The organism is Sandaracinus amylolyticus (genome assembly GCF_000737325.1).
GTDB lineage: Bacteria > Myxococcota_A > Polyangia > Polyangiales > Sandaracinaceae > Sandaracinus > Sandaracinus amylolyticus.
Genome location: NZ_CP011125.1, coordinates 345041 through 1267786, shown reverse-complemented (window position 1 = coordinate 1267786; position 922746 = coordinate 345041). Strand labels below are relative to the sequence as shown.

Here is a 922746-nt window from a genome sequence, read left to right as displayed (position 1 = left end):
CGCCACCACCACCACCGCCCTCGATGAGGCCCGAGAGCACCTCGGCCATCACCTCGGAGTCGGCGTACTGCAGGCGATAGATGTGCACGCCGCCCTCGCCCTCGACGGGCTGATCGAGCACGCGCAGGACCTCGAGGATGCGCAGATAGGCGCGCTCGGTCGCGACGATGATCAGCTGGTTGCTGCGCTCCTCCGGGATGATCGACGTGACGCGCGACTCGCCCGTCCGCGATCCCACCGTCGCTGCGCCCTCGCCGCCGCCCTCGGCCGCGCCTTCGCGCGTCACCGGTGCGCGGCCCGCGCGCGGCGTCGGTGCGGCAGCTCGTTTCGTCGCGCCTCCACCGCTGCCTTCGCCCTCGGTCGGGAAGATCTGCTGCAGCGTCTCCGCCATCTCCGCGGCGGGCGCGTAGTGCACGGGCTCGATCCAGATCTGCTCGCCCGTCCGCGGGATGTCGATCTCGGTGAGGATCCCGAGCATCCGCCGGATGTTCGCGCCGGTGTCCGTGATGATCAGCGTGTTCGTCGGCGCGTACGCGGTGATGTCGCCCGCTTCCGTCTTGAACCGCGAGAGCAGCGTCGCGACGTCCTCGGCGCTCACGTTCTCCACGCGCACCATGCGCGTGACGTAGCGATCGTCGGCCGGCGTGGTCTGCCCGTCCTGGTACACCTGCAGGACCTTCTGCGGGGTCGCGCTCGACTCGACGATCTTCAGGTACCGGCCCGCGGGCTCGAGCATCAGGCCGTTGAGCGTGAGGATCGAGAGGAACGCCTGGTACGCCTCGGCCGCGGTGACGTCGGTCGGCGAGTAGATCGTCGCCTTGATGCTGCGGCCCTTGCTCGGGAGGATGAAGCGCTTGCCGGTGATGCGCGCGATCAGGCGCACGAGGTCCGGCAGATCCGCGTCCTCGAGGTTGAACGACACGCGCGCGCCGGGCGGCGTCGGGCGCACCTCGCTCTCCTCGAGCCCCGTCTCGAAGGGCTGGATCTTCGAGGCGCCTCCCGTGCCTCCGCCCTCGGCGGGCGGTGCCTCGGGCGGCGTCACGCGCGGACGCGGGCTCGTCACCGGTGGGCGCTCCTGCGCGCCGGCGGTCTGACCGCCGATCGCGAGGCCCAGCCCGCTGATCATGATCGAGGCCGAGGTCAGGAGGATGGGCAGTGCGAGACGAATCCTCACTCGTGACTCCTTCGAACGGGCGCGGCTCCGCTGAGCTCAGCGGATCTGGTAGTCCATCGTGACCGGCTGACCTCGACGCTCGATGCTGAGCGTCAGCCGATCGGCGCTGCGCAGGCGCGTGTACGCCTCGAGCACGCTGTCGGGCTCCGTGAGATCGAAGCCGTTGATCGTGCGCAGCATGTCGCCGTTCTGGACGCCGAGGCGGCCCAGCAGCGAGCTGCGGCGGATGCCGTAGATCTTCACGCCGACGACGCGGCCGTCGACCTCGTGCGGGATGACGCGCGCGGTGCGCATCAGCTCGGCCTGGTTGGCGAGCAGGCGATCGACGAGCGTGCGGTTGATCGCGTAGCTCGTCTCGCTGATCTGCTGGATGTTCGAGTCGAGCTCGGAGGTCTCGATCCCGGGCGTGCCCGGCGTCGCGGCCTCGGGCGTCGCGACGACGACGGGCTCCGCGGGCTGCGCGCGCGGCGCGGCCGCGACCGGTTGCTCCGCGAACATCGAGAGCGAGCACAGCGGCTGTCCGCTCGGGCGCAGCACCACGCGCGAGCGTCCGATCGCCACGACCTCTCGCTCGTCCACGCGCATTCCCACGGCGTAGAGCAGCGACGTGCCGGTCGCGTTCGTGATCGCGGCGAACGACTGATCGGGCTCGTTCGGGCGGTAGTAGCTCGCGACGAGGCGGATCGATCCTTCGCACGGCGGCGCGGTGTTCGGGTCGCCGTCGACGACCGGCGCGATCTCTTCTTCCTCGGCGGTCTCGGGCGGCGGCGGAGGCGGCGGGTCCCAGCTGATCGAGCCGGTCTGCGAGTCGAAGATGTTGCGCTCGAGGATCGCGCGGCCCATCGCGGTCAGATCGCGCGCCGACGTGGTCACCGCGCGGCGCGGGCCGCGGGCGCGCGGCGAGTCGTCTTCGCTCGGCGGCGAGTCGAGCACCGCGGACGCGACGAGCTGCGTCGATCCCTGCGCGATCAGGAACGACGTCGTCGTCAGCGTCGAGAGGACGACGGCCAGGAGCAACCGCTTGTGCGTGGGTTCGAGTGCCACTGGTTCCTGAGGGTCGCCGCGGGGGAGGAAAGCCGCCCGGCGGGCATAGCAGCGGCCGTGCCTAGCTCAGCTGATCCAGCAGAGCCAGTGATCGGCGCGGATCACGCGCGCGGCGCGGACGCGGCGCGGACAAGATGACAGCGTGAGCAGGTGAGAGAACGCCGACGCTGACAGATTGGCAACCGGTCCGTCGGGCACGATCAGTACGTGCACGCGGGGTCGAGGAGGTCGACGCGGGCGAGCGCAGGCATGGCGCCTTCGGGGGCCGTGACGTAACCCCGCCCGTCGGGCAGCCACGCGACGGCCTCGCTCTGGAGCTCCGGCTGGGTGCGCATCCGGAGCGGCGCGCGCGCGAGCGCGTCGGACCACGGCTCGCTCCCTTCGCGCGTGAAGAGCCGCAGCGCGCCGTAGCTGCGCACCAGCAGGCTCCTGCCGCTCGGCGAGAGATCGGCGGCGGTCGCCGAGGCCGAGCCCGGCGCGAGCGTGACGGTCGCGATCTCCTCGAGCACGCGCGACGTCGCGTCGGGCGCAGGCGTGCGGAACAGCGTCGAAGGTCCTTCGTCCTCCTTCGAGAGCAGGAAGAGAGCGCCCTCCGGGTCGACGAAGATCGCCTCGCAGTCGTGCGGCGCGCCCGGGTACGTGAGCGTCGTCGTGGTCGCCGTCAGCTCGATCGCGCCGCTCGGCGGGACGGAGGGCTCGGGGAAGTGGTGCACGCGCACCTCGGCGCGCGGCGCGCCGCTGCCATCGCGCGCCGCGTTGTCTCCGACGTCACCGACGAACACCGAGGGCGCTCCGTCGGCGGCCGGGCCGACCGCGATGTCCTCCCAGTCGACGCTCGACGCGCCGGTGAGCGTGATCGTCGCGACCACGCGCGCGCTCGCGTCGATCACGTAGACGTGCGGCCCGTCGCCCGAGTCGTTGTGCGCGTAGAAGAGCCCGGGGTGGAGGCGGCTCGCCGCGAGCCCGGAGAGCTCGGCGAGGCGCGCGTCGTCGACGCGTCCGAGCACGGTCGGCGCCGACGTCGCCGCGCAATCGGGCGCGCGCGCGTCCTCGAGCGTGCTCGACGCGTCGGGCTCCGTCGCGCGGTCGGCCTCGCACGCCGCGAGCGCCGCGCAGAGCGCGACACGCATCCATGGCTTCGATGGCAGCACGTCGATCATCGCGCGCGAGGGTACCGGAGCTCACTCGGCCGCGTCGGGCTCGTTCAGGTCCGCGAGCTTGCGGTAGATCGTGCGCGCGCTGATGCCGAGGAGCTGCGCCGCGAGCTGCTTGTCGCCGCGCGTGTGATCGAGCGTCGCGCGGATCACGCGGCGCTCGATCTCCTCGAGCGGCGTGCCCATCGAGAACGAGAGATCGCTCCCGCGCCGCTCGGCCTGCGTGATCTGCGACGGCAGATCCGCGAGCGTGAGCGTCGCGCCGCGCGAGAGCACGACCGCGCGCTCGATCACGTTCTCGAGCTCGCGCACGTTGCCGGGCCACGAGTAGTCCTGGAGCTTCTCGAGCGCCTCGCGCGCGAGCTCCATGCGCGGCTTGCCGTTCTTGCGGCAGTAGACCTCGAGGAAGTGATCGACGAGCAGCGGCACGTCGCCCTGTCGGTCGCGGAGCGGCGGGCTCGTGATCGCGATGACGTTGAGCCGGTAGTAGAGGTCCTCGCGGAAGCGCTGCTCGGTGATCAGCTGGCGCAGGTCCTTGTTCGTCGCGGCGATCAGGCGGAAGTCCGCGCGCCGCGTGCGGCCGCCGAGCGGCTCGTACTCGCCTTCCTGCAGCAGGCGCAGCAGCTTCACCTGCACCTGCGGGCTGAGCTCGCCGATCTCGTCGAGGAAGAGCGTGCCGCCCTCGGCCTGCGCGACGCGCCCCTCGCGCTTCTGCACCGCGCCGGTGAACGCGCCCTTCTCGTAGCCGAAGAGCTCGCCCTCGACGATCGTCTCGGGCAGCGCCGCGAGGTTCACCGCGACGAACGCGCCGCCGCGCCCGCTGCGCTCGTGGATGGCGCGCGCGAGGAGCTCCTTGCCGGTGCCGCTCTCGCCGAGGACCAGCACGTTCGCGGTGCTCGGCGCGGCCTGGTACGCGATGTCGAGCGCGCGGCGCAGCGCGGGCGACGATCCGATGATCGGCCGCACGCCACCCGAGCCCGACTTCAGTGCGGAGAGCTCCTGCTTGAGCGTGCGGTTCTCGGCGACGAGCGCGTGGCGCTCCGCCGCCTTCTGCACGGTCTTCACCATCTGCATGCGCTTGAGCGGCTTCTCCACGAAGTCGTAGGCGCCCGCGCGCATCGCCTCGACGGCGGTCTCGATCGTGCCGTACGCGGTCATCAGCACGACCTCGGCGTCGGGCGCGACGGTCTCGAGCGCCTTCAGCAGATCGATGCCGCTCATGCCCGGCATCATCAGGTCGGTCACGACCACGTGGACGCGCTGCGCGCGGCACACGTCGAGCGCGCGGCGGCCCGACTCCGCGGTGAGCACGCGGAAGCCCTCGCGCGCGAAGATGCGCTCGAGCGCCTCGAGGTTCTCGCGCTCGTCGTCGACGACCAGGACCGTCGTGGAGGCGTTGGCGGCCGAGGGCGTGGGCGCGGCCGGGACCGGGGTCGTCGTCGAGCTGTCGTTCATGCGTGCCACCTCGTCAGGGAGCGGTGCCACCATGACAGACGCTGACGTTCTGTCTATTCCGAGCAGCCGGATTCGCGGAAATGCCTGCAATTCCGCGTGACAATCTGGGCGCCCAAACCGACCGAGGTTGAGGTCCGACCGCGTCGGGGTGCGTGTCGCCCAGGAAGGGGCGTATATGTGCAAGCGTATCGGAAGGGCACCCGATGAAAGTCCGCGACCGCATCCTGGTGATCACCGACCTGATGCTCGGCGCGCTCTACGCCGACGCGACCATGACCGGCGAAGAGGATCGCGCGGTCCGCGAGCTCCTCGCGAAGCTGCTCCTCTGTCCGCCCGACGCGCTCCCCGAGCACGTCGACGCGCGCATCCGCGGCTTCTCGCTGATGGAGTTCGACATCGAGCTCGCCGCGCGCGACTTCCTCAAGGACCCGCCCATGAAGAAGCGGCGGCTGCTCGAGCTCATCGCGTCGCTGACCGACAAGGACGGCACCGACCTGCGCGAGGACGAGTACCTGCGCGACCTCGGGCAGTGCCTCGGCATGCAGCCCGACGAGTACGCCGACATCGTGCTGAGCTACGAGATCGAGTCGCTGCGCGAGAGCTTCGACATGATCCGCCTCGGCGACGAGATCACCGGGCCGATCAAGCTCGGTCGCAACCCCGAGGACGATCTGCCGCGCTGGCGTCGCAAGGCGCTCCGCCAGCGACGCGAGAGCGAGCGGCACATGCAGGTCCAGAAGGCGGCGGCCGAGGAGCAGAGCCCGCCCAAGGAACAGATCGCGCCTGCCGTCACCGAGCGGCGCGATCCGACCGGGCCGCGCCACAAGACCGTGCCTCCGCCGATCCCCGAAGGCGCACGCAAGAAGGGCTGACGTCGTGGACACAGGACGCGCAGCTGCTAGCGCGTCGTGATGCTGCGCGACTCCGACATCGAGCACTTCGTCACCGAGGGCTTCGTGCGCGTCGACGACGCGTTCCCGCGCGCGATCGCCGACGAGGCGCGCGCGATCCTGTGGAACGAGACGGGCTGCGATCCGAACGACCGCACCACGTGGACGCGCCCGGTGATCCGACTCGGCGGCTACGCGCAGCCGCCGTTCGTGAAGGCCGCGAGCACGCCGACGATCTGCGCTGCGCTCGACCGCATCGTCGGCGAAGGCCGATGGGTGCCGCTGCGCGGGCTCGGCACGTTCCCGATCCGCTTCCCGTCCGAGGTGTCCGCGGGGGACGACGGATGGCACGTCGACGTGAGCTTCGCGCTGCCCGAGGACGACCCGAACGACTTCATGGGATGGCGCGCGAACGTCGCGTCACGCGGGCGCGCGCTGCTCGCGCTCTTCCTGTTCTCCGACGTCGGCGAGGACGACGCGCCGACGCGCATCCGCGCGCGCTCGCACGTCGATCTCGCGCGGCGGCTCGCGCCCGCGGGCGAGCGCGGGATGACGCTGCGCGAGCTCGCGGCGAACGACTTCGCGGAGAGCGCGACGCGCCCCGAGGTGCTCGCGACCGGGCCCGCGGGCACGGTGTACCTCTGTCATCCGTTCCTCGTGCACGCAGCGCAGCGACATCGCGGCACGACGCCGCGCTTCCTCGCGCAGCCTCCGGTGTTCCCGAAGCAGCCGCTGCGCATCGACGACGCGGCGAGCGCGCCGGTCGAGATCGCGATCCGCGAGGCGCTCAGAACAACGTGAGCTGCTTCTTCGGGCGCTCGAACGTCGTCGGCGGATCTTCGTCGGTGTCCATCGCGGTGCTGCGGCGATCGAGCCCGAGGCGCCGCAGGTGCGTCTCGAAGAGCTGCTCGATCATCCTCCAGCGCTCGCCGCGCCCGACCTGACGCAGCCCGAAGTCGCTCTCGTACATGCGCCCGCCGCGCATCTCGCGGATCGCGTTCATCACCTTCGCGTGGCGCATCGGGAGCGCCTGCGCGAGGCGCTCGTCGAACACCGGGAGCACCTCGCTCGGCAGGCGCAGCAGCACGATGAACGCGTGGCTCGCGCCGCAGTCCTTCGCGCGCTCGAGGATCTCCGGCATCTGCGAGTCGTTGAGCCCGGGAATGACCGGCGCGAGCGACACGCCGCAGGGCACGCCCGCGTCGGCGAGCATCTTCAGCGTCTCGAAGCGCTTGCTCGGCGGTGACGCCCAGGGCTCGATCGCGCGCGCGTCATCGTCGCTCGCGAACGCGATCGACATCGTGACGCGACAGCGCGTCGTGCGGGCGAGCGCGGCGAGCACGTCGAGGTCGCGCCGGATCACCGAGCCCTTCGTGATGAGCCCGACCGGGTTCTTGTACGCGAGGCAGAGCTCGAGCAGCGCGCGCGTGAGCCGGTACTTCGCCTCGAGCGGCTGATAACAGTCGGTGTTGCCGGAGATCGCGATGGTCTCCCCGCTCCACGAGGGACGATCGAACGCCTCGCGCAGCAGCTCGGGCGCGTTGATCTTCACGACGATCTTGCGATCGAAGTCGGTGCCCGCGCCGTAGCCGAGATATTGGTGCGAGGGGCGCGCGTAGCAGTACGCGCAGCCGTGGTAACAGCCGCGGTACGGGTTGATCGACCAGCGGAAGCCGACGTCGGGGCTGTCGTTCTCCGAGAGGATCGACTTCGCGCGCTCTTCGATCGGTGTGAGCTCCGCGAGCGGCGCCTCGCCCTCGTAGTCGATCTCCGTCGAGGAGAAGCGGTTCGGCGGGTTCTGCACCGAGCGCGGCATGGTCCACGAGCGTGGCGACAGACTGAACGAATGTCCAGATGCGAACGCGCGCCCACGTCGGAGCAACGAGATCGACGGTTCACGATCGTGTGATGCGATGTTCTCGAATTGATTTGTGCGACTGATTTCGCGATTTGTTTCTCCCGTCTGAGATGGCGCGCAGCGTGCTGAGCGAGCGCGCATGCTCCGCGCGCTGGTGATCGCCTCGGTCTTGCTCGCCGCTCCATCGCTCGTGCGCGCGCAGGACGCGCCGCCTGCGGACCCGACCGGACGCGCCGTGACGCTGCGTCTCGGGCTCGGCGCGAGCGGCATCGTCGGGCCCGATCGCGCGGGGATCACCGGCCACGTCGGGGTGCAGATCCCGCTCGTCGAGTGGGTCTCGATCGACGTGCTCGCGCACCTCGGAGTCGACCCCTGGGACGCGCGAGGGCGCATGTGGATCGCGCTCGCGGCGGGCGTGCGCGGCGAGCTCCCGATCGACGCGTGGAGGCCCTATCTCGCGGCGCGCATCGCGCACGTGCACGACGCGCCGCTGCACGCGTGGGGCGATCACTTCGGCGAGACGCTCGCGGGCGATCCCGCGCACGGCCTCGGGCACCTCACGGCGCTCGGCGGCGCGATCGGCGTGACGTGGGAGGTGCCGGGCACGCAACGGCGCTTGGTGCTCGGCCTCGAAGGAGAAGCGCTGGGTCTCATCCACGGCAGCGCGCACCACGGGCGCTCGCCCGACGCGTGGGTCGGTGGATCGGTGTCGGTCGGTTGGCAGCTCTTCTGATCGCGACGCACAAGCACACGCATGGATCGCGATGCGCGGATCGCGCGTGTGCTGCGTTATCACGAGCGCACGATGCATCGATATCCGGGCGGCTATGCGCGCTCGCTCGGACACCTCGACTGGGCCACTCAGCCGGATCCGTTCCGCGCCTACGAAGGCGCGCCGATCGTGCTGCTCGACGAGATCGCGGTGGGCGCCGGACACGAAGCGACGTGGAGCGCGGTGCGCGATGCGACGATCACGCCCGCGCCGGTCGATGCGCGGACGATCGCGCAGCTCTTCTACGACGCGCTCGCGATCTCCGCGTGGAAGCAGGCAGGTCGCTCGCGCTGGGCGCTGCGCTGCAATCCGTCGAGCGGGAACCTGCACCCGACCGAGGCGTACCTGCTGTGCGACGCGTTCGACGGGCCGGGGCTCTTCCATTACGCACCGCGCATGCACGGGCTCGAGCGCAGGCGCGACCTCGACGTGGAGGCGTGGCGCGCCCTCGCGCCGGACGGCGGGATGATCGTGGGGCTCGCGTCGATCGCGTGGCGCGAGGCGTGGAAGTACGGCGAGCGCGCGTTCCGGTACTGCATGCACGATGTCGGGCACGCGATCGGCGCGCTCGCGATCGCGGCGCGACCGCTGGGGTGGTCGGTGCGCGTGATCGAAGGCGTGGACGATGCACGGATCGCGCGCCTGCTCGGGCTCGAGGAGAGCCGTGGCGTCGAGTCGGAGCGGCCCGACGTGCTGCTCGCGATCGATCCGCAGGGCTCGCGCGGCGCGCTGGACGTCGCGTGGAGCGACGACGTCGTGGGCACCGCGTGCGCCGGCGTGCTGCGCGGCGTGGCGAATCGTTTGAGCTCCAACCATCAGCGCTGGGACGTGATCGACGACGTCGAGGACGCGAGCCGTGAGGACGGCGCAGGCGAGGCGCACCCGGCACCGCCGGCGCTGGTGCGCTCGAACCACGACGGCCCGTCTCCGTCCGCGCGCCTCCTCGCGCGCCGGCGTCGCAGCGCGGTCGAGATGGACGGCGTCACGTCGATCTCGCGCGATGCGTTCTTCCGCACGATGCGCTCGCTCGTGCCCGCGCTGACGCCCGCGCTGCATCCGCTGCCGTGGGCGCCCGAAGTGCATCCGGTGGTGTTCGTGCACCGTGTCGAGGGCCTCGAGCCCGGGCTCGCGATCCTCGTGCGCGACCCCGCGGCCGAGCCCTTCCTGCGCTCGCGGATCGCGCTCGCCGACGAGTGGGTCCGCCTGCCCGGCGCGCCCGACGATCTGCCGCTCTACGGCATCGCGCAGGGCGATGCGCGCACCATCGCGCGCGCGCTCACGTGCCATCAGGACATCGCCGCCGATGGCGCATTCGCGGTCGCGATGCTCGCGCGGTTCGCGCCGGTGCTGCGTGCGCGTGGTCCGTCGTGGTACCGGCGATTGCACTGGGAGGCGGGGCACGTCGGACAGCTGCTCTACCTCGAGGCCGAGGCGCACGACGTCGCCGCGACGGGCATCGGGTGCTTCTTCGACGACGGCATCCACGAGCTGCTCGGGATCGAGTCCGACGATCTCCGCGCGCTCTACTGCTTCACCGTCGGAGGCGCGGTGAACGATCCGCGCATCCAGACGCAGCCCGCCTATTCGGAGCGCGGCTGAGCACCCGGCGGTCGGCCGCCCGGTCCTAACGTCCGAGCGCTTCCGTCCGGGACCGCCCGGACGAGCACTCCCGCAGGGTGTCGCAACTGCCACGCTCGCACTGTCCTCGCGCATCGCACGCGCCGACTTCGTACGTGCGCGAGACCTGGCGCCGACCGTCGCACTGTCCGTCGCCGTCCTGATCGCGACACGGGCCGGGGCTCGAGACCCACGTCTGCTCGGTGACTCGGCACACCTGGCGCGCGACGCACGTCGCGGAGCCACCGCACTGCGCGTCGCGCGTGCACGGCCGCGGCACACAATGCATGCCGCCGTGGCGAGACTCACCGCGCAGCGCGGCGATCTCGTGCGCAGGGCACGTCGGAGGCGGAGGGATCGAGTCCGCAGCGACGCGCGCCGCGAATACGACACCGACTGTCATGATTCCGAACGCGAGGAACGCTGCGGAGACGCGCGACATGCGATCACGTTCGCCGGGCGCCGGCGGAAGAGCAAGACCGCCCCGTCAATCACGCACGTGATAAACGTGCACGCGCTCTTGGCCGCGGCGCTCGATGCGCACGACGAAGAGGTCGCGATCGCGCTGATCTCGATATGCCTCGAGCACCCGAGCGGGAGTCACGCTCGGCGCGCCGTTCACGTCGAGGATCATGTCGCCGTTCTGGATGCCCACCGATCCGAGCGGGCTCGCGCGACGGATCCCGTAGATCCGGAACCCGAACATGCGTCCGTCGCGCTCTTGCATGATGAAGCGCCCGTGCAGCTGCTCGATGGCGCGCTCGAAGTGCGCGCGACGGACCTCGTAGGTGCTCGGCCCGAGCAGACGGACGGCGTCGTCGGGACGCGCCGTGAGCGCTTGGCCCATGAACGTCGTGTCGGGCGCGCTCGTCAGCGCGTCGACGTGCACGACCGGCAACGTTCGTGCGGGCGGCGCGGCCACCACCGTCGGCTCTGCGCGCCGCGCGCGATCGTGGGTCCCCGCGGGCGTCATCATCGCGACGGCGACGCTCGCCGCGCCCCCCGCGAGCGCGCCTGCCACGCCCGCGGTCGCGAGCCGCGCGAGCAGGGTCGGCGCCTCGACGGGGCAGTCCGCGGTGATCACGCGTCCATCCGCGCGACGCCGCAGCCGCACGCACGGGCTCTCGTCGGCGCGCGCGAAGAGCGCCTCGGCCTCGGCGCGGGTCATGCGCGCGAGGTCGTACACCTCGCGGTCGCAGCGCTGACAACGACGCACCACGTCGTCGCCCTGCATGTCCTCCCAGCGCGCCTTGCACGGGCGGGCGATCTCGAGCGACTCGAGCATCGGGCGCGCCTCGTCACGAAGCACGTCGTCGATCACCGAGAGGCGACGTGCGACGCGATCGCGCCGCGCGACCGCGCGCTCCGCCTCGTCGAGCTCGCGCGCGAGGGCGCGCCGTCGCCAGACGAGCGCGTCGTGACGATCACGATAGGGCGCGTCGACAGAACGTCGCGGGTCGCGCGCCGCGGTAGACGACGTGTCACTCGGCGAATCGTCGAAGTCATCGTTCTCCTCGAATTCCGGGGGATGTTCGGGCATGACGCGCGGTGATTCGCACGACGCGTGCCGCACTGGTCGAACGACGTTCAATCGCGATCGCGGTGCGACTACACTCCGCGCTCGTGTCTCTGGACGCCGCTCCGGCCCCGACGCCGGATCCTTCGCACGCACCGCTCGCACGACCTCGCTCGGCGAGCGCCATCCCGGCCGAACGCCCCGGCCTCTCGGCGCGCGATCGCGACAACGCGCGCGCCCTCGCCGAAGCGCTCTGGACGCGCGACGGAACGAGCGCGCCGCCGAGCGAGCGACTGACCTGGTTCGTCGACGACCTCGGCGACTTCATCGGTCACCTCAACACGCGCGCGCGTCTTCTCTTTCTCGCGTGCCTCACCACGATCACGTGGGCCGGGCCGCTGCTGATCGGACGCCTCGGCCGGCTGCGCTCGCTCTCGATCGCCGATCGCGTGCGCGCGGTGCACGCGGTCGAGAAGAACCCCGTCGCGAGCCTCGCGCTCTTCGCGGCGAAGGCGATCGTCTCGATCGTCTGGTACGAGCACCCCGACAACGCGCGCGAGATCGGATGGGATCAGCGATGCAAGCGGTCGTGAGGGAGCACTTCTCGCCGCTCTCGGTCCACGAGGGGCGCGCGCACGCCGGCGACCTCGAGCGTGACTGCGACGTCGTCGTCGTCGGCTCGGGCGCGGGCGGCGCGACGGTCGCGACCGAGCTCGCGCTCGCGGGCCAGCGCGTGATCGTGATCGAAGAAGGACGTCACGTGCCCGCCGATCAATACGGCGCGATGCGGCAGAGCGAGTCGCTGCGGCACGTCTGGCGCGAGGGCGGCCTCACCGCGGCGTTCGGGATCGGCGGCGCGCCGACCGTGAACGTCACGATGGGCAAGGTCGTCGGCGGCTCGAGCGTGTGCACCGGCGGCGTGTGCTTCCGCGTGCCCGGCTTCGTGCTCGACGAGTGGTCGCGCGAGATGGGCATCCCGGGCATGACCGCGACGGGGCTCGATCCGTTCTACTCGCACGTCGAGAAGGCGATCCACGTCGAGGAGGTGCCGGTCTCGATGCGCTCGCGCTCGACCGAGCTCTTCGCGATCGGCGCCGAGAAGCTGGGGAGACCGGTGAAGCCGATGCGCCGCAACACGCGCGGCTGCGACGGCTGCGGTCGCTGCAATTTCGGCTGCCCTCACGTCGCGAAGCTCAGCGTCGACGTGTCGTATCTGCCGCGCGCGATCGCGGCGGGCGCCGAGGTCTGGTCGCAGTGCCTCGTCGAGCGCGTGCGCGTCGCGAATGGACGCGCGATCGGCGTCGAGGGTCGGCTGCTCAACGGACCGCGTGGCGCCAAGGGTGGTCGGCTGCGGGTGCGCGCGAAGCGCGTGGTGGTCGCGTGCGGAGGCATCCACACGCCGGTGCTCCTGCAGGCGAGCGGGCTCGGCGGCATCGGAAGCCACGTGGGCAAGCACCTCACGCTGCACCCGGGGTTCCGCGTCTACGCGCGCTTCGACGAGAAGGTGCGCGGATGGGCGGGCGCGATGCAGAGCGCCTACTCCGACGCGCTCGAGCACGAAGGCATCACGATGAACTCGCTGTTCGTGCCCGCGAGCGTGATCGCCGCGACGATGCCTGGCGCGGGGCCCGATCACGTGCGGCTCGCCGAGCAGGTCGGGCAAATCGCGATGTTCGGCGCGATGGTGCACGACGAGGGCGGCGGATACGTGGTGCGCAATCCGTTCGGGCGCGAGCCGCTCGTGCTCTATCGCTGCTCGAAGAAGGACGTCGGCGCGTTCTGGAAGGGCATCCGCGCGGTGGGCGAGACCTTCCTCGAAGCGGGGGCGAAGGAGCTCTTCCTCCCGATCCTCGGCAGCCACGGGCTCACGCCGGATCAGTTCCGCGCGCTCGAGCTCGAGCGAACGCCGGTGACGCGCCTCGAGTGCGCGTCGCAGCACCCGCTCGGCACCGCGCGCATGGGCACCAGCGCGGCGCACGGCGCGGTCGATCCCTGGGGCGAGAGCTGGGACGTGAAGGAGCTCTTCGTCGCCGATGCGAGCATCTTGCCCTCGAGCCTCGGCGTGAACCCGCAGCTCACGGTCATGGCGATGGCGACGCGCATCGCGTGGCACCTGCGGGAGCGAAAGCTGCCGAGCTGAGGGAACTGCTCAGCACTGAGAGTACTTGGCAGTCGCGAGACCACCGACTGCGCACAGGTGCGAGCGAAATTCGAGTGACGCTCATTATTCGGATCGTCACGGTTTCGTTTCGTGCATTCTGAGCCCGTCTCGTGAGCGCGACGCGCGTTCGGTGAGGGGATCCGAGCGCGGCGCGCACGGCGGGCGAGGTGTTTCCGATGAACCGACTCTCGACGAACCGATCGATCGGCTCGTTGCTGTGCATCGCTGCGCTCGCGGGGTGCGGAGCGCCCGACGAAGGCGGGCGCGACATCACGGAGTGGATGGGCGACGACTACCACTTCGAAGCCGTCGGGTTCCTCCACGGCGAAGAGCTCGACATCTCGCTGGGCGCCAGCGCCGCCGACTCGACGCTGCTCTTCTGCACGCGCGAGTACACGGTGCCGCAGGCGGCGGACGGCACGCCTCGATACGATCAGGGCCAGCTCACGGAGCTGAAGATCAACGCGTTCGTCGAGGTCGAGGGCGAGCGCCGGCAGATCGAGCTCGAGCTGAAGCGTCACGATTTCCAGGCGGACGCGGTCGGGACCGAGACTGCGATCGTCCCGCGCACCGCGACCGGCGAGCCCGGCGCGAGCGAAGCCTGGCTCGAGTGGGAGTGGCACGACGAGTCCGACGCGACGACGTTCGAGGCGGCGGGCCAGACCGGCACCGTCGTCCTCGAGCTCTACGACGGTCAGCCCGACGAGACCGGGCTCGTGATTCCCGACGGCATGGGCGCGGTCGGCGTGCACTGGACGGCCCGCTGGTCGGAGACCGAGGAGATCCGTGGCTCGTTCACCGTTCCTTGCACGACGAGTGTCGTCGTCGAAGTCGTTGCACCGTAGTCCGCTCCTCGCCGCCGCGAGCGTCCTGCTGGGTGCGTGCGTCGCGCCCTTCGAGACGCAGTCGGCATACGAGGAGCAGGCCTATCTGTGCGATGACCCGGACGCGTTCGACGCGCGCGTCGAGGAGTGCCGACTGGCACGCTCGCGCGGGGAGCCCTGCGGCGGCGTCGTCAGTGTGCGTGGCAGTCTGCAGTCGACGCAGATCGTCGTGGAATCGGAGATGACGAGCTCGATCGTCGGATTGCGACAGGTCGACGGATCGATCTGGCTCGACGAGATCGAGGCGACCGGGCCGACTCCGTACTTCTTCCTCACTCTACAGATGAAGAGCGTCGGTGGCGTGGTCGGTGCGGCGCCGGTCGCCGATGATCGTGTGCTGGCGTTCGATCCTGCGGCGGAGTCGCGCGCCGACCACCTCGCCGACGAGCGCGTCGACATCGCGCTGCGCATCAGCAACGGCGCCGAGAGCGTCGATCTCACGGGAGGCGCGGCGGACGGCACGGTGACGGTCACGCAGCGCGCCCGTGGGGAGCTCGCCGGTCGTTTCGAGGGGAGCTTCGGCGATCCCGAAGATCGCGCCGAGGGCTGCTTCCACGTCCTCGGCCTCGACGTGCGGATCGTGCGATGAAGAGAGCCCATCTCGCGCTCTGTCTCGTTCTGTCTCTCTGCGGGAGCGTCGGAGTCGCGCACGCTCAGCCGGGCGCGGGACGCGAGGAGATGGAGGTCGACGACTACGCGGAGCTCTCGCTCGAAGAGCTGCTGGGTGACGTCGTCTCCGCGTCACAGCGCCGAGAGAGCCTGTTCCGCGCGCCTGCGAACGTGACCGTGATCGAGCCCGACGACATCCGCGCATCGGGCGCGCGCAGCGTGCCCGAGCTGCTGCGCAGCGTGCCGGGCGTGCAGGTGATCGCGACGGCGCCGGGCAACTACGTCGTGTCGATGCGCGGAATGGGCGGTCTCACCGGCAACAACCTCGTCGTGCTCCTCGACGGAGTGCAGCTGAACAGCCCGGTCGACGGCGAGGTCGACTGGTCGACGCTTCCGGTCAGCATCGACGACATCGCGCGCATCGAGGTGGTGCGCGGCCCGGTCAGCCCGATCTACGGCGCGAACGCGTACACCGGCATGATCCGGATCGACACGACCGCGCTGCCCGAGGCCGAAGAGGCGCGCGCGGGCGCGCGGGTCGTGGGCGGAATCGACAGCACGCTGCAGCCCGCGGGAGAGGTGTCGGCGTGGTTCCGCGGCCGCCGCGGACCGGTGTCGGCGAGCGTGCAGGCGCACGGCACGCTCGACGATCACTTCCGCCCCGGCGAGACGCTCGATCAGCCGGGGCTGCGCGCGCTGGGGCTCGGCGCGCGGCTCGGCGTCGCCCTCGAGGAGCGAATCGATCTCACGCTCGACGCAGGCGCCGCGATGAGCGAGCGCAGCGCGCTCGACTACCTCGTGCTCGAGCCCGAGCCGCAGCTCTCGGCGCGCGGCTACGGCCGGCTCGCGCTGACGATGCGCGAGCTCGCGCCGGAGGTGCCGCGCCTGAGCGTCTGGACGCGCGGGCGCTGGTCGGTCCGTCGCGCCGACGACGAGCAGTACACCGGCTTCAGCTACGACGACACGAACGCGCTCGACGGACAGATCGGTGCCGATCTCGAGCTCGCCCTGCCCTACGAGATCGACGTGCTCGTCGGCGCCGACGCGGGCGGCACCTACGTGGACGCGCCGTTCGTGCATCCCGACGAGAACGGCGTGCTGCGCGGCAGCGTGGGTGTCTACGTCAATGCCGACATGGACATCGCGGAGATGTTCAACATCGGCGCGGCGGTGCGCACCGACGTCTCGCCCTTCGCCGACGGACCGCAGGTGTCGGTGCGCGCGTCGGCGATGTACTTCCAGCCGAACTTCTCGATTCGCGTCATCGGCGCGAGCGCCTATCGCAATCCCACCTACGTCGAGGTGGCCAGTCGATTCCGCGATCCGAGCACGGACATCATCCTGCTCGAGGGCACCGCGGGCCTCGCGCTGCCGCGCGTCGACTCGCTCGAGGCGATCGTCGCGGCGGGCTTCGATGGCCGGTTCTCTCTGCGCGCGAGCGCGTACGTGGCGCGCGCGCTCGATCTCGTGGTCGGCGACTTCACGCCGCTCACGCGCAAGACGTTCCGCACCGACGACGACGAGACGGTGTTCGCCGGCGGCGAGATCGAGCTCGACTGGACGATCGCCGACGACATCACGCTGCGCCTCGGCGGCGCCGCGGTGGGCTTCCTGACGACGCCCGACGATCCCGCGGTGACGGTCGGCGTCGCGGAGCACAACTCGCTGATCACCGCGACCGCGGAGCTGCGCGGCCGCGTGCCCGAGGCGCGGCTCGATCTCGCCGCGGGCGCGACGTTCTTCTCGGAGCGCCAGTACGACGTGCGCGTCGGGCTGCCTCCGCAGCTCGTGCGCATCGACGTGCCACACGGCGCGCGGCTGCACGGCACCGCGTCGTGGCGGCCGGTGCAGGAGATCCCGCTCGATCTGCGGCTGATCACGGTGGTGCACCTGCCGCACGAGCTCGTGGAGTCGCCGCTGCCGTCGGCGGGACGGCTCGGCAGCCGCGTGCTCCTCGGCGTCGACATCCAGACCGACTGAGGCCCCCGCGCGCGCTACTCTCGCGCGCATGCCGGAGCTTCCCGAGGTCGAGCACGCGCGACGTCAATTCCTCGCCGTGCTCGGTGAGCACGAGACGATCATCGAAGCGCGCGCGTCCGATCCCATCGTCGTGCCGATGTCGCACGACGCGTGGCGCGACGCGCTCGTGGGGCGACGCATCGAGAGCGCGTCGCGCGTCGGCAAGAACGTGCTCGTCGCGCTGAGCGGCGATCACGCGATGTGGTTCCACCTCGGCATGACCGGACGCCTCGTGCGCCAGGGTGCGAAGGACGAGAAGATCGACGAGCAGACGGGACTGCCGCGCTTCACCAAGTGGTGGATCAAGACGAAGCGCGCGACGCTCTGCCTCGCCGACGCGCGCCGGCTCGGGCGCTGCATCGCGGGATCGCGCGAGGACGTGGTGCGCGACGGCAAGCTCGACGAGCTCGGTCCGGACGCGCTCGCGATCGACTCCGTCGATGCGCTGCGCGCGCGCGTCGAGCGCGCGAAAGGGCCCATCAAGGCGGCGCTGATGGATCAGTCGCGCATCGCGGGCCTCGGAAACATCCAAGCGCTCGAGACGCTGTGGCGCGCGAAGCTCCATCCCGAGACGCCGGTGCCCGCGCTGAAGAGCGATGCATGGAAGTCGCTCTACGACGCGATGCACGAGTCGCTCGATGCCGCGCTCGAGACGATGCGTGACACCGACGAGGTCGTGTACGTCGAAGCGGGCGGGCCCAATCCGTTCCTCGTCTACGACCGCGAGGGCGAGCCGTGCCCGCGCTGCGGAACGAAGCTCGTGCGCGAGGTGACGCGCGGACGGTCGAGCTATCTGTGCCCGAAGTGCCAGAAGAAGCCGCGCGCGAAGTGACGTCCAGCTCACCGTAGGTGATCGAGATCGCACTCGCCGTGAGTGCGCGGCCCCGAAGCGAGCCGCTCGTTGCAGGCGTGCGGCGCGCGCGGCCCGCCGAAGCAGCCTTGCACGAACAATCGCCACCCGAGCTGCGCGCAATATCCGAGGAACGGCCATCCGACCGCACCTCGCACCCGCCCTTCGCTCGATTCGTAGTCGGCGAGGATTGGATACGGGCCTCGCGGCGAAACGCCGCCGACCTCGAGCCCCGGAATGTGCGCCATAGCGCGATCGCTCTCCGACACCCGGTCGTACCCTGCCGGAAGCTCGCCGAGCAGTCCCTCTGCGATGGCGATCGCCGTCGTCCTCGTGGAATCGACTGCAAGCCATCCGACGCTGTGATGCGTCGCTTGCATCGCGCGCGGCACATGGCGCCTGACCACTTGATGCAATGCAACCGTCGGGGTGTCGCCGATCACGACGAGCTCTGCCGAATCCCCCGGCCCGATGTCGAGCGGACCACCGAGGCGCATCAGCACCCCGTGTCGGAACTGCACTCTCCACCGGAAGAGCACGTCTCGCCCGAGCACGACGTCGATCACGTCGCTCGCGAGCGCTTGCTCCTCATCGAGAGCGCGCGCGAAGTACGGCACTCCCTCGACCGACACGTCTCCGATCTGCAGTCGATCGAGCACTCCGCTCGCCGACACGCGTCGACGTGACAGCTCCGTCACGTGCTTCGTCGTGTCCACCAGCGCCAACGCGGGTGCGCGGTCGATCATCACCGCGACAACCGGAACCGAGGCGTCGCTGCGCAGCGGCACCTCGGCACACGGGGCTCCGCTCACCTGCCAAAGCGGACGCCCCTGTGCGGCGCGCGCGACTTCCACGATCGAGCGCGCCTCTTCGTCGCTCGCGAGCGCGGGCATCGCGGCGATCGCGGCCGCCTCGTCCCACCGATCACGCGTGAGGTGCGCACGCACGGCGACGCGCAGCAGCTCGGGATCGCGCGAGTCTCCGACGAGGTCGATCGCTTGATCGGCGCAGTCGATCGCCAGCGCCGCTCGTGCCCCGAGCGCGCGCAGCTCGGGAACATCCGATGGGGTGTGACGCGCACGCCACGCTTCGGCCGCCGTCGACGAGACTTCGCCGCGAGCCCACGCGAGCCTCGCGCGCTCGAGCGGCGTCGTGGACCGCGAATCATCGCGCGGACGAGCTGTCGACTCGCCAGGCGCTGCAAGCTGCGACCGCGGTGGCGCGGTCGTCACACCGGCACACGCGATCGCGGACACGACGACGACGATTGCCACGCCGAGCGCGCGCAGGTCGGAGAAGATCCACGACGTCACACGAGCGATGTTATCGCGAACGGTCGACGTGGCGTCGAAGCGTCTCGCGCGCGGGTGACGCGACTTCGTCACTCGCGCACGTCCCAAAGCGCGACTCACACACGTACCACGCGACTATCGACATGATCTAGATCATGTCGGCTTTTTGCTCGTCGGAAAGACGCCGGAAACGCGCGCTCGCCATGATGGCCGCGAGCTCCACGAACGATTGCGCGTGGAGAGTCGCTCGACGCCGGCCTGGCGACGGGTGTGTTCGTTCTTCATTCGACGAGGGGGACTTCGCTCATGTCCGATTCGCGTTCCGGCGGCGCCGACGAGGCGCAGCGCCGAAGGTCTCGTCGTGCCTCGCGCAAGCTCGCAGATCGCGCGCTGCGACGCCGCGAGTTCCTGAAAGTCGCGGCGACTGCCGCGTCGACGCTGGCGATCGGTGGCAGTGCGCTCGGTTGTTCGGACGGCGATCCCGCGGCACAGCCGCCGCCGACGGCGCCCGCTGCAGCGCCCGCCGCCGGCGGCGCCAGCGCGCCCGAGGTGAGCGCGATTCGCTTCGGAATCATCGCGCTCACCGACTGCTCGCCGATCGTGATCGCGCACGAGCGCGGGATCTTCCGACGGTATGGCATCGAGTCGAGCGTGGTGAAGGGTGCCAGTTGGGCCGCCATCCGCGACTCGCTCACCAACGGCGACATCCAGGCGACTCACATGCTCCTCGGGATGCCTCTCGCGTCGACGATGGGCATCGGCGGATCGCCCCGGGTCCCGATGGTCGTGCCGTGGCTCCTCAATCGGAACGGACAGGCGATCACGCTCGCGAACACGTTCCGGGGCAGCGTTCGCGGCGACGCCGCCGCGCTCAAGCCGCTCGTCGACGAGGCGAGAGCAGCCGGCAATCCGATGACCTTCGCGATGACGTTCCCGCCCGGAACGCACGCCATGTGGATGCGCTATTTCCTGGCGTCGGGCGGCATCCATCCCGACCGCGACGTCGCGCTCGTCACCGTGCCCCCCGCGCAGATGGTCGCGAACATGCGCATCGGACGCATGCACGGATTCTGCGTCGGAGAGCCCTGGAATGCGCGCAGCATCGCGGACGGGATCGGCTACACCGCGATCACCACGCAAGAGATGTGGCGCGATCACCCGGAGAAGGTGCTCGCGTTCCGCGAGGACTTCGCCGAGCAGAACCCGCGGACGGTGAAGGCGATCCTCAAGGCGATCCACGAAGCGAGCGTGTGGCTGGACGACCTCGCGAACCGTCCCGAACAGGCACGCATCGTCTCGCAGACCACGTACATCAATTGCGCGCCCGAGCTCATCCTCGGGCGACTGCAGGGCCACTACGACTACGGCGATGGGCGCACGCTCGAAGATCCGAGCTACATGATCTTCAGTCAGCGTGGCTGCAACGCGCCGCAGGCCAAATACGCCTCGTGGTTCCTCAGCCAATTCCGGCGCTGGGGACTGGTGCAGGGGCGCCCCGACTACGACGGTGTCGCACGCCGCGTGATGCGGATGGACCTCTACGCCGAGGCGATGCGCGAGCTCGGCGTGGCGGTGCCCGAGCCCGACGTGCGTCCGGAGACGTTCTTCGACGGCAACGTCTTCGATCCGGCCGATCCCGAGGGCTACGCGACGTCGTTCCCGGTCCACGCGCTCGCAGGCTGATTCCAACGCTCGACAGAGGAGGCGCTGATGGAGCTCGTCCGCAAGGTGATGAGTCGCGATCGACTCGAGTCGTTGTTGCTCCCGGTGGTCGGAATCTTCGTGGTGCTCGGCGTCTGGGGTCTGATCAGCACGTTCGTCACGGACCTCCTGCCCAGTCCGATGGAGACGTGGGAGGCGAGCCGCCTGTACGTGCTCGAGCCGTTCGCCAAGCGTGGCGAGCTCGATCAGGGAATCCTGCGCTTCACGTGGTACTCGCTCATCCGAGTCGGGAAGGGCTATCTCCTCGGGCTCGTCTTCGCGGTGCCGCTCGGGCTGCTGCTCGGTCTCTCGCGCACCGCGCAGAAGGCGTTCGACCCGGTCGTGCAGGTGCTGCGCCCGGTGTCGCCGCTCGCGTGGCTGCCGCTCGGCCTCGTGCTCTTCCAACAGCCGGAGCCCGCGGGCACGTTCGCGATCGCGATGTGCTCGATGTGGCCGACGGTGATGAACACCGCGTTCGGCATCCGCGCGATCCCCCAGGACTACCTCAACGTCGCGCGCGTGCTGAAGCTCTCGCGCACCAAGACGCTCTTCAAGATCCTGTTGCCCGCGGCGCTGCCCGCGATGTTCACCGGATTCCGACTCTCGCTCGGCATCGCGTGGCTGGTGATCGTCGCGAGCGAGATGCTCACCGGACAGCCCGGCATCGGTGGGTTCCTCTGGCAGGAGTACAATTCGCTCGTCTACGAGCACCTGATTCTGTGCATCGTGACGATCGGTGTCGTCGGCTTCCTCCTCGATCGCCTGATGGCGGCGGTCGAGCTGCGCGTGAAGGCGGCCTGACGTGGAGCCGCTCGTCGCGCTGCGCGGTGTGTCGAAGGGATTCGCGAGCGGCGGCTCGCGCGTCGAGGTGCTGCACGGAATCGACCTCACGATCGAGCGCGGTGAGCTCGTCGCGATCGTCGGCTATTCGGGTGCCGGGAAGACCACGCTGGTCTCGCTGATCGCGGGATTGCTGGCGCCCGACACGGGCACGGTGCGATTCGCCGGCGCGCCGGTGACCGGCCCGGGCACCGATCGCGGCGTGGTGTTCCAGAGCTATTCACTGCTGCCCTGGCTCAGCGTGCACGAGAACGTGCTGCTCGCCGTCGAGGCCGCGTTCCCCGCGTGGGATCGCACGAAGCACGCGCAGCACGCGGATCGCTACGTCGCGATGGTCGGCCTCGCGCCGGCGCGCGACAAGACGCCGGGACAGCTCTCGGGCGGCATGCGCCAGCGCGTGGCAGTCGCGCGCGCGCTCGCGATGGAGCCCGAGCTCCTGATCCTGGACGAGCCGCTCTCGGCGCTCGACGCGCTCACGCGCGGGAAGCTGCAGGGCGAGCTCGAGCGCATCTGCGTGCGCAGCGGAAAGACGATCCTGCTGATCACGAACGACGTCGACGAGGCGCTGCTGCTCGCGGATCGCATCGTGCCGCTCGGCGCGGGACCGCGCGCGACGCTCGGCCCCTCGTTCCGCGTCGAGCTGCCGCGACCGCGCGACAAGCGCGCGCTGCAGCACGATCACACCTACAAGGAGACGCGCGCTGCGATCGGCGAGCACCTGCTCGCGAGCTCGCCGCGCGCGAAGCGTCGCGTCGCAGGCGCGACGGCGGAGGTCGCACGATGAGCGCGCGTCACCTGGTGCTCTCGGGCATCGCGAAGAGCTTCGATGGTCCCTCCGGGCGACAGCGCGTCGTCGACGGCTTCGATCTCGAGGTCGAGGCGCGCGAGCTCGTCGCGCTGATCGGTCACTCGGGATGCGGGAAGTCGACCGTGCTCTCGATGGTCGCGGGGCTCACGAAGCCGGACGTCGGCTCGATCGTGCTCGGCGGACGCGCGGTGAAGGACCCCGGGCCCGATCGCGGCATGGTGTTCCAGTCGGCGTGCCTGCTGCCCTGGATGACCGCGCTGCAGAACGTGCTGCTCGCGGTCGAGCAGGTGATGCCGAGCGCGACGCGCGCGCAGCAGCGCGCATCCGCGATGCACTACCTCGAGCTCGTCGGGCTCGACGACGCGGCGGCTCGCAAGCCGGCCGAGCTCTCGATGGGCATGCGCCAGCGCGTGGGCCTCGCGCGCGCGTTCGCGTGCAGGCCCGACGTGCTGCTCCTCGACGAGCCGTTCGGCATGCTCGACTCGATCACGAGGATGGAGCTGCAGGACGTGCTGCTCTCGCTCTGGAGCGAGCACCGCATCACCGCGCTGATGGTCACCCACGACGTCGACGAGGCGCTGCTGCTCTCGGATCGTGTGGTGATGATGACCTCGGGCCCCCACGCGCACGTGGGCGAGATCCTCGAGGTCGCGCTCGAGCGCCCGCGGAACCGGCGGATGCTCGTCGAGGACGCGCGCTTCGACGCGATGCGCGAGCGTGTGATCGGCTTCCTCGAGGAGCGCGCCGGTCATCACGCAGCACCGACCGACGAAGAGCGCGACGAGCTCGAGTCGCTCTCGCTCGCCGAGCCGTCCTCGAAAGCCGAAGCGACGATCAGCGGCAGCGCACCTTAGTCGCGATCACCGCCGACGCCGCGGTCACCACCGATCGAAACGCCGAGCCGACGACGCGCACGCGTCGCGCGGAGAGGCCCGCTCACGCCTTGGATTCCAACTGCGCGCACCGGCGATCTCGAGCCGGTCCACGGGGGTCGTCATGCGTCTTGTCCAACGTTCGAAACGCTCACACTCGCTCGCGGCGGCGCGCTCGGCGATCGCCGTGATCGGCATCGCGCTCGGGCACGCCGAGGTCGCGCTCGCGCAGAGCAGCGCGCCCGCGGAGCCGAGGCCGATCGAAGAGGCGATCACGCCCGTCTCGGATCCCGAGGTCGCGCCGGCGCCCGACGTGCCTCCTCCCGAGAGCGCGCCCGCGCCCGAGGCGCAGAGCGCACCGGTCGAGGCTGCGCCGATCATGCCGGCGGCCGCGCCCGCGGTCGTCGCGACGCCCGCCGCGTCCACGCCGCCGTCGGTGCCGTGGGGGTTCGAGCTCGCGGGCATCGAGTGGCGCCCTTCGCTCGAGGCGCGCGCGCGCGGCGAGCTGCGCACCGGCGCGTACGTGGGCGAGGCGGATCAAGGGATCGTCACGTTCCGCGCGCGCATCGGGATGGACGCGCGCTGGGAGCTGCTGCGTGCCTTCGTGCAGGTGCAGGACGCGCGCGACTTCGGTGTGACGCCGGGCGCGCAGAGCGGAGGCTCGACTGGCATCCATCAGGGCTTCTTCGAGATCGGAGACGGCAGCAGCTATGCGCGCGCCGGACGTCAGGAGATCGACTACGGCAGTGGACGACTGATCGGCTCGCTCAACTGGGCCTCTGCGGCGCGCAGCTTCGACGCGCTCCGCGTGCACACGCAGCAGGGTGAATTCTCGCTCGACGGATTCGGCGCCGTGGTGCGCACGCCGCGCACGCTGAATTGGCCCGATGGAACGCCGCGCTCGAGCGAGGGTGACTATGCGGGCGGCATCGCGGCGGAGTGGTCGCCCGGAGAGGCGCTCCGGCTCGGCGGATATGCGCTCTATCGCCACGACGGGCCGACCGAGGCCCCCGCGGGCACCGACATGATGGCGGCCGGGCAGTGGCTCGATCGACATCGCGACATCGGCGCGTTCTCGCTGCGCGCGAGTGGCAACGTCGAGCGTCGATTGCGCTACGAGGTGGAGCTCGTGCTCGAGGCGGGCCGCGTCGGGGACGACGACTTCCTCGCAGCGGGCATGATCGGCGAGGCGCACTACAAGCTCGATGCGCCCTGGAGCCCGGAGATCGGAGTCGGCGGGAGCTTCGGGACCGGTGAGAGCGCCGATGGGACGTGGAACGAATTCGACAACTTCTTCCCGACCAATCACCTCATCTATGGCCTCCTCGATCTCTTCGGGCTGCGAAATCAGACGCACGGATTCGCGCGCTTCGGGCTGACTCCCATCGATCGTCAGCTGAGCGTGTGGGCCGCGGGGCGCGTCTATCGCTTCGTCGAGCCCGGCGCGCGATGGACGAACGCGGGCGGCGCGGTGGTCGGGCGCAATCCGATGAACACCGACGAGTTCGCGGGCGTGGAGGTCGACGTCGAGGCGCGGTGGACGCCGATCGATCACCTCGCGATCTGGGGCGGCTACGGCGCGTTCATCCCGGGCGGCGGCGCCGCGAGCCTCGGTCACCCGGATCCGATGCACTGGGGCTACCTGATGGTGGGCGTTCTCGTTCCATGACCCACACACGTCGTCGGGCGCACGAGAGTACAATCGTGCGCCGTGACGACTCGCATCCTCGCGCTCCGCACGACCGACTCCGCGCCGGTCGACGCCACGATCGACGAGCTGCCTGCGCTGCTCGCCGATCCGACGACGCTCGTCTGGGTCGACATGCTCGACTGCGGCGAGAGCGACCGGCGCATCCTCGAGGGGATCTTCAAGTTCCACCCGATGGTCGTCGAGGACATGCTCGCCGACGCGCCGACGCCGAAGCTCGAGCGGTTCGACGGCTACCTCTACATCGTCTTCCACGCGCTCTTGACCGGCTGGGAGAAGTCGCACGAGCTGCCGATCGGCGATCTCGACGTGATGCTCGGGCGGAACTTCCTGCTGACGAGCCACAGCAAGCTGATCGCGTCCGTCGAGAACGCGTGGACGCAGGTCCGGAAGAAGCCCGAGCTCATGCGCAAGGGCACCGCGTACGTCGCGTACCTGATCGCCGACGTGCTCAGCGAGCGATACCTGCCGCTGATGGAGAAGCTCGATCACGAGATCGACGCGCTCGAGACCTCGATCATGAAAGATCCGGGGCCGCATCTCCTGCAGCAGATCATGGACCTCAAGCACAAGCTGCAGCGCCTGCGGCGGGTGGGCCTGCACCAGCGCGAGGTGCTCAATCGTCTGTCGCGCGGGGATCGCGAGATGGAGATCATCCCCGAGGACGTGCGGCCCTTCTTCCGCGACGCCTACGACAACTTCGTGCGCGTGGTGGACCTCAACGACAGCTTCCGCGACATCGTGAGCTCGTCGATGGAGGTCTATCTCAGCATGCAGGGGCACAAGCTGAACGAGATCATGAAGGTGCTGACCTTGATCTCGACGATCATGCTGCCCCTGACGTTCATCGCGGGCGTCTACGGCATGAACTTCGAGAACATGCCGGAGCTCCACATGCGCTGGGGGTACTACGGCGCGTGGACTGCGATGTTGGTGACGGCCGTCGGATTCTTCACGTACTTCAAGAGGAAGAAGTGGCTGTGAGCCGCGCGACGGACGATTCGTCCATCAGAGCGCGCGATGACAGCCGGTTCGGCTGTGTCAGCGCGTCCGCGTAGACGATTCGACTATCGGGGGTGAGCGTCGGGCGTCGCGCGCGCGTCGGCGCCGATCGCGTCGCTCACTCTCGTGAAGCCGTCGCGCTTCGCGAGCGTGAGCAGGTCGCGCGCGATGCGGCTCGGGAGCGTGGGGCCGCCGTAGATGAAGCCGGTGTAGAGCTGGACGAGCGTCGCGCCGGCGCGGATTCGCTGCCACGCCTGCTCGGCGGTCTCGATGCCGCCGACCGAGACGAGCACGAGGCGATCTCCGACGCGCGCGCGCAGGCGACGGAGCACCGCGAGCGAGCGATCGTGGAGCGGTGCGCCGCTGAGGCCTCCGGCGCCGATCTGCTTCACGACGTCGTCGGGGGTGCGCAGGCCGTCGCGGCGGATCGTCGTGTTCGTCGCGACGATGCCCGCGAGGCCGAGCTCGAGCGCGAGGTCCGCGACCGCGTCGACGTCGTCGTCGGAGAGGTCGGGCGCGATCTTCACGAGCAGCGCGGGGCGCCGGTCGGCGCACGTGCGCTCGATCGTGCGCTGCACCGCCGCGAGGAGCGGGCGCAGCTTCTCGACCGCCTGGAGATCGCGCAGCCCGGGCGTGTTCGGCGAGCTGACGTTGACGACGACGTAGTCGGCGAGCGGCGCGAGGCGCGCGGTGGACGCTTCGTAGTCGGCGATCGCGGCGTCCTCGGTGACGATCTTCGTCTTGCCGACGTTCACGCCGACGATGCCGCGCGCGCGGGCGCGCTTCGCGAGGCGTCGCTCCGCGTCCTCGGCCCCGCGGTTGTTGAAGCCGAGGCGGTTGATCAGCCCGCGATCCGCGGAGAGCCGGAACATGCGCGGCTTCGGGTTCCCGGGCTGCGCCTGCGCGGTCACGGTGCCGATCTCGACGAAGCCGAACCCGATCGCGAGCAGCGCGTCGTGGCCCTCGGCGTTCTTGTCGAAGCCCGCGGCGAGCCCGACCGGCGCGTCGAACGTCAGGCCGAGCGCGTCCACGCGCAGCGCGGGATCGCGCGGGCGGAAGAGCGCGCGCAGCACCGCGGTGACGCCCGGGATCGCAGTCGCGAAGCGCAGCGCGCCGAACGCGAGGTGATGCGCGGTCTCGGCGGGCAAGAGGAAGAGGAGCGGCCTCAAGAACCAGCGGTAGAGCATCGGCGGCGGCGAAGATGGATCGAGCGCGGCGTGCCGTCGAAGTACGCTCTCGGCCGCGATGGTCTTCGGTGTCCGGGCGCACGTGCGCGCAGCGCTCATCCTCTTCGCGCTCGTGGGGAGCTGCATCGAGGGTCTGCCGGTGCCGCGCGTCGACTCCACCCAGCTCTCGCGGCCGGTCGGCCGTCGCGAGCTCGAGCGGTGGACGCGCATCCTCCGCGGCGCGGGCATGGACGTCGACGAGACGACGCTGCGCACCCGCGTGGTCGAGATCAGCAGCGAGCTGACGGTGGTGCACGATCGCGCGCGCGATCCGCTGCGACGCTGGTTCGAGCTCACGCACACCACGCAGCGCTGGTCGCTCTTCCCCGTCGCGGATCCCGATCCGGACTGGATGCACGTCGATGCGCGCATCGACGGCGAGTGGACGCTGCTCTATCGACCGAACGATCCCGAGCACGCGTTCCTCGCGAGCACGCTCGAGTACCGGCGGGTGCGCGCGGTGTGGAACCCCGGCAGCGGCGGGACACGCGCCGATCACCCGCGCTTCGTCGACTGGCTCGCGCACGAGATCTTCGCGCGGCGCGACGACGTCGACGCGGTGCGCGTGCGCTACCTCCGCCATCACGTGAGCCTCCCCGGCGAGCCGCCCGATCCCGAGACGCGCTGGATGTTCGACGAGGTGCGCGAGCGATGATCCGGCTCCGCTCGCGATGGCGCGCGTGGGTCGCGCTCTGTGCCGAGGAAGAGCGCGCGACGGTGCTCGCAGTGGTGCGCATCGGCGTCGCGTCGGTGCTTCTCGCGGATCTGCTGATCGCCGCGCGACATGGGCTCGTCGACACGCTGTGGGGCCCTTCGAGCGCGGGCGGCTTCGGCGCGATGGACACGCTCGAGCCCTCGCCGGTGCTCGCGTGGCGATGGCTCGGCGCGAGCCTCGCGACGACGCGCCTCGTGTACGGCGTCGCGGTCGCGAGCGCGCTCGCGATGGTGCTCGGTGTCTTCAGTCGCACGAGCACGCTGGTGCTCGCCATGGCGCTCTCGCAGCTCGCCGCGATCCTGCCGCAAGCGGATCGCGGGATCGACGCGGTGCTGCGCAACGCGCTGTTCCTCCTCGCGTGCAGCGGGTGCGGGCGCGCGCTCTCCATCGACGCGTGGCGCGAGCACGGGCGGTGGCTGCCCGACGTGCGGATCCCCGCGTGGCCACGGCGGCTGATCGTCGTGCAGCTGCTGTGGATGTACTTCAGCGCGGGAGTTCACAAGTCGCAGCTCACGTGGTGGCCGCCCGGCGACTTCGCGGCGCTCTACGTGGTGCTCTCGGATCCACACTTCGCGTCGTACGACTTCTCCTCGTGGCTCGCGCACGTCTATCCGCTCACGCAGCTCGCGACCGCGGCGACGATGGCGTTCGAGATCGGCGCGCCGGTGATGGGGCTCGCGCTCTGGTATCGACGCACCGCGCATCGCGGCGGACGGATGCGCGCGGCGTTCGCGTTCCTGCGCGTGCGCGAGGTGTGGCTCGCGCTCGGCATCGGCTTCCACGTCGCGCTGATCTTCTCGCTGCGGCTCGGGATCTTCCCGTGGGGGATGCTCGCGCTCTATCCCGCGTTCCTCACGCCGAGCGAGCTCGATGCGCTCGTGGCACGCGTGCGAGCGACGATGCGGCGCGGAGCGCGGCCGATCGGCGCGTGCTAGTACGGGGCCGTGCACAGCGGGAGTCCAGGGGTGAGGGCGCTGACACAAGAGGAGCGACGGCTCCGCCTCGTGCTCGAGGCGCTCGAGGTGCTCGCGGACGACGGCGAAGCGCGCGAGATCGTCGCGGACGCGCTCTCGATGGCGGGCCGCACGGCGGTGCCATCGATCGCCGACGGAATGCGATCTTTCCTCTCGGTGCACATGCTCGACGCGGTCGAGGCACGGCTCGGCGCGGACGCGGCGGATCGCTTCGACGAGTCGATCGATCTCGTGCTGCGCGCGGCGGCGGTCGAGCACGAGAGCGCGCCCGCGCCGCGACGCGGTGGGCACGGTCGCCTGGTGCTCGTCGCGTCGTCGGAGCCGGAGCGCGTCGCGCAGATCGCGAGGGCGCTCTCGAAGCACGCCGACGTGGAAGCGATCCCCGAGCCGAGCGCGCTGCCGGCGATGGTGTGGGCCGATCTCGCGTCGGCGATCGTGATCGACTGGGCGCGCTGTCCGCTCGACACCGATGCGATCGACGAGCTCGCGGCCGGGATGAAGACGGGCGGCAGGCTCGTGCTGTGGGGCGCGCCGCGCGAGGTCGAGGCGCGGTTCCTGGAGATCGGGCGCGCGACGTGGCTGAGCGTGGCGAGGACCGCGGGGGCTGGGCACGTCGCGGGGATCGTGCTGGCGCTTCTGTCGGACGAGACTCGGTAGCGCGGATCGCCGCGCGGGGGCTTCGGCCACGCGGGAAGGCGACTCGGTGTGTGTGGCTGGAGGACGCGTGGCGCGCGAGGGAGCTTCGCGTCGTCGCTGTGCTGGTCCCGTGCACGAGATGAGTCCGGGGACGCGGACTCGGAAGTCCACGGCGTGGACTCGGAAGTCCACGGCGTGGACTCCGTCCCCTTCGCGCGTGGGTCGCCGTGAGCGTCAGCGCGCGCGGCGCGTGAGCCAGCGGTCGATCTCGGTCGCGATCGGGGCCGCGAATCGATCGGCGCGCTCGCTCACGACGCGCATCTCGTCGAACGGCTCGTAGCGCTCGACCAGGAGGTCGCGGCGGATCTCGAGGCACAGCACCTGGCCTCGATGACGCGTGGCGAAGCGGTGCGCCTGGGTGCTCGGGTGCAGGGTGTACGCGCCGCCCTCGACGGCTTCGTGGCCCAGCGCGCGGTATGCGGTGACGAGCGCTTCCGGCATGCCCTCGGGCGCGAGGAGCTCGCCCTGCGGGGTGCGCGTGATGAGATCGATCTCCGGGCGCACCGGCCAGCGCGCCCACGCGTCGGGCTCGTGTGCGGCGCGCAGCGCGTGCACGATGTCGTCGTCGATCTTCGCGATGCCCATCGTGCGCGGGCCATAGGTGTGCGGCGTGAGCGCGAAGCCGCCCGCGCCGCAGACGTGCTCGTACGCACGATCGATCACCGCGACGTACGCGCGGTGCAGCTCGAGCAAGAGCGCGATGTCGCTCGCGTCGCGCACGTAGGGCGCGACACCCGCCGTCATCCCGCCGGTCGCGAGCGACTCCGCCGCGTCCTCGAGGCGGTTCGTGTCGACGAACGTGCGCGGGATCAGGCACCGCACGAGCAGCGCCGATCGCTCGGGACGCGCCGCGATCACGCGCTCCGCGACACGACGTCCGTACTCCCACGCGCCGACGTCGGTGTTGACGTGGAAGAACACGTGGAGGTCCTCGGGCAGCGCGCCTCGCATGCGCGCGCGCAGCGCGTCGTAGTGCGCCCGGCGATCGGCGCCGTGCGGGACCTCGACGAGCAGCGCGGGAGGCGCGTCGTGATCGGCGCGTGGACCGTCGAGGCGCTCGACGTGCGCGACGCCGTCGAGCGACGCGAGGGGAACGGACTGCATCATCGCGCGAGATGCTGCCACATGTGGCGGCGCGCCCACCGCCACACGTGGCGAGCTCGATCACTCGCAGGTGTCCTCGACCTCGTTCTCGATCGGCGCGAGCGATCGCAGGTACTCCGCGATGTCGCACGCCTGTGCCTCGGTCATCCCGGTGGTGCGGTAGCGGATCATGATCGGGCAGAGCACCTCGCCCTCGGGCGTGACCCCGTCGAGCGTGGCCTTCGCGATCTCGCCGGTCGTCCACTCGGCGAGCCCGGTGTCGTCGGGCGTGAGGTTCGAGGACGCGAACCCCGACCCACCGCGCTGGCCCGCGAAGTCCGCGTTGTGGCAGGACGCGATCCCGCACGTGCTCATCGCCGGTGCTTGCCCCGTCTCCGCGTTCGCGCCGGTGCAGTCGATCGCGGCGACCGCCGCGTCGTCGCCGGCGCCGCCGTCCTGCTGCTGCCCGCCACCGCCCTCGTCGTCGCCCCCGCACGCGGTCGCGGCGACGCCGATGGCGACGCAAGAGAGCACGATGGCGATGCGCCTCGTCGATTCGTTCCGACTCATGGTCCTCCTCTCGTGAGCAGGCCACGTCGGTGCACGAACCATGACTCTCGGAAATCGGCTCGCCCGCCGGTCCCTATCGTCCGCGCGCTTCGCGCGCTCCCGTCCGGGACCTGCGGGACGAGCACTCCGGCAGGGACTTCAGCGTGCGTCGTGCTCTTCGGGGCGATCGACGTCGCGCAGCTGCGGGAAGAGGAACGCCCAGATCACCGTCACGAGCAGCGTCCCGACGCCTCCGAGCACCACCGCGGGCACGGTGCCGAGCCACGCCGCGGTGACGCCGCTCTCGAGCTCGCCGAGCTCGTTCGAGGCGCCGATGAACACCATGTTCACGGCCGCGACGCGACCGCGCATCTCCGGCGGCGTGGTGATCTGCACGACGGTCTGGCGGATCACCACGCTGACCATGTCGGCACCACCGAGCACCGCGAGCGCGGCGAGCGACAGCGGGAAGCTGCGCGACACTCCGAACACGATCGTCGCGACGCCGAAGAGCCCTACGCACGCGAACATCGTGAGGCCGGCGCGACGTCGCAGCGGACGGAACGCGAGCACCAGCGCGACCAAGCCGGCGCCGACCGCCGGTGCCGCGCGCAGGAAGCCGAAGCCCCGCTCGTCGACGTGCAGGATGTCGCGCGCGTAGATCGGCATCAGCGCGACCGCGCCGCCGAGCAGCACCGCGAACAGATCGAGCGAGATCGCGCCGAGGATCACCGGGTGCTCGCGCACGTAGCGCACGCCCGCGAGCAGGCGCGTGAGCCCGGAGCCGCGGCGCTCCTGGCGCTCGGGCGCGTAGCGCATCGCGAGCAGCGCGGAGACCGCGAGCACCTCGAGCACCGCGCTCGTCGCGAACGCGCTCGGCGCGCCACCGGCGGCGATCACGAAGCCCGCGAGCGCCGGGCCCGCGATGGTCGCGAGCTGGAACGTGATCGAGCCGAGCGCGATGCCCTGCGCGAGCTCCGCGGGCGGGACCAGCGCGGGCAGGAGCGCTTGCGCCGCGGGGCCCGCGAACGCGCGCGCGCACCCGAAGAGCGCGAGCACGACGTAGATCGGCGCGGTGCCGAGCTCCGGGTGCGCGGCGGTCCACGCGAGCAGCGTCGCGCAGAGCGCGATCACGCCGTGGCAGACCGCGATCACCGCGCGGCGATCGAAGCGATCCGCGACGTCGCCGGTGATCGGCGAGAGCAGGAAGAGCGGCGCGAACTGCGCGAGCCCGACCATGCCGAGCGCCATCGCGTCCTGGGTGCGCTCGTAGACCTGCCACGCGATCGCGACCGACATCATCTGGATCGCGACCACCGACACCAGGCGCACGCCCTGGTAGATCAGGAACGCGCGATGTCGCAGCGGGCCCTTCATCGATCGCGAGAGGACGCGACGGGCACGGGGTCGAGCGCGGCGACGATGCGCTCGCTGCGCGCGACGCGCGACTCGACGGCGAGCATCAGCACCGGCGTCGCGATCATGAGCGCCATCGCGGTCCACGCGACGCGATCCATGTGCACGAGCGCGCCGCCCGCGCCCTCGACGAGGAGCTGCGAGCCGAGGAACGCGCCGGCGGCGGAGCCGAGGTGCTGGACCATCGACTGCAGCGACATGAAGCGCGCGCGCTCCTCGGGCGAAGGCACCTTCGAGGTGAGCGTGCTGTAGCTGACGTTGCGCATGCCGCTCGCGAACATGAAGCCCACGAACACCGGGAGCACCGGCATCCACGGCGGCGACCACACGAACCCGATCCACGTCACGACGACGATCAGCACGGTGCCGATCGCCTGGACGCGGAACGAGCCGATGCGATCGACGAGCCGACCGATCGGACGCATCGTCGCGAAGTTGAGCAGCCCGCCGGCGCCGTAGAGCAGACCGAGGTGCTCGCGCGGATAGTGCAGGTTGAGCTGCACGTACGACGCGATGTTCGGGATGAGGACGAACCCGCCCATCATCGCGACCCACGTCATCGCGTACGAGAGCAGCGTGACGGGGCGCGTGAGCAGGTGACGGAACCCGTCGAGCGCGGGCTCGTGCTCGATGTCGAGGTGCGCGCGCATCGAGGGCAGCACGAGCCACGCGGCGATCGACGCGATCAGCGCGAGGGCGCCGGTCGCGACGAACGGCGTGTGCCAGCTGCCGCGCTGCGCGAGCTCGAGCGCGACGGGCACGCCGACGATCGACGCGATCGAGAACGCGATCATCACCGTGCCGAGCGCGCGACCGCGGCGCTCGCCGGGGATCACGTCGGCGAGGATCGACATCGCGACCGACGTCGCGGGGCCGCCGAACGCGCCTGCGACGACGCGCGCGAGGAGCAGCGACTCGAGCCCGGTCGCGAGCGCGCCGCCGACGGTGCCGATCGCGAGGCCGAGCAGCGAGAGCGCGAGCGCGGGGCGACGATCGAAGCGGTCGAGGAAGAACGCGCCGGCGAAGCCCGAGAGCGCCGCGGAGAGCGTGTACGCGCCGCCGATCGTGCCGAGGTGCGAGAGCGGGATGCCGAGGTCGCCCGCGAAGTCGGGGCCGAGCGGCATCACGATCATGAAGTCGAGGATGTTGACGAACTGGACCGCTGCGAGGAGCAGGATGATGCGTCGTTCGTCCTTCGGGCTCATGCAGCGCGGTCCGGGGAGCGGGATGGTGCTCCGCCGCGATCCCTGGTGCCAGGGGTCATCGAGCGCCAGCTCAGCCCAGGTGGAGTGCTCGCTGGCGGTGGGCCCGCACGGGAGCGTGCGCGGCACGCGGACGGGAGGGCCCTGCGGCGGCGAGCCGATCTGGACACTCTCTCACCACACGCCGGGCACGAGTCGATGCCGAGTCCGCGTCGCGTAGGCACTCCACGCGTCGTCGTGCGCGAGCAGCGCTTCCTCGGCGCGGATGCGCGGGACGAGCGTGAGCAGCACGAGCGCGCCGAGCACGAGCGCGATCCACCACGCGCTCGCGGCGCCCGCGGCGATCACCATGCCGAGCTCGCACGCGTACGCAGGATGTCGCACCACGCGATAGGGCCCGCGCCCGACGACCTCGCGGCGTGCGGGCAGGATCGAGAACGAGCGACCGAGCGTCAGCAGCGACGCGAGCGCGCCGATCGCCATCGCGACGAAGACGACGACGCTCGCGATGGGCCACTCGCTCGGCGCGATGCGCAGCGCGATGCCCCCGAGCGCGATCGAGGGAATCGCGGAGAGGAGCGCGCGCGTGTCGCCGTGGGTGCGCGCGGGCCCGCGCCAGAGGAAGAGCGCGCCGACGCCGCCGTTGAGCAGCGCGACCGAGAGGCGCACGGCGAGCGGCGGACCGCCGTCGTGGAGGAAGAGACCGGCGGCCCAGATCCAGACGGAAACGCCGAGGACCGCGTCGAGCGCGAGCTCGGCGCGGTCCCGATGAGCGACGTCGTCGGACGAGACGCGTCGCAATCAGTAGATGATCCAGCCCCACCCGAAGGTGAGGGAGAGGACGTCGAACACGACGATCGCCCCGATGAAGAGGACCGTTCCGAGGACCTTGCCGCCGCCGTTGTCGCCCATCGTTCCCTCCCTTGCGCTCCCCTGAGCCGCTCGAACGAGCGTCCCAGAAAGCTACGAGGGGTGGAAGAGGATCTTCCCGTGCGCGGCGCTCAGACGACGAAGCGGTCCCAGGTCCCGTATCGCTCGACGCGGCCGGTGCGCGGCAGCGCGAGGAGCGCGATCCCGACGCCGAGCGCGATCCCGAGGATGCGCGCGTCGGTCGCGTGCACGCCGAGCACGATCGGCAGGATCGCGATCGCCGCGCCGACGAGCACGTTCGCGTAGCGCGCGGCGCGGAACACCTCGCCGGTCGCGATCAGCGCGAACGCGACCGCGAGCGCACCGCCGACGTGCAGCGCGTCGGCCGCGCCGCCGTCGAGCCCGATCAGCGCGGGCAGCATCATCACCAGCGCGCCGAGCAGCACCGACGCGATCAGGTTCCACGTCGCGCTCGCGCCCCAGAGCGAGGCGCGCACGATCTCGCTCGGCCGCTCGCGCGCCTCGGCGAGATCGGGCGTGCGCGCGTCGTCGCGCCCTTCGCGCAGCGGCTCGTCGATCGTGCCGGCGCGGACGCGCGCGAGGTGCTGGAAGGCCGCGATCACCTCGTCGCCGACCAGCGCGATCAAGATCAGCGCGAGCGCCGACGAGACGAGGCGCGGCGTGCTCCACGCGTCGCTCGTGACCGAGTGCACGATCGTGATCGCGACGTGCGCGAGGCCGAGCGGGATCACGAGCGCGCCCTGCAGCACGACGACCCACGGCGCGGTGCGCCAGCGCGCCGGGCCGGCGACGAATCCGACGAGCATCACGAACGTGAACACGAACGCCGCGAGCGCCGCGTCGGAGATCATCCACGGGCTCGACGCGGCCAGGTCGGTCGCGCTCGCGGTCTGGCGCACGAAGAGCGGCTCCCACGCGCGCTCGTCGTAGCCGAGCTGGAACGCCGCGAGCGAGCGCGCGACGAGGAACGCCGCGAGCGCGAGCACGATCGTGACGACGCGCTGCGGCCAGCTCGAGGGATCGTAGGACCACCCGGGCGGCACGGCGGCCGCGTTGCTCTTCGCGAAGATGCCCTCGTCGATCGCGCCGGGCACCAGCGCGCCGAGCGCGATGACGAGCATGCCGACGAGCGTGTCGTTCGCGTAGATGCTGGCGCTCGGCGCGGCGAGCACCACGGGCGCGAGGCTGAGCCACACGCCGACCCCGAGCGCGATCCGCCGCGCGATCGCGCGATGGGGCTCGAGCATGCGCCACGCGGCGAGCGTGAGGACCGCGCCGCAGATCACCTGGTTCCAGCGCGCGACCGTCGCGCGCGCGCTGCTCGGGATCCACGAGGCGCGCGTCGCTTCCGCGAGCACCTCTTCGCCGAACGTGAGCGGCGCGAGCATCAGCCAGACCCCGACGAGGAGCAGCGCGTAGCTCGCCCAGAGCGTGCGCGCGTGCTGCTCTTCGCGGATGCGGCGACGACGCGCGCTCCGGAGCGTGCCGTCGTCCGACCGTGTGACGCTGCGCCTCGCGGCGCGGCGTGACTCCTCGTGCTCGTGCTCCGACATGCGCAGCTCCGGGTGCGTGCAGCACGTGGAGCACCCCTCGTGCCGCCTGTCCGGGATCTCCGGCTTGCGCCATGTTCCGAAAAGGCGCGATCCAATGTCGCGCGGAGGTCGGCTCTCGTGACCGAGATCTTCCACTACCCCGACGATCTCGAAGCGCTCGTCGCGTCGCAGTGGCCGGCGGATCTATCGCCCGATCCGCTCGCCGAGTTCCGTCGCGCGCTCCTCGAGGTCGCGTACCACGCGTCGATGTTGCGCGAGGAAGGGCGCCCCGTGAGGGTGCGCGTCGCGCTGGCGCGCCAGCCCGAGCGCGAGGCGGAGGCGCTCCCCGCCGTCGGCCCGCTGGTGCTGCGCCTCGATCGCACGCGCCCCTTCCACGTCGACGAGCTGCGACGCATCGCGGTCGCCGCGCCGTTCGAGACCGCGGTCGTCGCCGTCGAGCCCGACGCGCGCGGCGAGCTGCGCATCTGGGGGATCATGACGACCGGCGCGCAGTGGCTGGCTCCGACGTGGGGCGGTCGGACGCGCGCGGTCGTGATGCTGCCGAAGACGGTCGTGCACGTGCGAGGCCCGGCGCGCATCTCGGTGCACGCCGGGGATCACTTCGTCGCGGGCCTCGAGGGCGGACGCCTCGTCACGCTGCGCACCGACGTGTTCTCGTCGCGGTGGATGCCCGCGCTCTTCGAGAGCGTGCGCAACGAGCTGGTGCAGCAGCACGCCGCGGAGCGCGCGCCCGACTGGCCCGCGCTCGACGAGTCGCTCGTGCGATCGATCTCGCAGCAGATGGTGCGGCGCGCGCTGTGGCTGATGCGCGAGGCGCACCACGGCGGGACCATCCTCTTCACCGAGCCCGACGCGCACGGCGAGGCGCTCTTCTCGACGCTCTTCCGCGCGAAGTATCGCTTCGCGCGCGAGCCTGCGCGCGCTCGCTACCGCGCGCTCCTGCGCGTGATCACGTCGGAGCTCGCGCGGGCGCGCGGCAACGGCGGACGGGCGATCACCGCCGACGACTTCGTCGTGCACTCGCACGACCTCGCGGAGATCGAGTCCGCGGTGTTCGAGCTGTCGCGCACCCTCGCGTCGCTCTCCGCGGTCGACGGCGCGGTGGTGCTCTCGAAGCGGTTCGAGCTGCTCGCGTTCGGTGTCGAGGTCGCGCCGCCGCACGGTCGCGTCGTGCACGACGGGCTCCGCGTCCATCGCGCGCTCGACACCGAGGGCGAGGTGACGATCGAGGACGACGAGGAGAACGTCGGGACACGCCACCGCGCCGCGTATCGCTTCGTCCAAGCGCACCCGACGGGGCTCGCGATCGTCGCCTCGCAGGACGGGACGATCCGCTTCGTCGCCTGCCACGACGGGCGCGTGACGTACTACGAGCAGCACGTCGCGGGCTGATCGCCGACGCGCCACGCGAGCTCGCGCGGCGCGTCGGCGACGCTGGTTCGTCAGCGCTTCGGCGTTCTCGGCGCGCCGCCGCCGACGTGCGACGTCGAGCTCGTCGGCGCCGCGGTGTGGCGCGCGTCGGGGATCGTGGGCGAGCGCGGCGTCTCCTCGGGGTAGTGCCGCGCCTCCGCGCCCGCGCCGCCCGACGTGCCCGGGAGCTTGCCCTGCGCGCGCAGCGCGAGCTCCTGCGCGTTCGGGAGCTTCGCGTTCCATCCGTACCCGATCTGCGCGTCCATCAGCTTCTTCGTGCCGTCGCCGACCAGGCCGTCGACGGTGTAGCCGAAGAGCGTCTGCAGCCGATGCACCGCGCGCTCGGTCTCCTCGCCGAAGATGCCGTCGGCCTTCACGTCGAACCCGAGCCGATGCAGCTTCTCCTGCACGTCGCGGACATCGTCACCGCGCATCCCGCGCTTCAGGATCTTCGTGCCCATTCACGCTCCTATCGCGGCGTGCGCCGCGTCTTGCGGGTCTCGTCGGATTCGCGCGCGGTGCGTCGCCGCTCGCGCTCCCGACGGGCCGCGTCGTCCTCGGTCGCCTCGGGCTCGTTCGTGAACGCGCCGTGCGTCCCGTGATCCGCCTGTTCTCCCGGCCCGCCGCGCATCCCGCCGGCGCCGCGCTTCTCACGCTCGGGCATCGCGTCCTCCTCTGGCCTCCGCCTTGCTCGGCGCGCCCGTCGACGTGCCGGACGGAATCGGGTTCAATCGAATCGTGGTGCGGAACGCAGTGCGTTTCTCCGTGCTCGCGCTCGCGCTCGCCGCGTGCGCGACGGGCGCCGAGGTGAGCCCACGCGGCCAGGACGGCGGTCGCCGCGACGCCGCGCGCGCGGGCGACGCCGGGGTCTGCGATCCCCCGTGCGGCACCTCCGAGACCTGCGTCGCGGGGTCCTGTGTCCCCGTCGCCGACTTCGACGACGACGGGATCGACGCGAGCGTCGACTGCGACGACGACGATCCCACGGTCTCCAGCACCGCCCAGCGCGACTGCGAAGGCGCGTGCGGCCCCGGCCTCCAGCGATGCGAGGACGGCGTGTGGAGCGCGTGCGACGCGCCCGCGAGCTGCGACTGCACGCCCGGCTCCGCGCCGCGCACCGTCGCGTGCGCGAGGTGCGGGACGCAGCGCCAGGTCTGCGTCGACGGATCGTGGACGAACGACGGAGACTGCATGGACGCCGGTGAGTGCTCTCCCGGTGACGTCGACACCGGCGGAGGGTGCGGCAACTGTGGGACCCAGCGCCGCACGTGCAGCGATGCGTGCACGTGGAGCGCGTTCGCGTGCGAGGGCGAAGGCGTGTGCGCGCCGGGCACGACGACGAGCGAGTCGCAGAGCTGCGCGTGTGGATCGCAGACGCGCACGCGCACCTGCGCGTCGTCGTGCACGTGGGGCGAGTTCGGCGCGTGGGGCGCGTGCACCGGCGGCGCGGGCTCGTGCACGCCGGGCACGACCGAGTCGCGCACCGTGCCCTGCGGCAACTGCGGGACGCAGATGCAGGCGCGCACCTGCTCGAGCGGCTGCGCGTGGGGCACGTGGACGAACGTCGGCGGGTGCGCCGGCGAAGGCGTCTGCGCGCCGGGCTCGCGCAGCGCGTGCTCGCCCACCGACGCGTGCGGCGAGCGCGTGTGCAACGGCTCATGCGGCTGGGGCGCGTGTCAGCCGGTCGCGGGCGCGGAGTGCCTGCATCGCAACGGCACGAACTTCCGGTCGTGCTCGCTCAGCAGCGGCGGGACGGGGCGGCAGTACTGCCTGCCGCCGGTCTACGGCTGCGCCTGGAGCGACATGTGCGCGCCCTGATCGCCGCGTCGTGACTGCGTGCTAGCCTCCCGGCCCTTTTCGTGACGGAGGCGGTGTGGCGCGGTTCATCGACGAGCTGAAGCGGACTCATTCGTGCGGGGCGCTGCGCGAGGGGAACGTCGGCGACGAGGTCGTGCTGTTCGGGTGGGTGCACTCGCGGCGCGATCACGGCGAGCTGATCTTCGTCGATCTCCGCGATCGCGACGGCATCACGCAGGTCGTGTTCGATCCCTCGGTCAGCAAGGACGCGTTCGCGGTCGGCGATCGCGCGCGCAGCGAGTGGGTCCTCGGGGTGCGCGCGAAGGTGCGCTCCCGCGGCGGCAACGTGAACGACAGGATCGCGACCGGCCGCATCGAGGTCGTCGCGCTCGAGGCGACGGTCTTCAACAAGGCCGAGACCCCCGTCTTCCCGATCGAAGACGAGATCGACACGAACGAGGAGAAGCGCCTCGAGCACCGCTACCTCGACCTCCGCCGGCCGAAGCTGCAGCGCAACATCATGACGCGCTCGCGCATCTACCATCACACGCGGAGCCACTTCCACGAGAACGGCTTCGTCGAGGTGGAGACGCCGATCTTCGTGAAGTACACGCCCGGCGGCGCCCGCAATTTCCTGGTGCCGGCGCGCCTCAACCCCGGCCTCTTCTACGCGCTCGCGGAGAGCCCGCAGCTCTTCAAGCAGCTGCTGATGGTCAGCGGCTTCGATCGCTACATCCAGATCGTGAAGTGCTTCCGGGACGAGGATCTGCGCGGCGATCGCCAGCCCGAGTTCACGCAGATCGACGTCGAGATGTCGTTCGTCAACCAGGACGACATCTTCGGGCTGATCGAGAAGCTCGTGGTGCGGCTCTGGAAGGAGCTGCTCGGCATCGATCTCACGCAGCGCTATCCGGGCGGCGTGTTCCCGCGCATGAAGTTCGAGGAGTCGATGCGCCGCTTCGGCAACGACAAGCCGGACATGCGCTTCGGGCTCGAGCACGTCGAGCTCACCGAGCTCGTGATCGCGCACGGCGGCGGCGGTGTGCCGCTGCTCGAGCCGATCGCGAAGAAGTTCGCGGACGGCACCTACCGTCGTGATCTGCCGGAAGAGATCGTGAAGGCGATCCGCGTCCCGGCGCAGCACGCGACGGCGATGTCGCGCACCGAGATCGACAAGCTCGAAGCGTTCGTGAAGCAGATGGGCGCCAAGGGCCTCGCGCGCGCGAAGGTCGGCCCGGGCGGCGAGTGGCAGCAGTCGCCGATGGCGAAGACCGCGACGAAGGAATTCGTCGCGGCGATGAACGCGGCGTGCGGCGCGGAAGAGGGCGATCTGCTGCTCTTCCAGTTCGGCCCCGAGGCGATGGTGCACACGGTGATGGCGAACCTTCGCCTGCACCTCGGCAAGAAGCTCGGGATGATCCCGCAGGTCGGCGCGGGCGGGGACTGGAACCTGCTCTGGGTCGTGGAGCCGCCGCTCTTCGAGCGCGCGGAGGACGGCAAGGGCTGGGTCGCGGCGCACCATCCGTTCACGCGCCCGCACGACGCGTCGTTGCCGATCCTCGACAAGGATCCCGGCAAGGTCCTCTGCTACCGCTACGACCTCGTGCTCAACGGCGTCGAGCTCGGCGGCGGGTCGATCCGTCTCCACGATCCCGACGTGCAGAAGAAGGTCTTCGAGGTCCTCGGCATCGGCGAGCAGGAAGCGACCGAGAAGTTCGGCTTCCTCCTCTCCGCGCTTCGTCACGGCGCGCCGCCGCACGGCGGCATCGCGCTCGGGCTCGATCGCCTCGCGATGCTGCTCACGGAGAGCGAGTCGCTCCGCGACGTGATCGCGTTCCCGAAGACCGGGAAGGGCAGCGACCTGATGACCGGCGCGCCCGGCCCGGTGATCCCGGAGCAGCTCGCCGAGCTCAAGGTCCGCTCGACCGCGGGCACCTGACGCGCGAGGGCTCGCGCACGTCGCGTCACATCGATGCGACGTGCGCGAGGGCGCGCAGACCCGCGCCGACGTGCTCGGGGCGCCCGCGCTGCGCGCCGAACGCGACGTCGGCGACCGCGCGACACGTCGCGAGCCAGCGCGCGCGCTCGAGGGTCGCCGCGTCGATCGAGCCGTAGCGCTGCAGCGCCGACGCGAGCATCGGCGCGCCGCCCCAGTGCACGAGCCCTGCGAGATCGCGCGCGGGATCGCCGAGCACCGCGTCGCTCCAGTCGATCACGCCGCACGGCATCGCGTCCTCGTCGAGCAGCACGTGCTCGGCGGCGAAGTCGCCGTGGATCACGCACGGCGTGATCGCGATCACGCTCGGCGGAGATCCGAGCTCGCGCGCCCAGCGCGCGTCGAGGTGGTGCCCGTGCTGCTCCGCGGTGCGCAGATCGGAGAGCGCCTCGGCGGACCACGCCGCGAGCGTCGGATCGTCGTCGGGCTGGAGGCCCGAGATCGGGTCGAGCGGCAGACCGTGCAGCACGCGCAGGAGCTCGCCGAGGCGCGCGCCGATCGCGGCGAGGTCCTGCTGCTCGAGCGCGACGCGCAGCGCCGGCGTGCCGCGGAGCCGCGCGTACAGCGCGAACGGTCGCGGGGACAGCACGACGTGTCGGTAGGACGGAATCGGCAGCGGGAGACGCCGCGCGAGCCACGCGGTCCATCGCGCCTCGGCGAGCAGCGCGTCGCGCGCGCCGTCGTGTCGCGGGATGCGCAGCACGTCTCGACCATCGACGTCGTAGGCGCGGAAGTCGGTGCCCTCGCCGAGCAGCGTGATGCGCGCGCCCGCGGGCATGCGCTCGAGCGGATCGTCGTGCATCGCGTGGCTCGGACGTACCCCGACGCATCGCCGTTGACGAGGTGACGTGCTCCTGAGCGAGCATCGCGCTCCGGACGAGGAGGAGCGGGGGATGCGCAGAACGATGTCGGCGGTGCTGGTCGCCGTCGCGTGCGGATGCGGCGGTGCGTCGAGCACGAGCGGGGCCACGAGCGCGGCCCGCGTGGCCGAGGCGCCGCACGATCCGTGCGACGGCGCGGATCTCTCGCTCGGTGAGGCCGCCGCGCACTGTCGCGTCACGGGCGATGCGAGCCCGCCGCCCGCGCCCGAGCTGGTCGAGGTCGCCGTCGCGACGCGCACGCTGCAGAGCGGCGTGGACGGCGTGGTCGACGTCGCGCTGCGCAACCTGAGCGACGCGCCGGTGGTGCTCGACTTCCCCGGGACGCTGAACTTCGACGCGTCGCTGATGCAGGGCGAGCGGCGCGTCGACGAGCGCTGGGAGATCTCGGGGATCGCGGGCGGATCGGTGCAGTGCCGGCCGGGCGCGGACTGTCGCACGGTGCGGGTGCGGCTCGCGCCGGGCGGGCGCCTCGTCGCGTCGCTGCCGATGAGCGGACGGGTGAGCGTGCTGCGCGACGGACCGCGCGCGGGGACGATCGAGCGCAGCGACGGCGGGCCGATCCCGCCGGGCGCGTACGAGGTGCACGTCGTGCTGCCGTGGATGGACGAGGTCGCGGGCTCGACGACCGGAGCACGCCGAGCGCGCGTCGTGCGCGGCGCGATCGACGTGACGCGCTGAGCGCTTGATCGATGCGATGGGCAATTGGATGCTCAGAGCATGCATCTGCGTGAAGCACATGATTGGCGCGTGGACCACGTCGGGCTCACGGTGCGCGACCTCGCGCGCAGCGTGTCGTTCTACCGAGACGTGCTGGGGCTCGAGCTCGGCGCCGCGCCGGAGGGCCCGCCGGGCGCGACGCTGCGCGCGGGCGCGGTGGACGTCGTGCTCTCGACGTGGCGGCCCGGAGAGACCGAGCCGGGCGTGGTGCCGCGCGGAGATCACCTCGCGCTGCGCACGGGCGCGTCGCTCGACGGCTTCGTCGCGAGGCTGCGCGCGTCGGGCACCGAGCACGCCGTCGTCGGAGGACGGGTCTACCTGCGCGACCCCGACGGTCACACCGTCGAGGTGCTCTGCGCGCGTTAGTCCTCGTCGTCGGGTCCGAGGAGCGCGTCGAGATCGGTCGTGAAGCGCGTGAGCAGCGCGGCGAACGCCTCGCGGTCGCCCCGCGACCACGACGACGTCGCCTCCGCGAAGAAGCGCCGACGCGACGCGCGCACCTTCTCGATCAACGTACGGCCGCGCGCGGTGAGCTCGAGGCAGCTCCGCCGACCATCCTCCTGATCGGCGGAGCGCCGCACCAGCCCGGCCTCGACCGCCTGCGCCACGGCGCGGCTCGCGCGCGACGGATCGCTCTGCATCGCTCCTGCGACGTCGCCGACGGTCGGCGCGTCGACCCCGCGCGACGCGAGCTCGTCGAGCGCGTCGACGACCGCGATCACCGCCGGGGGCACGCCGCGTGGGACCTGCCCCGACGCGGCGCGCGCGAGCCGGCGCCGCTGTTGGCTCCGGCGGATCGCGACCATCGCGCGCTCGATCGACGCCACCGCGGGATCGCTCTCGGGCAGACGGGCCATAGGTAGCGCGGAGCTACCCCGGCCCGATCGACGGAGCAACCTCGCGTCAGATGAGCTCGCTGAGGCAGCACCCGAGCTGGCAGTAGTAGCCGGGCGCGCACGTGCCCTCGGGGCACGGCACCTGATCGCCGTCGCACTGCCAGATCGGCGGACCGCCGTCCGGGAAGCAGTCCGCCGGGAGATCCTCGATCGTGCGACCGAGGCAGAGCTCGCAGCGACCGCAGTCGTTCGCGCACTCGGTGTCGGGCATGCAGCGCGGGCACGCGGTCTCGTCGTCGATGTTCTCGAGCGAGCACGCGCCGCCGAGCAGGATGTTCACGGTGGTGTCCGCGTCGACGTGCACCTCGCAGCAGCCGAAGCAGTCGCAACCGTTCGGCGTCGCCTCGAGACAGCCGCCCTCGAGGCACTGCGTGCTCGCCTCGCACGTCGCGCACGAGCCCGAGCCGCTCGTCGGCGTGCCGTCGGTCAGGCACGTGGTCGCGTAGCGACAGCCGTCGTTGCCGGAGCCCGAGTTGCCGTCGAAGAAGCAGTCCTGACAGTCGGGGTCGCGGTTGTCGCCGGGGATGCCGGTGCCGAACGTGCCCTCGTCGTTGTCCGTCGGGCCCGTGCACTCGCGATCGAGCCCGTCGATCTCTCCGTCGCCGTCGTCGTCGACGCCGTTCGTGCACTGGGTGAACGACGTCGCGCCGTCGGGCAGCTGCGCGTCGGCGCCGGGCGTGTCGCCGGCGTCGTCCGCCGTGGTGGCGTCCATCCCGCCTCCGCCGGGGCCGGCGTCGGATCCCCCTCCGGGATCGCCGCCGTCGTCGTCACCGCACCCAGGGAGCGCGGCGAGCGCGAAGCACGCCGCGAGAACGAAGAGGCTACGGGTCATGAGGGCTGGATGACCGCGCCCGTCGCGGACCTTCACGAAACGGTGCTGCCGCTCTTTTCGAGGCACACAGGATCGCGCTCCCCGTCGCAGCGAACCGTGGCGCAGCGTCGCAAGCGCCAGGGCACGCGCGTTGCGACGTGCGAGGACATGGCCCAGCAGCGAACCATCGATCGTGATCTCGCGCGCTCCGACGGCGAGCTCGTCGCGTCACCGCCCGACGATGGCGGGCACACGGGCAACTTCACCGTCGACGCCGACATGATGCAGGTCGCGAAGGCCGAGCGGCGCAACTACCCGACGCCCGAGACCAACGAGGATCCCACGCTCACCGGCACGATGGATCGCATCGATCCGCGGCGGAGCGTGAGCGTGGTGACCGGCACGCTCGCGGTGCTCGCGGTCGTCGCGATCTCGATCGTGATCGTGCTGCTCGTGGCGGGAGCCTGACCCATGCCGATGCGCATCGACGACGCACGAGGCAACGGGCCGCACGGCGGCAACGGAGGCGCGGCACGGCGCAGCGATCGCACCGCGCCGCTGCCCGCGCGCGAGCTCGATCGACGTCACGTCGCACTCTCGCTGACGATCCGCGAGGCGTGCGCGGCAGACCTGCACGCGCTCTCGTGGCTCGGGCTCGCGCAGGATCAGACGGAGGTGATCGACGAGACGCTCGAGCGCTGCGCGCGCGGCGAGGAGATCGTGCTCGTCGCCGCGTCACGCGGCGCACCGCTCGCGATGATCCGCGCGCGCGTCGCGCGGCGCGGTGATCCCGACGTCGCGCTGATCGAGGCGGTGCGCGTGATGCCGGGGCTGCAGGGGCTCGGCATCGCGAGCGCGCTCATCGTCGCGATCGAGCGGGTGCTCCGCGAGCGGGCGCGCGCGGTGATCGAGGTGCGCGTCGCGCGGCACGACGAGCGCGACCTCGCACGCTACGCGCGGCTCGGGTACGTGCGCACCGGAACGGCGTGGGACGGACGCAGCGTGATGCGGAAGTCTCTCGATCTCCTCGCGGCACGACCGCTGCAGATCCTCGCGTCCGAGGCGCGAGGGAGGACGCGATGACGCAGCCGCAGGAGCAGCAGCGGGAGAAGGAGACGCCGGCGAAGGCCGACGAGCGCAAGCCGGAGCGGCACCCGCACATGCGCGACAAGAAGGCGCCCGCGACGACGCCGCACGAGGGCACGACGCGCGACGTGGAGGAGCTGAACCCCGACGACTTCGAGTGAGGCGAGGAGCTCGCATTCGCAAGGACGGTGAGGCGGTCATGGGAGAGCGCGATCTTGGACCGAAGGTTTCGGAGATGGCCGACCGCGACGAGCACGCGCCGCGTCGCGCCTCTCCGCTCGGCGAAGCGGGCGACATCGACGGCACGCTCGCCGAGGTCCTGCCCGAAGACGCGCTCGTCGACGCGGAGGACGAAGCGCTCGCCGAGTCGCTCCGGACCGATCGCCACGACGTGCCCGACGACGACTACGTGCAGGACGACGCGGTGCGCGCGTCGCTCGATCCCGTGGTGGATCCCGAGCCCGAGGTCGCGGCCGAGAAGATCGACGCCGACGAGCGCGCGGCGCATCCGCGCCCGAAGGTCCGTCGCCCCGAGCCGCCCGGCCCGCGCTGACCATTCGCGCTTCTAAGCGCGTCCTTCCTCGGGTACGCTCTCGGGCGTGCAGCGGGCCGCCTCGGATGCGGGAACGCCCGACGTCGGGCGCATCCTCGACGGACGCTATCGCCTCGATGCACCGCTCGGCGAGGGCGGGCTCGGTGTCGTATGGCGTGCGTTCCACGTGCGCCTCGGCAAGCACGTCGCGGTGAAGCTCATGCAGCGCGAGCACGTCGCGCGCGAAGGGCTCCGCGCGCGCTTCGAGCGCGAGGCGCGATCGCTCGCGGCGCTCACGCACCCGAACATCGTCGACGTGATGGACTTCGGCGTCGACGACGGCGCGCCGTTCCTCGTGATGGAGCTGCTCGAGGGGCGCTCGCTCGATCGCGCGATCCGCGAGGGCATCGCGCCCGAGCGCGCGCTCGCGATCGGCCGCGACGTGCTGCGCGCGCTGGCGCACGCGCACGCGCAGGGCATCGCGCACCGGGACCTGAAGCCCGCGAACGTGTTCCTGCAGCGCATCGACGACGGGCACGAGATCGTGCGCGTGCTCGACTTCGGGCTCGCGAAGTTCCTGCACGAAGACGCGAGCAACGGCGACGCACAGCTGACGCGCCAGGGCATGGTCCTCGGCACGCCCGCGTACATGGCGCCCGAGCAGGCGACGGGCGGCAACGCGGACGCGCGCGCCGACGTGTACTCCTTCGGGATCGTGCTCTTCGAGCTGCTCACCGGGCAGCGGCCGTTCGCGGGCGAAGGCGCGGAGCTGGTGCGCCAGCACCTGCTCGTCTCGGTTCCGACGATCGCGAGCGTGCGGCCGGATCTCGAGGTCGCGCCGGAGCTCGAGGCGACGCTGCAGCGCGCGACGGCGAAGTCGGCGTCGCAGCGGTACTCGAGCGCGCGCGAGCTGATGGAGGCGCTGTACGCGCTGCCCGCGAACGCGGTGCGGGTGCGCGACGGCGTGCCGCGTCCGGCGCCCGCGCCGATGCGCGAGGCGGTCTCGGGCGATGCGCCGACGCTCGCGAGCGGAGGCGGCGCGGCGACGGTGACGCCGCCGGTGGCCTCGCGGTCGTACGCGGTCCCGCCGATCGCGAGCGCGGTGCCCGCCGACGGGACGGTGCCGGCGCGGCCCGGGCTGCGTCGTGCGGCGGAGAGCGCTGCGACGCCCGCATCGAGCAGACCGGCGTCGAGCGCGCCTGCCTCCGCGATCGTCCCGCCGATCTCGTCGACGATGTCGACCACGAGCGCCGTCGTCGCGTCGACGATCAAGCCTTCGCGCGGCCCCTTGCTCGTCGCGGTCGTCGCGCTGCTCGGGCTCGGCGCGATCGCAGCGGCGATCACGATCGCGCTCGTGCTGTTCTCGTCGTCCGACGGCGCGACCGCGACGACGACGCACGATGCGCCGCCGGTGGCCACCACCGCGACGCCCCCCGAGGAGTCGGCGCTCGACCCCGCGCCGACCGCGTACTTCGCGCCGGATCCCGATCCCTGGGCCGAGCCGATCACCGCGCCCCTCGGCGCGATCCGCGAGCGGCTCGAGCGCAGCGGGCGCCTCTCGGCGCGCGACCAGAACGTGCTGCGCGACTACGCGCGCGCGCACCGCGACGATCCGCGCGCGTGGCTCCTGCTCGCGCACGCCGACTTCCTCGCCGGCCATCGACCCGACTCGTGCGAGCGCTACGCGCTCGCGCTGCGCATCGACGAAGCGCTCGCCCGCGGGGACGCGCACGCCGTGCACGACCTCGCGCGCATGGCCGCGCACCATCGCTCCGGCGACGAAGCGGCCGCGCTCCTCCGGCGCCACTGGGGCGCGCGCGCGATCGACGCGCTCGATCGCGCGATGACCGAGGTCGATCGGCGCAGCGATCGCGAGGACGTCGCGCGGCTCGTGCAGCTGCGCGACGAGCTCGTGCGCGGATCGAGCGCGCGCACCGAGCGCTGATCGCGCCGGCGCGCACGTCGATCGACGCTGGGGACGCGGCTCAGCGCGTCGCGTGGTGCGGCATGCGGCCGATGCCGTTCTTCTTCGACGGCTGGCCCTTCACGAGCTCCGCGCCGTAGCCCGACTCGACGATCTCCATGAACCGGGCCTCGAGCTCCTCGCCGATCGTCTCGAGCTCCTCGGGCTCGATCTCGCCGTCGATCTTCGGGAACATCTCGCTCTCTTCCTCCTCGACGTGATGCTTCACGAGCTCCTTGAGCGCCTTGCACTTCGCCTCGAAGCTCGGGTGCCCCGGGTCGATCTCGGCCAGCCGCTTCAGCGCGAACGCCGCGAGCGTGTGCTCCTCGAGGCTCTCGAAGACCATGTCCTCCATGACCTCGCGCGCCTTCGGATAGAAGATCTCCTCTTCGATTCGCATGTGCGCCGCGAGCTTCGACGCGAGCTCGCGAAGGTTCTCGATGCGATCGCCTTCGTCGTTCTCGAGGCGATCGAAGATCTTCTCCACCTCGCGGTGCTGCTGCTCCAACAGGTCCGTCGCCTTCATGGTCTCCTCCGGTGTGCTCGAGCGCAGCAATCACCGCGCCGGGGACGTCGTGCGCGCGCAGCGCGTGAGCTCGGCGCCGAGATCGTCGCGTAGCGCCTCGCGCGTGGCGTCGCGCATCGATCGCGCTCCCGGGGTTGTGGTCCCCTCCGAGGGGGCTACGACACACATTCGCGGCCGTCGGTCCGCGAACCCGCAAACACCGTTTGCCGCGGCGTCGTCGAGGCCTCCGGCGGGCCCTGCTCGCCCGGTGGAAGGACCTCATGGCGACGACGCAGCAGCGAGCCGCGACCACGGCGAAGGCGACGAGCTCGCCCTCGACCGACGTGCCGATGCCGGACGAAGGACGACACCGCGTCGTCGTGTTCGACGTGGAGCCGCGCGTCGATCGAGGATCGTTCGACGTCAAACGGATCGAGGGCGACGTGCTGCGCGTCGTCGCGGTGCTCGTCGCGGATGGTCACGATCGCGTGCGCGGTGTGCTGCGCTCCAAGCGCCCCGGCAGCTCGCGCTGGGTCGAGACGCCGATGCGCGCGCGCGGCAACGATCGCTTCGAGGCGGAGCTCGCGCTCGATGCGATCGGACGCTGGGAGCTCGCCGTGGAGGGCTGGATCGACGACCTCGAGACGTGGCGCCACGGGCTCGAGCGCAAGGCCGAGGTGGGCGAGGTCAGCGACGTCGATCTCGCGATCGGCGCGGCCCTGATCGAGCGCGCGGCGTCGCGCTGCGGCAACGGATCGGGCGAGGGGGATCGCGAGCTGCTCGAGCGCGCCGCGAAGGCGATCGCGGACCCGCGCGCGGCGCGCGACGAGCGCGTCCGCCTGGCGCTCTCCGCGTCGACGGCGGAGCTCTGTGCGCGCCATCCCGAGCGCGCGCTCGCGACGCGCAGCGAGAGCTGGGGCGTGCTCGTCGATCCTCCGCACGCGCGCTTCGCGTCCTGGTACGAGCTCTTTCCGCGATCGACGGGCGAGGACGGACGACACGGTACGTTCCGCACGGCCGAGGCGTGGCTCCCCTACGTCGCGGAGATGGGCTTCGACGTGCTCTATCTCCCGCCGATCCACCCGATCGGCATCGCGTTCCGCAAGGGCCCGAACAACACGCTCACCGCGGGCCCGACCGATCCCGGCAGCCCGTGGGCGATCGGCGGCGCGGAGGGCGGGCACACGGCCGTGCACCCCGACCTCGGCACGCTCGCGGACTTCGATCGTTTCGTGGCGAGCGCGCGCGATCACGGGCTGAAGATCGCGCTCGACGTCGCGTTCCAGGCGTCTCCCGATCATCCGTGGGTGACCGAGCACCCCGAGTGGTTCCGTCATCGCCCCGACGGGACGATCCAGTACGCCGAGAACCCGCCCAAGAAATATCAGGACGTCTATCCGTTCGACTTCGAGTGCGAGGACTGGCGCAATCTCTGGCGCGCGCTGCGCGACGTGTTCGAGTTCTGGATCGCGCGCGGAGTGACCATCTTCCGCGTCGACAACCCGCACACCAAGCCGATCCCGTTCTGGCGCTGGTGCATCGCGTCGCTGAAGAGCGCGCACCCCGAGGTCACGTTCCTGTCCGAGGCGTTCACGCGCCCCGCGCTGATGTACTCGCTGGCAAAAGCGGGATTCACGCAGGGATATACGTATTTCACCTGGCGCAACACGAAGCACGAGCTCGAGAGCTATCTCCGCGAGCTCACCAAGACGGATGTCGCGGAGTACTTCCGACCGAGCTTCTGGCCGAACACACCGGACATCCTCCCCGAGGATCTGCAGTACGGCGGGCGCGCCGCGTTCCTCGCGCGGCTCGTGATGGCGGCGACGATGTCGAGCCACTACGGCATCTACGGGCCCGCGTTCGAGCTCATGGATCACGTCGCGCGCCCGGGCTCGGGCGAGTACCTCGACAACGAGAAGTACCAGCTGAAGCGCTGGGACCGTGATCGCCCCGACTCGCTGCGCCGCGCGATCTCGCTGATCAACCGCATCCGCCGCGAGCACCCTGCCCTGCAGCGCAACGACGGAGTCGTGATCCACCGGACCGACAACGACATGCTGCTCTGCTTCAGCAAGAGCCACGGTGAGGACGCGGTGCTCGTGGTGGTCAATCTGGATTTCCACCATCGGCAGTCGGGTTGGGTCGATCTCGACCTGGACGTGCTCGGGCTCGATCCCCACACCACGTTCCAGGCGCACGACCTGCTCGGCGGCGGCCGCTATCTCTGGCACGGCGGCCGGAATTACGTGGAGGTCGATCCTCACGCGATGCCGGCGCACGTGTTCGCGCTGCGACGCCGTGTGCGCACCGAGCGCGACTTCGACTACTTCCTCTGAACCCCTCCTCGACACGAAGAGGCAAATCCCGCGATGTCACCGCGCAATCCCGAAGGTGAGCCCGAAGACGACCGTGCCGCGATCACCGACGATCCGCTCTGGTACAAGGACGCGATCATCTACGAGATCCCGATCCGCGCGTTCTACGACTCCGACGGCGACGGAATCGGCGACATCGAGGGGCTGATCCAGAAGCTCGACTACGTCGCGGATCTGGGCGTCACCGCGATCTGGATCCTGCCGTTCTATCCGTCACCGCAGCGCGACGGCGGCTACGACATCGCGGATTATCGGAGCGTCAATCCGCGCCTCGGCACACTGAATGACTTCAAGCGCCTGATGAAGGAGGCGCACGCCCGTGGCCTCCGCGTCATCAACGAGCTCGTCATCAATCACACCTCGGATCAGCACCCCTGGTTCCAGCGCGCGCGCCGCGCGCCCAAGGGCAGCCGATACCGCGACTTCTACGTGTGGACCGACGATCCGCAGAAGTACCGCGACGCGCGCATCATCTTCCAGGACTACGAGGCTTCGAACTGGACCTGGGATCCGGTCGCGCAGCAGTACTACTGGCACCGTTTCTATTCGCACCAGCCGGATCTCAACTTCGACAATCCGGAAGTGCGCAAGTCCGTGCTGGAGCTCGTCGACTTCTGGCTCGCGATGGGCGTCGACGGGATGCGCCTCGACGCGATCCCGTACCTCTACGAGCGCGAGGGCACCAACTGCGAGAACCTGCCCGAGACGCACGCGTTCCTGAAGGAGATGCGCGCGCACATCGACGCGCGATATCCCAATCGCATGCTGCTCGCCGAGGCCAATCAGTGGCCGGAGGACGCCGCCGCGTACTTCGGAAAAGGCGACGAGTGCCACATGAACTTCCACTTTCCGCTGATGCCGCGGATGTTCATGTCGCTGCAGCTCGAGAACAGCTTCCCCATCCTCGACATCCTCGCGCAGACGCCGAAGATCCCCGAGACCTCGCAGTGGGCGCTCTTCCTGCGGAACCACGACGAGCTCACGCTCGAGATGGTCACCGACGAAGATCGCGACTTCATGTATCGCGTCTACGCGCACGACCCGCAGATGCGCGTGAACCTCGGGATCCGCCGCCGCCTCGCGCCGCTGCTCAAGACGCGCGCTCGCATCGAGCTGATGAAGGCGCTCCTGCTCTCGATGCCGGGCACGCCGGTGCTCTATTACGGCGACGAGATCGGGATGGGCGACAACGTCTATCTCGGTGATCGCGACGCGGTGCGCACGCCGATGCAGTGGAGCGCGGATCGCAACGCCGGATTCTCGAAGGCGAACCCGCAGAAGCTGTTCCTGCCGGTGATCATCGATCCCGAGTACCACCACGAGACGGTCAACGTCGAAGCGCAGCAGCTCAACTCCGACTCGCTGCTGTGGTGGACGAAGCGACTGATCGCGCTGCGCAAGCGACACCAGGCGTTCTCGCGCGGCGAGCTCGAGCTGCTCCAGCCCGACAACGGCAAGGTCCTCGCGTTCTTCCGCACCGACGGTGAGGAGCGCATCCTCGTCGTCGCGAACCTCTCGCGCTCGCCGCAGTACGTGCAGCTCGATCTCTCGGCGCACGCCGGCGCGGTGCCGATGGAGCTCTTCGGGCGGACGCCCTTCCCGCCGATCGGTGAGCTGCCGTATCTGCTCACGCTCGGGCCGTACGCGTTCTACTGGTTCCAGATCGAGCGCCCGCGCGGCGAGCGACTCAGCGCGAGCGGGCCCTTCCACATCAACGTGCGCGGCGACGTGAGCTCGCTGCTCTCGAAGCGCGGACGCGAGCGCCTCGCGCCCGCGCTCACCGAGTGGCTGCGCAACCGGCGCTGGTTCCGCGGCAAGGCGCGCATCCTCGAGCGCATGGAGATCATCGACGTGATCCCCGCGGCCGAGGCGCACGTCGTGCTCGCCCACGTCACGTACGCGGAGGGGCAGCCCGAGACGTACGTGATGCCGATCGCGATCGTCTCGAGCGAGCGCGGCGATCAGGTCACGCGCGAGGCGCCGCACGCCGTGATCGCGCGCGTCCGCGCCACCGACGGCGAGCACGCGATCGTCGACGCGCTCACGACCGACGGCTTCGCGAACGAGCTGCTCTCGCTGTTGCTCGAGCGCGGCGGGACGCTGAAGTCCGACGACGGAGTGATCCGCGCGCGCTCGACGAAGGCGCTCTCCGCGCTGGTCGACAAGTCGCTGCACGCGCGCGCGGCGCGCGCGAAGCGACTCGAGGAGCTGCCGCCTCGCGTGAGCACGGCGGAGCAGAGCAACAGCAACGTCTTCTTCGGAGACAAGCTGATCCTCAAGCTCTTCCGTGCGATCGAGCCGGGGCACCACCCCGAGGAGGAGATCGGTCGCTTCCTCACCGAGCGCGTCCGCTTCGGCCACGTGCCGCGCATGCTCGGCACGCTCTCGTACGAGCCGGCGAGCGGCGAGCCGCGCGCGCTCGCGGTGATGCAGGAGCTCGTCGCGAGCCAGGGCGACGGGTGGGAGTTCACGCTCGACGCGCTGCAGCGTTATACCGAGCACGCGTGGGAGTACGTCGACAAGGAGCCGGTGCCGCGCGCGCCGGGGCGTTGGCTCGATCGCACGCTGCTCCACGCGCCCGAGCTCGCCATCGAGGCGATCGGTCCGTACCTCGGCGTCGCGCGCCTGCTCGGCGAGCGCACGGCGGAGCTCCATCGCGCGCTGGCGAGCGACGGAGACGATCCCGACTTCACGCCCGAGCCCTTCTCGCTGCTGCACCAGCGCTCGCTCTACCAGTCGGCGCGCACCCAGCTCGGGCAGACGCTGCACCTGCTGAAGACGATGCGCAGCGCGCTCGACGAGCGGACCGTCGCGCTCGCCGATCAGCTGATGTCGCGACGCGGTGAGATCGATGCGCGGCTCGCCGAGATCCATCGCGAGAAGATCGACGCGGTGCGCACGCGCACCCACGGCGATCTCCACCTCGGCCAGGTGCTCTACGCCGCGGGCGACTTCATCTTCATCGACTTCGAGGGCGAGCCCGCGCGCGCGCTCGTCGAGCGACGTCGCAAGCGCTCCCCGCTGCGCGACGTCGCGGGGATGCTGCGCTCGTTCCACTACGCCGGCGCTGCCGCCTTGCGCAGCGATCGCGTCCGTGCGCAGGACGAGTCGCGGCTGCACCCGTGGATCGACGCGTGGACCGACTGGGTCTGCGCCGCGTGGCTCGGTGGATGGCTCGAGCGCGCGGGCGACGCGGCGTTCCTGCCGCGCGACCGCGCGGTGCTCTCGCGCATGCTCGACTTCTATCTGCTCGAGAAGTGCATCTACGAGGTGCGCTACGAGCTGAACAACCGGCCGGAGTGGGTCGAGATCCCGCTGCGAGGGCTCCTCGATCTGATCGACGCTCCCGAGGCAGGATGAGCACGCGGCGGAACTAGAGAGGGGCGGAGGCCATGATCCAGGTGCGCAAGGAGCGACGCGATCCGCGTCTCGGCGAGATCGACGTCCATCTCTTCAACGAGGGCACGCACGCGCGGCTCTACGAACGACTGGGCGCGCACCTCACCGAAGAGGACGGCCAGCGCGGCGTGCGCTTCTCGGTGTGGGCGCCGAACGCGGATCACGTCGGCGTGATCGGCGACTTCAACGAATGGCACGGCGAGGCGACGCCGCTGCAGCCGTGGGGCAGCTCGGGAATCTGGACGCGATTCGTGCCCGGGCTCGAGCAGGGCACGATCTACAAGTATCGGATCCACTCGCGTCTCCACGGATATCGCGTGGACAAGGCGGATCCCTACGGGTTCCACCACGAGACGCCGCCCCGCACCGGGTCGATCGTCTGGAACCTGGAAGGCTACGGGTGGGGCGACGACGAATGGATGCAGTCGCGCGGAGCGCGCCAGTCGCTCTCGTCGCCGATCAGCATCTACGAAGTCCACCTCGGCTCGTGGGCGAGAGTTCCCGAGGACCACAATCGCTCGCTCTCCTATCGCGAGATCGCGCCGCGCCTCGCGGCGCACGTGAAGGAGACCGGGTTCACGCACGTCGAGCTCATGCCGATCATGGAGCACCCGTTCGCGGGCTCGTGGGGATATCAGGTCACCGGGTACTTCGCGCCGACGAGCCGCTTCGGCACGCCGCAGGACTTCATGTACCTCGTCGATCACCTGCACCAGAACGGGATCGGCGTGATCGTCGACTGGGTGCCCGCGCACTTCCCGACCGACGAGCACGGGCTCGCGTACTTCGACGGAACGCATCTCTACGAGCACGCGGATCCCAAGAAGGGCTTCCATCCCGACTGGAAGAGCGCGATCTTCAATTACGGCCGGCGAGAGGTGAAGTCGTTCCTGCTCTCGAGCGCGCGATTCTGGCTCGACCGCTATCACATCGACGGACTGCGCGTCGATGGAGTCGCGTCGATGCTCTATCTCGACTACTCGCGCAATGCCGGCGAGTGGATCCCGAACGAGCAGGGCGGGCGCGAGAACCTCGAGGCCATCCAGCTCCTGCGGGAGATGAACGAGATGGCCTATCGCGACTTCCCGGACATCCAGACGTACGCCGAGGAGTCCACCGCGTGGCCGGCCGTGAGCCGTCCGACGTACGTCGGAGGCCTGGGCTTCGGCTTCAAGTGGGACATGGGCTGGATGCACGACACGCTCACCTATTTCTCGAAGGAGCCGGTGCATCGCAAGTTCCACCACGATCAGCTCACGTTCCGCAGCATCTATGCTTTCCACGAGAGCTTCGTGATGCCGCTCAGCCACGACGAGGTGGTGCACGGAAAGGGCTCGCTGCTCTCGAAGATGCCGGGCGATGCGTGGCAGAAGCGGGCGAACCTGCGCCTGCTCTACGCGTACATGTTCGCGCAGAGCGGGAAGAAGCTGCTCTTCATGGGCGCCGAGCTCGGCCAATGGAGTGAGTGGAACCACGACGGCAGTCTCGACTGGCACCTTCTCCACGACGAAGGCCACGCCGGGATCATGCGCTGTCTGGCGCACCTCAATCGCACGTATCGATCGGTGCCGGCGCTGCACGCGCGCGACGCGAGCCCCGAGGGGTTCCACTGGGTCGACGCGCGTGACGTGGATCAGAGCGTGCTGTGCTTCGAGCGCGTGGGCGCCGATCCGAGTGATCGCGTGCTCTGCGCGTTCAACTTCACGCCGGTGCCGCGACACAATTATCGGATCGGCGTCGACTACGAAGGTCGTTGGCGAGAGATCGTCAACACGGACGCGACGGAGTACGGCGGAAGCGGCCAGGGCAACATGGGCGGCGTGGAGTCGACGCTGGTGCCGGGACACGGCCGCCGCGCATCGATCCTCGTGACGCTGCCGCCGCTGGGCGCGGTGTTCTTCCAGCCGGAGCGCTGAGCCGCTGAGGAGAGAGAGGGAGAGAGAGAGAATTTCCAAGGAAGGCAGGAAGGAAGGAGAGCAGGAGATTCGTTTCTGAAGTACTCGTTTCTTTCTCCTGCATTCCTTACTTCCTCTCTCCTCAAAAACTCTCCTACTGCCTCATCAGAGGGTCGAGTCTCCTCGCGCCATCGTGAGGGCCAGGACGTTCCACGAGATGAACGTGCCGCGGCGCGGCCAGAGGCCGCGGCCCGTGTCGGCGTAACACTCGTGCAGCGCGCCGGTGTCTCGGAGATCGGTCTCGAGCAACCGGACCGTGGCTCGTGCGAGCTCGCGCGCCTGCTCAGGACGCCCATATCGCTGGAGCGCGCGGTATGCGTAGTAGTTGCTCAGGATCCAGATCGGGCCCGACCAGTTCGACACGGGGCGACGCTCCTCGCGGCGCGGGTCGTAGACCATCACGCGCGGCGCCTGGTGGAAGTACACGTCGTCGGCGGGCACCGTGCGCAGTCCCCACGGGCTCCAGTGCTGCGCGGGATCGAGGAGCGACTCGAGCATCGCGGCGGCGCGCTCGGGCGCGGCGATGCCCGCGTAGAGTGGCAGCATCGAGATCCAGCTCCGCAGCGGTCGGTGCACGCCGCGCTCGTCGCGGTGCCCGACGATCTCCTCGCGACGGCTCGACGCACCGTGCTTCCAGCGCAGCGCGACGTACGTGCGCTCGACGTCGTCCCAGAGCAGCGTCTCGATGCGTTGCGCGAGCACCTCGGCCTTCTCGGCGTGCACCCGTGCGATCGCGTCCTGACCGAGGCGTTGCGCGAGCTCGGCGATCGCACGCAGCTCGAGCACCATGAACGTGCTGGTGTCGGGCCCCTGCACCGAAGAGTCGGGTAGCCCCGCGGTGAGCACGTCGGAGTCGAACCCGCTCGCGCGCGCCGAAGGCGTCAGCAGCAGTCCGTGCATGCCCGTCGTCTCGCGCTCGAGGTACGCGGCGAACGCGACGAGCCGCGGCAGCACCCGCGCGGCGTCGGCGCGTCGCAGCCCGTCTTCGATGCCGTCGATCGCGCGCACCGCGAGCTGCGCCATGCACGGCTTCGCGGGCTCCGGATCGCGCGTGCGGAACGGCATCTCGATGCGGCGCACGCAACCGTTCGGCGCGGCGTTGTCGAGGAAGCAGAGCAGCGATCCGAAGCACGCCTCGGCGAGCTCGGGATCGCGCGCCAGCTCGATCGCGGCCTCGCTCACGTCGTGGTGGAACAGCGCGTTCGCGTAGTCGCCCGACGCGAAGCGATCGTCGTCGCTCGCGTCCTCGCGCGCTTCGACGCGCGGCATCGGCGCGAGCCAGGGGTGACGGAACCGGCCCGCGGGCGCGCGCATCGAGCGGCGCGCGCCGTCGATCAAGTGCGCGCGCAGCGCGTCGCTCACGGAGATCTCGTCGTCCGACACGGCGCGAGGATAGCGGGCGCGCGCGCGCGGCCACCACGTCCGATCAGGCGGGGCCGCGCGCGCTCCGCTCCGTCACGTCGGCACGACGGGCTGTGCGCCGTTGCTCTTCGTCTCCACGCGCGCGCCGCCGTCGAGCCCGAGCTCCTCGAGCGGATCGCCGCTCCAGAGCCGACCGCGCGCCATGTGGCTCCACATCCGGAGGTCCGACACGAACGACCAGAGCGGGTACTGGAACGTCGCGGGCTTGTTCTTCTCGAGCCCGAAGTGCCCGCCCCACGCGCACGCGTACGCGAACACGACGCCCGCGGGGAAGAAGACCGGCGACGCGAGCGTGGGCAGCGCGACCATGCCCGCGATGTGGCCGAGCGCGGGCTTCTCGCCCTCGCCCTTCTTCGTGCCGTGCGCCGCGAGCGCGGCGAAGCCCGCCATCGCCGCGGGGAACGTGAGCGGTGCGGTGACCGCCGACGCCGCGCACGCCGCGAGCCACCCGGTGGTCCCGACGAAGTGCAGTCGGCGCGAGCTCGGATTGCGATGCTCGCGCAGGTAGTGGGGCCAGAACTCTTCGTATGACTGGATGCGCTCGCTCATACCGCGCATCGTACCTCGGCGCGCGCGGCGCGTGCTCCCCGTGGTCTCGGACGGGAAGCACGCGCCCGGATCGACGATCAGCGCGTGGCCGGCGCGCCTGCGCGCGCCTTCTTGCCGCCGGCGCTCGCAAGCGTCGACGCCTTCACCCACGCGCGCACGTCGCGCAGGTGCTCGTCTTCCTGCGCCAGCGCGACCGCGAACTTCTCCGCGAGCTCGTCCTGGCCGAGCGAGCGCGCGAGCTCGATCAGCATCGTCCATCCGTCGTTGTCGGCGAGCTCCGCGAGGAGGATCGCCTCGAGCGACTGGTGCACGTCGGTGCGCGCGTCGTGCAGCACCTGCGGCACGCCCATCGAGAGCGTGGCCTCGACGTCGGCCGCGGGCGTGACCGCGGTCGGGTCTCCGCCCATCGCCTCCATGGCCTCACGCAGCATCTCGAAGTGCTGCTGCTCCTCGCGCATGATCTGCGTGAGGCGCTCGAGCGACGGACCTCCGTCGAACGGCGTGCCGCTCTCGACCTTGCCGATGATCGCCTGGTAGAGGCGCGTGCCGGTGCGCTCGAACGCGAGGCGCGCGCCCATCTTGTCGAGTAGCACGCTCACGCGCTCGCCCGTGAGCGCCTTCGCGGCGGTCTTCGCGACGCCCTTGGCCGTCGCGGGCGGCGGGATCGATCCGATCGGCTCCGCGTCGCGCATGTACGCCGCGCGCACCGTCGCGATGCCCGTCTCGTCGCCCGACATCGAGGGCTGCGTCTGCGCCGCGCCCTCGATCAGCTCCTTCGCGTGGATCGGAGAGAGCGCGATGCCGGTGCGATTGACGTGCTTCTCGACGAGCTTGCTCTTGATCGTCTCCTTCGGGCTCTTCATCGGCGTGCCTCCTGCTGCGCGGCTCGCGCCTTCTTTCCGTCCGTCGCGGCCGGCTTCGTCGCGAGCTCGCCCGAGGGCGACCACTTCCATCCCGCCGCGACGATCTCCGACGGCGATCCCTGCGCGTTCAAGCGCTGTCGATGGGCGAGCGACGCCTCGCTCTCCTCGCTCGGCTCGACGATCTCCGTCCCGTTCGCGCGCAGATGCACCTCGTTCGCCAGCACCTGGCGCACGTAGTCGCGCTGGCTCTCGAACGTGATCGGCATCGGCAGCGACTTCGGGATGATCGACTGCACGTCGCGCTTCTCGGTCTGCTCGAACAGGTGCACGACGTGATGGAGGTGTCCGAGCTCGTAGGAGAGGAATCGCTCCCAGATGTCCTTGACCCGCGGGTTCCCCTCGGCGTTGTAACAACACCAGTAGTTCCAGACCTCCGTGAGCTCGTGGAGGAGCCACTTCTCCAGCCACGTCTCGTACGGGTCGGACAGACACTCGTACTGCGTGACGTGCTGCTCCTCGATCGCCGCGATCTCCGCGTAGAGCTGGCGCGCGAGCGGGTCGGCGAACGTCGGTCCGACCGTCATGTAATAGTCGTGCGTCTGGTGCTCCGCGGCCATGATCGTGGTCGCGTGGATCTTCGTGAGCACGTCCGCGCGCTCGCGATCGTACGGCATGCGCAGATCGTCCTCGGGCGCGCGGTGCTCCACCGACGTCGGGCGTCCGGGCAGCACGTCCGTGTAGCACTGGAGCAGCGAATTCGCGTCCTTGCCCTGGAGACGATCGTAGAGCGCCGAATATCGATAGAGATGATCGAAGTCCTCGAGCAGGCCGAAGTGATAGACCTGCTTCATGTACGGATCGGGCTCGTTGCGAGCGACGTTCGCGGTCACCTCGATCGCGACCTGCTCGAACCCGATCGTCGTCTCCAGCGCGTTCTGATCCGGCGGGTTCAGCCAGTTGACCATCGTCTGCTGGAAGTGCTCGACGCGCCGGATGCGCGCGAGCGAGAGCTGCAGCGGCTTGTTCATCCTCGCGGCGGCGTGACCGAAGCGCAGCGCTTCGGACTCGATGCCGTTCATCAGGATCACGCGCACGCGCGTGAACGCGTCGTCATCGAGCTTCGAGTAAGGGATCCGCACGAGATCCCGCCAGTCGAACTCCTGCTTGTCGAGCGAAGTGCCTCGCTCCTTGAGCACGTCGAGCGCCATCCATTCCTCCAGTCCGGGAGCGGGCGGGTCGCAACCGACGTGCCTCGCAGACGAGCCGCGCGTGCGGCCTCGCGCTCACCGTTCGAGCACTGCCGACGCGCTTCGATACGTCACACCCGGGGCGAGTGGTCGCAGCGGGCGACGTGACGGGTCGAGGCGGGCTCACCCAATCGGGGGATCCCACCTTTTCCGCGGTCCCACTAGCATCGACCCCGGACGTCAGGACGGAATGGATCGCTCGGCTGCGACGCCCTTCGGAGAGCGCTCGGACGGCGACGATCGGTCGGCGTCCGCGGGACCTCGCGCGCTCCGCTCGCCGGAGCAGCTCGCGCACGCGACGCTCACGTGGCGCCTGACGCCGCGGCAGGCGGAGATCCTCGAGCACGTCGTGCGCGGCGCGAGCAACGCGCACATCGCGCGTGTCGTCGGATGCAGCGCGGCCAGCATCGAGGCACACGTCGGGCAGCTGCTGCGCAAGGCCTCGGCCGAGGGTCGTGGCGCGCTCGTGGCGCGGTTCTGGACGCTTCCGTCGACGACCGAGACGTCCCCCGCGGCCGCGCGAGCGCTCGAGCGCGCGACGGAGATCTGGGCGCTCACGCCGATGCAGGCGCGTGTGCTCGAGCACGTGGTCCGAGGGGCGTCGAACAAGGACGTGATGGCCGTGCTCGGGTGCGCGAAGAGCACGATCGAGGCGCACGTGACGGCGCTCTTGCGCAAGAGCGGGTGCGTGAACCGCGCGGAGCTGATCGCGCGGTTCTGGTGGGGCGCGACGCGGGGCGCTTGATGGCGTGAGGACGGCGTCCATGTACGCAAGGTCGTGCAAGGACGCCGTCACGATCCCGGGCTCCCAGCGCGCGCCGACGCCGGCGATGCGCGAGCTGCGATCGTGCTGGTCGTCAGCGATCGGCCGCGCGAGCGGCACGCGCTGCTGACGAGCGTCGAGGCGACGGGCGCGCGCGCGGCGAGCGCAGACAACGTGCACGACGCGCTCGCGCTGCTGCGCTGCATGGTGTTCGACCTCGTGATCGCCGACGAGCCGCAGGGACCGGTGATCGACGCGATCCGGACCGACGATCGCACCGCGGCGGTGCGCTGCGTGCTCGCGACGTCGAGCCCGCGAGGAGACGACGCCGAGCGCCCGGTCGCGATCGACGTGCTCGCGCTCCCGTTCGCGCCCGACGACGTCGCGCGCATCGTGCGGCGCGTCGTCGCGGACGTGACGAACGAGCTCGATCAGCGCGAGCGCGACACGAACGCGGCGAAGCCGGCGACGTAGTCGGTGAGCAGCCTGCGGATCGTCGCGTCGACGAGCGCGCCCTCCGCGTCGAAGACCTTGCCCGCGCCCGCGACGTAGAGCGACTTGCCGAAGTACGGATCCATCCCGAGCACGCGGATGATCGGCAGCCACGCGTTCTGCGAGAGCCGCGTGCCGCCCATGCCCGGCGTCGCGCCGATCACCCCGACGGGACGACCGCCGAACACGCGCTCGATGTCGGACGCGGGACGCGAGCACCAGTCGATCGCGTTCTTGAGCACGCCCGGGATCGAGCCGTTGTACTCGGGCGTGACGAGCAGCACTCCGTCGGCGCGCGCGAGTCGATCCTTCAGCTCTCGGACCGCCGCGGGGATGCCCTGCGTGCTCTCGACGTCGCCGTCGTACAGCGGCACGCCGTGGATGTCGGCGTGCTCGATGACGCATCCCTCGGGCGCGACCTCGATCGCGGCGCGCAGCAGCGCGGCGTTGAACGAGCCGCGCCGCAGCGAGCCCGAGATGCCGACGACGTTCATGCGAGCACGTCGCGGATCGAGGGGTCCTTCTCGAATTGCGCGTGCGCGTAGGGACACGTCGCGCTCACCTTCGTCTTCGTCTCGCGCGCCCACGCGACGGCGGTGTCGAGCAGGCGTCGCGCGACGCCGAGCCCACGCAGCGCGTCGTGGACCTCGGTGTGATCGATGATCACGTGATCGGGACCGGTGCGCGAGTACGTCATCTCCGCGAGACGCACTCCCTGGCGCGCGACGAAGAACGCACCGCGTCCATCCGCCTCCTCGTGCTCGATCTCGACCTTCGGCTTCGCCTCTTCCATCGCGTGCATTTTCCACAGCTCCGCGGCGAACACCAGATCGAGCCGCGTCTGGAGGCTCAGTCGTCGACCTCGATGTAGACGACGTTCCCGCCGTCGTAGGCCTGCTGATAGCGAGTCGCGCCGCACGTGTAGTAGGCGCCCGCGGCCACGCACCCCGCGGGGAGCGTCGTCATCGCCGCGCTGGTGTACGCGACCGTGCGCCGCGCCGTCCGGCGCGCGGTGCGCCGCGCCATGCCCGCGTAGCTCACGGGCGTGAGCGGCCTGCCGACGACCGCGTGGGCCGTCGAGGGAGCGATCAGCGCTCCGGTCGCCGGAAGCGCGAGCGCGCCGAGCGCGATCCCGATCGCAGCGATGCCGATCCGCGCCCGACTGGAGAGATGCTCGATGATGTCCATATCCCTTCTCCTCGTCCTTCGTCGCGTCTCGTCAACGCGTGCGCGGCGCGCCCTGACCCTGCGCCCGCCGCTCCTCGAGCACGCGCCGGAACTCGATGCGCTGCGCGCCCGGCGGCGGCTCGAACGCGAACTCCGCGTCGGACATCGCCGCGTTCGTCTGCCAGTCGTGCAGATCGACGGCGAACTGCGGCTGCGAGCGAACGTCGGTGCTCACGACGACGTAGCGCATCGGGAGCGGCGTCGCGCCCTCCTGGATCCAGAGCTGCCAGTCGCTGCCGCTGCGGCCTCGGAACGCGAGGTGGTGGCAGTTGACGCCCCCGACCTCGGCCGTGCCGACGTACGTGCCCGACGCGGCCTCGGCGCCGAGCGTGCGATACACGTCGCTCATGAGCAGGTCGGCCGCGGGCGCCTCGATGTCGAGCTCGTCGCGCGCGAAGTCGATCGCCTGATCGAGCGTGCGCGGCGCATCCGCGGTGGCGAACAGGTTCGCGCGACGGCCGTGCAGCGTGATCGAGTCGCCGTCGTAGTAGAGGGTGAGGTCGGCGAGCGCGCCGTGGCGCTCCGAGCGCAGCCGATCGGGCCGGCGCACCGACACGCGCGAGCTCGCGAGGTACTGCAGCTTCTGCCCGCTCTCGAGCACGACCTCCAGCGAGCTGTCGGCATCGACGCGGAACGAGCGCAGGCCCGCGAGGTACTGGCTCATCGCGCGCAAGTGGCGATCGGCCTCGGGATCCACGGCCGGCCGCGCGCCGCGCGCCGCGGCTTCGCCGCGCGGCCGCTGCTGCGCGTCGCCGGTCCACGCCGCCGCGGAGATCGCAGCGACCGCCGCGATCGCCCCCGCGACGATCCGCAACTTCGTTCCATTCGCTCGATCCACGCTCACCTCCTCACGGCGACCGCCGTGCGAAGGCGCGGTGCATCGCGTGCGCCACGAAGGACGTGCGCGCTCGTCGGGCGTGGCCTCGAGCCACCACGCATCGTCGCGCGTCGCGCGGCGCCTCCCGCACGTCTGGCCCATCGCTCGCACCGCACGCGTGCGTGGACCTACAGCACGCGTTCGCGCTCTCGCTCAAGATCGCGATCGCCGCGATGACGGTCGCGACGGGGCTCGCGACCAGCACCGGCGACCTCGCCTATCTCGCCCGTCGCCGCGGGCTGCTCGCGCGCTCGCTGCTCGCGACGGTGGTGATCGCACCACTGATCGCGATCGCGCTCTGTCGCGCGCTGCCCGTCGGGACGGCGGGCTCGATCGCGATCATCGCGGGAGCGCTCGCGCCCGGCATGCCGTCCGTGCCGCGCACCGGCGGCAAGCTCGGCGGCAACGCGGCGTACGGGTGCAGCTTGCTCGTCGTCACCAGCGCGCTCGGCGTGCTCACGGTCCCGCTCTGGCTCTCCGTGGTCGGGCGCGTCGTCGGCACGACGCCCGACGTGCCTCCGCTCGCGATCGCACGGACGCTCGCGCTCGGGATCCTCGTGCCGCTCGGGGTCGGCCTCGCGATCCGGCGGCTCGCTCCTTCGCTCGCGGATCGGCTCGTGAAGCCCGTCGGCGCGCTCGCGACGGCGCTGCTGCCCGGGCTCGCGCTCGTGTTGCTCCTCGTCGAGGTCCACGTGCTGCGCCAGCTCGAGTGGCCCGTGCTCGTCGCGATGGCCGCGGCGCCTGTGATCGCGCTCGCCGTGGGTCACGCGCTCGGCGGTCCGGATCCGCGCGATCGCACCGTCCTCGCGATCGCGAACGCGACGCGGTTCCCTGCGCTGGCTGCGCTGATCGCGACGACGAGCTTCCCTCGCGTCCCCGCGATGCCGGTGGTGATCGCGTACTTGCTGATCGCGCTCGCGATCGCGCTGCCGTACGAGCTCTGGCGCAAGCGCGTGCATGGCCGCGCCGAGACCGAGCGCCCGGAGCGTCTGCCCACGGGCGTGCTCGCGGGCGAGCCCGCGGCGTGAGGTCGCGAGCATCGTCCGCCGACGGCGTCGACGTGATCGCGGCGCGCGCTCTCTCGCGTCGCGTGCTCGAACGAACGATCGATGCGCGGGCGGTGGCCGAAGATCCCGAGCCGGCGAGCACGGACGGTCGCGCGCCTCGGCCTTCGCGCAGGGAGCGACGCTCATCGGCGCCGGTCTGCGTGGCGCCACGCGTCGAGCACGCGTCGCGGATCGTGCGACGCGAGGCGTTTCGTCGTCGATGGCGCGCTCTCGCGAGAGCGGCACGCGCGCTGCTCGGCCCCACGCGCACGGCCGGCTCCGATCGTGGGACCGGCTGATCGTGGAGGTGGATCGATGCGAATGCGCACGTCGGGAGTCGTCGGTCTCGCGCTGCTCGCGGCGGCGTGCGGCGGAGGCGGAGAAGAGCCGCGGAGGGCGACGACGCCCGCTCCGACCGCGCGCGCGACGGTGGGCACCGAGCGGGTCGCGTCCGCGCAGCGCCCGCCGAGCACGCCGAACATCGTCGAGGTCGACGAGTCGCGCCTGCCCACGTCGACGCCGAGCGTCTCGGTCGCGACGGGCGGTGAGATCCAGGTGGAGACGCAGCCGGGCACGGGCACGCAGGCGGAGATCGCCGAGACGACGATCGCCGCGATGGAGGCCGAGAGCGGCACCCCCGAGATCTGTCCGACCGACGTCGACTCGCTGCGCGTGCGTGCGCGCAATCTCCCGCGCGGCGTCGCGATGGTGCTCACCGCGCGCGGTGAGGACGACGTCGATCGCCTGCGCGATCGCATGCGCGAGTTCGCGCTCGCGCACTCGCGGGCGCACGCCGAGCAGTGCCCCGATCCCGCGCACGGCGAGATGGCGACACAGGCGTCGGCCCACGGGATCGCCGATCCCGCATCGCCGATCATGGCGGTGCACGAGCTGCGTCTCGTCGAGATCCCGAACGGGGTCCGCGTCGAGCTCCGCCAGGAGCAGGGCGTCGATCGCGCCGACGTGCGCGAGCTGCGCACCCGCGTGCGCGAGGACGTCGCGTCGCTCGATCAGGGCGTCTGCCCGCTCGCGTTCCAGATGACCTGACGGGAGGAGCGGCCGTGAAGACGAATCATATCTGGGTGAGCGTCGCGACCACGATCGCGCTCGGCGTCGCAGCGCCGGCGTCGGCGCAGATCGAGCAGGGCGACGTGGTGTACATCGAGGGCGCGGACGGCGGGCTCGAGCTCTATCGCCGCCTCGATCGCCCGAACGAGCCCGACGGGCGCGCGCAGTTCGTGCGGCTGCCCGCGGGCGAAGCCGAGGCGTTCATCGGGGCGGGGGGATCCGCCGAGGTGGTGCCGGTGATCGACCGCGCGGCGGTCGTGTCTCCGACGGCTACGTCGACGATGGACGTCGCGGTGCAGGCGCCCCCGGCGCAGGCCGAGGTCGCGACCACGGGCGCAGCGCCGCCGCTCGAGGTGGAGCAGCCGAGCGCGCTCGAGCGCGCGCTGGTGCGACTGCGCGTCGGTGGCACGCTGCACGGTGGCTACACGCTCGGCGACGACGCGGAAGATCCCGAGGGCTGGATGGCGGGCCTCTCTCTTCGCGTCGGTGTGCAGATCAGCGACTGGTTCGCGGTCTACTACCAGCCGTCGGGCATTCTCGCGGGCCTCGAGACGACGCCGTCGGGCGGCGACTACGACGAGGCGTTCACGCTGTGGAACGCGCTGCTCGCGGAGGCGACGCTGTTCGACTTCCTCTCGATCGGCGCGGGCCCGTCGCTGGACTTCTACTGGGGCTGCGATGCGGGCATCCAGAGCCAGGCGGCGTGCGCCGACGAGAACCCGCTGTTCGGTCTGCACGGGCGAGTCGCGGTGAACATCGGCGGTCTGTTCCTGGATCAGCGCGGCGCGTTCAACGTGTCGTTCGACTTCCACCCCACGTGGTTCGAGGACGACGTCAAGACGTACTCGATGCTCGGGGGCATCGGCGTCGAGCTCTACTGACGCGGTGACTGCGACGCTCTCTCGCGCATCCACGCGCGAGAGAGCGTCCCTGCGTCGAAGGAGGATCGAAAAGACGCGCGGACGGTCCTGTCGCTGTGGCAGGGTGCGCGCATGGTCAAGGTCTATGGATTCTCGCGCGTGAACGAGTTCGCTCACGGCAACACGCGTGACCTGCGCGTGCTGTGGGCGCTCGAGGAGATCGGGTTGCCCTACGAAGTCGTGGGGATCGATCATCCGAGGCGCGACCTCGACAGCGACGAGTACCGCGCGAAGAACGTGTTCGGGCAGATTCCCGCGATCGACGACGACGGTGTCGTCGTGACGGAGTCCGGCGCGATTCTGCTCTACCTCGCGCGCAAGAGCGGCAAGCTCGTGCCGCGCGACCTCGCCGGCGAGGCGCAGGTGCTGCGGTGGAGCTTCGCGGCGCTGAGCACGATCGAGGTTCCGCTCCTGACGTCGTGGTTCGTCGACATCAACGATGGCAAGGGCACCAAGCCGAGCGATGCGCTCAAGAGCTGGGCGCGGATGCGCCTCGAGCAGCTCGACGGCTGGCTCGCGAACCGCACGTTCATCGCCACCGACGACTTCACGGTGGCGGACATCCTGATGACTCACGTCCTGAGCGCTCGCAGCACCGATCAGGACCTGTTGAAGCCGTACCAACACGTCCGCGCGTACCAGACGCGCTGCATGGATCGCCCCGCATGGAAGCGTACGGTCGACGCATACCGCGAGCGCGTGGAAGCCGTCTGACGCGCGGCGCTCACCCGAGCGAACGCGCGCGTCGACGGGCAGCGCCCGGCCACGGTGGGCTCCGAACCGGGCCTTGCGTGCAGTCCCTGCGGACCGCGAATCGGCCTGCTTCTCGAGGGAAACGGTACGGAGGAGGAGGGATTCGAACCCCCGGTGGGCGGTGCCCACGGCGATTTCCAGTCGGCCGCGCCGGCCGCTGTTACGCGCGTGATTCCACGGCGTTGGCGTGGCGAGCCAGGCGAATGGTGGGCAAGCGGACAACGTACACTCACGCCCCAATGACTGTCGTCGCATGCTGGTTACGCCACGACGGCCCCGGCCGTACATGGGTCGTCGCAAGACACGAGGATGGGCGCGAGGCACAACGACGCGCGGGGTCGTTCTCACTGACGAGGGTCCGAAGGTGTTCGCCATCCCGGTCGTGCGTCAGGAGGTCGACGCGTTCGGGCGCGTGGTTCGCGCAGCGGTCTTCGAGCATTCGATCGGCTTCGCGTACGCCGGAAGTGCGATGATCGGAATGTCGACGGCGATCGTCGCGACAACAGTTCTCGGGTCATCTCGCCGGCCCGGCGGACGTCTTACCGACCCTCGCCGACGTGGCCGACCTGTTCGCGCGCATCGCTTGGCATTACACGCGCCGCCTCGGTGGCGCAGCCGAGGGCGCGATGATCGCAGGGCTGGTCTTCGGCGCGTGCCCACACACACGCGAGCTCGCGGTTCATCGTTTCGACTTCTCCCGAAACAGCACACCGGAGGCTCCCGAGAACGCAAATGCGCGCGCAGTCGGTCTCACGGAACCTGACCGCGTCGTCTCGCCGACTGGTGGACTGCTCCATACCGCGCGGTCGACGACGTCGTCGCGGAGCGCGGCGAAGACGTCGGTGGCGCCTTGCAAACCGTCGTTGCCGGCGCAGATGGCGCGCGCTTCTTCGGCTCTTGGCCCGATTCCGCCGTAGCACCGCGTCTGATGCTTGGGCTCGATCTCGACCGCACCATCGGCCGCGTGGGCTCATGGGCGCCTGCGATTCCGGTGATCGCGAGCGACCTGCCGCCGATACACCTGCTCGATTCGCCGAAACTCGTTTCGAGTGATCAGCCGCCAGGGTTCGACCCACGACGTCTCGGGAGCTGCACGACCTTCGCGCTCTCGACGTCCGACCGGGTCTCGCGCGGCGGCACGAGCCCGCTGACCGCATCGCGGAGCCTCGGGTCGTCGACGTGCGCGTACCGCGTCGCCATCGCGAGCGTCGAATGCCCGAGCAGCTTCGCGATTGCGTCGATGCCCGCCCCCGCGCGCCGGAGCCGCGTCGCGAAGTCGTGGCGGAGGTCGTGGAAGCGGATGTTCGCGATCCGGCCGCGTCGGCCGCGGGAACACCCATCGATCGGGCGCGCGCGGGCCGGGGAGCGCCTCGAGCGTATCGTGAAGCGGGATGCGGCGAACGCGGTTGCTCTTCGTCCGCGTGAGGGTGATGTGGCGATGGGCGAAATCGACGCTTGCGCATCGACGCTCAACGCCGGACGGAGACGCCTGCTCCGCTCTAGGCCTCGTCGCGGTCGCGAACGAAGCGCGAGAGCGCGTCGTCGAGCGACGGCATGATGAGCCCGCGCTCGCTGCCGAGCGCGGCGTAGTTGGGACGCGCCGCCGGCCACGCCAGCTCGACGCTCGAACGCGCGTCCACGGCGTCGGCGGGCAGCCCCGACAGCACCGCCGCGCGACGCGCGAGCTCGGCCCACGTCAGCGCGCCGTCGTTCGCGAGGTGCCAGATCCCCCGTTCGCGATCGATCAGGAGATCGAGCGACGCGTGCGCGAGGTCGAGCACGTACGTGGGCGAGACGACGAGATCGCTGGCCGCGCTCCAGCGCTTCCCTGCGCCGAGCGCGTCGAGCGCGCGAGCGACGAAGCTCGCGTCGTCCCACGGGCCGAAGAACGCCGCAGTGCGGATCACGAGCGCGCCGGGGTGCTCCTTGAGGACGCGCCGCTCGGCGAGCGCCTTGCTCCGGCCGTACACGTTGAGCGGCGCGGTGCGATCCGATTCGACGTACGGCGCGTCCTTGTGCCCGTCGAAGACGAGATCGCTGGAGTACGTCATCAGTCGCAGGCCGTGCGCGGCGCAGACCTGCGCCAGCAGCTCGGCGCCGCGCGTGTTGGAGCGGAAGCAGCGCTCGCGCTCGTGCTCCGCGTCGTCGACGCGCACGTAGCCCGCAGCGTTGATCACCGCCCACGGCTGCCATCGCTCGAGCGCGCGCTCGAGCGACGCACGGTCCGTGATGTCGAGATCCGGGCGGCCGATCACGCGCGACGCGATCCCACGGCGCTCGGCGACGCGACCGATCGCGCGCGCCAGCGTGCCGCTCGCGCCGCACACGAGGATCGGCCGCATCTCCGGAGGCGGCGACTCGTCGCGCGCGCTCTCGATCGCCGGGAGCGTACGATCCGGGCGCCGCCACCAGCCCGGCGCGTGCACGACCGGCTCGTCGAACGGCGCACCCGTCGCGAGGTGGCTCACGAGGCGCGCGAGCGCGGTCGGCCGCGGCGAAGGCGCGCGCAGGTCGAATGCACCGTTCTCGTAGAAGCCGGCTTCGACCGTGACGAGCTGGTTCCAGTCGTACGCGCCCAGCAGCGACCACGCGGTCACCGCGCACACGTCGACGCCCTCATCGCGCAGGCGCGAGGCAGCGGTCCACACCTCGTGAAGCCAGCGCAGCTGCTCCTCGCGCGGTCCGGCGAGCTGGGCTTCGGTCACCGCGAGCGTGCGGCCGTAGCGCGCCCACGCGTCGCGGAGCGCGGCCTCGGTGTCCACCGGCACGTCCACGCGCGCGATCACCGCGTGCACGTCTGCGTAGCGATCGGTGCCGTTGCCCCCGTGCGACCACGTCGGGTACCTCGCGAGATCCTCGTCGAGGTATCGGTCGCTCGTCAGATAGTGGTTGATGCCGATTACGTCCGGCGGACAGGCACGCTCGAGGAACCAATCGAGCTCGTCCTCGCCGATTCCCCATCCGGTCAGCTTCGGCCAGAGCGGATGCGCGCGATCGACACGTCCCATCACGAGATCGAAGGAGAGCCACCGTCGCTCGTTCTCGAACTCGGCCTGATAGGCGAGCCGCGGTGTCGCGTGGACACGCCCGAGGTCGTCGGTGTGCACGAGGCGCGCGGCCGGCGTGACGCGGCGGATTGCGCGCATCGCGCGCACGATCCCAGCGCACTGGTGGATCAGGCAGCGCGCGAACACGTGCGTGGACTGCCCGTGCGGGAACCAGTGCCCGTAGAGCCCGCTGAAGCGCGCGGTCGTCAGCGGCTCGTTCACGGGCGTGAAGTCCGTCACCCACGGATAGCGCTCGGCGACGCGCTCGGCGTACGCGGCGAGCCGCTCGGGGAACGTCGGATCGATCAGGCTCGTCCATCGCGGTCCGCTCCCGTGGTGCACGAGCCCGACGATCGGCCGCACGCCGAGCTCGCGGAGTCGCGAGAGCCGCTCGTCGGAGCGAGCCCAGTCGAGCGTGTCGGGCGACTCCGGCGCGACGTGCTCCCAGAGCACGGGATAGCGCAGCGTGCGAATGCCGAGCGCAGCGATGCGGTCGAGATCTCCCGCTCGCGCGAGATGTCCGGCGCGCTCGAGCTGATCGAAGAAGCGATCTCCGACGCGGTTCACGGTGCACTCGACACCACCCCAGAGCTCCAGCGCTGCGGCGCACGCGGTCACGTGCTTCTCCAGGCGACGGTGTCGGCGGGGGCGCGCATCATGATCGTGGCTCAGGGCGCGCGCGGGCCATCGTGCTCGGAGGCGGCGCGCTTTCCGGCGATCTGATCGAACGTGGCGAGCGCCTGTCCGACGACCTGGTCCATGTTGTAGTAGCGATACGTCGCGAGCCGTCCGACGAATCGCACGTTCGGAGTGACGTCCGCGAGCGCCTTGTATTTTCGGTAGATCTCGGCGTTCTCGGGACGCGGCACCGGATAATACGGATCGTCGTCGTCGCACGGATATTCGTAGACGATGCTCGTCTTCGCGTGCGTCTGACCGGTGAGCCATTTGAACTCGGTCACGCGCGTATAGTCGTGCTCGTTCGGGAAATTCACCACCGGACCGGCCTGGAATTGCTCGACGTCGTGGGTCTCGTGGCGGAACCGCAGCGAGCGATACGGCAATTTCCCGAACCGCAGATCGAAGAACTCGTCGATCGGCCCGGTGTAGATCATCGACGCATACCGAACGTCGGACGCGATCTCTCGATAGTCCGCGTTGAGCAGGATCTTGATGTTGCGATGATCCAGCATATTCTCGAACATCCGCGTGAATCCGTGCCGCGGCATGAACTGGTAATCGTCGGTGAAATACCGATCGTCATAGTTCGTCCGTGCCGGCACACGTGACGCGACCGCGGCGTCGAGCTCGCTCGGATCGAGGCCCCACTGTTTGCGCGTGTAGTTCCGAAAGAACACCTCGTACAGCTCGCGCCCGACCTTGCTCACGACAGCGTCCTCCGACGTGCGCACCTGCGCGATGGGCTCCGCGCGCTGCGCGAAGAACTCCGCGCTGGTGTCGGGGTCGAGACTCAATCCGTAGAGTCGATTGACCGTCGTGATGTTGATCGGAAACGGCAGCAGCAGGCCGTTCACGCACGCGAGCACGCGATGCTGGTAGGCACGCCAGGGCGTGAATCCGGACAGATAGTCGAAGATGCGCTTCGACGCGGTGTGGAAGATGTGCGGCCCGTACTGGTGGATCAGCAGACCGTGATCGTCGTAGCGATCGTACGCATTGCCGCCGATGTGCGGGCGACGGTCGCAGATCACGACCTTCTTGTTCAGCTGCGACGCGAGGCGCTCGGCGAGGACGCTGCCGGCGAACCCGGCGCCCACGATCAGGTAGTCGAACATCGCGCAGCGTCCTCTCCGATCGAGACCTGCGGCGCGTTCCGTTCGCGCACGTCGTCCAGCGCCTCGATGAGCTCCCTCATGCGGTTCCAGGTCGAGTCCCACGACGTCCGCGCCACGAACGCGTCGGCCGCGGCCCGATGTCGCGCGCGGTCCGTGGCGCGTGCCTCGTCGACGGCGTGCGCGAACGTGCTCGCGTCCGCGACGTGCACGAGCCCGCGCTCGCCGTACGGCCTGACGACGTCGCGGATCGCGGTGGACACGACGGGCAGCCCGGCTGCGAGGTACTCGAGCGTCTTCGTCGGGCTGATGAAGCGCGTCGCCTCGTTGAGCGCGAAAGGCATCAGCGCGACGTCCCACCCGGCGAGGTATGAAGGGAGCTCCTCGTACTTCTTCATGCCGAGCCAATGGAGGTTCGGGCGTCGCGGCAGCGCGTTCGGATCGACCTTCACGATCGGACCGAGGAACACGAGCTGGAGGTCGGGCCGCGCGTCCGCGAGCTGCTCGATCAGCGAGAGATCGAGGCGCTCGTCGATGACTCCGAAGTATCCGGCGCGCGGGTGCGGGATGCTCGCTTGATCCGGCGGATCGTCCTGCGGCACGCGCGCGCGCAGGTAGTGCTCGGGCTCGACGCTGCTCGGAAGAGCGTGCACCCGCGGGTGATGGCGCCGCTTCGACTCGTAGAGGCTGTGACCTCCGGTGAAGACGATGTGCGCGCGCTCGAAGAGCGCCCGCTCGAGCTCGCGCAATCGCGGCGGCGCGCCTGCGAACGCGGAGAGCTCGTCCATGCAGTCATAGACGACGCGACGTGCGTGGAGTCCGTCGGCGAGCTCGAGCGCCATCGGCGTGTAGAACCAGAGCACCTCCGGGCGCAGCGCGTGCGCGTCGGCGAGCTCGTCCAGCAGCGCGCGCTGGGCGGCGAGCACGCCTGCGCCCGATGCGTGCGGCGGCAGGTGCGGCACGCAGACGTGCAGCCCGTCCTCGACCCGCTCGACGTGCAACCGCGGCTCGCCCGGTGCGTCGAAGACCGGCTCTTCGAAGAAGAACACCCGCCTGATGCGCGCGAAGCGCGCCATCAAATGGTTGGGGCGCTGGTACACGAACCCCCACCGCAGGTGCGAGAAGCACAGGAGATCTCCGGACGCGTGCGGCTCGTCGCGGCCTGCACGCACGTTGCGGGTTCGCTGCATGGCGACGCGTCGTTGCAACGGGTGGTCCGTGCGTGCGCGCTGGGGGCGAAAATGCCTCGGGCCTGGGTTGCGCTGCCCGCCGGCGAGGATCTCGCGTCGAGCGCGGTCCGAGACGTGACGCCGCGCGTTGCCGAGTCTGCGGGGCGCAGCGTCGTGCGCGCGGTCGTGCCGACACGCGCACGCACCGCAGCCGTGCCTTCCGCGGGCGCGAAAGCGACTCAGCGCGGCGGCGGAGGAACCAGCGCGCGGGCACCGGGCTCCGCGGCGATCGCGCTCGCAGCGTCTGCGCCGTGCCCGGCGCGTGCGAGCGCGACGATCGCGCCGCCGAACCCGCCGCCCGTGAGTCGCGCGCCGATCACTTCGGGGTGCGCCTTCGCGCGCTCGACGAGACGATCGACCCGAGGCACCGAGACCTCGAAGTCGTCGCGCATCGATTCGTGCGAGGCGTCGAAGAGCGCGCCGAGCGTGTGCACGTCGTCGCGCCGCATCGCGTCCACGGCGCGCAGCACCCGCGCGTTCTCGGTCACGACGTGCCGCGCGCGGCGATCGAGCGGCGGACGCAGCGACGCGATGCGCGCGAGATCGTCCTCGCCGACGTCACGCAGCGCGCGCACGCCGAGCCGACGCGCGGCCTCCTCGCACTGCGCGCGACGTTCACGATATCCGCCCTGCACGTGATCATGCGCGACCCCCGAGTCGACGACGACCAGCTCGACGGCTCGCGGGATCACGATGCGCTCGGACCCGAGCGAGCGCGTGTCGACGAAGAGCGCCGAGCCGATCTCGCCGAGCGAGCACGCCAATGGATCGAGGATGCCGACGGGCGCACCGACGATCTCGTTCTCGCCGCGCTGCGCGAGCCTCGCGAGCTCGACGTCGTCGAGCTCCAGCTCGAACGTCGCGCGCAGCGCCCGCATCATCGCGACCTCGAGCGCCGCGCTCGACGAGAGCCCGCTCCCGACCGGCACGTCCGACGCGACGACGACATCGAACCCGCGAAGGACGCGCCCGCTCTTCGCGAGTGAGTGCGTCACGCCCTGCAGGTAGTCGATCCAGCGCCCGACGCGCGCCTCGCGTCCGAGCTCGTAGCCGTCGTCGCCCCCGAGGGTCTCGCTGTGCGCGCGCACGTGTGACCCGTCGCGTCGCGAGACCGCGATGAACGTGCGCTGCGGGATCACCGTCGGCAGCACGAATCCGTCGTTGTAGTCGGTGTGCTCTCCGATGAGGTTCACGCGTCCGGGCGCGCTCACGACGACGTCGGGCGCTCGCCCGAGCACGCCCTCTGCGCGCGCCGCAAACGCGGCCTCCCCCCGCTCGGTGTCACGCAAGACGAACCTCGATCGCGCGCAGCTCCGCGGCCTTCTCCTCCGGGAACGTGTCCGCGGTGAACACGCCGGCGCCGATCTCGCTGCCGGCGAGGTACTTGAGACGTCCCGGGAGGCGTAGCGCCGGATAGATCTCCGCGTGCAAGTGGGCCTCCGGATGCAGCGCGCCATCGCTCGGCGCCTGATGGAACACGAGCATGTAAGGCATCGGCGCGCTCCACAGCCCGTCGAGCTTGAGCAGCACCGTCTTGAGCGCGCGCGCGAGGTCGCGACGCTCCGCGCGCTCGAGATCGTCGAAGCGCGGAGCCGGGCGGCGCGGGGCGACCCACACCTCGTACGCCCAACGCGCGCACGCCGGCACGAACGCGACTGCGCCCTCGCCGTCGTAGAGCACGCGCCGGCCATCGACGAGCTCCCGCTCGATCATGCGCTCGAGCAGCCCGCGCCCGCGCTCGTGGAGATACGCGCGCTGCTGCTCGAGCTCGCGCGCTGCGCTCGGCGGCACGAACGGGTACGCGTAGATCTGTCCGTGAGGGTGGTGCAGCGTGACGCCGACCTCGACCCCGCGGTTCTCGAACGGGAAGACGTACGCGACGTCGTCGCGCGCGCCGAGCTCTGCGGTGCGATCGGCCCAGACATCGATCAGCATCTCGATGCGCGGGAGCGGCAGCGCGCCCAACGAGCCCGTCGCCTCCTGCTGATACACGACGACCTCGCACGCGCCGCGGCCCGGTGCGGTCTCGACGATCAGCTCGGGGCGTTCGTGAGAGCCGCCGAACAGCGTGGGGAAGCGATTCTCGAACACCGCGATCTCCCAGGTGCCGCGCGGCACCTCGGTCGGCGCGTCGGGGTCGACCGTCGGCGCGAGCGGATCCCACTCGGGCGGCGGCAGGAACGTGCGGTGCTGTCGATGGCCGGCGTACGCGACCCACTCGCCGCGGAGCGGATGCCATCGCAGGTGGGGGCTCGGCGTCGGCGCAGCGCCGGGCGGAACGGGGACGTCGCCCTCGATCGTCACCGGCGCGTGCGCATAGAGGTGCATCGCACGGCCGTCGGGCTTCGAGACCGACCGCTTGTGCATCACGCGCGTCACCGCGGCGCCTCGTGGCGCTCGGTCATCGCGCCGCCCGGCGCAGGCGGCATGTCGCCGTCGCCGCGCATGATCTCCGCGAGTCGCTCGATCGGGATCTTCGGAGTGCGATCCATGAACAAGAGGCCGTTTGCCTCTTGATAGGTGTCGGTGAGCTGCGTGTAGCAGAACCCTGCGAGCACCGGGAGCGCGAGGACGACACGCATGAGCGCGGCATATCGACGCTCGAAGTCCTCGGGCCCGTCCGCGCACGAATAGCCCCACAGCTTCGGATCGCGATTCAGCGCGATCCCGCCGAATTCGCTGAGCACGATCGGATGCTCGGCGCGGGGCGTCGCGCCGAGCACGAGCGCGCGCCCACCCGGCCGCTCGCGCTTGAAGAGCACAGGAATGCGCTCGTGCTCGCGATAACGTTCGGCGATTCGCTCCGGGCGAGCATCGTAGTCGTGGATCCCGATCACGTCGGTCGCGACGGCCTCCCAGCCGTCGTTGCCGACCACCGGGCGCGTCGGATCGATCGTCTTCGTCAGATGATAGAGCGCTTCCACGGCGTGCCGCTCGGCCGGGCTGTCGGGGAGGTTCGGCACGCCCCATGACTCGTTGAACGGAACCCACGCGACGATGCACGGGTGCGCGACGTCGCGCGCGAGCACCTCAAGCCACTGCTTCGTGAGCCGCTCGACCGACCGACGCGTGAATCGATACGCGCTCGGCATTTCTTCCCACACCAGCAGACCGAGTCGGTCGCACCAGTAGAGATAGCGCGGGTCTTCGATCTTCTGGTGCTTGCGTGCGCCGTTGAACCCGAGCGCTTTCGTGAGCTCCACGTCGCGCCGCAGCGCGGCGTCGTCGGGCGCAGTGAGACCCGTCTCGGGCCAATAGCCCTGGTCGAGAACCATCCGGAGTCGGTACGGTCGCCCGTTCAACAGGAAACGATCTCCCTCGATCTGGAACGAGCGCAGAGCGGTGTAGCTCGTGACGCGATCGACCACCGCGCCGTCGTCGTCGTCGATCAGCGTCACGTGGACGTCGAGCAGCCGGGGCGCCTCGGGGCTCCACAAGAGCTCGTTGCGGAAGTCGTCGATGCCGGGGTCGGAGAGGCTGATGCGCCGATGTACCTCGCCCGCCGCGACGGAGTAGACGTCGTCGGCGAGCACGAGGTCGCCCGAGCGGATCAGGACCGCGAGCCGCAGCGGACGCGGGATCCTCGAGAGCACGTGCGCCTCGACCGCGACCTCCCAGCGCTCGAGGTTCGTCTTGAACCGAAGCGCGGTGACGCGCGTCTCCGGCACGCGCTCCATCCAGACCGTCTGCCAGATTCCGGTGGTTCGCGGATACCAGATCGAGTGCGGCTCGAGCTTCCAGTCCTGCTTTCCACGCGGCTTGCACAGCTCCGAGGCATCGTCCTCCGCGCGCAGGACGATCTCTGCCTCTTCGCCGCTGCTGACGTGCTCCGTGATGTCGGCGGAGAAGGGCGTGTATCCACCTTCGTGCCGGATCGTGAGCGAGCCGTTGACCCACAGGCTCGCGCGATAGTCGACTGCGCCGAAGTGCAGGATCAGGCGCTGTCCGTGCGCGAGCTCGGGGATGTGCACGAGGCGCCGGTACCAGAGCACGTCGTAGAGACCCGTGTCGCCGATTCCGCTCTTCGTCGTCTCCGGCGAGAACGGCACGACGATGCGCCGGTCGAACTGCACCTCCGACGAGGTGCGATGGCGCCCCTCCGCGTCGATCGCGAGCTCCCATTCTCCGTCGAGTGAGGTCCAGTCCGCGCGGCGCAGGAGAGGGCGCGGATAGCCACGCTCCGCGACCTCCGCCAGCGCGTCGGCCGGCGGCGCACTCCGTCGATGAACGATCCTGTCCAGGTGGCGCTCGGCCATGACGTCCCTCCGGCGCGCGGGGGCTCGGTGCGGTTGCAACCCCCGGTCCGCGAATCTCCGCCGCGCTTGTCGAGGTGCGCGCGGTGATGGCGCGATCCGCGCGCACGGACACGCGAGCGTCCGAGGCGCACGATCTCGCTACGCACGGGTGCGTTCTCACGAGCACGCGTGATTGGCTGCTCTGCGCAGCCCCGTCGTCCGGCGCCGCGCGTACAGCTCGAGAGCGGCCGGAATCTGCTGCTCGGGCCACGATGGCGCGTGACCGCGCTGTCCGATGGCACGCCGTGAGCGAGGCGGGGCTCCATGCAGCGTGTGCGGGGTGTGGTGCGCCGAGGTCGACTCCTCGTCGACGAGCCGACTGACCTCCCGGAGAAGTCGGACGTGACGCTCGAGCTCGTCGAATACCAGTCGTCCTCCTGGGCGGCCGGCGATGCCGCGAGCGACGAGCTGGAGGCATCGCGTTGTTGCGCGGGTGTGCTCCCGATGCGTCATCTCGCGCGCCTTCGTCGGAGGGGTCGGTGACGTCGCGCGTCGTCGCGCTCGTGAGATGGCGGCGCCTCGATGCCTGTCCCGAGCGCGATTGACGCCCGCTGCGCTCCCGTGTCGTCGTCGAGCATCGCACGTGCGTCGTCGAGCAGCGTCGCAGCTCGAGCGAGCGTGGCGCGCGTCGTCTCGCCGGGCCACGTGCACGAGGGTAGACCCTGAGCCGCGGGTCTCGTCGACGCCCCGGCAGGTCCCCGGTCTGACGAGCGTACCGGTCGGCGGGAGCGACACCGGTCCGTCTCGATCGCGCGCGTGTGCGCGATGGGATCGAGCAGCTCCGGCATACCGCTCGCCCGGCGCGCCACTTCGCCCCACCGATCGCGAGGCGATCGCGCGCATCGTGCGCGCCGAGCTCGCTTCATCGGAGCGCGCGAGCAGCGATTCAGGGCGCCGCCGGCAGCTCGCCCAGGATCTCTTCCGCCGTCTCGAGGTGCACCACGACGTCCGCTCGGAGCCCCATCAGCAGCGTCCGGAGCTCGCCCGTCGCTCCGGGGATGAGCCGCGTGTCGATGAGCATCAGAGCATCGGTGTGCATCGTGACCTGCGATTGCATGTACGCACGATCGAAGGCCGCTCCATCGAGCGGCATCAGCATGGTCCGGACGGTCGCCGCCTCCATCTCGACCATCATGCTCACCGGGTTGGGCGCCGGCGTGACGGACTCCGACTCGAGCCACGCGTCGAGCATCTCTTGAGCCGCGGTGTGCTCTTCGATCATCAGGTCGGCGTACTGCTGCACGTCCCTCGCATCGGCGCGCGTCTCCGCGAGCATCGCCGCAGCGATCTCTCCCGCGTTGATCGCGCTGACGACCGCGGCGCTCTGCGGCTCGCTCAGCGCTCCGCCGCCGTCGTTCGCGGCATCGCCCGCCCCGCCGTCGGCGCGCGAAGCGTCGGTCGCGCCGGCGTCGGTGCCGCCCGCATCGGCGATCGCCGCATCGAGCCGAGTGCTGGCGTCGCCCAGTTCGGAGTCGCCGTCGTCGTCTCCGCAGGCGGTCAGCACTGCCGCTGCCGCGATCATCGCGAGCCAACGTGTCGTCGAAGCTCTCGTCATCGCACGCTCCTTCTATGCGCCACGAACTAGGCGCGAGCGCACGACGCGAAGAGCCGCCGGTCGGCGGCGCGTGGTCACGGACTTCTCCGCACGGACGCGCCCGCGAGAGTGCATGGCGCGCGAATCCACAGGCCTGGGCGCTGCGGCGTCGCCGCTCCAGAGCGGTCCCCCATACAGCCCCACTGGGCCATCGCATGGTCCCTGACAGGGCGCGCGGCAGCGGATAGGGGCTGACCCGCGGCGCCAGTCGAGGTCGACGTCGACTCGAGCGCTGGATTGGCCGCTCTTTCCGGAGGTCGCATACGGCGCGCGTCCCACCCAGCTGTTGTCCCGACCGGTCGCTGCGCCGGCGCGGCCAGCGCGGGTACGCGTTGGCATCGGCGTCGTTCGCGCCGAATACGGCACGCACGTTGCGGCATCCGCACCAGAGGTTGCTATGCACGAGAGAGCTACGATGTTCTGGGCGCTTGCGATCCTGACGCTCGCATTGCACGTCGTGGCTTGGGTGGCGAGCCGACCTCGGTGCGCAATGAGAGATGCGTGCCTCGAATCGTGGGGACGCGACGATGACTGAGGCGCCTGCGGACGCGTCTGCCCCCGAGGATTCCCGGCATCAATCCGCCGCCACGTCCGACCGCAGGTGCTCGCGCTCGCGCCTCGACGAGGTCCTCTACCGTGCTCGTCGTCGTCTTCGTCGTCCTCCTGACTGTCCGTACGCGCCTCGTCGTCGCCCGCAGGCGCATTCGCGACGCGCGCAGCCCGACGCGTCGTGATCGCCTTGGAGCGTCGCGTCCCCGCCGCCGCGAGCTCGGCGCGTTCGCGGACCTTCTCGGTGAGCACCGCACGATTCCGTCGCTCTCTTCGACCTACTCCCAGGAATCCGAGCGGCCGCGCGTCGGCGATCATCTTCGCGCGTACTCCGTCGATTCCCTCGATCGACTCGAGCCTCGGGAGTTGCGCAGTCCAGGTGCCGCTTGTCGTTCGCCATGGCCGACTGCGTAAATACAAACCGTGCGTGGTCGCGGGCGAGCGGCAGGTGTCGTTCAGGCGAGCCCGTCGCGGTGGAGCGCCCATCGCGCATGCCTCGGTTCGGTCGCGAACGGCACCGCATCAGAGTCGCTGACGAGCTCATTGCGGCGCGTGCCGCCATCGCGCGAACAGGTCGCGGACGCGATCGACGATCGCGAGCGGAAGGCCTGCGAGGACGTTGCCAGGCGGGCGCCGCGGGATGCGCGGATGCGCGCGATTCGGAGCAGTCTTCTTCGCCGCCGCCCACAGTTTGCCGACGCGCTGCAGCTCGCGCGTGCTCAGCGCGCTCGCGAGGAACGGCAACAGCCGGTTCTCTTCATCGGCGACGTCCTTGCGCAAGAGGCCGAAGAGCTCGATGGCGCGACGCTCGAACTCAGGCTCACCCGGGTGCGCGCTCTCCATCTCGACAAAGAGCTCGTTGATGCGCTGGTGCTCGGACTCGATCTCGGCGGTGATGAGCTCGCCCGGGCCTCCGAGCCCGCGAGCCGTCGGGAAGAGCACCTCCTCTTCCGCGAAGGCGTGCGTCGTGACGAGCTTCACGATGTGGCGGAACGTGTCCGGGCGACGCGCGGCCGGCGCGCGTTCGTAGCGCTCGATCAGCAGCTCTAGCTCGTCGTGGTCGTGCTGCTGCCGGTGGATGATCGTCTGCTGCATGGTTCTCCTCGTGTCGCGTCGCCGCGAACGCGGTGCGCTGTGCGACGTGCGTGCCCGTACACGATCTCCTCGCGCATTCAGAGCGGAGGGTCGCAAACGAAGCGATGGCTCGAGATGTCTGGCGGTCGCGAGGCCCTGCGCCGCCGGGTCGCGAGCGCACGCGGCGTAACGTCCGCATCAAGGATGGTGGTCGTGGTCGCGGACCCCATCGTACCGGTCGCTTCGATCGCTCGTGACGAACGACGATGGGGCGCCCATCGAGCTGCCGCCCGGTGGGATGCGCGCGTCGACGCCATTCGTTCGCTCGCCGACTCGCTCGCATATGACGTTCACGACGCCACGGACGCACGACGGCGCGCGCTGCAGGTCGCCGTCGCGCAGGCGATCACCCTCGGTGTCGAAGCTCGCGAGCGTGCGCGCGGCAGCGGACGTGACGCGCCCGAGCTCGCGCATCCGCGCGTCGAGCTGCTGGATCGCCTTCTGTGACGCCCTCTGGAGTCAGGGGAACCCCGACGAGGTGCGGGAGCGGCTGACTGGCACGGGTGCCGCGCGCATGCTCACGTCTTCGCATGAAGCGTCGCACGCTCGCACGCCGCATCGCGGCGCGTCGTCGCCTCGTCGAGATGGCGTTCGACTACGCCCCGTTCTTCGATCGCGCGCGCCTCGAGCGCGTGCTGCGCGAGCGCGCGCCAGGGCTCGTGCTGCTCGTTGGTGAGCGCGAGATGCGCGCGGTGCTCGAGCTCGCGTCGCGACCGCTGCGAGGCGGCCTCCTGGGCCGGGCTGCGAACGGCTGATTGAACAGCCGGCGTCGGTTCAGCGCTCGAGCTCGATCGCTGCGACGAGGGCCTCGACGCGGTCCAACGCCTCCCCGAACGTCGCCGGGGCCGGCTCCAAACCCCACGCATCGGCGTGGACCGTCTCGAGCTGTCGCGATCGTGCGGTGTCGTCCATGCGGCCCCGCAACGTTGCGAGCTCGCGCTTCGCTCCCGTGACGTCGCGAGCTTCCACGAGCGCGGTGATCACGATGAGCCGCCGCAGGAAGTCCCAGCGCTCCACGGCTCGCGATGCTAGCTGGCGACGCGCGCGCGCGCAGCCTGTTCGCCGACGCGGACGCGGCGCGAGCGGACTACGGCTGGGGGCGCATCTCCTCGTGCTCGGTGACGAACGCGCCGGGCCAGCGGTCCGCGAACTGCTGCGCGGCCTGCCGCGTGCGCCAACGATCGCCCGCAGTTGCGTACGAGGTCCATTCCGAGAAGCACTCGCCCCATCGGCACAGCCACTGCCGCATGCCGTGCGTCACGCGCTCGACCATCCAGTAACTTCCCATCGCCGGCTCGTTCTAGGGTGTGCAGAACGAGCGTCATGCCGCTCAAACGGAGCGCGACAGCGCGGCGCGCGCTGCGGAGAACCTCCCCACCGTTCGGGCTGCGAGTCTGATCATCGTTCCAGGCCGTCAGCGCGCCGCCTCCGACGCCGGCGCGAGCGGCAGCTCGATCGTGAACGTCGTCCCGCGCGCGGCGTCGCTCTCGACGAGGGCGCGCCCGCCGTGCGCCTGCGCGCAGGCGCGCACCAGCGCGAGGCCCAGTCCCCACCCGCGACCTTCCCCCTGCTGCACGAACGGCTCGAAGATGCGCGCGCGCTGAGCCGGATCGAGCGGCTCTCCGGCGTTGTGGACCGAGAGCCGCGCGAGCCCCCCCTCGGTCGCGGTGCGAATCGTGACCGGCTCCGCGGGCTCGCCGTACTTCAGCGCGTTCACGACGAGGTTCCCGAGCGCGCGCTCGAGCTCGTGACGATCCCACAGCCCGCGCACGTGATCGACGTGGACCGTGATCCGCGCCGCGACCGACGCCGGGAGCTCGGCGACCACCGCCTGCACGACCTCGAGCAGATCGGCCGGTGCGCGTCGCACCGGCAGCGAACCGCCCGCCTGCATGCGGCTCACGTCGAGCAGGTCGCGCAGCATGCGATCCGCGCGGTCGACGTTGCGGACGATGCGGGTCGTGAGGTCCGCGCGCCGACCCTCGTCCCCCTCGAGCAGCTTCGCGAGCAGCTGGGCGCTCATCTTCGCGCTCGAGAGCGGGGTTCGCAGGTCGTGGACGAGCAAGGACACGAACCGCTCGCGCGTCGCGCGCTCTGCGCGGAGCGCGTCGACCGACGCGCGCAGCTCGTGCTGCAGGTGCGCGGTCTCGAGGTGGACGAGCAGTCGCTCTGCGAGCATCTCGAGCCGTCGGATCTCGCGACTGCCGAACACCTGCGGGCGCGCCATGCCGACGTAGAGCACGCCCAGCAGCTTCGCCCGCGCCGGCAGCCGAACACCGAGCATCGCGTGGATGCCGCTCGCTCGGAGCGCCGGGCTGGCGTCGAGCGCGCTCGACGCGATGTCCTCCACGCCCGTCGTGGGCGCGTCAGCACGCGCGACCTCGGCGGCGAACGTCTTGGACGTGATGTCGACGACCTCGCGCCCGAGCGCCTCGCGCGCGCGACCCGCCGCGGCGACCTCGACGAGCTGCGAGCTGGCTGCGTCGTAGAGCAGGATCGCGCTCGCGTCGCAGCCCATCTCGTCCATGACCACCGCGAGCAGGCGCTCGCCCAGCGCCTCGATCGACTCGGCACCCGCGGAGGCCGCACGCGCCTCTCGCTCGAGACGACGCGCCGCGCGTTTGTCACGCTGCTCGTCGTCTCGCATGTGCGCCTCGAACGTGGCGCCCACCCACGCGACGCTCTTCTCCAACCCGCCGAGCACACGATCGAGCTGTGCGGTCTTCGGGCGTCGAGCGGGAGGCAGCTCGGCCCACGCTTGCGTGACCCCGCGCGTCAGCGCGGCGAGCTCTTCGATGATCTCGGCGAGCGGATGCCCTCCGCGCACGCGGCTCCCGAGGTGCTCGCCGAGCAGGGCCAGCACCGCCGGCTCGTGCTCCACGTCTTTCGCCGCGAGGATCGCATCCAGGAGCGCAGGCACGACGTCCCGCGTATCCGGCGAGCTCAGGCCGCGTGCCGCGGAGAGCTCCCGCGCGCGGTCGAGCCAGCGCTGCAAGTCCACGTCATCGCGCGACGCGTCCACGGATCTCATCACGCGCTCGAAACTGCACCGGCCATTCCGGAGTCACGAACCGAAGCGCTCTCGGCATCGGGGTCGCCCCGCCACGTCGCGCGATCCGCAGCAGGTGGTGCTCGCGCGCGAGGCCTGACCGAGCGCGGAGCCGACGGTCGGGGCCTATGTGCGTGGGATGGGTCTGCCGACCGTGGGTTCCCCGCTCATCTGGGCCCTCTTCGTCGCGTTCATCGTCGCGATGCTCGTGCTCGACCTCGGCGTGTTCAGCAAGAAGGCGCACGCGATCACGATTCGGGAGGCGGCGATCTGGAGCGGCGTATGGGTCGCGCTCGCGCTCGGATTCTGCGCGTTCGTGTTCCTGCATTGGGGAAGCGAGCTCGGGCAGGCCTTCCTCACCGGATACGTGCTCGAGAAGGCGCTCTCGGTCGACAACCTCTTCGTCTTCTACGCCATCTTCACCGCATTCGCGGTCCCTCCCGTCCACCAGCACCGGCTGCTCACGTGGGGGATCCTCGGCGCGCTCGTGATGCGCGCGGCCATGATCTTCGGCGGCACCTGGCTCCTCGCGCACGTCGGGTGGGTCGTCTACGTGTTCGGTGTCGTGCTGGTGCTCAGCGGCGCGCGGATGCTCTCGCGCCCCAACAAGGAGCCGCATCCCGAGCGGAGCCGCGCGTATCGCCTCGTGCGCCGGATCATCCCGACGACGCGCGCCGACCACGGCCAGAAGCTCTTCGCGATCGAAGACGGCGTGCGGAAGGCGACACCGTTCTTCCTCGTGCTCCTGATGATCGAGGCAACCGACGTCGTCTTCGCGGTCGATTCGATCCTCGCGGTGTTCGCGGTGTCCGACGATCCGTTCATCGTCTTCACGTCGAACATCTTCGCGATCATGGGAATGCGCTCGCTCTATTTCGTCCTCGCGGGCATGGCGGAGCGATTCCACTACCTCCAGCCGGGGCTCGCGCTCGTGTTGGTGTTCGTCGGCGTGAAGATGGTCGTGACGGACCTGGTGCACATCCCGGTGCTCGCGTCGCTCGCGGTGATCACGGTGCTGCTCGCGGGCTCGATCATCGCGTCGATGGTGCGGACTCGCAGGGCACGCCACACGACGGAAGCGCGCCCGGGCGCCGGCACGCCGAGCGCGGCGTGAGCGCCACGCGGCGTGAACGCGCCCGCGTCGCTCGGGCGATCCGCGCGCTCACGACGTCCCGACGGGGTCGCGCGGCGGAGCGACGTCGACCTGGCGCGCTGCGGTGGACGCATGACGGGTCGTCGGTGTGCCGAGGAGCGCGAGCACGCGCGCCGTCATCTCGCGTGCGGCGTGCGCGTGATCGACGTCGATCACGCCCGCTCCCGCGGCGCGCGCGCCCGGCGCGTCGGCGAGATCCGATAGCCGAACGAGCACGGTCCCGTCGGGGGTGAGCAAGCGTGCCGACTCGAGCACCGCTTCGGCTTCCGCGCTCGCCACCGTGACGACCACGACCGATGCCGCGGGTACCCCGGCGCGTTCGAGGATCTCGCGCTTCGACGCGTCGCCGTGCACCGCGTGGATTCCCTCGCGCTGGAGCGCGCGGACGACGCGCTGGTCGAGGTCGATCACGGTCGGTTCGACGCCGCGCTCGCGCAGCATCCGAGTCACGGCGACGCCGACCGCGCCTTGTCCCGCGATCACGGCGCGGCGGTCCGCATGCTCACCACTGCCGCCCAGCCGCCCTCCTGCGAACACGCGGAACGCGATGGGGCACAGCGTGATCGAGATCAGCGATGTCGCCACGACGACCTGCGTCGCCTCGCGCGGCACGACACCGAGGTCGTTCGCGAGCGCGATGAGCACGAACGAGAACTCACCGATCTGCGCGAGAGCGAGCGCGATCACGAGCGCGGTGCGGTGCGGCGCACGGAGGACGCGCACGACGGCGTATGCCGTGAGCGGCTTCGCGACGAGCACGATCGCAGCCACCGCGAGGGTCAGCGGCAGGTTGGCGAGCACTGCGGAGGGCTCGAAGAGCATGCCGACCGACACGAAGAAGAGGACGGCGAAGGCGTCGCGCATCGGAAGCGCTTCCGAGGCCGCGCGCGCGCTCGCCTCGGACTGCCCGACCACCATTCCCGCGAGGAACGCACCGAGCGCGAACGACGCGCCGAACACGAGTGACGATCCCACGGCGATCCCCAGCGCGAGCACGAGCACGCTCAGCGTGAAGAGCTCGCGCGACCGCATCCGCGCGACGCGCTCGAGCAGCGCGGGGATCAGACGGCGCCCCGCGAGCGCGGTGAACGCGACGAGGAGCGTGACCTTGATCGCCGCCGCGCCGAGGGCGAGCACGAGGTCCGACGCGCCTCGCGCGTCGCGCTCCGTGACGACCGGGAGCACGACGAGCACGAGCACCGTGAGCAGGTCCTCGACGAGGAGCCAACCCACCGCGATGCGTCCTGCATCGGTGTGCAACGCATCGTGGTCGGCGAGCACGCGCGTGAGGAGCACCGTGCTCGCGACCGAGATCGCGATCCCGAGCACCACACCGGCTCCGAGGCTCCACCCGCTCGCCCACGCGACTGCCGCGCCGAGCAGCGTGGCGACTGCGACCTGGATCAGCGCTCCCGGCAGCGCGACGAAACGCGCCGCGAGGAGGTCCTTCACGCCGAAGTGCAAGCCGACGCCGAACATCAGCACGACGACGCCGAGCTCCGCGAGCTGCTCCGCGATCGCGCGATCGACGACGACACCCCCAGTGAACGGGCCGACGACGACGCCGGCCACGAGGTATCCGACGATCGGCGAGAGCCCGAGCCGGCGCGCGGCGAGACCGAACACCAGCGCGGCCGTGAGCGCGCCGGCGAGCGTGATGATGAGGTCGGAGTGCGGCGGCATCGGCCTCGGTCACGGCATGCAGGAGGCGTGACGGCGTGGGTTCCCGATCCGAGCGCGTTGCCTCTCGTGAATCCAGCTATCGGTCGCGAGGCCGAGCGCGAACAGGAGCGCGAGTCCAGGGCCGCGCGCGCTCGTCACTTCGCGCTTGCGGCCACGGAGGCGTGGATGACGTCGAGAATGTCATGCGGACGCTGCAGGATCGACGCGCGCACTTCGTGCGCGTAGCGAAGCATGCGTTCCGTCCATGCGGTCGCGATGAGCACGACCGGTGTGTCGCGCAGCGAGTCGATGAACTCGACCACGCCAGGAGCTTCGATCGACGCGATGAGCGCATCGATGCGCACCGCGCCGAGTAGCGCGCGCGCTTGCTCTCCGCTCGAGGCGTCCACCACGCACGCGTGTTCCCGCATGCAGATTGCGAGCAGCTCCCGCTGGTCGTCATCGTCATCGACGACGAGCACCGTCGGCATTCCGCGCGACTCCGCGTACGGCACATGCTCACAACGCGGCCGGATCGTCGTCCGCGAGAAGGACCGTTGGCGGAGACTTTGACCCGCCGTCGCAGGGGCCTACGCGCAGATGGCCCCTGGCGGGCCGCCGCTCGAGCGATCGCGGTCGGCTCGCCGAGGGGACCAGCTCATTCCCGGCGCGTCGGGTTCCCGTCCGGGCCCGTGACCCGCGTCTCGATGCCCGCGAGCCCGTCGCGATGCCGCTCGACCCGCACGCTCGCCGCATGCCCACGAGCATCTTCGCGAGCTCCCGGGCGCAGTGCCCTTCCGATATCGAGTGAAAGGACGGGCGGGACGTGGTTCACGAAGAGCGCCAGGGTGCACGGCCGGATCACGCCGAGTACCTCGGCTGCGCCGTCGCAGCGGGAAAATGCTTCGCGCGCTGCGTCGGCGCAGCACGTTGTGGAGGCACCAGGAGGGGACCAGGTCACGCGCGTGTGCGCGCCCGCTCTTCTCCGCCAGGTCGTCCGCTGATGAGCGACGAGGAAAAGGTGCGACACGCGCTCGAGCGCGCAGCGGCCGCCCTCGCGGACGCGGAGGCCGCGCTGGACGCATGCTCGGCTGCGACTCGCGCGCAGCTCGCACCGCTCGTTCAGCGGGCGATTCTCGCCCTGGGCGACGCGAAGTGGCGGAGCGAGCACGCGAGCGCCTCGACGGCGATGCTCTACGCACACGAGGCCGAGACGGCCGCAGTCGCCGCGAGGGCGCGCGTTCGACGCGCCCGTTGAACGCACGTCTCACAGTGGCAGGTCGGCGAGGTGAGCCGCGTTCGCGCCGAGCTCGCGGGAGAACGCGCGCGCGAATTCAGCGCGATCGACGATCGCAGCCACCCACGTGCCCGTGACATCGCCGGGCATCGACGCGGCGACGGCGCTCCCGAACTGATCCGCCGGGTCCACGAGGCACACCATCTTCGCGGGGTCTGGCTCACGGGCCCACAGCGCGATCAATGCGTCGCGATGTCGCGCGTGGAAGGCGATCCGTTCGTCTTTGCTCATGGTGTCGAACCTAGGCAGTCGCGCGGCGGCTCACCACCGCTCCGACCACTGCGCGAGCACCCCGCCCCGGGACCGCGCACGTGGTTGACCACTCCGCGAGCGCGCGCTGCTCGGCCTGATCGATCAGCGTTGAGCGATCAGGCGGGACCGGCCGGCCGCGGTCGCTCGCCTTGGTGTTCCACGTCCGCGCACGATTCCGCGCTCGAGCGCGAGTGCGCGCCGAGAGGCCCTCACCGGGATCGCTGCGTGGGGTGGCGCTCGCCTGCCGGGATCCGCGCAATAGCGGGTCACGATGCCCTCGCCGGCCGAGCCTCGCGACTCACGGTCAGTCGCCAGCGTCGAGGGCACTCGTGAGCGGCGCAGCACGCCGACACGAGTACGAGCACGAGATGCACGATGCGCCGCACGCGGATCCGGTGCGACAGCAGTCGCCGTCGGACGTGCGGCCTCCTGGACACTCGCTCGAGCGACCCGAGCCGCTGCATCCGACGAGGAGCCCGAGCGCGATCGACGCGGCGACGAGACACGTACGCCGAGGTTCACAGCGCTTCGATCCATCCGTCGATCGCCCGAGGGTGCCGCTAATTAGCTGGTGCGATCGACGCCCGCGGGTCGTTGCCCACCGGGTGGGAAGTCGGTGGGCAAAACACCCGTCAGCGACCGAATTCGACCGCCAGCGACTGGCGATGCGTTCAGTCCCGTGCGGCCGCTGAATCGGCCATTTTTTCCGAGGGAAACGGTACGGAGGAGGAGGGATTCGAACCCCCGGTGGGCGGTGCCCACGGCGGTTTTCAAAACCGCTGCCTTCGACCACTCGGCCACTCCTCCGAAGGCGCGGAACCATTGCACGAAGGAGTGGGGGCTTGCCAGGAGCCGCTCTGTCGAGCGCGACGGTGCGCCGGCCACGACGCACGCGATCGTGTCTGGAGCGGCGATGCCGTCCGGGTTCGGCGCCGGAGCGCGCGGTGCGACGATCGACACCACGATTGCGACTCTCCCGATCGCCGTGGATCAGAGTCGAAGCACGATGTCTGCGCGACAGTCGGAACGTGCCTGACGCGCCCCCTGCGCTCCGCGCGATGAGCCCCGCTCGTATCGCGATCACCGCTCGTCGAAAGCGGGAGTCGGCAACTCTGCACGTCCTCGACGCGCCGTGACGGATGCACGGGCTCACCGCCAATCGAAGTGGGCGACCGCGCGCGTGACGCACCCCCTTTCCACGCGCGCGGCGCCCCTCATCCGTCGCGGCTCGACCCGCTCCCCTGCATCGCGCGGCGGGGCGCCAACCCACCCGAGCGCGGGGGTCCGCCCGGGGATGGGCGTTGCGTCACTCAATCACGAGACACTAGTGTCTTCCTGCGTCGTTGTGGGCGCCCATCGCGGGTGCTATGTGGGCGACGCTCCAAGGGACCACAGGGAGGCACAGCGATGAGCGAGGTCGTCGAGCGGATTCTTTCGAACTACGCGGGCGAGAACCCGGGCGTGATCGGCAACCTCCGCCGCCTGATGCACACGGGCACGCTCGCCGGCACCGGCAAGATGGTGATCCTGCCGGTCGATCAGGGCTTCGAGCACGGGCCGGGTCGCTCGTTCGAGCCGAACCCGCAGGGCTACGACCCCGAGTACCACGCGTACCTCGCGGTCAAGTCGGGCTGCAACGCGTACGCGGCGCCGCTCGGCTTCATCGAGGCCGTCGCCCACAAGCACGGCGGTCGCCTGCCGCTGATCCTCAAGGTCAACAACAGCGACCTGCTCGCGAAGACCGCGTCGCCGCAGTCGGCGCTCACGAGCTCGGTCGAGGACGCGCTGCGCCTCGGCTGCTCGGCGATCGGCTTCACGATCTACCCGGGCTCGGCGGGCCGCAACGAGATGTACGAGCAGATCCGCGACATGTCGCGCGAAGCGCGCAAGGCGGGCCTGCCGACGATCATGTGGTCGTACGCGCGCGGCAACATGAGCAAGGAGGGCGAGACCGGCCTCGACGTGATCGCGTACGCCGCGCACATCGCCTGCCAGCTCGGCGCGCACGTCGTGAAGGTGAAGCCGCCGACGGCGCACATCGAGGGCGACGATCGCCGCAAGTTCTACGAGAAGATCCCGAAGGACACGCTCGCGGATCGCGTGCGCCACGTCGTGAAGTCGTGCTTCGACGGCAAGCGCATCGTCATCTTCTCGGGCGGTGAGCCGAAGACGACGGCGGACCTGCTCGAGGAGATCCGTCAGCTCAACGCGGGCGGCGCCTTCGGCTCGATCATGGGGCGCAACGCGTTCCAGCGTCCGGAGGCGGAAGCGGTGAAGCTCCTCCAGGACGTGATGGCGATCTTCAAGGGTTGATTCGCCGCTCGCTGTCTCTCGAGAGAACGCCTCGCGACACACGTCGCGGGGCGTTTTCGTTTTCAATCACGCGCGACCAGCGCGAGCCCGTCGAGGCGCACTCCGGCGCGGCGCTCGGCCTCGTCGAGCAAGCGGGCGGGATCGTCGGGCTCGACCTCGAGGCGCGCCTCGAGACGGATGACGTCGCGCCCGTCGTGGAAGACGAGGTGCGCGCCGCTCGGCTCGAGCTCCGCGCTGATCGGCGTCGCGCTGGTGCGCACGATGCGCAGGACACGTTCGTCGCGGCTCACGCGCACCGTGCGATCGTCGGCGGCGGTGACGAGATGCCGTCCGTCGCTCGCCCACGACACCCGGTTCACCCAGCGGTCGTGCGCGCGGAACGACGACTCGCGCTCACCGCTCGCCACGCGGAACACGCGCACCCAGCCCTGCCCGTCCGCCGTCGCGATGCGCGCTCCGTCGGGCGAGAAGTCGATCGACGCCGCGAGGTCCTCGTGCCCCTCGAGCACGCGACCTGCGCGCCCGCTCCGCACGTCCCAGAGGCGCACCGTGTCGTCGAGCGAGCCCGACGCGAGCGTCTCTCCGTCGGGCGAGAGCGCGAGCGCGACCACCGGCTCGTCGTGCCCTCCTTCGAGCGGCGTGCCCTCGGCATCGCGCGAGCGGATCCACCGGCGGATCGCGCCGCCCTCCGGCGTGCCTGCGAGCAGCTGATCGCCCGTCGCGTCGAACGCGATGCCGAGCACGACCTGGGTGCGCGACGCGTGCGGCGCGATCACCACGCGCGCCTCGCTCGCGTCGGGCTCGAAGAGCAACACCGCGCCGCGGCTCGTCACCAGCCCGACCGCTCCGTCGGGCGCGACCGCGATGCGCGACACCAGCCCGACGTCGCCGGGCACCGCGCCGATCATCGTCGTCGCGCCGAGCCGCGAGCGCGCGACATCGATCGCGTACACCGCGCGCAGCGTCGCGCTCACGATCCTGCGCCGCGGCGCGTCGACCACGAGATCGCGCGACGCGTTCGGCAGCCGCACGAGGTCGCGACCGACGCTGGGCACGCGGCGGAACACCGTCGCGCCCTCGGTGCTGCTCGTCGTGCTGGGCAAGTACACGAGGCGCGCGCCGCCCGCGTCGATGCGCCCGCCGCTCGACGCCGGCACGTGCAGCGTGTCCACCGCGGCGCCGCTCTCGGGATCGCGCAGCGCGATGCGGTCTCCGTCCTCGACCGTCGCGACGAGCCCCGCCGCGTCCCACGTGATCGACGTCGCCCAGCCGCGCATCGGGATCTGCGCGACCTGCAGCGCGGGCGACAGCGTCGCGACCACGAGCGCGGCGTCGGTGACCTGGATCGCGAGACGATCGCCGCGCGGCGAGAACGCCGCGTGGTACGGCGGCGCGGGCACCGGGATGCGCAGCGGCTCGCCCTGCCGCGGCCACGGCCAGAGCTCGACGTCCATCACGTCGGTGCTGGTGATCGCGAGGCGATCGCCGAGCGGCGACCAGATCGCGTGCGCGTGGGTGCGCCGCGCCGTCGAGAAGCGCTCGAGCATGCGCGCGCCCTCGACGTCGAAGAGCAGCACCTCGCCCTCCGAGCACGACACCGCGATGCGCCCGCCCACGATCGACGCGCCGTTCGGCGTCGGCGTCTCCACGAGGCGCGCGCCGCGCTCGAGATCGTAGATGCCCGGCGCGCTGCCCGCGATCACCGCGATGCCGTGCTCGTCGAGCGCACGCACCCGCTCCGCGCGGAGATCGAGCCGCTGCTCGCTCCCGCTCGCCACGTCGACGAGACGCAGCCCGCTCTCGGTCGGCACCGCGATCGTCCGCCCACCGGTCGAGAGCACGCCGCGCGCGTGCGCGCCCGGCACCCGCCGCTCGAACGCGTACTGCCGGCTCGCGTCGGCCTCGAGATAGAGCGTGAACGCGCGCACCACGCGCTCTCTCGCGCGCACGTCCTCGCGCTCGCGCCCGTGCGCCGTCGGATCGCGCGCCAGCGCGCCCGCTGCATAGATCGCCGCGCCCGCGGGATCGCCGTCCGCCAGCGCGCGCTCCGCGCGCTCGAGCAGCGCCTCGGCGAGCGCCACCTCCGCCGCGAGCGCGCTCTCGACCGCGTGCTCGCGCTCGGTGATCGCCTCGTCGCGCCGCGCCTCGGCCGCGCGCCGCGCGTGCTGCTCCGAGAGGTAGCTCTGGTACACCAGCATCGACGCGGCGACGATCGAGAGCGCGATCGTGATCGTCGCGATCGTCGCCGCCCGATGTCGCTTCACGAAGCGCCGCACGAGCTCGAGCGCCGAGTACTCGTACGCGCGCACCGTGCCGCCGTCCTGGTACGCCGCGATCTCCGCCGCGAGCTCCGCCGCGCCCGGATAACGCGACGAGGGATCCTTCATCAGCGCGCGATCCGCGATCGCCGCGAGCTCGGGCGGCGCGTCCGGCTCGAGCTCGCGCACCCGCGGCACCCGCTCCTCGAGCACGCGCGAGAGCACGTCGAGCGCGCTCGACCCCGTGTACGGCGGGCGCCCGGTGAGGATCTCGAAGAGGATCGCGCCGAGCCCCCACACGTCGGTGCGCTCGTCGATCGCCGCGACGTCCCCGCGCGCCTGCTCGGGCGCCATGTACGCCGGCGTCCCGATCGCGTGCCCGTCGATCGTGCGCGCCGCGTCCGCGTCGCCCTGCACGCGCATCAGCTGCACGCGCCGCTCGATCTCCGACGCGCGCGGATCCCCCTCCCCGCGCACCTTCGCGAGCCCCCAGTCGACGACCAGCGTCTCGCCGAACTCGCCGACCATCACGTTGTCGGGCTTGAGGTCGCGGTGCACCACGCCGCGCGAGTGCGCGTACGCGATCGCCTGGCACACGTCGCGGAAGCTGCTGATCAGCTTGAGCCGCTCGTCCCGCCCGCTCGCGTCCTTCAGCACGCTCGCGAGCGAGCGCCCGCGGATGCGCTTCATCGTGTAGTAGAGCGTCCCGTCCGCGCGCCGTCCGAGCTCGTGCACCGGGACGATGCCGGGGTGCTCGAGCTGCCCGGTGACGCGCGCCTCGCGGAGGAAGCGCGCGACCGCGCCCACCGAGTGGGCCGCGCCCTCTCCGTGCCCGTGCGCGAGCAGCTCCTTCATCGCGACCTCGCGCCCGAGGTGCGCGTCGCTCACCAGCACCACGCGGCCCATCCCGCCGCGCCCGATCTCGCTCTCCCGGCGATAGCGCCCCGGGTGCTCGACCAGGAGCGGCGCGCCGCTCGCAGCGCCCGCGAGCCCCGCCTCCGCCGGCGTGATCGTCGGCGCGAGCCCGACGTCGGGCGCGACCGTCTCAGCCAGCGCGGGATCGCGATCCGACATCGATCGCGATCGACGCTATCACGGCGTCACTACCCGCCGCTCGTCCAGGGCGTCGGCGGAGGAGGAGGCGGCGGCGGCTCGACGACCACCTGCTGCTGCGGGGGCGGCGGCGGCGCGAGCGGGAAGATCGGCGGCGGGCTCGCGACCGTCGGCGGCGGCGGCGTGATCACCTGCGGCTGCTGCGCCGCCGCGAGCTGCTGGGTGCGCGGCGGCGCCGGCGCGTCGATCACCTGCGGCGCGTGCAGCGGCACGTACGCGCCCTGTGTCGTGACCGGCGGCGGATCCGACTGCCGGCTCGTCGGCGCGCGCGGCGAGCGCACCACGTCGACCTCCGACGTCAGCTCGACGCGATCCTCGTCGTCGTCGTCGCCCGCGACGAACTTCACGCGATAGCGCCCCGTCGTCGCGAACGTGTACGGCGCGATCCAGGTGCCCGCGTCGCGCCCCGGCGTCGCGTCGATGCTCGCGCCGAGGCGCTGCGTCCCGCGCCGCACCACGAAGCGCGGCCGGTCCTCCTCGTCGATGCGCTGCCCGCGCGCGAGCTGCGCCGTGAGCAGCACCGGGTCTCCGGCGAACGGCGTCTCCGGCGTCACCACCAGCGCCGCCTCGCGCGCCGGCTGCGCGAGCACCGACTCGAGCCGCGCGATCACCTCGCTCGCCGGCGCGTCGGTCCCCACCAGCGCGAGCGCGCGCCGCGCGCGATCGAGCGCGTCCTCGAGGCGCTCCTCGCGCTCCGCCTGCGCGGCCTCCGACATCAGTCGATCCGCCGCGGCGCGACGCAGCCGCGTCGCGTCGGGATCGCCGGGACGCACCGCGAGCAGCCGATCGGTCAGCGCGCGCACGTGCTCCTCGCCCGCGTCCGCCGCCGACTGCGCGTCGAGCCGCCCCGCCGCGAGCGCGACGTCCGCGCGCCGCACGAGATCCTCGGCCTCCAGCACGATCGGATCGGGCGCGGTCAGCGCGCGCACCGCCCACGCCCCGCCGCCCACCGCGAGCGCGCCCACCAGGAACGCGAGCGCGACCGTCGTGATCGTCCCGCGCGCGCCCCCCGAGCGGCGTCCCGGGATCGCCATCGCCTTGGTGCCGCCGGTCGTGCCGAACGGATCGGGCGCGCCGTCGAGCGTCGTCTGCGAGGGCACCGCGATCGGCGCGCGCTCGCGGATCATCGGCCCGCTCGGATCGCGGCGCTCGCCCGCCATCGACGACACCGACGAGCTGCCGCTCCGCGTCCGCACCACGTCGAGCCCCGCGCGCTGCGCCGCCATGCGCAGCACCTCCGCGAGCTCCGTCGCGTCGTCGTAGCGGCCCTCGGGGTTCTTCGAGAGCGCGCGCATCACCACGTCGGCGATCGCGTCGGGCACGTGCTTGCCGCGCGCCCGCGACTTGAGGTGCGGCGGCGCGTCGTGGATGTGCTTCATCAGCAGCGTCACCGGCGAGCCCGCGTCGAACGGCGTCTCCCCGCAGAGCAGCTGATAGGTCATCACCCCGAGCGAGTAGACGTCGCTCCGCGCGTCGGTGCGCTCGCCCGCCGCGCCCTCGGGCGAGATGTAGCGCGCCGTCCCGAACACCAGCCCCGACTGCGTCGCCGCCGTCGCGTCGTCCCCGCGCAGCACGCGCGCGATGCCGAAGTCGAGCACCTTCACGAAGTCGGGATCGCGTCCCTTCGTCACGAGGAACACGTTCTCGGGCTTCACGTCGCGGTGCACGATGCCCTGCCCGTGCGCCTCGCCGACTCCGTCGCAGACCTGCGTCGCGACGTGCAGCGCGCGGTGCACCGGGAGCGGCGACTCCACGCGCACGAGCTCCGCGAGCGTGCGCCCGCGCAGCAGCTCCATCACGAGGTAGAGCGACCCGTCGGGGAGCTGTCCGAAGAGGAACACCCGCACCACGTTCGGGTGATCGAGCGCCGTCGAGATGCGCGCCTCGCGCTGGAAGCGGCGCACCGCGTCGGGGTTCCGCGCGAGGTCGGGGTGGAGGATCTTGATCGCGACGTCGCGTCCCAGCGACGACTGCCGGGCGCGATAGACGGTGCCCATCCCGCCGACGCCGATGCGCTCCTCGAGGCGGAACTGATCGAGCAGCACCTGCCCGATGAGCGGGTCGGTGTCCTCCTCGGCGAGCCGCAGCGCGGCGCCGTCCTTCTGGCAGAAGGAGGCCGCGGCATCGAAGCGCATCCCGCAGCGCGGACAGACCTTCGCGAACGACTCCATCGCCTCGGCCCGGGGGAGCGGAGCGGCGGCGCTCTCGGAGCCGACGCGATCGGCGCGGGTCCCCGGGATCCCGCCCCAAGGGTTGTCCTCTAGCACGGAACGCACCTGCGTTCCTACGTAGACGCCGCGCACAGGCGGATCGACGGGCGTCCGCCCCCGAAGTTTCACGGCCTGCTCACGATCGCGGCCCTGCGACGACGCGCCCCGACCGCGAGCAGGAGGGCGAGCACCACGACCGCGCCGACCGGCGTCGGACCTCCGCGGCCCGGGACGGCACAGCCGCACCCGCCGGCGGTCTCGGTCGGCGCGCCGGCGTCGGGCGCGCTCCCCGCGTCGTCGTCACCGGCGTCCGAGCCGGCATCGACGATCCCGCCGTCGACGCCCGCGTCGTGCGGCACGAGGTCCACACACGCACCGTCCTCGCAGGCGCGCCCCGCGCCGCACTCGGCGTCGCTCGCGCAGCGCACGCACGCGCTCTCGCAGCACGCCCCGTCGACGCAGTGCCCGCTCGCGCACTCCCGCGCCTCGCTGCAGGTCTCGCCCGCCGCGCGCTGGGCGATGCACGCACCCGCATCGCAGTAGAACCCCGCCGCGCAGCTCGCGTCGTCGGTGCACGCATCGAGGCACGCGGACGCGCCGCACACGTACGGCGCGCAGGCGCGCGAGCTCGCCGGAGGGCACGCCGCGCTCGCGCCGCTGCACGTCGCCCCCGACGTCTCCACCCCCGCCGCACAGCTCGCGACGCCGCACTCGATGCCCGCCGCGAGCACGTCGTCGGGGCACTCGGTGCTCGACGCGGAGCACGTCTCCGCGACGTCGCACGCGCCGGCCCCCGCGCGACACACGACCGTCGGCGCCACGCTCGCCGCGAGCGCCGCGCACGTCCCGTCGGCGACCCCGGTCAGCGCGCTCGCGCACGCGTCGCAGTCGCCGCCGCACGCGCTCTCGCAGCACACCCCGTCGACGCAGTGCCCGCTCACGCAGTCGCCGCTCGTCGTGCACGGGACGCCGTTCGCGTCGGGCAGCCGATCGAGCCGCCCGAAGTACACCGCGCCTTCATCCCAATCGCCGAACGGCGCAACTCCGTAATCGTCCGGCGCGCCGACGACGACCGTGTTGCCCTCGACCGCCACGCTCCTGCCGAGGTGCGTCCACTCGGTACGCAGCGCGATGGGCTCTTGCCGCCGCCACTCCGCGCCGACACGCGCGAACACGTACGCGACTCCACGCGACGTTCCGACGACGATCGTCCCGCCCGAGATCGACACCGAGTACCCGAACCACTGCCCGAGCGTCACCTCTGGCGGGGCGAGCTCCGCCTCCTCCGCCCACGCACCGCCGCGACGGCGGAACACGTGCACCGCGCCCACCGCGCGCTCGCCGTACCCGCCGACCACCGCGACTTCGCCCGACACCGACACGCTCGCCCCGAACTGCCCCCTCGGCACGCCGCGGCTCGGGGTCCACCGCGCCTGCTCCACCCACGTATCGCCGGAGCGCGCGAAGACGTAGGCGACGCCGGCGTTCACGGTCCCGCTCGGGCTACGTCCTGGCGCGCCGACGAGCGCGATCTCCCCGGAGAGCGCCACGCTCGCGCCGAACCGATCGCCGTACTCGCCGTCGCTCGCGCTCAGGCGCGCCTGCTCCGTCCACGTCGAGCCGGTCCGCACGAAGACGTGCGCGGCACCACCGCCGTCCGCGCCGGGCAGGGCGTCGGGCGCGCCGACGAGGGCGACATCGCCCGCGAGCGCCACGCTCTCGCCGCTCACCGCGAGCCTGGCCTGCCGGATCCACCCGTCGCCTGCGCGGACGAACACGTAGGTCGAGCCCGACGCGACGACGAGCGCCGTGTCGCCCGACACCGCCACGCTCTGGCCGAACCGCGCGGCGCCGGGGGACACCAGCTTCGCCTGGCGCGCCCACACGCCTCCGGTCCGCGCGAACACGTACGCCGCGCCCGTGCGGTCGCAGGCGCCGCAGCAGCAGAGGCCATCGTCGCCCGGCGCGCCGGCGATCGCCACGTCACCCGAGACCGCCACGCTGCGCCCGAGCTCGTGGCCCGTCGTGGAGGGCTCGGCGGGGAGCGCGGTCCCCAGCGTCCAGGTGTCGCCGGTCCGCGCGAACACGTCGCGCCCCACCAGCAGGGTGTCGCTCGAGAGCGCGAGCGCCGGCGGGCGGTCGTCCGCTCGTCGCATGCTCTGCCGCTCGGTCCACGTCTCGCCCGATCGCCGGAAGACGTAAAGCGTCGGCGTCCCGCCGGTGCGCGGCGCGGGCGCGTTGGTGACGATCAGCTCGTCGCCCCACAGCGCGAGCCCCGTTCCGAAGCGAGCTCCCTCCCGCGCGTCGCTCGCGACCAGCCGTGCTTGCGGCGCCCACGTCTCGCCCGAGCGCACGAACACGGTGAGCGCGCCTCGCTCGGAGTCCGCGCTGGGATCGGCGACGACCACGGTGTCCCCCCACCGCACCACCCCGCTGCGCCAACCGGACGCCGACGGCGGGCCACCCGGCAGGACGGAGCGTCGCGCCCACGTCGTCCCCGAGCGCACGTACACCTCGGCCCCGCCGCGCGCCGCCATGACCAACGTGTCGCCGGAGAGCGAGAGGTTCCATCCCAGCGCCTCCTCCCACGCCGACGTGATGATCGCCTCGCGCGCCCACGTCGCCCCGGTACGTCGGAACACGTGCACGCGAGACCCGACCTCGAGATCGTTCGCGAACGGAGCGCCGATCGCGATGGTGTCGCCCGCGATCGCGACGGCGAATCCGAAGTAGTCGATGCCTTCGTAGGCGCTGGTCAGCTTCGCCTGCTCGGTCCACACGCCGCCCGAGCGCACGAACACGTAGGCTGCGCTCAGGTACTCGCGGTCGAGTGCGACGACGATGGTGTCGCCCGAGATCGCGACGGTGCTGCCGAAGTGGTCGGAGTCGGCGCCGTCGCTCGCGATCAGCTTCGCCTGCAGCGCCCAGCCACCTCCCGAGCGCACGAACACGTAGGCCGAGCCCTGGTAGCTCCCGCCGACGACGTCGTGCGGCGCACCGACGACCGCGGTGTCCCCCTCGATCGCGACGCTGCGCCCGACGTCCCACGCGACGTCGCCCGGGGTTCCCTCCGGCCCGAAGATCTGCTCCTCCACGTGCACCAGCGGGTCCACCACGACCGGCCAGGACGCGCCCTGCGCGTCCACCACCAGCTCGATCGCGCCCTCGCTCACGTCCATCCGCGCCGGCAGCGCGCGCCCACGCGCATCGATCGCGAAGAGCTCCGCGTAGCGCAACGCGCCGCGCTCCCCGACGAGCCGCGCGCCCTCCCCGTCCGCTTCCGCCCGCGCGCCCTGCACCGCGAGCTCGATGACCAGCTCGTCGCAGCCCTCGCGGTGCACGTCGAAGCCCTGCTCGATGCCCAGCGGGCCGCTCTCGTACCACTCCACCACGCCCGGCGCGCGCTCGAGCTCGACCCGGTTCGGTCGCGCGCCGATCCGCGCGACCCCATCGCGCGCCGCGACCGACTCCGCGTCGCAGCGCACCGCCCGCGTCTCGAGCCGCGCGTGGACCTCCCCGCCCCGCAGCGCGACCCCGCGCGCCTCGACCCGCGCCGCGACGACGCCGCTGCGCAGCGCCAGCGCGCCGTCCTCGCGCACGGCGAAGAACCGCGGATCGTCGGCGCCCTCGGCTTGCCTCGCCCGGATCAACGCGACGCGCAGCCCTGGGGGCGCGTCGGCGCTGGCGTCGTCGGGTGTCTCGCCCGGCGCGGAGCAGGCGCACACGAGCCACATCGAGCCGAGGACCAGGCGAAGCGACATCGCGCCAGGATGCCCAAACCCTCGCCGGGTGGGAACGCCCGACGCCGCGGCGGTGCCGGCGCGACCGCTCGCGGAGCTTCCGACGCCGCGGCGGTGCCGGCGCGACCGCTCGCGGAGCTTCCGACGCCGCGGCGGTCCCGGCGCGACCGCCCGTCGGCTCGTCCGACGCCGCGGCGGTGCCGGCGCGACCGCTCGCGGAGCTTCCGACGCCGCGGCGGTGCCGGCGCGACCGCTTGCGGAGCTTCCGACGCGCGTCGAGTGCCCCCGCCGGGCGCGTGATACCGTCCCACCTCCACCGAGGGGAGGCATCCATGTCCGGCATCCGCACCATCCAAGGCGACGACTCGCTCGAGAGCGTCCGCGACGAGCTGATCTTCACCCGCGCCCGCTTGCTCGCGCGCCCCGAGACCGCCGCGCTCGCCGCGCAGCTCGACCCACTGCTCGCGCGCGTCACCGACGTCCGCGACGGCCAGGAGAGCGCTTGGCAGGCGGAGACCGAGGCCCAGGCGCGCGTCGACGTGGCCGACGAGGACCTCGAGGACTCGATCGACGACGTCGACGCCGAGCTGAAGCACCTCGACCGCGACCCCGAGTCGCCGCGCCGCCGCCGCTACTTCAAGAAGCCGCCGAGCGAGCTGCGCAAGCTCGGCCTCGAGTCGACGCTGCGCGAGATCGAGGGCTGGGCGGCGTCGCTCCAGAGCGAGCCCGAGGTGTCGCTGCAGGACCTCGGGCGCACCCTCGAGGCGCGTGTCGCCGCCGGGCGCGACGCGCTCCAGGCGCGCACCCGCGCCGCCTCGGTGCGCGGCGACCACCGGGCCCGCGAGATCCTCACCCTGCTCGACGACGTGAACGCGGGGCGCCTCGGGCTGCTCGGCGACCTCCAGCGGCTCGCGAGCGCGCAGCGCCGCGACGCGAGCTGGGCCGCGCGCTTCTTCCGGCGCGCGGAGCGCATGCCGCGCCCCAAGAAGAACGCCGAGCCGACCGGCGAGTGAGCCTACCCCCGTCGCCGCTCGCATCGGCTTGCCGATCCGCGAGCGGCGACGGTATCGTCGCCCCCATGCGGCATGCGCTCGGGCTTCGTTTCCTCTCGTCCCTCCTCTTCGCCGCCGCGCTCGTCACATCGGTCCCAGCCGCCGCGCAGGACGCGTCGGTGATCGTCCTCGGCCTCACGTCGATCGAGGGCGACGACGAGTACGCGCGGAACCTGACCGGCGCGATCCGCAACCAGGCGTCGCGGGTGCCCGGCTGGCAGGTGAGCGATCGCGAGGTGACGCTCGCGCAGATGTCGCTCGCGCACGGCTGCGGCGACGTGCCCGACGTCGAGTGCCTCCGGCAGATCGCCGCGACGCTCAACGCGCAGCGCCTGCTCTACGGCACGGTCCGCCGCCAGGCGGGCGACTTCCACCTGACGCTCTCGCTCTTCGACGCCGAGACCGGCCACATCGATCGCACGGTCGAGCAGACGCTCTCGAGCCGCCGCACCGACATCGACGATCTGCGCGAGCCCGCGCGCACCGTGGTGACGCAGCTCTCGGGCCCGGTCACGGGCGCGCTGCGCATCGCGTCGAACGCGCCGGGCGCGACCGTGAGCGTCGACGGCGAGGTCGCCGGCACCACCGACGGCGAGGGCGGCTTCTCGATGCCGGCGATCGCGGTCGGCGAGCACGCGATCGAGGTGAGCGCGCCGGGGCGCGACCCCTGGACCGGCACCGTGACGATCGCGCGCGACACCGAGATGACGCTCGACGCGGAGCTGGCGGAGAGCACCGGCGGCGGCCAGCACCAGGACGGCGGCGACGGGCCCTCGATCAACTGGGCCGGCATCGCGCTGATCGCGGCGGGCGCGCTCGCGTTCGGCGGGACCATCTACTCGTGGGCACGGCTCGAGGCGATCAACTCGGACCCGCAGTACCGCGCGTACACCGAGTCGTTCCGGATGACGTACGACCCGATGCGCGGCGGCAACCCGCCCTCGACGTACCTCACGAACTGCAGCGCGGCGGCCGGCGGCGACACGCTCGGCGGGCGCGCGGACGCGGGCGCGGCGAGCTCGGTCGCGGACCTCTGCAGCGAGGGCGACACGCTCGAGGTGCTCCAGTACGTGTTCCTCGGCGTCGCGGTCGCGGCGGCGGGCACCGGCGCGATCTTCCTGGCGACGGGCGTCGGCGAGAGCGGCGGCTCGGAGGACGAGGCGCCGAGCGTGACGGTGCTGCCGAGCTTCTCGCCCGAGGGCGGGCGCATCACGGCGCGCGTGCGATTCTAGGACCTCGGCTCGTCCCCGAGCGAGCGCCGGAGGACCGCGTGAGGATCGTCGGAGGGTCGCTCTCGGGGCGTCGCTTCTCGGGACCGCCCGGAGAGCTGACGCGCCCGACGTCGGAGCGCGTGCGCGAGGCGGTCGCGTCGGCGATCGCGTCGCGCGGTGGGTTCGAGGGCACGCGCGTGCTCGATCTGTACGCGGGCACCGGCGCGATGGCGTTCGAGGCGCTCTCGCGCGGCGCGGTGCGCGCGGTGCTGGTCGAGCGCGACGCGAAGGTGGCGCGCGCGATCACGAAGAGCGCGGGCGAGCTCGGCCTGAGCGAGCGCTGCGAGGTGATCACCGCGGACCTGCGTCAGGCGCAGACGCTGGTGCGCATCGAGCGCGCGGCGGCGGGCGAGGCGTTCGATCGCGTGTTCGTCGATCCGCCGTACGCCGACATCGACGCGGTGCCGCCGCTGCTCGCGACGCTGCGCGCGCGAGGGCTGGTGGCGGGGGGTGCTTTACTGGCCGTGGAGCACGCGACCAGGCATGCTCCCTCCGCGCTCGAGGGCTACGACGTGCTCTCGCATCCGCGCTACGGCGACAGCGCCGTGCTCTTGTTGGCTCCGTCCGAGGGACTCGAATGAGCGTCGCGATCTATCCCGGGTCGTTCGACCCGATGACGAACGGGCACGTCTCGATCATCAAGAGCGGCCTCGTGGTGTTCGACAAGCTGATCGTCGCCGTGCTGCGCAACCCGCGGAAGGAAGCGCTCTTCACGGTCGAGGAGCGCGTCGAGATGATCCGCGAGGAGCTCGGCGGCGCGGGCAAGAACGTCGAGGTCGACTCGTTCGACGGGCTGCTCGTCGAGTACTGCAAGAAGAAGAACGTGCGCGTGGTGCTGCGCGGCCTGCGCGCGGTCGCGGACTTCGAGTACGAGCTGCAGATGGCGAACATGAACCGCCACCTGAACACGCAGGTCGAGACCGTCTTCTTGATGGCGAACGACGCGTACTTCTACGTGAGCTCGAACATCGTGAAGGAAGCGTGGCGCCTCGGCGGCGACGTGAACCGCCTGGTCCCGAAGTCGGTCGCCCAGCGCCTCGACGCGAAGATGGCGGCGTCGAAGGGCTGAGCGGCGAGGGCTGGGCCCCGAAGACCCGTTCGCGTCGGCACGTGACGCAACACGTGCTGGTGGCGCCACCGTGCAACGCGTCAGGATCGAGGATGGAGATCCACATGGCCAATCAGATCTCGCGCGCAACCGCGTGCATGCGTCACCTGCCACGCATCGCCCGCTGCGCGGCGTTGATCGCGGGCGCCTGGTCGGTCGTCGGTTGCCGGAGCGCCGATGCGTACAATCGAGATCGTCGCGCAGAGCTCGTCGAGCGCGCGCAGTTCGAGATGCAGTGCCCGCAGAACCAGCTGCACTTCACCGTCCTTCGTCGCGGGACCGAGGGCGGTCGGAGGCGACGCGTGGGGCCGGACATCGTGACGAGCTACGGCGTGACGGGGTGCGGGCGCCGAACCGTGTACGTGCTGGAGCCGGACACGGCCACGTGGCTCGCGAACACGTCCGGGGGCGAGGAGGCGGCCGCGCCGGCTCCGTGATCACTCCGCGGCTTCGTCGATCGCCGCGGGCATCACGTCGGCGAGCGTCGGCGTGAACGTCGGCGGGTGCGCGAGGCCTTCGCGGCACGCGTCGTCGAACGCCGGGAGATCGTCGATGCCGATGCGCCCGACGCGCAGTCGATCGAGGCATGCGTCGCCGTTCTTCAGCGCGACGCGCACTCGCAGGTAGCCGTACAGATAGCCGGCGTCGCGCGCGACGCCGCCGCCGCGGTGCGCGCGCTCGGTGATCAGCACCGCGCTCTCCGCGCTGAAGCCGTGCTGCTTGAACAAGAAGCGCGCGGTCTCGCCGAACGACGCGCCCGAGTGCAGGCGATCGGTCGCGATGACGCGCGCGGCGAGCACGCGCATGCGATGGGGATCGAGCGCGCCCGCCTGCTCCTCGAGGCAGATCGCGAGCCCTTCCTGATCCGCGAACGAGCCCGCGGTGCCGACCTCGAAGATGCGCAGCGGCTGCTTCGTCGCGTTCGACGCCGCGACCGCGTGACCGAGGATCTCGTGCGCGACGAGCCGGCGCGACTCGGTGCGCCCGAAGCGACGCGCCGCGATGAACACCGCGCGATCACCGGTCGCCGCGCCGGCGACCAAGCGCGCGTCGATGCGCACCTCGAGATCGAGGCCCGCCGCGCGCGCCGCGTCGCGCAGCATCTGGGCGAGCGTCTCGGGCTCGACGACGCGCGCCTCTTCGCTCGGCGCGATGCGCTCGAGCAGACCGCGCGCGACCGTGCTGACGCGCACCGGCTGCGCGTCCTCGAGCACGACCTCGCGCATGCCGGTACCGAAGCGACGCGCCGCGAGCGGGCGCACGCGCACCGGATCACCGACGCACTCGATCATCGCGAGATCGACCTCGAGCTCGTCGAGCCGCGCGAAGTACGTCGCGCGCAGCGCGGGCGGCAGTCGATCCCGAGCGAGCGCGCGCGCCTCGTCGATCGCGCGCCAGAACGCGGGCTCGATGCGACGCCGCGCGAGCTCCCAGCGCGGCACCGGCGCCTCGCCCTTGCCCACCTGTTCGACCAGGCGCGCGCGCTCCGACGCAGCGTTCGCGGGCGTGAGCGCGGGCAGCACGCGCGCCTCGCGCGAGATGCGCAGGAGCAGCGCGTCGAGGGGCGCGATCCCCGCGAGAATCTCGGCGATCGACGGCGCCGACTCGGGCTTCGCGGCCGCCGGCTCGGTCGTCGCGATCACGCGGCGGGAAGGCGAGCGCATGAGCCCGGAAGGGTAGCACCCGAGACCGAGGGGTCTATGAGGAACGTACGGGGATCGCGCGCGGAGATCGCGCTCGGAACGCGTGGTACGCTGGCATCACCGAATCAACGCGGGTCACGAGAGGAACACACCTTCAATGGCACTGATGGAAGACAGCCTCGTCTCTCGTATCGCTTCGCTACAGGACTACGCGACGTATCGCGATCTCAACTGGGAGGGCTCGTTCGAGGAGTACCTCCGCGTCGTGCGCGAGCGTCCCCAGGTCACCCGGAACGCCTTCCAGCGCCTGTACGACATGATCGTCAGCTACGGCGAGGAAGAGTACATCGACAACAAGAAGCGCCTCGTGCGCTATCCGTTCTTCAGCGATCCGATCGACGGCGGGAAGGACGGAGTCTTCGGTCTCGACATCCCGCTCATGCGGCTCGTCAACGTGCTGCACGCAGCGGCGCTCGGGTACGGCCCCGAGAAGCGCATCATCTTGCTCCACGGCCCGGTCGGCTCGAGCAAGAGCACGATCGCGCGCCTGCTCAAGAAGGGCATCGAGCGTTATTCGCGCACGCAGGAAGGCGCGCTCTACACGTACAAGTGGGTCAATCTCAAGGACACGGGCCTCGCGGGTGAGTCCGACGAGCTGCCGTGCCCGATGAACGAAGAGCCCCTCAAGCTGATCCCCGAGGAGTGGCGCGAGCGCGCGATCAAGGATCTCCACCTCGGCACCGATCGCGTGCGCGTGGTGTCGCCGGGCACGCTCAATCCCGCGAGCCGCTACATCTTCCGCTGCCTGATGGAGAAGTACGGCGGTGACTGGGGCCAGGTCATCGCGAAGCACGTGCGCGTGCGCCGACTCGTGCTGAGCGAGAAGGACCGAATCGGCATCGGCACCTTCCAGCCGAAGGACGAGAAGAACCAGGACTCCACCGAGCTCACTGGCGACATCAACTATCGAAAGATCGCCGAGTACGGATCGGACTCCGATCCTCGCGCGTTCAACTTCGATGGTGAGTTCAACATCGCGAACCGCGGCATCATCGAGTTCGTCGAGATCCTGAAGCTCGACGTCGCGTTCCTCTACGACCTGCTGGGCGCGACGCAGGAGCGGAAGATCAAGCCGAAGAAGTTCGCGCAGACCGACATCGACGAAGTGATCATCGGTCACACGAACGAGGCCGAGTACAAGAAGCTGCTCTCCAACGAGTTCATGGAGGCGCTCCGGGATCGAACGATCAAGATCGACATCCCGTACATCACGAAGGTCTCGGAAGAGGTCAAGATCTACAAGAAGGAGTTCGGCCCCGAGCGCCTTCGCGGAAAGCACGTCGCGCCGCACACGCTCGAGGTCGCGGCGATGTGGGCGGTGCTCACGCGGCTCGAGGAGCCGAAGAAGCACCAGCTCTCGCTGCTCCAGAAGATGAAGCTCTACGACGGCAAGACGCTGCCGGGCTTCACGCAGGACAACGTGAAGGAGCTGCGCAAGGAGGCCAATCGCGAAGGCCTCGACGGCATCTCCCCGCGCTACGTGCAGGACAAGATCTCGAATGCGCTCGTGAGAGACGGTGTCGAGGGATACATCAATCCCTTCATGGTCCTGAACGAGCTCGAGAAGGGCCTCGCGCACCACTCGCTGCTCGCCGACGTCGAGATGAAGAAGAAGTACCAGGAGCTCATCGGCGTCGTGAAGGGCGAGTACGAAGAGATCGTGAAGAACGAGGTCCAGCGCGCGATCTCGGCGGACGAAGAGGCGATCTCGCGGCTCAGCGCGAACTACATCGACAACGTCCGCGCGTACACGCTGAAGGAGAAGGTCAAGAATCGCTACACCGGCCGTGACGAGGAGCCGGACGAGCGACTCATGCGCTCCATCGAGGAGAAGATCGACATCCCGGAGTCGCGCAAGGACGACTTCCGGCGCGAGATCATGAACTACATCGGTGCGCTCGCGATCGAGGGGAAGAAGTTCTCCTACGACACCAACGATCGCCTGCGCCGCGCCCTCGAGATGAAGCTCTTCGAGGATCAGAAGGACTCGATCAAGCTCTCGTCGTTCGTGTCGAACGTCATCGACAAGGACACGCAGGACAAGATCGACGTCATCAAGGATCGTCTGATCAAGTACTACGGCTACAACGAGGCGAGCGCGAAGGACGTGCTCTCGTACGTCGCGTCGATCTTCGCGCGCGGCGACGTGAAGAAGTAGTCGCTCGCAGGTCGTGCACGCAGGCGGGGCGCTCTCGGTGACGAGGGCGCCCCGTGTCGTTTTTGGAAGAGCGCGTCCGCCGCGGCGACGCATCGCGAGGGGGACGTGATGCGAACAGGTGCTCGGGTCTGGCTCGCGGCGACGCTCGCGGTCGGCTGTGTCGAAGGCGGAGGAGAGGCGCCGGTCTGGGTCTGCCCGGTCGCCGACTACGAGGTGCTCGAGGACGTGGGGTGCACCTGCGATCTGCCGCAGGGCGCCGAGGTTCCGGAGGCGGAGGTGATCGAGCGCGGCACGAGGGCCGGGATCGTCGCGCCGCCGGGCACGTATCGACCGAACGCGTGGGCGCGGGTCGTCCACGAGGGCCTCGTGACCGTGGGGTCGACGCGCGAGGACGGCTCGCTCTTCCTCCAGTTCCGGCACGCCGACGTCGACCTGCGCGGCGCCCGGGTGCGCGTCGAGGTCGGCGGCGCGCCGAGCGCGTGGGCGACGCTCGACGCGGTCGAGGAGGCGTGGCTGGCTCCGTCGCGCACGCCGCACGAGGAGTTCCCCGAGGGCGCGATCGTGATCGAGGAGCCGGCCGGCACGCTCTGGACGCGCGCGCACATCGAGCCCGACGACGCGATCGCGACGCCGATCGAGCACGCGCTCTGGATCGCGCGCTACTACGCCTTCACGTGGCTCGACCCGGCGCCTGCGCTCGACACCGAGCTCGAGCGGATGGATCCCGGGGCGGAGGGCGACGTGGTGCAGCTCGTGATGCTGCACGCGTCGGGCAACGCGAGCGGCTGTTACGCGGGAGAAAACGCGGTGTGCCGGTGCGCGGTGTCGAAGCGCGCCGCGGGGCTCTGCTCGGACCAGCCTCCGCCGCCTCCGCCGCCTCCGGGCGACGGCGGCGTGCCCTTCTGATCGCGCAGCCGCATGCTGCGGCGCGTGTGCCGCGGCAGCTCGAGGAGGCGTGGGATCGCGCCGGCTGATCCGCGCATCCCGCTGCCGCCATGTCCGATCGTGACGCCAACGTCTCCGGGGCCCTCTACGCGCTCGCGGCGGGGCTGCTCTGGGGGCTCGTGTTCGTGGTGCCGCTGCTCCTGCCCGAGTACCCGGCCGTGGCGCTCTCGTTCGGGCGCTACGTCGCGTTCGGCGTGATCGCGATCCCGCTCGCGTGGCTCGATCGCGCGCAGCTGCGCGGGCTCTCGCGCGCCGACTGGATCGAAGCGACGAAGCTCGCGCTCGTCGGCAACGTCCTCTACTACCTGTGCCTCGCCGCCGCGATCCAGCGCGCGGGCGCGCCGCTGCCGACGATGATCATCGGCACGCTGCCGGTCGTGATCGCGCTCGTGTCGAACGCGCGCGGAGAGCGCGTCGCGTGGTCGCGTCTCGCTCCGTCGCTCGCGCTGATCGCGACGGGCATCGCGCTCGTGAACCGCGCCGAGTGGCAAGCGCTGCGCGCCGATCCGAGCGCCGATCCGCGACGCTACGCGATCGGTGGCCTGCTCGCGATCGGCGCGCTCGTGTGCTGGACCTGGTACCCGATCCGCAACGCCGCGTGGCTGCGCGCGTCGCGCGCGCGATCCGCGTCGACCTGGGCGACCGCGCAGGGCGTCGTGACGCTGCCGATCGCCGCGATCGGCTACGCGGGGTTCGTCGCGTGGAGCGCGCTCTCCGGGACCGGCGAATTCCCGCTGCCGCTCGGGCCGACACCGTCGCGCTTCGTGTTCGCGATGCTCGCGGTGGGTCTGCTCGCGTCGTGGATGGGCGCGACGTGCTGGAACCGCGCGAGCCAGCGTCTTCCCACGCAGATCGCGGGACAGCTCATCGTGTTCGAGACGCTCGCCGCGCTGAGCTACGCGTTCGTGCTCCGGGGGCGGCTTCCCGACGCGATGGCGCTCGCCGGGATCGTGCTGCTCGTCGTCGGCGTCGCGTGGGCGCTGCGATCACCGCGCAGCACGCCCATCGCGCCGCTCGAGAGCACGTGATCAGCGGCGACGCGCGGCCACGAGCGCGAGCGCCGCGAGCATCAGCACGACCGCGCTCCCCGATCCGCCGCCGTGCCCGATCGCGCAGCCACCCGCCGCCTCGTCCTCCACGCAGCGGCCGCCCGCGTGGTGCATCGCGCCCTCGGGCACCGGGTTCGACTCGAATCGCTGTCCGTCCGGACACGTCTCGATCACGTCGGCGCGCGCCGCTGGAACGAGCACGAAGAGCACGAGCACGAGCGCGAGGATCGTCCGCATCGCGCCATGCTCGCCGGGCTCGCGGTCGCGGGCAACCGCGCGAGAGTTGCGCGACGTGACCATCGGTCGCACGCGCCGCCCCGCGAATTCCGGGGGTTTTCGCTGGCGCGTCCGTTGCGGACAGGCGGTCGCGAGGCGGTGTTGCACGACGTTTGGCAGGGGGCCCGTGGAGTGGAACGATGCGCGCCATGCTCCGCTCGCTCGTCGCGTCCGCGCTCGTCGCCGTCATCCTCGGTGGTTGCTACTTCGTGCAGTCGCCTTCGCGCCCGGTGCCCGCGCTCGCGGTGCTGCGCGAAGAAGGCGAGCGCCAGGGCTGCCTCATGATCTTCCTGCCGGGCATGCTCGACGGCCCCGACACGTATCTCGATCACGGGTTCCCGCAGGACCTGCTGCGATCGGGCGCGGCGTGCGACTCGGTCGCGGTGAACCTCCACTTCCGATACTACGGCGATGGCGGCGTGTCGGAGAAGGTCTGGGAGGACGTGCTCGCGCCGGCGCTCGCGCGCGGGTACGACGAGATCTGGATCGTCGGCGTCTCGATGGGCGGGCTCGGCGCGCTGCTCACCGCGAGCGACCACGCGCGCCACGTCGACGGCATCATCCTGCTCTCGCCGTACCTCGGCGAGGAGTCGTTCGTGCAGACGGTGATCGACGCGGGCGGGCTCGCGGAGTGGACCCCGCCGAGCGAGCTGCCGTCGCGCGTGGATCGCGACAACTACTCGCTCTTCCTGTGGTCGTGGCTGCGCGGCTACGTCGACGATCCGGAGTCGATGCCCGCGCTCTACCTGGGGTTCGCGAACGGCGAGCGGCTCGCGCCCGCGGCCGAGCTCCTCGCGCGCGCGCTGCCCGAGGGACACGTGCTGCAGCAGGACGGGCGACATGGCTGGGCGACGTGGAGACCGCTCTTCCGCGAGCTGCTCGCGCGGGCGCGGCCGGGTCGCGGTGACGTCGGCGCGCTCGCGTCGTCGCGCTGAGAACGAGTAGGCTGGAGCGAGGGAGGCACTGGATGATCGCTCGGGGGACTTGGATCGCGCTGGTCGCGGCGCTGTCGATCGCGCTCGTGCCAGCGCTCGGCATCGCGCAGGAGGACGCGCGCACGCTGTTCCAGCGCGGGCAGACCGCGTACTCGCAGGGTGACTACGACGCGGCGATCGAGCAGTGGACGCGCGCGTACGAGCTGGATCCGCGGCCGCTGCTCCAGTTCAACCTCTCGCAGGCGTACGAGCGCCTCGGTCGTCTCGAGGACGCGATCCACGCGCTCGAGCTCTACCTCGAGCGCGCCGATCCGAACGACGAGCACCAGTCGGACGCGCGCGCGCGCGTGTCGGCGCTGCGCGAGCGCGTGGGACGCACCAGCGTGCGCGTGACCGGTGGGCCCGAGGGCGCGACGATCCTCGTCGACGGCGAGGATCGCGGCCGCACGCCGCGTCCCGATCCGATCCAGGTGTCGCCCGGCTCGCATCGCATCGCGGTGCGCGCGCAGGGATACGCCGAGTTCACGTCGAGCGTGGTCGTGCCCGCGGGACAGTCGGTCGACGTCGCGGTCGACATGCAGCCGTCGAGCGGAGGCGCGCAGGTGGCGCAGGGCGGCGACGAGCTGCCGGTGGTGCCGATCATCCTGTTCTCGGCGGGCGGCGCGGCGCTGATCGCGGGCGCGGTGATGGGCGGCGTCGCGCTCTCGGACGCGGAGAACGCACCCGGCCGCGACTCGCCGGAGGCCGACGCGGCGCGCGGCCTGGCGCTCGGCGCGGACATCACGATGGGCGCGGGCGTCGCGCTCGCGGCGGCGGGATTGATCGTGCTGCTCGTGGCCGACTCGGGCGGCGGCGAAGACCGCGAGCCCGAGCGCATCTCGCTCGCGCCGTGGGGCGGCGCGAGCGGCGGCGGCGTCGCGGTCGCGGGGTCGTTCTGATGTCCTTCGCTTCGTGGGGGCGTGCGATGAAGATGACGACGATGCGTGTCGTGCTCGCGATGCTGGCGCTCGGCGTGAGCGCGAACGCGGGCTGCTCGGTGATCGTGGACGGCGCGATCCAGGATCGCGACGCGGGCGGCGGCATGGACGCGACCGTCGTGTCGTGCACCGGCGTCGCGGACGGCACGGCGTGCGGAACGGATCGCGTGTGCGTCAACGAAGTGTGCGCGCTGAGCGCGTGCGGCGACGGAGTCGTCGATCCCGGGCGCGACGAGGAGTGCGACGACGGCAACTCGACGCCGAGCGACGGCTGCGAGCCGACGTCGTGCACGTTCAGTTGCGACGCCGACGCTGACTGCGACGACGCCGAGGAGTGCAACGGCGAAGCGCGGTGCGAAGAGCATCGCTGCGTCGCGGGCACCGACCTCGAGAACGGCACCGACTGCATGCTCGTCGACGTGCCCGACGTCGACGCCGGGATGCCCGACGCGGGCGTCGAGGACGCAGGGGTCGACGTCGACGGGGGTGTGGACGATCCCACGCGCGGGCAGTGTCGCGCGGGCGTGTGCGTGACGCGCGGCTGCGGCAATGGCGTGCTCGGTTCGGGCGAGGAGTGCGACGACGGCAACGCCGAGGACGGCGACGGCTGTGACGTCGACTGCACGTACACGTGCGAGACGGATGACGAGTGCCAGAACGAGACGGTCTGCGATGGCCTCGAGGTCTGCGACGTCGCAACGCACACGTGCTCCGCGGGGACCGCGCCCGACTGCGCCGACACCGAGAACTTCACGAACGGGCGTGGCGAGTGGGGCCCCGACTGCACCGTCGACACGTGTGACGCAGTGATGGGTTGCGCGCACGCGCTTCGCGACGCGGACTCCGACGGATACCCGCCGGGCTCGTACATGGTCGAGGGCACGACGTACACGTGCCTCGGAACCGCGGCGAACGACTGCAACGACATCGACGACGACGTGTATCCAGGCGCCGAGGAGATCTGCGACGGGCGCGACAACAACTGCGCGGGCGGCACCGACGAGACGGCGCCGACGTGGTTCGCGGACTGCGACGGCGACACGTTCGCACCGCTCAGCGGCGGCGCGACGCACACCGGGTGCACGCCGCCCGCGAGCACCGGCTGCCCGAACCCGAGCATCGCGCGGTGGACCACCACGCGACCGATCTCGGGCAACCGCACGACGTACGACTGCAACGACGCGAACCCGAACGTGCGGCCCACGCAGACGGCGTACGGCACGGCGATCCCGGCGCCGGGCTCCGGCTACGACTGGAACTGCGATGGCACGGTGACGCAGGAGGCCACGAACTGCAGCGGCATCTGCGTCGCGTGCATCTCGTACCGCGGTGGCTGCATCGGTAGCGATCCGGGTTGGTCCGACGGCAGCGCGTCGTGCGGTGCGACGGAGTCCTACCGCTATTGCCGGGTCAACCCGAGCGGCGGGTGTGTCGTGACCGAGCCGCGCACCCAGCGCTGTCGCTGACGGTTGCGGCGCGGCGCGCTTTCGGGGGAAAGCGCGCCGCGCCGCTCTGCGCGATACGGCCGAGTCAGGGCCGCAGCACCTCCGCTCTCCACGTCCGGCCCTGAGGTCCGCTGACGACGTGAGCCGGTGCGCCTGCCGTCGAGTCCGAGTAGACGACGTGCACGACGTCCGTGACGTCCGTCGCGTCGAGGGCTCCGCTGGTCAGTGGGCTGCCCATCGACGGATGCCGGACCTGCACTCGGCCCTGCAGCGTGCCACGCGGCACCACCGCATACGCGGGGACGTTCAGGCTCGCACCGGCGAAGAAGGGGGTCGGTGGCGCAGCATCTGCGTCGGCGAGCGACAGTGACGCCGACGGATAGGTCGCTGCCGCGAAATGCGAGAACACGAGCAGCGCGTCGCCAGGCGCCGGATCGGTCGTGTGCGCGCGCTCGGGGACGACTCGCAGCGTCGGCGACGCAGACGGGCCCGTGACGACGACGAGAGTGCGCGCGCGACGAGGATGTCCGTCGAGGTCGGTGCTCGGAAGCTCGGAATCGGTGCAGGCCGTCGACTCGTCGGGACCGACTCGAAGCCCGACCGCGGCAGCGAGATGGGTCGGAACGACGATCTGACGGAGGCTTCCCGCGACGAGTGCCGACGCCTGCGTCCCAGCTCCCCCCTGCGTCTCGCAGACGTACACCGAGACGTCGTCCGACGTGGCGTTCAGCAAGTACAGCATCGTGTCGGGGGTCAGCAGACGTCCGCCATCAGCGTCGATCGCGAGCGCAGACATCGCGCGAGGAGCGCCAAGATGAGCGCCGGTGTCGCCGAAGAGCACGATCCACGCGCTGCGCGCGAGCTGCGTGCTGAACGCAGCGAGAATGTCGCCGTCGCCCTCGTCAGGAATGTCGACGATGGCGGTCTGGACGAGCCCATCGCTCGTCGTCAGCAGCTCGGACGACTCACCGAGCGCCATCTCCGAGAGGAACGGCGAGTCGGTGAGGAACAGGTTGCCCACGAGGACAGGCGCGTGCGCCGACATCGCGTTCAGGACGCGATAGACCGGCTCGCCACCCGCGGCGGGGAGGTCGTCGGCAAGCGGATAGATGGTCTCGCCCGATTCGTTCGTCTCCGGTGCGACGACGAGCGTCGTGGATTCCGTGAGCGCGAGCGTGCGAGAGACGAGCGCGTCCCCGGTTCCGGTCTCGACGACGACCTCCGTGTCGCCGCCGATCGATCGCGGGACGACGATGGGCGCGCTGACGCTCCCGTACACGATCGGACCAATCTCGCGTCCGGCGACTCGCACGAGAATCTGCGGGACTCGGAAGGACGCGTGGACGACGCGAACTCGCACGCTGTCCCCGCCGGCATCGCCCTCCGCCGCGTCGGGGCCGCCACCATCATGCAGTCCGCCATCGGGCTCCACACCGCCGTCCGGCACGAGACACATGCCGCGGCTCTCGATGCGCCCCTCTGGGCACACGCAGAGGCCGGTCGCGGGGTCGGGCACGAATTCCGTTCCGCACTCACGCTCGCCACAACCGAGCGCGAGCGACGAGAGCGCAACGAGGAACATCGACAGTCGGATCGAAGGCACGTGGTTCTCCCTCCAGAACGAGCACGCCTTGTTCGGCACGGCCGCGCGCGCGTCGCGCATCGTGCACCGCCTCCGAACGCGAGCAATCGCGCGCTGCGGGGGCTATGCTCTCGTTCGTGTCGCTCCGCATCGACCAGGACCACTCGCGGTTCAAGAACATCGTCCGCGGCAAGATCCGGCAGAACCTGCGGCGCTACGTGTCGCAGGGAGAGCTGATGGGGAAGCAGGGGAAGGACGTCGTGTCCATCCCCATCCCGCAGATCGACATCCCGCGCTTCCGCTACTCCGATCGCCAGCAGGGCGGCGTCGGTCAGGGTGATGGTGATCCCGGCGATCCCGTGGGCGGCAGCGAGGGCGAGGGCGACGGCCAGGGCAAGGCGGGCCAGGACGCGGGCCAGCACGTCCTCGAGGTCGACGTCACGCTCGACGAGCTCGCCGACATCCTCGGCGAAGAGCTCGCGCTGCCGAACATCGAGAACCGCGGCAAGAGCAAGCTCGTCGATCAGAAGGATCGCTACGTCGGCGTGCGCCGCGTCGGTCCGAACTCGCTGCGTCACTTCAAGCGCACGTACAAGCAGGCGCTGAAGCGACAGATCTCGATGGGCACGTACAACCCGTCGCGCCCGATCGTGATCCCCACGCGCGACGACCTGCGCTTCCGCTCGTGGAAGACCGAGGAAGAGCCCGTCGCGAACGCGGTGATCCTCTACATGATGGACGTCTCCGGCTCGATGGGCGACGAGCAGAAGGAGATCGTCCGCATCGAGTCCTTCTGGATCGATGCGTGGCTCAAGAAGCAGTACAAGGGCCTCGAGACCCGCTACATCATCCACGACGCCGTCGCGCGCGAGGTCGATCGCGACACGTTCTTCCGCACGCGCGAGTCGGGCGGCACGATGATCTCGAGCGCATACAAGCTCGCCGCGCAGATCATCGACGCCGACTATCCCGCGAGCGAGTGGAACATCTATCCGTTCCACTTCTCCGACGGCGACAACTGGTCCGTCGACGACACGCTGCTCTGCATCGAGCTGCTCAAGACGAAGCTGCTGCCGGTGAGCAACGTGTTCTGCTACGGGCAGGTCGAGTCGCCCTACGGCTCGGGGCAGTTCATCAAGGATCTGCGCGAGCACCTCGGCAAGAACGACAGCGTGATCACCAGCGAGATCCGCGACCGCGACGCGATCATCGAGTCGATCAAGGAATTCCTCGGCAAGGGGAAGTGATCGGCGATCCCATCCTTCCGTGGGGTGTCCGTCGACGGGCACGGCCCGAGTTCGGTACCATCGACCGGCTCGATGGCGGATCTGATCCCGTTCGCGTTCGGCATGGGGGCAGCCGATCTCGTGCTGTTCTCGGTGTTCGGCGTCCTCTACCTGCGTGAGCGACGCGAGCACCTGAGGTGCTGGGCATGGGCGCACGCGCTCGACGGTGCGCGACACCTGCTCCTCGCGGTCGACCTCTCGGTCGGCGGCGCGGTCGCGCTCGAGCTCACGAGCACGATCCTGCAGACCGCAGGCGCGTGGTGGATGATGGACGGCGCGATGCGGTTCGCGGGGCGCCGCTCGCATCGCGCGTGGATCGCCGCGGCGCTGCTCGTCGGCGTGTCGGGCACGATCGCGCGCACGCTCTCGCTGCCGTTCGCGATCGTGCATCTGCCGACGTCGGCGTTCCTCGGCCTCGCGCGCGTCACCGGCGCGCTCGTGCTGCTGCGCGCCGAGGGCACGCGCACCGCGCGCACCATCACGTGCGTCGCGCTGCTGCTCTGGGGCCTGCACTCGTGGAACTACCCGTTCCTCCGCGAGGTGCGGTGGTTCGCGCCGTGGGGGTTCACGCTCGCGACGCTGCTCGCGACGTGCGTCGGCATCGGCATGCTCATGCTCCACCTCGAGCAGGCGCGCCGCGAGGAGCGCGCGAGCTCGGCGCGCTACCAAGAGCTGTTCGACGGTGCGGTCGAGGGCTTCTTCCGCACGAGCCCGCAAGGAAAGTTCGTCGCGGCGAACCCGGCGCTCGTGCGCATGCTCGGCTACGAGCGCGAGTCCGAGCTGCTCGCGCTCGATCTGATGCGCGACGTGTACGCGAACGCCGCGGATCGCGCGCGCATCCTCGCCCATCAGGACGGCGACATCGACACCGTGCGGCTCAAGCGCCGCGACGGCAGCACCATCGAGGTCGCGGTGCACGGCCGGCGCGTGCGCGATGGGAACGGGCAGGTGCGCTGGTTCGAGGGCTCGATGCGCGACGTGACCGAGGAGCAGCGGCTCCGCGAGGAGCTCGCGCAGGCGCAGCGCATGGAAGCGCTCGGGCGCATGGCGGGCGGCATCGCGCACGACTTCAACAACGTGCTCGGCGCGATCGTCGCCGCGACCGATCTCGCGCGACTGCGCGTCGATCGCGGGCAGCGGCCGATCGCGGAGCTCGACGACGTGCGCGACTCGGCGATGCGCGCCGCGGACCTCACGCGGCAGCTGCTCGCGCTCGCACGACGCCAGCCGCTGCATCGACGACCGCTCGATCTGCGCGACGCGGTGAGCGCGAGCGCGCGCGTGCTCGGTCGCGTGATCGGCGAGCGCGTCGAGGTCGAGGTCTCGCTCGGCGAGGAGCCGCTCGTGGTGCTCGCGGATCGCGGGCAGATCGATCAGGTGCTGATGAACCTCGCGCTCAACGCGCGCGACGCGATGCCCTCGGGCGGACGGCTGCGCATCGCGACGGAGTCGATCCAGATCGACGGATCGTCGTGGGCGCGGCTGACCGTCGAGGACACCGGCGTCGGCATGGACGACGCGACGCGCCGGCACATGTTCGATCCGTTCTTCACGACGAAGCGGCACGGCCAGGGCAGCGGGCTCGGGCTCGCGATGGTGTACGGCGCGGTGTCGCAGAGCGGCGGTCGCATCGACGTCGTGAGCGCGCCCGGCGAGGGCACGCGCATCGAGGTCGCGCTGCCTCTCGCGTCGACGCAGCACGCGGCCGATCCGGTCGAGATCTCCAGCGAAGCGCCGCGACGCAGGGCGCGCATCCTGCTGGTCGAGGACGAGCCCGCGCTGAGGCGCTCGGTCGAGGTCGCGCTGCGCGAGTCGGGGCACGAGGTGCGCGCCGCGATCCATGCCGCGGACGCGTTCGATCGCTGGGGTGAGTGGCCCTTCGATCTGCTCGTCACCGACGTCGTGATGCCCGGGCTCTCGGGCCCGGATCTCGCGCGTGCGGTGCGGCGTCGCGACCCGCTCTGTCCGGTGATCTTCGTGACCGGCTACGCGGCCGAGCCGATCGACGACGCGCTCTCGGAGCACGCCGAGCTGCTCACGAAGCCGTTCACGATGGAGTCGCTGCTGATCGCGGTCGCGCGAAGGCTCGAGACGCGCGACGCGGCGAGCGCGGCCGAGACCACATCGCACGTCACCACCGCCTGAGGCTCGGCGCACCCGCACTAGCCGAGCTTGCGGGGCCGATCGCTGGTGCTGAGGTACACTCGGCATACATGGCCAAGTACGCCCTCAACACGTCGACGCCTGCGTACCTCCGCGACATCCAGAAGCAGGTCGAAGAGTACGCGCGCGGCTACGGGCTGGACTTCTTCCCGACGATGTTCGAGGTCGTCTCGTACGACCAGATGAACGAGCTCGCGGCGTACGGCGGGTTCCCGGTGCGCTACCCGCACTGGCGCTTCGGCATGGAGTACGAGCAGCTCAGCAAGAGCTACGAGTACGGGCTGTCGAAGATCTACGAGATGGTGATCAACAACAACCCGTCGATCGCCTACCTGCTCGAGGGCAACTCGCTCGTCGATCAGAAGCTCGTGATGGCGCACGTCTTCGCGCACGTCGACTTCTTCAAGAACAACTACTACTTCCGCGCGACGAACCAGGGGATCGATCGCCAGACCGATCAGCCGATCCGGAAGTGGATCGACACGATGGCGAACCACGGCGCGACGATCCGCCGCTGGGCCGATCGCGTCGGCATCGAGAAGGTCGAGGAGTTCATCGACACCTGCTTGTCGCTGGAGAACCTCATCGACCCCGCGAAGCCGTTCGAGCCGCCGAAGCCGAAGGAGAAGAAGAAGGACTTCGAGTTCCTCGAGGAGGAGCCCGAGGAGGTCGCGAAGCTGCGCGTCGACAAGGACTACATGGAGGACTTCATCAATCCTCGTGAGTTCGTCGAGTCGCAGCAGAAGAAGATGGACGCCGAGAAGGAGAAGGCGAAGCGCGTCCCCGAGCGGCCCGACCGCGACGTGCTCGGCTTCCTCCTCGATCACGCGCCGCTCGAGCGATGGGAGCGCGACGTGCTCTGGGGCATCCGCGCCGAGGCCTACTACTTCTGGCCGCAGATGCAGACGAAGATCATGAACGAGGGCTGGGCCAGCTACTGGCACTCTCGATTGATGACCGAGAAGATCTGCGACGACGGCGAGATCATCGAGTACGCAGAGCGCAATGCGAGCGTGATGGAGACGGGCAATGGCCGTCTCAATCCGTACAAGCTCGGCGTCGAGCTCTATCGCCACGTGGAAGAGCGCTGGAACAAGGGCCAGTTCGGCAAGGAGTGGGAGGACTGCGACGATCTCGAGGCGCGTCGCTCCTGGAACCGCCGCACCGGGCTCGGGCGCAAGAAGATCTTCGAGGTGCGCTCGCTCTACAACGACGTGACGTTCATCGACGAGTTCCTCACGCCGGAGTTCGTCGCGGAGCAGAAGCTCTATTCGTTCGGCTACAACGCGCGCAACGATCGCTGGGAGATCGAGAGCCGCAAGTTCAAGGAAGTGAAGGAGAAGCTCCTCTTCCAGCTCACGAACGCCGGACAGCCCTTCATCCGCGTCGTGGACTCGAACCTCGGCAATCGCGGTGAGCTCCTGATGGAGCACGATCACCAGGGCATCGATCTGCGCCTCGACTGGGCGCGCGAGGTGCTGAAGTCGCTCGTGCGCGTGTGGCGTCGTCCGGTGGAGATCCACACGAAGGTCGAGAACAAGCCGACCTTGCTGCGCTTCGACGGCAAGGAGCACGTGCAGCGGCCGCTGCGTTGAGCCGCGCGCGGTGGGCGATCGCCGGCGCGATCGCGCTCTCGGTGCCGGCGATCGCGTACGCGTGGAACGTCTCGCGCAACGTGAGCGCGCGAGACCGGGCGACGCGGGCGTGCGAGCGCATCGAGTCGGCGCGCGCGGCGCGGTGGACGGTGCTCGAGGAGCCGGCGCGCGCGCTCTTCGAGGGCGACGTCGGTCTCGTGCGAGAGCTCTTCCTGACGATGGGCGACACGCCGTGCGCAGGGCTGCGCGATGCGCTCGCGTCGCCGTGGGCGTGGAACGCGGGGCGGACGTGGGACGACCCGCCGATGCCGAGCGAGCGGCTCGCGCGCATCGCGGCGGCGGCGGAGGGCGCACGCGCGCGATGTCCGGCGCTGATGGCATCGGCGCTGAGCGCGATCCCGGGTCAGGACGCGGCGGCGATCGACGCAGCCGCAGCGAGCGCGTGCGAGACGATGATGGCGGACTTCGACGCGTACGCTGCGGCGCCGCGCGAGGCGAGCGAGCCCACCGAGCTCTGGCAGTGGCCGGAGCGCCTCGAGAGCCTCGCCGCTGCGCTCGAGCTGACTCCGTGAAACGAAGAGAGCCGCCCGACGAACGTCGAGCGGCTCCTCCGAGCGTGGGGGTCGCGACTGCGATCAGCCCGGGCCCTCGATCACCGGCGGACGCGGCGGGACGAGGAAGTACACGATGCGCGAGTCGAGCGGCGAGCCGTCGCCACGCACCGTGAGGCGCGCGCGGAAGACCTGCGGCGTGAGCGTCGGCATGACGGTGTCGTTCTGGCGCGGGACCACGTCCCAGCACACGCGCGTGCCCGGCGTGACCGACGGGAACGTGTCGTGGACGCCGTCGCCCGCCGGGTTCGCGTCCTCCGTCGGAACGGCGGTGCACGTCGCGCCGGTCGTGTTCGTCTCGAGACGCTCGATGAACTGCAGCGCGTCACCCGCGTCGTCGGGCTCGTCGGCCGCCTCGATCGTCACGCGCAGCGGGACGCCCTCGACGATCTCGTTGATCGCGTTGGTGACGACGGTGTCGATGCCGGTGCCGTCGGCGTTCGCGTTGAACACGAGAGGCATGCCGCTGCTGTTCAGCGAGCCCGACGCGTTCGCGAGCTCGATCATGTCGCCTCGTGCGGCCGATGCGCTCGCCACGCCGATGAAGGTCACGCCGCGGTCGCGCAGGGCGGTGCCCGCCTGTGTCGCGGTCACGTCCCCATCGCTGTCCTCGTCACTGAAGGCGACCAGGATGCGCACGGCATCGGCGCGGTAGCCCGCGCACCCGATGAGCCCGGCGATCGGCGAGCAGCCCATCTCGGGCATCGGCGATCCGACGGGATCGACGGCCGCCCACACCGCGCCGAAGAGCGGCTCGGTGCCGCCGTCCTCCGGGATCAGCGTGATGCCCGCGCTGGTCGTCGCAGGGTTCTCCTGCAGGCTCGTGCGGTTGATCAGCAGGTTGCCCGAGCCCTGGGCCTGGCCGTACTGACCCGCGCCGGTCCAGACGCTGAGGATGCACGAGCTCGTCGCGGGATCTTCGATGCAGGTGGTCGTGAACGGGCTGCAGATGTTGCCCGCGCCGCACTCCGCGTCGCGCGTGCACGGCGTGCCGGTGTCGGTGCACGTCAGGTTCGACATGATCGTGCCGACGCCCGCCGCGAGGTTGGCCTGCTCCTCGCCCATCGAGCCCGACGCGTCGAACAGGAAGTAGACGTCGGCGAACTGGATGCTCGTGCGGAACGAGAGCGTGTCGCGCGTCGGATCGGGCGGCATCATGTAGGGGACGACGAACACGAAGTCGCCTCGCGTGCGCGGGCTGTCCGTCATCAGCAGCGGGTTGGTGCCCGCGGCGATCTCGATCAGATCGCTGATGCCGTCGCCGTCGCTGTCGGCCGCGTTCGGACGCGTGCCGTGCATCGTCGCCTCGTCGCGATCGCTGATGCCGTCCGCGTCGGCGTCGGGATCGCGGAAGTCGTCGGTGCCGTCCTCGTCGGTGTCGACCGGCGGGGTGACGAGATCGGTGTCGCCCGCCTCGATGCTGTCGGGGATCGAGTCCTCGTCGGAGTCGCCGTCGAAGAAGTCCGGCGTGCCGTCGCCGTCGGTGTCGGCGTCGCCTTCCTGCCCGTCGAGGATCGTGTCGTTGTCCGCGTCGGGGTCGTGGTAGTCGGGCGTCCCGTCGCCGTCGTGGTCGCCCGGCGGCAGCGCGCCGCGCAGCTCGCGCGCGTCGGCGAGGTTGTCGCCGTCGTCGTCCATGTCGGCGTGGTTCGGACGGCCGTCGCCGTCGACGTCGCCGGGCGCCTCGTCGAGGTCGGGGATCCCGTTGTTGTCGGAGTCGTCGTCGATGAAGTCGGGGCGCGTGTCGCTGTCCGTGTCGCGCGGCGGCGTGCGCGGGTCGGTGTCGCCGGCCTCGTCGCGATCGAAGATGCCGTCGCCGTCGCTGTCGTCGTCGCGGAAGTCGGGCGTCCCGTCGGAGTCGCTGTCGCGGTTCGTGGCGCGATCTTCGTCGGCGTCGGAGATGCCGTCTCCGTCTTCGTCGGCGGCAGGAGCGCCGTCACCGACGCTGCCATCGCGCCGGCGATCCGGCGTTGGGTCGTCGCAGGCGCTGAGCGTGCAGAGCGAGAGCGCGATCGACAGGGTGAAGAGAAGACGGCGAACGGCGTACGGCATGCCCGCGAGACTACCATCGCCAACCGGCGTTCGATCAATCCCGGACGGACGCTCGCGAGGCCTTTTTCGCAAGATCGCACCGAGGGTCCAGGCCGGTCGCCCGGACCCTCGGAGCTCGCCGATCACATCGACAGGCCGCCGTCGACGTCGATGCAGTAGCCGTTGAAGTAGTCGCACTCGATCGAGAACTTCACGGCCCTCCAGAGATCCTCGGGCTCGCCGATGCGGCCGACCGGGATCGACGCGACGAGCGCCTCGCGCGCCTTCGGGTTCATGCCGCGCGTCATCGGCGTCTCGACCATGCCCGGCGCGATCGCGACCGCGCGGATGCCGAACGGCGCGAACTCGCGGCACCACGTCACCGCGTTGGCGGCGAGCGCGGCCTTCGCGCTCACGTAGTTGCTCTGCCCGCGGTTGCCGTGGCGCGCGACCGACGACATCGAGATCACGACGCCCGGGCGCTGATCGCGGCGCACCATCTCGGCGACCGTCTCGCGCACCATCACCGTCGCGCCGGTCAGGTTGACCGCGATGACCGCGTTCCACTGATCGTCGGAGAGCGTGACGACCTCGCCGGTCGCCTTGTCCTTCTTCACGAGAAGGCCGTCGCGCAGGATGCCCGCGTTGTTGACGAGCACGTTCACGCCGCCCATCGCGTCGGCCGCCCACTTCACGAACGCGGCGCAGTCCTTCGTGTCGCTCACGTCGAGGCGGCGGCGGTGGATGCCCGGCGGCAGCTCCGCGAGCGCCTGCTCGTTCACGTCGCCGGCCGCGACCTGCGCGCCCGCCTCCGCGAGACGCTTCGCGAAGTGCGCGCCCATGCCCTGCGCGCCACCGGTGACGATCGCCTTGACGTCCTTGAGCTCCATCTCGGTCTCCTCGTTTGGGGCGCGCATCGTATCGCCGCACGTCGATCGAGCGCGCGCGTCGCGTGAAGATCCACACGCCGTCGGCGCCGCGATCTACGATCTCGCGATCGCATGACGTACGGCGCGCCGCGCTTCGATCGCCCCATCGACGTCGACGAGCACGTCCGCGCCCTGCCGCACGGCGCGTCGTGCAAGGGGCTCTTCTTCAACGATCCGATCGCGCGACTGCGACGCGTCGATCCGCGCCACCCGATCCTCGCGTCGAGCGAGATCGCGGGGCGCCGCTACGTGCCGTTCTTCGACTATCCGTATGCCGACTTCATGCGCCTGATCGTCGCGACCGCGCGCGCGGTGTATCCGTCGGCGCCGCTCGGTGAAGGGCTGCGGCGGCTCGGCGGCGCGGGCTATCAGGCGCTGCTCGAGAGCCAGGTCGGCAAGGTGCTCTTCGGCGTGTTCGGCTCGAGCTTCTCGCAGGTCGCGCGCGTCGGCGCGCGCGGATGGGCGGTGTCGGTGAGCTTCGGTCGCGTGGAGCTCGAAGACGTCGGCGAGCGACACATCCGCTATCACTTCCGCGATCTGCCGGCGTTCCTCGAGACCTATCAGGTCGGCGCGGTCGAAGGAGCAATGCGCGCGTGTGGCGTCGAGGGCGAGGTGCGCGTGGACCTGCGCGACCTCGGCGACGCCAGCTTCGACGTGCAGTGGGCCGCGCGCTGACCGCACGCTGCGTCGTGCCGCGCGTGCCCCGGCGCGTGATGTCGCAAGTTTTCTCGACGTTTTCCTGGTGACGAACACCCGTGGGATGGCGCGCGCGCTGCACTGCGGGTGGGGCCATGAAGATCACGTTCGTCCTTCCGGTGTTCGATCTCTCGGGCGGCGTGCGCGTCGTCGCGCAGTACGCGCAACGGCTCCACGAGCGCGGGCACGAGGTGCTCGTGGTCGGGTGCCCGCCGGGCTCGCCCTCGTTGCGCACGCGGCTCCGCAGCTGGGCGCGCGGACGCGGCGCGGGACCGCATCCCACGCGGGGAGCGTCGCACCTCGACGAGCTCGACGTGCCGCGCCGACTGCTCGATCGCGCGAGGCCGGTGCGCGCATCCGATCTGCCCGATGCCGACGTCGTGGTCGCGACGTGGTGGGAGACGGCGGAGTGGGTCGCCGCGCTGCCGCCGCGCAAGGGCGTGAAGGTGCACTTCGTCCAGAACGACGAGGCGCACCCCGGCTGGCTCGCGCCTTCGCAGCGAGCGCGCGCGGCGAGCGCGATGCGGCTGCCGCTCGCGAAGATCACGATCTCGCGATCGCTCGATCGCATGCTGCGCGAGGCGCACGGCGCGACCGACGTGGAGGTCGTGCCCAACGCGGTCGAGCTCGACGTCTTCCACGCGCGGCCGCGCGGCAAGCAGGCGCGACCGACCGTCGGCCTGCTCTACTCCGACAACCCGCTGAAGGGCGTCGACGTGAGCCTGCGCGCGCTCGATCTCGTGAAGCGCGCGCTGCCCGATCTGCAGGTCGTCGCGTTCGGCGTGCACGCGCCCGTCGCCGAGCTGCCGCTGCCGCCGGGCACGCGCTTCGAGGAGCGGCCGCCGCAGCACGTGATCCGCGCGCTCTACGCGTCGTGCGACGTGTGGATGTGCGGCTCTCGCTGCGAGGGCTATCACCTGCCGCCGCTCGAGGCGATGGCGTGCCGGGTGCCCGTGGTGTCGACGCGCGTGGGCGGGCCCGACGACAACGTGATCGACGGCGAGAACGGGTACCTCGTGGCCATCGAGGACGCGGAGGCGCTCGCGGGCCGCACGATCGGAGTGCTCTGCGCGAGCCCCGAGCTGTGGCGCGAGATGTCGGACGCGGCGCACCGCACCGCGACGTCGTGGACCTACGCCGACGCGACGCGCGCGTTCGAGCTCGCGCTCGAGCGGTGCATCCTGCGCTCGCCCGTGCGCGCGCTGCACCGCCCTGCCCCGCCGCGCGTCACGCGCATCGCGAGCGAGCTCGCCATGCGCGTCCGCGCCGCGATGGGCGCGTGATCACGTCACGGCGCGAGCGAGTGGCGTGCTCGCACCTGCTGCAGCACGAGCACGAGCGGGCCTTCGAGGGCGAGCGGTCCGTGCACCGTCCCGCCCTCCTCGCGCGCGCCGCTCGTGTCGAGCGCGACGAACCACTCGTCGCTCGCGAGCGCGCGCGGGAGCCGCAGCTCGATCGGCCCGCGCTGCGCGCAGAAGAACACGTAGAACGAGTCGCCCACGAGCGGCGCGCCGCTCGCGTCGCGCGCGCCGATCGCGAGCCCGTCGAGGTGCATGCCGAGGCTGCGCACGTGCGACGTCGTCCAGTCGTGCTCGCCCATCGGCGCGCCGTCGTGGCGGTACCACGCGACGTCTCCGTCGCCACGGAAGAACGTGTGGCGACGGAACACCGGATGCGCGCGGCGCAGCGCGATGAGCGAGCGCGCGTGCTCGAGCAGCGCGCGGTCGCGCCCGCTCCAGTCGACCCAGCTCGTCTCGTCGTCGAGGCAGTACGCGTTGTTGTTGCCGAGCTGGGTGCGGCCCATCTCGTCGCCCGCGAGCAGCAGCGGCACGCCCTGCGAGAGGAAGATCGTCGCGAGGAAGTTGCGCTGCTGGCGCGCGCGCAGCGCGTTCACCTTCGGGTCGTCGGTCGGGCCCTCGACGCCGTGGTTGTCGCTGCGGTTGTCGTTGCTCCCGTCGCGGTTCTCCTCGCCGTTGCGCTCGTTGTGCTTGCGCTCGTAGCTCACGAGATCGCGCAGCGTGAAGCCGTCGTGCGCGGTCACGAAGTTCACGCTCGCGAACGGCCGACGGCCATTGTTCGCGTAGAGATCGGCGCTGCCCGCGAGCCGCGTCGCGAGCTCGCCCACGCTGCCCGGATCGCCGCGCCAGAAGCGTCGCGTCGCGTCGCGGTACTTGCCGTTCCACTCGCTCCAGTGCGGAGGGAAGCGCCCGACGTGATAGCCGTCCCAGCCGATGTCCCACGGCTCCGCGATCAGCTTCACGCGGCTGACGATCGGGTCCTGCTGCACGACGTCGAGGAACGACGAGAGCCCCGCGGCACCGTGCTCTCCGCGCGCGAGCGCGGCCGCGAGATCGAAGCGGAACCCGTCGACGTGGAACTCCTCCACCCAGTGGCGCAGCGAGTCCATGATCAGCTGGAGCACGTGCGGCTGCGTCGCGTCGAGCGTGTTGCCGCAGCCGGTGAAGTCCTGGTAGCGGCTCGGGTTCTGCGGATCCAAGCGGTAGTACGACGCGTTGTCGAAGCCGCGGAAGCACAGCGTCGGGCCGCGGTGATCGCCCTCGCCGGTGTGGTTGTAGACGACGTCGAGGAGCACCTCGATCCGCGCCTCGTGCAGCGCCTTGATCGCGCTCTTGAGCTCGCTGATCGGATCCGCACCGCGTCGTGCGTAGCCCGCGTGCGGCGCGAAGTAGCCGATCGTGTTGTAGCCCCAGTAGTTCACGAGCCCGCGGCGCACGAGGTGCGGCTCGCTCGCGAACGTGTGGATCGGCATGAGCTCGACGCTCGTCACGCCGAGGCGCACGAGGTGATCGATCGCCGCCGGATGCGCGAGGCCCGCGTAGGTGCCGCGGAGCGCGGGCGGGATCGCGGGGTGCCGCGCGGTGAACCCCTTCACGTGCAGCTCGTAGAGCACGGTGTCGTGCCACGGCACGCGCGGCGGGCGATCGTGGCCCCAGTCGAAGAACGGATGGGTCACGACCGAGCGCGGCACGAAGGGCGCGCTGTCGCGATCGTCGCGCGCGTTCTCGTCGTGCTCGCGATGTCCGAGCGTCTCGGTCGCGGCGGCGACCGCGCCGACGATCGACTTCGCGTACGGATCGAGCAGCAGCTTCTGCGGGTTGCAGCGATGGCCGCGTGCCGGATCCCAAGGGCCGTGGACGCGATAGCCGTAGCGCGTGCCCGGGCCCACGTCGGGCAGGAAGCAGTGCCAGCGATAGCCGGTCCGCTCGAGCATCTCGACGCGCCGCTCGCGCCCGGCGTCGTCGAACAAGCACAGCTCGACGCGCTCCGCCACGTCGGAGAACACGCAGAAGTTCGTGCCGGTGCCGTCCCACGTCGCACCGAGCGGCTCGGGCTCGCCGGGACGGCTCTCGGCAGGTGCGGAGTGGCGCCGCGCGTCGTTCATCGCGGCGCGATCGTACGGAGAGCAGGGCTCCGTGTCGCGTTCGTTCGCCGCGCCCCGCGCGATCGGGCGGGGGGCGGGGCCGCGAGCCGGTCACATCGAGCACACCGCGGGCGACGCGAGCGTCACGTCGGCGATCGTGGCGCTGCCCGCCGATGCGGCGAGGCGCGGCGTGGGGAAGGCGGGCCACGGCGTGTCGAGCGCGATCGTCGTGCCCGCCGACAGGTACGCGGGCTCGGCGCTGCACGGCCCTGCGTCGAGCGCGCGATCGTCGAGATGCACCACGAGGCCGCTCGCGTGCTCGCCGCCGCTCGGCGCGTAGGTGACGCCGACCGCGACGAGCTCACCGCTCGCCGACACCGCGCCCGCGGTGAGCCACTGCGAGCCCGCGTCGCTCGAGTAGGTCCGCTGCCACGTCACGTTGCCCGCCGCGTTCAGCCCGAGGATCCATCCGCGCCAGCGCGACGCGTCGCCGAACGCGCTGGTGCGACCGAAGACGACGTACCCGCCGTCGATCGCGACCACGTCGAAGCCCTCGCTCGCGCCCGCGCCGCCGAACGTGCGCTGCCATCGGATCGTCCCGTCCTCCGCGACCGACATCGCCCAGATGCGGCGGCGCTGGTTGCCGAACCGCAGGCTCGCGGTGCCGACCGCGACGACACCGCCGTCGTGCGCCGGGACGATCGCGCGGAGCAGGTTCGCCTCGTCCGTCGCGTTCTGGTTCTCGTGGATGCGCCACACGTCGCGCCCGTCCGCCGCGACGCGCGCGAGGTCGGCGTAGTACGCGCCGAAGGTGTCGGTGCGCGTCTGGCCTGCGACCACGACGCTCCCGTCGCCGAGCCGCAGCGCGTCGAAGGGCGCGCCGCCGCCCGCACCACGCTGCGCGACGATCGCGCCGCTTCCGTCGATCGTCGTCACGACGATCCGCTCGCCCTCGTCGGCGAGGGCGAGCCCGGAGATCAGGTACCGATCACCGCCGACCGCGCGGATCGACGCAGCGTCGTAGCTGTAGGCGGCCGATGCGATCGCGCGCTGCCATCGCACGGTGCCGTCGCGCGCGAGGCGCACCACGAACGCGGCCCACAGGCGCGGCCCGAAGCTGTGGGTCCGCCCGGCGGCGATCAGCTCTCCGTCGTCGGTGAGCGCGACCGACGTGAAGCGATCCGCGCTCGCGCCTCCGAGGGTGCGTGCCCAGAGCACGGTTCCATCGCTGTCGATGCGCGCGGCGATCGCCTCGTCACCGCCGGCGCCGTACACCGGGGACTCGCCCACGGCGACGAAGCTGCCGTCGTCGAGCAGCGCGACGTCGCGGAAGAAGTGCGCCCCGCCGAGGCCATAGCCGCGCGCCCACGACGTCGGCGTCGGCGGGCCCGCGTCGGGCGAGGACGCATCGTGCCCGGCATCGGTCGCCGGAAGCGCGGCATCGAGCTCCGTTCCTGCGTCGTCGGCGAGCGCCGCGTCGATCGGATCGCCCGCGTCGGGATCGGTCGCAGCGTCGTCCGCGACCACGCCGGCGTCGTGATCGGCTGCGGCGTCGGGATCGGTCGAGGCGTCGGGGTCGACGACGCCCGCATCGGGATCGACGATCCCGCCGCCGTCGGGGTCGGCGGATGTCGCGTCACACGCGGTGAGCACGAGGACCGTGAGGGCGAACGCTCGAGACGCGCGGGTCGGCACGGGCGCGATCGTGCGCGGGCGGGAGCGCGTACACCCGCCGATGGCGTGAGATGCGGATCCGATGTCGTGCTCGATGGTCGGCGGAGGTGCGCGTGCACGACGTCCGCGGACGTGGGATCTAGACACGCGATGCGCCAGACGCTCCGGGCTGGATCCTTCGAGGCGCGCGTCGAGAAGCGCGCGTCGTACCTGCTGATCGTCGAAGGCGACGACGACATCACGGCCGCGCAGATGCGCGAGTACCTCGACGCCGTCGATCGCGCCGCCGAGCGCGCCGGGACCAAGAACGTGATGTTCGACGCGCGGGGCAACCACGGTCCGTACGTCGCCGACGTGCACGCCGAGCGCTGGGAGTTCCTCACGGTGCGCACGAAGCTCGAGCGCGTCGCGGTGCTGCTGCCCCGCGAGCTCGACGTGTCGCGGGTCAACATGACGGCGATCGCGAAGCGCGGGAAGGCACGCGTGCGCGCCTTCGCCGACGAGGCCGCCGCCGAGAAGTGGCTCTCGAGCGGCTGACGCGTCCTCGGAGCGCGTTCCGCGCTACATCGCGCGGATGACGAGCCCTCCGAAGAAGCGCAGCCGCGCGCTGCCACTCTTGATCGTCCTCGGCCTCGCGGCCGCGTGCATCCCGTGCACCGGCGTGATCGCGGCGGTCGCGATCCCGTCGTTCATCTCGTACGTGCGTCGCTCGAAGACGAGCGAGGCCCACGCGAACGTCGCGCTGCTCGCGCGCGCGGTCGCGGCGGCGTACGAGGACGCGCAGCCGCGCGCGCTGCCGCCCGCGCTCTCGTCGATGCCGGGCGTGCCGGGGCCCGAGCGACGGGTGTGGCCCGCGGACGCCGAGCCCGGCTGGGCCGAGCTCGGTTTCGCGCCGCCGCCGGTCTACTACGCGTACGAGTACCAGCCGGATCTCGACGGCCGCGGGTTCGTGGTGCGAGCGCGCGGCGACCTCGACGGCGACGGCGTGCAGTCCACGTTCGAGATCCGCGGCACGGTGGACCCGACCTCGGGCTCGATCGTCCTCGCGCCGATCACGGTGATCGACGAGCTCGAGTGATCACGCCGCGATCGGGTGCTCGCGGTACCACGCGACGACGTCGCGCGCGGTCTCGTCGAAGCTCCGGAAGCGCACGCCGAGGTCGCGCTCGGCGCGCGCCGAGCTCACGAGGTGTCCGTCGCGCATCGTCTTCACGCCGACGCGCGTGATCGTCACCGAGCGCCCGCTGACGCGCGACCAGAGCTCGGCGAGGGTCGCGTAGATCATCAAGAACCAGAACGGGATGCGCACCCGCGGCGCGGCGACGCCGCTCGCGCGCTCGAGCGACACGACGATCTGCGCGAGCGTGAGCGGTCGACCGCCGACGATGTAGCGCGCGCCGTGCGCGCCGCGCTGCGCTGCCGCGACGGTCGCGCTCGCCACGTCACGCGCGTCGACGACCGAGGTGCCTCCGGGCGGCACGCCGGGAAGGCGCCGCGCGAGGAAGTCGAGCGCGAGCCGCCCTGCGTTGGTCGGGCCCGCATCGCCCGGGCCCCACATCCAGCCGGGCAGGATCTCGATCACGCGCATGCCGCTCACCGGCGTGAACGCGCGGATCTTCGCGTCGCCCTCGACCTTGCTGCGGAAGTAGAGGTTCTCGTGCGCGATCGCGGGCGGCGGAGTGTCCTCGTCTCCCGGTGAGCCGTCGGGCTTCTGGCCGATCGTGCCGCTCGAGCTCGTGTGCACGAAGCGCGCGACGCCGCGCGCGTCCGCTTCGCGCATGAGCGCGAGCGTCGCCTTCACGTTCACGTCCTCCAGCAGCGTCGCGTGATCGCCGGGCTGGTAGTACTCGCGGAAGTACGCCGCGGTGTGCACGACCGCGTCGCAGCCGTCGAGCTCGTGCGCGAACGCGGCGACGTCGCGCACGTCGCCGACGACCCAGCGCGCGCCGGTCGCGCCGATCATGCGCCGCGCCTTGGTGTCGGAGCGCACGAGGCCGATCACCTCGTGCCCCGCCTCGCGCAGCTGGTGCACCACGTGGTGCCCGAGGAGCCCGGTCGCGCCCGTGACGAAGACCTTCATCGCATCTGCCTCCTGGAATCCGAACGATCCTTCGGATATGAAGATGTGAAGGATCCTTCGGTTTCACCATTCGCATTCGGGCAGGAGCACGAGATGACCGCGATCACGCCGAGAAAACGGCCCGTGCAGGCCCGGTCGAAGGCGACCGTCGAGGCGATCCTCGAGGCGAGCGCTCGGGTTCTCGTCGCGGGCGGCTACGCGGAGCTCACGACGACGCGCGTGGCCGCGGCGGCAGGCGTGGGGATCGGCACGCTGTACCAGTACTTCCCGTCGAAGGAGGCGCTGGTCGTCGCGCTGCTCGAGCGGAGCATGGGTGATCTCGAGCGCGCGATCGCTGCCGCGATGAGCGCGCTCGAGGAGCCGGCGCTCGACGACACGATCGAAGCGATGATCGACGGCCTGCTCGCGGCGAAGCGCGCGCGGCCGGAGCTGAAGGCCGCGCTGCGACGGCAGCTCCCGAAGGTCGAGGGCGAAGCGCTGGTGCGCACGACGATGCGGAAGCTGCAGTCGCTGGTGCGCGGCGCGCTCGACGCGCACGCGGAGGAGCTGCCGGGCGTCGATCGCGAGCTCGCGGCGGCGGTGCTCACCACCGCGGTGGAGGGCGCGGTGTCGTCGGCGCTCGACTTCGCGCCGCGCCTGCTGAAGTCGCGCGAGTTCCGCGACGCGCTGGTCGATCTCGTGCGCGGCTATCTCAAAGAGGCGATGAAGAAGGCGAAGAAGCGCGCGCGCTGACGTCCGGTCGACACGCTCGGTGCGGAGGCGTTCGACGCCGAAGCGCGGCTATCCTCTGCGCGCATGCGCGCTCTCCTCTTCCTCGCGCTGCTCGCGCTCCTCACGAGCTGCGGCGCTCGCACCACCACGATGACGACACCTCCGCCCGAGCCGACTTCCACTCCACCGACCACCGAGACCGCGGGCCCGCCGCGTCCCGAGGACGTGCCGCGAGTCGGCTCGGTGCACGTCGGCCTCGCCGGCGCGAGCGAGCCCGACGTCGTTCGGTATCTGCTCGTGCGCACCGCGTACGCGGGCCGCCTCGCGCCCGACGGATCCTGGCTCTCGTTCCGCAGCTCGATCACGGGCGAGCCGCAGCTCTGGACCGTCGACGCCGACGGCGGATGGCCCGAGCAGCGCACGTTCGGACAGTCGGTCACGTTCCACGCCGTGTCGCCCGCGGGCGACTGGATCGCGTACGGCACCGATCGCGCGGGCAACGAGCGCGAGGGGTTCTATCTCGTGCGCCCCGACGGGACGCACGAGCGCGAGCTGCTCCCGCCCAGCGAGTCGTTCCGCGCGTTCGGCGGCTTCTCGCGCGACGGATCGAAGATCGCGTACGCCACGACCGACGGCTCGAGCGATCGCTTCGCGATCCGGGTGGTCGACCTCGCGAGCGGCGCCGATCGCGAGGTGCACGCGGGCGGCGTGGGCTACTACGTCGCGGCGTGGCGGCCCGACGGTGGCGCGCTGGTGATCGGCGAGATCCGCGGCGAGGACGCGAACGATCTGCACCAGCTCGATCTCGCGACGGGCGAGCTCACGACGCTCTTCGCGCCGCGCGAGGAGCCCTCGACGTACCAGTCGATCGAGTGGCTGCCCGACTCGAGCGGGTTCTATCTCGTGAGCGATCAGGGGCGCGACTTCGCAGCGCTCGCGTTCGTCGATGCGCGGACGCGCGCGCTCTCGTTCGTCGAGACGCCGTCGCACGACGTCGAGCAGGTCGCGCTCTCGCACGACGGGCGCGTGCTGGCGTGGACCGAGAACACCGGCGGGCGCTCGACGCTGCAGGTGCGCGATCGCCGCACGAGCCGCGCGATCCCGATTCCTCCGGATCTCCCGCCCGGTACCTACCGCATCGCCTTCGCGGAGCACGCGGACGTGATGTCGATCGACGTCTCGAGCCCGCGCGTGCCCGGCGACGTGTGGATCTGGGATCTGCGCGACCGCTCGCTCCGGCGCGCCACGCGCTCGACGCTCGCGGGGATCGACGCGACGACGCTCGTCGAGCCGGAGCACGTCGACCTGCCGGCGCGCGACGGCGAGACGATCCACGGATTGCTCTATCTGCCGCCCGGGGAGCGCAGCGCGCCGCCGCCGGTGCTGCTGAACGTGCACGGAGGACCGACCGCACAGGCGCGTCCGTCGTTCTCCGCGGTGCAGCAATATCTACTGGCGCGCGGAATCGCGATCTTCGACCTCAATTTCCGCGGCTCGACCGGGTACGGGAAGCGCTATGCGCGACTCGACAACCAGCGACTGCGCCCGAACGCGGTGAACGACATGGCCGACACGCTCGACTGGCTCGCTCGCAGCGGCCGTGTCGACGCGTCACGCGCCGCGGTCATGGGCGGGAGCTACGGCGGATTCATGACGTTCGCAGCGCTGGTGCACTTCCCCGATCGATTCCGCGCCGGCGTCTCGTTCGTCGGAGTCAGCGACTGGGTCACTGCGCTCGAGGGTGCCAGTCCGCAATTGCGCGCTTCGGATCGATTGGAGTACGGCGACATCGACGATCCGGGAGATCGCGAGTTCTTCGTGCAGCTCTCGCCGATCACGCACATCGCGCGGATGCGCGCGCCCCTGCTCGTCGAGCACGGCGCGAACGATCCACGCGATCCGGTGAGCGAGTCCGACCGCTTCGTGCGCGCGGCGCGCGCCCAGGACGTCGAGGTCGAGTACCTGCGCTTCCCCGACGAGGGCCACGGCGTGCGCCAGCTGCGCAATCGAGTGCACATGTATCGGCAGATCGCCGCGTTCCTCGAGCGGCACCTCCGCTGATTCAGAACGTCCCGAACACGCTCGCGCCGACGGTCTGGCCGCTGGTGCTCGACGTCGACGTCGAGAGCAGCGGCGCCACCGCCCACGTCACGTCGGGCGCCTCGCGGTGCCCGGCGTGCTGCTCGCCTCGCTCGGGCACGAGCGCGAGCGGCACCAGATATCCGACGAGGAACCCCGTGAGCGCGCCGACGAGCACGTCGGACAGATAGTGTCGATCGGAGAGCACGCGCAGCATGCCCGTCGTCGTGGCCATCGCGACCGAGACCGCGCACGACGCACCGTCCGCCACGTCGTCGTCGTAGAGCCCGCGCGATGCGTGCATCGCGCACGAGAAGCCCGCCGACGTGAACGCGACGCCGGTGTGCAGGCTGTAGAACGACTGGTACGTGTCCTGACCGTCGGTGCATCCCGGTCGCGACGGATCGTCCGCGCACTCGCGCGAGTACGGTCGCGCGCGCCCCGCGCCCAGCTTGATCACCTGTCCGACGCTCAGCGTGAGCCCGAGCGCGAGCGCGTACGCGGCGCTCGCCTGCCACGCGAGATCGGGATCGCCCTGGACGAGCGGCACCAGCGTGGCGTCGATCGCCGCAGCCTGGAAGACGGTCGCCATCAGCGAGACGTCGCTGATCACGCGCGCGATCTCTTGCGCGTCGACGGCGCTCAGCCGGAACGCACCGCGGAATGGCTCGTCGAGGAGCACGCCGCCGCGCCAGGACCCCGCGACCATGCGCTGCTCGATCGTCGGCGTGAAGAGGAAGAGCCGCACGCCCGAGCCGAGCGTCACGAGGCTCCCGGTGAGCGCCGAGCTCGAGTGCGGGACGACGGGCGTGCGTCGTGTGTCGACCGATTGTGCGGACGCGACGCGATGCGACAGCGCGACGCCCACGACCGCGAGCGAGACCAGGACCAGCCTTCCCCTCACGCGCCCTCCCACCGTTTCGACATACGCGCGCTCGCGCGTCTGGCGAGAGCGATCGTCGGCGATGACGAGCCAAGCTAAGGCGCGAGCGCGGACGCGCCAGCCCCGAGCGCATGCGGGATCACACGTGCGGAGCACACGAGCGCGCGCCGGTCCCGTGTGTACCTGCGCGCGCTCTTCCGGCGCTCAGAGGATGTCGTCCTCGGTGCCAGGCCGACCATCGGCGCCGATCGAGCGCACCCGGACGTCGTCGCCGTCGCACTCGATCAGGAGCTCGTGGTCCCAGGGATCGCGCGCGCGGCTCGGCGCGTTGATCACGCCGGCCTCGATCAGATCGCTCGTGGTCGGGCACCGGTCCGCGTGCCCGCTCGCGAGGTAGAGCAGGGCCGCGCTCTGCATCGTCGCTGCGTCGGCGCGCGCCTGCCTCTCGCGCGAGTCGCGGGCCGCGGGCAGCACCGCGAGGCCGACCGCGGTCGCGATCATCGCCATGATGATCACGACGATCATCACCTCGACCAGCGTCATGCCGGCGCGCTTCCGCCGCGCCGCTCTCTTCCTCGAGCGCATCGATTCCTCCTCGGCTCGCGTCGACGGGAACGCGAGCGCGACGAGGCGCAGAGCACGCGAGATGCCACGCGAATTCGCGCGTTTCTCGCGCGATCGCGTCACTGCGCATGACATCGTGACGAGGGCCGCGCGCGGTCGCGCGACCCGCTGTCACTCCGCGACGATCAGTCCGGGCAGACGCCCGCCGCCGGGCACGCGCCCGTCGCGCAGCGGTTCTGCACGCCCGCGGGATCGCACGTCGCGCCCGCGTCGAGCACCGGGCGCAGCGTGACCTGGAGCGCGTGCGGCGCGGTGCCGCTGCCGATGCCGCCGAACATCTCGACCATCAGGAAGTACGTTCCGCCCGCCAGGTCGCGCTCTTCGAGCGCGCTCTGGACGTTCGACATCGCGATGTCGTCGTTGCACGCGAGCTCGCTGCCCGAGTCCGGGCACACCGAGCGCAGCGCGAGGATCGTGTCGGTGCTCCCGGTGCCGGCGAGATCGGTCGTCGCGATCAGGTCGAACGTGCCCTCGGGCACCACGACCGAGTACGCGCGCTCCGCGCCCTGGCTGCCGGTGCCGACCGCGCAGCCCTGCTCGTAGTGGCCGTATCCGGCGCCGGTCGTGCCGGTGACGGTCGCCGTCGTCGCGGTCGTCGTCGGCGCCTCGATCGCGATCGCCGTCGCGTTCGTGCACACCGCCGCCGCGGCGCCGGTCACGGTGCACGTGCCGTCGCCGCCGCACGTCATCGGGAGGCGGCACACGCGCTCGTCGTCGCACGCCTCGCCTAGGCCCACGAGCACGGCCTCCTCGACCTCCACCTCGAGCGGCGCGCTCGTCGCGAAGGCCGCGTCGAACGCGCGCAGCACCACGCGGCTCACCATCGCCGAGCGCATGAACGCGGCGAGCGTCACCTCGTTGCCGAGCACGCGCGCCCGCCCGTCGTATGCGTCCGTCGTCGGACGCTCGTCGAAGAACACGGGGAACACGTCGCCGTCCATCGTGGCTGCGCCGTCGCCGTAGATGTCGAGGAGCTCGCCGGACGGCCCGAGGAAGTTCATCGCGACGCCGACCGCATCGCCGTCCACGTCCTCGCCCGTCGCGCCGATCAGCACGTCGGCGTTGGCCAGCCGCACGAAGCCCGCGGTCAGCGTGGGCGCGGTGTCGGCGCGCGCCGTGATCTCGAGCTGCACGACGCCGCGATCGACGGTGCCCTGCTCGGCCGGCGGCGAGCTGTAGCCGGTCACGATGACGTACACGACCTCGCCGCCCATCGCGGTGAACGCGCCGCGGCTGCGGAACTCGATGGGGTCGACATCGTCGAAGCACGTCGGAGGGAAGATGCCCTGCGGCACGTCCTCACACGTGCGCCGCACCTGCAGGACCGTGTTGAACGTGTCGGACGTGCCCGCGAGCGTGTCGAGCTGGATCGCGACGAGGCCCGAGCCCGGCACGCGCAGCTCGACGACCTCTTGCGGTGCCCAGCGCAGCTCGGCGGCGGTGTTGCCACAGCTCAGCCCGAGGTCGCGCGGTCGCTCCTCGGTCATCGCCGTGTCGAAAGTCACACTCATCGGCGTGTCGAGGACCGGTTCGACGAGCGTCGTCGTCGCGCACGAGAGCGGCGGACCAGCGTCGGCGATCCCACCCGCGTCTCCGTCGGATCCCCCGTCGGGCCTTGGGTTCTCTTCACATCCAGCGATGACGAGCGACAGGGCGAGCACGGATGAGCAAGCGAGGCCGCGATGCATGGCGCGTCTGGATAGCAGAGCAACGCATCGAGCGACACACCTTTGACTTGAGCGTTGCCGACGCGAATGCTCGGCGCCTCGATGAGCCGATCTCGATTCTTCGTCGCACTTCACTTCGTGCTCCTCTGCATCGCCTGCAGCGATGGTGACCCCGTCGTCGACGACGCCGGAACCGACGCGCTCGCCCCGAGCGAGCTGTTCGGACCATGCGTCGACGACTCGCAGTGCCCGGGCGAAGGCGCGGTCTGCCGGCGTGACGAGGACGGTTTCCCGGGCGGGCATTGCTCGGTCCCGTGCGACGACCGCACGCCCTGCGATGCGTTCGGGTCGTACCACCACTGCGTGCGCCGCGAGGGCGAGACGCAGTCGTTCTGCGAGCAGCGATGCCGCAACGGGCTCGACTGCGGGCGCGAGGCCTACACGTGCGAGGGCGAGCTCCCGCCGTCGGGCGGCGTGTGCGTCGGCGTGTGCGCGAGCGACACCGAGTGCAGCGAGGGCTACGTGTGCGACCGCCACAGCGCGCGCTGCGTGCCCGCCGGCACGAGCGAGCCGACCGGCGCCGTCGTCGGCGAGCCGTGCGCGAACAACGACGAGTGTCGCAGCCAGGCGTGCCTACGCGAGGCGAACGGCGGGACGCCGAGCGGCTTCGTCGGCGGCGCGTGCATCGGTCGCTGCATCCTGCCGGCCGGCTACAGCAGCAACTTCTTCTTCTCGGGCCCGGTCCTGCCGCGCGCGGGCTGCGCGGGCGAGACCGACGTGTGCTTCCCCGACGGGAGCCTGACCGAGGGTGATCTCGGCATCTGCCTCGACGGCTGCAGCTCGCCCGCCGACTGCCGCGAGGGCTACACGTGCCGGCAGCAGTTCCAGACCGCGAGCTCGACCGCGTCGTTCGACAACGGCGTGTGTCTGCCGATCGACTGCACGCGCACCGCGTGCCCGACCGGCTATCAGTGTCGCCAAGTGACCCGCAGCGACGGCAGCGTCAGCAACGTCTGCGGCCGCTGAGCTCAGGAGACCCTCGATGCGCACCGTTCGTTTCCTCATCTCGATCGCGCTCCTCGTCGCTCCGCTCGCGGGCTGCGGCTCGAACGACCCGGGCGGTCCCGACGCCGGCTCGACCACCGCGGACTCGGGCGACCCGGCCCAGTGCGCGCCGCCCGAGGGCCCGTACGGCACGAGCGAGGGGCGCACGCTGCGCCCGTTCACGCTCAACCGCTGCGACGGCACGCCCTTCGAGTTCTACGGCGCGGACGAGGGCTACTGTGATGCCTCGCTCACCGTTTTGACGATCGCGGCCGGTTGGTGCCAACCGTGTCACATGGAAGCCGCGCTCATCCAGGCGAACATCGCGGAGGCGTATGCCGACCGCGGCGTCCGCGTCGTCCAGGTCCTGATCCAGGATCCCGGGCCCGCGCCGCCGACGCCGGAGTACTGCCAGCAGTGGGTCGAGAACTACGGGATCACGTTCCCCGAGCTCACCGATCCGAACCAGCTGACGCAGATCTACTTCCCCGACAACGCGCTGCCCGCGACGCTGATCGTCGACTCGAACGGCGTCATCGTGCACCACGAGGTCGGCGTCTCGAACGAGCTCGAGACGATCACGGCCGCGCTCGATCGACTGCTCGGCGAGTGACGCGCCTCCGCGCCGCGCGTGCGATCCAGGGCGGCCTCGCCCTGGCATTCGCAGCTTTCGCGTTGGTCTCGCCGGCGCCAGCACACGCCGACGACCTCTCGTTCGAGCTGCCGTTCATCGGGACGACGACGTTCTCGATGACCAGCACGACGACGCTGCGTTATCGCGGCAACAACTACGACTTCAATCGCTACGACGACGACTTCGGCTCGCTCTACCAGCGCTTCGATCTCGCGCTCCAGAGCGACGAGCTGCGGCTCGAGGTCCGGCTCGACGCGTTCCTGCCGACGACGATCTTCGAGGACACGCGGTGCCCGCCCGGCGACGAAGTGCTCTGCTACGTCACGTGGGACGTGCGGCCCGAGCGCATCGCGCTGCGCTGGGAGCACGACGAGTGGCTCGTCGAGGCCGGTGACTCGCAGCTCGTGCTCGGACGCGGCATCGCGCTCGCGTTCCGGAAGGTCGATCTCCTGGCGGTCGACAACGCGCTGCGCGGCGGGCACGTGCGCTACGACGGGACGAACGTCGACGCGCGGCTGCACGTCGGCCTCGCGAACCCGCAGAACCAGGATCCGATCACGCTCGGGATCGTCGCGGAGCCCGAGGATCTGATCATCGCGGGCGAGGTCGAGCTCACGATCCCGGGCGACGTGCCGCTGACGATCGGCCTGCACGGCGATCGCGTGTGGTTCATGGACGACCCGCTCGTCGCGTTCGAACACCGCACGGTCGACGTCGCGGGCTGGAGCTTCGAAGCGCCCGCGCTGCTCGACGGACGTCTCGCGGTCTACGGCGAGGCGAACGGGCTGCGCCGCACGTACACGTTCGACGGGCGCGACGAGCAGGAGTTCGGTCGCGCCGTGTACGCGAGCGCGCAGGTGCAGGGCGACGAGCTCACCGTGCTCGTCGAGTGGGCGGACTACGAGAACTACCTCGTCGCGCCGAGCACCACCGAGGCCCAGGCCTCGCGCATCTACAGCGCGGCGCCGACGCTCGAGTACGAGGGCCCGCAGCTGCTGCGCGGCGTCGGCAACCGGCGCGGTGGCGCGGTGCGCATCGACTACGCGTTCCTGCCGGGGCCCTGGAGCTTCTCGGTCAACGAAGCGCTCTACGGGTTCGGCGAGCACGGCCGCGATCCGTGGGACGGCACGTTGGTCAGCCACACGTGGGGCTCGCTCGCGCGGCGCCAGGAGTTCGGCGACGAGTACGTGTGGTCGACGAACGTGGTGCTCGGGTATCGCCACGAGCAGTTCCTCCACGATGCCGACGCGAGCTCGGCGCAGATCGGCGTGGGCTCGCTCGATCGCCGCATGGTGCACGGGCAGGTCGAGGTGACCGTCGGCAGCGGCGAGCACTCGTTCGACGTGTCGGTCGATCATCGCGTCGAGACGTGGTTCCTCGGGTTCGACGACTACCGCGACTTCCAGGTCGGCGGCGCGTCGATCACGTACTCGTGGGGCGTCCCGCTCGCGCTCACCGTCGCGCTGCGCTGGAGCGACTTCCGGCTCGACGAGCTGATGCGTCGCGAGCAGCCGGAGTACTCGTACAACGTGCTCGGCGGCGCCTGGTACCCGTCGCTCGAGGCGCGGTGGAGCTTCGACCCCGGGACGTTCCTGAAGGCGTTCGTGGGTCAGACGCCGGGCGGTCAGATCTGCTCGGGTGGCGTGTGCCGCACGGTCCCGGCGTTCGAGGGATTCATGCTGCAGTTCGTCGGTCGTCTGTGACGGATCGCGTGAAGTGCGGGCCTCGCGCTCGCGTCGGAGGATGTCGATGAAGCTCTCACGACTGTCGCTCGTGCTCGCGCTCGGCGCGACGATCGCTGCCGCGTCGATCGCGGCGGTGCCGGCGAGCACGCCGGTCCTCGGTGCATCGAGCGCGCTCGCGCGCGTCGGCGGTCGGCCTCCGCCGTTCACGCTGCCCGCCGCGACCGGCGGTCCGTCGCGCGACGAGTTCCGCATGGCCGATCACCTCGGGCAGCACCCCGTCGTGATCCTGTTCTGGGCGACGTGGTGCGTGCCCTGCCAGCAGGAGCTGCCGTTCTACCAGTCGCTCTACGAGCGCTATCGTGATCGCGGGCTGCGCATCGTCGGCATCAGCATGGACGACGCGCGCACCGTGATGCGCGCCGGTCCGGCGGCGCGCCGATTGGGCGTGACGTTCGACGTCGTGACCGACCTCGACACGCGCATCACCACGCAGATCAACCCGCGCCGCAGCGCGCCGTTCAGCATCTGGGTGGATCGCGACGGCCGCATCGTGTGGGAGCGCGAGGGCTTCGCGCCCGCCGAGCAGCAGGCGATCAGCGAGGGCGTCGCGCGCCTCGTCGGGCAGTGAGCGCTCCGTCGGCTCACTCGGTGACGACGAACGCGTAGTCACAGAGCTCGGCGGCATCGCCGAGCTCTTCCTCGAGCAGCGGCATCACCACGCGATACGGCGCCGCGCCTCGACGCGCGGCGCGCCGCGGGATGCCGAGCCCGCCCTGCACGTGCACGCGGCCCGCGAGCACCACCATGCGCGCCGGCGCGCCTTCGCTCGCGAGCGTCGACGCGACGCGCTCCGCCATCGTCTCGTCCCACACGAGCTGCGCGAGGTAGAAGCGCTCGAGCATCGCGGGCTCCATCCCGGGGTGCTCGCCGAACGCCTCCATGATCATCGCGCGGTGCGCCGCGTCGTCGGTGACCATCTCCGCGGGAAGCTCGGCGCGCAGCTCGGGCGTGAGCGCGGCATCGCCCTCGCGCGCGATCGTGCGCGTCAGCTCGCGCCGCGCGTTGAGCGCGATCACCGGGGCCCCCGCATCGCGCGCGAGCTCGAGGATCGGCCGGTAGAGCGCGAAGTCCATGTTCCAGCGCTCCTGCCACTCGGTCGCACGCAGCATCTCCGCTTCGTCGATCGAGCGCGCGACGTACGCGTCGAGCGGCGCCTGGAACGGGCGCTGGAACATCTCCATGCCGATCGCGAGCGATCCGCCGCGCGCGAGCAGCGCCGCGATGATCGCGCGCTGTGCCTCGTGATCGGCCGGCGCGTCGTGTCGCTCGCCGACGTAGACGACGCGCGCGTCGTCGAGCGCGATGGCGAGCTCCTCGAGCGTCATCCGCGCGCCGGTGCGCACGTCGACGATCGGCGCGTCGATCGGCCGAGACGGCTGCGGCGTCGTGCGCTCGGTCGCTGCCGGCGCGCCACCGCACGCCAGGAGCACGAGCGCGGCCGACGCCGCGAAGAGAGCACGCGCGATCAATCGGGCTGGTAGCCGGGGCAGTCGTAGATGTTGAACGTGAGGGGCGTCGTGCGCGCGGTCGGGCCCGGCGCGGTGAGCTCGCGATCGATGTTCAGCGACGCCTCGGGCGAGATGCCGACACAGAAGATCTGACCCGAGATCAGCGCGCGCCCTTCGTCGTCGCGGCCGAACGAGACGCCGCTGACCTGACACTCCTGCGACGCGCTCGGCGGGTTGCCGCCACACGTGCCGGTGTACGCGTTGTCGTCGCGCACGGTCACCCGGCAGCCCGCCGGGCTCGGCGTCGCGCCGCCGCGCGGGAACGTCGCGTTCTGGAGCTGCAGACCGAAGTCGCTCCCGCTGACGGAGAAGTTGAGCGTGCGCGAGTCGTCGTTCTCGGTGACGTTGCACGAGATGCGCGCGCCCTCGCCGTCGAAGCCGTCGACGAAGCGATCCGGGTACGCCGTGCAGTTGTCCTCGGGGCCGTCGCCCATGTCGCAGCGCACACGCCACTCGATGTAGGCGTACACACCGGCCGGGCGGGAGTCGGTGCAGCTCGGGAGCGCGGTCGCGGCGATCGAGGCCGCGAGGAAGACGAAGCGTGCGTGGCGCATGGGTTCTCCTGCGGCAGAGGCTAGCAAAAGCGCCGTCGCCGCCGCCACTTGCGCTCACGGGAGGGGTCTTCGGAGGGCCCCTCCCGCCGACTTCGCGCGCTCAGCTCGCGCGGCGCGCCGCGTCGAGCGCGCGCTCGAGGTCGCCCCGCAGATCGTCGTGCGCCTCGACGCCGCACGAGATCCGGATGAGCCCGTCGTGGATCCCGAGCGCCGCGCGCTGCGCCGCGGGGATCGAGCCGTGGGTCATGATCGCGGGCAGCTCGATCAGCGACTCGACGCCGCCGAGGCTCTCCGCGCACACGAAGATCTCGACGGTCTCGAGCAGGGCGCGCGCCGCGGGCATGCCGCCCTTCACGACGAACGAGATCATCCCGCCCGGGCCCTTCATCTGACGGTTCGCGAGCGCGTGCTGCGGGTGCGACGCGAGCCCCGGGTAGTGCACCTTCTCGACCTGCGGGTGCGACTCGAGCCACGCCGCGATCGAGCGCGCGCTCTCGACGTGGCGCTGCATGCGCAGGTGCAGCGTCTTCACGCCGCGCAGCACCATGTAGCAGTCGAACGGACCGGGGACGCCGCCCATCGCGTTCTGCAGGAACGCGACGCGCTGCGCGAGCTCGTCGTCGCTCGTGATGATCACGCCGCCGACCACGTCGCTGTGGCCGTTGAGGTACTTCGTCGTCGAGTGCACGACCGCGTGCGCGCCGAGCTCGAGCGGGCGCTGCAGCACCGGGGTCGCGAACGTGTTGTCGACGATCACGAGGCACCCGCGCTTGCGCGCGATCTCCGACACCGCGGCGATGTCGACGAGCTTGAGCATCGGGTTCGTCGGCGTCTCGAGCCAGACGAGCTTCGTCTCGGGGCGCAGCGCGCTCTCGAACGCGCGCAGATCGCCCATGTCGACCTGCGTGGTGACGATGCCGAGCGGCTTCATCACCTTGTCGAGGATGCGGAACGATCCGCCGTAGAGATCGTCGCCCGCGACGACGTGATCGCCGGGCTTCAGCACGTGGAGCAGCGTCGTCATCGCGGCGCAGCCCGAGCCGAACGCCATGCCGTGCGTGCCGCCCTCGAGCGCGGCGAGACAACGCTCGAGCGCCTGACGCGTCGGGTTGCCGCTGCGCGAGTAGTCGAAGCCCTTGTGCTGGCCGGGGCTCGGCTGCGCGAACGTGCTCGCGAGCACGATGGGCTGCATCACCGCGCCCGAGACGGGATCGGGCTCCTGGCCTGCGTGGACGGCGAGGGTGTCGATGTGGTGGCGACGATCGCTCTGCATGGTCGCGGCGGCGTAGCGCGAGGCCGCGACGGGGCGCAAGAGCGCGGCCTCACGGGGCCTGCTCGCCCTCTCCTTCCGAGGCACGCGCCTCGCGCACCTGGGCGGCGACGCGGTCGACGCGAGCGCGCGCGTCGGGCTCCGCGGCGTCGAGGCCCTCGAGCTCTCGGCGCATCACCGCGAGGCCCGACTCGTCTCCCTCGCGCTCGCGCTCCTCGATGCGGCGTCGCAGGTCGGCGCGCCGGAGCACGATGTAGTCGTAGAGGCGCGACGCGTGCTCGAGGTCGTCCTCGAGCGTCATCGGGCGCGCGAAGCGCACCAGCTCGCGCGGCGGCGGCGCGGGCTCGCGCGGAGACGCCGGTGCGGCGGCAGGCGGCGCGGCCGGCTCGGCGATCGCGGCGACTTCGGTGCCCGCATCGGGCCGTCCCGCGTCGAGCACCGGCGCGTGCGACGTGACCACCGCGGCCGGTCGCGGCAGCGCCGCCGACGATGCCGACGAGCTCGAGCGCGCCTCGACCTCGGGCGTCGCGGTGGAGCGCGTCTCGCGCGGCGCGCCGTCGTCCGATCCGCTCGTCGCGACGGCGATCGCGATCGCGGCGATCGCGACCATCACGGCGCCCATCACGACCGATCTGCGAGTGCGCTCGTCCATCACGTCAGTTCGCCACCGCGACCGATGCGGTCCCGACGCACGCCGCGGCGCATCCGTGCTGACCGGGGTCGGGCTCCTCTCGGTACTCGTACGCGAGCACGCCCGTCCCGAGCATGCCGCGGATCGCTTGTTTCGTCGTCCAATGACATCGATCGCTGAAGTCGAAGCCGGTCTGGAGATCGAGCGTGACCTCGCCGCTCGCGCTCACCGTGCCCTGGAACACCGACGGACCGAACGTCGCGCTCGCCGCGCCGCCCTCGCACGGATAGGAGAGCGAGCCGGGCGCGCTCGTCACTCGCTCGTCGATCACGCAGCCCTCGCGCACCGTGACGTCGTAGACGCGCACGGTCGTGGTGCAGCTTCCCGAGCTCGTCGCGATCTCCGCCTGCGGCACGTCGCTCGCCTCGACGACGACCACGCCACCGCTCGAGCGGGTCGCGACCGGCTCCTCGGCGCGGCCTCCGCCCCCACACGACGCGAGCAGCGCGCACGCGATCCCGATCACCACCCTCCGCATCGCGGCCGAAGGTAGCGCGGCTCGGGGTACGATGGCTCGGGGTACGATGGCGCGGCGCATGACGACGACGACGCTCGAGCACGTGTACGAGGCGATGCGCCGACTCCGCCCCGACTTCGTCATCGCGGGCTCGCAGCATCCGCCCGACGACGCCGCGCTCGACGCGCTCGCCGCGCGCCTCGGCGTGACGCTGCCGACGATCTACCGCGAGCTCGCGCGCAACCTCGGCCCGTTCGTCGTCGAGCGCGGCGACGAGGGGCTCGAGCTCTACGCGATCGCAGAGGACGCACCGCCCGAGCTCGACGTGGAGCACGTCTCGGCGAAGCTCGCGGCGCGCACCGGCGCGATGCGGGTCGTCGTGATGCGACGCATCGGCGATCCGCGACGATGGATCCTCGAGCCCGACGGCAAGGTGCGCAGCTTCGATCCCCGCGACGCCGCGCTGGGCGAGCCCGAGGAGCTCGCCGACGTGATCGAGCGCGAGCTCGTGTCGCTGCGCTGACTCGCTCGCACGCGATGCGTGCGACGCATCGCTCGACGTCGCTCGATGCGCCGGACGCATCGAGCGCTCCCCCGCATCGCCGGACCGCGCGCGCGGCGACCGAGGCCGGAGCGCGCTTGTGGCGTCGGGCCTCGAGCCCACGTGCTGCCCGGATACCGGAGCGCCTCGCCGGGGTGTGGCGGCGAGACGGCGCGATCCGGAGGGCACGGTCGAGTGAGCACCGCGCGGCGATGCGCGCGGAGCGGTCGATCATCGTGAGCACGGGGGGTGGACGTGACGAAGGCGATCGGACGAGGCGTGGTGGTGGCGGCGCTGATCGGTGCGTGCGCGGGGTGCGAGACCGAGAGCGCCTCGCTCGTGCATCGCGAAGCGCTCGCGGACGTGCACGAGTACGGCGTGACCGAGTGCCCGCAGGATCTCGGCGTGGTCGAGGTCGAGCTCGGTGATGACGCGAGCGGGCCGGTCACGCTCTCGCTCGCCGAGGACATCATCGCGATCGACGTGCTCGATCCCGAGCTCGCGTGGCCGATCAACGACGACTGGTCGATCACGATCGAGCCCGGGCAGGTCCTGACGTTCGCGGTGCAGTTCAACTGCGGCTCGACCGACGACGTCGCGGGACGGATCGACCTCGAGCTCACGCCGCGTGGCGGCGGAGCGGCCCTCGACAGCGTGTCGATCCCGATCGCGCTCGACGTGCAGGGCGCGCCGTAGTCGCGCGTGGGCACGCGGTCGGACGTGTGCGCGTCGGCCCACGACGGCGTTCGCTCGGAGTGGAGGTTTTCGCTACCTCGCCAGCACCTACCTGCATGTCAGCGCAGGAGGCGCGACGACATGAAGCAGATGATCGGTGTGATGGCCGGAGTGCTCGCTCTCGTGGGCTGTACAAGCGACCCGGACACCGGACGAGTGGGGGCTGCGCATCTTCAAGTCGATGCCGGCAAGGACGAGCACGACGCCGGGAGAGCCGAGCACGATGCCGGCCCGCCGCCGGGGCTCTGCCGCATGACCGGCGGCGGACAGATCGACGTGGGCGAGGACCCCGATTCGTTCGGCGGCAACGCGGCGCCCCGGCGCGGCGACTTCACCGGCGAGTGGAACCACGTGACCCACGAGGGAGAGCACTTCCACGGGCACGAGATCACGTTCGTCGAGTGCTTCGTGAACGCGAACGACGAGGAGCCGCCGGAGGCCGGGTTCGCCGAGATCGTGTTCGGTGGCACCGGCACCTTCGAGGGCGAGGACTGCACGTTCGAGGTCGAGGCCGAAGACCACGGCGAGGGCCGCAACGCGCCGGCTCGTGACGAGTACACGATCCGGATCGACTGCCCCGGCACGGAGAACGACTACGTGACGCCCGACGAGGAGCCGATCCTCCACGGCAACATCCAGATCCATCCGCTCCCGCCCGGGTTCCTGTGATCTGAGCCCGCGCGAGGGCGGTGGGCTCGCCCCCGAGCCGTGAACGGCCGTGCTCCGCGGTGCCTCGTGCGCCGCGGAGCACGGCCGGACGCGTTTCGCCGTGATGCGCCGGACGCATCGCGCCGCGTCCGGCGATGCGTCGCGCGCATACCGGCGCGCGTCAGCCGATGGAGCCCGGGCGCTGCAGCCCGCTCGCGGGCGTCCCTTCCTGCTCGAGCCGCTGCATCAGGTCGCCGAGCTCGCGGCGCGCGCGCAGCGGCGTGAGGAATCGGGTCGCGAGCGCCATGAGCCGCTTGTCGAGCGCGTCGATCTCGCGCCCCGCGTGCTCCAGCGCCTGCTCGAGCGACTTGCGATCCTGCTCGAAGCTCGTCTCCAGGCGATCGAGCTGACCGCGGATCGCCTCGGTCTGGAACTCGAGGTCCTTCACCTCGCGCTGCTTGCTCTCGACCCACTCCCGCGCGCGCTGCGCGGTGCCGTGCGCGAGCAGCCAGCGATCGAGCGCGTCCGCGAGCTCGCGGTGCATCATCACCAGCGCCTGGGACGGCGCGCTCGCCTCGTTCAGGCCGAAGCTCGCCGCGAGCTTGCGGTGCGCGTCGCGGTACGCGCGCTCGGCGCCGCTCGCCGCGTCGAAGTACGGCGAGACCTCCTGGTGCGCGGTGCGCGCGGCCTCGCGCGCGGACGAGAGATCGGTGCCGAGCACGTTCATCGCGTGGCCGAGCCGCTGCCGCCCTTCGCGCGCCATCGCCTCCATCGACTCGAGCTTGCGTTGCTCCTTGAGGCCCGCCGATCGCAGCTCGTGCATGCGCCGGATCACCTCGCGGATCTCGCTCAGCGTCTGGCGCACGTCGGGCGGCGCATCGCCGCGTGGATACGCGCGCTCGAGCATCTGATCGAAGAGCGCGGTGCGCGCGGCCCAGCGCTCGAGCGTGGTCGGCGGGAGCGTCGGCGCCGCGGGACGCGGCAGCACGGATTGATGCTCGGTCGGGAGCTCCGCGGCCTCGGCGGGCGCCATCGCCGCGAGCTCCTTCTCGACCTGGTGCGCGTCGACCGGGCGATCCTCGGGACGCTTCGCGAGCATCCGGAGGATCAGCTCCTCGAGGCGACGCGGCACGTGGGGCACGAGCTCGCTCGGCTTCGGCGGCGTCGCCTGCAGGTGCAGGATCAGGAACGCGGGGATGTCGTCGGCCTGGAACGGCAGTCGCCCGGTGAGCATCTCGAAGAGGATCACGCCGAGCGCGTACAGATCGGCGGAGGGCCCCGAGTCGATCGAGGTCACGCGCTCGGGCGCCATGTACTGCGGCGTGCCGAAGATCTGACCCGCGCTGGTGAGCCGCTGGTCGTGCATCGAGCGCGCGATGCCGAAGTCGAGGATCTTCGCGACGGGCTTGCCGCCCGCGCCGCGCGAGACGAACACGTTCTCGGGCTTGAGGTCGCGGTGCAGCACGCCGAAGTCGTGCGCACGCGCGAGGCCGCGCGCGATCTGGAGGCCGAGCGTGCACACCTGCGGCGCCGGCATCGGCCCGTTCGCGATCAGCCGATCGAGCGGCGCGCCGTCGAGCAGCTCCATCACGAGGTACGACGTGCCGTCGTCGGTCTCGCCGTAGTCGTGGATCTCGATGATGTTCGGGTGCGCGATCGCCGCCGCGTTCTTCGCCTCGCGGCGGAAGCGCTCCTTGAGCGCCGCGTCGCGCGAGAGCTGCGGGTTCATGATCTTCACCGCGACCGGGCGATCGACGAGCGCGTTGCGCGCGCGATAGACGACCGCCATGCCGCCTTCGCCGAGCGCCTTCTCGATGTGATAACGACCGCCGAGCAGCGTGCCGATGCGCTCGTCGGCGAGCGTCTCGAGCACGGTGTTGTCGACGAGGCAGCGCGAGTCGGCGTCGGTGTACTTGAGCTGACAGGCCGGGCAGATCTTCATCGCGCTCCCCTCGACCGCGATTGTACCGGAGCAGAGCGTCTCGAGCGCGCAGGCCACCGAGCGGCGATCGCGGCGCGGCGCCACGCACGAACGCCAGCGATCCTGGGCGTTTCGCGTTGTGCGTGGCTGGCGGGCGCGTTGCTTGTTGGTGACCTCATGACCTCTCGCGCACCGCTCACGATCGCGCTCGCGCTCGTCGTCGTGCCGGGTGCGCTCGCGCTCTCCGGCTGCTCGGCTTGTGGGCCGCCGCAGTCGGCGTCGGCGCAGGACGAGGTCGTCGTGGAGGCTGATGGCGGCGTGGTGCAGCGCACGGTGATCGTGCCCGTCCCGGTGCCTGCGCCGGAGGAGCGCCCGGCGCCCGAGCCCGAAGCCCCCGCGACTTGTTACGAGGTCGCGGCGAACCGCACGAACCTCACCGAGCAGCAGATCGCGCTGCTCTGCAGCGGCGCATGGTCGTCGGCGCCGATCCAGTGCTACCTCGACGCGCGCGCGCGGCTGACGATCACGGACCCGCAGCGCATCGGCCTCTGCCGCTGCGCGGACTCGACCGCGCCGGTCGACTGCTACCGCCGACTGCAGCGCTCGCGCGCGCTCACCGACGTGCAGGTCGAGTCGCTCTGCGCGCCGGTGATCGCGCTCGGCCTCCTCGACAACTGCCGCCCGGCCGGCGGCTTCTGAAGAGTTCCTCCAAGGAGAGCAGCAGGAAGGCAGGACGGGAACCAAAGACAGAGTTTCTCCTGCCTTCCTAACTTCCTGCTCTCCTTAGAAATTCCCCCTCTTCGAGGGCTCATCGCTCAGAAAAGAAAGTGACCGCTCACTTTTTTCTGCTAGCCTGACGGCCGTGCTCCAAGCGCCGCAGCAGGCCCGTGCGATCGCCACCCGTGCTCGCCTCGTCGAGGCCGCGAGCGCGCTCCTCGTCGAAGAAGGCCTGCGCGGCACGACGACGGCGGCCGTCGCCGCGCGCGCCGAGGTCTCGCAGGGCGCGCTCTTCAAGCACTTCCCCACGAAGCTCGATCTCCTCGCCGCGTGCGTCGAAGCGGTGCTCGCCTCGCTCGTGGACGCCTTCCGCGCGGCGCTGCCCAAGCGCACCCCCGCGGATCTCGACGCGCGCCTCCGCGTCGGCGTCGCGGCGCTCTGGAAGGTGTTCCGCCTGCCCGCGATGCAGGGCCTCTTCGAGGTCTATCTCGCGGCGCGCACCGATCCCGAGCTCGGGCGCGCGCTCGAGCCGCTGCTCGCCGCGCACAACGCGAACATCCAGCGCGAGGCGCGCGCGCTGCTCCCCGAGCTCGCGTCGCATCCCGGGCTCGCGAGCGGCGTCGACGCGGTCGTCTACGCGATGCAGGGCGTCGCGCTCGGTGTGTTCTCGAACGACGAGCGGCGCGACCGCGAGCACCTCGCGTTCTTCGAGCGCCTCGCGGTGCACGAGCTCGCGGCCGCAGCACCGCAGGTCACGCAAGCAGCGCAGTCGAAGGCGGGCTCACGAGCCCGACGGAGGGGGTGATGTCGACGCTGATCTACTACGCGATCCCCGCGTTCATCATCACGGTCGCGCTCGAGGCGCTCTACGTGCGCCAGCGCGCGAACGTGCGGGGCTACGAGACGAAGGACACGTTCGCGAGCCTCACGATGGGCGTCGGCAACGTGCTCATCGCCGGGGTCGTGAAGATCGGCGTCATCGCGCTGTGGCTCTTCCTGTACGAGCACCGGATCTTCGATCTGCCGGTCTCTGCGTGGTGGGTCTGGCTGCTGCTCTTCGTGTGCGAGGACTTCTGTTACTACTGGTTCCATCGAGTGAGCCACGAGTCGCGCTTCTTCTGGGCGGCGCACGTCAACCATCACTCGAGCACGCACTACAACCTCTCGACCGCGCTCCGGCAGTCGTGGACCACGCCGTTCACCGGCATCGTGTTCTGGCTGCCGCTCCCGCTGCTCGGGTTCCATCCCGGGATGATCCTGGTGCAGCAGGCGATCTCGCTGCTCTACCAGTACTGGCTGCACGTCGAGTGGCTGCCGAAGCTCGGGCCCTTCGAGTGGATCTTCAACACGCCCTCGCACCACCGCGTGCACCACGGGCGCAACGTGAAGTACCTCGACCGCAACCACGGTGGGATCCTGATCGTCTGGGATCGCCTGTTCGGCACGTTCGAGCCCGAGGCCGAGACGCCGGACTACGGGCTCACGAAGAACATCGAGACGTTCCATCCCGTGAAGATCGCCTTCCACGAGTGGCTCGCGATCGCGCGCGACGTGATGCGCGCACGATCGCTGCGCGACGCGCTCGGGTACGTGTTCGGACCGCCGGGTTGGGCGCCCGGCGGACGCGGCGAGACCAGCGCGGTGCTGCGCGCGCGGTTGGCGCGCTCGTAGTCAGAAGATCATCACCGCGCCTTGCGCGGAGAGCGAGACGATCGCGGCGGCGCCGAGCGCCATGTGCGTCACGCTGAGCGCCTGCATCGCGTCGAAGTGCTGCTGGCGATCGATGCCGAACCAGTCGTCGGCGTTCGAGATGAAGAGCCCGAGCAGCGCCTGCGCGATGATCAGCGAGGTCGTCGCGATCCGGATCGTGCGGTGGATGCGGATGCGCTCGCCGCGCGCGTCGTCTTGATCGCCGAGGTGCAGCGGGTCCGGCATGAACATGCCGAGCATCGACGTGGTCACGTAGAGCGTCGTCGTGATCCCGCCGGCGATCGCATGCGGCCACACCGTGCCTTCGCAGTACTCGTTCCAGACCGCGGTGCCCTGCGCGCACGGCGTGTCCTCGTATCGCCCCGCGAACCCGTAGCGATCGTGGAAGCTGATCGCACCGAGGATCGCGGTCGTCGTGAGCGACACCCACGCGGCGATGCCGAGACCGGTCATCCAGTCGGCCATCGTCTCGCGCACACCGAGCAGGTGGCGGAGCCGCTGCGGGTCGAGCTCGGTCTGCGCTGCGTCCGACGGCGATGGATCCGGGCCCTCCTGCGCCGTCGCGGCGGGCGCGGCGAGCACGATCGAGAGCGCCAGGACGAGCGCGATAGGAGTGCTCACACAGCGGACGGCGGACGGGAGTGCCCGTCTCGGGCACGCACGGGAGCCGGCCGCGGAGAGAGCCGATGAATTCGTGGAGCGCACGATGAACAGAGTCATCGCCGCGTCGGATCCTCCCGCAACTGGGGCACGCGCGTGCGACCGGAGCCGCGGACGTGCGCGCGTCTCGCCTCGCGTACCGAGGCGATCGATCACGCCGTGCCGGGCTGCTCGATCGGCGGTCGCGCGATGTGCGGGAGCGGCTCGGGCCAGATGCGCCGCAGCTCTTCGGGGAGGAGGTGTCGCACCTTCCGGATCTCGCCTTCGTCGATGTGCTGGTTGAGGAGCTCGAACGCCGCGAGCATCACGTCGCGCGGCGCAGCGGCGAGCCCGCCGCTCAGCTCCTTGCTCACGCGGTCGTAGAGCTCGTCGGGCGTGCGCATCGCGTGCGGCGTGTGCCCCGGCACCCAGCCCTCGTAGTACGCGCCGCGGAGCAGCATCGGCAGCTGCGCCGCGAGCGCGACCGCTTCGGACACCGGGAGGCGATCACGGATCGCGTGCAGCGCAGTGCGCAGACAGCGATACGCGAGCGGCGGGTGCAGCTGGCCGAGGTTGTCGGCGTAGTCGCGGATCCACTGGTGCGTCGCCTGGAGCGTCGTCTCGAACGCGTCGATCGTGCGGTTCGTCTGCATGGCGCATCCCTCGCCCCCGACGGAGCAAGCGGCGTGCGCCCTCGTTGCGATGCAGACGCGCGCGGCGGAGCGAGCGGCGACGTCGCCGTTCGCCACTGCCGCGCGCCGACGTCACGGCGACGGCGTGACCACGCGGAAGATGCGGAACGGATCGGGCGGCGCGGCGCCGAGGTGGATCTGCGCGGTCGTGAAGTACATCTGACCCTGCGGGCCGATCGCGAACGAGTCCGGCCACGCGATGCGCGCGTCCTGCACGACGACCTCGGGCGCGCCCTGACCGGGCACGAAGGTGCGGATCGCGTCGTGCTCGAGCGAGCTGAGCCACACGCGCCCGTCGTGGAACTCGAGCCCGTCGGACGCGCCGGTCTCGCCGAGCACCTGGATGCGGCTCGCGATCGTCGCGTCGTCGGCGCTCGGATCGCGGAGCACCTCGGTGGGCACGCGGTAGAGCGTGCGCCCGCGCAGCGCCTGGAAGTAGAGCCAGCCTCCGTCCTCGTCGAGCGCGATGCCGTCCGAGTGCACCTCGCGCGCGAAGGGCTGGCCACCGATGCGCAGCGTGATGTCCTCGGCGTGCGTGCTCGGATGCCCGTCGAGCACGCGGCGCGCGAGGCCGGTCTCGAGATCGACGATCACGAGCGCGCCGTCGCCGGAGTCGGTGAGGTACGCGTGGTGGTGCGAGACGTCCACGCGCACGTCGTTGAGGTACGAGCTCGGCGTGATCACCGGCGGCTCGAACGAGTAGGTGCGAGGCGGCTCGTCGGCGTCCTCGGGATCGTCGAACACGACGAGCTTCGGCGCTCCCTCGACGACGCCCGCGAAGCGCGGGTTGCCGGGATCGACGACCCAGAGGCGACGCTCGCGATCGACGGTGACGCTCTGCACCGCGACCCAGTGGGTGCGCGGATCTTCGCCGGGCCGCCACGCGTTCCAGCGCTCGTCGGGGTACGGGATCGGCGTGCCGCTCGGATCGAGCACCGCGACCGAGATCGGCACGTCGTCGCTCCACCGCGGGTAGCTCACGTAGACGCGTCCCTCGGGGCGGATCGCGATGCCGGTCCAGCGACGCGGCGACTCCGCGACGAGCTCGAGCGTCGACTCCTGCGGTGGACGCGGCGGGGGCGGCGGGCTCGCGCCGCATGCCGTCAGCGAGAGCGCGATCGAGAGCGCGAGGGACCTTCTCATTCGGACTGCTCTCTCATTCGGACTGCTCCGTCACGTCGTGCGCCTTCTTCTTCTTGCGCTTCTTCTTGCGCCGGTAGGGCGACGGATTGCCGAGATAGCTCCGGCCCGGGTCGACGAGAAGGTGCCCGCGCATCGCCTCGCGTCCGAGCAGCATGCGGAAGCCCATCACGTCGCGGCGCGTCAGCGTGACCTCGATCTCCCAGAGCACGCCGCGGATCTCGATCGGCGTGCGGATCACCGGACGGAGCTGCTGATCGCCGTGGCTCGAGCGGACGAGGCGCTCGTCGATCATCTCGGCCTCGCAGCGCACCTCGAGCCCGCGATCGCGCTGCAGCGGGTGCACGAGGAACGTGAGCATCGGGCGACCGCGCGAGGTGAAGCGCTCGACGTCGTCGGCGTGCAGCGCGGACGTGCGCGCGCCGGTGTCGGTCTTGACCTTGATCGACTCGATGCCGAGCGAGGGCAGCGCGATCCACTCGCGCCAGCCGATCACCTGCACGCTCGTCCGGTCGCTCATCCGCGCTCCCGGAGCGAATACCACATCGCGCATCGAGTACGCTCGCGCGCATGAAGCGAGGCAGCACGATCCTGCTGGTCGCGGCGACGGTGCTCGCCGCGCCGATCGCGCTCGCGTTCGAGAGCGTCCTGCGCTGGCTGCTGTTCCCGCCCGATTTCGAGGCGGTGCGCGCGTTCCTCGAGCCGTTCCTGACGCCGCTCGCGTGGCTCCTCGTGGTGATCTCGGCGCTGGCGGGGATCGCGGGGACGTTCGCGCAGCGCACGATCGCGGCGCGACGGATCGCGAAGCTGGGCGCCGGCGCGACGGCGGTGCAGATCGAGACCGTGCGCAACCAGGTGTTCCTGATCACCGCGTCGATCCCGCAGCTGCCGACGATCGCGTCGACGTTCGCGTTCATGTTCGGCGCGTCGCTGGTGCCTACCCTGGTGGGTGTGGCGATCGGAACGCTCTCCGTGCTCGCGCAGGGCGTGGTGCTGATGAGAGGAGACGCGTCATGACGCTCGAGGTGCTCACGATCCCGCTGCTGCGCGACAACTACGGCTACTTGATCGTCGATCGCGAGACGCAGCGCGCGGTCGCGATCGATCCGTCCGCGCACGAGCCGGTGATCGACGTGCTCGAGCGCGAGCGCCTCTCGCTCGATGCGATCTGGTGCACGCACCACCACTGGGATCACGTCGGCGGGATCCCGGGGCTGCTCGCGCGCTTCCCCGACCTCGCGGTGCTCGGCAGCGCGCACGACGCGACGAGCGGGAACATCGAGCGGCAGACGCGCGGGGTCGCGGACGGCGAGGTCGTCGAGCACGGCGGCGTGCGCTTCGAGGTGCTCGCGATCCCGGGTCACACGCTCGGCGCGATCGCGTACGTGGGCGGCGGGATGGCGTTCACCGGGGACACGCTGTTCCTCGGCGGCTGCGGGCGCGTGTTCGAGGGCACGATGCCGATCATGCGCGCGTCGCTCGCGCGGCTGCGCGCGCTGCCGCCCGACACGCGCATCTACTGCGGGCACGAGTACACCAAGCGCAACCTCGAGTTCGCGCGCGTGGTCGAGCCGAACGACGCCGCGATCGCGGCGCGGCTCGAGGCGGTGATCGCGACGCGCGAGGAAGGGCGCGTCACGGTCCCCGCGACGATCGCCGAGGAGCTCGCGACGAACCCGTTCTTGCGCTGGGACTCGATCGCGGTGCGCGCCTACGCGAAGTCGCGCGGCGCAGCGGAGTCCGAGGACGACGTGTTCGCGCGCATCCGCGAGGCGAAAGACTCGTTCTGATCGCGCGACGTCACGGGCACGCGACGCCGTCGACGATGCCGTAGCCGCCGGGGATGAACGAGCGGAACCCGAAGCACGAGTAGATCGTCGCGGCCACGTCGCGCGACGTCGGCGGCCGCGTCTCGCGCTCGTCGTCCTCGCCGATCAGCTCGACGGGACGACCGAGCCCGTTCTCCTCGTATCCGCCCAGCATCCGGTTGCCCTGGATGCGTCCGTTCACGAGCACCGCGGAGTGCATCGGGTTGTGATCCGAGCCGCCGGTGATCGGGAACGTCCGACCGAAGTCGCTCGTGATGTACACGAGCGTGTCGTCGAGCAGCGTGCTCCCCGCGCGCATCGTCGAAGGCGTCAGCTTCATCTCCGCGATCAGTCGTCCGATGACCTCGAACGCGCCGCGCAGGTGCGTGCCGTGGCCGCCGAACGGGTTCGTGAAGTGCGAGTCGAAGTTGAACGTCATCGGCAGTCGGAAGCTCACCGCCGTCGTCAGATCGCTCTTCAGCATCCGCAGCGCGAGATCGAAGTTCGGCCCCCACGTCGCGTCGGTCGCGTGGTAGTCGGCATAGCCGATCGTCCACCCGAAGCGCGGCGCGCCCGGCGCCCACGGCATCGACGCGGGTAGATGCTCGACCCCCGGCGTGGCGGCCACGAGATCGACGATGTCGCGCGCGAGCGTGCGCGACAGGCCAGCGTAGCCCTCGTAGAGCTGCTCGAGCGCGGTGTCGGTGCCGCGCGTGCTGCGCCCGCGCAGCCCTCGGATCTGCGGGAGCAGCGCGCCCTCGACCGCGGTGAGCGGGATGCCGCTGCCCTGCGGCGTTCCATCGAACGCGAGCGCGGGCTCCTCGGTGCGGGTGCGCAGCCCGTTCCACGCGTAGCGACGATCGGAGAGCGTGTACTCGAGGTCACCGACGTTCGCGATCTCGGCGGGTCCCGCCGCGGGCGCGAGGTCGAGCGCGGGGCCGGAGAGCGAGCCGCCGATCGAGACGCTCGGCACCGCGCGATCGGGGAAGCGATCGAGGAAGTGATTCGCGATCACCGCGGGGATCGCGGGTGCACCGAACGTCGCGCCCGCGACGCCGCACAGTGACGCGATCTGCCCGGAGAGGTGCGCGGCCGTGCCCTGGTCGACGCCGGAGATGATCGCGGTGTTCTCCCAGAGCCGATATTCGGGCGCGGCCCACGCGTAGCCCTTGTTGCCCGGCTCGGCGAGGCGCATCGACGGATCGGCGCGATCCCACGTCACGTTCATGCGCACCCGCCGAATCGGCGCATCGACGTCGGCGTCGCCCGAGCCGTCGAGGTTCTCGACCGTCGACGCGTCGTAGAAGATCGGCGAGCCATCGGGACGCGGGATGAATCGCCCGATGCGATCGTCGTGGAACACCGACCACATGAGCTCGTGGTGGATCCCGCCCGGGATCATGATCATCAGCAGCTTCGTCGGGCGATCGGTCGTGCAGTCGGCGCGCGCGCGACCGTCGAGCAGACCGAAGCGCGAAAGGAGCCCGAGCTGGACCGCGCCGACACCGCCGGCCGCGAGCAGCGTGCGTCTCGACATCTTCATGCGGACCTCCGACTCAGTAGAGGACGAAAAGCGGGTGGCGGACGAAGTACGCGCAGGTGCCGATCCACGCGGTCTGCGCGTCGTTCTCGGCCTCGAGCGGGACGAAGACGTCGTTCACGATCGTGTCGACGTCCTCGTCGCGCGCGGGCTCCGCGAGGAAGAGCAGGTGCCAGTCGGCGATCTGCGCGCGAAGCGACGCGTCGTCGGCGCTGCCGGTCGCCGGCGTCGCGACGGTGAAGAGCGCGGTGTTGCCGACCTTCTGCACCGCGAGCGCGCACCACGCCTGCGAGAGCGGGACGAGCGTCTGCACGAACGTCGTCGAAGGTGTGCGATCCTCGCTGCGCTGCGCGATCGCGGAGCCACCGCCGAGCGCCTCGAACCGGTTGAGCCCTTCGAGGCCCGCCACGCGATCGGGCGAGCGCACCGGGTACGTGTCGGTGCTGCGCGCGATCACGCGGATCGATCCGTTCGCGCTCGGATGTACGGTCCAGAAGTCGTCCTCGGTGAGCCCGAGGAGATCACGGAGACCGAGCTCGACGTGCGTCGCCGAGATGCGCTGCACCGTCGCGGCGTGTACGTCGGGCTCCGTCGACACGCCCGGCACCGTGAGATCGCGGATCCAGCTGCGGATCGCCTCCATCGAGACGTCGGTCTCGCCGCGCTCCGCCATCACCGCGAACGGATCGCCAGAGAGCGGCATCTGCGAGAACGTCGATCCTTCGCGCCGTCCCTCGAGCAGCTGCACGAGCGCGCTTCCGTCGGGATCGCCGGGGACGACGAGCCGCGGGTTGCGCACGAGCAGCGACTCGAACGCGACGGCGGACGCGAAGTACCCGTGCTCGCCCACCGAGTGACAGCCCTCGCAGGTGCGCGCGAGGCCGCGACGGATCACGTCGTTGCGGGGATCCATGCCGCCGCTCTCGCACGTCGGATCGCTCGTCGGCGGCGCGCCGCCGCGTGGTCCTGCGGGCCCGGTGTCGAGCGCGGCGTCGCACCCGATCGTCGCGAGCAGCGCGACGAGCACCCACGATCGATCGTCGCGGAACATCAGAGCCCCCTCCCGAACGCGTCGGTGTCCACGAGACGGCGGACGAACGGACGAACGCGACGACCGTCCTCGACGAACCCGGCGACGAGCCGATCGAGGTATCCGGACTCCGCGGTGGGATCGACGTCGCGACCGACGAAGCGACGATGCAGGCGACGCACCGCGCAGCGATCGAACGCGCCCGAGTCGATCAGCAGGTGCGCGAGGCCGAGCGGGCCGACGGTGCCGTCGCTCGTGCGGCCGTAGAGCGTCTGGTCGGGCGGGAGGAAGTCGATGAAGCGCGTCTCCGGCTCGCGCATCGCTTCGTCCGCGCTCACCGGCGTCATGCGACTGCCGGGGAGCCAGAGGCGGTTCATGCGCTCCCACGGATCGCCGTTGAACGGATAGACGCCGCGGACCCAGGCATCGCCGTAGTGCGCGTCGCCGACGCCGAGGATCGCGTAGTCGTCGGCGACCCGCATGAAGCGCTTGAAGTGGATCGACGCGGGATCGATCCGCGTGTGGCAGTGCATGCACGGACCGCCGCTCGCGGGATCGTGCTCGTAGGGCGCGAAGTGCGCGGTCGGCGGCGGAGGAACGAAGTTCTCGCACGCGAACATCTCGAGCGTGCGCGCGCCCGCGACGCGCTCGCGGACCCACGACGCGAGGAGCCCCGGCGACGTGAGCACGCCCGCCGCGGGCACGCCGCGCATCGTTCCGCTCGGCTCGACGCGCGGATCGAATCGGTAGTGTCGATCCGCGAGGAGGAACGGGTTTCGCGTGGTGACGTCGAATTCGCTCCACGCGCGCGGGTCGTTCGCGTCGTGGTGCGGATCGTGGGGCGTGCTCCAGCGGCTCGCGCGCCACCACGCGTCGTCGTCGTCGCGACCGGGGCCCGACAGCCGGCGCCCGTAGCGCACGTACGTCGCCTGCAGCGAGACGGGCCCGACCGAGTACGTGCCCGCGATCAGATCGGTGAGCGGTCGATCGTGCCAGGCGACGTGCGCGAGCAGACGCGCGGGCTCGTCCCAGGTGTGCCGGCGGTTCGCGTCCGGATAGCCGAGCCCGTACGCGCTGTAGTTCTGGAGGCCCTCGGGGTTGGGGTTGCACCACACGAGGTGCGGACCGCACCCGCACTGCTCGTAGTTCTCCGACGAGAACCCCGCGCCGAGGCGATCGCCGCAGTCGATCGTCGTGCCGTCGCGCGCGGTGATCATCACGCGATCGTCGCCGTCGCGGCCGACGACCTCGATCGTCGTGCCCTCGGCCCACCACGGCTCGACCGTGCGCACGACGGTGGGGTTGCCGTCGGCGTCGAGCCCGTTGCACGGCTGGTTGTCGGCGTAGATGTTCGGCGAGCCCCATTTGCCGGCGTGGAGCGTTCCCGCCGGGCACTGCCGGATCGTGCGCTGCTGGAGGAGCCCGTACTCCGGCGCGTCGGCGATCGATCCCACCGGCGGCGCGCTCACCCACGCGTGCCCGAAGTCGACCATCGCGTCGTAGAACGCGGGCTCGGCGAGCAGCCGCTCGAGCTCGGCGTCGAGGAACGCGTCCTGCGCGTCGGGCTCGGTGATCGCGGCGAGCGCGCTCAGGCGCTCGCGGCTCGGCATGCGATCGGTCAGCGCGAGCGTCATGCGCCGCAGGCGGCGCGTCGCGGAGAGCGGATCGTCGGGTGGTGTGGTCGGCGTCGTCGTGCACTGCGCGTCCGTGCTCGCGATGCCTCCGTCGTCCTGCGCGCCGCCGGTGCCGCCGCAGGCCGCGAGCAGCACCGCGAGGAGCACACGCGTCCCTTGTCGCTTCGCTCGCCGTCGCATCCGCGTCCTCCTCCCGCCGAGCGCGGGCTCGCGACGCTCTGCACGGCACGCGCCAGCGCGCGTGCTCGAGGACGCTCAGCGCAGCCGGAGCGCGAAGACGTTCTGCGACGCCGCGTTCACGAGCACGAAGACGTCGTGCGTCGGGAAGTACGCGAACCGACCGAACGTGCCCTGCGTCACCTGCGGTCCCGGGCCGTCCTGGAACGTAAGCGTCGTGCACACGTGCGTCTCGGGATCGATCAGCACGACGTCGTCGCCGCCGCCCCACGTGACGTACTGATCGCCCGCGGAGTCGTAGACGAACCCCGGCGCCGGCTGCGCGAGCGCGGCCTCGCAGCCCGTGAGCGCCGGGCGCGAGATCGTGTTCGTCGCGAGGTCGAGCTCCCAGTACACGCCGTTGCCGAACGCCGCGAACCTCCGCCGCCGCGTGTCGATGGTCGCGGTCACGTTGAACGAGTCGATCGGCGCGTCCGCGATGCGCGTCAGCGCGCGCACCGCCGGGTCGAAGATCCAGAGGCTCCCGGGCGCCGAGACGATCACGCCGCGATCGCGGTCGTACGCGAGCGCGACGTGCGGATACATGCTCGCCGCGGGCACGGGAACGCGCTCCCACGTGGCGGTCGCGGGGTCGTAGAGCTGCGCGTCCATCCCGTTGCACCACTGCGCGCCGCCGTACGCGAGCATGCGCTGCAGCGCCGGGATCCACTCGAGCCCGTCGTAGGTCGCGCGCGGCGGCGGGCGCTCGCGGAAGTCGCTCTCCTCGCACGTCGCGCCGACGCCGATCGGCGCATCGATCGCGCGCATCGTGAGCGTGTCGAGCTCGAGCTCGAACACCTGATTGCCGCGGTACTCGCCGGTCCCGCCGCCGCCCCAGACGAACATGCGGGCGCCCTCGGCGTCGATCGTCGCGCCGCTCCACGACGACACCACGAACTCGCACTGGCCGTACGCGGGATCGCAGACGTCCGCGAGCCGCGTGTCGTCGAGCTCGTGCCATCCGAGCCCGGCGGGGATCACCGGCGGCATCGGGTCGACGTGCGCGTCGCGGCACTCGCCGCGATGACACGTCTGATCCTCGGGGCACGTGAGCCGATCGATGCACGCGTCCTCGAGCCGCAGGCGCACCTCGAACACGCGATCCGCGACGAACGTGCTGATCGCGCGGACCTCGTTGAACTTGCGGCTGTCGGCGTCGAACGCCTCGACGTGGGCGCGCCACGCGCGCGATGCGTCGTTGTCGCGCGGCGTGATCGGGACCGTGAGCGGCAGCATCGTCTCGGCGCCGTCGCCCTGCACGCGCACGACGCGATCGAGCCGCACCTCGTCCTCGTGGTTCCACACCCGGACGTGCACGCGCGTGGTGCGCATCAGCGTCCAGGGATCGGCGTCGACGCGCACCAGCACCTGCGTGCGGGTACGCGCGCACGAGAGCGTGCTCGCGAGCACGATCGCGGCGAGCGCGAGGCGTGTCGTGATCGCGCGCATCGTCAGGGGCCCGTGAGCGCGACGGTGACGCCGAACACCGGGTCCGCGATCGCATCGGTCAGCGGCGGATCGAGCGCGACGGCGGTCGCTGCGGCCGCGCCGCCGAGCGCGACGACACCGCCCACGAGCGCGACCCAGAACCACGGCTCCTCGGCGATCGACACGTCGCGCCCCGACACCCGCAGCCGCACGGTGCGGCCGGACGGCACCTCGATGCGGGTCTCGCTCGCGCCGCCCGCGCCGGTCGCGCGCACGACGTACGCCCCGGGCGGGATCTCCGCCGCGACGCGGCCGCGCCCGCGCGCGATGCCCACGATCTCGACCTGCAGCTCGGGCGCCGTGCCCTCGACGGCGAGCGTCCCGGGGCGCAGCTCGGGCGCCAGCTCGAGCTCGATCTCCGCGTGGCCCCCGCGCTCGAGCACCACGACGCGCTCCGCGGGGACACGCGCGGGCGCGCTCGCGGTGATCGCGTGACGTCCGGGATCGAGCGCGCGTTCGATCCACGCGCCGGGCGCGATGTCGTCGACCCGCAGTCCGTCGATGCGCAGCTCGATCTCGCCCTGCGGCGCGACGCGGATGCGCACGTGCGCGACGTCGGCGGCGGTCGCGGCGCGGAGCCGCACGACCTCGTCGCGTTGCGCGCTGCGGAGCGCGCCGTACGAGCCGGCGAGCAGTCCGTCGAGGATCTCGACCGCGTGCGTCGGGTGTCCCGCGCCGCGCAGCGCGATCGCGAGATCGAACGCGGTCGCGGGGCGCGCCGCGATCGCGAGCGAGGCCGAGAGATGCTCGATCGCGAGCTCGAAGCGGCCCTGATCCATCGCGCCGTGGCCGAGCTCGAAGAGCTCGCGCGCGCGGGCGATCGTCGCGTCGTCGGGCGCGGTGATCTCGTCGAACTGCGCGTGCGCGCGGCTCGACCCGACCCCGATCATTCCGAGCACGAGGAGGACGAGCGCGCGGCTCACTCCCAGTCCCATCGTCCCATCGGATCCGTTGCGCGCGATCGCGCACGTCGGCGCGATCTCGGCGGCGTCGTCTCGAGCGCGGGCGCGTCCGGCTCCGCCGGCGCGGTCACGGCGCTCGGCTCGACCGGTGGCGCGGGCGCAGGCTCGATCGCGCGCTCGGGCTCGGGGGCCGCGGTTTCTGCGCGCGGGCTCTCGGGCTCCGCGCCTCCGTCGTCCCGAGCCCACGCCGCACCGAGCGCCCACATCGCCAGAGGAGTCAGCACGAAGCACGCCGCGAGGGCCCACACGACCGCGCGCCGTGCGGGCGGCCGCGCCGCGATCGAGCCCGGCGTCGCGACGGCCGTCTCCGGCTGCGCGAGCTCGTGTCGAGTCGGCTCGAGATCCGCTGCGACATCGGGCTCGGACGAGCCCGCGACGAGCGCCGCGATCCTCTCGCGCAGCTGCGCGCGATCCTCGCCCGCGCGCGCGCTCACGAACGCCGCGACGTCCGACGACGAGTGCTCGATCGCCGCCGCGCGCAGGATCTCCTCGAGCGCGAGCGCGACCTCCTCGGCGGTCGCCGGCCGTGCCTCGGGGCGCGTCGCGAGCATCTTCGACGTGAGCGCGGCGAGCGCGGACGGGATCTCGGGGCGCGCGTCGCGCACGTCGGGGATCGCGCCGTTGAGGATCTTCTGCGCGACGATGCGCGGCTCGCCGCTGAACAGTCGCGCGCCCGTGAGCAGCTCGTGCAGCACCACGCCGAGCGCGAACACGTCGGAGCGTCGATCGGCCTCCTCGAAGCGCAATTGCTCGGGCGCCATGTACCCGAGCTTTCCCTTGAGGAGCCCGGTCGTGGTGCGCGTCTGTCGGCCCACGGCCTTCGAGATCCCGAAGTCGGTCAGGCGCACGTGCCCGTCGAGCCCGACGAGCACGTTGTGCGGCGATACGTCGCGATGCACGAGCGCGAGCCACGCGCCGTCGTGACCGCGCAGCTCGTGCGCCGCGTGCAGACCGCGCGCGCAGTCGGCGACGATGCGCGCCGCGATGCCGATCGGCATCGGCTCGTCGCCGAGGCGCGCCGAGATCGCGTGCAGCGACATCCCGTCGACGTAGTCCATCACGAGGTAGGGGCCGCCCTCGTCCTCGCCGACGTCGACGACGCTGACGACGTTCGGATGCCGCAGCAGCCCCGCGATGCGCGCTTCGTCGAGGAACATCGCGCGCACGGACTCGTCGACGCGCAGCAGCGGCAAGAGGCGCTTCACCGCGACGAGGCGCTGGAACTCGCCCTCGATCCGCACGCAGAGATCGACCGAGCCCATGCCTCCGCTCGCGATCGGTGCGAGCAGTCGGTAACGCGGAGCTTCGCGGCTGGACGACACGGCGCGCCGATCCACCGCGCGATGATTCCACAGCGCACCGAGCGAGAGAAGCGAAGCGCGCGGTCGTCGGCTCCACCCGACCACGTGGCAGGGTGGACCCCACCACGCACGTCGGTCGCGATGCGGCGCAGCGATCGCGCACGGCTCGGCGCTTGCCATCGCGCTGCGCATGCGCCGATGCCTCTCGATCCTGACGTCGCTCGCGGCGATCGCGTGCAGCGAGCCGAGCGATGTCATCGCACCCGATGCCGGTCCCGCGATCGACGCGCCTCTCGAGCCGCTCGACGCGCGCACGACCGATGACGCAGCGCGCGCCGACGGAGGTCCGATCCCGACCGACGTGCCCGCGTACATCGTCGACGCGACGCCCGGCGAGTGGACCGCGATCGGCGTGAACACCCTCGCCGACGTCGCGTTCGACTACGGCTCGGTCGCGACGCCCGACGGGTTCCGAACCGGCCTCCAGGGGCTCATGGACGCGTGGAGCGGCGGCACGTACGCGCGCGAGCGCCATCGCCTCTACGTCAACGGCGGTGGTCATCGCGACTACGACGGCAACGAGTGGTACGCGTTCGACGTCCACGCTGCGCGCTGGGAGCGCGTGAACGATCCGAGCGTGTACCTCGAGACCGAAGCGACCGCGGGTGTGTTCCCCGACGGCGCGCCGATCCCGATCCACACCTACGACTGCCTCGTCTACGCGCCGACCACGAACAGCGTGTACCGCATGGGCGCGGGCGGATCTCCGCTGCGTCAGGCGTGGGAATTCAGCCTCGACACGCTGCGTTGGCGCGCGGTGCCGGTCGAGGTGCTCGATCCGTTCGGCGGGACCGCGCGCTGGGATCCCGCGAGCGAGTCGATCCTCCTGCTCCAGAACGCGCAGCACGCCGCGGGGTTCGCGCACGTCGATCGCTTCGATCCGCGCGAGCCCGAGGCGACGCGGCTGCAGCAGTTCGGTCCGACGATGAGCGCGGTCACCGGCGCGCTCGACACGACGCACGGCGAGCTCGTCTACACCGGCAACCGCGTCGCGCCGATTCGCGTCGTCGTCGCCACCGGCGTCGCGACGCCGATCACGACCGCGGGCGACACCGCGCTCGAGGCGATGCAGGGGCCGGGCTTCACCTACGACGCGCGGCGCGATCGCTTCACCGGGTGGGGCGTCGGCGACACGCGCACGCTCTACCATCTCTCGCGCAGCGACTGGACGTGGACCACCGAGGTGCCGTCGAGCGGTGCGACACCGGGCGCGCCGAACACGAACGGTGTGTTCGGTCGCTTCCAGTACGTGCCCGAGTACGACGTGATGATCCTCGCGACCACCGTGAGCGGCCCGGTGATGATGTGGAAGCCGCGCGACTGGTCGCCGCCGGGCTGAAGGGTGCGCCCGACCGGTGGTCGGGTGGATCCTCCCGCCGGGGCGCGCCGCGAGACGATGGTAGAGTCGACCGGACTCGATGACTGTGCCCGACACCGTCCCGCTGCTCTCCTACGGGCTCCCGGTGCAGACGCTCTCGATCACCGTCACCGCGGGCCCGCTCGCGGGACGCAGCGTGGTCTCCGAGCGCGACGTGCTCACGATCGGATCGGCGAGCGGCAACGACCTGGTGCTCGAAGATCCCACCGTGTCGCGCTTCCATCTCGAGCTCCGCAGCAGCGGCGGGCGCATCGAGATCGTCGACCTCGGATCGACCAACGGCACGCGCGTCGGTCCGGTGCTGCTGCGCCAGAGCCGCGCCGAGATCGCCGCGGGCACGACGATCACGCTCGGCGGCACGCAGCTTCGCGTCGAGGACGGCGCGTGGATCGTCGACGACGACGCGCCGCCGATCGCCGGGCTCTACGGTCGATCCGAGCCGCTCCGCCGCCTCGCCGCGACCATCGCGTCGCTCGCGCCGACGAACGTGAGCGTGTACGTGCGCGGCGAGTCGGGCACCGGCAAGGAGCTCGTCGCGCGTGCGATCCACGACAGCGGCCCGCGTCGCGAGCAGCCGTTCGTCACCGTCGACTGCGGCGCGATCTCCCCGACGCTGTTCGCGTCGGAGCTCTTCGGGCACGAGCGCGGCGCGTTCACCGGCGCCGATCGCCGCCACGTGGGCGCGTTCGAGCGCGCGAACGGCGGGACGGTGTTCCTCGACGAGGTCGCGGAGCTCTCGCCCGAGCTGCAGGCGTCGCTGCTCGGCGCGCTCGAGCGACGTCGCATCCGCCGCGTCGGCGGCACCCAGGACATCCCGATCGACCTGCGCGTCGTGTGCGCGACGCACCGCGATCTGCGCGCCGAGGTGAACGCGAACCGGTTCCGTCTCGATCTCTTCTACCGGCTCGCGATCGTGCGCGTCCTGGTCCCGCCGCTGCGCGAGCGCGCGTCCGACGTCCCGACGCTCATCGCGCACTTCCTCGAGGAGGCCGGGTACGAGGGCCCGATCGACGCGCTCTTCCCGCCGGCGAGCATCGACGAGCTCAAGCGCCGTCCCTGGCCCGGCAACGTGCGCGAGCTCCGCAACACGGTGCTCGCGACGCTCGCGCTCGGCCGACCTCCGCCGGACGACGACGACGACGCACCTCCGAGCGCGCCGGGGGCGACCGCGATCCCCGACGCGCTCCTCCGACGGCCGTACAAGGAGGCGCGCCGCGAGGTCGTCGACGCGTTCGAGCGCCGCTACCTCGAGGCGCTGCTCGAGCGCACCGAGAGCGTGCGCGCGGCGGCGCGCGAGGCGAGCATGGACCGCTCGTACCTCATCGAGCTCCTGCGCCGCCACGGCCTCGGATGATCGTTGGAGCTCCAACGATCTCGCGCGCTCACTCCGGCACGCAGCACACCGTGCGCACGCCCGTCGGCGTCGCGGTCCCGGTCGGCGTCGTCGCGCTCGGAGGACAGCTGCCGGTCGGCGTGAAGCTCGCGAGCGCGCGCGTGCCGCCGATCGCGCTCGCGGGCGTGCACGACGCGACGCCGATGCGCGCGTAGGCGATCGTCGTCGGGCCCGCGGGGCACTCGCTGATGATGTCGACGTGCCCGCCGCACGAGCCCGTGATCGACCCGCACGTGCACTCGGAGCATCCACGCTCGTCGTCCGCCCCGTCGGCCGTGATCACCTGCTCCGAGAACGCCGCGGGGCACGCTGCTTCACCCTCCGCCCACACGCAGAGCCGCTCGCCTTCGGCGCGCTCCGGCGCGCACGCGCGCGCGTCCCCGCACGACACCGGCGAGCCGAAGCCGCACCCGCGGTGCGACGCCTCCCACGTGATCGGCGGCACGTCGACCGACGGCGCGGGCGTGCATCCCATGCTCGACGAGAACGCAGGCGACGTGACCGACCAGCGGCCGCCGCTCGGAAGCGCCGGAATGCTTCGACACTCGCCGTCCGAGATCGTCGCGTGGTTCGTCGGGATCGTGATGCACATCGCGTTGCCGGTCGTCGTGATCGTGCCGACGCCGCAGCTCATCGCGGCCGCCGAGGGCGGCGTGCACTCGCACCCGCACGTCGCGGGCGACGCGCTCGGCTCGCTCTTGCCGGTGAACGCGGTCGAAGGCGCCGATGCCGGGCACGCGGGGGGATCGACGTCGCCGGCGCCGCTGACGAGCACGATCGGACCGTTCCAGCCGAGCGGCGCCGCCGGCTCGCACACACCGCCGCCCGCGCACCCACCGCCGCCGTCTCCGTCGACCTGCGCGTCGTCGTGCCCGCCGCCGTCGCTCCCGCCGCCGTCGGACTGCGAGCCTCCGTCGTCGTCGTCGACCGCGCCTTGGTGTCGACCGGGGTCGAGCGCGATCGTGCAGCCCGCGACCAGACCCGATCCGACGAGCGCGCATGCGACGAGCGTGATCGATCCGAAGCGCGACATCAGAGCCTCCCCATCACGACGACGCCGCCGCTGCCGTCCGGCGTGAAGAACGGCGCGAGCGACACGCGCTCCGAGTCGCCGGAGGGAAGCCCCAGCGTCACGAGCAGCACCACGCCCGCGGTCGCCGCGACCGCCGCGGTGATCCAGCTGACGTCCGCCGCGACGACGAGCGCCGAGAGCGTCGACACCTCGTCGTCGGTGCATCGATCCGTCGCGCCGCATCCGCTCGAGAGCGAGTCGTCCTCGGCGAGCGCGAGCCCGCCGGTGATCGCGAAGGACACGAGCGCGGCACCGGCCACCCCGAACGCGACCAGCGCAGGGACGAGATCGCCCTCGCGCCGCGCGGGCGCGGGAGGCGGTGTCGCCGGGTCGGGCTCGGGCTCGGGCTCCATCCCGGCGCGCGCACGATCGCGTCGCGTCCTCAGGTTGTCGAGCCGCGGCTCGAGCTGCGCGCGCTGCTCGTCCGAGGGCGAGCCCTCCGCGAGGAAGCGCTCGAGGTGCGCGATCGCGGTGTCGAAGTCACCGAGACGCTCGGCCGTGAGATAGAGGTTGTAGAGCAGCGCGGGCCGCCCGCTCAGCTCGTACGCGGCCTCGAACTCCTGCTGCGCGGCTTCGTACGCGCCGCGATCGAAGTGCAGACGTCCCGCCTCGAAGTGCGCGCGCGCGGCATCGTCCTCCTGAGCCCGCGCGCGTGGCGCGGCGGCGACCAGCCCGATGCCGATGATCACGATCGCTGCGAATCCCAGTCGCATCCACGTCCCCCTCGCGCCGAGCGCCTCTCGCGCGCGGGACGAGGATAGTCGGTGTGGATGCGTCTCGGAACCGCGGTCAGCGCCGGCGCCAGGTGATCTCGACGTCCTGCGTCGCCGCGTAGCGCTGCTGCACGCGCAGCAGGTCGCCGTAGCGCTCGGGCATCTTCGCGGCGAGCGCGAGCAGCACGCGCCCCGCCGCTTCCGCGTCGTGGTTCGCGCGGTGCGCGGTCTCGAGCGACACGCCGAGGCGCGCGCACACGTCGCCGAGCTTGTGGCCCTTCTCGTCCTTCTGGATCTCGCGGGCCCAGACGAGCGGATCGATCCACACGCCGTCGTCGCAGGCCGCGGGCGGCAGCTCGGAGCCGCGCGGCGGAAGACCGAGGCGACGACACTCGGCCCACAGGAACTTGCTGTCGAACGCGTGGTTGTACGCGACCGGGATGCGCCCGGTCAGCACCACGCGGACCTCGTCCCAGACGCCCCCGAAGCTCGGCGCGTCCGCGACCATCTCGTCGGTGATGCCGGTGATCGCCTTGCTCTCCTCGCCGATCGGCATGCCCGGGTTCACCAGCCAGTTGCGCGTCTCGACGAGCTCGCCGCCCTCGAAGCACGCGACGCCGATCTCGATCACGCGATCGACCTCGGGATCGAGGCCCGTCGTCTCGAAGTCGAGCACCGCGAAGCGCGCCGCGGCCCACACGGTCGCGGGCTCGAAGCCCTCGGCCATGCCGCGCACGCGCGTCGTCAGGCGCGCCATGCGCTCGGCGATGCCTGGATAGTGTTTGCCGGTCGGGAAGCAGCCGCAGACGTCGATCGAGGCGCGCATCGGAGGGCCCGACCATGCCTGGGCGCGATCGCGGTCGCAAGCCTCGCCCCGAGCATCGACCGCTGCTACATGTCGGGGGCTCGCTCGCTGCGAAGCGAGCTCCTCCGCGCGGCGATCAACAGAGAAGCAGTGCCCTCGCCCGACGTTCCCGCCCACGATGCAGCTGGCCCGGAGGCGCCTCTCCAGCGCGACCTCGCCACCGGTGCCGCAGCGCGATCGACGGGTCGCGCGACGCGGGTCGCGATCGAGGCGGGGCGCGTGCTGCTCGTCGGCGCGCTGCTCGGCGCGGCGATCGGCGTCCTGCGCGGCGTGCCCGACGTCGAAGGGATGCGCGCCGAGGCGCCCGCGTCGTGCGCCGCGCCGGTCGAAGCGCGGCCCGAGGTGCGCTGGATCGAGCAGGCCGAGGCGCACGGCATGGTGGAGGACGTCGCGGTGACGTTCGTCGATGCACGCTCGCGCGACGCGTACGAGGCGGGCCACGTCGCGGGCGCGCTCAACGTGCCGATGGAGACGGGCGCGATCGACGAGCGCGCGACGTCGCTCGTCCGCGGATCGCGCGTGGTGATCACGTACTGCGACACCAGCGGCGACTGCGCGAGCAGCAAGCGCCTCGCGGGGTTGCTCGCGGAGGCCGGGCTCCCCGACGTGCGCGTGCTGCGCGGCGGCATGCCGGGCTGGCTCGAGAACGGATATGCCGCGGAGGCCGGACCGTGCCGGGTGTGCCCGTGATCGCGCGCCTCTCGCCTCGCACCCGCCGCGTCGCGGTCGTCGTGCTGCGGCTCGCGATCGCCGCCGTGTTCGTGAGCGCCGCGATCCCGAAGCTGATGGACCCCGCGTCGTTCGCGCGCGACGTCGACAACTACCACGTGCTCCCGGCCGCGCTGGTCGGACCGGTCGCGGTCGCGCTGCCGGTGATCGAGCTCGTCGTCGCGGCCGCGCTCGTCAGCGGCGTGCACGCCGCGGGCGCGGCGCTGATCGCGATGGGCATGCTCGTCGTGTTCGCGCTCGGCATGGTGCAGGCGCTCGCGCGCGGCATCGATCTCGACTGCGGCTGCTTCGGCAGCGCGATGGAAGCGCGCGTCAGCGGCGCGACGGTGACGCGCAACGTGATCCTCGCGCTCGCGTGCCTGCCGATCGTGCTCGCGAGCGACCGACGTGAGCCGCCGCGCGCTGCCGAAGCGTCGACCTGATGCGCTCGGAATCGGGCGCGAGGACCGGCGACGCATGCAGGCGCGCACGTCGCGCGCCGGTGAGAGCGTGTCCAACATCGGCTCGGCCGCTCCGGGCGCTGCCGTGCGGGCCCTGCGCCGGCGAGCCCTCCCGCTGGAGCAGTGCTGATTGCGGCGGGCCCTCGCGGTCCGCATGCTCGGGGAACATGGAAGCTCGTGTGCGCTCCTTTCTTCACCCGCGATCGCTCGCCGTGGTGATCGCCCTCGTCGCGTCGTCGCTCTCCGCGGCGGGCGTGGCGCACGCGACCTCGACCGAGGCGATGGACCTCCGCGCGCTCGTGCACGACGCGGATCACGTCGTGGTCGGCACCGTCGTCTCCCAGGACGCGCGCTACGACCACCTCGATCGCATCGTCACCGACGTGACGATCCGGGTCGACGAGCGCATGCACGGTGCCGCGCGCGAAGGGACCACGATCGTGGTGCGGCGGCTCGGCGGCGTGATCGGCGACGTGGGCCTGCGCATCGAGGGCGAGCCGAGCTTCGTCGAGGGCGAGCGCGTCGTGCTCTTCGCGCGGCTCGTCGCGGCCGATCACGTGCTGCGCCCGATCGGGATGTCGCAGGGCGTGCTGCCGATCTCGCGCGAGAGCGGGATCGAGATGGTGATGCCGGGCGGCGAGGGGCTCGCGCTCGTGCAGCGCGGCAGCGATGGTCGGCTGCGTGCGGCGCCGGGCGCGCTGATGGCGCCGGAGCCGGTCGACGCGCTGCTCGCGCGCGTGCGCGACCTCGTCGCGGAGATCCATGGTGCGGACTGAGAGCGTCCTCGCATCCGCGCTGCTCGCGACGCTCGCGCTCGTCCCCGCGGAGGCGAGCGCGTGGTGTCAGATGACGACCGGCGGACGTCGCCCCGGGCCCGGTGAGACGTGCGTCGTCGCGACCCCACCGGACTCGTTCCCGCTCGCGTGGCGGCAGCGCTGCACGTCGATGTCGCTGAGCACGTTCGGGAGCTCGACGCTCTCGCCCGACCAGGTCGCAGACGTGCTGCGCGGCGCGATCGCGACGTGGGAAGGCGTGCGCTGCGACGGCCAGCCGACCGGGCTCCACGTCGAGGTGCTCGCCGAGATGAACGCGTGCGAGCGCGCGTCGCACTTCACCGGCGATCGCAACGTGCACTCGGTGATCTTCGTGCAGGACGGCTGGGTCACCGAGCGCATGCACGACGCGCGTGCGTTCGCGGTCACGCTCGTGTGGCACGACCCGCAGAGCGGCGAGATCTGGGACGCCGACATGGAGATCAACGAGGAGCGCGGCCCCTTCGTCGTGTGCCCCGCGGAGGGCTGCGCCGACGGCGAGGTCGACCTCCCGAACGTCATCACGCACGAGATGGGGCACTACTTCGGCCTCGCGCACACGCCCGACGACGCGCTCGCGACGATGTGGGCGTCGGCCGAGCCCGCCGAGACGCTGAAGCGCGATCTGCAGCCCGACGACGTCACCGGGCTCTGCTCGATCTATCCGCCGGGCGCGCTGCCCGAGCAGTGCGACCCGGCGCCGCGCGGCGGGCTCGGGCTCGACTGCCAGCGTGAAGAGGGCTGCAACTGCAGCGTCCCCGGGCTGCCGGGCGGCAGCGCGGGCGGCGCGATGGCGCTGATCGTGGTGGTCGCGACGCTCGTCGCGGCGCGCCGACGGAAGTGAGCCCGACTCAGATCGGAAGCGCGCTCGGCTCGGTCCAGATCTCGCCGACGCCGTAGCGCCCCGCGTCATCGCGCGTCACGCGGCCCATCGCGGTCTCGGGATCGTGCGTGAAGAAGAGCCGCCCTCCCCGCGCGACGAGATCGCGCAGCAGCGACTCCTTCTCGTCGATCAGCTTCTCGGGCCAGCGGTCGTAGCCCATCGTGATCGGCAGGTGCACCCAGGGGCGACCCGGGATCAGATCGGCCGCGAACACGATCGGACCGGCGTCGCTCGGCACCTCGGCGAGCACGAGCCCCGGCGTGTGCCCCTCGGAGCGATGGAGCACGTAGTCCGGCCCGAGCGCGCGCGAGCGATCGCCGGACGCGATCTCGAGGCGCCCGCTCTGCTCGAGCAGCGCGATCAGCTCGGGCACGAACGACGCGCGATCGCGCGGATGCGGGTGCTTCGCGCGCTCCCAGGCCTCGTGACCGACGACGAACGTCGCGTTCGGGAAGAGCAGGCGCGGGGCCGCGCCCTCTTCGTACGCGGCGAGGAGACCGCCCGCGTGATCGAAGTGCAGGTGCGAGAGCACGACGACGTCGATCTGCTCGTGCGTGGTGCCCGCGCGCGCGAGGCTCGCGAGGAGCACGTGCTCGCTCTCGACCACGCCGTAGCGATCCCGCAGCTTGGGCGCGAAGAACGCGCCGATCCCGGTCTCGAACAGCACGCGCCGCACCGTTCCGTCGTCGTGCGTCTCCTCGATCAACATCGCGCGGCACGCGAGCGGGATGCGATGCCGTTCGTCCGGCGCGATCCAGCGCTCCCACACCGGGCGCGGTGCGTTGCCGAACATCGCGCCTCCGTCGAGGCGCTGCGAGTTCCCGAGGATCGACCAGAGGCGGCGGCGGGTCATGACGACGGACCACTACCCGAAAGCACGACGGCCGCGCCGTGAGCGTTCGCGCGCTCTCGCGAGAAGCGGGACGTGCCCCGACACGCGCCGGCGGACTGGCCACCACGATTGGCGCTCTTCGTGAGGGGGATTTCCCCGAGCCCATCTGCATATCTCCATCTCGCGAGCTTTACGGCCACGGCGAGACACCGGACGATGCTCGATGCGAATCGGAGGTGACATGCGCGCGAATGGATCCGATTTCGTGGTGCTTCCGGAGCGGGAGGCCCACCGGCTCGAGCGCGACGGCTCGCCGCGTTTCCGACTACGCGCTCCGGCGCATTGGCGATCGCCGATTGCCGTCAATCCGTATGCACGAGAGGCCGAGAGCGTCGTGCTCGGATGGCTCGAGCAGCTCGGATGCACGAGCGCCGAAATCGGGCGAGCGCGCCAGTTCGACGTCGCGGGCTACGTGGGAATCCCGTTTCCGAGCATCTCGCGCGAGACGACGATCCGAATCGCCAAGCACCTCACGCTCTGGCTGCTCTGGGACGACGTCCACGTCGAGTCGCTGGAGCACGGATGGCGCATCGAGCCCACTCACGTGCTCGAGGGACGACGTCCCGCGCGACTGACACGCTTCGACGAAGGCTGGTGGCAGCTCTTCTCGGCGCTCGCGGCGCGGCGGAGCGCGCGCTGGCTGCGCGATCTGTGCGACGCGATGATCACGTGGAGCGACGCAGCGCGCGCGGAGGCGATCGCCATCGACGACTGGAGTCGGACCGGAGCGCGCCCGACCTTCGAGGCGCAGCTCGCGACGCGCATCGTCACGATCGGCATGTACCCGACGTTCCATCTGCTCGAGGACGCGCTCGATCACGAGCTCCCTCGCGCGCTCCACGACGACCCCGTCCTGGCGCAGCTGAAGAAGACGTCTGGTGAGATCGTCGGGCTCGGCAACGACATCTTCAGCTTCGGGAAGGATCTCGCGCTCGGTCGGCTCAACCTCGTCTCCACGCTCCAGCACGAGGCCGATCTCTCGGGCGCCGATGCGCTCGAGCGGATCGTGCGGATGCACGATCGCGCGCTCGAGACGTTCGACCGGCTCGCAGCCTCCGTCGGCAGCTGGAGCGCCGACGAAGATCCGTGGGTCGCGCGCTGGCTCGAGGACGTCCGCTACGCGTCGCTGGGGTTCGGCCTCTGGGAGGCGCGCGCTCCGCGCTACGCGGCGCACAAGCTCGTCGTCGACGGACGCGTCGTCGAGCCGTCGTTCGTCACCGACGAGGACGCCGACTTCGATTCGCGCTCGATTCGTTTCCCCATCGGCAGGAGGTTCGGATGACCCTGAGCGTCTCGACCAGTGGGCCATTCATCGACGTCGTGATCACGAACGCGCTCGAGCCGTCGGATCTCGCCGCGCTGCTGGATGCGATCGACAGGGCCCGTCGGTCGGGGCCCTTCGTCGTGCTCACCGACACGCTCGCGATGAGCACGGTGTCGCCCCAGGTCGCGTCGGACTTCGCGGATGCGCTGAAGCGGATGCCGTCGCTGAAGGACGTGTGGATCGGCGATGCGGTCGTCGTGAGCTCGGCGATCGCGCGCTTCGTGCTCTCGCGGCTCATCATCGTCGCGCCGCTGCCGACCGAGGTGAAGGTGTTCGATGCCCGCGCGCCGGCGCGCGCGTGGCTCGCGTCGGTGCTCGACCGCAACAACGTGCGCGTGCCGAGCTCGCTGAAGCTGGCCGAGACCGCCGCCAAGACCGCGTGAGCACGGCGTCGACCCCGAACGCACGGAAGCCGCGATCGACCGGAGTCGACCGCGGCTCCTCGGTGCATCGAGCGCTCGCGATCAGCGGCACGCGCGGCGCGTCGCGCCGGTCTGCCCCATCCACGGCTCGCGCGCCCAGTCCTCGTAGGGCGCGTCGAGGCGCCAGACGATCTTGTCGTCCTCGTACATCTCGACGTCGCTGTTGTCGGCGCTCGCGTAGAGGCCCCAGTGCCACTGGCACATCGTCGTGAGACGACGGTGCAGGCCCTCGACGTGCAGGATGCTCCGCCCGTTCTGCCACACGTGCATGTCGCCGGTGTGCAGGTTCATGTAGACGGTCACGCGGACCCACTGGCGCAGCGGCATCGCGGGCGCGCCGGGCTCGATCGTCTGCGTCGCCTCGGGCCAGTAGTGCGCGGCGCGCATCACGCCGTCGCGCTGATCGAGGCCGAGCGTGACGACGCGATCGGTGTAGTCGCACGACGGGTTGATCGTGAAGAGCGACATCCAGCGCCCGTCTTCGAACGCATAGCCGGCGTCGAGCCAGGTCCAGAACGTGGTCACGATGCCGTGCGGCGCGTCGAGACCAGCGCCGGCGTTCGTGTGCTGCGGGAGCACCGTGCCGCGCCCGTCGATCTGCAGACCGCCGTAGCCGCGGTGCACGCCCTCGGGCGAGCTCGACTCGCACTCGATCTCGCTGCGCTGCGCGTAGCGCCCGGAGTGGCGGCGCGCGGTGGTGATCGCGGTGCTCTGGCACTCGTCGCCCCAGTCCTCCGCGTAGTCGCGGCCGGTCCAGCGGCGATGATCACCGGTCTCGAAATCGTCGCTCCAGAGCTGCGTCGCGGGGAGGCACTGCGACGTCGACTGCGCGCTCGCGAAAGTGGGCGCGATGATGGAAGAAAGGGCGATCACGATCGCCGACGAAAGGGCCAACTTCTTCATGTGCGGCCCCTGGTAGCGCGGTATCAATCGCGAGACAAAGGTTACATGTGGGTGAGCTGGAGCACGCTGCCGATCACGCGCTCGAGCGGGCTGGACCAGCATCGGCGCGATGTCGACGACCTTCACGCTGGCGACCTTCCGCCGTCCGCTCGCTCCGGCGCTCGGGAACCTCGTCGCGGCCACGTTCGGGCTGCTCGTCGCGGGCTTCGTCGCGGCGTATCCGCTGATCGTGCTCGTGGGTCTCGCGCCGTGGCTCGCGATCGCGATCTCCGAGAGCGTCGCGATCGCAGCGCTCGTCGCGATCGCGTGGAGCGATCACGCGCCGCAGCCCGCGGGATCCATTCGCATCGAGGAGGGCCGGCTGCGCTTCGATGCGTGGCGCCGCGCGCCCGTCGACGTGCCGATCACCGACGTGCAGAAGGCGATGATCCTCCAGCACGGAGACGCGCGCCACGACGTGCTCGTCGTGTCGCTCGCGTCGCAGCCCAAGCTGCTCGTGCACGCGCCGCGGCTCGAGCCCGGCGCGACCCTCGAGGACGTGCTCCTCGCGATCGACGACGCGCTGCAGAGCGCGGGTGCGGCGCCCGACGTGCGCGCCGCCTCGCAGCGCGCGGCGCAGGCCGAGACGAAGCGCCAGCGGTTCGTCGCGCTCGCCGGCGTGGTCCTCGTCGCGGCGATGATCCTCCGCGCCCTCGCGGTCATGCTCACCGAGTGAGCGGCGCTCCAGGACCGAGATCACGAGCCCGATCACGACGACGATGATCGACGCGCGCTGATCCTCATCCACGTCCGCGCCATCGCGCTGCTCTCCATCCAGCTCCAGTCGCGCGAAGCGCGCTGCTCTCCATCCGCCTCCAGTCGCGCAAAGCGCGCTGCTCTCCATCCGCCTCCAGTCGCGCGAAGCGCGCTTCTCCATCGGGTTCAGCCGCGCGAAGCGCGCTGCTCTTCACGGGCTCCAGTCGCGCGAAGCGCGCTGCTACGCGCGAACGTCGGAGACGCGCGAACAGCGCGGCACCGTCGTGAGCTCTCCTCACCCTCACCCAGGAAGACGGCAGAACCGCGGTACCGGGCGTGGGGTGGTGGGTCCGGCGGCTTCACGCAGCGGGTCCGCACGACGGCAACGCGAGATCGTCGGCGAGCGAGCGCTGTGCGCGACAGCGCACGAGCGAGCGAAGCTCCGATGCCCGACGCACTCACCGCCACTGAAGGGCAGCCGCGAGTACCAAGCCGCCGGACCCACCACCCCGCGCCGCACGCCGAAGCCTCTCCGTACGGCCGGCCCCACCACCCCGCGCCGCACGCCGAAGCCTTTCCGTGTTACCCCACCGCACATGTCGCTCGGCCCCCAGCCAGATCCGGTCTTCCGCCAGGCCCAAGCGCAGGGCTTGACCCACGTCTATCACGGCGAGACGAACGACCGCGTCGCGCGCTACGTCGCCAGCGCGCCGCTGCCCGCCGAGCTCTCGGGCCGCCTGCTCTTCACGGTCTTCCCCTACGAGGCCGTGTTCGACGAGCACACCGCGCGCTTCGCGCATCCGCACATGCTCACCGCGCCCGGGCGCGTGCTCGCGATCGATCTCGACGCCGATGGCGCGGGCGAGCATCGCCTCACGCTGCGCGCGCTCGACGTGCTGTCGCAGCACCTGCGCGCGATCGCGCCGCAGGCGACGGTGCGCACCGACTTCGCGGAGGTGAGCTGGCTCGGCCTCGCGAACCTCGCGAACACCACGCCCGTGCCCACGTTCGAGATCGGCTCCGGAGGTCGTCGCCTCGTCGTCTCGTACGACGCAGGTCGCCCGACCGAGATCGATCCGCGCGCGCTCTGTCACGTCAGCCCGATCGGCAGTGCCCGCGACTACGAGACCGCGGTGGGCAGCTCCTTCTCGCCGATGATCATGACGAGCGGGCACCCGGTCTACGACCCCGCGTTCGACTCGGGCCGTCCCGCGCTGCTCTTCACCAACGTCGTGCCGCGCGTGCTCGACTTCGTCACGCCGTTCTCGCAGCGAATCGTGCGCGGCGATCTCTACGTGACCGCGTGGGACGGCAGCTCGCGCGGCCCGGCGCGACCGATCCGCGTCCACGTCGACGGCGATCCCGTCACGATGGAGCAGGCGTCCGCGCACCAGATCTGCCTCACGAGGGATCATCTCCTCGTCTTCAACGCGAACCTCGTGCTCAACACGTCGGCGCTCGCCGAGCCGATCCTCGGGCTCCTCACCGAGGAAGTGCGGCGCAAGCTGCCCTCGTTCGCGCGGCCCGCGCTCGACGCGATGTGGCGCCCGCTCGAGCGATTCCTGCGCGCGCCCGTTCCCGGCACCGCGTGCGACCTCTACATCATCCCGAAGGAGGCGCTGCGCCGCGCGCTCGAGGACGGAAGCCGTCGCGTCGACGGACTGCGCGTGCGCCTGCCGGGTGAGCTCAGCCACGCGATCGCCGACTGGGACGACTCGAGCGGGCACCTCACGTTCTACGCGCAGCACAACATCGGCGCGGATCCCGCGGATCAGATCCACGAGGACGACGAGCTCGCGACGGGCGATCGCGTCGACGATCGTTATCGCGGGCTCTTCACGCACGCGACCGATCTCAACCAGGTGCGCAAGCACGTCGTGCACGTGACCTCGAGCACCGCGACGTTGGTGTCGACGAAGTCGTTCCCCGATCCCGCGAGCGCGAGCCAGTTCAAGTACGGCGTGAACCTGCTCCCGCCGTGTCAGCCGCTGCCGTACGAGCTCGCGGGCGGGACGAGCGCGGCGAGCAGCCTCGCGGCCCAGGTCCGCACGCAGACGCACACGTACTGGATCGCGGGCGGGTACCTGCCCGAGATCATGGCGGTGCGCACGTTCGACGACTTCCGCGCGGCGCGCACGCCGAGCGAGCGATTGCTCCCCGAGGCGCAGTTCCTGACGAAGCTCGTCGACCCGGCGAACACGACGCAGCTCTTCCGGCTCGATGCCGATCTGAGCCTCGAGAGCGCGTACGCGTTCCCGCCGGGGTGGCTGATGAGCGCGCCGATCTACGTACCGCGCGCGGGCGGCACGACGACGAAGGACGGATGGCTCGTCGGCTGCGTGTGGGGCCCGACGCACCCGCACGTCGAGCTCTGGATCTTCGACGGACAGCAGTCGCTCGCGGCGGGACCGATCGCGAAGCTCACGCCCGCGCCCGACGAGATCGGCGTGCGCCCCGGCTTCCCGCTGCACGGCTCGTGGATCGATCGCGAAGGCGTCGAGGGCTGGGAGCGCCCCGATCTTCGAGCCGCGATCGTCGACCTCCCGCGCTACGTGAAGGTCGTCGAGACCGCGGTGATGGCCGGCGGCTTCGCGCGCCGCGCGATCGCGCAGCTGTTCACGGGCTGACAGTGGCGGGGCTGCGAGCATCTGCGAAGAAGCGTGAACCCGTAGGCGGTCCTCGGCCGCGCTCGTTGCGCTCCTCCGCCGATTCGAGCGACACATGCGCGCATGGCTTCGCTCACTCCGTTCAGGCAGGGGCGCTTCGATGCGCTCCCCGACGTGCCGCGCGTCGCGCACGGGTTCTTCGAGCGCGAGACGCTCGACGTCGACGTCGCGTGGGGTCCCCGCCGCCGGGCGCGCGTGCACGTTCGCAAGCACGGCAGCGGACCGCCGCTGCTCCTGCTGCACGGCCTGATGACGTCGAGCTACTCGTGGCGCTACGTGCTCGGCCCACTCGGCGAGCGCTTCACGTGTTACGCGCCCGATCTGCCGGGCAACGGCAAGAGCGAGCCGTGCCTCGACGCGTCGTACTCGCCCGCGTCGTTCGTCACGTGGATCGCGGCGCTCCAGGACGCGCTCGGCATCGGCGCGGCGCCGTGCATCGCGAACTCGATGGCGGGTTATCTCGCGATGCACGCGGCGCTCGAGGGCGTCCGCTTCGAGCGGCTGATCCAGGTGCACGGCCCGGGGATCCCCGAGGCACGCTTCGCCGCGCTCGGCGTCGCGCTCTCGCTCCCGTTCGCGCACGACGTGCTCGGCGCCGTCATCGCGCGCGACCCCGAGCGCTGGTGCCACCGCAACGTGCACTACTACGACGAGACGCTGAAGTCGCTCGAGGAAGCGCGCGAGTACGCGGCGCCGCTGCGCACGCGCGAAGGACGACGCGCGCTGAGCAAGTACCTGCAGGAGACGATGGCGATCGGCCCGATGCGCGCGCTGCGCGATCGACTGCAGGCGCGACGTGATCGCGCCGAGGCGTTCCCGGTGCCGCTGATGTTGCTCTATGCGCGGCGCGACCCGATGGTCCCCGCGCGCATCGGCACCGAGTACGCGAAGCTCGTCCCCGGCGCGCGCTTCGAGTGGGTCGAGGACGCGTCGCACTTCGCGCACGTCGACGCGCCCGAGCGCTTCCTGCCGCCGGTGCTGTCGTTCTTGAACGATCGTTCAAGACGCGCGGCGTGAGGCGCGGAGCGCGCCTACCAGCGGATGCGGATCGAGCCGTCTCCGATCGACTCGAGCGCGATCTCGATGCGCGCGCCACCGCCGTAGTGCGCGCACACGCCCTCGACGATGCCGACCTGATAGCTCTCGAGGAACCCGGGGAACCCCATGAACACGATGTCCGCCGCGCGCGCGCTCGAGCGCACGTACTCGACGGTCCCCGCGTTCGAGATCACCGCGTACGCCTGCGGCGCGCGCGAGAGCGCGTCCTCGAGCCGCGGCGCCGCGAGCTCGAACATCAAGCGCCCCGCGCGCGACTGCATGAACGCCGGGAACGCCATCCGCCCGAGCCTGCGCAGCGCAGCGCCGCGCGAGATCCGCGGGTGCAGCACCTCCGCCGCCGCGACCTTCAAGCGCAGCCAATCGGCGCACGGATAGTCGAAGAACGGCAGATAACGCCGCGCCGGCAGGCCCGCGTGCGCCGCGACGTCGAGCCCGGGCACGCGGCCCGAGACCGTCGCGATCAGGTCCGCGAAGAAGAGCCCCTTGACCGTCGCGCGCGGATGCAGCCGCGAGAGGTGCGCCTCGAGGTCGACCGGCGCGTCCTCGCGGGGCGTGCGGAACAGCAGGTCCGTCGTGCGCGAGTGAGGGGCGGTCATGGAACGGCCGGCTGCTTTTGACAGCCCGCGGTGCCATCGTCGAGGGGCTCCGCGCACGGCCCGCGCCGAGGGCCCGTGATATAGACGCGCCACCCCGAGAGCCCCATGAAGCCCCCGATGCAGCAGCAGAAGAAGCCCGACTGGCTGCGCGTGCGCCTCCCCGGCGGCGAGCGTTATCTGGAGATCAAGGAGCGCCTCCGCAGGCTCGATCTCCACACGGTGTGCGAGGAGGCGCGCTGTCCGAACGTCGGTGAGTGCTGGGGCGAGGGCACCGCGACGATCATGATCCTCGGCGAGACGTGCACCCGCGGGTGTCGTTTCTGCGCGGTGAACACCGGCGATCCCGGCGGTGTCACCGATCCGCGCGAGCCCGAGAACGTCGGGCGCGCGCTCGGCGAGATGGGCCTCGCGTACGTCGTGCTCACGATGGTCGATCGCGACGATCTGCTCGACGGGGGCGCCGACCACGTCGCGCGCACCGTGCAGCGCATCAAGCACCACGCGCCCGACATGCTCGTCGAGACGCTGGTGGGCGACTTCCAGGGCGTGCGCAACGACGTCGCGACCGTCGTGAGCGAAGGGCGCCCCGACGTGTTCGCGCACAACGTCGAGGTCGTGCCCGCGCTGCAGCGCGCGATGCGCGACGCGCGGTGCTCGTGGCAGCGCTCGGTCGACGTGCTGCGCTGGGCGAAGGAAGAGGGCGCGAACGTCACGAAGACGTCGCTGATGGTCGGGTGCGGCGAGACCGAGGAGCAGGTGCTCGACGCGATGAGGTCGCTGCGCGACGCGCAGGTCGACGTGCTCACGATCGGGCAGTACCTGCGCCCTTCGCCGAAGCACGCGGAGCTGAAGCGCTACGTCGAGCCCGCGGAGTTCGATCGGTATCGCGACGCGGGGCTCGAGATGGGCTTCCGCTTCGTCGCGAGCGGTCCGCTCGTTCGCTCGAGCTATCGCGCGGCGGAGGCGTTCCTCAAGGGGATCCTCAAGGGCGTGCCGACGAGCGCGGCGTTCGAGGATCGTTACGGCAAGAAGACGCGCCTCCACGTCATCTCGTGAGCCGCGCTCGGGTCGCCGCAGCGCGGATCACGACCCGGCGGTCGCGCGGCTCTGCGTTCGCGACCATCGGAACGATGCCTCGCGTGCTCGCACGCGAGCCGTGATCGCGCGCAGCAACGCCGGCGACGCCGTGCCGCTCGTCGGCACGAGGACGAACTGCTCGGTGCGCGCCGCGCCGGAGCCGAGCTCGGGATGTCGGAGCTCGATCGCGACGCCGCCCGTCGCACAAACGAACCGCGCGATCACGCGATCGTGATCGATCGCGGCTCCGTCCCACGTGCACCCGTCGGGAAGCGGATCGCCCTCCCCGAGCATCGCCGCGACCGTCGCCTCCTGACCCGGCGCGATCACGTGAGGCGCTGCGGGGCTCCCGTCGTGCGCGCCGCTGCAGGCGCTCACCAACGCGAGCCACAGGAGCGCGATGCGCGAGCGTGTCAGCGAGCACACCTCGTCGTCCACGTGTCGTCGTCCTCGCTCTCGCGCGACGCGAGGGCGACGGCATTCTACGTCGTGTCGCGCGCGCGGGCGCGGCCCCGTCGTGACCGGCCCGCGCGGCGCGCGATCACGCCTCGCGCGGATGGATCGCCACCGGCGGCACGACCTCGCGGCGATAGCCGATGCTCGGCACCACGAGGCGCCGACGGTTGAAGCGCGCGCCCACGATCCCGCCGATCGTGCCGGACACCGCGGCGAGGAGCAGCGTCCCGAACGCGATCCACGCCGCGATCGTCGACGCCGTCGCGACCTGCTGCGCATCGCGTCGCGACAGATCGGGACCCATGTCCTCGAGGCCCTGAGGCATCTGCATGCCGCGCACGTCCGGCTCCGGCATGATCATCCCGCTCGCCTGCGCGATCAGCGACTGCACGCCGCCGGTCACGAACCACAGGAAGAGCAGCAGCGAGAGCGCCCACACCACCATGCCCTCGATCGCGCCGAGCGTGCGCGTCGTCTCTCGCGCGCTGATGCCCGCGACGAGACCGCCGCAGAACACCGAGATCAGGTTGCTCACGAGGTACCAGATGCCGACGCCGATCCCGGCGTCGCGCGCGGTGCTCGCGTCGGTGCTCGCACCGACCGTCGTCGCGCCGATCGCGAGCCCGAGCGTCGTCAGCAGGATCTGCACGGCGAGCGCGACCACGACTCCGCCGAAGATCGCGCGCCAGTTGATGGTGGTGAGCGGCAACGCGCCGCTCGGAACGTAGGTGCTCGTCTCGTCCACGCGTTCCATCGCTCGTCCTCCGGGCGCGCAGCCGTTACAAGGCGCGTGCCGGCGCGCAGCACGCGTCGCGACGCGAGCTGCCACGCGAGATCGCGCGCCCCGGCCCACACGGATCGGCCTCGCGGGGCCTATCCTGGCGAGGAGCACCGATGAACGACACGCGTCCGACTCGGCCCAAGCACTTCTCGATGCTGCGCACGTTCGTGCTCGCCGACCTCGTCACGATGGCGAACGCGGCGAGCGGCACCGGCGCGATCTTCCTCTGTCTCCGCTACGTCGCGGAGCGCGACCCCGCCTACGCGCTCGGCGCGTTCGCGCTCCTGCCGATCGCGCTCGTCGCGGACGTGCTCGACGGAGCGGTCGCGCGATGGCGTCGCAGGCAGTCACCGCTCGGCGCGGACCTCGACTCGCTCGCCGACGTCGTGAGCTTCGGCGTCGCGCCCGCGGTGCTCGCGTTCGCGCTCGGCATGGACGGCGGGTGGGACGCGCTCGTGCTCGTGTACTTCGTCGCGTGCGGGATCAGCCGCCTCGCTCGGTACAACGTGACGGCGAGCGCGCTCTCGGGCGACGACGGGAAGGTGAAGTACTACGAGGGCACGCCGATCCCGACGAGCCTCGGTCTGGTCGCGATCCTCGGCGGCGCGTTCTGGGCCGGCGCGGTGCACGACCAGCTCTGGCTCGGCGCGCTCCGGATTGGTCCGTGGGAGCTGCACCCGTTGGTCCTGATCTACGCGCTCAGCGGGTCCGCGATGATCAGCGCTTCTCTGCGGATTCCGAAGCCCTAGCCGCCGGTTCGACGTCAATCACCCTCGGGACCGAGGGTTTCCCCGATATGTTCGAGCGGAGGGCCGTGTCGCAGACTCGATGCTCATGGATCCGCACGGCGCCGATCGATCGCGCACCCGCACGCGGCCCTCGCTCCCGCGGGTGGATGCGGCGCGCGCGCACGTGCTGATCGTCGACGACGAGGCCGCGCTGCGCGACGTGCTCCGCACGGTCCTGCGCGCGCGCTTCGACGTGAGCGTGGCCGAGCACGGCGGCGAAGCGATGCGCGTGATCGAGGCGAACGACGCCGATATCGATCTCGTGCTGAGCGACGTGCGCATGCCGTGGGTCCACGGCGTCGAGCTCCACCGCGGGCTCGTCGCGCGCCAGCACCCGCTCGCGCAGCGCTTCGTGTGGATGACCGGCGGCGGGCTCTCCGAAGCGCTGCGTCGCTACGTGAGCGCGACCGGGCTGCCGGTGATCGACAAGCCGTTCCGCCTCGACGAGCTCGAGTCGATGCTCGCGCGGCTCACCGCGCCCGACGATGCCGCACCGCCCGACGCGAGCGCGGGCTGACGCAGCGCGTCGTCCCACGTACGCGGAGGTCGGTCACAGCGCGCGCGCAACGGGATTGCGCGTCGTGTTATAGGAGCCGCCGATCATGGCGGACCTGCTCGCGATCCACCGTCACGCGGTGCGCGCGCGGCTGCTCGACGAGCGTCTCACCCAGCTCGCGCGCGCCGGTCGCATCGGCTTCCATCCCGACGCGCGAGGCTTCGAGCCCGCGATCGCCGCGGCCGTGCTCGCGATGCGCGCGGAGGACGCGATCTTCCCGAGCGCGCGCGACCACGCAGCGTTTCTCGTGCGCGGCCTGCCGATCTCGCGCTACGTCGCGCACGCGTTCGGCAGCGTCGAAGATCCGATGCGCGGTCACGCGGCGCCGGGGCACCTCGCGTCGCGCGAGCTGCGCATCGCCGCGGCGTCGGGCCTCGTCTCGAACCACATGACGCACGCAGCGGGCTACGCGTGGGCCGCGAAGCTGCGCGGCGAGACGTGCGCGGTGCTCACGATGTTCGCGGACACGGCCGCGGACGCGGGCGACTTCCACAGCGCGGTGAACTTCGCGGGCGCGACGAAGGCGCCGGTGATCTTCTTCTGCCGCACCGATCGCACGCGCAGCGCGCACCCGCCGACGCCGATCGATCGCGTCGCGGACAAGGGCATCGCGTACGGCGTCGAGAGCCTCGTGTGCTCGGCGGACGATGCGGGCGCGGTCGCGAGCGCGATGGCGCAGGCGCACCAGCGCGCGCTCGCGGGCGAAGGCCCGACGCTCGTCGAGGCGATCCGCGAGAGCAAGAGCGATCCGATCGAGGCGCTCGAGGCGCGTCTGTCGTCGGAGGGTCACTGGGACGCGCACCGCGCGCTCGAGCTGCGACGCGAGCTGATGACGGAGATCGAGTCCGCCGTCGCGCACGCGCAGCAGGTCGGCGCGCCGCCGCGCGAGGCGGTGTTCGAGGACGTGTACGCGACGCTGCCGCGCCACCTCGAGGACCAGCGCACGACCCTGCTCGCGACCGCCAACCACGAAGATCGTTGATCGACGGAGCCGACGAGACGATGACGCAGAAGAACATGGTGCAGGCGATCAACGAGGCGCTCCGCCTCGAGATGCGCCGCGACGAGCGCGTGGTCGTGATGGGCGAGGACGTCGGCAAGGTCGGCGGCGTCTTCCGCGTGACGCAGGGCCTCTGGGACGAGTTCGGCGACGGCCGCGTGATCGACACGCCGCTCAACGAGGGCGGGATCATCGGCACCGCGATCGGCATGGCGGCGTACGGGATGCGCCCGGTGCCCGAGATCCAGTTCGCCGACTTCATCTATCCCGCGTTCGATCAGATCGTCAGCGAGGCCGCGAAGTCCCGCTATCGCTCGGGCGGCGAGTACCCGTGCCCGATGGTGATCCGCACGCCGTACGGCGGCGGCATCAAGGGCGGCGCGTACCACTCGCAGTCGCCCGAGGCGCTCTTCATCCACACCGCGGGCCTGAAGGTCGTGTGCCCGAGCAACCCGTACGACGCGAAGGGCCTGCTCGCGGCGGCGATCCAGGACGACGATCCGGTGCTCTTCTTCGAGCCGAAGCGCGTGTACCGCGCGGTGAAGATGGACGTGCCGGACGAGGCGTACACGCTGCCGCTCGGCGAGGCGAAGGTGGTGCGCGAGGGAGACTCGCTCACGCTGGTCGCGTGGGGCGCGATGCTCTACGAGGCGCTGAGCGCGGCGGAGCAGGTCGCGGAGCAGGGCATCTCGTGCGAGGTGATCGATCTGCGCACGCTGTGGCCGCTCGACCTCGACACGATCGTGCGCAGCGTCGAGAAGACCGGGCGTATCGTGGTCGTGCACGAGGCGCCGAAGGCGTGCGGGTTCGGCGCGGAGATCCTGCAGCTCGTCAGCGAGAAGTCGTTCCTGCACTTCCAGGCGCCGCCGGCGCGCGTGACGGGCTGGGACACGCCGTTCCCGTACACGCTCGAGAACGAGTACCTGCCGCTCGCGCACCGCGTCGTTCCCCAGCTCATCGCCACTGCGAATTACTGAGAGGCACCATGGCTCGCTTCGAGTTCAAGCTTCCCGACATCGGTGAAGGCGTCGCCGAGGGCGAGATCGTCGCCTGGCACGTCAACGTCGGCGATCAGGTCAAGGAAGACCAGGCGATGGTCGAGGTGATGACCGACAAGGCGACGGTCACCATCGGCGCGCCGAAGAAGGGCACGATCCTCGAGACGTGCGCGACCGTCGGGCAGGTGATGCCGGTCGGCGGGCTGCTCGTCGTGATCGAGACCGAGGGCGCAGCCGTGGTCGCGCCCGCGAAGCCCGCGCCCGCGCAGCCTCCCGTGGCCGCGAAGCCCGCGCCCGCGCCGGTCGCGCCGAAGGCCGCGCCTGCGCCCGCGGCGGCGACCGCGGCGGCGATGCAGGGCACGGTCGCGAGCGCGAAGAGCGAGCCCGCCGCGACGGCCGTCGGCGACATCAAGGACACGCTTCCTGGCGCTGGCTTCTTCGACAAGATCGCGACTCCGTCGAAGAGCGCGAACGGCGCGAACGGACACGCGCACGCGGTCGTCAGCGAGCGCCCGCTCGCGACGCCGGCGACGCGTCAGCTCGCGCGCGAGCTCGAGGTCGACCTGCGCTTCGTCACCGGCACCGGCCCCGGTGGGCGCATCACCAACGAAGACGTGCGCGGCTTCGCGGGCGGCGCGCCGACGCGTGCGATCGAGGCTCCTTCGACGCCGCCGCCCGCTGCGCCCGTCGCGAGCGCGAAGGGACGCGCGCCGATCGCGATCACGCCGCCCGCGGGCACCGAGAAGGCGCTCGAGGAGCGCAAGCCGTTCGTCGGGATGCGCCGGAAGATCGCGGAGCGCATGCAGACGTCGAAGAACACCGCGGCGCACTTCACGTTCGTCGAGGAGTGCGACGTCGCGAAGATCAAGGAGCTGCGCGCGCGCCTCAAGCCCGCGGCCGAGAAGGCGGGCGTGAAGCTCACGTTCCTGCCCTTCATCGTGAAGGCGGTCGTGGCCGCGCTGAAGAAGCACCCCGTGCTCAACAGCGCGCTCGACGAGAGCACGAACGAGCTCGTCTACCGCAAGTACTTCCACATCGGCATCGCGGCCTCGACCGATCAGGGCCTGATGGTGCCGGTCGTGAAGGACGCGGACCGCAAGTCGATCCTCGAGATCGCGGCGGAGATCGATCGGCTCGGCGCGGCGGCGAAGAGCGGCTCGATCCAGAGCGCGGACCTGCAGGGCTCGACGTTCACCATCACGTCGCTCGGCACGCAGGGCGGGCTCTTCGCGACGCCGGTGCTCAACTTCCCCGAGGTCGGCATCCTCGGCGTGCACCAGATCAAGCAGAAGCCGGTGGTGCGCGACGACCAGATCGTGATCGGCGAGATCATGCTGCTCTCGCTCTCGTTCGATCACCGCATCGTCGACGGCCACGTCGGCGCGGCGTTCGCGTACGACATCATCGGTTACCTCGAAGACCCCGACCGCCTCTTCCTCGAGATGGCCTGATCTGCGCTCGTGACGTGTCGTCGTGACCCGGTTCGCCGGGACGGCGACACGATCACGCGTGGTACGGTCATCGTCGATGACGTCGGCGCGGGCGACGAGCGAGCCGATCGGGGCGCTGCCCGAAGGCACGCGCTTCGGACGCTATCGCACGGTCGCGCGGATCGGCGGGGGCGGGATGGCGGAGGTCTATCTCGCCAGCCTCGTCGGTGAGCTCGGGTTCGCGCAATCGTTCGTGCTCAAACGAATTCTCCCCGAGCTCGCGGGGGACGAGCGCTTCGTCGCGATGCTCGCCGACGAGGCGCGGCTCGCGGCGCACGTGCGGCATCGAAGCGTCGCGCAGGTGATCGAGCTCGTCTCGACGCCCGAGCTCGCGATCGTGATGGAGCTCGTCGAGGGCGAGACGCTCGCCGGGCTCCTGCGCGCGACCGCCGCCTCCGGCGTGCGGCTGCCGGTTCACGTGATCGCGTACGTCGTCGCGGAGATCGCGGCGGGGCTGCACGCCGCGCACACCATCGTCGACGGGTCCGGCGCGCCGCTGAACCTCGTGCATCGCGACGTGTCGCCGTCGAACGTGATGATCACGCTCGACGGCAGCGTGAAGCTGCTCGACTTCGGCGTCGCGGCCGCGGAAGGACGGCTCGCGCGCACGCGCACCGGCGAGCTGAAGGGCAAGCTCGCGTACACCGCGCCCGAAGCGCTCGACGGCGGTCGGCCCGATGCGCGCTGGGACGTGTTCTCGCTCGGGTGCGTGCTGTGGGAAGCGCTCACGGGCGAACGGCTCTTCAAGCGCGAGTCGGAGGCCGCGACGATCCGCGCGGTGCTCGACGGAGAGATCGCGGCGCCCTCGGTGCTCGCGCCGGACGTCACGCCCGCGCTCGATCGGGCGTGCCTCGCCGCGCTGGCGCGCGATCCCGCGGCGCGCACGTCGAGCATGGCCGAGCTGCGCGCGCAGCTGCTGCCTTTCGTGACGTCGAGCAGCGCCGACGATGCGGCTGCGCTCCTCCGCGCGCACTGCCGCGCGCGCCTGGACGCGATGGCTGCGCTGCGCCGCGGAGCGGACACGTCGTTCGCGCCCATCGCGGCGGAAGGCGAGTCGCGGGTCCGCATCACGCAATCCGGGCGCGCGCGCTCGAACCGCGGGTGGTGGCTCGCGGCGCTCGCGGTGGTCGCGTTCGCGGCCGTCGGCGGCGTGCTCGCGGCGCGCGCGACGCCGGCCGCCGTCGTGCCGGTCGCGAGCACGACCATGGCAGTACCGCCTCCGATCGTGAGCGCCAGTCCGTCGCCCGAGCGTGCCAGTCCGTCCGACGAGCGAGAGAGTCCGCCTCCGGCGCCGGTGCGCGCGATTCGAGTCAGCAGCACGCCACGCGCCGAGGTGCGCGAAGGAGACGTCGTGCTCGGGCGAACGCCGCTCTCGCTCGACGTCGCGACGCCGCGCGAGATCACGCTGCACCAGCCGCGCTTCCGCCCGGCGCGCGTGCGGCTCTCTCCGTCGTCGCCGGAGTCCGTCGAGGTCACGCTCTCGCGTGCTCGTGGTGGTCAATCGCGCGACGACTACGATCTCTGGGACTGATCAGAACAGCACGCGCAGCGCGGTCGCCTCGGGGTCGCTCTCGCCCTCCGCGTTGTCTCGCACCTCGATCTCGCCGAGCACGTTCAGGCCGAGATCCCACGTGTCTTCGTTCGCGAATCGAATCGCGTACTCCGCGCGATCACGCACGCTCTCCGAGCGCGACGGGACCCAGAGCGCGACTCGATAGGTCCCCGGCGCGATCGACGCGGGCAGTCGGATGCGCGCATCGAGCGCGTGAGCCTGCCCGGGCACGAAACGCCGCACGTCGGTGCCGGGCAGCTCGACCTCGTGACGCACGCCCGGCCCTTCGATCACGAGCCAGACGTCGCGGCGGTTCATGGGCGCCGCGAACCCGCGGTTCTCGAGCTGCGCGCGCAGTCGGAACGAGCCGCCGGGCCTGATCGCGTCGGGAATCTCCGCGCTCCCGAGCACGAATCGATATCCGAGGCGCGACTGGATCTCGTCCATGCACCCTTCGGCCTCGAGCGCGTCGAGCACCTCGGTGTTGTAGTCGTCGCTCAAGAACGTGTAGTGGAACAGCGCGAGCTCGGAGAGCGCCGTGGCGCAGTTGGCGCGCCCCGAGGGCTGACACATCGATCCTCCGACCGGCACGAAGGGCGACTCCGATTCCATGTAGTCGCGCCAGCGATCCACGGCGCCCGCGAACGTCCCGCCGTCGTCCTCGCTGCCGAGGAAGCACTCGTTGTGGTGCCCGACGCGCGACGCGTACGCGTCGCTCCACGCCATCCCGACCGCGACGGGATTCCCGTACATGTCGCTCTTGAGCTCGGGGCGGCGCACCAGCGCGGTGCGCTCCTCGAGCGCGTCGAGCAGCGCCTCGACGACCGCGCGCTGCTGCGGCGGTCCCTCGTTGCCGTGGCTCGACTCGCGCCACTCGCCGTACACGCCGATGAAGCCGGCTTCGATCGTCGCGATCACGTCGGCGTTGCGCGAGAGCACGCCGCGCAGCTGCTCGATGTGCGCGAGGATCTGCGAGAGCGTCGCGTCGGCGCCGCCGTCGGCCTCGTTGTACGAAAAGCGCAGCACCGCGGACGCGCCGGACTCGCGCAGCTCGCCGAGCCCGCGCTCGAGCGCGTCGAGGAACGTCGTCGGCAGCGCGGTCTCGCGATAGGGCTCGAGCAGCACGAGATCGTACGTGAGCGTCACGCCGCGCTCGACCGCGAGGAAGTCGGCGTTGGTGAGCGTCGTGAGATCGGCGCCCGCGAAGAAGCCGCGCTCGGGGTTCAGAATCGGCGTGGTGATCTCGGTGTAGGTGCGCGCGCGGGTCGGTGCGTCGCCGCTGACGCCCGCATCGCCTTCGCCGGCCTGGCGCGCGCACACGTCGGCGACGCACACGTAGCCAGTCGGACAGGGGCAAGCACGACCTTCGATGCGAGGCGCATCGAAGGTGCACGACGTCGTCGTGGCGAGCGCGAGGAGGCACGCGACGCGCAGATCAGAAACGAAGCTCGACGCCCTGCTCCGAGATGCGCGCTCGATCGCCATCGCTCGATCCTCCGCTCGAGAGCTCCACGATCAGCCAGATGGTCCCGGTGACGAGCAGCCCAGCGCCCACGGCCCATGCGATCGTCGCGCCGAGCGCGAGATCGTTGGCGCGCGCGTGGGCGTCGGCGGCATCGCGGCCCGAGGTCGATGGGTGCTGCGACTGCGCGTCCGCGTCGAGCGCGAGCGCGGTGAGCGCGCCGCCGACCGCGAGCCCCGCGATGCCCACGCCGCCGAGGACGAAGGGCGTGGGCGTCAGGCTCGGGCCGGCCGGTGCGGGCGCGATCACCGCGGGCTCCGGCTCGGGCTCGAGCGGCACCGCAGCCGCCGCGGCGCGCGCTTCCTCTTCGCGCTGACGCGCGCGTGCGCTCTCCTCGCGCACCACGACGAGCCGTTCCTCGACGCGCTGTCGCTGGGCGCGATCGCGGATCGACGCGAGGTACACGAGATACGCGCGCTCCGCGTCGTCCCAGCGCTCGAGGCGCTCGTAACAGCGGCCGAGGTTGAACTGGAACGCGGCGGTCGGGCGCACCGAGATCGCCTCTTCGAGGAGCTGCGCGGCGGCCTCGTAGCGACCTTCGTCGTACGCGATCTCGGCAGCGTGGAAGAGCGTGTCGGCCCGTGAGCGCGCGCGTCGGTCCCGCTGTGCTTCGGCGGTCGGTACGACCAGGAGCAGCAGTGCGAGCGCGACCAAGAAAGGCATGCCTGCGGGCACGGTAGCACGAGCCACGGCGCCCACGTGGGCATCGAGCGCGCCTCCGCGATGCCCACTGCGCATCGGCGTCACGGGCCGCGATGCCCACCCCCCTGCGCGGCGCGATCGCGGCATTCGGAGGTGGCACGCGCGCTGCTCAAGGGAGCACGCAGGAGGTCACGATGACGACGCGCTCGACTCGCACGCTCGCTCGGTTGGTGGACGACGCGCGCGGTGGAGTGTTCGTCGAGTACCTCTTCGCCGTGGGCACCTTCGCGCTCGTCGCCGCGCTCGCCGCGGTGAGCCTCGGCGAGCCGATGCTGCGCGCCTATCGCTTCACCCGCGCGCTGCTGCTGTTGCCCTTTCCCTGACGCCAGCGTGGCAGTCGCCGACTGGCTCGCTCGCGCGCTCGTCCGAGCGACGCGTCTCCGTAGTCGTGTGCTCTCGAACCGATGGAGGACGATCCCATGAAGACCCGCAACGTCACCTCGCGCTCGCGCTCGTTCCGCTCGCTCCACAAGGACGTCGAAGGGGCCGGGTTCACCGAGTACATCCTGATCGTCGGCCTGGTCGTCATCGCCGGCATCGCGGCGTGGACCGCGTTCGGCGATCAGATCGTCGCGGTGCTCGAGTCGCAGACCGAGCAGATCGGCGCGGCGGGCGGCGGAGGCGCGTGATGATCGCGGCGGGCACGGTCGCCGCGATCGCGGCGACCGCCGTCGCGGCGCTCGGCGCGTGGACCGACGCGCGCACCGGGCGCATCCCCAACGCGATCACGCTGCCCGCGCTCGCCCTCGCGCTGATCGCGCACCTCGTGAGCGGGGGAGTCGACGCGCTGCTCACGGCCGCGCTCGGCACGCTCGCAGCGGGGCTCGTGCCGTACCTGCTCTTCCGCAAGGGCGCGATGGGCGGCGGCGACGTGAAGCTCTTCGCGGCGCTGGGCGCGATGCTCGGCCCGAGCATCGGCGTCGAGGCCCAGTGGTGGGCGTTCGTGGTCGGAATGCTCTACGTGCTCGGGCGCCAGGCGTACGAAGGAACGCTCGGACGCATGCTGACGCGCACGGCGCGCGTCGCGGTCCGCGCAGTGGTGCGCAGCGACGAAGCGCACGAGGACGACGCGCGCACGAGCGTGCGGCTCGGCCCGGCGATCCTGTGCGGGCTCGTGCTCGCGCTCATCACCTGACCGCGCGTCCTCCGAGGAGAGCAGGAAGGAGTCGGAGCACCACGCCGACTCCGCTCTCCTCGTTCCGCCGACTGCACCAGACGCGCGACTCAGTCGGTGATGAGGGGAGTAGGAGGCGATTTCGCCAGGAGAGCTCGACTCGGGAGCTTTTGAGGAGAGCAGGAGGAGAAGGAGTACCACGGCGAATTCGCTCGCCTCGTCCTCGCGTTGCGAGACGCGCCCGACTCTGGAGTCGGGGGCGGCCGCGCGGCCCGCAGAAACCTCGACTCGAGGGACGGCGCGCGCGTCGGGACCACGAGAACACACTCCACGTGGTCCCTCCTTCTCCTCCTGCTCTCCTCATCAATTTCTTCGATCGCACTTCTTCGTTCGCACTCCGGTTCATTCGCGTTCTCACCAGAGATTCCTGCTCTCCTCGAGGAGGCTTGGACATGCGGGCATATCGAGACGAGGGAGGCGCGGTCTACGCCGAGATCGCGATTGCGATTCTGCCGCTCTTCACGCTGGTGATGGGCGTCGCGCAGCTCGCATTGATCGCGCAGGCGTCGCTCGTGGTGCGGCACGCGGCGCAGAGCGCGGTGCGCAGCGCGGTGGTCGTGCTCGACGACGACGAGTCGTATTACGGCGGCGCTCCGCGGTTGATGATCGAAGACGAGGCGGCCCCGGGCGCGCTCACCGCGGTCGTCACCGCGATGTCGGGATCGCCGGGCGGACTGCCCGCCGCGAGCCGCATCGGGACCATTCGCACGGCCGCGTTCCGGCCGCTGCTCGGCATCGCGCCCGGGCCCTCGCAGGTCGCGTCGGGACGCGCGGCGCGCAGCATCCGCCACGCGATCGGCGGCGCCTCGAACGACCGTCTCGCGTTCGCCGTGATCTATCTCGACGCGGCCGCGGCGGTGACCTTCCCCGAGACACCGGGCTCGTCGTCGCTCCGCACCAGCTTCGCGCCGGACGAGCCGATCACCGCGCGCGTGACGATGGCGTATCCGTGCCTCGTGCCGCTGGTCGCGGAGCTGCTCTGCGACGAATACGACGCGCTCGACACCAGCGATCTCTCGTACGCCGCCCGCCCCGGCGCGCTCTCGGGCGTGCTCGACGGGAACGTTCGATATCGACTGATCCAGGCCGAGGCGACGCTCACGAACCAGGGCGCGCCGTACCCGTACCCCTGAGGAGCCGGCGATGAAATCGTGTTTCTCCGACACGCGCGGCGCGATCACCGTGCTCGGCCTGTTCGCGGCGCTCGTCGCGACCGGGCTCGTCTTCTACGTGGTCGGGGTCGGCGAGGCGATCCGTCATCGCGAGACGATGCAGGACGCGGCCGATGCGAGCGCGTTCGCCGCCGCGGTGTTGCACGCGCGCGGGATGAACCTGCTCGTGCTCGTGAACCTCGTGATGGCGGGCGCGCTCGCCGTGCTCGTGATGCTCAAGGTGCTGATCACGGTCGTCGCCGTGGCGATCGCGATCGTGCTCGCGCTCGCGATCCCGACGTTCGGCGCGTCGCTCGTCGCGCTCGCGCCGCTGACCACGGTGCAGACCGCGCTCTTCCAGGCCGAGGCCGCGCTGCGCGGGCCGGTGTTCGCGGTGCTGCGCATCGGCAATCGCACCGCGGCTGCGATCCGACGCGCCGTGCCCGCGGCTGCATGGGCGCGTGCGAACGCCGTGGTCCAGGACGACGCGTTCGACGACATCCCCGAGACCGGGGTGCCGCTGCCGCCGCGCATCGAGCTGCCCACCGAGGACGACGACTTCGAGCGCCTCTGCGGTCGCGCCGGTCGCGTGGTCGGCGAGATCGTGATGCTGCCCTTCGACAAGATCGGCGTGCTGCCCGACGCGGTGCAGGACGCGATCGGCGACGCGATCGAGGCGCTCGTGGCCGCGTTCTCGCCGTGGTTCTGCGGCGCGGGCGAGGGCGGCGTGCCGCCGAAACTCACGTACTCGGTGGAGCGATGGATCCCGTCGATCGAGAGCACGTCGGAGTGCCTGGGATCGCAGCTCACGTCGGGCTGTCTCGACGCCGGTGATGCCGAGCTGAACGCGCTCTTCGATCAGACCACCGGCGCGTGTCCCGCCGAGGGCGCCGCGGGCCACGACGACTGCCTCACGCGCGCCGAGGACGCGCGCCACGAGTGCCGCACCACGCCGGGGATCCAGTCCTACGTCTACCAGATCGAGCGACGTCGCCGCGCCTACTGGGCCGAGGACGGCCGAGTGCGACACACCGACGACGATCTCGCGCTCGACTCCGACGATCCGAGCGATCACGACGAGGTGCTCTCCTCCGAGCGCAGCGAGCGCGACGAGCGCCTGTGCGATGGTCGATGGAGCGAAGATCCGCGCGGACCTGCGTGCGTGATCACCGAGGTGCCGCGCTTCACCGCGAGCATGCTGCCGGAGTTGCGGGACGCGGCGCGCGTGATCGAGATCGAGGTCGTGCGGCACGTGCACGCGTGCCTGGTCGAAGAGGAGCAGACGCTGATCGAGCAGGACCCCGGGATGCTCGAGGATCGCACCGGGATGGCGTCGCAGCGCGTCGCGTTCGAGAGCGGTGGGTTCGACGTCGAGCTCGGCGGCGAGCCGTTCCAGATGCGCATCCTCGTGATGGGCGAGACTCCGTCGGATCGCGCGGCGCGCGGCGTCGCGGTGGCGGGCGGTGGGAGCCTCGAGGCAGGCGGTGATCTGCCGCTCGCCGATCTCGGTCGCATGTCGATTGCGCAGGCCGAGATGTACTACCCGTCGACCGATCTCGCGGATCGCCCCGACTGGATGTGGAACATGCGGTGGCGCGCGCGGATGCGGCGCGTGCACGTGCCCGCGATCGGCATGCTCGACTCGGCGTGCTCCGCGGTGCCCGGGCTCGACTGCACCGCGGTGCTCGGCCCGCTGCAGGCGTGGGGCACGATCATCGCTCATTGACGCGGAAAGGGCGCGCATCGTGGATCTCGAGGTTGCAGATGCGAGCGTGCGCCGCCTACTCTGTCCGCAGTGTGGGCTCCGCGATCGACGCGGCCGCACGCGACGGATGGCGTGGGACGAGGAAGTCACCGCCCAGGCGGGAGCCGAGGCGATCGCGACGACGAGCGCGGAGCTCTCGCTGGTGCACGTGCACGGGCCGGGGCTCTCGAGCGCGGTGACGATGCCACTGCTCGACGCGCTGGTGATCGGGCGCGCGCGTGAGCCGGGCGTCTACGCGATCCCCGACGCGCGCATCTCGCGCAAGCACGTGCGGCTCGTGCCCGAGGGCGATCGGGTGCGCGTCGAGGACACGAGCACCAACGGCACGTTCGTGATGGGCGCGCGCGTGCAGCGCGCGATCGCAACGGATGGTGACGTGATCCGCACCGGGGACTCGCTCTTCGTGGTGCGACTCCGCGCGCGCGGCGCGATCGACGCGAGCGTCGCCGCCCTCCTCGGCACCGCGCCGAGCATGCAGCGGTTGCGCGGCGCGATCGGCACCGTCGCGCCCCACGACGTCCCGATCCTCGTGCTCGGCGAGAGCGGCACCGGCAAGGAGCTCGTCGCGCGCGCGCTGCACGACACGAGCGGGCGCAGCGGCGCGTTCGTCGCGCTCAACTGCGGCGCGATCCCGGAGGCGCTCGCAGAGAGCCAGCTCTTCGGGCACGTCGCGGGCGCGTTCACCGGCGCGCGCAGCGACTTCCCCGGCGTGCTGCGACAGGCGCACGGAGGCACGCTCTTCCTCGACGAGATCGGCGAGATGCCGCTCGCGATCCAGGCGAAGCTGCTGCGCGCGCTCGAAGAGCGCGCGGTGACGCCGGTCGGATCGACCAAGACGTTCGCGGCGCAGGCGACGATCGTCGCCGCGACGCATCGCGATCTGCGCACCGCGGTCGACGAGGGTCGGTTCCGCGGCGATCTCTACTCGCGCCTCGCCGGTGTCGTGCTGCGCACGCCGCCGCTGCGCGAGCGGCGCGAGGACGTGCTCGCGCTCGTCGAGCGCACGCTCGGTCGATCGACGTCCGAGCTCGACGCGGATCTCGCGGAGGCGCTGCTGCTGCATCCGTGGCCGTTCAACGTGCGCGAGCTGATCCGCGTCGCGACCGAGCTGCGCATCCGCGCGGCGGAGGGGCCGCTGACGCTCGCGACGATCGTCGATCGCCTGGACGTGCCCGCGCTGTCGGCGCGCCGCGTCGCGGTGAGCACGGCGACGACGATGGAGAGCGAGGCCGTGGTGCTCGTCGCGCCGACGATCGCGCCGAGCCCGCCCGCGATCGTCGCGCCGCTGCGCAAGAAGAAGTCGCGTCCCCAGCGTCCGCCGCCCGATCGCGCGGAGCTCGCAGGTCTCGTCGAGGAGCACGGCACGAACGTCTCGCGCATCGCGCGCGCGCTCGGGTACTCGCGGCGGCAGACGCGGCGATTCCTGATCACGTTCGGGTGGATGAGCGAGGACGACGCGCACGAGTGACGCGCGTCGACGGCTCGGCGTCGTGACGGCTCAGCGGAGCGTCCAGTGCGCTCGGACCCACTCGTGCACGCGGCCGAGAGGCGTGGCCGGATCGTCCGGCGTGCCGTCGAGGTGCGCGTCGAAGACGATGATCTCCGCGACGTCGCCGCGGAAGCGCGTGTCGAGCAGCGAGCCGCCCTGACCACGCCCGATCCGGCCGGCGTTCGAGTCGGAGGCGAAGCCGTCGGTCGCCCCGGACGTGACGGGGCTCGTGCCCGACCACAACGAGCGATGCGGGACCGGCACGGGGCTGCTGCTGCGGCCGATGCGCGCGGTGACGATCTCGACGCGCGCGTCCTCGGCGGCCACGTCGACCTCGACGCGATCGCAGCCGAGGTCGAACGTCGTGCGCGTCGCGGTCCGCCAGCCGAGTTGCGGAGCGCTGCGGTACTCGGGCGACGACGGTCCGGCGAGGCAGGGCACGTCGACCTCGCCGGGCAGCGCGGTGCCGAGGACGAACGAGAGATCTTTGTGCGGCAGCGCGCGGCGCGCGACGACGATCGCGGTGAACGTTCCCTCGAGCGGCGTGAGGTCGACCGCGAGCAGCGCGTCGTCCTGCGACGCGCGCGACCACTCGCCGGCGGGCGCGAACGAGACGACGTCGTCTCCGTCGAGCTCGCCCGACTCGGCCCCGCAGCGCGGTCCCATCCCGGGTCGCGCCTGGATCGCGTCGCGCCCGGAGTCCGACTGATCCGTCCATCCGGTGACGACGCCGTCCGCGCACACGACGCCGCGGTCCGAGCGCAGCCAGAGCGCGAGCGACGCCAGGGCGCGCGGCGTCCCCACGCACGCACCATCGATGCGCTCCTCGTCGCCGGCGCACGGCGGGCCCGCGTCGTCGCCGACGTGCGCGTCGGGTGTGTCGCCGGCGTCGTGCCCGTCGCCGGCGTCGTGCGCACCACCCGCGTCGTGCGCATCACCCGCGTCGGCGAGCGCGGCGTCGACCTCCTCCGCTCGCGCGTCGGGTGACGTCATGCCGCCGCCGTCGGCCGGCGTGTCGGCGTCGTCGCCTCCGCAGCCGATCACGAAGGCGACGAGCCACACCGCGATCGCTCTCCTCGTCTTCACGCGCAGTCCTCCCGACCGGCGGCGACGATGCACGAGCGCGCGAGCGCGACGACACTGGGGGAAACCCGAGGTCCCTGTCGGCGCGCGCGCGCACGCCGCATCCTCACGACGCGATGAGCGTGGTGGCGGGCATCTTCGTGGACGACTTCCTCGGCGCGCTCCGCCGTTCGCCGCGACGCTTCGAGCGGCTGGCGCGCGGGCTCGACCTCGGGACGATCGGCGCGCCCGAGCGCCGCGTCTCGTGGGACGCGTTCGCCGCGATGTTGGAGCGCGTGGAGCACGACCTCGGTGGCCCCGACGCGATGTTCGAGCACGGGAGTCGCTTCGCGTCGCGAAGCGCCGACGGTGCGCGGCGCGTCGAACGAGGAAATCGCGGCGGCGTGGCACCGATCGATCTCGGTCGTCGAGCTCCACGTGTCGTCGGTGCTCCGGAAGGCGGGTGTGGGCTCGCGCACCGAGCTCGTCTCGCGCTGCCTCGGCGGCTGAGGGTGATCGAGGATCCGCGAGGAGCAGCGCGAGCGGAGCCGGTCCGCTCAGTCGAGCTCGTCGATCCGCGTCGCGGCGTCGTAGAGCGCGTCCTCGTGTGCGCGCCCATCGACCAGCGCGTCCACGATCGGCGCGAGCTGCGCCGCTTCGTCGCCTCGTAGCGCGCGCTCGAGCGTCTCCGCGATCTCTCTCGCGCTCGCAGGGCGTGATGCGGGATCGCGCTGCAGCATCGCGGCGACGAGCTCCGCGATCGGCGCGGGGACGTGCGCAGGGAGCGGCGGGATCTCCGCGCGCACCACGAGACGGCGCAGCTCCGCAGGGCTCGCGGCCGCGAAGAGCTTCCGCTCCGAGAGCAGCTCGTGGAGCACGATCCCGAGCGAGAAGAGATCGCTGCGCGCGTCGAGCCGCGCCCCCGCGGCCTGCTCGGGCGACATGTACGAGAGCTTCCCCTTGAGCACGCCGAGCCGAGTCTGCGTCGCGCGCTCGCGCGTCTTCGCGATGCCGAAGTCGATCACCCGGACCTCGCCGCTGCGCGCGAGCAGCAGGTTCGACGGGCTCACGTCGCGGTGGACGAGACCGAGCGGTGCGCCACGCGCGTCGCGCGCCTCGTGCGCCGCGTCGAGGCCGCGCGCCGCGCCCGCGACGACGTGGAGCCGCACCGCGATCGGCACCACGACGCGGGTCAGCGCGCCGAGCAGATCGCGCACCGAGACGCCGTCGACGTGCTCCATGACGAGGAACGCACGTCCCGCGTCGACACCCGCCGCGATGGTCGCGGCCACGTTCGGATGACGCACGCACGTCGCGGCGCGCGCCTCGTGCTCGAGCTCGCGCTGCACCACCTCGACGTCGGCCGCGATCACCTTGAGCGCGACGTGCGCACCGCTCGCGCGATCGCGCGCGAGATAGACGTCCGCCATGCCGCCACGCGCGAGATGACGCTCGACGACGTAGCCGCCGAGCGTCGCGCCGGGAACGAGCCGTTCGTGCACCCACCTACTCTACAGACAACCGTTCTCGAGGATGCTGGTGAGCCCGGTGTTGCGCTCGCTGTAGCACCACGCGAGCACGATCCGATCGTTCGGCCCGAGGTTGCGCACGAGCTGGCGGATGCGGTTCGCGACCGCGCGCTGCGAGAGCCTCGACGCGTCCTCGACGACCACCCCCGGCGTGCCGGACCAGCGCTGGCGATCCTCGTCGAGGAATTGACCCTCGTGGATGCCGTTCGCGCCGCTCGCGGGCATGCCGTTGCTGCGACACGCGCCGGGCCCTTCGCCGTCCTCCGAGCCGTGCGTCCCGCTGAGCACGTACGTGCGGCCCGGAGAGCCGTCGACGATGTCCTCGAAGTCCGACTGATCGATCGGGATCGTCGAGACCCACACGCTCGGTCCGCTGCCGTTGCGCGTCGGCACCGAGTAGAAGTTCGGCTGCCCGGGGTGGTGCCCGATCGCCGCGGGGTTGTAGTAGTCGCTCACCGTCGGCACCTGCTGGCCCTGGCTGCCGTTCGCGGGTCGACTGCGCGGGTTGCGACGGTCGCGCGCGCTGCAGACCATCTCCTCGGCGCCGGCGTCGGGCGCGCCGCGATCGACACCGGCGTCGCGCCCACGATCGCGCGGGCCGTCGCGATCACGATCTCGATCTCGATCACGATCGCGATCTCGGTCGCGACGACGATCGGGATCGGGAACGCCGGGTGGGACGAACGCGCCGTCGAGGTCGGGCGCGCCGAGCCCGTCGTCGAGCCCCGCGATCGCCGAGTCGTCGAGCTCGCCGGCCTCGCCGACGAACGCCTCGCTCGATGCGAAGCCGAGCGAGCCCATCGTCGTCACGCCTGCGACGGCGACGAACGTCGTGATGATGATCTGCTGCGTGCTCATCGCTCCGCGCGTGTCGCGTCGGAGCGAGCGTGGCTTCGTGTGGTCGGTGTCCATCGATGACGCGCGGAGCAGCGAGCGTGCCGCGCGATCCGCGAGCCCGGACGAGCGATGCGCATGCGCATCGCGGCGGGCATCGGCCATGCGCATGCGCATGACCCCCTGGGCACGCGTTCATCGACGCGGCATCCTCGCGCCGCATGAGCGTCGCGGAGGGCTCCGAGGTCGGAGCGATCGTCGGGCCGTACCGCGTGCTCCGTCCCATCGCGTCGGGCGGCATGGGTCGCGTCTACCTCGCGCGGCACGTCGAGCTCGGGCGCCTCGCCGCGCTGAAATTCCTCTCGCGCACGCTCGTGGGCTCGGCGCGCGCGCGGGCGCAGTTCACGTTCGAGGCGCGCGCGACCGCGTCGCTCTCGCACCCGAACGTCATCACGGTCTACGACGTCGGCGAGCACGGCGGTCGTCCCTACGTCGCGCTCGAGTACGTGCACGGCCGCACGCTGCACCAGCTGCTGCGCGCCGATCCCCCGACCATCGGCCGCGCGGCGCAGCTCGCCGAGGGCATCGCGCGCGCGATCGCGGCGGCGCACGACGTCGGGCTGCTCCATCGCGATCTGAAGCCGAGCAACGTCGTGGTGGGACACGACGATCGCGTGCGCGTGCTCGACTTCGGCATCGCACGGCTCGTCGAGGAGGACGGCCCGGTCGCGCCCGACGATCTCACGCGCTTCGATCTGCGCCCTTCCGCGATCTCGCGCTCGCCCGACGCGTCGATCGCGGGCACGCCGGCGTACATGGCGCCCGAGCAGTGGGAAGGGCGCGACGCGCGCGGCACCGACTCGTGGGCGATCGGGCTCGTGCTCTACGAGATGCTCGCGCGGAAGCAGCCGCTCGCGGGCCTCGATCCCGTCGCGCTGATGGCGCGCCTCGACGGCGAGCAGCCGTTCCCGCCGCTCCCGTCGCGCGTGCCCCCGGAGCTCTCGGCGCTCGTGCTCCGATGCCTGTCGCGCGATCCCGGAGCGCGACCGAGCGCAGCGGAGATCGCGACCGAGCTCGCGCGCCTCGCGCCGACGCTCGCGACGCGCGAGCCGTACCGCGGCCTGGCCGCCTACGAGCGGCGCGACGCCGACGTCTTCCGCGGGCGGGAGCGCGAGATCGACGAGCTCGTCGCGCGGGTCGAGCGCGAGCCGCTGACGCGCGTCGTCGGTCCCGCGGGCGTGGGCAAGACGTCGCTCGTGCGCGCAGGGCTCGTGCCGAGGCTGGAGGCGACGCAGCGCTGGCACGTGCTCGTGGTCGAGCCGGGGCCGAGCCCGTTCGCGAGCATCGCGCGCGCGATCGCCGACGCCTCGGAGGGGCGCGACGATCGTGACCTCGAGGCGCGGCTGCGCGCGTCTCCGGGCGCGCTCGGTCTCGCGCTCGGACGGCTCGCGACCGCGCTGCGCAAGCGCGTCCTGCTGGTGATCGATCCGCTCGACGATCCGTCGAGCGAGCGCGACGAGACGCGCCTGCTGGGCGCAGCGCTCGCGCGCGCGGTGGGCGATCCCGCGGAGCCGGTGCGCATCGTCGTGGTCGCGCGCGACGAGACGATCACCGGCGACCCGAGCACCGCGACGACGCGCGTCCGGCCGCTCGCGGGCGCCGCGCTGCACGAAGCGATCACGCGCTCGCTCGATCGCGCGGAGGCCGAGGACGCGACCATCGTCGACGTGCTCGTGGAGGAGACGAGCGCGGCCGCGAGCAGCGCGAGCCTGCCGATCGTCTCGTTGGTGCTCCAACGATTGTGGGAGCGCCGCGAAGGCACGTCGCTCACCCGCGCGGACTACGACGCGATCGGCGGCGCGGTCGGCGCGCTCGCGGCGCACGCCGAGGCGTGGGTCGCGCGGCTCTCCGACGCCGACCTCGGGCTTGCGCGCGCCGTGCTGCGACGCACCGCGGACGCGGGGACGATCGCGCGCGAGCGGCTCGTCGCGGGGCTCGGCGATGCGGCCAGTGCCCTCGTCGAGCGCCTCGTCGACGAGCGAATCCTCGCGCGCGACGGCGAGACCATCACGCTGGCGCACCCGGGCCTCGTGCGCGCCTGGCCTCGCCTCGCCGAGTGGATCGCGACCCAGCCCGACGTGCACCGCACCGTGCTCGCGGCCGCGGAGCGCTGGGCGCGCAGCGGTCGTGCGCGCGCGCTCTTGCTCACGCGCGCCGAGCTCGACGAGCTCGCGGCGGCGGGAGGCGCGCCGCCTGCGTGGCCGGAGGACGCGCGCGCGCTGGTGCGTGCCTCCGAGGACGCGCTCCGCGCGCGGCGTGTGATCACGATCGCGATCGGCGTGTCGATCGCGATCGTGATCCTCGCGGTCGCCCTCACACGCTGAGCGAACGTCAGCGCCCGAGCCGCGGGAAGCGCGAGGTCCGCGACGCCTCGGCCTCGAGCGTGCGCGCCCGCGCGACGTACTCCTGAGTCAGCGCGTCGTCGCGATGCGAGAGCAGGTCGAGCAGCGAGCGCAGCGCGGTGCGCTCCGCCTCCACGTCCTCGCGCTGTCGCGCTCGCCGCACCCGCGCGATCAACCTCGCCGCGCGCTCTTCGAGCTCCATGCGCAGCGCGTCGCCCTCGGCGCGCAGCGCGTCCGCGCCGAGCGCGTCGCCCACGTGCTCGGCGCACGCCGCCGCGCGCGCGAAGGTCTCGACGGCGCGCACTCCGTCCTGCACGTCGAACGCGCGTTGCTCGCGCAGCGCGCGCGCCGCCAGCGAGAGCTCGAGCGTGCGCCGCCCCGCGCGCTCCTCCTGATCGCACGACGCGACGTGGTCGTCGTCGAAGAGCGCAGGGCGCGACGCGCTCGGCGTGTCCTCCTCCGCCGCCGCGCGCGCACCGCGCCGCCCGATCACGAGCGTGCCGAGCGACGCGACGATCACCGTCGCGACCGCGACCGAGAGCCCGCGCATCCAGTACGCGCGCATGCCCGGCCCCTCGACGCGCTCGAACGTGATGCGCGCATCGCCGAGCGCGACCGCGCGTCCATACGGCGTGCGCACCGGCGTCTCGTCCGGCGTCGCGAGCGGCGTGAGGCACACCGCGTCGCGCGTGAGCTCGATGCGCGCGTGCTCCCACTCGACACGTCGCGCTCCGATCAGCGCGGCGTCGCACGTCGGCGCGCGCCCGATCGTCATCGGCGAGCGCGCGAGCTCGAACGTGTCGCGCGTGCCGTCCTCGTAGTCCACGTGAGCCCGAGCTCGGATGCGCATCAGAGTCCCTCCGCGATCGAGAGCGCCATCGGCCCGAGAACGAGCAGCATGATGGCGCCGAACACCAACGTGAGCGGTGCGAGGAGCGCGAGGCTCGCGCGTGCCGCCGCTTCTTCCACCGCGACGCCGCGGCGCTGCCGCAGCACCGACGCCTGCACCGCGAGCGCGTCGGCGAGCGGGCTCCCCTTCTCCTCCGCGCGCAGCGCCGCGTTCACGAGATCGCGCACCGGGCGCGTCGGCACGCGCTCTCCGAGGCGCGCCAGCGCAGCGCCGCGCGTCGACCCGAGCTGCAGCTCCTCGAGCATGCGCGTGAGCTCGTCGTGGAGCGGCGTGCCCGCCGCGACCGCGTCGGAGAGCGTCGTGCGCACCGCGCCGACGAAGTCCATGCCCGCGCTCATGCAGAGCGCCATGACCTCGACACATCCCGGGAGCGCGCGGGTGATCGTGCGCTCGCGATGCGCGCGCGCCTCGCGCAGGATCGAGAGCGGATGCGCCGCACCGACCATCGTCGCGAGGGGCACCAGCGCGATCGGCACGCGCGGCACCATCGCGCAGGCGAGCAGCGCGCCGAGCGTGGCGATCGCGGAGAGCACGATCGACGCGGCGACGAGCTCCGACGCGACCCATCCGTGTGGCGAGCCCGCGCGCGCCAGCGCTTCTTCGGCGCGCACCCCGAGCGATCCCAGGCGCGACGACGGCAGCCATGCCGCGACGTGGCGCACGATCGGATCGATCCACCGCACGAGCCCACCGGCCGCGATGCTGCGCGCGCGGAGGATCCCGCGATGTCCGGCGCGCGCGTCGGCGAGCGGCGGCTCCGAGGCGACGAGCATCGACGCGAGCACGAAGCCGATCGCGGCGAGCGCGAGCCCGTAGGTCAGCCATGCGAGCGAGGTCGTCATCACGTCACACCTCCAGCGCGAGCACCGAGCGCGCCGTGAAGATCGCCGCGAGCCAGAGCGCGATCGCGAGCGCGAGCACGATCCCGCCGATGAGCCCTTCGAAGAGGGGGTCGAAGTACCCCGGGCTCAGCGCGCGCAGCGCGAGCGCGATGGCGAGCGGCAGCGCGCCGAGCACCCAGATCTGGCCCTTGCCCTCCGCGGTCTTGCTGCGGATCACGCCCTCGAGGCGCGCGATCTCGCGCAGCTGTCGCGCGTTGCTCTCGAGCAGCGCGGGCAGCTCGCCACCGGTGCGGCGGCCCACCAGCAGCAGCGCGACGACGCCGGTGATCATCGGGCTGCGGATGCGCTCGGAGAGGCGCCGGAGCGCGTCGTCGAGCGTCGCGCCGAGCTCGCACTCGACGAGCAGCACCTCGAGCTCCTCCGACATCGCGCCGGTCGAGAGGCGCGACGCGTAGGCGAGCGCGCCGCCGATCGATCCGTCGGTGCGCAGCGAGCTCGCCATCGCGGTGAGCCACGCCTCGACGTCGCTCTCGACCGCGGTGACGCGCGCGGCGCGCGCCTTCTGGAGGTGCAGCGCTGGCCCGATCACGAGAAACGGCACCACCAGTACGAAGAGCGGCTGTCCGCTCACCATCGCGAGCGAGAGCGCGCCCACGACGCCGATCGCCTGCGCGATCAGCACGGTCCGCGCCGAGACCTTCGCGCGCACGAACGCGAGATCTCCGGCGAGCGCGGCCTCGCGCGCCCGCCACCAGCGCGCGGGGAGCGCGTCGGGATCGACGAGCGTCGAGTAGGTCGCGATCGCGACCCCGACCGCGAGCAGGGCGACACCGAGCACGAGGTTGCGGTCCATCGCCTTTGCTCCTTCAGCGGATGCTCGAGGGCACGTCGCTGCGCGCGCGGCGGCGGCGTCGCTCCGCCGCGACGAGCACGTCGGCGTCGGTCACGGGATCGCCCATCGAGAGCATGGGCTCGACGTCGTCGGGGTTGCGCAGGACGAGGTGCAGGTCGCCGGTCGACTGCGCGTGCACGAGGCGCTGCGCTTCGTCGACGGTCGCCGCGACCGTGACCTGCTGCGCCGAGGTCGCGCCGCAGCGCGAGGGCGAGCTCGGATCGAGCGTGCCCGCGACGGCGAGGACCAGCACGTTCTCGAGCAGCTGCGCGGTGACGCGCTCCTCGCTCCCGAGGCGCGGCGCGAAGTGCAGCACGTCGACGCGATCGCCGGGACGCAAGAGGCCGGTGAACGCCGAGGTCGCGTGCACGCGGACCGTCACCGCGCGCCGGCCTTCGCCGATCACCGCGGCGAGCCGCGCGGCCGCGATCGCCTCGTCGTCGACGTCGTTCCAGAGCAGCGCCTCGCCGGCGCGCAGCGCGCTCACCGCGCGCAGCCCCACGACGGTCTCGGTGTCCTCGAAGGGCACGTGGCGCTCTTCGACGTACGCGCGCGGGATCGTGCGCACCGCGAGCACGTCGCGCGTCAGCACCGCGCCCGGCGCGAGGTCGCGCGTGACCGCGACCACACGGACCGGCTCACCGCCTTGGGCCTCGCGGCGCACGCGCGCGAACGCGGCGAAGCAGAGCGCGGCGCCGATGCCCGCGACGAGGAGAGAGAGGAGCAGCGCTCGGAGCTTCACGGGGAGACCTCCTGTTCGTTCGTGGGCGTCGTGAGCACGGCGATCGCGATCTCGCCGGCCTCGTCACGCGATGCGATCACCGCGACCACCGCACCGTCGCGCTCGGCGACGATCGATCCTTCACCGCGCGCGTCGGACCACGCCGCGTGCGTGTGCTCGTTCCATCCGCGCCGCGCGAGATCGGCGCGGTACTCGTCGAGCACGTCGTCCGCGTCGCGCGTCACCGAGTACGCGGCGATGCCGTAGGGCCGCGCCTCGACGCTCGCCGAGAGCAACCTGCGCAGCCCCGCGGGGCGCGAGACGATCGTGGGATCCGCGCCCGGCGCGTCGCCCTCCGCGGGGAACATCTCGAGCGGCCGCACCGGCCCCGCGCTCTCGACCGTGACGACGTGCGTGCCGGTCTCGGACGCGCGCGCGTAGACGTAGTGGAGCGTGCCGATCGCCGTGAGATCGCCGGTGTCGAGGAAGCGCTGCGCGAGCAGCGCGACGCTCTCGGGCGTCATCTCCATGCGCATGCCGAAGCACGCGACGTAGCCGCGGGTCTCGCCCTGCGCGCGCACCACCGGAGAGAGCGCCTCGCCTTCGCGACCGAGCGTCTCCTGGAGCTGCTCCTCGAGCCGTCCGTCGCGCTCGCGGCATCGCGCGTCGGCGCCGTCGAGCACGTCCTCGAGCGACGCGTCGTGCATCGCGGTCGTGATGCGGAGACGCGCGCCGTTGAGCTGCAGCACCTCCGACGAGAGCAGCGCGCCGCGATCGAGCCGCGCGAGATCGGCGCCGAGCCCGAGCAGCGCCTCGTCGACGTCGGCGCGCACGCGCCCGAGGCACCACACGATGCCGATCGCCCACACCACGACGAGGTAGATCGCGAGGCGCGCGAGCCCGCGACGATCGACGCGCGCAGCGAGCGTCAGCATCCGAGCGGCCCTCCGAGGCCGATGCTCGACACCGCGCTGCAGAACACGTCGCGCGCGACCGTCTCGATGGTGCGCTCGCGCTCGTTGCACACGCCGAGCGCGCTCGCCTCCATCTCGCGGGGCGGCGCCGGGAAGAGCGGCGTGCTCTGCGCGGTCGCGGTCGCGGAGAGGCGCACGGTGCGCCCGAAGATCGCCTCGCCGGTGGAGCCGAGCCCGGGGATCGGGAAGGAGCTCTGCATCTCCTGCACCGACGCGACCGCGTCGGCGAGCGCGGGATCACCGCCGTCGTCCGCCGCGCCGCCGCCGGTCTCGCGGCACTCGGGCGGCAGCGTCTCGCAGCCGCCGTTCGCGTAGGCCCACGCGCACTCGCGCGCGCGAAGCGACGCGTCCATGCGCGCCGCGTGCACGCCGTGCAGGTACACGACGCCGCCCGCGAGCAGCACGAACACGGGGATCACCAGGACCGCCTCGGCATAGGCCGCGCCGCGCGTGTCGCGCAGCAGCGAGCGTTCGACGTCTCGTCGCATCACCGCACCTCGACGAGGCCCTTTCGCAGCCGGCGTGCCACGCGGATCGTGCGGATCGCGGGGTGGGCATCGTCGCGATCGAGGTGGGCATCGAGTGGGCAACGGCGATCGCGACGCGATGCCCATGCGCACGAAGCACGACGAGCGGAGCACGGGCCCCGCTCGTCGTGGATGCGTCACGGCTGGCGCCAGCGCGGCGGCCAGTCGTCGAAGTCGCCGAGGTCCTGGCCGTCGACGAAGAGCGTGTGCAGCGGCTCGTCGGGGAAGTCGTTGAGGCGCAGCCGCAGCGCGTGCCCGTCGTGCTCGGCGGCGAACGGAAAGTCGAGATCGCCGGTCGTGCGCCAGACGATCTCGTTGGAGGTCCAACGATCGAACGCCGACTTCCTCATCGTGCCTCTCCTTCGTCGCCTTCGCCCGGTCGCGGTCGTGGGCGACCGTCGAAGTGCTCGTTGAAGCGCTCGTTCGTGCGCTGCGAGCTGTCGATGATCCCCTGGTACACGTCGTCGTCGCTGCGGCCGCGCCCTCGACCGCGCCGCACGAGATCGTCGAACGAGGGTCCGCCCGTCCGGCCGTACGTGCAGATGTCGCGGAGCTGCAGGAACGCGACGGACATGCAGTTGCCCATCATGCGCCGCGCGCGCATCCGCGCATCGTGGCGCGCGTCGTACGCGGCGCGCGCGCGCTCCTCGAGCGATGCGCCGCGTCGCTCGAGCTCGCGATCGCGCTCCGCGATCTGCGCGATCCGATCGTTGTACCAGCGACGGACCTCGGAGTTCGTCCGCGGTCGATCTCGGTCGTCGTCGGGGCCCGCGCGTGGTGCGTCGTCGCGATCGTCGGGCCCGGACCGCGGCGAGTCGGTGCGATCCGGCGAGCGGTCTCGATCGCGGTCTCGATCTCGGTCTCGATCGCGATCGCGATCGCGGTCTCGGCGTCGATCGGGATCGCCGAGATCGGTCGAGAGATCCGGCGCGCCCGGCCGGCCGTCGAGCCCGTCGTCGACGCCGGGCACGCGGCTGTCGTCGAGCGGCGCGCTCGCGTCGCCGACGAACGACGTGCTCGTCGCGGCGCCCAGCCCAGCGACGCCGATCGCGCCCGCGACCGCGAGCGCGCCGACGAGCAGCAGTTGTTCGATGCCGAGCTGCCCTCGCGTGTCCGAGAGCGCTCGTGTCCATGGAGGAGAGGTCCGTCGCATGGCGCCACGCTCAGCAGCGCACGTGCCGTGGATGCCCACTCGATCGAGCGGCGGTGCCCACCCGCATGACGAGGGTGGCGAATACGAGCCGAGAGACGGAGGTTCACCCCCTCGTGACTCGAACCCGGAACGAAGAGCCCATGTCGCCGTCCATCCTCCACGACCACGCTCCCGTCGCCCGGTGCACGCGTTCCCGCCGGCGCCGCGCACGCCTCGCCGCGCTGGGCATCACGCTCGCGCTCGGCGGCAGCGCCGCCGCCGTCTCGGCGCCGAGCATCCTCTCCGCGCAGGAAGCACCGCGCGCGACGCAGCCGCAGAGCACCGCCGAGCCTCCGCCGATCACGCAGCCGCAGGCGCAGGCCGCGATCGCCGACGCCGAGCGCGTGGGCACTGCGTTCGCCGCGGTCGCCGAGCGCATCTCGCCGTCGGTCGTCTCGATCCGCGTCGAGGCGCGCGTCGATCCGCGCGACCAGATGCAGCAGCTCCCGTTCGGCATGATCCCCGGCATGCCGCAGGACGGCGGCGACGAGCGCATCGTGCAGGGCGGCGGCTCGGGGTTCGTGATCTCCGCGGACGGCGCGATCCTCACGAACCGCCACGTCATCGAGAACGCGACGCGCATCCGCGTGCGCTTCCAGGACGGGCGCGAGCTGCCCGCGACGGTCGCGGGCGTCGATCGCGCGACCGATCTCGCCGTGCTGCGCGTGCAGGCGCGCGACCTCGTTCCGCTGCGCTTCGCGAACATGGAGCGGCAGCGCGTCGGCCAGTGGGTCGTCGCGATCGGCTCGCCCTTCGGGCTCGACACCACGGTGACCGCGGGCGTGCTCAGCGCGACCGGCCGCGGCGGCATCGGGATGAACGAGATCGAGGACTACATCCAGACCGACGCGAGCATCAACCCGGGCAACTCGGGCGGTCCGCTGGTGAACCTCGACGGCGAGGTCGTCGGGATCAACACGATGATCATCGGCCGCGGTCAGGGCATCGGCTTCGCGATCCCCGCCGACATGGCGGAGCGCGTCGCGCAGCAGCTCATCGCCGAGGGCCGCGTGCGGCGCGCGTGGATCGGCGTCGGGTTCCAGGAGCTCACGCCCGAGCTCGCGGCGGACTTCGGCGTCGGATCGCGGCGCGGCGCGCTGGTGAACGAGATCGTGCCCAACGGCCCGGCGGCGCGCGCCGGCGTGCAGTCGGGCGACGTGATCGTCTCGGTCGAGGGCGTGCCGGTCCGCGAGTCGCGCGATCTGATGCGCCACGTGCTCCGCCGTCCGATCGGCGCGTCGGTGCGCATCGACGTGATGCGCGCGGGACGTCCGGTGCAGCTCTCGCTCACGACCGCGGAGCGCCCGGATCCGCGCGACTCGACGCCGCAGGAGCTCGGCGGTCGCGACGCGCGCCCGACGCGCGAGGACGGCACGTGGGGCCTCTCGCTGCTCCCGCTCACGCCGCAGCTCGCGCGCGAGGTCGGGCACTCGGGAACGCAGGGCGCGGTGGTCGCGCGAGTGCGCCAGGGCAGCCCCGCGGAGCGCGCCGGGCTGGAACGCGGCGACGTGATCGTCGAGGCCGATCGCGGCGCGGTGCGCGGGCCCGGCGAGGTGGAGAACGCGGCGCGCGACGGCCGCGCGCTCCTGCGCGTCGCGCGCGGCGAGCGCTCGTTCTTCACGGTGCTGCACCGAGAGTAGTCGCCGAGGTGGACGCCCTCGCCGGACGAGCGAGGGCGTCCCGCGATCCCTCGTGGTAAGAGCGCGCGCGTGAGCGACCGCGACGACGACGACCGCGTCGAGACGCCGCCCGAGGGCGCGACGTGCGCCGAGCACTCCGACCGTCCCGCGCTCGCCGTGTGCCCGCGCTGCGGCAGCTACGCGTGCCTCGCGTGCTGGCACCACCCGATCCGGCGCTGCCACGCGTGCTTGATGCGCGACCCCGCGGCGGCGGCGCCGCCGATCCCGTGGGAGGACTCGTCGCGCTCGCTGCCCGCGCGCTTCGTCGCGACGCTCGGCAGCGCGCTGCGCCCCGTGAGCAGCGCGCCCGCGTTCGCGCGCGACGGCGTCGGCGCGGCGTGGATCTTCTTCGCGCTCTCGTTCGTGCCGCTCGCGCTCGTGACCGAGATCGTCGAGATGACGAGCACGCTCCTCTTCGGCGCGATGCGCGTCGAGGTGCTCGGCGACGCGGACGCGGGCGCGATCGCGATCGACGTGGCGCGCGCGATGGGCCTCGGCCTCGGGCTCTCGACGCTGCAGCTCGCGGCGTTCGCGCTCCCCTACGTGAGCCTCGCGCGCTCGTACGCACCCTCGTCGTCGCCGCACGGGGGCCTTCCGGCCAGGGACGCGCCGCTGCGCGCGGTGCTCTACCGCGCGTTCCTCCTCCCGCTCGGCGCGGCCGCGGTGTCGGTCCTCTACTGGATCTCGCCCGAGCATCCGCACGTCGACACGTTCCTCACGATCCGAGGCCTGCTCGTCGTGGTGCCGCTCGCGCTGCTCTTCGTGTCGCTGCGATCGACCGCGCGCATGGCGAGCGGCGTCGGGCCCGTCGCGTCGTTCGTCGTGGTGCTCGTCGCGTTCGCCTCGATGGAGGTCGCGAGCTTCTACGTCGACTCGACGATCGCGTCGCTGCGTCCCACGCCGCCGCCCTCCGCCGAGGTCGCGGACGACGCGGCGGCGGGATCGCGATAGGGTGCGCACGATGACGCGGACGCTCTTTCTCTGGATCGCGATGCTCGCGTCGTGCAGCGGATCGCGCGGCACGAGCACGCCGGCGCAGGGCGCGCCGGAGCAGGTCGGCGAGACGCCGACGTCCACCACGAGCGCGACCACCACCGCGGCGGACCAGGGCTCGACCGAAGCGCCCGCCGAGACCGGCCCCGCGCCCGTCCTCGCGATCCGCGGCACGCCCGCGCGCGCCGGCCGCGAGATCGCGATCGTCGTCGAGAACCGCGGCACCGAGCTCGCGCGCGTCTCGCCGCGCCTCGTGCTCGAGCGCGCATCGGACGACGGCCGCTTCACGCGCGTCGATCCCGTCGAGCTCGCGCTGCGTCCCTCGTGCGAGCGCGAGGCTCCGGCGTGCGTGGAGCTCGCGCCCGGCGCGGCGCTGCACCCGCCCGCGTGGCTCGGCACGATGGGCGACGCGCAGTGCGCGTGCGATCGCTGCGCCCCCGCGGAGCCCGGTACCTATCGCTTCGTCGCGACGAGCTGCGGCGGCGCGCATCGGCTCGAGGGCGAGCCCTTCGAGATCGAGACGCGCTGAGCGCTCACATCAGCCCGTCGTCGCGCGCCGCCTCGGCGAACCGTGGGTCCAGCGCGATCGCGCGGCGCAGCCGATCCTCCACCGCCGCGCGCTGTCCGAGCTCCGCGTACGCGAGCGCGGCGTGATAACAGGGCTCGGCCCACCCCGGCGCGAGCGCGATCGCGTGCTCGAGCGCCATCGCGGCGCGATCGTGCGCGCCGAGCATCGAGCAGGTGCGCCCGAGCGCCTCCCAGCCCTGCGCGTGCGCGGGCAGCGCGGTCACGACCATCTCGAACGCGCGCGCTGCGTCGGGGTACCTCTGCAGCTCGAAGAGGAGCTCGCCGATCACGAAGCGGTACCCACCGAGCGCGCTCGGCGCACACGCGATCGCGCGCTCGTACCAGCCGATCGCCTCTTCGTAGCGACCCTCCGACGAGAGCTGATCGGCGAACGCGACGAGCCGCCTGCCCTCCCCCTCGTCCTCCATGTGCCTCGCGATGATAGCGCGCACGGCCGATGGCGCGCCGGTTGCGGTAGATTGCCCTCGTGGACTTCACACAGCTCAATCCGCAGGAGCGCCTCGCGCTCGCCGCGCTGGTCCGCACGATGCTGCGCCTCGACCGCAGCTACTCGAGCGAGGAGTCGGAGCGGCTCCACGCCATCGCCGAGGAGCTCGGAGATCCCGAGGCGTTCTGGGAGGCGATCGAGCGCGCCGCGCAGTCCGTGACCAACGAGCGCGAGCTCGAAGCGGTCACGCGTGGGGTGACGCGCCCCGAGTCGCGCGAGCTGATGCTCGACGTGCTCGAGTCGGTCGCGGCGGCCGAGGTGGAGAGCTCGGCGGAGCTGAAGATGCTCGCCGACCTCCGCGCGCTGTGGAACATGCCCGCCCCGGCGTGAGCGCGACGCGAGGCGCTGCGCCTCAGGGCAGCGCCGACTCGCACACGTGCCGGAACCCGTCGCCGCAGTCGACGTCGTTCCACCGCCCGTTCTCGCGCATCTGGACGCAGTCCTCGCCGAAGAAGTCGTCGGGCTGACCGCCCGCCCACGCCGTGAAGAGCTCCGACGTGCCGTTCCTCCACGCGGTGCGGCCGTCGACCCACACGAACGTGCGCTCGGCACCTCGGTCGTCGAGACCGATGTAGAAGTCGCTGCCGCGCGTGCGCTGCTCGGCGCGGACGAACGCGTTCTCGTCCTCGTCGTCGATCACCACGAGGTCGTAGCCGCGCGCGGCGCAGAACGCGCGCGCGTCGTCGTAGGTGCGCGTCGCGGTGCAGAAGAGGTACGAGCGACCCTGCGCGCCGAGCACGCGATCGCATCCGCAGTCGCCGCTGCCTTCGTCGACGAGATCGTCGCAGTCCTCGTCGCGCCCGTCGCAGCGCTCGGGCGCTCCGGGCGAACACGGGCCGCCCGCGTCGGGCGCGCCCGCGTCGGTGCCCGCCTCGGCGAGCGCGGCATCGATCGGCGGGTCGGTGCCTGCGTCGCCGGGCGCTGCCGCATCATCGCGCGCTGCCGCATCGGTGAGCGCGGCGTCGACCACGCGCTCACCGCCATCGAGCGCGACGGACGCGTCGCGATCGCCGCTCGCATCGACCGGGCCCGGCCCGCCGTTCGGTTGGCCCGCGATCGACGCGCGCTCGAGCGAGCACGCGGATGTCCCCGCCCCGAGGACGACGCAGAGGACGAGCACGCGGCTCGATCGCGCGATGCACCGCATCGGTGCGCAGCGTGGCGGCCTCGGGCCGCGCGATCAACCCCGCGCGAGCGCGCGACGCTCGGCGTCGGCGCGTCGGCCGGCCTCCAGCACGCGCTCCGGCGGCTGCTTCAGGTTCCACACGAGCCCGACCTTCTCCATCGCGACGAGCACGTAGTAGGTCAGGTCGATCTCCCACCAATAGAAGCCCTGGCGCGCCGAGCTCATGTAGTGGTGGTGGTTGTTGTGCCAGCCCTCGCCCATCGTCACGAGCGCGAGGAACGCGTTGTTGCGGCTGTCGTCCTTCGTCTCGAAGCGACGCGTGCCCCACACGTGCGCGAGGCTGTTGATGAAGAACGTGCCGTGCCACGTGAACACGGTGCTCAGGAAGAACCCGATGAAGAGCCCGCTCCAGCCGAAGAACAGCCACACGAGGAAGCCCGTGACGATCGGCGGCACCAGGTAGTACTTCTCGAGCCACACGAGCTCGGGGAACTTCGCGAGGTCCTTCACGCGGTTCCACTCGGTCTTGTCGCTGCCCGAGAAGAGCCAGCCGAGGTGCGCGTGCAGGAAGCCGTGCTGGCGCGGCGAGTGGAGGTCGCGCTCGCTGTCCGAGTAGAGGTGGTGCGCACGGTGGTGCGACGCCCACCAGATCGCGCCCTTCTGCGAGGTCGACTGCGCGATCCACGCGAGCACGAACTGCATCGGGCGGCTCGTCTCGAACGTCCGGTGCGAGAAGTAGCGGTGGTAGCCCGCCGTCACGCCGAAGATGCGGATCCAGTAGAGCGCGATGCAGACGACGATCGCCTGCCAGGTGACGCCCGACCAGAGCGCGCCGAGCACCGCGACGTGGCAGAGGATGAACGGCAGCGTCGCGAGCCACTCGTAGCGGTGACGCGGGCGCTCGGTGGTGGTCGCGGCCGGAGGCGTCGCGTCCGTCTCGGACGGCGCGAACACCGCGTCGGGGGTCAGGGTCGCAGTCGGCACCGCGCTCGGAGGCATGCCCGCATGATGCGGATCGCCTCATCGTCCCGCCGTCATGGTTCGGTCAGCCAATGTCACGGTTCGGTCAACGCGCGTGTCGGATCGGGTGACGGATCCCGCGGCGCACCGTCGACGTCGCGTGCACGCGGCCGTCGCGCTCCCCGCGCACGTCGGCGCGCAGCTCGAACGACCAGCTCGAGCCCCGCGCGGCCTCCTCCGAGAGGCCGTCGAAGAGCACCTCGATCGGGACGTCCTGCCCGGGCGCGACCGCGATCGTCCGGCCCGCGTCGCGCGAGTCGACCAGCACCGCGCGCACCGTGAGCGGCAGGCGCATGTTCGGCAGCAGACACACCAGCGCCTCGATGCGCACCTGCACCGGCACCGAGCCGCCGTTGTGCAGCGTGAAGAACGCGTGCGTGGGCGCGCCGGTGTTCGTCGTGACCATCGAGTCCTGACCGCGGATCGTGAGGAGCGGCGGCGGGCTCGGGACGAGATCGGCGTGCGCGATCGAAGCGGACAGCGAGAGCGCGAGGACCGTGAGGAGCGCGGCGCGGCGGTGCATGCCCTTCATACGTCGCCCTCCGGCGGATCCTTGGGCGCGCGCAACAGCGCGCGCAGCGACTCGATCGTGTCTGCCTCCGCGACCGGCTTGTCACGACGCCAGCGCGCGATGCGCGGGAAGCGCACCGCGACGCCCGAGCGATGTCGCGTCGACGGCGCGATCCCCTCGAAGGCGAGCTCGAAGACGTGCACCGGCTCGACCACGCGCACCGGGCCGTGACGATCGAGGGTGTTGCGTCGGATCCAGCGATCGAGCTCCGTGATCTCCTCGTCCTCGAGCCCCGAGTACGCCTTCGCGAAGGGCACGAGCTCGCGGTTCTCGTCGAACACCGCGAACGTGTAGTCGGTGAACAGGTTCGAGCGCTTGCCCGAGCCCGGCTGCGCGTAGACGAGCACCGCGTCCACCGAGTACGGCTCGATCTTCCACTTCCAGAATTCGCCGCGACGACGACCCGGGCGATACGGCGCGTCGCGATGTTTGAGCATCAGCCCTTCGGTGCCCTCTTCCCGCGAGCGAGCGCGCAGCTCGGCGAGCGCTTCCCAGCTCGGCGCGTCGATCAGCGGCGACAGGCGCAGCCGCGGATCGCCGCGCTCGCGGATCACATGCTCGAGGCGCGCGCGTCGCTCGTCGAACGGGCGCTCGCGCAGGTCCTCGCGATCCTCCTCGAGCAGGTCGTACGCGAGGAACACGACCGGCGCCTCCGCGAGCACCTTCGGGCCGAGCACCTTGCGCCCGATGCGTCGCTGCATGATCGCGAAGGGCAGCGGGCGATCGTCGCGCCACGCCATCGCCTCGCCGTCGAGCACGAGACCGTCGGGCAGACCCTGCGCGGCGTGCACGATCTCGGGAAACCGCTCGGTGACGAGATCCTCGCCGCGCGACCAGAGCCAGAGCTCTCCGGCGCGGCGCACCAGCTGGCAGCGGATGCCGTCCCACTTCCACTCGGCGCGCCACTCGTCGCGCGGACCGAGCGTCTCCGGGGACTGCTCGAGCGGCGACGCGAGCGCGAACGGATAGGGACGCGAGGGATCTTCCTCGATCGACGCAGGCGCGATCAGCCGCGCGAAGATCGCCGCGTCGGGCTCCCACGTGCCCATCATGCGATGCGCGATCACGGGCGCAGGCACGCCGCTCGCGACGGACACCGCGCGCTGCACGAGCAGCGCGGACGCGCCGACGCGCATCTCGCCGGTGATCATCTTCGTGACGAGCATCAGCTCGGTGCGATCGAGGTCGCGCCACAGCGCGAGCACCCGCGCGCGCTGCACCGGCTCGGGCAGATCGCGCAGCGCGAGGATCGCGTGGGCCCAGCTCGCGAGCGCCGTCGGTCGGATCGCAGCGGGGACCTCGGGCGCGGGCTCGTCGTCGAAGAGGCTGCGCGCCGCGCGGGCATCCTTCGGCGTGATCACCGCGCGCGGCTCGGGCGGCACGTCGTAGGGCATGCCGGCGACGAGCAGCGCGATGATCTCCGCGAGATCACCGACCGCGCCGTAACACTCCTCGAAGAGCCAGCCGGGCACGCCGGTGACCTCCATCGCCCAGCCCGCCATCGCGCGCACCGGGACGAGGCGCTTGAAGCGACGACCGGTGAGGAAGAAGAGCGCCCACGCGGCGTCCTCGGGCGGCGCATCCCGGAAGTAGTCGCGCATCGCGTCGACCTTCGCCTGCGTCGACGTCGTCCCATCGAGCCGCTCGTAGAGGCGCGCGAACGCGTGCATCAGGGCGCCTCTTCCTCGACGGGAACGTCGGGCTCGGCACCGGCTTCGCCCTCGTAGCGCGTCGCGAGCACGCCTGCGTCGATGCCGCGCGTCTCGCGCACGTAGCGCGCGAGCGCGTCCGCGAAGCCGTGGGTCGCGAGCACGCGCGACGCGCCGCTCTCGTCGATCGTCCGCAGCAGCGCGGGCCAGTCGGCATGATCGCTCAGCACGAAGCCGCGATCGATCGCGCGTCGACGTCGATCGCCGCGCACCTGCATCCAGCCCGATGCGAACCCGCTGCGCGCCTTCGAGAAGCGACGGATCCACGAGGTCCCGCGCGCCGAGAGCGGCGAGAGCACGAGCGCGCCTTCGAGCTCTTTTTTCTTCGCGTCGGTCGCGCTGCGGAGCTCGAGCATCGGCGGCATCCCCGGGCTCGCGCGGTAGACGTCGGTGATGCCCATCATCGCGCCGTGCGCGTGCACCGGACGATCGATCCCGCGCGCCGCGAGCTCGGCGAGGATGCGCTGCGCCTTGCCGAGCGCGTAGCAGAAGAGCAGCGCGGGCACGCCCGCATCGCGCGCCTCGTCCCAGAAGGCGACGATCTCGTCGATCACGCGCGCCGGGTCGGGCCATCGATAGATCGGCAGCGCGAACGTCGCCTCGGTCACGAGCACGTCGCAGCGCTGCGGCTCGAAGGGCGCGCAGGTCGGATCGCGATCGCGCTTGTAGTCGCCGGTGACGACCCAGGTCTCGCCCGCGTGCTCGATGCGCACCTGCGCCGAGCCGAGCACGTGACCGGCGGGGTGCAGCGAGACCGTCGTGTCGCCGATGCTCAGACGCTCGCCGTAGGCGAGCGTCTGGATGGTCGCGTCGTCGCCGAGCCGACGGCGGAGGATGGGCGCGCCCTCGATCACGCTGAGGTACGAGCCCGATCCGGGGCGCGCGTGATCGCCGTGCCCGTGCGTGAGCAGCGCGCGCGGCACGGGCGCCCACGGATCGACGTGGAAGCCGCCCGCGGCGCACCAGAGGCCACGATCATCGGGCTCGAGCAGCGCCATGGGGTGGCGATATCACGAGGAGGGGCGGGGGCGAAGCGACGCGCAGAGCAAGCACCGACGGGCGGCAGGCGCGTTCGGAATCGATCGCCCGAGGCGCTTCACTTCCTCGATGCCGATCTTCTCACCAAGCTCGCCCCCGGTGGTGCTGGGAGGTCTGCTCGGCGACTCGAGCGGCGTCTCAGGGGCTACAATCTCGACACGGGTGGAGCGAGCGGAGCTCACGACACCGGTGCCCATGAGAGCCACACGCGAGAGAGCGTTCTCGCTGCAAATCACCCTTCTAGTCTGCACGAGCTGCGCGTGTGACGTTGCACCGGCGGCTCCTGTCGCTCACGCGCCGAAGCTCGCGCCGATGGTTAGGTCACCCGTGGTTCCGCGCACCGATGACGACTACCCGGTGCTGTGGGATCGAAGGGTGATTGCGAGCGGCGAGGCCTCTACGCGCATGCCGCCACTGACGAGGGCCGAGTCGGCGACGAGCGAGGCGCTGGGCCGCGGATCCGCCCTCGCCTGGTCAGACGCGCGCGCCGGGTTGCAGGTCTCGTGGTTCGAGATCGCGGCAGATCAGGACGGCACATCGTTGGTGCGCGTGCTTCGCGACGAGGTTCGCGGCGACAACCACGCCCTCGACGAAGCGCCACTGGCCATCGATGACTGTCACGGTACCCAGTTCGGGGCGAACGACGGCACTGATCATCTTCGTCGCTTCCGAATCCTGGTCTGCGCTCAGCACGCTTATGTGTTGGAATCGCGAGGAGGCGATCGCGTCCTCCGCGACTTGTTCTTCAGCTCGTTCCGGCGCGAGCAACCGTAGCCGAAGACGGGCGCGCCCTCGCGCACGCTGAGATACGAGCCGCTCCCGGTCGCGCGCGATCGCCGTCCCGCGCGTGAGCACCGCGCGCAGCACCGGCGATTGTCAACCGTGCCTGAGCGCGGCGACGTCGATAGAGTCGCTCGGCGCCGCGCGCGCGATGGGCAGCGTAGTGCACGCACGACGGCACTTCGGGCAGACCTCCGTCGCGCTGTCGGGCGTTCCGGCCCGCCCTCGGCGAGCGTGCGGACGTGGTGCACCTCGAGGAACGGCAGGCGCTTCCTGGAGCACGGTCACCGCGTTGACCTATTGCACTCGTCCGAACGGCGTCTCGTGTGGCGCGGCATCGGCGTCGACGACGTCGGCGAGTGCGAGTGCCTTCGCATCAGGTGCGCGGCGCGAGTTCCTTCCCCCGACACGGCGCATCGTTCTTCTCTCGCCGAGTAGCGCCTACCGCCTAGCACCTGGACACGCGCGCGCCGCTTCCGAGATCGACCGCGGCGTCTCGGAGACCCACGGGCCGATTCTGGAATCGATCGCCGCGTGTCCGACACGCGCCCGCCGATCCCGAAATCGACCGCCGTGGTCGCTGACACCCAAACATCGATCTCAGAATCGACTTCTGGGGTCGCTGACACCCAAACACCGATTTCAAAATCGACCTCCGGGGTCACCAACACCCAAAGTTCGATTCCAAAATCGACCTCCGTCGTCCCCGACACCCCAACTCGCCGCCTCCCGATCTTTTTCGCGCCTCGCGCGCAACGCCGCTCCCCTCGCGCCGACACCCGGGCATTCGCGCACTCGAGCGCGAAGAAACGAAGGAGCGACACCGTGCCCGAGAGTCCTCGTGACGAGATCATCTTCAGCCCCGCGTCTCCGACGCCGAAGGAAGCGCTCGACCGCAAGCGCGAGCTGCTCGCGAGCGTGCTGCCCTCGGCGCTGCCGAGCGTCCTGGGCCTCGAGCCCTCTGCGGCCGCCGGGATCGTCATGGGCAGCCTTCCGCGCATCGCGAAGCATCGCGCCGCGATGGGCGCGCAGTTCGGCGAGGACGGTCTCGCGATCGTCGACGATCTGCTCGTCGTCGCGCACGCGGCCGTGCAGGCGGACGTCGAGCTCACCGCGTCGGACTCGGCGAGCGACATGGCGGAGCCGTTCGCCGAGCTCGCACAGGACCACAAGCTGCTGCTGACCGACTGCGACTCGCTCGCGAACCGCAAGCTGCTCGACCCCGCTCGCGTCGATCTCGGTCGTCCGGTGCAGGGCTACCGCACCGTCATCAACAGCACGCTCGTGCTCGTCGCGCTGCTGCGCGAGAGCTGGGCGACGTTGCGCAGCAAGACGCCGCTGACGGTCGAGGACATCGACCGCGCGGAGCGCAGGGCGACGGGGCTCCTGCACCGGCTCAACGCGCGCGAGCAGGGCTCGACGCGCCTGCCCGCGGCCGACATGCGCTCGCGCGCGCTGGGCCTGCTCGTGAAGACCTACGGCGAGGCCCGCCGGATGCTCACGTACGTGCGCTGGTGGGAGGGCGACGCGGATTCCATCGCGCCCTCGCTCTGGTCGGGGCGCCGTCGCAGCAGCAGCGGCCGGGGCACCGACACGCCGCCGGCGGGCGAGGACACGCAGCCGGCGACGCCGGTCGTGCCGGTCGTGCCGATCCCGACGCCCGGTCCCATCGGCGACGGTCCGTTCACCGAGTGACCTCGAGAGCGCGCGGGCCCCGATGGGTCCGCGCGCATTTCTTCGGAGATGACGACGATGACTGCTCGGCTTCGCCTCGGCGCGCGCCACTCGATCGATGGTCGGCACGGGCTCGGCGCGTTCGAGCTCCCGGCGCACCACCTGCTCACGCACGCGGTGGTCGTGGGCATGACCGGCAGCGGCAAGACCGGGCTCGTGACCGTGATGGTCGAAGAGGCGCTGCGCGCCGAGATCCCGGTGCTCGTGATCGACGTGAAGGGCGATCTGCCGAACCTCGCGCTCGCGTTCCCGTCGTTCGATCCCGCGCTGATGGCGCCGTGGGTCGAGCCCACCGCGGGCGACGAGGACGGCGTCGCGGACGAGCCGGTGGTGCTCGAGGCGGCGCGCCAGCGCGAGGAGGGGCTGCGCGCGTGGGAGATCGGCGAGGACCAGCTCGCCGAGCTCGAGGCGCGCTCGACGGTGCGCGTGCTGACGCCGGGCTCCGACGCGGGCGAGCCGCTTCATCTGCTCTCCGCGCTCGAGCGCCGTTCGTCGCGCTGGGATCACGACGTCGCGGGCGCGCGCGCTGCGCTGAGCGCCGCGATCTCGCTGGTGCTGCGCCTCACCGGGCGCGACGGCGATCCCGGCAAGAGCCGCGAGCACGCGCTGCTCTCGGTGCTCGCCGAGGCGCGGCTCCGTCGCGGCGAGAGCGCGCCCCTCGACGCGCTGGTCCCGGAGATCCTCGAGCCGCCGATCGGCTTCATCGGCGCGCTGCCGGTCGACGCGTTCGTGCCCGCGCGGCTGCGCGGCGAGCTCGCGGCGGATCTGAACACCCTGATCGCGTCGCCCTCGTTCGCGTCGTGGCGCACCGGGCGCGAGCTCGACGTGGGCGCGTGGATGGAGAAGGTCGACGGCAAGACGCCGGCGACGATCGTGAGCGTGGCGCACCTCGACGACGAGGAGCGCGCGCTGGTGCTCGGCGTCGTGCTCGAGGAAGTGCTGACGTGGGTGCGCAGCCTGCCGGGCAGCGCGCGGCTGCGCGCGCTGATCGTGTTCGACGAGGTGTTCGGGTTCATCCCGCCGCACCCCGCGAGCCCGCCGACCAAGCGTCCGCTCGTCGCGCTGATGAAGCAGGCGCGCGCGTACGGCGTCGGCTGCGTGCTCGCGACGCAGAACCCGATGGACCTCGACTATCGCGCGCTGTCGAACGCGGGCACCTGGGTGCTCGGGCGCCTGCAGACCGACGCGGACCGAGCGCGCGTGGTGGAGGCGCTCGGCGAGGACGAGAAGAAGAGCCAGCTCGGCGCGCTGGTGAAGAAGCTGTCGCACCGCTGGTTCGTGGTGCGCGACGCGAAGGCGCCCGAGCTGTGTCTGCTCCAGCCGCGCTGGGCGATGTCGTACCTGCGCGGCCCGATGACCCAGAGCGAGATCCGAAGAGCGCGAGCGCCTCGCTGAGCCGCGCTGTCCACGCCTGAACCGAGAACGGCGTCCGTCTATGGCCCGCGGCGTTCATCGCTCCGTGTTCGCACTCGACGACTCGAGTCGGTCGCGCGGCTCCGCGTCATCGAACCACTCCGGCACACCGATGCTCGATCCTCCCACGCACTCGAAGTCAGCTCGGTCTCGCGACGAAATGTCGTCCTCGGGGATGCGACGGTATCGCGTCACAGCCCCAGACGCCTCCTCGCGCACGAGTTCGTCCGACGACGATGCACGATACATCAGTGCTCCACGACAACCCCCGAACTCGATGGAATCCGGCGTGATGCGCGCGTGGAGCGCGAACGCGTCGCCGGGGTTTCCGTCCTCGAAGCACTCGCCACGCGGGTACTGGAAGGCATCGTAGGCATAGCGTGCGACCACCATGCATCCCCGAACCAGAAAGAGATCTCCGTACCGGGAACCTTGCACGACGGAACCCCAGTACCCATCGAAGCGGCTCGCGTGGTCGCACCGCGGCAGCGCGACGCAGCGCCGACGCGCTTGGCCCCCGACGGTCGGGTCGGCAGCAATGCCGCACCCGATCGACATCACCGCGAGCCCGATTGCGAGTGCACGCCAGTTCGTCACGCGCAGCCTCGTCGCGGGTGCCGACCGCGCGACGCCCGAGATCGTCCGGCTGAGCGCCTGAACCCATCTGCGTCCGCCGAGCACGACGATCACGCCGAGCGTACGAACCCCGTCCCCGTCACGCACGGTCGTGGACGTCGTAGACCGAGCGCCGGACCGCGGAGGCCTCCATCTCGGCAACGTCTCCATCACCTTGGTGAGCGTACGTCGCGGACGACCTCGAGCGACTGGGCTACGTTCGCGATCCGGCGTTTGAGCGAGGGGGGCTGGCGCCACCGTGTGTATGACGACCGCACGCGACAGCGCGTTCTCAGTGCAGTTCGCCGTCCTGTCGGCCATCTGCGCGAGCTGCACGTGTGACGGTGCACCGTCGGCTTCTGTCGCTCACGCGCCGAAGCTCGAGCCGATCGTCACGTCACCCGTGGTTCCGCGGACCGATGACGACTACCCGGTGCTGTGGGATCGGAGAGTGATCGCGAGCGGCGAGGCTTCTGCGCGCATGCCGCCGCTGACGAGGGCCGAGTCGGCGACGAGCGAGGCGCTGGGTCTTGGTTCCGCCCTCGCCTGGTCAGACTCGCGCGCCGGCTTGCAGCTCTCATGGTTCGAGATCGCGCCTGATCACGAGGCCACATCGGTGCTGGGCGTGCTTCGCGCCGAGCTTCGCGGGGACGCCCACGCCCTCGACGAAGCGCCACTGGCGATCGATGACTGTCGCGGCACCCAGTTCGGCGTGAACGACGGCACTGATCGTCTTCGTCGCTTCCGGATCCTCGTCTGCTCTCACCACGCCTATGTGTTGGAATCGCGAGGCGGCGATCGCGTCCTCCGCGACTTGTTCTTCAGCTCGTTCCGGCGCGAGCAACGGTAGGGCAAGATCCGCGCGATCACTCTCGAGAAGACTCGATCGCTCCCGAAGACTCGGTTCCGCCGAGAGTCTGTTCGGAGTGCGCGCGCAGACGCTGCCGCCAAGTATCGACCTCGCGGAAGCACGCGCTCACGGTCTCCGGCGCGCTCTGGGCGCGTCGCTCACCAGCATCCGACCGGGAGGCGCTCGATCTCTGCGCGGCGGTCCGCCCGGAAGGCGCGGATCGTAGCAAGCTCGCCGGAGAGTCGAGCTCGTCGCCTGCGCGGCGGAACGTCTCATCCGGCCACGATGCCCGAAGGGCGAGTCGGTCCGCGCGTGATCGCGCGAGGACGCGAAGCGGACTCGAGCGAGCACGCGCCTTTCCCGCCACCCACCGCGTCACGCTCACGCCTCGCGCGGCCGAAGCCTCGCCAGCAGGGCGCGGGGCATGGGGCCCGAGCGCTTCCGCAGCGACCCGCCCGACGGCAGCCACGCACCTGCCTGGTTCTCGTCCGAGCGCTTCGCGCGCGGACGAGAACGACTCGGTACCCGACGCCTCAGCCTCCCCTCGGGCCGGTCGCGAGGCCTAGCGAGGGGCCCCATGCCCCGCGCCCTCACCGAAGCCTCACCTCGCGCGGAGATCTACACGCTCCGCTCGGTGCTCGGGTCGAAGTAGATCTCCTGCTCGACGCGGCCGTCCTCGTCGAAGATCACCACCTGAGCGCGCGGGGCGCGTCGGGCGAGCTGCTTCGCGCGCGCGATCGCGCTCTCCTTCGTGTCGGCGTACTCGGTCTGGCTGTCGCCCGCGAGCTTCACTCGCCAGAGATCGTCCTCGGGCTCCACGTGGTACACGGTCCGGCCGTCCATGACGCACCTCCGCCGCGGAGATAGGCACGGCGCGTTCCGCTCGGTGTGACACGCTGCGCGCGCATGCCGACGATCCGCGCAGCGCGCGAGGACGACGATCTCGCCACGCTCGGGACGATCGAGCGCGAGGCAGCGCGCCTCTTCGCGCCGTGGGGCCTCGACGTGCTGTTCGGCAGCGCGACCACGCCGGTCGCGATCCTCGACGAAGCACGACGCGAGCAGCGGCTGCTCCTCGCGGTCGATCACCAGGATCGACCGATCGGGTTCGCGCTGCTCTCGCGCGTCGACTGGCACGGGCACCTCGACGAGCTCGACGTGCATCCGGATCACGGCCAGCGCGGCGTCGGGCGCGCCCTGGTCGAGGCGTCGATCGAGTGGGCTCGCGCCCGCGGGCTCACGCGCCTCACGCTCGCGACGATGCGCGACGTGCCGTTCAACGGTCCGTGGTACCTGCGCCTCGGCTTCCGCGAGCTCGACGAGCGCGAGATCGGCCCCGGCATGCGCACGATCTTCCAACGCGAGCTCGCGGGTGGATATCCGGTCGAGCGACGCGTGTTCCTCGCGCGCGATCTCGTGTGAGCGCGCTAATGTCGGCGCGCGATGTCGATCTCCGCGCCCGCCGAGCCCATCCATCCCGTCGCGAAGAAGCCGTGGTACCGGTCCGGCACGCTGTGGATCGTCGTCGGGCTCGTGCTGGGCGTCGTGCTCGGCGGGTTCTTCCCACAGGACCAGCATCCGGTCGCGTACGAGCTCTTCCGCTTCCTGTCGCGCGCGTTCATCGCGCTGATCAAGGGGCTGATCGTCCCGCTGCTCGTCTCGACGATCATCGTCGGCATCGCGCAGACGGGCGACCTCAAGGCCGTCGGGCGCATGGGCGCGAAGGCGCTCATCTACTTCGAGGTCGTCACCACGATCGCGCTCTTCGTCGGGCTCTTCGTCGCGAACTGGCTCCGTCCGGGCGACGGGCTGCCGATCGACCTCTCGGCGACGTCGGGCGTCGCGCCCGCGGCGCCGCAGAGCGGGTGGGATCTCGCGCTGCATCTCTTCCCGTCGAACCTCGCGAAGCACTGGGCCGAGGCGGACCTCCTGCCGATCGTCGTGTTCGCGGTGCTGTTCGGCATCTCGCTCACGCGCATCGGCGAGCGCGGCGCGCCGGTGATGGCGTTCGCGGAGAGCGTCGCGCAGGTGATGTTCAAGTACACCGACCTCGTGATGCGCCTGACGCCGCTCGGGGTGTTCGGCGCGATGGCCTACAACGTGAGCCACATGGCCGCGGGCCACGAGGTCGACGGGCACGTCGTGCACGGCTGGCCCGCGGTCTTCTATCTGCTCGGTCGCTACGCGCGGCTCGTCGGCAGCTTGTACCTCGCGCTGCTCATCTTCTTCACGTTCGTGCTGGTGCCGGTGATGCTGATCGTGCGCATCAAGGTGCTGCCCTTCCTGCGGCAGATCCGCGAGCCGGCGCTCACCGCGTTCACCACCGCGTCGAGCGAGGCGGCGCTCCCTCGATTGCTCGAGGACGTGATCGCGTTCGGCGTCCCGCGCCGCGTGGCGAGCTTCGTCATCCCCGCGGGCTACTCGTTCAACCTCGACGGCTCGACGCTCTATCTCGTGCTCGCGTCGCTGACCATCGCGCAGGCGGCGCACATCGAGCTGACGATCTCGCAGCAGCTCTTGATGGTGCTCGCGTTCATGCTGACGTCGAAGGGCGTCGCGGGCGTGCCGCGCGCGACGCTCGTGATCATCGCGGGCACCGCGGCGAGCTTCGGTCTGCCCGGCGAAGCGGGCGTCGCGATGCTGCTCGCGGTCGACGAGGTGATGGACATGGCGCGCACGACCATCAACGTGATCGGCAACGGCCTCGCGAGCGTCGTGATCGCGCGCTGGGAAGGCGTGCTCGGCACGAACCCCGAGGAGAGCGCGAAACTCGACGTCTAGTCGCTGCAGGAGTGCTCGTCCCGCCGGTCCCGGACCGGAGCGCGCGAAGCGCGCGGACCCGTAGGGAGCGGCGGGCGAGCCGATTCTTACCGGAGTGCTCCTCCCGCCGGTCCCGGACGGGAGCGCGCGAAGCGCGCGGACGGGTAGGGAGCGGCGGGCGAGCCGATTCTTCACCGGAGTGCTCGTCCCGCCGGTCCCGGACGGGAGCGCGCGAAGCGCGCGGACGGGTAGGGAGCGGCGGGCGAGCCGATTCTTCACCGGAGTGCTCGTCCCGCCGGTCCCGGACCGGAGCGCGCGAAGCGCGCGGACGGGTAGGGACCGGCGGGCGAGCCGATTCTTCACCGGAGTGCTCGTCCCGCCGGCCCCGGACCGGAGCGCGCGAAGCGCGCGGACGGGTAGGGACCGGCGGGCGAGCCGATCTTTCGAATGTTCGAGCTACGGGGCTTCGCACGCGCCCATGCGGCAGCGCTCGCCCGCCGCGCACGTGGTGCCGCAGCTCCCGCAATTCATCGGATCGCGCTGCACCGCCGCGCACACGCCGTCGCACGGCATCGTGCTCGCCGGGCACGCGCACGTCGACGCCTCGCACGCGCCCACGCGGCACTCGTTCTCGCAGGCGCCGCAGTGGTGCGGGTCGCTCGTCACGTCGGCGCAGCGACGCCCGCATCGCGTGAGCGACGCGGGGCACACGCACTCGCCTCCCGCGCAGACGGAGTCGCCGGTGCAGGTGATGCCGCATCCGCCGCAGTTCTCGGGCGACGTCTGCGCGTCGACGCACGCGCCCGCGCAGTTCGCGGTGCCGGCGGGGCACACCGCGGTGCAGCTCCCCGCGGCGCACGCCTCGTTCGCAGCGCACGCGTTGCCGCACGCGCCGCAGTGCTGCGGATCGACCATCGCATCGACGCACACGCCGTCGCACGCGACGGTGCCGCTCGGGCACACGCACGCGCCGGCGGCGCACTCGGTGCCGCCGCTGCACACGTTGCCGCACGCGCCGCAGTGGCGATCGCTCGTCGTGGTGTCGATGCAGCGCCGGCCACAGCGCGTCGTTCCCGTGGGGCACGGCGCGTCGCACACGCCCGCCGCGCACACCTCGCCCGCCGCGCACGCGATCCCGCACCCACCGCAATTCGCGGCGTCGCTCGCGGTGTCGACGCAGGTCCCGTCGCAGAGATCGAGCGTCGCGGGGCACTCGCACACACCGCCCGTGCAGATCGTCCCGCCCGCGCACGCGAAGCCGCACCCGCCGCAGTTCGCGTCGTCGCTGAGCGTGTCGACGCAGGCGCCAGCGCAGTCGGTCAGGCCCTCGGCGCATCCGGTGGTGCTGCACGCGCCTGCGCTGCAGACCTCGCCCGACGCGCACGCGTTGCCGCACGCGCCACAATTCGCGGGGTCGATGCCGACGTCGACGCACGCACCAGCGCATTCGCGCTCCCACGCGGCGCACGTGCATGCACCCTCCGCGCAGAGCTGATCGGCGCGGCACGCGTTGCCGCACGCTCCGCAATTCTCGACGTCGGCGCCGACGTCGACGCACGCACCGCTGCACTCCGTCAGACCGGGATCGCACGCGACGCTGCACACGCCGAGGCTGCACACCTCGCCGCTCGCGCACGCGTTGCCACACGCGCCGCAGCTCGTGGGATCGTCGTCGAGGCGCACGCAGGTCGCTCCGCAGCGCGTCTCGCCTGCGTCGCACGCGGGCGGACCACCGTCGCGCGGCCCGCCGTCGGTCGGCGCGCCGGCGTCCGAGCCGACCGCCGCATCCATCCCCGCGTGGAGCCCACCTCCCGCATCCGGTGTCCCGGCTGCGCCGTCGTCTCCACACGCGACCATCGACAGCGCCGTCATCAGCGCGATCCCGAGCGCGATTCTCGTCCGCATGCGTCTTCCCCCCGGTCGACGCACCGTGCATGGCCCCTCGGCGCGGCTCCTTCAAACGCGCGATCGCCTCCTTTTCCTGAGGATTCGCGCGAGCGGGCCCTGCGATCAGGGGACGAACTTGTAGCCGGCGCCGCGCACCGAGACGAAGTGCTCGGGGTTCTGCGCGTCCTTCTCGAAGTGGCGCCGCAGCCGCGAGATGAAGTTGTCGACGGTGCGCGCGGTCGAGTAGTTGCGCAGCTTCCAGACTTCCTCGAGCAGCGTGTCGCGCGAGAGCACCTTGCCCGGGTGATCGACGAAGTAGCGCAGCAGATCGAGCTCGAGCCGCGTGAGCTTCACCGGCGAGCCGCGCACGATCACCTCGTGCGAGTCGAAGTCGACGCGCGCCTCGCCGATCGCGACGGTGCGCGATCCCGCGCGCTCCTCCTTCTCCTTGCCGAGATCCCACTGGCGCCGCCGCAGCACCGAGCGCACGCGCGCCAGCAGCTCGTTGAGGTCGAAGGGCTTCACCAGGTAGTCGTCGGCGCCCGCCTCGAGCCCACGCACGCGATCCTCCGCGGCGGCGCGCGCCGTCAGCATGATCACCGGCGTGTAATTGCCCGACTGCCGCAGCTTCGCGCACAGCGAGAAGCCGTCGAAGTCCGGCAGCATCACGTCGAGCACGATCGCGTCGTAACGCGTGGCCTCGAGGAGCAGCTCGGCCGCCTCGCGCGCGGTCGACGCAACGTCGGCCTCGTAGCCCTCGAGCTCCAGGTTGAGCTTGAGCCCCGTCGCGAGGTGATCCTCGTCCTCGACGATCAGGATCCGCGGGACCTTGCGCTCTTCGGACAAGCCTCGTGCTCCCTTCACGCCGGCGACGCGACCGCGCGCGACGCCTGCTCGTGCTCGTGCATGGGCAGCCGGACCCGCAGGATCGCGCCCTTGCCCACTCCGTCGGACTCCGCCTCGACGTGACCGCCGAGGTTGCGCACCAGCGCCGAGACCACGAAGAGCCCGAGCCCCGTGCCCTTGCGCGCGCGCACGCCTTCCTCGGCGACGCGATAGAAGCGATGGAAGATGCGCTTCAGGTCCTTGCGCGGGATGCCGATCCCCGCGTCGCGCACCTCGATGAAGACGACGCGGCGCACCTCGTCCACGCGCGCGCCCACGCGCACGTCGACTCCGTCCTTCGAGTACTTCACCGCGTTGTCGATCAGGTTGCGCAGCACGATCTCGAGCGCGGCGTGATCGGTCCACACGACGAGCTCGGGATCGACCTCCACGCGGATCGCGCCCTCCGGCACCTTGTGCCGCATCGACACCACCGCGGCGCACGACGTCGCGAGCTCGCCGAGGCGCACCTCGTCGACGTCCATGCTCATGTCGTCGTGGGCGAGGCGCGAGGCCTGGAGCACGTCGTCGATGAACGTCGCGAGGCGATCGACGTCGTGGTGCATCATCTTCTGCAGCGCGGCGCGCTTGTCCTGTGGGATCCCGGAGCGCTCGAGCGTCTGCAGGCACAGCTTGATCGACGCGAGCGGCGTCTTGAGCTCGTGCGTGACCGAGTCGATGAACGAGTCCTGGCGACGCACCTCGAGGATCTCGCGCACCAGGAAGATCGAGAACATCACGAGCACGCTCATGATGACGATCAGCGAGAGCACGCCGAGGATCAGGAGCCAGACGTTCTGCGCGACCTCGCCGCTCTCCGCGATGTTGCGCGCGGTGAACGTGGTCCATCCCACGAGCAGGAACACCGAGAGCGGGACGGTGACCGCTCCGAAGGTGATCGGCACCGTGATGGACCGGATTCCGCGGCGCGCCATGCGTCGATTGCTCGACGTTGCTTATAGCTCAGGACGTGCTTGCGCGCGGCAGGTCGACTTGGTTGGATCCGCCGCATGCCCAGCTTCGACGTCGTCAGCAAGCTCGAACACCACGAGGTGGACAACGCGGTGGACCAGGCGAAGCGCGAGATCGCGACGCGCTTCGACTTCAAGGACACCGGCACCGAGATCGAGAAGAACCAGGACGGCATCGCGATCCGCTCGAGCAGCGAGGGGCGCGTCGAGGGCGCGCTCAAGGTGCTCGAGGACAAGATGGTGAAGCGGAAGGTGTCGCTGAAGTCGCTCGATCCGCAGAAGCCGCAGCAGTCCGGTCAGACGTGGCGCCAGCTGATCAAGCTGAAGGAAGGCGTCGACATGGACCGCGCGAAGCAGATCGTGAAGGCGATCAAGGACAGCAAGATGAAGGTCCAGGCGGCGATCCAGGGCGATCTCGTGCGCATCAGCGGCAAGAAGCGCGACGACCTCCAGGAAGCAATCGCGTTCCTGAAAGGCCAGGACTTCGGGCTGCCGCTGCAGTACGTGAATTTCCGGGAGTGATCTCCGGGCTCGCGCTTCTCGCGCGGACCGGCTCGGCGCTGCGCGCCATCGCGCCTGCAAATCACTCCTCTGCGGCCCTCTGTGATCTCTGCGGTGGATCCTCCCCTGCTCTCCCGCGTCCTCCTGGGCTCCTGAGAAATTCCCCTTCCCGCTCCCGCGACGCCGGCTAGACCTGCGCGCATGCGTCTACCTCGTCGCGCCGATGGGCGCCCGCTGATCAAGGTCTGTTGTGTTCGTGACGAGGAGGACGCCGACCGCGCGCTCGCGGGTGGCGCCGATCTCCTCGGGCTCGTCGGGCGCATGCCCAGCGGGCCCGGGCCGATCGACGACGTCACGATCGCGCGCGTCGCGCGGCACGTGGCCGATCGCGCGATCGCGATCCTGCTCACCTCCGAGCGCACGCCCGACGCGATCGCGGCGCACGTCGATCGCACCGGCGTGCGCGCGGTGCAGATCGTCGACACGCCCTCTCCCGATGCGCTCGTCGCGCTGCGCGCGATGCTCCCGTCGCTCGTGCTGGTGCCGGTGATCCACGTGCAAGACGCGCGTGACGTCGACGTCGCGCGCGCGCTCGACGAGACCGGCGCGGCCGACGCGATCCTGCTCGACTCGGGTCGACCGAGCGCCGCGATCCCCGAGCTCGGCGGCACCGGGCGCGTGCACGACTGGTCGCTCTCCGCGGCGATCGTGCGCGCCTGTCGCGCGCCCGTGCTGCTCGCGGGCGGGCTGCGCCCCGACAACGTGGGCGACGCGCTCGCGCAGGTGCGCCCCGCGGGCTTCGACGTGTGCTCGGGGCTCCGCACCACCGACGGCGCGCTGGTGCCCGAGCGCCTCGCGCGCTTCGCCGCCGCGATCGTGTGATCGCTCAGCGCGTGCCGCGCAGCACTTCGATCGTGTCGCCTTCGATCTCGAGCACCTCGATCGGGCCGCCGTAGTGGCGCGAGAGCCCGACGTCGATGCGCCACACGCGCCCCTCGCACGCCGAGCCGATGCCCTCGTCCTGCACGGTGTGCCCGATCACCATGCGCGCCACGCCGAGCCCCTCGAGCGTCCGCGCGAGCGTCGCGCACGTCTCCGCGTCGTCGCCCAGCGCGAATGCGCGGTGCCACACCGGGCTCTCCTCGCCCGCGAGCGCGCGCGGCAGCGGCGCCTCGCCGAGCAGGAACGCGCGCACGTCGCGGTTGATCGCGTCGACGCCGCGCTCGAGCTGCGAGGGCGCGAGCCCGCCGTGCACGAACACCGTGTCTCCGACGATCGCGATCGTGTTGCGCGCCGCGAGCGCGCGCGCGATCGGACCTCCCGGCGCGAACGCGACCGCGCGCCCCAGCATGCGCGCCGGGATCCGCGACCGCGCCGCGCCCGGCGGTGCCTCGCTCGCGTACCGCGCGAAGTCGTCGAGCCCGTCGGGCGTCACGTAGCGGAAGTCGCCCTGCACGTTCATCAGCTCGTGGTTGCCGTGCAGCGCGACGAAGCGTCCGCCCGCCGCGTCCGCCTCGCGCTCGAGGCGCGACACGAGCGCGAGCACCTCGTCCTCGGTGTCGCCGCGATCGAGCAGATCGCCGACCTGCACGATCCACAACGCGCCACCGCTCCAGCGATCCGCGTCATCGATCGCGCCGGCCGCGCGCAGCGCGCTGCGCAGCGCATCGACGTCGCCGTGCACGTCGCCGATCGCGACGAGCCGCGGCGGCGCGGGGTACGTCGAAGGCGGCAGCGGCGGCACCTCGACCCGCGGCGCCTCCACCGCGCGCTTCGAGGGCGCGCGCGATCGCGACGGAGCAGGCGCGCTCGTCTCGCCGCAGCCGACGAGCACGAGCGCGACGACCAGCAGCAGCGCGCGCATCAGGAGACCGGCGCCACGCGCTCGAAGCGCACGATCGCGTCGCGCACCGCATCCGGCCACGCGCAGCTCTTCCGCGTCGCGAGCTCGACGTGCACGTAGACCAGCGTGCCCGTCGTCAGCAGCTCCGCGCCGCGCCAGATCGCGAGCTCACACGTCTTCGACGAGCGCCCGATGCGCGTCACGCGGCACCCGATCTCGATCTCGTCGTCGTAGCGCGCGGGCGAGCGGAACGACGCGCGCGCGTCGATCGCGAACACGTCGGTCCCCGCCAGGTCCTGCGGATAGCGGAACCCGATCGCGCGCCAGTACTCGCCGACCGCGAGGTCGAAGTAGACGAAGTAGTTCGGGTTGAACACGACGTCCTGACGATCGACCTCGGCCCAGCGCACGCGGAGCGGATGGAAGAAGGTGAAGTCCTCCCGACGCGGCTCGTCCATCGCGCGGATGGTGTCGCGTCAGCGCGCGACGCGCCCGTCGATGCGCGTGCGGATCTCGCCGCGCACGAGATCGCGCACGCCGTTCGACGCGAGGAAGTCGTGGGGGAAGCCGAGCTCGATGCGGCTCACCTCGTCGAGCTTCGCGAGGTGCGCCGGGCTCAGCGTCACCTCGACGCTCTTCATCGTGTCCGCGATCTGCTCGACCTTCCGCGCGCCGAGGATCGGGATCATCTCGTAGCCCTGCGCGCGCACCCACGCGGTCGCGACCTGCGACGACGTCACGCCGAGCTCGTCGGCGATCGCATCGACCGCGCGCGCGATCGCGAGCGAGCGCTCGTTCGTGCGCCCGCGCTGCTCGTTGCCCTGGGTGCGCAGCGAGTCGTTCTGCACGCCGGCGCGCGTGTACTTGCCGGTGAGCACGCCCGCCGCGAGCGGACCCCACGCGCACACCGACATCCCGAAGTGCCGCGCCATCGGCAGGAGATCACGCTCCGGCGTGCGCTGCAGCAGGCTGTACTCGATCTGCAGCCCGACGAACGGCGTCCAGTCGCGCAGCTCCGCCGCGACGTTCGCCGCCGACACGATCCACGCGGGCGCGTCGCTCACGCCGACGTAGAGCACCTTGCCGCTGCGCACCACGTCGTCGAGCGCGCGCATCGTCTCCTGCCACGGCGTCCAGTCGTCCCACGCGTGCACCCAGAGCAGATCGACGTAGTCGGTGCGCATCCGCGCGAGGCTCGCCTCGACCGAGCGCACGAGGTTCTTGCGGTGATTGCCCGACGCGTTGGGATCCGAGTGATCCATCGAGAGCGTGTACTTCGTCGCGACGACGTTCCGATCGCGCTTGCCCTGCAGCCAGCTCCCGACGAATTCCTCGGTCTGACCGCCGTGGTACTTGTTCGCGGTGTCGAGGAAGTTGCCGCCCGCCTCGGCGTACGCGTCGAGCACGCGATGGCTCGTCTTCTCGTCGGCGCCGAAGCCCCATTGCTCGCCGAAGCTCATGGTGCCGAGGCACAGCTCCGAGACGCGCAGCCCCGAGCGCCCGAGCAGTCGATAACGCAGCGTCATGTCCGTCCTCCGGTGTGCGCGCGAGCCTCGGGCCGCGACGCACGGCCGTCAACGGTGCGATTTTCGTGAGGGCGATCCGCCGCGCACCTGACGTACGATCGCGCGCTCCGAACAAGGACACGAAGAACACACCATGCTGCGCCGCTGTACGCTCCTCTCCCTCGTCCTCGTCATCGCGTCGGGTTGCTGCTTCGGCGGCACCGGCCTGCCCGGCAGCGCGCCGCCCGCGCCGACGCCGCCGGTGGGCACCACGCCGACCACCGCCGTCGCGCCCGTCGCGCCCGGCGCGACCATCTCGCTCGCGCCGGGCTTCATGCCCGACCCGCAGGTCTCGACCGGCGCCGCCGGTGGCCCGGTCGCCGCGAACACGATGAGCCCCGACTGCCGCGGCCACATCCCCGCGCAGCCGAGCCTGATCATCAACGCGACCGCGGCGTTCGCGAACCTGCGCATCGTCGCGAGCTCGAGCGCGGACACCACGCTCGTCGTGCAGCGCGCCGACGGGACGTTCCTCTGCAACGACGACAGCGAGGGCCTGAACCCGATCGTGCAGGGCGCGTTCGGGCCCGGTCAGCACCGCGTGTGGGTCGGCACGTGGAGCCCGACCGGCGCGGGCGCCGCGTACACGCTCGGCGTGACCGAGCTCGCGAGCGTGACCGCGGCGTCGCTCGGCGCGGCGGGCGGCGCGGCAGCGGGCGGAGGCACGCCCGTCGCCGGCGAGACGCGCACCGGCAACCTCGGGCCCGGCGACGCGCAGCTGCAGAGCGGCGAGTACCGCGACACCTACGAGTTCGCGTGGACCGCGGGCCAGCGCGTGCAGATCGACTGCACCGGCGACTTCGACAACTACCTCATCCTGCGCCGTCCCTCGGGCACGCAGGTCGACAACGACGACACGAACGGCACGAACGCGCAGATCATCGAGACGCTGACCGAGACCGGCACGTACACCGTCGTCGTCACGACGTACGCGCCCGGCCAGACCGGCTCGTACACGCTGACGATCCGCTGATCGCGGCGCAGGCCGCGCGTCTCACCCCGAGAGGCGCGCGGCCACCCACTTCTGCAGCCCCCCGGCCGGCGCGACGGGGCGCACGCGCGGTCGCTCCTCGACGCGCTCGCGGGCGAGCACGAGCTCCTCGCCGTCGTCGGGGATGCGCACCTTCGCGCGGAGCCCCTCGCGCTCCATGCGCGCACGCAGCGCCTCGCGCGTCGTCGGGCAGTGATCGAGCGCCTCGAGGTGGTTCAGCACGACCACGCCGGGCGCGCGCCGCACGAGCGTCACGAGCTCGTCGAGCGAGAACAGGATGTCGCCGCCGACGCCGAAGTTCGCGGCGCCCGCGGGCGCGACGATCACCTCGGGGCGCAGGCGCTCGATCGCGTCGAGCAGCGCGTCGCACAGCACCGCGTCGGACGTGAGCAGCACGCTCGGCTCGCCCTCGTGCGCGAGGTACACGCCCGCGACCGGGCCCATCAGCCACCCGACGAGCCCGCGCCCGTGTCGCGCCGGGACGATCTCGACGTCGATGCCGAGCCCGTCGAGCGCGCGCGCGTCGAGCCCCTTCGCGCGCAGGCTCGCGACGTCGACCGGGCTCGCCCACACCGGGAGGCCGCGCTCTCGGAGGAAGCGCCGTCCCGCGCCGTCGAGGTGATCGGGGTGCTCGTGGGTGACGAGCGCGCCCGTGAGGTCGTCGAGCCACGCCGGCGCGCCGGCCGGGAGCTCGACGGTCGGGTTCCTGCGCCCGGTGCCGCCGATCATGCGGAAGCCCGGCATCGAGCCCGCTGCGCCGAGCATCGGATCGACGAGCAGGCGGTGGGGACCGATCGAGAGGACGAGCGTCGCGTTGCGGAGTTGGCGGATTCTCATGCCCGAGCACGTTGCGCCATGCATGATCGGATGGCAGCGGCCGGAATCGGAACCCAGCCATCCGATGATGGATGGTCGACAGGGCACGCACATGGACTGGGATCACCTGCGCACGTTCGAGGCGGTCGCGCGGCTCGGGAGCGTCACCGCGGCGGCCAAGGCGCTCGGCGTGAGCCAGTCGACCGCGAGCCGTCACCTCGCGCGCCTCGAGGAGAGCGCCGGCTCGCCGCTCTTCGTCCGCAGCGCGCCGCTCGGGCTCACCGAGCGCGGCGCGTCGGTGCTCGCGGCGATGCGGCCGATGCTCGACGCCGCGCTCGCGGCCGAGGCCGCGCTCGAGGACACGCCCGAGCTGCGCGGCGAGGTGACGATCACGTCGACGAGCGAGCTCGTCCGATGGGAGCTGGTGCCGCGCCTCGCGCGCTTCCACGTCGCGTATCCGAACCTCCGTCTTCGTCTGCTCGCGGACAACCGCGTCGCGAGCCTGGCCGCGGGCGACGCGGACGTCGCGATCCGCATGGTCCGTCCTTCACGCGGCGAGCTGATCGCGCGTCGCTGGAGGACGATCACGCACGGCTACTTCGCGGCGCGCGGCCTCGAGCTGCACGACGCCGTGCCCTGGCTCGGCCTCGCGGGATCGCTCGCCGAGATCCCCGAGCAACGACACGCGGCGCGGGCGTTCGCCGGGCGTCCGCCACGCCTGCTCGTCGAGGACGTGGAGGCGCTCGGGCTCGCGGTCGCGGCAGGGCTCGGCGTCGCGATCCTCGCGCGCGAGCTGGCGCCGAGGCTCGGCGACCTGGTGGAGGTCGCGCCGCGCGACATCGGGGTCGAGGACCCGGCGAGCATCCCGGCGCGCGACATCTGGATCGTCGTGCACCGATCACGGCAGCGCTTGCCGCGGGTGCGCGCGGTGACGCGCTGGCTCGCGGGCCAGACGCGCTGACGGTCCCGCCCGCGCGCCAGGTGCTCGGCTCAGCCGGGGCCGGGTCGCGCGTCGTGGGTGCGCCCCTCGAGCTCGCGCGCTCGTCTTCGCGCGCCGCCCCACTGCTTGAAGAAGAACGGGACGCCCGCGGCCTCGCACTGATCGCGGATCGCGACGACCCACTCGTCGCGCACCGGTCGCGCGTGCAGCCCCGTCTCGCCGCCCGCGAGCACCCAGTCGATCCCGCGCAGATCCAGCGCGCCGACATCCTCGAGCAGCGGCTCGATCGCGACGAACCGACGCGCCGCGGGCACCTCGCGCAGCACGGCGATCCGCGGCACGCCGTGGCTGCGATCCTCGACGCTCACCCCGAGCCACACGTTCGGCAGCGCGACGAGCTCGATCGGCAGCGCGCCCACCACGTCGCGCATGCGCTCGGCGCGTCGGGTCAGCACCAGGAACGTGTGCCGCTCTGCCGCGTGCATCGTGCGGAACACCTGCTCGACGAACGCCGCGGGCACGCCGCCGTGGAACAGATCGCTCGTCGAGCCCACCGCGACCCGTCGTGGTCGGCGCCAGACCAGCGGCTCGTCGAGCGCGTCGGGCACGAGACGCAGATCGAAGCCGCGCTCGTACGCGTGGCCCGGCACGCCGCGCCAGCGCTCGGCGAAGGTGCGCGCGGAACAATGTCGGCAACCGGGCCCGACGGGCGTGCACCCGCGCACTGGGTTCCACGTCGTGTCGGCCCACTCGATGTCGATGCGCTCGCTCATGCCGCACGAACGTCGCGAACGCGCTCGGACTGACGGCGCGCGTCCGATATGCTGCGCGCTCCGTGACACTCGCTCGAACGCTCGCGGTCGTGACGCTGGGCGTCCTGATCGCGTCCTCCGCCGCCGCGCAGGATCGCGCGCGCGATCTCTCCCCGCCGTACCGCGGTGCGCCCTCCGCGCCGAGCCCACCGCGGCCCCCGTTGCCGCGCGCCGAGACCGCGGGGACCGACGAGGTCCAGGAGCTCACTGCGCAGCCGGCGCCCGGCGTGCCCACGCGCCGCGTGTACGGCGACGGTCAGGGACACGCGCTCGGCTGGGACGACCCCGAGCTCGATCTGCAGCCGCGCGGCTACGTGCACCTCGTGATGGGGTTCATCGCCGGCTGGTACGGCGGGACCGCGTCGTTCGACGAGGCGTTCGGCGGCGGCTACTCGCTCGCGATCGACGTGCTGCTCGAGCCGCGCGCGTCGCTGCACCTGCGGCTCGGCGCGAACGTGTCGCTGCGCACCGAGACGCGGCGCACGATCGGCGAGGACGAGCTGCGCTCCTCGGTGCTCTCGGCGCGCGGCGTCGTGCTGCTCGGCGTGCACCTCGCGCAGCTCGTCGCGCTGCGCGCGGGCATCGAGGTCGGAGAGGGCCACTCGTTCGTGCTCGGCGTCGCGAGCGGCGCGACGATCGGCTTCGCGTTCGTCGGTCAGGCGGGGATCCGCTTCGGCGGGGGCATGCTCGAGCTCGGCATCGAGACCGCGGCCGAGCTGCGCGAGGGCAACCTGCTGCACGTGATGAACGCGGCGCGCTCGATCCAGGAGCTCGCGCCGCGCGTCTCCGGCTACCTGGGGCTGACGCTGTGATGCGCCTCGTGGTGATCGTGGTGCTCGCGCTGACGCTCGGGTGCGTCGCGTCGGAGACCTATCGCGGGCACGCGTTCGTGCCCGCGCCGCGCCACTATCGCGTCCGTTACGTCGCGGGCGAGGACGACGCGCGGCGCATCCTGCCCGAGGGCTGGCGGGTGCGCGATCACCGCGTCGACGGCGATGGTCGTCCGACGCGCCCGTTCGACGCGCGCGAGGATCGCATCCGCATCGCGCTCGACGTCGACGGAGATCGCGAGGTCGATCTGCGCGGCACCACGCCGCGCTACGACCTGCGCTACGAGCACGACGAGGACGGCGCGGAGATCGCGGCGATGACGCTCCCGGTCGACGCGCGCATCGGGCGTCGATCGCTCGCGACGCTCGCGCACGGCCTGCTCGACGGAGTGTTCGGCGAGGGCTTCGTCGCCTTTCGCGGCGATCGGGCGCGCGCGTACGAGCTGCGCGTGGTCGACGAGTCGGAGGCCGAGGTCGGCGGCGCGCCAGCGTACGTCGTGACGTTCGAGCTCGCGCAGTCGCTCCCGGGGCGCGGCACCGCGTGGGGCCGCGGCACGACGACGACGATGGTGCTGGTGCGCCCTCCGCTGCGCTGGAAGCCCGACGCGCGCGCCAGCGAGGACGGCGCGCCGATGCTGGTGGTGCTGTTCTACGAGTCGCGCTCGGAGAGCTACGCGCTGCACCGCGCGGACTTCGACGCGATGCTCGACCGTCTCGACGTCCGCGCCGAGTGAGCGTGCTCGTCCGCGCGACGACCGCTCGCTGACCCGGAGACCGCTTGCGTCGATCCTCGACGCTGCGGTCTCGGGTCTCGGGCGGGAGGGAGGCTCGGCGGGCTTTGCCCCACGAGGGAGGGCGCGCCGCACGCGGCCTCCGGAAAGGAACGCCGAGCCCGAGTCGAGGTTCACCTCGACCGCGCGCTGGGTTAGCGTTCGGCCATGCCCACGTCCGACGAGATCCTCTACGACCACCGAACCGCCGAGCGCGCGTTCGAGCAGACACGCACCGAGCGCGCGGCATACGCAGTTGCATCGCTGCCCCGCCTCGACGTCGCGCTCGCGTCCGCGTTCTTCGTCGAGCAGGCGCGACGCCTCCGTGCTCCGGAGGTCGCGCGCGAGCTCGCCAAGATCCACCCGGATCTCCTCCCGCCCGACGCCGCCGACCGCATCGAGACCTCCGCGTGGGCGCTCTGGTTCGCGCACACGACGTGGCTCGCCGAGAGCTCCGGCAAGACGAGCGCGAAGCTCCGCGTCACCACGCTCCAGGCCGCGACCGAGCTGAAGCGCCGGATGACGAAGGTCGCGACGTTCGTGCTCGACGACGACCCGACCGCCGCGGCCGAGCTCGCGGCCATCGCGAGCGGGGTCGGTCACGCCGACCTCGCGAGCGACCTCGCACGTCTCGCGCGCCTCTACGCGCGCCACGCCGACGACCTCGCGAGCGCCGGCCCTCGCTACCGCGCCGCCGACGCGCGCCGCGCGCGCGAGCTCTCCGCGGCCATCCTCGCCGAGCTCGGTGAAGGCGACCCCGACGGCGAGACCACGTGGCGCAACGAGACGTCGCGCGCGTTCCAGCTCGCCGAGGAGACGTGGGACCGCACGCGCGCGTTCCTGCACGCGATCGACTTCGAGCACGGTGAGGAGCGCTACCCGTCGGTGTGGAGCATCCGCCCGGGACGCCGCGCCGAGCGCCGCAGCGAGGACGCGGACGACGACGGCGAGACCCCGAGCGGGGCGTGATCGCTCGAGATTCGGTCTTTTCGACCGAGCGGAGGGTGTCGGCGCCCGGGATTCGGTGAAATCGACTGATTCGCGGGTGCTCGCACCCGGAATTCGGTCGAATCGACTGATTCTCGGGTGTCCACCGCCGTCCGCCGGTCGTTTTCGTCGAATACCGCGCGTCCACACCCGCCGCGCAGTCGAAACGACCGCTCTCACGCGCGCGAGCAGCGAGACCGACGCGGAGCGAAGCCGACTCGCTCTGACGGAGCCGCCGTGCCGGACGGGCGACCATCACATCGCGCTGCGATTCGACTACCGCGTACGCCGCGGAGGTCTGCAGTGGCTCGCGGTCGCGCGCGATGCCGCGACTCCGGACTGCGACGAGTACGAGCTCTGGGTCATCCCAGGCTGGCTCGGCTGCCACGAGGAAGCGTACGAGCTCGACCCGAGCGGCGCGCCGCGCTCCGAGTGACCCCGACGTCGTGCGAAGCTGCGCTCGATGGGTTGGGCCACAGGACACGTCGAGCGGTTGAAGCGCGGCGAGACGGTGTCGTTCCGGCCGCGCGGGCACAGCATGAAGGGGCGCATCGAGAGCGGTCAGCTGTGCACCGTGGAGCCGCTCGGCGAGCGCGTCCCCGCCGCGGGCGACATCGTGCTCTCATCGGCAACAACCGCGGCGGCACCAACGGCTGGATCGCGCGGAACGCGATCTACGGCGTGCTGCTGCGTGTCGATCCCTGAGCCGATCGCAGCCCACTGTGCAGCCGGCGACACGTCCGGGCGACGACGTGTGCACGACACGATGCACCCGCACCGCGGGCGCCCGAGCTCCGCGCGGAACGCGACGTGCTCACGGCCGCGACATGCGCACGATGCTCGCGACCGTCTGGGTGCTCACGATGCTGGCCGCCGGATGCGGGGGGATGCCGCCCGTCTACGAGCGCCTGCCACGAGCGGTGCGGAGCTCGGTGCGGCACGACTTTCCAGACTGCGCGGACGTGCGCGGCTTCATGATCGAGCCGGCGGAGGGCCGCCCTCGGCGCGGCGACACGGTGCGCTACGAGGTGCGCTCGTGCGGGCTGAACGCGATCTACGTCTGCAGCCACGGCGACCGCCGCACGCCGTGCGATCTCGAGCACGTCATCGCGTCGAACGCCGGCGGTGAGGTGACGATCGCGCAGAGCGAAGCCGTGCTCGAGGTGATGCCGCCGCCCGCCGCGACGGCGCTGCTCGGCGCGCCGGCGATGCGCGCAGCGCCCGAGATCGAAGCGCTCGCATTCGAGTGGGAGGCCGAGTCGCTCGAGGGCTCGACGGCGCTGCTGGTGTCGGGCCCGATCGGGATCGTCGGCGGGTTCGGGCTCGCGCTCTACGAGGGCCTGCGTGGCGCGCGGTTCTGCGTGCTCTCGCCGTGCGCGGAGCGGACGATCTTTCCGAACGACGGCGTCGTCGCGCTGGGCCTCGCGATCGGCGGGCTCGGCGTGATCTCGACGGTCACCGGAGGGATCTGGCGCGCGATCGTCTCGAACCGCCGCGGAGAGCTCCACCGCGCGATGAGGGACCGGTGCCGCGAGCTCTCGTTCGGCACCGGCCCGACCCTCCTCGGCGTCAGCGCATCGATCTGCTTCCCATGACGCGCTCACCGCGCACGCCCGCGACTACGTCGCGCGCGTCCGCTCCCCACGACACATCACCGCGCACGCCCGCTCCTCCGCAACATCACCGCGCACGCCCGCGACTACGTCGCGCACGTCCGCTCCTCCAATCCCCGCGCGCAGCGCGCACGCACGCGACGGCGTCGCGCGCGTCCGCTCCTCCAATCCCGCGCGCAGCGCGCACACGCGCGACTTCGTCGCGCGGTGCTACTCGCGAGCGTCCGGGCCGCGGCGAAGCGCGGACCGGTCGCGAGCCATCCGCGACCTCATCCAGCGAGGCGGCAGAACCGCGGTACCGGGCGCGGGGTGCAGGGTCTGGCGGGCCCACGCAGCGACGCTCGCAGACACCTCGTCGAGACTGACGTGGTCGCTTCGCGGGACAGCGCAACGCGCGCCCCGCGAACGACCCTCCGCCTCCCGACGCTCTCACCGCGATCGAACAGCAGTCGCGAGTACCGGCCCGACAGACCCTGCACCCCGCGCCTCACGCCGACGCCTCTTCGACTACGGCCCATCCGAGTCGCAACACCGAAAGCCGAGCGACCCGAGCAGCGTGTCCTCCGTCGCGCGCGAGAGCTCGGTCGTGCACGTCAGCCCGAGCTCGGGCGACTCGTGCGAGCCGCCGCGCACCACGAAGATGCGCCCGCCGCCGCTCGCGGTGCCGCGCTGATCGGCGGTCCACTCCTTCGCGTTGCCCGACATGTCGAGCACGCCCTCTTCGCTCAGGCACATCGCGAGCGCGCCCGTCGCCTCGAGCCGCGAGTCGATCGCGCCGCCCGCGACCGCGTCGCGATCCGCGCCGTTGCACGTCGCGGCCTCGTACGCGTCGCCGTACGGATAGTCGCGACCGCTCGCGCCTTCACACGCCGCGCGCCACTCCGCCGCGGTGCACAGGCGATGTCCCGCCGCCGCGCACGCCGCGGCCGCTTCGTCGTAGCCGATGCTCGTCCACGGCAGCACGCCGCCGCGACCACACGCACGCGCGGTCGACGCGCCCGCCGCGCTCGCGCTCGAGTCCGGGCGCGACGCTTCGTGGCGATAGATCCAGAACGTCGTCGCGCCGCGCGTGATCTGCACCATGTCGTCGCGCACGCGCCCCGGGTCGGTCGGATCGCTGTCGTCGATCGTCCCGTCGCAGTCGTCGTCGACGCCGTTGCACAGCTCGACCGCGAGCGGCGCGCCCGGCACCGGATCGGGCAGCACGCTCAGATCGCAGATCGTGCGCGAGTCGTCCGCGGGGTCGCACGCGATCTCGCCGGCGTCGCGGCACGCGCCGCGCGCGCCGTTGTCGCACGCGTCGCCGAGCGTCGCGAAGCTCTCGTCGCGCAGGCCGTCGCAGTCGCCGTCCTCGCCGTCGCAGCGCGTCTCCTCGAGCGCGATGCCGTTGGGCACGACGGGATCGAACTCGACGCTCGCGGGGTAGTCGCAGAACCACGTGGTGCGGCCCTCGCGCGTCGTGCACGTGGGGACGACGCCCGCGCACGGCGTGCCCGGCGTGGTGCGGCACAGACCGGGCGGCGGCGCGGGGAGCATCTCGTCGACGACTCCGTCGCAGTCGTCGTCGAAGCCGTTGCACTCCTCGCCCTGCGTCGGGAAGACCGGGCACGCGTACTCGCAGCCCGGCACGTCGTCGAGATCGACGAAGCCGTCGAAGCACGCGGTCACGGCGCACGCGCCGCTCGTGCACTGCCCCTCGGCGTTCGGAAAGCGGCACTGAGTGCCACATTCGCCGCAGTTCGTCGGATCGCTCTGGAGGTCGAAGCCCTCGTCGACGAGATCGTCGCAGTCGTCGTCGAGCTCGTTGCAGAGCTCGACCGCGCCGTCGGTGGGCACGCACTCGCCCGCGTCGACGGGGACCTCGGCGTCCTCGTCGGAGGCGCGCGCGTCGCGCGCGGCGTCGCTCACACCTCCGTCGATCGGGTCCGGGCACGCGATGCAGTAGGGATCCACCTCGCAGCCCGCGACGATCATCGCGAGCGCGATCACGCTCCACCCGCGGCTCATCGCGCGCCTCCACGACGACGGCGCACCACGACGAGCGCGAGCGCGATCATCGCGAGCACCACGGCGCCACCACGCGACGCGCCCGGCGCGACCACGCTGCACACGCCGCCGCCGCCCGCCGCGAGCACCCACTCGCCGGTGCCCGCGTCCACGCCACCACCGACGCGCGCGCACTCCGCGACGCCGCTCGTGCTCACCGCGCACGAGCGACCCGCGGGGCACGTCACGAGCGCGCACGGATCGGGGATGCACCCCGTCGCGCCCGCGCAGACCTCGCCCCGATCGCAGCGCACACCGCGGCACGGGTCCATGCGGCACTCGCCGGCGACGCACACGCGACCGCCGTCGCAGGTCACGCCCGCGCAGGGATCGCTCTCGCACGTGCCGTCCGCCGCGCAGCGCTGGCCCGCCGGGCAATCACCGGGCCCGCACGCGCTCCGGCAGTCGCCGTCGACGCACATCTGCGCGCTCGAGCACGTCGCGTCGTCGCAGCGATCCGGACGGCACGCGCCGTCCCAGCAGAGCTCGCCAGCCGCGCAGCCGAGCACCTCGCAGCCGACGCAGTCGCCGCCGCGGCACTCCTCGCCCTCGCCGCACGTCACACCCTCGCACGGGTCGACGCACACGTCGTCGACGCAGCGCTCGTGCGCCTCGCACTCCGCGCACGCGGTGGGCACGCAGTAGTTGCCGGTCGCGCCCTCGGGCATCGTGCACACGAAGTCGACCGGGCACGGGAACTCCATCGCGGGATCGCACGAGCGGCGGCACGAGCCCTCGAGGCAGAGCGAGCCGACCGGACACTCCGCGAGATCGTCGGCCATGCCGTCGCAGTCGTCGTCGAGGCCGTTGCACACCTCGTCGCGCGGGCCGCGACCGCCGATGCACGTGAGCTCGCCGCCGACGCAGCGCAGCGCGCCGGGCTCGCACTGTCCTTCGTCCTCGCCGCACGGCGTGCCGAGCGCGGGATCGACCTCGTCGACGAGCCCGTTGCAGTCGTCGTCGACGCCGTTGCAGACCTCGGCGCCGGTCGGCGTGCACTCGGTGTTGCAGGTGAGGCCCTCGTCGATCGCCTCGTCGCAGTCGTCGTCCATCGCGTTGCACGACTCGGTGCCGGGTGACGCACCGGGCATCGTGATCGCGCACTCGACCGCGAGCTCGCTCGCCGCGCACACCGTCGCGCCGGTGCCGCGGCACGCGCCGACGAGCCCGTCGTCGCACGCGTCGCCGAGCGCGAAGCCCTCGTCGGTGCGACCGTCGCAGTCGTCGTCCATCGCGTTGCAGCGCTCGGTGCGCAGCGAGCCCTCGAGGATCGAGGTGATCGCAGGCACGAGCTCCGCAGGGTTGCGCACGAACGTCGCGTTCATGCGCGTGTTGCCCGAGCCCGCGCGCGCGATCGCGTTGAGCGACGCCTCTTCGTCGGCGCGCACGCTCACGGCGACGACGTACGTCTCGATGCCGAACGTGTCGTGCAGACGGCGCGCCTGCGCGACGGGATCGCCGCCGCAGCTCTCGGCGCCGTCGGTCACGAGGATCACCGCGTAGCCGCGGCACCCGGTCGACGGATCGGTGGCGCGGATCGGGACGACGTAGTCCTCGATCGTCTGGAGCGATCCTGCGAGCGGCGTCTCACCGCTCGCGCGCACCTCGCAGTCGCGACCGGCGCGCGCGTGGCGGCACACGTCACCGGGCGTCGTGTCGGCGTCGAACGCGGTCTCGCGTCCGTCGAGCCAGCGCACGAGATCGCGCGTGGGCGTGCCGAAGCCGCTGAGCACGTCGGCGCCACGGCGCGGCGGGCCGCAGGTGCCCGCGTAGTTGATGCACTCGTCGCCCGCGGTGGAGATCGGGCGGATCGCGACGTTCGTGGAGGGCCCGATCGCGACGTTGCACGCGACCGTCCCGGTGTTGTCGCCGGGGTTGTCGTAAGTGCCGATCAGGCCCTCGCACTCGAACCAGCGCGCGGTCTGGCACGAGCGCTCGACGCCCTGGTCCTGGTGGTAGCGCGCGAGCGCGAAGTCGATCTCGGGGTACGCGCTGATCACCTGCGCGAGCGACTCGCGCGCGAGCGAGAGGCGCGAGTCGTCGGGACGACCGTTGCCGTCGGTGTCGATGCCCGGGCGATCGACGCTGCCGTCGCCGAACGTCGGATAGCCGCGCAGGTCGAGCAGCATCGAGCTCGAGGTGTCGAGCACCACCGCGATGCGCGGGCGCGCGCCGGCGTCGCTCGCGCGGCAGCTCGGATCGCTGGTGACCATCGGCGCGCACGTCACGGGCGCGCCGGACGCGCACGCCGCGATGTCGCGCGCGCAGGCGCCGAGGCCGCAGCTCGTCGTGCCGAGGCCCTCGTCGACGTTGCCGTCGAAGTCGTTGTCGAAGCCGTCGCAGTACTCGCCGACGTACGCGCCGTCGAGCAGCAGCTCGCCCGCGCCGCCGCCGGCTTCGCCGCGACAGATCTCGCAGACGCCGCCCGCCGCGCCGCCGACGTCGAAGGTCGCGCCGTAGTGCAGCGACGAGCTGCGCGAGAGCACGTTGATGATGCCGCCGCCGCCGCCGCCGCCGCAGTCGTCGCAGGTGCCGCCCGCCTGTCGTCCGGCGCAGTCCGCGAAGTCGGGCTGGTCGCCTCGGCCGGAGTTCGTGTCGCCCCCGAGCCCGCCCGCCGCGGTGACGACACCCGTCGCGCCGACCTGCACCTGATCGCCGACGATCAGGATCGATCCGCCCGCACCCCCGCCGCCCGAGTCGTTGCCGCTGCCGCAACCGCGACGGCCCGCAGCGTTGATGGTGCCGTCGATCTGCACGGTGCCGGTGCCCGCCGCGGTGAGCCCGACGAGGACGATCCGACCGCCGCCCGCGCCGCCCGTCGACGCGGCGTCGAACCCGTCGCGGCATCCCTTGTCGCCGCCCGACGCGCCGAACTCGATCTCGTAGATGCTGTGCCGGTACGCGTCGCCGGCGACGCTCGGCAGACCGTCGTTGTTGTAGCAAGTGCCGCCGGTCTCGGTGCACGCAGTGGCCGTGGCGTTGAGCGCGCCGCACGACTCCTCGAACTCCTGCGGGAACTGGCAAGAGGTCGTGGAGCCGAAGACGAAGCAGTCCTTGGTGCCGCGGCCTCCGCGTCCGAAGTGCGCGCCGCCTCCGCCCGAGTCCAGCACCGCGCAGCCGCCGCGACCGCCCGAGAGCGGCGCGGTCGTGGGCCCGCGACCGTTGCCGCAGACGACCGGCTGATAGCCCGCACCGCGCGCGACGATCGACGACGTCGCGTCGACGAGGATGCTCTCGGCGATCAGCACGAGGTTGCCGGTGTTCGTGCGATCGGTGCCGTCGAACCCGGGCACGATGATGCGCCCGTTGTTGATCACCCGCACCGTGCGATAGCGGCGAACGCCGCCGAGCGTGGCCGTCGTGCCGTTCACGACGAGGTCCTGCGCGCTCGCGAGCGCTGGGAAGACGGAGAGAAGGAAGAAGAAGAGAGCGACGGCGACCCGTGACATCGCCGGGGAGTGTCGCTCATCCGGGTACAGTCAGGGAAGCCGTTTGCGGAAATACAGTGAGGCGGAACGCGTGGCATGCTGAGGCGCATGGCCGAGCCCGCGCGCCGCCTCGCGACCTACGAGGACCTGCTCCGCACGCCGGAAGGCGTGCGCGCCGAGGTGATCCACGGCGCGCTACAGACCCTGCCGTCGCCGCTGCCGAAGCACTCGAAGGTGCAGGGCGCGATCCGTCGTTTCGTCGGCGGGCCCTTCGACGACGACGACGGGCACGGGGGGCCGGGCGGCTGGTGGATCCTCCTCGAGGTCGACGTGCGCTTCGGGGCCCACGACATCGTGCGCCCCGACCTCGTCGGCTGGCGCCGCGCGCGCTTGCCGCGTCCGTGGGACACGCGACCGATCGACGTGGTCCCCGACTGGATCTGCGAGGTGACGTCGCCCTCGAACGCGCGCCACGATCGCCTCGTGAAGGCGCGCCTCTACGCCGCGCAGGGCGTGCCCGCGCTGTGGCTCGTCGATCCCGAGCTGCGCATCGCCGAGGCGCTCGCGCTGAACGCGGACAAGCGCTGGGTCGACGTCGGCCGCTTCGGCGACGGCGACGTCGCGCGCATCCCTCCGTTCGAGGAGATCGAGCTCGACGTGACGCGCCTCTTCCCGCCGCTCGACGAGCCCGACGCGCCGCCCGAGACCTAACGCTCCGCGGCGACGACGCGCGTGGCAGTGACCGTCGCGCGCATCCAGAGCTCACTGCGGCAGCCCTCGAGCGTGCGCGTCACGATCGCGCCGGGGTCGACGCAGTGCGCGGAGCTCGCATCGCCGCGCGCGCCTGTGAGCTCCTGCGGGATGAATTCCGGAGGCGACGATGTCGCACGGGGATCGTCGAGCACGCTCACGAGGTGATCGAGGTGCGCGCCGAGCGCTCCTTCGCGCAAGGCAGCAACGCGCTCACGCGCCCCGGCGAGGGCCTCGATGGCGGCGACGCGGCGCGCCTCGTCGAGCCGGGAGGTCCACGCCGCGCCCGCGAGCTCGCGCGCGATCCACGCGATGTGCACGGCCTCGTCCTCGTGGCCGAGGCGTGCGAGCCACGCGTCGTGGACGGAAAGAATCGGCTCCAACGTCTCGCTCGCCGCGGCCAGCACGGGCATGCTCGTCGCGCCGGGGGACGCGATCGCGCGCGTCACCAGCGCGAGCGCGTCCTCGCGTCGGGCCGAGAGATTGGGAAAGAGCCACGCGCTCCGCAGTCGCAACAGCGCGGCGGAGCTCGCGAGACGGAGCGCCTCCTGCTCGTCGTCGAGCAGCGCGCGCACGGTGGGCACGTCGTCGACGTACGCGAGCGCCTGCACGATCGCGCCGAGCGTCTCCGGCCCACGGTCCGCGAGCGCGCGCACGATCGTGGCGCGCTCGGCCTCGGACGTCGCCTCGAGGACGCACTGGACGTAGCTCGGGTACCAGTGGCAGCCCTCGAGCGACGCGTCCAGCGCGCGCTCGTGCGCCTCCGCGATCTCGCTGGGCGAGAACGCGCCGAACTCGAAGTCTGCCTCGGCGCGCGCCTGCGCTCCGCCCACCCCGCGGATGTCCACCGAGAAGCGATAACGGCCCGCGCCGAGCGGCACGTACCCGATCGGCGGCGGCTGGCGAACCGTCGTCGACGCGCCGGGCGCGACGATCTCCACGACGTCCTCGTAGTTCCCACACACGCCCATCGGGCGCCGGCGCGCACGACCCTCGCCGTCGACGCACCGAGAGCTCGCCGGCCCACGTGTCCACGGCGACCGCCGTCGTGCCGCGGTTCACGAGCGTCCACTCCTGCGCGTGGAAACGCGTGACGTCGAGCGGCGAGAGCTCGACGCGAATGGGCTCGTCCTCGACCGCCGTCGGTGGATCGTCGAGCGCGACGCGCGCCGCGCAGCCGACCGCCAGCACCACGAAGACCGTCCACGCGCGCATGCGCATCGGCCGAGGATGCGCCGCGCGGCGCGCGCTCGTCGACGTGTCGCGCCGCACCGCAGAGAACACGCAATTTTCGCTGGACCCCCGCCCCCCCGCGCCCCATAAACGCGCTCCTGTTTCTGGCGGTAGCACCGCGGGCACACGCAGCTGGTTCTTCGGCGCAGTGGAGGTGGGCTCGATGGACGACGAGCACGAGGCGGAGACCTGGACCATCCAGCGCAGCGCGGACCTCTATCAGGTGCGCGGCTGGGGCCATCCCTACTTCACGATCAACCAGGCGGGCCGCGTCGAGGTCGTTCCCGACCCCGAGCGTCCGAGCCTGACGATCGATCTCTACGAGCTCGTCAACGACCTCGACGCGCGCGGTCTCGAGCTGCCGCTCCTCCTGCGCTTCTCCGACGTGCTCCGTGATCGCATCAAGCGCATCAACGAGTGCTTCGCGAAGGCGATCGACGAGTACCAGTACAAGGGCGCGTACCGCGGCGTCTTCCCGGTCAAGGTCAACCAGCAGAAGCACTTCATCGACGAAGTGGTCGAGTTCGGCGCGCCGTGGCGCCTCGGGCTCGAGGCGGGCAGCAAGCCCGAGCTGCTGATCGCGCTGAGCGCCGAGCAGGAGGCCGGCGGCCTCGTCATCTGCAACGGCTACAAGGACCAGGCGTACATCGAGACCGCGCTGCTCGCGCAGCGGTTCGACAAGACGGTCATCGTGGTCCTCGAGCGCATCGAGGAGCTCGACTTCACGTTCCGCGCGTTCGCGAAGACGGGCATCCGTCCGACGATCGGCGTGCGCGCGAAGCTCGGCAGCCGCGGCATGGGCCGCTGGGCGGACTCGACCGGTGAGCGCGCGAAGTTCGGCCTCACCGCGTCGGAGATCGTCGAGGTCGTCGACCGCCTGCAGGAGAAGGGCATGCTCGACTGCCTGCAGCTCCTGCACTTCCACGCGGGCAGCCAGATCTCGAGCATCATCCCGATCAAGCAGGCGGTGCGCGAGGCGGCGAACATCTTCGCGGAGCTCGCGAAGATGGGCGCGAGCATGCGCTACCTCGACGTCGGTGGTGGTCTCGCCGTCGACTACGACGGCAGCAAGACCGACTTCCACGCGTCGAAGAACTACAACATCCAGGAGTACGCGTACGACGTCGTCGCGGCCGTGAAGGAGTCGTGCGAGAAGTACGATCTCACGCCGCCGACGATCGTGACCGAGTCGGGCCGCGCGATCGCCGCGCACCAGTCGGTGCTCGTGTACGAGGTCGTCGGTCGCAACGAGGTGCGCTTCGGCAAGCCGCAGGATCCGGGGCCGAAGGCGCACAAGATCCTGCAGCAGCTCTTCGAGACGTATCAGGGCATCGCGCCGAAGAACCTCCAGGAAGCGTTCCACGACGCGAGCCAGGCGAAGGAAGAGGCGGAGTCGCTCTTCAAGTTCGGCTACCTCGGTCTGCGCGAGCGCGCGCAGGCGGAGCGCCTCTTCTGGTCGTGCTGCGAGAAGATCTCGGACTACGCGAAGACGATGAAGCGCGTGCCCGAGGAGGTGCAGCAGCTCGATCAGGTCATGGCTGCGATGTACTACGGGAATTTCTCGGTCTTCCAGAGCATTCCCGACAGCTGGGCCATCGATCAGCTCTTCCCGATCATGCCGATCCACCGGCTGAACGAGGAGCCGACGATCAAGGCGACGATCGCCGACCTGACGTGCGACAGCGACGGCAAGGTCGATCACTTCATCGACGTCGAGGACGTGAAGCGCGTGCTCCCCGTGCACCGATGGCGCGAGGGCGAGCGCTACTTCATGGGCATCTTCCTGAACGGCGCGTACCAGGAGATCCTCGGCGACCTGCACAACCTGTTCGGCGACACGAACGCGGTGCACGTGCAGCTCGACGGCGAAGGCGGCTACGAGGTCTCGCACTTCGTGAAGGGCGACACGATCACGCAGGTGCTCGAGTACGTGGAGTACGAGCCCGGCGCGATGGTGGAGCGTGTGCGCCGCCAGGCGGAGCGCGCGCGTCGTCAGGGGCTCATCACCTTCGATCAGGTGAAGATGCTCATGAAGCACTACGAGGAATCGCTCGGCAGCTACACGTACCTGACGCAGGACGAGTAGCGCGCTCGACGGAGCGAGGAGGAACGCGGCGGCGTCGAGAGACGTCCGCCGCGTTTTCGTTTTCGGCGGTGCGGCGATCGGCCGCAGTGCGGAATGGGCGCGCTGGCGCCATGACGAACGACGCATGCATTCGCTCGGCAGGCTCGCGGTCGGTTGGCTCGTCGCGATGGTGATCGTGATCGCGGCGAGCAGCGCGAGGGCGCAGGGCTCGCGCGCGATGTTCGAGCGCTTCGTCGCGCCGTGCTGCTGGGTCGAGGGCCTCGCGACGCACGACTCGCCTCTCGCGCGCGAGCTGCGCGACGAGATCGATCGGCGCGTCCGTGCGGGCGAGCCCGCCGACGCGATCGAGCGCGATCTCGTCGCGCGTCATGGCGAGCGGATCTTGGCGGTTCCGGCGCCGCTCGAGACGACGTCCGGGGCGCTCTTCGCGGTGCTGGTCGGCTCGCTCCTCGTGCTCGTCGCGATCGGTGCGCGCTGGTCGCGACGAGGCGCGCAGGCCGAGCCCGTCACGCGCGTCGACGTCGACGATCCTGCGCTGGAGCAGCGCCTCCGCGAGGAGCTGGATCGCCACGACGCATGAGGATCAGTACATCTCCCAGCCGATGCTCAGCGTGACGACGCTGAGCACGCCGCGGTCGACGATCGTGCCGTGCCACGCGAGCGAGATCGCCATGGCGTTGCGCACGCCGACGAGCAGATCGTCCTGGATGATCGGCATGAACGTGAGGCGCGCGTCGACGCCGGCGTAGAGGCCCTCGTCCTGGACCCAGCACAGCCGGCGTCCGCACACGTCGGCGGTCGCCCAGTCGATCCCGACGCCGGCGCCGACCTGGAGCACGTCGACGATCGTGAGGTCCGCGCCGACGAGGTTGGACGTGAGGTTCGTCCAGCCCGTGCGCCCTGCGCCGACGTCGGCGCCCGCGCCGATGAGTCGGCCCTGCCAGTAGAGCGCGACCCAGTCGTTCCACTGCACGCCGAGGCGCGCGCCCACGTGCAGCGCGCCGCCGACCAGCGCGTCGGGGTCGATCGCGACGCCCGCGCCGGCTTCGAGCGCGAAGCGCAGACGCAGGAGGTCCTCGCCCTGCCCCAGCGTCGCCTGGGTCGCCGGGCCCTGGGCGGACTCGTACGACGGCGGGAGGGGCTCGGGCTCGGCGCGCGCGACCGCGGCGAACGCCCACGTGGTCAGCGCGGCGAGAGCCAGTGCTGGAGCTCGGTGCGTGATCATGTCGGGCGTCGACGCGCGCGGGACGAGTCGGCTTCAATCGTACCCGCGCGCGTCGTTCGCACGATCAGCCCTCGGTGGACTCCGTCGTCGCGCCCTGCTGCTGGAGGAACTGCGCGGGGTTCGCCTGGAAGCGCTCGGCGCAGTGCGGGCAGCAGAAGTAATAGGTGCGGCCCTCGTGCGTGACCGTCGGCGAGCTCTCGGTGACGACGAACTCCTCGCCGCTCACCGGGCACGTGCTGCGGTCGCCGATCTGCGCCTCGCCGATCGGAACGAGCGCGGTCTGCTCGGCGCCCGCGGTCGTCGTCTCGTCGTGGTGCGACGGCTCGGCCGACGCGGTCTCGGTGGAGGAGCTCGACCCGCCGCACGCAGCGAGCGCGATGACGGCGAGGAGCGCGAGGATGGTTCGCTTCATGGGCCGCGATGTTGGCGCGTGGATCTGCGCGCGCCGCCGAGTTTCCTCACGCGCGCTCATCGCGGGCGCGGGATGGACACCACGTCGCGCTGGCCCGGGTGCTCGCCCGCGGTCCACAGCCGATCGCTCGCGTCGAGGTAGAGATCCTCGGCGCCGCGGATCCAGTTCACGCTCGTGCTCGTGCGCCCTTCGCGCGCGATGTAGAGGCGACCGTCGGAGCCGTCCTGGCTCGAGCTCGAGAGGTACCAGACGTCGCCGGTGCGAAGCGCGCCCTGCACCCGCGTGCGACCCGCGATCGCGGCGGCGAGCGAGTACGCGGTGCCGCTGCCTTCGTCGTCGAGCAGCGCACGCGCGCGATCGAGCGGCCACGCGATCACGCGACCGTTCACGGTGTCGGCGTCGTACTCGCCGGTGATCAGCGCGGGCGTGCCGCCGACGTCGCCGCGCGCGACGAACGAGAAGCGCGCGCTGCACGTGCTCCCCGCGCGGACGTAGCGCGCGACGCGCGGCACCGCGTACGCGTATCCGTGCGCGTCGCTGCGCGTGCCCGAGATGCCGATGCGCTCGTTGTCGTCGGTGTTCGTCGGCGCGAACATCCGCGAGAGATCGTAGACGCGCAGCCCGCGCGACGTGTCCGCGACGTAGATGCGGTCGCCGATCCACGTGATGCCGCCGGCGTGCAGCGCGCCTCCACCGTCGTACTCGGCGGGCTCGAAATTCGCGCCGCTCGCGGTCATCACGGGATCGACGAGCAAGAGGTGTCGATACCGCGGGCGCGAGAGATCGCTGATGTCGACGAGGCTGAGCCGCGCGCCTTTCGTCGGTCGCGCGTCGGTCTTGTGGTACCAGCTCACGAGCAGCAGCGTGCGCCCCGTGAGGCCCGCGTCGTGGCTGCCGGTGATGCCCTGCGGGTACCAGTAGTCGACGTTCTCGTCGCCGGTCTCCCAGCGGAATCCGCGCGCGCCGAGGCCGCTGAGGCGCGACGACGTCGCGCTGCTGAGCCCTGCGCGACCTTGGCGGTTGAGGTTCCCGAGCACGTGCGCGAGATCGCGACGGCGCGCCGCGCCGAGCCGCGTGAGGAGCGCGTCGGCGAGCGCTTCGCCTTCCGCGAGCGGACGCTCGAGGCGCAGGCCGAAGCCGCACTCGTCGAGCGCGACGAGGCGGCCCGCGGTCGTCGTACCGCTCACGCCCGCGCAGTCCACCGCGGGACAGATCGGCGGCGGCGGCCCCGCGTCGGGCTCGGGCATCGAGGCGTCTTCCTCCGTCGCGCCCGAGTCGCTCTCGACCGCGCCGGCGTCCTCGTCGATCGTCTGCGCGTCGACGTCGTCCGCGACCCACGCATCGCGCGTCGTGGTCGCGCCTGCATCGTCGGTGCTCGCGTCGGGATCGTCCGCGCATCCTGCGAGTGCGATCACGAGGCAGCACCACTGCGCGATCACGGCACGCCGAGCGTTCAGCGCACGAGCACCTCGAACCGCGAAAATCCCCGGAATTCCCAAGAGCATGCGGGCCAGAGCGCAACCCGCGTGCCGCGCTACATCGTGCCGAGCCAGCTCGCGAGCTCGGGACCGATCACGCGGGGCGCGTTCCGCAGCTCGTCGAGCGTGCCCGCGCCGCAGAGCAACATCGCGGTGCGCAGCTCGGCCTCGACACGATCGAGGAACGCCTCGGCGCCCGCGCGACCACCCGCCTGCAGCGCCTGCAGCACCGGCCGCGCGATGCCCGCGGCGCGCGCCCCGAGCGCGATCGCGCGTGCGACGTCGAGCCCGCTCTTGATCCCGCCGGTCGCGATCGGCGCGAGCCCCGAGCGCGCCACCCACGCGACGCTCACCGCCGTCGGGATCCCCCAGTCCCAGAAGCTCTCGCCGAGCGCCTTCGCCGCGCCCTGCGCGCGCAGCGTCTCGACCGCGACCCACGACGTCCCGCCCGCGCCGCTCACGTCGACCGTCTTCACGCCGACGTCGCGCAGCTTCGTCGCAACGCGCGCGCTCACGCCGCAGCCGGTCTCCTTCGCGACGACGGGGATCTTCAGCTCACCTGCGAGCCTCGCGAACGTCTCGAGCCCTCCGCGGAAATCGCGATCGCCACCTGGCTGCACGACCTCCTGCGCGGGGTTCATGTGCACGCAGAGCGCGTCCGCGCCGACGTCCTCGATCAACCGCACGATGTCGGCCGTCGCGAGGTCGCGCGCCTGCACCACGCCGAGGTTGCCCAGCAGCAGCGCGTTCGGCGCGACGTCGCGCACCCGGTACGTCGGCGCCATGCTCGGATCGCGCATCATCGCGCGCTGCGATCCGAGGCCGATCGCGTAGCCGCGCGACTCGGCGATCGCGGCGAGCTCGCGGTTGATCGATCCCGCGCGCTCGGTGCCGCCGGTCATCGACGCGATCACGATCGGCGCGCGCAGCGTCTTGCCGAGCAGCTCGGTCGCGAGATCGATCTCCTCGAGCGCGAGCTCGGGGAGCGACTCGTGGATCAGCGTGACCTGCTCGAGCAGCGTCGTGCGCTCTCGGAACGCGACCGCATCGCTCGATGCGAGCGCGATGTGCTCGTCCTTCCTGCGACTGATCTCGGAGCTCATGCGGCCCGCAGCGTAACCCGCGCGATCGGCCCGCGCGGATTGTTTGCAGAACCCATCATTTCTCGCGCGAGCAGGCACACGCTCGATCCTGCTCCCACGCTTGACGGACCTCGCGCACGAGCCCACGCTCGCGCGCCATGCCGCAAGAGGCCAACGGAGCATCGTCCAGCGCGTTCATGGACGAAGTCCGGCGAGAGGTGGACGCGCGCCTCGCGCGCTTCTTCGACGACGAGCGACGAGCGGCCAGCGGGCTGGCGTCGGAGGCGCTGGAGCTGGTCGAGGCGATCGCGGCGCTCACGATGCGCGGCGGAAAGCGCCTGCGCCCCGCGGTGCTGGTCGCGGCGTTCCGCGCGGTCGAGCCCGAGCGTGACTGGCGCCTCACCGTCGACGCGGGCGCGGCGCTCGAGGTGCTGCAGAGCTATCTGCTGATCCACGACGACTGGATGGACGGCGACGATCAGCGTCGCGGCGGCCCTTCGGTGCACGCGGCGCTCGGCGCGAAGCTCGGCGACGCGCACCTCGGCGCGAGCCTCGCGATCCTCGCGGGCGATCTCGGCTCGGCATACGCGCAGCGCCTCTTCCTCGGCTCGGTGCCGCACGCGGCGCGACCGGTCGAGCTGCACGACGCGTTCGTGCGCATGCAGGTCGAGGTCGTGATGGGCCAGAGCCTCGACCTGCTCGCGAGCACCGACGTCTCGCGCATGCAGCAGCTCAAGACGGGCAGCTACACGGTCGCCGGCCCGCTGCGCATGGGCGCGCTGATCGGCGGCGCGAGCGACGCGCAGCTCGAGGCGCTCGAGGCGTTCGGCACGCCGCTCGGCGAGGCGTTCCAGGTGCGCGACGATCTGCTCGGCACGTTCGGCGATCCGCGCCAGACCGGGAAGCCGTCGGGCAACGATCTGCGCGCGGGCAAGCGCACCGCGCTGGTGCTCGAGTGCGAGCGGCTGGTGCCCGCGAGCGAGCGTGGCGCGCTCACGCGCGTGCTCGGCAAGAAGGACGCGACCGACGCGGACGTCGCGGCGGCGACCGAGCTGTTCGTGAAGAGCGGCGCGCGCAAGAACGTGGAGCAGCGGCTCGCGCGTCTGCTCGATCAGGCGTGCTCGGCGCTCGAGGGCGGCACGCTGCTCGATCCCGGTCGCACGATGCTGCGCGACCTCGCGGGCATGCTCGCGATCCGCGATCGATGAGCGCGATGGGCGTCGGCGAGGCGCACGGCAAGGTCATCCTGCTGGGCGAGCACTCGGTCGTGTACGGGCGTCCCGCGCTCGCCGCGGGTCTTCCGCGCGGTGCGAGCGCTCGGGCGTGGGACGCGGAGGGCGAGAGCTCGCTCCACGTGACGCCGTGGGACGTGACCGTCACCCCGAGCGACGAGCGCTCGCTCGGGAAGGCGTTCGGCGTGATGCTCGAAGCGGCGCGCGTGGAGCGCCCGGTGCGCATCGAGGCGCGCGTCGATCTGCCCGGCGGATCGGGGCTGGGATCGAGCGCGGCGCTCGGGGTCGCGGTGCTGCGCGCGATCGATGCGCTGCGCGGCGTCGAGCGCGACGATGCATCGGCCCTCGAGGTCTCGCTGGCGTGGGAGCGCGTGTTCCACGGCAACCCGAGCGGCGTCGACAACGCGATGTCGATCGCGGGCGGGCTCGCGTGGTACGTGCGCGGAGAGCCGATCGAGCGCGTGCGCACGCGCCGCGCGATCCCGCTGGTGATCGGCGACTCGGGCGAGGCGTGCTCGACGAAGATCACCGTCGGCGAGGTCGCGCGCCAGCACGAGAAGAACCGCGAGCGCATGGAGAAGCAGTTCGACGCGATCGCGGCGATCGTGCGCAACGGGCGGCTCGCGGCGGAGCAGGGCGATCTGAAGGCGCTCGGTCAGCTCTTCGACATGAACCAGTCGCTGCTCGCGGGGATGTTGATCTCGACGGCGACGCTCGAGGAGATGATCGGCGTGGCGCGCGCATCGGGCGCGTACGGCGCGAAGCTCACCGGCGGCGGCGGCGGCGGCTGCATGATCGCGGTGACCGAGGATCGCGCGGGCGCGGAGAAGGTGCGCGCGGCGATCGAAGAGCAGTGCGGCAAGCGCGCGTTCGTCGCGCTCCTCGGCGGAGAAGCAGCGGGAGATCAGGAGCGATGAGCGCACCGGGCAAGGCGGACGCGATCGCGCGCGCGAACATCGCGCTCGCGAAGTACTGGGGCAAGAGCGACGACCGGCTGAACCTGCCCGCGGTGCCGAGCCTGTCGATCACGCTCGATCCGATGCGGACCGAGACGCGCGTCGAGCTCGACGAGCGGCTGGACGCGGACGTGTTCGAGCTCGACGGGAAGGTCGCGCTGCCGAAGGAGACGGCGCGCGTCACGGCGATGCTCGATCGGGTGCGCGCGGAGAGCGGCATCGCGGCGAAGGCGCGGGTGACGAGCCGCAATCATTTCCCGACGGCGTCGGGGCTCGCATCGAGCGCGTCGGGGTTCGCGGCGCTCGCGGCGGCGGCGCGCGCGGCGTATGGCCTGACGCGCGACGACGCGAAGGCGAGCGCGATGGCGCGTCGTGCGAGCGCGAGCGCGGCGCGATCGATCTACGGCGGGTTCGTCGAGCTGCCCGCGGGTGAGCCGGGGGACGACGCGCTCGCGGCGATCCCGCGCCACGACGCGTCGCACTGGGATCTGCGCGTGGTCGTCGGGGTGATCACCGAGGGTCGCAAGGACGTCGGGTCGCGCGAGGGCATGGGGCACTCGCGCGAGACGTCGCCGTACTGGCGCGCGTGGGTCGAGAGCGCGCCGGCGATGTGCGGCGTGATCCGCGAGGCGATCGCGGCGCGCGACTACGAGCGGCTCGGGCCGGTGGTCGAGCAGAGCTTCACGACGATGCACGCGCTCGCGTTCACGAGCTCGCCGTCGACGATGTACTTCCAGCCGGCGAGCATCGCGGCGCTGCAGACGGTGAAGCAGCTGCGCGATCGCGGGGTGCCGGTGTGGCCGACGATGGACGCGGGGCCGCACGTGAAGGCGGTGTGCCCGGGCGAGGCGGCGGCGCAGGTCGAGCAGGCGCTGGCGGCGACGCCGGGGGTGCTGCGCGTGCTGCACGCGCGGCCGGGGGCGGGAGTCGAGGTCGGCTGACCGGACTGGGGGTGCTGGGCCCCGGAGCGTCCTCGGATGGGAGCGCTCGGGCTCAACCTGGGTTGGTTTTTGACCTCGTTCTTGGACGAAAAACTCAACGTCGGTCGGTTTTTCGTCCTTGTTCGCGGGTATGAGAGCTCAACCACGGTCGGTTCACGTCCACCGACGGTGTCATCAGGTGCTCCGGATGAGCTCAACGTCGGTCGGTCTCGCCGACCTCGTCGTTCCGCTAGGTCACTCGATCTGCGCTGCTGACGGACACCTCTACCTCCGGGCGGTCGGGGGTCTTTACACGGGCGCTAGGATTGCGCGCGCCCGCCGACGGGCTGGGGGCAGAGGGGTTTTCCCCGACGCGGAGCGGGCACGCGCCGTGGCAATTTTTCCCCTTTAGGGAGGGTCTGCGTGGTGCGCGTCTCTGCGCCGGGAAAGGTCATGATCTCGGGCGAGTACGTCGTCCTCGAGGGCGCGCCTGCGCTCGTCGCGGCGGCGCCTGCCCGCGCCCGGGTGACGCTCGCGGCCCGCCCGACCCGCACGAGCGACGGCTCACCGCCGGATCCCGGCCGCTCGCCCGACGCACAGCCGCTCCCGCCGGAAGCTCTGCTAGCTCGCACGTGCGCCGAGTCCGTCTTCGGCCCGCTCACCCGCGACATGGACCTCGCCATCGACACGACCGCGCTCCGGGAGGGAAGCCGCAAGCTCGGCCTCGGCTCCTCCGCCGCGGCCGCCGCGGGCACCGTCGCAGCGGTCGCGGCAGCGAATGGTCTCGACGTCTCCGATCCCTCCGTCCGCGCACGCCTCCTCCCGATCGCGCTCGACGGCCACCGCGCGGTCGCGCCCGAGGGCAGCGGCGCCGACGTCGCCGCCTCCACGCTCGGCGGGTTCGTGCGCGTGCGCCGCGAAGGCGAGCATCTCGACGCCGCGCGCATCGACTGGCCCGCGTCGCTCCACCTCGCGCTCGTCTGGACCGGCACCCCCGCGCGCACCAGCGACCTCGTCGCGAAGGTGAAGTCCCTCGCGTCGCGCGATGCCACCGCGTACCAGCGCGCGATCACACCGCTCCGCGAAGCGGCAGCCACGTTGCTCGCCGCGATCGAGCGAGGCGACGCGCGCAGCGCGATCGACGCCGCCGCCGCGCATCACGACGCGATGCAGCTCCTCGGCGAGACCGCCGGTGCCCCGATCGTCACGCCCGAGCTCACCAAGGCCGCGACGATCGCGCGCTCGATCGGCGGCTCCGCGAAGCCTTCGGGCGCCGGCGGTGGCGACGTCGCCATCGCGTTCCTTCCTTCCGAGTCCGCGATCGCCGAGCTCGGCGACGCGTGTCGAATCGCCGGCTTGACCCTACTCCCCCTCCGGCTCGGCGACGACGGTGTGCACGTCGACGAGCCTTTGTCCTCTTGAGCGATCGGAGCACTCGATGGTCACCTCGCGCTTGCCCGGCTTCTACAAGCTCACGCTGATCGAGCGTCGCCGCCTCGCCGAGGCATCGCTCGGGCTGCCGCCCGGCGCGCTCGATCGCGCGCTCGAGCAGGGTGGCCTCGATCCCGAGACCGCCGACAAGACCATCGAGAACGTGATCGGCACCTACGCGATGCCGCTCGCGCTCACGCTCAACGTGCAGATCAACGGGCGCGACTACCTCGCGCCGATGGTCGTCGAGGAGCCCAGCGTCGTCGCCGCGGCGTCGAACGCGTCCAAGATGATCCGCGCCGGCGGCGGCTTCGAGGCCGAGGCCGACGCGCCGATCATGATCTCGCAGATCCAGCTCGACGAAGTGCCCGACGTCGCGAGCGCGCGCGAGGCGCTGCTCGAGGAGACGACGAAGCGCGAGCTGCTCGCGCTCGCCGACGCGGCCGTGCCGAACCTCGTGGCGCGCGGCGGTGGCGCGCGCGATCTCGAAGTGCGCGATCTCGGCGACGGCTGGATGGTCGTCCACGTGCTCGTCGACTGCCGCGACGCGATGGGCGCGAACCTCGTGAACACCGTCGCCGAGTCGCTCGCGCCGCGCGTCGCCGACATCGCCGGCGGGCGCATCGGGCTGCGCATCCTGTCGAACCTCACCGATCGCCGCATGGTGCGCGTGAAGTGCCGCGTACCCGCGAGCGCGCTCGAGGGCGAGGGCTTCACCGGCGAGGAAGTGCGCGACGGGATCGTGCGCGCGAGCGAGTTCGCGTCGCGCGATCCGTACCGCGCCGCGACGCACAACAAGGGCATCATGAACGGGATCGATCCCGTCGTGATCGCGACCGGCAACGACTGGCGCGCCGTGGAAGCGGGCGCGCACGCGTGGGCCGCGAAGGACGGCAAGTACGGCCCGCTCTGCACGTGGCGCGTGGGCGAGGACGGCGCGCTCGAGGGCCAGATGGAGCTGCCGCTCGCGCTCGGCATCGTCGGCGGGACGCTGCGCGTGCACCAGGCCGCGCGCTTCTCGCTCGGCGTCGCGGGCGTGGACTCGGCGCAGGAGCTCGCGATGGTCGCGGCGTGCGTCGGCGTGTCGTCGAACCTCTCGGCCCTCCGCGCGCTCGCGACGGTCGGCATCCAGCGCGGGCACATGGCGCTGCACGCGCGCAGCGTGGCGATCGCAGCGGGCGCGCGCGGTGATCTCGTCGAGATCGTCGCGGCGGAGATCCACGAGGCGGGCACGGTCACGGTCGAGGCGGCGCGCGCTGCGCTCAAGCGCCTCGCGCCGGACGCGGAGCTCCAGGCCGCCGAGTGACTGCGTGCGCGTGGACGACGCGCACGGTGAGATTCACCGCGAAGAACGTGGCGCGCGCGAAGCAGCGCGCATCGGGGCAGCGCTGATCGCCACGATCGCGCTGCCCGTGTCGTTGGCGGCGGCGGGACAGCCGATCAGCACACGCGGGCTCGCGTGGATCGTGTGCGCGGCAGCGGCGATCTGCGCGCTCGCGATCGGGACGCGCATCACACGGCGGGTCGCAGGCGCGATCGTGCTGGTGTGGCTCGGCGTGATCGTCGCGACGCTCGCGTGGCCGGCGCGCGAGGGCGCGTACCTCGGGGCGATCGTGCTGCCGTCGGGCGAGCGCGCGTCGTCGCTCGGACGTGTCTTCGCAGAGCGAGACGTGAGCCTCGTCGGCGTGCGGCTCATGCGGGTGACGCGCGGCGTGAGCGCGCGAGAGCTCGACGGGTTCGACGTCGCGTCGGTCTACGAGGAGCTCGAGGCGAGCGATGGTGCGGTGACGAGCACGCCATTCCTCTCGACGGTGCTCGGCGAGCAGCGTGCGTCGCGCTTCGACGCGTTCGTGCACGAGGTGCCCGCGAGCACGCGCTGGGTCGTGTTCCTCCACGGCTACGGCGGGAGCTTCGCGTCGTACTGTTGGATCGTCGCACGCGCGGCCGAACGTGCCGGATGGAGCACGGTGTGCCCGGCGACGTCGTTCTCGACGCACTGGGAGAGCGGGCACGGTCCCGCGATCGCGCGTCGCACGCTCGACTTCGCGAGAGCGCGCGGCGCCACCACCATCGTGCTCGCAGGCCTCTCGAACGGCGGCGTCGGCGCAACGCGTCTGGCGCGTGAGCTCGAGATCGACGGGCTCGTGGCGATCTCCGGGCTCGACGATCATGCGATGCCGATCGCGAAGCCGACGCTGGTGTGGCACGGCACCCGCGACGAGCGGTTCCCGATCGAGCTCGCGCGCGCGTGGGCCGGCCGTGCGGGCGCGCGGATGATCGAAGTGGACGGCGACCACTTCGCGCTCGTCGAGCAGCGGGAGGATTTCTCTCGAGCGCTCGAGACGTTCTTGCGCGAGCTCGCGCCCTGAGCCGGAATGCTCGCGATGCGCACCCTCGGGATCACGATGCTCCTGCTCACGTGGGCCGTGCGCGCCCGCGCGCAGGACGACGTGCGCGTCCCGATCGGCGCCGAAACGCGCGAGTGGCCATCGATCGCCGACGAGCCAGCAGACCTCGACGAGACCTGTCGTCGCGCCGCGACCACCTCGTGGGCGCGGCTCGGCGCCGCCGAGGTGCGCTGCGTCGTCGAGCCCACGAGCGATCGCGTGCTCGCGCTCCTCGTCGCGCGGAAGCGAGCGCGACGCTGCGCGCGGACGGCACCGCTGCGGCTGCGGCGGCGCAGCGGCACCTGGTCCGCGCTCTACGAGAGCGAGCGCCCCGAGTCGTTCCCGCCCGACGAGACCGAGCGCGACGTCGTGCTCTCGTTCGCGTCGGAGTGATCTCCGTCGAGATCGGCGCGGATCGGCTCGGTGAGCTCGGCGATGACGACCGCGAGCTCGCTCGGCTCGACCGGCTTCGCGACGTGACGATCGAAGCCTTCGCTCAGCGCCTTGGTGCGATCCTCGATCGCGGCGTACGCGGTCAGCGCGATCGCGGGCACGCGCATGCCGAGCTCCTGCTCGATCGCGCGCACCTTGCGGATGAGCGAGTAGCCGTCCTCGCCGGGCATGCCGATGTCCGACACCAGCACGTGCGGGCGCGCGTCGCGCACCACGCGCAGCGCCTCGTCCGCCGACGCGGCGATCGTCACCGACGCCTCGAGCTCGTGGAACGCGCTCACGAGGAGCTCGCGTGCGTCCATCTCGTCGTCGACGACGAGCACGCGGACGCCGCGCAGCCGCGGTCCCTCGCGCAGCGTCGGTGCGAGCGACGGGCGCGCGACCGCGACCACCTGCGGCCGCGTCCCTGCTCTGACGGATGCGGGCAGGCGCACCGTGAACGTCGCGCCGCGCCCTTCTCCATCGCTGTCGGCGACGATGCTCCCGCCGTGCAGCTCGACGATGTGACGCACGATCGTGAGCCCGAGCCCGAGCCCTCCGTGCGCGCGCGCCTTGCCCGCGTCGGCCTGACGGAACCGATCGAAGACGTGCGGGAGGAACTCGCGCGGAATGCCCGCGCCGGTGTCGCGCACGACGATCTCGACCTCGCCGGGGAGCGCGCGCAGCCGCACGTCGACGCGTCCTTGTGTCGGCGTGAACTTCACGGCGTTCGTCAGCAGGTTCCACACGACCTGCTGCAGTCGGTCCGCGTCGCCGAGGACCTCGCCGATCTCGCTCGGCACCTCGGCTGCGATGCGCACGCCGCGGGCCTCGGCCTGCGGGCGGATCGCCTCGACGGCCATCTCCACGACGCTCGCGGGGTCGATCGGCGCGGGGCTGAGGCGCAGCTTCCCGCTCACGATGCGGCTCACGTCGAGCAGATCCTCGATGAGCTGCGTCTGCACGCGCGCGTTGCGCTCGATGATCTCGATGGCGCGGCGCTGCTTCTCGGGGCCGATCGTGCCTTCGCGCAGCATCCGCGCCCAGCCGAGGATCGCGTTGAGCGGCGTGCGCAGCTCGTGCGAGACGGTCGCGAGGAACTCGTCCTTGCCGCGGTTCGCATCCTCCGCGCGCTTCCGATCCGACTGGGCCTGCGCGTAGAGCCGCGCGTTGTCGATCGCGACCGCGATGCGCAGCGCGAGCTCCATCGCGAGCGCCACGTCGCGCTCCACGAACCCGCGCCGCTCGTCCGCGGTCGCGAGCACCAGCGTGCCGAGGCGCGACGCGCGCAGCGAGATCGGCACCACGATCGCGAGGTGCAGCCCGAGCTGCTCGCGCAATCCCGCGGACGTGTCGGCGCCCGCGACCACGCGCGCCTCGCCGGTGCGCATCACCTCCGCGGCGCCGAGCGGGTCGTCCTGCCAGCCGTCGCGTGACGAGAGCAGCTGCTCGCGCGCCGGGTCCCGGTGCGCCCACGCGACGCGCTGCGTCTCGTGCTGTTCGTCGGCGACGTCCTCGCGGACGAGATCGATCACCGCCCAGTCGGCGAGCTGCGGGACGAGCAGGCGCAGCGCGCGCACGAGCGTCGGCGCGAGATCGAGCGACGACGCGAGCACCTCGCTCGCGTCGGCGAGCAGGCGGTTCTCCGCCGCGACGCGCTCCGCTTCGCGACGCGCGCGCCGTTCGGCCTCGTGCAGCGCGTCGCGCTCGCGCTCCACGGCGCGCCGGAGCAGCAGGTTCTCGCGCTCTCGCAGCGCGCGACGCACCGCTGGGCCGAGCCGCTCGAGCCGGTGCTTCAGCACGTAGTCGGTCGCGCCGCGCTTGAGCGACTCGATCGCGATCTCCTCGCCGATCGCCCCCGACACGAAGACGAACGGGACGTCGGGCGCGCTCTCTCGCGCGCGATCGAGCGCGGCGCGTCCGTCGTACGCGGGCAGCTCGTAGTCGGAGAGCACGAGATCGAACCCGCCGCCCGCGAGCTCGCGCTCGAACGCGTCGCGATCGCCGACGCGCACGATGCGCGCTTCGAGGCCGTCGCTCGCGAGGTGCTCGTGCACGAGCTCGGCGTCGCGAGGATCATCCTCGAGGTGGAGGATGCGCATCGAGCGTCCGCGATCTCTCGGCATGATCTCCTTGCGCCTCAGGCGCCCCGCGGCGGAGGCTGGTTGAGCACCGCCCAGAAGAGCCCGAGCTCGCGGATCGCGTCGCTGAACTCGTGGAAGTCGACGGGCTTCACGACGTACGCGTTCACCCCGAGGCCGTAGCTGCGCACGATGTCGCGCTCCTCGCGCGACGACGTGAGCATCACGACGGGGATCACGCGCAGCTGCGGATCGTTGCGCATGTGGGCGAGCACCTCGAGCCCGTCGAGCTTGGGTAGCTTGAGGTCGAGCAGGACCACGATGGGATCGCCCTCGCGCCGCGAGGCGTGCGGGCCGCGCCGGTGCAGATAGTCGAGCGCCTGCGCGCCGTCGCGCACGACGTCGACGCCGTTCGCGATGCGGCTCTGCTCGAGCGCCGTGAGCGTGAGCTCGACGTCGTTCTCGCTGTCCTCGACGAGCAGGATCTTCTTCGCGCCGAGCGTCATCGACGGCTCCCGGTGGTGGGCGCGTCGGGCGGGGACGCCGACGGCAGGGTCAGGTGGAACGTCGCGCCGCGTCCCGGCGCTCCTTCGGCCCAGGTGCGCCCGCCGTGGCGCTCGACGATGCGCCGCACCGTCGCGAGCCCGATGCCGGTGCCCTCGTACTCCTCCACGCCGTGCAGCCGCTGGAACACGCCGAAGAGCTTGTGCGCGTAGTCCATGTCGAACCCGACTCCGTCGTCGCGCACGAAGAGCTCGACCGCGCCGCCGCTCTCGCGCGCGCCGATCTCGATGTGCGCGGGATCGCGCGTGCGCGTGTACTTCACCGCGTTCGAGATCAGGTTCGTCAATACCACGCGCAGCATCGTCGCGTCGGCGCGCACCTCGGGCAGCGCGTCGATCGACCACTGGATGCGCCGCCCTTCGTAGTCCGGCGCGAGATCGTCGACGACGGCGCGCACCACCGGCCCGAGCGCGACGACCTCGCGCGCGAGCTCGGTGCGGCCCATGCGCGAGAACGAGAGCAGCCCGTCGATCAGCGTGCCCATCTGCTTGCTCGCGTCCCCGATCGTGCGCAGCCAGCGCTGCCCCTTGTCGTCGAGGCGATCGCCGGCGTGCGCGCGGAGCAGATCGGCGAAGCCGCTGATGTGGCGGATCGGCGCCCGCAGATCGTGCGAGACGGTGTACGAGAACGCCTCGAGCTCGCGGTTCGCCTCGGCGAGCGCGGCCGTACGCTGATCGACGCGCGCCTCGAGATCGGCGTTGAGGCCCTGCAGCGCCGCGAGCGCGGCGTCGCGCTGCTCGAGCGCGGCGCGCGCCGACTCGTAGAGCCGCGCGTTCTCCACCGCGACCGCGGCGCGGCGCCCGAGCTCCTCGACGAGCGCCACCGCGCGCGCGTCGTACACGCGACCGGACTCCGCGCTCACCATCGTGAGCGCACCGACGGCGCGCCCGTGCGCGCTCAGCGGCACGATGATCGCGGAGCGAAGGCCGAGCTCGCGCAGGATGCGGAGCAGCTCGGGATCCGGCACCAGCGCGGCGAGCAGATCGTCGGAGATCTCGGCGTGGACCTCGCTCGTGCTGCTCCGGATGACCTGCGGCACGCCGTGCACCGCGCTCGGATCGTGCGGGACGCGGCGATGCAGCTCGTGCGCGAGCTCGAGCTTCGCGGCGTCGACGTGCGCGACCGCGAGACGGCGGATCGTGCCGTCCTCCTCGAGCAGATCGACCGCGCACCAGTCGGCGAAGCGCGGGACCGCGAGGCGCACCACGTGCGAGAGCGTCGCGTCGACGTCGATCGACGACGCGAGCAGCGCGCTCGCCTCGGCGAGGAAGCGCCGATCGTCCTCCTCGCGCTTCTTCGCCGTCACGTCGCGCGCGACCGCCACGAGCTCCACCACGCGCCCGCTCTGGTCGACGATCGGGCTCTTCACGACGTGGAAGTAGCGCAGCGATCCGTCGCGCCCGACGTTCGCCTCCTGCAGTTCCTCGACGACCGCGCCCTCCTCGAAGACGCGCCGATCGTCGGGCACGGACCTGCCCGCGCCGGCGAGGTCGTGCTGGTAGTGCTCGCGCGTCGCCTGGTTCGCGTAGGTGAGCGCCGAGCCGGGGCCCTGCGCGAACACCATGTCGCGCACCGAGTCGAGGATCTGCCGGTAGCGATGCTCGCTCTGCGCGAGCGCTTCCTGCGCGCGCACGACGTCGGTCACGTCGCCGAACGATCCCGCCATGCGGATCGGCTCGCCGTTCGCGTCCCACTCCGCCTGGCCGCGCGTCGTGCACACGCGGTACTCGCCGTCCGCGTGACGCAGCCGGAAGCGGGGCACGTGGTACGCCGCGCGCCGCGCGAGGTGCTCCTCGAGCGCGCGCTTCACCATCGCGCGATCGTCGGGGTGCACGCGCTCGAACCACGACTGGAAGTCGCCGCGCCACTCGTCGCGGCGGATCCCCATGATGTCGAAGAGCCGATCGTTCCACTCGACGGCGTCGTCGCGCAGATCCCAGAACCACATGCCGTCGGTCGAGGCCTCGGCGACGAGCCGGTGCTTCGCCTCGTCGCGGCGCAGCCGCTCGAAGAGACGCGCGTTCTCGATCGCGAACGACGCGTGGCCGGCGATCGCGACGCACAGACGCTCGTCGCGCTCGGTGAAGCGCCCCGGCTCCGCGTGCCCGAAGAAGAGCCCGCCGAGCACGCTCGCGTCGCTGCGCGCGATCACCGGCACCGCGAGGTAGCTGACGACCGGCAGGTGTCCTTCGGGCATTCCGTGATGCGGTGGGTTCCGCCCGAAGCGCCCGCTCTTCCGCACGTCGTCGTAGCGGACCGGGCCCACACCATCGAACGTGGGTGCGAAGATCTCGGTCTTGCGAGGCATCGGGAATCGCGCGAACGCTTCGCGCGGCACGCCCGAGAGCGCGTAGAGCATGTAGCTCTCTCCGCGACGATCCTCGACGTTGTAGAAGAACGCGCCGAACTGCGCGCCGACGGCCGCCGTGGCTTCGTCGGTCACGCGCTGCACGACGCGCGTGACGTCCGGCTCGCGCGCCAGCTCCGCACCGATGCGCAGGAGCACGTCGGCGTCGCTCGCGCCGAGCGACGTGGGAGGGGGCACGTCTTCGGGGTGGGCTCGCGGGGCGACATCCATCGGAACCAGGTCGTCATGAGCACCGTCCGGGAACCTGACAACGCACACTGCGCGACCGCGCAGGTGCGAGCGACGCGCACGTGCTCGACGTCGACTTCGCGCGGGCGCTACGCTCGCCGCCAGTGAGCGTGAAGGGGGCGAGGCGCGCGGTGGGGCGCGTCGAGGACGCGTCGGATCTCGCCGAGACGTCGTCGTCCGACGGCGGTCGCGCGCTGCTGCAGTCGCGGCTCGCGCTCTTCGGGCGCGTCATGGTGCTGCTGACGCTGCTCGGCTACGCGATGACGAACCTCGTCACGCTCGCGAGCGGGCACGGCGGCGTCGAGGAGCTCGTGTCGGGGTCGAGCCTCGCAATGCTCGGCGCGATCGTCGCGCTGCTCGTGGTGTGGCTCGTCGCGCGCGGCGGTCCGCTCCCGCCGGGCGCGCTGCGCGCGCTCGACCTGCTCGGCATGGTGGTGCCCGCGACGCTGCTCGACGTGATGGCGCTGCAGCTCTCGCTCGACCTACGGCCCGACCTGCACAGCCGTCACCTCGTGATGCTGCTCGTCACGACGAACATGGCGATCGCGCGCGCGGTGCTGGTGCCGAGCCGGCCCGGATGGACCGCGACGGTCGGGTGCGCGGCCGCGCTCCCCGCGATCGTGCTCGCCGCCGCGGCGGACGGTCCGGGCGAGCCGCAGATGCGCGCGGCGTACGCGTTCACGTGGCTCTTGATCGCGGTGATGACGTCGACGTTCGCGTCGCGCGTGATCTACGGGCTGCGACGCCGCGTGCGCGAGGCGACGCGGCTCGGCCGCTACACGCTCGTCGAGACGCTCGGCGCGGGCGGGATGGGCGTGGTGTACCGCGCCGAGCACGCGATGCTGCGGCGGCCCACCGCGGTGAAGCTGCTCGATCTCGCCGAGGTCGGGGAGCGCGGCCTCGCGCGCTTCGAGCGCGAGGTGCAGCTGACCGCGCAGCTCACGCACCCGAACACGATCGCGATCTACGACTACGGCCGCACGCCCGACGGCGTCTTCTACTACGCGATGGAGCTCGTCGACGGGCTCGACCTCGAGGCGCTGGTGCGCGCGCACGGACCGCAGCCCGCGGCGCGCGTCGCGCACCTCTTGCGTCAGGCGTGTGGCTCGCTCGCGGAGGCGCACGAGGCCGGGCTCGTCCATCGCGACATCAAGCCGAGCAACATGGTCGTGTCGCGGCGCGCCGGTCAGGGCGACGTGCTCAAGGTGCTCGACTTCGGGCTGGTGAAGGACGTACGCGGCGAGTCGGGCGACGAGCGCGTGTCGACCCACGGGATGATCGTGGGCACGCCGCTCTACCTGTCGCCCGAGGCGATCAGCGCGCCCGAGAACGTCGGGCCCGCGAGCGATCTCTACGCGCTCGGCGCGGTCGCGTACTGGCTGCTCACGGGCTCGCCGGTGTTCGCGGGGACGAGCGTCGTGGAGCTCTGCGCGTCGCATCTCTCGGAGCGTCCGGTCGCACCGAGCGCGCGCGGCGTGATCGTTCCGCCGCGGCTCGAGGCGCTGGTGATGGCGTGCCTCGCGAAGTCGCCGAGCGACCGCCCGGCGAGCGCAGCCACGCTGGCGAGCGCGATCGCGGCGAGCGACTCGGGCGCGTGGACGCAGCACGACGCGGACGCGTGGTGGAGCGTCCGCGAGCGCGCCGAGCCGATCGTCGCGGACGACGCGCTCGCTGCGACGATCGCGAGCGACGGCGCGCCGAAGGCGAGCTCGTGACGGTCGGAGGTTGCGCGCTCACCCTCGCTGCGGTGAGCGATCGCACTCTGCGGTGCGCCGTGTCGTTGCCTCGACTGCCGCGGACGCCGTGGCCACGGAGCTCTGCCCGACGCTCGCGACGCCGAACGCGGAGAACGCCGACGTCTATCCGCTCGGCCAGGTGATGCAGGGCGTCGAAGAGGGCGTCCGGCTCGCGGTCGCGCCGTTCGGCCGGTAGTGGTCGTGCGACGACAACGCGGCGAACAGCACCTGCACCCCGCGCTGAGCTGAACGCGTTCCACGAGCGCGCTGCGTCTCCTCGCCGACTCTCCGGCGAGCGAGGCGCAGCGCGCTCTGCGTTTCAGCGCTCGAGCTCGCCCTGCGTGGTCAGCTCGGCGAGCAACCGGCGCTCGCCGCGATCGTTGGACCACGAACGATCGACGACGATCGTGCCCACGGTGCGGCGCGCGAGATCGCCCTCGCAGCACGCGTACACCGCGCGGTCGGCCGGATCGAATCGCACGTCGGGCATCGTGTTCACGAACGTGCCGTCGGCGCCGAGGATCTCGACGTCGAGCCGCACGACGTCACGCAGATCGAGCGCGAAGCGCGCTCGCGGCGACGACCGCGGCGCTCGGCCGCGCGCCGTGCGAGTACGAGCGCTACGTGCGCGACACGCTCGCGCGCTGGACCGCGACCGCCCGCGAGACGCGCGCCTGACCCGAAGACCGCGAGCCCCGAGCTCGACCGGGCGCTGGGTCCGCTCACCGCTTCGGCATGCGCTTCTTCGCGACGGTGGTCGCGTCGAGGCGCGGGCGGGGGCTCGGCGCGAGCCGCACGGTGCGCGCGCGCTGTGCTTCCGCAGGCACCGGCGGTGGCCCCGACTTCCCGGTCGGCACCGCCTTGCGCACCACCTCCGACTCGAGCGCCGGGAACGCAGCGCGCCGCTCCGGCTTCGGCGCGGGCGGCGTCGGCGTCGGCTTCGCGGGCGCGGCGTGCAGGAACCCGAAGTCCTGGCCGCCGGTCGGTGGTCGCGTCGCGGGGCGCGCGAGCGGAGGCAACGGCGCGCGCGACGTCGATCGCGGCGGCGGCGCAGCGCGCGGCGGCTCGCTCTTCGTCGGCGCGGGCGGCATCACGGCAGCGGGCGGCGGCACGCGCGGCACCGCGGGCGGAGTCGAGCCGTCGCGCGGCGGAGGAGCACGCCTGGAATCGGAGCCCACGGACGTCGCAAATCGCAATCGACGTGCCCGCGACGAACGCGTGGAAAACTGCACATGACGCAGCGCGTGAGATCGGAGCACGGCGCATCCCGCGCGCCGCGCCGGAGCGCGCCCTGCTCCCGACGTCGCGCCGCGGAGCGCGACGCGTGTACGATTCGCCGCGAGCATGGCGGAGGAAGACCCGCTCGCCGCGACGATGGACGCGCGTCTGCTCGAGGCGGCGCGCACGATCGAGCACCCGCCGGGCGCGACGGTCGTGCCCGACGAGCTCGACGCGTCGTGGGCCGAGGAGACGATCGCGCGCGCGCTGGGATCACTCGCGGGATCCGACGCGAGCGGCCTCGCGATCCACGGCACGATCGGCGAAGGCGGCATGGGCATCGTGCGCGCGGGCACGCAGCTCTCGCTCGGCCGCGAGGTCGCGATCAAGACGCTCAAGGACGAGGCGCGCAGCGAGCGCGCGACGCTGAAGCTCCTGCGCGAGGCGTGGGTCACCGGCGCGCTCGAGCACCCGAACGTCGTGCCGGTGTACGACCTCTCGCTCGATGCGTCGGGTGGGCCTCGCATCGTGCTCAAGCGCATCGCGGGCGAGCCGTGGGCCGACCTGATGCACGCGCGCGAGGCGCTGCGCGATCGCTTCGGCGCGCACGACGCGCTCGAGTGGAACCTCCGGATCTTGATGCAGGTGTGCAACGCGGTGCGATACGCGCACAGCCGCGGGATCCTCCATCGCGACCTCAAGCCCGAGAACGTCATGATCGGCGAGTTCGGCGAGGTCTACGTGCTCGACTGGGGCCTCGCGGTCGCGATGCACGACGACGGCAGCGGGCGCCTGCCGCTCGCGAAGGACGCGGTCGAGATGGCGGGCACGCCCGCGTACATGGCGCCCGAGATGCTCGGCGGCGCGCCGCCGCGCGTCGACGAGCGCACCGACGTCTACCTGCTCGGTGCGCTGCTCTACGAGATCGTCGCCGGACGTCCGCCGCACGCGCCCGAGGACGGCGCGCCGATGATGCAGATCCTCGCGAGCATCGTGCGCTCGGAGCCCGAGCTCCCCGAAGCGATCGAGGGCGAGCTCGCGCGCATCGTGCGCCGCGCGATGCACCGCGATCCGAAGCAGCGCTTCGAGAGCGCGGAGCAGCTGCGCCTCGCGCTCGCGCGCTTCCTCGAGCATCGCGGATCGCTCGCGCTCGCGGCCGACGCGCAGCAGCGACTGCGCGAGCTCGAGGAGGAGCGCAGCAAGCCGATCGGCGACGCGGACGAGGCGCGGCTGCGTCTCTATCACCTGTTCGGCGAGTGCCGCTTCGGCTTCCTCGAGGCGCTGCGCATCTGGAACGACAACGACGTCGCGCACGCGGGGCTGCGCCGCGCGCTGACGCTGATGATCGAGCTCGAGCTCGAGCAGGGCGATCCGAAGGCCGCGTCGGTGCTGCTCGCGGAGCTGACGAGCCCTCCGCAGGAGCTCGTCGTGCGCGTGAACGACGCGCGCCGCGCGAAGGAGCGCGAGGAGGCGAAGCGCGCCGCGCTGGTGCGCCAGTTCGATCCCTCGATCGGGCGCCGCACGCGCGTCGTCGTCAGCACGATCCTCGGCGTGATCTGGACGCTGCTGCCCTGGGTCGGGTTCGTGCTCGAGCAGAACGACCCGACGATCGATCAGCGCGCGCCGCTGCTCTCGTCGTGCGCGATGCTCGTGCTCGCGAGCGTGATCGGGTACTGGGCGCGCGAGGCGCTCTCGCGCACCGCGCTCAACCGCACGCTGGTGCGCGTCGTGGCCGCGGTGCTGATCGGACAGGTCGCGCTCTACGCGGTGACGTGGAAGCTCGGCGTCACCTACGAGCAGACGCGGCCGATCGTGCTGCTGCTCTACGCGCTGTGCGCATCGCTCACGGCGTCGGCGCTCGAGCGGCGCTTCTGGCCGGCCGCGCTCGCGATGTGCGCCGCGTTCGTGCTGGGCGCGGTGTGGCCCGTCTACGCGTGGCCCTTCGAGTCGTTCGCGAACCTGGTGCTCACCGTGAACGTGCTGGTGATCTGGGGACGCGTCGACGACGAGCCGAGCGCGACGACGCAGAGCGAAGCGCGGCGCCGGCGCTCGTTCCAGGAGTTCCTCGCGCGCAAGCAGAAGCGCGAGTCGATCGGCGAGAGCCACGCAGGACGACGATGACGAGCGCGCGGATGCCGCCTTCGGACGAGCTGAGCCAGACCCTCGAAGCGCGGATGGAGGAGCTCCTCCAGGACGCGCGCACGATCGATCGATCGCCGAGCTCGACGATCACGCCCGAGCGCTCGCGCCCCGACGCCGCGGGCGAGCACGCGATCGCGCTGCTGCGCCGCATGGGACCGACCGGCGCGGGCATCGAGGTGCGCGGCACGATCGGCGAGGGCGGGATGGGCGTCGTGCGGCTCGCGACGCAGCTCGCGCTCGGTCGCGAGGTCGCGGTCAAGACGCTCAAGGCCGATCAGAAGAGCGACGCGGCGACGCTCAAGCTGCTACGCGAGGCGTGGGTCACGGGCTCGCTCGAGCACCCGAACGTCGTGCCGGTCTACGACATCTCGCTCGACGCCCAGGGCGCGCCGCAGATCGTGCTCAAGAAGATCGCCGGCGCGTCGTGGGCCGAGCTCATGCGCGACGACAAGGCGATCAAGAAGCGCTTCCAGGCGCGCGACGCGTTCGAGTGGAACGTCCGGATCCTCGTCGCGGTGTGCAACGCGGTGCACTTCGCGCACAGCCGCGGGATCCTGCATCGCGATCTCAAGCCCGAGAACGTGATGATCGGCGAGTTCGGCGAGGTCTACGTGCTCGACTGGGGCATCGCGGTCGCGATGCACGACGACGGCACCGGGCGCCTTCCGCTCGCGAAGGACGCGATCGAGCTCGCAGGGACGCCGCTCTACATGGCGCCCGAGATGCTCGGCGGCGCGCCCGGACTGCTCTCCGCGCGCACCGACGTGTACCTGCTCGGCGCGATGCTCTTCGAGGTGATCGCGGGGCGCGCGCCGCACGAGGGCGCGCACCTCGGCGAGATCCTGCACGCGATCGCGCGCAGCAAGCCGAGCCTGCCCGAGGGCACGCCGGCAGAGCTCGCGCGCATCGTGCTCCGCGCGATGGACGCCGATCCCGACGCGCGCTTCGAGAGCGCGGAGCAGCTGCGGCTCGCGCTGATCGGGTTCCTCGAGCACCGCGGATCGCTGAAGCTCGCGGCCGAGGCCGAGACGCGCCTCGCCGAGCTGCTCGAAGAGAAGGCGCGCGCCGGTGGCGATCCCGACGAGCGTCGCCTGCGCCTCTATCACTTGTTCGGCGAGTGCCGCTTCGGCTTCCTCGAGGCGCTCGAGATCTGGCGCGACAACGAGGAGGCGCGCGCCGGGCTGCGACGCGCGCTGATCACGATGATCGAGCTCGAGCTCGAGCAGGGTGATCCGAAGGCCGCCGCGCTCTTGCTCGCCGAGGTCGAGGGCGCACCGGCCGAGCTCGTCGCGCGCGTGAGCGAGGAGCGCGCGAAGTGGCAAGCGGAGGAAGAACGGCGCGCGAAGCTCGCGCGCGATCACGATCCGTCGATCGGGCGCCGCACGCGCGTGTTCATCGGGATGGTGCTCGGCACGCTGTGGACGATCGCGCCGTTCTCGCTCTGGGTCTGGATGCGCACCGGTCACGCGGAGCGCTCGCACGCCCAGGCGATGATCGCGACGTCGGCGCTCTTCGTCGCGGCGGTCGGGCTCGGGTACTGGGCGCGCGACTCGCTCTCGCGCACCGCGATCAACCGCCGCCTCACCCGGCTCGTCGGCGTGATGCTGGGCGCGCAGATCGTCTTCTTCGGATCGGTGTGGAGGCTCGGTGTGACGCCCGAGCAGGCCGGACCGCTGCTGATGTTCCTCTACACCGTGCTCGCGGCGGTCGCGGCCGCCACGATCGAGGCGCGCCTCTGGCCGACGGTCGCCGTGTACGTCGTCGGGCTCGCGCTCGCGAACGTGTGGCCCGAGCACGTGTTCCTCTTCGAGTCGCTCGCGAACCTCTCGCTCACGATCAACGTGGTCGCGATCTGGGCGCGCATCGAAGAGGACGTGGTGGCCCCGTGGCGCGAGCGGAGCGAACAGCGACGCCGCGAGTGGCGCGCATTCCTCGAGCGACAGCGAGAGCGAGAGAGCAAGCCGCCGGGCACCTGAGCGACCTCGTGACGGACCGCGCTCGCGGCGCCCAAGTCGAGATGGGCGGGCGTGCCGCTCTCGCCCCCATCCAGAACGCGCACGCCCGCCCCCCCCTCGCTCGTCCGCCGTGCCGATCCGGCGCGAATGGGCCCGTGTGCGCGCGCGAGCGTGCCAGTCGAGCGTGGCAGTCGATCTCCCGAGCATCGATGTGTCCAACATCGAATCTCCGCGACGTGATTCGAGCGCTCCGGCCACTGCTCGACACGCAAGGAGATCGATCGTCGATGTCTCGATTCGATTCGCTCGCCCTCATTCTTCTCGTGGTCCCGCTCGCGCTCGCGCCGGGATGCGCGTGCGACGGGCCTCGCGCGACGGAGCTCTGCGACGTCGGTGCGTGCGGCGCGCACGGAAGCGGCATCTGCACCGGAGGTCGACTGACGTGCTCGTGCGACGTCGGATATTCCGGCGCGCGCTGCGACGCCTGTGCGACTGGCTACGTGCTCGAGGCGGGCGAGTGCGTGGAAGAGGAAGAGCCTCCTCCGCCCTGCGACGCCGGGCTGCCCTTTCCGTGCGACGAGAGCGAGGCGCGTCCCACCGTCGTCTACGCGCCGCCTCGGTTCCGCGCGGTGCGTGTGCCGCTCATCGCGGGCGCCGAGTCGCAGGCGAGCACGGCGTACGGAGTGAACGCTGTCGGACAGATCGCAGGGACCGCGCGCGCGGTGATGGCTGCCGGCGGGATCCGCTGGTTCGCGTTCCGCTTCGACGAGGCGAGCGGGATCGTCGACGTCGGCGGTGACGCCGCGATCACCACGAGCGGCCTCGCGATCAACGACGACGGGCTCGTGACCGGGAGCGCGACGTGGGCCAACGGGCCCGACCGCGCGTTCGTCTCGGACGGCGAGAGCTTCGAGGACGTCGGGCTCGAGCTCGGCGCGAACGTGTACTCGCTGGGGACCTCGATCAACGACGAGGGCCAGATCGCGGCGGAGTGCGAGATCGAGAGCGCGTATCGCATCTGCCGCTACACGCCGGGCACGGGCTGGGACCTCTTCGAGCCGGGCGGAGGATTCGCGCTCGCCGACGACGGCACGCTCGTCGGCCTCGCGAACGAGCTCGAGACCTCGGGCTTCGTGCGCGACGACGGAGGGCTCGTGGAGATCGGACCGCGCTCGATCTTCGAGACGATGCCGCGCGCGATCAGCGGCAACGGCCGCTACGTGGTCGCGCTGCAGACTCGACCGACCGCGACGGAGCCCTTCGGCACCGCGCTCTGGATCGATCGCGAGAGCGACGAGCCGCCGATCGTGATCGGCGACGTCGACGGGCGTCCGCTGCGCGATCTCTACTCGCAGCCATGGGGCGTGAACGACGACGGATTCGCCGTGGGCTCGGGACACGACGAGCACGGCCAGGACGCCGCCTGGCTCTTCGACCCGCGGCGCGGCGAGATCATGCGGCTCGACGCGCTCACCGAGCTCCCCGGAGACGACTGGCGGATCCAGGATGCACGCGCGATCGGCGACGCGGGTCACATCGCCGCGACGACCACGGATCCCGTGACGGCGGAGTCCGTCGCGCTGCTGCTCGTGCCGCTCGACTGGCCCGAGATCGATCGCCCGCCCGCGACGCCCGCCGCGGGGCCGCACGAGTACGACGTGATCGCGATGCAGGACGGTCAGGACGGCGCGCCGGGGAGCATCGCGCTCGGCATGACGGCGAGCGGTGACGTGCTGCTCTCGTCCGCGTTCCGCACCGAGGTCGGCGCGGACCGGATGCGCGGCGCGTGGTGGCGCGACGGTGAGCTCTCGTTCCTCGACGACCCGAGCGGCGAGTGGGTCGTGTCGCGCACCTCGCGCAGCGGGACGATCGCGGGCAGCGTGTGGGTGCGTGACGAGTTCAGCGATCTGCGCACGTGGATGCCGTTCACGCACGAGGGCAGCGCGCAGCTGGCGCCGCACCTGCTCGCAGAGGGCGTCGCACACGCGTTCGGCTACGACGTCGACGCAGCGGGCGAAGTGCTGATCGAGTGCCTCCTCGACGCGGGCCCGTCGGCGTGCGTGCGCACCGGCGACGGCGCGTGGCACGCGCTCTTCGTCGGCCAGCCCTTCGCGATGAGCGAGGACGGCGTCGTGGTCGGCGCGCGCGCCGACGATGCGGTGATCGTCGCGGCTGGGACGCTGACGCCGCTCGAGCTCGGCGCAGGCGCGACCGCGTCGGCGATCAGCGACGACGGGCGCTACGTCGCGGGCGTGTACGGGCACGCGTTCGTCTACGATCGCACGCGCGAGCTCTTCGACTGGCTGCCCGATGTCGCGGGCGATCCCGCGACGAGCGGGCGTGTCGTGCCGCTCGCGGTGAACGACGAAGGCGTGGTGGTCGGCACCGCGTCCGGGACCGACGGACACCCCTTCGCGTTTCGCTACGATCCGCAGGAGGGCGAGCTGGTGCGGCTCGACACGCGCGCCGGCGACACCGAGCTCGTGCTGCGCGAGGCGCGCGACATCGACGCGCGGGGCGCGATCGTCGCGAACGGCGTCGAGCCCGACGGCACCGAGCGCGGCGTGGTGCTGATGCCGCGCGACTAACGTTGGCTCTTGCGGCGCTTCTTCGTGCCCCCGCGGGGCTTCGCGGGCTTCCGCGGGGGCACGGCGGCGTCGCGCAACATCGGAGCCTCGGGCGTGCGGCGGAGCGCGTAATTCAGACTGCCGACTCGATACCATCGATATCCGAACGACTCGAGCGGGATGCGATGGAGTCCGTCCTCACCCGCCACGCTCTCTCGAGGCGTCCAGAGATCGACGAGCCGATGGCCGTCCTCGACGTCGACGCGAATCTCGACCTCCTGCGGGTGCACGTCGAAGTTGTGGAGCGTGACCACCGATCGATCGCGCCACTCGAGGCGCATCGCGAGCACGTGCGGAGAGCCACTCTCGAGGATCTCCCAGCGTCCCCAGCCGATCTCGGGGCACTCCTTCCGGATCGACACGAGGCGCATCATCCATCGCAGCATCGAGCCGGGATCGCGGCGCTGATCGGCGACGTTGCAGTGTCGATATCCGTACGCGCCCGACTCGATCACGGGGTGCACGAGCGACTCGGACGTCGAGAATCCCGCCTGCGGATCGTTCGACCACTGCATCGGAGTCCGCACCGCGTCGCGCTCTCGCAGCTCGAGGAGATCGCCCATCCCGATCTCGTCGCCGTAGCGGATGACCGGCGTGCCCGGGAGCGCGAACGCCATGCTGTACGCGAGCTCGCTCTGCGCGCGACTGCCGAGCATCGGCGCGAGGCGCCGGCGGATGCCGCGATCGTAGAGCTGCATCGAAGGATCGGGGCCGAACCGCGCGAGCACGCGCGCGCGCTGCGCGTCCTCGAGGCGCCCGAGATCGAGCTCGTCGTGGTTGCGGAGGAACTGCGCCCACTGCGCCGACCAGGGCAGCTCGCGCGTGGCGATCAGCGCCTCTCGCAGCGGCGCGACGTCGCCCGTCGCCAGCGCGTAGAAGAGGTGCTGGTTCACCCAGAAGTTGAACATCATGTGGATGCCGCGGCCGTCGCGGAAATACGCGCAGCTCTCGTCCGGCAGCACGTTCGCTTCACCGAGCAGCACGCAGTCGGAGCCGCGCCACTGCAGGAAGTCGCGCATCTCCTCGAGGTACTCGAAGCGCAGGCGCGGCGGCGCCTCGAGGTTCGCGGGATCGGGGTGCTCGATGATGAACGGCACTGCGTCCACGCGGAATCCGTCGACCCCGACCTGCAGCCAGAACCCGATGATGCGGCGGATCTCGGCGCGCACCTCGGAGCTCGCGATGTTGAGGTCGGGCTGGAACTCGTAGAAGCGATGGAAATAGAACTCCTTGCGCTGCGCGTCGCGCGTCCACGTCGCGCGCTGCACGCCGGGGAACACCATCCCTTCGTTCCAGGTCGACGGGCGCTTCTTCGACCACACGTACCAGTCGCGGAAGCGCGGATCGCCGGCGCGTGATCGCTGGAACCACGCGTGCTGATCCGACGTGTGGTTCACCACGAGGTCGATGATGATCTTGAGCCCGCGCTTCTTCGCTTGGTGCACCAGCTCGACGAAGTCGCCGAGCGAGCCGTGGCGCGGATCGACGCCGTAGTGATCGGAGACGTCGTAGCCGTTGTCGCGGTTCGGCGAAGGATGGAACGGCGCGAGCCACAGCACGTCGACGCCGAGCGCCTCGAGGTAGTCGAGGCGACGGATCAGCCCCTCGATGTCGCCACAGCCGTCGCCGTTGGAGTCGACGAAGGTCTCGAGGTCGAGGCTGTAGATGATCGCGTTCTTGTACCAGAGGTCTTCGATCATCCCGTGGTGCGACGTAGGCCCCGGCGCGCGGGTCGCACGCGCGTCGTGCTACACCGCTCGCCGCGATGGACACGCTCTTCCCTTCGCTCCACGCGCCCTCGTCGGACCGGCTCGCGCTGTGCGTCGGCGATCGCACGCTGACCTGGGCCGAGCTCGCGAGCGCGTGCGCGCACCACGTCGAGTCGCTCGAGCTGCGCGGCGTGATGCCCGGTGAGCGCGTCGGCGTGTGGACGCAGCCCGCGCTCGAGACGCTGGTCGCGCTGATCGCGCAGGCCGCCGCGGGATACGTGACGGTGCCGATCGATCCGAAGCTCGGCGAGCGCGAGCTCGGGCACGTGCTCGCCGATGCTGCGCCGAAGCTCGCAGTGGCGGCGGATCCCGCGAGCGTGCGCGCACGCGCGCCCGGGCTCGAGCTGCTCACCGCGACGATCAGCGACGATCGAGGCGCGACCCCGATCGCGCCCCGGCCGATCCTCGACGTCCCGGTGCTGGTCCTCTACACGTCGGGCACGACCGGCGCACCGAAGGGCGCGCTGATCACCGCGCGCAACGTCGCGAGCGATCTCGACATGCTCGCGCGCGCATGGTCGTGGAGCGCGGACGACGTGATCGTGCACGCGCTCCCGCTCTTCCACGTGCACGGCCTGGTGCTCGGATTGTTCGGTGCGATCCGTCGCGGAGGCGCGCTGCGATGGGTGCCGCGCTTCGCGCCCGAGGAGATCGCGAGCGCGCTGCGCGAGCACGAGACGAGCGTGCTCTTCGGCGTGCCCACGATGTACCACCGGCTCTGCGAGGCCGCGGAGGGCGAGCTCGCGATCGCCGAGGCGCTGCGCGGCGCGCGCCTGCTCGTGAGCGGATCGGCGCCGCTGCCGGTGCGCGAGCACCAGCGGCTCGAGCGGCTCACCGGGCATCGGGTGATCGAGCGCTACGGGCTCACCGAGACGCTCATCAACTGCTCGGCACGACACGACGGCGACCGACGCCCGGGCTCGGTGGGCCAGCCGCTCGACGAGGTCGAGCTGCGCTTGGTCGACGACGAGCGACGCACCATCGACGCGAGCGACGACGCGACGATCGGCGAGGTCGCGGTGCGCGGACCGAACGTGTTCGCGGGCTATCTCAATCGCGAGGACGCGACGCGCGCGGTGCTCGACGCGGAGGGCTGGTTCTACACCGGCGATCTCGCGACGCGCGCGCACGACGGGCAGATCCGGATCGTCGGCCGGCGCGCGACCGATCTGATCAAGTGCGGCGGGTTCAAGGTGGGCGCGGGCGAGGTCGAGGCCGCGCTGCTCGAGCACGCCGAGGTCGCGGAGGCCGCGGTGATCGGGGCGAGCGATCCCGATCTCGGCGAGCGCATCGTCGCGTTCGTGGTCACGCGATCGAGCGTCGACGTGAAGGCGCTCGAGGACCACGTCGCGCGCCTGCTCTCGCCGCACAAGCGACCGCGCGAGGTGCACGCGCTCGACGCGCTGCCGCGCAACGCGATGGGCAAGGTGCAGAAGACGGTGCTGCGCGCGATGCACGACGAGCTGCGCGCGCGATGAGCGAGCTGCGCGTCGACGTCTTCACCGGGATCCCGACGGTGCTCGCGCCCGGGCGGCGCGGGATCGGCACGGTGCGCGCGGGCGGGCTCCCCGACGTGACGCGCGAGGCGTGCCCGTTCTGCCCGGGACGCGAGGCGGAGACCGAAGAGACTGTGCTCGCGATCGGCGATCCGTGGCGAGTGCGCGTCGTCGCGAACCGGTATCCGCTGCTCGCGCGCGAGCTCGCCGCGCACGAGGTCGTGATCGAGTCGCCGGACCACGACGGTGATCTCGCGACGTACTCGGCGTCGCAGGCGCTCGACGTGCTCGCGGCCATCCGCGCGCGGCTGCGCGTGCTCGAGGCGCGCGAGGGCGTCGCGTCGATCTCGGTGTTCCGGAACCGCGGTCGACGCGCGGGGAGCTCGCAGCCGCATCCGCACGCGCAGATCGCGACGTTGCCGCACGTCGCGCCGGCGATCGCGATGCGCGATGCGATCGCGACGAGTGACCGAGCGCTGCTCGCGCGCGTGATCGACGAGGAGCGCGCGTCAGGCGCACGCGTGGTGTGCGACGAGGGCGAGGTGATCGCGTGGTGTCCGCACGCGTCGCATCGCGCGTTCGAGGTGAAGCTCGCGCTCGCCGGTGAGTGCGCGCGCTTCTCGGCGCTCGACGATGCGCGGCTCGCGATGCTCGCGCGTGTGCTCGTCGACGTGACGTCGCGGCTGCGCGCGGTGCTCGGCACGCACGACTACAACGTGCTGCTGCGCGATCCCGCCGTCGGCGTCTCGACGTTCTTCACGATCGACGTGCTGCCGCGCACCGGCGGCGATGCCGGGTTCGAGCTGCAGAGCGGGACGCCGGTGTGCGTCGTCGCGCCGGAGGACGCCGCGCGCGCGCTGCGCGATCACGCGGGATCGATCTGATCTTCGAGCCACGCGCGCGCGAGCAGGCGTGCGGCGAGATCGGTCTCGCGGACGTTCGAGGTGATGCGCTCGCGGCCGTCGTTGCGCAGCGCGAAGCCCTGGCGGACGCGGCGCGCATCGACGAGGCGCGCGTCGCGCGGGACGTGCTCGGGGATGCGCGCGAGGAGCGCGTGCAGCGCGCGATCGAAGCGCTCGAAGGAGGTGCGGCCGGGATCGGCGCCGGCGAGCGAGAGACCGCTCTGCACGAGGCGCACGCCGGGCTCTGAGCCGTCGAGCTCGAGGTACGCGGCGCGCGAGCGCGAGGTCTCGTTCTGATAACGGCTCACCGGCATGTACGGCTCGGCGCTGCGCGGATCGTTGGAGACGCGGACGAAGTCGACGTGCTCGCGGCTCGTCTCCTCGTCGATGGTGGCGAGGACGACGACGCGGATCGCGCGGTACGGGATGCGCGCGCCGCTGGGCTCGAACGAGAGCGCGTCGTCGTGGAGCGAGAGCGCGCCGTGGCGCGTGGTCCAGGGCGCGTCGTCGGGACGGGTGACCGCGCCGAGGCCGCGGCGGCGGAGCTCGGTCACGAGGGCGTGGGCGCGGGACTCGTCGGGCTCGAGCGCGACGATCCAGGGGAGCGGTTGGCCGAGGCGCAGGCGGACCGAGTAGAGGTCGCGCCCGGTGAGCTCGGCGATGACGCGCGCGAGGGCTTCGCGGGTCGGGGTGACGTCGGTCGGGCTCGCGTCGCGGTAGCCGGCGAGAGGCGCGACCGCGAGGCGCGCGCGCGTGACGGCGACGGCGTGCATCGAACGCGGCTACCACGCGCGCAGCGCGCGTGTCGAGGGCCTGAACCGACCGTGGCTGAGCTTTTCCTCAATGATTTCGCGGCAGGAAATCCGACCGTGGTTGAGCTCAGGCCCGCCGATCGACGTCCGACGCCCCACATCGCGGAGCTGGCGGACCGCCCGCCATCCGCCCGCCACCCGCCACCCAAAACCGACCGTGGTTGAGCTTTTCCTCAATCATTCCGCGCGACCATCGCCCCACCCGCCCCGGCACACCCCTCGCAGCCCGAGCCGCGCCCCACCCTCACCCGCCGAAGCGCTCCACGAACTCCCGATGCACCGGCGCCGCGCGCGCCCGCTCACGCGGTCGCACGCCGCTCGTGATCCGCTGCACCACGATCGTCCCCTCACCACGCGACCGAAAGAACGCGAACCACTCCTTCACCGCGATGCGCGACTCGTCGCCCACCACCGCGATGCGTCGATACGCGTGCGGCTGCGGCCCCAGCGAGAGCGCGTACACGAGCCGCTCCTCGAGATCGATCCCGCGCTCGCGCAGCCACGCGAGCTGCTCCCTCGCGCGCTCCTCGATCACGACGCTCCACGACGGCCGCGGATCCGCCGGACGCTGTCCGCCCGGCCGCGCGCCTTCCGGCGGCTCGAGCCAGCCGGTGCGCGCGTCCGGGATCGCATCCGCCCACGGCACGTACGGCTTCAGATCGATCACCGGCGTGCCGTCGATCGCGTCGCACTCCTCGACCTCGATCACGAGCCCCGCGATCGACACGATGCGCATCGCGCTCAGCCCGATCGCGTTGGGACGGTGCGGCGCGCGCGTCGCGAGCACCCCGCGCTTGCGCTCGCTGCGCGGCGGCTGGACCTTCGGCCGCCAGCCGCGCGCGCGGTGCATCCACGTCAGCACCCAGACGTAGTCCCACCCCTCGAGATCCGCGATCGCATCCTCGAGGCCGAGCCCCGGCACGAGCTCGATCCGCGCCCGCACGTTCGCGAGGCGCGGCTGGCGCGGCACCTCGGCGAGCTCGCGATACGGCGTGCGCAGCACGCCGATCGGTCGAACGGTGAGCACCTCCTCGTCCGACCGATCGTCCTCGCTCATGCGCGGCGTCGTCGCACGATCGCGAGCGCGAGCAACACGATCATCGCGATCGCGCCCTCGCCGCCGCGCCCCGCGCCCGCGGCGCGGCATCCACAGCCGTCGTCGTCGCTGCGACCTCGCGGACCGCGCCCCGCGTCCGCGCCGGCATCGACGACGCTGCCCGCGTCCATCTCGCTCGCGCCCGCGTCGACGCCCACCACGCCCGAGTCGGGCCGCTCGACGCCCGCGTCGACGCCGAAGTCGGGATCGACGACGCACGAGCCGCCCTCGCAGATCTGCCCGCGCGGGCACACCGCGCCGTCGCACGCGTCCACGCACGACCCGCCGCGACACACCGTGCCCGGCGTCCCGCTGCAGTCGACGCTCGCGCAGTCGCTCGTCGTGCAGAGCCCGCTCGACACGTGACACTCGAGCTCATCGCTGCACGGCGCGCATTCGCACGACTGCACGCACGCGCCCGCCTGACACACGCGCCCGGCGTCGCAGGTCACGGCCGCGCACGGATCGACGCAGCGTCCCGCGCGGCACGCCTGATCGCCGGGGCACACGACGCCGTCGCACGGCGCGATGCACGCGCCGGCGCGACAGATCTCGCCCGCGTCGCACACGACGTCGACGCACGCCGACTCGACGCAGTAGCCCGCCGCGTTGCAGTCGAGCCCGCGCGCGCAGCCGAACTCGTCGAGGCAGCGACCGACGCACACGCCGCGATCACACACCTCGTCCTCGTCGCAGAGATCGCCGTCGTCGGTCTCGCCGTCGCAGTCGTCGTCGAGACCGTTGCACGCCTCGTCGCGTCCCGTGACCGTCATGCGGCACGTGATGCCGTCGCCCGAGCACTCGGTGACGCCGGCCGCGCAGATGCCGGGCATGCCGGTGTCGCACGCCTCGCCGCCACCGCTGCACTGCAGGCCCTCGAAGAAGTAGACGTAGTCGTTGTAGTCGCCGTCGTTGTTGAAGGAGCTCGGCTGGCTCCCGACGCTGCCGTCCTCGAACGCCACGTAGAACGCGTTGGGCGTGACGGTCGAGCGATAGATCACCGCCATGACCCACGGGTTCGGCGTCGCGCACCCGGTGCACACCGGGTTGTACCGAGCCTCGGTGTAGTGGGTCTGGCCGCCGGTGAGCGCGAAGCCGATCAGCCCGCCGAGGTAGCGCGCGTCACCGCGGATGTCGGCGCCGGTGATCACGGTCCCGACCGGCGCGCCCGCAGGCACGATCGTGTAGATCTCGCTCGCGTCCGGCGGCGTCGCGCGCGCGGGATCGGCGTTGTACCAGCCGACGGCGTAGCTCGACGCCGACTCCCTCAGCAGGAACGTCGCGCGGAAGTCGCAGAGCGGCGAGAAGAGCGCTGGCTCGCTCTCGCCGTCGGCCTGGAAGTCGATGGTCTCGCCGCGGCTGGAGAACAGCGTGTAGAGCTGAACCTCACCGTTGAGCGAGTCCCGCGGCATCACCATGCCATTCGGCTGGGTGACCTGGGCGCGAGCGAGCGAGACGAGCGAGACGAGCAGCGGCAGACAGAGCACGAACGAAGCGAAGCGGGACGGCGAAGCGCGCATGCCGCGAGGCTCTCACGATCGCCCTCGGCGACGGAAGCCGCTACCCGCGGAATTGCACGCTCAGAATGTCGGCCGCGCGACAGTCAGCGTCGTCGTGCCGAAATCCGTGCCGTTGTCGTCGACGACGACGTTCACGAAGCGCGGCCGCGGGACCGTCGCGTCGGTGAGCACACCGAGCGCGTTGTCCACGATCCGCCCGCGCTCGAACGTCGCGGAGGCGCATCCTTGGACCAGCATCACGCCCGCCGACGCCGCGCGCTCCGCGACGAAGCCGCGCAACGTGAGCGACGCACCCTCGGCGCAGGTGACCGCATCGCCCAGCGCCTCTCGAGCACATCCCTCGCCTTCGCACGGCGGCGAAGGTCGCGTGTCGGTCACGCGCAGGCCGGTGACCTCGAGCGCCGTGGCCGCGCCGAAGGCGAGCACGGCGTGGCGGGTCGCGCCCACGACCTCGACGCGCGCCCCTTCGATGCGCGCGCTCACCTCGACGATGCCGAACCCGTCGAGCGGCCCGCGCGCGCTCACGCCGTCGACGCGCACGTCCTCGAGCGTCAGCTGCGCCTGGTCCGCGCCGATGCCGAACCCGTGCGCGCCCACGATGCGCGACCGACGCAGCGTGAGCATGGGCTCGGCACCGGTCTCGCACGTCTCCGTCGGCGCGATCGCGCACTGGACGACTACACCGGCCGCGTGGGCGTCGACGTCGAGATCGCTCGCGCCGACGTGTGTCCCGGGACCGGCGATCAAGAGCGCGCCCCTCGCGGTGCCTCGCACGGCGACGCGCTCGATCGTCGCGGCCGCGCCCAGCAGGATCCCGATCGCGTCGCCATCGATGCCGACGGTCGTGACGTCGGAGATCGTAGCGTCGCGCAGCGTGAGCGAGGTGCCCGGGTCGGCCGCCGCGATCGCGTCGCCGTGCACGCGCGCGACGTGGATGCGGTCGATCGTCGCGATCGTGCCGTCCTGCGCCCCGACGGCCTCGGCCGCGATCACGTCTTCGATCACCACGTCTGCCAGCTCGAGCGACGCGGGCTCGCCGAGCCTCACGATGCGCTCCGCGCTCGAGATCGCGATCGCGGGCCCCTCGACGTCGGCGATCCACAAGCGATCCGCCGTGACGTCGCCGCTGGAGAAGATCGCGGAGGGATCGTCGCCCGAGCTCGGCACCGAGTGGAGCTCGCGGATCACCACGTCCTCGAGCGTCGCGCTCGTCCACGGGCTCACGCCGAAGCCGAGCTCGACGCGCTCGATCACCACGCGGCGCGCCTCGAGGGTCCCGAACGCGCCGAGGACGGCGAAGCTCGCGTCCTGGAACGCGACCTCCTCGAGCACCACCGTGGACGAGCCCTCCTCTGCCTCGTCGCCCAACCAGATCGAGCCGCGCACCGACGCGCGTCGCAGCGTGATCGACGACCCCGTCGACAGCCGTGCCGCGAGCGTCGCCACGACGGTGCCTTCGGGCTCGCGCAGGATCACGTCCTCCATCTCGACGCTCGCGCGCGGGTCGACGCGCGCCGCGTAGATCGGGCTCTCGAGCACCACGCGCCGCACCTCGAAGTGCACGCCTTCGCCGAAGCGCACGGCGGGGATCGCGGCGCTCACGACCGTGACGTCGCGGATCTCGCCGTCCGACGCGCGCACCATGATCGTCGCGTCGCCCTCGGTGCGTGCGTCGCGGACGATCGTGCGCGACGCGCACGCGCCGACGATGCGCTCCGCGCGCGTGTCGATCGAGCCCTCGTGCTCACCGACCGCGAGCGCGATCACGCCCTCGACCCCCGCGGCCTCGGCGAGCGTTCCGTAAGGGTGCTCGCGCGTCCCGTCTCCGGCCGTCGCGCCCGCGCGCACGTAGGTCACGCCGCTCGCAGGGAGCTCCGCGGGCCACCCGTCCTCGGGGCACGCCTCGCCGATCGTCACGCATCCGCGGCCGGGGATCGCCGCTTCGTCCGGCGCGCACGTGGTCGGTCCGTCGCTCGGCCACGGCTCGCATACCGACGCGCCGCTCGCGACCGTGCGCGCGCGCCAGCCCTCGGGACAGGCGAGCGTCACCGTCGCCGGCGCGACCGGCACCGCGACGACGAAGTCGAGGACGCCGCCGTCCATGTCATCCACTGCGCGATCGCGCTCGCAGGCGCACGCCGCCGTCAGGATCGCCCCCGCGATCACGATCCCTCGCAGCACGTCGATCCGTCCGTCCACGTTCGCCCCCTGCGTCGTACGCAGCGCGCCGCCGACCACCCCCGGCGCCCACCGCGGGGCCCGGATAGCACGCGCGCGCGGGCCGTCCCATGAGACCGCACGCGGGCGCGCCCGCACGCGTCGCCGAGATCGCGCGGCCCGACGCCGGCCCGAGCGTTGCTCACGGGCATGGAGAGGCATGCAGCACGGCGCATCGCATATCTTCTCGGGCATGCAGCGATCCACGTCCCTCGCGCTCGTCGCGCTCGGCCTCGCGTCCGCGTGCGGCGGGCCCGAGACGTACTGCGACGCCGAGTCGCTCACCGGCGCGCTCGAGGCCGCGGGGCCAGGAGACGTCGTGCACGTCGGGAGCTGCCGCTTCCCGGCGAGCGTCGTGATCCCGCCGGGCGTGACGCTCGTCGGCGAGGGCGGAGACAGCGTGCTCGAGAGCGCCGGCGACGCGCCCGTCGTCGAGTTCGCGCAGGGCACCGGCGCGGTGCTGCGACGCCTGCGCGTCGAAGTGCACGACGGCGGCTACGGCGTGCGCGCGAGCGGCGACGGCGACGTGACCGTCGAGCGCGTGACGATCAGCGTGATGCGCGGGGTCGGCGTCGGCGTGCAGGACCGCCGCCGCGTGGCGCTGCGCGAGGTGACGTTCGAAGGCCCGATCGACGCGGGGAACGCGGCGTTCGCGCCGACGACGCGGAGCGACACGGCGACCTACGGCGTGATCGCGATCGACGTGGGCAGCGCCGACGACGCCGAGTCGGGGGTGCACGTCGAAGCGAGCCGGTTCGCGGGATTCGCGCTCGGCGCGGTCGCGGTCGACGGTGGCCGGCTGACGTGGACGGACCTCGATGCCGATCGCGACTCGGACGGCCTCGACGACGTCGACGTGCAGAACGTCCGGGGCGCGGCGATCGCGGTGTTCGATGCCGCCGCGGAGCTGCACGGGGTCGAGATCGCGTCGATGCTGTCCGGCCTCGAGCTTCCGGGCGTCGCGGTCGCCGCGGTGTCGTCGCCCGCGTTGCTCGACGGCGTATGGATCGCGGACGGCGATGGCTTCGGCGTGTTCGGCGCGGACAGCACGCTCACGTTCCGCGGCGTGACGATCGCGGACATGGGGCTCGCGGGCGTGCGCGCGCAGCGCGCGGTGATCGACGCGGACGCTCTGACGATCGAGCGCGCCGGAGGCGCGGGCATCCTCGCGGTCGACAGCGGGAGCGTCGTGCTGCGGCACACGACGCTTCGCGCGCAGCGGGAGGCGGTGCTCTTCGACGGCGCGGGGACCGCACACGACATGGGCGACGGGCTCACGCTCTGGCGCAGCAACGTGGTGGCGCCCGAGAGCGCGATCGACCTGACGCTCGAGGACGTCGTCTTGGAGGACAACGCGCGCGTCGGGCTGCTCGTCGACGCGGGAGGGACCGAAGCGACGATCGCCATCGACGGCGTGACCGCGCGCGCGCAAGGGGGCGCGTTCGGCGTGGTCGCGCAGGACACGATCCTGCCGTCCGGGTGGGACGATGCGATCATGCGGCAGGACGCGGCGATCGCGAACGATCGGTCGGTCGACAGACGCCTCGAGATCGCGGGGATCATCATGCCGCCGGCGATCCCGCCCGCCTCGCTCTGATCGCGGCTGGGACATCTCGTGCGCGAGGAGGAGACGGTCGTGCGACGAGCGAGGATCTCGACGTTCGCGCGGGCGGCGCGCTGGCCGTGACGACGCCGCCGATTCGGTTCCGCCTGCGCCCGCTCACCCGTACACTGGGTGAGGTCATGGGGAGCCGCAGCTGGGACACGACGCTCAAGGAACGCCCGCGCGGCACCGGTGCGCGCGTCGTCGCGTCGCTGCGGGTCCTCTCGATCGCGGGCACGCCCCAGCGCGAGGCCGCGTTCCCGCTGACGACCGCGAGCACGCCGATCGGGCGCGCGGTCGCGGGCGCGGGGCTCGCGCTGCGCGATGATCCTCGGGTGTCGCGGCTCCACGCGCTGGTCGAGCTCGAGCCGCACACCGGCGTCGCGCGGCTGGTCGATCGCAGCAGCACCGGCACCGAGGTCGACGGTGTGCGCGTGACCGACTGCGTGCTCGAGGACGGCGCGCTGATCTTCGTGGGCGACAGCGCGCTCCTCTTTCGTCGCGGCGCGCCCGACGACGAGAGCGACGACGAGGTGCCGACCTGGGGCCTGCTCGGCGACGCGCCCGCGATGCGCGTGCTGCGCCGCGCGATCCACCGCATCGGGCCGAGCCTCGCGTCGGTCCTGCTGCACGGCGAGAGCGGCACCGGCAAGGAGCTCGTCGCGGGTGCGCTGCACCAGGCCTCCGGGCGCAAGGGCGAGCTCGTCGCGGTGAACTGCAGCGCGATCCCGGCGTCGCTCGCGGAGGCGCAGCTCTTCGGGCACCTCGCCGGCTCGTACACCGGCGCGCGCACCGGTGGACAAGGGCTCTTCCGCGCGGCCGACGCGGGCACGATCTTCCTCGACGAGATCGCGGATCTCCCGCTCGACGTGCAGCCCAAGCTGCTGCGCGTGCTCGAGGAGCGCATCGTCACGCCGGTGGGCGCGACGCGCGGCGGACCGATCGACGTGCGCGTCGTCGCCGCGACGAACCGCGATCTCCTCGAGGAGGTCGAGGCGGGTCGCTTCCGCGGCGATCTCTACGCGCGCCTCAGCGACTTCACGCTCGAGCTGCCGCCGCTGCGCGCGCGCCGCGAGGACGTGCTGACGATCCTGATGCGTGATCTCGGCGACACCGCGCCGCCGCTCGCGCCCGATCTCGTGCGCGCGCTGCTGCTGCACGAGTGGCCGTTCAACGTGCGCGAGCTGCGCAAGATCGCGACGCAGCTCTCGGTCGTCGGCGAGGGCGCGGAGCGGCTCGAGCTCGGGATGCTCGGTGATCGACTGCAGCGCGTGTCGCGCGCCGCGCGCGCGAGCGGGCCCGCGCAGACGACCGAGGGCGCAGCGCCCGGCACGACGCCCCCGTCGCTCGGCATCCCGACCGCGACGCCCGGCACCCACGCCGCGACGCCGCTTCCTCCGAAGCCCGCGGGCCTCGAGGCGGTGCCCGATCGCGAGACGCTCGAAGCGCTGCTGCGCGAGCACCGCGGCGTGATCGCCGACGTCGCGCGGGTCGCGGGCCGCTCGCGAAAGCAGGTCTACCGCTGGCTCCAGCAGCACGGCCTCGACCCCGAGAGTTACCGCGACGGATGAACTTTCGCGCCGGGTTTCTCCGGCACGCGTCGAGACATGCCCTGATACCATCGGGGCGCGATGAGCTTCGGGCGCCTCGGCGCATACCGCTTGGTCGAAGAGCTCGGCCGTGGCGGGATGGGCACCGTCTTCCGCGCTCGCGATCCGTCGGGAAACGAGGTCGCGGTCAAGCGCATCGACGCGGCCGTGCCCGGGCCCGGCGCGGTCGATCGGTTCCTGCGCGAGGCCTCGGCGCGCATCGACCATCCGAACGTCGTGCGCACGCTCGGCGCCGGCATGGACGCGACGGGCCGGCCCTACCTCGTGCTCGAGCTGCTCGAGGGCGAGACGCTCGACGTCGCGTTCGCGCGCGGCATCGAGATGGACGTCCTGCTCGACGCGATCGTCCAAGCGTGCCGCGGGCTCGGCGCGATCCACGCCGCGGGCCTGGTGCACCGGGACGTGAAGCCCGCGAACCTCTTCCGCTGTCGCGACGGCGCGCTCAAGGTGCTCGATCTCGGCATCGCGACCGCGAGCGACGGCTCGAGCGGCATCACCGCGAGCGGCGCGATCGTCGGCACGCCCGCGTACCTCGCGCCCGAGCAGGCGCGCGGCGAGGTGCGCATCGACGAGCGCGCGGACGTGTGGGCGCTCGGCGTCGTGCTCTACGAAGGGCTCACCCGCGTCTCGCCGTTCCGCCGCGAGGGCACGCTCGCCACGCTGCTCGCGGTCGCCGTCGATCCCGCGCCGCCGCTCGCGCGCGTCGCGCCCGAGGTGCCGCGCGCGATCGCGCGCGTCGTCGAGCGCTGCCTCGAGAAGGATCCTGCAGGTCGCTGGGCCTCGGCGCGCGATCTCGCGGACGCGCTCGCACGAGCGATGGTCGACGCCGAGGAGGACGCGACCGCGCCCACGATGCGCGCGCGCGCGGTCGGAGGCGAGCGGCGCTCGATCGCGATCGTGCTCGCGGAGTCGGTCGTCGATCCCGAGCGGTTCGCGAGCGCGATGACGAGCGTCGGCGGCGAGCACGTGCCGCTGATCGCGGGGCGCGCGGCGGGCATCTTCGGCGCGCAGATCTCGCACGGCGACGAGATCGAGCGGGCGCTCGCGGCGGCGCGCACGGCGCGCGCGTACGCGGCGCGGCTCGCGATCGCGGTCGGCCCCGCCGTGCTGCGCGGCACGGTGATCGGCGGCGAGGCGCTGCGCGAAGCGGAAGAGGCGTGCTCGCGCGCCGAGCGCGGCGTGGTCGCCGGCCCGAAGGCGGCGCGCGCGATCGCGAGCCGCTGCGATCTGATCGAGGTCGCGCCCGAGCTCTTCCTCGTCGGCGAGACGCGCTCGACGCCGCAGGCCGCGTCACCGCTGCTCGCACGCGACGCCGAGCTCGCCGCGCTGCGACGCGCGCGCGACACCGTGATCGACGAGCACCGCGCCGCGCTCACGTGGATCCTCGGCCCGCCGGGCATCGGAAAGACGCGGCTCGCCGAGGCGGTGCGCGGCCTCGCCGCCGAGTCGTCGCCGCCGCTCGCGTGGCGCCGCAGCGAGGCCGAGCCGCACGAGCCCGCGCACGCGCTCGCGGTGTGGCAGCGCGCGCTCGGCGTGGAGCCGGCGCGCGGCGCGAGCGGCAAGCACGATCCGCAGGCGGTCGCGGATCGACTGCGCGCGGAGGTGCTCGGTCGTGCGCGCGCGCTGCTCCGCGAAGGGCCGCTGGTGATCGTGCTCGAGGATCTGCAGTGGGCGGATCCCACGTCGCTCGCGCTGCTCGAGGAGGCGCCGACGCTCTTCGCCGACTCGCCGCTCTGGATCGTCGGCACCGGACGCCCCGAGCTCGCGGAGGCGCATCCGGAGCTGCTCGCGTCGGCGAGCGCGAGCTCGCGCATCGAGCCCGGACCGCTGCGCGCGAGCGACGTCCTCGCGATGGCGCGCGCACGAGGTCTGCGCAGCGGCGAGCTCACCCCCGCGGCCGCGCAGGCGCTCGCGGATCACGCGGGCGGCAACCCGCTGTTCATCGAGCAGATGCTCGACGCCGGTGGCGCGCACGGGCTCTCCGCCGTCGAGCCCAGCGCGTGGCCGCTGCCCGCGACGATCGAGCACGCGGTGCAGGCGCGCCTCGATCGACTGCCGAGCGACGAGAAGGAGTGCGTGAAGCGCCTCGCGATCTTCGCGCGCCCCGCGGACGTATCGGAGCTCGAGGGCATCGGCACCGAGGACGCGGAGCGTCTGCTCGGGACGCTCGTGCGCCGCGAGCTCCTCGCGCGCGTGACGGTGCGCGGCGCGCGCGCGTATCGCTTCCGCAGCCCGCTCGTCGGTGCGGTCGCGTACTCGATGCTCGACGACGATCATCGACGCGAGCTCCATCGACGCGCGGCTGCGCTCGGCGAGGCCCAGGGACGCGAGCCCGAGGACGTCGGCCGCCACCTCGAGGCGGCGGGCGATCCGTCGCGCGCAGCGCCCTGGTACACGCGCGCCGCGCTCGCGGCCGCACAAGGCGGCGATGCGCGCGCCGTGCTGCGCTGCGCGTCGCACGCGATCCGCTGCGGCGTGCCCGACGAGGACGCGTTCGCGCTGCACTTCGCGCGCGCCGAGGCCGCGCGCTTCGTCGGCGATGCGCCCGAGCAGTCGCGCGCCCTCGACGACGCGGAGGCGAGCGCGACCGACGAGCGCGAGCGCGCGCTCGCGTCCAGCGAGCGCGGGGAGCTCCACCGTCGCATGCGCCGCTACGACGAGGCGCTGACCGAGCTCGAGCGCGCGGTGCTGCTCGCGGAGCGCTCGGGCGACGCGGACACGCTCGCGCGCGCCACGTGCCGTCGCGCCTCGACGTGGGTGACGCTGGGGCGCAACGCGGAGGCATCGGGCGCGCTCGCTGCGCTCGCCTCGATCGAGCCGAGGCTGATGGCGCCGACGCGCGCGATCGTCGAAGACCTGCGCGGCTACGTCGCGGGCACGTCGGGCGATCACGGCGCGCGCAAGCTCGCCTATGCACGCGCCGCCGCGCTCTATGCCGAGGCCGGCGATCTGCGGCGCGCGTCGGGCGCGGAGAGCAACGGCGCGGACGCGTCGAACCGGCTGGGCGCGCACGAAGAGGCCGAGGCCGCGCTGCGGCGCGCGCTCGATCTCGCGCGTCGCGTGGGCAATCGGCTCACCGAGGGTTACGCGCTCGCGAACCTCGGCTACGCGCTGGGCGCGCTCGGGCGCGGCGCCGATGCAGTGGTCGCGCTCGACGGCGCGATCACGATCGCGACGGCGATCGGCGATCTCCACCTCGAGCAGGCCGCGCGCCTCTACGCGCTGCGCGCGCGGCTGCACGCGGGCGAGACGCAGGTGGCGGATGCGCTCGAGGCGCTCGCCGGTCAGACGCACGGCGACGCGACGCTCGAGGCGAACGCACGCGCGCTCGCGTCGCGCGCGCGGCTCGAGCGCGGCGAGCTCGAGGCCTCGCTGCAGCTCGCGGGCGATGCGCTCTCGATCCGCGACGCGGTGGGCAGCGTCGAAGAGGGCGAAGGCGAGGTGTTCCTCGCCGCGGTCCGCGCGCTCGAGGCGAACGGCTACGTCGAGGAAGCGCGCGCCGTGCGAGCGCGCGGCCGCGCGCGCATCGAGGAGCTCGCAGCGCGCATCGTCGACGCAGGGTGGCGGCGCAGCTTCCTCGAGCGCATCGCGGAGCATCGCGCGCTGGTCGGGACCGGCTGAGCGGCAGTCCAGCTGGAGTGCTCGCTGGCGGAGCGCCGATTCGACACGCGCTCACCGCTTCTTCGCGCGTCGCGATCGCGGCGGTGCGTCGAGCTCGTCCCGCATACACTTCACCGTTTCGAGCAACGCGCGCAGCTTCGGTTGCTCCTGCGCGCGCGTCGGAAAGTAGAGGCAGAACGGCGGCCCGGGCGTCACGAAGGGCTCGAGCACGCGCTCGAGGCGTCCCCGTGCGACCGCGTCGGAGATCGTCTCGTCCGCCACGTACGCGAGCCCCACGCCCTCGAGCGCGAGCGCGACGATCAGCCCCGGATCGTCGACGACCACCGAGCCCGGCGCGTCGACCGTGATCGGCTTGCCCTGGCGCTCGAGCTCCCAGCGATAGATCACGCCGGTCGCGATCATCCGCTGTCGGATCGCGCGATGACGGCTCAGATCCTCCGGCTTCTTCGGTCGCCCCGCGCGCGCGAGATAGCTCGGCGCGGCGACGATCGACCATGCCGAGCGCTTCGTGATCGTGACGCGCACCATGTCCTTCTCGATCGCGTCGCCGAGCCGGATGCCCGCGTCGAAGCCTGCGCCGACGAGGTCGACGAACGCGTCGTCGAGCGACACTTCGAGCGCGAGCTCCGGATACCGCTCCTGCATCCGCGCCACGATCGGCGGCAGCAGCCGCGCGCCGCCGACGCGCGGCGCCGTGATCCGTAGTCGCCCCGAAGGACGTCCCCGGTGATCGCCGAGCGCGGCGATCGCGTCCTCGACCTCCGTGAGCGCCGGCTCGAGCCGCGCGAAGAGCTGCGCGCCCGCATCGGTCAGCGCGACGCGCCTCGTCGTGCGCTGGAAGAGCAGCACGCCGAGCCGCCGCTCGAGCAGCTTGATCTTCTGGCTCATCGCGGTCGGCGAGATGCCCATCGCTGCGGCCGCGGCGGTGAAGCTCTTGTGCTGAGCGACCGCGCGGAACGCGGAGAGCCCGTCGAAGCTGTCGGCCATGAGACGATTATGAACGAGGGATTCATGACGCATCCACGATTCCGCCGATGATCTTCATGGTCCGACGAGCCAGGCTCAGGACATCGAAACGGAGCGAGCCATGGAGAACATCGAGAACCATCGTGTCTGGCTGATCACGGGCGCGTCGCGCGGCATCGGCGCGGAGCTCACCAGCGCCGCCCTCGCGGCGGGAGACTTCGTCGTCGCGACCGCGCGTGATCCGCGCCGCGTCGCCGACCGCTTCGGCGGCTCGGAGAACGTGCTGCCCGTCGCGCTCGACGTCACCGACGAGCGCTCGGTCCAGGCCGCGGTCGACGCGGCGCTCGCGCGCTTCGGACGCATCGACGTGCTCGTCAACAACGCGGGCTTCGGCGTGATCGGCGCGGTCGAGGAGACGTCGGCCGACGACGTGCGACGGGTCTACGAGACGAACGTCTTCGGGCTGCTCGCGGTCACGCGCGCGGTGCTCCCGGTCATGCGCCGGCAGCGCTCGGGGCACGTCATCAACCTCTCGTCGGTCGGCGGCTACCGATCCGGTCCCGGCTTCGGCGTGTACTGCTCGACGAAGTTCGCGGTCGAGGGCCTCTCGGAGGCGCTGCACGCCGAGCTCGCGCCGCTCGGGATCGCGGTGACGATCGTGGAGCCCGGCTACTTCCGCACCGAGTTCCTCGAGGCGGGCTCGGTCGTCGAGACGCCGCCGAGGATCGCCGACTATGCCGAGACGGCCGGCAAGGTCCGCGCGGTCGCGAAGTCGGTGAGCCTCCAGCAGCCGGGCGATCCGCTCCGCCTCGCGGGCGTGGTCGTCGAGCTCACGCGCGCGGCGTCGCCCCCGCTGCGACTGCCGCTCGGGTCCGACACCGTCGCCGCGATCGAGGCGAAGAACGCGTTCGTCGCGCAGGAGCTCGACGCCTGGCGCGCGGTGTCGCTCTCGACCGACTTCCCGCGCTGAGAGCACGACTCCGCTCAGCCGGTCGGGATCGTCACCACGCAGTGCGTCGGCGGCATCCAGCGCGCGTCGGCGCGATCTCCCTCGGGCCCGAGCCGCGCGAGCACCTCGAGCTCCTCGGGCACGAAGAAGCGGCGGAACGAGACCCATCCATCGTGCGCGAACGCGACGTCGCGGAAGCGCAGGAGCCCGATCGAGCCGACCACCACCGCGTGCATCCGGCTGCGATATCCGTCGATCAGCACGACGCCGCGCCCCGCGACGCGGCTCGCCTCCGACGCGAGCACCGCGACGAGCCCCGGCGGGAAGTGGTGCAGCGACTGCGTGGACACGATCACGTCGTACGCGCCGGGCTCGATGCCCGAGAGATCGAGCGCGTCCTGCACCTCGAAGCGCACGTCGAGCGCCTCGCGTCGCGCGACGGCCGCGCCGATGTCGAGGTACTCGCGCTTGAGATCGGTCGCGCACAGCTCGATCGCGAGCCCCTCGTCGCGCGCCATGCGCGCCGCCGCGAGCGCGAACCCGCCATGCCCCGACGCGAGATCGAGCACGCGCGTCGGGCGCGACCGATCGCGCCCGAGGTACGGCCGCAGCGCGTCGAAGAACGCGGCGTATCCGCCGACCATCACGTTCAGCGCGTCGAGGTGCTCGAGCGCGCGCACCCGCGCGGCACGATCGAACTCCGGATCGTCGAGCCACTCCGGCTCGTCGGTGCGCGAGAAGCGCTCGTCGAGCCCGATCGCGAGCGAGGTCAGAAGCCCGCGGCGCGACGCTTCCTCGCGCACCTCGCGACGCATGTGATCGAGCGCGGACTCGGCGATGCGCGCGAGCGCCCGGCGCGCATCGGGCTCACCAGCTCGCAGCGGCGACGCGATCGCGCGCGCGTGGGGCCGCGCGCGATCGAGCGCGCGCGACGCAGCCTGCGCGCGGATCTCCGAGAGCGCGTGCACCGACGGCGTGCGCAGGCGGACCGCGCGGATCCCGCGCGCGATCGTGGAGACCGAGCGATCCAGCAGCGCCATCGACGAGCTCCTCACCGCGCCGGAGATATGCGCGCACCGCGCGCGGTGAGAAGAGCGGGCTCGATCGAGCGCCGGGAGGGCCTCCGCAGAGGCCCGTCCCGCCGACTCAGATGTCGAGCTCCTTCACGTCGAGCGCGTGGTGCTCGATGAACTCGCGGCGCGGCTCGACCTCGTCGCCCATCAAGAGCGAGAAGAGCTGATCCGTCTGCAGCGCGTCGTCGACCTTCACCTGCAGCAGCACGCGCGTGTCGGGGTTCATCGTCGTGTCCCAGAGCTGCTCCGGGTTCATCTCGCCGAGACCCTTGTAGCGCTGGATCGACAGCCCCTTGCGGCCGCGCGCCTCGACCCACGCGACGAGGTCGTCGACGCTGCCGATCTGCTCGGTGCGCCCGCCGTCGCCCTCTTCTTCGGTCGCGCCCGTCACCGCGACGAACGGCGCCGCGCCGAGCGCCGCGACTCCGTCCCAGATCGCGCGCAGCTGCCCGTAGTCCGCGCCGTTCACGAAGTCGACGTCGATCGTCGTCGTCTTCGTGCTCACGCCCGCGCGCGTGCTGAATCGGATGCGCGACGCGCTGTGCTCCGGGTCCTCCTCCACGCGCGCGATGATCGGCAGCAGGTCCGGCTGCTTCTCGCCGACGTACGACTCGACCGCCTTGATCGCGCTGTCGACCGTCGCGCGATCACGCAGCCCGTCCGCGTCGAGCCGCGCCACGCGCACCAGCGCCTCGACGATCGACGGCTCGAGCCGCCGCTCCATCGCGCGCAGCAGCTTCTTCCACTTGTTCATGTCGTCGAGCAGTCGCTTCAGCGAGTCGCCCGCGAGCGGTACCTGACCGCCGGTCGTGCGCACCACGACTCCGTCGATGCCCGAGTCGATGACGAAGCGCGCGAACGCGTCCTCGTCCTTGAGATACTGCTCCTTCTTGCCCTTCTTCACGCGATAGAGCGGAGGCTGCGCGATGTACACGTATCCGCGCCGGATCGCCTCGGGCATCTGTCGATAGAAGAACGTGAGCAGCAGAGTCCGGATGTGCGATCCGTCGACGTCTGCGTCGGTCATGATGATCACGTGGTGATAACGGAGCTTGTCGATGTCGAAGTTGCCACTCGCATCGACACCCGCGCCGAGCGCCGTGATCAGCGTCCCGACCTCTTGGTTGCTGAGCATCTTGTCGAAGCGCGCGCGCTCGACGTTCAGGATCTTCCCGCGCAGCGGGAGGATCGCCTGGGTGCGTCGATCACGTCCCTGCTTCGCCGAGCCACCTGCCGAGTCACCCTCGACGATGTAGAGCTCGCTCTCGCTCGGATCCTTCGCCTGACAGTCGGCGAGCTTGCCGGGCAGGTTGCTCGCGTCGAGCATGCCCTTGCGCTGCACCTGCTCGCGCGCCTTGCGCGCAGCCTCGCGCGCGCGCGCCGCGGTGACGCTCTTGTCGACGACCTTGCGCGCCTCCTGCGGGTGCTCCTCGAAGAACAGCGCGAGCTTCTCGTTCACGATGTTCTCGACGATGCCCTTCACCTCGCTCGAGACGAGCTTGTCCTTCGTCTGCGAGCTGAAGCTCGGGTCGGGGTGCTTCACCGAGACGATCGCAGTCAGGCCCTCACGCACGTCCTCGCCCGACAGCGACGCGCCCTTGAGCTCCTTCACGAGGTTGTGCTCGGCGCCGTAGCCGTTGACCGTCTTGGTCAGCGCGCCGCGCAATCCCGTGAGGTGCGTGCCGCCGTCCTTGTTGTGAACGTTGTTCGTGTAGCAGTAGACCTGCTCTTGGAACGACTCGTTCCACTGCAGCGCGAGCTCGACCTGCACCTTGTCGCGCTCGTCGATGATGTAGATGACCTCGTCGTGGATCGGAGTCTTGCTCTTGTTGAGCAGCTTCACGAACTCACGGATGCCACCTGCGAACTGATAGGTCGTCTTCCGCCCTTCGCCGCCTTCTTCCTCGAGCTCGATGATCAGACCGGCATTGAGGAACGAGATCTCGCGAAGGCGATTGTTGAGGACGTCCCAGCTCCACTCGGGATTGGTGAAGATCTGAGTGTCCGGCTTGAAGCTCACCTTCGTGCCGGTCTTGTCGGTCACGCCGACCGGCGCGATCGGGCCCTGCGGGACACCGCGCCGATACTCCTGCTGCCAGACCTTGCCCTCGCGGCGGATCTCGAGGCGCAGCCACTCGCTCACCGCGTTCACCGCGGAGACGCCGACGCCGTGCAGACCGGCGGAGACCTTGTACGAGTCGTTGTCGAACTTGCCGCCGGCGTGCAGGACGGTCATCACGACCTCGGCCGCGCTGACGCCCTTCTCGTGCATGCCGACGGGGATGCCGCGCCCGTTGTCGACGACGGTGATCGATCCGTCGCTGTGCAGCGTGACGACGATGCGATCGCAGTGACCGGCCAGGTGCTCGTCGACCGCGTTGTCGACGACCTCCCACACGAGGTGGTGCAGGCCCGTGCCGTCGTGCACGTCGCCGATGTACATGCCGGGCCGCTTGCGGACGGCCTCGAGGCCCTCGAGGACCTGGATGGATCGCTCGCCGTACGACGACGCGCTCGGAGGCTGGCTCCTGTCCTCGGTGACAGGGGTCTGAGGTTCGTTCGAGTCGGTGACGGACATGCGATGTCGGTGTTCTCCGGGGGAGATGTCTTCCGAAGGAGAAGAGAGGCCCCGAAAAGAGGCTGAGAATAGCCCGGAACGAGCGCCGCAGCAACCTCGCGCGACGCTCGTAACACATTGAAATGACTACAGTTTCAGACGCGCTTTTGGGCTCAGTAGTAGTAGGCCCAGAGGAAGCACATCTCGTCCTCGAAATCGAGACCGAAGCTGACCGTGTCCGCGCGGTCGTTGAAGTAGGTGCAGGTCAGTCGCAGGCCCTCGTCGGGATCGAGCACGAGCGGGGGCCCGAACGTGTTCAGCGGGGGCTCGGCCCACTCCGTCGACTCGTGCAGCGGCGGCGTGTCGAAGTCGGTCTCCGAGCGCGCGCGATGGATCGCGGCGTAGGTGCCGAGCGAGTGCGTGTGCGAGGTGAGCGCGAAGATGCGCGCGCCGTCGCGCACGCCGTGGAAGCTCGTGACCGTCGTCTCTCGTCGCGGCGGGAGCGTGAGCGACATGTTGCCGGTGAAGAGAAACTCGACCGGCGCGCGCGGCGGAGCGTCGGGCGGATGGAACTCGAACGTCACGCTCGAGCGCACGTCGATCGGCTCGCGCGTGTAGTTGATCTCGTGGATCTCGAGGCGGATGTGCTGGTGCGCCGAGAACTCGAGCGCGGCGTCCTCGGGATACACGAGCTCGGCCTCCACGGTCTCCGCGATGAACACCGCCTCGCCACCGTCGGCGAACGGAAAGCACGGATAGGGCGTCTCGCGGACCGGCATGTCGGTGCGATAGACGATCATGTGATGGCTGCCCTGCGGCAGGTGCGTGCGGATCGCGCGGACCTGGCGCGCGACAGGATTGCCCGCGTCGAGGATCACGCAGACGGTGCGCTCGTCGCCGACGCCGAGCGGATGCGGGCCGAACGACACCGTCGCCGAGGGCGCCCCCGGATCGACCGGCCCCGCATCGGTGCCGACGACCGTGCCGGAGTCGGCGGTCGCAGCGTCGGATTGGTTCCCACCGTCGACGCCGCTCGTGCGAGACGAGCCGCAGCCGAACAGGACGATCACGATCGCGAGCGGAGCGAGAGCGCGCATCGAAGACCTCCGTCGAAGCCCAAGCGACGCGATCGTACCGATCCGATCAAGAGCGCGATACGTGCACGTCACACGAGCTGCGCGGTGATGTGCGATGCGCACTGGCCACGGCACCTGCCAGGAACTGGTCACTCGGGCTCGCGCGCACGGGGCGAGATCGCACGCGGGAGAGCACGACGCTGTACGGATCGCTCCGCCGAGGAACGAAACGCTGCATCGAGGTCGCGTTCCGTACTAGGAATGCGCTGATGATCCAGGCACATACGTTGCTCGACGGCCGGCCCATGATGCGTGCGCATGCATATCGATTCCTCGTCGCCCTCGCGCTGACGTCGATCGCGGCGGGCTGTTCCAACGACACGAACGAGCCAGCACATCGCGGCTCGTGGGTGGAGATCCAGGAGGTCGAGCTCACCGCCGACGCGCTCGACGTGGAGAGCCTCGACGCGTTCGAGTCGGTCGTCGTGGAGGACGATCGGCTGGTGTTCCGCTTCGACGGGGACTCGCCGCTGCGCGTCGGGCACGTGGTCGCGGGCCCGAGCGGCATCGGGTATCTGCGCAAGCTGCTGACGGTCGAGGAGCAGGCGGACGGATCGATCGTCGCGACGACTCGCGACGCGACGCTCGCGGAGTACTTCGTGACGTTCCGCGCGATCGCGCACTACGACCCGGTCCGCGTCGACGAGCCGATCGAGGCGCGCGACGGGGTCGCGGTGGAGTCGCTCGGCGACTGCATGGACGCGCAGCCCTGCGTGCTCGGCGGCACCCCGTCGTTCTCGGGCAACCCGATGGATCTGGCGGGCTGCACCGGCGCGTCCGGGTTCGGCTTCCAGCCCTTCGTCGAGACCGATCTGCGCGCGATGGACTTCCCGATCGACATCGACGTGGACGTCGGGATCACCGGCGTCTCGGCGAGCCCGACGGCGTACATGGACTTCGACGGAACGCTGCGCGCGGGCGTGCACGTGACGGGCGACGGCCGCGGTCAGCTCTCGTGCATGGCGGACTTCATGGCGATCGCGGGCGGTGGACAGCCGCCGGAGATCCGCCTGTGGCGCGTGATCGTGTACGGCATCCCGATCGAGCTGCTGGCGTCGCCCGTGCTCAACGGCGAGCTGACGGCGATGGGTGACGCGGGGCCGTTCCGCTTCACCGCCGGCGTGCAGGTCGACGCGGCGATGGAGCTCGGCCTGAAGGACGGCGAGTACCACCAGGTCGGTCCCGACGTGAGCACCGATCCCTTCGCGTCGCTGACGACGGAGCGCGCGGGCCCGGTGACGACGACCGGCACGCTGACGGCGGGCGCGGCGCTGACGCTGTCGATCGGCTATCGCTGGAAGCGCAGCGGCTTCACGATCAACGTCGGCGCGGCGTTCACCGCGGAGCTCACCGGGAGCGTCGGTGTGGAGCTCTCGATGGACACCAACGGCTGCGACTGGACCGCGGAGTTCCCGTGGGCGATCGAGTTCACGCCGAGTGTCGAGCTGAGCCTGCAGATCGAGGACATCGGCCCGACGTGGTCGTACGAGCACGAGCCCTTCGTGCTCGCCGAGGGGAGCCTGGGCGAGGTCACCGGGAACAACGGTCGTTGCTCGACCGCGCCCGATGAGTGCACCGGGCCGGCGACCTGCATGGACGACGTGTTCGACAACGTGACGTGCGAAGGTCGTCACGGGTTCCGCAGCTGCGGCGAAGGACAGGGCGAGTACTGCCTGTGCTCGGCGAGCGGCTGGACCGACTGCAGCCCGTGCCGTGACGTGAACGCGCCCTGATCCTGCTGGAGTGCTCGCTGGCGGAGGGCCCCCACGAGAGCGTGGCGCGCACGCGGACGGGAGAGCGCTCTGCGGCGGCGAGCCGATTTGGACGCCGTATCAGAGGTCGACGAGACGAGGCGCGAGCGCGTTCCGTAAGGACGCGACTCGCGCCTCGAGCGTTTCGGGGTCGTAGGGCAGCGCGGGATGGACGCCCCACACGGGTCGGGGCCACGCGTCATCGGTGGGGAAGCGCGCGACGACGTGCACGTGGAGCTGCGCGACGACGTTGCCGATCGCGGCGACGTTCATCTTGTGCGCGGAGACGATGCGCGAGAGCGCGGACGCGACCAGCGCGGACTCGTCGATCAGCACGTGACGATCACGCTCGTCGAGCTCGTGGATCTCGCGCACGCCGGGGCGCTCGGGGACGAGCAGCGCCCACGGGTATCGCGCGTCGCGCATCCATCGCACGTGGCAGAGCGGAAGACGCCCGACCGGCGCGCTGTCTGCTTCGATGCGCGGATCGAGTACGGTCACTCGCCCGGGCCCTCGTAGCCCTCGGGCTCCTCGACGTCCTCCATGCCGCGCTGGAGCGGCGCGCGGAGCTCGCCGTGGATCGTGATCCCGCCGGTCGTCATCAGCTCCTGGTGGTACTCGACGATCACCGGGCCCTGCTCCGGGCAGTACACGGTGCGCGAGCGACCCTGCGTCTGCGTGTTCTCGACGACGACCTCGACGCACTCGGAGAACGTGCCCGCGGGCACGGTGACCTCCTGGCTCGTCTGCGTGATGCGCGCGGTGCGGCCGTTGCCCGCGTCCCACGTCTCGCCGACGACGAGCGGATCGCGCACGTGCCACGCGTTCGCGTCGACGTCCCAGATGCCCTCTTCGCGCAGCTCGTAGACGTGTCGCTCGCGCGCGCCGTCGGCCTGGATCACGAAGCGCGGGGGCGTGGCCTCGGTCACGCGCGTGATGCCCAGCGTCGAGATGCCGGTCTGGGTGTCGACGTCGTGCGTCCAGATGTAGCCCTCGCCCATCGGATAGAGCTCGCGCGCGCGGAGCGGGCCGGTGCGCGTGGTGGTGCGGGGCTGTGCACCACCGCAGCCGGCGAGCGCGAGCACGACGAACGTGGTGACGAGAGGTCGGTTCATCATCGCAGCACGTAGACGTAGGTGATGACGAGGAGCGCGACGGCGCAGAGGACGAGGAACGTCATCTGCAGCGGATCCACCGCGGTGCGCCGCGCGAGATCGCGCGCGGCGTCGACGATCGTGGGATCGCTCGCGCGCTCGAGCTCGCTGGTCAGGGTCCGCACGAGAGCGTAGTTGCCCGCTTCGAACGCAGCGTTCGCTTCGCGCAGCTTCTCGCCCTCGACCGTGCCCTCGCCGGGGAGGCGGGTCGGCACGGTCGTCTCGCTCGGCGCGCCGCGCCGCCGCTTCTTCTTGGAGAGCTTGGTCGCCTTGGCGCCGGTGGTGTCCTCGGGCTCCGGCTCGGGCGCCGCGCTGTTCGTCGGATCGTCGCTCACGCGAACCTCTGCCTCGTGCACGAGCACGGCGCCGTCGAGCCGGAGACGGACATCATTCCGGCAAGGGATACGGCGGGTACTGCGGGACCTCGTCGTCGGGGATCTGCCAGGGCGATCCCCAGAGGCTCGCGCCGCCGTCGATGTAGAAGGTCTGACCGGTGACGAAGTCGGCCTGCGTGCTCGCGAGATAGACGATCAGGTGCGACGTCTCCTCCGCGCTGCCGAGGCGCTTCAGCGGCGTCGACGCGCGCGACATCTCGAGCAGCTCCGGCGGGTACTGCGCGGTGCCGCTCGTCTTGATCACGCCGGGCGCGACCGCGTTGACGCGGATGCCGTGCACCGCCCACTCGACGGCGAGCGTCTTCGTGAGGTTCTCGACGCCAGCGCGCGCCGCGCCGGTGTGCGCCATGCCGGGGAAGCCGCGCGCGACGTTCGCGATGACGTTCACGATGCGGCCGCGCTTGCTCGGGATGAACGCGCGGCGCGCGACCGCGTGGGTCATGCTCCACGTGCCGAGCAGGTTGTTGCGGACCACCGCCTCGAAGCCCTTCGGCGCGAGGTGCTCGGCGGGCGTGGGGAACTGGCCGCCCGCGTTGTTGATCAGGATCGAAGCGCGGCCGAAGCGCGCGACGACACCGTCGACGAACGCCTCGACCTCCTCGGTCTTGCGGATGTCGCAAGCCGCGTGGTGCACGTCGATGCCGTCCGCGCGCAGGCGATCGGCGGCCTCGGCCAAGGGCTCGGGGCGACGACCGCAGATCGCGATCTTCGCTCCCAGGGTGCCGAGCTCTCGCGCGACCGCGAAGCCGATCCCGGTTCCACCACCGGTCACGATCGCGACTTCGCCGTCGAAGAGACCCGCTCGGAAGATGTGCTGCAAGACTGCGTGACCTCCGTCCGGAGCCAACCCCAATCCCGGCGGCCGGTATATCGCAGCGCTGCACGGGTGGCTACGCCGCTACGATGGACGGGTGACCACGAGCGCGACGAGCGAGCTGCGCACCGGTGTCTCGCTCGTGCAGACGCACCCCGGGATCTCCGTCGCGCTCGGCGCGGCGATCGTGCTCTCGCTGTGCGCGACGTGCACCGGGCTCGGCGCGATCGTCGGGCCGTGGTTCGTGTGCGAGCTCTACGGCGTGCAGATCGCCGCCGCGACCGGCATCGCGCGGCCGCGCACGAGCGCGTGGATCCGCGCGGCCGCGATCGTGCTCGCGACGGTCGTGATCGTCGCGCTCACGGGATGGCTCGCGGCGCTGGGGTTCGGGCCCGACGTCGCGACCGCCGACGCCGCGGAAGAACCGCTCCCGTGGCCCGAGGCGCTGCGACGCGTCGGGCTGATCACCGGCTCGGTCATCCTCGCGGTCGGCTTCATCGCGCCGTTCCTCTACGCGCCGCTCGTGCTGATCGATCGCGGCGGGCGCATCGGCGGCGCCGTGGTCGAGAGCGCGTGGCTCGCGTCGCGCGGCGGCGCGCTGCGCCACCTCGCGCTGACGTTCGTCGTGTTCTTCCTGCAGCTCTCGCCCGCGCTGATCGCCGCGATGATCGTCGCGCGCACGTTCGAGCGTGCGGCGACGCCCCTCGGGCTGCTCGGCGCGCTGCCGCTGATGACGATCACGATCCCGCTCGGTCAGGCGTGGACGACCGCGGCGTACCTCGAGCGTCGCGCGCTGCTCGCGGCACCGCGCGCGGTGCAGGTGCGCGGTCCGGTGCCGCGCTCGCTCGTCGCGTTGCTCGCGCTCGACGTGCTCGCGCCGGTGCTCGCGCTCGCGATGCTCGGGCTGACGGCGCTCCGTCCGTCGACGCCGGCCGAGTCGGACGCGCCGCCGGGCACCACGCTGATCGAGCGCGACGTGCAGGACGAGCGCGCGCGCATCGTGGTGCCCGACACGACGATCACCGTCGTCGTCGAGGGCCGCGAGCTGATCGTGCGCGCCGGAGACGGCGACGCGGACGGCGCGGGCCGGCTTCCTCGGGCGTGGCCGAGCGCGATCGAGCAGGTGCGCGTGGTGCGCGCGCGCGACGTGTACGCGATCGTGATCGAGGCGGGCGATCGCGTGTTCCACACGCGCGTCGACGGCGCGGGCATGCGCGTCGACGACTCGATCCGGAGGCGGCTCGAGCAGCACGTGCCGACGTGGGCGCTCCTGACGATCCTCGCGGCGTTCCTGGTGTTCGGGCTGCTCGGCGGACGCGCCCTCGCGTCGCTCGGCGCGCTGCGCGCGGAGGTGGACGCGCCGGAGCGCGCCGCGGCGTACGCGCGGTCGATGCGATGGGGGCTCACGATCGCGCCGTTCGTGATCGCCGCGCTCCTCGCGGGCCTGGTGTCGATCACGCGCTGAGCGCCGGCTCAGCGGAGCGGTCGACCGAACACGATCGGCGTGATCACGTAGCCGTCGCTGAGCGTTCCGACCCAGCCGTAGTGCGTCGCGTGGCCCTGGCCGTCGGTGAGGAACACGAGCGTGCCGAAGCCGAAGCCGCCGACGCCGTCGTCGCGACGCGTGTCCTCTTGATGGCCCCACGACGTCGAGTCCGCGATGCGCACCGCATAGGCGCCAGGGATCGAGGGAAGCGGCACCGGCGCTTCCATCACGAACCCGACGTGACCGGTGTTCCGGCTCGGGAACCCGCGCGGACGCCGCCACGCGAACACGTCTCCGGGACGCACCGCGTCGATGTGCTCGATGCGCTGCCACCCGCTGCGACCTCCGCGCGCCGGCGCACGCTCGATCGCCGACACGAAGTCGCGCGCGACGGGACGCTCCCGGGTGATCGCGCTCATCGCGCGCGGCGCCGCGCGGCGCAGCACCCAGGCCGCCATGCCCGAGCAGTCCCAGAGGAAGACGCCCTCGCGCTCGCGCACGACGGTCGCGTGCTGGTAGCGCGTCTGGCGCATCGAGGTCTGCACGCCGCGCAGCACCTCGATCACGCGCGCAGCCGCCGGCGTCGCGGGCTCCGCGGGCGTGGGACGCGGCGGCGCGGGGATCGGGAGCCCGAGCGGCGGGGCGATGATCGGCCACGGCACGCCCTCGTAGACGCCGACCTCGAGCTGCGCGCGCGCCGGCACCGAGACCGCGACGATCACCACGAGCGACGCGGCGATCGCGGCGAGCACGGCGCCACCGCTGCGCCGTCGACTCTCGACGTCCATCCAGGGGGAGTCTACGCTGGCCGATCGAATGGTCGATCCCCGCGATTCCGCGAGCACGGTGGCCCAGCGGCTGGGGCACGCGTTCGGTGATCTCGGGCTCCTGATGACGGCGCTCACGCATCGGTCGTACGTGCACGAGCATCCGGAGCTCGCCGCCGCCGACAACGAGCGCTTCGAATTCCTCGGTGACGCGATCGTCGGCGCCGCCGCCGCGATGGTGCTCGAGCGTCGGTTCCCGACCGCGCGCGAGGGCGAGCTGACGCGCCGTCGTGCCGATCTCGTCAACGAGGGCGCGCTCGCGACGATCGCGGCGGAGCTGGGGATCGGCGACGCGCTGCGGCTCGGTCGCGGCGAGGAGCGCTCGGGCGGGCGGCAGAAGCCGCGGCTGCTCGCGAGCGCGCTCGAGGCGTGCGTCGCGGCGATCTTCCTCGACGCAGGCATCGAGCCGGCGATCGCGATCGCGCGCGCGCTGCTCGCGCCGCGCATCGACGCGCTCGCGCCGGGCGCGAAGGACTTCAAGTCGCGGCTCCAGGAGCGCATGCAGGCGCGCGGCGAGACGCCGCGATACGAGCTCGAGCGCACCGAGGGCCCGGAGCACGAGCGCGTGTTCCACGTGATCGTGACGGCGCCCGATGCGCGCGTGCTCGCGCGCGGCTCGGGACGGACGAAGCTCGAAGCGGAGCAGGCCGCGGCACGCGCGGCGCTGAGCGAGCTCGAGCGCGCGCGGGAGACCGACGGATGAGGATGTGCTCGCGACGCGCGTTGTGGTCCGTGTGCGCGCTGGTCGTCGTCGGGTGCAGCCTCGATCGCACGGGGTTCGGAGGAGGCGCGGGCGGCCTCGATGCGAGCGTGCGGGACGCGATGATCGCGATCGACGCGCGCCAGAGCGAGATCGACGCGAGCGAGCTCGACGCGGGCGAGATGATCGACGCCGGCGAGAGGCTCGACGCGAGCGACCTCGATGCGGGCGAGCTCGACGCGGGCGAGCCAGACGCGGGCGATCTCGACGCAGGCGAGATGATCGACACCGGCGTGGACGCGTTCCGTCCGTGCCCGATCGGGCTCGTCGAGTGCCAGGGCGACGTGATCGCCGAGTGCAACGCGTCGGGTCGCTTCGACGTCGTCGAGACGTGCCCGATGGGCTGCCTCGGCGCGACGGTGCCGGTGCGCTGCGCGCAGCTCGTGCCCTCGCACGTGGCGGATCCGACGCGTCTCGTCGCGGGCACGGCCGATCTCGTGGTGCGCGCAGGCGAGGTGGTCGCGATCGACACCGACACCGGTCGCATCGTCGAGATCGTCTCGACCGCCGAGCTGCGGGCCGCCGGCGCCGCGGGCGACGCGAGCGGGATGTTGCTCACGACCGCGTCGCAGCGCGCGGGCACGCCCGACGCCGCGATCCTCTCGGTCGGCGGCGTCATCGTCGAAGCGGGTGGGCGGCTCGTCGCGAGCGGGCCGCGCGCGCTGATCCTGCTCGCCGCGCGCGAGGTGCAGATCGCGGGCGCGATCGACGTCGGAGGCAACGGCCGGAGCGGCGGGCCCGGCGGCGGCACCGGCGGCGACGCGCGCGGCGCGGGCATCGGACCGGGCGGCGGCGGCGGCGGCGCCGTGACCGGCACGTTCGGCGCGCTGATGAGCGGCGGCGGTGGCGGCGGTCACGCGGCGAACGGCGGCGAAGGCGGCGACGAGGGCGGCATCTCGGGCACCGCGCAGGGCGGCGCGAGCGGCCCGGCGCTCGACGACGCCGACGTGACCGTGCTGATCGGCGGCGGCGGCGGTGGTGCCGGCGCGAACGCCGACGATGGTGGTGACGGCGGCGGTGGCGGCGGCGCGCTGCAGATCTCGAGCGCGGTCCGCATCGTGATCGCCGCCGGCGGCGTGATCCGCGCGCCCGGCGCGGGCGGTCGCGAGGGCGACGACGGCGGTGGCGGTGGCGGCGCGGGAGGAACGATCTTCCTCGAAGCGCCGCGCGTCGTGATCGACGGCGCGGTCGTCGCGAACGGCGGCGGCGGCGGCGGCGGCGACAGCGATCCGTTCGGCAACGGCGACGACGGCGAGCGCGGGCGCGACGACGCCGCGCGCGCGGGCGGCGGCGACGGCGCGGGCGGCGGCGACGGTGGCCGCGGCGGCGCGGGCGGCGATCTCGCGGGCGAAAACGGCGGGAACGGCAACGGCGGCGGCGGCGGTGGCGGCGCGGCCGGGCGCATCCGCGTGCTCACGCGCACGGGTGCGTCGTCGGGCGCGGGCGTGCGCTCGCCGAGCGCGTCGGGCGGCTACGGCGAGGGCGTCGCGTCGTCGAGCTGATCGCGATGTCGAGGGTCTCTTCACGCGCGCTCGCGATCGCGTCGATGGTGATCGCGATCGTGCTCGCGCTCGGATCGGCCGCGGGGCTCGTGCCTCGCGCCGACGCCGACGACGGGGTGCGCGCGTGCCAGCACCGCGGTCGATCCGCGCGGCGATCGCGGGCACGCAGCAGTCGGCGGCGCGCGCGCCGGCCTCGTCTCACCGCCGCGCAGCGCCGGCAGATCCAGCGCTGGCACCAGCGCGCGAGCCGCAGCGAGGTGCGCGCGTGGGCGCGCATGGATCCGCCGCCGCTCGTGTTCCACCCGCTGCGCCAGCGCGAGCGCGTCGCGCTCGTCCCCGCGAGCGCCGAAGGCGGCTTCGACACCGACGATCTCGTGCTCGCGCAGCAGGCGCTCGCGTCGCGCGAGGGCGCGATGCACGACATCCATCCGCGGCTCCTCGAGCTCGTCTACCGCGCGGTGCGGCACTTCGAGGTGCCGTACGTGCACGTGATCAGCGGCTACCGCGATGGTCGCGCGACGAGCCGTCACGCGCAGGGCCGCGCGATCGACTTCGTGCTGCCCGGCGTGAGCGATCGGAGGCTCGCCGCGTACCTCCGCCCGCAGGGCTTCGTCGGCGTCGGCATCTATCCGGTGAGCGGCTTCGTGCACCTCGACGTGCGCGCGCGCAGCTATTTCTGGAGCGATGGATCGGGGCCGAGCGAGCCCACGCGCGAGCGCGCGATCCTCGCGGCGCAGACGTCGCGTTACGACGCCGCGGCGCGCCGGCGCGGCGAAGAGAGCATCCCGGACCTCGACGTCGGGCACGACGAAGAAGAGGTCGAAGAAGAAGAGAGCGCCACGCCCGAGATCGCCGACGAGGCCGCGCAGCCGCCGCCCGATGCCGGCGTGAGCGCGGGCTGACGGGGTCTGCCCTAGACTGTGCGGATGGCGGTCGACGACGCGGTGGTGCAGGCCCTCGTGCGCGAGGGGCGCCACGAAGAAGCCGCGCGCATCTGCGCGGAAGGTGGGCAGCCCGCGCGCGCCGCGGAGCTCCTCGCGGCGGTGTGGAAGCACGCCGAGGCGATCCGTGTCGCGACCGACGCCGGGCTCTACGACGAAGCGTACCGACACGCGGTGGGCGCGCAGGATCGCGAGCTCGCGGCGTCGCTGCTCTCGAGCCTCGCGGCGCGCCCCGAGCAAGCCTCGCGCGCGGCGAGCTACGCCGAGGCGCGCGGGCGGACCAGCGACGCAGCACGGCTGCGCGAGGCGGCGGGCGAGCTCGAGGCCGCGGCGACGCTCCACGAGCGCGCGGGCGAGCTCGGCGACGCAGCGCGCTGCTGGAAGGAGCTCGGCGACGTGCGCAAGGCGGGCATGCTCTACGAGCGTCGTCTGCGCGACACGCCCGACGACGCCGAGAGCGCGTTCGAGCTCGGACAGATCCTCGCGCGCTTCGGTCGATGGGATCACGCCGCGCGCGCGCTGCAGATCGCGGCGGACCGCGAAGAGCTCGCGATCCCCGCGGGCAAGCTGCTCGTCGCGTGCTTCGACGCGCTCGGGATGACCGACGCCGCGCAGAGCCGGCTCGACGTGCTGCGTGCGCTCGAGCCCTCGATGCCGGCGACGGTGCCCGAGCTGCTGCGCGCGTCGTTCGGCGACGAGCGCGGTCCACGCAGCGCGAGCCGCGATCAGCTGATCGCGGGGCGCTATCGCGTGGTGCGCGCGCTCGGCGCGGGCGGCACCGGTCGCGTGCTGCTCGCGGAGGACGCGTTCTACGGGCGCGAGGTCGCGATCAAGGTGCTGCACGCGGGCAGCTCGGGCGCCGCGGGGCGCGACGCGCTGAGCCGCTTCGCGCGTGAGGCGAAGGTCGCGGCGGGCATCGATCACCCGAACGTCGTGCAGGTCTACGAGTACCAGCCGGACGGGCCCTTCCTCGTGATGGAGCACATGTCCGGCGGCACGCTCGAGGATCGTCTGTCGAACGGCGACGTCGCGACCGCGCTCCCGGCGAGCGTCGTGCAGCACGTGGGGCGCTCGGTGCTGAGCGCGCTCGAGGCGGTGCATCGGCGCGGTGTCGTGCATCGCGATCTGAAGCCCGCGAACGTGTTCTTCGGGCGCACCGGCGAGGTGAAGCTCGGCGACTTCGGCGTCGCGCACCTCGCGGATCTCGGCGCGACGCTGACCGGCGCGATGATGGGCACGCTCGCGTACATGTCGCCCGAGCAGATCACGGGATCGTCGCGCCCCGACGCGTCGACCGACCTCTATTCGCTCGGCGTGATCGTCTACCGCGCGCTCACCGGCGTGCTGCCCTTCCCCGGCCCCGACTTCGTCGCGCAGCACCTCGAGCTCACGCCGGCGCGCGCGATCACCCACGCGCCGTGGATCGGCGAGGCGCTCGACACGCTGATCGCGTCGATGCTCGAGAAGGATCCCGCGGCGCGACCGCGCACCGCGAGCGAGGTGCTCGAGGCGTGGGCGCACCTCCCCTGGGCGCACATCGAGCAGGAGGCGCAGCTCGCGCCGCGCAGCGCGACGCCGGTGACGACGCGACGCAGCAGCGCACCGCCCGCGCCGCCGGTCGAGCGATGGTCGATCGTCGACGTGAAGCTCGACGGCACGACGATCGCCGACGACGAGCTGCTGCGCCGGCGCGTGGTGATCGTCCCGTGCGACGCCGATCGCGCGCGCTCGCTGCGCGCGCTGGCGCGCGCGGACTCGCCGTTCCTGCAGGCGGTGTGGTCGATCGACGAGGAGGGCGGGCGCGCGATCCTCGAGCTCCCGCAGGGTGAGCCTGCGCGCGCGGCGCTCGATCGCATGCGCGCCGAGGAGATCCGGATCGCGCTCGAGGGCCTGCACGCGCAGGGGCTCGTGCACGGGCACGTCGACGCGGCGCACGTCGTCGTCGCGGAAGGTCGGGCCGTGCTGATGCTTCCGCTCGGCGCGCGGGTCGGCAGCGCGGCCGCGGATCTCGAGGCGCTCGCTCGTCTCGCACAGCGATGAGCGTGCCAGTCGGGACTGGCATCCTCGACGAGGGTGCCAGTCCGCGACGCGCGCGGCCGCTCATTCGCAGCCCGAGAACGACGAGGGCGCTCGCTCGCAGAGACATCCACGCTCGGCCGTCGTGACGCACACGCCGAAGTCGGTGGACTCGAAGTACACGCACTCGAGCTCGCCATCGCACGGCGCGCCGGCGAAACCGCCGCACCCCGCGCGCGCGACGACGCAGCGACCATTCTGACACTCGAGCTCGCCATCGCAGGCGCTCGAGCCCTCGCAGCTCGAGCCGAGCGCGTCGTCGCACGTCGAGGCACGCGCGTCGGATCCGCGCGCCGCGTCGGTCGCGACGCTCGCGTCGGCTCGCTCGTGGTCCTCGCCGCACGCGACGAGGACGAGCAGCGCGAGGATCAGCCCGCGAGATCGCACCACAGCGCGATGCTCCCCTCGGCGTGGCACGCGCGCAGGAACGACGAGAGCGCGTCCCACGACGACACGTGCGCGCTCATCGTCTCGACCACGGCCGGCCGGAGCGCCTCCATCGCCGAGAGGATCCGCGCCAGCTCCGCGCGCTCGCAGAGCGCGACGACGGGGTCGACGCCCTCGCGCGACCACCCCCGGCGCTCGCCTTCGCCGAGCACGATCTCCTCCCATTGCGCGAGCCACGACGCGGTCCGCAGCGGCTCCGGATCGAGCTCGCCGTCGCGCGCGAGATCGTCGAGCGCGCCGAGGATCACGTCGATGCCGGCGCTCGGTCCCGCGCCCACGTCGAAGCCGCGGCGCATGTCGAGCGCACCGTCTCTCTGGAACACGACGCTCAGGTCCATGTGGCGAGTCTCTACACCTCGCGCGCGCCCGTCGAGCCCTCGGGACCCCTTCGACGCGGCGCGTCGTCGTGTCGAATGGCTTTCCTTCCTGCGTCGGAATCGGTATCAAATGATCCGATCCGTTTTCTTGAAGGTGACGTGTGACCAAGGGCGGGGGCGGCAGTGTCTCGGTGATGGGGGCCCTCATGGTGCTCCATTGCGCAGAGAAGTCGGGCGCAGACCGTGCGCGCATCCTCGAGCGAATCGGGCTCACGCCCGATCGCCTGAAAGACCCCGAAGCGCACATTCCACTGCCCACGCACCATCAGCTGTGGGAGACGGCGATCGAGGAGTGCGGCGACCGCGCGCTGCCGCTGCGCGTCGCGGAGGACTCCGATCCATCGAAGTTCAGCGTCCTCGGCTACACGTGCATGACCGCGGCGACGGTGCGCGAGGCGCTCGATCGCCTCGCGCGCTTCCTCTCGCTGTTCCTGCAGGGCGAGACGCTCACGCTCGAGCAGCACGCCGAAGAGACGCGGCTCACGCTGCACCAGACCGCCCCGCGCCGGCTCGGCCGCGAGCTCTCGGGCGAGTCGACGATGGCGAAGATCGTCATCACCGTGCGCGTGCTGATCGGGCACGAGAACGGGGGACGCTCCTGGTCGCCCTCGCTCGTGTCGTTCACCCACGCCGCGCCCGCGGACACGCGCCCGCACGAGCAGCTCTTCGGGTGCGCCGTGCGCTTCGGCGCGCCCCGCACCGAGCTCGTCATTCCGCGCGCGATGCTCGACCTGCCGCTCGCGAAGGCGGATCCGAGCCTGTCCGCGTTCTTCGAACGACACGCCGAGGAGATGCTGCGGCGCATGGGCGCGCGCGCCGACGCGACCGCGCGCGTGCGTCGCGCGGTGAGCGAGGCGCTGCACGCCGGCGAGGTGAGCGAGACGAACGTCTCGCGTCGTCTCGGCTGGAGCGAGCGCACGCTGCGGCGTCGTCTCGGTGAAGAGGGCACGACGTTCCGTCAGGTGCTCGACGACGTGCGACGCGAGCTCGCGCAGGGCTGGCTCGTGCAGAGCGAGATGGCGATCGGCGAGGTCGCGTTCCTGCTCGGCTTCTCCGAGTCGAGCAACTTCCATCGCGCGTTCAAGCGATGGACGGGCCAGACGCCGGACGAGTTCCGCCGCTCGCAGCGCTGACTCACGTTCGTCGTCGGCGTCGCGTATCCTGCGGCCTCCCGCAGCATGCCGAAGACGATCGACGACGCACCCACCGAGGATTTCGAGCTCTCGTTGCACGGCGCGCGCGCCGTGCGTGGTCCGCGCGAGGTCCACGCGCTGGTGATCGCGTGGTCGCGCGCGGAGCCCGATCGCGTCGGCGAGGTCGCGCGCATCGAGCGCGCGTGCGTGCTCGGTCGCGGCAGCGCACCCGCGTCCGATGGCGCTCCCCGCGCGCGCTTCGTCCGGCAGCGTCCTTGGGGCGACGGACCGAGCGAGCCGCTCGCATCGCCGCGGCTCTCGCGCGAGCAGCTGCGCATCGAGCCCACGGCGAAGGGCTTGCGCGTCGCGTCGATCGGTCGCGCGCCGATGTGGATCTCGGGCGAGCCCGCGACCGAGCGCGAGATCGTTCCCGGAGACACGGTGCGCATCGCGGACGAGCTGCTGTTGCTCGCGGTGCGTCGTCCGACGCGCATGGACGCGCAGCGCGCGTGGGGCGAGGACGAGGCGCCGTTCGCGTTCGGCGCGCCCGATCGGTTCGGGCTCGTGGGCGAGAGCGTCGCGGCGTGGACGCTGCGCGATCGCGTCGCGTTCGCGGCGCGCGCGGATGCGCACGTGCTGCTCCTGGGCGCGAGCGGCACGGGCAAGGAGCTCGTCGCGCGCGCGATCCACCAGCTCTCGTCGCGCGCGTCGGGCCCGCTGGTCGCGCGCAACGCCGCGACGCTGCCCGAGGGCCTCGTCGACGCCGAGCTCTTCGGCAACGTGCGGAACTATCCGAACCCCGGCATGGCGGAGCGTCCCGGGCTCGTCGGCGAGGCCGACAAGGGCACGCTCTTCCTCGACGAGATCGGCGAGATGCCGAGCACCGCGCAGGCGCACCTGCTGCGCGTGCTCGATCGCGACGGCGAGTACCAGCGGCTCGGCGACGCGCGCCCGCGCCGCGCGTCCATTCGCGTCGTCGGCGCGACGAACCGCGCGCGCGACGAGCTCAAGCACGACGTGCGCGCGCGCTTCGGGATCGTGCTCGAGATCCCGCAGCTCGACGCGCGCCCCGACGACGTCCCGCTGCTCGTGCGGCACCTCGTGTCGATCGCGGCGACGAAGACGCGCGTCCCCGCGCCGGAGCCGAGCATCGAGCTCGTCGACGCGCTGCTGCGACATCGCTACGAGCTCAACGTGCGCGAGCTCGAGCAGCTCTTGTGGCAGGCGATGGCGGAGAGCCGCGCGGGCAAGCTCGAGCTCGTGCCGAGCCTCGTCGATCGCCTCGCGACCCCGGAGCGCGAAGGCGAGCCGGCCGGTGAGGAGAAGGAGCCCGATCGCGAGGCGATCGAGGCCGCGATCGCGCGCGCGGGCGGCAGCGTGACGAAGGCGGCGCGCGAGCTCGGATTGCGGAATCGCTACGTGCTGTATCGCTTGCTGCGGAAGCACGGCATCGCAGTCGACGGGCTCTAGGCGAGAACGAGCACGGTGCTCGCCGTGCGCGAACCGTGCGCGCACTGTGCGCGCACGGTTCGCCGCCGAGCTTTCTCCGCGAATTGCGCGGTCGCGCCGTGGATCGCGCCCTGCACTCTGCGGGTCGCGCTCACCAGGGAGGCTGCACCGTGTCACTCGACGTCCCGCTGCTCCGTTCGTCCTTCGAGCTCGTCCTCGAGCGCGAGCCCGCGCTCACCGCGCGCTTCTACGAGATCCTCTTCGAGCGCTATCCGCAGGCGCGCCCGCTCTTCGCGCGCAACGCGCGGAAGCAGCAGGAAGAGATGCTCGCCCGCGCGCTCGCCGCCGTCGTCGATCGCCTCGAGGACGCGCCGTGGCTCGTCGAGACGCTCGGCGCGATGGGCGCGAAGCACGTCGACTACGGCGTGACCGAGGAGATGTACGGCTGGGTCGGCGACGCGCTGCTGCGCACGCTGGCCGAGGTCGCGGGTGACGCGTGGACGCCCGAGCTCGAAGCGGCGTGGGCCGCCGCGTACGGCGCGATCCGCGACCTCATGCTCGCCGGCGCGAGCCGCGCGCAGGCCGCCGAGTGATCACCGCGTGACCTTCGCGACGAACGCGTCGATCACGTCGAGCAGCGCGTCGCGAGGGCCCGCGAGCGGCAGGTGATCCTCGCCGTCGAGCACGACCAGCTCGGCGCTCGGCAGCGCCTCCGCGAGCGCGCGTGCCTGCGCTTGCGGCACGAACCGATCGCCGCGCCGATGCACGATCAGCGTCGGCACGTCGAGCGACGCGACGTGCGCGGTGAGGTCGATCTCCGCGCCTCGCCGCAGCTGCGCGGCGAGCGCGCCGGGGCTCGACGACGATCGCAACAGCGACGCCCAGAACGCGAGGAACGACGCGTCCTCCGCGAGCGACGGCGCGAGCAGATCCGCGAGCACCGCGGAGCCCCACCCCGCGCGCACGGCCTGCGCGCGCTCGTCGATCACCTCGCTCGAGAGCGCATCGCCGAGCCGCAGCGCGCCGCCGACGATCACCACACCGGCGACCCGCGCGCGCGCCTTCGCGCCCGCGAGCGCCGCGATCGCGCCCGCATCGCACGTGCCCACGATCACCGCGCGGCGGCTCGACACCGCGTCGAGCACCGCGAGCACGTCGTCCACCTGCGCGTCGAGCTCGTACGACTCGGGCGCGCGCTCCGAGAGCCCGCATCCGCGACGATCGATCATCACGAGCCGCGCGATCGACGAGAGCCCGCGCTGCCACGCCGCGCTCGCCGGGTGCTGCCACGACCGCTCGACGTGCGAGACGAGCCCCGGCACGAGCACCAGATCGACCGGCCCCTCGCCCATCACTTGGTACGCGATCGCGACGCCATCGCGATCGACGAAGCTCGTGCGCGGCAGATCCTGCGTCACCTCCGCGCGCACCGGGGTCGAGCGCCGCGTGGGCCCCGGCGAGGGCGCGGGCGGCAGCGTCTCCGCGAGATCGGTGTCGGCGATCGCCATCCCGCGCAGCATCGCCTCGGACAAGCGCGAGATCGCGGTGCGCCACGCCATCTCGGTCGGCGCGTCCCATCGCGGGTCGTGCTCGCGCAGCGCGGCGATCAGCGCGCTCTCCGCCTGCTCGAAGTGCTCGCGCCGCGCGCCGTACGCGACGTGCCGTCGCCCGAGATCCTCGAGCAGCGGCACGAGGCGCTCGGGCGCGCGGATCTGCGCGACCACGTTCTCGATCGCGTGCAGCAGCTTGTGGCGCTGACCTTCGAGGTCGTGCGGGAAGAGCGGCTTCGCGTCGGGCGCACGCTCGAAGAGCAGCGTGTAGAAGCGCGAGATCATCGCGTCGCCCGACGACGCGATCCGCGCGAACGACGCGGTCAGCCGACCGTACTCGTCCTCGACGCCGCGCCCCTCGGTCGGCTGCGCGAACGGACGGTAATAACGACGCAGCAGCTCGAGCGCGTCGCGCAGCGCATCCGCGCCCGGCCATCGCTCCGCGGGATCGCGACGCAGGCAGCGCACGACCGCGTCGATCAAGCCCTGCGGCGCGTCGGGCACGCGCGGCACGCGCACCTCGTCCTCGATGGCGCGGGTCGCGAGCAGATCGAGCGGCATGCCCCAGCGCAGCCGCTCGCCCGTGAGCAGCTCGCGCAGCACGAGCCCGAGCGCGTACACGTCGGAGCGCAGCGTGGCCGGCAGCCCCTCGAAGAGCTCGGGCGCCATGTACTGCGGCGTGCCGACGATGCGACCGATCGACGTGAGCCCGGTCGCGCCGCTCGGCAGCGGGCCGCTGGTGTCGACCGCCTCGCTCTCGTGGATGCGCAGGGCGAGCCCGAAGTCGATCAGCTTCGGCACCCCGGTGCTCGTCACCACGACGTTGGCGGGCTTGATGTCGCGATGGAGCAGGCCGCGCGCGTGGATCGACGCGAGCCCGCGCGCCATGCCGATGCCGAGATCGAGCGCGAGATCCCAGCGCACCGGCGTGCGCATCGCGTGCAGCGTCGAGCCCTCGACGAACTCGTACGCGATGTACGGATTGCCCTCGACCTCGCCGACGCGGAACACCTGCACGACGTTCGGATGCGTGAGGCGCGCGAGGGCGCGGGCCTCGCGCAGGAAGCGCTCGCGCTCGCGTGGATCGGGATGCGCCGCGCGCACGAACTTCAGCGCGACGGGGCGATCGAGGGCGACGTCGTGACCGCGATGCACCGCGCCCATGCCGCCGCGTCCGAGCGGTCCGACGACCACGAATCCGTCGAATTCGCGAGGCGGATCCCAGTCGCCCTCGTCTCTCACCGCGTGCGCCACGGCCGCAACTTACCACGCCCGAACGCCCGTCCAGCGCCGCGCGTGCGGCGCGCATCGCCGTCTTTCCGCGAGGTTGCGCGCTACCGCGCGACGACGCGCAGCTTCACGCCCATCTTGCGCAGGTGCTCGCGCTCGGCGCGCACCTCGCCCATCGCGAGCGGGTGCGTCTCGGCCCACGCGCGCGGCAGCCGCAGCTCGAGCTGCTTGCCGCTCGCGAACGCGCGCACCGGCGGACGGATCGCCGCGCGGCTGCGATGGAGCGCGGCCGCCAGGCGCAGCAGCACCGCGACGCGCAGGAGATCGCGCTGCTGCGCGCGCTCGAGCCCCGCGGCGTACTCGAGCTTCGGCCTCCGGCGGTGCAGCCCGATCAGCGCGGACACACGGATCGCGTCCTCGCGCGCGAGCCCCGCGAGCGTCGCGTTGCGGACCAGATACGCGCCGTGCTTGTGATAGCCGGCGTACGTGAGCGACTGCCCGATCTCGTGCAGCGTCGCCGCCCATCGCAGCGGCGCGCCGTAGTCGAGCAGATCGAGGCGCCACGGCACCGACACGTCGCGCAGCAGCGCGAGCGCGGTCGCCTGCACGCGCTCGGCGTGCTCGCGATCGACGCCGTGTCGCTCCGCGAACGACCGGATCGACGCCTCGCGCACGTCGTGATCCGCGTGACGACCGATCAGGTCGTAGAGGATCCCCTCGCGCATCGCGCTGCGCGCCGCGCGCAGCCGCGGGATCGAGAGCGCCTCGAGCGCCGCGCTCACGATCGCGAGGCCACCCGGGATCACCGGCGCGCGCTCGGGCGCGAGCCCGTCGATGCGCAGCTCGCGCACGTCGCGATGCTCGAGGATCGCGTCCGCGAAGAGCGCGACCCCCTCCGGCGTGATGCCCGCGCCACCCCACTTGTTCGTGGTGAGGATCGCGTCGATCGCGCGCATCGTGCCCGAGCTGCCCCACGCTTGATCGAAGCGTCCTTGCCAGCCTTCGGCGAACGTCGCGAGCTCGGCGAGCGCGGCGTTCCGCGCGCTCTCGAAGTGCTTCCGCTTGATGCGGCCGTGCGGGAAGTAGCGCTCGGTGAAGCTGACGCAGCCCATGAAGAGGCTGTGCGCCGACGCGACCTCGGTGCCGACGCCGAGGATGCACTCGGTGCTGCCTCCGCCGATGTCGATGAGCAGGCGACGCTCGCCCGGACGCGGCGCATCACCCGACGCGACGCCGAGGTACGTGAGGCGCGCTTCCTCGGCGCCGCTCACGATCTCGATCGGATGACCGAGCAGCGCCTCGGCGCGCCGCACGAAGTCGCGCGCGTTGCGCGCCTTGCGCAGCGCGTTCGTGCCGACGACGCGCACCGCGCCGCGCGGCAGCGGACGCAGCGAGGCGCCGAAGCGCTCGAGGCACGCGAGCGCGCGACGCTCGACCGGCCTGCGCAGCGTGTTGTGCGCGTCGAGGCCTTCCGCGAGGCGCACCATCTCGCGCCGCTCGTCGAGCACGTGCACGCCCTCCGCGTCCACGCGGGCGATGACGAGGTGGAAGCTGTTCGAGCCGAGATCGAGCGCCGCGAGCGTCTCGCGCTCCGAGCTCGGGCTCGTGCGCGCGGGGAGCACGTCGTTCATGCGCGCCGGAGCGTACCAGCGGCGCGTGCTTGACGATTCCGTAAACGTCATTCACAAAGTGAACGTGATTCACGAACCCGCGAAGGTCCGTCGGCGCGAGGCGAAGTCGGAGCGCATCCTCGATGCGGCCGAGGGGATCCTCGAGCGCGAAGGGCACGACGCGCTGACGATGCAGCGCCTCGCGGCCGAGCTGGAGCTCACGGTCGGCGCGGCGTATCGCTACTTCGCGTCGAAGGACGCCATCGTCGCGGCCCTGCAGCGCCGGGTGTTCGAGGGGCTCGCGGCGGATCTCGAGCGCGCGATCGCCGAGTACGAGGCGGTGCATCCGCGCGCGTCGCGCGTCGGCGCGCTCTCGCGGGTGTGCGTCGTCGCGCGCGTCTACGCGACGTTGCCCGAGCGCCGGCCGACCCACGCGCGCTTGCTCTCGCGGATGATGGGCGAGCCGCGCAACGTGCTCCCCGAGGGGCTCGGCGACGCGAACGCGCAGGTCGCGATGACGCTCGCGACGCGCGGGGTGCGCGAGCTCGCGGCGGCGCGCGAGGCCGCAGCGCTCGGCGCGGGCGACGATCTCGAGCGCGCGATCCTCCTGTGGACGAGCCTGACCGGGCTCGCGCAGGCGAAGAAGCTCGAGCGCTGGGGCGTGCCGGGGCTCGACGTCGACGCGCTGACCGAGCGGCTCGTCGTGACGCTGCTGGTGGGATGGGGCGCCGAGCCGGCGCGGGCGCGCGAGGCGCTCGGGCGCGCGGCGGAGATCGTTTGAGCTCCAACGATTCGGGGAGGACGACATGGCGACGTGGGGGATCGGGCTCGCGGTGGGCGTTGTGGCGTGGACGCTGCTCGAGTACGTGCTGCATCGATGGGTGTTCCACCGTCGCGTGCTCGGTCGCCGCGCCGCGCGCGGGCACCTCGAGCACCACGCGAAGGTCGACTTCTTCTATCCGGTCGGCGGCAAGCTCGTGATGGCCGCGATCGTGCTCACGCCGATCGTGATCGTCTGCGCGCTCGCGCTCGGGTGGCAGCTCGGCTCGAGCATCCCGGTCGGCATCGTGGTGGGCTGGCTGATCTACGAGTGGATCCACCGGCGCATCCACGTCGCGGCGCCGATCGGCGCGTACGGGCGCTGGGCGCGACGTCATCACCTGCACCACCACTTCCAGCGCGCCGACTGCAACCACGGCGTCAGCACGCCGCTGTGGGACGTCGTCTTCGGCACGCTCGCGCCGCGCGAGCAGGTGCGCGTGCCGCGCGCGCATGCGCGCAAGTTCCCGTGGCTCATCGAAGGCGACGAGCCGCGCATCGCGAGCGCGTGGGCCAGCGAGTACCGAATCGTCTAGTGACTCAGGGCTGGTGCACGTCGTGATCGGCCCGCGTATCATGGCAATTCGTGCGTACGCGGATCGCGATGATGCTGGCGTTGACGGCGTGCACGAGCGCGCCGGGCGCGCCTCCAGCGGACGGGATCGACGCGGGGGCGCGACGTCGCGACGCGTCGATCGCGATCGACGGCGCGACGGAGCGCGACGTGGGCCCGCGCGTCGACGGAGGCGATCCGTTCACCACGTTCGACCGCGCGTGGTGGGAGCGCGCGGTGATCTACTTCGTGATGGTCGATCGCTTCTCCAACGGCGATCGCACCAACGACGGCGACGCGACGTGCACCGATCCGAGCGCGCCGATCCTGTTCCACGGCGGCGATCTCCAGGGCATCGTCGATCGGCTCGACTACCTCGAAGAGCTCGGCGTCACCGCGGTGTGGATCACGCCGGTGCAGCGACAGGTCGGCCGGCGCGGCGATCAGTGCGGCTATCACGGCTACTGGGCGGATCTCGGTGTGCCCGACGACGGCGCGATCGAGCCGCGCCTCGGCGGTGAGGCCGCGCTGCGCGCGCTGATCGACGCGCTGCACGAGCGCGGGATGCGCTTGATCGTCGACCTCGTCGTCAACCACGCGGGCTACGGGGCGCGCGTCGTGGGCCAGCGGCCCGAGTGGTTCCACCCGGGCGCGGGCTGCGAGACATTGGGCGATCCCGAGATCTACTGCGCGCTCTCGGGGCTGCCGGACTTCGCGCACGAGCGCGACGACGTCGCGGACTACCTCGACGCGATGAGCACGTCGTTCGTGTCGCGCTTCGCGTTCGACGGGATCCGCATGGACACCGTGAAGCACGTGGAGGAGTCGTACTTCCGCGAGCGATGGGTGCCCGCGGTGCGCGAGGAGCGTCCGGGGCTCTACCTGCTCGGCGAGCTCTTCGACGAGGGTGGATATGCGCTCTTCGATCGCTATCTCGACGCGGGGTTCGACGGGCTCTTCGACTTCCCGCTGCGTCGCGCGCTGATCGACTCGGTCGCGCGCGGCGGCTCGCTCGGAGCGGTCGCGGGACGCGCGCAAGAGGCGGTGACGCGCTGGGGCGCCGAGCGCGCGCGGCTGCGCGCGACGATGATCGACAACCACGACGTGCCGCGCTTCGTCGAGGAGATGAGCAGCGCGAGCGATGCCGAGAAGAGCGCGCGACTGCGGCTCGCGCTCGGCGTGCTCTTCACGGTGCCGGGCATCCCGCAGCTCTACATGGGTGACGAGCTCGGGATGGGCGGCACGTATCCGCTCAATCGGCGGGACATGCCGGCGTGGGCGTGGCGCGCCGAGGATCGCGAGGGCGCGCACGGCGGCGCGCTGCCCGATGCGGCGCGCATCCACGACGAGGTGCGCGCGCTCGCGCGACTGCGCGCATCGACGCCCGCGCTGCACGCGGGCGGATACACGGAGCTCTGGCGCCCTGCGCCGGGCGGCGTGAACGCGTGGGCGTTCTTCCGCAGCGTGGGAGAGAGTCGAGTCGTCGTCGCAGTGAACGGAGGCGCGACGACGATCAGCGATCTGCAGGTGCCTTATCGCACGAACCCCGGCATCGCCGATCGCGATCGCGAGACCCCCGACGGCACCACTCTGATGCGAGTCCACGGCCCGGAGAGCGCGACCGCGCGCGTGGTCGAAGGCCGCATCGCGCTCACGATCGCGCCGCGATCACTCGCCGTCTTCGCGATGCCGTGAAGGCTCACTTCCCGCGCATCCGGCGGCCCTGATCGCGCGCTTTCTCGCGCGCTTTCGCCTCGGCCTTGCGCGCCCTCGCCTTCGGCGAGCGCAGGCCTTCCTCGGTGCCCTTCAGCGAGCAGACCGGCCAGAGGCGATGCTCGATCTCCGCGAGCCCCGCTGCGACCACCGCGCTCACGACTTCGTCGCTCGACTTGTAACAAGGCGCGGCCTCGTCGAGCGGGACGCGACCGTCCAGATTGACCAGGATTCCGTCGCGTCGATATTGCTCGTCGATCTTCTGCTGATCGAGCGTGCGAGTCGCCTCCCCGCGCGACAGCCGTCGTCCCGCGCCGTGATTGACGCTGTACGCGCTCTTCACCGCGCCCGGCTTCGGACGGAGGATGTAGCTCCAGTCGCGATTGCTCCCGGGGATCAGCACCGGGTGACCGCTCGCTTCCCACTCCGTGCCTCTCAGCGCCGGATGTCCGCCCGGGAACGCGCGCGTCGCGCCCTTTCGGTGCACCCACACTTTCCCGAACTCCGGGTGGGTCTCGGCCTGCACGAGGTTGTGGCTGATCTCGTAGATCAGCTCGAGGTCCTTCCGGAACACGCGCCGGAACGCCTCCGCGACGGCCTCGAAGAGCACCAGTCGATTGACGATCGCGTAATTCCCGCCCGCCGCGACGGCGTTCAGATACTCGCGGTAGTGCGCGCTGTCCGGCGTGAAGAAGCCGAGATCGATGTCGCGCTGCTCGGGGTGCTCCGCGCGCGCCATCTCGAAGTAGTTCGTCGCGAGCCCGTGGCCGAACCCGCGACTGCCGGTGTGCACCTGCACGAACAGCGTGCTCGTCTGCTCGCTCCTCTGGAGCTCGATGAAGTGGTTGCCGCCGCCGAGCGTGCCGAGCTGCGCGAGACCGCGCTCGGGATTTCCCTTTCCGCCCCACGGGATCTTCCATCCGTCGTCGACGGGGATGCGCTGTCGCTCGGCGCGATGGCGATCGACGCGCGCGCCGTGCGCCTCGACGTAGTGCTCGGCGCCGCCCCGCACGACCTCCTCGAGCTCGCGCTTGCTGAGCTCGCCGAAGCGATGCGACTTCCCGCCCGCGCCGAGCGCGACGCGCTCCATCACCTCGCGGTTGAACTCGAGCTGCCGATCCGGCGTCGCCGCCTCGGCGGGCGCGTCGCTCCGCGCGCTCACCATCCCGCAGCCGATGTCGAACCCGACGGGCCCCATCGCGACCGCGCCTTCGTCGCGGTCGGTCAGGATCACGCAGCCCACCGGCACGCCGTACCCGACGTGCACGTCCGGCGTGATCACCACGCACTTCACGCCAGGGAAGCGCGTCGCGTTGACGATCTGCCGATAGACGTCCTGCTCGCACTCGCGCAGGAGCGCGTCGCCGAGGAACAGCCGCACCGGCACGTCGCCGACGTCTTCGGTCTCGAGCCGATGATATCCACCCTCCGCGTCCCAGACGCAGTGGCGCTTCCAGTCGCCCGCGCGGATCAGCTCCCGCGAGTCCCGCGACATGCCCGAGGCCATACGGCGTGATTATCACTCGGCGAGCGCGCAGCGCTCGACGATCTGACGAAGACACGCAGGCGCCGCGTCGCTGAGGCACTCGTCGAACGCCGCGAGCTCTCTCATGCACGCGTCGCGGCACACGAAGAGGTCGAGACCGCTGCGCCTCGCGCACGCGGGCTGTTCGTGCGCGCAGCACGCGAACGCTTCCCAGCCCGGCTGGCACCCCGCGGAATTCGCGCAGCGCACGAGCGTGTTGTCGACACACGCCACGCACACGCTGTCGCGCGCGATGCAGCCGTCCACGCACGCGCCGTCGCCCTCCTCGCACGCCTGCGCGCACGCGCGCGTCGTCGCCGCGCACCCGGGCCCGACGAAGGCCGGGATCTCCTGGCCGCACTGCAGCGGTCCTGCGTCCACCGGGCCCGCGGTCGCCCCGTCGAACGTGGTGCCTCCCCCGTCGAGCTGCCCCACCGATCCGTCGAGCTGCGAGACGCTCCCGTCACGCCGATAGGCTTCGGGAGGCGCGTCTCGTGACTCGTAGCAACCGACGAACGACGTCATCAGCACGAGCGCGGCGATCCATCGACGACCCTGCATGTCCGCGATCCGTTCGCACACCGCGCGCCACGCGCGGGACGCGCGACGAGGGACGCGCTCGCTCGTCCCTCGCCACGCTCCTCGACTCACACGTGCCGGACCTCGCTCGTCCCGCCGCGCGCGCGAACGAACGCGTGCCGCACCGCGGCCTTCACGCGCTCCCAGGTGCCGGGATACGTGCCCTCCCAGCGCGTGCGCGCGTCGCGCTCGATCATCGCCCAGTCGCGACCTGCGTAGCGGCGATCGCCGCCGAGCTCGTGGCCCAGACGATAGGCCGGCTCGTACGACTCCCAGCGCGCGTCCGCGACCGTCCCGTAGTTGCGATCGAAGTGCGTGCGGTGATCGCGCATCGCGCGGTCCGATCCGTCGACACGATCGACCTCGACCTCCGTCCTCTTGACGGTGTCGCGGATGTGCTCGGTGCGCGTCGCGATCTCCTTGCCGACGTGCACCTCCTCGACGACGCGCGCCGTCTTGCCGACGACCGCCTGCTCCGCGCGCTCGCGCAGCGAGATGTCGCCCGCGCGCCGCGCGGCCGCGATGTCGGTCACGCTCGCAGGGCGATCCACCGGGACGCGCTCGACCCTCACCCGCTCCTCGCGGAGCTCCACGTCCTGCTCGATCGGCCGCTCGACGAGCCGCGTGTGGACGCGCGCGCCGCCGCGCTCGATCTCGCGCTTGCCGATCTCCATCGTCTCTTCGACGACCGGGATCACCTTCTCCCCGACGCGGCGCGCGCCGGTCTCGCCCGTGGCGTGCGCGCTCTGGCTCCGGATGCTCTCGAGACGTCCTTCGTCGAGCGTCGTGCCCGTCGGCGGCGCGTCCCTCGCGCCCGTCTCGTAGCGCGCCATGATCTCGGCCGCCCGAGGCGCGTCCGCCTCGTTCGCGTCGACCGTGACCAGGATCCGTCCGCGCGCGACCGCGTCCTCGTAGCGCTCGGCATCGGCCCGCGGGATTCCGATCCGCTGCAGATCGTGCACGGAGCCGCCGAGCATGCTCCTGCGCAGCTGGACGTCGCCGCGCGTGAACCCAGCGTCCTGGAGCTCCTTCTCGACGAGCGCGCTGCTCGCGCCGTCGAAGAGCCCGACCACCGTCTTCCTCATGATGTCCTCCTGGGCGTGGGTGGCGTGCGCGTCGCGCTCAGTCGGCCTTCCTCGTGCTCGCGTCGAGCGGCACGCGCTCGATCTCGACGTCTTCGCGACGAAGGACGACCTCCTGCGGCGCGCTCTCGATCGGCACGCGTCGCTTCCGGATGTGCAGCTCCTCGCGCAGCACGAGCCGCTTCTGCACGACCACGACCTCTTCGACGATCGGCACGACGAGCACGTCGCCCTCCATCCGATCGCCCGGCGCGACATCGACGTAGCGATCGACGGCCACGCGCTCGATCGCGACCTCCTCGCGGAACCCGTCGGGCACCACCTGCTCGACGCGCTCGGTCACGCGCTTGCGCACGTGCACCTCGGCGGTGTCGACGAGCCGGCGCTCGATCTCGGCGCGCTCGTCGACGACCGGGATCACGACGTCTCCCTCGCGCTGCGGCGGCGTGGGCATCGCGACCTCAGAAGAGCAGCGCTGCGATGATCGCCGCGGCGACGATGACGGCGAGCACGAGGAGGAACGCGAGCGCTCCCTTGTCGTGCGCGCGCTCGGGGCGGTCGTACACGCGCGGCGCCCTCGGGAGGTTCTCGGTGTTCGTGGCCATGCCCGGGTGAATGGACGCGACGCGGCCGTCTCCAACCATCATTCGTGAGTGGATCGATCGCGTGATGTCCCGTGAAACCGCGGTGATCGCGGAGTGTGTCGACGCCGTCCCGAGCTGCGCGCGGACGCTCGTGCGCCGAGGCGCCACGCGACGTCCTTGCCACCTCCGCGGCGCGCGACGACGCACCGCGAGGCCATGCGCCACGCGCTCAGGCCGGCGCGACGATCGCGCGCGCGATCGGCACCACGCCGTCGATCACGAACTGCACGCCGATCACGAGCACCACCAGGCCCATGATGCGCGTCGTGAGCGCGGTGCCCGTCGCGCCGAAGCGCGCGAGCAGCGCCGGCGCGGCCGCGAGCACCACCCACGTCAGCGCGAGCACCACGACGAGCGCGGCCGCGAGCGCGGCGACGTGCACGACGCTCTCCGCCTGACCGACGAGCACCATCACCGTCGTCATCGCGCCGGGGCCGCCGATCAGCGGGATCCCGAGCGGCACGATCGAGGGATCTTCGGGCGCGCTCTCGCCGGTGCTCGCGTGATCGCCGCCGCGCAACATCGAGAGCCCGAGCAGGACGAAGAGAATGCCGCCGCCGATGCGGAACGCCTCGATCGTCACGCCGAAGAGGCGCAGCAGCGCGGAGCCGCTCGTCGCGAACACCGCGAGCACCGCGAGCGCGGCGAGGCACGCGCGGAGCGCCACGCGACGACGCGCCCGCGCGTCGTTGCGCGCCGTCATCGACGCGAACACCGGCGCGACCCCGATCGGATCGATCACGGTGAAGAGCGACGAGACGCAGAGCGCGCCGAAGGCCGCGGCGCTCATCGCGTGCTCCTCTTCGCGCGCACCGGCGCCTCGTCGCGCAGGGGAACGGGGCCGCGGTGCTTCGCCGACGAGAGCACGAACGTCGTCTTCACCCGGCCGATCACCGCGATCGGCGTGAGCCGATCGAGCAGGAACGACTCGAACGCGCGCACGCTCTCGACGACGACCTTGAGGAGGAAGTCCTCGTCACCCGCGATGTGATGCACCTCGAGCACCTCGGACATCGCGGTGGTCGCCTTCACGAAGCGGCGATGGCTCTCGAGGGCGTGGTCCTTGAGCGTGACGTGCACGAACGCCATGACCGCGCGGTCGACCTGCGCGGGATCCACGTCGGCGTGGTAGCCGCGCAAGACTCCGGTCTGCTCGAGCTTGTCGAGCCGCGCCCGGAGTGGGGTCGTGGTGAGGCCCACCGCGTCGGCGAGCGCGGCGATGCTGGTCCGCGCGTCGCGCTGAAGCGCGTCGAGGATCGCGCGATCGATGTCGTCCAGCGGATCTCGCATGCGAGCTGCTTCTAGCGCAGACGATTCGTCCGTCAACGGCAGCTCTGGTAGCCGAATCGGCTACGAGAGCTGCCACGCGCAGGAATCGGCCGGGGCGACGCGTCGCACCCGCACGCCGGTCCCAGGCCCCTTCGATCCCACGCGCACCGGTCGAGTCGGCGGATGTGCGAACCCCGCCTTCAGCACGCCGATTGCGATGCGCCGCAGCAGGAGACATCGAGAATGCCCGGCACCGCCACCACGCTGCGATGGGTCGGCATCGGCGCACCGCCGCCCGCCGAGGGGATCCAGTCGACCACCGTGAACCCCGACGTGCGCACCGCGACCGAGGGCGCGCCCGAGTGGCTCGTCACCAACGGTCTCGGCGGGTACGCGTGCGGCACGATGACGGGCCTCGTCACGCGCCGCTTCCACGGCTACCTCGTGGCCGCGCTGCCCGCGCCGCGCGGCCGCACGATGATGCTCAACAACCTCCGCGAGCTCGTCGTCGGAGAGCACGGGGCGGCGCGCCTCTCGGAGCAGCCCGACCCCGACGCGACGCACGCGCCGCTCGCAACGCTGCGCGAGTTCCGGCTCGAGCTCGGGATCCCGGTGTGGACGTACGAGCACGCGGGGCACGTGATCGAGAAGCGCATCGTGATGCCGCACCGGCAGAACACGGTCTACGTCATCTACACGCGCCTGAACGGCTCGGGGCACCTCGAGCTGCAGCTCGATCCGTGGCTCCACTTCCGCCCTCACGAGGGCACGCTCGCGGGGCCCATCGAAGGCGAGTACGCGCTGCGCGCGCTCGGCGGTCGCTACGAGGTGGAGGACCTGGTCGACGTGGGCTTGCCGCCGCTGCGGATGAAGATCGTGGGCGCGACCTCGCGCTTCGAGATCGAAGAGCGCCGCATCCGCAACGTGCGCTACCTCGTCGAGCAGTCGCGCGGCTACGACGCGTCGGGCGATCTCTACAGCCCCGGGAGGTTCCGCGCGGCGATCGCGCCGGGCGCGTCGGTCGCGCTCGTCGCGTCGGTCGAGGACTGGCGAACGATCGGCGCGCTGACGCCGGAGCTCGCGCTCGGCGCGGAGCGCGCGCGGCGCGAGCGGCTCGTCGCGATCGCGCATCCGGGCCTGCACACGAGCACCGGCTCGGAGCTCGTGGTCGCCGCCGATCAGTTCATCATCCATCCTGCGGGCCGCCTCGAGGACGCGGCGCTCGCGCACGCGTTCGGCGACGAGGAGCGCACGATCCTCGCGGGCTATCACTGGTTCACGGACTGGGGCCGCGACACGATGATCAGCCTCGAAGGGCTGACGATCACGACCGGTCGCGTGCCGGAGGCCGGCTACATCCTCCGCACGTTCGCGAAGTACGCGAAGGACGGGCTCATCCCCAACATGTTCCCGGAGGGAAAGGGCGAGGGCCTCTATCACACCGCGGACGCGACGCTCTGGTTCTTCCACGCGACGCGCCGGTACGTCGACGCGAGCGGCGATCGCGACACGCTGCGCCGCTTGCTCCCGCTGCTCGCGAGCATCGTGGATCGTCACGTCGAGGGCACGCGCTTCGGCATCCACGTCGACCCGAAGGACGGGCTGCTCGCGCAGGGCGCGGCCGGATACCAGCTGACGTGGATGGACGCGAAGGTCGGTGATCTCGTCGTCACGCCGCGCCGGGGCAAGGCCGTCGAGATCAACGCGCTCTGGTACAACGCGCTCTGCCTGATGGCGGAGTGGGCGCGGAGCGAGCTGCGCGACGAAGACGCGGCGCAGCGTTATCGCGGGCTCGCGGATCGCGCGCGCGAATCGTTCAACGCGCGCTTCTGGAACGAGCGCCTCGGCTGCCTGTTCGACGTGATCGACGGTGAGGACGGGACGGACGACGCGATCCGGCCGAACCAGATCTTCTCGATCTCGCTCCCGCACGCGGTGCTCGATCCGTCGCGCTGGGAGCAGGTCGTCGACGTCGTGCGCACGCAGCTGCTCACGCCGTACGGGCTGCGCTCGCTCGCGCCCTCGCACCCCGACTACCAGCCGCAGTACTTCGGCGATCTGCGCGCGCGCGACCTCGCCTATCACCAGGGCACGATCTGGCCGTGGCTGATCGGCCCGTACTTCGACGCATGGAGCAAGGTGCATCCCGATCGCATCGAGGAGATCCGACCGACGGCGATCAGCCTCGGGCAGCACCTCGCGACCGCGTGCATCGGGAGCATCAGCGAGATCTTCGACGCGGAGCCGCCGTACACGCCGCGCGGATGCTGCGCGCAGGCGTGGAGCGTGGCGGAGGCGATACGCGTCCTCGCGGCGGTGAACGAGCGCAGAGGCGTCGGCACCGTCGCGGCCGCAGAGTGATCGTCGGAACGACGACGACGGCAGCCCACCTCGTCCTCCGGGTGGGCTGCCGTCGCTCGGTCGACGCGTGCGCGCTCAGGAGAGCTGCGAGCTCGTGCGCTCCTGCGCCATGCTCCGCACCGTCTCGGTGACGCGCTCGCGGAGATCGTCGCGGAGCCGCTCGCGGATCGCCATCGCGACGCGCTCGCGCGCGACCTCGCCGACGCGCTCGCGCACGACGTCCGCGAGGCGCTCGGGATCCATCTCGCCCTGCTGCATGCAGGTGCGGATCGTCTCCGCGAGCCGCTCGCGCAGGCCGTCCATCACGCGCTCGCGCGCGCGATCCGCGATGCGCTCCGCGATCTCGTCACCGAAGCGCTCGCGCAGGCGCTCGCCGATGCGCTCGGCGAACCCGCTGCCCATCGACGTCGGCCCGAAGCCCATCTGCGCGTTCCCGGGGGCGCCGAAGCTCATCTGCTGCGGCGCATAGCCCGCGTGCTGCGGCGAATAGCCGACGTGCTGCGGCGCGTAGCCGACGTGCTGCGGCGCGTAGCCGAGCTGCTGCGGCGCGCTCGTCATCGTCATCGCGCTGCGGACCGACTCCTGGACGCGCTCGCGCAGCGTGGACGCGAGGCGCGTGCGCAGTGCGTCCTCGATGCGCTCCCGCATGCCCTGCGCGATGCGCTCGTGGATCGCGTCGGCGATGCGCGACTGCAGCATCTCGGGGCCACCCCACGCGCCCTCGCTCTGCATCAGCGCGATGCGCATCCCGTCGACGATGCGCGTCTCGACGCCCTCGAGCATGCGCTCGCGGATCGCGGGGACGAGACGCTCCTGCACCACGCGCTCGCGCAGACGCTCGCGGAGATCCTGCGCGACGCGCTCGGCGATCACGTATCCGCCCTCGCCGAGCTGGCTCTGGATCGCGTACACGACGCGCTCGCGCAGGCCCTCCGCGAGGCGATCGCGGAGCTCCTCGCGGATGTCGTCGCGCAGCGACTGCTCGATGCGATCGCGCACCATCTCGACGATGCGGTGCGCGGCCATGCCGCTCGTGATCGCGCCCGACGCGATCGCCGCGCGCACGCCCTCGCGGATGCGCTCGCGGAGCCGCTCCCGCAGGCGCTCGTGGATCGCCTCCGAGAGCCGCGTGTGCAGGCCCTCGCGGATCCGCTCGTGCACGCGCTCCGCGACGCGATCGCCGAGCTGGAACGCTCCCTCGTGCTGCTGCTGCTGCCACCACTGGGCGCCGCCGCCGGCGAGCCCGCCCATCATCATCGGCGCCGTCATCGCCGGGCGGCGTCCCATCGCCTGCTGCGTCATCGCGATCATCTGGCTGAGACGGGACAGCTCCTGCTCGGTCACGTTGTCGGTCGTCATCGCTTCTTCCCCCTGTAACGAAAAGATCGAGTCCACTTCCGAGTGAGATCGTCGGGCGGGCTACTCCTCCGCGTCGGCGCGCGCCGACGCATCCGCGAGCGCGCGCTCTGCTCGGCGCGGCGTCGCGCGCGCATGCTCTTCGTCGAGGCCGAGCGCCCAGAGCTCGAACGCGATGCTCGGGATCGATCGCGCGGCGATCGCGAGCTCCGCGAAGCGCGCGGCGAGCTCGCCCTCGGAGGGCGCGTCGCGCTCGGAGGGCGCGGCCTCGTCGATGCGAAGCTCCTCGCCCGTGAGCGCGCGGTGGATCGCGCGGATCTCCTGCGTCATCCGTTCGTAGGTTCGTCGCTCCACGTGTGTCCCCCTGTCGCCCCGGGTGCCGGAGCAAGGCTCACGTACGGACGCGATCTCGCGTCCCAAGCTCGCCGGCGAGGGAGCACGCCGCGCGGACGCGCTGCGCGATCACCGCGATGATCGCGGCTCTGGACGCCACGCGACGAGCGCGAGCTGGAACGCGAGCACCTGACCCTCGGTGCGCGACCTCACGTCGAGCTCGTGGACGTAACGCGCGCCGATGCGCCCTGGGATCGACGGCAGCGCGACGCTGATCTCTCCGCCGAGCGCGAGCACGCGATCACGCGCGCCCTGCAGCACGAGCGGCACGTCGGCGCCCTCGTCGTCGCGCGTCTGCCAGAGCGCGGCACCGACGACGCCGACGTCGACCAGCTCGAAGAGCGTCGCGCCGATGCCGCCCTGGATCGTGAGCGTGTCACCGCGACGGATGTCGATGGCGTTCTTCGTCTGGTGGAGGTCGTAGCTCGCCATCGCGCTCGCGAAGTAGCGACGCTCGTCGTCCGCGAAGATCGTCGTGCCGAGCGAGAGCTCGTGCGTGATGTGCCCGCTGCTGATGCCGCCCTCGCCGAGGCGGAAGAGCCCGGTCGGCAGGTACAGCGCATACCCGGTGACGACGTCGACGTGCGGCAGTCGCCATCCGAGCGAGAGCGGCTGCACGTACACGTCACCGAGGCCCGCGTTGTCGAGGCTCGCCTCGGGCACGTCCGCCGAGAGCGACGCGCGAGCGAGCGGGACCGCCGCCGTGATCGCGACGTGCGTCAGCTCGTCGGGGAGCTCGACGACGAGCGAGAGGCCGAGCGCGTTCGCGAGCGCGTCCACGCGCAGATCTTCGATCGGCACGACCGCGCCCTCGCGATCGCGCAGCGTGTCCGCGTGGTAGTAGCCGAGCTGGTCTGCGACGTAGAGCCCTGGCTCGCGAAGGCGTCCCGCGTGGAGGCCCTGCGTCCCGATCAATCGATGACCGAGATCCTGCGCCGCGGCGGGCGCGCTCGTGAGCAGCGTCGCGACGACGAGGAGCGCACGCGAGAGGCCTCGCATGCGCGGGCAGCTCGCAAGGCGAGTGCCTCGAGGACGCCGCGATCGCGGACACGCGACGGAACGTCACGAGCCCCGCCACGCTGTTGCGCGACGGGGCTCGTTTCGGATTCTCTTCGCCGCGCTCCACCAGCGCCGCGCACGAGCAAGCGGGGCTGGGGCCCCGCGCGCAGCGTTCGGGGAGGGGGGACCGATCCGGCTTTGCCGGTCGGGGGGAGGGGTCTTCCAAGACCCCTCCCGCGAATCACGGGTGCGAGCCGTTGTCGGCCTTCGCCTGGAGGCGCGCGAGGCACCAGTCGATCTGGCGCTGCAGCTCCTCGTAGCGCGGACCTTCGTAGAGCTCGCCGTAGCCCGCGAGCTCCTTCTCTGCCGCCTCGAGCTCGCTCTGCACCTTCGCGGTGTCGATCTCCTTCGGCTGCGCGAACAGGTCGCACAGGAGGAGCACCTTGTCGGGGCCGGCCTCGACGAAGCCCGCGCCCACCGCCGCGACGTGATCCTTGCCGGCGACGCGATACTTCACGACGCCCGGCTTGAGCGCGGCGAGCAGCGGGAGGTGGCCCGCGAACACGCCGAACTCGCCGTGCACGCTGGGCGCCGCCACGCTCTCCGCCTCGGTGCGGAGCACGAGGCCGAGCGGCGTGGCCACCTCGAGAGTGAGAAGCTCAGGGTTCGCAGCCATCGAACATCACCTTGCGAGAGCAAGCGGGGCTGGGGCCCCGCGCGCGGTGTTTGGGGTGGGGGGCCCCGGCCGGCTCTGCCGGACGGGGGGAGGGGTCTTCCAAGACCCCTCCCGTTACTCCCGCATCTTCTCGGCGGCGGCCTTCACCTCGTCGATGTTGCCCTTCAGGTAGAACGCCTGCTCGGGAAGGTGATCGAGGGCGCCGCTGAGGATCTCCTCGAAGCCCGCCATCGACTCCGCGAGCGTGACGTACTTGCCCTCGAAGCCGGTGAACTGCTGCGCGACGAAGAAGGGCTGCGACAGGAAGCGCTGGATCTTGCGGGCGCGGTCGACCGTCAGGCGGTCGTCCTCGCTCAGCTCGTCCATGCCGAGGATCGCGATGATGTCCTGCAGATCCTTGTACTTCTGGAGCGTCTGCTGGACCTGACGCGCGATCTTGTAGTGGCGGTCGCCGATGATGCCGGGCGAGAGCATCGTGCTCGTCGAGTCGAGCGGATCGACGGCCGGGTAGATGCCGAGCGCCGCGATCTCGCGCGAGAGAACGGTCGTCGCGTCGAGGTGGGCGAACGCCGTCGCGGGCGCCGGGTCCGTGAGGTCGTCGGCGGGGACGTAGATCGCCTGCACCGAGGTGATCGAGCCCTTGTTCGTCGACGTGATGCGCTCCTGGAGCGCGCCCATCTCGGTGGCGAGCGTCGGCTGGTAACCGACGGCGCTCGGGATGCGGCCGAGGAGCGCCGACACCTCGGAGCCCGCCTGCGTGAAGCGGAAGATGTTGTCGACGAAGAGCAGCACGTCCTGGCCCTGCTCGTCGCGGAAGTACTCCGCGACCGTCAGCGCCGAGAGCGCGACGCGCGCACGCGCACCGGGGGGCTCGTTCATCTGGCCGTAGATCAGCGCGGCCTTGCTGATGACCGGCGTGACGCCGTCGCCGAGCATCGACTCGGTCATCTCGATCTTGAGGTCGGTGCCCTCGCGGGTGCGCTCACCGACGCCCGCGAAGCACGACACACCGCCGTGCGCCTTCGCGACGTTGTTGATGAGCTCCATGATGAGCACGGTCTTGCCGACGCCGGCGCCGCCGAAGAGGCCGATCTTGCCGCCCTTGCGATACGGAGCGAGCAGGTCGATGACCTTGATGCCCGTCTCGAAGATCTCGACCTTCGTCGACTGCTCGGTGAAGGCCGGCGCGGGCTTGTGGATCGAGGAGTACTGCTTCGCCGTGACCTTCGGGCCGCCGTCGACGGGCTCGCCGACGACGTTGAGGATGCGGCCGAGGCACTCGGGGCCGACCGGCATCTGGATCGGCTTGCCGGTGTTCTTCACGGGCTGACCGCGGACGAGACCATCGGTCGTGTCCATCGCGATCGAGCGGACGGTGCCTTCGCCGAGGTGCTGCGCGACCTCGAGGACGAGGTTGTCGACCTCGTCGCTGATGCCCTTGTTCGTCACGCGCAGCGCGGTGAGCACGGGCGGCAGCGCGCCAGGCGGGAACTCGACGTCGACCACCGGGCCGATGACCTGGGTGATCCGACCCTGGGAAGCAGCTTCGGCCATGACTCCTCTGGTTCTCCCGGCCTCTGGAGAGGCCCGTAATCTCGCGAATTTCCGCGGCGCGGCGCACGAAGGGATGGGCTCCTCCGGCGCGAGGCGCGCGGCGTCTAGCATGCAGGGGGGGTGGGGTCAACGAAGGGCGCCTGACAGCCCCGGGGCTGCTCGTGCGTAGGTAGGAGCACGACCATGACCAAGCGCGAGCCCTGGATCGTCCTCGTCCTGACCTTCGTGACGTGCGGCCTCTATCACCTGTGGTGGCAGTACTCGACCACCGAGGAGCTGAAGCGCGTCTCGGGGCGCGACGATCTGAACCCGACGATGGATCTGATCCTCACGCTGCTGACGTGTGGTCTGTGGGTCGTCTACGTCGCCTACCGGAACGCGCAGGTCGTGCACGAGATGTACGGATCACGCGGGATGCAGCACGAGGACAAGTCGACGCTGCTCGTCATCCTCTACGCGGTCGCGGTGTTCAACGGCGTGACCGCGTTCATCGCGCCGATGATCCTGCAGGACGAGATCAACAAGCTCGCGGATCGCGTGCTCGGCAGCGCGGGCCCGGCGCCGTCGACGTTCTGAGGATCGCGAAACACGCGCGAAACGCGTGAAATTCGCGCTTTCCGAGCGCGTGGTCGCACGTCTATCCTGGCGCTCGACATGGACGTGACGGACTACGATCTCGGCGGGTTCCACGACGAGATGTTCACGGCGCCCGGGGTGCCGCGGCCGGGATGCGAGCCCTTCGTGCAGCGGCTCGGGCAGCTGAGCGTCGAGGAGATCGCGCGGCGCGAGCGCGCCGCCGAGAAGTCGATGCTCACGCTCGGGATCACGTTCCAGGTCTACGGGCACGAAGAAGGAACGGAGAAGATCTTCCCCTTCGACGTCGTGCCGCGCATCGTGACCGCGGACGCGTGGACGCTCGTCGAGCGCGGGCTCGAGCAGCGCATCCGCGCGCTCAACATGTTCGTCGCGGATCTCTACGGCGCTCAGAAGATCCTCGCCGACGGGATCGTGCCGCGCGATCTCATCGAGAGCGGCAAGGGCTATCTCCCCGCGTGCCGCGGGATCACGCCGCCGCGCGGGACGTGGATCCACGTGACCGGCACCGATCTCGTGCGCGACGCGAGCGGCGCGTTCCACGTGCTCGAGGACAACCTCCGGTGCCCGAGCGGCGTGAGCTACGTGCTCGAGAACCGCGCGCTGATGAAGCGCGTGTTCCCCCAGGTGTTCGAGGCCTCGCGCGTTCGCCCGGTCGACGAGTACCCGGGGCGCCTCCGCGCGACGCTCGAGGCGATGTCGCCGAGCGACGGACGGAACGTCGTGCTGCTCACGCCGGGCATCCACAACAGCGCGTACTTCGAGCACTCGTTCCTCGCGCAGCAGATGGGCGTGCCGCTGGTGCAGGGGAGCGATCTCGTGGTCGACGACGACCGCGTGTACATGCGGACCACGCGCGGCTTCTCGCGCGTCGACGTCGTCTATCGCCGCATCGACGACACGTTCCTCGATCCGCAGGCGTTCCGCCCCGACTCGCTGCTCGGTGTGCCGGGGATCGTGGGCGCGTGGGCGAAGGGCAACGTCGCGCTGTGCAACGCGCCGGGCACGGGGATCGCGGACGACAAGGTCGTCTACGCGTACGTGCCGAAGATCATTCGTTACTACCTGGGCGAGGACGCGATCCTGCCGAACGTGCCGACCTGGGTGTGCCGCGAGCCCGACCAGTGCGCGTACGTGCTCGAGCACCTCGACGAGCTCGTCGTGAAGGCGGCGAACGAGTCGGGCGGGTACGGCATGTTGATCGGTCCCGCGTCGACCGCGGAGGAGCGCGCGAAGTTCGCGGAGCGCATCCGCGCCGAGCCGCGCAACTACATCGCGCAGCCGACGCTCGCGCTCTCGCGCGCGCCGACGCTGGTGCACGACGAGCGCGGCACGCGCATCGAGGGACGCCACGTCGATCTGCGCCCGTACATCTTGTTCGGCGAGGACGTGTACGTGCTGCCCGGCGGGCTCACGCGCGTCGCGCTGCGACGCGGCTCGCTCGTGGTGAACAGCTCGCAGGGCGGCGGCAGCAAGGACACGTGGGTGCTCGCGGAGTAGGAGCGAGAGCCAAACCCGGAGGCGCTTCGACGAGAGGCGCGGGGGGTGGGCTCGGCGCCTTGGTACTCGCGGCTGCCGCTCAGTGGCGCTGAGAGCTTCGGGAAGCGGAGCTTCGCTCGCGGCGCGCGCCTTCGCGCGCTCTGCTCGCTCGCCGACGTTCTCGCGTTTCCGTCGACCGGACCCGCTGCGCGAAGGCGCCGACCCCACCCCCCGCGCCCGGTACCGCGTGTCTGCCGTCTCGCTCGATGAGGGTGAGGAGGCTCGCGACCGAGTCGCGCTATTCGCGCGCCCCGGACGCTCGCGGATAGCACCGCGCTTCGCGCGTGTGCGCGCTGCGCGCGGAAATGGAGAACGCGCGCGTGAGAGTCTCGAGTGGCGGAACGTCAGTCGTCGACGTAGCGGAACGCGCCGAGGCACGTCATCGGACCTGCAGGGCCTGCGGGCGCGACGTGCCGGAAGAGCATGATGGCGCACGTGTAGACGGGCCTCGAGTCACAGTTCGCCACGACGGCTTCGAGCCACTCTTCGGCGTACGAGGAGTTGCGGAGGAGATCCTCGATCGTCGTGGGCGCGTCGAACGCCGTGGCCTCGATCCAGTCGTGATCGATCCAGGTCGCGCCGTTGTCTGCGGCGAACTTGCTGACGGGCTCGTCGTCGGCGCGTTCGTAGTTCTCGGCGAGGTAGGCGTCGAGCTCCTCTCGAGTCAGCGCGCCGACCCACACGCTCAGCTGCGTCTCGTCTTCTTCCATGCGCGCCATCCGTCGCCTCACTCCGCGCGCACGTTGATGACGCGGGCGAGGATCGCTTCGGTCACTTCGAACGGCAGCGCGCTGCGCGCGAGCAGGCGCGCGCGCACGCCCGGGCCGAGCGCGTAGCGAAGACGCGGACGCGGATCGCTCAATAGGCGCACCGCGAGCTCCGCGACCTCCTGGGGATCGCCCATGCGGCGCTCGGCGCTCGCGAGCATCGACTCCATGCGCTTCAGGAACGCGTGGTACGGGCCCGGCTCGCTCGCGGCGCGCGCGGTCCATCGATTGCGCCCGAAGATGTCCGTTTGGTACGGACCAGGCTCCACGAGCACGACGCGCACGCCGAACGGGCGCATCTCGTGGCGCAGCGCTTCGGTCATGCCCTCGAGCGCGAACTTCGACGCGGCGTATGCGCCGAGCCCGGGCAGCGCCTGTCGTCCCGCCATCGACGAGACGTTGATCACGATGCCCTTCGACGCGCGGAGGTGCGGCAGCGCGAGGCGCGTGAGCGCGTGCGGCGCGACGACGTTCACCTCGAAGAGGCGCTGCAGCTCGTCGGTCGCGACCTGCTCCTGGAAGCCCGCGAGCCCGACGCCGGCGTTGTTCACCAGCGCGTCGAGGCGACCCTGCTCGCGCACGATGCGCGCGATCGCTTCCTCGCGCTGGGCCGCGTCGGTGACGTCGAGCGCGATCGGGATCACCGAGAGCCCGCGCGCGCCCTCGGTGAGCTCGGGCGACGCGGATGGATCGCGCACGCCCGCGTAGACGGTGTGACCGGCGCGCGCGGCGCCGATCGCGATGAGCTTGCCGAACCCGCTGCGGCACCCGGTGACGAGGACGATCATCGGGCGCGATGATGCCCGATCACGCGCGCTCGAGGAGCGCGCGCCACGACGCGACGTCGTTGGCGAGGCCGAGCGGGCGGAGCGCGACGTCGACGCTCCCGTCCTTCTGCGACCACATCTCGGCGTTGTCGTAGAGCGCGTCGAGCAGCACGAGCGCGGCGCGCGGGAGATCGGCGCGGCGGGTGCGCGGCGTGATCGTCGTGCCCTCGAGGGCGCGCTCGAGCGGGCGCAGCGCGTCCTGCTCGAACGTCGACTGCGAGGCGTCGCGGCGCGCGACGTCGACGAGCACCGGCAGCGCGCGCTCGAACCCCGCGTCGGAGACACGATCGCCCGCGAGCACCGCGATGAGGAAGAAGCGGAAGTGCCCCGATCGCCAGGGGAACGGATGAGCGAACCACGTCTCGTGCTCGTCGCGGCGGCGCAGCGCCTCGATCAGCACGTCGGTCGCGCGCTCGTCGTGGGGCGAGACGCGCAGCACGCCGATCGCCGACGCGACACGCGCGGGCCACGGCGCGCGATCGAGCGCGGCCCGAAGCGCGGGGAGGAGCTCGGGCACGCGCTTCGCGAGGTGACCGAGCGCGAACGCGTGCCCGGCGTGCGCCTTCTCGGTCGCGGGCTTGCGCGCGCGGGCTGCGATCGCGAGCGCGAATTCGCGCGCGGTCGCGTCGAGATCGGTGCCCTCGGGGGCATCGTCGCCCGCTGCGTCGATCAGCGCGACGAGCGCCGACGGCACGTTCAGGAGGAGCGCCTCGTCGCCTTCGACGTCGAGCATCTCGAGCAGCGCGTCGCGCGCGCCCCAGGTCGCGCGTCGCGTCGCGCGCACCCACGCGACCTCGCGGCGGTGCTGCGCTTCGAGCTTCGGGCGCTCGGCGTCGCTCGCCCAGAGGAGCGCGCCCGAGCCCTCGGTCATCGTCGTTGCGTACGCGAGCTGCGCGATCAGCGCGGCGAGGTGCGCGCGATCGTCGGGCGGCGCGACCCGCAGCGCGCGCGTGAGGATCGCCGCGACGTGCGGCGTCGCCTCGACGACGCTGCCCTGGTGCTGGATGCGCTCGGCGAGCGCGCGGCGCGCCTCGGTGCGCTCCGACGCGCGGGTCGCGCTCAGCATCGTGCGCACCAGCGCGGGCACGTCCTCCGCGCTGCCTCGGCAGTGCTGGAGCGAGCTCCAGGGAACGCGCGCGAGCGCGCTCTCGATGTCGGCGTCGATGGCCATGCGGCGCAGTCTATGGTGGGATCGCGCGCATGTCGGACCCGATGCGAACTTCGCCGGCCGCGCTGCGCAATCGCGCGCCGATCCTCGACGTGCTGCGGCGCGTGCTGCCCGAGCGCGGGACGGTGCTGACGATCGCGGAGGGCACGGGAGAGCACGTCACGTTCTTCGCGGACGCGATGCCCGCGCTCGAGTGGCAGCCGAGCGATCGGGATCCCGATGCGATCGCGAGCATCGCCGCGCGCCTCGCGGACGCGCGCCCGTCGAACGTCCGCGCGCCGATCGCGCTCGACGTCTGCGAAGAGGCGTGGCCGATCACGCGCGCCGACGCGATCGTGTGCATCAACATGATCCACGCGTCGCCGTGGGAGTCGACGCCGGGGCTGATGCGCGGCGCGGCGCGCGTGCTCGATCACGAGGGGGCCCCGCTCGTGCTCTACGGCTCGTATCGCATCGGCGGAGCGCACACCGCGCCGAGCAACGAGGAGTTCGACGCGTGGCTGAAGACGCGCGATCCGCGCTGGGGCGTGCGCGATCTCGAGCAGGTGCAGGACGTCGCGGCGCAGCACGGGCTCGCGCTGGAGCAGCGGATCGCGATGCCCGCGAACAACTGGATCCTCGTGCTCCGGCGCGCATCGCGAGGCTGAGCCGACGCCGGGGCGCTCGTTTGCTCGGCGGGATGGCGCGTGTTAGCGGCACGCGCGCATGCTCCGCACCGTCAGCGCGATCGGTCTGTCTGCTCTCCTGGCCCTCGGCTGCGGCGGTGCGCAGAGCGCTCCATCGGGCACCACGTCGGTGAACCTGCCCGAGAGCGCGTGGGCGCGCGCCGCGATCCCCGAGGGCGGCTTCTCGATCGACATGCCCGGCACGCCGGCGCGTCAGGTCTCGACGCGCGAGGACGGCGAGACCGTGCAGTACGTCGTCGGACAGGAGCCGCTCGCGTTCGTCGTCTCGATCGAGGCGCTGACCGGCGTCGTCACGCCCGCGCTCGAGGCCGCGGCGCTCGATCGCGTCGGCGCGCTGATGGTCGAGCGCTCGCGCGATCCCCAGCGCGCGTGCACGCCGCGGCCGGTGCGCACGATCGAGCACCAGGGCCACGCGGGACGCTTGTTCGTCGGCGCCGACTGCCGCGCGCTGGGCGACGGCGCGATGAGCGCCGCGGTGTTCCTCCACGGCCGCGCGGTGGTGAGCCTCGTCGTCGTCGGCGCCGGGCTCGCCGAGGCGCAGGTCGAGGCGCTCGGGGCGCGCGTGATCGAGAGCATCGCGTTCGGTGAAGCGCCTTCGTGGTTCCTGCCGGTCGACGCGCGCGTCGACGTCGCGCTCCTGCCGGGCCTCTCCTTCGCGATGCCGGGCGCCCCCTCGCTCGAGACGATCCAGGAGGAGCACGGCACGACGGCGCGCTACACGTCCGAGCCGATCCGCGGCCTCGGCACGCTCGTGCTCGTCACGCGGCCGGCGACGCTGCCGCTCGCGCAGTACTGCGAGCTGCTCCAGACGAGCGCGAGTCTGACGATGACCGAGCGTCGCGACGACGTGCTGCCCGGCTCGGGCGTCACGTACTGCGAGGTGCGCGGTCGCCGCGAGGCCGACCCGAACGTCATCGAGATCCACGACGTGCTGATCGCGTCCGGCGCGGTGATCGAGCTCGTGTGGGTGGGCCCGTTCTCGCCCTCGTTCGTCGCCGGCGGCGACGCGCAGCTGCGCGACATCCGCGCGTCGCTGCAGCTCCCGCGCTGATCAGCCGCCGAGGCGCGCCGCGATCTCGCGCAGCGCGATCACCGGCACGCACGACGCGTCGACGATCTCGCGCATCCACGGATCGGCGCCCTCGAGCGTGATCGCGAGCCGCTCGAGCCCGGTGCGCGCAGCGATGCGCGCCTCGTCGTCGCGCCCCATCGCGAGCAGCGCCTCGGCGCGCGTCAGGTGGATCCACTCCCAGCTCCACACCGACGTCACCGCGCTCGCCTCGCGCGCCGCGTCGTCGAGCCGCGCGAGCGCGGTCTCGGGCGCGCCGCGCCGCAGCGCGATCCGCGCCTCCATCGCCGTCGGCCGGAAGCGCGCGGTCACGAACGGCGCGCGCGCGATCTCCGCCTCCGCCGCGTCGAGCCGATCACCGAGCACGTGCCCGAGGATCAACAGATAACGCGCGGCCTCGGCGCGGGAGAGATCGTGCTGCCGCGCGTGCGCCTCGAGCTCCGGCGCGTGCCCGTCGACGAGCTGTCGCACGCTCGCGCGCCACAGATCGATCCACGCGAGCGCGATCGGCATCGCGGTGTGCGCCTGCGCCTCGTGTAGCGCGTCGAGCGCGGCGAGCGCCTCGCGCGAGCGGCACGCGCCGACGAACGGGATCGCGTACCCGTGCCCGAAGATCACCGCGGTGTCGTCGCCCTGCCGCGTCGCGAGCTCGATCGCCTCGAGCGCGAGCGCGCGCGACGCACCGAGCTGTCCGTCGAGGCTGTGCGCCATCGCCGAGCGCGCGAGCAGCGTCCACACCGGGTGCGCGCGCTCGCTCGCCATCGCGCGCTCGAGCACGCCGCGCGCGACGTCGGTCGCCCCGGCGTGATCGAGCGCGATCAGGATGCCGACCAGCGCGATGCCGCCCTGCCTGCCGCTCGGCACCGCACCCTGCGCGATCCACGCCTGCGTGATCAGCGCGACGGTCTGCAGATCCCCGGACACTCCCGCGAGGTACACCGCGCTGCCCACCGCGAGCGACGCGATCGGGTGCGAGAGCGGCACGATCGACACCGCGCGACGCGCGTGCTCGAGCCCGCGCTCGAGCTCACCGCGCCACAAGCACGACACCGCGGTCCACGCCTCGTACGCGCCGCGCTCCTCGTCGGTCGTCGCGCGCGCCAGACCTCGCGCGGCGAGCTCGAACGTCTCGCGATCCGCGCCCGCATCCCACGCCCGCGCGGTCGCGCGCAGGAGCCACTGCGCCTCGCGCTCCGCGTCCTTCGCGCGCTCGACGTGCGCGAGCATCTCGCGCGGATCGGGATCGCCGCGCCCCTCGAGCCAGTCCGCGGCGCGTGCGTGCGCGGTCGGCGCGTCGTCGGGCGACATGGTCGCGTACGCGGCCTCGCGCACCAGCGCGTGCGAGAACGCCCAGCCCTCGTCGGTGCGCTCGACCATCCCGCGCGACGCGATCGCGTGCAGCGTGCGCTCGACGATCGTCACGCTCTCGCCCGTGATCGCCGCGACACCCTCGGCGAGGAAGCGATCGCCGAGCACGCTCGCCGCGCGCAGCACGCGGCGGCGATCGGCCGGCAGATCGTCGAGACGCGCGTGCAGCACCGCCGCGACCGTCGGCGGCAGCGTCCTGCGCTTCGGCGCCGACGGATCCGCCGCGGCGCGGCGCTCGCGCACGAACCGCGAGAGCTCCTCGAGGAAGAGCGGGTTGCCCCCCGCGCGCTCCACGATGCGCGAGATGGTCTCGTTCGACGTCTCGAGCCCGAGCGCCGCGCGCACGAGTCGCTCCGACGCGCGCGCGCCGAGCTCGCTGAGCGTGAGGTGCGTCGTGTGAGGCCACGGCGTGCGCAGGTGATCGCGCACCTCGGGGCGCGCGAGCGCGACGACGAGCAACGGGCACGGCGGCCGCGCGCGCAGCGCGTCTCCGAGGTGACCGAGCGTCACCTCGTCGGCCCAGTGCAGATCCTCGATCACGAGCACCACGGGGGCGCGTGCGCACTCGGCCGCGAGCCACTCGCGCACGCTCCGACGCGTCCAGCGCGACGTGAGCTCCGCGTCGCCGCGCGCCGCCGCGAGCACGATCCCGGGCGCGCGCGGCGGTGCTCCGATCAGATCGCACAGCAGATCCGCGACGCGCTCCGCATCGTCGAGCGGCAACGAGCGCAGATATCCGCGGAGGCGATCGCCGTCGCGCGGATCGACGCGTGCGCCCGGCGCGTGGGGCGGCAGACCGGCCGCGGCACGCACCAGCGCGCGCGTCGTCGCGTTCACCGAGCGCGCGCTCGTCACCTCCGCGCTCGCTTCGATCACGCGCACGTCGCCACGCGCCCGCAGCCGCGTCGAGAGCTCGCGGCCGAGCCGCGACTTGCCCACGCCGGGCGCCGCGGTGACGAGCACGCCGCGCGGCGCGCCCTCGTCGATCACCTCGGCGAGCATCGCCTCCATCGTGGCGAGCTCCTTGTCGCGACCGATGAACGGCGTCGCCTCCGCGCGCTCCCGAGCGCGTCCGAGCACGTGGCCCGCGACCTCGAAGCGCGCGCCGAGCAGCTCGACGAGCGTGTCGTCGAGCGCGATCGTCCCCGCGCTCGTGCCGCGCGCGAGCCGCGTCGCGCGCGCGAGCACCTCGCCCGCCGGCACGCCCGCGCTCGTCGTCGCGAGCCCCGCGGCCATCGCCGCGCGCAGCGACGGACGCGACGTCAACAGATCGCACAGCACCGACGCCGCGAGCTCCGCCTGATCGGCGACGGTCCCGCGCGGCTCGACCACCACGAGCGCGCTCGTCGGCCCGATCGGCACGAGATCCGCGCCCAGCTCGCGCAGCCGCGACGCGGTGTCGCGCAGCGTGACGTCGAGCGCGACCTCGTCGAGCGTGACGCCCTCGCGCAGCGGCGTCGGCGACGCGAGCTCGACCCACGCGGCCAGCGAGAAGCGCTGCTCGTTGCGCGAGAGCGCGGGCCGCGCGCGCGGCTGGCTCGTCGCGACGGCTGCATCGAGCGGCCCGATCTCGTCGAGCGCGCGCAGCACCGCCACCCCGCCCGCGGGTCGATCATCGGGCGCGCTCGCCAGCATCGACGCGACGAGGTCGTCGAGCGGCTCCGGCACCTCGGGCCGCACGCTGCGCAGGCGGCGCGGCGTCTCCGCGAGCATGCGCGCGAGCATCGCGATCGCGTTGTCGGCGGCGTAGAGCGGCTCGCCGCTCGCGCACTCGAAGAGCACGCACCCGAGCGAGAACACGTCGGCGCGCGCGTCGACGTGCTGCTCGGAGCGCGCCTGCTCCGGCGACAGATAGCCGATCGTGCCGAGGATCAGGTTCGTCGCGGTGACGAGCGGCGCGTCGCGCTCGCGCGCGATGCCGAGATCGAGCAGCACCGCGTCCTGCGCGCGGCCATGCGGCAGCATCACGTTCGCGGGCTTCACGTCGCGGTGCACCGCGCCGACCGCGTGGAGCGCCGCGAGCGCCGACGCGACACGCCGTGCGAGCTGCAGCGTGTCGCCCAGCGAGAGCGGCGCGCGCGCGAGCCGTGCCGCGAGCGACTCGCCCTCGATCCACGACATCGCGAGGTACGGCCGGCCGTCGTCGATCCCGTGCGCGACGTGCGCGACGAGCGCCGGATGGCGGACCTGCTCGAGCAGCCGCGCCTCGCGCTCGAAGCGCGCCTGCTCGCGCCCGGTGCCGCGCAGTCGCTTCAGCGCGACGAGGCTCCCGGTCTCGTGGTCGAGGGCTTTCCACACCTCGCCCATGCCGCCCTCGCCGGCGCGCTCGATCAGCTCGAACCGATCCGCGAACCGTCGCGCCATCCCACGAGGAGCGTTGCACGACGCCGTCCGCGCCGGAAGCAAAACGCACGGACGATTTCAGCAGCGCTGTGACCCGCGGTCAGCTCACCCGGGCTGCCGACCGACGGTCAGCTCGGCGCCGCACTGGCGGATGCGGCGGTACCCGAACGCGTGGAACACGTCGAGCGGGTACGCGCGCGCGATGCGCGTGTCGACGATCAGCCGGTCGCGATGCGTGGGATCGCGTCGCACGCCGGGCAGCAGCGGCAGCGCGCGATCGAGCCGCGCGCGGCGCAGCAGCTCGCTCGCGACGAGGCGCGCCTCGCTCACCTCGCGGCCCCAGAAGAACCCGTCGTCGCCGAGCCCTTGGTAGAGCGGGAGGATCACCATCCCGTCCGAGCGCGCGCGGATCTCTCCGCGTCGATCGCGCGCGAGGAGCTGACCGCGCCGCACGCGCTCGAGGTTCGCGAAGCCCGGCGTCATCACGAACTCGTCGGCGGGTGTGATCGCGTGGCGCTCGATCACCTCGAGCACGCGCGGCAGGTGCCCGCGGCGCGAGTGGAGCAGCGCGTGGCTGCGCTCGCGCTCGCGCGCGAAGCCGTCCGACGCGATCATCCGCGACGTCTCGAGCGCGACCCAGATCGCCGCTTCGAGGTTGTCGATCGAGGCCGGATCGTCGTGCTGTCCGCCCTCGATCGTCAGCGTGATGCAGCCGTGGTGCGTGAAGTACTCGCTCATCACGCCGTCGACCTGCTCCTCGAGCCCGAGGACGATCGGCAGCGGGAAGGCGCGCGCGAACGCGCGCTGCGGGAGCGTGTCGCCGAAGAGCACGAACGGGATCCCCGCGGCGCTCGTCGTGTGCAGATCCATGAAGTAGACGGGGCCGCGCGCACGGAGGATCGCGGCCTCGATCACCTCGAGGAGCTCGTGCTGCTCGAGGTCCTCGGGGTCGTCGGCGCTGCGATCGGGGCGCGCGCGCAGCTCGCGAACCCGCGCCGGCGTCCACAGGCGATTGAGGTCCTTCGCCTGGAAGCGACGGCGCAGACGCAGCGACGCGAGGTTGCCCGCGAACGCGACGAGCTCGCCGCGGATCGCGTGCGAGGAGCCCTCGAGGCGATCGAGGACGCGGCGGCTCGCGATCGTGCCTGCGGGCTCGTTGCCGTGGATGCCGCCGACACAGATCAACGTGGGGCCCGCGTTCGCGCCGCGGAGGCGACCGACCTCGCGCGCCGCGAGCGGAGCCGTGGTCGAGTGAGCGCGCGGTGTGTCCATCGACGTCGACGCAGCCTACCGGCTCGCCGGCGATCGTCACGCGAGCGACGTGACGATCGCCACCGCGACGAGCGAGGTCGCTCGATCCGTCGGCCGCCCGCGCTACGAAACCGCGTGAATTCGCGCACTTACATCGCGCACCGCCGCGCGAGATCGCGCCGCGCGCAGCGTGTTTGAACGTCGCAGGGCTTCGTGAGACACCTCCGGCGATGCTTCGCCTGATGATCTCGGGCCTCGTCGCGCTCACCATCGCGACGATCGCGGCCTCCGCGCACGCCCAGACCCCCGCCGACGAACAAGCGCGCACGCACTTCGAGTCGGGCCGGCTCTACTTCGAGCGCGGCGAGTACGACGCTGCGCTGCGCGAGTTCGAGGCCGCGTACGAGCTCAGCCATCGCACGCAGCTGCTCTACAACATCTATCTCACGCTCGAGCGGCTCGGACGTCCCGGCGATGCCGCGGATCGCCTCGAGGCGTTCGTCGCGGCGTCCACCGAGCTCGACGCCGAGGCGCGCGCCAACTTCGAGACGCGCATCGCGAACCTGCGAGAGCGCGCGGCCGAGCTCGCGCGCGAGGACGAAGCGCGCGCCGCGCGCGAGCGCGAGACGACGCCGATCACGCCGCCGCCCGACGAAGGCATCGGCACGCTCGGCGTGATCGGGATCGCGGGGCTCGCCGCCGGCGGCGCGTCGCTGCTCGTGTTCGCGATCACCGGCGGGCTCGCGGCCGCGGAGGACTCGTCGCTCGCCGACTCGTGCGGTGAGAACGCGGGCCGCACCTGCACCGAGGACGACGTGTCGACGCTGCGCACGCTGACGACGACCGCCGACGTGACGCTCGCGATCGGGTTGGTGCTCGCGGCCGCGGGCGGGACGCTGCTCGCGATCGACCTGGCGACGACCGAGGAGGCGCCGGTCGCGATCGCGCCGATGATCGGACCGAGCGTCGCAGGCGTGCAGATCGGAGGTGCGCTGTGAAGCGCGCGATGGTGATGCTCGCGGCGCTCGCGCTCGCGGCGCTGCCGGGATGCGGGCTCCTCTTCAGCGCCGACGATCACGTCGGCGGTGGCGGCGGCATGGACGGCGGCCCCGTGGACGCGGCGATCGACGCGTCGGACGAGCCGACCGACGGCGGTGATGCGGACGGCGGCACCGACGCCGGCCCGCCGCCTCCGCCCGAGTGCACGACGTCCGCCGAGTGCGGCGCGGTCGGCCTCGTGCAGTGCGTGAACCAGCGCTGCCAGTTCTGCGCGACGCCCGAGTCGGACACGCGCGCGGTGCGCGAGAGCGCGAACGTCCGCGCGCAGATCGCGCTCGCGTTCGGCACCCGCGCGGCGGGGCCGCCGCTGGTGCACGTCGCGACGTTCGGCAACGAGATCGGCGTCGCGAGCGAGTGGCATCGCTTCGAGCTCTCGGGCAACACGATCGAGACGCGCTCGATCGACGACGCGCAGGGTGATCCCTGCTCCGGTGAGTTCCTGCCGCTCGGCGGCACGTTCCGCGACGATGGCGGCGGCAGCGTGCTGCTCGGCTATCTCGAGGGCCGACCGACGTCGACGGATTGGCAGTTCGTGCGCTGGAGCGAGAGCACCGTGCCGCGCCACAGCGCGATGGAGGGCTGCCGCGGCGTGACCGCGCCCGAGATCCTGTACGGACCGCTGGTCGCGACCGACGTCGCCAGCGGGCTCGGTCGTCGCTTCGTCGCGCGCGTCGGGACCGCCGCGGGGCCCACCGGGCTGACGAGCGTCGAGGACGCGTACGCGAACCGCCAGGTCGACGCGACGATCACCGGGCTGACCGCGGACCCGATCACCCACATCCCGCACGCGAACGGGTTCGTCGCGGTCTCGACCGCGGATCGCGGGCGCGTGATGTTCTGGAAGTCCGACGAGGAGAGCACGCTCCCCGGCGGGATCGACACGCCGGGACGCACCACCGACGCCGCGCTCGCCGTGATCGACGCGGACGACCTCCTGATGGCCTTCGGCGCCGGCGATCGAATCCGCATCGTTCCGGTGCACTGCGACGGCGGCCGGTGCGACGCGATGGGCGAGAGCGTCGACGTGCGGACCGACGGCGCGGTCGTCAGCGTCGTGCGCATCGTGATGAGCAACGCGACGATGCCGCTCGTGCTCTCGGTCGAGGCGCGCGACGGCGGGAACGATCAGGTCGTGCTGCGCGCGCTGCGTCCTTCGCGCGTGCCGTGGGACGCGCCTGGGGGCGGGCGTGCGCTCGTGCTCGACACCGCGGCCGACGGTGAGGAGATCGTCGACGCGCAGCTCGTGACCACGGGCACCGGCGCCACCGCGCATCACGCCGCGGCGTGGGTGCGTCGCAGCTCGCCGACGCGCAGCTCGGTGCTCGCGCGCCCGTTCGCGGGCGCGTGCGATCCCTGATCGACGCGCCCTACCCGCCCAGCTTCTCTTCGAGGAGCTGGGCGGCGATGCCCATGAAGTCCTCTTCGCTCAGCACCGCGACGAGGTGTCCGTCCTGCACGACCGGCAGGCACCCGATGCGATAGCGCCGCATCAGCGCGATCGCCTCGAGCGTCGGCGTGTCGGGCGTCACCGTGATCACGTCGCGACGCATGATGTCGCTCACCGGCGTGGACGCGCTGTCGGCGCGCACGCCTTCCTTCTCGCGCTCGTTGAAGTAGCGCAGCACCGCGCGATAGCTGACGAGCCCGACGAGGCGACCCTTGCCGTCCTCGACCGGCACGTGGCGGATGCGCTCCCAGCCCATGAGGTCGGCGACGAGCTCCACCGCGTCGTCGGCCTGCACGGTGAAGATGTCGGTCGTCATGTACTGCGAGACGCGGTGGTAGCTCGTCTTCGCGCTGCCGATCTCGTCGAGCCGCGCGCGCTCCCACTCCGCGACCGTACGCCCGGTCTTCTGCCGCGCGACCGTCGCCGCGACGATCGCGGTGAAGCGCTCCCCGCTCGATCCGCGCTGCTTCATCTCGCCGAGCGACTGCATGATCCAGCGCGCGCCGGTGCGCATCGTGCGCACGCGCTGCTCGACGATGCCGAGGTAGCGCGACGCGTCCTCGGGGTTCACGCCGGCGCGCGCGAGGCCGTCGCTCGCCATCGGGAGCAGTCGATCGAGCACCAGCGGCTGCGCGAGCACTTCTTCGCCGTCGAGCCAGGTGAAGCGCGCGCCGAGCCCGTTCTGCGCCGCGGCGTAGAGGTTCGCGTGCGCATGATCGAACTCCATGCGCTGCGTGATGTCCTCCTCCTGCGCGCCGAGCTCGCTCATCAGGCCGAGCCAGAACGCGGCCGTCGCGATCTCGTCGGGGATGCTCGGGCCCGAGGGCAGCACGCGCAGCTCGATGCGCAGGTGCGGCTTGCCGTTCGGCCCGATGCCGTAACACGCGCGGTTCCACCGATAGACGGTGCCGTTGTGGAGGCGCAGCGCCTTGAGCTGCGGGACCTCGCCGCGCTCGAACGTCTCGAGCGCGTTCTCGTCGAGATCGGTGCCGACCAGCGTGCGGAAGCGCGCGACGTCTTCCTTGTAGATCTCGAGGATGCTGCTGCGCACCCAGCGCTTGCCGAAGTTCACGCGCGCCTGCGCCTCGCGCAGGTGATGGCCCTTGTGGCGCGTGTCGACGGCTTGCTCGAAGAGCGCGATGCGCGTCTCGGCCCAGAGCCGACGACCGAAGAGCACCGGCGAATTCGTTGCGACCGAGAGCGCCGGCGCCGCGAGCACCTGCGCGATGTTGTAGAGGCGCGCGAAGTCCTTCGGGTCCACCTGCAGGTGCACCTGGAAGCTCGCGTTGCAGGCCTCGACCATGACCGAGTCGTGCTTGACGATGAGCTCGTCGATCCCCTTGATCGCGAAGTCGTACGCGTCGCCGCGCGCCGCGGTCATCGCGCGGTTGAGCGCGAGATAACGCGGGCTCGGCACCATGTTCTCGATGCCGAGATCGTTCTTCCGGATCGTCGGCAGGATGCCGATCAGCACCGGCATCATGTCGAGCTGATCGGTCACGCCGCGCACCTTCTCGAAGAGGTGCACCAGCTGCGCTTCCATCTTCGCGAGGCCATCGCCCGCGAAGGGCTGCGGGTCCGCGTTCATCTCGAGGTTGAAGAGGCCGAGCTCGGTCGTGAAGTGCGGATCGTCGATGCGCTCCATCACCTTCATCGCGCCGGGCGCGGGGTGATAGCTGCGGTCGACGAGGAAGAGCTCCTGCTCCGCGCCGATGCGCGGCACGCCGGTCTCGAACGCGCCGGACTCGAGCATGCGCTCGAGCGCGCGCAGATCGGTGAGGAGCGCGCGCGTGAATTGGCGGCGCGCTTCGCCCTCGAGCTCGCCCTCGACCTTCTTGTGCGTGCGCGTCTCGTTCATCGCAGCGCCTCCTCGAGGTACTTGGGCAGCATCACCCGCCACGTGGGCCAGTCGTGGTGCCAGTCGGGGCCCCAGTCGTCGACGCGGTTGGGGATGCCCTTGGCGCCGAGCACGTTCGCCATCGCCCAGCTCTCTCCGACGTTCTCCGCGCGTCCCGCGCCCGTCGCGAGCAGCACGAAGCGCTGCTTCAGCACGTCGAGGTGGAGGCCCTCGAGCGTCGGCACGAACTGCAGCGGCGAGCTGACGAAATAGTGCTCGCTGTACTGCTGCGCCTCGCTGAAGCGCATCAGGTCGTACGTGCCGCTCATCGCGATCGCGCGGTGGAAGAGATCCGGGAAGCGACACACCGCAGCGACCGAGTGGAACGCGCCGATCGACGCGCCGGCCGCCCAGATCGCGACGTCGTCGCTCTTGCAGTCCATGCGGATCGCCGGGACCACCTCGTGTTTCACGTATTGGTGGTACTGGTTCATCATCCACATGCGGTGCTCGGGAGTGCCCTCCTTCCCGAACCACACGCGCCCGGCGACCGAGTCGCACGAGTAGACTTTGATCTTCCCGGCCGTGATCAGCGGCTCGAGCGCGCGGATCAATTGCCAGCGCTCGATCTCCTCCGCGTCGCCCCCCGCGGTGGGGAAGACGAGCACCGGTTGTCCGTAGTGACCCCAGCGAGCCAGCGTGGCCTCGCCCCCCAAGCGCTCCGAGCGCCAGCGCGATTTCAGGAACATGCAGCGCGCCCATCATCACACGAAACGCCCCCGGAACGGCAAACCGTCGTTTCCGCCGTGACGGACGCGCTCGCGTCGCTCCAATGCGATCCTGGAGCCATGCGAGCATCGACACTTTCCTTCCTGGGCGCGCTGGCGGTCCTCGCGACGGCCTGCGGTGACGACGACACGAGCGGCACGGACGACGCGGGAGCGAGCGACGCCGGGATCGACGGCGGCGGGGGCGACGCGGGGAGCACCAGCGACGCGGGCGGCGCGGACGAGTGCATCCCGGTGCGCGCGACGACGTGGACGCTCGAGGGGCTCGACGACGTGTCGATCGGCTATCTCGCGCGGCTCGTCCCGCAGGTCGACGGCGACACCTACGACCTGTCGATCCAGTTCTATCGCTACGGCGACACCGAGTACGTCGGCACGTTCGACGTGAGCACCGGTCCCGACTCGAACCACGAGAGCTGCGCGCACTGCGTGCAGGCGTGGCACGGCACCGACCGGACGCGCGGCTTCTTCGTCACCGAGGGCTCGCTCGAGATCACCTCGGATCCCTTCGAGATGCGCCTCGCGGGCTCGCTCACCGGCGCGCGGCTGATCGAGGTGACGATCGAGGGCCCGACGCTGATGTCGGTGCCGGTGCCCGGCGGGCGCTGCCTCGTCGTCGAGGACGTGGAGTTCGATCGCACGTTCGCGCCCGAGGGCTGGACGTGCGCGACGGAGGCCTACCACGACGGCGAGACCTGCGACTGCCGCTGCGGCCCGATCGATCCCGACTGCTACGAGGACCTGCCGGTCGAAGGCTGCTTCCCGGGCGAGGTCTGCGTCGGGGTGCCGAACCAGGAGATCATCCGCATCGACGGCGCGTGCAAGGAGCGCTGCGATCGCGCGACCGGCGACGCGTGCGACGTCGGCGTGTGCTCGTTCGGCCCGAACAACGTCGACGTGTGCGTCTCGGAGCTGGAGGACTGGGATCCCGAGGCCGACATCGGCGAGACCTGCGCCGAGGGCGCGGGCTTCTGCGCGATCGACGAGGGCGGGTTCGTGCGCGGCGTGTGCGACATCCACGACCGCAACGATCGCGAGTGCAAGCCCACCTGCGACGAGGACTCCGACTGCAACCTCGCGGTGTTCGAGCGCTGCTACACGATCACCGCCGGCTGGCCGCCCGAGGGCTTCTGCTCGCCGCGTTATCCGATCGACTGGACCTGCAGCGGCGATCGCTACGAGGACGGCACGTACTGCGACTGCGAGTGCGGCGTGTTCGATCCCGACTGCTACGACAGCACGCGCGCGGTGCGCGGCTGCGGCGACGGCGAGACCTGCGTCGACGGCGCGTCGTGCGAGCCGATCCCGGCGAACGACACCTGCGCCGCCGCGATCCCGCTGACGCCCGGCACGCCGGTCACCGGCACCACGCTCGGCGCGCTCACGCAGTACACCGCGGCGACGCCGTGCGTGACCTCGGAGCAGCAGGGCCCCGACGTCGCGTACTCGATCGCGCTCACCGCGGGACAGACGCTCACCGTCACCGCGACGCCGACCGAGCACAACCTCGCGCTCTCGCTGCGCGGCCCGGGGGCGGCGAGCGTGTGCGACACCGCGGCGTCGTGCGTCGCGGGCGTCGACGCGAACGAGCGCGCGATGGCCGAGACGCTCACGTACACCGCGACCACCGCGGGCACGTACTACGTGATCGTCGACTCGTTCTGGAGCGGCGAGCACGGCGAGTTCACGCTGAACGCGACGCTCACGCCGTGATCGACTCGAGGCGGCGATCCTGGGTGATCGCCGCCTCGTTCGCCGTCACTCCCAGCGACAGCCTTCGGCCCGGAGGCACTCGGACTCGGTCGCTCGGAAGTCGCAGTCGAGCGGCCTGCCCTGACAGCCGTCGGTCCACACGCAGTCGAGCTGGAACGCGCAGCTCCCCTCGCCGACCTTCGTGCTGCACGCGGCCGGGAACCCGGAGCACCTGCCGTCGCTCCAGTCGCAGCCGTCCATGCCGCCGCACTCGCCCGGGGTGAAGATCGCCGAGCACGAGCGCGGCACACCGGAGCACTCGCCGTCGGGGAAGCAGCCGTCCTGATCTTCGCAGTGGCCGGCGAAGAGATCGCAGCTGTCGGCGACGCCGCGGCACGTGGGCTCACCGGAGTCGGGAGGGCCCGCGTCGCCCGACCCGCCGCCACCGGGCCCGTCGTCGTCACCGCCGCAGGCGCTCGCGAGCGCGAGCAGGAGAACGACAACCGAGGTTCGGATGGTTGGAGAGATTCGCATCGGCGGACGATGCGCGGCCGCCGCGATCGGCGTCAAGCGTCATCGCGGAGGCTCGACGGAGCGCGAGGCTTCGGCGTCGAGGATGTGCATGGTGCGCTCGTAGAGCGCGAGCGCGGTCTCGTGGTCCCGCGCGATGCACACGAGGCCGAGCTTGCCGTGCTCGGAGAGCGCACCGATCAGGTTGAAGACGACGCCCTCCTGCGTGGTCTCGTCGAAGTGCAGGCCGTTCTCGACCAGCACGTCGACGAGATCCTCGGGGATGAAGCGCCGGTACTCGGGGCGCACGAGGTTGTCGGTCGCGTAGTAGCAGCGCGGCTGGCCGAGCGGCGTGACGAACTCGCCGCTCGCCTCGTCGTAGCGGCCGTCCGTCAGGAACTGCAGCATCTGGAACGGCAGCGTGGTGCCGCCCTTGCGCAGGTTGATCTCGATCGCCGCGAGGTCCCACGCGCCGTCGCGCCAGACCGCGACGAAGTCGACGGCGAAGCGACCCAGCACGCCGCGCGCGCGCAGCACCTCGCCGATGCGTCGACCTGCCTCGTGAAGCGCCGCGCGGTACGCGCCGTCGGCGGGGAACGTGCTGCCGAGGAACACCTGGCCGCTCGGTCCGCCGAGCACTTGATCGTGCGTCGAGATCAGCTCGAGCCCGGAGGTCGGCGTCACGCGCAGCTGCACCGACGGTGAGCGCTTCACCTCGCCCTCGATCCACGCCTCGACGATGCCGCCCATCCCGGCGAACTTCGCGAAGAACGTCTCGGGCGTCTCGCCCGCGGCCTCGCAGCGCAGCTTCTGCACGAGCGCGTCGCGCAGCCAGTGCTCGATCGTGCCGAGCTCGCTCGGTGCCTCGTCGAGCTCGAGGATCGCGTTGCCCTCGCCGGAGAATCCTTCTTCGAGCTTCACGACCACGCGCCGCAGCGCGGGCTCTTCGCGACGCATCGCCGCGATCGCCGCCGCGACGTCGTGCACGTCGCGCAGGTTCTCGTAGCCCTTCGGGCACGGCACGCCGGCCTCGCGGAAGATCGTGCGGCTGCCCGACTTGCTGCCGAGCGGCGAGAGCGCGGGATCGCAGCCGTAGAGCGGGATGTCGAGCTGCACTGCGAGCGTGCGCTCGCGATCCGTCGTGTTGAAGCACGAGAGGTGCGCGAGCTTCGGATCACCGATCGCCTCGCGGATGCGCGCGAGCAGGCGCGGGCGCTCGAGGATCTTGTCGCTGAGCGCGCGCGGCGCGCCGTCGTACGCCGAGAGCATCACGAGGCGCTTGCGCGCGTGGCTCGCGGGCACGCCGCCGAGGAGGTTCAGGTAGTAGTCGATGATCACGGGCGCGATCGGCTGGCTCGTCACGTAGACGATGCGCGTGCGCGGCAGGCGCAGGAACATGAGCATCCCGAGCTGCCGCTCCTCATAGTGCTGCGCGCCGGAGATCTTCGCGAGCACGTCGGTGTCGAGGCTCATGCTCGGGACGACGACGATGGTGCGCGGCGCGGCCGGGTGGCTGAACACGTCGCGGAACATCGGCCCGAGGCGGCTCTGCAGCTGCGCGAAGCGGAGGCGCTCTTCGTCGCTTCCGGGAACGGGGTCGAGAATCACGGTGCGGGTATGTACGCACCGCGATCACGGTCACGAGTCGCGCCGGTCCTCGAGCAGGAAGTCGATGAACGCGCGCACCCGCGTGGGGAGACGGCGCCCGTGGGGATGGAGCAGGTTGAAGGGTCGCGAGGGGCCACGCAGCGCGGGCAGCACCTCGACGAGACGTCCCTCCGCGAGCGGCTGCTCCACCACGAAGCGATACGTCTGGAAGATGCCCGCGCCCGCGAGCGCGAGCGTGACGCCGCCGAGCACGTCGTCGGAGCACGCGTAGCTGCCGCGCGTCTCGACCTCGACGTCGGTGCCGTCGATGCGCAGCGGCCACGGGATGTGGCGCCCGCTGCTCGGCAGCTCGAACTGGATGCACTCGTGCGCGTGCAGATCGTCGGCGCAGCGGGGCGTGCCGGCGCGCGCGAGGTACGCGGGTGACGCGACGAGCACGAGCTCCGCGTCCTCGAGCTTGCGCACGACCAGCGACGAGTCGCGCTGCGCGCGCACGCGGATCGCGACGTCGTAGTCGTCGTGCGCGAACGTGACGTTGCGGTTGCTGACGTGGACGTCGACGCGCACGCCGGGATGGCGCGCGCGGAACGCGGGCAGGCGTGGCAGCAGGCGATGGTGGCCGTAGGTCGTCGGCACGCTGACGCGCACGAGACCGGTCGGCGTGCTCTGCCGGCCGCTCACGTCGCGCTCGGCGTCGGCGATCTGCGAGAGCGCGCGGCGGCAGCTCTGCGCGTACGTCGCGCCCGCGTCGGTGAGGCGGATGCGGCGCGTGGTGCGCACGAAGAGGCGCACGCCGAGGCGCTCCTCGAGCCGCGAGATCGAGCGGCTCACGGCGGCCGGGGTCACGCCCGCGCGCTGCGCGGCGGCGGTGAACGAGCCGAGCTCCGCGGCGGAGCAGAAGAGCTCGATCGTCCCGAGCATCACGTCGTCGAGCTTGCGATTCATGACGTCGTGGAACGAATGATGTGCGGCCCGCGCCATACCGTCGAGCGGCGCGCGAGACCAGGCTCGCTCTCGTGCAGCGCACGCATCGCGCTGCGGAGAGGACGTCATGTCGAGACACACTCCCATCACCGCCGTCGTCACCGGCGCGTCGAGCGGCATCGGGCTCGCGGTCGCGCGCGCGTTCCTGCAGCGCGGTGATCGCGTCGTGGGCAACGCGCGCGATCACGGGCGCCTCGAGGAAGCCGCGTACGCGCTCGACGCGGGCGCGCGCTTCGTGACGATCGCGGGCGACATCGCCGATCCCGCGACCTCGGCGAGGATGTTCGAGGTCGCCGAGGCCCGCTTCGGTCGGGTCGACGTGCTGGTGAACAACGCCGGCGTGTTCCTGTCGAAGCCGTTCGTCGAGTACTCCGCGAGCGACCTCGACGCGCTGCTCGCGACGAACCTGCGCGGCGCGATCCACGCGACGAAGCGGGCCGTCGAGCACATGAGCGCGCACGGAGGTGGTCACGTCGTGAACGTGACCGCGAGCATCGCGCTGCAGCCGCTCGCGGGCGTGCCCGCGGCGCTGCCGATCCTGATCAAGGGCGGGCTCAACGCGCTGACGCGGGCGCTCGCGCTCGAGCTCGCGCCGAAGAAGATCCTGGTGTCGGCGGTCGCGCCCGGCATCGTCGAGACGCCGCTCTACGCGGGCGCCGATCGCGACGCGCTGCGCACGCTGCAGCCGCTGCGGCGCATCGGCAGCGCGGAGGAGATCGCGGACGCGGTGCTGCACCTCGCCGGCGCGACGTTCACCACGGGTGTGGTCCTGCCGGTCGACGGCGGCATGAGCGCGGGGCACTGGTGATGGACGACCACGACACGATCCGCGACCTCGTCGAGACGTACTTCGACGGCTTGTTCCACGGTGACACGAATCGCCTGCGTCACACGTTCCACGCAGGCGCGCGGCTGACCGGCGTCGTGCGCGGCGCGCGCTCCGAGCGCGGGTTCGACGAGTACCTCGCGGTCGTCGCGAACCGGCGATCGCCGGAGTCGCTCGGCGAGGCGCGCGCGATGCGCATCACCGCGGTCGAGATCATCGGCGACGTCGCCGTGGTGCGCACGCGCGTCGCGATGCTGGGCTTCGACTACGTCGACGTCCTTTCGCTCGCGAGGCACGAGGGCCGATGGTCGATCGTGCACAAGCTCTTCACCCACGTGGGGTCGTGATGCCGTACGTGCTGATCCAGGTGACCGACGAGGGCGTCACGCGCGAGCAGAAGGCGGAGCTCGTGCGCGGCACGACCGACCTGCTGCAGCGCGTGCTCGGCAAGGACCCGGCGCTGACGTTCGTGGTGATCGACGAGGTCGCGACCGACGACTGGGGCGTCGCGGGCGAGCTGGTGAGCGAGCGGAGGAAGCGGGCTCCCCCGCGTTGACGCACTGCGGCAAACGCGGCGTCTCGGTGCTACACCGCGCGTCCATGACGACGACGCGATCGCTCGAGACGCCGCTCACCCGTGCCGTGGGCATCGAAGTGCCGCTCCTCTGCGGAGCGATGTACCCGTGCTCCAACCCCGAGCTGATCGCCGCGGTGAGCGACGCGGGCGGCATGGGCATCGTGCAGCCGATCTCGATGTCGTTCGTGCACGGGCACGAGCTGCGCGAGGGGCTGCGGCTGATCGCTCGCATGACCAACAAGCCGATCGGCTTCAACGCGATCGTCGAGAAGTCGTCGAAGGTCTACGAGGACCGGATGCGGCGCTGGGTCGACATCGCGCTCGAGGAAGGCGTGCGCTTCTTCGTGACCGCGCTCGGCAATCCGCGCTGGGTCGTCGAGAAGGTCCACGCGGTGGGCGGCACCGTCTATCACGACGTCACGAGCCGCAAGTGGGCGGAGCGCGCGCTCGAGGGCGGCGTCGACGGATTCATCGCGGTGAACGCGCGAGCGGGCGGGCACGCGGGCGATCAGACGCCGGAGAAGCTGCTCGAGGAGCTCGCGCCGCTCGGCAAGCCCGTGGTGTGCGCGGGCGGTGTCGGCGACGAGCGCGCGTTCACGCGCATGCTCGCGCTCGGCTACGCGGGCGTGCAGATGGGCACCCGCTTCATCGCGACCGAGGAGTGCCGCGCGCACGCGGACTACAAGGACGCGATCGTGCGCGCGCACGCCGATCAGGTCGTGCTCACGGAGAAGATCAGCGGCGTGCCGGTCGCGGTGATCGAGACGTCGTACGTGAAGGCGGTGGGCACGAAGGCGGGATGGCTGAGCAAGCGCCTGCTGCGTCACCCCAAGGGCAAGCACTGGATGCGCACGTTCTATACGATGCGCTCGGTATGGCAGCTGAAGCGCGCGTCGCTCGAGGGCAGCGGCTACCAGCAGTACTTCCAGGCGGGCAAGAGCGTCGACGGGATCGAGCGCGTCGAGCCGGCGGGCGACGTGGTGCGTCGCTTCGCGGACGCCGCGCGGCAGATGGACGCGCTCGCGGCGGAGTGATCGCGCTGGCCCTGCTGGCGCTCGGCTGCGGCGGCGCGCGCGTGCGCGAGGTGCGGCCCGAGGTCGCGGAGGAAGCGACGCTCGGGCCCTGGGCGCCCGGCCCGTACGTCGCGGGCGATCCGGTGTGGCTCGAGCTGCCGCAGCGTCCGCTCGGAGGATGCCGGAACGGGCTGCCGGAGCTGACGCGCGCGCCGCGCGAGGACGGCACGATCGAGCTCGTCCTCTCGGCGGTGCCCGAGGGCGTGTGCCCGGTCGTGATGCGCAGCGGGAGCGCGAGGCTGATGCGCGTGGGCGAGCTCGACGCCGGGCGCTACGTCGTGCGCTGTGGCGACCCCGAGTGCGCGGGCCACGAGACGTCGTTCGACGTCCTGCCGGCGGGCGGCGACGTCGAGCCGCTCGCGACGCACTGGCGTGTGCGCATCGCAGTCGCGCAGGCACACCAGCCGGGCACGTGCATGGGCATGCCGGGACCGCCGGTCGACCGGCCCGACGATCCGCTGCGCTCGCTGCGCGAGCGCGATCCGCGGCTCCATCGACAGCTCCAGCGCGCGTACCCGGGGCAGAGCCCGGACGCGCTGATCGAGGCGGCGAGCGGCATCGACGTCGTGCAGCGCAGCGAGGACGACTGGGAGTACGGCTACACCGACGGGCGCTGCTGCCACATCCGCGAGATGGGCGGCCACGCGCACGTCGAGCGCGACGGGACGATCCGCGTCGACGAGCCGCGCGAGCACGAGTCGCGCGACGTCGACTGCTGATCACCGGCGCGGAACGCTCGTCACGCGGGAGATCGCCGGCTATCAACGCCGGATGTCGAAACTTCGATCCTCTTTCATCGGCCTCGCGTGCGTGCTCGCCCTCGGGGCGTGCGGCGACGACGACGGCCCGAGCGATGCCGCGACGCGGTTCGACGCGTGCGCTTGCGACGCCGGCTCGCCCGAAGATGCCGGCACGCACGATGCGGCCACGAGCGATGCGGCCACGAGCGATGCGGCCACGAGCGACGCGGCCACGAGCGATGCGGCCGCGAGCGATGCCGCGACCGCCGACACGACCGACGTCACGCTGACGTACGGCGATCACACCGAGACGCTCGATCGCGCGTGGATGGGCTACGTGCGGAGCGGCGACGAGATCGTCGGGCTCTACTTCGAGATCAACCGCGGCGCCGACGACGCGTGCCCGTCCGCGACCTCGCCCGTGCCGCAGCAGATCCTGACGATCGACGGCTTCGGCCTCGGCACGCCGGGCACGCAGACGTACGCGGACGGCGTGCGCGTGCAGTTCTTCGACTTCGAGGGCGCGTTCTTCGAGGAGATCGCGCCGAAGACCGCGACCGACGCGACGGTCGTGGTGAGCGCGCTCGACGTCGAGGCGGGCACCGTGGAGGGCACGGTCGAGCTCGCGTTCGACGACGGCACCGCGCGCGGCGCGTTCGTCGCGACGCACTGCGAGTCGCTCGACGGAACCGCCGACGCCGCGCGTCGCTGACGCGCTCGATCGCGTGCACGTGGGCGCGCGATCGATGCACACGCACACGCGCTGGGCCGCCCACGGGCGTGGACATCCCGCACGGTGGGCGCGCAGCGCGGATGGTGGCGGCGACGAGCGGCGCAATTCTCGACGAAACGCGGCGATTTCGGCGGTTCGGCGGGATGGCACTTCGAGTGCTCAGGGGCGCCGCCGCCGACGCCCGTCGCGTGAATCGCGTGGGCTCGGACGAGCCGCCAACCACGCGAGGATCCATGCGCCCGCCGTTCGCTCCGCTGTTCACTCCATTGCTCTTCGTCCTCGGCGCGTGCGCCGCCGGAGAAGCGCTTCCATCCGATCTCGAGGCCGAGTCGGCGACGTTCGCGCTCTCGACCGAAGGCGCCGACACACCGGCCGCGCCGGAGTGCGGGCCGTCGAGCATCACGACGCCCTCCTCGACCTCCGCGGTCTGTCGCGGACCGTGGGAGTACGAGCGCTGGGCGTTCTGCTCGATGTCGCACTCGTCGTGCGGCGCCCGGATCTGTCCGGACGGTCGCGATGGCGAGCCGCAGTACGCGACCTGCGCGCGCGAGGAGTTCGGGACCGTCACCGTGACCGAGACGGTCCCGCCCGCGCGGCGGACCGTGGCCGCGAGGTGTCACTTCGAGGGCGAGCTCGACCGCTGGATCTGCGAGATGGACCAGACCGCAGCGAACTCCGCGTGCAGGGCGTACGTCGGCGGGACCTACCGAGTCCGCGTGGTGCGACAGCCGACTCGCGCGAACCCCACCGCGGAGGTCGAGTGCTCGGGGACTCGACAAGTGACGCGGCCCCGCTCGCGCAAGGACGCTGCGTGCGGCTGCGCGGTCGATCTCGAGTACCCCGTGTGCCGCGTCCAGCACGAGGACTGCGGGCCCGACGGCACGCGCCGGTGGTCGGCCACGGGCCTGTCGCGCGCTGCAGTGATCCTGAGCGATCGCAACGGCGCGTGGAGCGCGACCGGCTCGCACGGATCGTTCTGCACGAGCGCGGACACGCTGCCGATGGGCACCGTCACCGAGGTGCGCGCGAAGTACGACCGGCTGCGCACGTCGTGGGACACCCGCACCGCGGCGCGCGCGACCTATGCGCGCAACCTTCGTCAGCTGTACGAGCTGCGCGGTGAAGCGCTCACCGAGGAGCAGCGCGCGTTCGTGCGGACGCTCTATCGCGATCATGCGGGCGCGCCGCTCGCGTGCGGCGCCGCGCCCCCGACGATCGTGCCGAGCCGCTGCACCGACACCACGTCGGCCGACGTGCGCGGCGCGCTCTTCCGCTGCAGCCGTCTCGCGATGGGCCACGTGCCGGCCGTCGTCGATGCGCTCGAGCTCGCGAGCTGCGCCGATGCGCTCGAGCGTGCGAGCACGATGCCCGCGGACTGCGGCGCGAGCTCGGCGCGCACCTCGCTGCGCCAGAGCACGACGACGATCGCGGCGCGCGCGCTCTCGCTCGTCGAGCACCCGACGGCGGGGCTCGGCAATTTCGATCGCCAGCTCTACCTGCTCGATCGATGGGATACGGCGATGCGCGCGAGCTACGCCGCCGACGGTCCGACCGACGCGCTGCGCGTCGAGCAGCGCGGGATCCGCAGCGAGATGCTCGGTCGGTTCTGGCGCCACGGCATGGCGCGCCGCGACGTCCTGGACGCGCTGACGGCGGGTGGAGCCCTCGAGAGCGCGCTGGTGACCGTCTCGGATCGCGCGTTCGCGCTCGATCGTGAGGTGCTGGTCGCTGCGCACACGCGCGTGGCGTCGCTGCCCGCGGTGGTGATCGGAGGCGTGACCGTCGCGCCCGCGATCACGCTGAATCGCGCGCCGATGCGCGGCCCGGTGCTGCTGATGATCACCGCGGACGCGCTGACCGGGCTCGACGAGCGCCTGTCGGACCTCGCGGCGCTGCACGACTTCGCGTGTCAGTTCGCGCGCTGCGACACGCGCGAGTCGCCGACCCGGCTCGCACGCTTCTTCTCGGTGATCGCCGCGCTCGATCACGAGCCGACGCTCGGCGCGGAGCTCGAGGCGCTCCCCTCGGCCGAGGCCCTCGACGGCTGGCGCACCGCCTTCGCGGCGATGCGCGGACAGCACGCGGCCTTCGCGACCGCGATGCGCGACGCGGGGCTCGCGCTGCCGCTCGCCGACGTCGATGCGACGAGCGACGTCGCGCCCGAAGCGGCAGCGATCGCGCGCATCGTGCTGCTCGCGGAGCGCCGCAGCGCGGCGTTCGCGGCGATCGGCCTCCTCGATCCGATCGACCGGCGCACGCTCTACGCCGGCGTGAACGATCGCCAGCGCGAGACGGTGCTGACGTCGATGCGGAGCGCGATGGGCCGCCTCGAGCAGAACACGCGCGAGTACCGGGAGGATCTCGCGGACATCGTCGGCGGGCTCGTCGACCAGGTGGGCAACGAGGATGCGCTCGCGCAGATCGACGTGCGCGTCGCGCGCATCGCGCGCGACATCGATCTCGCGACGCAGGACATCGCCGGTCTGCACGCGAGCGCCTCCGAGGAGGACGTGCGCTTCGGTGAGCTCGGCGCCGCGCTCACCGGGATCTCGAGCGCGCTCGACGAAGGACAGTTCGTCCAGGTCGGCGACGTCACGCGGCTCGCGCTCGACGGCACCGCGGCGCGCTGGACGTCGGGGCGCGTCGATCTCGGCGCGCACTCGGTCGCGACGATCCAGCCGGAGCAGGGCGAGCTGGTCGTGCTCGCGCCGAGCGGCGTGTGGTCGCCGACCTGCGCGCTCCGTGCGCTCGAGGTGCAGGGGCCCGGAGGCGGCTCGCAGCGCCTCGACGTCGAGGGCATCACGATCGGGCCCGAGGGCTTCTCGCTGGTGGTCAGCGACGGCGAGACGCAGGCGCGGAGCGCGTCGGAGCAGAGCACCTCGACCGAGACGTTCAGCGTCGGCGTGCAGGCCTCGGTGTGCGCAGGCGGCAGCTACATGTACGGCAGCGCGACGGTCTGCGCGACGACGGGAAAGAGCTGGGCGTGGGGCAGCGAGACCGCCGAGGGCCACTCGGGCGAGCACAGCACGAGCTGGTCGTCGCAGTTCGCGTCGGGCCTGCGGCTCGAAGGAACGCCGTTCCCCGAGCTCCCCGCGGGCAGCCTGCTCGTCGTCGAGACGGCGCGCGGTGACGGCGTGATCCGTGACGTGCACGTCGTGCGCGCGCCGTACACGCAGATCCTCGTCTCGTCCGCGGCTGATCTCTACGTGATCGCGAACGACGTCGACTGCGGGAATCGCGAGGACACGACGCACGCGCTCAGCGTCGACGTGCGCCGGTTCCAGAGCGAGACGGCGCTCGCGAGCGCCGTCATCACGCAGATGGGCGAGACGCTCACGGCGGTGCGCGCGCTCGAGCCCCAGCTCGTCGCACAGGGCTCGATCCTCCCGTCGCAGATGGGTGCGCTGCGGAGCGAAGCGCTCGTCGATCTCCAGACCCGCGCCGGTCGTTCGTACGCGACCCTGCCCGCGCCGCTCGCGGGCCTCTTCGAGGCGTTCCTCGATCGCGAGATCGTGCGCCTCGAGCGCGCAGTGCAGATCGCCGCGCTCGACCGCCAGATCGACGCGCTCGCGCTCGAGCTCGAAGCGCTGCGGCAGGAGCGCCTGCTCGTCGAGCACCACGGCCGGCTGACGCAGCTCGTGCCCACGTGGACGCTTCGCAACCTGGGTGGCGAGCGCCTCCGCGACTCGGCGCGCGATCTCGCGTCGCAGTCGCGTCGCTATCTCTATCCCGTGCTCGACCTCTGGTACCCGGAGGTGCTCGACGAGCTCGACATCGCGGAGGCTGCGGAGCCGCTGCTCTCGGCGGGGCCCTCGAGCAGCACGCTCGACCTCGTCTCCGACGTGCGCGCGGTGCTCGACGCCACGCTGTCGCGGCTCGAGGCCGCGACCCCGGGCTACAAGGAGACGGCACAGCGCCCGATCATCGCGGTGAGCTTCGTGCGGCCGGACGTCGTCGCCGATCCGTTCACGCCGATCTCGAGCCTGCCCAAGGCGGACGAGCAGCGCAGCGCGACGCTCTGGTCCGACGTGCAGTCGCTCTCGACCGGCACGATCACGATCCGCCCCGAGGACCTCTACACGCGCTTCGGCGGCGCGGGCGGTCTGCTCGCGTGCACCGAGGCCGTGCCGGTCGTGCAGCGCATGGCGCTCTTCGTGGTGCGCCCTGGCGGCGTCACGGACACCGAGGATCTCAACGACGAACGGCGCTTCCTGACGGGACGCGCGTCGGTGACCCAGCCGTTCGCCGAGACCTCGGGCCCCGTCACGTACACCCTCGGCAACGCGATCTGGCAGCAGTTCCAGATCCCCGTGCTCTACGGCTCGTACACCGGCGCGCTGTCGACGTTCGTGCAGCGTGCGATCACGTCGGGCGCTGCCGAGCTTCCCGAGGGCGCCGTCGGGCTCTCGCCGTTCGGCAGCATGGAGATCGACTTCCAGGGTCTGCAGCAGCTGCGGAGCGGCGCGCTCGGAGACGGGATCACCACGCCCGGCACCGAAGCGACGGAGATCGTGCTCGTGATGCAGATCGACTCGCGCAGCACCGCCGCACCGCTCTCGTGGGTCCCGCAGTGCGCGCCCTGAGCCGATGACCCGACGCGAGGCGGCGGCGTCGTCGCCGCCTCGCTCTCCATTTCGAATCTCCCTCTTCTCTCTCTCGTTCTCGAGAAGGAGCAGCGATGTACTCCGTCCGACGTTCGTATTCGACCACACTCGCTTCACTGGCGCTCTTCGGTGTCCTGAGCTCCAACGCGTCCGCGCAGACATATCGAGACGCGCTGGTACAGACTCCGACGCTCGCCGCGCCGACCCGCGGGTCCGTCGCGGGCACGCTCGCGAGCCTGCGGTACGCGCCGAGCGACCTCGCGCGCGGCACGTTCCACCTGCCGAGCCCGTTCGCCGCGCCCATCGATCGCGGCCCGCTGCTCGCGTCCGCGTTCCCGGCGTACTCGCCCGACGTCGGGCTCTCGGAGTGGGGCATGGGGTGGAGCGCGGATCTCTCGATTCGTCGATTCCGCACCATCGGCACCATCGATTATTCGACGAGCGACGAATTGGTCTCGCCGTGGGGCCGACTCGTGCGCGGAGACGACGGCGCGCTCTATCCCGCAGCGCTCGAGGATCGCGTGCGCGTGGTCGCCGACGGAGGCGGCTACGTCGCGACGACGTCCGACGGAACGCGGTGGATCTTCCGCGCCGCGGACGCGGTCACGAACGCGCGCGGCACGTACCAGTGGAACGTCAGCGAGGTGATCTCGCCGCTCGGCGACCGCACCGAGCTCGTCTGGACCGCGAACGCGTCGGGACGTCGCTTCGTCTCGGAGCTGCGCTGGGGCGGCCGCGGCGCGACCCGCGAGCACCGCGCGGTGCTCGGCTACGACACGGTCCCCGTCGCGCTCGCAGATCACGCGTCGGGCGCGCGGATGCTGCTCGATCGTCGCGTGCGCGAGATCGCGATGGACACGCGCGATCCCACGTCGGGCGCATGGACGCGGCGCTGGACGTACGAGCTCGCGTATCGCGAGAGCCCGGCGGGCGCGGCGTTCTACCTGACGTCGGTCACGCGACGGTTCGCGAGCGGCGCCGCCGAGCCGCCCGTCACGTACGAGTACGCGATGAGCGAGGATCGCCTCGCCACCGCGTCGCTCGAGCGGATGACCGAGCTCGACGCGTACCTCGCGCGCGTCGGTGGCACCGGGATCCAGCCCGAGGTCGTGTCGTTCTTCGACCTCGAGGACGACGGGCGCGTCGACATGGAGCACCGCTACGACCACTCGCTCGTGCACCACACCGACGCGGGCTGGACGTGGGAGGGCGCGCCGCCGCGCGACGGCGACGAGAACGCGCTCTGCCGTCCTGCGGCGTCGCACCAGAACCGTCCTCGCCTGCTCGTGCGCATGACGCCCGACGCGACGGAGCCCGAGGTCGTCGTCGCGTATCGCAGCGGCGCGAGCACCGGCCTCGTGATCTGCGATCGCGAGGGTGACCCGCTGCACCGCGAGGCCGTGCCCGGCGCATGGGATCTGGGCGCGAACACGCGCCTCGTCGATCTCGATCGCGACCTGCGCCCGGACTTCGTGCGTGTCTATCGCGGCGGATACGAGATCCTGCGCAACGTCAGTGACGAGCGTGGATATCGATTCGAGCGCTCCGCGCCCGGCACACTGGCACCCTCGTTCGCGCCCACCGCGACGTGGGTGCAGGACGTGAATGGCGACGGGCTCGCCGATCTCGTCGCACGCAGCACGGCGAACGTGGTCGTGTGGTTCGGTCTCGGCGGCAATCGATTCGAGAGCACCGGCACGACGTTCGGATTCCTGTCGTCGAACGGACCGGTCACGAACCTCGGCTCGTTCCAGATCACGTTCACCGACGCGAACCACGACGGGCTCGCCGATGCGCTGCTCTCGTCGGGCCGCTACCTGATGCTCTTCACGAACCGCGGGACGCACTTCCAGCAGATCGCAGTCCCGGGATTCTCTGCGATCACCTGGACCGTCGGTCTGCCGGTGGCGGTCGATCTCGATGGTCGCGGCGAGGAGCAGGCGGTGCTCGTCAACGGACAGAGCGCCTATCGCATCACGCTGTCCGCGCCGGAGTCGGGGCTCATGGTGCGCGCCGACGACGGCCGCGGCGGTGTCGCGCGGTTCCAGTATCGCCGGGCGCGACCGACGCCGGGGATCGTGCGCCGGCCGCCGATGCTGACGCGCATGGAGGTGAGCGCGACCGGCGTGGCCCCGGTCTCGTTCACCTACGACTACGAAGACGCCGTGTTCCACGGCGCGGCGCGACACCTGCTCGGGTTCGGCACCGTGCGGCGCGACTCGCCGAACGCGATCGAGTCCGCGGAGTTCCACTTCGACGACGACGTGTCGGGGCTGCTCGTCGGCACGCGCGTCGCGGCGGACGAGACCGACGTGTTCCGCTTCGAGGCGCGCACCTACGACGAAGCGCGGTTTCGCGGCGTGCGGTTCCTGCGCCCGCGCGATCGTCACACGGGCTGGTCCGATCGCACCGGCACGGTCGTCGACGGCACCCGCACGATCCACGAGGCCTACGCGAACGAGCTCTGCGTCACCCGCGCGCGCAGCGTGTCGCGCCACGGCGAGCTCGTGACCGAGAACGAGCTCGATCCCGTGCCCGGGCTCGGCGCCGCGCTGCACTGCACCCCGCGCGTGATCCGCAACCTCGGCACTCACCCCGGGCGCGCCGAGCTCGACTTCGACTACCGCGCCGAGATCGAGCGCGACGCGATCGGGATGCTCACGCGCATCACGGCGATCGCGGGTGATCGGCGGCTCGTCCTGCAGGAAGTCGCGTACGACGCGCAGCACCGGATCACGTCGATCACGGCTCCGTCCGAAGGTCGCACCGCGATGCGGTACGACCCGAGCACGGGCCTGCTCACCTCGATCACCGGGCCCGACGGAGTCGTGACCGCGGTGACGCGCGACGCGCGCACCGACGCGCTCGTGAAGCTGCTGATGGGGCGCGGACCGGGCGGCGACTGGAACCGCACGTTCCACTACGACGCGCTCGAGCGGCTCGACGCCACGTGGGACGACGTGGGCGCCGGCAACGCGGCGCTCCCCGACCTCGCGTACGAGTACCGCTACGCCGACGCGACGAGGCCCGCTGCGATCCTGTCGCGCCAGCTGATCGACGCATCGTCGCGCTCCGTCGCCGAGACCATCGAGCTCCAGGCGGCGACCGGCGACGTGCTCGCGACCGCGGTGCGCACCAGACGGGGCTGGGCGTTCGACGGGCTCACGCTCGCCGATCCCTCGGCCTCGCGCGTCGATCGTTTCCACCGCGCGCCGGTGAGCGCGGATCCCCGCTCGCTCACACTCGCGCAGCTCGTCGACACCGCGTCGCGCACCGCGCTCGGTCATCGCATCGACTCGGCGCTCGGCCACGCGATCGAAGAGGTGACGACGGTGCGCGAGGGCGTGCGGCGCACGACGGGTGAGCGCGTCGCGGTCCGCGCCGACGGCGTCGTGCACGAGTCGATCGAGAACGGTGTCGTCGCGGGCACGAGCGTGACCGACGGCGACGATCGCGTGATCACCACGACCGACGCGGCCGGCGCGACCACGACGCGCAGCTACGACGCGCTCGGGCGCCTCGTGCGCGTCGCGCTCCCCGGCGGCGCGATCCAATCGGTGCGCTACGACCGGCTCGGCCGCGTCGGCGCGGTCGTGCGCAGCGACGTGGGGCGCACCGAGCTCGAGTACGACGACGTCGGGCGCATGCTGCGCCGCCGCGTCTTCGACACCACGGGCGCGGAGCTGCGCTCGACGCGCCTCGAGCACGACGCGATCGGCCGCGTGGTGCGCGAGGTCCATCGTCGCGCCAGCGACGGAGCGGAGATCGCGTACGAGCGCCGCTACGACGAGGGCACCGGCGAGCTCGGGCAATTGACGTCGGTGCGCGGCCCCGGCTTCGTCCGGCGCGAACGTCACCACCGCGATGGTCGGGTGGCGCGCAGCGAGCTCGAGCTGACGGGCTTCCGCACGATCATCGTCGAGCGCAGCTACGCGGAGGACGGCGTCGAGCGCAGCGCGACGCGCACGGTGCTCGATCCCTCGGGCCGTGTGCTGCTGCGCAGCGAGCAGACGACGGAGCACGACGCGCTCGGCCGCGTCGCCCGCCGCACGCTCGGCGGCGCACCGCTCTACGAGCTCGCGTACGACGACGAAGGACGCGTGTCGCACGTGGCGTTCGCGAACGGCGAGTTGCTCGTGATGCGCTTCGATCCCGTCACCCACGGCCGGATCGGCTACGACCACGTGACCGACGACTGGACGCTCGGCGTCGAGGTCGAGCGCGACGCGCGCGGGCTCGTCTCCGCCGAGCGCGTCGAGCTCTCGACCGGCGGCGCTCCGCCCGTCGTGCACGATCGCGAGTACGTGTACGACGCCCGCCGGTTCCTGACCGAGCGGCGCGGGCCCGACGGCGCCTCGGCGTACACCTACGACGCCGCGAGCCGCATCGCCTCCTCGAGTGATCTCGCGGGCCGTCGCACGCACACGCGACGCGGCCGCACCGCGACGATCGGCTCGACGACGTACCGCTACGACGCCGCGGGACGCGTGATCGCGCGCGACGGAACGACGATGACGTACGGCGCGCACGGCGAGCTCGACCGCGTCACGCGCGACGGCCGCTCGTTCACGTACGTCTACGACGAGAGCGGCGCGCGCTTGCTCAAGCTGGACGGCCCTCGCGTGGTCGCTGCGTTCGTCGACGGCGCGTACCTCTCGGACGCGATGATCGTCGAGCCGGTCGAGGTCGCGGGACGCCTCGTGGGCGTGCTGGTGAACGGCGCGTACCGCTCGATCGCCACCGATCCGCGAGGCACGCCGCTCGCGACGAGCGACGGCACGTTCGTCGACGCGAGCCCGTACGGCGTGCGCCGCGATCGCACGGACCTCTCGGTCGCGCTCGACTACGTCGAGCACGGCTACGACGCCGATCTCGGCACCGTGCGGATCGGCGCGCGCGACTACGATCCGATGCTCGGCGAGCTCCTCACGCCCGATCCGCTCTACGCCGCGGAGATCGATCGCTGCGCGAGCGATCCGGTGCAGTGCACGCTCTACGCGTACGCGAGCAACGATCCGATCGCGCACGTCGATCCGAGCGGGCTCGAGAGCCGTCCGACGCTCGACGTCGACATCACGCTGCGGCTCGAGACGGGCGACCTCCAGGTCGCGAGCTCGGGCAACGCGATCTCCGACTTCGTGCTGTCTCCGGAGTCGCGCATCCACGGCCTCGAAGGCCAGGCCGGCGCGATCGCCGAGAGCGCGCAGCGCGGCTACAACGGGCAGTGGACGCTCGAGATGCACCCCCCGTCGTCGTCGTGGTGGAACGAGCTCGTCGGCGGGACCGCCGAGGTCGTCACGCCCGAGGCGACGATCACCGACGGCGACGTCCGCAACCTCACCAGCGCGCTCGGCAACATCGCGGCCGGCGGCGAGCTGGTGTTGCCCGACAGCGGGGTCACGGTCCACTTCGAGGTCGCGAACGCGTACGCGCTGAGCGACTGGGAGTCGGGCGCCGTCGCGAGCGAGGCGACGCGCACGTCCGAGGCGTCGCAGCAGTCGTCGTGGGGCGGCGGGGTCACCCTCGTGTTCGACACGGCTCGAGGGCCCGACGTCGAGGTCAGCGGCGAGCGCGGGTTCTCGAACGGCACGGCCGGCCGCGTCGAGACGACGACGACCACCACGATCCCGATGCGCGGGCGCGACGTGGTCGGCAGGGTGACGATGGTGCTGGAGGGCCGGCAGGGCTCGGTCCGCTGGCGTCATCAGGTCGACCTGGGCTACCGACGCGTGTTCCAGACCGCGCCTCGCGCGCGCTGATCGATCCGCGCAGCGTCCGTAACGGCGAGCGCATCGGGCCCGTGGCCTAAGAGGGCCCGGAGGCCCGATGCCTCGGCCGGCGCTCGCTCCCATCGCGTGCCTGTAGAGCGTCGCGTGTGCCGGCGACCCAGGTCGGTGCCCGTCGATGCATCGGCGCCTCCACTCGATGCGCGCCGGCTCCGTCCGCCGGCGATCAGCGCCGCGCGGCCTCGCGCTTGGCGAGCACCTTGAGCGCCAGCTTGGCCCAGCGGATGTTCTCCTGCTCGAAGGAGATCCCGCGCAAGAGCGTGAGGTACGGGCCGACCCGCTCCTCTTCGACGAGGAAGTCCTCCTCGGAGCAGCCGTCGAGCGAACGCTCGCGGCTCTTCTTGTAGTACGCGAGCTTCTGCTCCGCGATCGCCAGCCTCGCTTCGATGTGCGCCTTCACCGAGGCGAGGTCCCCGTGCTCCATGGCGTCGACCTGGATGAGCAGCTCGTCGCGAATGGCCGTCGGCTTCGGGTCGCGCGTCGTGAATTCGTGCAGCGCCTTGCGTCCCGCCTTGGTCAGCGAGAGCAGGCGCTTGTTCGGACGCTTCTCCTGCGCGACGACGCGCGCCGCGACGAGCCCTTCGTCCTGCATCTTCTCGAGCTCTCGATAGAGCTGCGCCGGCGTGGCCGTCCAGAAGTTCGCGACGGCATAGTCGAACGCCTTCGCCAGGTCGTAGCCCGACGACTCACTGCCGTCGGCGAGGGCCGCGAGGATCGCGTCTTGGAGCGCCATGCACGCCTTCTAGGCCGAGCAGGCGGACTATTCAACTCGTCGAATAGTCTCGTTTGACATCCCGGCAGCCCGCGTGTAGTGCTTCGTCGAGTAGTCAACAAGTTGACTATCGGAGGCACGGATGGCCACGTTCCGAGAAGCAGTCGACGCCAGGGATCTCGACGCCGTCGAGGCGATGCTCGCCGACGACGTCGTCTTCCACAGCCCGGTCGCGTTCAAGCCGTACGTGGGCAAGCCGGTGGTGAGCGAGATCCTCCGCGCGGTGATCGAGGTCTTCGAGGGGTTCCACTACGTCCGCGAGCTCCACGACGGCCCTCACCACGCCCTCGTCTTCGAAGCGCAGGTCGACGGGCTCACCGTCACCGGCTGCGACTTCCTCGTGCTCGACGGCGAGGGAAAGGTCGCCGAGCTCATGGTGATGGTCCGCCCGCTCAAGGCGGCGCAGGCGCTCGCAGCGCGCATGGGAGATCGATTCCCCGCGATCCAGGCCGCCGTCGTGGCGAAGCTCCAGGGAGCCCAGCGATGAGCGCGTATCCCCATCTCCTCGCCCCGCTCGATCTCGGGTTCACCACGATCCGGAACCGCACCCTCATGGGCTCGATGCACACGGGCCTCGAGGAGCTGCCGGGTGGCTTCGAGCGCATGGCGGCGTTCTTCGCCGAGCGAGCGCGCGGCGGCGTCGGCCTCATCGTGACCGGCGGCGTCGGGCCCAACGCCGAGGGCGCGGTCTACGCGGGCGCGGCGACGCTCACCACCGAGGAGGAAGCCGCGCGCCACTCCGTCGTCGCGCGCGCCGTGCACGATGCGGGCGGGAAGATCTGCATGCAGATCCTCCACGCGGGCCGCTACGCGTACAACCCCGACTCGGTCTCGGCGAGCGCGGTGAGGGCGCCGATCAACCCCTTCCGCCCGCGCGAGCTCGACGACGCCGGCATCGAGAAGCAGATCGCGGACTTCGTGCGCTGCGCGCGGCTCGCGCAGCTCGCGGGATACGACGGCGTCGAGGTGATGGGGTCCGAGGGCTACTTCATCAACCAGTTCCTCGTCGCGCGCGTGAACCAGCGCACCGATCGCTGGGGCGGCCCGTACGAGAACCGCATGCGCCTCGCCGTCGAGATCGTGCGGCGCGTGCGCGAAGCGGTCGGGCCGCGCTTCATCATCATCTACCGCCTGTCGATGCTCGATCTCGTCGAGGGCGGCAGCACCTGGGACGAGATCGTCACGCTCGCCAAGGCCATCGAAGCGGCCGGCGCGACGATCATCAACACCGGCATCGGCTGGCACGAGGCGCGGATCCCGACGATCGCGACCAAGGTGCCTCGCGCCGCCTTCACCAAGGTCACCGCGAAGCTGCGCGGAGAGGTGACGATCCCGCTCGTCGCCACGAACCGCATCAACACGCCCGAGATCGCCGAGCGCGTGCTCGCCGAGGGCGACGCCGACATGGTCTCGATGGCCCGGCCGTTCCTCGCCGACGCGGACTTCGTGAACAAGGCCGCCGCAGGACGTGCCGACGAGATCAACACCTGCATCGGCTGTAACCAGGCCTGTCTCGACCACACGTTCCAGGCGAAGCTCACGAGCTGCCTCGTCAACCCGCGCGCGTGCCACGAGACCGAGCTGCGCATCGAGCCCGCCGCGACGAAGAAGAAGGTCGCCGTGGTCGGCGCGGGCCCTGCCGGGCTCGCGGCCGCGACCACGCTCGGCGAGCGTGGTCACGACGTCACGTTGTTCGAGGCGTCGGACGCGATCGGCGGGCAGTTCAACCTCGCGAAGCGCATCCCCGGCAAGGAAGAGTTCGCGGAGACGCTGCGCTACTTCGAGAAGCACCTCGAGCGGACGGGAGTCCGCCTCCGTCTCGGCACGCGCGCCACGCCCGAGGCGCTGACACAGGGCGGCTACGACGAGGTCGTGATCGCGACCGGCGTGGTCCCTCGGAGGCCTGCGATCCCCGGCATCGATCACGCGAAGGTCATCAGCTATCTCGACGCGATCCTCGGCACCCGACCGGTCGGCGAGCGCGTGGCGATCATCGGCGCCGGCGGCATCGGCTTCGACGTCGCGGAGCTGATCACGCACGCCGGCGAGAGCACCAGCCTCTCGCGCGACGAGTTCTGGAAGAGCTGGGGCATCGACGCGAAGCTCGAGGCGCGCGGCGGCATCGAGGGCGTCGACGCGGCACCGCATCCGCCCGCTCGACGCGTCACGCTCCTGCAGCGCAAGACGACCAAGGTCGGCGAGGGGCTCGGCAAGACGACCGGCTGGATCCACCGCGCGACGCTCAAGACGAAGGGCGTCGAGATGCTGAGCGCGGTGGAGTACGTCGGCATCGACGACGAAGGGCTCCACGTTCGCGTCGACGGCGAGACGCGGGTGCTCGCGGTCGACACCGTGATCGTGTGCGCCGGGCAGGAGCCCCTGCGCGACCTGCTCGAGCCGCTGACCGACGCGGGCGTGAAGGTCCATCTGATCGGCGGGGCCGACGTCGCGCTCGAGCTCGATGCGAAGCGCGCGCTCGACCAGGGCACGCGCCTCGCCGCGAGCCTCTAGCCCGACGTTTCGTTCCGTTTTCGCCCCGCGGAATCTCAGTCCAGCTGGAGTGCTCGCTCGCGCAGGGCCCGCACGGGAGCGTGCGGAGCACGTGGACGGGAAGGCCCTGAGCGGGCGAGCCGATTTGGACACTTCTCACCATTCCCATCTGGCCAGCGCGCGGCCGCTTCGCTACCGTCCGCGGCGATGCTTGCTCGGACAACTTCGCGCGCGCTGCTCTTCTCCACCCTCCTCGCGCTCGCCGGGTGCGGTGATGACGACGCGTCGACGCAGCTCGACGCCGGCATCGACGCGAGCGCGCAGGACGGCGGCAGCGACGGCGGACCGCCCGCGTCGGCCGTGTGCGACGAGCTCGATCTCGCATCCACGCCGATGCGCACGAGCGGGCTCGGCGACGCGCCCGGCGAGGTCGCGGGCGACTTCACGGTGACGCAGCTCGACGGCTCGACGTGGACGCTCTCCGAGCGCTGGAGCGGCTGCGAGAGCTACGTGTTCCTCGTCCACTTCCCGGGCGCGAGCGGCGACGCGCTCTTCGCGACGAGCCTCGCGCGCCTCTTCGGCGAGGGCCCGCGCAACACGCGCTACTTCTTCCTCTCGTACGACGAGAGCGCCGACGCGCGCCGCGCGCGCATGGAGGCGCTGCGCGCGAGCTTCGAGGACGACCTCGCGTTCTGGCTCGAAGGGCAGCCCGAGGAGCACGCGTTCTGGCGCGAGCGCATGCACTTCGTGACCGATCGCGCGACCGAGGTGCAGGGCAGCGTCGGCGCGCACCTGCGCTCGCTGATCGAGTTCGCGTCGACGCCGGGCAACGAGGTCGATCATCCCGACCACGGCCGGATCGGCGTGCCCGCGCCCGTCGCGTTCGGCATCGATCGCGCGCAGACGTGGGACGAGGCCGACAACCTCGCGCCCGCCGTCGGTCGCCCGCCCGAGCTCGGCATGGCGGCGTACCTCGGGCACTTCTACGAGTACCGCGCCGCGCTCGACGCGCGCCTCGCGAGCGAGGCCGATGCGACGATCGTCACGCTGCTCGACGAGCGCACGACCGGCCGCGTGTTCCGTCCCGAGGTCACGCTCCCCGATGCCGCGACGATGGCGACCTTCGATCAGCTCGAGATCGACATCGAGATCACGTGCGACGAGGGCAATCCGTTCGCGTGCTCGGAGTGGGATCGCATCGCCGACATCCAGATCTGCACCGGCACCTCGAGCGATCCGGTCGCGGCGTGTGATCAGCGCCTCGAGATCGCGCGGTGGATCACCCCGTACTGGCGGCGCGGGCGACAGCGCTACGCGATCGACGCGACGCCGTTCCTCGCGCTCATGCGCGAAGGTGGTGCGCGCCGCTTCTTCGTCGAGCTCGGTCCGGAATGGGAGCGCGCGACCGAGTGGGTCGCGAAGGTCTCGCTCCGCTTCCGCACCGTGGGCGGCACGCCGCGCGCGACCGGCGGTGCGCGCGCGTTCGTCGGCGGCGCGTTCGACGCGACGTACAACACGATGCATCCGCCGTTCAGCTTCACGCCCCCCGCCGGCGCGACGCGTGTCGAGCTCGTCACGATCCTCAGCGGGCACGGCCAGACCGACGGCGACAACTGCGCCGAGTGGTGTGATCACCGCCACGTCTTCACGGTGAACGGCACCGCGCTCCCCGAGATCCGCCACGAGGGCCGCATCGGCGAGGACGTCGGATGCGCGGTGCGCGCGCGAGACGGCGCGATCCCCGGGCAGTGGGGGAACTGGGCGCAGTCGCGCGCCTATTGGTGCCCGGGTCTGCCCGTCGACGCGGTGCGCACCGACATCACGTCGCGGGTGACGGTCGGCGAGGAGAACACGATCACGTACGCCGGTCGCTTCCGCACCGACGCGCCGCGCGGCGGCGACATCGCGCTCAGCGCGTACGTCGTCTGGTACGCGGAATAAAAAGGCATCGCGCGCATCACCGCGCCCGTGATGGGCGCGGGCGATTTCCGTGAGCGGCCACGGTTGACACCCTGGGTGAGCGCTCTAGGGTCCGCGCGCGATGCGCAGACTCATTCTCATCTCCACCGTCGTCGCGCTGCTCGTGGGCTGCGGCGCGACGTGTCCCACCACAACCGCCTCGACCACCACCGCGACGACCTCGGGCGGCGAGCCGCGCGTCGTGTTCGCGCGTGCCGCGAGCGAGACGCCGCCGATCCAGCAGCAGCCGGTGCTCCCGCAGCCGAGCCCGCGCGCCGCGGTCGAGCAGACCGTCGGCGTCGCGAGCGTGCGCGTCGACTACAGCAGCCCGGGCGCGCGCGGTCGCACGATCTGGGGCGAGCTCGTCCCGTACGGTCAGGTCTGGCGCGCGGGCGCGAACCAGCCGACGCGCGTCGACCTCAGCGAGGACGCGACGATCTTCGGCACGCGCGTCCCCGCCGGCGTCTACAGCCTCTTCGTGATCCCGGCGCAGACCGGCGAGTGGACGATCATCCTCAACACCGACAGCCAGCTCCGCGGCGCGCAGGCGCACGACGCGAGCGAGGACGTCGCGCGCGGCACCGTCGCGGCGACCGACGCTCCGTCGCGCGAGCGGCTCTCGTACTCGTTCGACGACACGACCGAGTCGCGCACGAGCCTCGTGCTCGACTGGGCGGGCAAGCGCGTCGCGATCCCGATCGAGTTCGACACGGCCGCGCTCGTCGGCTCGCGCATCGACGCGACGGTCGGCAACGCGTGGCGCCCGCACTTCAACGCGGGCCGCTACCTGCTCGAGCAGGAGGGCCAGCAGGCGCGCGCGCTCGAGATGCTCGAGCGCTCGGTCGCCATCCAGTCGACGTGGTGGAACGAGTGGTTCCTCGCGCGCGCGCTCGACGCGAACGGCCGTCGCGCCGAGGCGATCCCGCACGCCGAGCGTGCGCTCGAGCTCGGCGCGGGCGACCAGACGTTCGACGGCTTCTTCGCGCCGCAGGTGCGCACCGCGCTCGAGGAGTGGCGCCGGTGAGCGAGACGCGCGAGCGCATCGTGGAAGTGGCGCGCGCTCGCGCGACGATCGCGCCCGCCGTGCTCTCGGCGCTCGAAGCGCAGAACGCACGGTGGGGCGCCAGCGCGGCGCGTCGGGCCTCGCTCGACGCGCTCGCGCGCGGCGCGGTGGTGGTGGTGACCGGACAGCAGCTCGGGCTCTGCCTCGGGCCGCTCTACACGCTGTGGAAGACGGTCTCGACGATCCGCCTCGCGCGCCAGCTGAGCGCCCAGGGCATCGAGGCGGTGCCGCTCTTCTGGATGCAGACCGAGGATCACGACTGGGACGAGATCCGCACGGTGCGCTGGCTCGGCGCGGAAGGGCTGCGCGAAGCGAGCCTCGCGGAGCGCGGCGCGTCGCGCGCGCGCACGTCGATCGCGCACGAGCGCTTGGGCGCGGAGATCGACGCGGTGCTCGAGGCGCTCGACCTGCGGCACACGGAGCACGGTGCGTGGCTGCACGCGCTGCTCGCGGAGCACCATCGGCCCGGCGCGTCGCTGCCCGACGCGTTCGGCGCGGTGCTGACGACGTTGTTCGAGCTCTACGGGCTGCTCACGCTGCAGCCGCGTGATGCCGCGTTCGCGGCGCTCGCCGCGCCGATCCACCGGCGCGCGCTCGAGGCGCACGAGACGATCACGGCACGTCTGATCGCGGACGCCGCGCGGCTCGAAGCGGCGGGCAAGCGCGTGCCGATCCCGGTGCGCAGCGACTGCGCGCTCTCGTTCTTCCATCCCGAGGGCCCCGAAGGTCCGCGCTACCGGCTCGCGCCGCGCGGTGACGGATTCGCGCTCTCGGGCGCGACCCACACGCTGTCGCGCGACGCGCTCTTCGCGCAGGTCGAGGGCTCGCCGCTCGCGCTGAGCACGTCGGCGCTCTTGCGCCCGGCGCTGCAGGATCACCTGCTCCCGACCGCAGCGTACGTCGGAGGTCCGAGCGAGGTCGCGTACGCCGCGCAGCTGCCGCCGATCTACGAGGCGCTCGGGCTCACGATGGCGCCCTACGTGCGGCGCGCGAGCTACGTGGTGACGAGCGCCGAGGATCGCGAGGCGCTGGCCGCGCTCGATCTGTCGCTCGACGATCTGCGTCGCGACGACGAGTCGACGCTGGTGCAGCGCCTCGGGCGCGGTCCGCTGAGCGAGGAGCTCGAGCGACTGCGCGCGACGGTGCGCGACGGTCTCGCGAGCGCGCGCGCGGGGCTCGAGGCGATCGACCCGGGGCTCGGCAAGAGCACCACGAAGGCCGAGGAGTCGATCGAGCACACGCTCGCGAAGCTCCAGTCGCGCGCCGAGCGCGCGAACGCGGCGCGCCAGAACACGCGCATCACGACGCTGCGTCGAGTGATCGCCGCGCTGCGCCCGGGCGGCGCGCCGCAGGAGCGCGTGCATGCGCTGCCGTCGCTCGCGCACCTCGACGTGCGGCGGGTGATCGCGGCCGCGATCGAGCGCGAGCCCGGGACCGAAGGAGCCGAGGAGGAGATCGCGCTGTGAGCCGGCTCGAGATCGGCGTCGTCTGTCTGGCGTCGCTCGGAGGAAGCGGCACGGTCGCGGTGGAGCTCGCGCAGGAGCTCGCGGCGCGCGGACATCGCGTCACGGTGCTCGCCGAGGCGCGACCTCCGCGGCTGCGCGATGCGAGCGTCGGGTTCGCGCAGATCGTCGCGCCGGAGCATCCGCTCTTCGCGCAGCCCGACGCGCTCGCGCTCGCGGCGACGCTGATCGCGCGGCATCGCGAGCGCCCGTTCGACGTCGTGCACCTGCACTACGGCGTGCCGCACGCGGTCGCCGCGCACCTCGTGCGCGAGACGCTCGGCACGTCGGGCCCCGCACTGGTGCTCACGCTGCACGGCACCGACGTGACGACGTTCGGCGCCGACGCGCGCTACGCGAGCGTGATCGCGGCGTGCTTGCGCTCGGTCGACGCGATCACCACGCCGTCGGCGTTCCTGCAGCGCGCCACGCAGCAGGCGTTCGACGTCGCGCCGATCGTCGTGCCCAACTCGGTCGATGGCCGCGTGTTCCGACCCGAAGCCGCGGATCGCGCGCGCGTCGACGAGATCTTCGGTGGGCGCCGCGCCGCGGCGACCCTGGTCCACGTCTCGAACTTTCGCCCGGTGAAGCAGACGCGCGCGCTCGTGCCGATGATGCAGCACCTGACGCGCGCGCTGCCGGGCGGCGCGCGCCTGCTGCTCGTGGGCGACGGGCCCGAGCGCGATCGTGTCGAAGCGGACGCGCGCGCAGCGGGGATCGGCGACGCGCTGCGCTTCGTCGCGCCCGCCGACGATCCCGCGACGCTCGCGAGCTGGATCGCGGCCTGCGATCTCTTCGTGCTGCCGAGCGAGATCGAGAGCTTCGGGCTCGCCGCGCTCGAAGCGCTCGCGTGCGGCGTGCCGGTGCTCGCGCAGCGCGTCGGAGGCCTGCCCGAGGTCGTCCGCGACGGCGTGACGGGCGTGCTCGTCGACGCGCTCGACGCGCTGCCCACGGCCGCCGAGACGCTCCTGCGCGCGCCCGCGAGCGCACGCACCGCCATGTCGATCGCCGCCGCGCGCGACGCGCGCGAGCGCTTCTCTCCCGGCGCCACCACCGACGCGTACGAGGCGGTCCATCGCCGCGCGCTCGGCGCCTTCCGCAGCCCTCGGAGCGACTGATGCCCAGCCTCTGGATCCTCGGCCTCGCCGGCGTGCTCTCGACCCCCGACGCAGCGCAGCTCCACGACGAGCTCGCGCGTCTGTCCACCGGCGTGCGCGTGATGTACGTCGCGGCACATCCCGACGACGAGCACACCGAGCTGCTCGCGTACCTCGCGGGCGCGCGCCACGCGCAGGTCGCGTATCTCTCGCTGACGCGAGGAAGCGGCGGACAGAACCGCATCGGCGCCGAGCAGGGCGCGGCGCTCGGCATCCTGCGCACCCAGGAGCTGCTCGCGGCGCGCCGCATCGACGGAGCGCAGCAGCTCTTCACGCGCGCGCTCGACTTCGGCTACACGAAGTCCGCCGAGGAAGCGCTCGCGACGTGGGGCGAGGACGCGATCCTCGAGGACGTCGTGCAGGCGATCCGCACGTTCCGCCCGCACGTGATCATCACGCGCTTCCCCGAGCGCGGCGAGACCCACGGGCACCACCTCGCGTCGGCGCGCCTCGCGCGACGCGCGTTCGCGCTCGCCGCCGATCCGAGCGCGTACCCGCAGCAGGTCGCGCGGCTCGGCACGTGGAGCGTGACGCGCCTCGTCCACGACGTGCCGCGCTTCATGGGCGCGACGGTGCCCGAAGGTCCCTACGTCACGCTCGACGTCGGCGCGTTCGATCCGTGGCGCGGCCGCTCGTATGGCGAGATCGCCGCGACGAGCCGCAGCCAGCACCGGAGCCAGGGCTTCGGCACGATGGGCCGTCGCGGACCCTCGGTGATCCGGCTCGTCCATCTCGAGGGCGCGCAGGCGCAGCAGGACGTGCTCGAGGGCATCACGCCGACGTGGCAGTCGCTCGAGGGCGCGGCGCCGCTCGGACGTCAAGTCGCGAGCGCGCTCGATGCGTACGATCCCGCGCATCCCGAGCGCAGCGTCGCGCCGCTCCTCCGCGCGCGTCGTGGGCTCTCCGCGCTCGCGGCCAGCCCCGATCGCGACGCGCTGATCGTGTGGATCGACGCGCTGGTCCCCGCGCTCGCAGGGCTCTTCGTCGACGTGCGCGCCGAGCGCGCGATCGTGCATCCGGGCGAGACGCTGCCGCTCTCGATCGAGCTGCTCGCGCGCACCGCGCTCCCGGTGCGGCTCGAGTCGATCGCGCTCGACGCCGAGGTCGAAGGCGGCGCGCGCCGCGCGCTGCAGACCGCGCCCGTCGCGCCCGTAGCGCTCGAGCCCGGCGCGGCGGCCACTCCATCGCTCGAGATCACCGTGCCCGCCGATGCCGCGCCGAGCGTGATGCACTGGCTGCGCGCCGATCCCGAGCCCGGCCGCGAGCACGCCGAGGGTGATGCGCGCATCGCGCCGTGGACCGATCCCGCGATCGCCGCGACGCTGACGTTCACGATCGACGGCGAGCGCGTCGCGGTGCGTCGCGGCGTGCGTCACGTGCGCGCGGATCCCGTGCTCGGCGAGCGCGTGCGCGAGCTCGAGGTGCACCCTGCGCTGCTGCTCACGCCCGAGCGTCCGGTCGCGCTCGCCGCCCCCGGCGCGAGCACGACGTTGCGCTTCGCCGCGCGCGGCGCGCCCGGTCGCTACGAGGTGCAGCTCGACGCGCCGCGTGGATGGACGTTCTCGCCGGCGACGACGACGCTGGAGGTCGACGCATCGGGGCGCGGCGAGCTGCGCGTCGAAGCACGCGCGGCCGCCGACGCGCAGCCCGGCGAGGTGCGACCGCGATGGCGCGCGCCGGGCGGTGAGCTCGCGGCCGCGCTCGAGGTCAGCACGCTCGACTATCCGCACGTGCCGGAGCGATCGGTGCTGCTCCGCACGCGCACGCGTGTGCTTCCGGTCGCGCTGCGCTCGCTCGCCGGACAGCGCTGGCGCGTCGGCTACGTCGAGGGCACCGGCGACGGAGTCGGCGCCGCGCTCGGCGAAGCGGGCATGGACGTCGTGCCGCTCGACGTCGCGGCGTTCGCCGGCGATCTCTCGCGCTTCGACGCGATCGTGATCGGCGTGCGCGCGTTCAACGCAGTGCCCGAGCTCGCGGCGCAGCACGCCGCGCTGATGTCGTACGTCGAGCGCGGCGGCACGCTGATCGTGCAGTATCAGACCGAGAACCGGCTCGAGCAGGTGCGCGCGCAGATCGGCCCCGCGCCGCTCACGCTCGGGCGCGGACGCGTGACCGACGAGACCGCGGCGGTGGAGCTCCTCACCGCCGATCATCCCGCGCTCACCACGCCGCATCGCATCGCGGCCGCGGACTTCGAGGGCTGGGTGCAGGAGCGCGGTCTCTACTTCGCGGAGCAGTGGGACGCGGCGTACACGCCGCTGCTCCGCATGCGCGATCCCGGCGAGGCGCCGCAGGACGGCGCGCTGCTCGTCGCGTCGCACGGCCAGGGTCACTTCGTCTACACCGGGCTCTCGTTCTTCCGACAGCTGCCCGCGGGCGTGCCCGGCGCGTATCGGCTCCTCGAGAACCTGATCGCGCTCGGTCGTCCGGCAACCGATGCGCCCCGTGCCGCGCTCGACACGACGGAGGACGAAGAGCCCGCGCCGTTCGGCACGTGGCGCGGCATCTACGCGGGCGTCGCAGCGCTGCTCGTCGTGCTGATCGCGGTCTTCTACTGGATCAGCCGGAAGTTCTCGTGAGCGCAGCCGACTGGATCGTCCTCGTCGGCACGCTCGGCGTCATCGCGTTCTTCGGCGTCTACAAGGCGCGCAGCGTCAAGACCGCCGAGGAGCACATGCGCGGCGGTCGCGAGCTCGACTGGATCACGGTCGGGCTCTCGGTGATGGCCACGCAGGCGAGCGCGATCACGTTCATCTCGGGCCCCGGCCAGGCGTTCTCCGACGGGATGGGCTTCGTCCAGATCTATCTGGGCCTGCCGCTCGCGATGATCCTGATCTCGGCGCTGATGGTCCCGACCTATTTCCGCCTGCAGGTCTACACCGCCTACGAGTACCTCGAGCGTCGCTTCGATCTGCGCATGCGCCTGCTCACCGCGGCGCTCTTCCTCGTGCAGCGCGGGCTCGCCGCGGGCATCACGATCTACGCGCCCGCGATCCTGCTCTCGTCGGTGCTCGGGTGGTCGCTCAACGTGACCAACGCGGTGATCGGCCTGACCGTGATCGTCTACACGGTGACCGGCGGATCGCGCGCCGTCGCGCAGACGCAGAAGCAGCAGATGGCGGTGATCCTCGTCGGGATGATGATCGCCGCGGGGATCCTGATCGCGCAGCTCCCCGAGTCGATCGGCGTCGGCGACGCAGCGCGGCTCGCGGGCGCGACGGGGCGCATGAACGTCGTCGATCTGCAGCTCGACTTCTCGACTCGCTACAACGTGTGGTCGGGCCTGCTCGGTGGGTTCTTCCTCGCGCTCTCGTACTTCGGCACCGATCAGTCGCAGGTGCAGCGTTATCTCGGCGCGCAGTCGATCGCGGCGAGCCGCATGGGGCTGCTCTTCAACGGCGTGCTGAAGATCCCGATGCAGTTCGGGATCTTGTTCGTCGGCGTGCTGCTCTTCGTGCACTACCTCTTCGCGCCCTCGCCGATGATCTTCGACGAGCCGCTCGTCGATCGGCTCGAGGCATCACCCGCGGCCGCCGAGCTCACGCAGCTGCAGGGCGAGTGGGACACGGCGTGGGCCGAGCGGCGCGACGCCGCGGAAGCGTTCGCGATCGCGCGCGACACCGCCGACGAGCCCGCGGCGCGCGCGACCTACGTCGCCGCGGTCGAGCGCAGCGACGCGATCCGCGACGAAGCGCGCGCGCTCGCCGCGCGCACCGTGCGTGACGGAGGACGCGAGGACACCGACTTCGTGTTCCTCCACTTCATCCTGAACGCGCTGCCCGCAGGGCTCGTCGGCTTGTTGCTCGCGGTGCTCCTCTGCGCCGCGATGTCGTCGACCGCGAGCGAGCTCAGCGCGCTCGGCACCACGACGACCGTCGACTTCTACAAGCGCGTCTTCCGGCCGAACGCGTCGGACGTCGAGCAGCTGCGCGCGTCGCGCATCTTCACCGCGCTCTGGGGCCTCATCGCGCTCGGGTTCGCGAGCTGGGCGTCGCTCTTCGACAACCTGATCGAGGCGGTGAACATCCTCGGATCGATCTTCTACGGATCGATCCTCGGCATCTTCTTGACCGCGTTCTTGCTCAAGCGCGTCCACGCGCGCGCCGTGTTCTACGGCGCGCTCGTCGCGCAGAGCGTGGTGCTGCTGCTGGTCGCGGTCAGCGACGTCGCGTTCCTCTGGTACAACGTCGTCGGCTGCGTGGTCGTGATGATCACCGCGCCGATCTTCCAGCGCTATTCGGCGGGCGCCGGCTCCTCGACCTGACGCACCTTGCCCGTCAGCCAGAACGACGGCGAGAGCAGCGGCGAGTAGTCCGGCTTCACGATGCGTTCGAACTCCTCGCGCGTGCGCTCGCCGCGCGCGATCGAGCACTTCGCGCACGCGCACGTCTCGGGGCCCGCGCGGTACTCGCTGCCCGCGAGCTTGTCCCAGAGCTTGAAGAAGAAGCCGGTGTGCATCGGCTGCATCAGCGTCGAGCGCGCGTGGTGGATGTAGTGCTGGAACGCGGTGTTGATCCACGGGTGGTGCGCATCGGGCCAGCGCAGCTCGTAGCCCCAGTGCAGGTAGACGCCGTATCCGTAGAAGAACGCGCCGTACGTCAGGAAGAGCAGATCCATGTTGATCGGCATCAACATCGGGATGAAGAGCAGCGGCGCCGAGCGGATCAGCTGATCGAGGTGATCGTCGGCGATCACCGCGAACGGCGTGGGGTTCGCGAACGCGTGGTGGGGCTTGTGCTGCTTCCACCAGAACGCGCGCGTGTGGCCGAGCCGGTGATAGGCGAACTCGTAGAGATCGGATCCGATCCACACGACGAAGAACGTGAAGACGAGATATCCGACGCCGTATCCGCCGAGCCCGCCGTACGCCTGGGACCAGCCCGCGTCGACGAGGTGCAGCGCGATCGCCGGGCACAGCGTCGCGGTGTAGATGCCCTTCAGCATCTGCAGCACCTCGCGACGGATCATCACCGGCTTCGGGAACTGCGGGTTCGTCTTGTAGCGCCAGGTCTCGAACGTCGGGCGCCAGTAGTAGCGGCGGAAGAGCGCGCCCGACATGAGCATCGTGAGCGCGAACGCGATCACGGTCAGCGCGAGCCACGTGGTGAAGAAATTCCCGCGTTGGGCGAGCTCGTAGAGCATGGTTGCGAGCGCAACAGTGCCCGGAGAACGGGTCGATCGCCACGTATGCAGATGTGCGAGAAAAGGCGTGCTTCGGTGCTGCGCACGGAACCTGCTCAGCGCGTCTCGCATGACGACCCTGCGGACTGCACTCCTCGTCTCGATCACGCTGCTCCTCGCCGCTGGATGCGCGAACCAGCTCGGCAGTCCAGAGCGCGATCAAGGACACGATTCCTTCGAGATGACCGCCTCGAGCGAAGAGCTGCTCGAGGGCTGGGCGCGCGAGGGCGAGTGGCTCGTCTCGCCGGTGCTCGAGGTGCCCGATGGGGTCAGTCGTGCCGGTGCGGTCGTGGGGCTGACGAGCCCCGGCGAGATCCCGGCGATGGAGGCTCGAGTCCTCTCGGCGGGTGACCCGACCGGCCACTGGACCGCGCTCGGCGCGACGTGGAGCGAAGAGGATCAGCACGTCGCGGTCGCGGACCTCGGCGCGATCGGTGACGGCGCGCAGCTGCGCATCCGCGCAGACGCCGTCGAGATCGTCCAGCTCCTGCGGTGGACTGCGACGATCCCCGACGTGGGCGCGGAGATCGAGACGCCCGAGGACGACCTCGGCGTCGCACGCGAAGCGCTGCGCACCGAGCTCCACGGGCTCGGCATCGTGACCCGCGAGTCGTGGGGCGCGCGCGCGACGCGCTGCACCGACGGCGACGCGCGCAAGACGCGCTTCGCGGTGCACCACACCGTCACGTCGAGCACCGATCCCGCGCGACAGATGCGCGGCATCCAGCACTTCCACATGGACACCCGCGGATGGTGCGACGTCGGGTACCACTTCCTCGTCGGTCAGGACGGGCGCATCTACGAAGGTCGCCCGCTGCAGCTGCTCGGCGCGCACGTCGGCGGGAACAACAGCGGCAACATCGGCATCTCGTTCATCGGCTGCTTCCACACGAGCGGCTGCGGTGGGCTCGGCGCGAGCCGTCCGAGCGACGCCTCGATCCAGATCGCGGGGCGCCTCGTGGGCACGCTCTCGCGTCTCCACGGCATCACCGTCGACAGCGCGCGCGTGCGTGGTCATCGCGATCACTCGGGGCAGTCGACGACGTGCCCCGGCGATCACCTGCGCGAACGTCTGAGCGAGATCATCTCGGTCGGCCGCACGCAGACGCTCTCGGGCGGCACGCCGACTCCCACGCCGACGCCCACGCCCACGCCGGGCGCGAGCTGCCGTCACACGTTCGGCGGCAGCTACACGAACGCCGCGTGCTCGGCGAGCTACCAGTGCTGCGACGGAACGTGGCGCACCCGCGGTGCGTGTGGTGCGTGCACGTGCGTCGAGACGAGCGGCGAGACCGGCTGCAGCGCGGGACCGCCGGCGGGCGCGAGCTGCACGCACTCGTTCGGCGGTCGCTACGCGAACACCGCGTGCTCGTCGGCCTACCAGTGCTGCGACGGAACGTGGCGCGCGCGCTCGAGCGGCGGATGCGGCACGTGCCTGTGCACCGAGGCGAGCGGTTCGACGGGCTGCGGCGCGTGATCAGAGATCGACGTGGTGCACGACGAGCCGCTCGCCGGGCGGCGGCGGAACGCGCAGCCAGGTGACGCGCGACGCGAGGCACGAGAGCGACGACGCGCCGCGCACGCCGGTGGGCAGCTGCACGCCCATCAGCGTGAGCGAGCCGTCGGGGCGCACGGACACGCGCAGCGTGATGCGCCCTGCGATGCCGGGGCTGAGATCGGGCACGCACTCGATCAGCGACGCGCGCATCGCGTCGAGCGCCGCGTGCACCTGGCCTTCGTCGTAGCGACTCGGCGGAGGAGGCGGAGGCGGAGGGGGCGGAGGCGGAGGAGGCGGCGGCGGCGGGACGATCACGCCGCCGATCGCGATGCGCAGCGTGCCGTCGAGCGGAGTCGGCAGCGGACGCGAGAGCAGCGGCTGCACCCAGCGACGGATCGCGAGATCGATGCACGCCTCGGCCTGCGCGCTCCGCGGGCGCAGCGTCTGGGTGATCGTCACGCCGCGGCGCGCCGAGACTCGCACACGCGCGCGGAGCGACGCGCGCACACCGGGCATCGTCTCTTCGATGCAGCGGCGCACCTCGGGCTCGGCGCCGTCGAGCGCGGCCTGGAGATCCGCGTCGTACACCGGCGGTGCGATGCGGCGCGCGCGCGCCCCGCTCGCGCCCGGACCGAGCACGTCCTCGAGGTCCGCCTCGGCCGCGCGATCGGCGACCCGACCGTCCTGCGCGCGGACGCTCGAGGTCGCGCACAGCAGGAGCACACCCACGACGATCGCTCGGCTCACTCGGATGAGAAACGCGCCGCCGCGAGCGCCTTGGGCGCTCATCCGCCGCTGCCACAGCGGATCGCGAGCGCGATCACGGCGATCACCGCCGCGATCAGCGCGCGCGCGAGGGCAGCGGTGCTCGGGCCGCTCGCCGGCTCGCGCGGGGCGCGCGTGGTGCTCGTGACGCGCGGCGCGCTCGGATCGAGCTCGGGAGGCGCGTCGAGCCCGCGCGCGATCAGCGCCTCTCGCGCGATCGCGCGCGCCAGTGACGACTGCGAGGCGCTGCGCGCGATGAGCTGGAGCTCCTCGTCCTCCGCGTCCGCGAAGCGCGCGCGCAGCTTCTCCTCGTCCGCGCTCACACGCCGCGCTCGTCGGCGCGCCAGGCCTGGATGCGCTTCCAGAAGAGCTCGGTGAACGCCTCGATCTCGTGCGCGGGGAACAGCGCGGAGACCTTCTGTCGGACCGCGTCGTACGCCTCCGCGGTGGAGAAGAACTCGCACGCGACCTCGTCGAGGTGCGCGAGGTGCTTGCCGCAGAACTCCTCGAACTGATCGCGCTCGAAGCGCTGGTCCGCGACCTTCGCGTAGTGGTCGAGCTTCTCCTCGTACGAGAGCTCGCCCGCCGCGATGCGATAGAAGGGATCCCAGTCGAGCGTGCGGCGCATCGGACGCTTCGTCGCCGCGCAGAACACGCTCCAGCGGATGTACGCCTTCACGAGCCACGGGAAGTGGTAGTGCAGGCTCGTCACCTGCGAGTCAGGGCACGGATTGGCGTAGTCGATCGGGTACCAGACTCCGTCCTTGCGGAGCGCTTCGCAGGAGTTGAACTCCCAGCCGAAGAACGCATTGATCGTCTTCGTCACTTTGGCGAGGTGCTCTTCTTCCGCCTTCGGGATGAAGTCCTTGGCCATCGTGTAGCGATCGTGCAGGGGCGCGCTCGGATCGTAGAGCACGCACTTCGTCTGCGGCCCGAACCCGATGCAGCGCACGAATCGATCGAAGCCGTTCACGCCCGCCTGGAGGTGCATGACGGACTTCCCGCTCTCCTCGTACGCCTGGCGGAGCTTGGTGGTGTCGTCGATCTTCGTGACGCCGCGCCAGCCTCCGCCGTCGTAGGGCTTCATGAAGTGCGGATATCCGAGCTTCTCGGCGATCTTCGAGAGATCGAAGAGCTTCGCGTAGCGATTCAGCGTCGGACGGAGATCCGCGGTCGGCTCGTACGACTTCGGCGGGACCATCCACGTCTCCGGGATCGGCATGCCGAGATGCATCATCGCCGCATAGGACGTGTGCTTCTCCATGCTCTGCACGGACCACGGATTGTTGAAGACGTAGAGGTCGTTCATCACGACCCCCTTTTTGATCCACTCGCGCGACGTGTGATACCAGTGCGTCAATCGGTCGATCACGACGTCGTATTTGACGGGCTGACGGAGATCGAACGGCTCGATCGTCACGCGCTCCACGTGGAAGCGGATCGTGTCGCCATCCTTCGTCGGGATGCGCAGATCGAGCCGCTTCATCAGGTGCTCGTAACAGAGCGGCCAGCAGATGTCGGCGCCGAGCGAGAGCCCGATGTTCCGAGTGATCTCCGTCATGCGCGCGGGATCGTATCCGAACCCGGCCACGCCCGACGAGCCCGATCGCGATCGCCGTCGCTCCACACGCGCGACGCGGGAGCGGCCCACCCCACCCTACAGCCGACGAGTCGGCGAGCCGTCCCGCCGAGGCGCCTCACTCGTAGATCATCATGAGAGGCCCCGGATACAACCAGGAGAGCCCCTCACGAAGTCGATCGCGCCAGTTCTCCCAGTTGTGCCCGTCGCGCGCCTCGACGAGCTTCACCTGCATGCCAGTTCCGTCGAGCAGCGGGACGAGCGAGCGATTCTCGTAGATCAGCGACTCGTACACGCCGCACGAGAGGAACACTCGCTCGCTGATCGCCGTGGGCTCGGCGCGGAACGCGTTGACGAACTCGACCACTCGATCGAAGAGCGGCCCACGTCGATTGCGACGACCGATGTCGGTGAACGCGAACGATCCCGACTGGAGCAACAATCGCCCGTAGAACCCGGGATACCGCCACGCCGTCGACAGCGACGCGACACCGCCGAAGCTCGCGCCCATCAGGCAGCGCGACTGCGGACGATCCTGCAGCGGCAATCGCTTCTGGAGATCGGGGACCAGCTCTTCGGTCAGGAACTTCGCGTGGCGCTCGTCGTTCGCGTACTCGCGCAGACGATCCGGCGAGTCCGTGAACACCACGATCACGTCGGGGATCTCGAGACGGTGGATCAGGTTGTCGAGCACCGTCTTCATCGACGCGTAGTTCAGATAGTCACTGCCGTCGTGCACGATCATCAGCGGATAGAGGCGCGTGCGCCGGAATCGCGCCGGCAGATAGACGTGTCCGTGGCGCACGGCGCCGAGGGCCTTGCTGTGGAACGCGAAGGGCTCGAGCACGCCAGGCCGCGCGAGCGGATCGGGGCGCGTCCACTCCGGCACTTCGTAGCCCACGCCCTGCAGCACGGAATTCGCGCCGAACGGGTCGCGCGCGCGATGCGGGTTGAGCGGATCTTCGATCCACTGGGAGTGGCCGTTCCGGTGGATCTCGAGCTTGTACTCGACGCGTGATCCCGGCGGGACCTCGAGCACCAGATACCAGAGGTCGGTGTTCTGGATCCGCTGCAGCGCGGAGTTCGACTCGAGCCCGTAGACCCAATGGCGCAACGTCACGCCGTCGGCGTCGCCGCGGAAGACGAACGTGACGCGCCCACCCTCGACGATCGGGAAGCGACGGCCCGCCATCCACGCGTCGACCTTCGCGCGATCGGGCTGGCTCGCCTCGAGCTCGTGGATCGCGAGGAGCTGCGACTGCGTCATGCCCATTCCTCGGGAAGGAGATCGTCGGTGGGCTGCACCGGCGCGCGCGTGCCGTCGATCGAGAGGCGCAGCACGCGATGCGGCGAGCCGAATCGACCGTCGCGATACGTGATGCGCGCGCCGGCAGGCATCGCGAGGCATCGCGCGGGCGCGAACCGGCGGGCCATCAGCGCGACGCGCTCGGCGTCGTCGAGCCGCAGGCGCGTCTCGGGGTGCGGCAGCGGGACCACGCCGGAGCAGAGCGCGAGCCCGCGATCGAGCACCTCCGACGCGCCGGGGCCCTGCGGCGGCGAGTCGTGGAAGAGCACGACGCGATCGGAGATCGCCATCGCGCCCGCGGCCCACGCGAGCACCACTTGCCCGTCGATCAGCTCGGCGATCCCGAAGAGCCGCAGTCGATTCAGCAGCGTCGCGACGTGCCCGCCCGCGATCGCGATCGCGACGGTGTCGCGGAGGATCTCGGCGATCTCGTGGCGATGACGAGCGATGGAGTCGCGCTCGAACGGCCGCCACGCCGCGTCGAACTCCGACTCCACCTTCGCGCACTGTCCGAGGTGGTACTCGTCGAGGAGACGGATCGCGCCGATCGACGCGGCCTCTTCTTCCGCGAGGATCTCGGGCGGCGCTTTGCGCTGGCGGATCACGTGGTTCGCGTCGAGCTCGTGCTCGAGGCGGATGCGATAGAAGTCCTGCTTGTGACGCAGCCGCTCTTGCTTCTTGCGGTGCGCGGCGTGGAGCTCGGGGTCGGCCCGGAACGCCTCGTCGGCGCGGCGGTGCAGGCGCAGGTTGATCGTGCGTTTGCCGAGGTGCTCGTGGAGGTCCGAGTCCTCGCCTTCGCGCTCTTGCCAGCCGGCGGTGATGGTCGCGATGGGGCCATCGAGGCCGAGCTCGGCGGCGGCTGCGCCGAGCGTCGGATCGAATCGCTGCGCGCCCAGCAGCACGATGGCCCGCGGCGGTCTCGGAGTGCTCACGAGGGCCGCGATGCTACACGCGGATCGCGCCGAGCGCGATCGACGTTTCGCACGCGCCGATCATCTCCGACGTCAGGAGATGTGGAAGAGCAGCGAGAGACCGGCGGTCCACAGCACCGCGCCCTGCGGCAGCCCGTGGAAGTGCGTGAGGAGCGTGTCGGTCACCACGCCGTGGAGCGCGGTCTCGATGCCGATCGAGAATTCACGCGCCACGTGGAAGCGCGATCCGACGACGATCATCGGTGCGACACCGACCGCTGCGCCGCGCCCGCCGAGCACCTGCATCTGGATCTCGGCGCCGAGCTGGCCGTAGAGCGCGAGCTCGAACATCGGGCGCCACGCGAGCTCGACGAACGGCGTGAGCTCGTTGTGGATGCGGTCGTTCGCGCCGACCGTGCCGCCGCCGATGTCGCGCAGCCCGAACGCGAGGAATTCCGAGGGCATGAACGCGACGTGGAGGCCGCCGAGCATCGTGAAATCGTACCCGTCGACGCGCTGAACGCTGCCCATCAGCGTCTCGAGCCCGATCCGCATGAACGGCTCGCGCGACACGCTGCGAGTCGCGACGACCGGCGTCGTCGTGGCGTGGGCCTCGGTGGTCGCGCTCGAGCTGCGGATGCGAACTCCGGGCTCGACGTGCGTCGTCTCGGCGACGACCTCGGGCTCGGCCGGCTCGATCTGCGCCGCCTCGGCCTCGGCCGGCGCGACGCTCTCGCTGTCCGCGACGATCTCGGTCTCCGCGACGATCTCGGTCTCGGTCTGGGCCTCGGGCTCGGGCGGCGTCTCGGTGGTGGCCTCGGGCTCGGCCGGCACGCGCCGCGCGCGCAGCATCGCGAGCAGCTCGCTCGCTTCGTCGCGCACGAGGTTCGCGATCACGATCACCACGCTCGCGACGCGCTCCTCGGCGTCCTCGGGCAGCACGATCGCGCGCGTCAGCCGCGTCCCGTCGGCGCGCTCGTGCTCGACCGCGATCTCACCGCGCCCCGTCGATCGCAGCGCGATGATCGTCGTGCCCTCGCGACGGCGGCGCGCCACGGCGCGCACCCGCACGTCCGTGTGCAGCTCCTCCGCGAGCGCGCGCCGCACGCGCTCGACCTCGACGCTGCGCGCATCGAGCCCGCGCGTGACGAGCTCGATCGCGCCGACCTCCTGCGCGCTCGCCGCAGCGCACCAGCCCAGCGCGGCGATCATCGCGATCGCCGCGCCCATCACGATCTCTCGCGCGCTCATTCGCCCAGCGCCTCGACGAGCTCCGCGGCCTCGCGCTGTCGATACGTCCCGTGCTCGCCCGCCGCGAACGGCACGAGCGCGTCGCGCGCTTCGCCGTCGCGACCGAGGCGCACCAGACAGAGCGCGCGGTTGTAGCGCGCCTCGAGCGCGAATCGCCCCGAGGGATACGCATCGAGATAGCGCTCCCACGCCGTGAGCGCGCCCGCGGGATCACGCGCGTCGAAGTGAAGCGCGTGGGCCTCGCGATACGCACGACGCTCCGCGGGATCGACGCCCCGCATGCGACCGTCGTCGTCGTCCTCGTCGTCTTCGATCTCCGGCGCGCGCTCGCGCTGCTCGACGACGACCGGCTCGGGCATCGGCTCGATCGGCGCGACGATCTCGGGCTCGGGCTCCGCGACCTCGATCACCTCGCGCGGCGCGACCTCACGCACCGGCGGCGGCGCGACCTCGGTCGTGCTCGGCGCCGGCTCGTCCTCACCGAGCCACGCGTCGAGGCGACCGGTCGACCACGCCCACACCGTCGGCACGCCGAGGCCCAGCGCGAGCACCGCCGCCGCGGCCATCGCGAACATCGTCCGCTGCGTGCTCGCGCGCCGGCTCGCCAGGATCTTCGCGCGGGTGCGCGCGGCCTGATCCGACTCTCCGCCGACCTCTTCGCGCATCGCGCGCCCGGCGCGCGACAGCATCGCGTCGAATTCGTCGTCGTTCATCGGCGCACCTCGATCCCTGCCGCCCGCGCCTCGGTGCGGGCCTCCGACTCGAGCATCTCGCGCATCTTGCGGCGCGCATGGAAGAGACGCGTGCGCACCGTCGCCTCGGGCACGCCCATGATCTCCGACGCCTCCACCGACGTGCGCTCCTCGACGACGCAGAGCACCACCGCGACCCGCTGCTCCATCGGGAGCGCATCGAGCAGCCGGCGCATCGTCTCCGCGAGCTGCCTCCGCTCCTCCGCCGCCTCGAGATCCGGCGTGCTGTCGCGCGGCTCCGCGTGGAGCCGCTCGAGCGCGCCGAGCCTGCGTGCCGTCGCGCGCTTCGCGTGCCGCGCGTGGTTGCACGCGATCGACACGATGTACGTGCGCAGGCTCGAGCGACCTTCGAAGCGACGCACCAGATCGGGCAGCGCGACGAACACGTCGTGCACGAGATCCTCGGCGGCGGCCTCGTTGCCGAGGAGGCGGCGCGCGAACGCGCGCACGGCCTCGTGATGGCGATCGTAGGCCTCACCGAGCGCGGCGGCGTCCCCGCGCTTCAGCCGATCGACGAGCGCCTGCTCGCTCGACGCGGGAACCTGGTGCGCGGTTCGTCCGAGCACGGCGGCGGTTATGGCGGTGGCTGCCGAGAACAGCAAGACGCGTCTCCTGTCGTCCGTCGCTCGATCAGTCCGCTTCGCGCACCGTGATCGAGCCGCTGCCCGCACGCGCGCGCACCCGGAATTCACCGCCGCCGTTGATGGCGCCGCTGAAGCTCTCGCCGGACTCCGACACACCACCGGCGCGCACCGTCACGCTGCCGCTCCCTGCATCGAGGTCGAGGCTCATCCCCGCACCTCGGGGGATCACCAGCGTGATCGAGCCCGAGTCGGTGCCGAGGATCACGTCGCCGTCGAGCGGCGTCGTGAGCTCGAGCTCGAGCGAGCCCGAGTCCGCCGAGAGCTCGCCGTGGCCTCCGAACGATCCATCGATCGAGCCCGAGTCGGTGTCGGCGAGCACCGGCCCGCTCATCGCCATCGTGATCGAGCCCGAGTCGGCCATCAGCGTGCCGCTGCCCGCGACGACGTCGATCGAGCCCGAGCCCGCCTGCAGGATCACCTCGTCCGCGTCGCGCAGCCGGATCGAGCCCGAGCCGGTGTGGATGTTCACGAAGGGCGCGTCGAGGCCCGCGGCGTCGACGGTCGCGGAGCCCGCGGACACGTCGAGCTCCGTGCCGATCTGTTGCTCGATCGCGACGGAGTCGACCCAGACGGACTCGGCGGCGGGGCCTCGATACGCGAGCCGGAGCTCGACCACCGAGTCGCCGCCGTCCTGCAGCGCGACCTCCATGTCGCTCGCGATCTGATCGGGATCGTCGCCGACCCCGACGAGGCCCGAGATCGTGACCTCCGCGGAGGCGCCGGGCCGATCGGCACCGCGAATCACGAGATCGCCTCCGTCGAACGTCGAGCCGAGGCCGTCGATGTCGACGCGGAGCTTGGTGATGGCCGCGTCGTGCTCGGCGGGCACCGCGCGGGTGAACGGCTCGGCGTTGAAGGTGCAGCCGGTGGCGAGCGCGAGGACGAGAGACGTACGGATGAGGGCGCGCATGAGAGCTCCTGCGAAGCGTGGATCAGTCGATGTGGAAGGCGAAGGCGAGACCGCCCTGCAGGACGACGGCGCCCTGCGGGAGGACCTCGTTTCCGAAGAGGAAGCCGTCCTCGGTCACCGGCACGTGCATCGCGGACTCGACCGCGATGCTGAAGATCTCGGCGACGAAGAAGCGGACGCCGCCTCCGATGAACGGCGCGAACCCGACGGTGCGGCCCTGCGAGCCGCCGAAGCGCGCCTGCACGCCGGCGCCGACCTGCGCATACGGCTGGACGCGCTCCCAGAGCGGCATCGTGAGCTCGAGCGCGGGCGAGACGCTGATCGCGTGGCGATCACCGACGAGCGTGGACGCGTGCGAATAGCCGACGCGACGTGCGCTCACCGAGAGCCAGGGCAGGACGCGGAAGCCGAGGTCGAGACCGGCGGTCCACGTGGGCGCGATCTCGTGGTGCGGCGCGTCGCGCAGACCGACGAGACCGGAGAGCCCGATCGAGAAGAAGCCCGGCGCGAAGACGTCCGGCTCGGGCTCCGGCGCGGCCTCGACGACCGGCGCGGCCTCGACGACCGGCGCGGCCTCGACGACCGGCGCGGGCTCGACGACGAGCGTCGGCTCGACCGGCGGTGCGGCCTCGACGACCACCGGCGCGGGCGCGATCGGCTCGCTCGCTGGCGGCGTGGGCTCGGCGGGCACGATGATCACGACGTCCTGAGCGAGCGCGCGCGGCGTCACGGCGAGCGCGAGCACGAGGGCGGAGACGAAGAGCGAGAGATGGCGGGTCACGGGCGGCTCCAGCGGGGGTTCGACCCTGCGTGCCCGCTCCTCGCGCGACCGTTCACGAAAAAACGCACGCGCTCCGATCCCGGTTTTCGACCAGAATCGCGGCCGTGCGCACATCCATTCGCGCCCTCGCTCCGCTGATCGTCGCGCTCGGCCTGTGCGCGCCCGCCGCCGCGCAGGAGCACGAGCGCCCACCCGCGTCGCGATGGAGCCCGGCGGGGACGGTGCACCTCGTCCTGCAGGCGGGCGCGATCGGTCAGCTGCTCGCCGAGCCGGAGGACACGTCGTTCTTCGCGGGCGGCGAGCTCGCGGTCGGCGCGGACGTGCGGCTCGCGCAGGAAGCCCACCTGCGCGCGCTGCTCGTCGGCGCGGGACAGACCTACGACGACCAGCGCCTGACGCGCGCCGATGGAGAGGTCGTCGAGCGCAGCGGCACCGGGTTCGTCACCGGCGGCGTGCGCTTGATCGTCGGGCTCGTGCTCGTCCCGTTCCTCGCGCTGCGCGTCGGCGCCGAGCTCGGCTTCGAAGGGATCGCGAGCGTCGGCCGCATGACGTCGTACGGCGGTGGGCTCGTCGAGGCCGCGCTGCGGCTCACCGACGAAGAGCGGCTCGAGCTCCTGCTGCAGGTCGCGGTGCAGTCACGCGCGCGCGGCCGATGGGTGCGCACCGATCCGCCCAGCGACGCCGAGAGCGAGCACTTCCCCGCAGGGCGGCTGATGCTCGGCGTCGGCTGGGTGTTCTGAGCGGCGCCTCAGTCGGTGACCGACACGCACCCTTCGCGCGCCGCGCGCGCGGTCGGCGAAGGCGGATCGACGATCAGGAACTCGACGCGTCGGTTCAGCTGACGCCCGGCCTGCGTGCGGTTCGAGTCCATCGGGTGCAGCTCGCCGCAGCCCGCGCCCTCGAGGCGCGTCGCGTCGATGCCGTGCTCGACGAGCCAGCGCATCACGCTGCCCGCGCGGCGCATCGAGAGATCGAGGTTGCGATCGTCGCGCCCGCGATCGTCGGTGTGCCCTTCGATGCGCACGCGGCGGAGCTGCGGGTTCGCGTCGAGCACCGCGCGCACCTCCTCGAGGATCGGGAAGCTGCGCTCGAGGATCGTGTCGCGGTTCGTCGCGAACTCGACGCGCTGGAGGATGACGATCGTCCCGCTCGCCTCGTCGAGGCGCACGGCGCGAGGGCAGCCGCGATCCTCGACGCGGCCCGGCGCGGTCGGGCACTCGTCCTCGGGGTCGAGGAGCGTGTCGCGATCGTTGTCGGGCTCGGGCACGCCGTCGGCGTCCTGGAAGCCGTCGCGATCCTCGGGCTCGTTCGGCGCGCCGTCGCTCGCGTCGGGGACGCCGTCCGCGTCGTTGTCGAGCTCGGGCACGCCGTCTTCGTCCTGGAAGCCGTCGCGATCCTCGGGCTCGTTCGGTGCGCCGTCGCTCGTGTCGAGGACGCCGTCCGCGTCGTTGTCGAGATCGGGACAGCCGTCCTCGTCCTGCCACGAGTCGGCGTCCTCGGGCTCGTTCGGGCACTGGTCGGCGTCGTCGAGCAGGCCGTCGTGATCGGTGTCGCTCGGCGGCGGCGGCGCGAGGGGCTCGGCGGCGGCGGGCTGCTCGCGGCAGCGCGCCTCGTACGCGTAGCTCAGCTCGAGCACGCCGCGAAACGCCGCGGCGCCGTAGCCGCGCGTGAGCCCCGCGCCGCCCGCGAGACCGACGTTGAAGCCGCAGACCGGATGCACGCGCACGCCGCCGATCGCCTCGAGCGGCGACGACTCGCGCTCGAAGAACGTCTCGAACCCCGTCGAGCCGTAGAGCTCCGCGACGAGATCGAGCACGCCCGGCAGCGCGACCACCGTCGCGCCGACGCCGTACGTGAGCTCGTGCGAGACCTCCAGGTTCACGATGCGCGAGGGCTCGCGCAGCCGCGCGCCGACGTTGACGGCGAAGCGCACGCGCTCGTGCGGGCGCACCTCGAGCGCGATGCGCGGAAGGAACACGAAGCCGCGCTCGCCCGCGAAACGCTGGCCCTCCGACGCGACCTCGGAGAGCGGCGCCGAGCCCGCGACCTGCAGCGCGAGCGCCGCGACGTCGTTCGCCTCACCGAAGAGCCGCACGCGCACGCCGAGGTACGGATCGCCGATCGTCGTCCCGTCCGCGGTGAGACCGAGCGCGCTGTCCTGCCCCTCGCTCACGAACGTCGCGGGCAGCCCCGCGAACACCACGACGCGATCGAAGAGCCCGAGCGAGAGCGCGAGGTTCCCGACGAGCTGGTGCTCGACCACCGAGATCGTCTGCGTCGACGCGTCGCCGAGACGCTCCTCGAACACCAGCGGATCGAGCCCGTAGTCGAGCACCAGGCGCGCGCCGAAGTCGAGGTGACCGAGCCCCCGCACGCCCGACACCGCGAACCCGTCGTTCGGCGTCTCCGCGGCGCGAAACGGGTCGAGCGTGAAGCCCTGCGACTGCGCGTGCGCGGTCGTCGTCGACGCGAGCGCCGCGCCCACGCCGACCGCCGCGATCACCCCGCGACGACGCCGGAGCAGCAGCGCGAGACCGAGCAGCCCGGCGATGGCGAGACCGACGTTTCCGCGCGCGCCCATCGCGCCCGGCGTCGAGCAGTGGCACGCGCCGCCCGCGAGACCGCCGCCGGTCACGCCCGCGTCGCCGCCGGTGCCCGCGTCACCGTCGTTCGCGCCCGCGTCGGGCGCAGGGACGAACGGATCGAGGTAGTTCGGCGTGCCGTCGCCGTCCTCGTCACCGAGGCCCTCGTCGCCGTCGAGTCGGCCGTCGCCGTCGGCATCGGTGTCGAGCCAGTTCGGGCGATCGTCGCCGTCGACGTCGTCGCCGTGCGTGTCGCCGTCCGCGCGCTCGCGGGAGGTCGGGATGCCGTCGTCGTCGTCGTCGGGATCGACGAAGTCCGCGTCTCCGTCTCCGTCGCTGTCGCGGCACGGCGCGGTGCCGCACTCGTCGCTCGTGGGGAGCCCGTCGCCGTCGTCGTCGGGATCGAGGTGATCCGGACGTTCGTCGAGATCGGTGTCGCGCGTCACGCCGCCGGGCGCCTCGTCGCGCGTCGGGACGCCGTCGCCGTCGTCGTCGGTGTCGAGGTGATCGCTGGTTCCGTCGCCGTCGGTGTCCGCGCACGGCGCGGTCGTGCACTCGACGCTCGTCGGGACGCCGTCATCGTCGTCGTCCGCGTCGTCGTAGTCGGGATCGCCGTCGCCGTCGCTGTCGCGGCACGGCGCGTCGGGACACTCGTCGGCATCGCTGAGGCCGTCGCCGTCGGTGTCGAGCGACGACGGGTCGTACTCGAAGTCGCTCGTCGCGTCGGCGGTGTTGCCGACCGAGTCGGTCGCGTGCGCATCGATGGTGTGATCGCCGGCCGCGAGCGGCGTCGTGATCGCGATCGACCACGTGCCGTCCGCGCCCGCGACGACGGTGCCGATCACCGTGCCGTCGGCGCGCACCTCGACGCTCGCGCCGGGCTCCGCGGTGCCGGTGATGGTCGGCGTCGCGCTGCCGACCGCGCCGCCGTCGGCCGGCGACGTGATCGCCACCTCGGTCGAGGTGTCGACGACGAAGCCGGAGGTCGCGGTCGCCGTGTTGCCCGCGTCGTCACGCGCGACCGCGCGCACCTCGTGCGAGCCGTCCGCGAGCGGGCCCGCGGTGGTGCTCCACGCGCCGCTCGCGTCGGCGGTCACGGTCGCGACGAGCGCGCCATCGACGAACACCTCCACGGTCGCACCGGGATCCGCCGTGCCGGTGATCGTCGGCGCGTCGGTCGGGACCCGCGCGCCGTGCGCCGGCGACGTGATCGTCACGGTCGGCGCGCCGGTGTCGACGGTGAACTGGTTCTCGTCGGTCGCGGCGTGGCCGGCCGCGTCGGTGGTCGTCGCGACGACCTCGTGCGGGCCCTCGGCGAGCGGCGTGGTCACCGGGATCGACCACGCGCCCGACGCGTCGGTCGTCACCGAGCCGAGCAGCGCGCCGTCGATGCTCACGGTCACGACGAGCCCCGGCTCCGAGGTGCCGGTGATCGTCGGCGTGGTGCTCGCGGTGCTGGTCTCGTCGCCGGGGCTCACGATCTCGAGCGACGGCAGCGACGTGTCGACCACGAACGAGCCATCGTCGGTCGCGGTGTTCCCGATGCCGTCGGTCGCGACGACGTCGACGTCGTGCGTGCCTTCGCCGAGCGGCGTGCTCGGCACGAACGTCCAGTTGCCCTCCGCGTCGGCGGTGACCGTGCCCACCGCAGCGCCGTCGATCGTGATCGCGATCGACGCACCGGGCTCCGCGGTGCCGGTGATCGTCGGCGTCGCGGTGCCCACGATCTCGCCCTCGGTCGGCTGCTGGAGCTCGACCGTGGTCGTGCTGTCCACGGTGAACGTCGCCGACGCGCTCGCGGTCGCGCCGCCGTGCAGCGCGTCGGCCACGACGGTGTGCGGGCCCTGCGCCAGCGCGCTCGGCACCACGATCGACCACGCGCCGCTCGCATCCGCGGTGACGCTGCCGAGCACGGTTCCGTCGATCGTCACCTCGACGGACGCGCCGGGCTCCGCGGTGCCCGTGATCGTCGGCGTCGCGCTCGCGATCGTGTCGCCCTCCTCCGGCGCCGTGATCGACACGAACGTGGTGGAGTCGACGGTGAAGCTCGACGTGTCGGTCGCGACGTTCCCCGCCGCGTCGGTCGCGCGCGCCGTGGCGGTGTGCGCACCGTCGGCGAGCGGCGTCGTCGGGGTGACCTCGAACGTGCCGCCCGCGGACGCGACGACCGTCCCGATCGTCGTTCCGTCGATGCTCACGACGACCGTCGCGCCGGGCTCGGCCGTGCCGCGGATCGTCGGCGTCGTGTCGCTCGTCGTCGCGCCCTCGGCGGGCTCGGTGATCGCCACGCTCGTCGCGGTGTCGACGCGGAACGTGTTGCTGTCGGTCGCGGTGTGACCGACCGCGTCGGTCGCGCTCGCGGTCACGGTGTGCGCGCCCTCTGCGAGGTTGCTTCCGACGGTCACGGTCCACGTGCCGCCTGCGCTCACCGTCACCGTACCGACGACGTTGCCGTCGACGCGCACCACCACGGTCGCGCCGGGCTCGCCGGTGCCGCTGATCGCCGGCGTGCGATCCGACGTCGCCGAGCCCTCGGCCGGCGTGGTGATCGCGACGGTGGTGCCGGTGTCGATCGTGACCGTCGCGGTGTCGGTCGTGACGTGCGCGCCCGTGTCGGTCGCGGTCGCGACGATCGTGTGCGCCCCCGCCGCGAGCGGCGTCGCCGGCGTGAACGTCCACGCACCCGCGGCGTTCGCGGTCACGGTGCCGACCGCGGCGCCGTCGATCGCGACCACGACGGTCGCGCTGGGATCCGCGGTGCCGCTGATCGGCGGCGTCGTGCTGCTCGTGGTGGTGCCGTCGGGCGAGACGACGCGCACCTCGATGCGACAGAACGCGCTGCATCCGTCGCCGTTCGCCGTCGCGCCGTCGTCGCACGTCTCGGGCGAGGTGATCACGGTGTCGCCGCAGATCGCGCCCACGGGCGTTTCGGTCGGCTGGTTGCCGGGCGTGCCGCTGTCTCCGTCCGACGAGCCGGTGAACGTCGTGCCGGTGCCGAGCGTCAGGCCGCTGTACGTCGCGGTCGCGACGTTCGTGATGCGCGTGCCGCCGGGGATCGCGGGCGCGAGCCGTACGCGGAACACGATCGTCGTCGTGTCGCTCGGGTTCATGCGCCCGCCCATCGCCGCGTTCGCGCCCGTGCCGACGCGCGCGACGATGCGCGCGTTCGCGACCTCGTACTCGCCGCGATCGTCACCCGGCGAGTCGGTCACGGCCGCACCGTCGACCCGCAGCGAGCCCGCCACGTACGTCGTCCCGGCGGGGATCGCGTCGCGGACCACGACGCCGATCGCCGGGTCCTGCCCGCTGTTGACGCCGCTGATCGTGTACTCGAGCACGTCGCCCGGAACGAGCTGTCCGCCGTTCACGTCGACCGCCGTCTTCGCGAGGTCGATCTCCGGCGCGTAGATGTCGGTCGCGAACGTGACCACGCCGAGCGCGATGAACTCGCCGCTCGTCTGCCCGCGGATGCGCGCGCTCGTCGCGCCGTTCGGGAGCGCATCGACCGTCGCGATCAGGTCCGCGTCGTACCCGAGCGTGTTCACGTACGCCGGCGTGCGCGTCGTGACGTTCGCGCCGAAGCGCGTGATCGTGCTGTTGCCGATGTTGTCGTTGGGGTTGACGGTGCCGCCGCCGAGCAGCGTGTTCCGCGTGCCCGAGATCAGCCGCAGCGTGTCGGTCGATCCGCGATCGCCGTCGTAGAACACGACACCGACGCGCGAGTTGACGGAGCCGCTCGGCGGCGTGACGAAGCCCGTGACGTCGATGTCGATCTGGGTCGCGTTGTAGGTGCGCCACGCGTCGTAGACCACGAGGTCGCGCAGCGGCTCGGTCTCGTCGCGGTAGACGACCACGAGCGTCCAGCCGCCGTAGTGGTTCGTCGCTCCGCTGTCGCACTGGATGTTGCCGGTCCAGTAGGTGCCCGCGCCCGCGCTCTGCACGGTGGCGGTCACGTCCGCGAAGCCCTGGAAGAGGTTGGCGCCGTTGTCGACGATCGCGTCGAGGACGGTCGCCGTCACCTCCGTGTAGCTGCCCCCGGGCGCGCGGAAGAGCACGCGGTTGCGGCGCGTCGCGTCGGGCGCGGGCGTCGAGCTGTTGCCGCTCGAGACGCACTGCCAGTAGAGGCCCGCCCACGAGACGGTGGCGGTCGGCGCGATGACGAGATCCGACGAGCTGGAGTCGAACGTCGTCGACGCTTCCGCCGCGGGAAGGACGCCGTTGTCGGCGTCGATCGGGACCATCGCGTAGTCGTTGTCGTCGCGGGTGCTCGAGGCGCTCGCGCGCGCCGTCTCGCAGAGGTTCGCGCCGCTGCCGCCGGTGCCCGCGCGGCACGTCATGATCGAGTTCGCGGCGAACGTGATGTCGCCGGGCTGATCGAAGCGCGTGCGCAGCGTGGCGGCCCGTGTCTGCGCGGACGCCGTGGGAGCTGGGAGCGAGAGGACGACGAGCAACGAAGCCAGGGATCCGACGACCAGCGAGCGCTCCGACATCGAACGAACCTCCAGACGACCTGCTCCCCCGGCGCGATTCTGTCTGGAACGTGAACGTGCAGCCAGTCTTGATCGCTGCGTATCGGAGATTGGGAGTGGAACGTGGTCCCGACGGCGGGGAGGTACGTCTCTCCCGCACGACGCGATCAGCGCGCGCGCACCTTCACGGTCTGTCCGACCGCGTCGAGCATGCGGCGCAGCTCGTCGTAGTCCGGGTGCTTCATGCGCACCCACGCGTTCGCCATGTATCCCGCCTCGACCGGCTGCGTCGGAGTCCCGGGCGGCGGCAGGTGCGCATCGATCACCCACTCTCCATATCGACGCTGGATCTCCTCCACACCGTCGTAGTGCGAGATCACTCCGTCGCGATCGGGCCGCAGCGCGATGATGCCCGCGCTGAACCGGCGCGAGAGCGACTGCGACGGTCGACCGTGCACGACCGCGTGCGCCCACTCGCGATAGATGTCGAAGTCGTTCGCCGCCGCGTAGAGATCCCAGGCGCGCACGCCCGGCGGGCGACAGCCGATCTCGCTGAATTTCAGGCCCTTCGGGCCGAAGAACCACTCCATGTGCGTCGCCGACGTCTCGATGTCGAGCGCGCTGATCACCTTGCGTCCGAGCGCTCGGAGCTCCTCGTACGCCGCCGCGGAGTCGATGCGATTCGTGCAGACGAACTGCGGGCTGATCCAGCGCGTCCTCATCGCCTCGAGGACGTTCGGATAATAGTGACAGACGAATTCGTGCACGACGCGACCACCGATCGTGATCGTGTCGTAGAAGCCCTCGTGCCCCTCGATGAATTCCTCGACTGCCGCGCTGCCACCGCGCCCGAGCCGATATTCGCGAATGGCACTCTCGAGCTCTGCATCGGAGTCGACTCGCATCGTCCCCGACGCGCCCGCTCCGTCGCGCGGCTTGACGATCAGCGGATATCCGACCTTCGCCGCGAACGCGCGCACCGCGTCGGGATCGTTCGTGCCGAGCGACTGCGCCGTCGGGATGCCGTGCTGGCGCGCGATCTCCTTCATCGACGGCTTGTCGCGGCACAGGAACGTGGTGCGCACCGACGTGCCCGGGATGCCGCACGCCTCGCGCACCTGCGCCGCGCACATCACGTGCGCTTCGACGACCGCCTCGAGCCGATCGACACGCACCTTCTGTTGGATCCATCGCACGGCCTTCTCGACCTGCGCGACGTCGGTGACGTTGCCGACCTGCTCGTAGTGGAAGAGCCAGTGTCGCAGCGATTCGTCGAGCGCTTCTTTGGGCCTCTCTCCGATCCCCGTGACGCGCGCCCCGACGGCATGCAGGGCGCGCACGAATTCACGCTGATTGGCGGGGAAGCACGGCTCGAGGAAGACGACGTCGATGGGCATGCGGCGAGCGCGATCGTATCCGAGTCGCGAACGCTTGCGGAGATCGTCAGCTGCCGCCGAGGTAGACGAGCCCGTCTCGATTCAACGAGACGAACGGCGTCGCGTCGGCGGGCATGCCGAGCTGCGAGGTGCCGTCGAAGTGACCGACGACGATCATGCGGTCACCGCGCACCGCGAGGCCGCCGATCCACTCGTCGCCCTCGGCCTGGAAGTAGCGCACGAAGCGACCTCCGTTGCCCGTCGACGCGAATCGAACGACGTACGCATCGGCGTGGCCCGACGAGGTCGCGGTGGTCGCGGGGTTCGTCGCGGTGCCTTCCCACTGTCCGGCCACGTAGAGATCGCCCTGCGCCCACACGATGCGGTTCACGACGTCGACGCCGGGACCGCCGCCCGAGCGCGACCAGCGCGGGGCGCCCGCCGCGTCGAACGAGGTCACGAGCCAGTCGATCGAGCCGAGCGAGGTCGTCGCGGCGGGACGCGCGGGCAGCGTGATCGTGCCCTCGAAGATGCCGACCGCGTAGACGTTGCCGTCGTCGTCCACCGCGACGTCGAGCACCTCGTCCTGCCCGGAGCCCGAGAGCTTGCGCGCCCACGCGATCGCGCCCTCGGTGCTCATGCGCAGCACGAACGCGTCGGAATCGTCGGGCGCGTTCAGCACCGCAGGCGAGCCGAGCTCGTACGCGAAGTTCCCGGCGAGATAGAGGTCGCCGTCGGGCGCGAGCTCGATGGCCAGTGCGTACGCCGAGCCGGTGCCGCCGAGCGAGTGCGTCGTCGCGGTGCCATCGGCGGCGTCGATGACGAAGTACGCGGCGCGCATGCCCGCGCCCGTGGCGGCGTAGCCGGACGCGTAGACGTGGCCGTCGTCGTGGACGACGAGGTCGAGCGTGGCCTCGGCCCCCGCGGCGAGGCTCGGCATGCGCGTCGCCCAGAGCACCTCGCCGCTCGCGTCGATGCGCGCCGCGAAGGCGTCGAAATCGGCCGCGGTGAACGCCTCCGCGCCCATCGAGAACGCGCCCGTCACCATGCCGACGACGAACACGTCGTCGTCCTCGCCGAGCGCGAGGTCCTCGCACTCCTCGCGGCCCCCACCGCGCGTCCGCGCGACCCAGCGGACCGTCGACGCATCGGACGACACGCGCACGACGAGGCAGTCCGACGGGCCGTACGCGACGCGCGTCTCTCCGTCGGACAGCGTCGTCGCGCCTTCGATCTCGACCGCGAGCACCAGGTCCCCATCGCTCGCGACGTCGACGTCGACGACCTGCTGGACGCCCGCCCCGCCGATCACGCGTGCGGCCACGGCGGCGCCCCCGGTCCACTCGACGCTCGCGGTGCGATCGACGTCCATCGTGATCGTGCAGGTGCCGCCCGGCTCGGCCGCGGCGCACTCGTCGCCCCACGCGTCGGCGCGCTGGCCGTAGCCGGGCTGCGCCGTGATCGTGACCGTCTCGCCCTCGGGGATCGCGAGCGTGCACTCGGCGTCGCACGGCGGGTGGCCCTCGACGACCAGCGCGCCGCGGCCCCACCCCGCGTTGCGCAGCGCGAGCGAGCGCGTCGCGATCGGCGCGCCCGCGTCGGGATCGACGATCTGCGCGTCGTCGGTCGGCACCGGAGGCGCGCCGGCGTCGCTCGTGGGCATGGTGCCGCCGTCGTCGACGAGCGCGGGCGGCGCGCTCGGGCCGGCGCACGCGGCGGGCGCGATCAGGGTGGCGAGGAGCACGAGACGGCGAAGCTGGATCACGACGAGACCTCCGTGGGCGCCCCCCTGAGCAAGCGCGCGGCCACGCGAATTCCCGCGAAAAACACGCGCAATCGCGCACACCGACGCGTGCGCGAACGTTCGTCGGTGTGCGCCGCCCCGAACGCGAACGGCGCGAGCGCGCCGAAGCACGCCCGCGCCGTTCTCGCGCCGCGTCGATCCGATCAGTCGCTGCCCGACGTGTGCGTGTGGCTCTCGACGCGCACCAGCGCTCCGTCGTACGCGGGGAGGTCGTCGCTCAGCGCGTGGTTGATCGCGGCGCCCCACTCGAACGAGGTCGCCTCGTCGCCCTCGAAGCCCTCGACCGGCGCGAACGCGTACACGTAGATCGAGGTCGCGCGTCCTTCGGGCCACGCGATGCCGATGTCGGCGAGGTCGGGGACCTCGACCTCGCGCTCGTTCGTCGACATCAGCAGGTACGGCGCGTAGCCGAGATCTCCGTTCGACACGAGCAGCTCGACGACGAAGTACGCGTCGCCGCCGCTCCACGTCCACGCGATGCGATCGCCGGGACCGATCGCGCCCTCGGGCGCCTGCAGCACGAGATCGGGCACGGTCAGCTCGACCTCCGCGCCGAGCGGCACCGACGTGCGCATCGCGACCGCGCGCACGTTCGCGCCGTGGCCGAGCGCGAGGATCGCCGCGGACGCGCCCGCCGTCGTCGGCACCGCGACGGTGCGCGTTCCATCGTCGACCTCGAGCCCGTCGGTCACCCGCACGAACGCGTCGCCCACGCGCGCGTACGCGTAGAGATAGCCCTGCGCCGCGCCCTCGTTGAAGCGCATCGAGAGATCGACGTGCGCCGTGCCGCACGGCGTGCCGACGAGGTCGACACCGGTGAGCGTCGCGTCCTCGGCGACGTCCTCGCGCGACGCGGTCGCGAGCCACGTGTACGCGACGGGCCAGCCCTCCGCGTCCTCGCGCACGCGCACCGCGAGCAGCGACGCGCTCGCGGTCGCGCCGAGCTCCCAGACCGCTTGGCTGTCGTGCGTGAGCGCCGCGACGCCATCGAAGTGGCGGTCGTGCGTCGTGACGCCGACGCGGATCGACTCGTCGTCGCCGAGCGGCGTCGCGCCCATCGCGATCGCGCCGCGCAGCGACGCGTCGCGCACGGCCCACCCGCGCCGCAATCGCAGCACCGGCGTCGCGCTCGAGAGCGCGTCGAACACGAACACGCGCGTCTCACCGGTGAACGAGATCCGGAGCGCGTACGGCGCGCTCAGCGCGTCGATCGCGAAGCGCCCTTCGGCGTCGGTCATCGCGCTTCGCCCGCCCGCGTGCACGTGCGCGCCGGCGACCGGCGCGCCCGCTTCGTCGATCAGCGTGCCGGAGACGTCGAGCGTCGTGGGCTCGGGGGCCGCGGCGTCGTCGCCGGGCATCGGCATCGCCGCATCGCCCTGCGCGAGCGGACCGGCGTCGGGCATCGGGCTCGAGGGCCCCGCGCCGCAGCCCGGGGTCGCGACGACGACGAGCGACGACAAGAGACAGGTGGTGACGAACGTCGAGGAACGGCTCATGCGCGCCGCACGAGCAGCGCGTGTGCCGCGCGGATTCGCCGTGGAACGCGCGAACGTCGCGGCGCCGGAGGCGTGCGCGCACGTGCGGACGGCGTGCGCGAAGACCAACAGCGCTTGCTAATATAAGTCGTCGCTGTTAGATGAGCGCGAGGAGGTCAGCTCATGCGAAATGCGTTCGGCGCGGAGTTCCGTCGGCTCGAGGATCGCGATCACCTGGGGCAACGCGCGATGGTCGCGGTCGCGATCCGCACCTACGACACGACGATCGAGGATCTCTGGGAGGCGCTCACGAGCCCGGAGCGACTGCCGCGCTGGTTCCTCCCGATCGAAGGCGATCTGAAGCTCGGCGGGCGCTATCAGCTCGTCGGCAACGCGGGCGGGACGATCACGCGCTGCGATCGCCCCGAAGCGCTCGACGTGACGTGGGAGTTCGGCGGCGGCGTGAGCTGGGTGAACGTGCGGCTCGCGCCCGACGGAAAGCGCACGAAGCTCACGCTCGAGCACATCGCGCCGCGCGACGGCGTCGGCGAAGAGCACCTCGCGAAGTACGGCCCGGGGGCGGTCGGCATCGGCTGGGATCTCGCGCTCTACGGCCTCGCGCTGCACATCGACGCGGGCGGCGCGCCGGTGGATCGCGCCGCGGTCGACGCGTGGATGGCGTCGAGCGAGGGCAAGGCGTTCGTGCGCGCGAGCGGTGACGCGTGGGGCGACGCGCACGCCGCGTCGGGCGAGGATCGCGAGGCCGCGCGCGAGAAAGCGGAGCGCACGATCGCGTTCTACACTGGCGGCTGATGCACGCCTTCGACGTCCTGGGAGACCCGGTGCGGCGGCGCATCCTCGAGCTCCTGGCGGCCGACGGCGAGCACACCTCGGGTGAGATCGTCGCGATCGTCGGGCGCGAGTTCGGGATCACGCAGTCCGCGGTCTCCCAGCACTTGAAGGTGCTGCGCGAGAGCGGGCTCACGAGCGTGCGCGTGGAAGGCACGCGCCGCGTCTACGCCGTCGACGCGCGCCCGCTCGCCGAGGTCGACGCCTGGCTCGATCGCTTCCGCACGTTCTGGGAGCCGCGCCTCGACGCGCTCGCCACCGAGATCGCGCGCGGCAAGCGCAAGCGCTCCCGCTGACGCGCGATCCACGCGACGAGCACGAGCAGCGCGATCGCCCACCCGCCGCGCGCCGTGCCGCGGCCTGCGACGCCGCACGCGCACCCGCTGCTCGCAGGCTCCGCGATCGATGCGTCCCCGCGCGCCGCGGCATCGCTCGACGTGCCCGCATCGCTCGCGCTGCCCGCGTCGTCGCTCGTGCCGCCGTCGCGCTCGCACGCGTCCTCGTCGATCACGCCGTCGCAGTCGTCGTCGCCTCCGTCGCAGACCTCCTGGCGCGCGACGCACACCGGGCCGGCCACGCGCATCGTCGAGTAGAAGCGCGCGTCGCCCCAGCCCTGCGCGTCGCGGAACGCCGCGAGCGTGATCGCGGCGCCGAACCCGTCGCCGCTCGACGGCCAGCACGCGTACGCGTCGGCGCCGCGCGCGCACACGTCCGCGAGCCCGTCGCCGGTCACGTCGGCGAGCCGGATCGTCGAGTACTGCCGCGGATCGTCCCAGCCCTGCGCGTCGGCGAGCGCGGGGCCGTCGATCGTGCGGAACGCGTCGCCTTCGCGCGCGTAGCAGCGCATCCCCGCGTTGCCGCGTGCGCAGAGATCGTCGGCACCGTCGCCGGTCACGTCGCCGACCCGCAGCGTCGCGTAGTTGTCGTGATCGCCCCAGCCGCTCTCGTCCGCGAGCGGCGCGACGATCGTCGCGCTCGCCGCGAACCCCTCGCCGGTCGAGAGATGACAGCGCAGATCGCTCGTTCCGCGGGCGCAGAGATCGTCGCGTCCGTCGCCGTCGACGTCGGCGAGACGGATCGTGCTCCAGTGCTTCGTCGCGCCCCAGCCGCTCGCGTCGGACCACGCGGGGCCCTCGACGCGTCGGGTGAGCGCGGTGCCGTCCGAGAGGAAGCACTCGACGCCGCTCGCGGTCCGCGCGCACACGTCGGCGCGGCGATCTCCGTCGACGTCGCCGAAGCGGATCGTGCCGTAGCGCGAGGGCTGATCGAACCCCGCGGCGTTGCCCCATGCCGGTCCTTCGTGCGACTCGGCCTCGAGCGCGTCGCCGGCGCTGCGCCAGCATCGGAGCCCCGAGTAGCCGCGCGCGCAGAGGTCGTCGCGCCCGTCTCCGTCGACGTCGGCGAGGCGGATCGTCGAGAAGTACATCGCGCGATCCCAGTCGCCCGCGTCGTCGAGCGCGGGACCGGAGATCGCCGCGCCGTATCCCGTGTCGCCCGCGATCCAGCAGCGCACGCCCGCGCTGCTGCGCGCGCACACGTCGGCGCGGCCGTCGCCGTTCAGATCGCCGGTGCGGATCGTCGAGAAGCGCGACGCCTGATCGAACCCCGCGGTGTCGGAGAGCGCATCGATCGCGAACGCGGCGTCCGCGAACCCATCGCCCGTCGACACGCGACACGCCCAGCCCGCGACGCCGCGCGCGCACACGTCGGCGCGTCCGTCGCCGTCGACGTCGCTGGTGCGCCCGAGATCGCTCGCGCCGAGGACCGCCTCGAGCTCGCCGCACGCGCCGCCGTCCTGCGAGGTGCGGAAGCAGTCGTCGAGCTCGCGCGGGATGCAGCTCCCCGGCGCGACCGGCCGCCCGCCCGCGGTCCCCGCGAAGATGCCCCAGTGGTTCGCGACCGCGCGCGGCGTCCCATCCGAGGGCGCGTTGATCGTGCCGCGTCCCTCGAGCCACATCTGGCTCGATCCGCCGCCGTCGAGGTTGAACGCCTGCCACGCGCCGAGCTGATCCATCAGCGACGCGAGCTCGGTCCCGTACATCCCCGCCGACACCGACGATCGACCGTCGACGACCAGCAGGATCAGCGTGCGTCGATCGTCGCTGAGCCCCATCGCGGTGCGCGGGTGTCGCGCGCGCATGTCGCTGCGTTCGGGAAAGCACGAGCTCGCGGTCGGGCTCGAGCAGGTGTAGCGACGACCTTCGGTCACGAGCTCGGGGAACCCGCTGACGAGCGCGGTGGTGCCCGCGGGGATCGCGCCGGTGACCATGCCCGGCATGAAGCCCTGCGTGGCGCCGCCCGCGCGCTTCACCGCGCCGGTGTGGCTGAACTCGACCCAGCTCGGGCCGAACGCGATCCAGCCGTAGTCGCGGTAGTACCAGTCGTCGCGATAGGCCGCGGCCTCACCGGTCTGCGCGACCGGCCACGCGGCGCCGCTGCCCGCGGCCTGTCCGTAGACGATCGGCGTCGAGGTGTCGGTGCGGAAGAAGTCGCCGTTCACCGCGGCCTGCACGCCGACCGACGCGCCCCACGACGCGGCGGTGCGCCGGCTCGTCGGGCGCGAGGTCGCGGCGACGTGCACGCGCTCCGCGCAGAGGTCGACGTGGAGCGCCCAGAAGCGCGTCGTCGGCGACGTCGTGCGGCCGGTGAGCAGCCGGACGCCGGGCTGGGGATCGGACCACGCGCGCGACGAGATCGTCTGCGCGCGCGCCGGCGCCGAGAAGAGCGCCGCGACGACGCACGCGATCGAGAGAGCTCTCATCGAGGCGCGTCGTGAGCACGCCACGTTCCACGCGCATCGACGCTCGACGCGCGCGCGATGCGGCCTCGGGGCCGCGGTGATCGCGCCGCGGTGTCGCGATCCGCCCGCCGGACGCCCGACGGATGATCAGCCGCGCGCGTGGATGCTCGCGCGCGGCAGCGTCCGCTACGCTCGCGCCATGCCCGACACGAGAGAAGAAGAGGTTCGCTACGACGCCGAGGCGGCGGAGCGAGGGTTCAGGGACACCACGGCGCTGCGCGCAGCGGTGCGCGACCCCAGCGCACCACGCGGGCTCGATCTCCAGCAGGCAGCGTTGTTCGGCCTGCGGATCGCGCGACAACTCGCCGAGCCGGCGGTGAAGGCGCGCTTCGATCGGCTGCCCGACGACCTGCTGAGCCCCAGCGCGCGCAACACGATCGGCCCCGCGGCGTGGGCGCTCTGGTACGCGGTCGCGAGGCGCGCGAGCGCCACCGCCGGTGAGTCGTCGGCGCGCCTGAGCGAGGCGACGCTGCAGCGCGCGAGCGCGATCAAGGCGCGCATGATGAAGGTCGCCGAGTACGTCCTCGACGGCGACGCGCGCGCCGCGACCGAGCTCGCATCGATCCGCGCCGGCGCGGGCCACGCCGATCTCGCGGAGGATCTCACGCGGCTCGCCGCGCTGTACCGGGAGCACGCGGCGCGGTTGGCGGAGGGCGGCGTGCACTACCGGCGCACCGACGCGCGCAGCGCGAGGGACGCGGCGGCGGCGATCCTCGCCGAGCTGAACGACGACGAGCCGTCCGAGGCCCGCATCGCGCGCGAAGACGCGTTCCGCGCGTTCCGGGTGCTCGAGCAGACCTACGAGCCGGTGCGCCTCTTCGGCCGCGCGCTCTTCGCGCACGACGGCGAGGAGCGCTTCCCGACGATCTATTCGATCCGCCCCGCGCGCGGCTCGCGCACGAGCGAGGAGGGCGAGGGCGAAGAAGAGGGCGAACAGGACGAGGACAAGTGAGAACGGCTCGCAACGAGATGGAATTCCGGGCCTCGAGAGGCGCTTCGCTCGCATCGAGATGAGCGTCGGGGGGTCGGGGCCCGCTTCTTTCGCATCGAGATGGGAGCTCGGGCCTCGACGCCTTCTTCGTTCGCATCGAGACGAGACTTCGGGCCTCGACGCCCTCTTCGCTCGCATCGAGACGAGACTTCGGGCCTCGACGCCCTCTTCGCTCGCATCGAGTTGCGGGCGCGCGGCGTCGAGGCCCGCTTCGCTCGCGTCGCGTCAGCGTGAGCGGGACGCCAGCGGCTCGAGGTGCAGCTCCTCGAGATCGAGCTCGCGCTCGACCCGCTGGAACGCGGCGTCGCCGATCGTGCCGTCCGCGCGCAGCGCGAGCAGGTGTCGCCGCTCCGCGTCGATCGCCGCCTGCACCACGATGGCGTCGTGAGGCTCGCCCGAGGGCCGCTGGTGCTCGACCCGCGAGAGCATCACCTCGAAGCGATGCCGCAGCAGCTCCGCGAGCTGGGCCCCGCGGTGCGCGTCGGTCGCGGCGATCGCCGCGCGCAGCGTCGCGGCCCGCGCCAGCGCCGTCTCGCGGTCGACCTCGCCGTCGTCCTCGAGCCGGAGCGCCCGCGCCAGCGGGCCCAACGTGAGCCCCTGCACCACGAGCGTGCCCAGCACGACCGCGAACGCGCAGAAGAGGATCAGATCGCGATGAGGGAACGCCGGCTCGCCGTGAACGCCGCCCGGCAGCGCGAGCGCCACCGCGAGCGTGGTGATCCCGCGCATGCCGCACCACCCGACGAGCGCGGCGGCGCGGGGCGGCAGCGCGGACGCGCCGGCCCGTCTCTGCACCAGCGCCGCCCCCGAGACCCACACGATGCGCGCGACGATCGTCGCGACGCACACCGCGGTCGCGATGGCGACGTGCTCGAGCAGGAGGCTCGCGCTCATGCGCCCCACGATCGCCTCGAGCTGCAGCCCGACGAGGGTGAACGCGAGCACGGTGAGCACGAAGACGGCGAGCTCCCACACGGCGTAGGAGGGAACGCGCACCCGCGCCGGGATGACGTCGCCGGCACGCCGCGCGTAGGCCATCGCGAACACGACCAGCACGAGGATGCCCGAGAGGTGCAGGCGCTCCGCGAGCATCCACACCCCGAACGTCGCGCCGAACTGCACCACCACGGCGAGCGCGACGTCGTCGATGCGCGCGGTGATCCAGAGGACGGCGCGCGCGAGCACGAGCCCGAGCACGACGCTCCCCGCGCTGACCACGAGCAGCATCGGGATCACCGACTCGAGCGCGAGCGAGCCCGCGAGCGCGGCGCCGATCGCGAGCCGGTAGATGAGCAGCGCGCTCGCGTCGTTGAAGAGGCTCTCGCCCTCGAGGACCACCAGGATCCGATGCGGCGGCCGGAGCTGGCGCAGCACCGTGGTCGCCGCGGCGGCGTCGGGCGGCGCGACGATCGCACCGAGCGCGATCGCGGCGGGCCACGGCATCGAGGGCACGAGCGCGCGCACCACGATCGCGACGACCGCGACCGTGAGCACGACCGCGCCCAGCGCGAGACCAGAGACCGCGCGCCAGCTCGCGCGGAGATCGCGCGGGGACGCGTCGAAGGCGGCGTCGATCAGGAGCGGCGCGACGAAGAGCGTCAGCGCGAGCTCGGGGTCGAGCACGATCTCGGGCGCGCCGGGCAGCATCGCGATCACCGCGCCGACGAGCGCCGCGGTCGCGGGGTACGGGGCTCCGATCCGCCTCGAGACGGCGGTGAGCGCCGCACCCGCGAGCACGAGCGCGACGACGATCTCGAAGGTCTCCATCGCCGACCGATGCGCTCACGCGGCCTTGGTGGGATCGCCCACCGCCCACGCCACGCCGTCGCCGCGATCCATCTTCGCGATCGCGGCCATGTCGTCGTCGTCGATGCGGAACGAGAAGACGTCCGCGTTCTGCCGCATGCGCTCGGGCTTCGTGCTCTTGGGGAGCACCGGGTACCCGCTCTGGATCCCCCAGCGCAGCAGCACCTGCGGCTCGCTCACGCCGTACTTCGCGGCCATCGCCTTGAAGGGCGAGTCCGCGCGCTCACCGCTCGCCCGCATCTCGGCGGTCTTCGCGCTGTCGTGGCCCTCGGCGGTCCGCCACGTCGAGAGCGGCACCAGGCTGCTGTACGCGATCGGCGTGATGCCCTTCTCGGCGAGGTAGCGCACCAGCGCGGGCTTCTGCGACCAGGGGTGCAGCTCGATCTGGTTCGCCGCGGGCAGCGGCAGCCCGGCGGCGACGAGCTCCTCGATGTGCGCGACGTGGAAGTTGCTGACGCCGATGGCGCGCGCCTTCCCCTGCCGCTGCAGCTCCACGAGGCCGCGCCACTGCGCGAGCCGCTGCTCGCGCTCGAAGGGCGCGTGGATGAGGTAGAGGTCGACGTGCTCGAGGCCGAGCCGCGCGAGGCTCTCGTTCAGCGACGCGATGGTGGTCTCGGTCGTCTTCGGCGTCTGCCCCCACGCGGCGTTGCCGGGCCAGAGCTTCGTCGTGACGAAGATGTCGTTCCGCGAGAGGCCGGTGTCGGCGAGCGCCTGCCGGATCCCGGTGCCGACGCCCTCCTCGTTCCCGTAGAACTCGGCGGTGTCGATGTGCCGGTACCCGATGGCGATCGCGGCGCGCACCACGGCGGCGGCCTCGTCGTTCGGGACGAGATAGGTGCCGAAGCCGAGGTACGGGATCTCGACGCCGGGGGTGAGCAGGCGGGTGGTGTCGTTCGTGCCCATGTCGGTTCTCCTTCGAGCGGCTGCGATGCAGCGCTCGCCATCTCTCTCACGAGGGGCTCGACGCCGCCTGCCCGTTCCTCTCCACTGCTTGCCCGATCCTCTATGCCTGCGGGGATCGTGATATCCCTGAGCGAATGGACGTCGAGACGATCGCGGAACGCGCGCTCCGGCTGGTGCCCCGTCAGCTCGACGAATCGCCCCAGACCGTGAAGGTCCTGTCCGGTCTGGTGCTGCTCCGGCATCACCGGCGCACTGCCTTCGAGTCGACGATCTACGAGCCCGTCTTCTGCCTGATCGTCCAAGGGCGGAAGGAGGTCACGCTCGGCGGGAGCACCTTCGAGGCGGGCGCGGGACGCTGTCTCGTCGTCAGCCACGACCTGCCGGTGCTCTCGCGGGTGACGCGCGCGCCGTACCTGTCGCTGCTGCTCGACATCGACCTCGCGACGCTGAGGGGGCTCCACGACGAGCTGGCGGACGCGCGCCTCGACGCGGCGGACGCCCGCGCGATGGAGACGCACGACGCGGACGAGCCGCTGCTCGACGCGCTGGGCCGCTACCTCGCGCTCGCGGGGTCGGGCAGCGACGCGAAGGTGCTCGGCCCGCTGATCCTGAAGGAGATCCACTACCGCGTGCTGATGTCGCCCTCGGGCGCGATGCTGCGGCGGCTGCTCCGGCGCGACAGCTACGAGAGCGCGATCGGGCGCGCGATCTCCCACATCCGCCGCGACTTCCGGGCGCCGATCGCGGTCTCCGAGCTGGCCGAGAAGGTCGGGATGAGCCCGGCCTCGTTCCACAAGCACTTCAAGGAGATCACGACGACCACGCCGCTCCAGTACCAGAAGGAGCTGCGCCTGCTGCAGGCGCGACGGCTGCTCGCGGCCGGCAGCGCGTCGGTGTCCACCGTCGCGTTCGACGTCGGCTACGAGAGCGCGAGCCAGTTCAGCCGCGAGTACGCGCGCCGCTTCGGCGTCCCGCCCAGCAGGGACGCGGCGGAGCGGACGAGCGCGGCCCCGTAGGTCGTTCGCTCATCCCGGCGCGATCGCGCGGTAGAGCTCTTCGTAGGCGCGCACTCGGCGCGTCCACGAGAAGTCGTCGCGCATGCCGTTCTGCTGGAGGCGCGCCCACTGCTCGCGGCGGTTCCACGTCTCGAGCGCGTAGCCGAGCGCCCACGCGAGACCGCTCGCGTCGAAGTGCTCGAACGCGAAGCCGTTGCCCTCGCCGGTGCGCGCGTCCCAGGTGCGCACCGTGTCCGCGAGGCCGCCCGTCGCGTGCACGATGGGCACCGTGCCGTACGCGAGGCTGTACATCTGGTTGAGCCCGCACGGCTCGTAGCGCGAGGGCATGAGGAACATGTCCGCGCCCGCTTCGATCAGGTGCGCGAGCGGCTCGCTGAAGCCGCGGTGGAACGCGAGCTTGCGCGGGTGCTGGCGCGCGAGGCGCGCGAAGAGCTCTTCGTAGCGACCCTCGCCGCTGCCGAGCACGACGACCTGCACGTCGCGTCGCGCGAGCAACGTCGGGAGCACCGCGTCGCAGAGCTCGAAGCCCTTCTGCCAGACGAGCCGCGACACGATGCCGATCACCGGCACGCCGCGCACGTAGGGCAGCTTCATCGCGCTCATCAGCGCTTCCTTGTCGCGCTCCTTGTTCGCGAGATCGTCGCGCGAGAAGCGAAACGGGATGCGCATGTCGCGCTCGGGGCTCCACTCGCCGGGATCGATGCCGTTGAGGATCCCGAAGAGCACGTCGCGACGCGCGCGCAGGAACGGGTCGAGCCCGACGCCGTGCTCGACGGTCGTGATCTCGCGCGCGTAGGTCGGGCTGACCGTGGTGATCGCGTTCGCGTAGAGGATGCCGGTGAGCAGGTAGTTGAGGCGTCCGCCGCGCAGCTGATCCTGATGGAACGACGACGCGGCGTCGGCGAGCCCGGTGTCGGGCAGGATGCTCGCGGGGAACGCGCCCTGGTGGCCGATGTTGTGGATCGTCAGCACCGAGCGCGTGCGCTCGAAGAGGCGATCCCACGCGAACACGGTCTGGAGCATCAGCGGCAGCAGCGCGGTCTGCCAGTCGTTCGCGTGCACGACGTCGGGCGCCCACTGCTGGTACTGGCAGAGCTTCAGCGCGGCCCACGAGAGCAGCGCGAAGCGTCGATGCTCGTCGGGGTCCTCGGTGTAGATCGACGCGCGATCGTAGAGCGCGGGGCAGTCGACGAAGAGCACGGGCACGTCGCTGCCGGGCAGCTCGGACGCGAGCACCGAGAACGTGTAGCGATGCGCGCCGAGCGTGATCTCGCTCGGTGGGAGCACGCGCTCGAACGCGCGTCCGCTGGTGCGCACGCGCTGGTAGAACGGGGCGACGACGCGCACCTCGTGACCGAGCGCGCGGAGCGCGCGAGGGAGGGCGGCGGAGACGTCACCGAGACCACCGGTCTTCGCGAACGGCGCGACTTCGGACGAGACGAGCAGGATGCGCACGCGCGGCGAGAATATCACCACCCGCGGGCGCCCGACGACGCGTCAATATGCGTCGGGCTCCACGCTTCTGGGGCGGCGGGGCTCGGGCCGCACGGGCTCCTCGCGCTCCGGCTCCTCCGGCGGGGGCGCGACCGTGGGAGGCGCCGTGTCGATGCGGATTCGTCCCTCGTCGTCGGTGATGCCCATCCACGCGCCGATCGCCGCGAAGACGGCCGCGACGCCCAGGCCGATGCCGAGCCACACGCCATGATCCCACCCGAGCCAGCCCGGGTCGCCCAGCCCACCGCCGTGATCGGCCCATCCGCCGGGCTCGTCGACACCGTCGTCGGAAAGCACTCCCGCCACCGCGAGCGCGGTGCCCGCGCCGCCACCAGCGATGACGATCAACCATCCCGCGATGCGCGTCCCGGTGTTGTCGATGTGGTCGATCTCGACCCAGCGCTCGCCCGCGTCGAGGTGGACGGGAATGCCGGCGCGATGCGCGTTCCCGGTGCCTTCCGAGACGCCGAACTGATAGGTGCCGGCGGGGAGATCGAGATCGCACGGCGCAGCGCAGATCGGCTCCATCGTGTCGAGCCGCGGTCGATGGACCTGATCGCGAAGGGGCACCTCGGTCGAGGCGATCACGCGGTGGAGCGTGCGGCCCGCCGAGGGGCTCTGGACGTGGAGCCGCACCGAGGGCGGCGGAGCGAGCACGGGCACCGACTCGAGCGCCTGAGGCGTGACGACGGGCGGCGGCGGCGGCACGTCGGGCCCTGCGCTCTCCACGTCGGCGCCCGCGAACTCGCGGGTCTCGCCGGTGGGCAGCAGCAAGATCACCCGCTGGGCGCCGCGCTCGACGAGCGTGCCGCGGAACATCGTTCCGTCGCGGAGGATCACGACGTCCGGCGGGGTCTGCGCGCGGCACGGAGATGCCGCGAGCGCGAGCAGGAAGAGGACAAGAGCGCCGGCGCGCGTTGGGATCGCAGTGGTCATGGCGGCGCGCTCTATGCGCGGGCCGCGCGCGCCGCGCAACGCCCACATCAAGCGTAGTGCACGCGCACCGTCTCGATGATCGTCTTGAGCGCGCTCTTCACGGTGTCGGTGTCTCGGGCGCGCACGATCGCGTAGCCGTCGCCCTCGTACGAGTCGCTCTTCGGCGCGCCGATCGTCGGCAGCTTCGCCTCCTCGACGTACTGGCGCACCTTCGCGTTCGCCTCGTCGACGCCCTCGAGCCGCGCGACGCGGCCGCGGCCCATGCCGCGCAAGAACGCGCAGCCGACCGACCAGCGTCGCTCGTACGGCCCGTCGAACCCGCCGTCGACCACCGCGCGCGCCCACGCGAGGTAGGGATCGAAGTCGTGCGCGAGGCCGGTCATGCGCGTGATGTTCGCGCCCGGCGGGCGCTGCGCGATCTCGCCGATCGCGATCGATCCGTCGGCGCGGCGGAACCACTCCATGTGGGTGAAGCCGTCGTCGAGACCGAGCGCGCGGATCGCGGCGACGCCGACCTCCCGCGCGTCGTCGTGCTCGCGCGTCAGCTCGCGCGGCAGGACGCAGCACCACTGCATCCACGGGTTCTCGAGCACCTCGAGCGGCGTCGGGAAGTACTCGGAGACCGAGTGGAAGCGCACCTGTCCGCCGGTCGTGATCGTCTCGAAGCTGTGCTCGCGGCCGCGCAGGAACTCCTCGGCGAGCATCGGCTTCTGCGCGCTGACGCGCATGCCGTCGATCGCGCCGCGCAGCTGGTCGATCGCGCTCACGCGGAACGTCGCCTTGGCGCCCATGCCGGCGGGCGGCTTGAGCACCATCGGGAAGCCGACCTCGCGCGCGAAGTCCTCCGCGTCACGCATGCTCGCGAGCAGCCGATGGCGCGCGCACGGCAGGCCCGCGGCGCGCAGCGCGTCCTTCATGCGCGCCTTGTCGCGGAAGAGATCGGCGGTGCGCACGTCGGTGCCCGGCACGCCGAAGTGCGCGCGCACCGCGGCGAGCTGCACCTGCACGGCCTCGAGGATGCCGAGCACGCGATGAGGCGGGCCGTGCCGCGACGCGAGCAGCTGCGTCGCCTCGATCAGGTCGCGCGCGGAGAGCGCGTCGCTCACTCGCACCACGTCGTCGAAGACGCGCGCGTCGTCGCCCTTGGGCGGCTCCTGCATGATCGCGAGGACGCGCACGTCGCCGGCCCCGACAGAGCGGAGCCGAGGCAGCGCGCGCGCGAAGCGCATCGTGGTCTCGAGCGGGAACGGCGCGACGAAGATCAGGTTGCGCGGCATCTGCGTGCAGCATCGACGGTCGGCGCGGAGGACGTCAATCGCGCGTGGCGTCGTGTTAACGTCGGACCGCGATGCGCGTCGTCTTCCTCTCGCCGTCCTATCCCCCCGAGATGCAGCAGTACACGCGAGGCCTCGCCGAGGTCGGCGCGCAGGTCTTCGGGGTCGGCGACACACCGCGCGAGGCGCTGCCCCGCGACGTGCGACCGCACCTGCACGACTACCTGCAGGTGCCGCGCATCATGGACGAGGACGACGTGATCGAGCGCGTCTCGGCGTGGCTGCGCGGGCGCGAGATCGATCGGGTGCTGGCGAACTGGGAGCCGCTCGTCGTGCTCGCCGCGCGGATGCGCGAGCGCTGGGGCGTGCCCGGGATGAGCGTGGACACGGTGCGCGCGTTCCGCGACAAGCAGCTGATGAAGGAGCGCGTCGCGGCCGCGGGGCTGCGGGTGCCGCGTGCGTTCCGCATCCGCACGGCCTCCGAGGCGCGCGAGGCCGCCGAGCGCATCGGGTTCCCCGTCGTGATCAAGCCGATCTCGGGCGCGGGGAGCGCGGACACCTATCGCGTCGCGTCGAGCGCGGAGCTCGAGAGCGCGCTCGCGAAGATGGACCACGTCGTCGAGGCGAGCGTCGAGGAGTACGTCGAGGGCGAGGAGCACACGTACGACACGGTCTGCATCGGCGGCGCGCCGGTCTACGAGAACGTCGCGCGCTACCTGCCGAAGCCGCTCGAGGCGCGCACCCACGAGTGGATCAGCCCGGTGATCGTCACGGTGCGCGACCTCGGCCAGCGCAAGCTGCAGCCCGGCGTCGCGCTCGGTCGCGACGTGCTGCGCGCGCTCGGGATGGGCGACGGGTTCACGCACATGGAGTGGTTCCTCACGCCGAAGGGCGAGGCGGTGTTCGGCGAGATCGGGTGTCGTCCGGGCGGCGCGCACCTCGTCGATCAGATGAACTACACGTCCGACGTCGACCTCTTCCGCGAGTGGGCGCGCGCGGTGTGCTGGCACGCGTTCGAGGGGCGCACGGAGCGCAAGTTCAACGTCGCGATCGTGTTCAAGCGCGCGAAGGGGCAGGGACGCATCACGCGCATCGAGGGGCTCGAGGCGTGGAAGCGCGCGTGCGCGCCCTACGTCGTCGAGGACGCGCTGCTCCGCCCGGGCACGCCGCGCCGCAACTGGAAGCAGACGCTGCTCTCCGACGGGCACGTGGTCGTGCGCCATCCCGACTGGGACGAGACGGTGCGCATGGCGACGCTCGCCGCGACCGACATCACGATGTACGCGGAGTAGATGCAGCGCGACGGAGCGTCGATCGCCCACGTCCTCCGCTCGGTCACGGGCGCGGACGGACGCTTCGAGATCGAGCAGAAGCTCGGCGCGGGCGCGTACGCCTCGGTGTTCCGCGCGTTCGATCGCGCGCAGCGCACGCGCGTCGCGCTGAAGGTTCCGCACGAGCTCGACGCGCACGCGCTGCTCGCGCTGAAGGACGAGTTCCGCACGCTCGCGTCGGTGAGCCATCCGAACGTCGTCGCGTTCCACGAGCTCTTCGTGCGCGACGGAGCCTGCTTCTTCACGATGCAGCTGGTGCGCGGCGTGGACGTGCTCACGCACGTGGAGCGCCACGGCAGAGAGAGCGCGCGAGAGGTGCTCGCCGGGCTCACCGCGGGGCTCGCCGCGCTCCACGAGAGCGGGATCGTGCATCGCGACCTGAAGCCGTCGAACGCGTGGGTGGACGCGCGCGGCACGCCGGTGCTGCTCGACTTCGGGCTCGCGCTGGCGGACGCGTCGCTCGCGGCCCGCGCGGCGCCGGCGGGCACACCCGCGTACGTCGCGCCCGAGCTGATGCGCGGGCGCGCGCCGAGCCCGAAGAGCGATCTCTACGCGCTCGGCGTGCTCGGCTTCGAGATGCTCACCGGGCGCCGTCCGTTCGAGGGCCACGCGACGGCGATCCTCGCGAGCAAGCTGATGCAGCGCGCGCCGGGGGTGCGCGAGGTGGCGCCGCACGTGGACGCGGAGCTCGCGAGCGCGATCGACGCGCTGCTCGATCCCGATCCCGAGACACGGCCCGACGCGCGCGAGCTGACCGCACGGCTCGCGCAGCGCGTGGCGCAACCCTCGCTCGCGGTCGCGCGCACCTTCGTCGGGCGCGCCGGGCTCGCGAGCGAGCTCGCCGCGGCGCTCGCGCGGGCCGATCGTGGCACGCCCGTCGTGCGCTTCCTCCGAGGCCCCGCGGGGATCGGCAAGAGCACGCTGCTCGATCGCGTGCTCGCGCGCGTCGACGCCGCGACCACGCTGGTGCTTCGCGGGCGCTGCTCGGAGCACGAGACGGTGCCGTACGCGACGCTCGACGCGGTGCTCGACGCGCTGGCGCGGCGCCTCGCGAGCGACGATGCGCTGCGCGACGAGCTGCACGATCTCGGGGACGTGATCGCGCTCGTCGAGGCGTTCCCGGTGTTCCGCTCGGTGCTCGACGCGGCCGACGCGCCCGCGTCGCGGCAGGCGCCGCTCGATCCCAGCGAGCGCCGTCGTCGCATCGGCGCGGCGCTCGCGTCGCTGCTGCGGCAGATCGCGGCGCGGCGCACCGTCGTGATCGCGATCGACGACCTGCAGTGGGCCGACGAGGACGGTGCGCGTCTCCTCCACGACGCGCTCACCGCGCTCGGGGCGGCGCGCGTGTGCGTGATCGCGGCGCACCGCGACGAAGCGCGCGGTCCCGCGCTGGCGCACCTCGCGTCGCTCGACGTCGCGACGATCGACGTGCCTCCGCTCGACGCGATCGAGGCCGCGGCGCTCGCGGACGCGCTCGGGATCGATCCGTCGCGTCACGCGCGCGAGGTCGCGCGCAGCGGTGGATCGCCGTTCCTGCTCGAGGCGCTCGCGCTCGCCGGTGGCGACGACGACGCGACCGATCCCGATCAGCTCGCGCGGGCCGCGCTCCGCCGCCGCATCGCGACGCTCGATCCCGGCGCGCGCGCGATGGTCGAGACGCTGTGCATCGCGGGGCATCCGCTCTCGCCGGAGCTCGTCGCGGCCGCGGCGGGAACGCGCGCCGACGTCGGGGTGCTGCGCGCGCTCACGACGTCGCGCCTCGCGCGCTCGCGTCCCGGTGCCGACGGCGCGAGCGAGATCGAGCCGTACCACGATCGCGTGCGCGAGATCGTCGCGGACGAGCTCGAGGCGTCACGGCGACGCGAGGTGCACCGCGCGCTCGCGCGCGTCCTCGAGGCACGCCCCGGGATCGATCCGGTGTGGATCTGCCGGCACCTCGAGGGCGCCGGGGAGCTCGAGCGCGCCGCGTCGTTCGCCGAGTCGGGCGCGCATCGCGCCGCACAGGCGCTCGCGTTCGCGCGCGCGGCGGAGCTCTATCGGTTCGCGATCGCGCACCGCGCCGAGGACGACGATCACACGCGCACGCTGCGGGTCGCGCTCGGGGACGCGCTCGCGCACGCGGGGCGAGGGCGCGACGCCGCGAGCGCGTACCTCGACGCGGAGCGGGGCGAGCGCGATCCCGATCGCCGCCTCGATCTTCGCCGGCGCGCGGCCGAGCAGCTGCTGCGCTCGGGGTTCTTCGCCGAGGGCACGGCGCTGCTCGACGAGGTGCTCGCGCTGTCGGGCGTCGTCGTCCGCCGCTCTCCGATGCACGCGATCGCGACGCTGATCGCGAACCGCGTGCGCATCCTCCGCCACGGGCTCGCGCCGAGCGCCGAGCGCACGCCCGATCCCGCCGAGCTGCGACGCATCGATGCGTGCATGTCGGGCGCCGTCGGGCTCTCGGTCGTCGACTCGATCCGCTCCGCGGACCTGATGAGCGAGGCGCTGCACCGCACGCTCGCGATCGGCGATCGGAGGAGGCTCGCCGCGACGCTCTCGTGGCACGTCGCGTTCCTCGCGAACGAAGCAGGGCCTGCCGAGGCGCACACGCGCGCGGTGCTCGCGCACGCGCGCGCCCTCACCGAGGCACACGGCGACGCGTACGCGCGCGGATGCTTCGAGGCGGCCTCGGCGCTCACCGAGTTCCACCTCGGCCACAACGCGCGCGCCCGCGCGCACTGCGAGCGCGCCGAGGCGATCTTCGCGCGCGAGACGATCGGCACGGCGAAGGAGATCGCCACCGCGCAGACGTTCGCGAACGCGACGCTCGCGATCGAAGGACGGCTCGACGCGCTGGCGCACCGGCTCGCCGAGCACGAGCGCGTCGCCGAGCAGCGCGGAGAGCGCTACGCGCTGACGAACCACCGCCAGGGCTTGATGATCCTGCGCTGGCTCGCGGCCGACGATCCGCGGCGCGCGCACGCCGATCTCGACGCGGCGATGGACGGCTTCGGAGCGCGCGGGTTCGTGGTGCAGAGCTGGTTCGATCTGTGGGGACGCGTCGCGGTCGCGCTCTACGAAGGACGCGCGCGCGATGCGCGGGCGCTCTACGCGCGCACCCGCGGCCGGCTCGTGCGCTCGCTCCTCGCGCGCACGCAGTGGACGCGTGCGCACATGCTGGTGATGGACGCGACGACCTCGATCGCGATCGGCTCGCCCCCGCGCCTCGCGTGGGCGCGCCTCGTCATCGCACAGCTGGCGCGCGAGTCGCGGCCCTGGACCGGTGCGCTCGCGTCGATGCTCTCGGCGTGCGTGGCGGCGAAGCAGGATCACGAGCGCGCGCTCGCGCGGCTGGGCGACACGATCGACGCGCTCGATCGCGCCGAGCTCGGCCTGTGGTCCGCGGCCGCGCGGATCGCGCTCGCGCCGCACGACGCGCGACATCGCGCGGCGGCACGCGAGTGGGCCGAGCGGGAGCGCGTCCGCGCGCCCGCGCGCCTCGCGTCGATGTTGCTCCCCGGCGTTCGGATCTCCTGAACGACCCGGCGCGGATCGTTCGAGAACTCCGACTACTCCTGGATCCAGGTGATCTGCGCCCCGGGCACGATGCGATAGCCGTCGTCGTGCCGCTCGATCACGCCGCGCAGCCCCATGTTGCGCAGCCTGCGGATCGTCGCGTACACGCGGTTCGCGCCGGCGTCGGGCTGGATCGACTCGCCCGGCCAGCCGATCTCGAGGAGCTCCCACGTCGACGTGGTGCGCCCGGGGTCCTCCGCGTGACGCTGCAGCAGGAGCGCGAGCACGTTGCGCAGCGCGGGGCCGAGCTTCACGCGCTCGCCGCGCGCGGTGTCGATCCACGCGCCGGCGGGGCCGAGCGCGACGCTCTCCTCCGTGGCCTCGCCCCACTCGTCGAGCCGGAGCGCGGGATCGAGACCGAGCGCGACGTCGCCGAGCACGCGCGACAGGCCCTCGGGGTCGGGCTCGACGCCGATCGCGGCGCGCAGCGCGGCCCAGCGACGCTGGCCCTCGTCGTAGCCGGCGCGCCGATCCGCGCTCTCGCTCGCCCAGCGCTCCATCTCGCGCAGCGCCGCGGCGATCGGCGCGTCCTCGTCGCGCGGCTCACCGCGCAGCGCACGAGCGAGCGGGTCGGGGAGCTCGGCGAGCGCGAGCAACGCCTTCCACAGCTGCCAGCAGGCGATCAGATCGCCCGATGCGCTCGCCGCGCCGCCGGCGCCGACCTCGGGCGCCTGGAACACCGCGTGCGCCACCGCGATCGCGCCGCGCTCGTCGTCGACCGCGACGCGATGCCCGAGCCCGATCAGCGCGAGCTCCCCGCGCGCCGACACCAAGAGGCTCGCGAGCGAGAGCCGTCCCGCGAAGCGACCGCACGACGCGGCCGCGCGCAGCGCGTCGACGGTCGCGATCACCAGCGCGTCGAGCTGCGCGTGCTCGAGCGTCCGCCGCTGCGCGATGCAGCGCGCGACGAGCTCGATCCCGTCGATGCGCGCATCGCTCGCGAGCTCCACGAAGAGATCGCCCTGGTGCGTGACGGGTGGGATCGACGGGTGCAGCACCTCGCGATGAGCGCGCGCGAGCTCGGCGAGCGCGCCGCCGGCGCCGGTGATCACGACGCACGCCGCGCCGTCCTCGAGCCTGCGCGTGGCGAAGCGCGCGAACGCGCCGTCGCTGCGGATCGTGTCGGGCTCGAGGTAGCGCCCGAGCCACGCCCCCGTGGTCCCCTCCACGCGATCGACGATACCTGCACGCGCGGGCGCGCGGAACCCTCAGCGACGCGCGTGCTCGCGCTGGGGCGGGCGTTCCCGACCGCCGACGCGACGCACCTGGAACCCGCGCGCCTCGAGCATCGAGAGCACGCTCTGCTCGCCGAGCAGATGCGCGAGCCCGACCGCGACGAACGCGCGACCTTCCTCGATCTGCGGGATCAGGTTTTCCATCCACGCGCGATTCCGCGCGAGGAGCAGGATCTCGCGCGTCTCGGCGTCCATCTCCTCGTCGAGCAGCGCGCGCGTGCGCGCGTCGTCGAGCGAGAGGTACGCCTCGCGGAGCCGCGCCTGCTCGGCGCGCGCGTCGTCCGCTCGCTCGAGCACTTCGCGCAAGCCGTCGAGCGCGCTGCCGTGGCTGACGCGCTCGAGCGCGTCGAGCGCCTGCTCCGGCGTCTCGAGCGGGATCACCGGGCGACCCATCGCGACGGCCCACTCGAAGATCGACTGATCGAGCCGCGCCGTCGATGCCGCGCCGCGCACCGGCGTGCGTCCTTCTTCGAGCGCCTCGACCTCGGCCATGCGCACCTGCGAGAGGTAGAGCGAGAGCAGCCCCGGCGGCATGCGGCGCAGCACGTCGGGCGCGACACGCGCGCCGAGCTCGTCGACGAGGAGCTGCCACGTCGCGGGAGGGAGCGCGCGATCGAGCCACTCGCGGCGCGACACCCGGCGCGGCGCCGCGCTCGACGTCGGGGCGGCCGCGCCTTCTCCGGCGAACATGCGATCGAGCTCGCGGGGATCGATCTCCATCACGACGACGCGTGACTGCTGGAGGAACTCGTCGAGCGGCGGCGGCAGCGCGCGGCGGCGTGTGACCCCGAGGTGCATCGTGCCGAGCACGTACGAGGGAGCGAGCGAGCCTCCACCGCTGATCTCCCAGAGCCACGCACGCGGCGTCGCATCGGCGACGGGATCGGGATCGGGCGCGCGGTGCTGACGCGTGACGTCGCCGCCGACGCCAACGCGCAGCGGCGCGCCACCTCCGCCGCCGCAGGCGACGAGGAAGAGCGAGCACGAGAGCACGAGCAGCAGGCGCATCGTGATCGACATGCGCTCAGTCCTCGCGGGGTGGCTCGACCGGCGGGCGCGCGCCGCCCCGCTGCTGCGAGTCGAGCACGAACGGATAGTTGATGCCGACCACGCCGCCGCCATCGGGCGCGGGGAACACCCACGTACGCACCGCGCCCGTGATGCACTCGCCGAGCTCGGCATCACCGATGTCATCTTCCCCGACCGCCGCGCTCTGGACCGCTCCGTCGGGGGCGATGATGAACGACACCACCACGCGCCCTCGCGCGTCCGGCCGACGCGCGAGCGTACGCTCGTAGCAGGCGCGCACCTCACCGATGTGCGCGCGGATGACGCGACGGATCGTCTCGCGGGGCAGCGATCCGAGCGGCTCGGTGGGAGGCCCGTTCTCGCGGGAAACGCGCGCTCCGAGGCCGCTCGAGCGCGCGGGCTCGGCGGCGTCCGAGCCCGTCACCGCGCCGAGCGGTGGCTCGCGCGGCGGTGTGATCCAACCGACGCGCACCTCGATGGTGCGCGCGGCGCCGGGCGTGAACCGGACGCGCGAGAGCGCACGCGACACGCAGGCGCGCCACCGTGTGATCGGCTCGCTCGCCGCGGCGTCGAGCACCTGCGCGGCGGTGCGACCGCGCGCGTCGATCGCGAGCCCGACGCGCGCCTCGGTCGACGCGCCGATCGCCTGCGCCGATCGTGTGCACGCGTCGAGGCCGTCCTGCTGCACCTCGAGCACGCGGGCCGCATCCGCCGCGCTCGGCGCGCTCGACGTCACGACCTGCACGCGATGTCCTTCGAGCTGCGCGCGGGCGACGAGCGGCGACGCGAGCACCGTGACCGACCCGACGACGAGAGAGAAGAGCGACGCACGCATGCGCGGCGATCCTACACGCGATGCGCGCCCTTGTTTCGAGTGTGTTGCGCGCGATCTCGAAGCTTCCACGTCGTGCGCTCGTCCTCTACGCTCGTGTCGTGAGCCTGTCGCCGTCCGAGCCTCCCCTGCTGTCGCGCGTCGCCGACGCGGTCCACTGGATGAATCGCTACGTCGAGCGCGCCGAGAACGTCGCGCGCTTCGTCGACGTGAACCTCCACCTGACGCTCGACGCGCCGACCGATCACGGCGCGAGCCCGTGGGCCTCGCTCGTCGCGACGACCGGCGATCACGCGCTCTTCAAGGAGAAGTACGGCGCACCGACGCGCGAGAACGTGATGGAGTTCCTCACGTTCGACCGCAGCTATCCGAACTCGATCGCGTCGTGTCTGCGCGCCGCGCGCGAGAACGCGCGGTCGGTGCGCGAGGTGATCTCGAGCGAGATGTGGAAGCAGCTCAACGAGATGTACCTCTCGGTGAAAGAGGCCTCGCGCGATCCGGTCGCCGCGTTCGCGTCGCCCGGCGAGCTCTACGACCGCATCAAGCACGATTGCCACGCGTTCGTCGGCGTCACGTACCTCACGATGACGCACAACGAGGCGTGGCACTTCGGGCGCCTCGGCCGCCTGCTCGAGCGCGCCGACAAGACCTCGCGCATCGTCGACGTGAAGGCGTTCCTGCTGCTCTCGCAGCGGAGCGCGCTCGCGGGCGCGATCGACGAGATCCAGTGGGCCGCGCTGCTGAAGAGCGCGAGCGCGCTCGAGATGTACCGCAAGCGCCACGGGCGCATCGTCCCCGAGCGCGTCGTCGAGTTCCTGCTCTTCGAGAACAAGTTCCCGCGCTCGGTGCGCTACTGCGTGACGAAGGCCGAGCGCTCGCTCCACGCGATCACCGGCAACTCGCTCGAGGGTCGCACGCTGCCTCCGGAAGCGCTCGTCGCGACGTTGCGCACCGAGCTCGAGCAGGGCGACGCGAGCAAGGTGCTCGGTGACGGCGGCGCGGAGCTGCACGCGTGGATCGACGCGCTGCAGACGAAGCTGAACGGTGTGGGCCAGGCGATCTACGAGGAGTTCCTCGCGCCGCGGCCGGTGAGCACGCGCGCGGAGTCGCAGCTGCCGCCGGCGCGTGTCCAGACGCAGACGCAGTCGGTGGCGATGCCGATGGCGCAGTCGCAGTCGCAGCGACAGTCGCAGGGTTGATCGCGATGCAGCACGCGTTCGTCGGGCGCACCGGCATCAAGGTCTCGCGCCTCGCGCTCGGGACGATGACGTTCGGCGGCGAGGCCGATCGCGAGACGTCGGCCGCGATCTATCGGCGCGCGCGCGACGCGGGGATCGACCTCTTCGACACGGCGGACATCTACCAGAAGGGCGTCAGCGAGGAGATCCTCGGCGCGCTGATCCGCGGCGAGCGCGATCGCATCGTGCTCGCGAGCAAGGCGTACTTCCCGAGCGGTGCGCGTGGGCCGAACGATCGCGGCAGCTCGCGGCTGCACCTCGTGCGCAGCGTCGAGGGATCGCTGCGGCGGCTCGGCACCGATCGCATCGAGCTCTACTACCTGCATCGCTTCGACGAGCGCACCGACCTCGAGGAGTCGCTGCGCGGGCTCGAGCAGCTCGTGCAGAGCGGGAAGATCCTCTACCCCGCGGTGAGCAACTTCGCGGCGTGGCAGGTGAGCAAGGCGCTCGGCATCCAGCGGATGCGCGGATGGGCGCCGCTCGCGGCGATCCAGCCGATGTACAGCCTCGTGAAGCGCCAGGCCGAGGTCGAGCTGCTGCCGATGGCACAGGACGAAGGGCTCGCCGTGTTCCCGTACTCGCCGCTCGGAGGCGGGCTGCTCTCGGGGAAGTACGGCGTGCACGATCGACCGTCGGCGGGGCGCCTCGTCGACTGGGAGGTCTACCGCGTGCGTTACGGCGATCCGAGCGTGTACGAGACGGCGGATCGCTTCGTCGCGCTCGCGCGTGATCACGGCTGGCATCCGGCGGCGCTCGCGGTGGCGTGGGTCGCGTCGCACCCCGCGGTCACGGCGCCGCTGCTCGGCGCGCGCAGCGTCGCGCAGCTCGACGCGGTGCTCGGCGCGGTGGACATCGGGATGACGTGCGAGCTGCGCGAGTCGATCTCGCTGCTCTCGACGGCGCCGCCGCCCGCGACCGATCGCACCGAGGAAGGGCTCGTCGCGATCGGCGGTGATCGCTGAGCTTTTCGCGAGGAATCGTTGCTGTAGCAACCGTCTCACGATCTTGTGTTACGGTCGCGCGCATGCGTATCCGCGCCCTGATCGCTCTTCTCCTCGCCTTCGCGTTCGTGTTGCTGCCCCACGCGCCCTCGGGCGCGCAGGACACGCAGACACGCACGATCACCTTCGCGACGCTCGCGCCGCCCGGCTCGCTCATCATGCGCGGGCTCGACGCGTGGAACCGCGAGATCCGGCGACGCACCGAAGGATCGCTGCAGCTGCGCTTCTACTCGGGCGGCGTGCAGGGCGACGAGCCGGAGGTGATCCGCAAGATTCGATCGGGGCGCCTCGACGCGGGTGGTGTGACGTCGACCGGCCTCGCGCAGATCCATCGGCCCGCGCTGGTTTTCCAGCTGCCGGGCACGTTCCTTCGCTACGAGCAGGTCGAGGCCGCGCGCGCGGCGCTCGCGCCGGAGATCGAGCAGGGGATGATCGGCCAGGGCTTCCGCATGCTCGGCTGGGCGGACGTGGGCTCGGCGCACCTCTTCTCGAACCGCGAGATCCACACGCCGACCGATCTGTCGGCGAGCCGGTTCTGGGTGCGCTCGGACGACGTGATCCTGCCGGTGCTCTTCGACTTCGTGCGGAGCAACCCGGTGTCGCTCTCGGTGCCCGAGGTGCTCGGTGGGCTGCAGACGGGACGCATCGACACGTTCCTCGCGCCGCCGGCGGTGGCGGTCGCGCTGCAGTGGAGCGCGCACGCGACGCACATGGGCGACACGGCGGTCGCGATCCTCGTGGGCGGCAGCGTGATCTCGGAGCGCACGTTCCAGTCGCTCACGCCCGCGCAGCAGCAGGTGCTCACGGAGACGGGCGCGCAGTTCCACGGGCTCGCGCGGCGGAACGCGTCGCGCGCGGAGCAGGAGTCGATCGACGCGATGGTGCGGCGCGGGATGCAGATCACGCGCGCGACGCCGGCGGACGTGACGGCGTGGCGCGCGGTCGGTCGTCAGGTGCGCGATCGCGTCGCGTCGCGCATCGCGGACCCCGCGCTGGTCGCGCGGGCGGCGGCGTTCGGCGAGCAGTGATCGCGGGGTGGTGGCCACGTCTGCGATTGAGGGGGTGGCGGGCGTGGTCTGAGCTCGGTCTGAGCTCAACCACGGTCGGTTTTGCAGCCGGGTGGGCGCTGCGGAATCATTGAGGAAAACCTCAACCACGGTCGGTTTCTGTCCGCGATCGAGGGGCCGCGATTGCAGGCGGCCCACCCGCTCGCTGCTGGCCAGACGAGCCGCGCCCGCGGTCGATCTCGAGCCGCACTGGGCGCGGAGATTTCGCTCGCCGTCGCATGCGATGACGCCCGCCAGGCGGCCGCCTGGCGGCCGCCATCCGACGCTCGTCGGCCTCGCGAACCTCAACCACGGTCGGTTTCGCGGCTCCCGGATGCCGCGAAACCATTGCGAAAAACCTCAACCACGGTCGGCCAGCGCATGCCCCACGCCAGGCGCCCGGCGACCCCTCACCGCGCGCGCTGCCCGCACACCGCCGGGACCACCACGAAGCTCGCCCCCTGATGCGCGAGCACCGACGCCCGCGCCCCCGAGCCCACGAACGCCCGCGGCTGCGCGCTCTCGGTCGCCACCACGATCGCCCCCGGCGCGACCGCGCTCCCATCGAGGTCCGCGATGCGCACCGCCCGCGTGTCACCCTCACCGCTCGCGCCCGAGCGCCACGTCGCCACGAACCCGCCGAGCGACGACGCGTCGACTTCCTCGCCCTCGATCTCCGCGTTCTCGCGCACCAGCCCCGCGCTCACGTGCGTGATCGCGATCTGATCCGGCGCCGCCGACGCGAACCGCTGCACCCCGCCCTCGGTGATCGCGCCGCTCGCCGGATCCAGCGTCGCGAGCGCGACCGCGACCCCGTTCGTCTCCTCCCACGCGAGCGCGAGCTCCACGGTCCCGTCCTCGCGCGTCCGCCCGATCGCGACCGCGACGTCCCCTGCGACCGTCGCGCCCGCGAACCCCGTGATCGCCTCCGGCACGACCAGCTCCGGCGTCACGCGCGCGCGATCGTCGAGCTGCGTCGCCCGCGGATCGAACTCCGACACGCACGGCCGCAGCTGACAGCGCCCCATCGGATCGTCGGCGCGCATCCGCCTGCAACGGGCGCCGCCCGAGCAATCGCCGTCGTCGGTGCACGTCTGATCTTCCGGCGACGGACACACCGGCGCGGGATCGCTCATCGCGGGCACGACGTGCAGCGCGACTCCGCCGCTCGCGAGCGGATACGTCATCACGTACCCCGCGCGCGCGCCGCTCGTCCACGCGCTCACCGACGCGCGCGTCGCGCCGGCGCCGCTCGACACGCCGAGCCTCACCGGCTCGCCCGACCCCGACGCGTTCACCCACCCGACCTGCGCGCCGCCCGCGCTGCCCTCCTCGAGCCACACCCCGACGAGCTCCACGTCGAGCGATCCATCGGCGCCCGCCGGACGTCGCGACGGATCGCTGCTGCACGTGCCCAGCCCGCGACACAGCGGCCCCGCGAGGTACACGACGAGGCCCTGCGCGCGCAGCCGTCCCGCGTCGCGATCCGCAGGAAGCGCCGCGATCGACGGTCCGCTCGCGCCGAGCGGCGCGCCCTCCGCGCGACCGGTCGCAGGCCCCGGGCAGCGCTCCGCCGCGCTCACGTCGATGCCGAGCCAGCTCGTCGATCGCGTCGCCGCTGCATCTCCGCGCTGCACCACGCGACGCACCGGATACCGCGACTCCGGCGCGCGCCCCGGCGACTCGACGAAGTACCCGAGGCGCAGCGCGCCCGTCGCGCACCCGCTGTCGGTGATCGCCGCGGCGATCCACTCGCCGTCGCCGGTGCTCGCGATCGCCGCGTCCGCGATCCCACACGCGCTGGCCGCGGGCGACACGCGCGTGCAGAGGCGCCCGCTCTCGATGCAGGTCTCGCCGGTCGTGCACGGCGTGTCCCGCTCGGGCGCGCGACACCCGAACGAGTCGGACGCCGGGCTCATCGGCTCACAGCTCTCGTGCCCGTTGCAGAACACGCCGTCGTCGCACTCGGCGTCGTGCGTGCACTCGCCCGGCTCGGTCCCGCCCGTGAGCGGCTCGTCGCAGAGTCGATCTCCCGCCCGCGACGTCACGCACTCCTGTCCCGTGGGACACGCATCGCCCTCACCGCACCGCTGCAGCGGCTGCGCGCTCTGCACGTCGTTCGCGCACCCGTCGACCACGTCCGCGTTCGACGTCTCGTACGGCGGCGCGGTCGTCGCGAGCACGAGCGGCTCGCCCGCGGTGATCGGCGACGCATCGTCGATCACCTCGACGCCCGCGCCCCCCGACGTCTGGTACGCCGCGATCAGACCGCCCTCGACGCTCGCGCTCGAGACCCAACGCGGCGCCGACGGCGCATCGAGCACCGCGACCGGCGCTGCCGCGTCGATGCTCGCGTCGTCGATCCATCCGTTGCAGTCGTCGTCGATGCCGTTGCAGATCTCGCTCGCGCCCGCGTACGCGCTCGCGGCGGTGTCGTCGCAGTCGTCGCCCCCACAGCGCAGCGGCCCGTGCTGATCGCCGTCCTGATCGAGCGGTCCGAAGCGGCACTCGTCGGTCTGCAGATCGCACTGCCAGCGCTCGCAGTCGTCGTCGCCGATGCGATCACGCTCGTTCAGCACCTCGCACTCGTCGCAGTCCGGCCAGTCGAAGCGATCGAGCCCGGTGAGCGAGCAGCCTGGAACGACGACGCAGAGCGCGAGGACGAGCGGGACGGTTCGGCGCATCTCGACGCGACGGTACACCAAGCGCGACGCGCGTGCGCGCTCGCGGCCTGGCTGTTGACGCGACGACGCGCACGCGAGAGAACCACGTCGTGCGACTCCTGCCCCGGCTCGCTCTCGCGCTCGTCCTCGTCCCGATGCTCGCGCTTCCATCGCGAGGCCGCGCCCAGGACGCAGCCGCTCCGAGCGACGCCGCGCCCGAGGAGCCGCCGCCCTCGCCCGAGCTCGCCGAAGCGATGGAGCGGTACGAAGGCGCGGAGCGCCTCTTCGAGCAGGGCGACTACCGCGGCGCGCTCGCCGAGTTCCAGCGCATCTACGAGCTGCTCGAAGGACATCCGAACCAGTTCTTCGTCCTCTACAACCTCGGTCGCGCGTACGAAGAGCTGCACCGCTACGATCTCGCGATCGACATGTACCGCCGCTACCTCGACGAGGGCGGCGACGGCGCCGAGGATCGCGCCGAGGTCGAAGCGAGCCTGCGCGCGCTCGAGCGCTTGCTCGGCACCGTCGCGATCACGATCGCGGAGGGCGGCCCCGATACCGCCGAGGTGTGGCTCGGCGAGTGGCAGGTCGGCGTCGCGCCCGGCGAGGTCCACATCCCCGGCGGCCAGCACACGATCGAGGTGCGCGCGCAGGGCTACGAAGTGCTGCGCCGCGAGATCCAGGTCGCGTCGCGACAGCGCATCGAGCTCGAGCTGGAGCTCGCGCGCCTCTCCGACTTCCGCGGCGTCACGCCCGCGCTCTTCGTCACGAGCACCGCGCTCGCGGTCGCGTCGCTGGGCATCGCGATCGGGCTCGGCGTGAACGCGATGACGCTCAGCCAGGACGCCGAAGCGTGCCGCGACACCGCGGGATGCGGCCTCGATCCCAGCGCGCGCCGCGCCGAGATCCGCGACTTCGCGCTCGCCGCCGACGTGATGTACGGCGTCGCGGGCCTCTTCGCGGTCACCTCGATCGTGCTGATCTTCGTGACCGACTGGGGCGCGATGCCCGAGCCCGAGCTGATGGAGGCGCAGCCCACCGCGCTCCGCGTGCTGCCCGCGATCGGTCCGCAGCACGCGGGCCTCGTGCTCGACGGGCGCTTCTGATCCGATGGCGTTCCGCGACGACACCGACGCGCTCCGCGCGCGCATCGAGATCCTCGAGCGCGAGCTCGACGCGCAGCGCGACGTCGCGGAGGAGCGCGATCGCCTGAAGGCGCGCGTGAGCGAGCTCGAGGAGCAGCTCGGCATCGCGGAGGAGCGCAAGCGCAAGGAGCTCGAGGTCAAGGCCGCCGAGGCGCGCGAGTCGCAGCGGCGTCGCGTCGAGATGCTGCGCCACGACCGGAAGGCGCCCTCGCAGATCCCGAAGTACCTCGTGATCGCGCTCGGCGTCGGCGGCGCGATCTTCGCGTTCGTGCGCCTGACCGGGATCGGATGCGGCCCTTCGCACGACGCGGCGCCTTCGCTCGGCCTCGTCGACCTCGACGCGACGCCCGAGCCCGCGCTCCCGCCGCTCACCACGCGCGGCACGACGAGCACGCCCGACCAGTGCCGCGGCTACGTGCCCGACGCGCCGCAGCTCGTGCTGCGCTCCACGCGCCCGACGTCGCTGCGCATCGCGCCGCGCGCGGTCTCGGGCGACATGGTGATGCTCGTGGTCACCCCGGATGGTCGCGTGCTGTGCGACGACGACGGCGGAGGCTCGCTGAACCCGCTGATCTCCGCGACGGTGCCGCCCGGCGACACGCGGGTGTGGGTCGGCACGTACTCCCACGGCGAGTCGATCGACTTCACGCTCGCGATCACCGCGCGCATGACGCCCGAGGAGGCGGCCGCGTCGGCGGGCACCCCGATCGTCGAGGGTCCCGACGTGACCCGCGCGATCAGCGGCACCGTGCAGCCCGTCACCGCGGCGAGCGAGCAGAACGCGAGCTGCCGCGGCTACCTCCCGATCGCGCCGCAGCTCACGTTGCGCCTCGCGCGGGATGCCGCGGTGCGCCTCCACGCGAGCAGCCAGAGCGATCTCGTGATGCTCGTCCGCGAGCCCGACGGCACCGTGAAGTGCGACGACGACTCGGGCCACGGCAACGAGCCGCAGATCGCGACGCTCCTGCGCGCCGGCGATCACCCGGTGTGGATCGGCACGTACGCCGAGAGCGCGACGCCGGTGCCCTACTCGCTCGACGTGAGCGCCCACGTGATCGATCGCGACGCCGCACCCGAGCACGGCACGCGCGAGCTCGGCGCGGGCGAGATCACGATCGAGGGCAGCGCGCACGAAGAGGTCTCGCCGAGCGCGATCGGCGCGGACTGCCCGGGCGGACTGATCGGCATGCGCCCGCACGTCGCGCTCCAGCTCGCGGAGGCGCGCGACGTGGTCTTCGCGCTCGCCGGCGAGAGCGCACCGTTCGCGGTCGTCGAGCATCCCGATCGCACGTTCGAGTGCGTGCGCGCGGCCCGCGCGAGGCACCTCTGGAGCGCGGGCACGCACCGCGTGTGGATCGGCGTGCCCGACGAGGCGACCGCAGGCCCGTTCACGCTCACGCTGCGCGGCGAAGCATCGAGCGTCCTGCCGTGGGCCCCGCGCTGATCCGACCTCGCTCGCGGTCTTGATCCGCTCGCGCCGCGCCGGTACCCATCGCGCACCGACGTGCTCGACCCCGGCCACGTGCTCCGCGAGATCGCGCGCGACCGCATCCGTCGCAACGCGTTCCTGCGCCTCCGCCAGCACCACCGCGCGATGCCGCGCGCCGCGTTCCTCGCGGTGCTCGCGATCCTCCTCGCGCTGCGCGTGCACAGCATCGTCTGCATGCTCCTCGCGTGGCAGGGCGGGCTCGCGTATCCCACCACCTGGGCCACGGGCGCGCAGGTCGTCACCGAGCACGTCACGCCGTTCCACCACCACCCGAACCCGTTCGGATGGCGCTGGGGATTCCAGCTCTTCGTCGGCCTGCACGACGTCACCGGCATCCTGCTCTTCGCGACGTGCCTCGTGCCGCTCCTCGCGACCCCGGGCAGCGCGCTGCACGTGCGCGCGGGCCGCGTCTTCGTCGTCGTGTGGCTGCTCCACCTGATCGACGGCCTGATCAACAGCGGGCACATCCTCATCGCGCGCGGCTTCGAGCCGACTCGCTACTACGACGTCACGAACCAGGGCTTCTCGCTCTATCTCTATCTGCAGTTCGCGTTCATCTCGTCGCTCGTCATCGACTTCCTCGCGCACGGGCTCGCGGCGCTCCGCTACAAGAACCGCCCGCCGCCACGCTCGATGCGCGCGGTGATGCTCTTCCTCCCGCTCTCGAGCGTCGTGCTCGGCATCGGGCTCACGATCTGGGCGGTGATGCGCCTCGCGCGCGGCGGCCCCGCGGAGACGCCGAACACGTACCCGTTCGCGATCGTCTACCTCGTCCAGATCCCCGCGTACGTCTATCTCGTCGCGCGCAACGTCTCGTACTGGCTGCGCGCGACGCCGCGCGCGTGGCTGCAGGGATGGGTCACCGAGCACCAGCGCAACATGATGTTCTGCGTGCAGGTGACGCTCTACACCGGGCTCGCGAACGTGTGCTCGCGGTTCGCGCCCGCGCTCGCGCCCTTCGTGTTCGCCGCGATCGACGTCGGCTTCCTGCTCTGGCTCGTCACCAAGGAGCGCTCGCTGCGCGCGCAGATCGTGCGCTCGAGGCTCGGGCTCGCGGTCGTCGCGTCGCTGCGCACGCTGCGCCTCTCGCGCCCGCCGCAGCCGCGTCGCGCCGACGTGAGCGCGCCCGACGCGCGCTGGATCGCGAGCCTCTTCGCGCTCGATCGTGCGGGCGCGCTCGGCCGCGACGAGCTGCGCGCGCTGCTCGCGCGCCAAGGGATCGAGCTGCGCGATCACGAGCTCGATCGCCTGATGAGCGCGCTCGATCGCGACGGCAACGGCCGCATCGAGCCGCGCGAGCTCGCCGCGTTCCTCACGACGTGGTTCGCGCCCGAGCCCGACGACGAGCACGCGCTCGCGCTCGCGTTCCGCGCGCTCGACGACGACGGCGACGGTCACGTCACGCGCGCCGAGCTCCAGCGCGCGCTGCAGGACGGCGCGGACGCGCTGCGCAAGGTCGAGCTCGACGCGCTGATGGACGCCGCCGATCTCGACGGCAGCGGCGCGATCGACTGGGACGAGTTCTGCGCGTCGATGCGACCCACGAAGCACTGAAGGGCCGTCGCAACATCTCTCGTCGCCGCTGCCCATCGCCGACGACGAACGAGCGCGAGGCGCTCCAGCGGCTGCGACCCCAGAACGAGCCGCCGAGGCCGCTCGCGAGCTCGCGCTCGACCGGGACGACGCGCGTCGCTACCGTCGGCCCCCATGTGTTCCCGAGCCGTGGTCGCGATTGCTGCGGGTGCCCTCTGGGCGTGCACGCCTGCGGTCGATGCGGTCGATGGTGGGGCCGACGCCGGAGCCAGCGAGGACGCCAGTGCGGATGCTCCTGCCGATGCACGGCCGACGCCCGGACAGGCGTTCGTCGGGCCGTCGGTGCTCTCCGAGACGGGCCTCTACGACGACGTGGCTGCCGCGACGCTTGCACCGGGCGTGATGCCTTTCCGCGTGCGCTTCGAGCTGTGGGCCGATGGCGCCGAGAAGCAGCGGTGGATCTACTTGCCTCCCGGCACGCGCATCGACACGCGTGATCCCGACGTCTGGGTGTTCCCGATCGGCACCCGCGTGTGGAAGGAGTTCCGTGTCGATGGCGTCCGCGTCGAGACGCGGTTCCTCCACAAGGTCGAGGCCGATCGCTGGGAGAACGTCGCCTACGTCTGGCGCGCCGACGGATCGGACGCGGACGCTCGCCCCGAAGGCGCCACCGACGTGCTGGGCACACCGCACGACGTGCCCGCGATCGACGACTGCTTCACCTGCCACCGGGGCGCGATCGATGGTCTGAACGGCGTCGGCGCGATTCAGCTCGCCACGGGAGCGCCGGACGACTTCCTCGTGCAGCTCGAGGCAGCGGCGCTCGTCACCGACCCGATCGCCCCGAGGCCAGCGATCCCCGGCACCGAGCTCGAGCAGTCGGCGCTCGGCTACCTGCACGCCAACTGCGGCCACTGCCACGATTCGGCTCACCCGCTCTCGCGCTTCCGCGCGCTCCGGTTGCGCATCCCGGTGGGCCTCGTCGATCCGCTCGATGCGCCCGCGGTGCGGACGACCGTCGGGGCCGAGATGCACCACGACGCCGACGGCACGACGATCGCCGTCGTTCCCGGCGATCCGCTGTCGAGTCAGCTCTACGTCCGCATGCTGCATCGGGGCGATGAGTGGGACATGCCGCCGGGCCCGACGGACGCCAGCGACTTCGTCGACGAAGCAGGCGCCGAGCTCGTGCGCGCGTGGATCGAAGGACTCCCGGCGACGCGGCCCTGATCGGAGCGCGCGCAATGCGCAATTAAACGGTTGCCCATCAGCGCGACGTCGCCTATCTGTTGATGCAACCTGGAGGTTGCACATGACGTCGAGCACCGATCGCATCGAGAAGAAGCGCCTGCTCCGCGCCCCGCGTGATCGCGTGTGGCGCGCGCTCACGGATCCCGCCGAGCTCGGCCAGTGGTTCGGCATGCGGCTCGACGCGACGACGTTCGAGCCCGGCGCGCACGTCCGCGGCCGTCTCACGATCCCCGAGTACTCGCACCTCGTCATCGAGATGTGGATCACGAAGATCGAGCCGCAGCGCCTCTTCGCGCTCCGATGGCACCCGTATGCGGTCGATCCCGCGGTCGACTACTCGAAGGAAGAGCCGACGCTCGTCGAATTCGTCCTCGAGGACGCGCCCGGCGGCACGCTGTTGGTCGCGACCGAGTCCGGCTTCGACCGCATCCCGCTGGCGCGCCGCGCCGAGGCGTACCGCATGAACACCGGCGGCTGGGAGGCTCAGCTGGAGAACATCGCGCGCCATGTCGAGGGCTGAGCGCTCGACCGCGCGCGAGCTGCGCGCTGCTGCGCCGGTGTTCGCGGCGCTCGGCGACGAGACGCGCCTGCGCATCGTCGCGCGTCTCGGCACCGGCGGGCCGGCGTCGATCGCGCGCCTCACCGAGGGCTCGGGCGTCACGCGCCAGGCGATCTCGAAGCACCTGCTCGTGCTCGAGACCGCGGGCCTCGTGCGCAGCGCGCGCCAAGGACGCGAGAGCGTCTACGAGCTGCACCCGCGCGAGCTCGAGACCGCGCGACGCGCGCTCGATCGCATCTCGGCGGCGTGGGACGACGCCCTCGATCGCCTGGCGGCGCACGTCGAGCGCGACTGAGGTCGGGTCGCGCTCGACCTCAACGTCCTCTCCGCGCGCGCAGCGCCGCGGCGTGCTCGCGCGACCACGCCGCCGCGCGCGACAGGTAGTCGGCGATCGCCGCGAGCTGTGCGTCGTCGTACTTCGCGAGCAGCGTCTCCATCTCGCGACGGATCGGCTCGAACATCGCGCCGAGCTCTGCGCTCTTCTCGGGCGCGACCTCGACCATCACGCGCCGTCGATCGACGGCGTCGCGCACCCGCCGCACGAGCCCGCGCTCCTCGAGACGATCGATCAAGCTCGTGACGGACGCGCTCGCGAGCCCGGTGTGCTGCGCGATCTCCCCCGCGCTCAGCGGACCGAGGCGCGCGAGGATCTCGATCGTCTTCTCGTCCGTCGCGCTGAGCCCGACGCTCTCGGCGATCGCGGTGTGGAGCAGCACGCCGGCCGTGCTGCTCTCGCGTCCCGCGAGCATCGCTGCCTCGATCAGGGCCCGCCGCGCCGGAGACACCTTCGGCTTTCGAGTTGACAAGTCTCTCGCTCCACCATACGTCTCGACCATCGAACCTTTCGACGATCGAGAGATTCGACGAGCGGACCTCTCGAAGAATGCCTCACGTCGAGGCGCGCAGGAGGATCGGAGATGAACATCGTCGTGATCGGCGCGAGCGGTCGCACCGGTCGTCACGTCGTGGAGCAGGCGATCCGCCGCGGGCACGCGGTGACCGCGTTCGGCCGGCGTGCCGACGTGCTCGCGGGCTCTCCCGGCGTGCGCGTCGTCGTGGGCGACGGGCGCGATCCGCGCGCGCTTCGCACCGCGCTCGAGGGCCAGGACGCGGTGATCTCGATCGTGGCGGGCGAGGGTCTCGGTCCGACCCGCAGCGCGAGCGACGTGACCCGCGCGCTCGTCTCCGCGATGCGGAGCGCCAGCGTGTCGCGCCTCGTGACGACCAGCAGCCGCTCGGTGGTCGCGACGCGGCCGTGGCTCGCGGTCGCGCTCGCGTGGCTGTTCTTCCGCCACGTCTACTGCGATCTCGTGCGCCAGGAGACGCTCGTCGAAGAGAGCGGCCTCGACTGGACGATCGTGCGCGCGACGCGCCTCGGAGACGGCGCACCGCGCGGCCGCGTGCACACCGACTTCGAAGCCGACGCGACCGGCGGCGCGTGGACGCTCGATCGCGCCGACTACGCGATGGCCCTGCTCGACGCGGTCGCGGACCCGAGGCTCGTCGGGCGCGCGCTCGGTGTCTCGGGCCCGGATCGGAGGTCGTCGTGAGCGTGCCGTGGGTGCTGCTCACGCACGCGCTCCACGTGCTCGCGGGCGTGACCTGGCTCGGAGGCTCGGTGCTCTTCTCGCTCGCGTGCTGGCCCGCGCTCCTGCGAAGACCGCCGCGCGAAGCGCGCGAGACGTATCGCGAGATCGCGCGCGTGCTCGGGCCGACGATGGCGATCGCGGGGACGTGCACGCTCGCGCTCGGTCTGCTGCGCGGCACCGCGCTCGGCGTGGTGCGCTCGTGGAGCCACCTCGCGACGCCCTACGGGGCGACGTTCCTGGTCGCGCTCGTGGTCTCGCTGGCGCTCTCGGCGCACGGCGCGATCGCCTCGCGCACCCTCGAAGCGCGCGTGTGGGACGGCGACCGGCTGCGCGACGGCGCGTCGCGTCGGGTCGCCGTCGAGGGCGCGCTCGTCACCAGCGGGTTCCTCGTCGTGCTGACCTGCATGGTGCTCATGCACTTCGGGATGTGAAACAGCGTTTCACCGTGCGTGAAACGTCGTTTCACCCCTGCGGCGACGGCGGGTACGCCGCGATCGGGCGCCGCTCGATCGGCAGCTTCGCCGCGTTCCAAGCGGTCATCCCTCCGCGGATCGACGCGACGTCGCGAAACCCCATGTCGCGCAGCTGCAGCGCCGCCTTGCCCGAGCGCCCGCCGGATCGACACACCAGCACGACCGGCCGATCGCGCGACCAGCGCTGCGCGACGCTCGGCACCGCGGCGAGCGGCACGTGCTCGACGCCCGGGATGTGCCCGAGCTCGCTCGAGAGCTCGATCGGCTCGCGCACGTCGACGACGCGCGCGGCGCTCCGGTTCGAAGCGACCCACTCGGGCGTGACCTCGGGGATCCCGCCCGCGCTCGTCTCGACCGGGGCCCACGTCGATGCGTGCTCGGGCTCGCGGTGCGCGGGCTCGGGAAGCCCGCAGTGCAGGTTCGCGGGCACCGCGACATCGATCTTCTTCGGATAGGCGAGCTGCAGGTGCTCCATGATGTCGACGAACTCGGGCTCGCTCTTTCCGCCTCCGAGGCGCGGATTGAAGCGCTTCTCCTCGGCGACGCTGGTCACGGTGCGACCCTTGTAGTCGTGCGCGGGATAGAGCAGGCATCCGTCGGGCAGCGAGAAGATCTTCTCGTGCACCGAGTGATAGAGCGCGTGCGGACTGCCCTGCTGGAAGTCGGTGCGTCCGGAGCCGCGCACCAGCAGCGCGTCGCCGGTGAACGCCATCGTGTGATCCGCGGTCACGTAGGTCACGCAGCCGTTCGTGTGGCCGGGTGTCTCGCGCACCTCGAGGGCGTGGCGTCCGAACCGGATCACGTCGCCCTCTTTGACGAAGACGTCCGCGCAGCCCGCGCCCGAGCGCTCCGACAACACGGATCTCGCGCGCGTGCGCTCCCGGACCGCGCCGGCGCCCGTCACGTGATCCGCATGGACGTGCGTGTCGAGCACGTAGACGAGGCGCAGATCGAGCTCGCGCACCAACGAGAGGTCGCGCTCGACCTGCTCGAGCACCGGATCGATGAGCACGGCCTCGCGCGTGTCTTCGTCGGCGAGCAGGTACGTGTAGGTCGACGACTCGAGATCGAAGAGCTGCCGGAACAGCATGGCGGCGGCCTCCTCCCGCGCTTGCTCCAGCAACGCGGGTGCCAGAGCCGCGCAGTGCGCGTCCCCCGATCGATCGACGAGACCGATGATCTCGCGCCGCGAGATCCGTCCAAGCCTCGTCGCGGCGTCCTCGCCGCGGCTCGACGAACGCTGGAGGATCGAATGAAGAAGACGTATCGAGGCAGCTGTCACTGCGGCGCGGTCCGGTTCGAGTGCGACCTCGATCTCGCACCTGCGGAGCAGCGATCGGCGCCGGAGCTGCCCGGCGTGTGGTGGACTTCGACCTTCCGATGCGACTGCACGTACTGCCTGAAGACGCGCATGTGGAAAGGCTTCGTGCGCGCGAAGGACTTCCGCGCGACCGCGGGAGACGAGGTGCTCGGCGACTATCTGTTCGGCACGCGGGCCATCCACCACCGCTTCTGCAAGGCGTGCGGTGTCACGACGTACGCGAGCGCGTCGATGGAGCAGCTCGGCGGGGACTTCTACGCCGTCAACATCGCGTGCCTCGACGATGCGACGCCGGAGGAGCTCGAGCGCGCGCCGATCACCTACGAGGACGGCGCGAACGACGCGTGGGATCGTCCGCCCGCGCGCACCCGCCACCTCTGATGGACCGCGCTGAAACGTGTGTTTCACGCGTTTCATCGGTCGTGAAACACACGTTTCGCGCGCCGGCTCAGCGCGCCCGGTCGAGGCGCGCGTCCGATAACTGTCGCATCGGCGCGCACCAGCTCGTGCGCGCGAGAGCGCCCGTGTGTTTCACTCGCGTGAAACGCGCTGAGACATCAGGGCGTCACGTCGACCGTCGTGCGCACCCGGCGCTGCACGACGCGGCCGTCGGCGCTCGGACCGAGCCACGGCGTCCAGATCACGAGGTCGTAGCGGCCCGGCGGGATCGCCTCGCCATCGTGCATCTCGGGCGCGGTGGTGCCGCGTCGGACCCGGACGCGCGCGGACACGTCGACGACCGCGTGGAGCGTTCCGCCAGGCTCGAGGACGACGCGGATCCACCGGCACGGGCTCGCGCATCCCATCGCGAACGCGAGCCCCGAGTACTCGTCCCGGTAGCCCACACGCTCGCCGTCGCGCTCGATGTCGGTGCCGCCGATCCCGACGTGCGGCGGGAGCACGACCTCGAGCGGCTCGGCCGTCGCGTTGCGGAACGCGACCGGGATCCGCGCCCGCTCACCGCTGCGCACCGAGACCGGCTCCACGCGCGCGACGAGCACGCTCGCGTCGGCGGCGCGATCGACCCCGTTCCGAGCGGTCTCGACCCGGCACTCCGCGGCCACACGATCGAGCTCGAGCGCCGAGCCGCGGCACGGGTCGGACGAGACCGCCTCGGCTCCGCTCGTCTGCTCGGCCGTGCTGGTCTCCTCGGCCGCCGGGGTGCGAGAGGGCGCGCACCCGAGCGCGAGGATCGCGATCATGATCGCGCGCGTCGTCGTGTTCGACATCGCGCGAATGTAGCGGCGCACCGGTCACGCGCCGCGACCGCGAAGCATCGGTAAGCGGCTACTCGCCCCAGGCGCGCAGGACGAGCGACGTGTTCACTCCGCCGAACGCGAAGTTGTTCGTCATGATCGTCCTCGGTCGCTTCTGCACGACTTCGCGCAGATAGCCGAGCTTCGCGCAGCGCGGATCGATCTCGTCGAGGTTCCGGTTCGGCGCGAGGAACCCCTCGCGCATCATCTGCAGGCAGAACACCGCTTCCATCGCGCCGCACGCGCCGAGCGTGTGGCCGGTGTAGCTCTTCATCGTCGAGACCGGCACGTCGCGCTTGAACACCGAGTACGTCGCGTTGGTCTCCGCGATGTCGCCGATCTCCGTGCCCGTGCCGTGCGCGTTCACGTAGTCGATGTCGTTCGGGTGCGCCTTCGAGTCCGAGAGCGCGAGCTCCATCGCGCCGCGCATCCCGTCCTCGCTCGGCGCGGTGATGTGCAGCCCATCGCAGTTCGTGCCGTAGCCGATGATCTCCGCGAGGATCTTCGCGCCGCGCTTCTTCGCGTGCTCGAGGTCCTCGAGCACCAGCGTCGCCGCGCCCTCGCCGATCACGAGGCCGTCGCGCTTCACGTCGAACGGACGCGGCGAGCGCTCCGGCGTCTCGTTGAAGCGGATGCTCGTCGCCATCAGCAGGTCGAACGTGACCGCCGTCGCGTAGTGCAGCTCTTCCGCGCCGCCCGCGACCATCACGTCCTGCATGCCGTACTTGATCGCCTCGTACGCCGCGCCGACCGACTGCGAGCCGCTGGTGCACGCGCTGATCATCGGCAGCACGCGCCCGCGGATCCCGAAGAACGACGCCATGTTCGCGGCGCACGTGTGCGTCATGAACTTCAGGTACGAGCTCGAGTCGAGCCCGCGCATCGTGAACTGCGTGAAGAGCGGACCGCAGAACTCCTCGAGCGCCTGCGAGCTGCCCGTCGTCGATCCGTACGCGATGCCGCACCGCCCGCTGCCGAGCACCTCGGGGCCGATGCCCGCCTGCGCGATCGCCTGCTCGCTCGCGTACGCCGCGTAGAGCGCGACGAGGCCCATCGTGCGGCGCTTCCGCCGCGGGAAGTGCGCCTGCAGATCGAGCCCGGTCACCGCGCCGCCGATGCGCGTCTGGAGGTCGGGGATGTGGCCCCACTCCGGCATCTTGCGGATGCCGTGACGACCTCGCTGCAGCGACTCCGTCGCTTCGGCGTCGCTGTTGCCGATCGGCGAGGCGAGGCCGAGCCCGGTGACGACGACGCGGCGGCCGCTCACTGCGTCTCGCCCGCGCCCGGGTTCGTCGGCGGCTCGGTCGGTCCCTCCGGCACGCCCGCCTTCGCCTTGTCGATCTCGGCGAGCACGAAGTCGATGAGCTCGTCGACGGTGCGCACCTTGCGCGCGTCGGCCGGGTCGGGGCGGCGCCCCGTCATCTCGCGCAGCTGCGTGAAGATGTCGATCGCGTCGATGCTGTCGAGATCGAGCTCTTCGTAGAGCGTCGACTCCTTGGTGATCTTCTTCGGATCGAGCTCGAACGAGTCACTGAGGATCTCGACGATCTTCCCGAAGATCTCGTCGCGGCTGAGCGTGGCAGTCTCGGACACGGTGCTCTCTTACGAAAAAGTCTGGAACCACGAATCCGCGCGGCTCAGGCGAGCTGCACGGGCTCCATGAACTGATGGAGATCGAGCGGCGCGCCGCCGGTCTCGCCGAGGATCCGGCGCGCCTCGGTCAGACAGAAATTGAAGATCTCCTCGGTGCGCGCGTTGACGCCGCCCTTCTTCCGCTCACGGCCGATCTCGTCCTGGAAGTGCAGGAGATCGGTGCCGTCGTTGTATTGGCCGAGGTTCGCGCGGTGATAATTCCCGCTCACCTCGAGCTCGCGCACCAGGCGTCCGAAGAGCTGCCGGAAGTTCTCCAGCGCGTTGAGCACGTACTCCTTGCGCCGGAGCTGCTCGCGCACCTTGCGCAGATCGAGGTGGTGATCGCGCAAGAAGAAGTCGAGCCAGAGGTTGTAGTAACAGCTGATGTCGAAGTTCCACTTGAGACGCATCGTCTCGAAGCTGCCGAGCACCGGATACTGCTCGCGATAGAGCTTCATCGTGGCTTCGTACCGGAAGCGCATGAACTCGTCGTACAGACGGCTGCGCTCCGCGAGATCCGCGTCCGACTCACCCTCGAAGTCGCGACGGATCATGTCGGTGATCATGTCGCTCTCGATCGAGATGTAGTCGGAGCCCGGCGAGTAGAACGGATCGCTGAAGGCCGCGGCCTCGCCGATCATCGCCCAGCGCTCGGCGCCGTCCCAGAACTGCTTGGTCCCATACGTGTATCGAGCGTAGTGGCCGACATCGAGCATCTCGGCCTTCTCGATCAGCGACGCGACGGCGCGGTGCTCGCGGAGGAACTTCCAGAAGCCCTCTTCCGTGCGCATCCACGGCTCGAACACCTCGCCGACGACACCGAGCGACGTCACGCCGCGCGCGATCGGGATGAACCAGATCCAGTAGCCGCGATAGCAGAAGTGGTTCGTGCTCAGCACGCGCGCGGTGTGGCGCGCCCGCGCCTTCCACGCGTCGGCGCCGGGCCACGGTCTCTCTCCCGCGCCGCCTCGCTCGCTCAAGCCGTCCATGTCGGTGATGCCGGTGAAGCGGCCCCACACCGCGCCGCATCCGTGCGGCTCGCGCACGCGCAGCTCGCGCTGGTTGCTGATCAGCTGGCGCCGACCGCTCGCGTCGATCACCCAGCGCGCGGCGTAGCGCGTGCGCGCGCCGTCCGGCGCCTCGACGGTGAACGCGTGGCGGTGCGTGCGCGCCTCGTCGGTGCCGCTCTTCAGCTCGAGATCGCGCACGGTGACGCCGACCTGGACGTCGACCGCGTCGGCGCGATTCATCTCGAGGAGATCCGCCTCGAAGCGCGCGCGATCGATCTGGAAGGTCGGGAACATCGGCAGCTTGTTGCTGCCGACCTCGCTCATCTCGAAGAGGTGCGCGTTCTTCTCGGGGGTGTCGAAGAAGAAGCGGAGGCCGTTCTTCGCGAGCTGCTCGTCGTACATATACGTCGAGAGCCCGAGCTTCCGGATGAAGAAATTCGAGGCGATCTCGACGCTCGACTCGCCCACCTTGAAGCCGCGCTCGACGTCCTTCTCGAAGATCGCGATCGAGACGTCGGGGAGCGTCCGGCGCAGCTGACGCGCCACCAGGTTGCCGGCGAGACCACCGCCGAGGATCGCGACGTCGACCTTCTTCTCGGGGTGCACGACTTCTCCGGGCTCGGTGGGATGGACAGCTGCCTTCGACGCGGCGCGGGGCTCTGGGATCGACTTCGCCGCCGTGGCGGACTCCGGTGCGCTACGGCGGCGTGGGTGCGCTTCTCCCCCGAGAGGGGGCCTAGGATATCGGCGCCATGTTCCGCACGCCACCCGTTCCGCGGACGCTGGAACCCCGGACATTTGCACGCGCAAGGACCCGCCGCAGCCGTCTGTTTCGCTAGGGGATCTCGCACTCTCCCGCGGGTGCGTGGGCGGGGGGCCACGAGTAGACTCGCCGCGCCTCTATGAAGCGCTACGACGTCGTGATCTGTGGTGGTGGTCTCGCGGGCCTGACGTTGGCCCGTCACCTGCGGCGCGAGATGCCCGCGGTGAGCGTCGCGGTGGTCGAGCCGACGAAGCGCCCGCTGCCCGACGCGTGCCACAAGGTCGGCGAGTCGAGCGTCGAGATCGGCGCGCACTTCTTCGAGCACGTGCTCGACCTCAACGCGTACCTCCACGAGCGCCAGCTCGTGAAGAACGGTCTGCGCTACTTCACCGGCGACACGCGCGGACCGCTCGCGGCGCGTCGCGAGATCGGCCCGAGCGAGCACCCCGTGGTGCCGAGCTTCCAGCTCGATCGCGGGCGCTTCGAGAACGATCTGCGCGGATTCGTCGAGCAGGACGGCGCGGCGCTCTACGAGGGCTGGCACGTGTACGGCGTCGAGCTCGCCGCGCGGCGCGAGGGCGCGGTGCCCGAGGACGCGCTGCTCGAGGACGGCGCGCGACACCAGGTGATGATCTCGGCGGACGGCGGTCGTCGCGAGGTCCTCGAGGCGCGCTGGGTGATCGACGCGAGCGGTCGCCGCCGGATCATCCAGAAGAAGCTCGGCCTGACGCGCGACAGCGATCATCCGCACAGCGCGGCGTGGTTCCGCGTGACCGGCAAGCTCGACGTCGCGTCGCTGGTGCCGGAGAGCGAGCGCGCGTGGCACGCGCGCGACGTCGATCACAACCGCTGGCTCTCGACGTGCCACCTGTGCGGCGTCGGCTACTGGGTGTGGCTCATTCCGCTGTCGACCGGATATCACTCGATCGGCATCGTCGCGGGCGAGGAGCACCATCCGTTCGAGACCTACGCGCGGCCCGAGCGCGCGATGAAGTGGATCGAGGAGCACGAGCCGGTGCTCTTCGAGAAGATCAAGGATCTGCCGCTCGACGACTTCAAGGTGCTGCGCCGATATGCGTACACCAGCGAGCAGGTCTTCAGTCAGGACCGCTGGGCGTGTGTCGGCGAAGCGGGCGTGTTCGTCGATCCGCTGTATTCGCCGGGCAGTGATCTGATCGCGATCGCGAACGTGCTCGCGACCGAATTGGTGCGCTCGGAGATGCGCGGCGACGCGGACTTCGCGCAGCGTGTGACGGACTCGAACGAGTTCATGCTCGGGTTCACCGAGGTCACGACGACGACGTTCCGGCGGCACAGCCACATCAACGGATCGCCCGGCGTGCTCCCGGCGAAGCTGTACTGGGACAACTTCCATTACTGGTCGTTCATCTGTCAGTACTTCTTCAATCGCGTCTATCGCGTCTCGCCTGCCGATCATCGCAAGTTCCGCGAGCTGCACCGGGAGTTCGCCGCGCTGAACGTGAAGGCGCAGGAGATGCTCAAGGCGTGGGCGCACCTCGCGCCGGGGCGCGCGAAGGGTGATTTCCTCCCGCTGCCGCAGTTCCCGTCGCTGCTCGCGGATCTGCACCTCGATCTGCAGAATCGCCGCACGCCGGACGAGACCTACGAGGTGATGAAGAAGAACCTCGAGGGCGCGAAGGAGGTCGTCGCGGAGCTCACGCTGCGCGCGCTCAAGGCCGTCGGGCCGGAGCAGGTCGGCGAGCTCGTCGCGAGGACTCGATTCGTGGAGTGGGATCTGGTGTTCGACGAGGCCCGCCTCGACTACGACGCTTCGAGCGAGCGTGCCAGTCTGCGGAAGTCGCTCCCGCGGATCGCGCGCGACATGTTGCGCTGTCTGCCCGAGGTCGAGAACGACCAATCGGGGCCGACGATGCGCGAGCTGCTCGCGACGGCGCGCGGCATCGGCGCGCCGCGCCTCGCGAGCTAGAAAGCGGTCCTAGCTGGGCTCGGGCAGCGCGGCGCGGAGCGACTCGATCCACGCGCGCACGGCGATGCGTGACGACGCGCTCGGCGTCGGGTCGAGCCGGCGCAGCAGCCACACCACGGCCTCGTCGGCGTCGGCGAGCACCTTGAGCGGCTGACGGCTCGGCCGCGTCATCGAGTGGATCGACGCGGCCGTGTCGACGAGCAGGTCGGTGCGCTCCTCGAGCACCACCGCGATCGCGGCGAGCGAGTCGAGCTCGTCGAGCACGCCCGCGACCCACGGCAGGCTGTCGGGCTCGGGCGGCGGTGAGCCCGGCTCGACGATCACGACGAGGCCGACGCCGTGCCCCGCGCGCTCCATCGCGCGCGCAGTCACGTCGAACGAGCGCTCGAGCCGCTCGCGCGTCGGCTCGCCGCGCCAGATCGCCGCCACGATGCGCTCGCGCCGGCCGACCACGAACGCCTCTTCGGTGTGCTCTACCCCCACGCGGGAACGTTTTGGCGAGCGGACGCGGGCGCGTCAACGGTGGAATTCCCCGAGGAGGCTCTTCGTCCCGCGCGCGCCGCGGCGCTGGGGCGCGTGAGCACGTCGGTGATCGTCACATCGCCCGGCGCAGCGCACCCGCGCGCGCGATCCGCGAACGGACGAGGCACGACGCAGCGCTGCGTGCGCATCGTCGAGACGCGATGTGCGACGCGCGGGGCGTGCGCGCGACGGATCGCCTCGCGCGCACGACTTGGAACGCGGAGTGCGGAGCACCTCGACGCGCTGCCGCGTGCGGGCGCGCAGGAGGACGAGGTCGATGCTCGACGATGGCAAGAAGGGGCGGCTCGCCCTCGCGACGGTGGCGTGGAGCGTCGCGCTCGCGATCACGTCGATCGCGTCGGCGCAGGTCGAGGGCGAGGGCGGACAGCCGTCCGAGCCGCCCGGCGTCGTGATGGAGACGCCTCCGCCGCCGGGCAGCTATCCCACGGCGATCACACCGCGCGAGCTCATGGGCGCCGACGCCCCTCCTCGCGACTTCGTGCGTCCGCGCGCCGGATTCTCGCTGTTGGGCGGCTACACGGTGAGCGAGCCCGAGGGCTGGATGATGGGCGCCAGCGCGCGTCTCGGCGTGCAGATCGGTGATTGGTTCTCGGTCTACTACCAGCCGACTGCGCTCTACGCGAGCCTGCAGACCGCGCGTGATCGCCAGGACGGCGCGTTCACGTTCTGGAGCTCGTTCTTGGTCGAGGCGACGCTCGCAGACTGGGTGTCGGTCGGCGTCGGACCGTCGGTCGACATCTGGACGGGATGCGACGAGGGCGTGCTCGCGGACACGCAGATCGACGCGCCCGTCGGATGCACCGCGGACGAGCCCTTCTTCGGCCTGCACGGGCGCGTCGCGCTGAACATCCCGACCTACGCGAGCGGGGATCGCAACGCGATCCAGGTCTCGTTCGAGGTGCACCCGACGTGGTTCGGCGACGGCTTCGAGACCGTCGCGTTCCTCGGTGGCCTCGGCTTCGACACGATGTGACGAGGCGGGTCTACGGCAGCGACGTGCGGAGCCGTTGCACCAGCGCGATCACCGCGTCGGCGAGCTGCGGGGGCTCGTCGACGCGCCGCGCGACCCACGACGCGCCCTCCGCGAGATCGGTGCAGAGCTTGAGCGGCTGACCACGACGGCGGCGCATCACGAAGATCGTGCTCGCCACGTCGACGAGCATGCGCGCGAGCGGGCCGCGATCCTCGATGATGCCGACCGTGGCACGGAGGCGATCGAGCCCGTCGAAGCGCCGCGCGATCTCGGGAAGATGCGCGACGTTCGGCGGCGGCGAGCCCGGCTCCCACACGGCGAACATCGCGTATCGCGCGAGGTCGTTCGTCGCGCGCTCGAACACCAGCGTGGCGCGCTCGAGGCGCTCCGCGGTCGGCTCACCTCGCCAGAGGACCACGCCGACCGGGCCGACGACGCCACATCCGAACGCGGCCTCCACGTGCTCGATGCGCGCGGGGAACACGGGCAACATGGTGCCCGAGAACGCAGCGGAGGAGGAGAGAAGAGCGATGCGGCGACACGTGGTGCTCGGGCTCGTGGCGGTGTCTGCGATGACGGCGCTCGCGTCGCGCGCGAGCGCGCAGGTCGCGTGGCGCGGGGACTTCGAGACCGGCGATACGTCGCAATTCAGCTATCGGCTGAACGAGACGGTGGAGGGGCGTCGCTACATCACCGTGCAGAGCGACACGGTGGTGGAGGGCACGCGCGCGGCGCGCATCGAGCTGCACGACGATGCCGTCTGGCCCAACGGGCTGAAGCGCGTGGAGCTGAGCCACCAGCCCGACGCAGCGCGCACCGCGGAGGGCGCGGAGACGTATTTCGCGTGGAGCCTCTATCTTCCCGAGACGCTCTCGAGCGATCCCGCGCAGACGATCGGATATTGGGAGTCGGCCGACAGCTATCGACAGATGATGGCATTCGATCTGTCGGGCACGACTCTGACGTTCACCACGCGACAGCCGTCGAACGTGGAGCAGTGGCGCGGCGAGGGTGTGATCACGCCCGGCGAGTGGCACCGCATCGCGATGCACGTGCGCTGGTCGAAGGACGCCGCGATCGGGCGCGTCAGCGTGTGGCTCGACGGCGATCGTGTCGTCGACGGCGCAGTGGCGCGGACATTGAACGACGACAATCCGCACTTCGTGCAGATCGGATTGCTGCGCGGTGCGATCTCGTTCTCCGACGTGCCGGTGATCGTGATCGACGACGTCGTGGAGGGGAATTCGCTCGCCGACGTGCGGCCGGCAGATCTTCCCGGCGAGGAGCCCGACGCAGGCGTGATGGAGCGCGATGCGGGCGTGATCGATGCGGGCGGTGTCGACGCCGGCTCCGACGCGGGGCGCTCCGATGCATCGAGCGATGCCGACGCAGGACGGATGTCGCGCGAGGACGAGATCGTCGGTGGGAGCTGCGCAGTCGGGCGTGGTCGCCCGACTGGCACGCTCGTGATCGCGGTGCTGCTGACGTCGCTGGGGATGGTGGTGCGACGGCGCCGCCGGTGACGGCGCTACGCGATGCGGATCCAGGTCGCGACGCCCACCGCGAGCACCTGCCCCGAAGGGGTCGCGAGCGCGGTGCCGCAGCGCGCTTTGCGCCCCTCGCCGCCGAGCGACCATCCGACGATCACGTGCGGGCCGCGACCGACCGGTGCGCGCACGTCGACCGCGAGCTCGCCGAGCAACATCGGCTGCATCGTCGTGCCGACGATCGCGAAGTAGCCGGGGCAGTCGAGCGCGGCCCACACGATCTCGGAGCGCAGCGTCGCGCCCGCGAGGAGATCGTCGCTCGGCTCGAACGGCGCGGCGACGACACCATCACCGAGCGCCCCGGCGAAGATGCGCAGCCCATCGCCCTCGGCGCGCGCGGGGCCGCACACGAAGCACGTCGGGAACACGTGGTCGCGCGGATCGCGCGCGACGTATCGCGTGCTCGCTTCGCGCGCGCGCTCGAGCGTCGGGATCGCGGGGACCTCGACGTCGACGCTCGCGGGCACGCCGGACGCGACGAGCGTCTCGCCGTCGAGCAGTCGCACGCCGTGCGTCCCGGCGTCGTCCTCGACGTGCATCGCGCGATCGAGCGGCGGCGGCTTGTGGAGGCGCACCCGCGACGAGCCTGCGATCGCGCGTGCCACGCAACCGCAGGAGTACCCGCCGTTGCCCGAGTCGGGCGGACCGTTGAAGCGCGGAGCGATGACCACGTCGGCATGCATGACCGGAGCATGAGCGCGGTCGGGCACTCGCGCAGGCGCGGTGCTACCTCTCGGCCCCGATGTCGCCGCGCGTGCTGGTGGTCACGGGAGGGTTGGTCTCGGCCGAGGACACCGATCTCCTGGAGGCGCTGCGAAAACAGATCGCGGCGCTGCGCGGATCGCAGGCGGTGTGGCTCGATCTGCAGATCAAGCTCCACGCGGCGGAGCGACTGCTCGCCGCGGATCGGCATCGTCGCTCGGAGACGTTCCGGCGCGCGTCCTATCGCGAGGCGGTCGAGCGCTTCGACGGACACGCTCCGATCGGAGAGATCCCCGAGCTCACGGAGGTCGCGCTCGCGACCCTGCTCGAGCACGAGGGGCTCGAGGTCGAGTGCACGACGTACTCGAAGCTCCACGCCGATGCATCGCTGCGCGAGCGGCTCCTCGCGCGGACCGATGCGGTGTTCGCCTCGACGACGCTGCTCCACGATCGCGCGGAGATGGATCCGATGCTCGCGATGCTGAAGCGACCGCACAACAAGGTGGTCGCCGGCGGCGCGCTCGCGTCGATGCTCCACGCGACGTGGGAGGGCTCGAGCGCGATCGATCTGCTCGCGGTGGGCTACGGCGAGATGCTGGTGCCCGCGATCGCGCGCTGGCTACGCACCGGCGAGCTCGTCGCGCCGGAGCGCGGGCGCATCGAGGAACGCGGCGGCACGCCGATCCTCTTCTCGGGCGTGCCCGAGGGGCGCGTGCTCGACGCGCTTCCGGCGCCCGACTGGCGCATCGCGGAGCGCGTGCACGGACGTCGGTTCCGGATGGCGCACTACGAGTCGGTGCGTGGCTGTCCGTATCGATGTGCGTTCTGCAACTATCCGTATCTCTTCGACGACACGAAGTTCCGATATCGCAGCGCCGAGCGAATCGACGCGGACTGGGCCGCGCTCGAGGCGCAGGGAATCGAGTACGTCAGCTGTCTCGACAGCCTCTTCACGATGCCGCGCAAGCGACTGCAGGAGCTGTGTCGAAGGCTGATCGCGCGTGGCAGTCGACTGAAGTGGATCTGCTATGCGCGCGCCGACGATCTCTGTGATCTGCCGACTGCGCAGCTCATGAAGGACGCGGGCTGCGTGCAGGTGCAGATCGGGGTCGAGTCGGGCAGCGACGTGATCCTGAAGAACATGAACAAGGCGTGCACCGCGGACGAGAACCGGCGCGCGCTGATCAATTGCCGAAAGGTCGGGCTCACGTCGCTGGTGACGGTGATCGTCGGGTTCCCCGGCGAGACGCGGGAGACGGTCGACGAGACGTATGCATTGCTCGCGAGCGCACCGCCGGACGTGTTCTACGTCGTCGCGTTCTCGACGTGGGTCGAGGGCGTTCCGATCCTGAAGGACGAGAGCAAGAAGAAGCACGGCCTGGTCACGCTCGGCGGGGTGCCCTCGCCCGCGCCCTACTGGCGCCATCCGGGCATGTCGTGCACCGAGGTCTCGCACGAGGTGAAGCGCCTGAACGAGAAGCTCATCGAGCACCGCGTCGGGCTCGAGGGGTTCCTCTTCTATCGCGGGCTCCTCGGCTACGACCCCGCGGATCGCGAGGCGCTGCTCGACTTCCAGCGCGACGTGATGCGCGGTCAGCCGATCCTGCGCGGTATCGTGCGCGGGCTCGATGCGTTCGTGCACCGTCAGCTGGTGCGCGACGTCGAGGCGCGGCTCGGCGCCGCGCGCGCGATGTCGGCGTGATCGTCCGCAGCTTGCTACGGAAATCGTAGCGCTACGATTTCCGTAGCAGCGCGAGCAGGTCCTGCTGTCCGCGCCAGAAGTCCTCGACCTCGGCGAACGAGTGGCAGCGGCGCGCGTCGGGCAGCGAGCGCAGGAGCACCTTGCCGTAGCCCTTCTTGCGCACGCGCGCGTCGAGCAGCGCGACGACGCCGCGATCGCGCTTGGTGCGGATCAGGCGCCCGAAGCCCTGCTTGAGCGCGAGCGCGGCCGAGGGCACGAGGTACTCCATGAACGGGCTGCCGCCCTGCTCTTCGATCCGCTGACAGCGCGCCTCCACGAGCGGATCGCTGGGCACCTCGAAGGGCAGCTTGTCGATCACCACGAGACGCAGCGCGCGCCCCGGCACGTCGACGCCCTCCCAGAACGACTGCGTCGCGAAGAGCACCGCGTCGCCTGCGACGCGGAAGCGATCGAGCAGCACGTTCTTGGGCGCGTCGCCCTGGGTCATCGTGACGACGCGTCGTGCCGCGAGCGCGGGACGCAGGCGTCGCGCGAGCTCGCTCATCACGCGCACGCTGGTGCACAGCACGAACGCGCCGCCTCCGGTGAGCGCGATCAGCGCGTCGAGCTCGGCGGCGGCGAGCGAGAGGAACGCGGGATCGCGCGGATCGGGGAGATCGGGGAGATAGAGCGCGGCCTGCTGCGCGTAGTCGAACGGTGAGGGCAGCACCTCTTCGTCGACCTCGAAGTCGATGCCGAGGCGCTGCTTGGTGAACGCGAAGGGCGTGCTCGGCGCGGGGGTCGCGGGCGCGGGCACGTCTCCGTCGGGCACGACGATGCTCGTCGGTGCGGGCTCGAGCGCGTTCGTCGCGGCGCGGCCGGTCGCGAGCGTCGCGGACGCGAACACGATCGACTTGAGGCGATGCAGGACCTCGTCGCGGAAGAGCGAGCTCACGTCCACCGGGCTCGCGCCGAGCGACACGCTGCGGCCGCGCTGCTGGGTCCACGTGACGTGCGAGTGGCTCGGCTCGGCGATGGTGCCGATCGCGGTGCGCACCTGCTCGGCGCGGCGCGCGGTGTGAGCCATCACCTCGCCCATCACGATGCGCCCGCGCGCGTGCTCGGCGAGCGCCTCGAGCGCGACGTCGAGCGCGAACAGCGCGTCGCGCACCTTCGACGAGAGCGCGGACTCGGGCAGCGGATTGCGTCCACCCTCGGGCCCCGTGGTGCGCGGCAGCGCGGCCCAGAGATCGTCGGCGCGCAGGACGACGACGCGGAGGAGACGTTGCGATTCCTCGTCGAGGGCGCCCACCGATGCGAAGGCGCGCTCGGCGTCGCGCAGCAGCACGTCGATGCGCTGCGAGGAGAGCTGCACGCCGAAGAACGCGGTCGCGACGTCTTCGATCTGATGCGCCTCGTCGAAGATCACCGCGTCGTGATCGGGCAGGACGCCGCCGCCGTGCGCGCGCAGCGCGAGGTCGGCGAAGAAGAGGTGATGGTTGACCACGACGAGGTGCGCTTCGTCGGCGCGCCGTCGTGCCTTGGTGACGAAGCAGTCGTCGTAGTGGCGGCACGCGCGCCCGATGCGCGTGTCGGAGCCGCTCTGGATCGCGGTCCAGATCGCGGCGTCCTCGGGCAGATCGACGAGCTCGGCGCGATCACCGGTCTCGGTGCGCTCCTTCCACTCGCGCACGATCGGGAGCATGCGCGCGATGTCGGGCTTCGTGAGCGAGTCCGCGGAGTGCGTGAGCTCGCCGTAGCGGCGCAGGCAGAGATAGTTGGGCAGCCCCTTGAGGACCGTGATCGAGATCGGGCGGCCGAGCGCGCGCTCGAGGCGCGGCACGTCGTGCTCGACGAGCTGATCCTGCAGCGTGCGCGTGCCGGTCGAGATGATCACGCGACGCCGCGAGGAGAGCGCGGCGGGCACGAGGTACGCGAGCGTCTTGCCGGTGCCGGTGCCCGCCTCGATCAGCGCGACGCCGTCGTGATCGAGCGCGCGCTCGACGAGCTCGGCCATGCGGAGCTGCGACGGACGGCGCTCGTATCCCTCGATCGCCGCCTCGAGCAGGCCTCCTTCGCCGAGCACGTCCCGCGCGCGCATGAGCGCTGTGCATAGCGCTCTTCGGATCGCGCGGGAAGCCTCAGCTCTGCGTGGCCGCGACCGCGGCGAGGTGCTTGCGGATCGTCGAGATCAGGAGCTCTCGATCGACCGGCTTCGTGAGGTATCCGTCGCAGCCGGCGGCGCGCGCGCGCGCCTGGTCCTCGCGGCTCGCGTGCGCGGTGAGCGCGATGACCGGGATCGACGCGAGCGTGCTCGCCTTGAGGCGCCGCGTCGCTTCCCATCCGTCGAGGCGCGGCAGCGAGAGATCCATGAGGATCAGGTCCGGATGATCGCGGTTCGCGCGGTCGAGGCCGTGCTCGCCGTCCTCCGCTTCGATGACGTCGAACGTGCCCGCGAGGTAGCGCCGCACGACGTCGCGGTTCTGCGCGGAGTCCTCCACGTAGAGCACGCGCGGCAGCTTCACTGCGCCGACGCGCTGCTCGAGGAGGAGACGCTTCGCCTCGGCGACGACCTTGTCGATCGACACGCCGTTCTTCTTCACGACGGTCGCGATTCCGTCGCGCAGGAGCCGCTGCTCCTCGTCGGAGAGCTCCTTGCCGCTGAGCACGACGACCGGCGACGTGATGCCCTCGCGGCGGATCTGATCGAGCAGCGCGAAGCCGCTCATCCCCGGCATCACGAGGTCGAGCACGATGAGCCCCGGGCGCGTGACGCGCGCGCGCAGCAGCGCGTCCTCGCCGCTGCGCGCTTCGGCTGCCGAGAAGCCCGCTGCGCGGAGGTGACGACACACCAGCTCTCGCGTCGGCGGGTCGTCGTCGACGACGAGCACCTCGCCGCGATCGGCGCCGACGCTGCGGCTCACCACGTCGACCAGCCGCGCCGCCTCGAAGGGCTTCACGAGGTACTCGCACGCGCCGAGCGAGAGCCCGCGCGTGCGCTGCTCCTCGACCGAGATGATGATCACCGGCGTGGTCGCGAACGCGGGATCGCTCTTCAGCTCCGCGAGCACCGACCAGCCGTCGAGCTTCGGCAGGTGCACGTCGAGCACGATCGCGCTCGGGCGATGCTCGCGCGCGGCGGTGAGCGCGGCGACGCCATCGGTCGCGAGCCGCACCGTGACGCCTTCGCGCTCGAGCTCGGCCTTGAGGAGCTGGTGGATCAGCGGATCGTCGTCGACCACGAGCACCGTGGTGCCCGGGACGATCTCGAAGCGATCCGAGCCACGACCGGTCTTCACGGTGGTGCGCGACTCGCCCGCCGCGAACACACCGGGCAGGCGCACGCGGAACACGGAGCCGCGACCGAGCGTGCTCGTCGCGTCGACGTTGCCGCCGAGCACGCGACAGAGCTCGCGCACGATCGCGAGGCCGAGGCCGGTTCCGCCGACCTTGCGCGTGCTCGAGCCGTCGACCTGCCGGAACTTCTCGAACACGAACGGCAGCTGATCGGGCGGGATGCCCGCGCCGGTGTCCTCCACCGAGAGCACGAGGGTGTCCGCCTCGCGCTTCACGTCGACGACGACCTCGCCCGCCTCCGTGAACTTCGCCGCGTTCGAGAGCAGGTTGAGGAGGATCTGACGGAGCTTGAGCCCGTCGGTGTCGATCGTGTCGAGCTCGGGCGGGATGGTTGCGTAGATCTCGACCTGCTTGCCTTGCGCGTACTCGCGCACCGTCGCGATGCATTCGTCGACGAGCGGGCGCAGCTCGACCTGCTCGCGCACGACGTCGACGTGGCCGGACTCGATCTTCGAGAGATCGAGGATGTCGTTGATCAGGCCGAGCAGCGCCTTCGCGTTCGCTTTGACGACGTTGAGGTCGCGTCGTCCGTGCGGCGTGAGGCGCGAGCCCTCTTCGCGCATCAGGAGATCGCAGTAGCCGAGGATGCCGTTCAGCGGGGTGCGAATCTCGTGCGAGAAATTCGCGAGGAATTCGCTCTTGAGGCGCGCGGCGGACTCGATCTCGCGGGCGCGCTCTTCCTCGATGCGCTTCGCTTTCGCGAGGTCCTGCGCGAGGCGATCGAGATCTTCGTTCTGCTGGCGGATGATCTCCATCTGCAGCGCGCGCTGCTGATAGCTCGCGAGGGTGCGGGCCGAGACCGCGCGCGACTTCTTGAGCTCCTCGAGGCTCGCTTCGAGGCGACGGTTCGCTTCGCGCAGCGCTTCCTCGGCCTGGCGACGCTGGGTCACCTCCTCGGTCACGCCCATCACGTAGCGACGACCATCGCGATCGGTGATCGGCACCTTGCGGGTGCGCCACCACAGGTCGACGCCGTTGGCGCGCGCGACCTCGTCCTTGATCGTCACCTGATCGCTCGCGAGCACCGCGCGATCGTCGGCGGCGAACGCGTCGGCCTGCTCGGGCGGGAGGTACTCGTGGTCGAGCTTCCCGAGCAGCTGCTCGCGCGGGATGCCCATGAAGTCGACCATGAGCTGGTTGACGACGCGCAGGCGCAGCTCGTCCGCGTCCTTCACGAAGAGGACGAACGGCATGTTGTCGACGATCGCCTGGACCAGCGAGGCCGAGGTGGCCTCGGGCGCGGGCCAGTCCTTCGCTCGGCCCGCGGCGCGCGAGAGCTCGCGGAGCAGCGCGGGCCCGAGGCGCGCGAGCTGATCGAGGCTCACGTAGTCGAGCGCGCCGCCGCGGATCATCGCGTCGCGCATCTCGCGATCGTCGTGCGCGGGAGCGAGCGCGATCATCGGGATCGACAGGCCGCGCGAGCTCCACGCGTGGCGCGCGGCGGGCGCGTCGAGCGTCGCGAGCGAGACGACGATCGCGTCGGGCGGATCGGCGAGCGCGGCGATCAACGCGTCGGCGGTGGAGACCGTGTCGGTGGTGACGTGGAGCTCGGCGCGCGCGAGCTCGGAGGTGACGAGCGACGCCACGTCGGGCGTGGCGACGATCAGCACGCGGCGTGCGCTCTCAGTCATCGTTCTTCCCGAACGCGAGCGCGGTGAGCGTCGTGTTGATCTGGAACCCCGAGTAGATCTCGAAGAACACGTTGAGGCCCGCGGAGGGCGGGGCCTTCGTGAACGCCTTCGAGAGCGCGGCGTGCTCGCCCTTGCCCTTCGCGTACCAGTCGCGCGCGGTGCAGTGGAAGAGGAGCGCGGCGGTGGGATCGCCGCCGACGCGACGCGGGAGCTCTTCTTCGAAGAAGCGCTGCGTGGACGCGGCGAGATCGTCGAGCTGCATGAGCTCGAGCTCGACGCCCTCGTCGATGAGGTTCGCGAAGAGGATCGAGCCGTCGTCGAGCGGCTTCCACGGGGCGCGGATGAAGTGCTCGCGGCCGACCTTGAGCGCGGTGGGACGCCGCGCGAAGCCGCCGGGCTTGCCGAACTCGAGATCGTCGACGGTCACGCCGAGGAGCTCGGCGTAGCGCTTCGCGGCGGGCTTGCCGTCGATCTCGAGCGCGCGCGTGCAGGTCTCGTCGATCTTGGTGATGCGGAGCGTCTCGCCGGTCGGGCGATACCAGTGCGAGCGCAGCGCGGCCCACGGCGCGCTGGTGCGGAACAGCGCGAACACGGCGGCGTCGGTGACGACCTCGCCGTCGACGTGGAGCACCGCAGACTGCTTCGCGGGATCGGACTCGGCGCAGTTGGCGCCGCCGCCGACGAGCGTGAGCGCGGGGTTGCGATCGAGGACGCCGAGGAGGAGCTCTTCCTTCTTGAAGCGGAAGCCGTCGTCGATGACGAGGCCGACGTGGCGGCGGGGGTCGAGCTCTTGGGGGCGCACGCCGAGCTCGTCGCAGGCGCGCTGCATCGCGCGCGCGCCGGCGCCGATCGCGTCGGCGGAGAGGTCGGCGCCGAGGCCGAGCGCGACGTCGAAGTCGCCGGTGAGCGCGGAGAGGACGACGGTGCCGTCGTGGATGCCGTCGCGATCGATCTCGCCGGCGGTGCTCGCGCCGATGATGCGCGTGCCGCGAGGCAGGCGCGCGCGGAGCGCCGCGTTGAGGGCGCGGTGGTCGCGGTCGCTCGAGGCGAAGACCGTGACGAGCTTCGGGGTGACCGAGCCGAGCGAGGTGAGGAGCGCCTCGGCGGCGCGCTCGGGGTCTCGCTCGGACGTGCGGGCGCTGGTGAGATCGATGCGGGCCATGAGGCGCTCCTGGCGGCGCGGACGGTTCCGTCCGGCTTGGGAAGTTCCGGCAGGAGAGTACCAGGAGCCGTCCGTGGTTGAGCTTTCGTCGTGGTGGGTTTTCGCGGGACGGGATTGGTGCAGGCACGCTGCCCCAAAAACCGACCGTGGTTGAGTTTCTTAGCCCAAACCGAGGACACCCCCGCTCCAGGACACCCCTCACCGCGCCAGCCGCCCGACCACCTCCGCGTGCTCCGCGATCCCGAGGAACGACTCCCGCACCCGCTCGTCCCTCATCGCGCTCGCCCGCGAGCGCACCCGCGCCGCTGCCTCCGCGATCACCCGCTGCGCTTCGTCGCGCCGACCCGCCGCGCCGAGCGCGTCCGCGCGCGCCAACCGCAGCGCGACGTCGCCCGCGACCGACCCCGCCCCCGCGAGCGCCAGCCCTCGCTCGACGACCCCGAGCGCACCCTCCGCATCCCCCCCCGCCAGCCGCGCACGCGCCAGCGTCACGCACGCCTCGGCGCGGATCCCCGGCGGGAACCGCTCCCCCGCGACCACGCTCTCCGCCTCGCGCGCCGCACCCTCGACGTCACCGCGCATCAGCAGGATCGCCGCACCGCTCGCGCGCGCCCGCGCCTCGGTCACCGGGTCGCCCGAGACCCTCGCCTGTGCGAGGCACGCCCGCGCGATCGACTCCGCCTCGGCGACCTCTCCTCGCCGCGCCAGCGGCAACACGAGCTGCGCACGCGCGCGCTCGGCGTACGCGAGGAGCCCCATCGCGCGCGCCCGATCGCTCATGCGACGTGCCTGCTCCACCGCGCGATCGCTCCAGCCGATCGCAGCGAGCGCGATCGCGAGATGGACACCCGCGATCACCGCGTAACGCAGCTGACCGCATTCCTCGAGCGCCGCCACGATCCCCTCGCCCTCGCGCACGTAGGGCTCGGGATCTCCGGTGAACAACGCGCTCACCGCGTGGAGCCACGAGCGCACCGCGATCACCAGCGCACGATCCTCTTCGTGCGCGGCGTCGGCTCCGTCCATCGCGTGCAGCATCGGCTCGGCGAGATCACCACGGCCCGCGACGAGCATCTCGATCACGGTGCGCGCGACCGCGAGCGCGTGCGTCGCGCTCGTCGTCCCGCGCGTGCGCGGGAGCTCCTCGAGCAAGCTCTTCGCGGCGAGCTCGAGCTTCGCGTGATCGCCGAGACGACATCCCGCGACCGCGAGCTCCGCTGCCGCACGCGCGCGCGGTCCGCTGCCTCGCGGGGACAGCGAGAGCGCCTCTTCCGCGAGCCGCGAGTGGTCCTCGCTCTTCGCGCCCCACCCCAGCGCTTCGGCCTGCAGGAGCCTCAGCTCACCGAGCATCGCGCCGCTCGCGCCGCACTCGACGCCGCGCTCTGCGCGCGCGATCACCGACGCGAGATCGTCGCCCTCGAGCGCCTGCTCCGCGGCCCACAGGTACCAGACGACCGCGCCCTGCGGCTCGCCTCCGCGCTCGAGGTGCTGCGCGAGCACGATCGCATCGCGCTCGCCCGCAGCCTCGAGCCACGCGCCCGCGAGCCGATGCGCGAGCTTCGCGTCGCGCGGCGTCAGCATCCCGTACGCCGCGTCGCGCACCAGCACGTGCCGGAACGAGAGCTCGCGCTCGTCGCGGAATCGCGATCCCGGATGCCGCGTCACGAGCTCGCGCTGCGCGAGATCGTCGAGCGTCGCCTCGAGCTCCTCGCGTCGCTCCTCCGAGAGCAGCGCCGCGACACCGCCGACCCAGAACACCTGACCGAACACGCTCGCCGCGCGGAGGATGCGACGCTCGCCTTGCGAGAGGCGCTCGAGGCGCGCCTGCGCCATCGCGAGCACGGTGTCGGGCAGCTCGTCGCCGCGCCCTTCGGCGACCGCGCGGATCAGCTCCTCGAGATAGAACGCGTTGCCGCCCGCGCGCTCGATCAGCGCCGCCGTCGTCGCGTCGTCGGCGCGATCGCCGAGCACCTCGCGCACCAGCTTGCGCGCCGCGCGCGGGGTCAGATCGGAGAGACGCACGTGCTGCATGCGCCGCTCGCTCCAGAGGTCGGGGAAGATCGTCGCGATCTCGGGCCGCGCGAGCGCGAGCGCGAGGAACGGGCGGTCGCGCAGCGTGCGCAGCGTCGCGTCGACGAAGCGCACCGTCGGCAGATCGCCCCAGTGCAGATCCTCGAGCACGACGACGACGGGCTGCACCGCGCACTCCGCGGCGACGAACGTCTCCCACGCGCGAAGCATCTGCTCGCCGAGGAGCGCACCGTCGTCACGCGCCGCACGGAGCGCGGGCCTTCCTTCGTCGGGGAAGCGCGCGCCGACCATCTCTCCGAGGAACTCCGCGACGCGCTGCGACTCGCTCGCCGGCACGTGACGCGAGACGCGCGCGACGAGCTTGTGCCGCCACACCTCGGGCCGCTCTCCGTCCACGAGCCCCGCGACGTGCCGCACGATCTGCCCCAGCATCCCGAACGACGAGCCCGCCGCGATGGGCTCGCCCCGCGCCATCCACACCGAGACGTTCTCGCCGCGCGACGCGATCGCGCGCAGCAGCTCGTGCGCGAGGCGCGACTTCCCGGCGCCCGCCGGCGCGGTGACGAGGATCGCGCTCGCGAGGGGCTCGCCGAAGCACTCGTCGATCGCCGCGTCGAGCATCGCCATCTCGCGCTCGCGGCCTTCGAACGGCGCAGGCTTCCCGAGGAGATTGCGCGCAGGCTCGGCGCGTACGCGCTCCGCGACGAGCTCGAGACCGTCGGCGTCACCGCCGAGCTCGAAGCGCGTGTCGAGCAGCCCCGCGGTCGTCTGATCGACGCGGATCGCGCGCGCATCACCGGGCGCGAGCTCGAGCAATGCCTCGGCGCGCGTGACCACGTCGCCGAGCTTCGCCGCGGCGGACGCGTCCCCGCGGCCCATCGCGATCGCGATGCGCGCGCGCGGCAGGATCCGTCGCATCGCGAGCGCACATCGCGCGGCGCGCGCGGCGAGATCGATCGCGACGCCGTTGCCCGCGAGCACGACGATCGGGCAGCCGTTCGCGAGGATGTCGAGGCGTCCGCCGTGCGTATCGGCCGCCGCCGCGAGCTCGCGCGTGCCGCCCTGATCGGGATCGGCGAGCACGGTCGGTCGCGTCGCGCGCGCGCGCAGATCCTCGTCCGCGAGCACCACCGACATGAGCCGCTGCTCGTCGTCGCTCACCGCAGGACCTTCGTCGTCGGCGCCGCGCACCAGCCTCGGGCGCAGCTCGTCGCCGAGCTCCGGATCGGACGCGATGGAGTCGAGCGCCGCGGCGATCTCGAGCATCGCGGGGCGATCGCGAGGCTCCTTCTGCATCATGCGGTGCACGAGCGTGTCGAGCGCGAGCGGCACGTCCTCGCGCACGTCGCTGATGCGCGGCGGATCGGCGAGCAGGATCTTCGCGAGCACCTCCATCAGACGATCGCCCGCGAACGGCGCGCGGCCGGTGAGGCACTCGAAGAGCACGCACCCGAGCGAGAACACGTCGGCGCTCGCGTCGATGTCGCGCCCCTCGCCCGCTTGCTCCGGCGCCATGTAGCCGATCGTGCCGACGACCTGGCCGGTCATCGTGACCGCGCGCGTGGCCGCGTGGAGCTGACGTGCGATGCCGAAGTCGAGCACCTTCACGCGCGCGACCTCGCCGCCGACGAGGAACACGTTGCTCGGCTTCACGTCGCGATGGACGACGCCCCTCTGGTGCGCGGCATCGAGCGCCTCGGCGACGCGACGGCCGAGCTCGAGCGACTCACGCAGCGTGAGCGGCGCGCGCGCGAGGCGACGCCCGAGGTCTTCACCCTCGAGCCACTCCATCGCGAGATACGCAGTCGGCGCGGTGGCGTGCGCGACGTAGCGGACGATGCCGGGATGCTCGAGCCGCGAGAGGAGATGGCCTTCGCGGAGGAACCGACGCTCGTGATCTTCGCCGCTCCAGTAGAGCAGCTTCAGCGCGACGCGCTCACCGGTGCGCCGATCACGCGCGCGATGGACCTCGCCCATGCCGCCCGCGCCCGCGAGCTGCTCGAGCACGAACCGATCGTCCAGCACCGTGCCCGGGCGCGCTTCTTCGCGCCTCAAGCGGGGAGCCTCGGAGAAGAAGGAACGCTGGGCGTCACGACGCTCGCATCGTCGGTCGCCGCGCGGAGCGCGGTCAAGCACGCGCGCGTCGAGTACGCTCGACGCTCTCGTGCGCCCCGGCCCGTTCCCTCCGCAGCTCGCGATCGTCGTCCTCGCGCTCGTGATCGCGGCGGTCGCGGAGGTCGCGAGCTTCGCGGGGATCGCGCTCTCGTACGTCGTCGCGTGGGTCGTCGTGAACGCCGCGCTCGCGCTCGGGATCGCGCTGCCGGCGCTCGATCGCAGACGGATGGTCGTGACCGTCGCGCTCGTCGTGATCGCGCCGACGGTCGCCGTCGCGTCGCGGATGCGAGCGCTCGCGGAGCACGAGGGGCTGATCGGGATCGAGGCGAGCGTCGGGGATCGACTGCGCCTCGAGCGCTCACCCGCGATCCATCCGGACCTCGTGCGCAGCGATCACCCGCAGCGCTACTTCGTGCGCGCCGGCGGAGCGTCGCGCGTGCGGATCACGATCGCGCCGGGCGCACGTGCGATCGACGCGGTGTCGCTCGGGCACGGCGTGTTCCGCGTCGACTACGACCCGCGCACGCACGGTGCGCCGAGCGCGACCGGCGACGTGCAGGCGCGCATCGAGGTCGACGGTGCGGTGCACGAGCGGGCGATGGAGGTGATCGCGCCGCTCGCCCATCCGCGCTGGCTTCGCGCGAACGCCGACAGGACGCGGGCGTGCACGACGAGCGAGGAGACGGACGAGCTCGTGGTGATCGACGCGCGCGGCCTCGTGCTGCGTCGCGTGCTCGACGATGCGCCGAGCGACTGCGCGTGGCTCGGCGCGCGCGTCGTCGTGGTGTTCCGGCATGCGAGCGCGCTCGCGCTCGTCGATCCATCGAGTGACGTCGTCGAGCGCGTCGAGATCGGATTGTGGGGGCATCGCGTCGCGGTGAGCGACGACACGTCGCGCATCGCGGTCGCGCACGAGGACGGACGCGTCTCGATGATCGACGCCGCGTCGCACGAGGTGACGCGCGCCGAGGTGCGCGGGCTCGCGGACTGGGTCGTGATCGTCGAGGACGCGGTGATCGTCGCGCGGCGGGCTCCGGCTGCGCTGTTCCGCATCGTGAACGGTCGCGTCGTGCGCACCCGGACGCTCGCGGCGCCGGCGGTCACGATGACGCGCGGTGTCGACGGATCGATCGTGCTCGCGACGACCGATTGGACCGAGGAGTTCACGCCGCCCGCGCACCTCGGCAACCACTACGTGCAGGATCAGATCGCGGAGCTCGACGCGCGCACGTTCGAGACGCGGCGCATGCTCCCGACCGCGCATCGCAGCCCGCGCCAGGATGCCGCGGGGGGGCTCGATCGCGGGGTCTCGCCGATCGGCATCGACGTCGCGCCGGACGGACGTTGGACGATCGCGTTCGCGGGCTCCGACGAGATCGCGACGCTCGATCCCGCGCGTGGGCTCGCGCCGCACACGATCGACGTCGCGTCGCTGGGCGTCGGCGCGCCGATCTCCGCGGTCGTGCTCGAAGGCGCGACGATCGCAGCGAGCTCGGCCGCGGGCGGGCGCGTCGTGCTGCTCGATGCGCGGAGCGGCCGACCGCGCGAGACGATCGCGCTCGCGCCCGACGACGCGACGCTGCTGCGCGACGGTCCCGACGCGCTGCGTCGTCGGTTCGGCGAGCGCGCGTTCTACGAAGGCACGCGCGCCGGGATCTCGTGTCAGAGCTGTCATCTGCACGGCGCGAGCGACGGGCTCGCGCACAACATCGGCGGGCAAGTCCTCGCGCCCACGCTCGACGTGCGCGGCGTGCGCGGCACCGCACCGTACCTGCGCGACGGGAGCTATCCGCGGATCGGCGACCTCCACGAGGTCGCGGACACGCTCTACCGCGGGTTCCGCGAGACCGCGGGCGATCGCGCGGCGACGCTCGAGGCGTGGATCGCATCGCTCCCGCCGCCGCTGCCGCTCGCGCCCGGTGATCTCGAAGCGCAACGGCACGGGCTCGACGTCTTCGTGCGGGCGGGGTGCCCCGACTGCCACGCGATGCCTGCCGCGAGCGGGCTCGGTCGCCATCCGATCGCGAGCGTGTTCCCGGACGCCGAGGCGCCCGCGGACCTCTCGCTCGATGCGCCGTCGCTGCGGGGCACCGGGCGGCGCAGCCGATGGCTGTTCGACGGACGCGCCCACACGCTCGGCGCGATCTTCATCCGCGAGAACGGCGCGGATCGCCACGGCCACACGCGAGGGCGCTCGTCCGTGGAGATCGCCGACCTCGTTCGCTTCCTGGAGTCGATGTGAGCGAGCTCGACGTGCTGCGCACGAGCGGTTGGGCGGCCGCGCTGCTCCTCGTCGCGACGCTGGCGATGACGCCGCTCTCGCGGGTCCTGCCGCGGGCGCGCTCCGCGCGGCGGGCGCTCGGGATCGCGAGCGCAATCGGCGCGTGCGCGCACGCCACGATCGCGACACGTACGTACCTCGACTGGCGCGGACTGCCGTCGGCGATCGCCGGCGTCGCGTGGCTGCGATCGGGCGCCCTCGCGTTGGCGCTGCTGCTGCCGCTGCTGATCACGTCGTTCCCGATCGCGACGCGAGCCCTGCGAATCCGCGCGTGGAAGCCGCTGCATCGGCTCGTCTACGCGGTCGCCGCGCTGGTGCTGCACCACGTGCTGCTCGCTCCGTTCGCCCCGCGCGCGTGGGGAATCGCGCTCGGCGCGGCATTCGCAGGGCTGGCGATCCTGCGGGTGACGCCCCATCGTCGCTCGAGCGAGGTCCCCGTCGCCGATGCGGGCCGCTCGGTCGAGCCGTGATGGTTCCGTGACTGAACGGTGCGTTGCCAAGTGGGCACACAGAGGCGATATGCTTGCGGCAACAAGGTTCGGCATGCGCCGGTACGACGTCGACTCCATCGACAACCGCGATCGCAAGGCGATCGAGCGGACGCTCAAGGTCCTCGAGCCGGTCCTCGAGCGCTTCTTCTCGCCGGTGATCCGCGGTCTGGACCGGGTGCCCTCGGGGCCCGGGCTGTACGTCGCGAACCACAACGGCGGGGTGCTCTTCCCGGACACCTACGTGCTCGGCGCGGCGCTCTACCGGCACGGCGGGCTCGAGGACCTGCCGTACGCGCTGGCGCACGACATGGCGGTGCGACCGCCGATCGCGAACCAGATCCTCGTGCCGCTCGGCGGTGTGCGCGCGAGCCCGGAGAACGCGCACAAGCTGTTCGAGGCGGGCCGCAAGGTGCTGGTCTATCCGGGCGGCGACGTGGAGGCGCTCCGGCCGTTCAAGGACCGCGACAAGATCGTGTTCGGCGAGCGACGCGGGTATCTGCGGCTCGCGATCGAAGAGGGTGTGCCGCTGATCCCGGTGGTCACGGCGGGCGCGCACGCGGGGCTGATGGTGCTCGACGACGGCGGGCGCATCGCGCGGTGGCTCGGGATCGATCGGCTGCTGCGCGTGAAGGTGTGCCCGGTGGTGCTGTCGGTGCCGTGGGGGCTGACGATCGGGTTCCCGCCGCCGTACGTGCCGGTGCCGACGCGGATGTTCATGGAGGTGCTCGAGCCGATGAAGCTCGAGCGCTCGGGGTCGGACGCGGCGAACGATCGGGAGTACGTCGATCGCTGCCATCGGCGTGTGGTGGGCACGATGCAGGCGGCGCTGACGCGGCTCGCGCGGGAGCGAGCGGCGGACAAGCGGACGCGGCAGCTGTCGAAGCTGGACCGGGTGGTGGACTGGATGGGGCTGTCGCCCGAGCAGCGCGATGCGATCGAGGAGCTCGCGGTGCGGTCGCACGTGATGCCGGGGCGTGAGGTGGAGCGTCCGGCGTGGACGACGCTGCCGGCGGTGGACGAGCGGGCCCGGGAAGTGGAGCTCGACGAGCTGGAGAGCGGCGAGCACGTGATCGGGACGGGCGCGCAGTCGGTGGCGGTGGCTCGGGTTTGAGGGAGTTCGCGGTCGGGGCGGGCTGCTGCTGTTTGGGGGCGGCGGGGCTCAACCACGGTCGGGGTTGGGGTCCTTGTTTGAGGGTGCTGGAGCTCAACCACGGTCGGGTTTTGTCCTGATCCGCGGGTACGAGAGCTCAACCACGGTCGGGTTTCGCCCTCGTTTGCGGATACAGACACGTGGTCCGACCTGACCGGAGCGCGCCCTCACCAAGAACAGGGCCGTCCTCGTCCAGGGGCACCGAGCTCAACCACGGTCGGTCGGACCACCCTCGCAACCATCCGCATCCACGGACATCCCACCCAACCCCGGTCGGCTGACCGCCCTCCCGACAGCCGCGTATCCTCCCCCCGTGCTTCCTCGCCCCCAGCTCCGGACCCGCTTCGCCGCGATCGTCGCTCCCGACGGCCACTCCCTCCGCGTCCTCATCGAGGACGAGCCCCTCCCGCTCATCACCCCCGCCACCCCCGGCGCGATCGTCCTCGCCCGCCGCGACGCCGACGCCGCCCACGTCCTCCGCGAGCTCGCCGCGCCCGGCACCGCTCTCGCCGAGCTCCACGCGATCGCCGCGCGCTTCGGCGTCGACATCGCCTTCCCCGACGACGTCATGTCCGAGGTCGAGCGCACCGTCGCCGACCCGCGCCTCGACGCGCCCGAGCTCGCCGACCTCGAGGCCCTCGCCTTCGTCACGATCGACTCCGCGCACGCGAAGGACCTCGACCAAGCGATCCACGTCGCGCCCCGGCCCGACGGCGGCTGGATCGTCCGCTACGCAATCGCCGACGCCGGCTCCTACGTCCCGCGCGGCAGCGCCCTCTTCGCCGAAGCGCTCCGCCGCGGCGCCAGCTACTACCTGCCCGGGCTCTCGATCCCGATGCTCCCTCGCCCGCTCTCCGAGGGCACCGTCTCGCTCAACCCCGACGGCCCGCGCCGCGCCCTCGTTTTCGAGATGCACCTCGACGCGCAGGGTCGCTCGCTCGCCACGGAGCTCGTCCGCGCGCGCATCCGCAGCCGCGCGAAGCTGAGCTTCGAGTCGGTCCAGCAGCTCTTCGACGATCCCGCTCGCAGCGAGCTCACCGGCACCGAGATGGAGCCGTCGCTCCGCGCGATGGCCGAGGTCGGCGAAGCGCGCCTCCGCGAAGCCGCCGAGCGCGACGTCGTGCGCTATCGCCGTCGCGACGTGGACGTCGCGCTCTCGAGCGCCGCCGGAGAGCGCTTCGTCGTGCTCGAAGGCGTGCGCGCCGACGTCGAGCTCTGGAACGAGCAGATCTCGCTGCTCTGCAACGCCGAAGGCGCGCGCCTCCTCGCCGAGACCGACGCGCCGTTCGTACAGCCGATCTATCGCATCCACCCGCCGCCCGATCCCGAGCGCGTCGAGAGCCTCCGCGAGGCGATCGTGCGCATCGTCGACGCGCATCGCCTCCCCGACGAGTGGAAGTGGGACGAAGGCCGCGCGAGCCTCGCGGTGTACGTCGCGTCGCTCCCGGATCACGGCCCGCATGCGCGCGTCGCGCGCGCCATCCAGCGCCAGGCGATCCTCACGAACGTCCGCTCGCGCTACGCGACCGAGCCCGCGACCCACCACGGCGTCGGCTTCGAGCCCTACGCGCGCTTCTCCGCGCCGATGCGCGAGGTCGTCGGCGTCTACCTGCACGCCGAAGCGCTCCAGATGCTGGAAGGTCGCGCCATCGACGACGAGGACGCCGAAGCGCTGCGCGAGCGCGTCGTCGAATCGGCGAACCGAAGCAAGGACGTGCAGCGCGCGATCACCGATCTCGTGAACCGCCGCGTGATCGATCGCTTGTTCGAGGCCGATCTGGCCGAGCCTCGCGCCTCCCGACGCACCTGGCGCGGCACCGTGATGGGCGTGGCGGGCAGCAAGCTGCACGTGCAGCTCGACGATCCCGGCATCGACGTGAAGGTCTATCTCTACGATCTCGCGCAGGGCTGGGGCGGCGTGTGGCTCGAGCCCGACGAGCACGGCGTCGTGCTGCGAGAGCAGAAGACCAAGCGCGTGCGCGCGATCGTCGGCGACGCGATCACGATCCGCGTGCTGAAGCGCGACGAAGGACGCGATCGATGGGTGCTCGAGGCGCTCGCGATCGGCGCGGAGGCAGAACGATGAGCGAGCGGTACGCAGCGGATCTCGCCGCGGTGCGCGAAGCGGCAGAGCGCATCAGACCGTGGGCGATCCGCACCCCGGTGATGACGTCGAGCACGATGGACGCGCGGTCGGGGCGAGAGCTCTTCTTCAAGTGCGAGACGTTCCAGCGCGTCGGCGCGTTCAAGTTCCGCGGCGCGTGCAACGCGGTGATGAAGCTCGACGACGCGACCGCGGCGCGCGGCGTCGCGACGCACTCGAGCGGCAACCACGCGCAGGCGCTCGCGCTCGCAGCGAAGCTCCGCGGCATCCCCGCGCACGTCGTCATGCCGACGAGCGCACCCGCCATCAAGAAGGAAGCAGTCCTCGGGTACGGCGCGAACGTCATCCCGTGCGCGCCGACGCTCGCCGCGCGCGAGGAGACCGCGGCGCGCGTCGTCGCCGAGACCGGCGCGACGCTGATCCCGCCCTACGATCATCCCGACGTGATCGCGGGCCAGGGCACGATCGCGCTCGAGCTCCTGGACGAGATCGCCGACCTCGACGCGATCGTGGTGCCGATCGGCGGAGGCGGGATGATCAGCGGCATCGCGCTCGCCGCGCGCGAGCTCGCGCCGCGCGTGAAGGTGATCGCCGCCGAGCCCGCCGGCGCCGACGACGCGGCGCGCAGCAAGGCGGGCGGCGCGCTCGTGCCCCAGACCGGCCCGAAGACGATCGCGGACGGGCTGCTGACCTCGCTCGGATCGCTCACCTGGCCGGTGGTGCGCGACGTCGTCGATCGAGTGATCACGGTCGACGAAGACGCGATCGTGCGCGCGATGCGGCTCGTGTTCGAGCGCATGAAGCTCGTCATCGAGCCGAGCGCCGCCGTCGGCGTGGCGGTCGCGCTGAGCGACGCCATGCGCGAGGTCGAGGGCGCGCAGCGCGTCGGCGTGGTGCTGTGCGGCGGGAACGTCGCTCTCGATCGACTGCCGTGGATCACCCGACCGGCGTGACGCGCGCGAGCGCATGCGCACGGAACAAGAAGATCAGCGAGACCGCCGCGCACCCGAGCATCACGGTCGTCATCGCGCGCGGCGTTCCGTCGGAGAGCAGGCCCACCGCAGCCGACGAGAGCGCGGCGATCGCGAGCTGCATCGTCCCGAGCAGCGCCGAAGCCAGGCCGGCGCGTGCGTGCTGGTGCTCGAGCGCGACCGCGGTCGCGTTGGGGTTGGTGAGGCCGAGCGTCGCCACGTAGATCCAGATGAGCGACGCGTGGACGAACACGCCGCCGTCGATCGCGGTCAGTCGGAGCACGACCGCGATCGCGAGCGTCACGACGATCGCGGCGCGCGCGATCGCGCCCGGCTCGGCGCGCATCAGCGCGCGTCGGTTGAGCTGCGCACTGAGCACGTAGCCCGCGGCGTTCGCGCCGAAGATCCAGGCATACGTCGCGGGCTCGAGGCCGTGATGCTCGATGAACACGAACGACGAGCCCGCGATGTACGCGAACAGGCCCGCCTGCGCGAAGCCACCGCCGAGGGCAGCCGTGACGAACACACGATCGCGCAGCACCTGCTTCGCAGCGTGCGCGATCGGCTCGGGCGGCCGCGGCGCCTGCAGGTCGCGCAGACCGATCTGCGTCGCGATGAGCGCGAGCACGCCGAAGACCGCGAGCGCGACGAAGATCGCGCGCCAGCCCGCGACCGCGAGGAGCGCGCTCCCGAGCGACGGCGCGAGCACCGGCGCAGCGCCCATCACGAGCACGAGGAGCGACATGATCCGCGCCGCATCGCGGCCCGCCCAGCGATCGCGCACGACCGCGCGCGTCACGACCATCCCCGACGAGCCGCCGACGGCTTGCAGGAAGCGCGCGGCGGCCAGCAGCTCGATCGTCGGCGCGAGCGCGCACGCGATCGCGCCGATCGTGAAGAGCACGAGGCCGATCGCGAGGGGACGACGACGTCCGAGGCGATCCGCGAGCGGGCCCCAGACGAGCTGCGCGCTCGCGAGGCCGAGGAAGAACGTCGACAGCGTGAGCTGCGTCGCGGCGGCGGAGGCGTGCAGGTCGCGCGCGATCTCGGGCAACGCGGGGAGATACGCGTCGATCGAGAGCGGCCCGATCGCGGTCAGGCCGCCCAGCAGGAGCACGAGACCGAGCGCGCCGCGCTCGGGAGTGTCGGATGTCGGAGCGCTCATCGCGACGAGCCTTCGGCGCAACGGCTCGACTGGACAGCGTGGTACAGCGCCGACGTTCGCAGTGGCAGCGCGTTAGCGCACGCGCACGGCGAGCGTGTCGTGCGCCACGATCGCGCGGAAGGCAACGTCGAGAAGATCGCGCGCGGGTACGTCCGGGCGTGCGCCGACGACCACGCGCTGGTGCGGAAGGCGCTGGATGAGCGAGTCGAGATGACCGAAGCCGATGCCGCTCTGGGGGCGGACGTCGGGCAGGCGCAGCGTGATTCGTCGCTGGCGACGTGCGAGCGCGTACCTGCCCGAGTCGACGTTCACGACGAGATCGCGGCGCGAGACGTCGCGATCGTGCATCACGATCGTGATCGGCGCCCCTCGCAGGGTTCCGTCGGCACCGCGCCGGACGAGCGCGATCGGCCCGCGCGCGATCTCCGCGACCGAGACGAGAACACGCGCGAGCACGTCGGCACGCACGCGCGGCGCGACTGCGACGGCGACGGTGCGGCGGTCGGGCCTGTGCGCGCCGACCGCCCGCGCGACCTCGGTGATCGCGGCCGGCGGGCCCGCGAAACGCCACGGCAGGCGCACCGAGTCGCTCTCGGGAAGCACACGACCGGCGTCGGCGGGAAGCACGATCTCGCCGTCGCGCACGCGCAGCGGAGGCATCGACGCGACGCGCACCTCGCGTCGGCGGACGAGGACGATCACCGATGCGCGCACCGGCTCGCCGTCTTCGCCGCCGAGGAGATCGCGGTCGCGCTCGAGCCGAGGGATCGCGTGGAGCGTCGTGGTCTCGAGGCGCGCGGTCGCGAGCGCGACGCGATCCTGCAGCGCGCGGGAGAGCGGGTCGCCCGCGCGCGCACGATCTCCGATGCGCTTCAGCGCGCGGCTGACCTCGAGCATCGACGCGAGCTCTCGGCGCGATGCGGGCGCGAGCGACGTCCACGGCGCGCTGCAGGGCGTGCTCGGCGTCGCCGTCGCGCACGGCTCGGGCGCGAACGCAGGCAGCTGCGCGGGGTCGCCGGAGATGCCGAGCGCCTCGGTCGCGGTGGCGACGAGCAACAGGTCGCGGCGCGATCCCTGGTGGCGCGACCAGTCGATCTCGCGATCTCCGCGCGCCATCGCGGCGCGCAGGTCGAGCGCGGAGAGCGCCTCGCGCGCGGGATCGCGATAGGCGACGCTCGACACGACCGCACCGAGCTCGCTGCGGAGGTGCGGCTCGAGCTCGGGCTCGGCGACGCCCAAGGTGTCGGCGATGCGCGCGACGGGGATCGCGCGCTCGGCGCCGAGCTGGCTCGCGATCAGCAGATCAATCGCGATCGACGCGCGGAGGTAGCGCGCTTCGAGCCGCGCTTCGGGCGTCGGCGCGCTGCGCGCGGTGCGCGTGAGCTCGCGCATCGCGTCGAGGGTCTCGGTGCCTTCGCGATCCCAGGGCGCCAGCACGGTGCGCACGGAGCGGATCGCCGTCGCCTGCGCGCTCGTGCGCGCTGGAGCGAGCGCGACGGAGGCGAGCAGAACGATCAGCGCGGAACGAGAGATGAGAGACGACGTCGGCATCGATATCCGACATCGTCCCCTCGCAGATTGCGAAAGGTCCGCGGCGCGTGATGCGCGCGGGCGACTCGGTGTCGCGACGCGACGCGTGTCATTCGGCGACGATCTCGACCTCGACGAAGTCGCTCTGCGGTGCGGGCGGACGCGAGGGCGCGCGCTCGATCGCGTCGCGGTGCTGCCAGTACGTGAGGAGCGCGGCGAGCACCGCGGCGAGAAGGATCCACCACTTCGTGCTCGCCTGAGACGGAACGCGAACGGCCACGTGTGATCTCTAGCACCGCGCGGCGTTGCCTCACGGTGCGCTTGGTGGTGCGCGGGCGCGCGTGGCAGGTGTCGGTCGACATGGCGCGCAAGGCGACGACGTACTGGGACTACATCAAGGTCGAGGAGATCACTTCGCTCCAGGGCGGGCTCGAGGAGAGCGACGCCGGGCTGTCGAACGACGAGGTGCTCTTCATCACCGTGCACCAGATCGACGAGCTCTGGTTGAAGCTCGCGCTGCGCGAGCTGGTGTCGGTGCGAGGACTGTTCGCGCAGGAGCGCGTGCCCGAGCAGTCGCTGGCGAGCGCGGTGCGCGGGCTGCGTCGGATGGCGCTCTTGTTCCACCACATCGCGCAGCACTTCGCGCTCATGGAGACGATGACGACGCGAGACTATCTCGCGTTCCGCGACAAGCTCTCGCCCGCGAGCGGCTTCCAGTCGGCGCAGCTGCGCGAGATCGAGATCCTGATGGGGCTGCGGGACTCGGATCGGATCGCGCTCGGGCACGAGCATGGGTACATGCAGGCGCTGCGGGCGCCGGATGGGTCGGAGTCCGCTGCGTCTCGCCGCGTTTCTGCGCGGCTCGCGGACCGACCGACGTTGAGGGAAGCGCTCGACGAGTGGCTGTTCCGGACGCCCATCCAGGGGAGCACTCCGGACCGCGCGGGTGACGCGGAGACGGTGAAACGCTTCGTCGAGCAGTACCTGGAGGCGCACGCCGGCGAGGTGAGGCGCGCACAGGAGCTCGCGATGCACGACGCGCTGACGCCGCACGACGCGGAGCGACTGCGAGCGCGCTATGAAAAAGAGGTGGGCGGAGCGCGCGCATTCCTCGAGGCGGTCGACGCGCCGGAGGAAGAGCGCGCGCGGAGAGCGCGAGTGCGCGCCGCGTTGATGTTCATCGAGAGCTATCGCGAGCTACCGCTCCTCGCGTGGCCGCGCGAGGTGATCGACGCGATCGTCGCGATCGAGCAGGCGTTCGTGATCTTCCGGCAGCGGCACGCGCGGATGGTCGAGCGCGTGATCGGACGGAGGACGGGCACCGGCGGCTCGGCCGGTGTGGACTATCTGGACCAGACCGCGCTGCGGTATCGCATCTTCCACGACGTCTGGGCAGTGCGGACGCTGTTGATCCGAGCGCAGGCGCTGCCGCCGGTGGAGACGCCGGACGCGTATACGTTGGGCGTGGGGCAGTAAGAAGGGGCGGCGGAGCTCAACCACGGTGGGTTCTGAGCGCCCGCGAGTTGCTCAAGCGGCGCGCGACACCGCACCGACCACGACACCGTGCGTCCGTGACATCGACCACGTCCCCGCCGGGAACGTGACGGCGCGATCGCCAGCACGCCATCGCGACATCGCGTCGTGATACGCGCGCCGGAACTCCCGAAGCTCGAGCACCGCCTCGCGGAGCTCCGCCGCTCTGCCTCGACCGACGGCAAAGGTCGGATTCCGTTTCCGGACTGGCTCGTGGCTCCGAGCGCGCTTGTGCGGCACGACCGACTGACAGCGACGCGCACCGAGGAACGCGGCGCCTCGCGATCTGACTTCGGCCCTCGCTTCGCGCTCTTGGCGCGCGACCTCTTCCTCGATCGCTCGGCGCATCTCCTCGGCGCTCCAGCCGCCCGCGATGCTCGGGAAAGGGCTGAGCTCGAGCTCGACCGACTCCGGCCATTGCTCGTTCTCTGGGTCGAAGAACATCGCCGGACGACGCGCCTTCAGCACACCGCGTCCGATGTCGCGAGGTCGCGTCTGTACTCCCGGCCACTCTCGGGCTTCTCGCACGAGTCCGGCGAGCACCGGATTCGCAATGGCATAGGCGCTCTTCTGCACGACCGCGTCACGCGTACGGAGCACGACGATCGACGAGGGCTCGTGATCCCAAACCGGGCCCTCCCATCGGCGAAGGACCTTCGTCCCGAGCGCGACCCAGCGATGCAGATCGCGCAGGAAATCCGGGAGAACGCCGGCGACGTCGGTGACGACGAGGTGCTCGTGCGTGCTCATCAGCGTCGCGACGTGGACGACGATCCCGTGTTTGCGCGCGGACACTGCGAGCGCGTAAACGAACAGGCTCCGCATCTGCTCGTCGGGGCGAAAGAGATGATGACGACGAAGGGTGCGGCGCGTGATCAAGACGGTGGCGCCTGGGAGGACGATGCGTGGCTGTGTCATGCCGCCGCGCTGAGCAACGACTGAGCCGGGCGCTGGAGAAGAGAAATGCTGCGCTCCATCGTGATCGATGGCGGAGCTGGTGGCGGCCGCCTGGCGGCCGCCAGGTGTTGCTCGCGCAACTCAACGTGGGTCGTCGATTTGCGACGGATCCCGAAGCGATCACACGCCGTTCGACGGCACCGCGCTCGGCGGCTCCTCCGCGTCCCGGCACGCCGGCACGTGCGCATCCCGTCGGGGACGGAAGACGCGGGCTCCGCGCACACGCACCCGGATCGTCGCGATGTCGCGAACCTCGTCGAACCTGCCAGTGACATCCATCCACACCGACCCGACGCGCTCGGTGATCGGAACCATCCGCAGGTCGAACCCGAACACGAACGCGGACGCCTGCCACGCCGGCACCTGAACGCTCAGACGGAACCGACCGCGCGAGTCGATTCGACCGGTGCGCTCGAGCTCCGCCACATCGAGGCACCCAGGAACGGGAAGCGCCCACGTCCGATCGCCACGTACTCGGCTGTCCAGATCCCAGCCGACGAGGTCCCGCGATGCGACGTCCGCGCGCTCCCACTCGAGGAGTCGCTCCGCGAGCGCCTCGCGCTGGACGTCGATCGCGGCGTCGCGCGCCTCGGCGGAGGAGACGAGCCCGCCGTCCGGGGTTCGGCTCCACGCGACGCAAGCTCCCGGAGCTGCGCCCGGCCCAACGTCGGTCGGCAAGCACGCGAGCGAGGACAGGGTGCCCACGAACGGCGCAGGTCCGGTCAACCACGGTGCGAGCAACACCGCGACACCAGGCGGCGCCAACCCAGTGCTCACGACCGCAACCACCCGTCCGGAATCATCGAGCATTGGCGAGCCCGAATTCCCCGGCACGATCGTGCAGCCAGCGATGCGCGCGATCGCGGACGGCACGATGCGGTCCGCGCTGAGCGCCTGCGGCATCACTAGACATTGCTCGCGACGCACGAACACGGTTCCGTCCGAATGCGGCGACGCGCGCACGACGTCGAAGCGCCCCTCCGGCGCGGGCGGAACGCGCGCGAGCGCGAGATGCGGCGCGTCGATCTCACGGTGCAGCAGGAGCACGGCGTGGTCGGCACCCACGTTGCGGTCTTCCCGGTGGACGACCGCAGTCACGGCGCTCCACGCGAGCGTCACCGCGTGCTCGTCCGGCAGGAAGTAGTGCAGCGACGCCGTCGGTCCCGGCGTGCCATCGGGAGCGCAGTGCGCCGCGATTACGATGCGGTCCGGTGCGATCAATGCGGCAGTGCAGAACCCGACCTGCCCGTTCGCGGCGAACGAGAGCAACGCGCCGACCGCTCGCGGACACGTACCGTCTTCGCACTCGAAGCGCGGCCACGCTGCCTCCGGCGGCGGCTCCGGAACGAGTTGGAGCTGCGCGCGCGCGGCGCTGGGCGCGAGCGACAACACCACCACCGCGAGCGCGAGGAAGCGTCGATGCATCGCACCTCCCAGCCGGTTCGGCCTCTGACAGCGTGCACGAGAGTCGGTTCCGAGGACATGGGGCCCGTGGTCGGCTGAACCTCGGACGACCAGCGCTGCCGCGGAGGCCGGGGCTCGAGCACGGTCGGTCCTGAGACGTCCGGCGGGACCGCTGCACTGCCGAAACCGCCCGCTCAGGCACACCGGAAATTCTCAGCCACACGCGGCCCCAACGGCCCACGCCGGTTCAACCACGGTCGGCCGCAAAGTGCGCCGGCGCAAGCCCGCTTCAGCCCGAAACCCGCCCCACCCGCCCCCCCCAAAACTCAACCACGGACGGCCCCACCGCGCCCGCAGCGGCACCGCCGCGCGCGGCGTCGCACACGCGAGGCGCTCGCGCGCCATCCGCGCGTGGACGTGCTCTCCCGGCATCCAGCGTTCTCGGCGCCAACCATCCAGGGCACGTCGCATGCACATCGCCCGAGACATGACCGGGTGGGGCATCGACAGTCACAACACGATCGACCGCGCACGCATCGAGGCGCGCGCTCGCAGGATGGGCACCGCCGTGCGCACCGCGTACGACGCGTTCGATCGCTGCGCGCGCTCGGGCCGCGGCGAGCTCGAGCGCGCATGGCACGAGCTCGACGATCGCGTCCAGGACCTCGCGATCATCACCGCGCTCCTTCCGGCGCACCACGTCGTGCGTCTCGCGGCCGAGCACGTCCGGATCGCCCACGCGCGCTGGACCGAGGATCCCGACGCCGAGCGCCTCCCGATCGCGCTCGCTCTCGCGCTCCTCGATCGCGCGCTCAGCGAGACCGATCGCGGCCTCGACCGCGCGGCCTGATCACGCGACGAACCCCTTCCAGTTGCGCATGTAGCGCACGAAGCCCTCGCTCAGCGCGCGCGCGCGCAACTCGTCCTCGGTGACCGGCGGCGTCCTCAGCTCGCCCTGCTCGAGCCCGTGCACGATGCGCGGCCACTCCGGGTTGGCGATCGCCGATCGCCCCAGCGCGATCGCGTCCGCGCCGTTCGCGAGCTGCGCCTCGCCCTCCTCGCGCGTCCAGATCTGCCCCGCGACGACGATCTTCACGCGCGCTCCGAGCGCCTCGCGGAAGAGCGTCGTCGCGTGCGACTCCGGTCGCTTCTTCGTGGTCAGCGCCGACCGCCACAACGACAGGTGCAGCACCTCCATCCCGTCCGCCGCGAGCCAACGCGCGACCTCGATCGTCTCGTCGAGATCGATCCCCTTCGCCTGCCCGAAGTCCTCCGGCGACAAGCGCACCGCGAGCACCAACGACGGCGCCGCCGCGCGCACCGCACGCAGCACCTCGCGGATCAGCCGCGCTCGGTTCTCGAGCGGCCCGCCCCACCGATCCGCGCGCCGGTTGTAGACACTGCTCAGGAACTGCGAGAGCAGGTATCCGTGCGCGCCGTGGAGCTCGATCGCGTCGAAGCCCGCCTCCGCACATCGACGCGCAGCGCTCGCGAAGTGCGCGATCACCCGCGCGATGTCCTCCTCGGTCCCGGCGCGCGGCGTGATCGTGCCGGGCTCCTCGTGCGCGCTCGCGCTCCACGTCGGCACACCGCTCACCGACGGAGTCGCGCGCAGCCCTCCGTGGAACAGCTGCACGCTGGCGAGCGCGCCCGCCTGCTTGATGCGCGCCGCGAGCCGCCGCAGCCCCGGCACCATCGCATCGTCGTGCACACCGAGCTCGCCCGGCCACGCCTTGCCGTCCTGCGACACGTGCGCTGCGCACGTCTCGATCAGCCCGAACCCACCGTCGGCACGACGCGCGAGGAACGCGAGCTCGTCGTCCGAGAGCGTCCCGTCGGGATGACTCTGCATGTTCGTCAGCGGCGCGAGCCACACGCGGTTCGGCGCGACGACGCCGGGACGGAGCACCACGGGCGAGAGGAGCAGCGGATTCGACATCGCGCGGAGGGTACCCTGCTGCGCGGCGCGTCGCCGCGCCTACATCGCGGTCCGTGCGGACGATTGCCGAGCTGATCGAGGCCGACGAGAGCGTCGCGTTCGGAGCCTGTGGCCGCGTCGTGATCATGGTCTGGACCGGCGTCGCGACGCGTGAGCGTCTCGAGCGCTCGGCCGAGATCGTCGTCGCCCATGCCGCGCGCGGCGGCCCGATCGGGATCATCAGCGTCGTCGAGCACGGCGCGCCGATCCCGGCGCCGGAGAGCATCGAGATCGCGGTCGATCGCATCGTCGCCGCGGCGCCCGAGCTCGCCGGCTCCGCGTTCGTCATCGAAGGCGGTGGTGACTGGGCGATGGCCGTGCTCGACGTCGCCTCCACCGCGCATCGCCGCCACCACGACGTGCTGGTGCGCAAGTACTGCCACGACACGCGCGAAGCGAGCGCGTGGCTCACTGCACGCTGCGGCGGCGCGCCGACGCGCGCGGAGCTCGTCGACGCGATCGAGATCGTGCGCGCCGCGTTGGTCCGCTGATCACGCCTCGAGGCGCACGTCGCGCACCCACTCGATGGTCCGCCGCAGCCCTTCGCTCGGCGCGACGTGCGGCCGATAGCCCAGCTCGCGCTCCGCGCGCGCGCACGAGAAGAAGAAGTCCTCGCAGATCACGTGCACGTGGAAGCGATGGAACGGCACGTCCGCACCGGTCAGGCGATGCACACCCTCGAGCACGCGCGCCGCGAGCGCGGTGCGACGTCGACCGAGCCATCGCCGCGGCATGCGGATCCCCTTCACCTCCGCGTACGGTCGGAGGAACTCGAAGTAGTTCGGCGCGTTCCCCTCGCCGACGAAGTACGCGCGCCCACCGACCACGTCTCTCGTCGCGGGATCGTGCAGCTTCGCCGCCGCGAGCAGGTGCGCGTGCACCACGTTGTCGACGTACACCACGTCGAAGCGCGCGCGCCCGTCACCGAGCAGCACCGGCACCGAGCCCGACGCGAACGCGCGCAGCGTCGTGACGATCGCGTGGGGATCGTTCGGTCCGTACACGTGCACCGGTCGCACCGCGCACGTGCGTAGACCATCACGACGATCCGCCGCGAGCACGATGCGCTCGCCCTCGATCTTCGTGCGCACGTAATCGTGAAGCGGCACCTCGGGATAAGGCAGCGACTCGTCGCCGTGCGCGATCGGCGTGTCGCGGAGCACGACGTCCTCGGTGCTCGTGTACACGACGAAGGGCACACCGAGCTCGCGGCACACCTCGACGACGTTGCGCGCGCCGTCGACGTTCACCGCGTCGATCGTCGGGTTCTTCTTCAGCCCGACGTCGACCAGCGACGCGAGGTGGAACACCGTGTGCGCGCCACGCAGCACCTCGCGCAGCGCATCGCGCGATCGAACATCGGCGATCGACGACGTCACCTTCGTCGCGAGCGCGACGTCGCTCCGCCACGGCGCGACGTCGACGACGTGCACCGAGTCGAATCGTGGCCACGACTGCGGTCTGTCGACGCCCGGCTCACCCGCGAGCATCTCGACGAGGCGACGCCCCACGAATCCACTGCCCCCGATCACGACGGCGCTGCGGCTCATGCGCCGCTCGTACCACGACTCGCACGGGTCGTGCCGTGCTCGGTGCACGAGGGCCGCGTATGCTCGACGGACAACCCCGGTGAGGAGAGCCGCATGCGTCCATTCGTCGACCGCATCGCATCCGTCCTCGTCGCGCTCACGCTGATCCCTACGACCGCGTGCAGCATCCTCGTCGACCCCGACGAAACCAGGCTGGGTGAGCAGTCGGGCATCGACGCAGGAGCGCCACCAGACGCGCCCGGCGTGCAGTGCGACCTCGACTGCGACGACGGCATCGTGTGCACGGTGGATCGCTGTCTCGACGGCGCGTGCGTGCACCAGCGCGACGACGGCGCGTGCGGCGGTCCGGGCGACGCGTGCGTCGGCATCAGGACGTGTGATCCGCCGCGCTCGACGAACGAGAGCGGCTGTGTCTTCGGCGCGCCCCTCGTGTGCGACGACGGAGTGGCGTGCACCGACGACGAGTGCGATCCGGCGACCGGCGCGTGTCGCTTCGAGGCCGACCACGGCGCGTGTGACGACGGCATCGACTGCACGCTCGATCTCTGCGACCCGTCGCGCGGTGGCGACGGCTGCACGCACACCGCGGACGACACGATCTGCGACGACGGATTCTGCCGCAGCGGTGGCCGCTGCGATCCCGCACGCGGCTGCACCGGCGGCACCGCGCGCGACTGCAGCGACACCTCGCGATGCACCGACGATCGCTGCGACGAGGTCCTCGCCATGTGCGTGCGCACCGCGGTCGACGCGGACGGCGACGGCTTCACCGCGCAGCGTGTGCTCGGGGAGTCGTGCATCGACGGCACCGACTGCGATGACGCGCGCAGCGGGGTGCACCCCGGCGCGACCGAGGTCTGCAGCAACGCGATCGACGACGACTGCGACGGCGCGCCCGACGACGGCTGCTCCGCGTGCCGGCCGATGCCGAGCGTGTGCCCGACGGGCTGGACGTACTCGAACGACGGGCGCGACCACACGTGCTCGGTGTCGTTCACGCCTCCGTTCGGCGTTCGCGAGTACTGCCGCTACGCCGAGGAAGGCGTCCTCGGCTTCTACTGGATGCTCGCGGTGCCCTACAGCTGTCCGTCGGGGGCGCGGTACGCGCCGAACGCCGCGACCGGCTACTGCTTGTGGGAGCGTCTCACGCTCCCGGCGGCGTCGACGATCGACTGCAGCGCAGTGGGCTCGGGCCGCATGTCGTTCCGCTGGCCGTGCTGACGCGGTCTAGGCGCGCGAGCGCTGGGGTTGCAACGTTCCGCCAGACGTTGAGAAGGCGTCAACCACGGTCGGTCTGTGGCTTCGCGGCGGTGCCGCGCCACGACTGACGAAAACCTCAACCACGGTCGGTCCCGCACTGTCCATCAGCTCGGTCCGTACCGCGAAAACATTGAGGAAAACCTCAACCACGGTCGGTTCGGCATGCCCGCGCTTCGGGACAGCTGCCCACCAAGCCCCTCCCCATCCGGCAGCACCACCCCTCCCGCCGCCGACGCTCACTCGTCCCAATCGAGCGCGTCCACGCGCGCGCCGCCGACGTGCAGCGCCGCCGCCATCGCGCGCGCATCGACCCAGCGATCCGCCGGATCGGTCGCGAGCGCGCGGTCGATCGTGTCCACGAACGCCGGACCGATCTCGGGTCGCAGCGCGGCGAGCGACGGCGCATCGGTCTCGGTCACGCGCGTCATCAGCGTTCCGAGATCCTCTGCGTCGAACGGAGGCACGCCCACGGTCGCGGTGAACAACACCGCCGCCGCGGCCCACACGTCGGAGCGCGCGTCGAGCGGCATCCCCGCCCACTGCTCCGGGCTCATGTAGTGCGGCGTTCCGATCTTCACGCCGTCGTGCGTGCGATGCACCGGTGACGACGCACGCGCTTCGATGCTCTTCGCGACGCCGAAGTCGAGCAGCTTCACCCGCAGCGAGCCGAGCTCGTCACGCGCGAGGAACACGTTCTCCGGCTTGACGTCGCGATGGATGATCCCGCGCGCGTGCGCCGCGGCGAGCGTCGCTAGCAGCTGGTGCCCGATCTCGACCACCAGCGCGGCATCGAGCGGCCCGCGCTCGATCGCGGTCGCGAGATCTTCGCCCTCGAGGAGCTCGATCGCGATGTACCAGCGCCCGCCCTCGTCCTGCCCCGCGCCCATCACGCGCACCACGCCGGGGTGCGCGATCTCGCGCATGATCTCGGCCTCGTGCAGCAGGCGCGCGACGTGATCGCGATCGTGCGCGAGGCGATCGTGCAGCACCTTCACCGCCACCGCGTCGCCGGTGTGCTGATCGACACCGCCGAACACCGCCGCGTGCGCGCCCGATCCGAGCAACCGCTCCACGCGATAGCGCCCCGCCACGATCGCGCCGATGCGCTCCCCGCTCGGTGGCGCTTCGAGCGCGCCGGTGGGCACCGCGTCGACCATCGTGTCGCGCGACGGCGCCTGCCCCATCCACTCGTCGTCTCGCTTCCCCGACGCGGCCACGAGGCGGCGAGCATATCAGCGCATCCACCGCCCGAGGAGCTCGAGGATCACCGAGTACCACTGGCGCACGTTGCGCGGCTTCTGGATCCAGTGGCCCCCGTCGGGAAGACCAGCAGCTCGCTCGCGACGCCGTGTGCCTGGAGCGACTCGAAGAGCGCGAGCGCTCCCCGATCGGCGCGCGATAGTCCGTCTCGCCGTGCACGACGAGCGTCGGTGTTCGCCACCGACCGACCCCGGCGTGCGGCGAGTGACCATCGACGTCGCCCCGGCCAGGGGTCGCGCCCATCATCGCGCCGAACGTCGCCGGGTGATCGCAGGCGCCGTAGAACGCGCGCAGATCGAAGAGCCCCGCATGCGTCACCAGCGCGCGGAAGCGATCGGTGCGCCCCGCGATCCACGAGGTCATGGAGCCGCCGAACGAGCCGCCCATCGCCGCGATGCGCGACGCGTCCACGTCGTCGCGCGCGACGAGCGCATCGGTCACCCGCACGAGATCGTCGAAGCACCTCCCGCCCCAATCGCCCCACACCCCGGCGACGAACGCGTGCCCGTGTCCCGTCGATCGGCGCGGGTTCGGTAGCGCGACCGCATACCCCGCCGACGCCGCGACCAGCGGGTGCGACCGTCGCTCGAGAGATCCCAGTCGACCTCACGGTGCTCGCGATCCGCGCGCGGCGTGAGATCGACGCGCCTCGGGCCACGCATGATCGAGCCCGAGCGCGCCGCGCCGCAACTGCCGCACGTGCGCCGCACCCGCATGCTCGGCATGCTCGCGTGCGTGACCGCTCCCGCTGCGCCCTCGATCGACGTCGTGATGCGCGAGACCCGCGCGCTCGTGCGCGAGCTCGGCCTCGCCCAGGTCGAGCCCAACGTGATCGCCGATCGCAGCAACCTCGTGCTGCACCTCGCGCCGCACCCGCTCGTCGCGCGCGTCGCGATGGCGACTTCGATGGTGCGCGTCGGCATGCAGTGGCTGCGGCGCGAGGTCGAGATCTCGCGCTTCCTCGATGGGCGCGGCGCGTTCGTCACGCGCCCGAGCACGACGATCGATCCTGGCCCGTTCGATCGTGCGGGACTCGTGATCAGCGTGTGGGATCTCGAGACGATCGATGCGCGCGCCGTCGATCCGCGTCGCGCGGGAGCACGGCTCGCCGGGGCGCATCGTCTTCTCGCGAGCAGCGACGCACCGGCGCTGCCCGAGTGGGGCGGCTGGGCCGAAGCGCGCGCGGTGCTCGAGCGCGCTCGCACGAGCGGTGCGTGGAGCGCATCCGAAGCTCATCGCGTCGCGTCGGCGTGGGAGCGCGCCGAGCGCATCGTCGAGTCGGCGCGCGCGCGCACCGCGTCGTTCCAGCCGGTGCACGGCGACGCGCACGTCGGGAACGTGCTCGCGACGTCGCGCGGTCCGGTCTGGACCGACTGGGAGGACGCGTTCGTCGGCCCGGTCGAGTGGGATCTCGCGTGCCTTCGCTCGAAGGCCGAGCTGTTCGGCGAGGAGCGCGAGACGATCGACGCGATCACCGCGGCGTACGACGCGCCCTACGACGCCGAGCTCGCGCGCGAGCTCGGCCTGGTGCGCAACCTCCAGGTGATCCCGTGGCTCGCGGTGTTCGCGGAGCGCGATCCCTCGCTGCTGCCGCGCATGCGCGCGCGCATCGAGGCGCTCTGACCCGACGATCACTTGCGTCGATCCTCGACGCTGTGGTCTTCGGGTTTCGACGGGAGGGAGGCTCGGCGGCTTTGCCCGACGCGGGACCGCGCCGCACGCCCTCCGGAAAGAACGGCGAGCCAAGTGCCCGAGTCGAGGCTCACCTCGACTGGGCGCTCGGTTGGCGCCGTCGCATCAGGCGGGCACGACCTTCGGCGAGATCGCGAGCGCCCAGCCGCGCGCCTCGGGCCCGGCCGGGATCAGCACTCGCAGCAGGTAGTACACGGGCAGCGCGACCGGCGCGCCGAACAGGAACGTGATCGCGAAGAGCGCGCGACCCAGCGGATCGAGCCCTTCGTCCTCGACCAACAGCGCGCCATAGATGAGCAGCACGATGAACTGCGTGATCACGTGGCTCGCGAGCAGCACCAGGCCGGCCTCGCTCGACGCGCCCGCGACGACGAACGTCGCGATCGCGAGCGTGAGCAGGAGACCGGGCGTGAGCGCGAGCACCGCGAGCAGGCCGCGATCGTTCCGGCGATCGAACTGAGGACGAGCAGCGGTGGAGAGCTGGAGTCGTGAGTTCGGCATGGCGTGCTCCTCTGCAACGACCATGCGTCTCGCGATCGCCGTCGACCTGCTTCGGTCACGTGGCAATTCCCCGAGAATTGCCGCCGTGGGGACGCGTGACCTCGGGCGCTTCTCGCAGAGCCGGCGCCGCTCTCGCGCCACCGAGAGCGCCGTGCGTGCCTCTCGCCGGTGTCGGTCTCGCCGCGAGCGCTCAGACCGGCTTCGCCGCCGCGAGGGTCACCAGCGCGGTCGCGATCGCGTCGCCCTTCGTGCTCGTGACCTCGACCTCGCACACGACGACGCGCTTGCCGCCGCTGCGCCGGCGCGCCTCGGCGACGAGCACGTCCCCGACCTGCGCGGGCGCGAGGTAGCTCGTCGCGAGCGACACCGTCACGACGCCCTGGCCGTCGATCGACGGCTGCAGCGCGATGGCGGCGCCCGCCGCGGTGTCGATCAGCGACGCGATCACCCCGCCGTGCGCGATGCCGCGCGTGTTCGCGTGCTCGTCGCGGATCGGCAGCTCGATACGGCACGCACCGTCGCTGCGCGACACGATGCGCAGGCCCAGCCACGACGCGAAGCGCGAGCTCGCGAGCAGATCGTCCATCGCGGCCGAGTATGCTCCGCGTGCGACGAGCGCACGACGATCACGCGTCGCGCGTCTCCCAGCGGGAGCTCCGAGTGCGCTTCGATGCGATCGTGATCGGTGCCGGCGTCGTCGGGCTCGCGTGCGCGGAGCGCCTCGCGCGTGATGGGCGTCGCGTGCTGGTGATCGAGCGCCATCCGACGTTCGGTCGCGAGACCAGCTCGCGCAATTCCCAGGTCGTCCACGCGGGCCTCTACTACCCCCGCGGATCGCTCAAGGCGCGGCTCTGTGTCGCGGGACGACACGCGCTCGTCGCGTGGTGCACGCAGCACGGCATCGCGCTGCGCGCCATCGGCAAGCTCGTCGTCGCGGTGGACGACGACGAGCTCGCGTCGCTCCACGCGCTGCGCGATCGCGCGCTCGAGAACGGCGTCGACGACGTGGTGATCCTCGATGGCGACGAGATGCGTCGCCGCGAGCCCGACGTGATCGCGAACGCGGCGCTGTGGTCGCCCTCGAGCGGCATCGTCGACGCGCACGGCGTGATGGCGTCGCTCCTCGCGGTCGCGCGCGGGCACCGCGCGCTCGACGTCGCGTTCCGACACGAGGTCGTGCACGCCGATCGCGTCGCCGACGGATACGTGCTCCGCGTGCGCGACGACTCCCATCGCGAGACCGACGTGCGCGCGACCGTCGTGGTGAACGCCGCGGGCCTCGAAGCGGACACGATCGCGGCGCGCGTCGGCATCGACGTGGACGACGCGCGCTACCGGCAGCGCTGGGTGAAGGGAAGCTACTGCGCGCTCCGGCGCGGCGCGCTGCGCGTGCGCTCGCTCGTGTACCCGATGCCTCCTGCGAGCCTCGTCGGCCTCGGCGTGCACCTGACGCTCGAGCTCGACGGCACGCTGCGGCTCGGCCCGGACGTCGAGCCGCTGTCCGCGCGAATCGCCGATCACACGGTGCGCGACGAGCTCGCGCCTCGCTTCCACGCCGCGGCCTCGCGCTTCGTGCGCGGCCTCGCGCGCGACGACGTGACGCCCGATCGCGCCGGCATCCGCCCGAAGCTGATCGCGCGCGACGGCGAGGTGCGCGACTTCGTCATCGCGGAGGAGTCCTCGCGCGGGCTCGCCGGCTGGGTCGATCTGATCGGCATCGAGTCACCGGGGCTCACCGCCTCGCTCGCGATCGCCGGCGAGGTCGCGCGCATCGTGTGATGGACGCCGCTTGCGCGCCCGCGCTGCTCCGACGCACATCTCGCGCATGAACGTGCGCTCGCTCTTCGTGATCTCGATGCTCGCCCTCTCGCTCGTCGCGTGCGGTGACGACGACGACGGAACCGGCACGCCGGACGCCGGCGCCATGGACGCGGGCTCGAGCGATGCGGGCACCGACGCGAACGTCGGCGACGACGCGGGCACGGACGGCGATCTGATGCGCGACTTCTGCGAGCCGCTCGCCGACCTCGTGTGCACGCGCGCCGCTGCGAGCGAGTGCGGCTGCGGCGCGGCGCTGCCCGGCGGCGAGGTCGACGTCGAGGGATGCACCGCTCGCTTCGCCGCGCAGTGCGCGACGTCGTGGGCGCCGCTCGCGACGGGCGATGCGCGCGTCGACGCGGACGCCGCCGCGGAGTGCGTCGCGCTGATCGGATCGAGCACCACGGGCTGTCAGCTCCCGCCCGCGACGGGCATCGTGATCGCGCACTGCACGCCGTTCGTGTACGGGCCCGCCGCGATCGACGCCGCGTGCACGAGCCCGCTCTGCGCCGAGGGCGCTGGGCTCTGTGCCGGAGGAACGTGCCGTGCGCGCGGCGGCGCCGGCGCGACGTGCTCGCCCGAGCAGCCGTTCCAGTGCGCCGTCGGTCTCGTGTGCCGCGGCGGCGAGTGCGTGACCCCGCCGACCAGCGGTCAGCCGTGCGAGGAGAACGGTCAGTGCGCGCTCGGCCTGCGCTGCGTCGAGGGCATGTGCCTCATGCTCGGCGCCGCTGCGTCGGCGTGCGACGCGACGAGCGAGTGCGGCGAGGCGCTCCTCTGCAGCGAGGGCGGCACCTGCATCGCGCGCGATCACGAGACGTGCTCTCCCGAAGACGCGTGCGGCAACCTGCAGACCTGTCGCGCGCCGCGCGCCTGCGCGCCGCGTGGCGTCGCCGGCGCGACGTGCACCGAGTCGCGTGACTGCGCGCCCGCGCTGTTCTGCTCGGACGAGAGCCGCACCTGCGTCGCGCGTCCGACCGAGGGTCAGCCCTGCGCGCCCGGCAACGTCTGCGCGCTCGGCCTCGGCTGCGACATGGACGGCGGTGGAACGTGCCGTCCGCTCCCGACTGCGGGCCAGCCCTGCGCGTACCGCGACGGCGACACGCCGTTCGTGTGCGCAGGTGATCTCGCGTGCGTCGACAACGAGTGCGCCGCCGCGCCCGGCGAGGGCGAGCCGTGCGCGTTCGGCAACGTCTGCGCGACCGGCCTCGCGTGCGACTTCACGCGCGAGGGCAGCTTCTGCATCGTGCCGCGCGTCGGCGGCGGCGAGTGCATGAGCGATCGCAGCTGCGCCGACGCGTTCCACTGCGGCCCCGAGAACACGTGCGTCGCGGACCTGCCGAGCGGCTCGACGTGCCGCGCCGGCAACGAGTGCGCGGGCGTGTGCGTGCCGAGCGCGAGCGGCGGCTTCGTGTGCGCGGATCGACCCGACGAGGGCGAGACGTGTCTCTTCGACGAGGACTGCGGCGACGCGCTCGTCTGCGATCCGGTGGCGAGCGCGGCGCGCTGCGGCGGAGAGATCTGCGCGGTGCTCTAGACTCGTGCGATGCACGATCGCATCGCGGAGCTGGAGCGGGAGATCGAGTCGCTGCGGGCGCGTCTCGACGCGCTCGCGGAGCAGGGCGCGCCCGGACGCACGTCACTGCGCATCCACCGGCGCTGTCCCGTCTGTGATCACCGCTCGGTGCTGCGCATCGAGCGCATCGCGGACCGCTCGCAGGGCGCGATCGAGGCGCTCGCGCCGCTGATCCAACCGGGCTTCCTCGAGCAGAAGGCGCTCGGTCAGTTCGTCGTCTACGTGTGCCGGCAGTGCGGGCTCGCGGAGTGGTACGTGGCGCGCATCGAGGAGATCCCGCTCGACCATCCCTCGGTGCGCGTCGCCGAAGGCCCGCCCAAGCCGCCCGAGGGATCCGGCCCGTTCCGCTGATCCACGAGCGCTTCGTGCGGCAGCTCCGATTGGCCACTTCGACCACCAGGCGATCTCGTACGCTGACCGTCGGTCACTTGCGTGCCCGTGGAGGTCCTGGTGGAACGCCATTCGATCGCTCGGTTCGCTCTGGCGCTCGCGCTGCTCGGCGGCTGCGGTGACGACACGCGCGTCGCGCCGCCCACCGAAGCGCAGTGCGACGCCGATCCGCTGCTCCCCGGATGCACGCCCGACGAGCGGCCGACGTTCGCGGGGCTCGACGACGAGGTCGCGATCCTGCGCGACGACATGGGCGTCGCGCACGTCTACGCGCAGAGCGATCGCGATGCGTTCTACGCGTCGGGCTACATGCAGGCGTTCGATCGCCTGCTGCAGATGGACCTCAACCGCCGGCGCGCGCTCGGTCGTCGCGCCGAGGTGCTCGGTGAGTCGTACGTCGACGAGGACGAGCTCTCGCGGCTCTTCGATCTGCCGCGCTGGGCGCGCACCAACGAGGCCGCGCTCTTCCGCGACGACCCGGAGCGCTGGGCGCTGGTGCAGGCGTGGACCGAGGGCGTGAACGCGCGCATCCGCGAGGTGCTCGCGGATCGATCGCAGCTGCCGCCCGAGTTCGAAGAGCTCGGCTACGAGCCCGAGGAGTGGACGCCCGTCGATGCGTTCGCGTTCGGCAAGCTCGTGCTCTTCGGGAACGCGAACCAGCTCGAGTCGAGCATCCTCAGCGCGATCCTCGACGAGTACCTGCCGGAGCTCGACGGGCGGCTCGGTCTGCTCCTGCCGATCCGCGATGCGTACGTGATGCCGCCCGACGAGCGCCCTGCGACCGCGCGCGCGATCGTGCGTCCGAGCGCGCCGCGCACGCCGCGCGCGCTGCCGCCCGACGCGCTCGAGCGCATCGCGCGCTTCCAGTCGACGATGGCCGACTTCCGCAGCGGCGGGAGCAACAACTGGGCGCTCGACGGTCGCCACACCGCGAACGGACGGCCGCTGATCGCGGGCGACCCGCACCAGCCGCTGCAGTCGCCCTCGCTCTTCTGGCTGCACCACATGAACAGCGCGGACGCCGGCGGCGCGCTCGACGTGGTGGGCTTCAACTTCGTGGGCTCACCCGGGGTGCAGCTCGGTCACAACCGACACGTCGCGTGGACCGCGACGACGACGTACCCGGACAACATGGACGTGTGGGACGTCGCGATCGGCCCGGGCGGCGGCGTGATGATCGGCGACGAGGAGGTCGCGATCGTCACGCGCACCGAGACCATCGCGGTCGCGGGCGCGAACACGGTCGAGTACGTCGTGGAGGACGTGCCGGGCCACGGCGTGCTGCTGCCGAGCGGCCTCTCGCCGCTGCCGCTCGGGCGCCCGGGGCGTCGTCTCCTCGTCAACTGGACGGGCCTGCGAGTGACCCACGAATTCGAAGGATTCTTCGGGTTCGGCACCGCGCGCGACACCGACGAGTTCGCCGCGGCGGTCGAGGGTGTGGAGCTCGGCTACTTCAACTTCGTCTTCGCCGACGCGAACGGCATCCGGTACCACTCGCAGCCGCTCGTGCCCGACCGCGGTGTGATCGGCGCGCGACGCCCGTGGGCGCTCTCCGACGGCGACGACGCGTCGACGTTCTGGCGCGATCGTTGGCTCGATCGCGCGCGAATGCCGAGCAGCACCGGCGGCGCGCGCGGCTGGATCACCTCCGCGAACAACGATCCCTTCGGGTTCGTCGCGGACGGTCGCGTCGACACCGATCCCTGGTACTTCGGCGTGCTCTACGATCCCGGCCTGCGCGCGGCGCGCATCGAGCAGGAGCTCGAGCGGCTGATCGCGCGCGGCGACGTGACGGTCGAGGACATGCAGGTCCTGCAGGACGACACGCACTCGATCATCGCGGACGATCTCGTGCCGGTGCTCGAAGAGGTCTGGGCGACGGTCGAGACCGACGACGCGCTCGCGGAGTGGCGCGGTCGCGACGACCTCGACGCGCTCGTCGTGTCGCTCGCCGCGTGGGATCGCCGCATGGAGCGCACCTCGAGCGAAGCGGTGGTGCTCAACGCGTTCTCGTACTTCCTCGCGCAGCGCGTGCTCGCCGACGACATGACGATCGTGTTCGACGCGGTGATGAGCGAGTCGAGCGCGTTCATCTTCAAGTGGCTGTCGAACGTGCTGCGCGGGCGCGCGCCCGACAGCGAGAGCTTCTTCGCCGGCGAGGCGCGAAGCGTGTCGGTGGTGCGCGCGCTCGACGAGACCGCGGCGTGGCTCGCCGAGCGGTTCCCCGGAGGCTCGTACACCTGGGGCGACGTGCACGGCACGCGCTTCCCGTCGCTCTACGGCGAGCGGCTCGATGGTGGCTGGGTCGCGACCGACGGCGCCGAGGGCACGGTGAACGTGTCGGTCACCGACTTCTTCGGCGACGGCGACGCGCCGCGCGAGCGCCTCGAGGCGAGCAGCGGATCGATCTACCGGCTCGTCGCGACCTTCGGTGACGACGGCACGCCGGAGGCGTTCGTGAACGTGCCGCGCGGTGTCAGCGGTGACCCCGAGAGCGCGCACTGGAGCGACCTGCACACGGACTGGATCGAGAACGTGTACCGGCCGCTGCGGTTCCGGCGCAGCGACATCGAGGCCGGCGAGCACGAGCGCATGACGCTCTCGCCGCAGTAGCGCCCGCGCAAAAAGCACGGCGGCGTCGACGGCGCCAGACCGATGACGCGCGCAGCCGCTCGAGCGGCTGTACGCGTACGGCGGTGCCACGTCAGTTTCCGTATCGATCGCCGACTGTCCAGATTTTATCTGGACACAGTCTTGACCCGCATCGGCGTCGATCCAATGCCCCGTGCACGCGGGGCGGACGACGCCCGGCGGGAGGAAACGAACATGACGCTTCTGCTTTCGAAGCGAGCGCCGAGGGCCGCGCTGCTGGCCCTCGTGCTCGGAGGGCTCTGGGCGTGCGGTGACGACGACGGCGGCGGAGACTCCGACGCGGGCCGAGCCGACGCGGGCACCGACGCGGGCAGCGGCGACACGATCGCGGACATCGCAGCAGCGAGCGACGACTTCGACGTGCTCGTCGCCGCGGCGTCGCGCGCCGGGCTCGTCGATACGCTCTCGGGCACTGCGGAGTTCACCGTGTTCGCGCCGACCGACGCAGCGTTCGTCGCGCTCCTCGACGTCGCGGACGAGGCGGCAGCGATCGCGGCGGTCGAGGCGCTCGGCCCCGAGACGCTCGCGGGCATCCTCACCTATCACGCGCTGAGCGGCACGGTGACGTCGAGCGAGCTGGAGGACGGTCCCGCGACGACGGTGTCGACGTTGCCGGTGTTCGTCGGCACCGGCGCGACGGTCACGATCAACGGCGGCAACGGCGTCGACGGCGGAGCGAACGTGACGACCGCGGACATCGCTGCGAGCAACGGAGTCATCCACGTGATCGATCGCGTGCTGGTCCCGCCGACCGTCGCGGACGTCGCGCGATACGCGGGCCTCACCACGCTCGCGGGCGCGCTCGCGTCGCAGGAGCTCGTCGACGATCTCGAGGCGGCCGGTCCGTTCACGGTGTTCGCGCCCACGAACGCGGCGTTCAGCGCGCTCGGCGCGCTGCCCTCCGGCGGCGCGCTCACCACGGTGTTGCTCCATCACGTCGTGTCGGGGAGCGTCGCGTCGAGCGCGATCCCCGCGCGCGCGTCGTCGCTCGCCGAGAGCTCGTACGGTGACCCGCTCACGCTGCTCTTCGACGACGGCGACGGTGTCGTGATCAACGGCGCGGCCGAGGTGGTCATCGCGGACCTGCGTGCGACGAACGGCGTCGTCCACGTCGTCGACGCGGTGATCACGCCGATGAACGTCGTGCAAGCCGCGAGCGCGGCGGGGCTCACGGGATTGCTCGGCGCGGTCGAGGCAGCGGCCGATCTGCCGGGCGGCACCAGCGTCGCCGACGCGCTGGCGGCCGACGCGCCGTACACGGTGTTCGCGCCGACGAACGATGCGTTCGCCGCGCTGAGCCCCACGCCTGACGCCGACACCCTGCGCGACGTGCTCCTCTATCACGTGCTGAGCACGGACAGCTTCGACTCGCCCGTGCTCTCGACGGAGCTGCCCACCACCGCGACCGGCCTGGAGACGCTGAACGGCGCGGACATCCCGTTCGTGCCGGGTCCTCCTGCGACGGTCGACGGCGCGGAGATCGTGATCGCCGACATCGTCGTGACCAACGGCGTGGTCCACGTGATCGACACCGTGATGCTGCCCTGAAGGAACGAGCCCGAGCGCTCGTCGAGCGGAGGGACGACGATGGAGTTCACGAGACTGAGCTTCGACCAGGACGACGTCGCGAACGTGCTCGCGAAGCTCCCGCCGTCGCAGCTCGACGAGCTGCCGTTCGGCGCGATCGAGCTCGACGCGAACGGGCGCATCCTGCAGTACAACGCGACCGAGTCGAAGCTCAGTGGGCGTGCCGTCGAGAGCGTGATCGGGCGGCTCTTCTTCGACGAGGTCGCGCCGTGCACGCGTCGCCCCGAGTTCTACGGGCGCTTCCTCGAGCTCGTGAAGGGCGGCCCCAGCGCGGTCTTCGACTACGTGTTCGACTACAAGATGAGACCGCGGCAGGTCCGCGTGCACATGAAGCGCGCGTTGCTCGGAAAGACGTACTGGATCCTCGTGCGATGGAACGACGGTGCCGGTCGTTCCGTCGCGGGCGGCGTGTGAAGCGCGCGCGCGAGTCAGACCGGTGACTCGCGCGTGCGCACGACGCGATCGAACACGCGGCCGAACGTGTCGTTCATCAGCAGGTGACGGAGCGGCCAGAGCGGAGAGTGGCAGTCCGCCGGGCCGATGCGTCCGGTCCAGAGCTCGGAGAGCGCGGCTGCCGCTTCGGTCGCGAGCACGTCGAGGTACTGCGCGCCGAGCTCCGCGCTCGCCCTCGCGGGCGCGCCCGCGTACGTCTCGCGCTCGTAGTACTGCTGCTTGAGCGGCAGGCTGCGCAGCAGCTCGACGAACGTCGCCTTCTCGCCCTTCTGCATCGGAGGCAGACCGCGCTCGACGAGGTCGAGCTCGATCGAGCGCGGCGGCAGCGAGCGATACGCGGGGTCGACGTGCTGTCCGACGAGGTGCAGCAGGAGCGACGTCTCCACGAGCCCGCCGTGCGAGTCGCCCTTCAGCTCCTCGCGCGTGATGCCGCCGATGCCACCGAGCAGCGTCGCGAGATCCGAGCTGCCTCCCGTCAATCGTTTGACCAGCAACGAAAAGACGGAAACCATCCCGACGCCGGTGCGACGGTGCGCGTCGTGAGCGCCCTTCTCGAGCGCGAGGATGTGGCGCGGACCGCCGTGGAAGCTGCCGACCCAGACGTGGCGGAAGCCCTGTCGCCCGAGGCTCTCGCCGATCTCCGCGAGCACCTGCGCGACGGTCTCGGGGCGGAACTTGATCGAGCCGACGTGCGGCAACACGTCCGCCGCCATCCACACCCAGGGCAGGCGCACGAACGTCATCTCGGGGTGCTTCGCGTGGAGCAGCTCGGCGGTGCGCGCGACGAGCCCCTCGGCCTCGCGCAGATCGGCTTGCACGGGAAGATGCGGACCGTGCACCTCGAGCGGCGAGCACGACAGGATCACGACGGTGCGCGCGCGATCGAGCGCGGCGATGTCGGGGCCGCGCAGGTCGGCCCACTCGCGGATCAGCGGCGTCGTCATGCGAAGAGCTGGTTCACGTAGTGGATGAGGATCGCCTTGGTGAGCGGGCGCGGGAGCGCCTGGAGGATGGTGTTGATCGACGCGCTCTCCTCGGGGACTCCGACCGAGGTGCCAGCGGCCGCGAGCAGCTGCGCGAACGTCGCCTCGTCGAGCGTCGCGGGATCGATCGAGGCCGCGGCCTGTGCGATGCCCGCGACCATCGCGCCGTCGCCGTTCGGCAGCGCGCGCGCTTCGTCGACACACGCACGCAGATCGACGAGGAACGCGTCGACGTGCGGCACGTTCGCGTGGGTGATCGAGAGGTGCAGGTTCTCGCGATGCCCCGCGAACCCGAGCTGCGGCTGCACGTACCAGCCGCGCTTCTTCATGAGGTCGGCGATCACGAAGATCGGCACCTCGTCGCTCGTGAACGCGATCAGCGTCATGTCGGGCTCGGCCATCACGCGCAGCCCGGGGATCGCGTCGATGCCCTCGGCGTAGCGGCGCGTCGCGTCGCGCATCTCCTTCGCGATGCGCAGATAGCCGTCGTCGCCCATGCGCATCATCGTCGCCCACGCGCCGGCGAGCGGGCCGCCGCTCTTGCTGCTCTGGATCGTCGCGTTGACGATCGTGTAGCCCGTCCACTCGCTGCACGCGTAGAGCTGGTGCTTGCGCAGCGAGCGATCGCGATAGAGCACGACGCTCGCGCCCTTCGGGCAGTAGCCGTACTTGTGCAGGTCCATCGAGAGGCTCGACACACCCGGCACCCGGAAGTCGAAGCGCGGGACGGTGTCACCGAGCCGCTCGAGGTACGGCAGCAGGAGCCCGCCCATGCATCCGTCGACGTGCATCCAGAGGTCGTGCTCGACCGCGAGCGCGGCGAGCGCCTCGATCGGATCGATCACGCCGTGCGCGTACGACGGAGCGGAGCCGACGAGCATGATCGTGCGATCGGTGATCGCGGCGCGCGCGGCGGAGACGTCGGCGCGGAACGTCGTGGGATCGACCTGGAACGCGACGATCTCGACGTCGAGGTAGTGCGCGGCCTTGTGGAACGCAGCGTGCGCGGTGACGGGCACGAGCATCTGCGGTCGCGTGAGCTCGGGGCGCAGCACGCGCGCGCGATCACGCGCCGCTTTGACCGCGAGCATGATCGACTCGGTGCCGCCGCTCGTGAAGTTGCCGACGACGCGCTCGTCGCCGTGCACGTGGGTCGCGCACATGCGCACGACCTCGTTCTCGAGGCGCAGGAGGCTCGGGAACGACGTGGGGTCGAGGCCGTTCTCCGAGAGGAACATCAGGTACGCGCGCTTGCCGAGATCGAGCGCGTCGTGCTTCGCGTCGAACACGTAGCCGAACGCGCGCCCCTCGCGCCATGGCACGTCGCGCTCGCGGTAGTTCTCGAGCGCCTCGATGATCTCGCCGCTGCTGCGGCCGGTCGACGGAATCTTCACTGCTCTCCCCCTCCTCCGAAGCCCTGCTCGAGCTCGGCGAACGTCTCGCGACCGAGCCGCACGAGGTCCGTGCTCGCACCGCCCTCGAGCCACTCGCGAAGGCTCGCGCGCACCGCGCCGATCACCGCGGATGCACGCACTCGGGCGCGACGCTTGCCGCGCGAGGTGTCGCGCTCGCCGCGCGCGAACGCCTGCTCGAGCTGCTCCTCGAACGCACGATCGAGCTGGAGCTCGCGCCCGATCAGCGCGGGCTCGGACTGCACGAGGCGGTGCTGCGCGAGCATGCGATCGCGCTCGTCCTGGTAGCGGCGCGCGAGCGCGAGGCAGGCGCGACGCACGGTCTCGAACGGCGTCTCGTGCTCGCGCGCGACGAGCGCGTCGGCGAGCAGCACGAGGCGATCGTCGCGCTCGGGGAAGACCAGCGCTTCCTTGGTCGCGAAGTAGCGGAACGCGGTGCGCCGCGAGAGCCCCGCGGCCTGCGCGACGTCGTCCATCGTGGTCGCGGCGTAGCCACGCTCGGCGAACAGCGCGTACGCGGCGGAGACGAGCGCCGCGCGACGCTCGGAGCGGTTCTTCTCGCGCTGGGGCTCGTCGACGGGCGGGTCCTCGGTCACGCCGAGGATCTGACGAAAGTGGCACTGAGTGTCAAGATATTCTGACACTCAGTGCCAGAATATCTCGGCCGCCTCGTGGCTGATTATGAGCTCGACGCCACCGCGGGGCCACTACTCGGCGAGCGTCGTGAGGCTCTCGATGCGCGAGGGCGCCGTGGCGCGCGCGGCGGTGACCGCGGCCTGCGCGCTCGCGGGGACTGCGCGGACGAGCTGCACGTTGCCGTCCTCCGCGTCGCGGCTGACGTCGTCGACCCACGCGGCGACCCACTCCATCTGCGTGAGCGCGCGGAAGCGACGCTCCATGCAGTCGTCGGTGTCGTAGTCGACGATCGTCGCGAAGATCGAGAGCGTGCCGTCCGCGTTGTCGACGAGCTCGATCATGCGCGCCTGCGACGGATAGTCGGCGATCGCGCTCGTCATGATCTCCCAGTAGCCGGGGTGCGCGGCGTCGGGACCGGGCACGGCGCGCACGCGGTTGTCGTGGGTGTGCCCGACGAGCCACGCGATGACCTCGGCGCGCGACGCGACGAGCGCTTCGATCTCCTCGGGCGTGAGCGCGTCCTCGACCTCGTCGCCGCCGACCTCGCCGACGACGCGATCGATCGACGTGGTCGAGTGATGCGACGCGAGCATCACGAGCACGCCGTCCGCGACGGCGCGATCGAGCTCGGGGATGAGCCAGCCATCGACGGTCGGGCGGCGGATCATGCCCTTCGAGCCGCCGGTGAGATCGCTGGTGTCGATCGAGAGGATGCGCAGCAGGCCGGGGATCGCGTCGTACGTCCAGTTCGCGCCGAGCGACGTGTCGACCTCGCCCGTCGCGGGATAGCCGTGGCCCGCGGGGCCGTGCGGGCCGCTCGAGGTCGCGGCGCGCAGCATCTCGACGATGTCGTCGCGATCGACGATCGCGCGATCGGGATCGGCGGGGATCGGACCGGACGTGACCGGCGCGTACCACTGGCGGTAGTCGCGCGTGCCGCTCGGCGCGTCGACGCCGAGCGCGGTCTCGCGCAGGCGATCGTTGGGCGCGGAGACGCCGACGACCTCGACGTCGTGGTTGCCGGGCACGAAGAGCCAGGGCGCGGGGAACGGCGTGGGGTCGAAGGGGTCCTTCGGGTCGTTGGCCTCGCCGGGGACGGGATCGTCGTCGTCGCCCGAGTCGGTGTGGAGGCCGGGCGTGCCGTTCATCAGATCGATGACCCACTGGATCTCGTTCTGCTGCGCGCTGTCGGCGCAGTCGCCGGTGACGATGGCGAAGTCGTAGGGGCGCTCTTCGCGCTCGACGCGCGCGAGGGTGCGGCTCATCGCCGAGACGGCGCGCGGGAGATAGGCCTCTTGCGCGCGGAGGCCGCCGGGGATCGAGGCGTTGTCGATGCGCGCGAGGCGCGTCGGGGACTCGTCGTCGACGAGCTGGAAGTCGGAGAGGTGCGCGAACCATGCGAGCGAGCGGCGCTCGGTGGTCGCAGTGGTGTTGGCGCCGAGATCGGTGCGCGTGAGGTGCGGCTGGCCGGGGCCGACGTCGACGAGGTGGTAGTCGAGGTCGCGGTACATCGTCTCGCCGACCTCTTGCGCGGGGTTGCGCGGACCGGAGCGCGCTTGGCGATCGACGTGCGGGACGAGCGTGCTGACGAGCGTGCTCGCGACGTGGGGGAGCGGCGTCTCGGGCGCGGGGTCGGTGTCCTCGCAGCGCGGGAGGCGCAGGCCCATGTGTGGGTCGAACGCGTCTTCGGGGATGCTCGCGTCGAGCGGCGCGGAGTCGTCGTCGCCGCCGCAGGCGGTCAGCGCGAGGAGGAGCGAAGCGAAGAGAGCGAGTCGGCGCATCGCGCGCGATGGTACGTCGAGGTGACGGCGGTGCGACAGTATCGTGACGCGGGAGTCAGTGAATTCTTGGAGGTGGGCGTGAGGAGGATCGTGATCGCGGTGGCGCTCGGGATCGTGCTCGGGTGGGCGCGGGCGGATGCGCAGGGCGGTGGTGAGCAGACGGTGCTCGGGCCGGGGCTCTACGTGTTTCAGACGCGCACGCGGACGGCGAGCTGTGGGGACGACGAGCGGACGGGGTACGTGACGTCGTTCGTCGCGCCGATCGATGGCGTGCCGGGAAGTCGTTCGATGCGCATGCGGACGCCGGACTCGCCGTACTGGTCGACGTGGACGATTACGGTGGGCAGCGATGACGCGATCAGCGGGGAGGCGTTCCTGACGGGATCGTCGGGGCCGAATCGGCCGGTGTCGCGGTTCACGGTGCGGCGGGATCGGGATCGGTTCACCGGGCAGGGCGTGCGGAGCTACGAGGCGAACGTGGGTGGTGCGACGCGGCGCTGCGAGGTGACCTACGACGCGCTGTTGCGACGGATCGACGTGTGAGGTGGGCCTGCCGGGGACTCGGGGGATGGCGCCGTTCGGGGGCGCTGGGACCGACCGGGGTTGAGTTTCAGCGTCTGCGAGCGGGGACGAGGACGACCCGGTTCGGGGGCGCCGGGAACCGACCGTGGTTGAGGTTCAGGCGTCTGCGACCGGGGACGAGGACGACCCGGTTCGGGGACGCCGGGAACCGACCGTGGTTGAGGTTCGAGCGTCTGCGACCGGCGACTAGGAGGACCCGGTTCGGGGGCCCCGGGAACCGACCGTGGTTGAGGTTCGAGCGTCTGCGAGCGGGGACACGGAGGACCGCGTCCAGGCGCGCTCGGCGCCGACCGTGGTTGAGGTCTGGAGGTCGCCGGCTCCGCGACGAGACGTCGCTATTCGGGAGCACTGGGCAGCACCCGCGGTGCTCGACAAACAACCGTGGTTGAGGTTTTCCCCAACAATTCCGCGGCCCAGAACCGCCCGTGCTGGAGCCCTCCCCCGGTCCAATCACTCCCGCTCCCGCTCCTCCCGCAGCACCTCCGCCCACCGAATCCAAGCGCTCCCCGCGTGCTGCACGAAGTCGTTGCGCGACGTCAGGTCCACCTGCGACCCCGGCATCCCGCCCAGCGCCCGCTCCGGCCGCGCGAACAGATGCGTCGGCCCCGGCGCCCACCGCCACCGCAGCAGCTGCCCCAGCCCGCGCTCCACCACCGCCCTCGCGCGCGACGTGTCCCGCCCGTGGTGACGCAGCAGCAAGTACGTGTTGATGAACGCCTCGGTCCGCGACCCCACCGGCGTCAGCCGCGGCAACAAGAGCGGTCCGACGCCATACCCGCCCTCGACGTTCCACGGCGTCTCGCCCTCGCGATACTGCAGGTGCTCGTTCCACTCGAGCCAACGCCGACAGAAGTCGATCGCCTCGTCGCTGTCCGCGCGCCCGCGCGCCTCACCCGCCGCGATGCACGTCCAGTGCTCTTCGCCGTAGTAGTAGCGGCTCCCGAGGAAGCTCCACCCCGCGCCCGTCAGGTGCGCCATCAAGCGCCGCGCAGCCTCGAGATCGCGCTCGTCGCCGAGCACCTCGTGCGCGCGCAGCAGCGCGAACGCCGCCTCGCCGCTGTAGTACATGTGCTGCACGTCGATCGGGCGCTGCGCCTCGAGGTCGTACTCGTGCATCAGCTCGCCGTCGTCGCGCTGCTGCGCGCGCAAGAACGCGGTCAGCCCCTCGAGCAGCCGCTGCGTGACCGGGTGCGGCTCCTTCGCGTGGATCTCCGATGCGGCGATCACCGTGAGCGCCGCCGAGCCCACCTCCACGCGCCCGTGCGACTCGATGCACGGATTGCCTCCGCAGCGCCGCATCGCGTACCGCTCGATCCACGACAGCGCGCGCAGCGCGCCCTCACGCGCCTCCGGCATGCCGTGCAGTCGGTCCACCTGCGCCACGAAGTACGCAGTCCCGGCGTGCCGCGGAAGGTTGTACGCCTCGCGCCGGGGCCGGTCCGTCGTCGCGTCGTAGACGTACGTCCACGCGCCGTCGTAGCGCTGGTGTCGCAGCAGGAACTGCGCGCCCTCGACCGACGCACGACGCAACGTCTCCTCGTCGACCAGCTCACGCGACGAGCGAGGATCCGGATACGTCGACTCCGCGATCGTGTGCGATCGGAAGCGACGCACCTCACCGCGCGCCTGCACCTCGTCGCCATCGCTCTCGAGCTCGGCCGCGAGCTGCTCGATCAGCGCGTGCATCGGCGCGCCGAACGAGAGCTCCGCGAGCGGCGTGCGCACACCGAGGTCGTACGAACGCTGCGCGCGCAGCTGCTCCGGCGTGAGGTACGCAACGCGCTCGCCCAGCCGAGCGACCAGCCCTTCGCGCAGCGGCACCAGCCCGAGCTCGCGCACCGCGGGGATCGCCGGGAGGATCGGCCCCTCGCCGAGCACGCACTCGATCGTGAAGCGCACGCGATCGTCGTCCGCGCTCGTCCATCCATCGAGGCGCGTCACGCGATCATCCGTCGCGAAGAGCTCCCCCGCGCGCGTGATCGCGCGCTCGAGCGACACGTTCTCCTCGACGTGCCGCGTCACCGGCACCGCGCGATGCCACGCGGTCACGATCACGTCCCCGCGCCACGCGCCCGCGCTCGCCGGCGCCTCTCCGATCGGCGCGCCGAGCCTTCGCGCATCGAGCGACGCGAGCGCCCACCGCGCTGCGTCGTCGTCCGGCCGCGAGCGCTCGTCGATGCGCGTGCGCAGCGCACCGATCACCCCCGCGAGCAGCGCGACGACCAGCGCCGCGAGCACGCCCTGCACGAAACGTCGCTGCGTCATCGCGCGCGCGGAAGGAGGAAGTAGACCTGCGCCGCCGGGAAGACGACGAGGTACGGCACCAGCAGCACCAACGCGACGAGGAGCAGCACCGCGCCGCCCTGCCCCACCGGCCCGTAGAGCCCGTACAAGCTCCCGATCGTGTAGGCGAGCGCCGCGATCACGACGATGCCGATCGCGAGCGTCACGCCCGCGACGATCTTCGCGACGCGCTCCGCGAGCGCGTGCCCGCGCAAGAGCAGCACACCGCTCACCACGAACCCCGCGCCGATCGCCGTCGCGCCGACGTCCACCGGCCACCACCGCACCGGCAGGAACGCCCACACGCCGAGCACGAACAAGACGCCGAGAACGAGATCGATCACGCCCATCGCGGTGCGTCGCGCAGGTGGGCTCGTCGTCATCGTCGCAGGCGCGACCTCGCGCTCCGCGTCCTTCTTCTTCGCGCGCTGGCTCATCTCGCGCGCGACGGTAGTCCGCGCAGCAGAGCGGATCCAGCTCCGTCGCGTCCGAGCGCCGACTCAGAAGGGCGGTCCGAGCCGCCCTTCCGCGTCCACGTGCGGCATGACGTCGACGACGGTCACGTCCAGCACCACGTCGCCCTCGCGCACCCGGAATTGCGCGTGGTACGCACCAGGAGGCGCAGCGGCACGCAGCGCGCGCAACCGCGTGGCATCGTCGGGATCGTCGACCCGCACCTCGCCGCGGTCCGCTTCGCCGAGCGCGTCCATCCACGACGTCGTGCCCGTCCAGGGCTCGACGTCGCCGCTCTGATCCGTCGCGCGCGACACCTCGGCGATGACCGGCCCGTCCATCGGCACGGCTCGATCGACGAGTCGATCGAGCCACTCGCGCGCGCTCGAGAGCATCGGCGCGAGCGCATCGGAAGGACGGTTGCACGACGCGAAGCAGCTCGTGCCGAGCTCGTCGCGCCAGATCGACTCGGTCGGCGCGTCAGCGCCGACCTGATCGCTCGCCTCTTCGCCGTCGACGCTCGTCCACGGTCCGGTCATCAGCTCGTCGTTGATCGCGTCGAGCTCCTCGGCGGTGAGCACGCCCGTGCGCACCTCACCGAGGTTCCCCGACGTGAACGACGCGACGAAGAACCGGCAGCTGCCGTCGACGATCAAGTACCGCTGGCCGTAGCGCTGCGCGCCGCGCGGGACGAACACGGCACCTGCGATCTGATATCCGAACGCCACCTCGCCCGCGCGTGCATCGTCGCAGACGAGCGGCTCGTGGGACGCCGCCTCCGCGGCGCAACCGAGGCTCGCCGCGAGCGCTGGGAGCACGGCCAATCGCATCATTCGCATGCGACCGATTCTATCTCCGTCCGCGCAGATCTCGCGCGCGCACCAGGTTCACGCTCTGCGCCTTCGCGTCGAAGAGCACCACCACCTCGCCGCGCTCGAGCTGCTGCTTCACCTGCGCGACCTTCGTCTCGAGGTCCACGTCGCGCTCGCCGTACTCGGTGCCCTCGCGCGTGACGAATTCCTCGATCACCCCGCGGAGCGCCGCCGGGCTCAGACGCTCCCAGGGCACCTCGACCTCCGGGGGCAGGTCGTCGTCACCGCCGCCCGACAGGTCCTCGTCGCGCTCCACCCTCGTATCGCCGTCGTCGCTCACGGCGGAGTTGCTGAATCGCGACTGCGGCCGCGGCAAGTGGAACGATCGACTGGGGTTTTTCTCAACCGCGACTAATCTATCGCCCCGTCATGACCCGTCTCGTCTATCGCTTCGGTGTGAGCGCGACCGATGGCCGCGCGCAGATGAAGGACCTCCTCGGCGGCAAGGGCGCGAACCTCGCGGAGATGGCGGCCGCGGGGCTTCCAGTCCCGCCCGGGTTCACGATCAGCACCGCGGTGTGCAAGGACGTGAGCGAGCACCACGGCGAGCTCCCGAAGCAGCTGTGGCCGGAGATCGACGCCGCGCTCGCCGAGGTCGAGGCGAAGATGGAGCTCAAGTTCGGCGACTCGACGCGCCCGCTGCTCGTCTCTGTGCGCTCGGGCGCCGCGGTCTCGATGCCGGGCATGATGGACACGGTGCTCAACCTCGGCATGAACGACGCCGTCGCCGAGGGCCTCGCCAAGCGCACCAACAACCCGCGCTTCGCGTGGGACGCGTACCGGCGCTTCATCCAGATGTTCGCCGACGTCGTCATGGACGCGAAGCGCAGCGCGTTCGAGGACGCGATGGACGCGCTCAAGCACGAGCGCGGCGCGAAGACCGATCAGGAGCTCACCGCGGACGATCTCCACGAGCTCGTGAACCGCTTCAAGAAGGTCTATCGCGATCAGCTCGGTCAGGACTTCCCGAGCGAGCCGCGGGTGCAGCTCGAGCGCGCGATCCTCGCGGTGTTCCGCTCGTGGATGAGCGAGCGCGCGGTGAAGTACCGCGAGGTGCAGCAGATCCGCGGTCTGCTCGGGACCGCGGTCAACGTGCAGGCGATGGTCTTCGGCAACATGGGCCAGACCAGCGGCACGGGCGTGTGCTTCACGCGCAACCCCGCGACCGGCGCGAAGGAGCTCTACGGCGAGTACCTCATCGACGCGCAGGGCGAGGACGTCGTCGCGGGCACGCGCACGCCGCTCCCGATCTCGACGCTGCGCGACAAGATGCCGGAGATCCACGGACAGCTCGTCGAGATGGCGCAGCGCCTCGAGCGCCACTTCAAGAACGTCCAGGACATCGAGTTCACGGTGCAGGAGAGCAAGCTCTTCCTGCTCCAGACGCGCCACGGAAAGCGCACCGGCGCGGCCGCGGTGAAGGTCGCCGTCGATCTCGTCGCCGAGGGCCTCGTCACGAAGGAAGAGGCGATCGCGAACCTCGTCGAGCCGACGCACGTCGACCAGCTGCTGCACCCGCACTTCGCGGACGAGAACGGCTACCGCAAGGCGGGCAAGGTGCTCGCGAAGGGCCTCAACGCATCGCCCGGCGCGGCGGTCGGTCGCATCGTCTTCGACGCGGACGTCGCGGAGGAATGGAAGTCTCGCGGCGAGAAGGTGATCCTCGCGCGCATCGAGACGAGCCCCGAGGACGTCGCCGGCATGCACGCCGCGGAAGGCGTGCTCACGACGCGCGGCGGCATGACGAGCCACGCGGCGGTCGTCGCGCGCGGCTGGGGCAAGCCGTGCGTCGCGGGCGTCGGCGAGCTGCAGATCGACTATCGCGCGAAGACGCTGAAGAGCGGCGATCGCGTCGTGAAGGAAGGCGACTGGATCAGCCTCAACGGCACGACCGGCGAGGTGATCGAGGGCAAGGCCGCGCTCGCCGACGCGCTGGTGAGCGGTGAGCTCGCGACGTTCATGGCGTGGGTCGACGAGGTCCGCACGCTCAAGGTCCGCACGAACGCCGACACGCCGAAGGACGCGAAGGTCGCGCGCGACTTCGGCGCGGAGGGCATCGGGCTCGTGCGCACCGAGCACATGTTCTTCGAGGAGAGCCGCATCCAGGCGATGCGCGAGATGATCCTCGCGGACACCGTCGACGCGCGGAAGAAGGCGCTCGCGAAGCTGCTGCCGCATCAGCGCGAGGACTTCGTCGGGATCTTCCGCGTGATGGAGGGCCTGCCGGTCACGATCCGTCTGCTCGATCCGCCGCTCCACGAGTTCCTGCCGCACGAGCGCGTGCAGCAGGACGAGCTCGCGAGGGTGATGGGCGTCAACGTCGAGCGGCTGCGCTCGCGCGTCGCGTCGCTCGGCGAGGCGAACCCGATGCTCGGTCACCGCGGATGTCGTCTCGGCATCACGCACCCCGAGATCACCGAGATGCAGGCGCGCGCGATCCTCGAGGCCGCGTGCTCGGTGACCAAGGAGGGCAAGAAGGTCCTCCCGGAGATCATGGTGCCGCTCGTCGGGCACAAGACCGAGCTCGCGAACCAGAAGGCGATCGTGCTGCGCGTCGCGGAGGACGTCTTCCGCGAGCAGGGCATGCGCGTCGAGTTCAAGGTCGGCACGATGATCGAGGTGCCGCGCGCGGCGCTGCGCGCCGCTGAGATCGCGGAGGACGCCGAGTTCTTCAGCTTCGGCACGAACGATCTCACGCAGATGACGCTCGGCTTCTCGCGCGACGACATCGCGAGCTTCCTGCCGAAGTACCTCGCGCAGGGCGTGCTGCAGGACGATCCGTTCCAGACGCTCGACGTCGAGGGCGTGGGGCAGCTCGTGAAGCTCGCGACGGAGAACGGGCGCAAGCAGCGGCCGGGCATGAAGATCGGCATCTGCGGCGAGCACGGCGGTGACCCGCGCTCGATCGCGTTCTGCGCCGACGTCGGGCTCGACTACGTGAGCTGCTCGCCCTTCCGCGTGCCGGTCGCGCGCCTCGCGGCGGCGCAGTCGGCGCTGAAGAAGAAGGGCGTGAAGGGCAAGGTCGGCGAGGCCTGATCGATCCGAGCTCGTGGCGCGCTCGAACGAACGATCGCGCCGCGGGCTCGTGGCGCGGAAGGCACGTCTCCGTCGCGCGACTGGGTGCATCGCGCGGCGCGACCACGCTGTCGTTCATGCGTGCACTCTGCTCGATCGGGCTCGCGCTCGTCCTCGTGGCGCCGTGCGCCGCGCGCGCTCAGGACACCCCCGAAGCCGAGCGAGGCGTGGCGACACCGCGCGACGTCGCGATCGAGCAGGCGACGCTCGAGGCGAGCATGCCGGTCGAGCCGGCGGTCGATCCGACGCTGCGCGACGTGCATCTCGCGCTGCAGATCGGCACCGCGGCGTCGTTCGCGCTCACCGCGGCGCTGGGCGTGATCACCGCGTACAACCAGGAGACGGTCTTCAGCGACGGCCAGTGCAACGACGCCCAGGGCGATCCGGTCTTCGGGTTCGAGTACGGCTGCGAGCACCTCAGCACGCTGCACGGGATCGCAGGTGTGACGACGACGACGCTCTACACGGCGGCGATCGTCACCGGCGCGATGATGCCCGAGCAGGACGACGCGCCGCAGTGGCTCTACGACGCGCTCACCGCGGTGCACGTGGCGGGCATGCTGCTGCTCCCGCTCGCGGGGCTGATCTCCGCGTACCCCGGAGTGCTCGGGATCGACGAGGGCTCGCAGCAGGACTTCTCGCGCGTGATGCGGACCGTGCACGCCGGGTTCGCGGTGACGACGGCGGTGGCGTACGGCGCGACGCTGGTGTTCGACTGGACCTGAGACGCGGGGTCCTCGGACCGACCGTGGTTGAGTTTTTCGCGCGTCTTCGGCCGGAATTCGCGAATCTCGCCGTGTGGCGGGGTCGCGCCTCGAGCCGACCGTGGTTGAGCCCCGAGCGACACCGCGCCTGACGCCCGCCAGGCGGCCGCCAGGCGCCCGCCACCCTCGAACCGACCGTGGTTGAGGTTTTCCCCGCATTTTTCGCCCCCCGCGCCCCCCGACCCTCCGGCACACCCCTCGCACCCCGCAGCCGCGACCTCACCCCCCACGCACGCGCCGCCGCGTCAGATGCGCGAGCAGCGACCGCACGTGCGGCTGCGTCGACGCTGCGCGCGTCGTCAGCGCCGTGATCGGCGCGCTCGGCAACGACCACTCGGGCAACACGCTCACCAGCGCCCCACACGCAAGCGCGTCGTCGACCAAGAAGTCCGACACCACCGTCACCCCCAGCCCCGCGACCGCCGCCGCGACGAGCGCCTCTCCGTCGTTCGTCGTGAACGTCGGACGCACCACGATCGCGCGCCGCTGCCGCCCTCGCGCGAACGGCCACGTCGTGTTCGGGCCCACCGTGCTCATCGCGAGCAGCGCGTGCTGATCGAGCTCGTCCGGCGCGCGCGGCGTCCCCCGCGCCGCGAGATACGAAGGCGCGGCCACGAGCACGTGCTCGTAGCTCCCGAGCCGCCGCGCCACGAGGCTCGAGTCCGGCAGCGACCCGAGCCGCACCGCCACGTCCACGCGCTCCGCCGCGAGATCCACCAAGCGCGGCTCGAGGATCAGCTCGAGCCTCACGCTCCGATGCGCGCGGCTCCACGCGAGGATCGGCGCCACCAAGCGCCGTCGTCCCAGCGCCGGCGGCACGCTCACCCGCAGCGTACCGCCGAGCCTCCCTCCGAGCGCCGACGTCGTCGCCTCGAGCGCGCGCGCGTCGCGCAGCAACTGCCGCGCGCCCTCGACGAACCGCGCGCCCGCCTCGGTCAGGCGCAGCGTGCGCGAGCTGCGATCGAGCAGCGTCACCCCGAGCCGCCCCTCCACACGCGCCACCGCGCGGCTCAGCGCCGGCTGCGTGATGCCCCGCCTCCGCGCCGCCGCCGAGATGCTCCCCGCGTCGACGATCGCGATCAACACCTCCGCGTCCCGCAGCGTCTCCATGCCCTGCATGCATAGCATCCATGCCTCCCGCGACATGCCGGGTCGGGCACGCTCTCGCTCGATGCGCGCCGCCGTCCACCATCGCTTCGGGCCCCCCGACGTGCTCTCGATCCAAGACCTCCCGCCGCCGCGACCGCGCGCCCGTGAGGTCCTCGTGCGCGTCGAGGCCGCCGCGCTGAACCCCAAGGACGTGCTGATCCGAAAGGGTCGCTATCGCGTGCTGAGCGGGGCTCACTTCCCGATGGGCTCGGGCTTCGACGTCGCGGGTGTGATCGAAGCCGTCGGGCCTCGCGTTCACGACCGCAGCGTCGGTGAGCGCGTCTTCGGCATGCTCGACGGCTTCCGCGGGCGCACCTGCGCCGAGCTCGTGACCCTCCGCGCCGACCAGTGCGCGCCCGCTCCCGAGGGCCTCTCGTTCGTCGAGGCCGCAGCGCTCCCGCTCGCCGCGTCCACCGCGCTGCAAGCGCTGCGTGACGTCGCGCAGATCCGCCGCGGTGATCGCGTGCTCCTCCACGGCGCATCGGGCGGCGTCGGCGTGCACGCGATCCAGATCGCGAAGGCGCTCGGCGCGCACGTGACCACCACCTCGGGCGCGCACAACCTCGAGCGCTGCGCGTCGCTCGGCGCCGACGTGACGCTCACCTACGACGATCCCGGCGAGCCCTTCACGCAGGGCACGCGCTACGACGCGATCGTCGACGTCTACGGGAACCGCAGCTTCGCGTGGGCGCGCCGTGGCCTCACCCCGCGCGGCACGTACGTCTCGACGGTGCCCTCGCGCACGCTCTTCCTCGACGTCGCGCGCACCGCGCTCGCATCGCCGAAGGCGCGGCTCGTCATCGTGCGCTCGCGCGCCCGCGACCTCGACACGATCGCGTCGATGGCGCGCGCCGACGCGCTGCGCCCGGTGATCGATCGCGTGCTCCCGCTCGAGTCGATCGCCGACGGGCACGCGCACCTCGAGACCCGCCACGCGCGCGGCAAAGTCGTCCTCACGATCCGCCGCTGACACGCCGGCGTGCGACGTGTCAGCCTCGCGGCGTGTCGCGCCTCGCCGTCCTCACCTCGCTCGCTGCTCTCCTGGCCCTCGCGTGCGCGCCCGAAGAGGGCACGCCCGTGCGCGTCGACGAGGAGACGATCCACCCCGGCGCGCCGCCGCTCGCGCCCTTCACCGAGTGCAGCGTCACGACCGCGCGCGAGCCCGCGACGTCGGCCGCGCACGAGACCGCGTGCACGGAGATCGACTACCCGTTCCATCCGCCGGCATCGGGTCGCCACTACTCGCAGTGGGCCGACTTCGGCACCTACGACGCGCCGGTTCCGTGGGGCTTCCTCGTGCACTCGATGGAGCACGGCGCGATCGTGCTCGCGTATCGCTGCGAGCCCGACGAGTGCGACGCCCTCGTCGCGACGCTGCAGGAGATCGCGGACTCGCGCGTCGATCCGCTCTGCCGCGCCGGCGACACGCCGTCGCGCTTCGTGATCGTCCCCGATCCCACGCTCGACGTCGCGCTCGCTGCGGTCGCGTGGGAGCACGTGTACCTCGCGACGTGCCTCGATCGAGAGTCGCTCGAGGCGTTCGTCGACGCGCACTACGCCCAGGCGCCCGAGGACCTCTGCGCGTCCGGCGTCGATCGGTCGGCGAGCGGCTGGTGCGGGTGATGGTCAAGTCGACTTGACCATCGCGTCGTTGGGCGCGCCGCAGTGAGGACAGCGCGCGATCTCGATCGCGTACGGTCCGCCGCAGTGCCCGCAGAAGACGCGCCCGCCGATCCCGCCGATGCGCACGACGTCGGGATGGATCGACTCGAGCTCCGCGGTGCTCATGCGATCGTCCTCGGCCGCCGGGGTCCACACCACCTCGAACGCGACGAGCTCGCTCGCGCCGATGCGCTCGAGCGACTCGAGCAGCCGCTCGACGTCGGCCGCGTCGTGCGGCCGGACATCGTGGATCTCGCGGCGCGCGGCGACGATCAGCGTGATCAGCACGACGCCCTGCCCTTCGTGCTCCTTCGCGCGGAGCGCGCCGGGCTCGGCGGTGCGCACCGTCGCGCCCTCCGCGCGCACCACCTCCGTCGTGAACTTCGCGCGCGCGCTCTGCGCGAGGCGCATGAACACGCCCTGTGCTTGAGGCGGCGACATCGGTCGGAAGCTCATCTCGCCCGCGTAGAGCCACGCGAGCTCCGCGCTGCGCAGGAGCCTCACCGTCGCGTGGAGCAGCTCGGCGCGGCCCTCCTTCGTCGCGGTGCGACCGCTCGTCGCCATCCGCGCGAGCTCGCTCTGCACGAAGCGTCGCGCGCGCCAGTCGATCACGAGGCGCAGCTGCGTGAGATCGACGCCGTTCCAGAGCGGCGATTGCGCGCGCGGGATCGGCCCCGATCCCGCGAACGTCGTCTCGTCGTCGCGCAGCGCGCGGGTGTGGCGACGCGACTGCACGAGCACCCAGAGGATCAGCCCGCCGACGAGCAACGGCGCGAAGCACAAGAAGCAGCTGCGCGACGAGATGCTGGTGCGACGACCTCCGCTCGATCGCGGCACGTCGTCCGAGCGCGGCTCGAACGTCTCTCGCTCGCGCTCACGACGCTCGCGCTCTTCGCGCTCGCGACGCTCGCGCTCGCGCTCCATCCACTCGAGCGTCCCTGGCCCACCGCCGCTGGGCGCGCGTCCGCGTTCGTACGAGCCGCCTTCGTACGAGCCGCCACCGTACGAGCCGCCGCCGTGCGAGCCGTGATCGCCCCAGTCGCCGCCGCCGAAGCTGCCGCCCGTCTCCTGCGCGCTCGCGATCGTCGCGACGAGCAGGAGCGCGATCACGATGACGAGTGATCGCGCGCGCATCTCAGCGGTGGGCCCCGCGCGCGATGCCGTCGGCGTCGTTCATCGGCGCGGGAGAGTACCAACGATCACCGCGGCATCGGGCTCGACTCGGAGCGCTCAGCCGCGCGCTCGAGCGCTGGACGGCCGAGCCAATTCCGTCGTGAGCGCGAGTGAGAGGTGCGCGGAGGTACGCGACGAGCTCCTCACCCAGAAGGGTGATTCTATTCACAGGGAGAAGAATCGGATAGTGATGCCGTATTCGAGAGGAGCCTGCCATGACGTACTGGTTCCCGAAGACGGCGTTGATCTCGAGCCGCGTGCCCGTCGCGAACGAAGCGCTCGAGGTGTTCGAAGGCCAGCTGCCGAGCGATCTCGAAGGCCACGTGTTCGCGAATGCCGCCGTGGGCGACATGGAGCACGAGAGCCCGAGTCAGCGCTCGGACAACACTCCATTCCTCAACGGCGACGGATTCGTGTTCCGCGTCAGTTTCCCCGGCGCGAAGGGCGGTGACGTGACGCTCTCGTCGCGTCCCATCGAGACTCCCTGCCACATCGCGGATCGGATCCTAGCGAACGACGAATCGCGCAAGGATTGGCGATTCGCGAATTACGGAATCGCGCGCATCTCGATCAGCTATCTCGGCGGGCGCAATTTCGCGAACACTGCGTTGCTCGCGATTCCGCCGAAGAACGCCGGTGATCCCCATCGGCTCCTCGCGACGTACGACGCGGGGCGCCCTTTCGAGATCGATCCGGTGACGCTCCGCACCGTGCGCCCGATCGGCACCAACGCCGATTGGAAGGGCACGTTGATGGTCGATCATCCGTTCCCGTTCACGAATTCGAGCGCGCATCCCGCGTACGACCCGATCACGCGCGAGCTCTTCACCGTCAACTTCGTCCGAGACGCGGAGACGCTGCTGCGGCGACTGCTGCAGTGGCTTCCGAGCTTCGGGCCCTTCGATCTGCCGGTGGGCAATCCGCTCGAGATGCTCGCGCTGCTCGACGGGCTCGAGATGGAAGGGCTGGGCCGGTTCGGTCCGGTCGATCTCGGGCGCCGCGTCGAGCTCGTGAGGCGCGCGATCGATCTGCTCCACAGCATGATCGTCGCCGATCGGCCGAAGCGCGCGACGTACGTGATGCGCGTGGACGACGCCGGGAAGGTCGACAAATGGAAGCTCGTCGACGAGGACGGCAATCCGATCGAGATCCTCCACTCGTCGCATCAAGTGGGCCTCACGAAGGACTACATCCTCGTGGTCGACACGGGGTTCAAGTTCGAAGTCGATCAGCTCTGGTCGCGGCTCGCGGGCGGTGACGCGGACCTCGAGCGTGCGCTCCGCGGCTGGCTCTCGAAGCCGCAGCCGCGGCCGACTCCCGTGTACATCGTGAAGCGCGCGGATCTGCGCGCGGGCGTGGACGAGGTGCGCGTCGTCTCGGGCTCGCTCGACGGCGAGATCGTCCACTTCTTCACGAACTACGAGCTCCACGACGGTCGCATCGTCATGCACGTCGCGGATCAGCGCTCGAGCGATGCGGCGGAGTTCGTGACCGACAGCGATCTGCAGCAGGTCGACCCGACGCGGAAGATCCCGCGCGAGGCGATCGGTGGCCTCTCGGCGCCGATGGATCTCAACGACTTCGCGTGCCTGCAGCTCGATCCGAAGACGGGGATCGTCCGGCGCAAGACTGCGGAGCACAACTTCGATCACACGTTCGGCATCGGCCTGATCACTGCGCCCGACTTCCCGATGTGGCGCGACGGCAAGCCGGTCACGCGCGGCACGGGCGAGCCCAACGGACCGAGGCCGCAGAGAGAGATCGATGCGTGCGTGTTCTTCTACGCGCACGGGTTCATCCCGAGCCTGCTCTCGCAGCTCGTCTTCGATCTCTACTCGAAGCGTCCGAGCCCGATCGTCACGCCGAAGAAGATGCTCGAGCTCGCGAAGAGCGGCGGCACCGCGGCGACGGTCTGCCGATTCGACACCGTGCGGAATCGAGTCGTCGACTTCTGCAAGATGCCTCCGGGCGCGGTGATCATCTCTCCGCAATTCGTGCCCGGCACCGAGGGTCGCGATTTCCTGATCTGCAACGTGTTCACCGACACGAGCAAGGAGATCTGGATCTTCGACGCGATGAGCCTGCGAAAGCCGCTCTGCAAGCTCCGGCGGAAGGGCCACGAGATGCTGCCCTGGCCGTACACGCTGCACACGTGTTGGATGCCGGAGATCCGCGAACTCCCGGTGGTGCAGTTCGACAACGAAGACGACTTCCGCCACGTGCGCCAGGATCGCGAGGTCTACGCGTTCCTGCGCGACGAGGTGTTCCCGCACCTCTATCGATGACGCGACTGGCGCTCTCAGGAGCGCCAGAGTCGAATGGCACGCTCGGGGTCCGCCCACCCGCGCTCGGCGAGCGACTCCAACGCTCGCGGGCGCGGGACGTCGGTCACCCTGCGCGACCACGACGCGTCGCCGACGAGCCCACACCGCGCGCGCCACTCCTCGACTCGATCCGGCGCGACGTGCTCCGCGGCGACCACCGCGACGTCGGCGAGCACACCGACGTAGTGCTGGATGCCGTGCATGCCGTAGCGGCCCATCGTCGCCCACGCGTCGTCGAGCCGCGCGAGCGCCGCGTTCGCGCCGCCCTCGTAGACATCGCAGCGCGCGAGATGCACCGCGTGCATCAGGTGCAGGAGCTGGAAACCCGTGACGCGGAAGGCCGCGATTCCCGCGTCCGCCTCGGCGCGCGCCTCGTCGGGCGCACCACGCCACAGCCGCACCCACGGCGCGATCCGCACGCCGAGGTGCGCGCGCAGATATCGATCATCGCGCGACTCGGCATCACGCATCGCCGCGTCGAGGAGCGCGCTCGCCTCCGCGATGTCGCCGCGCGCGCAGAGCGCCTCGAGCTGCACGATCACCGCGGTGTCCGCTTGCCACTGGAGGCCACGGATCGACGCGAGCTCGCTGCGAGCGCGCTCCGACGCGGCGAGCGCGTCGTCTAGCCGCGCCTCCATCCACGCCGCGCCGGCCTCGGCGACGGCGAAGACCGCGCGCGCCTCGGCGGTGCCCACGCGCTCGGTCAGCGTGCGCGCGGTCGCCGTCAGGGTCGCGGTGCGCGCGAGATCGACCATCGTCCCCGCGGTCTGCACGAGGTGGATCGTCACCGCGCGCAGGAGCCGGAACGGCTCGCCGGCGGCGCGCGCGAGATCGACGTGGAAGGTCTGTGCGACGCCGGTCGCGAGCGGGTCCGACATCGAGAGCCCGAGCGTGGCGGCGTGGAGCGCGTCGATGCGCGCGAGATCGTCGCCGCTCGCGGTGATCGGCGCGCTCTCGTCCGGCGCGACGATGTAGTGGTTCGCGGCATGCGAGTACCACGACTGCACGCGCGCGATCGCAGCGGGCGGTGAGGTCGGGAGATCGAGCTCGATGCGCTCGAGCACGCGCCGCAGCACCGCGATTCCTTCTTCGTGATGGCCGCTGAAGAGGAGCTGCTCGGCCGCGAGGCGCTCCGCGAGCACGCTCTCTTCGAGCGAGCGCGCGTGCTCCGCGGCGAGGCGATACCACTTCGCCGCCTCGGCGCCGCGACCGACCTGCGCGAGCGCGTCGCCGAGCCGCATGCGCACGTGCGCCCGCACCTGCTCGTCGGCGACGGCCGAGTCGTGCGCGAGCTGCAGCCGCATCGCTTCGAGGTGCGGCAAGCCGCGCTCGTGCGCGAGGTCCGCGGCCGCCAGATCGCGCGACAGCGCGAGCGCGAGATCGCCCGCCGATCGCGAGTGATCCGCGGCGCGGCCGATGTCTCCCGGCGTGTGCGTCGCGATCGCGTCTGCGAGCGCGCGGTGGGTCGCGCGACGATCCTCGTCGTCGAGCGATGCCTGCACCGCCTCGGCCCAGCGGCGGTGATAGAGCTCGACCAGATCGTCGCCGCGCACGAGGCGCGACGTGAGCAGTCGTCGCGCGCGCAGGCGCGTGAGCGCGGGCAGATAGTCGCGATCACGACCGCCGCTCGCCGCGACGGCCACGCTCGAGCGCAGCGGTGCGTCGGCGAGCGCGAGCACCGTGACGAGGCGCTTCGCGAATGCGTCGGGATCCCACTCGGCGATGACGTCGTGCAGCGGATCGGCGTGCGCCTCGAGCGCGCCGCCGCGCAGCGCGTAGGACGCGAGCGCTTCGACGAGGAAGGGATTGCCCCCGGCGAGGGTCGCGATGCGCTCGGCGCGATCGCCGAGCTCGGGCGCGAGCTGCGCCACGAGGCGGGCGCTCTCGGACCGATCGAGCGGACCGAGCTCCAGCGACAGGCGCGGCGCGAGCCCGGCGAGGTCGGCGCTGCGCGACGCGATCAGCACCGCGATCGGCGTGGTGCCCCGCGACAGGAGCTCGAGCACCTCGACGCTCGTCTCGTCGGCCCACTGCAGATCGTCGACGACGAGGAGCGCGGGGCGATCGCCAGCGAGCGCGACGATCCAGCGCGTCAGCGCGCTCGCGAGCGCGCGTCGCGAAGCGTCCTCGGTCATCGTGATCGCGCCCGAGGCCTCGATGCCGTGGGGCTCCGCGAGCGACGGGAACGCGCGCGCGAGCGCGGTCGCTTCCTGCGCGTCGAGCGCGGGCACGTCACGGTCGCGCAGCCCTTCGCCGAGCGCCGACGCGATCTCGTCGAGGCCGCGGAGCGGGGATCGATCCGCGGGATAACACCGACCGCGCAGCACGCGCGCGTGCGCGCCGAGCTCGCGCACGAACGCGCTCAGCACCGAGCTCTTGCCGATGCCGCCCGGGCCGATCAGCGCGGCGACTCCCGGTGCCGGCGTCTCCAGCCACGCGCGCAGCGCGGCGAGCGGGCCTTCGCGGCCGATCGGTGCGTTCGCGATCGGTGCGCTCGACGCACGGGCGCGCGACGGTGCGGCATCGAGCGCGGCGAGCACTGCATCGGCGCCGGGGCGCGCATCGGGATCGCTCGAGAGGAGCGCGACGCAGAGCGACGCGAGCGCGTCGTCGTCGGTGTCGCGCAGACGCGCGCGCAGCGCGTCCGGCGACGCGCGGCGCTTCGCGAGCAGCACGCTGCCCATGTCGCCGTCGAACGGGAGCGCCCCGGTGAGCGCCTCGAAGAGCATCACGCCCAGCGCGTACCAGTCGACCGCAGGCGCGGTGCTCGACTCGAACCACTGCTCCGGCGCCATGTAGTGCGGAGAGCCCAGTCCCGCTGCGCCGCTCTCGGGCGCACCGTAGTGCGAGACACAGCCGTAGTCGGTCAACATCGCGCGTCCGTCGCGCGCGATCAGCACGTTCGAGGGTTTGAGATCGCAGTGTGTCAGTCCGGCGTCGTGCAGAGTTCGGAGGCCATTCGCGATCTGGCGGAACACCGCGCGTCGGTCCTGCGCACTGCGCTCGGCGAGCGTGCCTCCTTCGACGTACTCCATCGTGAAGAAGACCTGCGCGCCCTCGCCGTGGAGTTCGTAGAGCTGCACGAGGTGCGGATCGCTGACGTGCACGAGCGCGCGGAATTCGCGCTTGAACGCCGGTAGATCTTCGGGGTCCGGCGCAGCGAGGCACTTGATGGCGACCGGCAGCGCGTGCTGATCGTCGATCGCATGGAACACCGCGCCGTGGGTGCCCGCGCCGACGAGCGTCGGAGATCGGAATCGTGGCGGCAGCGAGGCCGCGAGATCGTCGATCGACATCATCGCTCCCGGCGGATGTCGTGAGTCCGGATCAGCGTGTAGAGGTGCGAGCGCGCGATGTCGAGACGGCGCGCGGCCTCGGACACGTTCCAATCGACGCTCGTGAGCACGTCGCGGATGTAGCGCGCCTGGAATGCGCGAGTCGCTTCACCGAGTGTCTCGGCGACGGCGGAGTCGCGCGACGAGGGGAACACGTCCGACGCGTGCACCGACTGGCGCCCACTGCCCGCGGCGCGGATGACGCCGGCCTCGATCGCGTGCGCGAGCTGCCGCACGTTGCCGGGCCAGTCGTGGGCCTCGCACGCGCTGAGCGCGTCGCGCGTCATGGCGATGCGCCCGAGGCCGTGTCGCTCCGCGGCGCGCTCGCAGAAATGGCTCGCGAGCGGCGCGATGTCGTCGCTGCGTGCGGAGAGCGCAGGGACGTCGACCGGCATGACGGAGAGTCGATAGAAGAGGTCCTCGCGGAACCGACGCTCTTCGACGGCGTGCGCGAGATCGGAGTTCGTCGCGGCGATCACGCGGATGTCGGCGCGACGCGGCGCGGGCGCGCCGAGCGGCTGGTACGTGCGCGCTTGGAGGAGCGTGAGGAGCTTCGCTTGGCTCGCGAGCGAGAGCTCCGCGATCTCGTCGAGGAAGAGCGTGCCTCCTTCGGCGGCGGCGACGCGACCTTCGGTGTCGTGGAACGCGGTGGAGTGCGCGCCTCGTCGTGCGCCGAAGAGCTCGCTCTCGAAGAGCGCTTCGGGCACGGCCGCGCAGTTGACCTCGATGAACGGGCCCGCGGCGCGGCGGCTGTTCGCGATGATCGCGCGCGCGAGCTGCGACTTTCCGGTGCCCGAAGGGCCCGTGATCAGGAGATCGATGTCGAGCGGTGCGACCAGCCCGACGTGGCGGAACACGTTCGCGAGCGCAGCGCTTCGGCCGACGATGTCGTCGAGGCGGAGGCGCTCGCGATAGGGGCGCGTGGGATCGCTGGTGACGACCGCGGCGCGCTCCGCGAGCACGCTGCGCGCGGCGGGCGCGAGCAAGCGCGCGACGAGCGCGGCGTATTGCTCGACATCGGGCGGGAAGGGGCGACCGCCGCGCGTCTCTTGGACGTAGACGACGCCGAGCGAGCCGATCGGCGCGCAGAGGACCGCGCCGATCTGACTGCGCTTCACGCTCGGGCGATCGCTGAAGCGCCCATCGGCGATCGCGGAGAGCGTCTGGATGGTCTCGCCCTGCGAGAGCGCGGCGGCGATGATGCCCTGTGAGACCGAGCGGCGGACGTCGCTGGTCGCCTGGGTGTCGATCCCGCGCGACGTCTCGAACTCGGGCGCGTCGATCGCGCTCGACGAGAGCGCGAGGTAGCCGAGCTGTGCGCCGGTCAGCTCGAGGAAGAGCTCGAGCGCTTGGTCGAGGAAGAGGCGTGGATCGCGCTCGCCGCCGAGCTCGAGGACGCGCAGGAAGACGTCGCGTTCGCGTCGGACGGTCTCGTCGTCGGATCGAGCGCCCATCTGCCTCCAGCGAGGCAGTGTATCCAGGGCAGGACGCGAACTGAACGTGAAATCTCAGGCCGCGAGGTGACCGAGCGCGCGCGAGAGCTCGAGGCGGCTGCCGACTTCGAGCGCGCGGTACACGGCCTTGAGGTGGTGCCGAACGGTGTTCTGCGAGATGCCGAGGTGACGCGCGATCTCTTCGACGGTCGCGCCGGCGGCGGCGCACTCGGCGACCTCGCGCTGGCGTTGGCTGAGGCTGCCGCCGCGCGCGTGGACGAGCACGACGAGGAAGCGGCGGCTCGGGCCCGAGAGGTTGCGGAGCATCGCGCGTCGACCGTCGAGCCAGATGGCGTCGACGCCTGCGGCGTACGCGTTGGCGAGGCGGCGCTGGGCTTCTGGATCGAGGGTCGGCAGCGAGCCGTACTCCGGGGAGCCCGTGGGATCACACACGAAGAACTCGGTCGCCGGCAGCAGCATGACGGGGCGCGGCAGCAGATCCTGCGCCAACGCGGATCTGCGACGGAGCGAGAACGAGGTGTTCGGTGGGCTGGACGGGAGCGGCCCGGAGTGTCCGGTGGGGAGGACAGCGGGCCGACCGTGGTTGAGGTTTTGGTCGTGTACGGGGCTCCCGACCGAGGTCGAGAACCGACCGTGGTTGAGGTTCTCGACCGTCTTCACGGGCCACCAATCGAAGTCGGAACCCGACCGTGGTTGAGCTTTCTAGCCCACTTCACGGACGCCCAACCACGGTCGAAAACCGACCGTGGTTGAGGTTCTCGACCCACTACACGGACCCCTAACCGCGGTCGAAACTCGACCGTGGTTGAGGTTCTCGACCCACTTCACGGACGCCCAACCACGGTCGAAAACCGACCGTGGTTGAGCTCCCCGCCCGAAACCACTCACGATTCCCCGCGACCCAGCTCCACCCGTCTCAGTCCGGCAACATCGCCATCGCCGCCGCCGGATACCGCTCCCCGGCCGCCACCCCCTTCGGCGCGATGCGCTCGATCTCCGCGAGCTCCTCGCGCGTCAGCGTCACGTCCAGCGCGCCGAGGTTCTCGTCGAGGTACTTCCGCCGCTTCGTCCCCGGGATCGGCACGACGTCCTCGCCCTGCGCGAGCACCCACGCCAGCGCGAGCTGCGCCGCCGTGCACCCCTTCTTTGCCGCGAGCGCCTGCACGTGCGCGACGAGCTCGAGGTTCTTCGCGAACGCCTCGCCCTGGAACCGCGGCGAGTGACGCCGGTAGTCGTCCGCCGCGAGATCCTCGAACCGCTTGATCTGCCCGGTGAGGAACCCACGACCGAGCGGCGAGTACGCGACGAACCCCACGCCCAGCTCGCGACACGCCGCGAGCGTTCCGTCCTCCGGCTCGCGCGTCCAGAGCGAGTACTCGCTCTGCAGCGCCGCGATCGGATGCACCGCGCACGCAGCGCGCAGCGTCTTCGGCCCGACCTCCGACAGCCCGAGGTGCCGCACCTTCCCCGCGCGCACCAGCTCCGCCATCGCACCGACCGTCTCCTCGATCGGCACCCGCGGGTCCTTCCGATGCAGGTAGTAGAGATCGATCGTCTCGATCCCGAGCCGCTTCAGGCTCGCGTCGCACGCCTTCTTCACGTACGCGGGCGAGCCGTCGATCCCACGCACGCTCGCATCGTTCGGCTCGCGCACGATGCCGAACTTCGTCGCGAGCACCACACGGTCCCGGTGCTTCTGCACGAACGGCCCGAGCAGCTTCTCGTTCTCGCCGGTCCCGTACATGTCGGCCGTGTCGAAGAACGTCACGCCGCGCGCGAGCGCGTGCTCGAGCGTCGCGCGCGACTCCGCGTCGTCGCGTCCTGCGTAGAAGTCGCTCATCCCCATGCAGCCGAGGCCCAGGGCGGACACCGAGAGACCGGAGCGCCCGAGCGTGCGCGTCTTCATCGTCGTCGTCATCGCGTCTTCGTTCCCTTCTTCTTCGTGATGGCAGGCGCCTCGCCGTACATCGCGATCTTCTTGCGGATGATCGCGAGGTGACCCTCGAGCTCGTCGAGCCGCGCCTGCACGCGCGCTTCGTGCTGCTCGAGCAGCGCGCGTCGCGCGGCGCGCGTCTCGTCGCCGCGCCGCACCAGCGCGGCGTAGCGGAGCATGTCGCGGATGGGCATCCCGGTGGCCTGCAGCTTCCGGAGGAACTCGATCATCCGGAGCTCGCGCGCGCCGCAGCGTCGGTGTCCGCTCGATGCGCGCGGCACGCGCCCGAGCAGCCCGATGCGCTCGTAGTAGCGCAGCGTGTGAGGCGACAGACCGGTGCGCGCTGCGGCGTCGCGGATCGTGAGCGCGAGCTCGTCGTCCATCATCCGATGCATGCAACTTCGAGCGCGCTCGAAGTCAAGCGCGGGGCTGGCGCTCGAGGCCACGAGCCCCAGATCGCCGAGTCCGATGCGCGCGCGGATCGAGCCCGGAGTCGTGGCGGGCGGATGGTGGGAGAAGCTCGAGGACGGGCGCGTGCGCTGCGATCGCTGTCCGCGGCGCTGCACGCTGCACGCGGGACAGCGCGGCTTCTGCTTCGTGCGCCAGGAGCGCGACGGCGCGATCGTGCTCACGAGCTACGGGCAGGGCTCCGGGCTCTGCGTCGATCCCATCGAGAAGAAGCCGCTCTCGCACTTCCATCCCGGCACCTCGGTGCTCTCGTTCGGCACGATCGGCTGCAACCTCGGATGCAAGTTCTGTCAGAACTGGGACATCTCGAAGACGCGCGAGATGGCACGCGCGCACGAGCACGCGACGCCCGAGCAGATCGCGACGCTCGCGCGCGAGCTCGGCTGCCGCAGCGTCGCGTTCACGTACAACGATCCCGTCACGTGGGCGGAGTACGCGATCGACAGCGCGCATGCGGCGCGCGAGCTCGGCCTCGCGACGGTCGCGGTGACCGCGGGCTACGTCGATCCGAAGGCGCGCGAGCAGTTCTTCCGCGCGATGGACGCCGCGAACGTCGATCTCAAGGCGTTCACCGAGGACTTCTACAAGCGCGTGTGCGCCGCGCGCCGCGCACCGGTGCTCGAGACGATCGAGTGGCTGCACCGCGAGACGAGCGTGTGGCTCGAGCTCACGACGCTGCTCATCCCGGGGCACAACGACTCCGATGCCGAGATCGAGCAGCTCGCGTCGTGGGTGCTCGATCGGCTCGGGCCCGACGTGCCGCTGCACTTCACCGCGTTCCATCCGGACTTCCGCATGGAGGACGTGCCGCCCACGCCGCCCGAGACGCTGCGCCGAGCGCGAGCGCGCGCGAGGTCGCTCGGGCTGCACCACGTGTACACCGGGAACGTGCGCGACGAAGAGGGCGCGGCGACGCTCTGCGCGTCGTGCGGCGCGCGGGTGATCGCGCGCGAGGGGTACCGCGTGCGCGAGTACGCGCTCGATGCGCGCGGCGCATGCACGTCGTGCGGCGCGGTGCTCGCCGGGCGCTTCGACTCGACGCCGCGCGAGGTCGTGCAGCGACGTCGCGTGTCGCTCGTGACGTGATTGCGCGCGAGCAGGGCGCGGCTAGCTCGCACCGGTGGGCGCCACGCATTCGTTCGAGGAGCACGTCGGCGAGGTGCGCGTCCGCATCGACGCGAGCACGATCGACGAGCTCTTCGCGGAGGCGGGACGCGCGTTCGCAGCGCTCGCGTGCGGCGAGCTGCCGCGCGTCGGCGATCACGCCGAGCGCATCGCGGTGCGCGCGCGCGATCGCGACGCGCTCTTGGTCGCGCTGCTCGACGAGCTCGTCTACCGCGCCGAGGTCGAGGGGCGTGTGTACCCGACGCTCGAGGCGCGGCTGCGCTCCGATCGCGAGCTCGAAGCGACGCTCCACGCCGCGCCTCCCGACGTGCGCCCGCGCCTGCACGTGAAGGCCGCGACGCTGCACGACCTCGCGATCATCGAGGCGCCTTGCGGCGTGTCCGCGACGGTCGTGCTCGACGTGTGAGCCCACGGAGATCTCCGATGCAGATGCAGACGCACCACGTGGACATGCACGCACCGCTCGAGCGCATCGACGAGGTGACGTGGGAGCTGCCCTCCTGTTATCGGCGCGACATGCGAGTGCCGGTCCGCATCTTCGCGGACGAGGCACTGATCGAGTCGGCGCTGCACGACCGATGTCTCGAGCAGCTCGTGAACGTCGCGACGCTCCACGGCGTGGTGCGCCACGTGCTCGCGATGCCCGACGTGCACGAAGGCTATGGGTTCCCGGTGGGCGGGGTCGCAGCGACGGCGCTGCCCGACGGAGTGATCTCGCCCGGCGGCATCGGCTTCGACGTGAACTGCGGCGTGCGCCTCCTGGTCTCGACGCTGCGCGCGACCGACGTCGCGCACGCGCTCCCCGCGGTCATGCACGAGATCTCGCGCTCGATCCCGACGGGCTACGGCCACGGAGGTCGCACCGCGCTCGACGACGCGGAGATGGATCGCGTGCTCGCGGGCGGCGCGCAGTACCTAGTTCGCGAGCGACACGCCGGGATCGCCGATGACCTCGATCACATCGAGTCGGGCGGGATGCTCCCCGGCGCCGAGCCCGCGCTGGTCTCGGAGCGCGCGCGCACGCGTGGTCGCGACCAGCTCGGCACGCTCGGTGGCGGCAACCACTTCCTCGAGGTGCAGCGCGTCGCGCACGTGCACGACGAAGCGCTCGCCACGCGGCTCGGCATCGCGGAGGGCCAGGTGACCGTGCTGATCCACACCGGATCGCGCGGCCTCGGTCACCAGGTGTGCACCGACTTCGTGCGCCGCATGGACGAGCGCTCCGATGCGCTCGGGATCGTGCTCCCCGATCGCCAGCTCGCGTGCGCGCCGCTCTCGTCGCCCGAAGGGCGCGACTACCTCGCGGCGATGGCGGCCGCCGCGAATTTCGCGTTCGCGAACCGTCAGACGATCACTCATGCGGTGCGCGCGATCTTCGCGCGCATGCTGCACACGCTCGGCGATCCGACGCTGCGCCTCGTCTACGACGTCGCGCACAACGTCGCGAAGATCGAGCGCTACCCCGAGGGCGAGCTGTGCGTGCACCGCAAGGGCGCGACGCGCGCGCTCGGCCCTTCGAGCGACGATCTCGCGCCTGCGCTGCGCGGCATCGGTCAGCCGGTGCTGATCCCCGGCAGCATGGGCACCGCGTCGTTGGTGATGGTCGGTCGCGACGCGTCGGCCGGGCTCTCGTTCTCGAGCGCGTGCCACGGCGCCGGTCGCGTGATGAGCCGCGGCGCGGCGCGGCGCGCGATCCAGGGTCACGTGCTGCGCCACCAGCTCGAAGCGCGCGGCATCGTCGTGAAGTGCCCGTCGAGCCCGGAGCTCGCGGAGGAAGCGCCGCTCGCCTACAAGGACGTCGATCGCGTGGTCGACGTCGTCGAGCGCGCCGGCATCGCGACGAAGGTCGCGCGTCTCGAGCCGATCGGCGTGCTGAAAGGATGATCCGATGACGACGATGGGTGAGCTCTGCAATCGCACGGTGTCGATCGTCGAGCCGCGCGAGCGGGTGATCGATGCGGCGCGGCGCATGCGCGATCACCACGTCGGGTGTCTCGTCGTGGTCGAGGATCGCGACGGCGCGCGCGTGCCGGTCGGCCTGGTGACCGATCGTGATCTCGTCGTCGGCGCGCTCGCGACGCGGCCGGGCTCGATCGAGCAGCTCGAGGTGCGCGACGTGATGAGCGCGCACCTGGTGATCGCGCGCGAGGAGGAGCCGCTGCTCGACGCGCTCTCGCGCATGCGCGCCCACGGCGTGCGACGCGTCCCGGTCGTCGATCGTGTCGGCGTGCTGCAGGGGATCTTCGCGGTCGACGACATCCTCGAGCACGTGACCGAGCACCTCGATCAGCTCGTGCGGCTGCTCGGACGAGAGCGCGACCACGAGCGCGACGCGACCTCGCCTCGTGCGCCGAGCTGATCGAGCGCGCGCCCGATCACGTACGTCGCGATCACGATCATCACCGCGACGAACGCGAGGAAGGGCACGAGGTGCGGGAACGCGGCCTCGAACCCGGGCCACACCCGGAACACGAGGTTGACGTTGTAGAGCGCGGCGCCGGGGACGAGCCGGGTGACGCACGCGAGCGCGAGCAGGGCGAGCGATGCGCGCCACCACGCGCGCGGATCCCATCCGATCGTGCGCACCGCGAGCAGCGCGAGCCCGAGCGTGCCCGCGTGGACGAGCAGCGGTGTGGGCTCCGGCGCGCGGCCGAGCGCGATCAGGTTCCCGAGCCACATCGTCGTGCCGAGCGTGGTCCAGATCGCGGCGACGCTGGTGAGCGACACGCTCCCGAGCGCGATCCCGAGCGTGAGCAGCAGGGGCGCGAGGTGACACGCCCAGAGCAGCTCGTAGGCCGAGCCCTGGTAGACGAGCCACATCACGAGCACGTGCGCGGCCCACACCGCGAACGCGCCGCTCGCGAGCACCGCGCGCATCCATCGCGACCAACGAGGTCCAGGCTCCACGCCCTCCGATCTGCGCACCGCGTGCCTAGCTGCGATCGGTGGAGCCCTGTGTCGTGATCGGGTCCGCTCACCGCGCGCTCGGCGAGCAGGTCGCGCGCGAGGTCGGCGTCGCGCCCGCGCGCTGCACGATCGCGCGCTTCCCCGATGGCGAGATCCACGTCGAGCTCGGCGAGCACGTGGCCGGGCGCGACGTGTTCGTCGTGCAGCCGACGATCGCGCCGGTGGGCGAGACGCTGCTCGAGCTGCTGCTGGTCGCCGATGCCGCGCGTCGAGCGGGCGCAGCGCGCGTGATCGCGCTCGTCTCGTACTTCGGCTACGCACGCGCTGATCGCCGGACCCGCGCGGGGCAGCCGCTCGCAGCGCGCGTCGCGGCCGCGCTCTTCGAGCGCACGCTCTTCGATCGTGTGGTCGCGATCGACCTGCACTCCGCGCCGATCGAGGGCTTCTTCTCGATCCCGCTGGAGCACCTCGACGCGGTGCCGCGGCTCGCGAGCGTGCTCGAGGAGGTGCTCCCCGAGCGGGCGGTGATCGTCTCGCCCGATCTCGGCGCGTCGAAGCGCGCCGACGCGCTCGCCGCGCGCTGGAGGTTGCCGGTCGCGATCGTGCACAAGACGCGCGTGTCGGGCAGCGACGTGATCGCGCGCGAGGTGACGGGTGACGTGTCCGGCCGACGTCCCGTGATCGTCGACGACATGATCTCGACCGGCGGCACGCTCGTCACCGCGACCGAGGCGCTGCTCGCGCACGGCGCGCTCGACCGGCCGGTGATCGCGGCGACCCACGCGCTCTGCGTCGGCGATTCGATCGCGAAGCTCGCAGCGATCGGCGTGGAGCGGCTCGTCGCGACCGACAGCGTCCCGCCGCCGAGCGCGCCGTTCGACGTGCGCGTCGTGAGCGTGGCTCCGCTGCTCGCCGACGCGGTGCGACACATCGCGTCCTCGCGCGACGCCGCGCTCCCGCGGAGCTGAGCTCGCGCGTGTTGGAAACCCGGTCACGGTGCCGGAAACTCGGCACGTTTTTCCCGCGCACGGGCGCGTTCTCCACGATCGCGGCGCGGCACGGATCTCGCGACGACGCTCGTCGCCATGCAGCGCGCACACACCGACGCCGTTCCGGTGGCTCGCTATCTCGCCCTCGCGCCGGGCGCATCGCTCGAGGCGCTCGCGCTCGCGGTCACGCGCTTCGCATCGCTCGTCGAGCGCGCCCTCGCCGATCTCGATCTCACGAGCGAGGCGGTCGCGCTGCTCGCGCGGCTCGACGCGGACGGACCGTCGCGGCTCGGCGCGCACCACGCCGAAGCGCGCGTCGTCGACGATCTGGTCGAGCACGGGCTCGCCGCGCTGCGACGCACCGAGACCGGGCGCCTCGAGCTCGAGATCACGCGACAGGGCGGACGCGCGCTGGCGCGCGCGCGGGATCGCCTCCGGACGCTCGAGCGTGCGCTCGACGAGATCGCCGACCCGCGCGAGCTCGCCGCGATCGCGCTCCGACTGCGCACCTTCACCGACGCGACCGACGACCCGCGCCCCTGACGCGCTCCGCTTTCTCCTTCACGCTGCACACACGATGGGATTCCTTCATCCGCGACGCCGTTCGTTCCCGGGCTGGGGAATCGACGATCCCGAGCACCGGCTCGTCCGCGCGAAGATGCGCGCGGTGCGGAAGCACCAGGGCTTCGGAAAGGTCGCGACGCTCGTCGCGTTCCACGTGCTGCTCGCTGCGCTGCTCTGCGCGGCCGGCTATCCGTTTCCGCGCATCCTCGCGATCGGCTGCGTCGGGCTCTGCGCGTGGTTGCTCGAGCGCCGGCTCGAGGACTGCTTGAGCCCCGGGTTCCACAGCCTGAAGGTCCTGCCTCCGGTCGTCATCGTCGCGATCACGGGCGGCGTGCGCAGCCCGATGTTCCCGGCGTTCGTGTTCGGGTGCGCGCCGTTCCTGATGCTCGTCGCGTACGGCGAGCGGCGTGGTCGATGGATGTGGGCGGGCGCGGCGGTGATCGCGGTCATGACGTTCTTGCCCGAGGAAGTGCGCGGGCCCGCGCTCCCCGCGCCTTACGACATGCTGCTCACCGGCGGCACGATGGTCGTCGCGCTCTCGGTCGTCGGCACGCTCGTCGAGCGCATGGAGATCGCCGATCGCTTCGTCGACTCCGAGATGCAGAAGCTGCGCGGCGATCTGCTCCACGAAGCGCTCGAGCGATCGCGCACGTTCGAGGCCGTCGCCGCGAAGGTCGGCCACGAGCTGAAGACGCCGATCGCCGCGATCCGCGTGCTCGCCGACATCGAGCACCGGCACGCGAAGGACGACGCGTCGCGCGAGCGCCTCGCGACGGTGATCGGCGAAGCGCGCCGCATGCAGGAGATCGTCAACGACTACCTCGTGCTCGCGAAGCCGGTCGAGGCGCTCGAGATCGCGCCCTACGATCTCTCGACCGTGATCGGCGAGGTCGCGAGCTCGTTCCGCGAGACCGCCGAGCGCGCCGGCGTCGAGGTGCGCGCCAGCGCCGACTCCGGCACGACGATGCGCGGCGATCGCCGCCGCATCCGCGAGGCGCTGACCAACCTCGTCTCGAACGCGGTGCAGGCCAGCGAGCGCGGCGGCGTGGTCTCGATCGATCTCGGCTGCGACGACGATCACGCGAGCGTCGAGGTGCGCGACGAAGGACGAGGCATCCCCGCGCACCTGCTGCCGCGCGTGGGCACGGCGTTCTTCACGACGCGCGAGGGCGGCACGGGCCTCGGCGTGGTGCTCGCGCGCACGGTCGTGATGCAGCACGGCGGTCGGCTCTCGATCGACAGCCAGGAGGGCCTCGGCACGACGGTGCACGTCGTCCTGCCGCGCCACGCAGTGAGCAACGGCGCGAGCTCGATCGAGGGGAACGTTTGACTGGGCACGCCACGCTCCCCAGAGTCCGCCATCGCATGGGACGAGTCCTCGTCGTCGACGACGAAGCCGCGATGCGCTTCGCGCTCGCCGAGCTCCTTCGCGAGCACGGTCACGAAGCAGTGCTCGCGCCGGGCGGTCACGAGGCGCTCGCCTCGCTCGATCGCGTCGACACGGTGATCGTCGACTACGCGATGCCCGAGATGGACGGCCTCGAGCTGCTCGAGCGCATCCGCCAGCGCGACGCGTCGATCCCGGTGGTGATGGTCACCGCGCACGGCTCGGAGCGCCTCGCGGTGCACGCGATCCAACGCGGCGCGTACGACTACCTGCACAAGCCGTTCGAGCCCGACGAGCTCGCTCGCGTGATCGATCGCGCGGTCGAAGCGTCGCTGCTGCGTCGCGAGGAGCGGCGCGGGCGCATCGAGCGCAGCGTGGGCAAGCGCGTGATCGCGGAGAGCGCGTCGATGCGGCGCCTGCTCGCCGACGTCGAGCGGATCGCGCGGCGCGACATCACGGTGCTCGTCACCGGCGAGAGCGGCACCGGCAAGGAAGTGATCGCGTCGTTGCTCCACGCGCAGAGCCCGCGCGCGAACGGATCGCTGGTGCGCTTCAACTGCGCGGCGCTGCCGGGCGAGCTCGCGGAGGCGGAGCTCTTCGGGCACGCGAAGGGCGCGTTCACCGGCGCGAGCGCGCAGCGCTCGGGGTTCTTCGCGCGCGCCGACGGCGGGACGCTCGTCCTCGACGAGGTCGGCGAGCTGCCCCTCGCGATCCAGGCGAAGCTCCTGCGCGCGCTGCAGAACGGCGAGATCCAGCCGGTCGGCGCGGGACGCACCGATCGCGTCGACGCGCGCGTGGTCGCGTGCACCAACCGCGATCTCGAAGCGGACGCGAGCAGCGGGCGCTTCCGCTCGGATCTCTACTTCCGGCTCGCGGTCGTGGTGCTGCGCGTACCTCCGCTGCGCGAGCGTCGCGAGGACATCCCCGCGCTCGCGCGCGAGCTCTGCGCGCGCTACGGCGAGCGCTTCGGGATCGGCGACGTGCGGCTCTCGGAGCGCCTCGTCGCGGAGCTCGCGCGCCGTGACTGGCCGGGCAACGTGCGCGAGCTCGAGAACGCGATCGCGCGCCTCGTCGGCTTGAGCGACGGCGGCGAGATCGACCTCGATCGCCTCGAGGACGCGCGCCCCGCGCCCGAGCCGCGCGAGAGCGAGACCGAGGGCGCGGGTCTCTCCCTGCGCGAGCAGGTGCAGGCGTTCGAGCGCGGCCTGATCGTGCGCGCGCTCGAAGAAGCGCACGGCAACCAGGTGCGCGCCGCCCAGGCGCTGCGCACGAGCCGCGCGACGCTGATCGACAAGATGCGCAAGTACGGCCTCCGTCGTCCGAGCGATCGCGACGACGAGGACGACGACGACACCTGACGCGCTACTCGCCGAAGAGCGCGCGGCGCGCGCCGAGCACCGCGTCGGTCGCGACGTAGTCGAGCGCGGCGTGGATCGGCGAGATGTCGTGTCGAGGCTGCGTGCCGCGCGCGAGCGCGCCGAGGCGCCACGCGAAGTAGCCGGTCTCGCCCGCCGCCGCGAGATCACCGGGGGCCTTCGGGCGCTCGTGGAGCGCGGCGCGATCGGCCTCGCCGCGCAGGAGGCGCCGGGGCAGATCGGGCTCGACGCAGAGCGGGCGCGCCATGCCCGCGAGATCGATCGCGCCGCGCGCGATCGCGGCGTCGATCGCGGCGCGTGATCGCCATCCGCCGGTCGCCATCACCGCAGCGCCGGTCACGCGCTTCGCCGCCTGCGCGACGTCGGCGAAGTAGCCTTCGCGCGGTGTGTCGTCGCCGTCGCCGAGCCCGAGCATCCTGGCGCGCTCGACGTCGCCGCCGGAGATCTCGAGCAGGTCGATGCCCGCGCGCTCGAGCAGCGCGATCACCGCGAGGGCGTCCGCGTGCGTGAGATGGCCGCGCTCGGGGTCGGGCGCATCGAGCTTCACCGCGATCGTGAAGCGCGCCCCGCACGCCGCGCGCGTGCGCTCGACCAGCTCGATCAGCAGCCGCGCGCGACCCTCGATGGTGCCGCCCCACGCGTCCTCGCGGCGGTTGATGCGCGCCGAGAGGAACTGGCTCAGCAGGAACCCATGCGCGGCGTGGAGCTGCACGCCGTCGAAGCCCGCGTCGCGCGCCATCTCCGCGCCCGTGACGAACGCGTCGCGGATCGCCGCGATCTCCTCCTCCCGCAGCGCGCGCGGGCGCGCGAACGCACCGAGCATCGCGACCGCAGGGCCCGCGCTCGGCGCGACGGGATCGTTGGCGACGAAGCGGCTCGTCTGGCGCCCCGGATGGCAGAGCTGCACGAGCGCCGCGTTGCCCGCGCGCTTCGCCGCCGCCGCGAGACGCGCGAGCGCGGCGCGATCGGTGCGCGCGTCGAGCACGACGTTGCCCATGCGCTCGCGGTGGCGGCGGCTGATCGTCGTGTTGCCGGTGACGATCAGCGCGGCACCCCCGCGCGACCAGGTGTCGTACAGGTGCTCGAGCTCGGGCGTGGGATCGCCGCGCCGCGCGAGCCCCTCGCTGGTCGCGGCCTTCGCCAGGCGATGCGCGAGCACGAGCCCGGAGCGCAGCGTGATCGGATCGTTCATCGAGCCCATCCGACCAGGATGCCCGCTCGGGGCGCCGCCGACTTGAACGATGCGGCGGGGGCTCGACGCCGCGCGCCGACGACCGCAGCCTTCGGCCCGTGACCACGACGATGCGGGCGATCCGAGGGACGGTGATGGGCGAGCTCGCGCGGTGGCGACCCTCGCTGGTCGAGGCGATCGCGCAGCGCGAGGGACGCGAGGCCGCGGAGGCGATCTGCGACGACGCCGCGCAGCGCCTCGACGCGATGCTCGACTCGATCCCGGACGCGGGCTGGACCGCGCCGCACATGCGCGCGTTCACGATCGGCGGTGCGATCTACGTCGCGACGTACCTCGCGCTCGTCCCGCGCGGCTACGACGCGGCACGCGCGTGGGACGTGTGCGAAGCGGCGACACGCGCGCGCTTCGCGGGCATGCGCGGCATGGAGCGCAGCATGGCGGCCAACGGGCTCTTCGTGTGGCCGATGAAGGCGCTCTCGCGATGGATCGCGAAGCGCTCGCACGAGGCCCCGGTCGGCGGCTGGGTGTTCGACTTCGTCGAAGGCGAGCCGGGCACGTTCGAGTACGGCGTCGACTACAAGCGCTGCGCGATCCGCGAGCTCGCGATCGCGAACGGCGCCGCGGAGTTCGCGCCGTACATCTGCCTCGCCGACGTGCCCGGGAGCGAGGTGTTCGGCTGGGGCCTCACCCGCACCGAGACGATCGCCCAGGGCGGCTCGCGCTGCGACTTCCGTTTCCAGCGCGGCGCCGAGACGCGCGTGCGCGTGAAGCTCCCGATCACGCGTTGATCAGCGCGCGCGATGGCACTCGGCGCAGGTGCCGAGCAGCGCGCCGTACGCGCGAGCGCGCATCGCGTCGTCGCGCGCACGTCGTGCGTCTCTCGCGCGCTCGCGGACGACGTCGTTCGCGATCTCCGGAGTGCTCGCGAGCAACGCGGCCGCGCCCGCGGCGTATCGCTCGGCATCGGACATCACGAGGCCCTCCCACAGGCGATCGCTCGCCCACGCGTGGTGGCGCGGCGACACCGTCGCGTCGCTCGCAGCGCCCGGCGCGTCGGACGTGCGCGCGCGCGCACCCATCTCGCGATGACACTCTCCGCACGTCCTCGCGACGGTGCCCAACGCGTGCGCCGCCGCGCCGAGGTCCCGCGCCGACGCCACCTCGCGCGCGGCGCCGTGCATCACGTCGAGCCACAAGCTCCGCAGCGGCGCGCTCGGCTCCGCGCGCGCGAGCTCGCGCGCCGCACGTCGCGCACGCGCGAGATCACCGCGCACCAGCGCGTCGCGCACGCGGATCGACGGGTCGAAGTGGTGCGCCGCTCGTGGCGGAAGCGCGCGCTCCTGCGCGGGCGCGCTCGGGGCCTGCACGAAGAGCGGCAACGCGAGCGCGACGGCCGCGATCGCGAAGAGCACGACGTGCCAGCCCGTCCGCACGGTCACATCGGAGCACCTACGCGCCGTGCGCCTGCGCCCCAACGCGTCCGTTCGGACGTCCGTGCTCACGCGTGCGCGTCGCGGCTCGGCGAGCCCTCGCCGTGGATCCGCGCGCGGAGCTGCGCGAGCAGACGATCGCGGCTCGCGTCGTCGTTCCGACTGCGAAGCAGCAGCTCGCCGTCGACGACCACGCGCGTCGACGTCCACGTGCCCTCGGGCCCGCCGCGGACCCACTCGACCAGCACCACGACGTCCTCGGTGTCGACGCGCGGCTCGATCTCGAAGACGAACCCCTCCAGCCCGAGCTGCTCGAGGAGCGCAGCCGCGGCGGCGCGCGCCTCGAGCAGACCGTCGAGCGTCCACAGCTTCGATCGCTCCATGCACGCGCAATTAAGCGCGGCGCGCTCAGGCGCGCGCCTCGCGCGCGGCGCGCGCCGTCCGTCGCGGCCGGTCCTCCAGCAAGAAGCGCTCGACGACCTCGGCGAAGAGATGCGGCGCGGTGGTCATCCCTTCGTGCGCCTGCCCTCCGAGCGCGACGACGCGCGCGTCGCGCACCGTGTCCGCCAGCGCGTCGGTCATGTAGCGCGCACGCACGCTCTCGGTCCCGTAGAGCAGCAGCGTCGGCATCGCGAGCGCGCGCGCTCGCTCCGGCGCGAACGTGTAGCGGTGCATCGCGCGCAGGTCGCTCAGCGACGCTCCGGCATCGCTCGTCCACGCCGCCCAGTCGGGCGAGCTTCGCAGCGCGCGCAGCTCGTCCGGCTTCACCCGGATCGCTTCGCGCAAGAACGTCTCCGCGACCGCGTCCCACGCCTTCGCGGCGCCGAGCGTCTCGAGGCGCGCGAGCAGATCGTCGTCGATCATGCTCGGCCGGGGCGGCTCGTAGAGGACCAGCTTCGCGACGAGCTCGGGCGCGCGCATCGCCGCCTCGAGCGCGCACAGCGCGCCGAACGAGTGACCGAGCAGGAACACCGGCGCGCCGAGCGCGCGCACCACCGCGACCACGTCCGCGCCTTCGTCCTGCACCAGGTGCCCGGAATCGCCCGGAGTCTCGCCACGCCCCCGACGCGCGATCGCGACCACCGTGAAGCGATCGCGCAGCCGCGGCGCGACGTACGTCCAGTTCGTCTCGTGATCGCTGAACCCGCCGTGCACCAGCACGAGCGGCGGCCCGGTGCCCGCGCGCTCGTAGGACACCCGCGTCCCGTCCTCCGCCACGACGCTCTCCATCGCACGACCTCCGCTCGACGCGATATCGCGACCGCGCGCTCGCGCGCGAGTTGGTCCGGCGCTGCCCGGGATGACCTCCTCGACATGAACGTCGTCCGGGAGATCGCATCGCGGCGCATCGCCATCGTCGTCTGCGGCGTGGCGCTCGGCCTCACTGCTTCCGCGTTCGCGCCGCCGAGCTCCTCGCGCACGCTCGCGCAGCCGTCCGAGCGCAGCGCGACGATCGCCGACGCGCAGCGCGTCGGCAGCGCCTTCGCGGCGGTCGCGGCGCGCGTCGCGCCCTCGGTCGTGTCGATCCGCGTCGACGCGGTGCTCTCCGAGGAGGACATCTCGCCGCTGCTGCGCTGGATGCTCCAGGATCTCCCGCCCGACACCGTCATCGCCGCGGGCGCGTCGGGCTTCGTGATCTCCGAGGACGGCGCGATCCTCACCAACCGCCACGTCGTCTCGCGCGCAGCGCGCATCCGCGTGCGCCTCGCCGATGGACGCGTGCTTCCGGCGCGCATCGTCGGCACTGATCGCGCCACCGACCTCGCGGTGATCCGCGTTCCGGCGCGCGGGCTCGAGCCGCTGCGCTTCGCCGACATGCGCGAGCACCAGGTCGGCGACTGGGTGGTCGCGGTGGGCTCGCCCTACGGCTTCGACGCGACGGTGACGACCGGCGTCGTGAGCGCGCTCGGGCGCAGTGGGCTCGGCATGAGCGAGCTCGAGGACTACGTGCAGACCGACGCGGTGATCCATCCCGGCAGCTCGGGCGGTCCGCTCGTCGACCTCGACGGCGCGGTGGTCGGCGTCACGACGATCGTGCTGCGCCCCGCGCCCGGCGTGAGCTTCGCGGTCTCGGCCGATCTCGCGCGGGACGTCGCGCAGCAGCTGCTCGAGCACGGGCGGATCCGCCGGCCGTGGATCGGCGTCGAGCACCAGGACCTCACGCCCGAGCTCGCGAGCGCGCTCGGCGCGCCCGAGGATCGCGGCGGCGCGATCGTCAACGCGCTCGACGCGGAGAGCCCCGCGGCGCGCGCCGGCGTGGAGCTCGGCGACGTGATCGTCGCGGTCGACGGAGCGCCGGTCGAGCGCAGCGTCGATCTCACGCGCCACCTGCTGCGCCATCCGATCGACGACGACATCACGCTCGGCGTGCTCCGCCGCGGACAGGAGCAGCGCATCGCGCTGCGCGCGATCGCGCGCGCCGCGGAGGAGGACGAGGAGCGCCCTTCCGCCACACGCACGCGAGCGCGTCCGCGGAGCCGCGATCTCGGCATCGAGCTGCTCGCGCTCACGCCCGAGCTCGCCGAGCAGGTCGGCTACGAGGGCCGCGACGGCGCGATCGTCGGCGGCGTGCGCGAAGCAGGCCCCGCGTACCACGCCGGCCTGCGCCCCGGCGACGTGATCGTCGACGCGGATCGCCGGACCGTGCGCACGGTCGAGGATCTCGGCCGCGCGCTCTCCGACGGAACCGCGCTGCTGCGCGTGGTGCGCGGAGACCACGCGTTCTACACGGTGCTCGGCGAGCGCAGCTGACGCGCGATGCGCGCGACGCATCGCCCCGCGTCGAGCGATGCGCGCGACGCATCGCGCTCCGATCAGCGGATCACGATCTCGCGCAGCACGCGACCACGCACGTCGACGATGCGGTGCCCGGGCAGCCACACCGGCGCGGGGTCGCGCATCACCACGGCGCGCGGCCGTCCCGGCTTCTCGCAGGGCGGCGCGAGGTCGTACGGGAAGCTGCGATCCGCGACGACGTAGCTCTCGATCACCGCGCGGTCCGCGCCCGCGTGGGTGCACAGATACCCGTCCAGGAAGTCGACGAGCTCGGGACCGTCCGCCGCGCGGTCGCTCGCGCCCTCGGCGAGCCAGCGGGTGAGCACGCCGAACGATCGCGCGCGCTGCTGATCGACGTCCGCCGACGCCACGTAGAGCCGCCACAGCGAGCTCGCGATGATCCACTCCGAGAGCGGCTGCGACATCGGCGCGCCCGCGTTCGCGACGAAGTCACCGCTGCGCGGGAGCGCGCCGAGATCGAGCGCGAGCGAGATCTCGCCGCCTACGGTGTCGCCGTAGAACGGATCGCCGCGCACCGCCGACGCGAAGAACGAAGGCCAGCCCTCGTTCCACGCGAGCCGAGGATCGGTGTCGGCACCGGCGTGGGGATCGCCGCCGACGATCCGGCTGAACGGGATCACGTGCTGGAGGAAGTGCCCGAGCTCGTGCAGCAGCACCGGCTCGTCGAACTCGTCGGTGTCGTCGGGGCCGCCGAGGATCCACAGCTCGTCGCCGCTCGCGTACGACGTGCCGCCCGGCGTGGTGCGGCCTCGCTCCCAGTGCGTCTCGAGCGGCGGGAAGGGCTCGTCGCGCTCGAACGCGACGCGCGCGTACTCGAGGCCTTCGCGCATCGTGTGCGCGATCGCGAGCGCGCCGGCGAAGTCGGTCTCGCCGACGTGCAGGTCCCCCGCGGGACCGCGGAACGCGTAGGTCGCACCGTCGAAGTCGGTCACGGCGCTCTCGGGATCGCCGCTCGACGCGAGGACGCGCACTCCGTCGCCCTGCGCGTCGAACGCGTAGGCGCCGTCCTCGTCGGTCGTGGTGCGCGCGACCTCGCGCTCGCCGTCGAGCAGCACGACGATCACGCCCGGCGCCGACGACGCGATCGCGGCACCGAGGCCGGTGCGCGCGAACGGGCGCCGATCGTACGTGACGCGCCCGGACACCCCGCTCGGCGGCGCATCGCTCGCCGCGTCGATCACCGCGGACGCGTCGTCACCTGGCCGCGCCGCGTCGACGCTCCCTTGCGCCGCATCGCGTCCCGCGTCGCCCTCTCGTGGGCTCGCCTCGTCGCATCCGATCACCACGAGCCACGCCGAGAGGATCGCGCACGCCGACCATCGCATCGCGCGATGCTCGCCCGCGCGTCGCGGCACGCGCAACGCTCATCGTGGGCCCTGGTGCTCCTTCCGACTCGATCTCGTCGAGCAGCGCGCTCGCGCGCGAGCGTGCTCAGGACGAGACGGTTCCGTCCTCCTCGTCGGCGCCCCCCGCGCCTCGCAGCGCGCGGAGCTCGTCCGTCGAGCGGATCACGAACCCGTCCTTCGTCGTCGCGACGAGCCCGTCCTTGTGCCACTGCGAGAAGATGCGGATCACCGTCTCGACGCGCGCGCCGACGTAGGTCGCGACGTGCGCGCGCGAGAGCGCCAGCGGGACGTACGTCTTGCCGTCGATCCCCTCGTCGCCGAAGCGCTCCGCGAGATCGAGCATGAACGCGGCGACGCGCCGCAGGACCGTGCCCGACGCGAGCACGTCGATCTTCGCGTGGAGCAGCGCGCAGTGCTCGAGCAGCGCGCGGTTGATCGCGAGCGCGAGGCGCACGTCGGTCTGCACGAGCTCGAGGATCGGCGCCGCGGAGACGCGCAGCACCTCGACCGACGGAGTCGCGGCGTACGCGTCGGCGATGAACGCCCGACGCTCGAGCGTGACCGGGATCGCGGGGCTCTCGCCCGGCCCGAAGAGCGCGATCAGCGTCGACTCGGTGCCCGGCGCGCGCTGCAGCTCGAGCACCCCGCGCAGCACGACGTGGAAGTGCTCCGCGGGCGTGCCGCGCCGCCACAACGACTCGCCCTGCTGCAGTCGATGCACGCTCGCGTGCGGCACCAGCGCTGCGAGGAGCGCGGGATCGAGCGTGCGGAAGAGCCGCGACGTGGAGAGCGTCCGGAGGAGCGATTCACGCTGCACGTGGACCTCGGTGCGATCCATGGGGCCTCGGCCGGCGACCAGCAAAACGCGCGTCGCGCATCATCGCTCGCCGAGCACGGCGCGCGCGACTTCGTCGAGCCGCGAAGGATCTCCACGCCGCGCCGCGCTCTTCATCCCGTGCACGAGCGCGAACCGCTCGAGCGCGCGCAGCGCCGGCCACCGCGCGTCGAGCTCCGGGCCGAGCGCGTCGCGCAGCGCGATCGGCGGCCGTGACGCATCGAGCTCGGGCACGACGTCGATGTCGCGCGTCGTCACGCCGGCGAGGAGCGCGCGCACCGCGTCGATCGCGACGATCTCTCGCGCGCCCTCGACCACCATCGCGCGGCGCACGTCGAGCGCGAGGGCGCGCCACGCCTCGAGCGACAGGTGCGCGCCGGCGCGATCGAGCGCGCGCCGCGCGGCGAGCGGGACGAGCTCGAGGCGCACGTCGATGCCCTCGAAGGGCCACACGTGCGCAGGCACCTCGAGCACCTCGGGCGTGTTCGCGTTGACGAGCTCCTCCTCGCGAGCGTCCACCTCGATCAGCTCGTCGAAGCGCGCGACGTCGTGCAGCGAGCGCCGCCCCTCCGCGATCCGCGCGGCGATGCACGGCGCGAGCGCGCGACGGTACACCGCGACCAGCGGCTCTCGTCGCGCGCGCACCACGAGCGCACCGGGCGCGCGCTCCGCCGCCGCGATCACCGGCACGAGCGTCGCTGCGCGCACCCGCGGCAGGTCCCCCGGCAGCACGACGACGTCGCCCAGCCGCTCGAGCGCGGTGAGCACACCACCTGCCGGTCCATGCCCTTCGTGCGCGTCGTCGAGCTGCGCGTCACCGCGCGCCGCGACCTCGGGATCGCACGCGCCGACGAGCGTCACCGCGCGCCCGGTCGCATCGCGCAGCGCGGTGATCGCGCGGTCGACGAGCCACCCTCCCTCGAGCGGCTCGCGCAGCTTGTCGCGACCGAACCGGGCGCTGCGTCCGCCCACCAGCACGATCGGGTGCAGCGTCATCGTCGGCTCGGATGCTGACGCGAACGCGCCGGGCGCGCGAGGTTTCGCGTCCACGCAAGCCAGCGGTGCTCCGCGTTGCAGCGGTGCGAACCCGGACGGCACGCGACCTTGCCGCGGAACGATCGACACACGTGCGGCCCGTCGCCACGGCGCTGCCCTGCGCACGCCCGAGCTCTCGGTGCGTGTCGGCCGGCACGGGCATCGCACTCGGAGATCGGGAGCTGCGGCACCGTTCGCCGCGACTCACTCACGTCATGACGGACTGCGCCGAACCCACGCTCACGCCGCTCGCCCGCGCGCTCGCCGACGCGTGTGCGCGCGCGGCGAAGGCGCTCGAGCGCACGGGCTGGTGGTCGAGCTCGGTGGCCGCGAAGGCGCGCGCCGCCGAGGCGCAGCTCCGTGGTTGTCGTCGCTGCGGCCGCGCGCTCGTGCTCGCGCAGCCGTCGTGGCGCGTCGTCGAGGTCGACGGCACGACGTTCGGTCTCTTCTGCAGCCTCGAGTGCGCCGACGCGTTCGAAGCATGCGCGGAGGCCCCCGGGTGATCGTCGCTGCGCGAGTCCACTCACGCGCCCTCCGTTGCAGCGCATCGAGCGTCGTGATGTCGTCCACCGCATGAAGCGAACGCTCGCACGCCGTATCGCGGCGCGTCGTCGCCTCGTCGAGATGGCCGAGGATTTCGCGCCTTTCTACGATCGCACACGCCTCGAGCGCGTGTTGCGGGAGCGCGCGCCGGGGCTCGTGCGCATCATCGGCGAGCGCGAGGTGAACGCGGTGCTCGAGATCGCGACGCGCCCACTGCGCAGTGGAGATCCCGCGATCGCGTGAGCGCGAGCGCGTGGCGTGGAGCCTCGCGCGACGTGGCACGTGGAGCGCCTCGCGACGCGCGCGCAGGTGGAACCCGTTTTGAACGCGACGATCACTCGGAAGAGAGGGATCGTGACGACGGAAGACCTCGCGCGCCGGAAGCAGGAGCTCTTGTGGATCCAGCACGAGCAGGGAACGTTCGTGCGTCGCGAGAAGCGCTACTGCCGCCACGACAAGGAGTACGTGATGGCCGTGGGCCCCGCGCGCTGGTGGGGCTACGTGCTTCCGGCGATCGCGCTGTTGGGCTTCATCGCGGTGATCGCGGTGGTGTTCGTCGACCCGTTCGGGATCTTCGCGCTGATCGCGGCGGGCCTGCTGATCGCGCTGCTCGGGCCGTTCATCGCGCTCTCGCGACGCCCGCTGCGGTGCCCGCACTGCCGGCGCGAGGTGCCGTACCACACGAAGGAAGAAGCGGACGAAGCGGATCGCCAGGAAGCCGCGCGCCGCGCAGCCGTGGGCCCGAGCGCGCCGTCGCCGACGTGAGCGGAGCGACGACTTTCGGCGCGGCTCACGAGACGAGCGCGCATGCGCGCTCCCAACATGAAGCATGGGCCTCACGGTCGAGCTCGGAGCGCAGGGCTACTTCTGGCACCTCGACGATGACGCCGCGCGCGTCCCCGCGGCGATCGCGGCGATCGAGTGGCTCGTCGCAGAAGGGTTCACGAGCCGATTGCGCGAGCTGGTGCTCGACCGACGGACCGGCGAGCAGCGCGTCTACGAAGTCGCGCGCGACGCGGACGAGGTGCGGCGACGCTGGCTGCCCGACGCGGAGGCGGCACCGATCATCGAGAGCGTGCGCGACCTGCGCGCGCGCATCGGTGGCTCGTCGATCTCGCTGCCCTTCGGCGAGGATCTCGGGATCGAGTGCCCGCGGTTCGCCGTCGTCGCGGATGGTCCGAATCGCTCGTTCTGGAAGGTGATCCCGCCTTGGGCCGAGTGGCGGGGCGCCGGTTTCCTCGGTCCGCTCGAAGGCTGCTACTTCGGACACGACGCGGCGGACCCGGGGCTGCGCGGGCTCCAGCACGCAGCACGCGAGCTCGTGAGCGGGGCCAAAGCGCATCGGCTCCTGCTGAGCGCGAGCTGATCGCGAACGCGCGCCTTCCGACGCGCGATCGAATGGACGGGAGAGCGAATGGACGGAAATGGAAAAGGCCGACCTAATGGTCGGCCTCGTTTCCACTACGTCGTCGTGCCCAGGGACAGAATCGAACTGCCGACACGGGGATTTTCAATCGGCTCGGCCTGCGCGGGCACGCCCGAACCGTCGGATTCGCACGGGATTCGAGGGGCGGATGGGACGGGTCACGACGGCTCGTCCCAGCTCAGCCCCGCGTCGTCCCACCTGGGCGGCGCGTCGCCGCGTAGCCGGATGATCGCCTCGCTGGGCATGTCTATGGTGGAGGCGGTGGCCGTCGGTGACCTCGAGGCGGCCCGCGTCGCTCACGCTGCGATCGGGCATCTGCTGACCCCGTCGGCACCTGCGATTGCCGGAGCGGAGATCGTCGAGCTCGCCGGCTGGCGGCCCAGCACCCCGACGCGGACGGAACGGTGACGCGTTTGGCGACGACACTTCGCCAGCGCGCGGCTGCCTACGCTCGCGGCGGTGGGCCTCCGTCGCTGCGCGCCGCCGAACACCGCCGCTTGAGGACGCGATGCGCGAAGCCGGCGTCGCGGTCTCGATTGATCATTCGGGACCCCGGCCGGGCTGTCACTGGACGTGAGGCCCTTCCCCTCGCGGCGACTGAAACGCACGATCGTTCCGCGGAGACCAGTGCCCGCTGCGGTCCGGCCGCGAGCGGCTGGTCCAGGAAATCTGAGCTGCATCGTCTGACCTTGGGCGTCGGAGGCCCGCGGGACACGATCGGCGCGTTGGCACGACGATCACGCGCCGCACCCGCGACCTGCTCCACCCGCCTCACGATCCGAGGTACACTTCCCAAGAGGCGCAACACAACCGACCGGCAGCTGATTGGTTAACACGTTCAGTCGATTTGCCACGCAACTCGATCTCAACGCCGCGGCCGTTCGAGCGACGCGCTCCAACGACCTGATTCCGCCTCGGCCGGAGGACAGCGTCGCGGGCTCTCTCGGGAGACGCTTCTCCGATGGGCTACTCGCGCGCCTCGAGGGCGGCACGTTCTCACCATCACGCGCGTACTTCGTTCCGGTCCCGAAGCGCGGGTTCACGACCCGCCCCGCCGCCGTTCTGACCCTCGACGACAGGGTCGTTTTCGATGCCACGGTGGAGCTACTACGAGATCGCATCGAGCAACGGCTCAACGAGAGTGTCTGGTGGCCACGCGGCGCGAGGAGCGAGAAACGATGGAAGGAGTTCACGTCGTATCCGCTCCTTGACGGCCTTACAACGCACATCGTCGAGGCGGACATAACGGCATTCTATCAGTCGGTGGATCACGTGATTCTTCGCGATAGGCTCGCGGAGCTCACCGGTCGCAAAGATGTCGCGAGTGCCCTCGCATCCTTGCTCACCGCGGTTATGGGCGCGCCGCGTGGCCTGCCGCAAGGGCTCGACGCGTCAGATCCTCTCGCAAGCGCGTACCTGACACCAGTCGACGCAGCTGCCGCGGGTGCCGCGATGCGGTACGCACGGAACGGGGACGACATTCGCGTTGCGTGCAGGAGCTACTCCCAAGCACGAGAGTGTCTATCGATCATCGAGGATGCGCTTCGACGCGAGCACCTCGTCCTCAATAGCAGCAAGACGCGGATTGTGACCCGCGCAACGTATGAAGCGGAGGCCGCCGCGTTAGCGGCTCGTCGCGAGTCCGTGCGATCTGCGATAGCCGCAAGGCGTAGGCAGGCGCTTCTTGCTGACCACGACAGGCTGCAGGCGGAGCTCGAAGCGGCGGGCCTCGACGAGCTCCCTTGGGCGATTTGGTACCACCACACGATGACCGCAGAAGAGGCCATCACCGCGCTGGCTGATCGACTCCAGCCGACGGACGTCGACGTCGCGGAAGAATTGTTCGCGGAGCTCGTCGTGGCGCCGGTGCCGATTGACGAGGGCCTAGTCCACCAAACGCTGGTCGAATCCCTGCGAATCATGACCGCAGCTCAGTCAGATGCAGCAATCCCGCACGCGGCAAAGCTCCTCCTGCGCTATCCCGACAAAACCGAGATCGTGTGTCGGTATTTGCTGCACTCCGCGCGAGCTCACCCGGAAGCTGTAGCGGCGGCAGTCGACACCTATTCAAAAGAGGACCTCTTCCGGACGGCGCTCGAGCTCGCGTGGGTCTTGCGCGTCGCCTCGCACGTCGGAGCGAACGCCGGGGCAGCGACACACCGCCTCGCCGAATCAGTCATGGGCGAGGAGGACATTTCGTGGGTGGCGAGAGTCGAGGCGCTTCGCTTCGCTGCCACGTCGGGTGCGCTTTCGTTGGCCGCGTGGCAGAAGTTTTGGAGGGTCGCGCCGCCTGCTTTCAAGCCGAGTGTAATCGAAGCCGCTGCGCTCAGTGAACCGGACCATAAGTGGCCGAATGCCGTCGTCAGCGTGGCGAAACAGGACTCCGCGCTGGAAGCGATCGTCAAGCGAGCTCGGCAGCAGCCCTAGCTAGCGGCGCGTACACAGATTCTGAATCGCAGCATCCCGTCGCGAACGGGTCCGATCCGTCGGATTCCTGGCAGATTCGCGATCAGGACGTCTCGCTTCACGACGCGTGGTCCCGCTTCCTTGCCACCTCGCCCCGATTCGCGAGCGCGTCGCCGCGTGCACCGATGCTCGCCGTGCTGAGCGCCGCGATGGGCCGACGCGGCGGCGCACGGCGACGTGGAGTCGGCGCGCGTCGCGAATGAAGCGATCACTCACCTGCTCGGCATACCGAACCCGGGCAGCTGAACGAGAACTCGCGCTCCGTCTCGGAGCCGCGGCTCTAGTCGCGCGTCCACTCGTATTCCCGCGCGAGCAACCTCGTGCGAGGATACGGGCTTAGAACGCCGCGCAGGGGTTTCCGCATGCTTCAACGTCTCGTCATCGCCGGGTACAAATGCTTCAGAAACGAGACCACATTGGATCTCGCACCGGTAACGGTTCTTGCCGGTGCGAACAGCGCTGGAAAGAGCAGCGTTTTCCAGGTGCTACGTCTGCTTCGACAATCATTCGGCACGAGCAGCGGTGGTCCGGGGCTGATTCTCAACGGAGACGAGATCCAGGTCGGTCGAGCGGAGGATGTGGTCACGAGCGATGCCACCGGTAGGGCCGAGTCTGTGGCAATCAGCGTCGAGGTCGGGAGCGGGACTGGATACAGGGACGACGTCCCGTACACGCGAGGTCTTCTGAACGGCTTCGTCTTGCGTACGACGTTCGCTGCTCCCGAGCACTCACTCACCCTCCCCCTGTCCGAGCTCACGATCTCGGTGGCGACCCGCGGCAGAGTGCCTGAGCGTTTCGTGGTGAAGCGCCGCGCGGCCTCACCCAGTCCCGAAGCGCCGGGCGTGCCGGGCATGACCCAAGCGCCGTACGTCGTGGTGGGCAGCGGGGGAACCGACCTCGTCGCCCTGCAAGGGCTCAGCGTTCAAGACGCGTGGTCCCCGGACAAGCATCTGATGGCTATCGTCGGGACGCGCCGTCGGATTCTCGAAGAATGCGGGGCGATCCTTCGCGTGGTCGCTCCCCCGGCGGCCGCCGCGGATGCAGGCTCACTCGTTGACCGTGAAGCTCTGGCGCGACACCTCGCACGCCTCGATGACGGCGAAATTCTCGAGTGGGCAGCAACGTTCTGGCGACAGCTGCTCGACCCTGACTTGGCCCCTACCGATTTGCGGACACGGCTTGTCGCGGCAGTGACTCAGCGGTTTGCGACGATTGAAAGCGTGACCGCAGACCTGCAGCGGGCGGACCTTTTCCGCGAGAACGCGACTCACGCGTGGTTGGCTCCGGCCATCGCCGCACTCGCGAGCCTCGAGGGGGGAGCGCGCCTCCGCCAACTCATCGCGGAGGCGATCGCTCAACGCGCAAGCGACGCACCGACGTACATTCAGAGTCACGGAAGTGTCCCGCTATGGGGCGTTCAAGAGTTCTTCGCAAAACGGGTGGTTCATCTCGGTCCGGTTCGGGAGGCACCCAAGCAGCTATACTCATTCGCCGTTCCAGCAGAAGGCGTCGGCGCAAGGGGAGAGGCCGTCGTGAACTTCCTCGCGGCCCATGGGAGCTCATCGGACGCGCGCCCGATGCCTCCTCAGCCCGGCTCGGCATGGCAATCGGAGGACGTCCCTCTCATTACGGCCATATCGGCATGGGCATCGTGGATCGGTGTCGCTCGCGACATCGAGGTAGTGGACGCTGGGAAGTATGGCCGAGGCGTGCGTGTCACGGGTTTCGGCGGAAGCGTTTCGGACCTACCCCACGTCGGCACCGGACTTTCGCAAGTGCTCCCGATCCTCGCGCTCTGCCTGGCGGTGCCGAGAGATTCGACCATTCTGCTTGAGCAACCAGAGCTCCATCTACATCCATCCGCGCAGACGCGGATGGCGACGTTCTTCAATGCGTGCGCAGCATCCGGGCGACAGATCGTCATCGAGACCCACTCCGACCATATTATCAACGGGCTCCGGCTGGACGTCGCCCGCGGGTGGGTCGATCCTTCGAACGGCCTCGCAATGCTGTCGTTTGCGCCGACCGAGACGAGCGGGACGAGCGTCGTTCGTGTCGAAATCGATCGTGACGGCGTTCTGACGGATTGGCCGCCTGGGTTCTTCGACGAAGCGGATACAGTTCTCGCTGAGATGCTGCGACTGCGGACACGGAGGAGGCGATGACGTCAGTGCTCATCGAGCCCTCTGCAGTAGTGTTCGCCTCGGGCGATGATGAACGCGACTTCTATGCCCGCGTCGCTGACCTCAAGGAATTTGTCTACGCCAACCGCCACATTGTGCTCGTTGTGCCGCGCGAGGCGGCGGCTCGTGTCCACACCCCGGCAGCAAACCGCGCGCGGATTTGGGACGCGGTGCGGCTCGCCATGAGTCTTCTTGCCCGGCGAGGCGCTGTTCGAGAGCTCGACTATTGCGGGCGCGAGGAGTCCATTTCGGTCAAACCAGTCTTGAGCCGAGAGGCCCCGGCGTACGCAGATGACGACCTTTGGATTTCCACGCTCGACGTGCTGGGTGCGGCGCTAGCCGATCCGAGTTTGGAACTTCGTGGCGTGTATGCAGTTGAGCCATGCGCCAGCTGCGTCCCTCAAGGCGCGCGCGCTCTCGAGGTCGTGCACCTCGGCGTGAGTGCCCGACTTGCTGTGATCAGGATCTCAGGCGCTGCTCCGTCGGTGCCGACATGGGCGCTGGACCCGTGCGCACTAGCTCGGGTTCGCGAGCGGAGGACAGCAAACCCACCGAGCGGCCGGCTCGTCGTGTGGGAAGATACCGGGCATCGTCCGACGGCTGCGGCCGTGAAAGTGCTGGAGTCTTTCGCGGTGCACGACGTTGTTGCGCCGCTCGTGCTTCGCATCGGGACGCGCGAACGCGTCACAGGACGTCCTGATCGGTGCAAGCTGGAACTTGGAGCAGAAGACGACGCAGGTTTCTTCTGCCTCCGCTTCAAGCTTTACGACGGAGATCAGCTTTGGAAGGGCATCATCAAGACGGCCGCGAGACAATCCGATGAACTGGACGCCGTGTTCGCGGCTACTTGCTCCATCTATACGGCACTCTGTCACGACGCAGGGCTTCCGACGGACTGACGGCGCGAGCTCCAGTGCCCGCCAGCAACGAGGGCAACGCCGCATCCGGAGCACGCCTGCAGGTCGAAAGCGAGGACTGCACCGCTGCATCCGCCGAATAGGGATCGTCCCCCCGACGTGTTCAGTCCTCGCGCGGCTCTGGAGAACGCCCGCGGTCGTCACGGGCGCGGCGGCTGCTCTTGTAGGGCGACAGCAATAATGACCCCCTCGCGACAGTAAAACTGACCCCCGTCGTCGGCCTGACGAGGAGGCTGAGATGTCGACGGGCGAGACGATGGCCCCTCCGCGTGCAGCGGAGGAGGTCGAGATGGTGGAGCCGGAGGTGGTCCGGCAGATTCGCGGGCTCGGCGAGCTCGGCTGGGGAGCCAAGCGCATCGCGCAAGAGCTCGGCGTGGCGCGCAACACGGTGCGCCGGTACCTGCGCGGCGGCGCGGCGGCGGAGGTGCAGGTGCGACCTGGCGCCCGCGTGCTCGACGAGGATGGTCGAGCCGAAGCACGGCAGCTCTTCGCGACGATGGCGGCGGGCAATGCCGTCGTGGTGACGCGCGAGCTGCAAAGGCGCGGCCTCGTGGCGAGTGTTCGCACGGTGCAGCGCGCGGTCGCTGACGAGCGCTCGAGGCAGCGCGCGGAGGAGCTCGCGACGGTCCGCTACGAGACGAGCCCGGGGCACCAGATGCAGATCGACTTCGGCCAGAAGCGCGTGCTCATCGCGGGCGTCGAGGCCGTCGTCCACCTGCTGGTCTGCGTGCTCAGCTACTCGCGGCGCATCTTCGTGCGCGCGTTCCTCGCGGAGCGCGGCGACGACTGGCGCGAGGGGGTCGCCTCCGCGTTCCAGCACTTCGGCGGAGTGCCGATGAAGCTGCTGATCGACAACGCGCGCCCGCTGGTGCTGCGCCGCGACGAAGGCGTCGTCGAGCTGCATCCCGAGTTCGCGGCGTTCTGTCGTGACTGGGACGTTCAGGCGGTGGCCTGCGCGCCGTACCGCGCTCGCACCAAGGGCAAGACCGAGAGCGGCGTGAAGTACGTCAAGCGCAACGCCATCGCCGGTCGCTCGTTCACGAGCTTCGCTGCGCTCGAGCAGCACCTTGCGGAGTGGATGCGCGAGGCGGACGAGCGCGTGCACGGAACGACCCACGAGAAGCCGTCCCAGCGATTCGCTCGCGATGAGGCCGAGTGCCTCCGACCTCTTCCCGCTCGGCCCATCCCGTCGCGTCATCAGCGCCTCGAGCGTCGCGTCGCGAACGACTGCTTCGTCGACGTCGACACCGTGCGCTACTCGGTCCCGCATCGACTCGTTCGCGAGCGCGTGCAGGTCCACGTGGGCGATGAGCACGTGCGTATCTATCGCGGCGCGGAGCTCGTCGCGACGCACCGACGCTCGCGAGCACCGCACACGATCGTGCGCGACCCGGCGCACTTCGACGGCCTGATCCGCGCCGCCTCGAGCACGACGCGCGAGCCCGACGCGGCACCGCCACCTGCCAACGTCGAGACCTTCGGCCGGAGCCTCGAGAGCTACGCCGCGTGCATCGAGGAAGTGGCGTCGTGAACGGCGTCGAGCTCACGCACGCACGCGTCGTGGAGACGCTCACGAAGCTGCACCTCGGACACGTCGTCGAGCGCCTCGATGCGTACCTCTCGGAGGCGGCGCGAGAGAGTCTGACCTACCTCGACTTCCTCGATCGCGTGCTCGCCGGCGAAGTGAGCTCGAAGCAGCGCAAGCGCATCGCGATGGGGATCCAGATCGCGCACTTCCCCGCGCAGAAGACGCTCGACGAGTTCGACTTCCGCTTCCAGCCGTCGGTCGACCAGAAGCTCGTGCGCGAGCTCGCCACCGGACGCTTCATCAGCGGCGGCGAGAACGTCCTGCTCTTCGGCCCGCCCGGCGTCGGCAAGACGCACCTCGCGATCGCGCTCGGTCGTGCGTGCGTCGAAGCCGGCAACTCCGTGCTCTTCGTCAGCGCGACCGCGCTCCTCGCCGCGCTCGCGAAGGCCGAGTCGGAGGGGCAGCTCGCAGAGCGCCTGACCTTCTACGCGAAGCCGAAGCTCCTCATCATCGATGAGCTCGGCTACCTGCCCTTCGAGCGTCGCAGCGCGCATCTGTTCTTCCAGCTCGTCGCCAGGCGCTACGAGCGCGGAAGCATGCTCATCACGACGAACCAGGCGGTCACGCTGTGGGGCCACGTCTTCGGCGATGACGTGCTCGCCGCCGCGATCCTCGATCGCCTGCTGCACACACACGCTCGTGATCACGGGCGAGAGCTTCCGGCTCAAGCAGAAGCGCAAGGCCGGTCTGCTCGGCGGACCGACCACGACCAAGTGAACCGATGACCGCTGGTGACGGGGGTCAGTTTTAGTGTCGTAACGGGGTCAGATCTTCCTGTCGCTTGACAGCTCTCGCCGAGAACGTGTCGAATGGCGCCGCTAGGACTCCAATCAGCTTATTGTCCAGTAGCGCCACGACGTCAGTGCCTGCCCGCGTTGCTGTAGAACACCGTCGTCCAGTGAAACCTCGCACCGGCAATCGAGCCATCGCGGATGGGCTCGCATGCCGCAGAACCCCCGTCTGTCATATGTGACGGCGCGCGGGCCCGACGCGGGGAGCCGCGCTCGCGTGGCTCGACCACGCACCCCGCTCCTCGACCGCGTCGGGCCGCGCTCGCGCGGCTCGATGCGCTTCGGGGCGAGCTCCAGATACCGGTCTTCGGGCCAGTGTGGCAGCACGCGCACGTATCGCTGCTGTCAGCGAAAGTGCCTCTCGATGAGAGCTGCCGCCTGCGTCGAGAGGTCCGGCCCCTCTTCGGTCGTCACGAGCCTGTCCGGGTGGTGCTTCGCGTACCACGCCCTCTTGGCCTCCCACTTCGCGCGATATTCAGCCCGGTGGAGCATTCCGAGGTGCTCCCAGAAGTACTTCTCGCCTCTCCAGGTGATCGTGAAGTCGGGGAGAAAGAACGTCCCGTCGCTCGCGAAAGCGGGCACTTCGTAGTCGAACGGAATCTGCCGATCGAAGAGCAAGTTGGCGATAATCACCTCGGACTTCGACCGGACGATTGCGCCCGCGAGCGTGTGGTGAACCTTCCCCTCCGCATACCAGTCCTTCATTCGCGCAAGCGCATCCGGCACCGCGCGGAAGGTGAACAGCGAGGAACGAATCGTGGCCAGCGCGGATCGCTCTCTTCGACGCATCGACAAGAGCGGACCGATGTCACGTTCGACGAACAACGTGCAGTGGCGTCGCGCTCGCGTCAGCGCGGTGTAGAACAGCTCCCGTGACATGAGCGAGCCGCTCGCGCCCGGCACCACGACATACGTTCGTTCGAATTCGCTTCCTTGACTCTTGTGGACCGAAATCGCGTACCCGAGCTCCAGGTTGTCCTCGACCTTCTCGCGCGGAGCCCATCGACCATCGGGAGTCTTTCCGGTGTCCTCACCGTACGAGACGCGAAGGTGAGGTTTGCGCGCGAACGAGACCTGAATCCGCTTCAGCCGGAAGAACCTCTTTTTCCACTCTTCGGAGTCGAACGAGTGTATCGAGGCCAGGCCGATCTCGCCGTTGAACACTTCTGTCGCGACGACGCATCTCTGCGTCTGGTCCCACGCGTAGAGCGGCCGTGACCTCGTGCGGTTTCTGATCTGGATGACCTTATCGAAGAGCTTGATTCCATCGAGTGCACCAGCTCGATCTCGTATACCCGATGTGACGTGTGCTTGACACTCGCGATTGAGCGCCTCGATCCCGTGCATCTCACCGCGCGTAGGAGTCAGGATCTGCCAAGCCTGCGGACCCTGCTCGAAGCCTTTTTGCCAGAGCTTGTAGGTCGGAGGATCAGCGCCGTCGGGCCATAGCTCAGTCAGGTCAGCGTCGATCCGCGCGAGCAGAAGTGACGCGAGTGACTGCGGGTCGTCGTAGTAGATCACCCGCAGGTCGGCGTCGACGTCGCCTCCCAATTGGACGCGGCGGAGCATCTCCTCGGTCGCAATACCGCTCGACTCGTCCTTTACAGCGGCGAGGGTCGCCCCCATGAAGGCCTGCGCAAGGTCGACAATCCCCGTTCCGCGCCCGGTCGCTCGTCCCTCGAGTTGCCTCAGGTTCTGCTGTAGCGTCTCGATGCAGTCCGGATGCTCGGCCGTGAGCCACTCGACGATGTCGGCGAACGAACGGCCGCGTCCGATCGGGGGCAGCTGGTTGGGATCTCCGACGAGAATCATTCGACGTACTGCGTTCCGGTCGAGCGCTCGGAGCGTCGTTGCGAGCACCTCCAGGTCCAGCATCGAGCACTCGTCGATGATGACGGTCTCGCAGCTCGTGTCCGGTGTGCGCCCTTGAGGGCGCACAGTCATGTTGTCGCGCAGCCATCCATTCCGTGCGAGAAACGCGTGCACGGTTTCTGTGCGCACTCCAGAGCGCGTGCCGAGTACCTCACGCAGTCGATCGGCGGCCTTCCCCGTCGGCGCAAGGGCGAGAACGGGAGAGCCGTCGCCGTGAGCGAGGCGAACCGCGTCTACGATCGCACGAACGACAGTCGTCTTGCCCGTTCCGGCGGCGCCGGCGATGCACGCGAGGGGCCGTCGGAACAGGCGCTGACACAAAGCGATCTGTCCGTCGATCGCGGTGCGGTAATCGTCCCCCTCGAGCCCCGCCAGCACGCTGTCGGACCGATGCAGCCAATTGCGCCAGTGCGCCTCGGTGACAGGCCGGCGCAGCGGCACGTCCGGACCGCCGGCGAAGAACCTAAAGTAGTCTTCGATCGCTCGCTCGTCTCGCCAGGCACTCTCGAGGTAGACGTACTTCGCACCCTCGATCTCTCGCTGGACCAGCGAAGCAGCTATCACTTCGCGATCGACTTCGAGGTAGCGCGAGCTGAATGCGTGACTCTTCCACGCCGGAAGCTTCGCGAGGCGGTCGTTCACCTGGGAGATCAGATGGTCGACCGGCACGAACGTGTCGGACGTGTTGCGCCTGAGTGCGTCCGCGAGAAGCGCGCGAAAGCGTCGCGCATCGTCGGGACCGACGTCGGAGAGCGGCGCCCCGCCGAGGTCCGGCGACGGCAACACCGCGCGGTCGACCGTGGCCCACGTGATCCTGTCATCGGGATCGTCTCCGATGAAGCGCTCACAAAGCACGTACGGGTCCTGCGCGATGTGGTCGAGGTTCTCGGGGAGCCCATGCTCCTCACGGTTCTCGCCTACGATTCGGTCGACGTGATCGCGCGTGATCTGCAGGCGCGGCAAGATGCGCTGGGCGACGGATCGAGCGCCATCGTCCAGGAGTCGAAATCGCCGGCTCGCGCGCTTGAGCGTCGCCTCGTCGAGCCCGAATGGCTTGCCCCCGCGCCCGACTTCCAGCGCGGCGAACACGCCCTCGGCGAAGGTGGAGTGTTTCGCGGCAGGTAACGCACGCAGTGGCTCGATTGCAGGTGCCGCGCCGAGAAACTCGAGGACTGCAGGAAGCCCAGGATACAAGCCACGGTCGCGCCACAGCTCCCCGGAAATGGCGTGCAGCCAATCCTCGCGGACGCGCCAGTCTTCGCTGTCATCGCCCATCGCTCGAAGCTCGCGGACGGCAGCCAGGAGCTGCTCTACGAGTCCGAGCGCGTCGTCATCGCTGAACGCGCGGGTACCGTATTTACAGAGCCTCGGATTGTCGGGCACGACGACGAAACGGTCGAGCGCTTCTCGGTCGCGACGATACCGGTGGTACGGAAGACGCAGTCCTTCGTCCGGATAAGCTGAGGTCACGTTCCGAGACCACACGAACGCTCCGCCGTAACGCTCTTTGTCCTTCTCAGCGGCACCCTCGTAGAAGAGCTCGGGCCCGATCTCCCTCACCCGTGAAATCCCGACCACCACGTATCGCGGCGCTTCGTCCTCACTGAATGGGTTGCTGTAGTTGGCGTAGTAGAAGACCAAACTCCGTTGTGGCTCGATCTGGGCGAAGTACTCCCGCGCACGGGCGAGCCTCTTGGCGTGGTCGTACCGTTTCCCGTCACGAAGCTCCTGGCCGTACATCTCCTCATACGGCCACAGGCACACCGTAGACGCAGGAACATCCCATTCTCGACGTGGCGTGCCCGACGCAAAGAAGTCCGGGGCGTCTGCGTATGCGCGCAGGCGCTTCTTGCCGAAAGCGTTGATGCTCCAGCTGCACGGTGGCATCGCGTCGACGCTCTCGCATGGACGCCCGGCGTTCGCAGTCTCCCACTCTAGGTCGCGCTCTTCGGCGATCGACTCACCAGGGTACGACCGGCTCCCGACGCAGAACGTGTTCCCGGCCGGGTTGCGACAGATGTGACCGTTCCACCCATCGTCATGCCACGCCACTCGGGCGCTGATGTGCATCGCCATGCGAAGAGCATCGGCGAACGCCGACCGCTGACGCAAGCTGGGCGAGATCGGTATGATCGGGGTGATGCCCCGGAAGAGCGCGGTGCGGATGATCCTCGATCAGCTCTCGCTCGTGGAGCTCAGGACGTTCGCGGACTACTACGACCTACCGACATCCGGCACGAAGGCCAAGCTCGCGTCGCGCATCGCAGCTCGAGTGCAACGGGACCTCAGCGAGCTCGTGTCGGCGCAAGGCCCCTGGGGAACGTCGGACTGGAACTCGCTCATCGAGGAGCTGGGTGGCTCCCGGCGGAAGAGCTGGGATGAGGTCCGAGAAGAGCTCGCGCAGTGCGTCCGCTTCGACCGCACGAGGCTACGCCGTCGAATGGAGGCGATCGGTGATTACTCCGTCGCCGACGTTCGCGAGGATCGCAGCCTGTTGGCGCGTTACGCCGAGATCCTCCTCGTCGAAGCGGATGACGTTCTCGATGCGATCGAGGGGATGCACGGAAACACGCTGATCTCGAACGTGTGGGACGAGCTGGTCGACGACCTCGGCACGCACCAGCGCGCTGAGAACGAGGACCTCGACAGCTCCGCGAATCATGCGGCCGCTCCAAACGGAACGAGCACCGCCGTGCCGCGAGCCTTGCGAACGTCGGGTACGACGCCAAATGGAAGCCAGACGCGCGCGACGGACCCGCTGGTTCTCAAAGCGGGCGTCCTGGTTGCGCGGCGGTACCGCATCACGAGGGAGCTAGGCCGCGGTGGCATGGCGACCACGTTCGAAGTCCGCGATGAGCGCTCCGACGCTGCGCGATTGCTGGTGGCGAAATTCCCGTACCCTGAATGCGTGGACATTCTGCGCCGCGAGTTCGCGGCAGGGCTCGAGATCACGCACCGCAACGTGTGTCGCTACCTCCACGACGAGCACGACGAAACGTTCGGCGCGTTCGTTCTGATGGAGCACGGAGGCGAGTCGCTCGCGAAGCGCTACGCGACGCGGCAGGCGCTCTGGCGCGATGCGCTAGCGATCATGCGACAGGCAGCCACGGGGCTCGACGCTATGCATGAGCACGAACGAGTCCACGGCGACGTCAGCGCAGGGAACATCCTCATCGATGACCGTGGGCGCGTGCGACTCGCGGACCTAGGGATTTCGGCGACCCTCGTCCGGCACTCAGCAGGCGAGACTCGTCACGCGACGTCGATCCTCGGCCAGAGCGATCATTTCAGCGCCCCGGAGGTGCGTACGGGAAGGCTCGTCTCCGCATCCGACCAGTTCAGCCTCGCGCGCGTCCTGTGCGCGATTCTGCACGGAGTCGACGCGTGGATTCGCAGTCCGGGATACGCTGATATGCTCTCGAGCTCACAGCGTGATGCGGTATATCGCGCACTCCACACGGACCCGCGCCAACGGTTTCCAGCCTGCGGCGCATTCATCGACGCGCTGGAGGCAGGGCGATGAGCGAGCTGGACACGGCAGCGAGAGCGCTGATCGAGCGCCTCGAGCGTGAGGTCGCGAGGGCTGATGCGCCGCGGACCACGCGCGTTGGCGGTTACAATCTCGCTGGTACGGAGCTCGAACGCCTGCTCCGCGTCGCCGCATCCCTAGCCTGTCGCGCGACGGGCACAACGCTCGAACGGGAGCTCGCTCGAGCGGGGGTCACGAAGGGTGCGGGCTCGTACCTTCGCGTGCTGATCGCGGCTGGGGCTCACGATTCGTCCGAGCCACTCGTTCGGGCGATAGCCATCGATGGCCGCGTGAAGACAACCTCGCGACTGCAACGGCTCGTCGATCTCCGCAATGAGGCGGCTCATCAGCCAGATCGCGTCGATGACGTCGTCGCGAAACGAGTGATGCGAACTGTGTTGGATTGGCTACGCCCTCACGTGCCACGAACTTAACGGAGCCTCTCGATGTCGTCGCAAGAGCAATCCACCGCGAGCAAGCTGGCGAAGGCTGCCAGGGGCATGCAGCGTCCCGAGCTCCAGGCATTATGGAGCGACATTCTCGCAGGCAAGGAGACTGCTTGGGCGAAAGGCAAGGCCCTCGAGCACCTTGTTCTGCGAGCATTCGAGTTAGACGGAGCGCAGGTCACGTATCCCTACTCGGTCCGTCTCGGGAGTACTTCGGCACTCCGTGGACCTCGCAACAATCTCGAGCTCGAGCAGATCGACGGGATGGTGCGCGTCGGGGAGATCCGCTGCATCTGCGAGGCGAAGGATCGAACGACCCCACAGAACTCGGAGTCGCTGTCAAAGCTCAGGAATCAGCTGCTGCGGCGCCCTCGCTTCTGCATCGGATCCGTCTTCAGCAAGCGGGGCTTCACGGCGTCGGCCCGAGTCGCCGCGCATTTCATGATCGAGCACCCGATTCTTCTGTGGAACGCGGAGGACATCAGCTGGGCGCTCAGCGCGGAGAACGGCTTCGCCAGAGCGCTCGAGATGAAGCTGCGGGTGGCGATAGAGCACGGACTGCCGGACTTCTTCGTGGGTTCTCACGAGCTCGCGTCGGTGTCGCCCGACCCGCTGGAGCCCGGCCCACCGGTCGATGTAGTCAGTGGCGCACGCGTGATCGTGATCGTCGAGGGGGAGAACGACCGCGTGCTGCTGACGAAATTGCTCGATACTCGGTTCGATCGTTCCGCTTATCGCGTCGTACCCGCACGCGGCAAAGAGGCGGCGCAGGCGCTTGCGCGATCGTTGGCGGCCGTCGGCAGAACGGCCGTTGTGCTGATGTTCGACGCGGACACGCGTGAGGCGGAGGGTATCGCCCTCCAGAAGGCCGAGGCAGAGGACGCACTGCAGCTCGCAGCCGGCGACGACATGTCGCTCGTCGTGGTGCTCGCACCGGAGCTCGAGGCCCTCGTTCTTCGACCGGACGCGTTCGCGCTGGCTTTTCCTGGTGAACCGCCGCTTGATTCGAACGAGGAGGAGCTCGCGACCGATAGGCCTCGGCGCGTGCTCGAACACCGGCTTGGTGGAACCGGGCGCGGCCAGTTTTTCTCGAGGTTGTCGCCCTCGACCATCGAGAAGATCGCGCAGGACCCGCAGCTCGAGGCGCTGTTCGCGTTCGTCGCCAGCCATGTCGGTCCTTCCGGGGCGGTGCGTCACCCCTGAGGTGAGACGTTCACGCTTTCGCAGTCGGTCGTCCCTACGGCATTCTCGCCGCATGGTGAGCAAGCGCGACGTGCTGTCCCAGCTCGCACGAGACGAGCTGCTGCGGATCGTGGACGCGCACGGCATCGAGGTGTCCGACCGCCGCGTGCGGGATCGCCTAGTGGACGGCATCGCGAGGGCACGTCGCGTGGACCTTGCGGTCGAGCTCGTCGAGTTGCCACGCGACAGGCTGAAAGATCTGTGTCGGGCGTTGGGCCTCGACGAGCGGGGGCGCGAAAAGGGCATCCTCGTCGATCGCCTGATCGGCAAGCTCACCATCGAGAGCAGCGACGCGGGACGTGGTGGCGAGAGGGACGAGAGCGGGATGGCGACGAAGAAGAAGCGCGCGGGCGGCAACCAGACCTCTCTCGAGGGCGAAGTCGGCGAGTACCGGCACGACGAGAAGCGCAAGAACAACCCGCCCGCTGGCCTGGTGGAGTTCGAGCGCCTACCCGCCAAGCGGAAGAAGGAATACGCGTACGACCCCCACCTCGATCCGCAGCTCGTCTGGGCCGGCAAGGAGGAGCACGCCAAGTTCGAGATCGACACCGTCAGCCTGCACATTCACGAGCGCGTCTCGACCCAGGCGATCCTCCGGGCGGTGAAGCGCGAGGAGCAGGAGGAGAGTCAGCTCAACCTGTTCGCGAAGCCCGAGCTCCCGTCGTCGAAGGAGATCGACTTCTACGGGCACGAGGTCGGCTGGTCGAACCGGATGATCCTCGGCGACTCGCTGCTGGTGATCAACTCGCTGCTCGAGCGCGAGAACATGGCCGGTCAGGTCCAGTGCATTTTCATGGACCCGCCGTATGGCGTGAAGTTCAACTCGAACTTTCAGCCGTCGATTTCACGGAGAGACGTGAAGGACGGCGACGACGCGAGTCTCACCCGCGAGCCCGAGCAGGTCCAGGCGTATCGCGACACTTGGGAGCTCGGGATTCATAGCTATCTCAGCTATCTCCGTGATCGCTTCCTCGTCGCCAAGGACCTGCTCAACGAAGCGGGCAGTCTTTTCGTTCAGATTAGCGATGAGAACGTACATCGTGTGCGGTTCGTACTAGACGAAGTGTTCGGCGCAGAGAACTTCGTCAGCCAAGTCGTCTTCCGCAAGACCACTGGAAAGGGCGGGCAGCTGCTCGATAACACTTACGACGTTCTACTCTGGTTCGCCCGCGACAGGGGCAAAGTCAAATACCGTCCGGTCTTCGAGCCTCGATCGGTTGTAGACGATGACAACCTTCGATTCGTTGAGCTCGCGGACGGTACGCGACGCCGAATGACCGACCGAGAGGCCGACGGCACCGATGCCCTGCCTCCACGTGCGCGTGCGTATCGGCCCAACCCGCTGACCAATCAGCGGCCTGCTTCGGGAAATGACCTTCGCGAGTACTACCTCGACGGGAAGCGCTTCACTCCAGGAGCCGGTACTTTTCGATCCGACAAGGCAGGATTGGACCGCCTCCAGAGGGCTGGCCGCTTGCTGCCTGTGGGGAACACGCTGACGTTCATTCGTTATCTTGACGACTTCCCGTTCAAGCCGCGGAACGACATCTGGGACGACACTCGGGGAAGTGGTTTCGGTGACGCGAAGCTCTACGTCGTCCAGACTGGTACGAAGGCGATCGCGCGCTGCATCCTGATGACCACCGACCCTGGTGATCTAGTCCTCGACCCGACCTGCGGCTCCGGGACCACTGCCTACGTGGCCGAGCAGTGGGGACGTCGCTGGATTACCTGCGACACGTCCCGCGTCGCGCTCTCGCTCGCTCGACAGCGGCTCATCACAGCGAAGTTCCCCTACTACGAGCTCCGCTCGAATCGAGTGCGCGACGGATTCAAGTACAAGACCGTCCCTCACATCACGCTCAAGTCGATCGCGCAGAATCCGAAGATCGATGCCTGCAAGACCAAGGAGGAGATCGATCGGGTCATCCGCGAGAGCGCGGAGCAGGAGACGCTCTACGACCAGCCCTTCGAGGACAAGAAACGGGTGCGCGTCTCGGGGCCGTTCACGGTCGAGGCGATCCCGCTGCCGTCGATGGAGGACACGCAGCGCGACGCCGGCGGGCCGGTGTCCAAGTCCGCGGCGGTGCCGGGGCACTTCTCGGATGCGGTCACCGACTACCTGTCGACGATGGTCGAGCTGCTGCGCCAGACCGGCATCGTGCTGCCGGGAAACAAGCGCATCCGGTTCCCCGCGCTCCGCACGGTCAAGGGCAACTACGAGTGGTTCCACGCCGAGGGCGGCTCGGACGCCGAAGGCGATCCCCGCACCTTCGCGATCTCGTTCGGACCCCGGCACGGACCGGTCACGCCGACGCAGGTGCTCGGCGCGATTGCCGAGACCCGCGGCGCCGACGTCCTGGTGTTCGCGGGATTCGCGTGCGACCCCGAGGCTCGCAAGATGATCGACGCGGGCGTACCGGGGCGCGAGGTCATGTTCGCCCACGCCGCGCCCGACATCCTGGTCGGCGACCTGCTCAAGAAGCGAAAGACCGATCAGCTCTTCGCCGTCTTCGGCGCACCCGACGTGCGGGTGCACCCCGAGAACGGCGGCTCGCTGGTGTCGGTCGAACTGGTCGGCATCGACCTCTACGACCCGACCACCGGCTTCACCTCGAGCGCGAAGGGCGACGGCGCGGCGGCGATCTTGGTCGACCACGACTACGACGGGAAGAGCTTCTGCGTTTCGCAGGCGCTCTTCCCCGGCGGCGGCGCGAACGCCTGGGAGAAGCTCCAGAAGGCACTCAAGGGCGCGATCGACGAGGACAAGTTCGCCCAGCTCCGCACCACGCGGTCTCTGCCTTTCAAGCCGGGGCACAAGGTCGCGGTCAAGGTCATCGACGATCGCGGCAACGAGGTCATCAAGATCGTCGACGCGCGCCGCGCGCTGAAGAAGTGAGGCGCCCGTGAGTCACGAGCTGCCGCGCAATGCGGTCGACAACCCGATCCTGAACAGCCCCTTCCACGAGCCCACGCGCTACTGGGACTTCTCCGGGCCCAGCGCGCGCGTGGGAGAGGGGCGGCGCCCCGCGGGCTACACCGGGCTCGCGCGAACCGAGCGCGCGGGCGACGTCGCGCACGCGCAGCAGCAGCAGATCCTGCTCCACACGGTCAACGACATCCGAGCGCGAGTGAAGGAGTGGCGCGCGCGCAACTACCCCAACGTCAGCCGCACCACTCGCGACCTCCTCGACCACTGGAACGACCCCGCCCGGCGCCCGATCTTCTTCTGCCAGCGCGAGGCCGCTGAGACGATCATTTACCTGGTCGAGGCATCGGAGGCGGATCGCCAGGGCATCCGCATCGAGCCCGACGTCCCGGTCGATCCCGAGAGCGTCGCGAAGGGCTACCTGCCGCTCACTCGGTACTGCACGAAGATGGCGACCGGGTCGGGCAAGACGACCGTGATGGCGATGCTCGCCGCGTGGTCGATCCTGAACAGGCTCACCAACAAGACCGACGGGCGCTTCACCGACGCGATCCTCGTCGTCGCGCCGAACCTCACGGTGAAGGACCGGCTCGGGGTCCTCGATCCCAACGTCGCCGGCAGCTACTACGAGCGCTTCGACCTCGTGCCCCGCGGCTATCGCGAGCTGCTCGCGCGCGGCAAGGTACAGATCTCGAACTGGCACGAGTTCCTCGTGCGCTCCGACGAGGGCAAACGCGGCGTCGTGCAGCGCGGCGTGGAGAGCGACGCCGCGTTCGTGCGGCGCGTGCTGAAGAAGCTGCGCGGCGCCCAGCAGATCCTCGTGCTCAACGACGAGGCGCACCACGCGTGGCGCCCCGCGAAGCCGATCGAGGACCAGCAGACCGAGCTCGAGGGGCTCTCGCGCGACGAGCGCGACGAGGCGAAGGACGAGGCCGAGGAGGCGACGGTCTGGGTCGGCGGGCTCGACCGCATCAACAAGGTGCTCGGCAAGGGCCCGAAGCAGCCCGGCATCAAGCTCTGCATCGACCTCTCGGCGACACCCTTCGCGCTCAAGGGCTCGGGTCGCCCCGAGGGCGAGCCGCTGCCGTGGATCGTGAGCGACTTCTCGCTCGTCGACGCGATCGAGAGCGGAATCACGAAGGTGCCGCGCATCCCGGTGCGCGACGACTCAGGCAAGCCCGATCCGCAGTACTTCCACCTCTGGCGCACCGTGCTCGAAAAGCTCAGCCCCGCGGAGCGCGGCGGAGCGCGAGCGGCGCCGAGCCCGGACGCGGTGTGGCGGGAAGCGCAGGGCGCGCTGTCGATGCTCGCCGGCAAGTGGCAGGAGACGCTGGCGGAGTTCCGCGCGTCGGGGCAGCCGGTGCCGCCCGCGATGATCGTCGTCGCGGCGAACACGAAGATCGCGCAGGTGATCGCCGAGCACGTGCGGGCCGGCTACGTCCTCGGCGAGCTCGCGGGTGACGTGTCGTTCCAGATCGACACGTCGGTGCTGAAGGAAGCGGAGTCCGAGACCGGCGGGGCGAGCAAGAAAGTGCAGGAGCAGCTCCTGCGCCTGAAGGTCGCCACGGTCGGCAAGGCGCAGTGGGAGGGCAGCGTGCTGCCGGCCTCGGTGCAGAACCTGCCCGACGAGGCGCGCGCGCAGCTCGCCGAGCCGCCCGGCAAGCACGTCCGGTGCGTCGTGAGCGTCGGGATGCTCACCGAGGGCTGGGACGCGCAGAACGTCACGCAGATCCTCGGCCTCCGCGCGTTCTCGTCGCAGCTTCTCTGCGAGCAGGTTGTCGGGCGCGCGCTGCGCCGCATGAGCTACGAGGTGAACGACGACGGGATGCTCGAGCCGGAGTACGCCGACATCTTCGGCGTGCCGTTCGAGGTCATCCCGGTGCAGGGCACCGGCACCCGTCCGCCCAAGCCGCCTCAACCCTCGACGCTGGTGCAGGCGGACCCGGCGCGGAAGCACCTGGCCATCGAGTTCCCGCGCGTCGAGGGTTACGTGCTCGACGTGAAGCAGCGCGTGCGCTGCGACGTGGAGAGCATCCCATCGCTCACGATCGAGCCGAGTGTCGAGACGACACTGACCCAGGTCGCGCCCAGCCTGCCCACCGAGGGCGGCCGGAAGTTCGTGGGAGTGATGGAGGAGCTGGAGACGTTCACCCGTCTTCCGTTCCACGAAGAGCATCGCCTGCAGAAGACCGCGTTCCGCATCGCCGCCGACATCGTGCGGCAGATGACCCGTGCGCACGCCGGAGATGGCGAGAGCACGTGGTCACCCGGTCAGGCGCAGGTCCTCTTCCCGCAGGTGCTCACGATCGTCGAGGACGTGTTCGACAAACGCCTCGTCGCGATCGGCGGGGCGCGCCGCGAGGAGGTCGCGCTCGAGAAATACGCCGAGAAGGTGCGCACGCGGATCCTCGACGCGATCGAGCCCGACGACGATCTCGGCGAGACGCCTCTGTTGCCGCGCATCGAACGACACCGACCGATTGGCTCGACCGAGGATGTGCAGTTCCGCACCACGAAGACCGCGCATCCGACGACCCGGAGCCACGTCTCGCACCTCGTCGTCGACAGCGGGCTTGAAGGTCAGGCGATGCTCTACCTGGAGCACGCAGACCTGGCGGACGTCGTCGTCTCGTACGTGAAGAACGACCGGCTCGGCTTCGTGATCCCGTACGAGATCCGCGCGAGCGGCGACGAGATGGTCTCGCGCTCGTACCTGCCCGACTTCTTGGTGCGCGTACGCGCCGACGACGGCGGCGAGGTCACGGTCATCCTCGAGACCAAGGGCTGGCGGAACGAGGACGCGAAGACGAAGGAGAGCGCGGCTCAGCGCTGGGTAAAGGCGATCAACCACCACGGCGGGTTCGGCCGCTGGCGCTATGAAGTGCTCGAGGACGCGTCCGCGATCCCGGCGCTGCTCCGGGGGATCGCGCAGCCGTCCCGCTTCGAGCTCGTGGAGCCCGCGCCGGCGCGAACGCTGGAAGCCGATGACGAGCTGCGGATCGCGTACGCCGAGACCGCTCGGCCGGCGCGGACCGACGCGAACCGCACTGGCTGGGAGGACTGGGTCGCCGCGACTCGGACCCGGAGCTGGATGCTCGCGGATCCGCTGCTCGACTGGCTCGATCTCTACGGCGTGGAGAAGGGCTTCGAGCGTGACGACGCGAGGCCGGGTTTCGATCCGCGAACCGACTTCACGCGCTTCGTAATGACCAAGAGCCGCGAGTTCGAGCAGGCGGTGGTGCGCCTGATCTCGCAGCGCGCGAACGTGGTGCGCATCTCCAGGAGTCCCGAACACACTGCCGATCCGCGCAAGGCCGAGGAGACACTCGCGGCGATGCGAGATGGCGTGGAGGTGATTCACGAGGCCGTGCTCCACGATCTCGAGACCCGCACCTACGGCGCGCCCGACCTGCTCGTCCGCAGCGACGTGCTCGAGCGCCTTTTCCCCGACGCGCTCGAGCTCGACGCCGGGTGGTTCGATGCGACGCGGCCCGACGCGCCGAGCGTCGCGAGCGTGAGGGCTCCCGGGCTCGGAGAGCGGCCCTGGCACTACCGGGTCGTCGACGCGAAGTTCACGACGCTGCACCTGCTCGAGTCCGGCGAGCTCGGCAACGAGGGCTCGGCCCGCGCCTACAAGGCGCAGCTCTTCCTCTACAATCGCGCGCTCGGACGCGCTCAGGGCTTCCTGCCGCCCTCGTCGTTCTTGCTCGGCCGGGGCTGGGAACAGGGCAAGGCGCGCGGGCGCTCGTGCATGGACCGTCTGGCGTGGGTCCCGCAGGACGGCCGGCTCGCGAAGGGGCGGAGCCTCGCCGACGAGGTCGAAGCCGCCGTGCAGTGGGTGCGCAAGGTGCGTGATCGCGGCTCCGAGTGGAGCGTGCTGCCGCTCATCTCTGACGACGCCCTGCGACCCAACATGAAGAACACGCTCGACGCGCCGTGGCACGGCGCGAAGCGGAGGATTGCGAGCGAGACGAAGGATCTCACGCTGCTCTGGCAGGTCGGCGTCGACCGCCGCGCGGCGGCGATCGAGAAGAAGATCCGCGCGTGGGACGACAAGCGCCTCACGGCCGAAGATGTCGGGCTCAAGGGCCCGAAGACCAAGCCTGTCTTCGACGCTCTGCTCGAGGTCAACCGCGATGCGTCGGGACCTCCGGTTCGACCCGCAAGGGTTCAGGTCGCGGAGGGCGAGTGGCGTCGCCCGAGTGAGCTCGAGTTCTTCGTCGACTTCGAGACTATCAGTGATCTCGACGACGATTTCGAGAAGCTCCCCGAGCGCGGCGGCCAGCCGCTGATCTTCATGGTCGGGTGCGGTCACATCGAGAACGGTGACTGGGTGTTCCGCTGCTTCACCGCAGACGCGCTCGACGCGGAGAGCGAGGCACGCGTGCTGACCGCGTGGTTTGACCACATGCGCGCGGTCCAGGCCCGCCGTGGCACGAAGGGCGCACCACGCGTCTTCCACTGGTCGCCCGCCGAAGTGTCGAACCTCGAGACCGCGTACAATTCCGCGCGCCGTCGGCACCCGAGCGCCGAGTGGCCGGTGCCCGAGTGGTTCGACTTCCTGAACCGCGTGATAAAGGCCGAGCCGGTGGTGGTGCGCGGTGCGCTCGGATTCGGCCTCAAAGCGATCGCGAAGGCGCTGCACACGCACGGCCTCGTCAAGACGTCGTGGTCCGACGGACCGACGGACGGGCTCGGCGCGATGGTCGCGGCGTGGTCGGCACAGCGCGAGGCGCGAGAGCGTGGGTGCGCGCTGCGCGATATCGATCTCGCACGCGAGGTCGAGCGTTACAACGAGGTCGACTGTCGCGTGATGTGGGAGACGATCGAGTATCTGAGAGCGAGTCACTAGACCCGCCGAGTTCCGCGCCGGGATCACCTTGGTACGCGTATCGACGTGTCGGGATCGTCTTGTGCTGTCAGTCCCGCGGCATGGTTCCGTCGAACACTCGCGAGAGGCGACGACGATGTACGACGCAAGCAAGCTCCTGAACCGGTTCTACAACGAGAAGCTGCGGCTCGGTCGAGATGGCCGCGCGAGGCTGGCGAAGCTGCGCGACACCAACCTCGACCGGCTGAAAAGTGGCCTGGAGAAGCTGGGTCCCATTCGCGGCGCGTCGAAAGCGACCTTCGAGAGTCATCTCGACCAGGGCAGCTATGCGATGCACACGCTCAACCAGCATCCGGACGATGACTACGACATCGACACCGGAGTGATCTTCGACGAGTCCGTGCTCCCAGCCTCGGCATTGGATTCACGAAAGCGAGTCGCCGAGGCACTGCTCCAGTCCGGCGCGACATTTCTTCGTGATCCCGAGGCCCGTACGAACGCTGTCACTGTGTGGTATGCGGAGGGCCACCACGTGGATCTCGCCGTCTACCGGCGCACCGCGAAGGGATTGGAGCACGCCGGTGCGGACTGGACTGCCCGCGATCCCTCGGAGGTGACCCAGTGGTTCACCGACCGGGTGAACGCGCTCAGTCCGTTCTGGCTAATCGATGTCGAACGGGGGCAGCTCCGCCGAATCGTCCGGTTCGTGAAGCGATTCTGCGCGTCGCGTCGATCATGGAGCCTACCGGGCGGCATGATTGCGACGACCCTCGTCACGGAGGTGTACCAGCACGACCCGTCGCGGGACGACGTCTCCCTGCGAAAGACGTTGATCGCGCTACGCGATCGGCTCGTGAAGAACCAGCGCGTCTTCAGCCCCGTCGACGCGGCCCAGGAGCTCACAGGGAAACCGCAGACCGAGGCACAGGTGCGTCGGTTGCAGAAGCGCCTGGACGATCTCCTGCCCAAACTCGACGTGCTCGACGATCGCAATTGCGATGAGGCGACCGCGCGAACGGCGTGGAACTCTGTCTTTCGGCACGACTTCTTCGTCACCGAGCAGGACACGAAGACCGATGCGACCACCGCGGTGAACCTCACGATCCGCGTGGCCCAACACGAGAACGGACCTCTTCGAGAGGCTTCGTACCGGTCATCGCAGCCGCCGCTCCCAAAAGGAATGTGGCTCCGCTTCGAGGTCGCGCACGAGCTCAAGCGCGACGACGTCGTCCGCTGGACGGTGAAGAACGAAGGCGACGAGGCCGAAGCTGCCGCCGACCTAGGTCACACTCGAGAAGGCCGCGACCTCGTCACCTGGCGTCATACTCGCTTCCGCGGCGACCATACGATGCGCTGCGAGATCGTGCGGAACGGACGGGTGATCGCGACAGCCAACCGCAAAGTGCGCGTCGCCTAATGGGCCGCAACAGGGACGACTTCACGCCCGACGTGAAGCGCCAGCTCGAGCGCCGAGTCGCGTCGGTGTGCTCGAAGCCGGGTTGTGGCCGGATCACCGCGGGACCGCACTCCGACCCGTCAAAGTCCGTCAGCGTCGGGGAGGCGGGTCACATCACCTCTGCAGCGAAGGGAGGGCCCCGCTACGACGAAACGCTGACGCCGGAGCAGCGCCGTGCGGCGACGAACGGGATCTGGCTGTGCTGCGCTTGCCACGAAATCGTGGACGCGGACAGCTCACCGTTCAGTGCAGACGTGCTCCGCGAGTGGAAATCCGAAGCGGAGAAGCGTGCCCGCGAAGCGGTCGAGCTCGCCAAGAAGCGCGACGCGATGCCAGCGTTCGTCACACTCCTGCACCGGTCGATGGAGCTCATCCCCGATCGCTCTCTCGCGCGCTCGATGCCGCTTCTGTTCCGCCACGTTCACGAGGTCGTGGCTGACGTTCGCGCGCCGTGCGCGCGTGAAAACGCTGTCGATCTGCGTGCCGTCGTCGTGGAGCACCTGCGAGCGAGGAACGCCCTTTGGGGGCATCTCGAGAGCGTGCCTGACGTCGAACTCGCGTACTACGGCATTGCCCACGTCCCCTTAGCAATTCACATGGGCCACCTCCTCGGCACACGCATGTCTGTGCACTACGCCGAACGAGAGCGCGACGGAAACGTATGGCGGTGGCTTGGGGAGTCCACGACGCCGTTCCCGGATCTGAAAGTTCATCAACCGGACGATCTCGGCGACACGCGTGACGTCGCGATCTCGGTGGGCGTAAGCTACCCGGTCACGACACACCAGATCGTCTCCTCGGTCGGCGAAATGCCCATCGTGAGGCTCGCTGTGGATGCGCCCGCACTCGACATCGTCCGGAGTAGAACGCAGATCGAAGCGTACTCGAGCACGTTCAGGGAGGCGCTGGAGCGCATCGCTCGCGTTGACTCCATCAGCCGTGTACATCTCTTCGCGGCGACACCCATGTGCCTGTCATTCGCCCTTGGTCGTCAGGTGCGAAATACCGTTCATCCCGGCGTCTACGCTTACAACTACCGGCGTGGAGGTGTGCGGCCCTACTCGTGGCGCCTGCTAATGACCGACGATCCTGATGCGGCCGCGCAGCCCCGGCATTTGGGTTGATGGACCCTGCCGCGGTGCGAGCACCAGTTCGCCAGGCAGCTTCCGCCGTCGTTCATACAGACGACCCACGAGGATTCGCGTCATGCACGAGCCCTTCGGCCCCTTCCGACTTCTCGCGCGACTCGGTCGAGGTGGAATGGCCGAGACTTTCGTTGCGGAGCGTTCCGGACGCGCCGGCTTCGTCCAACGCGTGTGTCTGAAACGTGTGCTCGCGACGCGTGCAAAGGACCCGCAGTACGTTCGCCGCTTCCAGGACGAGGCGCGGCTCGCGGCGCTCCTGCGGCACCCGAACGTCGTCTCGCTGTATGACTTCGGCTGCCACGCTGGAACGTGGTGGCAAGCGCTCGAGCTCGTCGACGGCGTGGACCTCGACGTTGTCGTTCATCGCATGCGCGCCAGCGGCGAGCCGCTCCCGGTTGACGTGGTTCTCTACATCGCGGCGGAGCTTAGCAAGGCGCTCGCGTACGCACACGAGCTCCGTCACGTGGACGGCGCGCCAGCACGCGTCGTGCACCGTGACGTGAGCCCGTCGAACGTACTGATCAGCTACGACGGCGCGGTGAAGCTCGCGGACTTCGGCATCGCGAAGATCGACGCGGCTGAGCGCACCGAAAGCGGCGGCGCGCGAGGGAAGGTTTCGTACACGGCGCCCGAGCAGGCACTCGGGATGCACGAAGACCGGCGCGCCGATCTCTTCGCGCTCGGCGTCGTTCTCTTCGAGCTCTTCTCAGGCGGCGTGCGGCCGTTCGACGGACTGAGCGACCTCGCGACTTTCCGCAACACCGTCGAGGGGCGTCGACACGACCTCCGCGAGGTCGCGCCGCATCTTCCTGAGCCCGTCGTTGCGCTCGTTGACGGCCTGCTCGCGACGGAGCGTCATGCGCGCACCGCGACCGCCGATGATGTGCTCGACGCACTTGGCGCGATGCAGGTCTCCGCCGTCGCGGCCCGCGATCTCGCCCGCCGCGTCCGTGCTTCCAAGCCGCCCGTGGCCATCCCGACCGAAGGCGAGCTCACGCGTCCGGATCCGCCGCATCGCGCGTCGCCTTAGAGCTGGGTGGGCCAGGGTGTCGGGCTCCACGGCGAGGGAGTCGGACGCGCGCCGGCCTCGAACACACCCGACTGCGGCACGCGGCTCGCGGCTCCTTGCTGCAGTTCGACCAGCAGCGACACCAGCGACTCGGCCTGGGCCTCGAGGCCGTGCAACAAGCAAAGCGCAACGGTCGCCTCGACGGCGGCGCTGAGGTCGGGCTTGCCGCCGTCCGGCAGCGTGTGGTCCGCGAGGGCGAGCGCGCTCAGCAGCGCGTCGAGCGCGTCCTCGTCGCGCCCAAGCCACGCGAGAACCTGCGCAGCACAACGGAACGCGTCGATGGCGCAGGACGACATCTCGGACCGCAATGCGATCTCGCCGGCCGCGACTAACGACGCGATCGCTGCTTCCGGATCGTGGTTGGCGAAGTGCGCCGCGCCGAGCGCAACCCGCGCCTGCGCTTCGAGGCCGAAGGCACGGACTCGCCGCGCGAGCAGCGCCGCGGACAAGGCTTCGATGCGCGCCGCGTCGAGCTCCGATTCCTCGAGGAGCAGATGCGCGAACGCGATCGACAGTGCGATCGACTCGCGCGCCGCTCCGCGGTGCTCGGCGTCATCTCGTGCTCGGACGAGCGATCGGAACGCCCCGTCATGGTTTGCGAGCTCGATTTCCTGCCGTGCGGCAGTGACAATTCGCTCGACCCGCTCCCGTGTTGCTGCCGAGACATCCACAGGTGCCTGTAGCGTCTGAATGACCGGTCGCTTTCGAAGCATCGGAGGGCACTCCCAGCGGCGTCAGTACGCCGTCACGCTCGATCGGCGCTTCGGATCCGTGAAGTTCACCGCCTTGGCCTGTACGAGCTCCAAGAACACTCGGTATCCGTTCTCGTCGACGAACCCACGCTCGTTCTCGAAAATCGAAACCATCTGCAAGAACCAGAGCTAGCCTCCGGTCAGTTCAAGGCTCCGCAGCGCACCCGCGTGAACGATATCGCTCGTCGATCGCCCCGGCAGTCGGCGGAGTGTCCTGAATGAAAGTTCCGCACCACCACAACTCTTCGTCAACCGGTCGACACACGACGTGGCTAGTGCGTCGCCGTTCGAAGTGGTGCGGTCGATAGCCGGGTGGCGCGAGTGTGCTGCACGGCTCTGCACCGCCGCAGTCTGCGAGCCGAATCGGGTCCTCGATGGGTGTGTCGTCGTAGTCGAGATGCTCCGCCGTCGCGACGATCTCCGGGATCCGTTGCGCGCTCGTGCGGACAGCGAGACTTCGTGCACGCCCGCGCACGCCGAACTCCATGCTGTTGGGAGAGGCGATGGCCAGGGACGCAAGGTCGTACACACTGTCGCGCCCGCGAATCACGAGCACATCTTCGTCATATTGCCGATAAGTCGAGTGCATCGAGAGAACGTCGGCCTCGTACTCCTCGTTCAGCCGCGTCGCATTCGTGTCATCGTCCTGGTCGAACGCGCAGTACGACAAGCCATCCGAGTACCACCCTCCAATCGTGCGCAACAGCCGTCTGCGACAGAGCTCGTCCTCCCCGCCGATCGGCGCTCCAACCCCGGCGGTACTGGCACAGGTTTCCAGAAACTCCCCCGCGCGCCCAGAGTCAGGCAAGGCGACCAGCCGCGCTTGGACGGCGTCGTTCGGTCGAAGCTGAATCGACTGGCGGTAGTACACTTCGGCGCGTTCGCGATCTCCTCTCGCCTCCGAGACGCGGCCCAGGTTGTACAGGCAAGCCGCACGCACGACGTCGAACGTTTCCTCGCCGCGGATCTCGCGCGCACGAGTCGCGGCAGCCAATCCACCGCGGAGGTGCATGTCAGCCTCGGTCAAATACCCGAGCCGGAACAGGCCCCAGCCAGCACCGCAGGCGGCACGCCCGTCGTCGAATTCGCCAGCGGGCGGATAAGACGCGTTCTGAAAGCACTCGTATGCGGCGACACGCCGGTTCTGTCTCAGGAGCGTTTCACATCGACGCAGACCGTCCGAGGCCGAGACCTGGTGTGCCGGCGTCGGAGCGCCCTCGTCACCGGGAACCTGGAGCGCAGTCGGCGGCTGGACGTCCGTGGTGGCCGGCAGGCGCCCCGGAGCCGGCTCGGCGACGGCAGACGGGCGCTCGTCCAGGTCGCGCTGGCCGCCGGTCGGTGGTTGTTCGTGCCCGGGTGGCTGCGCGGAGTCGCCGCAGCCCATATGCGATGCGATCAGCAGCAGAACGACGACGCTACGAGATGCGCGGGCCGAAGCAGTAGAAGTGCGAATTGTACTCGACATACACCTGACCGTCATCGGGGGCTGAATCGCGAGGCGGGGCCCAAGTCTCGAGGAGCCTTTCGGTTTCGCGCGGCGGGTGGCGCACCCCAGGAATGATATCCTGCACGCTCGCTGCATTGAACGTGAAGCCTCTGAAGCCGGCCTCTCGCATTGCCGATTCGAAACGAGTGAACTTGTTCGGCATCCGGCGCGTGAGGGCCGGTCCCGGCTGACTCTGGTAAAGCCCACGTTCTCGCTCGATATCGGCCTCGAACGTCCGAACTCTCTGCGTGTGAGCAGCGCTCGCGCGACGATCCGCTTGCTGGCGGGCGCGCCGCTGTCGGTCGGTCTCTCCGTCGGGAACGGGACGCGCAGCGGGTGCGGCCGGCGGGACGTCTTCTCCTGGCTCTACGCGACAATCGGCGATCCGCTGCAGGTGCAGCTTGACGATCACCGCAACTTGTCGGGTCGGATCCTCACCGCCAATGCGCCGCGCGGTGAGCAGATCAGCAGGAGGGTTCGGCGTGAACCCGCTTCGCCCGTGTTTGCAGTACGCCGCGATCCCGAGCACCTCCGGACGTACGCTTCGGGCCGCCTCGTTCGCAACGACATCGTTCGGCCGCTCGGGCAGTGCGCTGCCCTCAACCCACTCTTCGACTTCACAGCGACCGAGCTCACGCGCACCCTGCGGAGACTCGGCGATCTGAACGATCTTGTCGATCGCCACGACGTCGAATCGAATGGTGCGCTTGTTCGCATCGTTCGCGACGAACTCGCAACGTTCGTTGAAGTACGGGCGAATCTCCCGAAATGCCGCCGCGGTCGGGCTCCGCTGCCCGATCCGCCGAAGCATCGACTGCATCCGTCCACCGGCGAATCCCGCCCCGATCGTAAGGAACTGATCGTCGTACGTATTGATCGCCGATACGCAGCCCTCGTGGCCCGCCGCAACCGTGAATGCCCTGGCGGCGACTGCTCGGTAAAGCTGCCCACGGGCAAGGTAGATGCCCACCCAGCGCTCGATTTCGCGCGCAAGCGCTGCTTCACCAGAATCGCTGGTGTACTGCAGGCCCCACGTCCCGCCTCTGCTTCGCGTGATCTTGTATTGCCGCGACCCAAGCTGTACGTACGGCGCCCCACCGTCGGATTGAATCGGAAACCCCTGCAGCGTCTCGCCACGGCGCGGCGGCCCGCGGCGTCTCCATTCGTTCGCACCCGGGGGTGCAGGGGGCGAGTACGTCACGAGAACGATAGGCGTCGTGATCTCGGGCTCGGTGGGCGACGGCGCGTTCGGAGATGCATGAATTTCCGGAACGACCCAGGCCGCAGGGAGCGTTCCCGTCGCTGCAGCTGCAGCAGTGTCCGCAGTGCCTGCTACGTCGGCGCCGGGCTGCTCCGAACCTGCGCCACCCGGAAGTGGGCTCCGCTCGGGTTCGACCACGATCGTTCCGCCATCACCCGACAGGTGCCGCTCGCCATCGTCCTCGGGGCTCGAGAAGTCGTCGACCGGCCAGCGCTCGCTGAAGACGAGTTGGAACTCGTCGTCGTGCGTGGGGATGTGCCCCGGAGGTTGTTCATCTCGAACGGCCGCGGAGAACGCCGCGTACGCATCGTCGACGCGCCTCTGCGCGCGCTCGTACGCATCCGTTGCCTCGTCGCGGAGAGGTTCGAGCATGTGCAGCTCGCGCTCCGCTTCCACGAGCTCGTGAGTCAGCTCCTCCAGCGTGTCCGCCATCTTTAGTCCCCGTGCGCTGCGACGAGTCGCGCGATCGTCGCGGAGTCACCGATGCCCGTCGGCCGGAGTCCATGGGTTGCCTGGAAGACGCGAAGCGCCTCCTGCACTGCCGACGCGTGATTTGTGGTCAACGAACCAAACAAAAAGCCCAGGTTCCTCAGACGAGCCTGGATGCCCGCCGTGGTGTGGGCGGGATCGATACTGCCGATCGCAACGCGGTACTCGCGCGACGCGATCGCGAGCGTGACCGACCGCGCTTTGACGACGAGCTGCGCGATGATCAATCCACGACGGTCGGTGACGCCTTGCACCGTGGGTCCTTGATCGGGTCGAAGCTCGTACTCTTCGTTGACCAGCGCCTGTCCGTCAGGCCCGAGCGCGCGCACGCGAAACGGGCGAGTCCGGCGCCGCGCAACGAGCACGTTCCGCTGCCCTGCGCTGACGGTCACGCCCGACGTTTCGGCAGGGCGCTCATCAGGTAGCCAGAGCTCGTCGCCTGGGTTGAGGATGTGCTCGGTGCGACCAGTGGCGAAGATTCCTCGATTGCGTTCGTCGCGGAGAATCGGGCGCACATCGGTGCTCCCCAACTCGCGAACCGCGATATCGAGCAGGGTCTCATTTGCCTGGACGGTGTATTTCGGCATCTTGCGTCCTCGCGGAGCTCAGCGTTCGGGACCGACTGAGTACTCCGTCTCGAGATCCGGAAATCGCACGATGCCGTCGCGTCGGCTGCTGAGTCCCTCGATGCGCGCGCGTCCACTGCTATCGAGCGACCCACTGCGCACGTCGCCTCCCGGCAGCTCGACCTCGTACCGGGCGTCCGCGATGGGCTCGCCCGCCTCGTCTAACAACTCGAGCTCCAGCCAGAGCGGCTCGGGCTCCGGCTCCGGTTCGACCTCACGCAGACGCGCTTTCGGCGTCGCGACGGCAACGAGACGCGGGTGAAGCCGCCGCAGGAGTGCGATGCGCCCAGCGATCGAGCCGACCTCGCCCAGTACGATCCGCAGCACGTCTAGGTCGCTGTACCTCGTGACGGTCGTGTAGTGCGTCGTGGTGCCGACGAGATGTCGAAGCTCGTCACGCAGGCGATGCGCGGCGGTCTCGAGCACACGCTGGGCCTCGTACCGGTCGACGCGCTCGTAGCGCGGGGCACCGGTATCAACGCGCTGGCGGCGCTCGAGCTCCAACAACTGGAAGCTCTCGCCGACGATGTACTCGTAGGCGCAGTAGCGGAACTCGTACGCGGGGTACCACATTCGCTCGTACCTATCGGCTCGCGTGCGGATCGAATTGCGTCGTCAGTTCGGAAGCCAGTGCACGTCTCGCGCTCGCGCAGCGGGTTGATGCCGACCCTCCGGGCGCTCGCTCCGTGCCGCGTGACGGGTGCGAGCACGCCGAACGGCTGGACCTCGGGTCTCGTCAGCTTGGGACCACACGTCGACGCGGCCGAACGGACGCGCGGCTTCGGCGGCCGTCTGACACGCGAGGAGCTTTGCTTGTGCGTACCGCAGAAGTCCGGGTGAGCTCGGACGAACGAAAGAGCCGTTGTCTTCGACGACCCGAAGAACGCATGTGCGATCGGCGGCCAGCTCCAGTACGAACGCAGCGAGCGCCATCCCCCGCGCCTCGCAGATCTCCGAGAGCGCCGTAGTGATCTCGACGAGCGGCGCATGAGCGCGAGGGTCGATGCACTGGCGACGATCTGGCGAGAAGAGCCCGAGAGCGCACTTCGCTTGCCGCGCGGCTGTGCGCTCGATCCGCGCGGTGTAGAAGCCAGCGCCGTTCCAGGTGGGAAGTAGGCGGCGTCGCAGTTCTCGCTCGAGCAAGCGAACAGCGCCGTCGAGCTCAGGAACGCGTACCTGCGCCTTGGACCTCGTAGCTGTCTCCACAGGGGCACCTCGTCGTCGCCCGGCGTATCGGGGCGCGCGCGCGGGCGTTGCGTGCTGCGCGGAGAATCGTTCAACGCCCGTGCCTCAACGGCGCGCAGCAACGGCGCGCATGACGCTCCGATGAAGAGGCGTTCGCATGCCGAGGGAGCCCGTCCGCGAGCGAGCGCTGACGGCGACGCAACGGCGCGCAGCCGGAGCCGATGCGCGCATGCGCTTGCGCGAGTCGGAGAGGGTCATGAGCGACGACATCAGGGATTCGGGCAACACCAGCGGAGATGGTCAGGGCGTCGCACAGGGGCTGGGCGTCGCGGCCGGCGCGGTGGGCGTGGCTTCGCAGGTCGCCGGCATGGCCCAGGCGGGTTTGAGCGCGGACGGTGCACTGGACGTCGCCGGTGGCGCGGCAGAGCTCGGGTCGCAGATCGCCAGCACGGCCGGAAGCGACGAGGCCGCGCAGGCGCTAGGTGTCGCGAGCGGAGCCGGGGAGCTGGGATCGCAGCTCGCTGGTGTCGCTCAAGGAGGCGACGCTCAGGATGCGCTCGGCGCGGTCGGCAGCGCGGCCGGACTCGGTTCGGAGATCGCCGACGTCACTGGCGCGGACGCGACCGCGCAGGAGGTGACCGGCGCGGCACAACAGGCGGCCGGCGCTGCGTCACAGGTCGCCGGTATGACCGGTGGGAGCGGCACGCCTGCGCCCACGGCCTCTTCTGCGGCGGCGGGTGCCGCGCCCGACGCGTCGAATGCCGAGATCGTCGACGCCGACTCGGAGGCGTTCCTCGAGGGCGTTCGCGACGTCATCTCCGAGATCACCGACGACCGCGGTCACGTTCGCTTCGCGTTCGAGTGCGATGCCGTCGACGACGCGGGCTGGCTCGTCCGTCGGATGAACATCACCGAGGACCTCGGACGCCCGTACGTCGCGAACATCGAGCTCGTCACCGAGAACCTCGATCTCGACCCGCGCCAGCTGCTCGGACACGACTGCTGCCTGAAGCTGACGCGCGGAGAGAACCTCGAGCGCGCTTTCTGCGGGATCGTTCATCGCATCGTCCACGGCTACTCGACGGATCGCGCACTCGTCGTCCACATCGAGGTCGTCCCCGCAATCAGAGCGCTGTCGTATCGCAAGGACAGCCGGATCTTTCAGAACGTCACTGTCGTCGAGATCATCGAGCAGGTGCTCGAGAACGCGCTCGCCGCATACGACCGGCACCTGAGCGGCGAGGACTCGGAACGCGAGATCGACCTCGGCCGACTGAGGACCGACTACGCGCCGCGTGAGTACTGCACTCAGTACCAGGAGAGCGACCTCGACTTCATCCATCGCCTCTGCGAGGAAGAAGGGATCGGCTACTTCTTCGTGCACAACGCGGCAACGAAGAAGGAGTGCATCACCTTCGTCGACATCAACGTCAAGTTCGCGCGCGCGAAGACGTTCGGTGACGAGACGGTGATTCCGTTCGTCTCACAGCGAAATGAGATTCGAACCGCAGAGCCGGTCTACGAGTTCCAGCTCGGCAAGAAGATGACCAGCACCAGCGCGTACGTCGGCGAGTACGACTGGACTCAGCAGATCATCAGCGACGTCGGAATTCATACGGAGGAGCGCAGCGAGGATGAGCTCGCGCGCGACCGTGAAGTCTACGAGCACGACCGACAGACGTCGTTCTTCGACTACCGCGACTCCGTCTACATGAAGAACGACATCAAGGAGATCGCGCGCGTTCGGCACCAGCTCCTCAAGCGTGACGAGAACGTCGCGCACGGCCTCGGCGTCGTGATGGCGTTCGCGCCAGGACATCTCTTCGAGCTCAGCCGTCATCCGCGGATCCACCTCGATGGCGAGTATCTGCTCGTCAGCGTGACGCACCGAGGGTTCTCCGCCGAGATGCACGACATGCTCGGAGATCCGTCCGACGGGCAGGCGACCGCAGAGTACGAGAACTCGTTCACCTGCATTCCGGCCGACGTGCAGTATCGGCCTGACCGCCGAACTCCGAAGCCGGTCGTCTCGGGTGTGCTCACTGCCAGGGTCGTCGGCCCCGACAACCACGAGATCTTCTCGGACGACTACGGCCGCGTGAAGGTGCAGTTCCCCTGGGATCGCCTTGGGGTCGGAGACGAGAACAGCTCGTGTTTCATCCGCGTGATGCAGGCGTGGGCTGGCGCGAACCGCGGCATGCTCTCGTTTCCCCGCATCGGCGACGAGGTAGTGGTCGACTTCATCGGCGGCGACATCGACCGTCCGGTGATCGTCGGCTCGCTGTACTCGACGGCAAACCCGCCGCCGTACCGCACCGAGCGCGACTGGACGCGCACGACGATCAAGACGAAGACCTCCCCGGCCGATGGCGAGAAGTACAACGAGCTCCGCTTCGACGATCAGAAGAATGCCGAGGAGATTTTCATCCACGCGTCGAAGGACTTCAACGAAGTCGTCGAGAACGATCACTCGACCCAGGTGAAGCACAACCAGTCGAACACGGTCGATGGCGACCAGTCGAATGCCGTCAGCGGATCCCGCACCCACCACGTCGAGAAGCACGAGACCATCTCGATCAACGGGAGCTCGAAGACGACGATCACCGGCTCGGAGAAGGGGAGCGGACAGAGCATCTCCGGCGCCGAGCTGAAGATCACCGATGGCCACTACGTCGTCGACGTCGGCCAAACGATCGAGATCTCCGCAGTCACCAGCATCAGGCTCCGGGTGGGGGATTCGTATCTCCTCATCGAGCCGACGCGCATCACGCTCGTGCAGGCGGACGGCGCACACCTGGACCTCGCGCCGGAGTTGACCGAGCTCGCGTCGAAGGAGAGCTCGATTCTACGTCTGACGGGAGATGCACAGCTCAACGCGAACAGCGGCGGCGATCTCACGTTGCGTGCGGATGCGCAGCTCACCGGACAGGGCGCGCAGGTCTTGCTGAACGGCGACGCACTCCTGAAATCCCGCGGCAACGCGCAGGTGCAGCTCAACTCCGACGCCACCCTCTCGGGCGCGAACGCGCGGGTCGATGGACAGACGGGCGCGACGCTGAGCGGCGGGACCGAAGCTACCGTCACCGCAGCCTCGACCACGGTGAAGTGCGCCACGGCCGGCGCCGAAGTCACCGGCCTGCAGGTCGACATCAGCGGCAGCGCGGCGGTCAACGTCACCGGCGGCCTCATCAAGTTGAACTGAGGAGCGGCGATGCGAACAGCGCTTCAAGACCTGCGCGAGGTTCTCGAAGAGTTCATCGAGCAGCCCGATGACGTGATGCTCGTCCTCGGATGCACCGACAACGACGTAGCTTTCGCGCTGAAGACGCAGGAGCAGATCCGCGGCGCCGCGGTCGGCGACATCCACTTCTCGTACGCCGCTCCGTTTGTAGACGAACGTTCGTGGACGCTCGGCATGTGCGAGACGCTTCGCGTCCACTTCGAGCTGGCGAACGAGGAGCGTGCGAAGAAGTCGATCGAGGCTCTGGAACAGTTCCCCGAGCGCATGAGCGCTGAGTCGACGTCTCCCCGCGAACGCGTGTTGATCGCGATCGAGCACTTCACGCAGTGGCTTGCCGACCCCGCTGAATTCCGCGTGGTGTTCTCGCTATTGCCGACGGCGATCCACAACGCGGACGCGTACTACCGGTTCGTCGGGAGCTTCGCTCAGCTCGGCGAGCGAGAACCGTGGATGGAGCACGCGCGCGTCATCGTGCGCGATGATCGACGGGCGCGTCCGCTCACGCAGGCCCTGACGAACCTGCGCGCGCAGGGCGTGCTCTCGTACGACCTCGACTTCAGCACCGACGCGCTGTGCGCGGGCATGGCTGCCGAGGCCGTCGACCCTGCAGTTCCGCTCGCTGAGCGCATGCAGGCGACGCTGCAACTCGCCATGATCGACATGTCCTACCGCCGCTTCGACGAAGCGATCGCGAAGTTCATCCAGCTGTACGAGTACTACGGCGCCGCGGACACGCCGCTCATGCAGGCGCTCTGCCTCAACGGCGTCGGCGACTGCTTCCGGATGGCCGGGCTGCCCGATCGGGCCCTCGAGCGATACCAGCAGGGACTCGCGCTCGCGATGAAGGCCAAGCCGCCCGCCTTCATGCGTCAGGCGCAACCGACGACGGGCGCCGACGATAAGGGGCCATCGCCGATGCACCCCAACGCCCCGCCGATCATGCTGAACCTGCTGCTGGCAGCAGGCGCGACCAGTGCGATGCTCGGCCAGCACGGCGACGCGCGCTCGTACTTCGACACTGCGAGCCGCACGGCTGCGAGGTGCCTGAACGCCTCCGCTGCCGCACAGGCGCTCGAGGCGCGCGGCGACAGCGAGCTCGCGCTCTCGCTCTTCCGCGAGGCTGCTGAGACCTGGACTCAGGCGGAGCAGATCGCCGAGGCCGCGCAGGACGTCCCGCGCCAGCGCTCGGCGCTCGAGCGGCTGCACCGGCTGTACTCGGACGCGCGCATGCGCACCGCCGCGGACGCCGCCGCACGCAAGCTCGCGGGCTTGCAGAGAACCGCGAGGGCGTGATGCCGGGCGATCCTCCCGATTCCCCTCGCCTCCGTCCGCCCCGAGACCGCGTCCGGCTCCCGATCATCGACCCCCAGCCGATCTCGGAGAGCACGCGACAGGCGCGTGTGGCTGCCGTGTTCGAGACGGTGACGAGCCTCCCGGACGCCTTCACATCCGCGCCGCCAGCTGAGCAGGGCGGAGCGGGTTATGTCGCCCAGTGGGCCGGCGGAGTCCTCGGGATCATCAACGCCCCGGCGATGTTCATCGACACGCTCTCGGCAGAGGTGATCCAGACGATCCTCGACGAGACGGGATTCGGTGCGTTGTTCCCTGCTCAGCCGGTCGCAGTGATCGGCACGACGATGCACATGGGCACGCCCCATACGCATGCGCATCCGCCGAGCACCACTCCTGCGGGTGTGTTTCCGCTGCCGAGCTTCGGCGTTGCCTTTCTTGCGGGCTCGGCGTCGGTGCTCGTCAATGGGGTCCCGGCACTTCGCGCGGGTGACATCGGTCTCGGCCTCACGTGCGGGTCGATGGCGCCGCCGTTCGAGATCATGACCGGCGCTTCCGGTGTCTTCTTCGGTGGCTCGCGAGTCGCGCGACTCGGGATGGACATCACCGCTCACTGCAACCCGATGCCGGCAGGCTCCAAGGCGCTGCAGATGGCAGCGGGCATTGCCGGCGCCGTCGTGTCAGCAGCGGGCGCTGCCGCTCAGGCTTCGGCCGGCAACACCGGTGCCGCGATCGCACAGGCGGCGCAGGCAGCACTCGATTCGGCGGCTCTCGCCATCAGCATGTTACGTGGTGCCGACCCCGCGGGCCCTCCAGGAGTCGGCGTGCTGCTCGGTCCGCCGACGACAGTGCTCGCGGGCGGTCCGCCAATTCCGAACCTGGGTGCGCTCGCGCAGGGTGCTCTCTACTCCGCGCTCCGCCGCGCGATGCGAGCCGCGGCCGGACGAGTGCGGCGCCCAACGCAGTCGTGCGACGCGAACGGCCGTCGCGGTGACGGCGGCGAGCCGGTCAGCCTCGTCACTGGTGCGAACTTCAACACGCATCGCGACTTCGCGTCGGCACACGGCGGCTTCGTTTGGTCTCGCCACACCTCGAGTGCCAAGTCGCGCGAGCACAGCGTGCTCGGATGGGGCTGGAAGCATTGCCTCGAGAACACGCTTCGCGTCCGACTGCACCGAGCGGTGTTCGAAACGTTCGATGGAGACCGCATCGAGTTTCCGCGCATCCGGCACGGCCAGACTTTGGTTCGCGCAGCCGGGTACGTGCTTCGACAGCTTAGCCCGACGCGGTTCACCGTCTCGCATCGGAGGCTCGGCACCTACGAGTTCGTGCGCAACACGCCCGACGCGGTCTCGACACACCCCGTCAGCGTGCTCCGCGAGAAGGCTCGCATTGAGCTGATCCACGACAGCGTCGGGCGCCTGGTCGAAGTCCGCGAGACTTCGCTCCGCACTCCCGTAGCGCCTCGAGCGCGTTACACGCTTCACTACGACCAACACCACCATCTCGTCGAGGTCCGCGGTGGGCTCGAGACGCAGATCCCGAAGAGACTGATCGCGTACGGCTACGACCTTCGCGGGCGCCTCACGACGACCGAAGACGCTCGCGGCTCGCGGGAGCACTTCTCGTACGACATCGCCCACCGCATCACCGAGGCGACGGACCGTAACGGATTTCGGTACCGCTATCAGTACGACCTACAGGGTCGGTGCGTGTTCGCGTCAGGCGAGGACAACCTGTGGTGGTCAAAGTTCGATTACAGCAAGCCCCGCCAGACCCGCTACGAGCTCCACGACGGCTCGGCTCGCATCGTCCACTACGATGACGACGGCGTCATCACGAAGATCGTCGACCCGTACGGCGGCGTGCTGAAGCGCATCCGCGACGCCGACGGACGCGTGGTCGCCGAGATCGATTCGGGCGGCCGCGAGATGAAGCTCCTCTACGACGAGGACGACGCGCACTACGCCCGGATGGATCGGTTCGGGAATCTCTACCCGCCGCAGGTGGATCAGCCGGGCTTGCCGGACCCGTTCGTGCGGGACCTGCCGACAAGTTCGCGCGAGCGAGTGCTCGGCGAGCTCGCGCCCTGCCTCGATACAGACGCGGGCGCCGCGTCGCACAGGATCCCCGACCCGCTGCTTGACCTGGCGGCGAGCGTCTTCCGGGCTCCGCGCGCTGCGCGCGAACCCGTGCGCGAGGTCGATGCGTACGGCCGCCCTATCCGCGAGGTCGATGCGCATGGCCGCGTGCAGGAGTGGCAGTACGACCGTGCCGGGAACGTCGTCCTCTATCGCGATCGCGACGGCCGGGAGCACCGGAAGCAGATTCGCTCTTGGAATCTCGTCGGCGCGCAGATCGACCCGCTCGGAGCGACCACGAGGTATTCGCACAACCCGCACGAGCACATCACAGAGATCGTCGACCCGCTCGGAACGGTCTCCGCCTATGACTACGACTCGAAAGACCGCGTCGTTCGCGTACATCGCGACGGTCGCATCCGCGAAGAGTACGACTACGACCTCGGCGACCGGATGACCGCGAAGCGCGACGCGAATGGCGTCGTGCTGATGCGCGTCACTCCGCACGAGAACGGCCTCGTGGGCCGATACGAGCTGCGTGACGGCGAGGTCATCGATCTCGACTACGACGAGAACGGGAACGTCACGCGGGCGGACACGCACACCCACAAAGTCTGGAAGTCGTGGGATGCGTTACGTCGGCGCCTGCGCGACCGCTGCGACGACCGCGAGGTACGTCACTGGTACGACGGCGAGGACCTGCGTGTCACTGTCGTCGGTCGCTTCACGACTCGCTACGAGCGCGGCCACAACGACCTGGTTAGCATCATCGCGCCGACGGGGCGGACCTGGACGATGGAGCCGGTCGGGCCCGGTACCGTCCAAATCGACCACGGCAACGGCGCGCGCGAGATCCAGCAGTACGATCCCGATGGTCGTCTTCTCGGGCGCCTCTTGTGGAAGCGCGCCGACGACGGTTCACTCGTGTCGTGGGCAGCCCGCCTCGACTACAGCGACGAAGGTGACCTTCGAACCGCCTGGGACAGCATTCGCGGCAGGCGCCATTTCGAGGTCGACGCTGCGCATCGGCTCATTGCTGAGATCGGCGAAGACGGAGTGCCGCACTCCTATCGCCACGATGCCGCTGGCAACCTCCTTTCGAAGCCTGGGCTGCCTCTCGTGCAGATCGGTCGCGCGAACCGCCTCGTCAGCGCGGCTGACGAGCAGTTCGAGTACGATCATCGCGACCACATTGTGGTGCGGCGGAGCAATGCCGCGGAGACTCGCTATTTCCGCGACGGCTTCGACCAGATCGTTCGGATCGAGGACGATGCGGGCGAGCCGTGGACTGCGACGTACGATGGTCTCGGGCGCCGCATCACCGCCGGGCGCGGCGACCGCCTCAAGCTCTTTTGGTGGGACGGAGATCGTGTCGCAGCGGAGACTTTTCCCTCGGGGCAGCTGCGAATTTATGTCTACGCCGGCGCGCGCTCACTCGTGCCCATCGGATTCGTCGACTACGCGTCGGCAGATGCAGAGTCGAGCTCTGGACGGTCCTACTCGGTGTTCTCCGACCAGGTGGGAATGCCGCTGCATATCGAGGATGAGCGCGGAGAGATCGTCTGGTGGGCAGATCGTGTCGATCCGTATGGACACGTCGTCGTCAATCCGGCGTCGGTGCTCGAGTATAACCTTCGCTGGCCGGGGCACTACTACGACAGCGACACCGGCCTCCACTACAACCGATTCCGCTATTACGACCCCTGGCTCGGAAGGTATCTCGAGAGCGATCCGATTGGGTGCGCGGGCGGCGTCAATCTCTACGCCTATCCCGCGAACCCGCTGGTCTCCGTCGACGTCCTCGGGCTTCATAACGAGCACAACCACCCCGCACAAGAGGGGTCGCAGGGGCACCCGGATCGCGAAGCAGTACCCCGCTCGGTTGCGAGCGACGTAGCCGCGAGTCGCGCGCATGAACCTCGCACGGATCGGCGTCCGATCGGCGTGCTGACAACGGAGGAGGCGCGCGCCGCAGGCGTGCCGTTGCCGAGCGGTGCGCGTCGGTACCCGAACCGCTGGGGCTACGACACCTCGGCGGGAAGATGGGTTCGGAACGTCGACCCCACCTCAAGCCCAAGAGAGCACCCGAGCCGCTGGGCTCCGCCGCCGAGCGATACCCCGCCCTCGACTCGGGCCGAGATCGAAACGAGCCGTCGAGCTGCAGCCGCTGCCGCTGACGAGCAAGCGCGCATCCGTGCGCAACGCGAGTCCGACAGCGAGCGATGCGTGGCTGCGGTAGAGGGCTCGGATCGACCGTACACGCGGAGCGGCGAGATCGGTGACGATGCCGAGCGATACCCGGGATATGCATCGCGAAGCTCGGATGAGATGATGGCGCGCAGCGACGAGATCGGGCACGAGCTCCAGGACGGGGGAGCGAATGATTTCAACGGACCTGGGAGTGCCGCCTCGGTCCACTGCGAGAAGCAGCACGCGGTGGCACATCCCGGGGAAGCTGTTGGCGTGGGTCTACCGATGTGTCGCGACTGCCGCAACTATTTCCGCGTTGAAGCAGCTGCCCAGGGACGCGACCTCGTGGTAACTGATCCGAACATGACGAGAGTGTTCCACCCCGACGGCTCAGTAACGGAGTATCGTCCGGATGGCAGTGTGTACCGTGGGGCGAGCTCTGCGAGTGACCCATACTGAACTCGGACTCTGGAGTGAGCGATGGCTGATCTGCGCGAGTTCGTCCAAAGGTTCGTAGCTCTTGTTCAAGGGAGTCGCTCGGGGCACCTTGATCTGGCCGACCGAGGCGACGTCGAACGGCGCATCAGTGCGAGCGCCGGTGTCGATGCGCTCACCCAATTTCGTCTCTGCGTTGCTGTCGATTCGCTCGACATGTTCCTCCGCCGACCTTCGATATTTACTGATTCCGAGCCACTGCAGGCCGTACACGATGCGGTCCTCATTCTTCTCAATGTCGGCGATCGTAGGTTCGCCGCGACAGACGCTCTTGCGCATGCGGACCGACTTCAGGTCCTCGCAATGGACTGGGCGGGCAGAGGAGACGCGCAGCAATTCGCGGTGCAGGTTGCCGCCAGCGCGATTCGCGCCCTACGTCCACGTCCGAAGGGGACTCTCGATGGTCCCTCGCGAGACGAAGACCTCGACCCGGAGGCGTGGGATCTCCCCATGCGTGCGACGGTAGCCCTCACGGGGCAGCTCCCCTGGAACACCGACGCGGACCAGCAGGCCCCTCTCCGGCGCGAATACTGGCTCCACTATCTGGACCTTGCATCCAAACCCGACGAGCTCGATTGGGTAGCCCGAGTTCGGCGCGTAGCAGCCGTTCACGGATTGGCTCCTGATCGTCCGTCCTATGTGGGCGCGATCAGGGTCGAAAGCGATGGCGCGGAGAGAATCGAAGTATGCGTGCTCGACTCCGGTGAAGCCGTGCTCGAAATCGGCAATTGGAGCGAGCGCAACGGGATCGTACAAGTCGATATCATGCCGCGTCGCGCACTCGCGCGCGCGGAAATGGAGACTGCAGTGCGCGAGGCCCTCGTCGAGGATCTCTTCCGTGAAGAGCTCGCTGATCGCTGGGCTCGCCTCGATCTGCGTGACGTCGTCAGCGGGTCGCGGTGGTCTGTGGCGAGAGTCTCGTAGGAGCGCATGGTCCAGTCGGCCGACCAGCGTGATTGAGCCGTGCCGTTGAGTTCGGATCACCAGCACATACAAGAAGCACCCGTGCTTTCGCGCATAAGCGGCAGTCGTCAGTTCGACCTTTGAGAGCTCTCCCTTCAAGCTGCTAGTCCGCGCGACCGGTATCGCACGGCGAGATGCTCCACTCACGCGACGCCGCCGGCGCTAGGAGCGCCGGCGACGTCGCCCTGTCTCGGGGCCAGGGCTCGTTGAGAGCGCTTCAACGGAGCTCGCGCTCAGTCGTGCTCATTCAGGCAGAACGGCTCTACCTCTCGGCGACGAGCAGAAGGCCGTCAGAGTGCCGTAGCATCACCCGGCCGTCGCCGGCAGCGAAGGCGGTGGTGAAAGTGCCCGACGCGAGATTCGGTTGAGGCGAAAGAGTGAGAGAGCCCGAGTCCTGGCTGACGGACCACACGCGGATCGGGCCCATATACTCAGCCGCGGTGAGCTGCCGACCGTCGGCCGAGATGGAGAATGCCGACGGGATCGTCATTCCACCGGCGGCCACGCGACTGCCCGTGAGCATCATGTCGATCGGTGTGCCGCTCGCGAAGGCACCGTCGAAGGCAGACCGGGAAACCGAGAACACCTGCGAGGAGAAGTCCGCCGCGGATCCTCCCGCAATCGCGTAGTCCGCCGTCAACCCCACCGCGCCGCTGTACACGCCGAGATTCGTGGCGACATGCGCCGTTTCGTCTTCAGATGCGTCGTACGCGTAGAGTCCGTGCCCATCAGCCACGGTGCCAAGTCCGAGGCCGCTCACGACGAAATCGGCGTCGTCGATCCACGCTGCATCGAAGTTCCCGGGGGCGGTGAATGCCGTGGTCTCACCGGAACCGATCGTGACGCGGAAGATCTCCCCGGGAACGGATTCGGGACTCACGAACACCGTGTATCCGAAGAGAAGCGCAGTCTCATCGGCGTTGATCGCCACAAATCCATTCGGGAACGGCCGAGCAGCGCCCCAGGCGGGATCCACTTCGACTCTGACCGTCGCCACCTCACTGGGCGCGATATCCATCCCCGTCTGAGCCGTCCATCGCGACACGGCGTAGACGAAGTCGTCGTCGTCCGTGCTCGCCAGCAGGTCGTACACGACCGGAGCACGGCCAGCGGCGCCGATGACTCCGTACGCATCGGCAGAGCGGCAGAAGTTGGCTACCGGAACGAGACCGGCTCCGAGAGCCCCCTCCCACGCCGACAGATCTGCGCCGCAGGTGTCGACACAGACAGACCGGACGCAGGCCTGCATCTCACCGCATTCCGAGCACGCACCGGCGCTGCCATCCGTCGGCCCACCATCGGATTGAACCGCGGAGTCGACTTCACTTGCCGCGTCTCCGAGCGCGCCGGCATCGGCCCAGCCGGCATCACTCCCTACACTGGCGTCGTCCGATGCGAGATCGTCGTCGCCGCTACAGCCGACGAAGCACACAACCGCGCCAGCGACCATTACGAGCTTCAGGTGCACATCGACCTCCGCGCCCACCCCTCGTGGGCCGTGATCTCTCCCGAGCTGCAGCCCTGACTCGAGGCGGGATTGCCTCATCACAGTGGCGGGGGCCGTACCGGATTCGCACCGGTTTGCCGCAAAACGGAGAGCTATGTATGGATGAGCGCGTCCCGCTAGCACCGACGACAGCTTCGAGTCAAGTGGCGCGTCTACGCCCACGCGCGCGCGTGCGCGGGCTCGAACTCGGTCGGGGTGCCTTTTTCCGAATCGCCGCGTCACGAATCGGCGTCGTCGTCCTCCGCAGGGGAGCTGTTCTCCTCCAATTGCGATAGACGCTTCCAAAGCTGCTTCATCCAGATCTTCCAGAGTCGCGCCTCGCGACCGGACTCGGGCATCCGACCGAGCACAGTTCGCAGGAATTCCTCGTTCTGGGCTTTGAGCGTGATCCCCTTGTTGATGACGGACAGCAGTTGCATCGCGCGCCGAGCATCAGACGCGGTCGTGGGGGACCGAGGGGGCTCCTCGACTTCGCTGGCCGGCGGGCGTCGCCGCTGATTCACGTCGTCTCCGATATGCTTTCTCGCGGAGTCGCGAAGACTCCGGGCCACGCGTTACCATGACATTCAAGATCGCTGTTGGTTCGCCGAGGCAGTTCGACCAGGCAGGGCGCGGTGCAGACGAGAGGGCGCCGCCGATCGAAAGCGACGGCGTGTTCTCTGGGGGCGGAGCGTGGGCACCGTACGCTCATCGACGCTCACCTCACTGGAAGCCGTTATTCGACTCGTCAGTCTCGGCCACCATATTCGAGACGTCGACGCGCGCGCAGGTCGGGTCCGGGCCGTCGAAGCGCACGGAACCACCCGCCGCAAGGTACGCCACATTCCGCTCGAGCATCGGCGCGCCGAGGCAGTTGCCCATCGTCCAAGCGGCCACGAAGAACCCACGCGAGTTACCGGCGCCAGTGTTGCGGATCGTGATTGATCCCGCTGCGTATGACCCGCGGAGATCCGGGAGATCCGTAGCGTCGAACGAGAATGTCGAGGTGTTGTTACCTTCGTCCTGCTCCGCGATCTCGCCGAGTGCGTCGACGACGCAGGTCGCGTCAATCATCCCCGCCGTCGTGTCGGCCCAAGCAGTGAACCCGACACTCTGGGTCGCGCTCCCAAGGGGTGCGATGGGATCAACGAAGATCGAAGTACCGATCGTCTCGGTTCGCGTGGTCTCCCCGACGATCGTCGCGGTGACGCGCACACGGAACCCGGAGGCGGCCGCGGACCCGATGTTCGTGACACGGATGTCGACGCGGCCCTCGCTCCCCGCTCCCGCGATATCGGCCGCCATGCAAGATACAGTGAGGTCGGGCGTGCCACCGGCATCGAGCATGGCTCCCGCATCCACGTCCCCGCCCGCGTCCTCGCCGTCCGGCGCGGCATCCGAGCCAGCATCGACGAGCCCGGCATCGACTGACGCATCCACCGTCTGGGTGCCAGCATCGCGTCCACCCGCATCGTCGCGGGTCATGCCGTCGAGCGGCACGACGCTGCCGTCGAGATAGCAGAACCCGTCGCGGTACACTCCGCCGTTCGGGCACACGCAGACACGCTCATCGTCGTCGGCCACGAGGAGCTCGCCGCAGGCCAGCGGTGGCTGGCACCCGGCAGCGAGCGTCGCGGCGACGGCCAAGGCGTAGGTCATCGCGAACGGCAAGCTCGGGGTTCCAACGTGCTTCGTCAGCATCGGCTTCGTCATATACCCGTCATCGTGCCGAGCGCCGTCAGGTTGCGAAGATCGGTCTGCCCGCGCCTCCGAGGTCGCGAGCTTGGCATCGACTCGCGGTCGCGCAACGACCCGGCCGTCGTCAACCGGCCGGCGTGCACGCGAGCGGTGACCGGGGCGCTCCCCGCCGCGCAACGAACGCGCAGCCGAGCGTCAGGCCCACCGACGATCGAACATCGGCTGTATTCGGCGTATCTCGGCGACCGCTCCGCGCAACGGCCGGCCTGAACCGCCGATGTGAGGCCATGCTCCGCCGCCCTCCCTTCATCGAGCCACTGATCACGCTCATCGACTTGTCACCGGTCGAGCTCGTGCGCGTTCAAGACGCGACCGCAGAAGCCGACGATCTGCTGGGGTGCGGCGAAAAAGGAGAAGCGTTCCGATGCCTCGTCCGCCACCGGGATGACGCAACCCGTCGAGGTCTCATCAACGAGGCCCTTGCGCTCTCGCTGGCCTTGTCCAACGCCCTCCGCCGTGAGGGTGAGCACGACTCGGCCCGCGTGGAGGCGCAGCTTGTCGCGGCACAGGCACGCCAGGAGCGCCGTCGCGGGCTCGAGGTGCAAGCGCGCTCCGTGCTCGCTGCAGCCCTCTACGCGTGCGGTGAAGTCGAGGGGGCGATCGTCGGGTACCTCCAATGCGGTCGGCTCGCGTTGGAGCGAGGATTGAGGTTGCACGCGCTGGATGCGTTGCAGTCCGCTGGACAGCTTCTCGCCTGGGTCGGGCGAGACGACGAGGCAACGAACGTGTTTATCAGAGCACTCGGCGTGGGCAACAGATCCAAGCCACAACAGTCGGATCTCGTCGGGGCAGCAGACCGCGTTGCCGCGTTGTGCCGCCTGTACGGACTCGATGCGCAAGCCGGCGGCCTCGAGCTCCTCGCCGCTGACATGCGAACTGGATGTGTCGGGAGCGCGCGTGCCGAGAGCGGTGTGTTCGTGGCACCTCCGCGCGTGACGCCTCCTCCTTGGAGAGTCCTGCCGCAGTGATCGTGCTCGATCGCTTGTCTCGCAAGCATCGCGAATCGAAGGAGCGCCCGCGCGAATCCACGACCCGACGAGTGCAGCCGGCACTTGTAACGCGCATCGTCGCGACCCGGTCGGGACGCACGATGCATCTGACGAGGCGTATACGAGAGCGCGCCGATCTCGCTGCGCGCCTAAATCTTTCATGCCGACGCCCGCGCGCACGGATCGATGGCAACCAGAATTTCTCATGCTCGGCGCGTGTTCACCGGTCGGCCTGCGCCGCGCAGTGCTCTACGACACGCTCGCCGGCCACCCTCGTTGGGCGCTCCGGACCACGTTGCAACTGCAACGCCGTTGTGCGGCAGCCTCCTGACGGGCACTCGGCTCGTCGATCGACGTTGTTCGAGATATTCGCCCAACGCGCGTGGAGTGCATCTTTCGACGCAACGAGCGTGACGGCGGACCGATGACCTGAGGACGCGCGAGAACGCTTCACCTGCTGCGACGCTGGAGCTCGAGAGGGGCGGCAGCACCGCACAGCAGTCGCCGCGCTGCGAAGCCACCTCATCGCACCGACCGAACTCGCAAAGTGGGACCGAATCGCCATGATCACACGCACCCAGTCCGTTTCAGCATACGTTTCGCTGATCGCGCCCCACTTGCGGCGGCGCACGCTCGAAGGCCCGAGCTCCAGGGACCGACCGCGGATCCGCGCCGGTACCAGCAAAGGAGCTATCGAGATGCGTATCCTCGTGGTCTGGACAACGATGGCCGCGCTCACGCTCGGTTGTAACGGCGGTCCTGACAACTGCGCGTACGCGCCGGCCCAAGGACCTGCTGAGCCCTGCTGCACGAGCTGGGGGGCCGATGCATGCGGCGCCGGCTTCTTCTGCGCGGCGTTCGATGGTCGCACGATCGCAACGTGCTACGCGAACGGTTCGAGGCTCGACGGGCAAACGTGCACTGCCGACGATCAGTGCGGTTCGATGAGCTGCAACACTGCCGCGGGCGCGTGCCGCACGCTGGGCAGCACGTGCGATCCGCGCGTGGGATGCGCGTCGCGTCCCATTGGAGGCATCTACGTCTGCGATCCTGTCGACGCGACATGCCGTCCTGTCGGAAACGGCGGGCGGGATGCGCTGTGTAGCACAGACACAGATTGCCGGTCCCCTCTGCTGTGCGACTCGGCGAGCCAGCGATGCACGGGCGAGATCGAGAACGCGTTCCGCGTCTGCTCGACTGACTCCGACTGCACCGCGTTCGAAGGGACGCCGGTATGCAGGCTGTACGCTCGAGACACGTCTGGCGCGTTCCGCGGCTATTGCACTACCCGCTGCGATGCGGGTCCAACTGGCTGCCCCGAGGGGACGCGGTGTGTCGGCAGCGACCCGTACGATGCGTGCGTCGTTCCGTGCAGTACTGCAGAGGACTGCCCGCTCCCGCAGCTCGGCTGCGTCGACCGCGGCGACGGGTATCGCTGTCAAGGCTGCAACGAATCGTCGGAATGTCGCGCGGGCCAGACGTGCGTCGAGCTTGAAACGAATGGCGAGTGCCGATAACGGCCGCGGCGAACGTGTCGGGCGACGTGCCGTCAGGGACGTGTCAGGTTGCCTTTCAGGCGCCAGCTGGGCCGACAAGAGACGATCCCAACCGCCGACTGATGTTACGTAAAGGTGTTTCGCGGTCTTGCGTGGCTACTAGTTAGCCCGGCACGAATTACCTTGTGACAGCAAACCGGCCCGGCGCGGTAAGCGCCATCCAACAACATATCGCGACCACAACTCCGACCGCGCTCCAATGAGCAGATCGCAATCGGAGCGCCGCCGCAATGTGGGGTGCGAGCCTTGCGGCCCAGCCTGCATATCCAGCCGAGTCGAAATGAACCTCGTCGCGACGAGGGATCCCGTTCGCAGTCGCGCGCCCGCTGATCCAAGCGACGCCGAGAGTTCTCGCGAACGTTGCCGCCTGTAGCTCGCTCACGGCCGCGCGCTCGGCGTCGCGCTGCGTGCCGTGCGGGAAGGACGCAGGTGGGCCGATCCACACGACGCGCCGCACGCCTGCGCGTAGCGCGCGATCTACGACGTCCGACCATGTCGAGGCAGCCGCTGTCGTGTCGTTGCCACCTGCTGCGACGATGAGGACCGCAGGGCGCGCACGGAGCGCTCGCGCGAGGACGCCGCTTTGCACGAGGACGCGCGTGCTCGCGCCATTCCGGTGCTCGCTCGCGATCACGTCGACGCCGCGCCGCGCCAGCTCGCGACGGAGCACCGCCGCCAGCCCGCCGGCCTGACTGTCGCCGATGAACGCTGCTTCGATTGCCATGGCGTACTAACTGGCTTCGCGGAGGAGCTCAGGCATGGCAAGGTGGGGCACGGTGATGGAGATGAAATGGTCGAGCATCGCTGCCTCGGATGGCGTCCTCTACTACGACAGCATCGGCGACGACTCGTCGAACGAGTCCCTGCGCGACTCGGCGTCGGCGATTGTGTCGTTTGTAGGACGAGAGCTGTTGAAACATCAGGCACCCAAGACCTGGGGCACGCTTCGCGTGGAGCTTTGGGCCGATACCGCTCGCGTGGTGATTTTCTTCCGGGGCGGTCAGGCGGCAGTCCGCGCGAACTTCCAGGTGAATTGGCCTGGACTCGCTGCGGCGTGGGAGAGATTCTCGCAGGATCCTAATGAGGACGTAGCGCTGATTGAGCCTGCCTGTGAGCGGATAGTCGATGCTCTGGTCTCCGCGTTCAGCCAACTGCCACAGCGGCCGTACGCCATCGAGTTCTGTCAGTATGAGGACGTCGTTGGCCGGCTTGACCGCGCGGGATAGTGTGGCTCGGTGCGTGGTGGAACCCGATGATCCCGCGACGCAGAAGCCGTCACGACGGAGCCACGTCAGAGGGCCGCGCGCGTGGGGACCGGGCCTCTGCGATGCGACCACACCCACCATGCGAGTCCGCCTACCGTGACGATGCAGACCGCGCCGACTCGACGACGCGGTCGTCCCCCGTCCCCGGCGCCGCCGACGCTGACGAAGTGAGTGGGCCAGGTGTCGCTCTCGGCGGTGCTGAGATGCCAATTGCCGCTCCGGGCGATAACCCGCGTGCAGGCGCCGCGACGCAAACACGAGCGAGCGACACCAGGTGACGCGAAGTGGACCGCTCGCGGGACGGGGTTCAAGAACTCGCCCCGAGCCCAGCGCTCCACGACCGCACCCTCGCGAACGAGCTGCGCCAGAGAGAGCGCCGAGACGCGCGAGCGTCTGGCGAGGAGCGACTCGGCACACGCGGCCGTTGCGTGCGCTTCGCTTCCGGGGCGGCAGAAGGCTCCTTCGCGCGACCAGGCCGGATTGATGGGCTGCGAGTACGCGCGAAGCAGGGACGTGAACGTACCGTACGTATTTCTCAGCAGCGCGAAACGCGAGGCCATCGTCCAGAGCACGGCAGTCGGATCGCCACCCTCCCCGGCGATCATGCGCGCGGCCCACAGCTTGTCGTTTGGCGTGAGCGCGTATGCCCAGCCGTCCGCAGACGAGATCATATTCGTCGTCATAGGGCGTCCGGATACGTCGTGTTCGATCGTCCGGTCTGGCCTGTAGCGGCCAGTCAGAGGTCCGGCGGCTTCGTCGGCGAGCTGGCGCCGTACGGCGCCTGGACCACTCGGAGCACCAGGAGACTGAGCGTGTAGCTCGGTCCCGCAGCCAGCAGCACGCGCGGCTCACCGAGAGATGCAGCGGCGAGCGCGACGAGACTGAACGTTGTCCATAGGCACATGCAGAGGTCGCATGCCCACGGCTTGACGCCGGCGCGCACGAGCGCCTGTATCGCATCGGGCGCTCGCAGGATCACAACGAGGCCCGGCACGCTCACGCCGATGAGGAATGCGGCCGCGAGAACGAGAAGCAGAGGGTTCATGCCGTGACTCCCCCGAGCAGCCCCGCATCGATGAACGAGAAGTACTGGTCGTCCTCTCCGAGGATGACGTGGTCGAGGAGGCGCACGCCGAGATACTCGCTTGCGACGAGCAGCCGGCGGGTGAGCGCCACATCGTCGGCGCTCGGTCTCGGATCACCGCTCGGGTGATTGTGACAGAGCACGACGGACGCGGCCGGGATGAGCAAGGCGGGCTTGAAAACCGTCTTCACGTCGACAATTGACGCGTCGAGCCCGCCCGCATGCGGTATTGCGAATCCGACGGGGCGATTCTTCGTGTCGAGACAGAGCACTCCGAAGAGCTCCTGCACGAGTGCACTCTGGTTCACGAACTCGCGGCAGACGCGGGCCGCATCTCGGGAAGTGGAGATCTTCTCCATCGGGCGCGCGCCCGCGCGCCGACGCGCGCAGACGTCGACGAGCAGCCATCGATACTCGGCTCGCGTCGACGCACACATCGCGCGCGCCTGAACGCGACGTGCGGGCGTCACCTCGCTCGCCTCGACCGCGCTCTCGTCGAGCTCCGCATAGGTCGTCATCTCGTCTCTCCTGGCCGGACCCATCGACGTCAGATCCAAGCGGCGCCGATTCCAGCCCCCGCTATCGCAACGACGCGCCTCGCCACGGCACCTGCCGTGGAGTCGCCGTTCACCGCGACCGCTTCGCTTTGACCCGAATAGTCGGGTGGCCTCAGCGACGGTGATTCGATGTTCTGATTGTTCCCTGAATAGCCGTAGCGCTGGTATGTCCGACGGAGTCGCTCCGGGTCGACGTGCGCGCCGGGCAGGGACGCGAGCGCGAGCCCGGCGTTATCCGAGTGGAAGCAGTCACTCGGGCCTGCAACTCGCACGAGCAACTGTCCGCCAACTGAGCGCGCGACTTCGCGCCTGGCGCCGACGACGTCGATCCCGAGCGCCGCGAACAGTCGCGCCGGATCGATCGTGTCGCGAGCATGGGTGCCGGGAAACGGTCGCCCGCGCACTTCGAAATGGAGGTGGGCACCCATCCCGAGGAACTGACGGTTCGTCGTGCTTCCGACGAATCCGATGAGGGCCTGCGACTCGACGCGCTGCCCGACGTCGATGAGCGACGGTTCCCGCAAATGGTTGTACGAAGTCCAGAACGGCACCGGCAGCCCAGGCAGCGCGAGCTCGTGCTGCAACACGAGTGCATTGCCGTACCCGCCAATGCCCCGCACCTGCCCCGGGCCCGGGCGGAGGAACGAGTGGACCGGTGTCTGTGCTCTTGAGCACGACTGTGCCCGCGATCGGCGCGAGCACAGGCGTGCCTGCATCCGCGACGAAGTCCATGCCCGCGTGCAGCTGATCGCGCCGCGTGCGGTCGCGGTTGTAGCCGCGCCCGATGCGAGTCGCCGCCTGGTCGAGCGGGGGCACCGCGCAATCCATGGACATGCAGCCTCACGAGCGGCGACAACCGCAACCGAGCGAGCCAGTCGCGTGGCGCGGGGTACGCGCGCGGCGGGCTCCCCCTACGCCCTCGAAAGGGACCCGACCGCGGTCGCGACCGACACGCCCGCTCATCACGTCGGCGTAGATGCCGCGGTTCTCCTGATGCACAGCGACCGCGTACTCGGCGCATTCGTCGATGACGCGCTTCGCGACATACCTCGCGCATCGCTTCCGGAACTTCGTGCGCACCTCCGAGTCGCGCATCGAGACGCGTTCATTCCCGACGAGCGCTCGCACGAGTGCCTTCACGCCGACCGTCATCTCCGCGGGCTTTCGCCGTCTTTTCGTGGCCATCACGCACCTCCTACGCGCGCGAGCACGGACACTCGCCATGGAACGTGAGCACGACCGCAGTCGGCTCGTGCGGGTGCCTCACGACCTTCACCCAGATACGTGAAGCGCCGATCCAGTACACGTGCGCGCGCGCCGAACTGCGGTCCGACATGAACTGCGCGCCCAGCGCGCGAAGACGCGCATGCAGGTGAGACACATAGACGGTCTCCGCCACGACGCGCTCACCGCTTGCCGCGCGGCGGTCGTGCTCCGCGGAGCGTCATCGCCGCTCGCTGCGAGGCGAGCGCAGCATCGATTCGCGCGCGCGATCGCTCCTCTGCCCGTGCGCGCTGCCGGATGGCCTGACGCACACGTAGACGCGATCGAGTAATCGCCTCGATGGCGCGAGGGCTTCGCGACTGGCCGTACTGGCACTGGACAGCGGACTTCTCCGCCATGCGATCGAACTCCGCGTCGATGAGGCGCTCGTAGCGTTCACGCGCAGGCCCGGGCTGCCGCTGGTTCAGCTCGGCCGAGGCCGCATGCATGAATGCGCTCGTGGCCTCGCGCATTTCCTCGCACGACTTCGCGCTGCGGAACGCCTGACGAGCCAGCGTGAGCGGGCACGGGCAGCAGTCCTGCCTCCGCTTGTCCTTCGACATCGACGTCCCTTTCCTATCGCGAGCGCCTCGGAAGCCTCTCGACGCTGCGGATTCCGAGTCGGTCCCAGCAGAATCGGTACCAACGGCCGCGGCGCTTCACGTTGCCGCACGTGCATTTGCCGAGGCGCCGCCGCGTCTTTTTCGGCGCCTTCACCGTCAGCGCCCCTTCTTGCGATACATGCCCGCGGTACCGACCTTCTTGCCGGCCGCGAAGGCGCGCTTCAATGCCGCGCGCGCCTCGGCCTTCGACAGACCGCAGCGCACCGACTTCTTCTTCGTTGCGCGGCTGGACTTCGTCCACACGCAGTACGTCATTCGCTCCTCCTATCGTCGCTTGGCGAGCGTCGATATCGCTGAGGGTTCGAGATTTCTCGGAGCGAAGCAAAGTCGCGAGACGCGAAATCGTTTCTGCGGCCGAGCGGATCACGCGCGCAGTGAGAGATACGCAACGAGGGCAACGCCAGCTGCCGCAGCAGCGACGCCGGCGGCGCCACTGCCCGTGCCTCTCGACGCGTCGGCGCCTCCGCCGCAGGTGCAGCCGCTCGGCGCCGTCGCGCCGTCGACATACCGACGAGGACGCACGCTCGGAGTCACGGTGCTCGAGAACCTCTCGATTGTCGCGTCCTGACCTGCCGCGCGTTTCGCTTCCAGGTAGCTGCGTTCCGCGTTCTCGAGGTCGCACGCGTACTTGCAGTTGTTGCGAATCGCATTCTCCCGAATGCGTTGGTTTCTCGAGTTGGGAGTCGCCTTGATGAAGGCTTCTGCGAGAACCCGAGCGCTCATCGCGATTCGCCAGCGGCGGCGTGCCTCGGCGAGCGGGTCCGGCGCCGGATGCGGGCGAGGAGCATCGCCCGGATTGCTCGAGGAGCCCTCCGAGCTGGGCGCCTGCGTCTGCGCCAGCGCGCAGATCTGCTGTGTCGCCATCTCCACGTATCCGGCGACCTCGTTGACGATGCGGCCGAGCTCGGCGAGCGACGACGTGCGTGTCGCCGCCCCCGCGGCGGCGGCGACTGCCGCAATGCCGCGCACGCCGGCGAGCGCCGCAACGCCCACCCCACCGTTCCACACGCGGCAGAACTCCGCGAGCTCGCGGAAGTTCAGTTGCTCGGGCGGGGACGGATTGACTCCCATGATGTAGTCGATCCAGCGGATCACCTTCATCACGTTCGGGTCGCGCGTGGCCAGACCGATGATGTTCGCAACCCCCGACGCGAGCTGCGCGACCATCTGGATGCGGCCGCGGATCGTCCCCGCGCGCGTCGACAGCTGCCTTTCTAGGGTGCGGATCTGGTCCTGCTCGGCGTCCGCGAGCGCGCGGAGCTCTCGCAGGCCCGCGAGCGCCGCGCGCGCATCTCCGCGGCGCGATGCGCGAGCCGTAGCGTACGCAACGGAAGCGGCCCGCTGCGCACTCGGCGCGCGAGTGCTGCCGATCGCGACAAACCGATTCGCTGCTTCGCGATACTCCTGCGGCGTGCGGTAAGGAAGTGCGCTCGTCGCACCGCATCCACAGCCGCGCCGAACCGACGCATTCATCTCTGCCTCATCCAGTACACGAGAGCCGCGGCGCCGGCAGCTCCGAGCACGAGGTTTGTCGCTCTCGGGTTTCGACGAGGTGCCCCACCTCGCGGCGGATGAATCGGTACCGGAAGCGTGAAGATGGAACTGCCGGGCAGGGAGCGCTCGGGAAAGAGCCGCTGCGCCTCCGACTCGAGCTCGTCCCGGCGCATGCCGTCGCGCTCGGGGTCGTCCCAGTTGCACTCCTGCCCTCCCTTGATGATTCGGATCACGGGAGGAGGCGGGCAGGGAGGAATCGCACCGCCACCCTGAGCATAGATGTCGAGAGCCTTGAAGACCTCGTGGAGCACGGTGAGGAGCGCCTGGACTACGGCGATGCCGACCGCAGCGATCTGCCCGAACGGTATCGACGCCAGGACCGCTCCCGTCGCGCTCAGCGCCGTGTGCGCGCCGAGGAAGTACTGGTCGGCATGCGCCTCGGTCGCCATCGTCGCGAGCGCGCGTGAGAAGTCGAGATTGCCTTGCAGGTTCCGACGGTAATCACCGGGTAGGCGCATGAATGCGTCGTTCCAGACCTTCAGACCGTGCGACACCCATCGCGCGTACGGGCGATCGATCACCAAGTCGGACGCGGCCGCCTCGAGGTACCCGACGAAGCCTTCGAGACTCAGATAGGTTCCCTGCTGCGGGCGATTGCGCACGTCCAGGTACTCGACAGGCACGAGCAGAGCGCGCGGCGAGCGGGACAGCTCGAAGAGCCGCACGAGGCGCTCGAACCGATCTGTCGGCGGGCTCTCGGTGTAGTACGGCTTCTCGAATCCGAGTGAGTCCGGGCGTCGGCCGATCGCGTCCTTCCATGCGTTCGGCCAGAACGCTTCGACGGGAGAGAAGTCGCTGCGCTGGCGCGGAATCTCGGGCGGCTGGAGGAAGACACGATTGCTCTCGCGCTTCCAACCATGTCCATTGACGACACGGTTCCACAGCCGCCACCTGGTGGGCATCCGTACTTCCGACCTCGCGTGCGCGCCATAACGCGCTTCGGTCTTTTCGCCGGCGAGCCGCTCGCGGAAGGCGCGCAGCTTCGGTCCGTCGCTGAGGTCGAGGTAGGGAGTCGAATCCCACACGTCGGGCCGCGTCCCGCTCGAGCCCGGTACGAGCTTGCCGGCGTACGCGTCGCGGATGTTCGTCGACCAGACGGCGAGCGAGATCAGCTCGCACACGTCCCAACACCAGCGCGCCCACTGCCGCGCGCGCGCCGGCGTCGGGTAGGACGCCTCGGGACGATTCGAGAGCAGCTCGCGCAGCTTTGCCTGCGCCCACACGTAGCGTGGGAACTGCCAGAGGAGCTCGTTCGTGTTCGCGAGCGTGCACGGGACGTCGAGCACGTAGATCGAGTGCTGACAGTCCATCTCGAAGTACCCGCAGCGGCCCCCAGGCGCCCACGGCCGCGACGGATATCCCTTGGGACTGCACATCGAATTGCTCTCGCGCCCGACGCGGTAGCTCGCATCGAGCGTCCACATGCGCTGATCGCTCACGATCGAGTCCAGGAGTGATCGAGACAGCGCCAACCTGAACGCCGGGTCGGCACGAAGCGACGTCGCCGTGAAGAGCGGCACCGGGCTCGCTCCGAGAGCCCGCGCGCGATGGAGACGAGAAGCCATGCTGCATTCAGATCGCGCCGCGGAGCATCGAGTGCGCGCGCTCGACCACGGGCCAGAGCCCGGGCGCGCGCGCGACGACCGTCGAACGACAAACACGGAGCGCGGAGAGCGCGGAGAGCCAGACCGCTCCGCGGCGTCGCTGCCGCGCCAGCTCGGCGGCGGGCGAAAGCCCGGCATGCGCATGGAGCCGGTCCAGGCGCGACGCCGTGTTGTAGTGCGACGCGGCAACAGGACAGTGCTCGACGACGCCGCGCGCAACCCGCTCGGCGGAGTGGATGAGGCGCCGCAGAACGTACGCCCGTGCCGATACAGCCGAGCCGGCGAGTCCTTCGCTGCTTGCGTAGACGGGGAACCCAGCGCCGGGGTATGCGGCTCCCCCGACGAAGCTCTGACCGCCACCGGGCTCTATGCTGTAGTTCGAGCCGCCGAGCGCTCGAATGTACTCGTCGAGCGCCGTCGCGCTCGAGCCGACGGGCATCCCCTGGCCTGGGTAAGTCGCTCCTCCGACGTAGAGCGCCCCACCACCCGGTGCGACGCCGTACTCGCGGGTCGTCGTGCGGAACTCGCGAAGGTACGATGCGAGCCCTTCGGAGCTCGCGTACGTCGGAAAGCCGGCACGCTCGGGGTAGGCCGCACCGCCCGTGTAGTTCTGGCCCCCGCCCGCGGTCACGTGAGGGGCGAGTCCGTCGAGCATCGCGATCATCTCTCGCACGAGCCACCTCGCGACTGCGCGCTCCGCGCGCTCAGAACGTCACTTCCGAAATCACGTATGTCGCGACGTCGAGGGTCCCCTGCACGGCCCACAACTCGTCGCCGGGGAGCAGCACGAAGTCTGCGACATCGTCGTCGGCCATGAGGACCTCGGTGAGGCCGCTACCGCGACCGGCGCCGGTGCTCCCGAACGTCGTCGGCACCACTGCTGCGCTCGTGCCGAGGAGCTGCACGGCGACGTAGAGCGCGCGGTCCTCGCTCCGATTCGCACCGAGCAGCGCGCCCTCGCCACGGCTGACGCGATTCGTACGGATCCCGCCGAACGCGCGACGTAGAGGACCGACCTGTGCAGCCCGGAACGCGCGTATCGCGAGCTCCTGCTCGACCTCGCCTCTCATGATTCCTCGCCATCTGATCGCCTATCGCGTCGAACAGCTCACGTAGTCGCCCGACAGAGTCACCTTCACGATGCGAGTGGCATCGACGAGCGACTGCCAGAGCGGCACATCGACGGTCCACGTCACTTCGAGATCCGTTCCCGCGATGCAGATGTACGTACCATCGTGCTCGATGGGTCCGAGCCGCAGAGCCGCCGCGAACGAGATCGGCTTCTTGAACACGTCGAAGCCGCGGCCCTGCTCGCGCACGTTGAACTGCAGGAGGTCGGACGAGCCGCCGTCGAGCTCGTCGTGCACCATCGATGCGAAGACGCGTCGCAACGCGAACTGATACTGGCTGACGATCGAGATCTTCGGGGTCTGCGCCAACACCAGGCCGGCGCGGTCGATGACCGCGCGGAAAGTCAGATTGTCGATCCGCATCCTGTCGGGATGCAGCTCACCGCTCGCGAGGTCGCCGTAGTATCTGCGGACGTGGCCCGGCGGAAGCGCTCCGGCACCCGATCCCGCGCTGGTCATGTTGCTCGCTCCCTTCGTGCGAGTCGCGAGCGCTTGCTACGGCGCTCGCGCTCTCATCACTTGCTGACCGGCGTGCGCAGGAGTCCATGCAGCACGTTCGTGACGAGCACCGCGCCCTGCTGCTCTTTGACTCCGATCGTCGTGATGCGGGGCACCACGTCGCTCGAGCTCGCGAACGGAGGGTTCTGGCCCGCGGTGAGCCACTGGCGCTGCTCGAAGCTGAGCGACGCCTGCAGATCATGGTTCTGATTGAGCATCTGCTTCTTCACGAGCTTCGACACGCTCGCGGTGGCAGGCACGCCGATCGAGACGACACCTGCGCCCTCCTCGTTCGTCGAGCCGTACAGGCCGTAGCCCGAGGGGTACTTGATCGCCGGCCCCTGCGTCTGGAGCAGGTCGTTGATGCGCAGCTCGTAGAACGCGCAGTCCGTGATCGTCTTGAAGTCGACGGGAGGGACGACCGCAGTTCCCGTGATCGATCGGACGTAGAGTCCGACGCGGTCTAGCACCATCGACTCGCCGGCCGACAGCTTGCTCGGAGTGCGGAAGTTCGTGTCGAGGTTCCGCTTGCCCTGGATGTCCTGAAAGAACAGGAACACCGTCCCGAGCGGGATCGGACCGGTCGGGATCGCGATCGTGTCGTACTTATCGTCTTCCCGGAACTCACGAATGTTGACGATGGGACCGACCGGCTCTCCCGCTTCGTTGAACTCGCGGAACAGTCCGGGCTGCCCCTCCACCGGCTGGAGCGACATCTCGGATCCTTTCTGAGCGCGACGCGGTGGCGTCGGTATGACGCCTTATCCGCCACGCATCACAGGTTGGGTGTTGCGAACGAGGTCAGCCGGCGTCGTCACGACAGGTACGGCATGTACTCGGCGAGCACTTCGTTGGTGACGACAGGCCCACCGAGCCTCCTCTCGGTCACGACCGGAGCGGCGAGGTCCATCGACATCGGCGTAAACGACGGTGAGGTCGTGACCACGGCGCTCTCGAGGGCCGCGAGGTCGAGCGAGCTGATGCCGTGCGAGCCAGCGAGCGACGTGCTGATGAGCGGCTCTGCGCCTTCCTCGTTGACGAGCGTTCCGAGGAGCTGCGCGATCCCGAGCCCGGCCACGCCGCCGACGAGTCCCATCGCGGCATCTCGGTTGGTGTCATAGAGCGCGCGCCCGCCGAGCAGTCCGAGCGCGATCGCGAGCGCGCTCTTCGCGGTCGCCCTGCTCTTCGGCTCCCACTCCTCCGGCAGCACCGCGTCGCCGACGTAGCTGACGAGCTTCGCCGCAACTGCGATGCCGAGGGCCCCGGCCCCCGCCGCCATCAGCTTCTGCTTCAGCATCTCGCCCGTGATGAACGGTCCGCTCATGCCCCCATCGAGGCCCATCGCGTCGTCGTACATCGCGAGGCCCGCCATGTCGTAGTCCATCGTTCCTCCCGACTGGCTCTCACGCGCCAGCGACAAACCGTTTGTGACTCGGCCACGGGGAGCCGAGCAAAGTCGATTGGGTCACTTCGCGCAGCCGGGCGCGTCACGTGCGCTCCGATTCGAGAACGTCCGCCGCGCGGCGCACGACGTCGGCGATCTGCCTCCGAACGCCGAGGCCGAGCACCGTGTGGAGGAACGGAAGGCTCATCACGCGCGGCGCGACGCACTTCGCATGCACCGCGACGGGAACGGTGCCGCCGTCGATGCGCTTCTCCGCGAGACTCAGGCGCGGATGTTCGGCCTGGAACGGCTCGCCGCACGCCCAGCAAACGTGCACACCGTACTTCATCGCGACAGGCACGAGGTGCCCGCCTCGAGGCGACGTGATCATGTCGAGGTCGTCGAGGTAGGTGGCCCCGCGCGCGAGCTGCTCTTCCTTCGTGGTGAACTTGAGCAGCATCAGGTCGTCCTCGTGAACCAGCCGAACGCCTGCATCGGCGCCGGATTGCCAGAGATGTCCGTCAGGCGGATTTCAGCACCGGAGTCTCGAACCGGCTGATCCGTCAGCACCGCGAGGCGCGTCCCGGGCGGCACGTCGACCGCGAACGCCGCCCCCGCGCCGACCTGCACCTGAACGCGAGCGGGCGACAGATCGCTGTTCACGACAATCACCGTCACCTCATCGAGAAACGGTCCGCCGAGCTGCGCCGAGGTCGCGTCGCACACGTGGACGAGAGAGCCTCTGCCGCCCTCGACGTTCTGAGGGAGACCGAAGCGGTTCAACGGACGTCGTCGGAGCGGCACGCGAGACCTCCCGTTCGTCCGCAAGCTCCCGTCGAGCCAGCGGGTCGAACGATTGCGTGACTCGATCTACGCGACTGAGCACATCGCGCCAAACTCCGACATCGCCACTTCGCACCAGGCGACGCCTTCAGCAAATCGTTTTCGACAGGCGCATTCCCGAGTGGCTATCTCTCGGCACATGCCGCTCCCCGACCTCAGCATCGAGTCGTTCCGCTCGTACGTGCTCGCGGTGAGGTCGAAGAACACGGCCATCAAGTACGCCCAGGCCGCGTCGCGCTTCATGCTCTTCTGCGCGCAGCACCAGCTCGAGATGTCGGCGCTGCCGCCCGGAGCGATTCGGCTCTTCGCCGAACACCTACTCCACGCAGGCATGAAGCCGGCGAGCGTGAAGACGATGGCTGCGGGCGCGAAGCGCTACCTGGAGTGGTGCGCCGACAAGGGCCAGTCGCTTCCTGTGCTCGGCCGCGCCGACATCCCGCGTCGGCACGGACCTCCTCCGAACGCGCTCAGCGGCGAGACGCTGCTGGCGTATCTCGCGCTCGCATCCCGCGTGCACGAGCCGGTGCGCACGGCTCTCCTGCTCCTGCCGTACTCAGGGCTTCGAACGTTCGAGGCAGCGTCGCTCGAGCTCGGTCATCTCTCGAAGCTGACGCTGCCGGTCGGGGCGTCGCGCGGAGCGTCGGGGTCGCGTCCGCAGGAGATGATCGTCATCTCCGTCAACGGCAAAGGCGGCAAGCACCGCGTCGTGCCGCTGCTACTCGATGGAAAGCCTCTTCTTCTAGCCTACTTGCGCGGCTGGAGGCGCCGGCAGAGTGGTAAGTGGCTCTTCCCCATGCCGGGGGGCGGGCATGTCGCGACTCGTACGCTTCGACATCACGTGAAGCTTATCCGAGAGCGCATCAGTGAGGCTCTCGGGCGCTACGTCCGGCTCACGCCGCGCACGCTCCGGCGCACCTACCTGACGACGCTCTATCGGCACGGCATCGACGTCCCTACGCTGACGAAGATCGCAGGGCACGAGTCGGTCCAGACCACCATGGACCACTACCTCGAGATTCAGGTGCAAGACGTGGCTAACGCGACGAGCGGCGCTCGTCTCGTCGCGAAAGGCGCGCGCGAGGAGCTCGTGAGCCGAGCAAGAGCGTCCGTCGGCGCACTGCTCGCGCAGACCGCCGAAGCGCGCGTGCTGACCGTGCCGCCGCCCGACGACGATCCCGATGACGAGCACGAGGAGGAAGACGAATGAGCCTCAATCCCAACGCTGCAACCGACGGCCCCTCGGTGGACGGTCTGCTCGACGAGCTGTCGCCCGAGCTCGCACAGATCATCGGCCAGCCGCCCGAGCCGCCCGGATCGCCCGCTACTGGGCCGCTGCTGGAGGCGCTCGGCGCGGGGCACCGGCTGCCCACGCAGACGGAGGTACGCGCGCACGCCAAGGAAGCCAAAGAGAACGCTCGGGCGCACGTCTCGCCCGCGCTGCGCCGCCTCGGCAAGGTCGCCGAGCTCGTGCCCGGCGCCGAGCGCGTGCGCATCCGGAAGAAGCTCGAGACCGGGAACGTCGGCTACGTCGGCGACTACTCGATTCGCGACATCGAGACGAGTGGTGACCTCGAGGTGCATCTGCACCGCTACGTCCGGCCCATCCACAAGGGCGGCGATTACTACGTCTCCATCTTTGACTCGCGCGGGATGGAGCATCAGGCGGGCGTGATCGCCCTCGTGGATCCTCCCGCCGAAGCGCCGCAGGACTCCGCACTTCACCTCGTGCGCGAGATGGTCACGAAGCTGGAGCAGAAGACGATGAACATCCCGCCGCAGCCCGATCCCATCGAACAGATGATGCGTGCGCAGCGCGCGATGCAGCAGCTCAAGGAGATCTCGGGCCAGAAGGACGGCGCCTCGGATCCGATGCTCCTGATGCTCGCGATGCAGGCATTCCAGCAGCCGCGCGTCGATCCCGCGCTCGCCGCGATCGTCGACCGCCTCGATCGGCGCATGGAGCAGCTCGAGAAGACTGCGAGCGCGCCCGCGCTCCCCGCGCCCCCGCCGCCGCCTGCATCGCCTCTGGCGGGATTGAACATCCGCGAGATCGCGGAGTCGGTCGTCGCAGTCGCGGCGCTCTTCAAGAACTCCGACCAGCTCTCGCTGAAAGATGTGCTCGGCCTCTTGCGCGAGAAGGACCCCGACCGCCTGACGACGCGGGACGTGATCGAGCTCGTGCGGGAGCAGCGTCGCGACGAAAAACCCAGCGTGACACTGCAGGACCAGATGCAAGCGCTGCTCGCGATGAAGCAGTTTGCGAGCGAGTTTACGCCGAGCGCGCCGCCGGGCCCGGCGGGCACGACGTTCTGGGACGCGCTCGCGGGTCTGCTGAGCCAGGAGGCGTTCGGCGCGAACCTCGGGCGCGCGATCGCGCTCGCGATCGGTCAGAAGCGTGGCGCTCAGGATATCGCCGCCAGCGCCGAGCGCGCGCTCCCGCCGGCCGTCGACAAGCAAGGTGGCGCTACGACGCTCGCGCCGCGTGCGGCGGAGCCGCGGATCTATCTGCCCGAGGAGCTCCGACCGAAGCTCGGCGAGCTCGAGCGGGCCGAGAGCGCCGAACAGCGGATCGCGGCGACGATCGGAGCGCTCATGACGCTCTATCCCACGGCGCAGTGGCGGCCGTTCGTCAGCGAGCTGCTGCAGCTCGCCGCGGACGGTCGACGAGACGACGCGCTTCGTGCGCTCACCAACTGGTTTGCGCTGCTCACGAAGCACCGCTTCGTCTCGGGCGCGGCGGCGCGGGAAGCCGTCGCAGCCTTCGGTGAGCACTGGCAGCAGGTTCACGAGGAGGTCGCGCGCATGGTGGGCGCCGCACGCCTTGGAGGTTCGTCATCGGGATCGCCGGCGCAGCACACCGCGACGCCTTCGAACGAAACGAGCAGGCCGGAAGAGCGCCGCGAACCGCCGCTCGACGAACGCGCATCGAGCGCGAGCGATGAGGACGTGGGCGAGCTCGAGCTCGACGAGCACCTCGACGGATGAGCCCGTACGTGCGGCGCTCGGTAGGCTGCGATCGTGAACCTCGGTGAGATCGCGGTGGGCGTGGCGGGGATGCTGCTCGGCGCGAGCGCCTTCCAGAAGGGCGCTCGCCGCGTGCAGTACGGCATGCGCGGCGCGCGCGTCGAGAGGGACCCGGGCCCGCGCGGACACGCCGGACGTTCGGTGGGCCGCGTTGCGCGTGGAGGGATGGCGCTCGAGCTTCGTGAGGTGAAGAGCCTCGAGGAGCGCATCAATGCGATCCGGGACCGCGCAAAGCGCGGCCGCATCGACCCGAAGGTCATCCGGTGGGCGCGCGCTCAGGTGACGCGGCGATGCGGGCAAACGTGGTGCGTGCCCGAGAAGGATACCGCCGCGGAGATCCGCGCCATCTTCGAGGGCCTGCGCCGCGACGTCCGCTACACCAGCGACGTCCTCGGCGTCGATACGTATGCCACGCCGCGCCGAACGCTCGAGATGAGGGCGGGCGACTGCGACGACTACAGCTCGCTCGCATGTGCGTCGCTCATGGCCATCGGCGTTCCCTGCCGGTTCAAGGTCGTGCGCACGCGCGACAGCCGGTCGTGGAATCACATCTACGTGCAGGGCGGCATTCCGAAGGACGCGCCGCGGCGTTGGGTGACGCTCGATGCGAGCGTCAATGTCCCGGTGGGCTGGGAAGTTCCGGCGCACCAGGTCGCCGATTCGCGCGTCTTCGAGGTGCTCGGCTGAGCGAAGACGATCTCCGTCGGCAGCAACGAATTCGGGCCGACTGCGGTCACGTCGGCTCGCCTGCGAAAAACGGTTTTCATGCGCCGGGCGGCCCGACGTCCGGCCGGCGTCGACTGCGCACGCGCGGAGATGCCCAGTCACGCGTGCGCGCGGGCGAGATCGAGCGCTACACGGAGCGAGAGCGATGTCGGCCGCCGAAGCCAGGAACGATGTCGATGCAGCCGAGGGCGTGAGATCGAGCGCTGAGCTCGATCGCATTCTTCGACTGCCGCGCAGGCGCTGGCTCGAGCGCGCAAGCAGTCTGGCGACTGACCTCTCGGTTCGCCTACGCACCGAGGGGGGCACCCAGACGCTGCGCCCCGCGCAGACCGCCGTGCTCTGCGATCTGCACGACTACGGCGGCGCGCTCGCGCCGCTTGGCGTCGGTGAGGGCAAGACGCTGATCTCGCTCCTCGCGCCAGTCGTCGGGGCCGCCGAAGCCCCGCTCCTGCTCGTGCCGGCGAAGCTCGTCGAGAAGACACGGCGCGAGCTGCGCGCGTACCGAGCCCACTGGCTCGTTCCGTCGTACGTGCGCATCGTCAGCTACGAGCTCCTCGGGCGCGCGCACGCGAGTGATCTCCTCGAGCAGATCCGCCCCGACCTCATCGTCGCGGACGAGTGCCACAAGCTGAAGAACTCGCGCGCTGCGGTGACGCGCCGCGTGAAGCGGTACTTCGACAAGTACCCGCGCACGCGCCTCATCGCGATGAGCGGGACGATCACCAAGCGATCGATCCTCGACTACGCGCACATCGCAAAATGGGCGCTGAAGGGCGCGAACCCGACACCGCGCGACCTTGAGACGCGCCTTGCGTGGAGCGAGATCCTCGACGAGCGCCCCGGCACCGATGAGCCGCCGCGCGTCGGCGCGCTCCGACGGCTTTGCGAGTTGCCCGACGAGCTCGCCGAGCTCGGCGTGGACGAGGTGCGCGCTGTCCGTCGCGCGTACCGGCGGCGGCTCGTCGAGACGCCGGGTGTCGTCGCATCCGTCGAGAGCGCGCTCGGTGCGAGCCTGCGGATAGACGCAGAGCTGATCGCGGTGCCCGAAGTCGTGCACGCAGTCGAGGCGCTGCGTCGGTGGGAGCGGCCCGATGGGGAGCCGGTCCTCAACGCGCTCGAGGTCTGGCGCCACCTGCGCGAGCTCGCGCTCGGCTTCTGGTACCGGTGGGATCCCGCGCCCCCGGACGATTGGCTCGAGGCGCGTCGTGTCTGGTCGCGCGTCGTGCGCGAGGTCTTGCGTCGCGACCCCACGCTCGACTCCGAGGCGCAGGTCACGCGCGCGATCGCCGCAGGCAGCTTCCCCGAGTACGCAGCGGACCTTGCGGCGTGGCAGCGCCTGCGGCCGACGTACAAGCCGCAGACACGAGCTGTGTGGCTCTCGGAGCGAGTCGCCCGCCGGTGCGCGAGCTGGCTTCACGGCCGACGTGATGACGGTGACGGCGGCATCGCATGGGTCGAGCACGTCGACTTCGGTGCGCGCGTTGCCGAGCTCGCCGGCGTGCCGTTCTTCGGACGCGGCGGACTCGATCGGACGGGTCGATCGATTCTCGATCACTCGCCGGGCAAGCCGCTCGTCTGCTCAATCGAGGCCAACGCCGAAGGTCGGAACCTACAGGCATGGAGCACGAACCTCGTCACGAGCCCGCCGACCGTCGGTGCGACTTGGGAGCAGCTCCTCGGTCGCACGCATCGACATGGACAGGCCGAGGATGAGGTGAGCTGCCACCTCGTCATCGCTCTGCGCGAGCAAGCGGCCGCGTTCGAGCGCGCACGAGCGGACGCTCGCTACATCAGTGACACGACCGGGCACGCACAGAAGCTCTGTTACGCCGACGTCGACGTCCCGGCGTCCTCACGCGTCCCGGTCCTTCCGACCGGCGAGCTCGAGCCCGAACAGCCGAGCTGACCCGAACCGCACGCGGACTGTGATCGCGCGACCCGACTCGCCCCGACCGGCGGAGCGAGATCGGCGGACGTGCGCCCGAATCGACCCTCACCCGAGCAACAGGACGTATGTCTTTCATCTGGCGCAAGCTCCTCTCCAATCCTCCGACCGCATGGAAGCGCCTGCCGCTGATCACGCGCGGCGTCGGAGACGAGATCCTCCGTGCGCTCGACGACGACGGCGAGATCGACTGCGGCTCCGAGGACCACACGGCGGTCGTGTGCCGTCTGACTGCCGCGCACCCGAAGGAGCGTCGGCGCATCTGCCAGGCAGTCGCCGAGCTCGTCCGCGAGCGCTTCCTACTCGTCGAGAAGCGCGACAGCCGCACGATTCTGCGCGGGCAGCTGCCCGACCTCGCGCTGGCGGCTCGCAGTGCGAGCGGAGGCACGCGTCACTCCGACGCGCACGACGTACCCGAGTGCGTCGCGAACGATGGCGGCAACGTTGCCAGCGGAGCACCGCCCCCGTCGGTACGACGCATCGATGCCAGCGCGCACCAGTCGCGCAGCGCGCAGGAAAGTGACGCCCAGCAGCCCGCTGCGACCGCGCAGCGCGTGTACCGCGAGCAGGGTGCGAGCGCGCAGCACCACGCTGCGCGCTCGCACGCCACGCGCAGCTCCCACGGACCGAGCGCGGACGCCGCGCACGGCGCGCCCGGACTTCGAGCTAACTCCGCGCATGTCCAGAGGACCGCTCCGGTAGAAGAGAGAAGAGGAGAAGAAAAGAGATCAGATCCCCCCAACCCCCCGGAAGGGGGCTGGGACGATGTGAGGGACGAAGTCTCTGATCGACTCGAAGAGGGGTACGCCGCGCGGTACCAGACCGCGACTGGTGAGCGCTGGCTCGCCGGACTCAGCAACCGTCGTGCGATTGCGGCTGTCGCTGCGTGGGCGCGAGCGGGTGGAGATCCGATCGGACGCGCCGACGCTGCGCTCGATGGCTTCTTCGCAGACGATTGGGCCACTGAGCACCGCTGGCCTTGGGGCCGCCTCGCGAAGGACCCGGCCCGCTACGCCGACGGGGCCCGCGCCGCGGCGAGCGAGCGCGCGCGAATAGCGGAACTCCAGGCTACCCTGAAGCTGATCGACGACCTCGAGAAGGCGCGCGCCGCGGGAGACTTCGACCGCTACCGCGAGCTCGAGCGCGAGCGAGCCCGCATCCTCTCCGGCACCGGACGCGGTGCCCCTGCGAGTCGCTCGACGACGACGCCTCGCGGCGCCTCCGGTGAGCCGCAGCCGCTTCGCGACCTCGTCGCCGCCGTCGGCGGCTCGCGTCGCTGAGCGAGCACGCGATCCACCGCGCGCGTGTGTCCACACGCAAACCCGTCAGGAGACCGAGCCGCCATGATCGGAACCCGCAGCCACGAGCAGCGCGTCAATGCGCCGTATCCTCCGCGCGATGAGCGGCGCCCGATATCGATGCCCGATGTGCTCGCCGACGCGCTCGCGCGCATCGCCGCGGGCAGGCGCGCCCGCGAAGAGCACACGCAGCTCGGTAGCGACACGATCACGCAGGCCGAGACGAGGGGAAGACTCATGGTCGCCGTGTTCATCGCGCAGTACGCCGGCGATCACTGCCCCCCGCGGTGGCCCGACCCGATCAGAGCGTCGTGGGACGCCGTCGAGCGCGCGATGCGAGGAGGCGTCGATGACCCGCTCGCCTCGGTATTCGGAAGTTTCCGCTATGAGGTCACGCAGCTCGAAGTCGTGGCGGCCGCGAGTCTAGCCACGCTGCTTCGTGCGTGGAGTGACCTCCTGCGATTCGCCGCAGAGGACCCGGACATACCCCGATTCGCTGCTCGGATTCGCGATCACGTGCGAGGTGCGTGGCAGTTGCGAATCGTTGAGCCACCGCCGGTCCATCACATCGACGACGTCGCGCGGCGATTCACACGCCGCTATGGACTCTTGCCGCCTCGGTATCGCGCGCTCTGACCTGGGGCTGTCCTCGTCCAGCGGATCCCACCCTGGCGAGCTCGCGCCCCGCGCCTCCTCGAGCGCGCATGCGAGCGCGCCGACGAGGTGCGCACGGGACGAAGAGACGCCCGCCCGAGTCTGAGCTCGAGCACGGGCGCGAATCGGCGTCGCGGCCGAAAGATCGTTGCCCGGACCGCGACCGAGCCGGAGCGCGCGTCCGACGATGCTCTACCCGGTCTCGTCCACGTCGCGCGGTGCCTGCAACAGCTCATCTGCGGCGCGCACCAAATCGCGCGCCCGATCGCGTGCGTCATCGCCGCGCCCGCGCGCGTGCGACGTGCCGCACGCGCTCGGCGCGCGCGATCCACGTCGCGGGCTCGTCGACTTCGACGCCCGCGAGCGCGGCGGTTCGCGGGACGACGCGAGCCATTCGGCGGGGTCGGCGCTCATATGCGCGCCTGATCGTCCGCGCCGATTGCGACGACCTCGGGCTTGCGCAGTTTCGGGGGGCGGCGCCGGGTCAGGTAGTACCCCACCCCGGCCAGCGCGAGTGCTGCCATCACTGTCGCGCCGCCGCTGCCGCCCGCGCTCGAGGTTCGAATCGTCCAGCCAAGCGACGACCCGAGGAAACCCTGACCTTCGAGGGCGGTCATCGCGCGGTTCAACGTCCGCTGGAGCGCGCGTAGCTCATCACCAGTGAGCGTGCGGCGCGCGCGCAGCCGGACCTCCACTGCGCTCGCGACTTGGATCGCGCGAAGAATCGACTCGGCACCCACGATGATGAATCCGTCGTAGGGCGGCGTCCGCACCTTGCCGTCCGGTGAGTCGGAATCGGGCGAACGCACGAAATCGAGCTCGACAGGCACGATTTCGATCGAGGGCGGCGACACGTTGAAGTCGGCCGAGAGCACGGGCGCGGCCAGCGACGTCAAAAGCACTGCATCGAGGCCGCGCGGCCCGAATGCCACCCATCGAGCGATATAGTAGCGCGACATCCTCGCCAGTTTTGAAGAGTCGATCGCAGTGAGCCACTCTGCACGAAATGGTTTCGCGCACCAGGTATCGGCGACTCGGCAGCGTCGGCGACGCGCCCACGACGTTCCGCGCCGCGCACGACGACTACACGCAGCTCAAGGCTGACGTACAGGCGCTGTTCAGTGCCTATCCCGCCTACGCGCCAGAGAGCTACTCCGTACTCGTCAACGCGATCGCAAGCCGCCGCGGCGACTCAGTCGTCACTGTCACCCGAGAACAGGTCTCCATACTCTTGCGCGCCGCGCTCTCCCAGGTCGGCCGAAACCTCGGGCTCGCGGCCGTGATCTACGGCGGGTCGCAAATCGCGAAGCACCGGCGAATCGCGCAGGCGCTGGTCGCATCAGCCGTCCGGATCATCGGACGCACGCGGCGTCTCGTCGCAGGGATCGCGTGGGGCCGCGACGCCACGAGGCGGGTGCGGGGAGGCGGTCTCGCGAGCCCGGCGATTCCTGTCGCCGTCGCGATCGCCGCAATCGTCGCGTGGGCCGGCGTTCTCGTCGTCTCCGCGGTTCTGCTGTACGCACTCGTCTCCGCAATCCAACACGGAGTGCAGAGCTACGCAGTTGCCGAGCGCGCGTGCGAGCTCGACGCCGCGGCGGGGCGTCCCTGCACCGGCGATGACTGGACGCGCTATCGTGCGGCAGCAGCGGAGCAGGCGCGCCAAGACGGCCTCGTTCCCGATGTCGCGGCCAGCGCGCGGGCGGTCGGGGACGCTGTCGGGCGCGCGATCTTCTGGGGGACCATCCTCGCCGTCGGCGGCGTGCTCACCTACTCAGCCGTCCGCCTAGATCCGCTGGTTCGTTCCGAGGTCGAACACTCGATTGCACGCGCGCGCGGCCGACGCGCTTCGTGAGAATCCGTCGATCACGCGAGGCCACGAGTGCGGCACCGCCTGAAACCATCGCCGGCCGCCGTGGTCACGATGGCGGTCCGGCGGCGACCACGTCCCGCGATCACGATCGTGCGACGCCGTCAGCGCTTCATTCCTCGAGCTCGACCGAGCGCGTCGTTGCGCGACGGCACGCTCGCGAGGAGGCTCATGACGTCCTCGCAGCCCGAGAACGATCTCGACCGCGCTGAAGGCCCGCTCCGCTCCCAACATTCGCAGAGCCTCGCGGCGAGCTCCTGCGCGTCGAGCGGACCGTTGACTGCGAACTTGTACCCGCGGCGTCCGTCTCCCGGCTTGCGGCACGCGCGCAGATGCGGCCGACCCGCATCCCAGTAGAGCTGGATCGGGCATGCGTTCCGAAACTGATCGCAGGGGCGCGACGCCCCCGCGCACGCGGGCGCCGGAACGGGCGCCACCGTGCCGAGGGCCGGGTGCGAGCACACGCCACCGTCGGGCTCGTACGAGTAGGGCCGCGGGCACGCGTACGGCAGCCGCATGCCCCGCTCCGCCCCCTTCGCGGACGCGCGAGCGCACGTGAACTCGCGCCGATGTTCCCTTGAACGAGTGTCGACGGCGCTCGGCGACGTGTGCCGGAAGTTCTGCGGCCGCGAGATCACGATTTTTGCGAAAGTCGAGTGCGCACCCGAGCTCACGTCCGCGCGAGCGTGTTCCACGATGTCGACGGCGCGACGAACGCACACCATCTTCGCGCGGCCGCTCGCGCTGACGCGCGCCTGCTCCGAGAACCCGCTCGGGCACGACGTCGGACGTCGCCACAGCGGCTGCGTCACGCACCGACGTGTCGACGGCCGTGCAGCTTGCTTCCTGTTCATGGGTCTCCCGGTCAGTGCAGCGTGTAGTTGATCGCCAGCCCGCCGGGTCCGCCTTCCGGGCTCCGCGTGCCGTAAGTCCAGCACGCGCGACATCCGACACGTCCATCCGGCGCTCGCGCCTCGCGACAGCTCGCGAGCTCGTTCTCCGGGTCGTACGCCTGACAATCCCAATCGTACGGCGGCCGCCTCCCGTCAGGCGCACTGACGCGCGGTCCCGCAGGCTTCAGCGCGTCCTTGTACGTCGTCGCGCCCGCGGCCCAACCCACGCCGAGCGCGCGCGGATCGGGTGCCGGCTCGTTGATGTGAAACGCGCTCGGGCGGATCACGAGGTTCGAATGCTCGGCCGGGCCGTTCACCACATTCACCGCTTCGCGCAGCGTCTCGTTGACCCACACGCGCGACGGCGCCCAGAAGCTCACGTCTGGATTCAAATTGGCGACCGTCTTCCAGACCGCCAAATAGACCGGGGTGAAGAAGTCACCGCTGTCGTGCAGTCGGAAGTAGCGCCGACAATCGCGCTCTCCTCGACGTCGGTGAGAGCGCTCCGCGTCATCTGAGGCGCCGCGGCGCCCGTTGAGGTAGTAGTTCGCATTCTTGACGGCGTAGTCGAACAGCGCGGTGAGATCGCCTTGGCTCGTTCTCGAGGTGAGCATCTCGCTGACGAACGCGAGCCGCACGAGTTGGGCGTACTGCACCGTCGCGGTGGAATACTGGCCGCCTTCCGCGTAGCAGTGTTGGCAGATCGCCTGAGCAAGGTGAACAGGCGCGCCGATCTGCTCCGTGACTTTCCGAGCCGCTCGACGAAGCGTTGCGAGCGGCACCACGGATTGACCGGCGTTGGCGCCCGGACAGGTGCCGCCCATCGTGGTCGCCCCGGCAGGGAGACTGAACGACGGCGTGCCCATCTTGCTAGTCCACGACAGCAGCTGAAACCGTCGCAAGCTCACCTGATGAGGCGGCGGGTTCCACGCCGGCACGCTCGGCAAGGGATGCTCGAGCTCGAGCCACACTTGCCGACCATCGAGCACCGGTGTGATTTGATTCCCGACGAGCGCGCGCTGGAGTACCGCGCGAACCCACGCCATCTGCTCGAGCTGGGCGTGGGACTTCTGCAGTGCCTCACTCGCGACGCGAAGCGTGTCCGAGTCGTCGGCTCCCGCGCTTCCGAGCTCGGGCGCGCGTGCGGGCCGCCGTCGCGAGGCGCCGACGAGCTCCGCCCGCGTGAGGGACGCGAGGGCCCGGTCGAGCTCCGTCAGGGCCGACTGTCGTTCGAGCTTGATCGTGACTGCAGCCATTTCCCACCCGAATGCCGTGCACGTGCCTCGACGAGCCGCACACGTCGCCCGCTGCGCGCATCAGGGATCATTTGCAACAATCTCGGCATCGATGAAGTCGACCGGCACGCGCGAGTCAACACGCTCGTCTTGCGACATCGCTGTCTTGACCAGATCGATGACTCCAAGCGACGTCCGGAAGAACCCCGACCAGTCGAACACAGGAAGGTTCACCTTCGGCTTGGCACGTAGAAGCGCAAGCTCGCGCTCGAGCGACACCATCGCCTCCGTCAAGCGGTCGAGAGCCCGTCTCAGCTCGAGCTGTCTGGCCCTCTTGATCCGCTCACTGGCCTCGTCGGCGTATGCGTTGCGGAGAAAGTGGTGCGCGCGCACCACAGCGCGTGCGGCGCGAACCACTTGCTTCAGCGCATGCATCTGCCGACTCCGCCCGTCTGCGTGCGACTCCTTTTCATCTCGGGCTCTCACTCCCCCCACCTCGCGGCTCATCGCTGCGCTTGCGCCCCCGACCTCGTTCAAGAGCCGTTCTGACGGCATTGGCCATTCCGCGGATTCGCGAGCTCGGAACGAATCCGTGGCACCAGCGCACTCCGAGCCAGAAGTCCTCGCTCACGTGTCCGAGTCCGAACGCGGACGGATTGCTCAGGAACCGTTGAACAACGCGTCGAGGCGGAGGAGGCTCGCGGACTGACCTGCCATCGCTCTCGGTCGTGCAGAGTCGATTGCGTACCGCCAGCGCGGCGGCGACCGTCCGATTCTCACTCCGCAGGAGCTCCTCGAGCGCAGCGACTTGGAGCTCCGCCGGCAGGACGACGAGCTTCAGCGCGGCAGTCATCGTCACCGCCTCGTCCGCGACGGCCTCGCGCACCTGAGAGTGGAGCTCGAGGAGGCTGAGATAGTTCCGAACCATCGGAACACCGACGTTAAGATAGCCTGCGATCTCGCTGAGGGACTTTCCGCTCGCGTGGAGCTCCCGTGCCGCTTCGGCCGTCTGGATCGGGTGCTCCGGTTTCGCGCCTCGATTCGCGAGGCGCGACAGGCCAAAGAGGTGCGCGTCGTCGCCGTCCTCCGTAATCGCCCGCACCGTCCGGGGATCTCCTCCGCCACGCTCGCGCTGGGCACGGTTCACCTCGCGCGCGTGGAGCACGCGCCGCCGGCCGTCGACGACCTCGAACACTGCCCCGGCTCGGCGCACGAAGATCGGCTTCAGCACGCCGTACATCTCGATCGAGTGCAGCATGTCGTCATCGAGCGGAAGGAAGACACGCTCGTCGAAGAGCGTGTGCTCCCCTTTCTTGTGTGCCGTATCGACGCCGATGACCACGACCTCCTCGGGCGCCAGGCGCAGCATCGCTTCCATGTCTTCAAGCCTCCGGCGAACAACTCCCTCTCGAACGTCAGAAAGAACGGCATGCACGCTCGACATCGCAGATGTTGGTCTGCGGGAGCACGCAGCGACTCGGCGCGCGAGTGGCCGTCAGGACGGCGCGGGCAGCGCCGCCAGAAACCGTTCGTCCGAGCGAACCTCGCGAGCTATACGGTCTGCGCCAATCTCAAGTCGCGCAGAACGAAGACCGGCTAGGCTATCATTTCGACGGCCTCCTCCTGCTCGAGCTCTCGCAACTCGATCCAGGCCGGCGCAAGCGACAGAAGACCGTGCTTCACGCTCTCGCACAGAAGTCGATCACCGAAGCGCGCGCGCACGAGGAATCGCGTGCCGCTCGGGATAGTGGAATCGTCGATCGTATGCAGAACTCGGCCGGTCGCGACCATCGTCCCGACGAGTGCGTCCAGCCGGGTTGCGAGCTCGACGTTCGCACGCTCCCAGCTCTGCTCCGACTCCCACTGATTGCGCTCGTCAGCTGAGAGCGTCAGCCCGAGCCGCGCGCGCGATCTCCATTCTTCACCATAGCTGACCGATTCAGTCATGGGTTCATCTCCACGAGAGCTTCGAACTCTCACAGAAACCGTTTCGCCCCGAGGCCATCAACCGCGCTTCAGGATGCTCGGATTCCAACCAGAGAGCCCGTCTGGTGCGTGCTCGTTCGCCACGCCGATTGCCGAGAACCCGGGTTCCCGGCAGGCGCGAGGCTGCGGTATTACCAGCGAGTTACCATCAAACTGGCAATCGCCCGAGCATCACCTCTGGACGACCCACTCAGCCGCTATGGTCGCCCGAGGCTGTCTGCGCCAATGTCCTCGCATCTGGCGGGAGTTGTCGCGCTTGGCGCGCATGAGTGTCGATCAGCAGCCGCGTACTCGGGGTGCAGCCGAGCCCGGCGGCGATGCGACTCCCCGCGGTCGTTGCGGGTCCCGCGCCGGTCCCCACCCGTGAGTGGTCGGCATGCGGACGCAATTTTCTGTTGCGAATGGCTCGCAGCGTGTGTTGCTCGTCGGTATCGTGAACCTCACGCTAGCGGGCCGCGAGCGGAGCCCTGCCGCGCGCTCGATCATGGAGGCATCGGACGACGCCCCGCGAAGCGGCGCGATCCCGGCGCCGTCGAGCCAGCCGCGGAGCGCGCGCACCGGGCACAGCTCGAGCTCGCTCGGAGTTGCTTCGAGCACAGCACACGTCGCTGCGCGCTTCTTGGTCGCCTTGCTCCGCAACAACGCGAGTTCGACGCCAGCAGCGGCCCACTTCAGGTCATGAGCTTCATCGTTGAGCGACGAGTCTCGTCAGCGCGCGACATCCGCGGCCGCCGTCTCACCGGCGGTCGCGCTCAAGCTCATCGAGCACCTGGCGGAGGAGTTCGGCACGAGACGCCGTCGGCGCGCGGTGGGACGCTCGGCGTAGAAGACGCTCGAAGGCGCGATCGTCGGCGGATAGGAGTGAACGAATCCGGTTCTCGATAGTCTCGGATTCGTTCTGCATGTGGGTAGTTCCTGAGTCCGGCGTGCGTTGCTCGGGGGGAGTGGGAAGCGCAGGCGCTTGGAACGCGGCCCGTCCGAGTGCTCGCGCGACCATCCTCCGCGCAGCGAACCACGCCGTGCGCCACCACGCGGTCGGCGCTGCTTTGACGGCGCGACGCTCTTCGCCGCCGGGGTGATGGTGAGGCGAAATGCTGTTCAGCTTCGCCCCGTGCAGGGCGATTCGTGGTACGTCCGTATCCAGCGTGGGAGGCACAACTCCTCCCAATCGCGCAGCGATGCGTCGCGCATCGTGTTGCGACATGAGCGCGTGCGGTCGGACAGGCACTTCGGCCCGCACTCCGCTATCGAGAGCGAGCACTATCACCGTCAGTATGTTGTTCGCATCGAGATCGAGCGTGACTGACACGTCGCATCGCGGCGTGATCTCGATACGACTGCGGCATACCTCGACGTTTTTGCGTGTCGATGTCGACTCGCCCTCAACGACCTGCAGCGCGATGGTCTGCTCGGACGCGGCCGGCCGAATTTCCGTCGACGCACGCGTTGGAATCGTTGCGTCCTTTCCGATCAGAACGCGGGTCGCTCCACCGGCTGTCCCGATGCCAAGCGAGTGTCGAGTCGAGTCCAATAGCGTCAGGTCGGCCGTGTCGCCCGACAGAATGGCGCCCTGTAGCGCAGCTCCCTGCACTACCGCGGTCTGACCGATATCGCGCTCAAGCGTTCTGATGCGGACCCCCAACCGATTTCCGAGCTCTTCGGCGAGGTCGGTGCATGCCGTCCATCGGCCGGCGATGACCACCGTCCCTGGATCGTCCCCTTGCCTTGCTGCCGTCAGCGCCTCGACCAGCGTGGACGCCTCTCGATCGATTCGAGGTCGCAGACAATCGATCGGAAGCACTCTACTCCCGCCCTCGTGGATGACCTTGCCCATGTCGATACACGCACCGCCCTCTGCGACTACCGCGTCGAGTTGGGCAAGTGCCTGAAGCAGCAACCGCAGCCGGGCGCTCCCATCGGCTTCGCAATCCAAACCGTACCGCGCTTTCGTGAGGCGCTTGGATTGCGCGCAGAGATCACGAACGAGCGCGAGATCGCTGAACGACGAGGTCAGAAAAGCGGACCATGACACTTGCACGACGCCCTGGGCCCCAAACGCTACGCAGACCTCACAGCCCAAACCTCCCGCCAGCACTACTGCCGTGCTGACCTCCTTGCGTGCACGCGCGAGGAGGCTCAGCGAGGCCGCGCTCGATGCCGGCATTAGACGTCGCGGGCGCAGACCAGCGAGCATCGCCGCATGCTCGATCGCGGCAAGCTGGAATCGCCGAAAGCTCGCCGGGACTGCGACAACCACATCGAGAATTGGCTCACCAAACTTCACCTGAGCCGCTTCTCGAATCTCGGCGAACTGGTACGCGATCGCCTCGACGAAGGATGTTGGGGTTCCGTGGACGTCGAAAGCTGCGCGCACGCGCGGCGATTCCTGATCGGTAGGAGCTGCGAGCGCATCGCGGTATGGATGACTCCGATCTCCTGGCAGTCGTTCCCGAGAATCGTTAACGGCGACGAGCCTCACCGGAAGACATTCGACCCACTCAGGCACTGAATCGACGCGAACGCCGAGGAGCTCGGATGCACCGACGATGGTCGTGCTGTAGTTTTCCGATGCCTGAGCAACGGCCTCCGTGCCTGTGCGCACACCGTCGTCAGCGAAACTGACGACAGCCGGAAACGCGGATGATCCACTCTTGCTGAGCACAGGATGGAATCGACCACGTTCGAACAGGCCGGCACGATTTTCCGTGGTACCGATCTCGATTCCGAGGAATCTCTTCATCGGCCCTCAAGCATACCGCATTTTGATGTTTCAGCCGAGCAACAAGCGCGTATCGGCGATCTACGTGACGTGCTCGGGGACCGGTCGTCGCGGTGAGCCGGGACAACAAGACGATGCGCACGCTACGCACGCGGTGCTCGGGCGTAGACCTCGTGGGCGATCCGAACGGCGATTCGTGATCGATGTCCGGGAGCGAGCGCCGCGTCACGGCAGAGCGGCGCGATGGAGAACGAGCCCTCGTCGGGAGACTCCACCTGTCGGGCGTGGCTGTCCTCGACACCAACCGTCTTACCACGGTGGATGCGCTCTACCGTGTGGCGCGCGACGGCGGCCGTGAGGAGCTCCTGGCACGAGCCGAGGAGCCCGCGCAGCTCGGCGTCATCGATGGCGAGGTGGTGTTCATCGCTGGCAGCGAATTCGCGCCGAACAACACCGCTGCGTCGAGCGCCTTCCGATGCGGAACATCGCGGCGCCCGCCGTCCAACCCGGGTGCGTTCGCCTCGCCACGCTCGGCGTGCTGACCCTCGACGACGAGCACGTGCTGCGCTCCACCGATCTCGAGACCGGAGCGACAGCGCGCTCGTCGAGATGCGCCCGCCCGCGACGGCGACCGTTCCTCAAAGGCGATCCGATGCACGTCCATTTCAGCGGTGCCCCGGAAACGGTCCATCGCGTTTCCGAACGGACAGTTGCCGCTCCAGGCGACTGCGAGCAGCGGTCACATCGCGCCCTCTACAGGCCGTCCGTCGCGGCCTCGGTTTCTGCAGCCGTTTCAGTGGATTCGATTTCACTACTTCGTTCTTCTGCCAGTATCTCGTCGAGATAGAGCAGCGCACGTGTGCTCCGCCCGTCACGATCCTGAATTCTGCGCCGCTCCGCCAACGCGCGTACGAACGTGATGTCGGAAGCGCTCCGCTCTCTGATTTCTCGCTCGATATGTTGAAAATCGGCGAGCTCGCGCGGAATCGACGTGGCCGCGGTCTCGCGATGACAGAACACCTGATCGCAAACGTCGAGCGCGCCTCCGCCCAGTTGGGCCGTCTGGTCGATGCGCGTAGCAGACCGCATACGAAAGACAGAGCGGTAGAGCCAGTCGTAGATGCGCATTGCTGCACCTACGGCTAGCGGGTGGGGGCGCGTACACTGGCTCTCGCGCAAACCGATCGCGTGCTCATGGTGGTAGGTCCGAGTCCGGCGGTGCACCGCGATCGTGTCGAGACGATAGTGGCATCCCCAATCGGACTCCTCGAGGTGCATTGCCGGCCAGCTTGAATTCCACCTGACCTCGCCTGCGTAGCGACCATCCGCGCCGACGCGAGCATAGTCGATCAACTCGTATCCACCGGGCACTCGGCGGTAAAACCCGACGACGCTGTTGACGCGGAGAGGACGGCCAGTGTCCTGTTCGGTGAGGCGGCCCGTCACCTCGACGGTGAACATTGCGGGATGGAGAGCCGTTTCGGGTCCGGGCTGAGGACCCGTTTCGGGCTGAGATCGGGCAACGCCGGCAGCTCCGACGCAAGCCCCCGCCAAGAGCACCACACTCCAGGCTCGTGCTCGTGCGAAAGGCCTCATGGCTAATCGATCAGGAATCCGCGAGCGTGAGTGTACACTGAGGGCTAAAGCCCGGCACGATCCGCTGATCGCCCGTACACTGCACCGGCAAGCGGATCGACGCTCTGCAACTCGGGCTTCCGCTAAAGCGCAGCCGGAGTTGCATCACATGTGGATCGATCATCTCCGTATCCTCGCGGTCGAGGTGCGGAGAGTCGTCCACCGTTGCGCACTCCGCCGTCACAACGGTCTCGCGTTCGATATCGAACCAGCATCCGTCGTCGAAATGAAGCTGTACGCATGCTACGGGACGGCCCGTCGCCTCAAACGGCAAGGTCGCGACCAGCCCTTCTCTGTCGTCCAATCGGACTGCATCCCACGACACGACGTCCGGGCCTGGCACGGTGGCCATCTGTACGGCGGCCGCGATTGAGGAGAGCCCGAGCACGAGCAGAATAGCGAGAATCGCAAGCAGCAGGCGGAAGCGCGTCTCGCCGCTCAGTCCGTCGAGGACCGTCTTCGTCAACATCAAGCTGACCGCGAGCAGGAAAACGGCGATCACCCCGAATGCGATAGCGCCTGGAACGTATTGCGGGGCGACATTCCCGGCGTAGCTCGCGAACCCCAGAAAGATCACGCACGCGACCTGGATCGGCCTGCGGAGGTTTGGAATCGCCTCCAGGAGCGCCTTCAGCTTGTCCATCTGGAGTCCTCTGAGTAACGGGGTTGACCGGAGCAGTAGTCCCAATCGCGGTGCTCAGTCCACCGCAAACATGCGCGCATCTCACGACTGCGGCGCTCTAAGAGAGCGTGATATCCGCGAAATGAGAATGCTGCGATGGGCTGTCGCGGCAAGCGGGAAGTGCGTACCCACCGACAGGACTCGACTGTGGCCTGCGCGCGGCGATGACCGTCCTCCACGAGAGCCTCGCCGATGACCACAACTGACGTTTAGCGTTTCGATCGTGCGCGGACCGCAGCTGCGCCGATCGCCGCGAGGACCGAGAGCAAGATCCCGGCGAGGAGCGTCGTCGGGGGTCCCTCGTGCGCGCCAGCCCTGGCCTCGGCCACGGGTTGAGGCGGCTCGTGCGCACTCGTCTCTGGCACGTGTTGCGCGACCGCAGTCGCATCCCAATTGTCCGCGCGTCGAGCGCGCCATGGATCTTCGTCTCCGCGCCCGATGCGTGCGAGTTCCTCGTCGACGCGGCTCGTGGATGCCAGAGGTGCCGAGGCGAACGTTAGAGGCGCCGACGGCGGCGGTGCGGGCGACGTGGCGCGACACGCAGGGTCCGACGAGTGCTGGTTGCAGTAGTTTCGGATACCGACCGCGAGCTGGAGCGAATAGTCGAGGTGCCGTCGTGAGGGCTCAATCGCGACCGGCACGAATCCCGGGGGGACGTCACCAAAGAACTCGGCGAATTGCTCGATCGGATACGCGCCCACGCTGCCGACGCCGGGTGGGACGGTCGGTAGCACTCGGCGCGCGCCGGCCAGCGACCAATCCACGGTCGCTGCTCGCGCGTGACACGACAGACACGACGAGATCGGGTTGTCCACTGGACCGTTCGCTCGGCCACCGAGGCCGAAGTGTAGGACGAACGCAGCGCGCGGATCGCTTTCTGGCTCAAGCAGGTCGGCATTCACCCACCCATGCGTCAGGTCCGGGTTAACGAATGCCCCATCATCGCGCAGGCGCGATGTCACCTCGCTCTCGTTGTCCCACGCGACCGCCACGGGAACGAGGCGATCCCAGATCCGAGGCGCCGGCTGTGCGCCGTCGTATATGAACGTACCGAAGACCCAACCGGTGTCGGTCGCGCGGTCGTCGGCAACCGCCACGTCGACCTGCAGCAGCCTCATCGTGCGCATCTGCCGCGGCACCTCCGGAGCTGTGCACGGGTTCCTGCCGGCGTCCGGGTACACGTGAGCCTCGATTTCTATGGAACCTTCCAGATAAGGCACTTGAGCGGGCGTGGCCGTCGTGAAGAGGAACTTGATCGCGGTCGCGCCAGTTGGGAAGTCCGCGTGCTGCGGTGCGGGCGGCCCGTTCGGGTCCGACCACACACGCCCGATGGTGTACCCGCCGCGTTCATCGTAGAGGCTGACCGCCCAGTTCTCGAGGAAACCGTCCTGCTGTGGATGGACGGATCGCGGGCCGCTCGCCAGTTCGCGTGTGAGACCGTGCGAGAACTCGCGACCGTTGCAGCCGCTCGTCATCCACGGCGCATGAAACCAACCGGGGCGAGCTACGAGGCCGTTGTTGTCGACAGTGCCTTCCAACGCGAAGTCGAGCACTGCACGCAAATACGCGGCCGGCTGGGAACGAAAATCGATGGCGTCCCACGGGCGCGGGCTCTGAGGAGGAGCGGTGTCCGGGTAGTCCTGCTGCAGCTCAAATACTTGCCCCGTGTACCCGGGCGGCGGGCCGCGAGAGGACTCGAACGACGGAAAACCCTGTGCCGAGGCGACCGACGAGGTCGAGCCGAGCACGAAGAGCGCAAAGAAGCAGGTTCTCATGGCGCATCGTCCACGCATCGCGTCACTTCGGTGAGTTTCCCCGCTCGAGACACGCGCTCGACAGATTGTCGCTCGCTCCGCGTGCCGGCGCGAAGGACCTCGCAGCAATGTATGCGAATGCAGGAGGAAGCACAGCCGAGTCGAACAAACAATCATACGAAACCGAGCCGCCTCACGAACGCATTCTCAAATACGGCGCCGTCATCGCCAAGAAACTCCCTACGCGCCTTCTTCCACTCAACGAGCGACTGTCCGTACACCGCCGCCAGAGCAGCAGAGTTGCGCGACACATTCGACTTCATATCCGTCATCTTCCCCCAGTGAAACGTGAACGCGATATGTTCACGACGGAGACTTGAGAGATAGAGCTGCGAGAATTCCCACGAATCCTCATTGTCTAGTCCATCGAATCCGATAACGGCCGTAATCGGAGCGAATCTATTGATCGCCAGGTGGGCAGGCGAGCTCTTGACGAAGCGCAGTTCGCCAGCGCCAGGAAACCTCTCGCGAGCCACGGCGTCATGAGCCAAGGCAAGCGCGCGCTCGGTGTTAGCAAGCGCCACTCCCACACCGAAACTGTGCACCGGCAGCGGCTGCTCCGGCTTCCCGAACACCTTCGAACGAAACCCCCACGCATTGAGATCGGGCATCTCGTCGAACTTCTCCGAGACCTTACCTTCGTAGGCGTTGTCGAAGTGAGGAGCAAGTCTCCACAGCAGCCTGGCCATTTCCAAACCGTGCTCATCGAACACTTGCGGCCATTCAAAGTCGCTCGGGGGCGAAAACCCAGGCCGCTGGTACATCAGAACGACCCGATACTCATTCCGATTGTACGGATTCACGAGGACTTGGCAGTGATGCGGAGCGTCACTGGCACGATCCGGCGCTAACGCGGGATCGAGATCAGAGAAATCGCCATCCGTCCGAATGATCTGAATGAGCCTGCCGAGCTTGTTGGCTGGGAGGCGTCGTCGAATTACGTTCAGCGCGTAGCGCTCATCAGCTTCCAGCACGACACCAACGACGATCCCTAAGCTTCCGAAGCTGACCGACAGCGCGTCGAAGAGGTGCGAATCAACCCGAATCGTGGGGTCGCTCAACAGCGGACCGAACTCGTTCCTGAGCGCGCTCGGAAAGCTCGCTTCGTCGCGACAAACAAGCACGTGTTGTTGCGGGGTTACGACGTGGTACGCACGAACGGAATCGTGCACAGCACCGAAGCGGTAGGCCGACCCATGCACTCCTGTGCCGATGGCGCCCGCGATCGTCTGTCCATCGCTTGACCCCGATGTCTTCAGACTCAAGCCAACAGATTCGAACTGTTTGTTGATGTCCCGCAGAGTCACTCCGGCCGTAACGTAACAGAGCGTCGGATTCACTCCGGAACGACGGATCAGCTTGAAATTTCGTCGGGTATTAATCAGCACACTCTTGCGATCATTCAGCGTACGCCCCGGCGCGATCACGTCCGAGAACGACCAGGCACTGCCCATCGCGCGGACTGTCCAGCTGTTCGCCCTCGCCCACGCGCAGAGTTCTTGAAGTTTCCGCGCCGTTTCGCCCACGTCCTGCACGGCGTTCGGCCTGGGGATCGAGAGCATCGCACCGTAAGAGAATCGCATGGGCGATGGTGGGCGACCGTACGCGATGCTGTTGTTGTGATAGTTGCCCTTCGCCCTTCGCGGCTCTTCGATATCGAACCCGAGTTGCTGCGCCAACTGTTGGATCGTTACGCCCACGTTCTCCCTCCCGCCTATTTGCCGCATGGGAGCACAACGCAAGTGCGATAACACGTCAAGAGGGCGATCGGTGGTCCCACTAACGCTCGAACGGCGCGATCACCCGATCGGGTGACAGGACTTTCCCTCTAACGCTCGCCCAAACCGGCTCGCTGCTTCAGCGCGCTAGTCGTGCATGCGAGTGACGTGTCCGCAGAATGGACCTATCGGACGCTCATCACCCGCGAGGGTGATTGCCTTCCAGGTCATTTATTCTCTGATGCTCGCTTCCGTGCGCTCACGCCGCTCGGAAGCACGCGGCGCCCCGCGATGAGCGATTAACTCGCGGTCGAAGCTCGAGCGCGGCAGTTGGCGGTAGATCACGAGCATGCGATCTTCGGCGGAAGCAACGGGACGCTCCACCTTGAGGCGCCGTGGGCGCGCGAGATCGCGGTCGCGCTCCCGCCCGGTCCCGCATCGTCATCAGCCGTAGACGCGGTACGTAGGAGTGCAGCCATTGCGATTGATCGTGCTCGCCGGCGGCGAGGAGACGCCGGCGAGCCAGTCGACGCCGCACGGCGCGCCGGAGCGCGAGCTGCCGCGCGCGCCCGATCCGCCCGAGGACCTCAAGGTCGCGGCGCCGGTGACCGAGACCAGCGGCGTGACCATCCCGATCGATGCGCGACGTCTCAACGCTGCTTGAGAGCACCTCGGGCGAGGAGCGCCACGACACGGCGCGACGAAATCCGGGAAGGCGCGCTCCGATGCGCCGCCCCCCGTAACGGCGCTGGTTGCGCTCGACCTGGGCGAGCGATGTCGCGATCGGCGCGACGCGGTGCGCGAGATCGAGTGCGTCGACGACGCGCGCGCGACCGGCGCTGAAGCGCCACCACCGGGGACCGGCGCGGCTGCGTTCGGGTTCTGGGACACGCAGGACTGCCATCGAGGTCTGCGGCGCGATCCGAGCGTCCACCGAAGACGGAAGTGTCTACGGCGCGATCTCGGGTCGCGTGTGAGGGCCGAAACTCCTCCCTGCGGATTGGCATTTCTGTACGCGAGCTCGGAAAATCATTTATCGACCATCGCTGGAGCAAGGAGACGACGACGGACATGAAACCGGCGGCGAATGTCCATGACGCCGTGATGAGCGCGCCAGACGGGTTGGAGTTGCGGGTCGTGCTGCCCACCGGGGCGCTTCCCGCGGCCCGCCCCGACTACTACTCACAGCGAAACTGTCATCTGCTGGGGATCACCGGACGACAGTTCCTCGAGCTGCTCCGCCGCCCCGACGCTCCGCCCGTGGCGCCCATCGGAAAGCTACGACTCGTCCGGCGAGAGGCCTTGCTGGCGTTCATCGATCGGATGGCGCGTCACCGCGACGGGATCGAACGGTCGGTCGACGGAGCGGACGAGGTGCTTCGCGAGATCGGTTGCGCCTCTGTCCGGCGCGCGCGATCGAGGTGAATGCGGTCGCACGCGAACGCGTCACAGCCGTTCGCAACGGGACGTTGCGGGCGACCGACGAGGACGATCGATGGCTCGTAGACCGACAGGCTCGGTTCGTTTCCGTGATGGGCGCTGGCGGGCGCGGGTCACGCTGGGAGAGAAGCGCCCCGAGCTCATCCTTGCGACCTGCAAGCCGGACGACGACGCGAAGGCCCGCGAGCGTTCGAGTCTCCTCGCAGACCTCGCGACGCGTCTCACGGCAGCAGGTCGCGCCGACGTGGCGATGCCGCTTCTCGAGCGCGCGGCGACTCGCGAGGGGAAGGCGCTCCAAGACGTAGTCGAGGCAGCGAACCGTCTGTGCTCGGGCGATGCGGCCCCGGTCTCGACGTTCGTGACCTACCGCGAGTTCGGCGAGCAATGGACGAGCGGAAAGCTCGCGAAGCGGTACCCCGACCACGTACCGCAGAAGGACCACAAGCACGATTCCGCGCGGCTCACGACGTACGTCTACCCGCTCGTCGGCTCTGTGCCGCTACGCGAGTTCACCCTCGAGCACGCCGACATGGTGATGAGCGCCCTGCCCGACGCGCTCTCGCGCGCGACCCGGCGCCACGTCGCACAAGTCATGAGCCGCGTGCTTACGCTCGCTGCGTTCCCCGGTCGCATCATTCCCGCGAACCCGCTTCCGAAGGGGTACCTGCCGAAGATCGGCCCGCGGAAGGCGATGACGTTCCTCTACCCGGACGAGGACTCCAGGCTGCTCGGGGCGACGCATATCGACCTGGCGCATCGGCTGCTCTACGGCTTCCTCGACCGAGAGGGAACGCGCCGCTCCGAGGCAACCGGGCTCACGTGGCGCGATCTCGATCTCGAACGCGGCGCCATCCGCCTCGACCACAACAAGACCGACGATGCGCGCGCCTGGGCGCTCGACCGCGGCGTCACCCGCGCTCTGGCGGCGTACAAGGTCCTGCGCGGCAACCCCGAGCCTCATGAGCGTGTGTTCCTCAACGTCGGGGACGGAGAGGAGATCGACGAAGGTGACGGGCGCATCGTGGAGCGCTTCCGCGAGCATCTCCGCAGCGCCGGTGTCGTTCGCCCTGAGCTGTTCGAGCGCTCCGACGTCCGGCAGCCGATCCGGCTACACGACCTTCGCGCCACGTTCGTCACCGTGAGCCTCGCCAACGGCAAGAGCGAGACCTGGGTTGCCGACCGCACCGGTCACAAGTCGAGCGTGATGATCAACCACTACCGGCGAACCGCGCGGCAGTTCGCCGAGCTCGACCTCGGAGCGCTGCGACCGCTCGACGAAGCCATCCCGGAGCTCCGTCCACCCCCGGTCTCCCGCCTGGAGGGCGGAAACGGGACGGCAAGTGGGACGGGCTCGATGCCGACTCTGGCTGCGGTCCCCGCGATTCCTGAAGCGGCGCGGGTCGCTGATGAAGTGCCCAGGGACAGAATCGAACTGCCGACACGGGGATTTTCAATCCCCTGCTCTACCAACTGAGCTACCTGGGCGAAGGGACGCCGAAACTAGCCGAATCTCTTGGGCTGTCAAGCACGACCTCCGGGAACTTGCCGGGGCGATGCGGAGCCACGATACACTGCGATCGAAGGGCTTCCGTTTTGCGCGACGCACCCCACGACCGGCAGACCGCCGCGCTGTACCGGCTCCTCTCCGAAGCTGCGCACGGCGGACAGGCCAAGGTCGACGCGCTGCTCGCGCTGATGCAGCGCACGCTCTTCGTCGCGCCGTGGCCCGCCGGCACCGAAGGCTATCGAACGCTCGTCAACAGCCAGGGCATCGCCGCGCTGCCCGTGTTCACCGAGCGCGAGCAGCTCGAGGCCGCCGCGCGCCGCTACGGGTGGCTCGCCGCCGACGGCTCGGTGCCCGCCATCGAGATCGGCGCGCGACAGGCGTTCCACTACGCACGCGCGCAGACGCTCGCGTTCGTCGTCGTCGACATCGCGGCCGAGCACGGGCTCGAGGTCGCGCGCGAGGAGCTCGAGCCGCTGCTCTCCCCCGCCGCGCGTCGCGAGTCATCGGGCCCGTTCGCGGGCGCAGGGCGCATCTCGTCGACGCTGATGAGCAAGGTGCGGCCGCACACCCAGACGCCGACGCCCGGCTCGATCGAGTCGCCGATCCGCGCCGCGACGCCGCCGCCGGGATCGCTGCCCTCCGCGCGCTCCGCGACCGGCTCCTCGCCGGGCACGATCGCGCGTCCACCGACGCCCGCGAGCGGCTCGTCACCGGGCACGCTGCGCCGGCCTTCGGGCTCGTTGCTCGTCGCGCCGACCGAGCCCGGGACGGTGCTCGCGTCCGCGAAGCTCGGCGCTCCGGTCGCGCCGATCGACGAGGCACTGCTCGAGGCGCTCGAGCCGGTGCTGCGCGCGTTTCCCGAGGTCGAGTGGGCGTGCCTCGGTACGCTCGATCGCGATCCGGTGATCGGTCTGCGCGTCGACTCGCGGATGCGGCAGCGCGTCGAGGAGATCGCGTCGCACGTCGCGACCGCGGCCTCGCCCGCGACGTTGCCCGTCGTGCTGCTCGACGACCCGCAGGACATGCGCGCGGCGCGCGCCGACGCGCTCGTCTTCTATCCCTGGCGCCGTCGCTGAGGGCGCGGCTGGCCTGCTCGGCGGGCGCGCTCTACACACTCCGCCCTCGTGACGCGCCCCGATCTCGGCTCGCTCCTCCCCTCGATCCGCACGCCGCTGCCCGGCGCGCGCTCGGCTGCGCTCGTCGAGCGTCTCGCGTCGACCGAGTCGCCCGCGCTCACCGCGCGTCGCGCGCGCCGCGCCGAGACCTCGGGCGCGAGCTGGGATCCGATCGTGTGGTCCGCCGCGCGCGGCGCGAACGTGGTCGACGCCGACGACAACGTGTTCGTCGATCTCGCGTCGGGGTTCGGCGTCGCGGCGATCGGGCACGCGCACCCGCGCGTGGTGCGCGCGATCGAGGAGCAGACGCGCACGCTGATCCACGGCTTCGGCGACGTGCATCCGTCGACGACCAAGGTCGCGCTGCTCGAGCGGCTCGCCGCGCTCGCGCCGTTCCCCGACGCGCGCGTGATGCTCGGCGCACATGGTGCCGACGCGATCGAGGCTGCGCTGAAGACCGCGATGCTCGACACGCGACGCGCGGGTGTGCTCGCGTTCGAAGGCGGCTACCACGGGCTCTCGCACGGGCCGCTCGCGATCAGCGGATACCGCGCCGACTTCCGCGCGCCGTTCGCGGCGCAGCTCAATCCGCACGTGACGTTCGCGCCGTGGCCGCGCGAGATCGACTCGGTCGACGACGCGATCGCGGCGGTCGAGCGCGCGTGGGACGCGTCGCCCACGCCGATCGGCGCGCTCTTCGTCGAGCCGATCCAGGGGCGCGGTGGAGTGCGCATCGCGCCGTCCGGGTTCCTGCGCGCGCTCGGTGAGCTCGCGCGAGCGCGCGGTGCGCGGGTGATCGCCGACGAGATCCTGGTCGGGCTCTCGCGCTGCGGCGCGCGCTACGTGTCGGTCGAGGAAGGGCTCGCGCCCGACCTCGTGTGCATCGGCAAGGCGCTCGGCGGTGGGATGCCGCTCAGCGCGTGCCTCGGTCGCGCCGACGTGATGGCGAGCTGGGGCGATCCGAGCGGCGAGGCGATCCACACCGCGACGTTCTTCGGTCATCCGCTCGCGTGCGCCGCAGCGCTCGCCGCGCTCGACGTGATCGAAGGCGAGGACCTCGCGAGCGTCTCGCGCGCACGCGGCGCGCGCTGGCTCGACGCGCTGCGCGTGCTCGCCTCGAAGCACGCATGCGTGCGCGAGGTGCGAGGCCGCGGGATGCTGATCGGCATGGAGCTCGACACCGGCGCACGCACGCTCCGCGTCGTCCCCGCGCTGCTCGCGCGCGGATGGATCACGCTGCCCGCCGGCGCGCGCGCCGAGGTGCTGCAGATCCTCCCGCCGATCACGATCGACGACGCGCTGCTCGACGCGTTCGTCGCCGCGCTCGACGCGTCGCTCGCGGAGGTCGCATGACCGAGCGCGACGCGCTGCACGCGCGCATCGCCGCGTCGATCCAGGGCGCGATCACCGCCCCCGAGCGCGACGCGCTGCTCTTCGAGGTCGCGCGCTGGCAGGCCGCGCACAACCCGGTGTTCGCGCGCTTGTGCCGCGCCCGGAAGGTGTCGTTCGCGCTGCCGCTCGTGCCCGAGGCGTGGCCCGCGATCCCGACCGACGCGTTCCGCTATGCGCGCGTCGCGACGTGGGATGATCCCTCGCTCGACATCCGCACCTTCCGCACCTCGGGCACGACGAGCGGCGCGCGCGGCGCACATCCGTCGCGCGATCTCTCGCTGTACGATCTCGCGGCAGAGCGCGCGGCGCGCGACTTCCTGTTCGGACCGCGCCGGATGCGTCTCGCGATGCTCGCGCCGCACCCCGACGAAGCGCCGGACTCGTCGCTCTCGTACATGCTCGGGCGCTTCGTTTCTTGGTTCGCCGACCAAGTTACGTGGTGCTGGCGCGAGGGCACGCTCGATCTCGCGGCGCTGCGCGCCGCGCTCGACGCATCGGTGCGCGACGGAGCGCCGCTCGCGATCCTCGGCACGTCGTTCGCGATCGTGCACGCCGACGATGCGCTCGCGCCCGACGAGCGGTGGCGCCTGCCCCCGGGCAGCCTCGCGATGCCGACCGGCGGGTTCAAGGGACGCTCGCGCGAGGTCGATCCCGCGGAGATGCGCGCGCTGATCGCGTCACGCTTCGGCCTCGATCCGACGCGCGACGTGATCGGCGAGTACGGCATGACCGAGCTCTCGTCGCAGATGTACGAGCGCGAGGGCAGGCTCGACGTGCTCGCGTGGGTGCGCGCGACGCCCGTCGATCCCGACACGCTGCGTCCCGTTCGCGACGGAGAGATCGGCATCCTGCGCATCGACGATCTCGCGAACCTCGACACCGCGGTGTCGATCCAGACCGCCGATCTCGCGCGCGTGGGATCCGACGGACGCCTCACGTTGATCGGGCGCGCGCCCGGCGCGACGCCGCGCGGCTGCTCGCTGGCGATCGAAGAGGCGCTCGGAAGGAGCGGACGATGAGCGACGAGCGTCCGGGCGAGGTCCTCGCGATCGATCCCTCGGGCTCGATCGATCGTGTGATCGCGCGCGTGCGCGACGCCGGTACGGTGCTGCGCGCGACCTCGCACGAGCGTGTGATCCGCGCGATCGCGGGTGCGGCGGCGCGCCTCGGCGACCCGAGCTCGCGCGTCGGCGGCGAGGCACGTGCGGTGATCCCCGCGCGCTCCGGGCTCAGCGAGGAGAACGTCGAGCACGCGCTCTCGACGTCGCTCGAAGCGCTCCGCGAGGATCGGCTCAAGAGCGCGCTCACCGCGTTCGAGCGCGCCCACCACGGGCGCACGACGGCGCCGGTGTGCCTCGCGGGGATGGTGCTCGCGAGCAACGTGTTCAGCGCCGCGCTGCGCCCGCTCGCGTGGTCGCTGCTGCTGCGCGTGCCCGTCGTGGTGAAGCCGTCGAGCGGCGACGAAGGGCTCGCCGAGCTCTTCGCGGTCGCGCTCGCGGAGTGCGACGCCGAGCTCGCCGACGCGATCGCGCTCTTGCGCTTCGCGCGCAGCGACGCGGCGATGCTCTCCGCGATGGGGAGCCGCTGCGACGTCGTGCACGCGTGGGGCAGCGATCGCTCGGTCGCCGAGATCCGCGCGTCGCTGCCCGCGACGACGTCGTTCGTCGCGCACGGGCACGGGCTCGGCGCGGTGTTCGTGCCGAAGGGCGCGCTCTCGAGCGCGAGCGCGGTGGAGCACGTCGCCGACGAGATCGGAATCGACGTCGCGCTCTACGATCAGCGCGGGTGTCTGTCGCCGCACTTCGTGCTGGTGGAGCGCGGCGGGAACGTGCCCGCAATCGAGCTCGCGCGCGTGCTCTCGGAGCGCGCGCTCGCGAGCCAGGCGCGCGAGATGCCGCGCGGCGCGCTGCCGGTCTCGATGGGCGCGATGCAGGTGCAGTGGCGAGGCGTGGGCGCGACGCGCGGCGAGCTCTTCGAGGGCGACGGCTGGGCCGTGACGTACGAAGCGGACGCGCCGCTGCGCCTCTCGCCGGGCTGGCGCAACGTCGCGGTGCACGACGTCGCGGACGTGCGCGAGCTCGGCGCGCGCCTCGAGCCGTTCGGCGTGCACCTGAAGGCGCTCGGGGTCGCGGGCGAGGTCTACGTGCGATGGAACGTCGCGCGCGCGCTGCCCGCGCCGCTCGCGCCGCGCGTCAGCGAGGTCGGCGCGATGCAGACGCCGGGCTTGCTCGCCGCGACCGACGGCGAGCCGCCGTGGTCGGGCTTCGTGCGCCTCGTCGACGTGGACTAGCTGACGTGGACTGGGGCGTGCATCGGCACGCGTGATGTCGCTCGCACGCGCGCTCGTCGTCGGTCTGGTCGGCACCGCCGTGCTCAGCGCGTTCGAGCCGCTCGAGCGGCGCTGGCTCGGCCACGTACCGCCCTACTCGCTCGCCGCGCTCGCGGCCCGCATGCGTGGCGTGCCGATCCCGATCGCCACGCGCGCCGCGCTGCTGCTGCGCTGGACGTACGGCCCCACGTGGGGCGTCGTGTACACGCGCGCGACCCGCGGCATCGTGCCGCGCCATCCGGTGCTCGAAGGCATCGCGCTCGCGACGACGATCTGCGCCTTCGAGCTCGCCGTGATCCCCGCCGTCGGGCTGGTTCGCCCGCTGCGCGACTGGTCGCGTCGGGAGCTCGCCGCGCTCTACGCGCACACGCTCGCGTTCGGGCTCGCGGCCGGGCTCACTCGGCGCGCGCTCGCGTGAGCGTACGTGCGTTCTCGTCGATCGCGACGAACGACACGCGCCACGCCGCTTCGGGAAGACGCGCGGTCCGCCGCTCGATGCGCGCTCTCGCGTCGAGGATCGCGGCGCGTGCAGCATCGTGATCGCCGATCGCGTCGAGCGCCTCGACGAGCGCCAGCGGAGGCAGCGACTCGCCCTGCAGGAGCCCGCCGAGCCGCTCCAGCACCGCCATCGCCTCACGCGCGAGCGGCAAGGCATCCGCGGCGCGACCGAGCGACACCAGCGCGCGCGCCCGCGCCGCGAGCACCCACGCGTGCAGCCCGGGCGAGGCGACGAGCAGCTCGCACGCCGCGCTCGCTTCGCGCTCCGATCCCTCGTGATCGCCGCGCGCGCGCAGCACCGACGCGAGGTGCCCGCGCGCCCATCCCTCGAGCCGCTTGTTCGCGACGCTGCGCGTCTCGTCGATCGCCTCGCGCAGCACGCGCTCCGCTTCGTCGTGGTGCGCGGGCACGCGCTCGAGCGCGTAGCCGAGGTTCACCTTCGCGTACGTGATCGCTTGCTGCGCCTTGATGTGCACGCAGTGCTCGAGGCTCGCGCGCAGGATCTCGATCGCACGCTCGTAGAGCCCGACCTCCGCGTAGCACCACCCGACCGTGGTGCGCTCGAGCGACACGTTGCGCAGATCACCCGCGCGCTCGAAGGACTCCACGGCGCGCTCGAGGTGCACCAGGAAGTGCCCGACGTCGCCGACCATCGCGGCGCGCACCCCGCGCACGTGACTCACCTGCGCGCGCGTGAGCGCATCGAGCGAGGGCGCGCGCTCGACCAGCGTCGCGATCCGCGCGAGCGTCGCGTCGGCATCGTCGAAGCGTCCCTTGAAGATCAGCTGGAACGTGCCGCGACACAGCGCGACGATCTGCGCCGCCTCCGCGCCCGGCTCGGCGTGCGCGGCGGCGACGTCCGCGAACATCGCGTCGAAGCGCGCGCTCTCGCCCACGCGCGCCATCGAGACCAGCGCCGAGCCACACGCGACGAACCACGTCATCGTGCCCGGCGCGAGCAGCGACGCCGCGCGGCGTCCCGCATCCGCCGCGTCCGCGTAGCGGCTCTGCCAGTACCGCGCGGTCGCGATCAGCGCGTGCAGCGCGCCGAGCTCCGCGCCCTCCGCGCCCGACGCGATCGCGCGCTGCGCGGCGAGGATCGTCCCGTCGAGATCGTTGCCCTCGAGCGCGAGCTCCGCGGCGCGTCGATACCAGCGCTGTGCCTCCGCCCTCGCGCCGCCGATCTCGTAGTGGCCCGCGAGCACGCGCGCATCACGCTCGCCCGCCGCCTCGAGCCACTCGCCCGCGAGCCGATGCGCGAGCGCGCGATCCTGATCGGTCAGCAGCGCGTACGCCGCGTCGCGCACCAGCGCGTGGCGGAAGCGGTACTCGCGCTCACCGGGGATGCGCGCCTCGCGCTGCGCCGTGATCAGCTCGCGCCGCGCGAGCTCGTCGAGCCACTCCTCGGTGCGGAACCCGCGCCCGGTCTCGCCCGCGAGCGCGCGCACGCCGCCCTCCCAGAACTGCTCACCGAACACGCTCGCCGCGCGCAAGATCCGGCGCGCGTCGGGGCCCAGCGAGTCGAGGCGCGCCTGCACCATGCCGAGCACGGTGTCGGGGACCGACGCCGCCTCGTGCGCCTCGCCCGCCGCGAACGCGCGCACGATCTCCTCGAGGTAGAGCGCGTTGCCCGCAGCGCGGTCCGCGATCGTCTCGAGCAGCGCATCGTCCGCGCTCGCGCCCAGCACGTCGCGCGCGAGCTCGATCGACGCCTTGCGCGTGAGCGCCTCGAGACGGATCTCGTCGAGCGCGTGCTCGCTCCACAGCGCCGGGAACACGTCGTGGATCTCGGGGCGCGCGAGCGCGAGCACGAAGAGCGGCGACTCCGCGAGCGCCCTCAGCGCCGCGTCGAGGAAGCGCACGCTGGGCCGATCTCCCCAGTGCAGATCCTCGACGACGAAGAGCACCGGCGCGACGCGCGTCTCCGCGCGCAGCCACTCGACGAACGCCGCGCTCATCTGCTCTGCGAGCAACATCGGATCGCCGCGCGCGGCGCGCAGCGCTTCGTGATGCGTGTCGTCGTACGGCGCGCCGATCAGCTCACCGAGGAACACCGCGATCTGCGGGTCGACCGTGGTGCGCGCGATCAGCGCCTCGAGCTTCTCGCGTCGCAGCTCGAGCGCTTCGCCGCCGCCGATCCCCGCCGCACGACGGATCGCGGGCGCGATCATCACGAACGGCGATCCTGCGCTGAGCGAGTCGCCCTGCGCGAAGAGCAGCGTCATCGGCTCGCCCTTGCGCTCGATCGCGCGCACGAGCTCCCAGCGCAGACGGCTCTTGCCGACCCCCGGCGGCGCCGTCACGAGCACCGCACGCGCGCGCGGCTCCGCGACGCAGTCGTCCCACGTCGCCTGCAGCATCCCGAGCTCGCGGCGACGCCCGACGGTGCGCGTCGGGCGACCCATCAGCGTCCGCGTGCCCTCCGCGTCACGCGCGCCGACGAGCCGCACCGCGTCGCCCGCGGGCTCCTGCTCGAAGCGACCTTCGAGCAGCGATGCCGTGCCCGCATCGACGTGGATCTCGCCGCCCGGCACCGACTCGAGCAGCGACGCCGCGCGCGCCACGAGCTCGCCGATCGGCACGTGCGCCGCGCCCTCGGCGCGCCCCGTGGTGAGCGCGATCGCGACGCGCGGGACCGAGTCGCGCAGCAGGAGCGCGGCGCGCGCTGCGCGCGTCGCCTGATCGGTCGGCCCGAGGTGCGCCGGCACGCTCACGAGCCACGAGCCCTCCGCGAGCCGATCACCCTGCGCGCCGCCACGCGCGAGCGCGTCGCGCAGCGTGGTGTCGTCGCTCGCCGCGATCGCCGCGCGCGCGAGCACGACCGAGCGAACGCGCTGCTCGCCCGATCCGATCGCGCGCGGCGGTGCGATCTCGGGCAGCGGCTCGTGCACCGCGTCGATCGCGTCGAGCGCCTCGAGCACCGCTGCTCCATCGCGCGGCCTGTCGAGCGGATCTTTCGCGAGCATGCGCCCGATCAGCGACGCGAGCGCGGGCGGCACGTCGGCGCGTCGCACCGCGATCGGCACCGGATCTTCGAGCACGATGCGCGCGAGGATCGCGACCAGGTGATCGCCGGCGAACGGCGAGATCCCCGCGAGGCACTCGTACAGCAGACACCCGAGCGCCCACACGTCGACACCGGGTCCGAGCGCGCTCTCCGCGCGCGCCTGCTCGGGCGCCATGTACGCGGGCGTGCCCACGATCATCCCGGTGCGCGTCACGTCCCCAGGCGTCGCGACGGTGCGCGCGGTGCCGAGGTCGAGCAGCTTCGCGTGCTCCACGCGCCCACCCGGCAGGAACACGTTCGAGGGCTTCACGTCGCGATGGACGATCCCCTCGGCGTGCAGCGCGGCGAGCGCCGACGCGATCCGCCGCGCGAGCACGATCACCTCGCTCGTCTCGAGCGACGCGCGCAGCGTCGCGACGCGCGGTGCGCGCTCGTTCGCCCCCTCCTCGCGCGCCGCGGCACGGCTGCGCGACGCGACCGTCGCCTCGTCCTCGCGCGCCTTGGTCACGCGTGTGTCGCGACGTCGACCGAGCTGCGCGAGCAGATCCTCGCCCTCGAGCCACTCCATCGCGAGCCACGGCTCGCCGCTCGCGATCGTGCCGTGCGCGACGTAGCGCACGATCGCGGGATGTCCGACGCGCGCGAGGATCGCCGACTCCCGCGCGAAGCGCGTCGCGCCCTCCGCGTCGAGGCGCGCCATCACCTTCAGCGCGACGTGCCCGCCCTCGAGCCGATCCGCGGCACGGAACACCCGACCCATCCCGCCGACCGCCACTTCGTCCTCGAGCACGAAGCGACCGGCGATCGTCTCACCGCGCTGCACCAGGTGATCGAGTCTACTTCAGCGGCTCCGGCGGACGTCGCGTCAATCGCGTGCGCCGCACGAAGTGCACGAACGCATCGATGCGCGCCTCGATCTCCGCGTCGAGCCCCTCGAACACGACCCCGGCGCGCGTGTCTCCGTCCTCGCTCGTCACGCGCACCACGCGGAACGCGATCGTCCACCGCGGCTCGCCGGGCAGCGCCATCACGCACGTCCCTCGCGCGCCCGCCGCGATCGAGACCGCGCCCGGCAGCACGAGCTGCGCGCCGCCCGCGCCGAGATCCGCGACCCACGCCGCGTCCACCCGCGCGCCCTCGACCTCCACCTCACACGCGCTCCGCAGCTCGGTGCGCAGGTGCTTGCGGCTCACCGCGCGCGGCGCGCGCCCGAGCGCTCCGTCCTGGGTCAGCACGCGCACGTGGATCGATCGCACCGTGCTCGCGATCACCTCGGCCGCGACGAGCACGATCCCACCGTCGCGCCGCATCGCGAGCTGCGTCGTCGTGCCCACGGCGAGCGGCGTCGGCACCGGCGGGATCTCGATCGTCGCGCGCGATCCGTCCACGTCGCGCACCGTGCCGACCCACGCGAGATCCGCGCTGAGATCGGGCATCACGAACACACGATCGCCGATCGCGAACGGGATCACGATGCTCGCTCCCGCCGCGCGATCGTCGCCTCGATGCGATCGATCGCCGCGCACACGACGTCCTCGTCCGCCGCCCGCGCCTGCGCGCTGATCACGATCACCTTCTCGTCGCCGTCGCCCCAGCCGAGCACGTACCGGCGCTGCCACCACAGCTCGCCCTCTTCGACGTAGTCGAGGTCGATGCGCGCGTCGCGCCCTTCACGCGTGTCGGCGATCGCGCGGATCGTCTGCCCTTCGTCGGCGAGCGTCTCGATCGGCCACGCGCGCTCGCGCGCGATGGGCCCGTCGATCCACACCATCGCATCGTTCGCGCCGACGAGCAGGAACGGCGAGCGCCCGTCCGGGTCGCTCACGAGCGCGAGCCCATGCGGCCACGCGCACGCGAGCTCGTCGGTCTCGATCGTCCACTCCGTCGCGCGGCGATCGGCGCGCGTGATCTCCGCGCCATCGCTCGCGAGCACGTCGACGATCTCGCCGTTCACGCGCAGCGTCGTCTCCGGCGCGTCGTCGACCCGCTCGATGCGATACGGCTCGCTCGGCGTCACGACGACGCCGAATCCCTGGAGGCGCGTGCTCATCCCCCTACTTGGCGCAGGACCGAACCACACGCTCGTCGGCCGGAGCGCGCGCCCGAAGGCGCGCGATCCGCCGTCAGACTCCGATGAACAGGCGGTGACCGAAGTTGCGCTCGAGGTTGCCCTCGAAGATCTTCGTGGCCGCGCTCTCGATGTCGTACTCGACGCGCTTGAAGTCGAACTCGCGCGTGTCGCTGTCGAACAGCGTGTAGCTCGCGCGGTTGTCGTAGTCGCGCGGCTGCCCGACCGACCCGACGCTCACGATGTACTTCCAGCCCTTGCGCAGCGTGAAGCGACGCGCCGGAAGCTCCTCGACCTCGCCGGGCCGCAGCGCGAACACCTTGCACAGGTGCGAGTGCCCGATGAGCGTGAGGTCCGAGAGCTCGTCCCAGATCGACAAGCACTCGCGCGCCTGCTCGGGCGCGAAGATGTACTCGAACTCCTCGAGCCGCAGCGGCGAGCCGTGGCAGAGCGTCAGCCCGATGTTCGCGAGGTCGTGCTTGTACGGCAGGCTCCGCAGCCACGCCATGTTGTCCGGCGTCAGCTGTCGCGCGTGCGTGTCGAGCGCCTGGCGCGCGGCCTCGTAGTAGTACGAGTAGTCCATCCGGCCCGCGACCGCGGCATCGTGGTTGCCGAGGATCGTGACCTTGGCGAGGTTGCGGACGAGGTCCGCGCACTCGTTGGGGCTCGCGCCGTACCCCACCACGTCGCCGAGACAGTAGTACTCGTCGACACTCTCGCGACGGTACGCCTCGAGCACCGCGCTCAGTGCCTCGATGTTGGCGTGCACGTCGCTGAAGATGGCAAGGCGCATCGAGGTCAGCCGAACCCCGTGTATAGGACACTCGGTCGTGCGTGTCCATACCGCGACCGTCGCGTCATCCGCCCGTGGAACGTGGTCATCGTGGGTCGCACCTCCCGTCGCTTCACAGCTCGTGCGGCATGCGGTCGCGTGGGCCGCGGAAGTAGTGCACCGGAGAGTAATGCAAGAGGTTCGAGACGCGCTCGGTATAGAGACAAGCGTACTGCTCGACCTGGTCGCCGAACGACGTCACCTCGGGACCGGCCTTGAACAGCGATCCCCAGAAGGGATGGAACGCCCGGTCGACCTTCGCCTCGAGCTCCTCTTGCTCTTCCTCGATGGCGTGCAAGCGCGCGCGGATGCGATCGATCGCGCGTCGATGCGTCAAGCGCGCCGCGGCGTGCGCAGGGGACGGCGCGACGCGGCCGAGCTCGGCCTCGCGCTCCTCGTTCTCGCGGTCGATCGCCTTGATCTGCGACTGCCGGAACCGCAGCTCGTCGAAGAGCGTGTCGCAGTGCGAGTGCAGCTCGTCGATGCGCGCGAGATCGGTCTGCACCTCGTCGTGCACGCGGAGCTCGGCGCCCATCTCCTGCACGATCATCATCGTGCGCCACGCGGTCTCCTTCTTCGCGCGCAGCACGTCGCCGTAGATGTGATCGCCGACGTAGAGGACCTCGTCGCTCGCGACCTTCAAGAGCCGCTCGAGCTCGGTCAGACAGCCGCCCTGGTAGATCGCGCCGTCGACGAACGCGGTCTCGGGCGCGACGACGCCTTCTTGCGCGGGCGCGAACTTGAGCTCGGTCTCCTGGAAGAAGCGCGGCTTCTTCGCGGCGCAGATCACGACGTCGAAGTAGCTGCGCCAGCGCGGGTACTCCGAGACCTGCCCGTCGAGCATCCACGACATCACGCGCTCGGTGTACTCGGCGCGCGAGTTCGTCAGCAGGAAGAGCTTCTTCCCCGCGCTTCGCAGCTTGTGGAGCGTCGGACCGAGGTTCGGATCGCGCACGAGGTACTTGTCGGGATCGGCGGCGATCGGACCGGGGATCGACTCGTCCTGGTGCGCGATGTCGATGCACTCGCGCACCTCGTCGAAGAGCTGCGCGTAGTCGACCTCGATGCCCTGCTGCTCGAGGTGCTCGATCGCAGCCGCGTAGACGGTCACTTCGGGCAGCGCGTACAGCGTGTCGACCCAGTGGTACCGCTTCGTGCCCGCGCGCACCGGGCGCGAGTGATAGTTCTGGCGCCGCTCCTCTTTGCTCAGCTCGCGCATGCCGTGATAGGCGCGCTTCACGTAGCGATAGCGGTCCATCTTCAGCACGTTGCCGAGCTTCTTGTCGACGTGCAGGCCGCGGATCGGGAAGTCGCTGCGGAACGGCATCGCGAGGAGCGACTCGGGGCGGCCCTTGCGCTCCACCATCTTCCGCACGGTCGCCTCGATCGAGAGGCGATCCATCTCGGGATGACGGTAGATCGCGAGCGTGTAGTCCATGTCGAACCCGACCCACGCGACCGTGTCGAGCCGCAGGTTGCGATTGACGTGGATGCGCTTGGCGCGCGGGACCTGCGCTTGCGACTCGTGAGCGAGCGATCGGGTCAGCGGCAGCGCGAGCTGCGAGGTCACGTGACGGAGCCTACCACGTGACGTGCGCGCGACCGGGAAGAGGATTCGTCGTCGTCACCCGCCGAGAATCGGGCGCAGCAGGGCCTCGAACGTCGCGGTGGCTTCGGAGACGTGGGGCCCGTCGTAGCGGTAGGACGAGCCTGCCTCGCCGGTGAGGACCTCCGGGCAGAGCGGCGCGTCGCCGCCCGCGATCACGGTGTCGATCAGCGGCATCGCGGTCTGCGCGACGACGATCCGCACGTGCTGATCGTAGGTGTAACGGTTGGCGACCATGCCGCCCTCGTAGTCGCAGCGCTCGGCGAGACGCTCGACCTCGTCGTCGAGGCACACGACGATCGCGGTGGTCTCGGTCGTGTCGCTCGCCCACTCGGAGCGCAGGCGACCGAACTGCGCGCTCCAGCCGCCGCCCATGCCGCGCTGCATGACGGTCGCGCGCGAGGCCGCGCCCGGCGTGTACGCGGCCGCCGTCGGCACCGGTTGCCCGTCGCACGCGCTCCCGAGCGCCGACACCCGCGACTGCAGCGCCATCCCGCCCGCGACCATCAGGCCGCCCCCGACGCAGCAGAAGAGCAACACGCCCACGACCCCGATCGCCGCGATCACCCCGCCCGAGACCCGCCTCGCCATGCGCTTCATCGGACCACGTCTCGCGCCGCGATGAAAGAGCGACGGAACGCGAAGAGGCGACCTCCCTCGCGGGAAGTCGCCTCTTGCTCCGAGCTCGGTGGAGCTCAGCTCGCCTTCGTCACGGCGAGGCGGGGATCGTCCTTCGTGTACACCGACACGCGCTGGCGATCCTTGCCCTGGCGCTCGTACTTCACGACGCCGTCGATCTTCGCCCAGAGCGTGAAGTCGCTGCCGACGCCCACGTTGTTGCCCGCGTGGATGCTCGAGCCGACCTGGCGGACGAGGATGTTGCCCGCGAGGACTTCCTGGCCCCCGTAGACCTTCACGCCGCGGTACTGCGCCTTGCTATCGCGCCCGTTGCGCGAAGAGCCCTGACCCTTCTTGTGCGCCATTCTCCGTTACTCCCGTCGATCAGGCGCTCACGCCCGTGATCTTGATCTCGGTGAAGGGCTGCCGGTGGCCGCGCTTGCGACGGTAGTTCTTCCGGCGCCGGAACTTGAAGACGATGACCTTCTTCGCGCGATCCTGCGCGACGATCTCGGCGGTGACCTTCGCGCCCTTCACGAGCGGGGTGCCGACCGCGACCTTGTCGCCACCGACCATGAGCACTTCGTCGAACGTGAGCTTCGCGCCGACGTCGCCCGGCAGCTTCTCGATGCGGAGGCGGTCGCCCTCCGTGACGCGGTACTGCTTCCCGCCGGTCTTGATCACTGCGTACATGAGCTCTTCTTTCTTTGCGCTCCGGGCTGCGACGCTTTCGCGCCCGGCAGGCGGGGGATCGAAGGTGATCCCCGCTCGAGAGGGCGCGTAGTGTACGCGGGGTCCGCCCCGGCGCAAGCTTCAGGAGCGCGCTTGACCCGGAGTCGTCCGACTCCTACACGACGCGCCCCGATCATGGCCAGGCGCAAGGACGACGACAGCAAGGGCGATCCGAGGGCACCGAAGCCGCCGCGGCCGCAGGGCTCGCGGGAGCGCGACATGGGCGTGGTGCGGCGTCGGCCCGACGATCCGCGCAAGCGCCTCCCGTCGGAGCTCGAGGCGTTCGCGCGCGGCGACGACGACGCGCTGTGGCGCCGCGAGCGCTCGCGCGGTCGGGTGAACGATCCGCGCCCCGTCGCGGCGACGCTCGTGCCCGGCGTGGCGAACCGCGACGCGCGGATCGTGTGCGACGCGCGCATCAAGCGGCTGCGCTCGGCGATCGACGCGGGCGACGAGTACGTGCTCGCCGAGGAGCTCGCGGACGCGGTGCGGCTCGGGGTCTGGCGCGGGCACAAGATCGTCGACTTCGACGTGTTCGCGGAGGCGGTGCTCGGGCTCGGGATCGATCGGGCGCGGGCGCTGGCGCAGCAGGGCGCGGCGGCGCTCGACGTGCCCTGCGAGATCGCCGACGAGCAGACGGTCGCGCTGTGGATGCGCGCGGAGTCGGGCTTGCTCGAGCACGCGCCGGAGTCTCGGGTGTCGCTGCGCGGCGGGCGCCTGGTGCTCGAGGTGCCGTTCGCGCGCGCGGCGGAGGCGCTCTCGGGCGTCGGGCGGCGCGCGGCGCCCCTCGCGAAGCCGCAGGGCGGGCCGGACGTGGTGGTGGATCGCCCGAAGGGCGTACCGCCGCTCAGCAGGCTCATCGAGCGCGACCGGCCCCGCGACGACGAGTGATGTGAGCCCGCGTTCTCGGATCGCGAAGCGCGGTTCACGCGCTGGGCGAGAGAACGTGCAGGATTTCGTGGCGCGCTGAATCGAGCGCGCGAGTTGCACGTCGGCCCGGACGTGAGAATCGACGACGGGCTCCGGTTCGTGCTCGCGATCGCGGTCGCGGCGAGCGCTCCAGGGTGTGTGATGTACGCGCGCGTTCCGCTGGTGCGGGCAGGCGCGGGGTGGTCCGCGCCGGCCGGACCGACGTACGTCGTGGAGCAGCCCGCGATGGGCGCGGCGTGCGCGAGCGCGGGGCCCTGCGCGCCGGGCGGTGTGGTCGTCGTGGAGGACACGACGGCGCGCGCGAGCACGACGACGATCGCGAGCGCAGGAGGCGCGAGCGGCGTGGTGATCGTCGAGAGCGCGGGGTACGCGGGCGAGAGCGGGATCGTCGTCGCGGGCGGTGATGCGAGCGCGAGCGGCGTCGTCGTGACGAGCGGCGATGCGAGCGCGAGCGGCGTCGTCGCGACGGGCGGTGATGCGAGCGCGAGCGGTGTCGTCGTGACGGGCGGCGATGCGAGCGCGAGCTCGGGTGGCGTGCTCGTCGCCGCGGGTGATGCGAGCTCGGCCGGCGCGCTCGTCGGCGGTGCGGATGCGAGCGCGAGCGTCGCGGGCGGTGATGCGAGCGCGAGCGGCGGGGTCGCGATCACCGGGCAGGGTCGCGGGCTGCTCGCGATCGCGAACGAAGGTGTGACGATCGACGGCGCGATCGCGGCGCTCGGTCTGCTCGGTCCGCTCGCGGGCTCGTCGTTCGACGCGTCCACGCGCGTCGGCGGGGACGGCTCGATCACGATCGACGCGTCGCTCGCGCACGATGCGCTCCCCGGCGCCGGTGGGCAGACCAGCGTCGTCGTGCGAGTCGCCGGCGGTCATGCGCCCTCGCGCGTGCCTCCGCTCCGCGTGCACCTCGTGATCGACGCGTCGACGTCGATGCAGTCGACGTGGGCGCACCTCCAGGAAGCCGCGCTCCACCTCGTCGCGCGGCTCCGCCCCGAGGACGAGCTGCAGATCGTCGTGTACGGCACCGACGCGCGCGAGGCCCTCGCGCCGGTGCGCGTCGGCGACGGATCGAGCGCGCGCCGCGTCATTCGCGCGCTGCGCCCCGACGGTCGCACCAACATCGAGGCCGGGCTGCGCATCGCGTATCGCGAGGTGCGCCCGCACGCGTCGCTCGTCGTGGTGCTCTCGGACGGCGTGCCGAACGGCGGGCTCTCGACGCCCGACGAGCTCGGCGCGCTCTCCGCCGAGGCGAACGCGCGCGGCGCGGTGACCACCGCGATCGGCATCGGGTGGGACTTCCATCCCGGCATCCTGCGCGCGCTGGCGGAGCGTGGGCGCGGTCGATTCCGCATCGCGCCGCGCGCGGGTGAGCTCGGCGCGATCCTCGAGGCCGAGCTCGCGGCGCGCGGTCGTGTCGCGGCGCACGACATCGACGTGTCGATCGCGCTCGGCGCCGGTGTGCGCATCGACGGCGAGCTGCCCGCCGGCGTGGTGCGCACCGAGGGTGGCGTGCGCATCGCGGCGCCTTCGATCGCATCGGGCGAGGAGCAGGTCGTCGTCGTGCCGGTGATGGTCCCGCCGGGCACCGACGCGCGTGCGATCGCGCGCATCGACGCGCGCTGGACGCCGGCCGGAGCGGGCGTCGCGCAGCACGCGGACAAGGCGCTCGCGGTCGCTGTGTCGCGCACGCCGGTGCTCGCGGGCGGCGCGCTCGCCGCGCTCGACGCGGACCTCTCGGCCTCGCTCGCGCTCGCCGCGGAGGCGGTGACGAACGGCGATGCGCACGCGGCGAGCGTCGCGCTGCGGGATCACGCGGTGCGCGCGCGCGTGCAGGTGCGCGCGCGTCGCGACGTGGCGCTCGAGGCGCGCGCGGGGCACGTCGAGACCCTCGCGATCGCGCTCGAGCGTCTCGTCCCGAGCGCGTCATGGCACGACCGGCGCGCGCTCGGCGCGTCGATGCTGTCGTTCTCGGTGTCGCTCGGGCGCTGATCGATCAGAGCGAGTCGAGCGCGCGCACCTCGATGCGCGTCGACGACGGCGAGTCGAGCTCGTACACGAGCACCACGTAGTCGCGCGTCACGAACACGCGACGCGCTCGCCGCGCGAGCGGGACCGAGCGGACGCGCGCGAGCGTCGCGACGTCGTACACGTCGACGTCCGGCGTGTCGCCGAGGACGTACGCGTGCTCGCCGTCGGGATGGAACGCGAGGTCGATCCACGCGCGTCCGAGCGAGCCCACCCACGTCATGTCCGTCGCGGCCACGTCGCTCGCGAGGAAGACCTCGCCGCACGCCGTGTGGATCGTGCGACCGCGCGGATCGACGCGCAGATCGCCGCAGAGCTCGTACTGCCCGTGGTACGGCGAGTCGTACGACGTACCCGTCGAGCTGCCGAGCTCGACGCGCGCGAGGTCCTGCGGGACGACCCCGGCGGAGATCGAGTACGCGCGATCGCGCGCGGGGTGGAGCGCGAACACGGCGCCCCCGGAGAACAGCACGCTGCGCTCGAGCTGCGCAGCGCCGGTCTCGAGATCGACGGTGACGAGGCTCAGCGAGGCGCTGCGCGCGCGGCTGAGGTACGCGCTTCCGCGTCCGTCCGCGACGACGCCGAAGGGATCCACGGTGAGCGCGATGGGCGTGTCCATCGCGCCGCTCGACGCGTCGATCCGATGGAGCGCTCCTGCTTCGTCGAAGTCGCCCGGCGTGCCCACCACCGCGGTGATCAGGTGCTCGTCGCGATGGGGGTCGAAGTGGATCCGCTCGGGCCGCGCATCGAGCGCGTGCGTCCGCACCTCGCACGTCGCGAGATCGACGAGGTGCACCGCTCGGTCGGAGCGCATGGACGCGACCAGGATGTGCCGCTCCCAGTCGAGCTCGTGGTCCACACCGTGCCCCGGGACGGTGCACGTGCGCGGTGTGGGCGCCGGCTCGATCGGGCCGGTGTCTGCCGGCGGTGGAGGCGCGGGCACGGGCTCGGCGAGGGTCGCGTCCCACCCGGCGTACGCATCGAGCCCCGCATCGACGGGAGCGTTCGCGTCGACGGGAGCGTTCGCGTCGAGCTGCACGTGGGCGTCGATCGTCGGGGTGTCGACCTGCGCATCGAGCTCGTGCGCGCCCGCGTCGGGCGTGGACGCGTCCATCACGGCGCGCGCCGCATCGACGGGGAGCACGCAGATGCCGCGCTCGCACACGAGCGCGCCGCGGCACGATCCGTCGTACGCACACGGCGCGGCGAGCGCGCCGAGGTCGGGCGTCGCGCCGCTGCACGCCGCCAGCAGGATCGCGGCGAGGATCGGGCGATCAGCGCGCATCGTAGGAGCGCACGTCGACGCGCGTGGTGGGCACACCGCCGAGCACCGGGGTGAGCACGACGAGGTAGTCCGGCGCGGCGAGGAGACGCACCGGTCTGCCCTCGACGTCGATCGTGTCGACGCGCGTGAGCGTCGCGACGTCGTACACGCCGATGCCGGGCGCGTCGTCGTCGATGAGGTACAGACGATCACCGGACGGGTGGAACACGAGATCGGTCCATCCGGTGTCGAGCGTCCCGGTCGGCGTCATGTCGGTGAGCGGATTGTCGGTCGCGACGAGGACCTGGCCGCACGCCGTGTGGATCGTGCGGCCACGCGGATCGATGCGGATCGCGGCGCACGCGGTCGGCATCGAAGGGTCGTGGGGGGCGCGGTACTGGATCGCGAGCACCGAGCCGAGCTCGAGACGCGCCGTCGCGTCGTGGGGCCCGACGCCGTACGCGTGATCGCCCGACGGATGCAGCTCGAGCGAGGTCCGCTCGTAGAGCCCGAACGAGTCGGTGAGGACGCGGCTCTGGCCCTGCACGAGGTCGATCGTCGCGCTGATCGTGTGCTGGCCCGAGCCGCTCGAGACGTGGATCCGACCGTAGCCGTCGGCGATGACGTCCCAGGGATCGATCTCGACGTAGATCGGCTCGCGCACCGTGAGCGCCGCGGGATCGATCGTCGTGACGTAGCCCTCTTGTTCGTCGTCCCACCAGTAGCTCGAGTGCAGGCGCACCGGCAGCGCGATCGCGATCTCGTCGCGGTGGGGATCGAAGTGCATGTGCTCGGCGATGTGGCCCGTGTTCACGATGCCGCGCGCGCCGGTGACGAGATCGATGACCTCGACGCGGCCCGACGCGCCTTGGCTCAGGAAGAGGCGGTGCCGCTCCCAGTCGAGCGCCGCGTCGAAGAAGCCGGGCTCCGCGGTGTGCGATCGCAGCGGCGGGGGAGGCAGGCGCGGACCGGTGTCGCGCGGTGGCGGCGGGGGCTCGGGCGGGACGAGCGTCGCGTCCCAGCCGCTCGCGTCGACCGGCGTTCCTGCGTCGTGCTCTTCGACCACCGACGCGTCTTCGCGCGGGGCGCTCGCATCCTGCGCGATCGCCGGCAGCGCACACACGCCGCGCTCGCAGACGAGGCCTTCGTCGCACGCGCCCGACTCGGAGCAGGGCTCGGCGAGCGCGCCCGTCCGATCCGACTCCGCACAACCGAGCAGCGCGATCGCGAGTGTCACGAGCGCTGCGCGGAGCTTCGATGGTCCACGCACGCCGCGATGCTCGCACGCCGCGCGCGGCGCGCGCCAGCCGCGCGCATCCGGTACGCTCCGCGCGATGCTCGGCCCAGCACGGACGTTCCCGTCGCTCCTGTTGATGGTGCTCGTCGGAGCGTGCGCGGAGCCGCGCACGAGCGACGACGCGGGCTCGCTCCCGGTGCGCGACACCGGCGTGATCGAGGACGCATCGACGCCCGACGACGACGCGCAGCCGGCCGAGCACGACGCCGCGCGCGAGGACGCGAGCACGCCCGCGTGCGACGAGGACTCCGACTGCGACGACGGCCTCTTCTGCAACGGCGTCGAGCATTGCGACTCGTACGAAGGCGCGCGGTACTGCAACTCGCCGTGGGAGCGCCCGTGTGGGCTCGCGCCGTGTGACGAAGCGGCCGATCGCTGCTGCGTCGACGAGGACCACGACGGCTACCCCGCCGCCGGCTGCACCGTGCCCGACGTGCGCATCGACTGCGACGACACGGATTACCAGGTGCATCCGCTGCGCGCCGAGCCCTGCGGTGGTCGCGACGAGGACTGCGACCCCGAGACGTTCGGCTACGACGGCGACGCGGACTACGACGGACACGCACGCACCGACTGCTGTCAGGAGGCGCTGGATGGGACCGTGCGCTGCGGGGACGACTGCGATGACGACGACGGCGCGACGTACCCCGGCGCCGCGGAGCGCTGCGACGCGCGCGACGACGACTGCGACGCCGCGATCGACGAGGGCCTCGCGAGCAGCGCGGAGACGTGGGTGGCGGACTGCGACGTCGACGGGTTCGGCGACCGCACGCGCGGCGTGCTCGCGTGCGGCCCGCCCGCCGGCGCGGGGCCGCCCACGTGCCCGTGGGGCTACTGGTCGTACGACGGCGAGCCCGACTGCGACGACGACGCGTACGACGTGCATCCGTCGGGCGACGAGTGGACGTGCGACGGGCGGGACGACGACTGCGACGGCGCGATCGACCGCACCGAGATCGATCGCGACGGCGACGGCTTCGTCGGGTTCGCGTGCGACTCGACGCACGACTGCGACGACGGGGACCCGTCGGTGCGGCCGGGCGCGATCGAGCTGTGCAACGACCGCGACGACGACTGCGATCCGAGCACGATCGACGACGCGGACGGCGATGGGCACGCGGGGATCGACGCGGTGTGCGCAGGCGGATCGTTGCCGCGCGACGACTGCGACGATCGCCGGTACGAGACGCACCCCGGAGGCTTCGAGCGCTGCAACGGGCTCGACGACGATTGCGACGGCTCGATCGACGGCACGAGCGCGTACTGCTTCGCGAGGGACGCGACGCGCACCGAGTGCCGCGACGGCCAGTGCTTCGAGCTCGCGTGCCGCGACGGCCGCGGTCTCTGCCTCGACCCGGATCACTGCACGACCGACACGGCGAACGACGAAGCGCACTGCGGCGACTGCGGCACGCGATGCACGTCGTCGGCGTGCGTGATGGGCGCGTGCGGCGCGTTCGACGCGCTCGCGCTCACGAGCGCGGGCACGATCGCGCTGGTGGGAGGCGAGCCGCTGCTCGTCGGCGTGAGCGGCGCGACGCGCACCGGCGACATCGCGTCGCTCGCCGCGCGTGCGATCGGCGGCGGCGCGCGCGCGTGCGTCGCGTGGAGCAACGATCGGGTGACGTGCCCGCGCGACTCGGCGTTGGTCCCGGGGACCGTCGAGGTGGGCGCGGCCGAGGGCTTCGCGTGCGCGCGGACCGGCGCGGGGCGCGTGTGGTGCTGGGGCACCGGCGCGACGGGCGAGCTCGGCGACGGCGCGCTGCATCCTGCGCCGAGCGGCCCGTTCGCGGTGGCGGGCCTCGAGGACGCGCGCGCGATCGCGGTGGGCGCGCGCTCGACGTGCGCGCTGCGCGCCTCGGGCGGCGTCGCGTGCTGGGGTCACGGTCACTTCGGGACGCTCGGAGACGGCACCACGGCGATCGCGCCCGCACCGGTGGCGGCCGCGCTCACCGGCAGCGCGCTCGCGATCGCGGCCGGTGACTGGCACGTCTGCGCGATCGACGACGCCCGGCGCGTGTGGTGTTGGGGGTCGAACGCGCGCGGGCAGCTCGGCCTCGGCGCTCCGGGAGGAACGCGCACGACGCCGCAGCTCGTCTCGTCGATCGAGGACGCCGTCGCGATCGCGGCAGCGGGCGAGTCGACGTGCGCGGTGCGGGCGTCGGGCGCTCTCGTCTGCTGGGGCGCGAACGACTCCGGTCAGCTCGGCGACGGCACGCGCGTGGACCGCGCGACGCCGGTCGTCGTCGACGAGACGATCGCAAGCGTCTGGATGGGGCGCGCGCACGCGTGCAGCCGCTCGACGAGCGGCGTCGTGACGTGCTGGGGCGAGAACGACGACGGGCGGCTCGGCGACGGAACCACCACCGACGCGCTGCGCCCGACGGTGCTCGACTACACGCCGTGAGGCTCACGCGAGCATCGCGATCGCGCCGAGCACCGCCGCGACACCCGACGTGATCGCCATCGTCGTCGCGACGAGGCGCGCGCGCTCGGGCACCGCGCCGATCACGGCGCGATCGCGATAAGGGCTCGTCTCGCGCGCGACGACCAGCGCGACCGGCTCGCCCGGCAGCAGCCTCGGCGCGCGTGGATCGTCGCCTCCCACGACGCGCATGCGCGCGATCGTGCATGCCCGCTCCACGCACCACAGCCCGAGCACGACCGCGAAGAGCCCGCACGCCGCCACCCATACGCGCGCCGCGACGCTCGCGCCGAGCACACGACCGACGCACGCGGCGAGCGCCGCCGACATCGCGAGCCGCACGAGCACCGCTTCGCCCTCGCGCGGCGCGAGCCACTTGCCTGCGAGGCGATGCAGCCAGTGCTCGAGCGACGCGCTCTGGTCGCGCCTCGTCTCGCTCGCGAGCGCGCACGCGATCACGAGCGGTCCCAGCAGCCAGCGCATCGCGTCGCGCCCGAGCACGACGTCGGTCACGAGCACCATCACCGCGAGACCGATGCCGCGCACCGCTTGCCGATACGTGAGCAGCTCGAACGTGAAGAAGGGCGACGCGATCACGACCTTCGCGATCTCACGACGACGCGCGGTCACCGCGCCTGCGACGAGCACGATCGCGACGCTCGACGCAACCGCCCACGCCAGCGTCGGCACGCGCGTGACGTGCGAGGCCGCGGTCTCACCGAGGCACGACGCGCTCAGCACGAGCGCGAGCACCGCGAGCGCGCGTCCTCGCGTCGGATCGATCCAGCTCGCCATTCCACGCCCGCGACGCAACGCGCGTTCCACGCATTTCGTCGAAAAATTCGCGCATCCGCGGACGAATCGTCACCCGCGAGCGAGAGCGCGCGACGATTCGTCAAGGCGGCGCGAGGCCCTCGGTCACCGGGAGCTCGGTCTGCTGCACCGCGGGCGGCATCGGGTGCGCATCGACGTCGGGCACGACCACGTCGGTCGGCTCGGGCAGCGCGGCTGCGTCCTCGACGCGCGTCTCCTCGCCCTCGATCGGCTCGGTCGTCTCTCCCGCGCGCTCGATGCGATCGATCCAGTCGAGCGCCTCCACGCGCGCCGCTTCGCTCGCGCTCGGATCTTCGAGCACGTCCTCCCAGAGCGCGCGCGCGCGCCGCCTGCGACCCATCGCGAACTCGGTGATCGCGCGCATGCGCCGCGCCTCGCGCGAGAGCCGCTCGCTCGGCAGCCCGCGCGACTGCGCCTCGCGCAGCGCTTCCTCCGCGCGATCGAAGCGCTCGCGCTGGATCATCTGCCGCGCCTCGAGGTACGCGCCGAGCCCGTCGGGGCGCAGCTCGCGCAGCCGCATGATCGCCTGCATCGCGGTGACCGCGTCGTGCGGCTCGTCGGGATCGGGCGCGAACACCTCGCGCAGGTGCTCACCGCCGGGAAGACCGCTCTCGACCGCGAGCAGGCGCACCTCGATCTGACGCGCCTCTTCGTCGCCGAGCGGCTCGTGCAGGATCGCGCGGTACATCACCGCGGCCTCCTCGACGTTGCCCTGCGCCCAGAGCGCGTCGGCGATGCCCTGGCGCGCGGCGCGGATCACCGGACGCGACGCGCTCGGCGGCCCGATCAGTCGATCGAGCTCGCGACGCGCACGCGCGAGCTCGCCCTCGCGCGCGAGCGCCACGGCCATCCACGCCCTCGCGCGCGTGTCGTTGGGATCGATGTCGAGCACCTCTTCGCACGTCTCCGCCGCATGGCGATCGTCGCCCGCCGCGAGATCGTCGGCGACCATGTCCATCAGCGCCGCGACGCGATGCGGGCACACCTGCGCGAAGATCGCGGGACGCTCGAAGCGGGCCTCCGCCATCGCGAGCGCCTCGGGCGGCAGCGGAACCTCGGTGCGCAGGTACTCGCGCCACGCGCGCTCCGCCTCCTCGAGCGGCATCCCGAGCGCGCCCTCGTACTCGCCCGCGCGCGAGATCGCGCGGACCACCTCGCTCCCGCGCGTGTCGAGGATCCACCGCACGAACGAGCCCGACGTCACGTACGCGCGGCTCGCGGGCTGCAGCAGGAACCCGAGGCCCTCGGTCTGCGAGACGCGCGGCATCATCTCGAGCGCCATCATCGCGCGCGCCCATTGGTGCGGCGTGAGCCCGTCGCGCTCCTCCCACGACAGCGCGACCGCGATGCCCTCGATGATCCCCGGCGACGGCAGCCACCCACCGAGCGTGCCCGAGATGCGGAACGGCCCCACGCCCGCGTTGCCCGCGACGACGTGCACGATCTCGTGCGCGAGCACGGGATGCGGCCACCCCGAGAGCTGCAGGTACACCTCGTTGCGCCACGGCTTCGCGATGTACGTGCCGCTCGCGCCCATGAGCTCGCGCTTCTCGCTCGTGCTGCGGAAGAAGAACGCGGTCACGCGCTCGCGCTGCTCCACGCCGAGCCCTTGCGCGGTCTGCTCGACGCGCAGATCGCAGTCGTCGCGCAGTCGCTCGGCGCGCGCGCGCGCGAGCTCGCGCGGCACCACGACGTCGCAGATGCGCCCGTGCAGCGTCGTGCCGAGCCGCTGCGCGATCGAGTCCGCGGTGCTGCGATGCCCGAGATCGGTCGCTCGGTACTCGCCGTAGAGCGCCGCCGCGAAGAACGACGTCGCGATGATCAGCGAGCCGACGCGGGTGCGCGCGTAGCGCCCCGAGATGCGCGCGGTGCGCGGATCGACGCCCGCGAGGATCAGCGCGACGAACCCGCCGATCTGCACGCCGCTGAGCACACGGAACGTGAGGTACGGCGTCCCGATCTCGATGTCCGGGTCGTAGAGCGTGCCCGGGAAATACCCGAAGAAATGGCCGTATCCGTAGATCGCCGGGCTCGTGTAGAGCAGGCTCGCCGAGCCCAGCCCCGCGAGGATCGGCACCAGCACCGCGATCGTCGTCGCGAGCCTCGGCCGCTGGAAGAGCGTGCCGATCGCGACCCCGACGAACGCCGCGAGCAGCACGCCGATCCCCGGCCCCAGCGCGACGAACGCGAGCCCTTCCCACGGCGCGCACCACGGCACGCGCAGCCCGTTGATCGCGAGGATCGCGGTCGGTAGCGCGACGCACCCGCCCGCGAGCCACGTCGCCCGCTCGAGCAGCTCACCGGTGCGATGCAGCCCGCTCGTGCGCGCCTCGATCGCGAGCCGCGCCCCCGCCGCCGCGACGAACGGCGGAAGGATGAGCCCGAGCACGAGCGCGCTCTCCGGACCGGGCACCCCGGTCAGCGGAGAGAGCATCACGAACAGCATCGCGAGCGCGACGCTCACGACGAGCGCCATCCGCGCCGTCTTGCGCCCCAGGACCGGGCCCTGGAATCGCGCGATCGGGCGCGGGCTCGGCGATGCCAGCTCTTGCTCGCTCACCGTCGCGCTTCGTCAGCTCGCGGTCGCGACTTCCTGCGGGCCCGACGACGCCGGCGGCGAAGGCGGTCGCGGCGATCCGTCGCTCGGCAGCTCGAGCACCAACGCGAGCACCTCGTCGACCTTCGACACGAGGTGGATCACGAGGTCCTTCCGGATCGTCTCGGGCACCTCGTCGAGGTCCGCCTCGTTGCGCTTCGGAATCAGCACGTGCTTCAGCCCGGCGCGGTGCGCCGCGAGGCACTTCTCCTTGATCCCGCTGACCGGCAGGACGTGCCCGCGCAGCGTGATCTCGCCCGTCATGCCCACGTCGGGCCGCACCTTGAGCTGCGTCAGCATCGACGCGATCGCGACGAAGATCGCGATGCCGCCGCTCGGCCCGTCCTTCGGGATCCCGCCGCCCGGCAAGTGCAGGTGCACGTCGATCTTCGACAGGAAGTCGGGCGCCAGACCGAGCGACTCGGCGCGCGCGCGGATGTACGTGAACGCCGCGGCGACGGACTCCTGCATCACGTCGCCGACCTTGCCGGTCACGCGGATGCCGCCGGTGCCCTGCATCTGCGACGCCTCGACGATCATCAGCTCGCCGCCCGCCGGGGTCCACGCGAGCCCGGTCGCGACGCCCGCGTGCCCGAGCTTCTCCGCGATCTGCTTGTCGTAGCGAGGCGGCCCGAGGACCTTCTCGACGTACGCGCCGTCCGCGAGCTGCGCCACGTCCTCGCCCTCCGCGAGCCGCACCGCGACGTGGCGGCACACCGACGCGATCGTCTGCTCGAGACGACGCACGCCCGCTTCGCGCGTGTACTCGTCGACGAGCCGATCGATCGCCTCGTCGCTGAAGTCGAGGCGCTCGGGCGAGAGGCCGTGCTCCTCGAGCTGCTTCGGGATGAGGAAGTTCTTCGCGATCGCCTGCTTCTCGTCGCGCGTGTATCCCGCGAGCTCGATGAGCTCCATGCGGTCGAGCAGCGGCCGCGGGATCGTGTCCTTGCGGTTCGCGGTCGCGATGAAGAGCACCGGCGAGAGGTCGACCGGCACCTCGAGGTAGTGATCGGTGAACGTGTTGTTCTGCTCGGGGTCGAGCACCTCGAGCAGCGCGCTCGCGGGGTCACCGCGCCCATCGCTGCCGAGCTTGTCGATCTCGTCGAGCAGCATCACCGGGTTGCGCGCGCCCGCGTTCTTCAGGCCCGCGACGAAGCGCCCGGGGTACGCGCCGACGTACGTGCGGCGATGCCCGCGGATCTCCGCCTCGTCCTGCACGCCGCCGAGCGCGACGCGCACGAAGTTGCGCCCGGTCGCGCGCGCGATCGACTTCGCGAGCGACGTCTTGCCCACGCCGGGCGGCCCGACGAAGCAGAGGATCGGCCCGCGGATGTCGCTCTTGAGGCGCCGCACCGCGATGTACTCGACGATGCGTCGCTTGATGCGATCGAGCCCGTGGTGGTCCTCGTCGAGCACGCGCCGCGCTTCCGCGACGTCGAGGCGATCCGCGGTGGTCTTGCTCCACGGCAGATCGGCGAGCCACTCCACGTAGTTGCGGCAGACCTGGTACTCCGCGCCGTTCGGCGACATCGAGCGCATGCGCGAGAGCTGCTTGCGCGCCGCCTTCTCCGCGTCGTTCGGCATGTGCGCGCGCGCGATGCGCTCGCGGAGCGTCTCGATCTCGTCGTCGTCCTCGGCCTCGCCGAGCTCGCGGCGGATCGTCTTCATCTGCTGGCGGAGGAGGAACTCGCGCTGCGAGCGCGACATCTCCTCCTGCACCATCGTCGAGATCTCCTTCTTGACGCGGTAGACCTGCGACTGCCGCGAGACGAGCTCCGCGACCTTCCGAAGGCGCTCGCGCACGTCGAGGATCTGCAGGATCTGCTGCTTCTGCTGGGTCGAGACCGGCAGGTTCGTCGCGACGAGATCGGCGAGCGCGCCCGCATCGCTCACGTTGTCGAGCTGGAGCGCGTGCTCGCGCGACTGGTGCGGAAGGAGCTCGCCGAGCTTGCGCGCCGACTCCCTCAGCGCGGCGCCGAGCGCGTCGATCTCGGTGTCGCGGATCGGCGCCTCGTGGATGCGCTGCACCCGCGCACGCATGTACGGGACGCGTCCCTGGGGCTCGAGGATGCGCATGCGCGCGATGCCCTGGAGCACCACCGAGTAGTTGCCCGAGCTGAGCCGGATGACCTTCAGCACGCGCGCGACGGTGCCGAGCTCGTAGACCTGCTCGAACTCGGGATCTTCGACGTCCGCGACGAGCTGGGCGACCACGCCGATCGTCGGCCGGTCACGCCCGAAGCTCTCCTCGATCAGCTTCACCGAGCGGGCACGCCCCACGTTCACCGGGACGACCGAGGCCGGGAACAGCACCGAGTTGCGCAGCGGCAGGATGGGAAGGATCTCGGGGCCTTCCGGGGGCGGGATCGTCGCGCTCATAGGGTCCTCACTACCTGCACGTCGCCGCTGGGGATTGCAAGCCCTGGGCAGGCCGCGCGCCGGGCGTTCCTGCCTGCGATCGCGGGGCGGAGCGCGCCGTCCGATCGGGTGTGGCGGGCCTCGATGTTCCCGACCGGGGGGTCGGCCGGTTCCGTCTTGGCAGGCGGGAGGGGCTCTGTTAGAAACTGGACCGCCTCGGGGGGCTGTCGGACATTCGCTTACATCTGCTTGCTTCGATGAACGGAAGACCTGGACGCTCCTGGAGGTGACGATGACCGCGACCCGCAGCACGAAGATCTTGCCGATTGCGCTGGCGCTCGCTGCCGCTCCGATGCTCGGTGGCTGCAACGGCGCGCTGATCGGCAACCTCGTGGTGCTCGCCGTCACCGTCGGGATCTTCTTCGGGACCCTGGGCCTCGGTCGTGCCAGCAATGCCGCACGATCCGCCGCGTCGAGCACTGCGGATCGCTCGAGCACGCAGCAGCCGCGTTCCTGACCCGCTCCTGCTGCTAGGATTCCGCCCCGGGATGAGCATCCCGCCGCCGGCGCCGCCCTCCGACTTCCGTTGGCTCTCCGATCTGCGCCTCGCAGAGCTCGAGAGCATCCGGCTGATCCTCCGTGGTGCGTCGGTCATCGACTGGCAGCGCCTGGAGCTCGCGAGCGAAGCGCAAGTGCGCGAGTTCCTCGCGGTGCAGGAGTTCGATCTCGACGACCCTGCGAGCCGCGCGCGCACCGAGGCCGTGAAGAACGCGGCGATCGCGTACCTGCGGCGCAACTTCGACTTCCCGATCCCGAAGCCGGTCGCGCAGATGGACGCGGCCGAGCTGCTGCTGCTCGCGTCGGCGCGCGGTCATCGCCAGCTCTGCGCCTGCACGATCTTGAAGGTGATGCACATCATCCATCACCTCGAGGCGCGCGAGCTGCTCTACATGCTGCCGATCTCCGACCAGGACGTGTTCCACCTGGTCGAGCAGAAGGTCTATCGCGTGATCGGCGGCATGCTCGCGGCGGGGCTGCCGATCCTCGAGTTCATCGGTGGGCGCAAGAACCGCGACTCGCTCTACTCGAAGCTGCTCTCCAAGAAGGAGACGCACGCCGCGCAGATCTACGACAAGCTGCGCTTCCGCATCGTCACGCGATCGCCGGACGACATCTTCCCGGTGCTCTCGCACCTGACGCGGTACCTGTTCCCGTTCAACTACGTGGTGCCCGGGCAGACGACGAACACGATGTTCGATCTGCGGAAGTACTGCGCATCGAGCCCGCACCTCGCGGGGCTCGCGCGCGAGCTGCAGCCGCTCGTGGGCGAGCCCGACGACGACGGGCTGTTGGTGGACAATCAGTTCACGAGCTCGTCGTACCGGGTCGTGCACTTCGTCGTCGACATGCCGGTGCGGCTCCCGCAGGAGATCCTCGATCTCGCGCCGCCGGCGGCGTGGGCGCTCGGCCGCGTGGTGTTCGCGCAGGCGGAGTTCCAGGTCATCGACCGCGAGACCGAGCACGCGAACGAGATGGGCGATGCGTCGCACGACGCGTACAAGGACCGGCAGAAGGCGGCGGTCATGCGCCGGCTGAAGCTGGGGAACGTGCGCCCGATGGTCGCGCCGGTGCCGGCGGCTCTGCCGGTGAAGGCGCCCGAGAAGCGACCGGCCGCCACGAGGGAGCGCGGCTCGCGGCCGCCGAGCAGCGCCGCCCCGACGCCGAAGCGCAAGCGGAAGTAGCGCGGGGTGGTCTTCGCGCGGTGAGCGCGACCGTGGTTGCGCCTCGGACGTCCGTGAACGAGGCACTCGAACCCCCGACCGTGGTTGAGCCTCGGACGTCCCTGAACGAGGTCAAGAACCCGACCGTGGTTGAGCCTCAGACGTCCCTCAACGAGGCACTCGAACCCGACCGTGGTTCAGCCTCAGACGTCCGTGAACGAGGTCAAGAACCCGACCGTGGTTGAGCCTCAGACGTCCCTGAACGAGGCACTCGAAACCCAACCGTGGTTGAGCCCGAGTGCCCGCAAATGGGCACACCAACCCGACCGTGGTTGAGCCCCCACCCCGCGAAATCCCGCAAAAACGAACGAGGGACGGCCACCTCGCGGCGGCCATCCCTCGCTGCAGGCTCACCGTCCCCCGCTCAGACTCGCCTTTCGCGCTTCATGCAGCTGCAAACGAGCGCGACCGGTCGCTCACCGGCGAGTTTCTCGCGAGCTGCGTGCGCGCGGCTGGATCCAAAAGGTCCGTCCGCGCGATGTGAAGCAGGTCGGCGAAGCTCAAGCCGACCTTGTCGCGGTACCACGGTCGTCGGATCTGTGGAGCGCGTTCGGGCCGTCGCAGCGACAGTCGTGCCCACATCACGACGATCGAGTAGACGAAGCCAGCGAAGGGCGTCACACGCTCGACTGCTCGCCGCGACCATGCCGGCGACGCGCCGAATCCGAGGTGCTGCTTCAGGTCGCGGAAGCAGACCTCGATCTGCCATCGAGCGGTGTACCGCTCGACGATGTCGGCGGGAGTCCGAGTCGGATCGGTGCAGAAGTAGACGCGGTGCTTGAGCTTACCGGCGCTCAGGCGCACGACGACCACGCGCATCAGCTCGGGACCACGGCCCTGGTACCACTGCGCATCCATCTGCTTGAACGCGAGCGCTCGAGTGCGTCCGTAGAGCGCCGCGCGTGTGGACCGCCACCGCGACGGATCAGCCGCGAGCTGCGCAGGCGTCGGCATCCGCTCTCCGCGAACGCGCGGACGACCGGTGCAACCGCGACGCGCAATCGGGGCGGCGGTCAACACTGCGTTGTCTCGCAACGTGCCGTACACCACGACGTTCTTCGGCAGACCGCGAAGCACGGTCTCGCAGCAGTACGCGGCATCCGCAGAGACGTGCATGGTGAGTTCTGGCGCGACGCGCGCAGCGAGATCTATCAGCTCGCGCGCGAGAGAAGTGCGCTTCGCGTAGGGATCGTTGGTGCGCGTGCAGTCGCGCTCCTGGCGGTAGAGCCGGAAGAAGATCGGGACGGCCCAGCGCCGCTTCGAGAACGGAACTTCCACGATCGCGACGAGCACGACCCAGAGGTGACCGAACACGAAGTTCCGCACGCGTCGACTCGACCGCACCGGGTCGAGATACGTGCCGAGGCCGAACACCATCGGGCCCTTCTTCCGAACGACGGTGTCGTCGATCGCGAGCTGCAGCGATCTGCGCGTCGCGCACGTCCGCACGATCCACTTCAGCAGCTCGGTGCCGACCTCGTCGACGTCCCAAGCGGCTTCCGCGAACAAGCGATGGAACGCAGCGTGATGCGCCCTGCCCGCGAGACCGGCGCCGAGCAGAGCGCTGGTCACCGCGCCCGCTTGCTGGGTGAGCAGCCACCCGCGCATGAGCGCAACGAAGCGCTCGAACGTCGGACGCGTGAACGCTGGACGGACGACTTCCAGAACCTCGGCAAGTGTGCGAAGCCTGCTTTCGGCCACGTGGCCCTCCCTCGGTTGCTGCAACAACCAAGAACTCGGGCCACGTGGCTACTCGATCTCGCCGACGATTAAAAGCGCGAAAGGCGAGTCAGAGCTGGCGCACGATGCGCACCGTCTCGCCCGCGGGCACCTCGACCGTCACCTCGTGCATGCGCCCGTCGTTCGTGCGCAGCCCGATTCGGTGCGATCCCGCCGGCACCTCCATGCGTCGCACCGGCGTGTTCTGCCCGGTGTCGCGCCCGTCGATGAACACGCGCGCCCAGGGCAGGGTCTGGATCATCAGGTACCCGCGCTCGCGCGACGAGCTGCGGCGCTCGCTCGAGGACGAGCTCGAGCTCGACGAGCGCGACGTCTCCTCGCCCGAGCGCGAGCGCGGCGTGATCGACGACGCGGTCGCGACCGGTCGCGCGCTCGAGCTCGCCGTTTCGGTCCGTCCGCTGCTCGACGACGTCGTCGCCTGACGCGGCGTGGTCGTCGTCGCGGCCTCACGCGGCGTGGTCGTCGGTGCAGTCGCGACCGGCGTGGGCGGCGGCGCCACGACCGCGGGCGGCGGAGGCGTCGGTGCGGCCGGCGGAGGAGGCGTCGGCGCGACCGCGACCTCGGTCGGCGGGGGCGTCGGCGCGACGGGCGGAGGCGTCGGCGCGGCGACCGGCGGCGGCACCACCGCGGGCGCGACCGGCGGCGGCGCCACGGCCGCGATCGCCGGCGCGCCACCCGGCATCAGCGGGATGAGCAGCATCGCCGTCGTCCCGTCGCTCACCGGCACCGTCTGCGTCGCCGGCTGGAACCCGTCGGCGCGCACCTCGATCAGGTGGTCGCCCGACGGGACGTGATCGAGCCGCAGCGGCGCGCGACCGCGCGGCGTGCCATCGACGAGCACCGTCGCGCCGGCGTCCGCCGGGTTCGTCCGGATCTCGATGGTCCCTCCCGCGGGCCCGGTGCCGAACACCAGGAACGCCGCGAGCGACGCCGCGAGCGCCACGAACACGAACGCCCCGAGCCCCACGAACAAGGCGACGCGGCTCCGCTTCGGTGCGATCACCGGGGATCGCAGCTCGAGCGTCTCCTGCGCGGCCGAGCGCGGGCGCATCCCCGGGTCGAGCGCCTCCGCCCCCGGCTGCGCGAACGCCGGCGGGGGTGCGCCGAACGCCGGCGGCGCCGCGAAGCCAGGCGTCGGCCCGGTCTGCGGCATCGGCATCGGCTGCGCCTGCGCCATCGGCATCGGCTGCCCCATCGGCATGGGCTGCCCCATCGGCATAGGATGCCCCGTCGGCATCGGCTGCCCCATCGGCATCGGCGGCGCGCCCATCGCCATCGGCGGCGGCGCGCCGTACGGCGACGCGTGCACCACCGTGGCCGGCTGACCGCCCTGCGCCATCGGCGGCGCGCCGTAGTCCATCAGAGGCGCGGTCGTCGGCCGCTCCTCCGGAGGCAGGCTCGGCGCGCGCTGCATCGGCGCCGGCATCGCCGGCGCGGGCATCGGCATCCCTGCCGGCTGGTGCACGTGGACCGAGGGCGACACCACGACGCCCGCCGGCGCGCCCATCTGCGGCGCCGGCTTCGGCGCCTCCTCGAGCTCGTCGGCGCTGAAGAAGATCTGCGTCGGCGCGCCCTGCAGCTCCTCGCCGCCGCCGTCGGTCATCTCGTCGAACGGCGACGACGAGATCATCGTCGACTCCGACTGCAGCTCGCCCGGATCGTCGTCCTCGTCGACGTCGTTCATCGGCGGCGGCACGACGGGCGCGCCCACCGCGACCGGCGGCGGCAGCGGCCGCGCAGGCGGCGGCGGCGCAGGCGGACGACGCACCGCCGGGTTGTCCGGCGACGTGCTCGCCATCGCATCCTTCGCCGCGCCCGGCGCGCTCGCGCGGTTCGGCGGCGGCGGCGGCACGCTCGCGGGCTTCGCGATCTTCGCGAACCCGTCGAGGCGCCCCTTCTCCTTCGTCATCTCGGGCGCGAACGCCGTGCGCATCCACGCCGCGAGCTTGCTCGTGCCGAACGGCGGCTTCTCGCGCGCCACGAACATCTGCAGCGCCTCGTGCATCTCGCCCGCGCTCTGCCAGCGCTCCTCGGGCTCGCGCGCGAGCGCCTTCAGCAGGATCTGCTCGAGCTCCGCGGGCATGTCCGGCACCGTCTGAGACGGCGGGATCACGTCCGCGTTGCGCACCTTCTCGAGCGTCGAGAAGTCGCTCTCGCCCACGAAGAGGCGCTCGCCCGTGAGCATCTCGTGAAGGCACGTGCCGACCGCGAACACGTCGCTGCGGTGGTCGACCCCCGAGCCCTTCACCTGCTCCGGGCTCATGTAGCCGAACTTGCCCTTCAGCACGCCGGCCTGCGTCTTCGTGTTGCGCGCGGCCGCCTTCGCGATGCCGAAGTCGATCATCTTCACCTGGCCCTCGTACGAGACCAGGCAGTTCTGCGGCGACACGTCGCGATGGATGATGTTGAGCGGCCGCCCGTGGCGGTCCCTCTTGCGATGCGCGAAGTCGAGGCCTTCGCACATCTTGCTCGCGATCCACGCCGCCATCACCGGCGGCATGTGCCTCCGCATGCGGCGGAAGCGGTTCATGATCTGGAGCAGATCCTTGCCCCAGACGTACTCCATCGCGATGTAGTGCGACTCGCCGATCTTCCCGAGCTCGTAGATCGGGACGATGTTCGCGTGCGTCAGGTGCCCCGCGATCTTCGCCTCGTCGATGAACATCTGGATGAAGTCCTCATCCTCCGCCATCGTCGGGAGAATCCGCTTGATCGCGATGATCTTCTCGAAGCCCTCGATGCCGAACGACTTCGCCGTGTAGACCTCGGCCATGCCGCCGACGGCGATCCGATCGAGCAAGAGGTACTTGCCGAAGGGAATCACGCGATCGCCGGAGCGACCGCCTGGGGCACTGGGTCGCTGTAGGCTGCTACCCCCACTGCCACCCCCGTTGGGGCCTACGTTCCCCATGCGCGAGAACCTCCAGCTGACTGATGGTGCCGGCTTCGGACCCCACGATCAACGAGGTCCATTGGTGATCACGAAAGATTGGTGCGACGTCGTGCGCGACGTCCCACCGGATTGGGGCCGCGAGCCCCGGGCTTGAGCACCTCGTCGCCCGGCCGCGTCGCGCTTGCGCAACGCACCCGCGGGTCACGAGATGGTCGCGGAGCATCGGCGCGTTCGACGCACACGTCAAGCGGGGGGTGCTCTTCCCAAGCGAGCCCACGCACGCCAGCATCCGAGGGGCCTCATGGCGCGCAGTGCGTGGTTCGAGATCGCCGAGGAGGGATGGGCGCGGCTGAGCGCGGCGCGCCCGCTGGGGCGTCTCTTGCTCGAGGCGGTGCAGAACGCGTTCGACGCGGACGCCGCGAACGTCGCGATCGAGATCGAGCCCGACCGCGTGGTGATCGAGGACGACGCGCGCGCGGGGATCGCCGACGAGCGCCTCGTCTACACGCTGTTCCTCTCCGACAAACCGCGGGACCCGACCCGTCGCGGGCGCATGGGGCGCGGCCTCAAGGAGCTGCTCGCCGCGGCGGAGCGCGCGCACGTCGAGACGATCGGCACGACGATCGTCTTCGACGGCGAGGGACGTCGCACCGAGACCAACACGCGAGAGAGCGGCACGCGGCTCGAGCTCTTCCGCGCGATCGGCGACGACGAGCGCGAGGCGGCGCTCGATCTGCTGCGCCTCGCGATCCCGCCGCGCGGCACGAGCCTGCGCGTCGCGGGCCGTCTGGTGCGGAGGCCGCGCAGCGTGCTCGCGCTCGCGGACTGCGAGCTCGAGACGGTCGTGATCGACGATGGCGTGGAGCGCGCCGCGATGCGTCCCACGCGGGTCGCGATCTACGCGCCGAGGCGCGGAGAGCGGCCGAGCCTGTTCGAGATGGGCGTCCCGGTGCAGCCGTGGAACGTGCCGTGGCACGTCGACGTCGCGCAGCGCGTGCCGCTCGGAGAAGGACGCGACGCGGCCCCCGAGCGCTTCGTGCTCGCGCTCAAGGCGACGCTGCTCGAGGCGATGGTGCACAGCTACCTCGATCGCCGCGATCTGCGCGCCGACTGGGTGCAGGACGTGATCGCGCGGTGGCCCGTGAAGTCGGGCTTGCTCGACGCGTACGTGAGCAAGGTGTTCCCGCGCGGCAGCGTGCTCGGCGGCACCTCGCGCGCGAACGATCGCGCGAAGCAGCTCGGCGCGCACATCGTCGATGCGCGCACGATCTCCCACGGGGCGTGGCTCGCGCTCGCGCGCGTGCTCGAGACGAGCGACGACTACGTGCGGCGTCGATCGAGCGAGTTCGGCGGCGACGAGGTCGAGCCCGACGAGACCCAGCGGCGCTTCGCGGAGGCGGTGCGCTGGCTCGCGCGACGCGTCGCGGGGAGCGTGGTGCGGGTGCGCTTCTTCGCGCGGGATCCGAGCGACGCGGGTTTGCTCGAGGACGCGGTGACCGACGTCGACGCGCGCGCGATCTCGTTCAACGTGAAGGGCCCGCTGCGCTTCGACGACGTGCTCGATCCCGGCACGATCGGCGTGGTGCTCCACGAGCTCGCGCACCTCGCGTCGGTCGAGCACGACCATCGCTTCATCGATCGATTGCAGCTGCTCGCAGGCATGCTCGCGAAGCTCCTCGCGGACGGCGGGCCCGCCCTCGCGACGGCGCTCAGGCGCGGCGACCCCGAGCGCTGACGCGTCGAGGACGCGGATCAGCGCACGCGCGTGATCGCGCCGGTCTCGCGATCGATGTGCACGCGTGACGGGCGACGAGACGTGCCCGGCACGCTCCCGGTGAAGCCGTCCTTCACCTCGCGCATGCGCACGACCTTCGGCTCCGCTGGCCAACAACGCGACAGATCGCGGAACGCTTGGAGCGCCTGCTCCGCGTCGAACGTGCGCGGTGCGCCGTACGACGCGAGCCGCTCGAGGTACGCGGCGACCTCGAGCGCGTCGGTCTCGCGCGCGATCTTCGCCCAGCGCGCGTAGCGCGGCGCGAACGTCGCGAGCGTCTCGCCGCCCGCGTACCGCGGCGCGGCCACGACCGCATGCGCCGCATCACGCGCCGCGTGCGCGACGATCCCGCGCGCGAGATCGCGCCGCGCCGCACCCGGCTCGGCGGCACCGCGCAGCAGCGGCTCCATGTAGTCGGGCTCGAAGAGGAGCAGGTCGTCGTCCTGGCCCAAGAGCGACCAGCGGTTCGTGCGCACCCAGCGCGGCACGAGCCGCGGAGGAAAACGCGCCATGCCGTGCTGCGTCGTGCCGGGGTGATAGCGCAGCGCGCCGCGCACCAGCTTCGCCCGGGCCAGCGCATCCCAGACGAGGTCCATCTCGCGATCGATGTCGCGGGGATCGGCGTTCTCGGTCCCGGTGAGGCGCAGCCATCGCGCGCCACGCAGCTCACCGCGGAGGTGCGCCACGACGAGCGCGACTGCGACGAGGTGTCGACGCTCGGCGAGCGGTCCGTGGAGACGCTCGAGGAGCGTCGCGATCCCCGCCGATCCGCCGGGCAGCGCGCCCTCGAGCCAGCGACACAGCGTCCGCACGTCTCGCCGCGGGGTGTGCTGTGCCGCGAAGGGCTCGGTCGGGAGCGAGATGTCCAGCGTCGGACGCGATCGCGTCATCGAGGCCAGCCTACGCGCGCGGCCCGCTACAATGCGCGCCGGGTGACGCTCGAGAGCGATGAATTCCCGACCACCGGAAGGTATGTTCGCCCCGTGAACGCGCCGGGCGCGCCCGAATGGCTCGGACCCTATCGCCTCGTCGAGCGATTGGGGCAGGGCGGCATGGCCGTCGTGTACCGCGCCGAGCGGACGGGCGACGCCGGCTTCAAGAAGAAGGTCGCGATCAAGCGGATGCTGCCGCAGTACCGGCGCGATCCGTCGCTGCTCGAGCGCTTCGCCGCGGAGGCGCGCACCAACGCGCGGCTCGATCATCCGAACCTCGTGCAGGTGCTCGACTTCGGGATCGATCCCGAGCCGTATCTCGTCCTCGAGTTCGTCGAGGGTGTGACCCTCGGCGCGGTGATGCAGCGCCTCGCGGAGCGCAACGAGATGCTCGACATCGCCGCGGTCGCGTACATCGGCGCGGAGGCCGCGAGCGGGCTCGATCACGCGCACCGCAAGAAGGGCGACGACGGCACGCCGCTCGGCATCGTGCATCGCGACGTGAGCCCGCAGAACGTGCTGCTCAGCAACGAAGGCACGGTGAAGGTCAGCGACTTCGGGCTCGTGAAGGCCGCCGACAACGTGCTCAAGACGCAGAGCGGCGTGACGATCGGCAAGATGAGCTACATGGCGCCCGAGCAGGCGCAGGGGATCGACGTCGACGCGCGCGCCGACGTGTTCGCGCTGGGCGTGACGATCTGGGAGATGCTCACGATCCGATCGCTGATCCCGCCCGACGATCCGCAGGTCGCGGCGAACCTGCTGCGCAGCGGCGACTTCCCGCCGCCCTCGCGGTTCAACCCCGAGGTCCCGCCGCGGCTCGAGAAGATCGTGATGCAGTGCCTCGCGATCGACCCCGCGGCGCGCACTCCGTCGGCGCAGCAGCTCGCGCAGGATCTCCGCGAGCTCTTGCACGAGCGCGCAGCGGGCTACGGACGACAGCAGCTCGCGCGCTTCCTCCAGTGGCTCTTCCCGGAGCAGGGCTGGGAGCTCCCCGAGCCCGAGCGCCCGCCCGCGCAGCCCTCCGCCGACGAGCGCGCGAGCTTCGTGCCGCCGACGCCGGTCGCGCTCGCGGTCGCGCGCGCCGAGGCCGATGCCGCGGCGATGCCCATCGAGGTCGCGCCTCCGATCTCGCCCGCGGCGCCAGCCCCGAGCGGATCGCTGCCGATCGTCGGCGGGAGCTCCGCGTCGCATGCGCGCGTGAAGGCGCCGCTCTCGGCGCTCGCGTTGTCCGCGATGGTCGGCGCGTCGGCGGTGATCGTGCTGCTCGCGATCGCCGGCGTCGCGTGGCTCGTGGTGCGCCACGCGAGCCAGTCGATGCCGCCCGAGCCCGCGAGCACTGCGCCTCCGCTGCAGCCGCTCGGCGCAGGCGTGACCATCGAGTCGCCCACCGCCGGTGTGCGTCTCTTCCTCGGACCGCGCGAGCTCGGCGCCCCGCCGCTGCGGCTCACCCCCGAGCAGCTGACCGGCGAGCCGCTCGTCGCGCTCGCGCCGCGTCATCAGCCGCTGGTGATCCGCGCGGAGCGATTGGTCGAGCTCACGCGCACGGTCGGTCGTGTCCACACGGTCGACCTCGAGCCCTCGCAGCGTCCCGACTGGATGGTCTACGTGCGCTACGACGGACAGGGCACCGCGCATCTGCCCGAGGGCGACGAGCTCGGCCCGGTGCCCGGCGTGGTGCGAGTGCGGACGCGGCGTGATCTCCCCACGCCGGACGCGATCGTGATCTTCGACGAGAGCGGCGATCACGCGACATCGGTCTCGCTCGAAGGGTGCGAGGCCGACAAGGTCTGCGTGCTCTACCCGCCCTCGGGCTCCTGATCGCGGCGAGGCTTCGCGGGCGGCGGCGGGACGTCAGGCGTGATGCCCGCGCGCGCGGCACGACGCGCAGCGCGGATGCGGCCGAAGAAGTCGGTGAGGAGCGCGCCGCACTCGCCGCCGAGCACCTGCGGCACGAGCACGAACCGGTGGTTGAGCCGGGGATCGCTGCCGATCGTGTAGAGCGTCGTGGTCGCGCCCGCCTTCGGATCGTCGGCGCCGTAGACCACGCGCGCGACGCGCGCGTTCACGAGCGCGCCGGCGCACATCGGGCACGGCTCGAGCGTCACGTACGCGATCGCGTGCTCGAGGCGCCAGCTCCCGATCGTCGATGCCGCCTGGCGCAGCGCGATCATCTCGGCGTGCGCGGTCGGGTCCTGCATCGTCTCGCGCAGGTTGTGCCCGCGCCCGACGATCGCGCCTTCGAGCACGATCACGCAGCCGACCGGGACCTCGCCCTTCGCCTCGGCGAGACGCGCCTCGGCGATCGCCTCGCGCATGAACGAGGCGTCGACGTCGGAGCACGGAAGCGCGTCGCCGGAGTCGGTCATCCGCAGCGGGGATAGCGCAGTCGGCGGAGACGATCAGGCGCGGAACGGAAGAACGGAGAGGGCGGGATTCGAACCCGCGGTACTGTCTCCAGTACACACGATTTCCAATCGTGCACCTTCGACCACTCGGTCACCTCTCCCGGGATCGCATGCAAAGAACCTCGAGCTCTCGAGGCCGTCGCGCGACCACACGTGGAGACCGCGCGCCAGCTCCGGCGTCCGGCGCAGAAACATCGCGCGCCGGATCCATAGAGCGCCAGATACGCAAAGCGCGGCCCCTCATCTCTCGACAGAGGGCCGCGCCCGGAGCTCGCTCCCGCGCAGACTCACGTGCAGCGCGGCGTCACAGCGGAGAGCGTGGGATTCGAACCCACGGTACCCTCACGGGCACACCTGATTTCGAATCAGGCGCCTTCGACCACTCGGCCAGCTCTCCGCCGGCGGTTGTAGCGCGAGGTCGAATGCTGTCAACGAATTCGTCGTCGTCGCATCCACATCGCGATCACGAGCGCGATTGCCGGGGCGATCGGCGAGCCTGCGGGCGAGGTGATCGCGCACCCCGCGCACCCGCCCCCGCGCGGCGGGAGCGTCTGCGGATGCTGCTCCGTGGACGCGGTCTCTTCGTCCTCGATGTCGACCGGGATCACGCCGGACCCGAGTGAGAGACGCTCGTCGTCGGCATCCTCCATCGCGCGGGTGCCGCCACAGAGGGACGCGGTCCACTCGCCATCGGCTCGCTCGGCGAGCACGAGGTACGAGCGCCCGACCTCGAAGTGGACACCACACGCCGCGGACTGCGACGCGGTGCGGACCTCGACGTGCTCCGCGTTCGCCTCGCGCCAGGTCTGCACCACGTCGAGCCGCACGCGCACGTGCATCTCTCCTGCGGGCTCGATCGAGGCCACACGTCCTTCGAAGATCGCGTCGGCTTCGGCGGCGAGCTGCTCGAAGGGCGTCTCCACGCACGAGCACGCATGCGCGCGTGGCACCCCGAGCAGCGCGCACGCGGAGGCGATCAGTGCCGCGATCGAGAGTCGAATCATCGCGGCGCAGCATAGCGCGCACGTCGTTTGACACGACCACACCGCGCGGCTAATAACGCGATTCCCGCGAACGCGGGAGCGGCGGAGACCCGCCGCCGGAGAGGTGGCCGAGTGGCCTAAGGCACTCGCTTGCTAAGCGAGAGTACTCCAAAAGGGTACCGCGGGTTCGAATCCCGCCCTCTCCGTCCGAAGAGCGCGAGCTCGAAAAGAAAATCGAAGAGCGAGTTTGACAAACCTGTCCATCTCGCTAGAGTTCGCGCCCCTTCAGGAGCCATAGCTCAGCTGGATAGAGCACCGGTCTACGGAACCGGGGGTCGGAGGTTCGAATCCTCCTGGCTCCGTTCGGGGCTGAGCGAGTCATCGCTCAGCCCCGAACTGTTTTTGGCTCCGAAACGCTGCACACGTCGCGCGAGCGACGCAGCGCGGAGCGAAGCGATGCCTCGCGGATGAGCGACCGCGATGCTCGCGGATGCGCGCGGCGCGAGCGAAGCGATGCGCTCCGCGCGAGCGAAGCGATGCGCTCCGCGCGAGCGAAGCGATGCGCTCTCCGCGCGAGCGAAGCGATGCGCTCTCCGCGCGAGCGAAACGATGCGCTCTCCGCGCGAGCGAAGCGATGCGCTCTCCGCGCGAGCGAAGCGATGCGCTCTCCGCGCGAGCGAAGCGATGCGCTCTCCGCGCGAGCGAAGCGATGCGCTCCGCGCGAGCCGAGCATCGGCCAGGCCGCCGTCCCGAGATCGCGCGTGGGGCTGGGGCCCCACGCGCTCGAGGGGCACGACCTCACCCGCCGAGATCCGCCCAGCGCGGCACCCCACCGCCAACCCGCCACGACCGGCGCAGCGTCGGGGGCCCCCTCCTCAAAAAAACAGAGGGCCCCGCCACACGCTGGTCACCGCGACTGTTGCTCCCTTCCGGGCCTGGCAGGGTTGACGGGCCAGCGTTGGCGAGGCCATGAGCCGAACGAATTCGGAGCGCCCTTCGTAGTACGGGGCGCGCGCCGGGGCAAGAGCGATCACGCGCCGGCGGCGCTCGCCTCGCGCTCGAGCGTCGCCTCGTCGGGCAGCGGGCGCGCCTTCGCGAGCACAGCGTCGAGCCCGCCGACCTCGTTCACCCACGACGACAGGCGCTTCATACCCTCGTCCACCGAGATCGTCGCGCGGAAGTCGAGCTCCGCGATCGCCTTCTGCACGTCGAACAGCGTGCTGCGCGCGCGGCGGAGGATCTCCTCGGGCAGCGTCGCGCCGCCGCGTCCCGCGCGCAGCACCGCGAGCGGGTACACGAGCGCGAACGGCGGCCCCGGGCGCGGCGCCGGCAGCGTGAGCGTGCGCGAGAGCTGCTGGAGGAACTCGCGGAGCTCCAGGAATTCCGGGTCGCCGACGTAGTACGCCTGGCCCGGCGCTCCGGGCGCGCGCGCTGCGGCGATCACCGCGTCGGCGAGCGTGTCGACGTACGTCGTCGCGACCAGGTTGCGGCCGTCACCGAACATGCGGATCCCACCGCTTCGTGCTTCGCGCACCAGCTCGGGCAGCGTCGAGAGATCACCCGGGCCCCACACCCAGCCGGGACGCAACGCGGTCACCGCGAGCTCGGCGTCGCTCGTGCTCAGCGCGATCTCCTCCGCGAGACGGAGCGCGCGCGCGCGCTCGCCGATCGGCAGCTGCGCGAGATCGCGCTTCTCGTCCCAGTGCACGCGATCGACGTTCGCGAGCGTCACGTCGGCGCTCGAGATGGTGACCACTCGCTCGAGACCGGCGTGTCGCGCCGCCGACAGCACGTTCTCGGTGCCCGCCACCAGCGTCCATCGCAGCGCACGCGCCGAGGCCCGCGGCGAAGGGATGCCCGCCGCGTGCACCAGCACGTCCGCGCCGCGCGCCGCCCGCGCGATCGCGTTGGGATCGAGGAGCGAGCCCGTCGCGACGTTCGCGCCGCGCTGCGCGAGCGACGCCGCCGCCGATGGATCGCGCGCGAGGACGGTCAGCTCGTCACCGCGATCGAGGAGCCGGCGCGCGATCGCGCCGCCGATGAACCCGGTGGCCCCGGTGAGGACGACCTTCACCGCGCCGTCGTAGCAGGCCGAGGTCGGCGCGGACAAGACGCCCGGGCGCTATGCTCCGGAGCGATGCGTCGCTTCGCGCGCGTGCTCGCGCTGCTGCTCGCGCTCGGATGCGACGGCTCGCCACCCTGCGTCGACGAGGACCTCGACGGCCTCGGCACGCACTGCGAGGCCGGGCCCGACTGCGACGACGGCAACGCCGCGCGCGGAGAGGACTGCGACGCGGTCCCCGCGCCCGATTGCACGGTCGATCCCACCGCGACCGGCTGTCCGTGCCTGATCGGGAGCGTCACCGACTGCTTCCCCGGTCCGAGCGAGCTCGCCGGCGTCGGCGAGTGTCGCACCGGGCGCACGCGCTGCGTCGCGCAGCACTGGGGGCTCTGCGACGGCTCGCAGGGGCCGTCGCGCGAGCGCTGCGACACGCTCGACCAGGACTGCGACGGGCTCGCCGACGAAGGCGTGCGCAGCCCGTGCGGTGGGTGCACTGCGTCGTGCACCGGCGAGCTCTGGGGCGAGCCGTTCGACGAAGCGGGCGGAGGTCTCGTCGTCACGGGCCTCGGCGAGCTCACGCTCGCGCGCGAAGAGCGATCGAGCGCGACCGTGTGGGCCGTGAACAGCGCGGAGGCGACCGTCTCGCGCATCGATGCGATCGAAGCGCGCGAGACCGCGCGGTACGCGACCGGTGAGCGCGATGCGGTCGCGCTCGAGCCGAGCCGCGTCTCGGTCGACTGGAACGGCGACGCGTGGGTGGCGAACCGCGCGTTCGACGGCGTGCCGAGCGTCGTGCGCGTCGCGGGGGATCGCGCGCGCTGCGTGGACCGCGACGCGAGCGGGACGATCGAGACCTCCGCGTCGCCCGAGGACGTGCGCGCGTGGGGCAGCGACGAGTGCGTGCTCGCGAGCACGATCATCGGCGGAGCGCGCGAGGTCGCGCGTGCGATCGCGATCGACGGAGATCGCGGGCTCGACGGCGTGTCGGGCGGTGACGCGTGGATCGGGCTGCACGACGGACAAGCGTTCGTCGAGGTGGACGGGCTGCGCGGCGACGTGATCCAGCGGGTCGAGACGCCGGGGTTCTCGCCCTACTCCGCGGCGTTCGATCCGTGGGGTCGGCTCTGGGCGATCTCGCGCGACGGCTGGCTCGCGCGGATCGATCCGAGCGCCGATCCGCCGAGCCTCGAGATCGTCGAGGTGCCGCTCGCGTGCTGGCTGCTCTACGGGATGGCGATCGATGGCGAGGGTCGCATCGCGATGACGGGCTTCTCGTGCGACTCGGTGACGATCCACGACCCGCGCACGTCGCGTTGGTCGACGATCCGCACCGAGCCGTCGCCGCGCGGCGCGGGGTTCGACGGCGCGGATCTGTGGGTCGCGCACACCGGAGGGCGCGTGTCGCGGCTCTCGCTCGATCCGCTTCGCGTGGTCGCGACGCGCTCGCTCGCGCTCGACGACGTCGCGCCGGTGGACTCGATCGGGATCGGCGCAGACGGGCTGGGGCACGTGTGGGCGATCAGCGGAGCAGGTGGCGGCGCGGGGCTCGGCGTGGCGACGCGCGTCGACGTGGAGGACGCGATCGCCGGCGCGCAGGTGCCGGTGGGCGCGTCGCCGCACACACAGGGCGACCTCGCGGGCCTGCAGCTCTTCGGGGCGCCCGTGCCGCGCGCCAGCGCGCAGCGCGTGTTCGACGGCTGCGGCGCGGACGTGACGACGAGCTGGGTGAACGTGCACGTCGCGGGCGATCCCGGCACCCACGGCACGATCGCGATCGAGGTGCGCCACGCGTCCGACGTCGCGTCGCTCGCGAGCGCGCCGTGGATTTCGCTCGGCACGATCCCCGATGACGCGGCGCCCTTCCCGCTCGCGCTGCCCGAGGGAGGCGTGATCGAGGTGCGCGTGACGCTCGCGGTGAGCGCGAGCCTCGGCGCGCCGAGGCTCACGCGCGTCGGCGTCGAGTGGACGTGCCCCGGGCCCGAGTGATCCGTCTCGCGCGCCGACTCGTACGTTCGGGCGGGGAATGCGATCGTTCGCGCCCGTCTGCGGTAGCATCGCGCGAGCCTTCGCGGCGCATGGAGGAGCTTTGGATCGACGACGACGCGGAACCCTGCTGGCGAGCGCGCTGATCGCTGCGGCGTGCGCGCTCGCGCCGACGACGCGAGCGTCGGCACAGCCACCGCAGGGCGGTGGGGGTGGCAGCGAGTCGATGTCGCAGGCGACGACGACCGAGGGCGACATGAACGACGAGCGCGCGCGCGGCGCGTTCCGGCTCGGTCGCCAGTACTACGAGCAGGGCCGGTTCGCGGACGCCGCGAGCGAGTTCGAGCGCGCGTACGGGCTCTCGGGGCGCGGTCAGCTGCTCTTCAATGCGTACCTCGCGTACCGCGACGCGCGCGACGACGAGAACGCGATCCGCACGCTGCGCGGATACCTCGCGCAGGTCGAGGAGATCCCCGATCGCGCGCTGCTCGAGGCGCGTCTCGCGGCGCTCGAGCGCGGGCTCGCGGAGCGTCGCGAGGCCGAGGCGCGCGCCCAGGCCGAGACCGACGAGGCGCGACGTCAGGCCGAAGAGGCGCGACGTCAGGCCGAAGAAGCGGGGCGCCCGCGCTATCGCGAGATCCCGGGCGAGACGTGGCCGTGGATCGTGATGAGCGGCGGTGGCGCGCTGATCGTCGCGGGGATCGTGACCGGCGCGGTCGCGCTCGGCGAGCGCAGCGCGCTCGACGAGGACTGTCCGCTGCAGCTCTGCCCGGCAGGCAGCGACGTCGAGGGACGACAGAGCACGATCGAGGCGCTCGCGATCACGACCGACGTGCTGCTCGTGACGGGCGCCGCGGCCGCGGTGACCGGGCTCGTGCTGGGCCTCGTGCTCGGGCCGCGCACCGAGGCGATCGAGACGCCGCCGGTGAGCGCGGCGTGCACCGGCGAGGGCTGCTTCGTCGCGGTGCGAGGGGATTTCTGACGATGATGCGTCTGCTCCGTTTCGTGACGATCGTGCTCGCGATGGCGAGCGTCGGTCCGGGGTGCACCGCGATCACCTCGGGTGACTTCGAGGAGCGCGCCGAGCCGCTGGTGTGCGGCAACGATCTCGGATCGTCGCGCGTCGACATGCGGCTCGATCTGACCGACATGAACGCGCACCTCGACAACCTCACGGTCGCGAACCTGGTGCGCATCGAGGGCAGCGGCGCGGCGCGCGTGCGGCGCACCGTCGCGCGCGCGGTGCTCGATCCGCTCGGCGAGGCGAACCTCCAGATCCCGCTGCCGTGCACCGTCCTCGACGGCAACCACGAGGTCGATCTCGTCGCGGACCTCAACGGCAACCGCATGTACGACCCGTGTCCGCGCGCGCCCGAGGGCTGCGAGGACCACCAGTGGCGCCTGATGCTCCAGGCCGACGGAACGGTCTCGTACCAGCACGACGTCGACTTCGTCGATCTCGCGCAAGGCGCGCCGCTGCCGCGCGGTGCGCTGCCGGTGCGCGCCGCGTTCGGCAACATGTCGCAGTTCGCCGGACGGCGGATGGAAGTGCACGTGCGGCGCCCGCTCGAAGAGGGCGGCTTCGAGACCGTGCTCGTCTACGTGCTCGGCGCGATCCCCGACACGAACGACATGCTGGTGCGCCGCGAGGAGAACCTCATCGAGCTGCGCGAGCGCTACGAGGTCGCGATCTGGATCGACACCAACGGCAACGGCACGTACGACCCGCCGAGCTCGATCGGCGCCGAGGGACGCGACTACGCGACGACGATCGACGCGGTGGGCGAGCCGCCCGGCGCGGTCGATCCCGGCGGCGTGCAGGTGCTCTTCGACGGTCAGTCGCCGCCGCCGCAGGAAGACATCGCGCTCGAGCCGTGAACGCCGGACGTCCGGACGCGCAGTCCGGACGTCCGACCTTCGGCGCTCACGAGCGCGCGCGCTCGAGCTCCGCGAGGATCGACGCAAAGCGCAGATCGAACGCCTCGGGATCGGCGTCGAGCACGCCCATCGCCGACGCGAGCTCGAGCCCGGTCGACACCCGCATCGCGTGCATCTGCGCGACCGCGACCCCGGCGCGACGACGCTCGCGATCGGGCTCGGTACGCAGATCCTTCGCCGCCATCTCGAGCATCCACAGCGCGGTGGTGAGCCACACCGAGAGCTCGGGCTGACGCTCCGCCACCCGCGCGAGCTCGTCCTTCAGCTCGACGTGCAGCGCGTGCGTCGCGCGCTCCACGTGAACGAGCGCTTCGCCTGCGACATCGCGCTTCGGCAGCGCGCGCACGCGCGCCGTCACGCGACCGCCTCTTCGAGCTCCGGCGAGCCCGCGCTCTTCGGCGCGCCCGCGAGCGCGGCGTGCACCGCGTTCGCGATCGTCGCGCGCAGCGCCGCGTCCTCGCACAGCGCGATGCGCGCCTTCTCGCGGCCCTGACCGAGGCTCTGCCCGCCGAACGAGAAGTACGCGCCGTTCTTCTCGACGAGGCCGTGCGTGACCGCGAGGTCGAGCAGGTCCGCGGTCGCGTCGATGCCCACGCCGTAGCGGATGTCGAACTCGGCGAGCTGGAACGGCGGCGCGAGCTTGTTCTTCACGACCTTCACCTTCGTGCGGTGGCCCGTGATCTCCTCGCCGACCTTGACCTGACCGATGCGCCGCACGTCGAGGCGCACGCTCGCGTAGTACTTGAGCGCGTTGCCGCCGGTGGTCGTCTCGGGCGAGCCGAAGGTCACGCCGATCTTCATGCGCAGCTGGTTGATGAACATGATCGTCGCGCCGGTGCGGTGCGTGATGCCGGTGAGCTTGCGGAGCGCCTGGCTCATCAGGCGCGCCTGCAGCCCGACGTGCTGATCGCCCATCTCGCCCTCGATCTCCGCCTTGGGCACGAGCGCAGCGACCGAGTCGACGACCACGAGATCGACCGCGCCGCTGCGCACCAGCGTCTCGGCGATCTCGAGCGCCTGCTCGCCGTTGTCCGGCTGCGAGACCAGCAGGTTCTCGGTCTGCACGCCGAGCGCCGCCGCGTAGCGCAGATCGAGCGCGTGCTCGGCGTCGACGAACGCCGCGATGCCGCCTGCGCGCTGGCACTCGGCGATCGCGTGGAGCGTGAGCGTGGTCTTGCCGCTCGCCTCGGGACCGTAGACCTCGATCACGCGACCACGCGGGTACCCACCACAACCGAGCGCCGCGTCCAGCGATGGCGCGCCGGTCGGGATCACCGCGACGGGCTCGATGTTGCGCGGCTCGCCGAGCGCCATGATCGCGCCCTTGCCGAACTGCTTCTCGATGGCGCTGACCGCCTGCTGCACCGCCTTCAGCTTCTCCTTCATCGACGTCATCTCTCTTCTCCTCTTCTTCCGTTCACGAACACGCGAGCGACGATTCGCTCGCGAGAGTCAGCCGGCGCGCACGGCCGGCGCGCCCGAGACGCGCCGATCGAGCAGCCGGTACTGCAGCGCCTCCGCGACGTGCGGCGCTTCGACGCGCCCCGCCGCCGCGAGGTGCGCGATCGTCCGCGCCACGCGCAGCGCGCGCGAGAAGCCGCGCATGCTGAGGCCGAGGCGCTCACCCGCGAGATCGAGCAGCGTGCGCGCGTCGGGCGACAGCGACGCGAGATCGCGCTCGAGCGAGCGCGACGGGTTCGCCGTCTTCACGCCGATGACGTCGCCGCTCGCGATGGCGCGCTCGCGCGCTGCGATCACCCGCGCTCGCACGGCCGCGCTCGACTCGGAGGGCGCCGCGTCACCGAGCTCGGCGAGCTTCACCGGCGGCAGCGCGACGTGCAGATCGAAGCGATCGAGCAGCGGCCCGCTCACACGCGCGCGGTACTGCTCCACGCGGCTCGGCGTGCACGAGCAGAGGCGCGTGGGCTCGCCCGAGAAGCCACACGGGCACGGGTTCATCGCCGCGACCACGAGCGGGCGCGCCGGCATGCTCACGCGCTCTCTCGCGCGCGCCACCACCGCGACGCCCGACTCCATCGTCGTGCGCAGCGACTCGATCGCGGGCCGCGCGAACTCCGGCAGCTCGTCCAGGAAGAGCACGCCTGCGTGCCCGAGCGTGACCTCGCCGGGGCGCACCGGATCGCCGCCGCCGATCAGCGCGGCGGCGCTCGCGGTGTGGTGCGGCGCGCGGAACGGACGGCGCGCGCCTCCGTCGAATCCGTCGAGCCCCGCCGCGCTCGCGATCGTCGCGATCTCCGCGCGCTCGTCGTCGTCGGGCGGAGGAAGAAGTCCGGGCAGACGACGCGCGAGCATCGTCTTGCCCGCGCCCGGCGGTCCGATGAGCAGCACGTCGTGATGGCCCGCCGCCGCGATCTCGAGCGCGCGACGCGCTCCGTCCTGACCGCGCACTTCCGCGAGATCGGGCTCGTCGGGATCCCGCACCGCGCGCGGCGCGGGCGACGCATCGACGCGCGGCAGATCGCCCGTCGCACCGAGGAACGCGACGACGTCGCCGAGCGATCGTGCGGCGCGCACCTCGAGCCCGCGGACCAGCCGCGCCTCGGCCGCGTGCCCTGCGGGGATGATCGCGCGCGACAGGCCGCGCGCTCGCGCGAGCTGCAGCAGCGGCAACACGCCGCGCACCATGCGCAGCTCGCCGGCGAGCGAGAGTTCGCCGACCATCAGCGTCTCGTCGAGCAGGTTCGGCGCGCAGAGCCCGCTCGCGCTCAGCACCGCGATCGCGATCGCGAGGTCGAAGCTCGCACCCCGCTTGCGCAGATCGGCAGGCGCGAGGTTCAGCACGACGTGACGCGGCGGCAGCTCGAACCCGCTCGTCGCCAACGCAGCGCGCACCCGCACCCGGCTCTCGCGGACCGCGGCCTCGGGCAGACCGACGAGGTCGAACCCGGGGAGCCCCTTCCCGAGGTGGACCTCGACCTCGACGGGGCGAGCCTCGATGCCGACGAGGCAACCAGCGTGGACGCGCGAGAGCATGCAGCGCCTCTCTTCACGCTCGGTGCCGGCCCTCGGAGCCACGATCACAACGGGTTTCGAGGGCTCACGTGGCGGAACGGCGGGCGGTGGGGTGGCGGCCGTCAGCCTGGGCGCCTGTGATCGATTTCCGTGCGCGCGCCCACCGTGCGCGCGTCGCGCGCAGCACCGCGCGAATCGTTGATCTCCCGTGGTGTGCCCCGTAGTCTCGTCCTGGCTACCATGCTCGTCTGCCCGCTCTGCCGGATCGTCCTCGCGAAGGGCGAGGCGGTCTGCCCGCGCGATGGGCAGACGCCTCTCTCGCGCGAGCCGCATCCCATCCCGCCCGCCGTCGCGGCGCGCTTCCAGGTGGTCGAGCCGTTCGCCGACGGCGACTCGGGCACGCTCTATCTCGCCGACGACAAGCAGACCGGACGCCGCGGTCTCCTCAAGCTCCTGCGCGGCGCGACCGCGTGGACCGTCTCCGAGCGCAGCCGCCTCAAGCGCGAGCTCGTGAAGCAGGCGACGCTCACGCACCCCGCGCTCGTCCCGCCGCTCGCGACGGGCGAAGCCGACTCGCTCATCTGGCTCTTCCGCGAGTGGATCGACGGCGTCTCGCTCTCGGTGCGCCTCGCGCGCTCGGGCGCGCTGACGGTGCCCGAGGCGCTCGCCGTCGCGGCGCAGATCGCGGGCGCGCTCGACGATCTCCACCGCGCGGGATTGCTGATGCGCGATCTCTCGCCCGCGCACGTGCTGGTGCAAGCGCAGCCGAGCGGCGTGCCGAAGGTCGCGGTGATCGACGCGGGCATCGCGATGCGCATCGCGGGCGCGGGCGAGGTCACGGGCAAGCCCGGCTACGTCTCGCCGGAGCACGTCGCAGGCAAGCTCGTCAGCTTCCGCAGCGACCTCTACTCACTGGGCTGCGTCATCCACGAGATGCTGACGGGCACGCCCGTCTTCCGCGGCAGCACGGAGCACGTGCTCGAGGCGCAGCGCTCGCACAGCGCGCCGCAGCTCGCGGTGTCGCTGCCGTCGGGCGTCGCGGCGCTGATCGGCCAGCTGCTGCTCAAGGAGCCGCGCGACCGGCCGTTCTCGGCGCAGCAGGTGCGGCGCACGCTCGAGCCGTTCCTCCCGCAGGACGCGGCGAGCGCCAAGCGCGAGGCGACCGCGGAGTTCGCGATCGGCGAGCACCTGAGCGCGGCGCCGACCGGCAAGGGCAGCGGCACGCTGCGCCCGCCGACGCGCAAGCAGACCCTGGTGGGCATCGCGCTGCCGAAGCCCAATAGCGATCGCACGCAGGAGCTGACCTCGCTCGATCTCGCGAAGGCCGAGCGCGTGCTCGTGAACGGCGCGGAGCCGACGCAGGAGCTCACGCCGCTCGACCTCGCGCAGGCGGAGCGCGTGCTCGCGAAGAGCGCCGATCGCACGCAGGAGCTCACGCCGATGGATCTCGCGCGCGCCGAGCAGGTGCTCTCGGCGTCACGCGCCGAGCCGTCGCGCACCGGCGCGCCGCCGCCGTTCCGACGCGATGCGGATCCCACGACGCCGCTGACGCCCGCGGATCTGCGCGCGGCGCGCCCCGCACCGCGTCCTTCGGCGCCGCCGCCGGCGCCGGGCACGAAGTCGGTGCGTCCGCGGAGCACGCCGCCGCTGCCCTACGCGGTGCGGCCCGTCGCGCCCGCAGGCGCGGCGATGCGCACGACGCCGGGGATGCCCGCGCCCGAGCCGATCCGCGCGCCCAAGGTCACGCCGCCGCCCGCGAAGACGCCCACGCCGGCGACGCTGGTGAAGCCCGAGCCGGCACCGATCGCGAAGCCGATCGAGGAGCCGTCCACCAAGCCGACCGGAGCGCCCGAGAGCGACGGCGCGGTCCTCCCGGTCGTCGACGCCGCGACGACGGCGGTCGATGCCGCACCTCCCCCGGTCGCGACCGTCGCCGAAGCGCCCCCGGAGAGCCCTCGGCAGCCGGCGAGCTCCGCCGAGACTGCGGCTCCGGCGAGCCAGGCAGCACCCGAGAGCGACGCGCGTCGCGACGACCAGGCGCCCCCCGATGGCGAGCCCGAGCCGGCCGACACCTACGAAGCGCTGAGCGAGGCCCGCGACGACGATCCGGACGTCGCGCCGGTCCCCACGATCGAGCCCGAGCCGGTGGCGCCCGCCGCCGAGCCGCCGAGCGCCAGCGTCTCCGCGCTCACCACGGGCGAGCTCGCGTCGATCCACGGGCCGCGTCGCGGCGTGCCCACGCCGTACCTCGTCGTCGGCGGTCTCGTCGCGTTCTGCGGCATCGCGGGCGCGACCGGGCTCCTCGGCAGCTACCTCTTCGCGAGCGGCGAGACCGAAGCAGCGGTGTCCGCGCCCGCCGCAGCGCCCTCGCCCGCCGCAGCGCCCTCGCCGGCGCCCGTCGTCGTCGCGCCCGCCGCCGCGACGCCCACCAGCGCGGCCCCCAGCGAGCCCGTGGCGGCTCCCGAGCCGCCGGCGGCCGTCGACGCGCCTACCCCCGAGCCGACGCCCGAGCAGGCCCCCAGCGAGCCCGTCGCGGTCGCCGCGGCCGAGCCCACGCCCGCCGCGGAGCCCGAAGCGCCGCCTCCCGCGGCCGAGCCCGCCCCTGCGCTCGAGCCCGCCGCCCCGACGCCCGAGCCCGAGTCGCGCTCGTCGCGCCGCGACCGCCGCCGCTCGCGTGGGAGCGCGACCCGCGCCGAAGCGCCCGCCGCGCGCCCGGTGATCGCGTCCTCGTTCGGCTCGCGCGGCGCCACCACCGCGTCGGCGGGCGGCGGCGACTTCGATCAGCTGCGCACCGAAGCGCGCAGCGCGTTCCAGGCGCGTCGCTACGCCGACGCGGCTCGCGCCTACGAGCGCGCCAGCCGCATCCGCCCGCGCGACGCGAGCGTGTGGTCCGGCCTCGGCGCCGCGCGCATGCAGTCCGGCAACACGTCGGGCGCGGTGCAGGCGTATCGCCAGGCGGTCTCGATCGAGCCGCGCAACGCGCGCTACCACGTCGGGCTCGGCCGTGCGCTCGCGGCCGCCGGCGATCGCGCCCGCGCCCGCCAGTCGTTCGAGCAGGCCCTGCGCATCGACCCGCGCAACGCCGACGCCCGCGCCCAGCTCGCGCGCTTGTAGCCGCGGAACCTCGGCGCGCCGTCGTGGTCGACGCGCCCATGCGCCCATACGCAGGATGGTTCGTCGCGCTCGCCGCCTCGGCGTGCGCGAGCGTGCCGCCGCCGACGCCCGCGTCTCCCGCTGCGCGCCAGTGCTCGGTCGCCCCGGCCGCACCGGGTGGCGTCTTGTCCGCCGCGCTCGTCCGCACGCTGCACGACGAGAGCGCGCCCGTGATCGCACACGCCGTCTGCGCCTGCGCCGACGAGCTCGGCGTCGCGTCCTTGCCGAGCGCCGTGCGCACCAGCGCGATCCTCGTCCCTGCGCGCGGCGCGATCGTCGACGTGCGCCCCCTCGCGGATGCGGCGGGCGTGATCGTCGACACCGAAGGGACGCTCGACGCCTGCATCGCACGACGCGCCGCGAGCGCGCGCCTGCCTGCTCACGTGATCGGCTCGGACGTGCAGCCCGACCCCGATCCGACCGACGAGCGCGTCGTGATGAGCGTCTTCGTGCACGTCGACGCACGCTGAAACGCAGAAGGCCGGTGCGATCGCTCGCACCGGCCTCCGCTTCGCTCACTCGCTCGATCGCTCAGTGCCCGCCGCCGCCACCGCCCTGCGACTCCTCGAGGGCGACGAAGTGCATGTGCGCGAACTCGGCCTGACCGATCGTGTAGATGATCTCGCTCAGCGTCCGGAACGGCGTCCGGCGATCCGCGATGATCTGCACCTCGCCCGTGAACGGACGGCGCGGGTTGCGCTGCGCGATCAGCTTCAGGCGATCGCGGTGCTGCTGCATCTCGTTGAGCAGCGGGGTGATCAGGAAGCCGTTCGCGCCGCCCTGCTTCTGGCTCGGATCGACCGTGCCGTTGCGGAGCTGCACCACCGGACGACCGTCGACGATCACCTCGGTGCGCGAGATCTGGATCGCGAGCGCTTCCGTGAGCTGCTCGGTCGACGTCGTCCACGGCAGCTGGAGCTCGTCGCTCTGCGAGATGTTCGCGGTCTCGTTCGCGACCTGCATGATCATGAACACCAGGATGATGGTCATGATGTCCATCATCGGATAGATGTTCAGGCTCTGCTCTTCGTGCGGCGGGACCTTGCGCAGCTTGCGCCGCACGAGGCCCTTCACCTGGGCCATCGTGGCCTTCTCGCCGTGCCCGCCGCTGGGCGTGTTCGATTCGGAGGCCATTCAGATCACCTGACGCCCGCGGAGAGCATCACGTTCGGGAACAGCGGGTCCGTGCCCTGCGCGCGCACCGCATCCATCGCCTGGATGATGTGCTCGTACTCGATGCTCGGATCCGCGCTGAGGATCACCTGGTTCTCGTCGGGGAACTGCGAGTGCACCCGCGCGACGCACTCCGTGAGCGCGCGCCAGTTGTACGTCCCGTCTCCGCCGCGCGGCACGGTGATCACGCGGCCCGACTGCATCTGCGTGCATCCCGGCGCGAGCTTGCCGCCCGAGCCCGAGACGATGATGCCGTTCTCCGCGATCGTGACGCTGAGGTTCAGCGTGCTGCCCTGCTCGGTCGAGCTCGATGCGCGACGACCGCGCGAGAGCGACGGCAGGTGCGCGTCGAGCTCGGCGACGATCATCACCTGCGCCGACGTCGCGAGCAGGAAGAGGATCAGGTTCACGACGATGTCGAGGAACGGAACGATGTTGAGCTCGCCCGCGACCTCGCTGGGATCGGGCTCGTCGTGCTTCGTCCGCTTGCGGACGTAAGCCTGCTGGCGCGGCGTCAGCTCCATGCGCTTTCCTCAGTGGAGGAGCGAGCGGCGCGCCTCAGCGGCCCTTCTGCATCAGCAGGTTCTCGAGCTTCATCGTCGAGAGCTCCATGTCCTGCTTGATCTTCTTCGCCTGGCTGTGGAGGAAGAGGTGGAACGTCATGCAGATGACGGCGATGCCGAGGCCGAGCGCCGTGTTCCACATGGCCTCGGAGATACCGGCCGCGAGGAGCGCCGCGCGCTGCGCCGGAGCCGCCGAGCCGAGCGCGCCGAACGCGCGGATGAGGCCCGAGATGGTTCCGAGCAGACCGACGAGCGTCGCGATGTTCGCGAGCGTCCACAGCGCGCCGATGCGCTTCTCGAGCTCGGGGTGGAGCTCGGCCCAGCGCTCTTCCATCGACGCGATGACCGCTTCGTCACCGCGGTTCACCTGCGTGAGGCCCGCCTTCACGACCTGCAGCAGCGGCAGCGGCGCCGCCTCGCAGAGCTTGATCGCGCGATCGATGTTCCCGGCCTGCACCAGCTTCCGGATCTGCGCCATGAACTCGCGCGAGTTCACGCGGTACTTCGTCAGGATGTAGACGAAGCGCTCCGCGATGATCGCCAGCACGATGGCGAGGACGGCGACGTTGATGAACGAGAACGGCGCGCCATCACGGAGGGCATGCCAGATAGCTTCCATCTTGCGGGGCTCCTTGAGCTTCCTTGCGCTGTTCTTCCTAGTCGTCAGGCAGCGCGGCTAGCGCTCGCTGTTCGCCACTTCCCAGATGAGCGCGCAGCGAGGTGCGTGGTCGGAGAGGATCGATCGCGCGACTCTACGAACGCCGCGCGAAGCTACTGTAGCTGGGCTCGGATTGTCAACGCATCGGCCCGTCGCGCGCAAGGGCTCGCGAACGCGTCCAGGCCGATCGGATGGCGGGCGATCGCACGGCGTGCCTGGGTGGCCGCGCCGTGTGCGCGCCGTCATCGCGGACACCTCGACGGCGATCGATCTTCGACGGAACCGAATCGTGCAAATCGACCTCTAAGGACCGACTCGCACGCGTGTCGAACCCCCCCACAAACGCCCAGGAAAGCGGATCGAGATCACTCTTGACCTCAATACCCGGGCCTGTATCATCGCTCGCCGTTCCCGTAGGAAGCTGCGCTTTTCGCTTCGAAACATTGCTTACCGAGCGTGCTCGCGAAGTCGAGACCGCAGCATCCACGAGAAGCCCCCAGGAGGAAGAAAGGCACCATGGCAACGCTGGCGCACCACTTCGAAGAGGGCGGTTGGGGCATGTACCCCATCCTCTTCTGGCAGATCATCGCGATCGGCATCATCATCGAGCGCTCGATCTACCTGTACCGCAGCTCGATCAACCGCGACGTCTTCCTGGCCACGATGCAGAAGTGCATCCTCGCCGGCGACATCGGACGCGCGATCAAGCTCTGCTCGGCTGCGAACGCGCCGCTCGCCCGCATCGTCAAGGCGGGTCTCATGAAGGTCAATCGCCCCGACTCGGAAGTGCAGGCGGCGATGGACGAGGCCGCGCTCCGTGAGCTCCCGAAGATCGAGCAGCGCACGGGCTACCTCGCGCTCCTCGCGAACCTCGCGATGCTCTCGGGCCTTCTCGGCACCGTCACCGGTCTGATCGCCGCCTTCGGCGCGGTCGCGAACGCCGACGCCGCGAGCCGCGCGACGATGCTCGCCCGCGGTATCTCGGAGGCCATGAACTGCACGGCCTTCGGTCTCCTCGCCGCGATCATCGCGCTGATCGGCTTCGCCGTGCTCAACGGCAAGACGCAGTCGCTGCTCGACGACATCAACGGCGCGACCGTCCAGGTGATGAACCTGGTCGTGAACAACCGCTCCAAGATCAACCTCCAGGGCCTCCAGCAGGCGGCCTGATCTCGAGCACGGGGCCTCTCGGGAACGCACGCGGAAGGGCCGCTCCACTCGCTCGTTCGCGGACTGAACGCCGCGAAGTCTCACGCGAGGTAGCGGCCCTTCTTCGTTCTCCGATTCGAGGTCTCGACTCGCACGCTCGAGATCGTTCGTAGTAGTTGGCTCACCCCAGAACCGAAGCGCGGAGACCAAGATGGGTGGCATTAGCGTCGGCGGTGGTCACGGCGGGAAGAAGAGCGTCGATTCCGAGATCCCGCTCGTCCCGTTCATCGATCTGCTCCTCTGCTGCGTCATGTTCCTGCTCGTCACGGCGGTGTGGAACCGCCTGGCGCGCCTCGACGCGAACCAGCAGGTCCCCGGTCAGGCCGCGCAGCCCGACCAGCCTCCTCCCGAGGAGACGATCCGCCTCTACCTGCAGGTGACGCAGGCGGGCTTCACCATCGCGTCGACCGCGGGTGAGCGCATCGAGATCCCGAAGGCCAGCGGCGAGTACGACCTCGAGACGCTCCGCACGCGTCTCACCGAGCGTCGCACCGCGGAGCCGAACCGTCGCGACCTGATCGTCGCCCCCGAGGACGGCGTTCTCTACGAGGACGTCATCGCGGCGATGGATCTCGCGGTCGGTCAGGGCTTCGAGGACGTGTCCCTTTCGGATGGAGCGGCGCTCTGAGCGAGCGCTGAAGAGGAACGAGTCATGCCGATTCACAAGCCCGACCGAGTCCTGCTCCACCACGTCCCGCTCAAGTTCGTCCGCAGCAAGGTGGCGGGCGGCGGGCGCAAGTCGATGGACTCGCAGATCCCGCTGGTCCCCTTCATCGACTTCCTCATCACGCTGGTCGTCTTCCTGCTCTCGTCGTTCAGCGCGAGCGGTGAGCTGCTCTCGCAGCGCCCGAACCTCGTGATGCCGAACGCGACCAACGCGATCGACCTCGAGCTCGCGCCGATCGTCGCGATCGACGCGCGCGTCGTGACGCTCGACGGCCGCCGCATGGCGGACACGCCGACGCTCGCGGCGAACGCGGGCCTCGAGCGCATCGAGCAGCTCGTCTCGGACCTCGAGACGCTGCGCCGCAACTGGTCGATCCTCCACGCCCGCGAGCCCTTCCCGGGCACCGTGATCGTGCAGGCGGACCGCTCGATCGACTTCCGCGTGATCAAGAAGGTGATGTTCTCGGCGGCCCAGGCCGGCTACACGAACATCAGCTTCGCCGTGAACCAGACCGGCGGGGACTGACCGAGTAGGCAGTCACTCCGACGGAACTCGACGGGCCCCGCGCACACTAGTGCTCGGGGCCCGCGCTGTTTTCTGGGCTATAGAGGGCGCACTCGAATGAGCGACGAGAAGGATCCCAACGAGCCCGCGCTGAAGCCGGCGCGGCCCGAGCCCGACGAGCTGCTCGGGCGTCCCTCGTACATGCCGCGGATCCCGTGGAAGTGGATCGTGATCTTCGGCGGGATGGCGGCGCTCGCGGTGGGCGCCTATCAGGTGCGCGAGCGGCAGCGCGCCGACGCGATGCGCACGCAGGTGCTCGACACGTACGACGAGCACCTGAGCTCGCTCTCGGAGCGCTACGTCGGGTTCCGCCAGCAGCTCGAGCAGTGGACGATGGAAGCGGCGCAGGCGGGCGAGCCCGAGCGCTGGGTCGATCCGCGTCTGCGCATCTCGGGGCTGCACTCGGGGGACGGCGTCTATCTGCGCCTCACCGCGGAGCAGGCGTCGAGCCGCGAGGGCATCGCGCAGGCCGCGATGGCGATGGAGCAGGACGCGCTGACGCGCTGCCTGGGCATCGCTCCGGCATCGGCGCGCGGGCTCTACGAGACGGGCTCGTTCCTGTCGCCGGAGTGGCGCGACGAGGCGCGCGCGACGAGCGACTACATGCGCCTCCGCGTGATGGACGAGCAGCTCGCGCGCAACATCGAGGTCGACGTGCCGGTGGTCGCGAGCCTGCTCGGTGCGCAGTACTTCCTGCTCGTCGTGCAGCAGGGCGACAACCGCCGCGACGAGCCGGTGGACGTGTTCCTCTGGGACCTCCGCGAGCAGCGTCAGCTGCTGCGCGCGCGGGTACACGCGCGAGGCATCCTCCTGCCGGTGCGACTGCGGTTCGACGGAGTCGCGCCCGCGCCGCCCACCGACGGTCACCCGCAGATGCGCAGCGGCGGCGCGCACGACTGCTCGATCGCGGCGCAGATCAAGGCGCTCACCGGCGAAGCACCGCTGACGGTGGAGAGCGGCGACGTGCTCCAGCGCCGCATGGAAGAGCAGCAGGCAGAACGCACCGCCCCGGAAGGCACCGCGCCCACGGAAGGCACCGCGCCCCGGAAGGCACCGCGCCCCCGGCAGAAGGCACCGCGCCCCCGGCAGAAGGCACTCCGCCCACCGAAGACGCGCCTGCCGAGCCCGCAGCGGGAAGCGCGCCCGCGCCCTGAGCCGTCCTCCACGACGTGCGCCTCCACGAGCCCACCATCGCGAGCAGCGAGCTGCGCCCCACCCACCTCGAGGTGGATCTCGCGCAGCTCGTCGCGAACTACCGCGCGATCCAGGCCCACGTCGGCGCCTCGCGCGTGATGCCGATCCTCAAGGCGAACGCGTACGGCCACGGGCTCGTCGAGGTCGCGCGCACGCTCGAGTCGATCGGCGCGCCGATGATCGGCGTCGCGTACCTCGAGGAGGGCATCCGCCTCCGCGAAGAGGGCGTGCGCATGCCGGTGCTCGTGCTCGGCGGGATCGTCGGCGAGCAGATCCCGCTCTTCCTCGAGCACGACCTCACGCTCTGCGCGTCGTCGATCGACAAGCTGCGCGCGATCGAGTCGTGCGCCGAGTCGAAGAAGGTGCGCGCGAAGGTGCACCTGAAGATCGACACCGGCATGGAGCGCATCGGCGTGCACTGGTACAGCGCCGAGGGCCTGCTCGAGGCCTCGCTCGCGTGCCGTCACGTCGACGTCGAGGGCGTGTTCACGCACTTCGCGAACGCCGACGAGGGCGACCTCGCGCACGCGCGCCTCCAGCTCGAGCGCTTCCACGAGGTGCTGCGCTTCTACGAGCGTCGCTCGATCGCGCCGCCGCTGCGCCATGCTGCGAGCTCGGGCGCGATCCTCGCGCTGCCCGAGAGCCACTTCGACATGGTGCGGCCCGGGATCCTCTTCTACGGCGCGCGCCCTTCGCCTCACGTGCCCGACCTCGTGCCGGTGCGTGGCGCGCTGCGCTGGGTCACGCGCGTCGTCTACTTCAAGGTCGTGAAGCCCGGGCACTCGGTGAGCTACGGCTCGACGTGGACGCCCTCGGAGATGACGCGCGTCGTGACGCTCCCGGTGGGCTACGGCGACGGCTATCCGCGCGCGCTCTCGAACCGCGCCGAGGTGATCCTGCGCGGCGCGCGACATCCGGTGGTCGGGCGCGTGTGCATGGACCAGCTGATGGTCAGCGTCGGCTGGGGCAGCGCGTACAACGGCGACGAGGTCGTGCTGCTCGGTCGCGACGGCGATCACGAGATCACCGTGGAAGATCTCGCGGCGTGGGCGGGCACGATCCCCCACGAGATCCTGGTCGGCATCAACACCCGCGTGCCTCGCGTGTACCGCTGATCGAGTAGCCTCTTCGCGCGATGCGAAGACGCTCTCACTGGGCCTGGGGCTGGGCGGATCGATTCCCCGATCGCGATGCGCGGCGCGCGATCGGCGAGCAGGTGCGCGCGATCACGTCGTTCGACGTGAAGGACGTGACCGAGCCGGTCGCGCTCGATGCGATCACGATGCCGGCACCGCGCATCGACGCGCCTCCATCGCTCGCGGCGATCACCTCGATCGATCACGAGGATCGTGCGCTGCACACGCGCGGTCGCTCCTACCGCGACGTGGTGCGCGGCTTCTACGGCGACTTCGCGAGCGCGCCCGATCTCGTGATGCGCCCGCGCGACGAGCGCGAGGTCGACGCGATCCTCGACTGGGCGTCGAGCGCGCGCGTCGCGGTGGTCCCGTTCGGCGGCGGCACCAGCGTGGTCGGCGGCGTCGAGATGGACGAGCGGCGCGAGACGTACGCGGGCGTGGTGTCGCTCGACCTCGGTGCGATGACGCGCGTGCTCGAGGTGGACGCGACGTCGCGCGCCGCGCGCATCCAAGCGGGCGCGACGGGCCCGCAGCTCGAGGCGCAGCTCGCGCAGCACGGCATGTCGATGCGCTGTTATCCGCAGTCGTTCGAGCACTCGACGCTCGGCGGGTGGATCGCGACGCGCGCCGGCGGGCACTTCGCGACGGTCTACACGCACGTCGACGATCTCGTGGAGTCGATGCGCGTCGTGACGCCGCGCGGTCTGATCGAGACGCGCCGACTGCCCGCGTCGGGCGCGGGGCCGAGCCCCGATCGTCTGATGCTCGGGAGCGAAGGCATCTTCGGCGTGATCACCGACGCGTGGGTGCGCGTGCAGGTGCGCCCGACCTTCCGCGCGAGCGCGAGCGTGAAGTTCACGAGCTACGAGCGCGCGGTCGACGCCACGCGCGCGATCGCGCAGTCGGGGCTCTTCCCGTCGAACTGTCGCCTGCTCGATCAGCGCGAAGCGATGATGAACGGCGTCGCGATGGGCGCGTCGGTGCTCGTGCTCGGGTTCGAGAGCGCGGATCATCCGCTCGAAGCGTGGATGGAGCGCGCGCTCTCGATCGCGCGCGAGCACGGCGGTGAGTCGGAGGGCGCGACCTACCGCTCGGGCGCGGGCAGCGCCGACGACGCGGCGGGGCGATGGCGTCAGGCGTTCCTCGATGCGCCGTACCTCCAGAGCTCGCTCGTGAGCCTCGGGATGATCGCGGACACGTTCGAGACGGCGTGCACGTGGGATCGCTTCGCGACGCTGCACGCAGCGGTGGTGCGCGCGGTGCGCGACGCGAGCGCGCGCGTATGCGGCGCGAAGGCGCTCGTGAGCTGCCGCTTCACCCACGTCTATCCGGATGGCCCGGCGCCGTACTACACGTTCGTCGCGCCGGCGACGCGCGGCCGCGAGCTCGAGCAGTGGACCGAGATCAAGCGCGCGGCGAGCGACGCGCTGATGGCCCACGGCGCGACGATCACGCACCACCACGCGGTCGGTCGGCTCCATCGCCCGTGGTACGAGCAGGAGCGCCCGAGCCTCTTCGAGCACGTGCTGCGCGCGACCAAGCGCGAGCTCGACCCGGCCGGCATCCTCAACCCGGGTGTGCTGCTCGCCTGAACGGCCTCTCAGGAGCTTCGGAGAGAAGAGGTTCCGCTAAGGAGAGCAGGAGGGACAGGAGGGGGAGACCCACCTGTCTCCCCTCCTGCCTTCCTAACTTCCTGCTTTCCTTAGAAATTCCGAATGCCGCTCTCCTCGGATTCCTGGCTTCCCGAGAGCTCTCGGATCGTGACCAAGCGCATGAGGTCACCAGTCAGAATTCTGGCGACGGTGACCATGCGTATGAGGTCACGAGTCACAACTCTCGCGCTCGACCACTTCGCCCAGTGGTCGAACGTCAGAATTTATCGATCCGTGACCATGCGTATGAGGTCACGAGCCACAATTTATCGATCCGTGACCATGCGTATGACGTCACGAGCCACAATTTATCGATCCGACCACTGACCTCGGTGGAGGACGGTCAGACCTCCGCGATCGCGCGGATGTGGATGCGCCGCGGGGTCACTCGTCAGCGCAGCGCGAAGAACGCCGCGACGAGCACCAGCAGAACCAGCACGCCGACGCCCGCCGCGATGCCCAGGATCGCCAGCGACTTGGTCGGCGACGCGTCGGCCTCGTGCGCGTGATCCATCGCGGGCGCGTGCATCGCCGGCGGCGGCGCGATCGGCTGAGGCGGGACGTGGGTCAGCCCGCTGATCCACGCCGCGGGCGTCGGGAGCGCCTCGAGCGCGGCGAGCATCTCGGGCGCGTTCGCGAAGCGGTCGCTCGGCTTCTTCGCGAGCGCGCGCTGCACGATCTGCTCGAGCGCCGGCAGCACCGTGAGCCCCTCGCGCTTCGTCGAGAGCGGCGGCACCGGCTCGAGCAGGTGCGCCTTGAGCATCTCGTGCTGGCTCTCGACCTCGAACGGCCACGAGCCCGTCAGCATCTCGAACAGCATGATGCCGAACGAGTAGACGTCGCTGCGCGCGTCGACCGGCGTGCCCGTCGCTTGCTCGGGCGACATGTACGCGGGGCTTCCGAACACCGCGCCCTGCATCGTGAGCTTCTTCGCGGGGCCCCACTTCTTGTCGTCGGTGAACTTCACCAGACCGAAGTCGAGCAGCTTCGCGACCCAGTGCTGACCGTCCCACGTGACGAAGACGTTCTCGGTCTTCAGGTCGCGATGCAGCACGCCCGCCTTGTGCGCGTGCGCGAGGCCGCGGAGCACTTGTTTGCCGAGCTCGAGCCCGGTCTGGGGATCGGGCGTGTGCTCGACGACCATCTCCTCGAGCGTGCGGCCCTGCAGCAGCTCCATCACGAGGTACGGCGTGCTGCGCTGCGCATCGACGCCCGGCGGCGCCCAGACACCGTAGTCGCGCACCTCGAGGATGTTCGGGTGCTTGAGCTCGAAGAGCGCCTCGGCTTCGCGGCGGAAGCGCTCGCGCGTCTCGTCGTCGGCGATCTCGTCCTGGAGGATCTTCACCGCGCACAGCGCGCCGCGCGCGTCGGTCGCGCGGTACACGGTGCCCATCGCGCCGGCGCCGAGCTTCGCGTCGAGGCGATACTTCCCCGCGACGATCTGACCGACCATCGGATCGGGCTTGGAGGCGCTGGGCGCGGTCGCGTTCATCGACGACTCGCAGGGTACACGAGATGCCTCCGTGTGTGTTCGGTGCCGACCGACACTGGAGCCGTCGTCGAAGCCGATCACACGACCACGACCACGACGATGACGTCGGTTGCTAACGCGCTGCTGCGATCGCGCGGTCGAGCAGCTCGCGCGTGTAGACGCGACCGACGAGGCGTTCGCGCGTCTGCTGCGCGACCTGTCGCCACTCCGCTTCGTACTGCGACGCGTCGACGATGGTCATGCCGGGGCGCGTCGAGAGCGTCTGGTAGTAGCGATCGTCGTCGCGACGCACCGTGCGCTGCAGCGTCTCGTGCGCTTGGCGTCCGGTCTCGCGCAGCGCGGTCTGGAGATCGGCGGGCAGCGACTCGACCTTCTCCTTCGAGAAGAGCGTCGCGCCGAGCAGCACCGCGTTCGACTGCTGCATCACGTGGTTGAGGCGCGTGTGCCACTGCAGCGCGCTCGCCGCGGTCGCCGACGCGACGACGGTGTCGATGCGGCCCTGCTCGAGCGCGCCCATCACCTGTCCGATGGGCAGCGGCACGCCGCCGGTCGCGCCGATCACGCGCAGCAGCTCGGGGAACACCGGATCGTTCTCGAGGACCCACGGGCGCGCCTCGCGGAAGTCCGCGGGGCGACGGATCGGGCGCGTCGAGAAGATGCGGCCCTGCCCGTAGTCGCTCCAGCCCATGAGCGTCGCGCCGTTCTGCTCGAAGAGGCCGCGCAGCTCGGCGTCCATGCGCGTGCGCGCGCGATCGAGGTGCTCGTACGTCTCGAACACGCCGGGCGCCTGCAGCACGAGCACGGGGCGCGCGATCTGTCCGATCCCGATCGCGGTGAAGCTCGCTCCGTCGATCTCTCGCGCGCGCATGCGGCGCACGAGATCGAGCTCGTCGCCGGCGCCCGCGGGCATCACGTTGATCGTGAGGCGCCCGTTGGTCTGCGTGCGCAGCGTGTTGCCCCACGCGGTGAACACGCGGTGCCACGCCGAGCCGCGCGGCGCGAGCGTCGCGATGCGCAGCGTGACCGGGGCTTCCTGCGCGGATGCGAGGCGAGCTGCCACGCTCGGAGCGAGCAGACCCGTCGCGAGAGCGGGCAACGCGGCGAGGAACGATCGTCGGTCCATGCGTCTCCGGGAAGAGGTTGCAGGATGCGTGTCGGACGACCCGCGGGCCCCGAGGATTCATCGGCACCGAGAACGCTTCAAGCACGAATCGGGTGCGCAGAACGCTACGCGCTCGGCGCGCGCGGAACGACCGAGCACGGGTGACGAGCACGAGGACGTGGACGGAGCTCGCGGTGCGTCGACCGCCGCGATGCCCACCGGCCAGAGGGTGTCAGAACAGCTCGTCGACGCGCTGCAGGAGGCGGATCGCGCGGCGGCGCGCGAGGCGGTTCGCGAGGCGCACGTCGGCGCGCGGATCGCCGCCGTCGATGATCTCGCGGAGCAGCGCGATGAAGAGCGCGCGATCGCCGGTGGTCACCGCGTAGGTCCGCGCGAACTGCAGCTGGATCTGGAAGAACGAGCGGTTGGTGCCCGCGAGCGCGCGCTCGAAGAGGATGCGGCCCTGCGCGGGATCGCCGCCCAGCGACTCGGGCACCGACGACGCGAGCGCGCCGAGGAACATGAGCCCGCCGTGCTCGAAGTAGCTCGGGTCGAGCTCGACCGCGCGCTCGACCATCGCGCGCACCTTCGGGAGATCGAGCACGAGCTCGGGATCGTCGGTCGCGACCGAGATCGCCGAGCCCCACGCGTAGCCGGTCCACAGCAGGAACGGGACGTCCTCCGCGGTGCGGTAGCGCGACTCGAGGTAGCGCACGAACGCGTCGTGATCGCCGCTGACCGCCGCGTCGAACCCGGCGTCGCGCAGGCGGATGTGGTGCATGCCGATGTTGCGCGCGCGCAGGTACATGAGGCGCGCGCGTCGCATCGTCTCTTCCTGCGCGTCGAGATCACCGCGCGCCTCGGCCTCTTCGGCCTCGGGCTCGAGCCATCCGTACGCGTACGAGACGTAGGCGCGCAGCAGCTCGAGGCCGACGCGATCGTCCTCGGGCAGCGTCGCGTACAGCCCCTCGAGCTGCAGGATGCTGCCCGGCATCGCGTCGCCGACGAGCACGGGATCCCAGTGCTCCTGGATCGCCGCGGCACCGCGCGTGATGAGCCCGATGCTCTGGCTCGCAGTGAAGCGACCGGTGTCGCAGCCCGGGAAGATCGCGAGCGCGACGGAGACGAACAACGCGAAGAGCTCTCGAGCCCGCACGGCTCGCAGCCTTACGGGAATGGGGCGACTCGTGTCAAATCATTGTGACGTCGCGGGAAGGTGCGTAGTCCGCGACGCAGCGACGAGAGGATGACGAGATGAGCTTCTATCGAGGGCGGTTCGCGCCCTCGCCGACGGGGCGTGTGCACCTGGGCACGGCGCGCACCGCGCTCGTCGCGTGGCTACGCGCGCGATCGCAGCAGGGGGCGTACGTGATGCGCGTCGAGGACATCGACGCGCCGCGCGTGGTGCCGGGCGCGATGGAGGCGATGCTCGACGATCTGCGCTGGCTCGGGCTCGACTGGGACGAGGGGCCCGACGTCGGCGGCGCGCTCGGGCCGTACGTGCAGTCGCTGCGGCTCGCGCGCTACGAAGCCGCGTTCGAGCAGCTGCGCGCGGGCGGGCACCTCTATCCGTGCACCTGCACGCGCAAGGAGATCGCGAGCATCGCGAGCGCGCCGCACGGCGAAGAAGCGATCTATCCCGGGCTCTGTCGTGAAGGGCCGACGCACCCCGAGCGTGCGTCGGCGTGGCGCTTTCGGATGGACGACGCGCCGACGTTCGTCGACGTGGTGCGCGGCGCGTCGCGCAGCGGGATGGGCGCCGGGGACTTCGTGGTGCGACGCGCCGACGGAGTGTTCTCGTATCAGCTCGCGGTGGTGGTCGACGATCGCGCGATGGAGATCACCGAGGTCGTGCGAGGCGACGATCTGCTCTCGTCGACGCCGCGACAGATCGCGCTGCACCGCGCGCTCGGGGGCGAGCCGCCAGCGTGGATGCACGTGCCGCTGGTGGTCGGGCCCGACGGAGAGCGGCTCGGCAAGCGTCATGGCTCGACGGCGATCGCGGAGCTGCGCGCGCGCGGAGTGCGCGCGGAGTCGATCGTCGGATGGCTCGCACGCTCGCTCGGCATGAGCGCGCCGAGCACGATCGCGGCGCGCGAGCTGATCGAGGGGTTCGACGTCGCGACGCTGTCGCGCGAGGTCGTGGTCGCCGACGTCGCGACGCTGTTCGCGTAGCGGCGTTCACGGTGCGCTCGCTGCGCGTGCCGCGGCTTCACACGATGGCGTGGAACGCGCGCGAATTCGCGTGGCGCGACGGTTGCTGAAGAGCGCGCGGCAGGAGGTGCCGCGTCATGATCTCGATCGTCTCCGGCGCGATGGTGATCGCGCTGATGCCCGTGCTCGTCGCTGCGCTCGTCGTGGTCGCATCGGAGCGCGCACGGCGCGCGGGCGTGCGCATCGTGCGGATGCGGCGCGCGGGACCGTGGGCGTGAGGCTCGACGACTCTCGAAAGATCGGCTCGCCCGCCCGTGCCTACGGTCCGCGCGCTCCCGTCCGACGAGCACTGCGGCAGACTCAGGCGTTCGTGGGCTGCAGGCGCTTGATCGTTCGCTCGTACGTCACGAGGTGCGCGAGGACGTAGACGCTGCCTACGGCGTAGTGCGCGAGCGCGACGGGTGCATCTGCGATTCGGCGGAGCATACGAGAACGAGCATGCTCGCCCTCGGTTTCGCGAGCGTTTCACGAGCGGGAAATCGTCACGACGTCGCGGCGCGGGTGCCCGCGATCCAGCCGGTCGCGGCCGCGACGCCCATGCCGGTACCGTCGGAGGGATGCGTGCCATCGAGCAGCGCGCCGCACACGAAGAGGTCGCGTGACCGCGGCGTGCCGTGCGCGTCGAGCGCGCGCATCGACGCGTCCCATCCGACGCCGAGCGAGAACCCCGCGCCCGGCGTGAACGGATCGTCGCCATAGAGCGCGCGAGGATCGCGACCACGCGCGCTCGAGATCAGCGGGAGCGCGCGGCCGCGCGCGTAGAGCGGGAGATCGGCGAGGGGCTCGCGCAGCTCGTGCGAGGCGCTCACGACACCCCCACCGACGTGCTTGCCGGTCGCGAGCACGACCGCGCCTGCACGGAGCGTCGTGCCGTCGGTGAGATGCACCTCGGAGCCCGTCACGCGAGCGACGCGCGCTTCACGGCGCGTGATCGACGCGCGCTCGAGCGCGACGGTGATGCGCCGCGCGAGACGCAGCGCCTGCGCGCCGGCGAGCGACTCGACGACCTCGCCGATCGGCAGCTCGATCCCGGTCTCGACGAGCGCGCGGACGCGATCGTCCTCGAGCCCGAGGAGCGGCGGCACGAGCACCGCATCGAACGACGCGCCCCCGAGCGCGCGCGAGAGCGTGGTGACGAGACGACGACGCGCGTCGCCGGCATCGAGCAGCGCGGCGATCTCGTGAGGGAGCAGCGTGACGTCGCCGGCGCGTCGGAAGAGCTCGACCTCGACCGCGACGAAGCGACGCGCGTCGCCGGCGCGCACCGCCTGCTCGTTGAGCGAGGCCGCGAGGAAGGGGCCGTCGAACGAGCGCAGCGCGCGCATCCACGCCACGGCGATGCGCGCGTTCGGGATGGGCGCGAGATCGAGCACGGCGTGCTGCACGAGCGCGGCGCGGCGCATCAGGCCGAGCTCGGTCGCGGCGAGCGCGCCGTCGACGTGCGCGCCGAGCGGCGGGTAGATCGAGAGCGCGTCGGAGAGCGCTTGGTGTGACTCAAGGATCGCCTCGCGCGAGAGCGCACGGGGAAGTCGCGACCACGGATGCGCAGGGTCGCGATGGGCGTCGAGCGCGCGGTCGAGCATGCGCGGTGTGGCGAAGGGATCGTGCGTGGTCGCGACGTCCCACGCGCCGCCGCTCAGCGCGGTCGCGCCGGCGCCGCCATCGATCACGAGCACCTTCGCGCCGGCGCGCGACGCCGCGAGCGCCGCGGACAGCCCCGCGATGCCCGCGCCGACGACGAGCACGTCGATCACGTCTCGTCCTCGCCGCGCGTCGCGCGCACTTCTTCGAGGAGCAGCTCGGGGCTCATGCCCGCTGCGACGTGACGCGCGATCGCGAGCTCCTCCTGGCGCACCTGCGCGCCGTCGAGCGCGACGACGCGCGTTCTGTAACGATCGATCAAGAACTCGGCGGCCATGCGATGCGCGGTGCGCGGCGGCAGCGCGCGCTCCTGCGCGACGATCTGCGCGCAGCGATGCGCGCAGCGCATGCCGCCGCAGCTGCCGAGACCGAGACGCGTGCGGCGCGCCACGTCGGACACGTCGCGCGCACCTTCGACGAGCACCGCGTGACGCACCTCGGCCTCGATCACCGGCTCGCACAGGCACACCACCGCGCGCTCGTCGCGATCGCGGGTGAGCCGCGCAGCGATCGCGGTGACGCGCGCGCCGTGTCGGTACGCGAGGCGACGCGCCGCGGGCTCGGGCAGCTTCAGCGACTCCGCGAGGGCGTGCGCGTCGACGGGCGCTTCGCCGCCGGGAAGCGGGAGCTCGTGGGTGCGCCCGGGCGCGCGCACGTCGAGATCGCGGGCGAGCCGATCGGTCATCTCCTCGGCGAAGATGCGATAGCTCGCGAGCTTGCCGCCGATCATCGAGTAGAGGCCGGACGCGCCGTCCTCGGTGTGATCGACGATCGCGTGCTCACGCGAGAGATCGTCCTCGCTCGGGCCGTACTCGTAGAGCGTGGGGCGCACGCCCGCGGTGGTGCCGATCACGCGCGCGCTCGCGACGCTGGGCACCACGCGCGCGACACCTTCGACCAGATAGCGGACCTCGTCGGTGGCCGCGCGCACGTGATCGAGATCGCCGTAGTAGTCGTCGTCGGTGGTGCCGAGCCAGCTGAGGTTCTGCCACGGCATCGAGAAGATCTGACGGCCGTCGATCGCCTTGCACACGATCGCGTAGTTGCCGATGCGGCGATCGAAGACGACGTGGATTCCCTTGCCGGGGCGCACCTTCGCGCGCTCGGAGGAAGGCGCGCTCGCGAGCGATGCGGTGATCGGTGCCCACGCGCCGGTGGAGTTCACGACGCGCCTCGCGGTCGCGGTGATGCGCGCGCCGGTCTCGCGATCGCGCGCGATCACGCCGGTGACGCGGTCGTCCTCGCGGAGGAGGGAGATGACCTCGTGATGGGCGCGGCACGTCGCGCCGTGGGCCTCGGCGTCGAGCACGTTCGCGAGGCAGAGTCGCGCGCCGTCGATGCCCCACTCGTCGAAGGTGATCGCGCCGCGCAGATCGCCGGCGAGCCCGGGCTCGAGCGCGCGCGCTTCGTGATCGCTGAGCAGGTTGTGGGGCTTGCCGCCCTTGAGCGGCTGGTAGCGATCGTAGAACGCGAAGAACGCGTCGACGGCGGCGAGCGCGACGCGTGATGCGAGACCGCGCGCGGGGATCGGGAAGAGGAACGGGATGCGGAAGACGAGGTGCGGCGCGATGCGCTGGATGTAGCCGCTGTCCTGGCAGGACTGGCGCGTCACGTCGGGCGTGTCGGTCAGGTAGCGCGCGCCGCCGTGGATCATGCCGGACGAGTTGCCCGACGCGCCGAAGCCCCAGTCGTGCTTCTCGAACAGCGCGACCTTCATGCCGCGCAGCGCGCAGTCGCGCGCGACGCCGGTGCCGTTGACGCCGCCGCCGATGACGATGACGTCGAAGTCGGTGACGGCGGCAGTCATGAGACGTCGAAACCGCGCGGGGAGAGGTTTCGGTGAGGGCGCGGTACGGGGGCTCGTGCTCGGGCAGTCCTCGCGGGGATGACCTGCCGCGCCTGAGGAGACGGAGAGGCGGATCTCGTCATCGCGAAGCGCTTCGCGCCTCGTGATGACTCGCATTCGCTGCGCGCGCGAAGACTGCTGAGCCGCTGCGAATCTGCGCGCGAGCCCCCGCACCGCGCCCTGGCGGTAAGGCTTCGGCCGCGCGCGAGGGATGGACGACCGCGGTGTTGTGGGGAGGAAAGCGGAACGCGAGAGCTCGCTTCGCGTTCTCTCGCGTTCCGCCGGACCGGCTCGCGCTTCGCGCATCGCGCCGACCGTGGGCGCCCTCGCCATGCGGCGTCGTCATGAGCCGGAGACCGGGGTGGTCGCGGGATCGAACGGCGAGACGCCGGGGCGCGGGCCCGGCATGTAGAGGAACATCAGCACGCCGATCGCGACGTAGAGGCCGATGAAGAGCAGCAGGAGGAGTACGCGATAGCCGAACACCGCGAGCGCCGCGGCGTCACTGCCACACTGATGCGTCTCGCGGATCGCGCGGAATTCGATCGCGAGCATCCACACGTACGCGATGAGCCCGCCGCATGCCGGCAGCGCGAGCCATACGTAGGGCGCATAGCTGTATCCGACCGCGCGCAGCGTGCTCTCGAACTTGCCCTTCGCGCGCTTCATCACGACGAGCGTGGCGTGTGACGCGCCCGCCGCGATGATCACCGCGAGCAGCGTCTGCGCGATGCCCTGCGCGACGAAGAACGGGCTGAACCCCGCGATCGCGCAGCCGTACGCGCCGAGGACGCCCGCGACCATCGGCTCTTCGGTCGCGATGCCCGCGACCGCGCCGCCCGCCGCCATGAGAAGACCCATCGAGAGCAGCAGCGTGATCTGTCCGAGCGCGTACGCGCCGAGGCCGTAGAAGAGCGCGCCGGTCGGGCCCTTCTCGATCGCCGGCGTGCGGAAGAAGCGGGTCGGCTCTCGCGTCGCGAGCTTCGTCGTCTCGATGAACGCGAGACGAATGCCGAGCTCCTTGCGGCGCTCCCACGGGATCGGCTCGGCGAATCCGTCCTTCGCGCACGCGACGCAAATCGCGAGACGCGGCGGCGCGTTCTCGGGAGGCTCGCCGCCGAACCGACACTCGATGCAGCCGAAGGTGCCGCAGCGCTCGCAGGTGAAGCGCGCATCGCGCGCCTCGTGCACGCCGCAGTGCGCGCCTTCGTGGGTCAAAACTTCCCGGTGACCGACAAGAACGTCATCTTGTCGTTGGTCTCGCGAAGCCGCGAGCTCAGGATGCGCACGAAGTTCCAGAGGATCTCGTAGGCGAGATCCTTGTCGAGGAAGAGCAGATCCTCGAGGGCTTCCTTGGTGAGCACGAGCAGCCGACAGCGCTCGTGCACGCGCGCGTCCGCGCTGCGCGGGAAGTCGTCGATGAGAGACATCTCGCCGAACGCCTGGCCCGCGCCGAGCACCGCGAGCGCTTCCTCGCCCATGCCCGAGACCTCACGCGAGATGCGGATCTTGCCGTCGAGGATCAGGTAGAGCTTGTCGCCGACATCGCCCTCGCGGAACACGACGTCGCCGAGGCGATAGGTCTCCTCCGAGCAGATCGACGCGATGCGCTCCAGACCCTTCGGGTGGATGCCGTTGAAGAGCTGGATCTTGCCGAGGGCTTCCACGACGTCGGCGGACATCTCGGCGAAGCGTAAGCGATCGCGCCTGGCGCGCGGAAGAGAAGCGCGTAACGACCACCTTGCACGTGGGCGTGACCGAACGGCCTGTTCACAGAACGAACGGGACGCGGTGCCGGACCTCGGGGTTGCGCGGACGCGTGCGGCCTGCCCGCGGCGGGCTCGGGGCGCCAGTATGCGCTCCGAACTCACGAGAGCCCTCGCCGGCTCACCAGAGAGCGGCTCTGAAGCAAGCACAGTCGGGGGGACTCCCAGCGAGTCGCAGCCGCAGTTCTCCGCTTGCACTCACGTCATCGACGAGCTCGAAGTCATTTCGACCAGGCTCCCCGATCACCGCATTGCTCGTGGTGATTGCGAAATGGCAGCTAGGGACAGCGCCAGCACGACTCCGCGAGCAGAACATCGTTCGCTCTGTCCGCCTGGAAATTTCGTCGATCGTCTCGCGCGCCGGCATGTCGGTAGCGGTTGCGGTGATCTTGATCACCTCGCGTCCGGCCAACGCGCGAGTTTCGACTCGAACACCCTCGACAACGTGGTCCATTTGGGCATTCAGCACGAACAGGTCGAGCCGACCGAGGATCACGACTCGGTCGGCCGGCTGAACCATACCGACGAAGAGCTCGACGAGGTCTCCTTCTTGACTCTCGACCGTGATGAAACCATCGGCGAGACGATCGACGGCGCACATCGGCGGCTGCTCATCCGCCGTCCCGTCCGAGATCCGCGCGACAGCTTCGCAGATCTCGGGCATGCGAGCGGTCACGGGGAATCTCGTCGTCGAGCGTCCGAGCGCAGTGAGTGACCGGGGCGGGCACTCCGTCGCACAAGCGTCGGCGGCGATTCGCCGTGCCTCCGATGAGGACGCTCTCGAGGCCGCAGGACCTTCCGCCGATTCGCCACGCGCGGGAATGCCTTGGGCTTGTGAGCGCGACGTGTCGCACGCGGGAAACCCGGCAACCGCGACCCCGACGAGAAGTCCCAGTACGACGACATCTCGACGGAAGCTCGGCGTGTGCGCCGCGCCTTCGCGAGCGTTTGCGTGGCGCCCACTCACTGGGCCTCCGCCGGCTGGGTCGTCACTGAGGTGCTTGCGTCTGCCGAGTCGGGCTGAGCAGGGCGAATTTCGCGAAGCCGTTCATCGATGAATGCCGTCCGTTCGGTGCGACCACCCTGCCCCTGCAAGTCTTCTGGGAGAGCCTGGATGAACCCTCGCATGTCGTCCAGCATGTCGGCCTCCGTCGCGAGGTCGTCGGCGCCTTCGGGGTTGTACCACCCGTGCACCATCTCGCGTAGCTCATCGCTTCTCGCCGAGAATGGCTGTCCGACGTAGCAGAGATCTGTCAGCAGTTCCTTGATCGACAGGGGGAGGGCATCGTACTGACGGTCGGTCACGGTGTCACCTTCGAGCATGACTCGGCGCACCATCTCGTGCTTCCTCGCGAACTCCGCTTGCAGGAGCGCTTCGGCTTGCTCCCGCGTTATCTGAACGCCCCCGCCGTTCGGGTGTGCGGAAAGCCAGGCGTCGGCGGTGCGCGGACTGCCGTCCGCCACCGGAGACAGACCCATCCGTTCTCGATCTCGAGCTTGCCGCTCCTGCGCTCGTGGCGTGTCTCGCCGGAGGCCAGCCGCGGTCGCGAATGTGCTCGCTTGCTCGGGCGAGATCCCTGCCGCTTGGAACTGCTGACGAACCTGAGCAGGTGTTCGCGCTCCGGCATCGTACCCGTAGCCGATCGTCACGCCTGACGCACCAACCTGAGGCACGTACGGGCGGGCTTCGAAGGCCTCCCGGCTTCGTGTAAGGTCGCCAGCCCGCGGCGCGCCGGTATTGCACATGAATCCGACGCTAACGCAGAGGTCGTCAGCGTCGAGTCCTAAGGGATCTCGAGCTTGGAACACGTTCCCGGCGACGTAGTGGTACGCGTTTAGGCTCTCACCGCCACCTGCGTCGTGGACGTGCAGAGGATCGGGGGATGTCCACCGCCCGGCCCGCCCGATCAAATAGCGCTCACCGAAGTAGGTCAGCCCGACTTCCTCGTCGGCCTCCTTGCCGGTGAAGCCGTTGGGCTCGGTCGCGCTCGGATCCTCTTCGTCGATGAGGAGCGTCTGCCGCGCCCCGTTCGGGTAATACGTACTCGCCTCGACGAGGTCGCCGCTGAGCAGATCCAGTCTCGCAGCGGTGGTCTGGATGACGTCGGTGAGCGCGACGGTCATCCGTCGATTGCGCGCGTCGTCGAGCAGTTCGGGGTCAGCCGCGTGCCTCCAGACCATCCGGGCGCCGGCGACGACGTACTGCGTCTCCACGTGGTCGTACTGGCCGGTGCGCGCGACGTACTGGCTCGCGTCGCGGCGGAGCCCGCGCACTTCGTAGTCGCCTGGGAAGACATAGAGCGCGATGCGCTCGTCGAGCGCGCCTGGTGGGCCGGCGTCGGTCTCGCTCGTGGGCTCGATCGTCGCCTTGATGACGCGGACGTTCGCGCCGTCGTAGCGGTAACGCTGACGCACCTTCAGCGACCACTGCGTCGCGGGCGCCAAGCGGTCCCAGCGGCGCGCTTCGGCGAGGCGATTCAGCTCGTCCCAGCGATACTGGTAGTACTGCTCGCTCTCGCAGCGACAGTGCGTGCGCAGGTGATTCGCGCGCGCGGTCGGGTCGGTCGTCGACAGATCCGAGCACGTCTGCGTGGCGGCGTCGCGACACTGGCCGTGCACGGTCATCGAGGTGACGTTGCCGCCGACACCGTACTCGAGCTCGACCCAGCCCGCGCGCTGCTGCTCGGTCGTGCTCATCGCGTGCGTCGGGATGTCGCTCGAGACGTAGAGCGCGCTCGGGCGCAGGCTCGTGCCGCCCTGGTCGACGCCGTTCGTGATCGCGCCGATCGAGCGCTCGTAGAAGACCTCCGCGTCGTCGTTCCAGCTCGTCGTGTTGCCGAGCCAGTCCCAGCGCCACGAGAGGTCCTGCACGCGTCCAGGCAGGTGCTCGAGCTGCTGCAGCATCGGCGCGGGCTCGACGTGCATCGGGTCGGCGCTCGGTCGAAGGTTCTCGGCGTCCTCGTCGCCGCGGATGATCTCCTGCGCGTCGCGCCAGTCCGTCGCGATGTCCGCGGTCGTGCGAGTCCCGCTGTCCTGGGTGTAGCTGAACGACGCGCCGATCACGCGGTACAGCGCGTCGTGCATCACGTACGTGCTCTGGGGCCGATGACCCGGCTCCCACTCCGTCGGGTCACGATGGTCGATGATCTCGGTCAGATTGCTGGCCGCGTCCCACACGAGCTGCTGGTCGACGACGGTGCTCACCGCTGCGAGCGAGCGCGGCTCGGTGCCCGTCGGCGTGCGCGTCGTGATCATCCGAACGGGGCGGCGACGCACGTCGTACTGCGTCGTCGAGACGCTCGGCGCGCGCGTCGCTCCGGTGGAGGTCGTCGTATCGCCCCACGTCGTCCCGAGCACCAGGCCATCGCGCGCGTACTGCACTTCGGAGATGACGTCGCGAGTGCCGGAGTGCGACTGGCATGCGTTCGCGTCGGTGGTCGGATCGCACCCGATGGTCACGCGTGCATGCATCGGCAGGCCGCGCCGATTGAAGCCGAGCGTGCCGCCGATCGTCGGCGGCAGCCCCGTGCCCGTCCACGTGTGATCGCGCGGGAGCACCAGCGCAGTGCCGCGACCTGCGTGATCGAAACGCGCGCTCCGCACGTAGGTCCGCAGCGTCGCGTAGGTCACCACGCGGTTGGCGGCGATCGGTGCTTCGGTCCAGCTCGGCCGGTCATCACCGGGCGCCGTTCGCGCCGGGCCCGCGACGAGCGCCGGAGCATCGGGGAGCACGGCAACCTGACGCGCGGTCCACACCGCGTTGCCGCGCGCATCGTACGCCAACAACGAGCGCTGCCCTCGGTCGTTGATTCCGATCATCCGGCCGAGCATTCCGCCGCCACGACTCGGGATCGTGATGAACGTGGGCGGCGTCTCGTCGTACCAGTAGCGAACGTCGACGCGCTGGATCGCGGTCTGCTCGACCATCGAGATCGAGCCGATGGGCAGCTGGTAGAGACCGAACTCCGCGCGGCTCGAGACCGCTTCGCTGCAGCTGACGTACTGCTCTCCGAGCAGTCGACCCCCGAGGTCGTAGAAGAAGTTCTGGCCGCAGCCGCGCGGATCGCGCACTGCGACGAGGTCACCTGCGCGATTGAAGAGGTATCGCCACGTTCGCGTCGCGGCCGTGGCGCCCGATTCGCGCGAGTCGGTGTCCGGGTCCTCGGTGCCGATTCGACGGCCCAGCGTGTCGTAGTGGAAAACGCGATGAACGTGCGGATCTGCCAGGCTCGGCACGGCCGTGAGCGCAGGACGGACTCCGGCGCTCGACCGCGCGCGCACGAGATCGGTCACGACTCCGTCGATTCGGTAGTACGACCAGAGTCGGTGTTGCTCGGGAGCGCCGGTGTCTGCGTGGTACGTGCGCAGGATCTGATCGGTCACGCGCCCATGACCATCGCTCCGCGAGGTGGTGCACGTACCGTAGAACCCGGAGCTCGAGTCGTTGTCGAGCGCGTCGCAGACGTCGACCGACAGCGCGTGGAAGCTCTGCGAGGTGTAGCTGCCGTCCTCGGCGTGCTGGCCGATCGTGCGACCGAACGCGTCGTGGCGCGTGACGGTGTACGGGATGTCGTCCTCGGCGAACGCCGGAAAGCCGCTCGGCGACGCGACGGTGCGCGGCAGCGCGAGCACTGCGGCGAGCGAGGTCTCCGAGCCTACGTAGACGTCCGGCTGATATGCGCGACGGACGGTCCCCTTCGCGTCGAGCGTCGACAGGCCACTCCGAGTCCACTCACCCGGAGCATCGCCCGTCGACAGGCCCGCTCGCGCGCGACCGAGGCCGTCGATGTACGAGATCGCGACCAGAGAGCCGCCCTCTTCACCGTACTCCGCGTCACAATCGAGCTCCGTCGTCGTGATCACCCGGCTGAGCGGGACGGCGCCGGCGTTCCCGGTGAGCTCGTAGGCGATGCGCGTCGTCGGCCGGTCATCGCTACATCCCTCGGCACGCGGCGGGACGACGGCGACCAGCCGGCCGAGGCCGTCGTAGGTCACGCTCGTCACGAGGCCGTTGGGATCGGTGGCGCTCAGAACTGCGCCAAGACCGCGGTCCCAGGTGCCCGACGTCGAGAGCGTCGTCACACCCGACGTCGACACGTGGGTCGTCTCGGTCTCGGCGAGCTGCGCGTAGTCCGCGTCGTAGCTGACGCGCGCGTACCGCAGACACCCCGCTGGGCGCGCGGCGATCGTGCTCGGGTCGAGCTCCGAGATGTCCGCTCCGACGCAGCTCGCGAGCGCGTTGCCCCACGCGTCGTATAGCGACGAGCCCACCAGGTCGTCGTCCAACGAGACACCCGGCGTCGAGCTCGGATTCACCTGCAGCTGCTGGATCGCAGGGCCCTCGGTCGAGCCATCACCGCCGAACGTGTACGCGCGCAGCGGGCCGACGACCTGGCGCGAGAGCACCACGTCACCGGCGTCGTTGTACTCGTTGATCGTCTCGCGCAGAGGTCCCTGCGCCACACCGTCCGACGTCCCCGTGATCCACGTGGAGCCCGTCCGCCAAATCCACTCGGCCGGGTTCCGCAGCACGGGCGTCGTGTGGGTCACGATGACATCGTCGACCGGGATCGCGCCGTCGATCGCGCCATGCGCCGTCTGCCGGCGCACTTGCCCGAGCGAATCGACTTCGTCGTAGGTCGTCTTGATGCGAACGAAGTGCTGTCCGCGGATGCGCGCCCGCCGCTGAACGATCGACGTCTGCGACCACGAGGTGGTGCCCCACGCCTCGAACGACACGTCGGTCAGCTCCAGTTCCTCCGCGCTGGCAGCCCATACGGCCGTGTCGTAGCGAAGCTCGTTCGCCTCCGACACGAACGCGTACTGGATCCACCGGCCATCGAGGCCCTGGTAGAGATTCCGACTCGTCAGCGTGGCGTGTGCGCTCGAGAGATAGACGCCTCGTTCATCGAACGTTTCAGTGAGGAACTCACGTCCTTTGAGTGCCTCGTAGGGATTGTCGGCGAGTCGATCGTCGGCGATCGATTGGGGTCGGCGACCTTGGTGGAAATAGGTGCGCGTGAACGAAGTCGGGTGGTTCCAGTCACCGACTGCTTGTGCATCAGCGGCGCCGAAGCCTCGGAACTCCTGCTCGATCCCTTCGTAGTATCCGTCGTGATAGGCGAAGTTGGTGGTGCTGACGTGCGGCTCCCGGCCGAGCAACTCGAGCCGGTCGCTCGTCGTCACGGAACGCACGACAGTGGAGATCACCGGGCTGCCTGCCGAATGCCAGGTCTCGGTTCCGGCGAGCTCCTCGAGCCGGGCGCTGTGCCCACCGTCGGCACGGCCCCACGTGAACCGCTCGCAGCTGGTGCATCGTTGCGCCGCCGCCAGGTCGGTGACGTAGTCCTCCGCGCTCGAGCCGTAGCCGATGTCGGTCTGCGCGCCGAGCCCGTTCTCCACGCGCACCAGCAGGCGCGGCCGACGGCCGCCGGCGAGGTCGACGTAGCGCCAGTCGTTCGCCGTGCCCCAGACGATGTCGGTCGTGCCGCTACCGTCGATGTCCGCGAAACGCGTTCGCGGCACGAAGCTGGGCGTCGGCGGCGTTCCGCGCGCGATCAGCCGCTGCGTGAACGCGCGTCCTGCACGATTGAACCAGACGTCGACTGCGTCGAACCGGATCTGCACGACGTCGGTCGCGCCATCGGCGTTGACGTCGGTCAGTGAGACCCCATCGAGCTCTACGTTCAGCTCCGCGGGCGGAGTCGCCATCTCGATGTAACGATTCGCGCCCTCGCCGCGCGCGCATTCGTGCGGGCCCTCGCCCCAGCTGCCCTCGCCGCGACCGGGCCAATAGCGAACACGGCCACGCTGGATCTCGACGATGTCGAGCAGCCCGTCGCCGTTCATGTCGGCCAAACGGGTCTCTGCGTTCTCGAAATCCACCGGAGTTCCGGACTGCAGCAGGCACGACTCGATGGGCTGCGTCGAGAGCTCCCAGTGGTCGTCGACGTATCGGTAGCTACCGAACCGGCCGTCGCCCCCGGGCAACCACCCGAGGTTCACCCAGGTCTGCATCACCGTGCCGGTGGTTCGCACGATGTCGATCAGATGGTCGTTGTTGACGTCGACGATCTCGAGGTGCTGCGCGTCGCGCCCGAGATCGACGCGCGGATCGAAGTCGTCGGCGGGGAGCTCGGTCTGCGCGTAGGTCCAGCGCCAGTCCTGCGACGCTGGCGAAACCACTGCGCCGCTTGCAGGGTCTTGCCCGCGAGTCGGCGTGAACCATCCGTACGTGCGCAGTCTCGGCATGTGCAGCATGTCGCTGCGCCCGTCGCCGTCGATGTCCATCGGGACGACGTTCGGGTTCGACAGCGAGAGCACCGCGGACATGCGCGGGTCCATCGGCATCGGGATCGCGCCCGAGAAGTGCGCCGTCGCCCCCGCGGGCGCCGCGCTCGAGCCGGTGAAGCCATTGAAGAACACGCCGACCGCCGGCTCGCCCTCGCGCGTGCGGTAGCGAGCGGGATCCGTGACGATCAGGTCGGGCAGACCGTCAGAGTTCACGTCGAAGAGATCGGCACGTGCTTCGTCGACGGAGTGCGGCGGACTGTGCTCGACGGGGTGTGCCGTCGCGTCGACGCCTCCGAATCCCGGGATCTGCTCACCCCTCGCCGGCATCGTCGAATAGCCGAAGCGCATGGGGGGAAGGACGCGCCCCTGGATGCGATCGTCGAGCGCGCTCTCGTTGATATCCGTCCGGCCCTTGGAGACGCCGAGCTCCGCGTTCGCGAGCTCGGGACGCCCTTCGACCTGGACCTCGGACAGCAGCGAGTGGAACGAAGTCGGGTCGTAACGGAGGTGATATCGGCGGACGAGGGTGCGGCCGACGCCGCTCGACGCCGTGATCTCGACACGCCGAAGCCGCAGCGCGGTCTCGATCTTCCAGCCCGTGGCGAACGACGAGAATACGTCTTCACGATTCTCGTAGACGAGACGCACGCGTGCGCCGTAGGCCGAGAGCGGCTCGAGACACTCCCGCGTCGATTCGACATCCGCTCCTGCGCACGTGTGGGGCGCGAGGTAGTGGATGGTCTCGAGATACGACTGTCCTCGATCGTACCGATAGCCGTAATAGACGGTCGAGCCGTGCGCGTCGCTCATCCTCGTGAGCGACCAGCGCGCCACTCGGGGATCGGCCTCGGACGACTCGGGGTCGATCTCGAGCGCGCGGATCGATGCGCTCACCGCATCCGTGGGTCCTTCCCCCGAGCCGAGCAGGCCGAAGTCGAAGCGGGTTCCGTCGCGACTCTGCACGACCCAACGAGTCGAGTCGGGCGAGCGGAAGAAGCGCATGAACGCGCCTTCGACGCGTGCGCGATATTGCTGCCATCCGGCCACGTCATCGGGAACCTGCGACGCATCGGCTCCGCTCTGTGCCGCGCGCTGATCGACTGCGGCGATCGCGGCGGAATCGACGGGCACGAGCTCTTGGCCGCCGTTGTAGAGGAAGCGGTCTTCCTGGGGGTGGTATTGGCGATCATCGACATATCGCGGCAATCCACGATCCGACTGCCGCGCGATGAACGGCGCCGCGAGACCCCACCCGAACCCGACCGGCCCATTGCCGCTCGTGCTGGAGTACGAGAGCGCAAGCGATGGCTGCACTCCACGCCGCCCTGGCGCGACCGCAATCGGGACGCTGAAGGTCGCCGTGCCAGATGAGAGAATCGGGGCGAATGACTCGCCCATTCCTTCGACGGAGCCCTCGGCCGACGGGAGCGAGATCGCCTGAGGGGTCACCGCCGTGCGCGCTTCACCGCCGGGCAGTGCGAGCGGCGCAATGTCGTCGGTCGGTGCCTCGCCGTCCCCCGGAGCCTCGGTTGGATCAGCCACCTCGGGGAGATTGGGAATGTGCTCCGCGTCGATGGCGGGGTTGCCATCACGAACCGCGTCCTCGATCTGCGCGCGCGCTTCGTCGCTGATTTCGACGACCCGGGGGTCGCCATCGGTCGTGGGCGATTCGCCGTCGCCATCGTCCGCGCGCGCGACTGGCGCTGCTGGCGTCCAGACGAGGAGCGTCGCGATGGACGCGGCGAGCGCGCGAGCGGCGAACGTGGCTCTCCGATCATTCTGAGCGCTCATCGCCGCCCCTCAGTACGCGTGAAGAATGAAGCCGCGCGTCGAGCGCGCCGGCGTGGGCGACAAGTCGGCTCGTGCGTCACTCCAGATGACCCACGTTCCACGACTCGAGCCGGTCAACGAGAGATCCCGCTGAGCGCCGCCTACGAGCTGCGACTCGAGATACATCTCGTATTCAGCCGGCAGTGCGACCTCGGCCTGCAGCCGAACACGACCCTCGGTCGGCTCTTCCCAACCGACGATCCACCCGTCCGAGCGGAATGCGATCGATGGCCTCTGCTCGATGTGCGGGCGTCCATTCGCGCTGCGGCCCGTCACTCGTGTCTCGCTGTGAACCGTCGGCGGGCCGGCGACGGGAACGCGCCGAACATAGATGTCGCCTGCGGCGTCGAACGCGTGCCCAGTCCACGCGACCGCGAATCCCGCGGCGTCGGAGGCGACGGTGATCGGGCCGATCCCGGTGCCGATCTCGAAAGGCGTGGCGTCGATCGGGCCATCGCCGAAGCGCATACCGACGATGTGGCTGCGGTCGCCGAGCGCCTCGGGCGCACGAACCCAAGCGACGAGCGCACCGTCAGCGGTCATCGCGACAGCCGCGCCGGCGCTCGCTCGCGTATCGAGCGACACCGGTGTGCCCGCGGGGCGTCCAGCGCCGTCGAGAGCCTGGAACATCGCGCGTGGCGAGCGAGCGTCGGTCGCGTCGGTCCACAGCACCGCCGCGCCTCCATCGAACGCCAGAAGAGCGGGATCCGCGGCGTGAACGCTGCCGGCGCTCGGCTGAATCGTGGGCGATAGACTGCCGTCGACGGCGACGTTGCGCAGCGCGACCGCGCTCGCCTCGGCGCCAGTGGGCTGCGTCCACGCGACGCGCCAGCCGCCACCGGGAAGTCCGACGGCGACCGGCTGCGGATCCCAACCCGGTCCGGGCATCGACGCGATGCGGATCGGTGTCGCGTCCTCGCCACCGTCGACTTCGACGCCGTAGCGCGTGTAGCGGCGCGCCCGCACTTCGGTCGCAGCATCTAGCTCGGCAGTCCACACGACGAGTGCCGCGCCCGTCTCGTCGAGCGCGATCGTTCGACTGCTGCCGGGCGCATCGACGCGCGACTCGCGCGAGGCGATGACGAACGCAGTCGGCTCACACGTACTGGAGCACGCGTCTCCGTCGCTCGTATTGTGGTCGTCGCAATGCTCCCGCGACGGCGAAGGACCAGCATTCGGCCACCCGTCACCGCAGCCGGTCAGCTCCGTGCAGTCGAGCTCGACGCAGACGCCATCGGCGCACGGTTCGCCGTCGTCGAGCGAGAAGACCCTGCACCGGTCACACGCCGCGAGCTCTTGGTCGAACACCACGTGCTCGTCGTCGAAGAGCACATGATTGTTGACCTCCTCGGAGTAGTAGTAGTCGGGATCGTGGGGCTGGTACACGCCGCGGTACCCGATGACTTGTCCCGCGGACTCGGTGCTGCCTCGAGCAGGTGCCCCGAGCCAGAGGTCCGGGATTCCATCGGCATCGGAGTCGCCGATCGCCGTGGCGACGCCGAGCTCGTCGTCCGCGACGCGTGTCGGGAGCGACTGCGCGTCGATCACGATGCCAGGATCCGGGGAGATCCGAAGGGCGGACACGTTTCCAGGAATGTCCTCGACGGCGATCGCGACGTACCAGCCGTCGGCGTCGGGCTCTACGATCGCGATGGGTCGCACGACGCCACCCGACGCGGCGAAGTTCTCCCCCCCGACGTCGCCATCCACCTCATTGCCGATGAGGGCGTGCTCGTCGTGTGTGGCGATGGTCGCGCCGAAGCCGGTCGAGCCCGTCCAGCTCCCGACGATAATCGAGAGGTCTTCGCGAGCGAGCCGGTACACGGTGTCTGCTCCCGGCGCGCCGACGAGGAGCTCTGTCTCCCTAAGGCCCAGCGCTGCACCGAAGCGCTCGTCGTTGCCCAGACCCAGGCCATACGCAGAAACGAACCCGAACGTGGCGTCCGACGGACGCCAGACCACGATCGCGCCTCCGAAGATGTAGTCCGGCGTGCCGACGACGAGCTCGTCGACGCCGTCGAAGGTGTCCAGATCGCGCGCCAGCATCGCATCGCCGAACGAGGCGCTTCTCAGCTCCTCACCAGCGTCGTTCAGAACGTCGACGCTGCGGAACGAGGTGAACGGCTCCAATCCAGTCGCAGTGCCGCGATAGACGTCGATGCGTCCGACCGTCTCCTCGATGACATCGTCGAACACCGACGACGCGACAGCCAGATCTGCGACCCCGTCGCCATCGAAGTCGCCTGCCGCCGCGCCGCGCCCGAACGCGGCGAGCCCGAACGGTGGCCGAATGGTGCGCCAAGGCAGCAGCCCGTGGTCGCTTCCGAGGAAGACGTAGACGGCTCCCTCGCCGATACCGACGCCGTGCTCCCAGTCGTCCTCGGGCAGGAGGGCGTGCTCCAGATCGCCTGGCGCGCCCACGGCAACGTCATCGTACCCGTCGCCGTTGAAGTCGCCGGTCGAGACGAACCCGAACGCGTCGCCGGGCGTGTTCCGCGCGAGCGAATCCGGGCCGCCGTCGTCCCAGCGGTAGCAGTCAGCACAGAACGACGACTCGTCGGGCGACGGACACGCCGGCGGAGAGACGTCGCTCGTGCTCCCCGCGTCCGCTTCGGCCGGAACGGAGCCGAATTGGCCGATCGACGATGGGTCGATATGCCACATGAAGGTCGGCGGCAGCGTGGAGTCTGCGTCCACGGGAACGCTCGCGTCGACCAGCACGACGGCGGGCGTGCCGTCGCAAGCCGCACCGAACGCCGCGAGGCAGAGGCCGACCGCTACCCGATGCAGCGATACCGAGCGATGCCGACCGCGAGCTTCGCTCGCCACTCGAGCACGAGCCATCTCAACTCCTGGTCACTTTGCAAACGGACGAGTTCACCCGGCTCGGCGCGGCCACGCGCTGCGGCGACCAGGAGCGCGCGAGTCGAGCACGCGCTCCACCGGCCTACGTCACCGATGCTTCAGCGGCGCTGTCGCGTCCAGAAGCGATAACGGAGAACGACCTGGACGTCTTCGACACCCGTGAGAGTCACGCCCGGCGTATCCCAGACGCGCAGGACGTAACTACCGGTCAACGGCCTACCGCGAAGCTGACGCTGCATGTACGGCTCCATCAGCGACTGATCAGCCGAGGAGATCGGGTTGGTCACGTATCGCTCGGCCGCGAGACCGCGCGCGTGCTCGATACGGCCGGTGTTGATCGGCGCTGCGTAGTTGTCGTCCCCGAAGTAGTTGAGCACGCGATGCTCGCCGTCGTGAATCAGCGTGTACGGGACCCAACCCGCGGAGTAGCAGAGGTCGGGGTCAGCGTGCGCCTCGCAATAACGAACGTTCGCCCCGACGAAGTTCACTCCGAGGGCGTCGACGCGGTAGTTGAAGTTTCCTTCCGCGAATCCACCGCTAGCGAGCGCCGAGCCGTTCCGGATTGCTTCGGCAGGCACGTCGAAGCGCGCCTCCCAGAAACATCTCAGTACGCCCGAGTCTCCCTCCTCACACGAATCGGCGAGACCCGTCGGGCAGAGCGTCTGGCAACGTCGAGCCCAGCGGAGCTCGCTGCCCGGGCCTACGTCACACACCGGAACCGTGGCCCGCCCTGCCTCCTCGGTCTCGACGTAGAAGCCCGGAGGGTGGTCCGCGATGGTTGCGTTGGCAGGCACCGTCGCGCCGACGTTCTCGATCATGGGCGCCGCGATGCGCCAGCGTTGTTCGGTGGTGAGCGCGGTGTTCGCCGCACGGAGCGCGAGGTACAGCGGCTCACCGGACGGCACTTCGACGACGAAGTACCGGCGCACCCATTCGGTTCCCGACGGCGCGGTCCCCAGCGCGCTGCGGGCTAGTACGCTGCCGTCAGCGTGCTCGATCTCGAACGGCGAGCTGGCGCCGGCCGGATCGCCGTAGACGAGTCCGCTGCCATCTGCATCGACAGCGTACCAGGACACTCGATATCGGCCGCTCGACAGTGCGAGTTGCTGGTTCAGGCGCGCCTGGCTGGTGTAGCCAATCGGAGTCGCCGGATCGCCGTCGTCCTGTGCGAACAGCACGTCGAATGCAGCGGCCGTCGCGAACTGCGGATGCCAGCTCGGTACGGGGCGTTCTTCCGGCGAGCCAGTGACGGGCGTGACCGCGACGCACGACGTGGTCGACGTGCAGCCGCTCACCTCCCAGAGCGGCTCCGGTTCGACATCAGGAGCGTCCGTTGGCTCGAGCGGGTACGTCGCGTACTCGAGATGGCCAGTGTAGGCGAGAAGGTTCGGCACGTTCGAATCGCAAGCCCCGAGCCCTCCCGACGACTCGTGCCGCAACGAGATCACGGTCGTGTCCGTCGCATCCTGGAACGGAAAATCGATTCGATACGACTCGACGAACGCCTCCAGGCGGTCGACGTAGTCGCCAACGTATTGGTCGGCGTAGTTTTCGTAATCGAGGTCGGTCGAATCGCGAAGACGCGAGTAGTCGATACCCGTGACGTCGCAGATCGTATCAGCCCACGTGCGGGGCGGCTCGACCAACGTCATCGGCTCCGAGAGCGAGTTCAGGTCGAGCCCGATCTGCTGCTCGATCGCGCGGCGGGCCAGGAATGCACTGCGGACGGCCTGGCGCAGCGCGCGGCGATATCGCGTCAGCGTCGTATTGTAGCGTCGGCGGTAGACCGTGTTGGTGCGGTAGGCCCTGCCGGTCTCGTCCATGTCGAGCAGGAGCATTCGTCCGACGCTGCGACGCCCGGTGCGACGGAGCGACGCGAGTTCGGCGGTTGCATCCTGCAGGTCGCCCACGGCGGTCGCAATGGCGGACTGAATGTCACGGAACGTCGCGATCCGCACTTCGATTCCGTCCTCGAGCTGGAGCATTTGCGACCGGGTCTCGGCGTTTTCGATCTGCGAAGACAGGCGGTTCTGCGCGATGATCGTAATCACGGTCGCGGCCGCGTTTCCGCACTGCGTGACCACGTTTCCCCATCCGGAATAGTCGCTATCCGGACCATTATTGCTCGCGATAAGCGCGGTCATGACGGAGCCCCCGCAGCTATTCAGCGCGTGAAAGATGTCGCGCGCCATAGTCAACTCCTGGGTCTCACGAATCGCGTTCGTCTGGATGATGAGGTTCTCCATCCGTTCGATGTCGCGCGCGAAGCCACGAAGCTCCTGAGCGAGTCGGGGCATGTGCATAGACATGTTCTCGAGACCTCGGCGGAGCTGATCCACGGCAACTCCGTAGGAACCCCTCGCCACGTCGAAGCCCCCGCCTCCGTCAGCGCTCAGGCCGCGCAGCGCGCCGCGCGGGACGTTCGGAATCACCGCCCGCTGCGCGCGATCCTGAATCGTGAATCCGACGCAGTTCAGGTATGCACGAACCGCCGGCAGGTCGGCGACCGTCGATACACGCGGTGGTGGGCGCGAGGGATCGCACGAGGCGGTCTCGGACTGATCGAGCTCGCACGCCAACTCGAGCGCGTCGCGCAGGTCTCGGGCGGTCAGCCCTCTCGCGAAAGATCCCGATCGCGGTGCTTGCGACCAGTTGCCGGCGATCGCGACCTCGCTTTCGTCGACGTCGTGGAACCAAGTCGTCAAACGGTCGATCCGCTCGACGTCCCGGCCGAGCACGACGTCGCCGTCCTCCCATTCATCTTCGAGCACCCGAGCGTAGGTCGAGCGCCCGAAATGTTGGAAGTCGGAGAGGCGAGGAGTCGAGTCCTGGGCCACGACCGCGGTTCCACGCGCAACACCTTCCCACATATACGGAACGATCGAGTCGGAATCATCGCCACGATACTCACGTCCGGGGTCGGCGCTCGCGTGACGACGTGCGTCGAACACGATGAAACGCCTCGGGTCCTGCTGGCCGCAGGTGACGGGCCGCTCGCGCCATGTGCCGTTTGCGAGGAGCGTGGTCCACAGCGAAGGTGCAGTGCCCGTGCTGGAACGACAGTACGTGCTCCCGTAGTAGGTCCGAGAGCCCAGACAGGTGCTCGTCAAATCGTCGGAGTAGCAGCTACTGCCGGCGTTCACCGCGCTCCAGATCGTGTACTGCCCTCCACCGATATCGCCGGGCGCGTCGATCCAGCTCGGAGCATTTTCGGGACGCGGCGATGTGCCCGAGCCACGATGGTCCGCGAACGACGGAGCGAAGTAGTTGGACATCGACGCGCCGGTCGAGATCTTCAGAGCGAGAACGGCGCGTGCGAGTCGATCGTTGATCTCCGCGCGGGCATGGGCGTCAGCGCAGTCGATCGTCTGGCAGAACAGACTCTCACTGTCGCATGTCGCCGCCCTGACGTCGGAATGGCAGGGCCATGCAGGCAGCGGCGCCGCAGCCATGTCCATCGGCTCGTTGAGCCCGGAGAACACGCGACCGGTGCCAGCGTACGACCTCATGCCGGGAGGCGTCCACGTCACCCGATCCACCGTCAAATGGCTCAGATCGGGCGGTTCCGCAGCCCACCCCACGCGCGACGCGAGCAGACGCAGGTGTTCGAGATCGAACGTGCTGCTCTGGCGGAGTCGTTCGAGATCCGCGTCCGTCGCGACGCGGGTCCGCAGCGACCGCAAGACGTCGCAATCCGCCGGGTTCTGCACCCCCGGCTCGTACTGCTCTTCGATCGTGTCCGGAATCACGCCGATCGTGTCGGAGACCGACACGAAGCTGTAGCCGGCGGGCAGCGTCAACCCAGGCGGCGCAGAGCTCGCACAGGTGCCCGCTCTCATGACGAACGGACACGGGGTTGCGCGGCCCTGCAGCCCGCCACCGCAGAACACGCCCGTCGAATCGTGGCGCCACATGCACAGGGGGTCCGGCCCGAGCGCGACGAATGGGACCACCTGGTCAGCGTCCTCGCCGAGGCACTCGGCCAACTGCTGCGCTCGCGGGTCATTCAGGCTCTGCAGGTAGCGAACCGGATCGACGCCGCACCGACCATTGACGCACACGCCTCCGCGGATCGTCGCGCAGCTCGCGTCCGTGGTGCACGTCGTCGAGGGCGCTCCACCGATTCCGCTGCTCCCAAACGTCAGGAGATCGGGCGCGACACCGCATTGCGCCTCGAGCTGGTCCGCGGCCCCTTCGACGATCCCCTCGATCCCGAGACCGCTGGTAAGAAGCGCTTCCCCGAGCTCGTCGGCACGGGTCGCCGCATTGCGAGCCAGCGTGAGATAGTGCCGCCAGCTGCTCTCGTACGCGTCTCCATCCTCGCTGAGCTGATCCTCGAGCGGAATGCGGGCGGACCGGAGGTCACCGGTACAGATGACCTCGGCTGAATCGCAGCTCTCCTCGTCGGGTGCCGTCACGCTCAGCGCGATCTGCTCCACGAGCGGCACGACAGGCTGCATCACGTCCGTCGCCGTCGTCGTCGCGGTCGTCCAGTCGATGACCACGGGCGCGATGAGCTCGTACGCGCCGGGCCGCTTCGCGGCGGAGCCGGGACGACGGCGCAGCACGTACAGCGGCGTCTCCGCGACGTTGCCGAGATCGAGTTGGTGGCGGGTCTCGAAGCCGTAGTCGGCATAGGTGAGACTCTGCGTCGTGTACCCGAACGTCTCCTCGTGGTCGGCGAGCGCACAAGGCTCACCCTCGACTGCCCCAGTGGTCGCGCACGACACACCGGCGTCGCCTCGAACCACCAGGAGCTCGGCCTGCGTGAAGTCTCCATACACCGACACTTGCGCGAAGTGCGTCGGGGGTACCGACGTGTCGTTCCAGTACGAGACGCGCACGCGCCACGGACGGTCGCGATTGGCAACTGCCGCCAAGGCGTTCAGCGAGGGATGGTTGCCGACGGTAGAGTACCGAGTGATCTCGGACGCGACCGTCGCCGCCCAATCGACGAAACCTGCCACGCTTCGCCGCGCATACGCGCGCGTGGGAGTGTTCAGATCTCCGTAATTCCCGAGCGCTTCCGGCGATCCCATCGCACCGAATGCTCGCGCCGCGTGAACGGAGCCGAGCGAACGTGGCGGACGGGTGGTTGCCGAGTAGTACGTGAACTCCGGGAGCGTCGGGCTGCCGTCCGCCTGTGCCGTGAGGACTGGGGTGTACGTCTGCGTCGTCGTGCGCGCGAATGCCGCCGCCTGATCGGAAACCCGCGCGCGTGCGAGCGAGAAGTCGCTCTCGGTCGTGCCCGTGATGGCCAGGAACTCCGAAGAGGCCATGCTCGCCCAGGAGTCATCACCCATCCGCTCGGCAATTCGCTCGCGCATCGGGCCGCCCGGAAGAGGAATTCCACCCAGGGGCGTGGCGCCGGTCCAGAGCTGCTCGAACCGATAGTCTTCGCGGTTGCCGAGCACGTCGAGCTGGATCCCAGAGAGCTGAAGGAAGCCGAGCGCAAACGGGAACCGCGGGCGTTCGAGCGCGGGAGTCGAGTCCGCGCAGACACCGGTCTCGGTCGAACGTACTTCCGTACGGGCACCCAGCAGGAAGTCAGCGACTCGATCGTACGAGAGGACGGGACCGTGCCACCGCATCCAGAGCGCATCACCCGTGGAAGGCTCTCGAGCGAAGTGACTGTCAGCAACGGCGATGTTGTCGGCCGACGCGCCCTCGGCGGCTTCCCATACGGTCTCGTAGGCCTCGACGAACGTGCCTGCGAGCGACTGACCCACGGTGAAGTTCGGCTCCTCCCTCGATCCAAGGATCAACGCGAGATCTTGCACGGCGCAGGTGCCGATTGGTTGATAGCCACCCCCCGCGCGACGAAGCGCTTCTCCCGACACGATGGAGGCTTCTCGGGCCTGAACGATGGCCTCTTCACGCAACGCGGCGTTCACGGCACGCGTCTGCGGCGGTACGCGGTAGTTGCCCACCACCGTCTCCGAGAGATTGTCCGCGATCTCCAACAGCTTGTTGGCGGCACAGATTCGGATCTGCGCCGCACACGCCATTGCCGTGCACGACGTCCACGCGGCCTCGGGAACGCTCGCTGTACCGCAGCTCGCGAGAGCGCCCCCCGAAGTGGCGACTTTGATGTCACCTTGGCAAGCTACGTGGATTTCCTCGATGAGATCGGGCTGCGTGGGCGAATGCAGCTCGAGGAGAGCCTCGGCCCCCTCGCCGTCGATGACCCTCACCCGCTGCATCTCGCGCAACCGCCTGGAGAGAGCCGCCTGGTCAGGTGGCTGATCGCGCAACGAGAGGTCGTCTTCACCCCCGTGCGCGCAGCTGGCTGCGAGCACTGCCAAGAGCACGCCCCACTTCGCTCTTCCGTTCATCGCTCCTGCTCCCAGCCCTTCGTTAGGGCGCGGTTCGGACACAGCGGAAAGTCGTCGGCTCGCGCGGCTCGCCTGGCGGGCGACCTTGCCGCTGCGACACGTGGTGTTGCCCGTAGCTCCCATGATTGCGCGAGGAGCCTCGGACCACGCGAGCACTCCCGGTCGCCGGGCCCTGCGGATCGATTTCTCGCGAGCTCGGATCGTCGTAGTACGTCTCCGAGTACCAATCAGCGGTCCAGTGATATGCCGCACCGATGAGCATCTCGACGCCGTAGCTGCTGCGGCTCTCCGGCATCGAGCCGACCTCGGCGTCGACGTACGGCGCCCGCCCGGCGGGCACGGAGTAGCCGGGGCATCCGAGCGAAGGAAGCACCGAGCACCGGAACTCGTCGACGTCCCAGGTATATCGCTGCGACCGCGGAGCCGGGCCGCGGGCGGCTTTTTCGTACTCCGCCTCGGTAGGCAGTCGTCGAGCGCCGTCCCATGCGCAGAACGCGGAAGCCTGGTCCCACGTGACGCCTTGGACGGGATGCGCGCCACGACTGACGTCCTCGTAGCTGATCAGACCCGTGGACGTCAGAGGCGCAGTGCAGCCGCCCGCAGCGACGCATGCGCGATATCGCGCATTCGTGACCGGGAACTGATCGATGTAGAAGCTCGAGATCTCCACCGTCGAGACGGTGCTCGCAGATGGGACCTCGGGATGGCCACGCACGAATGGCCCGCCCGGAATGCAGATCTCCTCGTGCCCTCGGGGTGAAGACCGCGGGAGATCTCCGCACGGATCGACGCACCGGTCCGAGATGTCCTGCCACGCGCACGTCGACGTGCAGCGTTGCGCGATCGCGAGCCCCCCCGTGCAGCTCGGAGAGCTTGTCATCCGTTCCGTGCCGGCCACGCACTCGCCATCCGGCGTCTCGAGCTGCCACTCGCGCCAAGTGCAGTGCTCGTCACACGAACGCGTCGAGATGCCGCAGAGCTCGTTCTGCGCGGTTTCGGTCGAACCTGGGACGCATTCTTCGTCGCTGGAACAGACGCCCTGATCGCGCCAGATTCGTTCCGCGCTGCACAGTTGCGTCATCGTACCCGCACCACAGCGGCCGCAGCCGGTGGTCCGCAGCTCACCAGGAGTCGAGCACTCGGTCGAGCCCCCCGAGTCGCTTGCATCGTTCCCGTGCGCCTCGCCGCCGTCGCCCGACGAGGCGTCGAGCTCGAAGGATTCCCCGCCACAAGCCGACGAGAATGCGCAGGCCAGCAACAACCACCATCCGCGTCCGTCAGGCATCGATGGATCTCCGGTGGGCCCGCCGCCGCGCGAGTCGACGCGAGCCATGCCACGAAGCAAGAACGAGGGTCCAGAGCAACCACTGGCGCGACGAGGACGCTCCCGCCGACATCGCGACTGCGCATCCGCCACTTCGCGTCGGCGCACAGACGCCAATGCCTTCCACGAGCTCGCAGGCGTAGCCACGCGGGCAATCGCCGTCGGCAGCGCAGCCATCGGTGCAGGTCGCAGTCGCGCCGCGCTCCAGGCAGAGTCGTGAGTGACAATCGCCCGGCACGCCGCACGAGTCGCCGAAGACTCCTGCAGTCGGCTCGCACGACTCACTCGACGAGGCGCAGACCCAATCGGTAGGGCAGGACACTCCGTCGCCGCACGGAGCTGTGCAGTAGCCGTCGGTCGCGCACCTCCCGGAGCGACACTCGTCCGACGTTCCACAGGGTTGGCCCAGCGCGCGTCCGGGCTCCGTGGAAGAACAGCTCGCATCGCAACGTTCGCCGCACGATGCGCAGGGATCGGGAACGCAGCCCACGGAGCTGCACGTGAATCCGACTGGGCATCCCGCAGTGGCACACGACGGCACGCACGCCCCATCCACGCAACGCGCGCCGGCGTCGCAGTCGGAGTCGAACGCGCACCCGCTCGACGGGTACAGCGAGCAGAGACCCGCCACGTCATCGGCCGCCAGCGAGCGCGCATCCGGACCACGATAGAACGGATACATCACGACGTCGGCGAATGCGTCGTCAGCCGCGCAGAGCGGCGCTCCTCCGCCCCCATCTTCCTCGCACACGTGCGAGAGTCCGAGGAAGTGTCCGAACTCGTGAACGGCAACCGCTCGAACGTCGCGCGCGTCGACCGGTGTCAGGTCGTGCGCCGACCAGTCGAAGTCCGAGTCGTTGAAGAGGATGTCGGCTTCGACGATGTGCCATGTGCCGTCCGCGGCACGTTCGTAGAGGATGTCAGTCGTGGCGGCCACGTCGCTCGAGAGTCCGAGCTCACGCCAGTCGCCTCGCAGCCACGCAATCGTGTTGCGACGGTCTCCCGAAGCGGCGGCGACCGACGTGCGACCAGCGGGGTCGAGCGCGAGGCGGCTGCAATCAGCTGTCCAGGCGGCGCTCCCCTCGCGTACCGACGCGAGCATGTCCTCCAGGTCGAAGCCTTCAGGAGGCACGTCATACGTGCTGTACCGGACGCCGGAGTCGAGCCACACGACCCGCTCGGCCCCGTCGAACCCGCCAAGCTCCGCGACTGTCCGATACGCGCGTGCCGATGTGGGAGTGAGCAACGCGAGCGACACTCCAATCGCCAACGTGAGCTCGGGCAAACGTCGAGTCGCGATGCTCAAGGCCGCCTCGAGACAGCGAGCAGCACGCGCGACCGAAGGACTCCGACGTCAATCCGGCCGGTGCTGGCATCGACGATTCCGTCACGAATCCACGGCGCGGCGGATCCCGAGTCGGAGATCACCCACTTACCCCGGCCCATTCCGGTCAACCAGAGTGCTCCTCGCGACCGGAAGAGGAACAGGGCAACGCGTTCCCCTTCGCGGAACGTGGCCTGACTCGGGACGAGGCGCGCGGTGTCACCGATCCGTCCGCCGTGGACCCACAGCTCCAGAAGTCGTTCGTTCTCGCCATGGAGCGTCTCGGTCACACGGACCACGGCACGCGTGTGGATTCCAGACTGTCCGGCGGGACCTTGATCGTGGCAGTCGACCAGCTCGACCTGGCCGAGCACCACGATGTCGCTTGCTCGCGCCAGCTCTTCGATCGTGACGTCGTCGAACGTCGTCGCGGTCGCGCTCGACGCCGCGAACACCACCGCCAACGCGAGTGGAAGGGCTAGCTGACAGCGTTTCGTACGACTGCGCGATTCCACGGGCCGCTACGCTGACACGCCCGGGAGCCCGGCGAAACCCGGTAGAGCATTACCGGGTATCCCCGGGGTCGGCGCTGGATGCGTCGCGGTCGAGCTCGGTACCCGTCCGACGCGTGCGCTTCCCTTCTTGCAGCGCGCGCGCGAAAAAGCGCAACATGTCCACATACGAGGTCACACGATGTCGATGCCGCAGGCCGAGCGCCGTGAAGACACCGCGAGTGTTTTCGCCCGTGTCGCGATGGAGGTGCCGCCACCACCCGCCCCGGAAGTCGTCTTGGGCGTGGTTGGGCTCGGACGTGACGCGGTCGGCGCTCTGCGCGCGCTCGGTCCGATGGCCGTTCGAAGCTGCACGATGGACGACACCGACGTCGCAGCGTTGATCGTCGCCCCCGCTGCCGATCTCGGTGCTTTCGAAGCACTGACGGCGCGTCGATCGCGTGGCGACGGGATCCCAGTGATCGCCACCAGCGTGCGAAGCGCGCTTGATGCAAACGTAGCGGACGCGATATCGCGCGCTGCTCTCCGGGCGGGCGCCTTCCATCTCTTGGCGCTTCCGGATCGTCCAGAGCTCGATGCGCTCGCAGCGTGTGCCCGTGCGTACGCGATGAAGGCGCCACAGCTGCGCGATACCTGGGTACGAGACCGTCTCGCTCCGTGGATTCGTGCTTCGCTCCGTCCGCTCGGGATCACACCACGACGTGCTGAGGTGATCGCGCATCATGCCCTCGGTGCAACGCGCAAGCCCATTGCCGCCGCGATGGGAATTTCGCTCAAGCAGGTGGACGAGCTGATCGCACTCATTCACCGCGCGACTGGTCAGACGCGTCTGATCGATGTCGCCGCGCCGTTCGCGCGGGCACTCGGGCCCGTGCTTCACGGTTCGCCGGTGCTCGCGTCGTGAAGGCACCCGAGGCTGTGGGGTCCCGATCCATCGGCCGCATCGGTGCGCGCGGCAGGGTCGAGCTCACAAGAGCGCGTTCGCCGGCCGCGTCGGCTCCGCCGGGCGCGCCGTCGCGAGCCTCAGCGCGATCACCACCGCGGACGCGACGAGCACTTCCGCGATCGCGCGCTCGATCTCGCGCGGGACGTCCATCTCCATCCATCCGAGCGCGCCGAGGATCGCAATCATCGCGACTGCGAGCGTGGCAATCGCGAGTGCGATCCACGACAGGCGCCCTCCGCGATCTCGCGCTCTCCGCAACATCGATGCTGCGAGCGCTGCAGTCGCCGCGTATCCCACGCTGCCGATCCACGCCAGTCCGGGGCGCACGTCGCCGATCGCACCGTGCGCGGCTTCGCCACCCGCGAGCGCGATCACGGCACACGAGGCGAGCGCAGCGAGGAACACGTCGTCGAGCACACGTCGCCGATCGTGCTCGCTATCGAGCACCGGCCCGCACGCCGCCGCGAGCGCGACGAGCACGATCGCGAGCGGGCCCGTCGGGCTGCGCAGCGCGAGCCAGTCCCACGGCCACGGGCCCTGCGCGGCTTCGATCGCGGCGGGATCGGTCGTGCCGATCGCGAGCGTCGCGACTCCGAGCGCGACGACGATCGCGATGGCGCCGCACATCGCGCGCATCGCCGCGACGATCCGCGGGCGTGACCCCGACGCGCCGAGCACCAGCGACGCACCACGCCCGGCGACGATCGCGAGCAGCGCCGCATCGAGGCCGAGCGAAGGCAGCGCGTCGAGCGCGGCCCGCAGACCGAGCGCGATGGCGATCGCAACGCCGACGTTGAACCAAGGAACGCGCCGCGACGTCGGCGCGAGACGATCGATCCACGTCGCGCCCGGTCCGAGCAGCACGATCGCGAAGAGGGCGATCAACGCGGCGAGCTGCGACCAGAGGATCGCCTCGCGCGGGACGCGCTCTTCCCATCCGTCGAGCGACACGCGCACCACGAAGGGCGCGGCCTCGCCCTCGCGCGCGACGCGCAGGTCCATCGACGCCTGGCCCACCGCCGGCACGAGCTCTTCGGGCGCGAGCAAGTTGAGCCCGTCGATCGAGAGCAGACGGTCGCCCTCGGCGAGACCGGCATCGTCGGCACGGCTCCCACGCGCAACCCGCGCGACCATGAGCCCGATCCCGTCGTCCTCGCGCGGCGCGAGCTCGAGCCCGAGCCGCGCGAGCACGCTCGTGTCGGCATCGCCGCTGACCTCGCGCGGAACGAGATCGATCACCGCGTCGTCGAGCGTGCCCACCACCGAGCCACGATCGAGCGCGCCCGCGCCGAACGCGACACGGATCGAACCACGGAAGGTGCCGCGGCCTCCGAGCCGCCGCAGCGACGCGGCGGGCATCGGCAGCTCGACGCGATCGCTCGAGATCGCCTCACCGTCGAGCGAGACGTCGATGGCGCGCGCGGGATGCCCCGGTCGATGCAGCACCCCGCGGAACGTGACGCGCGCATCGCGGCCGGCGGGAAACCCGCTTCCGCGTAGCACGAGCCGGTGGCCCGGCTGCACACGATCGGGCGAGGCGCTGCCGACGTGGAGGAGCTCGGCCTCGATCGGTCGCGAGCACGCGAGCGTCACGAGCGCGACGATCACGAGGCCGAGAGCGCGCATCCGCACGGCCGGACTGTCGTCGCGTGTCGCGCGACTGGTCAACAAACCCGCGCGAGCGTTTGACCCCGCCGAACGCCCCTGCTACATCGCGCCTCCTTCCTGGGGTCGTAGCTCAGCTGGGAGAGCGCCTCGATGGCATCGAGGAGGTCAGGGGTTCGATCCCCCTCGACTCCATTACTGGTGTGCGGGTCCCCGTCCGCACGGTTCGGTTCGAGCAGTGACGGTGGGGCGTCCGCCGCGGCGATCGTGCTCGGAGGCGCCGGCCCGCACGGGCTGCCGCTCTCGTTCGGTGCGCGGATTCGTCGTCGACCAGGCTCGTCCCGTCCGCACGGTTCGTGTCGCGCAGTGACGGTGGGACGTCCGCCGCGGTGAGCGTGCTCGGAGGACGGCGGCCCGCACGGGCTGCCGCTCTTGTTCGCGCGGGAGGCCGCTCACCACGACCTGCGCGCTCTCGAGCGGCGCGCGACCGTTCAGCCGTCGGCTCGGCTCCTCAGGCCGCGCACGACGCGATGGAGCGATCGGCCGGGGCACGCGGTGTGCGCCCCGTCGATCTCACCGTGGTCGAAGACGCGCGCGCCCTCGATGCGGAAGCGCCGCTGCAACGACGCGACGAGCTCCCTCAGCGTCGCGAGCTGCCGCCGCGTCGGAGCGGTCTCCTCGAAATTGCCGACGAGCACGATCCCGATCGCGACCTCGTCCCAGAGCGCGCGCGTGCTCGTGTCGCGGAGCCGGGACGCGACGTGCGCGCCGGGCTGCTGCCGAGTCCAGCGCGGTCCCACTTCGATCTCGCCGTCGCCGAGGCCGTGGCCGTTCCCGATCACGAAGTGATAGGCCAAGCCGCGCGGCATGTGGCGCACGCCGCGGTGGTACGCGTCCATCGAGGCGGCGTTGCCCTCGGACGACGCGCTGTGGTGCACGATGATCGCGGTCCACGGACGCGCTCGCACACCCGGCGCGCGGATCAGCGCGCCGACGTCGCGGCCTCGCGGGAACTCCTGCGCGTGAGCCGCCGTCGCCGCGAGGACGAGCGAGAGGACGGCGATCGCCGGCATCGTCGAGCGCATCCGCGGATCATCCGACGCGCCCGCCGCGCGGAGCCAATTCCGCGCACCCTCGCGAGCCCGGAGGGCAGCAACGACACGGTGTGCGCCACCAGCCCGGGCTACACTTGCACCCCCGCGGCGCGCGCCTCAAAAGCGCCGGAGGCAAAGAAGAAGACGGACATGAAGACCCACAACGTCGTGATCATCGGCTCCGGCCCCGCGGGCCTCACCGCCGCCATCTACGCCGCGCGCGCGAACCTCAAGCCGCTCCTCATCGAAGGCGCGATCATCGGCGGCATCCCCGGCGGTCAGCTCATGATCACCACGACCGTCGAGAACTATCCGGGCTTCCCCGAGGGCATCACCGGCCCCGATCTGATGGCGAAATGGCGCGCGCAGGCCGCGCGCTTCGGCACCGAGATCATCACGGCCGACGTCGATCGCGTCGACTTCTCCAAGCGCCCCTTCGAGATGTGGTGCGGTGACGATCACTACCGCGCGCAGTCGGTCATCGTCGCGACCGGCGCGAAGGCGAAGTGGCTCGGCCTCGAGAGCGAGCACAAGCTCGAGAACCGCGGCGTCAGCGCGTGCGCGACGTGCGACGGCTACTTCTTCCGCAACCAGGACGTGTGCGTCGTCGGCGGCGGCGACACCGCGATGGAAGAAGCGCTCTACCTCGCCGGCCTCTGCAAGAGCGTGACGCTCATCCACCGCCGCAAGGACTTCCGCGCGTCGCGCATCATGCTCGAGCGCGCGCAGAAGCACCCGAAGATCAAGTTCCTCCTCGACACCGTCGTGACCGAGGTGCTCGACGTCGAGAAGAACACCGTCACCGGCGTGCGCGTGAAGAACGTCGTGACCGGCGAAGAGATGGTCTACGACACGCAGGGTCTCTTCGTCGCGATCGGGCACCAGCCGAACACGCAGTTCTTCCAGGGCCAGCTCGACATGGACGAGAACGGCTACCTGAAGACGAAGCCCGGCACGACGCGCACCAACATCGAAGGCGTGTTCGCCGCGGGCGACGTGCAGGACCACGTGTACCGTCAGGCAGTGACCGCCGCGGGCACCGGGTGCATGGCCGCGATCGAGGCCGAGCGCTGGCTCGCCGCGCACGACCTCGTGATCCACTGACGCATCCGCGGCGGCTGCGCGGACGAGCGCGCGTCTGCTCCGAACGAGGGCAGACGCGCGTTCCGTGGTGCGCCATCCTGCACGGATGCTCCCGACCGCGACCGCGCCTTCGATCTCCGAGCCGAGCCCCTCGCTGCACGACGATCGCGCGACGCACCTCGCGTACACGTCGAGCGTCCCGCGCGAGCACGGGTTCGAGCCGCTGCGCGTCGAAGGTCGTCTGCCCGACGGATTGCGCGGCACGCTCTATCGCAACGGTCCGGGGCTCTGGGATCTCTTCGGTCGCCCGTACTCGCACTCGTTCGAGTGCGACGGTGCGGTCGCCGCGGTGCGTCTCGGCGGCGGGAGCGCGCCCGCGCTCGGCGCGCATCGCGTCACCCAGAGCGAAGGCCTCCGCGAAGAGCGCGCGGCGGGTCGTCCGCTCTACGGCAGCAACGCCGCGTGGCGCACGCGCCTGTGGAACGGGCTGCGCCTCCGCGCGAAGAACACCGCGAACACCGCGCTGCTCTCGTGGCAAGGGCGGCTCTTCGCGCTGCTCGAGGCCGCGCGTCCGACCGAGCTCGATCCCGCGACGCTCGACACGATCGGGCCGAGCGATCTCGGCATCGAGAAGCTCGTCGCGTTCACCGCGCATCCTCGCGCGGTCGCGTCGCACCGCACGACGTACTCGTACGGCGTCGAGCTCGGACCGCGGCCCAAGCTCGACGTGCACGCGCTCCCGTGGACCGGCCCCGCGCGTCGCCTCACGCGCATCCCACTCGCGCACAACGTGATGATCCACGACTTCGCGGCGACCGAGCGGCACCTCGTCTTCTTCGTCGGCCCGGCCGAGCTCGTGATCTGGCGCGCGCTCTTCGCGGCGGGTGATTTCCGCTCGTTGTTCGAGTGGCGTCCGGAGCACGGCAGCGAGGTGATCGTCGTGCCGATCGCAGATCCGACGCGCGTCGTGCGGTTCTCGGTCGACGCGTTCTGGTCGTGGCACGTCGCGAACGCGTTCGAGCGCGGAGGCGAGATCGTGGTCGACCTCGTGCGCTACGACGACTTCGCGACGATGGACCAGCTCGGCGCGTCGGGCGCGCCGTTCGAGCAGGGCGTGCCGACGCGCGTCGTGCTCGATCCCGCGCGTCGCACGATGCGTCGAGATGCGCTCACCGACGCGCGCGCCGAGTTCCCGATGATCGACCTGCGCATCGCGGGCACGTCACACCGCACGATGCTGCTCGCGAGCGACTCGGGGCGGCGCAACGCGCTGCTGCGCCTCGACCTCGAGCGCGATCGACTGTCGCGCTTCGAGCTCGAGCCGGGAGAGCGAGCGTCCGAGATGGTGTTCGTCCCGCGCGAGAAGAACGCGCCCATCGACGACGGATGGGCGCTCTCGATGGTGTGGAGCGCGCGCACGAGCACGAGCCACCTGGCGATCCTCGATGCGTCACGCCTCGAAGACGGCCCGGTGGCGCGCGTGTTCTTCGATCACACCGTGCCGCTCACGTTCCACGGCGTGTTCGTCCCGAGCTGATCGATCACCCGGGATCGAGCTTGCCGAGGAAGCGCTCGAGCTGCGCGCTCTGCGCCGCCGAGACCTTCGCGAAGCGCACGCCCGCGATCCACGTGCCCGCGTCCTGCACCGCGGTCCACGCGACGATCGCCTTCGCCTCGAACGGGCTCTCGTCGGGATCCTCGATCCCGTCCTGCGTCAGGAAGAGCGTGACCGCGAGCTCGCTGCCCTCCTTCACCTCGCGATCGACGACCAGACCGACGCCACCGGCGGACACGTTCTGGGTCGACGCGACGATCGTCTCGCCGCGGATCTCCACCTCCGCGGCGAGCTCGACGGCGTAACGGCGATGCTTGCGGTTCTCGGCGCTCATCCACCCTCCGTGATCACGTCCTCGTCGGCTTCGCCCTCCTCCTCGAAAGCGTCTTCCGCAGGAGTCGCGCCGCGCGTGATCGACTCGGCCATCATCCGAGAAAAGGCCCCGCTCGTAAAGACGTCGAGCAGCGCCTCCGCCTCGATGATCCGCAGCTCGATCGCGACGTCGGTGGTGCCCGCGAGATCGCGCTCGAGCTGCAGCCGGCGGCGCTCGAAGTAGAGGTGTACGACCTGCGTCGCGATCTCGAGCCGGCGCTCCTCGAGGTGCCTCAGCTCGCGCATCAGCGACGTCTCCTCGCGCGCGAAGAGCAGTCGATCGAGCTGGAACGTGACGCTGCCCGAGAAGCTCAGCGAGTCGTCGCTCGACCACACGCTGCGCTCACCGGTCGTGCTCTGCAGCGCCGACAGATCGAGGGTCTGACCACGACGCACGTCGGCGCGCGTCTGGGGCAAGAGACCGGCGAGACGCGCGCGATCCGCGGCGTCGCGGGCGCGCCGCGGATCGAGCGCGGGCGCGTCGAGCACCGCGCGCACCAGCGCGTCGACGCTCGGCTCGTCGCGGTACCGCGCGAGCGCGGCGCGCACCCTCGCCGGGGTGATGCGAGCGCGATCGAGCGACTGCGCGGACGCGTCGTGATCGCGGGCGAAGAGGGCGAGCGTGATCGCGGCGATCACCACGATCACGAGGCCGGAGCTGCGCGCGTTCATCGCGGCACCTCGACCATCCGGCGCGCCCGCGCGAGCGCGTCGCGCCGCGCCCTCGCCTCCCACGCGCACGCCGCCGCGATGCGGCAGCGCGAGCCGCTCGTCACGACGAGCGGCGCGGGCGGCTCTTCCGCGCCCACGCTCGCGACGCCCTCGCCGTAGCGCCCTCCGAGCGACACGCCGACGGCCCACGACCATCTCGTGTCCGCGTCGTGATCGCTCGTCGCTCGCGCGCGCTCGATCGCGGTGCCCTCGATCGTCAGCGCCGGTGCGCTCTGCGCGAGCTCCGCGCATCCCATGCTCGTGATCGCCGCCAACGCGATCACGAGCGACCCTGATCTCGCTCGTCTTGATTGCATGCCCGCCTCGTACGTGCGGGACACACATCGCGCGACGTCAGCCGAGCGTTGCGTGATCGATCGCGACGATCTCGGAGTCGCCCTTCGCGAGGCCGATCGCGACGACGATCTTCTCGCCGGGCGCGCGCGGCGCGAGGACGATCGTGCCCTCGCTGCGCACCACGCCGTGATCGACGCGCTCGACGCGCGGCGCCTCGGCGTCCTCGGGCCACGAGACGCGCACGACGCGCAGGTGGATCTCGGCGCCCGACGGCGCGATCAGCTGCGCGCGCGCGATCGCGCTCTCGCGCACGCGCCACACGACGGCGAGCGTCTCGCCCTCGTCGAGCGTGACGCCCGCGAACTTCGCGTCGGCGAGCCTGGTCATCGTCGCGACGGGTAGCACCGGCTCGTCCTCGCGACGCGCGGTCGCCGGCGGCGGACGCTCGAGCCGGCGCTCCGGCGGCACCGGCAACACCGCGCGCACCGTGCTCGCCACCCGGCCCAAGAGCGACCGCGCGATCGAGAACGCCCCGGTGCGACTGCTCGGATCGCGCCCGCGCAGCACGTCGATCAGCGACTCTCGATCCATCGACTCCGCATTCGGCACGCCACGCCTCCGCGCTTCGTCCAGAAGCTCGGCCCAGGAACGTCGCTCGAGGTCCTTCAGAGGAGCCTCCACGTCGGCTCGTCGTCGACGAGCCGCGCGCGCGCCGCCTGGGCGTCCGTGGCGATCTGTGCCCGAAGTGCGTCGATGCCGTCGAATTTCTGCTCACCGCGCAGGCGCGCGACGAAGCCGACGCGCAGGCGCGCGCCGTAGAGGTCGCCGGTGAAGTCGAACAGGTGGACCTCGACCGAGCGCCCTGCGGCGAACGTCGGCCGCGTGCCGAGGTTGGCGACGCCGCGCAGCAGTTGCGGATCGCGCTGTGGCGCGATCACGCGCGCGACCACCGCGTACACGCCGTCGAGCGGCATGAGAACGGGGTCGCAGTCGAGGTTCGCGGTCGGGAAGCCGATCGTGCGGCCGCGACGAAAGCCCTCGACGATCGTTCCGTCGACCTCGTGCACGCGGCCGAGCATGCGCGTCGCGCGGTCGATCGCGCCCTCGCGCAGCGCCTCGCGCACTCGCGTCGAGCTCACGCGGCCGACGTCGGGGAGCTCGACCGGCGCGACCTCGGTCACGCCGAAGCCATGCGCGGAACCGAGCTCGCGCAGTCGATCGATCGTGCCGGTGCGACCCGCGCCGAACCGGAAGTCGGGCCCGACGATCACCTCGCGCGCAGCGAGCTCGTCGACGAGCACGTGCTCGACGAACTCGTCCGCGGTGCGCGCCGCGTACGCCGCGTCGAAGCGCGCGACCGCGACGTCGTCCGCGCCCGCCGCGCGCAGCAGCTCGATGCGCCGCGCGATCGTCGTGATCGGCACCGGCGCGCGCTCGGGCGCGAGCACGGCGAGCGGATGCGGATCGAAGGTGAGCGGAACGACGTCGAGGCCCGCACCGCTCGCCTGCGACATCGCGGCGCGCCGGCGGGCCTCGTCGATCAGCGCGCGGTGCCCGGCGTGCACACCGTCGTGGTTGCCGGGGATCACCGCGGTGCGTCGCCCTCGCGTCATCGGCGCCCGATGATGGGCGCCGTCGACGCGGGGGTCAATTCTCGGCGCAGATCGTGTGCCTCTCGAGCATGTACCCACCCGAGCCGGCGTTCGTGCGAGCGCGCCACAGGTACGCGCCTCCAGCTCCGCCGCACGCCGCGATCTCGCCGATCACGCCGCGGCCACTCAGGGAGCCTGCCCTGCCGAACGACGACCAATGGGCCTGCCGAGTGCCGTAGCGCGTGGCGCCAAACCCACCGCCCGGCCAGTAGAAGACCTCGAGCGTCGTCGGGTCGAGCCCCACGCTGTGCTCGAGGACGAGGTTGTCGGCGTCGATGTCGAAGTCGACGATCTCACCGGCCACGTCGACGTCGAAGAAGCCGAATGGCTGGAGAACGGAGTATCCGTTCGCGGCGATCGCGGGGTGGTGCATGCTGAAGCGCATCTTCGACGCGTGCGTCCCGCTCTGCACGACGCGTTCGATCACGACCACGCGGTCCCGAGTGCGATCGACTGCGACACGCCGTCGGCTGCCCGCCGAGATCGCGCCGTCGCGCTGCAGCGGGACGCTCCCGAGCCACGCGCCAGTCGACGAGTAGCCCGTGAGCGACGAGCCTCCGACGAGATAGATCGTCGCTCCGTCGCCCGAGACCGCGATGTCCTCGTTGGCCCAACCCGTCGAGGAGATCACTGTGGTGATCGCTGTCAGCGTTCCGAGCGCGTTGAACGTGAGACGCCGGACGCGCGTGCCGCCATCCGTCAGCGCCCACACCTCCCGGTTCGGCCCGGGCGCGACGGAGGTGAGGGAGAACCCGAGCTGCGGATCCGTCGTGCCCGGCCTGCGGCACTGTCCCGTTCCCATGCTCCCATCGACGTTCATGACCGTGCAGGTCGACGGAGTCGGAAAGAGGACGACCTGGTCGGGCTGCGCATCCGGCGACCTGAGGAGCGCAACCCGGGAGAAGTCGTAGACACCCGTGTGCGGCAGGTATGTCGCGACCGAGCCCGTGAAGTAGCCGCACGCTGCGAGTGCGAGCGCGAGCCCAACGACGATGGCGAAACCTATCCTGTTGTTGCGTGACATGGCCGTCTCCTTTGCACCATCCGCGGATGGCGCAGAGGAGAGTACCGCCGCGGGTCACACCCCACAACTCGCGGGCGAGATCAGCGCGGGCACGCGTCGCCTTCGGGATCCTGCTCGCACGCTTCCGCGATCTGGCAGCAACCCGCCGGCATCAGGAACGGCGTGCAGTGCGGGACGACGCGGTCGTCCTCGTCGATGTGGTAGTCGCCGTCGCCCGCGGCCGTGCCGCGGACGCGCATCTCGCGCGTGCTGCGGCTCGCTGCGGGATCCTGCGCGGGCACCACGGCCTCGGGGTACGGGTACGGAGCGGGCGCGGTCATGTCGAGGTCGAGATCCGGCGCGATGAGATCGCCCTCGTCGACCGCGCCGTCGCCGTTGATGTCCGTCGCTGCGCTGCGCAGCGGGCAGAGCGGCAGACCGCAGAACACGTCGAGCGTCGGCGGGCAGCACGCCGGGTTCGACACCGGCATGTACGCGACCGGGCTCGACTCCTCGCCGGTCGCCACACGCCGCGCGCGCTCGCACGCCGGGATGCCGTGGCCGGGATCGAACGACGCGGCCTGCTCGGGCGTGGTGTCGTCCGCGACGTCGACGATCGACCACGCGCCCGCGCGGCCCTGCTCGGGGAGCATCACCGAGCCGTCTTCGCCGCACAGCGGCAGCGAGCCATCGGCGCGCACGGGATCGAGCTGGTTCACCGCGCCGATGCGGTACGAGAAGTCGGGGCAGCCGAGCTCGTTCGGCACCGACCACGCCTGACCCGACGCGCTGCCGGAACAGATGCGCGGCGGCGCCATGGGATCCGTCACTGCCGCGGGGTTGTCGCGGCAGTGGGTGTTGCCGGTCTCGGTGCGACGCGGCGCGGTCATGTTGCAGATCGTCTCGCACGTCGCGGGATCACGCGTGCACGTGCTGAGGCACTGTTCGATCGCGTTCACGATCTGCGCGCCCGCGAGGCCGCTCAGCAGGTTGATGTCGTAGTTGCCGCTCGGCAGCTCCTGACAATCGACCCAGATGCGCTCGTACGTCTCCGCCGTGTTGCCGGGCGCGATGATCGGCACGCGGCACTCGCTCGGCATCTGCGGGTTCGTGATCATGACCGCGATCGGCGGAATGCCGGCGCGGACCTGATTGAACGCCTCGACCGGGAAGCCACCGGTCGTGAGCACGTTCTGCGTCGTCGGCGGGATCGAGCCGACGATCAGCACGTCGGGCAGACCGCTGCGCTGCTCGGCGGGCGTGCGCGCGCGGCGCACGATCGGCACCGGGAAGAAGTAGTTGATGCGCGCGGTGCCGAGGATCGGATGCGCGTCCTGCATGCCGTCGTTGTTCGCGTCGACCGGCGCGACGTAGAAGCCGTACGCCGGGCTGCCGAAGAAGTAGCTCCTCGAATCGATGCCGGCCGCGGTGAACGCGTTCTGCCACGCCGACGAGGGCCGCGCGCCGGGCGTCGCTTCGACGATCGAGTCGAGGCGCATGTTCGTGAGCGCGAGCAACTCCGCCTCACGGACGATCGGATCTTCGGTCGTGGGCAGCGTATCGCGGGAGTCGAGAGCGCGCGTCTGAGCCGCGACCTGGAACACCGGGCGCTCGGTCGCGACCGGAGCGCCGAGCGTCACCGCCACGCCCTCGACGACCTGACCGTTCGGGTTCTCGTCGATGTGCCCGAACGCGATGCGCTGGAACTGCGGCGGCACCGCCGTCGTGCTGATGAACGCGCCGCCCGCGACGTCACCCGCGGTCGGCAGGTTGCGCACGCTGAAGAACGGATTGAAGTCGCCGTCGTAATCGAAGAAGCCGCGGATCTGATAGGCAGTCCCCGGACAGCTCGGGTTCTCGGGATCCGGGTCGTCGCAGACGCCGCGGCCGAGCGCGAGCTCGGGCCAGATGAACGGGGCCGAGCGCATGATCGGCCGGCGATCCTCGGCCGTCGCGTCGACCGGCATGCAGTCGTTCAGCGAGAACATCGTCTCGCCGGGGATCGTCAGGAGACTCGTCGCGCTCGACGCGCTGCCGGTCGGCGGCGGCGGATTGTCGAACACGAAGAGCGTGAGGATCACGTTGCCGATGATCTCGGTCGGCTCTCCGGTGCCGTCGTCTCCCGCGCGCACGCAGTCGGGGCGCGGACCGACGTAGAGGACCGTCCCCTCGATCACGCCGGTCGGATCCGGCCCGGCACCGCCGTTGCGCCGCGACGTGTCGGTGTTCGGATCGTCGCAGCCGCCGACGAGGAGGCCGGCACTGAGCACTCCGACGCAGAGCGTTCCGAGGTGGGGAATCGAGCGCATGTGCTGGTGTCCTCCGCTTCTCACATCCGGTAGGCGACGGTGAGCATGAAGCGCGCCGACAGCTCCTGACCGAAGGGATGCTGTCTGTGTCGGTTGTCGGTGATGTTGAATCCGACGATCCCGATGTCGAGATGGTCGTCGAGCATCCGATATCCGATGCGCGCGTTGATCAGGTAATAGGCCGGGAGATCGAATTCGCCGTACGCGACACCACCCCCGTCCTCGGTGGTGAAGACCTGCTCGAGCCAGCGCTGCTCGCTCGCGAAGTGGAAGTCGACGCTGATGTCGAGACCGAACTCCGAGCGATACTGGATGCCCGCATTGACGTGATGCGTGCTCGTGCGCGCTTCGTCGGCGCGGAACACGCCGCTCGCGGTCGCAGGAACGGTCGTGAACGTCTGGTTGATCGCGTAGTTCGCGTAGATGTCGAGGCCGGTGACGGGATAGATGCGCGTCATCGCCTCGCCGCCGACCACGTCGAAGATCGGCGGCTCGTTCTGGAAGGTGATCGTGCCGACCGGATAGCTCGCCGTGCCGCGCGAGTAGCTCTGCAGGAAATCACCCTGATCGACGCCACCCGAATAATCGGCGAGCCGGAACGGCTGGACCTGTGCGAGCGAGATCAGATTGCTCACACGGTTGTAGTAGACGTTGATCTCGAAATCGAGGAACTCGAACTCCTCGTTCCGGTAGCCCAGCTCCGCCGAGAGGATGTTCTCCGGCTGCAGCACGCCGCCGCGCGCGATCTCGGAGCCCTGTGCGATGACGTGCACGCCGGGGATCGGAGTGGGATTGCGGAGGTCGAGATACGACTCGAGGAACGTCGGAGTCCGGAACGCGGTGCCCACCGACGCACGGATCGTCGAGCGCTCGGACGGATGCACGAGCAGCGCGCCGCGCGGCGAGAACACCGGATCGGGCAGTAGCGGATGGAAGTCGGTGCGGAAGCTGCCGACGAGGCTGAGCCACTCGGTGAGCCGCATCGCGTCCTGGATGAACAGCGCGTAGTGGTTCTGCTCGTACGCCTGACCGAGGTAGTCCCACGCGACCGTCTTGCGTCGATAGCTCGCGCCGACGTGCAGGTTGTGGTGCACGAGCAGATCGAACTCCTGCGCGAACTCCGCCTCGACGTCGAACGTGCCCGAGACGAAGTCACCGCGCACCGGATCGCCGCCGCGCGGGACCGAGCTGAGCTGCGCCTGCGCGTCGAAGTGCGTGTAGAACGCGCGAATCGAGCCGTAGGGCGTCTCGATGCTGCCGAGCACGTGCGCGACCGGGCCGCGAGCGATGAAGTCGCGCAGCGGGCCGGTGCCCTGGAAGTTCTGCAGTCGATCGACGACACCGCCCTGCAGACTGACCTGCAGCTCGGGGATGATCCGATATCGCAGGCTCGCGTTCGCGAATCCGCCGGCGGTCGCGGCCGCGGGATCGCCGTACTCGTCGGGCGTGAAATAGTCGACGCGATCCGGGCCGACCTCGCGCGTGAATCGATGCGTCGTCAGGTACCCGGCCGCGATGCGATACGCGAGCCGCTCGATGCGGCCCGACGTCTGCGCGTGGCCCCACAACGTGTTGCCGTTGCCGCCCCCGACGATCGCCTCCGTCGAGGGCTCGCCCGGCGGGCGCGTGATGACGTTGACGATGCCACTGAACGAATTCGCGCCGTAGAGCGCCGACGCCGGGCCGCGGATGATCTCGATGCGCTCGACGTCCGAAGGACCGACCGGCAGCGTCATCCAGAGCGTCGCACCGAGCGTGTCGATGTACGTCGACCGTCCGTCGACGAGCACGAGCACTCGATTCGAGAGGCGCTGATTGAACCCGCGGATCCCGAGGTTCGAGTCGACCGGCGTCGTCGTCATCACGTCGACGCCCGCCGCGCGGCGCAGCACCTCGGGCAGGTTGTAGAGACCGCTCAGACGGATGTCCTGCCGCGAGATGACGGTCGTCGACGCCGGCGCGTCGAGCGGCGACTGCGCGAAGCGCGCTGCCGACACGACCGACTCTTCGTACACGTCCGCCTCGGCCTCGCGGATGGCGAGCGTGGGATCGACCGCGGGGTCCTGAGCGCCGCCACCGCCCCCGATCGCCTCGCCGCCGGCGCTCCCACCGCCGCCGCTCTCGACCACGACGCGCGCGCCGCTGCCCTCGCCCATGCGACCGCGCAGATCGACCGCGAGCGCGCGCAGCTGATCCGCGCGCCGCCGCAGCGCCTCGCTCTGGGTCGCTTCCGCGAGCGCCGCGATCTGCGTCGCCGAGTCCTCGAGCGCCTGGATCTCTTCGCTCGTCGCGAGCGGCCGACTCTCGCTCGAGGGCTCCGACGTCGACGCCGCGCCGGGCTCCGTCGTCTGTCGCGCGCGCTCGCGCGCTTCGACCGCTGCCTGCCGATCTCCGATCGCGACGAGGAACTGCTGCACTTCGCTGCGATCGGGCGGATCGGTCTCGAGATATCGCTCGAAGTAGTCGCGCGCCTCGTCGTAGCGCGCGCTCTCCGCGTACGCGCGAGCGATGTTGTAGAGCACGTTCGGGTGCGGGAGGATCTCGTAGGCCTCCTGCAGCGCCGCGACGCCCTCGTCGACACGACCTTCCGCGATGAGCGCCATGCCGCGACGGAAATGGGTGCGCGCCTCGGTTCGAACGTCTGCACGTGCGACCGAGCCGATCCCCAACGCACCGGTGAGCACCGTCGCGACGAGCATGGAGCAGCGGATTCGTTGACCGAGTGCGAGTGCCAAAGTGAGAGGCCCGAGTTGAGGCCCGCGCTCGTTCCCCTCCGAGCGCGGGCGATCGAAACGCCGGATCAGAAGCGAACGGTCACGGACCCGAGGAAGCGGCGGTCGATGGGCTGACCGAACGGATGCTCGCGGTGCCCGTCGTCGATCAGGTTGGTGCCGACGAACGCGAGCTCGAGCTGATCGTCGAAGAAGCGCCAGCCGACACGCGCGTTGAGCGTCGCGTACGCGGGCAGGTGGAAGCGGCGGAACGCGACGCCGCCGCGCTCGGGATCGAGCTCCTGCTCGACCCAGTACTGGTCGCTCTGCCACGAGAAATCGACCGACAGATCGAGCCCGAACGGCGAGCGGTACTGGATGCCCGCGTTGACCATGTGCGCGCTCGTGCGCTGGTCGTCGTGGAGCGGACCGGCCGCCCCGTCGTAACCGACGAACGGACTGGTCTCGTGGATCGCGTAGTTCGCGTAGATGTCGAGGCCCTGCACCGGGAAGACGCGGATACCGATCTCGCCACCGATCTGCTGGAACTGCTCGGGCTCGTTCGCCCACTCGAGCGCGGACAGCGGATAGGCCTGGTGCTCGGGGAAATAACGCGCGAGCGGATTGCCACCCTGGAAGTCGGCCAGTCGGAACTGCTGATTGCGAGTCAGCAGGATCTGGTCGAGCACGACGTTGTAATAACCGTTGAGCTCCAGGGCGAAGTACTCGGTCATCTGGTTCATGTAACCGAGCTCGACCGAGATCAGGCGCTCCGGGTTCAGCCGCTCGTTGCCGACACCGAACGCCATCACGCCGCGCAGCGGCGTGTTGTTCGGCACCTGCAGGTACGACTCGGCGAACGTGGGCGAGCGGAACGCCGCGCCGCCGGTCAGGCGGATCGACTGGCCGGGCGTCGGGTGCACGACGATCGAGCCGCGCGGCGAGACCTGCGGACCGGCGAGCGGGTGGAGGTCGCCGCGGATCGAGAGGACGACCTGGAGCACGTCGGAGAAGCGCAGCGTGTCCTGGAGGAAGAGCGCGCCGTGGTGCTGCGTCTGCACCTGATCGCGCAGCCACTCCCAGTCGACTTCCTTGAAGCGATAGGCCAGGCCGCCGATGAACTGGTTCTCGATGCCGAGGAGATCGAACGTCTGCGAGAACACGAGCTCCGCGTCGATGACGTCGGAGCGACGCACGCTCTGGTCCTGGATGAGGTCGAGACCGCCGGGGATCAGACCGATGTTGTTCACGTCGGTGTTGAAGCGGTTCCAGAACACGCGCGACGAGAGGCCCCACGGGGTCTCGAAGCTCGCGTAGGTCTGCGCGAACGTGACGTTCTGCGGGCGCAGCTGGCGAAGGCGGCTGACGCCCTGGAAGGTGAACTCGCCGGTCGAGATGCCCGAGCCGGCGCGCGCCGTGTAGCCGCCGTCGAAGCGGTAGCTGACGTCGCCCTGGAACGAGAGGCGCTCGTAGCCGAGGTTCGGATCGCGGCCCGAGGGAAGGATGTCGACGCGCTGGTCCGAGACCTCGCGCGCGAACTGATCCTCGCGCTGATAGCCGCCGGCGACGCGGAAGCGGAAGCGATCGGCGCGCGCGTACACGCCGCTGCGCACCATCAGCTGTCCGCCGGTGCCGAGGTTCGCGCTGACGTAGCTGCGACCTTCGCCGATCGGACGCGTGATGATGTTGATGATGCCGGTGACGGCGTCGGCGCCGTAGAGGGCCGACGCGGGACCACGGATGACCTCGATGCGCTCGATGTCCTCCATGTTGAGCGGCAACATCCCGAAGATCGTCGCGCCCAGGAAGTCGAGGTACACCGAGCGGCCGTCGATCAGCACGATGGTGCGGTTCGACAGACGCTGGTTGAGGCCGCGGATCGAGATCTGCGGATCACCCGGGTTGCTCTGCTGGATCGACACGCCGGCCGCGCGACGCAGCACGAGCGCGGGCGACTGCAGACCCGACAGGCGGATGTCCTGCGCGGTGATCGTCGTCGTCGAGTTGGGCGCATCGAGCGGCGACTGCGCTGCACGCGACGAGCTGACGACCGACTCTTCGTACGTGTCGCCCTGACGCTGCGCCCCGAGCTGCAGCGAGTCCTCGCCGTCCGGCTGCGTCTCGCCCTCGGCGAGCTGACCGCTGCCCTGGGTCGTGCTCGAGCCGCCGCTCTCGCCCGGCTCTTCGCCGGGCGACGTGCCCGGCACTTCGTTGGTGCCGTCGACGTCCGCGGCATCGCGGCGCGAGCGGAGCGTCTCGGCAAGCAAACGGAGACGCTCGGCGCGCTGGCGCAGCGCATCGCTCTGCGTCGCCTCGGCGAGCGCGGCGATCTGCGTCGCGGAGTCCTCGAGCGCCTGGATCTCCTCGGCGCTCGCGAGCGGTGCTTCGACCTGCGGCTGCGGCTCGGCGGTCGTCGGCTGTGATGGCTGCGCCGCGGCGACCGCGCGCTGCTGCTGCGAGTCGATGCGCTGGCGCAGCGCGGTCAGGAAGCTCACGACCTCGTCGCGATCGGCGGGATCGCTCTCGAGGTAGCGCTCGAAGTACTCGACCGCCTCCGCGTAGCGGCCCGCCTCGGCGTACGCGCGCGCGATGTTGTAGATGACGTTCGGGTGCGGGAGGATGTCGTACGCCTCCTGCAGCTGCGCGACGCCCTCGTCGATGTTGCCCTCGGCGATCATCGCCATGCCGCGGCGGAACATCGTGCGCGCTTCGGTGCGCACGTCGGCGTACGCGATGCTCGGATCCAACGCGGCGAGCGCCATGCCCGCGAGCAGCCCGGTCAGGAGCAGCGCGCCGACACGACGGCGCTTGTGATCGGCAGGAATGGGAACCATGAGTCGGGCGGCAGGCTCGCTCACCTGGGCACCTCCGTTCGCGCGCGCGTTCACGTCGTTCAAGCAGGACCTCGCTGCAGGCAGGTTTGCTGACCGGCAGGCGCGCAGACGGATGGATCCCTGGCCTCACGCGCAGCGGATGCCGCGCGGGCCGAGATCCCCCACCCCGTTTTCCGACCGGGTTGTACGAGCTCGACGGGCACGACCACCGACCGGGCGATGGTCGCGCGAGCCGTCAGTACGGATCCAGTTTGTATCCCTTGACCGGTCCCACAGGACCGTCGGTCCCCCCGCCCTCGGGGCGGCGCGGCGGCCGCGGACGGAAGGGCCGTCCGGCTGCCACCGCTTCCAGCTCCGCGCTCACCTCGAGCTCGTCGCCGGAGATCGTCCGAGTCACCGAGAAGTCGCGGTGGCCCTGGAGCTCGAAGCGGAACGTCACCTGTCGACCGCGCTCCGCGTCGGCGCCGGTCCACTCGACGTCCGCGGGCGTCGGGCCGTACTGGCGCGTGGCGCCGTCCGACGACTCGACGCTGACCATCGCGCCCGCCGGCGTGGAGCGCAGCGACACGAGGGTGTGCACGACCTGCGGCTGCGTCGGCGTCCCCACGCCGGTCGAGACCGAGGTGCCCGTGCCGGCGCCAGTGCCGGTCGGATCGGGTCGCTCGCCGGTCGGCAGCGGCGGCGGGACGGTCGTCGTGACGGCCGGCGTCTCGGTCTCCGGCGCGCCGCTGTTCATCGCGACGACGCCGACGCCGAGCAGCACCAGCACCGAGACCGCCGCGATCACGATCGGCAAGCGGCTCTTGGTCGGTTGCTCGACCGACGGCGGCGCGCCGAGCGCGCCCGGCGAGCTGCCGAGGGGCAGCGGCGTGCCGGTCGGCGTGAGCGAGGGCGTCGGCCCGCTGCCCGTCGCCGTCATCGAGAGCGGGTCGCCGCTGATCGCGACCGCGGCGAACGCGCCGGTCGCGTTCGGGATCGCGAACTCGCCGCTCAGCGACTGGTGCATCGAGAGCCCGCCGAGGCCCGCGTCGACGCTCACCTGCTTGAGCGCGACGAGCAGCTCGTCCATCGAGGCGAAGCGGTCTTCCGCCTTCTTCGCCATCGTCTTCATGACGATCTGCTCGAGGATCGGCGGGACGTGCACGTTCGGGTTGATCTCCCGCATCGCGGGAGGCGCCTCGTGCACGTGCGCCATGAGGATGTTGACCGAGTTGGGCCGATCGAACGGCACCTTCCCGGTGAGCATCTCGTACATGATCACGCCGAGCGCGTAGATGTCGGCGCGCCCGTCGACCCGCTCGCCGCGGATCTGCTCGGGCGACATGTACTTCGGCGAGCCCATGAAGAGGCCCGTCTGCGTGAGGTCCTCGCCCTTGTCCTCGAGGTTCTTCACGAGGCCGAAGTCGAGCACCTTCACGAAGTCGCTCTCGTCGCCGTGCTTGACGAGGTAGACGTTCGCCGGCTTGAGGTCGCGGTGGATGACGCCGAGCCCGTGCGCCTCGCGCAGCGAGCGGCACACCTGGCGCGCGATGTGGAGCGCGCGGCCCGCGTCCATCGGGCCCGCTTCGCGCAGCGCGCGATGGAGCGTCTTCCCCTCGAGGAGCTCCATCGCGATGTAATAGATGTCGTCGTCGGTGCGGCCGTAGTCGAAGATCGACACCGTGTTCGGGTGCGTGAGCTTCGCGGTCGTCGACGCTTCGAGGAAGAAGCGCTTGTGGAACTCGGGGTCGCTGTCGCCGGAGTAGTTCGGGTTCAGGACCTTGAGCGCGACCTCGCGGCCGAGCGGCGCCTGCTCGGCGCGGTAGACCTTGCCCATCCCGCCGCGCGCGATGAGCGAGACGATGCGGAAGCGATCATTGATCACGCGGCCGATCAGCGGATCCGGTCCCGACTGGGACGACGCCGATCGGCCGCCGGCTGCCGGCGCGCTGCCCGAAGCGTCAGCCGCCACACGCCCTCCCGGGCGTGCGCCGACTCGAGCTTCGCTTCGAGACGGATCGCACGATTGCACCCTCTGCGATCATTGATCCCTGGCTCTCCGATCCGTGTCAATGCCGGACTTCGAGCGACCGGTTCAGAGGGTACCCGAGATACACGAGCGGCGTCGAGAGTGTGTTTTCCGGCGTCCTGGAGGTCTTGCTAGGAGCGCGCGCGCACTGCAGTCTCGATCGACGGAGGTGGCGAGAAGTGTTGCCCCTTTACGTCGTGCTCGCGGGAACGATCGCGGGTGTCTCGATGGTCATCTGGTCGATCCGGCGCGCGCGTCAGCCGACGCTCCGCGAGGGCGCCACGCGCACCTCGATCGCCGAGCTCGCGCCAGGACGCTTCCGGGTGATCGGGCGGGTGATCCCGATCCGGACGACGCCGAGCGAGATCGACGGCGCGGCGTGCGTCTACGTGGAGCGCGCGCGCTACGCCGCGGTGGGCGGGGGCCTCGTACCGCTGATGCGCGAGGTCGACCACGGATGGTCCGCGCATCGCTTCTTCCTCGACGACGGCTCGGCGCGGCTGCTCGTCGATCCCGCGGAGGTGCTGATCGACTGCTCGACGGCGACCGGTGACGGCGGGCTCGTGGCGGAGCGCAGGCTGCGCGCGGGCGAGGAGATCGAGCTCGTCGCGCGCTTCCGCGCGGCGGATGGCGCGAGCACGCCGGACCTCGACGAGGGCCCGTACCGCGCCGCCGCGTCGTCGTGGGAAGCGGTCGCCGACGACGTCGGCCCGCCGCGCATCTCGTACCGCACCGAAGAAGGCATGGAGCGCGCGAGCCTCGACGAGATCAGCTCGTTCCTGCGCGGTGCAGGGGCCCTCATGATCGCGACCAGCTTGCTCTTCGGCGGCGTGATGCTCTGGCTTCACTGGTGGCTCGCGATCCCCGTCTGATCCTGATCGTCTCGCTCGTGATCTCGTGCGCGGCGAGCGCGCGCGGGTGGCTCGAGCGGCTGCCGATCGAGCGCGACGTGCGCGCGCTGGTGTCGAGCGATCGCGTGGCGCGGAGAGGAGCAGCGCGACGGCTCGGTCGCGAGGGCGCGCAGGAGCTCGCGGTCGACGCGCTGCTCGCCGCGCTGGAGCGCGAGACCGATCCCGACGTGCGCGCGGAGATCGTCGACGCGCTCGCGCGACGCCGCGATCCGCGGGCGATCGAGGCCCTGAGCGACAACGTGCTGCGGCTGCGCGACGAGGAGCGCGAGGCGCGGGTGCGGGCGCTCGCGGCGATCGATCTCCCGCTCGCGCGTCGCGCGCTCGCCGCGGCGCTCGGAGGGCCCGCGGCGGAGCTCGCGTCGGCGGGGCTGATCGAGCTCGGGGGCGTCGTGGTCGACGAGGTCGCCCGTTTGCTCGACGTGCCCGCGATCGCGCCGCGCGCGGCGATGGTGCTCGGGCGCATCGGAGATCGCAGCGGGGTCGAGGCGCTCCTCGCGCGCGCCCAGAGCGACGACGTCGACACACGCGTCGCGGTGATCGACGCGCTCGGGATCGCAGGGGACGAGCGCGCGAGCCCGGTCGTGCTCGCCGCGATCTCCGACGGCGATGCGCGCGTCGCGATCGCGGCGCTGCACGCGATCGCGCGGATCGGAGGGCGTCACGCGAGCGATGCGGTCGCGGCGCAGGTCGGGCGCGAGGAGGTCTCGATCGCGGCGATCGAGGCGCTCGCGGTGATCGATCCCGCGCGCGCCGCGCCGCTGCTCGACGAGGCGCTCGCGAGCCACACGCGCGAGGCCGCGTGGAGCGTGATGGTCGGCCTGCCCGACGTCGCGTTCGTGGCGCTGCTCGCGCGCGCCGCCGACGACGAGCGCACGCGCGGCGCAGCGTGTGATGCGCTCGCGCGGATCGCGGAGGGCGCGGGCGTCGAGGCGCTGCGCGCGATCGCGAGCCGGCACGAGGACGCGCACGCCGCGCTCGCGATCGCGCTGCGCCGATGGCGCGATCTCGAGGGCTCGACGCGCGAGAGCGCGCTCCGGGTGATCGCCGCGGGCGACGGAGATCGCGCGCTCCTGCTGCGCGCGGTCGCGCGAGACGGAAGCGCGCGCGCGGCGATCCGTGCCCGGCTCGCGAGCGATGACGCCGACGCCCGCGCGATCGCGGCGCGGGCGCTGGCGATGCTCGGCGACGGAGACGACGCGCTCACCCGAGCGATCGGGCGCGAGGACGACGCGGTCGCGCTCGAGATCGAGATCGCCGCCGCGGTCGCGCTCGGGATGCGGATACCCGCGCCTTCGCTCGCGTGGCTCGACGATCGTGAGCGCGCGGCCGCCGCGCTCCAGGCGCTGTCGATCGCCCCCGAGGCCGAGCTCGCGCGCGACGCGCGGGATCGACGCCGCGCGATGCTCGCGGCGCTGCGATCCGACGTGCCGCGGCTGCGCGCGGTCGCCGCGACGTCCCTCGCGCGCCGTGGAGACGAGCGCGCGCGCGTCGCGATCGCCGCGCTGCTCGAGGACGGCACGCCCGAGGTGCGCCTCGCCGCCGCGAGCGCGCTCGCACGCCTCGACGGAGGACGCGACGCGCAGGTGGTCCCCGCGATCGCGTCGCGCCTCGCGATCGAGCCCGAGCCGCGGGTCCGGCGCGCGCTGCTCGATGCGCTCCGCGGGGTCGACGCGAGCGCCACGGGCGCGACGTGCCTGCACGCGCGGCTCGATCGCGCGGCGGCGATCGACGTCGAGATCGTGCTCGCGGACGGCACGTGGCTCCGCGAGCGCACGCTGCCGAGCGGCGAGCTCGTCGTGTGCGACCTCGCCCACGCCGACGCCGACGTGCGGCTCGCGCCGTGAGGGCGAGAGAATCGTCGTTGACCCCGGGGCGCCCGCTCGTGCATCGTCGTTCGCCGTGACCGAGCCGGCGGAGCCCGCGTTCGAAGCGATCCTCGCGCGCCTCTCCGAGGTGGTCGGGGAGCTCGAGCGTGGCGATCTGCCGCTCGAGCGCTCGCTCGCGCTCTTCGAAGAGGGCGTGCGCCTCGCGCGCCTCGGTGGGACGCGCCTCGACGACGCGGAAGCGCGCGTCGAGGAGCTGCTCGCCGCGGGCGAAGCCGGCGTCCGCACGCGCCCGATCGATCCCCGGACGACGACGGCCGACGCGCCCACCGCGTCGCGCCCGCAGCAGAGAGAGCCCCGATGACCCAGGTCCTCCAGATCCCCACGCCGTTCGCCGACCTCAGCGAGCTCACCGAGAACTTCGCGCAGCGCGTCGACGAGGAGCGGCTGATGCTGCCCCACCTCGAGCCGATGCCCGAGGGCGAGTGGGTGCAGTTCACGGTGCTGCTCGGCGATGGGAACGTCGCGCTCGCCGGCGTGGGCCGCGTGCAGGGCTCGTTCGACAACGGCGAGGAGCACCCGCCGGAGTACCGCTACGACGTCGTGCTCGACTCGCTGCAGTTCGAGGGGATGCACGAGGTCATGTTCGAGCGCCTCCTGATGGCGCGTGCGTCGCTGGCGGGCGGCGAGCCGGTGACCGGCGAGGTGTCGGTCGAGGAGCTCGAGCGCGCCGCGGCGGTGCAGCCCGCGCCCGCGGCGAGCGAGCCCGAAGAGCCGGCGTGGCAGGACGACGCGCAGGACTGGCAGGCGCAGGCCGCGGCCGACGAGCCGTCGGAGCCCGAGCCGCAGGACTCGGGCACCGGCGAGGTCGACGTCGGCGAGCTCGCGGAGGTCGCGTCGTACGGCGATCACGCGGCCGAGCCCACGCCGACGCCCGCGCGCGCGTCGCAGCGCCCGCCCGCCGCGCCGTCGCAGCGCCCGCCCGCGAAGCGCCCGCCGACCGCGCCCTACCCGACGCGCGCGCGCGAGCCCGGCAAGCTGCCTTCGCCCCACTCGTTCGAGGGCCGCGCGCTCACGCGTCCGTCGCTCGAGCCGGTGTGGACGCCGACGCCCGCGGAGCGCCCCGACGCCGCGCAGTCGAGCGGGTACTTCGATTACCAGGGTGGCGTCCCGCGCCCCGCGCATCCGCCGCGCCCGGAGATCGACGCGTCGCAGCGGGTCGTGCCCGCGCCGCGTCCCGGCGCCCCGTGGGCCCGCGCCCAGGCGACGGTCGCGGCCGCGGCGGCCGCCGTCGCGATGTCGGTGGGTGAGCCCGCCGAGGCCGCGTTCGAGGAAGAAGAAGAAGAAGAAGTCTCGGCGCAGGTCGAGCTGCCGGACGGCGAGCGCGAAGAGTGGTGAGGGCCGGGCGCGCGCGCTATCCCTCGATGATGCGCGCGCGCCTCTTCGCGCTCCTCGCGTCGATGACGATCCTCGGGGTCTCGACCACCGCGCTCGCCGAGCCGGTCGTGGTCGTGCACGTGCGACGCCCGGGTAACGAAGTGGCCGACGCGGAGGTCGTGCTGCGCGACGCCGACGGCGTCATCGGCAGCTGCCGCACCACCGCCGGGACCTGCGAGATCCACGGCGTGCGGCCGGGGCGCGCCACGGTCAGCGCGCGCGACGATCAAGGCAACGAGACGCCCGGGCGGCCGGTGATGATCCCGCCCGACGGCAAGGTCTCGCTCTTCGTCGCCGTTCCCTGAGAGCCATCCGGGCGCGCTCGCGCGTCCATCGCTCGTGCGTTCGCGCATCGGCCTGAACCGCCGTTCAACGCGCGCGTCCGAACGATGGATTTCTGCGCGCTTGGCCACGACCCGACGACGGGCCGAAACCGTGATCTGCCCTTGTCAGCTGTGGTAGAACGCGGTCGCGCTCAGTCACAGGAGCACCGGATGCGACTTTCGACTTCACTCGCTCTTCTCTCCCTGCTCCTCTTCGCTCCAGCTTCGGCCCTGACACCCTCGGTCGCGCTCGCGCAGGAGTTCGACGAGTTCGACGAGGAGTTCGAGGAAGAAGAGCGCGAGGAGCAGCGGCGTCAGGCCCCGCCCCCCGCGGAAGACGAGAGCGAGCTCGAAGAGGACGACCTCGAGTCCGACGAGTTCGGCGAGGAAGGTGGCGAGGACGTCGAGGCGCCGCCGAGCGATCCGCCCCGCGCCACCGAGCCCACCGGATATCGCGGCCGCGGCGGCGATCTCATCCGCGATCGGCCGAGCGAGGAATGGCGTGATCGCCGCATCGTCCTCCACAACACGTGGGGCGGCTCGGTGGGCGGCATCCACGTCGTCGACGCCGGCTCGGGCCCGAGCGAGACGTTCCGCGTCCAGCTCCTCACCGACTTCTTCTTCGCCGACGGCTTCCTCAACTCGGGCGCGAACCACAGCCACATCGGCGGCTCGCTCTCGATCAGCTGGACGCCCTTCGACTTCATCGAGCTCTACGGCTCGCTCGCGAGCTACGCGAACTCGACCGACAACCCCGCGGAGAGCCCGCAGCTCTTCCAGGTGCTCGGCGACTCCGTGCTCGGCGTGAAGGGCTACTACGAGATCCTTCCGTTCCTCGTCGTCGGCGGCGACGTCTCGGCGCACCTGCTCAACACCGTCGGCGACATCGGCCTCGTCGGCGAGAGCACCAGCGTCGGCATCCGCGCGAACCTCGCGGCGGACCTTCGCGGCCTCGAGTCGCCCATCCCGCTGATCGCGCGCCTCAACCTCCAGTACTACTTCGACAACTCGGAGGCGCTGGTCGACGACGCCGAGCAGGCTCGTTACAACGGCCTCCCGACCGTCGGCCCCGACGCGCGCCTGCCCTACGAGGACGAGACGCGCCAGCTGCTGACGCGCTTCGAGCGCTACTCGCTCGACATCAACCGCACGGACTTCTTCGACGTCGCGATCGGCCTCGAGGCGCCGTTCACGGTGATGCAGGACTTCACCATCAGCCCGATCCTCGAGTGGGTCCTGCGCGTGCCGGTGAACCGCCAGGGCTACAACTGCCTCTACGTGCCCGACCCGATCACCGGCGATCCGATCGCGGGTGACGACGGCTGCCTCGAGCGCCAGGGCTTCGACGCGTTCCCGAGCACGCTGACGATCGGCGTGCGCGTGATGCCGCCCTTCCGTGGTCTCTCGATCACGGCCGCGGTCGACATCGGCACGACCGGCATGTCGACGTTCGTGCGCGAGCTCTCGGGCAACGCGCCGTACGACGTGATCCTCGGGCTCGGCTACGCGTTCGACGCGATGCCGCGCATCCAAACCGTCGAGCGCGAGGTCGAGCGCCGCATCGAGGTCACCACGCCGCCGCCCGCGCGCGGTCGCGTGATCGGCAGCGTCGTCGAGGCGGGCACCACCACCCCGGTCGCGAACGCGACGGTGACGTACGTCGGTCGCGAGCTCACGCCGCAGTCGACGTCGGCGGACGGACGCTTCGTGAGCTACGAGCTCGAGCCGGGCGAGGTCGTCGTCGACCTCACGCACCCCGAGTACAACGCGGGTCGCTGCAGCGCGACGATCGCCGCCGAGGGCGGTGACGTCGAGGTCCGCTGCGAGCTCCAGCCGCTGCCGCGCCTCGGCGACGTGCGCGGCACGCTGCGCAGCGACACCGGCACGCCGGTCGTCGGCGCGAACGTGCAGGTCACCGGACCGCAGGCGTTCAGCGTCTCGAGCGACGCGAGCGGCGGCTTCGCGCGCCAGGGCCTGCCGCCCGGCACGTACACCGCGCGTGTCGACGCCGAGGGCTACCTCATCACGCAGGAGACCTTCGAGGTCCGCCCGCGCGAGACCGCGGCCCCCGAGATCACCGTCATCGCGCGCCCGCGCCGCTCGCTCGTCGACGTCCGCGCGCGCGAGATCATCATCCGCCGTCAGGTGAACTTCGCGACCGACAGCGCGGAGATCCTGCCCGACAGCGCGCCGCTGCTCAGCGAGATCGCGGACGCGCTGCTGCGCAACCCCGCGATCCGCCGCGTCGAGATCCAGGGCCACACCGACAGCAACGGCGACGACGCGCACAACATGGACCTCTCGCAGCGTCGCGCGGAGGCGGTGCGCACGTGGCTCATCGGGCTCGGCGTCGAGGCGGATCGCCTGACGGCGCAGGGCTACGGCGAGACGCGCCCGCTGGTGCCGAACATCACGGCGGCGAACCGCGCGCGCAACCGCCGCGTGCAGTTCATCATCTCGGATCGCGCCGCCGAGTGAGCTGAGCGCCTGCAGGAGTGCTCGTCCCGCAGGTCCCGGACGGGGACCGGCGGGCGAGCCGATGTTCGAGACGCGCATGCACGACCGAGAGGCCGGTCCCGCAAGGGGCCGGCCTCTTTCGTTTTTCACGCGTGCGTGGATCGACGCGTCGAGTACGATGGCCGCGCGGATGACCTTGCTCGTCGAACGGTGGCCTCGCCTCTCCGCGATCCCCCACGTCGACCTCGGCACCTCGCCCACCCCGCTCGAGCGCATGGCGAAGCTCTCGTCGGTCGCGGGCGCCGAGGTCTGGTGCAAGCGCGACGACCTCACCGGCACGCTCTACGGCGGCAACAAGGTGCGCAAGCTCGAGTTCCTGCTCGCGCAGGCCGCGGCCGAGGGCGCCGACACGATCCTCACCACCGGCGCGGCGGGCTCGCACCACGTGCTCGCGACCACGCTGTACGGCCGGCGTCGCGGCTTCGAGGTGCACGCGGTCGTGATGCCGCAGGTGCGCAACCCGCACGTCGAGGAGAACCTGCGCGCCGATCTGAAGGGCGGCGCGATCCTCCACCCGTTCTCGGGCTACGCGATGTTCCCCGCGGCGATGGCGGGTGTCGCCGCGAAGCTCAAGGTGCAGAAGAAGCGCGTCTTCGTGATCGGTCCCGGCGGGAGCGACGCGACGGGCGTGCTCGGCTACGTCGAGGCGGGGCTCGAGATCGCACGGCAGCTCCTCGACCTCCCGGGGCGCGAGCCCGACGCGATCTACGTCCCGCTCGGCAGCGGCGGCACCGCGGCGGGGCTCGCGGTCGGGCTCGCGGCAGCGGGCGTGATGGCGGAGATCGTCGCGGTGCGCGTGACGCCGCGGCACCTGCTCAACAAGCCGGTGCTCGCGACGCTCACCCGCGGTCTCGTGCAGCGCCTGCGCGAGCACACCGACCGTTTCCCCGGGGTCGGCGAGATCGCGATGAAGAACCTGACGATCGAGGAGGGCTTCCTCGGCGAGGGCTACGGCTACGCGACGGGCGCCGGGCGCGAGGCCGGGCGCGTGGCCGCGGAGACCGAGGGCCTGACCCTCGATCCCGCGTACACCAGCAAGACGCTCGCGGCGCTCCTCGCGCACGCACGCGGCCCGCGCAAGGGCCAGCGCCTCCTGTACGTCCACACGCTGTCGAGCGCGCCGATCGAGCCGCTGGTCGAGGGCGCGCCGCCGCTGTCGCGGGCGCTCACGAAGCTGATGACCGAGCCCTGATCGTCACGGGCTCGCCAGCGCGTCGAGCGCGGCGCTGTACACGTCGCTCGACGACGCCTGGCCGAGCCCTTCCGCGCGGCGGCCACCGACGCTGTAGATGCGGCCTCCGAACGACGGGGTCTGGTGCACGTGGGCGCGCGGGTACGGCAGGGGCGCGAGCTCCTCGATCGGCGCGACGTGACCGCTCGCGTCGAACGCCACACGCACGATGCGATCGGTCGGGCCTTCGCCGATGCCGCCGCCGATCATCACCAGCGCGTCCTCGCTCACGATCGACGACGCGGTCCACGCCGGCTCCGCGAGCGCGCCGACGTCCTCCCACGCGCCGAGCACGCCGCCTTCGCCGATCGGCGCGCGCAGCACGCTCGTCGCGGGCGCCGGCGGGCCCGCGAACCCGGCCGCGACGTACAAGTGCCCGTCGCGCACCTCGAGCACGTGATGGCTGCGCTCGGCGGGCAACGCGATCTCGTCGCGCGCGTCGTCGATCACGCCGCCCGCGATGCGCAGCGAGCGCACCGCGGTGTGCGACGACGCCGCGCCCGCGCCTCCGCCGACCAGATACAGGCGCTCGCCCGCGATCACCGCCGCGCCGTGCAGCGTCGCCGTCGCGATCGCCTCGAGCCCCTGCCACGGCCCGACGTGGCCTTCGTGGTCGACGCTCGACCACATCACGAACGGGATCCATCCGAGCGATCCGTCGTCGCGCGTGCTGAGGCCTCCGGCGAGCACGATCGTGCTCCCGCTCGTCGCGATCATGTGGAACGCGAGCGGCGCCGGGAGCACGCGCTCGAGCTCCCACGCGCCGAGCGCTCCGTCGTCGCCGATCCGCGCGCGGTGGATCGTGTCGTGGATCGCGAGCGGTCGTCCGCTCGAGTCCGCCGTCATGCCGCCGAGCACGTAGAGGTACGCGCCCGCCGCGGTCTCCACGATCGCCGTCGCGTGGTGATCGACGCCCGTCGGGAACGACGGCTCGCGACGCCACGGCGCGGGCAGCGCGGGCAGCGGCGGGCCCGCGTCTTCGGGCTGCGGCGACGCGTCGGGCTCGACGTCGGAGCGCGCGTCGGACGACGCGTCGATCGGCGCGGGCGGCGTGCTGCACGCGACCAGCAGGAGCAGGGCGAGCGATGAAGTGCGCATGACGCGAAGCCGTGACGCTCCGCGACGCGCGTCGCATCACGGCGATTGCCGCGCTCGTTCCGCGCGTTGCTCTTCTCGCCACGCCGTCGGGCTCGTCGCGAAGCGCGCGCGGAACGCCTCGCTCAGCCGCCCCGCCGAGCTGAAGCCGCACGCGAACGCGATCTCCGCGATCGAGCGATCCGTCACGCGCAGCAACACCGCGGCGCGCTCGGCGCGGAGCCGTCGCACGTAGGCCATCGGCGCGAGGCCGATGTCGCGCCGGAACGAGCGCGCGAAGTGGTGGCGGCTCATCCGCGCGCGACGCGCGAGCTCGGCGAGCGTCACCGGCGCCGCGGGATCGTGCGCGACCGAGCGCGCCACCCGGAGCACACGCTCGTCCACCGACGCGCCGAGCGGCGTCGCGAGCGTCCTCGTCGCGTCGACGAGCGCACGCGCGGCGCGCTCGAGCTCGCGGCGCGACGCGGTGGGCGGCGGGAACGCGCGGAGCACGCTCGCGACCTCGCCCTCGCGCGGATAGACGCCGCTGGTGAGCGCGACGCGCGGCGACGCGAAGAGGTGCAGCACGTGGCTCGTGACCTCGTCGTCGAGGGTCCAGCTCGAGTGCGGCGTGCCCGGCGCGATCACCGAGAAGCAGTCGGCGTCGAGGCACTGGGGCGCGCCGTCGACCGTCGCGGCGATGCGGCCGCTGGTCACCCACACGATCTCGATCGTCGGATGCGCGGCGTCCTGTGGACCTCGCTGGAACGGCGCGATGGTGCGCGCGCTGTAGCTCGAGACCAGCATGGCGTCGCGAGCGTAGCAGTGACGCCGTCCGGTGACGTCACCACGGGAGTGCCGGTCGCGAAACCGGCGGTCCTGGGCGGGTACCGCCGAATCCCGAGGAGCTGCGCGCACATCCGCGCGGCTCGCGCGGTCGGCCCGGGTGCCGACGAAGTCGCTCCAGGTCGGAGCCAACTCGCTCCAGGTCGGAGCCAACTCGCTCCAGGTCGGAGCCAAGTCGCTCCAGGTCGGGATCACGAAGCTCGAACTCGTACACGCGAAGCTCCAGGTCGGAGCCAACTCGCTCCAGGTCGGGATCACGAAGCTCCAACTCGTACACGCGAAGCTCCAGGTCGTACGCGCGAAGCTCCACCTCGTACACGCGAAGCTCCAACTCGTACACGCGAAGCTCCCACTCGTACACGCGAAGGTTCACCTCGGGCACGCGAAGCTCCCACTCGGGCACGCGAAGCTCCGGGGCCCGCGCACGTCGCTCGCGCTTCGAGTCTTTCGTCTCCGACGCCCAAGGCGGTCACGGCGCGCTCGGTCGCACGCACTCGACAGGCGGAGGGGCCGTCATGGACCGAGGAACGTCGGGCGTCGCGCGCGGTGCACATCGCGCGCGCGGAGGGATGTGTGTCGTCGCGATCGCGCTGATCGCGTGCGGATGTGGCGCCGGGCAGGACGCGCAGCCAGCGTCACCGCCACGCGCGCCGAGCGCCGCGCCCGCGATGCCGATCGCGCCGCCGATCGCGATCGCGCCACCGCCCGCGCCGCGTGATCTCGACGGCGCCGCCGCGCGCCCGCCCGAGCCGACGATCCCCGCCGACACCACCCCGCTCGCGGCGCGCTTCACGCCGCGACCGCTCGCGATCCCGCAGGTCCGCAGCGGACGCAGCGCGCGCTTCACGTTCGACGGACAGCGGCGCGGATGGTTCGCGCGGCTGCCCGAAGCGACGCGCGAGAACCCGCTGACGCCGGTCTACGCGCAGGGCCGCGTGATGCTGGGCGGAGGCTTCACGAGCCACACGTTCTACGCGTTCGACGCGCGCACCGGCGAGCTCGACTGGCGCGCGGCCGCGCCCGACGGCGGGCCCACCGCGGCGATCGCGCTCGACGGCAAGGTGCTGTTCAACACCGAGAGCTGCACGCTGTTCGTCGTCGACGCGCGCACCGGAAGGCAGCGCTGGTCGCGCTGGCTCGGCGATCCCCTGATGAGCCAGCCCGCCGCCGCGAACGGTCGCGTGTTCAGCGGGCACGTGCGCGACGAGGGCGGCTACGGGTTCACCGCGATGGACCTCGACACCGGGCGCGTGCTGTGGACGCGCAACGTGCCCGCCGACGTGCTCAACGCGCCGGTGCTCGACGGCACCGACGTGTTCTTCACCACGATGGACGGCACGGTGTGGCGCCTCGATCAGCGCACCGGTCGCGTGGTGTGGCGAGAGCGTCTCGACGCGACGAGCGCGCCCTGGCTCCACGGCGAGACGGTGCACGTCGCGCGTCGCGCGCGGCGGCAGAACGAGTCGGGCGCGCGCGAGACGATCGAGGTCGCGACGGTGCTCGCGAAGAGCGACGGCTCGACGATGCGCGAGCACGACGGCGCGCCCGCGTCGTTCCTGCCTCCGCGCCCCGACAGCGGCGGGGTGCAGGCGGGATGGGCGTTCGAGGGATCGCGCCCGACGATCGTCGACGGCCGCGCGTACCAGACGATCGGCAACGAGGTGCAGGCGCGCGACGCCGAGACCGGCGCGCTCCTGTGGCGTCGCCAGTACACCGACGCGGCGCGCACGCGCCCTGCGAGCTCCCCGGCGATCGCGGGCGCGCAGATGGTGTTCGGCACGCGCGACGGCGTGCTCTTCGGGCTCGACATCGACACCGGCATGACCGCGTGGGCGTACGACGTGGGCGAGCCGATCGCGGCGCAGCCGACGGTCGCGCACGGCTGGGTGTACGCGAGCACGACGCGCGGCGGGGTCGTCGCGCTCGAGGTGGGCGACGACACGCTCGACGGCTGGCACATGTGGGGCGGCAACGCGCAGCACACGGGCGCGGTGGTCGGCGACGTCGCGCCGGTGGAGGCGGACGAGCGACCGAGCGAGGGCACGCTGCGCCTCGCGGGCAACGCGCGCGTGGGCGAGGTCGCGGGGTTCGTGCTGCAGTCGACGCGCGTGTCGGCGCGGGTGAGCGGGTTCGTCGCGCGGGTGAGCGTCGAGCAGGAGTTCGCGAACCCGTACGCGCGCGCGGTGGAAGCGGTGTACTTGTTCCCGCTGCCCGAGAGCGCGGCGGTCGACGCGATGGAGCTGCGCGCCGGTGATCGTGTGGTGCACGCCGACATCCGCCGTCGTCACGAGGCGCGCGAGGCGTACGACGACGCGCGCCGTCGCGGCGTGCTCGCGAGCTTGCTCGAGCAGGAGCGACCGAACCTCTTCCGTCAGAGCGTCGCGAACGTGCAGCCCGGCCAGACGGTGCGGGTGGTGCTCCAGTACACGCAGGCGATGCCCTACGAAGAGGGCTCGCACCGATTCGTGTACCCGATGGTCGCGGGCCCTCGGTATTCATCCGGTGAATCATCGACGCCGCGCCAGATCGTGCTCGCGCCCGGCGAAGCGCGGCCCGATCGCGTCGAGGTCGCGATCGACGCGGACCTCGGGGTCGCGGTGTCGGAGGTCGAGTCGCCGACCCACGCGATCGACGTGACGCGCTCGAACGATCAGCGGGTGCGGGTCTCGCTGCGCGAGGCGGCGCGCGCGGATCGCGATCTCGAGGTGCGCTTCCGGGTCGCGGGCACGGCGCCCACGGTGTCGACGATGGCGAGCGCGCCGATCGAAGGTGACGCAGGGCACCTCGCGCTCTCGATCCATCCGCGCCTCGACGTGCCCGAGGGCGAGACCACGCCGCGCGAGCTCGTGTTCGTGGTGGACACCTCGAGCTCGATGAACGGACGACCGATCGAGCTCGCGCGCGCCGCGACGATCACCGCGCTGCGCGGGCTGCGTGCGAGCGACACGTTCCGCGTGCTCGGGTTCTCCGACGCAGTGCGCGCCTTCGATGCGGGCGCGCTTCCCGCGACGCCTGAGAACGTCGCGCGCGCCGAGCAGTTCGTCGGCGAGCTGCGCGCGCTCGGCGCGACCGAGATGATCTCGGGGCTGCGCGCCGCGCTCGAGCCCGCGGGCGAAGCGGGGCGGATGCGCATCTTGGTGCTGCTGACCGACGGGTACATCGGGAACGAGACCGACGTCTTCCGCGCGGTGCACGACGAGCTCGGCGATGCGCGCGTGTTCGCGTTCGGCGTGGGGAGCGCAGTGAATCGCTATCTGCTGGCGCGCGTCGCGGAGGAAGGGCGCGGCGACGTGCAGGTGGTGTTGCCGAGCGAGTCGCCGGAGCGCGCGGCGGAGGTGTTCCACGCGCGCATCGCGCGGCCGTACCTCACCGACGTGTCGATCGACTGGAGCGGGCTCGCGGTGAGCGACGCGTACCCGCGCCGGCTGCCCGATCTGTTCGCGGATCGCCCGCTGCGCGTGCACGCACGGTATGCGCGCGGCGGCGAGGGCGAGATCGTGATCCGCGGTCGCGTCGCGGGGCGCCCGTTCGAGCAGCGAGTGCGCGTGTCGCTCCCGGCGAGCGGCGGTGATGCGCGCGAGGAGCTGGGATCGATCTGGGCGCGCACGCGCGTCGGCGATCTGATGACCGCGCTCGAGCTCGCGCCGAACGCGACGCTGCAGGAAGAGGTCACGCAGCTCGGGCTGCGCCACCACCTGCTCACGCCGTGGACCGCGTTCGTCGCGATCGACGAGAGCCAGCGCGTCGAGGGCGAGGCGCTGCGCGTGGAGCAGCCGAGCGAGGTGCCGTCGGGGATGGTCGCGACCGAGCGCGCGATGCGCGGCCGCACCGTGAGCATCGCGCCGCCGGCGCGCCCCTCGGCGAGCGGAAGCGCGAGCTCGGGCTACGGGCGGATGCTGGGCGGCGCGCTCGCCGCGGAGGAGTACGACGCGCCCGCGGCAGCGCCCCAGCCGAGCCCGCCGCCGGTCGCGCGGAGCGAAGCGCGCCGCCGCGACACGCGCGGCGGCGGTGCGGGCATGTGCATGGAGCAGGCGCGCCGCGCCGACGGGACGATCGACGAGGACGCGCTGCGGCGCTGCCTCGCCGCGATCGCCGAGAGCGCGCGGCTGCACGAGGAGTGACGCGCTCGCGCTAGAGTGGCGCGATGTCGCGCACCGATCGCTTCGACGCGGCCGTCGTCACGTTCGCGGCGCTGGTGCTGCCGTTCACGGCGTGCTGGTTCGTCGAGCCACCCGGTTGGTTGCTCGCGGTCGGCACGGCGCCACTGGCGTTCCTCGCGCTCGTCGTCGTCACCGCGAGCGACACACGTCCCGCGCGTCGCGCGGCGTGGCTCGCGGTGTTGCTCGTCCTGCCAGCCGTCGCCGCGCCGCTCGCGTGCGGGATGTTGCCGGACGCGGTGCTGTGGCCGAGCACGCCGCACGGGCCGTACGGCATGTCGTGCATGTCGGGCCCGGGTGTCGCGTTAGGCGTCAGCGGCGCGGTCTGGACGCTCGCTCCACGGTTGGACCGCGTCGCGCTCGGTGCGGGGATTGCGATCTGGACGCTGGCGGCGCTCGCGCTGCTCGCGCTGGTGCCGATCGTCGTCGCGGAGCACAGCGGGTTCGTCACTGCGATGCCGTGGTGACGCTCAAGGCGTCGTCGTCTCGGTCGCCGGCGGCGCCGGCGCTTCGGCGTACGCCACGAGCACGAGGCGCAGTCGCTCTCCGTCGCCGGCGCGCGGCGCGCTCGGCTCGCGCCACACCACGCGATCCTCAGGCACGCCCGCCGCGATCAGCGCGCCGCGCGCCCACTCGCCGCGCTGTCGCGCCACGCGCGTCGCGGGATCGCCGGTGCCGCTCACGTCGACCTCGATCGCGACCGGTCCGTGCGGCAGCGCGCGCAGCACCTCCGCGGCCCGCGTGATGCGCGCGCTCGCGCCCGCGCTCGGCGTCGCGGTGCCGGCGCGGAACATCTCTTCGAGCTCGATCGCGAGCCCTCGCTCGAGCTGCACCGCGCGCAGTCTCGCGGTCTCGATCGCCTCGATCGCCGCGCCGATCTCCTCGCGCGCCGGAGCCGGACGCGATCGGCGCACCGCGCCCAGCAGCGCGCGCGCCTGCTCGTGCGCTTGCTCCGCGAGCTCGAGCGATTCCATCGGCGCGCTCTCGTTCGCGGAGCGCCGCGCGAGCTCCTCGACGCGCGCCAGCGCGCTCAGCTCGCCGCCCATCGCCGCCGCGGCCGACGCGAGCAGCCGCGCGCGCTCTCGGATCGCGAGCGCGGCGCGCCGCACCTGCGCGTCGTCGCCCACCGAGACGCGGCGACGGCGCGCCGGCTGGGCCTCGTCCTGCTGCGCGCGCTCCATCGCGCGCGCCAGCTCCTCACGCGCCGCGCGCGACGCCGCGAGCCTCGCGCTCTCCATGTCCAGTGCGCGCGCCGCGGCCTCGTCGCGCAGTGCCTGCTCCTCGAGCTCGATCGAGCGCTGCTCGATCTCCAGCCGCGCCGCGTCCGCCTGGGCGCGCTCGCGCTCGGTGAGCGCCGCCTCCGCGAGCAGCCGTGCGCGCGTCGCGTGATCCGCCGCCGCCTCGAGCTCGCCCGCGGCCTCCGCGCGCTCCACCTCCTCGAGCGCGTCACGCGCCGCCGCGACGAGATCGGGCGCGCTCTCGCGCGCTTCGTCGAGCCCGCTCGCGTCGAGCTCGCGCCGCACGTCGCTCGCCCGCCGCTGCCCACCTCCGCACCCGACACACGCGATCAGGACCACGGCGGCCCACGTGCTCGTGCTCGTCATCACTCTTCCCCGGCGCCCGCCGCGCCTTCGCTCGCCGGAGGCGGCGCATCCGCCGCGCGCTGCATCCGCGCGTGCTCCGCGCGCGCTCGCTCCAGCGCCTCGCGCGCCGCGGTCGCCCGCGCCTGCGCCTCGCCGAGCCGCGCCCGCGCCGCGTCGCGATCCGCCCGCGCACGCTGCGCCTCGATCCTCCGCTCGACCACGCGCAGCGCGGCATCCGCGATCGCCTCCGCGCGCGCCGCTGCGACCGGATCGCCCGCCGCGCGCCGTCGGTCCGCTTCGGTCAGCGCGCGCCGCGCCTGATCGAGCAGCTCGGTCGCGTTCGCCCGCTCCGCACGCTCTTCGAGCGCGGCGATGCGCGAGCGCAGCCCCGCGGCGGAGCCCGGCACCTCCTCGCGCGCGTCCTCCTGCTCGCCCTCGACGATCACGTCCTGCGCGCGCACCGTCGTCGCCGACAGCGCGAGCAGCAGGCTCACCACGAGGAGCTCACGCACGCTTCGTCTCGAGCGCGCGTGCCGCGTCGACGACGAGCTTGTCGAAGCTGCGCCACCACGTCGCCTTCGACGCGACCTGCGCGTGTCGCAGCTCCGACGCGCGCGCCATCAGCCACGTCGCACGATCCGCGGTCACCTCGAGGCGCGCGCGGAGCCGCGAGAGCAGCTCCGTCTCCTCGGGATCCTCGACCGCGTCGGCCATCGCCATCCACGCCGCGCACAGGTACACGAGCTCGCGATCGCGCTCGCGCAGCGGCCCCACCGCCAGCTCCTCGGGCGGCACCGGCCGGCGATCGGGCGACGTGAGATCCCCGTCGCCGGGCAGCACGAGCCCCATCGACATCGCCGCGGCCTGCGCCGCTTGGCGCTCCTCCGGCGCGAGCTCCCGATCGGCCCACGCCACCGACATCATCACCTCGAGAAGCACTCGACGTGCTTCGATCCCGATCGCGTCGATCGCGCCCATCCGCCTCTCCTCGTGGATGCGATCCTACCTCACCGCGCAATCGCGAGCGCCTCGATCGACGGGCTCTCGCTCCCCGCGCCGCGATGCTACGCTGCGAGTCCCCTTCGCGTCGGGCTCGAACCAACGAGAATGTCTGCCTACCTCGAGCGCGCCGCGCTCCACCAGACACGCTTCCGCACCCCCGGCGTCGCGCCCGACACGCGCGGCGTCGTGCTGGGTCAGAAGGGCGCGCTCCTCTTCCCGTCGCTCGATCGTGTCGTCGCGTTCTTCCGCGCGTACGGCGACGACGGCTCGATCGACGAGATCCTTCCGTCGCTCTCGATCCGCCGCGTGATCACACCGCTCCGCACGCGCGAGCTGCTCGTGATGCTCGCCGCGGAGTCGTCGTATCGGATGGATCGCGTCGCCGCGATCGCGCGTCTCGCGGGCGGCATGGTGTTCACCGGCACGTCGCGCCACTTCGTGAAGTACCGCGACGCCGCGTCGCCGCTCGGCTACGACGTCGCGGAGCTCTTCGATCAGCCCGCGGACGCGATCGTCTACTCCGACACCTTCCGTCAGGTCTACACGTTCGAGCGCGAGATCCCGTTCCGCGAGCTCGTGCTGAAGCTCGAGCCCCATCGCGCGCCGCCCGGCGAGAAGACGTCGCTCGCGCGACTGTGGTGCACCGCGGAGGTCGGCGTCGGGCACGCGCTCATCGGGTACCTGTTCCGGTGGCGCGTGCGGGCTCGCGTCGCGCTCGCGGAGTGGCCGAGCCAGAGCGCGTTCGACGACGCGCCGGTCCGCATGCACGTGCTCGAGCTCGAAGAGACGCCGGCGCGCGTGATCGCGCTCTTGCGCACGCTGCCCGGCGTGCACGTGTTCGAGCCGCTCGGCGCGACGTTCGGCGTGGAGCTCGGCTTCAAGCACCCGATCGCGCTCGAGAGCTGCCAGAGCCTCTTCGCGAACGCGGGGCTCACGCTCTTCCGCGGCGACGGGAAGGTCACGGTCGTCGATCCCACGCCGCCCTTCGTGCCGGTGCGCTCGCTCGTGCGCTCCACGCTGACGATGGAGAGCGCGCAGAACGTCGCGAGCGGCGCCGCGATCGATCAGGGCATGCGCCCGATGGCGCTCGATCTGCGGCTCGCGCCGACGAACGCGCCGTGGCGCAACGTCGTCGCGACCGTGGTGCCCGCGTCGCAGCGCGAGTGGCTCGCGAAGCTGCTCTACGTGCTGCCGCAGCGCACGCTCGAGTCGCTGCGCATCGCGGTCACCGAGCGCGCGTACTACCTGCTCGATCCCGCGGGCATCGAGGGCGTCCCGCTCGGCCGCTTCTACGGCGAGGTCGCGACCCGCATCTACGTGCCCGCGGGCATGACGCTGGTCCCCGCGATCGCCGCGTCGGTGCTCGAGGAGCTGGTGCGCGATCGCGGCGCGGGCCACGTCTTCTTCGAGCCCGACTCGCCGGCGCCGCACGTGATCGCGAACGAGGCGTTCGGACCGGTCTCGCGCCGCGTGCTGCGCGAGCTCTCGGGCCAGGTCGTGCACGCCGAGGCGCCCGATCGCGTCGATCCGCCGCTCCCGATGCTGCAGTACGGCCCCGAGACGCGGTTCCCGCTGTGGGGCGCCCCGGGCCGCGCCGAGACCGAGGCCGGAGAGAAGAAGAGCGAGTGACGGACGTCGCCAAGCTCCAGGCCGCGTACGACGCGCTCGTCGTGAAGTTCCTCGCGCCGCTGATGAGCGGCGACGTGGCGGAGCTCGGTCGGCCGGTCGCGCCCGGCGCGCTCGACTACTTCGCGCAGACGCGCTCGACCTCCGCCGAGGCCGAGTCGCGCATCTTCGATCAGCTCCATCGCCTCGGCTCCGAGATCGCGCCGCTCGAGACGGTCCCCTGGCCCTCGCGTGATCTCGTCGGGCTCGCGATGGTGCTGCACGATCTCCTCTTCCTCACCGATCCGTCGCTCGATCGCCTCTTCGCGCGTGGCGCGCGCGAGGTCGTGCTCGACTGGATCGATCGCCTGCTCGATCTCATCCAGCCGCCCGACACCCGCGGCGAGGCGCTCTCGCGACACGCGATGCTCACCGCGTTCTTCGCGACCCAGCGCCGCGACACCGTCGTTCGCAACTGGGCGTACACCTATCGCTTCTTCGGGCGCCCGGTGCCGGGGAACGTCACCGCGCTGCCGCGCCTCCGCTTCGTGCGCGAGGAGCACAACGTCATCGACGTGCTCCCGCTCTTCGCGAAGCTCGACGAGCTCGCGGGGCTCGGGCTCTCGCCGCGCCTCCGCGACGCGGTCGCGCGCTCACCGGTGACCGAGCTCGCGATGCCGGCGCGGTTCGCGCCACTGCGCTTCGGCATCGCGGGTCTTCGCGTGCTCGCCGATCCCGCGCTGCGCGGCGGCATCGCGCGACAGATCGCGGCGAGCGGCGAGTGGCAGAGCGCGAGCGCGCTCGGCGCCGCGCTCTTCGCGCCCGAGATGCTCTCCGCGACGCCGTCCTTGCTCGCGCCGGCGCTCCAGCTGCTCTTCGAGATCCACGTGACCTCGACGCTCGACGCGCGCGTCGAGACGCGCATCCCGAGCGCGCTCGATCCCCACGCGCTGCGCTACGCCGCGGTGCTGCCCGCGTGGCTCGAGGACTCGCTCGCGATCGACGAGATCCGCGCGCTCGACGACGGTGATCGCGCCGTGCTCCAGCGCCGCGCCGAGCAGCTCCGGCGCGCGATCCCGCGCGCCCAGATCGACGAGGTCGCCGCGCTCGTGACGCGCGCGCGCACCATCCTCCACGCCCCCCAGAGCGGAACGATGGCCGCCGCGCGCGCCGCGCGCGTGGCGTCCGGATCGAGGTGAGCCCGTGAGCCTTCCCCAGAACCAGGTCGTCCAGCGGCTCTCGAACGTCGCGCGCGCGCTCGAGTCCACGTTCCTCGGCAAGAGCGAGACGGTGCGCCTGATGCTCGTCGCCGCGGTCGCGGGCGAGCACATGCTGCTCGTCGGCCCGCCGGGCACCGCGAAGAGCGCGATCGTGCGGATGTTCGCGAAGCTCGTCGACGCGCGGTACTTCGAGTACCTGCTCACGCGCTTCACCGAGCCCAACGAGATCTTCGGCCCGATCGACATCCAGGCGTTCCGCTCGGGCAGCTACCAGCGGCGCATGGAGGGCATGCTGCCGACCGGCGAGATCGTCTTCCTCGACGAGGTCTTCAAGGCGAACAGCGCGATCCTCAACTCGCTGCTCAGCGTGCTCAACGAGCGCGTCTACACGGTCGGCGGGAGCGTCGTGAAGGTGCCGCTCGTGAGCGCGTTCGGCGCGAGCAACGAGGTGCCGAACGACGACGACCTGATGGCGGTGTTCGATCGATTCCTCATCCGCCTGAAGAGCGACAACCTCGACAGCTATCACTTCCAGGATCTGCTGGTGCGCGGCCTCGCCCACGAAGCCGCGAAGATCACCGGCGAGTACGACCGGCTGCAGCCGCAGCTCTCGGCGAACGATCTGCGCACGCTGCATCTCTCGTTCGGCGATCGCATGCGGCGCATCCCCGAGCAGTTCCTCGCGCAGTACAAGGGCCTGATCTTCCAGATCCGCGCCGAGGGCGTGAGCGTGAGCGATCGCCGCGCGGTGAAGATGCTCAAGCTCTTCTGCGCGAGCTCGCTGCTCGATGGTCGCGCGACGCCGGACCCGAGCGACTTCTTCTTGCTCAAGCACATCTGGAACAACCTCGATCAGAGCGAGATCCTCGACGGCATCGTCGGCCCGGTGCTCGAGCAGTGGTACCGCGAGCACCCCGAGGCGCGCCGCGTGAGCGCGACCGACGTCGGCGTCGACGCGCTGATCGCGGAGATCAATCGGATCCGCGACCTGCTCACCGGCGATCGCCCGCTGAGCGACATCCAGCTCTTCTCGCAGCTCAAGGCGCTCCAGGAGATCAAAGCCGCGCTCCAGGCGATCGGCACCAAGCCCTCGCAGGACGCCCTCGCCCGAGTCGATCAGCTCCTCGGGCACGTCTATCAGTCCGGCAAGTTCAGCCAGTGAAGAGAGGAATCAACCACAGAGGGCCACAGAGGGCCGCAGAGGAGAAACATCTCTCCTCCGATCTCTGTGGCCCTCCGCGGCCCTCTGCGGTGAATTCTCTCCTCCGAGTCAGCGGTTCGTGATCCAGTGACCATTCCGCTTTCCAGTGAGCAGTCGCGCGAGATCGGCGGTCTCCTCCTGTCCGCAGCACAGGTGGAGAATCCGATGCAGATCCTTCGCGCCGCCCACTGGCGGAACGCGCTCGCGAAGGTGGGCTTGCCCGTTCCGTTCTGGGTCGTGCACGACCTCGGCACGCTCCTCATCGGCGCGCCCGACGCGATCGGCGCGCGCGCCGGGCTCACCGCGATCCAGGTCCCGCCCTCGGTGCGCCAGGCCCACGAGGCGTGGATCGAGACCCTCGAGGAGCTCGGCAACACCGAGGTCGCCGAGCGCTCGCGCGCCTGGCGCCTCGGCGACGACCTCGTCTCCGTCATCCTCCTGCGCGTGCTCGGCCCGATCTACGAGCGACACCTCGGCCCCGGCCGTCGCCCCATCGGCGTGCCGCTCCCGCTCGATCCCGAGGTCTACACGAACCTCGGACCGCGCCTGAACGGCCTCTTCTCCAACGCCGATCGCAACCCCGACGTGCAGTTCCTCTCGCACCTCGCGCGCGAGCGGCTGCGCCTCGTGACCTCGTTCGAGCAGATCGACCTCGACACGCTGCGCCTGCTCGGGATGATGGGCGCCGAGGCGAGCGCCGCGAGCGCGTTCGGCATGCTCGATCTCCTCGACGTGCTCGGCAGCCCCGAGGCGAACGACGTCGTGAACTTCTCGCTCGATCTCCTCCCGAGCGTGCTCGAGACGCGACGCGCGACCGGCGTGCAGACGTTCTCGGTCGACGGCTACGCCGGCCTCGAGCGCCGCGGCACCATCGACTCGCTGATGCTCGGCGAGCTCGCGTTCGACGAGGACCTCTTCGATCAGCGCTTCGTCGAGAACGAGGTCTTCTACTACGCGCGCGAGAAGCAGCGCGAAGAGGAGCGCCGCCTCCACTACATCGTGTGCGACGCCACCGCGTCGATGCGCGGCCAGCGCGCCGTGTTCGCGCGCGGGCTCGCGCTCACGCTCGTGAAGAAGCTCCTCCTGCGCGGCGAGGACGTCTACTTCCGCTTCTTCGACTCGCGCCTCTACGAGGTACAGCACGCTCGTGCGAAGAGGCGCAACGAAGCGGGCGTCGACGTGCCCTACGTCCTCAGCTTCAAGGGCGAGCACGGCCGCAACTACGCGAAGGTCTTCGCGCTGCTCGCGAACGATCTCGCGCGCGTCGCCAAGCGCGAGAAGAAGACGCCGATCCTCTACCTCCTCACGCACGCCGAGTGTCACGTCCCGATCGAGACGATCGAGCGGCTGCGCGACGTCGCGATGCTCTACGGCATCTTCATGCTCCCCTCGACCGGCAAGCTCGACCTCGAGTACCTACCGCGCCTGCACACCGTGCAGGTCGTCGACGAGGCCGCGCTCACCCAGCGCGAGGCGCGCGCCGATCGCGCGCTCGCGATCATCGACGACGCCGCGGGCGAGGCGCGCACCAGCATGCCGCCAGGCCGCAAGTCGCTGATGCCCTCCGCGCCTTCCGAGTCGGGGGCCAAGCAGGCGAAGGACGATCTCGCGAAGGCGGAGGCCGAGCTCGACGCGTACCTGCGCGGGGGAGGCGCCTGATCGATGGGCGTCGGCGGCATCGACAAGCGCCAGGTCGAGCGCGACGCGAACGAGCTCGTGCGCGCCGGTCGCTGGGAGGACGCGCTCGGCAAGCTCTGGCTCCTCGTCGATCGCTCGCACGTGATCGACGACGAGTTCCGCACCTACCTGCGCACGATGGCGAGCTGCTACGAGCAGCTCGGCCGCAAGCGCGCGGCGGGCGCGGCCTGGCTCTTCCTCGGCGACCTCGCGCGCGCGACCGCGCTCGCACAGAGCGTCCCGCTCGACCTCGCGCGCTGCGCCGTCACCGCGCGCGACCACGCGCAGGCCGCGCGCTGGTTCGAGTCCGCGGGCTGGCTCGGTCACGCCGCGATCCAGCTCGAGCTCGCGAAGAACGATCGCGGCGCGCGCGTCCTCTGGGAGCGCCTGGCCGACGACACGCGCCTGCGCGACGACCCGTACACGCAGGGCCTCGTCCGCTTCAACCTCGGGCGTGCTTGCGCGCGCCTCGGCGACCACGATCCCGCGCGTCGCCAGCAAGTCGCCGCGATGCACCTGCTCACCGCCGCGGCCGACGGCTTCGAGCGCCAGGGCCTGCGCGAGCGCGCGTTCGACTGCTACGGCGTGCTGCTCACGATCGGGCGCGAGGGCAGCTTCGAGAACCTCGCCGAGGGCTACCTCAACTGCGTGCGCATCCTGCGCGAGGACGGCCTCAAGTACTACGTCCTGCAGTACTACGAGGACTTCCAGCAGCTCGCGCTCCAGCGCCGCGAGCTCCACGCGGCGGCGACGCTCTATCGCGAGGCGGCGGAGTTCGCGCGCCGACAGAGCATGCCCTACGCGCGCTTCTATCGCGCCAAGGGCGGCGAGACCCACATGATGGCGGCGGAGCGCGCGATCGAGAGCGGCGCCTCCGCGGAGCTCGCCGAGAACAGCTACGCCGCCGCGATCGACGCGTACAACGAGCTCGGCCTCTACTCGCGCGTGCGCGAGATCTACTCGAAGCTCGCGGCGCTCCCGCTCTCCGACAAGCGCCGCGCGCGCTACGCGCGCCTCGCGCAGCGCCTCAAGGGCATGGCGGACGACGAGACGCCGATGCCGTCGTTCCCCGACTACCTGCGGATGGACACCGCGTACCCCGAGATCTGGCGGCTCGACGTGATCGAGTGGGAGCAGGCCGGAGATCCCGCCGAGACGATGGCGGAGGTGGTGCAGGACGACAAGTGGCCCGACTTCACGCGGCGGCGCGCGCTCTTGTGTCGTCTCGCGCAGCTCGGCTCGCCCGACTCCGGCGCCGCCGCGCTGCGCCCGCAGACGCTCTCGGTGCTCGCGAGCCACCTCGGGCGCGTCGAGATCTACGCCGCGCTCGCGCCGCTCGAGAAGATGCTGGTGCACGAGGACGCGCGGGTGCGCGCCGCGGTGATGCGCGCGGTGCGTCAGCTCTTCTTCAAGCGCTCGTTCGTGTCGATCATCAAGGGCCTCGCCGACGAGGACGCGAGCGTGCGCCGCGAGGCGCTCGCCGCGGTGCAGAGCCTGCACTTCGGGCACGCGTTCGATCCGCTCTCGCGCATCTACCGCGACGCGCAGGACGTCGAGACGCGGCGCGCTGCGCTGGCGTCGATCGGCAAGATCCCGAGCATCGAGGCCGCGGAGCTCCTCATCGACGTCGTGCGCCACGGAGAGCGCCACGAGAAGGACATCGCGCGCGATCTCCTGGTGCGCGCCGATCATCCCGACGTCGGCGCGCTCCTGCGCAAGGCGCACGCGGCGGAGACGGGACCCGCGCGCTCGGATCTCGAGCGCGTGCTCCGAGCCCGGGGCGGATAGCGCGCCGCGCGATGGGCGCGTGGTAGCCTCGCGCCCCATGTCGCTTCGTCGCGCTCCGCTCCCGCTCGTCGTGCTCCTCCTGATCGGCTGCGGCGGATCGGGCGGGTCGACCAGCTCCGAATCGTCCTCGAGCAGCTCGGGCTCCGAGCGCCCCGCGAGCGACGAGTTCCAGCTCTCGAGCTCCGACGACGCGGGGCAGGCGCGCGGCGATCACCCCTCGCAGATCACCGCGACCGCCACCGAGGCCGCGATGCGCCTCTTCGTCGTCGATCCCGACGTCGGCCCGATCCCCGGGATCGTCGTCAAGCTGACCGGCGCCGACGGGCGCGCGTTCTACACCGGAGAGACCGACTCCGCCGGATACGCCGAGGTGCTCGTCCCGACCGGCCAGCGCTACGAGCTCGAGTACCTGAGCCTCGGCCGCCGGACCACGAGCGCGCGCGTCGAGGTCCCGACCGGCCCGCGCCAGGACATCCGCCTCACCCTGCGCTACCGCCGGCACCGCCGCACGGCGCCGGCCGCCGCATCGACCACGACCGCGGCGGCGCCCGAGCAGGAGCGGCTCGTCCTCGAAGACGTCCTCTTCGAGAGCAACAGCGCGACGATCACCCCCGACTCGTTCCCGCGCCTCGATCGCGTCGTCGAGTACCTGGTGCACCGGCCGAGCGCGCGGCTGCGGATCTCGGGGCACACCGACAACCTCGGCGACCCGCGCCGCAACCTCCGGCTCTCCGAGCAGCGCGCCCAGGCGGTCCGCGACTACCTCGTGCAGCACGGCATCGACGCGGGGCGCGTCGAGGCCATCGGCGTCGGCGACGCCGAGCCGGTCGCGCCGAACGACACCGAGGAAGGCCGCGCGCAGAACCGCCGCATCGAGGTCGTCGAGCTCTGATCGAGCGCGCTCCGGGCGCAGCTCACTGCGCGTGTGGGTGACGGGGTTCGTCGCGCCGCTCTGATCGGAGCCAGGAGTCGATCTCGTGAAGCTCGTTTGTCCGTGCGGGGCCATCATCGTCGATCAGACCGACGACCTCCCTTACCGAGCCGACATCATTCCCCACCAGGACTGGGAGCCGCTCTGGGGTGAGCTGCACCGCACGCTCCGGGCGCTCGTCGCGGCGACGGTCGCGGGCACCCGCGAGGAGTGGATCCGCGGGACCATGGGCCCCGGCTACCCGCTCCATCCGAGCGCGGAGGATGTCGTCTCCGACCTCCTCGGAGCCCTGCGCACGGAGCTGACGCGCCACGCCTACCAGTGCGAAGAGTGCGGCCGACTGCTCGTCCAGGACCCGGCCGATCTTCGACGGTTCCACAGCTTCGCGCCCGAGGGCGACGGGTCCGCGAGCCTTCTGGCGAGCCGGCGCCCGCGCGACTGAGCGAGCCCGCGCGCCGGATCTCCTGCGTCCTCGACAGATGCGGAGCGCGGCGCCGCCCCCTCACGACGCCGCGTCGTGAATCGTCCACGTGCACGTGCCACGTGCTCGTGCACGGCCGTTCCGTCGCTCGCGATCACTCGCACGTCCGCACGATCGCGCGATCCCACACCCATCCCGCGATCGGCGCCGTGATCCGCGACCACCGCCCGCGCGTCTCCGCGATCGTCACCTCGCCACCGACCTCCACCGTCCCCGTCACCGGCGCCTGCGCGCCCGGCGACGCGCGCACGTTGAGCGCGCTCTCGTCGTCGACGTAGCCGCGCAGACACGGCGGCCTCCGCGTCACCGCCGCCCCTGCCATCGCCGCGATCAGCCGCTCCCGCTCGGCGCGATCCTCGGTCGTGATCATCACCATGCACGCGCCCTCGCGGCACCCGAGGTCCGCAGTCCACACCGTGCCGTCTCTCCCGCGACGCTCGATCAGCGCGAGCCGTTCCTCGCCGAGCCGCAGCGTCGCGCGCCCGCGCAGTCGCGGCCCCACGTTCTCCACCGACGCGCCCTCCGACGCGCCGGAGTCCTCGAACGTCAGCTGCGCGAACGGCGCACGCACGTGCGTCGCGGTCACGCTCCAGCCGCCGTGGAACGGGTCGTCCCATCGGTCGAGCACGTAGCCCTCGGGCAGCGTGATCGCGATCTCGCGCTCCGCCATCGACACCTCGAGCGTGCGCGCAGTCGCGATCGGCGCACCGCGCTCGAAGCGCCGCGCGAGCTCGCGCAGCGCCGCGTCGTCCTCGGCGACGCACCGCTCGTCGCGCACGCAGTAGAGCTCGACGACCAGCGCCGTGCCCTCGCGCTCGCCGATCACCAGCACGCCCGCGATCCAGCGATCCCCGTCGCGCGCGAACCCCTGGCTCGGCACCACCCGCGCGATCTCCAGCGCGGGATCGCTCGCCTCGAGCGGCTCGAGACGCGCATCGGTCGGATGCCACCCCGCCTCGCGCGCCGCGGCGACTGGATCCTCGCCGGGACGCAGCGTGTCGGCGACGTCGAGGTGCAGCAGCACCTCCTCGCCCTCGGCGGTACCGAAGCGCAGGTGGTGATCGTGGTGATCGTCGGGCCCATTGCCGGCCTCGTTCACGTGCCACGCGTCGTCGATGCGCCCGCTCGCGAGCCGCACCACCAGCCGTCCTCCCGCGAGCGCGTGCCGCTCCTCGATCGCCGGCGCGGGCTCGGTGGTCGCACGTGCGATCGCGTTGATCAGCGCATCGCGCACCGACTCGTCGGCGAAGTACGCCATGCACACGAACGGCTCGCAGGGCACCCTCGCTTCGCGCGGCTCGCCCTCCCCCACGTCGCGCGATCCGGGATCGAGCGTCCACACCTCGTCCTCGTCCGCGTCGACGCGCATCGCCAGCTCGAGCACCAACGCACCGGTGTCGAGCGAGACCAGCCGCGTCACGACCTCCGGCTCGTATGGCGCGGGGCGCGGCGGCAGCGCGACGATCGATCGCGGCAGCGCCACTCGCACCACGCGATCGGTGCTCGCTCCGTCGGGCAGCCGCAGCGTCCACGTGCTCTCGCGCGACAGCCGCGGTCCTCGCCGCAGCGCGCCCGCGATCTCGTGCGCGATGCGCGGGTGATCGTCGGCCGCGCACGCCGCGCTCTCTTCGCACGCGAGCGCGACGTTCACCATCGTGCCCTCGCGCACCGCGACCACCAGCTGCGCCATCACCTCGGCGCGGTGCTCGTCGTAGAGCGCGCGCTCAGGTCCCTCGGAGCGATCGCGCATGCGTCGCCGATCGAGCACCGCCGCGATCTCGAGGTCGGGATCGCCCGACTCGATCGCCCGCGCGCCGCGCAGCGCGCTCTCGACCCCGAGCGTCGACGGACGCAGCGAGTCCCACGCGATCACGTGCAGCGAGTACGTGCCCGCGTCGGTCGTGCGCGTCACCACGTGATCGCTCGCCGCGTCGGGCCCGCCCGGGCTCACCCCGAAGCGCCCCGCGAGCGTCCACGCGCCGGGCGCGATCCCGTCGAGCGCCAGCCCGAGCCGCCCTCCGGCCAGCTGCGCGCCCGGCGCCGGCGGCTCCTCGCGCGTCGCGGGTGGCGCCTCGTCCGCGACCCGCGCGATCGACGCCACCGGCGTGCTCGCGCTCGGCACCGCGGGTCCGCCACAGCCCACCACGAGCCCCATCGCGATCGCGAGCGACGCACGCATGCCGCGAGTATGCCGGCCGTGGCAGAGTGCGCCCGTGCTCGGCCGTACCGCGCTCCTCGCGAGCCTCGTCGCGCTCTCGCTCTCCGCGCTCGTCACCCACGCCCAGCCCGCGCTCCGCGTGTTCCCGCTGCGCGTCCAGATCGCGCGCGACGCCGACGGGAGCAGCGCGCCGATCACCGACGACGCCTGGCTCTCGGCGCAGGTCGCGAGCGCGAACGAGATCTTCGCGCCCCACGGCGTCGGATTCGTCGTCGACTCGCGCGCGACGCTGCCCGACGCGCACGCCCGGCTCGAGACGCGCGCCGATCGTCATGCGCTCGGCGCGCGCCTCGATCCTTCGCGCATCGACTGGTTCGTCGTGCGCTCGCTGCGCGACGTCGACGACCCGTCGCAGATGCGCCGCGGCGTGCACTGGCGCCCGGCGGGACGACCGGGCGCGCACTTCGTGATCGTCTCCGCGATCTCGGGGCCGACCGTGCTCGCGCACGAGCTCGGGCACTACTTCGGCAACCCGCACTCGAGCACGCCCGGCAACATCATGAGCTACGAGCGCGGCGACGTTCCGCCGTTCTTCGACGCTCCGCAGTCGCGCCGCATCGCCCGCTTCGCCTCGCGCTTCGCGCGCGAGCGCGCGCCCGCGCCGATCGATCGCGACGCGAGCGACGCGCTGCCGCCCGAGACGCGCTGATCACTCCTCCTTGGGCTGCTCGGGCGCGGACTTCGCGGTCAGCGCATCGCTGAGGAACGCGAAGCGCTCGGCGAGCGCGCCGTCGCGCCGCGCGAAGAGCTTCACCGCCGCGTTCACGTCGAGCACCGCGCGCCACGCGTCGTGCTCGGCGCGCAGCCTCGCGTCGTACGACGCGCCGAGCTTGCGCTCGAGCGCCGCGCGGAGCTCGGCTTCCTTCTTCTTCGCGCGCTCGGCGTCTCGCAGGAGCTTCGTGAGCTTCGCCGGCGAGAGCCCCGGGACCTTGAGCGCGGTGTCGTTCGACCACTTCCGCACGACCTCCTCGATGAGATCGTCGTAGCCGTCGTGCGCCTTCACGAGCTTCCGTCGCTCTTCGGCGGTCATCAGCGGCGTCTCCGCGCGCGATCGCGTGCGCTTCACCGACTTCTTCGCCGACTTGGCAGTCTTCTTCGCCGACTTCTTCTTCGAGCTCTTCTTCGTCGCCATGATCGCCTCCCCAGACCACGCGATTCCTCGGCCAATTCGGGCCTTCGCACAAGCCCTCACCATCGTTGGGCATCGCGGTGGTCGACGGACCACCGCGCGGTGGTCTGCAGACCACCGACCCGCTCGTCGCTCCACCAGCGCGTGGTGGTCGGGCGACGAGCGCACGCTGGTCCGTCCATCGGCGCGCGGAGGTGCAGCGCCCGGCGCGAGCACGTCGCGCGACGCGCGCGCGCTCGTCCGCCCACCGGCGCGCGGAGGTGCGGGGCCCCGCGCGAGCCCGCGCGCGACCTGCGCGAGGTGGATTCAGTCCGCCTGTCGCCAGGCCTCACGGGCCTCGCGCAGCGTCTCTTCTTCGGGCGGCGCGCTGAGCGGCGCGGGCGCGCGCTCGACGATCTCCACCCGCGTCGCCATGCCCGACGCCGGCTCGATCGTCACGTCGAGGCGCACCTCGCCGCCGCGCACGTCGCGCGGCACCGCGTCGACGTAGGTCGCGCGGCCGCTCGGGCGCGCGTCGACCTGACCGGTCACGAGCCGCGGCCCGAAGTAGCGCTGCACCTTCGCGAGCGGCACGTCGCTGCCGTACACGTGGCGTCGCTCGCGCGAGCTCAGCGGCCGGAGCCCGCGCGGCAGCCGCAGCCCCGCGACGACCTCGTCCGACTCGAGCAGCTCCCCGTCCGCTCCGTAGATCGGCTCGGGCGCGGGGCGCGGCTCGGGACGCGGCACCACCGGCGCGGGCGCGACCTCCTCGGAGACCACCGGCGCATCGGGCTCGTCACCGCACCCGATCACCACGAGCCCGATCACGATCCCGAGCGCCGCTCTCGTCACGTGCACGACCGCGAGTATACGCAGCGACGAGAGCCGGAGAGTTTCCGAGGACGAGCGCGCGTCGTCTCTTCAGCAGATCACTGATCGGCCTGCGCCGCCCACGAGTACACGCGGGTGTACGCGGCGGGCGCGGGCAGCCCCTGCGAGAACGTGCGCACCGACGACGAGCCCGCCCCGGGCGCGCCGCTGCCGCCGCTGATCTGCGCCGTCAGCCGGAACTCACCGGGGTTCGAGCTGGTCACGCGATAGCGAGCGCCGACGTACGGGTCGAACACGTCCTCGCCCGTCGAGCACGTGATCTGCTGCTGCACCTGCACGCCCATCACGATCTGGTTGAGGTAGGGCCCGATGAAGTGCGCGACCTCGGGGCTGCCCTCGGCGACGGGGATGCGCTGCAGCGGGAAGCGATCGGTCACGACCGCGGTGTAGCCGGTGGGCGGCGTGCCGCCGCCGCGCAGGTACTCGACGCCCCAGATGCGGCTCTGGCCGTACTGGCACGCGTCGCTACCCGAGCTCGACTCGAACGAGCCGAAGTAGACGACTCCGTCGTAGAGGTCGAGCGGGCCCGTCACCTGCTCGCCCTGGCGCAGTCGGATCTCCCAGTTGAGCGAGGTCGTCGTGCTGTTGGTCGAGTAGTCGATGTGCTCGGTCAGCGAGACGACGCGGTTGAACGCGGTCGTGTCGAGCTGATCGATGTCGCCCGTCGCCTGGATCACGACGACGTTGCCCTGCGCGTCGGTGGTGATCACCGGCGGCTCGTACGCGGGCTGGCCGGTCGTCGCGCCGCCGTCCCAGAAGATGTCGTGGAACGGCGTGGCCCTCCACTCGCTGGTGCGACGGCTCGAGAAGTCGATCCGCCACATCACGCCGTCGTCGTCGGTGAGGAACGCGCGCGTCGCGATGGTGCCGGTGTCGCCGGTGAAGAGCGAGATGCCGCCGGTGATCGGCGCGTTGAACGTGCGGTAGTCGAACGAGAAGAGCGTCTCGCCGGTGACGACGTCGACCCAGTGCAGGTTGCGCCCGATGCGGCCCCAGCACTTCTGGCGCGAGCGCGCGTTGAGGGTGCCCTGGGTGACCGGCGGCTGGCCGACGCCCTGCGCGGGGCAGCCGACCGGACCAGTGGTGCGCACCGCGTCGAGATCGAGATCGCCGCGACCGCCGGGCAGCAGCGCGACCGCGCGCTCCTGCAGCACGCCGCCGACCTCGACGAGCACCTGACCGATCGCCGGGCGCGCGTAGGTGCCGCCCATGTACTGGTCGGTGAACTGCCAGAGGAACGTGGGCTGGAGCGGGTTCGTGACGTCGAGCGCGAAGTAGCTGTTGCCGCCGCCGCGCAGGCCCATGACGAGCACGGTGCGGTACGCCGCGGGGCTCGTGGGATCGTCGGTCGGGAGCTGACCGGGCGTGCGCATGTAGAAGACGTCGCGGACGACCGGCACGCCGTCGAGCAGCACCTGGTGCGAGGCGGTCGCGGCCGAGAGGCGCGGCACGACCGCGGGCGGGACGAAGCCCCAGATCTCTTCGCCGGCGGCGATGGTGCGGCTGCCGCCGCCGGACACGTCGACCCGGATCTGCTCGGCCGCGAACGCGTGGAGCACGCCGTCGTTGGTGCCGACGTAGACGACGGTCGGGCGGGCCGCGACGTCGGCGCGGCGGCGGAAGAGGTTGTACGACTCGTCGGCGAGATCGGAGCGCGGCGGGCCCACCACGACCGGCGTCGAGTGGTAGATGTCGCCGAAGCGATTGCCGTCGCGCGCGGTGCCGGGGCGGCCGTGCACCCAGTGGATGATCGCGTCGCGCTGCGCGGTGAGCGTCGAGGTGCTCCCGCCGCTCAGGCCGAAGTGCTGCGGCGTGAGCGCGGGGTTCGTGGTGTCGAACGTCGTGAGCGCCTGACCGTCGATGAACGTGGGACGCGGAGGCGTGCCGCCGCCGCCGCCGCCGCCGCCGCCACCGCCGCCTCCACCGCCACCGCCGCCTCCACCGCCGCCACCACCGCCGCCACCGCCGCTGCCGAGGGGCGCGAGCGAGTCGCCGTCGCCGAGGATGACGCCGGTCATCTGCGCCGCGGTCGGCGTCGCGACGGTGAGCAGGCGCCGCGGCGAGGTCGACAGGTTCCGGCTGTTGAGGATCGTGTGGAAGCTGTCCTGCGACGGATCGAGCGTCTGCGCGCGCGGCTGGTTGTCGTCGCCGCACACGATGCGGGTGCGATCGAGCACGCCGCTCCACGGCTGCCCCGCGGTGGTCGGGACGCGGAAGCCCGACGTGAACTGGAACTGCGCCTCCTGCCCGGTGCTGCCCGACGTGGTGCCGCTCGCGCTCGTGCCGAACGACGGCGAGGTGCGCGTCGTGGTGCCGGGCGCCGCGCGATCGAGCGCCGCGCCGAGCGCCTCGCGCAGCCTCTCCTCGGGCGTGCGCCCCGACCCGTCGACCGCGCCGCTGCCGACGATGTACGCCTCTTCGGTGCCACCGAGGCGCGCGATGTCGTGGAGGTCCTGCTGCGCGATCGCGTCGTCGACGTTGAAGCCGATGACGAAGACGCCGTCGATGTCGCCGGTGCACTCGCTGCCGTCCCACTCGCAGAGCGTCGCGGCGGCGTTCTCGGCGATCGGGTACGGGCACTCGTGGCCCGCGGTGTCGCAGCCCATCGCGCGGTAGGGATCGTTGGGCTGTCCGTCGGTGAGCAGGATCGCGTAGCGCTCGCGGCACCCGGCGTAGGGATCGCCGGTCGCGCCGACCACCGGGGCCACGTCGGGGTGGTGGTCGAGGTAGTACTGCAGGTCGGTCAGCATCGCCGCGGTGGGCGTGCCGCCGTAGGGGCGGATCGAGAGCAGCTGCGACTGGATCGTCTGGTTGATCACGGACGCGCTGTCGGCGTCGGTGCCCACCGAGACGAGCGCGCCGTACGACGCGCTCGGGTTGCGCGCGCCACCGTCGACCATGAAGCGATCGGTGCAGCCGGGGAACGTCAGCGCGCGCGCTTCGCCGTACGAGAAGTCGCCCGGCGTGCTCGAGTTCTCGCCGATCCGCGCGTTGAAGACCGACTGGCCGACCATCACCTCGTGCACGGTGGTGAGGCCGAAGTACGTGTCGAACGTCATCAGACCGAACTTCGCGCGATCGACGTACGCATCGAGCACGCCGTTCTGGATCTGCGTCGCGTAGCGCGGCTGGTGGAAGGGCAGCGCGTAGTACTGGTCGGGCGCGCCGGTGTACGCGGTGCGCGGCTGGGGCGAGCAGTAGAAGCCCTGGAAGCTGCCGGTGAGCGCCTCGAGCACCGTGGTCCAGCGGCTGCGCTCGTTGGTGCCGGTCGCGGTGCCGGAGCACGCGGGCAGCGTCCCCGAGGGCGCGCTCGTCTCGTACTCCATCGAGCCCGAGGTATCGACGAGCAGCATCACCATCGGCCGGATGTTGCGGATGTCGGGCGCGGTCTGGGCCGACGCGCGCGAGGCGCCGAGCACGCTCGCTGCGATCACGAGCGCCGTCGTCCATGCGGTGTGTTTGCCGTGCTGCATGCCCACCCTCCTGCGCCCGTTCAGCGGCGGCGCGTCGGGCCGCTGATCCCGATCGCGCGCGAATTCATGGCCGACTCGTGATGACCACGGACGGTCCAGTTCCTCTCGTCCGGCGCGCTCGTGCCGACGCCCGCGCCCGGCGAGTACGCGTCGACGCGCCCCGGCAGCTGGGTGCGGCCGCGCGCGGTGTACGTCGCGGCGACGTACTCGAGCGTGCCCATTCCGTCGGAGCGATGCCCCGCGATGATCCCGGTGAAGCGATAGCTGTCGTTCACGTCGACGACGAAGTTCGGCACGTAGCCGAGCCCATGACCGAGCGAGTCGCTCGCGATCGGCTCGTTCGCGACGTAGGGCGCGACGAGCTCGGTCATCTCGATGCGATGGTTGCCGACCATCGGGTCCATGACCGGCTCCTCGGGCGCCAGGCGGCGCGTGCTGCCGGTGCGGGTCTGCGAGCGCTCGAGCGAGAGGCTGAGCGGCTCGGGACCGGACTGCTCGATCATCGTCATCGCGCTCACGAGCGCGCCCTCGGCGACGTAGCGCGTCTGCATGCGCTGGCGCGCGTTGCCGGTGCCGCGCAGCTCGACGCTCGTCGAGTGGATCGCGAGCGTCGCGGTCGCGGTGACGATGAGCAGCAGCGCCATCACGACGAGCATCGCGGCACCGTCGCGGCGCTTCGTCCGCGAAGCACCCAACAACGCGCGCTTCTTCTTCCGCGTGGTCATCGCTCAGAGCCCTCGCTGGATCAGGTTGGGCAGGCCGATCTCGGCGGTGGCGGTGCGCACGCGCGCAGCGCCGACGCGATCCGAGAACACGCGGAACCGAACGGGCGGGGCGCCCGGGACGGGCGCAGCCCACGGGAAATTCGGGTCCTGATCGCGCGAGCGCGCGCCGATGGTGACGACGAGGGCGCGAACGCGCGAGGCGCGCGCAGCCATGTTCGTCTCCGCGAGCTCGTCGCCGTACAGCGTCGCGAGGCGCGCGTCGGGCGCGCTGCCGACCGCGGTGTCGTCGAAGATCGCGTCGACGTCGAAGTGCATCGCCCACTCGAGCACGGTGCGCGTCTCGGTGATCGCGTTGGTCACCATGTCGCGCTCGCGACGCACCAGCGAGACGTTGGGTCCGGTGACGTCGGCGCCGGAGCTGCTCGTCGCGGTGGGGAGGTCCTCGGCGTTCGCCTGCAGCGCGTACTCGACCTCGGAGAGCGGCGCGAGCAGCGCGCCCTCGCCGAGGCCCACCACGCAGGTGCCGCCGACCCCGAGCGCCGGAGTGAACGAGACGCTCGCGCTGTTGCCGGAGACCGTCGCGCTCGCCACGCGCACGAAGAAGTGGTTCCCCTGGACGGTCTGGATGTGCAGCATCCGGCCGGCGCGGAACACGTCCTGGAAGATCGTCGGATCGATCGTCGTGCCGGTCGAGTCCGCGGCGAAGCTGCGGCGGAAGCCCTGCCAGCTCGTCTGCAGGAACGCGGTGCCGCCGCTCGAGTCGAAGCTGCGCACGAGGTACGCGTCGCTCGTCGCGAAGTTGCCGACGAGCCGGAGCAGATCGGCCTGCGTGGTGGTGTTCGCGGCGCCCGCCTGGTGCGCGTTGATCGCTGCGCGCGAGCCGCCGTCCTCGTTGACCAGCTGCACCGCGCGGACACGCCGCGCCGGCGTCACGCAGGTGCGCTCGACCATCGAGTCCGGCGTGCCGTGCAGGCCTGCGCGCTCGACGTCGCGGCGCACGCGATCGAGCGCGAGGCGCGTCGAGAGCTGGAGCTGGGTGACGCGCTGCTGCTCCTGGAAGTCGCGCGCGGCCGAGCCGCCGAGCGTGTACACGCTCGCGATCACCAGCGCGCCGATGGTCATCGCGACCATCATCTCGACGAGCGTGAAGCCCGCGCGGCGCGACGAAGGACGACGACGCCTCATCGCGCCGCTCCGGGGACCGGCGTCCAGCGGATGACCGTCGACGCGTAGACGAACCCGACGTCGCGGGTGCGCGTGCCCAGCGTCTGGAGGTCCGGCGCGCTGCATCCCTGGAGCGCGGCGGTCTGCGCGGACGCGGTGCGGCGCGGCCACCAGACGCGCACGTCGGCACGCATCGCGTCGCCCTCGTAGACCCACTGCAGGCGCACGTTGGTGCAGAAGCGCATGTCCGCGGCGACCGCGGTCTCGCGCCCGAAGTGATCGAAGGTCGCGCGCTCGGTCGCCGGCGCGGCCATCACGGGCTCGAACCACACGGGCGCGTCGCCCACCGCGGGGACGCGGTTGAGGTAGCGCGTGTGGACGAGATCGGTCGCCGAGAACACGACGCCGGGTCCGCCGCGCGACCAGCCGATCGCGTCGCGCTGCAGGCGCTCGATCCACGTGCTCGCGATGTGCGTCGCGGTCGCGATCTGGCGCGCCTCGAGGTTGCCGCGCATGACCGCCTGCTGGAGCCCGAGCACGCCGACCGCGCCCGCGGTGAGCACGCCGAGCGCCATCATCACTTCGATCAGCGTGTAGCCGGCGCGGCGTGCGCGGCGCGTCGCGCGATGTCGCATCGACGTCATCAGAACACCCTCGGAGCGCCCGAGATCGGGACGAAGAGGCCGCGCTGCTCGAGCGCGGTCGAGCCTTCGAGCCGCTGGATCGGGAAGCGGAGCGCCTGTGCGGGGCGCGAGAAGGTCCCGGCGCCGTTCGCGACCCAGATCTCGTCGTCGGGCTCGAAGCAGACCCGCGTCGCCGACTCCGGCGCGGTGATCTGCACGGTGTGGCCGGCGCTCGCGTAGTCGGAGAAGTCGACGGCGTCGACGCAGTCGACGGCGCGCGGATTGGCGGAGCATCCGCCGGTGACGACGATCGCGTTCCAGTCGTTGCTGCGGCACGTGTCGGTGAGACCGCGCCAGAGCTCGAGCCGGCCGCGCGAGCTCGTGCCCGCGGTGTGGATCATCAGGTACGCGCGCCCGTAGGAGAGGGAGTCGGAGCGGGCCTGTCGCGCGAGACGGGAGGCGTCGTGGGTCGCGCGCTGGGCGCGGCTGACGGCCATCGAGCGCATCAGCCCGGGCGCCGCCAGCGCCGCGGTGATCATGATCAGGACGACGATCACCATGAGCTCGAGCAGGGTGAACCCGGCGCGCGAGCGGGTGGGAGTCCTTCGTCGGGGCGTGGACGGACGCACGGCGGCGGTCGCGACTGCAAGCTGTGTTCCTCGCCTGATCCGCGCGGGAACGCGCGGAGATCACGCGAGAATCACAGAACGGCGGGCGAACGCGACCCTGCATCGGATGCGGGGTACGAAACGATTGCGGACCCCGGGGACGCGCGCTTGACAGCCGAGCGCCATTGCCGTACCCCTTGCGACCCCACGCGGAAGTGGCGGAATTGGCAGACGCGCTGGATTCAGGTTCCAGTACCCGCAAGGGTGTGTAGGTTCAAGTCCTATCTTCCGCAGACGGAATGAATCCCGGGTGACCGCAAAGGTCACCCGGGATTCGGCTTTTCTGGGCGCAGATTGCCCGAGCGCGTCAGCGCGCGGCGCGCCTGGCGAGCTCGCGCTTGGAGTCGGAGACGCCCGCAGTGCTGCGGACCGTCCCGCTCACGCTCGCGCTCAGCGCGTCCACGGCATCGCAGATCGCGAGCGCGGCGTCGGGGGACACGCCGAGGTACGCGAACGCGTCGTCGAGCTGGCTCGGCGAGAACGAGCGCAGCGAGGCACCCAACCAGTTGAACGCCGTCACGATGCCCCGCACGCCCATGCTGCTCGAGACGACCGCGACTTTGACGTCGCTCCAGCTCCCGAACGGCCTCCCGAGATCGAGCGCCGCCTTGCGCTGCGCCGCGTTGGGGCCACCGCCGTCGGTGAAGACGAGCTGCTTGAAGCGGGACAGATCGCCGCCCGCCCGCAAGGTGGCGTCCGACATCGCGAGATAGGCGTCCCACTCTTCCTTGTTGGGGTTGGTCGCGTTGTGGATCGCAATTCCGATCCCGCGCACCAGCCGGAATGCTGCGTTCTTCATCGCCGGCCCGAGTCTGACCCGAGCGGAGCCACGGCGCCGCTCCCACGCGAACATTCGCGCAGTACTGGGTTCAGGATGCCGACATCGTGCGCGCGCCCGACGCTGCGACGACGCACGCGGCCGCGGCGGAGTCGCCCCGCGTCGATCACCGGCGCTAGCGCAGGCGTTCAGCGACCCGCACGAGCGGGCGGCGGACACCGCCACGGGCACGTCGATGGCACCGCGCGCCTGTGAACGGAGCTCGCGCGTCATCGGCTTCCGCGCGAGCACGACCCTCCGAACGACACTCGGCGGCAGGCGCCGCATCAGAATCTGGCGCTGAGCATTTCGATGATGTCGACGCCGACTTCCTCTTCGCCTGTCGTGGCGCGGGAGTTCACGCAGAATTTCGGGGCCGCGCCCGCCTTGCGCAGTGGTGAATAGAGTCGCAGCCGCATCGTGAGCTGTTGAAGCTCTCATTTGCTCTGGGGTGGCCAGGCGCCTGGGCGCGAACGCAAAACACTCATCATCTGACCGCGCGGTCGGCCGCTCAGACGCGATCGAGGGACGTTCTCGTGCGGTGCGGCGCGCGGTATACGGCAGACGATGACCATCGCGACGCTCCTCGTGTCGGGTCCTGATCGTCCCGGGTTGGTGGCTGCGCTCGCGCAGGTGCTCTACGGGCACGGCGCGAACATCCTCGACGCAGATCAGCACAGCGATCCCGAGGCGAGCTGGTTCTTCCAGCGCATCCGATTCGACCAGCGCGAGCTGCGCACCGACGCGACGAGCCTGCGCCACGCGATCGCCGAAGTGAGCGAGCGCCTCGGGATGACCTGGCGGCTCGAGTCGAGCGCGCGTCGCAAGAAGGTCGCGATCTTCGTGTCGAAGTACGACCACTGTCTCTTCGATCTGCTGTGGCGACACCGCGCGGGCGAGCTCGACTGCGACGTCGCGCGATCGTCAGCAACCATCCGGATCTCGGCCCCGTCGCCGCGCAGTTCGGGATTCCGTTCCACGTCTTCCCGATCGCGAAGGAGACGAAGGCGGAGGAAGAGGCGAAGGAGCTCGCGCTCTTGGCAGAGCACCGCGTCGAGCTCGTCGTACTCGCGAGGTACATGCAGATCCTCAGCGCCGATCTGATCTCGAGCTTCCGCGGGTCGATCATCAACATCCACCACTCGTTCCTGCCGGCGTTCGTCGGAAAGCGGCCGTATCACCGGGCCCGTGAGCGCGGCGTGAAGCTGATCGGCGCGACTGCGCACTACGTGACTGCCGATCTCGACGAGGGCCCGATCATCGAGCAGGACGTCACTCGCTGCTCGCACCGCGACACCGTCGACGAGCTGATCCGCAAGGGCCGTGATCTCGAGAAGCTCGTGCTCGCACGCGCGGTGAGACTGCACCTGCAGGATCGGATTCTCGTCTATCAGAACAAGACCGTCGTGTTCGACTGATTCGAGCACGAGCCCGCGAGTCGCAGTGGCGCGCAGATCGATGCGCGCCCGACATGCGTGCTCGCACTGGCTCGCTCGACGATGCGACGGGCTCGCTCGCGCGCGCTCGCTCCGGGTGCGCGCCCCGCCGCGCCCCGGATGCGCCCGCATCTCGTGATGGCGGCTGGACCGACCATTCGTGGCGCCCGGAGTGACCACTCCGACTACCGCGCGGGAGCGCCTATTCCGTCGGCGCGGAAAACGAAACACGCGCGGAATGCCGCGGCTGCAAACGGAGCTCGCGCACGGTGGATCGAGACGCGGAAAGCGATCACTCGCGCCGCGCGATTTCCGTCTTCGCAGAGACGTTTTTCGCGCGCGAGCTGCAGGTTTCGCGCGTCATTGCGCGCCGATGAAAAACCAATCAGCGCGTGAGTTTTCCGGTCTTGTCGACCCCTCTGGACGCGTGTTAGCCGAGCCACTTGTCCCGGAGTCCGTTCGCGCTCGCGAACGCCGATCGAGGTCCCATGCAAAAGAGATCACTCGCGCTGATAATCGCTGCGGGAGTCGCCGCAGCAGGCTGTGAAGACGGACCGACTCAGGTCTATCGCCCGCTGGATCGCGACCCTCCACTGCGCTCCGGTGATGGCTGGACGGAGGATGGCAGTCGCGGATTCGACGGATTCACCGGTGGCGACAGCGCCGGCCGCGCGCGCTTCTGTGACGAAGCGGAAGCGACCAGCCTGATTGCGGATCTCGTCGACGAGCCTCTCGTCCCCGACGTGTCCGCGGGGCGCATCCCGCTCTGGTCGCCCGACGGTCAGCCGCTCCACGCGGACGCGCTGCTCGGACGTCCCTCGGACGGCAAGTTCTGCGAGCCCACGGAGACGTACTCCGACGCGTTCGTCTGGGGCCCGACTCAGGAGCTCATCGTCTTCTTCAACGAGGAGACGCGCCTGATCGAAGGCGTGATGGCCTATCAGAGCTACCTCGGATCGATGCGCGGCAGCGTGCGCATCGGCGACACGACCGAGGAGATCGTCGTGCGCCCGCGCGAGCGCGTGACGATCGGCGGAGTCGAGCTCGACGAGTACAGCTCGCGCGCCGAGGCGGCGAGCCGCCCGCGCTCGTGGCTCAATCGTCAGAACGTCACTCGCATCTACGGCATGGTCCGTCAGACGTTCTTCGGCGACGACCCGCTGCCTGCCGGCTACGACTGCATCGCCGAGCAGCGCTGTGACGTGATCTACACGGCGACCGACGAGACGGTCCCGCAGGACACGTTCGTCGATCTCTCGGACTCCGGCGTGCAGCTGCGCTTCACCCCGGACGGGCATCTGATCTTCGTGTATCTGCAGCCGGTCCGGAAAGCGGACTTCGAGCTCTTCGGCGAGCTCAGCTTCGGCGAGCGCGGCTCGTCCGTGGTGGCGCCGCGGTTCGCGAGCGAGTCGGTCGACGGGTGCGACGTCGATCTCGCGGGCTCGATGACGTGGGCGCAGTTCCGCGAGGGCTGCGTGACCGCGGAGCGCACTCTCCAGCGCGCCAATTACGACGTCGCGGGACAGCGCGACTCGGTGTCGGTGCAGTTCGACGGAATGACGCTCGACTTCCTGCGCCCTAGCGAGAACGGCGTGTTCGAGGACGGCGAGCGCCCGGCGGACTCGGATCGCCTCCACTCGCTGAGCTTCACGCGCTCGCTCCCCGCGGTGGTGCCCCAGTTCGTGCCCCGCACGCTCGGCGACGACTACCTCGTGCGTCTGCGCGCGCACCTCGCGGCGAGCCTCTCGGACGACGCGAGCGAGAGCCATCCGTTCGCGAATTTCGTGATCCCGCCCGAGCCGACGCTCGCGAACGATCCGCAGCGCATCGGCGAGCTGCTCTTCACGCCGATGGGTGGCGCGCCGACGAGCTGGGTGCCGACCGTGCTCGCGCGCGTGCGCGCGGCGTACGCCGCGCTCTCCGACGAAGAGCGCGCGCAGGTCGATCCCGATGCGCTCACCGACACCGCCCTGATCGAGCCGTTCGTCGCGACCGTCATGTCGTCGTTCAGCTTCGGTCAGACCGATGCGCCGACGTCGTTCCGTGGGTTCCGCACCACCGACGACGAGCGCTGGGTCATCGCGTTCGGCAGCTTCGTGCAAGGTGACGAGCCCTATCGCCTCGTCGTCCAGTACAGCCTCAACTTCGGCGCGGTCACCGCGATCACGATCGAGCACGGCGGCAGTGGCGTCGACGAGGTCTTCGGCAGCGTGAACCAGGCGGTGTGGCCTGCGGTCGGCGGAGTCGCGCCGACCTACTACGACGTCCGGATCGCGGTCGAGCAGCTCGCGCAGGTGAATCCGTTCGCGCTCGGCGGCGGAGGCATCGAGGTGGGCAGTCCCGATCGCACGCTCGACACGCTCGAGATCGCGCTGGTGCTCGGCGAGGGCGCGGAGGGTCGGATCCCGCTCGTCGTGCCGGGCACGTCGATCGAGGACCGCGCCGGCTTCCTGCGCCAGCTTCGCGGCGAGCGCTGGGAGTTCGTGCCGGCGCACGAAGTCTTCCTGCTCGGTAAGGAGACGCTGCAGGTCTTCCACGTGCTCGCCGACGGGACGATCGGTCGCGTCGAGCAGCGCGTGTTCAAGGGCCGTCCGACGCTCTGCACCGATCCGACGCGCCGCGCGCCGCTGCGCATCGCGTTCGGTGACGACGTGCGCCGCTCGGTCGAGCGATGGCGACGCATCGTGGGCGACGACACGTACCAGTCGTGTGAGCTCGTCTTCAACTACTCCGACGACGGCAGTGTGCTGAACAGCGTCGCGTCGCTGACGAATCGCATCCAGTTCACCACGATCGCTGGGCGCGCGACGACCGTCGCCCTCTGGCGCTGAAGAGGTCGGTCATGAAGCGCTCCATCGGACTGATGATGTGCAGCCTCGTATTGGCTGCGTGTGTGTCGCACCGCCCGGTGCGCAACGGCCTCGACGACGAGGTCGTCTATCTCGACAAGCTCGATCTCGTCGAGCCGGTCGAGGGTCGGGAGGACGACTGGCTCTTCCAGGTCACCGTGGTCGAGACGAGCTCGCCCAACGTGCTCGGCGACTACGTGTTCCCCGGATTCCAGAGTGATCTGCGCCTCGTCGACTTCCGCTTCAGCGAGGACGCGCTGCAGCTGATCGACGCGCAGACGCTGCAGGGTGACGACCCCGCGAACCCGAACGACGACACGACGAGCCGCACCGACCGCGTGCTGCTCGAGTTCCCGGGGCAGCACGTCGACGTGCGCCTGCGCGAGACGCTGAACGGCGAGCGCACGAACTTCCTCGAGGAGAACACGGAGCTCCCCTGGCAGCGCCGCCAGCAGTTCCGCGTCGACTTCGAGGACGCGACGCTCGATCCGGTCTCGCAGATCGCGTGGTTCTACGCGGACTTCGTCGCGGAGTGCGCGAACCAGCAGAGCACGAATCTCGTGCCCGACTCGTTCGAGCGGGACGACGAGGACCAGTACATGAGCTTCGTCGTCGAGGTGAACTACGCGGTTCGCGCCGACGGCGGGTGTTACGACATGGTCTCTCTGGCGACCGGCGTCGGCACGACGACGGTGCGTTACCGGCTGAGCTTCTGGCGCCGTCCGGAGTCGACCTATCAGGCGGAGACGATCGAGGAGAAGGCGGAGGTCAATCGCCGATTCGGCACCTTCCAGCACCTCTCGTTCCTGCGTGATCCCGAGAGCGGTCTGCTCGAGGCGACGAGCTATCTGCACCGCTGGGATCCGAACCGTCCGAGCGACGAGCCCGTCACGTACTACTTCGTCCCCGGGTTCCCCGAGCGCTTCAAGCCGATGTACGAGGCGATCGCGGAGCACACGAACCAGGTGCTCGAAGAGGCGGGCGCGACGCTGCGCTTCCGCTTCGCGGAGTGGAACGAGGACGGCGTGGAGCGCCACTTCGGCGATCTCCGCTACAGCTTCGTCGCGTGGCACCAGGACATCGACACGACGCGCGGCCTGCTCGGATACGGCCCCTCGGGCGCGCACCCGCGCACCGGTGAGCTGATCAACGGGTATCTGAATCTCTACAACGTCGGAATGGACTACTACCGCTATCTCATCCAGGACTACCTGGAGGAGAACGGCGGTCGTCAGCTCGAAGAGGGCGCGACGTGGGAGACGACGGCGTGCGAGCCCGGTGAGACCGTCGCGCCGATCGAGCGCGCGAGCCGCCTTCGCACCGGCCTCTTCCAGGAGATGCGCCGCGTGATGGATCTGCCGGAGCCGGCGGAGGACCAGAATCCGACGGATCAGCTGATCCCGAGCCCGGTGCGTCCGCGCGACGAGTTCATCACGGACTACCTCCGCACGATGGGCGAGCTCCGCTACGTGCGTCCGGACTGGAACAGCTACGTCTATCGCAACACCGAGATGCCGATCCAGCGCTACCGCGAGCGTCGCGCGGTGGATCGCGAGTTCCGCTCGGCGATGGACGAGATCACGATGAACGAGAGCCCGTTCGGTCCGACCGACATGACGGGCACCGAGGGCATCGAGGCGATGAACGACTTCGCGGATCAGTTCCGCGAGTGGCGTCGCAACCACGACGAGCTCCAGGCGGACGAGGAGCTCGCGCTGGCGCGCCACAACATCCACGTGTTCGAGGAGACCGACGCGATCGGCGCGATCTCGAACGGCGCGCGCCGCTGCACCGACGCGGGCGTGTTCGAGTCGAACGAGGAGTACCGCGAGCGGATCATCGAGGACGTGGTGTCGCACGTCGCGATCCACGAGTTCGGCCACACGCTGAGCCTCCGCCACAACTTCTACGGCAGCATCGACGCGCACCACTTCGACGAGGGCGATCTCTCGTCGTCGGTGATGGACTACGTCACGTCGCAGGAAGAGGCGGGCTCGCCGCGCGGATGGGGTCAGTACGACCGCGCCGCGCTCTCGTGGATCTACGGCAACGCCGACGCGCGCGAGCGCGCGATGGCGGGTGACTATCTCTATTGCACCGACGAGCACCGGTATCGTTCGCCGCTCTGCCGCGCGCACGATCTCGGCGTCACGCCGAGCCAGATCACGCTCAACGCGATCGAGCGCTACGACTGGCTCTATTCGATCCGCAATCGTCGCGCGTACCGCCGCTTCTGGGACACCAGCGCGTACACGGGACAGATCTTCGCGGCGATCTTCGATCTCCAGCGCATGTGGTACCTCGGCCAGTTCGACTGGTCGGGCGGCGGCGTGCAGGACGTGCTGAAGCGCCTCGATCAGCTCGACCCCGAGCGCGAGGTGCTGAGCGACCCCGAGTACGACGCCATCGCGCGCGACTTCTACTCGGACATCCAGGCGTCGATCGATCTCGTGATGGCGTTCTACGACGCCGTCATCAACCAGCCTGCATCGCTGCGGAACTATCAGACGGAGTTCGACCCGTACTACGGCGACATCCTCCGACTGGGCATCATCACGGACAAGCTGTACGCGACGTTCGCGTTCATGGATCTGCAGCTCGTCTACAACTACGACCCGAACGTCGAGACGTACGCCGCGATGTACGACGCGCCTCCGTTCGGCTCGCGCACGAGCGCGCTCTCGCAGCGCGTGCTCGACGACATGCTGGGCGCCAACTACGACACGTTCCCGTGGTTCCGCTTCCTCGCGGTGAACCTGTTCGCGTCGGCGACCAACACGAACCTCATCGGTGACGTCGGCCTTCGCGAGCGCATCGCGATCCGCCGCTACGAGAACCTCGAGGAGCTCGAGCTGGAGCTCGGCGAGCACGTGATCGAGGAGGCGACGGCGGAGGGCAACCCCGCGCAGATCTTCGTGCACGACGGCGAGGAGCACATCTACACGTTCCTCGAGGACCAGGGCTGGCATCTCGTGACGAGCCGCTCGCGGAGCCCGGTCAGCTTCCAGTCGATGCGCGAGTACAACGAGGACTTGAACGCCGGGCGTCGAGGCGATCTCGACAACTACGGCATCAAGACGCTCCTCGCGTACTACGAGTACTACAACAACTTCGTGGGTTTCTGACGTGCGAGGCGTCCAATCGCGAGAGGGCCCCGGCCCTCTCGAGAGGATCCGATTCGCGCCGTGGGCGGCGGTGTTGCTCGCGATGACGAGCATCGCAGTCGCGCCGCGCGCGGCGCGCGCACAGAGCGAGGGCGACGCCACGATCGAAGCCGAGGCCGAGGCTGCTGCCGAGGCCGAGGTCGCGACCGAAGCAGACAGTGTCGTCGAGGCCGAGGTCGAGACGACGGCAGAGGAGCCAGAGGTGCAGCCCACCACGACGATCGACGAGCCGACGACGCCGGACACCGCTGCGAGCGTGAGCGCGCAGCAGCCGGCGGATCAGGCGAGCCAGTCGCCGGGTGAGCCGCAGGCCCGTGGGTGCACCGCGCAGGACGTCCTGCGCGGCCTCTGCACCGCGGAGCAGGCGGCGGCGAGCGCAGCGCAGAAGTTCTGGCGCGTGATGGGGCGAATCGACTACCAGCAGCCGATCGTCCTCGACCGCGATCCCGAGAACGACATCCTCATGTACTACTACCTCGGGGTCGAATTCGACATTCCGGTGCTGCAGGGGCTCTACGCCACGGCGTGGGGTGGTCTCTCGCAGCGCTTCTGGACGGTCGACGGGGAGTCGGCAGTCGACTTCACCGATCCCTTCGTCGGCGTGGGTATCCGTCACTCGCAGTCGCTGCGCGACATCGGGCTGCCGGATCACTCGCTCCACTTCGTGCATCGGCTCGCGGCGTATTTCCCGGCGTCGCGCGAGAGCCGAGCGAACCTGTACTACACGGCGCTCGATTGGATCACGGCGATGCGTCTGCCGGTGATCCATCGATTCATGGTGGGTGTCGATCTGCGCGCGCAGTATCGATTCCACGAATACGCGGAGCAGAACGGCGCGGTGATCGTGGACGCGTGGGACACCACCGGGGGTCTCAACACGCGCCTTCGGCTCGAGGCCGGTCTGCTGCTGCAGCAGGGGATCTTCGACGATCCCACGTTCGGATCGCTGCTCGTGCAGGGCTCGGCGGGAATCCGAGGACTGCTGCGCTACATGGCGGCCGACGAGTCGGCCACGGGCGCGCGTGATCCGTGGGAGGGCGACTGGTACTGGTCGCTCGGCGCCACGTACACGCCGATCGAGTACGTGTCGCTGACGCTCTCGCTCGAGCACGGATACAGCGACATCGTGCGCGGCGGCGTGCAGCAGATCATCGGGTTCGATCGTGACGAGACGCGCTTCGTCGTGAGCGTGTTCGGCCGCTACTGACGAACATCGCTCCCACACATGAAGAACGCCGCAGCGGAGATTCCGTCTCTGCTGCGGCGTTCTCGTTCTCAGCGGCCGATGTCGAGCGCCATGCGCGGGACGAGCTGATCGGCGATCGGCTCGGCGGTCGCGCCGTTCGCGAGCCAATATCCCCCCGCGCCCCAGCACACCGGCTGTCCACTGGCACGCACCGCACAGCAGTGCTGACGACCGCAGTCGATCGTGACGACGTTGCGGAGCGTCGGGACCGGGACCGCCACCGCGCTGCTGGACGTGCCACCGGTGCCGAGGCGACCGTTCGCGCCCGAGCCGAAGCAATGCGCGCGTCCGTCGCGGGTGCGCACGCACGCGTGATCGCCGCCGACCGCGACCTGCTCGGCGTGCCCCGCGAGCCCGTCGATCGCCTCGGGGCTGGAGGCGCCGGGCCACGCCCCGAGGGCCTCGCCCCAGCAGAAGACGCGCCCGTCCGCGAGCACCGCGCACGTCGTGTTCTCGTGCGCATCGATGTCGACCGGGCGTCCGTCGAGCCCCTCGACCGGAAGCGGCGCCGGCACACGCGCCGCGCGCGCGCTGCCGAGCTGCCCCTCGCTGCCGCGGCCCCAGCAGAACACCGCGTCGGGCGTGCGCGCGCACGCGTGGAAGGTGCCCGAGGCGATCTCGACCACGTCGTCGAGGCCGACAACGGAGAGGAGATCGCTCGACGCCGACATCGCGTAGTCCGCGCCGAGCTGACCGGAGCCGTTGCGGCCGAAGCACGACACCGTTCCGTCGCGCGCGAGCGCGCACCCGAAGTCGGTTCCGACCGTGGTCGAGATCGCATCGGGCATGGTCGTCCGCTCGCCGAAGTACTGCGTGTCGCACACCATCTCGCCGGTGCGCGCGACGCGGCATCCCATGCCGAAGCTCACGTGCGTCGCGACGAGATCGCCGCGACCGAACGCCCGCTGGGGCACACCGCGATACTCACGGCCCGCGGGGTCGATCTCGCCCCACGTGCTCGTGCCGGCGCAGAGCACGGCACCGTCGTGACGAACGAAGCAGCTCTCGTCGTGACCGGCCTCGACGTCGAGCGGCGCCACGATCGCCGACACGCGCACCGGCCGCGTCGTGCGCAGATAGCCGGGGTGCGGCGTGCTCGCGAGGTGATCGGTGCGCCCGTCGCCGAGCTGACGCGAGTCGCCGAGGCCCCAGCAATACGTGCCGTCGACGCGCGTCGCGCACGTGTGATCGACGCCGACGGTGAACGAGACGACGTCGGTGAGCTCGGAGACCGCGACGGGCGCGCGCGCGTCGGCGCCCGACGTCGTGCCCGGGCCGGCCCACGAGTCGTCGCCGATCTGTCCGTGCGTGTTGTCGCCCCAGCAGACGAGCGTGCCCGTTGCGCGCAGCGCGCATGCGTGTCGTCCGCCGCCCGCGCCGACGTGCACCGCGTCCGTGAGACCGGTGACGCGCACCGGCGCGGTCGCCAGCGCGCCGGACGCGGGACAGCCCGTCGTGCCCTGGCACCCGAGGCGTCCGTCGTCGCCGCCGCCCCAGCACGACACCGCGCCGCTCGCGTGCCGCGCGCACGCGAAGTCGTAGCCGATGGCGACCTCGACGGCGTCGGTGATCCCCGTGACCTCGACGACGCCCGGTGCCGTCGTGCCGCCGCCGAGCATGCCGCCGTAATTCGGGCCCCAGCAGGTGACGCGACCCGACGATCGCGCCGCGCAGTTCATCAGCGTGCCCGCGTCGACCTGCACCGCGTCGGTGATGCCGGCGATCTCGGTGGTGCCCTGCGACGTGGAGGGCGCGCACTCGCTCGTCGTGCCGTCGACGACGCGCTGACAGCTCGCGCCCCAGCACACGACGCGACCGCCGCGCACGGCGCACGCGTGTTGTCCGCCGAGCGAGAAGTCGCTCACCGCGCCGAGGCCCGCGAGCCTTCCGAAGCCGCCCGCGACCGCGGGGAACCCGAGCGTCGTGCGCGGCCCGAGGAGCCCGTCCCACCCCCAGCACGTGAGCACGTCGTCGGCGCCGCGCGCGCACGTCGTGCCCGCGCCGGCGTCGATCTCGCGCGCACCCTCGACGCCCCCGACGAGCACCGCTTCGTCCGCGGCCGCCGCGGTGTCGCCGAGCTCGCCCGACGTGTTCCCGCCCCAGCACACCACGCGCCCGTCGGGACGGATCGCACAGGTGTGCGCGTCGCCCGCGGCGATCGCGCGGGGCACGCAGCCGGTGCCGGCGACGGTGCTGCCGTCGAGCTCGTCGACCACTCCGTCGCAGTCGTCGTCGATGCCATTGCACGACTCGAACGCGCCGGGGTACGTCGCGGCGCGGCTGTCGTCGCAGTCGTCCTTCGGAAGGGCGCCCGGCGCGTCGAGGCACGAGGACGCGAGCGCGGCGTGACCGTCGCCGTCGTCGTCCTCGCCGGGCTGCGCGCCGGGCACGCGCGTGCGCTCGCCGCCGATGCGACAGTCGTCGTCGCGTCCGTCGCAGATCTCGGGCGCGTCGAAGTACACGCGAGGATCGGTGTCGTCGCAGTCGCTCGCCAGCGTGCCCGCGCAGAGCACGTCGGCGTGGCCGTCGCCGTCGTTGTCCTCGGCGGGATGATCGAGGAGGCCGTTGCAGTCGTCGTCGATGCCGTTGCAGACCTCGATCGCGCCCGGCGAGATGCCGGCGCGGGTGTCGTCGCAGTCGCCGCCGCAGGTGAGCGCTCCGAGCGCGCTCGCCTGGCAGCACGCCGAGGAGACCTCGCCGTCGTCGTCGGCGTCGCCCTCGTCGCCCGCGAGCGTCGTCGCGTCGCAGTCCTCGTCGAGGCCCACCGCGTCGCAGCGCTCGAAATTCCCCGGAAAACGCTGGTCGTTCGCGTCGTCGCAGTCGTCGCCGCCGCAGTCGATGGCGCGGCTTCCGTCGCCGTCGGCGTCGGTCGCGATCGTGCAGTCGCTCACGCAGCGCGCCTCGGTCTCGTCGCACGTCTGGCTCGCGAGGCAGGGCATCGCGCCGGCGACGCAGCGCGACGCGACGCAGCGCTCGACGCCGTCGCAGAAGATGTCGTCGGCGCACTCGCGATCGGCGGTGCAGTCACCGGCCAGCGCGTCGCGATCGACGAGGCCGCCGTCGCCGTCGGAAGGTCCGTCGTCGTCGCCGCACGCGGCCACGAGCGCCAGCGCGACGACCATCGAGAGCGGAAGGACGCGAGCACGATCTGCGAAGCGAAGAGATGCGATCACGCGCGGAGTGTACGTGTGATCTCCTCGATGATGGACACTCGCCCCGGCGCTTCTCGCCAGGCTTCGTCGTGGTCGCGGTCAGCGGCGTTGCACCCGAGGCGCAGGCGCGGCGTGCAGCGAGCGCTCGATGGAGCGCAGCGCGACACCGATCTGCGCGGCGCTCGGACGCGACGCAGGATCGAGCGACAGGCACGCGTCGATCAGCGCGATCAGGCGCGGATCGAGCGAGGGCACGCGCGCCGCGAGGGCGATGTGCGGCAGCGGCTCGATCCCACGCGCGACGAGCGACGCAGGCGGCTCGGTCCACGGCCCGGCGCCCGACAAGAGCTCGTACGCCATCACGCCGAAGCCGAACACGTCCGAGCGCGTGCCGAACGAGCTCGCGTCGCGCCCGAGCTCGGGCGCCATGTAGCGCGGCGTGCCCGCGACCGCGCCGAGCTCCGTGAGCGCATCGGGCGCGCTCGGCTCGTCGAGCGTCTCCTCGATGCGCGCCTCCGCGGCGGCGCGCTCCTTCAGCTCGACGATGTCGCTCGTGCGCGGAGGCGGCGACGACGCGCGCAGGCGCTCGGAGGACGTCTGGGTGCGGCGCAGCGCGGGGCGCGAGATGCCGAAGTCCGTGAGCTTCGCGATCGGGCTGTCGCCGTGGCGGAAGAAGAGCACGTTCGCGGGCTTCAGATCGCGATGGATGATCCCGAGCCGGTGCAGCTCGGCGAGGCCGTCCGCGATCTGCGCGAGCACGACGATCGCGAGCGCGGGCGTGCGATAGCGCTCGCGGTGCTGCTTGAGCGTCCCCTCGCGCGCGAGCTCGAGCACGAGGAAGAGCTGGCCCGCGCGCGTCACGTCGACGTCGACGATCTCCACGACGTGCGGGTGCCGCACGCGCGACGCGAGGTGCGCCTCGCGCGCGAGCCGCGCGACCGCGGTGCCGTGGGCCTCGAGCGCGATCTTGATCGCGAACTGCGATCCGTCCGAGACGCGCGTGGCCTCGTAGACCACGCCCATGCCGCCCTCGTCGAGGATGCGCTCGAGACGATAACGATCACTGAGCACGTCCCCGGGCGCCGGCTCGACCACCGTCGATCGCACCTTCGCGACGACCGAGAGCGCGGAGAAGAGCTGCTCGGAGCGCGACGCGACCTGATGACGGAGCTCGGCGTTGAGCGCCTCGACCTCCTTCTGTCGCGTCTCGAGCAGCGCGAGGCGATCCGCGAGCTCCGCGTTGAGGCGATCCGCGTCGCCGAGCGCGAGCACGTGGCTGCGCGAGAGCAGCAGCGACAGGAAGAGCGCGAAGAACGCGAGCCCGACGACGCCCGGGCGCGCACCGCCGAGCGGCTCGCCGAGCGCATACCACGTGCAGAGATCGCTCCAGGTCGTCGTCGCGAGCGCGGTCCACGCGAGGAAGAGCAGCAGCGCGCTGCCGCGATCGCGCGAGCACGCGAGCAGGCCGATGCCGCGCGCGAGCTGGTAGAGCGTGACCGTCGCGACCAGCGCGACGACGAAGGGCACTGCGATCTGCGTCGCGACGTACGGCCCCGAGAAGAGCACGACGACGATCGCGCTGATCGCCACGCCGACCCCGAACGCGCGCGGCGGGCGACCGAGCGCGAACGCGGCGTGCGTGAAGTGCACCGAAGCCCACACCGCGGAGAGGAGCCCGAGCTCCATCACGACGACGTCGATCGGGCCGAGCCACTGGAACGCGCCGAGCACGAACGAGGGGTACGTCGAGGCGGAGAACGCCTGGATGCCGAACCACAGGTACGGCCTGCGCCGTCGATCGTGGAAGTAGACGAGCAGGCACGTGAGCCCGACCTGCAGCGTCGCGGCGGCGCCGCACGCCGCGCCCGCGCGGTTCGTCGCGTCGACGATCGACGTCGACCAGTCGGTGGTGCCCATCGTGCGCAGCCGCGGCACGACGTCGATCCACGACGCCTGCGTCCAGCGTCGCGTCACGTGCAGCGCGAGGTGGACCGAGCCGTCTCGCACGAGCGCGCGCGGGATGCGCCATCGCTGCGGCGCGACCGAGCGATACGACGCGGCGAGGTCGGCGCGACCGAGCGAGATCCCGTCGGCGCGCAGCGTGACGATCGCGGCGAGGCTCGGCACGACGAGCTCGAGATCGCGATCGCGCATCTCGAGCGGGATGACGACGTCGCTCTCGAGCACGTGCGTGCCGTCGCGCGCGAACGCGTCGCCGACGAGGTGCGTCGGCAGCGTGATCGGCGCGGCGGGCGCATCGCCCTCGCGCACGGTCCACGAGCGCAGCGCGATGCCGTCCGAGCCCGCGGCGCAACCTGCCGCGAGCCACACGAGCATCGACGCGAGCGCGCATCGGGCGTGGGGCGGCATGACGGCGCGCAGCGTGCGACGTGGACGTGGGGTGCGTCCAGATCGCCAGGTCGGGACCACGTGCAGAAAAACGATTGCAGACGCACGCGCTTCGCGAGGAACGAGACGAGTCCGCGTGGTTGCACGTCAGCGTGGCAATTGCGTCGGGACGATTTCGATCGTTCGGCAGCAGAAAGACTCAGCACAGGAGTCGAGATGCCGAGTCCGACGCGCGAAGGTGCCAGTCGTGCGATGGAGTCCGATGCGTGCCGACTACGTCGCTCGACGTTCCGACGATCTCGTCGCGCTCTCGGACACGATGGACCAGTCGGGGCCGCGTCACGAGGCCAATCGCCGAATCACGAATCACGCGCATCCGCGCTTGACGTCCGTGAGCTTTCACATAGGTTTCGCCGCCGTTTCCGACGTGGAGCCGCGCTGTTGCGGGCCTCGCGATCGGGAGGATTCTCGAGGCTTTCGCCTTGGCTCGACGTCTTCGCTCGCTCGGACTTCCTCCGCTTCGCTCGGCGGCCACGGAGCGCCTGCGCATGAGCGCGCTGCTCGAGCGCTTTCCCGAGCGGACCGTCTGGGCCGGCTTCGTGTTCGTCGCGGGCTTCGCCGCGATCGCCGCGCTCGCGGCGGTCGCGCGCGCGACGGGCTCGCCGTTCATCTTCCCGTCGCTCGGAGCGACCGCGTTCCTGCACTTCACGACGCCGCTCGCGCCGAGCGCGAGCCCGCGCAACACGCTCGTCGGTCACGCGATCGGCATCGCGTGCGGCTTCGGCGCGCTCTGGCTCGTCGGGCTCGACGAGGCGCCTTCCGCGATCCTCGCCGGCGTGAGCGATGCGCGCGTGATCGCAGTCGCGGCGTCGCTCGCCGCGACCGGGGCGCTCATGGTGCTGCTCCGCGCATCGCATCCGCCCGCGGGCGCGACCGCGCTCATCGTCTCGCTCGGTCTGGTGAGCGGCCCGCTCCACCTCGGCGTGATCGAGCTCGCGGTCGCGGCGCTCACGCTGCAGGCGATCGTGATCAATCGCCTCGCGGGGATCGCCTATCCGGTGTGGACTTCGCGCGAGCCCTGAGCGATCACGCGCGCCCCGCGGCGCGCGCGTAGGTCGCGACGAGCTTCGCGTGCGCGAGCACGTGACCGCGCATCGCGGTCTCGAGGCGATCACGCGAGACGCCGGGCGGCAGGCCGAGCATCGAGTCGAGCGCATACAGCTCGAACACGTAGCGGTGCGCTGCGCCGCGCGGAGGACAGGGCCCGCCCCAGCCGACGTGCCCGAAGTCGTTCGTGCCCTGGCGAGATCCGTCGCGCAGCACCGGCGTGGGCGGTAGGCCCTCGGGCAACATCGACGTCTCGGCCGGCACGTCGAAGAGCACCCAGTGCACCCAGTCGCCGCGCGGCGCGTCGGGATCGTGCACGACGAGCGCGAACGAGCGCGTGCGCGGCGGCGCGCCCGACCACGCGAGCGCCGGCGGACGATCCGCGCCGTCGCAGGTGTGCTCGACCGGGATCGGCGCGTTCGTCTGGATCGTCGGTCCGTGGATCTCGAGCGACATCGTTCTCTCCTCCTCGAGCCTCGCTCACCGCGTCATGAGCACCACGCGAGCTGGAGGAGATCACGCGCCGCGCGCGACCGCGATGGGGCGAGGCCGCGCGTACTCGGCCGGCGAGACCCCCACGATGCGGCGGAATTCCCGGGTCAGCGCGCTCGCGTCGGGGAAGCCGAGCGCGTGCGCGGCCTCGGTCTCGCGCCGGCCCGACGCGAACATCGTCCGCGCGATCGCGAGCCGGAGGCAGAGCACGAACGTGTGCGGCACGACGCCGTGGTGCGCGTGGAAGGAGCGCACGAGCTGCAGCTTCGTCGTGCGCGCGACGCCCGCGAGCTCGTCGAGCGTCGGGGGTGCGCGGTGCCAGGTCTCGAGCAGGTGCCGCGCGCGCCGCACCGGCCCGGGCTCGAGCTCGTCGTGATCGTCGTCGTGATCGACGTGACGCACGAGATCGACGAGCTCGTCGATCTCGCGGTCGAGCGCCGGCGGACCCGACGGCCAGCGCGCGGCGACGCGCGCGAGCGCGCCGTGCGTCGCGTCCTCGAGTTGATCGTGCGGCACGGTGCGCGCGCCCCGGAGGAAGCTGCGCGGGATCGAGACGAGCGAGAGCCGCGCGCCCTCGCGATCGGCGCGGATCACCTCGAGCTCGAAGCCGCCGATGCGACGCACGGCACCGCGCCCGAGCTCGCGGCGCGTGCCGCGCCGGTGGACCTGCACGCGCCCCTCGCTCACCCACGCGAGCGTCGTGACGCTCGGCATGTGGAGCCACACGCTCTCGCCCTCCATGCGCACGATCGCGTGCTCCACGCCGCGTCGATCGCGCGCGTGCTCGAACCGCACCGCCCCTCTCGGATGCATCGTCGTCCCCCTCGCGAGCGCGCGCGTGACCGGCGCGTCTCGAGCGAGATGTGCGCGCGGTGCGTCGCACCACGAGACCGTGTGCTCGGGCGTGACGACGGCGTACGCGCGTCGCGCGACGTGCGGCGTGGACGTTGGTGCGACGAGGGGAGCGTCTAGCTCACCTCGCGCGACGTGCTCGATGCGAGGTGCACGAGCGCGCTCGCATGGGGGGTCTCGCCGTGAGCCAGAAGCCGCAGGACATCACTCGAGCGCTGCTCGAGGACACGTACTCGAAGGGGAAGATCGAGCTCGTCTCGCAGCTCTGCGCCGACGAGTTCGTCGCGCACGATCCGCTGATGGGGCGGATGGATCGCCGGGGGCTCGAGGAGCAGATCAAGATGTACCGTCGCGCGTTCCCGGACACGAAGATGGAGGTCGTCGAGCAGATCTGCTCCGGCGATCGCGTGATCACCAAGTGGCGCGCGAGCGGCACGCACCAGGCCGAGCTCATGGGCATCCCCCCGTCCAACAAGAGAGCCATGGTCGAGGGCATCTCGATCGATCGCGTCGTGAACGGGAAGGTGGTCGAGTCCTACGCGCAGTGGGACGCGATGGGGCTGATGCGCCAGATCGGCGCCGCGCCCGCGCTGCAGATGCGCCCGAACGGAGGCTCCGCGAAGGCGCCTCCGCCGCCGCAGGCGCGCCGCTGACGAGGCGAACGCGCGGCCGAGACGAACGAGGCGCGCTCTCCGCCGCGGGCGAGCGCGCCTCTCGTCTCGATCACGCCGCGGCGGCGTCGTAGCCGGCGTCGCGCAGCGCAGCGATCATCTCGTCGACGGTCGCGCGCGCGGGGTCGTGCTCGACGAGCGCTTCGCCCTCTCGCAGGCGCACCTGCACCGCGGCGACTCCGTCGAGATCGCGCAGGGCGTGATCGACGTGCCGCACGCAGGACATGCACGTCATTCCGGTGACGCGCAGGCGGGTCTCGCGATTCGTGCTCTCGGTCATGGTGTCGTTCTCCTCTCGAATGCGAAGACGCGGAGGCGGCGCGCGCATTACGGCGCTTCGATTCCGTCGGCGCGCAGGCGCGCGGGATCGGCGGGGCCGGCGACGGTGCCCGCGGGGTGCTCGAACCAGCCGTTCGGATCGGCGCGCTCGGGGCGCTCGCGCACCTTGAGCACGGTGAACATCCCGCCCATGTCGATGTAGCTGAACGGCCCGCGCGCGCCGCGCATCGGCAGCGAGTTGGGCGGGATGTCCATCTCCATCTCGCCCATCCCGCCCATGCCGGTCTGGCCCATCGACATGTACTCGGGCACGACGCGCGACATCCGGCGATCGACGGTGCTCGTGTCGACTCCGACCATCGGAGGCAGTCCGTGCCCCATCTGCGTCATGACGTGATGGGTCATGTGGCAGTGCATCGCCCAGTCGCCGGGCTCGGTGGGCGTGAATTCGATGACTCGCGTGCTCCCGACGGGGACGATGACGGTCGTCTCCGGATATTGCGCGCTCGACGGAACGTATCCGCCGTCGGTCGCGGTCATCACGAAGTTCAATCCGTGGAGGTGGATCGGGTGGTGATCCATCGGAGACAGATTGCCGAGCCGGATTCGCACTCTCTCGCCGACTCCGACGAGCAGCGGCTCGGTGCCCGGATACGACTTGCCGTTGAACGTGAGCACGTTGAAGTCGTTCATCGCGTTCGGGTCGGGACGGCGCGCGCCGACCTCGAGCTTCCACTCGTGCGTCATCAGCACGAAGTCGCGATCGACGCGCGGCCCGACGGGGCGCCGCGGATGCACGATGAACATGCCCATCATGCCGAGCGCGATCTGCGTCATCTCGTCGTAGTGCGAGTGGTACATGAACGTGCCCGGATGACGGAGGTCGAATTCGTAGACCCACGTCTCGCCGGGCGGAATCGGGCGCTGATTGAGGCCCGAGACTCCGTCCATGCCATTCGGGAGGATGAGACCGTGCCAGTGCACGGTGGTCGGCTCGGGGAGTCGATTCGTGACGTACACACGAATGCGCTCTCCCTCGACCGCCTCGAGCGTCGGGCCCGGCGTGTGGCCGTTGTAGCCCCACACCCGCGCTCGCATCCCAGGCGCGAATTCGTGATCGAATTCGTGCGCGACGAGGTGACCGACCTTCACGCCGTCACGCACCGTCCACGGCAACGAGATGCCGTTGGGCGTGATCACCGAGGGCTGTCCGCCCGGCGCGGCGGTGCGCGAGGCGGGACGGCGCTCGAACGTGGGCACGGCCGAGGCCGCCGTGGCGCTCGCCTCGGCGTGCGCGTGGGCGTCCTGCGCGCTCACCGGCGCGGCGCGCGTGAGCACGGCCGCGCCGGCGGCGGCGCCGCTCCAGCGGAGAAACGATCGACGATCCATCAGTGACCTCCGGCGGACTGCTCGCCCGCGCCGATTCCGGTGCTCGAAGAGACGACTTCGCCGCTCACGCGACGGCCGCGCAGCAGCGCTTCCATCGCGGCGCGCGCGGTCCAGTAGTCGCGCAGCGCGTCGATCGACGAGAGCTCTGCCGCGAGCTGCGCGCGCAGCGCGGTGACCAGCTCGAAGACGCCGACCTGCATCGCGTTGTACTGCAGGAGCGTCTGGCGGAAGACGCGCGCTCGCGCCGGCACGATCACCGTGCCGTACTGCTTCGCGCGCAGGTGCGCCGACACGAGGCGATTGCGCGCGTCGCGCGCCGCGGAGCGAATGTCGATCGCCGCGCCCTCGTAGCGCTCCATGAGGCCGTCGAATTCGGCCTCGTACGCCGCGGTCGTGCCTTCGTTGCGATCGAAGAGCGGCAATTCGATGCTCGCGCCGCCGCCCATCTCCCACGTCTGTCCGTCTTGCTCCGCGTGCACGTCGACCGTGACGTCGGGGAGCCACCCTTCGGTGCGCGAGAGCCCGACGCGGCCCGCGATCGCCTCGAGGCGCATGCGCGTCTCGGCGAGCTCGACGCTCGATTCGATCGCCTGGCGCTCGAGCGCGTCGGGGATCTCGCTCTCCTCGGGCACGTCGTCGAGCGGCGCGGCGATCGTCCACTCGGTCGCGTCGCCGTGGAGACCGAGCACGCGGTGCAGCCGCTCGCGCGACGCAGCGCGCGCGAGCTCGAGCTCCGCCGTGACGGCGCGCGCCTCTTCGTACGCGGCGATCTGCGTGGCGAGGTCGAGCTCGGGCACGTTTCCCGCGTCGAAGAGCATCGTCGCGGTGTCGCGCGCGGCGGCGAGCGCATCGAGCGCGCGCACCGCGACCGCGAGCCGCTGCTCGGCGGCCTGCGCGTCGTAGAACGTCGCGCGCGCGAGGTACGCGGTCTCGATCACCCGGCCCGCGGCACGGAATCGCGCGGCGTCGAGCTCGCGGCTCGCGACGTCGACGCGCATCGGCGTCAGCAGCGCGTGCGTGAGCTCGAACTCCGCGTAGAGCTCGACCTGGAGCGGCTGCTCGGGGTCGTCCTGCGAGCGCAGATCGATCTCGATCTCGGGGTTCGGCAAGAGGCCCGCCTGGAGCACGCGGCCGCGCTCGATCCCGAGCTCGCGCAGCGCCGCGCGCAGCTCGCGGTGGTTCGCGATCGCGAGGCGCACCGCGTCGTCGGCGTCGAGCGGCGCGCGCAGGATCTCGCGCGCTCGCGCGTCACCGACCGGGTCGACCCGATCGAGCACGTCGGGCGGCAGCGCGTGCCCGCTGATCGTCTCGATGCGATCGAGATCGGCGCGGATCGACGTCGTGGCGCAGCCCGCGCCGAGCAGCGCGAGCACGATGGCGACGAGGCTAGCGCGCATGATCGTGGCCTCCGTGCGGCGGCGTGACGCTCGCGGGCTCGAGGCCGTGCCAGCCCCGCGTCGGCTCGCCGGGCAGCGGTGGATCCTCGCGCAGCGCGCGACCGACGTCGGCGACCGGGGCTTCGGTCGCGTCGCTCGAGGCCGGCGAGGACGTCGGGAACGCAGCAGGGAACGAGCGCGTGCACGCCGCGAGGACGGCGGCGAGCGCGGTCGCGAGGACGAAGGATCGCGTACGCATGTCGTGGCTCCACGCGTGCTGACGCCGACCCTGCCGCGCCATTACAGCGTGAATGCGAGGGCGCCCCCGACCGTCGTCCGCGCTCGACCTCCGACGAAAGGGAGCGGATGCTCCGTCGTTCCGCCATGACGCAACGGGCTGTTCTTCCTTCGCTGACCTCGCTCGCAGCGGTCGTTCTCTTCGGCTGTGGTCCCGCGCTGAGCCACGAGGCGATCGCGATCCGCGGCTTCCAACCTCCCGAGCGCTGCGGGCAGGGCCCGTACGAGATCGTCGTGGAGGCGCGCGGGCATCGCTGGGGCGAGGGCGTGGAGCTCGTCGCGCTGTCACCGCGCAACATCGAGGGCCAGTACGACGTGCGCGCCGGCGACGAGGTCGTGGCGCGAGGGGCGCTCCCGCGCCGATGGGTGCCGTCCCTCACGTCGACGGCGGGCACGTACGAGCTGCGCGAGGACGCAGGGCCGGTCGACAACGCGCGTTGCCTCTCGCTCGAGGCACAGCGCGCGGTCGAGCTCGGCGGTGGCGGCGAGATCGTGACGCCGCCGCCGGTCGTCGCGGTCCCGCAGGAGCCGACCAGCGGGGGCCCGACCGAGGCGATCCACACGCCCGGGCTCGAGCTGCGCGTGATCGAGTGGACCGCGCCTCACCCGCTCTCTGCGATCGAGCTGCAGCAGCTCGGCGTCGGACGCATCGAGGTCGTACGCGAGTGGTGGTGGCCGCACGATCCCGAGCGCGACCCGGCGCCCGCGCTCGCGGCGGGCACGCCGATCCGGATCCGCGTGTGGTCCGATCTGCCCAACGATCTCGAGGGCGCGACGTTCGTGCTCGTGCACTGGATCGCACAGCCGAACGTGCCGGAAGAAGAGTGGATCGCGCACCTCCGCCACGAGCGCGAGCAGCGCGAGCGCGAGGACGCGGAGCGGCACGCCGAGGCGGAGCGGCGCAACGCGGAGTGGCAGGCGCACTGCAACACGCATCACGAGGACGAGGCGTGCTGGGGCCCGGGCGGCTACCACGGCGCGGTGGAACGGATGCAGCGCGCGCAGGCCGACGCGCCACGCATCGAGCGCGAGCGCGCCGAGCGCGAAGCGCGGATGGAAGCCGAGCGCGCGCGACGACCGGAAGTGGCGCCGCCGCCTCCTCCTCCTGCGCGTCCCGACGGGCCGCCGCCGGCGCCGCGCGCCGAGCTGCGTCCGCCGCAGCCGAGCGTGCACGCGACGTGGACCCCGGGGTACTGGCACTGGCACGCCGCGCGTTGGGTGTGGATCGGCGGCACGTGGGACGTGCCCGAGGAAGACATCGTGCGCGAGCAGACGGTGCGCGCGCCCGAGGCCCCGCCTCCGCCGCAGGTCGAGGCGCGTCCCGCGGCACCGGCCCCGGGGATGGTGTGGATCGAGGGCTACTGGCAGTGGGACGGCGCGCGCTTCGTGTGGATCGCGGGGCGCTGGGATCTGCCGCGCGGACAGGGCGCTTCGTGGCAGCCGCCCACGTGGCGCGTGGGCGCGGGCGGCGCGGTGTTCGTGCCGGGGCGCTGGGAGCTGCGCATCGGGCGCTGAGGGACGATCGACGTAATGCCGGGGCGCCCTCTGCGTCCTCCTCTCAGGCAGGCCGATCGAGCCGCCGGAGGAGAGCCGATGGAGACCCCGATGAACGCGCGCGACCTCGCTGGCGCGACCCCCGCGATCGACGAGCGCACGACGGTGCAGCTGGAGATCGTCGGGATGACGTGCGCGGCGTGCGTGCGGCGCGTCGAGACCGCGCTGAAGAAGGTCGAGGGCGTGCAGGACGCGAGCGTCAACCTGCCACTCGAGCGCGCGACGGTGACGATCGATCCCGGCGTCGTGGCCCCGGACGCGCTCGCGCGAGCGGTGGAAAAGGCGGGTTATTCGGTCGCCGACACCACCGACTCGACGCCCGCGCCCGCGGCGTCGCCGCGCGGCGATCGCGCAGCACGACGCGACGCGATCGACGACCAGGAGCGGCGCTCGCTCGTGCGTGGTCTCGTCGTGTCGGCGAGCGCGACGATCCCGCTGCTCGTGCTCGGGATGGCGCACGGCGCGATCCCCGGGAGCGACGGACCGATCGGGCGCGCGGTGCAGCTCGTCCTCGCGAGCATCGTGGTGCTGGGACCGGGGCGGCGCTTCTTCTCGCTCGCGTGGCGCGCGGCGATGCACCGCACGAGCGACATGAGCACGCTCGTCGCGATCGGGACCGGCGCGGCGTACGCGTACTCCACGGTCGCGGTGCTGATGCCGCAGCTCTTCCCGCACGCCGAGCACGGCGTGCTCCCGCACGTCTACTTCGAGGCCGCGGGCGCGATCATCACGTTCGTCCTGCTCGGGAAGGTGCTCGAGAGCCGCGCCCGCAAGCGCCTCGCGGACGCGGTGCGCGGGCTCGTCGCGCTGCAGCCCGAGCGCGCCCGGCGCGTGATCGACGATCGCGAAGAGGACGTGCCCGTCGAGCGCCTCGTGCGCGGCGATCTCGTGCTCGTGCGGCCCGGCGAGCGCATCGCGACCGACGGCGAGGTCGTGCGCGGGAGCTCGGCGGTGGACGAGTCGATGCTCACCGGCGAGAGCATGCCCGTCGACAAGAGCGTCGGCGCGCGCGTGTACGGAGGCACGCTCAGCCAGAGCGGCGCGCTCACGTTCCGCGTGACGCGGGTGGGCGCCGACACCGCGCTCGCGCGCATCGTCGAGGCGGTCGAGCAGGCGCAGGGGAGCAAGGCGCCGATCGCGCGGCTCGCGGACGTGATCAGCAGCTGGTTCGTCCCGGTGGTGCTCGTGATCGCGGCGCTCACGTTCGTCGCGTGGGCGCTGATCGACCCGACGCAGGACGGGATCGCGATCGCGATCGAGCGATTCGTCGCGGTGCTGGTGATCGCGTGCCCGTGCGCGCTCGGTCTCGCGACGCCCGCGGCGGTCGCGGTCGGCACCGGACGCGGCGCCGAGCTCGGCGTGCTGGTGAAGGGCGGCGCCGCGCTCGAAGCGGCGAGCCGCGTCGACACCGTGCTGCTCGACAAGACGGGCACCCTCACCGCGGGCGAGCCCGCGCTGACCGACGTCGTCGCGATCGCGCGCAGCGAGCACGAGCTGCTCTCGCTCGTCGCGTCGGTCGAGAACGAGAGCGAGCACCCGATCGCACGCGCGATCACCGAAGGCGCGAGGGCGCGTGGCGCGGAGATCGTGCGCGCCGAGGGCTTCGTCAGCGTCGCGGGCGCGGGCATCGAGGGCGAGGTCGGCGCAGCGCGGGTGCGGGTCGGGACGAGCGCCTGGCTCGCTCGGATCGGCGTGGACACCACGCCCCTCGAGGCGCACGCCGAGGAGCTCGCCGCGCGCGGCCGCACTCCGTCGTTCGTCGCGATCGACGGCGCGCTCGCGGGGCTCGTCGCGGTCGCGGATCGCGCGAGCGACGAGGCGAAGGCGGCGGTCGCGGCGCTGCGCGAGCTCGGCATCGAGGTCGCGATGGTCACCGGCGATCGCACGCGCACCGCGCACGCCGTGGCGGCGGAGCTGGGCATCGATCGGGTGTTCGCGGAGACGCGCCCCGAGGACAAGGCATCGGTCGTCGCGCGCGAGAAGGCGAACGGTCGCGTGGTCGCGATGGTGGGCGACGGCGTGAACGACGCGCCCGCGCTCGCCGGCGCGGACGTGGGGATCGCGATCGGGAGCGGCACCGACATCGCGATCGCGGCCGCGGACGTCGCGCTGCTCCAGGGCGGGATCGCGCGCCTGCCCACCGCGCTGCGCCTCGCGCGGAGCACGCTGCGCACGATCCGGCGCAACCTGTTCTGGGCCTTCGTCTACAACGTCGTCGGCATCCCGATCGCGGCGGGCCTGCTGCACCCCTTCACGGGCTGGCTGCTCTCGCCGGTGCTCGCGAGCGCGGCGATGTCGCTCTCGAGCGTCTCGGTGCTGCTGAGCTCGCTGCGCCTCAAGCGCTTCGTCGCGTAATGGCGCCGCCCCGTCCGCGTCTGCCGGAAAGAGGAGACCGAGATGACGAAGACCACGAAGACGATGGTGCTGGTGCTCGCGTTGGCGATCGGCTCGGGGGTGGTCGCGATGCCGCTCGCCGAGCCGATCGCGCGTGCCCAGGAGGTGCGCGAGATCGAGATCGTGGTGCGCGGCGGCTACCAGCCGAGCCGCATCGTGGTGCGCGAGGGCGAGCGCGTGCGGCTGCGCTTCGTGCGACACGAGTACGCGTCGTGCACGCGCGAGGTGGTGTTCCCCGCGCTCGGCATCCGCCGCGAGCTCCCGCCGCACCAGCCGGTCGTGATCGAGCTGCCGGAGCTCGCGGTCGGCGAGCACGAGTTCCGCTGCGGGATGAACATGGTGCGCGGGACGATCGTGGTGGAGCCGCGCTGATCGGAGGTATGCATGGATGCATGGCGCGAGCTCCGCGCCATGCATTCGTGCATGGGCTCAGTCGTCGCGCGCGCCGCCGCAGATCCAGTCGCGCACCGTCGCGATCTGCGCGGTCGAGAGCTCGTCGCGACCGATCGGCATGCGCTGCCCGGAGCACGCGGTCCCGACGAGCTTCTGGTAGAGCGCGCTGCCGTCGGGATCGCGGGGCACGACGAGCGGCCTTCGATCGGTGCACGTCGACGCGACGCCGACGAGCTCCGCGTACGCGCGGCCCTCGGTGAGATCGAGGTCCGACGAGGGGCGCGCGCCGCCGTGGCACGAGCCGACGCAGCTGGCGGTGAAGATCGGCTGGACGTCGGTCGCGAACGACACGTCCGCGCCGCACGCGACGCAGCTCCCGGCGCTGCAGCGCTCACCCGCGCCGCACACGGTCCCGCACGCGCCGCAGTGCGCTTCGTCGCTCGACGTGTCGACGCAGGTGTTGCCGCAGCGCTCGAGCGCACCGCTGCACGCGCACTCGCCCGCGACGCAGCTCGACCCGGCGCCGCACGCGTTGCCGCACGCACCGCAGTGGGTCGCGCTCGTGTCGGTGTCGACGCACGAGCCGCCGCACTCGGTCGTGCCGGTGGGGCACCCACCGGCGGTGCAGCGCGACGCGCTGCACACCTCACCCGCGCTGCACGCGTTGCCGCACGCCCCGCAGTTCGCGAAGTCGCTCGTGAGGTCGACGCCGCTGCACGCGACGGACGCGTCGCTCGAGCCGCCGCCATCGGGCGGCGCGACGATCCGCGGGCCCGCGGGGCGCGTGTCGTCGGTGCACCCTGACGATCCCACCACCAGCACCACGAGAGCGAGCGCGACGCCGAGGGCCCGATGCATGTGGCGCATGAATGGCCCCGCATGGAGGCGCCCTTCAACGTCGCGCATTGGAGGTCCGCGACTGCGCAGGTGGCGCGACGCGAGCCCGAGCACGTGCTCTGGTCGTCGGCGACGGACCCGCGATCAGGGCGCGACGTCGTCCTCGGGCATCGCGTCCGGATCGATGCCCGCTTCGCGCAGCTCGTCGCCGGTCGCCGGCGACGACACGGTGTCGCGCGGATGCGCGTACCACCCCGCGGGATCGGCGCGCTCGGGGTCCTCGCGGACCTTGAGCACCGTCATCATCCCGCCCATGTCGATGTACGAGAACGGGCCCGGTCCGCCGCGCATCGGGATGCTGTTCTCGGGCAGCGGCATGTCCATCGTGCCCATGTCGCCCATGCCGCGCGTGCCCATCGACATGTACTCGGGCACGACGCGGCGGATGCGCGGATCGAGACGCGACGCGTCGACGCCGACCATGTTCGGCAAGTCGTGGCCCATCTGCATCATCACGTGATGGGTCATGTGGCAGTGGAGGGCCCAGTCGCCGGGCTCGGTGGAGACCGTCTCGATCACGCGCACCGCGCCGACCGGCACGAGCACCGTGGTCTCGGGGTGCTGCGCGCTCGCGGGCACGTCGCCGCCGTCGGTCTGGGTGACGCGGAAGTGATGGCCGTGCAGGTGGATCGGATGCGTCGTCATCGGGCTCAGGTTCCCGAGGCGGATGCGCGTGCGCTCGCCGACGCCGACGAGCATCGGCTCGGTGGACGGGAACGCCTTGCCGTTGAACGTGAACACGTTGAAGTCGGTCATCTCGTTGGGATCGGGGCGACCGGTGCCGGGCTCGACGCGCCACTCGTGCGTCATGAGCGCGAAGTCGCGATCGACACGCGGACCGACGGCGCGGCGCGGGTGCACGACGAACATGCCGACGCAGCCGAGCGCGATCTGCGTCATCTCGTCGTGGTGCGAGTGGTACATGAAGGTGCCGGCGCGGCTCAGCGCGAACTCGTAGCGGTAGGTCGCGCCGGGCGGGATCGGGCGCTGGTTGAGGCCCGACACGCCGTCCATGCCGTTCGGCAGGATGAAGCCGTGCCAGTGGATCGTGGTCGGCTCGGGCAGTCGGTTCGTGACGTAGATGCGAACGCGATCGCCCTCGACCGCCTCGACCAGCGGGCCCGGCGTGCGGCCGTTGTAGCCCCAGCACGTCGCGCGCAGGCCGGGCGCGAATTCGTGCTCGAAGGGCGCGACCACCACGTGGCCGACCTTCACGCCGCGTTGCACGCGCCAGCGCAGCTTCGCGCCGTTCGGCACGTGCACCGGGACCTGTCCGCCGGGGAACGCCGGGCGTCGATCGGTGCGTCGCGCGGGCACCCACGATCGATCGCTCTGCTCGACGCGCGTGCCCTCGGGCGCGACGCCGCGAGCGCCTGCGTGCGCGCCGTGACCGGCGTGATCGCCCTCCTGCGCGCGTGCGCGTGACGCGACGATCGCGGCGCTCGCGAGGGCGCCGGAGACCAGGAAATCTCGTCGATTCACCATGTGCGCGGCCTCCGGCTCAGTGCGGGCTCTCCGCGGTCCGCGTCGCGCGCGATCGCGACGAGGGCGCGCTCTCGAGATCGCCGTCCCCGCCGATCGTCCCGGCGAGACGACCCGCGAGGACCTGATCGAGCGTCGCGCGCGCCTGCCAGTACTCGCGCAGCGCGTCGATGTACTGCCGCGCGGCGTCGATCTGATCGCGACGTGCCTCGAGCAGACGAAAGACGTCGAGCTGCATCGCGTTGTAGAGCAGCAGCGTCTGCTCGAAGACGCGCGTACGCGCCGGGAGCAGCGACTCGCGGGTGCGGCGCGCGAGCAGCTCCGCGGTGAGCGCGCGGTTGCGCGCGGCGCGCGCCGAGGCACGCACCGCGATCGCGATGCCGACGTAGCGTTCGCGCATCGACTCGAGCTCCGCCTCGCGCGCGAGCACGGCGCCCTGCCCCTGCGAGAAGATCGGGAGACCGATCGCGACCTCGGGCCCGACCTCCCAGCGCTCCTCGTCGAACTCCGCGTGCACGCCGATCTCGACGTCGGGCACCAGGCCGACGGTGCGCGCGAGGCCGAGCTCGCGCCCGACTGCCTCGAGCTCGGCGCGCGTCCACGCGAGCTCGAGGCTCGACTCGATCGCACGGCGCTCGAGCGCCTCGTCGACGTCGAGCACGTCGCGCGGTGGATCGGGGAGACGCCCGGCGGGCTCCCACGTGACGTCGTGGCCGTACAGACCGAGCAGCGCGTTCATCCGCTCGCGATCGTCGAGCATCTCGAGCTCGGCGCGCGCGACCTCGATGCGCGCCTGCTCGTACGCGGCCTCTTCCATCGCGACGTCGAGCTCGCGCACGTTGCCCGCCGCATACAGGGCGCGCGCGGCCTCGAGGCTCGCGGCGAAGCTCTCGAGCGCGGTCTGCGCGAGCTCGAGCGTCTGCGCGCTGGCCTGGTAGCGCACGAACGCGAGGCGCACGCGGTACGCGAGATCGAGCACCGCGCCCGCGGTGCGGAAGCGCGCGGCCTCGACCCTCGCGCTCGCGGCGTGGGCACGGAGCGGTGCGAGCACCAGCGCGGTCAGGTCGATCGCGAGACCGATGTCGTACTGCACGGGCTCGGCCTGATCTTCGGGGATCCGCGCCTCGGCCTCGAGGATCGGGTTCGGGAGCAGCCCCGCGCCGACGAGCTGCGCGCGCGCGATGCCGAGCTCGTAGAGCTCGGCGCGCAGATCGCGGTTGTTGAGCAGCGCGATGCGGACCGCGCTCTCCATCGTCAGCGGCTGGGCGAGCAGCTCGCGCACCGCGGGCTCGTCGTCCTGCCAGCGCTCGGGATCGCGATCGACGAGCTCGAGATCGGCGCGGGCGCGGACGATCTCGCGCGTCGCGTCGACGTCCTCGCGGATCGCGTGGCTCGCGCAGCCGCCGCTCAGCGCGAGGAGGAGCGCGAGCGCGCGATCAGTGATGTTGGCCATGACCGTGCTCCTCCGGCGTGCCCGCGTCGGTGGCGAATGGAGCGCCGTGATCGCGATGCCCCGCGTGAGGATCGGCGCTCGGTGCCTCGACCGCGAGCGGTCGTTCCTCGAGCGACGCGCCGATGATCGGGAGCGGCGCCGCCTCGGCGCGCGGCGAGAGCGGGGACGTGCTCGGCAGCTCCGAAGGCACGCTCGGCCCGCCGCACGACGCGAGGACGAGCGCGTTCGCCAGCGCGATCGCCAACGCGCTCCGAGCATGTGCGGCGACGTCCATCGTGCTCTCCTCCCCGAGCGCCGATACGTCGTGGTGCCCCGGCGCATCGTGCATCAGCACGCGCCGCGGCGTCGACTACTCGGGCCCGAGACGGATCAGCACCGCGATGTCCTCCACGTCGGAGGCGACGTCGGTCCGCAGCACGAGCGCACCGGGGAACGTCGAGCGCCACTCGCGCTCGTCCGCTTGCGTCGCGCCCCACAGCGCGACCACCGAGCCGTCGAGCAACGCCGGCTCGGCCGCGCGTAGCGTCGTCCGCAGCACGAGGTTCGGCGCGCGGCAGTCGAGCACGATCATCACCGGCGCGCCGCCGCACGCCTCGACCGTCTGCACGAGCGCGCGCGCGTCGACGACGCGGTGCACCGCCATCTGCACGCGCAACGAGAGGCGCCGCGCGTCCTGCGGAGAGCCCGCGAGGACGACCGTCGCGAAGCGCGATGGTGCGGCGACCTCGGCGCCCGGCGCGGGCGCGGGCAAGGTCTCGACGCTGCGCTGCTCCATGCGCTCGAGCGCCGCGATCAGCGGAACGAGGCGCACCGCGATCGCGTCGCCCGCGTCCTCGCCGAGCCGATCGCGCGCCTCGACGAGAAGGTGATCGTGCACGAAGCGATCGAGCTCGCGAGGCTCGCGCGGAATGCCGTCGCGCCCCGCCGCGGCGAGCGCACGCTTGAGGATCCCGTCGGCGGTCTCGGTCGTCGCGTACGCGTCGAGCGCCTCGCGCACGATCTTCGCGACGAGCACGACCTCGGCGCCCGACTCGTGCTCGTCGGGCGCCTCACCGGGGCGCGCAGTCGGTCGCTCGCGAGGACGATCCATCGCTCACGCCACCACGGGCAGACGACGTGCGCCGCTGGGCACGCTCGTGCGGACGCGCGACGCTGCCTCGGCCGCGACCGCGGCGCGCGTCGCGCGGATCTCGGAGAGCCACTCGGGGCGCACCCGGCGGGCCCACTGCTCGAACACGTCCACCTCGCGCAGCACCTTCGCGACCGCGTCGCCGTCGGGATAGAAGTCGAGGCCCTCGTGGTTCTCGGGGTTCAGCGCCATCAGCCGGATGCGGAGGTTGCGCGCGTGCGCGATCTCCCCGAACTGCACGAGCGTGTGGGCGGACGCGGGCTGGACCACGAAGCTCACCGTGATGCCGAACCACCGGTGGTGTCGACCCCTGAATCGGATCAGCGCGTCGAGGTTCTCGAGCACGCGTGACATCTCGACGCCGCGCTGCACGCGCTCGTACACGTCGGGCGTGCCGGCGTTGAGGCTGATCGTCACGTCGCCGAGCGTGCAGCGCTGCATGCGCGCGAGCACGGGCTCGGTGAGGAGCGAGCCGTTGGTGACGAAGTCGATCGCGCAGTCGGGATACTTCGCGACGTCGAATTCGCGCAGAAAACGCATGGTCGACGGATTCGCGAGCGGCTCGCCGCCGAGCATCGTCAGCGTCTGCAGCGTCGGCAGGAGCTCGGGCAGCTCTTCCCAGATCGACTCCGGGAGCTCGCGCCGTGGCGTGCGACCGAGGTCGCACATGATGCAGTCGTAGTTGCAGTACGTGCTCGGGCAGATCGCGAGGCGCAGCGGCTTGCTGCGCACGACCTCGCGGCGCTCCGCGATGTCGTCGGCGATCTGCAGCTGGTTCGCGACGAACGCCTCGCTGCCGGTCTGGATGCGGAACGCCTGCTCGTCGTACTTGCGATCGTGCAGGCGCGAGCAGATCGGATGGCAGAGCGCGCCGTGATCGCTGCCGATCATCTGCCGCCGCGCGAGCTGGTACCCCGGGCCGTTCCAGATCGCGCCGAGCGACGCGTGGTGGACGTTGCCGCGATCGCCGATCGTCCACGTCGAGCAGCACTGCCGGACGAGCCCGTTGGGATCGACGACCTCCATCGTCGTCCACGGCGTGGTGCAGATCACGTCGGGGCCGCGGCGCTTGCTCGTGATCGCCGCGGGGACCTGCTGCTGCGTCGTGCGCATGCGCGTCCAGGGCAGCACCGCGTCGCGGATCGCCTCGGCCGCGCCCGCGTCGTCATCGGACAGCGCGCCGCGATCGGCGAAGCGACACGAGCTGCGCAGCGCGCACTCGCCGCACGCGGGGAGCGTGGTGTTCGGAGTGTCGCGCGCTCCGTCCTTCAGCGTGGTGCGGAACGCGGTCGGTCGCGCGGCCCACACGCTCGGCAGCGTGCACGGCGGGAGATAGCCGCGGTCGAGCGCACGATGGCCCGAGAAGCTCACGTTCGGGCACGCGAGCAAGAGCCGCGCGATCGACGACGGCGATGCTTCGATCTCGGGCTTGCCCCAGTCGCGTCGCACGAGCTCGAGCCACACCACGCGCGGCGCGAGGCGCATCGCGAGCGGCGCGACCATCGGGAACGTCGCCGGGCGCGCGATGACGCGCGCCTGCGTCTCGAGGCCGAGCGCTTCGGCGTCGGCGATGACGCGCTCTCCGTCGCCGGCGCGCATCGCGCGCAGGAGCTTCTCGCCCACGCCCTCGATCTGCACGAGCACGCCGTGCACGCCCGCGTCGCGCAGCGCGCGGAGTCGCTCGTGGGTCAGCGACGCGGCGGGCGCCTCGAGCCACACGCGGTGTCCGCGCGCCTCGGCGAGGAAGGCATCGAGCGCGGGCCACGCCGTCGCGTCGCCGCCGCCGAGGAGGACCTCGTCGTGGTCGAGCAGCCGTCGCGCCTCGACGAGCGTCGCGGGGCGACCCGTCGGCGCGCACGCATCACACGCAGCGCACGGCGTCGCGCAGCGCGGCATCACGGCCAGGCGATGCACTACGTGCCCTCCGTGAAAGGCCGGAACTCCGCGTCACCGTGGAGCGCGAGGTAGTGCTTCGGCACACCCATGCACGCGTCGCGCATCGCGCAAGGCTCGCACGCGGCGACGCGCGTGAGCCAGTCCGACTCCCACGCGTGATAACGCGGGAGCGTGCGCTGCGCGGTGATGGTCCCGAGGTAGCTCGCGTCCGCGCCGAGCACGCAGAGCGACGGAATGCCCGTCGGATCCTGCAGATCGCGTACGTTCAGGCCCGCGGCGCGCGCGCGATCGATCGCCGCGCGCAAGCGCGTCGCGTAGTCGGAGTAGCGCGGCACGTGGCGCAGGCCTTCCTCGCGCGTCGCGAACTCGTTGCGCGGCGAGTGGAACTGCACGACGAGGCGATCGCGACGCGCGCTCCATCGCGTCACGACGAGGTCGACGAAGTCGAGCAGCAGCGGCGCGTTGTCGACGAAGATCAGGTGGTTGAGCAGCACGCGCACGCCGGCCTCGAGCAGCGCGTCGACGCCGCGCAGCGTGCGCGCGTGGGTGCCGGGCGCGGCGGTGAGGCGATCGCTGATCGCGGAGTCGGGCCCGTGCAGCGACACCTGCGCGCTGGTGAGGCCCGCATCGGCGAGCGCGCGCGCGGCGCCCGGCTTGTCGAGGAGCACCGCGTTGGTCTGCAGCTCGATCTCCTCGAACCCGATCGAGCGCGCGTAGCGCACGTGATCGACGAGGTCACGGCTCAGCGTCGGCTCGCCGCCGGTGAGGATCACGCGCGTCGATCCGCGGGCGCGCGCGGCATCGAGCGCGGCGCGTACGTCGTCCTTCGAGAGATCGACGTCCATGTCGGCGAGCTCGCAGAACGTGCACGTCTGGTTGCAGCGATAGACGAGCCCGATGCGGCTCGTCGGGCGCTCGTGCGCCGCGCCGTCACCGATCGGCGCGTAGTCGTAGTCGACGTGGAAGAACGTCTTCACGTCGTTCGCGCCGAGCACGCGCAGGCGCTTGCCGGCGTTGCGACCGGGACGCGCATAGGGCGTCGCGTCGGCGATCGGGCGCGGCGTGATCGTGTCGCCCGCGAGGCGCTCGAGCTCCGCGCTCGTGATCGTGCAGAGCTCGGCGAGCGCGCACGTCCCGCACGCCTCGTGGGCGTCGTTGCGACGGGCGGCCTCGGCGCCGGGACGGCCGGGGAGCACGTCGCGGAAGCGCGGTGCGAGCAGGCGGCGCGCGTGCGGCGCGAGCTCCACGAGACAGGGCGGCAGCGGGTGATCGTTCGCGAGCGAGAGCTCGATCTTCGCCTTGCGCGCGTCGGCCTCGGCCCGCGCGACGTCGTCGGCGATCGCGGTGCCGATCGCGCGCGGCGCGAGCTCGACGCGATCGAGCTCGGGCGCGGCGCGGCGCAGCCAGGCGAGGCGCTGCTGGGCCGAGGGCGCGCCGGGCTCGATCGGGAGCTGCACGACGACGTCTCGACCGAGCGCTCGCCACGCGCGCGCGAGCTCGATCATCGCGCGCGGATCACGACGCAGCACCCTCAGCACGAGCCGCGTCACCCCCACTTCGACGAGCGCGCCGAGCGACGACGGCGCGACCGACGCGCCCTCGTCGATCACGAGATCGACGTGCGACGCGCCGCGCGCCGCATCGGCGACCCGCGTGACGCCCTCGGTCGCGCCCTCCCCCGAGATCACGATGGTGCGCGCGCCTCGCGACACCGCGCCGGCGATGCGCGCGCGCAGCTCGGCGAGCACGACGTCCGAGGGCTTCCGCCGGATCTCGAAGCACGCGACGTACATCGTTCGTTCAGGGCTCGCGACGCGAGAGGCGTCGATCGAGCTCGCGCGCGACGACGTCCTCGACGATCGGCGCGACGTTCTCGCACACCAGCCGCACGATCGTGTCGATCACGCGCTTCTCGTCGAAGTCGCCGCCGCCGCGGCGCTCGTGCTCGCGGTGACGCCCGCGGTGTCCGCCGCGCGGCGCGCCGCACGCGTGGCAGCGCGGCTCGTGATGCCCACGACGCCCCTCGAGCGTGGCGAGGCGATGATCGAGCTCGCGGAGCCGATCGAGGATCTCGTCGAGACGATCGTCCATGCGTCCTCCTCCGCCGGTCGCGGGCGACGAACGCGAGGGTACCACCGGACCGATTACCCGCGCCTCGGTCGCAGCTCCGCCTCGCCGTGTCGTGACAGGTACGACGCGCGCACGCCGTTGCAGCGCGCGCGGAGCGCGCATCCGTCGCAACGCGGCGCGAACGCGCCGCCCTCGATCTCCGAGCGCTCGAGGCGGAAGCGTCGGCCCGTCGCGTCGTGGACCAGCAGGCCGAGCTCGGGCGCGAAGAAGCGCGCGCGCGCGTCGCCGTCGTCGAGCGCACACGGCGGCGTGTGCAGCGAGACGACCTCGCCGTGTGCCAGCGCGTCGTGGACCGCGCGCGCGACGTCGGCGATGCGCGGCTCCTCTGCGAGCGCGGCGGGATCGGACGCGTCGGGCGCCATCATCCAGAGGCGGAAGCGCGCCACGCCGCGCGCCGAGAAGACGCGCACGACGTCGGGGATCGTCGGGGTGGTCGAGCGATAGACCAGCACGTCGCCCTCGACCTCGAGCCCGACGGCGCGCGCGTGCTCGATGCCGCGACACAGCAGCTCGAACGCGCCCTCGGTGCGCGCGAAGCGGTCGTGGGTGAGCGCGTCGGCGCCCTTGATCGAGACCGCGATCTCGGTGACGCCCGCGTCCGCGAGACGGCGCGCGACCTCGGGATACGCGAGCATCGCGGCGTTCGTCTGGAGACGCACCCGCGTGTAGCCCCGCGCGCGCGCCTCGCGCACCAGCGGCAGCAGGTCACGTCGCAGCGTGGGCTCGCCCCCGCCGATCCACAGCTGCTCGATGCCCTGTCGGCGTCCGTCGATCATCGCGCTCACGAGATCGCGCGAGGAGAGCGAGGGGCCGCCTTCGTTCATCACGCCGCACCCGAGACAGCGCTGGTTGCAGCGGTAGTCGGGCGTGAGCTCGAGCCACTTCGGGCGCGTCGACAGCGCGACCGGGAGCGACGGCGCGATCACCGCGCGCGCCGCGAGCGCGAGCGGCTCGCCGGGCACTATCAGCAGCGGCGACGACGCCGCGATCGCCGTGCGATCACCGCGCGCGTCGATGAGCACCACGCGATCACGCGCGAGCTCGATCGCGACGACGTCGTCGTGACGCACGCCGAGCGAGCGTCGCGGCACGTCGTCGATCGCGCGCACCTCGAAGCGATCGCCGCGCCACGCACCCTCGAGCAGCGCGGAGCGCGCGTGATCGAGGAAGAGCGACGGACGTGCGAGGGTCTCGCGAGCCCACCTCGCACCGCGCGGATCGATCGCCGCGAGATGCTGGAGCGCTTGCTCCGCGATCGCGATCGACGCCGCGCAGTCGCCGCTGCACGGGTGGTGCGAGAGCAGTCGCACCGGCCCGGTGCGCACGACGCGCGCGTCGATCGCGCGCGCTCCGGTGCGACGCAGCGTCGCGCGCTCGTTCTCGACGTTGTCGCGGCGGTCCGGCTGCGCGAGGAACGCCTCGACGCAGCACGTCGGATAGCCCATCCGCGCGCCCATCGCGCGGGTGTCGCGGGCGCGCTGCAGCGCGACGATCTCCGCGAGATCGTCATCGGTGCGCGCGACCGCGACGATCGCGTGCGAGCGACCTTCGAGGTGCTTGCTCCCGCTCGCGTCGATGTCGTGGGTCTCGACCACCGCGGCCACGAGGCCCGTCGCGCGATACGCGCGGATCAGGCCGTCCACGTCGCGCGCCGCGACACCTTCTTTCAGGAGCCCGCGCTTGTGGCCCGCGACGAGCCGCTCGAGCTCGAGATCGACGATCGCCGCCGCACCGAGCGTCGACGAGAGCGTGCGCGGATCGAGGTCCCACGCGTCGAGCACGTGGACGAGGGGCAGGTGCGCGACGTCGGGCACGCTCGCGAGGCCCGGCCACCGCAGCACGAAGCGCGTCGCGAGCTCGAGCCGATCGGCGTCGGGCAGCGTGCGCCATCGCTCGCGCAGCGCCTCGCAGATCGCGAAGATCGCCTCGACGCGCGGATCGGCGAAGCGCCACGCGAAGCTCGCGTCGTAGCCCTGCTCGGCCGCGCGATCACCACGCGTCGCGTCGAACGAGGGCGTGAGCAGCCCATCGGCCTCGGCGAGCGCGTGCAGCGGCGTGCGCGGATAGAGCCGCAGGCGCGTGCGCGCCGCGTCGGCGCGCAGCTCGTCGAACCCGACCTCGCGCATCCTCCGCGCGTTGGTGAGCAGCGCCTCGGGCGTGGTCCACGGCGTGAACGCGACGAACCCGTGCGCGCGCAGCCGCCGGTGCTCGAAGCTGCGCGGGAAGCGCGCCGCGAGATCGCGCAGCAGCGCGATCGCGCGCACGTTGTCCTCGGCGCTCGTGCCCTTGTTGAAGAGCACGAGCGTGTCGGGATCGAAGCTCTCGAACCCGACGAGATAGACGTGCACCACGCTCCCGCTCGTCTCGGCGATCGTGCACGCCTCCGCGAGCTCGGCCTCGTGCTCGAGCAGCCAGTCGACGCGGCTCTTGATCAAGAGCTCGATCGCGCCGAGCGCGCCCTCGGCGGCGACCGCGCGGAACAGCTGCGGCAGGTGCGGGTGCGGGCGCTCGTCGACGAGCAGCACCTCGAGGCGTCCGTCGGGCCGCGACGCGCGCAGCGTGCGCAGCTGCGCGAGCCAGCGTGTCACCGTTTCGTCCCCGTTCACCGCCGCGTAGGCGCCGGTGTTGTCGAGGCAGAACGTGCAGCCGCGCGTCTGCACCTTCTCGCGGTCGAGCGCGAGCTTCGCGAACGGGGCCTGCTTCGCCGCGTCCACGAGGTACGGGCAGCCGACGGCCGGGCCGCGGATCGCGGGGAGCGCCCCGGCGTGCTCGGGCTCGATCTCGTCGTGCGCGAGCACACGGAGCGCGCGGATCTCCTTCGCGCTCGAGGGCGGCCGCGCCGGCTCGGGCACCACGTCGCCCGCGAGCAGCGCGCGCAGGCCGTTCTCGTCGACGACCGCGTCGAACCGATCGTCGAGGGCGGCGCGCACACCGCCCGCGAGGCGCACCAGCTTGCCGCCACCGAGCGCACCGCGCAGCACGTCGAGCGTCTCGGCGTCCCACGCGCGCTCGACCACCAGCGCGTCGAGCGCGCGCCCTCCGACGTCGCGCGCGAGCGACTCGAGGAACGCGCCCCGCTGCGCGGCGTCGGCGGGCCAGGTCGCGTCGAGCCGCGCGACCTCGTGCCCCGCGCGCTCGAGGCGCTCCGCGATGCGCGAGAGCCCGCGATCCCCGAGGAACACGTCGGATCGCGCACGCAGATCCAGCACTGCGATCTTCGACGCCACGACGCCCGCGATGATAGGCCGAGAACCGCGGGCACCACCATCACGATCACCCGGGCGGTGCGAGACCGCGCGCGCGGCGCGCCGCCTGGGCGAGACCGGCCGCGAGCAGGGCGAACCCGAGCGCGATCGACGCCGCGCCCCACTCGAACGAGCCGCGCGGCGCGACCAGCCACCCGCGCTCCACTGCCGCGTGCGCCGACGTCAGCGCGATCGGCGCGAGCGGGGTCCAGGCGCGCCAGCGCCGCGCCGCGATCACGCACAACACCGCGAGCGCGACGTCGAGGACGAGCTCGTGCGGCGGAAGCCCGCGGACGTGATGATCGAAGGTCCAGAGCGCGAGGTACACGCTCGCGAGCGCGCCGACGAGCAGCCTCCTGCGCGCGATCTGCGGCGCCGGCGCGAAGCCGACCGCGAGCTCGTGCACGTCCTGCTCGTCGATGCTGCGATAGGGCGGGCGCGGCGCGCGCACGAGCTCGACGCGCGCGTCCGGCGCGCGCCACGCGCGCAGCACGAGCACGCACGCGACCATCAGCGCGACGCACCACGTCTGCGACGGCGCGATCAGCATCGTCCCGGCGAGCGCCGCGCCGGCGATGCCCCACACCTCGCGCTCACGCGGTGCCCAGCGCGTCGCGAGGAGCGTCGCGGCGGCGACGAGCGCGCCCGGCGACACGCGGAGCTCCGCGCACCAGTACGTCACGTGCGCGAGCGCGCCCGCGGCCCAGAGCGCCCAGGTGCCGGTGAGCGCGCGACGTCCGCGCACGTCGAGCCCGCGCACGCTCTCGATCCTTCGCGAGGTCCAGAGCGCCGCCGCGCCGAGGGCGAAGAGCCAGAGCATCGTGAGCGACGTGCGGAGCTCGAGCGCGCTCCCGCGGAAGAGCTGCGGCAGCAGCGCGAGGCCGAGCGCGCCGATCACCGGCACGATCAGCGCGGAGCGCGAGACGCGCAGCTCGAGCGCCCGCGCGAGCGCGACGAGCTTCACCACGAAGAGCACGATCCACCCGCCCGACGCGGCGATCCCGATCGGCCCGACGAACGAGAAGAGCTCGACCTGCAGCGTCGGATCGCACTGATAGATCGCGGCGAGCAGCGCGAGCATCACCGCGGCGCGTCGCTCGTGGCGGCGCCACAGGAACGCCGCGCCGCCGATCAGCGCCAGCGCGTAGAGCTCGGCGATCATCCCGACGCCGAGCCCACCGAGCGCGGCGACCTCCGCCATGTCGCGCGAGACGAGCCACAGCCCGGCGAGCACGAGCATCGCGCTGAGCAGGTAGACCGGGTCGTGCTCGAACAGCCAGCGATGCAGCAGCGCGCGCAGCGCGTCCTCGTCGCGCGTGGGATCGGGGGGTGACTCGAGCGTGCTCACGACGACCTCCTCGGGTGCGACGCGGCCCGAGCACGCGCGGTGCCAGCGCGAGATCCCGCGCATCGCGTGGTCGCGTCGGCGCGGTGGTGCCAACGCGTCAGCGCCCGCGCGAAGCGATCGCCACGGTGTCACGCGTGTTGACGCGACGCGGATCGCCGGGCGAACGTGCTGCTCGCGCATGGCCTCGTTCCGCGATCCTCCGAACGCCGACGACGCGGCGCACGAGCGACGGGTCGCCATCGCGCGCGCGCTGGTGGGTCCGCCGGCGCTGCCGCAGCCGCTGCCGCGCTTCGGGCTGACGCTGGTCGCGGTGGAGCCCTCGGACGACGGGTTCGATCTGGTGCTCGGCGCACCTTCGCCGTTCGCGCGCGCGCACCTCGCGCCGCGCTCGCGCGAGCCGTTCGCGGTCGACGTCACGAAGCGTTACGCGCTCTTCGGCGCACGCGCGGTCGCGCCGATCCCGTAGAATCGTGAGCCGCCGTGCGCAGTGAGCAGGTCCAGACACACCTCCGGTGCAACCAGAACTGCACGTACTGCAACGCGCGCCGGACGACCGACGACCCCGCGTTCGTGCGCGCGAGCGCGGTCATCGCGCGCGTCGACGCCGTGAGAGCGGCGGGCGCGCGCGAGGTCGTGCTGAGCGGCGGTGAGCCCGCGCTGCGTCGCGATCTCGCGTCGCTGATCACCGCGGCGCGGCACGCGGGCGCGGAGCGCGTGGCGCTCGAGACCAACGCGACCGTGATCGACGCGACGCGCGCGAGCGAGCTGCGCGAGGCGGGCCTCGAGCGCGCGCTGGTGAACCTCGCGGGCGACGGCCCGTGGCTCGATGCCGTGACACGCGACCCCGGCGGCTTCGAGGCGACGGTGCGCGGCATCGACGCGCTGCTCGCCGCGGGCGTGCGCGTCGACGTGCAGGCCGCGGTGATCCGCAGCACCGCGGCGCGCTTGCCCGAGCTGCCCGCGTTCGTGCGCGAGCGCTTCGGCGAACGCGTGCGGACGCTGCTGCTCACGGTCCCGACCAGCGCGCCCGACGCGAGCGAGCTGCTCGACTACGACACCGCCGGGCGCGTGGTGCGCGCCGTCGAGATGCGCGCGCGACAGGCGGGCGTCGCGCTCAAGCTCGCGCCGGGCAGCGGTCCGCCGCCCTGCGTGCACGGCCGCGATCCGCGCGTCGCGCACCTCTACTCGCTCACGCCCGGCGCGTCGGTGCGGCGCGATCACGTGCACCTCGCCGCGTGCGAGACGTGCGTGGTGCGCGATCGGTGCGCGGGCATCCCGCGCGAGGTGCTCGATCGCACGGGCGCGCCCTCGATGACGCCGGTGACGACCGATCGCGCGCGGCGTCGGCTCTCGCTGATCTCGACGGTCGAGGAGCAGGTCGCGCGCGAGCTCGTCACGCCGAACCGCTACCTCGATCCGGTGCACGGCGACGTCGACGAGGCGCTCGTGCGCGTCGTGTTCCAGTGCAACCAGGCGTGCCGCTTCTGCTTCGTGTCGACGCACCTTCCCGCGGCCGAGAGCGACGCGATCGAGCGCGCGATCCGCGACGCCGCGACCAGCGGGAAGAAGGTCACGCTCTCGGGCGGCGAGCCCACGCTGCACCCCGAGCTCGTGCGCTACGTGCGGCTCGCGAAGTCGCTCTCGAAGCTCCCGGTGTTGCTCCAGACGAACGCGATCCGTCTCGCCGATCCCGCGCTCGCGCGCGCGCTCGTCGACGCTGGGATCGACGAGGCGTTCGTCTCGCTCCACGGCGCGACCGCCGCGGTGTCCGACCTGGTCACGCAGGCGCCCGGCACGTTCGAGAAGACCGTGCGCGGCGTCGATCAGCTCGTCGCGCTCGGCACCAACGTCACGCTCAACTTCGTGATCTGCCAGGCGAACCTGCACGAGCTCCCGGCGTGGGTCGCGCTGATCGCGGATCGCTGGCCGCGCGTGTTCGCGAACGTGTCGTTCGTCGCGCCCTCGACCGACGTCGTGCCGCGCGAGCACGCGCTCGTGCCGCGCTACGCGGACGTGCTGCCCGTGCTCGCCGACGCGGTCGCGCTCGCGGAGTCGCGCGGCGTCGAGATCGGCGGCTTCGAGTCGATGTGCGGCGTCCCGCTCTGTCTCGTGCCGCGCTCGCTCGATCGCTACTTCGAGCTCTCCGAGGTGCCGCCGGGGTTCGACGCGGGCGAGTTCGTGAAGACCGACACGTGCGCGCGGTGCTCCCTCGCGTCGCGCTGCTACGGGATCCGTCGCGGCTACGTCGAGCTGCACGGCGCGAGCGAGCTCCGCCCGGTCGGCTGATCACCCGGGGCGCAGCTCGTCGTCGCCGAAGCGGTCGACGTAGGCGGCGAGCTGCGCCTGGCTACAGCGCGGGGCCCACACGCAGGTGCGCGCGTGGCGGCACGGCACGATCGCCGGGCCCTCCGCGAGGTGCAGGTGCGTGCCGCCGCGTGCGCTCGCCGAGGACACGCCGTGGAGCCGTGGGCTCGTCGCCGCGACGACGTCGTCCACGAGGGCATCGCCCACCATCGGCGCTGCGCGCCGGAGCACGCACGGGTGCGAGATCGCCGTCGCGAGCACGGCGAGCGCCCGGCGCTGCACGTGGGGTGGTGCCGCGACGATCGCGCGCGCGAAGTGCTCGACGACGTCCGTCTCGCGCACCGCGCTGCGCGCGAACCCGTCGCGCGCATGTCGCTCGCGGTCGTCACGCGGGTACGGCATCCGCATCCACACGGTGTCGGTCCGCTCCAGCGCGTCGGCCACGATCGCGCCGATCTCCTCGACGTTCCGCGCCGTCGCGACCGTGCCGACGACGACACTCTCGCGCCCGCGCTCGCGCACGATCGCATCGAGCGCGGCGCGCGCTTCGTCGAACGAGCCCGGCGCGCCGGTCACCGCGTCGTGGGTCTCGGCGCGCACGCCGTAGATCGCCACGAGCACCGACGTGCTCGCGGGTCCCTCGTCGAACACCGCGTCTCGCGTCGGCCGGTCGGCGAGCACACGACCGGGCCCCGCGATCACCAGCCGCTCGAAGCCGAGCTCTCGCGCGCTCCGAACGAGCTCGAAGATGCCCGAGTGGCGCATGGGATCGATCCCGTCGAGCTGCACCGATCGCACGCCCTGCGCACGCGCGAGGCGCATCGTCTCGCGCCAGCGCGCGACCTCTTCGGCGCCGCCGTCGGAGGGGCCCCGCTGGAGCTTCACCGTGCAGAACGAGCACTGTTGGTGGCACTCCGACCGCACGTCGATCACGAGCGGTCGATCGACGTCGTCGTGCGGAGCGACGAGCGCCGGCGCGAAGCCCGATCGCACCGCGAGCGCGAGGACCAGCGCGAGCGCTCCGACCGCGCGCGCGACCGAGAGCCGCAGCGACCCGGAGAGCCCCTCGAGCGAGAGCGCGACCGGCCCGACCACCACGAACGCGTTCGGGCTCGACCACACCGGCGCCGCCGACACCGACACGCGAGCGCCCGTCTCGTCCACGAGAACGATGCGCGCCGCGTCGCGCAGGAGACCCGTCGCCTCGTCGCTCCCCTGCACCGACTCGACGGCGTACACCGTCTCGCCGAACACGAGCCGCCGATCCGCGAGCAGCGCGGACAAGTCGCCGTCCATCGGGGCACGCACGGGCTCGGGCGAGGCACGCTCCAACGCGGCTTCGAGCCGGCGCGGTTCCACCGCCGCGTCGAAGAGCAGCGTGTGCGGGAAGTTCCGCGTGATCATCGCGCTCCAGCGCGCCTCGTCCGCGATCACCGCCGCGAGCGCCTCGCGTGCGCTCGACGTGTCGTGCTCCGCGTGCAGGGCGCCGGCGCGCGTCCGCGTGCTGCCGCGCGCGTGTGGATCGTCGGGGTCCCTCGCGAGCCGCAGCACGACCCGCTCGCCACGCGTCGTGTGCTGGAGCGTGACCCGCACCGCGCCCGCGACGTCCGCCGCGAGCCCCACGACGGCCCAGTGCTCGAACACCGGCGGCGCCACACGACGTGTCTAACACACCCGTGCGCGCGCGACCGATCTCACTCCGCGGCGTCGATGCTCGCGGGCTTCTTCTTCACGAGATCGTCGACGCTCACGAGCCACGGCGGCTCGGGCACCTTGTCGAGCTCGTAGAACCCACCGCAGAAGACCGCGCGCGTGCAGCCCTCGCACACCGGCTTCCGCACCCGGCGCTCGGCGAGGTACTGCGCGAGGTTCACGTCCTCGTTGTTCACGAAGATCATGTGCCGCGCGAGCTTGAGCAGATCGCCCTCGAGGTGCGCCTCGAGCCCGGGCAGGAAGCAGAACGGCAGGTTGATGACCTGCACCTTCATGCGATCGCGCCACCGCTCGATGACGCCGCGCGTCACGTCCGCCGCGTACTGCGTGTCCGGCGCGATCATCCGCGTCGCGCGCCCGAACGGCGTGAGGAACTGGATGTTGATCCACCGCAGCCCGAGGTCCCACGCGAGCTGCGCGAGCTGCTCGAGCTTGTCGGTGTTCGACTTCGTGAGCGTGACGTTCATCCCGAGCTCGACGCCGGGCGGCGCGTGCGCGACGCAGTTGCGGATCCCACCGGTCGTCTGCTCGAACGCCTCGGCGACGCCGACCTGCTGCGCGTGCGACTGGGCGTCGGGCCCGTGCACGCTGAAGAGCAGCGAGGTGAGCCCCGAGCGCACGAGCTTCTTCGCGAAGCCCTCGTAGAACGCCATGCGGCCGTTGGTCGTGACGTTGACGCGCTCGTAGCCGATCGATCGCGCGTAGCGGACCGTCGTGATCAGATCGGGGTGGAGCGTGGGCTCGCCGCCGTCGAAGTCGACCATCGTCACGCCGCGCGCGCGGTACTCGCGCAGGTGCTCGTGCTGGCTCTCGGTGTGGCCGTGGAGCTGGGTGCGCGTGCCCACCGCGCAGAACGTGCAGCGGTTGTTGCAGGCATAGGTGAGGTTGACGATCAGCTTCTCGGGGCCGCTCGACGCGCGGAGACGTCGATCGAGGGTCTCCTTGAACTCGCGCAGCACCGCGAGCGACACGTCGCCGGCGCGCTCTTCTTCGCTCCGCGGGCCGTGCTGGAACACCGGGCCCCAGTCCTCGACGATCGGCAGCGCGCGACCGCGTCGCTCGACCTCGTGCGCGAGCTTCGTGCCCGGGAGCGGTGTCGCGAACTGCACCGCGGGGAACGCGCGGAAGCGATCCCAGAGGTCCATCGCGAAGGCGAGCGTCTCGTTGATCTCCTCGCGCGTCTCGCCGGGCAGGCCGATCATGTAGTGGATCAGCAGCTCGACCCCGACGGCGTGCGCGTCCTCGGCGACGCGCGCGATGTCGCGCAGATCGAGCTGCTTGCCGACGACGTCGGAGACCACGCGCGGCGAGCCGCTCTCCGCGCTGACGCTCACCGTCGTGACGCGTCCCTTCATGAGCTCGAGGTGACGCCGCTCGAGGTAGTCGGCGCGCATCCCGTTGGGCAGCTCGAAGCGCAGATCGAGCTCGCGCATCGACGCGAGGAACGCGTCGAAGTGGCGCTCGTTCACGTTGACCAGCTCGTCGAGCACGAAGAGCCGCGTCGCACCGGTCGTTTCCTTCAGTGCGCGCAGCGTCTCGCCGAGGCGCTCGGGCGAAGGACGGCGCTGCTTCTTGGGCTCGCCGGGCAGGCGCTCGGGGTTCGAGCTGCAGTGCGCGCACGAGAACGGACAGCCGCGCGACGTGACAACGGGGATCGTGCGCCCGTCGATCGGAAAGGCCCACGCCGCACGGCCGAGGTTCGCGACGACACGCTGGTGGAAGCGGAAGTAGCTCGCGAGATCGATGCGATCCCACGCCGGCAGCGGGAGCTCGTCGAGGCGCGGCGACTCCCCGCGGAACACGCCGCGGCCGCGCTCCTCGACGACTCGCGGCACCGTGAGCTCGGCCTCGTACTTCACGTAGGCCGCGACCTCGGGGTACGACGCGAGCACCGACTCGCCCGGCACCTCGACGTAGTGCTGGCCCGACTGGAAGCAGTCCGCGAGCACGATGCGCTCGCAGTCGAGCCCCGCGAGCAGCGCGCCGAGCACGTCGCAGCGATGCGGAGGCCGATGGAACGGGGTGTACGCGACGACGACGGTGTCGAACGTGCCCTTCGCGCGCACCGCGGCGAGCACTTCGTCCACACTCGCGCCGAGATGCGCGCGGCCGTCGGCGCGCCACGAGAGCGTGCTCCCCGGCAGCGCGAACGCATCGACGACCGGCGCGTCGAGCACGGCCGCGAGCTGCAGCGCGCCGAGGTCCGAGAAATACGGATAGTCGATGAAGTCCCGCGCGATCGTGGTGGGCGGATGAACGATCAGGGTGCGGGCGCGCGACATCCCGCTGCGATTGTCGCCGAGAACGCGGCGCGGTGCGAGCGCAGATCGCGCGGGTCCGGTCTATCCTCGCGGCGCGCCGTGCCTCCGCTGCTGCGCTCGCATCTGTCCGGGCCCTCGCTGGTCGAGGCGTGGCTCGATCCGTCGGGCGAGACCCGCTGCGGGCTCGCGCTCGCCGCGGCGTGGACCGCGCTGCTCGGGATCGCGGCGGTGGCGCTCGTGCTGCGCGCGCGCTCCCGGCCGTCACAGCGCGCGACCGCGCTGGGCCCGCTCGCCGTCGCGCTCGCTGCCGTTGCAGCACTGCGGGCGGTCGTCGTGCTCACCACGTTCGAGCTGCGCGCGGACGACTTCTTCCAGCTCGTCGCAGCGAGGACGCGCGACCTCCTCTCCGACGACAGCCTGCGCGTCCTGAGCGTGAGCGCGGTATTCCGCGTCGCGTCGTGGCTCGACGACTCGCGGCTGGTGTTCGTCGCGGTGAACGCCGGAGGGCTCGCGGCGGGCGCGGCGTGTGTGCACGCGCTCGCCGGTCGGATCGGGCTCTCGCGCGGAGAGGCCCTGATCGCCGCGGCGGTCTTCGTGTGCGCGCCGGGCGTGAGCGATCTCGTGTCGTGGGGCGTCGGTGCGCAGCAGCTCTGGGCGATCGCCATCGTGCTCGGCGTGCTCGTCGCGGTCGACGGGGCGGCGCGGGATCGCGCGATGCGCGCGTCGCGCGTCGCGGTGGCAGTCTTCCTCGTGACGCTCGGCGTGTTCGTGAAGTACCCGGTGATGAGCGCCGTACCCGCGCTCGCGGCGCTCTGGTGGTGGCGCGCCGATCGTCAGACGCGCGCGAGCGCGCTCGTCGTCGCGCTGCTGCTCGCGCTCGCGGTCGCGGTGCCGCTGGCGCTCGCGCATCCGTCTCGAGCGGCGTCGGGCGAGCTCGACAAGCTCGGGCTCGCACGGATCGGCGAGAACCTGCGCATCGCGGGTGACTTGCTCGTTCCCTCCACGCTGCTCGCGGCGCTCGCGGTGGGCGTGCTCCTCGTCGGCCGGCCCGCCCCCTGGCGAGAAGGACTGCGACCCTTCGACCTCACGACGGGGCTCGCCCTCTCCGCGCTCTCGTTGGCGCCCTTCCTGCTCAACGCGCGGTACTTCGAGGCGTATTACCTCCTGCTTCCCTTCGCGTTCCTCGCGATCACGCTCGCGCCGCTCCTCGCGGCGAGCGCGTCGAGCGCAGGCACGTCGCGGGTGCTCATCGCGGCGCTCCTGCTCGCGAACCTGCCGGACGTGATCGGGCGCTGCGCGGCTCGGCTCGGCTCGACGCGCAGCGCGATCGTGCACGGCGTGCGTCGCGAGGCCGAAGGTGCGCGGCGCCCCGCGATCATCGGGCTCGTCGCGGAGTGCGAGCCCGGCGTCGCCGACGAGCCCGCAGCGCGCGACATCCGCGGGCTGTTCCTGCACCGCGACGATCGCGACGCGCTGCGCTGGGCGACGCGCGCCTGGAGCGCCGACGTCCGCATCGGGCGCGACGAGCTCGTCGGCAGCGAGGGCGCCACGGTGTTCCGGTGGTGTCGCGGTCGCGTGTACGGGCCGCCTCCGCGCTCGTTCACGCCGCTCTGGTTCGAGGCACGCGCGCCCGAGGGCGGCCCCGAGCCGCCGCGGACGATCGCCGGCGTGCCGGCGGGGACGCACACGCCGGGGCTCGTGCTGCTGTGGATCGAGCACCTGCTCGCGTCGCTCGAGCACGTCGCGACGACACCGCGCGATCGCGAGCAGGCGCGCGAGGTGCGCGCCGAGGCCGACGCGGTGCTGACGCTGCTCGCGCATCGTCTCGAGGACGCCGAGGACGTGCTCGACGTGCCGCTCGAGCAGCTCGACCGCGAGCGCCGCGATCTCGCGATCCGCGGCGTGCACTACGTCCTCGCGCTGCGCGAGCTGACGCTCGCCCTCGAGCGTGGCGACGCCCACACGATCGAGCGCGCCCGCGCGACGACCGCCGCGCGGGCGCGCGATGTCGAACGCGGCGGTGCGATGGAGTGGCCCGAGGCCCCGCCTCCCGATGCCACCGACCTCGCCGCCCATGCGCATCGGTTCGCGTTCGACTATTGGTCCGCTCCGCTCGCCGCGTGCGACGCCGACCACCTCGACGTGCAGGTCTACTGCGTGCCGCGAGGGCTCACGATCGCGCGCTCCGACTGGAGCTACTCCGACGACGCCACGAGGTGCGGGTCGCGCGTGATCTCGGTCGAGCGCGAAGGCGATTCGTGCGTGCGAGTGCGCGCGCGGCTCGCCGCGTGCGGCGACTGCGAGGAGCGCGGACACCTGCGCTACCGGCTGGACCTCTCCACAATCGCGCGCTGACGCGGAGACGGCGCGTACCCGAGCACGCGGCGCACGCATGGGGACCACGCTGCGCGCGCCCACGAAGAACGCCGCCGGCGAGAGCACCCCGAGAGCCATCGGACGACGCGTTCTGGTAGCATCGTCGTCGATGAGCTCCTCGGCAGTGCCTGCATCCGACGTGAGGATCGCGCTCGGCGAGCCGCAGACGATCGAGAAGGTCGTCTCGCACGAAGAAGCGGCGCACGAGAAGCGCAACTGGGTGCGGCTCACCTTCGAGTGCAACAACCGTTGCGTCTTCTGCCTCGACTCCGACACCCACGACGGTCGCATGCGCGATCGCGACGAGGTGAAGCAGCAGATCCTCGAGGGCCGCAAGGCCGGCGCGACGCGCCTCATCCTCTCGGGCGGCGAGCCCACGATCCATCCGAGCTACGTCGACTTCATCAAGCTCGGCAAGCTCGCGGGCTACACGAAGATCCAGACCGTCACGAACGGCCGGCTCTTCCAGTACCAGGACTTCCTCGATCGCTGCATCGCCGCGGGGCTCGACGAGATCACGTTCTCGCTCCACGGCCCGAACGCGCGCATCCACGACGCGCTCGTCGGCGTGAAGGGCGCGTTCGAGCAGGAGAGCGCGGGGCTGCGCCGCGCGATCGCGACGCGTGATCGCACCGGTCGACCGATCGTCAACGTCGACATCGTGATCAACCGCGCGAACGTGAAGCACCTCAAGGAGATGCTCGATCTCTTCATCTCGTGGGGCGTGCACGAGTTCGATCTGCTGCAGGTCGTCCCCTTCGGTCGCGCGTTCACCGAGGGGCGCACCACGCTCTTCTACGACCTCGAGGAGATGCAGCCGTACCTGCGCGAGGCCTTCGAGTACACGAAGCGCCCCGGGATGCACATCTGGCTCAACCGCTTCCCGCCGCCGCACCTCGAGGGCTTCGAGCACCTCATCCAGGACCCCTACAAGCTCAACGACGAGGTGCGCGGGCGAAAGGAAGAGTTCGCGCGCCTGCTCGCGACCGGCGAGGACCTCGACTGTCGCGAAAAAGAAGGTCGCTGTCGTTACTGCTACCTCGAGCAGCTCTGCAACCACCTCTACGACGAGCGTGATCGCCTCGCGGCGGACGCGGTATCGCGCGTGCGCATCGACACCGAGGCCGAGCGCAATCGGCCGGTGGTGTTCGGCGGAGACCCCGCGAGCGCGAAGCGCGCGATCCACTTCGGCGGTCCCGCCGAGGGCGAGGCCGAGAGCGAGAAGCCGCAGAAGCGCGCGCTGCCGATCGTCGGCGCGCTCGCCGCGAAGACCCACGCGGTGAAGCCGCGCACGCTCGACGAGCGCATCGGCGCCGCGTCGATCACCTGCGGCTGGATCGTCGCGCCCGACCTCGCGCGCGCTCGCGAGGCGATCGCCGCGCATCGGGCGCTGACCGACGTCGAGCTCGAGCTCGGATCGATCGACGGATTGCTCGCGGCGCTCGACGGCGATCACCTCGACGGTCGCCGCGTGATCGCGGTGCACGTGAAGGACGTCGCCGACGCCGAGACGCTGCTCGCGTCGCCGCACGGCTTCGACGTCGTGGTCGCGCTCACCACGCGCACCCAGCCGTGGCTGCTCGCGATGGCGTCGCCGCCCGCGCGCCTCGTGCTCCGACAGCCGACGCACGAGCGGCTCACCGAGTCGGCGAGCGAGGACGTCGATCTGCCCGCGTTCTTCGCCGCGTTCCGCCACGACGTGCCGGTGATCGACGTGCCCGCGTGCGTGATCGGTCGCGCGCCGCGCGCGCAGCCCGCGACGCTCGACGCGTCGATGCTCTCCGCCGAGGGCGCGCTCGAGATCTTCCGGTTCACGCGCCGCCACATCGAGTCGGGCTACATGACGAAGGCGCTGCGCTGTCGGACGTGCGTGCACGACGCGACGTGCCGAGGGATGCACGTGAACTACGTGCGCGCCCACGGCTACGGCCTCATGCGCCCGATCGTCGAGACCAGCATCGCCGCCGAATGAGCGCCGCCGAAGCCCACGCGCCCAGCACCGGGCTCGTGCTCCCGCCCGAGCACGAGCCGCCGCGCCGGCTGCTCCAGCTGCGTCGCGCCGAGGCGTGGCGACTCCTCAAGGCGCACGCGGCGACCGGCGATCTGCGCATCGCGCGACCCCTCGCCGATCTCGCGCGCAGCGCGCCCGACGACGCGGCCTCTGTGCTCGCCGATCCGATCGCGAGCGTGCTCGCGCGATGCGGCCGCCACGACGACGCCGCCGATGCCTGGGCGCTCGAGCTCGCGCGGCGCGGTGCGCTCCCGGGGCGCTACGAAGTGCGAGGGAGGCGCGTCGCGAATCTGGCACTCGGTGCCATCTTTTCCGGCGCGCGGATGACGCTCTCGTCGCGCGCGATCGACGTCGACGGGCGCACGGTCGCGCTCGACGCGATCGCTCCGGAGCAGTTCGTCGCGCTGCGCCCCGGCATCCGCTTCGCCACCTACGACGCGAACCCCCTCGCGATGGTCGAGGCGCACCCCGACAAGCAGGGCAACGCGCTCTCGCTCGGCGGTCGCGATCCGCACGAGTGGATCGCGTCGCTGCGCGAGGCGCTCGCGATCGTCGAGCGACATCTCCCCGAGCTCGTCGACGAGATGCGCGCGCTCTCGATGGTGCTCGTGCCGGTCGGCTACGAGCCCGAGAAGCACCTCTCGGCGTCGTACCGCGAGTACGTCGGCGCGTGTTACCTGACGCTGCACCCCGACGTGCGCACGATGGCCGAGGCGATCGTGCACGAGTTCCAGCACAACAAGGCGAACCTCGCCTCGTACCACGACGCGCTGCTCGAGAACGCGCTGGGCACGATGGTGCGGTCGCCGGTGCGCCCCGATCTCCGGCCCATCTGGGGCGTGCTGCTCGCGGTGCACGCGTTCGTGCCGGTCGCCGAGCTCTATCGCCGCATGCTCGCCGCGGGCGACGTTCGCATCCAGTCGCGGCTCGCCGACGTGATCGCGCGCAACGACGAGGGCCTCCGCACGGTGCGCGAGCACGCGAGGCCGACGCGCATCGGCGCAGCGCTGATCGACGAGCTCGAGGCGCTCCACGCGACGCACCTCGCGCTCGATCTCGCGAAGCCCGCGGGTGTGTCGTGGGAAGCGTGATCGCGAGCGGATGGCGAGGCCGCAAGGCCCTCGTGAAGGTGGGCTACGGGTGCAACGAGAACTGCACCTTCTGCCACACCGCCGAGGTGCGCCACATCGACGGCGCGAGCGCCGAGGTCGTGGCGAAGATCCATCGCGCGAAGCAGCTCGGGCACGGCATGGTCGTGTTCTCGGGCGGCGAGCCGACGATCCGCGGCGAGCTGCTCGAGTGGGCATCGCTCACCGCGCGCCTCGGGATGGACGTCGGGCTCGTGACCAACGGGCTCGTGCTCGCGTACCCCGAGAAGCTCGACGCGCTGCTCGAGCGACGCCTGCGCTACGTGTACATGTCGCTGCACGGCGTGGGGCGCATTCACGATCGGCTGGTGCGCAGCGAGGCGTGGGAAGCCGCGTATCGCGCGGTGCAGAACCTCGCGGGGCGCGGGCTCGATCTCACGATCAACTGCGTCGTCACCCAGCAGAACCTCGAGCACCTGATCCCGCTCGTCGACGCGCTGCTGCCCTACCCCGATCTGCGCCTGAAGTTCTCGATGGTGCAGCCGAAGGGTGGCGGGAAACGTTTGTTCGACGCGATCACGCCACGCGTCTCCGACGTCGCCGATCGGGCCGCGCGCGCGATCCGACACGGTCAGGAGCAGGTCGCGAAGCGCGGCGCGAGCGGCCCGACGTTCGGGCACGACGGCATCCCGCACTGTCTGCTCCCCGGGCTCGAGCCGCTCTACGACGATCTCAAGACGCACCGCTTCGCGACGATGTGCGACATCGGCGAGCCCGACTTCTTCCCGGTCGACGAAGCGCTCAACGTGCAGCCCGAGGAGATCTGCGGCGGGTGCCCGAAGCGCGGCCCGTGCCCCGGGCTCTTCCGCGGGTACGCCGAGCAGTTCGGCGTCGAGGAGATCCGCGCGCCCGAGCCCGCGCCGCGCTCGAACTCGTTCACCTACACGTTCGAGTCGCAGGTCGCGACCGACGCGAGCGAGGCCCACTGTCCGCTGCGCGACGGCGAGCTCGGCGTCATCCCGTGGGATCGCGGGCGCGAGCTCTTCGTGCGGAACCGCGGCGAGGGCGGCTATCGCGTCGCGCGCTTCCGCAGCGACACGCGCGACTTCGCCGACGTGGAGATCGCGCGCACCAAACACGCGCTCGGGCAGCTCTACCTCGACGTGTCGCGCAAGCCCGCGCCGGACGACTTCGCGCGTGATCTGCGCCCGCTGCGTCGCTCGACGTTGTGCGACGGATGCGCGCATCGCGACACGTGCACCGGGATGTTCGAGCCGGCGCTCGACGACGATCCGTTCACGCGCGACGACGCACGGGTGCGCGACGTGCTGCGCGCGCTCGAGGGCGACGTGCTCGATCTCGGGTGCGGCGAGGGACCCTACGAGGACGTGTGGGCGCCGCGCGCGACGAGCGGGCGCGTGCGCTACGTCGGCGTCGATCCCCACGCCGATCTCGACGCGCTCCGCGCGCGCTGGCCGTGGGCGACGCTCGTGCGCGGCGAGGGCGAGACGTTCGTCGTCGATCGCACCTTCGATCACGCGCTGATCCTGCGGAGCTGGAACCACCTCGCCGACCCGTCGCGCGTGGTGCAGCGGGTGGTCGACGCGCTGCGCGTCGGAGGATCGCTGCTGGTCGTCGACAACGTCGCGTTCGGGCTCGCGCGCACCCGGGGCCAGACCCACGTCGCGCACCGCGGTCCCGCGCGCTTCGAGCACTACCGGAACGACGACGCGGATCGCGCGGCGCGCACGATCGAGGGCGCGACGAGCGCGCTGGTGCTGCGGGAGCGGCACGACGTCGGGCCCGGCACCGCGAACCAGTGGCTCTTGCGCTACGAGAAGCGATAGAGCGCAGCGCGAGGCGTGCTCACGAGCGCGCGCTCGTCGGCGAACAGCGTCCCGTCGTGCACCGCGAGCGTGCGCGCGCCCTCGAGCGCGACCATCACGCGCGCGACCGCCTCGAGCGCGGCGTCGTCGAGCATCGCGTCGGGGTGACGATCGCGCGCCGTGGGCCAGAGCGCGTCCACGCGCACCACGTCGCGCTCGACCGCGCCGCGCACCGAGAGCTGCACGTCCTCGAACAGCACGATGCGATGCGCGGAGAGCGCGCGATCGATCTCGCGCACGAAGACCTCGTGACGACATCCGGGCGGACAGCGCGTGACGGCGCGTCCCACGAGCTGTCCGTGGCGCTTCGCGATGTGCGTCGCGACCGCGTCGGCGTACGCGAGCGAGAGCGAGCAGGTGAGCGAGCACGGGATCCACGAGACGTAGTGGAACACCGCGAGATCGAGCACGTTCAGGCGCGCGTGCCCCACGCCGTGCGCGGCGCGCGCGAGCACATCGAGGTTCTCGCGCGGCGGGGGCGCCGCGAGGTACGCCTCGACGCAGCAGCGCGGATATCCGAGCAGCTTCCCGAGCTCGACGTCGTGCTCCGGCTCGGCCTCGATCGCGGCGGCCGCTTCGGCACGACGCGGATCGCGCGCGACGAAGAGCACGCGCCCCCGCGTCGTCGCGGTGTCGACACGATGGAGCGCCTCGCGCACCGCGAGCCCGAGCGCTTCGAACCGCGCCCGGGTCGGTGCCGCGGCATCGTCGGGCACGACCTGCCGCACCAGCGGCTTGATGCCCGCATGAAGCGCGACCTCGTCCGCCTCACCGCTGCCGAGCACGTACGAGATCGGCCGCGCGCACGCGGCGTCGCGCGCGCGCTCGAGCGCCGCGAGGTCCTCGACGTCGAGCCCGCGCGCGAGCTCGGCGGGGTCGTTCGCGCGCCGCGACATGCGCGCATCATCGCATCGCGGCGAGGCCGCGGGTACGATCCCGTGCGTGTCGGATCTCGAACGTGCGCTCCTCGACGCGGCGGACGCCGCGGGCGCGCGCGGGGCCCAGCTGGAGGCCTCGGTGCGCGGCGGCGCGGGCGTCGCGATCTCCGGCGCGCGCATGATGATCGAACGCGCGAGCCCCGCGATCGTCGAGGCGATCTGGCGCACGATCGCGCTCGCACCGGCGCCCGACGTCGACGCGCTGATCCGCGCGGCGCGCGACGCGCGCGTCCCGCTGATCGCGGGCTGGGACGTCGCCCACGAGCACGCGATCGCGAAGCTGTACGTGAACGCGTCCGACGCGGCGCCGCCGGTGCGCGCTGCGATCCCCGCATCGCTCGGATGGCCCGCGCTCGACGCGCTGCCCGCGCCGCCGCACCTCGTCGCGATCAACGCGAGCGCGCGGGGCGTCGAGCGCAAGGCATACGTGCAGTCCGCGCACGCATCGAGCGACCACGCGCGCGCACGCTGGCTCGACGCGCTCGCGTCGTCGCACGGCGCGCACGGCGGCGTCGTGCGCAGCTGGGATCTCGCCGAGGGCACCGCGCACGAGCGCGCGTACTTCGTTGCGGTGCGCGGCGGATCGCGGGATCGCGCGGACGCGCTGCTCGCCGCGCTGCCGGGGTTCGACGACGCACGGAGCGCGCGCGCGCTCCCGTTCGAGCGCGGGCAGTGTCGATCGATCGGCGTCGATCTGCGCGGCGACGAGCTCCGCTGGACCGCGTACTTCAAGCCGGCGGGCGCGGGCACGCCGCTGTGGAGCGTCGAGCCGTTCGCGCGGTTCCGCGCGGGCGACGTGCACGTCGCGATGTTCGTCGCGCCCCACGATCACGAAGAGCGCGCGTACGCGCGCACCGCGCGCCACGCGATCTCGTTCCGCGGCGAGCGCGATGCGCCGCGCGAGCTCGTGCGCCCGCTGCTCGAGTGGGCGGTCGCGGTGATGCGCGACGAGGAGGACCCGCAGCGCGCCCTCGCGTCGCCGCCGCCGCCCTGGATCAGATGTTGAGAGGCGGTGCATGCGCGAATACGACGAGCACATCCCGGTGTACGCGCCGAGCGTGACCGACGAGGACGCCGAAGCCGTGGCGATGGCGGTGCGCGCGGGCACGCTCTCGGGCGTGACGCGACCCGTGCGGGAGTTCGAGCGTGGCTTCGCCGCGTACTGCGGCGCCCCCGCTGCGGTGGCCGTGAGCAGCGGCACCGCAGCGCTCGAGCTCGCGCTGATCGCGCTGCGGATCGGGCCCGGCGACGAGGTGATCTGTCCGTCGCTGACCATCATCTCGTGCGTGCGCGCGATCCTCGCAGTGGGTGCGACACCGGTGCTCGTCGACGTCGACCCGACCACCTGGTGCATCGACATCGGCGCGGCGCTCGCGCGCGTGGGACCTCGCACCAGAGCGCTGCTCGCGGTGCACCTCTTCGGGCACCCGGTCGATCTCGATCCGCTACGCGACGCGCGCAGCGCGGGCGTGGTGGTGGTCGAAGACGCCGCCCAGGCGATCGGCGCGGAGGTGCAGGTGGCGGGCGCGTGGCGTCGCTGCGGTGGCGCGGACGAGCTCGCGGCATTCAGCTTCTACGCGAACAAGACGATCACCACGGGCGAAGGCGGCATGCTGCTCGGCCGCGACGCGCCCACGATCGAGCGCGCGCGCGACGCCGCGAGCCTGTTCTTCGGACGCGACGATCGATTTCGCCACGACGAGATCGGTCACAACTACCGGATGAGCGGCGTGAACGCAGCGCTGGGCCTGTCGCAGCTCGCGCGCGTCGCGGAGACGATCGCACGCAAGCGTGCCGTCGACGACGCGTACCGCGCGCGGCTCGCCGACGTCCCGCAGGTGCGCTTCGCGGTCGCGCACCCTCGAGCGCGACCGGTGCCGTGGATGACCGCGGTGGTCGTCGATGGCGTCGCGAGCGACGAGCTGCGTGGCGTGCTCGCGCGATCGAACATCGAGACGCGCGGGTTCTTCGTGGGCATGCACGAACAGCCGGCGCTCCGCGATCGCGGCGTCGTGATCGATGCGCAATTTCCGATCACCGAGCACGCCACGCGACACGGGCTCCTCCTTCCCTCTTCGCCGCAGCTCCGCGAGCAGGAGATCGATCGAGTGTGCGACGCGCTGCGCGCGGCGCTGCGGCGCTCCAACGTCTTCCGCGCGGGCTACGCCGAGCTCTACGACGCGATCTACGCGGACAAGCGGTACGACGAGGAGGTCGCCGCGTTCCATCGCGTCGTCCAACGCTTCGACGAGACGCCGGTGCGGCGCGTGCTCGATCTCGGATGCGGCACGGGGCGCCATGCGCGCGCGCTCGCGAGCTCGGGCGTCGTCGTGACGGGCGTCGATCGTTCTGCGTCGATGCTCGCGATCGCAGCAGCGCGCAACGCCGGCGTCCTCGGCGTGGATTTCGTGCACGCAGACATCGAGACGTTCGCGATCGACGCCGCTCCCTTCGACGCGGCGCTCATGATGTTCGCGGTGCTCGGCTATCTTGCCGACGACGACGCGCTCGCTCGCGCGCTCACGAACGTACGACGACATCTCCGCGCAGGCGCGCTTCTGGTTGCCGACGTGTGGCACGCGCCCGCCGTGATCGCCGATCCACCCGTCGAACGCGCGCTCGTGCTCGAGACGCCCGCCGGACGGCGCACGCGGCGCGCGCGGCCCACCCAGGACGCCGCTCGACGCACCGTCACCGTGCACTACGCGCTCGAGGACGATCGCGGCCGCGAGCTCGCGCGCGAGGATCACGTGGTGCGCTATTTCGACGAGCCCGAGCTCCGCATCGCGCTCTCGCGCGGGGGCTTCGAGCTCGTGCACGTCGGCGCTTGGCCGGCGATCGAGTCGCCGCCTTCGTCCGCATCGTACGTCGCGTGCATCGTCGCGCGGGCGGTGTGACGTCATGACCGCCGATCGACCGAGCCTCTCGCTGATCCTTCCGACGCTCGACGAGGCGGAGAACGTCTCATACCTCGTCCCGGAGCTCCTCGACGTGCTCGCTCCGTCCGACGAGATCCTCGTCGTCGACGATGGATCGACCGATGGAACGCGCGAGCGCGTGCTCGCGATCGCCGAGAACGATCCGCGCGTGCGATGGATCGCGCGCCGGGGCGCGCGATCGCTCACGGCATCGCTGCTCGACGGCATCGGGAGCGCGCGCGGCACGCTCGTCGGCTGGATGGACGCCGACGGCACGATGTCACCCGACGATCTATGTCGCTTGATCGACGCGGTCACGTCGGGCGCGGACCTCGCGATCGGCTCGCGGTTCACGCGCGGGGGCCGCATCAAGGGACAGGTCGGCGATCGCGCCCGAGATCGCTGGCGCGCACTGCACCGCGTGCGCGAGAGCCGAGACGCGGCGCTCCCGGTGCTCTTGAGCTGGGCGCTCAACGTCCTGCTGCTCCCCGCGATCCTGGGCGACGGCGCGCACGACTACACGAGCGGATTCGTCGTCGGGGATCGCGCCTTGATCGCGAGCCTGGATCTGCGGGGACGTCACGGCGAGTATTTCGTGCATCTGTGGACGCAAGCGAAGCGCCGCGGCGCGCGCATCGTCGAGGTCCCGTACGCCGCGGGCACGCGCGACGCCGGTCAGTCGAAGACCATCACACGATGGGCGGACTATCTCGTGCGCGGCCGCGACTACCTGGGCGCGGCGGTGAGCGCGCGCTTCGATCGCCAGAGACCCCCGTCGCCGGATCGGCCGGGACGCCTCGGCGGCGAGTGATCGTTCAGTCCCTGCGGGAGACGAACGTCCCGAGGACGCGGTCCTGCCACGGCCAACGATGCCCGTTGTCCGCAAACCACCGCACCGTGCGCTCGAGCCCCTCCCGCAACGGCACCCGCGGCGCCCAGCCGTGCGCGCGCAGCAGCGACGCGTCCGCCTGGAGGTGCGCGATCTCCTGGCGTCGCAGCCGCGCCGGGTCGACGCGCAGCTCGAGCGGGCGGTCCATGAGCACGGCGAGCATCTCCGCGATCTCGCGCACGCTGTGCGAGCTGTTCGAGCCGATGTTCACGGCTCGGCCGGGCCCGAGCTCGGACCGCATCAGCGCGAGCAGACCGCGCGCGGTGTCCTCGACGTACGTGTAGTCGCGCCGAGCGTCGAGGTCCCCGAGCACGAGCGGCCCGCCTGCGTGGAGCTGCGCGATGATCTCCGGGATCACGTAGGGCTCGGTCTCGCGCGGGCCGTACGCATTGAACAGCCGTGCGATCGACACCGGCACGCCGTGCTCGGCGTGCATCGTCGCGCAGAGGCGGTCCGCGGCGAGCTTCGTGACCGCGTACGTGTTCGCCGCGCCGAGCGGGTGGTCCTCGCGAACGGGACCGTGCTCGGGGTGGCCGTAGACCTCGGCCGACGACGCGTGCACCACGCGTACGACGTCGAACTGCCGGCAGGCCATCAGCAGGTTGAGGTGGCCCTCGACATTCGTGCGCAGGAATCGCTTGGGCGCGTCGTACACCGCCGGCACGAACGTCTCGCCCACGAGGTTGAAGACGTGCGTCGGGCGCACGCGTCGGAAGACCTCGAGCACGCACCACTCGTCGAGCAGGTCGCCCACCACGATCTCGATTCGGCGCTCGACCTCGGCCAGGTTCGCTCGGCCTCCGGTCTGGAAGTTGTCGAGCACCACCACGCGCGCGTCGTCCGCGACGAGCTCGCGGACGAGCTGAGACCCCACGAACCCGGCGCCGCCGGCCACCAGTACTGTCCCGTGTCGCATTCGTGTCGCTCGCGAGTGTAGCCTCTCGCGCAGGGACACGGACGCCACGGACCGTGCGATACGGAGACTTCGGCACGATCGCGTTCGGCCAGGCGATGGCGCACCTCGCGGCTGCCGTCGTCGCGTGGGCACTCGCCGCGGTGGTCGTATGGCGGACGTCTCCGCGAAGACCGCACGCGCTGCGCGACGCGGCGCTGCTCGCCATCGGCTGTGCGCTCGTCGCGCTCGCGGTCGGGCCGACGCTCTGGATGACCGCGGACTCGACCGTGGACTTCGCGCTCGGTCAGGCATGCGCCGAGCGCGGCGAGTGCCCCACGCGCGGCGTGCTCGCGTCGCACGGGTCGTACGAGGGCGGGGTGCTCTGGGATTGGGCGCTCGCAGCGCTGTGGCGCGTGTCGAGCTCTCCGGAGTGGATGCGCGCGGCGTTCGTGGTCGTGCAGGCCGCCGGCGCCGCACTCGTCACGGCGTGTGCGCACGATCGCGCTGCAGGCGCGCTCGCGGGGCTCGCGACGTTCGTCGTGTCGTACGCCGCAGCGCCGGGGTTCATCGCGTTCCATCCGACGCTCGCGCCCGTGGCGCTGACGCCGTTCGTATGGCTCGTGTGCGGGAGCACCGAGCGTCGCTCGCCGCTCGTGCTCGCGCTCGCCGGCGCGGCGTACGGCGTCGCCCTCGGCGTGTACATCGCCGCACTGTTCGCGTTCGTGGTGTGGCTGCCGTTCCTCCTGCGGCATCGAGCGCGCGACGTCCTCTTCGTGGCCGCGGGCTTCGTGGCCGAGCAGCTGATCGCGACGCCGCACGCTGCCGCGTACAACGCGCACCAGGTCGGGCTCGACGCCATCGCGATCGCTGCGGTCGCGGTGGTCGCGATGGGACTCGCGCGACGGCACGTGCTCGCGTGGGCCGACGCGCGCCCCTTCGCATGCAGCGCCGCAGGGATGAGCGCCGCCACGATCCTCGCAGCGATCGTCACTCGCCATCCAATCTTTCCGTTCTACTTCGCGTTGCTCGCGCCGCTGATCGGCGGGTGCGTCGACGAGATGTCGCGCGTGTCACGCCGGCCTCGCCGTGAGGGCGCTCTGCTCGGCGCCATCGTCATCGTGCTCGTCGCAGGGTCGTCGGGGTTCTACGCCGTCGCCGCCGATCGCTTCCACGAAGGCGTGTTCGCCTATCGCGACCTCCGCGATCTCGCAGCCCACACACGCGCCGGCTACGGCGCCGCGATCACCGCGCCGAGCCACCTGCTCGTGTGGTCGCTCGGGCTCTGGGATCGAGACGACGCCCTCGTCGACGAGCGCACCGGGCTCACCGTCGTCACGCGCGACGACGCGGCCACCGCGCTCTGCGACGACATCCACTGGAGCGCGTCGGGCGCCCTCGGCGCGTGCGAGCACGAGACGTGGGTTCGAACCCGCGGAGTCCGCTTGTGCGACGTGAACGCCGAGACCGAGCGCTGCCGCGTGATCACGTCGCCGCGGGACCTCGAGATGCCCCTCGACCGGAGCCCGATCGAGTTCCCGCGCACGCCCTCGAGGGGCGTCTTGCTCGAGGCGCACATCGAGGTCTGCCCGGATCCACGCCACGGTTCGCGCACGCTGCGGCCGCTGCTGTACGTCGGACTGCCGGTGCGCCGCACGATGCGCATCGTCGAGGCGCCGCCGTCCGCGACCGTCGGCGCGGATCGAACGTCCGTCACGATCGATCCATCGGTCACGGGGTGCGCGTCGCTCGTCGCGCGCTGGGACGCGCGTGCCGATCGTCTCGTGCCGTGGCGTGACGAGCACATCGAGAACGACCTCTTCGATCAGATCGTGCTGACCGTGGAAGAGCGCCGCGCGCGGTGATCGGAGGAGCGGGTCTCTCTTGACCCTCACGACATGAAAATCCTACGGTTCTCGTCGTGCGGACCTCGCTGAACGCGCCGGCTTCTTCCGAGCGGAGGGTCGCGCTCGTCGCGGTGGACTCGCCGTGGCGCGACCCGAACGGGACGTTCTATTCGTTCTCGTATGCCATCGAGAAGCTCCGCGCTTCGCTGCGCTCGGACCCCGAGCTCCACGACGTCGAGGTGTTGCTGCTCGACCTGTGCACGGACGATCCCGACGCCTTCTTCGAAGCGCTGCGCGAGTTCCGTCCGACGCTGGTCGGACTCTCGACTTACATCTGGTCGCTCGACGTGTTCACCGGTCTCGTCGAGCGGCTGCGCCGTCACGATCCCCGTGTCGTGATCGTCGCGGGAGGGCCCGCCGCGCGCCGCTCGGTGCTCGATCTCGGTGTGTATCAGCCGCTCCGCGATCGCCTCGACGCGATCGTCCCGGGCGAAGGCGAGCAGACGATCCGCGACCTCGTGCGTGCGCATCGCGAGCCCGACTGGCGAGAGCGCGTCGGAGGCCTCGAGATCCCGGCGCGCGGCCTCTGGCGTCGCACTCGCAACGTGGAGCGCCCCGAGATCGACGCCTACGCGTCCCCCTACCAGCTCGGTCAGGCACCGCTCGGGAAGACGGGCTACATCGAGACGTTCCGCGGATGTCCGATCCATTGCGCGTTCTGCCAGTGGGGAGAGCAGAAGGCCGATCGCGTCCACTCGAGCGACTACCTCGCGCGACACCTCGAAGGGCTGCGCGCCGCCGACGTGCCGAACGTCTTCTTCGTCGACGCCGCGTTCAACCTCAGCCCGCGCGCATTCCGAAATCTCGCGGCGGCCGAGCGACAGGTCCGCGCGCTGCGCGACAAGATCGTGCACGGGCACATCTACCCGACCCACCTGGAGGAGCATCACCTCGAGCTCTTCGACACGTTCGCGCAGGTGCAGGCGAGCGTGGGAATCCAGAGCTTCGACGAGGAGGTGCTCGCGCGGATGCAGCGGCCCTTCGACGTCGATCGCTTCGAGCGCGTGCTGAAGCGCATGCGCGGCCGTCTCGACGTCGACATCGAGCTGATCTTCGGGCTGCCGGGCGATGGCCCGGAGTCGTTCTGGCGAACCCTGGAGCGCTCGATCGAGCTCGGCGACACCGTGAAGATCTTCCGGTGCTTCGCGCTCCCGGACGCGTTGCTCGAGCGCGCCGACACGCTGCAGATCCAATTCGACCCGCGCTCGTTCCGGATCACGTCGTGTGAAGGCTGGGACGCCGAGCAGATGCAGCGCGAGTGGGAGCGCGTCGTCGCGCGTGCATCGCAGTTCGCGCGGCCGATCTTGAACGACGACTGGGTCGGCTTCGTCGTCGATGGGTCGCGGACGCTGCGCGGGATCCCGGCCGAGCGCACGCCCGAGGTCACGATCTCGCGCGCGCCGGTGATCGACGTCGGCACGCGACGCGCGCTCGGCGCGCGGATCGGCGCCGCCGCGTCGGGATGGAACCTCGTCGGTGTGATGGAAGAGCGCGGCGGGCTGGCGCTCGAGCTCACCACGCCCGCCGGTGCGATCACGTTACACGCCGAGCCCTTGGTCGAAGGCCGGCGCTACTTCGCGGCGCGCGATCGCATCGCGTACTCGCATCGCGGCGCGGTCGATCGCACGCTCGCTCGCGAGCTGTTGTCGGTGATCGATGGCGTGCACGCCGACGTCGCGCCTCTCGTGGCGCGGGACGCCCTCGAATGAACGGCGATCTCGAGCCGCTCTCCGCGCAGCTCGTCCGCGACGGCGTCGCGATCCTTCCCGCGCTCTACCCGCCGGCCACGGTCGCGCGCTTGCGGCAGACCATCGCGGCCGTGCACGCGGAGCTCGGCGCGCCTGCGCTCTACTCGCGCGTGCCGCAGTGGCCGCGCTCGACCGTCGAGATCTCGGGGACCGGGCTCGTCCTGCACCAGCTGCTCGGCCACGCACCCGCGCTCCGACGCGGCCTGCTCGACCCGCGAGCGGTCGCGGTGCTCCGGGGCGCGCTCGGCGACGACATGCGCCTCGAGCTCGTCGCGGCACTGCTCTGCGATCACACGCGGCCCTTCTTCGAGTGGCACAACCACGTCGGCGGCATCGACGACGAGCGCTTCAGGCGGCTCGGTCTCCGCCCCGCGATCGAGCGTCCCGAGCGCGTCGCGATGCTCGTGTACCTCGACGAGATGTGCGTCGAGAACGGGCAGCTCCTGATCCATCCGCGCCGCGTGAGCGGGGCGTCGGGACCGCCGCACGATCGCGCGGCGCGCGCATGGGAGGGACAGCTCGCGGTCGACGCTCCCGCGGGCACCGTCGTGCTGATGGATCAGTGCTGCTGGCACGCCGTGCTCCCCTGCGCGCCTCGCGCGACACCTCGCATGTTCGTCGGGCTGTGGTTCGCGGCGGCGGACGCGCCGCGCGCGCACACGACGGACACGTCGCTCCGTCGTCTCCACGACGCGGACGAAGTCCTGGCCAGTGTGCTTCCGCGCGGAGGCGATCGCGATGCGTGAGCACGACGTCGCGCACCGCATCGCGACCCAAGGGCATGCCGTGATCGAAGGGGCCGTCCCCGAGCATCTCGTCGAGACGTTGGCTGACAAGATGCGTGAGCAATGGCGCGCGCACGGTGCGCCCAAGCTCTTCTCGCAGCGCGACGTGAGCATCGGCGAGCGCGTCCACGTGAGCCCGGTGGGAATGGCGATGTACGGGATCCTCGAGCCCATCCCCGAGGCCGCGCACATCGCGCTGCTGCCGGAGGTCCGCGGCGTCGTCGAGACGCTGCTCGGGCCGCGCGCGCGCCTCGAGCTCGCAGCCGGGATCGTCTCCGATCACACGCGACCGTTCTTCTTCTGGCACCACCACGTCGGCGGCATCGACGGCGAGGACGTGCGCGGCACGTACCCACCGATCGACAGGATCGAGCGGATCGTGTGCACGACGTATCTCTGCCCGCTCGACGATGCGCACGGGACGATGCTCGTGTGGCCTCGCCGCGTGGGAGAGCCCACCGCGCCACCGCGCCCGCCGGGCAGCGAGCCCTGGCCCGGCTGCGTCGAGCTGCGCGCGCCTGCAGGCAGCATCGTCTTCTTCGATCAGCCGACGTGGCACGCCGTCACTCCGATGAAGCGCGAAGGACTGCGCGCCTTCATCGCGTTCTTCGTCACGCGCGCCGATGCGCCCGCGTCCCGCCGTCGCGACCCGACGATCCCCGCCGCCCTCGCTGGGTCCGCCGAGCTTGCCCGCGCGTACAGCGCCGGCGTGCCGGAGCGCCGATGAGGGTCCTCTTCCTCTTCTTCACCGATCCGCCGCGACCCTTCAGCCCTTCGGTCGCCGCCCTCGCGGCCGTCGTGCGCGCATCCGGTCACGAGGCGAGCGCGCTCGAGGTCTCGCTGCGGAGCAAGATCGACGAGGTCGCGGCGCGCATCGAGTCGCTCTCGCCCGACGTGCTCGCCGTCTCCGCGATGAGCCGCGACTGGCCCGGCGCACAGACCCTGCTCTCCCGCGTGGTACCGCGGATCGCAGCGTACGTGGTGGTCGGCGGATACCACGCGAGCATGGCGCCCCACGACGTCGCGCGCTGCGCGTCCGTCGACGCGATCGCGATCGGCGAAGGCGAGCGCCCGCTGCGCGCGCTGCTCGATCAGCTCCCGTCGGGCAGACCCACGCGCTCGATCCCCGGCTTGTGGGTGCGAGGGCCCGACGGCTTCACGGGCCCGCCGCCGAGCGCGGATCCCGAGCCCGACATCGCGGCGCTGCTCCCGTGGGACTACGACGTGTTCGGCGATCTGCGGGCGAGCCTCGCGCGCGGGATCAACACGTTCGGTCCCCACGTCGATCGCTTTCTGCCGACGCGCGCGAGCCGTGGGTGTCCGTTCACGTGCTCGTACTGCTCGGCGCCGCGCTGGGGGAAGCTCCACGCGTTCGAGACACGGCGAAACGTGATCCCGGTCGCGCAGCTCTGCGACGAGCTCTCGCGACTGCGCGACCGCTACGCCCCCGACGGCTTCGAATTCTGGGACGAGCACTTCCCGATCGATCTCGAGTGGCTCGACGCGCTCGCGAAGGAGTACCCGCGGCGCGTCGCGCTGCCCTTCAAGGTCGAGATGCACCCGAGCGCGGCCAGCCGCAGGCGGCTCGAGCTGCTGAAGGAAGCCGGATGCGTGCTCTTCCACTGCGGCGTCGAGGCCGGCGACGAGGAGCTCCGCCGCGAGGTGCTGCATCGGCGGACCCGTGACGTCGTGCTCCAGCGCGTGTTCGACGACGCGCGCGCGGTCGGCCTCGGCACCAGCGCGTCGCTGATGACGGTGCTCCCGGGCGAGACGCGCGCGCAAGCCCACTCCACGGTCGCGCTGCTGCGCAAGCTGCGCCCCGGCTCGTTCATGTGGTCGACCTACCACGCGCTGCCCGGCACCGTGCTCGGCGAGGCTTCGACGGACCGCTGGCCCGACCCGGCGCGAGAGCGCTTCGACGACTGGGACCTTCCCGCGCCGCGTGTTCCCTCGGCGATGAACGAGCGCGAGCGGAACGACACCTTTCGAGAGCTCGCCGAGCTCCAGTCGGATCTCGTGCGCGCAGCGTCGCGCGAGGCGGACGCGCCGACGCGCGCGCGACCCGTCGAGATCCCTCACGCGCCGCGCAGAGCGAGCACGGCGCTCGCAGCGCTGCTCGGGCTCGCGCCACCCGGCGCGACCACGCAGGGGATGCGCCTCGAGACCGTGCGCGAGGAGCGTGGCACGCTCGTCCTCGAGCTGGACGACGCCGCAGCACGGCTCCCGCGGCAACGCATCGTCCTCGGACCTCGTGACGGCTCGCCGTACTATCGCGCGTCGCAGCACGTCGCGATCTCGTACCGCGGACGCGAAGCGCCGCCACACCTGCTCCGCGCGATCGACGAGATCGCCGTGCGGCTCGGGACCACGACGCTCGACGACCTGCGCCGCGCGCTATGATCCGAACGCGCGCCGACGCGCATCGCGCTGCGCGCGACGTCGTGGAGCGGCTCGTGATAGCCTCGACGCGGTCTCCCGAACTGACGTGCCCAACCTCGTCGAGCCTCACACGCTGCTCCGTTCGTTCGAGCTCGTGCCCGCGACCGAGCACGATCGTCATTTCGACTACTGCCTCGAGCCCTACCGCCCGCGTCGTCCGTGGCCCGGCAAGATCCGCGGTGAGAACCTGCTCTGGCACTCTCTCGCGGTCGGCGGCGCCACGGCGGCCCTGCGCGCGCCGCTCGAGGCGGTCCAGCGCCACGTCGGCCAGGACCTCACCGTCTGGGGCGTGAAGTGGGACGGCACGCAGCTCTGGTGGGAGCTCTACTTCTACGATCCGCAGAAGGAGTCGCCCGAGGCGACCATCACGAGCATCGCCGCGGCGCTCTCGCCGTGGATGCGCATCGTCCCGCAGGTCCGCGAGACCGTGCCGTACATGATGGTCAGCTTCGACGTCTCTCCGCAGACGATCGCCGACGGAGAAGTGCGCGAGCTGAACCTGTATCTCACCGGCGAAAGGGCCCACGCGGGCCGCTCGTACAAGCTGCGCGACGGCACAGCCGAGCTCGAGAACACCTACCGCTTCATGGAACCGAAGCGTGAAGTCGATGACGTGCTCTCGCTGCTCACGAGCAGCCTCTTCGTCGATTACTCCGACCCGCGCGTGCTCTCGCGCGTCCTCCTCCCCGAGCTCTTCGCCTGCAAGAAGGTATGCATCGCAAAGAAGCGTCGCTGTGACGCGATCTACTACAGCGGGATCACCGTCGAGCAGCTGATCTGGTTCCTCGACAGGTTCGCGTACCCTGCAGCGATCCGTGGTTTCGTGCGGCAGCAGCGCGAGCGGCTCGAGCACCTCTATTTCGACGTCGGTATCGACTATCGACGAGCGCCCGACGGCACGCTCGAATATCCGAAGTCGAGCTACTACGGGACGCTCTGATGCAGAGCTACAAGGGACGGTTCGATCCGACGCGCTTCGAGGATCTGACGGTCACGGTCGACTTCCACTGTCAGAGCGCCTGTCGGTTCTGCATCGTCCAGGAAGGGATGAACTTCTACAAAGGAGTCCCTTTCGACGTGTACGAACGCGCCGTGGAGGACAACCGGCGTACCCGGCGATACCGGCGCATCACGTTCACCGGCGGAGAGGTGACGCTCGAGCGCAAGCTCTTCGATTACGTCACCGTCGCGTCTGCGTCGCAGAGCTTCGAGCACATCCGCGTGCAGACGAACGGGCGCCGCCTCGCCGACCGGAGCTATGCGAAGGCCCTGATCGGCGCGGGCGTCGACGAGCTCTTCGTCTCGCTGCACGGCCACGACGCCGCGACGCAGGACTTCATCTCGCAGCGCCCGGGTAGCTTCGACGAGGCGATGCGCGGGATCTCGAACGTGGTCGAGCTCGGCGCGACGCTGATCACGAACACGGTGCTCACCACGCTCAACCAGGCGCACCTCGCCGACATCGTCGAGACCGTTCGCCCTTTCCGCCCGGCGCGCATGGAGTGGTGGAACTACCTGCCGATGGAGGACTACGCGGACGAGCGTGATCTGATCGCGCCGATGTCCACGCTCGCGCCGCGGCTGCGCGACGCGCTCGCGAGCTGCCGCAGACACGGCATCGACGCAGCCGTGAAGTACGTCCCGCGATGCCTCCTCGGCGAGCACGAGCGCACGCAGGACAACACGCAGGCCGACGTCGTGATCGTCGAGGAGTTCTACGACAAGTATCCGAAATTCGCGTGCCTCTACGAGGCGAAGTGCGAGCACGGCGAGTCGTGCCTCGGCCTGCACCACGCGTACATCACGAAGCACGGCTGGGAGCGCGATGCGCTCACGCCTCACCCGCGCACGACACCGTGGGAAGAGCCCGAGTACGGCCCGTGGGTCGGCTCCGAGCAGTCCGCCGGCGGTCACGCGCCGGCGATCGACCAGCCGCGATGGGCTGCGCTCGTCGCGGGCGTCGACGGCGAGACCGGCGCGGCGCTCACGGAGATCGTCGTCCAGCGGCGCGCTTGCGTGTACCGGTTCGCGCACGGTGCATCGTCGGTCGACATCGTGCTCACCGCGCGCGACGGTGATGCTCCCGCGCTCGCGCGCAGCAAGTCGTTCAACCTGCACTACCGCAACGCACGCGGTGACGATCACGCGACCCTCACGAAGATCGTGCACGCCGCGGCGCGGGCGATCGTCGCGCGCGATCCGGGGAACATGATGCTCGACCTTCGCAAAGGCATGGTCGGCCCCGGCTCGGTGCGAGGACGAGGCAGCAGGCGTGAGGGATGAGCGTCGCGTCGACGCAGGTCGCCGAGGCCATTCGTGAGCGAGGGTATGCGCTGATCCCGGGGTTGCTCTCGGCCGCCGAGATCGCGTGCGCGCGGAGCTCGCTCGAACGGCTCGTCCACGCGGTGGCGCCCGAGCAGCTCTACGCGCCGTCGTCGGTCACCGTCGCGCGGCCCGAGATCGCCGCGTCGTTCGTGCTCACACCGACAGGGCTCACGATCACCGGGCTCCAGCACGTCGCGCCCGAGATCGCGCCCCTGCTGCTCCGTGATCGCCTGCTCTCGCCGCTGCGCGCGCTGCTCGGGGACGACCTGCGTCTCGAGGCGCTCGGCGCGGCGGTGAGCGATCGGATGCGGCCCTTCTTCGGTTGGCACACGCACATCGACGGCGAAGAGGAGTGGACGCGCATGCGTGCGAAGCGCTGGCCTGCGAAGCCGACGGTCGAGCGCGTCATCGTCGTCGTCTACCTCGACGATCTCGACGACGACGGCGGGCCGCTGCTGGTGCTCCCTCGTCGCGTCGGCGACCCCACCACGCCGTCGCACGACACGCTCGCGCGGGACTGGCCGGGTCAGGTGGTGCTCCGGCCCACTGCCGGCACCGCCGTACTGCTAGAGCAGTGCACGTGGCACGCAGCACACTCGCTGCGCCGTGCGGGCCATCGGATGTTCGTCGGCGGTTACTTCGCGACCCGCGAGTCACCGACCCCCGCCTTCGCTGACGCCACCCTCGACGCATTGCTGCGCGGCTCGCTGTAGTCGGCGCATCTCGCTTTCGGGTAACGTCTCCGGCCGGAGGTTTCATGGGCGCGCTCGCAGGGATGCCTTCGGATCAGGTCGACGCCGACGTGTCGGCGCACGCAGTGACGGTGACGATCGACGAGTCCCTCTACCCGCTCGACGCGGTGTACGGCGCGGCCTACACGTTCCTCGATCGCTGCTACGTGCTGCTCGATCGCACCGCGTCGCGGGTGCGCATCACGCTCACGCCGAAGAACGCGGCCGCGAGCGAGAGCGAGCTGCGCAGCTGGGTCGGCGAGCTCCAGAACGAGCTGCTCAGCTGCGCGTGGCGCTCGCAGATCGTGCGCGACAACCGCGCGGTGATCGAGGCCGTCACGCTGCAGGCCGTGACCGGCGCGATGGGCCCGCCGACGCTCGACGATCTCAAGGACTTCGACTTCTCCGAGGAGCCCTTCGAGGACCCGCTCGGCATCGGGCTCTCGTGGGAGGAGAAGTACAAGAAGAAGAAGGACGAGCCCGCCGCGCCCGCGCTCGGTTCTCCGGAGGCTGCAGCGAAGCCCGGCGACGAGGGGAGCGCGACGTGAGCGAGCTGCGCCTCCATCGCGAGCTCTATCTCGCGAGCGCGATCGATCAGGCGGTCGGGCTCTACGCCACGCACGCGGAGATCACGCGCGGCGACGAAGGCGATCACGTCGTGCTGCGCATCGCGAGCGCGCGCCCCGGTCGCGCCCAGCGCGTCGCGCGCGAGCTCGGCAATTACGCGCTCGGTCTGACCATCCAAGCTCGAAAGACGGGAGCCGCGCAGTGACGGATACCCTCGACTCGCAGCTCCCGCCCGGCGCGTTCCCGCTGCGCGGCCTGCGCCCCTCGGCCACGTTCCCCGCGTTCTTCCGCTATCGCGCGCTCCCGAAGCAGCGCGTGCTGCTGACGAACCTCGAGGGCAATTTCCTCGTGCTCGCGGACGCCGAATTCCGCGCGTTCGTCGAAGGCAACGTCGCGCCCGAGAGCGAGCTCCACGCGCGCCTGCGCGAAGGCAATTTCCTCCGCGCGCACTACGACACCAAGCGCGCTGCGGACGCGCTGCGACGTCGCAAGTCGTTCGTCGGCTACGGGCCGAACCTCCACATGCTGGTGGTCACGCTCCGCTGCAACGAGACGTGCGTCTACTGCCACGCGTCGCGCGCCGCGATGGACGCGGTGCACACCGACATGACGCCGGAGATCGCCGAGAAGTGCGTCGACATCGCGCTCTCGTCGACGAGCCCCGGCATCACGATCGAATTCCAGGGCGGCGAGCCGCTCGTGAATTTCGCGGTCGTGAAGCACGTCATCGAGTACGCGCGGAAGAAGAACGAGCGCCTCGCGGCGAGTGGCGAGGCCAAGACGCTCGAGTTCACGATGGTCAGCAATCTCTCGCTGATGGACGAGGAGAAGCTGGCCTTCCTGCTCGAGAACCGCGTCCAGATCTGCACCAGCATCGACGGCCCGCAGGGCCTGCACGACAAGCAGCGCAAGCTGCCTGCGCTCAAGCTCGCCGACGGGACCAAGACCGGCGGCTCGTCGTGGGAAGCGTCGGTGAAGTGGATCCGACGCATCAACGAGGAGTACGCGAAGCTCGGCCTCGACACGACGCTCTACCGCGTCGAGGCGCTGCTCACGACGACGCGCGAGACGCTGCCGCTCTGGAAGGAAGTGGTCGATCAGTACGTCGACCTCGGCTGCCGCGCGCTCTTCCTGCGCCCGCTCGATCCCTTCGGCTTCGCCGAGAAGACGGGCCCGCGCCTCGAGTACCCGCGCGCCGAGTACCTCGACTACTACCGCAAGTGCGTCGACTACATGGTCGAGCTGAACCTGAAGGGCGTTCAGGTGCTCGAGCGCTACGCGGCGATCTTCCTGACGAAGATCCTGAGCGGCGAGGACCCGAACTTCCTCGACATCCGCAGCCCGTCGGGCGCGGGCATCGGTGCGCTCGCCTACAATTACGACGGCTCGATCTTCACGTGCGACGAGGGTCGCATGCTCCACGAGACCGGCGACGACACGTTCCTGCTCGGCCACGTGAACGACGCGACGTACCGCGGCCTCGTCGGGCACGAGACGGTGCGCGCGGTGGTGCTCGCGGGGAACCTCGACGCGCGCCCCGATTGCGTGAACTGCGCGTATCAGCCGTACTGCGGCGTCGCCCCGAGCCACAGCCACAAGACCCAGGGGACGATCTTCGGGCGGATGCGCGAGAGCAGCGTCTGCGCGGTCCACAAGGGAATCCAGGACTATCTGTTCGAGAAGATCGCCGATGCCGACCCCGGCACGATGGAGGTCTTCCGCCGCTGGACGACGAACCGACCGCGAGCCCATTTCATCCAGGGGACGTCTAGTAGTACACTCGGCGCGGACGCTTCACGGACGCCGTGAGCGGGTGCTTTCCCTGGGAGCGGTAGGAGGCGGGGCATGGCCGACGACGACGACGTTCTTCCGAGCTTCCGGCGCAATGCGGGTGGTCTGATGGACCCGACCGAGCGCGCCATCGCGGATCGCGCGTTGGAAGAGGCCGACCTCGCCAAACCCAACACGCGCGACGACATCCTGCTGGCGCAGCACTGCTCGCACGGATCACACGGATCGCACGGCTCCCACGGCTCTCACGGCTCTCACGGCTCCCACGGCTCTCACGGCTCCCACGGATCGCACGGCTCGCACGGGAGCTGGTGATGACGAAGGCGGTGCTCAGCTCTCCGTCGAGCAGAGCGGAGGCCGAGCACACCTCGATCGACGAGCGCATCGCGCACAAGGACGAGCGCGTCCACGTGCTCACCGGCGCGGTGTGCAACAACAACTGCGTCTTCTGCATGGAAGAGGATCGTGACGCTCGCTACGTCACGAACAGCCAGACCGACGACGCGCTCGTGCGGTTCATCCTCGAGCAGAAGAAGGGCGCCGAGGAGATCTGCTTCACGTCGGGCGAGCCGACGACGAACCCGCGACTGCCGCACTGGGTGCGGTGGGCGAAGGAAGCGGGGATCCGCCGCGTCAGCGTGATGACCAACGGGCGCTCGCTCTCGTACGAGAAGTACGCGCGCATGCTGATCTCGGCGGGGATGAACCGCTTCTACGTCAGCATCCACGGCCACACGCAGAAGCTGCACGACGGCCTCACGCGCACGCCCGAGAGCTTCGACCAGACGGTCGCGGGCCTCGACGTGATCACGAAGTACAAGCGGTATGGAGTCGAGCTCCACACCAGCACCGTGATCACGAAGCGCAATCTCCCGCACATGGGAGAGATCTATCGATTCCTGCGCGCCCACGGCGTCGATCAGGTCGTGTTCAACGTGATGCAGGCCAACGGCCGCGCGAACACGTACTTCGAGCACATTTTCCCGACGTACACCGAGATCGCGGAGACCGCGCGCGTCTTCCTCGAAGAGCAGACGAAGACCGAGCCGCGGGTGATGGCGTTCCTCGTCGACATCCCGCTCTGCACGACGACGAAGCTGCCGGACTTCAACCGCGGCTACGTCGAGAGCTACGTGCACTACGAGCCGGCGGCGAACGCGGAGAAGCTGGTGCCCGCGGAGGCGCTCCTGGGACGCAGAGAAGCGCTCGCGGATCAGAGCGAGACGCGCGAGCTCGTCGCCATCCGCCGCGCCGATCTCGACGACTCCGAGCGCCAGAAGCGCGCCGAATGCGCGCAGTGCAAGCACGAGAAGTCGTGTGAAGGCGTCTGGGGCAATTACCTGAAGCGCTACGGCTGGGACGAGTTCGTCCCGGTCGCCTGATCGGCAGCTCGGTCGCGTCGCCTTCTATTCGCGCCCCGGCCACGCGCGCGGCGACTCACCGGGCGTCCCATCGCCGATCCTCGGCCAGTCTCCTTCCCACGTGATCGGGTCGAGGAGACCGAACCTGCCGCGCGATCCGTCGTGACCGCCGCCTGCGGTGGCGTTCCACGCGTGGTAGAAGAACCAGTCTTCGTCGCCGACGCGCAGCACCGTGCCGTGCCCCGGGCCCACCCAGCGCGCGTCGTTCGTGAGGATCGGCGCGCCGTGCTTCTCGTACGGACCGGTCACGCTGCGCGAGCGCGCGACGCCGGTGCGATATCGACCGTCGTAGACGTTGCCGCTGTAGAACAGATAGTAGAAATCGCCGCGACGCACCGTCCACGACGCCTCGGCGACGCCGCCTTCCCACGTTCGTGGGTCGTTCCGCAGGACCTCGACTGCCACGCTCCCGGGTGCGAACGAGAGTCCGTCGGCGGCCAATTCGCGCACGAAGATCGGAGTCGGGCGACCGTGCGCATTGCCATCGATCTTGTAGAAGAGGTAGTGACGTCCGTCGTCGTCGCGGAAGTAGTTGCCGTCGATCACTCCGTCGGAGTGCTCGACCAGCGGCGCGCCGGTCACGGTGTACGGACCGAGCGGATCGTCGGCCCACGCCACGCCGATCGAGAGCACGTTCGCGCCGTTCACCGACGTGAAGTACGCGACGTAGCGATCGCCGACACGATGGAGCTCGGGCGCCCAGTTGCGGTGTCCGTTCGCGGCCCACGGCGGTGCGCCGCTCGGGAGCACCGCAGCACCGGTGTCGCTCCAGCGCACGAGATCGCGCGAGCGACGGATGGGAAATCGGCCTCCCGTGCAGACCATGTAATAGGCGCCCTCGTCGGCGAGGACGCCGGGATCCGGGCAGTCGAAGGGCACCACCGGATTCGCGAAGTGCGGCGCCGGCGGCGCGAGCTCCGCCGAGAGCGGCACCGCGAGCGCGTGCGTCTCGTCGATCGGCGACTCGGTGCCTCCGGGAGGCGTCCACAGCACGCGGAGCTGCGCGGCGAGATCGAGCTCGAAGTAGTCGACGCGCAGCATCACCGGCGTGCCCGCGCTCAGCTCCACCGTCGCCTCGTGGCGCTCGACGAAGTGGCCGCGCCAGTCGTCGATCACGAGCGCGTCGTCGATCCAGACGCGCACGCCGTCGTCGTTCTCGGTCGCGATCGTGTACGTGCCGGTCGCGGGCGGCGTGAGGAGCGCAGTCAGCCGCGCGGAGACGAAGTCCGACGGCGCGCCCTCGCCCAGCGGGCCCTCGTCCCACACGAAGTCGATCGCAGGGACGACCTCGAGCTGCGCCGGAGCGTGGTAGTCGTCGAATCGCTCGTGGCGAATCCCGCGCGGCGGACCGGCGTCGGGCGGGCTCGAGTCCGGCGCGTTCGCGTCGAGCGCGGCGTCGCTCACCGTCGAGGCCGACGCATCGCGACCCGCGTCGCTCCGGCGCTCGTCGTCACCCAGCTGCCCGCTGCACCCCACCGACCCGAGCGCCAGCGCGATCGCGCACCACCCGCGAGCTGTCCGAGACATCGGCGGCGAGCATCGCACGCCTCGTGCCGCGCTCGAGGCCGTTTCCGGCCCCGGAACGTGCTGCCTCGAGGCCGCATCTCCGTGCCGATCGCGCGCGGATCGACGGGTGATTTTTTCTCGCGCGCACGCGCGCGCGCGTCAGTCGGAAGGCCTCTCCGACGACTGACGGGCATGACCCACGAGACCCAGAATTCGCCCCAGATCCACGCGCTTCGCGCCGTCGCCCGCCACTGGGTGGAGCGTCGCTTGTGCGGGGACGTCCAGGGCGCGCGGCGCGCCCTCGCCGCGTTCGTCGCGCGCCTCGGGCGTGCGTTCACGGCGCCCGAGCGCGAGGCGTTCTTCGCGTCGGTCGAGCACTGCCTCGGCGAGCACGTCGCGCGCCTCGAGCAGCGCAAGACGCGCATCGACGCGCTCGCTCGCGAGCTCGCCGCCGCGAACCACACGTTCGAGGAGCGCCCGACGATCATCGTCGCGCGACGCTCCGAGCGCTTCAGCATCTCGGCGTGATCGCCAGCGTGGGAGCGAGCCGATTCGGACGCTCTTCAGTCCGGGTCGGCCTTCACCTTCGCGATGATCGCGTCGCGATCGACGAACACCGGGTGCAGCTCGCCGAGGTCGTAGTGATCGCCCAGCTCGAACAAGCCGCCGCAGATCGAGTCGAGCGTGCACGAGCGACAGACCTCGCTCTTCGGGTGGCGGAAGTCGGTCTGTCGCACCGTCCCCTTCTCGTCGAGGAAGTGCACGATGCGCTCTTCGCCCTTGATGATCTTCCGCGTCTCGGTCGAGCAGTGCGCGAACTCGGTCATGTAGCAGAGCGGCACGCGCTCGACGCGGAAGGTGCGCCCGGTCGAGTGCAGGAAGCGCAGCGCGCGCGCGAGCGAGAGCTCGAAGTCCGCGAGGCGATGCGCGGTGTCGCGGTTGGTCTCGGCGCGGCCCATCGAGGGGTCGAGGTTGTTCCACACGAAGTGGCGCAGGAACGGGAAGCGCCCGACGAAGTAGCGGACGTTCTTGTCGAGGTGATCCGCGTTGAAGCGATTGATCACCGTGTTGATGTTCACCGTCGCGCCGACGCGGCCGAGGTTCTCGAGCGCCTGCATCGCGAGCGCATGACTGCCCTTCACGCCGGTGAGGAAGTCCTCGAGCTGCTCGTCGCACGAGTGGATGCTGACGTGGAAGTGGCGCAGCCCCGCGTCGTAGTACGACTCCGCGAGCCCCGGCTTCGCGAGCCGTGATCCGTTCGTGATCATCCGGACGTGGAGCCCGCGCGCGACCGCGTGCTTCGTGATGTCCGGGATCAGCTCGGAGAGCGAGGGCTCGCCCCCGGTGAGGATGATCCCGAAGTAGCCGCGCTCCGCGAAGTCGTCGACCGCGCGCAGCGCGGTGTCGAGGTCGAGCATGTAGCCGCTCGCCGGGTTCGAGCAGAAGCGGCAGTACTGGTTGCACCCGCGGACGACCTGCAGATATCCGATGTTCGCCATCAGCCGTCCTCTTCGCGTTCGAACAGCGCGGGGAGGATCTCGCGCAGCGCCTCGCCGCTCTTGGCGCTGCGCGTCGCGACCTCGGCGTTCGCGCGGCGCGGGCGTCCGTACATCGGCAGCGCCCGACGCGCGCTCTGCACCGGCTCGTGCGTCGTGCGCGCGCGCAGCGGCGCGAGCTCGCCGGGACCGACGAAGAGCGACGCGGCGGGCTCGTGATCCGCGCTCGCGGGACGATCCTCGCGCGCGCGCAGCTCGTCACCGTCGAAGCGCGCGAGGTAGATCGGATCGAGCCCCGGGCACACCTCGCGCGCCGCGCATCCATCGCAGCGCTCGTGGAAGCTGCGCGCGCTCGTCGTGATCGATCGCGACGCGATCGGCCCGAGCAGACACAGCGGCGCGCCGCTCACGTACGCGCGGAGGCCGACGCGGCGCGCGATCTCGAGCGCGTGCAGCGCGAACGGCAGCGCGAGCGCGAGGCGCGGATAGACACGATCGAAGTCGTCGGAGGCCGCGCCGCGCGCGAGCGGGACCGCGACGTGCCACGCCTCGACGCCGCGCGCCTGGAGCAGGATCGGGATCTCGGAGAGCACGCGGAAGTCGCTGCGCGTGAGCACCGTCGTCGCGACCACGCGCAGGCCCGCGGCGCGTGCAGCGGCGACACCGCTCCACAGCACGTCGAAGCTGCCCTCGCGACCGGTGTGGTAGTCGTGCACGCGCGCGTCGGCGCCGTGCAGCGAGACGTGCACGTCGGTGAGGCCGGCGCTCGCGAGCGAGCGCGCGATCGCCGCGAGCCCGTGCCCGTTCGTGTGCACGCCGATCGCGGTGAACCCGACGTCGCGTGCGGCGCGCACCGCGCTCTCGAGCACGTCGGGCGCGAGCGTCGGCTCACCACCGCCGAGCGTGATCGCGCTCGACGTCTCGCGCAGCGCGCGCAGTCGTTCGATCGACGGCGCGGCGAGCTCGGTGCGCGGCGCGTCGTCGCGCAGCCCGCAGACGATGCACGCGTGGGAGCAGGTCGTTCCGAGCGAGAGCGTCGCGCGTCGCATACCGCGGGACGGCCGCGCCGCTCCGTTCAGATCGCGGCCGGGACGTCGTAGTCGACGTGGAAGATCGTGCCCGCGCCCATCGCGCGGCGCTGGTCGAAGGTCGCGAGGGCGGGCACGGTCATGCCTTCGGCCACCCGGCGCTCGAGCGCGGTACCGAGCGCGCGCGCGCCGCGCTCCGACGTCGCGGCGAGCTCACCCGACGCGCGGCCGTGCACGAACAGACTGAAGTGCTCGCCATCGAACACGCCACCGGTCGACGCCGACGCATCACGACGCAGCACGTCGATCTGGAAGCGCAGGCCCTCGCCTTCGAGCACGAACGGCAGCGCGCCGTGGTAGACGCCGAACGCGCGCACCACGCGGAAGCCGCCCGCGAGCACGAGGTGCTGCGAGAGCTCCGAGGCCGGCGGCGGCGCAGCTGGCGCGCTCGACGACGGCGTCGCTCCGGGGGTCGCTCCGCGCGGGCGACGCGCAGCGCGGTCATCGGCGCGCGCGCTGCTGCCGGGTGCGACTGACAACACGAACGGAGCCATCGCGACCGCGGAGAGAAAACGACGCCGCTGAAGCATGGAAAAGAAGGTAAGAGATTTTTCTAGTGGCCGTCAACGGCACTACGGTCGTGTGGAAAACATCCGGCCACCCTCTCGAAATCGAACGGTGCGTTGGATACGATGCCTCTCGTCGTCGCTCCGGAGGGCTTCATGGGGCCAGTCCGCTCGTTCGCTCGCCTGCTGGTGGTGCTGGGTCCACTGCTCCTGGCGGGCATCGCCGGGTGCGCAGACGGCGGAGATCCTCCGCGCCGTGACGGTGGCCGAATGGACGGCGGCACCGGCGACGCCGGAAATGGCAGTACCGACGCGTTCGTCCCGATCGACGCGTGGATCGAGCCCGACGCCGGCACCGACGCGGAGGTGCCCGATCCCGTCGGCACCTGCGAGTCGTGCGAGCGCAACGAGGACTGCGAGATCGGCAGCTACTGCGCGCTGCTCTCCCACGGCGCCGGCCGGGCGTGTCTGCCGGGCTGCGTGATGGACCTGCCGGAGTGCCCCGCGACGACGTGTCCCCCGGACGCCACGGAAGACCGCTGCACGTTCAACTGCATCTACGACGCGACCGGCACGGGCGTCGACGCGACGATCTGCGCGCCGGTCGGCGGCGTGTGCTGCGTCGACGAGGACGGCGACGGATACGGGGTCGGCATCGGCTGTCTCGGTGAGGACTGCAACGACGCGGATCCCGAGGTGCACCCGGATCGCACCGAGATCTGCGACGGCATCGACACGAACTGCAACCGTACCGTCGACGAGAACCCGAACGACTGCGACTCGGGCCGCTGCACCGACGACGGCGACGGCACGTACACGGCGATCGCAGGCGGCACCTGCGCGTCGGCGACCTGCGGTGACGGAACGATCACGAACTGCGAGCTCTACACCTGCAGCGAGGGCGGCGACGAGGGCACGACGTGCGCGACGGGCTGCGCGCCGGCGGGCACCGACGACGACACGTTCTGCATCGCGAGCGCGCACTGCGAGGACGGCACCTGCGCCGAGGACGTGCCGGACGGCGGCGCGTGCAACGAGGACACCGACTGCACCGCGGGGCACTGCGACAACGGCTACTGCTGCTCGAGCGGCACGTGCTGCAACGGCGACGTCGCGACGTGCCCGGGCGGCGGCGCGGTGACGCGCATCTGCACCGACGCCGAGGACTGCCAGGGCTCGCGCGGTATGACCGAGTGCAACGCGCAGTTCCAGTGCGTGACGGTCGACGGCATCCCCGACGATCGCGCCTGCGGGAGCACCACGCTCGCGCACGACTGCGGTCCGTACAATCCGATCTACTGCGACGGCACCGAGAACCAGACCTCGCGCACCTGCGCGACGAGCTGCACCGTCGACAGCGAGTGCATCGCTCAGGCGCACTGCGACCTCGGGTTCTGCGTCGCCGACCTGCCGCCCGGCCGCAACTGCGGGCGCAACCAGGACTGCCAGGACGGGCTCACGTGCGTCGACGGCGTCTGCTGCACCAGCGGGTGCACGGGCACCTGCGAGGCGTGCGATCTGCCGGGGTTCCAGGGCACCTGTACGCCGGTGCCGATGGGCGCCGACGTCGACGGCGAGTGCGCCGGGTTCTCGTGCGCGGGTTACTACGACGGCTTCACCGGCGGGGGCGACGAGTGTTATCGCCGCCAGGACGTGAGCGAGGCCGCGGGCGTCTGCAACGGCGCGCGCGCATGCGTGAGTCCCGACGTGATCTGCCCGACCCAGCCGCGCGGTGCGCTGCAGATCAACTGCCAGGATCAGTGTCAGGCGCCGACGCCGGGGACGTGCACCGGCAACATCGCCGGCAGCTGCAACAACCTCGACAGCCCCGCGGTGCGCACGGAGTGCGGCATGGGCGAGTGTCGTCGCGACGTGCAGGCGTGCATCAACGGCATGCCGCAGACGTGCACCGCGGGGACGCCGGTCAGCGAGTCGTGCAACGGCCGCGACGACGACTGCAACGGCACCGCGGACAACGGGCCCGGCGCGTCGCTGTGCCCGTCGGCGCCGGGCGCGGAGACGTACACCTGCAGCGCGGCGACGTGCACGTTCGGGTGCATGGGCGGGCGCTACGACCTCAACGGCGTGTACGGCGACGGCTGCGAGTGCCTCGACGATCCGTCCGCGGGCGCGTGCGCCGCGGCGACGCCGGTCGGCGACATCAACCCCGGCGGCACGACGATGGTGAGCGGCCTGCTCGTCTCGTCGATGGACGAAGACTGGTACGCGGTGAACTTCCCGACGAGCGTGCGCGGCCCGACCGCGGGCACGCCGTGGATCCGCCTCGCGGGCCCGACGGCGAGCAACTTCGTCATCGACTTCTACACGGGATGCTCGACGCCGATGATCTGCGGGGCGGGGATGCCGACGGGCGTCTCGGCGTTCCAGTTCGTCGACGACCAGACGAGCGGCAACACCGCGTACCTCGGGGGCCACACGTCGCCGTGGCCGTCGACCGTCGTGTTCAAGGTGCGGCGCGTCGCGGACACAACGCAGTGCGCGAGCGCGACGTACTCGATCCAGATCTCGCGCTGATCGCACGCGAGCGTGACGAACGCCCGCACGCCGCACGGCGTCGCGGGCGTCGTCGTCTCTGCGCGCTCGACACTGAACGCAACTTCAGTAGATTGAGCCGGTGTCGGCTCAGCAGCTGTCGTGGCTGGACGCGCTCGAGGCGCCTCGCGCGGACGAGGCGAGCACGCCGGAGATCGACGCGACGTTCGCGCGCGCCACGCGCATCGACGTCGGCGCGCACGCGATCGACGAAGAGCCCTCGTGGATCGAGATCGTGCCCGGCTGGGTGCGCGGCGACGCGGCGCTCTTCGCCGCGCTCGAGCGCTCGATCGCGTGGCGCTCCGAGCGACGGATGATGTACGAGCGCATGGTCGACGTGCCGCGCCTCTTCGCGCGCGTGCCCGAGGACGGCCAGGCTCCGCCGCTGCTCGAGCGGATGCGCGAGGTGCTCTCGTCGCGCTACGACGCGCCGCTCGACTCGACGACGCTCGCGCTCTATCGCGACGGTGCGGACAGCGTCGCGTGGCATCGTGATCACGGGCATCGCGATCGCGCGCAGTGCGTGGTCGCGGTCGCGACGCTCGGCGGGACGCGGAAGTTCCTGGTGCGTCCGTTCCGCGCGTCGGGCCAGTCGCGCGTGATCGTCATCCGCGGCGGCGATCTCGTCGTGATGGGCGGCGCGTGCCAGCGCACCGTCGAGCACTGCGTGCCGAAGACCAAGCACGCGTCGCCGCGGATCGCGCTGATGTTCCGGCACTCCGAGCCGATCGCGCCGAAGGTCGCCGGATCTCGATCCAGCGCACGTCGCGACTAGATCGCCGAGGCGTGCTCGCTCCTCCGATCGCACCGATGCTCGCCGAGCTCGCGCGCGAGCTGCCGCGCGGCGACTTTCTCTACGAGCCGAAGTGGGACGGCTTCCGGTGCATCGCGTTCGTCGAGCGTGACGGGCGCGTCGATCTGCGCAGCCGGCACGGCAAGCCGTTCGCGCGCTACTTCCCCGAGCTCGTGCGCGCGCTCGCGGCGATCGGCGAGCGCTGCGTGATCGACGGCGAGATCGTGATCGCGCGCGAGGGCGGCTTCGACTTCGCGGCGCTCATGCTGCGCACGCACCCTGCGAGCACGCGCGTCGCGCGGCTCGCGACGGAGACGCCGGCGACGTTCGTCGCGTTCGATCTGCTCGCGGTGGGCGACGAGACGTGGACCGAGCGCCCGTTCGTGGAGCGACGCGCGCGGCTCGAGTCGCTGCTCGCGCGCGTGCCGCGCGAGGGCGAAGGTCGCGTCGAGCTCACGCCGGCGACCGACGACGTCGCGGTCGCATCGGCATGGCTCGAGGGCGCGCAGCGCGGCATCGACGGAGTCGTCGCGAAACCGCGCACGCTCCGTTATGCGCCGGGCAAACGCGCGATGATCAAGGTCAAGCCCGAGCACACCGCGGACTGCGTGCTCGCAGGGATGCGCGTGCACCAGCCGACTGAAAAAGAGCCGCGGCCCGCGGTCGCGTCGCTGTTGCTCGGCCTGTGGGACGGGGACGTGCTCCGTCACGTCGGCGTGTGCTCGACGTTCACCGCGGCGCGCCGGCGCGCGCTCGTCGAGGAGCTGCGCGCCGACGTGGTCGCGCTCGAGGGTCATCCGTGGGAGCACGGCTTCGGTCTCGAGCCGAGCCCGATGGGACGACTGCCCGGCGCCGCGGGTCGCTGGGCGCCCGGAGAGATGGCGCTCGACTGGCTGCCGCTGCGCCCCGAGCGCGTCGTCGAGGTCGCGTACGATCACCTCGACGCCACGCGCTTCCGGCACCCTGCGCGCTTCGTGCGATGGCGCGTCGATCGCGAGGCGCGCTCGTGCACCTTCGAGCAGCTGCCGCGATGAGCGACGACGATCGCGAGACGATCGAGATCGACGGCCGCGCGGTCACGATCACCAAGCCGAGCCGCGTGCTGTGGCCCTCGATCGGATGGACGAAGCGCGATCTGATCGTGTACCTGCGCGCGGTCGCGCCCGCGATGTTGCCGCACCTGCGCGGTCGCGCGGTCACGCTCGCGCGCTTCCCCGAGGGCGTCGACGCGCGCGGCTGGTACCAGACGAACGCGCCGCGCGGCGCACCGGCGTGGCTGCGCACCGTCTCGCTGATCAGCCCTGCGGGCAAGGCGCTCACGATGTGTCTCGTCGAGGATGAGGCGTCGCTCGTGTGGGCCGCGGGCCAGGGCACGCTCGAGCTCCACGCGTACCTCGCGCCGATCGATCGGCCCGACGCGCCGCACGCGCTCGTGATCGATCTCGATCCGCGCGCGCCGGCGGGGTTGATCGACGCCGCACGCGTCGCGCTCGACGCGCGCGCGAAGCTCGAGGCGCGCGGGCTGCGCGCGCTCGCGAAGACGTCGGGCGCGAAGGGCGTGCACGTGTTCGCGCCGGTCTCGGGCGCGACCTACGCGGAGACGAAGGCGATCGCGCGCGAGATCGCGAAGGAGCTCACCGCGGCCGATCCGTCGCGCATCACCGATCGCATGGCGAAGGCCGCGGGCGCGGGGAAGGTGCTCGTCGACTGGGGACAGAACGACGCGTGGAAGTCGATCGTCGTGCCCTACTCGCCGCGCGCGACGGTGGTCCCGCTCGTGTCGACGCCGGTCACGTGGGACGAGGTCGAGCTCGCCGTCCGCGCGAGCGCGCCGAGCGGTCTGCGCTTCGCGCCCGACGTGGTGATCGCTCGGCTCGCGCAGCACGGCGGCGATCTCTTCGCGCCCGTGCTCGGCGAGCGTCACGCGCGGCTGTCATGATGCGGACTCGTGCGGGCAGCGAACCGAGTGACTATGTGCCGGCGGCGTATGCGAGCAGTTCTGGTGGGGCTCTGCGCGACGCTGTGGCTCGCGGGATGTCAATGCGCTTCGCAGGCGCGCCCGGCACGTGATCCCAGCGCGTCGTTGCGGACACCGATCGGCACGAACCTCGATTTCCTCGTCGACTGGTCGACGGCGATGCCGTTCGTCGATCTGATGAAGACGTCGCGGCCGTGGATCGCGGGGACGACCTCGTCGTTCGACGGCGGAGGGACGCTCGATCTCGACGAGCACGGATGGGTGCGATCGCTGCGACCGGGACAAGTCGCGCGTACGCTGATGGTCTGGGACATGACCACGCACCCCGCCGGTCGCTACGTCGTGCTGTGGGACGGCGAAGGCGAGCTCGAGTACACGGCGGGCGCGACCGGGCGCCTCGTCGAGAGCGAGTCGCGCCCCGGGCGTCACGTGCTCGACATCGATCCTCGTCGCTTCGGTCCCGGCATCGAGCTGGTGATCATGCGGACGAACCCGCAGAACCCGGTGCGCAACATCCGCGTGCTGGTGCCCGGTGGCGCGTGCAGCGAGGACCAGGCGCGGTACTGCGACGAGCGTCGTCCGTGCGGCGACGCGGGCGAGTGCCGCTCGTTCGAGCAGATCCATCGAGAGCAGGTGTTCCATCCCGACTTCCTCCGCTCGATGCGCGGCTATTCGGCGATCCGCTTCATGAACTGGGCGGACGCGAACTCGACGATCACGCGCGAGTTCGAGACGCGGTGGAGCGATCGCACGGAGCTCGAGGACGTGCGCTGGGGGCCGCGCGCGCCGCTCGAGGTGATGATCGATCTCGCCAATCGCGTGCACGCCGAGCCGTGGATCAGCCTTCCGTCGCGCGCCGACGACGACTATGCGCGCCGTGCGGGCGAGCTCTTCCGAGCGCGGCTGGATCCCGGTCTGCGCGTCTGGGTCGAGTACTCGAACGAAGTGTGGAACTCGATGTTCCCGCAGCACGAGTACGCGGCGGACCAGGGGCTGCGACTCGGGCTCTCGTCGGATCGATACGAGGCCGTGCTCCGTTATTACTCGCGTCGCACCGGCGAATTGCATCGCGCGTTCGGCGCGGGGCTCGGCGACGCGTCGCGCATGGTGCGCGTCTACGCGGGGCAGAGCGCGAGCCCGTGGGTCGCGGAGCAGATCCTCGGGTTCGAGGGCGCGGGGTCGCGCGCCGATGCGTGGGCGATCGCGCCCTATTTCGGCACGACGGTGACCGGCGAGACGCTGCCCCAGTGGGCGAGCCTGACGCCCGACGAGTTCTTCGCGCGCGAGCAAGCGTCGGCGATCGACGTCGTGCGCGAGCACGTGAGCGGCAACCTCGAGATCGCGCGGCAATACGGACTGCCGCTCGTCGGGTACGAGGGCGGACAGCACTACGTCGGATACGACGCGGCGCAGACCGATCAGCGCATCGAGCAGCTCTTCGCGGCGGTCAATCGCGACGCGCGGATGGAGGGATTCTATCTGCGCTATCTCGACGCGTGGCGCGACGCCGGCGGCGGCCTTCTCATGCACCACGTCGACTGCGCGGGCGGCGGCCGATACGGCTACTGGGGCGCGTCCGAGTACCTCGGCCAGCCCGACGAAGAAGCGCCGAAGCGCCGCGCGCTGATGCGGTGGGGCCAGGCGTCGCGGTAGCGCGGGACGGCTCGCGACGAGGACAGGACGCGGCGGGCCGAGGCGAGCGCCCTCGTGCCCGCCGCGCGCGCGTCAACGATGCGCCGAGGCGCCCTTCGACTTCGACGCGCTCTTCTTCTTCGACTCGCCCTCTTCGACGGTCTCGCGCTTCACCAGCTTGTTGAAGTTGCTGATCTGCCCGTCGGCCGTCTTCTCCTGAACGAGCAGCGCGAGCCCGCTCGCGTCGAACTTCTCGAACCACTCGTCCCATTCGATCGGCGAGAGCTTCCCCTCGCCGCTGTATCCCGGGAAGTCGAGCCGGATGATGCCGACGTCGTCGTCGCTCGCCGTGCTCGTGACCGTCGACGGAGTCGCGTCGCGCGCCTCCGCCCAGGCCCGGATCTCGTCGTGGTCGGTCAGCACCTTCGCTGCAGACATCGTCGTTCCTCCTCGTGTGCCGAAGGTCTGCGCGACGTTCTGCAAGCGCCGGTCCGCGCATCGAGACGAGGCGCGCGATCACACCGCGCGCGACGCGGCGATCTGCGAGGCGACGCGCATCAGGCCCACCGCGACGAGCACCGCGCCGACGCCGGCCACCACCGCGGGCATCGTGGGCACGCGGATCGCCGGACGCTCGCCGCGCCGCCGCACCATGCCGCGATGATCACCACGCTCCGACCCTGCGCCGAGCACCCGCGGCTCGTGCGGCTCGCGCCGCACCTGCGGCTCGAACATCCGCCGCGCCGCGAGCTCGTCCGCGACGGCCGGCATCCATCGCGAGAGCAGCTGCCGCGCGCGTCCCGCCGCCCCGACCGTGATCTCGCGCTTCGGCCGCGTCGCGCACTCGAGCAGCGCGCGCGCTGCGACCTCGGGCGCGTAGACCGGCGGCGGCGCTGCGGGCACTCCGTCGTCGAGGCGGTTCTTCGCGTGCGCGAAGAGCGGCGTGTCGGTCGACGCGGGGTTCACGAGCGTGATCTGCACCGGCACTTCGTCGTGCTCGAGCTCGACGCGCAGCGCATCGGTGAACCCCTTCACCGCGTGCTTCGCCGCGGAGCTCGCGCCCTGGAGCGGCAGCGCGCGCTCCGACATCACGCCGCCGACGTTGATCAGCGTCCCGCCGAGATCGCGCATGCGCTCCACCGCGACGCGCGAGCCGTACACGGTGCCCCAGAAGTCGGTGTCGAAGAGCTCGCGCATGTCGTCGACGGGCACCTCGAGCGAGCGTCCGTACACCGACGTGCCCGCGTTGTTGATCCACGTGTCGATGCGCCCGAAGCGAGCCTCCGCGACGTCGGCGACGTGCCTCACGTCCTCCTCGCTCGACACGTCCGCGACCACCGCCTCGGCGCGTCCTCCTTCGGATCGGAGCTGCTCCGCGAGCTGCTCGATCTCCGGGCTGCGCGCCGCCATCACCACGGCCGCGCCGCGCGCGGCAGCGAGCCGCGCGGTGCTGAGCCCGATGCCGCTCGATGCGCCGGTGATCACGACGACCTGCTCCTCGAGCGCCCTCTGCGTCCGGAATCCCATGTTCGTCCTTCGCTCCTCGAGGGCGCCCTCGAGCAGCGACCGTGCCCATCGCCCCGCTCGGATGTGCGCGAGCGCCACGCTCGTCGCGGGAGGTCGAGACGAGCTGCCACGCCCTGGGCGCCGGGACCGCAGCGTGCGCGACGCGCCACGGTGGTACGCGCGCTGCAGTCCGGCACTGCGCGCGTCGTCGTTCGCGTCGCGCGCGAGGAGGCCCACCATGTTCGCTCCGAACCGCAGGACGTGCTCGATGACCGCGTGGCTCGCGACCCCGCGGCGTGACGAGCCGATCTCCGAGCGCCGTCCAGCCGACCACGAGTCGACGCGCGAGGAACGACGACGCGAAGCCGCTCGCCTCGCGCCGCCGCCTCTGCATCGCACCGCGCGCGGCCGCGCGGCGACGCGCCGGGCGCTGCTGTCGCGCGCTTGAACGATCGTTCAACAACCTCAGGAGCGCCGATGATCGTCCTCGGTTACCACGGCGGGATCGAAGGTCCGTTCGCGGGTCGCAGCGCGGGACGCGACGCCGCGGCCGCGATCGTCGACGAGGGGCGCGTGATCGCAGCGTGCGAGGAGGCGCGCTTCGCCCGCGCGTCGCGCGGCGCCAGCGTGCCCGAGCGCGCGATCCGCCACTGCCTCGACGCGGTCGGCCTCGCGACGCTCGAGGGCGTCGATCTCGTCGCGTGCTCGCACGCGAGCGATCAGCGGTGGCGAGCGGAGATGGTGACGCACAGCCGCGCGCGGCTCTCCGCGCTGACGCGCACCGCGATGGGCGCGGCGCTGGCGGCGCTCCGCGGCGCAGAGCGCGCGCTGGGCGGGGACGAGCACGCACGGCGCCTCCTCGAGCAGCGGCTCGGCGCCTCGATCGCGCCCGAGCGCTTCGTCGCGGTGCCCCACGACGTCGCACACGCGGCGAGCGCGTTCTTCACGTCACCGTTCGATCGCGCGCTCTGCTTGGTCGCGGACGCGCACGGCGAGAGCGCAGCGACGAGCGCGGCGATCGGCCGCGGCACGCGCATCGAGGTCGTCGATCGCGTCTACGCGCCCGACAGCCTCGGCGCGCTCTATGCGCTGTTCACTCGGTACCTCGGGTTCGAGCCGGGCGAGGAGCACGAGGTGATGTTGCTCGCCGCGCACGGCGACGCGTCGCACCACCGGCGCTTCTTCCGGCGCGTCGTGCAGATCCGGCGCGACGGGATCGCGTCGGTCGATCCCCAGCTCGTCACGCGACTCGCGCTCCGCGACGCGATCGCGCCGCACGGCACGCTCTATCCGCGCGCGATGATCCGCGCGCTCGGCCCGGCGCGACTGCCCGGCGAGCCGCTCACCGGGCGTCACGCGCACGTCGCGGCGGCGCTGCAGGAAGCCGTCGAGCTCGCGCTGCTCGCCTCGCTCGCGACGCTGCGCGCCCGCACCGGGGAGCGCGATCTCTGCCTCGCGGGCGACCTCGCGCTCAACGCCGCCGCGAACGCGCGCATCGCGCGCAGCGGGCTCTTCGATCGCATCCACGTGCAGCCCGCGGCGCACGACGCCGGGACCGCGCTCGGCGCGGCGCTCTACGCGATGCACCACATGCTCGGGATCGGTCGCGAGCGGAGCGCGATGCCGACGCCGTTCCTCGGGGCGTCCGCGGACGACGTGCTCGTCGATCGCGCGCTCCTCGACTTCGCGGATCAGGTGCGCGCGACGATGCCTCGCGATCTCGAGGGCACCGTCGCCGAAGCGCTCGCCGCAGGGCGCGTCGTCGGGTGGCTGCAGGGCCGTGCGGAGTGGGGCGCGAAGGCCCTCGGCGCGCGCAGCGTGCTCGCCGATCCGCGACGCGCCGAGAGCCGCGCGCGCGTCAGCGCGATCCTCCGGCGCCTCGAGCAGGATCGATCGTTCTCGCCTGCCGTGCCGCTCGAGCTCGCGCACGTCTGGTTCGACATGAGCGGCGTCGAGGAGAGCCCGCACAAGCTCTTCAGCGTGCCGGTGCGCGCGGAGCGCGTCGCGCGCCTGCCCGCGGTCACGCACGTCGACGGGACCGCGCGGGTGCAGACGGTCTCGTGGGAGCAGAGCCCGCGCCTGCACGCGCTGCTGCACGCGTTCGGCGCGATCACCGGCGTGCCGGTGCTGCTCAACACGAGCTTCCGCGTGGGTCGCGAGCCGCTCGTGAACCTGCCCGACGACGCGCTTCGCAGCTTCCTCGCGAGCGAGCTCGACGCGCTGGTGATCGGTGATCGATGGATCGAGCGTCGCGGCGAAGCGCGCGCCGCCGAGCCCCCGAAGCGCACGCGCGAGGCGCACGCGACGCCGCTCGCGTGACGGAGGGAGGACGACCGATGCGGACGAAGGTGGTCAGCGGAGTGTTCTCGACGCGTCGCGAAGCGCAGCACGCGGTGGATCGCCTCGTCGACGCGGGCTTCCGTCGCGAGGACGTGAGCGTGCTGATGTCCGACGTGACGCGTGCGCGCGAGCTCGACGGCGCACCTCCGATCATCACGCCTCCCAGCAACCGCGCGGCCGAAGGCGCGACCGCGGGCGGCACCATCGGCGGCACGCTGGGCGCGGTCGTCGGCGGGCTCGCGGCCGTCGGATCGATCGCGATCCCCGGCATCGGCATGGTCGCGGCGGGCCCGATGGTCGCCGCGCTCGCGGGCGCCGGCGCGGGCGGCGCGGCGGGCGGGCTGATCGGCGCGCTCGTGGGCCTCGGCGTGTCGGAGAACGAAGCGACGGACATCCGCGATCGCATCCGCGAGGGGCGCATCGTCGTGACCGTGGAGTGCGCGCGCGATCGCGCTGCGCGCGCGATCGCGATCCTGCGCGGCGAGGGCAGCATCGAGATCACCGCGGTGTGATCGTCACGCGCTCTTGCGTCGCCGTCCCACCACCGGCGCGATCGCGCGCGAGATCCACCACCAGCGCCCGCGCTCGTTCGCGCACGCCTGGCGCACGTTCTCGACCTTCTCACCGGTCGCGATCCGATCGAGCACGTACGGCAGGTGACGCCCGTACACCGCGCGGTTGCCGGCGCCCAGCACGAACGACACGAGCACCGCGTCGAGCCCCTCGAACGCGGTCTGCGCGACCTTCAGCGTCGTCGCAGGCCGCGCGAAGACGATCGCCGGCTCGAGCTCGAACGTGACCACCGTGTCGATCGGCCCGCCCTTCCACGACCAGCGCATCCGCCGCGGCGGGCTGAGCTCGAGCACCTCGCAGTTCACGATCCCGTCGAAGCCGGGCGCGGGATCGGTGCGCATCGTGAAGCGATGACCGACCTGCGCGCGGAAGTCGTTCGGCATGAGCCACTCCGCGATCAGCGCAGGGTCGGTCAGCGCGCGCCACACGAGCTCGGGCGGATGCGGGTACGTGCGCTCGATGTGGATGTCTCGCTTCATCGATCGTCCTTCTTCTTCGTGATCTTCGGCTTGCGGGCCTCGCGCGCGAGCACCGCGCCGAGCGCGTCGAGCTTCGTGCTCCAGAAGCGCTCGTAGTGCGACGACCAGTCGTGCACCTCGCGCAGCGGATCGGCGTGGAGCGCGTAGATGCGCTGTCGTCCTTCGGCGCGCACCACGACGAGCCCCGCGTCCCGCAGCACGGCGAGGTGCTGCGAGATCGCGGGCTGGCTCACGTCGAAGCACGCGCAGAGCTCGCTGACCGAGCGCTCGCCTTCGGCGAGCACGTCGAGGATCGCGCGGCGCGTCGGGTCCGCGATCGCGCGAAACGGATCGCTCACTTGCGCCCGAAGTGCTTCTGCGCGCCCGCGTCGAGCTCGTCCTTCGTCGCGACCTTCGCGCGCGTCGCGAGCGACCAGCGGTGCCCGAACGGGTCCTCGAGCACGCCGAACTCGTCGCCCCAGAACTGCAGCGCGAGCGGCATCTTCACCTGCGCGCCGGCCTCCACCGCGCGCGCCCACGTCGCCTTCACGTCGGGCAGATCGAGGTGGATCGCGACCGGCGTGCCGCCGAGCGCCTTCGGCGTCTTCGACGCGCCGCCGTTCATCTCGGGGAAGTCGTCCGAGAGCATCACGTGCCCGCCGTTCGGCAGCACGAGCGCCGCGTGGATCAGCTTGCTGCCGTCGGGCGTCGCCTGGCGCCCGAGCTCCGTCGCGCCGAACGCGCGCACGTAGAACTCGATCGCGGCCTTCGCGTCGTCGACGGTGAGATACGGCGAGAGCGGGGGCGGCGTCTGGCTCGTCTGGGACATCGTGTTCCTCCTCGATGTCCGCATCGTATAAGCGAATGCTTATTTGTTCGCAAGCGCGCAGATGCACGAAGGCCGCGCTCCCTCTCGGCAGCGCGGCCTTCGCTCGTCTCGATCTCGTGTGCTCGGTCGGATCAGCCCGGAGAGACGTCGAGCAGCTTCCGGATCTCCGCCGCGAGCCGATCGGGCGGCACCGGGCGCGCGAGGCTCGCGTTGAAGACCTCGCCGTTCGCGCGCTGGTCACGGCTCGTGAGCGCGATCGCCGGAGTGCCCGCGAGGCCCTGCGCGACGTCCTCGCCCGATCCGTCGGGCAGCGCGAGGTCGGTGACGACCACGTCGACGTCGCCCATCTCGAGCGCTTCCTTCACCGAGCCCGCCGTGCGCACCGAGAAGCCCTCGCGCGCCAGCAGCATCTCGAGGAGGTCGCGCGCGTCCGCGTCGTCGTCGACGAGGAGCACGCTCGCGCGCGCCGCGTCGTCGACGTGCGAGTGCCCGTTGCCGTTGCCGCCGTGGCCGTTGCCGCTGCTCGGCGCGCCACCGTACGAGCTCGCGCTCGACGGCGGCACGTAGGTGCCGGGCGACGAGGGCGGCACGTAGGTGCCGGGCGACGAGGGCGGACGGGCCCACGCGGGCTGGCTCGGAGGCTCGCGCTCGGGCATGCCGACGTCGCGATCGTCGTAGTCGCGGTCGCGGCCCGGCGGCGTGATCCCGCCGCCGCGATCGTCGGGCGGCGAGCTCTGACGGCGCACGCCCGTCGTCTGGCCCTCGGCCTCCATGCGCTCGAGCTTGCGGTAGAGCGTGCGCCGGTCGTAGCCGAGGATGCGCGCCGCGCGCGACTTGTTGCCGTTCACGACCTTGAGCACGTGCAGCAGGTAGCGCCGCTCGAGCTCCTCGACCGTGACCAGCTCCTCCGCCGTCTCCGGCATCATCACCATCGTGTCGGGCCGGTGCGCGCGGATGCGCTCGGGCAGGTCCTCCACGTTGATGTGATCGAACTGGGTCAGCGCGACCGCGCGCTCCACCGAGTTCTCGAGCTCGCGCACGTTGCCCGGCCAGTGGTAGGCGACGAGCTTCGCGGCCGCGGGCGCGCTGATGCCGACGACGTGCTTGCCGTGTCGCGCCGCGAAGCGCTCGAGGAAGCGCTGCGCCAGGAGCGGCACGTCGCCTTCGCGCTCGCGCAGCGGCGGCACGTGCACCGTCACGACGTTGATGCGGTAGTAGAGGTCCTCGCGGAACCGCTTCTCGTGCACCTCGGTCTCGAGGTCGCGGTTGGTCGCCGCGATGACGCGCGCGTTGAACGGCGTCTCGGTGTTGCCGCCGACCGCGCGCACGGTGCGCTCCTGCAGCGCGCGCAGCAGCTTCACCTGCATCTCGAGCGGCATCTCGCCGATCTCGTCGAGGAACAGCGTGCCGCTGTCGGCCTCGAGGAAGAGGCCCTTGCGCGCCGCCTTCGCGTCGGTGAACGCGCCGCGCGCGTGACCGAAGAGCTCGCTCTCGAGCAGCGTCGCGGGGACCGCAGCGCAGTTGATCGCGACGAAGGGTCCTTCGCGACGATTGCTGCGCTCGTGGATCGCGCGCGCCACGAGCTCCTTGCCGGTGCCGCTCTCGCCGGTCACCAGCACGGTCGCGTCGGTGAGCGCGACGCGCGTGATGACGTCGAACACGCGCTTCATCGCGGTCGACTGGCCCAGCAGCTTCTCGAAGCCGCGCGCCTCGTCGACCTCGTCGCGCAGGCGCTTCACCTCCGCGCGCAGCTTGTGGTGCTGCACCGCGCGGTCGACGGTGATGCCGAGCAGCTCGAGGTCGATCGGCTTCGTGACGAAGTCGTGCGCCCCTGCGCGCATCGCCGCGATCGCCGCCTCGAGGCTGGCATGACCGGTGACGACGATGACGGGGAGGTCCGGGCGAACGCCGAGGATGCGCTCGCAGACCGCCAAGCCGTCCATGTCGTCGAGCTGGAGGTCGGTGAGGACGACGTCGAAATCTTCGGCGCCCACCTTGTCCAGCGCATCGCGTGCTCGCGTCTCCGCGCGCACCGTGTACCCACGACCCGAGAGCGCAGCCTCCATCAGGCCGCAGGCATCGGGGTCGTCGTCCAGGACCAGGACCTTGCCGCTCATTGTGTCTCCACGCGCCGGACCCGCCCGTCCAGCCGCGACCCTGCTGAGCACCCGGGATGCCAGGTCTCGGTGCGCCAGATCACAGGGGTTTTTGGCGTTGCCTCAGCCTCACGCGAGGCATCCTGCCACATGACCGCGCGCCGACCGGGGCGTCACGTCACAACGCGGTCGTGCGCAACGTGGCGTCCGCGACCCGGCGTCCCCGAACGCGCCTCACTCGGGCTCCCCTGCCCCGGTGACCTTCGCGTCGGACGCCGGTGCAGCGTCGGCATCCGCCTCGGGTGCCACCAGCACCCGCGTCGCCCCCGGCAGCACGCGATAGCGCGCACGCTCGAGGACCGCCACCTCTCCGTCGACGTTGACGTGGGTCGGCCGATCGAAGCGCAGGTCGATCTCCGACGCCCGGAAGCCCACGACGCGGTCGTCCTCGAGGTGCGTGCCGCCCGAGATCTCGAGCAGCACGCGCGCGAGCCCGAGCGCGTTCGCGTCCTGCACCACGAACGCGTCCAGCCATCCGTCGTCGCACTGCGCGAACGGCGCGAGCGGCTTGCCCCCGCCGAACGTCTGCGCGTTGCACACCGCGAACATCGCGATGGTGCCGCGCCACGTGAGCGCACCTTGCGGCGTCGTCGCAGTGAGCTCGACGCCGACGCCCGCGTGGTCGAGCAGCGCGCGCGAGCCCGCGACGAGGTACGCGAGACGTCCCGCGAGCGACTTCGCTTCCTGGCTCGTCGCCTCGGACGCCTCGGCGAAGAGGCCGCCCGCCGAGACGTTCGCGAAGAGGCGATCCTCCAGCAGCCCGAGATCGATCGTGCGCGCCTCGCTGCGAGCGAGGCGATCCGCCGCTTCCTCGAGCGAGGTGCCGAGCCCGAGCGTGCCCGCGAGATCGTTGCCGGTCCCGGCGGGGAGCACGCCGAACACACTGCGCGCGAGCGCGCCCGGCACCGACGCGACTCCGTTGATCACGTTGTTGAGCGTGCCGTCCCCACCGAGCACGACGAACGTGCGCACGTCGCGCAGCGCGGCCTCGCGCGCGATCGCCTCGGCGTCGTGCTCGAGCGTGCAGAGCTCCGCGTCGAGCGAGGGCCAGCGCGCGCGGAGCCGCTCGACGAGCGTCGCGTGCATCGTCGCGCCGAGCCCCTTCCCGGAGCTCGGGTTCACGATCATCGTCGCGCGCTCGCGTTCCTTCTCCGGCTCGGGCTGCACGCGCGGAATCGAGGCGTCGGGCATCGTCACGTCGCGTGGAGTTGCAGCGCACGTGCCGCGCGGAGACGCATGATCGCGGCCTCGCGCGAGCATGCGGAGACCAGCGCGACACACGTGGGGCGCAAGCCCCCGCCGCGATTCGAATACGCGGCGCGCGCACGACGGCGCGACGCGGTGCGGCACCGCGATTGCTCGGGTCCCGGTGCGGATGCTCGTCGCGGAACGACGCTCGGGCGTCCCGAACAGAGAGGCAAGCCGTCATGACCCGACTCTTCGTGCTCCTCACGTTCCTCGCGTTCGCTCCACCGGGCCTCGGCTTCTCGAAGGCCTCGCGCTCGCAGGACGGCGAGCCTCGATACGAACGAACGGACGAGCGCGTGCGTGCCACCGCGGCGGCGCACGACGCGACGGACGTTCACGACCACGAGATCCCCTGAGCGCGCGGCGGTGTGCGCGCACGCGACGGGAGGCGACGGTGCGAGACGACAACGACGAAGACCTCCTGACGACCATGAGCCACGAGCTGCGCACGCCGCTCAACGCGATCCTCGGCTGGGTTCAGCTGCTGCGCGCGGGCGGCGTCTGCGGGCCCGAGATCGAGCGGGCGCTCGAGATCATCGAGCGCAACGCGCGCATCGAGGCGAAGGCCGTCGACGAGGCGATCGATCTCGCGCGGATCGCGAGCGGGCAGCTGCCGATCACGCGTCGTGAGACGCGCTGGTCCGAGGGGCTGCGCGCGGCGATCGCGGCGTGTGATTCCGCGGCGCGCGCGCGCGGCGTCGCGATCGACGTGGACGCGGATCCCGAGATCCGCGTGATGGGCGACTCGGCGCGGCTCGCGCAGATCGCGCGAGGGCTCGTCATGTGCGCGGTGAGGCGCACCGCGCCCGGCGGCACGGTGCGCGTGCGGCTCGCGGCGCGGTCCGGACAAGCCGTGCTCTCGGTGCGCGAGGATCGTGTGCTCGACGGCGATGCGCACACGCGAGCGTCGAAGCGCAACGCGCTGGTCGGCGACGGACGCGGGCTCGGCGTCGCGGTCGCGCGAGGTCTCGTGCGACTGCACGGCGGCACGCTCGAGGAGGACGACTGCGGCCTCACGCTGACGGCGCGAGTGCCCCTCGTGGAGTCGGTGCGCGCGACCGACGCCAACCAAGCGCGAGCGCTGCGCGCCGGCTGAACCCTGCACGAGAAGGAAGGAACGATGGCTGGAGCACTGGATACCGAGCTCCCGCGGCCGACCATTCCGCGCGCGGTGCGCGCCCGGGCACCGGAGATCACCGAAGCGCTCGCGCGCGTCGAGCAGGTCTGGCATCGCGTGCTCGGCTCGCGCGATGCGCCGCGCGCGCTCGACGCCGCGCACCACGACCTCGACATCGCGCTGATCGGGCGCGTCGGCTACTACGTCGACGCGCACGCGAAGGGGCGGCCGATCGTGCTGCTGCACGGCATCCACGCCGCGGCCTCGGCGTACGACGTGAAGCCGCTCTTCGACGCGTTCCGCGGCGAGCGCCCGGTGTACGCGCCGGATCTGCCGGGCTTCGGCACGTCGGATCGCGGGCCCAACCAGTACTGCCCGATGCTCTACGCGAAGGCGCTCAAGCGCTTCCTCGTCGACGTCGTGACGCCGCGCGAGGAGCCGGTCGACGTGGTGGCCCTCTCGCTCACGAGCGAGATCGCCGCGCGCGTGGCGATCGACTCGCCGCACCTCTTCCGCACGCTGACGCTCATCTCGCCGACCGGGCTCGGATCGCGCGCGCCGCGCGTCGATCCCGCGCGCGCCGCGCGCATCGAGCGAGCGCTCGAGGTCCCGCTGTGGGCGTCGCCGCTCTATCGCGTGCTGACGTCGCGACCGAGCGTGAAGTACTTCCTCGACAAGAGCTTCCACGGGCGCGCGCCCAAGGCGTACGTCGATCACGCGGTGCGCACCTCGCGCGTGCACGGCGCGCATCACGCGCCGTTCGCGTTCGTCGCGGGGCAACTCTTCACGAGCGACGCGCGCGAGGCGCTCTACGAGCAGCTGCGCGTGCCGACGCTCGTGCTCTACGACCGCGATCCGTACAGCGACTTCGGGCAGCTCCACGCGCTCGAGCGGCACAACCGAGCGGTGCGCGCGCATCGCGTGCCGGGCACGCGCGGGCTGCCGCACTTCGAGCGCTGCCACGAGGTCGTGCAGACGATCCGCGATCTCCAGGAGGAGACGCGGCGTGGGGAGGAATCGGAGATTCGTGCGTGACTTGCTGAAGGTCGGTGAGACGTGCAGCGCGCTCGCTCCCGCGTGGAGCGGTGTGATCGTCGACGCCGACGACTACTACCGTTCGCTCGCCGACGCGATCGAGTCGGCGCGCGCGTACGTGCTGATCGCGGGCTGGCAGCTCGAGAGCAGCGTGTGGATGCGCCGGCGCGACGAGGACGAGGATCGCCCTCGCACGTTCCGCGAGATCGTGCGCGCGGCCGTGACGCGCAACCCCGAGCTGCGCATCTACGTGCTCGCGTGGGACTGGTCGAGCGTGTACGCGCTCGATCGCGAGTGGGCGACGTCGGACAAGCTTCGCTCCGCGGGGCGCGGTCGGCTTCGCTTCCTCTACGACGCGAACCACGCGCCGGGCGCGAGCCATCACGAGAAGTTCGCGATCGTCGACGGCCACACGGCGTGGCTCGGAGGCATCGACATCAGCGAGCACCGCTGGGACCAGCGCAGCCACGTCGATCAGAACCCGATGCGCTTCGACGGAAAGGGCGCGCTCTACCTGCCCTACCACGACGTGCAGTCGGTCGTGCGCGGACCGGTCGTGCGCCATCTCGTCGAGCACTTCGTCGACCGCTGGGTCGCGGCGGGCGGCGAGCCGATGGTGCTGGTGCCCGAGCCGATCCCGGAGTCCGCGCCGTTCGCGCACATGCCGCTCGGGCACGGGCCGGTCGCGATCACGCGCACGCGCGGCGCGACGGTGGTGCCGATGCGCGAGCCGGTGCGCGAGATCCGGGCGCTCTACGAGCGCGCGCTGCAGCGCGCGGAGCGCTTCGTCTACATCGAGTCGCAGTACGTCACCGCGCGCGTGATCGTCGAGGCGCTCGCCGACCGCATGCGCGACCGGAGCCGCGGGCGGCTCGAGATCGTGGTGATCGTCCCGTGGTGCCTCGAGGGGCGTATGGAGAAGGCGGCGATCGAGGGCCCGCAGCGCATCGCGCTCTCGGTGCTCGCGCGCATCGCGGAGGAGAACGGCCACGCGATGGGCGTCTTCTCGCCGTGTGTGCCGCGCAAGGCCGACTCCGAAGGCCCGTGCCCGACGTACGTGCACAGCAAGCTGATGATCGTCGACGATCGCTTCCTGACGCTGGGATCGGCGAACGCGACGAACCGCAGCATGGGGCTCGACACCGAGCTCAACCTCGCGTGGGCGGCGGAGGACGAGCACGACGACGTCGCGCGCGGGATCCACGCGCTGCGCGTGTCGCTGATGGCCGAGCACACCGGCGTCACGCCCGAGGAGGCGATCCGCGATCTGTCGCGCGTCGAGGGCATCGTCGATCGCCTGTGCGCGCTCGCCGCGAACGAGCCGCGGCGGCTGTACCGCCCGAGGCTCGATCCGGATCAGGCGATCGCCGATCAGGGCCCGATGGACGATCTCTTCGCGAGCATCGGAGACCCCGAGACCGCAGCCTTCGACGAGGGCCTCTTCGAGGAGATCCTCGAACGCCCGCACGGCATCGTCGCGCGCGTCGTCACGGCGCTGCAATCGGTCGCCGGTGCGCGCGGCTGAGGAGAGAGAGAGCTCTGAGGAGAGCAGGAGGGTCAGGAAAGGACCACCGTACTGTGCTGCCTTCCTTCCATGTGATTCCTGCTCTCCTCAGCGGACTTCTTTTCCCGTCTCAGAGCGCGATCTTCGGGAGTTGCGCCATCGCGCTCGCGACTGCCTCGCTCGGATATTCGTAATCCTCGAGCTGGCCCGCGAGATAGGCATCGTACGCGCCGAGATCGAAGTGTCCGTGGCCGCTCAGGTTGAAGAGCACGACGCGCGTCGTGCCCTCGGCGTCGGCCTTCTTCGCCTCGTCGATCGCCGCGCGCACGGCGTGTGACGACTCGGGCGCGGGCACGATCCCTTCGGCGCGCGCGAACGTCACCGCCGCCTCGAAGCACGCGCGCTGCGGGTACGCGACCGCTTCGACGAGCCCCATGTCGAGCAGCTTCGACACCAGCGGCGCCGCGCCGTGATAGCGCAGACCGCCCGCATGGATTCCCGGCGGCATGAAGTCGTGACCGAGCGTGTGCATCTTCACGATCGGCGTCATCCCCACCGCGTCGCCGTAGTCGAACGCGTAGACGCCCTTCGTGAGCGAAGGACAGCTCGCCGGCTCGGACGCGACGAGGCGCACCTTCTTGCCGTTCATCTTGTCGCGCACGAACGGGATCGCGATCCCCGCGAAGTTGCTCCCGCCGCCGTGGCAGCCGATGACGACGTCGGGATATTCGCCCGCCATCTCCATCTGTCGCTGCGCCTCGAGGCCGATCACGGTCTGGTGCAGACACACGTGGTTGAGCACCGAGCCCAGCGCGTACTTGGTGTCGTCGTGCGTCGCCGCGTCCTCGACCGCCTCCGAGATCGCGATGCCCAGCGACCCCTGGCTCTCCGGGGTGAGCTCCAGGATCTTGCGGCCCGCGTTGGTGCGCGTGCTCGGCGACGCGAACACCTCCGCGCCCCACACCTGCATCATCGAGCGGCGATAGGGCTTCTGCTGATGGCTCACCTTCACCATGTAGACGGTGACGTGCAGCCCGAAGCGCGCCGCCGCGAACGAGAGCGACGAGCCCCACTGGCCCGCTCCGGTCTCCGTCGCGAGCCGCTTCACGCCCTCTCGCGCGTTGTAATAGGCCTGCGCGACTGCCGTGTTCGGTTTGTGACTGCCCGACGGACTGACACCCTCGTATTTGTAATAGACGTGCGAGCGAGTCCCGATCGCGCGCTCCAGCGCGTGGGCGCGGAAGAGCGGAGTCGGTCGCCAGAGCCCGAGCACGTCGCGCACCTCGTCGGGAATCGCGATCTCGCGCTGCGCGCTCATCTCCTGCTCGATGATCGCCATCGGGAAGAGCGGCGCGAGATCGCTCGGACCGACCGCCTCCTTCGTGCCCGGGTGCAGCACGGGCGCGGGCGGCGATCCGAGATCCGCGAGGATGTTGTACCAGTGACGCGGGATCTCGCTCTCGGGCAACAAATACTTGGTCGTCAAAGTCCCCTCCTGGCCGAGATGGTCGGCGAGGGCGACGAGCACGCGCAACGGGCGTGCGACGACCTTCGAAACGCGCGAAGGCCGCGCCCGGTGTCCCGGTGCGCGGCCTTCGTGGCGCGATCGTTCAGGCGGAGACGGTCAGGCCTGCGCGGCCTTGCCCGACGCCTTCTTCTTCGCCGGCTTGGCGGCGCTCTTCTCGCCGTTCGAGCCGTTCGAGATCGAGGTGGCCTTCGCCGCCTTCTTGCCGCCGAGGAGACGGTCCGCGAGCTCCGCCGCGCGGTCCGTGCGCTCCCACGTGAACGAGCCCTTCTCGGTGCGGCCGAAGTGACCGTACGCCGCGGTCGGGCGGTACATCGGCTTGAGCAGCTCGAGCGTCTCGATCAGCGCGCGCGGGCGGAAGTCGAACATGTCGCTGACCGCCGCAGCGATCTTCGCGTCCTCGACCTTGCCGGTGCCGAACGTCGACACGTACACGCCCATCGGCTTCGCAACGCCGATCGCGTACGCGACCTGCACCTCGGCGCGCGCGGCGACGCCGCTCGCGACGATGTTCTTCGCGACGTAGCGCGCGAAGTACGCGGCCGAGCGATCGACCTTGCTCGGATCCTTGCCGCTGAACGCGCCGCCACCGTGACGGCCCATGCCGCCGTAGGTGTCCACGATGATCTTGCGGCCGGTGAGGCCCGCGTCGCCGACCGGTCCGCCGATGACGAAGCGCCCCGTCGGGTTGACGAAGATCTTCGTCTTCTTGTCGATCATGTTCGCCGGGCAGACCTTCTGGATGACTTCCTCGGTCATCGCCTCGGTGATCTTCTTCGACTTCACGTCGGGCGAGTGCTGCGTGCTGACGACGATCGCGTCGAGGCGCACCGGCTTGCCGTCCGGGCCGTACTCGACGGTGACCTGGGTCTTGCCGTCGGGGCGGAGCCACGGGAGCGTGCCGTTCTTGCGAACCTTCGCGAGGCGCTGCGCGAGGCGGTGCGCCAGCTGGATCGGCATCGGCATCAGCTCGGGCGTCTCGTCGCACGCGTAGCCGAACATCAGGCCCTGATCGCCCGCGCCCTGATCCTTCGAGAGCGAGGTCTCGATGTTCACGCCCTGCGCGATGTCGGGCGACTGCTGCTCGATCGCGGTGAGGATCGCGCAGTGCTCCCAGTCGAAGCCGCACTCGGCCGTGTAGCCGATGTCCTTGATCGCCGCGCGGATGACCTTCGGGAAGTCGATCACGGCCTTCGTCGTGATCTCGCCCGCGACGATCGCGTAGCCGGTCTTCACCATCGTCTCGCACGCCACGCGGGCGCGCGCGTCCTTCTCGAGGATCGCGTCGAGGACGGAGTCGGAGATCGCGTCGCAGAGCTTGTCGGGATGGCCTTCGGTGACCGACTCCGAGGTGAAGAGATATCCGGACATCTGAGCTTCGACCCTTTCTTCTTCGCGCGTCGAACGTGCGTGGCGGCCCGGGCTCCGGGCGGCGCGTTCATAAGGGAGTCCACGAGCCGAGTCAATCCGCGCACCTCTCTCTGCACGCCCTCGCCCCCCGTGGTGGGGGAGAGGTGCATTCGTGTACGCTCGCTGAACCTAGCCGAGAGGTGGATCCGGGATGGCTTTGCGAGCATGGGGTTGGCTCGTTCTCTTGACTTGTGCCGGCGCCGCGATCGCCGGGTGCGCCGATGGAGGAAGCGGAGGTCGCCGCGACGGCAGCACGTCGGACGCGGCGCGGGGCGACGGGAGCACGAGCGGTGAGTGCCAGTTCGACGAGGACTGCGCCGACGACGGGATCTTCTGCAACGGTCGGCTGATCTGCCGGGAGAATCGCTGCATCGCGAGCGCGATCCCGACCTGCGACGACGGCATCTCGTGCACGCGCGACGAGTGCGTGACCGCGACCGACGAATGCCAGAACACGCCCGACGACACCGCGTGCCCCGACGGGACCGCTTGCTACCTCCGCATCGGGTGCAGCGAGGCGCCGGCGTGCGAGTTCGACACCGACTGCACTGGCGACGGGAACTTCTGCAACGGCGTCGAGGTGTGCGTCGAAGGGCGGTGCCAGAGCCCGGGCTCGCGTGACTGCGACGACTCGAACAGCTGCAGCGCCGACGAGTGCGTCGAGTCGGCCGGGATGTGCGTGAGCACCGAGTACGACGACGTGCTCACGAACCCGATGCGCTGCGGGACCGGCGCGAACGACTGCATCGTGTGCCCGACGCCCGCGCCTGCGCTCAACCAGGTGGCCGTGTGCAGCGCAGGCGCGTGCGGCGTCGCGTGCGCCGAGGGCTTCGGCGACGCGGACGGAATGAGCGCGAACGGCTGCGAGTGCACGGCGACCGCGGGAGACGATCGTCCGGAGCCGACCTTCGCCGATACGAACTGCGACGGGATCGACGGGGACGCGTCGATCGGTGTGTTCGTCGCGCCGCTCGCGCTCGGCGGGAACGACGCGAACCCCGGCACGCGCGACATGCCGGTCGCCACGATCACGCGCGGCATCGAGCTCGCGCGGACGTCGGGCCGCGCGCGGATGGAGGTCTACGTCGCGGCCGGCGCGTACGCGGAGAGCATCGTGCTCGCCGACGGCGTGAGCATCTTCGGCGGCTACAACGCGGCGCAGGGCTGGCGTCGCAGCGCGAGCTTCGTGTCGCAGATCGACGGCGGCACGACGGCGGTGCTCGGCTCCGGCCTGACGCGCGACAGTGAAGTGCAGCTCTTCACGATTGTCTCGGCGGGCGCGACCGCGGGCGGAGAGAGCTCGTACGGCGTGCGAATCGTGAACTCGACGGGGCTCGTCACGCTGCGTCTGAACACGATCCGCAGCGGCAACGGCGCGGCAGGCGCGCCGGGAACGGACGGAGCGCCCGGCGCCGGGGGTCAGGACGGACGCCGCGGGTTCGAGGGCTGCAACGGCTGCTCGGGCTTCACCTGCGCCAGCACGCCGTGCGGCAGCGGCGGCGCGTCGGCATGCGCTCCCGGGGGCGCGGGCGGCAACGGCGGGCACGACGGCGGCGGAGGCGCGGCGGGCTCGCCCGGCACGATGGGCTCCGCGACCGGCACGGCTGGTCCCGGCGGCAGCGGCGGCGGTGCGGCGGCCGTGTGCTTCGCCAGCTCTGGCGCCGGAGGAACGCCGTCGGTCGGCGGCGGCAACGGCGGGAACGGCACGAATGCCGCTGCGCCCGTCGTGTCGATCGGCGTCGTCGCGAGCGGGCTGTACGCACCGCCGCGCGGCACCGATGGCACGCCCGGAACGCATGGCGGCGGCGGCGGTGGCGGCGGCGGTGCAGGCGGTGGCCGCGCGTCCGGTGTCTGCAACGCGGACCGCGGTGGCAGCGGTGGCGGCGGTGGTGGCGGAGGCTGCGCGGGCACGCAGGGCCTCGGCGGCGGCGGCGGCGGCGGCTCGTTCGGCATCTTCGCGAGCTCCGCGCGCATCGACGCGAGCGGCAACACGATCATCTCCGGCACCGGCGGCAACGGTGGCCGCGGTGGCAACGGCGGCGACGGCGGGGGTGGCGGCAACGGCGGCGCGGGCGGCAACGGCGCGGACGACGCGCGCGGCGGCGGCAACGGCGGAAGCGGCGGTCGCGGCGGCAACTCGGGGTCCGGCTCGGGCGGCCCGGGTGGGCCGTCGTACGGCATCTTCGCGATCGCGTCGGCGGTGACCAGCTCGTCGAACGCGATCACCGCGAGCTCGCCGGGAAGCGGCGGCGCGGGTGGCAGCGCGGCGCTCGGGTCGGCGCCGGGCGGGCTCACGGGCGCGGCGGGCAGCGCGTACTCGATGTGAACGCCGAGAGCTGGGCCGCGGATCGCTGCGGCCCAGCTCGCGTTCCTCGTCACGGCCGCAGCACGAGCTCCCAGACGTCGTTGAGCGACGACGAGCCGCTCGCGCGATTGCGACCGCCCGCGATGATCAGGCGCTCCGTGGTCGCCGACAGCGAGCGATGGAGGATCGACGCGTGTCCGGTGCGACCGCTGGGCCGAGACGCTGTGGTCGGTTCGATCGACGCCCACTCCACCGCGTCGGCGCCACGGATCGTGAGGCGCCAGGCATCGTCGTAGTGCGTGCTCGTGTCGAGATCGGCGTCGCGATCGATCCCGCCGAAGTAGACGATCTCTGCGAGCCCATCACGTTCGACGAGAGCCGCCGAATGCCCTGACCGCGCGGGCGGTGGATCCCCCGACGGAGTCACCGCGGAGAACGTTCCAGCGCACGTATCGAGGAACCAGACGTCGCTCGCGGAGCTCTGGGCACCGATGCTCCCGCCGAACATCCACGCACCCACGACGGGCTGGGTCGTCGGAATGATCGTCGTGCTGGCTCGCGCGGACGGCCACGTCGCGGATGTGGAGGCGGCGCGAAGCTCGCAGTGTCGAGCATCGGCTTCGCGACACACGAGCTCCCAGAGCTCGGCCACCCGCGGTCCCGTGCTCCCGCTCGTGCCGCCGAATATCCACGTGCTCGACCGGCAGCTCGCTCGAATCGACGAGCTTCCCGTCCGTTGCGGCAGTGAGAGCACACTCGAGGGCTCCCCGGGCGCCGTCGCGAAGGCCAATCGTCGCCACGTGAGCTCCGGAGCCTCGACGACGATCCACGCACCATCGTCGACCGGCGCGCCTTCGATGTCGGTGCCGAGGTAGACGATGTCGCTCCTGAGGTTCCCCACGCTGCGGATGCCGGCGCGGGCGGTCGGCCTTCCGCTGAGCGGATCGGATGCGATCGGAACGGACGTCCATCGCGCGCGCTCGGGGTCGAGATGCCAATACAGCGCGTTGGATGCATCTCGGATCGCGAGAGCTCGATCGGGTCCGCGGTGGTACGAGGTATCGGAGAGCTCGACAGGAACGTCGAGCGACGCGAGCGGGACAGGAGCCGCGGCGCCCTCGAGCCGCGTGACGCTCACCGTGCTCGAAGTGCGATCGGGCGCGATGCGGAGGTACTGAAGCGCAGCCTCGGAGCGCTCCGTGTCACGCGCGACGACGCCCAGAAAGTCGGAGCTCTCGAACGTCTCGAGCTCGGTCGTGAGCGTGGACGCGACGGGATCGAACCGGGCGAGGCCCTGCGGCATGCGGTCCGTCGACGAGAGCGCGGCCACTCCGCCAGCGACGAAGATCGCACCTCCAGCCGCGACGGCGGACGCCCCGAATCGACCGCTCGGAAGTGTGACGCCTTCGAGCAACTCGCCGCGCGGGTCCGCGGGATCGAGCGAGAGACGTACGACCTGGCCGGAGATCGTTCCGTCGGGCATCAGGCCACCGAACGAGTACGCGATCGACGGCTCGATCGGCGACAGCGCGACGGCCGAGCCGCCGCGCGCCTCGATCCCCGAAGGCCGCGCGAACGAGCGCCACTCCGGGGTGTCGTCCCGCAGATCGAGCGCGTGGACGGTCGCGACTTCGCCCGCATCGTCGAAGCCCGGAAGCATCCACAACACCTCGGTTGCGGGGTCGTACACGACCGACAGAAAGCGCGTGTTCTCCGCGACCGAACCGGCTGCGTCGAGTCTCGTCCAGCGCTCGTGCCCACGATCCGCGAGGTCGAGCGCGAACACGTCGACAGCCGCGGAGATCGAAGGCTGGACCGCCACGACGTACATGCGATGACGGAGAGCATCGATCGCCGCGCCCAGGATCACGTGCAGCGGCACGGGTCCCGCCCCGGTCGTCGCGAGCGGTGTGAACCGCAGCACACCCGCCTCGATGCGTGTTTCCCACGCAACCCCGAGCGACACCACGATCCAACGGGAATGCCGCTCGTCGTGCGCGACCGCAACGGAGTTGAACGACAGGTGCGGTAGCAGCGGTCTCCAGGCGGGCGCGTCGTGCACGGTCACGGGGCCGACCGCGACGCGCGGACCTTCGACATCGCCGGACCTCGCCCATGCCTCGAGTCGAATCTGCTGCCCGGCATCGAGCCCGGCCGTGTCGAGCCGAGGCTCCGCTCCCCTCGACACGTCGTCGACGAACCATTCGTACGCGACGTCGGCATCGGAGGCTTCATCGGCCAGGATGCGCCCCGCGTGGGCCCGCAAGAGCTCGCCCGCGATCGGCTGGTACGACGAGAGCCCAACCGTCGTCAACACGGGCGGCGATGCCATCGCGCCATCGACGGACGCGTCCGCTCTGCTGCCCGCATCACCACCCGCCGGATCGTACACGCACGCCTCGCCCGTCCAGACGCGTGGCTCGCGGCAGATGCAGCGTTTCTCGCCGCGGTCGTACTCGGTGCCCGCACTGCAGATCGGGTCTTCACACGCGACGAGCAACAGGGCGAGCGCGAGATATCGACGCACGAGAGCCTCCCTCGGTGAGCGCGCACGCATCGACCCACGTCGCGCGTCGTTGCCCCGCGCGAGCGGTAGCATCCGCGCCGTCGCGCGTCAGCGCGCTCAGTCGCTCTCGATCTGCGCCAGCGCCGTGCGCGCTCTTCGCAGCTCTTCGCGCAGCGTGATCGTCTTCGCCTCGTCGGGCGCCGCGTGCCTGCGCAGCCACGCGCGCAGGTGCACCGCGGCCTTGCGCCGATCGCCGAGCTCGTACGCGATCATCCCGAGCAGCCACTGGCCGTAGCCCTCGCGCGCCGGGCTCTTCTGCAGCGCGGTCACGATCGCGTCGAGCTCGGCCACCGCGAGGTCCGCGGTGAGCCGCACGTACGCGGAGTGCGCGCGGATCATCGCGCGGTCTCGCGTCGCCCAGCGCTCGGCCCGCCGCAACGAGCGCAGCGCGTCGTCGACGTCGCCGGCCCAGTGCTGGAAGGTACCTAGGCTCCAGAGGTGGAAGCTGCGTCGCTCCGCCGGCGCGTGACGCGCCGCGAGCCGCTGCTGCACGATCGCGTCGGACAGCTCGCCGAGCGCAGCGAGCACGCGCGCCGCGTCGTGATGCGCGATGTCGCGCAGAGGGCCGATCGAGGCCATCTGCTCGGCCACTTCGACCGCCTTGCGCAGCCGGCGCGCTTCGACGTGCGACAGGTAGAGCTGTCGCAGGAGCAACACCTGCGTATCGGGGTCGAGGTCGGTGGAATCGAGGGCGAGCCCGGCGCGCGCCCAGCGCGCTCTCGCCTTCGCGTCGGACGCCGAGAGCGCCAGCCGGAGGAAATCTTCCGCCGACTCCGGTGCCTCGGCCTCCTTGGGCCGCGTCACGTCGCACGCTCCTGGAGCATTCGTCGCAAGCGGGATTCCTCAGTGATAGCACAGGGGGATCCACTGTCGAATCATGGGTGGATCCGCGCACTTCCACAGATCTATCCACAGCGTGTCCACGGGGGCCCACAGGATGTGGATCAGACGACGTACCGTACGTGATCTGCGCACCGCGGGCAGGCTCCTCACGTGCGTCTTCCCGCGAGCTCAATCGAGCGGCGGGTCGACGATGTCGTCGTGAGGAGGCGGCGGAGGCGCGTCGGGATCGAAGAAGAAGCGCGCGAGCTCTTCCTCGCGCGAGCGCGCGTCCTCGTAGCCCATGCGCATCAGGTCGCGCGCGTAGTGGCCGTCGAAGAGCAAGTAGCTCACGAGGTCGGCGTCGCTGCCCTCGCCGATGTCGAGCAGCTTGAGCAGGCCGCGCCCCAGCAGGCGCCCGAAGCGCACGTGGTTCTTGCGCAGATGGTCGTTCGCGACGCGCCCGATGTCTTCGCGCGGGTAGACCGCGAGCGCGTGGATGCGATGGCGCGGCGGGCGTCCCATCGCGACCGCGCGCGCGTTCATCATGTCGACGAACTGCGGGCCGAAGAGCGCGACGCCGTCGTCGATGAAGCGGTTCTGTCGCTCGAGCTCGAGGAAGTCGGCGTTCACGTGATCGAGCAGGAACGCGTTGAGGATCTTGCCGAGCAGGAACGCGACGCCGGGGTACACGCCGGGCGCGAACGCGGGCGTCGGCGTGAGCGGCTGGCTCGCGAGCGACACGACGAGCAAGCGCCGCGCGCCGAGATGGATCGCGGGCGACATCGGCGTGTTGAGGCGAAGGCCGCCGTCGACGAAGAGCTCGCCGCGCACCGCGACCGGCGGGAACAGCATCGGGATCGCCGCGGACGCGAGCACGTGCTGCGGGCCGATGCGATCGGGACGCAGCACGACGTTCGGCGGAAGGCCGACGGGCAGCTCCACGTCGGGAGCGCGATCGACGAAGATCCACGGGCGCCCGGTGGCCACGTGCGTCGCGCTGATCGTCAGCGCCTTGAGCACGCCGCGCCGCAGGTTCCGCACGAGGCGCTGCCAGCGCATGTTCTCGTCGACGATCTTCGTGAGCGGCGTCGCGTCGAAGAGGCCCGCGCCGCTGCGGCCGCCCATCACGACGCGACCGAGCTTCGTCGCCTGCATCACGCCGAAGCCGATCACCTGATCGAGCTCGAGCGCGCTCCAGAGCTGCACGAGGCGCTCGACGCCGGGGATCGGATCGTCGAGCACCGACGCGAGATAGCCGCCGTTGATCGCGCCGACGCTGGTGCCGCAGACGATGTCGATGCGCGGCGTGCCGCAGCGCCGCGCGAGCTCGCCGAACACGTACGAGAGGACGCCCGCCTCGTACGCGCCACGCGCTCCGCCACCGGCGAGGACGATCGCGGACTCGCCGCGGTGGGTGGACGGAGGCGGGATGCTCGCGCGGCTCGGAATCGGCACGGAGCCGCCGAGGATACCGCACCCGGGAACATCGATGGCACTTCGCGCGCGTGTGGACCGACGACCCCGACGAGTGCGAGCCTCGTCGGGTGAGAGCACCCTTTTACGCCCTGACCTTCGCAACGCTGCTCGCGATCGGCTGCGAGAGCACCGACTCGAGCTCCGACGACGACGCCGGCCGCGCACTCGACGCGGGTCGATCCGTCGACTCGGGCACGGAGGAGGACGCGTCGACCGCCGCCGACGCGGGACCGGCCCCCTGCGAGCCGAGCCCGTGCCTGAACGGAGGCACGTGCCGCGAGGACGACGACGGGGCCTTCACGTGCACGTGTGCGGCGGGCTACGAGGGCGAGACCTGCGAGACCGACATCGACGAATGCTCGCCGAGCCCGTGCCTGAACGGAGGCACCTGCGCCGATGGCGTCGCCTCGTTCACGTGCACGTGTGCGGCGGGCTACGAGGGCGAGACCTGCGAGACCGACATCGACGAATGCTCGCCGAGCCCCTGCCAGAACGGAGGCACCTGCGCCGATGGCGTGGCCTCGTTCACGTGCACCTGCCGCGCCGGCTACGAGGGCGAGACCTGCGAGACCGACATCGACGAATGCTCGCCGAACCCCTGCCACAACGGAGGCAGCTGCGTCGAAGGCGTGGCCACGTTCATGTGCACCTGCGCGCCGGGCTACCTGGGGCCGCGCTGCGAGATCGACGACGCGTGCGCTCCGAATCCCTGCCGGAACGGCGGTTTCTGCACGAGCATCGGCTCGTCGTTCTCCTGCTCGTGCAGCTCCGACTGGACCGGGCCCACGTGCGACCAGTGCGGGACGGCGTGCGGCAGTCGCCCCGACTACTACCGGGATCGTTTCCTCTCCTGCTTCCGCGACACCGCGAGTTGCACGCGCCCGGCGCAGACGTGCGAGCAGTACTGCTCCTCCTGGATGGCCTGCTCCGGGCCGCTCGCGATCAATTCCGACGGAGTCGGCACGGTGACCGGCCCCTCGCCCGACTGCTTCTGATGCGCGCGCGGTCGCGCTACGGCTCGTCGACGAGCTGACGAAGGCGCTCGTTCGCGAGCGTCGAGCCGCCGATCGGGCGACCGTCGAGGCTCGAGAGGTCGACGCGCGAGAGCTCGACGCGCGCGCTCCACATCTCGCGATGCACCTCGCGCGCGAGGCGCTGCGGGAGCGTGAGCGTGGCGAGCTCGGGGTCGCGCTCGGCCTCGGCCGCGCGCGCTTCGTCGGTCTCGGGCGGCGCGCTCGCTTCGACGCAGCGGAGCTCGTTGCCGCTCGCAGTGCGGAGGCATGCGCGGAGACCGCGCGCGGTGGGCTCGACGTCGAGCGCGAGCGCTCCATCGCGCTCGGTCGTGCGCGGCGAGGACGCGAGCAGCGACGCGGCGCTCTCCGAGTCACCGCCGCGATGCGAGATCGAGATCGGCAGCGCGAGCCCGAGGCGACGCAGCACGCCGGGGTCGATCTCCAGCGCGGTCGCGTAGAGCTCGTAGGCCTGCGCTTCCATGCCCGCGTCGTCGGCGGCGGCTGCGGCGATCGCGGCGACGCGCGCACGCACCAGCGCGAAGCCGCGCGCCTCGGCGAGCTGCGGGAGGATGCGCTGCGCGAGCGCGACCGCGGTCTCGCCATCTCCACGCGCGGCCGCGATCTCGACCTCGAGCGCGTCGTAGAACGGCGTCGCGCGCGGCTCCTGTGCGTCACGCGCGCGCGCTTCCGCGAGCGCCACCGCGACGATCGCCGGGCCGAGCACCGACACGATCTCGCCGGTGAGCCACGGCGAGAGCCCCGTGATCCCGCCCGCCATGAACGGGCGCAGCGTGTCGACGAGGCGCTCGTCGTCGGCGAGCACGCCGAGGATGCGCTCGTCGTCGGGCCAGCGCGCGACGCGACGCGGGATCGACTCGGCGAACGTCGAGACACGCGCGCCGAGCCCGGTCCACGACGCGCGCTCCGCGCGCTCTTCTTCGAGCGTGCGGCGGATGATGCGACGCAACAGCGCGTGACGTCCGCGCGCCTGCTCGGCGCCGTCGGTGGTGAGGCCGCGGCGATCGGGGCGCGCGAGCGCGCGATCGATGCGCTCGTCGGCGCGCACGGTCTCGCCCGCGAGCAGCAGCACGATCGCGGCGACCGCCTCCGTCTCGGCGCGACCTTGATCGCGCATCGACGCGGGCTGGCGATCGTTCCAGCGGATCATCGACGCGAACGCGCCGAGCGCGTCGTCCATGCGCGCTTCGCTCAGGTAGAGCTCGACGAGGAGCTGCCACGGATCGGCGCCGGTGGGCTCGAAGCGCTGCACGCCCTCGAGCGCGTAGCGCTCGGCCTCCTCGAAGCGCAGCGCGACCGTCGCGGCGAGCGCGGCGTTGTACGCGTCGACCGCGATGCCGGGCTGCTCCTCGTCGGGCGCGGCGCGCTCGATGCCGCGTCGTGCGTCCTCGAGCGCGGCGAGGCACGCGTTGAAGTAGGGCTCGCGCGTGCGCGCTTCGCCCTCGAGCGCGCACATCGCGTTGAGGCCCGCCGAGCGCTGCCACGGGTTCGGTGAATTGACCGCGATCGACGCGAACTGGCGCGCTTCGTCCTGGCGCTCGAGCTTCATCAGCGGCCAGCAGCGCTCGGCGACGAGGTCGGGATCGTAGAGGTGATCGTAGTAGCCGAGGAGCTCGAGCTGGTAGTCGTAGAGCTCCATCTGGCCCGCGAGGCGCGACGTCGTGTAGAGCAGCTGCTGATGGAACGGCGAGTGCGGGTCGAGCGTGCTGCGCTCGTGCAGCTCGCGCGCGCGGCCGAGGTGGAACATCGCGCGTCCGAGCGAGCCCTCGGCCTCGAAGAGCACGCGGCCGAGCACGTAGTGACCGACGACCGAGTCGGGATCACGACGCAGCACGCGCTCGGCCTGGGTGCGCGCGCCGACCGCCATCCCGTCGGACAGGAGCTGCAGCGCTTCCTCCTCGTCGGGCGCGTGGGCGTCGGGCAGTGACGCATCCTGCGCTTCGCCGATCGACACCAGCGCGCCGAGGATCGCGATCAGCGCGATCAATCTAACGCGCGACACGCCGCACCAGCTTCTCGAGCGGGCCCGCGACGAGCTCGTCGGTCAGCGCGTAGACGTCGCCCGCGCCGGGCGCGAGCTCGAGACGATGGCAGAAGATGAAGTGCGCGAGCGCGCGCACGTCCTCGTCGGTCACGTAGTTGCGCCGGCGCGTCAGCGCGCGCGCCTGGAGCGCGGGGATCATCAGCACCAGCGCGCGCGTCGAGAGGCCCTGGAGCACGCGCGGATCGCGGCGCGTCGTCTCCGCGATGTCGACGAGGCACTCGCGGATCTCGGGCGCCATGTGGATCTGCGCCTCGACGACCTCGCGCGCGTCGAGGATCTCGGTGCGGGTGATGCGCGGGATGTCGTCCTCGGCGCCGCCCGCGTGGCGCCTCGCGCGGATCGACGCGAGCACCTCGAGCTCCGCGTCGCGCGGGATGTGCTTCATCTTGATCTTGAAGAGGAAGCGATCGAGCTGCGCGCTCGGCAGCGGGAACGTGCCGCTGAAGTCGAGCGGGTTCTGGGTCGCGATCACGAAGAAGAGCGGGTCGAGCTTGCGCGTGCGGTTGTCGACCGTGACCTGCTTCTCGCCCATCGCCTCGAGCAGCGCGCTCTGCACCTTCGGCGACGTGCGGTTGATCTCGTCCGCGAGCACGACGTGCGCGAACACCGGGCCCGGGCGGAAGAAGAACTTGTTCGTGTTGGGATCGAAGATCGTCGTGCCGGTCACGTCGCTCGGCAGCAGATCGGGCGTGAACTGGATGCGGCGGATCGCGACGATGTCGTCGTCGGGCCGGTCGTCGATGATGCAGTCGCCCAGCGCCTTCGCGAGCGTCGTCTTGCCCGAGCCGGGGAAGTCCTCGAGCAGCACGTGCCCGTCGGCGAGCATCGCGATGATGATCGTGTCGATCACGTCGTCGCGACCGCGCACCGCGCGCGCGAGCCTGCCGCGCATGCGGTGGACGACACCGAACGCGCCGTCGAGCGTCTCGATGCGCGGCGCGGGCGTATAGGTGATGTGCTCGCTCTGGATGCCGCCGTGATCGGTCTCTCTGCCCATTGGGATCACCTCATCGCGAGTCGAGGAACGAGAGCGGATGCGCGAGGCCGAGCAGGCGTCGCCACGTCTTGGTCGAAGCGCGCAGCTCGCGCTTCATCGATGCGGTCGCGTCGCGCCACGCTGCGGGATCGGAAGGCGGCGCGCCGGGATGTCCGAGCCGCGATGCGAGGAGCAGCGCCGTCGCGCGCTCGAACGCGGGCGAAGTCTGCGCGACGCGCGCCGCGAACTGCTCGCGCGTCTCGCCGTGCTCGCGGACCAGGCCGACCTCCGCGAGGCGATCGAGCGCGGCGCGGTACTCGACGCGCGGGCGCGCGCGGCTCGACGCGAACGCGGGCGCGACGCGGCGCCAGAGCTTGATCGCGTAGAGCACGGCGAGGACCAGCGCGATCGCGAGCGCGAACAGGATCCACAGCGCCGTCGTGAGCGAGCCCTGCTGGCGGCGCGTCTGTTGCGGCTGGATCTCGTCCTCGGGATCCGGCGGCTGCTCGCGCGCCATCTCGCCGAGGCGCTGCTGGAGCTCTTCGTCCTGCGGAGGGCGCGGCGGATCGAGGTTCTCGTGCGCGGCGATGTCGAGGACGATCCAGCCGACGCCCTCGACGTAGACCTCGGGCCACGCGTGCGCGTCGCCCGCTTGGATGACCAGCGACGAGCCGCCGCGACGGTTCGCCTCTTCGCTCATGTACCCGACGCCGATGCGCGAGGGCACGCCCGCGGCGCGGAAGAGGAACACCGCGGTGTGCGCGAAGTGCACGCAGTAGCCGATCCGGTTGCCGAAGAAGAAGTCGACGACGGGATCCGCCGCGTCGGCGTGGCGCTCGCGCGTGGAGTACGTGAGCATCTCGTCGAGGCGCAGCTTGATCGCGACGGCGCGCGCGAACGGGTCGTCGCGGCGCGCCTCGGGCATCGACGCGATCGTCTCGTCCGCGAACGCCTGGAAGCGCGCGTCGGGGTGCGTCGTGAGGTAGAGCGCGCGCACCTCGGCGGGCCACGCGGAATCGCCGGCACCTCGTCCGAGCAGATCTTGGTACCCGATGGTCTGTGCCATCGAGAGGAAGCGATATGCGCGGCGGAATTGGCCGGGGTTGGGGTTGCGCGCCTCCGCGAACCACACCGGCGACTCGAGCGCGAAGGGCAGCGGGTGCGCGACGAGCAGCGCGACGGTCGCGGGCACCTGATCGCGACCGAGCGCGGGCGGCGGCGCGCTCACCGGCGCGCGCGACGTCGGCATCGCGCGCGCGAGATCGCCGTCGGCTCCTTCGTGCGTGGTGGGCACGAGGCGCACGCCTTCGAGCTCGGTCCACGCCTCTTGGCGGAAGTAGTAGTTGCCCGAGGGCGGCGAGTAGTCGCGCTCGAAGAGCACGACGGCGACCGGTGACGATCCGCCGCCGCCGCTCGGCGGCGGTTGGTCCTGGAGCTCGCTGGGATCGACCGGGCCACCCTGCTCGCCCTGCTCGCCGGTCTCGCGCGGCGGCGGGAGCTCGTCGTCGCCGACACCCGCGTCCCACGCGCTCGGCTGACCGCTGCTGCCGCCGTCGCCGCGCGAGCCGCCGCCGCCGCCGCTCGATGCATCGGCGCCGCTCCCGCTGCCGCCACCGCCGTCGACGATCGACGCGTCGCCGCCGCCGCCGCTCGCGCCGCCGTCGCCGTCGCCACCACCCGCGCCGCCGTCGAGCGAGGACGCATCACCACCGCCGCCGCTCGCGCCGCCGTCGAGCGAGGCGTCGCCGCCGCCGCTCGCGCCGCCGTCGAGCGACGCATCGGCGCGGCCGCCCGCACCACCATCGAGGCCGCCGTCGCCGCCACCACCACCGCCGTCGGCGCGACCTGCGTCGCCGCTGCCGCCTCCGTCGCGCGGCACGCCGCCGTCGAGGCCGCTGCTCGTGCCGCCTTGGTCGTCACCTTCTTCGCCGGTGTCGTTGCCCTGCTGATCGCTGTCGATCGAGTCGGGCGAGCTCTCGCCGAGCGCGGCCTGCTCGCGCGTGATCTCGAAGCACGACACCACGAGCATCGCGACGAGCGGCACGAGCGGGAGCGCGGCGAGGCTGAGGCGTCCCTTGCGCTCGAAGAGCAGCAGCGAGATCGCGACGAGCGCCGACGCGATGCCGATCGCGAGGATGACGTCGGCGGGATCGATCCCGCGGCGCCACGCGAAGTCGCTGAGCCAGAGCGGGCGCACGACGATGCCGCCGCGATGTGCAGCGAGCGCGGCCGCGACCGAGAGCACGAGGAACGCGAGCTCGAGCGCGATCCACGACGGATGCCGCTTCGCGGTCGCGCGCATCGCCGCGGTCGCGAAGAACGCGACGCTGCCGTAGGAGACGAAGCTCGTGAGGTGCAGCGAGAGCCCGGTGCCGAGCGCGGCGACGATGCCCTCGACGCGCACGATCGTCCCGCCGATCGCGAGGCCCACGCCCGCGATCGCCGCGAGCCCGCCGAGCACCCAGGAGAGGCGCAGCGGCGTGCGCGCGAGGATCTCGCCCGCGAGCACGCCCGCCATCGCGCCGAGCACGGCCGCGGTGATGCCGGTGCCCATCGCGACGTCCGCGACGATGCAGAACGTCGCGACGCCCATCGTGACGACGCGCAGCGGATGACGCGCGCTGCGCGCGAAGCGCGTGAAGAGCGTGTCGCGATCGGCCTCGCGGGCGCGGTCGACCTTCTGCATCACACGCCCGCCGCCGGGTGCACGTGACCGCCGCGGCGATCGACGATGACGATCTTCGCGCGCAGCTTCCCGAGCTCGGCGACGACCTGCTGGAGCTCGCCGTGCGCGACCGCGATCTCGCGCTCGTCGCGATCCTGCAGCGCGAGCTTCGCGAGCCCGGCGCGCGGCTTCGCGCGATCGACTCCGTCGGTGCACACGACGAACTCGATCGGCGCGCGGCCCGCGACGTCGACCGGGAGCTCCTTCGCCGCGTGCACCACGCCCGCGAGCCACGGGCCCGGCTTGCCCGGCACGAACACCACCGCGCGCCCTGCCCCGTCCTTGCTCGCCCTGCGCAGGAACGCGCCGAGCCCGCTGCCCGCGCGCTCGTGCGGCGCGGACGCGCTCTTCGCGAGCGCCTCGAGCGCGGCGTCGCGCGTCGTCGCGGGCGCGTCGACTCCGTCGGCGCCGAACGCCCAGTCTCCGCCGAGCGCGCCGACGTCGACCGCCACGCGCGCTGCGCCCGCGGCGGGCTCGTCGGCAGGGCCGGTCACGAGGTACGCGAGCGTGCGGCGCGCCGCGGAGAGCGCCTTCTCGGGCGTGCGGATGACGAGCTCGCGGGTGCGCGCGAACACGCTCCACAGCACGAAGCGGATCGGATCGCCGGGCGCGTACTGGCGCAGATCGAGGCGCTCGCCGTCGGGCGATCCCGCGGGGTGCGTGATGTCGCTGCCGCCCGAGAGCGTGTGCACGACGTGCATCTGCTTGAGCCCGCCGACCGACGGCAGGATGCGCACCGGGCGCGTCTCGACGTGCTCCATCGCGATCGCGCACAGGCCGAACGCGTCGCCGACCTCGATCCGTCGGGTGAGCGAGTCGCTCCAGCGACGCGTGCGCGGCGTGACCTCCTCGTCGATCCACGCGCCCGCCTCGAGCATGCGCAGGTCGGCGTGCGGCGCGATCCACGTCCACGTCACGCGCGCGCCCGGCAGCCATCGCAGGCGCGGCAGACGGAACCCGGTGCGCGCGGGATGGCCACACTCGATCGAGAGCGCACTGTCGCCGTCGATGCGTCGCAGCGCGACCACGACGCGCCAGCGCGCGATGACCACGGTCAGAATTCCGAGGACGAGCGCGACGCCGACGATCGCGCTCGCCCCGAGCAGCACGAGATCGACGTGGCGCACGCCGATCCACAGCGCGAGCGACACGAGCGCGACCACGACCACGCCGAGGCGCGTCAGCGGGAACACATCGCGCGCGCGGCGAGCGAAGCGTGCGAGCCGTGCCTTCATGCTCAGAGCCAGCCGCAGCCGCGCATCTCGGGATAGAACGCGGGCGGGCGCGGGTTCACGGTGGGCGACTGCGCGCTCTCGACCGGCGGGCAGCGGATGCGGCGGAACACCGCGGGCTCGTCGACGGCGCGTCCTCCGTCGTTGTTGACGGATTGGAACTCGAGGATCGACGGGTCGATCACGCCGGTGAAGTTGTCGAGGTTGTAGCCGCCGGGGCCGCCCTGACAGCGCACCTCGTCGAGGCGCCACATCCCGATGCCACCGAAGAACACGCGGTTGTCGGGGGTGACCGAGCCGCGCGCGTCCATCGAGACGATCCAGTCGTAGCCGCCGTGCGAGCAGGGAGGCGGCTCCTCGTCCTGCGGGGTGCCGCTCCACTGGTGGTTCTGGATCGTGCCGACGAGCTGTCCGGGCTGTCCGGGCACGCGACGGATCGTCAGCGTGAACACGGTCCAGTCGCGATAGACCTCGCTGTACGTGTGCGAGCGCCAGACGCCCGCGACGTACTCGTCCTCGCACTCGGCGGCCGGCGGCAGACGCGCACGCTGCTCTTCGATCGTGCCGTGGCCGAGGCTCGGCACGAGCCACGCGGAGGCGAAGCACGTCGCGGCGACGAGGAGCGAGATGCGGCGACGGCGGCGTGCGCGTCGCGGGTCTCGCGGGGACGCGGAGGTCGCCGGCGTCATCGACGCGTGACGCTATCACGACGCGAACGTGCGTGGACGCGCATGATCTCTCGTACGCCGCGGCGAGCGCGACGATCCCCGGCGCCTCGCGGAGTGATCGAGTAGAGTCGGTGCGCCGAGTAGTGATGACGGCGAGCGCGGACGACGCGACGGGCGAGACGCTGGCGAGCGGACGGTTCGAGCTGCTGCGCAAGCTGGGCGCGGGCGGGTTCGGCACCGTGTACGAGGCGCGGGATCGCGGGCGCGAGGCGATCGTCGCGCTGAAGATCCTCGACCGCGCGTCGCCGAGCGCGATCGCGCAGCTCAAGCGCGAATTCCGAGAGCTCGCGGACCTCGCGCATCCGAACCTGGTGCGCCTCGACGAGCTGCACGTCGCGGGTGATCGCTACTTCTTCACGATGGAGCGCGTCGCGGGCGTGGACGCGCGGCGCTGGGTGCTCGGGCCCTCCGATCGGAGCGAGCAGACGACGCGCGTCGGGGTGCGCAGGACGCGCGGCGACGAGCCGCTCGACGACGAGGTCGCTGACGACGAGCTGCGCACGCGGGTCACGCCCGACGTCGATCGGCTGCGCCAGGTGCTCGTGCAGATCGTGCGCGGCCTCGCGCACCTGCACGTGCATGGGAAGCTGCACTGCGACGTGAAGCCGTCGAACGTGCTCGTCGACGCGCAGGGGCGCGTGGTGCTCGTCGACTTCGGGCTCGTGAGCGACGCCGATCGCACGCAGCGCGCGCGCTCCGCGGCGGGCACGCCGCGCTACATGTCGCCCGAGATGATCGCGGGCGAGACGCTCGGTCCCGCGAGCGACCTCTATCAAGTCGGCGTGCTCGCGCACGAGCTGCTCACGGGCAGCACGCCGTTCGTCGGTCCCGCGGCGCAGGTGCTCGCGGCAAAGGTGTTCGGCCCGGCGCCGCGCATCGCGGACTCCGAGGGACTTCCCGAGGATCTCGTCGTGCTCACCGAGGCGCTGCTCGCGCGCGATCCGAGCGAGCGACCCGACGCGGCCGCGGTGCTGCGCGCGCTGGGCGACGAGCAGGTCGTCGCGCGCCCGGCGCGCGCGTCGTTCGTGGGCCGCGCGCGTGAGCTCGAGGCGCTCGGCGCGGCTGCGGCCTCGGCGCGCGCCGGACGCACGGTGGTGGTGTCGGTGCGTGGACCGAGCGGCATCGGTAAGACGCGCTTGGTCGAGCGGCTCACGAGCGAGCTCGCGCGTCGCGAGCCGCGCACGCTGGTGCTCGCGGCGCGCTGTCGCGAGCAGGACTGGCTGCCGTACAAGGCGATCGATCCCGCGATGGACGCGCTGCTCGAGTGGCTGCTCGAGCTGCCGCAGCCGGAGCGCAACGCCGCGATCGGCGACGACGAGATCGGCGCGCTCGCGCAGGTGTTCCCCTCGTACCGCGAGCTGCTCGCGGGGCGCAGCTCGGCGCCGCCCGCGGTGAGCCCGACCGAGCGACGGCGCGCGGTCGCGGGCGCGCTGCGCGCGGTGGTGGGCCGCATCGCGCGGGCGCTGCGGCTCGTGTTGTGGATCGACGACGCGCAGTGGGCCGACGCGGACAGCGCGCGGCTGCTCGCCGACGTGCTCGAGGGCGGCGCGCTGCCGGTGCTGGTGATCGTCTCGCGGCGCGGCACCGAGGGCGCGATCGGGTTCGAGGACGTGCTCTGGCGCGACGCGCCGGGGCTCGAGCGACGCGCGGTGGAGGTCGCGCCGCTCTCGCGCGACGACGCGCGGACCCTCGTGCAGCACCTCGCGGCATCGAGCGACACCGCGCCGCTGCGGCGCCTCGTCGACGTCGCGGACGGCAATCCGTTCTTGCTCGTGGAGCTCGCGGAGCAGGCGCGGATCGATCGTGCGGTGCTCGAGGAGACGGCGGGCGCGGAGACGGTGCTGCTCCATCGCGTCGAGCGCCTCGAGCCGCACGCGCGCGCGATGCTCGAGGCGATCGTCACCGCGGGCAAGCCGCTCGCGCGCCGCATCGTCGGTCGCGTCGCGGGCGTGCGCGGCGACGACGAGCTCGCCGCGCTCGCGGCGTTGCGTGCCGCGCGCTTCGTCACGGTGCACGTCGCGCCGGGCGTCGAGCGCATCGAGGCCTCGCACGACCGGGTGCGCGAGCTGACCTACGCCGCGCTCGAGCCGATGCGGCGCCGCGCGCTCCACGGTGGGCTCGCGATCGCGCTCGCCGAGAGCGGCCACGTCGATCCCGACACGCTCTCGTTCCATCACGAGCGCGCCGGGGATCTCGCCGCCGCCGCGCGCGAGGCCGAGCGCGCCGGGGATCTCGCGGTGCGCGCCCTCGCGTTCCAGCGCGCCGCGGAGTCGTACCGGCGCGCGCTCGCGCTGCGCGATCACGACGGGGCCACCCGCGCACGGCTGCTCGAGCGCATCGGCGACGCGCATGCCCACGCCGGCCGCGCCGCCGACGCCGCGCGCGCGTTCGTCCAAGCGGCGGAGCTCGCGCCGGGTCGCGCGCACGCGCTCGATCTCCGTCGCCGCGCCGCGGCGCTCCTGCTCACCGCGGGGCACGTGGAAGAAGGGCTGCGCGACCTGCGCGACGTGCTCGCCGCGGTCGGGCTCACGATCCCCTCGTCGCGCGCCGTCATCCTCGCGCGCGCGCTCGCTGCGCGCGGCGTGCTCGAGCTGCGAGGCCTCGACTTCGTCGAGCGTCCCGCGGCGCTCGTGCCCGAGGAAGAGCTGCTCGCGATCGACGCGGCGTACTCCGCGGCCGCAGGGCTCTCGCTGATCGACACCGCCGCGGGCGCGTACTTCTCGACGCTGCACGTCGACCGCGCGCTGCGCGCGGGGGAGATCTCGCGCGTCGCGCGCGCTCTCTCGCTCGAGGTTCCGTACCTCGCGGGCATCGGCGGCGCGGGGCGCTCGGCGCGCGAACATCGCGTGCTCGACCTCGCGCGATCGCTCGCCGCGCGCACCGAGGACCCCGAGACCAGCGCGCGCCTGCGCTTCTGCGAGGGCTCGGCCGCGTTCCTCCACGCCGAGTGGGCCGCGGCCGCGCGCACGCTCGAGCTCGCCGCGATCGAGCTGCGCGCCGCGGAGCGCGGGCTCTTCCACGAGATCGTCACCGCCGAGCACTTCACGCTCGCCGCGCTCGGCTGGCTCGGCCTCTGGAGCGAGCTCTCGCGACGCCTGCCCGACGTGCTGCTGCGCGCGCGCGACGCCGGCGATCTCTACGCCGAGACGACGATCGCGACCGCGGTGGGCCACTACACCGCGCTCGCCGCGGACGACCCGCGCGCCGCGCGCGCCACGCTCGAGGACGGGATCGGTCGCTGGCCACGCGCCGGGTTCTTCATCCAGCACTACGACGTGCTGATCTCGCGCACCGACGTCGATCTCTACGAGTCGCTCGGCCGCGGCGACGACGCGCTCCATCGCGTGCGCGCGAGCTGGGGCGCGCTCCGCGGCTCGCTGCTGCGCTTCGTGCAGGTGATCCGCGTCGAGTCGGACTACGCGCTCGGTCGTGTGCTCGTCGCCGCGGCTGCGTCGCGCGACGCCGGCCTCGGTCTTGCGGCGCTGCTGCGCGAGGCGCGATCGTGCGCACGCTCGCTCTCGCGCGAGGGCATCGCGTGGGCGCGCGGGCTCGGCGCGCTGATCGAGGCCGCGTGCGAGATCGCGGTGCGTGACGAGCGCGCCGCGATCCGTGCGCTGCGCACCGCCGAGCACGCGCTGACCGAGTCGGGCTGCGCGCTGCTCGCGGCCGCGGCGACCTGGCGGCGCGCGGCGATCGAAGAGGACGCGCGCGCCGTCGCGAAGGCGCGAGATCACTTCGTCGCGCAGGGCATCCGCGCGCCCGAGCGCCTCGTCGCGATGATGTGCCCCGGCGCGTGGTGATCACGTCTTCGGGAAGAGCTCGGCGTAGCTCGGGCCCCACCCGCGCTCGGCACGGCGCAGCAGCACCGAGTAGCTCGCCGCGCCGAGCGCGAGGTGCAGTCGCTGCGCGAGCCGCGAGTCACACGGCTCGAGCGGCTGCGGCGGCGCGAAGAGACGATACGCCGCGCCGCCCGCCTGATCCGCGAACATCACGCGCAGCTGCGTGACCTGCTGCTTGCGCAGCAGCGCGTCCGCGATCGCCGCGCCCGGTCGGAAGCCGACGCCGAGCCCGATGTACGACGCGACGCCGAGCGCGGTCACCGCGTCGTAGAGCACGTCGCGCTTGGGGTCGATCCGGAAGTCGAGCTGCTCCACGCCGGGCTGGGGCTGCGCGTGCGTCATCGGCGCACCGAAGAAGCGCACGAGCGTGCCGCCGAGATCCTGCGCCGACATCGGCGAGAGCCACCGGCCCTCGCGCATCGCGGGCGCGGTCGCCGACGTGCGATGCGCGAGCACCACGCGCGCGACGAGATCGCGGCCCATCTCCGCGGGCATGCCCGCGTGCCGCACGTTGCGATCGATCGTCTCGAGCGCCTGACGCGCGAGCGGATCGTCGTTCCACAGCGCCTGCGCTGCCGCGTGCGCGCCCGCGGGATCGGCGTCGCTCGACGCCGGCCATGCCGTGGGCGGCTCGACGCGCTCGCCCGGCGCGATCTGCGTCGTGAGCGCTTGGTAGAGCGCGCCGAGCGGCTGCACGAGCTCGCCGAAGATCAGCTCGTGCTTCGTGTTGCCCGCGAAGAGCGCGACGTGGTTCGTGAGCATCCCCGTCTTCACCTCGACGCGCGTGAGCTCCGCGTGCGCGACCGAGAAGCGACGGTTGTTGAACGAGCCCGGCCCGCTGATCGACGACCACCCCGAGACCGCGGTGCGACGATCGGTGATCGCCATCGCGAGCCGGTGCTCGTAGCCCTTCGGTCGATCGACGAGCAGCGCCGACGCCAGGACGCGCTCGCCGGCGTGCAGCTCGAGCCCCACGCCCGAGCCCGTGATCGCCTCGACGCCCGCGTCCCGCGCGTCGGCGAAGAGCGCCATCGAGAGCTCCGAGGTGTCGATCATCCCCGGCTTGCGGTGGAACGGCTTCAGCGTCTGCGCGACGAGGCGGCGAACGGGCGAGTCGGTCACGTGCCTTGTCTACCTCCCGGCTGCCCCGCGCGTTCCTTCCGAGCGCGCGTCGTGCCGTCGCGATCACGATCGAGCGCCTCGCGCACGGTGCGCAAGAGCCCGTCGGGACCGTACGGCTTCGCGAGCATCGGCGGCGCCTTCACGCGCACCGCCGACGTGCGCTCGCCCGCGTCGTCCTGCTCGAGCACGTGCTCGGGGATCGCGGACGCGGAGTACCCGCTCGTCAGGATCACCGGCATCTGGGGCGCGATCGCGCGGATCTGCTGGTGCGCGCGCCACCCGTCGAGCTGCGGCATGATCACGTCGAGCACCACGAGATCGATCTCGTGCGCGCGCGCGCGGAACACGTCGACCGCCTGCGCTCCGTCGCTCGCCTCGATCACGCGATAGCCCGCGCCCTCGAGCGTGCGCTTCGCCATCCGCAGCACGAGCGGCTCGTCGTCGGCGACCAGGATCGTCTCGTGCCCACCCCGCGGCGCGGGCTGGGCAGCCGGCGCTGCCGCGCGCGCGCCGAGCTGTCGCGGGAGCCGCACCGTCATCCGCGTGCCGTCGCCGACCGCGCTCGACACGTCGATCGCCCCGCCGTGCTGTCGCACGATCCCGTGCGCCACCGCGAGACCCAGCCCGGTCGCCGTGCCCACCGGCTTCGTCGTGTAGAACGGCTCGAAGATCCGCGCGCGTTCGCTCTCCGCGATGCCGACGCCGGTGTCGACGACCTCGACGAGCACCTCGTGCCCGACGACGCTCGTCGAGAGCGTCAGCCGTCCGCCCGAGGGCATCGCGTCGCGCGCGTTCACACAGAGGTTGAGCAGCACCTGCTCGAGCCGGTGCAGATCCCCGCGCACCACCGCGTCGCCCTCGATGCCGCCGAGCACGACCTCGATCGAGCGCGGCAGCACGCGCTGCATCATCGACGCGATGCCGCTGACGAGCGCGGCCACGTCGACGTCCTCGAGCTGCAGCGCGCTCCGCCGCCCGAACGCGAGCAGCTGCTGCGTGAGCGACGCGGCGCGCTGCGAGGCCTCGACGATCTCGTGCAGCTCGTCGTCGGGCGACTGCCCGTTCGCGAAGCGACGCCGCGCGCACTCCGCGCCCGCCGAGATCACGGTGAGCAGGTTGTTGAAATCGTGCGCGATCCCGCCGGCGAGCAGCCCGATGCTCTCGAGCCGCTGCACCTGCTCGAGCTTGCGCTCGAGCTCGCGCCGCTCGAGCTCCGCGAGGCGGATCGCGGTCACGTCGATCACCGTGCCCACCACCGCGGTCCCGCCGTCGGGGCGCGCTTCGAGCCGCGCGCACCCGAGCACGTGCAGCCACGCCCCGCTGCGCGAGTCCTGCACGCGGTACTCCTGCTCGTAGCTCTCGGTGCGCCGCGCGATCAGCGCGTCCACCCCGGTGCGCACGCGCTCCACGTCGTCGGGATGCACGAGCCCGAGCCAGCGCGCGCGCGTCAGCCGCTCGTTCGCGTCGCCGAGCACGCGCCCGATCCAGCCGACGTGCTGCACCTCGCCGCTCTCGACGTCGAGCTCCCACACCGCGACGTTGCCCGCGCGCAGCGCGCGCTCGAGGCGTGACTCGCTGGTGTGCAGCGCCGAGAGCGCCTGTTGCTCGCGTGAAGTGTCCTTCGCGACGAGGAGCGCGCGCGGCGGCTCACCGGGCACGCGCACCGCGTGCACGACGTACGCGCCTCCGTCGACCGTGCTGTGCGAGGTCCAGCGCACGTCCTCGCCGGTGGTGAACAGGCGCTCGAGCTTCTCCGTGACCTCTTCGCGCATGTCGGGCTGAGCGAGATCGTCGATGCGCTGGCCGATCACCACGTCCTCGGTGGTGTCGTGACGGGTGCGGTTCACGAAGCGGATGCGGTGATCGCGATCGAGCTCGAGCACGTAGTCCGGCAGGCGCTCGAGGATCTCGTGCACGCGCCGCTCGCTCGCCCGCACCTCGAGCTCGGCGTGCTTCTGCGCGGTGATGTCGGTCGCGAGCAACATCACGCGCGGCTCGCCGGCCTCGGGCGGCGCGGTCACGACGCGCACGCGGTACCAGCGCGGCTCGACGCCGTCGCCGGTCGCGACGAGCTCGACCTCGTCGGGCGCGCCGGTCGCGAACACGCGCTCGATCGCCTCGACGGTCCGGGCGCGCGCATCGGGCTCGACGAAGTCGTCGACGCGCCCGCCCGCCATCAGCGCCTCGCGCGAGAGGCCCGGCTGCGCGCGGTTGATCCAGCGGAACCGGCGCTCTCGATCGACGACGCTGACGTAGTCCGGCAGGTAGGACGCGAGCTCGCGATAGCGCTGCTCGGCGCGCGCATCGGCGTCGTCCGCGACGTCCTCGCCTTCGCGAATGCGCTGCATGGACGGCGGAGACTATCAGCGCGATTGACGCGTCGCATCGCCGTGACGGGTGACGCTCCGCGCACGGTGACGCTCGATCGCGCGCGCGCGAGACGTGGCGCGCGGGCGAGCGCCGGTGTGGACGTGCTGGACTTCAGAGCCCCTGGATCCCGAGCTTCGCGCGACACACGCGGGACCTACGGCAACTCCGAGGCGCGCGCGTCGGCGCGCTCGGGAGGAAGTGCTCGTGGCGAGCAAGAAGGTCGTGATCAAGAAGGGCGAGGGCGATGCTTACTGGTTCGGCGGCGTCCTCATGGAGATCAAGGTCACGGGCCGCGACACCGGCGGTCAGATGGCCGTCGTCGAGATGACCGCGCCCGCGAACCTCGGGGCCGCCGCGCCGCTGCACACGCACGCGGGCGACGAGACGCTCTACGTGCTCGAGGGCACGATCCGCGTGCACGTCGGCGACGAGGTGACCGAGCTCTTGGCGGGCTCGCAGATGCACATCCCGCGCGACACCTGGGAGTACTACGAGAACGTGTCGAACAAGACCGCGCGCGTGCTCGTGACGTACTCGGGCGCCGCGTCGAACATCGATCAGTTCTTCCGCGAGGCAGGGCAGCGCGCGACGTCGCGCGACGTCTCCGCGATCCCCAAGGGCGCGGCGGACATCGCGACGATCACGCAGATCGGGAAGAAGTACGGCATCGAGGTGAAGGCGGCACCGGCGCGGCCGCAGGCGGCAGCGCCGCCGCGCTGAGCCGAGCGTTCGGAAGGGTCGTGGACGAGAGCGCGCGCGGGCGATGTCCCGCGACGCGCGCTCGTTCGCTCCGTCACCGCGGACGACGCTCTCCGCTCGGGGTCGTGTGGGCTCGGCGCGCAGTGTGCGCGCCGCGCGTGGGTCGACGCACCACCGTGGTCGCGGACGACGCGCGGCGATCGGCGCGCGCGCGACGCGGAGGCGGGGCCTCGTCGGGCTCGGGCTCCGGCTCGGCCTCGGGCGCGGGCCGCGGGATCACCCGCGGATACCCGGCGGGCTCGGCGCTCTGTCCTGCGGCGAGCGATGGAGCGAACGCGAGCATCGCGAACGCGAGCACGACGACGAGGATGCGAGACATCGGCATCTCCTTCGCGCGTGCCGCCCCTCGGCACGACGCGCGCGACCGAGGTCGCACGCCGCATGCCGCGCGCGCGCGCCGAGCACGTCGCCGCGCCGCGTCCGCGCGATCAAGCGCTGACGATCGCGCGCACGACCGGCGTCGCGAGATAGCGATCGCGCAGCGCGCCGTCACGAATCTGCGCGAGGTGCGCGTCCACCACCGCGCGCGCGTCCGCGAGCGCGCGCGCCGAGCCCTCGGGATCCCCGGCGTCGGCCAGCGCGCTCGCGACCTCGAAGTAGAGGCGCTGCGCGCGCTCGACGACGCCGCGGGTGCGCACGCCGCCCTGCACCTCGCGCGCGAGATCGCGCGCCTCCTGCGCACGACCGAGCTTCGCGAGGAAGCGCGCCCGCAGCGCCGCCGCGAGCAGCTCGTACCCGGCCGCGGCCGCGGTGCGCGCGTGCGCGACCGCCGCGCGCGCCGCCTGCTCCGCGCTCGGATGATCACCGCGCGCCGCGAAGAGCGACGCGCGCACGATGCGCTCGTGCGCGAGGTCGTAGGGATCGCCGAGCCGCTCCGCGATGCCGCGCGCGTCGTCGAGCGCGCTCTGCGCGGCGTCGAGATCCCCGACCTGCTCGACGAGCAGCTCCGCCATCGTGGTCAGCGTGTCGACGCGCCCCGACTGATCGTCGAGCGACTCGAACACGTCGAGCGCGCGCCGCAGGAACTCCATCGCGCGCGTGACATCGCCGAGGTCCGCGTACATCTGCCCGATGTTCCCGGCCTTGCGCCCGAGGTGCAGGCGATCACCGACCTCGCGATCGAGCAGGATCGACGCGCGGATCACGGCGATCGCGTCCTCGAACGCGCCGCTCGAGTAGAGGCACACGCCGAGCGCGTTGAGCGCGTACGCCTCGTGCCCCTTGTGGCCGAGCCGGCGGAAGATCGCGACCGACTCCGCGCTCGCGTCGAGCGACGACTGCAGGTTGCCGACGCGCCAGAGCAGGATGCCCTTCTGCACCAGCGTCAGGCCGCGTGCGCCGAGCTGATCGGGGTCGAGCCCTGCCCGCGCGAGCGCACGATCGAACGCCTCGAGCGCGCCGTGCACGTCGCCGGTGTCGCGGCGCAGGTGACCGAAGAGCCGCATCGCCTCGACCTCGGCGGACTTGTCGCCCGCCTCGATCGCCGCATCGAGCGCGCGGCGCAGCATCGCCTCGACGCCGACCGGACGCGACGCGTCGAGGTCGTGCCGCGCGAGGCGGCACATCGCGATCGCGAGCAGGCGCGGCTCGCGGGTGCGCTGTGCCCCCGCGCCCTCTGCGATCGCGCGCATCGCCTCGAGCTCGATGCGCTGCTCGGCGCGCAGCCCGAGCACGCGCAGGATCTGCTCGCGCACCTCGTGCAGCTCGAAGCGATCGGGCGCGTCGTCTGGCAGGAGCTGCAGCGCGCGCGCGAAGAAGCGCAGCGCGTCGCGGTTCGAGTAGACGGCGAGCGCGGCGCGTCCCGCCTCTTTCCACGCCGCGGCGGCGGCCGCGTGATCGCCCGCGAGCTCGTGGTGGCGCGCGACGCGAGACGGGGCGACCGGCACGTCGAGGCCCGCGAGCCACGCGCCGACGCGCCGATGCATGCGCGCACGATCGCCGGGCTCGATGCTCTCGTACGCGACGTGGCGCACCACCGCGCTCGAGAACGCGAGCGCGCCGCCCGCCTTGCGCAGCACGAGACCGCGCGCCTCGAGCGACGCGATCGCGTCGTCGATCGGGATCCCCGCGACGCGCGAGACTTCGCCCTCGCGCAGCCCGGGCCCGACCACCGAGAGCCAGCGCAGCGCGATGCGCTCGCGATCGGGCAGCTCGGTGATGCGCGCCGCGATCACGTCCTCGAGGCTCGTCGGCAGCGCGAGGTGCGCGCCCTGGCGGCGCACCACGCGCTTGCCGTCGCCCTCCCCTTCGACGCGGATCACCCCACGATCGAGCAGCGCCTCGACGAGCTCGAGGAGGAAGAACGGATTGCCGCCCGCGCGGTGCACGATCGCCTGGTGCAGATCCGCGGGCACGTGCGCGCCGCCGAGCTGCGCCACGATCAGCGCCTTGCGATCCTCGTCCGCGAGCTCGCCGAGATCGAGCCGCGGGATGCCGCGCAGCAGCGGCTCGACGCGATCGCCGGGGCGCGTGCAGAGGATCACGAGCAGCGCGTTGTCGTAGGTCTGCGCGAGGAGGCGCGCGACGAGCTGCAGCGACGCCGCGTCCGCGAACTGCACCGCGTCGACCCACAGCACGGTGGGCCCCTGCCGCGCGAGCGCGCCGAGCAGATCGCGCACCGCCATCGCGACGAGCTGCGAGGGATCGCCGCTCTCCGCGTCACCGTCCTTCGAGAAGCTCGGCACGAGGAGCGGCGCGAGCGCGTCGATCACGCTCTTGCGCTTGTCGCTCACCTTGATGAGGCGCGACACCGACTCGCGCATCAGCTCGAGCGTGTGATCCGGCGTCGCGTCCTCGGGGATGCCGCACGCCTCGCGCACCAGCTCCGCGACCGCCGCGTAGGGCACCTCGTTCGCGCCGAACGCGCACTCGACGCGGAGCAGTCGCGGGTCCGGCTGGAAGCGACCGAGCGCCGCCGCGACGAGCGCGCTCTTGCCCGCCCCGAGCTCGCCGACGATCGCGAGGCGCGAGCTGCGCTTGCTCGCGCAGACCTCGACCCACGTCTCGACCAGCGCCTGGATCTCGTTCGCGCGACCGAAGAGGCCGACCTGCGTCGCGAGCGTGCGGGCCTCGGCCGCGCGCTCCTCGCGCGTCCGCGCGCCGCGCAGCTTGTACGCGCGGATGTGCCGCATCGTCGCGCCGCCGCCGTGCGTCGTGACCGTCACGTCGCGCACGTCCTGCGCGTCGAACGCGAACGCGCGCCGCGCGAGCCGGTAGACCTCGCCGGTCGCGAGGATCTCCTCGCGCGCGCCCGCATCGGCCAAGCCGCGCGCGACGTCGAACACGTTGCCGATCGGCTCGTGGCGCAGCCGCGGCCCGGTGCGCACCGTCGTCACGAGGCCGCGCGACAGACCGATCGACGCGGTGAACGGCACGAGCGCGTCCGCGCTGATGCCCTCGAGCGCCTCGAGCACGTCGAGCGCGAGCCGCGTCGCGTGCAGCGGATCGTCGACGCTCACGCGACCGAGCCCGAGCGCGAACCGGAACGAGCGGCGCGCCGCACCGTCCGGCCACTCGAGGATCGCGTCGTACTTGAACGCGATGTCGTCGAGCACGCGCGCCGCGAGATCGCTCGCGGCCTCGCCGGTCTTCTCGACCCCGGTGACCGCCTCGCGCTCGCGCGCGTCGCGGAGGCGCCCCGCGACCACGACCACGTTGCGACGCTCGCGGATCTCGCGACCCTGCTGCATCTGCATGTGGGTCGCGTGGGTGCCGGCGGGGGGCGACTCGCTCGCGCGGCGCGGCCCCTCGGGGCTCGTCACCTCGCGCGGTGCGACCTCTAGGAGGAAGCGCTCGAGCTCGCCTCCGTCGTGCAGATCGTCCTGCTCGTGCAGCCAGCGCGAGAGCGCGCCCGCGAGCGAGCGCCCGGTCTGGTATCGCTCCTCGCGATCGAAGCTCATCGCGCGGCGCGCGATCGCGTCGAGCTCCGCGGGCACGTTCGAGTCGACGTTGCGCGGCGCCGAGATGCGTCCGTCGCGCACCTGCTCGAGCACCTCCATGCCCTGCAGGCCGGGGTACATCGCGCGGTTCATCAGGAGCTCGGAGAACAGCACGCCCACCGAGTACACGTCGCTGCGTCGATCGACGCGCTGACCGCGCGCCTGCTCGGGCGACATGTAGCTGAACTTGCCTTTGATGACGCCGGTCTCCTCCGAGACCATGCGCGCGCGGGCGATGCCGAAGTCCGCGACCTTCACCGCGCCGTCGTACGAGACGAGCACGTTCTGCGGCGAGACGTCGCGATGCACGATGTCCATCGCGACGCCCGACTCGTCCTTGCGGTTGTGCGCGTAGTCGAGGCCCTTGCTGACCTCCATCGCGACCAGCGCGCAGAGCGCGTACGGAAGCCGACGTCCCTTGCGCCGCGCGGCGGCGAGCAGGCGCCCGAGGTCGAGCCCGTCGACGTACTCCATCGCGAGCAGGAACTCGTCGCGCACCTGCTCGAAGTTGTAGACCTGCACGATGTTCGGGTGATTGAGGCGCATCGCGACCTTCGCCTCGTCCACGAACATCGAGACGAACTTCGGCGAGCGCGCGAACGTCGGCAGCACGCGCTTGACGACCAGCACCTTCTCGATGCCCTCGGCGCCCGACGACTTCGCGAGGAACACCTCGGCCATCCCGCCCGCGCCGAGGCGCCGGAGGATGCGGTAACGACCGAGGACGGGCGGCGGAGGAGACGTCGAGGGCGGCACGAGTGAGCGTCAGGGTAGCGGATCTCAGGCACGCGACGGTGCGGAGCGGCGCTTCCGTGGTCGTCCCGTCGCGGCGTGCGCGAGCAGGCTCTCGCGGAGCCAGCGATGGAAGGCATCGCCGGTCTCGCGCGGGTGCCACATCACGCTGAGCTCGAGCGGCGGGACCGAGAACGGCAGCGGCTTGGCGACGAGCATCCCGCCGAAGGGCGGGACGGCGCGCGCGAAGCTGGTCGCGACGAGGTCGGACTGCGCGACCAACATCAACGCCGAGACGACCGAGGGCATGCGCGCCGCGATCGTGCGCGTCACGCGCAAGCGATGGAGCGCCTCGTCGACGCTCGAGACCGTCGGGAGCACGCTCGCGACCATCGCGTGCTCGAGCGCGAGGTAGTCGCGGAGCGCGAGCTTCTTCTTCGCCATCGGATGGTCTCTGCGCATCACGCAGACGTGCTCGTCGCGGAGCAGGCTGCGCACGACGAACTGATCGAGCGCGACGCCGGCGAGGAAGGGCGCGATGGCGAGGTCGAGCTCACCGCGCGCGAGCGGATCGATGCTCGACGCGTCGACCGGCGAGACCTGGACCACCACGCCCGGCGCTTCCCGTCGTAGCTCGTCGATCCAGCCGTTCAGGAGCACGACGCTCGCGTAGTCGGAGGCCGCGATGCGCACGACGCGCCGCGCCTCTCGCGGCGAGAACGGGCGAGGCGGCGCGAGCAGTCGCCCGATGCCTTCGAGGACCTGCACGACCGCGGGCCGCAGCTCCTCGGCGCGCGGCGTCGGACGCATCGCGCGGCCGACCGGCACGAGCAGCGGATCGCCGAACAGCTCACGCAGCCGCGCGAGCGTGCGCGACATCGAGGACTGGGTGCGACCGAGCGCGCGCGCGGACGCGGTGACGTTCGCGGTCTCGAGCAGGCTCGAGAGCGCGACCAGCAGCGGCACGTCGAGGCCGCGGAGGGCGTCGGGAGTCATCGCGCTCCGGTCATGCGTCGCATGCGCGTCATGCTCTGGGTGTAATGCCTCGGAGCCGGTACGCCAGCGACATGAACGAGCTGGTGTTGTTGACGGGCGCGACGGGATTCCTCGGCGCACACACGACGCTCGCGCTGCTGCGCGCGGGGTTTGCGGTCCGCGCGACGGTGCGAGACGTGGAGAAGGCGCAGGCGCGGCTCGGCGCGCTGGTGCCGCCGGAGAGCCGCGCGAGATTGTCGTTCGTCGGGCTCGATCTCGGTCGTGACGAGGGCTGGGCCGACGCTGCGAACGGATGTACCTACGTGGTCCACACGGCGAGCCCCGTTCCGAGCGGGCCCGTGAAGAACGCAGCCGAGGTCATCGGCCCCGCGCGCGAAGGGACGCTCCGCGCGGTTCGCGCCGCCCACGCCGCGCGGGTGGAGCGCGTCGTCGTCACCTCGTCGATCGCGGCGGTGATCTGGGGGCACGCGCGCGACGGCTCGAAGAAGTACGACGAGGACGACTGGACGATGCTCGGGCCCACGGTCGGCGCGTACGAGCAGAGCAAGACGCTCGCGGAGCGCGCGGCGTGGGACTACGTCGCGAGCCTTCCCGCGAACGAGCGCTTCGAGCTCGTGACCGTGCTTCCCGGCGCGATCCTCGGTCCGTTGCTCGACGCCGACGTCTCGGTGTCCGGTCAGATCGTCGCGGCGCTGCTCGGGCGCGCGTTCCCTGGCGTGCCCGACCTCGGCTTCGCGCTGGTCGACGTGCGCGACGTCGCCGCGATGCACGTCGCGGCGATGACGGTCGCCGAGGCCGCAGGCCAGCGCTTCATCGTCGCAGGGCCGCACACCTCGATGCGCGACATCGCGGCGGTGCTCGAGCGCGAGTTCGTGGGTCGCGGCTTCCGAGTCCCGACACGCGCGCTGCCGAGCTTCCTGATCAAGACGATGGCGCTCTGGGACCCCACGGCCGCGCTCACCGCGGGCGAGCTCGGCAAGCGTCAGGACGTGTCGAGCGAACGTGCGCGGCGCGTGCTCGGCTTCCGACCGAAGAGCATCGAAGAGATGATCGTGTCGATGGGCGAGACGATGATCACGCACCGCATCGTCGCCTCGAAGTGACCGCGTCATTTCAGATCGTCGGCCACCTCGTCGGATGCGCGGACCCACTGCCACGTCCCGCACCGGCCGCACTCCTCGTAGCGCGCCCACGGCAGGTTCACGCCCATGAGCGGGCGCGCGTAGACCTGCTTGCACGTCGGGCACCGCACGTCGCCGAGGAACGAGCGGGGCTTGCCGTCGCGGCGCACGTGCATCCACCGCGCGACGAGGATCATCACGAAGAGGAAGACCTGCGCCCAGAGCGTCGCGATCATCGTCCAGGTCTCGGACGCGACGCCGAGCGCGCGCGCGTGCGAGAGCACGATCGGGAGGTTGAGCGCGACGTGGAGCGCCATCGCGCCGAGCAGTCCCGCGGTCACGCGCGCCGCGCCGCGGCCGAGCTGCACGACCGCGACCGCAGTCATCAGGCCGTGGAGCCCACACACCATCACTCGCTCGACGATGAACCCAGAGAGCGCGTACCACGGCAGGCCCTGCACCTCCGGCGCGCCCGAGCCGATCACCGCGAGCAACCAGATCTCGCCGAGCCCGAACCCGAGCCCGATCGCGAGCGCGACCGGCACGCGGCGGGCGTCGTCGGCGAAGAAGCGGCGCCGCAGCGGCGGCCACAGCAGCGCGAGCAGGAGCGGCCCGAGCTTCGCGAGCTCTTCGGTGAGCGGCGCCTCGATCGCGAGCAGCGCCGCGAGGAGCGGGCTGCGCGCGAGCACGTCGGGATCGTGCGCGGCGAGCGCGCGCGCGGCATCCGGGTCGAACGCCTCGAGCAAGCGTGACCAGAGCGGGCGCACGATCGGGACGCGGACCGCGAAGAACGTCAGCGCCGCCATCGGGAGCTGCGTGACCGCGAGCGCGACCAGCCACACGCGCTGGCCCTTCGCCGACGACGCGGCGAACACCGGCACCGCGAGCGCGAGCGCGATGACGCACGCCACCGCGGACGCGATCGCGTAGCTCTCGGTCACGACTCGATGATGCACCAGCGCGCCCGCGAAGCGGCGAGGTCGACCGGCGCACCCGCCGCGAGCCGGCGCGGGGACGCGAGCGGTCGCGAGACACGGCAGAGGCGCCGAACGACGACCTCGAACGTCGCGCGACGCCGTCAGGGCGCCGATGGACGCTCGCGGTCGTCGTTCCTGGATTTCGAATCCAGGGATCGACGATCGAAGTCGTCGTTCCACGGTTTCCGACCCCGGGACGGCAACCGAAGTTGTCCGAACTGGATTTCAAATCCAGGGAAGGGCAAGTGAAGTTGTCCCGACTGGATTTCGAATTCGCGCGCGGCAAGTGAAGTCGTCGAGGGCTGGATTTCGAGTCCAGGCGCGGCAAGCGGGTCGCCTGGGGTCGGATTTCGGGTCCGGGATCCACGACCCAGGTCGTCGCGCCGGGTCGAGGGCGCGTTCCGCGGCTGACCCCGAGCGTCAGCGAGCGCACGATCGCGCGCTCGCGCCCGCCGTTTTTCAGCGCATCTGCGCGGTCCGTGGTTTGCTCGACGCGCGGCATGCTTCGGACGACGAGCTCGCTCTTGGTTGTCGCGCTCGCAGTCGGGTGCAGCGGCGAGCGCCTCGAGCGACCGACGTGCAGCGGCTCGGTGTTCCACGTCGCGAAGGCCGACTTCGCCGGCGAATGGACCTACCGCGCGTCGCTCCTGCGGGAGGAGGACGGAGAGCTCGTGGTCACCGACGTCGCGACCGAGCTCGCGCCGGTCACCGTGCGCATCGACGAGGAGCACCTGTTGTTCGTCGCGCTGGACGGCGCCGTGCTGTCCGGGTTGTGGACGGATCACGTCGACGTCGAGCACGTCGTCGCCGAGTCCGGCGAGGTCTGCGCTCGCGTGACCGCCATCGAGCGCCCGTGGCACGAGCGCAGCGCGCTGCGGCCCGACGTCTCCCAGCTGATCCTCCTCGACGATCCGCGCGCGCATCCGCTCGGCGGCGCGCTCGACGTCGAGCGCGCGCACACGGGCGCGCTCGACGGCTTCGAGCTCGATCAGCGCTGGGTGCGCGCGGAGCCCGAGCGCGACGCCGAAGGTCGCGCGGTGCGGTTCGCGTTCCTCGGCCACTTCCGCGTGCGCACCTGCGAGACCGGCGCGCCCGAGTGCACGAGCACCGTGCGCATCGGGCTCGAGCTCACGCGCTGAGCAGAACGTGTGTGCGCTCGATCGGGGCGTAGGTCGATCCTCGTGGACGACACGACTTTCCGGGAGCTCGCGCGAGAGCGCCTGGGCCCGCTCGGCGCCGACGAGGCGGATCGTGCGATCGACGTCACGCTGCGCGTGCTCGCAGAGGCGTGCTCGCGGTGTCTCGCCGACCACATCGCGGAGGCGCTCCCGCCGGGCGCCGCGACGATCATGCGCGCGGTGATCGGCCACGAGCTCGGGGGCGACGCGAGCGCGATCGTCGCGCGCACCGCGCGCCGCGAGGGTGTCCGCGCAGCGCTCGGGATCGAGCACCTCAGCGCGGTCGCGTCGGTGATCGGCGAGCACCTCGACGACGAGACGATGCGCCTCGCGGAGGCCGAGCTCGATCCGAGCGTGGTGCGCCTCCTCCAGCCGCGACGCTTCGCGCCCCCGCCCGTCGCGCACCACGACGAGCATCCGAGAACGACGCTCTCGGAAGGTCATCCCGGCAGCGACGATCCGCTCGCGCGCGCGCACCATCCACCGGCCCACGTCGACTCGGTCACGGGCGTCGCGCACGACGACGAGCGCCTGTCGACGGCGCACGGCACGCGCCAGGAGCAGCAGCACGACACCCTCGCCGAAGGCCGCTCGAAACGCACCTAGGAGAGCAGGAACGAATTGATGAGGAGAGCAGGAGGAGAAGGAAGACCACGGCACGGGCCCCCGTGGTGCGACTCGACTGCACGCGCACCAACCAACTCTCGTTGGCGCCTTCGTCGCGCGTTGAGTCGACAGGCACGCACGCGACGTGGTCTTCCGAACTCTCCTGCTCTCCTGAAGAAGTCCGCGCGGTGAGTCGACAGGCACGCACCACGACGTGGTCTTCCTTCTCCTCCTGCTCTCCTCAAGAGTCTCCTCAGCGCACAGACGGCTCCCAGCCGTGTCGCTCGAGGTCGACGCGCCCTTCGTCGTCGAAGCGCACACCTTCCGACTCGAGCATCTCGCGCTGCAGCCCCGGATGCTCGCGCTCCGTCGAGATGCGTCCCTTCGCCCCGACCACGCGCTGCCACGGGATCGCGTCGCTCGCAGCGCGGATCGCCCAGCCCACACCCACCGGCGTGAGCCGTCCGTCGATCATCCGCGAGAGCTGCCCGTACGTCGCGACGCGCCCGCGCGGGATGCGCTTCACCAGCGCCTGCACCCGCTCGAAGGGCGGAGTCTCCTCGGGATCACGCGCGCGCGGCTTCGCCATGCAACACTCTACCGCACGGAGGATCAGCTCGAATGCGCGCCCGATTCCCACGCTCCGCTCGATGGCTCGTCTGTCTGCTCATGCCGGTCGCGATCTCGTGCGGGCCGTCCACGCCGGCGCTCACTCGCGCCGAGACCGCGGAGCAGCTCGTGGCAGCGCTCGGCGCGTGCGTCCCAGTGTCCCTCGGCGGAGGGCAGACGTTGTCCGGCTCGTTCGTGGGGCTCGTCGCACAGGAGCTCCTGATCGGCGGGCCCTTCTACTCGTTCGGGCCTTCGTTCGGAATGAACCACGATCAGATCGTCTGCGTCGTGCGCGCAGGCGGCGACTGCGAGCGCGTCCGCGAGTGCCTCGGATTCACGATCGAGGTCGTGGAGACGTGCGAGCTCGCACCACGCTGCGACGAGGACGCGGTGACCTTCTGCACCGGCGGTGGCGCGTTCGGTGAGCCGCGGATGCGCGTGCGGCAGGCGTGCGCGGTGCACGACCTGGTGTGCGTGGCGTCGACCGACGGGAGCCCTCGCTGCGCGCTCGGCACCTGCCCGCCGTCGGACGCGATCGTCACGACGTGCAACGGTCGTTCGCTCACGACGTGCTCGGGAGGCGTGCTGACCACCGGCACGTGCCGTGCCGGCTCGGAGTGCTCCGAGACCGCGGGCACGTGCGTCGGCGCGGGCGCAGCGTGCACCCGCGAGACGTGCGAGGGAGACGTGTTCGTGCCGTGCGAGCCGATCAGCGGTCGGACGGCGGGCCCGATCGACTGCGCTGCGCTCGGGATGCGATGTCGCGGGTTCGGCACGCTCGGCGCGGGCTGCGTCGCGCCCGACGACGCCGAGTGCGGCTCGGGCGGGGGCTCGTGCCGCGACGGGGTGATCGAGTACTGCGGCCACGACGGCGTGCGTCGTGCGTACGACTGCGTCGCGCACGGCTTCGAGGGATGCGTCTCGGATCGCTGCGTGCCGCGCTGATCGTCCGGCGCTCAGCGGTCCGGAAAGTGGACTCCGTCGTAGTCGCGGCGCGCGAACGGCAGATCGAGCCGCGGCTCGCGCGCGAAGTGCGTCGGGTAGAGCGACGCGCGCAGCGCGCGAGCGCGCGATCCGAACCGCGTCGGGAAGTAGTTGAGGTGCATCAACGCCGCGCCCGCGCGCTCGATCGTCGTCGGCGCGGACTCGAGCTCGGCGCGCGTGGGCGCGTGCTCGCACGCGGCGACGATCGCGTCGAGCACACGCTCGTCCCACGCCGTCGGCTCGAGCGCGTGATCGTGGTGATCGCTCGAAGGCACCGGCGCATTGCCGGTGCGCCACAGCGCGGGCGTCGAGCCCTCGCACGAGAACGGATCGACGTACTCGCCGTTCAGCCAGACGTTGAAGTGCACGTGCGGCGGAGTCCACGGGAACCCCACGAGCGCGTCGATCCCGCTGTAGCCCGAGATCGCGATCGGCTCGCCGCGCGCGACGCGCTGCCCGGGGCGCACGAGGAAGCGCGCGAGGTGGTTGTAGCTCGTCGCGAGCCCGCGGCCGTGATCGAGGAAGACCTTTCGCCCACCACGATGGAACTCGCTCGAGATGCGCAGCACGGTCGCGGGCGCGGCGGCGACGACGGTCGTGCCCGGTGGGACGGCGAAGTCGGTGCCGTTGTGGCTGTCGTAGCTGTTCGTGCCGCCGCGGAAGTCGCGCACGTCGGTGACGCGCACCGACCACCCGAGCTCGGGCGGCGGCTGCCGGTGATTGAACAAGTTCGTGATCGGGACGAGACGTCCGTGAGGCGCGCGGCCGAGCCAGAGCGGGACCGAATAGCGCGGCTGGAGCTGGCGCAGCGAGCTCAGATCGAAGCGCGACTTCGGTGTCTGCCCGTCACCCAGCAGCGCGATGCGCGCCTCGCGTGCGGTGCGATCGAGCGGCAAGAGCCCGAGCGCCTCGATCAGTCCGATCTTCTCCAGCACGTGCGACCTCCTGCGAGCGCGCATGGTCGCACGGTCGTGAGATCGTGCGCTGCGCCTCGGCATCGTCGGCTCCGTTCCTCGTGCAGCGGCACCGTGGCGGCCCCGCGCCGTGGGCGCAGAAGCGCCGGCTCAGGCCCTGACCGCGATCGCCGAGCACGACTCCGCGTGGAGCAGGACGCGCTCGGGCGTGACTACGCTGGCGCGCAGAACGCCGCGATGGCCGCGTCGACGTTCGAGCGGTCGACGCTGCGCCTCCCCGAGCGCCCGGTGCGCGTCGGCGAGACGCGGTGCAGCTGTAGGGCGCGATCTCCCGTCGGAGCGTGCCTGGCGCGCGCGCCTCGCCGAACCCACGGCCTCATCGAGGTCGATCATGCAGCTCTCCCGCGTTCCCGAGGACGTCGCGCGCGCCGGTCTGCGCGCGCTCTACACGGTGTGCATCGCCGACGGTGAGCTCAGCGCGCTCGAGCGCGCGTTCCTGCGCGGCGTGCAGGACCACGTGCTGCACAGCCACGTCGATCTCGACGCGCTCGAGCCGATCGCGACCGATGCGCTCGCAGCCGCGATCGCCCCCGGAGCGCACCGCGAGCGCGTGCTCGCAGGCGCGGTGATCGCCGCGTGCGTCGACGGCCGCGCGACCGACGACGAGGTCGACGTGCTCGCTCGTCTCGCCACCGCGCTCGAGCTCGACCCGGCGCCCGTTCGCACCGCGCGGCGGCTCGCGAAGCGCCACCTCCTTCTCGCGCGCGTCGACATCGCGCGCCGCGCGCTCGCCGGTCACAAGGTTCGACAGACGGTGCGCGAAGAGGGCGTGATCGCGATGGTTGCGCAGCTCATGCCGATGATGGGCATCGCCGATCACGCGCTCGCCGCGCGCTATCGCTCGCTCGCAGCGAGCCCCGCGGGCACGCTGGGCCGCGCGTACTTCGACTTCGTCGAGTCGAACGGCTTCTCGTTCCCCGGGGAGCCCGGCGCAGGCCCCGAGATCATCGTGGTGCACGACTGTCTGCACGTGCTCGGCGGCTACGGCACCAGCCCCGCCGACGAGATCGAGGTCGCGTCGTTCCAAGCGGGGTGCCACGGCGGCGATCCGCTCTACGGACTGCTCTTCGGCCTCGCGCAGTACCACCTCGGCGTGCAAGTCGCGCCGGTCGCGCCCGCGGAGTCGATGCACGCCGATCCCGAGCGGATGATGCGCGCGTTCGCGCGTGGCTGCCGCGTGGAGCGCGACATGTGGAGCGACTTCCGGCCGTGGGATCACTTCGCGAAGCCGCTCGACGCGCTGCGCGCGGAGCTGAACGTGCTACCCACCGCGTAGCGCGCGAGCGCGAGCGGGCGCTCGCGGAGCGGCGCGCGGCGTGCGAAGCAGGCGCGATGAACGACGATCTCACGATCCATCCGGTCGGCATCGTGCGCTCCGGGCTGCGCGCGCTCGCCGACGCGCCGCGCCAAGGGGACGAGGGCGCGCCCGACGCGTGGATCGAGCTCGATCCACGATTCGTCCCCGCGAGCGAGGGCCTCGCGATCGGTCACGAGATCCTCGTGCTCACGTGGTTGCACCGCGCCGACCGCGCCCTGCTCCGCGTGCATCCGCGCGACGACACGAGCCGCCCGCTCCACGGCGTCTTCGCGACGCGCTCGGCGGATCGCCCGAACCCGATCGGGCTCCATCGCGTGCGCATCGTCGAGATCACGAACGGCCGGCTGCGCGTCGCACCGCTCGAAGCGATCGACGGCACGCCGGTGATCGACGTGAAGCCGATCCTCGGTCCGGGCGAGCGCTGATCGAATGACGCTCGCGGCGGTCGTGCCGCACGTGCGGGGCGCCCGACCTTCTCCGGCACGTCCGACCGTCCCGCGAGCGCCCATGCTCGCGCGACGACGACGCTTCCGGTGATCACGCTCACGCCTCGCGCGCGATCCACCACGAGCCCACGCCCGCGGCGACCGCCGCCGCCACGAGCGCGACCACCGCGACCGCCGGGCACCCGAGCAGCACCGCCGAGAGGCCGATCACGCCCGCCGCGGCGAAGAAGTAGCCGCCGAGCCGATGCGAGCGCGCCCAGACCTCGTCGGACGCGAGCGTCCACGGCGTGCGGATGCCGACGACGGGGTTGCGACGCACACGCGGCAAGAGCAGCGCGAGCCCGAGCGATGCGAGGGCGAGCAGCGTGCCCAGCGCCACCGCGACGTCGGTCACGCCGAGCAACGCCGCGCGCAGGATGATCGTCTGGAGCCCGGTCAGCAGCGCGGTCGAGAGCAAGGTCGTCGCGACGATCGGCGCACGCTCGTGCTCGGGACGGCGGCGATGCACCCACGTGACGATCGCGATCGTCAGCAGCGTGATCACGGGCAGCAGGAACGCGCCGATCGCCTTCGGCGCGGTGCCGTCGACGTGCCCCGTGACGTCGAAGTGGATCGGCACCTCGGGAGGCAGCCACGGATACACCACCGCGCTGCCGACGAGCGCGACGGTGCCGAGGATCCAAGACGAGCGCATCGACGACATCAGGACCTCACCTTCTTCTTGTGGGAGGACGCCGCGGGGGTCTTGCCGGCGAGCTCGAGCAGCTCCGCGGCCGCGTCCTCGAGCACGTTGGTCTGCAGCGTGAACACCACGCTCGTGCCGCGCTTCTCCGAGCGCACGAGCCCGGCGGCCTCGAGCACGCGGAAGTGATGCGAGAGCGTCGGCTTCGAGAGCTCGAACTCGTCGGCGATCTCGCCCGCGGTGCGCGAGCCGCGCCGCAGGAGCCGCAAGATGGCGCGTCGCGTCGGGTCGGAGAGCGCGGAGAACGTGTCCTTCATGTTCGACGATCATCTATTTAGACGATCATCGAACTACGCGCAACGTGCTCCACCCAATGCTCAAGCGCGCGCTTGACAATCGTGCGCACGTCGCAATACTCAAGTCCGTGCTTGAGCAACAGGCAGCGGTCGATCGCGTGTTCCACGCGCTCGGTGATCCCGCGCGGCGCGCGATGATCGATCGGCTCAGTCGAGGGCCGGCGTCGGTGAGCGAGCTCGCCGCGCCGTTCTCGATGACGCTCGCGGCGGTCGTGCAGCACGTGCAGGTGCTCGAGCAGAGCGGCGTGATCACGACGCAGAAGGTCGGGCGCGTGCGCACGTGTCAGCTCGCGCCCGAGGGCCTCGCCGCCGCCGAGCGCTGGATCGCCGAGCGCCGTTCGCTCTGCGAGCGACGCTTCGATCGGCTCGGCGCGTTCCTCGACGAAGAAGAAGCATCTCCGACTCCCCCGACGAACAAGAGGAAGAAAAAGCGATGAGCGAAGAGGCCACCCACCACGACGTCTTCACGGTCGAGCGCACGTATCGCGCCGCGCCCGAGCGCGTCTTCGACGCGTGGGCCGACCCCGCGAAGAAGCGCCGCTGGTTCGCCGAGGGCGAGGGCTGGACCATCGAATCGTTCGAGCTCGACTTCCGAGAGGGCGGGCTCGAGCGCACGCGCTTTCGATTCGGCGACGGACCGCCGATGACGAACGACACCGTGTTCCACGACATCGTCGCGAATCGGCGAGTCGTCTACAGCTACGGCATGACCATGAGCGGAAAGCGCTTCTCGGTGTCGCTCGCGACGCTGGTGCTCGAGCGCGCCGGGAGCGGCACGCGCATGCGTTACACCGAGCAGATCGTGCTGTTCGGACAAGGCCGCGAAGCGGTCGAGCAGCGCCGGCTCGGGTGCGGCGAGCTCCTCGAGAGGCTCGCCGCCGAGCTCGGCGAGTAGCGCGGATCGCAGAGGTTCGCGCAGCAGCGCGCGGGCGCCGAGCCCGCGCGTGAGGGTGAGTTGCGTCTTCTTTTCAGTCGAAGGAGCGATCGATGAGCAAGGTGTTCTTCAGCGTGACGATGTCGCTCGACGGATTCATCGCGCCCGAGTGGCGCTCGGACGAGCAGTGGCTCCAGCAGTGGTTGGGACTGCAGGACTTCGTCGTTCATCAGAAGTTCTTCCGCGAGAACCTCAAGCTCGGAGAGGGCGGCGAGACCGGCGTCGACAACACGCACCTCGAGCGCACGTTCCAGCGCGCCGGCGTGAGCATCATGGGCAAGCGCATGTTCGACGCCGGCGAGCACAGCTGGCCCGAGGAGGCGCCGTTCCACACGCCGGTGTTCGTGCTCACGCACAAGCCCCGCGCGCCCTGGGAGCGCCCGGGAGGAACCGTGTTCCACTTCGTCAACGACGGAATCGAGAGCGCATTGCGACAGGCACGCTCGGTCGCGCGCGACAAGGACATCCGCATCGCGGGTGGCGCGCAGACGATCCGTCAATATCTGCAGGCGGGCCTCGTCGACGAATTCCACGTCGCGCTCGCGCCGGTGTTCCTCGGTGAGGGGATTCGCCTCTTCGATCGCATGGATCCGAAGAAGCTCTCGCTCTCGACCACCGAGGCGGTGCACTCGCCGCGCGTGACGCACCTGCGCTACGCGGTGAAGGCGCGCTGATCCGCTTGCGCCGGCTCTCGCCGCACCCACGTGGCCGGCAGAGCACGGATGTCGGACGGACCCGCGACGAGCGTCGCCGAGCTGCAGGAGCTGCTCGCGATCGATCCGGCGTTCTCTGCGTTGTCGGAGGACGCGATCACCGCGCTGGCGCGCGTCGCGGAGCGCGTGTTCGTGCCTGCGGGCGCGCGCCTGATGGAGCCCGGGCCGCCGCCCGACTCGGCGTTCCTCGTGGTGCGCGGGCGACTGCGCGCCACCGACGAGCGCGCGAGCCAGCGCGCCGGGCGCGTGATCTCGCTCGAGATGGGCCGCGGCGCGTTCTGCGGACTGAGCTTCGTCGTCGCGCGTGCCTCGGCCGCGGGCCAGGTGCTCGCGATGCGCGACAGCACGGTGCTGCGCTTCCACCGCGACGCGCTCCTCGCGTGCATGCTCGCGTACCCCGAGCTCGTCACCGCGCAGGCGCGCGTCGCGTACGAGAACGCGGTCCGGACCCACACCAAGCCCTCGGCCGCCGAGCGCCCGCGCGTGCTGACCGTGCTGCCGATCGATCCGGAGCTCGCGATCGACGAGCTGGTGCACGGGCTCGCGCGCGCGCTCGGCGCACTGCTCGGGACCGGATCCGTCGCGCGCTCGGCGCAGGTCGCCGAGCGGTTCGGCGGCGAGGCGCTCGATCGCGACGGGTTCGATCGCGCCCGGCACGCGATCGCCGGGTGGTGCAGCGAGCAGGAGGCGCGCGGCTTCCTCGTCCTGGTGTGCGATCGCGACGAGACGCCGTGGACGGCGTGGTGCCTCGAGCAGACCGATCGTGTCGTCGTCGCGGCGAGGCCGAGCGCGGCCGCGCAGATCGAACGCGCGGGCGCGATGCTCGCGCGGCGCTCCTCGGTGCGCACCGATCTGGTGCTCGTGCACGAGGCGGATACCGCCGTGCCTCGCGGCACCGCGGCGTGGCTCGCGCTGCCGTGCCGGCGTCGCCATCACGTGCGTCGCGGTCGTGCGGCGGATCTCGCGCGCGTCGCGCGTCACGTCGCAGAGCAGCCGATCACCGTCGTGCTGGGCGGAGGCGGCGCGCGCGCGCTGGCGCACATCGGCGTGCTGCGCGCGCTCGACGAAGCGGGCATCCCCATCGACGCGATCGCGGGCACGAGCATGGGCGCGGTCGTCGCCGCGGGCTACGCGCTCGGGGTCTCGCCGCGCGAGATCGCGGAGCTCTTCGCGGAGCGCGTCCCCGACGCGCGTGCGCTGCGCGATCCCGACGTGCCCGTCGTGTCGTTGCTCGCGGGGCGCAAGCTCGATCGCGTGCTGCGCGACGGGTTCGCCGACGTCGAGATCCCCGATCTCTGGCTGCCGTGCTTCTGCATCGCGACCGACATCAGCCAGGCGGTCGCGGTGGTGCACGATCGCGGGCTCGTCTGGCGATCGGTGCGCGCGAGCTGCTCGCTGCCCGGCGTGTTCCCGCCGGTGCAGCTCGACGGTCGCCTGCTCGTCGACGGCGGGGTGATCGACAACGTGCCGATCGACGTGATGGAGCGCGAGTGCCCCGGCGCGACGATCCTCGCGGTCGACGTGGGCTCGCTCGGCATCGATCCCGCGGACGTGCCCGCCGAGCCGCTGCCGACCGGATGGACGCAGCTCGGCGAGCGACTGCGCGGCTCCGAGCGCCGCAGCGGCGTGACGATCATGCAGCTCCTCACCGCGACCGCGATGCTCGGGAGCAAGGGGCTGCTCTCGCACCTCGTCGCCGAAGGGCACGCCGAGCTCTTCCTCGCGCCGCCGGTGAAGCACATCAAGCTGCTGGACTTCGGTGCGCGGCCGAGCCTCGTCGAGATCGGCTACACGCACGCCCAGCGCGCGCTCGCGTCGTGGAGCGGCACCGAGCGGTTCGCGAGCCGCTCGAGCGACGTCCTGCGCCGCCCGAGCGAGCCCGCAGCGCACCTTCAGTACGCGCCGTAGAGCGAGCCCTGCGGCGCGCCCGCTTCCATCAGCGCGAGCAGATCCGCGGCGAGCGCCACCTCCGTCGCCAGCGCCTCGTCGCCGGTCACGCTCGCGGCGGCCTCGATGCGCGCGTGCGCCGCGCGGACGAGCTCGATCGCGCCCGCGCGATCGCTCGGGTACGCGCGCGCCGCGGCCTGCATCCCGTCGACGAGGAGTGCGAGCGCGACGGTGCGGCGCGTGACGTCCTGCACGTGCGCCTCGGTCTCGCCCTCGGCGCGCGCGGGCAGCGCGACGTCGAAGGCCTCGTCGACGAGCTCGCCGCTCGGCTCCTGGTACGAGAGCGCGACGCGTGCGCTCGCGCCCGCGAGCGACGCGCCCTCGACGCCGCGCGCCTCGACCAGCAGCGCGCCGCGACGTCGCGAGAGGAACACGGTCGCCACCTCGAGCTCGACCTCGTCGGCCGCGATCGGGGCGCCGGGAAACCCGATGCCACGCGCGATCGTCATCGCGGGATCGGTCTTGATCGCGAGCGAGAGATCGACCGCGATCGGGCTCGCCATCCACGGCCACGAGTCCTCGAGCAGCGTGGCGACGTCGGCGGCGCGGAACATCGTGAACGCGTTGCCGCCGCGGAGGTGGCTCATCGCGAGCATCACTTCCTGGCCGATGCCGGTGCCGACGCCGAGCACGGTGAGCCCGATCCCCTCGGCGGCAGCGGCCTCGGTCATCGACTGGAACGCGCCGGGGCTGGTCGCGCCCACGTTGGGCTGCACGTCGGTGAACAGGAACACGCGCACCGGTCGCTCGGGGCTCGCACGGCGCGCATCGCGCGCGAGCGCGAACGCACGCTCGAGCCCCGCTTCCATGTTCGTCGATCCCGCCTCGTGCAGCCGATCGATCGCGGCGTGGAGGCCGGGACGATCGCTCGCGGGCGCGGTGCTCACCGGGGTCGAGACGTCGCTGCCGTAGGTGACCATCGCGAACGCGTCGCGCTCGTCGAGCCGATCGACGAGCTCGTGCAGGAACGTGCGCGCGACCTCGCCCGGCGCGTCCTCGCCGTCGTCCCACCTCATCGAGCCCGACACGTCGACGGTCGCGATCGCGGTGATCGGCGCGCGCTGGAACGTCTCGGGATCGATCGTCGACGAGAGCCCGAGCTGGATCCATCCGGCTTGCTCGCCCTCGAGGTCGGGCGCGATCGCGCCGGTCGCGCGCACGCAGAGGGTGTGCGTGCACGCGTCCCCAGCCACCGGGAGATCGTGCTCGGAGAACATGCCCTCGACGACGAACGCCTCGGGCGGAGGCACGCGTCCCGCGGCGATCAGCTCGCGCGCGAGCCCCATGTCCTGCGCGCCACCGGGCGTCGCGCCGAACGAGCCCGGCGCGCCCGCCGACATCGAGCAGCCTGCGAGTGGGATCGACAGCGCGACGAGGCGCGCGAGCGCGCGACGGCGCCGCTCCGGCGAAGCGAAGACGAGCATGAGCGTTCCTCCCCGAGCCCGACGCGCGAGCTCTCGCGCCACGCACTACAAGCGCGGTGCCAGCGGAAATCGCAGCGCAAAATCGCGGGAACTCGCGATGACGAGCGCGACACCGCGGCGCGATCTGTGCCGCGCGGCGCGACTCTCGGCAGCTCAGCGCAAGCCGGCGCGTCGCAGCAGCGAGAACAAGTACGAGCGATCGAGCCCCGCGTCGCGCGCCGCCTGCGACACGTTCCCGCCGCTGCGCTCGAGCAGGTGCGCGAGGTAGCGCTCCTCGAACGCGCCGAGCGCCTGCTGTCGCGCTTCCTTGTAGGGCATCGCGAGCCACGATGCGATCGGCAGCATCGTGGGATCGCCCGTCGCGTCGGGCGCCGAGCCCGAGCGCTCGAGCGCGCGCGGCGCTCCGTCGAGGAACGACTCGAGCCCGAGCGCGAGCGTCGCCTGCGCGACGTTGCGCAGCTCGCGCGCGTTGCCGGGCCAGCGATGATCGAGCAGCGCGCGCATCGCGTCCTCGGGGAAGAGCCGCGCGATCTCTCCGCGGTACCCGAGCTCGCGCAGGAAGTGCTCGAGCAGGAGCGGGATGTCGTCCCTGCGCTCGCGCAGCGGAGGCAGCTCGAGCTGCAGCACCGCGAGCCGATAGAAGAGATCGAGCCGGAACGAGCCCGCGTTGATCTCCGCGCGCAGATCGCGGTTCGTCGCCGCGATCACCCGCACGTCGACGTGCACGTCGCTGCGCCCACCGACGCGACGGAACACGCTGCGCTCGAGCGCGCCGAGCAGCACCGGCTGCAGCTCGCGCGGGAGCTCGCCGACCTCGTCGAGGAAGAGCGTGCCGCCGTGCGCTTGCTCGAGCGCGCCGACGTGCTGGCGCTCGGCGCCGGTGAACGCGCCGCGCTCGTGCCCGAACAGCTCGCTCGCGACGAGCGTCGGCGTGAGCGCGCCGCAGTCGACGACGACGAACGGCTGGTCCTTGCGAGGGCCGCCCTCGTGGATCGCGCGCGCGACCGCTTCCTTGCCGGTGCCCGACTCGCCGACCAGCAGCACCGGCGCTTCGCTCGCGGACGCACGACGCGTCCACGCCATCACGCGCCGCATCTGCGGGGATCGACCGCGCAGCGGGCCGAGCGCGTCGCCCGCGTGGATCTCGACGTCGAGCTCCGCGCCCTCGGTGATGCGCACGTGGGTGCGACCGAGCTGCAGCACCGTGCCCGGCTTCACGATCGCCTGGCCGAGGCGCGCGCCGCCGACCCACGTGCCGTTCGTCGAGCGCTGATCGACGACGAGGATGCCCTCGTCGGTGCGTCGCACGAGCGCGTGGAAGCGGCTCACCGTGTCGTCGCCGAGCACGAGATCGTTCCCCTGCGCGGTCCCGAGCGTGAACCGCTCGTCGTGGGTGCGCGTGATGCGCCCCTGGTCGGGCCCTTCCAGAACGTCCGCGCGAAGCGTGGTCACTGCCAGCGTGGGCCCCCCACCGCCGAAGCGACGCGTCACCGTCATCGACACCGATCGCGATGGTATCACGCACGCGAAACGCGAAGGCCCTCGACGCGCGACGTCGAGGGCCTCCGTCTCGCTCACGACGATGCGATCAGCGACAGGCCTGCTGGCGCTCCTCGGTCACCGCGGAGCACCCGAGCACACCGCTCGGCATGCAGCGCACGACCCAGTCCGCCGTCGCGCCGCACGCGGGCGTCGCGTCGCCGCTCCAGCCCTCGGTGACCGCGCAGACGAGACCCGCGCGCCGGCACGCGCCTTCGTCGTCGCTGCGCACCTCTTCCGTCGCGTTGCAGTCGTAGTCGTAGTCGCTCGCCTCGGGCGCGCCGGCGATCGCGGTGGTCTGGAACGTGGCCTGTCCGGGATTGACCGCCGCGACTCCGTCGTTGCAGTCCGACTCGGCGGGCGCGCTCGGCGCGCGCGTCGTCCATCCGCCGCCGCTCGCGCAGCCCGCCGTGCCGGGCGCGGGACGCGCGCAC

Annotated in this window: 757 protein-coding genes, 8 tRNA genes, 1 other RNA gene, 5 pseudogenes and 1 riboswitch (2 of these 772 only partly in view); of the genes and pseudogenes, 372 read left to right on the top strand and 399 right to left on the bottom strand. The window is 71.2% G+C overall.

Features of this window, described 5'->3' with window-relative positions; translation table 11 throughout:
* From gspD to DB32_RS05220, 4 genes are all read right to left on the bottom strand, one after another.
* On the bottom strand, positions 1-1174 hold the beginning of the coding sequence (gene gspD / locus DB32_RS05235) for a type II secretion system secretin GspD (RefSeq protein ID WP_075097453.1). The gene continues 1454 nt to the left of window position 1, outside the view; only the first 1174 of its 2628 coding nucleotides appear in the window; it begins with the start codon at positions 1172-1174; the stop codon falls past the left edge of the window.
* A 36-nt stretch (positions 1175-1210) separates the two neighbouring features.
* Complete coding sequence (gene gspC, locus DB32_RS05230) at positions 1211-2191, bottom strand: type II secretion system protein GspC (RefSeq protein ID WP_053231320.1); 981 nt, start codon at positions 2189-2191, stop codon at positions 1211-1213.
* 227 nt (positions 2192-2418) lie between these two features.
* The gene (locus DB32_RS05225) at positions 2419-3378 is read right to left on the bottom strand and encodes a hypothetical protein (RefSeq protein ID WP_053231319.1); all 960 of its coding nucleotides are present in this window, start codon (positions 3376-3378) and stop codon (positions 2419-2421) included.
* A 21-nt stretch (positions 3379-3399) separates the two neighbouring features.
* The gene (locus DB32_RS05220; RefSeq protein WP_157068743.1) at positions 3400-4827 is read right to left on the bottom strand and encodes a sigma-54-dependent transcriptional regulator; all 1428 of its coding nucleotides are present in this window, start codon (positions 4825-4827) and stop codon (positions 3400-3402) included.
* A 203-nt stretch (positions 4828-5030) separates the two neighbouring features.
* On the opposite strand from DB32_RS05220, the gene DB32_RS05215 reads away from it, so the two are divergent.
* Positions 5031-5699: a hypothetical protein gene (locus tag DB32_RS05215; RefSeq protein ID WP_053231317.1), complete on the top strand. Its 669-nt coding sequence runs from the start codon at positions 5031-5033 to the stop codon at positions 5697-5699.
* Positions 5700-5738: 39 nt separating this feature from the next.
* A complete protein-coding gene (locus DB32_RS05210; RefSeq protein WP_053231316.1) occupies positions 5739-6518 on the top strand; it encodes a phytanoyl-CoA dioxygenase family protein in 780 nt (259 codons plus the stop codon).
* On the opposite strand, the gene DB32_RS05205 is transcribed toward DB32_RS05210, so the two are convergent.
* Complete coding sequence (locus DB32_RS05205) at positions 6505-7533, bottom strand: PA0069 family radical SAM protein (protein ID WP_053231315.1); 1029 nt, start codon at positions 7531-7533, stop codon at positions 6505-6507. The genes DB32_RS05210 and DB32_RS05205 overlap by 14 nt on opposite strands.
* 181 nt (positions 7534-7714) lie before the next feature.
* Here DB32_RS05205 and DB32_RS05200 point away from each other — a divergent pair, with 181 nt between their 5' ends.
* Both DB32_RS05200 and DB32_RS05195 read left to right on the top strand, forming a co-directional pair.
* Positions 7715-8308 carry a hypothetical protein gene (locus tag DB32_RS05200; RefSeq protein ID WP_053231314.1) on the top strand — a complete coding sequence of 198 codons (594 nt, stop codon included), beginning with the start codon at positions 7715-7717 and terminating at the stop codon, positions 8306-8308.
* 21 nt (positions 8309-8329) lie between these two features.
* Complete coding sequence (locus DB32_RS05195) at positions 8330-9946, top strand: nitroreductase family protein (protein WP_053231313.1); 1617 nt, start codon at positions 8330-8332, stop codon at positions 9944-9946.
* A gap of 505 nt (positions 9947-10451) precedes the next feature.
* Here the strand turns inward: DB32_RS05195 and DB32_RS05185 are convergent.
* Positions 10452-11504, bottom strand: coding sequence for a PDZ domain-containing protein (locus DB32_RS05185; protein WP_053231311.1), 1053 nt, complete (start codon positions 11502-11504; stop codon positions 10452-10454).
* Positions 11505-11512: 8 nt separating this feature from the next.
* Here DB32_RS05185 and DB32_RS47965 point away from each other — a divergent pair, with 8 nt between their 5' ends.
* The 6 genes from DB32_RS47965 to DB32_RS05155 all read left to right on the top strand — a co-directional run bounded on the left by DB32_RS47965 (position 11513) and on the right by DB32_RS05155 (position 17985).
* Positions 11513-12073 (top strand): hypothetical protein, encoded by a 561-nt coding sequence (locus DB32_RS47965; RefSeq protein WP_169791346.1) that lies wholly within the window; start codon positions 11513-11515, stop codon positions 12071-12073.
* On the top strand, positions 12058-13620 hold the full coding sequence (locus DB32_RS05175) for a GMC family oxidoreductase N-terminal domain-containing protein (protein WP_053231309.1): 1563 nt from the start codon (positions 12058-12060) through the stop codon (positions 13618-13620). The genes DB32_RS47965 and DB32_RS05175 overlap by 16 nt, the downstream gene beginning before the upstream one ends.
* A 197-nt stretch (positions 13621-13817) precedes the next feature.
* Entirely contained in the window at positions 13818-14486 is a 669-nt protein-coding gene (locus DB32_RS05170) for a hypothetical protein (RefSeq protein WP_053231308.1), read from the top strand.
* Positions 14476-15114, top strand: a complete 639-nt coding sequence (locus DB32_RS05165) for a hypothetical protein (protein WP_157068742.1) — start codon at positions 14476-14478, stop codon at positions 15112-15114. The genes DB32_RS05170 and DB32_RS05165 overlap by 11 nt, the downstream gene beginning before the upstream one ends.
* Complete coding sequence (locus DB32_RS05160; protein ID WP_083457152.1) at positions 15111-17114, top strand: TonB-dependent receptor plug domain-containing protein; 2004 nt, start codon at positions 15111-15113, stop codon at positions 17112-17114. Before DB32_RS05165 ends, DB32_RS05160 begins: the two co-directional genes overlap by 4 nt.
* A 28-nt stretch (positions 17115-17142) precedes the next feature.
* Entirely contained in the window at positions 17143-17985 is an 843-nt protein-coding gene (locus DB32_RS05155; RefSeq protein ID WP_053231305.1) for an Fpg/Nei family DNA glycosylase, read from the top strand.
* Positions 17986-17993: 8 nt separating this feature from the next.
* On the opposite strand, the gene DB32_RS46420 is transcribed toward DB32_RS05155, so the two are convergent.
* Positions 17994-18896 carry a hypothetical protein gene (locus tag DB32_RS46420; protein WP_157068741.1) on the bottom strand — a complete coding sequence of 301 codons (903 nt, stop codon included), beginning with the start codon at positions 18894-18896 and terminating at the stop codon, positions 17994-17996.
* 705 nt (positions 18897-19601) lie between these two features.
* Here DB32_RS46420 and DB32_RS05145 point away from each other — a divergent pair.
* The 6 genes from DB32_RS05145 to corA all read left to right on the top strand — a co-directional run bounded on the left by DB32_RS05145 (position 19602) and on the right by corA (position 26208).
* Positions 19602-20978 carry a CmpA/NrtA family ABC transporter substrate-binding protein gene (locus DB32_RS05145; RefSeq protein WP_053231303.1) on the top strand — a complete coding sequence of 459 codons (1377 nt, stop codon included), beginning with the start codon at positions 19602-19604 and terminating at the stop codon, positions 20976-20978.
* A 27-nt stretch (positions 20979-21005) separates the two neighbouring features.
* Positions 21006-21797 (top strand): nitrate ABC transporter permease, encoded by a 792-nt coding sequence (ntrB, locus tag DB32_RS05140; RefSeq protein WP_053231302.1) that lies wholly within the window; start codon positions 21006-21008, stop codon positions 21795-21797.
* A gap of 1 nt (position 21798) precedes the next feature.
* Entirely contained in the window at positions 21799-22620 is an 822-nt protein-coding gene (locus tag DB32_RS47960; protein ID WP_053231301.1) for an ABC transporter ATP-binding protein, read from the top strand.
* The gene (locus DB32_RS47955) at positions 22617-23498 is read left to right on the top strand and encodes an ABC transporter ATP-binding protein (RefSeq protein ID WP_075097452.1); all 882 of its coding nucleotides are present in this window, start codon (positions 22617-22619) and stop codon (positions 23496-23498) included. Before DB32_RS47960 ends, DB32_RS47955 begins: the two co-directional genes overlap by 4 nt.
* Positions 23499-23703: 205 nt before the next feature.
* Complete coding sequence (locus DB32_RS05125) at positions 23704-25185, top strand: alginate export family protein (RefSeq protein ID WP_053231300.1); 1482 nt, start codon at positions 23704-23706, stop codon at positions 25183-25185.
* Positions 25186-25227: 42 nt separating this feature from the next.
* Entirely contained in the window at positions 25228-26208 is a 981-nt protein-coding gene (gene corA, locus DB32_RS05120; RefSeq protein ID WP_053231299.1) for a magnesium/cobalt transporter CorA, read from the top strand.
* Between the two features lie 83 nt (positions 26209-26291).
* Here corA and DB32_RS05115 read toward each other — a convergent pair whose 3' ends face one another.
* Positions 26292-27413, bottom strand: a complete 1122-nt coding sequence (locus tag DB32_RS05115; protein ID WP_053231298.1) for a quinone-dependent dihydroorotate dehydrogenase — start codon at positions 27411-27413, stop codon at positions 26292-26294.
* A gap of 82 nt (positions 27414-27495) precedes the next feature.
* Here DB32_RS05115 and DB32_RS47950 point away from each other — a divergent pair, with 82 nt between their 5' ends.
* The 3 genes from DB32_RS47950 to DB32_RS05100 are packed head-to-tail and all read left to right on the top strand — an operon-like array spanning position 27496 to position 29798.
* Complete coding sequence (locus DB32_RS47950) at positions 27496-28107, top strand: hypothetical protein (protein WP_169791345.1); 612 nt, start codon at positions 27496-27498, stop codon at positions 28105-28107.
* Entirely contained in the window at positions 28104-29102 is a 999-nt protein-coding gene (locus DB32_RS47945) for an HTTM domain-containing protein (RefSeq protein ID WP_053231296.1), read from the top strand. The genes DB32_RS47950 and DB32_RS47945 overlap by 4 nt, the downstream gene beginning before the upstream one ends.
* A gap of 30 nt (positions 29103-29132) precedes the next feature.
* Positions 29133-29798, top strand: coding sequence for a hypothetical protein (locus DB32_RS05100; protein WP_157068740.1), 666 nt, complete (start codon positions 29133-29135; stop codon positions 29796-29798).
* A gap of 213 nt (positions 29799-30011) precedes the next feature.
* On the opposite strand, the gene DB32_RS05095 is transcribed toward DB32_RS05100, so the two are convergent.
* From DB32_RS05095 to DB32_RS05070, 6 genes are all read right to left on the bottom strand, one after another.
* A complete protein-coding gene (locus DB32_RS05095; protein WP_157068739.1) occupies positions 30012-30941 on the bottom strand; it encodes a hypothetical protein in 930 nt (309 codons plus the stop codon).
* A gap of 60 nt (positions 30942-31001) precedes the next feature.
* The gene (locus DB32_RS05090; protein ID WP_053231293.1) at positions 31002-31490 is read right to left on the bottom strand and encodes a c-type cytochrome; all 489 of its coding nucleotides are present in this window, start codon (positions 31488-31490) and stop codon (positions 31002-31004) included.
* Between the two features lie 138 nt (positions 31491-31628).
* Positions 31629-32846, bottom strand: a complete 1218-nt coding sequence (locus DB32_RS05085) for an MFS transporter (RefSeq protein ID WP_053231292.1) — start codon at positions 32844-32846, stop codon at positions 31629-31631.
* A complete protein-coding gene (locus DB32_RS05080) occupies positions 32843-34090 on the bottom strand; it encodes an MFS transporter (protein ID WP_053231291.1) in 1248 nt (415 codons plus the stop codon). The genes DB32_RS05085 and DB32_RS05080 overlap by 4 nt, the downstream gene beginning before the upstream one ends.
* 171 nt (positions 34091-34261) lie before the next feature.
* The gene (locus tag DB32_RS05075) at positions 34262-34888 is read right to left on the bottom strand and encodes a methyltransferase family protein (protein WP_053231290.1); all 627 of its coding nucleotides are present in this window, start codon (positions 34886-34888) and stop codon (positions 34262-34264) included.
* A gap of 200 nt (positions 34889-35088) precedes the next feature.
* Positions 35089-36531: an SPW repeat domain-containing protein gene (locus DB32_RS05070; protein WP_053231289.1), complete on the bottom strand. Its 1443-nt coding sequence runs from the start codon at positions 36529-36531 to the stop codon at positions 35089-35091.
* Positions 36532-36648: 117 nt separating this feature from the next.
* Here DB32_RS05070 and DB32_RS05065 point away from each other — a divergent pair, with 117 nt between their 5' ends.
* Positions 36649-37923: a putative sensor domain DACNV-containing protein gene (locus tag DB32_RS05065; protein ID WP_053231288.1), complete on the top strand. Its 1275-nt coding sequence runs from the start codon at positions 36649-36651 to the stop codon at positions 37921-37923.
* Positions 37924-37973: 50 nt separating this feature from the next.
* On the opposite strand, the gene DB32_RS05060 is transcribed toward DB32_RS05065, so the two are convergent.
* Complete coding sequence (locus tag DB32_RS05060; RefSeq protein ID WP_053231287.1) at positions 37974-38402, bottom strand: peptidoglycan-binding domain-containing protein; 429 nt, start codon at positions 38400-38402, stop codon at positions 37974-37976.
* A gap of 8 nt (positions 38403-38410) precedes the next feature.
* Positions 38411-38605 carry a hypothetical protein gene (locus DB32_RS05055; protein ID WP_053231286.1) on the bottom strand — a complete coding sequence of 65 codons (195 nt, stop codon included), beginning with the start codon at positions 38603-38605 and terminating at the stop codon, positions 38411-38413.
* A gap of 23 nt (positions 38606-38628) precedes the next feature.
* On the opposite strand from DB32_RS05055, the gene DB32_RS05050 reads away from it, so the two are divergent.
* On the top strand, positions 38629-39759 hold the full coding sequence (locus DB32_RS05050) for a hypothetical protein (protein WP_053231285.1): 1131 nt from the start codon (positions 38629-38631) through the stop codon (positions 39757-39759).
* Positions 39760-39814: 55 nt separating this feature from the next.
* A complete protein-coding gene (gene aspS, locus DB32_RS05045) occupies positions 39815-41677 on the top strand; it encodes an aspartate--tRNA ligase (RefSeq protein ID WP_053231284.1) in 1863 nt (620 codons plus the stop codon).
* Between the two features lie 25 nt (positions 41678-41702).
* Here aspS and DB32_RS05040 read toward each other — a convergent pair whose 3' ends face one another.
* Positions 41703-42536, bottom strand: coding sequence for a phosphotransferase (locus tag DB32_RS05040; RefSeq protein ID WP_053231283.1), 834 nt, complete (start codon positions 42534-42536; stop codon positions 41703-41705).
* 91 nt (positions 42537-42627) lie between these two features.
* Here DB32_RS05040 and DB32_RS05035 point away from each other — a divergent pair, with 91 nt between their 5' ends.
* The gene (locus DB32_RS05035; protein WP_157068737.1) at positions 42628-43293 is read left to right on the top strand and encodes a hypothetical protein; all 666 of its coding nucleotides are present in this window, start codon (positions 42628-42630) and stop codon (positions 43291-43293) included.
* 69 nt (positions 43294-43362) lie between these two features.
* On the top strand, positions 43363-43698 hold the full coding sequence (locus DB32_RS05030; protein ID WP_053231281.1) for a VOC family protein: 336 nt from the start codon (positions 43363-43365) through the stop codon (positions 43696-43698).
* On the opposite strand, the gene DB32_RS05025 is transcribed toward DB32_RS05030, so the two are convergent.
* The gene (locus tag DB32_RS05025; protein ID WP_053231280.1) at positions 43695-44189 is read right to left on the bottom strand and encodes a MarR family winged helix-turn-helix transcriptional regulator; all 495 of its coding nucleotides are present in this window, start codon (positions 44187-44189) and stop codon (positions 43695-43697) included. The two genes, DB32_RS05030 and DB32_RS05025, sit on opposite strands and share 4 nt — an antisense overlap.
* Before the next feature lie 46 nt (positions 44190-44235).
* A complete protein-coding gene (locus tag DB32_RS05020) occupies positions 44236-45060 on the bottom strand; it encodes a hypothetical protein (RefSeq protein WP_053231279.1) in 825 nt (274 codons plus the stop codon).
* A gap of 147 nt (positions 45061-45207) precedes the next feature.
* Between DB32_RS05020 and DB32_RS05015 the strand changes: the two genes are divergently transcribed.
* The 5 genes from DB32_RS05015 (at position 45208) to DB32_RS05000 (ending at position 48602) form a co-directional block, all read left to right on the top strand.
* Positions 45208-45507, top strand: coding sequence for a hypothetical protein (locus DB32_RS05015; RefSeq protein WP_157068736.1), 300 nt, complete (start codon positions 45208-45210; stop codon positions 45505-45507).
* Between the two features lie 3 nt (positions 45508-45510).
* Positions 45511-46122 carry a GNAT family N-acetyltransferase gene (locus DB32_RS05010; protein ID WP_053231277.1) on the top strand — a complete coding sequence of 204 codons (612 nt, stop codon included), beginning with the start codon at positions 45511-45513 and terminating at the stop codon, positions 46120-46122.
* Positions 46119-46286 carry a hypothetical protein gene (locus tag DB32_RS46415; RefSeq protein WP_157068735.1) on the top strand — a complete coding sequence of 56 codons (168 nt, stop codon included), beginning with the start codon at positions 46119-46121 and terminating at the stop codon, positions 46284-46286. The genes DB32_RS05010 and DB32_RS46415 overlap by 4 nt, the downstream gene beginning before the upstream one ends.
* 74 nt (positions 46287-46360) lie before the next feature.
* A complete protein-coding gene (locus DB32_RS05005) occupies positions 46361-46678 on the top strand; it encodes a hypothetical protein (RefSeq protein WP_053231276.1) in 318 nt (105 codons plus the stop codon).
* A gap of 46 nt (positions 46679-46724) precedes the next feature.
* Positions 46725-48602 (top strand): serine/threonine-protein kinase, encoded by a 1878-nt coding sequence (locus tag DB32_RS05000; protein WP_053231275.1) that lies wholly within the window; start codon positions 46725-46727, stop codon positions 48600-48602.
* 40 nt (positions 48603-48642) lie between these two features.
* Here the strand turns inward: DB32_RS05000 and DB32_RS04995 are convergent, their stop codons facing one another.
* Positions 48643-49146, bottom strand: a complete 504-nt coding sequence (locus tag DB32_RS04995; RefSeq protein ID WP_053231274.1) for a hemerythrin domain-containing protein — start codon at positions 49144-49146, stop codon at positions 48643-48645.
* A gap of 260 nt (positions 49147-49406) precedes the next feature.
* On the opposite strand from DB32_RS04995, the gene DB32_RS04990 reads away from it, so the two are divergent.
* Genes DB32_RS04990 through glgB form a run of 3 tightly spaced genes read left to right on the top strand, consistent with a single transcriptional unit; the run spans position 49407 to position 56818 of the window.
* Positions 49407-51464, top strand: coding sequence for an alpha-1,4-glucan--maltose-1-phosphate maltosyltransferase (locus DB32_RS04990; protein ID WP_205627025.1), 2058 nt, complete (start codon positions 49407-49409; stop codon positions 51462-51464).
* A gap of 33 nt (positions 51465-51497) precedes the next feature.
* Positions 51498-54863 (top strand): maltose alpha-D-glucosyltransferase, encoded by a 3366-nt coding sequence (gene treS / locus DB32_RS04985; RefSeq protein ID WP_053231273.1) that lies wholly within the window; start codon positions 51498-51500, stop codon positions 54861-54863.
* Between the two features lie 32 nt (positions 54864-54895).
* Positions 54896-56818 carry a 1,4-alpha-glucan branching protein GlgB gene (glgB, locus tag DB32_RS04980; protein WP_053231272.1) on the top strand — a complete coding sequence of 641 codons (1923 nt, stop codon included), beginning with the start codon at positions 54896-54898 and terminating at the stop codon, positions 56816-56818.
* A 144-nt stretch (positions 56819-56962) separates the two neighbouring features.
* Here glgB and DB32_RS04975 read toward each other — a convergent pair whose 3' ends face one another.
* The 4 genes from DB32_RS04975 to DB32_RS04960 all read right to left on the bottom strand — a co-directional run bounded on the left by DB32_RS04975 (position 56963) and on the right by DB32_RS04960 (position 60899).
* Positions 56963-58240 (bottom strand): MGH1-like glycoside hydrolase domain-containing protein, encoded by a 1278-nt coding sequence (locus DB32_RS04975; RefSeq protein WP_053231271.1) that lies wholly within the window; start codon positions 58238-58240, stop codon positions 56963-56965.
* A 72-nt stretch (positions 58241-58312) separates the two neighbouring features.
* Complete coding sequence (locus tag DB32_RS44045; RefSeq protein WP_083458466.1) at positions 58313-58828, bottom strand: Mpo1-like protein; 516 nt, start codon at positions 58826-58828, stop codon at positions 58313-58315.
* A gap of 77 nt (positions 58829-58905) precedes the next feature.
* Positions 58906-59691, bottom strand: a complete 786-nt coding sequence (locus DB32_RS04965) for a ferritin-like domain-containing protein (protein WP_053231269.1) — start codon at positions 59689-59691, stop codon at positions 58906-58908.
* Complete coding sequence (locus DB32_RS04960) at positions 59688-60899, bottom strand: hypothetical protein (protein WP_053231268.1); 1212 nt, start codon at positions 60897-60899, stop codon at positions 59688-59690. Before DB32_RS04960 ends, DB32_RS04965 begins: the two co-directional genes overlap by 4 nt.
* Positions 60900-61128: 229 nt before the next feature.
* On the opposite strand from DB32_RS04960, the gene DB32_RS04955 reads away from it, so the two are divergent.
* Both DB32_RS04955 and DB32_RS04950 read left to right on the top strand, forming a co-directional pair.
* Positions 61129-61683 (top strand): response regulator transcription factor, encoded by a 555-nt coding sequence (locus DB32_RS04955; RefSeq protein ID WP_053231267.1) that lies wholly within the window; start codon positions 61129-61131, stop codon positions 61681-61683.
* 33 nt (positions 61684-61716) lie between these two features.
* On the top strand, positions 61717-62175 hold the full coding sequence (locus tag DB32_RS04950) for a response regulator (protein WP_053231266.1): 459 nt from the start codon (positions 61717-61719) through the stop codon (positions 62173-62175).
* On the opposite strand, the gene DB32_RS04945 is transcribed toward DB32_RS04950, so the two are convergent.
* From DB32_RS04945 to DB32_RS04930, 4 genes are read right to left on the bottom strand one after another with little or no spacing between them, the layout of a single operon-like run.
* Entirely contained in the window at positions 62133-62687 is a 555-nt protein-coding gene (locus DB32_RS04945; protein WP_053231265.1) for an NADPH-dependent FMN reductase, read from the bottom strand. The two genes, DB32_RS04950 and DB32_RS04945, sit on opposite strands and share 43 nt — an antisense overlap.
* Complete coding sequence (locus DB32_RS04940; RefSeq protein WP_053238683.1) at positions 62684-62986, bottom strand: GNAT family N-acetyltransferase; 303 nt, start codon at positions 62984-62986, stop codon at positions 62684-62686. Before DB32_RS04940 ends, DB32_RS04945 begins: the two co-directional genes overlap by 4 nt.
* A gap of 56 nt (positions 62987-63042) precedes the next feature.
* Positions 63043-63381 carry a hypothetical protein gene (locus DB32_RS04935; protein WP_053231264.1) on the bottom strand — a complete coding sequence of 113 codons (339 nt, stop codon included), beginning with the start codon at positions 63379-63381 and terminating at the stop codon, positions 63043-63045.
* 31 nt (positions 63382-63412) lie between these two features.
* Positions 63413-64258 carry a DUF2092 domain-containing protein gene (locus DB32_RS04930; RefSeq protein ID WP_169791344.1) on the bottom strand — a complete coding sequence of 282 codons (846 nt, stop codon included), beginning with the start codon at positions 64256-64258 and terminating at the stop codon, positions 63413-63415.
* 161 nt (positions 64259-64419) lie between these two features.
* On the opposite strand from DB32_RS04930, the gene DB32_RS04925 reads away from it, so the two are divergent.
* From DB32_RS04925 to DB32_RS46410, 5 genes are all read left to right on the top strand, one after another.
* Positions 64420-65325 (top strand): bile acid:sodium symporter family protein, encoded by a 906-nt coding sequence (locus DB32_RS04925; RefSeq protein ID WP_053231262.1) that lies wholly within the window; start codon positions 64420-64422, stop codon positions 65323-65325.
* 333 nt (positions 65326-65658) lie between these two features.
* Positions 65659-66390, top strand: a complete 732-nt coding sequence (locus DB32_RS04915) for a hypothetical protein (protein WP_157068734.1) — start codon at positions 65659-65661, stop codon at positions 66388-66390.
* Between the two features lie 14 nt (positions 66391-66404).
* Positions 66405-67292 (top strand): hypothetical protein, encoded by an 888-nt coding sequence (locus DB32_RS04910; RefSeq protein WP_053231259.1) that lies wholly within the window; start codon positions 66405-66407, stop codon positions 67290-67292.
* 138 nt (positions 67293-67430) lie between these two features.
* Positions 67431-68045: a glutathione S-transferase family protein gene (locus DB32_RS04905; RefSeq protein WP_240481157.1), complete on the top strand. Its 615-nt coding sequence runs from the start codon at positions 67431-67433 to the stop codon at positions 68043-68045.
* 596 nt (positions 68046-68641) lie between these two features.
* Positions 68642-69001 carry a hypothetical protein gene (locus DB32_RS46410; protein WP_157068733.1) on the top strand — a complete coding sequence of 120 codons (360 nt, stop codon included), beginning with the start codon at positions 68642-68644 and terminating at the stop codon, positions 68999-69001.
* A gap of 136 nt (positions 69002-69137) precedes the next feature.
* Here the strand turns inward: DB32_RS46410 and DB32_RS44040 are convergent, their stop codons facing one another.
* The 9 genes from DB32_RS44040 to DB32_RS04865 form a co-directional block, all read right to left on the bottom strand.
* Positions 69138-69557, bottom strand: a complete 420-nt coding sequence (locus tag DB32_RS44040) for a tyrosine-type recombinase/integrase (protein WP_075097451.1) — start codon at positions 69555-69557, stop codon at positions 69138-69140.
* A gap of 26 nt (positions 69558-69583) precedes the next feature.
* A complete protein-coding gene (locus tag DB32_RS04900) occupies positions 69584-71749 on the bottom strand; it encodes a sugar nucleotide-binding protein (protein ID WP_053231257.1) in 2166 nt (721 codons plus the stop codon).
* A 50-nt stretch (positions 71750-71799) separates the two neighbouring features.
* Positions 71800-72927 carry a UDP-galactopyranose mutase gene (gene glf, locus DB32_RS04895; RefSeq protein WP_053231256.1) on the bottom strand — a complete coding sequence of 376 codons (1128 nt, stop codon included), beginning with the start codon at positions 72925-72927 and terminating at the stop codon, positions 71800-71802.
* Positions 72912-74114 (bottom strand): glycosyltransferase, encoded by a 1203-nt coding sequence (locus DB32_RS04890; protein WP_075097450.1) that lies wholly within the window; start codon positions 74112-74114, stop codon positions 72912-72914. Before DB32_RS04890 ends, glf begins: the two co-directional genes overlap by 16 nt.
* Before the next feature lie 218 nt (positions 74115-74332).
* Entirely contained in the window at positions 74333-75442 is a 1110-nt protein-coding gene (gene galK, locus DB32_RS04885; protein ID WP_083457147.1) for a galactokinase, read from the bottom strand.
* Positions 75435-76532, bottom strand: coding sequence for a galactose-1-phosphate uridylyltransferase (gene galT, locus DB32_RS04880; RefSeq protein WP_205627024.1), 1098 nt, complete (start codon positions 76530-76532; stop codon positions 75435-75437). The genes galK and galT overlap by 8 nt, the downstream gene beginning before the upstream one ends.
* Positions 76529-78409 carry a glycoside hydrolase family 2 protein gene (locus DB32_RS04875; RefSeq protein ID WP_053231254.1) on the bottom strand — a complete coding sequence of 627 codons (1881 nt, stop codon included), beginning with the start codon at positions 78407-78409 and terminating at the stop codon, positions 76529-76531. Before DB32_RS04875 ends, galT begins: the two co-directional genes overlap by 4 nt.
* Before the next feature lie 925 nt (positions 78410-79334).
* Complete coding sequence (locus tag DB32_RS04870; RefSeq protein WP_083457146.1) at positions 79335-80003, bottom strand: DUF4142 domain-containing protein; 669 nt, start codon at positions 80001-80003, stop codon at positions 79335-79337.
* A 1128-nt stretch (positions 80004-81131) separates the two neighbouring features.
* Positions 81132-81686 (bottom strand): hemerythrin domain-containing protein, encoded by a 555-nt coding sequence (locus tag DB32_RS04865; RefSeq protein WP_053231252.1) that lies wholly within the window; start codon positions 81684-81686, stop codon positions 81132-81134.
* 183 nt (positions 81687-81869) lie between these two features.
* Here DB32_RS04865 and DB32_RS46405 point away from each other — a divergent pair, with 183 nt between their 5' ends.
* Both DB32_RS46405 and DB32_RS04855 read left to right on the top strand, forming a co-directional pair.
* Positions 81870-82172, top strand: a complete 303-nt coding sequence (locus tag DB32_RS46405) for a hypothetical protein (RefSeq protein WP_169791343.1) — start codon at positions 81870-81872, stop codon at positions 82170-82172.
* Between the two features lie 83 nt (positions 82173-82255).
* Positions 82256-82480: a hypothetical protein gene (locus DB32_RS04855; protein ID WP_053231250.1), complete on the top strand. Its 225-nt coding sequence runs from the start codon at positions 82256-82258 to the stop codon at positions 82478-82480.
* 19 nt (positions 82481-82499) lie between these two features.
* Here DB32_RS04855 and DB32_RS04850 read toward each other — a convergent pair whose 3' ends face one another.
* From DB32_RS04850 to DB32_RS04840, 3 genes are all read right to left on the bottom strand, one after another.
* On the bottom strand, positions 82500-82742 hold the full coding sequence (locus DB32_RS04850) for a hypothetical protein (RefSeq protein WP_053231249.1): 243 nt from the start codon (positions 82740-82742) through the stop codon (positions 82500-82502).
* A 70-nt stretch (positions 82743-82812) separates the two neighbouring features.
* Entirely contained in the window at positions 82813-83013 is a 201-nt protein-coding gene (locus tag DB32_RS04845) for a hypothetical protein (RefSeq protein WP_157068731.1), read from the bottom strand.
* 126 nt (positions 83014-83139) lie between these two features.
* Complete coding sequence (locus tag DB32_RS04840; protein ID WP_169791342.1) at positions 83140-84645, bottom strand: sensor histidine kinase; 1506 nt, start codon at positions 84643-84645, stop codon at positions 83140-83142.
* Positions 84646-84913: 268 nt separating this feature from the next.
* Between DB32_RS04840 and DB32_RS04835 the strand changes: the two genes are divergently transcribed.
* Entirely contained in the window at positions 84914-85888 is a 975-nt protein-coding gene (locus DB32_RS04835; RefSeq protein WP_053231246.1) for a TerC family protein, read from the top strand.
* A 48-nt stretch (positions 85889-85936) separates the two neighbouring features.
* On the opposite strand, the gene DB32_RS04830 is transcribed toward DB32_RS04835, so the two are convergent.
* From DB32_RS04830 to DB32_RS04815, 4 genes are all read right to left on the bottom strand, one after another.
* Entirely contained in the window at positions 85937-87610 is a 1674-nt protein-coding gene (locus tag DB32_RS04830) for a cation:proton antiporter (protein ID WP_053231245.1), read from the bottom strand.
* A 134-nt stretch (positions 87611-87744) separates the two neighbouring features.
* Positions 87745-88080: a response regulator gene (locus DB32_RS04825; RefSeq protein ID WP_157068730.1), complete on the bottom strand. Its 336-nt coding sequence runs from the start codon at positions 88078-88080 to the stop codon at positions 87745-87747.
* Positions 88081-88856: 776 nt separating this feature from the next.
* Positions 88857-89069: a hypothetical protein gene (locus DB32_RS46400; RefSeq protein ID WP_157068729.1), complete on the bottom strand. Its 213-nt coding sequence runs from the start codon at positions 89067-89069 to the stop codon at positions 88857-88859.
* A gap of 790 nt (positions 89070-89859) precedes the next feature.
* Positions 89860-89945, bottom strand: a tRNA-Ser gene (locus tag DB32_RS04815).
* A gap of 600 nt (positions 89946-90545) precedes the next feature.
* Between DB32_RS04815 and DB32_RS04810 the strand changes: the two genes are divergently transcribed.
* Positions 90546-91451 (top strand): class I fructose-bisphosphate aldolase, encoded by a 906-nt coding sequence (locus tag DB32_RS04810; RefSeq protein WP_053231242.1) that lies wholly within the window; start codon positions 90546-90548, stop codon positions 91449-91451.
* A 62-nt stretch (positions 91452-91513) separates the two neighbouring features.
* On the opposite strand, the gene DB32_RS04805 is transcribed toward DB32_RS04810, so the two are convergent.
* From DB32_RS04805 to DB32_RS04795, 3 genes are read right to left on the bottom strand one after another with little or no spacing between them, the layout of a single operon-like run.
* Positions 91514-94783 carry a WD40 repeat domain-containing serine/threonine protein kinase gene (locus DB32_RS04805; protein ID WP_053231241.1) on the bottom strand — a complete coding sequence of 1090 codons (3270 nt, stop codon included), beginning with the start codon at positions 94781-94783 and terminating at the stop codon, positions 91514-91516.
* Between the two features lie 29 nt (positions 94784-94812).
* Positions 94813-97098 (bottom strand): protein kinase domain-containing protein, encoded by a 2286-nt coding sequence (locus DB32_RS04800; protein ID WP_157068728.1) that lies wholly within the window; start codon positions 97096-97098, stop codon positions 94813-94815.
* Positions 97099-97157: 59 nt separating this feature from the next.
* Positions 97158-100793: an MYXO-CTERM sorting domain-containing protein gene (locus tag DB32_RS04795; RefSeq protein ID WP_053231239.1), complete on the bottom strand. Its 3636-nt coding sequence runs from the start codon at positions 100791-100793 to the stop codon at positions 97158-97160.
* A gap of 311 nt (positions 100794-101104) precedes the next feature.
* On the opposite strand from DB32_RS04795, the gene DB32_RS46395 reads away from it, so the two are divergent.
* From DB32_RS46395 to DB32_RS04770, 5 genes are all read left to right on the top strand, one after another.
* Positions 101105-101785 carry a hypothetical protein gene (locus tag DB32_RS46395; protein WP_053231238.1) on the top strand — a complete coding sequence of 227 codons (681 nt, stop codon included), beginning with the start codon at positions 101105-101107 and terminating at the stop codon, positions 101783-101785.
* A gap of 65 nt (positions 101786-101850) precedes the next feature.
* Positions 101851-103056: a PEGA domain-containing protein gene (locus DB32_RS46390; protein ID WP_053231237.1), complete on the top strand. Its 1206-nt coding sequence runs from the start codon at positions 101851-101853 to the stop codon at positions 103054-103056.
* Positions 103057-103094: 38 nt separating this feature from the next.
* Positions 103095-103676 carry an RsmD family RNA methyltransferase gene (locus tag DB32_RS04780; RefSeq protein WP_053231236.1) on the top strand — a complete coding sequence of 194 codons (582 nt, stop codon included), beginning with the start codon at positions 103095-103097 and terminating at the stop codon, positions 103674-103676.
* A complete protein-coding gene (gene coaD, locus DB32_RS04775) occupies positions 103673-104164 on the top strand; it encodes a pantetheine-phosphate adenylyltransferase (RefSeq protein WP_053231235.1) in 492 nt (163 codons plus the stop codon). Before DB32_RS04780 ends, coaD begins: the two co-directional genes overlap by 4 nt.
* Positions 104165-104268: 104 nt before the next feature.
* Complete coding sequence (locus DB32_RS04770) at positions 104269-104640, top strand: hypothetical protein (RefSeq protein WP_157068726.1); 372 nt, start codon at positions 104269-104271, stop codon at positions 104638-104640.
* Here DB32_RS04770 and DB32_RS04765 read toward each other — a convergent pair whose 3' ends face one another.
* Positions 104641-105867, bottom strand: coding sequence for a tyrosine/phenylalanine carboxypeptidase domain-containing protein (locus DB32_RS04765; protein ID WP_083457145.1), 1227 nt, complete (start codon positions 105865-105867; stop codon positions 104641-104643).
* 145 nt (positions 105868-106012) lie between these two features.
* Here DB32_RS04765 and DB32_RS04760 point away from each other — a divergent pair, with 145 nt between their 5' ends.
* The 3 genes from DB32_RS04760 to DB32_RS04750 all read left to right on the top strand — a co-directional run bounded on the left by DB32_RS04760 (position 106013) and on the right by DB32_RS04750 (position 110037).
* Entirely contained in the window at positions 106013-108064 is a 2052-nt protein-coding gene (locus DB32_RS04760) for a PrkA family serine protein kinase (RefSeq protein ID WP_053231232.1), read from the top strand.
* Positions 108065-108172: 108 nt separating this feature from the next.
* Positions 108173-108970 (top strand): hypothetical protein, encoded by a 798-nt coding sequence (locus DB32_RS04755; protein WP_157068725.1) that lies wholly within the window; start codon positions 108173-108175, stop codon positions 108968-108970.
* Between the two features lie 89 nt (positions 108971-109059).
* Complete coding sequence (locus DB32_RS04750; protein WP_053231230.1) at positions 109060-110037, top strand: DMT family transporter; 978 nt, start codon at positions 109060-109062, stop codon at positions 110035-110037.
* Here the strand turns inward: DB32_RS04750 and DB32_RS04745 are convergent, their stop codons facing one another.
* Positions 110038-110295 carry an MYXO-CTERM sorting domain-containing protein gene (locus tag DB32_RS04745; protein ID WP_157068724.1) on the bottom strand — a complete coding sequence of 86 codons (258 nt, stop codon included), beginning with the start codon at positions 110293-110295 and terminating at the stop codon, positions 110038-110040.
* A gap of 188 nt (positions 110296-110483) precedes the next feature.
* Between DB32_RS04745 and DB32_RS04740 the strand changes: the two genes are divergently transcribed.
* From DB32_RS04740 to DB32_RS04730, 3 genes are read left to right on the top strand one after another with little or no spacing between them, the layout of a single operon-like run.
* Entirely contained in the window at positions 110484-111269 is a 786-nt protein-coding gene (locus tag DB32_RS04740) for an alpha/beta hydrolase-fold protein (RefSeq protein ID WP_053231228.1), read from the top strand.
* Positions 111270-111301: 32 nt separating this feature from the next.
* On the top strand, positions 111302-112207 hold the full coding sequence (locus DB32_RS04735; RefSeq protein ID WP_053231227.1) for a tetratricopeptide repeat protein: 906 nt from the start codon (positions 111302-111304) through the stop codon (positions 112205-112207).
* Positions 112207-113712, top strand: a complete 1506-nt coding sequence (locus tag DB32_RS04730; RefSeq protein ID WP_083458464.1) for a MopE-related protein — start codon at positions 112207-112209, stop codon at positions 113710-113712. Before DB32_RS04735 ends, DB32_RS04730 begins: the two co-directional genes overlap by 1 nt.
* Before the next feature lie 64 nt (positions 113713-113776).
* On the opposite strand, the gene DB32_RS04725 is transcribed toward DB32_RS04730, so the two are convergent.
* Positions 113777-115354 (bottom strand): DUF4397 domain-containing protein, encoded by a 1578-nt coding sequence (locus DB32_RS04725; RefSeq protein WP_053231225.1) that lies wholly within the window; start codon positions 115352-115354, stop codon positions 113777-113779.
* Between the two features lie 56 nt (positions 115355-115410).
* Here DB32_RS04725 and DB32_RS04720 point away from each other — a divergent pair, with 56 nt between their 5' ends.
* The 4 genes from DB32_RS04720 (at position 115411) to DB32_RS04705 (ending at position 120889) form a co-directional block, all read left to right on the top strand.
* Entirely contained in the window at positions 115411-116520 is a 1110-nt protein-coding gene (locus DB32_RS04720) for a DUF444 family protein (protein ID WP_053238681.1), read from the top strand.
* 72 nt (positions 116521-116592) lie between these two features.
* Positions 116593-118704: an ATP-binding protein gene (locus tag DB32_RS04715; RefSeq protein ID WP_053231224.1), complete on the top strand. Its 2112-nt coding sequence runs from the start codon at positions 116593-116595 to the stop codon at positions 118702-118704.
* Positions 118705-118772: 68 nt separating this feature from the next.
* Entirely contained in the window at positions 118773-120317 is a 1545-nt protein-coding gene (locus tag DB32_RS04710; protein WP_053231223.1) for a SpoVR family protein, read from the top strand.
* Entirely contained in the window at positions 120314-120889 is a 576-nt protein-coding gene (locus DB32_RS04705; RefSeq protein WP_053231222.1) for a hypothetical protein, read from the top strand. The genes DB32_RS04710 and DB32_RS04705 overlap by 4 nt, the downstream gene beginning before the upstream one ends.
* 63 nt (positions 120890-120952) lie before the next feature.
* On the opposite strand, the gene DB32_RS04700 is transcribed toward DB32_RS04705, so the two are convergent.
* Positions 120953-122977: a hypothetical protein gene (locus tag DB32_RS04700; protein WP_053231221.1), complete on the bottom strand. Its 2025-nt coding sequence runs from the start codon at positions 122975-122977 to the stop codon at positions 120953-120955.
* 122 nt (positions 122978-123099) lie between these two features.
* Entirely contained in the window at positions 123100-123846 is a 747-nt protein-coding gene (locus DB32_RS04695) for an SDR family oxidoreductase (protein WP_053238680.1), read from the bottom strand.
* A 111-nt stretch (positions 123847-123957) separates the two neighbouring features.
* Here DB32_RS04695 and DB32_RS04690 point away from each other — a divergent pair, with 111 nt between their 5' ends.
* On the top strand, positions 123958-124560 hold the full coding sequence (locus tag DB32_RS04690) for a DUF2378 family protein (RefSeq protein ID WP_053231220.1): 603 nt from the start codon (positions 123958-123960) through the stop codon (positions 124558-124560).
* Between the two features lie 116 nt (positions 124561-124676).
* Entirely contained in the window at positions 124677-125864 is a 1188-nt protein-coding gene (locus DB32_RS04685) for a glycosyltransferase family 4 protein (RefSeq protein WP_053231219.1), read from the top strand.
* A 5-nt stretch (positions 125865-125869) separates the two neighbouring features.
* Here DB32_RS04685 and glgX read toward each other — a convergent pair whose 3' ends face one another.
* On the bottom strand, positions 125870-127984 hold the full coding sequence (gene glgX / locus DB32_RS04680) for a glycogen debranching protein GlgX (RefSeq protein ID WP_053231218.1): 2115 nt from the start codon (positions 127982-127984) through the stop codon (positions 125870-125872).
* Between the two features lie 90 nt (positions 127985-128074).
* Entirely contained in the window at positions 128075-129658 is a 1584-nt protein-coding gene (locus tag DB32_RS04675) for a PQQ-binding-like beta-propeller repeat protein (RefSeq protein ID WP_053231217.1), read from the bottom strand.
* A 129-nt stretch (positions 129659-129787) separates the two neighbouring features.
* Between DB32_RS04675 and DB32_RS04670 the strand changes: the two genes are divergently transcribed.
* Together DB32_RS04670 and DB32_RS04665 are read left to right on the top strand one after the other, a co-directional pair.
* A complete protein-coding gene (locus DB32_RS04670; protein ID WP_053231216.1) occupies positions 129788-130174 on the top strand; it encodes a SpoIIAA family protein in 387 nt (128 codons plus the stop codon).
* Between the two features lie 37 nt (positions 130175-130211).
* Entirely contained in the window at positions 130212-130715 is a 504-nt protein-coding gene (locus tag DB32_RS04665; protein WP_053231215.1) for a type IV pilin protein, read from the top strand.
* On the opposite strand, the gene DB32_RS04660 is transcribed toward DB32_RS04665, so the two are convergent.
* Entirely contained in the window at positions 130716-131717 is a 1002-nt protein-coding gene (locus tag DB32_RS04660; RefSeq protein ID WP_053231214.1) for an NAD-dependent epimerase/dehydratase family protein, read from the bottom strand.
* Positions 131718-131810: 93 nt separating this feature from the next.
* Here DB32_RS04660 and DB32_RS04655 point away from each other — a divergent pair, with 93 nt between their 5' ends.
* Both DB32_RS04655 and DB32_RS04650 read left to right on the top strand, forming a co-directional pair.
* Positions 131811-132449 (top strand): TetR/AcrR family transcriptional regulator, encoded by a 639-nt coding sequence (locus DB32_RS04655; RefSeq protein ID WP_075097448.1) that lies wholly within the window; start codon positions 131811-131813, stop codon positions 132447-132449.
* 63 nt (positions 132450-132512) lie between these two features.
* Positions 132513-134489 carry a S9 family peptidase gene (locus DB32_RS04650; protein WP_053231212.1) on the top strand — a complete coding sequence of 659 codons (1977 nt, stop codon included), beginning with the start codon at positions 132513-132515 and terminating at the stop codon, positions 134487-134489.
* A 1-nt stretch (position 134490) separates the two neighbouring features.
* On the opposite strand, the gene DB32_RS04645 is transcribed toward DB32_RS04650, so the two are convergent.
* The 3 genes from DB32_RS04645 to DB32_RS04635 all read right to left on the bottom strand — a co-directional run bounded on the left by DB32_RS04645 (position 134491) and on the right by DB32_RS04635 (position 137519).
* Complete coding sequence (locus DB32_RS04645; RefSeq protein WP_157068721.1) at positions 134491-135411, bottom strand: phosphatase PAP2 family protein; 921 nt, start codon at positions 135409-135411, stop codon at positions 134491-134493.
* 183 nt (positions 135412-135594) lie between these two features.
* A complete protein-coding gene (locus DB32_RS04640; RefSeq protein WP_169791341.1) occupies positions 135595-135975 on the bottom strand; it encodes a type II secretion system protein in 381 nt (126 codons plus the stop codon).
* A gap of 164 nt (positions 135976-136139) precedes the next feature.
* Complete coding sequence (locus DB32_RS04635) at positions 136140-137519, bottom strand: hypothetical protein (RefSeq protein WP_169791340.1); 1380 nt, start codon at positions 137517-137519, stop codon at positions 136140-136142.
* 264 nt (positions 137520-137783) lie between these two features.
* On the opposite strand from DB32_RS04635, the gene DB32_RS04630 reads away from it, so the two are divergent.
* The 4 genes from DB32_RS04630 to DB32_RS04615 all read left to right on the top strand — a co-directional run bounded on the left by DB32_RS04630 (position 137784) and on the right by DB32_RS04615 (position 141672).
* Entirely contained in the window at positions 137784-138707 is a 924-nt protein-coding gene (locus DB32_RS04630; protein WP_157068719.1) for a hypothetical protein, read from the top strand.
* A gap of 16 nt (positions 138708-138723) precedes the next feature.
* On the top strand, positions 138724-139338 hold the full coding sequence (locus DB32_RS04625; protein WP_053231207.1) for a TlpA family protein disulfide reductase: 615 nt from the start codon (positions 138724-138726) through the stop codon (positions 139336-139338).
* A 137-nt stretch (positions 139339-139475) separates the two neighbouring features.
* Positions 139476-141062: a porin family protein gene (locus tag DB32_RS04620; protein ID WP_157068718.1), complete on the top strand. Its 1587-nt coding sequence runs from the start codon at positions 139476-139478 to the stop codon at positions 141060-141062.
* Between the two features lie 46 nt (positions 141063-141108).
* A complete protein-coding gene (locus DB32_RS04615; protein WP_169791339.1) occupies positions 141109-141672 on the top strand; it encodes a TlpA family protein disulfide reductase in 564 nt (187 codons plus the stop codon).
* Between the two features lie 13 nt (positions 141673-141685).
* Here the strand turns inward: DB32_RS04615 and DB32_RS04610 are convergent, their stop codons facing one another.
* The 5 genes from DB32_RS04610 to DB32_RS04590 all read right to left on the bottom strand — a co-directional run bounded on the left by DB32_RS04610 (position 141686) and on the right by DB32_RS04590 (position 145605).
* The gene (locus DB32_RS04610; protein WP_053231204.1) at positions 141686-142573 is read right to left on the bottom strand and encodes a ChaN family lipoprotein; all 888 of its coding nucleotides are present in this window, start codon (positions 142571-142573) and stop codon (positions 141686-141688) included.
* Positions 142570-143166 carry a hypothetical protein gene (locus DB32_RS04605; protein ID WP_053231203.1) on the bottom strand — a complete coding sequence of 199 codons (597 nt, stop codon included), beginning with the start codon at positions 143164-143166 and terminating at the stop codon, positions 142570-142572. Before DB32_RS04605 ends, DB32_RS04610 begins: the two co-directional genes overlap by 4 nt.
* A 100-nt stretch (positions 143167-143266) precedes the next feature.
* Complete coding sequence (locus tag DB32_RS04600) at positions 143267-144439, bottom strand: cystathionine gamma-synthase (protein ID WP_053238679.1); 1173 nt, start codon at positions 144437-144439, stop codon at positions 143267-143269.
* A gap of 49 nt (positions 144440-144488) precedes the next feature.
* Entirely contained in the window at positions 144489-145088 is a 600-nt protein-coding gene (locus tag DB32_RS04595) for a hypothetical protein (protein ID WP_053231202.1), read from the bottom strand.
* Between the two features lie 4 nt (positions 145089-145092).
* Positions 145093-145605: a hypothetical protein gene (locus tag DB32_RS04590; RefSeq protein ID WP_157068717.1), complete on the bottom strand. Its 513-nt coding sequence runs from the start codon at positions 145603-145605 to the stop codon at positions 145093-145095.
* A gap of 58 nt (positions 145606-145663) precedes the next feature.
* Between DB32_RS04590 and DB32_RS04585 the strand changes: the two genes are divergently transcribed.
* From DB32_RS04585 to DB32_RS04575, 3 genes are all read left to right on the top strand, one after another.
* The gene (locus DB32_RS04585; RefSeq protein WP_157068716.1) at positions 145664-146107 is read left to right on the top strand and encodes a hypothetical protein; all 444 of its coding nucleotides are present in this window, start codon (positions 145664-145666) and stop codon (positions 146105-146107) included.
* A gap of 273 nt (positions 146108-146380) precedes the next feature.
* The gene (locus DB32_RS04580; RefSeq protein WP_157068715.1) at positions 146381-146821 is read left to right on the top strand and encodes a hypothetical protein; all 441 of its coding nucleotides are present in this window, start codon (positions 146381-146383) and stop codon (positions 146819-146821) included.
* Positions 146822-146941: 120 nt separating this feature from the next.
* Positions 146942-147529, top strand: a complete 588-nt coding sequence (locus DB32_RS04575; RefSeq protein ID WP_157068714.1) for a hypothetical protein — start codon at positions 146942-146944, stop codon at positions 147527-147529.
* A 160-nt stretch (positions 147530-147689) separates the two neighbouring features.
* On the opposite strand, the gene DB32_RS04570 is transcribed toward DB32_RS04575, so the two are convergent.
* Entirely contained in the window at positions 147690-149450 is a 1761-nt protein-coding gene (locus DB32_RS04570) for a serine/threonine-protein kinase (RefSeq protein WP_157068713.1), read from the bottom strand.
* 156 nt (positions 149451-149606) lie between these two features.
* Between DB32_RS04570 and DB32_RS04565 the strand changes: the two genes are divergently transcribed.
* The 3 genes from DB32_RS04565 (at position 149607) to DB32_RS04555 (ending at position 151817) form a co-directional block, all read left to right on the top strand.
* Complete coding sequence (locus DB32_RS04565; RefSeq protein WP_053231196.1) at positions 149607-150128, top strand: hypothetical protein; 522 nt, start codon at positions 149607-149609, stop codon at positions 150126-150128.
* A 163-nt stretch (positions 150129-150291) separates the two neighbouring features.
* Complete coding sequence (locus DB32_RS04560; protein ID WP_053231195.1) at positions 150292-150951, top strand: TetR family transcriptional regulator; 660 nt, start codon at positions 150292-150294, stop codon at positions 150949-150951.
* Positions 150951-151817: a sterol desaturase family protein gene (locus tag DB32_RS04555; protein ID WP_053231194.1), complete on the top strand. Its 867-nt coding sequence runs from the start codon at positions 150951-150953 to the stop codon at positions 151815-151817. Before DB32_RS04560 ends, DB32_RS04555 begins: the two co-directional genes overlap by 1 nt.
* Here DB32_RS04555 and DB32_RS04550 read toward each other — a convergent pair whose 3' ends face one another.
* The 4 genes from DB32_RS04550 to DB32_RS04535 all read right to left on the bottom strand — a co-directional run bounded on the left by DB32_RS04550 (position 151818) and on the right by DB32_RS04535 (position 154847).
* Positions 151818-152477, bottom strand: coding sequence for a hypothetical protein (locus DB32_RS04550; RefSeq protein ID WP_053231193.1), 660 nt, complete (start codon positions 152475-152477; stop codon positions 151818-151820). It lies immediately after the preceding gene.
* 191 nt (positions 152478-152668) lie between these two features.
* Positions 152669-153148, bottom strand: a complete 480-nt coding sequence (locus tag DB32_RS04545; RefSeq protein ID WP_075097818.1) for a DUF2267 domain-containing protein — start codon at positions 153146-153148, stop codon at positions 152669-152671.
* 111 nt (positions 153149-153259) lie between these two features.
* Positions 153260-154330 (bottom strand): L-dopachrome tautomerase-related protein, encoded by a 1071-nt coding sequence (locus tag DB32_RS04540; RefSeq protein ID WP_053231191.1) that lies wholly within the window; start codon positions 154328-154330, stop codon positions 153260-153262.
* 13 nt (positions 154331-154343) lie between these two features.
* Positions 154344-154847 carry an ATP-dependent zinc protease family protein gene (locus tag DB32_RS04535; RefSeq protein WP_053231190.1) on the bottom strand — a complete coding sequence of 168 codons (504 nt, stop codon included), beginning with the start codon at positions 154845-154847 and terminating at the stop codon, positions 154344-154346.
* Between the two features lie 50 nt (positions 154848-154897).
* On the opposite strand from DB32_RS04535, the gene DB32_RS04530 reads away from it, so the two are divergent.
* Both DB32_RS04530 and gloB read left to right on the top strand, forming a co-directional pair.
* Entirely contained in the window at positions 154898-155344 is a 447-nt protein-coding gene (locus DB32_RS04530; RefSeq protein WP_053231189.1) for a hypothetical protein, read from the top strand.
* Positions 155341-156117 (top strand): hydroxyacylglutathione hydrolase, encoded by a 777-nt coding sequence (gene gloB, locus DB32_RS04525; protein WP_053231188.1) that lies wholly within the window; start codon positions 155341-155343, stop codon positions 156115-156117. The genes DB32_RS04530 and gloB overlap by 4 nt, the downstream gene beginning before the upstream one ends.
* Positions 156118-156127: 10 nt before the next feature.
* Here gloB and DB32_RS04520 read toward each other — a convergent pair whose 3' ends face one another.
* The 6 genes from DB32_RS04520 to DB32_RS04495 all read right to left on the bottom strand — a co-directional run bounded on the left by DB32_RS04520 (position 156128) and on the right by DB32_RS04495 (position 164327).
* Positions 156128-157678: a DUF1501 domain-containing protein gene (locus DB32_RS04520; protein ID WP_053231187.1), complete on the bottom strand. Its 1551-nt coding sequence runs from the start codon at positions 157676-157678 to the stop codon at positions 156128-156130.
* A 13-nt stretch (positions 157679-157691) separates the two neighbouring features.
* Positions 157692-158726: a hypothetical protein gene (locus DB32_RS04515; protein ID WP_053231186.1), complete on the bottom strand. Its 1035-nt coding sequence runs from the start codon at positions 158724-158726 to the stop codon at positions 157692-157694.
* On the bottom strand, positions 158726-160519 hold the full coding sequence (locus DB32_RS04510; RefSeq protein WP_075097447.1) for a hypothetical protein: 1794 nt from the start codon (positions 160517-160519) through the stop codon (positions 158726-158728). Before DB32_RS04510 ends, DB32_RS04515 begins: the two co-directional genes overlap by 1 nt.
* 75 nt (positions 160520-160594) lie before the next feature.
* Positions 160595-162004, bottom strand: a complete 1410-nt coding sequence (locus DB32_RS04505; protein ID WP_053231184.1) for an NHL repeat-containing protein — start codon at positions 162002-162004, stop codon at positions 160595-160597.
* Positions 162005-162006: 2 nt separating this feature from the next.
* On the bottom strand, positions 162007-162966 hold the full coding sequence (locus DB32_RS04500; RefSeq protein ID WP_053231183.1) for a tetratricopeptide repeat protein: 960 nt from the start codon (positions 162964-162966) through the stop codon (positions 162007-162009).
* A complete protein-coding gene (locus DB32_RS04495) occupies positions 162963-164327 on the bottom strand; it encodes a serine/threonine-protein kinase (RefSeq protein WP_169791338.1) in 1365 nt (454 codons plus the stop codon). The genes DB32_RS04500 and DB32_RS04495 overlap by 4 nt, the downstream gene beginning before the upstream one ends.
* Before the next feature lie 169 nt (positions 164328-164496).
* On the opposite strand from DB32_RS04495, the gene DB32_RS04490 reads away from it, so the two are divergent.
* Together DB32_RS04490 and DB32_RS04485 are read left to right on the top strand one after the other, a co-directional pair.
* Entirely contained in the window at positions 164497-165705 is a 1209-nt protein-coding gene (locus DB32_RS04490; protein ID WP_053231181.1) for a hypothetical protein, read from the top strand.
* Positions 165706-165784: 79 nt separating this feature from the next.
* Positions 165785-167098 carry a sigma 54-interacting transcriptional regulator gene (locus DB32_RS04485; protein WP_075097446.1) on the top strand — a complete coding sequence of 438 codons (1314 nt, stop codon included), beginning with the start codon at positions 165785-165787 and terminating at the stop codon, positions 167096-167098.
* A 28-nt stretch (positions 167099-167126) separates the two neighbouring features.
* Here DB32_RS04485 and DB32_RS04480 read toward each other — a convergent pair whose 3' ends face one another.
* The 3 genes from DB32_RS04480 to DB32_RS04470 form a co-directional block, all read right to left on the bottom strand.
* On the bottom strand, positions 167127-168170 hold the full coding sequence (locus DB32_RS04480; protein WP_053231179.1) for a hypothetical protein: 1044 nt from the start codon (positions 168168-168170) through the stop codon (positions 167127-167129).
* On the bottom strand, positions 168170-168922 hold the full coding sequence (locus DB32_RS04475) for a tetratricopeptide repeat protein (RefSeq protein ID WP_053231178.1): 753 nt from the start codon (positions 168920-168922) through the stop codon (positions 168170-168172). The genes DB32_RS04480 and DB32_RS04475 overlap by 1 nt, the downstream gene beginning before the upstream one ends.
* A 76-nt stretch (positions 168923-168998) precedes the next feature.
* Positions 168999-169748 carry a 3'-5' exonuclease gene (locus DB32_RS04470; protein WP_053231177.1) on the bottom strand — a complete coding sequence of 250 codons (750 nt, stop codon included), beginning with the start codon at positions 169746-169748 and terminating at the stop codon, positions 168999-169001.
* A gap of 258 nt (positions 169749-170006) precedes the next feature.
* Between DB32_RS04470 and DB32_RS04465 the strand changes: the two genes are divergently transcribed.
* From DB32_RS04465 to DB32_RS04450, 4 genes are all read left to right on the top strand, one after another.
* A complete protein-coding gene (locus DB32_RS04465; RefSeq protein WP_169791337.1) occupies positions 170007-170477 on the top strand; it encodes a rhodanese-like domain-containing protein in 471 nt (156 codons plus the stop codon).
* Positions 170459-170938: a MauE/DoxX family redox-associated membrane protein gene (locus tag DB32_RS47940; RefSeq protein WP_169791336.1), complete on the top strand. Its 480-nt coding sequence runs from the start codon at positions 170459-170461 to the stop codon at positions 170936-170938. The genes DB32_RS04465 and DB32_RS47940 overlap by 19 nt, the downstream gene beginning before the upstream one ends.
* 233 nt (positions 170939-171171) lie before the next feature.
* Positions 171172-171732, top strand: a complete 561-nt coding sequence (locus tag DB32_RS04455; protein ID WP_157068710.1) for a hypothetical protein — start codon at positions 171172-171174, stop codon at positions 171730-171732.
* Positions 171722-172612 carry a matrixin family metalloprotease gene (locus DB32_RS04450; RefSeq protein ID WP_169791335.1) on the top strand — a complete coding sequence of 297 codons (891 nt, stop codon included), beginning with the start codon at positions 171722-171724 and terminating at the stop codon, positions 172610-172612. The genes DB32_RS04455 and DB32_RS04450 overlap by 11 nt, the downstream gene beginning before the upstream one ends.
* A 7-nt stretch (positions 172613-172619) precedes the next feature.
* Here DB32_RS04450 and DB32_RS04445 read toward each other — a convergent pair whose 3' ends face one another.
* The gene (locus DB32_RS04445; RefSeq protein WP_053231172.1) at positions 172620-173504 is read right to left on the bottom strand and encodes an MBL fold metallo-hydrolase; all 885 of its coding nucleotides are present in this window, start codon (positions 173502-173504) and stop codon (positions 172620-172622) included.
* A 373-nt stretch (positions 173505-173877) separates the two neighbouring features.
* On the opposite strand from DB32_RS04445, the gene DB32_RS04440 reads away from it, so the two are divergent.
* Positions 173878-174825, top strand: a complete 948-nt coding sequence (locus tag DB32_RS04440; RefSeq protein WP_053231171.1) for a terpene synthase family protein — start codon at positions 173878-173880, stop codon at positions 174823-174825.
* The gene (locus tag DB32_RS04435; RefSeq protein ID WP_053231170.1) at positions 174822-175250 is read left to right on the top strand and encodes an STAS/SEC14 domain-containing protein; all 429 of its coding nucleotides are present in this window, start codon (positions 174822-174824) and stop codon (positions 175248-175250) included. The genes DB32_RS04440 and DB32_RS04435 overlap by 4 nt, the downstream gene beginning before the upstream one ends.
* An 81-nt stretch (positions 175251-175331) precedes the next feature.
* Here the strand turns inward: DB32_RS04435 and DB32_RS04430 are convergent, their stop codons facing one another.
* Positions 175332-176192, bottom strand: a complete 861-nt coding sequence (locus DB32_RS04430; protein WP_053231169.1) for a hypothetical protein — start codon at positions 176190-176192, stop codon at positions 175332-175334.
* Positions 176193-176301: 109 nt separating this feature from the next.
* Here DB32_RS04430 and DB32_RS04425 point away from each other — a divergent pair, with 109 nt between their 5' ends.
* The 3 genes from DB32_RS04425 to DB32_RS04415 all read left to right on the top strand — a co-directional run bounded on the left by DB32_RS04425 (position 176302) and on the right by DB32_RS04415 (position 180610).
* Positions 176302-176907, top strand: a complete 606-nt coding sequence (locus DB32_RS04425; protein ID WP_053231168.1) for a hypothetical protein — start codon at positions 176302-176304, stop codon at positions 176905-176907.
* A gap of 616 nt (positions 176908-177523) precedes the next feature.
* Positions 177524-179554 (top strand): carotenoid oxygenase family protein, encoded by a 2031-nt coding sequence (locus DB32_RS04420; protein WP_083457140.1) that lies wholly within the window; start codon positions 177524-177526, stop codon positions 179552-179554.
* 102 nt (positions 179555-179656) lie between these two features.
* Positions 179657-180610 carry an alpha/beta fold hydrolase gene (locus tag DB32_RS04415; RefSeq protein WP_053231166.1) on the top strand — a complete coding sequence of 318 codons (954 nt, stop codon included), beginning with the start codon at positions 179657-179659 and terminating at the stop codon, positions 180608-180610.
* A gap of 14 nt (positions 180611-180624) precedes the next feature.
* Here DB32_RS04415 and DB32_RS04410 read toward each other — a convergent pair whose 3' ends face one another.
* The gene (locus DB32_RS04410; RefSeq protein WP_053231165.1) at positions 180625-181248 is read right to left on the bottom strand and encodes a DUF2378 family protein; all 624 of its coding nucleotides are present in this window, start codon (positions 181246-181248) and stop codon (positions 180625-180627) included.
* Positions 181249-181353: 105 nt separating this feature from the next.
* Between DB32_RS04410 and lipA the strand changes: the two genes are divergently transcribed.
* Positions 181354-182304, top strand: a complete 951-nt coding sequence (lipA, locus tag DB32_RS04405; RefSeq protein WP_075097445.1) for a lipoyl synthase — start codon at positions 181354-181356, stop codon at positions 182302-182304.
* A 27-nt stretch (positions 182305-182331) separates the two neighbouring features.
* Here lipA and DB32_RS49005 read toward each other — a convergent pair whose 3' ends face one another.
* On the bottom strand, positions 182332-182763 hold the full coding sequence (locus DB32_RS49005; protein ID WP_053231164.1) for a hypothetical protein: 432 nt from the start codon (positions 182761-182763) through the stop codon (positions 182332-182334).
* A gap of 103 nt (positions 182764-182866) precedes the next feature.
* The gene (locus DB32_RS04395; RefSeq protein ID WP_053231163.1) at positions 182867-183535 is read right to left on the bottom strand and encodes a hypothetical protein; all 669 of its coding nucleotides are present in this window, start codon (positions 183533-183535) and stop codon (positions 182867-182869) included.
* A gap of 140 nt (positions 183536-183675) precedes the next feature.
* Between DB32_RS04395 and DB32_RS04390 the strand changes: the two genes are divergently transcribed.
* The 6 genes from DB32_RS04390 (at position 183676) to DB32_RS04365 (ending at position 189925) form a co-directional block, all read left to right on the top strand.
* Positions 183676-184311: a CDP-alcohol phosphatidyltransferase family protein gene (locus DB32_RS04390; protein WP_053231162.1), complete on the top strand. Its 636-nt coding sequence runs from the start codon at positions 183676-183678 to the stop codon at positions 184309-184311.
* 85 nt (positions 184312-184396) lie between these two features.
* Positions 184397-184867 carry a response regulator gene (locus tag DB32_RS04385; protein WP_169791334.1) on the top strand — a complete coding sequence of 157 codons (471 nt, stop codon included), beginning with the start codon at positions 184397-184399 and terminating at the stop codon, positions 184865-184867.
* Between the two features lie 85 nt (positions 184868-184952).
* Positions 184953-185888 carry a thiamine pyrophosphate-dependent dehydrogenase E1 component subunit alpha gene (locus DB32_RS04380; RefSeq protein ID WP_053231160.1) on the top strand — a complete coding sequence of 312 codons (936 nt, stop codon included), beginning with the start codon at positions 184953-184955 and terminating at the stop codon, positions 185886-185888.
* Positions 185889-185908: 20 nt separating this feature from the next.
* Positions 185909-186883: an alpha-ketoacid dehydrogenase subunit beta gene (locus DB32_RS04375; RefSeq protein WP_053238678.1), complete on the top strand. Its 975-nt coding sequence runs from the start codon at positions 185909-185911 to the stop codon at positions 186881-186883.
* Between the two features lie 8 nt (positions 186884-186891).
* Positions 186892-188355, top strand: a complete 1464-nt coding sequence (locus DB32_RS04370; RefSeq protein WP_053231159.1) for a dihydrolipoamide acetyltransferase family protein — start codon at positions 186892-186894, stop codon at positions 188353-188355.
* 76 nt (positions 188356-188431) lie between these two features.
* Positions 188432-189925 carry a serine/threonine-protein kinase gene (locus DB32_RS04365; protein WP_053231158.1) on the top strand — a complete coding sequence of 498 codons (1494 nt, stop codon included), beginning with the start codon at positions 188432-188434 and terminating at the stop codon, positions 189923-189925.
* On the opposite strand, the gene DB32_RS04360 is transcribed toward DB32_RS04365, so the two are convergent.
* The gene (locus DB32_RS04360) at positions 189926-191431 is read right to left on the bottom strand and encodes a DUF4832 domain-containing protein (protein WP_053231157.1); all 1506 of its coding nucleotides are present in this window, start codon (positions 191429-191431) and stop codon (positions 189926-189928) included.
* Positions 191382-192131: a tetratricopeptide repeat protein gene (locus DB32_RS04355; RefSeq protein WP_053231156.1), complete on the bottom strand. Its 750-nt coding sequence runs from the start codon at positions 192129-192131 to the stop codon at positions 191382-191384. Before DB32_RS04355 ends, DB32_RS04360 begins: the two co-directional genes overlap by 50 nt.
* Positions 192132-192304: 173 nt before the next feature.
* On the opposite strand from DB32_RS04355, the gene DB32_RS47935 reads away from it, so the two are divergent.
* The 6 genes from DB32_RS47935 to DB32_RS04325 all read left to right on the top strand — a co-directional run bounded on the left by DB32_RS47935 (position 192305) and on the right by DB32_RS04325 (position 197728).
* Complete coding sequence (locus DB32_RS47935) at positions 192305-192493, top strand: hypothetical protein (protein ID WP_169791333.1); 189 nt, start codon at positions 192305-192307, stop codon at positions 192491-192493.
* A 96-nt stretch (positions 192494-192589) separates the two neighbouring features.
* Positions 192590-192799, top strand: coding sequence for a Flp family type IVb pilin (locus DB32_RS47930; RefSeq protein ID WP_169791332.1), 210 nt, complete (start codon positions 192590-192592; stop codon positions 192797-192799).
* Positions 192799-193305, top strand: coding sequence for an A24 family peptidase (locus tag DB32_RS47925; RefSeq protein WP_053231153.1), 507 nt, complete (start codon positions 192799-192801; stop codon positions 193303-193305). Before DB32_RS47930 ends, DB32_RS47925 begins: the two co-directional genes overlap by 1 nt.
* A gap of 431 nt (positions 193306-193736) precedes the next feature.
* The gene (locus DB32_RS04335; protein ID WP_053231152.1) at positions 193737-194477 is read left to right on the top strand and encodes a TadE/TadG family type IV pilus assembly protein; all 741 of its coding nucleotides are present in this window, start codon (positions 193737-193739) and stop codon (positions 194475-194477) included.
* 10 nt (positions 194478-194487) lie between these two features.
* On the top strand, positions 194488-196221 hold the full coding sequence (locus DB32_RS04330) for a hypothetical protein (RefSeq protein WP_053231151.1): 1734 nt from the start codon (positions 194488-194490) through the stop codon (positions 196219-196221).
* 106 nt (positions 196222-196327) lie between these two features.
* A complete protein-coding gene (locus DB32_RS04325; RefSeq protein WP_053231150.1) occupies positions 196328-197728 on the top strand; it encodes a sigma 54-interacting transcriptional regulator in 1401 nt (466 codons plus the stop codon).
* Between the two features lie 30 nt (positions 197729-197758).
* On the opposite strand, the gene DB32_RS04320 is transcribed toward DB32_RS04325, so the two are convergent.
* A complete protein-coding gene (locus DB32_RS04320; protein WP_053231149.1) occupies positions 197759-198835 on the bottom strand; it encodes a hypothetical protein in 1077 nt (358 codons plus the stop codon).
* Positions 198836-199180: 345 nt separating this feature from the next.
* Between DB32_RS04320 and DB32_RS44970 the strand changes: the two genes are divergently transcribed.
* The gene (locus DB32_RS44970) at positions 199181-199321 is read left to right on the top strand and encodes a LuxR C-terminal-related transcriptional regulator (RefSeq protein WP_169791331.1); all 141 of its coding nucleotides are present in this window, start codon (positions 199181-199183) and stop codon (positions 199319-199321) included.
* 47 nt (positions 199322-199368) lie between these two features.
* Here the strand turns inward: DB32_RS44970 and DB32_RS04310 are convergent, their stop codons facing one another.
* Both DB32_RS04310 and DB32_RS04305 read right to left on the bottom strand, forming a co-directional pair.
* Positions 199369-200313 (bottom strand): serine/threonine-protein kinase, encoded by a 945-nt coding sequence (locus DB32_RS04310; protein ID WP_053231147.1) that lies wholly within the window; start codon positions 200311-200313, stop codon positions 199369-199371.
* Between the two features lie 9 nt (positions 200314-200322).
* Positions 200323-201198, bottom strand: coding sequence for a hypothetical protein (locus DB32_RS04305; protein WP_157068709.1), 876 nt, complete (start codon positions 201196-201198; stop codon positions 200323-200325).
* Between the two features lie 197 nt (positions 201199-201395).
* On the opposite strand from DB32_RS04305, the gene DB32_RS04300 reads away from it, so the two are divergent.
* A complete protein-coding gene (locus DB32_RS04300; protein WP_053231145.1) occupies positions 201396-203558 on the top strand; it encodes a serine/threonine-protein kinase in 2163 nt (720 codons plus the stop codon).
* A gap of 7 nt (positions 203559-203565) precedes the next feature.
* Here the strand turns inward: DB32_RS04300 and DB32_RS04295 are convergent, their stop codons facing one another.
* The 8 genes from DB32_RS04295 to DB32_RS49000 all read right to left on the bottom strand — a co-directional run bounded on the left by DB32_RS04295 (position 203566) and on the right by DB32_RS49000 (position 209595).
* Positions 203566-204426: an FHA domain-containing protein gene (locus DB32_RS04295; protein ID WP_157068708.1), complete on the bottom strand. Its 861-nt coding sequence runs from the start codon at positions 204424-204426 to the stop codon at positions 203566-203568.
* A complete protein-coding gene (locus DB32_RS04290; protein ID WP_157068707.1) occupies positions 204426-205328 on the bottom strand; it encodes a type II secretion system F family protein in 903 nt (300 codons plus the stop codon). Before DB32_RS04290 ends, DB32_RS04295 begins: the two co-directional genes overlap by 1 nt.
* Positions 205329-205332: 4 nt before the next feature.
* Positions 205333-206181 (bottom strand): type II secretion system F family protein, encoded by an 849-nt coding sequence (locus tag DB32_RS04285; RefSeq protein ID WP_053231142.1) that lies wholly within the window; start codon positions 206179-206181, stop codon positions 205333-205335.
* Positions 206182-206194: 13 nt separating this feature from the next.
* Positions 206195-206962: a Flp pilus assembly protein CpaB gene (gene cpaB, locus DB32_RS04280; RefSeq protein ID WP_053231141.1), complete on the bottom strand. Its 768-nt coding sequence runs from the start codon at positions 206960-206962 to the stop codon at positions 206195-206197.
* Positions 206959-207876, bottom strand: coding sequence for a hypothetical protein (locus DB32_RS04275; protein WP_053231140.1), 918 nt, complete (start codon positions 207874-207876; stop codon positions 206959-206961). Before DB32_RS04275 ends, cpaB begins: the two co-directional genes overlap by 4 nt.
* Positions 207870-208403, bottom strand: coding sequence for a TadE/TadG family type IV pilus assembly protein (locus tag DB32_RS04270; RefSeq protein ID WP_157068706.1), 534 nt, complete (start codon positions 208401-208403; stop codon positions 207870-207872). The genes DB32_RS04275 and DB32_RS04270 overlap by 7 nt, the downstream gene beginning before the upstream one ends.
* Positions 208404-208579: 176 nt before the next feature.
* Complete coding sequence (locus DB32_RS04265) at positions 208580-208792, bottom strand: hypothetical protein (RefSeq protein ID WP_053231138.1); 213 nt, start codon at positions 208790-208792, stop codon at positions 208580-208582.
* Positions 208789-209595 (bottom strand): hypothetical protein, encoded by an 807-nt coding sequence (locus DB32_RS49000; RefSeq protein WP_205627023.1) that lies wholly within the window; start codon positions 209593-209595, stop codon positions 208789-208791. Before DB32_RS49000 ends, DB32_RS04265 begins: the two co-directional genes overlap by 4 nt.
* Before the next feature lie 140 nt (positions 209596-209735).
* Here DB32_RS49000 and DB32_RS04255 point away from each other — a divergent pair, with 140 nt between their 5' ends.
* The 3 genes from DB32_RS04255 to DB32_RS04245 all read left to right on the top strand — a co-directional run bounded on the left by DB32_RS04255 (position 209736) and on the right by DB32_RS04245 (position 212835).
* Complete coding sequence (locus tag DB32_RS04255; RefSeq protein WP_053231136.1) at positions 209736-211274, top strand: trypsin-like peptidase domain-containing protein; 1539 nt, start codon at positions 209736-209738, stop codon at positions 211272-211274.
* 69 nt (positions 211275-211343) lie between these two features.
* Positions 211344-212264 carry a hypothetical protein gene (locus DB32_RS04250; RefSeq protein WP_053231135.1) on the top strand — a complete coding sequence of 307 codons (921 nt, stop codon included), beginning with the start codon at positions 211344-211346 and terminating at the stop codon, positions 212262-212264.
* A 10-nt stretch (positions 212265-212274) separates the two neighbouring features.
* Positions 212275-212835 (top strand): hypothetical protein, encoded by a 561-nt coding sequence (locus tag DB32_RS04245; protein ID WP_157068705.1) that lies wholly within the window; start codon positions 212275-212277, stop codon positions 212833-212835.
* 4 nt (positions 212836-212839) lie between these two features.
* Here the strand turns inward: DB32_RS04245 and DB32_RS04240 are convergent, their stop codons facing one another.
* Positions 212840-213301, bottom strand: coding sequence for a tetratricopeptide repeat protein (locus tag DB32_RS04240; RefSeq protein WP_053231133.1), 462 nt, complete (start codon positions 213299-213301; stop codon positions 212840-212842).
* Positions 213302-213360: 59 nt separating this feature from the next.
* On the opposite strand from DB32_RS04240, the gene DB32_RS04235 reads away from it, so the two are divergent.
* Positions 213361-213711, top strand: coding sequence for a TerB family tellurite resistance protein (locus tag DB32_RS04235; protein ID WP_053231132.1), 351 nt, complete (start codon positions 213361-213363; stop codon positions 213709-213711).
* Between the two features lie 22 nt (positions 213712-213733).
* On the opposite strand, the gene DB32_RS04230 is transcribed toward DB32_RS04235, so the two are convergent.
* From DB32_RS04230 to DB32_RS46380, 6 genes are all read right to left on the bottom strand, one after another.
* Positions 213734-214528 carry a C-type lectin domain-containing protein gene (locus DB32_RS04230; RefSeq protein ID WP_053231131.1) on the bottom strand — a complete coding sequence of 265 codons (795 nt, stop codon included), beginning with the start codon at positions 214526-214528 and terminating at the stop codon, positions 213734-213736.
* Between the two features lie 33 nt (positions 214529-214561).
* Positions 214562-215506: an acyl-CoA desaturase gene (locus DB32_RS04225; RefSeq protein ID WP_083457134.1), complete on the bottom strand. Its 945-nt coding sequence runs from the start codon at positions 215504-215506 to the stop codon at positions 214562-214564.
* Between the two features lie 67 nt (positions 215507-215573).
* The gene (locus DB32_RS04220; RefSeq protein ID WP_053231130.1) at positions 215574-216059 is read right to left on the bottom strand and encodes a hypothetical protein; all 486 of its coding nucleotides are present in this window, start codon (positions 216057-216059) and stop codon (positions 215574-215576) included.
* Complete coding sequence (locus DB32_RS04215) at positions 216056-217768, bottom strand: ATP-dependent DNA ligase (RefSeq protein ID WP_053231129.1); 1713 nt, start codon at positions 217766-217768, stop codon at positions 216056-216058. The genes DB32_RS04220 and DB32_RS04215 overlap by 4 nt, the downstream gene beginning before the upstream one ends.
* On the bottom strand, positions 217768-218805 hold the full coding sequence (locus DB32_RS04210; RefSeq protein ID WP_053231128.1) for a ligase-associated DNA damage response exonuclease: 1038 nt from the start codon (positions 218803-218805) through the stop codon (positions 217768-217770). The genes DB32_RS04215 and DB32_RS04210 overlap by 1 nt, the downstream gene beginning before the upstream one ends.
* A 514-nt stretch (positions 218806-219319) precedes the next feature.
* Positions 219320-219712, bottom strand: a complete 393-nt coding sequence (locus tag DB32_RS46380) for a hypothetical protein (RefSeq protein WP_157068704.1) — start codon at positions 219710-219712, stop codon at positions 219320-219322.
* Positions 219713-220450: 738 nt separating this feature from the next.
* Here DB32_RS46380 and DB32_RS04200 point away from each other — a divergent pair.
* Together DB32_RS04200 and DB32_RS04195 are read left to right on the top strand one after the other, a co-directional pair.
* Positions 220451-221320 carry a hypothetical protein gene (locus tag DB32_RS04200; protein WP_053231126.1) on the top strand — a complete coding sequence of 290 codons (870 nt, stop codon included), beginning with the start codon at positions 220451-220453 and terminating at the stop codon, positions 221318-221320.
* A 57-nt stretch (positions 221321-221377) separates the two neighbouring features.
* Positions 221378-222754 (top strand): ATP-binding protein, encoded by a 1377-nt coding sequence (locus DB32_RS04195; RefSeq protein ID WP_169791330.1) that lies wholly within the window; start codon positions 221378-221380, stop codon positions 222752-222754.
* Between the two features lie 54 nt (positions 222755-222808).
* Here the strand turns inward: DB32_RS04195 and DB32_RS46375 are convergent, their stop codons facing one another.
* The gene (locus DB32_RS46375) at positions 222809-223462 is read right to left on the bottom strand and encodes a hypothetical protein (RefSeq protein ID WP_157068703.1); all 654 of its coding nucleotides are present in this window, start codon (positions 223460-223462) and stop codon (positions 222809-222811) included.
* A 190-nt stretch (positions 223463-223652) separates the two neighbouring features.
* On the opposite strand from DB32_RS46375, the gene DB32_RS04185 reads away from it, so the two are divergent.
* Positions 223653-224237 carry a hypothetical protein gene (locus DB32_RS04185; protein WP_053231123.1) on the top strand — a complete coding sequence of 195 codons (585 nt, stop codon included), beginning with the start codon at positions 223653-223655 and terminating at the stop codon, positions 224235-224237.
* A 618-nt stretch (positions 224238-224855) separates the two neighbouring features.
* Here the strand turns inward: DB32_RS04185 and DB32_RS04180 are convergent.
* On the bottom strand, positions 224856-225080 hold the full coding sequence (locus DB32_RS04180; RefSeq protein ID WP_053231122.1) for a DUF2188 domain-containing protein: 225 nt from the start codon (positions 225078-225080) through the stop codon (positions 224856-224858).
* A 63-nt stretch (positions 225081-225143) separates the two neighbouring features.
* Here DB32_RS04180 and DB32_RS04175 point away from each other — a divergent pair, with 63 nt between their 5' ends.
* Both DB32_RS04175 and DB32_RS04170 read left to right on the top strand, forming a co-directional pair.
* Positions 225144-225659, top strand: a complete 516-nt coding sequence (locus tag DB32_RS04175; protein ID WP_053231121.1) for a GNAT family N-acetyltransferase — start codon at positions 225144-225146, stop codon at positions 225657-225659.
* 21 nt (positions 225660-225680) lie between these two features.
* Complete coding sequence (locus DB32_RS04170) at positions 225681-227018, top strand: dicarboxylate/amino acid:cation symporter (protein ID WP_053231120.1); 1338 nt, start codon at positions 225681-225683, stop codon at positions 227016-227018.
* Between the two features lie 435 nt (positions 227019-227453).
* Here the strand turns inward: DB32_RS04170 and DB32_RS04165 are convergent, their stop codons facing one another.
* The 3 genes from DB32_RS04165 to DB32_RS04155 form a co-directional block, all read right to left on the bottom strand.
* Positions 227454-228902 carry an MXAN_6577-like cysteine-rich protein gene (locus DB32_RS04165; RefSeq protein WP_053231119.1) on the bottom strand — a complete coding sequence of 483 codons (1449 nt, stop codon included), beginning with the start codon at positions 228900-228902 and terminating at the stop codon, positions 227454-227456.
* 105 nt (positions 228903-229007) lie between these two features.
* Positions 229008-229730, bottom strand: a complete 723-nt coding sequence (locus tag DB32_RS04160) for a response regulator transcription factor (RefSeq protein WP_075097444.1) — start codon at positions 229728-229730, stop codon at positions 229008-229010.
* Between the two features lie 14 nt (positions 229731-229744).
* Positions 229745-230704 (bottom strand): sensor histidine kinase, encoded by a 960-nt coding sequence (locus tag DB32_RS04155; RefSeq protein WP_053231118.1) that lies wholly within the window; start codon positions 230702-230704, stop codon positions 229745-229747.
* Positions 230705-230779: 75 nt separating this feature from the next.
* Here DB32_RS04155 and DB32_RS04150 point away from each other — a divergent pair, with 75 nt between their 5' ends.
* Positions 230780-231262 carry a YajQ family cyclic di-GMP-binding protein gene (locus DB32_RS04150; protein WP_053231117.1) on the top strand — a complete coding sequence of 161 codons (483 nt, stop codon included), beginning with the start codon at positions 230780-230782 and terminating at the stop codon, positions 231260-231262.
* A gap of 180 nt (positions 231263-231442) precedes the next feature.
* Positions 231443-232123, top strand: coding sequence for a phosphoribosylanthranilate isomerase (locus DB32_RS04145; protein ID WP_053231116.1), 681 nt, complete (start codon positions 231443-231445; stop codon positions 232121-232123).
* 4 nt (positions 232124-232127) lie between these two features.
* On the opposite strand, the gene DB32_RS04140 is transcribed toward DB32_RS04145, so the two are convergent.
* Genes DB32_RS04140 through DB32_RS04130 form a run of 3 tightly spaced genes read right to left on the bottom strand, consistent with a single transcriptional unit; the run spans position 232128 to position 234610 of the window.
* Positions 232128-233105, bottom strand: coding sequence for a metallophosphoesterase (locus tag DB32_RS04140; RefSeq protein WP_157068702.1), 978 nt, complete (start codon positions 233103-233105; stop codon positions 232128-232130).
* Complete coding sequence (locus DB32_RS04135) at positions 233105-233542, bottom strand: acyl-CoA thioesterase (protein ID WP_053231114.1); 438 nt, start codon at positions 233540-233542, stop codon at positions 233105-233107. Before DB32_RS04135 ends, DB32_RS04140 begins: the two co-directional genes overlap by 1 nt.
* A gap of 18 nt (positions 233543-233560) precedes the next feature.
* On the bottom strand, positions 233561-234610 hold the full coding sequence (locus DB32_RS04130) for an aldo/keto reductase (RefSeq protein WP_083457133.1): 1050 nt from the start codon (positions 234608-234610) through the stop codon (positions 233561-233563).
* A gap of 133 nt (positions 234611-234743) precedes the next feature.
* Between DB32_RS04130 and DB32_RS04125 the strand changes: the two genes are divergently transcribed.
* Positions 234744-235622 (top strand): pre-peptidase C-terminal domain-containing protein, encoded by an 879-nt coding sequence (locus DB32_RS04125; RefSeq protein WP_053231113.1) that lies wholly within the window; start codon positions 234744-234746, stop codon positions 235620-235622.
* Between the two features lie 21 nt (positions 235623-235643).
* Here the strand turns inward: DB32_RS04125 and DB32_RS04120 are convergent, their stop codons facing one another.
* Positions 235644-236477 (bottom strand): MBL fold metallo-hydrolase, encoded by an 834-nt coding sequence (locus DB32_RS04120; RefSeq protein WP_053231112.1) that lies wholly within the window; start codon positions 236475-236477, stop codon positions 235644-235646.
* A gap of 67 nt (positions 236478-236544) precedes the next feature.
* Between DB32_RS04120 and DB32_RS46370 the strand changes: the two genes are divergently transcribed.
* The gene (locus DB32_RS46370) at positions 236545-237417 is read left to right on the top strand and encodes a LysR family transcriptional regulator (protein WP_169791329.1); all 873 of its coding nucleotides are present in this window, start codon (positions 236545-236547) and stop codon (positions 237415-237417) included.
* Positions 237418-237446: 29 nt separating this feature from the next.
* On the opposite strand, the gene DB32_RS04110 is transcribed toward DB32_RS46370, so the two are convergent.
* Positions 237447-238169, bottom strand: a complete 723-nt coding sequence (locus tag DB32_RS04110) for a DUF5131 family protein (RefSeq protein WP_053231110.1) — start codon at positions 238167-238169, stop codon at positions 237447-237449.
* Between the two features lie 62 nt (positions 238170-238231).
* Here DB32_RS04110 and DB32_RS04105 point away from each other — a divergent pair, with 62 nt between their 5' ends.
* The 4 genes from DB32_RS04105 to DB32_RS04085 all read left to right on the top strand — a co-directional run bounded on the left by DB32_RS04105 (position 238232) and on the right by DB32_RS04085 (position 242390).
* Positions 238232-239020, top strand: coding sequence for a hypothetical protein (locus DB32_RS04105; RefSeq protein WP_157068700.1), 789 nt, complete (start codon positions 238232-238234; stop codon positions 239018-239020).
* Positions 239020-239772, top strand: coding sequence for a hypothetical protein (locus tag DB32_RS04100; RefSeq protein WP_157068699.1), 753 nt, complete (start codon positions 239020-239022; stop codon positions 239770-239772). Before DB32_RS04105 ends, DB32_RS04100 begins: the two co-directional genes overlap by 1 nt.
* 204 nt (positions 239773-239976) lie before the next feature.
* Complete coding sequence (locus DB32_RS04095; protein ID WP_053231107.1) at positions 239977-240777, top strand: hypothetical protein; 801 nt, start codon at positions 239977-239979, stop codon at positions 240775-240777.
* 845 nt (positions 240778-241622) lie between these two features.
* The gene (locus tag DB32_RS04085; RefSeq protein ID WP_053231105.1) at positions 241623-242390 is read left to right on the top strand and encodes a hypothetical protein; all 768 of its coding nucleotides are present in this window, start codon (positions 241623-241625) and stop codon (positions 242388-242390) included.
* 525 nt (positions 242391-242915) lie between these two features.
* Here the strand turns inward: DB32_RS04085 and DB32_RS04075 are convergent.
* Together DB32_RS04075 and DB32_RS04070 are read right to left on the bottom strand one after the other, a co-directional pair.
* Positions 242916-244415, bottom strand: coding sequence for a formylglycine-generating enzyme family protein (locus DB32_RS04075; RefSeq protein WP_053231103.1), 1500 nt, complete (start codon positions 244413-244415; stop codon positions 242916-242918).
* Positions 244412-247903, bottom strand: coding sequence for a vWA domain-containing protein (locus DB32_RS04070; protein ID WP_053231102.1), 3492 nt, complete (start codon positions 247901-247903; stop codon positions 244412-244414). The genes DB32_RS04075 and DB32_RS04070 overlap by 4 nt, the downstream gene beginning before the upstream one ends.
* A gap of 87 nt (positions 247904-247990) precedes the next feature.
* Here DB32_RS04070 and DB32_RS04065 point away from each other — a divergent pair, with 87 nt between their 5' ends.
* On the top strand, positions 247991-248593 hold the full coding sequence (locus DB32_RS04065) for a Uma2 family endonuclease (protein ID WP_053231101.1): 603 nt from the start codon (positions 247991-247993) through the stop codon (positions 248591-248593).
* Here DB32_RS04065 and DB32_RS04060 read toward each other — a convergent pair.
* Positions 248590-249603, bottom strand: coding sequence for a hypothetical protein (locus DB32_RS04060; protein WP_053231100.1), 1014 nt, complete (start codon positions 249601-249603; stop codon positions 248590-248592). The genes DB32_RS04065 and DB32_RS04060 overlap by 4 nt on opposite strands.
* 425 nt (positions 249604-250028) lie before the next feature.
* On the opposite strand from DB32_RS04060, the gene speA reads away from it, so the two are divergent.
* Positions 250029-251951 (top strand): biosynthetic arginine decarboxylase, encoded by a 1923-nt coding sequence (gene speA / locus DB32_RS04055; protein ID WP_053238674.1) that lies wholly within the window; start codon positions 250029-250031, stop codon positions 251949-251951.
* A 124-nt stretch (positions 251952-252075) separates the two neighbouring features.
* Complete coding sequence (locus DB32_RS04050; protein WP_053231099.1) at positions 252076-252531, top strand: cytochrome c-type biogenesis protein; 456 nt, start codon at positions 252076-252078, stop codon at positions 252529-252531.
* Positions 252532-252534: 3 nt separating this feature from the next.
* Here the strand turns inward: DB32_RS04050 and DB32_RS04045 are convergent, their stop codons facing one another.
* The 4 genes from DB32_RS04045 to fni all read right to left on the bottom strand — a co-directional run bounded on the left by DB32_RS04045 (position 252535) and on the right by fni (position 256169).
* A complete protein-coding gene (locus DB32_RS04045; RefSeq protein WP_053231098.1) occupies positions 252535-253176 on the bottom strand; it encodes a hypothetical protein in 642 nt (213 codons plus the stop codon).
* A 64-nt stretch (positions 253177-253240) separates the two neighbouring features.
* A complete protein-coding gene (locus DB32_RS47920) occupies positions 253241-253588 on the bottom strand; it encodes a YHS domain-containing protein (protein WP_053231097.1) in 348 nt (115 codons plus the stop codon).
* Positions 253589-253644: 56 nt separating this feature from the next.
* Complete coding sequence (locus DB32_RS04035; protein ID WP_169791328.1) at positions 253645-255003, bottom strand: LVIVD repeat-containing protein; 1359 nt, start codon at positions 255001-255003, stop codon at positions 253645-253647.
* Positions 255004-255122: 119 nt separating this feature from the next.
* Positions 255123-256169 (bottom strand): type 2 isopentenyl-diphosphate Delta-isomerase, encoded by a 1047-nt coding sequence (gene fni, locus DB32_RS04030; RefSeq protein ID WP_053231095.1) that lies wholly within the window; start codon positions 256167-256169, stop codon positions 255123-255125.
* A gap of 176 nt (positions 256170-256345) precedes the next feature.
* Between fni and DB32_RS04025 the strand changes: the two genes are divergently transcribed.
* The 7 genes from DB32_RS04025 (at position 256346) to DB32_RS03995 (ending at position 263467) form a co-directional block, all read left to right on the top strand.
* Positions 256346-257356 (top strand): polyprenyl synthetase family protein, encoded by a 1011-nt coding sequence (locus DB32_RS04025; RefSeq protein ID WP_053231094.1) that lies wholly within the window; start codon positions 256346-256348, stop codon positions 257354-257356.
* Positions 257353-258297, top strand: coding sequence for a mevalonate kinase (mvk, locus tag DB32_RS04020; RefSeq protein WP_053231093.1), 945 nt, complete (start codon positions 257353-257355; stop codon positions 258295-258297). Before DB32_RS04025 ends, mvk begins: the two co-directional genes overlap by 4 nt.
* The gene (gene mvaD, locus DB32_RS04015; protein WP_053231092.1) at positions 258294-259277 is read left to right on the top strand and encodes a diphosphomevalonate decarboxylase; all 984 of its coding nucleotides are present in this window, start codon (positions 258294-258296) and stop codon (positions 259275-259277) included. The genes mvk and mvaD overlap by 4 nt, the downstream gene beginning before the upstream one ends.
* A 402-nt stretch (positions 259278-259679) precedes the next feature.
* Positions 259680-260678 (top strand): GHMP family kinase ATP-binding protein, encoded by a 999-nt coding sequence (locus DB32_RS04010; RefSeq protein ID WP_053231091.1) that lies wholly within the window; start codon positions 259680-259682, stop codon positions 260676-260678.
* Positions 260679-260694: 16 nt separating this feature from the next.
* The gene (locus tag DB32_RS04005) at positions 260695-261993 is read left to right on the top strand and encodes a hydroxymethylglutaryl-CoA reductase, degradative (protein ID WP_053231090.1); all 1299 of its coding nucleotides are present in this window, start codon (positions 260695-260697) and stop codon (positions 261991-261993) included.
* 10 nt (positions 261994-262003) lie between these two features.
* Positions 262004-263056 (top strand): alpha/beta fold hydrolase, encoded by a 1053-nt coding sequence (locus tag DB32_RS04000; RefSeq protein ID WP_157068697.1) that lies wholly within the window; start codon positions 262004-262006, stop codon positions 263054-263056.
* A gap of 15 nt (positions 263057-263071) precedes the next feature.
* Positions 263072-263467, top strand: a complete 396-nt coding sequence (locus tag DB32_RS03995) for a hypothetical protein (RefSeq protein WP_157068696.1) — start codon at positions 263072-263074, stop codon at positions 263465-263467.
* On the opposite strand, the gene DB32_RS03990 is transcribed toward DB32_RS03995, so the two are convergent.
* From DB32_RS03990 to DB32_RS03980, 3 genes are read right to left on the bottom strand one after another with little or no spacing between them, the layout of a single operon-like run.
* Positions 263389-265632: an ATP-binding response regulator gene (locus DB32_RS03990; RefSeq protein WP_083457131.1), complete on the bottom strand. Its 2244-nt coding sequence runs from the start codon at positions 265630-265632 to the stop codon at positions 263389-263391. The two genes, DB32_RS03995 and DB32_RS03990, sit on opposite strands and share 79 nt — an antisense overlap.
* A 14-nt stretch (positions 265633-265646) precedes the next feature.
* Positions 265647-266093, bottom strand: coding sequence for a response regulator (locus tag DB32_RS03985; RefSeq protein WP_053231086.1), 447 nt, complete (start codon positions 266091-266093; stop codon positions 265647-265649).
* Entirely contained in the window at positions 266090-268696 is a 2607-nt protein-coding gene (locus tag DB32_RS03980) for a GAF domain-containing protein (protein ID WP_053231085.1), read from the bottom strand. Before DB32_RS03980 ends, DB32_RS03985 begins: the two co-directional genes overlap by 4 nt.
* A 155-nt stretch (positions 268697-268851) precedes the next feature.
* Here DB32_RS03980 and DB32_RS03975 point away from each other — a divergent pair, with 155 nt between their 5' ends.
* Positions 268852-270462: a serine/threonine-protein kinase gene (locus DB32_RS03975; protein ID WP_157068695.1), complete on the top strand. Its 1611-nt coding sequence runs from the start codon at positions 268852-268854 to the stop codon at positions 270460-270462.
* An 88-nt stretch (positions 270463-270550) separates the two neighbouring features.
* The gene (locus DB32_RS49890) at positions 270551-270679 is read left to right on the top strand and encodes a hypothetical protein (protein ID WP_275935456.1); all 129 of its coding nucleotides are present in this window, start codon (positions 270551-270553) and stop codon (positions 270677-270679) included.
* Positions 270680-270802: 123 nt separating this feature from the next.
* Here DB32_RS49890 and DB32_RS03970 read toward each other — a convergent pair whose 3' ends face one another.
* Both DB32_RS03970 and DB32_RS03965 read right to left on the bottom strand, forming a co-directional pair.
* On the bottom strand, positions 270803-271024 hold the full coding sequence (locus tag DB32_RS03970; RefSeq protein WP_053231083.1) for a hypothetical protein: 222 nt from the start codon (positions 271022-271024) through the stop codon (positions 270803-270805).
* Positions 271025-271205: 181 nt separating this feature from the next.
* Positions 271206-271604, bottom strand: a complete 399-nt coding sequence (locus DB32_RS03965; RefSeq protein ID WP_053231082.1) for a hypothetical protein — start codon at positions 271602-271604, stop codon at positions 271206-271208.
* A gap of 223 nt (positions 271605-271827) precedes the next feature.
* Between DB32_RS03965 and DB32_RS03960 the strand changes: the two genes are divergently transcribed.
* The 3 genes from DB32_RS03960 to DB32_RS03950 all read left to right on the top strand — a co-directional run bounded on the left by DB32_RS03960 (position 271828) and on the right by DB32_RS03950 (position 278386).
* Positions 271828-273822, top strand: coding sequence for a serine/threonine-protein kinase (locus tag DB32_RS03960; RefSeq protein ID WP_053231081.1), 1995 nt, complete (start codon positions 271828-271830; stop codon positions 273820-273822).
* Positions 273819-275819: a serine/threonine-protein kinase gene (locus DB32_RS03955; protein WP_053231080.1), complete on the top strand. Its 2001-nt coding sequence runs from the start codon at positions 273819-273821 to the stop codon at positions 275817-275819. The genes DB32_RS03960 and DB32_RS03955 overlap by 4 nt, the downstream gene beginning before the upstream one ends.
* A gap of 266 nt (positions 275820-276085) precedes the next feature.
* Positions 276086-278386 carry a calcium-binding EGF-like domain-containing protein gene (locus DB32_RS03950; RefSeq protein WP_157068694.1) on the top strand — a complete coding sequence of 767 codons (2301 nt, stop codon included), beginning with the start codon at positions 276086-276088 and terminating at the stop codon, positions 278384-278386.
* On the opposite strand, the gene DB32_RS03945 is transcribed toward DB32_RS03950, so the two are convergent.
* Positions 278383-280125: an alpha-amylase family protein gene (locus tag DB32_RS03945; protein WP_075097441.1), complete on the bottom strand. Its 1743-nt coding sequence runs from the start codon at positions 280123-280125 to the stop codon at positions 278383-278385. The two genes, DB32_RS03950 and DB32_RS03945, sit on opposite strands and share 4 nt — an antisense overlap.
* Positions 280126-280190: 65 nt before the next feature.
* On the opposite strand from DB32_RS03945, the gene DB32_RS03940 reads away from it, so the two are divergent.
* Together DB32_RS03940 and DB32_RS03935 are read left to right on the top strand one after the other, a co-directional pair.
* Entirely contained in the window at positions 280191-281672 is a 1482-nt protein-coding gene (locus DB32_RS03940) for an AMP-binding protein (RefSeq protein WP_053231078.1), read from the top strand.
* Complete coding sequence (locus DB32_RS03935; RefSeq protein WP_053231077.1) at positions 281669-282574, top strand: galactose-1-phosphate uridylyltransferase; 906 nt, start codon at positions 281669-281671, stop codon at positions 282572-282574. The genes DB32_RS03940 and DB32_RS03935 overlap by 4 nt, the downstream gene beginning before the upstream one ends.
* Here DB32_RS03935 and DB32_RS03930 read toward each other — a convergent pair.
* The 4 genes from DB32_RS03930 to DB32_RS03915 all read right to left on the bottom strand — a co-directional run bounded on the left by DB32_RS03930 (position 282556) and on the right by DB32_RS03915 (position 288219).
* Positions 282556-283365 carry a hypothetical protein gene (locus DB32_RS03930; RefSeq protein WP_053231076.1) on the bottom strand — a complete coding sequence of 270 codons (810 nt, stop codon included), beginning with the start codon at positions 283363-283365 and terminating at the stop codon, positions 282556-282558. The genes DB32_RS03935 and DB32_RS03930 overlap by 19 nt on opposite strands.
* Positions 283366-283648: 283 nt before the next feature.
* Positions 283649-284461: a tRNA (N6-threonylcarbamoyladenosine(37)-N6)-methyltransferase TrmO gene (gene tsaA / locus DB32_RS03925; RefSeq protein ID WP_053231075.1), complete on the bottom strand. Its 813-nt coding sequence runs from the start codon at positions 284459-284461 to the stop codon at positions 283649-283651.
* Entirely contained in the window at positions 284458-286020 is a 1563-nt protein-coding gene (locus DB32_RS03920) for an MYXO-CTERM sorting domain-containing protein (RefSeq protein WP_053231074.1), read from the bottom strand. The genes tsaA (DB32_RS03925) and DB32_RS03920 overlap by 4 nt, the downstream gene beginning before the upstream one ends.
* 60 nt (positions 286021-286080) lie before the next feature.
* Positions 286081-288219, bottom strand: coding sequence for a hypothetical protein (locus tag DB32_RS03915; protein ID WP_157068693.1), 2139 nt, complete (start codon positions 288217-288219; stop codon positions 286081-286083).
* Positions 288220-288430: 211 nt separating this feature from the next.
* Between DB32_RS03915 and DB32_RS03910 the strand changes: the two genes are divergently transcribed.
* The 3 genes from DB32_RS03910 (at position 288431) to DB32_RS03900 (ending at position 295071) form a co-directional block, all read left to right on the top strand.
* A complete protein-coding gene (locus DB32_RS03910) occupies positions 288431-289834 on the top strand; it encodes a right-handed parallel beta-helix repeat-containing protein (RefSeq protein ID WP_157068692.1) in 1404 nt (467 codons plus the stop codon).
* 146 nt (positions 289835-289980) lie between these two features.
* Positions 289981-291411 carry a sigma 54-interacting transcriptional regulator gene (locus DB32_RS03905; RefSeq protein WP_053231071.1) on the top strand — a complete coding sequence of 477 codons (1431 nt, stop codon included), beginning with the start codon at positions 289981-289983 and terminating at the stop codon, positions 291409-291411.
* A 60-nt stretch (positions 291412-291471) separates the two neighbouring features.
* Positions 291472-295071 (top strand): serine/threonine-protein kinase, encoded by a 3600-nt coding sequence (locus DB32_RS03900; RefSeq protein ID WP_053231070.1) that lies wholly within the window; start codon positions 291472-291474, stop codon positions 295069-295071.
* Between the two features lie 51 nt (positions 295072-295122).
* Here the strand turns inward: DB32_RS03900 and DB32_RS03895 are convergent, their stop codons facing one another.
* A complete protein-coding gene (locus DB32_RS03895) occupies positions 295123-296091 on the bottom strand; it encodes a LysR family transcriptional regulator (RefSeq protein WP_240481156.1) in 969 nt (322 codons plus the stop codon).
* 67 nt (positions 296092-296158) lie between these two features.
* On the opposite strand from DB32_RS03895, the gene DB32_RS03890 reads away from it, so the two are divergent.
* A complete protein-coding gene (locus tag DB32_RS03890) occupies positions 296159-297007 on the top strand; it encodes an oxidoreductase (protein ID WP_053231068.1) in 849 nt (282 codons plus the stop codon).
* A 14-nt stretch (positions 297008-297021) separates the two neighbouring features.
* On the opposite strand, the gene DB32_RS03885 is transcribed toward DB32_RS03890, so the two are convergent.
* The 3 genes from DB32_RS03885 to DB32_RS03875 form a co-directional block, all read right to left on the bottom strand.
* Entirely contained in the window at positions 297022-298026 is a 1005-nt protein-coding gene (locus DB32_RS03885) for a methyltransferase domain-containing protein (protein ID WP_053231067.1), read from the bottom strand.
* 106 nt (positions 298027-298132) lie between these two features.
* Positions 298133-300637: a DNA topoisomerase (ATP-hydrolyzing) subunit B gene (gene gyrB / locus DB32_RS03880; protein ID WP_075097440.1), complete on the bottom strand. Its 2505-nt coding sequence runs from the start codon at positions 300635-300637 to the stop codon at positions 298133-298135.
* A 152-nt stretch (positions 300638-300789) separates the two neighbouring features.
* Positions 300790-301713, bottom strand: coding sequence for a monooxygenase (locus DB32_RS03875; protein ID WP_053231066.1), 924 nt, complete (start codon positions 301711-301713; stop codon positions 300790-300792).
* A gap of 248 nt (positions 301714-301961) precedes the next feature.
* Between DB32_RS03875 and DB32_RS03870 the strand changes: the two genes are divergently transcribed.
* Positions 301962-303485 carry a hypothetical protein gene (locus tag DB32_RS03870; RefSeq protein ID WP_157068691.1) on the top strand — a complete coding sequence of 508 codons (1524 nt, stop codon included), beginning with the start codon at positions 301962-301964 and terminating at the stop codon, positions 303483-303485.
* Positions 303486-303584: 99 nt separating this feature from the next.
* Here DB32_RS03870 and DB32_RS03865 read toward each other — a convergent pair whose 3' ends face one another.
* Genes DB32_RS03865 through DB32_RS03850 form a run of 4 tightly spaced genes read right to left on the bottom strand, consistent with a single transcriptional unit; the run spans position 303585 to position 305872 of the window.
* Positions 303585-304004: an HIT domain-containing protein gene (locus tag DB32_RS03865; RefSeq protein ID WP_053231064.1), complete on the bottom strand. Its 420-nt coding sequence runs from the start codon at positions 304002-304004 to the stop codon at positions 303585-303587.
* Positions 304001-304618 carry a hypothetical protein gene (locus DB32_RS03860; RefSeq protein WP_157068690.1) on the bottom strand — a complete coding sequence of 206 codons (618 nt, stop codon included), beginning with the start codon at positions 304616-304618 and terminating at the stop codon, positions 304001-304003. The genes DB32_RS03865 and DB32_RS03860 overlap by 4 nt, the downstream gene beginning before the upstream one ends.
* Positions 304618-304992, bottom strand: a complete 375-nt coding sequence (locus tag DB32_RS03855; protein ID WP_157068689.1) for a hypothetical protein — start codon at positions 304990-304992, stop codon at positions 304618-304620. The genes DB32_RS03860 and DB32_RS03855 overlap by 1 nt, the downstream gene beginning before the upstream one ends.
* Positions 304993-305044: 52 nt before the next feature.
* Positions 305045-305872 (bottom strand): SDR family oxidoreductase, encoded by an 828-nt coding sequence (locus DB32_RS03850; protein ID WP_053231061.1) that lies wholly within the window; start codon positions 305870-305872, stop codon positions 305045-305047.
* Positions 305873-305963: 91 nt separating this feature from the next.
* Here DB32_RS03850 and DB32_RS03845 point away from each other — a divergent pair, with 91 nt between their 5' ends.
* Positions 305964-307331 carry a hypothetical protein gene (locus tag DB32_RS03845; protein ID WP_053231060.1) on the top strand — a complete coding sequence of 456 codons (1368 nt, stop codon included), beginning with the start codon at positions 305964-305966 and terminating at the stop codon, positions 307329-307331.
* Positions 307332-307339: 8 nt separating this feature from the next.
* On the opposite strand, the gene DB32_RS03840 is transcribed toward DB32_RS03845, so the two are convergent.
* Positions 307340-308140 carry a hypothetical protein gene (locus DB32_RS03840; RefSeq protein ID WP_053231059.1) on the bottom strand — a complete coding sequence of 267 codons (801 nt, stop codon included), beginning with the start codon at positions 308138-308140 and terminating at the stop codon, positions 307340-307342.
* Between the two features lie 58 nt (positions 308141-308198).
* Between DB32_RS03840 and rnc the strand changes: the two genes are divergently transcribed.
* Genes rnc through DB32_RS03820 form a run of 4 tightly spaced genes read left to right on the top strand, consistent with a single transcriptional unit; the run spans position 308199 to position 313422 of the window.
* On the top strand, positions 308199-308882 hold the full coding sequence (gene rnc / locus DB32_RS03835; RefSeq protein ID WP_205627022.1) for a ribonuclease III: 684 nt from the start codon (positions 308199-308201) through the stop codon (positions 308880-308882).
* The gene (locus tag DB32_RS49885; protein WP_157068688.1) at positions 308879-310441 is read left to right on the top strand and encodes a hypothetical protein; all 1563 of its coding nucleotides are present in this window, start codon (positions 308879-308881) and stop codon (positions 310439-310441) included. Before rnc ends, DB32_RS49885 begins: the two co-directional genes overlap by 4 nt.
* Positions 310442-310446: 5 nt before the next feature.
* Entirely contained in the window at positions 310447-311343 is an 897-nt protein-coding gene (locus tag DB32_RS03825) for a YcbK family protein (protein WP_053231056.1), read from the top strand.
* A gap of 24 nt (positions 311344-311367) precedes the next feature.
* Entirely contained in the window at positions 311368-313422 is a 2055-nt protein-coding gene (locus tag DB32_RS03820) for a serine/threonine-protein kinase (protein WP_053231055.1), read from the top strand.
* Between the two features lie 60 nt (positions 313423-313482).
* Here the strand turns inward: DB32_RS03820 and DB32_RS03815 are convergent, their stop codons facing one another.
* Both DB32_RS03815 and DB32_RS03810 read right to left on the bottom strand, forming a co-directional pair.
* Entirely contained in the window at positions 313483-313845 is a 363-nt protein-coding gene (locus DB32_RS03815) for a hypothetical protein (protein ID WP_157068687.1), read from the bottom strand.
* Positions 313827-314243, bottom strand: coding sequence for a hypothetical protein (locus tag DB32_RS03810; protein WP_053231053.1), 417 nt, complete (start codon positions 314241-314243; stop codon positions 313827-313829). Before DB32_RS03810 ends, DB32_RS03815 begins: the two co-directional genes overlap by 19 nt.
* Before the next feature lie 140 nt (positions 314244-314383).
* Here DB32_RS03810 and DB32_RS03805 point away from each other — a divergent pair, with 140 nt between their 5' ends.
* From DB32_RS03805 to DB32_RS03795, 3 genes are all read left to right on the top strand, one after another.
* Positions 314384-315415, top strand: a complete 1032-nt coding sequence (locus tag DB32_RS03805; RefSeq protein WP_157068686.1) for an AraC family transcriptional regulator — start codon at positions 314384-314386, stop codon at positions 315413-315415.
* Between the two features lie 45 nt (positions 315416-315460).
* Positions 315461-316885, top strand: a complete 1425-nt coding sequence (locus DB32_RS03800) for a sigma 54-interacting transcriptional regulator (protein WP_053231051.1) — start codon at positions 315461-315463, stop codon at positions 316883-316885.
* A gap of 149 nt (positions 316886-317034) precedes the next feature.
* Positions 317035-317457, top strand: coding sequence for a globin domain-containing protein (locus tag DB32_RS03795; RefSeq protein WP_053238672.1), 423 nt, complete (start codon positions 317035-317037; stop codon positions 317455-317457).
* Here the strand turns inward: DB32_RS03795 and DB32_RS03790 are convergent, their stop codons facing one another.
* Together DB32_RS03790 and DB32_RS03785 are read right to left on the bottom strand one after the other, a co-directional pair.
* Entirely contained in the window at positions 317458-319668 is a 2211-nt protein-coding gene (locus tag DB32_RS03790; protein ID WP_053231050.1) for an alpha/beta fold hydrolase, read from the bottom strand. It abuts the gene before it with no gap.
* A gap of 80 nt (positions 319669-319748) precedes the next feature.
* Entirely contained in the window at positions 319749-321275 is a 1527-nt protein-coding gene (locus DB32_RS03785; protein ID WP_053231049.1) for a Ppx/GppA phosphatase family protein, read from the bottom strand.
* Positions 321276-321339: 64 nt separating this feature from the next.
* Between DB32_RS03785 and DB32_RS03780 the strand changes: the two genes are divergently transcribed.
* The 3 genes from DB32_RS03780 to DB32_RS03770 all read left to right on the top strand — a co-directional run bounded on the left by DB32_RS03780 (position 321340) and on the right by DB32_RS03770 (position 324321).
* A complete protein-coding gene (locus tag DB32_RS03780) occupies positions 321340-322035 on the top strand; it encodes a TetR/AcrR family transcriptional regulator (RefSeq protein WP_169791327.1) in 696 nt (231 codons plus the stop codon).
* Positions 322036-322060: 25 nt separating this feature from the next.
* A complete protein-coding gene (locus tag DB32_RS03775) occupies positions 322061-322609 on the top strand; it encodes a sterol desaturase family protein (protein WP_053231047.1) in 549 nt (182 codons plus the stop codon).
* Positions 322610-322677: 68 nt separating this feature from the next.
* On the top strand, positions 322678-324321 hold the full coding sequence (locus DB32_RS03770) for an alpha-amylase family glycosyl hydrolase (protein ID WP_053231046.1): 1644 nt from the start codon (positions 322678-322680) through the stop codon (positions 324319-324321).
* A gap of 4 nt (positions 324322-324325) precedes the next feature.
* On the opposite strand, the gene DB32_RS03765 is transcribed toward DB32_RS03770, so the two are convergent.
* From DB32_RS03765 to DB32_RS03740, 7 genes are all read right to left on the bottom strand, one after another.
* A complete protein-coding gene (locus DB32_RS03765) occupies positions 324326-325834 on the bottom strand; it encodes an RtcB family protein (protein ID WP_169791326.1) in 1509 nt (502 codons plus the stop codon).
* A 24-nt stretch (positions 325835-325858) separates the two neighbouring features.
* A complete protein-coding gene (locus DB32_RS03760) occupies positions 325859-326425 on the bottom strand; it encodes a hypothetical protein (RefSeq protein WP_157068685.1) in 567 nt (188 codons plus the stop codon).
* 86 nt (positions 326426-326511) lie between these two features.
* A complete protein-coding gene (locus tag DB32_RS03755) occupies positions 326512-327528 on the bottom strand; it encodes a YsnF/AvaK domain-containing protein (protein WP_053231043.1) in 1017 nt (338 codons plus the stop codon).
* A 37-nt stretch (positions 327529-327565) separates the two neighbouring features.
* Complete coding sequence (locus DB32_RS03750) at positions 327566-327979, bottom strand: DUF2382 domain-containing protein (protein WP_053231042.1); 414 nt, start codon at positions 327977-327979, stop codon at positions 327566-327568.
* Between the two features lie 7 nt (positions 327980-327986).
* The gene (locus DB32_RS46360) at positions 327987-328130 is read right to left on the bottom strand and encodes a hypothetical protein (RefSeq protein ID WP_157068684.1); all 144 of its coding nucleotides are present in this window, start codon (positions 328128-328130) and stop codon (positions 327987-327989) included.
* Positions 328131-328338: 208 nt separating this feature from the next.
* Positions 328339-328959, bottom strand: a complete 621-nt coding sequence (locus DB32_RS03745; RefSeq protein WP_053231041.1) for a MarC family protein — start codon at positions 328957-328959, stop codon at positions 328339-328341.
* Positions 328956-329459, bottom strand: coding sequence for an Lrp/AsnC family transcriptional regulator (locus DB32_RS03740; protein ID WP_053231040.1), 504 nt, complete (start codon positions 329457-329459; stop codon positions 328956-328958). Before DB32_RS03740 ends, DB32_RS03745 begins: the two co-directional genes overlap by 4 nt.
* A gap of 222 nt (positions 329460-329681) precedes the next feature.
* Between DB32_RS03740 and DB32_RS03735 the strand changes: the two genes are divergently transcribed.
* Positions 329682-331799, top strand: coding sequence for an amylo-alpha-1,6-glucosidase (locus DB32_RS03735; protein ID WP_083457126.1), 2118 nt, complete (start codon positions 329682-329684; stop codon positions 331797-331799).
* A gap of 75 nt (positions 331800-331874) precedes the next feature.
* Here the strand turns inward: DB32_RS03735 and DB32_RS03730 are convergent, their stop codons facing one another.
* From DB32_RS03730 to atpD, 5 genes are all read right to left on the bottom strand, one after another.
* The gene (locus DB32_RS03730) at positions 331875-333158 is read right to left on the bottom strand and encodes a hypothetical protein (protein WP_053231039.1); all 1284 of its coding nucleotides are present in this window, start codon (positions 333156-333158) and stop codon (positions 331875-331877) included.
* A gap of 60 nt (positions 333159-333218) precedes the next feature.
* Positions 333219-333509: a hypothetical protein gene (locus DB32_RS03725; protein ID WP_169791325.1), complete on the bottom strand. Its 291-nt coding sequence runs from the start codon at positions 333507-333509 to the stop codon at positions 333219-333221.
* Between the two features lie 108 nt (positions 333510-333617).
* Positions 333618-334547, bottom strand: a complete 930-nt coding sequence (locus tag DB32_RS03720) for a SphA family protein (RefSeq protein ID WP_053231037.1) — start codon at positions 334545-334547, stop codon at positions 333618-333620.
* Between the two features lie 241 nt (positions 334548-334788).
* A complete protein-coding gene (gene atpC, locus DB32_RS03715) occupies positions 334789-335190 on the bottom strand; it encodes an ATP synthase F1 subunit epsilon (protein WP_053231036.1) in 402 nt (133 codons plus the stop codon).
* A gap of 147 nt (positions 335191-335337) precedes the next feature.
* Complete coding sequence (gene atpD / locus DB32_RS03710) at positions 335338-336777, bottom strand: F0F1 ATP synthase subunit beta (protein WP_053231035.1); 1440 nt, start codon at positions 336775-336777, stop codon at positions 335338-335340.
* Positions 336778-336960: 183 nt separating this feature from the next.
* Here atpD and DB32_RS03705 point away from each other — a divergent pair, with 183 nt between their 5' ends.
* Positions 336961-337353, top strand: a complete 393-nt coding sequence (locus DB32_RS03705) for a DUF4234 domain-containing protein (RefSeq protein WP_053231034.1) — start codon at positions 336961-336963, stop codon at positions 337351-337353.
* A 78-nt stretch (positions 337354-337431) separates the two neighbouring features.
* Positions 337432-338871, top strand: coding sequence for a circularly permuted type 2 ATP-grasp protein (locus DB32_RS03700; protein ID WP_053231033.1), 1440 nt, complete (start codon positions 337432-337434; stop codon positions 338869-338871).
* Between the two features lie 383 nt (positions 338872-339254).
* Here the strand turns inward: DB32_RS03700 and DB32_RS03695 are convergent, their stop codons facing one another.
* From DB32_RS03695 to DB32_RS03685, 3 genes are read right to left on the bottom strand one after another with little or no spacing between them, the layout of a single operon-like run.
* Entirely contained in the window at positions 339255-339629 is a 375-nt protein-coding gene (locus DB32_RS03695; protein WP_053231032.1) for an immunity 22 family protein, read from the bottom strand.
* An 8-nt stretch (positions 339630-339637) separates the two neighbouring features.
* On the bottom strand, positions 339638-340465 hold the full coding sequence (locus DB32_RS03690) for an SDR family oxidoreductase (RefSeq protein WP_053231031.1): 828 nt from the start codon (positions 340463-340465) through the stop codon (positions 339638-339640).
* 19 nt (positions 340466-340484) lie between these two features.
* Positions 340485-341675, bottom strand: a complete 1191-nt coding sequence (locus DB32_RS03685) for a hypothetical protein (protein WP_053231030.1) — start codon at positions 341673-341675, stop codon at positions 340485-340487.
* 29 nt (positions 341676-341704) lie between these two features.
* Here DB32_RS03685 and DB32_RS03680 point away from each other — a divergent pair, with 29 nt between their 5' ends.
* Entirely contained in the window at positions 341705-342319 is a 615-nt protein-coding gene (locus tag DB32_RS03680) for a DUF938 domain-containing protein (RefSeq protein ID WP_053231029.1), read from the top strand.
* Between the two features lie 58 nt (positions 342320-342377).
* Positions 342378-343409, top strand: a complete 1032-nt coding sequence (locus tag DB32_RS03675; protein ID WP_053231028.1) for a hypothetical protein — start codon at positions 342378-342380, stop codon at positions 343407-343409.
* Here the strand turns inward: DB32_RS03675 and DB32_RS03670 are convergent, their stop codons facing one another.
* Both DB32_RS03670 and DB32_RS03665 read right to left on the bottom strand, forming a co-directional pair.
* Positions 343410-347159 (bottom strand): serine/threonine-protein kinase, encoded by a 3750-nt coding sequence (locus DB32_RS03670; protein ID WP_053231027.1) that lies wholly within the window; start codon positions 347157-347159, stop codon positions 343410-343412.
* Between the two features lie 84 nt (positions 347160-347243).
* On the bottom strand, positions 347244-348410 hold the full coding sequence (locus DB32_RS03665) for a succinylglutamate desuccinylase/aspartoacylase family protein (protein WP_053231026.1): 1167 nt from the start codon (positions 348408-348410) through the stop codon (positions 347244-347246).
* Positions 348411-348619: 209 nt separating this feature from the next.
* On the opposite strand from DB32_RS03665, the gene DB32_RS03660 reads away from it, so the two are divergent.
* Both DB32_RS03660 and DB32_RS03655 read left to right on the top strand, forming a co-directional pair.
* On the top strand, positions 348620-349387 hold the full coding sequence (locus DB32_RS03660) for a hypothetical protein (protein WP_053231025.1): 768 nt from the start codon (positions 348620-348622) through the stop codon (positions 349385-349387).
* Positions 349384-350805: a hypothetical protein gene (locus DB32_RS03655; RefSeq protein WP_053231024.1), complete on the top strand. Its 1422-nt coding sequence runs from the start codon at positions 349384-349386 to the stop codon at positions 350803-350805. Before DB32_RS03660 ends, DB32_RS03655 begins: the two co-directional genes overlap by 4 nt.
* A 10-nt stretch (positions 350806-350815) precedes the next feature.
* Here DB32_RS03655 and DB32_RS03650 read toward each other — a convergent pair whose 3' ends face one another.
* The gene (locus DB32_RS03650; protein ID WP_053231023.1) at positions 350816-352753 is read right to left on the bottom strand and encodes a CBS domain-containing protein; all 1938 of its coding nucleotides are present in this window, start codon (positions 352751-352753) and stop codon (positions 350816-350818) included.
* On the bottom strand, positions 352750-353400 hold the full coding sequence (locus DB32_RS03645) for an esterase family protein (RefSeq protein WP_205627020.1): 651 nt from the start codon (positions 353398-353400) through the stop codon (positions 352750-352752). The genes DB32_RS03650 and DB32_RS03645 overlap by 4 nt, the downstream gene beginning before the upstream one ends.
* Before the next feature lie 180 nt (positions 353401-353580).
* Between DB32_RS03645 and DB32_RS03640 the strand changes: the two genes are divergently transcribed.
* On the top strand, positions 353581-355233 hold the full coding sequence (locus DB32_RS03640; protein ID WP_053231021.1) for a pre-peptidase C-terminal domain-containing protein: 1653 nt from the start codon (positions 353581-353583) through the stop codon (positions 355231-355233).
* A 45-nt stretch (positions 355234-355278) separates the two neighbouring features.
* On the opposite strand, the gene DB32_RS03635 is transcribed toward DB32_RS03640, so the two are convergent.
* The 3 genes from DB32_RS03635 to DB32_RS03625 are packed head-to-tail and all read right to left on the bottom strand — an operon-like array spanning position 355279 to position 358275.
* Positions 355279-355746: a hypothetical protein gene (locus DB32_RS03635; RefSeq protein WP_157068683.1), complete on the bottom strand. Its 468-nt coding sequence runs from the start codon at positions 355744-355746 to the stop codon at positions 355279-355281.
* A gap of 39 nt (positions 355747-355785) precedes the next feature.
* The gene (locus DB32_RS03630) at positions 355786-357330 is read right to left on the bottom strand and encodes a peptide ligase PGM1-related protein (RefSeq protein ID WP_053231019.1); all 1545 of its coding nucleotides are present in this window, start codon (positions 357328-357330) and stop codon (positions 355786-355788) included.
* A gap of 30 nt (positions 357331-357360) precedes the next feature.
* Positions 357361-358275: a LysR family transcriptional regulator gene (locus DB32_RS03625; protein ID WP_053238670.1), complete on the bottom strand. Its 915-nt coding sequence runs from the start codon at positions 358273-358275 to the stop codon at positions 357361-357363.
* A 106-nt stretch (positions 358276-358381) separates the two neighbouring features.
* Between DB32_RS03625 and DB32_RS03620 the strand changes: the two genes are divergently transcribed.
* The 8 genes from DB32_RS03620 to DB32_RS03585 all read left to right on the top strand — a co-directional run bounded on the left by DB32_RS03620 (position 358382) and on the right by DB32_RS03585 (position 372626).
* Positions 358382-359122 (top strand): SDR family NAD(P)-dependent oxidoreductase, encoded by a 741-nt coding sequence (locus DB32_RS03620; protein ID WP_053231018.1) that lies wholly within the window; start codon positions 358382-358384, stop codon positions 359120-359122.
* Positions 359122-359487, top strand: coding sequence for a nuclear transport factor 2 family protein (locus DB32_RS03615; RefSeq protein WP_053231017.1), 366 nt, complete (start codon positions 359122-359124; stop codon positions 359485-359487). The genes DB32_RS03620 and DB32_RS03615 overlap by 1 nt, the downstream gene beginning before the upstream one ends.
* Positions 359487-359696, top strand: coding sequence for a tautomerase family protein (locus DB32_RS03610; protein ID WP_053231016.1), 210 nt, complete (start codon positions 359487-359489; stop codon positions 359694-359696). Before DB32_RS03615 ends, DB32_RS03610 begins: the two co-directional genes overlap by 1 nt.
* 44 nt (positions 359697-359740) lie before the next feature.
* Positions 359741-360751 (top strand): NAD(P)H-dependent flavin oxidoreductase, encoded by a 1011-nt coding sequence (locus tag DB32_RS03605; RefSeq protein ID WP_053231015.1) that lies wholly within the window; start codon positions 359741-359743, stop codon positions 360749-360751.
* Positions 360748-361509 carry a hypothetical protein gene (locus DB32_RS03600; protein ID WP_053231014.1) on the top strand — a complete coding sequence of 254 codons (762 nt, stop codon included), beginning with the start codon at positions 360748-360750 and terminating at the stop codon, positions 361507-361509. Before DB32_RS03605 ends, DB32_RS03600 begins: the two co-directional genes overlap by 4 nt.
* A 52-nt stretch (positions 361510-361561) precedes the next feature.
* Positions 361562-362242 carry a hypothetical protein gene (locus tag DB32_RS03595; RefSeq protein ID WP_157068682.1) on the top strand — a complete coding sequence of 227 codons (681 nt, stop codon included), beginning with the start codon at positions 361562-361564 and terminating at the stop codon, positions 362240-362242.
* 254 nt (positions 362243-362496) lie between these two features.
* Entirely contained in the window at positions 362497-366846 is a 4350-nt protein-coding gene (locus DB32_RS03590; protein WP_157068681.1) for a hypothetical protein, read from the top strand.
* Between the two features lie 95 nt (positions 366847-366941).
* Complete coding sequence (locus DB32_RS03585) at positions 366942-372626, top strand: FG-GAP-like repeat-containing protein (RefSeq protein WP_053231011.1); 5685 nt, start codon at positions 366942-366944, stop codon at positions 372624-372626.
* A 193-nt stretch (positions 372627-372819) separates the two neighbouring features.
* Here DB32_RS03585 and DB32_RS03580 read toward each other — a convergent pair whose 3' ends face one another.
* Positions 372820-373386 (bottom strand): PadR family transcriptional regulator, encoded by a 567-nt coding sequence (locus tag DB32_RS03580; protein ID WP_053231010.1) that lies wholly within the window; start codon positions 373384-373386, stop codon positions 372820-372822.
* Between the two features lie 121 nt (positions 373387-373507).
* Between DB32_RS03580 and DB32_RS03575 the strand changes: the two genes are divergently transcribed.
* The 8 genes from DB32_RS03575 to DB32_RS03540 all read left to right on the top strand — a co-directional run bounded on the left by DB32_RS03575 (position 373508) and on the right by DB32_RS03540 (position 385860).
* On the top strand, positions 373508-373912 hold the full coding sequence (locus DB32_RS03575) for a nuclear transport factor 2 family protein (RefSeq protein ID WP_053231009.1): 405 nt from the start codon (positions 373508-373510) through the stop codon (positions 373910-373912).
* The gene (locus tag DB32_RS03570) at positions 373909-375936 is read left to right on the top strand and encodes an NADPH-dependent 2,4-dienoyl-CoA reductase (protein WP_053231008.1); all 2028 of its coding nucleotides are present in this window, start codon (positions 373909-373911) and stop codon (positions 375934-375936) included. The genes DB32_RS03575 and DB32_RS03570 overlap by 4 nt, the downstream gene beginning before the upstream one ends.
* Before the next feature lie 186 nt (positions 375937-376122).
* Positions 376123-377856 carry a peptide-N-glycosidase F-related protein gene (locus DB32_RS03565; protein ID WP_053231007.1) on the top strand — a complete coding sequence of 578 codons (1734 nt, stop codon included), beginning with the start codon at positions 376123-376125 and terminating at the stop codon, positions 377854-377856.
* Between the two features lie 100 nt (positions 377857-377956).
* Complete coding sequence (locus DB32_RS03560) at positions 377957-378898, top strand: DUF2911 domain-containing protein (RefSeq protein WP_053231006.1); 942 nt, start codon at positions 377957-377959, stop codon at positions 378896-378898.
* Positions 378895-380403: a bacillithiol biosynthesis cysteine-adding enzyme BshC gene (gene bshC / locus DB32_RS03555; RefSeq protein ID WP_169791324.1), complete on the top strand. Its 1509-nt coding sequence runs from the start codon at positions 378895-378897 to the stop codon at positions 380401-380403. The genes DB32_RS03560 and bshC overlap by 4 nt, the downstream gene beginning before the upstream one ends.
* A complete protein-coding gene (bshA, locus tag DB32_RS03550; protein WP_075097439.1) occupies positions 380400-381557 on the top strand; it encodes an N-acetyl-alpha-D-glucosaminyl L-malate synthase BshA in 1158 nt (385 codons plus the stop codon). Before bshC ends, bshA begins: the two co-directional genes overlap by 4 nt.
* Positions 381557-384175 carry a PIG-L family deacetylase gene (locus DB32_RS03545; RefSeq protein WP_053231004.1) on the top strand — a complete coding sequence of 873 codons (2619 nt, stop codon included), beginning with the start codon at positions 381557-381559 and terminating at the stop codon, positions 384173-384175. The genes bshA and DB32_RS03545 overlap by 1 nt, the downstream gene beginning before the upstream one ends.
* Entirely contained in the window at positions 384172-385860 is a 1689-nt protein-coding gene (locus DB32_RS03540) for a sodium:solute symporter family protein (protein ID WP_053231003.1), read from the top strand. The genes DB32_RS03545 and DB32_RS03540 overlap by 4 nt, the downstream gene beginning before the upstream one ends.
* On the opposite strand, the gene DB32_RS03535 is transcribed toward DB32_RS03540, so the two are convergent.
* Positions 385830-386738, bottom strand: coding sequence for a sterol desaturase family protein (locus DB32_RS03535; protein WP_053231002.1), 909 nt, complete (start codon positions 386736-386738; stop codon positions 385830-385832). The two genes, DB32_RS03540 and DB32_RS03535, sit on opposite strands and share 31 nt — an antisense overlap.
* A 220-nt stretch (positions 386739-386958) precedes the next feature.
* Here DB32_RS03535 and DB32_RS03530 point away from each other — a divergent pair, with 220 nt between their 5' ends.
* Positions 386959-388254, top strand: coding sequence for a peptidoglycan recognition protein family protein (locus DB32_RS03530; protein ID WP_169791323.1), 1296 nt, complete (start codon positions 386959-386961; stop codon positions 388252-388254).
* Here the strand turns inward: DB32_RS03530 and DB32_RS03525 are convergent, their stop codons facing one another.
* From DB32_RS03525 to DB32_RS03480, 10 genes are all read right to left on the bottom strand, one after another.
* Positions 388255-389022 (bottom strand): hypothetical protein, encoded by a 768-nt coding sequence (locus DB32_RS03525; protein WP_157068680.1) that lies wholly within the window; start codon positions 389020-389022, stop codon positions 388255-388257.
* Positions 389023-389060: 38 nt separating this feature from the next.
* Complete coding sequence (locus tag DB32_RS03520) at positions 389061-389363, bottom strand: hypothetical protein (RefSeq protein ID WP_053230999.1); 303 nt, start codon at positions 389361-389363, stop codon at positions 389061-389063.
* Positions 389360-390601: an ATP-grasp domain-containing protein gene (locus DB32_RS03515; RefSeq protein ID WP_075097808.1), complete on the bottom strand. Its 1242-nt coding sequence runs from the start codon at positions 390599-390601 to the stop codon at positions 389360-389362. Before DB32_RS03515 ends, DB32_RS03520 begins: the two co-directional genes overlap by 4 nt.
* A 136-nt stretch (positions 390602-390737) precedes the next feature.
* On the bottom strand, positions 390738-391886 hold the full coding sequence (locus DB32_RS03510; protein WP_053238669.1) for an alpha/beta hydrolase-fold protein: 1149 nt from the start codon (positions 391884-391886) through the stop codon (positions 390738-390740).
* Positions 391883-392857 (bottom strand): type 1 glutamine amidotransferase family protein, encoded by a 975-nt coding sequence (locus DB32_RS03505; protein ID WP_157068678.1) that lies wholly within the window; start codon positions 392855-392857, stop codon positions 391883-391885. Before DB32_RS03505 ends, DB32_RS03510 begins: the two co-directional genes overlap by 4 nt.
* A gap of 72 nt (positions 392858-392929) precedes the next feature.
* Positions 392930-394087: a hypothetical protein gene (locus DB32_RS03500; protein ID WP_053230996.1), complete on the bottom strand. Its 1158-nt coding sequence runs from the start codon at positions 394085-394087 to the stop codon at positions 392930-392932.
* Positions 394084-394800, bottom strand: a complete 717-nt coding sequence (locus tag DB32_RS03495; protein WP_053230995.1) for a tetratricopeptide repeat protein — start codon at positions 394798-394800, stop codon at positions 394084-394086. The genes DB32_RS03500 and DB32_RS03495 overlap by 4 nt, the downstream gene beginning before the upstream one ends.
* Positions 394797-395441, bottom strand: coding sequence for an RNA polymerase sigma factor (locus DB32_RS03490; protein ID WP_240481155.1), 645 nt, complete (start codon positions 395439-395441; stop codon positions 394797-394799). Before DB32_RS03490 ends, DB32_RS03495 begins: the two co-directional genes overlap by 4 nt.
* A 28-nt stretch (positions 395442-395469) precedes the next feature.
* Positions 395470-396393: a DUF4097 family beta strand repeat-containing protein gene (locus tag DB32_RS03485; protein ID WP_053230993.1), complete on the bottom strand. Its 924-nt coding sequence runs from the start codon at positions 396391-396393 to the stop codon at positions 395470-395472.
* A gap of 22 nt (positions 396394-396415) precedes the next feature.
* Positions 396416-397174, bottom strand: coding sequence for a hypothetical protein (locus DB32_RS03480; protein WP_053230992.1), 759 nt, complete (start codon positions 397172-397174; stop codon positions 396416-396418).
* Positions 397175-397278: 104 nt separating this feature from the next.
* On the opposite strand from DB32_RS03480, the gene DB32_RS03475 reads away from it, so the two are divergent.
* The gene (locus tag DB32_RS03475) at positions 397279-397914 is read left to right on the top strand and encodes a hypothetical protein (RefSeq protein WP_053230991.1); all 636 of its coding nucleotides are present in this window, start codon (positions 397279-397281) and stop codon (positions 397912-397914) included.
* Positions 397915-397922: 8 nt separating this feature from the next.
* Here the strand turns inward: DB32_RS03475 and DB32_RS03470 are convergent, their stop codons facing one another.
* From DB32_RS03470 to DB32_RS03455, 4 genes are all read right to left on the bottom strand, one after another.
* Positions 397923-404246: an Ig-like domain-containing protein gene (locus DB32_RS03470; RefSeq protein ID WP_053230990.1), complete on the bottom strand. Its 6324-nt coding sequence runs from the start codon at positions 404244-404246 to the stop codon at positions 397923-397925.
* A gap of 146 nt (positions 404247-404392) precedes the next feature.
* Positions 404393-405622 carry an ATP-grasp domain-containing protein gene (locus tag DB32_RS03465; protein WP_205627019.1) on the bottom strand — a complete coding sequence of 410 codons (1230 nt, stop codon included), beginning with the start codon at positions 405620-405622 and terminating at the stop codon, positions 404393-404395.
* 46 nt (positions 405623-405668) lie between these two features.
* Positions 405669-407366 (bottom strand): hypothetical protein, encoded by a 1698-nt coding sequence (locus DB32_RS03460; protein WP_053230989.1) that lies wholly within the window; start codon positions 407364-407366, stop codon positions 405669-405671.
* Between the two features lie 182 nt (positions 407367-407548).
* Positions 407549-408901, bottom strand: a complete 1353-nt coding sequence (locus tag DB32_RS03455) for a carboxypeptidase-like regulatory domain-containing protein (RefSeq protein WP_157068677.1) — start codon at positions 408899-408901, stop codon at positions 407549-407551.
* 162 nt (positions 408902-409063) lie between these two features.
* Here DB32_RS03455 and DB32_RS03445 point away from each other — a divergent pair, with 162 nt between their 5' ends.
* On the top strand, positions 409064-409693 hold the full coding sequence (locus DB32_RS03445; protein ID WP_053230986.1) for an SRPBCC family protein: 630 nt from the start codon (positions 409064-409066) through the stop codon (positions 409691-409693).
* A complete protein-coding gene (locus DB32_RS50215) occupies positions 409693-410025 on the top strand; it encodes an ArsR/SmtB family transcription factor (RefSeq protein WP_053230985.1) in 333 nt (110 codons plus the stop codon). The genes DB32_RS03445 and DB32_RS50215 overlap by 1 nt, the downstream gene beginning before the upstream one ends.
* 752 nt (positions 410026-410777) lie before the next feature.
* On the opposite strand, the pseudogene DB32_RS46355 reads toward DB32_RS50215, so the two are convergent.
* A pseudogene (locus tag DB32_RS46355) lies at positions 410778-412490 on the bottom strand (phosphodiester glycosidase family protein); the annotation flags it as partial.
* Positions 412491-412668: 178 nt separating this feature from the next.
* On the opposite strand from DB32_RS46355, the gene DB32_RS46350 reads away from it, so the two are divergent.
* On the top strand, positions 412669-413481 hold the full coding sequence (locus DB32_RS46350; protein WP_157068676.1) for a hypothetical protein: 813 nt from the start codon (positions 412669-412671) through the stop codon (positions 413479-413481).
* A 264-nt stretch (positions 413482-413745) separates the two neighbouring features.
* On the opposite strand, the gene DB32_RS03430 is transcribed toward DB32_RS46350, so the two are convergent.
* Positions 413746-415287: a cation:proton antiporter gene (locus DB32_RS03430; RefSeq protein WP_053230983.1), complete on the bottom strand. Its 1542-nt coding sequence runs from the start codon at positions 415285-415287 to the stop codon at positions 413746-413748.
* A gap of 15 nt (positions 415288-415302) precedes the next feature.
* On the bottom strand, positions 415303-416229 hold the full coding sequence (locus tag DB32_RS03425; RefSeq protein WP_053230982.1) for an aldo/keto reductase: 927 nt from the start codon (positions 416227-416229) through the stop codon (positions 415303-415305).
* A gap of 134 nt (positions 416230-416363) precedes the next feature.
* Between DB32_RS03425 and DB32_RS03420 the strand changes: the two genes are divergently transcribed.
* The gene (locus DB32_RS03420; RefSeq protein WP_053230981.1) at positions 416364-417245 is read left to right on the top strand and encodes an AraC family transcriptional regulator; all 882 of its coding nucleotides are present in this window, start codon (positions 416364-416366) and stop codon (positions 417243-417245) included.
* 9 nt (positions 417246-417254) lie between these two features.
* On the opposite strand, the gene glgA is transcribed toward DB32_RS03420, so the two are convergent.
* From glgA to DB32_RS03405, 3 genes are read right to left on the bottom strand one after another with little or no spacing between them, the layout of a single operon-like run.
* On the bottom strand, positions 417255-418700 hold the full coding sequence (gene glgA, locus DB32_RS03415; protein ID WP_075097807.1) for a glycogen synthase GlgA: 1446 nt from the start codon (positions 418698-418700) through the stop codon (positions 417255-417257).
* Between the two features lie 42 nt (positions 418701-418742).
* Positions 418743-419675, bottom strand: coding sequence for a hypothetical protein (locus tag DB32_RS03410; RefSeq protein ID WP_053230979.1), 933 nt, complete (start codon positions 419673-419675; stop codon positions 418743-418745).
* A gap of 47 nt (positions 419676-419722) precedes the next feature.
* Entirely contained in the window at positions 419723-420952 is a 1230-nt protein-coding gene (locus DB32_RS03405) for an ATP-grasp domain-containing protein (protein WP_053230978.1), read from the bottom strand.
* A 71-nt stretch (positions 420953-421023) separates the two neighbouring features.
* On the opposite strand from DB32_RS03405, the gene DB32_RS03400 reads away from it, so the two are divergent.
* Positions 421024-422241, top strand: a complete 1218-nt coding sequence (locus DB32_RS03400) for an ATP-grasp domain-containing protein (RefSeq protein ID WP_053230977.1) — start codon at positions 421024-421026, stop codon at positions 422239-422241.
* Positions 422242-425799, top strand: a complete 3558-nt coding sequence (locus DB32_RS03395) for a serine/threonine-protein kinase (protein ID WP_053230976.1) — start codon at positions 422242-422244, stop codon at positions 425797-425799.
* 32 nt (positions 425800-425831) lie between these two features.
* On the opposite strand, the gene DB32_RS03390 is transcribed toward DB32_RS03395, so the two are convergent.
* From DB32_RS03390 to DB32_RS46345, 3 genes are read right to left on the bottom strand one after another with little or no spacing between them, the layout of a single operon-like run.
* Positions 425832-427007, bottom strand: a complete 1176-nt coding sequence (locus tag DB32_RS03390; RefSeq protein ID WP_053230975.1) for a helix-turn-helix domain-containing protein — start codon at positions 427005-427007, stop codon at positions 425832-425834.
* Positions 427008-427046: 39 nt separating this feature from the next.
* Complete coding sequence (locus DB32_RS03385; RefSeq protein WP_053230974.1) at positions 427047-428093, bottom strand: TraB/GumN family protein; 1047 nt, start codon at positions 428091-428093, stop codon at positions 427047-427049.
* A 4-nt stretch (positions 428094-428097) separates the two neighbouring features.
* Positions 428098-428937: an AgmX/PglI C-terminal domain-containing protein gene (locus DB32_RS46345; RefSeq protein WP_053230973.1), complete on the bottom strand. Its 840-nt coding sequence runs from the start codon at positions 428935-428937 to the stop codon at positions 428098-428100.
* A gap of 98 nt (positions 428938-429035) precedes the next feature.
* Here DB32_RS46345 and DB32_RS03375 point away from each other — a divergent pair, with 98 nt between their 5' ends.
* From DB32_RS03375 to dctP (DB32_RS03365), 3 genes are all read left to right on the top strand, one after another.
* Positions 429036-430133 (top strand): alpha-E domain-containing protein, encoded by a 1098-nt coding sequence (locus DB32_RS03375; RefSeq protein WP_205627018.1) that lies wholly within the window; start codon positions 429036-429038, stop codon positions 430131-430133.
* 5 nt (positions 430134-430138) lie between these two features.
* Positions 430139-431134 (top strand): aldo/keto reductase, encoded by a 996-nt coding sequence (locus tag DB32_RS03370; RefSeq protein WP_053238666.1) that lies wholly within the window; start codon positions 430139-430141, stop codon positions 431132-431134.
* Positions 431135-431196: 62 nt separating this feature from the next.
* Positions 431197-432201, top strand: coding sequence for a TRAP transporter substrate-binding protein DctP (dctP, locus tag DB32_RS03365; RefSeq protein WP_053230972.1), 1005 nt, complete (start codon positions 431197-431199; stop codon positions 432199-432201).
* 428 nt (positions 432202-432629) lie between these two features.
* Here the strand turns inward: dctP (DB32_RS03365) and DB32_RS03360 are convergent, their stop codons facing one another.
* Positions 432630-434903, bottom strand: coding sequence for a putative metal-binding motif-containing protein (locus DB32_RS03360; protein ID WP_169791322.1), 2274 nt, complete (start codon positions 434901-434903; stop codon positions 432630-432632).
* An 89-nt stretch (positions 434904-434992) separates the two neighbouring features.
* On the opposite strand from DB32_RS03360, the gene DB32_RS03355 reads away from it, so the two are divergent.
* The 6 genes from DB32_RS03355 to DB32_RS03330 all read left to right on the top strand — a co-directional run bounded on the left by DB32_RS03355 (position 434993) and on the right by DB32_RS03330 (position 441154).
* Positions 434993-435988, top strand: coding sequence for a tetratricopeptide repeat protein (locus DB32_RS03355; RefSeq protein WP_169791321.1), 996 nt, complete (start codon positions 434993-434995; stop codon positions 435986-435988).
* 4 nt (positions 435989-435992) lie between these two features.
* Entirely contained in the window at positions 435993-437471 is a 1479-nt protein-coding gene (locus DB32_RS03350; RefSeq protein WP_053230969.1) for a hypothetical protein, read from the top strand.
* 60 nt (positions 437472-437531) lie between these two features.
* The gene (locus DB32_RS03345) at positions 437532-439070 is read left to right on the top strand and encodes an EF-hand domain-containing protein (protein ID WP_053230968.1); all 1539 of its coding nucleotides are present in this window, start codon (positions 437532-437534) and stop codon (positions 439068-439070) included.
* A 153-nt stretch (positions 439071-439223) separates the two neighbouring features.
* The gene (locus tag DB32_RS03340) at positions 439224-440279 is read left to right on the top strand and encodes an SRPBCC family protein (protein WP_169791320.1); all 1056 of its coding nucleotides are present in this window, start codon (positions 439224-439226) and stop codon (positions 440277-440279) included.
* Between the two features lie 82 nt (positions 440280-440361).
* Positions 440362-440820 (top strand): SRPBCC family protein, encoded by a 459-nt coding sequence (locus tag DB32_RS03335; RefSeq protein WP_053230966.1) that lies wholly within the window; start codon positions 440362-440364, stop codon positions 440818-440820.
* A complete protein-coding gene (locus DB32_RS03330; RefSeq protein WP_053230965.1) occupies positions 440807-441154 on the top strand; it encodes an ArsR/SmtB family transcription factor in 348 nt (115 codons plus the stop codon). The genes DB32_RS03335 and DB32_RS03330 overlap by 14 nt, the downstream gene beginning before the upstream one ends.
* Before the next feature lie 19 nt (positions 441155-441173).
* On the opposite strand, the gene DB32_RS03325 is transcribed toward DB32_RS03330, so the two are convergent.
* Positions 441174-441608 carry a MarR family winged helix-turn-helix transcriptional regulator gene (locus tag DB32_RS03325; protein WP_053230964.1) on the bottom strand — a complete coding sequence of 145 codons (435 nt, stop codon included), beginning with the start codon at positions 441606-441608 and terminating at the stop codon, positions 441174-441176.
* Positions 441609-441776: 168 nt separating this feature from the next.
* Between DB32_RS03325 and DB32_RS03320 the strand changes: the two genes are divergently transcribed.
* Together DB32_RS03320 and DB32_RS03315 are read left to right on the top strand one after the other, a co-directional pair.
* Entirely contained in the window at positions 441777-442409 is a 633-nt protein-coding gene (locus DB32_RS03320; protein ID WP_053230963.1) for an NAD(P)-dependent oxidoreductase, read from the top strand.
* Positions 442406-442879 (top strand): hypothetical protein, encoded by a 474-nt coding sequence (locus tag DB32_RS03315; RefSeq protein ID WP_053230962.1) that lies wholly within the window; start codon positions 442406-442408, stop codon positions 442877-442879. Before DB32_RS03320 ends, DB32_RS03315 begins: the two co-directional genes overlap by 4 nt.
* A gap of 31 nt (positions 442880-442910) precedes the next feature.
* On the opposite strand, the gene DB32_RS49875 is transcribed toward DB32_RS03315, so the two are convergent.
* Positions 442911-444011 (bottom strand): MBL fold metallo-hydrolase, encoded by a 1101-nt coding sequence (locus tag DB32_RS49875; RefSeq protein WP_053238665.1) that lies wholly within the window; start codon positions 444009-444011, stop codon positions 442911-442913.
* A 162-nt stretch (positions 444012-444173) separates the two neighbouring features.
* Here DB32_RS49875 and DB32_RS03305 point away from each other — a divergent pair, with 162 nt between their 5' ends.
* Complete coding sequence (locus DB32_RS03305; protein WP_053238664.1) at positions 444174-444623, top strand: GFA family protein; 450 nt, start codon at positions 444174-444176, stop codon at positions 444621-444623.
* Between the two features lie 176 nt (positions 444624-444799).
* On the opposite strand, the gene DB32_RS03300 is transcribed toward DB32_RS03305, so the two are convergent.
* The 4 genes from DB32_RS03300 to DB32_RS03285 are packed head-to-tail and all read right to left on the bottom strand — an operon-like array spanning position 444800 to position 448746.
* Positions 444800-445471, bottom strand: coding sequence for a hypothetical protein (locus tag DB32_RS03300; RefSeq protein WP_053230961.1), 672 nt, complete (start codon positions 445469-445471; stop codon positions 444800-444802).
* Positions 445472-445529: 58 nt separating this feature from the next.
* Entirely contained in the window at positions 445530-446765 is a 1236-nt protein-coding gene (locus DB32_RS03295; protein ID WP_053230960.1) for a beta-ketoacyl-ACP synthase, read from the bottom strand.
* Complete coding sequence (locus DB32_RS03290; protein WP_053230959.1) at positions 446762-447091, bottom strand: acyl carrier protein; 330 nt, start codon at positions 447089-447091, stop codon at positions 446762-446764. Before DB32_RS03290 ends, DB32_RS03295 begins: the two co-directional genes overlap by 4 nt.
* Positions 447092-447135: 44 nt before the next feature.
* The gene (locus tag DB32_RS03285) at positions 447136-448746 is read right to left on the bottom strand and encodes an NAD(P)/FAD-dependent oxidoreductase (RefSeq protein WP_053230958.1); all 1611 of its coding nucleotides are present in this window, start codon (positions 448744-448746) and stop codon (positions 447136-447138) included.
* A gap of 296 nt (positions 448747-449042) precedes the next feature.
* Here DB32_RS03285 and DB32_RS03280 point away from each other — a divergent pair, with 296 nt between their 5' ends.
* Complete coding sequence (locus DB32_RS03280) at positions 449043-450851, top strand: NAD(P)/FAD-dependent oxidoreductase (protein ID WP_053230957.1); 1809 nt, start codon at positions 449043-449045, stop codon at positions 450849-450851.
* Between the two features lie 9 nt (positions 450852-450860).
* Here the strand turns inward: DB32_RS03280 and DB32_RS03275 are convergent, their stop codons facing one another.
* Entirely contained in the window at positions 450861-451334 is a 474-nt protein-coding gene (locus tag DB32_RS03275; RefSeq protein ID WP_053230956.1) for a hypothetical protein, read from the bottom strand.
* A gap of 316 nt (positions 451335-451650) precedes the next feature.
* On the opposite strand from DB32_RS03275, the gene DB32_RS03270 reads away from it, so the two are divergent.
* Positions 451651-452367 (top strand): hypothetical protein, encoded by a 717-nt coding sequence (locus DB32_RS03270; protein WP_053230955.1) that lies wholly within the window; start codon positions 451651-451653, stop codon positions 452365-452367.
* A 10-nt stretch (positions 452368-452377) separates the two neighbouring features.
* Here the strand turns inward: DB32_RS03270 and DB32_RS47915 are convergent, their stop codons facing one another.
* The gene (locus DB32_RS47915; protein ID WP_053230954.1) at positions 452378-452860 is read right to left on the bottom strand and encodes a hypothetical protein; all 483 of its coding nucleotides are present in this window, start codon (positions 452858-452860) and stop codon (positions 452378-452380) included.
* Between the two features lie 37 nt (positions 452861-452897).
* Here DB32_RS47915 and DB32_RS03260 point away from each other — a divergent pair, with 37 nt between their 5' ends.
* On the top strand, positions 452898-453890 hold the full coding sequence (locus tag DB32_RS03260) for a polysaccharide lyase family 20 protein (protein ID WP_169791319.1): 993 nt from the start codon (positions 452898-452900) through the stop codon (positions 453888-453890).
* A gap of 5 nt (positions 453891-453895) precedes the next feature.
* Here DB32_RS03260 and DB32_RS03255 read toward each other — a convergent pair whose 3' ends face one another.
* Positions 453896-454597, bottom strand: coding sequence for a hypothetical protein (locus DB32_RS03255; RefSeq protein ID WP_053230952.1), 702 nt, complete (start codon positions 454595-454597; stop codon positions 453896-453898).
* A 59-nt stretch (positions 454598-454656) separates the two neighbouring features.
* Between DB32_RS03255 and DB32_RS03250 the strand changes: the two genes are divergently transcribed.
* A complete protein-coding gene (locus DB32_RS03250; protein ID WP_053230951.1) occupies positions 454657-456318 on the top strand; it encodes a B12-binding domain-containing radical SAM protein in 1662 nt (553 codons plus the stop codon).
* A 31-nt stretch (positions 456319-456349) separates the two neighbouring features.
* On the opposite strand, the gene DB32_RS03245 is transcribed toward DB32_RS03250, so the two are convergent.
* The 4 genes from DB32_RS03245 to DB32_RS03230 form a co-directional block, all read right to left on the bottom strand.
* Positions 456350-458398: an ATP-dependent DNA helicase gene (locus tag DB32_RS03245; RefSeq protein ID WP_053230950.1), complete on the bottom strand. Its 2049-nt coding sequence runs from the start codon at positions 458396-458398 to the stop codon at positions 456350-456352.
* Between the two features lie 40 nt (positions 458399-458438).
* Positions 458439-461285 (bottom strand): response regulator, encoded by a 2847-nt coding sequence (locus DB32_RS03240; RefSeq protein WP_053230949.1) that lies wholly within the window; start codon positions 461283-461285, stop codon positions 458439-458441.
* The gene (locus tag DB32_RS03235) at positions 461278-462447 is read right to left on the bottom strand and encodes an FIST signal transduction protein (protein WP_053230948.1); all 1170 of its coding nucleotides are present in this window, start codon (positions 462445-462447) and stop codon (positions 461278-461280) included. Before DB32_RS03235 ends, DB32_RS03240 begins: the two co-directional genes overlap by 8 nt.
* 198 nt (positions 462448-462645) lie before the next feature.
* A complete protein-coding gene (locus tag DB32_RS03230) occupies positions 462646-466533 on the bottom strand; it encodes a serine/threonine-protein kinase (RefSeq protein WP_053230947.1) in 3888 nt (1295 codons plus the stop codon).
* A 109-nt stretch (positions 466534-466642) separates the two neighbouring features.
* Between DB32_RS03230 and DB32_RS47910 the strand changes: the two genes are divergently transcribed.
* The 5 genes from DB32_RS47910 to DB32_RS03205 all read left to right on the top strand — a co-directional run bounded on the left by DB32_RS47910 (position 466643) and on the right by DB32_RS03205 (position 473572).
* A complete protein-coding gene (locus DB32_RS47910) occupies positions 466643-468835 on the top strand; it encodes a hypothetical protein (protein ID WP_053230946.1) in 2193 nt (730 codons plus the stop codon).
* On the top strand, positions 468832-469344 hold the full coding sequence (locus tag DB32_RS03220; RefSeq protein WP_053230945.1) for a ferric reductase-like transmembrane domain-containing protein: 513 nt from the start codon (positions 468832-468834) through the stop codon (positions 469342-469344). The genes DB32_RS47910 and DB32_RS03220 overlap by 4 nt, the downstream gene beginning before the upstream one ends.
* A gap of 7 nt (positions 469345-469351) precedes the next feature.
* Positions 469352-470476, top strand: a complete 1125-nt coding sequence (locus DB32_RS03215) for a 1-acyl-sn-glycerol-3-phosphate acyltransferase (RefSeq protein WP_169791318.1) — start codon at positions 469352-469354, stop codon at positions 470474-470476.
* 352 nt (positions 470477-470828) lie between these two features.
* On the top strand, positions 470829-472601 hold the full coding sequence (locus tag DB32_RS03210) for an RNB domain-containing ribonuclease (RefSeq protein WP_053230943.1): 1773 nt from the start codon (positions 470829-470831) through the stop codon (positions 472599-472601).
* A complete protein-coding gene (locus DB32_RS03205) occupies positions 472598-473572 on the top strand; it encodes a pyridoxal-phosphate dependent enzyme (RefSeq protein ID WP_053230942.1) in 975 nt (324 codons plus the stop codon). Before DB32_RS03210 ends, DB32_RS03205 begins: the two co-directional genes overlap by 4 nt.
* Here DB32_RS03205 and DB32_RS03200 read toward each other — a convergent pair.
* The 3 genes from DB32_RS03200 to DB32_RS46340 form a co-directional block, all read right to left on the bottom strand.
* A complete protein-coding gene (locus DB32_RS03200; protein WP_053230941.1) occupies positions 473556-474755 on the bottom strand; it encodes a multidrug effflux MFS transporter in 1200 nt (399 codons plus the stop codon). The two genes, DB32_RS03205 and DB32_RS03200, sit on opposite strands and share 17 nt — an antisense overlap.
* A gap of 72 nt (positions 474756-474827) precedes the next feature.
* Positions 474828-476306: a hypothetical protein gene (locus tag DB32_RS03195; protein ID WP_053230940.1), complete on the bottom strand. Its 1479-nt coding sequence runs from the start codon at positions 476304-476306 to the stop codon at positions 474828-474830.
* Positions 476307-476394: 88 nt separating this feature from the next.
* Positions 476395-476565: a hypothetical protein gene (locus DB32_RS46340; RefSeq protein WP_157068670.1), complete on the bottom strand. Its 171-nt coding sequence runs from the start codon at positions 476563-476565 to the stop codon at positions 476395-476397.
* An 80-nt stretch (positions 476566-476645) separates the two neighbouring features.
* On the opposite strand from DB32_RS46340, the gene DB32_RS03190 reads away from it, so the two are divergent.
* Together DB32_RS03190 and DB32_RS50135 are read left to right on the top strand one after the other, a co-directional pair.
* The gene (locus DB32_RS03190) at positions 476646-477761 is read left to right on the top strand and encodes a tryptophan 2,3-dioxygenase family protein (protein WP_053238663.1); all 1116 of its coding nucleotides are present in this window, start codon (positions 476646-476648) and stop codon (positions 477759-477761) included.
* A 165-nt stretch (positions 477762-477926) separates the two neighbouring features.
* The gene (locus DB32_RS50135; RefSeq protein ID WP_157068669.1) at positions 477927-478760 is read left to right on the top strand and encodes a hypothetical protein; all 834 of its coding nucleotides are present in this window, start codon (positions 477927-477929) and stop codon (positions 478758-478760) included.
* Positions 478761-478895: 135 nt separating this feature from the next.
* Here the strand turns inward: DB32_RS50135 and DB32_RS03180 are convergent, their stop codons facing one another.
* Complete coding sequence (locus DB32_RS03180; RefSeq protein ID WP_157068668.1) at positions 478896-480044, bottom strand: trypsin-like serine peptidase; 1149 nt, start codon at positions 480042-480044, stop codon at positions 478896-478898.
* 604 nt (positions 480045-480648) lie between these two features.
* On the opposite strand from DB32_RS03180, the gene DB32_RS03175 reads away from it, so the two are divergent.
* Positions 480649-481029, top strand: a complete 381-nt coding sequence (locus tag DB32_RS03175) for a hypothetical protein (RefSeq protein WP_157068667.1) — start codon at positions 480649-480651, stop codon at positions 481027-481029.
* Here the strand turns inward: DB32_RS03175 and DB32_RS03170 are convergent, their stop codons facing one another.
* On the bottom strand, positions 481030-482118 hold the full coding sequence (locus DB32_RS03170; protein ID WP_053230936.1) for an oxidoreductase: 1089 nt from the start codon (positions 482116-482118) through the stop codon (positions 481030-481032).
* Positions 482119-482171: 53 nt separating this feature from the next.
* Between DB32_RS03170 and DB32_RS03165 the strand changes: the two genes are divergently transcribed.
* The gene (locus tag DB32_RS03165; RefSeq protein WP_053230935.1) at positions 482172-482648 is read left to right on the top strand and encodes a hypothetical protein; all 477 of its coding nucleotides are present in this window, start codon (positions 482172-482174) and stop codon (positions 482646-482648) included.
* On the opposite strand, the gene DB32_RS03160 is transcribed toward DB32_RS03165, so the two are convergent.
* Positions 482649-483707, bottom strand: coding sequence for an NAD-dependent epimerase/dehydratase family protein (locus DB32_RS03160; RefSeq protein ID WP_157068666.1), 1059 nt, complete (start codon positions 483705-483707; stop codon positions 482649-482651). It lies immediately after the preceding gene.
* A 93-nt stretch (positions 483708-483800) separates the two neighbouring features.
* On the opposite strand from DB32_RS03160, the gene DB32_RS03155 reads away from it, so the two are divergent.
* Positions 483801-484928 (top strand): MopE-related protein, encoded by a 1128-nt coding sequence (locus DB32_RS03155; protein ID WP_157068665.1) that lies wholly within the window; start codon positions 483801-483803, stop codon positions 484926-484928.
* 275 nt (positions 484929-485203) lie between these two features.
* Here the strand turns inward: DB32_RS03155 and DB32_RS03150 are convergent, their stop codons facing one another.
* Positions 485204-486184, bottom strand: a complete 981-nt coding sequence (locus DB32_RS03150; protein ID WP_053230932.1) for a serine/threonine-protein kinase — start codon at positions 486182-486184, stop codon at positions 485204-485206.
* 175 nt (positions 486185-486359) lie between these two features.
* Positions 486360-486797: pseudogene (locus DB32_RS50210) on the bottom strand (prolyl oligopeptidase family serine peptidase); the annotation flags it as partial.
* Positions 486798-486887: 90 nt separating this feature from the next.
* Here DB32_RS50210 and DB32_RS03140 point away from each other — a divergent pair.
* Positions 486888-487850 carry a phosphotransferase gene (locus DB32_RS03140; protein ID WP_053230930.1) on the top strand — a complete coding sequence of 321 codons (963 nt, stop codon included), beginning with the start codon at positions 486888-486890 and terminating at the stop codon, positions 487848-487850.
* Positions 487851-488024: 174 nt separating this feature from the next.
* Here DB32_RS03140 and DB32_RS03135 read toward each other — a convergent pair whose 3' ends face one another.
* On the bottom strand, positions 488025-488420 hold the full coding sequence (locus DB32_RS03135) for a hypothetical protein (RefSeq protein ID WP_053230929.1): 396 nt from the start codon (positions 488418-488420) through the stop codon (positions 488025-488027).
* 190 nt (positions 488421-488610) lie between these two features.
* Positions 488611-489006 carry a PaaI family thioesterase gene (locus DB32_RS03130; RefSeq protein WP_053230928.1) on the bottom strand — a complete coding sequence of 132 codons (396 nt, stop codon included), beginning with the start codon at positions 489004-489006 and terminating at the stop codon, positions 488611-488613.
* A 20-nt stretch (positions 489007-489026) separates the two neighbouring features.
* Here DB32_RS03130 and DB32_RS03125 point away from each other — a divergent pair, with 20 nt between their 5' ends.
* The 6 genes from DB32_RS03125 to pyp all read left to right on the top strand — a co-directional run bounded on the left by DB32_RS03125 (position 489027) and on the right by pyp (position 496854).
* Positions 489027-490199, top strand: coding sequence for an NAD(P)/FAD-dependent oxidoreductase (locus DB32_RS03125; protein WP_169791317.1), 1173 nt, complete (start codon positions 489027-489029; stop codon positions 490197-490199).
* 46 nt (positions 490200-490245) lie between these two features.
* Positions 490246-491772 carry a hypothetical protein gene (locus tag DB32_RS03120; RefSeq protein WP_053230927.1) on the top strand — a complete coding sequence of 509 codons (1527 nt, stop codon included), beginning with the start codon at positions 490246-490248 and terminating at the stop codon, positions 491770-491772.
* Positions 491773-491781: 9 nt separating this feature from the next.
* Positions 491782-492162, top strand: a complete 381-nt coding sequence (locus DB32_RS03115; RefSeq protein ID WP_053230926.1) for a hypothetical protein — start codon at positions 491782-491784, stop codon at positions 492160-492162.
* A 99-nt stretch (positions 492163-492261) separates the two neighbouring features.
* Positions 492262-494814, top strand: a complete 2553-nt coding sequence (locus tag DB32_RS03110) for a penicillin acylase family protein (protein ID WP_157068664.1) — start codon at positions 492262-492264, stop codon at positions 494812-494814.
* Positions 494815-495027: 213 nt separating this feature from the next.
* A complete protein-coding gene (locus DB32_RS03105) occupies positions 495028-496401 on the top strand; it encodes a fasciclin domain-containing protein (protein ID WP_169791316.1) in 1374 nt (457 codons plus the stop codon).
* A 39-nt stretch (positions 496402-496440) separates the two neighbouring features.
* Positions 496441-496854 (top strand): photoactive yellow protein, encoded by a 414-nt coding sequence (gene pyp / locus DB32_RS03100; protein ID WP_053230923.1) that lies wholly within the window; start codon positions 496441-496443, stop codon positions 496852-496854.
* Positions 496855-496868: 14 nt separating this feature from the next.
* On the opposite strand, the gene DB32_RS03095 is transcribed toward pyp, so the two are convergent.
* The 4 genes from DB32_RS03095 to DB32_RS03080 all read right to left on the bottom strand — a co-directional run bounded on the left by DB32_RS03095 (position 496869) and on the right by DB32_RS03080 (position 501705).
* A complete protein-coding gene (locus tag DB32_RS03095; RefSeq protein ID WP_053230922.1) occupies positions 496869-497837 on the bottom strand; it encodes a creatininase family protein in 969 nt (322 codons plus the stop codon).
* Positions 497834-499270, bottom strand: coding sequence for a pyridoxal phosphate-dependent decarboxylase family protein (locus DB32_RS03090; RefSeq protein WP_053230921.1), 1437 nt, complete (start codon positions 499268-499270; stop codon positions 497834-497836). Before DB32_RS03090 ends, DB32_RS03095 begins: the two co-directional genes overlap by 4 nt.
* Positions 499267-499932 (bottom strand): TetR family transcriptional regulator, encoded by a 666-nt coding sequence (locus tag DB32_RS03085; protein ID WP_083457112.1) that lies wholly within the window; start codon positions 499930-499932, stop codon positions 499267-499269. The genes DB32_RS03090 and DB32_RS03085 overlap by 4 nt, the downstream gene beginning before the upstream one ends.
* A 63-nt stretch (positions 499933-499995) precedes the next feature.
* Complete coding sequence (locus DB32_RS03080; RefSeq protein WP_053230919.1) at positions 499996-501705, bottom strand: metallophosphoesterase; 1710 nt, start codon at positions 501703-501705, stop codon at positions 499996-499998.
* 78 nt (positions 501706-501783) lie between these two features.
* On the opposite strand from DB32_RS03080, the gene DB32_RS03075 reads away from it, so the two are divergent.
* Positions 501784-502248: a hypothetical protein gene (locus tag DB32_RS03075; protein ID WP_157068663.1), complete on the top strand. Its 465-nt coding sequence runs from the start codon at positions 501784-501786 to the stop codon at positions 502246-502248.
* Between the two features lie 489 nt (positions 502249-502737).
* On the opposite strand, the gene DB32_RS03070 is transcribed toward DB32_RS03075, so the two are convergent.
* The 4 genes from DB32_RS03070 to DB32_RS03055 all read right to left on the bottom strand — a co-directional run bounded on the left by DB32_RS03070 (position 502738) and on the right by DB32_RS03055 (position 506175).
* Positions 502738-504552 carry a prenyltransferase/squalene oxidase repeat-containing protein gene (locus tag DB32_RS03070; protein WP_053230917.1) on the bottom strand — a complete coding sequence of 605 codons (1815 nt, stop codon included), beginning with the start codon at positions 504550-504552 and terminating at the stop codon, positions 502738-502740.
* Positions 504549-505007: a hypothetical protein gene (locus DB32_RS03065; protein WP_053230916.1), complete on the bottom strand. Its 459-nt coding sequence runs from the start codon at positions 505005-505007 to the stop codon at positions 504549-504551. Before DB32_RS03065 ends, DB32_RS03070 begins: the two co-directional genes overlap by 4 nt.
* A 63-nt stretch (positions 505008-505070) precedes the next feature.
* Positions 505071-505862 (bottom strand): hypothetical protein, encoded by a 792-nt coding sequence (locus tag DB32_RS03060; protein WP_157068662.1) that lies wholly within the window; start codon positions 505860-505862, stop codon positions 505071-505073.
* Between the two features lie 10 nt (positions 505863-505872).
* Positions 505873-506175 carry a YheU family protein gene (locus tag DB32_RS03055; RefSeq protein ID WP_205627017.1) on the bottom strand — a complete coding sequence of 101 codons (303 nt, stop codon included), beginning with the start codon at positions 506173-506175 and terminating at the stop codon, positions 505873-505875.
* A gap of 89 nt (positions 506176-506264) precedes the next feature.
* On the opposite strand from DB32_RS03055, the gene ppdK reads away from it, so the two are divergent.
* Positions 506265-508931, top strand: coding sequence for a pyruvate, phosphate dikinase (gene ppdK / locus DB32_RS03050; RefSeq protein WP_053230914.1), 2667 nt, complete (start codon positions 506265-506267; stop codon positions 508929-508931).
* 116 nt (positions 508932-509047) lie between these two features.
* Complete coding sequence (locus tag DB32_RS03045) at positions 509048-509695, top strand: hypothetical protein (protein ID WP_053230913.1); 648 nt, start codon at positions 509048-509050, stop codon at positions 509693-509695.
* Between the two features lie 258 nt (positions 509696-509953).
* Here DB32_RS03045 and DB32_RS03040 read toward each other — a convergent pair whose 3' ends face one another.
* Positions 509954-510844: a LysR family transcriptional regulator gene (locus tag DB32_RS03040; RefSeq protein ID WP_053230912.1), complete on the bottom strand. Its 891-nt coding sequence runs from the start codon at positions 510842-510844 to the stop codon at positions 509954-509956.
* 61 nt (positions 510845-510905) lie between these two features.
* Here DB32_RS03040 and DB32_RS03035 point away from each other — a divergent pair, with 61 nt between their 5' ends.
* Positions 510906-511853, top strand: coding sequence for an NAD(P)-dependent alcohol dehydrogenase (locus DB32_RS03035; protein WP_053230911.1), 948 nt, complete (start codon positions 510906-510908; stop codon positions 511851-511853).
* 32 nt (positions 511854-511885) lie between these two features.
* Positions 511886-512506, top strand: coding sequence for a DUF3105 domain-containing protein (locus tag DB32_RS03030; protein WP_053230910.1), 621 nt, complete (start codon positions 511886-511888; stop codon positions 512504-512506).
* Between the two features lie 3 nt (positions 512507-512509).
* On the opposite strand, the gene DB32_RS03025 is transcribed toward DB32_RS03030, so the two are convergent.
* Positions 512510-513679, bottom strand: a complete 1170-nt coding sequence (locus tag DB32_RS03025; RefSeq protein ID WP_053230909.1) for a DUF1517 domain-containing protein — start codon at positions 513677-513679, stop codon at positions 512510-512512.
* Positions 513680-513933: 254 nt separating this feature from the next.
* Between DB32_RS03025 and DB32_RS03020 the strand changes: the two genes are divergently transcribed.
* Positions 513934-516003, top strand: a complete 2070-nt coding sequence (locus DB32_RS03020; protein ID WP_053230908.1) for a carotenoid oxygenase family protein — start codon at positions 513934-513936, stop codon at positions 516001-516003.
* A 14-nt stretch (positions 516004-516017) separates the two neighbouring features.
* Here DB32_RS03020 and DB32_RS03015 read toward each other — a convergent pair whose 3' ends face one another.
* From DB32_RS03015 to DB32_RS02995, 5 genes are all read right to left on the bottom strand, one after another.
* Complete coding sequence (locus tag DB32_RS03015) at positions 516018-519341, bottom strand: serine/threonine-protein kinase (protein ID WP_083457108.1); 3324 nt, start codon at positions 519339-519341, stop codon at positions 516018-516020.
* Positions 519338-520831 (bottom strand): sigma-54-dependent Fis family transcriptional regulator, encoded by a 1494-nt coding sequence (locus DB32_RS03010; RefSeq protein WP_053230906.1) that lies wholly within the window; start codon positions 520829-520831, stop codon positions 519338-519340. Before DB32_RS03010 ends, DB32_RS03015 begins: the two co-directional genes overlap by 4 nt.
* Positions 520832-520885: 54 nt before the next feature.
* Positions 520886-521491 carry a helix-turn-helix transcriptional regulator gene (locus tag DB32_RS03005; protein ID WP_157068660.1) on the bottom strand — a complete coding sequence of 202 codons (606 nt, stop codon included), beginning with the start codon at positions 521489-521491 and terminating at the stop codon, positions 520886-520888.
* A gap of 256 nt (positions 521492-521747) precedes the next feature.
* Positions 521748-522737: an aldo/keto reductase gene (locus DB32_RS03000; RefSeq protein WP_053238660.1), complete on the bottom strand. Its 990-nt coding sequence runs from the start codon at positions 522735-522737 to the stop codon at positions 521748-521750.
* 8 nt (positions 522738-522745) lie between these two features.
* Entirely contained in the window at positions 522746-523147 is a 402-nt protein-coding gene (locus tag DB32_RS02995) for a MerR family transcriptional regulator (protein WP_053238659.1), read from the bottom strand.
* Between the two features lie 85 nt (positions 523148-523232).
* Between DB32_RS02995 and amrS the strand changes: the two genes are divergently transcribed.
* Genes amrS through DB32_RS02975 form a run of 4 tightly spaced genes read left to right on the top strand, consistent with a single transcriptional unit; the run spans position 523233 to position 526716 of the window.
* A complete protein-coding gene (gene amrS / locus DB32_RS02990) occupies positions 523233-524318 on the top strand; it encodes an AmmeMemoRadiSam system radical SAM enzyme (RefSeq protein WP_053230904.1) in 1086 nt (361 codons plus the stop codon).
* Between the two features lie 34 nt (positions 524319-524352).
* On the top strand, positions 524353-524763 hold the full coding sequence (locus DB32_RS02985) for an archease (RefSeq protein ID WP_053230903.1): 411 nt from the start codon (positions 524353-524355) through the stop codon (positions 524761-524763).
* 17 nt (positions 524764-524780) lie between these two features.
* Positions 524781-526241, top strand: a complete 1461-nt coding sequence (locus DB32_RS02980; RefSeq protein WP_240481153.1) for an RtcB family protein — start codon at positions 524781-524783, stop codon at positions 526239-526241.
* Between the two features lie 4 nt (positions 526242-526245).
* A complete protein-coding gene (locus DB32_RS02975) occupies positions 526246-526716 on the top strand; it encodes a CBS domain-containing protein (protein WP_053230902.1) in 471 nt (156 codons plus the stop codon).
* On the opposite strand, the gene DB32_RS02970 is transcribed toward DB32_RS02975, so the two are convergent.
* The gene (locus tag DB32_RS02970; protein ID WP_053230901.1) at positions 526644-527234 is read right to left on the bottom strand and encodes a hypothetical protein; all 591 of its coding nucleotides are present in this window, start codon (positions 527232-527234) and stop codon (positions 526644-526646) included. The genes DB32_RS02975 and DB32_RS02970 overlap by 73 nt on opposite strands.
* A gap of 68 nt (positions 527235-527302) precedes the next feature.
* On the opposite strand from DB32_RS02970, the gene DB32_RS02965 reads away from it, so the two are divergent.
* The 4 genes from DB32_RS02965 to DB32_RS02950 all read left to right on the top strand — a co-directional run bounded on the left by DB32_RS02965 (position 527303) and on the right by DB32_RS02950 (position 531562).
* Positions 527303-528232 carry a ribose-phosphate diphosphokinase gene (locus DB32_RS02965; protein WP_075097435.1) on the top strand — a complete coding sequence of 310 codons (930 nt, stop codon included), beginning with the start codon at positions 527303-527305 and terminating at the stop codon, positions 528230-528232.
* 117 nt (positions 528233-528349) lie between these two features.
* Positions 528350-528796: a hypothetical protein gene (locus DB32_RS02960; protein ID WP_053230899.1), complete on the top strand. Its 447-nt coding sequence runs from the start codon at positions 528350-528352 to the stop codon at positions 528794-528796.
* Between the two features lie 34 nt (positions 528797-528830).
* Positions 528831-530147: a sensor histidine kinase gene (locus tag DB32_RS02955; RefSeq protein ID WP_053230898.1), complete on the top strand. Its 1317-nt coding sequence runs from the start codon at positions 528831-528833 to the stop codon at positions 530145-530147.
* Between the two features lie 35 nt (positions 530148-530182).
* Positions 530183-531562: a sigma-54-dependent transcriptional regulator gene (locus tag DB32_RS02950; RefSeq protein ID WP_053230897.1), complete on the top strand. Its 1380-nt coding sequence runs from the start codon at positions 530183-530185 to the stop codon at positions 531560-531562.
* Between the two features lie 4 nt (positions 531563-531566).
* Here DB32_RS02950 and DB32_RS02945 read toward each other — a convergent pair whose 3' ends face one another.
* The gene (locus DB32_RS02945) at positions 531567-532772 is read right to left on the bottom strand and encodes an oxidoreductase (RefSeq protein ID WP_169791315.1); all 1206 of its coding nucleotides are present in this window, start codon (positions 532770-532772) and stop codon (positions 531567-531569) included.
* A gap of 110 nt (positions 532773-532882) precedes the next feature.
* Between DB32_RS02945 and DB32_RS02940 the strand changes: the two genes are divergently transcribed.
* Positions 532883-533560: an L-2-amino-thiazoline-4-carboxylic acid hydrolase gene (locus tag DB32_RS02940; protein WP_157068659.1), complete on the top strand. Its 678-nt coding sequence runs from the start codon at positions 532883-532885 to the stop codon at positions 533558-533560.
* On the opposite strand, the gene DB32_RS02935 is transcribed toward DB32_RS02940, so the two are convergent.
* The 3 genes from DB32_RS02935 to DB32_RS02925 are packed head-to-tail and all read right to left on the bottom strand — an operon-like array spanning position 533561 to position 535432.
* The gene (locus tag DB32_RS02935; RefSeq protein WP_053230894.1) at positions 533561-534211 is read right to left on the bottom strand and encodes a hypothetical protein; all 651 of its coding nucleotides are present in this window, start codon (positions 534209-534211) and stop codon (positions 533561-533563) included.
* Positions 534212-534270: 59 nt separating this feature from the next.
* On the bottom strand, positions 534271-534585 hold the full coding sequence (locus DB32_RS02930; protein ID WP_053230893.1) for a hypothetical protein: 315 nt from the start codon (positions 534583-534585) through the stop codon (positions 534271-534273).
* Positions 534586-534610: 25 nt separating this feature from the next.
* Positions 534611-535432, bottom strand: coding sequence for an alpha/beta fold hydrolase (locus DB32_RS02925; protein ID WP_053230892.1), 822 nt, complete (start codon positions 535430-535432; stop codon positions 534611-534613).
* An 84-nt stretch (positions 535433-535516) separates the two neighbouring features.
* Between DB32_RS02925 and DB32_RS02920 the strand changes: the two genes are divergently transcribed.
* Positions 535517-536953, top strand: coding sequence for a trypsin-like peptidase domain-containing protein (locus tag DB32_RS02920; RefSeq protein ID WP_053230891.1), 1437 nt, complete (start codon positions 535517-535519; stop codon positions 536951-536953).
* A gap of 62 nt (positions 536954-537015) precedes the next feature.
* Here the strand turns inward: DB32_RS02920 and DB32_RS02915 are convergent, their stop codons facing one another.
* The 3 genes from DB32_RS02915 to DB32_RS02905 form a co-directional block, all read right to left on the bottom strand.
* The gene (locus tag DB32_RS02915) at positions 537016-538323 is read right to left on the bottom strand and encodes a hypothetical protein (RefSeq protein ID WP_157068658.1); all 1308 of its coding nucleotides are present in this window, start codon (positions 538321-538323) and stop codon (positions 537016-537018) included.
* Between the two features lie 106 nt (positions 538324-538429).
* Complete coding sequence (locus tag DB32_RS02910; RefSeq protein WP_053230889.1) at positions 538430-539182, bottom strand: Crp/Fnr family transcriptional regulator; 753 nt, start codon at positions 539180-539182, stop codon at positions 538430-538432.
* A gap of 39 nt (positions 539183-539221) precedes the next feature.
* Positions 539222-540175 carry an NTP transferase domain-containing protein gene (locus DB32_RS02905; RefSeq protein ID WP_053230888.1) on the bottom strand — a complete coding sequence of 318 codons (954 nt, stop codon included), beginning with the start codon at positions 540173-540175 and terminating at the stop codon, positions 539222-539224.
* A 254-nt stretch (positions 540176-540429) separates the two neighbouring features.
* Here DB32_RS02905 and DB32_RS02900 point away from each other — a divergent pair, with 254 nt between their 5' ends.
* From DB32_RS02900 to istB, 10 genes and pseudogenes are all read left to right on the top strand, one after another.
* The gene (locus tag DB32_RS02900; RefSeq protein WP_053230887.1) at positions 540430-540717 is read left to right on the top strand and encodes a hypothetical protein; all 288 of its coding nucleotides are present in this window, start codon (positions 540430-540432) and stop codon (positions 540715-540717) included.
* Positions 540718-540787: 70 nt separating this feature from the next.
* Positions 540788-541000 (top strand): hypothetical protein, encoded by a 213-nt coding sequence (locus DB32_RS02895; protein ID WP_157068657.1) that lies wholly within the window; start codon positions 540788-540790, stop codon positions 540998-541000.
* Between the two features lie 111 nt (positions 541001-541111).
* Complete coding sequence (locus tag DB32_RS02890; RefSeq protein WP_157068656.1) at positions 541112-541522, top strand: hypothetical protein; 411 nt, start codon at positions 541112-541114, stop codon at positions 541520-541522.
* 64 nt (positions 541523-541586) lie between these two features.
* Positions 541587-542123, top strand: coding sequence for a hypothetical protein (locus DB32_RS02885; protein WP_053230884.1), 537 nt, complete (start codon positions 541587-541589; stop codon positions 542121-542123).
* Positions 542124-542408: 285 nt separating this feature from the next.
* Positions 542409-542591, top strand: coding sequence for a hypothetical protein (locus DB32_RS46330; RefSeq protein ID WP_157068655.1), 183 nt, complete (start codon positions 542409-542411; stop codon positions 542589-542591).
* A 417-nt stretch (positions 542592-543008) separates the two neighbouring features.
* Positions 543009-544610, top strand: coding sequence for an RNA-directed DNA polymerase (locus DB32_RS02880; RefSeq protein ID WP_053230883.1), 1602 nt, complete (start codon positions 543009-543011; stop codon positions 544608-544610).
* A 401-nt stretch (positions 544611-545011) separates the two neighbouring features.
* Positions 545012-546814: an AAA family ATPase gene (locus tag DB32_RS02875; RefSeq protein WP_083457107.1), complete on the top strand. Its 1803-nt coding sequence runs from the start codon at positions 545012-545014 to the stop codon at positions 546812-546814.
* Positions 546811-547731: a hypothetical protein gene (locus DB32_RS46325; protein ID WP_157068654.1), complete on the top strand. Its 921-nt coding sequence runs from the start codon at positions 546811-546813 to the stop codon at positions 547729-547731. Before DB32_RS02875 ends, DB32_RS46325 begins: the two co-directional genes overlap by 4 nt.
* Positions 547732-548038: 307 nt before the next feature.
* Positions 548039-549280, top strand: a complete 1242-nt coding sequence (gene istA / locus DB32_RS02870; protein ID WP_083458454.1) for an IS21 family transposase — start codon at positions 548039-548041, stop codon at positions 549278-549280.
* Positions 549277-550054: pseudogene (gene istB / locus DB32_RS02865) on the top strand (IS21-like element helper ATPase IstB). Before istA ends, istB begins: the two are co-directional and overlap by 4 nt.
* 419 nt (positions 550055-550473) lie before the next feature.
* On the opposite strand, the gene DB32_RS02860 reads toward istB, so the two are convergent.
* Positions 550474-554076, bottom strand: a complete 3603-nt coding sequence (locus tag DB32_RS02860; RefSeq protein ID WP_075097434.1) for an AAA family ATPase — start codon at positions 554074-554076, stop codon at positions 550474-550476.
* Between the two features lie 64 nt (positions 554077-554140).
* On the opposite strand from DB32_RS02860, the gene DB32_RS02855 reads away from it, so the two are divergent.
* The 7 genes from DB32_RS02855 to DB32_RS02825 all read left to right on the top strand — a co-directional run bounded on the left by DB32_RS02855 (position 554141) and on the right by DB32_RS02825 (position 568608).
* Positions 554141-555523, top strand: coding sequence for a serine/threonine-protein kinase (locus tag DB32_RS02855; protein WP_169791314.1), 1383 nt, complete (start codon positions 554141-554143; stop codon positions 555521-555523).
* Positions 555524-555975: 452 nt separating this feature from the next.
* Positions 555976-557178, top strand: coding sequence for a TOPRIM nucleotidyl transferase/hydrolase domain-containing protein (locus tag DB32_RS02850; protein ID WP_053230878.1), 1203 nt, complete (start codon positions 555976-555978; stop codon positions 557176-557178).
* 55 nt (positions 557179-557233) lie between these two features.
* Positions 557234-560116 (top strand): site-specific DNA-methyltransferase, encoded by a 2883-nt coding sequence (locus DB32_RS02845; RefSeq protein ID WP_169791313.1) that lies wholly within the window; start codon positions 557234-557236, stop codon positions 560114-560116.
* Positions 560117-560123: 7 nt separating this feature from the next.
* Positions 560124-564998 carry a BPTD_3080 family restriction endonuclease gene (locus tag DB32_RS02840; RefSeq protein ID WP_053230876.1) on the top strand — a complete coding sequence of 1625 codons (4875 nt, stop codon included), beginning with the start codon at positions 560124-560126 and terminating at the stop codon, positions 564996-564998.
* A gap of 115 nt (positions 564999-565113) precedes the next feature.
* Complete coding sequence (locus DB32_RS02835; protein ID WP_053230875.1) at positions 565114-566394, top strand: nucleotide-binding domain-containing protein; 1281 nt, start codon at positions 565114-565116, stop codon at positions 566392-566394.
* Between the two features lie 32 nt (positions 566395-566426).
* Positions 566427-567557 (top strand): SAVED domain-containing protein, encoded by a 1131-nt coding sequence (locus DB32_RS02830; protein WP_169791312.1) that lies wholly within the window; start codon positions 566427-566429, stop codon positions 567555-567557.
* Between the two features lie 82 nt (positions 567558-567639).
* A complete protein-coding gene (locus DB32_RS02825; RefSeq protein ID WP_169791311.1) occupies positions 567640-568608 on the top strand; it encodes a serine/threonine-protein kinase in 969 nt (322 codons plus the stop codon).
* On the opposite strand, the gene DB32_RS46320 is transcribed toward DB32_RS02825, so the two are convergent.
* From DB32_RS46320 to DB32_RS02795, 6 genes are read right to left on the bottom strand one after another with little or no spacing between them, the layout of a single operon-like run.
* Positions 568605-569360, bottom strand: coding sequence for a hypothetical protein (locus tag DB32_RS46320; protein WP_157068653.1), 756 nt, complete (start codon positions 569358-569360; stop codon positions 568605-568607). The genes DB32_RS02825 and DB32_RS46320 overlap by 4 nt on opposite strands.
* A 21-nt stretch (positions 569361-569381) precedes the next feature.
* Complete coding sequence (locus DB32_RS50375) at positions 569382-569513, bottom strand: hypothetical protein (protein WP_157068652.1); 132 nt, start codon at positions 569511-569513, stop codon at positions 569382-569384.
* Between the two features lie 31 nt (positions 569514-569544).
* On the bottom strand, positions 569545-570783 hold the full coding sequence (locus DB32_RS02810) for a tetratricopeptide repeat protein (protein WP_053230870.1): 1239 nt from the start codon (positions 570781-570783) through the stop codon (positions 569545-569547).
* 31 nt (positions 570784-570814) lie between these two features.
* Entirely contained in the window at positions 570815-572578 is a 1764-nt protein-coding gene (locus DB32_RS02805; protein ID WP_053230869.1) for a hypothetical protein, read from the bottom strand.
* A 2-nt stretch (positions 572579-572580) separates the two neighbouring features.
* Positions 572581-573222 (bottom strand): peptidoglycan-binding domain-containing protein, encoded by a 642-nt coding sequence (locus tag DB32_RS02800; protein ID WP_053230868.1) that lies wholly within the window; start codon positions 573220-573222, stop codon positions 572581-572583.
* An 18-nt stretch (positions 573223-573240) separates the two neighbouring features.
* Positions 573241-573834, bottom strand: coding sequence for a hypothetical protein (locus DB32_RS02795; RefSeq protein ID WP_053230867.1), 594 nt, complete (start codon positions 573832-573834; stop codon positions 573241-573243).
* A gap of 868 nt (positions 573835-574702) precedes the next feature.
* Here DB32_RS02795 and DB32_RS02790 point away from each other — a divergent pair.
* The 4 genes from DB32_RS02790 to DB32_RS44005 all read left to right on the top strand — a co-directional run bounded on the left by DB32_RS02790 (position 574703) and on the right by DB32_RS44005 (position 584667).
* Positions 574703-577648 carry a type VI secretion system Vgr family protein gene (locus tag DB32_RS02790; protein WP_157068651.1) on the top strand — a complete coding sequence of 982 codons (2946 nt, stop codon included), beginning with the start codon at positions 574703-574705 and terminating at the stop codon, positions 577646-577648.
* Positions 577649-577657: 9 nt separating this feature from the next.
* Entirely contained in the window at positions 577658-578980 is a 1323-nt protein-coding gene (locus DB32_RS02785; RefSeq protein ID WP_053230865.1) for a tetratricopeptide repeat protein, read from the top strand.
* A 116-nt stretch (positions 578981-579096) separates the two neighbouring features.
* Positions 579097-583707 carry an RHS repeat-associated core domain-containing protein gene (locus tag DB32_RS02780; RefSeq protein ID WP_169791310.1) on the top strand — a complete coding sequence of 1537 codons (4611 nt, stop codon included), beginning with the start codon at positions 579097-579099 and terminating at the stop codon, positions 583705-583707.
* Positions 583708-583728: 21 nt separating this feature from the next.
* The gene (locus tag DB32_RS44005; protein ID WP_075097432.1) at positions 583729-584667 is read left to right on the top strand and encodes an Imm5 family immunity protein; all 939 of its coding nucleotides are present in this window, start codon (positions 583729-583731) and stop codon (positions 584665-584667) included.
* Between the two features lie 301 nt (positions 584668-584968).
* On the opposite strand, the gene DB32_RS02770 is transcribed toward DB32_RS44005, so the two are convergent.
* The 5 genes from DB32_RS02770 to DB32_RS46305 all read right to left on the bottom strand — a co-directional run bounded on the left by DB32_RS02770 (position 584969) and on the right by DB32_RS46305 (position 591219).
* Positions 584969-586192, bottom strand: coding sequence for a hypothetical protein (locus DB32_RS02770; RefSeq protein ID WP_053230862.1), 1224 nt, complete (start codon positions 586190-586192; stop codon positions 584969-584971).
* Positions 586193-586226: 34 nt separating this feature from the next.
* Positions 586227-586287: riboswitch (cobalamin riboswitch) on the bottom strand.
* 144 nt (positions 586288-586431) lie between these two features.
* Positions 586432-586632, bottom strand: a complete 201-nt coding sequence (locus DB32_RS02765) for a hypothetical protein (protein WP_053230861.1) — start codon at positions 586630-586632, stop codon at positions 586432-586434.
* A 283-nt stretch (positions 586633-586915) separates the two neighbouring features.
* Positions 586916-587905, bottom strand: coding sequence for a CARDB domain-containing protein (locus tag DB32_RS02760; RefSeq protein ID WP_053230860.1), 990 nt, complete (start codon positions 587903-587905; stop codon positions 586916-586918).
* Positions 587906-588228: 323 nt separating this feature from the next.
* Positions 588229-588789, bottom strand: coding sequence for a hypothetical protein (locus tag DB32_RS46310; RefSeq protein WP_157068648.1), 561 nt, complete (start codon positions 588787-588789; stop codon positions 588229-588231).
* A 1824-nt stretch (positions 588790-590613) separates the two neighbouring features.
* Complete coding sequence (locus DB32_RS46305) at positions 590614-591219, bottom strand: SGNH/GDSL hydrolase family protein (protein WP_157068647.1); 606 nt, start codon at positions 591217-591219, stop codon at positions 590614-590616.
* Between the two features lie 34 nt (positions 591220-591253).
* On the opposite strand from DB32_RS46305, the gene DB32_RS02750 reads away from it, so the two are divergent.
* A complete protein-coding gene (locus DB32_RS02750; protein ID WP_053230858.1) occupies positions 591254-591721 on the top strand; it encodes a hypothetical protein in 468 nt (155 codons plus the stop codon).
* Between the two features lie 775 nt (positions 591722-592496).
* Here the strand turns inward: DB32_RS02750 and DB32_RS02740 are convergent.
* From DB32_RS02740 to DB32_RS02670, 14 genes are all read right to left on the bottom strand, one after another.
* Positions 592497-592805, bottom strand: a complete 309-nt coding sequence (locus DB32_RS02740; RefSeq protein ID WP_053230856.1) for a hypothetical protein — start codon at positions 592803-592805, stop codon at positions 592497-592499.
* A complete protein-coding gene (locus DB32_RS02735) occupies positions 592802-593362 on the bottom strand; it encodes a JAB domain-containing protein (protein ID WP_053230855.1) in 561 nt (186 codons plus the stop codon). Before DB32_RS02735 ends, DB32_RS02740 begins: the two co-directional genes overlap by 4 nt.
* A 29-nt stretch (positions 593363-593391) precedes the next feature.
* Positions 593392-594117 (bottom strand): M23 family metallopeptidase, encoded by a 726-nt coding sequence (locus DB32_RS02730; RefSeq protein WP_083457102.1) that lies wholly within the window; start codon positions 594115-594117, stop codon positions 593392-593394.
* Positions 594118-594807: 690 nt separating this feature from the next.
* On the bottom strand, positions 594808-595227 hold the full coding sequence (locus DB32_RS02715) for a hypothetical protein (protein ID WP_053230851.1): 420 nt from the start codon (positions 595225-595227) through the stop codon (positions 594808-594810).
* A gap of 156 nt (positions 595228-595383) precedes the next feature.
* Positions 595384-595542: a hypothetical protein gene (locus tag DB32_RS46300; protein WP_157068646.1), complete on the bottom strand. Its 159-nt coding sequence runs from the start codon at positions 595540-595542 to the stop codon at positions 595384-595386.
* Positions 595543-595650: 108 nt separating this feature from the next.
* Positions 595651-596760 (bottom strand): hypothetical protein, encoded by a 1110-nt coding sequence (locus DB32_RS02710; RefSeq protein WP_157068645.1) that lies wholly within the window; start codon positions 596758-596760, stop codon positions 595651-595653.
* Positions 596757-598361, bottom strand: a complete 1605-nt coding sequence (locus DB32_RS02705) for a hypothetical protein (protein ID WP_053230849.1) — start codon at positions 598359-598361, stop codon at positions 596757-596759. The genes DB32_RS02710 and DB32_RS02705 overlap by 4 nt, the downstream gene beginning before the upstream one ends.
* Positions 598362-598413: 52 nt before the next feature.
* Positions 598414-599109 carry a hypothetical protein gene (locus DB32_RS02700; protein ID WP_053230848.1) on the bottom strand — a complete coding sequence of 232 codons (696 nt, stop codon included), beginning with the start codon at positions 599107-599109 and terminating at the stop codon, positions 598414-598416.
* Positions 599110-599149: 40 nt separating this feature from the next.
* The gene (locus DB32_RS02695; protein ID WP_053230847.1) at positions 599150-599515 is read right to left on the bottom strand and encodes a hypothetical protein; all 366 of its coding nucleotides are present in this window, start codon (positions 599513-599515) and stop codon (positions 599150-599152) included.
* A gap of 21 nt (positions 599516-599536) precedes the next feature.
* A complete protein-coding gene (locus DB32_RS02690) occupies positions 599537-600034 on the bottom strand; it encodes a hypothetical protein (protein ID WP_053230846.1) in 498 nt (165 codons plus the stop codon).
* 56 nt (positions 600035-600090) lie between these two features.
* Entirely contained in the window at positions 600091-600789 is a 699-nt protein-coding gene (locus tag DB32_RS02685; protein ID WP_053230845.1) for a hypothetical protein, read from the bottom strand.
* A gap of 98 nt (positions 600790-600887) precedes the next feature.
* Entirely contained in the window at positions 600888-601457 is a 570-nt protein-coding gene (locus DB32_RS02680) for a hypothetical protein (RefSeq protein ID WP_053230844.1), read from the bottom strand.
* Positions 601458-601560: 103 nt separating this feature from the next.
* The gene (locus DB32_RS02675; protein WP_053230843.1) at positions 601561-601917 is read right to left on the bottom strand and encodes a hypothetical protein; all 357 of its coding nucleotides are present in this window, start codon (positions 601915-601917) and stop codon (positions 601561-601563) included.
* Entirely contained in the window at positions 601917-602183 is a 267-nt protein-coding gene (locus tag DB32_RS02670; protein ID WP_053230842.1) for a hypothetical protein, read from the bottom strand. The genes DB32_RS02675 and DB32_RS02670 overlap by 1 nt, the downstream gene beginning before the upstream one ends.
* Before the next feature lie 256 nt (positions 602184-602439).
* Here DB32_RS02670 and DB32_RS02665 point away from each other — a divergent pair, with 256 nt between their 5' ends.
* From DB32_RS02665 to DB32_RS02640, 6 genes are all read left to right on the top strand, one after another.
* Positions 602440-603507 (top strand): tyrosine-type recombinase/integrase, encoded by a 1068-nt coding sequence (locus tag DB32_RS02665; RefSeq protein WP_053230841.1) that lies wholly within the window; start codon positions 602440-602442, stop codon positions 603505-603507.
* Positions 603504-605285: a hypothetical protein gene (locus tag DB32_RS02660; protein ID WP_157068644.1), complete on the top strand. Its 1782-nt coding sequence runs from the start codon at positions 603504-603506 to the stop codon at positions 605283-605285. Before DB32_RS02665 ends, DB32_RS02660 begins: the two co-directional genes overlap by 4 nt.
* A 33-nt stretch (positions 605286-605318) precedes the next feature.
* Complete coding sequence (locus tag DB32_RS02655; protein ID WP_053230839.1) at positions 605319-606011, top strand: transglutaminase-like domain-containing protein; 693 nt, start codon at positions 605319-605321, stop codon at positions 606009-606011.
* A 184-nt stretch (positions 606012-606195) separates the two neighbouring features.
* A complete protein-coding gene (locus tag DB32_RS02650) occupies positions 606196-607956 on the top strand; it encodes a DEAD/DEAH box helicase family protein (protein WP_169791308.1) in 1761 nt (586 codons plus the stop codon).
* A gap of 107 nt (positions 607957-608063) precedes the next feature.
* On the top strand, positions 608064-609275 hold the full coding sequence (locus tag DB32_RS02645) for a hypothetical protein (protein WP_053230837.1): 1212 nt from the start codon (positions 608064-608066) through the stop codon (positions 609273-609275).
* A 63-nt stretch (positions 609276-609338) separates the two neighbouring features.
* Positions 609339-609929, top strand: a complete 591-nt coding sequence (locus DB32_RS02640; RefSeq protein WP_157068642.1) for a hypothetical protein — start codon at positions 609339-609341, stop codon at positions 609927-609929.
* A gap of 428 nt (positions 609930-610357) precedes the next feature.
* Here the strand turns inward: DB32_RS02640 and DB32_RS02635 are convergent, their stop codons facing one another.
* Positions 610358-610879 (bottom strand): hypothetical protein, encoded by a 522-nt coding sequence (locus tag DB32_RS02635; protein WP_157068641.1) that lies wholly within the window; start codon positions 610877-610879, stop codon positions 610358-610360.
* 74 nt (positions 610880-610953) lie between these two features.
* Between DB32_RS02635 and DB32_RS02630 the strand changes: the two genes are divergently transcribed.
* Positions 610954-611799, top strand: a complete 846-nt coding sequence (locus DB32_RS02630) for a hypothetical protein (protein ID WP_053230833.1) — start codon at positions 610954-610956, stop codon at positions 611797-611799.
* An 880-nt stretch (positions 611800-612679) separates the two neighbouring features.
* On the opposite strand, the gene DB32_RS46295 is transcribed toward DB32_RS02630, so the two are convergent.
* From DB32_RS46295 to DB32_RS44000, 5 genes are all read right to left on the bottom strand, one after another.
* A complete protein-coding gene (locus DB32_RS46295) occupies positions 612680-613963 on the bottom strand; it encodes a GP88 family protein (RefSeq protein ID WP_157068640.1) in 1284 nt (427 codons plus the stop codon).
* Between the two features lie 60 nt (positions 613964-614023).
* Positions 614024-614377, bottom strand: a complete 354-nt coding sequence (locus DB32_RS02615; protein ID WP_157068639.1) for a hypothetical protein — start codon at positions 614375-614377, stop codon at positions 614024-614026.
* 34 nt (positions 614378-614411) lie between these two features.
* A complete protein-coding gene (locus DB32_RS02610; protein ID WP_053230828.1) occupies positions 614412-615320 on the bottom strand; it encodes a ParB/RepB/Spo0J family partition protein in 909 nt (302 codons plus the stop codon).
* Between the two features lie 218 nt (positions 615321-615538).
* Positions 615539-615889, bottom strand: coding sequence for a hypothetical protein (locus DB32_RS02605; protein ID WP_053230826.1), 351 nt, complete (start codon positions 615887-615889; stop codon positions 615539-615541).
* A gap of 775 nt (positions 615890-616664) precedes the next feature.
* Positions 616665-618668: an Hsp70 family protein gene (locus DB32_RS44000; RefSeq protein ID WP_075097431.1), complete on the bottom strand. Its 2004-nt coding sequence runs from the start codon at positions 618666-618668 to the stop codon at positions 616665-616667.
* A gap of 263 nt (positions 618669-618931) precedes the next feature.
* Here DB32_RS44000 and DB32_RS02600 point away from each other — a divergent pair, with 263 nt between their 5' ends.
* Complete coding sequence (locus tag DB32_RS02600; protein WP_157068637.1) at positions 618932-619189, top strand: hypothetical protein; 258 nt, start codon at positions 618932-618934, stop codon at positions 619187-619189.
* 211 nt (positions 619190-619400) lie between these two features.
* On the opposite strand, the gene DB32_RS46290 is transcribed toward DB32_RS02600, so the two are convergent.
* From DB32_RS46290 to DB32_RS43995, 4 genes are all read right to left on the bottom strand, one after another.
* A complete protein-coding gene (locus tag DB32_RS46290) occupies positions 619401-620108 on the bottom strand; it encodes a hypothetical protein (RefSeq protein WP_157068636.1) in 708 nt (235 codons plus the stop codon).
* A 145-nt stretch (positions 620109-620253) separates the two neighbouring features.
* Entirely contained in the window at positions 620254-620925 is a 672-nt protein-coding gene (locus DB32_RS02590; protein ID WP_053230822.1) for a hypothetical protein, read from the bottom strand.
* A gap of 248 nt (positions 620926-621173) precedes the next feature.
* Positions 621174-622739, bottom strand: coding sequence for a hypothetical protein (locus DB32_RS02585; protein ID WP_053230821.1), 1566 nt, complete (start codon positions 622737-622739; stop codon positions 621174-621176).
* Positions 622740-622891: 152 nt separating this feature from the next.
* A complete protein-coding gene (locus tag DB32_RS43995; protein ID WP_169791307.1) occupies positions 622892-624478 on the bottom strand; it encodes an FAD-binding protein in 1587 nt (528 codons plus the stop codon).
* Between the two features lie 496 nt (positions 624479-624974).
* On the opposite strand from DB32_RS43995, the gene DB32_RS02575 reads away from it, so the two are divergent.
* From DB32_RS02575 to DB32_RS50205, 3 genes and pseudogenes are all read left to right on the top strand, one after another.
* On the top strand, positions 624975-625160 hold the full coding sequence (locus tag DB32_RS02575; protein ID WP_157068634.1) for a hypothetical protein: 186 nt from the start codon (positions 624975-624977) through the stop codon (positions 625158-625160).
* 407 nt (positions 625161-625567) lie between these two features.
* The gene (locus DB32_RS02570; RefSeq protein ID WP_053230818.1) at positions 625568-625921 is read left to right on the top strand and encodes a hypothetical protein; all 354 of its coding nucleotides are present in this window, start codon (positions 625568-625570) and stop codon (positions 625919-625921) included.
* Positions 625922-625991: 70 nt separating this feature from the next.
* Positions 625992-627107 (top strand): annotated as a pseudogene (locus tag DB32_RS50205) (tyrosine-type recombinase/integrase); the annotation flags it as partial.
* A 241-nt stretch (positions 627108-627348) separates the two neighbouring features.
* Here DB32_RS50205 and DB32_RS02560 read toward each other — a convergent pair.
* Positions 627349-627421: transfer RNA gene (locus DB32_RS02560), tRNA-Phe, on the bottom strand.
* A 108-nt stretch (positions 627422-627529) separates the two neighbouring features.
* On the opposite strand from DB32_RS02560, the gene DB32_RS02555 reads away from it, so the two are divergent.
* Genes DB32_RS02555 through DB32_RS02535 form a run of 5 tightly spaced genes read left to right on the top strand, consistent with a single transcriptional unit; the run spans position 627530 to position 632697 of the window.
* On the top strand, positions 627530-628519 hold the full coding sequence (locus DB32_RS02555; RefSeq protein WP_053230816.1) for an SseB family protein: 990 nt from the start codon (positions 627530-627532) through the stop codon (positions 628517-628519).
* Positions 628520-628567: 48 nt separating this feature from the next.
* Positions 628568-629911 carry an aspartate aminotransferase family protein gene (locus DB32_RS02550; RefSeq protein ID WP_053230815.1) on the top strand — a complete coding sequence of 448 codons (1344 nt, stop codon included), beginning with the start codon at positions 628568-628570 and terminating at the stop codon, positions 629909-629911.
* The gene (locus DB32_RS02545) at positions 629908-630969 is read left to right on the top strand and encodes a LuxE/PaaK family acyltransferase (protein ID WP_053230814.1); all 1062 of its coding nucleotides are present in this window, start codon (positions 629908-629910) and stop codon (positions 630967-630969) included. Before DB32_RS02550 ends, DB32_RS02545 begins: the two co-directional genes overlap by 4 nt.
* Entirely contained in the window at positions 630966-632240 is a 1275-nt protein-coding gene (locus DB32_RS02540; RefSeq protein WP_053230813.1) for an acyl-CoA reductase, read from the top strand. Before DB32_RS02545 ends, DB32_RS02540 begins: the two co-directional genes overlap by 4 nt.
* Positions 632241-632274: 34 nt before the next feature.
* Positions 632275-632697 (top strand): hypothetical protein, encoded by a 423-nt coding sequence (locus DB32_RS02535; RefSeq protein WP_053230812.1) that lies wholly within the window; start codon positions 632275-632277, stop codon positions 632695-632697.
* Here the strand turns inward: DB32_RS02535 and DB32_RS02530 are convergent.
* From DB32_RS02530 to rplU, 8 genes are all read right to left on the bottom strand, one after another.
* Positions 632675-636607 (bottom strand): serine/threonine-protein kinase, encoded by a 3933-nt coding sequence (locus DB32_RS02530; protein ID WP_053230811.1) that lies wholly within the window; start codon positions 636605-636607, stop codon positions 632675-632677. The two genes, DB32_RS02535 and DB32_RS02530, sit on opposite strands and share 23 nt — an antisense overlap.
* A 13-nt stretch (positions 636608-636620) precedes the next feature.
* The gene (locus DB32_RS02525; RefSeq protein WP_157068632.1) at positions 636621-637256 is read right to left on the bottom strand and encodes a PilZ domain-containing protein; all 636 of its coding nucleotides are present in this window, start codon (positions 637254-637256) and stop codon (positions 636621-636623) included.
* Positions 637253-637864, bottom strand: a complete 612-nt coding sequence (locus tag DB32_RS02520) for a hypothetical protein (RefSeq protein WP_157068631.1) — start codon at positions 637862-637864, stop codon at positions 637253-637255. The genes DB32_RS02525 and DB32_RS02520 overlap by 4 nt, the downstream gene beginning before the upstream one ends.
* Before the next feature lie 43 nt (positions 637865-637907).
* Entirely contained in the window at positions 637908-638645 is a 738-nt protein-coding gene (locus DB32_RS02515; RefSeq protein ID WP_053230808.1) for a metallophosphoesterase family protein, read from the bottom strand.
* Positions 638646-638757: 112 nt separating this feature from the next.
* Positions 638758-640254 (bottom strand): HAD-IG family 5'-nucleotidase, encoded by a 1497-nt coding sequence (locus tag DB32_RS02510; RefSeq protein ID WP_053230807.1) that lies wholly within the window; start codon positions 640252-640254, stop codon positions 638758-638760.
* A gap of 54 nt (positions 640255-640308) precedes the next feature.
* Positions 640309-640881 (bottom strand): hypothetical protein, encoded by a 573-nt coding sequence (locus DB32_RS02505; RefSeq protein WP_157068630.1) that lies wholly within the window; start codon positions 640879-640881, stop codon positions 640309-640311.
* Positions 640882-640985: 104 nt separating this feature from the next.
* Positions 640986-641273 (bottom strand): 50S ribosomal protein L27, encoded by a 288-nt coding sequence (gene rpmA / locus DB32_RS02500; protein WP_053230805.1) that lies wholly within the window; start codon positions 641271-641273, stop codon positions 640986-640988.
* A 19-nt stretch (positions 641274-641292) separates the two neighbouring features.
* Positions 641293-641601 (bottom strand): 50S ribosomal protein L21, encoded by a 309-nt coding sequence (rplU, locus tag DB32_RS02495; protein ID WP_053230804.1) that lies wholly within the window; start codon positions 641599-641601, stop codon positions 641293-641295.
* 174 nt (positions 641602-641775) lie between these two features.
* Between rplU and DB32_RS02490 the strand changes: the two genes are divergently transcribed.
* Both DB32_RS02490 and DB32_RS02485 read left to right on the top strand, forming a co-directional pair.
* The gene (locus tag DB32_RS02490; RefSeq protein WP_053230803.1) at positions 641776-642531 is read left to right on the top strand and encodes a hypothetical protein; all 756 of its coding nucleotides are present in this window, start codon (positions 641776-641778) and stop codon (positions 642529-642531) included.
* Between the two features lie 111 nt (positions 642532-642642).
* Positions 642643-644556, top strand: a complete 1914-nt coding sequence (locus tag DB32_RS02485; protein ID WP_157068629.1) for a vWA domain-containing protein — start codon at positions 642643-642645, stop codon at positions 644554-644556.
* A gap of 4 nt (positions 644557-644560) precedes the next feature.
* Here DB32_RS02485 and DB32_RS02480 read toward each other — a convergent pair whose 3' ends face one another.
* Together DB32_RS02480 and DB32_RS47905 are read right to left on the bottom strand one after the other, a co-directional pair.
* The gene (locus DB32_RS02480; protein ID WP_053230801.1) at positions 644561-645877 is read right to left on the bottom strand and encodes a hypothetical protein; all 1317 of its coding nucleotides are present in this window, start codon (positions 645875-645877) and stop codon (positions 644561-644563) included.
* Complete coding sequence (locus DB32_RS47905) at positions 645867-647126, bottom strand: YncE family protein (protein ID WP_169791306.1); 1260 nt, start codon at positions 647124-647126, stop codon at positions 645867-645869. The genes DB32_RS02480 and DB32_RS47905 overlap by 11 nt, the downstream gene beginning before the upstream one ends.
* A 64-nt stretch (positions 647127-647190) precedes the next feature.
* Here DB32_RS47905 and DB32_RS02470 point away from each other — a divergent pair, with 64 nt between their 5' ends.
* On the top strand, positions 647191-649560 hold the full coding sequence (locus DB32_RS02470; RefSeq protein ID WP_169791305.1) for an RCC1 domain-containing protein: 2370 nt from the start codon (positions 647191-647193) through the stop codon (positions 649558-649560).
* Positions 649561-649563: 3 nt separating this feature from the next.
* On the opposite strand, the gene DB32_RS02465 is transcribed toward DB32_RS02470, so the two are convergent.
* From DB32_RS02465 to lon, 3 genes are all read right to left on the bottom strand, one after another.
* A complete protein-coding gene (locus DB32_RS02465) occupies positions 649564-650373 on the bottom strand; it encodes a hypothetical protein (RefSeq protein ID WP_053230798.1) in 810 nt (269 codons plus the stop codon).
* 100 nt (positions 650374-650473) lie between these two features.
* The gene (locus DB32_RS02460) at positions 650474-652972 is read right to left on the bottom strand and encodes a tetratricopeptide repeat protein (RefSeq protein ID WP_053230797.1); all 2499 of its coding nucleotides are present in this window, start codon (positions 652970-652972) and stop codon (positions 650474-650476) included.
* 12 nt (positions 652973-652984) lie between these two features.
* Positions 652985-655387: an endopeptidase La gene (gene lon / locus DB32_RS02455; RefSeq protein WP_053230796.1), complete on the bottom strand. Its 2403-nt coding sequence runs from the start codon at positions 655385-655387 to the stop codon at positions 652985-652987.
* Positions 655388-655658: 271 nt separating this feature from the next.
* Between lon and DB32_RS02450 the strand changes: the two genes are divergently transcribed.
* Together DB32_RS02450 and DB32_RS02445 are read left to right on the top strand one after the other, a co-directional pair.
* A complete protein-coding gene (locus tag DB32_RS02450) occupies positions 655659-655883 on the top strand; it encodes a hypothetical protein (protein WP_157068628.1) in 225 nt (74 codons plus the stop codon).
* A 31-nt stretch (positions 655884-655914) separates the two neighbouring features.
* Positions 655915-657108, top strand: coding sequence for a TIGR04552 family protein (locus DB32_RS02445; RefSeq protein WP_075097429.1), 1194 nt, complete (start codon positions 655915-655917; stop codon positions 657106-657108).
* A gap of 423 nt (positions 657109-657531) precedes the next feature.
* Here DB32_RS02445 and DB32_RS02440 read toward each other — a convergent pair whose 3' ends face one another.
* The gene (locus tag DB32_RS02440) at positions 657532-658848 is read right to left on the bottom strand and encodes an IS701 family transposase (RefSeq protein WP_075097411.1); all 1317 of its coding nucleotides are present in this window, start codon (positions 658846-658848) and stop codon (positions 657532-657534) included.
* Positions 658849-658936: 88 nt separating this feature from the next.
* Positions 658937-661711, bottom strand: a complete 2775-nt coding sequence (locus DB32_RS02435; RefSeq protein WP_053230356.1) for a serine/threonine-protein kinase — start codon at positions 661709-661711, stop codon at positions 658937-658939.
* 370 nt (positions 661712-662081) lie between these two features.
* Here DB32_RS02435 and DB32_RS02430 point away from each other — a divergent pair, with 370 nt between their 5' ends.
* Positions 662082-663515, top strand: a complete 1434-nt coding sequence (locus DB32_RS02430; RefSeq protein ID WP_053230355.1) for an ATP-binding protein — start codon at positions 662082-662084, stop codon at positions 663513-663515.
* Positions 663516-663532: 17 nt separating this feature from the next.
* Here the strand turns inward: DB32_RS02430 and DB32_RS47900 are convergent, their stop codons facing one another.
* Positions 663533-664444 carry a hypothetical protein gene (locus tag DB32_RS47900; RefSeq protein ID WP_053230354.1) on the bottom strand — a complete coding sequence of 304 codons (912 nt, stop codon included), beginning with the start codon at positions 664442-664444 and terminating at the stop codon, positions 663533-663535.
* A 93-nt stretch (positions 664445-664537) separates the two neighbouring features.
* Here DB32_RS47900 and DB32_RS02420 point away from each other — a divergent pair, with 93 nt between their 5' ends.
* Positions 664538-666307 carry a serine/threonine-protein kinase gene (locus DB32_RS02420; RefSeq protein ID WP_053230794.1) on the top strand — a complete coding sequence of 590 codons (1770 nt, stop codon included), beginning with the start codon at positions 664538-664540 and terminating at the stop codon, positions 666305-666307.
* On the opposite strand, the gene tadA is transcribed toward DB32_RS02420, so the two are convergent.
* The 4 genes from tadA to DB32_RS02400 all read right to left on the bottom strand — a co-directional run bounded on the left by tadA (position 666286) and on the right by DB32_RS02400 (position 667898).
* Positions 666286-666855, bottom strand: a complete 570-nt coding sequence (gene tadA / locus DB32_RS02415; protein ID WP_075097428.1) for a tRNA adenosine(34) deaminase TadA — start codon at positions 666853-666855, stop codon at positions 666286-666288. The two genes, DB32_RS02420 and tadA, sit on opposite strands and share 22 nt — an antisense overlap.
* 53 nt (positions 666856-666908) lie before the next feature.
* A tRNA-Ser gene (locus DB32_RS02410) sits at positions 666909-666995 on the bottom strand.
* A 209-nt stretch (positions 666996-667204) separates the two neighbouring features.
* Positions 667205-667291: transfer RNA gene (locus tag DB32_RS02405), tRNA-Ser, on the bottom strand.
* Between the two features lie 31 nt (positions 667292-667322).
* On the bottom strand, positions 667323-667898 hold the full coding sequence (locus DB32_RS02400) for an MYXO-CTERM sorting domain-containing protein (protein ID WP_053230793.1): 576 nt from the start codon (positions 667896-667898) through the stop codon (positions 667323-667325).
* Between the two features lie 97 nt (positions 667899-667995).
* On the opposite strand from DB32_RS02400, the gene DB32_RS02395 reads away from it, so the two are divergent.
* Both DB32_RS02395 and DB32_RS02390 read left to right on the top strand, forming a co-directional pair.
* Positions 667996-668083: transfer RNA gene (locus DB32_RS02395), tRNA-Ser, on the top strand.
* A gap of 82 nt (positions 668084-668165) precedes the next feature.
* Positions 668166-668239 (top strand) — tRNA-Arg (locus DB32_RS02390).
* Positions 668240-668755: 516 nt separating this feature from the next.
* Here DB32_RS02390 and ffs read toward each other — a convergent pair.
* Together ffs and DB32_RS02380 are read right to left on the bottom strand one after the other, a co-directional pair.
* Positions 668756-668852, bottom strand: an RNA gene (ffs, locus tag DB32_RS43985) — signal recognition particle sRNA small type.
* Positions 668853-668907: 55 nt separating this feature from the next.
* A complete protein-coding gene (locus DB32_RS02380) occupies positions 668908-669987 on the bottom strand; it encodes an NAD-dependent epimerase/dehydratase family protein (RefSeq protein ID WP_053230791.1) in 1080 nt (359 codons plus the stop codon).
* Between the two features lie 27 nt (positions 669988-670014).
* Here DB32_RS02380 and DB32_RS02375 point away from each other — a divergent pair, with 27 nt between their 5' ends.
* The 3 genes from DB32_RS02375 to DB32_RS02365 all read left to right on the top strand — a co-directional run bounded on the left by DB32_RS02375 (position 670015) and on the right by DB32_RS02365 (position 673800).
* Positions 670015-671925 carry an NHL repeat-containing protein gene (locus DB32_RS02375; RefSeq protein ID WP_053230790.1) on the top strand — a complete coding sequence of 637 codons (1911 nt, stop codon included), beginning with the start codon at positions 670015-670017 and terminating at the stop codon, positions 671923-671925.
* Between the two features lie 100 nt (positions 671926-672025).
* Entirely contained in the window at positions 672026-672904 is an 879-nt protein-coding gene (locus DB32_RS02370; RefSeq protein WP_053230789.1) for a tetratricopeptide repeat protein, read from the top strand.
* A gap of 2 nt (positions 672905-672906) precedes the next feature.
* Positions 672907-673800 carry a hypothetical protein gene (locus tag DB32_RS02365; RefSeq protein ID WP_053230788.1) on the top strand — a complete coding sequence of 298 codons (894 nt, stop codon included), beginning with the start codon at positions 672907-672909 and terminating at the stop codon, positions 673798-673800.
* Positions 673801-673846: 46 nt separating this feature from the next.
* Here the strand turns inward: DB32_RS02365 and DB32_RS02360 are convergent, their stop codons facing one another.
* The 3 genes from DB32_RS02360 to DB32_RS02350 are packed head-to-tail and all read right to left on the bottom strand — an operon-like array spanning position 673847 to position 676854.
* On the bottom strand, positions 673847-674218 hold the full coding sequence (locus DB32_RS02360) for a hypothetical protein (RefSeq protein WP_053230787.1): 372 nt from the start codon (positions 674216-674218) through the stop codon (positions 673847-673849).
* The gene (recA, locus tag DB32_RS02355; protein ID WP_083457097.1) at positions 674215-675255 is read right to left on the bottom strand and encodes a recombinase RecA; all 1041 of its coding nucleotides are present in this window, start codon (positions 675253-675255) and stop codon (positions 674215-674217) included. Before recA ends, DB32_RS02360 begins: the two co-directional genes overlap by 4 nt.
* A 57-nt stretch (positions 675256-675312) precedes the next feature.
* Positions 675313-676854 (bottom strand): YifB family Mg chelatase-like AAA ATPase, encoded by a 1542-nt coding sequence (locus DB32_RS02350; RefSeq protein ID WP_053230786.1) that lies wholly within the window; start codon positions 676852-676854, stop codon positions 675313-675315.
* A gap of 219 nt (positions 676855-677073) precedes the next feature.
* Between DB32_RS02350 and DB32_RS02345 the strand changes: the two genes are divergently transcribed.
* Both DB32_RS02345 and DB32_RS02340 read left to right on the top strand, forming a co-directional pair.
* Entirely contained in the window at positions 677074-679947 is a 2874-nt protein-coding gene (locus tag DB32_RS02345; protein ID WP_053230785.1) for a protein kinase domain-containing protein, read from the top strand.
* 164 nt (positions 679948-680111) lie between these two features.
* A complete protein-coding gene (locus DB32_RS02340) occupies positions 680112-680456 on the top strand; it encodes a hypothetical protein (protein WP_157068627.1) in 345 nt (114 codons plus the stop codon).
* Between the two features lie 61 nt (positions 680457-680517).
* Here the strand turns inward: DB32_RS02340 and DB32_RS02335 are convergent, their stop codons facing one another.
* From DB32_RS02335 to DB32_RS02325, 3 genes are read right to left on the bottom strand one after another with little or no spacing between them, the layout of a single operon-like run.
* Positions 680518-681120: an ExbD/TolR family protein gene (locus DB32_RS02335; RefSeq protein WP_083457096.1), complete on the bottom strand. Its 603-nt coding sequence runs from the start codon at positions 681118-681120 to the stop codon at positions 680518-680520.
* A 5-nt stretch (positions 681121-681125) separates the two neighbouring features.
* Positions 681126-681683: an ExbD/TolR family protein gene (locus DB32_RS02330; RefSeq protein ID WP_053230782.1), complete on the bottom strand. Its 558-nt coding sequence runs from the start codon at positions 681681-681683 to the stop codon at positions 681126-681128.
* A gap of 34 nt (positions 681684-681717) precedes the next feature.
* Positions 681718-682341: a MotA/TolQ/ExbB proton channel family protein gene (locus tag DB32_RS02325; RefSeq protein ID WP_083457095.1), complete on the bottom strand. Its 624-nt coding sequence runs from the start codon at positions 682339-682341 to the stop codon at positions 681718-681720.
* A gap of 555 nt (positions 682342-682896) precedes the next feature.
* On the opposite strand from DB32_RS02325, the gene DB32_RS02320 reads away from it, so the two are divergent.
* From DB32_RS02320 to DB32_RS02295, 6 genes are all read left to right on the top strand, one after another.
* Positions 682897-683550: a MotA/TolQ/ExbB proton channel family protein gene (locus DB32_RS02320; RefSeq protein ID WP_053230780.1), complete on the top strand. Its 654-nt coding sequence runs from the start codon at positions 682897-682899 to the stop codon at positions 683548-683550.
* 190 nt (positions 683551-683740) lie between these two features.
* Entirely contained in the window at positions 683741-684217 is a 477-nt protein-coding gene (locus tag DB32_RS02315; RefSeq protein ID WP_053230779.1) for an ExbD/TolR family protein, read from the top strand.
* Between the two features lie 24 nt (positions 684218-684241).
* Positions 684242-684781 carry an ExbD/TolR family protein gene (locus tag DB32_RS02310; RefSeq protein WP_053230778.1) on the top strand — a complete coding sequence of 180 codons (540 nt, stop codon included), beginning with the start codon at positions 684242-684244 and terminating at the stop codon, positions 684779-684781.
* 96 nt (positions 684782-684877) lie between these two features.
* A complete protein-coding gene (locus DB32_RS47895; protein ID WP_053230777.1) occupies positions 684878-686113 on the top strand; it encodes a hypothetical protein in 1236 nt (411 codons plus the stop codon).
* The gene (gene alr, locus DB32_RS02300) at positions 686047-687129 is read left to right on the top strand and encodes an alanine racemase (RefSeq protein WP_169791304.1); all 1083 of its coding nucleotides are present in this window, start codon (positions 686047-686049) and stop codon (positions 687127-687129) included. Before DB32_RS47895 ends, alr begins: the two co-directional genes overlap by 67 nt.
* Positions 687130-687149: 20 nt before the next feature.
* Positions 687150-688742, top strand: coding sequence for an FAD-binding oxidoreductase (locus DB32_RS02295; protein WP_053230776.1), 1593 nt, complete (start codon positions 687150-687152; stop codon positions 688740-688742).
* A 451-nt stretch (positions 688743-689193) separates the two neighbouring features.
* On the opposite strand, the gene DB32_RS02290 is transcribed toward DB32_RS02295, so the two are convergent.
* The 3 genes from DB32_RS02290 to DB32_RS02280 form a co-directional block, all read right to left on the bottom strand.
* Positions 689194-690294 (bottom strand): serine/threonine-protein kinase, encoded by a 1101-nt coding sequence (locus DB32_RS02290; protein WP_053230775.1) that lies wholly within the window; start codon positions 690292-690294, stop codon positions 689194-689196.
* Positions 690295-690406: 112 nt separating this feature from the next.
* Positions 690407-691354 (bottom strand): TRAP transporter substrate-binding protein DctP, encoded by a 948-nt coding sequence (dctP, locus tag DB32_RS02285; protein WP_169791303.1) that lies wholly within the window; start codon positions 691352-691354, stop codon positions 690407-690409.
* A 274-nt stretch (positions 691355-691628) separates the two neighbouring features.
* On the bottom strand, positions 691629-692552 hold the full coding sequence (locus tag DB32_RS02280) for a TRAP transporter TatT component family protein (RefSeq protein ID WP_157068626.1): 924 nt from the start codon (positions 692550-692552) through the stop codon (positions 691629-691631).
* A 98-nt stretch (positions 692553-692650) separates the two neighbouring features.
* Between DB32_RS02280 and gluQRS the strand changes: the two genes are divergently transcribed.
* Both gluQRS and DB32_RS46285 read left to right on the top strand, forming a co-directional pair.
* Positions 692651-693571 carry a tRNA glutamyl-Q(34) synthetase GluQRS gene (gene gluQRS, locus DB32_RS02275; protein ID WP_053230772.1) on the top strand — a complete coding sequence of 307 codons (921 nt, stop codon included), beginning with the start codon at positions 692651-692653 and terminating at the stop codon, positions 693569-693571.
* 116 nt (positions 693572-693687) lie between these two features.
* Positions 693688-693828: a hypothetical protein gene (locus DB32_RS46285; protein ID WP_157068625.1), complete on the top strand. Its 141-nt coding sequence runs from the start codon at positions 693688-693690 to the stop codon at positions 693826-693828.
* Between the two features lie 82 nt (positions 693829-693910).
* On the opposite strand, the gene DB32_RS49870 is transcribed toward DB32_RS46285, so the two are convergent.
* The 12 genes from DB32_RS49870 to DB32_RS02225 form a co-directional block, all read right to left on the bottom strand.
* Complete coding sequence (locus tag DB32_RS49870; RefSeq protein WP_275935453.1) at positions 693911-694036, bottom strand: hypothetical protein; 126 nt, start codon at positions 694034-694036, stop codon at positions 693911-693913.
* Positions 694037-694092: 56 nt separating this feature from the next.
* The gene (locus tag DB32_RS02270; RefSeq protein ID WP_053230771.1) at positions 694093-695364 is read right to left on the bottom strand and encodes an FAD-dependent oxidoreductase; all 1272 of its coding nucleotides are present in this window, start codon (positions 695362-695364) and stop codon (positions 694093-694095) included.
* Positions 695361-697058: a glycerol-3-phosphate dehydrogenase/oxidase gene (locus DB32_RS02265; RefSeq protein ID WP_053230770.1), complete on the bottom strand. Its 1698-nt coding sequence runs from the start codon at positions 697056-697058 to the stop codon at positions 695361-695363. The genes DB32_RS02270 and DB32_RS02265 overlap by 4 nt, the downstream gene beginning before the upstream one ends.
* A gap of 381 nt (positions 697059-697439) precedes the next feature.
* Entirely contained in the window at positions 697440-698315 is an 876-nt protein-coding gene (locus DB32_RS02260) for a B-box zinc finger protein (RefSeq protein ID WP_053230769.1), read from the bottom strand.
* A complete protein-coding gene (locus DB32_RS02255; RefSeq protein ID WP_053230768.1) occupies positions 698312-698779 on the bottom strand; it encodes a Crp/Fnr family transcriptional regulator in 468 nt (155 codons plus the stop codon). Before DB32_RS02255 ends, DB32_RS02260 begins: the two co-directional genes overlap by 4 nt.
* Positions 698780-698984: 205 nt before the next feature.
* Positions 698985-699539 (bottom strand): hypothetical protein, encoded by a 555-nt coding sequence (locus DB32_RS02250; protein ID WP_157068622.1) that lies wholly within the window; start codon positions 699537-699539, stop codon positions 698985-698987.
* Between the two features lie 287 nt (positions 699540-699826).
* Positions 699827-707554: a SpvB/TcaC N-terminal domain-containing protein gene (locus DB32_RS02245; protein ID WP_275935527.1), complete on the bottom strand. Its 7728-nt coding sequence runs from the start codon at positions 707552-707554 to the stop codon at positions 699827-699829.
* A gap of 402 nt (positions 707555-707956) precedes the next feature.
* A complete protein-coding gene (locus DB32_RS02240) occupies positions 707957-710815 on the bottom strand; it encodes an integrin alpha (RefSeq protein WP_053230765.1) in 2859 nt (952 codons plus the stop codon).
* Positions 710816-710949: 134 nt separating this feature from the next.
* Positions 710950-717186, bottom strand: coding sequence for a hypothetical protein (locus tag DB32_RS02235; RefSeq protein ID WP_157068621.1), 6237 nt, complete (start codon positions 717184-717186; stop codon positions 710950-710952).
* 22 nt (positions 717187-717208) lie between these two features.
* Positions 717209-718471, bottom strand: coding sequence for a formylglycine-generating enzyme family protein (locus tag DB32_RS47890; RefSeq protein ID WP_075097427.1), 1263 nt, complete (start codon positions 718469-718471; stop codon positions 717209-717211).
* Positions 718464-719816, bottom strand: a complete 1353-nt coding sequence (locus DB32_RS46280) for a matrixin family metalloprotease (RefSeq protein WP_157068620.1) — start codon at positions 719814-719816, stop codon at positions 718464-718466. The genes DB32_RS47890 and DB32_RS46280 overlap by 8 nt, the downstream gene beginning before the upstream one ends.
* Entirely contained in the window at positions 719813-720298 is a 486-nt protein-coding gene (locus DB32_RS02225) for a hypothetical protein (RefSeq protein WP_157068619.1), read from the bottom strand. Before DB32_RS02225 ends, DB32_RS46280 begins: the two co-directional genes overlap by 4 nt.
* A 229-nt stretch (positions 720299-720527) precedes the next feature.
* Here DB32_RS02225 and DB32_RS46275 point away from each other — a divergent pair, with 229 nt between their 5' ends.
* A complete protein-coding gene (locus DB32_RS46275) occupies positions 720528-721250 on the top strand; it encodes a hypothetical protein (RefSeq protein WP_157068618.1) in 723 nt (240 codons plus the stop codon).
* Between the two features lie 63 nt (positions 721251-721313).
* Here the strand turns inward: DB32_RS46275 and DB32_RS02215 are convergent, their stop codons facing one another.
* Entirely contained in the window at positions 721314-722918 is a 1605-nt protein-coding gene (locus tag DB32_RS02215) for a PDZ domain-containing protein (protein WP_053230760.1), read from the bottom strand.
* 101 nt (positions 722919-723019) lie between these two features.
* Here DB32_RS02215 and DB32_RS02210 point away from each other — a divergent pair.
* Positions 723020-723092 (top strand) — tRNA-Ala (locus DB32_RS02210).
* 296 nt (positions 723093-723388) lie between these two features.
* Here the strand turns inward: DB32_RS02210 and DB32_RS02205 are convergent.
* Complete coding sequence (locus DB32_RS02205; RefSeq protein ID WP_053230759.1) at positions 723389-723982, bottom strand: peptidoglycan recognition protein family protein; 594 nt, start codon at positions 723980-723982, stop codon at positions 723389-723391.
* A 159-nt stretch (positions 723983-724141) separates the two neighbouring features.
* Between DB32_RS02205 and trxB the strand changes: the two genes are divergently transcribed.
* Both trxB and DB32_RS02195 read left to right on the top strand, forming a co-directional pair.
* On the top strand, positions 724142-725095 hold the full coding sequence (gene trxB / locus DB32_RS02200) for a thioredoxin-disulfide reductase (RefSeq protein WP_053230758.1): 954 nt from the start codon (positions 724142-724144) through the stop codon (positions 725093-725095).
* Positions 725096-725180: 85 nt separating this feature from the next.
* The gene (locus tag DB32_RS02195) at positions 725181-726611 is read left to right on the top strand and encodes a carotenoid oxygenase family protein (protein WP_053230757.1); all 1431 of its coding nucleotides are present in this window, start codon (positions 725181-725183) and stop codon (positions 726609-726611) included.
* Positions 726612-726615: 4 nt separating this feature from the next.
* Here DB32_RS02195 and DB32_RS02190 read toward each other — a convergent pair whose 3' ends face one another.
* The 10 genes from DB32_RS02190 to DB32_RS48995 form a co-directional block, all read right to left on the bottom strand.
* Complete coding sequence (locus DB32_RS02190; RefSeq protein ID WP_053230756.1) at positions 726616-726963, bottom strand: PilZ domain-containing protein; 348 nt, start codon at positions 726961-726963, stop codon at positions 726616-726618.
* Entirely contained in the window at positions 726960-727673 is a 714-nt protein-coding gene (locus tag DB32_RS02185) for a hypothetical protein (protein WP_157068616.1), read from the bottom strand. The genes DB32_RS02190 and DB32_RS02185 overlap by 4 nt, the downstream gene beginning before the upstream one ends.
* Positions 727670-727996: a hypothetical protein gene (locus DB32_RS02180; protein ID WP_053230754.1), complete on the bottom strand. Its 327-nt coding sequence runs from the start codon at positions 727994-727996 to the stop codon at positions 727670-727672. Before DB32_RS02180 ends, DB32_RS02185 begins: the two co-directional genes overlap by 4 nt.
* Positions 727997-728066: 70 nt before the next feature.
* Positions 728067-728600 (bottom strand): hypothetical protein, encoded by a 534-nt coding sequence (locus DB32_RS02175; protein WP_053230753.1) that lies wholly within the window; start codon positions 728598-728600, stop codon positions 728067-728069.
* Between the two features lie 74 nt (positions 728601-728674).
* Positions 728675-729700: a bifunctional riboflavin kinase/FAD synthetase gene (locus tag DB32_RS02170; RefSeq protein ID WP_240481150.1), complete on the bottom strand. Its 1026-nt coding sequence runs from the start codon at positions 729698-729700 to the stop codon at positions 728675-728677.
* Positions 729657-730685 carry a hypothetical protein gene (locus DB32_RS02165; protein WP_157068615.1) on the bottom strand — a complete coding sequence of 343 codons (1029 nt, stop codon included), beginning with the start codon at positions 730683-730685 and terminating at the stop codon, positions 729657-729659. Before DB32_RS02165 ends, DB32_RS02170 begins: the two co-directional genes overlap by 44 nt.
* A gap of 80 nt (positions 730686-730765) precedes the next feature.
* On the bottom strand, positions 730766-732973 hold the full coding sequence (locus DB32_RS02160; protein ID WP_157068614.1) for a hypothetical protein: 2208 nt from the start codon (positions 732971-732973) through the stop codon (positions 730766-730768).
* Between the two features lie 20 nt (positions 732974-732993).
* Positions 732994-735672 carry a TonB-dependent receptor domain-containing protein gene (locus DB32_RS02155; protein WP_053230749.1) on the bottom strand — a complete coding sequence of 893 codons (2679 nt, stop codon included), beginning with the start codon at positions 735670-735672 and terminating at the stop codon, positions 732994-732996.
* Positions 735673-735773: 101 nt separating this feature from the next.
* Positions 735774-738518 (bottom strand): TonB-dependent receptor domain-containing protein, encoded by a 2745-nt coding sequence (locus DB32_RS49865; RefSeq protein ID WP_053230748.1) that lies wholly within the window; start codon positions 738516-738518, stop codon positions 735774-735776.
* A gap of 235 nt (positions 738519-738753) precedes the next feature.
* Positions 738754-740382: a serine/threonine protein kinase gene (locus tag DB32_RS48995; RefSeq protein ID WP_240481149.1), complete on the bottom strand. Its 1629-nt coding sequence runs from the start codon at positions 740380-740382 to the stop codon at positions 738754-738756.
* Between the two features lie 323 nt (positions 740383-740705).
* Here DB32_RS48995 and DB32_RS47885 point away from each other — a divergent pair, with 323 nt between their 5' ends.
* The 7 genes from DB32_RS47885 (at position 740706) to DB32_RS02110 (ending at position 748729) form a co-directional block, all read left to right on the top strand.
* A complete protein-coding gene (locus tag DB32_RS47885; protein ID WP_053230746.1) occupies positions 740706-741398 on the top strand; it encodes a hypothetical protein in 693 nt (230 codons plus the stop codon).
* On the top strand, positions 741377-743281 hold the full coding sequence (locus DB32_RS02135; RefSeq protein WP_053230745.1) for a HEAT repeat domain-containing protein: 1905 nt from the start codon (positions 741377-741379) through the stop codon (positions 743279-743281). The genes DB32_RS47885 and DB32_RS02135 overlap by 22 nt, the downstream gene beginning before the upstream one ends.
* 55 nt (positions 743282-743336) lie before the next feature.
* The gene (gene xseB / locus DB32_RS47880) at positions 743337-743624 is read left to right on the top strand and encodes an exodeoxyribonuclease VII small subunit (protein ID WP_053230744.1); all 288 of its coding nucleotides are present in this window, start codon (positions 743337-743339) and stop codon (positions 743622-743624) included.
* Positions 743621-744658 (top strand): hypothetical protein, encoded by a 1038-nt coding sequence (locus tag DB32_RS02125; RefSeq protein ID WP_053230743.1) that lies wholly within the window; start codon positions 743621-743623, stop codon positions 744656-744658. Before xseB ends, DB32_RS02125 begins: the two co-directional genes overlap by 4 nt.
* Before the next feature lie 29 nt (positions 744659-744687).
* Positions 744688-745002: a hypothetical protein gene (locus tag DB32_RS02120; protein WP_169791300.1), complete on the top strand. Its 315-nt coding sequence runs from the start codon at positions 744688-744690 to the stop codon at positions 745000-745002.
* A 189-nt stretch (positions 745003-745191) separates the two neighbouring features.
* Positions 745192-747498 (top strand): OmpA family protein, encoded by a 2307-nt coding sequence (locus DB32_RS02115; RefSeq protein ID WP_053230741.1) that lies wholly within the window; start codon positions 745192-745194, stop codon positions 747496-747498.
* Between the two features lie 169 nt (positions 747499-747667).
* Positions 747668-748729 carry a 1-aminocyclopropane-1-carboxylate deaminase/D-cysteine desulfhydrase gene (locus tag DB32_RS02110; RefSeq protein WP_169791299.1) on the top strand — a complete coding sequence of 354 codons (1062 nt, stop codon included), beginning with the start codon at positions 747668-747670 and terminating at the stop codon, positions 748727-748729.
* A 3-nt stretch (positions 748730-748732) separates the two neighbouring features.
* On the opposite strand, the gene DB32_RS02105 is transcribed toward DB32_RS02110, so the two are convergent.
* Complete coding sequence (locus DB32_RS02105) at positions 748733-749866, bottom strand: Kelch repeat-containing protein (RefSeq protein WP_053230739.1); 1134 nt, start codon at positions 749864-749866, stop codon at positions 748733-748735.
* Between the two features lie 36 nt (positions 749867-749902).
* A complete protein-coding gene (locus DB32_RS02100; protein WP_053230738.1) occupies positions 749903-750649 on the bottom strand; it encodes an AraC family transcriptional regulator in 747 nt (248 codons plus the stop codon).
* A gap of 554 nt (positions 750650-751203) precedes the next feature.
* Here DB32_RS02100 and DB32_RS02090 point away from each other — a divergent pair.
* Entirely contained in the window at positions 751204-754809 is a 3606-nt protein-coding gene (locus DB32_RS02090) for an outer membrane protein assembly factor BamB family protein (RefSeq protein ID WP_053230736.1), read from the top strand.
* 23 nt (positions 754810-754832) lie between these two features.
* The gene (locus tag DB32_RS02085) at positions 754833-755312 is read left to right on the top strand and encodes a hypothetical protein (RefSeq protein WP_053230735.1); all 480 of its coding nucleotides are present in this window, start codon (positions 754833-754835) and stop codon (positions 755310-755312) included.
* 3 nt (positions 755313-755315) lie between these two features.
* On the opposite strand, the gene DB32_RS02080 is transcribed toward DB32_RS02085, so the two are convergent.
* From DB32_RS02080 to DB32_RS02070, 3 genes are read right to left on the bottom strand one after another with little or no spacing between them, the layout of a single operon-like run.
* Positions 755316-756449 (bottom strand): coiled-coil domain-containing protein, encoded by a 1134-nt coding sequence (locus DB32_RS02080; RefSeq protein WP_053230734.1) that lies wholly within the window; start codon positions 756447-756449, stop codon positions 755316-755318.
* Positions 756449-756940 carry a hypothetical protein gene (locus tag DB32_RS02075; protein ID WP_053230733.1) on the bottom strand — a complete coding sequence of 164 codons (492 nt, stop codon included), beginning with the start codon at positions 756938-756940 and terminating at the stop codon, positions 756449-756451. Before DB32_RS02075 ends, DB32_RS02080 begins: the two co-directional genes overlap by 1 nt.
* The gene (locus tag DB32_RS02070) at positions 756933-757406 is read right to left on the bottom strand and encodes a hypothetical protein (protein ID WP_053230732.1); all 474 of its coding nucleotides are present in this window, start codon (positions 757404-757406) and stop codon (positions 756933-756935) included. Before DB32_RS02070 ends, DB32_RS02075 begins: the two co-directional genes overlap by 8 nt.
* Before the next feature lie 129 nt (positions 757407-757535).
* Here DB32_RS02070 and DB32_RS02065 point away from each other — a divergent pair, with 129 nt between their 5' ends.
* The 7 genes from DB32_RS02065 to DB32_RS02035 all read left to right on the top strand — a co-directional run bounded on the left by DB32_RS02065 (position 757536) and on the right by DB32_RS02035 (position 766294).
* Positions 757536-759059 carry a hypothetical protein gene (locus DB32_RS02065; protein ID WP_053230731.1) on the top strand — a complete coding sequence of 508 codons (1524 nt, stop codon included), beginning with the start codon at positions 757536-757538 and terminating at the stop codon, positions 759057-759059.
* Positions 759056-760234: a hypothetical protein gene (locus DB32_RS02060; protein ID WP_053230730.1), complete on the top strand. Its 1179-nt coding sequence runs from the start codon at positions 759056-759058 to the stop codon at positions 760232-760234. The genes DB32_RS02065 and DB32_RS02060 overlap by 4 nt, the downstream gene beginning before the upstream one ends.
* 4 nt (positions 760235-760238) lie before the next feature.
* Positions 760239-761417 (top strand): AAA family ATPase, encoded by a 1179-nt coding sequence (locus tag DB32_RS02055; protein ID WP_053230729.1) that lies wholly within the window; start codon positions 760239-760241, stop codon positions 761415-761417.
* A gap of 204 nt (positions 761418-761621) precedes the next feature.
* Entirely contained in the window at positions 761622-763115 is a 1494-nt protein-coding gene (locus DB32_RS02050; protein ID WP_157068611.1) for a vWA domain-containing protein, read from the top strand.
* A 3-nt stretch (positions 763116-763118) separates the two neighbouring features.
* The gene (locus tag DB32_RS02045; RefSeq protein WP_053230727.1) at positions 763119-764921 is read left to right on the top strand and encodes a HEAT repeat domain-containing protein; all 1803 of its coding nucleotides are present in this window, start codon (positions 763119-763121) and stop codon (positions 764919-764921) included.
* A gap of 37 nt (positions 764922-764958) precedes the next feature.
* Positions 764959-765813: an OmpA family protein gene (locus DB32_RS02040; RefSeq protein ID WP_053230726.1), complete on the top strand. Its 855-nt coding sequence runs from the start codon at positions 764959-764961 to the stop codon at positions 765811-765813.
* Between the two features lie 85 nt (positions 765814-765898).
* Positions 765899-766294 carry a hypothetical protein gene (locus DB32_RS02035; RefSeq protein ID WP_053230725.1) on the top strand — a complete coding sequence of 132 codons (396 nt, stop codon included), beginning with the start codon at positions 765899-765901 and terminating at the stop codon, positions 766292-766294.
* 133 nt (positions 766295-766427) lie between these two features.
* On the opposite strand, the gene DB32_RS02030 is transcribed toward DB32_RS02035, so the two are convergent.
* Complete coding sequence (locus DB32_RS02030) at positions 766428-768512, bottom strand: SH3 domain-containing protein (protein WP_053230724.1); 2085 nt, start codon at positions 768510-768512, stop codon at positions 766428-766430.
* A 34-nt stretch (positions 768513-768546) separates the two neighbouring features.
* On the opposite strand from DB32_RS02030, the gene DB32_RS02025 reads away from it, so the two are divergent.
* On the top strand, positions 768547-769200 hold the full coding sequence (locus tag DB32_RS02025) for a hypothetical protein (RefSeq protein ID WP_157068610.1): 654 nt from the start codon (positions 768547-768549) through the stop codon (positions 769198-769200).
* Here DB32_RS02025 and DB32_RS02020 read toward each other — a convergent pair whose 3' ends face one another.
* From DB32_RS02020 to DB32_RS01990, 7 genes are all read right to left on the bottom strand, one after another.
* On the bottom strand, positions 769201-769683 hold the full coding sequence (locus DB32_RS02020) for a hypothetical protein (protein WP_053230722.1): 483 nt from the start codon (positions 769681-769683) through the stop codon (positions 769201-769203). It abuts the gene before it with no gap.
* A 303-nt stretch (positions 769684-769986) separates the two neighbouring features.
* Positions 769987-770517, bottom strand: a complete 531-nt coding sequence (locus DB32_RS02015; RefSeq protein ID WP_053230721.1) for a hypothetical protein — start codon at positions 770515-770517, stop codon at positions 769987-769989.
* Between the two features lie 71 nt (positions 770518-770588).
* Complete coding sequence (locus DB32_RS48990) at positions 770589-774023, bottom strand: pilus assembly protein (protein WP_157068609.1); 3435 nt, start codon at positions 774021-774023, stop codon at positions 770589-770591.
* A gap of 20 nt (positions 774024-774043) precedes the next feature.
* The gene (locus DB32_RS02005; RefSeq protein WP_053230719.1) at positions 774044-774748 is read right to left on the bottom strand and encodes a pilus assembly PilX family protein; all 705 of its coding nucleotides are present in this window, start codon (positions 774746-774748) and stop codon (positions 774044-774046) included.
* Between the two features lie 3 nt (positions 774749-774751).
* The gene (locus DB32_RS02000; RefSeq protein ID WP_053230718.1) at positions 774752-775933 is read right to left on the bottom strand and encodes a PilW family protein; all 1182 of its coding nucleotides are present in this window, start codon (positions 775931-775933) and stop codon (positions 774752-774754) included.
* A complete protein-coding gene (locus tag DB32_RS47870; protein ID WP_053230717.1) occupies positions 775930-776556 on the bottom strand; it encodes a type IV pilus modification PilV family protein in 627 nt (208 codons plus the stop codon). Before DB32_RS47870 ends, DB32_RS02000 begins: the two co-directional genes overlap by 4 nt.
* Positions 776556-777164 carry a pilus assembly FimT family protein gene (locus DB32_RS01990; protein ID WP_275935452.1) on the bottom strand — a complete coding sequence of 203 codons (609 nt, stop codon included), beginning with the start codon at positions 777162-777164 and terminating at the stop codon, positions 776556-776558. The genes DB32_RS47870 and DB32_RS01990 overlap by 1 nt, the downstream gene beginning before the upstream one ends.
* A 188-nt stretch (positions 777165-777352) precedes the next feature.
* Between DB32_RS01990 and DB32_RS01985 the strand changes: the two genes are divergently transcribed.
* Positions 777353-777436 (top strand) — tRNA-Leu (locus DB32_RS01985).
* 74 nt (positions 777437-777510) lie between these two features.
* Here DB32_RS01985 and DB32_RS01980 read toward each other — a convergent pair.
* Positions 777511-778056: a SpoIIAA family protein gene (locus DB32_RS01980; RefSeq protein ID WP_157068608.1), complete on the bottom strand. Its 546-nt coding sequence runs from the start codon at positions 778054-778056 to the stop codon at positions 777511-777513.
* 251 nt (positions 778057-778307) lie between these two features.
* A complete protein-coding gene (locus DB32_RS49860; RefSeq protein ID WP_275935451.1) occupies positions 778308-778439 on the bottom strand; it encodes a hypothetical protein in 132 nt (43 codons plus the stop codon).
* A 148-nt stretch (positions 778440-778587) separates the two neighbouring features.
* Here DB32_RS49860 and purU point away from each other — a divergent pair.
* From purU to DB32_RS01955, 4 genes and pseudogenes are all read left to right on the top strand, one after another.
* Positions 778588-779438: pseudogene (gene purU / locus DB32_RS50200) on the top strand (formyltetrahydrofolate deformylase).
* A 761-nt stretch (positions 779439-780199) separates the two neighbouring features.
* Positions 780200-782287: a hypothetical protein gene (locus tag DB32_RS01965; RefSeq protein WP_053230713.1), complete on the top strand. Its 2088-nt coding sequence runs from the start codon at positions 780200-780202 to the stop codon at positions 782285-782287.
* Positions 782288-782298: 11 nt separating this feature from the next.
* Positions 782299-785430 carry a zinc-dependent metalloprotease gene (locus DB32_RS01960; protein ID WP_083457087.1) on the top strand — a complete coding sequence of 1044 codons (3132 nt, stop codon included), beginning with the start codon at positions 782299-782301 and terminating at the stop codon, positions 785428-785430.
* A gap of 82 nt (positions 785431-785512) precedes the next feature.
* Positions 785513-786676: a hypothetical protein gene (locus tag DB32_RS01955; RefSeq protein WP_157068607.1), complete on the top strand. Its 1164-nt coding sequence runs from the start codon at positions 785513-785515 to the stop codon at positions 786674-786676.
* A 68-nt stretch (positions 786677-786744) separates the two neighbouring features.
* Here the strand turns inward: DB32_RS01955 and DB32_RS01950 are convergent, their stop codons facing one another.
* Both DB32_RS01950 and DB32_RS01945 read right to left on the bottom strand, forming a co-directional pair.
* A complete protein-coding gene (locus tag DB32_RS01950; RefSeq protein ID WP_053230710.1) occupies positions 786745-789888 on the bottom strand; it encodes a MopE-related protein in 3144 nt (1047 codons plus the stop codon).
* A 78-nt stretch (positions 789889-789966) separates the two neighbouring features.
* Positions 789967-792237 (bottom strand): serine/threonine-protein kinase, encoded by a 2271-nt coding sequence (locus DB32_RS01945; RefSeq protein ID WP_053230709.1) that lies wholly within the window; start codon positions 792235-792237, stop codon positions 789967-789969.
* Positions 792238-792764: 527 nt separating this feature from the next.
* Here DB32_RS01945 and DB32_RS01940 point away from each other — a divergent pair.
* Positions 792765-793298 (top strand): HPP family protein, encoded by a 534-nt coding sequence (locus tag DB32_RS01940; protein ID WP_083457086.1) that lies wholly within the window; start codon positions 792765-792767, stop codon positions 793296-793298.
* A gap of 4 nt (positions 793299-793302) precedes the next feature.
* Here DB32_RS01940 and DB32_RS01935 read toward each other — a convergent pair whose 3' ends face one another.
* On the bottom strand, positions 793303-793779 hold the full coding sequence (locus DB32_RS01935) for a YbhB/YbcL family Raf kinase inhibitor-like protein (RefSeq protein WP_053230707.1): 477 nt from the start codon (positions 793777-793779) through the stop codon (positions 793303-793305).
* Positions 793780-793839: 60 nt separating this feature from the next.
* Positions 793840-794628: an AraC family transcriptional regulator gene (locus DB32_RS01930; RefSeq protein ID WP_083457085.1), complete on the bottom strand. Its 789-nt coding sequence runs from the start codon at positions 794626-794628 to the stop codon at positions 793840-793842.
* 221 nt (positions 794629-794849) lie between these two features.
* On the opposite strand from DB32_RS01930, the gene DB32_RS01925 reads away from it, so the two are divergent.
* On the top strand, positions 794850-795320 hold the full coding sequence (locus DB32_RS01925) for an ester cyclase (RefSeq protein ID WP_169791298.1): 471 nt from the start codon (positions 794850-794852) through the stop codon (positions 795318-795320).
* A gap of 70 nt (positions 795321-795390) precedes the next feature.
* Here the strand turns inward: DB32_RS01925 and DB32_RS01920 are convergent, their stop codons facing one another.
* Genes DB32_RS01920 through DB32_RS01905 form a run of 4 tightly spaced genes read right to left on the bottom strand, consistent with a single transcriptional unit; the run spans position 795391 to position 798641 of the window.
* Complete coding sequence (locus DB32_RS01920) at positions 795391-795618, bottom strand: heavy-metal-associated domain-containing protein (protein ID WP_053238655.1); 228 nt, start codon at positions 795616-795618, stop codon at positions 795391-795393.
* Positions 795619-795665: 47 nt separating this feature from the next.
* Positions 795666-797006, bottom strand: a complete 1341-nt coding sequence (locus DB32_RS01915; RefSeq protein ID WP_053230704.1) for a copper oxidase — start codon at positions 797004-797006, stop codon at positions 795666-795668.
* A complete protein-coding gene (locus tag DB32_RS01910; RefSeq protein WP_053230703.1) occupies positions 797006-798403 on the bottom strand; it encodes a TolC family protein in 1398 nt (465 codons plus the stop codon). Before DB32_RS01910 ends, DB32_RS01915 begins: the two co-directional genes overlap by 1 nt.
* Entirely contained in the window at positions 798393-798641 is a 249-nt protein-coding gene (locus DB32_RS01905; protein ID WP_157068606.1) for a hypothetical protein, read from the bottom strand. The genes DB32_RS01910 and DB32_RS01905 overlap by 11 nt, the downstream gene beginning before the upstream one ends.
* Positions 798642-798766: 125 nt before the next feature.
* Between DB32_RS01905 and DB32_RS48985 the strand changes: the two genes are divergently transcribed.
* The 3 genes from DB32_RS48985 (at position 798767) to DB32_RS01890 (ending at position 802999) form a co-directional block, all read left to right on the top strand.
* Positions 798767-800194: a YXWGXW repeat-containing protein gene (locus DB32_RS48985; RefSeq protein ID WP_053230701.1), complete on the top strand. Its 1428-nt coding sequence runs from the start codon at positions 798767-798769 to the stop codon at positions 800192-800194.
* A 78-nt stretch (positions 800195-800272) separates the two neighbouring features.
* Positions 800273-802588 (top strand): heavy metal translocating P-type ATPase, encoded by a 2316-nt coding sequence (locus DB32_RS01895; RefSeq protein WP_240481148.1) that lies wholly within the window; start codon positions 800273-800275, stop codon positions 802586-802588.
* 42 nt (positions 802589-802630) lie between these two features.
* On the top strand, positions 802631-802999 hold the full coding sequence (locus DB32_RS01890) for a cupredoxin domain-containing protein (protein WP_053230700.1): 369 nt from the start codon (positions 802631-802633) through the stop codon (positions 802997-802999).
* A gap of 57 nt (positions 803000-803056) precedes the next feature.
* Here DB32_RS01890 and DB32_RS01885 read toward each other — a convergent pair whose 3' ends face one another.
* The 10 genes from DB32_RS01885 to DB32_RS01840 form a co-directional block, all read right to left on the bottom strand.
* On the bottom strand, positions 803057-803878 hold the full coding sequence (locus DB32_RS01885; protein ID WP_169791297.1) for a hypothetical protein: 822 nt from the start codon (positions 803876-803878) through the stop codon (positions 803057-803059).
* Positions 803879-804001: 123 nt separating this feature from the next.
* Positions 804002-805402: a multicopper oxidase family protein gene (locus tag DB32_RS01880; protein WP_053230698.1), complete on the bottom strand. Its 1401-nt coding sequence runs from the start codon at positions 805400-805402 to the stop codon at positions 804002-804004.
* Between the two features lie 16 nt (positions 805403-805418).
* Positions 805419-806852: a TolC family protein gene (locus DB32_RS01875; RefSeq protein WP_053230697.1), complete on the bottom strand. Its 1434-nt coding sequence runs from the start codon at positions 806850-806852 to the stop codon at positions 805419-805421.
* Positions 806836-807096 (bottom strand): hypothetical protein, encoded by a 261-nt coding sequence (locus tag DB32_RS47860; protein ID WP_169791296.1) that lies wholly within the window; start codon positions 807094-807096, stop codon positions 806836-806838. Before DB32_RS47860 ends, DB32_RS01875 begins: the two co-directional genes overlap by 17 nt.
* Before the next feature lie 105 nt (positions 807097-807201).
* Positions 807202-807942: a hypothetical protein gene (locus DB32_RS01865; protein WP_053230695.1), complete on the bottom strand. Its 741-nt coding sequence runs from the start codon at positions 807940-807942 to the stop codon at positions 807202-807204.
* Positions 807943-807945: 3 nt separating this feature from the next.
* Positions 807946-809895 (bottom strand): radical SAM protein, encoded by a 1950-nt coding sequence (locus tag DB32_RS01860; RefSeq protein WP_053230694.1) that lies wholly within the window; start codon positions 809893-809895, stop codon positions 807946-807948.
* Positions 809895-811670 carry a radical SAM protein gene (locus DB32_RS01855; RefSeq protein ID WP_053230693.1) on the bottom strand — a complete coding sequence of 592 codons (1776 nt, stop codon included), beginning with the start codon at positions 811668-811670 and terminating at the stop codon, positions 809895-809897. Before DB32_RS01855 ends, DB32_RS01860 begins: the two co-directional genes overlap by 1 nt.
* Positions 811671-811677: 7 nt before the next feature.
* Positions 811678-811968 (bottom strand): hypothetical protein, encoded by a 291-nt coding sequence (locus DB32_RS01850; protein ID WP_053230692.1) that lies wholly within the window; start codon positions 811966-811968, stop codon positions 811678-811680.
* A gap of 53 nt (positions 811969-812021) precedes the next feature.
* Positions 812022-815234, bottom strand: coding sequence for a radical SAM protein (locus DB32_RS01845; protein ID WP_053230691.1), 3213 nt, complete (start codon positions 815232-815234; stop codon positions 812022-812024).
* Positions 815235-815280: 46 nt separating this feature from the next.
* On the bottom strand, positions 815281-816600 hold the full coding sequence (locus DB32_RS01840; RefSeq protein ID WP_157068603.1) for a hypothetical protein: 1320 nt from the start codon (positions 816598-816600) through the stop codon (positions 815281-815283).
* Between the two features lie 178 nt (positions 816601-816778).
* On the opposite strand from DB32_RS01840, the gene DB32_RS01835 reads away from it, so the two are divergent.
* Together DB32_RS01835 and DB32_RS01830 are read left to right on the top strand one after the other, a co-directional pair.
* Positions 816779-817066: a hypothetical protein gene (locus DB32_RS01835; protein WP_053230689.1), complete on the top strand. Its 288-nt coding sequence runs from the start codon at positions 816779-816781 to the stop codon at positions 817064-817066.
* A gap of 14 nt (positions 817067-817080) precedes the next feature.
* Complete coding sequence (locus DB32_RS01830) at positions 817081-818886, top strand: radical SAM protein (RefSeq protein ID WP_053230688.1); 1806 nt, start codon at positions 817081-817083, stop codon at positions 818884-818886.
* On the opposite strand, the gene DB32_RS01825 is transcribed toward DB32_RS01830, so the two are convergent.
* Both DB32_RS01825 and DB32_RS01820 read right to left on the bottom strand, forming a co-directional pair.
* Positions 818887-820560: a radical SAM protein gene (locus DB32_RS01825; protein WP_053230687.1), complete on the bottom strand. Its 1674-nt coding sequence runs from the start codon at positions 820558-820560 to the stop codon at positions 818887-818889.
* A gap of 38 nt (positions 820561-820598) precedes the next feature.
* Entirely contained in the window at positions 820599-822794 is a 2196-nt protein-coding gene (locus DB32_RS01820; RefSeq protein ID WP_240481147.1) for a radical SAM protein, read from the bottom strand.
* On the opposite strand from DB32_RS01820, the gene DB32_RS49365 reads away from it, so the two are divergent.
* The 4 genes from DB32_RS49365 (at position 822717) to DB32_RS01800 (ending at position 830200) form a co-directional block, all read left to right on the top strand.
* A complete protein-coding gene (locus DB32_RS49365) occupies positions 822717-825233 on the top strand; it encodes a hypothetical protein (RefSeq protein WP_240481146.1) in 2517 nt (838 codons plus the stop codon). The two genes, DB32_RS01820 and DB32_RS49365, sit on opposite strands and share 78 nt — an antisense overlap.
* 130 nt (positions 825234-825363) lie before the next feature.
* Positions 825364-827226, top strand: coding sequence for a radical SAM protein (locus DB32_RS48980; protein ID WP_083457082.1), 1863 nt, complete (start codon positions 825364-825366; stop codon positions 827224-827226).
* The gene (locus DB32_RS01805; RefSeq protein WP_053230683.1) at positions 827223-828356 is read left to right on the top strand and encodes an aKG-HExxH-type peptide beta-hydroxylase; all 1134 of its coding nucleotides are present in this window, start codon (positions 827223-827225) and stop codon (positions 828354-828356) included. Before DB32_RS48980 ends, DB32_RS01805 begins: the two co-directional genes overlap by 4 nt.
* The gene (locus tag DB32_RS01800; protein ID WP_053230682.1) at positions 828344-830200 is read left to right on the top strand and encodes a radical SAM protein; all 1857 of its coding nucleotides are present in this window, start codon (positions 828344-828346) and stop codon (positions 830198-830200) included. The genes DB32_RS01805 and DB32_RS01800 overlap by 13 nt, the downstream gene beginning before the upstream one ends.
* Here DB32_RS01800 and DB32_RS01795 read toward each other — a convergent pair.
* Entirely contained in the window at positions 830185-831135 is a 951-nt protein-coding gene (locus DB32_RS01795; RefSeq protein ID WP_053230681.1) for a DUF483 domain-containing protein, read from the bottom strand. The genes DB32_RS01800 and DB32_RS01795 overlap by 16 nt on opposite strands.
* 46 nt (positions 831136-831181) lie before the next feature.
* On the opposite strand from DB32_RS01795, the gene DB32_RS01790 reads away from it, so the two are divergent.
* The 3 genes from DB32_RS01790 to DB32_RS01780 are packed head-to-tail and all read left to right on the top strand — an operon-like array spanning position 831182 to position 834906.
* The gene (locus tag DB32_RS01790; RefSeq protein WP_157068602.1) at positions 831182-832183 is read left to right on the top strand and encodes a hypothetical protein; all 1002 of its coding nucleotides are present in this window, start codon (positions 831182-831184) and stop codon (positions 832181-832183) included.
* Positions 832184-832193: 10 nt separating this feature from the next.
* Positions 832194-834074, top strand: coding sequence for a DegT/DnrJ/EryC1/StrS family aminotransferase (locus tag DB32_RS01785; protein ID WP_053230679.1), 1881 nt, complete (start codon positions 832194-832196; stop codon positions 834072-834074).
* Positions 834075-834078: 4 nt separating this feature from the next.
* On the top strand, positions 834079-834906 hold the full coding sequence (locus tag DB32_RS01780; protein ID WP_053230678.1) for a glycosyltransferase: 828 nt from the start codon (positions 834079-834081) through the stop codon (positions 834904-834906).
* Between the two features lie 4 nt (positions 834907-834910).
* On the opposite strand, the gene DB32_RS01775 is transcribed toward DB32_RS01780, so the two are convergent.
* Complete coding sequence (locus DB32_RS01775; RefSeq protein WP_169791295.1) at positions 834911-835939, bottom strand: dTDP-glucose 4,6-dehydratase; 1029 nt, start codon at positions 835937-835939, stop codon at positions 834911-834913.
* Positions 835940-835953: 14 nt separating this feature from the next.
* On the opposite strand from DB32_RS01775, the gene DB32_RS01770 reads away from it, so the two are divergent.
* The 13 genes from DB32_RS01770 to hxsC4 all read left to right on the top strand — a co-directional run bounded on the left by DB32_RS01770 (position 835954) and on the right by hxsC4 (position 849551).
* Positions 835954-837741: a hypothetical protein gene (locus DB32_RS01770; protein WP_053230676.1), complete on the top strand. Its 1788-nt coding sequence runs from the start codon at positions 835954-835956 to the stop codon at positions 837739-837741.
* 56 nt (positions 837742-837797) lie between these two features.
* Complete coding sequence (locus DB32_RS01765; RefSeq protein ID WP_083457079.1) at positions 837798-839492, top strand: B12-binding domain-containing radical SAM protein; 1695 nt, start codon at positions 837798-837800, stop codon at positions 839490-839492.
* Positions 839489-840277, top strand: coding sequence for a phytanoyl-CoA dioxygenase family protein (locus DB32_RS01760; protein WP_053230674.1), 789 nt, complete (start codon positions 839489-839491; stop codon positions 840275-840277). Before DB32_RS01765 ends, DB32_RS01760 begins: the two co-directional genes overlap by 4 nt.
* The gene (locus DB32_RS01755; protein WP_157068600.1) at positions 840270-841043 is read left to right on the top strand and encodes a phytanoyl-CoA dioxygenase family protein; all 774 of its coding nucleotides are present in this window, start codon (positions 840270-840272) and stop codon (positions 841041-841043) included. The genes DB32_RS01760 and DB32_RS01755 overlap by 8 nt, the downstream gene beginning before the upstream one ends.
* Complete coding sequence (locus tag DB32_RS01750; RefSeq protein ID WP_053230672.1) at positions 841040-842716, top strand: B12-binding domain-containing radical SAM protein; 1677 nt, start codon at positions 841040-841042, stop codon at positions 842714-842716. The genes DB32_RS01755 and DB32_RS01750 overlap by 4 nt, the downstream gene beginning before the upstream one ends.
* A gap of 85 nt (positions 842717-842801) precedes the next feature.
* Positions 842802-843695: a hypothetical protein gene (locus tag DB32_RS01745; protein ID WP_053230671.1), complete on the top strand. Its 894-nt coding sequence runs from the start codon at positions 842802-842804 to the stop codon at positions 843693-843695.
* On the top strand, positions 843695-845038 hold the full coding sequence (locus DB32_RS01740) for a radical SAM protein (RefSeq protein ID WP_053230670.1): 1344 nt from the start codon (positions 843695-843697) through the stop codon (positions 845036-845038). The genes DB32_RS01745 and DB32_RS01740 overlap by 1 nt, the downstream gene beginning before the upstream one ends.
* Positions 845035-845793, top strand: coding sequence for a phytanoyl-CoA dioxygenase family protein (locus DB32_RS01735; protein WP_053230669.1), 759 nt, complete (start codon positions 845035-845037; stop codon positions 845791-845793). The genes DB32_RS01740 and DB32_RS01735 overlap by 4 nt, the downstream gene beginning before the upstream one ends.
* A 44-nt stretch (positions 845794-845837) precedes the next feature.
* Positions 845838-846359 (top strand): His-Xaa-Ser system protein HxsD, encoded by a 522-nt coding sequence (gene hxsD, locus DB32_RS46255; RefSeq protein WP_053230668.1) that lies wholly within the window; start codon positions 845838-845840, stop codon positions 846357-846359.
* Positions 846356-846583, top strand: a complete 228-nt coding sequence (locus DB32_RS47855; RefSeq protein ID WP_053230667.1) for an HxsD-like protein — start codon at positions 846356-846358, stop codon at positions 846581-846583. Before hxsD ends, DB32_RS47855 begins: the two co-directional genes overlap by 4 nt.
* Entirely contained in the window at positions 846580-848187 is a 1608-nt protein-coding gene (hxsB, locus tag DB32_RS01720; RefSeq protein WP_053230666.1) for a His-Xaa-Ser system radical SAM maturase HxsB, read from the top strand. The genes DB32_RS47855 and hxsB overlap by 4 nt, the downstream gene beginning before the upstream one ends.
* 36 nt (positions 848188-848223) lie before the next feature.
* Positions 848224-848484 (top strand): His-Xaa-Ser repeat protein HxsA4, encoded by a 261-nt coding sequence (gene hxsA4 / locus DB32_RS46250; protein ID WP_157068599.1) that lies wholly within the window; start codon positions 848224-848226, stop codon positions 848482-848484.
* On the top strand, positions 848484-849551 hold the full coding sequence (gene hxsC4, locus DB32_RS01715) for a radical SAM protein HxsC4 (protein ID WP_053230665.1): 1068 nt from the start codon (positions 848484-848486) through the stop codon (positions 849549-849551). Before hxsA4 ends, hxsC4 begins: the two co-directional genes overlap by 1 nt.
* A 24-nt stretch (positions 849552-849575) precedes the next feature.
* On the opposite strand, the gene DB32_RS01710 is transcribed toward hxsC4, so the two are convergent.
* Positions 849576-851117, bottom strand: coding sequence for a family 43 glycosylhydrolase (locus tag DB32_RS01710; RefSeq protein ID WP_053230664.1), 1542 nt, complete (start codon positions 851115-851117; stop codon positions 849576-849578).
* 171 nt (positions 851118-851288) lie between these two features.
* On the opposite strand from DB32_RS01710, the gene DB32_RS01705 reads away from it, so the two are divergent.
* Positions 851289-851624, top strand: a complete 336-nt coding sequence (locus DB32_RS01705; RefSeq protein ID WP_157068598.1) for a hypothetical protein — start codon at positions 851289-851291, stop codon at positions 851622-851624.
* A gap of 35 nt (positions 851625-851659) precedes the next feature.
* Here DB32_RS01705 and DB32_RS01700 read toward each other — a convergent pair whose 3' ends face one another.
* Genes DB32_RS01700 through DB32_RS01690 form a run of 3 tightly spaced genes read right to left on the bottom strand, consistent with a single transcriptional unit; the run spans position 851660 to position 854162 of the window.
* Positions 851660-852595 carry a radical SAM protein gene (locus DB32_RS01700; RefSeq protein ID WP_053230662.1) on the bottom strand — a complete coding sequence of 312 codons (936 nt, stop codon included), beginning with the start codon at positions 852593-852595 and terminating at the stop codon, positions 851660-851662.
* Positions 852595-853641, bottom strand: coding sequence for a radical SAM protein (locus tag DB32_RS01695; protein ID WP_053230661.1), 1047 nt, complete (start codon positions 853639-853641; stop codon positions 852595-852597). The genes DB32_RS01700 and DB32_RS01695 overlap by 1 nt, the downstream gene beginning before the upstream one ends.
* Positions 853642-853667: 26 nt before the next feature.
* Entirely contained in the window at positions 853668-854162 is a 495-nt protein-coding gene (locus DB32_RS01690) for a hypothetical protein (protein WP_157068597.1), read from the bottom strand.
* A gap of 294 nt (positions 854163-854456) precedes the next feature.
* On the opposite strand from DB32_RS01690, the gene DB32_RS01685 reads away from it, so the two are divergent.
* The 5 genes from DB32_RS01685 (at position 854457) to DB32_RS01665 (ending at position 861163) form a co-directional block, all read left to right on the top strand.
* A complete protein-coding gene (locus DB32_RS01685) occupies positions 854457-856721 on the top strand; it encodes a putative metal-binding motif-containing protein (RefSeq protein ID WP_053230659.1) in 2265 nt (754 codons plus the stop codon).
* Between the two features lie 100 nt (positions 856722-856821).
* Positions 856822-857514 (top strand): alpha-ketoglutarate-dependent dioxygenase AlkB, encoded by a 693-nt coding sequence (locus DB32_RS01680; protein WP_053230658.1) that lies wholly within the window; start codon positions 856822-856824, stop codon positions 857512-857514.
* An 11-nt stretch (positions 857515-857525) separates the two neighbouring features.
* Positions 857526-858566, top strand: coding sequence for an ATP-dependent DNA ligase (locus DB32_RS01675; protein ID WP_205627016.1), 1041 nt, complete (start codon positions 857526-857528; stop codon positions 858564-858566).
* Positions 858563-859471 carry a non-homologous end-joining DNA ligase gene (gene ligD, locus DB32_RS01670; RefSeq protein WP_075097797.1) on the top strand — a complete coding sequence of 303 codons (909 nt, stop codon included), beginning with the start codon at positions 858563-858565 and terminating at the stop codon, positions 859469-859471. Before DB32_RS01675 ends, ligD begins: the two co-directional genes overlap by 4 nt.
* A gap of 144 nt (positions 859472-859615) precedes the next feature.
* A complete protein-coding gene (locus DB32_RS01665; RefSeq protein ID WP_157068596.1) occupies positions 859616-861163 on the top strand; it encodes a hypothetical protein in 1548 nt (515 codons plus the stop codon).
* A 72-nt stretch (positions 861164-861235) separates the two neighbouring features.
* Here DB32_RS01665 and DB32_RS01660 read toward each other — a convergent pair whose 3' ends face one another.
* Positions 861236-861580 carry a hypothetical protein gene (locus tag DB32_RS01660; protein ID WP_053238651.1) on the bottom strand — a complete coding sequence of 115 codons (345 nt, stop codon included), beginning with the start codon at positions 861578-861580 and terminating at the stop codon, positions 861236-861238.
* A gap of 78 nt (positions 861581-861658) precedes the next feature.
* Complete coding sequence (locus tag DB32_RS01655; protein ID WP_075097796.1) at positions 861659-862669, bottom strand: SDR family oxidoreductase; 1011 nt, start codon at positions 862667-862669, stop codon at positions 861659-861661.
* Between the two features lie 456 nt (positions 862670-863125).
* On the opposite strand from DB32_RS01655, the gene DB32_RS01645 reads away from it, so the two are divergent.
* Together DB32_RS01645 and DB32_RS01640 are read left to right on the top strand one after the other, a co-directional pair.
* On the top strand, positions 863126-864967 hold the full coding sequence (locus DB32_RS01645; RefSeq protein ID WP_053230654.1) for a carbamoyltransferase family protein: 1842 nt from the start codon (positions 863126-863128) through the stop codon (positions 864965-864967).
* Positions 864968-864984: 17 nt separating this feature from the next.
* Positions 864985-865500: a general stress protein gene (locus DB32_RS01640; protein WP_075097795.1), complete on the top strand. Its 516-nt coding sequence runs from the start codon at positions 864985-864987 to the stop codon at positions 865498-865500.
* A gap of 3 nt (positions 865501-865503) precedes the next feature.
* Here DB32_RS01640 and DB32_RS01635 read toward each other — a convergent pair whose 3' ends face one another.
* The 5 genes from DB32_RS01635 to DB32_RS01615 form a co-directional block, all read right to left on the bottom strand.
* Positions 865504-866040 carry an SRPBCC family protein gene (locus tag DB32_RS01635; protein WP_053230653.1) on the bottom strand — a complete coding sequence of 179 codons (537 nt, stop codon included), beginning with the start codon at positions 866038-866040 and terminating at the stop codon, positions 865504-865506.
* Entirely contained in the window at positions 866037-866378 is a 342-nt protein-coding gene (locus DB32_RS01630) for an ArsR/SmtB family transcription factor (RefSeq protein WP_053230652.1), read from the bottom strand. Before DB32_RS01630 ends, DB32_RS01635 begins: the two co-directional genes overlap by 4 nt.
* Positions 866375-866848, bottom strand: coding sequence for a VOC family protein (locus tag DB32_RS01625; RefSeq protein ID WP_053230651.1), 474 nt, complete (start codon positions 866846-866848; stop codon positions 866375-866377). Before DB32_RS01625 ends, DB32_RS01630 begins: the two co-directional genes overlap by 4 nt.
* Positions 866849-866979: 131 nt before the next feature.
* On the bottom strand, positions 866980-868965 hold the full coding sequence (locus DB32_RS01620) for a sigma 54-interacting transcriptional regulator (RefSeq protein WP_075097424.1): 1986 nt from the start codon (positions 868963-868965) through the stop codon (positions 866980-866982).
* 213 nt (positions 868966-869178) lie between these two features.
* Positions 869179-870195, bottom strand: coding sequence for a diacylglycerol/lipid kinase family protein (locus tag DB32_RS01615; RefSeq protein WP_240481338.1), 1017 nt, complete (start codon positions 870193-870195; stop codon positions 869179-869181).
* A 236-nt stretch (positions 870196-870431) separates the two neighbouring features.
* Here DB32_RS01615 and DB32_RS47850 point away from each other — a divergent pair, with 236 nt between their 5' ends.
* Genes DB32_RS47850 through DB32_RS01600 form a run of 4 tightly spaced genes read left to right on the top strand, consistent with a single transcriptional unit; the run spans position 870432 to position 873929 of the window.
* On the top strand, positions 870432-870608 hold the full coding sequence (locus DB32_RS47850; protein ID WP_169791294.1) for a hypothetical protein: 177 nt from the start codon (positions 870432-870434) through the stop codon (positions 870606-870608).
* Between the two features lie 38 nt (positions 870609-870646).
* The gene (locus tag DB32_RS47845; protein WP_053230649.1) at positions 870647-871348 is read left to right on the top strand and encodes a sensor histidine kinase; all 702 of its coding nucleotides are present in this window, start codon (positions 870647-870649) and stop codon (positions 871346-871348) included.
* 24 nt (positions 871349-871372) lie between these two features.
* Positions 871373-872404, top strand: a complete 1032-nt coding sequence (locus DB32_RS01605) for an alpha/beta fold hydrolase (RefSeq protein WP_083457072.1) — start codon at positions 871373-871375, stop codon at positions 872402-872404.
* Positions 872397-873929 (top strand): phospholipase D-like domain-containing protein, encoded by a 1533-nt coding sequence (locus tag DB32_RS01600; protein WP_157068595.1) that lies wholly within the window; start codon positions 872397-872399, stop codon positions 873927-873929. Before DB32_RS01605 ends, DB32_RS01600 begins: the two co-directional genes overlap by 8 nt.
* 109 nt (positions 873930-874038) lie before the next feature.
* Here the strand turns inward: DB32_RS01600 and DB32_RS01595 are convergent, their stop codons facing one another.
* Positions 874039-875394, bottom strand: coding sequence for a TrpB-like pyridoxal phosphate-dependent enzyme (locus DB32_RS01595; RefSeq protein ID WP_053238650.1), 1356 nt, complete (start codon positions 875392-875394; stop codon positions 874039-874041).
* A gap of 138 nt (positions 875395-875532) precedes the next feature.
* Positions 875533-876804 carry a methionine adenosyltransferase gene (gene metK / locus DB32_RS01590; RefSeq protein ID WP_053230646.1) on the bottom strand — a complete coding sequence of 424 codons (1272 nt, stop codon included), beginning with the start codon at positions 876802-876804 and terminating at the stop codon, positions 875533-875535.
* 190 nt (positions 876805-876994) lie between these two features.
* On the opposite strand from metK, the gene DB32_RS49845 reads away from it, so the two are divergent.
* Entirely contained in the window at positions 876995-879169 is a 2175-nt protein-coding gene (locus DB32_RS49845; protein WP_157068594.1) for a hypothetical protein, read from the top strand.
* Positions 879170-879218: 49 nt separating this feature from the next.
* Here the strand turns inward: DB32_RS49845 and DB32_RS01580 are convergent, their stop codons facing one another.
* From DB32_RS01580 to DB32_RS01570, 3 genes are all read right to left on the bottom strand, one after another.
* Positions 879219-881465, bottom strand: a complete 2247-nt coding sequence (locus DB32_RS01580) for a Kelch repeat-containing protein (RefSeq protein WP_157068593.1) — start codon at positions 881463-881465, stop codon at positions 879219-879221.
* Positions 881466-881771: 306 nt separating this feature from the next.
* Positions 881772-882518 carry a tetratricopeptide repeat protein gene (locus DB32_RS01575; protein ID WP_053230643.1) on the bottom strand — a complete coding sequence of 249 codons (747 nt, stop codon included), beginning with the start codon at positions 882516-882518 and terminating at the stop codon, positions 881772-881774.
* 207 nt (positions 882519-882725) lie between these two features.
* On the bottom strand, positions 882726-883991 hold the full coding sequence (locus tag DB32_RS01570; protein WP_053230642.1) for a patatin-like phospholipase family protein: 1266 nt from the start codon (positions 883989-883991) through the stop codon (positions 882726-882728).
* An 89-nt stretch (positions 883992-884080) separates the two neighbouring features.
* Here DB32_RS01570 and DB32_RS46240 point away from each other — a divergent pair, with 89 nt between their 5' ends.
* Positions 884081-885007, top strand: coding sequence for a calcium-binding EGF-like domain-containing protein (locus DB32_RS46240; protein ID WP_169791293.1), 927 nt, complete (start codon positions 884081-884083; stop codon positions 885005-885007).
* Between the two features lie 16 nt (positions 885008-885023).
* On the opposite strand, the gene DB32_RS01560 is transcribed toward DB32_RS46240, so the two are convergent.
* Genes DB32_RS01560 through DB32_RS01540 form a run of 5 tightly spaced genes read right to left on the bottom strand, consistent with a single transcriptional unit; the run spans position 885024 to position 892709 of the window.
* Positions 885024-887045 carry a hypothetical protein gene (locus tag DB32_RS01560; protein WP_157068592.1) on the bottom strand — a complete coding sequence of 674 codons (2022 nt, stop codon included), beginning with the start codon at positions 887043-887045 and terminating at the stop codon, positions 885024-885026.
* Positions 887032-888084 (bottom strand): AAA family ATPase, encoded by a 1053-nt coding sequence (locus tag DB32_RS01555; protein ID WP_053230639.1) that lies wholly within the window; start codon positions 888082-888084, stop codon positions 887032-887034. Before DB32_RS01555 ends, DB32_RS01560 begins: the two co-directional genes overlap by 14 nt.
* A gap of 10 nt (positions 888085-888094) precedes the next feature.
* The gene (locus DB32_RS01550; RefSeq protein ID WP_157068591.1) at positions 888095-890749 is read right to left on the bottom strand and encodes a DUF4129 domain-containing transglutaminase family protein; all 2655 of its coding nucleotides are present in this window, start codon (positions 890747-890749) and stop codon (positions 888095-888097) included.
* A complete protein-coding gene (locus DB32_RS01545; protein WP_053230637.1) occupies positions 890749-892023 on the bottom strand; it encodes a DUF58 domain-containing protein in 1275 nt (424 codons plus the stop codon). The genes DB32_RS01550 and DB32_RS01545 overlap by 1 nt, the downstream gene beginning before the upstream one ends.
* 2 nt (positions 892024-892025) lie before the next feature.
* The gene (locus DB32_RS01540) at positions 892026-892709 is read right to left on the bottom strand and encodes a hypothetical protein (RefSeq protein WP_053230636.1); all 684 of its coding nucleotides are present in this window, start codon (positions 892707-892709) and stop codon (positions 892026-892028) included.
* A 125-nt stretch (positions 892710-892834) separates the two neighbouring features.
* On the opposite strand from DB32_RS01540, the gene DB32_RS01535 reads away from it, so the two are divergent.
* The gene (locus DB32_RS01535) at positions 892835-896548 is read left to right on the top strand and encodes a serine/threonine-protein kinase (RefSeq protein ID WP_053230635.1); all 3714 of its coding nucleotides are present in this window, start codon (positions 892835-892837) and stop codon (positions 896546-896548) included.
* Here DB32_RS01535 and DB32_RS01530 read toward each other — a convergent pair whose 3' ends face one another.
* Positions 896549-897709, bottom strand: a complete 1161-nt coding sequence (locus tag DB32_RS01530) for a hypothetical protein (RefSeq protein WP_053230634.1) — start codon at positions 897707-897709, stop codon at positions 896549-896551.
* On the bottom strand, positions 897706-900057 hold the full coding sequence (locus tag DB32_RS01525) for a hybrid sensor histidine kinase/response regulator (protein ID WP_053230633.1): 2352 nt from the start codon (positions 900055-900057) through the stop codon (positions 897706-897708). Before DB32_RS01525 ends, DB32_RS01530 begins: the two co-directional genes overlap by 4 nt.
* Positions 900058-900283: 226 nt before the next feature.
* Here DB32_RS01525 and DB32_RS01520 point away from each other — a divergent pair, with 226 nt between their 5' ends.
* Positions 900284-900799: a cupin domain-containing protein gene (locus DB32_RS01520; RefSeq protein WP_157068590.1), complete on the top strand. Its 516-nt coding sequence runs from the start codon at positions 900284-900286 to the stop codon at positions 900797-900799.
* Positions 900800-900872: 73 nt separating this feature from the next.
* On the opposite strand, the gene DB32_RS01515 is transcribed toward DB32_RS01520, so the two are convergent.
* From DB32_RS01515 to DB32_RS01505, 3 genes are all read right to left on the bottom strand, one after another.
* Positions 900873-901157, bottom strand: coding sequence for a hypothetical protein (locus DB32_RS01515; RefSeq protein ID WP_157068589.1), 285 nt, complete (start codon positions 901155-901157; stop codon positions 900873-900875).
* Positions 901158-901266: 109 nt separating this feature from the next.
* Positions 901267-905532: a serine/threonine-protein kinase gene (locus DB32_RS01510; RefSeq protein WP_075097423.1), complete on the bottom strand. Its 4266-nt coding sequence runs from the start codon at positions 905530-905532 to the stop codon at positions 901267-901269.
* A 24-nt stretch (positions 905533-905556) separates the two neighbouring features.
* The gene (locus DB32_RS01505; RefSeq protein ID WP_053230629.1) at positions 905557-906504 is read right to left on the bottom strand and encodes a LysR family transcriptional regulator; all 948 of its coding nucleotides are present in this window, start codon (positions 906502-906504) and stop codon (positions 905557-905559) included.
* 71 nt (positions 906505-906575) lie between these two features.
* On the opposite strand from DB32_RS01505, the gene DB32_RS01500 reads away from it, so the two are divergent.
* Positions 906576-907607, top strand: coding sequence for an NAD-dependent epimerase/dehydratase family protein (locus tag DB32_RS01500; protein ID WP_053230628.1), 1032 nt, complete (start codon positions 906576-906578; stop codon positions 907605-907607).
* Positions 907608-907612: 5 nt separating this feature from the next.
* Here DB32_RS01500 and DB32_RS01495 read toward each other — a convergent pair whose 3' ends face one another.
* A complete protein-coding gene (locus DB32_RS01495; RefSeq protein WP_053230627.1) occupies positions 907613-908566 on the bottom strand; it encodes a PrsW family intramembrane metalloprotease in 954 nt (317 codons plus the stop codon).
* Positions 908567-909102: 536 nt separating this feature from the next.
* On the opposite strand from DB32_RS01495, the gene DB32_RS01490 reads away from it, so the two are divergent.
* On the top strand, positions 909103-909741 hold the full coding sequence (locus DB32_RS01490; protein ID WP_157068588.1) for a hypothetical protein: 639 nt from the start codon (positions 909103-909105) through the stop codon (positions 909739-909741).
* A 42-nt stretch (positions 909742-909783) separates the two neighbouring features.
* Entirely contained in the window at positions 909784-910386 is a 603-nt protein-coding gene (locus DB32_RS01485; protein ID WP_053230625.1) for a DUF2267 domain-containing protein, read from the top strand.
* Positions 910387-910639: 253 nt separating this feature from the next.
* Here DB32_RS01485 and DB32_RS01480 read toward each other — a convergent pair whose 3' ends face one another.
* Positions 910640-910975, bottom strand: coding sequence for an MGMT family protein (locus DB32_RS01480; protein ID WP_053230624.1), 336 nt, complete (start codon positions 910973-910975; stop codon positions 910640-910642).
* Between the two features lie 32 nt (positions 910976-911007).
* On the opposite strand from DB32_RS01480, the gene DB32_RS01475 reads away from it, so the two are divergent.
* Positions 911008-911940, top strand: a complete 933-nt coding sequence (locus tag DB32_RS01475) for a hypothetical protein (protein ID WP_157068587.1) — start codon at positions 911008-911010, stop codon at positions 911938-911940.
* An 11-nt stretch (positions 911941-911951) separates the two neighbouring features.
* Here the strand turns inward: DB32_RS01475 and DB32_RS01470 are convergent, their stop codons facing one another.
* Positions 911952-912914, bottom strand: a complete 963-nt coding sequence (locus DB32_RS01470) for a M23 family metallopeptidase (RefSeq protein WP_053230622.1) — start codon at positions 912912-912914, stop codon at positions 911952-911954.
* Positions 912915-913284: 370 nt separating this feature from the next.
* Between DB32_RS01470 and DB32_RS46235 the strand changes: the two genes are divergently transcribed.
* The gene (locus DB32_RS46235; protein WP_053230621.1) at positions 913285-914229 is read left to right on the top strand and encodes a hypothetical protein; all 945 of its coding nucleotides are present in this window, start codon (positions 913285-913287) and stop codon (positions 914227-914229) included.
* Positions 914230-914285: 56 nt separating this feature from the next.
* Entirely contained in the window at positions 914286-914696 is a 411-nt protein-coding gene (gene tsaA / locus DB32_RS01460) for a tRNA (N6-threonylcarbamoyladenosine(37)-N6)-methyltransferase TrmO (RefSeq protein WP_053230620.1), read from the top strand.
* A gap of 118 nt (positions 914697-914814) precedes the next feature.
* On the opposite strand, the gene DB32_RS01455 is transcribed toward tsaA (DB32_RS01460), so the two are convergent.
* Positions 914815-915420, bottom strand: a complete 606-nt coding sequence (locus tag DB32_RS01455; protein ID WP_053230619.1) for an SdpI family protein — start codon at positions 915418-915420, stop codon at positions 914815-914817.
* Positions 915420-915716, bottom strand: coding sequence for an autorepressor SdpR family transcription factor (locus DB32_RS01450; RefSeq protein WP_053230618.1), 297 nt, complete (start codon positions 915714-915716; stop codon positions 915420-915422). Before DB32_RS01450 ends, DB32_RS01455 begins: the two co-directional genes overlap by 1 nt.
* Positions 915717-915823: 107 nt before the next feature.
* Here DB32_RS01450 and DB32_RS01445 point away from each other — a divergent pair, with 107 nt between their 5' ends.
* From DB32_RS01445 to DB32_RS01430, 4 genes are all read left to right on the top strand, one after another.
* The gene (locus DB32_RS01445) at positions 915824-916192 is read left to right on the top strand and encodes an ArsR/SmtB family transcription factor (protein WP_053230617.1); all 369 of its coding nucleotides are present in this window, start codon (positions 915824-915826) and stop codon (positions 916190-916192) included.
* Positions 916189-916650, top strand: a complete 462-nt coding sequence (locus DB32_RS01440) for an SRPBCC family protein (protein ID WP_053230616.1) — start codon at positions 916189-916191, stop codon at positions 916648-916650. The genes DB32_RS01445 and DB32_RS01440 overlap by 4 nt, the downstream gene beginning before the upstream one ends.
* Positions 916651-916742: 92 nt before the next feature.
* Positions 916743-917363 (top strand): dihydrofolate reductase family protein, encoded by a 621-nt coding sequence (locus tag DB32_RS01435; protein WP_053230615.1) that lies wholly within the window; start codon positions 916743-916745, stop codon positions 917361-917363.
* Between the two features lie 48 nt (positions 917364-917411).
* Complete coding sequence (locus tag DB32_RS01430; protein WP_053230614.1) at positions 917412-919310, top strand: patatin-like phospholipase family protein; 1899 nt, start codon at positions 917412-917414, stop codon at positions 919308-919310.
* Here the strand turns inward: DB32_RS01430 and DB32_RS01425 are convergent.
* The 3 genes from DB32_RS01425 to DB32_RS01415 all read right to left on the bottom strand — a co-directional run.
* A complete protein-coding gene (locus DB32_RS01425) occupies positions 919295-920773 on the bottom strand; it encodes a vWA domain-containing protein (protein WP_053230613.1) in 1479 nt (492 codons plus the stop codon). The genes DB32_RS01430 and DB32_RS01425 overlap by 16 nt on opposite strands.
* 153 nt (positions 920774-920926) lie before the next feature.
* Positions 920927-922270, bottom strand: a complete 1344-nt coding sequence (locus DB32_RS01420) for a sigma 54-interacting transcriptional regulator (RefSeq protein WP_075097791.1) — start codon at positions 922268-922270, stop codon at positions 920927-920929.
* A gap of 91 nt (positions 922271-922361) precedes the next feature.
* A protein-coding gene (locus DB32_RS01415; protein ID WP_083457067.1) for a putative metal-binding motif-containing protein crosses the window boundary here: on the bottom strand, positions 922362-922746 show its end. The gene runs 950 nt beyond the window's last position; only the last 385 of its 1335 coding nucleotides appear in the window; its start codon lies beyond the right edge, outside the window; its stop codon occupies positions 922362-922364.

Bases quoted from the DNA above. Each gene is read 5' to 3' on its own strand.
- DB32_RS01850 (WP_053230692.1), bottom strand. From the start codon at position 811,968: ATGGACGATCGTCTCGACGAGATCCTCGATCGGCTCCGCGAGCTCGAT.
- DB32_RS01735 (WP_053230669.1), top strand. From the start codon at position 845,035: ATGAGCGTCGCGTCGACGCAGGTCGCCGAGGCCATTCGTGAGCGAGGG.
- DB32_RS01740 (WP_053230670.1), top strand. From the start codon at position 843,695: ATGCAGAGCTACAAGGGACGGTTCGATCCGACGCGCTTCGAGGATCTG.
- DB32_RS02710 (WP_157068645.1), bottom strand. From the start codon at position 596,760: ATGAATGCGTCGGTTCGGCGCGGCTGTGGATGCGGTGCGACGAGCGCA.
- DB32_RS04515 (WP_053231186.1), bottom strand. From the start codon at position 158,726: ATGTTCCGCGACGATCGATCGTGGGTGCTCGTCGCGCTGCTCGCGACG.
- DB32_RS03860 (WP_157068690.1), bottom strand. From the start codon at position 304,618: ATGAACCGACCTCTCGTCACCACGTTCGTCGTGCTCGCGCTCGCCGGC.
- DB32_RS02925 (WP_053230892.1), bottom strand. From the start codon at position 535,432: ATGGAGAGCGTCGTGGCGGAGGACGGGACGCGGGTGTCCTACGAGCGC.
- DB32_RS01895 (WP_240481148.1), top strand. From the start codon at position 800,273: ATGGAGACCCCGATGAACGCGCGCGACCTCGCTGGCGCGACCCCCGCG.
- DB32_RS01555 (WP_053230639.1), bottom strand. From the start codon at position 888,084: ATGGGCAGAGAGACCGATCACGGCGGCATCCAGAGCGAGCACATCACC.
- DB32_RS03680 (WP_053231029.1), top strand. From the start codon at position 341,705: ATGTCGGACCCGATGCGAACTTCGCCGGCCGCGCTGCGCAATCGCGCG.
- DB32_RS44045 (WP_083458466.1), bottom strand. From the start codon at position 58,828: ATGAGCGAGCGCATCCAGTCATACGAAGAGTTCTGGCCCCACTACCTG.
- DB32_RS04875 (WP_053231254.1), bottom strand. From the start codon at position 78,409: ATGGCCGAGCGCCACCTGGACAGGATCGTTCATCGACGGAGTGCGCCG.
- DB32_RS01500 (WP_053230628.1), top strand. From the start codon at position 906,576: ATGAACGAGCTGGTGTTGTTGACGGGCGCGACGGGATTCCTCGGCGCA.
- DB32_RS04240 (WP_053231133.1), bottom strand. From the start codon at position 213,301: ATGGAGGACGAGGGGGAGGGCAGGCGGCTCGTCGCGTTCGCCGATCAG.
- DB32_RS48985 (WP_053230701.1), top strand. From the start codon at position 798,767: ATGACGCAACGGGCTGTTCTTCCTTCGCTGACCTCGCTCGCAGCGGTC.
- DB32_RS05155 (WP_053231305.1), top strand. From the start codon at position 17,143: ATGCCGGAGCTTCCCGAGGTCGAGCACGCGCGACGTCAATTCCTCGCC.
- DB32_RS03010 (WP_053230906.1), bottom strand. From the start codon at position 520,831: ATGGGCGCTCGATCCGACGACGAGACCGTCCGACGCGAACGCGACGTC.
- DB32_RS02795 (WP_053230867.1), bottom strand. From the start codon at position 573,834: ATGTGGTACCCCGCGTACGAGTTCCGCTACTGCGCCTACGAGTACATC.
- istA (WP_083458454.1), top strand. From the start codon at position 548,039: ATGGTGGAGCCGGAGGTGGTCCGGCAGATTCGCGGGCTCGGCGAGCTC.
- DB32_RS01920 (WP_053238655.1), bottom strand. From the start codon at position 795,618: ATGACCGAGAGCACGAATCGCGAGACCCGCCTGCGCGTCACCGGAATG.
- DB32_RS01940 (WP_083457086.1), top strand. From the start codon at position 792,765: ATGAGCGCGCTGCTCGAGCGCTTTCCCGAGCGGACCGTCTGGGCCGGC.
- DB32_RS47925 (WP_053231153.1), top strand. From the start codon at position 192,799: ATGATCGCGGCGGGCACGGTCGCCGCGATCGCGGCGACCGCCGTCGCG.
- lon (WP_053230796.1), bottom strand. From the start codon at position 655,387: ATGAGCGCGACGATCCCGCCCCCGGAAGGCCCCGAGATCCTTCCCATC.
- DB32_RS02290 (WP_053230775.1), bottom strand. From the start codon at position 690,294: ATGAACGCGACCGCGCCCAGCGCCTCCAAGCCCGATCCGATGGTCGGT.
- DB32_RS04070 (WP_053231102.1), bottom strand. From the start codon at position 247,903: ATGTCACGGGTCGCCGTCGCTCTCTTCTTCTTCCTTCTCTCCGTCTTC.
- DB32_RS05055 (WP_053231286.1), bottom strand. From the start codon at position 38,605: ATGCCCGAGCGTGAGAAGCGCGGCGCCGGCGGGATGCGCGGCGGGCCG.
- DB32_RS03665 (WP_053231026.1), bottom strand. From the start codon at position 348,410: ATGGACACACCGCGCGCTCACTCGACCACGGCTCCGCTCGCGGCGCGC.
- DB32_RS04410 (WP_053231165.1), bottom strand. From the start codon at position 181,248: ATGACCGCCCCTCACTCGCGCACGACGGACCTGCTGTTCCGCACGCCC.
- DB32_RS01855 (WP_053230693.1), bottom strand. From the start codon at position 811,670: ATGTACGTCGCGTGCTTCGAGATCCGGCGGAAGCCCTCGGACGTCGTG.
- DB32_RS03825 (WP_053231056.1), top strand. From the start codon at position 310,447: ATGTCGAGGGTCTCTTCACGCGCGCTCGCGATCGCGTCGATGGTGATC.
- DB32_RS03740 (WP_053231040.1), bottom strand. From the start codon at position 329,459: ATGCGAGATCCGCTGGACGACATCGATCGCGCGATCCTCGACGCGCTT.
- DB32_RS46405 (WP_169791343.1), top strand. From the start codon at position 81,870: ATGGTGGTCGTGGTCGCGGACCCCATCGTACCGGTCGCTTCGATCGCT.
- DB32_RS04615 (WP_169791339.1), top strand. From the start codon at position 141,109: ATGAAGCTCTCACGACTGTCGCTCGTGCTCGCGCTCGGCGCGACGATC.
- DB32_RS04510 (WP_075097447.1), bottom strand. From the start codon at position 160,519: ATGCGACGGCGAGCGAAGCGACAAGGGACGCGTGTGCTCCTCGCGGTG.
- DB32_RS05070 (WP_053231289.1), bottom strand. From the start codon at position 36,531: ATGTCGGAGCACGAGCACGAGGAGTCACGCCGCGCCGCGAGGCGCAGC.
- DB32_RS03760 (WP_157068685.1), bottom strand. From the start codon at position 326,425: ATGCAGGGTCGTCGATGGATCGCCGCGCTCGTGCTGATGACGTCGTTC.
- DB32_RS04715 (WP_053231224.1), top strand. From the start codon at position 116,593: ATGGCGGATCTGATCCCGTTCGCGTTCGGCATGGGGGCAGCCGATCTC.
- DB32_RS46305 (WP_157068647.1), bottom strand. From the start codon at position 591,219: ATGGCAATCGAAGCAGCGTTCATCGGCGACAGTCAGGCCGGCGGGCTG.
- DB32_RS03025 (WP_053230909.1), bottom strand. From the start codon at position 513,679: ATGCGCGCGCGATCACTCGTCATCGTGATCGCGCTCCTGCTCGTCGCG.
- DB32_RS03370 (WP_053238666.1), top strand. From the start codon at position 430,139: ATGCAGCACGCGTTCGTCGGGCGCACCGGCATCAAGGTCTCGCGCCTC.
- DB32_RS03240 (WP_053230949.1), bottom strand. From the start codon at position 461,285: ATGACTGAGAGCGCACGCCGCGTGCTGATCGTCGCCACGCCCGACGTG.
- DB32_RS04210 (WP_053231128.1), bottom strand. From the start codon at position 218,805: ATGGCGCTGCTCGAGCCCGATGATCGTGGCCTCTGGTGCGCCGCGGGC.
- DB32_RS01910 (WP_053230703.1), bottom strand. From the start codon at position 798,403: ATGCGCGCTAGCCTCGTCGCCATCGTGCTCGCGCTGCTCGGCGCGGGC.
- DB32_RS04065 (WP_053231101.1), top strand. From the start codon at position 247,991: ATGGCCGAGCCCGCGCGCCGCCTCGCGACCTACGAGGACCTGCTCCGC.
- DB32_RS02570 (WP_053230818.1), top strand. From the start codon at position 625,568: ATGAAACCGGCGGCGAATGTCCATGACGCCGTGATGAGCGCGCCAGAC.
- DB32_RS03430 (WP_053230983.1), bottom strand. From the start codon at position 415,287: ATGGAGACCTTCGAGATCGTCGTCGCGCTCGTGCTCGCGGGTGCGGCG.
- DB32_RS01755 (WP_157068600.1), top strand. From the start codon at position 840,270: ATGCGTGAGCACGACGTCGCGCACCGCATCGCGACCCAAGGGCATGCC.
- DB32_RS05185 (WP_053231311.1), bottom strand. From the start codon at position 11,504: ATGCCCGAACATCCCCCGGAATTCGAGGAGAACGATGACTTCGACGAT.
- DB32_RS04555 (WP_053231194.1), top strand. From the start codon at position 150,951: ATGTCGACGCTGATCTACTACGCGATCCCCGCGTTCATCATCACGGTC.
- DB32_RS03200 (WP_053230941.1), bottom strand. From the start codon at position 474,755: ATGAGCGCTCCGACATCCGACACTCCCGAGCGCGGCGCGCTCGGTCTC.
- DB32_RS01490 (WP_157068588.1), top strand. From the start codon at position 909,103: ATGCTTCGGACGACGAGCTCGCTCTTGGTTGTCGCGCTCGCAGTCGGG.
- DB32_RS03195 (WP_053230940.1), bottom strand. From the start codon at position 476,306: ATGCCGACGTCGTCTCTCATCTCTCGTTCCGCGCTGATCGTTCTGCTC.
- DB32_RS02855 (WP_169791314.1), top strand. From the start codon at position 554,141: ATGCCCCGGAAGAGCGCGGTGCGGATGATCCTCGATCAGCTCTCGCTC.
- DB32_RS02975 (WP_053230902.1), top strand. From the start codon at position 526,246: ATGACGACGATGGGTGAGCTCTGCAATCGCACGGTGTCGATCGTCGAG.
- gyrB (WP_075097440.1), bottom strand. From the start codon at position 300,637: ATGTCCGTCACCGACTCGAACGAACCTCAGACCCCTGTCACCGAGGAC.
- DB32_RS46420 (WP_157068741.1), bottom strand. From the start codon at position 18,896: ATGCCCGCGCTCGCGAGCGACGAAGAGGCGCGCTCGATCGTGGAAGTC.
- DB32_RS04355 (WP_053231156.1), bottom strand. From the start codon at position 192,131: ATGCCTTTCTTGGTCGCGCTCGCACTGCTGCTCCTGGTCGTACCGACC.
- DB32_RS04330 (WP_053231151.1), top strand. From the start codon at position 194,488: ATGAAATCGTGTTTCTCCGACACGCGCGGCGCGATCACCGTGCTCGGC.
- DB32_RS44005 (WP_075097432.1), top strand. From the start codon at position 583,729: ATGGCTGATCTGCGCGAGTTCGTCCAAAGGTTCGTAGCTCTTGTTCAA.
- DB32_RS47915 (WP_053230954.1), bottom strand. From the start codon at position 452,860: ATGTTGCCCGTGTTCCCCGCGCGCATCGAGCACGTGGAGGCCGCGTTC.
- DB32_RS01515 (WP_157068589.1), bottom strand. From the start codon at position 901,157: ATGTCTCGCATCCTCGTCGTCGTGCTCGCGTTCGCGATGCTCGCGTTC.
- DB32_RS05040 (WP_053231283.1), bottom strand. From the start codon at position 42,536: ATGCACGACGATCCGCTCGAGCGCATGCCCGCGGGCGCGCGCATCACG.
- DB32_RS04045 (WP_053231098.1), bottom strand. From the start codon at position 253,176: ATGATCACGCACCGAGCTCCAGCACTGGCTCTCGCCGCGCTGACCACG.
- hxsA4 (WP_157068599.1), top strand. From the start codon at position 848,224: ATGGCCGACGACGACGACGTTCTTCCGAGCTTCCGGCGCAATGCGGGT.
- rpmA (WP_053230805.1), bottom strand. From the start codon at position 641,273: ATGGCGCACAAGAAGGGTCAGGGCTCTTCGCGCAACGGGCGCGATAGC.
- DB32_RS03120 (WP_053230927.1), top strand. From the start codon at position 490,246: ATGAACGTGCGCTCGCTCTTCGTGATCTCGATGCTCGCCCTCTCGCTC.
- DB32_RS04220 (WP_053231130.1), bottom strand. From the start codon at position 216,059: ATGAAGGGCATGCACCGCCGCGCCGCGCTCCTCACGGTCCTCGCGCTC.
- DB32_RS02490 (WP_053230803.1), top strand. From the start codon at position 641,776: ATGGCCAGGCGCAAGGACGACGACAGCAAGGGCGATCCGAGGGCACCG.
- DB32_RS03745 (WP_053231041.1), bottom strand. From the start codon at position 328,959: ATGAGCGCCGCGGCCTTCGGCGCGCTCTGCGTCTCGTCGCTCTTCACC.
- DB32_RS02400 (WP_053230793.1), bottom strand. From the start codon at position 667,898: ATGATTCGACTCTCGATCGCGGCACTGATCGCCTCCGCGTGCGCGCTG.
- DB32_RS01805 (WP_053230683.1), top strand. From the start codon at position 827,223: ATGAGCGCCGCCGAAGCCCACGCGCCCAGCACCGGGCTCGTGCTCCCG.
- DB32_RS03690 (WP_053231031.1), bottom strand. From the start codon at position 340,465: ATGATCGTCCTCGTCACCGGGTGCCGCAGCGGGTTCGGCAAGCTCATC.
- DB32_RS04870 (WP_083457146.1), bottom strand. From the start codon at position 80,003: ATGACGAGAGCTTCGACGACACGTTGGCTCGCGATGATCGCGGCAGCG.
- DB32_RS03895 (WP_240481156.1), bottom strand. From the start codon at position 296,091: ATGCGTCATGAATCCCTCGTTCATAATCGTCTCATGGCCGACAGCTTC.
- DB32_RS02940 (WP_157068659.1), top strand. From the start codon at position 532,883: ATGCGGGCGATCCGAGGGACGGTGATGGGCGAGCTCGCGCGGTGGCGA.
- DB32_RS01655 (WP_075097796.1), bottom strand. From the start codon at position 862,669: ATGGGATTCCGGACGCAGAGGGCGCTCGAGGAGCAGGTCGTCGTGATC.
- DB32_RS01980 (WP_157068608.1), bottom strand. From the start codon at position 778,056: ATGTTCGCGTGGGAGCGGCGCCGTGGCTCCGCTCGGGTCAGACTCGGG.
- DB32_RS46295 (WP_157068640.1), bottom strand. From the start codon at position 613,963: ATGGCTGCAGTCACGATCAAGCTCGAACGACAGTCGGCCCTGACGGAG.
- DB32_RS02190 (WP_053230756.1), bottom strand. From the start codon at position 726,963: ATGAGCGCCGAGAACCGCAAGCATCGCCGTTACGCCGTCGAGCTCGCC.
- DB32_RS02040 (WP_053230726.1), top strand. From the start codon at position 764,959: ATGTCGCTTCGTCGCGCTCCGCTCCCGCTCGTCGTGCTCCTCCTGATC.
- DB32_RS02000 (WP_053230718.1), bottom strand. From the start codon at position 775,933: ATGAGGCGTCGTCGTCCTTCGTCGCGCCGCGCGGGCTTCACGCTCGTC.
- DB32_RS04140 (WP_157068702.1), bottom strand. From the start codon at position 233,105: ATGCGCGCGCTGCTGCTGGTCGTCGCGCTCGTGCTCGTCGGCTGCGGC.
- hxsD (WP_053230668.1), top strand. From the start codon at position 845,838: ATGGGCGCGCTCGCAGGGATGCCTTCGGATCAGGTCGACGCCGACGTG.
- DB32_RS46275 (WP_157068618.1), top strand. From the start codon at position 720,528: ATGTCGATGCCGCAGGCCGAGCGCCGTGAAGACACCGCGAGTGTTTTC.
- DB32_RS04990 (WP_205627025.1), top strand. From the start codon at position 49,407: ATGGCGACGACGCAGCAGCGAGCCGCGACCACGGCGAAGGCGACGAGC.
- DB32_RS02540 (WP_053230813.1), top strand. From the start codon at position 630,966: ATGAGCGACGAGCGTCCGGGCGAGGTCCTCGCGATCGATCCCTCGGGC.
- DB32_RS02470 (WP_169791305.1), top strand. From the start codon at position 647,191: ATGCTCGGCCCAGCACGGACGTTCCCGTCGCTCCTGTTGATGGTGCTC.
- DB32_RS01760 (WP_053230674.1), top strand. From the start codon at position 839,489: ATGAACGGCGATCTCGAGCCGCTCTCCGCGCAGCTCGTCCGCGACGGC.
- DB32_RS04685 (WP_053231219.1), top strand. From the start codon at position 124,677: ATGAAGATCACGTTCGTCCTTCCGGTGTTCGATCTCTCGGGCGGCGTG.
- coaD (WP_053231235.1), top strand. From the start codon at position 103,673: ATGAGCGTCGCGATCTATCCCGGGTCGTTCGACCCGATGACGAACGGG.
- DB32_RS03785 (WP_053231049.1), bottom strand. From the start codon at position 321,275: ATGAACGACGTGCTCCCCGCGCGCACGAGCCCGAGCTCGGAGCGCGAG.
- DB32_RS05095 (WP_157068739.1), bottom strand. From the start codon at position 30,941: ATGCAGTCCGTTCCCCTCGCGTCGCTCGACGGCGTCGCGCACGTCGAG.
- atpD (WP_053231035.1), bottom strand. From the start codon at position 336,777: ATGGCCGAAGCTGCTTCCCAGGGTCGGATCACCCAGGTCATCGGCCCG.
- DB32_RS02675 (WP_053230843.1), bottom strand. From the start codon at position 601,917: ATGCTGCTCAAGTTCACCACGAAGGAAGAGCAGCTCGCGCGCGGGGCC.
- DB32_RS02760 (WP_053230860.1), bottom strand. From the start codon at position 587,905: ATGACGAAGCCGATGCTGACGAAGCACGTTGGAACCCCGAGCTTGCCG.
- DB32_RS04385 (WP_169791334.1), top strand. From the start codon at position 184,397: ATGGATCCGCACGGCGCCGATCGATCGCGCACCCGCACGCGGCCCTCG.
- DB32_RS02215 (WP_053230760.1), bottom strand. From the start codon at position 722,918: ATGCGCGCTCTCGGCCTCGTGATCGTCGCGCTCGTGACGCTCGCGTGC.
- DB32_RS01880 (WP_053230698.1), bottom strand. From the start codon at position 805,402: ATGGTGAATCGACGAGATTTCCTGGTCTCCGGCGCCCTCGCGAGCGCC.
- DB32_RS02235 (WP_157068621.1), bottom strand. From the start codon at position 717,186: ATGAACGGAAGAGCGAAGTGGGGCGTGCTCTTGGCAGTGCTCGCAGCC.
- DB32_RS02605 (WP_053230826.1), bottom strand. From the start codon at position 615,889: ATGACTGAATCGGTCAGCTATGGTGAAGAATGGAGATCGCGCGCGCGG.
- DB32_RS03400 (WP_053230977.1), top strand. From the start codon at position 421,024: ATGCGCGTCGTCTTCCTCTCGCCGTCCTATCCCCCCGAGATGCAGCAG.
- DB32_RS04375 (WP_053238678.1), top strand. From the start codon at position 185,909: ATGACGCAGAAGAACATGGTGCAGGCGATCAACGAGGCGCTCCGCCTC.
- DB32_RS01695 (WP_053230661.1), bottom strand. From the start codon at position 853,641: ATGCGACGCGCGACGCTCTCGCTCGGAACGACCTGCTCCCACGCGTGC.
- DB32_RS04535 (WP_053231190.1), bottom strand. From the start codon at position 154,847: ATGAGCGACCGGACGAGCGTGCAGGTGATCGGCTGGCGCGAGTGGATC.
- DB32_RS04625 (WP_053231207.1), top strand. From the start codon at position 138,724: ATGCGCACCGTTCGTTTCCTCATCTCGATCGCGCTCCTCGTCGCTCCG.
- DB32_RS03175 (WP_157068667.1), top strand. From the start codon at position 480,649: ATGCACATCGCCCGAGACATGACCGGGTGGGGCATCGACAGTCACAAC.
- DB32_RS03515 (WP_075097808.1), bottom strand. From the start codon at position 390,601: ATGACGGAGATCACTCGGAACATCGGGCTCTCGCTCGGCGCCGACATC.
- DB32_RS04425 (WP_053231168.1), top strand. From the start codon at position 176,302: ATGTCGACGACCTTCACGCTGGCGACCTTCCGCCGTCCGCTCGCTCCG.
- DB32_RS49000 (WP_205627023.1), bottom strand. From the start codon at position 209,595: ATGCGACGGACCTCTCCTCCATGGACACGAGCGCTCTCGGACACGCGA.
- ntrB (WP_053231302.1), top strand. From the start codon at position 21,006: ATGGAGCTCGTCCGCAAGGTGATGAGTCGCGATCGACTCGAGTCGTTG.
- tsaA (WP_053231075.1), bottom strand. From the start codon at position 284,461: ATGAGCGAGGACGATCGGTCGGACGAGGAGGTGCTCACCGTTCGACCG.
- DB32_RS04050 (WP_053231099.1), top strand. From the start codon at position 252,076: ATGCATTCGCTCGGCAGGCTCGCGGTCGGTTGGCTCGTCGCGATGGTG.
- DB32_RS02245 (WP_275935527.1), bottom strand. From the start codon at position 707,554: ATGGGCGAGTCATTCGCCCCGATTCTCTCATCTGGCACGGCGACCTTC.
- DB32_RS03405 (WP_053230978.1), bottom strand. From the start codon at position 420,952: ATGCCGCGCAACCTGATCTTCGTCGCGCCGTTCCCGCTCGAGACCACG.
- DB32_RS03750 (WP_053231042.1), bottom strand. From the start codon at position 327,979: ATGCCCACGCCGCCGCAGCGCGAGGGAGACGTCGTGATCCCGGTCGTC.
- DB32_RS02100 (WP_053230738.1), bottom strand. From the start codon at position 750,649: ATGCTGGTCTCGAGCTACAGCGCGCGCACCATCGCGCCGTTCCAGCGA.
- DB32_RS01835 (WP_053230689.1), top strand. From the start codon at position 816,779: ATGGCCTCGTTCCGCGATCCTCCGAACGCCGACGACGCGGCGCACGAG.
- DB32_RS02585 (WP_053230821.1), bottom strand. From the start codon at position 622,739: ATGAGAACCTGCTTCTTTGCGCTCTTCGTGCTCGGCTCGACCTCGTCG.
- amrS (WP_053230904.1), top strand. From the start codon at position 523,233: ATGCGCGCGCGGATCGAGCCCGGAGTCGTGGCGGGCGGATGGTGGGAG.
- fni (WP_053231095.1), bottom strand. From the start codon at position 256,169: ATGAGCTCCGAGATCAGTCGCAGGAAGGACGAGCACATCGCGCTCGCA.
- DB32_RS04365 (WP_053231158.1), top strand. From the start codon at position 188,432: ATGACGTCGGCGCGGGCGACGAGCGAGCCGATCGGGGCGCTGCCCGAA.
- DB32_RS03245 (WP_053230950.1), bottom strand. From the start codon at position 458,398: ATGCGCGCGCGGGACGTGCTCGGCGAAGGAGGCCTGCTCGAGGCGGCG.
- DB32_RS04760 (WP_053231232.1), top strand. From the start codon at position 106,013: ATGGAAGACAGCCTCGTCTCTCGTATCGCTTCGCTACAGGACTACGCG.
- DB32_RS04585 (WP_157068716.1), top strand. From the start codon at position 145,664: ATGACGACGACGACGCTCGAGCACGTGTACGAGGCGATGCGCCGACTC.
- DB32_RS02160 (WP_157068614.1), bottom strand. From the start codon at position 732,973: ATGCGCTCGATTCCCCACCTCGGAACGCTCTGCGTCGGAGTGCTCAGT.
- DB32_RS02920 (WP_053230891.1), top strand. From the start codon at position 535,517: ATGAACGTCGTCCGGGAGATCGCATCGCGGCGCATCGCCATCGTCGTC.
- ppdK (WP_053230914.1), top strand. From the start codon at position 506,265: ATGACCCGTCTCGTCTATCGCTTCGGTGTGAGCGCGACCGATGGCCGC.
- DB32_RS04650 (WP_053231212.1), top strand. From the start codon at position 132,513: ATGCGCGCTCTCCTCTTCCTCGCGCTGCTCGCGCTCCTCACGAGCTGC.
- trxB (WP_053230758.1), top strand. From the start codon at position 724,142: ATGAAGACCCACAACGTCGTGATCATCGGCTCCGGCCCCGCGGGCCTC.
- DB32_RS02545 (WP_053230814.1), top strand. From the start codon at position 629,908: ATGACCGAGCGCGACGCGCTGCACGCGCGCATCGCCGCGTCGATCCAG.
- DB32_RS02960 (WP_053230899.1), top strand. From the start codon at position 528,350: ATGCAGCGCGCACACACCGACGCCGTTCCGGTGGCTCGCTATCTCGCC.
- DB32_RS04755 (WP_157068725.1), top strand. From the start codon at position 108,173: ATGCGAACAGGTGCTCGGGTCTGGCTCGCGGCGACGCTCGCGGTCGGC.
- DB32_RS02610 (WP_053230828.1), bottom strand. From the start codon at position 615,320: ATGGAAGCGATGCTGCGCCTGGCGCCCGAGGAGGTCGTGGTCATCGGC.
- DB32_RS04890 (WP_075097450.1), bottom strand. From the start codon at position 74,114: ATGCAGCGAACCCGCAACGTGCGTGCAGGCCGCGACGAGCCGCACGCG.
- DB32_RS02195 (WP_053230757.1), top strand. From the start codon at position 725,181: ATGCTCCCGACCGCGACCGCGCCTTCGATCTCCGAGCCGAGCCCCTCG.
- DB32_RS03985 (WP_053231086.1), bottom strand. From the start codon at position 266,093: ATGACGCTCGGCGCGAAGAAGATCCTGCTCGTCGAGGACAGCGAGAAC.
- DB32_RS04255 (WP_053231136.1), top strand. From the start codon at position 209,736: ATGTCGCCGTCCATCCTCCACGACCACGCTCCCGTCGCCCGGTGCACG.
- DB32_RS01890 (WP_053230700.1), top strand. From the start codon at position 802,631: ATGACGAAGACCACGAAGACGATGGTGCTGGTGCTCGCGTTGGCGATC.
- DB32_RS02905 (WP_053230888.1), bottom strand. From the start codon at position 540,175: ATGACGCTGCACCCGATCGTGCTGGTGGGCGGACGCAGCGCCCGGTTC.
- DB32_RS04300 (WP_053231145.1), top strand. From the start codon at position 201,396: ATGAGCGTCGCGGAGGGCTCCGAGGTCGGAGCGATCGTCGGGCCGTAC.
- DB32_RS03235 (WP_053230948.1), bottom strand. From the start codon at position 462,447: ATGGCCCGCATCGATCTCACCAGCGCCCGCACGTCCGAGCGAGACCCC.
- DB32_RS03250 (WP_053230951.1), top strand. From the start codon at position 454,657: ATGTCGCCGCGCGTGCTGGTGGTCACGGGAGGGTTGGTCTCGGCCGAG.
- DB32_RS04710 (WP_053231223.1), top strand. From the start codon at position 118,773: ATGGCCAAGTACGCCCTCAACACGTCGACGCCTGCGTACCTCCGCGAC.
- DB32_RS46290 (WP_157068636.1), bottom strand. From the start codon at position 620,108: ATGTTCACCGTCGAGGTGACGGGCCGCCTCACCGAACAGGACACTGGC.
- DB32_RS02825 (WP_169791311.1), top strand. From the start codon at position 567,640: ATGCACGAGCCCTTCGGCCCCTTCCGACTTCTCGCGCGACTCGGTCGA.
- DB32_RS02155 (WP_053230749.1), bottom strand. From the start codon at position 735,672: ATGCTCGTCGCGACGGTGCTCACCGGTGCGTTGGGGATCGGCTCGGTC.
- DB32_RS04305 (WP_157068709.1), bottom strand. From the start codon at position 201,198: ATGAGCACGCAGCAGATCATCATCACGACGTTCGTCGCCGTCGCAGGC.
- DB32_RS01535 (WP_053230635.1), top strand. From the start codon at position 892,835: ATGACGGCGAGCGCGGACGACGCGACGGGCGAGACGCTGGCGAGCGGA.
- DB32_RS02970 (WP_053230901.1), bottom strand. From the start codon at position 527,234: ATGCGCGCGGTGCTCGCGAGCGGCGCGTTCGCGGTGTGGGCCGCGCAC.
- DB32_RS02205 (WP_053230759.1), bottom strand. From the start codon at position 723,982: ATGCGCTCGACGATGCCGGCGATCGCCGTCCTCTCGCTCGTCCTCGCG.
- DB32_RS03070 (WP_053230917.1), bottom strand. From the start codon at position 504,552: ATGACGCAGCGACGTTTCGTGCAGGGCGTGCTCGCGGCGCTGGTCGTC.
- DB32_RS03950 (WP_157068694.1), top strand. From the start codon at position 276,086: ATGTCTCGATTCGATTCGCTCGCCCTCATTCTTCTCGTGGTCCCGCTC.
- DB32_RS03130 (WP_053230928.1), bottom strand. From the start codon at position 489,006: ATGGACGATCTGCTCGCGAGCTCGCGCTTCGCGTCGTGGCTGGGCCTG.
- DB32_RS02980 (WP_240481153.1), top strand. From the start codon at position 524,781: ATGCAGATGCAGACGCACCACGTGGACATGCACGCACCGCTCGAGCGC.
- DB32_RS01935 (WP_053230707.1), bottom strand. From the start codon at position 793,779: ATGTCGCTCGAGATCCACGGACCGACGATCCAGACGAACGCGCCGATC.
- DB32_RS47890 (WP_075097427.1), bottom strand. From the start codon at position 718,471: ATGCCTGACGGACGCGGATGGTGGTTGTTGCTGGCCTGCGCATTCTCG.
- DB32_RS05060 (WP_053231287.1), bottom strand. From the start codon at position 38,402: ATGGGCACGAAGATCCTGAAGCGCGGGATGCGCGGTGACGATGTCCGC.
- DB32_RS05210 (WP_053231316.1), top strand. From the start codon at position 5,739: ATGCTGCGCGACTCCGACATCGAGCACTTCGTCACCGAGGGCTTCGTG.
- DB32_RS04150 (WP_053231117.1), top strand. From the start codon at position 230,780: ATGCCCAGCTTCGACGTCGTCAGCAAGCTCGAACACCACGAGGTGGAC.
- DB32_RS03885 (WP_053231067.1), bottom strand. From the start codon at position 298,026: ATGGCGCTGCTGGATCGCTCGGTCTCCACGATCGCGCGCGGGATCCGC.
- DB32_RS03095 (WP_053230922.1), bottom strand. From the start codon at position 497,837: ATGACGACGCCGCTGATCCGCGAGTGGGCCGACCTGCGCGGCCCCGAC.
- DB32_RS47930 (WP_169791332.1), top strand. From the start codon at position 192,590: ATGAAGACCCGCAACGTCACCTCGCGCTCGCGCTCGTTCCGCTCGCTC.
- DB32_RS03280 (WP_053230957.1), top strand. From the start codon at position 449,043: ATGAAGCGCTACGACGTCGTGATCTGTGGTGGTGGTCTCGCGGGCCTG.
- DB32_RS02665 (WP_053230841.1), top strand. From the start codon at position 602,440: ATGCCGCTCCCCGACCTCAGCATCGAGTCGTTCCGCTCGTACGTGCTC.
- DB32_RS04370 (WP_053231159.1), top strand. From the start codon at position 186,892: ATGGCTCGCTTCGAGTTCAAGCTTCCCGACATCGGTGAAGGCGTCGCC.
- DB32_RS01915 (WP_053230704.1), bottom strand. From the start codon at position 797,006: ATGGATCGTCGATCGTTTCTCCGCTGGAGCGGCGCCGCCGCCGGCGCG.
- DB32_RS04855 (WP_053231250.1), top strand. From the start codon at position 82,256: ATGAAGCGTCGCACGCTCGCACGCCGCATCGCGGCGCGTCGTCGCCTC.
- DB32_RS01455 (WP_053230619.1), bottom strand. From the start codon at position 915,420: ATGTCGTCGATGCGCTCGTCTTGGATCCTCGGCACCGTCGCGCTCGTC.
- DB32_RS04025 (WP_053231094.1), top strand. From the start codon at position 256,346: ATGGACGAAGTCCGGCGAGAGGTGGACGCGCGCCTCGCGCGCTTCTTC.
- DB32_RS01750 (WP_053230672.1), top strand. From the start codon at position 841,040: ATGAGGGTCCTCTTCCTCTTCTTCACCGATCCGCCGCGACCCTTCAGC.
- DB32_RS05035 (WP_157068737.1), top strand. From the start codon at position 42,628: ATGCGCAGAACGATGTCGGCGGTGCTGGTCGCCGTCGCGTGCGGATGC.
- DB32_RS01435 (WP_053230615.1), top strand. From the start codon at position 916,743: ATGAGCAAGGTGTTCTTCAGCGTGACGATGTCGCTCGACGGATTCATC.
- DB32_RS04085 (WP_053231105.1), top strand. From the start codon at position 241,623: ATGCGCACGATGCTCGCGACCGTCTGGGTGCTCACGATGCTGGCCGCC.
- DB32_RS02030 (WP_053230724.1), bottom strand. From the start codon at position 768,512: ATGCGTGCGTCGCTCGCGATCGCGATGGGGCTCGTGGTGGGCTGTGGC.
- DB32_RS02910 (WP_053230889.1), bottom strand. From the start codon at position 539,182: ATGGATCGCACCGAGGTCCACGTGCAGCGTGAATCGCTCCTCCGGACG.
- DB32_RS05005 (WP_053231276.1), top strand. From the start codon at position 46,361: ATGGCCGACCGCGACGAGCACGCGCCGCGTCGCGCCTCTCCGCTCGGC.
- DB32_RS02070 (WP_053230732.1), bottom strand. From the start codon at position 757,406: ATGGGCGCGATCGACGCGATCGGGATCGAAGCACGTCGAGTGCTTCTC.
- DB32_RS05015 (WP_157068736.1), top strand. From the start codon at position 45,208: ATGGCCCAGCAGCGAACCATCGATCGTGATCTCGCGCGCTCCGACGGC.
- DB32_RS46395 (WP_053231238.1), top strand. From the start codon at position 101,105: ATGTCCGGCATCCGCACCATCCAAGGCGACGACTCGCTCGAGAGCGTC.
- DB32_RS05205 (WP_053231315.1), bottom strand. From the start codon at position 7,533: ATGCCGCGCTCGGTGCAGAACCCGCCGAACCGCTTCTCCTCGACGGAG.
- DB32_RS03995 (WP_157068696.1), top strand. From the start codon at position 263,072: ATGCGCACCCTCGGGATCACGATGCTCCTGCTCACGTGGGCCGTGCGC.
- DB32_RS03640 (WP_053231021.1), top strand. From the start codon at position 353,581: ATGCGAGCATCGACACTTTCCTTCCTGGGCGCGCTGGCGGTCCTCGCG.
- DB32_RS01710 (WP_053230664.1), bottom strand. From the start codon at position 851,117: ATGTCTCGGACAGCTCGCGGGTGGTGCGCGATCGCGCTGGCGCTCGGG.
- DB32_RS03890 (WP_053231068.1), top strand. From the start codon at position 296,159: ATGGAGAACATCGAGAACCATCGTGTCTGGCTGATCACGGGCGCGTCG.
- DB32_RS46360 (WP_157068684.1), bottom strand. From the start codon at position 328,130: ATGGCCACGAACACCGAGAACCTCCCGAGGGCGCCGCGCGTGTACGAC.
- dctP (WP_053230972.1), top strand. From the start codon at position 431,197: ATGCGTATCCGCGCCCTGATCGCTCTTCTCCTCGCCTTCGCGTTCGTG.
- DB32_RS03140 (WP_053230930.1), top strand. From the start codon at position 486,888: ATGATCGAGCCCGAGCGCGCCGCGCCGCAACTGCCGCACGTGCGCCGC.
- metK (WP_053230646.1), bottom strand. From the start codon at position 876,804: ATGTCCGGATATCTCTTCACCTCGGAGTCGGTCACCGAAGGCCATCCC.
- DB32_RS04180 (WP_053231122.1), bottom strand. From the start codon at position 225,080: ATGGACGGCCGGACCGTGTACCACGTGGAGCCCGAGGACGATCTCTGG.
- DB32_RS49865 (WP_053230748.1), bottom strand. From the start codon at position 738,518: ATGGTTCCCATTCCTGCCGATCACAAGCGCCGTCGTGTCGGCGCGCTG.
- DB32_RS03590 (WP_157068681.1), top strand. From the start codon at position 362,497: ATGCGCCCGCCGTTCGCTCCGCTGTTCACTCCATTGCTCTTCGTCCTC.
- DB32_RS04740 (WP_053231228.1), top strand. From the start codon at position 110,484: ATGCTCCGCTCGCTCGTCGCGTCCGCGCTCGTCGCCGTCATCCTCGGT.
- DB32_RS05080 (WP_053231291.1), bottom strand. From the start codon at position 34,090: ATGAGCCCGAAGGACGAACGACGCATCATCCTGCTCCTCGCAGCGGTC.
- DB32_RS04570 (WP_157068713.1), bottom strand. From the start codon at position 149,450: ATGAAGATCTGCCCGGCCTGTCAGCTCAAGTACACCGACGCCGACTCG.
- DB32_RS01705 (WP_157068598.1), top strand. From the start codon at position 851,289: ATGACCCACGAGACCCAGAATTCGCCCCAGATCCACGCGCTTCGCGCC.
- DB32_RS04145 (WP_053231116.1), top strand. From the start codon at position 231,443: ATGCGTCTACCTCGTCGCGCCGATGGGCGCCCGCTGATCAAGGTCTGT.
- DB32_RS02450 (WP_157068628.1), top strand. From the start codon at position 655,659: ATGACCGCGACCCGCAGCACGAAGATCTTGCCGATTGCGCTGGCGCTC.
- DB32_RS03330 (WP_053230965.1), top strand. From the start codon at position 440,807: ATGTCGAGGGCTGAGCGCTCGACCGCGCGCGAGCTGCGCGCTGCTGCG.
- DB32_RS01640 (WP_075097795.1), top strand. From the start codon at position 864,985: ATGCGGACGAAGGTGGTCAGCGGAGTGTTCTCGACGCGTCGCGAAGCG.
- DB32_RS02480 (WP_053230801.1), bottom strand. From the start codon at position 645,877: ATGCGCGCTGATCGCCCGATCCTCGCCGCGATCCTGCTGGCGGCGTGC.
- DB32_RS02320 (WP_053230780.1), top strand. From the start codon at position 682,897: ATGGCAACGCTGGCGCACCACTTCGAAGAGGGCGGTTGGGGCATGTAC.
- DB32_RS46285 (WP_157068625.1), top strand. From the start codon at position 693,688: ATGATCTCGATCGTCTCCGGCGCGATGGTGATCGCGCTGATGCCCGTG.
- lipA (WP_075097445.1), top strand. From the start codon at position 181,354: ATGAAGCCCCCGATGCAGCAGCAGAAGAAGCCCGACTGGCTGCGCGTG.
- DB32_RS05175 (WP_053231309.1), top strand. From the start codon at position 12,058: ATGCAAGCGGTCGTGAGGGAGCACTTCTCGCCGCTCTCGGTCCACGAG.
- DB32_RS01635 (WP_053230653.1), bottom strand. From the start codon at position 866,040: ATGAAGCGAGACATCCACATCGAGCGCACGTACCCGCATCCGCCCGAG.
- DB32_RS03575 (WP_053231009.1), top strand. From the start codon at position 373,508: ATGGCCACGTTCCGAGAAGCAGTCGACGCCAGGGATCTCGACGCCGTC.
- DB32_RS02955 (WP_053230898.1), top strand. From the start codon at position 528,831: ATGGGATTCCTTCATCCGCGACGCCGTTCGTTCCCGGGCTGGGGAATC.
- DB32_RS04805 (WP_053231241.1), bottom strand. From the start codon at position 94,783: ATGTCGGATCGCGATCCCGCGCTGGCTGAGACGGTCGCGCCCGACGTC.
- mvk (WP_053231093.1), top strand. From the start codon at position 257,353: ATGAGCGCGATGGGCGTCGGCGAGGCGCACGGCAAGGTCATCCTGCTG.
- DB32_RS03385 (WP_053230974.1), bottom strand. From the start codon at position 428,093: ATGTCGATCACGATGCGCCTGCTGCTCGTGCTCTCGTGCTCGCTCTTC.
- DB32_RS03800 (WP_053231051.1), top strand. From the start codon at position 315,461: ATGCCGAAGACGATCGACGACGCACCCACCGAGGATTTCGAGCTCTCG.
- gloB (WP_053231188.1), top strand. From the start codon at position 155,341: ATGACGCTCGAGGTGCTCACGATCCCGCTGCTGCGCGACAACTACGGC.
- DB32_RS01905 (WP_157068606.1), bottom strand. From the start codon at position 798,641: ATGCGTACGCGATCCTTCGTCCTCGCGACCGCGCTCGCCGCCGTCCTC.
- DB32_RS02325 (WP_083457095.1), bottom strand. From the start codon at position 682,341: ATGGAAGCTATCTGGCATGCCCTCCGTGATGGCGCGCCGTTCTCGTTC.
- DB32_RS05115 (WP_053231298.1), bottom strand. From the start codon at position 27,413: ATGCTCTACCGCTGGTTCTTGAGGCCGCTCCTCTTCCTCTTGCCCGCC.
- DB32_RS02120 (WP_169791300.1), top strand. From the start codon at position 744,688: ATGCGCGCGCGCCTCTTCGCGCTCCTCGCGTCGATGACGATCCTCGGG.
- DB32_RS01550 (WP_157068591.1), bottom strand. From the start codon at position 890,749: ATGCAGAAGGTCGACCGCGCCCGCGAGGCCGATCGCGACACGCTCTTC.
- glf (WP_053231256.1), bottom strand. From the start codon at position 72,927: ATGTTCGACTACCTGATCGTGGGCGCCGGGTTCGCCGGCAGCGTCCTC.
- DB32_RS03840 (WP_053231059.1), bottom strand. From the start codon at position 308,140: ATGGACGTCGAGAGTCGACGGCGCAGCGGTGGCGCCGTGCTCGCCGCG.
- DB32_RS05145 (WP_053231303.1), top strand. From the start codon at position 19,602: ATGTCCGATTCGCGTTCCGGCGGCGCCGACGAGGCGCAGCGCCGAAGG.
- DB32_RS03205 (WP_053230942.1), top strand. From the start codon at position 472,598: ATGAGCGAGCGGTACGCAGCGGATCTCGCCGCGGTGCGCGAAGCGGCA.
- DB32_RS05170 (WP_053231308.1), top strand. From the start codon at position 13,818: ATGAACCGACTCTCGACGAACCGATCGATCGGCTCGTTGCTGTGCATC.
- glgB (WP_053231272.1), top strand. From the start codon at position 54,896: ATGATCCAGGTGCGCAAGGAGCGACGCGATCCGCGTCTCGGCGAGATC.
- DB32_RS04125 (WP_053231113.1), top strand. From the start codon at position 234,744: ATGCTGCGCCGCTGTACGCTCCTCTCCCTCGTCCTCGTCATCGCGTCG.
- DB32_RS46415 (WP_157068735.1), top strand. From the start codon at position 46,119: ATGACGCAGCCGCAGGAGCAGCAGCGGGAGAAGGAGACGCCGGCGAAG.
- DB32_RS03135 (WP_053230929.1), bottom strand. From the start codon at position 488,420: ATGCCGAACTCACGACTCCAGCTCTCCACCGCTGCTCGTCCTCAGTTC.
- DB32_RS02945 (WP_169791315.1), bottom strand. From the start codon at position 532,772: ATGAACGATCCGATCACGCTGCGCTCCGGGCTCGTGCTCGCGCATCGC.
- DB32_RS04725 (WP_053231225.1), bottom strand. From the start codon at position 115,354: ATGCGCGACGCGCGCGCGGCCGTGCCGAACAAGGCGTGCTCGTTCTGG.
- DB32_RS02375 (WP_053230790.1), top strand. From the start codon at position 670,015: ATGCGTCGCTTCGCGCGCGTGCTCGCGCTGCTGCTCGCGCTCGGATGC.
- DB32_RS02115 (WP_053230741.1), top strand. From the start codon at position 745,192: ATGCGACTTTCGACTTCACTCGCTCTTCTCTCCCTGCTCCTCTTCGCT.
- DB32_RS04430 (WP_053231169.1), bottom strand. From the start codon at position 176,192: ATGAAGAAGTTGGCCCTTTCGTCGGCGATCGTGATCGCCCTTTCTTCC.
- DB32_RS03495 (WP_053230995.1), bottom strand. From the start codon at position 394,800: ATGAACGACGACGAATTCGACGCGATGCTGTCGCGCGCCGGGCGCGCG.
- DB32_RS04265 (WP_053231138.1), bottom strand. From the start codon at position 208,792: ATGAGGAAGTCGGCGTTCGATCGTTGGACCTCCAACGAGATCGTCTGG.
- DB32_RS01700 (WP_053230662.1), bottom strand. From the start codon at position 852,595: ATGGCGAACATCGGATATCTGCAGGTCGTCCGCGGGTGCAACCAGTAC.
- DB32_RS03615 (WP_053231017.1), top strand. From the start codon at position 359,122: ATGGACGACCACGACACGATCCGCGACCTCGTCGAGACGTACTTCGAC.
- DB32_RS05195 (WP_053231313.1), top strand. From the start codon at position 8,330: ATGGATCGCGATGCGCGGATCGCGCGTGTGCTGCGTTATCACGAGCGC.
- DB32_RS04060 (WP_053231100.1), bottom strand. From the start codon at position 249,603: ATGGGCGTGTGTGGGAACTACGAGGACGTCGTGGAGATCGTCGCGCCC.
- DB32_RS02750 (WP_053230858.1), top strand. From the start codon at position 591,254: ATGGCAAGGTGGGGCACGGTGATGGAGATGAAATGGTCGAGCATCGCT.
- DB32_RS03955 (WP_053231080.1), top strand. From the start codon at position 273,819: ATGACGAGCGCGCGGATGCCGCCTTCGGACGAGCTGAGCCAGACCCTC.
- DB32_RS03755 (WP_053231043.1), bottom strand. From the start codon at position 327,528: ATGAGGAAGACGGTGGTCGGGCTCTTCGACGGCGCGAGCAGCGCGCTC.
- DB32_RS04750 (WP_053231230.1), top strand. From the start codon at position 109,060: ATGTCCGATCGTGACGCCAACGTCTCCGGGGCCCTCTACGCGCTCGCG.
- DB32_RS47870 (WP_053230717.1), bottom strand. From the start codon at position 776,556: ATGACGTCGATGCGACATCGCGCGACGCGCCGCGCACGCCGCGCCGGC.
- DB32_RS02835 (WP_053230875.1), top strand. From the start codon at position 565,114: ATGTACGACGCAAGCAAGCTCCTGAACCGGTTCTACAACGAGAAGCTG.
- DB32_RS03700 (WP_053231033.1), top strand. From the start codon at position 337,432: ATGGACGTGACGGACTACGATCTCGGCGGGTTCCACGACGAGATGTTC.
- DB32_RS04915 (WP_157068734.1), top strand. From the start codon at position 65,659: ATGCGAATGCGCACGTCGGGAGTCGTCGGTCTCGCGCTGCTCGCGGCG.
- DB32_RS03620 (WP_053231018.1), top strand. From the start codon at position 358,382: ATGTCGAGACACACTCCCATCACCGCCGTCGTCACCGGCGCGTCGAGC.
- DB32_RS01480 (WP_053230624.1), bottom strand. From the start codon at position 910,975: ATGGCGAAGCCGCGCGCGCGTGATCCCGAGGAGACTCCGCCCTTCGAG.
- DB32_RS04835 (WP_053231246.1), top strand. From the start codon at position 84,914: ATGGGTCTGCCGACCGTGGGTTCCCCGCTCATCTGGGCCCTCTTCGTC.
- DB32_RS02465 (WP_053230798.1), bottom strand. From the start codon at position 650,373: ATGGCGAGCTGGATCGATCCGACGCGAGGACGCGCGCTCGCGGTGCTC.
- DB32_RS02695 (WP_053230847.1), bottom strand. From the start codon at position 599,515: ATGAGAGGCGAGGTCGAGCAGGAGCTCGCGATACGCGCGTTCCGGGCT.
- DB32_RS04640 (WP_169791341.1), bottom strand. From the start codon at position 135,975: ATGCGCTCGAGGAAGAGAGCGGCGCGGCGGAAGCGCGCCGGCATGACG.
- DB32_RS03105 (WP_169791316.1), top strand. From the start codon at position 495,028: ATGACGCTTCTGCTTTCGAAGCGAGCGCCGAGGGCCGCGCTGCTGGCC.
- DB32_RS02090 (WP_053230736.1), top strand. From the start codon at position 751,204: ATGGACCGAGGAACGTCGGGCGTCGCGCGCGGTGCACATCGCGCGCGC.
- DB32_RS46320 (WP_157068653.1), bottom strand. From the start codon at position 569,360: ATGCTTCGAAAGCGACCGGTCATTCAGACGCTACAGGCACCTGTGGAT.
- DB32_RS04230 (WP_053231131.1), bottom strand. From the start codon at position 214,528: ATGCGGTGCATCGCGCGATCGAGCCGCGTGCTCGTCCTCTGCGTCGTC.
- DB32_RS04325 (WP_053231150.1), top strand. From the start codon at position 196,328: ATGGCGTGGGACGAGGAAGTCACCGCCCAGGCGGGAGCCGAGGCGATC.
- DB32_RS02800 (WP_053230868.1), bottom strand. From the start codon at position 573,222: ATGCCGAAATACACCGTCCAGGCAAATGAGACCCTGCTCGATATCGCG.
- DB32_RS04845 (WP_157068731.1), bottom strand. From the start codon at position 83,013: ATGGGAAGTTACTGGATGGTCGAGCGCGTGACGCACGGCATGCGGCAG.
- DB32_RS03605 (WP_053231015.1), top strand. From the start codon at position 359,741: ATGACGACGACGCGATCGCTCGAGACGCCGCTCACCCGTGCCGTGGGC.
- DB32_RS04600 (WP_053238679.1), bottom strand. From the start codon at position 144,439: ATGCAGAGCGATCGTCGCCACCACATCGACACCCTCGCCGTCCACGCA.
- DB32_RS01615 (WP_240481338.1), bottom strand. From the start codon at position 870,195: ATGCCCGACGCCTCGATTCCGCGCGTGCAGCCCGAGCCGGAGAAGGAA.
- DB32_RS04245 (WP_157068705.1), top strand. From the start codon at position 212,275: ATGACGCGGACGCTCTTTCTCTGGATCGCGATGCTCGCGTCGTGCAGC.
- DB32_RS04695 (WP_053238680.1), bottom strand. From the start codon at position 123,846: ATGGAGCTCAAGGACGTCAAGGCGATCGTCACCGGTGGCGCGCAGGGC.
- DB32_RS03020 (WP_053230908.1), top strand. From the start codon at position 513,934: ATGACGTACTGGTTCCCGAAGACGGCGTTGATCTCGAGCCGCGTGCCC.
- DB32_RS03960 (WP_053231081.1), top strand. From the start codon at position 271,828: ATGGCGGAGGAAGACCCGCTCGCCGCGACGATGGACGCGCGTCTGCTC.
- DB32_RS01420 (WP_075097791.1), bottom strand. From the start codon at position 922,270: ATGACGGTGACGCGTCGCTTCGGCGGTGGGGGGCCCACGCTGGCAGTG.
- DB32_RS03930 (WP_053231076.1), bottom strand. From the start codon at position 283,365: ATGCACGCCGTCGCCGTCACGCGCGCGCGCCTCGCGGTCGCGCCTCTC.
- DB32_RS46350 (WP_157068676.1), top strand. From the start codon at position 412,669: ATGCCCGACACGAGAGAAGAAGAGGTTCGCTACGACGCCGAGGCGGCG.
- DB32_RS03720 (WP_053231037.1), bottom strand. From the start codon at position 334,547: ATGCGAGGCCTCTCGCGTGCGCTCCTCGTCGTCGCGACGCTGCTCACG.
- DB32_RS03260 (WP_169791319.1), top strand. From the start codon at position 452,898: ATGCGGCGACACGTGGTGCTCGGGCTCGTGGCGGTGTCTGCGATGACG.
- DB32_RS02110 (WP_169791299.1), top strand. From the start codon at position 747,668: ATGACCTTGCTCGTCGAACGGTGGCCTCGCCTCTCCGCGATCCCCCAC.
- DB32_RS04520 (WP_053231187.1), bottom strand. From the start codon at position 157,678: ATGAAGATGTCGAGACGCACGCTGCTCGCGGCCGGCGGTGTCGGCGCG.
- DB32_RS03535 (WP_053231002.1), bottom strand. From the start codon at position 386,738: ATGCTCTACGAGCTCGCCCAACGCGGGAATTTCTTCACCACGTGGCTC.
- DB32_RS02740 (WP_053230856.1), bottom strand. From the start codon at position 592,805: ATGAACCCTCTGCTTCTCGTTCTCGCGGCCGCATTCCTCATCGGCGTG.
- DB32_RS04485 (WP_075097446.1), top strand. From the start codon at position 165,785: ATGACTGTGCCCGACACCGTCCCGCTGCTCTCCTACGGGCTCCCGGTG.
- DB32_RS03160 (WP_157068666.1), bottom strand. From the start codon at position 483,707: ATGAGCCGCAGCGCCGTCGTGATCGGGGGCAGTGGATTCGTGGGGCGT.
- DB32_RS04965 (WP_053231269.1), bottom strand. From the start codon at position 59,691: ATGAAGAGCCCGAAGGAGACGATCAAGAGCAAGCTCGTCGAGAAGCAC.
- DB32_RS03335 (WP_053230966.1), top strand. From the start codon at position 440,362: ATGACGTCGAGCACCGATCGCATCGAGAAGAAGCGCCTGCTCCGCGCC.
- DB32_RS02345 (WP_053230785.1), top strand. From the start codon at position 677,074: ATGCTCGTCTGCCCGCTCTGCCGGATCGTCCTCGCGAAGGGCGAGGCG.
- DB32_RS04435 (WP_053231170.1), top strand. From the start codon at position 174,822: ATGACCCTGAGCGTCTCGACCAGTGGGCCATTCATCGACGTCGTGATC.
- DB32_RS04215 (WP_053231129.1), bottom strand. From the start codon at position 217,768: ATGCACGCGTTCGCGCGCCTCTACGAGCGGCTCGATGGGACGACGTCG.
- DB32_RS03395 (WP_053230976.1), top strand. From the start codon at position 422,242: ATGCAGCGCGACGGAGCGTCGATCGCCCACGTCCTCCGCTCGGTCACG.
- DB32_RS03595 (WP_157068682.1), top strand. From the start codon at position 361,562: ATGTCGAAACTTCGATCCTCTTTCATCGGCCTCGCGTGCGTGCTCGCC.
- DB32_RS04995 (WP_053231274.1), bottom strand. From the start codon at position 49,146: ATGAAGGCGACGGACCTGTTGGAGCAGCAGCACCGCGAGGTGGAGAAG.
- DB32_RS05220 (WP_157068743.1), bottom strand. From the start codon at position 4,827: ATGAACGACAGCTCGACGACGACCCCGGTCCCGGCCGCGCCCACGCCC.
- DB32_RS03500 (WP_053230996.1), bottom strand. From the start codon at position 394,087: ATGAGCGCGCGAGAGATCGTGATGGGCGCGGCGATCGCGATGATCGCC.
- DB32_RS03510 (WP_053238669.1), bottom strand. From the start codon at position 391,886: ATGACGCAGTCGCAGCTCCTCGCGATCCACGAGCTCGAGGCGAGCCAG.
- DB32_RS02335 (WP_083457096.1), bottom strand. From the start codon at position 681,120: ATGGCCTCCGAATCGAACACGCCCAGCGGCGGGCACGGCGAGAAGGCC.
- DB32_RS03320 (WP_053230963.1), top strand. From the start codon at position 441,777: ATGAACATCGTCGTGATCGGCGCGAGCGGTCGCACCGGTCGTCACGTC.
- DB32_RS02715 (WP_053230851.1), bottom strand. From the start codon at position 595,227: ATGTCGAAGGACAAGCGGAGGCAGGACTGCTGCCCGTGCCCGCTCACG.
- DB32_RS04745 (WP_157068724.1), bottom strand. From the start codon at position 110,295: ATGCGGACGATCCTCGCGCTCGTGCTCGTGCTCTTCGTGCTCGTTCCA.
- DB32_RS03685 (WP_053231030.1), bottom strand. From the start codon at position 341,675: ATGGCCATCGACGCCGACATCGAGAGCGCGCTCGCGCGCGTTCCCTGG.
- DB32_RS03610 (WP_053231016.1), top strand. From the start codon at position 359,487: ATGCCGTACGTGCTGATCCAGGTGACCGACGAGGGCGTCACGCGCGAG.
- DB32_RS04670 (WP_053231216.1), top strand. From the start codon at position 129,788: ATGCGCCAGACGCTCCGGGCTGGATCCTTCGAGGCGCGCGTCGAGAAG.
- DB32_RS03170 (WP_053230936.1), bottom strand. From the start codon at position 482,118: ATGTCGAATCCGCTGCTCCTCTCGCCCGTGGTGCTCCGTCCCGGCGTC.
- DB32_RS02255 (WP_053230768.1), bottom strand. From the start codon at position 698,779: ATGTCCGCCGACGTCGTGGAAGCCCTCGGCAAGATCCAGCTCTTCAAC.
- DB32_RS02810 (WP_053230870.1), bottom strand. From the start codon at position 570,783: ATGGGCTGCGGCGACTCCGCGCAGCCACCCGGGCACGAACAACCACCG.
- DB32_RS49875 (WP_053238665.1), bottom strand. From the start codon at position 444,011: ATGCTGTTCCGGCAGCTCTTCGATCTCGAGTCGTCGACCTACACGTAC.
- DB32_RS04095 (WP_053231107.1), top strand. From the start codon at position 239,977: ATGCCCACGTCCGACGAGATCCTCTACGACCACCGAACCGCCGAGCGC.
- DB32_RS03565 (WP_053231007.1), top strand. From the start codon at position 376,123: ATGCTTGCTCGGACAACTTCGCGCGCGCTGCTCTTCTCCACCCTCCTC.
- DB32_RS04605 (WP_053231203.1), bottom strand. From the start codon at position 143,166: ATGCGCCACGCACGCTTCGTCTTCCTCGCGGCCTCGATCGCCGCGACC.
- DB32_RS02895 (WP_157068657.1), top strand. From the start codon at position 540,788: ATGAAGCGAACGCTCGCACGCCGTATCGCGGCGCGTCGTCGCCTCGTC.
- DB32_RS02860 (WP_075097434.1), bottom strand. From the start codon at position 554,076: ATGGCGATGCACATCAGCGCCCGAGTGGCGTGGCATGACGATGGGTGG.
- DB32_RS03675 (WP_053231028.1), top strand. From the start codon at position 342,378: ATGCTCCGCACCGTCAGCGCGATCGGTCTGTCTGCTCTCCTGGCCCTC.
- DB32_RS04795 (WP_053231239.1), bottom strand. From the start codon at position 100,793: ATGTCGCTTCGCCTGGTCCTCGGCTCGATGTGGCTCGTGTGCGCCTGC.
- DB32_RS04630 (WP_157068719.1), top strand. From the start codon at position 137,784: ATGAGCCGATCTCGATTCTTCGTCGCACTTCACTTCGTGCTCCTCTGC.
- DB32_RS03695 (WP_053231032.1), bottom strand. From the start codon at position 339,629: ATGGCGCGCATGGAAGAAGACGAGACGCAGCTGAGCGTGTGGGTCGGC.
- DB32_RS03585 (WP_053231011.1), top strand. From the start codon at position 366,942: ATGTACTCCGTCCGACGTTCGTATTCGACCACACTCGCTTCACTGGCG.
- DB32_RS04295 (WP_157068708.1), bottom strand. From the start codon at position 204,426: ATGCGCATCCGAGCTCGGGCTCACGTGGACTACGAGGACGGCACGCGC.
- DB32_RS03765 (WP_169791326.1), bottom strand. From the start codon at position 325,834: ATGTCGCGGGACTCGCGGGAGCTGATCCGCGCGGGCGACTGGAAGCGC.
- DB32_RS48990 (WP_157068609.1), bottom strand. From the start codon at position 774,023: ATGCAGCACGGCAAACACACCGCATGGACGACGGCGCTCGTGATCGCA.
- DB32_RS01875 (WP_053230697.1), bottom strand. From the start codon at position 806,852: ATGGCCAACATCACTGATCGCGCGCTCGCGCTCCTCCTCGCGCTGAGC.
- DB32_RS46330 (WP_157068655.1), top strand. From the start codon at position 542,409: ATGATCGCCTCGCTGGGCATGTCTATGGTGGAGGCGGTGGCCGTCGGT.
- DB32_RS03325 (WP_053230964.1), bottom strand. From the start codon at position 441,608: ATGCTCGCGGGACGCGAGAGCAGCACGGCCGGCGTGCTGCTCCACACC.
- rplU (WP_053230804.1), bottom strand. From the start codon at position 641,601: ATGTACGCAGTGATCAAGACCGGCGGGAAGCAGTACCGCGTCACGGAG.
- DB32_RS01525 (WP_053230633.1), bottom strand. From the start codon at position 900,057: ATGCAGCGCATTCGCGAAGGCGAGGACGTCGCGGACGACGCCGATGCG.
- DB32_RS44000 (WP_075097431.1), bottom strand. From the start codon at position 618,668: ATGAAGAGATTCCTCGGAATCGAGATCGGTACCACGGAAAATCGTGCC.
- DB32_RS03340 (WP_169791320.1), top strand. From the start codon at position 439,224: ATGTGTTCCCGAGCCGTGGTCGCGATTGCTGCGGGTGCCCTCTGGGCG.
- DB32_RS04955 (WP_053231267.1), top strand. From the start codon at position 61,129: ATGGATCGCTCGGCTGCGACGCCCTTCGGAGAGCGCTCGGACGGCGAC.
- DB32_RS04470 (WP_053231177.1), bottom strand. From the start codon at position 169,748: ATGCGCGCCTCGATCGACGTCTGCGGCTGCTTCCCGACCGGCAAACAC.
- DB32_RS01960 (WP_083457087.1), top strand. From the start codon at position 782,299: ATGAAGCGCTCCATCGGACTGATGATGTGCAGCCTCGTATTGGCTGCG.
- DB32_RS47935 (WP_169791333.1), top strand. From the start codon at position 192,305: ATGACGACGCGCTCGACTCGCACGCTCGCTCGGTTGGTGGACGACGCG.
- DB32_RS01945 (WP_053230709.1), bottom strand. From the start codon at position 792,237: ATGCCGCCCCACGCCCGATGCGCGCTCGCGTCGATGCTCGTGTGGCTC.
- DB32_RS02125 (WP_053230743.1), top strand. From the start codon at position 743,621: ATGACCCAGGTCCTCCAGATCCCCACGCCGTTCGCCGACCTCAGCGAG.
- DB32_RS03650 (WP_053231023.1), bottom strand. From the start codon at position 352,753: ATGAACGAGACGCGCACGCACAAGAAGGTCGAGGGCGAGCTCGAGGGC.
- DB32_RS01685 (WP_053230659.1), top strand. From the start codon at position 854,457: ATGGACGGCGGCACCGGCGACGCCGGAAATGGCAGTACCGACGCGTTC.
- DB32_RS03470 (WP_053230990.1), bottom strand. From the start codon at position 404,246: ATGTCGGAGCGCTCGCTGGTCGTCGGATCCCTGGCTTCGTTGCTCGTC.
- DB32_RS03300 (WP_053230961.1), bottom strand. From the start codon at position 445,471: ATGTCGAACACGACGACGCGCGCGATCATGATCGCGATCCTCGCGCTC.
- DB32_RS01450 (WP_053230618.1), bottom strand. From the start codon at position 915,716: ATGAAGGACACGTTCTCCGCGCTCTCCGACCCGACGCGACGCGCCATC.
- DB32_RS46235 (WP_053230621.1), top strand. From the start codon at position 913,285: ATGCAGCTCTCCCGCGTTCCCGAGGACGTCGCGCGCGCCGGTCTGCGC.
- DB32_RS02885 (WP_053230884.1), top strand. From the start codon at position 541,587: ATGGGCCTCACGGTCGAGCTCGGAGCGCAGGGCTACTTCTGGCACCTC.
- DB32_RS04270 (WP_157068706.1), bottom strand. From the start codon at position 208,403: ATGCGACGAGACGTCGAACGCTCGCTGCTGCGCGACACGCGCGGCGCG.
- DB32_RS02660 (WP_157068644.1), top strand. From the start codon at position 603,504: ATGAGCCTCAATCCCAACGCTGCAACCGACGGCCCCTCGGTGGACGGT.
- DB32_RS01625 (WP_053230651.1), bottom strand. From the start codon at position 866,848: ATGTCCCAGACGAGCCAGACGCCGCCCCCGCTCTCGCCGTATCTCACC.
- DB32_RS50215 (WP_053230985.1), top strand. From the start codon at position 409,693: ATGCACGCCTTCGACGTCCTGGGAGACCCGGTGCGGCGGCGCATCCTC.
- DB32_RS03305 (WP_053238664.1), top strand. From the start codon at position 444,174: ATGAAGAAGACGTATCGAGGCAGCTGTCACTGCGGCGCGGTCCGGTTC.
- DB32_RS03040 (WP_053230912.1), bottom strand. From the start codon at position 510,844: ATGGAGACGCTGCGGGACGCGGAGGTGTTGATCGCGATCGTCGACGCG.
- DB32_RS04545 (WP_075097818.1), bottom strand. From the start codon at position 153,148: ATGCAGACGAACCGCACGATCGACGCGTTCGAGACGACGCTCCAGGCG.
- DB32_RS02330 (WP_053230782.1), bottom strand. From the start codon at position 681,683: ATGGAGCTGACGCCGCGCCAGCAGGCTTACGTCCGCAAGCGGACGAAG.
- DB32_RS04175 (WP_053231121.1), top strand. From the start codon at position 225,144: ATGCCGACGATCCGCGCAGCGCGCGAGGACGACGATCTCGCCACGCTC.
- DB32_RS03190 (WP_053238663.1), top strand. From the start codon at position 476,646: ATGGCGCGCAAGGCGACGACGTACTGGGACTACATCAAGGTCGAGGAG.
- DB32_RS03935 (WP_053231077.1), top strand. From the start codon at position 281,669: ATGAGCGAGCTGCGCGTCGACGTCTTCACCGGGATCCCGACGGTGCTC.
- DB32_RS02445 (WP_075097429.1), top strand. From the start codon at position 655,915: ATGAGCATCCCGCCGCCGGCGCCGCCCTCCGACTTCCGTTGGCTCTCC.
- DB32_RS01505 (WP_053230629.1), bottom strand. From the start codon at position 906,504: ATGACTCCCGACGCCCTCCGCGGCCTCGACGTGCCGCTGCTGGTCGCG.
- DB32_RS03900 (WP_053231070.1), top strand. From the start codon at position 291,472: ATGAGCTTCGGGCGCCTCGGCGCATACCGCTTGGTCGAAGAGCTCGGC.
- DB32_RS46325 (WP_157068654.1), top strand. From the start codon at position 546,811: ATGACGTCAGTGCTCATCGAGCCCTCTGCAGTAGTGTTCGCCTCGGGC.
- DB32_RS02430 (WP_053230355.1), top strand. From the start codon at position 662,082: ATGGCGCGCAGTGCGTGGTTCGAGATCGCCGAGGAGGGATGGGCGCGG.
- DB32_RS02295 (WP_053230776.1), top strand. From the start codon at position 687,150: ATGCGAAGACGCTCTCACTGGGCCTGGGGCTGGGCGGATCGATTCCCC.
- DB32_RS01620 (WP_075097424.1), bottom strand. From the start codon at position 868,965: ATGAGCGGCAAGGTCCTGGTCCTGGACGACGACCCCGATGCCTGCGGC.
- DB32_RS03155 (WP_157068665.1), top strand. From the start codon at position 483,801: ATGCGTCCATTCGTCGACCGCATCGCATCCGTCCTCGTCGCGCTCACG.
- DB32_RS04480 (WP_053231179.1), bottom strand. From the start codon at position 168,170: ATGTCGCGCTTCGGATCGATCACGCTCGTCGCATGCGCGCTCGTCGGA.
- DB32_RS04765 (WP_083457145.1), bottom strand. From the start codon at position 105,867: ATGCGCTCGCCTTCCCGCCGCGTGATCGCGACGACCGAGCCGGCGGCC.
- DB32_RS03940 (WP_053231078.1), top strand. From the start codon at position 280,191: ATGGACACGCTCTTCCCTTCGCTCCACGCGCCCTCGTCGGACCGGCTC.
- DB32_RS04960 (WP_053231268.1), bottom strand. From the start codon at position 60,899: ATGGCGCTCGACGTGCTCAAGGAGCGAGGCACTTCGCTCGACAAGCAG.
- DB32_RS05025 (WP_053231280.1), bottom strand. From the start codon at position 44,189: ATGGCCCGTCTGCCCGAGAGCGATCCCGCGGTGGCGTCGATCGAGCGC.
- tadA (WP_075097428.1), bottom strand. From the start codon at position 666,855: ATGACCGACTCCGGCGACGCGCTTCCGTGCTCCGACGTCGACGCCTCG.
- DB32_RS04395 (WP_053231163.1), bottom strand. From the start codon at position 183,535: ATGGAACGCGTGGACGAGACGAGCACCTACGTTCCGAGCGGCGCGTTG.
- DB32_RS02505 (WP_157068630.1), bottom strand. From the start codon at position 640,881: ATGGCGAGGCGGGTCTCGGGCGGGGTGATCGCGGCGATCGGGGTCGTG.
- DB32_RS04490 (WP_053231181.1), top strand. From the start codon at position 164,497: ATGCGCCGATGCCTCTCGATCCTGACGTCGCTCGCGGCGATCGCGTGC.
- DB32_RS02265 (WP_053230770.1), bottom strand. From the start codon at position 697,058: ATGACTGCCGCCGTCACCGACTTCGACGTCATCGTCATCGGCGGCGGC.
- DB32_RS04005 (WP_053231090.1), top strand. From the start codon at position 260,695: ATGGTCACCTCGCGCTTGCCCGGCTTCTACAAGCTCACGCTGATCGAG.
- DB32_RS03945 (WP_075097441.1), bottom strand. From the start codon at position 280,125: ATGATCGAAGACCTCTGGTACAAGAACGCGATCATCTACAGCCTCGAC.
- DB32_RS03870 (WP_157068691.1), top strand. From the start codon at position 301,962: ATGATCCAGGCACATACGTTGCTCGACGGCCGGCCCATGATGCGTGCG.
- DB32_RS04185 (WP_053231123.1), top strand. From the start codon at position 223,653: ATGACGACCGCACGCGACAGCGCGTTCTCAGTGCAGTTCGCCGTCCTG.
- DB32_RS03580 (WP_053231010.1), bottom strand. From the start codon at position 373,386: ATGGCGCTCCAAGACGCGATCCTCGCGGCCCTCGCCGACGGCAGTGAG.
- DB32_RS46370 (WP_169791329.1), top strand. From the start codon at position 236,545: ATGGATGGTCGACAGGGCACGCACATGGACTGGGATCACCTGCGCACG.
- DB32_RS01660 (WP_053238651.1), bottom strand. From the start codon at position 861,580: ATGTCTGCAGCGAAGGTGCTGACCGACCACGACGAGATCCGGGCCTGG.
- DB32_RS46390 (WP_053231237.1), top strand. From the start codon at position 101,851: ATGCGGCATGCGCTCGGGCTTCGTTTCCTCTCGTCCCTCCTCTTCGCC.
- DB32_RS02850 (WP_053230878.1), top strand. From the start codon at position 555,976: ATGTCGTCGCAAGAGCAATCCACCGCGAGCAAGCTGGCGAAGGCTGCC.
- DB32_RS01440 (WP_053230616.1), top strand. From the start codon at position 916,189: ATGAGCGAAGAGGCCACCCACCACGACGTCTTCACGGTCGAGCGCACG.
- DB32_RS03770 (WP_053231046.1), top strand. From the start codon at position 322,678: ATGATGCTGGCGTTGACGGCGTGCACGAGCGCGCCGGGCGCGCCTCCA.
- DB32_RS02615 (WP_157068639.1), bottom strand. From the start codon at position 614,377: ATGCATGCGCTGAAGCAAGTGGTTCGCGCCGCACGCGCTGTGGTGCGC.
- DB32_RS04730 (WP_083458464.1), top strand. From the start codon at position 112,207: ATGTCCTTCGCTTCGTGGGGGCGTGCGATGAAGATGACGACGATGCGT.
- DB32_RS48980 (WP_083457082.1), top strand. From the start codon at position 825,364: ATGAGCTCCTCGGCAGTGCCTGCATCCGACGTGAGGATCGCGCTCGGC.
- treS (WP_053231273.1), top strand. From the start codon at position 51,498: ATGTCACCGCGCAATCCCGAAGGTGAGCCCGAAGACGACCGTGCCGCG.
- DB32_RS47955 (WP_075097452.1), top strand. From the start codon at position 22,617: ATGAGCGCGCGTCACCTGGTGCTCTCGGGCATCGCGAAGAGCTTCGAT.
- DB32_RS02080 (WP_053230734.1), bottom strand. From the start codon at position 756,449: ATGACGAGCACGAGCACGTGGGCCGCCGTGGTCCTGATCGCGTGTGTC.
- DB32_RS04075 (WP_053231103.1), bottom strand. From the start codon at position 244,415: ATGAGCCGCGGGTGGAGCGTGATCGCGCTCGCGATGATCGTCGCGGGC.
- hxsC4 (WP_053230665.1), top strand. From the start codon at position 848,484: ATGACGAAGGCGGTGCTCAGCTCTCCGTCGAGCAGAGCGGAGGCCGAG.
- DB32_RS04290 (WP_157068707.1), bottom strand. From the start codon at position 205,328: ATGACGACCTCGCTCGCATGGCTGACCTACGGGCTCGCGCTCGCCGCG.
- DB32_RS03660 (WP_053231025.1), top strand. From the start codon at position 348,620: ATGCTTCGCCTGATGATCTCGGGCCTCGTCGCGCTCACCATCGCGACG.
- DB32_RS02700 (WP_053230848.1), bottom strand. From the start codon at position 599,109: ATGATCGCGATGCTCGACGGACTCGCCCCTCACGTGACCGCGGGCGGG.
- DB32_RS03270 (WP_053230955.1), top strand. From the start codon at position 451,651: ATGCTCGACGATGGCAAGAAGGGGCGGCTCGCCCTCGCGACGGTGGCG.
- DB32_RS03465 (WP_205627019.1), bottom strand. From the start codon at position 405,622: ATGCCCATCGACGTCGTCTTCCTCGAGCCGTGCTTCCCCGCCAATCAG.
- DB32_RS02790 (WP_157068651.1), top strand. From the start codon at position 574,703: ATGAGCGACGACATCAGGGATTCGGGCAACACCAGCGGAGATGGTCAG.
- DB32_RS03560 (WP_053231006.1), top strand. From the start codon at position 377,957: ATGCGCAGACTCATTCTCATCTCCACCGTCGTCGCGCTGCTCGTGGGC.
- DB32_RS03350 (WP_053230969.1), top strand. From the start codon at position 435,993: ATGGCGTTCCGCGACGACACCGACGCGCTCCGCGCGCGCATCGAGATC.
- DB32_RS49870 (WP_275935453.1), bottom strand. From the start codon at position 694,036: ATGCTCCGCCGAATCGCAGATGCACCCGTCGCGCTCGCGCACTACGCC.
- DB32_RS03420 (WP_053230981.1), top strand. From the start codon at position 416,364: ATGGACGTCGAGACGATCGCGGAACGCGCGCTCCGGCTGGTGCCCCGT.
- DB32_RS03990 (WP_083457131.1), bottom strand. From the start codon at position 265,632: ATGCCGAGAGATCGCGGACGCTCGATGCGCATCCTCCACCTCGAGGAT.
- DB32_RS04505 (WP_053231184.1), bottom strand. From the start codon at position 162,004: ATGCGCGCGATCACGACACGCCTCGCGCTCGCCGCGATCGTGCTCGCG.
- DB32_RS03530 (WP_169791323.1), top strand. From the start codon at position 386,959: ATGACCGCCTCGAGCGAAGAGCTGCTCGAGGGCTGGGCGCGCGAGGGC.
- DB32_RS02105 (WP_053230739.1), bottom strand. From the start codon at position 749,866: ATGCGCACTTCATCGCTCGCCCTGCTCCTGCTGGTCGCGTGCAGCACG.
- DB32_RS04120 (WP_053231112.1), bottom strand. From the start codon at position 236,477: ATGAGAATCCGCCAACTCCGCAACGCGACGCTCGTCCTCTCGATCGGT.
- DB32_RS02650 (WP_169791308.1), top strand. From the start codon at position 606,196: ATGTCGGCCGCCGAAGCCAGGAACGATGTCGATGCAGCCGAGGGCGTG.
- DB32_RS02930 (WP_053230893.1), bottom strand. From the start codon at position 534,585: ATGGAGCGATCGAAGCTGTGGACGCTCGACGGTCTGCTCGAGGCGCGC.
- DB32_RS01545 (WP_053230637.1), bottom strand. From the start codon at position 892,023: ATGAAGGCACGGCTCGCACGCTTCGCTCGCCGCGCGCGCGATGTGTTC.
- DB32_RS05020 (WP_053231279.1), bottom strand. From the start codon at position 45,060: ATGACCCGTAGCCTCTTCGTTCTCGCGGCGTGCTTCGCGCTCGCCGCG.
- DB32_RS02050 (WP_157068611.1), top strand. From the start codon at position 761,622: ATGCAGATCCTTCGCGCCGCCCACTGGCGGAACGCGCTCGCGAAGGTG.
- DB32_RS02680 (WP_053230844.1), bottom strand. From the start codon at position 601,457: ATGGACTACGACATGGCGGGCCTCGCGATGTACGACGACGCGATGGGC.
- DB32_RS04360 (WP_053231157.1), bottom strand. From the start codon at position 191,431: ATGGCGATCGAGCGCGCATCTCGGAGCAGGGCGTCGAGCTTCGTTTCT.
- DB32_RS04380 (WP_053231160.1), top strand. From the start codon at position 184,953: ATGGCGGACCTGCTCGCGATCCACCGTCACGCGGTGCGCGCGCGGCTG.
- DB32_RS02535 (WP_053230812.1), top strand. From the start codon at position 632,275: ATGTCGCTCGCACGCGCGCTCGTCGTCGGTCTGGTCGGCACCGCCGTG.
- DB32_RS03445 (WP_053230986.1), top strand. From the start codon at position 409,064: ATGCGAAATGCGTTCGGCGCGGAGTTCCGTCGGCTCGAGGATCGCGAT.
- DB32_RS03065 (WP_053230916.1), bottom strand. From the start codon at position 505,007: ATGAGCCAGCGCGCGAAGAAGAAGGACGCGGAGCGCGAGGTCGCGCCT.
- DB32_RS03920 (WP_053231074.1), bottom strand. From the start codon at position 286,020: ATGCGCGCTTCGCCGTCCCGCTTCGCTTCGTTCGTGCTCTGTCTGCCG.
- DB32_RS03875 (WP_053231066.1), bottom strand. From the start codon at position 301,713: ATGCGCGCTCTCGCTCCGCTCGCGATCGTGATCGTCCTGTTCGGCTGC.
- DB32_RS03775 (WP_053231047.1), top strand. From the start codon at position 322,061: ATGGCGACGTGGGGGATCGGGCTCGCGGTGGGCGTTGTGGCGTGGACG.
- ligD (WP_075097797.1), top strand. From the start codon at position 858,563: ATGAGCGACGACGATCGCGAGACGATCGAGATCGACGGCCGCGCGGTC.
- DB32_RS02515 (WP_053230808.1), bottom strand. From the start codon at position 638,645: ATGCGCCTTGCCATCTTCAGCGACGTGCACGCCAACATCGAGGCACTG.
- DB32_RS02085 (WP_053230735.1), top strand. From the start codon at position 754,833: ATGTCGCGCACCGATCGCTTCGACGCGGCCGTCGTCACGTTCGCGGCG.
- DB32_RS47900 (WP_053230354.1), bottom strand. From the start codon at position 664,444: ATGACGCGATCGCGTCCGACGCTGGACATCTCGCTCCCGACCGAGCCC.
- DB32_RS04165 (WP_053231119.1), bottom strand. From the start codon at position 228,902: ATGCGGACGAGAATCGCGCTCGGGATCGCGCTGATGACGGCGCTGTCG.
- DB32_RS02950 (WP_053230897.1), top strand. From the start codon at position 530,183: ATGGGACGAGTCCTCGTCGTCGACGACGAAGCCGCGATGCGCTTCGCG.
- DB32_RS04415 (WP_053231166.1), top strand. From the start codon at position 179,657: ATGGCTTCGCTCACTCCGTTCAGGCAGGGGCGCTTCGATGCGCTCCCC.
- DB32_RS03735 (WP_083457126.1), top strand. From the start codon at position 329,682: ATGCCCGGCACCGCCACCACGCTGCGATGGGTCGGCATCGGCGCACCG.
- DB32_RS02590 (WP_053230822.1), bottom strand. From the start codon at position 620,925: ATGGACAAGCTGAAGGCGCTCCTGGAGGCGATTCCAAACCTCCGCAGG.
- DB32_RS05085 (WP_053231292.1), bottom strand. From the start codon at position 32,846: ATGAAGGGCCCGCTGCGACATCGCGCGTTCCTGATCTACCAGGGCGTG.
- DB32_RS04770 (WP_157068726.1), top strand. From the start codon at position 104,269: ATGGCCAATCAGATCTCGCGCGCAACCGCGTGCATGCGTCACCTGCCA.
- DB32_RS01955 (WP_157068607.1), top strand. From the start codon at position 785,513: ATGACGAGCATCGCAGTCGCGCCGCGCGCGGCGCGCGCACAGAGCGAG.
- DB32_RS47895 (WP_053230777.1), top strand. From the start codon at position 684,878: ATGAGCGACGAGAAGGATCCCAACGAGCCCGCGCTGAAGCCGGCGCGG.
- DB32_RS03570 (WP_053231008.1), top strand. From the start codon at position 373,909: ATGAGCGCGTATCCCCATCTCCTCGCCCCGCTCGATCTCGGGTTCACC.
- mvaD (WP_053231092.1), top strand. From the start codon at position 258,294: ATGAGCGCACCGGGCAAGGCGGACGCGATCGCGCGCGCGAACATCGCG.
- DB32_RS03810 (WP_053231053.1), bottom strand. From the start codon at position 314,243: ATGGACCTGAGCGTCGTGTTCCAGAGAGACGGTGCGCTCGACATGCGC.
- DB32_RS04830 (WP_053231245.1), bottom strand. From the start codon at position 87,610: ATGCCGCCGCACTCCGACCTCATCATCACGCTCGCCGGCGCGCTCACG.
- DB32_RS01885 (WP_169791297.1), bottom strand. From the start codon at position 803,878: ATGCATCGGGCCCTCGGCGTCGCGCTCGCTCTCGTGGTGCTGGTGGTG.
- DB32_RS04530 (WP_053231189.1), top strand. From the start codon at position 154,898: ATGAAGCGAGGCAGCACGATCCTGCTGGTCGCGGCGACGGTGCTCGCC.
- DB32_RS04620 (WP_157068718.1), top strand. From the start codon at position 139,476: ATGACCAGCACGACGACGCTGCGTTATCGCGGCAACAACTACGACTTC.
- DB32_RS47945 (WP_053231296.1), top strand. From the start codon at position 28,104: ATGATCCGGCTCCGCTCGCGATGGCGCGCGTGGGTCGCGCTCTGTGCC.
- DB32_RS47920 (WP_053231097.1), bottom strand. From the start codon at position 253,588: ATGAAGCGAACCATCCTCGCGCTCCTCGCCGTCATCGCGCTCGCTGCG.
- DB32_RS03820 (WP_053231055.1), top strand. From the start codon at position 311,368: ATGGCGGTCGACGACGCGGTGGTGCAGGCCCTCGTGCGCGAGGGGCGC.
- DB32_RS05225 (WP_053231319.1), bottom strand. From the start codon at position 3,378: ATGATCGACGTGCTGCCATCGAAGCCATGGATGCGTGTCGCGCTCTGC.
- DB32_RS04935 (WP_053231264.1), bottom strand. From the start codon at position 63,381: ATGGACATCATCGAGCATCTCTCCAGTCGGGCGCGGATCGGCATCGCT.
- DB32_RS03730 (WP_053231039.1), bottom strand. From the start codon at position 333,158: ATGACGACCGACAACGTGACCGAGCAGGAGCTGTCCCGTCTCAGCCAG.
- DB32_RS04575 (WP_157068714.1), top strand. From the start codon at position 146,942: ATGAAGCAGATGATCGGTGTGATGGCCGGAGTGCTCGCTCTCGTGGGC.
- DB32_RS03425 (WP_053230982.1), bottom strand. From the start codon at position 416,229: ATGGGCACGAACGACACCACCCGCCTGCTCACCCCCGGCGTCGAGATC.
- DB32_RS04195 (WP_169791330.1), top strand. From the start codon at position 221,378: ATGACTGCTCGGCTTCGCCTCGGCGCGCGCCACTCGATCGATGGTCGG.
- DB32_RS04225 (WP_083457134.1), bottom strand. From the start codon at position 215,506: ATGCCTCCGAGCGCGGTGCCGACTGCGACCCTGACCCCCGACGCGGTG.
- DB32_RS50375 (WP_157068652.1), bottom strand. From the start codon at position 569,513: ATGGTTTCGATTTTCGAGAACGAGCGTGGGTTCGTCGACGAGAACGGA.
- DB32_RS04100 (WP_157068699.1), top strand. From the start codon at position 239,020: ATGCGCCTCGTGGTGATCGTGGTGCTCGCGCTGACGCTCGGGTGCGTC.
- DB32_RS03545 (WP_053231004.1), top strand. From the start codon at position 381,557: ATGCCCAGCCTCTGGATCCTCGGCCTCGCCGGCGTGCTCTCGACCCCC.
- DB32_RS03410 (WP_053230979.1), bottom strand. From the start codon at position 419,675: ATGACCACTGCGATCCCAACGCGCGCCGGCGCTCTTGTCCTCTTCCTG.
- DB32_RS04700 (WP_053231221.1), bottom strand. From the start codon at position 122,977: ATGCCGTACGCCGTTCGCCGTCTTCTCTTCACCCTGTCGATCGCGCTC.
- DB32_RS04590 (WP_157068717.1), bottom strand. From the start codon at position 145,605: ATGCGGAGGGTGGTGATCGGGATCGCGTGCGCGCTGCTCGCGTCGTGT.
- DB32_RS02175 (WP_053230753.1), bottom strand. From the start codon at position 728,600: ATGGATCGAGAGTCGCTGATCGACGTGCTGCGCGGGCGCGATCCGAGC.
- DB32_RS03015 (WP_083457108.1), bottom strand. From the start codon at position 519,341: ATGATGTCGATCGACGATCTCGCGGCCTCGCTGCCGCCACGATTCCGA.
- DB32_RS04130 (WP_083457133.1), bottom strand. From the start codon at position 234,610: ATGACGCTGCGTTATCGACTGCTCGGGCGCTCGGGGCTGCGCGTCTCG.
- DB32_RS03360 (WP_169791322.1), bottom strand. From the start codon at position 434,903: ATGCGCCGAACCGTCCCGCTCGTCCTCGCGCTCTGCGTCGTCGTTCCA.
- DB32_RS02735 (WP_053230855.1), bottom strand. From the start codon at position 593,362: ATGACGACCTATGCGGAGCTCGACGAGAGCGCGGTCGAGGCGAGCGAG.
- DB32_RS04445 (WP_053231172.1), bottom strand. From the start codon at position 173,504: ATGACCCGCCGCCGCCTCTGGTCGATCCTCGGGAACTCGCAGCGCCTC.
- DB32_RS03080 (WP_053230919.1), bottom strand. From the start codon at position 501,705: ATGCGCCGACTCGCTCTCTTCGCTTCGCTCCTCCTCGCGCTGACCGCC.
- DB32_RS02065 (WP_053230731.1), top strand. From the start codon at position 757,536: ATGTCTGCCTACCTCGAGCGCGCCGCGCTCCACCAGACACGCTTCCGC.
- DB32_RS02900 (WP_053230887.1), top strand. From the start codon at position 540,430: ATGACGGACTGCGCCGAACCCACGCTCACGCCGCTCGCCCGCGCGCTC.
- DB32_RS02995 (WP_053238659.1), bottom strand. From the start codon at position 523,147: ATGGACGACGAGCTCGCGCTCACGATCCGCGACGCCGCAGCGCGCACC.
- DB32_RS04825 (WP_157068730.1), bottom strand. From the start codon at position 88,080: ATGCCGACGGTGCTCGTCGTCGATGACGATGACGACCAGCGGGAGCTG.
- DB32_RS02730 (WP_083457102.1), bottom strand. From the start codon at position 594,117: ATGCAGGCACGCCTGTGCTCGCGCCGATCGCGGGCACAGTCGTGCTCA.
- DB32_RS01425 (WP_053230613.1), bottom strand. From the start codon at position 920,773: ATGCTCGTCTTCGCTTCGCCGGAGCGGCGCCGTCGCGCGCTCGCGCGC.
- recA (WP_083457097.1), bottom strand. From the start codon at position 675,255: ATGACGTCGATGAAGGAGAAGCTGAAGGCGGTGCAGCAGGCGGTCAGC.
- speA (WP_053238674.1), top strand. From the start codon at position 250,029: ATGGACGACGAGCACGAGGCGGAGACCTGGACCATCCAGCGCAGCGCG.
- DB32_RS49860 (WP_275935451.1), bottom strand. From the start codon at position 778,439: ATGCGGCTGCGACTCTATTCACCACTGCGCAAGGCGGGCGCGGCCCCG.
- DB32_RS02315 (WP_053230779.1), top strand. From the start codon at position 683,741: ATGGGTGGCATTAGCGTCGGCGGTGGTCACGGCGGGAAGAAGAGCGTC.
- DB32_RS02765 (WP_053230861.1), bottom strand. From the start codon at position 586,632: ATGCAACTGCTGTCCGTCATCAACAAGGGGATCACGCTCAAAGCCCAG.
- DB32_RS02630 (WP_053230833.1), top strand. From the start codon at position 610,954: ATGGTTTCGCGCACCAGGTATCGGCGACTCGGCAGCGTCGGCGACGCG.
- DB32_RS46345 (WP_053230973.1), bottom strand. From the start codon at position 428,937: ATGCGTGCGTCGCTCTTCTCTCTCGTCGTCGGGTCGGTCACGGTGCTC.
- DB32_RS04155 (WP_053231118.1), bottom strand. From the start codon at position 230,704: ATGGCGCGCCGCGGAATCCGGTCCATCACGGTGCCGATCACCTTCGGA.
- DB32_RS01930 (WP_083457085.1), bottom strand. From the start codon at position 794,628: ATGCATCCGAGAGGGGCGGTGCGGTTCGAGCACGCGCGCGATCGACGC.
- DB32_RS04810 (WP_053231242.1), top strand. From the start codon at position 90,546: ATGAGCGAGGTCGTCGAGCGGATTCTTTCGAACTACGCGGGCGAGAAC.
- DB32_RS02005 (WP_053230719.1), bottom strand. From the start codon at position 774,748: ATGACCACGCGGAAGAAGAAGCGCGCGTTGTTGGGTGCTTCGCGGACG.
- DB32_RS05090 (WP_053231293.1), bottom strand. From the start codon at position 31,490: ATGAGTCGGAACGAATCGACGAGGCGCATCGCCATCGTGCTCTCTTGC.
- DB32_RS04335 (WP_053231152.1), top strand. From the start codon at position 193,737: ATGCGGGCATATCGAGACGAGGGAGGCGCGGTCTACGCCGAGATCGCG.
- DB32_RS03910 (WP_157068692.1), top strand. From the start codon at position 288,431: ATGCAGCGATCCACGTCCCTCGCGCTCGTCGCGCTCGGCCTCGCGTCC.
- DB32_RS05160 (WP_083457152.1), top strand. From the start codon at position 15,111: ATGAAGAGAGCCCATCTCGCGCTCTGTCTCGTTCTGTCTCTCTGCGGG.
- DB32_RS03045 (WP_053230913.1), top strand. From the start codon at position 509,048: ATGCGTGCACTCTGCTCGATCGGGCTCGCGCTCGTCCTCGTGGCGCCG.
- DB32_RS04595 (WP_053231202.1), bottom strand. From the start codon at position 145,088: ATGGACGAGCGCACTCGCAGATCGGTCGTGATGGGCGCCGTGATGGTC.
- DB32_RS04285 (WP_053231142.1), bottom strand. From the start codon at position 206,181: ATGGACCGCAACCTCGTGCTCGGTGTCGCCCTGCTCGCGGTCGGGGTC.
- DB32_RS04135 (WP_053231114.1), bottom strand. From the start codon at position 233,542: ATGGACGAGCCGCGTCGGGAGGACTTCACCTTCTTCCATCCGCTCCGC.
- DB32_RS04665 (WP_053231215.1), top strand. From the start codon at position 130,212: ATGACGAGCCCTCCGAAGAAGCGCAGCCGCGCGCTGCCACTCTTGATC.
- DB32_RS04865 (WP_053231252.1), bottom strand. From the start codon at position 81,686: ATGCAGCAGACGATCATCCACCGGCAGCAGCACGACCACGACGAGCTA.
- DB32_RS04690 (WP_053231220.1), top strand. From the start codon at position 123,958: ATGACGTACGGCGCGCCGCGCTTCGATCGCCCCATCGACGTCGACGAG.
- DB32_RS04170 (WP_053231120.1), top strand. From the start codon at position 225,681: ATGTCGATCTCCGCGCCCGCCGAGCCCATCCATCCCGTCGCGAAGAAG.
- DB32_RS49885 (WP_157068688.1), top strand. From the start codon at position 308,879: ATGAGGATGTGCTCGCGACGCGCGTTGTGGTCCGTGTGCGCGCTGGTC.
- DB32_RS01645 (WP_053230654.1), top strand. From the start codon at position 863,126: ATGATCGTCCTCGGTTACCACGGCGGGATCGAAGGTCCGTTCGCGGGT.
- DB32_RS01795 (WP_053230681.1), bottom strand. From the start codon at position 831,135: ATGTCGCGGCGCGCGAACGACCCCGCCGAGCTCGCGCGCGGGCTCGAC.
- DB32_RS03000 (WP_053238660.1), bottom strand. From the start codon at position 522,737: ATGAAGACGCGCACGCTCGGGCGCTCCGGTCTCTCGGTGTCCGCCCTG.
- DB32_RS49845 (WP_157068594.1), top strand. From the start codon at position 876,995: ATGGCTTTGCGAGCATGGGGTTGGCTCGTTCTCTTGACTTGTGCCGGC.
- DB32_RS02785 (WP_053230865.1), top strand. From the start codon at position 577,658: ATGCGAACAGCGCTTCAAGACCTGCGCGAGGTTCTCGAAGAGTTCATC.
- DB32_RS05010 (WP_053231277.1), top strand. From the start codon at position 45,511: ATGCCGATGCGCATCGACGACGCACGAGGCAACGGGCCGCACGGCGGC.
- DB32_RS03115 (WP_053230926.1), top strand. From the start codon at position 491,782: ATGCACGATCGCATCGCGGAGCTGGAGCGGGAGATCGAGTCGCTGCGG.
- DB32_RS01540 (WP_053230636.1), bottom strand. From the start codon at position 892,709: ATGACGCCGGCGACCTCCGCGTCCCCGCGAGACCCGCGACGCGCACGC.
- DB32_RS03635 (WP_157068683.1), bottom strand. From the start codon at position 355,746: ATGCGAATCTCTCCAACCATCCGAACCTCGGTTGTCGTTCTCCTGCTC.
- DB32_RS03905 (WP_053231071.1), top strand. From the start codon at position 289,981: ATGGGGAGCCGCAGCTGGGACACGACGCTCAAGGAACGCCCGCGCGGC.
- DB32_RS04110 (WP_053231110.1), bottom strand. From the start codon at position 238,169: ATGAGCGAGCGCATCGACATCGAGTGGGCCGACACGACGTGGAACCCA.
- DB32_RS04540 (WP_053231191.1), bottom strand. From the start codon at position 154,330: ATGAGAAGGTCCCTCGCGCTCTCGATCGCGCTCTCGCTGACGGCATGC.
- DB32_RS04420 (WP_083457140.1), top strand. From the start codon at position 177,524: ATGTCGCTCGGCCCCCAGCCAGATCCGGTCTTCCGCCAGGCCCAAGCG.
- DB32_RS01865 (WP_053230695.1), bottom strand. From the start codon at position 807,942: ATGGATCGTCCTCGCGAGCGACCGACTGCGCGCCCCGGTGAGGCGCCC.
- gluQRS (WP_053230772.1), top strand. From the start codon at position 692,651: ATGAGCTTCTATCGAGGGCGGTTCGCGCCCTCGCCGACGGGGCGTGTG.
- DB32_RS02645 (WP_053230837.1), top strand. From the start codon at position 608,064: ATGTCTTTCATCTGGCGCAAGCTCCTCTCCAATCCTCCGACCGCATGG.
- DB32_RS04735 (WP_053231227.1), top strand. From the start codon at position 111,302: ATGATCGCTCGGGGGACTTGGATCGCGCTGGTCGCGGCGCTGTCGATC.
- glgX (WP_053231218.1), bottom strand. From the start codon at position 127,984: ATGAACGACGCGCGGCGCCACTCCGCACCTGCCGAGAGCCGTCCCGGC.
- tsaA (WP_053230620.1), top strand. From the start codon at position 914,286: ATGAACGACGATCTCACGATCCATCCGGTCGGCATCGTGCGCTCCGGG.
- DB32_RS04390 (WP_053231162.1), top strand. From the start codon at position 183,676: ATGAACGACACGCGTCCGACTCGGCCCAAGCACTTCTCGATGCTGCGC.
- DB32_RS05215 (WP_053231317.1), top strand. From the start codon at position 5,031: ATGAAAGTCCGCGACCGCATCCTGGTGATCACCGACCTGATGCTCGGC.
- DB32_RS03705 (WP_053231034.1), top strand. From the start codon at position 336,961: ATGACCAAGCGCGAGCCCTGGATCGTCCTCGTCCTGACCTTCGTGACG.
- DB32_RS02690 (WP_053230846.1), bottom strand. From the start codon at position 600,034: ATGACCAGCGCGGGATCGGGTGCCGGAGCGCTTCCGCCGGGCCACGTC.
- DB32_RS02020 (WP_053230722.1), bottom strand. From the start codon at position 769,683: ATGGCGACGAAGAAGAGCTCGAAGAAGAAGTCGGCGAAGAAGACTGCC.
- DB32_RS02310 (WP_053230778.1), top strand. From the start codon at position 684,242: ATGCCGATTCACAAGCCCGACCGAGTCCTGCTCCACCACGTCCCGCTC.
- DB32_RS03455 (WP_157068677.1), bottom strand. From the start codon at position 408,901: ATGAGCCGTTCCTCGACGTTCGTCACCACCTGTCTCTTGTCGTCGCTC.
- DB32_RS02685 (WP_053230845.1), bottom strand. From the start codon at position 600,789: ATGTCGCTCCAGCCGGTGGAGGGGCAGCCCGGACTGTTCCGCGAGTTC.
- pyp (WP_053230923.1), top strand. From the start codon at position 496,441: ATGGAGTTCACGAGACTGAGCTTCGACCAGGACGACGTCGCGAACGTG.
- DB32_RS02350 (WP_053230786.1), bottom strand. From the start codon at position 676,854: ATGCTCTCGCGCGTCCACGCTGGTTGCCTCGTCGGCATCGAGGCTCGC.
- DB32_RS02875 (WP_083457107.1), top strand. From the start codon at position 545,012: ATGCTTCAACGTCTCGTCATCGCCGGGTACAAATGCTTCAGAAACGAG.
- DB32_RS04655 (WP_075097448.1), top strand. From the start codon at position 131,811: ATGACCGCGATCACGCCGAGAAAACGGCCCGTGCAGGCCCGGTCGAAG.
- DB32_RS04945 (WP_053231265.1), bottom strand. From the start codon at position 62,687: ATGAACGTCGTCGGCATCTCGGGCTCGCTGCGGCGCGGCTCGTTCAAC.
- DB32_RS47850 (WP_169791294.1), top strand. From the start codon at position 870,432: ATGACCCGACTCTTCGTGCTCCTCACGTTCCTCGCGTTCGCTCCACCG.
- DB32_RS02045 (WP_053230727.1), top strand. From the start codon at position 763,119: ATGGGCGTCGGCGGCATCGACAAGCGCCAGGTCGAGCGCGACGCGAAC.
- DB32_RS03485 (WP_053230993.1), bottom strand. From the start codon at position 396,393: ATGCGCGCCCTCATCCGTACGTCTCTCGTCCTCGCGCTCGCCACCGGC.
- DB32_RS01430 (WP_053230614.1), top strand. From the start codon at position 917,412: ATGTCGGACGGACCCGCGACGAGCGTCGCCGAGCTGCAGGAGCTGCTC.
- DB32_RS01780 (WP_053230678.1), top strand. From the start codon at position 834,079: ATGACCGCCGATCGACCGAGCCTCTCGCTGATCCTTCCGACGCTCGAC.
- DB32_RS02805 (WP_053230869.1), bottom strand. From the start codon at position 572,578: ATGGCGGACACGCTGGAGGAGCTGACTCACGAGCTCGTGGAAGCGGAG.
- DB32_RS03060 (WP_157068662.1), bottom strand. From the start codon at position 505,862: ATGCGAATGATGCGATTGGCCGTGCTCCCAGCGCTCGCGGCGAGCCTC.
- DB32_RS05200 (WP_053231314.1), top strand. From the start codon at position 7,715: ATGCTCCGCGCGCTGGTGATCGCCTCGGTCTTGCTCGCCGCTCCATCG.
- DB32_RS04475 (WP_053231178.1), bottom strand. From the start codon at position 168,922: ATGCGACTGGGATTCGCAGCGATCGTGATCATCGGCATCGGGCTGGTC.
- DB32_RS02915 (WP_157068658.1), bottom strand. From the start codon at position 538,323: ATGCGATGGTCGGCGTGCGCGATCCTCTCGGCGTGGCTCGTGGTGATC.
- DB32_RS03255 (WP_053230952.1), bottom strand. From the start codon at position 454,597: ATGCATGCCGACGTGGTCATCGCTCCGCGCTTCAACGGTCCGCCCGAC.
- DB32_RS03670 (WP_053231027.1), bottom strand. From the start codon at position 347,159: ATGGCGCGACGGTTCGCGGATCGGTTCGAGCTGATCGAGCGCGCCGGC.
- DB32_RS04275 (WP_053231140.1), bottom strand. From the start codon at position 207,876: ATGCTGACGCTCGCTGCGCGCGTCGATCGTCGCGGGCTCGCGCGCCTC.
- DB32_RS49365 (WP_240481146.1), top strand. From the start codon at position 822,717: ATGCGCGCGGCCGTCGGCGCGCCACGAGAGCGTGCTCCCCGGCAGCGC.
- DB32_RS02640 (WP_157068642.1), top strand. From the start codon at position 609,339: ATGATCGGAACCCGCAGCCACGAGCAGCGCGTCAATGCGCCGTATCCT.
- DB32_RS04660 (WP_053231214.1), bottom strand. From the start codon at position 131,717: ATGAAGGTCTTCGTCACGGGCGCGACCGGGCTCCTCGGGCACCACGTG.
- DB32_RS46300 (WP_157068646.1), bottom strand. From the start codon at position 595,542: ATGACGTACTGCGTGTGGACGAAGTCCAGCCGCGCAACGAAGAAGAAG.
- DB32_RS02365 (WP_053230788.1), top strand. From the start codon at position 672,907: ATGATGCGTCTGCTCCGTTTCGTGACGATCGTGCTCGCGATGGCGAGC.
- DB32_RS04565 (WP_053231196.1), top strand. From the start codon at position 149,607: ATGACCTCTCGCGCACCGCTCACGATCGCGCTCGCGCTCGTCGTCGTG.
- DB32_RS02165 (WP_157068615.1), bottom strand. From the start codon at position 730,685: ATGTCACGCAACAACAGGATAGGTTTCGCCATCGTCGTTGGGCTCGCG.
- DB32_RS03625 (WP_053238670.1), bottom strand. From the start codon at position 358,275: ATGAATCGCAAGCTCGACGACGTGATGCTCGGGACGATCGAGCTCTTC.
- DB32_RS02185 (WP_157068616.1), bottom strand. From the start codon at position 727,673: ATGAACGCGCGCAGCTCCGGCCTCGTGATCGTGGTGATCGCCGCGATC.
- DB32_RS01475 (WP_157068587.1), top strand. From the start codon at position 911,008: ATGCGCGCCCGATTCCCACGCTCCGCTCGATGGCTCGTCTGTCTGCTC.
- DB32_RS01785 (WP_053230679.1), top strand. From the start codon at position 832,194: ATGCGCGAATACGACGAGCACATCCCGGTGTACGCGCCGAGCGTGACC.
- DB32_RS03035 (WP_053230911.1), top strand. From the start codon at position 510,906: ATGCGCGCCGCCGTCCACCATCGCTTCGGGCCCCCCGACGTGCTCTCG.
- DB32_RS04940 (WP_053238683.1), bottom strand. From the start codon at position 62,986: ATGGAAGAGGCGAAGCCGAAGGTCGAGATCGAGCACGAGGAGGCGGAT.
- DB32_RS01605 (WP_083457072.1), top strand. From the start codon at position 871,373: ATGGCTGGAGCACTGGATACCGAGCTCCCGCGGCCGACCATTCCGCGC.